The organism is Bacillus sp. HU-1818 (assembly GCF_022695965.1).
GTDB classification, from domain to species: domain Bacteria; phylum Bacillota; class Bacilli; order Bacillales; family Bacillaceae; genus Bacillus; species Bacillus atrophaeus.
The window spans coordinates 115,344-1,038,089 of sequence record NZ_JAAPBE010000001.1; the positions used below are offsets into that span (position 1 = coordinate 115,344).

The 922,746-nt window shown below is 43.7% G+C and carries 876 protein-coding genes, 2 tRNA genes, 24 pseudogenes, 12 riboswitches and 3 other annotated features (2 of these 917 running past the window's edge); of the genes and pseudogenes, 234 read left to right on the forward strand and 668 right to left on the reverse strand.

What is annotated here, in order from left to right; translation table 11 throughout:
* The 3 genes from GXP75_RS00645 to spoVK form a co-directional block, all read right to left on the reverse strand.
* Positions 1-308: the beginning of a methionine gamma-lyase family protein gene (locus tag GXP75_RS00645; RefSeq protein ID WP_242555946.1), read on the reverse strand. 958 nt of this gene lie to the left of the window's left edge; 308 of the gene's 1,266 nt are visible here — the first part of the coding sequence; the start codon lies at positions 306-308; its stop codon lies beyond the left edge, outside the window.
* 16 nt (positions 309-324) lie between these two features.
* Positions 325-1,587, reverse strand: coding sequence for a GTPase HflX (gene hflX, locus GXP75_RS00650; protein ID WP_214914439.1), 1,263 nt, complete (start codon positions 1,585-1,587; stop codon positions 325-327).
* A gap of 150 nt (positions 1,588-1,737) precedes the next feature.
* The gene (gene spoVK, locus GXP75_RS00655; protein ID WP_106045026.1) at positions 1,738-2,706 is read right to left on the reverse strand and encodes a stage V sporulation protein K; all 969 of its coding nucleotides are present in this window, start codon (positions 2,704-2,706) and stop codon (positions 1,738-1,740) included.
* 306 nt (positions 2,707-3,012) lie between these two features.
* Here spoVK and GXP75_RS00660 point away from each other — a divergent pair, with 306 nt between their 5' ends.
* Positions 3,013-3,777 (forward strand): N-acetylmuramoyl-L-alanine amidase, encoded by a 765-nt coding sequence (locus tag GXP75_RS00660; RefSeq protein WP_242555947.1) that lies wholly within the window; start codon positions 3,013-3,015, stop codon positions 3,775-3,777.
* Between the two features lie 44 nt (positions 3,778-3,821).
* Here the strand turns inward: GXP75_RS00660 and GXP75_RS00665 are convergent, their stop codons facing one another.
* From GXP75_RS00665 to GXP75_RS00705, 9 genes are all read right to left on the reverse strand, one after another.
* A complete protein-coding gene (locus GXP75_RS00665) occupies positions 3,822-4,442 on the reverse strand; it encodes a hypothetical protein (protein ID WP_010788688.1) in 621 nt (206 codons plus the stop codon).
* A gap of 47 nt (positions 4,443-4,489) precedes the next feature.
* Positions 4,490-5,476, reverse strand: a complete 987-nt coding sequence (nrdF, locus tag GXP75_RS00670; RefSeq protein WP_003328811.1) for a class 1b ribonucleoside-diphosphate reductase subunit beta — start codon at positions 5,474-5,476, stop codon at positions 4,490-4,492.
* A 17-nt stretch (positions 5,477-5,493) separates the two neighbouring features.
* Positions 5,494-7,596 carry a class 1b ribonucleoside-diphosphate reductase subunit alpha gene (nrdE, locus tag GXP75_RS00675; protein ID WP_106045023.1) on the reverse strand — a complete coding sequence of 701 codons (2,103 nt, stop codon included), beginning with the start codon at positions 7,594-7,596 and terminating at the stop codon, positions 5,494-5,496.
* Positions 7,556-7,948 carry a class Ib ribonucleoside-diphosphate reductase assembly flavoprotein NrdI gene (gene nrdI / locus GXP75_RS00680; RefSeq protein WP_242555948.1) on the reverse strand — a complete coding sequence of 131 codons (393 nt, stop codon included), beginning with the start codon at positions 7,946-7,948 and terminating at the stop codon, positions 7,556-7,558. Before nrdI ends, nrdE begins: the two co-directional genes overlap by 41 nt.
* Before the next feature lie 267 nt (positions 7,949-8,215).
* On the reverse strand, positions 8,216-8,428 hold the full coding sequence (locus GXP75_RS00685; protein WP_003328814.1) for a hypothetical protein: 213 nt from the start codon (positions 8,426-8,428) through the stop codon (positions 8,216-8,218).
* 81 nt (positions 8,429-8,509) lie between these two features.
* Positions 8,510-8,776: a YmzC family protein gene (locus GXP75_RS00690; RefSeq protein ID WP_061571841.1), complete on the reverse strand. Its 267-nt coding sequence runs from the start codon at positions 8,774-8,776 to the stop codon at positions 8,510-8,512.
* 120 nt (positions 8,777-8,896) lie between these two features.
* On the reverse strand, positions 8,897-9,118 hold the full coding sequence (gene hfq / locus GXP75_RS00695; protein WP_010788684.1) for an RNA chaperone Hfq: 222 nt from the start codon (positions 9,116-9,118) through the stop codon (positions 8,897-8,899).
* Between the two features lie 39 nt (positions 9,119-9,157).
* Positions 9,158-10,102, reverse strand: coding sequence for a tRNA (adenosine(37)-N6)-dimethylallyltransferase MiaA (gene miaA, locus GXP75_RS00700; RefSeq protein ID WP_242555949.1), 945 nt, complete (start codon positions 10,100-10,102; stop codon positions 9,158-9,160).
* Positions 10,103-10,200: 98 nt separating this feature from the next.
* A complete protein-coding gene (locus GXP75_RS00705) occupies positions 10,201-10,605 on the reverse strand; it encodes a YmaF family protein (protein WP_242555950.1) in 405 nt (134 codons plus the stop codon).
* A 116-nt stretch (positions 10,606-10,721) separates the two neighbouring features.
* Between GXP75_RS00705 and GXP75_RS00710 the strand changes: the two genes are divergently transcribed.
* The 4 genes and pseudogenes from GXP75_RS00710 (at position 10,722) to erbB (ending at position 12,330) form a co-directional block, all read left to right on the forward strand.
* Positions 10,722-10,979 carry a hypothetical protein gene (locus tag GXP75_RS00710; RefSeq protein ID WP_106045019.1) on the forward strand — a complete coding sequence of 86 codons (258 nt, stop codon included), beginning with the start codon at positions 10,722-10,724 and terminating at the stop codon, positions 10,977-10,979.
* Between the two features lie 131 nt (positions 10,980-11,110).
* Positions 11,111-11,653: a TetR/AcrR family transcriptional regulator gene (locus GXP75_RS00715; RefSeq protein ID WP_214914451.1), complete on the forward strand. Its 543-nt coding sequence runs from the start codon at positions 11,111-11,113 to the stop codon at positions 11,651-11,653.
* The gene (gene erbA, locus GXP75_RS00720; RefSeq protein ID WP_003328822.1) at positions 11,650-11,964 is read left to right on the forward strand and encodes an SMR family multidrug efflux transporter EbrA; all 315 of its coding nucleotides are present in this window, start codon (positions 11,650-11,652) and stop codon (positions 11,962-11,964) included. The genes GXP75_RS00715 and erbA overlap by 4 nt, the downstream gene beginning before the upstream one ends.
* 16 nt (positions 11,965-11,980) lie before the next feature.
* Positions 11,981-12,330 (forward strand): annotated as a pseudogene (erbB, locus tag GXP75_RS00725) (SMR family multidrug efflux transporter EbrB).
* Positions 12,331-12,343: 13 nt separating this feature from the next.
* On the opposite strand, the gene GXP75_RS00730 reads toward erbB, so the two are convergent.
* The 3 genes from GXP75_RS00730 to GXP75_RS00740 form a co-directional block, all read right to left on the reverse strand.
* Positions 12,344-12,796: an OsmC family protein gene (locus GXP75_RS00730; RefSeq protein ID WP_242555951.1), complete on the reverse strand. Its 453-nt coding sequence runs from the start codon at positions 12,794-12,796 to the stop codon at positions 12,344-12,346.
* A gap of 125 nt (positions 12,797-12,921) precedes the next feature.
* The gene (locus GXP75_RS00735) at positions 12,922-13,629 is read right to left on the reverse strand and encodes a poly-gamma-glutamate hydrolase family protein (RefSeq protein ID WP_061571628.1); all 708 of its coding nucleotides are present in this window, start codon (positions 13,627-13,629) and stop codon (positions 12,922-12,924) included.
* 302 nt (positions 13,630-13,931) lie between these two features.
* Positions 13,932-14,162 (reverse strand): WYL domain-containing protein, encoded by a 231-nt coding sequence (locus GXP75_RS00740; protein ID WP_061571627.1) that lies wholly within the window; start codon positions 14,160-14,162, stop codon positions 13,932-13,934.
* Positions 14,163-14,393: 231 nt separating this feature from the next.
* Here GXP75_RS00740 and aprX point away from each other — a divergent pair, with 231 nt between their 5' ends.
* From aprX to GXP75_RS00755, 3 genes are all read left to right on the forward strand, one after another.
* Entirely contained in the window at positions 14,394-15,722 is a 1,329-nt protein-coding gene (gene aprX, locus GXP75_RS00745) for a serine protease AprX (RefSeq protein WP_214915329.1), read from the forward strand.
* Between the two features lie 204 nt (positions 15,723-15,926).
* Positions 15,927-16,286: a protein YmzB gene (ymzB, locus tag GXP75_RS00750; RefSeq protein ID WP_061670824.1), complete on the forward strand. Its 360-nt coding sequence runs from the start codon at positions 15,927-15,929 to the stop codon at positions 16,284-16,286.
* A gap of 326 nt (positions 16,287-16,612) precedes the next feature.
* Complete coding sequence (locus tag GXP75_RS00755) at positions 16,613-17,854, forward strand: cytochrome P450 family protein (protein ID WP_242555952.1); 1,242 nt, start codon at positions 16,613-16,615, stop codon at positions 17,852-17,854.
* A gap of 90 nt (positions 17,855-17,944) precedes the next feature.
* Here the strand turns inward: GXP75_RS00755 and GXP75_RS00760 are convergent, their stop codons facing one another.
* The 15 genes from GXP75_RS00760 to GXP75_RS00830 form a co-directional block, all read right to left on the reverse strand.
* Complete coding sequence (locus tag GXP75_RS00760; RefSeq protein ID WP_242555953.1) at positions 17,945-25,669, reverse strand: beta-ketoacyl synthase N-terminal-like domain-containing protein; 7,725 nt, start codon at positions 25,667-25,669, stop codon at positions 17,945-17,947.
* A gap of 15 nt (positions 25,670-25,684) precedes the next feature.
* On the reverse strand, positions 25,685-42,157 hold the full coding sequence (locus tag GXP75_RS00765) for a non-ribosomal peptide synthetase (protein ID WP_242556271.1): 16,473 nt from the start codon (positions 42,155-42,157) through the stop codon (positions 25,685-25,687).
* A gap of 79 nt (positions 42,158-42,236) precedes the next feature.
* Positions 42,237-55,211 (reverse strand): SDR family NAD(P)-dependent oxidoreductase, encoded by a 12,975-nt coding sequence (locus tag GXP75_RS00770; RefSeq protein ID WP_242555954.1) that lies wholly within the window; start codon positions 55,209-55,211, stop codon positions 42,237-42,239.
* An 18-nt stretch (positions 55,212-55,229) separates the two neighbouring features.
* A complete protein-coding gene (locus tag GXP75_RS00775; RefSeq protein ID WP_313897111.1) occupies positions 55,230-69,047 on the reverse strand; it encodes a type I polyketide synthase in 13,818 nt (4,605 codons plus the stop codon).
* A gap of 1 nt (position 69,048) precedes the next feature.
* Complete coding sequence (locus GXP75_RS00780) at positions 69,049-84,240, reverse strand: non-ribosomal peptide synthetase (RefSeq protein ID WP_242555956.1); 15,192 nt, start codon at positions 84,238-84,240, stop codon at positions 69,049-69,051.
* A 62-nt stretch (positions 84,241-84,302) separates the two neighbouring features.
* Entirely contained in the window at positions 84,303-85,049 is a 747-nt protein-coding gene (locus GXP75_RS00785) for a polyketide synthase (protein ID WP_242555957.1), read from the reverse strand.
* A gap of 47 nt (positions 85,050-85,096) precedes the next feature.
* Positions 85,097-85,873, reverse strand: a complete 777-nt coding sequence (locus tag GXP75_RS00790; protein ID WP_214914481.1) for an enoyl-CoA hydratase/isomerase — start codon at positions 85,871-85,873, stop codon at positions 85,097-85,099.
* Positions 85,861-87,123, reverse strand: a complete 1,263-nt coding sequence (locus GXP75_RS00795; RefSeq protein ID WP_242555958.1) for a hydroxymethylglutaryl-CoA synthase family protein — start codon at positions 87,121-87,123, stop codon at positions 85,861-85,863. The genes GXP75_RS00790 and GXP75_RS00795 overlap by 13 nt, the downstream gene beginning before the upstream one ends.
* Entirely contained in the window at positions 87,123-88,370 is a 1,248-nt protein-coding gene (locus GXP75_RS00800; RefSeq protein WP_242555959.1) for a beta-ketoacyl synthase N-terminal-like domain-containing protein, read from the reverse strand. The genes GXP75_RS00795 and GXP75_RS00800 overlap by 1 nt, the downstream gene beginning before the upstream one ends.
* Positions 88,348-88,596 carry an acyl carrier protein gene (locus GXP75_RS00805; RefSeq protein ID WP_061571839.1) on the reverse strand — a complete coding sequence of 83 codons (249 nt, stop codon included), beginning with the start codon at positions 88,594-88,596 and terminating at the stop codon, positions 88,348-88,350. Before GXP75_RS00805 ends, GXP75_RS00800 begins: the two co-directional genes overlap by 23 nt.
* 138 nt (positions 88,597-88,734) lie before the next feature.
* Positions 88,735-91,098, reverse strand: coding sequence for an ACP S-malonyltransferase (gene fabD / locus GXP75_RS00810; RefSeq protein WP_242555960.1), 2,364 nt, complete (start codon positions 91,096-91,098; stop codon positions 88,735-88,737).
* A gap of 6 nt (positions 91,099-91,104) precedes the next feature.
* On the reverse strand, positions 91,105-92,070 hold the full coding sequence (locus GXP75_RS00815; RefSeq protein WP_242555961.1) for an acyltransferase domain-containing protein: 966 nt from the start codon (positions 92,068-92,070) through the stop codon (positions 91,105-91,107).
* 535 nt (positions 92,071-92,605) lie between these two features.
* Positions 92,606-93,472 (reverse strand): ACP S-malonyltransferase, encoded by an 867-nt coding sequence (gene fabD, locus GXP75_RS00820; protein ID WP_214914490.1) that lies wholly within the window; start codon positions 93,470-93,472, stop codon positions 92,606-92,608.
* A gap of 393 nt (positions 93,473-93,865) precedes the next feature.
* On the reverse strand, positions 93,866-94,543 hold the full coding sequence (locus GXP75_RS00825) for an MBL fold metallo-hydrolase (RefSeq protein WP_214914493.1): 678 nt from the start codon (positions 94,541-94,543) through the stop codon (positions 93,866-93,868).
* A gap of 308 nt (positions 94,544-94,851) precedes the next feature.
* Positions 94,852-95,442, reverse strand: a complete 591-nt coding sequence (locus GXP75_RS00830; protein ID WP_214914496.1) for a TetR/AcrR family transcriptional regulator — start codon at positions 95,440-95,442, stop codon at positions 94,852-94,854.
* Positions 95,443-95,563: 121 nt separating this feature from the next.
* Here GXP75_RS00830 and GXP75_RS00835 point away from each other — a divergent pair, with 121 nt between their 5' ends.
* Positions 95,564-96,103, forward strand: a complete 540-nt coding sequence (locus tag GXP75_RS00835) for a hypothetical protein (protein WP_242555962.1) — start codon at positions 95,564-95,566, stop codon at positions 96,101-96,103.
* A gap of 313 nt (positions 96,104-96,416) precedes the next feature.
* On the opposite strand, the gene GXP75_RS00840 is transcribed toward GXP75_RS00835, so the two are convergent.
* From GXP75_RS00840 to GXP75_RS01450, 124 genes and pseudogenes are all read right to left on the reverse strand, one after another.
* A complete protein-coding gene (locus GXP75_RS00840) occupies positions 96,417-97,865 on the reverse strand; it encodes a hypothetical protein (RefSeq protein WP_242555963.1) in 1,449 nt (482 codons plus the stop codon).
* A gap of 721 nt (positions 97,866-98,586) precedes the next feature.
* Positions 98,587-100,464: a DNA mismatch repair endonuclease MutL gene (gene mutL, locus GXP75_RS00845; protein ID WP_242555964.1), complete on the reverse strand. Its 1,878-nt coding sequence runs from the start codon at positions 100,462-100,464 to the stop codon at positions 98,587-98,589.
* Between the two features lie 16 nt (positions 100,465-100,480).
* A complete protein-coding gene (mutS, locus tag GXP75_RS00850) occupies positions 100,481-103,063 on the reverse strand; it encodes a DNA mismatch repair protein MutS (protein WP_242555965.1) in 2,583 nt (860 codons plus the stop codon).
* Positions 103,064-103,195: 132 nt separating this feature from the next.
* Positions 103,196-103,741: an outer spore coat protein CotE gene (gene cotE / locus GXP75_RS00855; RefSeq protein WP_003328856.1), complete on the reverse strand. Its 546-nt coding sequence runs from the start codon at positions 103,739-103,741 to the stop codon at positions 103,196-103,198.
* A gap of 257 nt (positions 103,742-103,998) precedes the next feature.
* Positions 103,999-104,430, reverse strand: a complete 432-nt coding sequence (gene ricA, locus GXP75_RS00860) for a regulatory iron-sulfur-containing complex subunit RicA (protein ID WP_003328857.1) — start codon at positions 104,428-104,430, stop codon at positions 103,999-104,001.
* A gap of 1 nt (position 104,431) precedes the next feature.
* On the reverse strand, positions 104,432-105,961 hold the full coding sequence (miaB, locus tag GXP75_RS00865; RefSeq protein WP_003328859.1) for a tRNA (N6-isopentenyl adenosine(37)-C2)-methylthiotransferase MiaB: 1,530 nt from the start codon (positions 105,959-105,961) through the stop codon (positions 104,432-104,434).
* A gap of 75 nt (positions 105,962-106,036) precedes the next feature.
* Positions 106,037-106,684, reverse strand: a complete 648-nt coding sequence (gene catA, locus GXP75_RS00870) for a type A chloramphenicol O-acetyltransferase (protein WP_242555966.1) — start codon at positions 106,682-106,684, stop codon at positions 106,037-106,039.
* Between the two features lie 174 nt (positions 106,685-106,858).
* Positions 106,859-108,034, reverse strand: a complete 1,176-nt coding sequence (locus tag GXP75_RS00875) for a glycine C-acetyltransferase (RefSeq protein WP_214914514.1) — start codon at positions 108,032-108,034, stop codon at positions 106,859-106,861.
* Positions 108,035-108,047: 13 nt separating this feature from the next.
* The gene (gene tdh, locus GXP75_RS00880) at positions 108,048-109,091 is read right to left on the reverse strand and encodes an L-threonine 3-dehydrogenase (protein WP_088117185.1); all 1,044 of its coding nucleotides are present in this window, start codon (positions 109,089-109,091) and stop codon (positions 108,048-108,050) included.
* Between the two features lie 310 nt (positions 109,092-109,401).
* On the reverse strand, positions 109,402-109,662 hold the full coding sequence (gene spoVS, locus GXP75_RS00885) for a stage V sporulation protein SpoVS (RefSeq protein WP_003328863.1): 261 nt from the start codon (positions 109,660-109,662) through the stop codon (positions 109,402-109,404).
* Positions 109,663-109,861: 199 nt separating this feature from the next.
* On the reverse strand, positions 109,862-110,656 hold the full coding sequence (gene ymdB, locus GXP75_RS00890; RefSeq protein ID WP_003328864.1) for a 2',3'-cyclic-nucleotide 2'-phosphodiesterase: 795 nt from the start codon (positions 110,654-110,656) through the stop codon (positions 109,862-109,864).
* A 69-nt stretch (positions 110,657-110,725) separates the two neighbouring features.
* Positions 110,726-112,288 (reverse strand): ribonuclease Y, encoded by a 1,563-nt coding sequence (gene rny / locus GXP75_RS00895; protein WP_003328865.1) that lies wholly within the window; start codon positions 112,286-112,288, stop codon positions 110,726-110,728.
* 258 nt (positions 112,289-112,546) lie between these two features.
* Positions 112,547-113,776, reverse strand: coding sequence for a serine hydrolase domain-containing protein (locus GXP75_RS00900; protein WP_214914520.1), 1,230 nt, complete (start codon positions 113,774-113,776; stop codon positions 112,547-112,549).
* A gap of 286 nt (positions 113,777-114,062) precedes the next feature.
* On the reverse strand, positions 114,063-115,106 hold the full coding sequence (gene recA, locus GXP75_RS00905; RefSeq protein WP_061571604.1) for a recombinase RecA: 1,044 nt from the start codon (positions 115,104-115,106) through the stop codon (positions 114,063-114,065).
* A 170-nt stretch (positions 115,107-115,276) separates the two neighbouring features.
* Positions 115,277-116,527 (reverse strand): competence/damage-inducible protein A, encoded by a 1,251-nt coding sequence (locus GXP75_RS00910; protein ID WP_242555967.1) that lies wholly within the window; start codon positions 116,525-116,527, stop codon positions 115,277-115,279.
* 18 nt (positions 116,528-116,545) lie between these two features.
* Entirely contained in the window at positions 116,546-117,127 is a 582-nt protein-coding gene (gene pgsA / locus GXP75_RS00915; protein WP_003328870.1) for a CDP-diacylglycerol--glycerol-3-phosphate 3-phosphatidyltransferase, read from the reverse strand.
* Positions 117,128-117,177: 50 nt separating this feature from the next.
* Positions 117,178-118,095 (reverse strand): cell shape determination protein RodZ, encoded by a 918-nt coding sequence (gene rodZ, locus GXP75_RS00920; protein WP_010788648.1) that lies wholly within the window; start codon positions 118,093-118,095, stop codon positions 117,178-117,180.
* An 18-nt stretch (positions 118,096-118,113) separates the two neighbouring features.
* Entirely contained in the window at positions 118,114-118,905 is a 792-nt protein-coding gene (locus GXP75_RS00925) for a DUF3388 domain-containing protein (protein WP_242555968.1), read from the reverse strand.
* Between the two features lie 129 nt (positions 118,906-119,034).
* Positions 119,035-119,292, reverse strand: a complete 258-nt coding sequence (locus GXP75_RS00930) for a DUF3243 domain-containing protein (protein WP_003328873.1) — start codon at positions 119,290-119,292, stop codon at positions 119,035-119,037.
* A gap of 80 nt (positions 119,293-119,372) precedes the next feature.
* Entirely contained in the window at positions 119,373-120,101 is a 729-nt protein-coding gene (gene ymfI, locus GXP75_RS00935) for an elongation factor P 5-aminopentanone reductase (RefSeq protein WP_106034098.1), read from the reverse strand.
* Positions 120,102-120,157: 56 nt separating this feature from the next.
* Complete coding sequence (gene yfmH / locus GXP75_RS00940; RefSeq protein WP_242555969.1) at positions 120,158-121,444, reverse strand: EF-P 5-aminopentanol modification-associated protein YfmH; 1,287 nt, start codon at positions 121,442-121,444, stop codon at positions 120,158-120,160.
* The gene (gene yfmF / locus GXP75_RS00945) at positions 121,441-122,721 is read right to left on the reverse strand and encodes an EF-P 5-aminopentanol modification-associated protein YfmF (protein ID WP_242555970.1); all 1,281 of its coding nucleotides are present in this window, start codon (positions 122,719-122,721) and stop codon (positions 121,441-121,443) included. Before yfmF ends, yfmH begins: the two co-directional genes overlap by 4 nt.
* Positions 122,722-122,871: 150 nt before the next feature.
* Positions 122,872-123,077: pseudogene (locus GXP75_RS21545) on the reverse strand (hypothetical protein); the annotation flags it as partial.
* A 102-nt stretch (positions 123,078-123,179) separates the two neighbouring features.
* Positions 123,180-124,391 carry a bacillibactin exporter BcbE gene (bcbE, locus tag GXP75_RS00950; RefSeq protein ID WP_242555971.1) on the reverse strand — a complete coding sequence of 404 codons (1,212 nt, stop codon included), beginning with the start codon at positions 124,389-124,391 and terminating at the stop codon, positions 123,180-123,182.
* A gap of 151 nt (positions 124,392-124,542) precedes the next feature.
* A complete protein-coding gene (locus GXP75_RS00955; RefSeq protein WP_094232037.1) occupies positions 124,543-125,268 on the reverse strand; it encodes a GntR family transcriptional regulator in 726 nt (241 codons plus the stop codon).
* A 128-nt stretch (positions 125,269-125,396) separates the two neighbouring features.
* Positions 125,397-127,751: an FtsK/SpoIIIE family DNA translocase gene (locus GXP75_RS00960; RefSeq protein WP_242555972.1), complete on the reverse strand. Its 2,355-nt coding sequence runs from the start codon at positions 127,749-127,751 to the stop codon at positions 125,397-125,399.
* Positions 127,752-127,862: 111 nt separating this feature from the next.
* Positions 127,863-128,096 carry a YlzJ-like family protein gene (locus GXP75_RS00965; RefSeq protein WP_003328881.1) on the reverse strand — a complete coding sequence of 78 codons (234 nt, stop codon included), beginning with the start codon at positions 128,094-128,096 and terminating at the stop codon, positions 127,863-127,865.
* Entirely contained in the window at positions 128,093-128,830 is a 738-nt protein-coding gene (locus GXP75_RS00970) for a ClpP family protease (RefSeq protein ID WP_010788642.1), read from the reverse strand. Before GXP75_RS00970 ends, GXP75_RS00965 begins: the two co-directional genes overlap by 4 nt.
* 143 nt (positions 128,831-128,973) lie before the next feature.
* Positions 128,974-130,641, reverse strand: coding sequence for a ribonuclease J2 (gene rnjB, locus GXP75_RS00975; protein ID WP_242555973.1), 1,668 nt, complete (start codon positions 130,639-130,641; stop codon positions 128,974-128,976).
* A gap of 177 nt (positions 130,642-130,818) precedes the next feature.
* Entirely contained in the window at positions 130,819-131,688 is an 870-nt protein-coding gene (dapA, locus tag GXP75_RS00980; RefSeq protein WP_242555974.1) for a 4-hydroxy-tetrahydrodipicolinate synthase, read from the reverse strand.
* 30 nt (positions 131,689-131,718) lie between these two features.
* Complete coding sequence (gene dapG / locus GXP75_RS00985; protein WP_106044990.1) at positions 131,719-132,933, reverse strand: aspartate kinase; 1,215 nt, start codon at positions 132,931-132,933, stop codon at positions 131,719-131,721.
* 95 nt (positions 132,934-133,028) lie between these two features.
* Entirely contained in the window at positions 133,029-134,069 is a 1,041-nt protein-coding gene (asd, locus tag GXP75_RS00990) for an aspartate-semialdehyde dehydrogenase (RefSeq protein WP_214914529.1), read from the reverse strand.
* Positions 134,070-134,194: 125 nt separating this feature from the next.
* On the reverse strand, positions 134,195-134,794 hold the full coding sequence (gene dpaB / locus GXP75_RS00995) for a dipicolinate synthase subunit B (protein ID WP_214914532.1): 600 nt from the start codon (positions 134,792-134,794) through the stop codon (positions 134,195-134,197).
* 2 nt (positions 134,795-134,796) lie between these two features.
* Positions 134,797-135,690, reverse strand: coding sequence for a dipicolinic acid synthetase subunit A (dpaA, locus tag GXP75_RS01000; RefSeq protein ID WP_242555975.1), 894 nt, complete (start codon positions 135,688-135,690; stop codon positions 134,797-134,799).
* 156 nt (positions 135,691-135,846) lie between these two features.
* Positions 135,847-136,104 carry a YlmC/YmxH family sporulation protein gene (locus tag GXP75_RS01005; protein WP_061571591.1) on the reverse strand — a complete coding sequence of 86 codons (258 nt, stop codon included), beginning with the start codon at positions 136,102-136,104 and terminating at the stop codon, positions 135,847-135,849.
* Between the two features lie 82 nt (positions 136,105-136,186).
* Positions 136,187-137,419: a M16 family metallopeptidase gene (locus GXP75_RS01010; protein WP_061571590.1), complete on the reverse strand. Its 1,233-nt coding sequence runs from the start codon at positions 137,417-137,419 to the stop codon at positions 136,187-136,189.
* Positions 137,420-137,462: 43 nt separating this feature from the next.
* Positions 137,463-138,422 carry a polysaccharide deacetylase family protein gene (locus tag GXP75_RS01015; RefSeq protein WP_214914537.1) on the reverse strand — a complete coding sequence of 320 codons (960 nt, stop codon included), beginning with the start codon at positions 138,420-138,422 and terminating at the stop codon, positions 137,463-137,465.
* A 117-nt stretch (positions 138,423-138,539) separates the two neighbouring features.
* Positions 138,540-140,657 carry a polyribonucleotide nucleotidyltransferase gene (gene pnp / locus GXP75_RS01020; RefSeq protein WP_003328892.1) on the reverse strand — a complete coding sequence of 706 codons (2,118 nt, stop codon included), beginning with the start codon at positions 140,655-140,657 and terminating at the stop codon, positions 138,540-138,542.
* A 172-nt stretch (positions 140,658-140,829) separates the two neighbouring features.
* Positions 140,830-141,099, reverse strand: coding sequence for a 30S ribosomal protein S15 (rpsO, locus tag GXP75_RS01025; protein WP_003154182.1), 270 nt, complete (start codon positions 141,097-141,099; stop codon positions 140,830-140,832).
* 149 nt (positions 141,100-141,248) lie between these two features.
* Positions 141,249-142,205 carry a bifunctional riboflavin kinase/FAD synthetase gene (gene ribF, locus GXP75_RS01030; RefSeq protein ID WP_242555976.1) on the reverse strand — a complete coding sequence of 319 codons (957 nt, stop codon included), beginning with the start codon at positions 142,203-142,205 and terminating at the stop codon, positions 141,249-141,251.
* A 19-nt stretch (positions 142,206-142,224) separates the two neighbouring features.
* Positions 142,225-143,154, reverse strand: coding sequence for a tRNA pseudouridine(55) synthase TruB (gene truB, locus GXP75_RS01035; protein WP_242555977.1), 930 nt, complete (start codon positions 143,152-143,154; stop codon positions 142,225-142,227).
* A 90-nt stretch (positions 143,155-143,244) separates the two neighbouring features.
* Positions 143,245-143,598: a 30S ribosome-binding factor RbfA gene (gene rbfA / locus GXP75_RS01040; RefSeq protein WP_003328895.1), complete on the reverse strand. Its 354-nt coding sequence runs from the start codon at positions 143,596-143,598 to the stop codon at positions 143,245-143,247.
* Between the two features lie 17 nt (positions 143,599-143,615).
* Complete coding sequence (locus GXP75_RS01045; RefSeq protein ID WP_003328897.1) at positions 143,616-143,894, reverse strand: DUF503 domain-containing protein; 279 nt, start codon at positions 143,892-143,894, stop codon at positions 143,616-143,618.
* Positions 143,891-146,056: a translation initiation factor IF-2 gene (gene infB, locus GXP75_RS01050; protein ID WP_242555978.1), complete on the reverse strand. Its 2,166-nt coding sequence runs from the start codon at positions 146,054-146,056 to the stop codon at positions 143,891-143,893. The genes GXP75_RS01045 and infB overlap by 4 nt, the downstream gene beginning before the upstream one ends.
* Before the next feature lie 19 nt (positions 146,057-146,075).
* Complete coding sequence (locus GXP75_RS01055; protein WP_003328899.1) at positions 146,076-146,378, reverse strand: YlxQ family RNA-binding protein; 303 nt, start codon at positions 146,376-146,378, stop codon at positions 146,076-146,078.
* Between the two features lies 1 nt (position 146,379).
* Complete coding sequence (rulR, locus tag GXP75_RS01060; protein ID WP_003328900.1) at positions 146,380-146,655, reverse strand: glucose-induced regulator RulR; 276 nt, start codon at positions 146,653-146,655, stop codon at positions 146,380-146,382.
* Between the two features lie 13 nt (positions 146,656-146,668).
* On the reverse strand, positions 146,669-147,787 hold the full coding sequence (gene nusA / locus GXP75_RS01065; protein WP_003328901.1) for a transcription termination factor NusA: 1,119 nt from the start codon (positions 147,785-147,787) through the stop codon (positions 146,669-146,671).
* Positions 147,788-147,818: 31 nt separating this feature from the next.
* Positions 147,819-148,292 (reverse strand): ribosome maturation factor RimP, encoded by a 474-nt coding sequence (rimP, locus tag GXP75_RS01070; RefSeq protein WP_003328902.1) that lies wholly within the window; start codon positions 148,290-148,292, stop codon positions 147,819-147,821.
* Between the two features lie 322 nt (positions 148,293-148,614).
* Positions 148,615-152,928 carry a PolC-type DNA polymerase III gene (locus GXP75_RS01075; RefSeq protein WP_061571584.1) on the reverse strand — a complete coding sequence of 1,438 codons (4,314 nt, stop codon included), beginning with the start codon at positions 152,926-152,928 and terminating at the stop codon, positions 148,615-148,617.
* Positions 152,929-153,035: 107 nt separating this feature from the next.
* The gene (gene proS / locus GXP75_RS01080; RefSeq protein WP_214914551.1) at positions 153,036-154,730 is read right to left on the reverse strand and encodes a proline--tRNA ligase; all 1,695 of its coding nucleotides are present in this window, start codon (positions 154,728-154,730) and stop codon (positions 153,036-153,038) included.
* Positions 154,731-154,763: 33 nt separating this feature from the next.
* Positions 154,764-156,032 (reverse strand): RIP metalloprotease RseP, encoded by a 1,269-nt coding sequence (gene rseP / locus GXP75_RS01085; RefSeq protein ID WP_242555979.1) that lies wholly within the window; start codon positions 156,030-156,032, stop codon positions 154,764-154,766.
* A 6-nt stretch (positions 156,033-156,038) separates the two neighbouring features.
* Positions 156,039-157,190, reverse strand: a complete 1,152-nt coding sequence (gene dxr / locus GXP75_RS01090) for a 1-deoxy-D-xylulose-5-phosphate reductoisomerase (protein WP_003328908.1) — start codon at positions 157,188-157,190, stop codon at positions 156,039-156,041.
* A 58-nt stretch (positions 157,191-157,248) separates the two neighbouring features.
* Positions 157,249-158,058 carry a phosphatidate cytidylyltransferase gene (gene cdsA, locus GXP75_RS01095; protein ID WP_242555980.1) on the reverse strand — a complete coding sequence of 270 codons (810 nt, stop codon included), beginning with the start codon at positions 158,056-158,058 and terminating at the stop codon, positions 157,249-157,251.
* A gap of 3 nt (positions 158,059-158,061) precedes the next feature.
* Complete coding sequence (locus tag GXP75_RS01100) at positions 158,062-158,844, reverse strand: undecaprenyl pyrophosphate synthase (protein WP_150223856.1); 783 nt, start codon at positions 158,842-158,844, stop codon at positions 158,062-158,064.
* 130 nt (positions 158,845-158,974) lie between these two features.
* Positions 158,975-159,532: a ribosome recycling factor gene (gene frr, locus GXP75_RS01105; protein WP_003328911.1), complete on the reverse strand. Its 558-nt coding sequence runs from the start codon at positions 159,530-159,532 to the stop codon at positions 158,975-158,977.
* A gap of 1 nt (position 159,533) precedes the next feature.
* Entirely contained in the window at positions 159,534-160,256 is a 723-nt protein-coding gene (gene pyrH, locus GXP75_RS01110; RefSeq protein WP_003328912.1) for a UMP kinase, read from the reverse strand.
* Positions 160,257-160,401: 145 nt separating this feature from the next.
* Positions 160,402-161,283, reverse strand: a complete 882-nt coding sequence (gene tsf, locus GXP75_RS01115) for a translation elongation factor Ts (RefSeq protein ID WP_061571578.1) — start codon at positions 161,281-161,283, stop codon at positions 160,402-160,404.
* Between the two features lie 100 nt (positions 161,284-161,383).
* The gene (gene rpsB, locus GXP75_RS01120) at positions 161,384-162,115 is read right to left on the reverse strand and encodes a 30S ribosomal protein S2 (protein WP_003328914.1); all 732 of its coding nucleotides are present in this window, start codon (positions 162,113-162,115) and stop codon (positions 161,384-161,386) included.
* A 141-nt stretch (positions 162,116-162,256) separates the two neighbouring features.
* A complete protein-coding gene (locus tag GXP75_RS01125) occupies positions 162,257-162,763 on the reverse strand; it encodes a DUF6115 domain-containing protein (protein ID WP_214914559.1) in 507 nt (168 codons plus the stop codon).
* 28 nt (positions 162,764-162,791) lie between these two features.
* On the reverse strand, positions 162,792-163,556 hold the full coding sequence (sigD, locus tag GXP75_RS01130; protein ID WP_106044978.1) for an RNA polymerase sigma-28 factor SigD: 765 nt from the start codon (positions 163,554-163,556) through the stop codon (positions 162,792-162,794).
* 21 nt (positions 163,557-163,577) lie between these two features.
* Positions 163,578-164,078 carry a chemoreceptor glutamine deamidase CheD gene (gene cheD, locus GXP75_RS01135; protein ID WP_003328919.1) on the reverse strand — a complete coding sequence of 167 codons (501 nt, stop codon included), beginning with the start codon at positions 164,076-164,078 and terminating at the stop codon, positions 163,578-163,580.
* Positions 164,075-164,704 (reverse strand): CheY-P phosphatase CheC, encoded by a 630-nt coding sequence (cheC, locus tag GXP75_RS01140; RefSeq protein ID WP_003328920.1) that lies wholly within the window; start codon positions 164,702-164,704, stop codon positions 164,075-164,077. Before cheC ends, cheD begins: the two co-directional genes overlap by 4 nt.
* A gap of 12 nt (positions 164,705-164,716) precedes the next feature.
* Complete coding sequence (cheW, locus tag GXP75_RS01145; protein WP_010788621.1) at positions 164,717-165,193, reverse strand: chemotaxis protein CheW; 477 nt, start codon at positions 165,191-165,193, stop codon at positions 164,717-164,719.
* Between the two features lie 21 nt (positions 165,194-165,214).
* Entirely contained in the window at positions 165,215-167,239 is a 2,025-nt protein-coding gene (gene cheA / locus GXP75_RS01150; RefSeq protein ID WP_242556272.1) for a chemotaxis protein CheA, read from the reverse strand.
* 5 nt (positions 167,240-167,244) lie between these two features.
* A complete protein-coding gene (locus GXP75_RS01155; protein WP_242555981.1) occupies positions 167,245-168,312 on the reverse strand; it encodes a protein-glutamate methylesterase/protein-glutamine glutaminase in 1,068 nt (355 codons plus the stop codon).
* A gap of 1 nt (position 168,313) precedes the next feature.
* On the reverse strand, positions 168,314-169,204 hold the full coding sequence (locus GXP75_RS01160; protein WP_242555982.1) for a MinD/ParA family protein: 891 nt from the start codon (positions 169,202-169,204) through the stop codon (positions 168,314-168,316).
* On the reverse strand, positions 169,201-170,307 hold the full coding sequence (gene flhF / locus GXP75_RS01165) for a flagellar biosynthesis GTPase FlhF (RefSeq protein WP_242555983.1): 1,107 nt from the start codon (positions 170,305-170,307) through the stop codon (positions 169,201-169,203). The genes GXP75_RS01160 and flhF overlap by 4 nt, the downstream gene beginning before the upstream one ends.
* Positions 170,307-172,340 (reverse strand): flagellar biosynthesis protein FlhA, encoded by a 2,034-nt coding sequence (flhA, locus tag GXP75_RS01170; protein ID WP_214914565.1) that lies wholly within the window; start codon positions 172,338-172,340, stop codon positions 170,307-170,309. The genes flhF and flhA overlap by 1 nt, the downstream gene beginning before the upstream one ends.
* Positions 172,341-172,372: 32 nt before the next feature.
* Complete coding sequence (gene flhB / locus GXP75_RS01175) at positions 172,373-173,455, reverse strand: flagellar biosynthesis protein FlhB (protein ID WP_242555984.1); 1,083 nt, start codon at positions 173,453-173,455, stop codon at positions 172,373-172,375.
* Positions 173,455-174,234: a flagellar biosynthetic protein FliR gene (gene fliR, locus GXP75_RS01180; protein ID WP_242555985.1), complete on the reverse strand. Its 780-nt coding sequence runs from the start codon at positions 174,232-174,234 to the stop codon at positions 173,455-173,457. The genes flhB and fliR overlap by 1 nt, the downstream gene beginning before the upstream one ends.
* Before the next feature lie 7 nt (positions 174,235-174,241).
* Positions 174,242-174,511, reverse strand: coding sequence for a flagellar biosynthesis protein FliQ (gene fliQ / locus GXP75_RS01185; RefSeq protein WP_003328930.1), 270 nt, complete (start codon positions 174,509-174,511; stop codon positions 174,242-174,244).
* A gap of 14 nt (positions 174,512-174,525) precedes the next feature.
* Positions 174,526-175,191, reverse strand: a complete 666-nt coding sequence (gene fliP, locus GXP75_RS01190) for a flagellar type III secretion system pore protein FliP (RefSeq protein ID WP_061670779.1) — start codon at positions 175,189-175,191, stop codon at positions 174,526-174,528.
* Complete coding sequence (gene fliZ, locus GXP75_RS01195) at positions 175,184-175,792, reverse strand: flagella biosynthesis regulatory protein FliZ (RefSeq protein ID WP_396022443.1); 609 nt, start codon at positions 175,790-175,792, stop codon at positions 175,184-175,186. Before fliZ ends, fliP begins: the two co-directional genes overlap by 8 nt.
* A 68-nt stretch (positions 175,793-175,860) precedes the next feature.
* On the reverse strand, positions 175,861-176,223 hold the full coding sequence (gene cheY, locus GXP75_RS01200) for a chemotaxis protein CheY (protein ID WP_003328933.1): 363 nt from the start codon (positions 176,221-176,223) through the stop codon (positions 175,861-175,863).
* 26 nt (positions 176,224-176,249) lie between these two features.
* Positions 176,250-177,389 carry a flagellar motor switch phosphatase FliY gene (fliY, locus tag GXP75_RS01205; RefSeq protein ID WP_242555987.1) on the reverse strand — a complete coding sequence of 380 codons (1,140 nt, stop codon included), beginning with the start codon at positions 177,387-177,389 and terminating at the stop codon, positions 176,250-176,252.
* A complete protein-coding gene (gene fliM / locus GXP75_RS01210) occupies positions 177,379-178,377 on the reverse strand; it encodes a flagellar motor switch protein FliM (protein ID WP_003328935.1) in 999 nt (332 codons plus the stop codon). Before fliM ends, fliY begins: the two co-directional genes overlap by 11 nt.
* 33 nt (positions 178,378-178,410) lie before the next feature.
* Positions 178,411-178,833, reverse strand: a complete 423-nt coding sequence (gene fliL, locus GXP75_RS01215) for a flagellar basal body-associated protein FliL (RefSeq protein ID WP_061571568.1) — start codon at positions 178,831-178,833, stop codon at positions 178,411-178,413.
* Positions 178,830-179,045: a swarming motility protein SwrD gene (swrD, locus tag GXP75_RS01220; RefSeq protein WP_061571567.1), complete on the reverse strand. Its 216-nt coding sequence runs from the start codon at positions 179,043-179,045 to the stop codon at positions 178,830-178,832. Before swrD ends, fliL begins: the two co-directional genes overlap by 4 nt.
* Before the next feature lie 41 nt (positions 179,046-179,086).
* The gene (gene flgG / locus GXP75_RS01225) at positions 179,087-179,881 is read right to left on the reverse strand and encodes a flagellar basal body rod protein FlgG (protein ID WP_150223850.1); all 795 of its coding nucleotides are present in this window, start codon (positions 179,879-179,881) and stop codon (positions 179,087-179,089) included.
* 27 nt (positions 179,882-179,908) lie between these two features.
* Positions 179,909-180,337, reverse strand: coding sequence for a flagellar hook assembly protein FlgD (flgD, locus tag GXP75_RS01230; RefSeq protein ID WP_061571565.1), 429 nt, complete (start codon positions 180,335-180,337; stop codon positions 179,909-179,911).
* Positions 180,334-181,758, reverse strand: coding sequence for a flagellar hook-length control protein FliK (locus tag GXP75_RS01235; protein ID WP_242555988.1), 1,425 nt, complete (start codon positions 181,756-181,758; stop codon positions 180,334-180,336). Before GXP75_RS01235 ends, flgD begins: the two co-directional genes overlap by 4 nt.
* A gap of 11 nt (positions 181,759-181,769) precedes the next feature.
* A complete protein-coding gene (locus tag GXP75_RS01240) occupies positions 181,770-182,369 on the reverse strand; it encodes a MotE family protein (protein WP_061571563.1) in 600 nt (199 codons plus the stop codon).
* A gap of 11 nt (positions 182,370-182,380) precedes the next feature.
* On the reverse strand, positions 182,381-182,824 hold the full coding sequence (gene fliJ / locus GXP75_RS01245) for a flagellar export protein FliJ (protein WP_003328942.1): 444 nt from the start codon (positions 182,822-182,824) through the stop codon (positions 182,381-182,383).
* 2 nt (positions 182,825-182,826) lie between these two features.
* Positions 182,827-184,143 carry a flagellar protein export ATPase FliI gene (gene fliI / locus GXP75_RS01250; RefSeq protein ID WP_003328943.1) on the reverse strand — a complete coding sequence of 439 codons (1,317 nt, stop codon included), beginning with the start codon at positions 184,141-184,143 and terminating at the stop codon, positions 182,827-182,829.
* A complete protein-coding gene (gene fliH / locus GXP75_RS01255) occupies positions 184,140-184,895 on the reverse strand; it encodes a flagellar assembly protein FliH (RefSeq protein ID WP_150223847.1) in 756 nt (251 codons plus the stop codon). The genes fliI and fliH overlap by 4 nt, the downstream gene beginning before the upstream one ends.
* Positions 184,888-185,904 carry a flagellar motor switch protein FliG gene (fliG, locus tag GXP75_RS01260; protein WP_003328945.1) on the reverse strand — a complete coding sequence of 339 codons (1,017 nt, stop codon included), beginning with the start codon at positions 185,902-185,904 and terminating at the stop codon, positions 184,888-184,890. Before fliG ends, fliH begins: the two co-directional genes overlap by 8 nt.
* Before the next feature lie 12 nt (positions 185,905-185,916).
* Entirely contained in the window at positions 185,917-187,524 is a 1,608-nt protein-coding gene (gene fliF, locus GXP75_RS01265) for a flagellar basal-body MS-ring/collar protein FliF (RefSeq protein WP_242555989.1), read from the reverse strand.
* 43 nt (positions 187,525-187,567) lie between these two features.
* Positions 187,568-187,888: a flagellar hook-basal body complex protein FliE gene (gene fliE, locus GXP75_RS01270; protein WP_003328948.1), complete on the reverse strand. Its 321-nt coding sequence runs from the start codon at positions 187,886-187,888 to the stop codon at positions 187,568-187,570.
* Positions 187,889-187,898: 10 nt separating this feature from the next.
* A complete protein-coding gene (gene flgC / locus GXP75_RS01275) occupies positions 187,899-188,348 on the reverse strand; it encodes a flagellar basal body rod protein FlgC (protein WP_061670771.1) in 450 nt (149 codons plus the stop codon).
* Positions 188,348-188,737: a flagellar basal body rod protein FlgB gene (gene flgB / locus GXP75_RS01280; RefSeq protein ID WP_214914588.1), complete on the reverse strand. Its 390-nt coding sequence runs from the start codon at positions 188,735-188,737 to the stop codon at positions 188,348-188,350. The genes flgC and flgB overlap by 1 nt, the downstream gene beginning before the upstream one ends.
* Before the next feature lie 418 nt (positions 188,738-189,155).
* Positions 189,156-189,935, reverse strand: a complete 780-nt coding sequence (gene codY, locus GXP75_RS01285; protein WP_003328951.1) for a GTP-sensing pleiotropic transcriptional regulator CodY — start codon at positions 189,933-189,935, stop codon at positions 189,156-189,158.
* Positions 189,936-189,972: 37 nt separating this feature from the next.
* Positions 189,973-191,385: an ATP-dependent protease ATPase subunit HslU gene (gene hslU, locus GXP75_RS01290; protein ID WP_268517949.1), complete on the reverse strand. Its 1,413-nt coding sequence runs from the start codon at positions 191,383-191,385 to the stop codon at positions 189,973-189,975.
* 7 nt (positions 191,386-191,392) lie between these two features.
* Entirely contained in the window at positions 191,393-191,938 is a 546-nt protein-coding gene (gene clpQ, locus GXP75_RS01295; RefSeq protein ID WP_003328953.1) for an ATP-dependent protease subunit ClpQ, read from the reverse strand.
* Between the two features lie 13 nt (positions 191,939-191,951).
* On the reverse strand, positions 191,952-192,866 hold the full coding sequence (gene xerC / locus GXP75_RS01300; RefSeq protein ID WP_010788602.1) for a tyrosine recombinase XerC: 915 nt from the start codon (positions 192,864-192,866) through the stop codon (positions 191,952-191,954).
* 66 nt (positions 192,867-192,932) lie between these two features.
* Positions 192,933-194,240, reverse strand: coding sequence for an FADH(2)-oxidizing methylenetetrahydrofolate--tRNA-(uracil(54)-C(5))-methyltransferase TrmFO (gene trmFO / locus GXP75_RS01305; RefSeq protein WP_061571556.1), 1,308 nt, complete (start codon positions 194,238-194,240; stop codon positions 192,933-192,935).
* Between the two features lie 75 nt (positions 194,241-194,315).
* Complete coding sequence (topA, locus tag GXP75_RS01310; protein ID WP_214914594.1) at positions 194,316-196,391, reverse strand: type I DNA topoisomerase; 2,076 nt, start codon at positions 196,389-196,391, stop codon at positions 194,316-194,318.
* Positions 196,392-196,579: 188 nt separating this feature from the next.
* A complete protein-coding gene (gene dprA, locus GXP75_RS01315) occupies positions 196,580-197,479 on the reverse strand; it encodes a DNA-processing protein DprA (RefSeq protein ID WP_214914597.1) in 900 nt (299 codons plus the stop codon).
* Between the two features lie 61 nt (positions 197,480-197,540).
* Positions 197,541-198,443 (reverse strand): succinate--CoA ligase subunit alpha, encoded by a 903-nt coding sequence (sucD, locus tag GXP75_RS01320; RefSeq protein WP_003328958.1) that lies wholly within the window; start codon positions 198,441-198,443, stop codon positions 197,541-197,543.
* 28 nt (positions 198,444-198,471) lie between these two features.
* Positions 198,472-199,629 (reverse strand): ADP-forming succinate--CoA ligase subunit beta, encoded by a 1,158-nt coding sequence (sucC, locus tag GXP75_RS01325; RefSeq protein WP_010788598.1) that lies wholly within the window; start codon positions 199,627-199,629, stop codon positions 198,472-198,474.
* Between the two features lie 173 nt (positions 199,630-199,802).
* Complete coding sequence (locus GXP75_RS01330) at positions 199,803-200,084, reverse strand: FlhB-like flagellar biosynthesis protein (protein WP_003328960.1); 282 nt, start codon at positions 200,082-200,084, stop codon at positions 199,803-199,805.
* Positions 200,081-201,829: a hypothetical protein gene (locus GXP75_RS01335; protein ID WP_242555990.1), complete on the reverse strand. Its 1,749-nt coding sequence runs from the start codon at positions 201,827-201,829 to the stop codon at positions 200,081-200,083. The genes GXP75_RS01330 and GXP75_RS01335 overlap by 4 nt, the downstream gene beginning before the upstream one ends.
* A gap of 20 nt (positions 201,830-201,849) precedes the next feature.
* Positions 201,850-202,617 (reverse strand): ribonuclease HII, encoded by a 768-nt coding sequence (locus tag GXP75_RS01340; RefSeq protein WP_214914603.1) that lies wholly within the window; start codon positions 202,615-202,617, stop codon positions 201,850-201,852.
* Between the two features lie 70 nt (positions 202,618-202,687).
* Entirely contained in the window at positions 202,688-203,533 is an 846-nt protein-coding gene (gene ylqF, locus GXP75_RS01345; protein ID WP_214914606.1) for a ribosome biogenesis GTPase YlqF, read from the reverse strand.
* A gap of 160 nt (positions 203,534-203,693) precedes the next feature.
* Positions 203,694-204,041: a 50S ribosomal protein L19 gene (rplS, locus tag GXP75_RS01350; protein WP_003328964.1), complete on the reverse strand. Its 348-nt coding sequence runs from the start codon at positions 204,039-204,041 to the stop codon at positions 203,694-203,696.
* Between the two features lie 138 nt (positions 204,042-204,179).
* The gene (gene trmD / locus GXP75_RS01355) at positions 204,180-204,911 is read right to left on the reverse strand and encodes a tRNA (guanosine(37)-N1)-methyltransferase TrmD (protein WP_214914608.1); all 732 of its coding nucleotides are present in this window, start codon (positions 204,909-204,911) and stop codon (positions 204,180-204,182) included.
* The gene (rimM, locus tag GXP75_RS01360) at positions 204,908-205,432 is read right to left on the reverse strand and encodes a ribosome maturation factor RimM (RefSeq protein WP_061571549.1); all 525 of its coding nucleotides are present in this window, start codon (positions 205,430-205,432) and stop codon (positions 204,908-204,910) included. Before rimM ends, trmD begins: the two co-directional genes overlap by 4 nt.
* Before the next feature lie 4 nt (positions 205,433-205,436).
* Entirely contained in the window at positions 205,437-205,823 is a 387-nt protein-coding gene (locus GXP75_RS01365) for a YlqD family protein (RefSeq protein ID WP_003328968.1), read from the reverse strand.
* 129 nt (positions 205,824-205,952) lie between these two features.
* The gene (locus GXP75_RS01370; protein WP_010788591.1) at positions 205,953-206,198 is read right to left on the reverse strand and encodes a KH domain-containing protein; all 246 of its coding nucleotides are present in this window, start codon (positions 206,196-206,198) and stop codon (positions 205,953-205,955) included.
* Positions 206,198-206,470: a 30S ribosomal protein S16 gene (rpsP, locus tag GXP75_RS01375; RefSeq protein ID WP_214914611.1), complete on the reverse strand. Its 273-nt coding sequence runs from the start codon at positions 206,468-206,470 to the stop codon at positions 206,198-206,200. The genes GXP75_RS01370 and rpsP overlap by 1 nt, the downstream gene beginning before the upstream one ends.
* Before the next feature lie 105 nt (positions 206,471-206,575).
* Entirely contained in the window at positions 206,576-207,916 is a 1,341-nt protein-coding gene (gene ffh, locus GXP75_RS01380) for a signal recognition particle protein (RefSeq protein WP_061571547.1), read from the reverse strand.
* A 13-nt stretch (positions 207,917-207,929) separates the two neighbouring features.
* On the reverse strand, positions 207,930-208,262 hold the full coding sequence (locus GXP75_RS01385) for a putative DNA-binding protein (RefSeq protein WP_003328972.1): 333 nt from the start codon (positions 208,260-208,262) through the stop codon (positions 207,930-207,932).
* 302 nt (positions 208,263-208,564) lie between these two features.
* On the reverse strand, positions 208,565-209,554 hold the full coding sequence (ftsY, locus tag GXP75_RS01390) for a signal recognition particle-docking protein FtsY (RefSeq protein ID WP_242555991.1): 990 nt from the start codon (positions 209,552-209,554) through the stop codon (positions 208,565-208,567).
* Between the two features lie 19 nt (positions 209,555-209,573).
* Positions 209,574-213,134, reverse strand: a complete 3,561-nt coding sequence (gene smc / locus GXP75_RS01395) for a chromosome segregation protein SMC (RefSeq protein WP_242555992.1) — start codon at positions 213,132-213,134, stop codon at positions 209,574-209,576.
* A 93-nt stretch (positions 213,135-213,227) separates the two neighbouring features.
* Positions 213,228-213,977, reverse strand: coding sequence for a ribonuclease III (gene rncS / locus GXP75_RS01400; protein WP_003328975.1), 750 nt, complete (start codon positions 213,975-213,977; stop codon positions 213,228-213,230).
* Between the two features lie 139 nt (positions 213,978-214,116).
* Positions 214,117-214,350 carry an acyl carrier protein gene (acpP, locus tag GXP75_RS01405; RefSeq protein ID WP_003328976.1) on the reverse strand — a complete coding sequence of 78 codons (234 nt, stop codon included), beginning with the start codon at positions 214,348-214,350 and terminating at the stop codon, positions 214,117-214,119.
* 84 nt (positions 214,351-214,434) lie between these two features.
* A complete protein-coding gene (gene fabG / locus GXP75_RS01410) occupies positions 214,435-215,175 on the reverse strand; it encodes a 3-oxoacyl-[acyl-carrier-protein] reductase (RefSeq protein WP_214914614.1) in 741 nt (246 codons plus the stop codon).
* Positions 215,165-216,121, reverse strand: a complete 957-nt coding sequence (gene fabD / locus GXP75_RS01415; RefSeq protein ID WP_242555993.1) for an ACP S-malonyltransferase — start codon at positions 216,119-216,121, stop codon at positions 215,165-215,167. Before fabD (GXP75_RS01415) ends, fabG begins: the two co-directional genes overlap by 11 nt.
* A gap of 18 nt (positions 216,122-216,139) precedes the next feature.
* Positions 216,140-217,138, reverse strand: a complete 999-nt coding sequence (plsX, locus tag GXP75_RS01420) for a phosphate acyltransferase PlsX (RefSeq protein ID WP_214914620.1) — start codon at positions 217,136-217,138, stop codon at positions 216,140-216,142.
* Between the two features lie 13 nt (positions 217,139-217,151).
* Positions 217,152-217,718, reverse strand: coding sequence for a transcription factor FapR (gene fapR, locus GXP75_RS01425; protein WP_003328981.1), 567 nt, complete (start codon positions 217,716-217,718; stop codon positions 217,152-217,154).
* A 106-nt stretch (positions 217,719-217,824) separates the two neighbouring features.
* Entirely contained in the window at positions 217,825-219,870 is a 2,046-nt protein-coding gene (gene recG / locus GXP75_RS01430; protein WP_242555994.1) for an ATP-dependent DNA helicase RecG, read from the reverse strand.
* The gene (gene sdaAA / locus GXP75_RS01435; RefSeq protein ID WP_214914625.1) at positions 219,851-220,750 is read right to left on the reverse strand and encodes an L-serine ammonia-lyase, iron-sulfur-dependent, subunit alpha; all 900 of its coding nucleotides are present in this window, start codon (positions 220,748-220,750) and stop codon (positions 219,851-219,853) included. The genes recG and sdaAA overlap by 20 nt, the downstream gene beginning before the upstream one ends.
* A 22-nt stretch (positions 220,751-220,772) precedes the next feature.
* Complete coding sequence (gene sdaAB / locus GXP75_RS01440) at positions 220,773-221,435, reverse strand: L-serine ammonia-lyase, iron-sulfur-dependent subunit beta (RefSeq protein WP_242555995.1); 663 nt, start codon at positions 221,433-221,435, stop codon at positions 220,773-220,775.
* A 147-nt stretch (positions 221,436-221,582) separates the two neighbouring features.
* Complete coding sequence (locus tag GXP75_RS01445; protein ID WP_214914628.1) at positions 221,583-223,256, reverse strand: DAK2 domain-containing protein; 1,674 nt, start codon at positions 223,254-223,256, stop codon at positions 221,583-221,585.
* 15 nt (positions 223,257-223,271) lie between these two features.
* Positions 223,272-223,634 (reverse strand): Asp23/Gls24 family envelope stress response protein, encoded by a 363-nt coding sequence (locus GXP75_RS01450; RefSeq protein WP_003328986.1) that lies wholly within the window; start codon positions 223,632-223,634, stop codon positions 223,272-223,274.
* Between the two features lie 268 nt (positions 223,635-223,902).
* Between GXP75_RS01450 and rpmB the strand changes: the two genes are divergently transcribed.
* Positions 223,903-224,091, forward strand: coding sequence for a 50S ribosomal protein L28 (gene rpmB, locus GXP75_RS01455; protein WP_061571538.1), 189 nt, complete (start codon positions 223,903-223,905; stop codon positions 224,089-224,091).
* A 71-nt stretch (positions 224,092-224,162) separates the two neighbouring features.
* Here rpmB and spoVM read toward each other — a convergent pair whose 3' ends face one another.
* The 17 genes from spoVM to GXP75_RS01540 form a co-directional block, all read right to left on the reverse strand.
* Positions 224,163-224,243, reverse strand: coding sequence for a stage V sporulation protein SpoVM (gene spoVM / locus GXP75_RS01460; protein WP_003328987.1), 81 nt, complete (start codon positions 224,241-224,243; stop codon positions 224,163-224,165).
* A gap of 85 nt (positions 224,244-224,328) precedes the next feature.
* Positions 224,329-224,973 (reverse strand): thiamine diphosphokinase, encoded by a 645-nt coding sequence (locus GXP75_RS01465; protein WP_061571537.1) that lies wholly within the window; start codon positions 224,971-224,973, stop codon positions 224,329-224,331.
* Positions 224,974-225,056: 83 nt separating this feature from the next.
* Positions 225,057-225,707 (reverse strand): ribulose-phosphate 3-epimerase, encoded by a 651-nt coding sequence (gene rpe, locus GXP75_RS01470; protein ID WP_061571536.1) that lies wholly within the window; start codon positions 225,705-225,707, stop codon positions 225,057-225,059.
* Position 225,708: 1 nt separating this feature from the next.
* On the reverse strand, positions 225,709-226,611 hold the full coding sequence (gene rsgA / locus GXP75_RS01475) for a ribosome small subunit-dependent GTPase A (protein ID WP_106044947.1): 903 nt from the start codon (positions 226,609-226,611) through the stop codon (positions 225,709-225,711).
* A gap of 14 nt (positions 226,612-226,625) precedes the next feature.
* Positions 226,626-228,566 carry a Stk1 family PASTA domain-containing Ser/Thr kinase gene (gene pknB / locus GXP75_RS01480; RefSeq protein ID WP_242555996.1) on the reverse strand — a complete coding sequence of 647 codons (1,941 nt, stop codon included), beginning with the start codon at positions 228,564-228,566 and terminating at the stop codon, positions 226,626-226,628.
* The gene (locus GXP75_RS01485) at positions 228,560-229,324 is read right to left on the reverse strand and encodes a Stp1/IreP family PP2C-type Ser/Thr phosphatase (protein WP_242555997.1); all 765 of its coding nucleotides are present in this window, start codon (positions 229,322-229,324) and stop codon (positions 228,560-228,562) included. The genes pknB and GXP75_RS01485 overlap by 7 nt, the downstream gene beginning before the upstream one ends.
* 5 nt (positions 229,325-229,329) lie before the next feature.
* Positions 229,330-230,421, reverse strand: a complete 1,092-nt coding sequence (gene rlmN / locus GXP75_RS01490; RefSeq protein ID WP_010788574.1) for a dual-specificity RNA methyltransferase RlmN — start codon at positions 230,419-230,421, stop codon at positions 229,330-229,332.
* A gap of 3 nt (positions 230,422-230,424) precedes the next feature.
* Complete coding sequence (gene rsmB, locus GXP75_RS01495; protein WP_242555998.1) at positions 230,425-231,768, reverse strand: 16S rRNA (cytosine(967)-C(5))-methyltransferase RsmB; 1,344 nt, start codon at positions 231,766-231,768, stop codon at positions 230,425-230,427.
* Positions 231,765-232,709 (reverse strand): methionyl-tRNA formyltransferase, encoded by a 945-nt coding sequence (fmt, locus tag GXP75_RS01500; protein WP_214914644.1) that lies wholly within the window; start codon positions 232,707-232,709, stop codon positions 231,765-231,767. Before fmt ends, rsmB begins: the two co-directional genes overlap by 4 nt.
* A gap of 4 nt (positions 232,710-232,713) precedes the next feature.
* Positions 232,714-233,196, reverse strand: a complete 483-nt coding sequence (gene def / locus GXP75_RS01505) for a peptide deformylase (protein ID WP_003328997.1) — start codon at positions 233,194-233,196, stop codon at positions 232,714-232,716.
* 25 nt (positions 233,197-233,221) lie between these two features.
* Positions 233,222-235,639 (reverse strand): primosomal protein N', encoded by a 2,418-nt coding sequence (priA, locus tag GXP75_RS01510; RefSeq protein WP_106044942.1) that lies wholly within the window; start codon positions 235,637-235,639, stop codon positions 233,222-233,224.
* On the reverse strand, positions 235,636-236,856 hold the full coding sequence (gene coaBC, locus GXP75_RS01515) for a bifunctional phosphopantothenoylcysteine decarboxylase/phosphopantothenate--cysteine ligase CoaBC (protein ID WP_242555999.1): 1,221 nt from the start codon (positions 236,854-236,856) through the stop codon (positions 235,636-235,638). Before coaBC ends, priA begins: the two co-directional genes overlap by 4 nt.
* 90 nt (positions 236,857-236,946) lie before the next feature.
* Positions 236,947-237,150 carry a DNA-directed RNA polymerase subunit omega gene (gene rpoZ / locus GXP75_RS01520; protein WP_003329001.1) on the reverse strand — a complete coding sequence of 68 codons (204 nt, stop codon included), beginning with the start codon at positions 237,148-237,150 and terminating at the stop codon, positions 236,947-236,949.
* A gap of 3 nt (positions 237,151-237,153) precedes the next feature.
* Positions 237,154-237,768, reverse strand: a complete 615-nt coding sequence (gene gmk, locus GXP75_RS01525; protein WP_003329002.1) for a guanylate kinase — start codon at positions 237,766-237,768, stop codon at positions 237,154-237,156.
* Positions 237,769-237,775: 7 nt separating this feature from the next.
* The gene (gene remA / locus GXP75_RS01530) at positions 237,776-238,045 is read right to left on the reverse strand and encodes an extracellular matrix/biofilm regulator RemA (RefSeq protein ID WP_003154355.1); all 270 of its coding nucleotides are present in this window, start codon (positions 238,043-238,045) and stop codon (positions 237,776-237,778) included.
* A 76-nt stretch (positions 238,046-238,121) separates the two neighbouring features.
* Positions 238,122-238,997, reverse strand: coding sequence for a YicC/YloC family endoribonuclease (locus GXP75_RS01535; RefSeq protein WP_003329003.1), 876 nt, complete (start codon positions 238,995-238,997; stop codon positions 238,122-238,124).
* Between the two features lie 81 nt (positions 238,998-239,078).
* Entirely contained in the window at positions 239,079-241,751 is a 2,673-nt protein-coding gene (locus GXP75_RS01540; protein ID WP_061571527.1) for a calcium-translocating P-type ATPase, SERCA-type, read from the reverse strand.
* A 124-nt stretch (positions 241,752-241,875) separates the two neighbouring features.
* Between GXP75_RS01540 and GXP75_RS01545 the strand changes: the two genes are divergently transcribed.
* Positions 241,876-243,588, forward strand: coding sequence for an Rqc2 family fibronectin-binding protein (locus GXP75_RS01545; protein WP_214914656.1), 1,713 nt, complete (start codon positions 241,876-241,878; stop codon positions 243,586-243,588).
* A gap of 98 nt (positions 243,589-243,686) precedes the next feature.
* Here the strand turns inward: GXP75_RS01545 and GXP75_RS01550 are convergent, their stop codons facing one another.
* The 53 genes from GXP75_RS01550 to GXP75_RS01810 form a co-directional block, all read right to left on the reverse strand.
* Positions 243,687-244,175 carry a precorrin-2 dehydrogenase/sirohydrochlorin ferrochelatase family protein gene (locus tag GXP75_RS01550; protein WP_242556273.1) on the reverse strand — a complete coding sequence of 163 codons (489 nt, stop codon included), beginning with the start codon at positions 244,173-244,175 and terminating at the stop codon, positions 243,687-243,689.
* Positions 244,156-244,941, reverse strand: a complete 786-nt coding sequence (locus tag GXP75_RS01555; RefSeq protein WP_242556000.1) for a sirohydrochlorin chelatase — start codon at positions 244,939-244,941, stop codon at positions 244,156-244,158. Before GXP75_RS01555 ends, GXP75_RS01550 begins: the two co-directional genes overlap by 20 nt.
* Position 244,942: 1 nt before the next feature.
* Positions 244,943-245,716, reverse strand: a complete 774-nt coding sequence (cobA, locus tag GXP75_RS01560) for a uroporphyrinogen-III C-methyltransferase (RefSeq protein WP_003329008.1) — start codon at positions 245,714-245,716, stop codon at positions 244,943-244,945.
* Between the two features lie 208 nt (positions 245,717-245,924).
* Positions 245,925-246,518 (reverse strand): adenylyl-sulfate kinase, encoded by a 594-nt coding sequence (gene cysC / locus GXP75_RS01565; RefSeq protein WP_061571523.1) that lies wholly within the window; start codon positions 246,516-246,518, stop codon positions 245,925-245,927.
* 12 nt (positions 246,519-246,530) lie between these two features.
* Positions 246,531-247,679, reverse strand: a complete 1,149-nt coding sequence (gene sat, locus GXP75_RS01570; RefSeq protein WP_242556001.1) for a sulfate adenylyltransferase — start codon at positions 247,677-247,679, stop codon at positions 246,531-246,533.
* Between the two features lie 48 nt (positions 247,680-247,727).
* Positions 247,728-248,792 (reverse strand): sulfate permease, encoded by a 1,065-nt coding sequence (locus GXP75_RS01575; protein WP_010788562.1) that lies wholly within the window; start codon positions 248,790-248,792, stop codon positions 247,728-247,730.
* Between the two features lie 11 nt (positions 248,793-248,803).
* Positions 248,804-249,505 carry a phosphoadenylyl-sulfate reductase gene (locus GXP75_RS01580; RefSeq protein WP_010788561.1) on the reverse strand — a complete coding sequence of 234 codons (702 nt, stop codon included), beginning with the start codon at positions 249,503-249,505 and terminating at the stop codon, positions 248,804-248,806.
* 230 nt (positions 249,506-249,735) lie between these two features.
* Positions 249,736-249,841, reverse strand: a riboswitch (SAM riboswitch).
* Between the two features lie 143 nt (positions 249,842-249,984).
* Complete coding sequence (gene pyrE / locus GXP75_RS01585; protein ID WP_313897112.1) at positions 249,985-250,617, reverse strand: orotate phosphoribosyltransferase; 633 nt, start codon at positions 250,615-250,617, stop codon at positions 249,985-249,987.
* Positions 250,614-251,333: an orotidine-5'-phosphate decarboxylase gene (gene pyrF, locus GXP75_RS01590; RefSeq protein WP_242556003.1), complete on the reverse strand. Its 720-nt coding sequence runs from the start codon at positions 251,331-251,333 to the stop codon at positions 250,614-250,616. The genes pyrE and pyrF overlap by 4 nt, the downstream gene beginning before the upstream one ends.
* A complete protein-coding gene (locus GXP75_RS01595; RefSeq protein ID WP_242556004.1) occupies positions 251,302-252,237 on the reverse strand; it encodes a dihydroorotate dehydrogenase in 936 nt (311 codons plus the stop codon). The genes pyrF and GXP75_RS01595 overlap by 32 nt, the downstream gene beginning before the upstream one ends.
* Positions 252,237-253,007 carry a dihydroorotate dehydrogenase electron transfer subunit gene (locus GXP75_RS01600; protein WP_214914680.1) on the reverse strand — a complete coding sequence of 257 codons (771 nt, stop codon included), beginning with the start codon at positions 253,005-253,007 and terminating at the stop codon, positions 252,237-252,239. The genes GXP75_RS01595 and GXP75_RS01600 overlap by 1 nt, the downstream gene beginning before the upstream one ends.
* Positions 253,004-256,219 carry a carbamoyl-phosphate synthase (glutamine-hydrolyzing) large subunit gene (gene carB, locus GXP75_RS01605; protein WP_214914682.1) on the reverse strand — a complete coding sequence of 1,072 codons (3,216 nt, stop codon included), beginning with the start codon at positions 256,217-256,219 and terminating at the stop codon, positions 253,004-253,006. Before carB ends, GXP75_RS01600 begins: the two co-directional genes overlap by 4 nt.
* The gene (locus GXP75_RS01610) at positions 256,204-257,298 is read right to left on the reverse strand and encodes a carbamoyl phosphate synthase small subunit (RefSeq protein WP_242556005.1); all 1,095 of its coding nucleotides are present in this window, start codon (positions 257,296-257,298) and stop codon (positions 256,204-256,206) included. The genes carB and GXP75_RS01610 overlap by 16 nt, the downstream gene beginning before the upstream one ends.
* Positions 257,295-258,581 (reverse strand): dihydroorotase, encoded by a 1,287-nt coding sequence (locus tag GXP75_RS01615; protein WP_242556006.1) that lies wholly within the window; start codon positions 258,579-258,581, stop codon positions 257,295-257,297. The genes GXP75_RS01610 and GXP75_RS01615 overlap by 4 nt, the downstream gene beginning before the upstream one ends.
* Entirely contained in the window at positions 258,565-259,479 is a 915-nt protein-coding gene (locus GXP75_RS01620; RefSeq protein ID WP_242556007.1) for an aspartate carbamoyltransferase catalytic subunit, read from the reverse strand. The genes GXP75_RS01615 and GXP75_RS01620 overlap by 17 nt, the downstream gene beginning before the upstream one ends.
* A 153-nt stretch (positions 259,480-259,632) precedes the next feature.
* Positions 259,633-260,937: a uracil permease PyrP gene (gene pyrP / locus GXP75_RS01625; RefSeq protein WP_242556008.1), complete on the reverse strand. Its 1,305-nt coding sequence runs from the start codon at positions 260,935-260,937 to the stop codon at positions 259,633-259,635.
* 170 nt (positions 260,938-261,107) lie between these two features.
* Positions 261,108-261,653, reverse strand: coding sequence for a bifunctional pyrimidine operon transcriptional regulator/uracil phosphoribosyltransferase (gene pyrR / locus GXP75_RS01630; protein WP_003329025.1), 546 nt, complete (start codon positions 261,651-261,653; stop codon positions 261,108-261,110).
* A 177-nt stretch (positions 261,654-261,830) separates the two neighbouring features.
* Entirely contained in the window at positions 261,831-262,742 is a 912-nt protein-coding gene (locus tag GXP75_RS01635; protein ID WP_242556009.1) for an RluA family pseudouridine synthase, read from the reverse strand.
* 1 nt (position 262,743) lies between these two features.
* On the reverse strand, positions 262,744-263,208 hold the full coding sequence (lspA, locus tag GXP75_RS01640) for a signal peptidase II (protein ID WP_003329027.1): 465 nt from the start codon (positions 263,206-263,208) through the stop codon (positions 262,744-262,746).
* 147 nt (positions 263,209-263,355) lie between these two features.
* Complete coding sequence (locus GXP75_RS01645; RefSeq protein ID WP_242556010.1) at positions 263,356-263,730, reverse strand: TraR/DksA family transcriptional regulator; 375 nt, start codon at positions 263,728-263,730, stop codon at positions 263,356-263,358.
* A 146-nt stretch (positions 263,731-263,876) separates the two neighbouring features.
* Entirely contained in the window at positions 263,877-266,639 is a 2,763-nt protein-coding gene (gene ileS, locus GXP75_RS01650) for an isoleucine--tRNA ligase (protein ID WP_242556011.1), read from the reverse strand.
* Between the two features lie 55 nt (positions 266,640-266,694).
* Positions 266,695-266,925: a binding site (T-box leader), on the reverse strand.
* A gap of 61 nt (positions 266,926-266,986) precedes the next feature.
* The gene (gene divIVA, locus GXP75_RS01655; RefSeq protein ID WP_003329030.1) at positions 266,987-267,481 is read right to left on the reverse strand and encodes a septum site-determining protein DivIVA; all 495 of its coding nucleotides are present in this window, start codon (positions 267,479-267,481) and stop codon (positions 266,987-266,989) included.
* A 94-nt stretch (positions 267,482-267,575) separates the two neighbouring features.
* Positions 267,576-268,352, reverse strand: a complete 777-nt coding sequence (locus GXP75_RS01660; protein WP_106044920.1) for a YlmH family RNA-binding protein — start codon at positions 268,350-268,352, stop codon at positions 267,576-267,578.
* A gap of 59 nt (positions 268,353-268,411) precedes the next feature.
* Positions 268,412-268,690 (reverse strand): YggT family protein, encoded by a 279-nt coding sequence (locus GXP75_RS01665; RefSeq protein ID WP_003329033.1) that lies wholly within the window; start codon positions 268,688-268,690, stop codon positions 268,412-268,414.
* A gap of 7 nt (positions 268,691-268,697) precedes the next feature.
* A complete protein-coding gene (gene sepF, locus GXP75_RS01670; protein ID WP_214914701.1) occupies positions 268,698-269,150 on the reverse strand; it encodes a cell division protein SepF in 453 nt (150 codons plus the stop codon).
* A complete protein-coding gene (locus tag GXP75_RS01675; RefSeq protein WP_214914703.1) occupies positions 269,147-269,839 on the reverse strand; it encodes a YggS family pyridoxal phosphate-dependent enzyme in 693 nt (230 codons plus the stop codon). The genes sepF and GXP75_RS01675 overlap by 4 nt, the downstream gene beginning before the upstream one ends.
* Before the next feature lie 6 nt (positions 269,840-269,845).
* On the reverse strand, positions 269,846-270,682 hold the full coding sequence (pgeF, locus tag GXP75_RS01680) for a peptidoglycan editing factor PgeF (RefSeq protein ID WP_242556012.1): 837 nt from the start codon (positions 270,680-270,682) through the stop codon (positions 269,846-269,848).
* 164 nt (positions 270,683-270,846) lie between these two features.
* Complete coding sequence (locus GXP75_RS01685; protein ID WP_010788542.1) at positions 270,847-271,092, reverse strand: YlmC/YmxH family sporulation protein; 246 nt, start codon at positions 271,090-271,092, stop codon at positions 270,847-270,849.
* Positions 271,093-271,168: 76 nt separating this feature from the next.
* Positions 271,169-272,446: an acetylornithine deacetylase gene (locus tag GXP75_RS01690; protein WP_214914705.1), complete on the reverse strand. Its 1,278-nt coding sequence runs from the start codon at positions 272,444-272,446 to the stop codon at positions 271,169-271,171.
* A 93-nt stretch (positions 272,447-272,539) separates the two neighbouring features.
* Positions 272,540-272,645: riboswitch (TPP riboswitch) on the reverse strand.
* 10 nt (positions 272,646-272,655) lie between these two features.
* Positions 272,656-273,450, reverse strand: a complete 795-nt coding sequence (locus GXP75_RS01695) for an ABC transporter ATP-binding protein (protein ID WP_242556013.1) — start codon at positions 273,448-273,450, stop codon at positions 272,656-272,658.
* Positions 273,451-273,610: 160 nt separating this feature from the next.
* A complete protein-coding gene (sigG, locus tag GXP75_RS01700) occupies positions 273,611-274,393 on the reverse strand; it encodes an RNA polymerase sporulation sigma factor SigG (protein ID WP_003329040.1) in 783 nt (260 codons plus the stop codon).
* A gap of 138 nt (positions 274,394-274,531) precedes the next feature.
* Positions 274,532-275,251 (reverse strand): RNA polymerase sporulation sigma factor SigE, encoded by a 720-nt coding sequence (sigE, locus tag GXP75_RS01705; RefSeq protein WP_003329041.1) that lies wholly within the window; start codon positions 275,249-275,251, stop codon positions 274,532-274,534.
* A gap of 62 nt (positions 275,252-275,313) precedes the next feature.
* Positions 275,314-276,243: a sigma-E processing peptidase SpoIIGA gene (gene spoIIGA / locus GXP75_RS01710; RefSeq protein ID WP_242556014.1), complete on the reverse strand. Its 930-nt coding sequence runs from the start codon at positions 276,241-276,243 to the stop codon at positions 275,314-275,316.
* 224 nt (positions 276,244-276,467) lie between these two features.
* Entirely contained in the window at positions 276,468-280,778 is a 4,311-nt protein-coding gene (locus tag GXP75_RS01715) for a S8 family peptidase (protein ID WP_242556015.1), read from the reverse strand.
* A gap of 325 nt (positions 280,779-281,103) precedes the next feature.
* Positions 281,104-282,249: a cell division protein FtsZ gene (gene ftsZ, locus GXP75_RS01720; RefSeq protein WP_061571504.1), complete on the reverse strand. Its 1,146-nt coding sequence runs from the start codon at positions 282,247-282,249 to the stop codon at positions 281,104-281,106.
* A gap of 35 nt (positions 282,250-282,284) precedes the next feature.
* The gene (gene ftsA, locus GXP75_RS01725; protein ID WP_061571503.1) at positions 282,285-283,598 is read right to left on the reverse strand and encodes a cell division protein FtsA; all 1,314 of its coding nucleotides are present in this window, start codon (positions 283,596-283,598) and stop codon (positions 282,285-282,287) included.
* A gap of 177 nt (positions 283,599-283,775) precedes the next feature.
* Positions 283,776-284,141, reverse strand: coding sequence for a small basic family protein (locus GXP75_RS01730; protein WP_003329046.1), 366 nt, complete (start codon positions 284,139-284,141; stop codon positions 283,776-283,778).
* Positions 284,142-284,159: 18 nt separating this feature from the next.
* Entirely contained in the window at positions 284,160-284,867 is a 708-nt protein-coding gene (locus GXP75_RS01735; RefSeq protein ID WP_242556016.1) for a DUF881 domain-containing protein, read from the reverse strand.
* A 22-nt stretch (positions 284,868-284,889) separates the two neighbouring features.
* Positions 284,890-285,585, reverse strand: a complete 696-nt coding sequence (locus tag GXP75_RS01740; protein ID WP_061571500.1) for a DUF881 domain-containing protein — start codon at positions 285,583-285,585, stop codon at positions 284,890-284,892.
* A 2-nt stretch (positions 285,586-285,587) separates the two neighbouring features.
* A complete protein-coding gene (locus GXP75_RS01745) occupies positions 285,588-286,373 on the reverse strand; it encodes a cell division protein FtsQ/DivIB (protein ID WP_061571499.1) in 786 nt (261 codons plus the stop codon).
* A gap of 127 nt (positions 286,374-286,500) precedes the next feature.
* On the reverse strand, positions 286,501-287,412 hold the full coding sequence (gene murB / locus GXP75_RS01750; RefSeq protein WP_061571498.1) for a UDP-N-acetylmuramate dehydrogenase: 912 nt from the start codon (positions 287,410-287,412) through the stop codon (positions 286,501-286,503).
* Between the two features lie 32 nt (positions 287,413-287,444).
* Positions 287,445-288,539, reverse strand: a complete 1,095-nt coding sequence (gene murG, locus GXP75_RS01755; RefSeq protein WP_242556017.1) for an undecaprenyldiphospho-muramoylpentapeptide beta-N-acetylglucosaminyltransferase — start codon at positions 288,537-288,539, stop codon at positions 287,445-287,447.
* Positions 288,540-288,667: 128 nt separating this feature from the next.
* Positions 288,668-289,768 (reverse strand): stage V sporulation protein E, encoded by a 1,101-nt coding sequence (gene spoVE, locus GXP75_RS01760; protein WP_003329052.1) that lies wholly within the window; start codon positions 289,766-289,768, stop codon positions 288,668-288,670.
* Positions 289,769-289,827: 59 nt separating this feature from the next.
* Positions 289,828-291,183: a UDP-N-acetylmuramoyl-L-alanine--D-glutamate ligase gene (murD, locus tag GXP75_RS01765; RefSeq protein WP_088117118.1), complete on the reverse strand. Its 1,356-nt coding sequence runs from the start codon at positions 291,181-291,183 to the stop codon at positions 289,828-289,830.
* Positions 291,184-292,158 (reverse strand): phospho-N-acetylmuramoyl-pentapeptide-transferase, encoded by a 975-nt coding sequence (mraY, locus tag GXP75_RS01770; protein ID WP_003329057.1) that lies wholly within the window; start codon positions 292,156-292,158, stop codon positions 291,184-291,186.
* Between the two features lie 123 nt (positions 292,159-292,281).
* Positions 292,282-293,754, reverse strand: coding sequence for a UDP-N-acetylmuramoyl-L-alanyl-D-glutamate--2,6-diaminopimelate ligase (locus tag GXP75_RS01775; protein ID WP_242556018.1), 1,473 nt, complete (start codon positions 293,752-293,754; stop codon positions 292,282-292,284).
* A 185-nt stretch (positions 293,755-293,939) separates the two neighbouring features.
* Positions 293,940-295,859, reverse strand: a complete 1,920-nt coding sequence (locus tag GXP75_RS01780; RefSeq protein WP_061571493.1) for a stage V sporulation protein D — start codon at positions 295,857-295,859, stop codon at positions 293,940-293,942.
* Positions 295,860-295,999: 140 nt separating this feature from the next.
* Complete coding sequence (gene pbpB, locus GXP75_RS01785; RefSeq protein ID WP_483861619.1) at positions 296,000-298,141, reverse strand: penicillin-binding protein 2B; 2,142 nt, start codon at positions 298,139-298,141, stop codon at positions 296,000-296,002.
* 11 nt (positions 298,142-298,152) lie between these two features.
* The gene (gene ftsL / locus GXP75_RS01790) at positions 298,153-298,500 is read right to left on the reverse strand and encodes a cell division protein FtsL (RefSeq protein ID WP_242556019.1); all 348 of its coding nucleotides are present in this window, start codon (positions 298,498-298,500) and stop codon (positions 298,153-298,155) included.
* A 39-nt stretch (positions 298,501-298,539) separates the two neighbouring features.
* Positions 298,540-299,475 carry a 16S rRNA (cytosine(1402)-N(4))-methyltransferase RsmH gene (gene rsmH, locus GXP75_RS01795; protein ID WP_242556020.1) on the reverse strand — a complete coding sequence of 312 codons (936 nt, stop codon included), beginning with the start codon at positions 299,473-299,475 and terminating at the stop codon, positions 298,540-298,542.
* Positions 299,476-299,543: 68 nt separating this feature from the next.
* Positions 299,544-299,975: a division/cell wall cluster transcriptional repressor MraZ gene (gene mraZ, locus GXP75_RS01800; RefSeq protein ID WP_242556274.1), complete on the reverse strand. Its 432-nt coding sequence runs from the start codon at positions 299,973-299,975 to the stop codon at positions 299,544-299,546.
* Between the two features lie 125 nt (positions 299,976-300,100).
* Positions 300,101-301,720 carry a bacillithiol biosynthesis cysteine-adding enzyme BshC gene (bshC, locus tag GXP75_RS01805; RefSeq protein ID WP_242556021.1) on the reverse strand — a complete coding sequence of 540 codons (1,620 nt, stop codon included), beginning with the start codon at positions 301,718-301,720 and terminating at the stop codon, positions 300,101-300,103.
* A gap of 70 nt (positions 301,721-301,790) precedes the next feature.
* Positions 301,791-302,687: a 2-dehydropantoate 2-reductase gene (locus GXP75_RS01810; RefSeq protein WP_242556022.1), complete on the reverse strand. Its 897-nt coding sequence runs from the start codon at positions 302,685-302,687 to the stop codon at positions 301,791-301,793.
* A gap of 165 nt (positions 302,688-302,852) precedes the next feature.
* Between GXP75_RS01810 and GXP75_RS01815 the strand changes: the two genes are divergently transcribed.
* A complete protein-coding gene (locus GXP75_RS01815; RefSeq protein ID WP_061571488.1) occupies positions 302,853-303,335 on the forward strand; it encodes an N-acetyltransferase in 483 nt (160 codons plus the stop codon).
* Positions 303,336-303,379: 44 nt separating this feature from the next.
* Here the strand turns inward: GXP75_RS01815 and gerR are convergent, their stop codons facing one another.
* The 3 genes from gerR to GXP75_RS01830 all read right to left on the reverse strand — a co-directional run bounded on the left by gerR (position 303,380) and on the right by GXP75_RS01830 (position 304,843).
* Positions 303,380-303,973: a sporulation-specific transcriptional regulator GerR gene (gerR, locus tag GXP75_RS01820; protein WP_010788523.1), complete on the reverse strand. Its 594-nt coding sequence runs from the start codon at positions 303,971-303,973 to the stop codon at positions 303,380-303,382.
* Between the two features lie 150 nt (positions 303,974-304,123).
* A complete protein-coding gene (rpmF, locus tag GXP75_RS01825; RefSeq protein WP_003154457.1) occupies positions 304,124-304,303 on the reverse strand; it encodes a 50S ribosomal protein L32 in 180 nt (59 codons plus the stop codon).
* A 21-nt stretch (positions 304,304-304,324) separates the two neighbouring features.
* On the reverse strand, positions 304,325-304,843 hold the full coding sequence (locus GXP75_RS01830) for a YceD family protein (protein ID WP_003329074.1): 519 nt from the start codon (positions 304,841-304,843) through the stop codon (positions 304,325-304,327).
* Between the two features lie 206 nt (positions 304,844-305,049).
* Between GXP75_RS01830 and GXP75_RS01840 the strand changes: the two genes are divergently transcribed.
* Positions 305,050-306,297 carry a nucleotidyltransferase gene (locus GXP75_RS01840; protein WP_214914732.1) on the forward strand — a complete coding sequence of 416 codons (1,248 nt, stop codon included), beginning with the start codon at positions 305,050-305,052 and terminating at the stop codon, positions 306,295-306,297.
* A gap of 14 nt (positions 306,298-306,311) precedes the next feature.
* Here GXP75_RS01840 and GXP75_RS01845 read toward each other — a convergent pair whose 3' ends face one another.
* Both GXP75_RS01845 and GXP75_RS01850 read right to left on the reverse strand, forming a co-directional pair.
* Positions 306,312-307,334 carry a SepM family pheromone-processing serine protease gene (locus GXP75_RS01845; protein ID WP_242556023.1) on the reverse strand — a complete coding sequence of 341 codons (1,023 nt, stop codon included), beginning with the start codon at positions 307,332-307,334 and terminating at the stop codon, positions 306,312-306,314.
* 13 nt (positions 307,335-307,347) lie between these two features.
* Positions 307,348-308,127, reverse strand: coding sequence for a patatin family protein (locus tag GXP75_RS01850; protein ID WP_242556024.1), 780 nt, complete (start codon positions 308,125-308,127; stop codon positions 307,348-307,350).
* A 176-nt stretch (positions 308,128-308,303) separates the two neighbouring features.
* Between GXP75_RS01850 and ylbJ the strand changes: the two genes are divergently transcribed.
* Positions 308,304-309,530 (forward strand): sporulation integral membrane protein YlbJ, encoded by a 1,227-nt coding sequence (gene ylbJ, locus GXP75_RS01855; protein WP_242556025.1) that lies wholly within the window; start codon positions 308,304-308,306, stop codon positions 309,528-309,530.
* A gap of 17 nt (positions 309,531-309,547) precedes the next feature.
* On the opposite strand, the gene coaD is transcribed toward ylbJ, so the two are convergent.
* From coaD to GXP75_RS01900, 9 genes are all read right to left on the reverse strand, one after another.
* Positions 309,548-310,033: a pantetheine-phosphate adenylyltransferase gene (gene coaD / locus GXP75_RS01860; RefSeq protein ID WP_214914738.1), complete on the reverse strand. Its 486-nt coding sequence runs from the start codon at positions 310,031-310,033 to the stop codon at positions 309,548-309,550.
* A 1-nt stretch (position 310,034) separates the two neighbouring features.
* Positions 310,035-310,592 carry a 16S rRNA (guanine(966)-N(2))-methyltransferase RsmD gene (rsmD, locus tag GXP75_RS01865; protein WP_106044904.1) on the reverse strand — a complete coding sequence of 186 codons (558 nt, stop codon included), beginning with the start codon at positions 310,590-310,592 and terminating at the stop codon, positions 310,035-310,037.
* 337 nt (positions 310,593-310,929) lie between these two features.
* The gene (locus GXP75_RS01870) at positions 310,930-311,202 is read right to left on the reverse strand and encodes a YlbG family protein (RefSeq protein WP_035175113.1); all 273 of its coding nucleotides are present in this window, start codon (positions 311,200-311,202) and stop codon (positions 310,930-310,932) included.
* Positions 311,203-311,262: 60 nt separating this feature from the next.
* Positions 311,263-311,712, reverse strand: coding sequence for a regulatory iron-sulfur-containing complex subunit RicF (gene ricF, locus GXP75_RS01875; RefSeq protein ID WP_061571483.1), 450 nt, complete (start codon positions 311,710-311,712; stop codon positions 311,263-311,265).
* A gap of 53 nt (positions 311,713-311,765) precedes the next feature.
* The gene (locus GXP75_RS01880) at positions 311,766-312,170 is read right to left on the reverse strand and encodes a hypothetical protein (protein ID WP_214914747.1); all 405 of its coding nucleotides are present in this window, start codon (positions 312,168-312,170) and stop codon (positions 311,766-311,768) included.
* Positions 312,171-312,254: 84 nt separating this feature from the next.
* Positions 312,255-312,494, reverse strand: coding sequence for a YlbE-like family protein (locus tag GXP75_RS01885; protein WP_061571481.1), 240 nt, complete (start codon positions 312,492-312,494; stop codon positions 312,255-312,257).
* A gap of 15 nt (positions 312,495-312,509) precedes the next feature.
* Complete coding sequence (gene ylbD, locus GXP75_RS01890; protein WP_214914750.1) at positions 312,510-312,911, reverse strand: YlbD family protein; 402 nt, start codon at positions 312,909-312,911, stop codon at positions 312,510-312,512.
* Between the two features lie 185 nt (positions 312,912-313,096).
* Positions 313,097-314,134 carry a CAP domain-containing protein gene (locus GXP75_RS01895; protein ID WP_061571479.1) on the reverse strand — a complete coding sequence of 346 codons (1,038 nt, stop codon included), beginning with the start codon at positions 314,132-314,134 and terminating at the stop codon, positions 313,097-313,099.
* Positions 314,135-314,231: 97 nt separating this feature from the next.
* Complete coding sequence (locus GXP75_RS01900) at positions 314,232-314,681, reverse strand: CBS domain-containing protein (protein ID WP_106044900.1); 450 nt, start codon at positions 314,679-314,681, stop codon at positions 314,232-314,234.
* 103 nt (positions 314,682-314,784) lie between these two features.
* On the opposite strand from GXP75_RS01900, the gene GXP75_RS01905 reads away from it, so the two are divergent.
* Positions 314,785-315,186 carry a YugN family protein gene (locus GXP75_RS01905; RefSeq protein ID WP_242556026.1) on the forward strand — a complete coding sequence of 134 codons (402 nt, stop codon included), beginning with the start codon at positions 314,785-314,787 and terminating at the stop codon, positions 315,184-315,186.
* Between the two features lie 38 nt (positions 315,187-315,224).
* On the opposite strand, the gene ctaG is transcribed toward GXP75_RS01905, so the two are convergent.
* The 6 genes from ctaG to cyoE (GXP75_RS01935) all read right to left on the reverse strand — a co-directional run bounded on the left by ctaG (position 315,225) and on the right by cyoE (GXP75_RS01935) (position 321,241).
* Positions 315,225-316,118 carry a cytochrome c oxidase assembly factor CtaG gene (ctaG, locus tag GXP75_RS01910; protein WP_242556275.1) on the reverse strand — a complete coding sequence of 298 codons (894 nt, stop codon included), beginning with the start codon at positions 316,116-316,118 and terminating at the stop codon, positions 315,225-315,227.
* A 27-nt stretch (positions 316,119-316,145) separates the two neighbouring features.
* The gene (gene ctaF / locus GXP75_RS01915) at positions 316,146-316,478 is read right to left on the reverse strand and encodes a cytochrome c oxidase subunit IVB (RefSeq protein WP_003329094.1); all 333 of its coding nucleotides are present in this window, start codon (positions 316,476-316,478) and stop codon (positions 316,146-316,148) included.
* Between the two features lie 2 nt (positions 316,479-316,480).
* Positions 316,481-317,104 carry a cytochrome c oxidase subunit III gene (ctaE, locus tag GXP75_RS01920; protein WP_106045097.1) on the reverse strand — a complete coding sequence of 208 codons (624 nt, stop codon included), beginning with the start codon at positions 317,102-317,104 and terminating at the stop codon, positions 316,481-316,483.
* Entirely contained in the window at positions 317,104-318,972 is a 1,869-nt protein-coding gene (gene ctaD, locus GXP75_RS01925) for a cytochrome c oxidase subunit I (RefSeq protein ID WP_150223792.1), read from the reverse strand. Before ctaD ends, ctaE begins: the two co-directional genes overlap by 1 nt.
* A gap of 33 nt (positions 318,973-319,005) precedes the next feature.
* The gene (gene coxB, locus GXP75_RS01930; protein WP_106044898.1) at positions 319,006-320,076 is read right to left on the reverse strand and encodes a cytochrome c oxidase subunit II; all 1,071 of its coding nucleotides are present in this window, start codon (positions 320,074-320,076) and stop codon (positions 319,006-319,008) included.
* Positions 320,077-320,323: 247 nt separating this feature from the next.
* Positions 320,324-321,241: a heme o synthase gene (cyoE, locus tag GXP75_RS01935; protein ID WP_003329098.1), complete on the reverse strand. Its 918-nt coding sequence runs from the start codon at positions 321,239-321,241 to the stop codon at positions 320,324-320,326.
* 359 nt (positions 321,242-321,600) lie between these two features.
* Here cyoE (GXP75_RS01935) and ctaA point away from each other — a divergent pair, with 359 nt between their 5' ends.
* Positions 321,601-322,527: a heme A synthase CtaA gene (gene ctaA, locus GXP75_RS01940; protein WP_013390501.1), complete on the forward strand. Its 927-nt coding sequence runs from the start codon at positions 321,601-321,603 to the stop codon at positions 322,525-322,527.
* A 281-nt stretch (positions 322,528-322,808) separates the two neighbouring features.
* On the opposite strand, the gene pyc is transcribed toward ctaA, so the two are convergent.
* From pyc to glsA, 4 genes are all read right to left on the reverse strand, one after another.
* Positions 322,809-326,258 (reverse strand): pyruvate carboxylase, encoded by a 3,450-nt coding sequence (pyc, locus tag GXP75_RS01945; RefSeq protein WP_242556027.1) that lies wholly within the window; start codon positions 326,256-326,258, stop codon positions 322,809-322,811.
* Between the two features lie 71 nt (positions 326,259-326,329).
* Entirely contained in the window at positions 326,330-327,541 is a 1,212-nt protein-coding gene (locus GXP75_RS01950) for an FtsW/RodA/SpoVE family cell cycle protein (protein WP_214914759.1), read from the reverse strand.
* Positions 327,542-327,739: 198 nt separating this feature from the next.
* Positions 327,740-328,021: an Fpa/YlaN family protein gene (locus tag GXP75_RS01955; RefSeq protein WP_003329103.1), complete on the reverse strand. Its 282-nt coding sequence runs from the start codon at positions 328,019-328,021 to the stop codon at positions 327,740-327,742.
* Positions 328,022-328,128: 107 nt separating this feature from the next.
* On the reverse strand, positions 328,129-329,058 hold the full coding sequence (glsA, locus tag GXP75_RS01960; protein ID WP_003329104.1) for a glutaminase A: 930 nt from the start codon (positions 329,056-329,058) through the stop codon (positions 328,129-328,131).
* A gap of 103 nt (positions 329,059-329,161) precedes the next feature.
* On the opposite strand from glsA, the gene GXP75_RS01965 reads away from it, so the two are divergent.
* Entirely contained in the window at positions 329,162-329,647 is a 486-nt protein-coding gene (locus GXP75_RS01965) for a hypothetical protein (protein WP_106044892.1), read from the forward strand.
* A gap of 8 nt (positions 329,648-329,655) precedes the next feature.
* Here the strand turns inward: GXP75_RS01965 and GXP75_RS01970 are convergent, their stop codons facing one another.
* Positions 329,656-330,984, reverse strand: coding sequence for a PhoH family protein (locus GXP75_RS01970; RefSeq protein WP_214914762.1), 1,329 nt, complete (start codon positions 330,982-330,984; stop codon positions 329,656-329,658).
* 155 nt (positions 330,985-331,139) lie between these two features.
* Here GXP75_RS01970 and GXP75_RS01975 point away from each other — a divergent pair, with 155 nt between their 5' ends.
* Positions 331,140-331,769, forward strand: coding sequence for a YhcN/YlaJ family sporulation lipoprotein (locus GXP75_RS01975; protein ID WP_214914765.1), 630 nt, complete (start codon positions 331,140-331,142; stop codon positions 331,767-331,769).
* 91 nt (positions 331,770-331,860) lie between these two features.
* On the forward strand, positions 331,861-332,067 hold the full coding sequence (locus GXP75_RS01980; RefSeq protein WP_003329108.1) for a YlaI family protein: 207 nt from the start codon (positions 331,861-331,863) through the stop codon (positions 332,065-332,067).
* Positions 332,068-332,232: 165 nt separating this feature from the next.
* Here GXP75_RS01980 and GXP75_RS01985 read toward each other — a convergent pair whose 3' ends face one another.
* Positions 332,233-332,550, reverse strand: coding sequence for a YlaH-like family protein (locus GXP75_RS01985; RefSeq protein ID WP_003329109.1), 318 nt, complete (start codon positions 332,548-332,550; stop codon positions 332,233-332,235).
* A gap of 55 nt (positions 332,551-332,605) precedes the next feature.
* Positions 332,606-334,444 carry a translational GTPase TypA gene (gene typA / locus GXP75_RS01990; RefSeq protein ID WP_061571472.1) on the reverse strand — a complete coding sequence of 613 codons (1,839 nt, stop codon included), beginning with the start codon at positions 334,442-334,444 and terminating at the stop codon, positions 332,606-332,608.
* A gap of 115 nt (positions 334,445-334,559) precedes the next feature.
* Between typA and GXP75_RS01995 the strand changes: the two genes are divergently transcribed.
* Complete coding sequence (locus GXP75_RS01995) at positions 334,560-334,748, forward strand: YlaF family protein (protein ID WP_003329112.1); 189 nt, start codon at positions 334,560-334,562, stop codon at positions 334,746-334,748.
* Between the two features lie 276 nt (positions 334,749-335,024).
* Positions 335,025-335,636, forward strand: a complete 612-nt coding sequence (locus GXP75_RS02000) for a hypothetical protein (protein ID WP_242556028.1) — start codon at positions 335,025-335,027, stop codon at positions 335,634-335,636.
* Positions 335,637-335,682: 46 nt separating this feature from the next.
* Here the strand turns inward: GXP75_RS02000 and GXP75_RS02005 are convergent, their stop codons facing one another.
* From GXP75_RS02005 to GXP75_RS02020, 4 genes are read right to left on the reverse strand one after another with little or no spacing between them, the layout of a single operon-like run.
* Positions 335,683-335,973 (reverse strand): anti-sigma factor family protein, encoded by a 291-nt coding sequence (locus GXP75_RS02005; protein ID WP_106044888.1) that lies wholly within the window; start codon positions 335,971-335,973, stop codon positions 335,683-335,685.
* A complete protein-coding gene (locus GXP75_RS02010) occupies positions 335,970-336,491 on the reverse strand; it encodes a sigma-70 family RNA polymerase sigma factor (protein ID WP_242556029.1) in 522 nt (173 codons plus the stop codon). Before GXP75_RS02010 ends, GXP75_RS02005 begins: the two co-directional genes overlap by 4 nt.
* Positions 336,491-336,766, reverse strand: a complete 276-nt coding sequence (locus GXP75_RS02015; protein ID WP_242556030.1) for a hypothetical protein — start codon at positions 336,764-336,766, stop codon at positions 336,491-336,493. The genes GXP75_RS02010 and GXP75_RS02015 overlap by 1 nt, the downstream gene beginning before the upstream one ends.
* Positions 336,756-338,708 carry a hypothetical protein gene (locus tag GXP75_RS02020; RefSeq protein ID WP_242556031.1) on the reverse strand — a complete coding sequence of 651 codons (1,953 nt, stop codon included), beginning with the start codon at positions 338,706-338,708 and terminating at the stop codon, positions 336,756-336,758. The genes GXP75_RS02015 and GXP75_RS02020 overlap by 11 nt, the downstream gene beginning before the upstream one ends.
* 374 nt (positions 338,709-339,082) lie before the next feature.
* On the opposite strand from GXP75_RS02020, the gene GXP75_RS02025 reads away from it, so the two are divergent.
* Both GXP75_RS02025 and GXP75_RS02030 read left to right on the forward strand, forming a co-directional pair.
* Complete coding sequence (locus GXP75_RS02025; RefSeq protein WP_214914779.1) at positions 339,083-340,648, forward strand: M4 family metallopeptidase; 1,566 nt, start codon at positions 339,083-339,085, stop codon at positions 340,646-340,648.
* Positions 340,649-341,103: 455 nt separating this feature from the next.
* Entirely contained in the window at positions 341,104-342,018 is a 915-nt protein-coding gene (locus tag GXP75_RS02030; protein ID WP_242556032.1) for a class I SAM-dependent methyltransferase, read from the forward strand.
* Positions 342,019-342,189: 171 nt separating this feature from the next.
* On the opposite strand, the gene GXP75_RS02035 is transcribed toward GXP75_RS02030, so the two are convergent.
* From GXP75_RS02035 to GXP75_RS02045, 3 genes are all read right to left on the reverse strand, one after another.
* Positions 342,190-342,660: a GNAT family N-acetyltransferase gene (locus tag GXP75_RS02035; RefSeq protein ID WP_061571465.1), complete on the reverse strand. Its 471-nt coding sequence runs from the start codon at positions 342,658-342,660 to the stop codon at positions 342,190-342,192.
* The gene (suhB, locus tag GXP75_RS02040; RefSeq protein WP_242556033.1) at positions 342,647-343,444 is read right to left on the reverse strand and encodes an inositol monophosphatase family protein; all 798 of its coding nucleotides are present in this window, start codon (positions 343,442-343,444) and stop codon (positions 342,647-342,649) included. The genes GXP75_RS02035 and suhB overlap by 14 nt, the downstream gene beginning before the upstream one ends.
* Before the next feature lie 142 nt (positions 343,445-343,586).
* Positions 343,587-343,775, reverse strand: coding sequence for a hypothetical protein (locus tag GXP75_RS02045; RefSeq protein ID WP_003329123.1), 189 nt, complete (start codon positions 343,773-343,775; stop codon positions 343,587-343,589).
* Positions 343,776-344,013: 238 nt separating this feature from the next.
* Here GXP75_RS02045 and GXP75_RS02050 point away from each other — a divergent pair, with 238 nt between their 5' ends.
* Positions 344,014-344,652 carry a YktB family protein gene (locus GXP75_RS02050; protein ID WP_242556034.1) on the forward strand — a complete coding sequence of 213 codons (639 nt, stop codon included), beginning with the start codon at positions 344,014-344,016 and terminating at the stop codon, positions 344,650-344,652.
* Between the two features lie 36 nt (positions 344,653-344,688).
* Here the strand turns inward: GXP75_RS02050 and GXP75_RS02055 are convergent, their stop codons facing one another.
* A complete protein-coding gene (locus GXP75_RS02055; RefSeq protein WP_061571463.1) occupies positions 344,689-344,955 on the reverse strand; it encodes a UPF0223 family protein in 267 nt (88 codons plus the stop codon).
* 180 nt (positions 344,956-345,135) lie between these two features.
* Here GXP75_RS02055 and GXP75_RS02060 point away from each other — a divergent pair, with 180 nt between their 5' ends.
* The gene (locus tag GXP75_RS02060) at positions 345,136-346,608 is read left to right on the forward strand and encodes an aminotransferase class I/II-fold pyridoxal phosphate-dependent enzyme (protein WP_061571462.1); all 1,473 of its coding nucleotides are present in this window, start codon (positions 345,136-345,138) and stop codon (positions 346,606-346,608) included.
* Positions 346,609-346,653: 45 nt separating this feature from the next.
* Here the strand turns inward: GXP75_RS02060 and GXP75_RS02065 are convergent, their stop codons facing one another.
* Both GXP75_RS02065 and GXP75_RS02070 read right to left on the reverse strand, forming a co-directional pair.
* On the reverse strand, positions 346,654-346,773 hold the full coding sequence (locus GXP75_RS02065; RefSeq protein ID WP_003329127.1) for a GapA-binding peptide SR1P: 120 nt from the start codon (positions 346,771-346,773) through the stop codon (positions 346,654-346,656).
* 139 nt (positions 346,774-346,912) lie between these two features.
* Positions 346,913-347,737 (reverse strand): polysaccharide deacetylase family protein, encoded by an 825-nt coding sequence (locus GXP75_RS02070; RefSeq protein WP_061571461.1) that lies wholly within the window; start codon positions 347,735-347,737, stop codon positions 346,913-346,915.
* Positions 347,738-347,996: 259 nt separating this feature from the next.
* Between GXP75_RS02070 and GXP75_RS02075 the strand changes: the two genes are divergently transcribed.
* Positions 347,997-348,371, forward strand: a complete 375-nt coding sequence (locus tag GXP75_RS02075; protein ID WP_003329130.1) for a hypothetical protein — start codon at positions 347,997-347,999, stop codon at positions 348,369-348,371.
* Positions 348,372-348,421: 50 nt separating this feature from the next.
* Here the strand turns inward: GXP75_RS02075 and lpdA are convergent, their stop codons facing one another.
* The 5 genes from lpdA to GXP75_RS02100 form a co-directional block, all read right to left on the reverse strand.
* Positions 348,422-349,834, reverse strand: a complete 1,413-nt coding sequence (gene lpdA / locus GXP75_RS02080; RefSeq protein WP_061571460.1) for a dihydrolipoyl dehydrogenase — start codon at positions 349,832-349,834, stop codon at positions 348,422-348,424.
* A gap of 4 nt (positions 349,835-349,838) precedes the next feature.
* The gene (pdhC, locus tag GXP75_RS02085) at positions 349,839-351,173 is read right to left on the reverse strand and encodes a pyruvate dehydrogenase complex dihydrolipoyllysine-residue acetyltransferase (protein WP_242556035.1); all 1,335 of its coding nucleotides are present in this window, start codon (positions 351,171-351,173) and stop codon (positions 349,839-349,841) included.
* 132 nt (positions 351,174-351,305) lie between these two features.
* Positions 351,306-352,283, reverse strand: a complete 978-nt coding sequence (pdhB, locus tag GXP75_RS02090) for a pyruvate dehydrogenase complex E1 component subunit beta (RefSeq protein ID WP_003329133.1) — start codon at positions 352,281-352,283, stop codon at positions 351,306-351,308.
* Between the two features lie 3 nt (positions 352,284-352,286).
* A complete protein-coding gene (pdhA, locus tag GXP75_RS02095) occupies positions 352,287-353,402 on the reverse strand; it encodes a pyruvate dehydrogenase (acetyl-transferring) E1 component subunit alpha (RefSeq protein WP_003329134.1) in 1,116 nt (371 codons plus the stop codon).
* A 417-nt stretch (positions 353,403-353,819) separates the two neighbouring features.
* On the reverse strand, positions 353,820-354,488 hold the full coding sequence (locus GXP75_RS02100) for a YkyA family protein (protein WP_242556036.1): 669 nt from the start codon (positions 354,486-354,488) through the stop codon (positions 353,820-353,822).
* A gap of 251 nt (positions 354,489-354,739) precedes the next feature.
* On the opposite strand from GXP75_RS02100, the gene GXP75_RS02105 reads away from it, so the two are divergent.
* Together GXP75_RS02105 and def (GXP75_RS02110) are read left to right on the forward strand one after the other, a co-directional pair.
* The gene (locus GXP75_RS02105) at positions 354,740-354,895 is read left to right on the forward strand and encodes a YjcZ family sporulation protein (protein ID WP_035175110.1); all 156 of its coding nucleotides are present in this window, start codon (positions 354,740-354,742) and stop codon (positions 354,893-354,895) included.
* 107 nt (positions 354,896-355,002) lie between these two features.
* Positions 355,003-355,557 (forward strand): peptide deformylase, encoded by a 555-nt coding sequence (def, locus tag GXP75_RS02110; RefSeq protein ID WP_010788488.1) that lies wholly within the window; start codon positions 355,003-355,005, stop codon positions 355,555-355,557.
* 39 nt (positions 355,558-355,596) lie between these two features.
* Here the strand turns inward: def (GXP75_RS02110) and GXP75_RS02115 are convergent, their stop codons facing one another.
* The gene (locus GXP75_RS02115; protein WP_214914797.1) at positions 355,597-356,370 is read right to left on the reverse strand and encodes a Cof-type HAD-IIB family hydrolase; all 774 of its coding nucleotides are present in this window, start codon (positions 356,368-356,370) and stop codon (positions 355,597-355,599) included.
* 390 nt (positions 356,371-356,760) lie between these two features.
* Between GXP75_RS02115 and GXP75_RS02120 the strand changes: the two genes are divergently transcribed.
* Positions 356,761-356,970: a DNA-dependent RNA polymerase subunit epsilon gene (locus GXP75_RS02120; RefSeq protein WP_003329140.1), complete on the forward strand. Its 210-nt coding sequence runs from the start codon at positions 356,761-356,763 to the stop codon at positions 356,968-356,970.
* Between the two features lie 5 nt (positions 356,971-356,975).
* The gene (rnjA, locus tag GXP75_RS02125) at positions 356,976-358,643 is read left to right on the forward strand and encodes a ribonuclease J1 (RefSeq protein WP_214914800.1); all 1,668 of its coding nucleotides are present in this window, start codon (positions 356,976-356,978) and stop codon (positions 358,641-358,643) included.
* A 33-nt stretch (positions 358,644-358,676) separates the two neighbouring features.
* Here rnjA and ade read toward each other — a convergent pair whose 3' ends face one another.
* The 5 genes from ade to abhA all read right to left on the reverse strand — a co-directional run bounded on the left by ade (position 358,677) and on the right by abhA (position 363,920).
* Complete coding sequence (ade, locus tag GXP75_RS02130; protein ID WP_242556037.1) at positions 358,677-360,404, reverse strand: adenine deaminase; 1,728 nt, start codon at positions 360,402-360,404, stop codon at positions 358,677-358,679.
* Positions 360,405-360,573: 169 nt separating this feature from the next.
* Positions 360,574-361,239 (reverse strand): Ktr system potassium transporter KtrC, encoded by a 666-nt coding sequence (gene ktrC, locus GXP75_RS02135; protein WP_061571456.1) that lies wholly within the window; start codon positions 361,237-361,239, stop codon positions 360,574-360,576.
* A gap of 49 nt (positions 361,240-361,288) precedes the next feature.
* The gene (locus GXP75_RS02140) at positions 361,289-362,128 is read right to left on the reverse strand and encodes a gamma-glutamylcyclotransferase family protein (protein WP_242556038.1); all 840 of its coding nucleotides are present in this window, start codon (positions 362,126-362,128) and stop codon (positions 361,289-361,291) included.
* A 14-nt stretch (positions 362,129-362,142) separates the two neighbouring features.
* A complete protein-coding gene (locus GXP75_RS02145; RefSeq protein ID WP_061571454.1) occupies positions 362,143-363,429 on the reverse strand; it encodes an ATP-binding protein in 1,287 nt (428 codons plus the stop codon).
* Positions 363,430-363,641: 212 nt separating this feature from the next.
* Complete coding sequence (gene abhA / locus GXP75_RS02150; protein ID WP_003329146.1) at positions 363,642-363,920, reverse strand: transcriptional regulator AbhA; 279 nt, start codon at positions 363,918-363,920, stop codon at positions 363,642-363,644.
* Positions 363,921-364,202: 282 nt separating this feature from the next.
* Here abhA and mreBH point away from each other — a divergent pair, with 282 nt between their 5' ends.
* From mreBH to GXP75_RS02165, 3 genes are all read left to right on the forward strand, one after another.
* Positions 364,203-365,210 carry a cell shape-determining protein MreBH gene (gene mreBH / locus GXP75_RS02155; RefSeq protein WP_035175453.1) on the forward strand — a complete coding sequence of 336 codons (1,008 nt, stop codon included), beginning with the start codon at positions 364,203-364,205 and terminating at the stop codon, positions 365,208-365,210.
* A 101-nt stretch (positions 365,211-365,311) separates the two neighbouring features.
* Positions 365,312-365,446, forward strand: coding sequence for a protein YkpC (locus tag GXP75_RS02160; RefSeq protein ID WP_010788482.1), 135 nt, complete (start codon positions 365,312-365,314; stop codon positions 365,444-365,446).
* 101 nt (positions 365,447-365,547) lie between these two features.
* Entirely contained in the window at positions 365,548-366,780 is a 1,233-nt protein-coding gene (locus tag GXP75_RS02165) for an aminopeptidase (protein ID WP_010788481.1), read from the forward strand.
* A 29-nt stretch (positions 366,781-366,809) separates the two neighbouring features.
* Here GXP75_RS02165 and GXP75_RS02170 read toward each other — a convergent pair whose 3' ends face one another.
* Both GXP75_RS02170 and GXP75_RS02175 read right to left on the reverse strand, forming a co-directional pair.
* Positions 366,810-367,724 (reverse strand): ketopantoate reductase family protein, encoded by a 915-nt coding sequence (locus tag GXP75_RS02170; RefSeq protein WP_242556039.1) that lies wholly within the window; start codon positions 367,722-367,724, stop codon positions 366,810-366,812.
* Between the two features lie 219 nt (positions 367,725-367,943).
* Positions 367,944-369,563: an ABC-F family ATP-binding cassette domain-containing protein gene (locus tag GXP75_RS02175; RefSeq protein WP_061571451.1), complete on the reverse strand. Its 1,620-nt coding sequence runs from the start codon at positions 369,561-369,563 to the stop codon at positions 367,944-367,946.
* 169 nt (positions 369,564-369,732) lie between these two features.
* On the opposite strand from GXP75_RS02175, the gene GXP75_RS02180 reads away from it, so the two are divergent.
* Positions 369,733-370,002, forward strand: coding sequence for a hypothetical protein (locus tag GXP75_RS02180; RefSeq protein WP_061571450.1), 270 nt, complete (start codon positions 369,733-369,735; stop codon positions 370,000-370,002).
* Between the two features lie 43 nt (positions 370,003-370,045).
* Here GXP75_RS02180 and sipT read toward each other — a convergent pair whose 3' ends face one another.
* The 16 genes and pseudogenes from sipT to GXP75_RS02260 form a co-directional block, all read right to left on the reverse strand.
* A complete protein-coding gene (gene sipT, locus GXP75_RS02185) occupies positions 370,046-370,627 on the reverse strand; it encodes a signal peptidase I sipT (protein ID WP_214914816.1) in 582 nt (193 codons plus the stop codon).
* A 144-nt stretch (positions 370,628-370,771) separates the two neighbouring features.
* Positions 370,772-372,673, reverse strand: a complete 1,902-nt coding sequence (locus tag GXP75_RS02190) for a PTS fructose transporter subunit IIABC (protein WP_214914818.1) — start codon at positions 372,671-372,673, stop codon at positions 370,772-370,774.
* Positions 372,674-372,686: 13 nt separating this feature from the next.
* Positions 372,687-373,598 (reverse strand): 1-phosphofructokinase, encoded by a 912-nt coding sequence (gene pfkB, locus GXP75_RS02195; RefSeq protein WP_106044873.1) that lies wholly within the window; start codon positions 373,596-373,598, stop codon positions 372,687-372,689.
* Positions 373,595-374,350, reverse strand: coding sequence for a DeoR/GlpR family DNA-binding transcription regulator (locus GXP75_RS02200; RefSeq protein ID WP_242556040.1), 756 nt, complete (start codon positions 374,348-374,350; stop codon positions 373,595-373,597). Before GXP75_RS02200 ends, pfkB begins: the two co-directional genes overlap by 4 nt.
* Positions 374,351-374,632: 282 nt before the next feature.
* Positions 374,633-375,826: an ABC transporter permease gene (locus tag GXP75_RS02205; RefSeq protein WP_106044871.1), complete on the reverse strand. Its 1,194-nt coding sequence runs from the start codon at positions 375,824-375,826 to the stop codon at positions 374,633-374,635.
* Positions 375,823-376,512, reverse strand: a complete 690-nt coding sequence (locus GXP75_RS02210; protein ID WP_061571445.1) for an ABC transporter ATP-binding protein — start codon at positions 376,510-376,512, stop codon at positions 375,823-375,825. Before GXP75_RS02210 ends, GXP75_RS02205 begins: the two co-directional genes overlap by 4 nt.
* Positions 376,512-377,645, reverse strand: a complete 1,134-nt coding sequence (locus tag GXP75_RS02215) for an efflux RND transporter periplasmic adaptor subunit (RefSeq protein ID WP_242556041.1) — start codon at positions 377,643-377,645, stop codon at positions 376,512-376,514. The genes GXP75_RS02210 and GXP75_RS02215 overlap by 1 nt, the downstream gene beginning before the upstream one ends.
* Before the next feature lie 3 nt (positions 377,646-377,648).
* On the reverse strand, positions 377,649-378,335 hold the full coding sequence (yknW, locus tag GXP75_RS02220; protein WP_214914828.1) for a YknW family membrane protein: 687 nt from the start codon (positions 378,333-378,335) through the stop codon (positions 377,649-377,651).
* Positions 378,336-378,516: 181 nt separating this feature from the next.
* Positions 378,517-380,325, reverse strand: a complete 1,809-nt coding sequence (locus GXP75_RS02225) for an ABC transporter ATP-binding protein (protein ID WP_242556042.1) — start codon at positions 380,323-380,325, stop codon at positions 378,517-378,519.
* A 9-nt stretch (positions 380,326-380,334) separates the two neighbouring features.
* Positions 380,335-382,089 carry an ABC transporter ATP-binding protein gene (locus tag GXP75_RS02230; RefSeq protein ID WP_242556043.1) on the reverse strand — a complete coding sequence of 585 codons (1,755 nt, stop codon included), beginning with the start codon at positions 382,087-382,089 and terminating at the stop codon, positions 380,335-380,337.
* A 236-nt stretch (positions 382,090-382,325) separates the two neighbouring features.
* Entirely contained in the window at positions 382,326-382,559 is a 234-nt protein-coding gene (gene moaD / locus GXP75_RS02235; protein ID WP_214914839.1) for a molybdopterin converting factor subunit 1, read from the reverse strand.
* Positions 382,552-383,025, reverse strand: a complete 474-nt coding sequence (locus tag GXP75_RS02240; protein WP_061670703.1) for a molybdenum cofactor biosynthesis protein MoaE — start codon at positions 383,023-383,025, stop codon at positions 382,552-382,554. The genes moaD and GXP75_RS02240 overlap by 8 nt, the downstream gene beginning before the upstream one ends.
* Positions 383,026-383,547: pseudogene (mobB, locus tag GXP75_RS02245) on the reverse strand (molybdopterin-guanine dinucleotide biosynthesis protein B); the annotation flags it as partial.
* Positions 383,508-384,800 (reverse strand): molybdopterin molybdotransferase MoeA, encoded by a 1,293-nt coding sequence (locus GXP75_RS02250; protein ID WP_214914849.1) that lies wholly within the window; start codon positions 384,798-384,800, stop codon positions 383,508-383,510. The pseudogene mobB and the gene GXP75_RS02250, both read right to left, overlap by 40 nt.
* An 18-nt stretch (positions 384,801-384,818) precedes the next feature.
* Complete coding sequence (locus GXP75_RS02255) at positions 384,819-385,838, reverse strand: MoeB/ThiF family adenylyltransferase (protein ID WP_214914852.1); 1,020 nt, start codon at positions 385,836-385,838, stop codon at positions 384,819-384,821.
* Positions 385,839-385,909: 71 nt separating this feature from the next.
* Complete coding sequence (locus GXP75_RS02260; protein ID WP_214914855.1) at positions 385,910-386,494, reverse strand: molybdenum cofactor guanylyltransferase; 585 nt, start codon at positions 386,492-386,494, stop codon at positions 385,910-385,912.
* Positions 386,495-386,637: 143 nt separating this feature from the next.
* Here GXP75_RS02260 and GXP75_RS02265 point away from each other — a divergent pair, with 143 nt between their 5' ends.
* Positions 386,638-387,597, forward strand: coding sequence for a coiled-coil domain-containing protein (locus GXP75_RS02265; protein WP_214914858.1), 960 nt, complete (start codon positions 386,638-386,640; stop codon positions 387,595-387,597).
* 45 nt (positions 387,598-387,642) lie between these two features.
* On the opposite strand, the gene rok is transcribed toward GXP75_RS02265, so the two are convergent.
* The 3 genes from rok to ahpA all read right to left on the reverse strand — a co-directional run bounded on the left by rok (position 387,643) and on the right by ahpA (position 389,794).
* A complete protein-coding gene (gene rok, locus GXP75_RS02270) occupies positions 387,643-388,218 on the reverse strand; it encodes a transcriptional regulator Rok (protein WP_003327252.1) in 576 nt (191 codons plus the stop codon).
* Positions 388,219-388,707: 489 nt separating this feature from the next.
* The gene (locus tag GXP75_RS02275; RefSeq protein WP_061571434.1) at positions 388,708-389,166 is read right to left on the reverse strand and encodes a TlpA family protein disulfide reductase; all 459 of its coding nucleotides are present in this window, start codon (positions 389,164-389,166) and stop codon (positions 388,708-388,710) included.
* 85 nt (positions 389,167-389,251) lie between these two features.
* Positions 389,252-389,794: a biofilm-specific peroxidase AhpA gene (gene ahpA, locus GXP75_RS02280; protein ID WP_003327254.1), complete on the reverse strand. Its 543-nt coding sequence runs from the start codon at positions 389,792-389,794 to the stop codon at positions 389,252-389,254.
* 249 nt (positions 389,795-390,043) lie between these two features.
* Here ahpA and GXP75_RS02285 point away from each other — a divergent pair, with 249 nt between their 5' ends.
* Positions 390,044-390,847 (forward strand): mechanosensitive ion channel family protein, encoded by an 804-nt coding sequence (locus GXP75_RS02285; RefSeq protein ID WP_214914861.1) that lies wholly within the window; start codon positions 390,044-390,046, stop codon positions 390,845-390,847.
* A 38-nt stretch (positions 390,848-390,885) separates the two neighbouring features.
* Here the strand turns inward: GXP75_RS02285 and GXP75_RS02290 are convergent, their stop codons facing one another.
* The 15 genes and pseudogenes from GXP75_RS02290 to fadH all read right to left on the reverse strand — a co-directional run bounded on the left by GXP75_RS02290 (position 390,886) and on the right by fadH (position 401,906).
* Positions 390,886-391,131 carry a YkuS family protein gene (locus tag GXP75_RS02290; protein WP_003327256.1) on the reverse strand — a complete coding sequence of 82 codons (246 nt, stop codon included), beginning with the start codon at positions 391,129-391,131 and terminating at the stop codon, positions 390,886-390,888.
* A 60-nt stretch (positions 391,132-391,191) separates the two neighbouring features.
* Positions 391,192-392,316 (reverse strand): N-acetyldiaminopimelate deacetylase, encoded by a 1,125-nt coding sequence (locus GXP75_RS02295; RefSeq protein WP_242556044.1) that lies wholly within the window; start codon positions 392,314-392,316, stop codon positions 391,192-391,194.
* 72 nt (positions 392,317-392,388) lie between these two features.
* Positions 392,389-393,099, reverse strand: a complete 711-nt coding sequence (gene dapD, locus GXP75_RS02300; RefSeq protein WP_003327258.1) for a 2,3,4,5-tetrahydropyridine-2,6-dicarboxylate N-acetyltransferase — start codon at positions 393,097-393,099, stop codon at positions 392,389-392,391.
* 105 nt (positions 393,100-393,204) lie between these two features.
* Complete coding sequence (locus GXP75_RS02305; protein ID WP_214914864.1) at positions 393,205-393,660, reverse strand: flavodoxin; 456 nt, start codon at positions 393,658-393,660, stop codon at positions 393,205-393,207.
* A 32-nt stretch (positions 393,661-393,692) separates the two neighbouring features.
* Positions 393,693-394,586, reverse strand: coding sequence for a WD40/YVTN/BNR-like repeat-containing protein (locus GXP75_RS02310; RefSeq protein WP_242556045.1), 894 nt, complete (start codon positions 394,584-394,586; stop codon positions 393,693-393,695).
* The gene (locus GXP75_RS02315; protein WP_003327261.1) at positions 394,576-395,052 is read right to left on the reverse strand and encodes a flavodoxin; all 477 of its coding nucleotides are present in this window, start codon (positions 395,050-395,052) and stop codon (positions 394,576-394,578) included. Before GXP75_RS02315 ends, GXP75_RS02310 begins: the two co-directional genes overlap by 11 nt.
* 112 nt (positions 395,053-395,164) lie before the next feature.
* The gene (gene ccpC / locus GXP75_RS02320) at positions 395,165-396,046 is read right to left on the reverse strand and encodes a transcriptional regulator CcpC (protein ID WP_061571429.1); all 882 of its coding nucleotides are present in this window, start codon (positions 396,044-396,046) and stop codon (positions 395,165-395,167) included.
* Positions 396,047-396,193: 147 nt separating this feature from the next.
* Positions 396,194-396,637, reverse strand: a complete 444-nt coding sequence (gene cbpB, locus GXP75_RS02325) for a cyclic-di-AMP-binding protein CbpB (RefSeq protein WP_061571428.1) — start codon at positions 396,635-396,637, stop codon at positions 396,194-396,196.
* Between the two features lie 140 nt (positions 396,638-396,777).
* Positions 396,778-396,969 (reverse strand): AbrB antirepressor AbbA, encoded by a 192-nt coding sequence (gene abbA, locus GXP75_RS02330; RefSeq protein WP_003327264.1) that lies wholly within the window; start codon positions 396,967-396,969, stop codon positions 396,778-396,780.
* 143 nt (positions 396,970-397,112) lie between these two features.
* Complete coding sequence (locus GXP75_RS02335; RefSeq protein ID WP_003327265.1) at positions 397,113-397,631, reverse strand: ribonuclease H-like YkuK family protein; 519 nt, start codon at positions 397,629-397,631, stop codon at positions 397,113-397,115.
* A 99-nt stretch (positions 397,632-397,730) separates the two neighbouring features.
* A complete protein-coding gene (locus GXP75_RS02340; RefSeq protein WP_003327266.1) occupies positions 397,731-397,970 on the reverse strand; it encodes a YkuJ family protein in 240 nt (79 codons plus the stop codon).
* Positions 397,971-398,162: 192 nt separating this feature from the next.
* Positions 398,163-399,071, reverse strand: coding sequence for a manganese catalase family protein (locus GXP75_RS02345; RefSeq protein WP_214914870.1), 909 nt, complete (start codon positions 399,069-399,071; stop codon positions 398,163-398,165).
* Positions 399,072-399,348: 277 nt separating this feature from the next.
* Positions 399,349-400,569, reverse strand: a complete 1,221-nt coding sequence (locus GXP75_RS02350) for an EAL domain-containing protein (RefSeq protein ID WP_094231936.1) — start codon at positions 400,567-400,569, stop codon at positions 399,349-399,351.
* Positions 400,570-400,932: 363 nt separating this feature from the next.
* Positions 400,933-401,067, reverse strand: a pseudogene (locus tag GXP75_RS02355) (hypothetical protein); the annotation flags it as partial.
* 74 nt (positions 401,068-401,141) lie between these two features.
* Positions 401,142-401,906, reverse strand: coding sequence for a 2,4-dienoyl-CoA reductase (gene fadH / locus GXP75_RS02360; RefSeq protein WP_214914876.1), 765 nt, complete (start codon positions 401,904-401,906; stop codon positions 401,142-401,144).
* A gap of 146 nt (positions 401,907-402,052) precedes the next feature.
* On the opposite strand from fadH, the gene GXP75_RS02365 reads away from it, so the two are divergent.
* The 4 genes from GXP75_RS02365 to GXP75_RS02380 all read left to right on the forward strand — a co-directional run bounded on the left by GXP75_RS02365 (position 402,053) and on the right by GXP75_RS02380 (position 405,504).
* Positions 402,053-402,913: a metallophosphoesterase gene (locus GXP75_RS02365; protein ID WP_242556046.1), complete on the forward strand. Its 861-nt coding sequence runs from the start codon at positions 402,053-402,055 to the stop codon at positions 402,911-402,913.
* 135 nt (positions 402,914-403,048) lie between these two features.
* Complete coding sequence (locus GXP75_RS02370) at positions 403,049-403,546, forward strand: L,D-transpeptidase family protein (protein WP_106045094.1); 498 nt, start codon at positions 403,049-403,051, stop codon at positions 403,544-403,546.
* Between the two features lie 75 nt (positions 403,547-403,621).
* Positions 403,622-404,917 (forward strand): MFS transporter, encoded by a 1,296-nt coding sequence (locus GXP75_RS02375; protein ID WP_061571422.1) that lies wholly within the window; start codon positions 403,622-403,624, stop codon positions 404,915-404,917.
* A 122-nt stretch (positions 404,918-405,039) separates the two neighbouring features.
* Positions 405,040-405,504, forward strand: coding sequence for a YkyB family protein (locus tag GXP75_RS02380; RefSeq protein WP_003327274.1), 465 nt, complete (start codon positions 405,040-405,042; stop codon positions 405,502-405,504).
* A gap of 52 nt (positions 405,505-405,556) precedes the next feature.
* Here GXP75_RS02380 and cheV read toward each other — a convergent pair whose 3' ends face one another.
* Positions 405,557-406,468 carry a chemotaxis protein CheV gene (gene cheV, locus GXP75_RS02385; RefSeq protein WP_003327275.1) on the reverse strand — a complete coding sequence of 304 codons (912 nt, stop codon included), beginning with the start codon at positions 406,466-406,468 and terminating at the stop codon, positions 405,557-405,559.
* A gap of 208 nt (positions 406,469-406,676) precedes the next feature.
* Between cheV and GXP75_RS02390 the strand changes: the two genes are divergently transcribed.
* Positions 406,677-406,838: a hypothetical protein gene (locus tag GXP75_RS02390; protein ID WP_003327276.1), complete on the forward strand. Its 162-nt coding sequence runs from the start codon at positions 406,677-406,679 to the stop codon at positions 406,836-406,838.
* Between the two features lie 205 nt (positions 406,839-407,043).
* Positions 407,044-408,213 (forward strand): aminotransferase A, encoded by a 1,170-nt coding sequence (locus tag GXP75_RS02395; RefSeq protein WP_061571420.1) that lies wholly within the window; start codon positions 407,044-407,046, stop codon positions 408,211-408,213.
* A gap of 22 nt (positions 408,214-408,235) precedes the next feature.
* Here GXP75_RS02395 and GXP75_RS02400 read toward each other — a convergent pair whose 3' ends face one another.
* Both GXP75_RS02400 and GXP75_RS02405 read right to left on the reverse strand, forming a co-directional pair.
* Positions 408,236-410,056, reverse strand: a complete 1,821-nt coding sequence (locus GXP75_RS02400; RefSeq protein ID WP_242556047.1) for a PAS domain-containing protein — start codon at positions 410,054-410,056, stop codon at positions 408,236-408,238.
* Positions 410,057-410,239: 183 nt separating this feature from the next.
* On the reverse strand, positions 410,240-412,360 hold the full coding sequence (locus GXP75_RS02405; RefSeq protein ID WP_242556048.1) for a peptidoglycan D,D-transpeptidase FtsI family protein: 2,121 nt from the start codon (positions 412,358-412,360) through the stop codon (positions 410,240-410,242).
* A 341-nt stretch (positions 412,361-412,701) separates the two neighbouring features.
* On the opposite strand from GXP75_RS02405, the gene GXP75_RS02410 reads away from it, so the two are divergent.
* Positions 412,702-413,505 carry a CAP domain-containing protein gene (locus GXP75_RS02410; protein WP_242556049.1) on the forward strand — a complete coding sequence of 268 codons (804 nt, stop codon included), beginning with the start codon at positions 412,702-412,704 and terminating at the stop codon, positions 413,503-413,505.
* A 44-nt stretch (positions 413,506-413,549) separates the two neighbouring features.
* On the opposite strand, the gene GXP75_RS02415 is transcribed toward GXP75_RS02410, so the two are convergent.
* On the reverse strand, positions 413,550-414,416 hold the full coding sequence (locus GXP75_RS02415; RefSeq protein WP_214914902.1) for an NAD(P)-dependent oxidoreductase: 867 nt from the start codon (positions 414,414-414,416) through the stop codon (positions 413,550-413,552).
* 279 nt (positions 414,417-414,695) lie between these two features.
* Positions 414,696-416,663, reverse strand: coding sequence for a methyl-accepting chemotaxis protein (locus GXP75_RS02420; RefSeq protein WP_242556050.1), 1,968 nt, complete (start codon positions 416,661-416,663; stop codon positions 414,696-414,698).
* Between the two features lie 156 nt (positions 416,664-416,819).
* On the opposite strand from GXP75_RS02420, the gene GXP75_RS02425 reads away from it, so the two are divergent.
* The gene (locus GXP75_RS02425; RefSeq protein WP_242556051.1) at positions 416,820-417,515 is read left to right on the forward strand and encodes a GNAT family N-acetyltransferase; all 696 of its coding nucleotides are present in this window, start codon (positions 416,820-416,822) and stop codon (positions 417,513-417,515) included.
* On the opposite strand, the gene splB is transcribed toward GXP75_RS02425, so the two are convergent.
* The 7 genes from splB to GXP75_RS02460 all read right to left on the reverse strand — a co-directional run bounded on the left by splB (position 417,512) and on the right by GXP75_RS02460 (position 425,253).
* The gene (gene splB, locus GXP75_RS02430) at positions 417,512-418,540 is read right to left on the reverse strand and encodes a spore photoproduct lyase (RefSeq protein WP_003327283.1); all 1,029 of its coding nucleotides are present in this window, start codon (positions 418,538-418,540) and stop codon (positions 417,512-417,514) included. The genes GXP75_RS02425 and splB overlap by 4 nt on opposite strands.
* 78 nt (positions 418,541-418,618) lie before the next feature.
* Positions 418,619-418,858 (reverse strand): splAB operon transcriptional regulator SplA, encoded by a 240-nt coding sequence (splA, locus tag GXP75_RS02435; RefSeq protein ID WP_106044856.1) that lies wholly within the window; start codon positions 418,856-418,858, stop codon positions 418,619-418,621.
* A gap of 88 nt (positions 418,859-418,946) precedes the next feature.
* On the reverse strand, positions 418,947-420,662 hold the full coding sequence (gene ptsP, locus GXP75_RS02440) for a phosphoenolpyruvate--protein phosphotransferase (RefSeq protein WP_214914907.1): 1,716 nt from the start codon (positions 420,660-420,662) through the stop codon (positions 418,947-418,949).
* Positions 420,662-420,928 (reverse strand): phosphocarrier protein HPr, encoded by a 267-nt coding sequence (locus tag GXP75_RS02445; RefSeq protein WP_003154654.1) that lies wholly within the window; start codon positions 420,926-420,928, stop codon positions 420,662-420,664. The genes ptsP and GXP75_RS02445 overlap by 1 nt, the downstream gene beginning before the upstream one ends.
* Positions 420,929-421,026: 98 nt before the next feature.
* The gene (gene ptsG, locus GXP75_RS02450; protein ID WP_061571411.1) at positions 421,027-423,126 is read right to left on the reverse strand and encodes a PTS glucose transporter subunit IIABC; all 2,100 of its coding nucleotides are present in this window, start codon (positions 423,124-423,126) and stop codon (positions 421,027-421,029) included.
* Between the two features lie 232 nt (positions 423,127-423,358).
* Positions 423,359-424,225, reverse strand: a complete 867-nt coding sequence (gene glcT, locus GXP75_RS02455) for a glucose PTS transporter transcription antiterminator GlcT (protein WP_034717991.1) — start codon at positions 424,223-424,225, stop codon at positions 423,359-423,361.
* A gap of 62 nt (positions 424,226-424,287) precedes the next feature.
* On the reverse strand, positions 424,288-425,253 hold the full coding sequence (locus GXP75_RS02460; RefSeq protein WP_242556052.1) for a LacI family DNA-binding transcriptional regulator: 966 nt from the start codon (positions 425,251-425,253) through the stop codon (positions 424,288-424,290).
* Positions 425,254-425,345: 92 nt separating this feature from the next.
* Here GXP75_RS02460 and GXP75_RS21360 point away from each other — a divergent pair, with 92 nt between their 5' ends.
* Entirely contained in the window at positions 425,346-425,471 is a 126-nt protein-coding gene (locus GXP75_RS21360; RefSeq protein WP_277990642.1) for a hypothetical protein, read from the forward strand.
* Between the two features lie 94 nt (positions 425,472-425,565).
* On the opposite strand, the gene GXP75_RS02465 is transcribed toward GXP75_RS21360, so the two are convergent.
* Entirely contained in the window at positions 425,566-426,660 is a 1,095-nt protein-coding gene (locus tag GXP75_RS02465) for a M24 family metallopeptidase (RefSeq protein ID WP_242556053.1), read from the reverse strand.
* 150 nt (positions 426,661-426,810) lie between these two features.
* Here GXP75_RS02465 and GXP75_RS02470 point away from each other — a divergent pair, with 150 nt between their 5' ends.
* Entirely contained in the window at positions 426,811-427,011 is a 201-nt protein-coding gene (locus GXP75_RS02470; protein ID WP_214914920.1) for a hypothetical protein, read from the forward strand.
* A 40-nt stretch (positions 427,012-427,051) separates the two neighbouring features.
* Here GXP75_RS02470 and GXP75_RS02475 read toward each other — a convergent pair whose 3' ends face one another.
* The 5 genes from GXP75_RS02475 to GXP75_RS02495 all read right to left on the reverse strand — a co-directional run bounded on the left by GXP75_RS02475 (position 427,052) and on the right by GXP75_RS02495 (position 432,331).
* Positions 427,052-428,968 (reverse strand): heavy metal translocating P-type ATPase, encoded by a 1,917-nt coding sequence (locus GXP75_RS02475; RefSeq protein WP_214914933.1) that lies wholly within the window; start codon positions 428,966-428,968, stop codon positions 427,052-427,054.
* 242 nt (positions 428,969-429,210) lie between these two features.
* The gene (gene stoA / locus GXP75_RS02480; RefSeq protein ID WP_396022438.1) at positions 429,211-429,699 is read right to left on the reverse strand and encodes an endospore biogenesis thiol-disulfide oxidoreductase StoA; all 489 of its coding nucleotides are present in this window, start codon (positions 429,697-429,699) and stop codon (positions 429,211-429,213) included.
* 60 nt (positions 429,700-429,759) lie between these two features.
* Positions 429,760-431,100 carry a sporulation protein YkvU gene (gene ykvU, locus GXP75_RS02485; protein ID WP_003327296.1) on the reverse strand — a complete coding sequence of 447 codons (1,341 nt, stop codon included), beginning with the start codon at positions 431,098-431,100 and terminating at the stop codon, positions 429,760-429,762.
* Positions 431,101-431,218: 118 nt separating this feature from the next.
* Positions 431,219-431,863 carry a cell wall hydrolase gene (locus GXP75_RS02490; protein ID WP_214914939.1) on the reverse strand — a complete coding sequence of 215 codons (645 nt, stop codon included), beginning with the start codon at positions 431,861-431,863 and terminating at the stop codon, positions 431,219-431,221.
* 273 nt (positions 431,864-432,136) lie between these two features.
* A complete protein-coding gene (locus tag GXP75_RS02495) occupies positions 432,137-432,331 on the reverse strand; it encodes a hypothetical protein (RefSeq protein ID WP_061571827.1) in 195 nt (64 codons plus the stop codon).
* A 165-nt stretch (positions 432,332-432,496) separates the two neighbouring features.
* Here GXP75_RS02495 and GXP75_RS02500 point away from each other — a divergent pair, with 165 nt between their 5' ends.
* Both GXP75_RS02500 and GXP75_RS02505 read left to right on the forward strand, forming a co-directional pair.
* On the forward strand, positions 432,497-432,682 hold the full coding sequence (locus GXP75_RS02500; RefSeq protein ID WP_010788441.1) for a YkvS family protein: 186 nt from the start codon (positions 432,497-432,499) through the stop codon (positions 432,680-432,682).
* A 135-nt stretch (positions 432,683-432,817) separates the two neighbouring features.
* Positions 432,818-433,243, forward strand: coding sequence for a GNAT family N-acetyltransferase (locus GXP75_RS02505; protein ID WP_242556056.1), 426 nt, complete (start codon positions 432,818-432,820; stop codon positions 433,241-433,243).
* A gap of 52 nt (positions 433,244-433,295) precedes the next feature.
* Here the strand turns inward: GXP75_RS02505 and GXP75_RS02510 are convergent, their stop codons facing one another.
* From GXP75_RS02510 to GXP75_RS02545, 8 genes are all read right to left on the reverse strand, one after another.
* Positions 433,296-433,622 (reverse strand): DUF3219 family protein, encoded by a 327-nt coding sequence (locus GXP75_RS02510; protein WP_242556276.1) that lies wholly within the window; start codon positions 433,620-433,622, stop codon positions 433,296-433,298.
* A gap of 93 nt (positions 433,623-433,715) precedes the next feature.
* The gene (locus GXP75_RS02515; RefSeq protein ID WP_061571403.1) at positions 433,716-434,564 is read right to left on the reverse strand and encodes an STAS domain-containing protein; all 849 of its coding nucleotides are present in this window, start codon (positions 434,562-434,564) and stop codon (positions 433,716-433,718) included.
* Between the two features lie 342 nt (positions 434,565-434,906).
* The gene (gene queF, locus GXP75_RS02520) at positions 434,907-435,404 is read right to left on the reverse strand and encodes a preQ(1) synthase (protein ID WP_003218613.1); all 498 of its coding nucleotides are present in this window, start codon (positions 435,402-435,404) and stop codon (positions 434,907-434,909) included.
* Positions 435,405-435,421: 17 nt separating this feature from the next.
* Positions 435,422-436,153 carry a 7-carboxy-7-deazaguanine synthase QueE gene (queE, locus tag GXP75_RS02525; protein ID WP_061571402.1) on the reverse strand — a complete coding sequence of 244 codons (732 nt, stop codon included), beginning with the start codon at positions 436,151-436,153 and terminating at the stop codon, positions 435,422-435,424.
* Positions 436,146-436,586, reverse strand: a complete 441-nt coding sequence (queD, locus tag GXP75_RS02530; RefSeq protein WP_061571401.1) for a 6-carboxytetrahydropterin synthase QueD — start codon at positions 436,584-436,586, stop codon at positions 436,146-436,148. The genes queE and queD overlap by 8 nt, the downstream gene beginning before the upstream one ends.
* Positions 436,587-437,246 (reverse strand): 7-cyano-7-deazaguanine synthase QueC, encoded by a 660-nt coding sequence (gene queC / locus GXP75_RS02535; RefSeq protein ID WP_061571400.1) that lies wholly within the window; start codon positions 437,244-437,246, stop codon positions 436,587-436,589. It lies immediately after the preceding gene.
* A gap of 123 nt (positions 437,247-437,369) precedes the next feature.
* Positions 437,370-437,414, reverse strand: a riboswitch (PreQ1 riboswitch).
* A gap of 100 nt (positions 437,415-437,514) precedes the next feature.
* Complete coding sequence (locus GXP75_RS02540; RefSeq protein WP_242556057.1) at positions 437,515-438,648, reverse strand: hypothetical protein; 1,134 nt, start codon at positions 438,646-438,648, stop codon at positions 437,515-437,517.
* A 112-nt stretch (positions 438,649-438,760) separates the two neighbouring features.
* The gene (locus tag GXP75_RS02545; protein WP_003327308.1) at positions 438,761-439,795 is read right to left on the reverse strand and encodes a YkvI family membrane protein; all 1,035 of its coding nucleotides are present in this window, start codon (positions 439,793-439,795) and stop codon (positions 438,761-438,763) included.
* A gap of 396 nt (positions 439,796-440,191) precedes the next feature.
* On the opposite strand from GXP75_RS02545, the gene clpE reads away from it, so the two are divergent.
* From clpE to motB, 3 genes are all read left to right on the forward strand, one after another.
* The gene (clpE, locus tag GXP75_RS02550; protein ID WP_242556058.1) at positions 440,192-442,294 is read left to right on the forward strand and encodes an ATP-dependent protease ATP-binding subunit ClpE; all 2,103 of its coding nucleotides are present in this window, start codon (positions 440,192-440,194) and stop codon (positions 442,292-442,294) included.
* A gap of 305 nt (positions 442,295-442,599) precedes the next feature.
* Positions 442,600-443,415 carry a flagellar motor stator protein MotA gene (gene motA, locus GXP75_RS02555; RefSeq protein ID WP_061571397.1) on the forward strand — a complete coding sequence of 272 codons (816 nt, stop codon included), beginning with the start codon at positions 442,600-442,602 and terminating at the stop codon, positions 443,413-443,415.
* Positions 443,387-444,175, forward strand: coding sequence for a flagellar motor protein MotB (gene motB, locus GXP75_RS02560; RefSeq protein WP_003327312.1), 789 nt, complete (start codon positions 443,387-443,389; stop codon positions 444,173-444,175). Before motA ends, motB begins: the two co-directional genes overlap by 29 nt.
* A gap of 37 nt (positions 444,176-444,212) precedes the next feature.
* Here the strand turns inward: motB and mhqR are convergent, their stop codons facing one another.
* A complete protein-coding gene (gene mhqR / locus GXP75_RS02565; protein ID WP_061571396.1) occupies positions 444,213-444,662 on the reverse strand; it encodes a MarR family transcriptional regulator MhqR in 450 nt (149 codons plus the stop codon).
* 207 nt (positions 444,663-444,869) lie between these two features.
* On the opposite strand from mhqR, the gene GXP75_RS02570 reads away from it, so the two are divergent.
* Positions 444,870-446,387, forward strand: a complete 1,518-nt coding sequence (locus GXP75_RS02570) for a sporulation kinase KinD (RefSeq protein ID WP_061571395.1) — start codon at positions 444,870-444,872, stop codon at positions 446,385-446,387.
* Between the two features lie 30 nt (positions 446,388-446,417).
* Here GXP75_RS02570 and GXP75_RS02575 read toward each other — a convergent pair whose 3' ends face one another.
* Together GXP75_RS02575 and spo0E are read right to left on the reverse strand one after the other, a co-directional pair.
* Positions 446,418-446,849, reverse strand: a complete 432-nt coding sequence (locus GXP75_RS02575) for a hypothetical protein (RefSeq protein ID WP_242556059.1) — start codon at positions 446,847-446,849, stop codon at positions 446,418-446,420.
* Between the two features lie 82 nt (positions 446,850-446,931).
* Positions 446,932-447,189 (reverse strand): aspartyl-phosphate phosphatase Spo0E, encoded by a 258-nt coding sequence (gene spo0E / locus GXP75_RS02580; RefSeq protein WP_061571393.1) that lies wholly within the window; start codon positions 447,187-447,189, stop codon positions 446,932-446,934.
* Positions 447,190-447,407: 218 nt separating this feature from the next.
* Here spo0E and GXP75_RS02585 point away from each other — a divergent pair, with 218 nt between their 5' ends.
* Positions 447,408-447,731, forward strand: a complete 324-nt coding sequence (locus GXP75_RS02585; RefSeq protein ID WP_242556060.1) for a YkvA family protein — start codon at positions 447,408-447,410, stop codon at positions 447,729-447,731.
* Between the two features lie 36 nt (positions 447,732-447,767).
* On the opposite strand, the gene GXP75_RS02590 is transcribed toward GXP75_RS02585, so the two are convergent.
* The 5 genes from GXP75_RS02590 to GXP75_RS02610 all read right to left on the reverse strand — a co-directional run bounded on the left by GXP75_RS02590 (position 447,768) and on the right by GXP75_RS02610 (position 452,241).
* On the reverse strand, positions 447,768-448,301 hold the full coding sequence (locus GXP75_RS02590) for a 1,2-dihydroxy-3-keto-5-methylthiopentene dioxygenase (RefSeq protein ID WP_242556061.1): 534 nt from the start codon (positions 448,299-448,301) through the stop codon (positions 447,768-447,770).
* Between the two features lie 18 nt (positions 448,302-448,319).
* Positions 448,320-448,949: a methylthioribulose 1-phosphate dehydratase gene (locus tag GXP75_RS02595; RefSeq protein ID WP_242556062.1), complete on the reverse strand. Its 630-nt coding sequence runs from the start codon at positions 448,947-448,949 to the stop codon at positions 448,320-448,322.
* On the reverse strand, positions 448,907-449,611 hold the full coding sequence (gene mtnX / locus GXP75_RS02600) for a 2-hydroxy-3-keto-5-methylthiopentenyl-1-phosphate phosphatase (RefSeq protein WP_214914973.1): 705 nt from the start codon (positions 449,609-449,611) through the stop codon (positions 448,907-448,909). The genes GXP75_RS02595 and mtnX overlap by 43 nt, the downstream gene beginning before the upstream one ends.
* Positions 449,608-450,825, reverse strand: coding sequence for a 2,3-diketo-5-methylthiopentyl-1-phosphate enolase (gene mtnW, locus GXP75_RS02605; RefSeq protein WP_242556063.1), 1,218 nt, complete (start codon positions 450,823-450,825; stop codon positions 449,608-449,610). Before mtnW ends, mtnX begins: the two co-directional genes overlap by 4 nt.
* A gap of 84 nt (positions 450,826-450,909) precedes the next feature.
* A riboswitch (SAM riboswitch) is annotated at positions 450,910-451,009 on the reverse strand.
* Between the two features lie 8 nt (positions 451,010-451,017).
* A complete protein-coding gene (locus GXP75_RS02610) occupies positions 451,018-452,241 on the reverse strand; it encodes a pyridoxal phosphate-dependent aminotransferase (RefSeq protein ID WP_242556064.1) in 1,224 nt (407 codons plus the stop codon).
* A gap of 97 nt (positions 452,242-452,338) precedes the next feature.
* Between GXP75_RS02610 and GXP75_RS02615 the strand changes: the two genes are divergently transcribed.
* The 3 genes from GXP75_RS02615 to mtnA all read left to right on the forward strand — a co-directional run bounded on the left by GXP75_RS02615 (position 452,339) and on the right by mtnA (position 455,737).
* A complete protein-coding gene (locus GXP75_RS02615; RefSeq protein WP_214914982.1) occupies positions 452,339-453,118 on the forward strand; it encodes a carbon-nitrogen family hydrolase in 780 nt (259 codons plus the stop codon).
* Between the two features lie 94 nt (positions 453,119-453,212).
* Positions 453,213-453,367: riboswitch (SAM riboswitch) on the forward strand.
* Between the two features lie 108 nt (positions 453,368-453,475).
* Positions 453,476-454,669, forward strand: a complete 1,194-nt coding sequence (mtnK, locus tag GXP75_RS02620; protein WP_242556065.1) for an S-methyl-5-thioribose kinase — start codon at positions 453,476-453,478, stop codon at positions 454,667-454,669.
* 6 nt (positions 454,670-454,675) lie between these two features.
* Positions 454,676-455,737 carry an S-methyl-5-thioribose-1-phosphate isomerase gene (mtnA, locus tag GXP75_RS02625; RefSeq protein ID WP_242556066.1) on the forward strand — a complete coding sequence of 354 codons (1,062 nt, stop codon included), beginning with the start codon at positions 454,676-454,678 and terminating at the stop codon, positions 455,735-455,737.
* 35 nt (positions 455,738-455,772) lie between these two features.
* On the opposite strand, the gene GXP75_RS02630 is transcribed toward mtnA, so the two are convergent.
* From GXP75_RS02630 to GXP75_RS02640, 3 genes are all read right to left on the reverse strand, one after another.
* Positions 455,773-455,892 (reverse strand): hypothetical protein, encoded by a 120-nt coding sequence (locus GXP75_RS02630; RefSeq protein WP_003327327.1) that lies wholly within the window; start codon positions 455,890-455,892, stop codon positions 455,773-455,775.
* A 91-nt stretch (positions 455,893-455,983) separates the two neighbouring features.
* On the reverse strand, positions 455,984-456,481 hold the full coding sequence (locus tag GXP75_RS02635) for a methylated-DNA--[protein]-cysteine S-methyltransferase (RefSeq protein WP_242556067.1): 498 nt from the start codon (positions 456,479-456,481) through the stop codon (positions 455,984-455,986).
* A complete protein-coding gene (locus GXP75_RS02640) occupies positions 456,478-458,697 on the reverse strand; it encodes a PAS domain-containing sensor histidine kinase (RefSeq protein ID WP_214914995.1) in 2,220 nt (739 codons plus the stop codon). The genes GXP75_RS02635 and GXP75_RS02640 overlap by 4 nt, the downstream gene beginning before the upstream one ends.
* Before the next feature lie 254 nt (positions 458,698-458,951).
* On the opposite strand from GXP75_RS02640, the gene GXP75_RS02645 reads away from it, so the two are divergent.
* Positions 458,952-459,974: an acyltransferase family protein gene (locus GXP75_RS02645; RefSeq protein WP_242556068.1), complete on the forward strand. Its 1,023-nt coding sequence runs from the start codon at positions 458,952-458,954 to the stop codon at positions 459,972-459,974.
* A 40-nt stretch (positions 459,975-460,014) separates the two neighbouring features.
* Here the strand turns inward: GXP75_RS02645 and GXP75_RS02650 are convergent, their stop codons facing one another.
* The 5 genes from GXP75_RS02650 to htpX all read right to left on the reverse strand — a co-directional run bounded on the left by GXP75_RS02650 (position 460,015) and on the right by htpX (position 463,394).
* Positions 460,015-460,182 carry a hypothetical protein gene (locus GXP75_RS02650; RefSeq protein WP_088117044.1) on the reverse strand — a complete coding sequence of 56 codons (168 nt, stop codon included), beginning with the start codon at positions 460,180-460,182 and terminating at the stop codon, positions 460,015-460,017.
* Between the two features lie 3 nt (positions 460,183-460,185).
* Positions 460,186-460,341 (reverse strand): hypothetical protein, encoded by a 156-nt coding sequence (locus GXP75_RS02655; RefSeq protein ID WP_013390491.1) that lies wholly within the window; start codon positions 460,339-460,341, stop codon positions 460,186-460,188.
* Entirely contained in the window at positions 460,331-460,864 is a 534-nt protein-coding gene (locus GXP75_RS02660; RefSeq protein ID WP_242556069.1) for a DUF421 domain-containing protein, read from the reverse strand. Before GXP75_RS02660 ends, GXP75_RS02655 begins: the two co-directional genes overlap by 11 nt.
* A 100-nt stretch (positions 460,865-460,964) precedes the next feature.
* Complete coding sequence (locus GXP75_RS02665; RefSeq protein WP_061571380.1) at positions 460,965-462,314, reverse strand: TrkH family potassium uptake protein; 1,350 nt, start codon at positions 462,312-462,314, stop codon at positions 460,965-460,967.
* 183 nt (positions 462,315-462,497) lie between these two features.
* Complete coding sequence (htpX, locus tag GXP75_RS02670) at positions 462,498-463,394, reverse strand: protease HtpX (RefSeq protein WP_106045119.1); 897 nt, start codon at positions 463,392-463,394, stop codon at positions 462,498-462,500.
* Between the two features lie 173 nt (positions 463,395-463,567).
* Here htpX and GXP75_RS02675 point away from each other — a divergent pair, with 173 nt between their 5' ends.
* Complete coding sequence (locus GXP75_RS02675) at positions 463,568-464,269, forward strand: DUF1836 domain-containing protein (RefSeq protein WP_150223503.1); 702 nt, start codon at positions 463,568-463,570, stop codon at positions 464,267-464,269.
* 132 nt (positions 464,270-464,401) lie between these two features.
* On the forward strand, positions 464,402-464,596 hold the full coding sequence (locus GXP75_RS02680; protein ID WP_003327336.1) for an alpha/beta-type small acid-soluble spore protein: 195 nt from the start codon (positions 464,402-464,404) through the stop codon (positions 464,594-464,596).
* 1 nt (position 464,597) lies between these two features.
* Here GXP75_RS02680 and GXP75_RS02685 read toward each other — a convergent pair whose 3' ends face one another.
* The 4 genes from GXP75_RS02685 to GXP75_RS02700 form a co-directional block, all read right to left on the reverse strand.
* Positions 464,598-465,734, reverse strand: a complete 1,137-nt coding sequence (locus GXP75_RS02685; RefSeq protein ID WP_214914998.1) for an anti-sigma factor domain-containing protein — start codon at positions 465,732-465,734, stop codon at positions 464,598-464,600.
* The gene (gene sigI, locus GXP75_RS02690) at positions 465,731-466,486 is read right to left on the reverse strand and encodes an RNA polymerase sigma factor SigI (RefSeq protein WP_003327338.1); all 756 of its coding nucleotides are present in this window, start codon (positions 466,484-466,486) and stop codon (positions 465,731-465,733) included. The genes GXP75_RS02685 and sigI overlap by 4 nt, the downstream gene beginning before the upstream one ends.
* Positions 466,487-466,754: 268 nt before the next feature.
* The gene (locus GXP75_RS02695) at positions 466,755-467,549 is read right to left on the reverse strand and encodes a TerC family protein (protein ID WP_063637596.1); all 795 of its coding nucleotides are present in this window, start codon (positions 467,547-467,549) and stop codon (positions 466,755-466,757) included.
* A gap of 260 nt (positions 467,550-467,809) precedes the next feature.
* Positions 467,810-468,448, reverse strand: a complete 639-nt coding sequence (locus GXP75_RS02700; protein ID WP_242556070.1) for a DedA family protein — start codon at positions 468,446-468,448, stop codon at positions 467,810-467,812.
* A 115-nt stretch (positions 468,449-468,563) separates the two neighbouring features.
* Here GXP75_RS02700 and GXP75_RS21550 point away from each other — a divergent pair, with 115 nt between their 5' ends.
* Together GXP75_RS21550 and GXP75_RS02705 are read left to right on the forward strand one after the other, a co-directional pair.
* Positions 468,564-468,764, forward strand: a complete 201-nt coding sequence (locus GXP75_RS21550) for an MHYT domain-containing protein (RefSeq protein WP_396022439.1) — start codon at positions 468,564-468,566, stop codon at positions 468,762-468,764.
* A 9-nt stretch (positions 468,765-468,773) separates the two neighbouring features.
* Positions 468,774-468,977 carry an MHYT domain-containing protein gene (locus tag GXP75_RS02705; protein WP_242556071.1) on the forward strand — a complete coding sequence of 68 codons (204 nt, stop codon included), beginning with the start codon at positions 468,774-468,776 and terminating at the stop codon, positions 468,975-468,977.
* Between the two features lie 68 nt (positions 468,978-469,045).
* On the opposite strand, the pseudogene GXP75_RS21555 reads toward GXP75_RS02705, so the two are convergent.
* Positions 469,046-469,612, reverse strand: a pseudogene (locus GXP75_RS21555) (diguanylate cyclase domain-containing protein); the annotation flags it as partial.
* A 129-nt stretch (positions 469,613-469,741) separates the two neighbouring features.
* Between GXP75_RS21555 and ku the strand changes: the two are divergent.
* A complete protein-coding gene (gene ku, locus GXP75_RS02720) occupies positions 469,742-470,626 on the forward strand; it encodes a non-homologous end joining protein Ku (protein ID WP_242556074.1) in 885 nt (294 codons plus the stop codon).
* A gap of 15 nt (positions 470,627-470,641) precedes the next feature.
* The gene (locus GXP75_RS02725) at positions 470,642-472,465 is read left to right on the forward strand and encodes a DNA ligase D (protein WP_242556277.1); all 1,824 of its coding nucleotides are present in this window, start codon (positions 470,642-470,644) and stop codon (positions 472,463-472,465) included.
* Positions 472,466-472,488: 23 nt separating this feature from the next.
* On the opposite strand, the gene GXP75_RS02730 is transcribed toward GXP75_RS02725, so the two are convergent.
* Together GXP75_RS02730 and GXP75_RS02735 are read right to left on the reverse strand one after the other, a co-directional pair.
* The gene (locus GXP75_RS02730; RefSeq protein ID WP_242556075.1) at positions 472,489-473,505 is read right to left on the reverse strand and encodes a glycosyltransferase family 2 protein; all 1,017 of its coding nucleotides are present in this window, start codon (positions 473,503-473,505) and stop codon (positions 472,489-472,491) included.
* Positions 473,506-473,517: 12 nt separating this feature from the next.
* Positions 473,518-475,212: a DUF6044 family protein gene (locus tag GXP75_RS02735; protein ID WP_242556076.1), complete on the reverse strand. Its 1,695-nt coding sequence runs from the start codon at positions 475,210-475,212 to the stop codon at positions 473,518-473,520.
* Between the two features lie 207 nt (positions 475,213-475,419).
* Between GXP75_RS02735 and GXP75_RS02740 the strand changes: the two genes are divergently transcribed.
* A complete protein-coding gene (locus GXP75_RS02740) occupies positions 475,420-476,991 on the forward strand; it encodes an alkaline phosphatase family protein (RefSeq protein ID WP_242556077.1) in 1,572 nt (523 codons plus the stop codon).
* 133 nt (positions 476,992-477,124) lie between these two features.
* Positions 477,125-477,940: a metallophosphoesterase gene (locus tag GXP75_RS02745; protein ID WP_106045127.1), complete on the forward strand. Its 816-nt coding sequence runs from the start codon at positions 477,125-477,127 to the stop codon at positions 477,938-477,940.
* Between the two features lie 28 nt (positions 477,941-477,968).
* Here GXP75_RS02745 and GXP75_RS02750 read toward each other — a convergent pair whose 3' ends face one another.
* Positions 477,969-478,520 carry a YkoP family protein gene (locus GXP75_RS02750; protein ID WP_242556078.1) on the reverse strand — a complete coding sequence of 184 codons (552 nt, stop codon included), beginning with the start codon at positions 478,518-478,520 and terminating at the stop codon, positions 477,969-477,971.
* Between the two features lie 102 nt (positions 478,521-478,622).
* Here GXP75_RS02750 and GXP75_RS02755 point away from each other — a divergent pair, with 102 nt between their 5' ends.
* Positions 478,623-479,726: an MGDG synthase family glycosyltransferase gene (locus tag GXP75_RS02755; RefSeq protein ID WP_242556079.1), complete on the forward strand. Its 1,104-nt coding sequence runs from the start codon at positions 478,623-478,625 to the stop codon at positions 479,724-479,726.
* An 82-nt stretch (positions 479,727-479,808) separates the two neighbouring features.
* Here the strand turns inward: GXP75_RS02755 and GXP75_RS02760 are convergent, their stop codons facing one another.
* The 3 genes from GXP75_RS02760 to GXP75_RS02770 form a co-directional block, all read right to left on the reverse strand.
* Complete coding sequence (locus tag GXP75_RS02760; protein ID WP_010788404.1) at positions 479,809-480,273, reverse strand: MarR family winged helix-turn-helix transcriptional regulator; 465 nt, start codon at positions 480,271-480,273, stop codon at positions 479,809-479,811.
* Positions 480,274-480,418: 145 nt separating this feature from the next.
* Positions 480,419-480,601, reverse strand: coding sequence for a Fur-regulated basic protein FbpA (locus GXP75_RS02765; RefSeq protein WP_106045130.1), 183 nt, complete (start codon positions 480,599-480,601; stop codon positions 480,419-480,421).
* A gap of 88 nt (positions 480,602-480,689) precedes the next feature.
* Positions 480,690-480,845, reverse strand: coding sequence for a hypothetical protein (locus GXP75_RS02770; RefSeq protein WP_003327357.1), 156 nt, complete (start codon positions 480,843-480,845; stop codon positions 480,690-480,692).
* Between the two features lie 192 nt (positions 480,846-481,037).
* On the opposite strand from GXP75_RS02770, the gene GXP75_RS02775 reads away from it, so the two are divergent.
* The gene (locus tag GXP75_RS02775) at positions 481,038-481,370 is read left to right on the forward strand and encodes a MerR family transcriptional regulator (protein ID WP_003327358.1); all 333 of its coding nucleotides are present in this window, start codon (positions 481,038-481,040) and stop codon (positions 481,368-481,370) included.
* A gap of 45 nt (positions 481,371-481,415) precedes the next feature.
* Here GXP75_RS02775 and mgtE read toward each other — a convergent pair whose 3' ends face one another.
* From mgtE to GXP75_RS02805, 6 genes are all read right to left on the reverse strand, one after another.
* The gene (gene mgtE, locus GXP75_RS02780; protein WP_003327359.1) at positions 481,416-482,771 is read right to left on the reverse strand and encodes a magnesium transporter; all 1,356 of its coding nucleotides are present in this window, start codon (positions 482,769-482,771) and stop codon (positions 481,416-481,418) included.
* Positions 482,772-483,004: 233 nt separating this feature from the next.
* Positions 483,005-483,173, reverse strand: a riboswitch (M-box (ykoK) riboswitch).
* Positions 483,174-483,283: 110 nt separating this feature from the next.
* Complete coding sequence (locus GXP75_RS02785; protein ID WP_073991393.1) at positions 483,284-483,421, reverse strand: transcriptional regulator SplA domain-containing protein; 138 nt, start codon at positions 483,419-483,421, stop codon at positions 483,284-483,286.
* Between the two features lie 79 nt (positions 483,422-483,500).
* Entirely contained in the window at positions 483,501-484,016 is a 516-nt protein-coding gene (locus GXP75_RS02790) for a PepSY domain-containing protein (protein WP_003327363.1), read from the reverse strand.
* Between the two features lie 92 nt (positions 484,017-484,108).
* The gene (locus GXP75_RS02795) at positions 484,109-484,789 is read right to left on the reverse strand and encodes a PepSY domain-containing protein (protein ID WP_242556080.1); all 681 of its coding nucleotides are present in this window, start codon (positions 484,787-484,789) and stop codon (positions 484,109-484,111) included.
* 14 nt (positions 484,790-484,803) lie between these two features.
* Complete coding sequence (locus GXP75_RS02800) at positions 484,804-486,165, reverse strand: HAMP domain-containing histidine kinase (RefSeq protein WP_242556081.1); 1,362 nt, start codon at positions 486,163-486,165, stop codon at positions 484,804-484,806.
* A gap of 3 nt (positions 486,166-486,168) precedes the next feature.
* Complete coding sequence (locus tag GXP75_RS02805) at positions 486,169-486,855, reverse strand: response regulator transcription factor (protein WP_061571360.1); 687 nt, start codon at positions 486,853-486,855, stop codon at positions 486,169-486,171.
* 102 nt (positions 486,856-486,957) lie between these two features.
* Positions 486,958-487,069, forward strand: a riboswitch (TPP riboswitch).
* Between the two features lie 96 nt (positions 487,070-487,165).
* Here GXP75_RS02805 and GXP75_RS02810 point away from each other — a divergent pair.
* Genes GXP75_RS02810 through GXP75_RS02825 form a run of 4 tightly spaced genes read left to right on the forward strand, consistent with a single transcriptional unit; the run spans position 487,166 to position 490,726 of the window.
* Positions 487,166-487,780: a YkoF family thiamine-binding protein gene (locus GXP75_RS02810; protein WP_214915029.1), complete on the forward strand. Its 615-nt coding sequence runs from the start codon at positions 487,166-487,168 to the stop codon at positions 487,778-487,780.
* Positions 487,761-488,360 (forward strand): ECF transporter S component, encoded by a 600-nt coding sequence (locus GXP75_RS02815; RefSeq protein ID WP_242556082.1) that lies wholly within the window; start codon positions 487,761-487,763, stop codon positions 488,358-488,360. The genes GXP75_RS02810 and GXP75_RS02815 overlap by 20 nt, the downstream gene beginning before the upstream one ends.
* Positions 488,347-489,990, forward strand: coding sequence for an ABC transporter ATP-binding protein (locus GXP75_RS02820; protein ID WP_242556083.1), 1,644 nt, complete (start codon positions 488,347-488,349; stop codon positions 489,988-489,990). Before GXP75_RS02815 ends, GXP75_RS02820 begins: the two co-directional genes overlap by 14 nt.
* Positions 489,965-490,726, forward strand: a complete 762-nt coding sequence (locus GXP75_RS02825) for an energy-coupling factor transporter transmembrane component T family protein (protein WP_242556084.1) — start codon at positions 489,965-489,967, stop codon at positions 490,724-490,726. The genes GXP75_RS02820 and GXP75_RS02825 overlap by 26 nt, the downstream gene beginning before the upstream one ends.
* A 51-nt stretch (positions 490,727-490,777) precedes the next feature.
* Here the strand turns inward: GXP75_RS02825 and GXP75_RS02830 are convergent, their stop codons facing one another.
* On the reverse strand, positions 490,778-491,611 hold the full coding sequence (locus GXP75_RS02830; protein WP_003327371.1) for an STAS domain-containing protein: 834 nt from the start codon (positions 491,609-491,611) through the stop codon (positions 490,778-490,780).
* A gap of 247 nt (positions 491,612-491,858) precedes the next feature.
* Here GXP75_RS02830 and GXP75_RS02835 point away from each other — a divergent pair, with 247 nt between their 5' ends.
* Positions 491,859-492,818 carry a S8 family peptidase gene (locus tag GXP75_RS02835; protein ID WP_106045139.1) on the forward strand — a complete coding sequence of 320 codons (960 nt, stop codon included), beginning with the start codon at positions 491,859-491,861 and terminating at the stop codon, positions 492,816-492,818.
* Positions 492,819-492,984: 166 nt separating this feature from the next.
* A riboswitch (SAM riboswitch) is annotated at positions 492,985-493,140 on the forward strand.
* A 130-nt stretch (positions 493,141-493,270) separates the two neighbouring features.
* Positions 493,271-495,559, forward strand: coding sequence for a 5-methyltetrahydropteroyltriglutamate--homocysteine S-methyltransferase (gene metE, locus GXP75_RS02840; RefSeq protein ID WP_242556085.1), 2,289 nt, complete (start codon positions 493,271-493,273; stop codon positions 495,557-495,559).
* Positions 495,560-495,770: 211 nt separating this feature from the next.
* Here the strand turns inward: metE and GXP75_RS02845 are convergent, their stop codons facing one another.
* Positions 495,771-496,397, reverse strand: a complete 627-nt coding sequence (locus tag GXP75_RS02845; RefSeq protein ID WP_242556086.1) for a histidine phosphatase family protein — start codon at positions 496,395-496,397, stop codon at positions 495,771-495,773.
* A 133-nt stretch (positions 496,398-496,530) separates the two neighbouring features.
* Here GXP75_RS02845 and guaD point away from each other — a divergent pair, with 133 nt between their 5' ends.
* Positions 496,531-497,001 carry a guanine deaminase gene (guaD, locus tag GXP75_RS02850; protein ID WP_242556087.1) on the forward strand — a complete coding sequence of 157 codons (471 nt, stop codon included), beginning with the start codon at positions 496,531-496,533 and terminating at the stop codon, positions 496,999-497,001.
* 195 nt (positions 497,002-497,196) lie between these two features.
* Entirely contained in the window at positions 497,197-498,474 is a 1,278-nt protein-coding gene (locus tag GXP75_RS02855; RefSeq protein WP_242556088.1) for a BclA C-terminal domain-containing protein, read from the forward strand.
* A gap of 18 nt (positions 498,475-498,492) precedes the next feature.
* Here the strand turns inward: GXP75_RS02855 and GXP75_RS02860 are convergent, their stop codons facing one another.
* The 4 genes from GXP75_RS02860 to ohrB form a co-directional block, all read right to left on the reverse strand.
* Positions 498,493-499,620, reverse strand: a complete 1,128-nt coding sequence (locus tag GXP75_RS02860) for a glycosyltransferase family 2 protein (protein ID WP_242556089.1) — start codon at positions 499,618-499,620, stop codon at positions 498,493-498,495.
* A gap of 5 nt (positions 499,621-499,625) precedes the next feature.
* Positions 499,626-500,111 carry a hypothetical protein gene (locus tag GXP75_RS02865; RefSeq protein ID WP_242556090.1) on the reverse strand — a complete coding sequence of 162 codons (486 nt, stop codon included), beginning with the start codon at positions 500,109-500,111 and terminating at the stop codon, positions 499,626-499,628.
* Between the two features lie 27 nt (positions 500,112-500,138).
* Positions 500,139-500,684: an alpha-helical endospore appendage domain-containing protein gene (locus tag GXP75_RS02870; RefSeq protein ID WP_242556091.1), complete on the reverse strand. Its 546-nt coding sequence runs from the start codon at positions 500,682-500,684 to the stop codon at positions 500,139-500,141.
* 146 nt (positions 500,685-500,830) lie between these two features.
* A complete protein-coding gene (gene ohrB / locus GXP75_RS02875; protein WP_061571347.1) occupies positions 500,831-501,244 on the reverse strand; it encodes an organic hydroperoxide resistance protein OhrB in 414 nt (137 codons plus the stop codon).
* 149 nt (positions 501,245-501,393) lie between these two features.
* Between ohrB and GXP75_RS02880 the strand changes: the two genes are divergently transcribed.
* Positions 501,394-501,840: a MarR family winged helix-turn-helix transcriptional regulator gene (locus GXP75_RS02880; protein WP_223251891.1), complete on the forward strand. Its 447-nt coding sequence runs from the start codon at positions 501,394-501,396 to the stop codon at positions 501,838-501,840.
* A gap of 33 nt (positions 501,841-501,873) precedes the next feature.
* Here GXP75_RS02880 and GXP75_RS02885 read toward each other — a convergent pair whose 3' ends face one another.
* The 13 genes from GXP75_RS02885 to GXP75_RS02945 form a co-directional block, all read right to left on the reverse strand.
* Positions 501,874-502,299 (reverse strand): organic hydroperoxide resistance protein, encoded by a 426-nt coding sequence (locus tag GXP75_RS02885; RefSeq protein WP_003327384.1) that lies wholly within the window; start codon positions 502,297-502,299, stop codon positions 501,874-501,876.
* Positions 502,300-502,420: 121 nt separating this feature from the next.
* Positions 502,421-503,668 carry a glutamate-5-semialdehyde dehydrogenase gene (proA, locus tag GXP75_RS02890; RefSeq protein WP_242556092.1) on the reverse strand — a complete coding sequence of 416 codons (1,248 nt, stop codon included), beginning with the start codon at positions 503,666-503,668 and terminating at the stop codon, positions 502,421-502,423.
* A gap of 11 nt (positions 503,669-503,679) precedes the next feature.
* Positions 503,680-504,777: a glutamate 5-kinase gene (gene proB, locus GXP75_RS02895; protein WP_242556093.1), complete on the reverse strand. Its 1,098-nt coding sequence runs from the start codon at positions 504,775-504,777 to the stop codon at positions 503,680-503,682.
* Positions 504,778-504,837: 60 nt separating this feature from the next.
* Positions 504,838-505,050 (reverse strand) — a binding site (T-box leader).
* 92 nt (positions 505,051-505,142) lie between these two features.
* On the reverse strand, positions 505,143-506,045 hold the full coding sequence (purU, locus tag GXP75_RS02900; protein ID WP_061571343.1) for a formyltetrahydrofolate deformylase: 903 nt from the start codon (positions 506,043-506,045) through the stop codon (positions 505,143-505,145).
* 71 nt (positions 506,046-506,116) lie between these two features.
* Positions 506,117-506,434, reverse strand: a complete 318-nt coding sequence (locus GXP75_RS02905) for a DMT family transporter (protein WP_003327389.1) — start codon at positions 506,432-506,434, stop codon at positions 506,117-506,119.
* A complete protein-coding gene (locus GXP75_RS02910; protein ID WP_003327390.1) occupies positions 506,434-506,772 on the reverse strand; it encodes a DMT family transporter in 339 nt (112 codons plus the stop codon). Before GXP75_RS02910 ends, GXP75_RS02905 begins: the two co-directional genes overlap by 1 nt.
* An 83-nt stretch (positions 506,773-506,855) precedes the next feature.
* Positions 506,856-506,971, reverse strand: a riboswitch (guanidine-I (ykkC/yxkD leader).
* A 32-nt stretch (positions 506,972-507,003) separates the two neighbouring features.
* Positions 507,004-507,519: a GNAT family N-acetyltransferase gene (locus GXP75_RS02915; protein ID WP_214915068.1), complete on the reverse strand. Its 516-nt coding sequence runs from the start codon at positions 507,517-507,519 to the stop codon at positions 507,004-507,006.
* The gene (locus GXP75_RS02920; protein WP_214915386.1) at positions 507,509-508,033 is read right to left on the reverse strand and encodes a DinB family protein; all 525 of its coding nucleotides are present in this window, start codon (positions 508,031-508,033) and stop codon (positions 507,509-507,511) included. The genes GXP75_RS02915 and GXP75_RS02920 overlap by 11 nt, the downstream gene beginning before the upstream one ends.
* Positions 508,034-508,112: 79 nt before the next feature.
* On the reverse strand, positions 508,113-508,484 hold the full coding sequence (locus GXP75_RS02925; protein ID WP_003327393.1) for a thiol-disulfide oxidoreductase DCC family protein: 372 nt from the start codon (positions 508,482-508,484) through the stop codon (positions 508,113-508,115).
* 57 nt (positions 508,485-508,541) lie between these two features.
* Positions 508,542-509,285, reverse strand: coding sequence for a DUF1129 family protein (locus tag GXP75_RS02930; protein ID WP_106045150.1), 744 nt, complete (start codon positions 509,283-509,285; stop codon positions 508,542-508,544).
* Positions 509,285-509,611 (reverse strand): PadR family transcriptional regulator, encoded by a 327-nt coding sequence (locus GXP75_RS02935; RefSeq protein ID WP_061571339.1) that lies wholly within the window; start codon positions 509,609-509,611, stop codon positions 509,285-509,287. The genes GXP75_RS02930 and GXP75_RS02935 overlap by 1 nt, the downstream gene beginning before the upstream one ends.
* Positions 509,612-509,714: 103 nt before the next feature.
* On the reverse strand, positions 509,715-510,449 hold the full coding sequence (locus GXP75_RS02940; RefSeq protein WP_150223534.1) for a DUF421 domain-containing protein: 735 nt from the start codon (positions 510,447-510,449) through the stop codon (positions 509,715-509,717).
* Between the two features lie 96 nt (positions 510,450-510,545).
* The gene (locus GXP75_RS02945; protein ID WP_061571337.1) at positions 510,546-511,064 is read right to left on the reverse strand and encodes an acyl-CoA thioesterase; all 519 of its coding nucleotides are present in this window, start codon (positions 511,062-511,064) and stop codon (positions 510,546-510,548) included.
* A 191-nt stretch (positions 511,065-511,255) separates the two neighbouring features.
* On the opposite strand from GXP75_RS02945, the gene GXP75_RS02950 reads away from it, so the two are divergent.
* Both GXP75_RS02950 and GXP75_RS02955 read left to right on the forward strand, forming a co-directional pair.
* A complete protein-coding gene (locus GXP75_RS02950) occupies positions 511,256-512,116 on the forward strand; it encodes a dimethylarginine dimethylaminohydrolase family protein (protein ID WP_214915071.1) in 861 nt (286 codons plus the stop codon).
* 90 nt (positions 512,117-512,206) lie between these two features.
* Positions 512,207-513,256, forward strand: a complete 1,050-nt coding sequence (locus tag GXP75_RS02955; protein WP_242556094.1) for a lactonase family protein — start codon at positions 512,207-512,209, stop codon at positions 513,254-513,256.
* A gap of 72 nt (positions 513,257-513,328) precedes the next feature.
* Here GXP75_RS02955 and GXP75_RS02960 read toward each other — a convergent pair whose 3' ends face one another.
* From GXP75_RS02960 to proG, 10 genes are all read right to left on the reverse strand, one after another.
* Positions 513,329-514,333, reverse strand: a complete 1,005-nt coding sequence (locus GXP75_RS02960; RefSeq protein WP_242556095.1) for an ABC transporter ATP-binding protein — start codon at positions 514,331-514,333, stop codon at positions 513,329-513,331.
* 13 nt (positions 514,334-514,346) lie between these two features.
* Positions 514,347-515,237, reverse strand: coding sequence for a C40 family peptidase (locus GXP75_RS02965; protein WP_242556096.1), 891 nt, complete (start codon positions 515,235-515,237; stop codon positions 514,347-514,349).
* A complete protein-coding gene (ykfB, locus tag GXP75_RS02970; protein ID WP_242556097.1) occupies positions 515,234-516,334 on the reverse strand; it encodes a dipeptide epimerase in 1,101 nt (366 codons plus the stop codon). The genes GXP75_RS02965 and ykfB overlap by 4 nt, the downstream gene beginning before the upstream one ends.
* Positions 516,331-517,272: a S66 peptidase family protein gene (locus GXP75_RS02975; protein ID WP_242556098.1), complete on the reverse strand. Its 942-nt coding sequence runs from the start codon at positions 517,270-517,272 to the stop codon at positions 516,331-516,333. The genes ykfB and GXP75_RS02975 overlap by 4 nt, the downstream gene beginning before the upstream one ends.
* Positions 517,273-517,381: 109 nt before the next feature.
* The gene (locus GXP75_RS02980; protein WP_242556099.1) at positions 517,382-519,007 is read right to left on the reverse strand and encodes a peptide ABC transporter substrate-binding protein; all 1,626 of its coding nucleotides are present in this window, start codon (positions 519,005-519,007) and stop codon (positions 517,382-517,384) included.
* A gap of 11 nt (positions 519,008-519,018) precedes the next feature.
* The gene (locus GXP75_RS02985; protein WP_242556100.1) at positions 519,019-520,032 is read right to left on the reverse strand and encodes an ABC transporter ATP-binding protein; all 1,014 of its coding nucleotides are present in this window, start codon (positions 520,030-520,032) and stop codon (positions 519,019-519,021) included.
* A 4-nt stretch (positions 520,033-520,036) separates the two neighbouring features.
* Positions 520,037-520,999, reverse strand: a complete 963-nt coding sequence (locus tag GXP75_RS02990; protein ID WP_061571328.1) for an ABC transporter permease — start codon at positions 520,997-520,999, stop codon at positions 520,037-520,039.
* Positions 521,000-521,004: 5 nt separating this feature from the next.
* Entirely contained in the window at positions 521,005-521,931 is a 927-nt protein-coding gene (locus GXP75_RS02995; protein WP_003327410.1) for an ABC transporter permease, read from the reverse strand.
* A 14-nt stretch (positions 521,932-521,945) separates the two neighbouring features.
* On the reverse strand, positions 521,946-522,770 hold the full coding sequence (locus GXP75_RS03000) for a M55 family metallopeptidase (RefSeq protein WP_214915132.1): 825 nt from the start codon (positions 522,768-522,770) through the stop codon (positions 521,946-521,948).
* A 149-nt stretch (positions 522,771-522,919) separates the two neighbouring features.
* Positions 522,920-523,738, reverse strand: a complete 819-nt coding sequence (gene proG, locus GXP75_RS03005) for a pyrroline-5-carboxylate reductase ProG (protein WP_242556101.1) — start codon at positions 523,736-523,738, stop codon at positions 522,920-522,922.
* Between the two features lie 193 nt (positions 523,739-523,931).
* Between proG and htrA the strand changes: the two genes are divergently transcribed.
* Entirely contained in the window at positions 523,932-525,293 is a 1,362-nt protein-coding gene (gene htrA, locus GXP75_RS03010) for a serine protease HtrA (RefSeq protein WP_242556102.1), read from the forward strand.
* Positions 525,294-525,985: 692 nt separating this feature from the next.
* Here the strand turns inward: htrA and GXP75_RS03015 are convergent.
* The 3 genes from GXP75_RS03015 to GXP75_RS03025 form a co-directional block, all read right to left on the reverse strand.
* Complete coding sequence (locus GXP75_RS03015) at positions 525,986-526,954, reverse strand: glycosyltransferase family 2 protein (protein ID WP_242556103.1); 969 nt, start codon at positions 526,952-526,954, stop codon at positions 525,986-525,988.
* A gap of 12 nt (positions 526,955-526,966) precedes the next feature.
* Complete coding sequence (locus tag GXP75_RS03020; protein WP_242556104.1) at positions 526,967-529,123, reverse strand: glycosyltransferase family 39 protein; 2,157 nt, start codon at positions 529,121-529,123, stop codon at positions 526,967-526,969.
* Positions 529,124-529,418: 295 nt separating this feature from the next.
* Complete coding sequence (locus GXP75_RS03025) at positions 529,419-530,369, reverse strand: ring-cleaving dioxygenase (protein ID WP_150223546.1); 951 nt, start codon at positions 530,367-530,369, stop codon at positions 529,419-529,421.
* Positions 530,370-530,788: 419 nt separating this feature from the next.
* Here GXP75_RS03025 and GXP75_RS03030 point away from each other — a divergent pair, with 419 nt between their 5' ends.
* From GXP75_RS03030 to GXP75_RS03055, 6 genes are all read left to right on the forward strand, one after another.
* Positions 530,789-532,105 (forward strand): APC family permease, encoded by a 1,317-nt coding sequence (locus GXP75_RS03030; RefSeq protein WP_242556105.1) that lies wholly within the window; start codon positions 530,789-530,791, stop codon positions 532,103-532,105.
* A gap of 285 nt (positions 532,106-532,390) precedes the next feature.
* Positions 532,391-533,008, forward strand: coding sequence for a DUF47 domain-containing protein (locus GXP75_RS03035; RefSeq protein WP_003327421.1), 618 nt, complete (start codon positions 532,391-532,393; stop codon positions 533,006-533,008).
* Between the two features lie 12 nt (positions 533,009-533,020).
* A complete protein-coding gene (locus GXP75_RS03040) occupies positions 533,021-534,019 on the forward strand; it encodes an inorganic phosphate transporter (RefSeq protein ID WP_214915158.1) in 999 nt (332 codons plus the stop codon).
* A gap of 108 nt (positions 534,020-534,127) precedes the next feature.
* Positions 534,128-534,874 carry a type II toxin-antitoxin system SpoIISA family toxin gene (locus GXP75_RS03045; protein ID WP_214915161.1) on the forward strand — a complete coding sequence of 249 codons (747 nt, stop codon included), beginning with the start codon at positions 534,128-534,130 and terminating at the stop codon, positions 534,872-534,874.
* Positions 534,874-535,044, forward strand: coding sequence for a three component toxin-antitoxin-antitoxin system antitoxin SpoIISB (spoIISB, locus tag GXP75_RS03050; protein WP_010788357.1), 171 nt, complete (start codon positions 534,874-534,876; stop codon positions 535,042-535,044). Before GXP75_RS03045 ends, spoIISB begins: the two co-directional genes overlap by 1 nt.
* 97 nt (positions 535,045-535,141) lie before the next feature.
* Positions 535,142-535,264 carry a hypothetical protein gene (locus GXP75_RS03055; protein ID WP_010788356.1) on the forward strand — a complete coding sequence of 41 codons (123 nt, stop codon included), beginning with the start codon at positions 535,142-535,144 and terminating at the stop codon, positions 535,262-535,264.
* A gap of 75 nt (positions 535,265-535,339) precedes the next feature.
* Here GXP75_RS03055 and GXP75_RS03060 read toward each other — a convergent pair whose 3' ends face one another.
* From GXP75_RS03060 to GXP75_RS03240, 37 genes are all read right to left on the reverse strand, one after another.
* Entirely contained in the window at positions 535,340-536,233 is an 894-nt protein-coding gene (locus GXP75_RS03060; RefSeq protein ID WP_061571319.1) for an N-acetylmuramoyl-L-alanine amidase, read from the reverse strand.
* A 12-nt stretch (positions 536,234-536,245) separates the two neighbouring features.
* Positions 536,246-536,509: a phage holin gene (locus GXP75_RS03065; protein WP_003327426.1), complete on the reverse strand. Its 264-nt coding sequence runs from the start codon at positions 536,507-536,509 to the stop codon at positions 536,246-536,248.
* Positions 536,510-536,521: 12 nt separating this feature from the next.
* Positions 536,522-536,800 (reverse strand): hemolysin XhlA family protein, encoded by a 279-nt coding sequence (locus GXP75_RS03070; protein WP_061571318.1) that lies wholly within the window; start codon positions 536,798-536,800, stop codon positions 536,522-536,524.
* A 73-nt stretch (positions 536,801-536,873) separates the two neighbouring features.
* Positions 536,874-537,722: a phage-like element PBSX protein XepA gene (xepA, locus tag GXP75_RS03075; RefSeq protein WP_214915165.1), complete on the reverse strand. Its 849-nt coding sequence runs from the start codon at positions 537,720-537,722 to the stop codon at positions 536,874-536,876.
* Between the two features lie 76 nt (positions 537,723-537,798).
* Positions 537,799-537,963: an XkdX family protein gene (locus tag GXP75_RS03080; protein WP_061571316.1), complete on the reverse strand. Its 165-nt coding sequence runs from the start codon at positions 537,961-537,963 to the stop codon at positions 537,799-537,801.
* A complete protein-coding gene (locus GXP75_RS03085; protein ID WP_242556106.1) occupies positions 537,960-538,289 on the reverse strand; it encodes an XkdW family protein in 330 nt (109 codons plus the stop codon). The genes GXP75_RS03080 and GXP75_RS03085 overlap by 4 nt, the downstream gene beginning before the upstream one ends.
* A 23-nt stretch (positions 538,290-538,312) precedes the next feature.
* Positions 538,313-540,268 (reverse strand): complement C1q domain-containing protein, encoded by a 1,956-nt coding sequence (locus GXP75_RS03090; protein WP_214915179.1) that lies wholly within the window; start codon positions 540,266-540,268, stop codon positions 538,313-538,315.
* Positions 540,269-540,270: 2 nt separating this feature from the next.
* Positions 540,271-540,543 (reverse strand): hypothetical protein, encoded by a 273-nt coding sequence (locus GXP75_RS03095; RefSeq protein ID WP_061571314.1) that lies wholly within the window; start codon positions 540,541-540,543, stop codon positions 540,271-540,273.
* Positions 540,540-541,118 carry a YmfQ family protein gene (locus tag GXP75_RS03100; protein ID WP_214915182.1) on the reverse strand — a complete coding sequence of 193 codons (579 nt, stop codon included), beginning with the start codon at positions 541,116-541,118 and terminating at the stop codon, positions 540,540-540,542. Before GXP75_RS03100 ends, GXP75_RS03095 begins: the two co-directional genes overlap by 4 nt.
* The gene (locus GXP75_RS03105; RefSeq protein ID WP_150223553.1) at positions 541,102-542,148 is read right to left on the reverse strand and encodes a baseplate J/gp47 family protein; all 1,047 of its coding nucleotides are present in this window, start codon (positions 542,146-542,148) and stop codon (positions 541,102-541,104) included. Before GXP75_RS03105 ends, GXP75_RS03100 begins: the two co-directional genes overlap by 17 nt.
* Positions 542,141-542,566 (reverse strand): DUF2634 domain-containing protein, encoded by a 426-nt coding sequence (locus GXP75_RS03110; RefSeq protein ID WP_242556107.1) that lies wholly within the window; start codon positions 542,564-542,566, stop codon positions 542,141-542,143. Before GXP75_RS03110 ends, GXP75_RS03105 begins: the two co-directional genes overlap by 8 nt.
* A gap of 79 nt (positions 542,567-542,645) precedes the next feature.
* Entirely contained in the window at positions 542,646-543,023 is a 378-nt protein-coding gene (locus GXP75_RS03115; protein WP_214915188.1) for a VOC family protein, read from the reverse strand.
* 65 nt (positions 543,024-543,088) lie between these two features.
* A complete protein-coding gene (locus GXP75_RS03120; RefSeq protein ID WP_106045174.1) occupies positions 543,089-543,355 on the reverse strand; it encodes a DUF2577 family protein in 267 nt (88 codons plus the stop codon).
* Entirely contained in the window at positions 543,355-544,332 is a 978-nt protein-coding gene (locus GXP75_RS03125) for an XkdQ/YqbQ family protein (RefSeq protein ID WP_242556108.1), read from the reverse strand. The genes GXP75_RS03120 and GXP75_RS03125 overlap by 1 nt, the downstream gene beginning before the upstream one ends.
* Before the next feature lie 15 nt (positions 544,333-544,347).
* Positions 544,348-545,007: a LysM peptidoglycan-binding domain-containing protein gene (locus tag GXP75_RS03130; protein ID WP_242556109.1), complete on the reverse strand. Its 660-nt coding sequence runs from the start codon at positions 545,005-545,007 to the stop codon at positions 544,348-544,350.
* Positions 545,000-549,943 carry a transglycosylase SLT domain-containing protein gene (locus tag GXP75_RS03135; RefSeq protein WP_242556110.1) on the reverse strand — a complete coding sequence of 1,648 codons (4,944 nt, stop codon included), beginning with the start codon at positions 549,941-549,943 and terminating at the stop codon, positions 545,000-545,002. The genes GXP75_RS03130 and GXP75_RS03135 overlap by 8 nt, the downstream gene beginning before the upstream one ends.
* Entirely contained in the window at positions 549,944-550,084 is a 141-nt protein-coding gene (locus tag GXP75_RS03140; RefSeq protein ID WP_094231847.1) for a hypothetical protein, read from the reverse strand.
* 41 nt (positions 550,085-550,125) lie between these two features.
* On the reverse strand, positions 550,126-550,572 hold the full coding sequence (locus GXP75_RS03145) for a phage tail assembly chaperone (RefSeq protein ID WP_094231846.1): 447 nt from the start codon (positions 550,570-550,572) through the stop codon (positions 550,126-550,128).
* A gap of 91 nt (positions 550,573-550,663) precedes the next feature.
* The gene (locus GXP75_RS03150) at positions 550,664-551,107 is read right to left on the reverse strand and encodes a phage tail tube protein (RefSeq protein ID WP_010788341.1); all 444 of its coding nucleotides are present in this window, start codon (positions 551,105-551,107) and stop codon (positions 550,664-550,666) included.
* A 1-nt stretch (position 551,108) separates the two neighbouring features.
* Positions 551,109-552,509, reverse strand: coding sequence for a phage tail sheath family protein (locus tag GXP75_RS03155; protein WP_003327446.1), 1,401 nt, complete (start codon positions 552,507-552,509; stop codon positions 551,109-551,111).
* A 1-nt stretch (position 552,510) separates the two neighbouring features.
* Positions 552,511-552,720 (reverse strand): YqzN/YkzM domain-containing protein, encoded by a 210-nt coding sequence (locus GXP75_RS03160; RefSeq protein ID WP_003327447.1) that lies wholly within the window; start codon positions 552,718-552,720, stop codon positions 552,511-552,513.
* Between the two features lie 2 nt (positions 552,721-552,722).
* Positions 552,723-553,163: a phage portal protein gene (locus GXP75_RS03165; protein WP_214915200.1), complete on the reverse strand. Its 441-nt coding sequence runs from the start codon at positions 553,161-553,163 to the stop codon at positions 552,723-552,725.
* Between the two features lie 11 nt (positions 553,164-553,174).
* Positions 553,175-553,663, reverse strand: coding sequence for an HK97 gp10 family phage protein (locus GXP75_RS03170; protein ID WP_214915203.1), 489 nt, complete (start codon positions 553,661-553,663; stop codon positions 553,175-553,177).
* Positions 553,660-554,016, reverse strand: coding sequence for a YqbH/XkdH family protein (locus GXP75_RS03175; protein WP_214915232.1), 357 nt, complete (start codon positions 554,014-554,016; stop codon positions 553,660-553,662). Before GXP75_RS03175 ends, GXP75_RS03170 begins: the two co-directional genes overlap by 4 nt.
* Complete coding sequence (gene yqbG, locus GXP75_RS03180) at positions 554,013-554,396, reverse strand: protein YqbG (RefSeq protein ID WP_214915233.1); 384 nt, start codon at positions 554,394-554,396, stop codon at positions 554,013-554,015. Before yqbG ends, GXP75_RS03175 begins: the two co-directional genes overlap by 4 nt.
* Positions 554,397-554,419: 23 nt before the next feature.
* Entirely contained in the window at positions 554,420-555,355 is a 936-nt protein-coding gene (locus GXP75_RS03185) for a phage major capsid family protein (protein WP_242556111.1), read from the reverse strand.
* 23 nt (positions 555,356-555,378) lie between these two features.
* Entirely contained in the window at positions 555,379-556,248 is an 870-nt protein-coding gene (locus GXP75_RS03190; protein WP_214915240.1) for an XkdF-like putative serine protease domain-containing protein, read from the reverse strand.
* Positions 556,249-556,267: 19 nt separating this feature from the next.
* On the reverse strand, positions 556,268-557,758 hold the full coding sequence (locus tag GXP75_RS03195; protein ID WP_242556112.1) for a phage portal protein: 1,491 nt from the start codon (positions 557,756-557,758) through the stop codon (positions 556,268-556,270).
* A 2-nt stretch (positions 557,759-557,760) separates the two neighbouring features.
* Positions 557,761-559,059 carry a PBSX family phage terminase large subunit gene (locus tag GXP75_RS03200; protein ID WP_242556113.1) on the reverse strand — a complete coding sequence of 433 codons (1,299 nt, stop codon included), beginning with the start codon at positions 559,057-559,059 and terminating at the stop codon, positions 557,761-557,763.
* Entirely contained in the window at positions 559,056-559,856 is an 801-nt protein-coding gene (locus tag GXP75_RS03205) for a terminase small subunit (RefSeq protein WP_242556114.1), read from the reverse strand. Before GXP75_RS03205 ends, GXP75_RS03200 begins: the two co-directional genes overlap by 4 nt.
* Positions 559,857-559,973: 117 nt before the next feature.
* Positions 559,974-560,483, reverse strand: a complete 510-nt coding sequence (locus GXP75_RS03210; protein ID WP_010788331.1) for a sigma-70 family RNA polymerase sigma factor — start codon at positions 560,481-560,483, stop codon at positions 559,974-559,976.
* Between the two features lie 116 nt (positions 560,484-560,599).
* Entirely contained in the window at positions 560,600-560,806 is a 207-nt protein-coding gene (locus tag GXP75_RS03215; protein ID WP_061571296.1) for an XtrA/YqaO family protein, read from the reverse strand.
* Positions 560,793-561,164: a phage portal protein gene (locus GXP75_RS03220; protein WP_214915406.1), complete on the reverse strand. Its 372-nt coding sequence runs from the start codon at positions 561,162-561,164 to the stop codon at positions 560,793-560,795. Before GXP75_RS03220 ends, GXP75_RS03215 begins: the two co-directional genes overlap by 14 nt.
* A gap of 74 nt (positions 561,165-561,238) precedes the next feature.
* Positions 561,239-561,406 carry a hypothetical protein gene (locus tag GXP75_RS03225; protein ID WP_003327463.1) on the reverse strand — a complete coding sequence of 56 codons (168 nt, stop codon included), beginning with the start codon at positions 561,404-561,406 and terminating at the stop codon, positions 561,239-561,241.
* Complete coding sequence (locus tag GXP75_RS03230) at positions 561,406-562,206, reverse strand: ATP-binding protein (protein ID WP_214915254.1); 801 nt, start codon at positions 562,204-562,206, stop codon at positions 561,406-561,408. Before GXP75_RS03230 ends, GXP75_RS03225 begins: the two co-directional genes overlap by 1 nt.
* Positions 562,106-562,942 carry a MarR family transcriptional regulator gene (locus GXP75_RS03235; protein ID WP_242556115.1) on the reverse strand — a complete coding sequence of 279 codons (837 nt, stop codon included), beginning with the start codon at positions 562,940-562,942 and terminating at the stop codon, positions 562,106-562,108. Before GXP75_RS03235 ends, GXP75_RS03230 begins: the two co-directional genes overlap by 101 nt.
* Entirely contained in the window at positions 562,929-563,108 is a 180-nt protein-coding gene (locus GXP75_RS03240; RefSeq protein ID WP_150223572.1) for a hypothetical protein, read from the reverse strand. Before GXP75_RS03240 ends, GXP75_RS03235 begins: the two co-directional genes overlap by 14 nt.
* Before the next feature lie 189 nt (positions 563,109-563,297).
* On the opposite strand from GXP75_RS03240, the gene xre reads away from it, so the two are divergent.
* Complete coding sequence (gene xre, locus GXP75_RS03245; RefSeq protein ID WP_061571292.1) at positions 563,298-563,639, forward strand: HTH-type transcriptional regulator Xre; 342 nt, start codon at positions 563,298-563,300, stop codon at positions 563,637-563,639.
* A 161-nt stretch (positions 563,640-563,800) separates the two neighbouring features.
* Complete coding sequence (locus GXP75_RS03250; RefSeq protein WP_242556116.1) at positions 563,801-564,397, forward strand: ImmA/IrrE family metallo-endopeptidase; 597 nt, start codon at positions 563,801-563,803, stop codon at positions 564,395-564,397.
* Positions 564,398-564,441: 44 nt separating this feature from the next.
* Here GXP75_RS03250 and GXP75_RS03255 read toward each other — a convergent pair whose 3' ends face one another.
* Both GXP75_RS03255 and GXP75_RS03260 read right to left on the reverse strand, forming a co-directional pair.
* Positions 564,442-565,278: a manganese catalase gene (locus GXP75_RS03255; protein ID WP_150223574.1), complete on the reverse strand. Its 837-nt coding sequence runs from the start codon at positions 565,276-565,278 to the stop codon at positions 564,442-564,444.
* A 74-nt stretch (positions 565,279-565,352) separates the two neighbouring features.
* Positions 565,353-565,955, reverse strand: a complete 603-nt coding sequence (locus tag GXP75_RS03260) for a poly-gamma-glutamate hydrolase family protein (RefSeq protein ID WP_242556117.1) — start codon at positions 565,953-565,955, stop codon at positions 565,353-565,355.
* Positions 565,956-566,060: 105 nt separating this feature from the next.
* Here GXP75_RS03260 and GXP75_RS03265 point away from each other — a divergent pair, with 105 nt between their 5' ends.
* The gene (locus GXP75_RS03265) at positions 566,061-566,438 is read left to right on the forward strand and encodes a PH domain-containing protein (protein ID WP_150223576.1); all 378 of its coding nucleotides are present in this window, start codon (positions 566,061-566,063) and stop codon (positions 566,436-566,438) included.
* 34 nt (positions 566,439-566,472) lie between these two features.
* Here the strand turns inward: GXP75_RS03265 and GXP75_RS03270 are convergent, their stop codons facing one another.
* The gene (locus tag GXP75_RS03270) at positions 566,473-567,426 is read right to left on the reverse strand and encodes an N-acetylmuramoyl-L-alanine amidase (protein WP_242556118.1); all 954 of its coding nucleotides are present in this window, start codon (positions 567,424-567,426) and stop codon (positions 566,473-566,475) included.
* A 119-nt stretch (positions 567,427-567,545) separates the two neighbouring features.
* Between GXP75_RS03270 and GXP75_RS21475 the strand changes: the two are divergent.
* Positions 567,546-567,795, forward strand: a pseudogene (locus tag GXP75_RS21475) (YciI family protein).
* A 41-nt stretch (positions 567,796-567,836) separates the two neighbouring features.
* Here GXP75_RS21475 and GXP75_RS03275 read toward each other — a convergent pair.
* Together GXP75_RS03275 and GXP75_RS03280 are read right to left on the reverse strand one after the other, a co-directional pair.
* Positions 567,837-567,971 carry a PhrA family phosphatase inhibitor gene (locus GXP75_RS03275; RefSeq protein WP_088116973.1) on the reverse strand — a complete coding sequence of 45 codons (135 nt, stop codon included), beginning with the start codon at positions 567,969-567,971 and terminating at the stop codon, positions 567,837-567,839.
* The gene (locus tag GXP75_RS03280) at positions 567,961-569,097 is read right to left on the reverse strand and encodes a Rap family tetratricopeptide repeat protein (RefSeq protein WP_214915264.1); all 1,137 of its coding nucleotides are present in this window, start codon (positions 569,095-569,097) and stop codon (positions 567,961-567,963) included. Before GXP75_RS03280 ends, GXP75_RS03275 begins: the two co-directional genes overlap by 11 nt.
* A gap of 262 nt (positions 569,098-569,359) precedes the next feature.
* Between GXP75_RS03280 and GXP75_RS03285 the strand changes: the two genes are divergently transcribed.
* On the forward strand, positions 569,360-569,821 hold the full coding sequence (locus GXP75_RS03285; RefSeq protein WP_088116971.1) for a DinB family protein: 462 nt from the start codon (positions 569,360-569,362) through the stop codon (positions 569,819-569,821).
* Between the two features lie 385 nt (positions 569,822-570,206).
* Positions 570,207-570,971, forward strand: a complete 765-nt coding sequence (locus GXP75_RS03290; protein ID WP_061571826.1) for a sulfite exporter TauE/SafE family protein — start codon at positions 570,207-570,209, stop codon at positions 570,969-570,971.
* 40 nt (positions 570,972-571,011) lie between these two features.
* Here GXP75_RS03290 and GXP75_RS03295 read toward each other — a convergent pair whose 3' ends face one another.
* The 5 genes from GXP75_RS03295 to uxaC form a co-directional block, all read right to left on the reverse strand.
* Entirely contained in the window at positions 571,012-572,505 is a 1,494-nt protein-coding gene (locus GXP75_RS03295) for a UxaA family hydrolase (RefSeq protein WP_214915271.1), read from the reverse strand.
* A 1-nt stretch (position 572,506) separates the two neighbouring features.
* Positions 572,507-573,958, reverse strand: a complete 1,452-nt coding sequence (locus GXP75_RS03300; RefSeq protein ID WP_242556119.1) for a tagaturonate reductase — start codon at positions 573,956-573,958, stop codon at positions 572,507-572,509.
* A 74-nt stretch (positions 573,959-574,032) separates the two neighbouring features.
* Positions 574,033-575,037, reverse strand: a complete 1,005-nt coding sequence (locus GXP75_RS03305) for a LacI family DNA-binding transcriptional regulator (RefSeq protein WP_106045196.1) — start codon at positions 575,035-575,037, stop codon at positions 574,033-574,035.
* A gap of 76 nt (positions 575,038-575,113) precedes the next feature.
* Positions 575,114-576,502: an MFS transporter gene (locus GXP75_RS03310; protein WP_242556120.1), complete on the reverse strand. Its 1,389-nt coding sequence runs from the start codon at positions 576,500-576,502 to the stop codon at positions 575,114-575,116.
* Positions 576,503-576,528: 26 nt separating this feature from the next.
* Entirely contained in the window at positions 576,529-577,929 is a 1,401-nt protein-coding gene (uxaC, locus tag GXP75_RS03315; protein ID WP_242556121.1) for a glucuronate isomerase, read from the reverse strand.
* Between the two features lie 241 nt (positions 577,930-578,170).
* On the opposite strand from uxaC, the pseudogene GXP75_RS03320 reads away from it, so the two are divergent.
* Both GXP75_RS03320 and GXP75_RS03325 read left to right on the forward strand, forming a co-directional pair.
* Positions 578,171-578,344: pseudogene (locus tag GXP75_RS03320) on the forward strand (IS1595 family transposase); the annotation flags it as partial.
* Positions 578,345-578,409: 65 nt separating this feature from the next.
* The gene (locus GXP75_RS03325; protein WP_242556122.1) at positions 578,410-578,886 is read left to right on the forward strand and encodes a DinB family protein; all 477 of its coding nucleotides are present in this window, start codon (positions 578,410-578,412) and stop codon (positions 578,884-578,886) included.
* Positions 578,887-579,053: 167 nt separating this feature from the next.
* Here GXP75_RS03325 and GXP75_RS03330 read toward each other — a convergent pair whose 3' ends face one another.
* The 3 genes from GXP75_RS03330 to GXP75_RS03340 form a co-directional block, all read right to left on the reverse strand.
* A complete protein-coding gene (locus GXP75_RS03330) occupies positions 579,054-580,232 on the reverse strand; it encodes an NAD(P)/FAD-dependent oxidoreductase (RefSeq protein WP_061571279.1) in 1,179 nt (392 codons plus the stop codon).
* A 40-nt stretch (positions 580,233-580,272) separates the two neighbouring features.
* On the reverse strand, positions 580,273-580,695 hold the full coding sequence (locus GXP75_RS03335) for a helical membrane plugin domain-containing protein (protein ID WP_003327487.1): 423 nt from the start codon (positions 580,693-580,695) through the stop codon (positions 580,273-580,275).
* A gap of 377 nt (positions 580,696-581,072) precedes the next feature.
* The gene (locus GXP75_RS03340) at positions 581,073-581,570 is read right to left on the reverse strand and encodes a cupin domain-containing protein (RefSeq protein ID WP_242556123.1); all 498 of its coding nucleotides are present in this window, start codon (positions 581,568-581,570) and stop codon (positions 581,073-581,075) included.
* 131 nt (positions 581,571-581,701) lie between these two features.
* On the opposite strand from GXP75_RS03340, the gene GXP75_RS03345 reads away from it, so the two are divergent.
* The 3 genes from GXP75_RS03345 (at position 581,702) to GXP75_RS03355 (ending at position 584,336) form a co-directional block, all read left to right on the forward strand.
* Positions 581,702-582,679, forward strand: a complete 978-nt coding sequence (locus GXP75_RS03345) for a DMT family transporter (RefSeq protein WP_242556124.1) — start codon at positions 581,702-581,704, stop codon at positions 582,677-582,679.
* A gap of 152 nt (positions 582,680-582,831) precedes the next feature.
* Complete coding sequence (locus tag GXP75_RS03350; protein ID WP_242556125.1) at positions 582,832-583,584, forward strand: ABC transporter ATP-binding protein; 753 nt, start codon at positions 582,832-582,834, stop codon at positions 583,582-583,584.
* The gene (locus tag GXP75_RS03355; protein ID WP_242556126.1) at positions 583,584-584,336 is read left to right on the forward strand and encodes an ABC transporter permease; all 753 of its coding nucleotides are present in this window, start codon (positions 583,584-583,586) and stop codon (positions 584,334-584,336) included. The genes GXP75_RS03350 and GXP75_RS03355 overlap by 1 nt, the downstream gene beginning before the upstream one ends.
* Before the next feature lie 56 nt (positions 584,337-584,392).
* Here the strand turns inward: GXP75_RS03355 and GXP75_RS03360 are convergent.
* Positions 584,393-584,594, reverse strand: a pseudogene (locus GXP75_RS03360) (nitrilase); the annotation flags it as partial.
* 49 nt (positions 584,595-584,643) lie between these two features.
* Positions 584,644-585,462, reverse strand: coding sequence for a uroporphyrinogen-III synthase (locus tag GXP75_RS03365; RefSeq protein ID WP_242556127.1), 819 nt, complete (start codon positions 585,460-585,462; stop codon positions 584,644-584,646).
* A 248-nt stretch (positions 585,463-585,710) separates the two neighbouring features.
* Here GXP75_RS03365 and GXP75_RS03370 point away from each other — a divergent pair, with 248 nt between their 5' ends.
* A complete protein-coding gene (locus GXP75_RS03370) occupies positions 585,711-585,896 on the forward strand; it encodes a DUF8096 family protein (protein WP_061571274.1) in 186 nt (61 codons plus the stop codon).
* Between the two features lie 17 nt (positions 585,897-585,913).
* Positions 585,914-586,285 (forward strand): hypothetical protein, encoded by a 372-nt coding sequence (locus GXP75_RS03375; RefSeq protein WP_214917859.1) that lies wholly within the window; start codon positions 585,914-585,916, stop codon positions 586,283-586,285.
* Positions 586,286-586,326: 41 nt separating this feature from the next.
* Here the strand turns inward: GXP75_RS03375 and GXP75_RS03380 are convergent, their stop codons facing one another.
* From GXP75_RS03380 to GXP75_RS03390, 3 genes are read right to left on the reverse strand one after another with little or no spacing between them, the layout of a single operon-like run.
* Positions 586,327-586,866: an AAA family ATPase gene (locus tag GXP75_RS03380; protein WP_214918256.1), complete on the reverse strand. Its 540-nt coding sequence runs from the start codon at positions 586,864-586,866 to the stop codon at positions 586,327-586,329.
* 59 nt (positions 586,867-586,925) lie between these two features.
* Positions 586,926-588,107, reverse strand: a complete 1,182-nt coding sequence (locus GXP75_RS03385) for a macrolide family glycosyltransferase (RefSeq protein WP_242556128.1) — start codon at positions 588,105-588,107, stop codon at positions 586,926-586,928.
* A gap of 46 nt (positions 588,108-588,153) precedes the next feature.
* Positions 588,154-589,344, reverse strand: coding sequence for a cytochrome P450 (locus GXP75_RS03390; RefSeq protein ID WP_242556129.1), 1,191 nt, complete (start codon positions 589,342-589,344; stop codon positions 588,154-588,156).
* A 391-nt stretch (positions 589,345-589,735) separates the two neighbouring features.
* On the opposite strand from GXP75_RS03390, the gene GXP75_RS03395 reads away from it, so the two are divergent.
* Positions 589,736-590,014: a hypothetical protein gene (locus tag GXP75_RS03395; protein ID WP_061571269.1), complete on the forward strand. Its 279-nt coding sequence runs from the start codon at positions 589,736-589,738 to the stop codon at positions 590,012-590,014.
* A 29-nt stretch (positions 590,015-590,043) separates the two neighbouring features.
* Here GXP75_RS03395 and GXP75_RS03400 read toward each other — a convergent pair whose 3' ends face one another.
* The 4 genes from GXP75_RS03400 to fdhF all read right to left on the reverse strand — a co-directional run bounded on the left by GXP75_RS03400 (position 590,044) and on the right by fdhF (position 595,098).
* On the reverse strand, positions 590,044-590,661 hold the full coding sequence (locus GXP75_RS03400) for an NUDIX hydrolase (protein ID WP_277990644.1): 618 nt from the start codon (positions 590,659-590,661) through the stop codon (positions 590,044-590,046).
* A 117-nt stretch (positions 590,662-590,778) separates the two neighbouring features.
* Positions 590,779-591,372, reverse strand: a complete 594-nt coding sequence (locus GXP75_RS03405; RefSeq protein ID WP_242556131.1) for a DUF4352 domain-containing protein — start codon at positions 591,370-591,372, stop codon at positions 590,779-590,781.
* A 218-nt stretch (positions 591,373-591,590) separates the two neighbouring features.
* Positions 591,591-592,151, reverse strand: coding sequence for a helical membrane plugin domain-containing protein (locus tag GXP75_RS03410; protein WP_214917869.1), 561 nt, complete (start codon positions 592,149-592,151; stop codon positions 591,591-591,593).
* A complete protein-coding gene (gene fdhF, locus GXP75_RS03415; protein ID WP_242556132.1) occupies positions 592,144-595,098 on the reverse strand; it encodes a formate dehydrogenase subunit alpha in 2,955 nt (984 codons plus the stop codon). Before fdhF ends, GXP75_RS03410 begins: the two co-directional genes overlap by 8 nt.
* A 145-nt stretch (positions 595,099-595,243) precedes the next feature.
* On the opposite strand from fdhF, the gene GXP75_RS03420 reads away from it, so the two are divergent.
* The 3 genes from GXP75_RS03420 (at position 595,244) to GXP75_RS03430 (ending at position 596,969) form a co-directional block, all read left to right on the forward strand.
* The gene (locus GXP75_RS03420) at positions 595,244-595,825 is read left to right on the forward strand and encodes a YjgB family protein (protein ID WP_106045221.1); all 582 of its coding nucleotides are present in this window, start codon (positions 595,244-595,246) and stop codon (positions 595,823-595,825) included.
* Between the two features lie 124 nt (positions 595,826-595,949).
* Positions 595,950-596,360: a ribosomal maturation YjgA family protein gene (locus GXP75_RS03425; RefSeq protein ID WP_242556133.1), complete on the forward strand. Its 411-nt coding sequence runs from the start codon at positions 595,950-595,952 to the stop codon at positions 596,358-596,360.
* Positions 596,361-596,495: 135 nt separating this feature from the next.
* A complete protein-coding gene (locus GXP75_RS03430; protein ID WP_214917878.1) occupies positions 596,496-596,969 on the forward strand; it encodes a YjfA family protein in 474 nt (157 codons plus the stop codon).
* Positions 596,970-597,020: 51 nt separating this feature from the next.
* Here GXP75_RS03430 and GXP75_RS03435 read toward each other — a convergent pair whose 3' ends face one another.
* Positions 597,021-598,421 carry a polysaccharide deacetylase family protein gene (locus tag GXP75_RS03435; RefSeq protein ID WP_242556134.1) on the reverse strand — a complete coding sequence of 467 codons (1,401 nt, stop codon included), beginning with the start codon at positions 598,419-598,421 and terminating at the stop codon, positions 597,021-597,023.
* A 313-nt stretch (positions 598,422-598,734) separates the two neighbouring features.
* Between GXP75_RS03435 and GXP75_RS03440 the strand changes: the two genes are divergently transcribed.
* The 3 genes from GXP75_RS03440 (at position 598,735) to GXP75_RS03450 (ending at position 599,675) form a co-directional block, all read left to right on the forward strand.
* Positions 598,735-598,950 carry a hypothetical protein gene (locus GXP75_RS03440; RefSeq protein WP_242556135.1) on the forward strand — a complete coding sequence of 72 codons (216 nt, stop codon included), beginning with the start codon at positions 598,735-598,737 and terminating at the stop codon, positions 598,948-598,950.
* A 59-nt stretch (positions 598,951-599,009) separates the two neighbouring features.
* Positions 599,010-599,222, forward strand: a complete 213-nt coding sequence (locus GXP75_RS03445; RefSeq protein WP_003327511.1) for an aspartyl-phosphate phosphatase Spo0E family protein — start codon at positions 599,010-599,012, stop codon at positions 599,220-599,222.
* A 213-nt stretch (positions 599,223-599,435) separates the two neighbouring features.
* Positions 599,436-599,675 carry a hypothetical protein gene (locus GXP75_RS03450; protein WP_106359748.1) on the forward strand — a complete coding sequence of 80 codons (240 nt, stop codon included), beginning with the start codon at positions 599,436-599,438 and terminating at the stop codon, positions 599,673-599,675.
* Between the two features lie 58 nt (positions 599,676-599,733).
* On the opposite strand, the gene GXP75_RS03455 is transcribed toward GXP75_RS03450, so the two are convergent.
* Positions 599,734-600,396: an MgtC/SapB family protein gene (locus tag GXP75_RS03455; protein WP_242556136.1), complete on the reverse strand. Its 663-nt coding sequence runs from the start codon at positions 600,394-600,396 to the stop codon at positions 599,734-599,736.
* Between the two features lie 137 nt (positions 600,397-600,533).
* Positions 600,534-600,959: a NucA/NucB deoxyribonuclease domain-containing protein gene (locus GXP75_RS03460; RefSeq protein ID WP_242556137.1), complete on the reverse strand. Its 426-nt coding sequence runs from the start codon at positions 600,957-600,959 to the stop codon at positions 600,534-600,536.
* Positions 600,960-601,148: 189 nt separating this feature from the next.
* Here GXP75_RS03460 and GXP75_RS03465 point away from each other — a divergent pair, with 189 nt between their 5' ends.
* Together GXP75_RS03465 and GXP75_RS03470 are read left to right on the forward strand one after the other, a co-directional pair.
* Positions 601,149-601,427 carry a hypothetical protein gene (locus GXP75_RS03465; RefSeq protein ID WP_214917888.1) on the forward strand — a complete coding sequence of 93 codons (279 nt, stop codon included), beginning with the start codon at positions 601,149-601,151 and terminating at the stop codon, positions 601,425-601,427.
* Between the two features lie 61 nt (positions 601,428-601,488).
* Positions 601,489-601,818, forward strand: coding sequence for a hypothetical protein (locus GXP75_RS03470; RefSeq protein WP_150223601.1), 330 nt, complete (start codon positions 601,489-601,491; stop codon positions 601,816-601,818).
* 124 nt (positions 601,819-601,942) lie between these two features.
* Here the strand turns inward: GXP75_RS03470 and GXP75_RS21365 are convergent, their stop codons facing one another.
* Positions 601,943-602,065, reverse strand: a complete 123-nt coding sequence (locus tag GXP75_RS21365; RefSeq protein ID WP_277990645.1) for a hypothetical protein — start codon at positions 602,063-602,065, stop codon at positions 601,943-601,945.
* A gap of 378 nt (positions 602,066-602,443) precedes the next feature.
* On the opposite strand from GXP75_RS21365, the gene GXP75_RS03475 reads away from it, so the two are divergent.
* On the forward strand, positions 602,444-602,725 hold the full coding sequence (locus GXP75_RS03475; RefSeq protein ID WP_061571258.1) for a hypothetical protein: 282 nt from the start codon (positions 602,444-602,446) through the stop codon (positions 602,723-602,725).
* A gap of 593 nt (positions 602,726-603,318) precedes the next feature.
* Here GXP75_RS03475 and GXP75_RS03480 read toward each other — a convergent pair.
* From GXP75_RS03480 to GXP75_RS03510, 7 genes and pseudogenes are all read right to left on the reverse strand, one after another.
* A pseudogene (locus GXP75_RS03480) lies at positions 603,319-603,586 on the reverse strand (hypothetical protein); the annotation flags it as partial.
* A 229-nt stretch (positions 603,587-603,815) separates the two neighbouring features.
* Positions 603,816-603,989 carry a hypothetical protein gene (locus GXP75_RS03485; RefSeq protein WP_242556138.1) on the reverse strand — a complete coding sequence of 58 codons (174 nt, stop codon included), beginning with the start codon at positions 603,987-603,989 and terminating at the stop codon, positions 603,816-603,818.
* A gap of 352 nt (positions 603,990-604,341) precedes the next feature.
* Positions 604,342-604,473, reverse strand: coding sequence for a hypothetical protein (locus GXP75_RS21370; protein ID WP_277990646.1), 132 nt, complete (start codon positions 604,471-604,473; stop codon positions 604,342-604,344).
* On the reverse strand, positions 604,473-605,417 hold the full coding sequence (locus GXP75_RS03495) for a tetratricopeptide repeat protein (protein WP_242556139.1): 945 nt from the start codon (positions 605,415-605,417) through the stop codon (positions 604,473-604,475). The genes GXP75_RS21370 and GXP75_RS03495 overlap by 1 nt, the downstream gene beginning before the upstream one ends.
* A 131-nt stretch (positions 605,418-605,548) precedes the next feature.
* Positions 605,549-606,283, reverse strand: a complete 735-nt coding sequence (locus GXP75_RS03500; RefSeq protein WP_214917891.1) for a DUF6060 domain-containing protein — start codon at positions 606,281-606,283, stop codon at positions 605,549-605,551.
* Between the two features lie 71 nt (positions 606,284-606,354).
* Entirely contained in the window at positions 606,355-606,855 is a 501-nt protein-coding gene (locus GXP75_RS03505) for a hypothetical protein (protein ID WP_214917894.1), read from the reverse strand.
* A 188-nt stretch (positions 606,856-607,043) separates the two neighbouring features.
* A pseudogene (locus tag GXP75_RS03510) lies at positions 607,044-607,622 on the reverse strand (LysM peptidoglycan-binding domain-containing protein); the annotation flags it as partial.
* A 1-nt stretch (position 607,623) separates the two neighbouring features.
* On the opposite strand from GXP75_RS03510, the pseudogene GXP75_RS21675 reads away from it, so the two are divergent.
* Together GXP75_RS21675 and GXP75_RS03520 are read left to right on the forward strand one after the other, a co-directional pair.
* A pseudogene (locus GXP75_RS21675) lies at positions 607,624-608,430 on the forward strand (site-specific integrase); the annotation flags it as partial.
* A gap of 418 nt (positions 608,431-608,848) precedes the next feature.
* On the forward strand, positions 608,849-608,986 hold the full coding sequence (locus GXP75_RS03520) for a hypothetical protein (protein ID WP_242556288.1): 138 nt from the start codon (positions 608,849-608,851) through the stop codon (positions 608,984-608,986).
* Positions 608,987-609,133: 147 nt separating this feature from the next.
* On the opposite strand, the gene GXP75_RS03525 is transcribed toward GXP75_RS03520, so the two are convergent.
* On the reverse strand, positions 609,134-609,871 hold the full coding sequence (locus GXP75_RS03525; RefSeq protein ID WP_242556140.1) for a hypothetical protein: 738 nt from the start codon (positions 609,869-609,871) through the stop codon (positions 609,134-609,136).
* A gap of 237 nt (positions 609,872-610,108) precedes the next feature.
* Positions 610,109-610,338, reverse strand: a pseudogene (locus GXP75_RS03530) (DNA-binding protein).
* A gap of 165 nt (positions 610,339-610,503) precedes the next feature.
* Between GXP75_RS03530 and GXP75_RS03535 the strand changes: the two are divergent.
* Positions 610,504-611,880 (forward strand): M6 family metalloprotease domain-containing protein, encoded by a 1,377-nt coding sequence (locus GXP75_RS03535; RefSeq protein ID WP_242556141.1) that lies wholly within the window; start codon positions 610,504-610,506, stop codon positions 611,878-611,880.
* A gap of 304 nt (positions 611,881-612,184) precedes the next feature.
* Here the strand turns inward: GXP75_RS03535 and GXP75_RS03540 are convergent, their stop codons facing one another.
* From GXP75_RS03540 to GXP75_RS03550, 3 genes and pseudogenes are all read right to left on the reverse strand, one after another.
* Complete coding sequence (locus tag GXP75_RS03540) at positions 612,185-612,424, reverse strand: sortase family protein (RefSeq protein ID WP_242556142.1); 240 nt, start codon at positions 612,422-612,424, stop codon at positions 612,185-612,187.
* Positions 612,425-612,444: 20 nt separating this feature from the next.
* Positions 612,445-612,702, reverse strand: coding sequence for a hypothetical protein (locus GXP75_RS03545; protein ID WP_242556143.1), 258 nt, complete (start codon positions 612,700-612,702; stop codon positions 612,445-612,447).
* Positions 612,703-612,987: 285 nt separating this feature from the next.
* Positions 612,988-613,077: pseudogene (locus GXP75_RS03550) on the reverse strand (peptidoglycan-binding domain-containing protein); the annotation flags it as partial.
* A 136-nt stretch (positions 613,078-613,213) separates the two neighbouring features.
* Between GXP75_RS03550 and GXP75_RS03555 the strand changes: the two are divergent.
* The 3 genes from GXP75_RS03555 (at position 613,214) to GXP75_RS03565 (ending at position 616,311) form a co-directional block, all read left to right on the forward strand.
* Positions 613,214-615,061, forward strand: coding sequence for a ribonuclease YeeF family protein (locus tag GXP75_RS03555; protein ID WP_242556144.1), 1,848 nt, complete (start codon positions 613,214-613,216; stop codon positions 615,059-615,061).
* Between the two features lie 6 nt (positions 615,062-615,067).
* Positions 615,068-615,367, forward strand: coding sequence for a contact-dependent growth inhibition system immunity protein (locus GXP75_RS03560; RefSeq protein WP_242556145.1), 300 nt, complete (start codon positions 615,068-615,070; stop codon positions 615,365-615,367).
* 248 nt (positions 615,368-615,615) lie between these two features.
* Positions 615,616-616,311, forward strand: coding sequence for a hypothetical protein (locus tag GXP75_RS03565; RefSeq protein WP_242556146.1), 696 nt, complete (start codon positions 615,616-615,618; stop codon positions 616,309-616,311).
* Between the two features lie 90 nt (positions 616,312-616,401).
* Here the strand turns inward: GXP75_RS03565 and GXP75_RS03570 are convergent, their stop codons facing one another.
* The 4 genes and pseudogenes from GXP75_RS03570 to GXP75_RS03585 all read right to left on the reverse strand — a co-directional run bounded on the left by GXP75_RS03570 (position 616,402) and on the right by GXP75_RS03585 (position 619,128).
* A complete protein-coding gene (locus GXP75_RS03570) occupies positions 616,402-616,578 on the reverse strand; it encodes a DUF5776 domain-containing protein (RefSeq protein WP_242556147.1) in 177 nt (58 codons plus the stop codon).
* A gap of 259 nt (positions 616,579-616,837) precedes the next feature.
* Positions 616,838-617,181 (reverse strand): annotated as a pseudogene (locus tag GXP75_RS03575) (HNH endonuclease).
* A gap of 312 nt (positions 617,182-617,493) precedes the next feature.
* Entirely contained in the window at positions 617,494-618,156 is a 663-nt protein-coding gene (locus tag GXP75_RS03580; RefSeq protein ID WP_242556148.1) for a hypothetical protein, read from the reverse strand.
* A gap of 18 nt (positions 618,157-618,174) precedes the next feature.
* Positions 618,175-619,128 (reverse strand): hypothetical protein, encoded by a 954-nt coding sequence (locus GXP75_RS03585; protein WP_242556149.1) that lies wholly within the window; start codon positions 619,126-619,128, stop codon positions 618,175-618,177.
* A gap of 308 nt (positions 619,129-619,436) precedes the next feature.
* Here GXP75_RS03585 and GXP75_RS03590 point away from each other — a divergent pair.
* Positions 619,437-620,249 (forward strand): annotated as a pseudogene (locus tag GXP75_RS03590) (site-specific integrase); the annotation flags it as partial.
* 130 nt (positions 620,250-620,379) lie between these two features.
* Here GXP75_RS03590 and GXP75_RS03595 read toward each other — a convergent pair.
* Positions 620,380-620,452 (reverse strand) — tRNA-Val (locus tag GXP75_RS03595).
* Positions 620,453-620,622: 170 nt separating this feature from the next.
* Between GXP75_RS03595 and GXP75_RS03600 the strand changes: the two genes are divergently transcribed.
* Positions 620,623-621,813, forward strand: coding sequence for a DUF819 family protein (locus GXP75_RS03600; protein ID WP_242556151.1), 1,191 nt, complete (start codon positions 620,623-620,625; stop codon positions 621,811-621,813).
* A 258-nt stretch (positions 621,814-622,071) separates the two neighbouring features.
* On the opposite strand, the gene metC is transcribed toward GXP75_RS03600, so the two are convergent.
* Positions 622,072-623,244 (reverse strand): cystathionine beta-lyase, encoded by a 1,173-nt coding sequence (gene metC / locus GXP75_RS03605; RefSeq protein ID WP_242556152.1) that lies wholly within the window; start codon positions 623,242-623,244, stop codon positions 622,072-622,074.
* A complete protein-coding gene (locus GXP75_RS03610; protein ID WP_214917902.1) occupies positions 623,237-624,358 on the reverse strand; it encodes a methionine biosynthesis PLP-dependent protein in 1,122 nt (373 codons plus the stop codon). The genes metC and GXP75_RS03610 overlap by 8 nt, the downstream gene beginning before the upstream one ends.
* 69 nt (positions 624,359-624,427) lie before the next feature.
* Positions 624,428-624,552: riboswitch (SAM riboswitch) on the reverse strand.
* Positions 624,553-624,745: 193 nt separating this feature from the next.
* Here GXP75_RS03610 and GXP75_RS03615 point away from each other — a divergent pair.
* The 3 genes from GXP75_RS03615 to GXP75_RS03625 are packed head-to-tail and all read left to right on the forward strand — an operon-like array spanning position 624,746 to position 626,468.
* Positions 624,746-625,468 carry an esterase family protein gene (locus GXP75_RS03615; RefSeq protein WP_061571821.1) on the forward strand — a complete coding sequence of 241 codons (723 nt, stop codon included), beginning with the start codon at positions 624,746-624,748 and terminating at the stop codon, positions 625,466-625,468.
* A gap of 56 nt (positions 625,469-625,524) precedes the next feature.
* The gene (locus GXP75_RS03620) at positions 625,525-626,040 is read left to right on the forward strand and encodes a YjcG family protein (protein ID WP_061571253.1); all 516 of its coding nucleotides are present in this window, start codon (positions 625,525-625,527) and stop codon (positions 626,038-626,040) included.
* Between the two features lie 5 nt (positions 626,041-626,045).
* On the forward strand, positions 626,046-626,468 hold the full coding sequence (locus GXP75_RS03625) for a GNAT family N-acetyltransferase (RefSeq protein ID WP_214917906.1): 423 nt from the start codon (positions 626,046-626,048) through the stop codon (positions 626,466-626,468).
* A gap of 54 nt (positions 626,469-626,522) precedes the next feature.
* Here GXP75_RS03625 and GXP75_RS03630 read toward each other — a convergent pair whose 3' ends face one another.
* The gene (locus GXP75_RS03630; RefSeq protein ID WP_214917909.1) at positions 626,523-626,777 is read right to left on the reverse strand and encodes a hypothetical protein; all 255 of its coding nucleotides are present in this window, start codon (positions 626,775-626,777) and stop codon (positions 626,523-626,525) included.
* Between the two features lie 118 nt (positions 626,778-626,895).
* On the opposite strand from GXP75_RS03630, the gene GXP75_RS03635 reads away from it, so the two are divergent.
* Positions 626,896-629,181 carry an ATP-dependent helicase gene (locus GXP75_RS03635; protein WP_242556153.1) on the forward strand — a complete coding sequence of 762 codons (2,286 nt, stop codon included), beginning with the start codon at positions 626,896-626,898 and terminating at the stop codon, positions 629,179-629,181.
* 85 nt (positions 629,182-629,266) lie between these two features.
* Here GXP75_RS03635 and spoVIF read toward each other — a convergent pair whose 3' ends face one another.
* From spoVIF to GXP75_RS03655, 4 genes are all read right to left on the reverse strand, one after another.
* Positions 629,267-629,521, reverse strand: coding sequence for a sporulation-specific transcription regulator SpoVIF (gene spoVIF, locus GXP75_RS03640; RefSeq protein ID WP_003327539.1), 255 nt, complete (start codon positions 629,519-629,521; stop codon positions 629,267-629,269).
* Positions 629,522-629,696: 175 nt separating this feature from the next.
* On the reverse strand, positions 629,697-629,846 hold the full coding sequence (locus GXP75_RS03645; protein WP_003327540.1) for a YjcZ family sporulation protein: 150 nt from the start codon (positions 629,844-629,846) through the stop codon (positions 629,697-629,699).
* A gap of 81 nt (positions 629,847-629,927) precedes the next feature.
* The gene (locus GXP75_RS03650; RefSeq protein WP_010788265.1) at positions 629,928-630,134 is read right to left on the reverse strand and encodes a hypothetical protein; all 207 of its coding nucleotides are present in this window, start codon (positions 630,132-630,134) and stop codon (positions 629,928-629,930) included.
* Positions 630,135-630,423: 289 nt separating this feature from the next.
* Entirely contained in the window at positions 630,424-630,780 is a 357-nt protein-coding gene (locus GXP75_RS03655; protein WP_242556278.1) for a DUF1360 domain-containing protein, read from the reverse strand.
* A 172-nt stretch (positions 630,781-630,952) separates the two neighbouring features.
* Here GXP75_RS03655 and GXP75_RS03660 point away from each other — a divergent pair, with 172 nt between their 5' ends.
* From GXP75_RS03660 to cotZ, 5 genes are all read left to right on the forward strand, one after another.
* Entirely contained in the window at positions 630,953-631,339 is a 387-nt protein-coding gene (locus tag GXP75_RS03660; RefSeq protein WP_003327544.1) for a spore coat protein, read from the forward strand.
* Between the two features lie 40 nt (positions 631,340-631,379).
* Positions 631,380-631,706 carry a spore coat protein gene (locus GXP75_RS03665; RefSeq protein ID WP_088116940.1) on the forward strand — a complete coding sequence of 109 codons (327 nt, stop codon included), beginning with the start codon at positions 631,380-631,382 and terminating at the stop codon, positions 631,704-631,706.
* 91 nt (positions 631,707-631,797) lie between these two features.
* Complete coding sequence (cotX, locus tag GXP75_RS03670; protein ID WP_088116939.1) at positions 631,798-632,304, forward strand: spore coat protein CotX; 507 nt, start codon at positions 631,798-631,800, stop codon at positions 632,302-632,304.
* A 147-nt stretch (positions 632,305-632,451) separates the two neighbouring features.
* The gene (gene cotY, locus GXP75_RS03675; RefSeq protein ID WP_061571244.1) at positions 632,452-632,940 is read left to right on the forward strand and encodes a spore coat protein CotY; all 489 of its coding nucleotides are present in this window, start codon (positions 632,452-632,454) and stop codon (positions 632,938-632,940) included.
* Positions 632,941-633,079: 139 nt separating this feature from the next.
* On the forward strand, positions 633,080-633,520 hold the full coding sequence (gene cotZ / locus GXP75_RS03680) for a spore coat protein CotZ (protein WP_242556154.1): 441 nt from the start codon (positions 633,080-633,082) through the stop codon (positions 633,518-633,520).
* Between the two features lie 106 nt (positions 633,521-633,626).
* Here the strand turns inward: cotZ and GXP75_RS03685 are convergent, their stop codons facing one another.
* The 10 genes from GXP75_RS03685 to GXP75_RS03730 all read right to left on the reverse strand — a co-directional run bounded on the left by GXP75_RS03685 (position 633,627) and on the right by GXP75_RS03730 (position 642,697).
* Positions 633,627-634,376, reverse strand: coding sequence for a CotO family spore coat protein (locus tag GXP75_RS03685; protein ID WP_277990651.1), 750 nt, complete (start codon positions 634,374-634,376; stop codon positions 633,627-633,629).
* 105 nt (positions 634,377-634,481) lie between these two features.
* The gene (gene fabI, locus GXP75_RS03690) at positions 634,482-635,258 is read right to left on the reverse strand and encodes an enoyl-ACP reductase FabI (RefSeq protein ID WP_010788262.1); all 777 of its coding nucleotides are present in this window, start codon (positions 635,256-635,258) and stop codon (positions 634,482-634,484) included.
* 136 nt (positions 635,259-635,394) lie between these two features.
* Positions 635,395-636,210, reverse strand: a complete 816-nt coding sequence (thiD, locus tag GXP75_RS03695) for a bifunctional hydroxymethylpyrimidine kinase/phosphomethylpyrimidine kinase (RefSeq protein ID WP_242556156.1) — start codon at positions 636,208-636,210, stop codon at positions 635,395-635,397.
* 18 nt (positions 636,211-636,228) lie between these two features.
* Positions 636,229-637,239, reverse strand: a complete 1,011-nt coding sequence (thiF, locus tag GXP75_RS03700; protein WP_242556157.1) for a thiazole biosynthesis adenylyltransferase ThiF — start codon at positions 637,237-637,239, stop codon at positions 636,229-636,231.
* Positions 637,236-638,000, reverse strand: a complete 765-nt coding sequence (gene thiG, locus GXP75_RS03705; protein ID WP_214917923.1) for a thiazole synthase — start codon at positions 637,998-638,000, stop codon at positions 637,236-637,238. Before thiG ends, thiF begins: the two co-directional genes overlap by 4 nt.
* Before the next feature lie 3 nt (positions 638,001-638,003).
* On the reverse strand, positions 638,004-638,204 hold the full coding sequence (gene thiS / locus GXP75_RS03710) for a sulfur carrier protein ThiS (RefSeq protein WP_088118460.1): 201 nt from the start codon (positions 638,202-638,204) through the stop codon (positions 638,004-638,006).
* A complete protein-coding gene (gene thiO / locus GXP75_RS03715) occupies positions 638,204-639,313 on the reverse strand; it encodes a glycine oxidase ThiO (RefSeq protein WP_242556158.1) in 1,110 nt (369 codons plus the stop codon). The genes thiS and thiO overlap by 1 nt, the downstream gene beginning before the upstream one ends.
* Positions 639,297-639,914: a thiazole tautomerase TenI gene (gene tenI, locus GXP75_RS03720; RefSeq protein ID WP_214917927.1), complete on the reverse strand. Its 618-nt coding sequence runs from the start codon at positions 639,912-639,914 to the stop codon at positions 639,297-639,299. The genes thiO and tenI overlap by 17 nt, the downstream gene beginning before the upstream one ends.
* Positions 639,892-640,599, reverse strand: coding sequence for a thiaminase II (tenA, locus tag GXP75_RS03725; protein ID WP_214917929.1), 708 nt, complete (start codon positions 640,597-640,599; stop codon positions 639,892-639,894). Before tenA ends, tenI begins: the two co-directional genes overlap by 23 nt.
* A gap of 83 nt (positions 640,600-640,682) precedes the next feature.
* Positions 640,683-640,791, reverse strand: a riboswitch (TPP riboswitch).
* 61 nt (positions 640,792-640,852) lie between these two features.
* Positions 640,853-642,697 (reverse strand): monovalent cation:proton antiporter family protein, encoded by a 1,845-nt coding sequence (locus GXP75_RS03730; protein ID WP_242556159.1) that lies wholly within the window; start codon positions 642,695-642,697, stop codon positions 640,853-640,855.
* 245 nt (positions 642,698-642,942) lie between these two features.
* Here GXP75_RS03730 and prpE point away from each other — a divergent pair, with 245 nt between their 5' ends.
* The gene (prpE, locus tag GXP75_RS03735; protein WP_242556160.1) at positions 642,943-643,677 is read left to right on the forward strand and encodes a bis(5'-nucleosyl)-tetraphosphatase PrpE; all 735 of its coding nucleotides are present in this window, start codon (positions 642,943-642,945) and stop codon (positions 643,675-643,677) included.
* 82 nt (positions 643,678-643,759) lie between these two features.
* Here prpE and GXP75_RS03740 read toward each other — a convergent pair whose 3' ends face one another.
* The 4 genes from GXP75_RS03740 to GXP75_RS03755 are packed head-to-tail and all read right to left on the reverse strand — an operon-like array spanning position 643,760 to position 646,526.
* On the reverse strand, positions 643,760-644,656 hold the full coding sequence (locus GXP75_RS03740) for an RluA family pseudouridine synthase (protein WP_242556161.1): 897 nt from the start codon (positions 644,654-644,656) through the stop codon (positions 643,760-643,762).
* Positions 644,657-644,670: 14 nt separating this feature from the next.
* Complete coding sequence (locus tag GXP75_RS03745) at positions 644,671-645,471, reverse strand: NAD kinase (protein ID WP_010788251.1); 801 nt, start codon at positions 645,469-645,471, stop codon at positions 644,671-644,673.
* 17 nt (positions 645,472-645,488) lie between these two features.
* The gene (yjbM, locus tag GXP75_RS03750) at positions 645,489-646,124 is read right to left on the reverse strand and encodes a GTP diphosphokinase (protein ID WP_010788250.1); all 636 of its coding nucleotides are present in this window, start codon (positions 646,122-646,124) and stop codon (positions 645,489-645,491) included.
* Positions 646,125-646,157: 33 nt separating this feature from the next.
* Positions 646,158-646,526 (reverse strand): UPF0738 family protein, encoded by a 369-nt coding sequence (locus GXP75_RS03755; RefSeq protein WP_106045261.1) that lies wholly within the window; start codon positions 646,524-646,526, stop codon positions 646,158-646,160.
* Between the two features lie 124 nt (positions 646,527-646,650).
* On the opposite strand from GXP75_RS03755, the gene GXP75_RS03760 reads away from it, so the two are divergent.
* The 5 genes from GXP75_RS03760 (at position 646,651) to GXP75_RS03780 (ending at position 649,993) form a co-directional block, all read left to right on the forward strand.
* Entirely contained in the window at positions 646,651-647,223 is a 573-nt protein-coding gene (locus GXP75_RS03760; RefSeq protein WP_242556162.1) for a CYTH domain-containing protein, read from the forward strand.
* Between the two features lie 14 nt (positions 647,224-647,237).
* A complete protein-coding gene (locus GXP75_RS03765) occupies positions 647,238-647,948 on the forward strand; it encodes a lytic transglycosylase domain-containing protein (RefSeq protein WP_313897113.1) in 711 nt (236 codons plus the stop codon).
* A 267-nt stretch (positions 647,949-648,215) separates the two neighbouring features.
* On the forward strand, positions 648,216-648,614 hold the full coding sequence (locus GXP75_RS03770) for a globin domain-containing protein (RefSeq protein WP_061571231.1): 399 nt from the start codon (positions 648,216-648,218) through the stop codon (positions 648,612-648,614).
* Positions 648,611-649,513, forward strand: a complete 903-nt coding sequence (gene spxH / locus GXP75_RS03775) for a protease adaptor protein SpxH (RefSeq protein WP_242556163.1) — start codon at positions 648,611-648,613, stop codon at positions 649,511-649,513. The genes GXP75_RS03770 and spxH overlap by 4 nt, the downstream gene beginning before the upstream one ends.
* A 312-nt stretch (positions 649,514-649,825) precedes the next feature.
* The gene (locus GXP75_RS03780) at positions 649,826-649,993 is read left to right on the forward strand and encodes a hypothetical protein (RefSeq protein WP_003327573.1); all 168 of its coding nucleotides are present in this window, start codon (positions 649,826-649,828) and stop codon (positions 649,991-649,993) included.
* Positions 649,994-650,028: 35 nt separating this feature from the next.
* Here the strand turns inward: GXP75_RS03780 and pepF are convergent, their stop codons facing one another.
* The 3 genes from pepF to mecA form a co-directional block, all read right to left on the reverse strand.
* On the reverse strand, positions 650,029-651,858 hold the full coding sequence (pepF, locus tag GXP75_RS03785; RefSeq protein ID WP_167375115.1) for an oligoendopeptidase F: 1,830 nt from the start codon (positions 651,856-651,858) through the stop codon (positions 650,029-650,031).
* 228 nt (positions 651,859-652,086) lie between these two features.
* The gene (locus GXP75_RS03790) at positions 652,087-653,250 is read right to left on the reverse strand and encodes a competence protein CoiA family protein (protein ID WP_277990653.1); all 1,164 of its coding nucleotides are present in this window, start codon (positions 653,248-653,250) and stop codon (positions 652,087-652,089) included.
* A 159-nt stretch (positions 653,251-653,409) separates the two neighbouring features.
* Positions 653,410-654,066 (reverse strand): adaptor protein MecA, encoded by a 657-nt coding sequence (gene mecA, locus GXP75_RS03795; RefSeq protein WP_010788243.1) that lies wholly within the window; start codon positions 654,064-654,066, stop codon positions 653,410-653,412.
* 279 nt (positions 654,067-654,345) lie between these two features.
* On the opposite strand from mecA, the gene GXP75_RS03805 reads away from it, so the two are divergent.
* The gene (locus GXP75_RS03805) at positions 654,346-655,008 is read left to right on the forward strand and encodes a TerC family protein (RefSeq protein WP_214918266.1); all 663 of its coding nucleotides are present in this window, start codon (positions 654,346-654,348) and stop codon (positions 655,006-655,008) included.
* A 35-nt stretch (positions 655,009-655,043) separates the two neighbouring features.
* Here GXP75_RS03805 and spx read toward each other — a convergent pair whose 3' ends face one another.
* The 8 genes from spx to GXP75_RS03845 form a co-directional block, all read right to left on the reverse strand.
* Entirely contained in the window at positions 655,044-655,439 is a 396-nt protein-coding gene (gene spx, locus GXP75_RS03810; protein ID WP_003327578.1) for a transcriptional regulator Spx, read from the reverse strand.
* Between the two features lie 180 nt (positions 655,440-655,619).
* Positions 655,620-656,198, reverse strand: coding sequence for a GNAT family N-acetyltransferase (locus tag GXP75_RS03815; protein WP_003327580.1), 579 nt, complete (start codon positions 656,196-656,198; stop codon positions 655,620-655,622).
* Positions 656,199-656,346: 148 nt separating this feature from the next.
* Positions 656,347-657,540 (reverse strand): putative glycoside hydrolase, encoded by a 1,194-nt coding sequence (locus GXP75_RS03820; RefSeq protein ID WP_242556280.1) that lies wholly within the window; start codon positions 657,538-657,540, stop codon positions 656,347-656,349.
* A gap of 381 nt (positions 657,541-657,921) precedes the next feature.
* Complete coding sequence (oppF, locus tag GXP75_RS03825; protein WP_242556164.1) at positions 657,922-658,839, reverse strand: oligopeptide ABC transporter ATP-binding protein OppF; 918 nt, start codon at positions 658,837-658,839, stop codon at positions 657,922-657,924.
* Between the two features lies 1 nt (position 658,840).
* Positions 658,841-659,917: an ABC transporter ATP-binding protein gene (locus GXP75_RS03830; protein ID WP_087941865.1), complete on the reverse strand. Its 1,077-nt coding sequence runs from the start codon at positions 659,915-659,917 to the stop codon at positions 658,841-658,843.
* Between the two features lie 4 nt (positions 659,918-659,921).
* Positions 659,922-660,839, reverse strand: coding sequence for an oligopeptide ABC transporter permease OppC (gene oppC / locus GXP75_RS03835; protein WP_061571224.1), 918 nt, complete (start codon positions 660,837-660,839; stop codon positions 659,922-659,924).
* A 3-nt stretch (positions 660,840-660,842) separates the two neighbouring features.
* A complete protein-coding gene (gene oppB / locus GXP75_RS03840; protein ID WP_061571223.1) occupies positions 660,843-661,778 on the reverse strand; it encodes an oligopeptide ABC transporter permease OppB in 936 nt (311 codons plus the stop codon).
* Between the two features lie 108 nt (positions 661,779-661,886).
* Positions 661,887-663,521: a peptide ABC transporter substrate-binding protein gene (locus tag GXP75_RS03845; RefSeq protein ID WP_242556165.1), complete on the reverse strand. Its 1,635-nt coding sequence runs from the start codon at positions 663,519-663,521 to the stop codon at positions 661,887-661,889.
* A gap of 469 nt (positions 663,522-663,990) precedes the next feature.
* Positions 663,991-664,202 (forward strand) — a binding site (T-box leader).
* 57 nt (positions 664,203-664,259) lie between these two features.
* Between GXP75_RS03845 and trpS the strand changes: the two genes are divergently transcribed.
* Positions 664,260-665,252, forward strand: a complete 993-nt coding sequence (trpS, locus tag GXP75_RS03850) for a tryptophan--tRNA ligase (RefSeq protein WP_061571221.1) — start codon at positions 664,260-664,262, stop codon at positions 665,250-665,252.
* Between the two features lie 44 nt (positions 665,253-665,296).
* Here the strand turns inward: trpS and GXP75_RS03855 are convergent, their stop codons facing one another.
* The 9 genes from GXP75_RS03855 to fabH form a co-directional block, all read right to left on the reverse strand.
* Entirely contained in the window at positions 665,297-666,049 is a 753-nt protein-coding gene (locus tag GXP75_RS03855) for a YjbA family protein (RefSeq protein WP_003327590.1), read from the reverse strand.
* A gap of 216 nt (positions 666,050-666,265) precedes the next feature.
* Positions 666,266-667,180, reverse strand: a complete 915-nt coding sequence (opp4C, locus tag GXP75_RS03860) for an oligopeptide ABC transporter permease (RefSeq protein WP_003327591.1) — start codon at positions 667,178-667,180, stop codon at positions 666,266-666,268.
* A gap of 18 nt (positions 667,181-667,198) precedes the next feature.
* On the reverse strand, positions 667,199-668,149 hold the full coding sequence (locus GXP75_RS03865; protein ID WP_214917950.1) for an ABC transporter permease: 951 nt from the start codon (positions 668,147-668,149) through the stop codon (positions 667,199-667,201).
* Between the two features lie 71 nt (positions 668,150-668,220).
* Positions 668,221-669,846: a peptide-binding protein gene (locus GXP75_RS03870; protein WP_242556166.1), complete on the reverse strand. Its 1,626-nt coding sequence runs from the start codon at positions 669,844-669,846 to the stop codon at positions 668,221-668,223.
* A 98-nt stretch (positions 669,847-669,944) separates the two neighbouring features.
* Positions 669,945-670,934 (reverse strand): oligopeptide ABC transporter ATP-binding protein AppF, encoded by a 990-nt coding sequence (appF, locus tag GXP75_RS03875; protein ID WP_003327594.1) that lies wholly within the window; start codon positions 670,932-670,934, stop codon positions 669,945-669,947.
* The gene (locus GXP75_RS03880) at positions 670,931-671,917 is read right to left on the reverse strand and encodes an ABC transporter ATP-binding protein (RefSeq protein WP_214917956.1); all 987 of its coding nucleotides are present in this window, start codon (positions 671,915-671,917) and stop codon (positions 670,931-670,933) included. The genes appF and GXP75_RS03880 overlap by 4 nt, the downstream gene beginning before the upstream one ends.
* 189 nt (positions 671,918-672,106) lie before the next feature.
* Complete coding sequence (locus GXP75_RS03885) at positions 672,107-672,892, reverse strand: DUF2268 domain-containing putative Zn-dependent protease (RefSeq protein ID WP_214917958.1); 786 nt, start codon at positions 672,890-672,892, stop codon at positions 672,107-672,109.
* Between the two features lie 77 nt (positions 672,893-672,969).
* The gene (fabF, locus tag GXP75_RS03890; RefSeq protein ID WP_061571216.1) at positions 672,970-674,208 is read right to left on the reverse strand and encodes a beta-ketoacyl-ACP synthase II; all 1,239 of its coding nucleotides are present in this window, start codon (positions 674,206-674,208) and stop codon (positions 672,970-672,972) included.
* 21 nt (positions 674,209-674,229) lie between these two features.
* Positions 674,230-675,168, reverse strand: coding sequence for a beta-ketoacyl-ACP synthase III (gene fabH / locus GXP75_RS03895; protein ID WP_003327597.1), 939 nt, complete (start codon positions 675,166-675,168; stop codon positions 674,230-674,232).
* Between the two features lie 171 nt (positions 675,169-675,339).
* On the opposite strand from fabH, the gene GXP75_RS03900 reads away from it, so the two are divergent.
* Positions 675,340-675,567, forward strand: coding sequence for a hypothetical protein (locus GXP75_RS03900; protein ID WP_003327598.1), 228 nt, complete (start codon positions 675,340-675,342; stop codon positions 675,565-675,567).
* Between the two features lie 29 nt (positions 675,568-675,596).
* Here GXP75_RS03900 and GXP75_RS03905 read toward each other — a convergent pair whose 3' ends face one another.
* The 4 genes from GXP75_RS03905 to GXP75_RS03920 all read right to left on the reverse strand — a co-directional run bounded on the left by GXP75_RS03905 (position 675,597) and on the right by GXP75_RS03920 (position 678,238).
* Positions 675,597-675,788 (reverse strand): ComZ family protein, encoded by a 192-nt coding sequence (locus GXP75_RS03905; protein WP_010788228.1) that lies wholly within the window; start codon positions 675,786-675,788, stop codon positions 675,597-675,599.
* Between the two features lie 14 nt (positions 675,789-675,802).
* Positions 675,803-676,756, reverse strand: coding sequence for a BMP family ABC transporter substrate-binding protein (locus GXP75_RS03910; RefSeq protein ID WP_061571215.1), 954 nt, complete (start codon positions 676,754-676,756; stop codon positions 675,803-675,805).
* A gap of 89 nt (positions 676,757-676,845) precedes the next feature.
* Positions 676,846-677,421 carry a hypothetical protein gene (locus GXP75_RS03915; RefSeq protein ID WP_242556281.1) on the reverse strand — a complete coding sequence of 192 codons (576 nt, stop codon included), beginning with the start codon at positions 677,419-677,421 and terminating at the stop codon, positions 676,846-676,848.
* 82 nt (positions 677,422-677,503) lie between these two features.
* A complete protein-coding gene (locus tag GXP75_RS03920) occupies positions 677,504-678,238 on the reverse strand; it encodes a hypothetical protein (RefSeq protein WP_061571213.1) in 735 nt (244 codons plus the stop codon).
* A 259-nt stretch (positions 678,239-678,497) separates the two neighbouring features.
* Between GXP75_RS03920 and GXP75_RS03925 the strand changes: the two genes are divergently transcribed.
* Positions 678,498-678,686 (forward strand): YjzD family protein, encoded by a 189-nt coding sequence (locus tag GXP75_RS03925; RefSeq protein ID WP_242556167.1) that lies wholly within the window; start codon positions 678,498-678,500, stop codon positions 678,684-678,686.
* Positions 678,687-678,712: 26 nt separating this feature from the next.
* On the opposite strand, the gene GXP75_RS03930 is transcribed toward GXP75_RS03925, so the two are convergent.
* The 13 genes from GXP75_RS03930 to GXP75_RS03990 form a co-directional block, all read right to left on the reverse strand.
* Positions 678,713-678,892 (reverse strand): YjzC family protein, encoded by a 180-nt coding sequence (locus tag GXP75_RS03930; RefSeq protein WP_003327605.1) that lies wholly within the window; start codon positions 678,890-678,892, stop codon positions 678,713-678,715.
* A 99-nt stretch (positions 678,893-678,991) separates the two neighbouring features.
* Positions 678,992-679,945 carry an ornithine carbamoyltransferase gene (gene argF, locus GXP75_RS03935; protein ID WP_242556168.1) on the reverse strand — a complete coding sequence of 318 codons (954 nt, stop codon included), beginning with the start codon at positions 679,943-679,945 and terminating at the stop codon, positions 678,992-678,994.
* Complete coding sequence (locus GXP75_RS03940; RefSeq protein WP_242556169.1) at positions 679,933-683,025, reverse strand: carbamoyl-phosphate synthase (glutamine-hydrolyzing) large subunit; 3,093 nt, start codon at positions 683,023-683,025, stop codon at positions 679,933-679,935. The genes argF and GXP75_RS03940 overlap by 13 nt, the downstream gene beginning before the upstream one ends.
* Entirely contained in the window at positions 683,018-684,079 is a 1,062-nt protein-coding gene (locus GXP75_RS03945; RefSeq protein WP_242556170.1) for a carbamoyl phosphate synthase small subunit, read from the reverse strand. The genes GXP75_RS03940 and GXP75_RS03945 overlap by 8 nt, the downstream gene beginning before the upstream one ends.
* A gap of 70 nt (positions 684,080-684,149) precedes the next feature.
* The gene (locus GXP75_RS03950) at positions 684,150-685,307 is read right to left on the reverse strand and encodes an acetylornithine transaminase (protein WP_061571209.1); all 1,158 of its coding nucleotides are present in this window, start codon (positions 685,305-685,307) and stop codon (positions 684,150-684,152) included.
* A complete protein-coding gene (argB, locus tag GXP75_RS03955; protein WP_199680451.1) occupies positions 685,304-686,080 on the reverse strand; it encodes an acetylglutamate kinase in 777 nt (258 codons plus the stop codon). The genes GXP75_RS03950 and argB overlap by 4 nt, the downstream gene beginning before the upstream one ends.
* Positions 686,081-686,093: 13 nt before the next feature.
* On the reverse strand, positions 686,094-687,314 hold the full coding sequence (gene argJ / locus GXP75_RS03960; RefSeq protein ID WP_214917967.1) for a bifunctional ornithine acetyltransferase/N-acetylglutamate synthase: 1,221 nt from the start codon (positions 687,312-687,314) through the stop codon (positions 686,094-686,096).
* A gap of 20 nt (positions 687,315-687,334) precedes the next feature.
* Positions 687,335-688,372, reverse strand: coding sequence for an N-acetyl-gamma-glutamyl-phosphate reductase (gene argC / locus GXP75_RS03965; RefSeq protein WP_242556171.1), 1,038 nt, complete (start codon positions 688,370-688,372; stop codon positions 687,335-687,337).
* A gap of 233 nt (positions 688,373-688,605) precedes the next feature.
* On the reverse strand, positions 688,606-689,148 hold the full coding sequence (locus GXP75_RS03970) for an MFS transporter (protein ID WP_003327615.1): 543 nt from the start codon (positions 689,146-689,148) through the stop codon (positions 688,606-688,608).
* Complete coding sequence (locus GXP75_RS03975) at positions 689,145-690,581, reverse strand: FAD-binding oxidoreductase (protein ID WP_242556172.1); 1,437 nt, start codon at positions 690,579-690,581, stop codon at positions 689,145-689,147. The genes GXP75_RS03970 and GXP75_RS03975 overlap by 4 nt, the downstream gene beginning before the upstream one ends.
* A gap of 62 nt (positions 690,582-690,643) precedes the next feature.
* Positions 690,644-690,811, reverse strand: coding sequence for a YqaE/Pmp3 family membrane protein (locus tag GXP75_RS03980; protein ID WP_003327617.1), 168 nt, complete (start codon positions 690,809-690,811; stop codon positions 690,644-690,646).
* Positions 690,812-690,876: 65 nt separating this feature from the next.
* Positions 690,877-691,185 carry a metal-sulfur cluster assembly factor gene (locus tag GXP75_RS03985; RefSeq protein WP_003327618.1) on the reverse strand — a complete coding sequence of 103 codons (309 nt, stop codon included), beginning with the start codon at positions 691,183-691,185 and terminating at the stop codon, positions 690,877-690,879.
* A 62-nt stretch (positions 691,186-691,247) separates the two neighbouring features.
* Positions 691,248-692,015, reverse strand: a complete 768-nt coding sequence (locus tag GXP75_RS03990; RefSeq protein WP_214917973.1) for a prolyl oligopeptidase family serine peptidase — start codon at positions 692,013-692,015, stop codon at positions 691,248-691,250.
* A 120-nt stretch (positions 692,016-692,135) separates the two neighbouring features.
* Between GXP75_RS03990 and GXP75_RS03995 the strand changes: the two genes are divergently transcribed.
* From GXP75_RS03995 to GXP75_RS04005, 3 genes are all read left to right on the forward strand, one after another.
* Positions 692,136-692,948 (forward strand): Cof-type HAD-IIB family hydrolase, encoded by an 813-nt coding sequence (locus GXP75_RS03995; protein WP_212064427.1) that lies wholly within the window; start codon positions 692,136-692,138, stop codon positions 692,946-692,948.
* Between the two features lie 87 nt (positions 692,949-693,035).
* Positions 693,036-693,185 carry a hypothetical protein gene (locus GXP75_RS04000; protein WP_003327622.1) on the forward strand — a complete coding sequence of 50 codons (150 nt, stop codon included), beginning with the start codon at positions 693,036-693,038 and terminating at the stop codon, positions 693,183-693,185.
* Positions 693,185-693,382 carry a DUF3813 domain-containing protein gene (locus GXP75_RS04005; protein ID WP_003327623.1) on the forward strand — a complete coding sequence of 66 codons (198 nt, stop codon included), beginning with the start codon at positions 693,185-693,187 and terminating at the stop codon, positions 693,380-693,382. The genes GXP75_RS04000 and GXP75_RS04005 overlap by 1 nt, the downstream gene beginning before the upstream one ends.
* 31 nt (positions 693,383-693,413) lie before the next feature.
* Here GXP75_RS04005 and GXP75_RS04010 read toward each other — a convergent pair whose 3' ends face one another.
* Both GXP75_RS04010 and GXP75_RS04015 read right to left on the reverse strand, forming a co-directional pair.
* Positions 693,414-693,869, reverse strand: a complete 456-nt coding sequence (locus tag GXP75_RS04010; RefSeq protein WP_313897114.1) for a BsuPI-related putative proteinase inhibitor — start codon at positions 693,867-693,869, stop codon at positions 693,414-693,416.
* 18 nt (positions 693,870-693,887) lie between these two features.
* Entirely contained in the window at positions 693,888-694,730 is an 843-nt protein-coding gene (locus tag GXP75_RS04015) for a YitT family protein (RefSeq protein ID WP_214917974.1), read from the reverse strand.
* A gap of 137 nt (positions 694,731-694,867) precedes the next feature.
* Here GXP75_RS04015 and GXP75_RS04020 point away from each other — a divergent pair, with 137 nt between their 5' ends.
* On the forward strand, positions 694,868-695,722 hold the full coding sequence (locus tag GXP75_RS04020) for a DegV family protein (RefSeq protein WP_242556173.1): 855 nt from the start codon (positions 694,868-694,870) through the stop codon (positions 695,720-695,722).
* A gap of 247 nt (positions 695,723-695,969) precedes the next feature.
* Here GXP75_RS04020 and GXP75_RS04025 read toward each other — a convergent pair whose 3' ends face one another.
* Positions 695,970-696,263, reverse strand: coding sequence for a DUF3784 domain-containing protein (locus GXP75_RS04025; protein WP_214917979.1), 294 nt, complete (start codon positions 696,261-696,263; stop codon positions 695,970-695,972).
* Between the two features lie 470 nt (positions 696,264-696,733).
* Positions 696,734-697,582 (reverse strand): CvfB family protein, encoded by an 849-nt coding sequence (locus GXP75_RS04030; RefSeq protein ID WP_094231787.1) that lies wholly within the window; start codon positions 697,580-697,582, stop codon positions 696,734-696,736.
* Between the two features lie 149 nt (positions 697,583-697,731).
* Between GXP75_RS04030 and GXP75_RS04035 the strand changes: the two genes are divergently transcribed.
* The 8 genes from GXP75_RS04035 to GXP75_RS04070 all read left to right on the forward strand — a co-directional run bounded on the left by GXP75_RS04035 (position 697,732) and on the right by GXP75_RS04070 (position 705,047).
* On the forward strand, positions 697,732-698,223 hold the full coding sequence (locus tag GXP75_RS04035; protein WP_214917985.1) for a YajQ family cyclic di-GMP-binding protein: 492 nt from the start codon (positions 697,732-697,734) through the stop codon (positions 698,221-698,223).
* A 118-nt stretch (positions 698,224-698,341) separates the two neighbouring features.
* Positions 698,342-698,464, forward strand: a riboswitch (SAM riboswitch).
* Between the two features lie 90 nt (positions 698,465-698,554).
* Positions 698,555-700,393 carry a bifunctional homocysteine S-methyltransferase/methylenetetrahydrofolate reductase gene (locus tag GXP75_RS04040; RefSeq protein WP_242556174.1) on the forward strand — a complete coding sequence of 613 codons (1,839 nt, stop codon included), beginning with the start codon at positions 698,555-698,557 and terminating at the stop codon, positions 700,391-700,393.
* A 114-nt stretch (positions 700,394-700,507) separates the two neighbouring features.
* Complete coding sequence (locus tag GXP75_RS04045; RefSeq protein ID WP_242556175.1) at positions 700,508-700,948, forward strand: GNAT family N-acetyltransferase; 441 nt, start codon at positions 700,508-700,510, stop codon at positions 700,946-700,948.
* Between the two features lie 13 nt (positions 700,949-700,961).
* A complete protein-coding gene (locus GXP75_RS04050; RefSeq protein WP_242556176.1) occupies positions 700,962-701,630 on the forward strand; it encodes a GNAT family N-acetyltransferase in 669 nt (222 codons plus the stop codon).
* Positions 701,533-701,817 (forward strand): GNAT family N-acetyltransferase, encoded by a 285-nt coding sequence (locus GXP75_RS04055; RefSeq protein ID WP_242556282.1) that lies wholly within the window; start codon positions 701,533-701,535, stop codon positions 701,815-701,817. The genes GXP75_RS04050 and GXP75_RS04055 overlap by 98 nt, the downstream gene beginning before the upstream one ends.
* 160 nt (positions 701,818-701,977) lie before the next feature.
* Positions 701,978-703,207: an MFS transporter gene (locus GXP75_RS04060; protein ID WP_251008442.1), complete on the forward strand. Its 1,230-nt coding sequence runs from the start codon at positions 701,978-701,980 to the stop codon at positions 703,205-703,207.
* Between the two features lie 10 nt (positions 703,208-703,217).
* Positions 703,218-704,333, forward strand: coding sequence for a mandelate racemase/muconate lactonizing enzyme family protein (locus GXP75_RS04065; RefSeq protein ID WP_214917997.1), 1,116 nt, complete (start codon positions 703,218-703,220; stop codon positions 704,331-704,333).
* 102 nt (positions 704,334-704,435) lie between these two features.
* Positions 704,436-705,047 (forward strand): YitT family protein, encoded by a 612-nt coding sequence (locus tag GXP75_RS04070; protein WP_150223645.1) that lies wholly within the window; start codon positions 704,436-704,438, stop codon positions 705,045-705,047.
* A 57-nt stretch (positions 705,048-705,104) separates the two neighbouring features.
* Here the strand turns inward: GXP75_RS04070 and GXP75_RS04075 are convergent, their stop codons facing one another.
* Positions 705,105-705,863 carry a phosphosulfolactate synthase gene (locus GXP75_RS04075; RefSeq protein WP_214918003.1) on the reverse strand — a complete coding sequence of 253 codons (759 nt, stop codon included), beginning with the start codon at positions 705,861-705,863 and terminating at the stop codon, positions 705,105-705,107.
* Positions 705,860-706,552: a 2-phosphosulfolactate phosphatase gene (locus GXP75_RS04080; protein WP_242556177.1), complete on the reverse strand. Its 693-nt coding sequence runs from the start codon at positions 706,550-706,552 to the stop codon at positions 705,860-705,862. Before GXP75_RS04080 ends, GXP75_RS04075 begins: the two co-directional genes overlap by 4 nt.
* 208 nt (positions 706,553-706,760) lie before the next feature.
* Between GXP75_RS04080 and GXP75_RS04085 the strand changes: the two genes are divergently transcribed.
* The 3 genes from GXP75_RS04085 to cysC (GXP75_RS04095) are packed head-to-tail and all read left to right on the forward strand — an operon-like array spanning position 706,761 to position 709,291.
* Positions 706,761-707,471, forward strand: a complete 711-nt coding sequence (locus GXP75_RS04085; RefSeq protein ID WP_242556178.1) for a phosphoadenylyl-sulfate reductase — start codon at positions 706,761-706,763, stop codon at positions 707,469-707,471.
* A 55-nt stretch (positions 707,472-707,526) separates the two neighbouring features.
* Entirely contained in the window at positions 707,527-708,702 is a 1,176-nt protein-coding gene (gene sat / locus GXP75_RS04090) for a sulfate adenylyltransferase (RefSeq protein ID WP_242556179.1), read from the forward strand.
* Positions 708,692-709,291: an adenylyl-sulfate kinase gene (gene cysC, locus GXP75_RS04095; protein ID WP_242556180.1), complete on the forward strand. Its 600-nt coding sequence runs from the start codon at positions 708,692-708,694 to the stop codon at positions 709,289-709,291. Before sat (GXP75_RS04090) ends, cysC (GXP75_RS04095) begins: the two co-directional genes overlap by 11 nt.
* Before the next feature lie 45 nt (positions 709,292-709,336).
* Here the strand turns inward: cysC (GXP75_RS04095) and GXP75_RS04100 are convergent, their stop codons facing one another.
* Positions 709,337-710,140: an alpha/beta fold hydrolase gene (locus tag GXP75_RS04100; protein WP_242556181.1), complete on the reverse strand. Its 804-nt coding sequence runs from the start codon at positions 710,138-710,140 to the stop codon at positions 709,337-709,339.
* Positions 710,141-710,206: 66 nt separating this feature from the next.
* Positions 710,207-710,365, reverse strand: a complete 159-nt coding sequence (locus GXP75_RS04105; RefSeq protein WP_214918020.1) for a hypothetical protein — start codon at positions 710,363-710,365, stop codon at positions 710,207-710,209.
* A 142-nt stretch (positions 710,366-710,507) separates the two neighbouring features.
* Here GXP75_RS04105 and GXP75_RS04110 point away from each other — a divergent pair, with 142 nt between their 5' ends.
* Positions 710,508-711,146 carry a pentapeptide repeat-containing protein gene (locus tag GXP75_RS04110; RefSeq protein ID WP_242556182.1) on the forward strand — a complete coding sequence of 213 codons (639 nt, stop codon included), beginning with the start codon at positions 710,508-710,510 and terminating at the stop codon, positions 711,144-711,146.
* Positions 711,147-711,193: 47 nt separating this feature from the next.
* Here GXP75_RS04110 and GXP75_RS04115 read toward each other — a convergent pair.
* Positions 711,194-711,815 (reverse strand): annotated as a pseudogene (locus GXP75_RS04115) (aminotransferase class I/II-fold pyridoxal phosphate-dependent enzyme); the annotation flags it as partial.
* Between GXP75_RS04115 and GXP75_RS21570 the strand changes: the two are divergent.
* A pseudogene (locus tag GXP75_RS21570) lies at positions 711,814-712,311 on the forward strand (LysE/ArgO family amino acid transporter); the annotation flags it as partial. The pseudogenes GXP75_RS04115 and GXP75_RS21570 overlap by 2 nt on opposite strands.
* A 52-nt stretch (positions 712,312-712,363) precedes the next feature.
* The gene (locus GXP75_RS04130; RefSeq protein WP_061571186.1) at positions 712,364-712,864 is read left to right on the forward strand and encodes a DinB family protein; all 501 of its coding nucleotides are present in this window, start codon (positions 712,364-712,366) and stop codon (positions 712,862-712,864) included.
* A 154-nt stretch (positions 712,865-713,018) separates the two neighbouring features.
* Here GXP75_RS04130 and GXP75_RS04135 read toward each other — a convergent pair whose 3' ends face one another.
* The 5 genes from GXP75_RS04135 to GXP75_RS04155 all read right to left on the reverse strand — a co-directional run bounded on the left by GXP75_RS04135 (position 713,019) and on the right by GXP75_RS04155 (position 717,738).
* Entirely contained in the window at positions 713,019-713,309 is a 291-nt protein-coding gene (locus tag GXP75_RS04135) for a hypothetical protein (protein ID WP_241779379.1), read from the reverse strand.
* 63 nt (positions 713,310-713,372) lie between these two features.
* Positions 713,373-714,401, reverse strand: a complete 1,029-nt coding sequence (iolX, locus tag GXP75_RS04140; protein ID WP_242556183.1) for a scyllo-inositol 2-dehydrogenase — start codon at positions 714,399-714,401, stop codon at positions 713,373-713,375.
* A gap of 263 nt (positions 714,402-714,664) precedes the next feature.
* Positions 714,665-715,699 (reverse strand): LacI family DNA-binding transcriptional regulator, encoded by a 1,035-nt coding sequence (locus GXP75_RS04145; protein WP_242556184.1) that lies wholly within the window; start codon positions 715,697-715,699, stop codon positions 714,665-714,667.
* Positions 715,700-715,804: 105 nt separating this feature from the next.
* Positions 715,805-716,749 (reverse strand): heme o synthase, encoded by a 945-nt coding sequence (gene cyoE, locus GXP75_RS04150; RefSeq protein ID WP_242556185.1) that lies wholly within the window; start codon positions 716,747-716,749, stop codon positions 715,805-715,807.
* 125 nt (positions 716,750-716,874) lie between these two features.
* Complete coding sequence (locus tag GXP75_RS04155) at positions 716,875-717,738, reverse strand: AraC family transcriptional regulator (protein WP_003327658.1); 864 nt, start codon at positions 717,736-717,738, stop codon at positions 716,875-716,877.
* A 123-nt stretch (positions 717,739-717,861) separates the two neighbouring features.
* On the opposite strand from GXP75_RS04155, the gene GXP75_RS04160 reads away from it, so the two are divergent.
* Positions 717,862-719,229: an MATE family efflux transporter gene (locus GXP75_RS04160; protein ID WP_242556186.1), complete on the forward strand. Its 1,368-nt coding sequence runs from the start codon at positions 717,862-717,864 to the stop codon at positions 719,227-719,229.
* A 10-nt stretch (positions 719,230-719,239) separates the two neighbouring features.
* On the opposite strand, the gene GXP75_RS04165 is transcribed toward GXP75_RS04160, so the two are convergent.
* Both GXP75_RS04165 and asnB read right to left on the reverse strand, forming a co-directional pair.
* The gene (locus tag GXP75_RS04165) at positions 719,240-720,082 is read right to left on the reverse strand and encodes a phytoene/squalene synthase family protein (protein WP_242556187.1); all 843 of its coding nucleotides are present in this window, start codon (positions 720,080-720,082) and stop codon (positions 719,240-719,242) included.
* 138 nt (positions 720,083-720,220) lie between these two features.
* Complete coding sequence (asnB, locus tag GXP75_RS04170) at positions 720,221-722,062, reverse strand: asparagine synthase (glutamine-hydrolyzing) (RefSeq protein ID WP_242556188.1); 1,842 nt, start codon at positions 722,060-722,062, stop codon at positions 720,221-720,223.
* Between the two features lie 175 nt (positions 722,063-722,237).
* Here asnB and GXP75_RS04175 point away from each other — a divergent pair, with 175 nt between their 5' ends.
* Positions 722,238-722,807 (forward strand): DUF2777 domain-containing protein, encoded by a 570-nt coding sequence (locus GXP75_RS04175; RefSeq protein ID WP_061571178.1) that lies wholly within the window; start codon positions 722,238-722,240, stop codon positions 722,805-722,807.
* A gap of 37 nt (positions 722,808-722,844) precedes the next feature.
* On the opposite strand, the gene GXP75_RS04180 is transcribed toward GXP75_RS04175, so the two are convergent.
* The 3 genes from GXP75_RS04180 to GXP75_RS04190 form a co-directional block, all read right to left on the reverse strand.
* Positions 722,845-725,547, reverse strand: a complete 2,703-nt coding sequence (locus GXP75_RS04180; protein ID WP_242556189.1) for a S8 family peptidase — start codon at positions 725,545-725,547, stop codon at positions 722,845-722,847.
* Between the two features lie 198 nt (positions 725,548-725,745).
* Positions 725,746-726,102: a YisL family protein gene (locus GXP75_RS04185; protein ID WP_003327665.1), complete on the reverse strand. Its 357-nt coding sequence runs from the start codon at positions 726,100-726,102 to the stop codon at positions 725,746-725,748.
* 97 nt (positions 726,103-726,199) lie between these two features.
* Positions 726,200-727,105, reverse strand: coding sequence for a fumarylacetoacetate hydrolase family protein (locus tag GXP75_RS04190; protein ID WP_242556190.1), 906 nt, complete (start codon positions 727,103-727,105; stop codon positions 726,200-726,202).
* Between the two features lie 177 nt (positions 727,106-727,282).
* Between GXP75_RS04190 and GXP75_RS04195 the strand changes: the two genes are divergently transcribed.
* Complete coding sequence (locus GXP75_RS04195; RefSeq protein ID WP_242556191.1) at positions 727,283-728,269, forward strand: CotH kinase family protein; 987 nt, start codon at positions 727,283-727,285, stop codon at positions 728,267-728,269.
* Positions 728,270-728,420: 151 nt separating this feature from the next.
* Positions 728,421-728,591 (forward strand): aspartyl-phosphate phosphatase Spo0E family protein, encoded by a 171-nt coding sequence (locus tag GXP75_RS04200; protein ID WP_061571173.1) that lies wholly within the window; start codon positions 728,421-728,423, stop codon positions 728,589-728,591.
* Here GXP75_RS04200 and GXP75_RS04205 read toward each other — a convergent pair.
* Positions 728,554-729,741 (reverse strand): DUF418 domain-containing protein, encoded by a 1,188-nt coding sequence (locus GXP75_RS04205; RefSeq protein ID WP_214918047.1) that lies wholly within the window; start codon positions 729,739-729,741, stop codon positions 728,554-728,556. The two genes, GXP75_RS04200 and GXP75_RS04205, sit on opposite strands and share 38 nt — an antisense overlap.
* A 135-nt stretch (positions 729,742-729,876) precedes the next feature.
* Between GXP75_RS04205 and GXP75_RS04210 the strand changes: the two genes are divergently transcribed.
* The 6 genes from GXP75_RS04210 to GXP75_RS04235 are packed head-to-tail and all read left to right on the forward strand — an operon-like array spanning position 729,877 to position 731,824.
* Positions 729,877-730,098, forward strand: a complete 222-nt coding sequence (locus tag GXP75_RS04210; protein WP_003327671.1) for a spore germination protein — start codon at positions 729,877-729,879, stop codon at positions 730,096-730,098.
* 15 nt (positions 730,099-730,113) lie between these two features.
* Positions 730,114-730,344, forward strand: a complete 231-nt coding sequence (locus GXP75_RS04215) for a spore germination protein GerPB (protein WP_003327672.1) — start codon at positions 730,114-730,116, stop codon at positions 730,342-730,344.
* A 33-nt stretch (positions 730,345-730,377) separates the two neighbouring features.
* Positions 730,378-730,995, forward strand: coding sequence for a spore germination protein GerPC (gene gerPC / locus GXP75_RS04220; protein ID WP_061571172.1), 618 nt, complete (start codon positions 730,378-730,380; stop codon positions 730,993-730,995).
* Positions 730,992-731,168, forward strand: a complete 177-nt coding sequence (locus GXP75_RS04225; protein ID WP_010788172.1) for a hypothetical protein — start codon at positions 730,992-730,994, stop codon at positions 731,166-731,168. Before gerPC ends, GXP75_RS04225 begins: the two co-directional genes overlap by 4 nt.
* 2 nt (positions 731,169-731,170) lie before the next feature.
* Positions 731,171-731,566: a spore germination protein GerPE gene (locus tag GXP75_RS04230; protein WP_003327675.1), complete on the forward strand. Its 396-nt coding sequence runs from the start codon at positions 731,171-731,173 to the stop codon at positions 731,564-731,566.
* 39 nt (positions 731,567-731,605) lie between these two features.
* Entirely contained in the window at positions 731,606-731,824 is a 219-nt protein-coding gene (locus GXP75_RS04235) for a spore germination protein (RefSeq protein ID WP_003327676.1), read from the forward strand.
* Positions 731,825-731,860: 36 nt separating this feature from the next.
* Here GXP75_RS04235 and GXP75_RS04240 read toward each other — a convergent pair whose 3' ends face one another.
* The 5 genes from GXP75_RS04240 to addB all read right to left on the reverse strand — a co-directional run bounded on the left by GXP75_RS04240 (position 731,861) and on the right by addB (position 744,009).
* Complete coding sequence (locus tag GXP75_RS04240; protein WP_106045311.1) at positions 731,861-732,163, reverse strand: HNH endonuclease family protein; 303 nt, start codon at positions 732,161-732,163, stop codon at positions 731,861-731,863.
* A gap of 16 nt (positions 732,164-732,179) precedes the next feature.
* Positions 732,180-735,572 carry an exonuclease subunit SbcC gene (gene sbcC, locus GXP75_RS04245; protein WP_242556192.1) on the reverse strand — a complete coding sequence of 1,131 codons (3,393 nt, stop codon included), beginning with the start codon at positions 735,570-735,572 and terminating at the stop codon, positions 732,180-732,182.
* Complete coding sequence (sbcD, locus tag GXP75_RS04250; protein ID WP_010788168.1) at positions 735,569-736,747, reverse strand: exonuclease subunit SbcD; 1,179 nt, start codon at positions 736,745-736,747, stop codon at positions 735,569-735,571. Before sbcD ends, sbcC begins: the two co-directional genes overlap by 4 nt.
* A 70-nt stretch (positions 736,748-736,817) precedes the next feature.
* The gene (gene addA / locus GXP75_RS04255) at positions 736,818-740,522 is read right to left on the reverse strand and encodes a helicase-exonuclease AddAB subunit AddA (protein WP_242556193.1); all 3,705 of its coding nucleotides are present in this window, start codon (positions 740,520-740,522) and stop codon (positions 736,818-736,820) included.
* Complete coding sequence (gene addB, locus GXP75_RS04260) at positions 740,509-744,009, reverse strand: helicase-exonuclease AddAB subunit AddB (protein ID WP_242556194.1); 3,501 nt, start codon at positions 744,007-744,009, stop codon at positions 740,509-740,511. The genes addA and addB overlap by 14 nt, the downstream gene beginning before the upstream one ends.
* Before the next feature lie 203 nt (positions 744,010-744,212).
* On the opposite strand from addB, the gene GXP75_RS04265 reads away from it, so the two are divergent.
* The 3 genes and pseudogenes from GXP75_RS04265 (at position 744,213) to GXP75_RS04275 (ending at position 746,416) form a co-directional block, all read left to right on the forward strand.
* Positions 744,213-744,650 (forward strand): ferritin family protein, encoded by a 438-nt coding sequence (locus GXP75_RS04265; RefSeq protein ID WP_242556283.1) that lies wholly within the window; start codon positions 744,213-744,215, stop codon positions 744,648-744,650.
* Between the two features lie 118 nt (positions 744,651-744,768).
* A pseudogene (locus GXP75_RS04270) lies at positions 744,769-745,062 on the forward strand (four-helix bundle copper-binding protein).
* 205 nt (positions 745,063-745,267) lie between these two features.
* Complete coding sequence (locus GXP75_RS04275; RefSeq protein ID WP_242556195.1) at positions 745,268-746,416, forward strand: AbrB family transcriptional regulator; 1,149 nt, start codon at positions 745,268-745,270, stop codon at positions 746,414-746,416.
* 49 nt (positions 746,417-746,465) lie between these two features.
* Here the strand turns inward: GXP75_RS04275 and GXP75_RS04280 are convergent, their stop codons facing one another.
* The 4 genes from GXP75_RS04280 to GXP75_RS04295 form a co-directional block, all read right to left on the reverse strand.
* A complete protein-coding gene (locus GXP75_RS04280; protein ID WP_214918063.1) occupies positions 746,466-746,996 on the reverse strand; it encodes a MarR family transcriptional regulator in 531 nt (176 codons plus the stop codon).
* Between the two features lie 77 nt (positions 746,997-747,073).
* On the reverse strand, positions 747,074-748,567 hold the full coding sequence (locus GXP75_RS04285; RefSeq protein ID WP_277990656.1) for a monooxygenase: 1,494 nt from the start codon (positions 748,565-748,567) through the stop codon (positions 747,074-747,076).
* A 203-nt stretch (positions 748,568-748,770) separates the two neighbouring features.
* Complete coding sequence (gene lepB, locus GXP75_RS04290) at positions 748,771-749,271, reverse strand: signal peptidase I (protein ID WP_061571159.1); 501 nt, start codon at positions 749,269-749,271, stop codon at positions 748,771-748,773.
* Between the two features lie 2 nt (positions 749,272-749,273).
* Entirely contained in the window at positions 749,274-749,897 is a 624-nt protein-coding gene (locus tag GXP75_RS04295; RefSeq protein ID WP_034718039.1) for a TVP38/TMEM64 family protein, read from the reverse strand.
* Between the two features lie 154 nt (positions 749,898-750,051).
* Between GXP75_RS04295 and GXP75_RS04300 the strand changes: the two genes are divergently transcribed.
* From GXP75_RS04300 to GXP75_RS04310, 3 genes are all read left to right on the forward strand, one after another.
* Positions 750,052-750,417: a YhjD family protein gene (locus tag GXP75_RS04300; RefSeq protein ID WP_242556197.1), complete on the forward strand. Its 366-nt coding sequence runs from the start codon at positions 750,052-750,054 to the stop codon at positions 750,415-750,417.
* Positions 750,418-750,541: 124 nt separating this feature from the next.
* Positions 750,542-750,742: a DUF3311 domain-containing protein gene (locus GXP75_RS04305; protein ID WP_003327692.1), complete on the forward strand. Its 201-nt coding sequence runs from the start codon at positions 750,542-750,544 to the stop codon at positions 750,740-750,742.
* Complete coding sequence (locus tag GXP75_RS04310) at positions 750,739-752,226, forward strand: sodium:solute symporter family protein (RefSeq protein WP_242556198.1); 1,488 nt, start codon at positions 750,739-750,741, stop codon at positions 752,224-752,226. Before GXP75_RS04305 ends, GXP75_RS04310 begins: the two co-directional genes overlap by 4 nt.
* Before the next feature lie 27 nt (positions 752,227-752,253).
* Here the strand turns inward: GXP75_RS04310 and GXP75_RS04315 are convergent, their stop codons facing one another.
* Positions 752,254-752,526, reverse strand: a complete 273-nt coding sequence (locus GXP75_RS04315) for an excalibur calcium-binding domain-containing protein (RefSeq protein ID WP_242556199.1) — start codon at positions 752,524-752,526, stop codon at positions 752,254-752,256.
* A gap of 208 nt (positions 752,527-752,734) precedes the next feature.
* Positions 752,735-753,310 carry a competence protein ComK gene (locus GXP75_RS04320; protein ID WP_061571154.1) on the reverse strand — a complete coding sequence of 192 codons (576 nt, stop codon included), beginning with the start codon at positions 753,308-753,310 and terminating at the stop codon, positions 752,735-752,737.
* 326 nt (positions 753,311-753,636) lie between these two features.
* On the opposite strand from GXP75_RS04320, the gene GXP75_RS04325 reads away from it, so the two are divergent.
* The gene (locus GXP75_RS04325; protein ID WP_010788159.1) at positions 753,637-753,870 is read left to right on the forward strand and encodes an IDEAL domain-containing protein; all 234 of its coding nucleotides are present in this window, start codon (positions 753,637-753,639) and stop codon (positions 753,868-753,870) included.
* 30 nt (positions 753,871-753,900) lie between these two features.
* Here the strand turns inward: GXP75_RS04325 and GXP75_RS04330 are convergent, their stop codons facing one another.
* On the reverse strand, positions 753,901-754,758 hold the full coding sequence (locus GXP75_RS04330) for an SDR family oxidoreductase (protein ID WP_003327697.1): 858 nt from the start codon (positions 754,756-754,758) through the stop codon (positions 753,901-753,903).
* 73 nt (positions 754,759-754,831) lie between these two features.
* On the opposite strand from GXP75_RS04330, the gene GXP75_RS04335 reads away from it, so the two are divergent.
* From GXP75_RS04335 to GXP75_RS21580, 3 genes and pseudogenes are all read left to right on the forward strand, one after another.
* A complete protein-coding gene (locus tag GXP75_RS04335; protein ID WP_277990657.1) occupies positions 754,832-756,424 on the forward strand; it encodes an FAD-dependent oxidoreductase in 1,593 nt (530 codons plus the stop codon).
* A gap of 275 nt (positions 756,425-756,699) precedes the next feature.
* A pseudogene (locus GXP75_RS21575) lies at positions 756,700-757,077 on the forward strand (protoglobin domain-containing protein); the annotation flags it as partial.
* Between the two features lie 6 nt (positions 757,078-757,083).
* On the forward strand, positions 757,084-757,881 hold the full coding sequence (locus GXP75_RS21580; protein ID WP_373693881.1) for a methyl-accepting chemotaxis protein: 798 nt from the start codon (positions 757,084-757,086) through the stop codon (positions 757,879-757,881).
* A gap of 389 nt (positions 757,882-758,270) precedes the next feature.
* On the opposite strand, the gene GXP75_RS04345 is transcribed toward GXP75_RS21580, so the two are convergent.
* The 5 genes from GXP75_RS04345 to GXP75_RS04365 all read right to left on the reverse strand — a co-directional run bounded on the left by GXP75_RS04345 (position 758,271) and on the right by GXP75_RS04365 (position 764,323).
* Complete coding sequence (locus GXP75_RS04345; protein WP_214918118.1) at positions 758,271-759,332, reverse strand: enoyl-CoA hydratase/isomerase family protein; 1,062 nt, start codon at positions 759,330-759,332, stop codon at positions 758,271-758,273.
* Between the two features lie 15 nt (positions 759,333-759,347).
* Positions 759,348-760,133, reverse strand: coding sequence for an enoyl-CoA hydratase-related protein (locus GXP75_RS04350; RefSeq protein ID WP_242556201.1), 786 nt, complete (start codon positions 760,131-760,133; stop codon positions 759,348-759,350).
* 98 nt (positions 760,134-760,231) lie between these two features.
* Complete coding sequence (locus GXP75_RS04355) at positions 760,232-761,686, reverse strand: CoA-acylating methylmalonate-semialdehyde dehydrogenase (RefSeq protein ID WP_061571149.1); 1,455 nt, start codon at positions 761,684-761,686, stop codon at positions 760,232-760,234.
* A gap of 21 nt (positions 761,687-761,707) precedes the next feature.
* On the reverse strand, positions 761,708-762,592 hold the full coding sequence (locus GXP75_RS04360; protein ID WP_061571148.1) for an NAD(P)-dependent oxidoreductase: 885 nt from the start codon (positions 762,590-762,592) through the stop codon (positions 761,708-761,710).
* 15 nt (positions 762,593-762,607) lie between these two features.
* Positions 762,608-764,323, reverse strand: a complete 1,716-nt coding sequence (locus GXP75_RS04365; RefSeq protein ID WP_242556202.1) for an acyl-CoA dehydrogenase family protein — start codon at positions 764,321-764,323, stop codon at positions 762,608-762,610.
* Between the two features lie 896 nt (positions 764,324-765,219).
* On the opposite strand from GXP75_RS04365, the pseudogene GXP75_RS04370 reads away from it, so the two are divergent.
* Positions 765,220-765,321: pseudogene (locus GXP75_RS04370) on the forward strand (hypothetical protein); the annotation flags it as partial.
* 70 nt (positions 765,322-765,391) lie between these two features.
* On the forward strand, positions 765,392-765,970 hold the full coding sequence (locus tag GXP75_RS04375) for a histidine phosphatase family protein (RefSeq protein ID WP_242556203.1): 579 nt from the start codon (positions 765,392-765,394) through the stop codon (positions 765,968-765,970).
* A 28-nt stretch (positions 765,971-765,998) separates the two neighbouring features.
* Here the strand turns inward: GXP75_RS04375 and GXP75_RS04380 are convergent, their stop codons facing one another.
* From GXP75_RS04380 to GXP75_RS04400, 5 genes are all read right to left on the reverse strand, one after another.
* Entirely contained in the window at positions 765,999-767,006 is a 1,008-nt protein-coding gene (locus GXP75_RS04380; protein WP_214918132.1) for a FecCD family ABC transporter permease, read from the reverse strand.
* Complete coding sequence (locus GXP75_RS04385; RefSeq protein ID WP_214918133.1) at positions 767,003-768,043, reverse strand: FecCD family ABC transporter permease; 1,041 nt, start codon at positions 768,041-768,043, stop codon at positions 767,003-767,005. Before GXP75_RS04385 ends, GXP75_RS04380 begins: the two co-directional genes overlap by 4 nt.
* A gap of 76 nt (positions 768,044-768,119) precedes the next feature.
* Positions 768,120-769,082 carry an ABC transporter substrate-binding protein gene (locus GXP75_RS04390; protein WP_242556204.1) on the reverse strand — a complete coding sequence of 321 codons (963 nt, stop codon included), beginning with the start codon at positions 769,080-769,082 and terminating at the stop codon, positions 768,120-768,122.
* Between the two features lie 176 nt (positions 769,083-769,258).
* On the reverse strand, positions 769,259-770,251 hold the full coding sequence (locus tag GXP75_RS04395) for an acrylyl-CoA reductase family protein (RefSeq protein WP_242556205.1): 993 nt from the start codon (positions 770,249-770,251) through the stop codon (positions 769,259-769,261).
* Positions 770,252-770,322: 71 nt separating this feature from the next.
* Positions 770,323-770,772, reverse strand: a complete 450-nt coding sequence (locus tag GXP75_RS04400) for a GNAT family N-acetyltransferase (protein ID WP_214918136.1) — start codon at positions 770,770-770,772, stop codon at positions 770,323-770,325.
* Between the two features lie 434 nt (positions 770,773-771,206).
* Here GXP75_RS04400 and GXP75_RS04405 point away from each other — a divergent pair, with 434 nt between their 5' ends.
* Positions 771,207-772,355: a S8 family peptidase gene (locus GXP75_RS04405; protein WP_214918138.1), complete on the forward strand. Its 1,149-nt coding sequence runs from the start codon at positions 771,207-771,209 to the stop codon at positions 772,353-772,355.
* Between the two features lie 39 nt (positions 772,356-772,394).
* On the opposite strand, the gene GXP75_RS04410 is transcribed toward GXP75_RS04405, so the two are convergent.
* A complete protein-coding gene (locus GXP75_RS04410) occupies positions 772,395-773,687 on the reverse strand; it encodes a M48 family metallopeptidase (RefSeq protein ID WP_242556206.1) in 1,293 nt (430 codons plus the stop codon).
* Positions 773,688-773,892: 205 nt separating this feature from the next.
* On the opposite strand from GXP75_RS04410, the gene GXP75_RS04415 reads away from it, so the two are divergent.
* Positions 773,893-774,288, forward strand: coding sequence for a YhfM domain-containing protein (locus GXP75_RS04415; protein WP_242556207.1), 396 nt, complete (start codon positions 773,893-773,895; stop codon positions 774,286-774,288).
* Positions 774,289-774,342: 54 nt separating this feature from the next.
* Here GXP75_RS04415 and GXP75_RS04420 read toward each other — a convergent pair whose 3' ends face one another.
* The 4 genes from GXP75_RS04420 to GXP75_RS04435 all read right to left on the reverse strand — a co-directional run bounded on the left by GXP75_RS04420 (position 774,343) and on the right by GXP75_RS04435 (position 778,492).
* Positions 774,343-775,884: a fatty acid--CoA ligase family protein gene (locus tag GXP75_RS04420; protein ID WP_242556208.1), complete on the reverse strand. Its 1,542-nt coding sequence runs from the start codon at positions 775,882-775,884 to the stop codon at positions 774,343-774,345.
* A gap of 133 nt (positions 775,885-776,017) precedes the next feature.
* Positions 776,018-776,662, reverse strand: a complete 645-nt coding sequence (locus tag GXP75_RS04425; RefSeq protein WP_214918149.1) for an SDR family oxidoreductase — start codon at positions 776,660-776,662, stop codon at positions 776,018-776,020.
* Positions 776,663-776,748: 86 nt separating this feature from the next.
* Positions 776,749-777,744 carry a lipoate--protein ligase gene (gene lplA, locus GXP75_RS04430; RefSeq protein ID WP_214918151.1) on the reverse strand — a complete coding sequence of 332 codons (996 nt, stop codon included), beginning with the start codon at positions 777,742-777,744 and terminating at the stop codon, positions 776,749-776,751.
* A 13-nt stretch (positions 777,745-777,757) separates the two neighbouring features.
* Entirely contained in the window at positions 777,758-778,492 is a 735-nt protein-coding gene (locus GXP75_RS04435; RefSeq protein WP_242556209.1) for an MBL fold metallo-hydrolase, read from the reverse strand.
* A 157-nt stretch (positions 778,493-778,649) separates the two neighbouring features.
* On the opposite strand from GXP75_RS04435, the gene yhfH reads away from it, so the two are divergent.
* Complete coding sequence (yhfH, locus tag GXP75_RS04440) at positions 778,650-778,784, forward strand: protein YhfH (protein ID WP_064505207.1); 135 nt, start codon at positions 778,650-778,652, stop codon at positions 778,782-778,784.
* 284 nt (positions 778,785-779,068) lie between these two features.
* Positions 779,069-780,358, forward strand: a complete 1,290-nt coding sequence (locus GXP75_RS04445) for a glutamate/proton symporter GltT (RefSeq protein ID WP_003327726.1) — start codon at positions 779,069-779,071, stop codon at positions 780,356-780,358.
* A 96-nt stretch (positions 780,359-780,454) separates the two neighbouring features.
* Here the strand turns inward: GXP75_RS04445 and GXP75_RS04450 are convergent, their stop codons facing one another.
* The gene (locus GXP75_RS04450) at positions 780,455-781,495 is read right to left on the reverse strand and encodes a M42 family metallopeptidase (RefSeq protein ID WP_242556210.1); all 1,041 of its coding nucleotides are present in this window, start codon (positions 781,493-781,495) and stop codon (positions 780,455-780,457) included.
* Positions 781,496-781,658: 163 nt separating this feature from the next.
* Between GXP75_RS04450 and GXP75_RS04455 the strand changes: the two genes are divergently transcribed.
* The gene (locus GXP75_RS04455) at positions 781,659-781,829 is read left to right on the forward strand and encodes a hypothetical protein (RefSeq protein WP_242556211.1); all 171 of its coding nucleotides are present in this window, start codon (positions 781,659-781,661) and stop codon (positions 781,827-781,829) included.
* Between the two features lie 259 nt (positions 781,830-782,088).
* On the forward strand, positions 782,089-783,066 hold the full coding sequence (gene fabHB / locus GXP75_RS04460; RefSeq protein ID WP_214918158.1) for a beta-ketoacyl-ACP synthase III FabHB: 978 nt from the start codon (positions 782,089-782,091) through the stop codon (positions 783,064-783,066).
* A gap of 53 nt (positions 783,067-783,119) precedes the next feature.
* On the opposite strand, the gene GXP75_RS04465 is transcribed toward fabHB, so the two are convergent.
* The 6 genes from GXP75_RS04465 to GXP75_RS04490 form a co-directional block, all read right to left on the reverse strand.
* Entirely contained in the window at positions 783,120-785,447 is a 2,328-nt protein-coding gene (locus tag GXP75_RS04465) for a YhgE/Pip domain-containing protein (RefSeq protein ID WP_242556212.1), read from the reverse strand.
* 72 nt (positions 785,448-785,519) lie between these two features.
* Positions 785,520-786,092, reverse strand: coding sequence for a TetR/AcrR family transcriptional regulator (locus tag GXP75_RS04470; protein WP_003327731.1), 573 nt, complete (start codon positions 786,090-786,092; stop codon positions 785,520-785,522).
* A gap of 172 nt (positions 786,093-786,264) precedes the next feature.
* Complete coding sequence (gene hemY, locus GXP75_RS04475; protein ID WP_214918162.1) at positions 786,265-787,677, reverse strand: protoporphyrinogen oxidase; 1,413 nt, start codon at positions 787,675-787,677, stop codon at positions 786,265-786,267.
* A 21-nt stretch (positions 787,678-787,698) separates the two neighbouring features.
* Entirely contained in the window at positions 787,699-788,631 is a 933-nt protein-coding gene (gene hemH / locus GXP75_RS04480; protein ID WP_214918164.1) for a ferrochelatase, read from the reverse strand.
* Between the two features lie 70 nt (positions 788,632-788,701).
* On the reverse strand, positions 788,702-789,757 hold the full coding sequence (hemE, locus tag GXP75_RS04485) for a uroporphyrinogen decarboxylase (protein WP_242556213.1): 1,056 nt from the start codon (positions 789,755-789,757) through the stop codon (positions 788,702-788,704).
* A 121-nt stretch (positions 789,758-789,878) separates the two neighbouring features.
* Entirely contained in the window at positions 789,879-792,020 is a 2,142-nt protein-coding gene (locus GXP75_RS04490) for a transglycosylase domain-containing protein (RefSeq protein WP_242556214.1), read from the reverse strand.
* 121 nt (positions 792,021-792,141) lie between these two features.
* Between GXP75_RS04490 and hmoB the strand changes: the two genes are divergently transcribed.
* The 3 genes from hmoB (at position 792,142) to GXP75_RS04505 (ending at position 795,450) form a co-directional block, all read left to right on the forward strand.
* Positions 792,142-792,642 (forward strand): heme-degrading oxygenase HmoB, encoded by a 501-nt coding sequence (gene hmoB / locus GXP75_RS04495; protein WP_150223701.1) that lies wholly within the window; start codon positions 792,142-792,144, stop codon positions 792,640-792,642.
* 144 nt (positions 792,643-792,786) lie between these two features.
* Complete coding sequence (locus GXP75_RS04500) at positions 792,787-794,184, forward strand: hypothetical protein (protein ID WP_242556215.1); 1,398 nt, start codon at positions 792,787-792,789, stop codon at positions 794,182-794,184.
* Between the two features lie 75 nt (positions 794,185-794,259).
* Complete coding sequence (locus GXP75_RS04505; RefSeq protein ID WP_242556216.1) at positions 794,260-795,450, forward strand: M20 family metallopeptidase; 1,191 nt, start codon at positions 794,260-794,262, stop codon at positions 795,448-795,450.
* 15 nt (positions 795,451-795,465) lie between these two features.
* Here the strand turns inward: GXP75_RS04505 and GXP75_RS04510 are convergent.
* The 3 genes and pseudogenes from GXP75_RS04510 to GXP75_RS04520 all read right to left on the reverse strand — a co-directional run bounded on the left by GXP75_RS04510 (position 795,466) and on the right by GXP75_RS04520 (position 798,201).
* Positions 795,466-796,177, reverse strand: a pseudogene (locus GXP75_RS04510) (EcsC family protein).
* Positions 796,178-796,238: 61 nt separating this feature from the next.
* On the reverse strand, positions 796,239-797,465 hold the full coding sequence (locus GXP75_RS04515; protein ID WP_242556217.1) for an ABC transporter permease: 1,227 nt from the start codon (positions 797,463-797,465) through the stop codon (positions 796,239-796,241).
* A complete protein-coding gene (locus GXP75_RS04520; protein WP_214918179.1) occupies positions 797,458-798,201 on the reverse strand; it encodes an ABC transporter ATP-binding protein in 744 nt (247 codons plus the stop codon). Before GXP75_RS04520 ends, GXP75_RS04515 begins: the two co-directional genes overlap by 8 nt.
* 496 nt (positions 798,202-798,697) lie before the next feature.
* Here GXP75_RS04520 and GXP75_RS04525 point away from each other — a divergent pair, with 496 nt between their 5' ends.
* The 3 genes from GXP75_RS04525 to GXP75_RS04535 all read left to right on the forward strand — a co-directional run bounded on the left by GXP75_RS04525 (position 798,698) and on the right by GXP75_RS04535 (position 801,002).
* Positions 798,698-799,135, forward strand: a complete 438-nt coding sequence (locus tag GXP75_RS04525) for an HIT family protein (RefSeq protein WP_061572510.1) — start codon at positions 798,698-798,700, stop codon at positions 799,133-799,135.
* A gap of 146 nt (positions 799,136-799,281) precedes the next feature.
* Entirely contained in the window at positions 799,282-800,361 is a 1,080-nt protein-coding gene (gene serC, locus GXP75_RS04530; protein ID WP_242556218.1) for a 3-phosphoserine/phosphohydroxythreonine transaminase, read from the forward strand.
* A 125-nt stretch (positions 800,362-800,486) separates the two neighbouring features.
* Positions 800,487-801,002: a tryptophan transporter gene (locus GXP75_RS04535; protein ID WP_214918183.1), complete on the forward strand. Its 516-nt coding sequence runs from the start codon at positions 800,487-800,489 to the stop codon at positions 801,000-801,002.
* An 81-nt stretch (positions 801,003-801,083) separates the two neighbouring features.
* Here GXP75_RS04535 and yhzF read toward each other — a convergent pair whose 3' ends face one another.
* Entirely contained in the window at positions 801,084-801,275 is a 192-nt protein-coding gene (yhzF, locus tag GXP75_RS04540; protein ID WP_003327746.1) for a membrane protein YhzF, read from the reverse strand.
* A 131-nt stretch (positions 801,276-801,406) separates the two neighbouring features.
* On the opposite strand from yhzF, the gene GXP75_RS04545 reads away from it, so the two are divergent.
* The gene (locus GXP75_RS04545) at positions 801,407-801,763 is read left to right on the forward strand and encodes a YtxH domain-containing protein (RefSeq protein ID WP_150223708.1); all 357 of its coding nucleotides are present in this window, start codon (positions 801,407-801,409) and stop codon (positions 801,761-801,763) included.
* A gap of 179 nt (positions 801,764-801,942) precedes the next feature.
* Positions 801,943-802,554 (forward strand): HTH-type transcriptional regulator Hpr, encoded by a 612-nt coding sequence (locus GXP75_RS04550; protein ID WP_214918185.1) that lies wholly within the window; start codon positions 801,943-801,945, stop codon positions 802,552-802,554.
* On the opposite strand, the gene GXP75_RS04555 is transcribed toward GXP75_RS04550, so the two are convergent.
* Entirely contained in the window at positions 802,551-802,892 is a 342-nt protein-coding gene (locus GXP75_RS04555; protein WP_242556219.1) for a YhaI family protein, read from the reverse strand. The two genes, GXP75_RS04550 and GXP75_RS04555, sit on opposite strands and share 4 nt — an antisense overlap.
* Before the next feature lie 210 nt (positions 802,893-803,102).
* Here GXP75_RS04555 and GXP75_RS04560 point away from each other — a divergent pair, with 210 nt between their 5' ends.
* Together GXP75_RS04560 and GXP75_RS04565 are read left to right on the forward strand one after the other, a co-directional pair.
* The gene (locus GXP75_RS04560; protein ID WP_003327750.1) at positions 803,103-803,621 is read left to right on the forward strand and encodes a DUF3267 domain-containing protein; all 519 of its coding nucleotides are present in this window, start codon (positions 803,103-803,105) and stop codon (positions 803,619-803,621) included.
* 73 nt (positions 803,622-803,694) lie between these two features.
* Positions 803,695-803,913, forward strand: a complete 219-nt coding sequence (locus tag GXP75_RS04565; RefSeq protein WP_003327751.1) for a hypothetical protein — start codon at positions 803,695-803,697, stop codon at positions 803,911-803,913.
* A gap of 61 nt (positions 803,914-803,974) precedes the next feature.
* Here GXP75_RS04565 and yhzE2 read toward each other — a convergent pair whose 3' ends face one another.
* Positions 803,975-804,061: a sporulation protein YhzE2 gene (gene yhzE2, locus GXP75_RS04570; RefSeq protein WP_003155248.1), complete on the reverse strand. Its 87-nt coding sequence runs from the start codon at positions 804,059-804,061 to the stop codon at positions 803,975-803,977.
* Positions 804,062-804,183: 122 nt separating this feature from the next.
* A complete protein-coding gene (gene yhzE1 / locus GXP75_RS04575) occupies positions 804,184-804,270 on the reverse strand; it encodes a sporulation protein YhzE1 (protein ID WP_003327753.1) in 87 nt (28 codons plus the stop codon).
* A gap of 159 nt (positions 804,271-804,429) precedes the next feature.
* On the opposite strand from yhzE1, the gene GXP75_RS04580 reads away from it, so the two are divergent.
* The gene (locus tag GXP75_RS04580; protein ID WP_214918187.1) at positions 804,430-805,284 is read left to right on the forward strand and encodes a peptidylprolyl isomerase; all 855 of its coding nucleotides are present in this window, start codon (positions 804,430-804,432) and stop codon (positions 805,282-805,284) included.
* Positions 805,285-805,321: 37 nt separating this feature from the next.
* On the opposite strand, the gene GXP75_RS04585 is transcribed toward GXP75_RS04580, so the two are convergent.
* The 6 genes from GXP75_RS04585 to GXP75_RS04610 all read right to left on the reverse strand — a co-directional run bounded on the left by GXP75_RS04585 (position 805,322) and on the right by GXP75_RS04610 (position 813,108).
* Positions 805,322-805,552 (reverse strand): sporulation YhaL family protein, encoded by a 231-nt coding sequence (locus GXP75_RS04585; RefSeq protein WP_106045352.1) that lies wholly within the window; start codon positions 805,550-805,552, stop codon positions 805,322-805,324.
* Positions 805,553-805,690: 138 nt separating this feature from the next.
* On the reverse strand, positions 805,691-806,635 hold the full coding sequence (gene yhaM, locus GXP75_RS04590; protein WP_003327756.1) for a 3'-5' exoribonuclease YhaM: 945 nt from the start codon (positions 806,633-806,635) through the stop codon (positions 805,691-805,693).
* Between the two features lie 71 nt (positions 806,636-806,706).
* Complete coding sequence (locus tag GXP75_RS04595) at positions 806,707-809,583, reverse strand: ATP-binding protein (RefSeq protein ID WP_277990658.1); 2,877 nt, start codon at positions 809,581-809,583, stop codon at positions 806,707-806,709.
* 13 nt (positions 809,584-809,596) lie between these two features.
* Positions 809,597-810,823 (reverse strand): metallophosphoesterase family protein, encoded by a 1,227-nt coding sequence (locus GXP75_RS04600; RefSeq protein WP_242556221.1) that lies wholly within the window; start codon positions 810,821-810,823, stop codon positions 809,597-809,599.
* A 133-nt stretch (positions 810,824-810,956) separates the two neighbouring features.
* Positions 810,957-812,219 (reverse strand): ABC transporter permease, encoded by a 1,263-nt coding sequence (locus tag GXP75_RS04605; RefSeq protein WP_061572499.1) that lies wholly within the window; start codon positions 812,217-812,219, stop codon positions 810,957-810,959.
* The gene (locus GXP75_RS04610; protein ID WP_003327760.1) at positions 812,212-813,108 is read right to left on the reverse strand and encodes an ABC transporter ATP-binding protein; all 897 of its coding nucleotides are present in this window, start codon (positions 813,106-813,108) and stop codon (positions 812,212-812,214) included. Before GXP75_RS04610 ends, GXP75_RS04605 begins: the two co-directional genes overlap by 8 nt.
* Positions 813,109-813,224: 116 nt before the next feature.
* Here GXP75_RS04610 and GXP75_RS04615 point away from each other — a divergent pair, with 116 nt between their 5' ends.
* Positions 813,225-813,410, forward strand: a complete 186-nt coding sequence (locus tag GXP75_RS04615) for a YhzD family protein (protein ID WP_010788110.1) — start codon at positions 813,225-813,227, stop codon at positions 813,408-813,410.
* Between the two features lie 42 nt (positions 813,411-813,452).
* On the opposite strand, the gene GXP75_RS04620 is transcribed toward GXP75_RS04615, so the two are convergent.
* Positions 813,453-814,220 carry an enoyl-CoA hydratase gene (locus GXP75_RS04620; RefSeq protein WP_242556222.1) on the reverse strand — a complete coding sequence of 256 codons (768 nt, stop codon included), beginning with the start codon at positions 814,218-814,220 and terminating at the stop codon, positions 813,453-813,455.
* Positions 814,221-814,414: 194 nt separating this feature from the next.
* Between GXP75_RS04620 and GXP75_RS04625 the strand changes: the two genes are divergently transcribed.
* The 3 genes from GXP75_RS04625 to GXP75_RS04635 all read left to right on the forward strand — a co-directional run bounded on the left by GXP75_RS04625 (position 814,415) and on the right by GXP75_RS04635 (position 816,532).
* A complete protein-coding gene (locus GXP75_RS04625) occupies positions 814,415-814,729 on the forward strand; it encodes a hypothetical protein (RefSeq protein ID WP_010788107.1) in 315 nt (104 codons plus the stop codon).
* A 77-nt stretch (positions 814,730-814,806) separates the two neighbouring features.
* Positions 814,807-815,304 carry a cation:proton antiporter regulatory subunit gene (locus tag GXP75_RS04630; RefSeq protein ID WP_003327765.1) on the forward strand — a complete coding sequence of 166 codons (498 nt, stop codon included), beginning with the start codon at positions 814,807-814,809 and terminating at the stop codon, positions 815,302-815,304.
* A 7-nt stretch (positions 815,305-815,311) separates the two neighbouring features.
* Complete coding sequence (locus tag GXP75_RS04635) at positions 815,312-816,532, forward strand: cation:proton antiporter (protein ID WP_106045358.1); 1,221 nt, start codon at positions 815,312-815,314, stop codon at positions 816,530-816,532.
* Between the two features lie 31 nt (positions 816,533-816,563).
* Here GXP75_RS04635 and GXP75_RS04640 read toward each other — a convergent pair whose 3' ends face one another.
* The 3 genes from GXP75_RS04640 to GXP75_RS04650 form a co-directional block, all read right to left on the reverse strand.
* Positions 816,564-817,853 carry a lysine N(6)-hydroxylase/L-ornithine N(5)-oxygenase family protein gene (locus GXP75_RS04640; RefSeq protein ID WP_242556284.1) on the reverse strand — a complete coding sequence of 430 codons (1,290 nt, stop codon included), beginning with the start codon at positions 817,851-817,853 and terminating at the stop codon, positions 816,564-816,566.
* Between the two features lie 107 nt (positions 817,854-817,960).
* On the reverse strand, positions 817,961-819,463 hold the full coding sequence (locus tag GXP75_RS04645) for a coproporphyrinogen III oxidase (RefSeq protein ID WP_242556223.1): 1,503 nt from the start codon (positions 819,461-819,463) through the stop codon (positions 817,961-817,963).
* Positions 819,464-819,590: 127 nt separating this feature from the next.
* Positions 819,591-820,457, reverse strand: coding sequence for a Cof-type HAD-IIB family hydrolase (locus tag GXP75_RS04650; protein ID WP_214918198.1), 867 nt, complete (start codon positions 820,455-820,457; stop codon positions 819,591-819,593).
* A 472-nt stretch (positions 820,458-820,929) separates the two neighbouring features.
* Between GXP75_RS04650 and GXP75_RS04655 the strand changes: the two genes are divergently transcribed.
* A complete protein-coding gene (locus tag GXP75_RS04655; protein ID WP_242556224.1) occupies positions 820,930-822,003 on the forward strand; it encodes a DNA alkylation repair protein in 1,074 nt (357 codons plus the stop codon).
* A gap of 68 nt (positions 822,004-822,071) precedes the next feature.
* Here the strand turns inward: GXP75_RS04655 and GXP75_RS04660 are convergent, their stop codons facing one another.
* Positions 822,072-822,425, reverse strand: coding sequence for a YlbF/YmcA family competence regulator (locus tag GXP75_RS04660; RefSeq protein ID WP_003327772.1), 354 nt, complete (start codon positions 822,423-822,425; stop codon positions 822,072-822,074).
* A gap of 90 nt (positions 822,426-822,515) precedes the next feature.
* Complete coding sequence (locus GXP75_RS04665) at positions 822,516-823,649, reverse strand: DUF445 domain-containing protein (protein WP_061572492.1); 1,134 nt, start codon at positions 823,647-823,649, stop codon at positions 822,516-822,518.
* A gap of 295 nt (positions 823,650-823,944) precedes the next feature.
* Between GXP75_RS04665 and GXP75_RS04670 the strand changes: the two genes are divergently transcribed.
* The 6 genes from GXP75_RS04670 to GXP75_RS04695 all read left to right on the forward strand — a co-directional run bounded on the left by GXP75_RS04670 (position 823,945) and on the right by GXP75_RS04695 (position 828,086).
* Positions 823,945-825,036, forward strand: a complete 1,092-nt coding sequence (locus tag GXP75_RS04670; RefSeq protein WP_061572491.1) for a YheC/YheD family endospore coat-associated protein — start codon at positions 823,945-823,947, stop codon at positions 825,034-825,036.
* Positions 825,026-826,384 (forward strand): YheC/YheD family endospore coat-associated protein, encoded by a 1,359-nt coding sequence (locus GXP75_RS04675; RefSeq protein WP_061572490.1) that lies wholly within the window; start codon positions 825,026-825,028, stop codon positions 826,382-826,384. The genes GXP75_RS04670 and GXP75_RS04675 overlap by 11 nt, the downstream gene beginning before the upstream one ends.
* Before the next feature lie 169 nt (positions 826,385-826,553).
* Positions 826,554-826,763: a YheE family protein gene (locus GXP75_RS04680; RefSeq protein ID WP_003327777.1), complete on the forward strand. Its 210-nt coding sequence runs from the start codon at positions 826,554-826,556 to the stop codon at positions 826,761-826,763.
* Between the two features lie 214 nt (positions 826,764-826,977).
* On the forward strand, positions 826,978-827,190 hold the full coding sequence (locus GXP75_RS04685; RefSeq protein WP_003327778.1) for an alpha/beta-type small acid-soluble spore protein: 213 nt from the start codon (positions 826,978-826,980) through the stop codon (positions 827,188-827,190).
* 117 nt (positions 827,191-827,307) lie between these two features.
* A complete protein-coding gene (locus GXP75_RS04690) occupies positions 827,308-827,427 on the forward strand; it encodes a hypothetical protein (protein ID WP_206699549.1) in 120 nt (39 codons plus the stop codon).
* Positions 827,428-827,465: 38 nt separating this feature from the next.
* Complete coding sequence (locus GXP75_RS04695) at positions 827,466-828,086, forward strand: NAD(P)-dependent oxidoreductase (RefSeq protein WP_242556225.1); 621 nt, start codon at positions 827,466-827,468, stop codon at positions 828,084-828,086.
* Positions 828,087-828,134: 48 nt separating this feature from the next.
* Here GXP75_RS04695 and bmrD read toward each other — a convergent pair whose 3' ends face one another.
* Both bmrD and bmrC read right to left on the reverse strand, forming a co-directional pair.
* Complete coding sequence (gene bmrD, locus GXP75_RS04700) at positions 828,135-830,156, reverse strand: multidrug resistance ABC transporter ATP-binding protein/permease BmrD (protein ID WP_242556226.1); 2,022 nt, start codon at positions 830,154-830,156, stop codon at positions 828,135-828,137.
* The gene (gene bmrC, locus GXP75_RS04705; protein ID WP_106045367.1) at positions 830,153-831,910 is read right to left on the reverse strand and encodes a multidrug ABC transporter ATP-binding protein BmrC; all 1,758 of its coding nucleotides are present in this window, start codon (positions 831,908-831,910) and stop codon (positions 830,153-830,155) included. The genes bmrD and bmrC overlap by 4 nt, the downstream gene beginning before the upstream one ends.
* A 460-nt stretch (positions 831,911-832,370) precedes the next feature.
* Between bmrC and GXP75_RS04710 the strand changes: the two genes are divergently transcribed.
* Both GXP75_RS04710 and nhaC read left to right on the forward strand, forming a co-directional pair.
* A complete protein-coding gene (locus GXP75_RS04710; protein WP_242556227.1) occupies positions 832,371-832,871 on the forward strand; it encodes a universal stress protein in 501 nt (166 codons plus the stop codon).
* A gap of 127 nt (positions 832,872-832,998) precedes the next feature.
* Positions 832,999-834,360: a Na+/H+ antiporter NhaC gene (nhaC, locus tag GXP75_RS04715; protein ID WP_061572486.1), complete on the forward strand. Its 1,362-nt coding sequence runs from the start codon at positions 832,999-833,001 to the stop codon at positions 834,358-834,360.
* Between the two features lie 39 nt (positions 834,361-834,399).
* Here the strand turns inward: nhaC and dat are convergent, their stop codons facing one another.
* The gene (gene dat / locus GXP75_RS04720; protein ID WP_061572485.1) at positions 834,400-835,254 is read right to left on the reverse strand and encodes a D-amino-acid transaminase; all 855 of its coding nucleotides are present in this window, start codon (positions 835,252-835,254) and stop codon (positions 834,400-834,402) included.
* A gap of 298 nt (positions 835,255-835,552) precedes the next feature.
* Here dat and GXP75_RS04725 point away from each other — a divergent pair, with 298 nt between their 5' ends.
* Positions 835,553-836,401, forward strand: coding sequence for a polysaccharide deacetylase family protein (locus tag GXP75_RS04725; protein WP_242556285.1), 849 nt, complete (start codon positions 835,553-835,555; stop codon positions 836,399-836,401).
* 27 nt (positions 836,402-836,428) lie between these two features.
* Here the strand turns inward: GXP75_RS04725 and GXP75_RS04730 are convergent, their stop codons facing one another.
* The 3 genes from GXP75_RS04730 to GXP75_RS04740 form a co-directional block, all read right to left on the reverse strand.
* Positions 836,429-837,172, reverse strand: coding sequence for an NAD-dependent protein deacylase (locus GXP75_RS04730; protein ID WP_214918221.1), 744 nt, complete (start codon positions 837,170-837,172; stop codon positions 836,429-836,431).
* 81 nt (positions 837,173-837,253) lie between these two features.
* Positions 837,254-838,369, reverse strand: coding sequence for a mechanosensitive ion channel family protein (locus GXP75_RS04735; protein ID WP_214918222.1), 1,116 nt, complete (start codon positions 838,367-838,369; stop codon positions 837,254-837,256).
* A gap of 158 nt (positions 838,370-838,527) precedes the next feature.
* The gene (locus GXP75_RS04740; protein WP_003327789.1) at positions 838,528-838,632 is read right to left on the reverse strand and encodes a YhdX family protein; all 105 of its coding nucleotides are present in this window, start codon (positions 838,630-838,632) and stop codon (positions 838,528-838,530) included.
* Between the two features lie 244 nt (positions 838,633-838,876).
* Here GXP75_RS04740 and GXP75_RS04745 point away from each other — a divergent pair, with 244 nt between their 5' ends.
* The 3 genes from GXP75_RS04745 to crcB are packed head-to-tail and all read left to right on the forward strand — an operon-like array spanning position 838,877 to position 840,343.
* On the forward strand, positions 838,877-839,608 hold the full coding sequence (locus GXP75_RS04745) for a glycerophosphodiester phosphodiesterase (RefSeq protein WP_242556228.1): 732 nt from the start codon (positions 838,877-838,879) through the stop codon (positions 839,606-839,608).
* Entirely contained in the window at positions 839,595-839,990 is a 396-nt protein-coding gene (locus GXP75_RS04750; protein ID WP_242556229.1) for a fluoride efflux transporter FluC, read from the forward strand. Before GXP75_RS04745 ends, GXP75_RS04750 begins: the two co-directional genes overlap by 14 nt.
* Positions 839,987-840,343: a fluoride efflux transporter CrcB gene (crcB, locus tag GXP75_RS04755; protein WP_242556230.1), complete on the forward strand. Its 357-nt coding sequence runs from the start codon at positions 839,987-839,989 to the stop codon at positions 840,341-840,343. The genes GXP75_RS04750 and crcB overlap by 4 nt, the downstream gene beginning before the upstream one ends.
* 256 nt (positions 840,344-840,599) lie before the next feature.
* On the opposite strand, the gene GXP75_RS04760 is transcribed toward crcB, so the two are convergent.
* A complete protein-coding gene (locus tag GXP75_RS04760) occupies positions 840,600-841,988 on the reverse strand; it encodes a hemolysin family protein (RefSeq protein ID WP_242556231.1) in 1,389 nt (462 codons plus the stop codon).
* Between the two features lie 486 nt (positions 841,989-842,474).
* Here GXP75_RS04760 and cueR point away from each other — a divergent pair, with 486 nt between their 5' ends.
* The 3 genes from cueR (at position 842,475) to GXP75_RS04775 (ending at position 845,705) form a co-directional block, all read left to right on the forward strand.
* On the forward strand, positions 842,475-842,903 hold the full coding sequence (cueR, locus tag GXP75_RS04765; RefSeq protein WP_214918230.1) for a Cu(I)-responsive transcriptional regulator: 429 nt from the start codon (positions 842,475-842,477) through the stop codon (positions 842,901-842,903).
* Positions 842,904-842,963: 60 nt separating this feature from the next.
* Positions 842,964-844,298, forward strand: coding sequence for a hemolysin family protein (locus tag GXP75_RS04770; protein ID WP_106045377.1), 1,335 nt, complete (start codon positions 842,964-842,966; stop codon positions 844,296-844,298).
* 501 nt (positions 844,299-844,799) lie between these two features.
* Positions 844,800-845,705 carry an NAD-dependent epimerase/dehydratase family protein gene (locus GXP75_RS04775; RefSeq protein WP_061572538.1) on the forward strand — a complete coding sequence of 302 codons (906 nt, stop codon included), beginning with the start codon at positions 844,800-844,802 and terminating at the stop codon, positions 845,703-845,705.
* Positions 845,706-845,849: 144 nt separating this feature from the next.
* Here the strand turns inward: GXP75_RS04775 and GXP75_RS04780 are convergent, their stop codons facing one another.
* The 3 genes from GXP75_RS04780 to GXP75_RS04790 form a co-directional block, all read right to left on the reverse strand.
* Positions 845,850-846,974 carry an NAD(P)/FAD-dependent oxidoreductase gene (locus GXP75_RS04780; RefSeq protein ID WP_214918232.1) on the reverse strand — a complete coding sequence of 375 codons (1,125 nt, stop codon included), beginning with the start codon at positions 846,972-846,974 and terminating at the stop codon, positions 845,850-845,852.
* A 247-nt stretch (positions 846,975-847,221) separates the two neighbouring features.
* Complete coding sequence (locus GXP75_RS04785) at positions 847,222-847,821, reverse strand: 1-acylglycerol-3-phosphate O-acyltransferase (protein WP_003327800.1); 600 nt, start codon at positions 847,819-847,821, stop codon at positions 847,222-847,224.
* Between the two features lie 141 nt (positions 847,822-847,962).
* Positions 847,963-848,958 (reverse strand): aldo/keto reductase, encoded by a 996-nt coding sequence (locus GXP75_RS04790; RefSeq protein WP_242556232.1) that lies wholly within the window; start codon positions 848,956-848,958, stop codon positions 847,963-847,965.
* Positions 848,959-849,159: 201 nt separating this feature from the next.
* On the opposite strand from GXP75_RS04790, the gene sigM reads away from it, so the two are divergent.
* From sigM to GXP75_RS04825, 7 genes are all read left to right on the forward strand, one after another.
* Positions 849,160-849,651, forward strand: a complete 492-nt coding sequence (gene sigM / locus GXP75_RS04795; RefSeq protein WP_003327802.1) for an RNA polymerase sigma factor SigM — start codon at positions 849,160-849,162, stop codon at positions 849,649-849,651.
* Positions 849,641-850,717 (forward strand): anti-sigma factor, encoded by a 1,077-nt coding sequence (locus GXP75_RS04800; RefSeq protein WP_214918236.1) that lies wholly within the window; start codon positions 849,641-849,643, stop codon positions 850,715-850,717. Before sigM ends, GXP75_RS04800 begins: the two co-directional genes overlap by 11 nt.
* Positions 850,705-850,995: a hypothetical protein gene (locus GXP75_RS04805; RefSeq protein ID WP_003327804.1), complete on the forward strand. Its 291-nt coding sequence runs from the start codon at positions 850,705-850,707 to the stop codon at positions 850,993-850,995. The genes GXP75_RS04800 and GXP75_RS04805 overlap by 13 nt, the downstream gene beginning before the upstream one ends.
* Before the next feature lie 205 nt (positions 850,996-851,200).
* Positions 851,201-852,481, forward strand: coding sequence for a Glu/Leu/Phe/Val family dehydrogenase (locus GXP75_RS04810; RefSeq protein WP_061572472.1), 1,281 nt, complete (start codon positions 851,201-851,203; stop codon positions 852,479-852,481).
* Positions 852,482-852,712: 231 nt separating this feature from the next.
* Complete coding sequence (gene pruA / locus GXP75_RS04815) at positions 852,713-854,260, forward strand: L-glutamate gamma-semialdehyde dehydrogenase (RefSeq protein ID WP_242556233.1); 1,548 nt, start codon at positions 852,713-852,715, stop codon at positions 854,258-854,260.
* A gap of 91 nt (positions 854,261-854,351) precedes the next feature.
* The gene (locus GXP75_RS04820; protein ID WP_242556234.1) at positions 854,352-856,097 is read left to right on the forward strand and encodes a M20/M25/M40 family metallo-hydrolase; all 1,746 of its coding nucleotides are present in this window, start codon (positions 854,352-854,354) and stop codon (positions 856,095-856,097) included.
* A gap of 12 nt (positions 856,098-856,109) precedes the next feature.
* Positions 856,110-857,537 (forward strand): amino acid permease, encoded by a 1,428-nt coding sequence (locus GXP75_RS04825; RefSeq protein WP_242556235.1) that lies wholly within the window; start codon positions 856,110-856,112, stop codon positions 857,535-857,537.
* A gap of 54 nt (positions 857,538-857,591) precedes the next feature.
* Here GXP75_RS04825 and GXP75_RS04830 read toward each other — a convergent pair whose 3' ends face one another.
* Positions 857,592-858,020 carry a GNAT family N-acetyltransferase gene (locus GXP75_RS04830; RefSeq protein ID WP_242556236.1) on the reverse strand — a complete coding sequence of 143 codons (429 nt, stop codon included), beginning with the start codon at positions 858,018-858,020 and terminating at the stop codon, positions 857,592-857,594.
* Between the two features lie 139 nt (positions 858,021-858,159).
* Here GXP75_RS04830 and GXP75_RS04835 point away from each other — a divergent pair.
* A pseudogene (locus GXP75_RS04835) lies at positions 858,160-858,724 on the forward strand (MocR-like pyridoxine biosynthesis transcription factor PdxR); the annotation flags it as partial.
* On the opposite strand, the gene GXP75_RS04840 reads toward GXP75_RS04835, so the two are convergent.
* From GXP75_RS04840 to citA, 4 genes are all read right to left on the reverse strand, one after another.
* Positions 858,713-860,062 carry a sodium-dependent transporter gene (locus tag GXP75_RS04840; RefSeq protein WP_242556237.1) on the reverse strand — a complete coding sequence of 450 codons (1,350 nt, stop codon included), beginning with the start codon at positions 860,060-860,062 and terminating at the stop codon, positions 858,713-858,715. The pseudogene GXP75_RS04835 and the gene GXP75_RS04840 sit on opposite strands and share 12 nt — an antisense overlap.
* 126 nt (positions 860,063-860,188) lie before the next feature.
* Positions 860,189-861,592: a branched-chain amino acid transporter BcaP gene (gene bcaP / locus GXP75_RS04845; RefSeq protein WP_061670418.1), complete on the reverse strand. Its 1,404-nt coding sequence runs from the start codon at positions 861,590-861,592 to the stop codon at positions 860,189-860,191.
* Between the two features lie 253 nt (positions 861,593-861,845).
* The gene (locus GXP75_RS04850; RefSeq protein WP_242556238.1) at positions 861,846-862,715 is read right to left on the reverse strand and encodes an SDR family oxidoreductase; all 870 of its coding nucleotides are present in this window, start codon (positions 862,713-862,715) and stop codon (positions 861,846-861,848) included.
* A gap of 82 nt (positions 862,716-862,797) precedes the next feature.
* The gene (gene citA / locus GXP75_RS04855; RefSeq protein ID WP_242556239.1) at positions 862,798-863,886 is read right to left on the reverse strand and encodes a citrate synthase/methylcitrate synthase; all 1,089 of its coding nucleotides are present in this window, start codon (positions 863,884-863,886) and stop codon (positions 862,798-862,800) included.
* A 109-nt stretch (positions 863,887-863,995) separates the two neighbouring features.
* On the opposite strand from citA, the gene GXP75_RS04860 reads away from it, so the two are divergent.
* Positions 863,996-864,868, forward strand: coding sequence for a transcriptional regulator CitR (locus GXP75_RS04860; RefSeq protein ID WP_061572463.1), 873 nt, complete (start codon positions 863,996-863,998; stop codon positions 864,866-864,868).
* A 75-nt stretch (positions 864,869-864,943) separates the two neighbouring features.
* Here the strand turns inward: GXP75_RS04860 and GXP75_RS04865 are convergent, their stop codons facing one another.
* Entirely contained in the window at positions 864,944-865,771 is an 828-nt protein-coding gene (locus GXP75_RS04865; protein WP_061572462.1) for a C40 family peptidase, read from the reverse strand.
* A gap of 595 nt (positions 865,772-866,366) precedes the next feature.
* Between GXP75_RS04865 and GXP75_RS04870 the strand changes: the two genes are divergently transcribed.
* Positions 866,367-867,743, forward strand: coding sequence for an alkaline phosphatase PhoA (locus GXP75_RS04870; RefSeq protein WP_277990659.1), 1,377 nt, complete (start codon positions 866,367-866,369; stop codon positions 867,741-867,743).
* 40 nt (positions 867,744-867,783) lie between these two features.
* Here GXP75_RS04870 and GXP75_RS04875 read toward each other — a convergent pair whose 3' ends face one another.
* Entirely contained in the window at positions 867,784-869,190 is a 1,407-nt protein-coding gene (locus tag GXP75_RS04875) for a SpoVR family protein (protein ID WP_061572460.1), read from the reverse strand.
* A gap of 242 nt (positions 869,191-869,432) precedes the next feature.
* On the opposite strand from GXP75_RS04875, the pseudogene GXP75_RS04880 reads away from it, so the two are divergent.
* The 3 genes and pseudogenes from GXP75_RS04880 to lytF all read left to right on the forward strand — a co-directional run.
* A pseudogene (locus tag GXP75_RS04880) lies at positions 869,433-869,919 on the forward strand (mechanosensitive ion channel family protein); the annotation flags it as partial.
* Between the two features lie 541 nt (positions 869,920-870,460).
* Positions 870,461-870,892, forward strand: coding sequence for a nitric oxide-sensing transcriptional repressor NsrR (nsrR, locus tag GXP75_RS04885; RefSeq protein ID WP_003327822.1), 432 nt, complete (start codon positions 870,461-870,463; stop codon positions 870,890-870,892).
* A gap of 216 nt (positions 870,893-871,108) precedes the next feature.
* A complete protein-coding gene (gene lytF / locus GXP75_RS04890) occupies positions 871,109-872,518 on the forward strand; it encodes a peptidoglycan endopeptidase LytF (protein WP_242556240.1) in 1,410 nt (469 codons plus the stop codon).
* A 47-nt stretch (positions 872,519-872,565) separates the two neighbouring features.
* Here lytF and GXP75_RS04895 read toward each other — a convergent pair whose 3' ends face one another.
* A complete protein-coding gene (locus GXP75_RS04895; protein WP_214918374.1) occupies positions 872,566-872,889 on the reverse strand; it encodes a YqzG/YhdC family protein in 324 nt (107 codons plus the stop codon).
* Positions 872,890-873,096: 207 nt separating this feature from the next.
* On the opposite strand from GXP75_RS04895, the gene GXP75_RS04900 reads away from it, so the two are divergent.
* Complete coding sequence (locus GXP75_RS04900; protein ID WP_003327825.1) at positions 873,097-873,339, forward strand: YhdB family protein; 243 nt, start codon at positions 873,097-873,099, stop codon at positions 873,337-873,339.
* A 15-nt stretch (positions 873,340-873,354) separates the two neighbouring features.
* Here GXP75_RS04900 and GXP75_RS04905 read toward each other — a convergent pair whose 3' ends face one another.
* The 14 genes from GXP75_RS04905 to GXP75_RS04970 form a co-directional block, all read right to left on the reverse strand.
* Positions 873,355-873,879: an NADPH-dependent FMN reductase gene (locus tag GXP75_RS04905; RefSeq protein WP_088116817.1), complete on the reverse strand. Its 525-nt coding sequence runs from the start codon at positions 873,877-873,879 to the stop codon at positions 873,355-873,357.
* On the reverse strand, positions 873,876-874,523 hold the full coding sequence (locus GXP75_RS04910) for a response regulator (protein WP_242556241.1): 648 nt from the start codon (positions 874,521-874,523) through the stop codon (positions 873,876-873,878). The genes GXP75_RS04905 and GXP75_RS04910 overlap by 4 nt, the downstream gene beginning before the upstream one ends.
* A complete protein-coding gene (locus GXP75_RS04915) occupies positions 874,523-875,665 on the reverse strand; it encodes a GAF domain-containing sensor histidine kinase (RefSeq protein ID WP_242556242.1) in 1,143 nt (380 codons plus the stop codon). The genes GXP75_RS04910 and GXP75_RS04915 overlap by 1 nt, the downstream gene beginning before the upstream one ends.
* Positions 875,666-875,806: 141 nt before the next feature.
* The gene (locus GXP75_RS04920) at positions 875,807-877,555 is read right to left on the reverse strand and encodes a phospho-sugar mutase (protein ID WP_242556243.1); all 1,749 of its coding nucleotides are present in this window, start codon (positions 877,553-877,555) and stop codon (positions 875,807-875,809) included.
* 166 nt (positions 877,556-877,721) lie between these two features.
* The gene (gene glpD, locus GXP75_RS04925; protein ID WP_214918382.1) at positions 877,722-879,386 is read right to left on the reverse strand and encodes a glycerol-3-phosphate dehydrogenase; all 1,665 of its coding nucleotides are present in this window, start codon (positions 879,384-879,386) and stop codon (positions 877,722-877,724) included.
* A 142-nt stretch (positions 879,387-879,528) separates the two neighbouring features.
* Positions 879,529-881,019 carry a glycerol kinase GlpK gene (glpK, locus tag GXP75_RS04930; RefSeq protein WP_061572450.1) on the reverse strand — a complete coding sequence of 497 codons (1,491 nt, stop codon included), beginning with the start codon at positions 881,017-881,019 and terminating at the stop codon, positions 879,529-879,531.
* A gap of 16 nt (positions 881,020-881,035) precedes the next feature.
* Positions 881,036-881,860 (reverse strand): MIP/aquaporin family protein, encoded by an 825-nt coding sequence (locus tag GXP75_RS04935; RefSeq protein ID WP_214918384.1) that lies wholly within the window; start codon positions 881,858-881,860, stop codon positions 881,036-881,038.
* 175 nt (positions 881,861-882,035) lie between these two features.
* Complete coding sequence (locus tag GXP75_RS04940; RefSeq protein WP_003327834.1) at positions 882,036-882,611, reverse strand: glycerol-3-phosphate responsive antiterminator; 576 nt, start codon at positions 882,609-882,611, stop codon at positions 882,036-882,038.
* 36 nt (positions 882,612-882,647) lie between these two features.
* Positions 882,648-883,979: an aspartate aminotransferase family protein gene (locus GXP75_RS04945; RefSeq protein WP_214918386.1), complete on the reverse strand. Its 1,332-nt coding sequence runs from the start codon at positions 883,977-883,979 to the stop codon at positions 882,648-882,650.
* 191 nt (positions 883,980-884,170) lie between these two features.
* Positions 884,171-885,082 carry an AEC family transporter gene (locus GXP75_RS04950; protein ID WP_242556244.1) on the reverse strand — a complete coding sequence of 304 codons (912 nt, stop codon included), beginning with the start codon at positions 885,080-885,082 and terminating at the stop codon, positions 884,171-884,173.
* Positions 885,083-885,207: 125 nt separating this feature from the next.
* A complete protein-coding gene (locus GXP75_RS04955; protein ID WP_003327838.1) occupies positions 885,208-886,746 on the reverse strand; it encodes a bifunctional GNAT family N-acetyltransferase/carbon-nitrogen hydrolase family protein in 1,539 nt (512 codons plus the stop codon).
* A gap of 18 nt (positions 886,747-886,764) precedes the next feature.
* Positions 886,765-887,427, reverse strand: coding sequence for an HAD family hydrolase (locus tag GXP75_RS04960; RefSeq protein ID WP_061670406.1), 663 nt, complete (start codon positions 887,425-887,427; stop codon positions 886,765-886,767).
* A 129-nt stretch (positions 887,428-887,556) separates the two neighbouring features.
* The gene (locus tag GXP75_RS04965; RefSeq protein ID WP_003327840.1) at positions 887,557-887,979 is read right to left on the reverse strand and encodes a CBS domain-containing protein; all 423 of its coding nucleotides are present in this window, start codon (positions 887,977-887,979) and stop codon (positions 887,557-887,559) included.
* Positions 887,980-888,124: 145 nt separating this feature from the next.
* Positions 888,125-888,520: a YhcU family protein gene (locus tag GXP75_RS04970; protein WP_061572444.1), complete on the reverse strand. Its 396-nt coding sequence runs from the start codon at positions 888,518-888,520 to the stop codon at positions 888,125-888,127.
* Between the two features lie 110 nt (positions 888,521-888,630).
* Here GXP75_RS04970 and GXP75_RS04975 point away from each other — a divergent pair, with 110 nt between their 5' ends.
* The gene (locus GXP75_RS04975; protein ID WP_242556245.1) at positions 888,631-889,542 is read left to right on the forward strand and encodes an RluA family pseudouridine synthase; all 912 of its coding nucleotides are present in this window, start codon (positions 888,631-888,633) and stop codon (positions 889,540-889,542) included.
* A 39-nt stretch (positions 889,543-889,581) separates the two neighbouring features.
* Here GXP75_RS04975 and GXP75_RS04980 read toward each other — a convergent pair whose 3' ends face one another.
* The 3 genes from GXP75_RS04980 to GXP75_RS04990 form a co-directional block, all read right to left on the reverse strand.
* Positions 889,582-890,175 carry a class D sortase gene (locus tag GXP75_RS04980; RefSeq protein ID WP_242556246.1) on the reverse strand — a complete coding sequence of 198 codons (594 nt, stop codon included), beginning with the start codon at positions 890,173-890,175 and terminating at the stop codon, positions 889,582-889,584.
* A complete protein-coding gene (locus GXP75_RS04985; RefSeq protein WP_242556247.1) occupies positions 890,172-893,744 on the reverse strand; it encodes a DUF6359 domain-containing protein in 3,573 nt (1,190 codons plus the stop codon). The genes GXP75_RS04980 and GXP75_RS04985 overlap by 4 nt, the downstream gene beginning before the upstream one ends.
* 114 nt (positions 893,745-893,858) lie before the next feature.
* Entirely contained in the window at positions 893,859-897,407 is a 3,549-nt protein-coding gene (locus GXP75_RS04990; RefSeq protein ID WP_242556248.1) for a CheR family methyltransferase, read from the reverse strand.
* A 179-nt stretch (positions 897,408-897,586) separates the two neighbouring features.
* Between GXP75_RS04990 and GXP75_RS04995 the strand changes: the two genes are divergently transcribed.
* Positions 897,587-898,243 (forward strand): spore coat protein, encoded by a 657-nt coding sequence (locus tag GXP75_RS04995; protein WP_034718055.1) that lies wholly within the window; start codon positions 897,587-897,589, stop codon positions 898,241-898,243.
* On the opposite strand, the pseudogene GXP75_RS05000 reads toward GXP75_RS04995, so the two are convergent.
* Both GXP75_RS05000 and GXP75_RS05005 read right to left on the reverse strand, forming a co-directional pair.
* Positions 898,190-899,146, reverse strand: a pseudogene (locus tag GXP75_RS05000) (gluzincin family metallopeptidase); the annotation flags it as partial. The gene GXP75_RS04995 and the pseudogene GXP75_RS05000 overlap by 54 nt on opposite strands.
* Before the next feature lie 118 nt (positions 899,147-899,264).
* Complete coding sequence (locus tag GXP75_RS05005; RefSeq protein ID WP_242556249.1) at positions 899,265-899,849, reverse strand: YhcN/YlaJ family sporulation lipoprotein; 585 nt, start codon at positions 899,847-899,849, stop codon at positions 899,265-899,267.
* Positions 899,850-900,022: 173 nt separating this feature from the next.
* Here GXP75_RS05005 and GXP75_RS05010 point away from each other — a divergent pair, with 173 nt between their 5' ends.
* A complete protein-coding gene (locus tag GXP75_RS05010) occupies positions 900,023-900,412 on the forward strand; it encodes a hypothetical protein (protein WP_242556250.1) in 390 nt (129 codons plus the stop codon).
* A 37-nt stretch (positions 900,413-900,449) separates the two neighbouring features.
* Here GXP75_RS05010 and GXP75_RS05015 read toward each other — a convergent pair whose 3' ends face one another.
* Complete coding sequence (locus GXP75_RS05015; RefSeq protein ID WP_242556251.1) at positions 900,450-901,844, reverse strand: L-cystine transporter; 1,395 nt, start codon at positions 901,842-901,844, stop codon at positions 900,450-900,452.
* Positions 901,845-902,017: 173 nt separating this feature from the next.
* Between GXP75_RS05015 and GXP75_RS05020 the strand changes: the two genes are divergently transcribed.
* A complete protein-coding gene (locus GXP75_RS05020; RefSeq protein ID WP_242556252.1) occupies positions 902,018-903,097 on the forward strand; it encodes a GGDEF domain-containing protein in 1,080 nt (359 codons plus the stop codon).
* 2 nt (positions 903,098-903,099) lie between these two features.
* Here GXP75_RS05020 and GXP75_RS05025 read toward each other — a convergent pair whose 3' ends face one another.
* Positions 903,100-903,939 carry a MetQ/NlpA family ABC transporter substrate-binding protein gene (locus GXP75_RS05025; RefSeq protein WP_214918406.1) on the reverse strand — a complete coding sequence of 280 codons (840 nt, stop codon included), beginning with the start codon at positions 903,937-903,939 and terminating at the stop codon, positions 903,100-903,102.
* A 906-nt stretch (positions 903,940-904,845) separates the two neighbouring features.
* Here GXP75_RS05025 and cspB point away from each other — a divergent pair.
* Positions 904,846-905,046: a cold shock-like protein CspB gene (cspB, locus tag GXP75_RS05030; protein WP_004430034.1), complete on the forward strand. Its 201-nt coding sequence runs from the start codon at positions 904,846-904,848 to the stop codon at positions 905,044-905,046.
* 92 nt (positions 905,047-905,138) lie between these two features.
* On the opposite strand, the gene GXP75_RS05035 is transcribed toward cspB, so the two are convergent.
* The 18 genes from GXP75_RS05035 to queG all read right to left on the reverse strand — a co-directional run bounded on the left by GXP75_RS05035 (position 905,139) and on the right by queG (position 921,413).
* Positions 905,139-906,089, reverse strand: coding sequence for an ABC transporter permease (locus GXP75_RS05035; protein ID WP_214918408.1), 951 nt, complete (start codon positions 906,087-906,089; stop codon positions 905,139-905,141).
* The gene (locus tag GXP75_RS05040; RefSeq protein WP_242556253.1) at positions 906,082-906,999 is read right to left on the reverse strand and encodes an ABC transporter ATP-binding protein; all 918 of its coding nucleotides are present in this window, start codon (positions 906,997-906,999) and stop codon (positions 906,082-906,084) included. Before GXP75_RS05040 ends, GXP75_RS05035 begins: the two co-directional genes overlap by 8 nt.
* A gap of 16 nt (positions 907,000-907,015) precedes the next feature.
* Positions 907,016-907,714: an ABC transporter ATP-binding protein gene (locus GXP75_RS05045; protein ID WP_061572433.1), complete on the reverse strand. Its 699-nt coding sequence runs from the start codon at positions 907,712-907,714 to the stop codon at positions 907,016-907,018.
* 2 nt (positions 907,715-907,716) lie between these two features.
* Positions 907,717-908,082: a GntR family transcriptional regulator gene (locus tag GXP75_RS05050; RefSeq protein ID WP_242556254.1), complete on the reverse strand. Its 366-nt coding sequence runs from the start codon at positions 908,080-908,082 to the stop codon at positions 907,717-907,719.
* 6 nt (positions 908,083-908,088) lie between these two features.
* Positions 908,089-908,868, reverse strand: coding sequence for a hypothetical protein (locus tag GXP75_RS05055; protein ID WP_150223762.1), 780 nt, complete (start codon positions 908,866-908,868; stop codon positions 908,089-908,091).
* A gap of 166 nt (positions 908,869-909,034) precedes the next feature.
* Positions 909,035-909,403: a hypothetical protein gene (locus GXP75_RS05060; RefSeq protein ID WP_004430041.1), complete on the reverse strand. Its 369-nt coding sequence runs from the start codon at positions 909,401-909,403 to the stop codon at positions 909,035-909,037.
* A 12-nt stretch (positions 909,404-909,415) separates the two neighbouring features.
* On the reverse strand, positions 909,416-909,946 hold the full coding sequence (locus GXP75_RS05065) for an NAD(P)H-dependent oxidoreductase (RefSeq protein ID WP_004430043.1): 531 nt from the start codon (positions 909,944-909,946) through the stop codon (positions 909,416-909,418).
* A gap of 22 nt (positions 909,947-909,968) precedes the next feature.
* A complete protein-coding gene (locus tag GXP75_RS05070; protein WP_214918418.1) occupies positions 909,969-911,579 on the reverse strand; it encodes a DHA2 family efflux MFS transporter permease subunit in 1,611 nt (536 codons plus the stop codon).
* Between the two features lie 40 nt (positions 911,580-911,619).
* Complete coding sequence (locus tag GXP75_RS05075) at positions 911,620-912,285, reverse strand: HlyD family secretion protein (RefSeq protein WP_010788040.1); 666 nt, start codon at positions 912,283-912,285, stop codon at positions 911,620-911,622.
* 41 nt (positions 912,286-912,326) lie between these two features.
* A complete protein-coding gene (locus GXP75_RS05080; protein ID WP_106045415.1) occupies positions 912,327-912,785 on the reverse strand; it encodes a MarR family transcriptional regulator in 459 nt (152 codons plus the stop codon).
* Between the two features lie 184 nt (positions 912,786-912,969).
* Positions 912,970-914,148: a sporulation protein YhbH gene (gene yhbH, locus GXP75_RS05085; protein ID WP_004430054.1), complete on the reverse strand. Its 1,179-nt coding sequence runs from the start codon at positions 914,146-914,148 to the stop codon at positions 912,970-912,972.
* A 196-nt stretch (positions 914,149-914,344) separates the two neighbouring features.
* Positions 914,345-916,240 (reverse strand): serine/threonine protein kinase PrkA, encoded by a 1,896-nt coding sequence (gene prkA, locus GXP75_RS05090; RefSeq protein WP_004430056.1) that lies wholly within the window; start codon positions 916,238-916,240, stop codon positions 914,345-914,347.
* Positions 916,241-916,621: 381 nt separating this feature from the next.
* Positions 916,622-917,278 carry a hypothetical protein gene (locus tag GXP75_RS05095; protein WP_242556255.1) on the reverse strand — a complete coding sequence of 219 codons (657 nt, stop codon included), beginning with the start codon at positions 917,276-917,278 and terminating at the stop codon, positions 916,622-916,624.
* An 11-nt stretch (positions 917,279-917,289) separates the two neighbouring features.
* Positions 917,290-918,000 carry a polymer-forming cytoskeletal protein gene (locus GXP75_RS05100; RefSeq protein ID WP_242556256.1) on the reverse strand — a complete coding sequence of 237 codons (711 nt, stop codon included), beginning with the start codon at positions 917,998-918,000 and terminating at the stop codon, positions 917,290-917,292.
* A gap of 12 nt (positions 918,001-918,012) precedes the next feature.
* Positions 918,013-918,645 (reverse strand): YhbD family protein, encoded by a 633-nt coding sequence (locus GXP75_RS05105; RefSeq protein ID WP_313897115.1) that lies wholly within the window; start codon positions 918,643-918,645, stop codon positions 918,013-918,015.
* Positions 918,646-918,736: 91 nt separating this feature from the next.
* Positions 918,737-919,219 carry a tRNA (uridine(34)/cytosine(34)/5-carboxymethylaminomethyluridine(34)-2'-O)-methyltransferase TrmL gene (gene trmL / locus GXP75_RS05110; protein ID WP_242556257.1) on the reverse strand — a complete coding sequence of 161 codons (483 nt, stop codon included), beginning with the start codon at positions 919,217-919,219 and terminating at the stop codon, positions 918,737-918,739.
* A gap of 37 nt (positions 919,220-919,256) precedes the next feature.
* Positions 919,257-920,219, reverse strand: a complete 963-nt coding sequence (locus tag GXP75_RS05115) for an amidase domain-containing protein (RefSeq protein WP_242556258.1) — start codon at positions 920,217-920,219, stop codon at positions 919,257-919,259.
* Positions 920,220-920,252: 33 nt separating this feature from the next.
* Positions 920,253-921,413, reverse strand: a complete 1,161-nt coding sequence (gene queG / locus GXP75_RS05120) for a tRNA epoxyqueuosine(34) reductase QueG (protein ID WP_242556259.1) — start codon at positions 921,411-921,413, stop codon at positions 920,253-920,255.
* 85 nt (positions 921,414-921,498) lie between these two features.
* Between queG and GXP75_RS05125 the strand changes: the two genes are divergently transcribed.
* The gene (locus tag GXP75_RS05125) at positions 921,499-922,122 is read left to right on the forward strand and encodes a hypothetical protein (RefSeq protein WP_242556260.1); all 624 of its coding nucleotides are present in this window, start codon (positions 921,499-921,501) and stop codon (positions 922,120-922,122) included.
* Positions 922,123-922,212: 90 nt separating this feature from the next.
* On the opposite strand, the gene GXP75_RS05130 is transcribed toward GXP75_RS05125, so the two are convergent.
* Positions 922,213-922,286: transfer RNA gene (locus GXP75_RS05130), tRNA-Gly, on the reverse strand.
* A 204-nt stretch (positions 922,287-922,490) separates the two neighbouring features.
* Between GXP75_RS05130 and GXP75_RS05135 the strand changes: the two genes are divergently transcribed.
* Both GXP75_RS05135 and GXP75_RS05140 read left to right on the forward strand, forming a co-directional pair.
* The gene (locus GXP75_RS05135) at positions 922,491-922,691 is read left to right on the forward strand and encodes a helix-turn-helix transcriptional regulator (RefSeq protein ID WP_239813743.1); all 201 of its coding nucleotides are present in this window, start codon (positions 922,491-922,493) and stop codon (positions 922,689-922,691) included.
* A 1-nt stretch (position 922,692) separates the two neighbouring features.
* A protein-coding gene (locus tag GXP75_RS05140) for a DUF3169 family protein (protein WP_214918433.1) crosses the window boundary here: on the forward strand, positions 922,693-922,746 show its start. It continues 423 nt past the right edge of the window; 54 of the gene's 477 nt are visible here — the first part of the coding sequence; it begins with the start codon at positions 922,693-922,695; its stop codon lies off the right edge, out of view.

Consider the following 922,746-nt stretch of genomic DNA (forward strand, 5'->3'; position numbering starts at 1 on the left):
ACTCCAAATAACGCAATGGAAATGGCATGGGTGCCTGAGATGATCTGCGGTCTTACCAACCCCGCTTCTCCGCCGAAAACATCTGCGTATATGTTTTCCAGCGTGTCTCTTCCAATGTCATCGTAGCCATAGCCGGTAGACGGCGTAAAGTGGGTATCACTCACTTTATGTTTTCTGTAGCTTTGAAGCACTCTCCATTCATTGCGCTCACTGATCTCCTCAATTCTTTTATGAACGTCAGAAATTTCTGCTTCTACTTCTTTAGCGGTCTTTTTTAATAATTCGCCGTGCGTTAGTGTTTCAAACATTTTCTGTATTCCTTTCTTACATGTACTTCTTCAGTTCACCTGATATATTTTGTTCGGCTTGTACATATCCTGAGATGTCATACCATTCATTTTCTTCATTAAAATGAATGCGTTCAACCATTGTTTCTGATTTAATTCTGGCAATCAGCTTTCCTTCATCCGCCGGAACTCTAGCCGTATACGACGTTAAAAGCTCTTCCCGCAAATACTTTTCTATGTTTTCTTTAAATCTCGCAGCATCATCTTCGATTCTGGCACTGAGCATAATATGATGTTTTCCGGTTGACGGGATGAAGTCGGGCAGTTTTTGGTCTCGTTTGTTGTAAGCTGTCAGAATCGGAATATCGTCTGCTTTGAGCTCCTCCAATAGCCGAATAACGGTTTTTTCATGGCCTGTGTAATCCTCGTTTGAGGAATCAATGACATGCAAAATAACATCGGCTTCCTTCACTTCCTCAAGCGTCGATCTGAATGCCGCAATTAATGTCGTCGGCAGGTCTTGTATAAACCCTACCGTATCCGACAGCAGCACACTGTAGCCGCTTGGCAGCACCATTTTTCTCGTCATCGGATCAAGCGTCGCAAACAAAAGATCCTCTTCATAGCTGTCAGCGCTGGTCAGACGATTGAACCAAGTAGATTTTCCGGCGTTGGTATATCCGACCAAAGCAAGCTGAAGGACTCCGTTTTTCTTTCTTCTATCCCGGTATCGGCTTCTGTGTCGGGTAACCGCAGTCAATTGGGTGTTTATTTCGTGAATGCGATTTCTAATATGACGGCGGTCTGTTTCCAGCTTTGTTTCACCCGGCCCTCTTGCCCCGATGCCTCCTCCTTGTCTGGAGAGATTAATACCTTGTCCGCTCAGTCTTGGAAGCGCGTATTGCAGCTGGGCTAATTCTATTTGAAGTTTTCCTTCTCTTGTTTTGGCCCTTTTTGCGAAAATATCCAATATTAATTGGGTGCGGTCAATGATTTTCACTTCAATGGCGGTAGCAAGCGATTTTAACTGGCTTGGCGATAGCTCGTCATTAAAAATCAAAAGATCTGCTGAGAGCTCTTCGCACAACGCTTTGAGTTCTTCCACTTTCCCCTTTCCTATATAAGTGGCTGCGTCAGCCCTGTTTCTTTTTTGCGTCACAGTGGTCAATACCGTCCCGTCTGCTGTTTTCGTAAGGGAGGCAAGCTCCGCAAGAGAATTGTCAAAATGCTCGTCTGAGATATGAGGCAGCTGGCATCCAACCAATATTGCCTTTTCTTGTATCAGTTCTTGTTCATTCAAATGGATGTTCCTTTCTTTACGTAATGGGCAGTAGTATTATCATACCAAACCGATCAGGCGTATACCACAAATCCCTTGATATTTCGGCTTTATATGACACATATGCGGCTAAAAAAGAGCAAACAAACAGACCTCCCTGTGGCGAGAGGTCTATCCTGTGCCCGGTACCTCTTCTTTTATTGTGAGATCCTGGCTTTTTATTGTCATCAAGTCGCTTTTTAAGTATTGATCTCCCATTAAGAGCCTCATCGCTTGGGTGCGTATTGATTTTTCAATGACATTTCTCACAAATCGCCCGTTGCTGAATTTGACGGGGCTTGTTGTGCTTTTGACCGTCATTAAGTAATCTTTTAATTTCCATTCCGCTTCCTGACTGAATTGATATTCCCTATCTGCGATCATTCGTTTCGCAATATCCATCAGCTGAGATACGGAGTAATCCGGAAAATCAATACTAATGGGAAATCGTGATTGAAGCCCGGGATTTAATGATAAAAAATGGTCCATTTCTCTTGAATATCCGGCAAGAATTAAAATAAATTCATGCTGTTTGTCTTCCATATGCTTTACGAGCGTGTCTATTGCTTCTTTCCCAAAGTCTTTTTCTCCGCCTCTTGCCAGAGAATAGGCTTCATCAATAAATAAAATTCCGCCCAGTGACTTTTTGATTAAATCTCTTGTTTTTTGTGCCGTGTGGCCGATGTATTCCCCGACAAGATCCGCTCGTTCAGCCTCAATGAGGTGACCTTTCGTAAGGACATTCATTTCAAAAAAAAGTCTTCCGATAAGCCTGGCGACAGTTGTTTTTCCTGTGCCGGGATTGCCTTTAAACATCATATGCAATGCTTGTTTTCCCGCTTTTAAACCTTGTTCCGCCCGTTTTTGGTTCACAAAGATCCAAGCGTAAATTTCTTTGATATTCCGTTTCATTTCCTCCATGCCGACCAATGTATTCATTTCTTTTTCTATTTCTTTCAGAATGCCGTGCTTGGCTTCATTTTTTTGGACAGCGGTCTGATATTCTGCCTCTGCTTCAGCATTTGTCAGCACCTGCTTTTGTCCGTTAAGAATAATGTTGATCTGTCCGTTATTTTTATAGGTTACAGCGCGCTCCAACATTTTCACCTCTCTGTTTTCTCTTTATGTTATTCATGAATGAAGCGTTTGTGACACGCGCCTATCATGAGGGGGGCTTGTTTTTGACGTCCGCCTGTCAAAACAACTGTTCTTTTCGGGAACGATGTTGAATCCTGCGCTTTCCCGAGAAATACTTTATTTCTTATTCTATTCATGACGGGAGCGGGGACAAACCATATATTTTTTTATTTTCCGGGAAATAGGAGGCGTTTTTCTTATTTTTTTCGGTAAAGACATCAGTACAAGCACCAACCGGTTTTGTTCATATGCTGTAATGAGGTGATGGGAATGGTTAAAATTTTTATTGATCCGGGCCACGGGGGAACTGATCCTGGTGCAACAGGCAATGGTTTGCAGGAAAAGGCGCTGACTTTGCAAATCGCTTTAGCGTTACGCACGATTTTAACCAACGAGTATGAGGATGTTTCTTTGCGAATGAGCAGGACAAGCGACCAATTTGTCAGCTTAGATGACCGGGCGAATGCAGCTAATAGCTGGGGCGCAGATTATTTCTTATCCATTCATATTAATGCCGGAGGCGGGACTGGCTTTGAGAGCTATATTTATCCAGGAGTCGGATCGCCAACGACAACTTACCAGTCACATATCCATGGAGAGGTTCTGAAAGCGGCGGACTTTGCTGATAGAGGGAAAAAATCAGCTAATTTCCATGTGTTAAGAGAAACCGCCATGCCTGCATTGCTTACAGAAAACGGTTTTATTGACACAGCGGCAGATGCCAACAAATTAAAAACAGCCAGTTTTATTCAAAGCCTGGCAAGGGGACATGCCAATGGGTTGGCACAAGCCTTTAATCTAAAAAAAAAGCCTAGCGAACATTTATACAAAGTCCAAATCGGAGCCTTCAAAGTAAAAGCAAATGCAGATTCGCTCGCTTCCAGCGCAAAGGCTAAAGGTTTCAATGCGATCGTGCTTTTAAAGGACAGCCTATACAAGGTGCAAATTGGCGCTTTTTCTTCAAAAGACAACGCTGATGCTCTTGTCACTAAAGCAAAAAATGCCGGCTTCGATGCGTTTATCGTACAAGAATAAGCAAAAAACCCGGTCCCTCTCTTTAAAGGAGGAACCGGGTTTTTCTATTCTAAAATATCCACGACAAACTGCGACCACGTTTCCAGCCGGCTGTAAACACTTTCTTGTTTTAACTCAGAAATGCTCATCCACTTGCCTGCAATTTGTTCCTTTTCTTTGACTTCCACATGTGCTCCTGATTTCAATTGAAGCGCTGAAAGGATGCCGATATGCACTTTACCGACACTGTTTTCGTCATCATTGATTAAACCGAGTGTGACGATCTTCAGTTTATCTTCTTCATTGATTTGAAGCTCCTCATCCAGCTCGCGGTCAGTGTTTAGTTTTAACACTTCCGAAAATGATGCTGCCCCTTCAATGTGATTCATATGGCCGCCAAAGCCAAGCGAAAGTTTATTGTGCAGACGCGCCTCTCCTCCGCCTACAAGCCGTTCATAAACAAACACTTCATCTTCGCGTGTAATGACTACGTAAGGAATCGGCTGCTTGAAGAGCGGATCTTCTTCAGCATCTCCCCTTCTCATTTCACGATAATGCGCCTCAATCTGCGCCATGATTTCAGTGATACGTTCGTCTTCACTGTTTACGCCTTGGAAGGTTAAGCTTTCTTTCTTAAATACTTCATCCCGCGGGGCAACTAAAATAACTTCATCCATTTTTCCCATTTTTCGTTTTCCTCCTGTTCACATCATCAAGCCGAAAAGAGCAGATATTATATCTGCTCTTTTTCATCAAAATAAAAGTCGTCATCTTTAATCGGCTCCACCGTAGCTTTCTTATAGCCATTCCCCTTCATCGAGAAGAAGTCATGTGATTTTGTTTTTGTGTTTAATCCGTTTAAGACGATCGGATTAATTTCTTCTTCTTCAAAGTAAGAATCAAAGCCGAGGTTCATAAGTGCTTTATTCGCGTTATAGCGGATAAACTTCTTCACATCGTGTGACAGCCCGACTTGGTCATACAGATCCTCTGTATATTCAAGTTCATTTTCATAAAGCTGTTCCAATAGTTCAATTGAGAACTCGCGCAGCTCAGCTTTTTTCTCTTCGGGCTGCTTATTGTATATTTCTTGTGCAAGGAGTCCGATGTATACGCCGTGAATGGCTTCATCGCGCAGAATCAGGTTGATGATTTCTCCGCTCTGCATCAGCTTTCCTTGTCCGTAGAAGTATAGCGGATAATAGAACCCGCTGTAGAACAAAAAGCTTTCCAGATAAACCGACGCTACCATGGCTTTGAATAATGAAATCTCATCATCTTTTTTAATGCTTTGATAAAGGCCGACAATGATTTGAGCTTTTTTCTGTAAAAATTTATTTTGTTTAACCCATTCGAACACTTCGTTGATGGTTTCAGTAGGCGCAAGTGTCATAAAAATATTGGAATACGATTTTGCGTGCACCGCATTCTCCATCATGGCCATAAAGTTCAGCACCGCTTTGCGCTGATGGCCCTCTACGTGGTCGGCCACGATCGGCATTCCCGTATTTCCCTGCTCGGTATCAAGAAGAGTAAGTCCGGCGAGCACCTTCATATAAGTATCTTGTTCGTTTTTCCCAAGGTACTTCCAAGTGAGGAGATCGCCGTTTAAAGCAATCTCTTCCGGAAGCCAGAACTGCTTCACATTTTGATTATAGAACATTTGGGTAAAATCATCTTCATGCTTTGACCAGTTTGCTGCGTCATAAATTTTCGTCACTATAAACTCTCCTTTAATCAAACAACACAAGAAAGGCAGCTGTCTTGCCCAGTATCTTTCGTTCTTGCATAGTAAATGGTTTTAATGCCTCTATGGTGGGCATACAGATCAATCCGGTTTAGATCACGGGTTGTCATCGTATCTTTCAAGAACAGTGTAAAGCTGATTCCCTGGTCAATATGCTGCTGGATCGTCGCAATCATATCCACCACTTTGAACATGTCCATGTCATACGCTTCTTTATAGAAGAACCAGTTGTTTGATGCAAGGCCCGGCATTGGATAATACGTTTTTGAGTTTCCGTATGTTCTTTCTTCTATCCGTTCCATGATCGGCATCACGGACGCTGTGCTTGATTGCACGTAAGAAATTGAACCGGTCGGCGCTATGCACAATCTGTAGCTGTGATACATGCCATGCTCAGCGACGAACGCTTTCAGCTGTTTCCAGTCTTCAATTGTCGGAATATGCATGCCTTCAAACAGGGCTGCGATTTTTTCATACGCCGGTGAGAAATCGTTTGAGACATATTTATCGAAGTATTCCCCCGTTGCATAGGATGAACCTTCATACTGCTCAAACGTTGCGCCTTTTTCTTTCGCAAGCTCCGCAGAACGCTGGATGGAATAGAAATTGACCATCATAAAGAACGTGTTCGCAAAATCTCTGGCCTCAGGGCTTTCATAAGCAATGCCGTTTTGGGCGAGATAGCCGTGAAGGTTCATGGCGCCGAGCCCGATTGATTTCATGGCTTTGTTTGCGCGTCTTACAGCAGGCGCGTTGCGGATGTCTGTCGTTTCAGACACATGGGTTAAAGAATCGGTTGCAAGCTTCACCGTGCGCTCAATTGATTTGTGTTCCATTACATTTAAAATATTAAGCGATCCCAGGTTGCAGGAAATATCCAAGCCAATTTCATCTTCTTCATCGTAATCTGTGTAAGATGAAACCTGTGACGCTTGAAGAACTTCAGAGCAAAGGTTGGAAAACTTCACCTTGGACACGTGGTTCAGCGCATGCTCCTTGTTGACGTTATCCTGGAACATAATGTACGGGTAGCCTGATTCTGAGCGCAGCACCGCAAGTTTTTCAAGCAATTTGCGCGCGTTGATTTTTTCTTTTTTCACACGCGGATTGTCGACAAACTTGTCGTACATTTCATTCATGTCCATTTCATCCATGTGCTGCCCGTATTCTTTGTAGATCGTATGCGGATAGAACACATAGGCCGCTTTATCTTCTCTCGCAAGCTCAACGAATTTATCCGGGATGACAACGCCGATAGAGAGTGTTTTTACACGCACATCTTCATCAGCCGAGATTTTTTTCGTATCAAGAAAGTCATTGATATCCCGGTGGAAAATGTTTAGGTATGCGGCTCCAGATCCTTGTCTTTGTCCCATTTGATCTGCATAACGGAACGCGTTATCAAGGAGCTTCATGACGCCGACAACACCTTTTGTCGCGTTCTCAACATCTTTAATCGCTTCGCCTTTGGCACGCAGCTTCGACAGATTGAGAGACACGCCTCCGCCCAGTTTAGAAAGCTGCATGGAAATGTCAATCGCTCTCGAGATATCGTTTAGTGAGTCATTGACTTCTAATAGGAAGCAGCTCACAAGTTCTCCGCGGCGCTTTCTTCCGGCATTTAAAAATGTCGGTGTGCTCGGCTGATATTCTTGGTTAATCATTAAACGCACATAATCTTTCGCTTTTTCTGTGTCACCGTTGGCAAAGAACAGCGCAACGATTGATATTCTGTCCTCATAGCGTTCAAGGATTTTTTTCTTGTCGTTCGTTTTCAACGCATAGTCATTATAGAATTTAAACGCACTCATGAAGGAAGGAAAACGGAACTTCTTCGCGTAAGCTGTCTTAAACACTTCTTTAATATCTGCAAATGAATAGAGGCTTAGGAACTCTTCTTCGTAGTATTGGTTTTCAACCAGATAATCTAGCTTCTCTTTTAAATCGTGAAAGAACACTGTATTTTGGTTGATATAATCCACAAAATAACTATGTACAGCCTCTTTATCCTTATCGAACTGAAATTTCCCGTCCTTTTGGATCATGATTTCATTATTTAACTGAATCCATTTTGGCACTTGGTTTTGTGACAACTCTTTCTACCTCCTGAGTAAACAATTCAACGTCTTTCGATGTGCCGCTGAGTTCAAATTTGTGCAAAATCGGCACCTGATATTGTTTTGAAATGGTGTCGGCACTTTTTGCAAAGTTATCGCCCCACACTTTATTGCCGCTTGCTGCGACTCCTAATAGAAGATGGGCATTTTTTTCGAGAAATGACTGTGTCGAAGCCGGCACTTGTCCAAAGTTTGTCGTGTAGGTTACTAAAACAAACGGAGTGTCCAGATAGTCAGCTTCATTCACTTTACGTATCAGCTGAAACCCTGTCTTATTCACAAAACGCTGAACATTCCCTGTTTTCGAATCGAATATGATTTGAACCATGCTTTATCACGACCTATTACAAATTATGAATCTCTTATCTCCCAACACTATATATAGTATACTATCACATCCGAAAAACACAATATATAGATTCGTTTTTATAAAAAGTTCATATTTTCTCTATTCAGGACCTTTGCCCGGCTCCTTATACGCCCAAAAAAGAGAGCAGAACGAGAATCGTCTCTCGTCCTACTCGAAAGGGTCATTTTTAAGCCGATGTATATCATAACACGAAAAAAAACTGCTTAGTAGTCTAGATTTTTTTTCTTATTTTTTGTAAGAATCACAACATTCGCTTTCAACGGTTTCTTCAATTTCTGCGTCAGCGCCGATTTCTTCTAAGACTGCTTTCAGGGCGCTCGCAATAGATGCTTCTCTGATCAGTTCCTTGCCGTTTACAATAATGCTTGTGCCATATTCATAACAGGAATCATCCTCACAGGTTTCTTCCCAATGATTGATAATAACCTTGTGTTTCATATTCTCACCCTCTGCATGATCTATGTCAGTACTTAGTTTAGCGGCATCGGTCCGCTTTGTAAATTTGAATGCTTGTGAAAATTATTCAAGCTCATCGGATAGCCATTCTTTTTTTAGTGTTACCTCGTTCTTTGATTCATCATACTTATATATTTTGACCGTTCCGTCCTCGACAACACCAAAATGATTATGATCCAGCGGAAATGAGCTTGTTTGCGGGATTTCATAATCACCATGATCGGTTTCGACCACAGTTTCTTGATTTCCGCAGCTTCCGAAAAATAAAAATACAGCAATAAACACAAGCGCAATCCTGATTCTTCTCAGTTCTGTTTCACTTTCCATCAACATTCTCCCATCCCCCGTCTTTACGATTTTCCCATTATGGCATACCTATACGTATGAATATAAAAAATGTTCCGCCGGGCATAAAAAAAAGGCCCTGAAAAATGGCCTTTTTTCATGATTCTATTCGAGTTCAAGCTGGACGTTTTTTTGCGGGGCGAAGGTAGAGATGGCATGTTTATATATAAGCTGCTGCTTTCCTTCGGTTTCAAGCAATACCGTAAAGTTATCAAAGCCTTTCACTTGGCCGCGCAACTGAAAGCCGTTTAGTAAAAAAACAGTAACAAACGTATTTTCTTTTCGGATTTGATTCAAAAACTGATCCTGAATATTAATCGGTTTCATGTTTTGTCCTCCTTGATTCTCTATATCATACTGTTTCGATCAAAGTTCAAGTTTTCCTGCTATATGTGTGAAAATTTCCTTTTCCTTCAGCGCGGCATCGACAGGCGGCGTCATATCAAACCAAGAGACGTGCATTTTGTTGCGAAACCATGTCAGTTGGCGTTTAGCATACCGTCTGGAGTTTTGTTTTAATTGCTCGACAGCTTCCGAAAGTGTCACAATTCCGTCAAAATATGCGTACAGTTCCTTATAGCCGATCGCCTGAATGGATTGGCAGTCTCTCAGATTTTGATTGTAAAGCCGTTTGACTTCATCAGCGAGACCCGCTGCCATCATAATATCCACCCGCTCATTAATTCTCTCGTAAAGCGCTTCTCTGTCCATTGTAAGGCCGATCATAACTGAATGATACAGCTGTTCGCGTTTCTGCTCTTTTAAATGCTGTGACATCGTTTTGCCTGACGTATGTAAAATTTCTAAGGCGCGGATCACTCTTCTGATATTGTTCGGATGAATCGAAGCTGCAGCTTCAGAATCGGCCGCGGCCAATCTGGCGTGAAGGGCTTCAGCGCCCTCCTGAACAGCCGCTTCCTCCATTTTTTTGCGGAAAGCGGGATCGTTCGCTTCTTCCGTAAATGTATAATCATACAGAACCGATTGAATATACAGACCCGTCCCTCCGACAATCATGGGAAGCTTTCCTCTTTCACTGATCTCTTTGATCTTAGATCTCACCAATCTTTGGTAATCAGCGGTTGAAAAAGGCTCAGATGGATAAAGGATATCAATCAAATGGTGAGGTACACCCTCCATCTCCCGCTCAGAAATCTTTGCCGTGCCGATATCCATGCCTTTATAAATCTGCATCGAGTCTCCGCTGATAATTTCGGCATTTAACGCTTTAGCAAGCTGTATACTTAAATTTGTTTTTCCCACTGCCGTCGGTCCGACCAGAATGACAACGGGCTGTTTTGTCTTTTTCACTGCACATCACTCTCTTTTACAAATCTCCCCCCATTATAACACTACTCATATATTCAACCACCTATTCATTTTGCCCTTTTTCTGACGCGGTAAACGTCTTACCAGCCGAGCGGTTCATTGCCTACTATTTCCCGCGTTCGCCCCTTCATTTCATGTCTATGCGTCTTTCTCCCGTTGTTTCTCGGATCATACACAACGCCGCCGTACTGTATTTTTATCGGTTCATTGTAGGCGAGATAAGTGGTTTCTTTTATTTCATGATAATGCGTCCCGTCCGATCTCGGGATAGCTGGCCCGGAAATGCCATAGTAGCGGTGAAAATGGCCGTTATCAAAAGACGTAATCCCCGTATAATAATGCGTATGCCTATCCGTATTGCTTCCGTTCTCTGGCTGTGAGAATCCTTCAATCAGGTGATAGTGCCCTTCCACCACATTCGTTTTTGCTTGATAAGCATGAACGTGCGGGGGAGCTTTTGACCAGTCAGATTGGTACAGCCCCAAAGCGGCTCACTCCTTTCTTTAATTTCCCTTTTGGTGAAAACGCCCAATCAAATCGGTATAGGCTGAATACTCTGGTATCAGCTAAAGTTTATTTTATTATCGGAGGTGCCTTAATTATGAATGAAATACAGCATTATTCACCACAAAGTGATATGAGACCATTTGGAAGACCTGGTTTTGGTTTCGGAAGACCTGGATTTGGGTTTGGCAGACCTGGTTTCGGTTATGGCTTCGGACGTCCCGGTTTTGGGTTTTATGGCGGTCCGTTTATCGGAGGGCTTGTTGGCGGCCTAGTGGGAAGCGCTTTGCTTAATCCGTATGGTTACGGAGGATATCCTTATTATCCGTATCCCCCGTATCCATATTACTATTAAAAAAAGCAGACTCCTTAAAAAGGGGTCTTTTTTAACGTCCAGATTTGAGGTAAGATGAATCTCTTGACTCATAAAATAACATCATATATCATGTGCTTTACTAACCGGTAAGTAAAGTAGGTGTTTTTTTTATGTCAAAAAAAGAAGAAATTTTTGAAGCAGCAGCTAAGACAATTACTGAAAAAGGATTAAAGCATTTAACCTTGAGCCGTGTAGCGAAAGAAGCAAACATGACAAAAGCCGGGCTCCTTTATCATTTTTCAAGTAAAGAAGAGCTTATTAACGAAATGAATGAATACGCAATATCAAACTTTCAGAACTTACTGGATCATCATCAAGAAAATTTGCAGTCTGATAAAGCAGTTTTCGTCAAATCGTTTGTTTTGGCGACGCTTGACGATCTTGAACTCCAAAATACAGTTCAACTGTGCACAAGTATGCTTGCGACCATGTCTTTCAACGAAGAGCTGCTGAGGCCATGGAGAACATTTTATACAGAATTTAAAAAAAAGGCAGATGAAGAAATTTCTGACCCTGCGACGTCACACCTGATCCGGCTTGTCTGTGACGGAATCTGGTTTTCAGAAATGTTTCAGCTGGAACCGTTGCAACAAAAAGAAAAAGCGCTTTTGCTCAAACGCTTAATGAATGTAATAGAGGAGGATTTTATATGATATTAGGTTACACCTTCCTCGCAATTGCTATATTATCAGAATCAATGGGTGCTGCCATGCTGAAAGTCTCTCATGGCTTCACCCGCTGGAAGCCGATCATGTTCGTCATCATCGGTTATTCACTTGCCTTTTATATGCTGTCGCTGACATTAAACCATATACCTCTCGGCTTATCATACGCCACTTGGAGCGGAGCGGGCACGGTGCTGACAGCGGTTATCGGAGCAAAGTGGTTTGAAGAGAAGCTGAATAAACAAGGAATTGCCGGGATTCTGTTATTAATATCGGGAGTTGTGTTATTAAATTGGTAAAAAAGGCGGTGTTTTTATGAAAGGAATGATTTTTTTAGCTGCGGCAATTATCACAGAGGTATTTGGCAGCACAATGCTGAAACTGTCTGAAGGCTTTACTCAAATCGGACCCAGCATCGGAGTAATAGAGCAGGATTTGCATCCGCCTTCACTTTTTTAAGCATGTCACTTAAAACGATTGACTTATCTTCGGCATACGCCACATGGTCAGGCATCGGTACAGCGCTGACCGCTATCATCGGTTATTTGCTTTTTGGCGAAACCATCAGCATGAAAGGGATACTTGGCCTTACCCTTGTAATAGCCGGGGTTGTTCTGCTTAACAAGTCAAAATCGGCAAAAAAAGAACAAACGGTCTTACACTGACCGTTTGAACCCATTATTTCCCCGAAGCTCTTACTGAAGCTTCAAGCTTCAATTCCACGTTCCCCTGAACTGCACGCGAAATCATACAAGAGGACTCCGCCTTTTCCGCAAGCTTATGCGCGAGCGCCAAATCAGCTTGCGAAGCATCAGGCTTCAGCAAAATAACAGGGCGGTGAATAATTGTTTTATACGTAAAAATTCCGTTTTTGACTTCAACAATACCCTCTGACTCCATATGCAGATCTTCTTTTTCAAGTCCGCTTCTTTCCATCATGGCTGCGAGCGTAATAATATAGCAGGTAGCGGCTGCGCCAAGAAGCATTTCATCAGGATTGGTTCCCTGCCCCGGTCCGTCCATTTCCTTTGGAATCGAAATAGATGTCATGAGATTTCCGCTTTCTATCGTGCCGACATCATTACGCTTCCCCGGCCATTGTGCTTTTAAATAAAAATGATGATCTGCCATGTGCTGTATCCTCCTTTTTGTTTCTTTTTTCAGTCTACTGATGATTTTGAAAATTGTCCTCTATTTTGCTTGATAAGGTACGCACCGAGGACAAATCTCAATTATTTTATCTAAAATGACGGCACTTAAGAATACTCCTCGTCAATCACTCTTCTGATTGCTCTGGCATAGCGATAAAACTCCGATGTTTTCGTATATTTTCTTTCCTGATAGTTAAAATCATCAAAAAATGCTTCTCTCTGTTCTCTGCTGATCTCCAGCTGGATGCTCAGCCCCGTTTTACCTTGATTGTTGATATTGTTTGCATCCAGTCCTGCCAGACCGGTCTTTGAGGAGGCCAACTCTGCAGAAAAACCGCTATTTTCAAGAGCTTTTACAATCATTTTCGCCCGCTTGCGGTCGCTTCCGCCTACAAGTGTATTCTTATCGTCTCCTTTATATCCGTGAAAGGCGATAATGTATTGGTGCTGTTTGATTTTCTCCTCGGCTGTCGGCTCATCAAAGTTAGTGCTGGTAATGTGCAGTGTCTGGTTATCATGTGACTTTAAACCTTCAAAAAGATATGTAGAGTATTCCATATCAAAAAAACGGACAAGCTCGCTTACACCGCCTTCAATTCTGCCTCCATGCGGTGACATAATTAACACACGGCTTCCTTTTTTCCCGTTATATTCGATGTTATAGTCCTCAGGGTTTTCATTCGCCTCTAAGCTTCTAAAATCCGCATATTTATCAGGCTGATTCGAGGGTTCCGGTTCTGATGCATAATGAACACATCTTATTAACAGGACCATTGCTACAATGATTATGACATTAAGTAAGATTCTTCTCATGTTCGTCTCCTTCCTAAAAGAATGGCACGGTTCATTATATGAGGTTTAGTCAATAGGTTTTATCTTACCATTGTATACCCGTTATCATCAGTGAAAAATTTCCCGGTTTCTAAAAATCAATTGATTGTCACAGTTGGGGGTGTCTATCAGCTTATAACAGTGAAAAAAGTTGGGATAAAAAATGAAGAAAAGGAATAAATACCCACACCTCCTAGGTTCTTGGTGAAAAGCAGGCTGATTTTAAAAGATATATGGGAACTATTTTTATAAATAGGCTGTCTATTTATAACCGACAGCCTATATTAATTGGCAAAACGAAGAAATTGCTTCTTTTTTTGAACAGGCGCGCAAGAGAGAATGGAATCTAAAAGAAACGTTCTCATCTGTTTTTTAGTGCAACAGAAGGCTTTTATATCATGGCTGTTTCGATGTTTCACAATGATTGTTCTTTTACAAATTGAACCGTCTTTTTTCATATATATTATATCAATCGGAACCTGCTCTTCTATAGAGCGTTTTATCAGAATGTTCATGCGTTTTTTAGCTCCTTCTTTTTTTCTCACATCATACAGGAACAAACGTTCTTATTCAACCCTCAAACTAAAACCATATTTTGCGGCCCGCCAGCGTACTATTTCCTTATAGTAAAAAAATCAGCCATTAAAAACCGCTCTTGTCCGATTCCAAGAAGGACAAACAAACTTACAAAAGAGCTCCTCCATTCATAGAGTATACAGAGAAACTCTATTAGGAGGAATCATATGATGTTTGGTTACTCTATGGTACAAATGGTGAGGGCAAACGCTCATAAGCTGGATTGGCCGTTGCGTGAGAACGTTTTGCAGCTATACAAACCTTTTAAATGGACGCCATGTTTTTTACATCAATTTTTTGAGACGAAATTGAGAAATCGAAAAAAGATGTCAGTGATCATAGAATTTGAGGAAGGCTGTCATGAAACGGGTTATCAAGCGACAGGAGACATTTTACAAAATGAAAAGCGTTGTACATTAAAGCATCGCTTTCACAAGATCAATTGCTGCAGTGCAGAGGTAACGCCTTCAGCTTTACATGCTCTTCTCTCTCAATGCAATGATATCCGCAAAGTTTATTTAAATCGTGAGGTTAAAGCGCTTCTTGACACAGCAACTGAAGCCAGCCATGCGAAAGAAGTCATCAGAAACAATCAAGCATTGACCGGAAAAGGCGTCACCGTTGCTATAGTGGATACCGGAATTTATGAGCATCCTGATTTAGAGGGCAGAATAAAAGGATTTGCCGATTTTGTCAATCAAAAGACCGAGCCATATGATGATAATGGCCACGGCACCCATTGCGCGGGTGATGTTGCAAGCAGCGGCGCATCTTCTTCAGGCAAGTACCGCGGTCCGGCTCCTGAGGCCAACCTTATTGGCGTTAAAGTGTTAAATAAGCAAGGATCAGGTACGTTAGCGGCAATCATTGAGGGTGTGGAATGGTGTATCCAATATAATGAAGACAACCCTGAGGAACCCATTCGTATCATCAGTATGTCCCTTGGCGGTGAAGCGCTCCGCTACGATAATGAGCTTGATGATCCTTTAGTCAAAGCAGTGGAAGAAGCATGGAACGCAGGCATTGTGGTCTGTGTCGCCGCCGGAAACTCAGGACCTGATCCACAGACCATTTCAAGTCCGGGTGTAAGCGAAAAAGTCATTACAGTCGGCGCATTGGACGATAATGATACGGTGAGCCGTGAAGATGATATTGTCGCTTCCTTCTCAAGCCGCGGACCGACGGTCTATGGAAAAGAAAAGCCCGATATTTTGGCGCCCGGTGTCAATATTGTCTCCCTCCGCTCCCCGCGGTCATATATCGATAAGCTGCAAAAGTCGAGCCGTGTGGGGACGCAGTATTTTACAATGTCAGGGACTTCAATGGCAACACCGATTTGCGCGGGAATTGCCGCTTTAATCCTCGAACACAATCCGGAACTTACCCCTGATGAAGTAAAAGAACTTCTCAAGAGCGGCGCAGATAAATGGTCGGACAATGATCCGAATATTTACGGTGCCGGCGCTGTAAACGCAGAGAATTCCGTTCCTGGCGAATAACCTTTCATTATAAGCTATTACACACTGCTGAATCTAAAGAGACAGATTTTGCAGTGTTTTTTATTTTTTCAAAGGAGCTGTACGTAAACATTACATATTTAGGTTCTATTAGAGCGGTTATTCTGAGCCTCATCAGGCATCTATTCGTGTAAAACGCAAAATAATTGGGAATAGTATCGTATAGATAAAAAGGAGGAATCGCTGATGACACTCACTAGCACTGAGCTTTCCGAATGGCTGAAAGCGCAGATCGGACAGACGCTTGATATTAGAAAAGGCGAACTGACCAATAACCAAGACGAGATTTCAGATTTGGATCAGATTGTTCTTCACCTTAATGAAGTGGCCATACGCAGCACTAAGCATCCTGATGACTACGTAGCAAATGATGAATTGGTTCTCGAAGGAAAAGGAACTACTTTTACTGAAGAAGGCAACGTGCCGCTCCCAGAAAATGCTTATGAGATCCCTTTATCGGGTAGTATTCACATTCATCAGGAAAACGGAGGACTGAAGGTTTTGACAGATCGCGCAGTCTATACCATTGATATTCAACAGAACTGACATCTGTACCCTGACTTATTGGCGCCTTTGATTACTTTCAAAGGCGCTTCTTTTTATGGTGTTATATGAAAATGGATGCGCAGTCATTTTTTTGAAACAAACTATTGAATGCCCTCTTAAATAGATATATAGTTTTAAACATAACGGGCTGTCCAAGGTTTTCAACAGCCTGAACGATATGTGACTTTAGTAAGGGGGTCATATGCCTATACCTGTCCGTGCCGATGCGGGACATGCGTAAGGCTCACATAGGATATTTGGTCTGATATCGAATGATATCATTTTGTTTTGGGTGTCTTTTAAAATGAAAGGCGAGGAGAATTAAGATGGAAAAATTGGTTTTTAATGCGCACTCTTCAGAGTTTCACGAAAATCCTTTTACAGTTTTGGGCCATTTTAGAGAGCACGATCCTATTCATCACTTTGAATTACACCGTTTCGGCGTTACATATCGGGCGTGGTTAATTACTCGTTACGATGATTGTATGGCATTTCTAAAGGACAATCGAATTACCAGAGACGTAAAGAATGTGATGAGCAAAGAACAGATTAAGAAGCTTAATGTAAGCGATGATATCGACTTTGTATCAGATCATATGCTGGCAAAGGATACGCCTGATCATACTCGTTTAAGGTCACTGGTTCACCAAGCTTTTACCCCCCGCATCATCGAAAATTTGCGTACCAGCATCGAACAAATAACCGAACGTTTATTAGATGACATGGAAAAAGAGAATGAAGCGGATATTATGAAATCCTTTGCGTCTCCATTACCTTTTATCGTGATTTCTGAAATGATGGGAATACCGGAAGAGGATCGTTCACAATTTCAGGTATGGACCAACGCTATGGTAGACACTTCAGAGGGCAACCAGGAGAAGACCAACCAATCACTCAGGGAATTTAAAGACTATATCGGCAAGCTGATACAAGAAAGAAGGATACACCCGAAAGACGATATGATCAGCAAACTGGTGCATGCTGAAGAGGATGGGCACAAGTTAAGCGAAAAAGAGCTTTATTCGATGCTGTTCTTGTTGGTTGTGGCCGGCCTTGAAACGACCGTCAACCTGCTTGGATCGGGCACCCTCGCCTTGCTCCAGCACAGAGAGGAATTGGAGAAGCTAAAGCAGCATCCCGACATGATAGGCACGGCCGTAGAAGAGCTGCTGCGATATACCGCTCCGGTAGTCATGATGGCGAATCGGTGGGCAATCGAGGACTTCACATACCAAGGACATTCTATAAAAAAAGGAGACATGATTTTTATAGGCATCGGCTCTGCCAATCGTGATCCTGAGCGTTTTGAAAATCCAGAAAAATTCGATATTTCAAGATCTCCGAATCGTCATATCTCTTTCGGCTTTGGCATTCATTTCTGTTTAGGGGCCCCGCTTGCCAGATTGGAAGGCCAAATTGCCTTTAATGCGCTTCTTAAACGGTTTCCGCATATCGAGCTTGCAGTTGCATCTGATGAAATGAAATGGAGAAAAAACGCCTTTTTAAGAGGGCTAGAAATCCTGCCGGTTTCACTTGCAAAGAAAAACTCGCTTTCCCACCACAGCTAATTATTGCAAGATGAACATGGCGGATTGCTGTGGATAATTCATTAAAAAAACCCCCTTTTAAAGGGGTTTTTTTATATAGTCATACCTTCCTCAACGCTTCACCAGTTCATCGGCTTTTTCGTCATTGGCGTTTTCGAGTTTTTTTCTGAAGGCCTTAAGATAATTCGCGTTTACTACACCTCTGTTTGAGTATAGCTTTTCACAAAACTCTAGAATAGCTTTAGACGGTTTGGGCTCAGATAACATCATTAAATGATTAGAGGAATTGACGTCTAATAGATGGAATTGAGCAATCTGCCGCTCCCACTCCTCCCAATACCCTGCATGGTCTAATGGTATTTCTTCATTAGAGAGGGTGAAATAAACGTCTAATTCACCAAGAAATGACCTGCTTTTGTTACGGAAATAATAACATTTTAACGCTTCAGGATCAGGCAGCGGCTGCACTGTGTATTCCTCGACTTCATAAGCGAGCTGAGTTTTAACAATTTGCTTAATCTGAGTGCGTATTTGCTTTTCCGATTTGTTCAATCCCCGTTGTCTTGCCAAGCCAATCAGTTCTTTTAAAAAGTCTTCATCTTCTGCGGTTACATTTACTTCTTCACGGCTGATGAGAATGTCAGTTAGCTTTTCCGGCTGAGCAACCGATGCCAGCATCGTATTCATTGTTTGAAGCATTGATGTTTTCAAAGCAGGTTTATCTTCTTTATATTCTGGGTTGTATGGAGAATCGACCATGACAATGCTTTTCACCGTTTGTCCTGCTTTTTGCAGCTGGCGTGTGATTTCATAAGCCAGCACTCCGCCTAAGGAATAACCGCCTACGTCATAAGGGCCCTCCGGCTGTACGGCTCGGATGATCTCTATATAATAGGAAGCCATGTCTTCGATTCCATGTAAAGGATCACGGTTTGTCAAAAACCCCCTGGCTTGAATTCCATAAAAAGGACGCTGGCTTTTTCCCGCAAATTGCTGATAAATCTCGACCCCGCCTACTCCTCCGTGAAACCAAAATACAGGACGCCCCTGCTGACTATCATTTAATTGGATCAATTCCGGAAACTGTCGGCGGATGGTCTTGCCCGGATGGTCCGACGATGATTTATCCTGTTTTTCTGCTATCAGATTCATCATATCCTGTACGGTTTCACATGCTTGCAGCCCAGCCAGAGTGACTGAAGGATCAATATCCGTTTGCAATTGCTGTAATAATTGGATGCAAAGGATAGAATCAAACCCGTATTCTTGTAAAGGCGTATGAGGACTTATTTCCCCCGGTGTCATTCCTAATAGATCGGATAGGATTTGAATGAAGCTGCCTTCTTGATGATCATGTACATCCTCATCTGAAAAAGCACGTGCACTTTCCTCTTTTTTATTAAATCCGTTCCAGCATTTTCGTTTTTCAAAAGGGTAAGCGGGTAAGGAAATTCTGTGTGCACCTTTTCCTTGCTGGAGTTTTTCCCATGGGATTTCCGCTCCTTTTGTCCAGCAGAAAGCGATTTTTTCAAGATTATTTTCTGCCAAAAGAGTCTGCATCACAACTTCTCCCAATGTCCCTTCAAGCAAGGTGCCGATATCTGAGAAGCCCTCTTTGGAATTCCCCGTAAAAACAGGGATAGCGCTTTGCGGTTTTCGTTCTTCTTTCATAGCTTTCAAGCAATCTTGTAATCCTGCAATCAATTCATCTCTGCTGCTGATCACCAATGCCAGCCGATCATTCATCGCCTCACGCCCGACTTGCAGTGTATAGGCGTAATTCTTTAATGAAAGCTCATTTTGCTGTTTTACGTAGCCAAGCATTTGTTGAACAACCGCTTGAAGCCGGTCTTGGTTCTTAGCAGAAAGGACCACAATTTGAGGTGCATTTACAATCTCGTCTACTGGTGATTCTTCATGAGAAGGGATATATTCTTCTAAGACCACATGCGCATTTATACCTCCGAACCCGTAGCTGTTAATACTCGCTCTGCGCGGGATTGTTCTGCCTGCATGATCCTTTCGTTCTTCCCATTTATGGTTCTCCTCTGTCAGCTGGAATCTGCTCCCATCAATTGATACCTGATCGTTTGGAGAGGTATATCCGGGAATTCCCGGTATGGTTGCATGCTGCATCGCCATGCTGACCTTCATGAGAGCAGCCATGCCTGAGACAAGTTCACCGTGTCCAATACAAGGCTTTAAGCTGCTGATATAACATGGTGTTTCCTCTTGAAATTCCTGTATCTGCTCTGTTTCCAGCTGTTTGTAGCCTGATTTCAGCGCATTGATTTCAATGGCGTCCGCCAAAGGCGAGGCAATCCCGTGCGCTTCTATATAAGTCACTGTTGTGGGATCTACTTTTGATCCTTGATAAGCCTTCAGCATAGCATCCTTCATTCCGTTCGGATTAGGCGCGTGCAGCGACATCCCTCTGCCGCCATGTGATACACCTGTCCCTTTAATGACCGTATAAATATGGTCGGAATCTTCAATGGCTTTTCGTAAAGGTTTGATCAAGAGCACCCCTGCTCCTTCACTTCTGACAAAACCCTTTGCTTCTGCTTGAAAAGACTTGGCTTGCCCGTCCTCACTCAAGTACCCCATTGAATCAAAGCCAATGAAGCCTTTTGGGGAAAGCAGCAAATTCACGGCACCCACAATGGCTTGCTCACATTCGTCATTCCGAATAGATTGAATGGCTCTGTGTAAGGCAACAAGTGCTGACGAACAGGCAGCTTCATAATATTCACTTGGACCTCTCAAATTCAGTACATAAGAAATACGGTTCGGTATTAACGAAGGAATCATGGCTGCATTTGTATTATCGCTATTGCCGGCTGCAATAAAAACGCCTGTCGGCCGGTCAGATAATGTTTGACTTGTAATGCCGGCGTCTTCCATCGCCTTCCATGTATGTGTCAGTAACAGAAACTCCTGTGGATCCATACTCGCTGCCTCTTTGGGTGAAATGCCAAAGAACAGCGGGTCAAATTCACCAATACCTTCTATAAATCCGCCCCATTGAAGACTTGTCTTTTCTTCTTTAGAATTTCCGCTGTATTCGCGCCAATCCCAGCGTTCTTCCGGTATTTCCGAAACACAATTTCTTCCGCGGGCCAAGTTATCCCAAAACTCCGTTACATTGTTTGCTTTCGGGAATTGCCCCGACATGCCGATAATGGCTATGCCTTCAGCCGCAGGTGCTGTTGTTTCTTTCGTCTGTCTGTCATTTGTTTGAGTATGTTTCACTTTAGTTTCGTTCATATCAAAGAATTTCTTCTGCTGTTTGGTATCGCCAAGCAATTGAATAAAGAACCTTTCATGTTCTTTCGCAAAAAAATCGGTAAGCTCTTGAACAGTCGGATACTCAAAAAACAGCGTAGGTTGTAATTCGATCTTTGTCTCGGATTCGATCTCTCTTGTCAACGCAATCAATTGGGAAGATGTTATTCCTAAATCCATCACATTTACCTTTGCAAGAGACAGTTTGGAAGGATCGTCTATGATCACAGCCAATTTATCCGTTACGTAGGTGCGGATGCGGTCCGTCAGATGATTCGGATTATCTGCCTGCTTTTCATATGGAACGGCATGTTCTTCTATCTTGCTTTCTTGATCAGTCAAACGGAATCGCTTTAAAGAGTAACCTGAGTAGTGCAGTACCGTCTCAGATGCTTCATTGATCACATCAACATCAAACATCAGCATTTCGCCGGAATTTTTAACTAAGGTAATCAGCAGCCAGCATTCTTCCATTCTAGTATTCTTGTTAAATTCAATTTCATTGATTCCAAATGGTAAAAAACTGCCTTCTATTTCTAATTGTTCTACTAAACTGAGCATTGCCAAGTAAGCGCTGTTGGTGATCAACGGGCTTACAGCATAACGATGTATTTTTTCTGCGTTTTGATCTAAACGCACTTTTGCAAGTATGGAGCCATTTCCTTTATACAGGCGGGTAATGGTCTTGAATATCTCTCCCCATTCCACGACTCCCTTGCCGCTTGAATACATCTGATCGATGTGCGGAAGTTCGGTAAACGAGTGTTTGATGCTCTTAATGTTAATTTTCTTTGTTTGAAAAAGGCCTTTTTGACATTGCCCAGATGCGGCATGCTTCCAGGAATCAGATATTTGATCACGATACAATATTTGTACATCTGTTGCGTTTTCTTTTTGGAACGCCTCCGCTTTGAGATCAATTGTTTGGCCTTCTTTCACTGCTACAGGAGTTACATAATTTAATTTACTGATGCGGCCGCTGTTTGCTTCAGGGAACATTTCAAAAAAAGCATCAATGGCAAGACTTCCATACGTTGCTCCTATAAGTACGTGTTCTTTATTAAATACATGCCCTTTCACGTAAGGCTCATCATATACGTACGAATCATGAACCGCGTGATATTTTTCCTTACATGCAACATCCGCATTCCGCCCGTATTGTATCGATTCATCAAAATAAAATGCTGCCTGATGGTCGAACGCATAACGCGGCAGGTCGATCCAGTCAGAACCGCTGCCTTGATCCATTTGATCAAATTGAATTGCCGCCCCTGCTGCCCATTCTTGTGCCAGCTTTCTTGTATCTTTTGTTTTAACATCTGGCAGAACAGCACCAGGTTGTAAATCGAAAGATGTATAAATCCCCTCATAGATTGAACTCTCTTTTGATGTTTGAAAGATCTTTAGTTTTTCGATAAGTTCTTGCACCGATGAAACCGCAAATGCAGTTCTATGTTCTAAATGATGATTGATCCTTTGTAAAGACCTTACAACCGGTCCAATATCAGCTGAAACATTTTTTTCTAAATATAAGCGCATTTTTTCTAGATAGCTGAGCAAACTCCATTTCGTTTTCGCTGAAAAAACAGCGAGATATTCCTGCTGATGAGAAGCTGCTTTCTTCTCGGGAGTAGCGCCGATAAATTCTTCCACAATGAGATTCGCATAGGCCCCGCCCGCGCCGAAGGAATTAATCATGCTTCTTCTAGGCAGTGTTTTTCCTGTTTCGGAATCCTTCAACCGATGCCACGGCTCCGCTTGTTTCTGTAGGTAAAATGCTGTCTTTTCCAAATGAATATTCGGATTTACTGGACTTGCGTTTATCGTCGGCACCAGCGTTTCTTTGTTCATCTGTAAAAGAACTTTCGTCAGCTGGGAAACGCCGGAAGCCGCTTCCAAATGCCCCAGGTTGGATTTAACGGAACCCATTGCGCAAAACTGTTTCTTATCCGTATATTGACTAAAAGCGTTGGTAAGCGCGATGACTTCAATCGGATCTCCCAACGCTGATCCGTTTGCCGCTGATTCAATATACCCGATTGTCTCCGGGTCAATTCCGGATTGCTGAATGGACTTCGCAATTAATTTGGCTTGCTGCCTCGGGTCGGGAGCCGTATACATCTGGCGGCCGCCGCTATGGTTGGCAAAGCTGCTTTTGATGACCCCGTAAATATGGTCCTGATCTTCAATCGCCTTGGAAAGAGGTTTTAACAGCACGGCGCCGACGCCTTCTCCTGGTATTAAGCCGGTTCCTGCGCCAAAGCTCTTACTTTGATTTCCGTTTTCTAAAAGGTTAGCACGCTCCAATGAATCGTACTTGGAGAGATCCAGCGTTAAATTAACCCCTCCTGCTATGGCCATTGAGCAGCTTTTCTGTTTCAGGCTTTCACAGGCAAGATGAATGGCGCTTAAGGAGCTCGAGCAAGCGGAACTGATGGCCATACTCGGCCCGGTCAGATTGAAAAAGTGAGACACTCGATTTGCGATATGCCAGTCTCCCCCATTGGAGCTCAGCACCGCTTGTTCTAACGACGGGATATTCCAAAAATACTGATTATACATGTTTCCAATAAAGACGCCTACTCCGGTTTCTGTGTCGTGCAGCTCATTTACCCTGGATTGAGAATAGCCTCCGCTTTCAAATGTTTCCCAGACGGTTTCCAAGAACAACCGAAGTTCCGGCGTCATTTCCATCACTTGATTTTCATTCACTTCAAATAGATGATGGTCGAATTTGTCGATGTCTTTTAAAAATCCGCCATAACGCTTTTTATCACTTTTTCGTAACGGGTCTTTCGATAAAGTCTTAATGAGTGATGTGCGCCACCTTGATTCAGGAGATTCTGTAATACAATTGTCTCCGGCTTTTAAATGCTCCCAAAGCTCTTCCAGATTATCGGACATAGGATAACGGCCGCTTATGCCGATAATCGCAATATCCTCTGAACTAGAATGCGCGGACGTCTCCTCTTTTGAGCCGCCGGCCTGTTCCTTACCCGCTGTTTCGAAAAGAGCAGTATTTGTCTTGGCTGTTTGAGGGGTGCGAATGATCTCCCGCTCATTTGCGAAACGGCGCGTTTTATGAGCAAACGGCGGTGCAGGATTTGAAGACTCCGTTTGAACCGGAGCCTCCTTCCTGGAAGGTTCTTTCTTTTCTGCCACCAGTGGCTTTTTCAGCTTGTCAGCATGCTGCGTTAAGAGATAATCGACAAGTTCTTGGATGTTCGTGTGCTCAAATAAAATCGTTTTAGGAAGATCACCTGTCAGTTTTTCTAACTCTCGAATAAAGTTCACTTGCAGAATTGAATCGATTCCATACTTCTCGAACGTTGTATCTGTCGTTATTCGTTCCGGAGACAGCTTAATCGATTTCGCTAACGTTTCTTTTACAAATTGTATCGTTTGCGCCGTGATCGACTCTTCTTCGCGGTCTTCCGTTTTTTCTTGCGGATGATCTGCTTTTTGTTGTTGCACCTTTTGTTTTTCATGTTCTATTGGCTGCTTTTGCCGGACCACTCCGTCACTTTCGGACGCTACGATCTGCTGGCCCAACTGGTGCGATTCTTCAGCCATAAATGAGACATGACGGAAGCCCTCACCCTCTAATACTTTTTGCCACATCTCTGGATATAAACCAGGGCAGCCCGGGATACGCAGTTCGGGATCTTCATACAGCCACCAGCCCTCCAAAAGACCAAACGTTAAGTGCGAGTATAAATTATGGCTGTTTATTTCATTCAGCAAAAGCAGACCGTTCTTTTTCAAAACCGCTTTAGCATTCCGCAAGGTTTGGCGGATATTTTTCGTCGCATGCAGGACATTCGCCGCTATGACCACGTCATATTTGCCTGTTTCTATGCCTTGTTCAGCAACAGGCTCTTCCACATTAAATACTTTATATGTCAAATAAGGATTCTCCGGCCCGTACTCTTTTTCCGCATGCATCAAAAATGCTTTAGAGAGATCCGTATAGCAATACTCTTTTACATGGCTCTGATACACTTTCAATTTTTCAAAAACAGAAGCGCTTGTACCGCCTGTTCCCGCCCCGATTTCTAACATTCGCACCTTTGCGCCGGGCTCTTGTTTCAGCCGCTCTTGCATAAAGGCTAAAACGGTGTCCGCAAGCACATCATTAAAATAGTCTGCGACTTGATTGTTTTTATACACTCCTTCGACCAGGTCCATGGAGGAATCGGGAAACAACACGTCGGTGGCAGATACTTTGCCGGTAAGAATATCCGGCAAAGCTCTGAGCGCAGTCTCCACTAACACCACCATGGCTTTCATATTGCTGTCTTGAAGCAAAGCGGCTTTATTTTCATCCCATTCCTTCCACAGTACATTCAAATTCTCTATTGATTGCGTTGGTACATATGCATCACCAGCTTGTTGAAGAAAATGGTTTCGCACCAAAATTGATAAGCTCTCCTCAAACCATCTGCCATAGAAATCCCGCAAGATCGGCTGGGATTTTGTTTCTGAGAAAAATCCTATGGACTGTAATTGCGCTAATAGCATTTTGCAAAGAATGTCTTCTGTATTCCGCATTGGCGAAGCCCCTCCTTATATCAGTTGTTGGATCTTTGTGCTGTCTCCCGGATGATAGCTTCGCAGGTTTTGAATGGTAGAGCTATGTTCTTCCGGATACACTTCAATGGTTTCTTTTAACTGTTCCGCTTCACTGGCAGCATCGTTTGCCATTTTCATCAGCACAAGCTGATGTAACGGTCCGCCAAGCAGTAATTCCAATGCTTCCATGGCTTCCGGGGCTTCAATGGAGCCTATGCCCGCCTGAGCCATTCTCTGCTGATAATCGGGTGAGGAAACAACGCCGACGCTGCCCCAATAACTCCAATTCATCACGGCCACTGCACAAGGCCATACTTGCGAAAGCCAATGAGCAAAAGCATCTTTGAAACTGCAGCCTGCTGCGTAATTACTTTGTCCCGAAGCCCTCGCAAATGATTGTACTGACGAGAAAAACAACGCAAAGTCCAAAGGCTCATTATGGAAGACTTGGGCCATTCTCACACTTACATCCACTTTTGCCGAAAGAACATTTCTGAAGCGTTCCTCGGTCATATTTGCAAGGCTCTGGTCCTGTAAAACGATCGCAGAATGAACGATTCCATTAATCTCTTGATGCATTAGTTTGATTTTTTCATATGCGTTTTCTAAATCTACTTGGTTTGCCGCATCAGCTTCGATATAAAACGGGGCCGGCCCCAAGTCCGCAAGCTTGTCCAGCTTGGCTTGGATGGCTTCATCCTTTTTCCTTCTGCCAATCCACACCACATGGGCTTGGTATGTTTTAATGACGTATTCGCTCCAGGCTTCACCTATACCGCCCGCGCCTCCTATCACAACATATACGCCTCCATGCTTATACTTGGACTGAAAAGATTGGGTCTTGTGCACGGGGACAAGGCGCTGTTTGTGCCAAATCTTATTCCGACAGGCCCATGTATTCCCATCCCGATCGCCCGGTAAGGACCATATCTCTGGCGACCAATCATCAGCAGCGCCTAAATCAATCAGTGTTGTCTGCCAATTGGTGTATTCTTTTGCCATGGAACCGATCAGACCGTGAATCCCAGCGTGTACAGGATTTACAATGTCATGCTGATCGACAAATTGGGTGTTCTCAGTCACCACCGTCCACTTTATATCCCTGTCTCCGCAGCCTAAAGCGAGCATAGCCTTTATGACTTTGTACATCTTGATAACTCCTTGGTTCTGAGCTTCAATCATTTCATTGTCCGCTTTCTTCCCGGCAGAACGGGCCGAAGCAATCCAGACAATATGGTCAAACGCACCGCATGCTTTCAGCTTGTATTCAATTTCATCAATACGATCATGCTGATCTATAGTCAGAGATTGCACGTGCGGGTACTGACTTTGAACAGCCTTGCTGCTCTTCTCATCTCCTCCGATAATGACCACACGCTCAGAAGCTGATGGAACGACTCTGCTCTTTTCCACATGAACTTGATCCCATAACGGCGCCATCAAAAGCGCTCCATTAAGTGATTCCGTCACTTCGGGCGTTTTCCGGTCACGGGGGCTTTGGCCGTTTTCTTCAAGCACCCGAGATGAGATGCCCTTGATTCTCACACATACCTGTCCTTGTTCATCACACAAGTCTATATCTAGCCTTTGGATTCTCTCCTCGTTTGTACGAGATGTGACAGACGCCCACATTCGGTCCGTACATTTACTAAAGACTTCAAGTTCTTGCAGTGCGAAAGGCAAGGAAAGCTGATCGTCACCTGAATTCAGCTTTAACCCGATCGACGCTTGTAAAGCAGAATCCGCCATGCTCGGATGAAGAACGAATTGATCTGTTGTGCCAGAGACCGACGAAGGCAAGGAAAGCTCCGCCAATGCTTGATTGCGGCCGATATATAAGTTTTTGATTCCTTGAAGGCCAGGGCCATAATCTATGCCGATCGCCTTAAATAACTCATAGCACTGTTCCGCTGAAATCGTGTTTTGATTGCATTGTGCCTGCAAAGTCTCGATATCGAGCTTCGGCATTTTTTGAGCGCCGCAGATAACTGCGCTGCCTTGGCTGTGTATATGTCGTTCGTTCTTTTCACCATCAGTATAGATTTCAAAAGCAATTTCACCATCCTGATGAGGGTCGAGACTGATATCCACTTGAACGGGCTGGCCGTCTGATACAATCGGCTGAACCCAAACGACATTTTTCATCAGAATGACAGACTGTTTATCTTTCAGCCCTCTGACCGCCTGCGTGACGGCAGCGTGCACCATTTCCAGATAAGCCACGCCCGGCATTACCGGACTGCCCTGCACGATATGATCCTTAAAGAAATATTCCTGACCGGTAAAGACTGAGCTGAAGCGCTGCTCTGACAAGTCGGATATGTTCTCCTGTAATAATGGGTGGATGACTGCTGCACCGGCGCTTTTTACTGATATTTGATGTGTTTGAGCTTTTTCTTTCATATCCGTTATCCAGTAACGTTCTTTCGCAAATGGATAGGTCGGGAGGCTGAGACGTTTCGGCTGATCCTCTCCATACAGGCTGTTCCAATCCATCTTCATTCCTTTCACCCATAATTCAAGCAGCTTTGCGTAAGTCCTGTGCTCCCATCCATTTTTCATGGCTTTTTGCGTTTCTTCGTCCGCCATCAGCGTCTGTAATGCTCTTTTGTCAACTCTGCCTCTGTACAAGCCCTCCGCATTTGTTTGGCCTGTTATAAATTTTTTCAGTTTTTCCTGCAAGTCTTGAACCGAGACGGCGATGATCCCCAACCTTTCCTCCATTTCATCACGTCCCGCTTGAAGCGTGTACGCAACATCAATGAGATCACTGTTTGTAAAGGATTGCTTGCTGATAGCTTCTGATAATTGCTGTGCTTGTTCTTTCAGACGTTCTTCTTCCTTTGCCGACAAGACAAAGATGCCTGGATTTTGAGATGACACAGCTGGCGCCTCAGCAGCCGGAGAGGTCTCTTTTGGAATATATTCCTCGATGACCACATGGGCATTTACGCCTCCGATGCCAAATGAACTTACTCCTGCTCGGCGAGGCAATTCCCGGCCTGCTGCATCTTTGAGCGCCTTCCATTCCCTTGATTCCTGCAAAATATAAAACGGACTGTCTTCAAGCTTAATATACGGATTGACCGACTCGCTGTAGAGACTCTTCACAAGCGTTTTGTGCTTTAGCTGCAACAAGATTTTGATGACGCCCGCTACACCGGCCGCAAGCGACAAATGCCCGATGTTTGTCTTTGCTGACCCCAGTCCGCAATGGCTCGTTTGAACAGAAGGGTCTCCCGTTTTCTCATACAGCGCTTTAAAGGCGGCCTTCAATCCGTTGATTTCCACCGGATCCCCGAGCTCTGTTCCTGTTCCGTGCGCTTCAATATACGTCACGGTTCTCGGGTCAATGCCAGCCTTCGTATATGCGGTTTTTACGACTTCTGCTTGTGCCTTCGGATTAGGAGTTGTCAGAGAATTGGCGCGGCCGCCGTGATTTACCGCACTTCCCTTAATGACTCCGTAAATATGGTCCCCCGCCTGCTCAGCCGCTTTCAGTTTTTTCAAAAATAGGATTCCTGCTCCTTCGCTGACTGCAAAACCATCTGCTTTATCTGAGAATGTTTTGCATCTTCCTTCTTTGCTAAGCGCTCCGGCTTTATCATAGGCGATATGGCCTTGAGGCGTTACAACTGTATTGACGCCCCCTGCGATCGCCATTTCGCAGTTCCCGGCTTCAATCGCACATACTGCGTGATGGATAGCGACTAAGGAACTTGAACATGCCGTATCAATGGGTTCGCTCGGCCCATGAATATTTAATAAATAACTGACCCGGTTCGGGCCTGCTGAAGGACTCATGTTAGCGGCAGATGAGCCTTCTATTTCTACATTGGACAGCAGTGAGCTGTATCCCGTATTTCCTGTACCGATGAAAATGCCCGTTTTTGACCCTGAAAGGCTTTGAGCTGAATATCCCGCTTCTTCGATGGCTTTCCATGCATAGGTCATTAATAAACGCTGCTGAGGCTCCATCTGCTCAGCCTCTAATGGAGAAATGCCAAAGAACAATGGATCAAAATCGGCGACTCCGTCAATAAATCCGCCCCATTTGACATTCGTTTTATTTGCTTCTTTTAAAGGATCTCCGTAATACTCCCGCCAATCCCAGCGGTCTTTCGGCACCTCGGTAATACAATCTACGCCTTCTTTCAGGTTGGCCCAGTATTCCTCAACGTCCTCTGCTTTCGGAAAAACCCCGCTCATCCCTACAATGGCGATAGGCTCAGGCGCCTGGTCAGCCACTGTTTGTACAGGAGGAACGGTTTGTTTTGCAAACCGCTGTTTGTGTGAGAATCTGTTGCCTACTATGTTTTTTTCAACAGACTGTACAGGTTTTTCAACCTTCACATCCGCTGCAAATTGTGCTGTAAACTTATCCAGATACTCTTCTGACAAATACGCTGCAAAGGTATTGACTGTTGCATATTCAAAGAAAATCGTAGGCGTCAGATCCAGCTTGTACTCATCATTAAGCTTGTTGGCAAATTCAGTCAGCGTGATGGAATCAAACCCATATTGATTAAACTCAACATCCGCATCAATCTCTTCAGGTTTGATTTTAAGCAATTGAGATATCTCTTGCTTTAAAACTTCCTCAATTTGATTCGACAAGGCTCCATCCTCGATTGCTGCTGGATTCACTGGTTCCTGCACTGTTTTCTTCGGCGCGGCCGCTGAAGGCGTCTTTTGAAACAACTTATCCTTCATGATGTCTCTGATGCCTTCCATGACAATGACGTTATTTGTGCCATAGGCCAAGCCTTTATATAGCGCCTGAATACCGGTTTCAGTCCGCATGGCAGTGACACCCGTGTTTTTCAATGTCATCTTTTCTGTTTCTTCATCTACATGCATGCCGCCCTCTTTCCATAACGGCCAATTGATCGACAAGGTTTTTCCGTGCCGGTACATGGACGTCACAAACGCGTTGCGATAAGCGGCGTAGCTGTCCATAAAAGCATTAGCCATCGCATAATCCGCCTGGCCCGCACTGCCGACGACACCTGATATAGAGGAAAAGAGGATAAAGAAATCTAACGCTAAATGCTCGCTTGCCTCATCCACGTTGACAAGCCCTTTTACCTTTGGTGCCAGTACTTGCTGCAGTTCTTCCTTGTTTTTCGTAATCAGATAATTATCTTTAATGAGACCCGCGCTATGAATAATGCCATTCAGGTCGCCATAATCCGCTGTTATGCTTGTGATTAAATCTGCCACAGCAAGCTTTTGCGTCACATCTATCTGTCTGTACTCTGCCCGGGCACCCAAGCGTTGAAGTGCTTTAAGCTGGGAGTGCTTATCCGCACTCAGCTCAGACCGCCCTGTGAGAATAAGCACGGGCTCGTTGACTTGGCTCACAATTTCTTTTGCAAAAATAAATCCAAGTCCTCCTGCGCCGCCCGTGATGAGATACACGCCATTGTTCTTCCACGGCATTGTTATTTCACGATCGGTTTCGTTAACTTCGCTTAAATCAGCAATATAACGCTTGCCCTTTTCATACTTGATATGCCGGTCTTCTGCGTTTCTTTTATTCTCTTTTACTTTCTCTGCAATGCTTTCAATCTCTTCATGTGGCTCTATTTCGATCATTTGGCCTTTCAGTTTTGAGTTTTCCAGACAGGCGGTTTTAAGCAGCCCCGTCAAGCCTGAGAACAATTGCTGTTTGCTTTGCGCAACGGCAAGCGTTTGAATCAATACATGTCCTTTCGGCTTACTTTTGAGAATGCTCTGTATGGTTTCAAATGCCTGTTCCGCATAGTCTTGGAAGCGCTCTGCCAATCCCTCGTGAACGGTCTTCAATACGATGCATTCCGCCCCTTTGATTCTCGTTTCGATGCTTTCTTTTGAGATACCGTTCATTTCACAAACCATCACGATATGCCGTTCATATTCAGGGTCGCCACCTTTACCTGCATCCTGATGTATCCATCCGGGCTCCAGCATTAATGTTTCCATCGTTTGCGTATTCCCCGCTGCATCGGCTTCTCCTTCTGCTGCTCTGAAAGACAATCCTTTCATCCGTACGCAAACATTGCCGTCGTCATCGCAAATATCGATATCCCGCTTCTGCACCTTATCAGTTGCTTTGCTGTCTTTGCTGTATCTGGCGTATGCCCACATAACAGAAGAACATGCCCCAAAGACTTCAAGTTCTTGGACTGCAAAAGGCAGCATCAGCCGATTATCGTCGGCTCCTGTCAGAATGCTTGATGCCTGCAATGCGGAGTCCATCAGACCCGGATGCATTGCGTATTGATTCACCGTATCCAAAACAGCCGGGTGTAACGATAGTCTTGCCAATACCAGATTTTCTCCTGTGTAAACCCTCTCTACCCCTCGAAAAGCCGGGCCATAGTCAAACCCTATCATTCTATAAGTGTCATATACTTCGTTGACAGTGAATTGACTTTGATTGCACTGCGCCTGCAGAGAACGCAAATCAATGACTGGCACATCTGCATCAGAGTTCAATACAGCACTGCCCTGGCTGTAAACGACTGGTTTTTCATCGGGGGCTTCTGGATTGCTGTAAATTTCATACGAGATCTCACCATGATCTACGGGACTAAGCCCAATGTGAACCTTGAGCGGCTGATCTTCTACAACGATCGGCCGCACCCAAACCGCATTTTTCAGCTTGATGCTGTTTTGGCCTTCTTGTAATTCTGCCGCCTGTTCGATGGCAGCCCGCGCCATTTCAAGATGCGCCACCCCCGGCAAAATCCGCTGCCCTTTTACAACATGATCCGCAAGGAAAAATTCTTCTCCCGTATAGATGGAACTAAACCGCTGTTCCATGAGATTCGACGTATTCTGATGCATTAATGGATGTAACACAGCAGAAGTGACTGAATGAGAAGCTCTTTTGTTTGAGCCAAGGGTTCCGTTCTTTTCACTATTGCCAGAAATCCAGTAGCGATCTTTTGCAAACGGATAGGTCGGCAAACTGATGCGTTTCGGCTGATCATCGGCATACAGCTTGGTCCAGTCGACATCCAGTCCCTTCACCCATAACTCAAGCAGCTTGGCAAACTTGCCTCGCTCCATCCATTTTTCGATGGCCTCTTGAATTTCTTCATCCGCTGTCAGCGTTTGTAATGTACCTTTATCAATCTTGCCTCTATACAAATCTTCTATATTGCTTTGACCTTCTGCAAACTCTTTTAATTTTTCTTCTAATTCTTGAACCGAGTCGGCAATAATCGCTAACCGTTCTTCCATTGCGTCGCGTCCGGCTTGCAGAGTGTAAGCGATATTGATGAGATCTTCGTCTTTGTATGATTTACCGATCGCATCTGCCAATTGCCTCGCATGTTCTTTCAGCCGCACTTCATTTTTCGCGGATAACACAAAGATTCCCGGATTTTGAGAAGTGATGTACGGCGTTTCAACAGATGATCTTGCGGTATTCGGAACATATTCTTCGATGACCACATGGGCATTGACCCCGCCGATGCCAAATGAGCTTACGCCTGCACGCCGCGGCTGCTCTTGACCTTGTTCGTTTTGTATCGTTTCCCACTCTCGCGTTTCCTGCACGATATAAAACGGGCTGTCCTTCAGCTGAATGTATGGATTGAGAGCCTCGCAGTGCAGACTTTTCACCAGTGTTTTGTGCTTAAGCTGCAACAAAATTTTGATAATGCCCGCTGCGCCGGCTGCAAGCGATAAGTGCCCGATGTTTGTCTTCGCCGAACCCAATCCGCAATAATTGCTATTGACAGCCGAATCTCCTTTGTTTATATCCAATGCTTTAAAAGCGGCCTTTAATCCGTTAATTTCAACCGGATCACCCAGTTCCGTTCCGGTTCCGTGCGCTTCAATGTAAGTTACCGTTTTCGGATCAATTCCCGCCTTTTTGTATGCTGCCTGAATGACTTCTGCCTGCGCCTTTGGATTAGGCGTTGTCAAAGAAGCAGCACGGCCGCCGTGATTCACTGCGCTTCCTTTGATGACTCCGTAAATATGATCTCCCGCTTTTTCAGCTGCTTTTAATTTTTTCAGAAACAGGATGCCGGCCCCTTCACCGTGTGCAAAACCATCAGCTTGATCTGAGAATGTTTTGCATCTGCCTTCTTTGCTCAATGCCCCCGCTTTATCAAAACTGATATAAACCTCCGGCAGGATAATGGTATTTACACCGCCGGCTAACGCCATGTCACAGGTGCCCTCTTCAATAGAAGAGATTGCATGGTGAACGGCGACTAATGAGCTCGAACACGCTGTGTCTATAGGTTCACTCGGGCCATGCAGATTAAGGAAATAGCTGACACGGTTCGGACCGACTGACGGACTCGTGTTTGCCGCTGCAGAACCGTCTATTGCCGAGTTTGCTTTTGAAAGAAGCGAACCATAGCCTGTATTGCCCGTCCCAATGAATACGCCTGTTTTTGTGCCTGACAGACTTTTCGCAGAATACCCCGCATCTTCAATCGCCTTCCATGCATACGTCAATAACAGACGCTGCTGAGGCTCCATTTGCTCGGCTTCGCGCGGTGAAATACCGAAGAATAAAGGATCAAATTCTCCGATTCCATCAATAAAACCGCCCCATTTGACGTTCGTTTTATTCGCCTCTTTGGCGGGATCTCCTTGGTACTCGCGCCAATCCCAGCGGTCTTTCGGTATTTCCGTCATGCAGTCCTTGCCTTCTTTCAGGTTCTGCCAGTATGCATCGACATCTTTCGCCATTGGGAAAATGCCGCTTATCCCTACTATGGCGATTGGCTCAGGAACAGATTCATCCTGCATTGTTTCCGGCAGGATCACTTGCCGTGTACGTCGCTTTTTGGCTGTAACTTGAATGTGTTCTTCTTTTTTAGCTGCAGCCGGAATACGAGACTGTGTTTTGGCGCGCACCGTAAATTTTTCCGCAAATATAGCTTCATATTCTTGTGCCAAATGTTTGCCAAACTCATGAATCGTCGGATGGTCAAAGAAGATGGTAGGTGTCAGTTCAAGTTTGAAATTCCGGTTTAAGTGATTGGTGAATTCCGTCATGGATATGGAATCGAAGCCATATTTCGTCATCTCGGCATAGTCATCAATATCTCCAATCTTCACCTTTAGTAATTTGGCTACCTCTTGTTTTAAAACAGCTTTCACTTTATCCAGCAAGCTGCCGGTATCAATTCTTCTTATTGGTTCAGTTACAGTTTCCGTTACCTTCTGTTCAGCAGAAGCCGGAGCCTGTTTTTGAAGAAGTTTTTGCTTGATTTTCTGCAAATCGCCTTGAATGACCATGACCCGGTTCATCTCGGAATTCAGCGCTTGGTATAACGCCCCTATGCCTTTTTCTGCTTCCAAAGGAACGACTCCGGCCATTTGCACAAGTCTTTCTTCTGTTTCTCTATCGACCTTCATGCCGCCCTCTTTCCATAATGGCCAGTTCACAGATATGGTCTTTCCGTGCCGCTGCCCAAGATCAGCCAGCGTCCTGCGATATCCGGCATACGCATCCATAAATACATTAGCCGCCGCGTAATCGGACTGCCCGATGCTGCCTATGCTTCCAGAAAGAGATGAAAAGAGAATGAAGACATCTAAAGCCATATCCTTACTTGCCTCATCTAAGTAAACAAGTCCTTTTACCTTAGGTGACAGCACTGCATGCAGTTCCTCTGCTGATTTCTTGATCATATAGTTGTCTTTAATGATTCCAGCACTATGAAGAATGCCATTAAGACGGCCGTACTCTCGCTGAATGTCGTTAATTAATTGATAGACTCCGATTTTATCGGTAACATCCGTTTGTTTATAGGAAATGTTTGCTCCCATATTGCGAATCTCTTCAAGCTTTCTCTTTTTGTTCTCTCCAAGCGGTGAACGGCCTGTAAGGATGAATGACGCATGTTGCGTCTTTTCAGCAATTTCTCTTGCGAAAATAAGGCCGAGGCCTCCCGCACCGCCTGTGATGAGATAGACACCATCGTCTTTCCACGGATGTCCGGCTTCATGATTTGCAGGTTCGAATTCATTCCACTCGGCGATATATCGCTTGCCGTTTTTGTATCTGATATGTGCGCCGCGGTTTGTTTGATTTTCTTTCAGTTTGCCAGAAATGCTTTCCCAGCCTTCTTTATCGCTGATTTCAATCATTTGGCCCGTCAGTTTGGCATGTTCCAGCTCGGCTGTTTTCAGCAGTCCTGTCATCCCGGAGAACAATTGCTGTTCGCCTTCTGAGGAGGTGACAATTTGAATCAAAATGTTGCCTTGCGGTTTACTGTGAAAAATAGCTTGTACCTTCTTAAAAACTTGTTCGGTATAAGAATGGAAGCGTTCCTCCAGTGAACCAGGTCTTCCATCTAAATTGAAAACACGTACATGCCCCATTTCCCCTTCAATGCGATCCCGGATTTCTTGGTCATATTCGCAGAAGAACACAAGATGCTCGGCATATTCATGAGACTGTGCGCCGGCGGCTGCGTTTTGCTCTTTCCAAACAGGTTCAAGCATCAAGGTTTCTGAACCGGCTTCAGATGGTGCATCCCCATCCATCACTCTTGTCGAAAATCCTTTAATACGTACGCAAACTGTTCCATGCTCATCACATAGATGAATATCCACTTTCTGTATCAAGTCCCCCGGTTTATTTTTCTCATTGAATTGAACATAAACCCACATATCAGGAACGCAATGATGAATGACTACAAGTTCCTCTAACGCAAAAGGCAATGCTGCTTTAAAGTCCTCCTCACTGCCAGAAAGCCCGGCTCTGGTGATATTTTGCAAATATTCAGCGGCCTGTAACGCTCCATCTATTACACTCGGATGAAGGACATATTGGTCTTGCGTATGAGAGACGGAGTCCGGAAGAGATAACTTGGCGAGTAATTGGCCATCTCCCATATAAACGGTCTCTACAGCTTTGTATCCCGGCCCGTAATCAGCTCCGATCATTCCCGCATAGAATAACGCGGTATCCATGCTGCCTTGATCACATTGATTTTTTATAGCGGCAAGATCCAACGCAGTCACATGATCTGTCTGGCATAATTCCGCAATGCCCTGGCTGTATAATACAGGATCTGTGTCAGCGTCTTCCGGTTCGCCGTACATTCTATAAAGAATCTGCCCGTCATCCTCATCATAGAGTCCAATATTGACTTTGACCGGCTGATGCCCCGCTACAACCGGACGAACCCATACCACATTTTTAAGACGGATGGTCCGCTGTTCTTTTACATCATCCAGCCCTTGTTCGACAGCGGCTCTGGCCATTTCAAGCGTGACGGCAGCCGGTACGATCGCCATTCCCTTAATGATATGCTCGGCAATAAAATACTCTTGCCCGGTAAAGATGGAACTGAACCGCTGCTCTGATAAAACAGAAGTATTATGGTGCACCAATGGATGCAAAAGAGAGGGTCCTGCCGACCGTTTATCATCTGCGGCACTGATTTCAGGCCAATAGCGTTCTTCAGCAAAAGGGTATGTCGGTAAACTCATGCGCTGCGGCTTCGCATGCAGGTAAAGCTTCTGCCATTCAACATGAAGGCCCTTTGCCCACATCTCGGCCAGCTTTTTCTGCTTGCCTTTGGAAAGCCATGATGAAATCAATTCTTGTGTTTCATCGTCTTCCAGCCATGGCGCAGCATCTTTGATTCGTGACTTCTCTCCTTGAAAACAGCCTTTTGTCAGCGGCTTTCCATCTATAAAGTTCTCCAGCTGCAGTTTCCATTCTTCAACATCACTCGCCATAAAGACGACTCTGCTGTCCATTGCCTCCCGGCCGATCTGGAATGTGTACGCCACATCTGCTAAACAAATGTGCACCTGATCTTTCCGATTGATAAATGCCAGCAGTTCTCTTGCGTATGCTTGCAGGCGCTCTTTGTTTTTGGCCGATACAGGAATGAGGTACGGCGGATTTCCTTTACTTTCCTCCCTGACATCTGAGAAAGAGGCATATTGTTCGAAAATGGCATGGGCGTTAGTTCCTCCAAGCCCGAACGAACTTAGAGCCGCACGATGTACCGTCTCCTTTTTTTCTAATGGCTTTCCTTCCTTGACCACATAAAAGGGAGAGTCGTCCAAATTGATGTTCGGATTCGGCTCGCGGTAGTTGATGGATGGCGCAAGCTCATTGTGGTATAGGCTCATGGCGACCTTGATGCAGCCGGCTAGACCTGCGGCTGTGTCCAAATGCCCAATATTGGTTTTCACCGAACCGATTCCGCAAAATTGTTTTTTGTCTGTGTACTGTTTATAAACCTGATTCAAAGCGGAAAATTCAATCGGGTCTCCTAATTTGGTTCCTGTCCCGTGTGCTTCAATATAGCTGACCGTTTCGGGATGAATATTTGCTGCATCCAATACGTTCTGAATGACTTCTGTTTGGCCCTTTACGCTCGGAGCATAAAAACCGACTTTATCTGCTCCGTCATTATTCAGACCGATTCCCCTCATGAGGGCATAAATATGGTCTCCGTCTTTCACCGCATCCGCGGCTTTTTTAAGCAGGACGACCGCCACTCCTTCGCCTCCGGCCATTCCGTCGGCAGACGCATCAAACGCCTTTACATGTCCGTCACTTGAAAAGTTCAATCCGGTTTGATGGACATAACCAATGCCTGACTGCGCGTGCAATGTCGCTCCTCCGACTAAAGCATATTTCGCTTCACCTGAAGTTATACTTTTGTACGCTTGGTACAGCCCTACTAACGATGAAGAGCAGTTGGCATGGACAAAGTAGCTGGGTCCCTTTAACCCGAGCTTATGTGAAATCATCGTTGGAATGGTTCCGCTTTGGGCCAGCACCCATGACACATAGCCGTCAGGAGATTCGTGCCCTTCTGTTGACTCCGCTGGCAATAACGATCTGTACGAGTTATTGCTTGCCGACATATACACACTTGTACCCGGAATCTCTTTAGACACATAGCCTGCATCCTCTATCGCTTTCCAAGAATGCTGCAATAAGAGCCGAAGCTGCGGGTCCATAAATTCAGCATCTTTAGGAGACATTTGAAAGAAACCAGGGTCGAACAAGTCTTTTCCTTCTATTGCGGATTGCGCAGGAACATAGTCAGGATGTTGAATCAGTTCTTCCGGCACGCCGCAAGTGCGCAGCTCCTCTTTTGAGAAGAACTGAATGCTTTCCTTGCCCTCTTTTAGGTTCGTCCAAAAATCATGATGGTTTTTCGCACCCGGAAATTGACATGAAATACCCACAATCGCCACGCTGTCTTCAGCATATGGCGGGAGCGTTTGCTGTTCCGGCTGTTTTTCATCCCTCTTCATCTCCTGCTGTTTCTCAATTGAAGAATGGACCGCATCCGTCTTTTTGGATTCAATAATGTATTGGCTGATCGCTCTGATGTTGGAGTACTCAAATAGTTCCGTTACACTAAACTCGCAATCCAATTCTTTTTTGATCCGTTCTGCCGCAGTCACGGCAAGAAGAGAATCGCCTCCCACATCGAAAAATCCGTCTTCTGCTCCGAACCCGCTGACCTTAAGAACGTCCTCCCAGATACGGTGCACTTTATCCTCTACTTCCGATAACGGCAGAAGATTTGTTTTCTTTCTCTCCAAAACTATCTTCCGATGCTCCAGATCTTTCCGGTTCACTTTCCCGCTCGCCGTTAACGGCATCTCATCCAGGCGGATAAAGTGCGAAGGAATCATATATTCAGGCAGGCTGGATTTCAAATGGCGGCGCAGGTCTTTCAGATCAACAGCCGACTTTTGCTCGGTATAATAGGCTGCGAGTCTTTTATGGCCTTCCAGTTGATTGACGACTACCGCTTGATCCAGAATTCCCGGATATTCACTGAGTTTCGTTTCAATTGCGCCTAACTCAATGCGGAAGCCGCGGATCTTCACTTGGCTGTCAATGCGGCCTAAAAATTCGATATTGCCGTCAGACAGCCACCTGGCTGAATCACCTGTTTTGTAAAGCTTTGTTCCCGGCTCAAACGGATTGTCTATGAATGTTTCCGCTGTCAGCTCAGGCTGGTTGTAGTATCCTCTTGCCAATCCGTCTCCTGCGATACAGAGCTCACCGGGCTTTCCGATCGGAACAGGTTGTAAGTGCTGATCCACGATATAAATCCGCGTATTGGAAACAGGCTTTCCGATAGGCGTATGATGACTGGAAATCTCCTCTTTCGTGCATCCAAAATACGCAGCGTAAATAGAGGCTTCCGTAGGTCCGTAAATGTTTTCAATACTGCTGTTTTTAAAAATAGCGACCGCCTTTTTCACCAATTCTTTAGGGAATGCCTCTCCCGCAACCATCATATATTTGATCGGGCCATTTTCCGTAAAATCCTTATGATCTGCCGCCATTTCTAAAAAAACATTCAGCATGGCGGGGGCGAAATTGATGTGGGTCACTTGGTATTTCTCAATATAGTCCATGCATAGCTGGGGTGATTTTTCCCCGCCAGGCGGAAGAATAATGAGACGGCCATTTCCTATAAACCACCCGAATAATTCCGATATTGATACATCAAAAACATAGTTTGTTTTCAATAAATACGCATCTTCAGCGGTGACAGGATAATGAGCTTCAAGAAAATTCAGGGTATTCATAATGCTTCTGTGTTCGACCATGACCCCTTTAGGTTTCCCCGTACTGCCGGAGGTGTAAAGGATATAAGCGAGATGATGCGGTTGTACCTCCCGTTTCAGGATTCTGTTTTGTTGAGTCAGGTCAATGTTCTCGCAGGCAGAGTCAATAGTTATGATGTTTACGTTTTTCACATGCAATTGCTCTATTTTGTCATATACTTTTGATTGCGTGAGGACAATTGATACTTCACTGTCTTTGAGCATGAACTCTAATCGCTCTTTCGGGAAATTCGGATCTACCGGCACATACGCACCGCCGGCTTTTAGAATACCCAAAATTCCGACGAGCATATCCAACGAACGTTCCATACAAATTCCGACCGCACTTTCCGGGCCTGCGCCTTGTTCTTGAAGGTACACTGCCACCGATGTGCTTTTTTCATCTAATTCCTGATATGTAAGAGTTTCTTCTTCAAAAATAACCGCAATCGCATCAGGGGTTTTTTTCGCTTTTTCTTCGAAAATTTCATGGATGCATTTGTCTTTTGGATCATCTGTCTCTGTCGCATTCCACTGGTTCAGCAAATTGGTTTGCTCTTGATGTAATAGGTTAGAGAACGTCTCAAGTGACGCAGACGGATCGTGTATGATCTCTTCCGCAAGCTTTATATAGTGTCCCATCATCCTCTCAATGGAGGATAATTCAAATAAATCAGGATTATACAGCAGATGAAGCGCTGTTTCATCGCCCTGTTCGTAAACTTCCAATGCCAGTTCAAACTCCCCCTCTTGGCGAAGCTCTTCAACAAATTCGATGCCGAGAGTTTGATATTGTTCCAGCATGTTGTTTAAACCTGCTGTTTGAAAGAAGTTCTGGTAGAGAAAGGCCGCTTGAAAAACAGGAGACTCCGCTGCCGCGCGGTCTACACGTAATTCTCTTACCAGCGCGGGAAACGGATATGCAGCATGGTCCAGGCCATCAGCTACTGTGAGCTGCAGGTCACGAATGAAGTCTGTGAATGTCTGTGTGCCTACTTCTTTACTCCGCACCGCAATCATATTGATAAAATAGCCGATGATAGATTCAAAACTGTCTTCAGGCCGCCCCATCGTCGGCATTCCGACAATGATGTCCTTTTGATTCGTATAGTGATGCAGCAACACTTTATAAAGCGCGAGAAACACAACAGATTCATTCACGTGATGGAAACGTGCGAATGATTTGATTTGTTTACCCAGTTCATGAGGGAGCAAGCTTTTATAAGCCTGCCCCTTCCCTTTCTGAGCTGAAGACCGGGGATGGTCGGCCGGAAGCTCAAGAACAGGCAGTGTCCCGGAAAGCTGTTCTTTCCAGTAAGCAAGATGCTCTGCCCCTTCTCTTGTATCCAGCATGTTTTTCTCCCAATTAACAAAATCATGATAGCTTGCTGATAAAACCTGTAAAGCCGGCTCGCTGCCTTGAATAAATTCTGAATACGCATCTAAAAGCGTTGAAATAAACGTCAACATCGAAACACCGTCAAAAATCACGTGGTGAATCGTAATAAGCGCCATGCATTCACCCTTTGATAGATGAAAAAGATGAGTGCGCATTAACGGGCCTTTATCCAGCTCAAAAGGTTCTTTTGCTTTTTCTCTGATGAAAGGCAGAATGTCAGATGAATTCATATCTGACATATCCGCTTCCTCAAAATGAAGAGTGGTTGATGGCTCAGCCGTTTGAAAAGGAATCCCATTCTCCTCTTTGATCACACTGGTTAAAACAGGATATTGTTTCTGCACAAACAGAAGGGCTTTCTTGAATTTCTCTATATCTAATTTCTTACTGATACGAAAGCATAAAGGAATATTATAAGCGCCCATATCAGGAGACATTTTTTGAAGCATCCATAACCCTTTTTGACCTTCTGAAAGCGGACCTTTAGACGATTGCCGCTTTATGCCTTGAAGCTGTTCTTCTACCTCAGTGATGGTTAATTCTCCCGATCTGTAGGCATCAAGAATGTCTTTATGATTCATGCTATTTACTCCCTTCTATGATGGTTTGCACACTCTTAAAATCCAATTTCCCTTGCGCCACCTCTTTCATCATGCCGATGATTTGCTCATCAGTGTATGAACTCGTTTTCTTTGCTGACGGGACTTTTATAGGCTGATTTTGTCCCTCAGCTTTTAACGCCAAATGAGCTGCTAATGACTGGACCGTCTGAAACTCGAGAATGTCGCGTCCTGTGATTCTGATATGAACATTTTTTTCTATATGACGCATCAGTTTTCGGCCAAGAATGGAATCCAGTCCGTAATCTAGAAGTTTTCTTTTGAAGCTGATTTGATGCCGCGTTAGGTTGAGTTCCCGCGATAAAAATTGCACAATGCATTCCTGCATTTTTTCCTGGATTGATTGGTCTTCTAAGACTTGAACCGTTTCATTTTCTTCTATAGACTGCTTTATGGCTTTTGGCCCGTTTTGTTCCTTTTTGCCTGCTGACACCCAATAGCGTTCACTTTCAAATGGATAGCCAGGTAAAGGGATAGTGCAAACTTCATTGCCTTTATGGAGTAATTCCCATGACATATCGTTTCCTTTGGTCCAATACTGTGCGATTTTTTGCAAATTGTTTTTTTTGACGAAAACTTGTAGAACTGTTTCGTCTTGGAGTTCTTGATTCTCTTCCGCATTCCCCGTAAATAGAGATGCAAAAGTTTCGACTGATTCACCATTCTTCACCACTTCGTCATATTCCTTCAATTTTCGCACCAGTTCTTCTTTATTGTTCACAACCATTGCCAAACGGGCTTCCATTGCTTCTCTTCCGACCTGCAGCGTATAGGCAAAGTCAGGTAAAGAAAATTCATTACGCTTGGCATACTCAAGCATTTTTCGGGCAACAGCTTGCAGCCGTTCCTCGTTTCGAGCAGAAAGTACGATGACTTGCGGGCACTCAGTTGAGTGTGAACGCGTTACGTCATATTCCTCCACTACTGCATGTGCATTGGTTCCGCTTATACCCGTCGTGCTGATCGTTCCCACCCTCGGCATGCCGTTTTTCTTTTTCCATGCCTGATTTTCTTTATGGAGCACAAAGGGACTTTCATTAAACTGAATATATGAATTGCTTGTTTCACAATGATATGTCGCTGGAATGGTTTGGTCTTTCATGGCCATCAGCATGCTGATTAAACTAACGACACCTGAAGCAGCAAATGTGTGTCCGATTAACGATTTAATAGAGCCGATTGCACAGAATTGCTTCTGTTTCGTATACTTACTGAATGCCCTCGTTAACGCTTGGACTTCGAGCGGATCTCCCACATTTGATCCGGTGCTGTGCGCCATCACATATTGGATATCCAACGGATTGATTTGAAATTTATCATAAATGCTTTCTATCAATTCCGTCTGGCTGAAAGGGTTAGGAGCTGTGATACCGTTTGTTTTCCCGTCATAATTGATCCCGCTTGCCTTTATACATCCATAAATGTGATCTTTGTCTTCAATCGCCTTTGATAATGGTTTCAACAGCACAGCTGCTGCCGCTTCGCCAGGCACGAGCCCATTTGCATCCTGATCAAACACTTTACATTGCCCGTTTGGAGAAAGCATTTCAGCCCTAGTCAGCGCCTCATATGACATCTGAGTCATATTCAGGCTGACACCGCCGGCTAAAGCCATTTCACAGTCTCCCTGGCGTAATGCCGAACATGCCTGATGAATGGCAACGAGCCCTGAGGAACACGCCGCTGTTAACGCCATATTAGGGCCTTTCAAATCCAAAGCGTATGCGATTCGGGCAGATAATGTGGCGTTTTGGGTGCCATTAATGTAATCCGTATCACCGGTTAAATGCGCATATTCCCCTTCTTCCACACCCACATAAACGCCGCAAGACTTTCCTTTAATCCGTTTTCCCATATATCCTGCGTCTTCAAATGTATGCCATGCTTCCTCTAAGAAAATGCGCTGGCGCGGGTCCATGCTTTCCGCTTCTTTAGGTGATATTTGAAAAAACAGCGGATCAAATCGGTCTATGTCATTCAAAAATGCACCCCATCTTGGCACTGCTTTTTCTGAATCTCCGTTACCAACGCGCCAATCCCATCGTTCTTTTGGAATTTCCGAAATGCAATTTTTTCCGTTCTTCAGATTGTCCCAAAATTCCTTAACCGTATCCGCCTGAGGAAATCTGCCGCTCATTCCGATAATGGCGATCGGCTCTGCATGATTTTGCTGAACCCTTTTTCTTTTTCGGGATTCCTCTCCTTTAGCTGCTGCCGCATCATCCGCTGCAGCTGGAGACTTTGGCAAGACAGGCTGTTTCCGAACGTCTTCCCGGTAAAATTCTTCAATCATCTCTTTATGATCCGTTAAAAAGTATCGGATCAGTTCTTTTAGAGTGGAATAGCCGAAAAATAAAGCCGGTGTTACTTCAATTTTGTAATGGTCGGACAATAGGTTTGAGAATTTGGCCAAATAGATCGAATCGAATCCGAAGTCGGCCCAATTTTTATTCATCTCTAACTTGTCCTTTGAGATTTTGAGCAAAGTATGGATATGCTCTTTCAAATCCATTTCAAGACGTTTTTCCACACTTAATGACTTGTTCTCATCTTGTCTTTCTACTGCGGGATGAGTTGAAAGGGCCGGTTCAGGCTGTATATGTTCATTGAGTCCCAAAAAGCGTCGGGCGCGGCTAGGCTGACCTGCTATAATGAGATGCTGCGTATCTTGTTGAGATAAGATTCGTTCAAATATGCCGATACCTTCATCTGCCTCTAATAGACGCTGGCCGCTTGATTTCAGATACATATCGGTTGTCCCGGCATCACCGATTGCCATACCTCCGTCTTTCCACACAGGCCAGTTGATGACAAATGTTTTGCCTTGGTTGTGCTGTTCATTTCTGTAATGTGCGTAAGCCATTTGGAATCGATTTCCTATCGCATAATCGCAAAAGCCAAAGTCTCCTAAAATAGCGGATGATGATGAAAAATAACAGATAAAATCAAGCGTTTCTTTTTTAAGCCATTCATCAAGCGCTATGGTTCCATTGATTTTCGGTTCAATAATGTGACGGAAGCTTTCCATCTCTTTTTCAAAAATAGCAGACTCGCTTTCTAAACCTGCAGCATGAATGACGCCATTGATGGCTCCGAACTGTTCGATGCCGCGTTTCACGCAGTCTCCCATCGCAATCGGATCACAAACATCCGCCTCTGCGTAGATGACGCTGCTTCCCAAATTCTTTAATTTTTGTATTTGGTTTTGTTTTTCCTCATTGACAGGCGAACGGCCGGTAAGAATGATGTTTGCCGCATATTTTGCAGCCAAATGCTTGGCGAATAAATAACCTAGCCCTCCTAATCCGCCTGTAATCAGGTAAGTCCCTCCATGCTTCAATAAACTGTTTCCTGCTTGTATGGCTGTCGGTTCAATGATAGATACATAACGTTGTTCTTCCTGATACAGAACGGTTTGTTCGCTTGCAGCCTGTAATTCCGTCCAGATCTTACGCGCCCAATCCTCCATTGATCTCCGATTCTTGCTGTCAGTTGTTTGAAAAACACCTGTGACTTTTGTATTCGGAAGGACCAGTCCGAGCGAACGTTCAAAACCGATCCATGATTCTACATAGCAGCGGTCCAGGCCATTTTCAAAACCTCCCGCCAATAACAGCCGGAAAGGCTGAATCTTTGCAGACGTCATGGCTTGTAACAGATATACAATGCATGAGTAATCTTGAATACAACTTTTATCCTCTAACGCCCATAAATAGAGAATCGCATCGAATTCACCGTGTTCTTCTTGAATGCGCCGGAAGGCTTCCTTATATGTGCCTGGCTCATGTCGTAAAATACGGTAGTGATATTGAGATTGTTTTTCAAATGCCGCACCTTGTGAAATAAAAATGATCTGCGTCTCTTTATCAAAGGTTTGCACAGCTGAAACAAATGCTTGTTGTTTTTCGTCAGAGAGAAAACAAACCAACGTTTTTATATTCTTACGGGCTGCTTCAGGTGCGCGCATCTCTTTCCAAACCTCTTTAAACGTCATCAGCTGAAAGTCTTCTGCCGTCTCCTGCTGCTGTTCCATATGGTCCTCTGTGGATGCCGCTCTCCTTACAGCTGGTTTCTCTTCATTCACTGAGGCCCAGTAACGTTCCTTTGCAAAAGGATATGTCGGCAGGCTGATCCGGATCGGCGCCTTTGTTCCATAAAGCTTGTGCCAATCAAAGGACAAGCCCTTCACCCAAAGATCCAGTAATTTTGTATATTTTCCTTTGCTTATCCAGGCATCTATGATCTTTTCCATATCTTCATCAGCTGAAAAGACAGCCAATGCTCTTTTGTTATGATCAGTACGGTCCCGGTACAGAGTATCTGTTTCTTCTTTACCTTCTATATAATGGTGCAGCTTGGTCTCAAGGTCTTCAATAGAATCTGCTATAAAGCCGAGCCTTTCCTCCATCGCTTCACGACCTGTTTGAAGGGTATAGGCCACCCTGACAAGATCTGTTTCGCTATATCTCTTTTCACTGACGGCCGCCAGCAGCTGTTCTGCTCTATCCCGAAGCCGTTCGCTATTTTTTGCTGACAGCACGATTAAAGCCGGCGGTTGAGCGTATAGCGTTTGCGTCTCCGTTTTCGGAATATATTCTTCTATGACAATATGAGCATTTGACCCTCCCGCACCAAAACTGCTTAATCCTGCGCGTCTCGGCAACTCCTGGCCGTCAATGATCGGTCGTTTCCATTCTCCGAGCTCTTGCTGGACGATAAAAGGAGTATGGCCGAATTCAATATTTGGATTTAACCGTTCAGAGTGCAATGAAGGCACGATTTGGCCGTATTTAAGCTGAAGCAGTATTTTTGTCAGCCCTGCGATGCCTGCCGCGCTTTCACAATGTCCGATATTGGATTTGGCAGAACCGATCGCACAGAACTGCCTGTCGGTTGTGTCTTCCTCAAAAGCTCTTGTTAATCCTGCGATTTCAATGGGATCACCTAATGCCGTGCCCGTGCCGTGAGCCTCCAGATAACTGATGGTCCGAGCCGAAATATTCGCATTTTGAAAGGCTTCCTTCATTAACTGGCATTGCGCGTTCGGGTTTGGCACAGTATAGCCGTTGGTTTTTCCTCCGCTATTCACCATGCTGCCCTTAACGACACCGTAAATATGGTCACCGTCTTCAATCGCTTTTTTTAGAGGCTTTAAGATGACGGCTCCTACACCTTCTCCATCAACAAATCCATCCGCATCGTCCCCGAATGATTTGCATTTATCACCTGTTGAGAGCATATTCATGACAGATAAGTTCTGATAATGGATTGGGTCGACAATCAAATTGACTCCTCCGGCGATGGCGCATTCACTTGACCCGCTGTATATGCTTTCAAGCGCTAAATGAATGGCTGTCAGGGAAGAAGAACAGGCCGTATCAACGGCTATGCTCGGCCCTTGGAAATTCAAAAGGTAAGACACCCTGTTTGCAATGGACCAGTAGCCGTAGCCAGTAGGGTAATTTTTGTTCATTACTCCCGCAAATACGCCGATCTTTCTGCTTGAACACAGCGTTTCCGGCGTGTATCCCGCATCTTCAATACTTGCATACGCGGTTTGTAAAAATAATCGCTCTTGAGGGTCCATTCTTTCTGCTTCTAATGGAGAAATTTGAAAGAACAAAGGATCAAACTTATCCATATCCTTTATGAAGCCGCCCCATTTCGTATAAATCGACCCTTCTTTTCCTTTTTCTTCATCGTAATATCTCTTCCAATCCCAGCGGTCTTTAGGTATTTCTTCAATGCAGTTTTTTCCTTCTTTTAGATTGTTCCAAAAATCAGCAACCGTTTCCGCCTGAGGGTAACGTCCGGAAATGCCGATAATGGCTACATCTCGGCTGGTCATGTCTTGGGATGGCTCTTCTTGCTCCTTTTGGCTTCCAAGCTTGCGATAGCGCCTGGATTTTCTGAAGGTCTGCGGCGATTCTTGCGATGGCCCATCCTGAAGCGGCTTTGCCACTCGCTTGTCATTCTGCATTTGATGATCTAACCCCGTCAGCTTTATGAGCGCTTCTTTTTTTGTTTTGATTAAGTGCGCTACTAATGCATCAATGGTTTGGTACTCAAAAAATAACGTGCTGCTGACATGATCTAATACCTTACGTAACGTATTGGTCAGCTGGACGACGACAATAGAATCGATACCGTACTTTTCCAGCGGTTCAGACGAGTCAATCTTGCCGGCTGGGATTTTCAGCGTTTCTCCGATTAATTTTTTCATATACTCCGTGCTTTTCTCTTGGAGTGCGGAATTTTTTGTTTGTCCGGCTTCCTCCGCCACGTTCATTTGTTCAGCCGCCTGGTCTTGTAATGGGCTTGAACGAAAATCTCTTTCTGCCGTAAGCGCGTTTTCCTTTGGCGCGGTTACATTGCGAATGACCCCGCTGCTTTGTGCCGCAATGATTTGGTGGCTTAAGTCATGAGCTTTTTCAGCCGGGAAGAACACCGCTTGATAGCCTTCGCTTTCTAAAGCCTTTTCCCACGCATTAGGATATAAACCGGGACAGCCAGGTATACGAAGCTCAGGGTCTTCATATAGCCACCAGCCTTCCAAAAGCCCGAATGTAATATGAGGGAACAGGCTGTTGCCGGCCATTTCATTTAATAAGAGTAATCCGTTATGTTTTAGAACCGCTTTCGCATGACGCAAGGTTTGGCGGATATTTTTCGTCGCGTGCAGGACATTAGCCGCAATCACAATGTCATAGCCGCCTGCATCAATTTCCTGATTTACAATTGGTGCTTCCACATTAAAGATTTTGTAGGTCAGATAAGGATTTTCTGGACCATACTCTTTTTCCGCATGCATCAAAAATGCTTTGGATAGATCTGTATAGCAATATTCTTCAATGTTTTGTTGATAGCTTTTCAGCTTTTGAAAAATGCCGGCACTTGTACCGCCGGTGCCCGCGCCTATTTCCAAGATCCGAATGGATGCTTGCGGGTCTTCTTTCAGCCGCTCTTCTAAGTAAGCAATTAATGTATCAGAAAGCACTTGGTTGAAGTAGTCTGCAACTTGATTGTGTTTATAGATTCCTTCCACCAATTCCATAGAGGAATGAGGGAACATAATATCCGTCGCTGGCACTTTTCCGCTCAGAATATCCGGCAATGCTTTAAGCATGGACTCTGCCAAAACAACCATTGCTTTCGTATTGCTGTCTTTCAGCCACTCTGCCTTTTTCTCATCCCATTCTTTCCAAAGCTCATCTATATTTCGATTTGCTCTGGCTTTGGACACAAATGAATCTCCATCTTGTTTAAGGTCGTGATGCTCCAGAAGGAATGCTATAGTTTGCTGAAGCCATTTTTCATAAAAATCACGGGTTTTATTGTTTCGTTTAAGTTGTTCCGCAGATAATCTGTCACCTTTAAACAATCCGGCCTTTTGCAATTGACCTAAAAGAAGCCTGTAAAGGAAATCATCCAGTTCCTTATGTTTTACTCCTTTTATATGCTCTGGCTCTACATTTGACCCTTTTTCTGACAAACGCCTTCTCAAGCTTTTGACGTCAACCTGATGCTGGTGCGGGTAAACGGTTATGGCTTCCTCCTGATTCATGCCTTCTACAGCAACCGGTTTGGTTGTATGAATGAAAGCCGCTTGGCTGACAGGCCCCGAAAGCAGTGCTTGTAATGCGTTCATTCCTGCCTCCGGTTCAATCAAGCCTAGGCCTATTTGATCCATGAGCTGGACAAAATTCTCATCACCAGCCGCTTCACTATTTCCCCAATATCCCCAATTCATTACTTTTACCGGACACGTCCAGTTTTGAGAAAGCCGGTAAGCAAAAGCATCGGCAAAAGCGCAGCCGGAAGCATAATGGCTTTGCTTCACATTTTTGATATAGGCCACAAGCGAAGAGAAAAATAGGACAAAGTCCAAATCTTCCCGCTCAAATACTTGAGCCATACACACACTCACATCTACCTTGGCCGCCAGCCCCGATCTGAATTCATCAAGTCTCATATTTTCCAGACTTTGCTCAGATAAGTTCATCGCTGAATGAATGACGCCGTGAATGCGGGCATAACGCTCTTTCACTTTTTCATAAGCTTGCTGCAAGGAGTTTACATCAGCTGCATCGGCAGCAATGTAGTGAGGCATAGGTCCGACGTTTGCAAGACGGTCTAATTTAGCCTGGATGGCGTCATTTAATTGACTGCGGCCAATCCAAATAATCTTCGCCTGATAGCTGCGGATCATATATTCACTCCACGCTTCACCAATGTATCCCGCACCGCCGATAACCACATACACTCCCCCTGTTTTATACAGAGTGTTGTTTGACGGAGAGTGTTGAAACGGGATCAATTCCTGCTGATGCCATTGCTGATTTCGATAAGCCCAAGCATGCCCCTGACGGTCAGCTGGAAGTGTAAACATCTGCTTGATTGGCCAAGCGCTGTCTTCCTCAAGATCAAGAAGCCGGATTTTCCAGTTCGGATATTCCTTGGCCATTGTGCCGGCAAGCCCGTGAATACTGGCATGAGAAGGATTTATTGATTCATGTTGAACAACCGGCTGTGCTTGGACAGTGACAAGGCTCCATGTTACAGCTTTGTCGCCGTATCCTGATTGAAGAAGTGCTTTGACAATCTTAAAAACGTGAAGAACGTTTTTTTCCTGATCTTCAATAAACAGATCCTCTGACATTATGTTCAGCAGGCGGGACGGTGCGATCCATATCACGTGATCAATGCTGCCGCAAGCTTGAAGCTTGTTCGATATCGCTGAGATGTCATCTGTTGAATGAATATCTAAAACTGTAATCTTCGAATCATGCTGTTTAATTAATCTCCGGTCATCCTCAGACCCTCCAATTAAAACTGCCCGCTCTTCAAAATCTGGAACATCATCCTCTGCATCTGCAGAAATAGGTTCCCAGGCGGGAATCATCATCGTATGCCCGACTGGCGGATGCGCCGCATTTTCTGCCACATTCGTTTTCGATGCAGATGAATGTTCTCCTTCCAATGCTCTGATGGAAGCCCCTTTCATCCGCACACAAATGTTGCCGTTCTCATCGCATAAATCAATATCATACTTCCTCACTTTGTCATCCGCTTTGCTGTCCTGACTGTACCGAATAAAGGACCATATGTCAGAAGGGCAAGGGCCAAGGATGTCAAGTTCGTGCATTGCAAACGGCAGCGACAGTTTGTGTGTTTGAGTATCTGCGTTGACTGAACTTACAATTAAACCGATCGAAGCATGAAAAGCGGAATCCATTACACTAGGGTGAAGCAAGAATTGCTGCTGGCCGCCTTTCAAGAAAGCGGGTAAGGAGATTTTTGCAAGCAATTGGTCTTGTCCCACAAACACCTTTTCAATTCCTTGATAGCCTTCGCCATAGTCAAGCCCTATCTTCCGGAACGCCTCATAGCATTGCTCTGACGCTACGGTCTCCAGGCTGCATTGCGCCTGCAATGTTTTAATGTCTAAGGCCGGGATGTCCGTTACGTCGCCTATCCTTGCACTGCCCTGACTGTGTATGATCGGATTTTCATCCATATCTTCCGATTCACTATAAATCTCATAGGTAATCTCTCCGCTATCTTCCGGATAAAGGCCAATATGTATCTCTTTCGGTTCGCTCTCAATCACGATAGGCCGTATCCACACGATATCTTTGAGTGACACCACTCTTTGTTCATCTTCCAGAACACCCGCTGCTTTTTCCGCTGCTTCACGAGCCATTTCCAAATACGCTACGCCCGGCAAAATTTTCTGACCATTAACTACATGATCTGAGAGAAAAAACTCTTCGCCTGTAAAGGTAGAACTAAAACGCTGCTCAGCGAAGTCTGATGTGTTTCGGTGCAGCAGCGGATGTAATTGGGCATCGGTGCTGCTGTTTTTCGTTTCAGGTGCCGGTATCCAATAACGTTCTTTTGCAAACGGATAGGTCGGAACACTGATTTTCAGCGGCTTCTTATTCCCGTACAATTCTTCCCAATTCACCGGCTTTCCTTGAACCCATGCTTCCGCCAATTTTTTCAAACCAGCTTCAGTAATCGGCTTCTGCACCAATTCCATTGTGGCTTGATTCACGCTGGACATAAAAAGCTCATTCACATCTTTGACCTGTCCGGTCCAGCAATCATTGATTCTCTCATTGCCTGCCGCAAATGCTTTTAATTTAACGATTAAATCCTTTATGTCTGTCACCAGAAAAGCTGCCCGCTCTTCCATTGCTACGCGTCCTGACTGTAATGTAAAAGCAAGCTCAGAAAGATTGATGTCCTCATGAAGATAATCGAGCAGTTTCTTCACATAGGCTTGCAGCCTGTCTTTGTTTCTGGCAGACAGCGGAATGATAGCCGGTGCGGCTTCCGCTGCAGGAGATACAGAAGCTGCCGGGATGTATTCTTCCAGAATTAGGTGCGCATTTGACCCCGAAGCTCCGAATGAACTTAATCCGGCACGGCGGGGATAGGTGGTGCTAGCCCCGTTTTCTGTCAATGTCGGCTGCTCCCATTCCTTTGTTTCATGCTGGACATAAAAAGGAGATTGATCCAGTTTAAGATACGGATTCAGCTCTTGTGAATGCAAAGACGGCACCAGCGTTTTATAGTGTAGCTGAAGCGCGACCTTGCACAAGCCGCTGATTCCGGCTGCAGACTCCGCATGCCCAATATTTGATTTCACGGAACCGATGGAACAGAACTGCTTATCCTGCGTATCCCGGCTGAAAGCTTTCACCAACCCTTGAATTTCAATCGGATCTCCTAAGGAGGTGCCTGTACCATGGGCTTCTACATAGCTGACGGTCCTAGGATTGATCCCTGTTTTCTCTAAACAGGCTTCGATGACGTCAGCTTGCGCCACAGGACTCGGAACCGTAATTCCGCTTACCTTTCCTACATGATTAATGGCACTTCCTTTAATGACGGCATAGATCCGGTCCCCATCCTGTTCTGCTTTTTTCAGAGGCTTCAGCAGAACCGTTCCTACGCCTTCTCCCGATACATAGCCGTCCCCATCCAGACCGAACGTATGGCAATATCCGTCGCTGGAATGCATTCCCACACTGCCATAGCTTATATATTTAGCCGGATGCAGCGACAAATTAACTCCGCCCGCAAGTGCCGCCTCGCATTCTCCATTTCGGATGCTCTCTATTGCCAAATGAACGGCGGTCAATGAAGAAGAGCATACAGTATCCACCGCCATACTCGGTCCGTGGAAGTTACAGTAGTAAGAAACCCGATTAGCGATTTGAGCATAATTCAGTGACAAAGGAAATGGGTTGTCTTCAGATAAAGCCTCCGCTCCAATCAGGGAGTAATCTTTATGCATAACGCCGGCAAATACGCCGACATGCTGTCTTTTATGTCTGCCTTGCGGTGCTGCAAGCGTGTTTGGTGTATATCCCGCATCTTCAATCGCTTCCCAGCAAGCCTCTAAAAACAAACGTTCTTGGGGATCCATGTTTTCTGCTTCTCTGGGAGATATTCTGAAGAATTGAGGATCAAAGCAATCTGCATCCTCGATAAATCCGCCCCATTTTGACACAGGCTTCCCGGCAGGCGATTTCAAATGGCTGAATTCCTGCCAGTCCCAGCGCGATGGCGGAATTTCAGTGATGCAATCCATGCCCGCCTTTAGATTCTTCCAAAATGCTTGTATATTTTCAGCCTTGGGATAACGGCCTGCCATCCCAATGATCGCAATATCCCCGCAGGCTTTCGATACAGTTTCATCAGTCTTTACTGATTCTGGCTCCGGATCTTTCGGCATAGGTAAAGGAGACTGGCGGACAACGTTGTCCGCCTCTCCAAATGAAAAGTTTTCAGCAAGATAAGCTGATAATTCTGCAATGGTTGTGTATTCAAACAGCAGGGTCGGAGAGAGATCCGCCCCAATCTTGGAACCAATCGCCTGAACGGTTTCAAGCAAGGAAGGCGAATCCAAACCAAGCTCATAGTACCCGGCATGTGTTTCAATCAGTTCTGCCGGTTTTCCAAGCTGTTCAGCCAGAAGCTGACGTAAAAACTCTTCAATTGCAGCATATTCCCGGCTGTTGTCTTCACTTGCCATCTGAACAGATTCATTCCGCTGCATCATTGCTTGAGACCTATTCGTTTCCTTTCTTTCCGGATGAATGGCCTCCGCTTCACGCACAGATTTACTTGCAAAGTTTTTAAGCTCGGCTACCTTTTTTCCGTGTTGATTGAAATATTCAATCGTCATATAAGTAAGTTCTTTCTCCTGACGCACTGAAGAAGATTGAATGCGAGCCGCACATTCTTTCTGTAATAATTCCGAAGCGGAAAAGGATTCATAAAACAAAGGCAGATAAAGAGTCTGTCTGTCTTGATTCGTATTCGAGAGCAGGACGCTTGACCCTAATCCGCTGCCGTCAATGAGAGTCGGGTGGAACATAAACGACTCGGAATGAACAAGAGCTTCTTGGCCGACAGAAATATCAATAAGGGCGCCTTCACCCGCTTCATATATCTGTCCTTTTGCCTTCATCATCCCTGTATGCACCAATTCATGGCGGCGGCACTGGTCATAGATATCATACAAATCTACAACTCTGTCAGCCGTCTTTTCCCAATGAGTCATATCAATGGTTTCGCTGAAAGCAACAGATTCTCTTTGATGCATTTCTGCAGTTACATATTGTTTTTTGTCTGTTAACAAGTCTCCTTGCTGTTTTTGTCCGTCAATTTGAATAACCCATTTTCCTTCGTTGCTTTCAGACACGTGAATAGAAAGAATGATGTCATATGTCTCTTCCGCGATCAGCGGGTAAAAAATGGTTACATGTTTAAGTTCAAGTTCTTGATAATCGTAACCGTGTTCTTGAAATACTTGATAAATGAGATCTATATAAGCAAGGCCGGGTAATAACGCTTGTCCATATACCTTGTGATTTCGCATAATAGGATGCTGTAACGATAGGCTTAATTGTTCAGTTATCATTTCTTCCCCACTCCTCTCTTATTTGAATGTTTTCCAAAACATTTCTTTAGGAGCACCCTTGGCCGGAAGCTCTTGCTTTTGCACGGTATGAGCTGATGCGGCGGCTTTCTGTTTTAAAATGGGCTGCCGATTTAATGTCGGAAGCGGCAGAGGTTTTCTTCGAATCGGGCGCTGAACCGATTCCTGCCAAGCTTCTACAATCAGATGGGCATTCGTTCCTCCATCCGCAAAACAATTAATCGCTGCAACCGGCACTTCTGCCGCCCATTCATCTTGTGTTTTACAAAAATATAAATCTGTTTCTTCTATATCAAAATGCGGCATTTTTTGGTCACCCGACATAAACGGGACCAATTGGCGATGCTGCAGCATCAATGCGACCTTTATGAGACTGGCGATTCCTTCTGCACATAAAGGGTGTCCGATATTAGGCTTAACCGATCCTAATCCTAAAGGAGCCCTGCTGCTGGAACGGTAAACGGACTGGACCGCCTTAAGCTCAAGTAAATCCGTCACCACCGAGCCAGAACCATTCGCTTCGATATAGCTGATGTCTTCAGGTTTTTTGCCGCTTTTTTCAAGCGCCGTCTGCATCACGTCCTTCTGTGCCTGCAGATTCGGAGTAGAGGGTCCCGCTGTCCTTCCGTCATTATTAACAGCAGCGGCCTTAATGACGGCGTAGATAGAATCTCCGTCTTTGAGCGCTTGCCTCACCGTTTTGACTAACACCATGCCTACGCCTTCTCCCAACACCACACCGTCTGCACGCTTGTCAAATACATGGAAAGACGGCTTTTCACATAAAAGGCCCCGCTCTTGGAACATGTGATGCGCAGCATCTGTTTCAAGCAAACTGACACCGCCGACTACTGCAGCGTCAATATCACCGCTCCGTAAAGCTTGAATGGCCATATTTAAACCGACCAAAGCAGAGGAACAAGCTGTGTCCATCACGATACTCGGACCGCGCAAATCGAAAAATTGAGAAATATTAGCCGCTAAATAGTTTTGCCCTCCGGCTACAATCGGATTTCGTGCTTTTGAAAGACTGGATGGATCAGGCTTGTGCTGACTGCGCCCTCCTATATAAACACCTGCCTGCATTCCTTTAATTTCCTTTTGTGTATACCCGGCGTGATACCACAATTTCAAGCTTTCTTCCAATACAGCTAATGCCTGAGGATCCATTGCCCTGACATCGTCTTCCGACATAAGGAAGAATTCAGAATCAAATCGCTCCAGGTCATCAATTACGCCGGCATAATATGGACTGGAATAACCCCAGCGTTCAGGCGGAACAGGTCTGATGGCTGATCGCCCTTCAGCTATTAAATCCCAATATGACTCAAGAGTGTCAGCTCCGGGAAACCGGCAAGTAAGACCGATAATCGCGATGTCTTCTGTATGATTCACCAGTTTCATCTCACGGCTCTTTTGCGGTTCCGCTTCGCCAAGAGATACCGCATTCAGTGAAGGCGGAGATATAGCAGACTCATGCTCTTTTGAGGTGGAGCAGCATACTGCATTTGATAGGGAAGATTCATAAGCAGACACCAGCCACTTTGCAAAAGACTCGATCGTTGAATATTCAAATAAAATGGACGGATCAATGTCCCCTTCTATCTTCTGATTGATCTGCTGTAATAACTGAGCCAAAATGATCGAATCCACGCCATACTCTTGAAATGGTTCATCGGTTTCAAAATCCTTGGGGTCTATCTTTAACTCATCAGAAAAAATCTTTACAAGCCAGGCTGTCGTTTCATGCAGCAGGTTTTGAACGGCTTGATCGCCGCTTGCCTCAGAACTTGGAAACGGCGTACTTATCACAGGATCTCGCTGAATCGACTGCTGCATCAGCTGATGCGGCTGCCATACATCTAGATCGGGCACTGCCGGCAGGATCACGGCATGTCGTTTTTCAGACAGAATCTGATCTAATAGGTGCAATCCTTCTTCATTTTTCAAGCTTAACAGCCCGGTCTGTTCCAAAGCTTTGCTTCGAACCTCACCTAAACCGGTTTCCTTCCAGTTGGGCCACTGGATGCTGACAATCGGACAATTATCAGAATGTGCCTCTGCAAAATAGTCCATGTAAGCATTCGCCATGGCATAATCCGCTTGGCCTGATGCAAGAACCGGAATAATCCCTGATACTGATGAAAACAGAACGAAAAATTGCAGCGGCTCTTCTTTAAGAATGTCAAATAATGTTTGAAGGCCTTCGACTTTAGGCTCCAACACCTGTTGAATGTCTTCTGTGGACTTTCTTATAAATGCCGGATTTTTCGTATTCACCATCCCGGCACAATGAATGACTCCGCCAATTCCCCCCATGGTGTGCTGGATTGCTTCAAGGCTCTCTTTCACAGCATGCGGATCGGACAGGGAAAGAGACAGCACTTGCACGTGTGCGCCCAAAGCTTCCAACTCTTGGACCGCTTGAATTTTTTGTGCAAGCGGCGTGTTTTGCCGACTGAATGATTCCCACTGTGCACGAGGTGGCAACGGCTCACGGCCAGTCAGCACTAATCGTTCAACCCCGTATGTTTGCACAAAATGCCGAGCGCATAGTAATCCGAGACCTCTTGTCCCGCCTGTAATCAGCAGCACCTTGTCTGTCGGAAACGATATTGCTTGATGCTCGCTATCCTCATGGGCAGATCTTTCTTCCAAAAATGCTCGATAGCGCTGTCCATCCCGATAACAAACTTCGGTCTCTGTACTGTCAGCACTAAACTCATCTTCGATCAGCCTCGCCAACTCTGTCTCTTTTGCCGCTTCATCTGCATCCATGTGTCTTGATTTGAGATAACTGTATTCGCTTTGAAGCATACGATATAAACCGCTTCGAGAGGCACCTGATAAATTGACATTTCTATTTTGAAAAGATTCCAGCCCTTTTGTCACACACATGACGGTTAAACCTTGTTTGTGTTTACGTCCATGCTCAATCAGCTTTTGCAGCGGGCTGATCCATTTCATGGATTGGTTATCGCTCATTTCACACCCGGCCAAATCCACTGCGCCATCGAAACTCTCCCAGTCCGCATCTGAGAAATCGGTGTGTCCTTCAATATCAAAAATATGATATTTTGAGAAATACTTAGAAAGCTCTTCAGCCAACGTCATTGTCTTCGGACTGGCCAATATGGCCACCGTCCGGTTACCTTTTTCCTTTGCAGCAATCGGGCAAAGCTCCCATTGTTTTTGTAAAAAGCAACGCTGTCCCCCAGTTTCAGGACTTGCAGAACTGCTGCTTGCTGCAGCTGTTTCTTTGGGCAGCCAATAATACTCTTTTGCAAATGGATAAGCGGGGAGACTGATTCGATAAGGTTTTTGATCTTCATAAAGCTCGTTCCAATCTACACGAAGCCCTTTCACCCATAAATCTGCTATTTCTTTAATCTTTCTCTTCTCTATCCATGTTTGCAGCAATGTTTTGGCATCACCATCTGTTTCAAAAGCTTTAATGTCACTTTTTTTCGTTTTCACATGAGCAGAATAAATCCCAGCATGCTGAACATCGGCGATATAATCCTCTAATGTTTTGACAAGCGATTCTCTTGAATCTGCCAAAAACGCCATCCGATAATCCATCGGCTCCCGGCCAACCTGAAGGGTGTATGCCATATCAGCCAGATTTATATCTTCATGGGATTCCGCAAAGTCTTTCATCATTCGGGCATAACCCTTTAATTCCTCTGTCTTTTTCGCAGATAACACAAATAACTTTTGGCTATCCTGGTCTGATGGTCTGTCATTGCGCCTTTTAGGCTGATATTCTTCAATCACAAGGTGGGCGTTCGTCCCGCTGTATCCAAAGGAACTCACACAGGCCCGCCGCGGCTGTCCTTTACTCGTTTCCCAATGCTTAAGCTCGGTATTTACATATAAAGGCGAATCCTCAAATTGAAAATGCTCATTAGGCGTTGTGAAATGTAAAGTAGGCACCAGTGTTTCGTGTTTCATGCACATTAACACTTTTTGGACGCTTGCTACCCCTGCCGCCGCCGATGTATGACCAATGTTGCTTTTCACTGAACCGATCGCACAATATTTCTTTCGGTCTGTTTTCTCTTTAAATACGGTCGATAGGGCTTCTAATTCAATCGGATCCCCTTGTTTTGTTCCCGTGCCGTGCATTTCTACATAACTGATGCTCTCAGGATGTATATCATATTTTTCATATATGTCACGTTCTAAGTCCATTTGGCTTTTTGCACTCGGCGCTGTAATTCCGTTCGTTTTTCCGTCCTGATTAATTCCGGAACCGATAATGACTCCATATATATGATCATTAGCTGCCTCTGCGTCTTTGAGTCGCTTTAGGACTAACGCTCCTGCACCTTCGCCGGGTACGAAACCATTTGCACTATTATCAAACGCTTTGCATTGTCCATCCGGCGATAACATCCCGGCTTCACACATGCTGATGTATGATTCCGGAGTGAGGTATAAGCTCACGCCGCCAACCAACGCCATATCAATTTCTTTATTTAATAGAGCTTGGCGGGCCAAATGGGTCCCGACTAATGAGGAAGAACAAGCCGTATCGATAGGAATGGCAGGGCCTTTTAAATTGAGATAATACGGAATACGCGCTGCCGCTATGGCAAAACTGTTCCCCGTGGCGCTTGCTCTTGCCTGATGCTTATTCAGCATCATCCCGTATTCATTGCTCATGATACCCAGATAGACTCCGCACTTTTTATCATTTAATGTTTGGGCGTTATATCCGGCATCCTCAAATGCTTTATAGCCTTCCTGTAAAAATATTCGATGCTGCGGATCCATCAGTTCAGCCTCGGACGGAGGTATATTAAAAAATAACGGGTCAAAATGCTCGATATCATCTAACATTCCTAGTGATTTACAGTATATTTTCCCTTTTTGATTCAGAGCCGGGTCATAATATTGGTTCACATCCCACCGAGACTTCGGAATGTCCTTGATTGAATTTCTGGCATGGACCAAGTTATCCCAATACGTGCTTACGTCACTTGCGCCGGGGTATCTTCCTGACATCCCGACAATGGCTATCGCATCGGCTGGGTAATCTTGTTCAAATCGGGCAGTTTTCTTTTCGGGTTCCTTTACCGGCGTTAATTGAACAGGCTGAATCGGTATGTCTGCCGGCTTCGCCTCAAGTGATGCTATAGGCTTAATAGACACTTCTGAAGGCGAATTGAGATTCTTTGTCTTGACTTCCTTTTTTCCTTTGCCTCGTTTGACCAGCTCAGTTTTTAGAAATCCCGCAAAATCACGAATCGTCGGATAATCATAAACTTTGGTTACGGTCAATGACGTATTGTACTGCTTATTAACCGCCTTTACCCATTCAAGCCCTGTAATAGAGTCCATTCCGATATCAATGAATGTGTCGTCGATATCCACCTCGTGCTGAGCCATGTAAAGAACATCGGCTATACTTTGCTTCAATTCTTCATGGAGCGTTTCAACTGATTCAAGATACTGGCTTGTCGCCGATATCTCCGCGGCTGCATACTGAATGTCTTCTATAGGTTCTTTATGATCGGCCTTCTGATTGCTTAAAGGCTGTAAAGAAATATTGCCCGGTTTAGCTGACACTGTTTCTGCATGTTTTATCGGCATATGTGTATCCGGCGCTTTCACCGCGAAAACTCCTGCCGTTTTTTCACCTTCAGCTTGTTTACTTAATTCACTTTTTAAAAATGCCGCAAAATCACGGATCGTCGGATAATCATACACCTTTGTAACAACGAGTGACGTACCATATTGCTTGTTAATCGCTTTAATCCATTCAAGTCCTGTAATAGAGTCCATTCCGATATCAATGAATGTTTCATCAGGATCGACTTCATGCTGGTCCATGTATAACACTTCTGCTAAGCTTGCTGTCAATTCATCACACAGCACTTCGGCAGAAGGGGTCTGCGGCGGCTCCGAAGCGACATTTTGCAAGTCTTCAGTTCCATTACTTGGTGTTATCTCCTGAGCTGCCAAGGGCTGCAAAGAGATATTGGCAGGCTTGCCGCTGACTTTGCGAGTAGTCAATGGCTCTTGACTGACAGTCTGTGCTGTAACGACAGGTTTGACCGGTTCAAATGGTTTGATTGGTTTGATTGGTTTGATCTGTTCAACCGGATTGACTGATTTTTTTTCGTCGGTCTTCCGCTCATTTTCTTCTATCCAATAGCGGTCTCTTGCAAAAGGATAAGCTGGCAAGCTGATGCGCTGCGGTTTAGCATCTTGATAAAGCATGTTCCAATCGATGTTCAAACCTTTTACCCAAAGGTCTAAAAACTTCGTATATTTTCCTTTGCGTATCCAAGCTTCGATTGTCTTTGCCATGTCTTCATCAGCCGCAAACACGGCCATGGTTTCTTTGTTGCGTTTGACTTGTCCGCGGTATAGATGTTCGGTATTTTCCTTCCCGGCAATAAATTCATTCAGCTTTTCTTCGAGTTCTTGCATATTTTCAGCCACAAGCGCCAAACGTTCATCCATTGCTTCACGTCCGACTTGAAGCGTGTATGCCATACGGATCAAATCCTTTTCAGAATACCTTTTGTCACGAATGGCACCCAGCAGACTTTCAGCACGCTTTTGAAGCCTCTCTTCATTCTTTGCTGACAGTACGATGATGGCCGGCTGTTGATTCTCAGAAGGAGCTGACATCGTCGGCTCAGGTTTCGGAATATACTCTTCTATCAGCACATGAGCATTTACTCCTCCAGCGCCAAACGAAGAGATGCCTGCGATTCTTGGATATTCAATTTGTTGTCCGTTCACTTGAATGACCGGCTGCTTCCACTCTTCAAGCTCTTGCTGCACTTTGAATGGAGAATTGAGAAAATCGATATTCGGATTCAGTACTTTTGAGTGCAGTGAAGGTGCCAGCTGCCTGTGCTTCATTTGCAGCAATACCTTTGTCAGCCCGGCGATACCTGCCGCACTCTCACAATGGCCGATATTGGATTTGGCTGATCCGATGGCGCAAAACTGTTTGTCTTCTGTTTGTTCTCTAAACACTTTTTCCAGTCCGGTTATTTCAATCGGATCTCCGAGGGATGTCCCGGTGCCGTGCGCTTCGATATAGCTGATTGCCCGCAGATCAACTTTCGCTTCCGTAAGCGCCTTTTTAATGACAGCTGCCTGAGCATTCGGATTAGGGACTGAGTACCCGTTTGTTTTTCCTCCGTGATTAATGGCTGTTCCCTTAATGATTCCATAGATGTGGTCACCATCTTTAATAGCTTTAGACAATGGCTTTAGAAGCGCGGCTCCGACACCTTCACCCGGCACATAGCCATCGCCTCCCTGTCCAAAGCTTTCACATCGGCCTTTGCTTGACATAAATTTGTTCTGTCCCAGCATCAAATATTTATTTGGATGGATTGAAACATTCACCCCGCCCGCAAATGCTGCCTCACATTCTCCGCGCTGTAAACTTTGGCAAGCCAGATGAATCGCAGTTAATGAAGAAGAGCACATTGTATCCAACGCGATGCTCGGTCCATGGAAATCGAAGAAATAGGATACCCGGTTCGCTATGGAGGATGGGTTTCCAGTCAGAGCCAGCGGTCTGCCCCGCACCTGTTCTTGCGCTCCGTATAATTGGTATTCTTCGTACATGGACCCAACATAAACTCCGACATTCCCGCCCAGTTCAGCATCTTTTTTACGGCCAAGATGCTCTCTTGTATATCCCGCATCTTCCATCGTTTCATAAACACACTGTAAAAATAAACGTTCCTGCGGGTCCATCATTTTTGCTTCACGAGGAGAGATGTGGAAAAATTGCGGATCAAACTTATCTACATCATTGATGAAGCCTCCCCATTTGCTGTAGGTTTTTCCCGCTTTGTCCTTATCTTTATCATAATAAAGGCTGTGATCCCAGCGGTCTTCCGGAACCTCAGTAATGCAGTCATGGCCCTCCTTCAAGTTTTTCCAAAGTTCGTGGATGTTGTCCGCTTGAGGATAGCGTCCGGAAATACCGATAATCGCAATATCTTCACTATCATTTTTACTTAGCTGCTCTTGCACTTTCATTCGTACAGACGCAAACCCGGTTTTTTTTCGGCTATAAGAGACCGGTTTTACATGCTTGGCCTCTGAATCTGAGATGTCAACCTTTTCAGAAGGAGGCGCTTCTTCTGTTTCAATTCCCAAAATGTCTAACATCGTTTTCTTGTGTGATTCAATAAAATATTCTGTTAAGGATGTAATGTTCTGATATTCAAAGAACAATGTTTTGGACAATGAACCGAATACCTTTTCTAACTGACCCGTCAAGTGCATGATCATAATAGAATCTATTCCGTAATCTTCCATAGGAGCCGCGGCATCTATACGGTTTACCGGGAGTTTGATAACAGCAGAAAGCACTTTTTTGAAATAATTCTCCCCTTTTTCTCTCAGCAACTCCTCTTGGACTTTCAGCACGGCATTTTCGTTCTTTGCATACGGTCGCCCGCCGCTGCCGCTTGTATTTTGAGCAGGATTGTTTGCCGTTTGCTGTAAAAACGAATGGATTTTCTTCACTACACCTTGTGCAACCATCAGCTGCGCTTTTCCTGAAGCCCATCCGCGATATAATGCCTGAATGCCGCTTTCTGTTTCCATGGCTACCATGCCGGTATCCCGTGTCAGCATCCGTTCAGTTTCAGCATCAACATGCATGCCCCCGTCTTTCCACAACGGCCAGCTTATGGAGAGTGTTTTTCCATGACGATTGTGTAACGCCGCTTGGCTATTCCGGTATTCGCTGAATGTATTCATAAATGCATTCGCCATTGCATAATCCGCCTGTCCTGCGCTTCCCACTGTTCCGGCTCCTGAAGAAAACAGAATGAAGAAGTCGAGCGGTATATCTTTCGTTGCCTCGTCAAGGTTGACCAGACCTGTTACCTTTGGAGCCAGCACTTCTTGGATTTCTTCTTTCTTTTTCTTAATGATGAAATTGTCTCTTATGATGCCTGCGCTATGAATGATCCCGTTGAGACTGCCATACTCCTTTTGAATCTCTTCGGTTAAGGCATGTACAGCTTCTTTTTCTGTGATATCGGCTTGCTTATAGACCACGCGCGCTCCCGAATGTTGTAATTCTTGAAGCTGGGACATCTTCTTGTCATCTAATGGAGATCGGCCTGTAAGAATCAATACAGCCTCTTTTGTTTGATGTGCAATTTCGTTGGCAAATATCAAACCAAGACCGCCAGCTCCGCCTGTGATAAGATAAACCCCTTGATCTCTCCACGGCACTTTTACGCCCAGTTGTTCTGCGTCTGTTTCTCTCCATTCGCCGACATAACGTTTTTCGTTCCAATAACGGATGTGTTTGTCACTCGGGCATAGCCTGTTTTCTTTTATTGTTCCGGCCATATCGTCTGCATTCATACCCGAATCGATTTCAATCAGCTGGCCTGTCAGTTTTGGATTCTCCAGCTGTGCCGTTTTAAGCAGTCCTGTCAGGCCGCTGAGAAGCTGCGGGTTGCTCTGTGCAGGGACAGCGATCTGGATTAACATCTTTCCGCCGGATTTTGCGTTTAGCGTCTGTTGTATTTCTTCAAATGCCTGTACGGCATACGTTTCAAACCGTTCATGTATCGCTTGACGATTAGAATGCAGTATCACACAGTCAAGTTGTGCTTGAATTCTTTCGCTTAGTTTTTCTTCTATATCACAAACAATCACTTTATGTTCTTTATATTCAATTGATCTATCCTTTTCTGAAATGGCTTTTTCTTCCCAGACATGCTCAAACAATAGCGTTCCGATTGCCGGCGCGGCGTCTGCCCCATCTGTTTCGTTTTCTAAAACTCTGGAAGAATAGCCTTTCATTCTCACGCATACCAGTCCCTCTTCATTACACAAATCAATGTCAAGCTTCTGGACACGGTCCTGCGCCGTACTTCCCTGGCTGTATCTAACGTGCACCCACATCGCGGACACGCAGCCTTTGAATATTTGAATATCCTGCAATGCGAAAGGCAGCATTGCTTTGCTTTCTGTCGGGCTTGAATCTCTGTTCCCGAGCTTCAAGCCTATAGATGCCTGGAATGCCGAATCCAGCATGCTTGGATGCAGAATATAACGGTCTTGTGTAAATGAAACGGCAGACGGCATGGACAGTTTAGCGAGAACTTCGTTTTCCCCTGCGTAGATCTTGTCAATCGCCCTGTGGCCGGCACCGTACTCAATCCCCATATTTTTATAAGCTTCGTAGCATTCATCGGGTGAAAGAATACGCTGGCTGCAATTGTTTTTCAACTGTTGAATGTCCAATACAGGAAGTTCTTCAGCCTGATAAAGCATTGCGCTTCCTTGTCCGTAAATGATAGGCTCCTTTTCTAAACTATCAGGCTCCTTATACAGTTCATACGCGATTTCTCCATTGTCTTCCGGATATAGGCGAATGTGTATGTCCGATTGCAGATCTGTTACAGCAAAAGGGCGTATCCAGACAATATTTTGAAGCCGGATGCTGGCTTGCGATTGCTCCCTGACCGCTTGTTCCACTGCCGCCCGAACCATTTCTAAAAAAGCGGCTCCGGGCAAAATACGCTGGCCTTTAATGACATGATCTTTAAGGAAAAATTCACTCCCCGTAAACTCCGACCGAAAACGCACGCCCGACATATCGGATACGTTTTGATGCAGCAGAGGGTGAATGACATGATCTTCTATCGAATTCGTTGCCGCCATATCAGTTCCGATTTCTGCTTCCGGCACCCAGTAGCGAACCTTTTCGAAAGGATATGTCGGTAAGCTGATGCGTTTTGGTTTGTTTTCTCCGTACAAGAGCTTCCAATCAACAGTAACTCCATCAGCCCACCGTTTGGCGATGATCTCGAAACTGCCTTCTTCCAACCATTTATGTACCATTGCGGGAGAGTCCGAATGATCGCCGTTCCCTCTGTTCATGCGGCCGTTCCAACAATTGCGGATCGATTCTTTCCCTTGAGAGAAGGCTTCCAATTGTCGAATTAACTCCGGAATGCCGCTTGCTACAAAAGCAACCCGTTCTTCCATCGGTTCGCGGCCCACCTGCAGTGTGTAGGCCAAATCTGAAATATGAATGCCATCATGAAGGAAGTCCAACAGCCGTTCCGCATACTCATGAAGCCGTTCCTTATTGCGGGCAGACAGCGGAATGATCACAGGCTTGACGTCAGGCAAAGAAATGTGTTGCTCCGCTATTTCAGGAATATATTCTTCCAAGATAATATGCGCATTTGAGCCTGTTGCTCCAAACGAGCTGATCCCCGCCCGGCGCGGGCAGCTGATTTCCTCGCCATTCTCCTTGATAACAGGCTGTTTCCATGTTTCTGTTTCATGCTGCACATAAAATGGCGATTTCCTGAAATCTACATACGGATTCAGTTCCTCTGAATGTAGAGAAGGCACAAGCGTCTGATGATGAAGCTGCAGGGCAACCTTGCTCAATCCGCTGATACCTGCGGCAGATTCCGCATGCCCGATATTCGATTTCACTGAACCGATTGAACAAAACTGCTGATCTTGTGTATATTGCCGGAAGGCTTTCACCAGACCCTGTACCTCGATGGGGTCTCCTAGGGACGTGCCGGTTCCGTGTGCTTCCACATAACTGACGGTCCGCGGGTCAATCCCTGTTTTGTCCAGGCATGTCTCAATGAGATCAGCCTGCGAAACAGGACTTGGCACAGAAATCCCGCTTACTGTTCCCACGTGGTTAACAGCACTTCCTTTAATCACAGCGTAAATTCGGTCTCCGTCTTCCACCGCCTGGCGTAAAGGTTTTAATAAGACCGCACCGATTCCTTCAGCCGGCACATATCCATCCCCGTCTTTACCGAAAGTGCGGCAATAGCCATCGCTGGAAAACATATCCCAAACCCCGTATGTCATATATTTATTCGGATGCAGTGATAAGTTAACTCCTCCTGCCAATGCGACTTCGCACTCGCCGTGGCGGATGCTTTCCAGCGCCAGATGGACGGCAGTCAGAGAGGAAGAACATACCGTATCGACCGCCATACTCGGGCCGTGAAAATTACAAAAATACGAAACCCTGTTGGCGATTTGCGCATAGTTCAAAGAGAGAGGAAACACATTTTCTTTTGATGCAGCCTCAGCTCCGACTAACGTATAATCCTTATGCATGACACCCGCAAAAACACCTACATGCTGTCTGTTATTCCGGCCTCGGGGTTTTGCCAGTGTCTTCGGCGTATAGCCCGCATCCTCAATTGTTTCCCAGCATGTTTCCAAAAACAGACGCTCCTGGGGATCCATTGTTTCTGCTTCCCTTGGCGTTATTCGGAAAAATTGGGGATCGAAACAATCCGGATCTTCTATAAAACCTCCCCATTTAGAGATTTTCTTTCCTGAAGGAGATGTTAAGCCTTCAAAGCGACGCCAATCCCAACGCGATTCAGGGATTTCACTGATACAATCTTTCCCCTCTTTCAAATTGTTCCAAAATTCATGAATATTGTTTGCCTTCGGATACCGGCCGGCCATGCCGATAATCGCAATGTCTCCTTCCACAGCCGGCATGCGTGCAGGAGCGTGAGAGGAGGCAGAACTGACATTTTCCTCCCCTTTCTCGGAAGCCCCTTGACCAGTTGCGCTAGCTTTCCGATCAATCTGATGAGAGGAATGGGAGGCAGCAAAATGTTCGGCGTGCTCCTTGGCAAGAAACGCAGATAGTTCCGCGATAGTCGTATATTCAAACAGCAGCGTCGGGGAAAGACTCTCGCCGATTTTGTCACTAATGGTTTCTACCACATCCAGCAAACCGGAGGAATTCAGACCCATTTGATAATAACCGACCTGCTTTTCGATCTGTTCTATCGGTATATTTATTTTGTCTGCTATTAACCGGCTGACAAATTGTTCCGCTTCGCCGTATGGTCCCGCATGATCGACTGACGCAGACACTTCTTCCATTCCCGCAGTAACAGATTCAGCAGGTATATCTGCCTTTGTTTCTTGATCGGGCTGTATAGTCTTGCGTTCCCCATTGATAAGCTCAGCTTCACGCACAAGTTTACTTGTAAAGTTTTTTAATTCAGCTACTTTTTCTCCGGAAGCGTTGAAAAATTCCATCGTTAAATAAATGAGTTCTTTTTCCCGACGGATCGAAGAGCGCTTAATTCTCGTCGTGCATTGCGTTTGCAAAAGTTCTGAAGCGGAAAAAGATTCATAGAACAGAGGCAAGTAAAGCCTCTGTTCCCCTTTCAGTAAAGACGACAGCATGTGGTTTGAGCCTACCCCGCTCCCGTCAATGAGAGTGGGGTGGAACATGAATCCGTCGGCATGAAGCATGGCTTGTGTGCCAAGAGACAAATCAATGAGAACGCCGTCTTCTCCTTCGTAAATTTGACCTTCTGCCTTCATATATCCGCTGTGCTCCAATTCCTGGCGTCTGCATTGTTCATAAACATCATGCAGCGGAACGATGGCTTTGGCAGATTCTTTGATGTCAATAAGATCAAGTGTCTCTTCAAAAGCCGGTATAGCACCGATGTGCATTTCTGCTTTGATATAGAGTTTTTCTTCAGAGTCCGTTTTGCCGTTACGCTTTTCATAACCTTTAACAGTTATCTGCCAAAAACCTTCCTTTTTCTCTTTACATTCGAGATTGAGCATAATCACTGTATCCTGTCCTGCAGCTAACGGCTGATAGATAGATAAATTACGCAATTGAAGGTCAGTAAAGGAATAATCACGTTCTCTGAATATTTGATAGATCATATCAATATAAGCCAATCCTGGAAGCACTTCTTGTCCGTAAACCACATGGTGACGAATAAACGGATTTTTCAGCGATAAGGTGATTTGCTTCGTTATGGTTTTCACGTTAGACCTCCACTTCATAGGTATCCCATATGTTTGTCTTATCCATTTTTAAGGTCTCCGTTTCCGGCTTAGAATCACGAAACGGAAACGGCCGTTTCTTTAATTCTGGCGGTGATAAAGGACGCCGCCTAATTTCACGGTTTTCGTCTTTGTCCCACGCCTCTATAATGACATGGGCATTTGTCCCCCCGTCGGCAAAGCAGTTAATTGCCGCAGCAGGAAGGGATTCCGTCCACTCTGCCAGCGTTCGGCTGAAAGTGATGTTCGCTTTTTTCCTATCAAAATGCGTCATTTCCTTTTCACCTGATAAAAATGGAACAAAACTGCGATGCTTTAGCATCATCACAACCTTGATAAAGCTTGCAATCCCTTCAGCACAAAGCGGATGTCCGATATTCGGTTTGATTGATCCAAGACCCAGCGGAATTGAATTGTCAGAACGATAGATGGATTGGATCGCTTTAAGCTCAAGCAGATCGGTTACCATTGAGCCTGAGCCGTTCGCTTCGAGATAGCTGATGTCTTCTGGTTTTTTGCCGCTTTTGGCAAGCGCCGCCTTCATGACTTCCTTCTGCGCTTCCAGATTCGGTGTTGCCGGCCCGGCCGTTCTTCCGTCGTTATTAACAGAAGCGGCCTTGACCACCGCGTAAATGGAATCTCCGTCTTTCAGAGCCTGTTTTACTGTCTTTAACAGGACCATTCCCACGCCTTCTCCTAAAACAACTCCATCAGCACGTTCATCAAACACATGGAAGGATGACTCTGCGCTTAAAATACCACGCTGCTCGAACAGCCGGTGGGTGGCATCTGAGTCAAACAAGCTGACCCCTCCCACAACCGCAGCTTTAATATCACCGCTGTGCAGAGCCTGAATCGCCATATTCATGCCGACCAAAGCCGAAGAACATGCCGTATCTAATACAACACTCGGGCCGCGCACATCAAAAAATTGTGAAATATTGGCCGCTAAATAATTCTGGCCGACTGCCACGATAGGATTCTTTGCATGAAGAAGGCTGTCTTGACTCGGATTATGACGGCTGCGTCCGCCGAGATAAATACCGATTGCCTCTCCCTTTATTTCTTCAGGTGTATAGCCGGCGTGATACCAGAGCTTAAGACTCTCTTCTAAAACAGCTAATGCTTGCGGGTCCATGGCACTTACATCTTCTTCTGGAAGCAGGAAGAACGCAGGATCGAAATGATTGACATGATCAATGACTCCGGCATAATAAGGTGCCGGATAGCCCCAGCGTTCTGGCGGAACCGGGCGAATTGACGACCGCCCCTCAGATAATAGTGTCCAATATTTATCCAGTGTCTCCGCTCCCGGAAAGCGGCAGGACAATCCGACAACCGCGATATCTTCTGTATGGGAGCCGGATGCAAGGGACTCTTCTTCTTGTACTTCCAGAGCAGCCGCCCGAGTCTCCGGCTTGATCGGCTTTTGATAAGCTGATGTTTTTCTGCCGTCTGAAGCAGCTGCCGATATTTTATCTATGAACATATCAGACAACGATTCAGAATAAGAACCTATGAGCCAAGCTGCAAAACGCTGGATTGTAGGGTATTCATAAAGAATAGAAGGGTCGAGTGCCGCTTTGATCTTTCGGTTAATGCGCTGTAACAGCTGAGCTAGAATGATAGAATCCACTCCATACTCCTGGAATAATTCATCAATTTCCAAGTCCTCTTGATCAATCCTCAGTTCTTCAGAGAACAAACCAACAAGCCATGCTTCTGTTTCATTTAAAAGAAGCTCATCTTTTGCCAGCCCGTCCATTTCTATTTTTCCAGCATGTGATGGCTGCGAAGTCACTTCAATCGAACCCGGCTCATGCCGGGCGCGTCTCTTCATCAATTCCTCCGGTTTCCATTCCGCTGGGTCCGTCACCGCAGGCAGCACAACTGCGCGGAATGTTTCGGATAACATTTGATCAAGAAATCTGAGGCCTTCTGAATTGGTGATGCTAAGCAAGCCGCTTTCTCTATAAGTGCTATTTGTCACTTCACCCATCCCGGTCTCTTTCCAATTTGGCCACTGAATACTGATGATCGGAGCTTTTTCCTTATTTGCCTCCGCAAAATAATCCATATAGCTATTAGCCATGGCGTAATCGCCTTGTCCCGCAGAAAGGGCCGGAATGATGGCTGAAACTGATGAAAACAATACAAAAAACTGCAACGGTTCATCACATACATGGCGATACAGCGTTGTAAGCCCATCCACCTTCGGCTCGAGAACTTGTTGAATATTGTCGGCCGTTTTCCGGATAAATGCCAAGGTATTCATATCGGTCATGCCAGCGCAATGAATGACTCCGCCGATCGGTCCCAAAGTCTGTTTCATATTCTGCAAGCTTTGCTGCACGAGAGACTCGTCAGATAAAGGGAGCGACAGCACTTGTACTTGTACGCCTTGTGCTCCTAGTTCCTGCACCGCTTGTATTTTCTGTGCGGCGGATGTGTTTAAGTTCTTAAAACGTGCCCACTCTTCTCGCGGAGGCAGTGACTCACGCCCTGTCAACACCAGCTTTTTCACTCCGTAGTGCTCTGCAAAATGCCGGGCGCATAATAGTCCGATTCCTCGTGTGCCGCCTGTAATTAAAAGCACATGATCTTTTGGGAAAGCCCTTCGTTTTTGATCGGCGTCTTTTCTATATTCCGGTTTCAGAAAAGCACGATAACGCAAACCGTCTCTATAGCAAACCTCAGCATCCTCACTATCGGAATAAAACTCATCTGCTATCTGCTTCGCAACAGTAAGATGGTCTGCGGATGCCTCCGCATCCATATGCCTTGATTTGAGATGGCTGTACTCGCTTTGAAGCATGCGGTACAGACCGGCGCGGGCGGCTCCTGCCAGCTGAACGGAATCATTTTGATAAGATTCCAGTCCTTTCGTAACGCAAAGCAGCATCAGCCCTTCTTTATGTCCATGCTCAATCAGCTTTTGAATCCATTCAATCCAACTCAACGTCTCCTTGTCGTACTCTCCGCATCCAATTAGATCCACAAAACCGTCATAGGTTTTCCAATCATCCTTTAATGATTGACTTTCAGCCCGGCTCACATCTAATAAGTAATGATTCGGAAAATACTTAGACACTTCAGCAGCCAAGTCCGCCGTCTCTGCACTGGTCAGAATCGCAACGGCTCGGGTCCCCGGCTCTTTTGGGATAACCGGGCTTAACATCCATTGCTTTGTCAACAAACAGGCCGTTCGCTTTTCACTATTGTCTAGATGTTGAATATGGCCCGTTTCAAGATGATTCACCTTCACTTGATCCGTTTTTTCGGGAAGCCAGTAGTGATCATTTGCAAATGGATATGAAGGAAGACTGATCAGGCGCGGTTTGGCATCTCCATACAATTTGTTCCAGTCGATATTCACGCCTTTCACCCATAAATCTGCCAGCTTGTCGTATTTTCTTTTCCTGATCCAAGCATCCATAGCCATTGCCATGTCTTCATCTGCCGCGAAAATTGCGAAAGGATCTTTGTTTCGATTTGACTGGCCGCGGGCGAGTCCCTCAGTACTTTCCTTGCCTTCTACAAACGCCTGCAGTTTTTCTTCAAGCTCGGTTATTGTACCTGCGGTGAATGCCAGACGTTCATCCATTCCCTCTCGCCCGACTTGAAGCGTATAGGCAATGCGGTGCAGGTCGTTATCGGTGTACTTATTCTCGCGAATGGCAGACAGCAATTGAATCGCCCGATCCTGAAGCCTTTTTTTATTTTTGGCAGACAGCAGGATGATGCTAGGTTGGCCGGAAGCTATTTGTTGTAGAGAATTGAAATCTTCTTTCGGTATATATTCTTCAAGCACCACATGAGCGTTTACCCCGCCAATTCCGAACGAACTGATACCGGCGCGGCGCGGCAGTTCGTTTCCGTTACGGTCTCGTACAGCCTTCCATTCATCTTCTTCTTGAACAATATAAAACGGACTGTCTTTCAGCTGAATGTAAGGATTAAGCGTATCGCAATGCAGGCTTTTGACTAAGGTTTTATGTTTCATTTGCAAAAGCACTTTAATGAGACCCGAAATACCTGCCGCAAGCTCTAAGTGACCGATATTGCTCTTGACTGAACCGATTCCGCATTGATGATCAAGCACTTCTGGCCCGCTGTGCTCTCCCAATTCAGACAGTTCCTTAAACGCAGCCTTCAATCCGTTCATTTCAATAGGATCTCCCAATTCAGTGCCGGTGCCGTGAGCTTCGATATAGGTTACCGTGCTCGGATCAACGCCTGCTTTCCGATATGCGCGCACCAACAAATCGGCTTGCGCTTTCGGATTAGGCGATGTCAAGGTATTGGCTCGTCCTCCATGGTTTTCTGCCGTTCCCCGAATGACGCCGTAGATGTGGTTCATATCCCGTTCGGCATCTGTCAGCTTTTTCAGCAAGACCATTCCGACACCTTCACCTCTGACATAACCATTCGCATCAGCAGAGAAGGTTTTACACCTTCCGTCTTTGCTGAGCATGCCGGCTTTGCTGTAGCTGATGTGTGCCTCTTCGGTCAATATCGTGTTTACGCCTCCTGCGATCGCCATATCGCAATTTCCATCCTGCATAGCGGAAACCGCGCGGTGAATGGCTACAAGAGAGCTTGAACATGCTGTTTCAATAGGTTCACTCGGCCCGTGGAGATTTAAAAAGTAGCTCAGTCTATTCGGACCGACGGAAGGAATCATATTTCCTGTTGCCGCATGCCCTTCAAGCGGTACATTTGCTTTATAAAATAAATCTTTATATCCTGTATTGCCTGTACCGATAAAAACACCCGTCATTGTTTCTGAAAGGTTCTGAGGCGAGCATCCGGCATCTTCTATCGCCTTCCATGCATGGGTCATTAACAGCCGCTGCTGAGGATCTAAATACTGGGCTTCTCTTGGCGAAATACCAAAAAATAACGGATCAAACTCAGCCACCCCATCAATAAATCCGCCCCATTTGATGTCGGTCTTATTTTCTTGTGTCTCAGGGTCTCCATAATGTTCCCGCCAATCCCAACGGTCTTCGGGGACTTCCGTTATACTGTCTTTTCCTTCTTTCAGATTTCTCCAGAATTCATCAATATCTTTTGCTCCGGGGAATTGGCCGCTGATCCCGACGATTGCGATTGGTTCAAAATCGGCTGCTTTGTTATTGCTTTTTTCCTCTTTTGTGATTGATACAGGCGTAAAGCGGTTTCTTTTCTTTTTCGTTATGTTTGCCACAACAGGAGCGGATCCTTTAGAAACGACAGACTTCTCCGGTACAGAAGATTCCTTAATAAATGCATCCGGGTATTCTTCAACTAGACATTCAGCCAGACTTTGAATGGTTCCATGTTCAAAGAAAATAGTCGGCGCCAATTCCAATTGATGCGCTTCATTGATACGATTTGTAAATACAGTGAATGAAACTGAATCAAAGCCGTACTCACTCAGCTCTGTATTGATATCAATCTCTTCCATGTCCACTTTCAAAATGCCGCTTACCATTTGACTCAACGATTCCTGCGCTTTGACAATCAAGCTATTCGTATCTTGAAAAGAGTTTGTTTTTTTGTCCTCAGGTTGTCTAGAAGCATCCGCTAATGGGAATTGAGTCAGCCATTTATCCTGATACTCTTCAACTAAATGCTCAGCCAGACTTTGTATGGTTCCATATTCAAAGAAAATAGTCGGCGCCAATTCCAATTGATGCGCTTCATTGATCTGGTTTGTGAAGACCGTAAATGAAACTGAATCAAAGCCGTACTCACTCAGCTCTGTATTGATATCAATTTCTTGAATGTCCACTTTCAAAATGGCGCTTACCATTTGGCTCAACGATTGCTCCACCTTGCTGAATAAGCCATCCGCTTCAGCCAGGTTCCTATTTACATCTGGCCGCTCAACTGCAGAACCGGCGGAAGGAAGCAGTTTTTGCTTCATTCTTGCAAGGTTCCCTTCGATCACAAATACTTGCGGCTTACCTGAGGCCGCTCCCTGATAAAAGGCTTCTATGCCGCTTTCACTTTGCAGCGGGGCCATTCCATAGGTTTTCATCATCATCTTTTCAATCTCGGCGTCGACATGCATTCCGCCCTCTTTCCACAACGGCCAGTTGAAGGAAATAGTTGTGCCGTGCCGTTTTTGGGATGCAACCAGCGAATTTCGGTATACAGCGTATGCATCCATGAACGTATTGGCAGTTGCATAGTCTGCTTGGCCGGCATTTCCTAAGCTTCCGGAAACGGAAGAAAATAGGATAAAAAAGTCCATTTTCCATTCCTTGGCGGCCTCATCTAACTGCACTAAGCCGTTTACCTTTGGATGTATCACTTCTTGAAACTCTTCACTCGTTTTTTGGACGATGAAATGATCTTTAATAACGCCTGCGCCGTGAATGATTCCATTGAGACGGCCGTACCTTTCTTTGATTTCCTTCATGAGCTGAGAAATCGCCTCTTGATCAGCCACATCTGTCTGTTTATAGCTAACCTCTGCCCCTAAGTTGCGAAGCGCCTCTAACTCTCGCTCCTTGCTCTCTTCCAAAACTGAACGTCCGGTTAGGATCAATGTGGCGCGGTCGGTTCGTTGTGCAATTTCCTTTGCAAACAGCAGGCCTAAGCTGCCTGCTCCTCCGGTGATGAGATAAACACCATCGTCTTTCCACGGCATACTAAGTTCATCAACAGGCGAAGGTGTCATTTCACGCCAACCTTTGACATATCGGGTCCCCGCCTCGTAGCGGATCTGTTTATCTTCAGGTCTCAGACTGTCGTTTTTCAGCTTTTCATGCAAATCATGTAATTCCTCAGTACTTGGAAGCTCAATCAGCTGGCCGATAAGTTTGCCATGCTCCAATTCAGCTGTTTTCAACAGCCCGGACAAACCGGCAAACAATTGCTGCTCGCCTTTCCCGCAAACGATGACTTGAATCATGACTTTGCCTTCAGGTTTCGTGCGGATCTTTCCTTGAATCAGTTCGAAAACCTGCTGTGCATAGATTTGAAAACGCTCAGCAATGGTTCCTTCAGCTTCATTTAATGTGATCACGCGAACATCATTCATACGGGAGACGATGCTGTCGCTGACATGACGGGCAGCTTCACAGAACACAACAAGATGTTCTGCATATGTCGGCATTTGCTTTCCTAAAACAGATTCCTGTATATTCCAAACCGGTTCAAGCATTAAGCGTTCAGAATGGACTGCTGGCTTCGACGATTGCACTTCTCCGTCCAACACTCTCGTGGAGAATCCTTTTATCCTGACGCAAACCTCTCCAGCCTCATCGCACAGGTCAATATCCGCTTTCAGCACAGTATCCCCGTCCCTATAGCTCTCACTTAAACGGGCATAGGCCCACATCACGGATGTACATTTACCGATGACCTCAAGCTCTTCAAGCGCAAAAGGCAGAATCAGTTTTTGCTCGGCAAATTCCTGCATGATGCAGATTGTAGCCGTCTGAACAGCCGAATCCATCATACTCGGATGAAGCACATAGCTTTCCTTCGTCTCAGATACAGAAACAGGAAGCTGCAATTTGGCCAAGACTTCTCTTTTGCCTATATAAGCTTTTTCAATCCCTTGGAATGCCGGACCATGGAACATCCCTCTGCTTCTGCCTTCCTCATAGAACTGGTCAGGCGTAAGATTCCTCTGATTACACCGTTCTTGTACTTCGGCAATATTCAGGACCGGCTTATCGATTGCAGAAATCAATTCCGCACTGCCTTGGCTGTGAATAAGTGAATCAGAGCCATCTTCACCAGTACTATAGATTTCATATGCGATTTTCCCATCTTCTTCTGGAAAGAGACCGACATGCACATGAACCGGATGATCATTCAAAACGATTGGCTGAACCCAGACTGTATGATGTAACCTGATTCTGATATCCTGATCTTTCCCGCTTTCGGTTGCCCGGCTTACAGCTGTTCGTGCCATTTCGAGATAGGCCACCCCAGGGAGCACCGGCTTCCCTCTAACGACATGATCTGCCAGGAAAAATTCCTCGCCCGTAAAGACTGAACTGAATCGCTGCTCAGACAGATCTGACGTATTTTGATGGAGCAGCGGGTGCAATGTAGCCGCCGCAGTCTGAATTGAAGGTGTTTGCCCAGAATCTTGCGGAACATCCTGTGATGCCCAATACCGTTCTTTTGCAAATGGATACGTAGGCAAACTCATTCGTCGAGGCTGCACATCCATATAAAGCTGCGACCAATCGACATACACTCCTTTGCTCCATATCTCCGCAAGCTTGTTCACTTTCCCTTTAGTTGCCCACTTACGTATCAGTTCAGCGCTATCTTCATCTTCAGTCAGCCATGAAGCTTCCTTGGCTTGATGCTTTTCTCCTTGAAAACAACCTTCGATTGGCGTTCTTCCATTGATAAAATCCTCCAGCTGCCGTTTCAGCTGATTCACTTCATCCGCAATAAAGACAACGCGATGCTCCATCGCTTCTCGCCCGACCTGCAATGTATAAGCGAAATCAGCTAAATCACCATTCTCAAGTCCTCTCGTTTCCAAATGGGACAGGAATTCCTGCGCATATTCGTCGAGCCGCTCTTTGTTTTTCGCCGATATCGGTATGATGCAGGTCCCGCTCTCCTTCCTCGTTTCAGAAGCGATCGCATATTGTTCAAAGATCGCATGGGTGTTTGTTCCGCCGAGACCGAATGAACTTAGCGCCGCCCTATGTGTGTTGATATCATGATCCAGTACTTTCTTTTGATCCACCACGTAAAAAGGAGAGTCAGTTAAATCCATATTCGGATTCGGTTCTTTATAGTTGATGGTTGGAGCAAGCTCGTTATGGTATAAGCTCATCGCAACCTTGATGCAGCCAGCCAGGCCGGCAGCTGTATCCAAATGTCCAATATTGCTTTTCACCGATCCGATGCCGCAAAACTGTTTTTTGTTTGTATATTGCTTGTACACTGTATTTAAAGCCGACAGTTCGATTGGGTCACCCAGCTTTGTCCCTGTTCCGTGCGCTTCAATATAACTGATCGATTCGGGATGAATACCCGTCTGGCCGATCACCTTTTGGACCACATCAGCCTGCCCTTTCACACTCGGGGCATAAAAACCGACCTTATCAGCCCCATCGTTATTTACACCGATGCCTCTCATCAGAGCATAAATATGATCTCCGTCTTTTACGGCATCCACCGCTTTTTTCAGTAAGACAACCGCAACACCTTCACCGCCTGCCATTCCGTCGGCTGAAGCGTCAAAAGCCTTGATATGCCCGTCACTTGAAAAATTCAGACCCGGCTGATGCACATATCCGATATTTGTCTCGGTGTGCAGCGTCGCTCCGCCGACCAGCGCATATGCAGATTCACCTGATTGCAGGCTTTTAAAGGCGGAATGTAACCCAACCAAAGAAGACGAACAATTGGCATGGACGAAATAGCTTGGCCCTTTCAGCCCCAGCTTATGAGAAATCATCGTCGGAATCGTCCCGCTCTGCGCAAGCACCCATGACACATAACCATCCGGCGTTTCTAAGCTTTCTATTGTTTTCTCGGGCAATAACGCACGGTAAGAATTGTTGCTAGCCGACATATACACACTGGTTTCAGGAATCTGTTTGGCGACATATCCCGCATCCTCAATCGCTTTCCAGGAATGAGTCAACAGCATCCGCATCTGGGGATCCATGAACTCGGCATCTTTTCGAGATATGTTAAAGAAACTTGGGTCGAAACGATCTTTCCCTTCAATCGCAGATTTAGCAGGCACATAGCCAGGATTCTCCGCGAATGTGTCCGGAACGCCTAAGCTGCGAAGCTCTTCTTTAGTGAAAAACTTGATGCTTTCCTTTCCGTCTCTGATGTTATTCCAAAATTCAACATGATTTTTCGCCCCTGGAAATTCGCACGATATCCCGATAATCGCTACACTGTCCTCATAATAATCAGGAATATCCTCCGGAACATGCTGTGTACGGTTCGGCTTGCAAGGTTTGTCTTTTACGTCTGCCGGCAAAGAGAAAAATGGATCTGCTGCTTGCTGTTCGGCAATGTATTTACTGATGTCTTTCACAGACGAGTATTCAAACAGTTCAGTAACACTAAACTCGCAGGCTAGATCATTTTTGATTCGTTCAGCAACAGTAACCGCAAGAAGCGAATCCCCGCCTACATCGAAAAATCCGTCTTCCAGGTAAATGTCAGCAGTTTGAAGCACATCCTGCCAAATGGATCGTATCGTTTCTTGAATTTTTGAAGGAGACATATTTCCATGTTGATGCTGCTCCGCTGTTACTTTTCGATTCTTTAGTATCTTTCGGTCTACTTTTCCGTTCGGTGTGAGCGGCATTTGATCAAGCTGAATAAAATAAGAAGGAACCATATAAGCCGGCAAGCTCTTTTTCAACTCATTCCGCAACTCTCTCGGCGTAACAGGTGAATGTGCGTCTTTTGCTATATAATAAGCTGCCAATTTTTCATTTCCGTTCTGTTCGTTCACAACGACGACGCTTTCCTGAACATCCGGATGTTCTCCAATGCGAATCTCTATATCCCCCAACTCGATACGGAATCCGCGGATTTTCACCTGATTATCGATACGCCCGATATATTCAATCTTGCCCTCTGGAAGCCACCGTGCCATGTCGCCTGTCTTGTAAAGCTTGGATGTCGGTTCAAACGGACAATCTATGAATCTTTCATCCGTCAGCTCAGGCTGGTTGTAATAACCCTTTGCCAATCCGTCCCCTGCAATACAAAGCTCGCCGGGAATGCCGACAGGGACAGGCAGAAGATGCGAATCAACAATATAAACGCGTGTATTCGCAATAGGCTGGCCGATCACGGACGCAGCGGTCTCTTCATTAATGCGCTGAATCGCTGACCAGACCGTTGTTTCTGTAGGTCCGAACATATTCCAAGCTTCACTGCCTGTACTTAAAAAGTGCTGCTTTAATTTCTCGGGTAATGCTTCTCCGCCGCATAGAATTTTAATTCTCTCTTCATTTTTCCAGCCTGAATAAAATAGCATTTTCCATGTAGCAGGCGTGGCTTGCATAATCGTCGGTTTGATATCTTGAATGTCTCGTTTCAGCTTTTCCACATCTTTTGTATGCTCAGTATTGCAAATATGGCATTGGGCGCCCTTCATTAAAGGCAGATACAGCTCTAAAGCTGCTATATCAAAGCAGTAGGTTGTCACTGCAAGCATGATATCCTCTGATGAAAGACCAGGCTTTTCTCCCATGGAAACAAGAAAGTTTGCCAGTGCTTTATGCGAAATCATGACACCCTTTGGCTTGCCTGTGCTGCCGGAGGTATAAATCACATAAGCCAAATTCTCCGTTTTCACGGTGCGCATCAGGCTTGTGCCTCCTGAAGGGTTTTGAGCGATTTCGTCCCAGTCTTGATCTAAAGCAATCACATTTACATGATTCCAGTTCAAGGTATCTATGAGTTCAGAGGTTGTCAGCGTAATGGAAACCTCACTGTCCTCAAGCATATATTCCAACCGTTCAGCAGGGTAGGACGGGTCTAGCGGCACGTATGCTCCTCCTGCTTTAAGGATTGCGAGCAAGCCTACAGCCATTTCCAGCGATCGCTCGACATAGATTCCTACCAATTGGTCCGGGCTCACACCGTTCTTCTGCAAATAAAGGGCCAGCAGTGTGCTGTTCTCATCAAGCTCCCGATACGTCAGGGTTTTCTTCTCATAGCTGACAGCTATTGCATCAGGCGTCTTTTTAGCCTGCTGTTCAAACAACTCATGAAAACATGCATCCGGATAATCCTTTTCAGTAGCATTCCACGTACGAAGAATGGTATGTTCCTCTTCTTTCGGGAATAAAGAATACTCTTTTAAAGGTTGAGAAGGGTTATGAACCATCTGTTCTGCTAAATAAATAAAATGATCAAACATAGCCGAAATAGACGTATCATCAAACAGCCCGGTATTGTATTTGATGTTCAATTCCATCTTTTCTTCTTCTTCCCATAGTTCAAATACTAATTCGTATTCACCTTCTTGATGAATCCCCTCAACTGTATCGACAGAAAAGGACTCTTCATATTGACGGAACATGTTCTGATAGCTTGCAGATTGGAAATTCTGATAGAAAAATGCCGCTTGGAAAACTGGTGAACCCGCTTGATGACGCGGAATATTCAAATCCCGAACCATTTTCGGAAAAGGATAAGATGCATGATCCAAACCATCAAGAAGCGTCAACTGCAATGTATGAACGAACTCCGAAAATGATTTTGTTCCCTTTACCTCACTCCGTATGGGAAGCATATTGAGAAAATGTCCGATTAATGAATCAAACCGTTCTTCCGGCCGCACCATCGCAGGCATGCCGACAATCATATCCTCTTGATCAGAGTAACGGCTTAACAGCACCATATAACAGCTCAGTAAAACCGTTGATACATTCGTAGAATGATCTTTTGCAAAAGATTTGATGCTGTTTAACAAGCCGTCCGAAATCCGCCGGGTATATGTGTCCTCCTCAAAGTCGGATCCAAACGGGCTGGTGCGTATGGACGGCAGCTGAAGATTCGGCAAGGTTCCCGATAACTGCTGCTGCCAGTACAAGCGGTGCTTCTCGCCCTCTTCACCGGCAAGAAAATGCTGTTCCCATGTGACAAAATCATTGTAAGCCGCCGGAGCAGCGGGCACGTTTGGATATTGCCCTTCTAAGAGATGCTTATAGTTATCTAAAAGACTGTGAATAAAAGTAACGGAAGAAACACCGTCAAAAATGATATGGTGAATCACGACAAGTAAAAAATGCTCCTCTTCAGACCTTGAAAATAAGTGGGCGCGCAATAAAGGGCTGGATTCTTTCACAAACGGTTCCTTTACTTTTTTTCTGAAATAAGGAGTTATGTCAGCCTCTTTTAAGCCTGAAATATCTTCGGCTTTTATCGTGATGGGAAGTGCAGATTCATGTTTGATATAAGGCACTCCATCTTTTTCTTGGATGACGTGCTTTAAAATCGGGTGCTGGTTTAATACAAGGTGAAAAGCTTGTTTTACTTTCTCTTTATCAAGCTTTGACGAGAATCGAAAACAGAGAGGAACATGATAAGCACTCTTCTCAGGCGACATTTTTTGCAATGTCCATAGTCCTTTTTGAACCTCAGAGAGAGAATGCAAGGATGCTTGTTTGTCTCCTGCATCTATACTGATGTTCCTATCAGCAGCAGAGCGGCTTTTGCTCATTTCTTCTTTTTCAGCTATATAAGCAGCCAGTAATTCAATGGCAGAATATTTATATAGCTCTCTCGATGTGAGTCTTACGCGGTATTCTTTCTCTACGGATCGCATAAGTTTCATCATCTTTATTGAATTAACACCGAGACTTTGGATATTTGTGTCAGGTTTAATCCAATCACGATCAATATTTAAATCCTCTGTAAAGAATTTGATCAAATGTTTCTTTATATCTTCTAATTGAGCGGAATCTGTTTTTTGCGTCTGATTGCTCTGAGTTTCACTGCTCATCAGATTCAGTTTGTTATGTATGTGATCAAATTCTCCATTTTCAAATGAGCTCTTCAGCTGGGCGCGCTGGATCTTCCCTATGGCTGTTTTCGGGATGTCTTCTTTACGGACCGGCAGCAAATATTCAGGCGTAACACCGATCGTCTGTGTCACATGATAGTGTATGTTTCTTAGAAGTTGGGCGGTTTGAGAATCATCAAGCTGGATAGAAGCAACAAAGAAGATAGCCAGTTGATCCGTTGTATTGTGATTCACACGGACAGCACAAGCAGCAGTATAGGAAGTTTCGATTTCCGGCAATTCTTCGACAGCGGATTCGATCGCATGGCTGTAATAATTGACGCCGTTAATAATAATGGCATCCTTCGTACGGCCGGTAATGGTAAGGCGTCCCTTGCGCAGAAAACCGAGATCTCCGGTTTCAAACCAGCCATCCTCCGTAAAGACACTTTGATTTAATTCCGGCCGCTGATAATAACCATCGGTAACAGAAAGCCCAGAAACCTGAAAACGGCCGATTTCGCCTTCCTCGACCAATTCATTATGATCATCAACAATTCTCATCGAAAATCCGGGAATCGGAGAACCGATCTCCACAAAACCATCCTCATCATTAGTCGACGCACGTGTAAAATCATGTGAGAAAATCACACCGGAGGAAGTTTCGGACATCCCCCAGGCAGGGCGAATCGCATCAGCGGGCAATCCATGAGGCTCTAAGAGCTCTAACATCCTGCGCCCGACCTTGGCCACCATCGCTTCACCGCCATTGAGCATGTAACGCATTGAAGACAGATCCCAATTTCGATTTTCAATTTCATCGCTAAAATCAGTGACCAGACCGAAGGCAAAATTCGGCGCCCATGTCACAGAAGCACGGTAATGATCAATCCAATCGAGCCATTTCAGAGGATCCATCAAGATTGTCTCACTTGCGACGTTGATTTCCTGACAGCCGAGATATACATCCCGTAAATGCAGCATTCCGATACCTCCGACATGATCAAACGGCATCCAGTTAAATGTGATATCATCACCTGTAAAGCCCTGCATCTGAATAATTCCTCTAACCATACTCAAAATGTTATCATGATTGAGCATCACTGCTTTTGGGGTGCCGGTGCTCCCTGAGGTCAAAAGTAAAAGCGCCAAATCTTCAGAACGGGCCCGGTGCCAATCAGTTTCCATCTCAGCGCTAAGAAGATCTTCGATTGCCAGAGCGCGAAATTCATCAAACCCTTGGTCTTTTGCCCAAGCGGTCAGTTCCGGCAGCATGTCTCGATTCGTAATAACCGGCGGCTTGTCAAGAAGCGTCCATGCGTCTTTCAGCTTTTGTGTGCCGCTATTCGCCTCTGAATATGTCGGAGCAACAGCAAGAGGAGCGGGGACAATCCCAGCAGAAACACATCCCCAGAAGGCAGGGATAAATTGCGAATTGTCGCCAAGCTGCAAGATTACTTGATCTTTCGCTTTCAGTCCTGATTGACGGAGCCCTCTTACGATACGAAGTGCATCCTTCCATAAACGGCCATATGATTGATGAACCTCTGAACCATCCGGCTGCAAATAAATGATTCCTTTCGTTTCTCCAAGTTCCGCAGCCGTTTTGTGTAAGACTTCGGGAATAACAGCCGGCTGATCTTCGGATATTTGTAACGGCTCCCCATAGCTGATAGATGGATTGACTAAGCCGCTGGTATTCACATCATTATTCATAGAGCTACCTCCATTTAACCTGCAATTTTTATATAAAACACGCATCCATCGTTTAATCTCAGTTAATATCCATACAACCCGGTGATTCTCGCTTTCACTTCTTCCTGATGGAATGTTTTCTCATGCATCACGAGCTCCTGTTCTATTACACGGGGAAGCTGTGCACGAAGCGGCGCAACCAAATGATCTTTTAATGTTATCAACGAGTTTCTCGGCTTTTCTGCCAGCTCACGCGCCAATTCCAATGCATAATGCAACACTTCTTGGCGAGGCAGAACTTTAAAGGGAACTCCTCTTTTTTCAAGGTCTGCGCCGCGGTAATTACCGGCGTTCATCAATAATTCCTGCGACAAACTGAACCCCAATTTTTGAGGAACGATGAAAGTCGCACCCATTCCCGGAGTAAAACCGTATTTCATAAAATTCGTTGTATAGACACTCTCCCTGCTTAGAACAATAAAGTCAGCAAACAGCCCCATGACAAAGCCGCCGCCAATACCATGGCCCTGCATCGCCGCGATGACAGGAACTTTACAATCAAGCGCGAGAGAATAAAGATTATCATCAGTAAACTTGGTGATTCCCTGTTGGATTCTCAACAGCCCTTCTTGCGTTCCGCCTGATGCAAAATAATTGTCATACCCGGTTAAAATGACTGCTTTGCAGGTCGATTGACCAATAATATCAAACGCCTTTATCAATCCGTCTGTCAGCTCTTGTGAAAACGCGTTTTTATGAACACGGTCCTGCATCTTCACCTGAATAATATTTGGCTCAATTTCAAGTAACTCTACTACAGAATGCAGCATTGTTTCCTCCTGACTGTTTCTGGTTTTCACATCGCGTATCAAGCAGACTATTGGCCCTCCCATGGAAATTGTCCCGTTTCTGCGTACCTTAAAATTCCCATTTGGTTTTGAGGATTTGAAAACATGTCTTGATTCTCCGCCAATGCCAGCGATTTTGAACGATAGACAAGGTCATTCAGTGAGTTCATAAAATGTTTATAACGGGTGATTCCCGCTTTATTCAACCGCCGCAGACGCAATAAATGCTTTCTCAGCAAAATTTCGCTTTGCGGCTCACAGGCATCTACCAATCCCCATTCACGGGCCTGGTGAACAAGAATCGGCTTTGTCATCAATGTCATATAATGTGCTTTTTGGCAGCCGACCCTGCGAATCAGAAACGGTAATACACAAGCGGGAAAGAGCCCAAATAACAGTTCTGACAAGCTGAATGTCGCTGTCTCATCCGCTATGACAATATCACTGGCAGCCACAAACCCAAGACCTCCGGCATTCACTTTTCCTCGAACATGAGAAACTGTGATAAAGGGACCCGTCTGCAGTTTCAGCCACAAATCGTAAAGAGGCTCTGGTGAATGTGCGTCTTTTCTGCCGCGTTTTATCTCTTGGTAAATCTCTTGAAAATCCGCCCCGAAACAGAATACCTCTGGAAGTCCTTCTAATACGACAACCGTAACCGTTGTTTCACATTGTTCAAGCACATGTAAACATTCTTCTATTAACCTGTCATTTATCGTATTATTTGCTTCCGGACGATGAAATGTTATGTAACAAATTGACTCATGAAACCGGACCTTTATCGTTTGATATGTCACGAAATCCACCTGTATTTGCGATGAAATTCAGAAATCTCCTCCAAATACAATCGCGGTGTCCCTTTATTAGAATCTAGCACTCCGGGAATCATTTCAAAATCCAGCTTTACATTACGCGTCCCGAATCGGACCAGTCCGCTTCCCTTAAATAACACCTCATATTCATCCATAGATAACTGATACCGACTGTTTAAATGCTTTTCGATTTCAAACAGCCGCTGGCGTTCTTGGCCTTGCGGCGTTATAATTCCGCTAAAAAATTCAGAACAGCAGCCGGATCCGTAGGAAAAACAGCCAATTCGTTTTGGCGAATCAAATTGCCCTTGATCAATGGTGCTCGCCAATGCCAGAAGCACGGCAGCCCCCATGATGTTCCCGACCCTTTGACAGTAGTCCAAGCCAGGCTTTACCCGTTGCAGAAAATCTGATTCAATCTCCGCGCTCTTCGCTTTTGCCATTTTACGCATCATGGTGCGATGCGCTCCTTTAACCATCCCGCCAAAAGGAGTGTGATAGACGAGATATTGGAAAGTGTTTTGATAATCGGCACCGGGCACACGGTTTTGATATTCTAAGAATGTTTGTTCACAGCAATCCAAATACGACATTAATGACAAATCGGCATCCCCCGCCTCACTGTCAGGAATGGGACGGCACGTATCCATTACTTCATAGCCATAATATCCGTTTGCCCCTGCATCTGCTTGAAATACGGCGGGGTTCTCACCCACTAAAACAGCCACCGCTCCCGCTCCTGCACTCGGCTCAGCGTACGACCAATCTTCACTTAACGCGTCTCCGCCTTCAGCGATTAAAAAACGGGAAATATCACTGGCAATGACCAGCGCTTTTGCTCCCGGGGAGGTCTGGGATAAAATAAAATTAACCGCCATCTGAAAACCGGCAGTCCCTGAATAACAGGCTTGTTTAATTTCAAACAAACGGCAATTTCGATTCAGCCCTAAATATTGATGCATATAGGTGCTTAACGATTTGCCAAAGTCGATGCCGGATTCTGAACAGGTGATCAGCAATTCAATCCGATCTTTCTCTGCTTCCGTCAATGAATCAATAATCGGTTTCGCCGCGTTCACCCCAAAAGTAACAGGGTCCTCATAAGGCAGCGCTACAGCTTTTTCCTTCATTAATAAGTTTTCAAATCTGGCAGTATCTAAATCTCGGTATTTGGCTAATTGCAACACATCTAAGTATGCCGTTCCGCCAAAGACATTCATTGCTTCTATTCCGGCTGAAACCATTATGATTCGCCTCCACATTTCTCATTGTTTTGGATACAAACAGCTGTGTTTATTCCCCCAAAGCCCATGCTTAAGCTCAAAGCATTTCTTATGTCATGTGAAATTGATTTATCTTTTACCCAATGTAAGGATTGGTCTATAGGATGATCTAAATTTCGGCTTGGGTGAAGACGGGATTCTTTCATTTGCAGCAAAACAGAAATGATTTCAACAATGCCTGCCGCACTGAGCCCATGCCCGATGATCGATTTGGTTGCATTTATGTAGGCATGAGTAAGATGACAATCATGGAGCGCCTTCAGTTCAATTTCATCTCCAATTAAAGACCCCGTGCCATGGGGATTAATATAATCAATTTCTTCCGGTGACAGCTTCGCCTGCTCCAATGCTTCCTGAATGACATGCACCTCTCCTTCTAATGAAGGATTCGGATTCCGGTTCCCGTCTATTTTGATGGACCAGCCTGACAATGCGGCATAGGGTTTTGCACCGCGGCGGGCAGCCGTATCCTTGCGTTCGATCACCAATGCGCCGCAGGATTCTCCATAAATAAATCCATCTCTGTTTTGGTCAAAAGGACGGCACGCCTTTTCCGGCTCATCAGCATAGCGGTCCGTTCCCATAGCGCCCAAAGCCCTGAATGCCTGACATTCCATATAAGAAATATCCATTAATGCCCCCAGCGCAATACAAACATCAACCTGACCAGACTGGACTTGTTGAATGGCTTGGATAACCGCCAACTGACCGCTCGCAGAAGCTCCCCCTGCCGTATATGCTAACCCTTCTATCCCGAACTGATCTGTACATAGTCCGCAGAGGTCACTATCCATGAAAGACAATCCATAGGTCGGCGGAATAAAACCGACACGGTCTTTATACTTCTCATAAACTTGCAAAGTCTCTCTCTGCTGAAAGTTTGATCCTCCTGCTATCAATCCGATACGAGTTGGATCGGCATCGTCCAATTTTGCCTCCTCCCAAGCTTCTGAGAGAGTAACCAAGGCCGCCTGGCTAGAAAAGGATGCTTTTCTGAGCAGTTTTTTCGAAAGGCGCTCCGGATAAGATAATGAAGGTATTTCAGCTCCTATAAATTGGCTGTCTTTTTGTCTGCCGGGGCGCTTCATAACACCAAAAGCATGCCTGGCGGACATTAACGAAGAGGAAAATGCCTCTTTTCCCTGGCCGATCGATGCGGTTATACCGACACCTGTCACAAACACCTCAGACGGATTGTACTTTTTCATAAAGCACCTCAGTTAATTCGCCGATGTTTTTCACACCCGACAGCTCTACACGAGGTATTTTTAATGATAGCTCTTCCAACACCATGGTTATGATTTCAGCCCGGTCAACTGAATCTGCTCCTAACTCAACTAAACGATCATCAGGCTCAAAACGATGCCCGTCTAATTCAGGAAGAACCTCGCAAATATTCGTTACCAGCACTTCAAAAATTCTCTGTTTATTCATCACGTATTTGTCCTTTCTCCTTGCATGTGATCCACATGCAAATTCTGCTATTTTGATGTCAGCACATACATAATCAGACAGTTTGTCAAGAGTATATTCATAAAATTCAAACTTTTATTTTTGGAAACATCAGACCATTTAAAGTGCCGATTGAAAAAGCGATTGAATTTTGGCATTAAGTAATCGTGCCGTCTCCGTCATCAACTTTTCACCAATTTCACCGACATGTCGGTTTCGCCAGTTTTCTAGTTCTGTTCCTTTTACCCATTGATTAAAGGCTCCTAATGCCGGGCCGCAGTGAATCTGATAATCGACCTTAGACTCTCCGCTTCCTCTGATAGCAAGGTCAGAGCTGTACCTAAAATACCATCTGAATACCAAAGCCATCTTATGTTTTGGGTTTCGTTCAGCCTTCTCAATCTCTTTAAACGGCTGGTATGATTTAATATCTTCATAGACTTGATCTATACTGCGTTTAAAATATTTTTCCTCAATTTGAGTTAAGGTCTTTTGGTCAATTTCGCTTAATGAGTCATATCGCTGATATAAGTCATGTAATTTGTTGGCTCGTGCCGGAAAAAACACACCTTTCTTCAACACTTGCACTTTGCTGCCCGATTCGAACATATCCCCTGCCGGTGCATATACTGTATCCTGCACATTGATTTGCTGCAATAAATCTTTCACCCTGTCACTTGTTGAAGCCTCGGCCGTACATTGATTAATCGAGCCGGTCAAAATAAAGTCAGCGCCCAGCATAAAAGCAGCCATCGCCGCTTCAGGCGTTCCGATCCCCCCTGCCGCACCAACTCGTATTTTCTTATGATAGTGGTACTTTTCCATCATTTCTTCCCTTAATAATGTCATCGCGGGCATTAAACTGTAAGCAACGCCGCCATCGGTATGGCCGCCTGAGTCTGCTTCCACACAAATGTCGTTTGCCGCAGGGATTTCTCTCAATAGGACAGCTTCCTCAGGCGTAATTTTGTTTTCTGCCAAAAGTTTTTGAAGAATACTCTCCGGTGCAGGACTTAGAAAGGATTCCGCAACCTCAGGCCTTGATAATTTTGCTATGATACGATTCACCGAGATCACTTTGCCGTTTGGACCGCGCCTCAGTCCTTTTGCACGAAACCTCACTAAAGCCGGAGTGACAATTAAAAATGCAGAAGCTTCCAAATTTCTGACGCCACGCTTTATTAACAGGTCAATTATTTTATCTTCTGTTTCAGGATGTTTCATATTGTGCACCACATTTATGCCGTAAGCTTGTTCTTGCGTTAATTCACTTTGAATAGACACAATGGCTTCCTCAATCTGACTCAGTTTCAAACCGCCTGTACCAAAGAAGCCCATCATTCCCGCTTTTGCCAAATTCACTACCATTTCTTTTGAAGCGATTCCGCGGTACATTCCGCCAGCCAGGTAAGCGTAAGTCAGGTTATAATCTTCTTTAAACTCTGCACTTCCGAGAGAAAATGCGGTAATCTTCTCTGTTAAGCTTGACGATTGTAAATCAGCCTCACTTTGATTGATCAATAACCCGCGCTGCCGGTCGGACGGCGAGCGGCCTGGCGCGTTCCCCTCCAATGTATCCGGATGACCTTTATGTTCTGCCGAGCGGACATCTTCGTTCCTATCTGTTATCGGTGCCTCTTCCTTTTGAATACGCTGAATTAATCCGGTTAATACCTTTCCGGGCCCGATCTCTTCGAATTCCGTTTCTCCCCGTCCCATTAAAAAACGAATACTTTCATTCCATTTAACCGTGCTGTTCATTTGTTGGGACAATGTCTCTTTTAGCTTTTCCTCTATATAGTGCTGTGCATAGACGTTGGAGATTACAGGGAAAGACAAAGGGGCGAAATGGAATGTATCAACAAATTGTTCAAATTCACGCTTGGCTTCATCCATATATCTTGAATGAAAAGCTCCGCTTACGTTTAAGGGGTGAAACAGCTTAACGTCTTTGATGGATTCAAAAACAGAACCCGCTTTTTCGATATCTTGTTTTTGACCTGAAATAACGATTTGATGAGAAGTATTTATGTTTGCCACATCAATCGTATGTAAATGGTGTTCACGCAAAACTTCTGCTACTTGTTCCTTATGCAGACCGATCACCGCTGCCATTCCGCCTCCGGTAATTCGGCCCATCAGATCTCCTCTTTTTTTAACCAGCTTTAATCCAGTGCCAAAATCAAATGCTCCCGCGGCGAATAACGCATTGTACTCCCCTAAGCTATGCCCGGCCGCAAAATCCGGTTTCTTGCCGGTTTCTTCGACTCTTTGAAGATAGCTGAACGCATTTACAACGTATAAAGCAGGTTGAGTAAATTGAGTCTGGTTTATATCTAAATAGCCTTTTTCAGTGCAAAGTTTTTTAATTGAATACCCCAATATGTGATCAGCTTGGTCCGTCAAATGCTGATAATGCTCAAAGAGCCCCTGACCCATGCCTTTTTGCTGGGAGCCCTGACCAGGAAAAACATATGTAGTCATCCAGTTTTACTTCCTTTCTAGTTTCAGTAAATTCTCAACCGTCTCCAGATTTTTCAGCTCCTGTTGAAATGGTGTGATGATAGAGCTGCAGCGGCTCCCTGAATCTTCAGAAATCAGCTGTTTTGCAAACGCCGCCAGCGTCCCGGAAGGTCCTAAATCTATGAACCGGCACGTATGCCGATTTTCCAAATAATGAATGGCTTGAGGAAATTGGATAGGTTTTCTTACCGTATCCCAGAAAAAATAGTGATCAATTTCAGTAACTCTGTCTCCTGATAAGCTAGATATGTAGGGTATTGAAGGGCTCTTAAAAGATTTCGATTTTAGAAATTCTTTATATGTTCTTTCTGCCGGATCTATAAGTGAAGAATGAAATCCATATGATACCGGCAGCAGCTGGTGGGTAATATGTTTCTCCTTTAGAAAATTGATGATCATCTTTATCTTTTCATTTTCTCCTGAAATGACAAAGTGTGAATGATAATTAACGGAAGTGAGTTCACTCTGATCAAAAATCTGCGGAAATTCATTATATAATTGCGGATGATCAAGTATAGCCAACATACTCCCTTCACGGCAATGTTCTTCCATTATTATCGCCTGTTCAAGTATGCATTCCATTACTTCTTCTGCATCTAAGACGCCGGAAACAGCAGCGGAAGTGAATTCTCCTAAGCTTGTCCCCAATACATAATCAGGCTGGATTCCTTTTTCGTATAAAACCTGATATAAGGCATACTCAACCATAAAGATAGCGGGATGTGTATAGAGGGTGCGATCAAAAGGATCTGACATACGTTTAGCCGGATTGTACATTTCACTCAAGACTGACTTGCCGATTCGCCGGGTAACGATTGCATCCATGTTAAGCAAGCAATTTCGAAATGCAGTGTTTTCACTGAACAATTTCTGCCCCATATGATAATACTGAGAACCTTGTCCAGAAAACATAAAAACAATTGGTTCACTCATTGGCCTAACCTTCTTTTTATGATGTACGCAGAAGTTCCTGCGTCATACTTGTTTATTTTATTGACCAAGCTGATTAAAAATTTGAATATAAAAGGAAAAAAGAACTTAAGAACCCCATAATTGTCTTCATCAGGATGTATCCTTATTATTCTTTGCAGAGCGTATTATGAAGTGATCATGAAGTGTAAAAATGAATGAAATCTCAAAATTGTTGTACATTGTCAATGGCATAAGCAAAGACATCGTTTCGATAGTGTAAGTAGGTCGGTCAAATGAATGGGAGTGTGTTTGGATGGTAACGATGGTTTGCTTTTGAGCAAATATAATAGCTTCATCGAATGTAGTGCAAATGTCCATTAAAGAACGGGCCGTTTTATCAGCCTCATTATGTGTAACATTATATAAGATTGTCCTTTTTTAATAGTGTCAATCGAACCATGAATTCATCATACTTTTGACTCCAAATATAAAGAAGGAACCTTTTTTTCCTGTTTACGAATAAAAAAATGACTATATCCCTCAGCTAAAATCCCTATTAACGTGACAAAGGTTCCCCGTCTTTCTTAATGCGGTGGATTAACCCGGTTAATACATGCCCCGGTCCTATTTCCTCAAACTCCATTTGGCCTTTTCCAATTAAATAATGTACACTTTCCGTCCATTTAACTGAATGGTCTATTTGGTCTGCCAATGTAAGTTTGATCTGTTCTTGTTTGTAAGGCCGGGCAAAAACATTTGAAATGACCGGAATGGACAATGGAGAAAAATGAAATGTATCAAGAAACTGTTCAAACTCTTGTTTTGCTTTACTCATGTACCTGGAATGAAACGCACCGCTGACGTTTAAAGGGAGAAACCTTGTCACATCTTTGGTTGCTTCAAAAACGGGTGCGGCTTTTTCTATATCTTCTTTTTTTCCTGAAATCACAATCTGATGAGGGGCGTTTACATTAGCAATGTCAATCGTATGTAAATGATTTTCTTTTAAAACTTGGGATACCTGTTCTTCATTCAGTCCCATAACAGCCGCCATGCCGCCGTTGCTCACCATGCTCATCAACTCGCCTCTTTTTCTGACAAGCTTTAATCCGGTCTCAAAATCAAACGCTTCCGCTGCAAACAGAGCATTGTATTCTCCTAAACTGTGGCCTGCAACAAAATCGGGTTTTTTATCTGAATGTTGAGTTTTTTTCAGGTAGCTTAATGCGTTCACAACATATAATGCAGGCTGTGTGAATTGGGTCTTGTTCAAGTTAGAATAAGGGTTTTCTACGCAAAGCCGTTTAATCGAATATCCTAACATCTCATCTGCCTGTGCCGTCAGTTCTTTAAATTCATCAAACAGCTCACTGCCCATTCCCTGCTGCTGTGAACCCTGTCCAGGAAAAACATATGTGATCATATTCTAAAGCCACCCTTTCCACTTACCGATGATTTAAATACTGGCTTACGATATTAAAATTTGTATATTACCCGAATAAAAAGAAGCATGTCCAAGTTGATGGTAACCCTGTAAATATTCTCAGTCAAGTTAATTTTTCCTACAGCTTACATAACTTAACCCCTACATTTTCCCAGGACGGTATAATGGCTCTTGAAACATAGTGAATGCAGGCGAAATGACCCATTTTGTTTTTATGGCAAAATATCATCACAAAGCGCTTTATCTTATCACGGTGAACGGACCCGCAAACCCTATACGGCTATGTAATCATTTTTTGAATCCAACTATCATTTGACCGAAAGAAGAAAAATAGGCTTTTTGATTCATTTATAATTAGTCATGAAGAGCCGCTTATTTGAAATCAAATATGCCTTTTTGATTTTTTCTGGTACGAAATTTCACAAAGTATTCTTTTTTGTCAATTTGAAAATAGATATTATGCTTAAAAAGTTCTTTTATGATGTGACCCGGTTCTTTACCAAATGAGTGACCCGGGTAAACGTGTACGTCAGGTAATACTTCAGATTTGATCCTTTGAATGCTTTCGAACATATCTGAGGCAGAACTGCCATGATCCTCACATATACCGCAGCCTTCTGTAAACACCGTATCCCCGGTAAATATACTTTCCGGAAACAGATAACACATCCCTCCCGCTGTATGGCCTGGTGTAAGCAAGCACCGCCCTTCTGTATTCCCTATGCTGATGGTTTGATTATCATTCAGCGCAATTAAATTTCTGCAATTGAATTGATAGAAGTCTATCTCTTTTTTTGACATATAAACATCGGGATTATACAGCTTTAATAACGGTTCCACCAAGTTTACGTGGTCATAATGGGAGTGAGTTAACAGGATGGCTGACAAATCAACTTCCAATTCATCCAATTTATTTGTTATTTTACTCAGTTCCCATGAAGGATCAACAATTATTGCAGATCCGCTGACATGATCTGCAATAATGTAGCAATAGTTGGTCCACATGTGATGAGATGTTTTGATTGGGTGTACTTCATAAGTAAGCTTCATTGTCATCATTCCTATCAATAGTTGTGTTTTATTTTCAACGTTTCGGGTGGCGATTCTCTCTTATGGACCAGATCAGATGTCGGTCTGGCGCTGGATGCTTTCCATTCCCACTTTACCAAATGAAATGTTGTTTTTCCATTTTTCAATCATTTATTCTCATATTGTATCAGAAGCATTCATAGACATAATTCCAATACAAAGATCAAAAACAAATAAAAAAAAGCTATCCTTTCAGCAGCATGTCCAGAAAGAATAGCTTATCTTTTCGCTTTTATCAACGGCGAACGGGATTTCAAAATCCGCCCGTTTCATTCATCAGCACAAATAGAATGCAGATGCTGAATTAATACGCGTTCGATTCGTTTTTTATTAACACGCTCAGGCTCAAGCATCGCATGTAATGCCAACCCATCAATTAAAGCGTACAGCTTTTCTGTTTCGATTTCTTTATCAAGATGGTTCTGCAGCAGATGAAACTGATCTAAATAGTCAATGAGCTTTCGCATGGCGATAAAAATTCCGTCATGCTGGGCGTCATACACCGTTTCCTTATGCCTGAAATAGACTGTAAAGGCAAACCAGACTTCCATTTCTGCCCTCGTTTCATCATCCGTCGGCACAATTTCAAGCAATATGTTTAATATTTTTTCTTTCGGAGGCAAGTCTTGCACAGCGATTTCATTTATTCTGGCTGCAGATTTTTCTTTAACGAGTTTCATCGCATAAACGAGCAGTTCATCTTGTGTTGAAAAATAATGGCGCAATGCACCTAATGAAAGTTCTGCCTCATCTGCAATGTTTCTTACTGTCGCTCCCTCCATTCCCCGTTCTAAAATGACTCGCCAAGCCGCCTCTGCAATTTGTTTTCTTCTTTTCTCGTGATCAATTCGTTTTGGCATGATTCCATTTTATCAAAAGAAAAATCACAACGCAATTTTATAATACAGTTGTATTATTTAAATGCGAATGCTAAAATATTTTTACATCATACAGAAGTATTGAAATGAGGGAGAAAACACGTTGAATATTGTAGTATGGATGATTATCGGCTGTGAAATTGCATTTTGGGTTGTCATTGCATTAGGGTTAGTGACACGATATGTGTTCAAGCGAAATAAGCTAGGGTTACTTCTTTTAGCTTTAACCCCGGTAATTGATCTCATTTTGTTAATAACGACAAGTGTCGATTTATATCGCGGGGCTGCAGCAACCCAAGCGCATGCCATAGCAGCGGTGTACATCGGCATATCGGTTGCGTTCGGAAAAAGTATGATCCAATGGGCTGATGATCGTTTTCAGTATTACGTGAACAAACAAGGCACAAAACCGGCTAAGCGGTTCGGAATGGATTTTGCAAAACATTATGCCAAAAGCCTCGTAAGACACGCACTCGCTTATCTGATTGGCGCCGGGCTGTTAGCAGGAATGATTTATTTTATAAATGACCCTTCTCGAACTGAAGCATTAAGCGGAATCTTGAAATTGTGGACAATTGTTTTAGGCATTGATGCCATTATTACAATCAGCTATTTTATTTGGCCGAAAAAAGCAAGAGCCTGAGACCTGTCGTCAGTCCGATTGTTTTTTTGACAAAAGCCTCGGCGATGTCTTTTATGTTTCTTAGTTCACAATCAAATAAGATATAAAACACACAAGTTATTTCTTATTTTTCTCAATAATTTTGTTTGAATGTAACAACTTTCTCCTTTCTGCCCTATCTTTATTATTTGAGCTAGGAATGACTTGCTACTAAGTTTTATTATATTGCCTTCAACAACGCATAAAAGATTTTACAAATGTTAATTTTGTATTGAAATATTTAAGTTAGTCTTGCACTTGTTCTGAATGTTTAGTGAATCCAGAATCAAAAAAATTAAAACCATGTAAAACGCACTTTCCCATTTGGAACTTCTTGCATATAAGCCGGCTCACCAAATAAAATACAGATGACTTTTTCCATCTTTTCAATATCATGATGCCCGTGTTTTGACATAGCAGGACCTGACCATGGGTGTTCTGAGTGCACCCACTTCCCCTTTTTAAACCAAGGCACTCCTTTCATACGTAATTGTTTGACTTCTCCAGGATGAGCCTTTTCGTGGGCTCGAAACCAATCTTCTATTCGATCATCAATCCAGCCATGTAATCTCCAAAATATCGGATTAACGTGCGAGGAATAAAAATCACCCAGAAAATCATAGTCAGGAGTATCCCATACCTTATCTATATCATTATCTTTACGCCCCTCAGGCAACGGTTCCCCTGTAGAAGGATCACGCGGAACTGATGCCCATCGCATATGCATATCATTATGAACAGACCATTCAATAAGGGCCCCTAGTTCACCGAGAGTAAGGGTACTTAGATATTGTGAATCTTTGAATTCTCTATCCCACCATCTCATGCGTGACCAATAGAATCCATCGGTCTTAATATATTTAATTCGCCTATTTGTTTCCTCATCTAAATTGTTTATCCATGCCTTTGGAACAGCAAATCCATCTGGGTTGCCAGAATGATGAAAAGTTGGATGAGATGAAGCAAACTCCTGCTCAATGATAAAAGAACCTGGGGCAGGAATAGCAGTCCATCCTTTAATGGGATGAGTCATCATCGAATGAACTTCTCTTATCATTTCACGATGCATAAATAGGAAATCCTCTCCCGAACTATTGTTTAATATAGGATCACCTTTTTTACTTAATGACGGCCGTTCAAATTCCATTCCTCCAGGCCGCCATTCAAGGGCGCGAATTTGTTGTCTTTGGCTTTCAGTTAGAGATAACCATCTGTTACGAACACTGTGCCAAACTGTGTGGTGGAGTCTATGATGGCGTGAAGCAAGCAGATCCCTAACGTTGTTCGGAAGCGGTATAACATTCCTGGGTTCAATAAAGTCTTTTTGAACTGCAATAAATGAACCTACAATACCATCCGGACAGCCATCTCGGGAAACTGAACGAATAACTGATCCAACTATAACTGACCTTTGTCTTTTCCCATCGGGCCATTTAGGTATAAAATAACCAACATACTGATAAATCCATCCTTCAGCTGATGTTTCCTTAACTCCAGTACCTTGAAACCTTAAACTATAAGGATTTCCATCATGTTTGGAACCTGACAAAACCAGTCGAGGATCATCTGCTTTAGGAGGAAAGGAACGAAAAACTAACTGTCCCCGTAATGTTCCAGGTTCACTGACATATTCGAAAATCAACTCCCCTTGTCCGAACTTAAGTTCATTAAAATCATCAACCTCTTGAGTAAGATTTAAAAAGCTTCGATAAATCCAAACACCAGCAGTCAAATCACTAGACAAATTTGTACCTCCTTTGTATCTATTTAAAAAGCATTATCATTCAATCTGAAAATTACCTATACTGATTTTTTACTGTCGGGAAAAACACAACTTCAATAATATTGATATGTCATAAAGCCTTTATAAATGCGTAAGGTACCGGGCAAATCTTTGGAGAGCATATAGTTCTGGGATTAGATTATGATCCTGAGAAGGCACGACATAAATGCTGATTTAAAATTTGGCAAATTATAGAAAATACAAGCAGGATAAAGCGAAGAAATATCATGCGATAGGTGGGATTGTTTATAAATGTGATCTTCAAAAGGGTTCTCATTCCAAACAGGCTTCAGCAAGAATTCACAGTAGTAAATAGTTAATATGCATATGCAAAAAACAGGAAATAACTTGCCTGAAATCACTGCAACTTTAAAAATTCAATATGAAAAAGGAATTAAAAACGGGCGACTAAATTCTCTTATCCACCGGACTTAACATGTAAAGAACCAAGAATGAATGCCTGCTTGATGCTAGGACAGATTTACCGAAAACCCGCCTTTAATACCAAACATACCAACTAAAGATCTGCTTGAATGAATAAAACTCCACAGAGAATGGTTGAAAGAGAATGAAGACACTCTTCAAAAATATGAATTTAAAAACAAAATGCCCACCGCAAATCTGGTGGGCATTTTTGAAAATTTAATGGCCAAATGGGCTTTCCGCTCCCCCTCAGCCCCCGCTACATCACCCGCTTAAACATCTTCTCCATCTCATATGTGCTATGGTGAATGATAATCGGGCGGCCGTGCGGGCATGTAAATGGGTCTGAGGTGCCGCGCAGCTCGTCCAGCAGAGCTTTGATTTCATCATTGCGCAGGTGGCGGTTTGCTTTGATAGAGCCTTTGCAGCTCATCATGATGGCCGCTTCTTCCCGCAGTTTTTTGATGTCGATGTTTTTGGAGTCAAGCACCTGCTGGATGATTTCTTCTATCAGCAAGGCTTCTTCTCCCTTGGGAAACCAGGCCGGGTGACAGCGCACGATATAGCTGTTTGAGCCAAATGGTTCTAAAAAGACGCCTACGTTTTCGAGCTCATATTGATGCTGTTCAATGATGAGTGCTTCGTTTGTTGAGTAGTGAAAGGTCAGCGGGACGATCATATCTTGGACTTCCGGCTCGACCTCGCCCACTTTTTCACGAAAATATTCATACTTAATGCGCTCTTGCGCCGCATGCTGATCAATAATGTACAAGCCGTTTTCGTTTTGCGCTAAAATATACGTTCCGTGCATTTGTCCGATTGGATACATGATCGGCACCCGCTCTGACTGCGAATGTTCCTGAACAAGTTCTTGTTCGGATTCGGCGGCTTCAGGCTGGTGCTCTGCAAAAGCAGTGTGATCGCCCTGGTCTGTTTCTATAAGGGGATCAGGCACCGGAATGTCTGTGCGTATTTCCTTTTCCGTTTCTGCAGATTCCTTTACAACTGAACTCAACTTCATAGGTGAGTATGACGACTCAGACGTTTTTTCCGGCTTCTGCTCGGCAGGTCTTGTGTCAAAATTCATGAATTGCTGCTCGTTTTTAATAACCGGTGCTGATTTTTTGGGCAACTGCGCGCTAGGAATCAGCTGCTGCTGTTTAAATACGTCTTTGATTCCGTCACGAATCAGTTCATGCAGCTCCGTCTCCTTGCTCAGCCGCACCTCAAGCTTGGATGGATGTACGTTCACATCCACCAAAATCGGATCCATCGTGATCTCGATAAACGTAATCGGATGGCGTCCGATCGGCAGGAGAGTGTGATAACCTTCATGCACCGCTTTAACGAGCGGAAAATTTTTAATGTAACGACCGTTTACGACAGAAGACATGTAGTTCCTTGATGCCCGGGTAATTTCCGGAAGAGCAATATACCCCTTCACGTCAAAATCCAGTGAACTGACATGGATCGGAACCATTTTTTTAGCTGTCGCCATACCGTAAATGGCGGCCAAAACATGACGGACATCACCGTTTCCGTTCGTTTGCAGCAGGTTTTTCCCTTGGTGCCGAAGCCGGATGGAGACCTCCGGATGCGCCAAAGCGATTCGGTTGACCACATCTGTTATATTGCCAAGCTCGGTATGGACGGTTTTCATATACTTCAGGCGGGCGGGTGTGTTAAAAAACAGATTCGTAACCGTGATTTCCGTTCCTTTTCGACCTGAGGACCGGGTTTCGGATATGATGTTTCCCCCTTGGAGCATAAGCTGGGTTCCCGCTCCTTCTCCGGTGCTCGTTTTTATCTCAAGGTGTGAGACTGACGCGATACTTGGCAAAGCTTCTCCGCGAAAGCCAAGCGTTCTCACGCGGAATAGGTCATTCTCATCTTTAATTTTACTAGTTGCGTGGCGGCGGAAGGCCCGCTTGCAATCTTCATTTTCCATTCCTTCCCCGTTATCGAGGACACGAATGGAAGCAAGGCCCGCTTCCTCTATATCTATTTCAATGACCGTGCTGTTAGCGTCGATCGCGTTTTCTACAAGCTCCTTCACGACTGAAGCTGGCCGTTCGACTACTTCACCGGCCGCTATTTTATTTGAGAGCTCATCTGAAAGCTGGATGACTTTTGCCAAGTTACATCACCTCTTTCTAGTGTAATTTCTTTTGTAGCTTGTACATTTCGTTCATCGCTTCAAGCGGTGTCATATCAAGTAAATTTATAGATTTAAATGTATCCAGTACCTGTTTTTCTTTTTTGGACAGCTTTGATTTTTCAGCCGGCTTTTCTCCTTCGTCAAAAAAGGACAGCTGTGCAGGTTTTTCCTTCACGGCAGACTTTGGCTCCTGTGCCGGCAGCTCTGGTTTGGTTCCCGTATTTTCGAGTTCCTTCAGTATATCTTGAGCACGCGCGATTAAATCATCAGGAAGTTCGGCTAGCTGCGCTACATGAATGCCGTAGCTTTTGTCAGCGGCTCCCTCTTTAATTTGATGGAGAAACACAACCGTTCCATTATATTCCTCTGCACGGACATGGACGTTTTTCAGCTGAGACAGCTTCTCTTCAAGGACGGTCAGCTCATGGTAATGTGTACTGAAGAGCGTTTTTGCGCCGATATGGTCATGAACATATTCAATAATCGCTTGAGCAAGGGCCATTCCGTCGTAAGTTGACGTGCCCCGGCCGATTTCATCAAACAGGATCAAGCTATTTTTAGTAGCATTAACAATGGCGTTTTTCGCTTCGAGCATTTCCACCATAAATGTGCTTTGTCCGGAGATTAAATCATCCGCTGCGCCAATACGGGTGAAAATCTGGTCAAAAATCGGAAGGACCGCTTTTTTCGCTGGTACAAAACAGCCGATTTGCGCCAAAATAGAGATAAGCGCTATTTGTCTCATGTAGGTGCTTTTCCCGGACATGTTCGGTCCTGTAATCAGAAGCATTTGGCTGCTTTCGCCCATCTCGCAGTTATTAGGAACGTATTCCTGGCTGTCCATCACTTTTTCAACGACCGGATGCCTTCCGTCAATGACTTCCACATGATCCTCAGAAAAAACCGGTTTTATGTAATGGCGGTTTTCACTGATTGTGGCAAAGCATTGCAGGGCATCAAGCTCACTCATCTGTTTGGCAAGCTTTTGTAAACGCGGAATGTACATCTTTATTTTTTCACGTAGTTCAGCAAACAGTTCGTACTCAAGCTCGCATATATTGTTTTCCGCTTCTAAAATGAGTGCTTCTTTTTCTTTTAACTCCGGCGTAATGTAGCGCTCGGCGTTTGTCAATGTCTGCTTCCGTTCGTAGCGCCCGTCCTCCAGCAAATGCAAATTCGCTTTTGTCACTTCTATATAATAGCCGAAGACTTTATTGAAGCCGACCTTCAGAGAACGAATCCCCGTGTATTCACGTTCTTGCCGTTCCAGCCGGGCGATCCAATCTTTCCCGTTTTTGCTGGCATCCCGGTATTCATCAAGCTTTTGGTTATAGCCGTCCTTCATCAGGTTGCCTTCTTTTAATGATATAGGCGGTTTTTCATGCAGCGCTTCTTCAAGCAGCTGTAAGACATCTTCGCACGGATCAATCCGCTCAGCCCGCTCTTTCGCCATTTTATGATTGAGTGAAGCAACAAGATCTCTGATGGCCGGTACTTGTTTTAATGATTCCTTCAGCTGAATTAGGTCCCGAGCGTTCACATTGCCAAATGCGACACGGCCAGCAAGGCGCTCCAAATCGTACACTTCCTTTAATCGTTCGCGCAGATCTTCCCGTTCGAATAAATGGGCAATAAGTGTTTCCACCATTTCTTGGCGCTCTTCGATCTGGCCGGCTCTGATCAGAGGACGGTCGATCCACTGCTTTAACAGCCTTCCGCCCATTGCTGTTTTTGTCTCATCTAACAGCCAAAGCAGCGAGCCTTTCTTGTTTTTCGAACGAATGGTTTCCGTCAGCTCCAGATTGCGTTTAGAATACAAATCAATTTTCATTGCTTCTTCAAGCTCATATACCTGGACAGACTGAAGATGATCAAGGCTCCGTTTTTGGGTTCTCTTAAGATACGTATACAAACGCATAAACGTTGTCATCAATTCTTGGCTTTTCAGCTGCTCTGCAATTTCAATGCGCTCATCTGTTTCTCCGTCTTCGATTGAAATCGTCGCGCCGCATCGTTCTTTCAGCTGGACAACCGTCTGCTCCTCCAAGCTGCTGCTGACGACTACTTCTCTTGCTCCGACTGAATAAATCTCCGAGATCACATCTTCAATCCGTTTGATGAATACGGTTAAATTTTCCCCTGTCGTTAAATCAGACAGCGCAAGGCCATAGCCGTTTGGAAATGCTGTAACTGAGGCGATAAAGTTATTTTCCGTTTCATGAATGCCTTTGCCGTCCATTACGGTTCCCGGCGTAATCAGCTGGACAACCTCTCGTTTCACGACTCCCTTTGCTGCTTTTGGATCTTCCGTTTGTTCACAAATCGCTACTTTGTATCCTTTTTTGATCAGCTGTTCGATGTAAGCAGCAGCTGAATGATAAGGTACGCCGCACATTGGTATCTTATCGGCTGCTCCTCCGTCCCTGCTTGTTAATGTAATTTCAAGCTCTTGTGAAGCTTTTTTTGCGTCATCAAAAAACATTTCATAAAAATCGCCAAGGCGAAAAAATAAAAAGGCATCCTTGTGCTCTGCCTTAATTTTTAAATATTGCTGTATCATAGGCGTGTAACTTGCCATCATTTATCCCTCACTATGTATCAACGTTTCTATTTTGTCCAAACTTCATTATAACATAAACAAAAAGCCAAAAAGAATGATATCCTCATATAAAAAAAGAGACTTGGGGTGTTGCCTCCCCTAGTCTCTTTTTTATTCTTCCGGATCTCCGACTAAAAACTCCGGATTAATATCCTCTAACTCTTCATCAAGCTCATCTTCCCAATCTTCCTCGTCATCCTCTTCCCAATCCGGGTTCACTTCAACAACTACTTTCGTCTCCCCGACGACCTCTGCCAAAAATTCTCTCTCGGCCTGAACCACGATTTTATTTCCGTTTGGCGAAATGGTCACCTCAAGACAATTAGGCTGCTGAAGGACTTTTGCGATTACTTCATGTTCATCATCTAAGTAGTTATTATCTCTGTATCTCAGCTTAATAACATCAACATATTTAACCCGCTCTGTCACAACCTCTGTTTTCGTATTGTCCGCGTAAGAGTACCAGACGTTTATATCATAATACCCTTCAATTTCTACTGTTTTTCCAATCTTTTCAGCATCATACTTGTGGTTAATGATCCAACCGCCCAATATGCTGGTCGGTTTTTGCGAAGGAGAGATGGTATTGGTGCATTGGGTGAATTTTCTGCCTTTCGCTACAACTGCCTTCGTAATAATTTCCCTGTATTCAGACATTCCGGCATGCCTCCTTGTTCTTCTTCGTGTTATGTTATGCTGGGCATTCGTCTAGTGTGCATTTTTATAAATAAAATATAAAAATACAAAGTTTCTGTTTCATTGTATGCAGGGCCGCCTAGAAACTTTACTTTTATGTTTTATAAAGTTTATACGGACAGGGAGAAAGAAAATATGGTGAATATTTAGTTCATAGTTTCATTAGTTCATTTTGAAGTTGGACAAAAAAACACGGAGCCTTTAAAAAGGCATCCGTGTCAGAGTGAACAGCTGTTATTTGAATGTTTCACCTTTGAGCCGGTTTCTCCTGTCAGCAGGTCGCCGCCGGTTGATGAAATGATTTCATTTGTCACTTGATTGGATATGGTGTGTGCAACGAGCTGCAAAAGATCGTTGACCTCAATCTGGGAGTCCCTGAACTCCTGAATGACAGGAATTGCCTCAAGCTCTTCCTGCAAGGCGTCAATTTTAGCTTCTGTCTGCTTTAACGCTTCATGCTTCTCATAATGCTTCAAGTTGACGGCTTGCTTTTGCAGGGCTTTGATCTGATTGATAATCCCAGATACTTTAGCATTTTCATTGATTTGCGCTTCTGCCCGTTTGAAAAGATCCACTTCTTCTGTCTCTGAGATCATTTTCGCAAGGTCACGGGCTTGCTGCACAATATCTTTTTTTGTGTAAAGCGTCATCTTATTTCACCTCGATTGCTTCTCCTACCATTTCTCCGTCAAGCGACCATGTTTTCGCTTGATGGATTTTCACGTGCACCAGCTTGCCGATGGCTTCTTTAGGGCCTTTGAAATTCACAAGCTTGCTTTTCCGTGTATATCCGGCAAGAATTTCAGGGTTGTTTTTGCTTTCTCCCTCGACTAATACTTCGACGACTTCACCCTCATATTCCTTCATTTTTTTTGCAGAAATTTCTTTCACGAGATCGTTCAGCCGCTGAAGACGTTCTTTTTTCACCCTCATCGGGACATTATCCTTCATTTTCGCTGCCGGTGTGCCCTCACGCGGAGAATAAATGAACGTATAGGCGCTGTCAAATTCAACTTCCCTGTATAATGAAAGGGTTTCTTCAAACTGTTCGTCCGTCTCGTTCGGGAAACCGACGATAATGTCTGTTGTTAGTGAAGCATTTGGCATCGCCGCTTTAATTTTGCCGACGAGCTCCATGTAGCGCGCTCTGTCGTATTTGCGCGCCATCAGCTTCAATACTTCCGAACTTCCTGATTGGACAGGCAAATGAATATGGTCAAGCAGGTTGCCGCCTTTACCGAGCACTTCAACAAGATGGTCGTCGAAATCACGAGGATGGCTTGTTGTAAAACGGATTCTTGGAATATCAATTTTGCGCAGTTCATCCATTAAATCTCCGAGGCCGTACGTGATGTCGTCGAAATCTTTTCCGTACGCATTTACGTTTTGCCCTAGAAGAGTAATTTCTTTATACCCTTCACTCGCAAGCCTTCTGACTTCCTGAATAATTTCCTCGGGGCGCCGGCTTCTTTCTTTGCCGCGTGTGTAAGGCACAATGCAGTACGTACAGAATTTATCGCAGCCGTACATAATATTGACCCATCCTTTAATTTTCCCGCGGCGCACTTTCGGAAGGTTTTCAATGACATCGCCTTCCTTCGACCAAACTTCGATTACCATTTCTTTTGACAGATAAGCTTCTGACAGCAGTTCAGGCAAACGGTGAATATTGTGCGTTCCGAAGATCATATCGACGAAGGGATGCTTTTTCAAAATACGATTGACCACTGATTCCTCTTGTGACATACAGCCGCAAACGCCTAAAATCAGGTCCGGATTTTCTTTTTTAAGCGTTTTTAAATGCCCAAGCTCGCCAAAAACCTTGTTTTCGGCATTTTCGCGGATCGCGCATGTATTCAACAGGATGACATTGGCATCGTCAACAGAGTTTGTCGCTTCATATCCTAAAGCCATAAAAATTCCGGCCATTACTTCCGTGTCATGTTCGTTCATTTGACAGCCGTATGTGCGAATATAAAATTTCCTGCCCTCACCCATACCTTTAAACTGTTCTGAGATTTTAAAATCATGATGATAGCTGACGCTTTCTTTCCCGCGTTTTTTCGCATCTTTTAAAGAAGGTGGAATATACACAGCTTCAAAGTACTTGCTGTAATCCTTCTCGGATTTTTTGTCCGGTGGATTGACTTGTCCGCTCTCTTGTTTTTGTTTTTCATTCATTAAATGATTTCTCCTTTCAACCCAAACTTCCACCCTACAGTATAGACTATATTCGTCCGAAAGAAAAACAAATACTCATAACCACTCTTCGAAAGAATTGGCTAGTTTCTGTAGCTCATTTATAAACATGCTTACATGATAACCGTCACATACAGCGTGGTGAACTTGCAATGAAATAGGTAAACATACCGTTTCCCCATCTGAAAAGTACTTCCCAAGCGTAATAATAGGAAGCAGATATTCTCCATTATAAAGATTGAGTTGAAAACCGGTAAAACTGACCCAAGGAAGAGCAGAAATTGAAAACGTATGGGCAGGTACGTTTTCTTTTACCCATAGTCCCTTTTTATCTCCATATCGGTCAATATCTTGTAGATAGTTCTTATAAAAAAGTGAAAAATCGCTCGAGTATTCTGTCCACATTGCAGAAAAGGTTTTATCCTCTTTATGAAAGATGGTATAGGTTGGCACCATCTGTTTCCAATACCCTAATTGCCCTTTATCGTTAAAAGCCGTTCGAAACTCAATATGTGAATTAACAACTCTAGAAATCATGTAAATAAAAGCAGGATAAAGTTTCATATTCTTTTTTCTCAACCCATTCAGCAATGCGGTCACATTCAGGTTAGCCGTAACGCTATAAGAACATTTACCTTCTTTTATATAATGTTCGAAATAAGGTTTTCTATTCCAGCGATCTATATCTATTTGATGAAAATTCATATTATATAACCTCCTAAAATATTTAACTTTTTATTTTAGGAGGTTAATTTCACTGATTTCACCACAATCCTCACCCCGTGTGCCCTTTTATTCATTTACTTCAGTGTAACGCTAACTATTTCCTTATTCAACTATGCTGAAGCGTCCATCAATGAAAAAGAGGGATTTCTCCCTCTATAGCAAATGAAACTCTTTTGCCGCAGATTGTATGACGGCGAGCGCTTGATCGAGTTCCTTCTTTGTATGCTCCGCAGTAATCATCGTACGAATTCTCGCCTTTCCTTTAGCAACCGTCGGGAAAACAATACTTTGGGCAAATATTCCCTCGGAAAGCAACCGTTCGGAGAATTGCTGGGCTAAGGCTTCTTCACCTACTATAATAGGAAGAATCGGAGTTTCACTTTTTGTAAGGGTAAGTCCCATCTTTACGAGCATAGACTTAAAGTAATTCGTATTATCCCAAAGCTGCTCCATATGTTCAGGTTCTTCCAAAAGCACGTTAATCGCTTCTATACAAGCTGCGGTTACGGCAGGCGGGTGCGAGGTGCTGAATAAAAACGGACGGCCCTTATGCCGCAAGTAATCAATTAAAACATGTGAACCGGCAACGTATCCGCCCAACACCCCAATTGCCTTGCTTAACGTGCCGACCTGAATATGCACTCTGCCGTCCAGTCCAAAGTGATTAACGGTTCCTCTTCCGTTTTCTCCAAGCACTCCGGATGCATGCGCGTCATCCACCATGACAAAAGCGTCATAAGCCTCAGCCAGCTTAACAATTTCCGGCAAAGGCGCAATATTGCCATCCATTGAAAATACCCCGTCGGTGACAATGAGGCGCATTCTGTAATTCATTGATTTTTTCAGCACTCTCTCTAAATCATCCATATCAACATGGCGATATACCTTTTTATCCGCTTTTGTCAGCCTGATTCCGTCAATAATGGAGGCATGGTTCAGTTCATCAGAAATGACAATATCCTCTTTTGTCAGAATGCTTGAAAGAACCCCTTGGTTTGTTGTGAAACCGGACTGAAATACTAGAGCGGCCTCTGTTTTTTTAAAGGCGGCTAATGTTTTCTCAAGCTCGTGATGCATCGTAAATGTACCGGCGATCGTCCGAACTGACCCAGTACCGGCTCCGAACTGTTCAGCGGCAGCCTGGGCGGCTTTGACCAATCTTGGATGTGACGTCAGTCCAAGGTAATTATTTGACGAAAGCTGAATCACTTGTTTGCCGTTTACAGTGACGTAAGCTCCTTGCTTAGATTCAACCTGTTTTATTTCCTGCCACGTATGGTTTTCTTTCATATCTTCAAGCTCTCTTTTCAAAAATTCAAACTCCTTCATGTTTATCCCCCTTTTATGGTATCAGAATAACCTTCCCGCACTGTCCTTCTCTCATCAGCTCAAAGCCTTTCTCAAACTCTTCCAATGGAAACTGATGTGTAATAACAGGTGAAATGTCTAAAAGCTTTGATTGCAGTAAATTGGACACCTGTCTCCACGTGCTGAACATTTTTCTTCCTGTAATTCCTTGGACAGTGAGGCCTTTAAACACCACTTCATTTGTTAGATCGATTGTCACCGGGTGTTCCGGCAGACTGAGGATGTGAAATCTTCCGCCATTGGCTGCCATCTTTAAGCCTTGTTCAATAGCAGAAGGATGGCCTGACATTTCACAGACAAGATCTATTCCCTCCCCCTTTGTTAAAGCGCTTACAATTTGTAGCGGATCTTCTTTTTCGATTGATATCGTAAGCGTGGCCCCCATTTGTTTAGCAAGGCTGAGTCTATACTCGTTTTTATCTATGGCAACGATGTGGGCTGCTCCGGCTGCTTTTGCCACCGCTACAGCCATAAGTCCGATCGGCCCGCAACCGATGACGGCAGCGGATGCGCCGGCGGGCTGACTATCCAGCACGGTATGCACCGCATTTCCCAGCGGCTCTTGGATTGAAGCTATTGCCGGCTCCATGTCGGCCGGGTTTTGCCAAATGTTTTGCGACGGCACCTTTACATATTCTGCAAAGCATCCTGCTGTATCAACGCCAATGATGGCAGTTTGGGTGCAGACATGTTGTTTGCCGGTGACACAAGGGATACATTTGCCGCACACAATATGTGTTTCTGCCGATACATAATCACCGACTTTCACATTGCTAACATGCTCACCCACCGCCTTTACAATGCCGCTAAATTCATGTCCAAACACATAAGGCGGCTTGATCCTTTGCCGGGCCCACTGGTCCCAATTATAGATGTGCACGTCTGTACCGCATATCGAGGCTGCCTTTACTTTCACGAGAACTTCATGTTTTTCTATGTGAGGAATGGGCACCTCAGCCAAAACCGCACCGAAAGCGCTGTCATTTTTAACGACAGCTTTCATTTTTCCACTCACCATGTACAATCCCCCTTTTGAAATCTTATTATATCTGGATTGTATCATGATGAATAATAGACGTAAACATCACTGTCCTCACACAGTGTACAAATGCGTCCCCCTTAAAAAATGGGCTCAATATTTTTTATTTTTCAATCAGGTACGCTGATTTTCATTCATACTAAAAGCGTGTATCTATTCAATTGTTATATATGACAACAATTACATGTTTTATTTATATTATTAATATAGTATTGGGAGAAAATATCACAACCTAAAAACAACCTGCTCGCAAATAAGCAAGCAGGTTGAGACATCATTTTTAGTTGTTTTAACGGGGCTCAACGATCAATTTGATCGCTGTTCTTTCTTCGCCATCAATCAAAATATCGGTAAATGCCGGAATACAAATCAAGTCGACTCCGCTCGGCGCCACAAATCCCCTGGCGATCGCTACAGCTTTGACGGCTTGGTTTAAAGCGCCCGCTCCTATCGCTTGAATCTCCGCTGCGCCGCGCTCTCTTAACACGCCTGCCAGCGCACCTGCTACTGAGTTCGGACTTGATTTTGCTGAAACTTTTAAGATTTCCATTTCTGCTCCCCCTTAGTTTTACAATGGATAAGTGAGTGTTCATTAGAACAATCATTATTAGATGTTGCTATCCAAAAAGCCATCCCCACAATGCTTTTCAAAAATAGCTGGCTACCTTCCATTTTTACTATATTCACTAAGAAGTTGCTATATTCCTGCTTTTCTTTTTAATATTTTTATAAAATAAACATATGCTCAGTTATTCAAAGAACATGTGATCATCATTTATCAAAATACGCTCAATTTTAACCGCTTTTTTCGTTTGGTCGTCAATATCAATAACGACTCCGCTTAATGTGGTTTTGCCTTCTGCGACAGAGAAACGGACAGGGAGGTTTGTTTTAAAGCGTTTAATGATGGTCTCTCGGTCCATGCCGAGAATGCCGTCATATGGGCCGGTCATTCCTACATCAGTAATATATGCCGTCCCCTTAGGCAAAATGCGGTTATCTGCTGTTTGCACATGTGTGTGCGTACCCACTACTGCAGACGCTCTGCCATCTGTGTACCAGCCGATCGCCAGCTTTTCACTTGTTGCCTCGGCATGAAAATCAATGAAGATATAGGGCGTTCGTTTAGCCGCCTCTGCGATTAATTCATCTGCCTTTTGAAACGGATCATCGAGCGGCGGCAAAAATGTGCGTCCCTGCAAATTAATGACGGCAAGCTCTTTACCGTTCGCTTTTACATATGTGATTCCTTTTCCCGGCGTACCCTCCGGAAAATTGGCCGGACGGACAAGGTGCGGTACGTCATCTATAAAGTCAAATATTTCTTTTTTGTCCCATGTGTGGTTACCCATAGTAATAGCGTCTGCGCCTGCCTGCATTAAGCTGTGATAAATTTTTTCTGTCAGGCCCTTGCCGTGAGCGGCATTTTCCCCGTTAATAATCGTGAAATGCGGCTTATACTTCGTTTTTAGTTTCGGGACATACTCTTTTACCATGTCGCGGCCCGGTGAGCCGACAACATCTCCAATAAATAAAATTCTCATTCTTCGAACCCTTTCTGTTTTTCATTTCCTTGCCGGTCAAAAAAATAAAGTGATGCTTAGCGCATCACTTTATTTTGCATACTCTACGGCTCGTGTTTCTCTTATCACTGTCACTTTAATGTGGCCAGGATAGTCAAGCTCGTCCTCAATTCGTTTACGGATATCCCGTGCCAGGCGATGGGCTTCAAGATCGTTAATCGAATCCGGCTTCACCATAATGCGCACTTCACGTCCAGCCTGAATTGCGAACGATTTTTCAACACCCTCGTAGGACTCAGAAATTTCTTCGAGCTTTTCAAGTCTGCGAATATAATTCTCAAGCGTTTCACTTCTCGCGCCAGGCCTTGCAGCTGACAGTGCATCCGCTGCGGCTACTAGAACTGCAATGATAGAAGTCGGCTCTTCGTCCCCGTGGTGTGACGCAATACTGTTAATGACGACTGGATGCTCTTTATATTTGGTCGCAAGCTCCACGCCGATTTCAACGTGGCTTCCTTCGACTTCATGATCAATTGCTTTCCCGATGTCATGAAGCAGTCCGGCCCGTTTGGCAAGCTTTGCGTCTTCTCCAAGCTCCGAAGCCATTAAACCGGCTAAGAATGCAACCTCCATGGAATGCTTCAGCACATTCTGACCGTAGCTTGTACGGAACTTTAAGCGGCCGAGAATCTTGATCAGATCTGGGTGAAGACCGTGAACGCCAACCTCAAATGTGGTTTGTTCACCCATTTCACGAATGTAGTCATCGACCTCGCGGCGAGATTTTTCAACCATTTCTTCAATCCGTGCCGGATGAATACGGCCATCCTGAACGAGTTTATCTAGAGCAATCCTCGCTGTCTCACGTCTGATCGGATCAAATCCGGAAAGAATGACAGCTTCTGGGGTATCATCAATGATCAGGTCAATTCCTGTCAGCGTTTCAAGGGTGCGGATGTTACGCCCTTCACGTCCGATAATACGCCCTTTCATCTCATCATTTGGAAGATTGACAACTGAAACCGTCGTTTCGGCAACGTGATCTGCTGCGCAGCGCTGTAAGGCGAGCGAAAGAATGTTTTTCGCTTTCTTATCAGCCTCTTCTTTTGCACGGTTTTCAGTTTCTTTTGTCATGATGGCGATGTCATGTGAAAGCTCGTTTTCAACCCGGTCAAGAATGATTTGCTTCGCTTCGTCACGAGTGAGGCTTGAAATCCGCTCCAACTCTGACTGCTGCATACGAATCATCTCATCCACTTTGCTTTCCATCTCTTCAATATGTTGTTGTCGTTCATTCAGAGAATGATCTTTCTTCTCCAACATCGCTTCCCGTTTATCAATCCCCTCATGTTTCCGATCAAGGTTTTCCTCCTTTTGGAGTAAACGGTTTTCTTGTTTTTGAAGCTCATTTCGTCTTTCACGAACTTCCTGTTCAGCATCTATTCGAAGTGTGTGGATTTCATCCTTTGCTTCAAGCAGAGCTTCTTTTTTCAGTGCTTCAGCATCGCGCTTTGCATCTTCAAGAATTTGCTCGGCAGCACCTCGTGCGCCCGCAATTTTCGCTTCGGCAATGGTTTTACGAACATAGTAGCCAACAACTAAACCGAGTAGAATCAGCAAAATGGAGATGAGAACCATCATAATTGGGGTCATACTTTCACCTCCTCTTGCTATGAACTTGGTTGTTGCTAAAATAAGTGTCGGCATGTACATTGTCTAGTTTTCTCAACATACAGAACCTTCACAGGGAATGAGTTTCTCACTGCCCTTGTCAAGTTTAAATGGTTTAACAATCATGTTAAAAAAACAAATGTTACAACTTCATTGTAATTGTGTCGGAAATACTTGTCAAGCTTGCCATCTTAACGATTGAACGGCATATCTATTCCGTATATATAAATGTGCGCCGCACTATCCATTTGTTTTTGCCGCTTGGGAATCAGGAGCCTCTTCTTGATTGAGAAATTGATACATTTTATTGTTAACTTGCCCCAATTTCGTATTATTTTGGATATTTGAAAATAAAATAACAAATTTGTTCCCTGAGTGGCTGAAGCTGTTTAAAATGTTGTAGCCGGGCATTACACCATGGTTGGAATAGCTTCCCGGATCAACATAAAATCCCATGCCGTAGGTCGAACTGCTTCCGGAGGTGAACATTTTTTCAAAGCTGGCTTTTGAGTAAAGAGTGCCATCCACAAGAGCCTGATCAAATTTATACATATCGTATGCACTCATATATATATCGCCCGCGCCGTACAGCTGGGATAAATCAAGTATGTGCGGCGTCACTAAATTTCCGCCTTTATCCAATTTGTAGCCGACGGCAGGATAAGGCTGTTTTTGAAATGTTTTGTAAAAGCCTGCGTATGTCATGCCCGCCGGTTTGAAAATATGGTTTGTTATGTAATGTTCATATGACTCCCCGCTTACCTTGGCAACGATATAGGCGAGCATTGAATAATTTGAGTCCTGATAATCCCATATGCCCGGCTGCCGTTTAATTCCTTGATTTTCAATATCTTTTATCAAGTCGTCCGGGGTAATCGCTCCTTCTCCTTCGATATGCCCCCTGATTCCGGAAGTATGTGTCAACAGATTTTTTAAAGTAATCTGCTTTCCATTCGGAAAACCCTCTATATAAGCTGCGACAGGATCGCTCGTGCGAAGCAAGCCTTTTTCCTCAAGCTGCAAAACGGCGGTCGCAATTAATGCTTTTTGCGACGATCCGACAAAATAAGAGGTTTCAGGGTTATTTGTTATTTTGTGTTCACGGTCTGCATAGCCGAAGCCTTTATTCGTCACTATTTTTCCATCTTTTACAATCATGGCTGTTCCGCTGAATCCAATGCTTTGCAAATAGTTGCTGATATTTTTATTATCATCGACTGTTGCAAGCTTATTTTGGTTTTTCTTATTCGTTTCTTTTTTCTTTTGAACCTGATTTTTTTTATTATTATCAGAATCGGCCTCGGCTGCTGGAGCTGATTTTGCCGGTTCCTCGTTTTGGTGATTTTTCCCTATCCAGATTATGATACAGCAGACAGCGATCAGCAATATAAAAAGAGCCAGTTTACCCCTTTTGTTCAGCTTTCTCCGTCTGCGCTTCGAATCTCTGGTGCGGCTTCTCGAGCTCGTCATTCGTTTTTCCCCCTAATATAAATTCAATTTGCAGGCACCATATTTTTAGACGAAGTAAGCTTCAAAAAGGTTGTAAAATCTAAAAATAAATCTGCTCTTTTATCATTTGATATTTTAGGCGACAGGATTGGTTTATAAATCCTTTGTTTAATCAAACGCCACACCAATAAATAGTTCATCTAGTTCGCATCATTTGAACAGCCTGACTTCCGTCTGTATGCTTACGTTTGACAAACAAAAAAAAGGGCAGGAGTTCGCCGCTCCGCCCTTTTTTTCATATTGGTTTTTATCCTTCAAATTCTAGCTCTTCTTGGGTTTCCTCAGGCTTTTGTGCAACTCCATTGTTATCCAAGCCGTAATGTTCGCGAATTTGCTCTTGAATCATCAGCATGATATCTTTGTTTTCTTTTAAGAATTGCTTTGCATTTTCACGGCCTTGTCCAAGGCGCTCTTCATCGTAAGAGTACCAAGAGCCGCTTTTTTGCACGATATCGAGCTCTGTTCCAAGATCAATGATCTCTCCTTCTTTTGAGATCCCTTCTCCGTACATAATATCAACCTCAGCCGTACGGAACGGCGGAGCCACCTTGTTCTTCACAACTTTGATTCGTGTTTTGTTCCCCATTACGTCGTTGCCTTGCTTCAGCTGTTCGGCACGGCGCACTTCTAACCGTACAGAGGAATAAAATTTCAGCGCACGGCCTCCGGGAGTTGTCTCCGGATTTCCGAACATGACGCCTACCTTTTCACGAATCTGGTTAATGAAAATAGCAATCGTTTTAGACTTATTGATTGCTCCGGAAAGCTTACGAAGCGCCTGAGACATCAAGCGGGCCTGAAGTCCTACGTGTGAGTCCCCCATGTCTCCCTCAATTTCGGCTTTCGGAACGAGAGCTGCCACCGAGTCAATGACAACAATGTCAACAGCGCCGCTTCTGACAAGCGCTTCCGCAATTTCAAGCGCCTGCTCGCCCGTATCAGGCTGAGAAAGTAAAAGCTCTTCAATATTAACGCCAAGCTTTTGCGCGTATACAGGGTCCAATGCATGCTCAGCATCAATAAACGCTGCTTGTCCGCCCTGCTGCTGAACTTCTGCAATGGCATGAAGCGCAACAGTTGTTTTACCGGAGCTTTCCGGTCCGTATACTTCAATAATCCGTCCGCGCGGATATCCGCCTATTCCAAGCGCTGTATCAAGCGCAAGAGAGCCGCTTGGTACGGTTGAAATTCTTGTATCTGTCTTTTCCCCCAATTTCATAATAGAACCTTTGCCAAACTGTTTTTCTATTTGTTTAAGAGCCATATCTAAGGCTGCCTGACGATCACTCATTCTATTTTTTCCTCCTTTAACTTGCCACTACATATACTATACCTTGTTTGCAGGCATTTGCCAAGAAAAAGCGAACGCATATTCGGATTTTTTCTTAACCTGTTATCTATAAAAATATCATAATGGCCGGAAGAAAACAGGTTTTTCATGGAGGATAATGTGCTAAAACATTATTTTTGTTCTAAGAGTTTCAGGATTAAATGACATCCGTATTTGGCAGCGCGCTTTCTGACGCCTGTTCTGGAGCCTGCAAAGTTAAATTCATGAACCTCTTCTTTTCCGTCCGCAGAAATGCCGATAAAGACATGTCCCGGCGCATGGCCCTCTTGCCCTTCAGGACCGGCCACGCCGGTAAAACTGATTCCAATGTCACTGCCCGTCACCCGTTTAATCCCCGAGGCAAGCTCTCCCGCGCATTCTTTGCTGACAGCTCCGAACCGCTGCAGGGTGTCAGGCTTTACCCCCAAGGTGTGCTGCTTCATCTCATTTGAATAGCAAACAACGCCGCCGGCAAACAATTGCGAAGCACCGCTTAAATCAGTCAGCCATTCAGCAAACAGACCGCCTGTAAAGCTCTCCGCTGAAGAAAGTGTCATTCCTTTTTCCTTGCACGCTTTTGAAAGCTCTTTAACAAGAGATGTATCATCATACCCGTAGAAAAACTCTCCGACACGGTCTAAAATCACAGCTTCAGTCTCTTTTAACAGCCGCTCTGTTTCCGATTCATCCGCATGCTTTGCAGTGAGGCGCAGCGTCACTTCTCCGTCAGCAGCCAAAGGAGCAATTGTCGGATTGGTCTGTGTATCAATAATATCTTCTAAATCAGCTTCAAGCTGGGACTCGCCGATTCCAAAAAAACGGAGAACGGTTGAAACGATTTTTTCATTTGATCCGAGTTTTTCAAGAAGAAGCGGCTTGGCCTCGTTTTCAAACATAGGGTGCAGTTCGCTCGGCGGTCCGGGAAGCAGCATATAAAGACGGGCTTCGTGCTCTGTCAGCATCCCCGGCGCCATGCCGAATTTATTGGCCAATACGTCTGAGCCTTCAATCACAAGCGCCTGTTTACGGTTATTCGGTGACATTGTACGCTTTGTTCTCTTGAAATAATCTTCAATTGATTGAAAAGCCTCATCATCAAGAACGAGCGGACGGCCCAGCACATTTGCGATTGTTTCTTTTGTTAAATCATCCTTCGTCGGTCCGAGCCCTCCTGAAAAAATGATAAAATCAGAACGTTCTTCAGCAATGCGGATGACTTGCTTCAGCCGCTCAGGGTTGTCTCCTACAGCTGTATGATAAAACACATTAATGCCGATCTCGGCAAGCCCTTTACTGATAAATTGAGCATTGGTATTGGCGATCTGACCGAGTAAAAGCTCTGAACCGACCGCAATAATTTCTGCTTTTTTTCCTAACTCCATCATGTTTGTCCTTCTTTCTTAGTTAGATGTTTTTAACGCTTCCCAGTTTTTCGCGAAATATTCCCATCCGGACACAACCGTAAAGAATACAGCTACCCATAACGCAAGGTCGCCAAACGGAAATGACACAAGCTCAAACGGCAGATTATGAAGAAGCAATGCAGAAACAGCAATGATCTGAGCCCATGTTTTGACCTTACCCAGCATGTTGGCGGCTACAACTTCCCCTGTTCCCGCCAAGACAAGCCGTAAACCCGTCACGGCAAACTCCCGGCTGATAATGACAATTACCATCCACGCAGGAGCAAGCTCAAGCTGTACGAGAATAATTAAAGCAGCCGATACGAGCAGCTTATCAGCCAGCGGATCAAGAAATTTCCCAAAGTTCGTTACAAGGTTTAATTTACGGGCGTAATATCCGTCCACCCAGTCTGTCGTAGATGCAATAATAAATAAAATTGCTCCGACCAGATGTGCGACCGGAATCGACTCATCTCCGAGGTCAAGATGCCCCCACTCAAACGGCGCCAGCATGATAATCATGAAAATGGGGATTAAAGCGATTCTTGAAAGTGTAATTTTATTCGGTAAGTTAAACATATTGCCCCTCCAATTTAAGTACTCGGACGCGAAGAAAAGTCATCTGCTGATTAAGATGACTTTTCTTCCTTTTTATTTACAATCGTAATCGTTTGCGCCATCACGTCTTTAGGATCAAGTTCATATGAAAGAACCTCTCCGTTGATTTTGATTTTCAGGTTAGGTGCATACCCGGTACGAATATCCACTTGTTTTTGATCAGTTATGTCTTTTTTATAGGTCTCGCCTTTTTTCAATGTTCCCTCTTTCAGAGAACTGCTGTTTTCATCACGCACACGGATCCATGCGCTGTCTGAAGCAGCCAGCTCAAGCTCGATCTTATCTGCGCCGGAGACTTCGTATGTTGTTGCTGAACCTTCAGTGCCGGTGGCTTTTATACTAAGCTTGCCGCTGTCACTCTTCTTTTCGTCGTCTTTTTTAGCGCTTGATGTTTTCGTATCTTTTTTACTGTCTGTTTCACTGCTGCTTTTTTTGTTATCTTTCAGCGTTGAATCCTTTGGAATTTCATATTTGCTTTCGCTTTGCGTGACCGCTTTTTTAGATGCAGCATCACTTTGGTCATTACTTTTGTTCATCGTAAGCTGGACAACCACATAAATAATCGCAATAACAACAAGGACTCCTGCGATCACAAGAATTGTCGGCAAGACTTCCAGCGCTTTAGATGCGGGCTTTGGCAGCTCTCTCTGCGATTTCATGCCGGAAAGCTTTTCAGAAACATCATCATGATACGTGTTCGGAATGTCTTTTTTAAACTCTTCAAACAATTGATCTGAATCGAGCCCGACGGCTTCGGCATATTGCTTGATAAAAGCTCTTACATAAAAACTTCCCGGAATAATGTCATAGTTTCCTTCCTCCAGAGCAGTTAAATATCTTTTCTGAATTTTAGTCGCCGCTTGGAGATCATCCAATGACATTGCTTTTTCCTCTCTGGCTTCTTTCAGCCGGATTCCTAGTTCAGTCACAACAAACACCTTCCAATATTAAAAATCAAAGTTTGAAAACCCGGATTGATCAAACATTTGGGGTTCTTCTGCATGTTCATATGTAATAACCTCGTCAGGTTCATTCCTGAGTTCAATGATGTAATCAAAGTCATCAAGTGTGTATTCAGTATTTTGGACGAATATATCCGGATGTTCCACTACCTTTGTCGCAGGCAGCCTCATGATTTCACTGACAAGCTGAAGATGGCGCTCCGATCCTCTTCTCGTTGACACGATGCCATCTATGATAAACACATTTTCAGTGCTGTACTCGTCGGCAATCAGCTGGCTTCTTATCGTCTGTTTCAGAAGTGTGGATGACACAAACAGCCACCTTTTGCTCGCACACACGCTGGACGCCACGATTGATTCGGTTTTTCCCACGCGCGGCATCCCCCGGATTCCTACTAGCTTATGACCTTCTTTTTTGAACAGTTCAGCCATAAAATCGACGAGAAGGCCCAGCTCGTCCCGTTCAAAACGGAATGTTTTTTTATCATCAGCATCTCTTTGGATGTATCGCCCGTGGCGAACAGCTAGACGGTCGCGAAGCCTCGGTTCTCTAAGCTTCGTCACCTTAATTGTTTCCATCGTTTTTAATATTGATTCTAAACGTTTAATTTGATCTATATGGCGGCACCTGAGCAGCATTCCCCTTCTGGAAAGATCGACACCGTTAATCGTGACAATATTAATTGAAAGCATCCCGAGCAGAGATGAAATATCCCCGAGCAGTCCGGGGCGGTTGACTTGAATTTCATATTCAAAATACCATTCGAGCTTTGCCAAATGATATACCCCCTTCATTGTGGCAAATTTTTACCTTCCTTTATCATAAAGCATTTTTACCTATTTAGAAAGAAGAATGTTGCTCTGAACAGGAAAACATAAAAAAGAGAGGAAAAATCCTCTCTCTCACTAGTGAGTGCTGTTATTTTCAACAAGCTTAACCATTACATTCGCAATGGCGTGCTGTTCATCTTTCGATGCAACGCTCCAAAGATCCGCAAGCACTTTTTCCTGATGGTTCTTAGAATCAACTTCGTTAGCCAAGTAGCCGCCGATCTCATAAGCAAGATCTGTGATGGTTTCTTCACTCATCCCTTTATCCTGCGCATAGTTCAGACGGTCACCTAAGAAATTCTTCCAGTTATCCCAGTTATCTAGTACTGACATTTAGGCTTCCTCCATTTCTTCTTGAAGTTACAAAATTATTGTGTCCTTCCCGCCGTAAACTATACATATTTTATTTTCGCTCAGCAGTGCCAGCCGCCATTGACGGACAAAATTTGACCGGTGATATAGGAAGCTTGGTCAGAGAGAAGAAAAGCAACCGCATCGGCAATTTCTTGTGCTCCTGCAAGCCGGCCCATCGGAATATCTTCAGCTATTGCTTCTTTTTCTTCCGGGCTGAATTGGTTCATCATGCCCGTATCCACTGCGCCCGGCGCTACTGCATTTACGCGGATCCCGCTAGGCGCCAGTTCCTTTGCAAGCCCTTTGACAAAAGAATTTTGCGCGCCCTTCGCCATGCTGTACAGCACTTCGCAAGAAGCACCTGTTTCCCCCCAGATAGAACTGACAGCCACAATGGCACCGGTTTTCTTTTTGATCATGCCGGGCAGAAGGTTTCTTGTCAGGATGAACGGGCTCGCTATATGCAGCTGCACCATGTCCTGAACTGTGCTGTTATCCACGTCTGTAATAAGTCCAAAATGGCTTTTTCCGCTGTTCAGCACGATCGCGTCAATTGGCTGTTGGATAGAATCAGTCAAAGCTGCCGCCCCGCTTGGTGCTGATAAATCACTTTGCAAAACCTCGGCATGAATCCCGTACGTTTCTGTAAGTCTATTGGCAAGGCGTCCGGCCGCTTGTTCATTGCGGTTATAATGCAGCAAGAGATCGTATCCCTTGGCCGCAAGCGTTTCGCTTATTTTTTCCCCGATGCCTCCGCTCGCACCTGTTATAAGCGCGGTTTGATTCATATGTCTTCCTTCTTTCCCGCAAAAAACACCCCTCACGCTCGGAGGGATGTTTGTTTTTATGATTTAGGTACAACCTTGCAAACCGTGATTCGGTCTGCGTCTATCTCCTCTTGAATCGCCTGTTTCACATCCTCAAGCGTAATTTGCTCAAGGACAGTCACGACATCAAATAAACTCATATCTAAAAATGCATAACGTGTAAATTGGTTGGCGATGTATTCAGGCGAATTCATCGCTTTTAAAAATGAACCGATTTTTTTCTTTCTCGCCAGCTCAATTTTTTCGGCGGTTACCGAATCAGCCGCATGCAGAAGGATGCCGGAGATTTCTTCCGCAAGTTTATCCGGCTCTTTCGTGTCTCCGCCAATTGAGGCAAACCCGAAACCATGTTCCGCCGTATAATCAAAGCTGAACGTTTCATCAATGTATCCCTTTTCGTATAAAGATCCATAATTGGCTGAGCTTTTGCCAAAGAGAGTTTCGAGCATCAGATTCATAACAAGCTCATGCTTTAGCAATTCTTTCCCTGATCTGTATGGATTTTTCTCCTTTAAGCCGACGAGACATTTCGGTCCTTGAACGTTCATTTTGATTTCTCGTTCTTTCTGGAAGACCGCTTCTTGCTCCTTCACTTCATTTCGTTTAATGTCAGGCTGGTCTGTATAAGGTTTTTTCTCCTGATTTTCTCTAACCTGGGTGATGATTGCCTCCGGATCAACGGGACCGACGACAAACAGAAGCATATTGCTCGGATGATAAAAGGTCTCATAGCATTCATACAGAAGATCTTTTGTAATATGAGAAATGCTTTCTATTGTGCCGGCAATGTCTATTCTGACCGGATGATCTTTGTACATATTTTCAATGAGGCCGAAAAACAAGCGCCAGTCAGGATTATCATCATACATATTGATTTCTTGCCCGATAATGCCTTTTTCCTTTTCTACAGTTTTCTCCGTAAAATAGGGATCTTGGACAAAATCAACGAGCGTTTCGAGATTTTTCTCGACATTCGATGTGCTTGAAAAAAGGTAAGCCGTCCTTGTAAATGATGTAAATGCGTTGGCGGAAGCCCCTTGTTTACTAAAGCCTTGGAACACATCTCCGTCTTCTTTTTCAAACAGCTTGTGCTCAAGAAAATGAGCGATACCATCGGGCACATGGACCATCTCTTCTTTTCCCAGAGGGACAAACTGGTTATCAATTGAGCCGTACTTAGTCGTAAATACAGCATATGTTTTGTTGAAGCCCTTCTTCGGCAGAACATATACTTCAAGGCCGTTTGACATTTTTTCATGGTACAGTGTTTCTTGAAGCTGTTCGAATTCAATTGGTTTTGTCAAGATGCTCCCTCCGTCCCTGTTAAGAAATAAGTGGTGTCCAGTTCGATTTTTTTGCCGGCGTTGATAATATCTTCTTTTGTCACCCGCTCAATATTAGAGAGGAATTCCTCAACCGGAATCTGAACTTGGACCGCAGCCTGCTGATAAAGAAATTCTGATAAACCGTATGCTGTATCAATTGTCTCAAGCACCTGATTTTTAATAACGGCTTTTGTCTGTTCAATATCTTCTTCACTGAATTCCCCGTTTTTCATTGCTTGGAATTGCTCTTCAATAATGGTCACGGCCTGTTTATAATTTTTCACTTCAATGCCCGACATGACCATTAAAAGCCCTTTAAAGCTTTCCACCCGCGAAGCGGCATAGTAGGCAAGGCTTGCTTTTTCTCGAACGTTGATAAACAGCTTGGAGTGGGAAAACCCTCCGAACAAGCCGTTGAAAACTTGTAAAGCCGGATAGTCCGGATCGGTATAAATGATATTCGTCCGAAATCCGATGTTCAGCTTGCCTTGTTTTACGTCCTCTTCATCAATGACTTCTTTCGGCTCCGGTTTTTGCCCGGCTGCTGCTTTTTCAATGGTTCTAAGGGGCCGGTCTTCAGTTTTAAAATATGTTTCTATGCTCTTTTGCACCTGTTTATGGTCAACATCGCCGATGACATACAGATCAAGCTGGTCCTGTTTTAGAGCTTTCTTGTATGCTTCATATAAGCTTTTCGCTGTAATCGCATCCACAGCATCAATCTCTCCATTGACATGAAGTGCGTATAGTTCGTTTTTGCACATTTCCTGGACGAGCCTTAAATTAGAATAGCGCATTTTATCATCATACACGGCTTGAATTCTTTGTTTCAGCGTGCGTTTTTCTTGATTGACATACTGCGATTGAAAAGCATCCCCTTCAAGAGCCGGCGAAAAAACAAGTTCAGCCAAGAGCTGAAGACCCTTTTCAAGCAGCGGCGTTTGATCCTTTAAATATTTTTCATTAGGAATCTCTAGTCTGAATGTGATGACGTGCTGTTCACCTTTTTTAGAAAGATCGCATGAAACAGACGTACCGTACAGTTCATCCAAATAAGCACGTAAATCCGCCGTTTTCGGATGTCTTTGGGTGCCCCGAAGAAGCACATGCGGAAACAGTGCCCTTTTTGTGACAAGTTCTTTTGATAAAGGCGCCAGCATTTTGAAAACAAGCGAGACGGTTTTGAATTTTTCAGTTTTAACGATGTGAGCCGTTAAACCGGCGTGCTTCGATGTTACTTCATTTACATATGTCATGTGAAACCTCCTTCGTTCCTTCTTAATTATTATGTATTATGACCAAATTTCAGCATTCTCAGAAACGCTGTTTGATTGTAATTATATCAACTGTAGGATTTATAAGGAAACAATAACCTCTGCCTGCGACGGCAGAAGCTGATTCTCATCTTATTTTGTGTGCAAACGGCACCTGTCCTCCCAGCCGAAAATCCGTATCATAAAACAGGAAAGGACAACGAGCGCGTAAAGAAGAAGGCTGTTAATACAAGTGTTGCGATCTGCAAGAACGATAGCACTCCTGAATAAAACATTGCAGCAAAAGTTCCCGCTAATGTAATGGCTGCCGACATTATCACTGAACCCATATTTTTCATAAAACATCCGAATAAAACCGGACTATTAAACAGCATAACTACCAATAAAGAAAGTGTAAATAATATTCAAAAATCCCAGCATGCAAAAAAAGCGGCGGTGTGTTACACCGTCCGCAGAGAATCTTCCTCTTCGCTTTCTTTCGAATCAATATTAAACAGCACGAGAAACAGGGAAACAAGGCTGAAGAAAGCAGATAGAATAAAGATGAGCCAGGCTGCGTTTGACATGAGAGCAGCGAATATAGGCGGTCCAAGCGCCACGCCGATAAAACGCATACTATTGTAAAATGAGCTGATTGTCCCGCACTCTTCGTTTTCTATGCCTTCTGTAATCATTGCATCAAGGGCAGGAAGCGACATTCCCGTTCCAATTCCCCCTACGCTCAGAAATATAAACAGTAAATAAAAACTGTGGTTCCACCACAAGCCGATAAACGAAAGGGTCATCAAGCTCATGCCTGCCACCACACAAAATTTCATTCTTTTTTGGTGTTTGCCTATTTTTTTACCAGCGACAAAGGAACTAAGAGAAAGAAATAAAAGTGGTATGGCCAATAATAAACCTTTCGCCACGCCGTCAATCGAATATTTGCTTTCGAGTGTTTCAGATAGGTAAAAAAGAACACCAAACAATAAAAACATAATGACACAGCCAATCACAAAAACAGTATAAAGCCAGCGTCCGTCTTCTTTAAAGATTTTTTTTACGTTTTTTACAAATTCAGTAATTGTAGGTGCATCTTCTTCATCGTCTTTTGGTTTATCAACCAGAAACAACACAAGAAAAAAGCTGATTAAACAAAAAAACGGAATGAACCAAAACGGCATAAACCAATACCAAGACGCCAGCAGAGCCCCAAGGATCGGACTCAGCACCTTGCCCGCCGTGTTTGATGTTTCAATGTCGCCGAGACCGGCACTGACCTTTTCATCATCGCCCTTAAATAAATCTCCGATAAACGGCATGACTACAGGAGCAGCGCCGGCCGACCCTATTCCTTGGAGCACACGGCCCGCTAATATCATGAGATAAGGGTCCTTAAAGCTTGTAGAGGCAAAGGCGGCTACCGCTCCTCCCGCTCCCGCTATGAGCAGACACGGCAGCAAAACTTTCTTCCTGCCAAACCGATCTGACAAATATCCTGCAAACGGGATACAAATAATGGCTACTATAGAATAAACAGTGATAATCAGTGACACTTGAAAAGACGTGATAGACAGCTTTTTTTCAATCATGGGAAGCACTGGAATCAGCATTGAGTTCCCAAGCGTCATGACCAGCGGCACGGACGATAAAGCAATGATGTTCTTCATTCCATTTTTTTCCTTCAACGTTTTTCACCCATTCACTAATCTTTCTTGTCATCCTTTATATGTTGTCTTAATGACGGTGAAAGTATGTACACAGAAAGCTGGATAAACGAAAATAAAAAAACAGACGCTTTTTTTAGTAAGGCGTCTGTTTTTAAAATCGTTTTCTTAACACATGAAAGCTGAACTTATCCGCTCTGAAGTAATTTAATGAATGCAGAACCGGTTTGTCATTTTGGTCATAGTGCGTTTGCTTTAATAAGAGGAGTGCCGTTTCCGGTTCACATTCCAGCACAGGTGATATGGTATCGTGATAGCCGATCGGCTCAATATCGGTCGCCGCGTAGCTGATAACGGAGCCGGTATGCTTTTCAAGTAAATCAAACAAAGATTCTTGCTGATGTGAAAAGGAATCCGGCAAAATGTCCATAGGTATTTTATCCAAGCAGTAGACGATAGGCTGACCGCTTGCTGTCCTGACTCTTTCGAGGTAAAAAAGTTCTTGGTCATGTTCCAGTCGAAACCGGTTTATATCTTCTTCAGAGGGCATAATCACCTGGGAAGAGAGAAAAATCGTGCCTGGAATCATATTAGCCTGTTTAATCATTTTGGTTACACTGTTCAGCTGTTCTATTCCCGTAAGAAAGAGCGGCTTGGTATGGACAAAAGTCCCTACCCCGTGTCTTCTGATAATCACATGTTCTTCTTCTAATATGCGTAAAGCTTCACGCAGAGTTGCCCGGCTGACACCCAGGATCTTTGAAAGCTCGAATTCAGAAGGGAGCTTTTCTTTTTCGGTGTAAATTCCATTTCTAATATCTTCTTTTATTCGCTCAATCACTTTTAAATATAAGTGCCGATTGTCAGCTTTTGTAGACATGTTTCCCCTCCGTTAAACCACTTTCGCTAAAATTATTGAACAATTGGGACAACTATATCATGTTTTGCCGAAAAAATAAACATTTGCAATTAGTCATAATAATATTACTAAAACCAGAGCCTCTCCCGTTAAGAAGAGAGCTCGTCATGTTTTTCTTTTGACAACAGGACTTCCCTCGGCTTACTGCCTTCATAAGGACCGACTACGCCGCGGTCTTCCATTGCGTCAATCAGCCTTGCCGCTCTCGTATAGCCGATTCTGAACCGTCTTTGCAGCATTGACACAGAAGCAGTCTGCATACCGACAATTAATTCAACGGCTTCATCATACAGATCATCTGATACTTCACTATGTGTTTCCGTTATTTCCTCAGGAATCATTTCTTCTTGATATTGGGCTTTTTGTTGAGTGATGACGTGATCGACAATATGTTCGACTTCATCATCTGATAAAAACGCTCCCTGCACCCGGACAGGTTTATTGGCGCCTACAGGCAAAAACAGCATGTCTCCGCGCCCGAGCAATTTTTCCGCTCCCCCCATGTCAAGAATTGTCCTTGAATCTGTTTGAGAGGACACGCTGAAAGCAATACGCGACGGAATATTCGCTTTAATAACACCTGTGATGACATCAACGGACGGGCGCTGGGTGGCGATAATCAAGTGAATTCCTGCAGCCCGCGCCATTTGTGACAGTCTCGTAATCGAATCCTCAACGTCAGAAGAAGCAACCATCATTAAGTCTGCAAGCTCGTCCACAATGACCACGATATAAGGCAATTCCGGCTGTTTAACCTCATCTTCTGCGTTGGATCGTTTAATATGATCGTTGTAACCTTCAATATTCCTTGTGCCTGTATGAGAAAAGAGCTCATACCGCCGTTCCATTTCGTTCACAACTTTTTTTAAAGCTTGGGACGCTTTTTTCGGATCAGTCACGACCGGCGCGAGCAAATGAGGAATGCCGTTATATACATTCAGTTCGACCATCTTCGGATCAATCATCATCATCTTCACTTCATGCGGCTTTGCCCTCATAAGGATGCTTGTAATAATTCCGTTTACGCAGACACTTTTACCGCTTCCGGTTGCTCCCGCTACAAGCAAATGGGGCATTTTGTTCAATTCCGCAAGCACAGCTTCACCTGAAATGTTGCGGCCTAATCCAATCAACAGTTTGGCATCCGGTCTGTCATTCAGTTTGGATTCAAGCACTTCTTTTAACGAAACCATGGCGACTTCCGCGTTAGGAACTTCAATTCCAATTGCCGATTTGCCAGGAATCGGCGCTTCGATCCGAATATCTTTAGCGGCGAGCGCCAGTGCTAAATCATCACTGAGATTGACAATTTTACTTACCTTAACGCCCACATCAGGGTACACTTCATATTTTGTCACGGCAGGTCCGAGATGCACCTGCGTTACTTTCGCTTTGACGCCGAAGCTTTGGAACGTGCGCTCCAGTTTTCTCGCATTTTCGTAAATGTTTTTCTTGTCCGTCTGCTGGCCGGTATGCATCGGATCAGCCAATAAGTCTAGTGACGGCATTTGGTAGTCTTTATTTTCAAGCTCTGTAAACGTCATCGGCGGAGCAGATACCGTTTCGCCGGCATCCGTTTGCTCTTCAGCCGGCTCCTGAACCGTTTCACTTTGTTTCTTCTGCATCACGGAAGGATTATCGTCTGCATCGCGATCAGAAAAACTTGAGATAATTGGCTCGGAGTGTATGAGCGGCGATATCATCTCATCGTCTTCCTCTTCTTCAATCTCAGGCTCTTCCCGGCGCTTCTTTTGGACCGGCTTTTGCTTTTTGCCCGATTTTGTTTTTGCCTTTGATGATTTCATATTCGTTTTCACTGATTTCATATCGTCAATAAACGCTGCCCACTGTTCTCTGATAAATCGCCCGATTGGGCCCATCCATTTTTTCAGTGTTTCTTGCAGCGAGCGTCCTGTAATCAAAATCATTCCCATCAAAATGATCACGATCGCCATAATCTGCGAGCCTGTTGAAGCAAACAAAAAGTGCGATGCCGCAAACAGCAGTGCGCCTATCATTCCCCCGCCTAAATCCGGGGAGGCTGAGCTTCCGTTCATGTCCATTAAAAATAGTTCCCATGTATTCCGAATGACGCTTGCTGATTGGATAGACCCCTTGTGAGAGAGGTTTTTAAACAGCTGCACGTGGGAAAGCAGCAAAATACTCGCAATAATGCAGTATAATCCGGCTTTTCTGCGTGTTAAAAGGCTCGGCGTTTTTTTCTTCCAAAATAATGAGACTCCTAACGTAAATAAGGCCAGCAAGCATAATATAAACCATTCGCCTGCAAAAAAGCGAAATAGATAGATAAATGTCTGACCGACGACGCCAAGCTGTAAAATGGCGATGATGGAAATCGCTATACATAGTAAGCCGTTGAGTTCGTATTTTAGATTGAGCTGCTTTGCTTGTTTTTTTCTCGATTTTCGTTTTTTCTTTGCCACACTCATCACCTTACTGCGTTAAAAAATGTAAGACCATACATAATGAAGAAAGCAGCCTTTTGCTGGCTGCGTCTTTTCTGTAGGATTCCCCTATTATAGCATATTTTGCCCTTAAGAAACGGGAGGATTCCCGTTTAAGTTCAACTTAAGCTTTTGGCCCGGGGCAATATCCTGATTTAAAAAATGCATCGGGTTTGTGCTTAAAATTTGTACGACTTCCGCTTCCTGGCCTTTCATCTCAACAAGGATCGGCACGCCTGCATATTCGACCTGTTCATGGGCCCCTGCTTGCTGGTTTTGGTCCGCATAGACAATTTCCTGCGGCATGACTGTGTAAAGAATCATTGAATAATCCTTCCTTCCTCGCCTTTCGCTTCTTCAATGAGCTGGTTTAGTTTCCTGATGGCTTGGCCGACTCCGCCGACATCATCAATCAATCCGTAATCAGCAGCGTCTTTTCCGACCACATTGGTTCCGATATCCCTTGTCAGATTTCCTTTTGAGAACATTAGCTCTTTAAACTTCTCTTCTGTCACATTGGAATGGCTCGTGACAAATTTGACAACTCTATCCTGCATCTTATCCAAGTATTCAAAGGTTTGCGGCACACCGATTACAAGCCCAGTCAACCGCACCGGATGGATCGTCATCGTCGCTGTTTCCGCAATATAACTGTAATCGCATGAAACTGCAATCGGCACACCGATGGAATGGCCGCCGCCAAGTACGATGGAAACAGTCGGTTTTGACAAGGATGCCAGCATTTCAGCTATCGCAAGCCCCGCTTCCACATCACCGCCGACTGTATTTAAGATAATCAGCAATCCTTCTATCTTTGGGTTTTGCTCAATTGCAACGATTTGCGGGATAACATGCTCGTATTTTGTTGTTTTGTTTTGCGGAGGCAGCTGAACGTGGCCTTCTATTTGTCCGATAATCGTCAGACAATGAATATTTGTATCTTGCGGCATCTGAGGGAGAGCGGTTTCCCCCAGCTGCTGAATTTTACTCATGATACTGTCTTTCCCGTCTGTTTTTTCGGGCTGCTGTTCTTCATTTTTTTCCATACGTTCGTCCATTTCGCTTTCACCCTTTCCGAGTTTCTCTTTGTATTATGAACAAAGAGTCTTATTTCAATCCCGGCTTTTCTTATGAAAAACTCCTTCACACAAAGAAAAGGCTGAAGCTCTTTTGGAGAGCTCCAGCCTTTTACCGTATGAACTTACACTTCCATAATAATAGGAATAATCATCGGTTTACGTTTTGTTTTTTCATAAAGGAATTGATTCAATGCGTCACGCATGGCTTGCTTAAGCGTCGACCATTCAACGACGGATGTTTCAGTCGCCTCTGTTACAATTGAGCGGACGAGTTCAGTCGCCTGTATAATCAGCCCTTCAGACTCTCTTACATAGACAAAACCTCTTGTGATGATTTCCGGACCGGATACAAGATGTTTCTTTTGTTTATCCAGCGTAATCACCACGATTAAGATTCCGTCTTGAGAAAGCAAGCGCCGGTCTCTTAAGACGATATTGCCGATATCACCGACGCCAAGTCCGTCGATTAAAATATTCCCGTAAGGAACCTTGTCCCCTATTTTAACATTTTGACCGCGGAACTCAACGACATCTCCTTTTTCTATCAAGAAAATATCACTTCGCTTCATACCGATTTCTTCCGCGATTTTAGAATGTGCCTTTTGCATTCTGAATTCACCGTTTACAGGAATTAAATACTTCGGCTTTAACAGGTTGATCATAAGCTTTAATTCTTCCTGTGACCCGTGTCCTGATACATGCACACGCTTTTGGGCAAAGATAACCTGTGCTCCTGATCTGGCAAGAAGGTCAACGGTTTTTGAATAAATTAATTCGTGCCCCGGAATCGGAGTAGAGGCTATAACAACTGTGTCTCCCTCTTCAATATTCAGCTGCTTGTGCGCCTGCTTTGCCATTCTTGTAAGGGCAGCTAGCGGTTCACCGTGGCTGCCTGCTGTTACAATCGCCACTTCGCGCTTTGAATATTTTTTTACATCCTGCACAGGGATAAATAGTTCATCATCTGCTTCAACATAACCGAGCTTTCTGGCCAGTTGAAGAACAGATTGAAGATTTTTTCCGGCTACGGCAATTTTTCTGCCATTTTGCGCTGCAGCTTGAATCACCTGCTGGATTCGGTTGATATTGGATGCGAATACGGCGACAATGACGCGGTTTTCCGAATTATACATTGCATCGGAAATCTCTCCGCTGACAGAAGCCTCGGATGGTGTATAACCGGGGCGTTCAGCATTTGCACTGTCTGAAAGCAAAGCTAGTACGCCGCTGTTGCCGATTTTGGCGATTTCGCCGATGTCACAAGATTGATTAAGTGCGGGTGTTTGGTCAAATTTAAAGTCGCCGGTGCATACAATAGATCCAAGTGATGTTTTTAAGCTGACTCCGACAGAATCAGGAATGCTGTGATTTGTTTTAAAGAACGAAACTTTAGTTGATTCAAATGTAATGACAGATTTTGAGTGAATTTCTCTTAAATCCGACTTGCGGTTGTGTCCGTACTGCTTTAATTTTTCACGCAGCAGTGCAAGTGTCAGTTTCGTTCCGTAAACAGGAACCGATAACTTGTTTAGTAAATAAAAGACGCCTCCGATGTTCTCATCATGGCCGTGAGTTAGAAAGATAGCCTTAACACGGTCTGCGCGCTCAATCAAATAAGAAATGTCAGGAATCACGACATCGATTCCGAGCATTTCATTTTCAGGATGCATAAGCCCCGCATCTACGACAAATATGTCTGAGTCTATTTCAATGACATACAGGTTCTTCCCAATTTCTCCAACGCCTCCAAGGGCGATAATTCTAACGTTTTCTGTATTTTTCTTTTTCAAAATCTATATCCTCCTAGTCTCATACCCGTCCATCATCACTTGTTCCTATTATACCTGAATTTAAATTTAGAAAACAAGATGAAGCAGAAGGTTTAGGGAAAACCAATATGTATAAGAAACGGTCAAACTCAAGTGATTATGAGAATGACCGCATAAGTTCACTGTATGAAATTTTTCTTACAGTTCGCTGATGGCGCTGCTTAAGCTGAGGCGCTCATCTTCATTCAGCGGGATAAGAGGAAGACGCACAGACCCGACATCAAGGCCCTTTAGCTGAAGAGCGGTTTTGACAGGAGCCGGATTAGGCGCTTTAAACAGCTCTTTCATAATCGGCAGCAATTTCTGGTGTATAAGCGCCGCGTTTGCTGTTTGCCCGTTTGTATAATTTTTGATCATCTGTTGCATATCAGAGCCGATAATATGGCTGGCTACAGAAACGATCCCTCTTCCGCCGACTGACAGAATCGGAAGAGTCAAGCCGTCGTCACCTGAATAAACGAAGAAATCTTCAGGTGTTTCCGCAACGATTTTCGTAATCGCGTCAAGATCTCCGCTCGCTTCTTTAATGGCGACAACATTCGGAATTTCCGCTAAACGAATTGTTGTTTCAGGAGAAATTGAAGCAACTGTCCGGCCCGGCACATTGTACAGCATGACCGGAAGAGATGTTTCTTCAGCAATGGCTTTAAAATGCTCATACATGCCTTCTTGGGAAGGTTTATTATAATAAGGAGCAACGAGCATTATGGCATCAACGCCCGTTTCCTCCGCTTTTTTTGTCAGTTTAATGGAGTCTTTCGTGTTGTTGCTTCCCGTCCCCGCAATAACAGGAACCCGGCCATTAACTTCTTTTACCGTATATTCAAAAAGCGCTATTTTTTCTTCTGTTGATAGTGTAGGCGACTCTCCTGTTGTACCCGCTACCACCAATGAATCTGTGCCATTTTTCAATAGATAATCAATTAGTGTAGACAGCTTTTGGAAGTCCACATTCCCTTTATTGTCAAAGGGTGTAATCATAGCTGTAGCAATGTTTCCGAAATTCATTTTTTTCACCTCATCATGATTCAATCACATTTACTTGGAAAGTTCAAACACTTCATGCAGTGCGTTTACAGCAGTCACCATATCCTTTTCGTGGACAAGCACCCATATCGTGGTGTGACTGTCAGCCGATTGCAGGATAGGAATTCCTTTGTCAGAAAGGGCTGAAACAATTTTTGATGTGACGCCCGGCACACCCATAATGCCCGCTCCGACGGCAGACACCTTTGCACAGTTCCGGGTAACCGTCGGTTCATAGCCCAATTCCTTCAGAATGCCGCGCGCCGTCTCAGTCTTGTTTCCAGACACCGTATACACGATCTCACTAGGCGTAATATTAAAGAAATCTACACTGATGCCCGCATTGGCCATGGCTTTAAAAACTTCGGTCTGGACATTATATTGGCCCGCCTTGGCCGGCACTTTAAACTGTGTCACATCTTTGACATGGGCGATGCCCGTAATCAAACGCTCAAACCTGTCACTTCCGATATTAGCTGAATGATGGGATGTGACCAGAGTCCCCTTATCTTTAGAATATGTGGAACGGACCCGCATCGGAACTTTGGCCTGCATCGCAATTTCGACAGCCCTCGGGTGAATAACTTTAGCGCCTTGGTATGCGAGATTGCAGATTTCGGTATACGTTATAACCGGAAGCGGCTTCGCATTCTCCACGATTCTCGGATCAGCCGTCATCACGCCTTCGACATCTGTAAAGATATCAATGTATTCCGCATCTGCCGCGGCACCGAGTGCGGCCGCCGACGTATCGCTGCCTCCTCTGCCGATCGTGGTGGTATCTCCTTTTTCCGTAGCTCCTTGGAAACCAGCGACAACCACTGCCTCATGATTTGCCAGTACGCTGAATAACCGTTCTGGTTTCATTTCAAGAATTTTCGCATCGGTGTGCTGGCCATTCGTTAAGAAACCAGCCTGAGCACCTGTTAACGCAGCAGCTTTTACACCGTTTTCAAGCAGCATGCTGGTAAAAACGACCGAAGAAATCGTTTCTCCGCAAGACAGCAATAAATCCTGCTCTCTTGGAGAAATCGCTGACTGGTCTCCGTAAAGAAGTCCGAGTAAAGAATCCGTAGCATACGGATCTCCTTTTCTGCCCATCGCGGACACGACAACGACGACTTTATATCCTTCACTGATTGCTTGTTTTATATGCCCTAAAGCTAATTTACGGCCTTTGTCATCCTTTACAGATGTTCCGCCGAACTTTTGAACAATGATTTTCACTATTTTCACTCCAAATTATTCGGACGTAACAGAAGAGAGCAGGCTGTTAGTGCCTTACTCTCTTCTATTCGTCTTTAGGAAATACTTTCTTATATTTATACAAGGTTTAGTTTTTTAAGGCTTTCCGCAATTTGAACAGAATTCCATGCGGCACCTTTTAATAGGTTATCAGAAACAACCCACAAATGAAAACCGTTTGCTCTGTCCAAATCTTTACGGATGCGCCCAACGAACACATCACGTTTGCCCACAGCCTCAGCAGGCATCGGATAAAGCTGTTCATTAGGATCATCTTGAAGGGTAACTCCCGGTGCTTCTTTTAGAAGATTTTTAATCTCTTCAACCGTTGCATCGTCACGATCCACTTCAATATAAACTGATTCGGAATGGCCGGTTTCTATCGGAAGCCTCACGCAGGTAGCCGCAACTTCAAGCTTTGGCATGTGCATGATTTTTTTTGTTTCATTTATCATTTTCATTTCCTCAAATGTATACCCGTTATCCTGGAATTTATCTATTTGAGGAATAGCATTAAAGGCGATTTGGTAATGTTTTTGATCGCCTTTGACAGGCATGATTGCAGGTTCAATCTCTTTTTTGTTCAAAATCGCCTGTGTTTGGCTGTATAATTCTTTCGCCGCTTCATTGCCTGCTCCTGAAACCGCCTGATAGGTTGACACGATGACTTTGTTCAGTCCGTATGCTTTGCGGATCGGTTCTAAGGCAGCCACCATTTGGATAGTCGAACAGTTAGGGTTGGCAATAATTCCATTGTGTTCATGCAAGTCCGCCTCGTTTACTTCCGGCACGACAAGCGGTGTATTTTCATCCATACGGAACGCACTCGTATTATCAATCACAATCGCGCCGCGTTTTACAGCTTCTGGCGCCAATGCCTGTGATACGCTGCCGCCGGCGCTGAACAAAGCGATATTGACTCCTTCAAAGCTCTCTGGAACCGCTTCCTGTACGGTATATTCTTCGCCTTTAAACGTTACTTTTGTACCCGCAGAGCGTTTTGAGGATAATAGTGTAAGTGTGTCCATTTCAAAGTTTCTGTCTTCTAATGTTTTCAGCATTTGTTGTCCTACGGCTCCGGTCGCTCCGACAACAGCTACGTGCAATCCTCTTCCCATCTGTAAAACTCCTTCCGCCAATCAGCATCAACAATTGATTTGACTTTGCATTTTACGTTTTATTTTACCATAGAATAGTCACGGGATGACCTAATTTTTTAGTTTCGGTAAGATTTTCTGTAAATTTAGTCATTTCTCTGATAATTCTCGACAAGAATTGGCTGAAGCTGCTGATGCGAAAGAGCCTTTTCAACGGTTTGCGGAAGCAGCTCCATTTTAGCGACCATTGAATTCGGTTTTTTGTAAGGATCATCTTGGCCAAAGGGGATAAAGAAGATATTTTTAGTGGACATCAGTCTCATTAAATTTGTGCCGTTCAGTCCCAGAGCATCATTTGTTGAGATGCCAAGAACCACCGGCCTGTTGTTTCTGATCGTTGCTTTGGCCGCCATTAAAACGGGACTGTCGGTCATTGCGTTTGCCAGTTTGCTCATTGAATTTCCCGTTAAAGGGGCAATGATCATGCAGTCAAGCGGCAGCTTCGGTCCGAGTGGTTCTGCTTTTACGATTGAATCAATTGCCTCATATCCTGTCAGCTCTTCAATCTTTTTGATCCACTCAGCGCCTTCGCCAAATCGGGTATCCGTCGATTTCACTGTAAAAGTAACGATCGGCCGAACTTCAGCGCCTTCCTTGACAAGCGCCTCAATTTGCGGAAATACCGCTTCATATGTGCAATGAGACCCAGTTAATCCAAAACCGATCCGTTTCCCTTTAAGAGACATGGCTATTTCTCCTCCCCCACTTGTAATTCTGATAGAAGCTTACTCAGGACATTTGCGAGGATCTGTCCGGCTGTTTTGGGCGCCACGATTCCGGGAAGCCCGGGAGCAAGCAATGCTTTAATCCCCTGTTTTTCGGCATATTTAAAATCTGTTCCGCCTGGACGCGACGCTAAATCAAGAATCAATGTTTTTGGTGTCATACGGGAGAGCACAGCCTGATTAAGAATCATACTCGGCACAGTATTAATACAGATGTCGATATCTTTCACATTCTCTGTTAGCTCATCTATTTGAAAAGGAGCCAGCCCCATTTCTGAGATGCGGGCCAGATGCGCCGAGCTTCTTGCTCCCACTTTCACTTTAGCTCCAAGCGCCGCAAACGTTCGGGCGATCGTCATCCCGGTGCGGCCAAGTCCTAGAACCGCAACCCTTGAACCGTGTATTGTGTAATCAGTGTGCTGAATGGCCATCATGATGGTGCCTTCAACGGTTGGAATAGAGTTGAATATCGCGATGTCATCCCGCTCAAACAGCTTGACAAGCTTACGGTTCGCTACTGTTGCAATTTTTTCTAAATAAGTGTTGGAGATACCTGAATAAATGACACAGTGTGCCGGTGTTTGCTCTAAATGTTCCTGCTTCAATACCACTTCTTCATTTGAAAATACCGTTGCCACTACCCCTTCCCCTGTTGTAGCAGAAACGGGTAGGATGATGCTGTCTATTTGCTGAAATGCAATTTCATCAATTTTACATTTTACGGCTCCCGTAAAACCATGATCTAACTGGTCAAATCCGACGAGATATATGTTGGCTTGCTGTTCTGTCAGCTTTCTTATAATTTCAAGCTGCCTTGCGTCACCGCCAATAATCGCAATCGTCAATCCGGTTAACATACTAAACGTTCACCTTCTTTATATATACTGGGTCTCTTGTTGTTAAGCTCCCCTCCATCTTATGATCAAAAGGAAATAGCGGTGAATTAAAAGATGAGCTTTTTTAATATAAAAACTGATTTTGCAAATAAAAAAACACCGGCTTGGAAGCCGATGCTACTCTTGGGTCGGAGACATTTCCTCAGGGACATCTAAAATGATCATATCTGCCCCGATTTTTTGGATGTGGTTCCAGGGGACACGAATATCATTTCCATGTTTTCTTAAGCCAAACCACTTGACTGTCGGAATAAGGAGCGCTGTAATTTGTCCGTCCTGTTCATTAATCTCTAAATCGGTCTGCCCTAGCACTCCGAGACGTTCAGCTCTTTTGATATCAACGATTTCCTTTCCGGAAAGTTCACTTAGCCGCATCACTGTCACCCCCTTGTACTATGTATGTGTAAAAGATATAAAAAAGACCTGCCTCCTATTAGAGGCAGGTCTTCAGCACGGATTATGATGTTGGCATGTCACCGGAAGGGCTGATGAGCGCTAACGCATAATCATCAGTAAACATTCGTCGGGCAAGGCCGTTGACGCTTTCTAAATTGACTTCGTTCAATTCATTAATGATTTCATCTAACGTTTTATGTTTGCCGAGCAGAAGTTCGTTTTTCCCGTTCCGGCTCATTTTGCTGTTTGTACTTTCCAAGCTGAGCATGAGATTTCCCTTCATTTGCTCTTTGCTGTTTTCCAGTTCTTTCGGTGTAATACCATCGCGTTTTAGCGTTCCAAGTGTTTCTTGGATGGTTTCTGAGAGCAGCTGCAGCTGTTTTGCGCCTGTTCCGCCATAGATTGTCAGCATTCCGCTGTCTTCATAAGAACTGTGATAGCTGAATACTGAATAAGCGAGGCCCTTATCCTCCCGCACATCCTGAAAGAGCCGGCTGCTCATGCTGCCTCCGAGCACATTGTTCAGCACGATCAGATTATAAATATCCGGGTGTCCGACTTCAAGCCCGTTAAAACCGAGACAGAGATGAGCCTGTTCTGTTTCTTTTTTTCTGGTAAGCTTTTCGTAATGGAACTCAGGCTGTTTCATGCCGGATGCAGCACCTTTAGCCTCATAAGTCCCGAACCACTTTTCCACGTCTTTAATGAAGCTGTCTGTCACGTTTCCGGCGATTGAAATCACCACGCGGTCAGGCGTATAAAAGTCATCCATGTATTGTCTGAGTGAGTCTCCGTTGAACGAGTCAAGCGTTTCTTCCGTACCAAGAATCGGGTACCCTAAAGAATGGTTTCCATAGGTTGCTTTGCTTAACAGGTCATGAACGATGTCGTCGGGCGCATCTTCATACATTTTAATTTCTTCATATACAACGTTTTTTTCTTTTTTTAGCTCATTTTCATCAAATGAGGAATGGAAGAACATATCAGCCAAGACGTCCAAAGCATAATTCGCATGCTCATCAAGGACTTTCGCGTAATAGCATGTATATTCCTTTGATGTAAATGCATTGACCTGACCGCCGATGCGATCAAAGGATTCAGCTATATCACGCGCAGACCTCGTGCTCGTTCCTTTAAAGAACATGTGCTCTAAAAAGTGGGAGATCCCGTTAATCTCCGGCGTTTCATGCCTTGATCCCGTTCCGATCCACACACCGATCGCAACCGAGCGCACTGTCGGGTTATTTTCAAGCACTACTCTTACACCATTTTGACACGTATAACGTTTAATCAAATTTTGTTCCTCCTATTCCAAGACAGACTTATCTGAGACGCTGTTACTTCACCAGCCTCGTTTCGTCCATTAGTTCAGTGACTGTGCCGAGTGCATAGCCTTTTTCTTTGATCTTTGTGATCAATGCTTCAAGGCTTTGCGACGTCGGGTCTGTCGGATGCATTAATATCATGGCTCCATTATGTATCTTGCTGATGACTCTTGTTTGTAAAACTGACGGCGCCGGTTTTTGCCAGTCGATGGTATCCACCGTCCACATCACTGTTCCCATTCCTTTTTCTGCTGCAATGTCTACAACTGCTTTTCTGAAGCTTCCGCTTGGCGGGGCAAACCATTTCGGCTTGATGTCGAGCGTTTTTTCAATCTGCTCATTCGTCTTGCCGAGCTGCTCAGATATTCTTCCTGTAGTCAGTTTGCTCATATCCGGATGATTGTATGAATGATTTCCGATTTCGTGTCCTTCATTCGCTATTTTTTTGGCAAGCTCAGGATTATTTTTTACCCAATTGCCTTCTAAAAAGAACGTAGCCTTCACATGATGCTGCTGAAGAACCGGAAGCATTTTCTCCAGATATTCATTTCCCCACGCTACATTTATCAGAAATGCCACCATCGGTTTATCTGGATGCCCTTTATAAATCGGCGCTGGCTGAAGAGAATCAAGATGAATTTTAGGCTTTACCTGCTCATACACAAGGTCTTTTTCCTGAAATTCTCCATTCTTCTTCATTTGTTCATATGATTTTTTTATATCAACCTTCAAGCCATTATACCCGGGAATACTTTTCCATATCTTATCGATTCTGGCGTTCTGGGCTTTCACTTCATATTGCGGCGCTTTTTGCAGCAATTCTTCATATAATGGGTCTCTAGAAGCTGTGACGGTTACTGCGTCCTTTTTCATGGCTCCTATATAATCAAGTGTGTACGGATTTTCCATCATTTGAAATGAAACAAAAAAAAGAAATAGAAAAACAGCAAACGGCACGAACTTTTTGTACATGTTTCTATCCCCCCTCACCTCACATTATGTGGGAGAAGGACAAGGTAGAACCCGCAGCTTTTTTTCAGCTTCAAAATAAAGAAGCCGGGTCTCCCAGGCTCCTTTTTATGTTTTCATTTAAGATTTCTGTTCTTCTTTTTCTTTTTCCTCGCGAAGCACTGCTTTGCGAGACAAATTTACTCGTCCTTGTTTATCGATTTCAGTGACTTTCACAAGGAGCTCATCGCCGATTTTCACGACATCTTCAACTTTGCCTACACGTTCAAGCGCAAGCTCTGAAATGTGCACCAAACCGTCTTTTCCGCTGAAAATTTCTACGAAAGCCCCGAATTTTTCAATTCGTTTCACTTTACCTAAGTAAAGTTGGCCGACTTCAACCTCTCTGACAAGGTCTTCGATGATTTTTTTAGCTTTTTGGTTGTTGCTTTCATCTGTTGAAGAAATAAAGATCGTGCCGTCTTGTTCAATATCAATTTTCACACCGGTATCTTCGATGATTTTATTGATTTGTTTTCCGCTCGGTCCAATGACGTCACGGATTTTATCAGGATTGATTGCCATTGTAAGAATCTTAGGCGCATATTGGGAAAGTTCTTTTCTTGCTTCACCCAATGTGTTCAGCATGCTGCTGAGAATTTCCATTCTTCCCTTTTTCGCCTGCTGAAGCGCTTCTTCGAGAATCTCTCTGGAAAGGCCGTCAATTTTAATATCCATTTGCAATGCGGTAACACCTTTTGCTGTTCCCGCCACCTTGAAGTCCATGTCTCCAAGCGCGTCTTCCATGCCTTGAATATCAGTCAGCACAGTGTAATACTCGCCTGATTTGACCAGACCCATAGCGATTCCTGCAACAGGCGCTTTGATCGGAACCCCGGCATCCATCATTGCAAGCGTGCTTGCGCAAATACTTGCCTGAGAAGTAGAACCGTTTGATTCAAGCACTTCTGATACAAGGCGGATCGTATACGGGAAATCCTTTTCAGACGGGATAACCGGCTCAAGCGCGCGCTCTCCAAGAGCTCCGTGCCCGATTTCGCGTCGGCCCGGACCGCGCATAGGCCCTGTTTCTCCTACGCTGAATTGCGGGAAGTTGTAGTGATGCATGAAGCGTTTTGATTCTTCAACGCCTAATCCGTCAAGAATTTGAACGTCTCCAAGTGCTCCTAACGTACAAATGCTGAGAGCCTGCGTCTGCCCTCTTGTAAACAAGCCGGAGCCATGCGTTCTGGAAAGAATGCCGACTTCTGAAGATAACGGGCGGATTTGATCCACTCCGCGGCCGTCCGGACGCACTTTTTCTTCTGTGATCAGGCGGCGCACTTCATTTTTCACAAGCTTAGACAATGTCTGCTTAACCTGCTTGATGATATCGTCATCGTGCTCTTCTTCTTCAAATTTTGCCACGACTGTATTTTTCACTTCGTTAATGGCATCTTCACGGGCATGTTTTTCGTGAACCTGGATTGCTTTTAAAAGATCTTCTTCCGCTAAAGCTTTGACCTTATCACTTAGCTCCGCATCAATTTCATAAAGCTTAATTTCTGATTTTTCTTTGCCGACAGCTGCAACAATCTCTTCTTGGAAAGCAATTAAGCGTTTGATTTCCTCATGACCGAACATGATCGCTTCAAGCATTGTTTCTTCAGGAACTTCATCCGCTCCCGCTTCCACCATGTTGATGGCGTCCTTTGTTCCGGCTACTACAAGATGAATGTCACTTTTTTCAAGCTGATCAACAGTTGGATTAATGATAAACTGATTATCGACGCGTCCTACTGTTACACCCGCAATCGGCCCTTCAAACGGGATATCCGATACACAAAGCGCAAGGGATGAACCAAACATAGCCGCCATTTCTGATGAACAGTCTTGATCAACGCTCATGACAATGCTGATGACCTGAACTTCGTTACGGAATCCATCAGCAAACAGAGGCCGGATCGGACGATCAATCAAGCGGCTTGCCAAAATCGCTTTTTCGCTTGGACGTCCTTCTCTTTTAATAAATCCGCCCGGAATTTTACCTACAGCATATAATCTTTCTTCGTAGTTCACTGTAAGCGGGAAAAAATCAAGCGGTTTCGGTTCTTTAGAAGCGGTTGCTGAGCTGAGAACTGCGGTATCGCCGTAGCGGATCATGACAGCTCCGTTTGCCTGTTTTGCAAGCTGGCCGGTTTCGACAGTCAGTTTTCTGCCGGCCCAATCTATGGTAAAGACGTGTTTCTCTTGTCCCATTCGATTACGAACTCCTCTCTTTGTGTGTGAAATAATCAATTACTCCTATTATGAACGAAATGAATTGAACATATCAATGTCAAAGTAGTATGTAAAAGGATTTCAATGATTTTTATAAAGAATTTTTCGCTTTTATACGATAAAAAAGCGGGAATCCTCCCGCTTTTTACGATTATCGACGTAAGCCTAGTTTGTTAATTAACTCACGGTAACGAGTTACGTCTTTATTACGTAGATACGTAAGAAGATTACGACGCTTACCTACCATTTTAAGAAGACCGCGACGTGAGTGGTGGTCTTTCTTGTGAGTACGCAAATGCTCGTTCAAGTTGTTAATTGAATCAGTTAGGATAGCGATCTGAACTTCTGGAGATCCAGTATCAGATTCGTGCGTTTTAAACTCGCTGATGAGTTGATTTTTACGTTCTTGAGTAATTGCCATCCTGTTTCACCTCCAAATCATTTTTAGCCCCAGTTACCTAGCAACCGTCGGTGACTTCGGATTGCCAAGCAATGGTTTTAAGACTACGAAATATATCATACTAAAAATTACGCTCAGATGCAAATTTTTTAGAATAAAATTTGCGCGTTTTACATTTTATTTCCGCATTTGCTGAAAAAACGGATTGCTTCTTGCTTATCTTTTTCAATTTGCTCCGTTAATTCTGCTATGCCGCTGAACTTGCGTTCGCTTCTGATTCGCTTATACCATTTGATTTTGATGGACGCGCCGTACACCTCTTGATCAAAATCAAATAAATGAACTTCGATGGAGGGCTGCTCCGGGCGCTTTTCATAAAATGTCGGTTTATACCCGATATTGCAGACGCCCTGATATACATCTCCGTTTATTTCAGCCTGGACGGCGTATACCCCTGTAGGCGGAACAATATAGGTGTTGTTCAACCCGACATTTGCTGTCGGAAAGCCGATCGTCCGGCCTCTTTTGTCACCGTGAATAATGATTCCTTTAATAAAATAAGGCTGTCCGAGCAGCACTCCCGCTAGTTCGACGTCTCCATTTTGAAGAGCCGTCCGGATGAAGCTTGAGCTTATTTTTTTATCCTGCTCCGTTAATTTTTCCACCGTCGTACAGTCAGCCTGACCGTTCAGATCAAGCGGCATGCTCGCCATCGTGCCTTTACCGTATTTTCCGTAGGTAAAGTCAAAACCTGCTACCGCATGCTGCACATTAAGACCTATAATGTATTGGTCCGCAAATTGTTCAGGAGTCAGAGACGCAAAGGCTTCGTTAAACTTGACGACATACAAAACATCTGTGCCTAATTGTTCAATCTGGCTGATTTTATCTTCCAAAGGCGTAATCAGATCCTTTGGCTCCCTCTCCCTGCCCAATACGTGGGAAGGGTGCGGGTGAAATGTCATGACTGCTAATGCAAGACCTTTTTCTTCGGCTATAGCCTTTGCTGTACCGATCACCTTTTGATGCCCGAGATGCACGCCGTCGAAATAGCCTAATGCCATTACAGACTTTGCCTGCTCTTCCTTTTTTAAATTGTGGGGATGAGTAATATGTATCGTCTTCACAGAACGGTCACCTTTTTTCTTATTGTTCGCTTTTTTGCACTAATACTTTTGCCGGCTTTAACAGCCCTTGTTTTGTAGGATGGGGAAAATAAATGGCCAAACAATTCCCGGATTCAGTAAAGACAGCTATTCGGTCCTCACAGGTCAATTGAGAGAATTGCTCTGGTATATCAAGTAAAGCCCCATTTTCTACTTTCTTAGCTAATGTATCACTTATGACCCATTTCGGCAAATGATTAAGCGCCCGTTCAATCGGAACCGTGTGCTCGGCTATGGTGCCGGCTTCCGCTTGTGCTTCAAGCTCTTCAAATGTAAAGCACTCATCAAGCGAAAAAGCTCCGGATGCCGTACGGATCAGGTGGGACATATGAGCCGGGAAACCAAGCTTTTCACCTATCGCCACCGCCAATGTGCGGACATACGTCCCCTTTGAGCATGTGACAGTGAACCTGAAGCTTGCTGTTTCTCCTTTATGCTTAACCGCTGATGTAAGCGCGATGTTTTCAATCGTGATGCTTCGCTTCGGCCTTTCCACTTCGATTCCGGCTCTTGCGTATTCGTATAATTTTTTGCCATTTATTTTTACTGCAGAATACATAGGAGGGACTTGCTCTTGCCGGCCCTTTAAGCTGTCTAACACCCGCGTAACTTCAGCTTCGGTTATGCTTTTGTCCACCGCTTTAGCCGCCACTGTTTCTCCTGTTTGATCCTCTGTTGTTGTGGAGACGCCGAGAGTAACTTCCGCATCGTATGTCTTTGATTTCTCCGTTAAATATTCGACAATTTTAGTGGCTCGTCCGACACAAATAGGAAGCACGCCAGATACTTCCGGATCAAGTGTTCCCGTATGTCCGACCTTTTTTGTTCTTAACAGCTTGCGGACTTTCATCACACAATCGTGAGACGTCATTCCGACAGGCTTATGTAAAAGCAGAACTCCGTTGACCATCTGCCTCCGCTCCTTCTTTTCATTTCTCGTCTGACTTCAGACGCAGAAAAGAGGACAGACGGGGCATCCGCCTATCCTCTTTTCTATTGTTTATTCAGAGTCTTTATCTGAATGCAATTGATGAATCAAAGTTTCGATGCGATTGCCGTAATCAATCGATTCATCGAACTCGAACTCAATCTCAGGCGTTTTTCGAAGTCTGATTCGGCTGCCGATTTCAGAACGGATAAAGCCTTTTGCTTTTTCCAGCCCTTTCAGCGCTTCTTCACGCTTTTTCTCGTCTCCCAAAACGGAGATATACACCTTTGCGATTTGCAAATCACCTGTGACACGCACGTCCGTTACCGTCAGAAAACCGATTCTCGGATCTTTCAGTTTCCGGCTGATAATGTCACCAAGCTCTTTTTTCATCTGCTCACCGACACGGTTTGCTCTCATACTCAATTCAATCACCTCTAAAGTTAAAACCACTCTGTTCTAGTGATCGTCCGTTCAATTTCAGGAAAGGAATCAATAAACGCGAGCACGCGCTGCAATTCCTTTTCTGCCTGAACGCGAGAGGAAGAAACAGCGGCGATCCCAAAGCTGGTTCTTTGCCAGGTATCCTGGTAGTCAATCTCTGAAACAGATACATTGAACTTATTCCGGACCCTAGTGATAATCCGCTTCAGGACAGCGCGCTTTTCTTTTAGTGATCCTGCATCATAAATGATGCATTCACATTCCGCAAATCCGATCACTTTCTTTCAATTTCCTGCATGACATAAGCTTCCATAATGTCACCTTCGCGAATGTCATTGTATTTCTTAATAGTAATACCACATTCGTATCCTTGTGAAACTTCTTTCACGTCGTCTTTAAAGCGTTTTAATACATCTACTTCACCTTCAAAGATAACAATGCCGTCACGGATTAAACGAAGGCCGCTGTCACGGGTAATCGTTCCTTCAGTCACGTAACCGCCTGCGATCGTACCAATCTTAGACACTTTAAAGGTTTGACGGACTTCAACCTGACCGATCACTTTTTCTTCGTATTCAGGATCTAACATGCCTTTCATCGCCGCTTCAATCTCGTCGATGACTTTGTAAATAATACGGTGAAGACGAATATCAACGTTTTCAGCTTCAGCCGTACTCTTAGCATTTCCGTCAGGTCTCACATTAAACCCAATAACTATTGCATTAGAAGCGGAAGCTAAAATAATATCTGATTCTGTAATTGCGCCGACTCCGGTATGAATGATTTTGACCTTAACGCCTTCTACTTCAATTTTTTGAAGAGCGGCTGTTAATGCTTCAGCAGAACCTTGAACGTCAGCTTTTACAATCAAGTTGATATCTTTCACATCACCTTGTTTGATTTGCTCAAACAGATCATCAAGACTTAGCTTAGCTTTGTCGCTGCGCTGTTCTTCAACCTGTTTAGACGCACGTGCTTCACCAACAGAACGGGCAGTTTTTTCGTCTTTAAAGACAAGGAATTGATCTCCGGCATGCGGCACTTCGTTTAGGCCTGTGATTTCTACAGGTGTTGACGGACCTGCCGTTTTCACACGTCTTCCCAGATCATTCACCATCGCACGCACGCGGCCAAATGTGTTGCCGACAACAATCGGATCGCCGACATGAAGAGTTCCTGTCTGAACGAGCAATGTGGCAACAGAACCTCTGCCTTTATCAAGCTCTGCTTCAATAACAGTTCCTTTCGCCTGGCGGTTCGGATTTGCTTTCAGTTCTTCTACTTCACTGACAAGCAAAATCATTTCAACTAATTCATCAATGCCTTTTCCCGAAAGTGCAGAAAGAGGTACGAAAATCGTTTCTCCGCCCCATGCTTCAGGAACAAGTCCGTATTCTGTAAGCTCCTGCATCACACGGTCAGGATTGGCACTTTCTTTATCAATTTTATTCACCGCGACAATAATCGGAACCTCAGCCGCTTTCGCATGATTAATCGCTTCAACCGTTTGAGGCATAACGCCGTCATCCGCTGCAACGACTAAAATCGTAATATCGGTTACTTCCGCTCCGCGGGCACGCATTGTCGTAAACGCGGCGTGACCTGGTGTATCCAAGAACGTAATTTTTTTGCCATTTTCTTCAATTTGATAAGCGCCGATATGCTGTGTGATACCGCCTGCTTCCCCTTCAACAACCTTTGTTTTACGGATGCTGTCAAGAAGCGTTGTTTTCCCGTGGTCAACGTGACCCATGATTGTTACAACAGGTGGTCGGATTTGAAGATCTTCTTCTTTATCAGCCTCTTCGTACTTTTCAAGTTCTGTTTCTTCAAGCACGATGACTTCTTCAGTTTCCACACCGTATTCTGAGGCAATCAGTTCAATGGTGTCTTTATCAAGCTCTTGGTTAATGGTAGCCATAACACCAAGCAGCATCAGCTTTTTGATGAGTTCAGACGGTTCTTTGCCAAGCTCTTCCGCCAAAGCGCCGACTGTTAAAGTGCCTGAGAATGTGATTTTTTCAGGAAGCTCTTTTTTCGGCTTCATCGGTTTTTGCTGGTTATAATTTTGATTTTTGTTGTTGTTATTGCGTTTATTTTTTTTGTTGTTGTTGTTGTTGTTGTTCTTCTTGTTTTTGTTAAATTGATTATTCTGCACGTCATTCTTCTTTCCGTCTCGAATTTTGTTTGGCTGATTCCCAGCAGATTGCTGCTGGTTTCCTCCTTGCGGCTGTTTCTCTTTGTTCGTTTCCGCAGGCTTTTGAGATTTAGCGGGAGCACCGCCTTTTTTAAATTTAGCATCAAGCTGTTTAATGGCACTTTCTTCAATCATCGCCATGTGATTATTGACTTCCATGTTCATGTTTTTAAGCGCGGTTAAAATTTCCTTACTTGAAACATTTATGGCTTTTGCATATTCATATACTCTCATTTTAGCCATTCGTTCACCCCCAAAAATATTAATCGAGCAAGCTGATCAGCTTATTCGCAAAACCTTGGTCAGTGACGGCGACAACGACACGGGATTCTTTACCGATAGAGCGTCCTAGAACCGCGCGATCCGCTACTTTTTTATAAGGGACTTTATAATAATTGCACTTGTCGGATACTTTTTTTGCTGTGTTAAAAGATGCATCCTCTGTCAGCAGGACAAGTTTTGCACGCGCATTCCTGATTTCTTTAATAACCAAGTCCTCGCCTGACACGACCTTACGAGCTCGATTGGCCAGACCCAGCAAGGGAAACCATTCCATTCCAGACATGTTATTTTTTCACCTTTTCCGCCAGTTCCAGCAATTCTTCGAAAATCTGGTCATCGATTTGTGATTGAAATTGGTTTTGCAGAGTGTTTTTCTTTTTTGCAGCTAAGATGCATTCTTTTTCCAAAGTTAAATAAGCACCCCGCCCGTTCTTTTTTCCAGTCGGATCTACTGCGATCTCCCCTTCTTTCGAACGTACGACTCGGATCAGTTCCTTTTTAGGCTTCATTTCACCAGTCACTACACATTTACGCAACGGGATCTTTTTGCGGTTATTCACCTAAAGTCACCTCTTATTCATCCGATTCTGCAGATTCAGGCTCCGTAAAGAGCGGTTCGTCTAAGTCTTCTTCAAGCTCTCTTGGATAAATCCCAAGCTCTCTTGCGTCTGTTTCGCTTTTAATATCAATCTTCCAGCTTGTCAGTTTAGCAGCTAAGCGGGCGTTCTGCCCTCTTTTGCCGATCGCCAGTGAAAGCTGATAATCAGGAACAATGACAGTAGTCGCTTTTTCCTCTTCATTAACGATTACATCCAGCACTTTTGAAGGGCTGAGCGCGTTCGCCACAAATTCTACAGGATCATTTGACCAGTTGACAATGTCAATTTTTTCGCCTTTCAGCTCGTTGACAATCGCCTGGACGCGCTGGCCTTTAGGCCCGACGCAAGAACCGACCGGATCGACATCAGGATCATCTGTGCGGACAGAAATTTTCGAACGGTCTCCGGCTTCTCTGGCAACAGATTTCAGTTCGACAGTTCCATCATAAATCTCAGGCACTTCAATTTCAAAAAGACGCTTCAAAAGCCCGGGATGTGTTCTTGACACATAAATTTGCGGCCCTTTCGTCGTTTTTTCTACTTTTGTGATGAATACCTTAATGCGGTCATGCGGTTTGTAGCTTTCATTCGGCATTTGCTCATTAACCGGCAGAAGTGCTTCAATTTTGCCTAAAGATACGTAAATAAACTTGTTGTCAAGGCGCTGTACGATCCCTGTCATAATGTCTTCTTCACGGTCGATAAACTCAGTATAAATCACGCCGCGCTCAGCTTCGCGAACACGCTGTGTCACGACTTGTTTCGCCGTTTGAGCAGCGATTCGCCCAAAGTCTTTAGGCGTTACTTCAATCTCAACGACATCGCCGACAACATAGTTCGGGTCAATCGCGTGCGCATCGTCAATCGAGATTTCCAATCGTGGATCGTACACTTCGTCGACGACGTCTTTTCTTGCAAATACACGGATGGTTCCAGTTTCACGGTTCAAGTCCACCCGTACGTTTTGCGCCTGGTTAAAATTCCGCTTATAAGCAGAAATTAACGCAGCTTCAATTGCTTCAATGATAATGTCTTTACTGATGCCTTTTTCTTTTTCAAGAATGGTGAGGGCATCTAATAATTCACTGCTCATGTTAACGGTCTCCCCCCTTAAAACACCTATATTATTGGAATGAAACAGCTAATCTTGCATTAGCTATTTTCTCGTACGGAATATTGATCCGTTTCTTTCTTGTTTTGATTGTCATTTCCACTGTCACGGTTTGTCCATCAAATTCGGCCAGTTCGCCTTCAAACACTTTTACGCCGTCAATCGGCTCATACGTTTTAATATAAACATTTTTTCCAAGTGATCTGTCGAAGTCAGCTTTTTTCTTTAACGGACGCTCGGCTCCAGGAGAAGATACTTCAAGAAAGTAATTTTGGCTGATTGGATCGGCCTCATCAAGCTTTTCGCTCAATAATTCGCTTACTTTGGCACATTCCTCAATATCAACCCCGTTATCGGAATCAATAAACACGCGAAGGAACCAGTTTTGACCCTCTTTGACAAATTCGATGTCAACGAGTTCAAGCTGAAGATTGTCTGCTATTGGCTGAGCCATTTCTCGAGCGGTATCAATCACTTTTTTGCTCATTCTTTTCCTCCTTGTGCTTGCGATATCACGTTCATCTCATCTTCTCTGCATAAAAACCCTGCTTCAAGAGAGCAGGGGCTAAGAAAAAAACGATGAACATGTCGAGACAAAATTGCCTGTTCAATACAAAAGAGCGGGTTTCCCCACTCTTTGCCTCGGTAATCGTTAGCATTTCCAATAAAACTATACCATAACCATATTTTTTATGCAAATGAATATGCACTTATACTCGGGCTTCTGTATCGGTAATGAAGGAAATCATTCCCGTTTTTCAGCTCTAGAAGCCCCTTCTTTTACAGGTGTAAAAAGCAGCGTCCGGTGATTAAAATAACGACAGCTGGTTTTGATCCGGCAAAGCTTCTAAACAGCCATGGCGATCCAAGTACTCTAATATCGTTTTCGAGACTTTCCCTCTTTTTTGCAAGTCTTCTTTAGAAAGGAATTCGCCTTCTCCGCGCGCCTTAACAATGTTAAGCGCGGCGTTTGTCCCTAATCCCGGAATGGAATTAAACGGCGGGATGAGACTGTTGCCGTCAATGATAAATTCAGAAGCGCTTGAGCGGTATAAATCGACTTTTTGGAACGAATAGCCTCTTTCACACATTTCACGCGCCAATTCCAGCACAGTCAGAAGGTTTTTTTCTTTCGGCGAAGCATCGAGCCCTTTCGAGTTAATGTCATCCATGACGGCTTTGATCGCTGTAGATCCTTTGATCATCGTGTCTATGTCAAAGTCATCTGCCCGAACTGTAAAATAGGCAGCGTAATAAAGCAATGCATGATGGACCTTAAAGTAAGCAATCCGGACTGCCATTAAGACATAAGCCGCGGCGTGGGCTTTCGGGAACATATATTTAATCTTTTTACAGGAATCAATATACCAATCAGGCACTTTATTATTTTTCATTTCCTCTTCCCATTCAGGAGTCAAGCCTTTACCCTTACGGACAAATTCCATAATTTTAAAAGCCAGTGACGGTTCAAGCCCCTGATAGATTAAATAGACCATAATGTCATCACGGCATCCGATAACTTCACTCAGCTCACAAATATTATTGTGAATCAGCTCTTGCGCATTGCCAAGCCAAACATCGGTCCCATGTGATAGGCCGGATATCTGAACAAGCTCAGAAAATGTTGTCGGTTTTGTATCTTCAAGCATTTGACGGACAAATCGGGTTCCGAACTCCGGAATACCGAGTGTTCCGGTTTTACAGCCAATCTGTTCTTCTGTAACTCCGAGAGATTCTGTACCCTGAAAAATTTTCATCACTTCAGGATCATCAGTCGGAATGGTTTTTGGATCAATCCCGCTCAAATCCTGCAGCATCCGTATCACCGTCGGGTCATCGTGCCCCAGTATATCAAGCTTCAGCAAGTTATCATGGATGGAGTGAAAGTCAAAATGAGTCGTTTTCCATTCAGAACCTGTCGCATCTGCCGGGAACTGGATCGGTGAAAAATCATAAATATCCATATAATCGGGAACAACGATAATTCCCCCCGGATGCTGCCCTGTTGTTCTTTTAACGCCAGTACAGCCTTGCACAAGGCGGTCTATTTCCGCACCCCTCATATGAAGGTTATGGTCTCCGGCATAGCCTTTTACATAACCATAGGCGGTTTTTTCAGCAACTGTACCGATTGTACCCGCACGATACACATTATCTTCTCCAAACAAAACCTTTGTATAGTTGTGGGCATGCGGCTGATATTCCCCAGAGAAGTTCAAATCGATATCAGGAACTTTATCTCCTTTGAATCCCAAAAATGTTTCAAACGGGATATCATGTCCATCTTTTTTCAAAGGCGTATTGCAATTCGGACACATTTTGTCTGGCAGGTCAAAACCTGAGCCGACAGAACCGTCATTAAAAAATTCGGAATGCCGGCACTCCGGACATACATAGTGCGGCGCAAGAGGATTCACCTCTGTGATTTCTGTCAGGGTTGCGACAAGCGATGAACCTACTGATCCCCTGGAACCGACAAGATAGCCGTCATCAAGCGATCGCTTAACCAGTTTATGAGAAATCAGATAAATAACCGCAAACCCATGGCCGATAATACTTTTTAGTTCTTTTTCTATACGCGCCTCTACGATTTCAGGAAGATCCTCACCGTAAATACTTCTTGCACGCTGGTAGCTCATATCCCGGATTTCCTGGTCGGCACCTTCAATTTTCGGCGTGTATAAATCATCCTTAATCGGCTTGATTTCCTCTATCATAGATGCCACCTTTTGCGTATTGGCCACAACGATTTCCTTCGCTTTTTCCGCGCCTAAAAATGAAAAAGCTTCGAGCATTTCATCTGTCGTTCTGAAATGAACCTTCGGCAGCTCATGTCTGTTAAGAGGGTTGGCTCCGCCTTGGGAGGAAATTAAGATTTTCCGGTAAATTTTGTCCTCGTCATTTAAATAGTGGACATTCCCTGTAGCAACGACAGGTTTATCCAGTTTTTCTCCGAGTTTCGTGATATTAGTAATGATTTCTTTTAACGCTTTTTCATCACGGACAAGCTCGAGCTGCAGAAGGTGCCGATATACCTCAGGAGGCTGGACTTCGAGATAATCGTAGAAAGATGCAATATCTTCAACTTCTTCAGGGGATTTTTGCATCATTCCTTCAAACACCTCGCCCCTGTCGCAGGCAGAACCGATTAAAAGACCTTCACGATACTTTTCCAGCTGGGATCTTGGAATCCGCGGAACTCTGTAAAAATAATGAATATGTGACAGCGACACAAGTTTAAAGAGATTTTTCAGGCCGGTATCATTTACGGCGAGCAGTGTCGCATGATAAGGTCTTGATCTCTGGTAAGCGTTCGACTGGCCCATATTTTCATTGAGCTGATCATGATACTGAATGTCTTTTTCGGCTGCGTCTTTTAGCATTTTCAAAAGCAGATATCCCGTTGCCTCGGCATCGTAAATCGCACGGTGATGCTGTGTCAGCTCAATATCAAACTTTTTACAAAGCGTATTAAGACGGTGATTTTTAAATTCAGGATAAAGAAAACGGCCAAGCTCCAGTGTATCAATTACCGGATTTTGCGCTTTCTCCACCTTTAATAAGCGTTTATAGGCCACATTCAGGAATCCCATGTCAAAGCTTGCGTTATGGGCAACAAGAATATCATCGTCAATCCATTCCCTAAAATCCCTGACCACATCAATAACATCAGGGGCATCCCTGACCATATCATCGGTAATTCCGGTCAGTTCAATCGTTGTTGCTGACAGCGGATGGTGCGGGTTTGCAAAGCGTTCAAATTTGTCGATAATTTCCCCGCCTCTTATTTTGACAGCCGCAAGCTCGATAATCGTATCGTATACCGCTGAAAGGCCCGTTGTCTCTACGTCAAACACAATGTATGTGTCTTCCTCAAGCAAACGATGAGCCGGGTTGTATGCAATCGGAACTCCATCATCGACAATATTCGCTTCCATACCGTAAATCATTTTGATCCCGTTCTTTTTAGCAGCCGCATAAGCGTCAGGGAACGACTGGACAACAGCGTGGTCTGTAAGGGCAATGGCTTCATGCCCCCATTTTTTCGCTTGTTCAACAAGCTTTCCTACTCCCGTAACCGCGTCCATCTGGCTCATTGGAGAATGCAAATGCAGTTCGACCCTTTTTTCTCCTTCTGGCGCCGTGTCTTCTCGTGTTTTTGCTTTAATTTCGTTGACATCATTTGCGATCATTACCAAATCTCTGACAAAGGTATCATTTTGAATGCTGCCTCTCGCTTTGACCCACATTCCTTTTTTCAATGATTTCATCACGGCGGCATCTTCTTTTTCTCTGGCAAACATTTTGATTAAAATGCTGTTTGTATAGTCAGTGATTTTGAAGATGCACAGAGTGCGCCCGCTCTTAAGTTCTCTGGTCTCCGCATCAAACACATAGCCTTGGACCGTAATTCTCCGTTCTTCGTCCATAATGCTGTCGAGTGTTCGTATTTCTTCGCTGTCTTTAATTTGATAGCCGATCACAAGCGGTCCTGACGGCACTTGATCGTCATCACTTTCTTTCTCTTTTTTCTCCATTTCAATCAGCGCCTGCATCGCCCGTTCTTGATCTTCCGCAAGTTTTTGTTCCCGGAATTTTTGAACTTCCTGATCAGATACAAATATCTCAGCATCTAACTGAAGATCTGGAAAGCCAAACTGGCGGTAGCTCGTCTGAATTAAAGAACTGTATTTGTTTTTAAGGGCGGAAGCTTCTGTGTCCGTTTTTGTCTTGACGATCAGTTTATTGCCCTTCAGCTTTGGTTTTTGCTGATTTAATAACGTTAATATAGGCGGTGAAATCCCTTGCAGTTCCTCTATGCAGCGCGTCCAGTAATCCTGAATCAGCCCTTCATCAATTGCTGTGTCGCTCGCTTCAATTGAACACGTAACTTTCGCAATATGGGAAAATGCCTGAGTTAATCTCATGATAAACGCGTCGTACACTTTATATGGCAGCAGGGCTTTAAATTTAAAATGAAAATGCCAGGATTTAGCTGCTTTATGGATTGTCAGCTTATCAATTTCGCCATCTTCAAAGTAGGCCATGAAGGTGTCGTCTGTCATATTAATTTGCTGCAGAAGAATATGAAACTGTCTTCTGTTTACTGGTAACTGTTCCATTAAGACAGTATCCCTCCCTAGAAAACTTCATAAGTGAAGGTACCTCTGTCAATGAGGTACCTTCTTTTCTATCTATTTTAACATGTTTTTTCTTAAAATCAGTACGTTTATTGCTTATTGATAAAGTCAGATAATTCCTCAATTGATACTTCTGAAGATTCACCTGTCTTGCGGATTTTCACTTCAACAATTCCTTCATCAGCCCGCTTGCCGACTGTAATTCTGATTGGAAGGCCGATCAAATCGGAATCAGCGAATTTAACGCCCGCACGCTCAGGTCGGTCATCAAACAAGACATCATAACCTTCCGTCTTGAATGTTTCATACAGCTTTTCAGCCAGTTCCTTTTGGGCATCATTTTTCATATTCAGCGCCAAAATGTGAAGATCATATGGTGCGACGCTTTTCGGCCAGACCAGCCCTTTTTCATCATGATGCTGCTCGGCAATCGCGGAAAGCGTTCTGGAAATGCCTATTCCGTAGCAGCCCATGAGCATCGGCTGTGAGCGCCCATTTTCATCAAGATATGTCGCATTCATTGCTTCAGAATAACGGGTTCCAAGCTTAAAGACTTGTCCGACTTCAATTCCTTCGGCAAAACGGATTGTTCCTTTGCCGTCCGGTGACGGGTCGCCTTCTTGAATAAAGCGAAGGTCAGCGTATTCCTTAATCGCAGCGTCCCGGCCAACATTAACATTCTTATAATGATAATCTTGTTCATTTGCTCCGGCAACAGCGTTTACCATTGCTTTTACAGCTAAATCAGCATAAACCTCAACTTCTTTGCTGACCTCAACAGGTCCGACGAAGCCAGGTTCAGTCCCGAGCTGCTGCACGACCTCTTCACGTGATGCAAGCTCGACAACATCTGCTTGAAGAAGGTTTTTAACTTTTATATCATTAACCTCATGATCTCCTCTTACCAATACAAGGACAAAGCGGTCATCCGCTTTACATAACACAGATTTAATGCAAGCCTCAGGGGAAATATTCAAAAACCCAGAAAGCTCCTCGATTGTTTTCACATCAGGTGTGTGAATCTTTTCTAAAGCTTTAGGCTCTTCTGAAGAGAAAGCGTCCCTGTTGATGACTTCAGCCATTTCAATATTCGCCGCATAAGTCGATTCATCTGAATATGCGATGGTATCCTCCCCTATTTCGGAAAGCGCCATGAATTCATGCGTGTCTTTTCCGCCCATTGCGCCTGAATCAGCGATAACAGGTCTGACATTCAATTCACAGCGTGCAAAAATATTTGTATATGCGCCGTACATGTTTTGGTATGTTTCATCCAAACTTTCCTCGGAAGCATGAAATGAATAAGCATCCTTCATAATAAATTCACGGCCTCTTAATAAGCCAAAACGAGGACGTTTTTCATCTCTGAATTTAGATTGAATTTGATAAAGAGTCAAAGGCAGGCGCTTATATGATTTAACCTCATCACGAACAAGTGACGTGACCACTTCTTCATGCGTAGCCCCCAAAGCAAATTCACGGCCATGGCGGTCTTTCAGTCTCATCAGTTCAGGCCCGTAAGTGTACCACCTGCCTGATTCCTGCCATGTCTCAGCCTGCTGAAGCGCAGGCATCAGCATTTCGACGGCATTGATTTTTTCCAATTCTTCACGCACTATGGTTTGAATATTTTTAATGACCTTATACGCAAGAGGCATATAACTGTATACCCCACTTGTATTCTGTCTGATAAATCCCGCTCTCAGAAGAAGCTGATGACTTTTTGCGTCGGCATCAGCTGGAACTTCGCGGAGGGTAGGAATAAGCGTCAAACTTTGTCTCATTTCTTCGCACCTCTGATTCATTTACTATTCAATTTATAAAAATAATCGCTGGATATCATTCCATGTCACAACAAGCATGAGAAGCATTAGAAAAGCAACCCCGATAAATACAACAAATGCCTCTTTGTCACGATTAATCGGTTTCCCGCGAACAGCTTCGACAAACAGGAATAACAGTCTTCCCCCGTCAAGCGCAGGAATCGGAAGCAAATTGACAATACCAAGGTTAATGCTTAAAAATGCGGCAAATTGAAATAAATTAATTAAACCGGTTTTTGCCACTTGATCTGTCATATCATAAATGCCAACCGGGCCAGCAAGCATATCAATTTTAAATTGGCCAGTCACTAATTTACCCAGATTGGTTAAAATCGCTTTTGTAACATCGACAGTTGATGTAGCACCGTACGCGATAGAGGCAAGCACCCCTTTTTCCGTCGGTGAATATGAGCCAAAACGGCCGATCGTTTTTTTGTTCTCATCTTTTACAGCTTCCGGTGTAACAGAAATATGGAGCGTTTTGTTATCCCGCTTTACAGCGACGTCCATTTCTTTGTCCGGATTTTCTTTAACGGCCGAGACGATATCAGTCCAAGAACGCATTTTCTCTCCGTTAATGCTTTGAATATAGTCTCCTTCTTTTAATCCGGAGACAGCAGCCCGTCCATCGTCAGTCAGTTTTCCGAGAACCGGCTCATTTGACGGCACTCCTTGAATCAGACCGAGCATAACAAGGATGACATAGGCCAATATAAAGTTCATAATTGGACCCGCGGCAATGGCCTTGATCCGCTGCCATACGGGTTTTGAACCGAACTGACGGTTAAATGGCGCAATCTGCACTTCTTCTCCGTCTACGATAAAGAAAGAGGTTTGGCTGACAGTGAAGCTTGACAGTTCTTCTTCTTTCCCCTGTTCGTAACCGGTGATTTTCATGTCATGTTCTAAGTCAGCGGTTTCCACTTCGATGACCAAAGCGTCAGGGTATTTTTCTTTCTGATTGATAATAACCTTCTCAACCTGGTCCTCTTTATTAAAAAGAAGGCCGACCGTGTACCCCGGCTTAACTTCAATCATCTCAGGATCTTCACCGGCCATGCGGACAAACCCGCCGACCGGAAGCAGCCTGATTGTATACACCGTTTCATTTTTCTTAAAAGAAAAAATTTTAGGACCAAAGCCGATCGCAAATTCACGGCAGAGGATTCCCGCTCTTTGGGCAAGCAATAAATGGCCCAGTTCATGGAAGAAAACGAGCGTTCCGAAAATAATAATAAACGCTATTACTGTATTCACGAACATACCACCTTATGTGAGTATTGAATTGACGTATCCCCGTGTATCTTTGTCCACTTCTTGAATGTCCGACAAGCTTGGCTGATGAATGACTTGATGTCGGTTTAATGCCCTTTCAATGAGGTCTTCAATAGACAGAAACGAAATCTCTCCGGCTAAAAAAGCGGCAACTGCCGTTTCGTTCGCTGCGTTTAGCACCGTAGGCATCGTTCCTCCTATTTTACCTGAATCAAAAGCAAATTGTAAGCAGCGGAACCTTTCGAAATCCGCTTTTTCAAAATGGAGGCTGCCGATTTCCCATAGCTCAAGCCTTTTTGCTTCCGGCAGCGGCAGCCGGTCCGGGTAGGTGAGCGCGTATTGAATCGGAACTCTCATATCCGGAGTGCCAAGCTGCGCGATCACGCTTCTGTCGTGAAATTCTACCATTGAATGGATGATGCTTTCCTTATGTAACACGACATCAATTTGTTCATACGGAATATCGAAAAGCCAATGTGCTTCGATCACCTCTAGCCCCTTATTCATCATTGTAGCCGAATCAATGGTGATTTTTGCACCCATTGACCAATTCGGGTGCTTTAATGCATCCTCTATCGTAACTGATTCCAGCTCTTTTCGGGTGCGGTCTCTGAAACTCCCCCCAGAAGCTGTGATAATAAGGCGTTCTATGTTTTTACTTTGTTCTCCCTGCAACGCTTGGAAAATTGCTGAATGCTCACTGTCAACAGGCAATAGAGGGACACCGTAGATTTTAGCGTGTTCTTTTACTATATGCCCGGCCGTGACAAGAGTTTCCTTATTTGCAAGCGCAATTGTTTTTTTCTGTTCAATCGCCTTTAAAGTGGGAATTAAGCCTACGCTGCCAAGCAGCGCATTTACGACAATATCGACTTCTTCCATTACCGCCGCTTCAATCAGGCCTTCTTCACCGATGCCGATATGAACATTATAAGAGAAAGAGACTTGTTTTAATTTGTTATATGTATCCTGATCACCGACTGCAACAAATTTCGGTTTAAAGGCTTCTATCATAGGGACAGCCTTTTCCGCATTGCGGCCGAATGTCATAGACACAAGCTGAAATTGGTCTGGGTGCGCCCGCAATACATCAATCGTCTGTTCCCCAATCGATCCTGTTGCTCCTAAAAGACAAATATTCTTCAAAACGCCACTCCTATTCTTTTTGCTATCAGATCATTCTGCATCTTCATATTAGCCTTTTTTATGAAAAAAGGGCAAGCAGGAAGTACAAGAACGGCATGACAAACAAAAAGCTGTCAAAACGGTCTAAAATACCGCCATGCCCAGGCAGAATCTTCCCCGAATCTTTCACATCGTAATGTCTTTTCAGTGCAGATTCTACTAAATCCCCCATCTGGCCGAATACAGACAAAAACAGCGTAATGAAAAGCAGTGAAAGATAAGGTATCGGAACTACAGCGAAAAATTGAAAGATCGTCGCGCCTATAAGGGAGATCACGATGCCGCCGACAAAACCTTCAACTGTTTTATTCGGACTGATTTCCGGCCACAGCTTCCGCTTCCCTAGCGATTTTCCGACAAAGTACGCGCCTGAATCCGTTGACCAAATGACAACGCAAGCATAAAAAATATACCTAAGTCCGCCTTGGTTGATATTTCTGATTTCTATAAAATAATAAAAGCACATTCCGATATAGATTGTCGCAAGTGTGATAAATCCTGCGTCATCAAAGGTAAAATTGTTTTTCACCAGCACTGTGTAGATCAGCAAAAGCAGCACCGCAAAAAGCGCCGTCTCCATTTTCGAGATGCCGATGTCTTCAAATAAATCATATCGGCTTGGCAATAATAACAGCCATAATAAGATCAGACTGATCAATCCGGGAAGTGAAAAAAGTTTGAGCTTTTTCATCCGTAAAAGCTCAAACAGCGCCACACTGCCCATCACATAAACTAATATGGCGAACGGCAGTTCTCCGTAAATAACAAAAGCCAAAAACAAAACGGCTGCCAGAACACCTGTCAAGATTCTTTGTTTCATTTCCACCATCCTCTAAATTCCGCCAAACCTCCGGCCTCGCTGCTGAAATTCTCCTAACGCTCTTAAGAAATCATTTTCTTTAAAATCAGGCCAAAGAACGTCCGTAAAGACAAATTCACTGTAAGCTACCTGCCAAAGCATAAAATTACTCAGTCTGATTTCTCCGCTTGTTCGAATCAAAAGTTCAGGATCCTGTAAAGATTCAGTCATTAAATAGTCCGAAAAAAGAGATTCATCAATGTCTTCAACATTCAAAGACCCGTCCTTCACTTTTTCTGCGAGTGATTTTGCTGCACACACTATTTCTGTACGGCCGCCGTAATTCAGCGCAAAATTAAGGATGAGCCCGTCATTCTGCTCAGTATCCCGCACAGCCTTCTCCATTGCCCGAAGCGTGTGGTCAGGGAGAGTAGACTGATCGCCCATAATTTGGACCCGCACATTTTCTTCTACAAGCTCTGGAAGATACGTATTCAAAAATTCTTCCGGGAGCTTCATTAAGAAATCAACTTCCGGCTTGGGACGTTTCCAGTTTTCCGTTGAAAAAGCATATAAAGACAGCACTTTAACACCCAGCTCATTTGCAAGCTTCGTCGTTCTTTTAACCACTTTCATCCCTTCGTGGTGGCCAGCAATCCGGGGAAGTGCGCGCTTTTTAGCCCAACGGCCGTTTCCGTCCATAATAATGGCAATATGCGCGGGGATTTCTCCCTTAAGTATGTCTTCTTTTGTATACCGTTCTAAGTTGGAAGCAGCTGTTTGCTGATTCTTCCAATTTTTGAGTATGTTGAGCATGAGATTCCTCCGTCACCCAAAAAGGTTGCATTCCTGCTGATGACCAATGATAATCAACAGTATTAACAAAAAAACCCCCTGTAAACATGAGAGGGTCTTTTCACTATTATCTATTGTACATAGTTTTTCATTAAACTTCCATGATTTCTTTTTCTTTGTCTTTTGTGACACTGTCAATTTTTGACACATATTCATCTGTCAATTTTTGAACATCTTCATTAGAAGTCCGCAATTCATCCTCAGTAATGTCACCGTTTTTCTCAAGCTTTTTCAGATCATCATTTGCATCTCGGCGAACGTTTCGGACAGCGACCTTAGCTTCTTCAGCATATTTTTTGACGAGCTTGACCAATTCTTTACGTCTTTCTTCTGTTAAGGCAGGGATAGCGATTCGGATAATATTCCCGTCGCTTGTCGGCGTTACGCCTAAATCCGCTTTAAGAATGGCTTTCTCGATATCACCGATCGCCGTCTTGTCGTATGGTGTGATAACAAGCATACGCGCTTCCGGTACATTAATAGAAGACAGCTGGTTTAAAGGTGTCTGTGCTCCATAATATTCAACTGTTACTTTGTCTAATAAAGATGGATTTGCGCGGCCCGCACGAACAGTCGCCAATTCACGCTGGTAAGCGGCAACTGCCTTTTCCATCCGCTCTTTTGTTTCTGTTAATACTTCGTTTGACACGTTATTTCCCCCTCACGATCGTTCCGATAGATTCGCCTGTGACGGCACGCTTTATATTTCCTTCTTCCATAATAGAAAAGACGATAAGCGGAATGTCATTATCCATACATAAAGAAGAAGCTGTTGAATCCATGACTTCCAGTCCGTCTTTTAAGACGTCAAGATAAGAGAGTGATTCATACTTCACAGCTGACTCATCTTTCCTAGGATCAGCATTATACACACCGTCTACGTTATTTTTAGCCATTAAAATAACGTCCGCTTCAATTTCAGCGGCCCGCAGTGCGGCTGTCGTATCTGTAGAGAAATACGGATTTCCAGTACCCGCAGCAAAAATAACGACACGTTTTTTCTCCAAATGGCGAATGGCTTTTCTTCTAATATACGGTTCTGCAACTTGCCGCATTTCAATAGATGTCTGCACTCTGGATTGGATTCCGAGAGTTTCTAAGCTGTCTTGAAGCGCAAGCGAGTTCATAACAGTTGCAAGCATTCCCATATAGTCCGCAGTTGCGCGGTCCATACCTAAATCACTGCCTGTTTTGCCGCGCCATAAGTTGCCTCCGCCTACGACAACTGCTACTTCGACTTCAAGCTCAGCGATCTCTTTCACTTGCTTCGCTATGGATTGAATGACAGTCGGATTAATTCCGTTTCCCTGTTCTCCCGCCAATGCTTCTCCGCTAAGCTTTAGTACGATACGATTGTATTTTGGTTTTTCCATGATAACCTCCAAGTGTAAACATTGCCGTTTACTATTATGCAAGAGAAAAAAAGGTTTGTAAATATTGTTTTAAAAATAGGGAACACAAGTTGTGTCCCCTATACTGCCTGAAAAGCCGCGAATGACTCGCAGAAGCTTTTCACCATTATTTTTTCACTTGGTTCATAACTTCTTCAGCAAAGTTTTCTTGGCGTTTTTCAATGCCTTCTCCAACTTCGTAGCGGACGTAAGTTTGAACAGTTGCGTTTTTAGCAGCAACAACCTGTTTTACTCTTTCGTCAGGGTTTTTAACAAACGGCTGATCTAAAAGGCAGATTTCTTCGAAGAATTTGTTCAAACGGCCTTCAACCATTTTTGCTACGATATTTTCTGGTTTGCCTTCTTGAAGAGCTTGCTGAGTCAAGATTTGACGCTCATGATTTGTTTCTTCTTCAGACACTTGGTCGCGAGAAATGTAACGAGGATTTACCGCAGCAACGTGCATTGCGATATCTCTTGCAATTTCTTCTTCAGTAGTGCCGGTAAGAACCGTTAACACACCGATGCGGCCGCCCATGTGCAGGTAAGCACCAAATGCAGCACTGTCGTCTTTTGTAAGCACTGTGAAACGGCGAAGCGTGATTTTTTCACCGATTTTAGCAACTGCAGTTGTAATGTACTCTTCTACAGTAGAGCCATTGTCCATTTTTTGTCCAAGTGCTTCTTCAACGCTTTCAGGAGCGTTTGCAAGAAGGTGGTCAGCCAATGTGTCAAGAAGCTCTTTGAAGCCTTCGTTTTTCGCAACGAAATCTGTTTCAGAGTTTACTTCTAAAATAACAGCTTTGTTGCCGTCAGTTTTAATAAGAGTTGAACCTTCAGCTGCGATACGGTCAGCTTTTTTCGCTGCTTTTGCAATTCCTTTTTCTCTAAGAAGGTCGATTGCTTTGTCCATATCACCATCAGTTTCAGTTAACGCTTTTTTACAATCCATCATGCCTGCGCCTGTTTTTTGACGCAATTCTTTTACTTGCTGTGCAGTAATAGCCATTTATATTTCCTCCTTATATGTTAACAAGATATGTATAGATACATTTTTCCTGAAAAAAAGGTGATAAAAGGCAGTCCCTCTTATCACCTTTTTAAATAGGTTACGCAGTTGTAGTTTCTGTTTCCGGTGCAGCTTCTTCCGCTTCTTCTTCACCTTGCTTAGCTTCTAAAATCGCATCTGCCATTTTTGAAGTAAGAAGTTTTACAGCGCGGATTGCGTCATCGTTTGCAGGGATTACAACATCAATCTCATCTGGATCACAGTTTGTATCAACGATTCCGATGATAGGGATGTTCAATTTGCGAGCTTCCGCAACAGCGATACGCTCTTTGCGAGGATCGATGATGAACAATGCATCAGGAAGACCCTTCATGTCTTTAATTCCGCCTAGGAATTTTTCAAGACGTTCTAATTCTTTTTTCAATTGAACAACTTCTTTTTTAGGAAGTACTTCAAACGTACCGTTTTCTTGCATTTTTTCGATGTCTTTAAGACGTTTAATACGTTTTTGGATTGTTTCGAAGTTTGTTAGTGTACCGCCCAACCAGCGTTGGTTGACATAGTACATGCCAGAACGGCCTGCTTCTTCTTTAACAGAATCTTGAGCTTGTTTTTTCGTGCCGACAAAAAGGATTTTTCCTCCGTCTGCTGCAAGATTTTTCGTGAAGTTATAAGCTTCCTCTACTTTTTTCACCGTTTTTTGAAGATCGATGATGTAGATTCCGTTACGCTCCGTAAAGATGTAACGCTTCATTTTTGGGTTCCAGCGGCGTGTTTGGTGACCGAAGTGAACACCAGCTTCAAGCAATTGCTTCATAGAAATGACTGACATGTTATTTCCTCCTAATATAATGGTTTTTTTCCTCCGCTTAGGTCATTTTTGTGCAGAACTGCCATGCAGCACCCTCTGCATAAATCGTTAAGCGTGTGTATTTAACACCACAAAATAATATAACACAGCTTTAGGCGACAATCAAGAATCCTTTACAGCTTTAGCGCGAAATTTTAAAAACAGCTCAATTTCTGTCTTTCCGCTCTTTAATTTCCTCGCAATTTCTCCGGCTGAAAAACCTTGATCATATAATTCAATCACTTGATCTTCAAATGATCGTCCTCCGCTGTTCACGCTGTCTTCCGCCTGTTCCACTTCACTGATGAGACCTTGAATATGTGCGGGAATCGGAGTTTCCTCCGGCTCAGGCGCCGCCTCCGCTTTTTCGCCGGATGACTGCGGAGTCTTTTTTTCCTGCCCCGCTTGGTCTTTGCCGGCGCTGAGATCTACAGGATGTTCTATCAATTTCTCATTTTCTTCTTTTAATTCAAGCAGAAATGCAGCCAGGGTGTTCTCGGTCTCTTCAAGAATTTTCTTTTGCTGCCTCTCCGTTTCTTTGAGAGCTGCCAGCTTCGTATACAGAATAATGACGGCATACAGGAGAACGCCGTGAAGCATAAAGCTTAAAAGCCATAATAGTGTTGACATGTTTTTCACTCGCTAACCATGAAATTCCTTATTGAATTACTTTATCAAGAAGATGTTTTAATTTAAAAAGAGCCTTTGAATGAATTTGTGAAATTCGTGATGTTGACAGATTCAGCACTTGTCCGATTTCCGTCAAGGTCAATTCTTCCTTATAGAATAAACTGACCACAAGCTGCTCCTTCTCAGAAAGTTCATGAATTTTGTCGGCGAGCTGGGCAATCAGTTCGTCTTTCATGATTTTTTCTTCCGGGGGCACATTTTTGTCATCTCTGATCATCACCTGGATATTTTCCCCATCGTCCTGATCATGGAGCTTTTCATCAATTGACAGCAGATTGGCAAAAAAGCCTTCGTTCATCGTGGATACAACATCCTGTTCTGTCATTCCGAGCTCCTCTGCAATTTCTGCAGGCGATACATTTCGAAGATAACGCTGTTCAAGCTTTTCAATCGCAGCTTCTACCTTCTTCGTTTTTTCCCGTGATGTTCTGGGCAGCCAGTCTTCTTTCCGAAGCCCGTCAATAATCGCACCGCGAATCCTAAACGAGGCGTAGGTATCAAATTTCAAGTCCCTGCTGGGATCAAATTTTTCAAGGGCATCATATAAACCAAGCATACCAAGGCTCATAAGATCGTCTTTATGCACCGATTTAGGCAGCCCGACAGAAATTCTGCCTACATGATATGTAACAAGCGGCATGTAGCGGCGCATTAAATCATCACCGGCTTTTGGATCTTTCCACTCTTTCCAGCGCGACCAAAGCACCTGATCTTCATAGTTTAAGGATTGCATCTTTATCCCCCTAATACCTTATTAAATCGTTTTTTCACCTTGTTTAACAGTTCGAATGTGCAGCTCACAGGACTTCGGTTCAAACTCTATCGTCCGGCCGCTGGAGCCGCCCGTATCTTCACTGATGACCGGTATTTTATATAAGGACAGCTGTTTTTTTATCGCTGACACATTTCTCGGTCCGATTTTCATCAAATCATTCGTCATTTTAAATTTAAACATTTCCGAGCCGCCGGCAAGCTTTGCTTTTAAGGCAAATTTTCGGCAGCCCGCTTCCACCAGCATATCAATCGTAGCCTTCACCGCTGTATCGGCATATTTTGCCCGGTTGAGCTCCGCTGTTTTTGATAAAGATGAATCCGGCAGCATGACATGAACCAGACCGGCCGTTTGTGCTTCTTTATCATAAAGAACCAGACCGACACACGATCCGAGGCCAGACGTTCGGATTTTATCCGGAAAACGAACAATCTGAACGTCGGCAATCCCCACCTTTACAATAACGGCTTCTCTAGTGCTCATCGCGATGCACCCAAGGAAACAAAGAGCTTTTCAAATGAATCATAATCCGGGAGCAAAAACATATGAGCTTTAAGCTCCTGCTGATGGCTTTGGTCAAAAATAGAAGTATCGACGACGATCGCCTGCTCTCCAATTTGGCTGAACTCCATCAGCCCTTCACTTATGACTGCGCCGAACATATCGAGCGAGACTTCAGGCACGCTGGGATAAAGTTCAAGCTTGGTCAAGTCAGCCAGCGCCGTTAAATATGATCCTGCTAAAATATTGCCCAGCTCATGTAAAGCGGATGAACTTAAATCATCCTCACTCAGGTTGTCAATATCAAATTCCGGATTCCCGATCAGCTCTCTGATAAACTGTTCAGCCTGGTGAAAAGGCATAATAAAGAACATTGAGCCAGTCAGGTCGCCTTCCATTCTTAAAAAGATACTGGCAACGGGCATATCGGCACCGCCAAAAAAATCAGCGAGCTCATCAAATGACAACAGTTTCGCAAATGGCACTTCCATATCAATCTTTCTGTTTAACAGCTGTGCCATTGCAGAAGCTGAGTGACCTGCACCGATATTCCCGACTTCCCGCAAAATGTCCATCTGCTCTTCTTTGATTCCGTTAAAAATACTCATGTCATAACCCCTTTAAGAATAAGGTTGATCGGGCACGGCAGACTGGGGCGTTTCTTTATCTAAAACCGCATTTGCATCAATGATATTCAACAGTCTGTTCTCTTGCTTCACGATCTGTTTGATCCATACATCAGCGTCCTTTTGAAGACTTTCAGGCGCAGATTCAATCTCATTTTCATGCACAGTAATGACGTCATTCGCTTCATCGACAATCCAGCCGACCTCAATGTCACGATAAGCAATGATAATAATGCGTGTTTCGTCAGTAATCGTATGCTCGGGCAAGTTCAGCCGCATCCTTAAATCCAGCACCGGTGTGACGACACCTCGCAAATTGATAACTCCGCAAATGTAAGGCTCAACGCCGGGTACTCTCGTCGGCTTTTGCCACTTTTCAATTGACTTCACTTGAGTGACGGAAATGGCGTATTCCTTGCCATTCACCATAAACACAATCATTTTTTCGCCTGTTTTAATTTCTGCAGTCACGTGAGACACCTCCTCGTATCGTTAAATAATCAGTGCATTACAATCAATAATCAGCGCTACCTGTCCATCTCCTAAAATGGTGGCCCCGGAAATCGCAAAGACGTTCGTTAAGTAGTCTCCGAGTGATTTTAGGACGACCTCCTGCTGGCCGATAAAGGAGTCCACGACAAACGCAGTAGGCTTGTCGCCTTTTTTGACAATAATGATATGGAGCTGTTGTGCATCTTGCTTGGTATCGTTGATCTTAAACTCATCTTTTAAATAGACGACAGGCACAATGTGTCCTCTGAAATCAATGACTTCGCGATCATGCGTCTGCAGAATATCGTTTTTATCAATAACAGCCGTTTCAATAATAGAAGAAATCGGTATGGCAAACGTTTCTTCTTCCAGTTTAATAAGAAGAACTGAGATAATCGACAATGTCAGCGGAAGCTGAATACTGAAGAGCGAACCTTCGCCTTCAACAGATCTTACACTGACTGATCCGCCGAGAGATTCCAATTTATTCTTGACTACATCCAGACCGACGCCGCGGCCTGAAATATCAGAGATTTGATCGGCGGTGGAGAAGCCTGGCGCAAATATTAATTCATAAATCTCGTTGTCTTCGAGACTCTCAGCTTCCCGATCTGTTATTACGTTGCGCTCGAGCGCCTTTTCAAGAATTTTTTTGCGGTTCAGACCGGCCCCGTCATCCTCCACTTCAATAAAGACGTGATTACCGCTGTGATACGCTTTAAGAACGACTTTACCGGATTCAGGTTTTCCTTTTTTTAAACGGACTTCTGGTGATTCAACACCATGGTCAATACTGTTTCTGATCAAGTGAACGAGCGGATCGCCGATTTCATCAATAACAGTTCGGTCTAATTCGGTTTCCGCTCCGATTATTGACAGCTCAATTTTTTTGTTCAGTTCTTTTTGAAGCTGACGAATCATTCTCGGGAAACGGTTAAATACAGTTTCTACCGGAACCATTCTCATGTTAAGAATAATAGATTGCAAGTCTCCGGATATTCTTGTCATTCGTTCTACCGTTTCGGTCAATTCGTTATGCTCAAGCTCCTTGGCAATCTGCTCAAGCCGGCCACGGTCGATCACAAGCTCTTCAAATAGATTCATCAAAGAGTCCAGCCTGTCAATATTGACCCGGATCGTTTTTGATCCTCCTGAATGATGTTTCGCCTGTTCTTCGTTTTTCACGGGCTGTTTTTGTTTTTCCTGCTGCTTCTTTTCAGGGAGGGCTGGGGCTGGTTGAATGTCAGCCTTTGGTTCAGGCTGTTTTTCAACCGTTTTTAACGGAGCCCCGTGTTTGATTTCCACATTCTCAACTTCTGAAATGCCGTTGATGATTTGTTCAACGTCTTCAGCTGACTGCTTGGTTAACAGGCAAACCTGAAACGAAGATCCGAAGTCCTCTGTTTCAAGCACTTCCGCACTCGGCATCGTTTTAGCGACTTCGCCTATTTCATTAAGTTTTTCAAAAACCATATACACTCTGACTGCTTTCAACATACAATTTTCGTTAAGAGAAATGGTTATTTCGTATCGCTCAAACCCCTGTTCCTCAGCTTCTTCTATAACCGTCCGCTCAAACTCATCGTATTCCCAGGCTTCTGTTGAACTCTCCGTCTCAGCTATTTCTGCAGCAGCCGCTGTTTCGGCGTGAGCGCCGTTTACATCAAGCTTTGCGCTCACTTCAGTAATATCCCGTTTCCCGTCTCCGCCGTCTATAATGGACTGAACCATCGCTTCAAGATGGTCCAGCGCTTCAAACATTACGTCAAGCCAGCTTGAAGTGATGGCCATATCTCCATTCCGAATGGCATCCAACACATTTTCAAGCTGATGGGTTAGATGGGCCAGATCCGTGTAACCCATCGTTGCGCTCATTCCTTTTAACGTATGGGCAGCTCTGAAAATATCATGAACAATCTGAAGGTCTGACGGGTCTTTTTCTAAAAGCAGAAGCTTTTCATTACATGTTTGTAAATGTTCTTTACTTTCATCAATAAAGACATCTAAATATTGATTCATATCCAATTGACTCACACCCTCTCTTTTTTCACACTGCTTGTGATGGCTGCTGCGATATCTTCTACATGCTTGATTTCATGTATGAGGCCTGTTTTAATTGCCGATTTCGGCATTCCAAATACAACACAGGATTCTTCAGATTCAGCTATTGTTTTCACATTTCCCGCCGCAAGAATTTCTTTGATGCCTTCTGTGCCGTCGCTTCCCATGCCGGTCATAATCACCGCAACCTTTGCATAGTCAGAAAGCCGGCTAACAGATCGGAACAAATAATCGACTGACGGTTTATGGCGGCTTGGCGTCACTTTGCTGTCAAGACTAATCTGAAGTCCGGCGCCCGTTTTTACAACCGACATGTTTTTACCGCCCGGCGCAATGTAAACACAGCCTTCTGACGCCATTTCGCCATCTTTTGCTTCTTTTACTTGTATATCTGACAAATGATTTAATCTGTCGGCTAAAGATGCCGTAAATCCTTCAGGCATATGCTGGACTATGAGAACCGGCGCTTTAAGATCCTTCGGCAATTTCGGAATTACCTTCTGCAATGCCCGGGGGCCGCCCGTTGACGTGCCGAGACATACAATGTGCTTTGCGGTGGCAGATATCGGTTTTACTAACTCAATTTTGGCGACGCGCCTTGGCGGAGGGGGAGTAATTGGTGCAGCTTCAGTCTTTTGTTCCGTTGAGAGCCCTGCTGCAATTACTCTTTCCACCAATTGTTCTTTTATTTTATATAAATCCAGAGAAATAGAGCCGGAGGGCTTTGTGATAAAATCAAACGCCCCCATCTCCAAACAGTCAATTGTAACTTCTTTTCCTTGCTGCGTTTGGCTAGATACCATAATGACCGGCAATTGATAGGTATCGAGAATTTTTTGCAGCGTATCTGTTCCATTCATTACAGGCATCTCAATATCAAGCGTCACAACGTCTGGCTGAAGCGCATTAATTTTTTGCAGCGCCTCTTCTCCGTTTCTCGCTGTTCCGATTACTTCTATCTGACTTTCGGCGGTTAGAAAATCGCTTATCAGTTTTCTCATAAATGCTGAATCATCAACTACAAGAACACGAATCACATTATGTCCTCCTCATTAAAAAAGAAGATAATTTCTCAATAAATGTCTGTTTCTCTTCTGCAGGTTGGTTTTCTTCTATTTGAAACAGGACATCCGCCAAGAGCCGGACAGACCTGCTTACTCTTGATTGAGGACTTTTTATCATAAAAGGCACCTGTTCAATAACAGCCTTACTCACTAACGGATCATCCGGAATGGTGCCGGCAAATTGAACAGCTTCATTCAAAAATGTTTTAACCGTATGAGAAAGGCGGGAAAACGTGTACAGCCCATCCTTTTGATCACGGGAACGATTAACCGCGACCTTCATTGACAGTTTGTTTCCTGTCTGCACCAAGTGTTTAACTGCGCTGTATGCATCCATAATGGCAGTAGGTTCAGGAGTGGTAACGATCAAAATATCATCTGCCGCCAAGATAAACGGCAGATGGTCTTTTGATAATCCCGCTCCCATATCGAACAGTACGTAATCAAACTCAGTTAAGGAACCGGCAAGCTCATTCATAAAAAATGACCATCTGTCCTGATCCAGTTCAAACATCGCATCAAGGCCGGTCCCTCCGGATATATACCGAAGACCCATTGGCCCCGCGGATAACGAATGGGTTAAAGGTTTTCGATCTGTTAATACGTTAATAATCGTTCGGGAAGATGAAGTACCGATTAACACATCAATGTTGCCCATCCCGATATCCAGATCAATCAGCAGCACCTTTTTGCCTTTTTCCTGTAGCGCGAGGGCCAGATTCAAAGTGATATTCGATTTTCCGACGCCGCCTTTGCCGCTCATCACAGCCAGCGTTTTCGCTTTTCCCGGATAAAGTACAGGCACATTTCTCAGCCGTGACTCCATTTTTTTTCTTAATGTTTCGGCTTGATCCGGTCTGGTCATTTAATAAGCATCCTTACAAAATCCTGAGGAGTAACTGATTGTATATCTTCCGGCACATTTTGGCCGTTTGTGATAAACCCTGCTCCGATTTTGGATTCTGCCAAAATATGAAATACAGAGCCTAATGAAGCTGTCTCATCAGCCTTCGTAAAAATGAATTGATTGACCGGCACGCTTGAAAATCGTTTGACGATGTCTTTCATGTCTTCATACTTAGAAGTTGCCGGCAATACAAGAAATGACTGTATGCTATTTTCAAATGGAATCGTTTCTTTTAACTCTTCAATGTATTGTTGTTCTTTAAAATTTCTGCCGGCCGTATCAATAAATACATGATCATATTCAGAGAATGTTTCTTTCGCCTGCAAAAACTCTTCTTTTGTATAACAGACTTCCATTGGCGCCTGCAGCAGCTCCGCATAAGTTTTCAGCTGCTCGACTGCCGCTATCCGGTATGTGTCTGTTGTGATAAATGCGATTTTTTTATGTTTGTCCAGCATAGAAGACGCTGCGAGCTTTGCCAGCGTTGTCGTCTTTCCGGCGCCTGTAGAGCCAAATAACACGATATATTGGGAAGAGATCGCTTCCTGCCACCTATCTTTCGGCGGAAGCGCCTCGCATAAAATATCCTGTAATTTACGAACCACGTTCTCTTCAGTCAGATCGCCTGCTGAAATTGAGGCACGAAGTAAGCGGCTCATCACACTGGTTTTAATGGAATCTTTGATTCCCGCATCCTGCAGAAGCTGTTCGGCCTTTTGAAGCGGTTCAGGCAGCATTGACTGATAATCAGACATTTCATTCCGAACGGCCTGAACTGTCTCATGTACCCGCTGTTCCTGCTCTTGAACACGCGGAGCACTGGAGGGCGCTTCAAGAGATTTTTTCGGCACAGTATCAATTTTCGGATCAGGTTTTCGCTGCTCCGAAAAATCCTGATCCATTACAGCTATAACCTCAACAGCTGATTTTTTTGAAAGTCCAAACCATTTCCGCTTTTGGACTTGCTTTGAATTTAATATCACTGCATCTTTGCCCAGCTCTTTTTTTATTTGAATCGCAGCTTCCTGCATTGATGCGGCAGTAAATTTTTTTATTTTCATTAAATATCCACCACTCCAATGCTTTGTACTTCAACATTTGCCTCAAGCTCGTTATATGAGAGTACAGGCAGTTCCGGGAAATATCGTTCAAGCAGCTGCTTCACATACATTCTGACAGGCGGTGAACAAAGCAGGATCGCGGACTCTTGCCTGATAGACAGTTGTTCTGCCTCTTTGGCGACAGAGCGCACAATACTTTCGGACACATCAGGCTCAAGCGACAAATAATTGCCGTGCTCTGTCTGCTGCACACCATCAGCTATCGCTTTTTCTACCCGGCCTGAACAAGTAATCACCTTTAACGTTTCATCTTCTTTAGCAAATTGCGCTGTAATTTGTTTAGCCAGCGCCTGTCTCGTATATTCTGTCAAAAGATCAGAGTCTGTGGTTAGTTTTCCATAATCCGCAAGCGTTTCAAATATCGTCACTAAATTCCTGATGGACACTTTTTCTTTTAAAAGCTTAGAGAGAACCTTTTGGATTTCACCGACAGACAAGGGATTAGGCGTCACTTCGTCCACAAGAACAGGATACGTTTCCTTCAAGTGGTCGATCAGCTGTTTCGTCTCCTGCCTTCCGATCAGTTCGTGTGCATATTGTTTTATCTTTTCCGTAATATGGGTGGAGACGACCGAAGCCGGATCAACAACCGTATAACCGAGCATATCCGCTTCGTCTTTTGCGGCTTCCCCGATCCATTTGGCTGGGAGCCCGAATGAAGGCTCTATCGTTTCTATGCCTTCAATCAGATCATCTTCAGATGACGGAGACATTGCTAAATAGTGATCAAGCAAAAGCTCACCTTTTGCCACTTCATTCCCTTTAATTTTTAAGCGGTACTCATTCGGCTGCAGTGCAATATTATCCCGAATGCGCACCACGGGAATCACAAGACCCAGTTCAATTGCGAGCTGCCGTCTGATCATTACGATGCGGTCCAAAAGATCGCCGCCCTGATTAGCATCCGCAAGCGGGATAAGACCATATCCAAACTCAAATTCAATCGGATCGATATGCAGTAGATGTACAACGCTTTCAGGGCTCTTCAGCTCATCCACTTCCGCTTCTTCCTCAAGAACTTCATCCACTTCTTCTTTTTGCTTTCCGGCCTTTGAAAGCGAATAGGCTCCAAAAGCCAGCAGGCCAGCAAGAGGGCCAGTAAGCAGAATCCCGATCGGTGTAAATAAACCAAGTAATAAAATCGTTGCCGCCGTGACATAGAGAAGTTTCGGGTACGCGAAAAGCTGACCTGTAATGTCATGTCCGAGATTTCCTTCCGAAGCCGCCCGCGTCACCACGATTCCCGTGGCCGTTGAGATTAAAAGCGCCGGAATTTGCGAAACGATCCCGTCGCCTACCGTCAGCATCGTAAAGTGGGAGGCCGACTCTTGAATGCTCATGCCTTGCTGAAGCATTCCGATAATAATGCCGAAAATAATATTAATCATCACGATGATAATTCCGGCAATTGCGTCCCCTTTTACGAATTTGCTTGCTCCGTCCATCGCTCCGTAAAAGTCAGCCTCTCTGGCTACCTTTTCACGACGGTGTTTCGCTTCCTGCTCCGTCACCATGCCCGCGTTCAGATCAGCGTCAATACTCATCTGCTTTCCGGGCATCGCATCAAGGGTAAATCTTGCAGCCACTTCGGAAACACGCTCTGCACCTTTTGTAATCACGATAAACTGAATGATAATCAAAATAATAAATACAACAAGTCCGACTAAAACATTGCCGCCGACAACGAAATTGCCGAATGTCTCAACGACTTTTCCCCCTTCGCCCTTTGACAGAATCGAACGGGTTGTCGATACATTCAGCCCGAGCCGAAATAGCGTCAATAACAGCAGCAATGACGGGAAAATTGAAAATTGCAGCGGTTCTTGCATATTCATTGTGGTGAGAAGCACGATCAAAGCAAGAGAGATATTAATAATGATCAAAATACTTAACAACCATGGAGGAAATGGGATGACCAGCATTGCCACAATGAGGACAACACTAATTAAAACGGATAAATCTCTTGTTGACATGCTGTTTTTTCTCTCCTTCTGAATCTGAAAATTCAATGTACTTTTTGTTTCGTTTTATAGACATAAGCTAAAATTTCTGCAATGACTTTAAAAAACTCTTCCGGCACTGCCTGATCAATCTCAACCTGATCATATAACGCACGGGCAAGCGGTCTGTTTTCCACCGTCATCACATCATGCTCTTTTGCAATCTGTTTGATTTTTAATGCAAGATGGTCAACGCCTTTTGCAATGATATATGGGGCATCCATCTTGTGCTCGTCATATTTTAATGCGATCGCATAGTGGGTCGGGTTTGTAATAATGACATCCGCTTTCGGCACTTCCTGCATCATGCGCCTCATTGCCATTTCACGCTGCCTTTGCTTAATCTTTGATTTAATAATCGGATCTCCCTCTGATTTCTTATACTCGTCTTTTATATCCTGTTTTGACATTCGGATGTTTTTCTCATAATCAAATTTTTGATATAAATAGTCGAGCCCGGCCAGAACCATTAAAGCCCCGGCGCCGCTCAGCCCCATCCACAGAGTTAGTTTAGAAACAAAGGAGAGAACCTCTTCCGGCGTCAAGAGCGGCAGACGGAGGATTTCTCCGTAGTGCGTCCAAAGCACAAGAAAGGCGGCAAAGCCTACAACCGCAATTTTTAAAATAGACTTCAGCAGTTCTACAATCGCTCTCATGCTGTATATTCGTTTAAACCCTTTTAAAGGGCTTAGTTTTTTCAGATCAGGCTTGATCACTTCTGCAGAAAATAAGATTCCAACCTGCATGTAATTGCTTATGACGCCTGCTATAAGCGCGACAAGCATGACAGGAGCGAGAATGATGCCTGTATCCTTTAATAAATCAATAAACAACGTGTGGACATTCGACATCGAAAGTTTCATCGTCAGCGATTCTGTATAAAACGTTTCAAGGAATGACAGCAGCCTGTCTCGCATGTACGGTCCGATAGCAATGAAAGAAAGAAACACCACCAGCAGTGAAACCGCGGTATTTACATCGGCACTTTTGGCAACCTGGCCTTTCTTTCTCGTGTCCTGTCTTTTTTTCGGTGTTGCTTTCTCCGTCTTTTCTCCGGCAAAAAATTGCAGGTCCAATCTTAGCTTCATTATGAAACACCGACCAATGCTAATAGATTCCGCATCGTTTCTATTGTCAGGCTGAAGATGTTTTGGATGACACTGAAGATAACGGACATACAAACAATCAGCATGATGAAACTGACAGCGATTTTTAAAGGCAGCCCCACAACAAACACATTTAGCTGCGGAACCGTCCGGGCCACAATACCTAAAGCAAGATCAACCAAAAAAAGACTGGCAACGACCGGCGCCGACATTTGAAAGGCGATAATAAACATAGCATTGAAGCTTTTTGCTATGAAATAAGCAAACTCTTCATTTCCAAAGGCAGGGAACGCCTGGTCTATGGAAATATATTGAAAGCTGTAATAAATGCCGTCTAGCAGCAGATGATGGGCATTGACACTCAGCATGAACAAAAGCGCCATTGTATATATAAATTGTCCGATTAACGGACTCTGTGCACCCGTTTGAGGATCGATAACGTTTGCAATCGCAAATCCCATCTGAAAATCAATAAATGAGCCGGCAATCTGAACAGCGGCGATCATAATAAAGGCAATCAAACCAAGACTAAGTCCGACTACAGTCTCTTTAACCGCAAGAAGCATGTAATGTTCGTCTATTTCGATTGAAGGTGCTTGATCGAGCGTGCTGAAGCAAATCACAGCGAGAAAAAAAGCAAACCCGATCCGATGCACAGCCGGCACATTCCGATGGCCGAAGAGCGGAATCGTCACAAAGAAAGCGGAAATCCGAATAAAAACCAATAAAAAAGCGGGAAATAAATCAATTATTGAATTCATGGATTCATTACCCTGCAAATCGGTTTAAATTAGAAAACAGCTCTGTTGTAAACGAAAGAATAGTCGACAGCATCCACGGACCGAAAAAAATCAGTCCTAAGAGAACCGCCACAATTTTCGGAATGAACGCAAGAGTCTGCTCCTGGATTTGTGTTGTTGCTTGAAAGATACTGACGACCAAACCGACCAATAAAGCGATCGCAAGCAGAGGTCCGCTGATCAGCAGCGTTACATACACGGCTTTTTCCGCCATGGAAATTACAAATTCTGAACTCACGTTTAACACCTACCCTAAAAGCTCTGCAGCAAAGATTTCACAATTAAATACCAGCCGTCTACTAAAACAAACAGTAAAATTTTAAAGGGCAGAGAAATCATAACCGGCGGAAGCATCATCATTCCCATAGACATTAAGACGCTCGCCACTACCATATCAATAATTAAAAAAGGAATAAAAATCATAAAACCGATTTGAAACGCTGTTTTCAGTTCCGATATGGCAAACGCCGGAACCATTGTCGTAAGGGGAATGTCTTTTAGCGATTCGGGTTTATCCATTTTGGCGTAATTCATAAACAATGCCAAATCCTTTTGACGTGTATGCTTACTCATAAATTCTTTAATCGGTTCCTCTGCTTTTGTATAAGCTTCATCAAGGCTGATTTTGTTATCCATCAATGGCGTCAGCGCTTCCTTATTAATCTCTGAGAACGTCGGAGCCATGATAAAAAAAGTCAAAAACAGCGCAAGCCCGATGAGAACCTGGTTGGGCGGCATAGACTGAGTGGCCAGCGAAGTTCTGACAAAGGACAGGACAATGACAATGCGTGTAAAGCATGTCATCAGAATTAATATTCCAGGCGCAACTGAAAATACAGTTAACAATAATAATAATTTCACAGTTGAACTGACGTTATCCGGATCGCTTGAATTGAAAATATTAATAAACTCATTCATGGTGATGTGGGCCTTTCTTCTTTCCTTCAGAACGGTTTTGTTTCAGCTCTTCAAGCTGTTCTTTTAATGCTTTTGAGAATGACGGAAGCATCTGCTGCGGCTTCTTCTCAGAACTCTTTAATGGATTCACCAGTTTCGGCCACTCCACTTTGCTGCTCATTGTCTCTTCGTGCTGAGCGAGAATCGCCTCTCGTTCTTCTTCATCGTCGATTTCTTTTAGCAGCTGGATCGTATCTCCCACACCGACAACCAAAACCCTTTTCCCTACTTTGATCAGCTGTACTGAACGGTTTTGCCCGACAGATGTGCCGCCGATGTTTTCAACATATTGAAATGGCTTTAACAGGCGGTTCCTTTTGTTCATAAGCTTAACCAATCCATAAATCAGCAGGATGACAAACAGCAAAGCGAAAATCAACTTTACAAAATCAAAAGCTGAGACAGAAGAAGCTGAAGCCTCTTCTACCCCATCATCAGCAGTTTGTTTCGTTTTTTTAGCCTTTTGCTCTGATTTGCCGGTTGTTTTCCCATCTTTATTTTGAAACCATTCGTTTACGGTTGAATCACCGGAATCTGCCGCAAATGCAGAAAGCGGATGCATACTGAACAAAATGAAAAAACTTATGAAAGCTATTACATAGTGCTTTTTATTCAACAGTCGTACACCCTTTAACTTAATGTTTTATTAATCGCTTCAAGTACACGGTCTGCTTGGAAAGGTTTTACGATAAAATCTTTTGCTCCTGCCTGAATGGCATCAATGACCATCGATTGCTGCCCCATTGCAGAACACATAATAATTTTCGCTTGAGGATCAATTTGCTTAATTTCTTTTAAAGCTGTAATCCCGTCCATTTCTGGCATCGTAATATCCATTGTAACTAGATCAGGCGAATGCTCTTTAAATTTTTCTACCGCCTGCGCTCCGTCCTGGGCTTCAGCTACTACATCAAAACCGTTTTTCACCAAAATATCTTTAATCATCATTCTCATAAATGCTGCATCGTCTACAATCAAAATTCTGTGTGCCATAAGTTTGTCTCTCTCCTTGTGGTTGGTTATTTTAAGTTGTTAATTCGTTCTGCCTGACTCAAAATGTCAGTGACTCTTACACCGAAGTTTTCCTCAATGACCACGACCTCGCCCTTCGCGACGATGCGCTGGTTGACTAAAATATCAACAGGTTCTCCGGCCAATTTATCAAGCTCAATAATGCTTCCGGCTGAAAGCTCAAGAATTTCCTTTACGCTTCTTTTTGTTCTTCCAAGTTCCACAGTAATGGAAAGCGGAATATCCATCAGCATATCAAGATTATTCAAATGGGCTTGAGGCGCCTCATTCGGGTCAAATGCCGAAAATTCCACCGGCGCTACTTGTACAGGTGCTGCTTTTTTCGGCTTCCCCTGTCTCTTAGGCGTTTGCTGCGGCTGTGATTCCACCCGCGGCCCCGGCATGACGGCCTCTTCTGGGGCCTTGTAGGTTTCTTCCGGCTCCTCTTGCTGAATATCCTCATTTGAACTTCCTGTATTCATCAGATCTGAAATTAGATCTTTTGCAAATGTAATGGGATAAAGCTGCATAATATTTGAGTCAATTAACTCCCCGACTTTTAAGCGGAAAGAAACTTTGACAAGCATTTCGTCAGCAGGGATACGATCTGTTCCCTTTTCTTCATTGACATCGAGCAATTCCACACGAGGCGGCGAAATGTCGATCTTTTTACTGAATACAGTGGACATTGAGGTTGCAGCCGAACCCATCATTTGGTTCATTGCTTCCTGAACGGCGCTCAAGTGAATTTCACCAAGCGAAGGATCTGCTCCCTTTCCGTCTCCTCCGATCATCAGATCAGCAATAATAGCCGCGTCACTTTGTTCTACGACAAGAAGATTGCTCCCGCTGAAGCCTTCAGTATAATTCACTTCAATAGCGACATACGGATGCGGAAATTCATCGCTGATTTTACTTTTTGATATAACGGTTACACTCGGCGTCGTAATGTCCACTTTTTGATTTAAAAGCGTGGAAAGAGCTGTTGCCGAACTGCCAAATGAAATATTCCCAATTTCCCCGATCGCATCTCGCTCCATCTCTGATAAATCCAGTTCAGGCTTCGCCGGTGCCGGCTCCTCCGAAGTGCTGCCGCTGCCATTAAGAAGCGCGTCGATTTCATCTTGGGATAATCTATTATTCTCCATCTTTTTCACCTCTTATGTCGTGATCTAAAATTTGCACTGCCTGTTTTCGATTCACCCGGCCGGCCTGTCCTAAAAATTTCGGTTTGTCTCCGACCAATACAGTAAGAGGGTCAGTTACTGATTTGTCCAAAGTGATACAGTCCCCGACTTCCAAACTTAAAAACTCTTCTATCGTCAGTTCAGATGTGCCGAGCTCTGCCACGACAGGAATCTGCGCTGTCATGATACGTTTTTCAAGCGACTTGGTTTCTTCCGGCTTCGGTTCATTTCTTTCGGATTGCATCCAATAATGGACGGAAAGCTTAGGTATAATCGGCTCGAGTACGACATGCGGAATACAAAGATTAATGACGCCGCTGATTTCGCCGATTTGCGTGTTTAGTGAAATAACCACGACCGTTTCATTAGGCGAGACCATTTGAACAAATTGAGGATTCACTTCAAATTCGGTCATTTCGGGTTCAATATCAGCAATAGATTGCCAAGCCTCTTTGTAATTGCCCAGTGCATTTTCAAATAAATTAGAAATAATTTTCGTTTCAATTTCAGTCAGACTGTCAACCTTGTTATGACTGATTCCAATGCCGCCCATCACCCTGTCCATCATCGCGTAGGCCACAGTCGGATTGACTTCCATCATAATTCTGCCTTCCATCGGATGAACATCAAACAAGTTTAATATGGTCATGTTCGGTATAGAGCGAATAAATTCTTCATATGGAACCTGGTCGACTGAACTGACAGAAATATGAATATAAGTTCTGAGCTGCGCAGAAAAGTGAGTGGTAAGAAGCCTTGCAAAATTATCATGAATTCTCGTTAAACTGCGGATTTGGTCTTTAGAAAACCGCAAAGCACGTTTGAAATCATAGACCTTCACTTTTTTCTCGCTGTCTTCCTTTTTCAGTTCTTCTGCGTCCATTTCACCTGTTGAAATTGCAGAAAGCAATGCATCTATTTCGTTTTGGGAAAGAACTTCTCCTGACATTTTCCTCACCTCCGTATTCTGTCAAAATCATTTTTATTGCAGATTAAAGGAGGTAATATATACTTTCTCTACTTTTCCTTCTTGGAGATAACTGTTCACTTTATTTTTTAATTCCCTTTTAAAGGCTTCTTTTCCCTTGTCTCCCTCAATCTTATCGGCGTTCGTATCTGCCAGCAGTGTAATAATGGCATCCTTCACCTGAAAGTCCCGTTTTTCCAGTTCTTCCTTGGCTTTTTTTGAATCGGTCTCAAGTTTTATTGCAATCCTGATGATGTGATCAGATTTTAAATTCGTTGTTATTTCTTCTATGTCTACTGAAGACTCGACAATTTCGTCTATGGTCGGTTCCTTATCACTTTTACCGAGCTTCCCGCTTACGATAAAATAAGCAGCCGTCCCTAAAGCGCTGATTGCAATAAGAATAATCAGCATAATGATGATTAATTTTTTGTTCATTCTGTTTCCTCTACTCCCTGATCCATTGAAAATACTTGTATTTTTTGATAGAAAGATAAGATCTTATTCAAAACGGCTTCTTCATTCTCTTTCACTACAAATTTCTTTCCGTTTGACAGTGTGATAGTGGTGTCCGGAAAGCATTCTATCTGTTCAATAAAAAGAGCGTTAAGCGTAAAGGGCTGGCCGTTCAGACGAGTTACTTTAATCATAAAACAGCGGAGAAGCGATAGCCTTCGCCTCTCCTCCCTCCCTACCGTTTAAGGTTAACCAGCTCTTGAAGGATTTCATCAGACGTTGTAATAATTTTCGAGTTCGATTGGAAACCGCGCTGCGCGACAATCATTTCGGTGAATTCATCTGTCAAATCAACATTGGACATTTCAAGGAAACCTGATTTAAGCTTTCCTGTTCCTCCATCGCCCGGTATATTAGCAGCGCTTGGAGTTCCTGAATTCGAGGATTCACGATACAAGCTGTTTCCGATTTTATCTAAACCATCACTGTTTGCGAATGTGACAATACCGATTTGACCGCCATCTATCTTTTCTCCTCCTGCCCCTACAATTGACACGCTTCCATCAGGCCCAATGGTAAAGTTTTGGGCATCCTTAGGAATTGTAATTTCGCCTCCGCCGAGTTTTTGCACGTAGTAGCCGTCACCAGTTACCAATTTACCTTCATTATCCAAATAGAAGTTGCCAGCTCTTGTATAAACTGTTCCCTCTCCGTTATCAATTTGAAAATAGCCATCACCATCTATCGCTAAGTCAAGTGTTCTTCCGGTACTTTGAGTTGCACTTGTAGAATGAATGGTGTCAATCGTGCCTGTTGATGATCCTAAACCGATCTGTTTCGAATTTGTACCGCCGAACTGAGCGCCGGCCGCTGAACCGCCTGCAATTGTCTGGCTGACCATATCTTTAAATGTAACCCGGCTTTTTTTAAATCCTACTGTATTTACGTTAGCGATGTTATTCCCGATAACATCAAGCTTTGTTTGAAAGTTTTTCATGCCGCTGATTCCAGAATATAGTGAACGTAACATGTCAATTCCCCCTGATTTTTTCTGTTTTTATTTGGATGTTTGTCCGACAGATGTAACATTCCACGGACTGATCTCTTTGCCGTCTTCAAGAACAAGAAAGTATTCACCTTTTGAGTGCTTGACAGAACTGATCGTACCTGTCTGTTCCTTGCCGTCTTGACCTTCACTCCATGACACATCTTTGCCGATCCAGTTCACATAGGTTGTAAACGGATCTTGGTAATCTACAAACTTTGTCATTGTCGTGTTAAGATTCATCATTTGTTCCAAGCTTGAGAAGGTGGCCATCTGGCTGATGAATTCTTTATCATCAACCGGATTGAGCGGATCCTGGTTTTGAACTTGTTTCATTAAGATTTTTAAAAATTCATCTTTCCCCAAGCTGGTGTTATTCGTACTGGATGAGCTCTTTTTATTGATGTTTGACAGTAAGTAATCTGAATCAATTGTCGTCATTCCTCTTCCTCCAATTCAACATGGGAAATCTCATCCAAAAGGTCGCCGAATTCATTTGTTTGCTGCTTTTGTTTCTGCTGCTTCTGTCCGTCATGCTGGTGTCTCTGCTCTTCAGAAAGCTGGCCGTAAACTGGCTGATCTCCTGATTGAATCGGAAGAGTGAAACGGTCAACCTGCACTGCCATATTCGGCAAAGATTGCTTGAGCTGCGGAAGGTGCTGTTCCAACAGTTCCTTGGCCGATTGGCTGGATGCGATAATTTTACTTTGAAACATTCCGTTTTCATTTGTCAGTTTAATCGTAACAAAGCCCAAATGTTCAGGATTCAGCCGAATCGTAAAACTGCCGCTTGATCTCCCGAAAGGCGTATATTTCATCTGTTTCCACGCGCTGATCACTTGATCAGTAAGAGGTTTGCTTTCCGTTGCCGGTGATTCTGCAGACAGCTGCGCCGCCATACTCTGAATCCCGCTGCTCCGATGTCCTGAAAACAGCATATGTATTCCTTGCTTGCTGTCAGCTGCCTGAATGCTTTTTGGTGAGCGGTTTTCTCTCTCAATCGCTGAGGACTGAGTTGATAGCGGTACACGTTTACCCTCTTGGGACGAGTCAGATGATTTTGACAACAGGAAGGCTTTCAATTCACTTTCAGCCATGTTCCAATCTTTAGTCCCTTTTTGCGGCAGTGCCGTTATTTGTTCCATTAAGCTTCGAAAACTCTTCAGCTCCGCATTGGACATCGTATAAAGCTTAGAGGCTGATTCCTGTTTGGTAAACACCTGCTGTTTGAGTTCCTCGATAAGCTGATCTGACGCCCCCTTTTCTTTTAGAGCTGCCAGAAAGCTATCGCCGTTTTTGTAAATGGCCTGAGCTTGCTGTTTATTTTCTGATAGGTCGCTTTCCTTCAATAACTGGTAAAGGGCTGTTTGGATGAAAATAAGCACGCTGTCAGTGGACTGCTCTGCCTCATTTTCCTTTTCATCAGATGATTCATCGGCAGTCATCTCATTGGGTTCTGATACAGCGGCATATTCAGCTGGTACAGAATTTTGAGAGTCATCTTGCATTCCCGTCTGCTCAGGCAGGATGGCTTTAATCATCTTCATCAGATTTTCCAGCATCGGCACAATTGCTTCATCGGCCTGTTTTCCTTTTAATGTATTCAACGTCTGTAAAAGCTCTGCTGTTTGTTTTTCCTGATCTTCAGGACTTGCTTTCAGCCAGTCACCTATCTTTTTCAAGGCATTTTCTAAGAGCTGTTGATCGTTTGTCGAAGTATCCTTGACTTGGTCTGTCTGTTTCACCGAACCGATCTCAGACAAAAGCCAGTTTTGGAAAAACCCCGCTTCACTTTTGTTGTTCTTCGCTGCAGCGCCTGTTGCGGTCTGCATACGTGTTCCGGCTAATTCAAGCAGCTTCACCTTTATTCCCCCTACTCTTTACCGGCGGCAATTTTTTCTGTATAATTTGCCGCTTGCTCAGGAGTCATTTTTGTCAAAATGTCTGCAAGCTGCTTTTTGCTTAAACCATTCAAGATTTTCAGCGCTTCCTGCTCTTTTAATTGTGCAATGATTTTCGCAGCCTTTCCGCTGTCCATGCTTTTGTAAATGCTGATGACCTTGTCACTCTCTGCAGAAGCAGCTGTGGATGTTTTTTTCTCATCCTTACTTTGGCTTTCCGCTGTTTTTTCGAGGGAGCGAATTTTCTGGTTAAGCCTGTCTATTTCAGCTTTACTTGTGTCTAAATCCTTGTTTAATATACTGATTTCGCTTTTTTGATCTTTGATGGTCTTTTCAAGTGCAGCTGTTTTACTTTCTTCTTGTTTGGCGGCTGTTTCTTTACTGTTTTCTGTTTCGGGAACCAATTCTTTAAGAATCGGTGTTTTGGCGGCTGCCTCCTGAATCGGCTTTATCATATCCACGCCAGCTGCCCACAGCACAACCGCCCCCGCTATAATCAAAAATATCAGCGGAAAGATGACAATAAACAGAATCGATCGAAACTTACCGGATTCTTTTTGTTTGTCCGACATGACATTCGCTCCTAATGGCCTTGAATCATAAACTGCTTAATCGAGATATCGTCCATTTCTTTCATCTCAGCAGCTTTGTCTTCAAGAGCAAACATTTTAAACTGTTTTTCACGCATTTTTTCGAATTTCTTTACTTCTATATTTTTTTCTGTCAGAACGTTTTGCTTCTCATTCATTTGGTTTCTTTTAATCATCACAAGTTTTTGATAATGATATATGGTGTTCTCTAGGTTAGTGACGAATTGCTGGTAATGTCTCATTTCTTGGACACTCATACCGCTTTTAAGCTTGGTTTCTTTATTTTTCTCCAGCTGCTCTTTTTTGCTCATATTCTCATATAGCTTCTCTGCAACTGTTTCAAATTCAGAAACCGATTTTTGATACTCCGACAATGATTGATCTTTTTCATTCTCTTTTAATTCCAGCAGCTTTTGGAACCTAAATTGATAAGCCACGGTTATTCCCCTTTTCCTGTCAGGCTGGTTAATGCAGCAACGCTTTCTTCTAAAGTTGAGGATTCTTCTGTTCCTTGTTTTAGAAATTGTATGAGCTGCGGGTAAAACTGTATGGCTTCATCAATTTCTCGGGAAGATCCTCTTTTATATGCTCCGATGTTTATCAGATCTTCTGAGTTTTGATAGGTTGACAGAAGCTCTCGGAATTTGTTGGCTGCGTCTAAATGGTGCGGTGCTGATATATTCGACATGACGCGGCTGATGCTTTTTAGTACGTTTACCGCCGGAAACTGCCCTTTATTCGCCAGAGCCCTGTCTAATACGATATGTCCGTCTAAAATCCCGCGGACTGTGTCAGCTATAGGTTCATTCATATCGTCTCCATCAACTAAAACGGTATAAAAAGCTGTGATCGTTCCTTGTTCATTTGCGCCGGTTCTTTCTAAAAGACGGGGTAAAATAGCGAACACGGAAGGTGTATATCCTTTTGTCGTCGGCGGCTCTCCTGCCGCCAGCCCAATCTCCCGCTGCGCCATTGCCACCCTCGTGACTGAATCCATCATGAACATGACATTTTGTCCTTTATCGCGGAAATATTCAGCTATCGCCGTTGCTGTATAAGCGGCCTTGAGCCTCATTAATGCAGGCTGATCTGAGGTAGCAACCACAACAATTGAACGTTTCAGTCCTTCTGGGCCAAGGTCCTTCTCAATAAATTCACGGACTTCTCTCCCGCGTTCACCGACAAGGGCGATGACGTTCAGGTCTGCTTCCGTTTGCTTTGCGATCATTCCCATCAGCGTGCTTTTTCCGACACCGCTGCCTGCAAAAATGCCGATCCTTTGGCCTTTGCCTACCGTCAATAAACTGTCAATCGACCTGACTCCGACAGCCATTTTCTCCCGAATCGGCGGCCGCTTCATCGGATTGGGCGGCGCCTGATCCGTCGATACCGGCGAAAGCCCTTTCGGCAGCAGCTTCCCGTCCAGCGGTTCGCCAAATGCGTCAATAACCTGTCCGATGAGACCTGCGCCTACTTTTATCCTGAGCGATTCTCCGGTAGCTTCGACGATGCTGCCAGGCGAAATGCTTGCTGCTTCCAGATAAGGCATTAAGAGAATATTCTCATCCTGAAAGCCGACGACCTCGGCTTTGATCACTTTATCTGACGACCCCTTCGGATGAATGAGGCACACGTCACCTATCGAACTCTCAGGCCCTTTTGATTCAATCATCAGTCCGATGACCCGTTTGACCTTTCCGTATCGCTTATATGAATCCGACATTTCGACACAATCTATCAGATGCTGTGTCTTCATTCATCTGCACCTGCTTCCAGCGCCGTCAAAAGTTTATGCTTTAATTGCATCAGCTGGGTATCAACGCTTGCGTCCACCCGGCCAAATGGCGTTTCTATATAACAGGAACCCTCAGCCGCTTTATCATCTGCATATAAGCCCAATCTGCACTCTTTATGAAGAAGCTGCTGAATTTCGTCTTTATGCTGATACACTGTCTCATAATAATGAGGGTCAACATATATCGAAATGTCATCGTAATCCTTCACTTCATTGATAACTTGTTTGACAAGCAGAACGAACGCCTCTTTGTCATCAGCTTTTTGTTGCCAGACTTTTTTAGCCAGAGCAACAGCGAGCTCTACAATCTCTTCAGATGCACTTTCCAGCTTATCCTCCAGATCTTTTCTAGACATTTTGGCAATATCATTCGCCTGATTAATCAGCCCCGCGTATTGCTGTAAAGCTTCTGCTTTTCCAAGCTCTACGCCTTGTTCGAAGCCGTCTTGTTTCGCTTCCTCAACCAGAAGCTGCCTTTCGTTTGCCCAATTGTTTTTTTCCTGTTCAATTTGGCGGCGGATATTTTCCACTTGGGTGGCTGCCTGTTCTGACATTCGGTCAGCTTCTGCTTTGGCCCGCGCTATAAGGGCTTCCGGCTTTACTTCTGCATGCGGTTCAAGATCGATTTTTTTCAGACGAACTTCTTGCAAAGAGAGTTTTCTTCTTTCCTTTTCTGGGGAAATAGATGATTCTTGTTTAATAACATTAGACAATAATATCGTCCCCTCCGCCTCTCGCTATTACAATTTCACCTGCTTCTTCAAGCTTTCTGACGATGCCTACAATTCTTGATTGAGCTTCTTCGACATCACGTAAACGTACAGGACCCATAAATTCCATTTCTTCTTTAAACGTTTCAACCATACGCTGTGACATATTGCTGAATACAATATCTTTGACTTCTTCGCTTGCAACTTTCAAGGAAAGCAGAAGATCGTCATTTTCCACATCGCGAATGACTCGCTGAATTGCACGGTTATCAAGCGTAACAATATCCTCGAACACAAACATCCGTTTTTTGATCTCGTCTGCCAGATCCGGATCCTGTATCTCTAATGAATCCAGGATCGTCTTCTCTGTCCCACGGTCCACTCCGTTAAGCACTTCGACTACGGCTTCAATTCCGCCGGTTTGTGTATAATCTTGCGTAAAGGCAGAGGATAATTTTTGTTCAAGCACCCGTTCTACCTCATTAATGATTTCAGGTGAAGTTCTGTCCATCACCGCAATCCTTCTCGCTACTTCGGCCTGCACCTCCGGATTAAGCTCGGATAAAATTTGTCCGGCCTGCACAGGGTCCAGATAGGATAAAATCAGCGCCATGGTTTGCGGATGCTCTTGCTGGATAAAATTTAAAATTTGCTCCGGCTCTGCTTTTCTGGCAAAATCAAACGGTTTAACTTGCAAAGAAGATGTCAGTCTGTTTAAGATATTTTCCGCTTTATCTTCTCCAAGCGCTTTTTCAAGAACTTGTCTTGCATAGCTTAAACCGCCCTGAGAAATGTAATCCTGAGCGATTGCGATATTATGAAATTCTTCAATAATCTCATCTTTTTTTGAATGATCCACACTTCTGACCCCTGAAATTTCCAAAGTCAGTCTCTCTATTTCTTCTTCAGATAAATGCTTGTACACCGAAGCTGACACATCTAATCCTAAGGAAATCATGAGAATGGCCGCTTTTTGTTTTCCTGTAAGCCTGTCTTGATCACGTCTCGCCATTTCTAATCCCTCCTAATCCTCTGTCAGCCAGCTGCGCAGCAGTTTCGCAAAATCTTCAGGCTTATCCTTCGCCATTTTTTCAAGCTGTTTCCGTCTGACTGTTTCTTCTGTTTCACTTTCCTCTTCATTGATATCAGGTAAATTGATTGGCTCCTGAGGCGTTTCATACGTCCATTCTTCATATTCATCCTCATTTGATCGTTTCTTCCTCACAAGCATAATGATAAGGACAATAATCGCCGCAAGCAGAACGCCTCCTGCGATGTATACCCAAATCGGCAGACCTGACGATTTTTCAGAAGCCGTATCCAAGCTCACTTTTCCATCAAACGGCTGAACGGACAGCACGATTTTATTATTGATTTCTTCATCGGTAAGCTCTTGATCTTGTGAATCCTTGTCAATAGAAGTTCTCACTACCGTTGCAAGTATCTTTTGAATATCATCCTGTCTTTCAGTTGAAAGGGATGCTGTATTTTTTGCATCAGGCGGTTCTACCATGACCTGAATCCCTAAATCTTTGACTTTGTACGGGCTTTCTGCAATCTCTTTGTGAATTCGATTGACTTCGTAATTGATTTTATTACTGCTTTTGTCATAATTTCCGTTTTCGGAATTTTCATCAGTTTGAGCATAACCGGTCGTATCTTCATCACCCGTTCCGGCTGTCCCTCCGTTAGCCGCGTTGTCACCCTGATAGGTTTCAGCTACTTTTTCCGCGCTGACCGCTATACCTTCCATGTTTTCCTTATCGACAGGCTCTACCAAATCCTCTGTGCGGTTTTCTTTTGTAAAGTCGATATCCGTTGTAACAGACACAACGACTTTATCCTGTCCCATCATTGTTCCTAACAGCATTTGAACATGCTTTTGGATATCTTTTTCAACTTGTGTTTTAATTCCCTGCTGGGAAGAATAGCTATCGGCATAGGACCCGGCATCGCCGTTGCTTTTGTCGTAGTATGTAGAATTCTGGTCCATGATGACGATGTTATCCTCTTTTAAGTTCGGCACACTCTTTGAAACCAAATGATACAAGCCGTTGACTTGGCTTTGGTCAAGCGTATAGCCAGGATTCATCTGCAAGACGATTGAAGCGGAAGCTGTTGATTGCTCCTCACCTACAAAGACAGCGTCTTTCGGCAGATTTATCATTACTTTTGAGTTTTTGATGCCTTTCATTTCGTTGATCAGGTTTGATAATTCCGTTTGTGTCGCTTCAACTTTTAACATATCAAACTCGTTGTCAGTTAATCCAAACCCGGCATTCTGTCCGAAAAAAGAATAATCTATTGAACCGGTTTTAGGAAGTCCCTCTGCAGCAAGCTGCACTTTCAGCGTGTCCACCTGCTTTTCGGGAACCTTAATCACTGTTCCGCCATCCGACAGCTCTGATGGAACTTTTTTCGCATCCAGTTCTTCTTTAATTTGGCCGGCTTCTTCTGCTGACAAATCCTTGTAAATAGGCACCATCTTCTCTGAAGAAGAAAATATGCTGATGACAGTTATAAGAATGATAATTGCGGCAAAACTGCTGATCATTAATACTTTCTGTGTTTTTGATCTATTGTTCCAAAACTCATTCGTTTTGTTTTTTAATTGCATTAGAGTACGATTCATGTTAACCCCCGGTCATTCCACTCATTCTATTCAATCAGACCCCCTACATTTGCATTCTCATGATCTCCTGGTAGGCTTCCACCGCTTTATTGCGGAATTCTGTCGCGGCAGTCAGGGAGATGCTTGCTTTTTGAGCAGCGATCATGACCTCGTCAAGATTAACATCCTTTCCCGCGGCCAGTGCGTTTGTGAAATTGTCAGATTGTACTTGGGACTCATTTAACGAACTAATAGAGTTTTTTAAAAGCTCCGAGAAGCTTGTTTGGTTTGAAGAGTCTGTTTTTTGGCTATTATTTATTTGACTAGTTACAGGTTGAGTGCTTTGTGTATTTTGAACTTGGAACGGAGAAATTGTATTAACCACATTCATCACCTTACTTTCCGATTTCTAAAGCTTTTAGCAGCATGCCCTTTGATGCATTCATTGCAGTAACGTTTGCTTCATACGATCTTGTGCTGCTTACGAGGTCAACCATTTCCTTTAAAGGGTCGACATTTGGCTTTTGCACGTAACCTTCCTCATTTGCATCTGGATTTGTCGGATCATATACCAGATTAAAGTCTGAGTCGTCTTCTGTAATCTTAGTTACCTTGACGCCGTTTCCCGCATCCCCGCTGCTCATTCTAGAATGTAGTATAGATGAAAACGACTCACCGTTTGACTGAAGAGAAACCAGCTTCCGCCTGTAAGGCACCCATTCACCATCAACCTGTTTGGCTCTTGTCGTATCCATATTTGCCAAGTTAGATGATACGACATCCATACGGACACGCTGAGCGGTTAAAGCAGAGCCAGAAACATTTAAACTTTGAAATGCAGTCATTATTTTCCTCCTGTTAACACCGTTTTCAGAGAATTGAACTTTCCGCTCATTCTTTCAACCAATGCTTGATAGTTAATTTGATTTTCTGCTAAATCTGTCATCTCTTTATCAATGTCTACATTGTTTCCGTTTTGCTGATAAGCAGTGTTCGAGTTTGCAACAATTGAACCATTCGTCCCCGCGTCCGAAAAGTCAACATGTCGATAGTCTGTTTTTACCGATTCGAGACGAGAAGATTCCTGATTCAACAAATTTTGGAAAGAGACTTTTTTGGCCTTATAGTTCGGTGTATCTATATTAGCAATATTGTTAGTTATGACTTTTTGCTTAACATTCGCTCTCCCCAAGGCATTTTCAAGATTTTGTATAGTTCCAGAAAATAAGTCCAAATCCACTTACCTCCAATTCAGTTGTTTTTTCACTAAATATCCTTGTCGAGATTTGTAAAACCATATGCTTATTGTAAGAAATAACAGGCTTAAAGTCTATGAAGTTAGGGTAAAAAAAAGTCCTCATATATATCTATTTTATAACTAGGTATTTAGTCCTAGAATATTTGAACTAGGTTTTTCCCTCTGATATAAGCCAGAAAATAGATGCTTTTCAGTGATCTCTCCTTATGTTTTCGGGCTTTTTACAAAATTCAAACTGAGATGGATTATCTCAGATAAAATAGGAAAAATCAACTTCAAACTGCAATTATTGGCAGAATGACTTTTCGCCCAGGACATTCAGCTTAAAGATTTACTGCCTGCAAAAAAAGAAGCAGAACCCTTTTTCATAGGATTCTGCCTCTTTTTTTAAAAATTAATGAGATTTTAGGTTTTCTAATTCAATCAAGAACTTGTTGTTAAGGACTTTAATATAAGTGCCCTTCATTCCGAGTGATCTCGATTCGATGACACCGGCACTTTCCAGCTTTCTGAGTGCATTGACAATCACGGAGCGGGTAATGCCGACGCGGTCTGCAATTTTACTCGCCACAAGCAGGCCTTCGTTTCCGTCAAGTTCTTCAAAGATGTGCTCAATCGCTTCAAGTTCACTGTAAGAAAGAGAACTGATCGCCATTTGAACTACAGCTTTGCTGCGTGCTTCTTCTTCAATTTCTTCTGCTTTTTCTCTGAGGATTTCCATTCCTACAACGGTCGCTCCGTATTCAGCAAGAATCAGATCATCATCCTCAAATTGATCCTGCAAGCGTGAAAGAATAAGCGTTCCAAGTCTTTCTCCGCCTCCGATAATTGGTACAATTGTTGTCAAACCAGCTTGGAACAGATCTCTGTTTTCGACTGGAAACGCTGTGTACTCACTGTTAATATCCAGATTAGAAGAAGTCTCCGGAATATTAAATAGGTTTTTTGTGTATTCTTCCGGGAACTGACGGTCTTCAAGCATTTTTTTCATACGGTCGTTCTCGATTTGCTGATTAATAGAATAACCTAACAGCTTTCCTCTGCGGCTTACGACGAAAATATTTGAATCAATAACATCCCGAAGTGTTTCCGCCATTTCTTTAAAGTTTACCGGTTTCCCTGCCGCTGCTTGAAGCATGGAATTAATAATTCTTGTTTTTTGTAATAAAGCCATAATAAATGATCCTCCTAAAATTCCTCTTATTAAATTTTCACAATATAAATTGACTTAAGTCTTTGTTATTTGCAATGGTGCCGAGCTTATCTTCAACATATTGCGGGGTAATTGTAATCTTTTCCATCGTTACATCAGGCGCTTCAAACGAGAGCTCTTCCAAAAGACGCTCAAGTATCGTGTGAAGCCTCCTTGCACCGATATTATCCGTGTCCTGGTTAACATGATAAGCTACCTCGGCAATCTTACGAATAGCTTCGTCAGAAAATTCAAGAGATATACCTTCTGTTTGCAATAAAGCTTGATATTGTTTCAGAAGGGCGTTATCAGGTTCAACCAAAATTTTCACGAAATCGTCTACAGTAAGCTTGCTCAATTCTACACGAATCGGAAAACGCCCCTGCAGCTCAGGGATCAAGTCAGACGGTTTCGCCATATGGAACGCTCCCGCTGCAATAAACAAGACATGATCGGTTTTCACTGAACCGTACTTTGTGACGACTGTAGATCCTTCGACAATTGGAAGGATATCCCGCTGAACGCCTTCTCTTGATACATCAGCAGAAGATGAAGCTCCTCCGTTTTTTGCAATTTTATCAATCTCATCAATAAAGATGATTCCGCCCTGTTCAGCTCTCAGCACTGCTTCCTGGCCGACCTCATCCATATCAATCAGTTTGCTTGCTTCTTCATTTGTCAGGACTTTTCTTGCTTCTCTGACTGTCATTTTGCGGCGTTTCTTTTTCTTCGGCATCATGCTGCTAAGGGCATCCTGCATATTCATGCCCATTTGCTCCATACCCGAGCCTTGCAGCATATCAAACATGGATGGCTGCTGTTCTTCGACTTCTACCGTGATGTAGTGGTCTTCAAGCTCTCCCAGTGCCAGCTGATGCGCCATACGTTTTCTCTTTTCTTCAATACTTGCTTCTTCCTGGCTGTCGCTCTCCTCGTCCCCATTTGGCTGATTGCCGCCAAAGAGCATCTCAAACGGATTTTTCACGCCGGATTGCTTTTTCTTTCCGGGAACCAGCAGACTGACGATGCGCTTATTGGCATTTTCTTCAGCCTGGTCTTTCACGTCGTTGATTTTTTCTTCTTTTATAAGCCGGACGGACGTTTCAACAAGGTCTCTGACCATTGACTCTACATCTCTGCCTACATATCCGACTTCAGTAAATTTTGTTGCTTCAATTTTTATAAATGGCGCACCGACGAGCTTTGCGATTCGTCTGGCGATCTCTGTTTTCCCCACTCCGGTAGGTCCCATCATCAAAATGTTCTTGGGTACGATCTCATCTTTCAGCTTTTCATCCAGAAGACTTCGTCTATAGCGGTTTCTTAATGCCACGGCGACAGCTTTTTTTGCATCATGCTGTCCGACAATGTACTGATCTAACCGATCTACAATTTGTCTTGGTGTTAACGGTTTTTTTTCCATGTGCTTCAAGTCCTTTCTATTCAAGTTCTTCCAGTATGATTTGATCGTTCGTATATACACAAATCTCGCCCGCAGTTTCTAGTGCTGCCTGAGCAATCTCTCTTGCAGACAGGCTTTCGCCCGCATGCTTTTTCAATGCTCTTCCCGCGGCAAGAGCGTAATTACCGCCGGAACCGATCGCCAAAATACCGTCATCCGGCTCAATCACTTCACCCGTTCCAGATACAAGAAGCAAGGTATCTTGATTCATTACAATCAGCATGGCCTCCAGTTTGCGAAGAACTTTATCACTGCGCCATTCTTTTGCAAGCTCCACGGAAGCGCGTTTCAGATTCCCATTGTATTCCTCAAGCTTTGCCTCAAACATCTCAAAGAGGGTGAAAGCGTCTGCAACAGATCCCGCAAAACCTGCAAGAACCTTGCCGTTGAACAGCTTCCTTACTTTTCTCGCCGTATGTTTCATGACAACGGCCTGACCAAATGTAACCTGTCCGTCACCGGACATTGCGCTTTTTCCATTGTGCTGTACGGCAAATATCGTAGTCGCATGAAAAGATGACATTAGAGGGCCTCCTTTATTTTTCCTTAAAAGCTCTTGGGTGGTGAGACATATATGTGTTTCTCAACATTTCCTTCGATACATGCGTATATATCTGTGTTGACGACAGGTTGGAGTGCCCGAGTAACTCTTGGACGCTTCTTAAATCTGCGCCTTCATTTAACAGATGAGTGGCAAATGTATGACGAAGCATATGCGGATGTATATGTAAAGTGCCGGACGCCTTTTTCACAAGCCCGCTTAAAATATATCTGACACCGCGGACTGTAAGCGGCCCGCCTCTTTGATTCACAAATAAAACATCATGAGATTCCTTCGCCTTTTCAAGCAGGCGCTGCCTTCCGCTGTTTACATATAGCTCCAGCGCTTCATGGGCATAAGACCCAAAGGGAATATAACGCTGCTTTTTCCCTTTTCCGTGAACGAGAACTGTGTCCATAAATAAATCAACCCCGTCCACAGTTAAGGAGCTGCATTCACTGACCCTCATACCAGTCGCATAGAGGAGCTCTAATAATGCCTGATCCCGCTGGCCGGTCGGCAGGCTTGTGTCTGAAACCGCAAATAGCTCTTCAAGCTCTTTTTGGTAAAGAAATTTCGGTATCCGTTTCTCTTGTTTCGGCAGATGGACAAGCTGAAACGGATTTTCCTCAACAAGCTTTTCTCTCATCAAAAATTTGTAAAAGCTTCTCAAAGCCGAGATTTTTTTGCTGATCGTTCTTCTTGATAATCCTTTTTCATAGGCTTCTGTCAAAAAAATTCTTGTATCATGATAAGCAGCTTCTTCAAATCCATTTATTCTTTGAACACGCAAGAATGTCTCAAATTCTTCGATTGAATCAACATAATTCACAATAGTATATTGTGAATAATTTTTTTCGATTTGTAAATATTCAACGAATAACTTTAAAAAATTCTTAACATTTTCCATGATAATACCTCCCCAGGAAGGGCTTTTAAATGGTATCACATAACGCGTTCAAGTTGCAACGAATACCTATATCGTTTTCGAAATAGTTTGAATAGTCTCAATTGCCCGTTTCGCATACTCTTCATTGCGTTCTTTCTTATTTTTAATTCTAACAGGCAATTCTTTTAAAAGCCCAAAATTTGCATTCATCGGCTGGAAGTTCTTTTGGTTGGTCGTTGTAATATAGTGTGCCATACTGCCGATCGCTGTTTCCTGCGGGAATGTCACAAGTTCCTGTTCCAAAACGAGTTTTGCAGCATTAATGCCGGCCACAAGACCTGATGCCGCTGATTCGACATAGCCTTCTACACCAGTCATCTGGCCCGCGAAGAATAAATCGCTGCGGTTCTTAAACTGATAGGTAGGCTCTAGGAGGCTCGGTGAGTTAATGAATGTATTTCTGTGCATTACGCCGTATCTGACAATTTCCACATTTTCAAGTCCCGGGATTAATTTCAGCACTTCCTTTTGGTCGCCCCATTTTAAATGTGTCTGAAATCCTACAATATTGTAAAGAGTGCCTGCTGCATCATCCTGTCTGAGCTGAACGACTGCGTAAGGCCGTTTTCCCGTTTCCGGGTGCTCCAGTCCGACCGGTTTCATCGGTCCGAACAGCATCGTTTTTTTGCCTCTTTTGGCCATTACTTCTATCGGCATGCATCCTTCAAAGAAAATCTCTTTTTCAAACTCTTTCAATGGAACGGTCTCTGCCGTCGTCAAAGCTTCATAGAAACGGTCAAACTCTTCTTCTGTCATCGGGCAGTTTAAATAGGCCGCTTCCCCTTTGTCATAACGGGATTTAAGATACACCTTATCCATATCAAGGCTGTCTTTTTCAAGAATAGGCGCAGCCGCATCGTAAAAGTATAAATACTCCTCGCCCGTAAGCTCTTTCAATTGTGCGGACAGCGCTTCAGAAGTTAACGGCCCTGTCGCAATAATAGTAGGTCCTGCAGGTATTTCAGTTACTTCTTCATTCATTACCGTCACGTTCGGATGGTTTTTCACCCGATTTGTTACGCTTGCCGCGAATTCATGACGGTCCACGGCTAGAGCGCCGCCGGCTGGTACTGAACACTCATCGGCCGCAGCGATAATCGCTGAATCGAGCGCCCGCATTTCTTCTTTTAACACACCGACAGCATTAGCCAGCGTATTGGAGCGTAAAGAGTTGCTGCACACCAGCTCTGCAAATTTATCTGTATGGTGTGCAGCCGTTTGTTTCACTGGACGCATTTCATATAGTTTCACCTGGATGCCGCGCTTAGCCAGCTGCCATGCCGCTTCACTTCCGGCAAGCCCCGCCCCTATGACGTTTACTGTATGTTGGTTCATCTTTTCACATCTCCTAGTTTATTATTCAAGTTCTTCTTTTAACACACAAAGAAGGTGAGCAAGACCTGCTCACCGCTACTTTTGTGGTTCTTCCTTATAATCGCATTCCACGCATTGAACTTGTATGCCTTTTTTGAGTTTTTTCTCAACAAGCATTTTTCCGCATTTCGGACATTTTCGTTCAATTGGTTTATCCCATGATACAAAGTCGCATTGTGGATAACGGTCACAGCCGTAAAAAACCCGTTTCTTTTTCGATTTTCGTTCAACAATATTTCCTTCTTCACACTTAGGACACTTCACTCCGATTTGTTTAACAATCGGTTTTGTGTTTCGGCAGTCAGGGAAGTTTGAGCAGGCTAAAAATTTACCGTAGCGACCCATTTTATATACCATAGGTGAAGAGCATAGTTCACAATCTTCGCCGGCATATTCGGGCTCAATCTCAACTTCTTTCATTTCAGCTTCTGCTTTTTTAACCCGTTTTTCAAAGTCGGTATAGAAGCTGTCAATGATTTGCACCCACTCGGTGTTGCCGTCTTCAACATTATCGAGGTCTTGTTCCATTCTCGCCGTAAACTCTACGTTTATGATTTCAGGGAAAAATTCCATGATGAGCTCAAGAACAATCTGCCCAAGTTCAGTCGGCACAAACCGTTTGTTATCCAATCCGACATAACCGCGTCGCTGGATTGTGTCAAGCGTCGGAGCGTAGGTAGACGGACGGCCGATGCCTAATTCTTCAAGCGTTTTGACTAAGCGGGCCTCAGTGTATCGCGGAGGCGGCTGAGTAAAATGCTGTTCGGGTTCGATATCTTTAGATAAGACCGTGTCCCCTTCCTGTAAATCAGGCAGCATGCGGTCTTTTTCTTCAAGCTGATCGTCTTTTCCTTCTACATAGACCTTCATAAACCCGGAAAACTTGACCTTACTCCCGGTTGCCCGAAATGTCAATCCGTTGTTTTCAAGATCAACGCTCATTGTATCCAATACGGCAGATGCCATTTGACTGGCGACAAAGCGTTCCCAGATTAATTTATACAGTCTGAGCTGATCTCTGCCAAGAACAGTTTTTAATTCATTCGGCTTCCGGAGAATAGAAGTGGGCCGGATTGCTTCGTGGGCATCCTGGGCATTTTCATTCTTTTTCGCCGGTTTGCGCTTTCCGCCTAAAAACTCTTTTCCGTACGTCTGGTCAATAAAGGCTGCCGCTTCTTCCACGGCTGTGTTAGAGATACGGGTTGAATCCGTTCTCATATACGTAATCAGCCCGACCGTTCCTTCTTTGCCAAGATCAATTCCTTCATATAATTGCTGTGCAATCATCATCGTTTTCTTGGCTCTGAAATTGAGTTTGCGCGCTGCTTCCTGCTGTAGGGTGGAAGTAGTAAACGGCAGGGCAGGATTGCGCTTCCGTTCCTTTTTGGTCACTTTCTCAACTGTATATTTGTTGCCTTTAAGCTGAGAAAGAATTTCTTTCACGTCTGCTTCGCTTTTCAGAGGATGCTTTTTGCCGCCTTTACCGAAGAAGCTTGCTTCAAATGTTTCTTGCCCCTTTAAGAAAGAGCCGTCAATCGTCCAATACTCTTCAGGCTTAAATTCATTGATTTCTTTTTCACGGTCAATGATTAAACGAAGTGCAACGGATTGCACCCGGCCCGCACTGAGTCCTTTTTTGACTTTTTTCCATAAAATCGGGCTGATTTTGTATCCGACCAGCCTGTCTAGAATTCTTCTCGCCTGCTGAGCATCAACAAGGTCCATATTAATCATCCGGGGATGCTTAAATGACTCCTTAATAGCGTCCTTGGTGATCTCGTTAAAAACTACCCGGCAATCGGAGTTGAGGTCCAGATCAAGACTGTGGGCTAGATGCCATGCAATCGCTTCCCCTTCTCTGTCGGGGTCAGCCGCGAGATAGACTTTCTTAGCTTTTTTGGCAGCCGTTTTTAATTCTTTTAAAACAGGCCCTTTTCCTCGTATCGTTATATATTTGGGTTCAAAGTTTTGTTCTATGTCAACGCCCATTTGGCTTTTAGGCAGATCCCGGACATGTCCCATTGAAGCTTTGACTTTGTATTTCTTACCTAAATAACGTTCAATCGTTTTCGCCTTAGCGGGCGATTCTACGATGACTAGATAATCAGACATTTTCATCCCCCTCAAGAGGTGTTCTCTCTCTTTTCAAGTATATTTCATTTCATTTTTGAAGCTGCCTTTATATGGCTTTCAATATTTCATTCTTTATCGTGAACGTCATTTTAAACATGAAAAACAATATGCAACTTTAAATCCTCACTATTATTAAATATTACAATACGGTTTGTCAAACGATATTTCTAAAAGGGTTCCGTATATTGAACGTTTCCTTCCGATAACTCACTGTAAATATCCTCAGCGGACTGTACAGATTTCGCCCCTTCTTGAATGAGTTTTATAGGTCCTCCGGAGTATGGATCAAATATAGAACCGGGCACGGCAAACACCTCCCTGCCCTGGTCAAGCGCTTGATAGGCAGTGATTAACGAACCGCTTTTTTCTTTGCCTTGCACTACCACTATGCCTTCGGACAATCCGCTTATTAAACGGTTTCTCATGGGAAAATGCCATTTTCGGGGTTTTGTTTCCGGTGGATGTTCTGACAGCAGCAAATGATACTTCGCCATGTATTCTGCTAACTGCTGATTTTCTCGGGGATATATATGATGAAAACCGCCTGCTATGACACCGATTGTATACCCTTTTGCCCTGATGCAGGCTCTATGGGACAAACCGTCTATTCCGGCCGCGAGTCCGCTGACAATGATCCACTGGTTGCCTGCAAGCTCTTTTGTAAGATGAAAAACTGCTTTTTTGCCATATTCGGTAGGATTTCGCGTACCTACCATTCCAATTTTCCGGCCTTTTATAAGCAGGTTCTCATTCCCTTTGGCAAACAAAACGGGAGGCGGATCATAGATCGTTTTCAGCCATGACGGGTATTGATGTGAAGTGATCGGAATGACTTTGATACCTCGCCGTTGATAGTCAGACAGCTGTTCTTGAAGCTTATCATATTCTTTCTCTATTTGAGTTTTAAGTGCGGCGGCTTTTATTTTACCGGAAGTGATGGCGTGTATTGGGTGCGGGTCAGTCTTAAAAGAAAGAGACGGATCAGCCTTCCACCATTTTAATAGAAGAGACGGGGATAATAAACGGTTGATGCTGCAAATGAGTAAACAGGCAGACGCCTGGTCCAAACCAACAACCTCCTTTTGGCATAAAAAGCAGGAACAGCCTTAACAGCTGTCCCCTTTGTTATTAGTGAGTTTTACAAGTTTCAAATAAACCTTTTTCTTTTAGAACCTTGATGAGCGTTTCTCCCATGACGGAAGGCGTTTCCGCAACTTCGATTCCGCAGGCATTCAGCGTTTTAATCTTTTCATCCGCTGTTCCTTTTCCGCCGGAAATGATCGCGCCGGCATGTCCCATGCGTTTTCCCGGAGGTGCGGTTTTTCCGCCGATAAATCCGACAACAGGTTTAGTCATATTAGCTTTTACCCATTCTGCCGCTTCCTCTTCAGCTGTTCCGCCGATTTCGCCGATCATAATCACAGCGTGGGTCTCAGGGTCTTCGTTAAATGCTTTTAAGACATCAATGAAATTCGTTCCATTAACCGGGTCGCCCCCGATTCCGACAGCTGTAGACTGTCCTACACCCGCTTCTGAAAGCTGATGAACCGCTTCATATGTTAATGTTCCAGAGCGAGAGACAACGCCTACATGGCCTTTTTTATGGATATATCCAGGCATGATGCCGATTTTACATTCTTCAGGTGTAATGACGCCCGGACAGTTTGGTCCTATTAATCTTGTTTTCTTTCCTTCCATAAAGCGTTTCACTTTCACCATATCTAATACCGGAATATGCTCGGTAATACAAATGACAAGATCAAGCTCAGCATCAACGGCTTCCATGATTGCATCAGCAGCGAACGCCGCAGGCACATAAATAACAGATGCGTTGGCACCAGTCGTGTGGACAGCATCAGCCACTGTATTGAACACAGGCACTCCTTCTGCTTCAGTTCCGCCTTTTCCAGGTGTTACACCGCCTACAATGTTTGTTCCGTATTCAAGCATTTGCTTCGTATGAAACAAAGCGGTAGAACCTGTAATCCCTTGTACAATAACTCTTGTATCTTTATTTACAAATACACTCATTATTTGGTCCCCTGCCTTTCATGCTTTCCTATACTAAAGATACGATTTTCTGCGCCCCGTCAGCCATAGACTCCGCAGATGTAATATTCAAACCTGATTCACTAAGGATTTTCTTCCCTAGATCTACGTTTGTGCCTTCAAGACGGACGACAAGCGGCAATGTTAAACCGACTTGTTTCGTCGCTTCAACAACCCCTTCCGCAATGACGTCACATTTCATAATGCCTCCGAAAATGTTGACAAAAATTCCTTTTACATTTTGGTCGGAAAGAATGATTTTGAATGCTTCCGTTACTTTTTCAGCAGTTGCGCCGCCTCCCACGTCAAGGAAGTTGGCAGGATCTCCGCCGTAATGTTTAATGATATCCATTGTGGACATCGCAAGGCCGGCGCCGTTTACCATGCAGCCGATATTTCCATCCAGAGAAATGTAGCTTAAATCGTATTTAGAAGCTTCAATTTCCTTTGGATCCTCTTCGTCCAAATCTCTATATTCCATAATATCTTTTTGTCTATATAGTGCATTGCTGTCAAAGTTTAATTTCGCATCAAGCGCCATTACTTTTCCGTCGCCTGTCACAACAAGCGGATTAATTTCAGCAATTGAACAGTCTTTCTCTACAAATGCTTTATATAACCCCAGCATAAATTTAGCAGCTTGTCCGACAAGCTCCTTTGGTATATTAATAGAAAATGCGATTTCTCTCGCTTGATAGCCTTGCAGTCCGACAGCCGGATCAATAACGACTTTCTTGATTTTTTCCGGTGTTTTCTCTGCTACTTCTTCAATCTCCGTTCCGCCTTCTTCAGACGCCATCAGTACGATTCTTGAAGTAGCGCGGTCAAGCACGAGACCGACATAGTATTCCTTCTTAATGTCGCATCCTTCTTCAATAAGTAAGCGTTTTATTACTTGGCCGTCCGGACCTGTTTGATGCGTAACGAGCGTCTTCCCTAACAGCTCCTCGGCATACGCTTTTACTTCTTCTTTTGATTTCGCAATCTTTACCCCGCCAGCTTTGCCTCGACCGCCAGCATGAATTTGCGCCTTTACGACATAAACCGAGCTTGATAAGCCCTCCGCTCTTTCAACTGCTTCTTCTGCTGTAAAAGCCACTTTACCTTCAGGAACAGACACTCCGTATTTTCTGAGGACTTCTTTTCCCTGGTATTCATGGATATTCATTTCCCATCCTCCTAACTTATGTAACAAAACTAAAAATAGACTGCGCTTTCATTCTATATAATACTGGAAGGATTGTCTAGAGTTCGATGCAAAATCGTAAAATCCTTCTAAACATTCAAACTTTTATTTTACTGAAAATATAAATTTAAATGGAGTATGGGGAATATTTCTGGTTACTTTTTATTTTTTACACTTTCATCCAGCTTGTAAACAAAAGAAAATATTTCGGCTACAGTTTCATAAAGCGCTTCCGGAATCTGATCATCCACTGTCAAATGTCGCATTAATTCGACAAGGGTCCGATCTTCCTGAATCGGTACCCCTGCTTTTTTCGCTTCTGCTATAATGTTTTCCGCAATGTGTCCTCTGCCTGTCGCTATGACCTTCGGCGCTTTATCCTTCTGCTCGTCATAATGCAGAGCTACGGCTTTTCTTAACGGCGTCTGTTCTTTCATATTCTCACATCCAGTTCTTGTTCGCTGCTGTTCGTTATATATCGTTCGATGTGAATGTCTGCTGCTGAGTGAACCCTTTTTTTCGCCACAACACCTGACAGGCTGTATCCCATTTCTTTCAGGGATTGTTTCAAATCTGGCACCATCGGATCAATCGCAGACTGCAGATCAAATTCGGTTTCTATCGAAATTGTCATAACATTTTGCTGAACAAAGCAATCAACAACAGTCTCTTTTAATGATTCAAGATTCAGTAAAAAAAGGAGCCGGCAATGAGAAGGATCTAGCTTTCCATCGGGTTCTTTTTGTCCTTTAAAAAGAACAGTCATATCCTGGACACTGTTTTTTGAAAACATAGGAAATGACATGACAATCTGGCTGTAGGACGAGTGATCCTGCTGAATGAAGAGCTGTCCGTTTAATTTATGAAAAAGCTGATCAGCCTCCCTCTTGACAGGCTCAGAAAGCTCATTAGACGTTCGTGCGGCATGGAGCGTCAGTTTTAAAGATTGGAGTTCATCACGCTGCATGTCTGCCCCTTGTTCAAATGCTTTAATAAAAGCCAATTCGTCACGGGCGCCCAGTCCCTGTCTGATTTTTGACAAGAAGGAAAGAACATCTGTTTTGCTGGACAAGCTTGGTTCCGCTTGTTTCACCGCCTCAACGAAAACGTCGGCTTCTTGATCTGTGACTTGCGCCGCTTGCATAACAGACGGCACGGTTCCTGTTTTCGTATTTTCCTGTGAAAGCACCGCCTTAATCCAAGCCGCCGCTTCTTTTAGCACATGGCTGCCGTTTTTTTCAGCTTGAACAGACATTTTTTCAAGGAGCAGCCGCGGGATTTCAGGTATATCCTCTTCCGCCTCGGCACTTTGCATGCCCTTTTGCTGCGGCATGCTTTCAGAAACGGTATTAGGCTTTATCGTGCCTTGTATTTGTTCCGGCGCTGACCGCCGGCCGCTGACATGCCCTTCAGTATCATTGACGGATTTCATCGCTTTCTCCCCGCCGAATCCCTCATTTTCCGCTTGTGAGCCGAGCATTCGGACCAGACGTTCTGCATGTATGTCGCTTTCCGCGTCAAAAAGCGCCGTGACAGCCTGTTTTAACTTCATCAGCGCTTCTGTCGGCTGAGAATCTTGATTGATTGCGTGAAGTAACCGTGACAGCTGCTGATTCATTGAAACTGGTGATTTGAATGCATGAAGGGCGTTTAGCACGCCCTCATGGACAGGGAGATCACGCTTGAGGGTAAATAAAATGGTTTCAATCGCTTTTTTTGTTTCTGCGGGCGGCAGCGTTTCCATCCATTGAACAGCTGCTTTGATATCGTTTTCTGTTATCGGCTGATTGCTTTTCAGCATAGCGCTGGTCATTAATAGAGATGTATTGGACGGTTTAATTGAAATGGCGCTTAAGAGCTTTCCTGCCGCTTCCTGAACTGTTGCCGGATTTTGATCAAAACGTTGGACGACTTGGAGCCTGCCCATTTGTTCTGCTGGTTTTTTATCATAAGAAAACCAATAATACGCTTGAGGGCGAAGCTTTGTCTCAAGCTTCCCCTGTATGGTTTGGTCCCCTACCTGGATCAGCGCATGCTCATCCCCCGTGAGACGGAGCACTTTCCCTAAAAGAAGCCTCTGAATGCCGCTTGACTCTTCAGTTGGATTTGAGTCCTGCAGTGAAGCGGCTGTGCCCGCAAACAGGCTTCTCAGCGCCGTATGTATATCGTTGCGCATGTTCATTTATAAAGCGCCCCCCTTGCTTAACAGTAAGTTTGAACAGGAGCGAAAGTTCTTCGGTGAATGTCCGTCGGCCCATATGCAGCGAGTGCTTCCAGATGCTCTTTTGTCCCGTAGCCTTTGTGCTTTTCAAACCCGTACATCGGATAGGTTTTGGCATACTCGCTCATCATTCTGTCTCTGGTTACTTTGGCTACACAAGCCCCGGCTGCGATAGAAACGCTTTTTGCATCCCCTTTTATAATGGAAGACTGAGGTATGTCAAGGGGCAGCGTCATCGCGTCCACAAGCAGATAATCAGGTGCGCCGGACAGTTCGCGGACTGCTTTGACCATTGCCAGCTTTGACGCTTCGTATATATTGATTTCATCAATGACAGAAGCTTCGATAATGCCTATTCCGACACCAAGCGCTTCGTTCATAATACGTTCATAATATTCTTCGCGTTTTTTTTCTGAAAGCTTTTTCGAATCTGTCAATCCAAGTATTTCACATTCCGCGGGCAGGATAACGGCGCTTGCCACAACCGGCCCCGCCAGCGGCCCTCTGCCTACTTCGTCAATTCCTGCAATTATACGGAAGCCTTTGTTTCTTGCCAGGCGTTCACAGTGAGTCATACTCTCCCATTGTTCTTTTAATGCTTTTTCCTTCGCATTCTTTTTCAGCCATTGTTCTACGAGCGTTTGTACACTTTTCCTCTGGTCTTTTTCACACTCGGCAAGAAATGGGTCCCGTTCGTCTTTCACCTCTTGCAGCCGGTCTTTAATGTCCTTTACTGTCAATGTATTCACTTTCTCTTCTCCCTTACTATATGTATCGGTGCGGCAATGAAAAAATAAAGACCCGCATCTCTGCGCGCCTTTATGATGGCTGTTCGAAAGACAGCCTGCCGAACTTCTCTGTACGAATGTCCCGGATGATGACTTCTGTGGTTTTATCATAGTTAATAAGCCCGCCGCTCATCAGGCAGCCGCGTTTTTCTCCGATTGCGTCAAACAGCTCCGCAATATCCTCGGGTATCGCTTCAAGCCCGTAACGCTCTTTCAGACGGTCCGGATAATGTTCTTCCAAGAAACGCAGTCCAAATACGGCGACGTCCTGCAGGTTGATGATAGAGTCCTTAATCGCCCCGGTTATAGCCAGTCTGAGACCTACAAGTTCGTCTTCGAATTTTGGCCACAAAATCCCCGGTGTATCTAACAGCTCCAGTTCTTTGCCGACCTTTACCCATTGCTGGGATGTCGTGATACCCGGCCTATCTCCTGTTTTTGCAATATTTTTCTTCGCCAGCCTGTTAATGAGCGTTGATTTCCCGACGTTTGGGATGCCGATAATTAAAGCCCGGATGGCTCTCGGCTTAACGCCTTTCGCTTTTCTCTTATCGATTTTTTCCTGCAATAATTCCTTCGAAGAAGGCACGATTTGGTTTAAGCCTTGTCCATTCACTGAATTAATTGACAGTGACGGAATGCCTTGCTTTTCAAAATGCTCTTTCCATTGCTTTGTGACGGCTGCATCGGCTTTATCGGCTTTATTTAACAGCATAATGCGCGGTTTATTTTTTAAGATTTCTTCAATCATCGGATTTCTTGATGACATCGGGATTCTGGCGTCCACCAGCTCATATACAATATCAATCAGTTTTAATTTTTCGGTTACTTCCCGTCTTGCTTTTGCCATATGGCCTGGAAACCACTGAATGGTCATGTGACACTAACACCTGCCTTATCTAGTAAGAAGACACTCTCTTCTTCTGGGTCATTTCTGGCTGTCTCTTATGTATTTTACGATGCCTGTCCGGCTTTTTCAAATGCAGTCATAAAAAAAGAGCTTGTTAGCAGTAACAAGCTCTTTTCGTTCGTTATCATTATCGTCTGATTTCTTTAATACGAGCCGCTTTTCCGCGAAGTTCACGTAGGTAATAAAGCTTAGCACGACGTACTTTACCGTAGCGTACAACTTCGATTTTAGCGATTTTTGGGGTGTGTACAGGGAATGTACGTTCAACGCCAACACCGTAAGAAATCTTACGAACTGTGAAAGTTTCGCTGATTCCACCACCACGACGCTTAATCACAACACCTTCGAAGATCTGGATACGCTCACGGTTACCCTCAACAACTTTTACGTGTACACGTAAAGTGTCACCAGGACGGAACGCAGGAAGATCTGTGCGCAATTGTTCTTTTGTGATATCTTGAATTAATTGTTGCATCGTTTTCAACTCCTTCCAACAGATGCTCTTGACCATAAAAACCGGCACAGCGGAACATCGTTTTCAAGCTTAGGCGGATAAGCCCGCTTAAGCCACAAGTAGTATCTTACCACAACTCAACTGTCTGTGCAATACTATCTATTCTTTTTCCCACTCAGAAATCCAATTTCTTTCTTGCTCTGTGAGCGGATACTGTTCAAGCAGATCAGGACGCCGCAAAAAGGTTCTTTTCACTGATTCTTTTTTTCGCCATTCTTTAATCTTCGCATGGTTTCCTGACAGAAGCGTCTCAGGGACCTTAAGGCCATTATAGTCTGCGGGCCTTGTGTAATGAGGGTGCTCTAAGAGTCCCGTGCTGAAGGAATCCTCAAGATGGGACTCTTCTTTCCCAAGCACTCCCGGCAGCAGTCTCACGACACTGTCTGCAATCATCATGGCCGGCAGCTCTCCGCCTGTCAGCACGAAATCGCCGATTGATATTTCGTCTGTCACAAGATGTTCTCTGATTCTCTCATCATAGCCTTCATAATGGCCGCAAATGAACATCAGATGTTCTTCTTCCGCCAGCTCCTCTGCTTTTTTCTGATTAAAGCGTTCGCCTTGAGGGCAGACGAGGATAATGCGGGGAGAAGCTTTTGATTTCGCCGTAAGCTCTTCTACTGCGTCAAACACGGGCTGAGGCTTCAGAACCATGCCCGCCCCTCCGCCGTAAGGATAGTCATCCACTGTTTTATGCTTGTTATCAGAAAAGGCGCGGAAATTGACGACATCAAATTCAACGGCGTTTTTCTCCTGTGCTTTTTGCAAAATAGAGGAACCCAGCACTCCTTCAAACATGTCGGGGAAAAGGGTTAAAAAATCAATTTTCATTCGTCTATTAATCCTTCCATCAAATGAATTTGAATTTTCTTTTCCGTCACGTCAATATCCTTTACAATCGATTCAATGTAAGGAATCAGTGCATCTTTTTGGCCTTCTCGCTCGACAACCCACACATCATTTGCTCCGGGAGTTAATATCTCCCTGATGACTCCGATTCTCTCGCCGTCTTCTGTGTACACTTCACAGCCGATAATTTCATGGAAGTAATATTCGCCTGCATCAAGCTCTCCTAAGTCTTCTTCCGGAACTTTGATGATTGCGTTCTTTAATTCTTCCACATCATTCAGGGACGGTCTTTCTTTAAACTGAAGAAGGTGAAATTGTTTATGAAGCCGGTGCGTTTGAACTGTGACTTGCACAGGCTCTTTGCTGCCGCTCATAAACAAATAGAGGGTCTTGCCGGGCTTGTACCGCTCTTCGGCAAAATCGGTTTTGGAAATGACCCGCACTTCGCCTTTAATTCCGTGAGTATTTACTATCTTGCCCACGTTAAACCATCGCTTTGCCATATCATCACCTCGGGCGAATTTCGATTACCACTCCGTCTTTAATGACGATGGTATTTGCTGCTGTTTTCTCGTGCCAGTTATCGCCGACATCAATGGATAACAGCGCGTCGATTTCCTTTTCTTTCACTTCGCTTCCAAGCGGCAATGTGTGCGCTTGGTTGATTTGGAAATCGATCATTTTGATTTTGTCCTGCCTTTTTTCTATCGCTTTTTTAAATTGTTCTGTGACATCAGGGTTAAGATGATCTTTTTCATGTTTTCTAAGCTGGAAATAGAGCTGGTTGCATTCTCGTTCAAGCGATTGTTTTTTTTCTTCAAAAGAGGCCACAAGCTTCTCTTTACTGTGCTCGGTTAAGACTTGCATGACGGTTACACGGTGAATAATCTGCATGGCACCAAGCTCCCTACTTTCAAAACATTTTTCCTGACGAAAGGCGGTTTGACCTATTTATCATGTCTCTCTTTTAACTGTTTACCCATTTTTTCGTGTAAAAAAAGGGGAGGTGCCGGCCCTCTCCCTTTAGTCAAATATCTCAAGTTGAACTTTCTTAGAAGACCGAGCGCCAGCTGCAAACACAACTGTTCGAATCGCTTTTGCAGTCCGGCCTTGCTTTCCGATAATTTTACCGGTATCTGATTTATTAACAGATAAGCGAAGCGCAATCTTTTGATCAGTTTCTTCTCTTATGACCCGAATGTCTTCCGGATGGTCAACAAGCGGAGCCACAATCGTCACAATCAAATCTTCCAAGTGTTGATCAGTCATTACTTGCCTTGTTTAGCGTTGTGGAATTTTTCCATGATTCCTTGGTTAGAGAACAAGTTACGAACTGTGTCAGAAGGTTTAGCTCCAGTTTGAAGCCATTTAAGAGCAAGCTCTTCATCAATTTTCACTTCTGCTGGTTTTAGAACCGGGTTGTAAGTTCCGACTGTTTCGATGAAACGGCCGTCACGTGGTGAACGAGAATCTGCTACAACAATACGATAGAAAGGAGATCTTTTTGATCCCATACGTTTTAAACGAATTTTTACTGCCATTTTACTAGCACCTCCGAAAATATTTCAACAAGATAGTATATTAACAATGATAAAAGTGTTTGTAAAGTGTTTTTTCTTAACAATGGTTTTATCATGTATAACCGATTACATAAAAGGTAATTTAAATCCCTTTTTCTTTCCTTTTGACATGTTGGTCATCTGCTTCATCATTTTTTTCATTTCTTCAAACTGCTTCAGCAGACGGTTGACTTCCTGTACGGATGTCCCGCTTCCTTTTGCAATCCGCTTACGCCGGCTTGAATTGATGAGATCCGGCTGTTCTTTTTCAAGAACAGTCATTGATTTAATGATGGCTTCAACGTGATTCAGCTGCTTTTCATCCACCTGAATGTTCTTTAAGCCCTTCATTTTCCCCGCGCCGGGCATCATTTGCAGAAGCTCATCAAGAGGCCCCATGTTGCGAACCTGTCCGAGCTGCTCCAGAAAATCATCGAGTGTGAAACTCATCGTCCTCATTTTTTGTTCCAGCTCTTTTGCTTTGTCTTCATCGACACTTGCCTGAGCTTTTTCAATTAATGTCAGAACGTCGCCCATTCCGAGAATTCGGGATGCCATTCGCTCAGGGTGGAAAGCTTCAAGCGCGTCAAGCTTTTCTCCTAAGCCGGCAAATTTAATCGGCGTATTCGTAACCGCCCGAATGGAAAGGGCTGCCCCTCCGCGCGTGTCACCGTCAAGCTTCGTTAAAACAACACCCGTTAAACCGAGCTGTTCGTTAAAGCTTTTGGCCACATTTACGGCGTCTTGACCAGTCATTGAGTCGACGACAAGGAAGATTTCCTCCGGGTTCGCGATTTCTTTTACATTTGCCAATTCATCCATGAGTTCATGGTCAATGTGCAAACGGCCAGCGGTATCCAAAATGACATAATCATAATGTTCTTCCTTGGCTTTTTCAATGGCCTGTTTGGCAATTTCAACCGGACTTACCTGGTCGCCAAGAGAAAAAACAGGCATATCAAGCTGTTTACCGAGTGTCTCCAGCTGCTTGATCGCAGCGGGACGGTAAATATCAGCGGCAACCAGAAGCGGTTTGCGGTTATGCTTTTTACGGAGCAGATTCGCAAGCTTCCCGGTGGTTGTCGTTTTACCCGCCCCTTGAAGACCCACCATCATAATGACGGTAGGCGGCCGCTTCGCTACGGCGATTTTGCTTTCTTCTCCGCCCATCAGCTCGGTTAATTCCTCTTTTACAACCTTAATAACCTGCTGGCCGGGCGTCAGGCTTTTCATGACGTCTTGGCCGACGGCTCTTTCACTCACTTTTTTCACAAAGTCCTTAACCACTTTAAAGTTAACGTCAGCCTCAAGAAGCGCAAGCCGAACTTCACGCATCATTTCTTTTACATCTTGTTCGGTGACTTTACCTTTTCCACGGATTTTGGAAATCGTCTGCTGCAGTCGGTCGGCTAATCCTTCAAATGCCATTGTTTGCCGCCTCCTAATCTAATTTCTCAAGCGCTTCGATAAGAGCTTCAACGTCTTCCTTTTCTTTAACGTCGGACGTGAGCTCCTTCAGCTTATGAAAGATCTCTTTACGCTCCTGAAACTTTTTCAGCAGGAGCAGCTTTTCTTCATATTGTTCAAGCATTGCTTCTGTACGTTTAATATTGTCATAAACGGCTTGTCTGGACACGTCATATTCTTCGGCTATTTCGCCAAGGGAGAAATCGTCCAAGTAATAAAGCGACATATAGCTCTTCTGTTTGGACGTTAACAACGACTGATAAAAATCAAACAGATAGTTCATTCTCGTTGTTTTTTCGAGCGACATCATGAGCTCTCCCCTTTGTTAAGTCAAATCCCTTTACGAAAACTTAGTTTACATGGTTTTATATCAACTGTCAAGTTTTTATCTTGTCAAAGGAAAATACCTATTTTCACAAATTGATTTGATCATATTCATAAAAAAGAACTTGATGCTGATATATGTAAGGAAAGGCAAAATTCTAGGGGTTTACATGAGTAAAAACGCACAATCAGACTGCCGGAAATCGTTTTCCTACTGCGATATGGTTCCCTTTAAAGTTTATAGTGAAAGATAAAAAAACCGGGGAAAACCCCCGGTTTTTTTGATTATTCTTCGGCATTTTCAACTAAGTCTGAAAAGAGTCCGTATACGTATGATTCCGGATCGAATTGCTGGAGATCATCAACTTTTTCTCCGAGGCCGACCAGTTTTACAGGGATATGAAGCTCGTTGCGGATCGCAAGAACAATTCCGCCTTTTGCCGTTCCGTCGAGTTTGGTTAAGGCAATTCCTGTTACATTGGTTGCTTTTGAGAATTCTTTCGCCTGAGCCATCGCATTTTGTCCGGTTGTTGCGTCAAGGGCAAGCAGCACCTCGTGAGGCGCTTCGGGAACCTCCCTTTCAATCACGCGTTTTACCTTTTCAAGCTCCTTCATCAAGTTCACTTTATTTTGAAGTCGGCCGGCTGTATCACAAATGAGCACATCGGCTTCCCGCGCTTTCGCAGCGTGGACAGCGTCATATATAACAGCCGCAGGGTCGCTCCCGGCAGCCTGCTTAATAACGGGCACTCCTGTCCGTTCTCCCCATACTTCCAGCTGTTCGATAGCGCCAGCTCTGAATGTATCTCCAGCTGCAAGTACGACAGATTTGCCTTCTTCTTTCAGCTTATGCGCAAGCTTGCCGATCGTTGTCGTTTTTCCCACTCCGTTTACACCGACTAAGAGAATGACATTCAAACGTCCTGCTTGAATATTCAAGTCAGAAACCTGCTCATCTCCGCTGTTATAAATCTCAACCAATTTCTCGGAAATAACAGATTGTACCTCCTGAGGATCTTGGATATTTCTCGTTTTGACTTCTTTTTTCAGCTCATCAATCAGTTCCATGACTGTCGTAAAGCCTACATCCGCACTGATCAGCACTTCTTCAAGCTCTTCAAAGAAATCTTCATCCACTTTGCGGTAGCGTGACACGAGATCATTTACTTTATCTTGAAAGGAATTCCTTGTTTTCTCCAATCCCTCTTTAAATTTTTCAGATACGGAGTCTGTCTGTTTTGTGATTTTCTCTTTTAATTTTTTAAAAAAGCTCATCTTTCAACCTCTTTCCTCGTTACTGAACTAATTCTTTTGTTTCCTCCAGCTTGACCGAAACCAGCTTCGAAACTCCGGATTCCTGCATTGTAACGCCGTAGAGCACGTCTGCTTCTTCCATTGTCCCTTTTCTATGGGTGATCACGATAAACTGTGTTTCGCCGCTGTATTTTTTCAAGTATTGCGCAAAACGGAAAACATTTGCCTCGTCAAGCGCCGCCTCTACCTCATCCAATACACAAAACGGCACAGGCCTTACCTTTAGAATCGAGAAGAGAAGGGCTATAGCCGTAAGGGCTCGTTCCCCGCCTGATAAAAGGCTCAGATTCTGCAATTTTTTCCCCGGGGGCTGCGCGATGATATCGACTCCGGAATGAAGCAGATCGTTCGGATCAGTAAGCTTTAGCTCCGCTCGGCCGCCTCCGAACAAGGAACGGAAGACGTGATCGAAGTGAGAACGGATCTGTACGAACGTATCATTGAAACGCTTCGTCATTTCCTCATCCATTTCCTCAATGACTTGGAACAGCGTATTCTTCGCTTCTGTCAGGTCATTTTTCTGCTCACTCAAAAATTCGTACCGTTCATTGACCCGCTCGAATTCATCTATGCTTCCGAGGTTGACGGTGCCAAGCTCCTCTATTGCCAGCTTAATCAATTTGACTCTTTTTCTGGCTTCTTCCGGGTCTGTTTCAAGCTGGTACTTTTCTTTCGCCCCTTCAAAGGACAGACTGTACTCTTCACGTAAATACTGCAATAAATTATCCAGCTCGACTTCCATACGGCCAAGTTTTACTTCCTCGTCCTTTAAGAGCGTTGTCTTTTGTTTATACAGCCGCTTCATTTCTTTCAGTTCGAGTTCGTATGTATCTAAGCCCTGCTGGAGTTTCATGCGCTGGTTCCGTCTTACAGAAATCAGTTCAGCCGTTCTTGTTTTATCATTTAATTTGGCTTTTGCAGCTTCTTCAAGCTTCACTTCACCGCTTGTGCTGGATGACATCTCTGTCGTTAAGAAGCTTAAATCCTCAGCGGTTTCTTTTAAGGCGAGCTGCGTTTCTTCCAGCTCTTTCTTCAGTCTGTTGAGATTTTCCTCTTCATTCGTACAGACTTGTTCCTTTTTCGCGGCGGCGATTTTGTGTTCTGTCAGCTCATTTGATAATGATTCTTTCGTTGAAGTTTGCATTTGCTTTTGCTGTGTGAGCCTTTCCATTTCCTCTTCAAGCTCTTTTATTTGATCAGACACTTCTTCAAGCTCTTTTTCAAGCTGACGCTTGCGTGCATTCTTTTCTTGGTCGTTTTCCAGAAGAGCCGATTTTTCCTGATCGTAGAGCTCTAAATGAGTATTGATATTCTTCTCGGCAATTTGCAGCTCGTACAGCTGGCCTTTGACGTCCTGCTGCTTCAGCCTTAAATTTTCTCCGGCTTCCCTCAGTTCAGCCAGCTTGTTCTCAGATTCCTGAATGGATTGCTTGACGGATTTGACTTCACTTTCCAAGAAAGCTGTTTTTTCTTCCATTTCCACAAGCCGTTTAGTAATGGTTTCAAGCTCCCGGCTTCTTCCGAGAAGCGAATTGTTTTTCTTCTTGACTGCTCCCCCGGTCATGGAGCCGCCCGGATTCACCACATCTCCTTCAAGCGTGACGATGCGGTATCTGTGTCCCAGCTGCTTGGCGAGTTCGTTTGCTCCCTTTAAGTGCTCGGTTATAAGAACTGTTCCAAGCAGGTTTTGAATGACGCGGCGGTATGCCGGCTCAAATGTGACGAGATCGCTTGCCACACCGATAAATGCAGGATGTTTTTCCGCTGTCTCTGCATCACGGCTTTGGAGCTGGCGATCTTTCACAACAGAAAGAGGCAGAAATGTCGCCCGGCCGAATGAATGCTGCTTTAGATATTGAATGGCCTGGCGGGCAGATTGTTCGTTTTCTGTTATGACGTGCTGGGCAGAGGCGCCAAGAGCGATTTCAATTGCCGTTTCATACGTTTGTTCCGTTGTGATGAGTTCAAGTACCGCCCCATGAATGCCGTCAAGCTTGTTTTTTGCTTTCAGCACTTCCTTTACGCCTTGATAAAATCCGGAGAAATCTCCCTGCATCGTTTCCAGCATGTCTTTTTTTGACTTTGCCTGCTGTACGAATTGATACGCCTGATAAAGCGCAGATTCACTTTTTTCATATTGGCGTTTTTTCTGTTCATATTTCGACTGGGCTTCACGGTACTGTGCCACTTGCTGGTGCATGTCATGTTCAATGCGCGCAAACTCGGTTTCACACGCGGCCTTCTTTTCAGAAATTTCTTTTCGTTCTTGAATATATTTTTCGTTATTGGCTGTCAGTCTTTGCTGCTGAACAGCAGACTGGGACATTTGGTCATCTAAAAGCTGCAGCTCGTTGCGGAAGGAAGCCTGGCTGTTTAATAACTCAAAGTAATCGCTTTTCAGCTGTTCGATTTTCTCTTCAACATTTTCACTGTGCAGCTTCAGTGCCTGCTGCTTTTCTTTGACTTGGGCCTGAAGCTGCTTCACTTCTGCCCTCAGCTTTTCAAATACCGCCGTCTGCTTTGTGATATTCTCTTTCAGCTCGGTTTCTTTTTGCTGATAAAGAATAATTGCTTCTTCAAGTTGTTCTCGGTTTTGAGTGGCGTTTTTCTTACGCTCTTTCAGTACTTCTTTGCGCCCTTCCAGTTTTTCAAGCTCTTCACTTGTGACTAAAAGGACCTGTTGAAGCTCATCAACCGATTCGTCAAGCGCTTGGATTTTATCGCGCGTGTCTTCGATTTTCGCTTCCTTTGCAGAAATAGCAGAAGATTCAGCGACCTCTTCCTCTTTTGCGATTTGAACTTTTTTCTGAAGGCTCGTCCACTTGCCGTGTAGCTCTTCAATATCATAAGCGGTCAGAGCGATCTCCACATGTTCCAGCTCTTTCTTTTTATCCAAATAATCTTTTGCTATGGATGCCTGGATTTTCAGCGGTTCTACCTGACCTTCAAGCTCATGTAATATATCTTCCACTCTGTTTAAATTATCTTGTGTTTCAAACAGTTTGTTTTCCGCTTTTTTCTTTCTAGTTTTATATTTGAGCACCCCGGCAGCTTCTTCAAAGATGCTTCGCCGCTCTTCCGCCTTGCTGCTCAGGATTTCTTCGACTTTCCCTTGGCTGATGATGGAAAATGCTTCTTTTCCAAGCCCGGAGTCCATAAATAAATCAATGATATCCTTTAAACGGCATGGCTGATTATTGATAAGAAATTCACTCTCGCCTGATCTGTAAACTCTTCTTGTCACGCTGACTTCGTGGAAATCAATCGGCAAAAAATGATCATCATTGTCGAGTGTCAATGTGACCTCAGCAAGATTTAATCTCTTTCGCGAATCACTTCCGGCGAAAATAATATCTTCCATTTTCCCCCCGCGAAGAGACCGCGCTGATTGTTCTCCAAGAACCCAGCGGATGGCGTCTGTTATATTGCTTTTTCCGCTGCCGTTCGGACCGACAACGGCGGTGACGCCTTTTACAAAATCAACGGAGATCCGTTCTGCAAATGATTTAAATCCTATAACGTCTAAACGTTTGAGGAACATAGCGATCCTCCTTATGTATGAATTAAGTATTTCAATTTTATCATAAACTTGTCCGGAACATACTGAAATCCCCCTTGGAGATGCAGGGGGATTTTATTGTTTCGTATGGTGTTTTTGCAATTTAGCAAGAGCTTCCTGCGCCGCGTGCTGTTCGGCTTCTTTCTTCGAACGGCCGTTTCCGATTCCGAGCGCTTCACCTTTAAGGGATACGATCGCTTCGAATTCCCGATTGTGCGCGGGCCCTTTTTCATTCTGTATTTTATACTCAAGCGTTCCTTTACCATCCCGCTGTACAAATTCTTGCAGCTGGCTTTTGAAATCCATCACATGAGAAAAAGCACCATCGTTTATTTTAGGGAACACATAGACTTTTAAGAAACTTTCGACCGGCTCTAATCCTTGGTCAAGGTATAAGGCTCCGATAAACGCTTCGAAGACATCAGCCAAAAGTGCAGGACGCTTCCTTCCGCCTGTCATTTCTTCACCTTTTCCTAGTAGGACAAGATCGCCGAATGACAATTCATGAGCCAGAGAAACGAGAGACGGCTCGCATACAATTGCGGCTCTCAGCTTCGTCAAATCTCCTTCACTCATAGCCGGATATTTGGCGAATAAGAATTGGGAGATCGTCAATTCCAAAACAGCGTCACCTAAAAATTCAAGCCTTTCATTATCTTCATATGGCTTTTTCCGATGCTCATTCACATACGATGAATGTGTAAATGCTTGATACAAAAGTTTTTCGTTTTGAAAATGAACTGAAATCCGTTCTTGGAACTCTTTAAATTGCTCAATTTTTTTATAGAACGTTTTTCTATCTTTATAATGTGAGTGTTTTGACATAGTAACCTCCATAGGCACATCAGGTTCACCGCGCTTCTCTGATTAAACCGGATACAGCGCACGTAAAAGCGGCATGCTGTAATAACTGCACGAATAAAGGGCTAAAGCCCCGCTTTCAGACGGGACTTTTAGCTTTAGCTTATTGCTGGTTTTGTATGTAGTTCACAGCGTCGCCGACTGTTGCAATCTTTTCAGCATCTTCGTCAGAAATCTCCATGTCAAACTCGTCTTCAAGTTCCATAACAAGTTCAACTACATCTAGGGAATCAGCACCTAAGTCTTCCTTGAAAGAAGCTTCAAGTTTGACGTCTGCTTCATCTACGCCAAGGCGGTCTACGATGATTTTTGTTACACGCTCTAATGCATCTGCCATAGCAATTCACCTCCCCTCAAGTATTATAGTTGATTCGTTTTTAAAAAACTAGAGTAACTATGATGAAATTTTCGAGAAAATATATTACATCACCATTCCGCCGTCAATATGAAGCGTCTGGCCTGTCATGTAACGTGCTCCTTCGGAAGCAAGGAACGTGACAACGCTGCTGACATCACGAGGATCGCCAAAACGCGCGAGCGGAATTTGTTTCAGCATTTCATCTTGTACTTCTTTTGTCAGTTTATCCGTCATATCCGTAGAAATAAATCCCGGTGCAATTGCATTGACGGTAATATTGCGGCTTGCAAGTTCTTTCGCTGACGATTTAGTTAAACCGATGACTCCGGCTTTTGCCGCGACATAGTTGGCTTGTCCCGGGTTTCCGCTGACACCTACAATAGATGACACGTTAATAATCCGGCCCGAACGCTGTTTCATCATTTGTCTTGTCACGGCTTTGGTGCAATTGAAGACACCTTTTAAGTTAATGTTGATAACATCATCCCACTCATTTTCTTTCATTCTCATCAGCAGGTTGTCTTTTGTAATGCCGGCGTTGTTCACCAGGATGTCAATAGATGAGAAAGTCGCGATTGTCTCTTTTATCATGTTTTGTACATCTTCGGCATTTGATACATCGCATTTTACAGCAATTGCTTTTCGGCCGAGTGATTTAATTTCATCAACCACTTCATTTGCTTTCGCTTCATTGCCCGAATAGTTAACGACAACGTCAGCTCCGTTTTTGGCCAAATCCAATGCAATCGCACGGCCGATTCCGCGTGACGCTCCAGTTACGATAGCCGTTTTATCAATCAGCATTTCCGTACTCCTCCTTTAACGTTTGAATTGCAAGCTCGATTGTTTCCGGATCAGAAACAGCAATGGTTTTCAAACGGCGGTTCACTTTTTTGACAAGTCCGGACAGCACTTTCCCGGGGCCGATTTCGATAAAGACGGTGACACCTTCGTCAATCAGCTTGTTAATTGTTTCCTCAAAACGGACCGGTGAGTAAAGCTGCTCAATCAGCTTGGCTTTGATGTCTTCTTTCTCTGTCATTACATCAGCAGAAACATTTGAAATGACAGGAACATTCGTATCTTTCAGTTCACAAGCATCCAGCACTTCTGCCAGCTTTTCTGCAGCCGGTTTCATCAATTCCGAATGGAAAGGACCGCTTACTTCCAGCGGAATGGCCCGTTTTGCACCGTTTTCTTTTGCTTGCTCTGAAGCAAGCTCAACACCTTTAGCAGTTCCCGAGATGACAATTTGCCCCGGGCAGTTCAAGTTTGCAAGCTGGACAAGATTTCCTTCTTCAGTGACTTTGTCGGTCACCTGCTGTAAAGCTTCAGCATCCATGCCTAAAATAGCCGCCATCGCGCCTTCTCCGGCAGGCACCGCTTCATTCATAAATTCGCCGCGTTTTCTGACAGCATAAACAGCATCTTTAAAAGAGATCGCTCCGGCTGCGACAAGCGCTGAGTATTCGCCGAGGCTGTGTCCGGCGGTAAAATCCGGGGTAATGCCTGCCTCTTGAAATTTTTCAAGAATCGCAATGCTTGTCGTCAGCAGTGCTGGCTGCGCATTATATGTAAGAGTTAATTCTTCGGCATCGCCTTCAAAAATGAGGGAGCTGAGCTTTGTTTCCAAGGCTTCATCCGCTTCATCAAATATTCGTTTTGAAACGGATTCCCGTTCATATAGTTCTTTTCCCATTCCAATAAATTGTGATCCCTGTCCAGGGAATAAAAATGCAACCTTGCTCATGATGATAAAACCTCCAGATTAAGCATCCGTTTTTTCTTCTTTTATTTCTTCTTCGATAAAAGCAGCGACATTTTGGCTGACCATGTCTCTGGCCTGACGAATGGCATGGTAGACCGCACGGGCGTCTGAAGAACCGTGCGCTTTAATCACCGGCGCCTTCAATCCAAAAAGGCTGGCCCCTCCATACTCGGAATAGTCCATTTTCAATTTCATTTCTTTCAATTTCGGCTTAAGCACTGCTGCTGCAAGCTTTGAAGTGAAATTGGATGTCATTGCTTCTTTCATCATTTTAAAAATAGACATCGCAGAGCCTTCCAGGGTTTTAAGCGTAACATTTCCCGTGAAACCGTCTGTTACGACTACATCGGCAACGCCCTCTAAAATATCTCTCGCTTCAACGTTTCCGATAAATTGGACGTTTGTTTCCTTTAACTGCTGAAATGCCTGCTTTGTCAGATCGTTTCCTTTTTTATCCTCGGTTCCGACATTTAAAAGGCCGATTCTCGGAGCAGATATGCCAAGCACTTGTTTGGCGTAAACCGAACCCATGATGGCGTATTGAACAAGATGTTCTGGTTTAGCATCCACATTGGCCCCGACATCGAGAAGGAGAAAGCCTTCACCTGAAACAGTCGGCAACGTCGGCGCAAGCGCAGGGCGTTCAATCCCTTTTATTCTTCCGACGATAAACAGCCCCGCTGTCATTAATGCGCCTGTATTTCCTGCTGAAATGCAGGCATCAGCACGTTGTTCTGCCACTTCCTGAGCCATCAGCACCATAGAAGAATTCTTTTTTCTGCGTACGGCGCGTACAGGTTCATCCGTCGCTTCAATCACTTCATCGGCGTGCAGCACCGTGATGCGTTCTGAAGTTGTTGGTAAGTGTGATTCTATTGTTGTTTTGTCACCGACAAGCGTAATTTGAAGATCATCAAACGCTTCAACCGCCTTCATAACTCCGTCAATAACAGCTTTGGGAGCGTGGTCTCCTCCCATAGCATCTACAGCTATTCTCATGCATGCTCCACCTTTATGAATGTTTTGAACGGTACATGTCAAAGTCTCCAGAAAAAACAATCTCTTCCCCAACATAGCTGTTGACCTCAACAACCGTTCTGCCTTTATCTTTTTCGACCGCAGTCACCTTTGCTTTAGCAACGACACGCTCACCCTGCTTCACCTGTCTTGTAAAGCGGATATTTGCACTCGCTGTTAATGCCAGCTCATCATCAATGACCGCAACGGCAAGTGAGTTCGCCTGCGCAAACAAATGATGCCCTCTCGCAATCTGATTACGGCTGAAGACATGCTCATTTTTAATTTCCAATATAGAAATCGCCTGTTCATCAAGCTCGAGATCAATAACCTCTCCAATGACCTCATCTAACGACAGCGATTTCACTTCATCTTCAAGTGTTTTCTCTGCAACGTTTTTTATTCTTTCTCGAAGCTCCGGTATAGAGAGCTCTAAGCGATCCAGACGGATGGTCTGAATGCTTACCCCGAATTTCCCCGCTAGTTCTTCATCGGTGATAAAAGGGGTCGCTATTATCGTCTGCTGTAGCAATTCCTGGCGTTCTTTCTTATTTCTCCTCATATATAAACACCATCCGGACAATTAAGACTAGGTACTAATAGTAGTATATAATCTCATAGATTGGAATGCAACGATTGTTTATAGAGAAAACCAAAAATTTCTGAACTCAGCTTAATTTTTCGCCGTCCATTACCCCGCTTTTCAACAGCTGCTCTCTCAGCGCCTGGTATTCCGGCTCGTTCCAGAAAGCCTCTGAAGATACCAGATCAGCCGCATCCTGCCTTGCCGTTTCCAGGGCTCTGTAATCATGGACCATGTCTGCCACCTTGAACTCAGGCATACCGCTTTGTTTTTTTCCGAAAAAGTCACCAGGACCGCGCAATTCCAAATCCTTCTCAGACAATTCAAAACCGTCATTGGTCTCAGACATAATTCTCATCCGCTCTTTTCCGGTTTCGGATTTCGGATCAGCCATCAAAATACAGAAGGATTGATATTTTCCGCGTCCGACCCGTCCCCGGAGCTGATGAAGCTGGGATAAGCCGAAACGATCAGCATCATATATAACCATAATCGTGGCATTCGGGACATTCACGCCTACTTCAACTACTGTTGTTGAAACTAATATCTGACACTCATTTGCGCTGAATTCCCTCATCACCTGATCTTTTTCATCAGAGTGCAGCTTTCCATGCATCAGTCCTACATTCCATTTGCCCCGATAAACTTCTGAAAGCATGTTGTATACATCAATGGCATTTTGCACATCCAGTTTGTCTGATTCTTCAATCAGCGGACAAATGATATACGCCTGCCTGCCCTGTCTTACTTCTTTTTCAATGAATGACAAAATGCGGTCAAGCATGTCGTGCTTCACCCAATAGGTTTCGATTTGTTTACGCCCTGCCGGCATTTCATCAATAACCGATACATCCATTTCTCCAAAAACGGTAATTGCGAGTGTCCGGGGAATCGGGGTAGCGGTCATAAATAATACATCAGGATCCTGCCCCTTGTTCCTGAGCTTTTTGCGCTGTTCCACTCCAAACCTATGCTGTTCATCTGTAATTACAAGGCCCAAAGCTTTAAACTCGACCTCGTCTTGTATCAGGGCGTGGGTTCCTACGAGTATATCAATATCTCCCGCTTTCAGTCTTTCAAGCAGTTCCCTGCGTCGTTTGCCTTTGACTGAGCTTGTGAGCAGAGCAATATTCACATTCCAATTCTCAAATAGTGCAACGAGAGAATCCGCGTGTTGCTCGGCAAGTATTTCTGTCGGCACCATAAGCGCACCTTGATAGCCTGATAGAATGGCTGCGTACAGCGCGATAGCTGCCACGGCCGTTTTCCCAGATCCAACGTCCCCTTGAAGCAGGCGGTTCATTCTGTACGGCGAAGACATATCCGCCGTAATGTCGCGTAGCACGCGGGACTGTGCATTCGTAAGCGGAAACGGAAGGCTTTCTACAAAGCTCATCAGTTCTTCGTTGGAAAAGTGATGCTTGATGCCTTGTGATTGTTCTCGCTCAGCTTTCCGGAACGCCTGCATTTTCAGCTGAAACAGCAGGAATTCTTCATAGACGAAACGGCGCCTAGCCTGCTTTAAAGATTCTCTCGTTTCTGGCTGATGCATCGTTTTTAATGCTTGATGATAGTCCGGCAGTTTATAATGGAGCCTGAGTTTTTCAGGCAACGGATCAGACATTGTGTCAAGATATTGGGAAAGTGCCTGCTGAATGAATCTTCTCATCATTTTCACGGTGACATTTTCTTTCACTGAGTATACCGGCTCTATACTTTTATCCTCTTGGTGCGGGCCGTTTTTCAGTTCCTGCACCATGATAGTTTGGCGGTGCTTGTCCCATTTTCCAGATATGGTGACCACTGAACCGAGCGAGAGCTTTTTTTTCAAATAAGGGCGGTTAAAACAAACGGCCGTAATTAAATAATGGCCGACCAAAAGCCGGAATGTCAGCCTGTTTCGTTTTTTGCCGTAATAAGTGAGTGAAGGCTCTGAGTGAACCTTCCCTTCGACTGTGACTCTTTCATCATGCTTGACGTCTTCTAAATCTCTCAGCTCGTAGTCATCATAACGGTAGGGAAAATAGTTCAGCAGATCAGACACATCATAGATACCAAGTTCATGAAGTGTTTTTTCTGTTTCTGATCCGATACCTTTGATATGAGAAATACTAGTTTGCAGACGTTTCACTTGAACTGAGCGCTCCTCCGAATATTTTTTTCTCTAATTCTCTTGCGGTTGGCGTTGCCGCTAATCCGCCCTGCCCTGTTTCTCTGAGCGAAGTCGGCATCGTTTGGCCGATTTTGTACATGGCGTCAATGACCTCGTCACACGGGATGCGGCTCGTGATACCGGCAAGCGCCATATCAGCAGCAATCATTGCATTTGAGGCGCCCATTGCATTCCGCTTCACACATGGCACTTCCACAAGACCCGCCACCGGATCACACACTAGCCCAAGCATGTTCTTCAGCGTAATGGCCATGGCTTCCGCACATTGTTCCGGTGTTCCTCCGGCCATTTCCACAATTGCCGCTGCGGCCATCCCTGAAGCTGATCCGACCTCAGCCTGACAGCCGCCGGCTGCGCCTGATATACTCGCATTATTGGCAACGACAAAGCCGAACGCTCCTGATGTAAACAAAAAGCGCACCATCTGTTCTTTTGTCGGATTCAGTTTTCCCTTTACCGCAAATAAAGTTCCCGGAACGACACCCGCTGATCCGGCGGTGGGCGTAGCGCAGATCGTGCCCATCGCGGCGTTGACTTCATTCGTCGCGACAGCTTTTGATACCGCATCTAAAATAAGAGAGCCCGACAGGCTTTTGCCTGATTCAATATAGGCTTGCAGCTTAACCGCGTCTCCCCCAGTCAAGCCTGTTTGGCTTGTTACGCCTTTAATGCCTCTTTCAACTGCCGCTTCCATCACGGTCAGGTTGCGCTCCATCTGTTCGAAAATTTCGGCTCTCGTCTTTTCTGATACTTCCATTTCCTGAGCGATCATCACCTCTGAAATGGGAATTTGTTTTTCTTTTGTAATCGCAATTAATTCCTTCACATTACGAAACATAGCTTATGTCCTCCTGACTTCACTAGTCAGCAATTTTAGTGACTTGAATAATATTTGGCAGCTTCTTAAGCTCATCGAGCACGTCATCATCAATATTTTGATCCACTTCTATCGTCATCAGCGCAAGCTGGCCGATGTCCTTTCGCGCCACCTCCATATGTCCTACATTAATGGAGAATTTCGCAAGGACATTCGCCACTCCCGCAATGGTGCCGAACTTATCATTATGGACCACTAAAATGGCAGGATGGTTCCCTGAAAGGCGGAGTTCGAACCCGTTTAATTCGGTTATTTCGATTTTACCTCCCCCTATTGAAATTCCGGTCAATTCGAGCTCACCTTGATCATCCGATATTCTGACCTTGGCTGTGTTCGGATGAACCGGGACAGCGTCTTCCACCCGGAACTCTATCCTGATTCCTTTATCTTCAGCAATTTTGATCGCCGTTTTTATCCGTTCGTCAAATGTATCAAAATCGAGCAGGCCGCCGATAATGGCGACATCGGTGCCATGGCCTTTATAAGTTTCCGCAAAAGAGCCGTAAAAAGAAACTATGACGCGCTCTGGCTCTCTGCCAAACAGACTTCGGGCCACTCTTCCGATTCGCGCCGCGCCAGCAGTATGTGAGCTGGACGGACCAATCATAACCGGTCCGATGATATCAAAAACGCTCCTGTATTTCATGTTTTTCCCCCTCTTATCTATCAATCAACAAACCTTTTTAGCACTTTTCTTCTAGACTAATTGATCAGATATGAAATGGCAAGCGGACGTATTACCGCGCTGCCGCACTTAAAAGAAGGCATAAGAATAGAAGGGCCGAAAGCCCTTCTACTCTACCGCAAATATATAAGAATACAGCGGCTGTTTTCCGTTATGGATTTCAACTTCCACATCTTCAAACTTATCGCCTAAAAACTCTTCAAGCTGTGCCGCTTCCTCCGAAGAAGCATTCTCTCCATACAGAACCGTCACAATTTCATCTTCTTCCCCAATCATTTCGGAAAGCAGCATTTTTGCGGCTGCAAGCTGATCTTCAGCGCTGCCGATAATCGTTCCGTTCAGAATTCCCATAAAGTCGCCTTTTTTAATGTCATGGCCGTCTATATGAGTATCTCTGACTGAATAGGTCACCTGTCCGCTTTTCACTTGCTGAATGGCGTCAAGCATATTCGCTTCATTGACCTCTGCTTCTTGCTGCGGATTAAACGCTAATAGAGCAGACATCCCTTGAGGCACGGTTTTTGCAGGAATGACAAAGACCTGCTGTTCTAAAACGCTTGCCGCTTGATTGGCAGCCATTATAATGTTAGAGTTGTTCGGCAAAATGAACACAACTTCAGCATTCACCGACTTGACGGCTTCTGCGATATCCTCAGTGCTTGGATTCATTGTTTGTCCGCCTTCAATAACGGAAGAAGCGCCGATGCTTTTAAACAGCTCTGAAATGCCTTCTCCCATCGCGACCGTGACAATACCGTACGGCTGCTTTTTAGTTGATGGCGCGACAGGTGCCCCGCTGTCAGCAGGCATCAGGTCCTGACTGATGATAGACGTGTGCTGCTCTCTCATATTTTCAATTTTGATTTTAATCAATTCACCGTAGTTTTGCGCGTAGTTTAATACGTTTCCGGGCTCTTCGGCATGGACATGGACCTTCGCCAGTGTATCATCCGCAATCACTAGAAGCGAATCACCGAATCGGCTCAGATCGTTTCTGAATGTTTCTTCATTAAACACTCTTTTGTCCTGATCCAGCCTTACCATAACCTCGGTGCAGAAACCATATTCTATATCTTCCGTGCTCATCATGCTTTGTGCGCTCTTATGATGCTCAGCGCTGACCATGTCGTCAAGTGAAGGAAGAGCTGTTTTTGCTGAAACGGTTTCTCCTTTTAATGAAGCCAGAAATCCTTCATATACGCAAAGCAGCCCTTTTCCGCCGCTGTCCACCACGCCGACTTCCTTCAGTACAGGAAGCAAATCGGGCGTTCTGTTCAGCGATGCCTCTGCTTCTTCAGTGACAGCCTCCATCAGCTTTATGATATCGGTTTCTTTTTGGGCCGCAGCGACTGCTTCTTTCGCCGCATCTTTTGCTACTGTTAAAATCGTCCCCTCAACAGGCTTCATCACTGCCTTATAAGCCATGTCTACACCGGCTTGAAGCGCTGCGGCAAACTCATTGGCGTTTATTTCTTTTTTTTGCTCAATGCTTTTGCTGAAACCCCGGAATAATTGCGACAATATGACACCCGAGTTTCCTCTCGCTCCCATGAGCAATCCCTTAGACAGCGCAATTCCCACCTTGCCGATATCAGATGTCTCAAGATGTTCCACTTCTCTCGCTCCGGAGGTCATCGACAGGTTCATATTTGTTCCTGTATCGCCGTCCGGGACCGGAAACACATTTAACGCATCAACAACTCCTGCGTTCTGAGACAGGTTTTGAGCCCCTGAAAGAATCATTTCCGCAAAGGCTCTCCCATCCAATTTTCGTTTAGACAATACTTTTCCTCCTAACTACGGGTTCGTCACTCGTACGCCTTGGACATAAATATTTACAGAATCCACTGCAAGTCCGACTGTTTGGTCTACTGTGTATTTTACTTTTGTTTGAACATTGTGTGCGACTTCGGATATTTTGGTGCCGTAGCTCACAATAATGTACATGTCAATATGTATCCGGTCTGCTTCCTGGCGGACAAGAACACCCCGGCTGAAATTCTCTTTGCGCAGGATCTCAGTCAGTCCGTCTTTAATTTGGCTTTTAGATGCCATGCCTACAATTCCGTAACAGTCAATAGCCGCGCCTCCGGCAACCATCGCGATGACTTCATTCGATATATCAATCTGTCCGTATTTTGTTCTTAATTCAATGGACACGCAAGTTCCTCCTTCGAATGCATAGAGTTACAGCTATTCTACTATATGTACTCCGTTATGAAAAGAAAAGTCAGCAACACTGACTGTCCAACCCTACTTATACTACAGCATTCAATTTTTTTCAAGTTGTCAAGTGATTTTTCTTGAAAGGAGGGTAAACAATAGTTGCAAACGGTTTTTAGCTGTGGTAAATTATTAAAGTATCGAAAGCATCTAAGAAAAATGCATGTTGAAAAGTAGATGTTTTGCGCAGTTAGGAGGGAAACAAATGGCACGTAAATGCGTTATCACAGGTAGAAAAACAACAGCTGGGAATAACCGTTCTCACGCAATGAACGCTTCTAAGCGCACTTGGGGCGCGAATCTTCAAAAGGTTCGTATCCTGGTGAACGGCAAACCTAAAAAAGTATATGTATCTGCTCGAGCTTTGAAATCCGGTAAAGTTGAGCGTGTATAACAAAATGAACGCCTGCCCCGATATGTGTGGCAGGCGTTTTTATGTGGTGTAAGAGGGCTTCGCTGTCAGGCTTAATCTTTTTTAAATGAGCCCAGCATTGCCCGGACAATTCCTCCTAAAAACTTCGGCAATTTAATGGTGTAAAATTTCATTTTTGTCCCCCTCCTATAAGTCCCGTAACCGCCTGTTCAACGTTCTAAAGGTTTATTGTTTCTGCATTTGAGTGAAAGCACGTAGCTAATCAGTGCTCCTTACCATTATTACTATGCCTTCAGCAAACGAAAAAGTACCTCGTGAATAAATGAGTTCGTTACTAATACATAGTGTTGAACCGAGTGTAATATGACAGTTATTTAGCGGATATTTAAAACCTGTGAGGGTAAGTTCTTCTACCTCTTCAGAAAACGGGATGAATGAAATGTATCGTTTGCCGAAGTCCTTCTTAATTGTATGTGTTCCCGGTGTAAACATTTGAATGATGTTCTGTTTGTCTATCAGCTGAATCGCTGTGTTTGATTCAATGCCTTTGTGCAAAAGCTGGATATTCCCTAAAAAATGATCAGCTCTCCCGCCCGTGATACCGAATATTTGGATCATATCCGGTTTTTGCTCTAAAGCCCAGATGAGTGCAAGCTCTAAGTCTGTTTGGTCTTTTTCCGCCTGGTACACATGCAAACCCGGCGCCGCCTTTTCAATTTTCCGGCGCTCTCGGTCTGTAATACTGTCAAAATCTCCGAACGCTTCATCCGGAATGATGCCGGCGTCTAACAATGTGACAGTACCTTTATCAACACCGACCCAAAGCATTTGATCAGCGGCATACTGGGAAAGTTCCGGTATTAAGTCAATCGGTCCGCCGGCGACTATATTTATCTGGCTCATATTGTTTCCTCTCTTTGTCTGCATACAGGAAAAAGAGCTCAAGCTGGTCAATCAGCGCTTGGCTCTTTCAAAGTGCTTATTTACTAGCTGCCTCTAATGTCAGAAATGGCTTTTTTACGGTCATTTTGGCCATAAATCGCAGACCCCGCGACAAGTAAGTTGGCACCTGCTTCAATGCATAGCGGGGCTGTCTCTTTATTGACGCCGCCGTCTACTTCAATCAGTATCCCATTTTTCCCTTTTACGTCTGCAAGCCGGCGGACTTCGCTTATTTTCGGCAGGACGGAATGAATAAACTTCTGCCCTCCAAAGCCCGGATTCACAGTCATTAAGAGAACGAGATCAAGCTCTTCTATCACATGTTTAATCATATCAACTGGGGTGTGGGGATTAAGCACAACTCCCGCCTTTACGCCATGTTCTTTTATTAATTGAATGGTTCGGTGAAGGTGCGGACATGCTTCGGCATGGACGGATATCACATCCGCTCCCGCCTTTGCGAATGCCGGTATGTAACGGTCCGGCTCTTCTATCATTAAATGAACATCAAGCGGGAGTTCTGTCACCGGACGAACGGCTTCCACAATAAGCGGGCCGATCGTAATATTTGGGACGAAATGGCCGTCCATCACATCAATGTGAATATAATCGGCTCCGCCCTGCTCCACGTCTTTTATTTCCTTTCCCAAAGAGGCAAAATCAGCGGAAAGGATAGATGGTGCAACCTTAATCATGTTAATACCTCGGCTTTCTGTCTTTAATCTCCATCATAAATTCCACATAATGGTCATAACGGTATTTTGTTATTTCTTCATTCTCCGCGGCTTGTTTTACGGCACATTTCGGCTCTTTCAGATGAAGGCAGCCTCTGAATTTGCATTCAGCGCTTTTTTCTCTGATTTCGGGAAATGTATATCCCAGCTCTTCCGCCTCAATGCCGGTAAATTCCAGTGAACTGAATCCTGGCGTGTCCGCAACTAATCCGCCTGATGTATGGATGAGCTCGACATGCCGGGTGGTATGTTTCCCGCGGCCTAAATGCTCCGAGATTTCATCCGTTCTCAGCTCAAGCTCAGGACTTATCGCATTTAAAAGTGAAGATTTCCCGACACCGGACTGGCCTGCAAAGACAGTCGTTTTATTCCGAAAATGAGGAATGATATCCGGTAACCCGTGCTGTTCCTTGGATGAGGTGAGATAAACCTCATAACCGATTTTACGGTAGTCTTCCGCATAAGCCTGAATGGTTTCTTTTGTTTTTTGGTCTTTAACAAGATCCATTTTGGTGATACAGATGATGGGAAGAATATCGTTTGCTTCAACAAGCACTAAAAAACGGTCTAATAAAGATGTGCTGAAAGTGGGCTGAACCGCAGAAAAAACGAGCACTGCCTGATCAACGTTTGAGATCGGCGGCCTGACTAGCTCATTGGTTCTATCTTTTATTTCTAAAAGGTAGCCTTCCTTTTCATGTTCAGCTTGATAAACAACATAGTCACCGACGAGAGGCGTTATTTTATTTTTTCTAAAAATGCCTCTTCCTCTGCATTGGATCACTTTTCCTTCTTTTGTATCGTCTGATTCGTCCAGTACGTAATAAAACCCGCTTAACGCTTTAATAATCTTGCCTTCAGGCATATTGTCCCTCCTTGTTATTCATCTTTGGGATACTCAATTGTTTTGTAGCTGACGACTTTATTATCTACTGTCACTTGATAATACCCTTTTTGGCCAGGTTCAATCTTCAGTTCAATTGTACGTTCAGTCGGCTCTTTAATTTTAAAGTTTTCATAAGAGTCAGAAATGCTGTGATCTGCGTCATCAATTGAAATTTGGACCTCTAGCTCGTCCCCTTCATTTTCCGGTTCATAAGGGATTTGAATTTTTTCTTTCACGGTCTTCACAGGTTTTTTTTCAGGTCCAAGTGAAAAGGTGACTTCGACTTCGTTTCCGGGCTTTAATGCCGTGCCTGCTTTCGGGTTTTGTTTGACTACCTGTCCTTCAGGAATATCGTCTGAGTGAGCTTCTTTTTCGACCAATGTCAGCCCGTTATCCTCAAGATAACCAGAGGCCGCCTGTTTGCTGTATGTCGTTAAGTCTCTGAGCGTAATGTCTTCAGGGCCTATGCTGACTGTCAGCTTTACTTGATCGTCACTTGGCACAAGATCGGTCCCTGCTGATGGCTCCTGGTCAATGACCGTGCCGGACTCTTCATCATCGTGAACCTCATTCACTGTTATGTTTTCAAAGCCCTTTTTCTTCAAAGCTTCTTTTGCCCGTTCAACGGTTTGACCCGTCACATCTTTCAGCTGTGTTTTTGCTTTCCCCGTGCTTTTATACAGTTTAACGGATGACCCTTCTTTTACGGTTGAATCCGCTTTAGGATCTGTCTTCACCATTAAGCCTTCTTCAATTTTTTCGTCTGAAATTTCCAAGACATCCGAGTCGACCTGTAAGCCGTCTTTTTCAAGCAGATCAACCGCTTCTTCGTATTCCATCCCCTGAACATCGGGGATCTTGACATCTTTCGGCATAAAAAGAGATGGAAATACGGTTACGGCGAGTACTCCGGCCGTAATTAAAATAAAGCATACGGCCAATAAAACCCATGGCCATTTTTTCTTCTTGCCCTTTTTCGTCTTCTTTCCATGAGAAGCTTCATCAGCATTCTCTTTGCCAGAGGGAGAGGCTTGATCGGCATCCTTTATAATGGGAATCGCTTTAGTCATTTCTTCATCTTCCAGTACGGAAAACTTCTTTTCGTTGAGCCGATGGGCATCAAAAGCTGTTTTGATGTCTTCTTCCATATCCTCAGCGGATTCATATCGGTGAAACGGATCTTTAGCTGTGGCCTTTAAAATAACGTTTTCAACGCTTTGGGGGACCGCGGGATTCCATCTTTTTGCCGAAGGAGTCTCCGTTTGAAGATGCTTTAAAGCAATGCTGACTGCTGATTCTCCTTCAAACGGGATACGTCCGGTTACAAGCTCAAACAGTACGATGCCGAGCGCATAGATATCTGATTTTTTCGTGGCCAAGCCGCCCCGCGCCTGCTCGGGAGACAGGTAATGAACCGAGCCGAGAACAGAATTTGTGTGTGTGATCGTTGTGGAACTAAGGGCAGTGGCAATGCCAAAATCAGTGACCTTTATATTCCCCATATGGTCGATCAAAATATTGTGAGGCTTAATATCCCTGTGAACAATGTGATTGTGATGGGCATGTGCTATGGCTGAGACAATTTGCTCCATGATGCGGAGCGCTTCTTTAGGGTGAAGAGGCCCGTTTGCGGTTATGTATTCCTTCAGCGTCATGCCTTCCACATATTCCATCACAATATAATAGATATCTTCTTCTTCGCCCACATCGTAAATGCTGACAATATTCGGGTGGTCAAGGCTCGATGCCGACTGAGCCTCTCTTCGGAAACGTCTGATAAACTCATTGTCATTCGCAAAGTCAAACCGCAGTACTTTGATTGCGACTTCACGTTCAAGAATGATGTCCTCAGCTAAATAAACGTTTGCCATGCCTCCTCCGCCAATAACCCGGAGAATTTGGTAGCGCCCGCTGATCCGCTTGCCGATTAGCACTTTTCTTCACCCTCTTCAACATGTAAAGCAAGCTCAAGCAATACCGCAGTTATATTGTCTTCCCCGCCATTTTCATTGGCTTTGTCTACGAGCAGATTTACTTTTTCCTGAGGAGCTGATGTATCTTGCAAAATTTCTTTTAATTCCCGGTCTTCCACCTTATTCGTCAGTCCGTCTGAGCATAGAAGCAGCTTATCGCCCGGCTCTAATTCAAATGATCGGGCGTCAATGCTGATCGACCTGTCTGTTCCAAGAGCTTTTGTGAGTACATTTTTTCGCGGGTGATGCTCGGCGTCTTCTTTAGAAATTTCTCCAGTCTTCACAAGCTCATTCACAAGAGAATGATCTTCGGTCAATTGAATGAAATCGTCTTCTTGAAGCAAATAGCACCTGCTGTCGCCTATGTGGGCTACCGTTACCGATTTCCCAGTAAAAAGGGCGCACACAATCGTTGTTCCCATGCCTTGGCATTCTTCATGGACTTGTGCGTGACCGTAAATCTGGCTGTTTACAGCGTGTATTTGTTCCTTTATCCACGTCTCGCATTCCGAAGGCGCAGAAGGAATGGTTTCCGCCTGATTCCACTTCTCTCCAATGGCTTTTACAGCCATCTTGCTCGCAACATCTCCGGCAAGATGGCCGCCCATGCCATCAGCGACAACCGCTAATATAAATTCGTCTTTCCCCTTAAATATGCCCGCATCATCTTCATTGTGCTGGCGTATTTTCCCTGTATCTGTTTTTAAGGCTGTTAACAACCTCATCACCTCGTCTCGTCTTGACGCTCCTTCGCGCGAAGCTGACCGCAGGCCGCGTCAATGTCATGGCCTTGCTCTCTTCTGATCGTGACATTTACTCCGTGGGATTTCAACGTTTTTTCAAAAGCAAAGATCTGGTCCTTTGGCGTGCGGACATAATCACGTTCAGGCACATAGTTGACAGGTATTAAGTTGACGTGGCATTTCACGCCTTTTAATAACTCTGCAAGCTCTTCAGCATGTTCGACCTGGTCATTCACACCGCCGAACAGGCCGTACTCAAAGCTGATACGTCTGCCGGTTTTTTCAATATAGTATTTGACTGCCTCCATTAAGTCAGGCAGCTTATACGCCTTGTTAATCGGCATCAGCCGGCTTCTGATCTCCGTATTTGGCGCGTGCAGAGAGATCGCGAAGTTAATTTGCATTTGCTGGTCTGCGAAATCGTAAATTTTCGGGATGATTCCGCTCGTTGACACCGTAATGTGGCGGGCTCCGATATTTAATCCTTTATCATGATTAATGATTTTTAAGAAAGCAAGCATTTCATTAAAATTATCAAATGGCTCGCCGATTCCCATAATAACCACAGAACTGACGCGCTCATCTGTTTCATCAAGCGCTTTTTGGACTTTTACTACTTGAGCAACGATTTCGCCTGCTTCAAGATTACGTTTCAGTCCGCCGAGTGTCGATGCGCAAAACGTACAGCCGATGCGGCAGCCGACTTGGGTCGTTACACATACAGAATTGCCATATTCGTGTCTCATTAAAACGGTTTCGATTGTGTAACCGTCATGAAGTTCGAATAAAAATTTCATTGTTCCATCCTGAGATGTTTGCTTCACCGCAGTTTTCAGCGTTGTGAGCACGAAATGGCTGCTTAATTTTTCACGCAGGCTTTTTGAAAGGTTTGTCATGTCTTCAAAAGAAGACACTCGTTTTTCATAAAGCCATTCAAAAATTTGTGCGGCGCGAAACGGTTTCTCTCCGTTTTCAGTGAGCCATGTTTGAAGTTCATCTAATTCAAAAGAATAAATGGACGGGTTTTCTGTCCGCAATTCTTTTCTGACTTTTGTTTGTTTTGATTGTGTCATTGCTTATCCCTTCTTTCTCATGCTGCAAATAAAGAAACCATCTGTTCCGAAATAGTGAGGAAGGATTTGAAGGCTTCCACCCCGAACAAAAGGTCTCGCCTTTTCAGGCAGCCGCTTTTCAAGAGACAAATCGGGTTCAAATTCAGGATGTTCTTGTATAAACGCATGGATTACTTCTTCATTTTCTGTCCGGTCCATTGTACACGTACTGTACACGAGTGTGCCACCTTTTTTTACTAATGGAGCGATTTCCCTTAAAATTGACAGCTGAATCTTGGCAAGGCGTGCACTGTCTTCAGGGTTTTTGCTGTATTTCATGTCGGGCTTTCTGCGGATAACCCCGAAGCCTGAGCACGGAGCATCGACGAGAATGCGGTCAAACTCATCATCTTGAAAGGCTTCCGATGCTTTGCGGGCATCCATTGCCTCAGGCTTGATGATTGTCAGTCCGAGTCTATTTGCAGATTCTTTAATCAGCTTCACTTTATGCTCGTGAAGGTCTAGTGACAAGACCGATCCTTCATTTCCCATTCGTTCAGCGATATGTGTTGATTTCCCTCCCGGAGCCGCGCAGGCATCCAAAATGGTTTCTCCTGCTTCAGGACCAAGCGCTCGTGCGACAAGCATCGAGCTTTCATCCTGAATGGACACGTCGCCATTTTTAAAGAAACGGCTTCCCGCTATGCTTCCTTTTAGAAGCTTTACTGCGTCAGGGGACAGGTCGCCTTTTTCAGCTTCTATCCCTTCGGCTGCCAGAGATTCAAGCAACTCATCTCTGTCTGTTTTCATTTGATTGACACGAAGGGTTTGCTTAGGCGGTACAAGGTGAATGCGGCAGATTTTTTCAGCTGCGTCAAACCCATATGCTTCCGCCCATTCTTTAACAAGCCATTCCGGATGGCTTGTCTCTGTCGCAAGCCGGGTGACAGGGTCATTAATGGCTTCAAATGACGGAACGCCTTCACGCTGTACAGAGCGGAGAACGCCGTTGACAAAAGAAGCAATTCCTTTATGGCCTCTTTTTTTGGCGATTTCTACCGCTTCATGAATGGCTGCCCTGTGCGGAATCTTTTCTAAATATTCCATTTGATAAAGGGAAAGCCGAAGGAGCTGAATGACCCATGGCTTCACCTTAGCCGGTTTGTTGATAAACGGCTTGAGCTTATAATCCAGCGCCGTTTTGTTTTGCAGTGTCCCGTATACCAGCTCAGTCAACAGGCCTCTGTCCTGATCGCTGAGCTCATTCGATTTAATGACAGACTTGAGCAGCAGATTGCTGTAGGCCTGATTTTGATCCAGTTTCATCAGCGCTTCAAGCGCAATGTCGCGAACATTATTTTTCTTCATTGCTTTACTCCTAATACTTCTCCAGTTTGCACATTTGCGCCTCTGACGAAATCCTCGCCTTTCATGCGCTTTTTACCTGCCGGCTGCAGTTCGGTTACTAACAAGGCTGTTTCATTGCCAGTTGCGACTACGATTCCATTCTCCTCAACGGCAATAACGGTTCCCGGTTCAGCTTTCTTTTGAGCGGGTGTTTTTTTCGCCGACCATATCTTCAGGTTTTGGCCGTTAAGCGTCGTATATGCGACAGGCCAAGGATTCAGTCCGCGCACTTGGTTATAAAGATCTTCGCCGCTTCTCGACCAGTCAATCAGTTCCTGCTCCCGTTTAATGTTCGGGGCGTAGGTCGCTTTCTCTTCGTCTTGCTGAATCGGTGTTACGTTCCCTTTAATGACGTCAGGAACGGTTTGAGATAAAAGTTGTGCGCCGGCTTTGCTTAATTTGTCGTGAAGCGTTCCGACGTTATCGTTCTCTTCTATGTCCACTTCAATTTTAGAAAGCATGTCGCCTGCATCCAGTTTCTCCACCATGTACATGATGGTAACCCCGGTTTTTTTCTTGCCTTGCAGAATGGAATAATGAATCGGAGCCCCGCCCCTTAATTCCGGCAAAAGTGATGCGTGCACGTTAATACAGCCATATTTCGGACTGTCGAGCAGCTTTTTAGGCAAGATTTGTCCGAATGCCGCTGTTACAATCAAATCGGGTTTCAATGCGAGCACTCTTTCAATTTCTTCATCCTGTCTCACTTTTTCAGGCTGAAGCACCGTTATTCCATGGCGCAGGGCCTCTTCCTTAACAGGCGGAGGTGTCATAACCTTTTTCCTTCCTTTCGGCCGGTCAGGCTGAGTGACGACCCCCACAACTTCATATCCTTCATCTATAAGCGTTCTTAAAACAGGAACAGAAAAATCAGGCGTTCCCATAAAAACGATTCTCGTCATCCAATCATCCTTCCATATCCGCTAGTTCGTCTTCTGTATAATACTTGCTTACTTTTGAAGTGAACAGCACACCGTCCAAGTGATCCATTTCATGCTGTACAGCTCTTGCTAAAAAGCCTGTCGCTTCAAAAACAAACGGTTTACCCTGACGATTATAGGCTTGTACTTTCACATAATCGGGACGGGTAACCTCCCCATATAAATCAGGGAAACTCAAGCAGCCTTCAATTCCCGTTTGTTTGCCGCCGCTTTCAAGAATTTCTGGATTAATCAAGTCGATTCTGCCGCTTTCTTCGCCGATATCCACAACAGCAGCTCTTTTCAAAATGCCAATTTGCGGCGCTGCCAATCCGACACCGTCCATTTCAAGCATCGTATCGTACATATCGTCAAGCAGCTTTTTTAATTTTTTATCAAAAACAGTCACAGCCTCCGCCGGTGTTTCAAGAACCTCCGCAGGATGTGTGACAATTGGTTTTACCGCCAAAATAAAGCCCTCCAACACGCAGATGTTACATCATCATATAAGGATTCATATCAATTGAAATCGTTACATGCTTTTGTTCAATATCGCGTTTATAATGTTCCAGTATCTTCTTTAACACTTCTGACAACTGGTTTTCCTGTTTGTATTTTATCACGCATTGATAGCGATATCTATCTTTGATCCTGGCAATCGGCGACGCGGCAGGTCCGAGGATTTTCGTGTCAGCGCCGCAGTTCGCTTTTAAATAATGGGCGATTTTATCGGCTATGATTGCCGTTTTCGCCACTTCCTCATGGGAAACAGTCACAAGGGCCAAATAATAATACGGCGGGTAGGACTGTTCTCTCCTGTGCCCCATTTCCTGCTGAAAGAAAGATTCATAGTCATGTGTTTTTGTCAGCTGAATGCTGTAATGGGACGGAGTATATGTCTGAATGATCACCCGGCCCAGTTTTTCATGCCGTCCGGCCCTCCCGCTTACTTGCGTTAATAGCTGAAAGGTTTTTTCGGCTGATCTGAAATCAGGAATATGAAGTGTTGTGTCAGCGCTGAGAACGCCGACAAGGGTCACATTGGGAAAATCAAGCCCCTTTGCAATCATCTGCGTACCGAGAAGAATGTCCGCTTTTCCTTCCCCGAAAGCTGATAATAGCTTTTCATGAGATCCTTTCCGCGATGTCGTGTCCACGTCCATCCGTATCACCCTCGCATTCGGCAGCACCTTTGTCAGCTCTTCTTCCACTCTCTGCGTTCCCGTTCCGAAAAAACGGATATGCTCGCTCCCGCATTCCGGACAAGTATTCGGAACCGGTTCTTCATGACCGCAATAATGGCATTTGAGTCTCTGGCCGTAACGATGATAGGTCATGGAAATATCACAGTGCGGACATTGCGGAACATAACCGCAGTCCCGGCACATGACAAATGAAGAATAGCCCCGTTTATTTAGAAACAGCACCGCCTGCTCACCCTTTGCGATCGTTTCCTCAAGCTGTTCCATCAGTTCTAAGGAAAACATAGATCGGTTGCCGCCTCTGAGCTCTTCCCTCATGTCAACAAGAGAAACTTCAGGCATCACCTGCTGATTGACACGGCTCTTTAATGACAAAAGTTCATAAACTCCTTTTTTCGCACGGGCAAATGATTCCAGTGTCGGTGTGGCGCTTCCCAAAACGACCGGACAGCTATGGTGCTCAGCCCGTTTGATGGCCACCTCTTTCGCATGATAACGCGGCATTTCCTCCTGCTTATAGGATGATTCATGTTCTTCATCGATAATGATCATGCCGAGATTTTCAAACGGAGCGAAAATCGCTGACCTGGCGCCTACTACAAGACGGACTTCATTTCGGTGGATTTTTCGCCATTCATCATATTTTTCCCCGGTGGACAGCCCGCTGTGCATAACCGCGACCTGGGAGCCGAAACGGCCTTTAAACCGGTTGACCATTTGCGGCGTCAGCGAAATTTCCGGGACGAGCACGATCGCCTCTTTTCCTTTCGCAAGCACTTTTTCAATTGATTGCAAATAAATCTCTGTTTTACCGCTTCCCGTAACGCCATGAAGCAGAAATACTTTATGCTCGTCTTGATCAAGCGTTTCCCGTATCGACTCGTATGCTGCACTTTGCTCATCAGTCAGCGCAAGTGGCTTCGTTTTTTTGAACATTCTGTCCTGATATGGATCTCTGTAAACCTCTTCCTGGCTTTCCTGAAGCACTCCCTTTTGGATGAGGGTTTTCAGTGTGGCCGCGCTTGTATTTGTCTTTTTGCAAAGGTCCGCCGCAGAAAGCTTTAATCCTTCCTGGCCGGAGATGAAAAAATGAAGAACCGCCTGCTGTTTGGAGGCGTTTTGACTCAGCCCCGCAGCCTGCTTGGCAAGCTCCTCTTTTGGCACTTTTGCCTGTATCATTCTGATCATCTTTTTATTCGTTTTTTGCTTTACTTGATATGTGACATCTATATTGCCCTTTTGAACACATTTTTGGATGAGCTTTAACGTCTCGCGGTCGGGAATATCCGAATATAACAGGCTCTTACGCTCGGAAAACAGCCGCTCAATTTGCGGCGGAAGGGGGTCATCACCCGATATTTTCAATTCCTTTTCATATTTTGCCTTTAGTGCCGCCGGCAGCATAGCCTGAAGCGCTGTTATTTTAAATGAGAGTGTTTTGTCTGACAGCCACGAGGACAGATCCATAAGCTCTTTTGTCAGAACGGGCGTCAGGTCTAATAAATCCTCTACTTCCTTGACAGACTTTCCTGCGAGATCAGAAGTTTCTTTGACGGCAGTCACAAAGCCTTGAATTTTACGGGGACCAAACGGGACAATAACACGCATGCCTGTTTTGATCATCCCTTTTAGATTTTCCGGAATTTTGTAATCAAAGGGCCTGTCGATGTTTTTTGTGCTGACATCCACGATGACTTCTGCAAAATTCATGACCGCTCCACGCTCTGTTCTGAGAACACAACAATTTCTCTGAAAATTTCTAGAGAGACGTCAAATTTAGACAGCATCGGCAGCTCGCGTCTGCGCCCGTCTTTGAAAAAGAACGTGACAAGGTTTGTATCAGCGCCAAAGCCGGCACCTGCTGTTTTCACATTATTGGCTACGATCATATCAAGATTTTTCGTGTCGAGTTTTTTTCGTGCATAATGCTCGACGTCTTGTGTTTCTGCTGCGAACCCGACTAATATCTGCCGCTGTTTTTTCCCGCCAAGCTCTTTTAAAATATCCCCGGTCCGTTTCAGTTCAATAACAAGCGAGCCGTCTTTCTTTTTCATTTTATGGTCTGATACTGATTTTGGCGTAAAATCGGCAACCGCAGCCGTTTTAATGACGATGTCGCTTGAGTCGAACACAGAGAGCACGGCCTCACGCATATCCGCGGCAGTCTGGACGCTGATCAATTTATGCAGCCCTTTTGGCGGATCGATGGATACCGGGCCTGAGATCAGGGTCACACTCGCTCCGAGGCTAATTGCGGCCTCTGCCGCGGCATAGCCCATTTTCCCGGTCGATTTGTTTGTAAAGAATCGAACCGGATCAACAGGTTCACGCGTCGGACCAGCTGTGATGACAACATGCTTTCCCTGGAGCGGAGCGTTTGTCTCTTCTGAAAAATGGCTTTCAGCGAGCTTCACGATATTCTCTGGTTCTTCCAATCTTCCTTTTCCGACGTACCCGCATGCTAAATAACCTTCACTTGGCTCAATAAAACGAAAGCCGTCTTGGTATAGGACTGAAATATTGCGCTTGACCGCCGGATGGTCATACATATGCACATTCATGGCCGGCGCAATCCAAACGGGTGCCTCCGACGCTAAAAGCGTTGTTGTCAGCATGTCATCTGCCAGCCCGTTGGCCAATTTGCCAATAACATTGGCTGTTGCGGGGGCGACGATGATGAGATCTGCCCAATCAGCCGCATCAATATGGGATATGACGCTTGGATTTTGTTCTTTAAATGTGTCTGTATATACTTCATGGCGGCTTAACGCCTGAAAAGTCAGCGGAGAGACGAATTGACATGCCGATTCCGTCATAATGACTTTTACGTTTGCTCCGGCCTGGACGAGCTTGCTCGTTAACGCACACGCTTTATAAACGGCAATTCCTCCGCTCACACAAAGTAATATATTTCGATTATTAAGCAATGATTTCTCCCCCTTTTTTACACCGTTCACACAAAACCTTCGGAAAAAAATAACAACCTATACTTGTCATAGGTTGCTACTTGTGTGCTGCTATTCGCGGTCTTCCTTTTCAATCAAAAGCAGGCCGGCATCAATTTCTTCCAATGCTTTGCCTACATATTTGTGTGAAATGGTATGCTCAATCTGCTGGTCTTTTTTGATTTGCATTTCACGCGCGCGTCTTGCAGAAACAGTCACCAGTGTGTATTTTGAATCTAATTTATTCATTAATGAATCGATTGACGGATCTAACATAAGTTATTCTACCTCCAGCATTTTCTTATATCTCGGAGCAATGCGTTCACGCTTTAAATGCTCCGCGAGGACAATCGCTTTAATTTTTTCGCAAGCTGTCTCAATGTTGTCATTTTCAACGACATAATCATAAGCGTCCATCATTTCGATCTCAGCCTTAGCAGCTTTCATCCGATTTTCAATCAGGGCGTCCGTCTCGGTTCCTCTTGTGACAATTCTGTTTTTCAGTTCAGAAAGGCTCGGAGGCGCCAGGAAAATAAACAGACCTTCCGGGAAAGCGTTTCTTACTTGAAGCGCGCCCTGTACTTCGATCTCCAAAAAGACGTCTTTTCCCTCTTGGAGCGTTTGTTCGACATAATCGACTGGCGTGCCGTAATAATTTCCGACATACTCAGCCCATTCAAGCAGCTTGTTGTTTGCAATCATCTGCTCGAACTCATCCCTTGTTTTGAAGAAATAATCGACTCCGTCTGTCTCTCCCGCTCTCGGGCTTCTCGTCGTCACTGAAATCGAATATTCAAATTTTGTATCCTCTTGTGAAAATATTGCTTGCCTTACCGTTCCTTTACCAACTCCTGAGGGACCTGAGAGAACGATTAATAACCCTCTTTCTTTCATGCGGCAATTATCCCTGCCCTTCATCCATAATTTCTTCTTTAACTGAAAGTCTGTGTGCAACTGTCTCAGGCTGGACGGCAGATAAGATAATGTGATCACTATCCATGACGACAACTGCACGGGTTCTTCGTCCGTATGTAGCGTCAATTAGCATTCCGCGGTCTCTTGCATCCTGAATCATCCGTTTTATTGGCGCAGACTCCGGGCTGACAATCGAAATCATCCGATTGGCGGAGATGATATTCCCAAATCCGATATTAATCAGTTTAATCGTCATCTTCTACGTTCCCCCTGTAAAATAGACGTCTCTAGTCTAGCCTAGAGAGACCGTCTGTAAACAATACGCACAGTCGCTATTCTATATTTTGCACTTGTTCTTTTATTTTTTCAATAGAACTTTTCATTTCGACGACAAGCTTTGTGATCTGATGATCATTTGCTTTTGAGCCGATGGTGTTTACTTCACGGTTAAGCTCCTGTACGAGGAAGTCGAGTTTCCGTCCGACAATTCCTCCTTCAGCCAATATATCACGGAATTGTGCGAAATGGCTCTTCAGCCTGGTAATCTCCTCCGTAATGTCAGAACGATCCGCAAAGATGGCGCATTCCGTTATCAGCCTGCTCTCGTCCAGCGCATCTTCCGTCCATTCCTTCATCCTGGTGTACAGCCGCTCCTGATATTGTTTCACAACCGCGGGAGCATGCGCTTTCACCTGGGCGGCAAGCGTTTCAAGCCGGTCGAGATGTTCGAGGCAGTCTTCCTTTAGAAGCAGCCCTTCTTTTGTCCGCATCTCACAAAGGCCTTTCACCGCTTCCTCAACGGCCTCCGTTAAAAATTCCTCAAGCTTGTCGTGCTGTGTTTGTTTTTCACGGATTTGCACCGCTTGCTCTAACTGTAACAATTCCATAACACCAGGTTCAGCGGTTAAGCTGTAGCGTTTTTTCATTTCACCGGCAGCGGTGACAAACTCATCCAGCAGCGCCCAATCAACCTTTACGCTTCTCTGTACAAGCGACTCGCTGTCAACGGATACAAAAAGCTCAATTCTGCCGCGCTGTATATTCTGTAAAATAATCTGTTTCAGTTTATCTTCTAAATATAGCAAAGGCCTGGGCAAACGAGCATTGACTTCTTTGAACCGGTAGTTCACAGATTTCAACTCAACGGTTACAGAGAGATCATCTTGTGTTTTGCTTGCTGTGCCGAAGCCTGTCATACTTCGTATCATATCAAACACCCAATTCTTCCCTGTTCTCAAAATAAAAAGGCAATAGACATGCTATTACCCCTAAGATTATATCATACGAATTTATTTTTTTCTTGTCAAAAGTGACCCGGCCAGCAAAAAAGTAGGAATGGCCGACATACCGATCACCAAAAGCCAGTCTCCAGGTTTTATCGGAACGGTGTGGAAAATCGGCTGGAGCGCAGGATAGTAGATGACGATAACCATGAGCAAAATGGATGACAGAACCGCTCCTATTAAATATAGATTTTCAAACGGATTTCTATCAAAAATGGACGTTTCGCTTCTGCAGTCAAAAACATGAATCAGCTGGGCAAGCACCAATGTCGCAAACGCAACCGTCTGGGCATATGCTAAATTTTCAGGATTGCGGTGATACACGATAATGAAAGCCAGCAGTGTTGCGATACCTATTAAGAACCCTCTTGATATAACCTTCCATCCAAGCTTCCTGGCAAAAACCCCTTCTTTCGGCTGCCGCGGCTTCCGTTTCATCACGTCGCCTTCCGGCTGGTCCATCCCGAGCGCCATGGCTGGCAGTCCGTCCGTCACCAGGTTCACCCACAAAATTTGAATCGGGACCAGCGGCAGCGGCAGTGCCAAGAGCATGGCAAAGAGCATGACTAAAATTTCTCCGACATTTGATGCCAGCAGGTACCGGACAAACTTTCTAATATTTTCATAGATATTCCGGCCTTCTTTAATCGCTGATTTGATGGTTGCGAAATTATCATCGACGAGAACGAGCGATGAGGCTTCTTTCGCTACATCTGTTCCTGTAATACCCATGGCCACGCCGATGTCAGCCTGTTTGATGGCAGGGGCGTCATTTACTCCGTCACCTGTCATGGCGACGATGTGGCCGTTTTCCTGATACGCTTTTACAATTTTCAACTTATGTTCAGGAGATACACGGGCAAATACATACACGTCATCGACAACACCTGCAAGCTCTTCGGCTGAAAGCTCATTGAGCATTTGGCCGTCCATGATTTTTCCGCGTTTCGGAAGCAGGCGCAAATCTTTCGCGATTGCTTTGGCGGTTTCAACATGATCACCCGTTATCATGACCGTTTTAATTCCCGCTTCCCGGCATTCTTTAATTGCCTGTCTGACTTCCGGCCGCGGCGGATCAATGATGCCGGAAAGCCCAAGCAAGGTCAGGTCTTTTTCAGCCTGCTCCATCGTCGGTTTTTCCCCGGCTTTCAGCGGTTTAAAGGCAACAGCGATCGTTCTGAGCGCTTGCGAAGCCAAATCTTTCAATACGGCATCCGCTTCTGACTTTCTCCCTTTAGTAAAAAGTTCAGCCGATCCCTCGTAAAAAATGTTGGCGGAACGCTGCATCAGTACATCTGGTGCGCCTTTGGTGATCACGAATTGTTTTTTGTCCCTGTCCTCCACGATGACAGTCATCATCTTGCGGTCGGAATCGAACGGAAACTCTTCTATCACCCGGTAATGAGATTGTACAAAGTCATTAGAAAATCCAGCTTTTCTTGCTGCCGTCAGTAGAGCCCCTTCTGTCGGATCGCCGTCAAGAATATATTCGCCGTCTTTTTTCTCAATAATCGATGTGTTACACAGCGCGCCATATAATAGCATCTGCTGAAGCGGTTTATGATGGTCTGCGCTTGTTTCTTTTCCGTTAAGTGTAAAAGCCCCTTTCGGCTCGTAACCGACTCCTGATACATTCCATGTCTTCCCGCCTGACCAAACGTGTGTGACTGTCATTTTATTCTGGGTCATGGTGCCCGTTTTGTCTGAACAGATAATAGACGCGCACCCGAGCGTTTCAACGGCAGGCAGTTTTCTGACAATCGATTTTTGTTTAATCATCCGCTGTACGCCGAGTGACAAAGCCACTGTGACGATTGCCGGCAGCCCCTCCGGAATGGCGGCTACTGCCAATGATACACCCGCTAAAAACATACTGTACAGGTCATGTCCTTGAATGACGCCGACAGCTACGACAAGAACGGTCAGCAGCAAAGCAACGACGATTAAGATTTTCCCCAGCTGCTCCAGCCTTCTTTGCAGCGGTGTAGAAAAAGTTCCCGCTGATTCAAGCATGTCAGCGATTTTTCCCATAGCCGTCTTCATTCCTGTGCCTACAACAATGCCGACACCGCTTCCTCGCGTGACGATCGTCCCCATAAAGGCCATATTTGTAATATCACCAAGCGAGACATCGGGCTTTTTTAACTTATCCGCATGTTTGACAACCGGCAGGGATTCTCCGGTTAATGCGGACTCTTCAATTTCAAGGCTCTTCGCCTCGACAATCCGGACATCTGCGCCAATTCGGTCGCCGCTTGCAAATTTTACAATATCACCGGGCACAAGCTCTTTTGAAGGGATTTTCGCCCAGCTCCCCTCCCTGAGCGCCATGACATGCGGTGTCGATAACTCTTTTAAAGCTTGCAGCGATTGTTCAGCGCGCCTTTCTTGAAAAAACCCAAGTATACCATTGACAAATACAATCGCAATAATAGCGATTGCGTCTACATATTCGCCCAGAAAACCGGAAATGAGAGTCGCCGCAAGCAGCACAAGCACCATAAAATCCTTAAACTGTGAGAAAAACAAAACAAGCGCTGATGTTTTTTTGCCTTCTTGCAGCTCGTTTGGCCCGTGCGTTTCGAGGCGCTTTTTCACCTCTTTCTCTGTTAAACCCTGTTTCATGGACGTGTTTGTTGCTTCTACCAAATCGGTTTGTTCCATTTCATGAAACTTCATTCGACTCGTCCACTCCCCTGCTTTCTTTAGAGATATCACTCTATAAGCAAGCTTATTCTGACTCGTCCCATTTCATGCTATAATTATCGAATGCAGGATTTAATAAGAAGAGGGTGTTTTGCATATGTCGTTTGATGGCATGTTTACATACGGAATGACACACGAATTAAATGAACGGATTACAGGGGGACGGATTACAAAAATCCATCAGCCTTTTAAACATGATGTAATTTTTCATATCCGGGCCAACGGAAAAAACCAAAAATTATTATTATCAGCCCACCCAAGCTATTCACGGGTGCACCTGACAAATCAGACGTATGAAAATCCGAGCGAGCCGCCTATGTTTTGTATGTTGCTGAGAAAGCACATCGAGGGAGGCTTTATTGAAAGCATTGAACAATCAGGCATGGACAGAATTATGATATTCCATATTAAAAGCCGGAATGAAATCGGGGACGAAACCTTCCGTAAGCTTTATGTTGAAATTATGGGCCGCCACAGCAATATTATTCTTACGGACGGGCTTGAAAATACTATTATAGACGGGCTTAAACATTTATCACCGTCTGTTAACAGCTACCGGACTGTGCTGCCGGGTTATGATTATAAAGTGCCGCCCGCGCAAAATAAGATGTCTCCTTTGGAGGCAACTGAGGATGATATTCTGCGGCATCTCAGCTTTCAAGAAGGCAAGCTTGACAAACAGATCGTTGATACGTTTTCCGGTGTCTCCCCGCTTTTTGCAAAAGAAGCTGTTTTCAGGGCCGGACTCGCTAACAAAGTCACATTGCCCAAAGCGCTTTTGGATCTCTTTGGCACAATGAAAGAATGTAAGTTCGCACCAGAACTTACAACGGCAAACGGGAAGGAATATTTCTATCTTCTTAAGCTGACCCACCTGAAAGGGGACGGACGCCGTTTCGATTCGCTCAGTGAACTGTTAGACCGTTTTTATTTTGGAAAAGCAGAGCGTGACCGGGTGAAACAGCAGGCTCAGGATCTTGAACGTTTTGTGGCGAACGAACGGAAAAAGAACGCAAATAAAATCAAGAAACTGGAAAGAACACTTCAGCATTCCGAGAACGCAAAAGAATATCAGCTCTATGGAGAACTGCTGACAGCCAATTTGTTCAGGCTGAAAAAAGGCGATAAAGAGGCCGAAGTCACAAATTATTATGAAGAGGAAAGCCCGCTCATCACCATTCCTCTGAATCCGAACAAAACGCCTTCCGAAAACGCGCAAGCCTACTTTACAAAGTATCAAAAGGCGAAGAACTCAGTTGCTGTCGTAAAAGAACAGATCAGCCTTGCAGAAAAAGAGATTGAATACTTTGATCAGCTCATTCAGCAGCTGTCCTCCGCCTCTCCAAGAGACATAAGTGAAATACGGGAAGAGCTTGTGGAAGGAAAATATTTGCGGCCTAAGCAGCAAAGAGGACAGAAAAAACAAAAGCAGCACACGCCTGTTCTAGAAACATATGAATCCTCAACAGGACTTACTATTTTGGTTGGGAAAAACAATAAACAAAATGAGTATTTAACAACAAAAGCCGCTGCAAGAGACGATATTTGGCTGCATACCAAAGATATCCCTGGTTCTCACGTAGTGATCCGAAACAGTGATCCGGATGAGCAGTCCATCCTTGAAGCAGCTACGATCGCAGCCTATTTTTCTAAAGCAAAAGAATCCGGCTCTGTTCCGGTGGATTATACAAAGATCAGACATGTGAAAAAGCCAAACGGCGCAAAGCCTGGTTTTGTCACTTATGACAGCCAGCATACCGTGTTTGTAACACCAGATGCTGATGTCGTGATCCAGCTGAAAAAAAGCTGATGTTTTGTAGATGTAAGGACTGACAGCATAGCATTCTTTCGCTCTGCTGCTTCGTAATTTGATCAAGGACAAAGAACTGCCGTGTATGCGGCAGTTCTTTATGTATTTCTTCTTTTTTTATATAGTCTCTCAACCTCAAGAATACATTCCTCGTCAACCAGCTGATCAATTTTTTCTGCAAGCAGCTTTGTGTGCTTCGGGCTGGCTCCATTTGTGGAAACTGAAACCTTAATATGCCCTTTTTGGACGATTTTCGGCATATACACGTTGCCAAGCTCTGCGGCACTCACACAATTGACAAGCTGAGAAGGAGAGGCGTTCTTTGCGATCTGCTCATTGACGCCTGCGTCATCTGTAGCGGCAATAATCAGAAATGCCTCGCGGAGGTCTTCTTGGTCAATTTTCCGCGGTATCCAACGGATCTGATGTTCCTCTGCCATCACCTTGATTTCAGGCAGCGCGCGCGGACTTATCAGGGTGATATTCGCCCCTTCGGTAAGCACCGTTTTCACCCTGCGCAGGGCAATCTTTCCGCCGCCCGCTATTACGACCTTCCTGTCACGCAGGCTAATGTGAAGCGGCAGCATATAAACCTCTGTCAAAATAAAACTGACCGTTTTGATTTTCTATGGTTTCATTCACACGATGTAAAAAGGCGGTTTTTACATGAGGATGAAAACCGAGATATGCGGCGAGATAGATATGCGGATTAACGTCTCGAAGCTTTTTCACTTCTTTCTCAATCTCACTCATCAGCATACCGGTGAACAGCAAGTACGGCACAACAAAGACCGGAGTGCCGTCACCTTGTTTCAGTTGTGAAAAAACGTCCCGATAATTCGGTTTGCACGCGGTTAAAAAACAGGGCATTACTTCTTTGACAGGCGCCATCCGTTGAAGGCGCTCGGCGATTTCTGTGACATCTTTTTTCACGGCGGGATCTGAACTCCCTCTGCCAATCAGCACGACTCGTGCGTTTTCATAAGGAGCGCCTGTTTCTTCTAAACGATTGCACACTGCTTTAACCACTTCATCGTCTACCCCGATCGGCTTTCCGTATGTGATGTTGACTGCAGGATAACGTGCGGCAGCGCGCGCAATTTCTTCGGGAATATCTTTTTTTGCATGAGCTGCCGTTAAAAGAAGCAGAGGCACCACCGCTATGTGAGTGGCGCCTTGCTTTATACATGTTTCAAAGCCCGTATTAATTGACGGCTCCTGCAATTCTAAAAAACTGATTTCCTGAATTGGCGCGGAGACATGCGCCTTGCATCCTTTTAAAAATGCTGCCGCTTCTTTTTGCGCCTGTTTCAGCCGGCTTCCATGACCAACGTATAATACTGCTTGTTTCATATTACAGCGCCTCGCTCAAATCTTGTTTTTTTACATCTGATTCAAACCATTCAAGCTTATAATGAAAATTCACAACATCACCAACGACAATTAAACTCGGATTCTTGATGTCTTTATTTATCACTGTTTCTGAAAGAGTATCCAATGTACAGATGACAGATTTTTGTTTATCCGTTGTGCCCCAATGGATAAAGGCTGCCGGTGTCGCACCGTCACGCCCGTTTTCTAGAAGAAGCCTTTCAATCTGCCTGACATTTTTGATTCCCATATAGATCACAAGGGTATCAATACCTGTCGCCAGCGCTTTCCATTTTTCCTCAAAGTTTTCTTCTTTTTGATAGTGCCCTGTCACAAATGCCACGTTTGAGCTTGCATCCCTGTGAGTGACGGGAATGCCGGCGTAAGCCGGTGCTGCGATGCCTGAGGTAATGCCCGGCACAATCTCAAAAGGAATCCCGTGTTCGGCAAGGCTTTCCGCTTCTTCTCCCCCTCTGCCGAACACAAAAGGGTCTCCGCCTTTCAGCCTTACGACGGTTTTTCCCTTTTTAGCATACTTCACCAGAAAACGATTGATGGTTTCCTGCTTCATGGTATGAAGATCCGGAAGCTTTCCGCAGTAGATCAGGTCGGCTTGTTCTTTAGCATATTGTAAAATATCTTTGTTTACTAATCTGTCGTATAAGATCACATCAGCTTTTTGAATAGCTTTCAGTGCTTTGATCGTCAGTAAATCAGGGTCTCCGGGACCTGCTCCAACGATATATACTTTCCCCATCAGCAACTCCCCCCGATCAGTTCGAAATCTTCCAGAACATATATCGTTCCGTTTGTTATTCTTTTCAGCCAGACAGATTTCAGTCAGATCGTCTTCATTCAATTTCATTCGCAGCAGCCCGAGCTCCATAAAGCTGGCAAAGATGAAATTGTCTTTCCTGTTTGTGAACTTGACATCTCACAAATAAAATTGATTCTGTCCTACCCTTTTAGTTCAGGTTCTTTTTCACAAATTCGATCAGCTGATTTTTGCACTCTTCGCGCTCATTTTGTCCTGAATCCAGAACGAGCTCCGGCGCTTTCGGCTCCTCGTACGGTGAATCAATGCCTGTAAAAAATGGAATCTCACCGTTTCGCGCTTTTTTATAGAGGCCTTTCGGATCTCTTTGTTCACAAATATCAAGGTCGCATTTAATGTAGATTTCATGAAATTCGCCCTCATCAACCAGCTGGCGAACCTGCTTGCGGTCTTCACGGAACGGCGAGATAAAAGCTGTAATCACAATGGTGCCCTGCTGAACGAAAAGCTTTGCAACTTCTCCGATTCTGCGGATATTTTCTTTTCGGTCTTCGTCAGAAAAGCCCAGGTCATTGTTTAAGCCATGGCGGATATTATCCCCGTCGAGCACAACCACTTGATAGCCCTGTTCAAACAGTTCTCGGGCTGCTGCATTAGCGATTGTTGATTTGCCAGAACCGCTCAGCCCTGTCAGCCAGAGAATAGAGCTTTGATGTTTATTTTTTTGCTGATATTCTTCTTTTGTAATTGAGGCTTCATGCCATACGATATCACGATTCGTCAATGTTGCTCCTCCTTAGGACACGCCTGCTTCTTCTTTTTTCTTTAATCCTTTGATCAATACTTCAACAACGTGAGACCGGCTGAATTCTGCAGGCGGCATGATACCGTCTCTCAGCATTTCCCTCACTTTTGTGCCGGATAAAATGACATGATGTTCCCTGCCGTGCGGGCATGTTTTTGCAGTCGCCATGTTTCCGCATTTTTCGCAGAAAAAGCTGTGTTCGAACTTCATTGGCGTAATGCCGAGTTCTTCCGGTGTGAACTGTTCGAAAAGCTCTTGAGCCTCGTAAGTTCCGTAGTAGTCGCCGACGCCGGCGTGGTCGCGGCCGACGATGAAATGGGTGCAGCCATAATTTTTTCTTACGAGTGCGTGGAAGATGGCTTCTCTTGGACCTGCATAACGCATCGCAGCTAAAAATACGCCAAGGAACACTCGATCTTTCGGATAATAGTTTTCGAGCAGCACCTGATAGCTTTCCATACGCACATCAGCCGGAATGTCGTCTGATTTTGTCTCTCCGACAAGCGGGTTCAAAAACAAACCGTCTACTGTTTCCAGCGCTGTCTTTTGAATATATTCATGCGCTCTGTGAACAGGGTTCCTTGTTTGGAATCCAACAATCGTTTTCCAGCCGTTTTCAGCGAACTGGCGTCTCGTCTCCTGCGGTTCAAACGTGAACTCAGGGAATTGCTTTGAAGCTTTCTTAATCAGCGTAATCGGCCCACCGACATACGTATCGCCGCGGCTGAAAAGTTTTTTCACACCCGGATGCTCAGGATCATTTGTTTTATAAACATTCACAGCTTCTTTTTGTTTATCAGGCACGTACAAGTCTTCAATCTGTACGATGCCGTATGTTTCTCCTTCATACGTTAACTTTACAGTTTCACCGATTTCAAGTTCTGCCGCTTTTTGCGAATCAACCGGCAGTGTAATTGGAAGAGTCCAGACAACACCAGATGACAAACGCATGTTTTCAACAACTGACACGTAGTCTTTTTCAGTAAAGAAGCCTTCAATCGGACTGTATCCGCCTATCCCAATCAGTTCCAAATCAGCAAATGAAATTAAATCAAGCTCTATTTCTTTCTGAATCTCTTTCACATTATACGTCTCATTTACGCGATTAACTAATGTTCCTCCGTGCGGTGCTAAACTCATAATTTATATTTCCTCCTAGTTAACAGATAAATAAACTCAGATTAATAATTAAATTCCTCCGCCCTGCTCATGAACCGAGCGGCTCTCTTTACGGATGGCTTTCATCAGACTGACTGCGCCGCCGGCTGCTAAAAGCACGCTGGCCATCATAAAGACTGAATAATAATCCCCTTTCAGAAACAGGGATACAAGCAGATATGATATGGATAATGATAAAAACGGCGAGACAACCCAGACTTTCAGCATGGTTCTTACCACTTGTTTATGAAATACATTGGGCCCGTTTTTCGCCATTCCAATTCCGATAATAGACGAAGACGTGACTTGTGCGAGCGGCACCGGCAGACCGAATACAGAGCTGATAATGACCAGTCCGGCTCCTGTTCCGGATAGCAGAATGCCTTCCCCTTTTGAAAATTTCGTTATTTTCTTACCGTTGGTTTCTAATACACGCCCGCCTAATAACAGTGCTCCAAGCGCTACAAATATTCCCCCGTACAAGGTACCTTTTGTTACATCTAAAACACCTGCGGCAACCAACGGGCCTACAGCGTTGGCGACGTTGTTCATTCCTGCCGAAAAGGCTTCGAAAAATCCGGCAAACAACAGGATAATTCCAAGTGTTTTTTGCTTTCTGGAAGATTTCACTTCAATCTTAAAGAATTGAAACAGCTTTGAAACGAAAAATGTGAAACAAAATGCGACAAACGGAACGAGAATCCAAAATACAACGATCATGAGTAAATTGTTCAGAAACAATACTTTATATGCCACTCCTACACCGACAACTGCTCCGACCGTTACTTCACTTGTTGATAAAGGAATCCCCAGTATATTAGCCGTAAAGAGCGATAATGCCGCAGCGCCGATAATAATACAAACGATTGTCAATGTAATCGATTGTTCCGGTATAATGCCAGAGCTGATTGTTTTCACTACCTCGCCGCCGCCGATGACGGCACCCGATAACACCCCGGCCGCACATATGAGCAAAGCGTACAGTTTCTTTCTGACAGCTCCTGATCCGTAAGCAACTCCCATTGAAGCCGCAGCGCCGCTTGCTCCGATATTGATTGCGAAAAACAAGCTAAATAAAATAGCGGCTAGTTCCATTGCGCAGCTCCTTACTCATGCAATCCGCATTCCGTTTTCGCCGAACCGTTCCATCTGCCGGCACGCAGGTCTTCCGCAGTAAACGCCGGTGAGGTGCAAGGCTCACAGCCTATGCTCGGATATCCTTGATCATGCAATGGGTTGTAGTCTAATTCATTCTTGGAGGTATATCTCCAAATGTCTTTCCATGTCCAATGGATAAGCGGGCATACTTTAATTGATTTGAATTTTTCATCTTTATTTAAGAAGTTTGTATTGGCGCGGCTTGGTCCTTGATCCCGGCGCAATCCAGACAGCCATGCCGGATGACCTGACAGCGCTTCTCTTAACGGAACAACTTTTCTGATATGGCAGCACTTGTTGGGCTCTCGTTCCCACAGCTTATCTCCGTGGGCCTCCGCTTGCTCTTCTACAGTCAGATCCGGTTTTTTCAAAATGATATTCAGGCCCGGATAACGTTCTTTGACACGCTCAATCGTTTCGTACGTTTCTTTGAAATGCAGGCCTGTATCAAGAAATACGATTTCCGCATCTTTTTTCACTTTATAAATTAAGTCAATAAGGACGATTCCTTCAATACCGAAGCTGCATGCGTAAACAAGCTGATCGCCGTAATGGCCGTACGCCCATTTTAATACTGACAGCGCACCTTTATAAGAATCATCTTCTTGAAATGTAATAGTCGGCTCTTCCCAAGTTTCATACGTAAACATTTTTCTTCCTCCTTTCGGAGACAAACAAACAGTCATTTTCTGCCGGTTGTCTTTACCAATAGTGATTTTAAACATCAGAATAAAGAGTAAGTATGGTTTGTTTTATAACACCTTTTCTAGAAAGATATTATTTCCGGCTGTTGCCAATCCCCACTTGGCAGCCCCTCCTTGCCTCTCTTAAAATAAAAAACTTTCAATCCAGCGGAAAGAAAGAAAGGAACTGCATGGCGCCCTTATCTTCCAAAATGGAATACATTTTGCTGGAAGTAGCACCTTACATCTTATGCAGGTTGCCGGGCTTCATAGGTCCAGTCCCTCAGCCGCTCTTGATAAGTTTTCTAGGATTTGTATTAAATTTTAGCACAATTCTAACAAATGTCAACCCGAGTTTTTTTATAGGATTAATAAAAATAAAAAACAGGCCAAAGGGCCTGTTTTACCTGCAATTTACTCATGTTTTTTTCAAATGATATGTTTTTTTATTGCTTAATCCAATCTGTTGACTCGGGATTCAATTTCCATGTTTGCAGCTTTTTTAAATCTGCTGAGTAAATTTTTTCATTTTGAAGGGCTACTTCTGTCAGCGTGTCATAGTCTGTCAGTGAATAGTACTGTATCTTTGCTTTTTCAAAGGCTTCACTTGCTTTAGGAAGACCATATGTAAAAATAGATACCACTCCAAGCACGTCACATCCCGCTGCCTGTAAAGCAGCTGCTGCTTCAAGCACGCTGCCTCCTGTAGAAATTAAGTCCTCAATAACTACCGTTTTTTGGCCTTTTTCTACGGCTCCTTCAATTTGGTTTCCTTTGCCGTGGGCTTTCGGCTTGCTTCTCACATAACACATTGGCAGCTTCAGGCGATCAGCGGCCAAGGCGGCATGGGGAATGCCGGCAGTTGCTGTCCCCGCGATCATCTCAGCCTCAGGAAACTGCTGCCGGACAAGCTGAGTAAGGCCTTGGGCCACATCATTTCTCACCTCAGGAAATGACAGAGTGAGACGGTTGTCACAATAAATAGGAGATAAAATGCCGCTTGCCCATGTAAAAGGCTCATTCGGGCGTAAAAATACAGCTTCAATATCTAACAGATGTTTGGCGATGACTTGTTTCATTGACTGATACCCTCCCATTCGAGTCTGATTGTTTCATAAGCTTTTACCGGGTTGTCCGCTTTTGTAATAGACCGCCCGACCACAATGGCGGACGATCCTTTTTCTCTTGCAACGGCGGGCGTCGCCACGCGGACTTGGTCATTTGCGGCATCTTCAGACAACCGAATGCCCGGTGTCACAGTGAGAAATGACGGCGCTACTTGTTCATAAATCGCTCCTGCTTCGTGAACCGAACATACCACGCCGTCCAATCCGCTCTCTTCGGCCTGCTTGCTGTAATGCACAACTGTTTCTAAAAGAGGATTTTTAATCAAAAGTTCTTCTTTCAGCATGTGTTCTGATGTACTTGTCAGCTGGGTAACCGCGATAAGTGACGGGCGTTTTTTGCCTGATGCCGTCCCTTCTTCCAATCCCTCAACTGCGGCTTCCATCATCTTTTTGCCGCCGGCCGCATGAACATTGACGAGGTCTACCCCAAGACCGGCCAGCCGTTTCATTGCTTTATTTACAGTAGTCGGAATGTCATGGAGCTTTAAATCTAAGAACAGCTCGCAATTGCGTTCTTTCAGAAGCTTAATAATACGCGGCCCTTCTTGATAAAAAAGTTCCATTCCAACCTTCACAAACAGCTGTTCATTGTGAAAGGGCTGTAAAAAGGCCAATGTTTCTTCTGCTGTGGCGAAATCAAGCGCGATGATAGGCAGGTTTTTGTTCATTCCTCCAGCTCCTTCCAATACATTCTTTCACTGATTGATATCCGTATTTCTGTAAAACATCAGGGAGCCGCCCGATGATTTCCGGACATGCAAAAGGATTTACAAAGTTGGCCGTTCCGACAGCAACAGCGCTGGCTCCTGCCAGAAGGAATTCAAACGCGTCTTCAGCTGTCTGAACGCCTCCCATTCCAATAATCGGAATATTGACGGCCTGACTGACCTCATATACCATCCGAATCGCTACGGGTTTTACCGCAGGACCTGAAAGCCCTCCCGTTTTATTGGCTAAAATCGGCTGGCCTGTTTTTAAATCGAGCCTCATACCGATTAAAGTGTTAATCATAGTAAGACCGTCAGCCCCAGCCTCTTCAATCGCAACCGCAATTTCTGCGATGTTGGCGACATTTGGGGAAAGCTTCACATAGACAGGCACTTGGGAAACTTTTTTTACCGCCTTTGTCAATTCCGCGGCCATTGCCGGGTTTGTTCCAAAGGCGATTCCGCCGGTTTTTACGTTCGGACAGGAAATATTCAGTTCAAGCGCATTTACATTAGGGGCTTTGCTGATTTGCTCCGCCACTTCAACATAATCTTCAACTTGAGAACCGGCCACATTTGCAATGATAGGTGTATCAAATTGTTCAAGCCAGGTCAGCTCGTTGTGTAAAACGCTTTCGAGACCCGGGTTTTGCAGACCAATCGCATTGAGCATGCCAGCGCCTGTTTCGGCAACCCTAGGAGTAGGATTTCCGAAACGCGGCTCCTTTGTCGTTGCTTTGATCATAATCGCTCCGAGACAAGATAAATCATAAAATCGGGCGTATTCTTTACCAAAACCGAAACAGCCTGAAGCCGGTATGATGGGATTTTTCAATTGAAGCCCCGGCAATTCCACCTTTAACATTACAGCGCCACCTCCTGAGCTTTAAATACCGGACCGTCAAGACAGACCTTCACATATGATGTCTCGCTCTCGTTTGTATGGCACACGCAGGCAAAGCACGCCCCGATTCCGCAGCCCATCCGTTCTTCCATTGAAAGATAAACCTCTTTATGGGCGTATTCTTGCTTTAATGCCTTCAGCATTGGTGTGGGACCGCAGCTGAGAAGAACGTCAAATTCGAGATTTTGCTCCCTGATTACATCGGTCACATAACCTTTTGTTCCATGAGTCCCGTCGGCTGTCGCTATATACGTGTCTCCGTATCGCCGGCATTCCTCTTCATAAAATACATCCTTAGCTGATTGGAAGCCCAAAACGTGAACCACCTTTACGCCTTTTTGTTTCAAGCGTTTTGACAGCTCTTGGAGAGGCGGGACTCCGACGCCTCCTCCTACTAATAAAGCTGTTTTTCCGGCTTCGATTTCGTTAACGGGAAATCCGTTGCCTAAAGGGCCAAGGACATCCACACGGTCTTCTTGCTGCTTTAAAGACAAAAGCCCCGTCCCTTCTCCGTCTTTTCGGTAAATAATCGTTACTTCATTTCTCTCTGTATCAACATCAGCAATACTGATAGGTCTTCTTAAAAGCGGAGTCACCGCTTCGCTCACTTTAAGGTGCAGGAATTGCCCGGGCGTTGTAAACGTCTGGACAAGATCCCCTTTCAGCACCATTTGATAGATTCGGTCTGCAACTTCTTCATTGGAACGAACGGTTAAATACGCTTTTTTCATATCGAGATTGCCGCCTCCTGGTTAGTGTTGACCGCCGGCATATGATCCGCCCGGAACGTCATGCTTTCTAATACTCGCAAGATGGCTTCTGCTGTGTCTAAAGATGTTAGGCAGGCAACGCCGTTTTCCACTGATTCACGTCTGATTCTGAATCCGTCTCTTGCCGGCTGCTTTCCTTTTGTGAGCGTATTGATGACAAATTGCGCTTCTCCGCTTCTTATGACATCAAGAAGATTCGGCCCGTCCTGACCAATTTTCCCTACAACCTTCGAAGGGATGGACGCATTTTTTAAATAACCTGCCGTTCCTTCCGTCGCCAAAATGTTGTAGCCGATCGCGTGGAAGCGCTTCGCGATGGCAAGCCCTTCTTCTTTGTCTTTATCCGCTACGGTTAAGAGAACGGAACCATAGTTAGGAATTTGAATGCCTGAGGCGATTAGACCTTTGTACAGCGCCTTTTCCACTGTAGAATCTTTGCCCATGACCTCACCTGTTGACTTCATTTCAGGGCCGAGTGTAATGTCGACTCTTCTCAGCTTCGCGAAGGAGAACACCGGCACTTTTACATATACGCCTTGTTGTTCCGGCTGAAGCCCCTGTTTGTAGCCAAACTCATCCAGTTTTTGTCCGAGAATAACTTTTGTTGCAAGATTCGCCATCGGAATTCCGGTGATTTTGCTCAAAAACGGAACAGTTCTGCTTGATCTCGGATTGACTTCGAGAACATATACTTCGCCTTTTGAAAGAACGAATTGAATATTGAGTAGCCCGACAATATTGAGTCCTTTAGCCAATGCGATGGTATATTGTTCGATTTTTTTCTTAATGTCTTCCGCCAGAGATTGCGGAGGATAAACAGCAATTGAATCGCCCGAATGGACCCCTGCGCGCTCGATGTGCTCCATGATTCCCGGAATCACAACCGTTTCGCCGTCAGATACCGCATCCACTTCAATTTCTTTGCCCGTCAAATATCTATCTATTAATACCGGGTGCTGCGGATTGATTTTTACTGCATTTTTCATGTAATGAAGAAGCTCTTCTTCGTGGTAGACAATTTCCATTGCCCGGCCGCCAAGCACGTAAGAAGGGCGGACGAGAACCGGATAACCGATATCGCTTGCGATTTTCACCGCTTGTTCAACTGAGGTCGCTGTTTTGCCTAGCGGCTGCGGCACTTGCAATGTTTCCAGCGCCTGTTCGAATTTATCCCGGTCTTCCGCACGATCCAAGTCTTCCAGTGATGTTCCGAGAATTTTCACCCCGCGGTTTGATAGCTCATCAGCAAGATTGATCGCTGTTTGCCCGCCGAATTGCACCACAACTCCCAGCGGCTGCTCGAGATCAATGATATGCATGACATCTTCTGCAGTCAGCGGCTCAAAATAAAGCTTATCCGAAATACTGAAATCCGTTGATACGGTTTCCGGATTATTATTCACGATAATCGCTTCATAGCCCGCCTGCTTGATTGCCCAGACAGAATGCACGGTCGCATAATCGAATTCCACGCCTTGTCCGATGCGAATCGGCCCAGACCCGAGAACAACAACACTTTTCTTCGGTGTCACGACTGATTCATTCTCTTCCTCGTATGTGCTGTAGAAGTAAGGCGTTTCAGATTCGAACTCAGCCGCACATGTGTCAACCATTTTGAAAACCGGTGTGATTGCGCCTTGTTTTCTTAAGCTGTAAAGCTCTGCTTCCGGCATATTCCATTCACGGCTGATATACTGGTCGGAGAAACCAAGCTCTTTTGCTGTTTTTAATACATCCAGGCTGCCGGCATTTGCTTTCAGCTCTTTTTCAAACTCGACAATACCGAAGAGTTTATGCAAATAAAACACGTCGATGGCAGAGAATTCATGAAGCTGTTCGACTGTGTAGCCTCTTCTGTATGCTTCGGCAAGATAGAATAAACGTTCATCTCCCGCCTTTTTAATCCGTTTTTCCAGCAGCTCGTTCGAAATATCTGCCGCATCCTTCAATTCAAGGTGGTGGACATCAGCTTCAAGTGATCGGACGGCTTTCAGTAACGATTCCTCAAGTGTGCGGCCGATCGCCATCACTTCTCCTGTCGCCTTCATTTGTGTGCCGAGTCTTCTGTTTGCCGATTCAAACTTGTCAAAAGGCCAGCGCGGAATCTTAGAGACGACATAATCAAGAGCAGGTTCGAATGCCGCATATGTTTTTCCTGTAACCGGGTTCATCATTTCATCCAAGGAAAGGCCGACTGCGATTTTAGCTGCAAGTTTTGCGATCGGATAGCCGGTTGCTTTTGATGCCAGCGCTGACGAACGGCTGACCCTCGGGTTCACTTCAATGATGTAGTATTGGAAGCTGTCCGGATCTAAAGCAAGCTGCACGTTACATCCGCCTTCAATACCGAGCGCGCGAATCAGTTTTAATGATACGTTTCGCAGAAGCTGATATTCGCGGTCGCTGAGTGTTTGGCTTGGCGCGACTACTATACTGTCTCCGGTATGGATCCCGACCGGATCAATGTTTTCCATATTACAAACGACTATGGCGTGATCCTGACTGTCTCTCATCACTTCATATTCAATTTCTTTATAGCCGGCAATGCTTTTTTCAAGCAAGCATTGGTGAACAGGACTTAACTTCAAGCCGTTTTCTACAATTTCTTTCAGCTCGATTTCATTGGAGCAGATACCTCCTCCTGTGCCGCCTAATGTATATGCCGGACGCACGATCACCGGGAAGCCGATGCGGCTCACAAAGTCCTCTGCTTCTTTAAACGAGTGGATAATGTCACTTTCCGGAACAGGTTCATTCAGATCATTCATTAACGTTCTGAACAAGTCGCGGTCCTCCGCCTGCTGGATCGCAGAAAGTTTCGTGCCGAGCACTTCTACGCCACACTCTTGCAAGACACCTTGTTCAGATAGTTCGACAGCCAGGTTTAATCCTGTTTGTCCTCCGAGAGTAGGAAGAATGGCATCAGGGCGTTCTTTTCTGATGATCCTCGTCAGAAATTCAGGTGTAAGCGGTTCAATGTAAACCCGGTCAGCCATTTCCGTGTCCGTCATGATGGTGGCAGGATTTGAATTGACAAGAATAACCTCATAGCCTTCTTCTTTTAAAGCAAGACAAGCCTGCGTACCCGCATAGTCAAATTCTGCTGCTTGGCCGATGATGATCGGACCTGATCCGATTACTAAAATTTTATTAATGTCTACGCGTTTTGGCATACCGCTTCCCCTTCTTTCTCTGTTGTTTCGATCATGTCGATAAATCTGTCAAATAAATGATTCGCATCCTCCGGTCCCGGTGAAGCTTCCGGATGGTATTGCACCGTAAATGCAGGTTTCGTCTTATGCTTTAACCCTTCAATCGTGTCGTCGTTGATGGCGATGTGTGTTACTTCAAGTTCTGTCTGAAGAATGGAGGATACCGTATAGCCGTGATTTTGCGCCGTCAAGGCTACTTTTCCGGTTGCAAGTTCTTTCACCGGATGGTTTGATCCTCTGTGGCCGAATTTCATTTTTTCTGTATCCGCTCCGCATGCCAATGCGAATAATTGGTGGCCAAGGCAGATACCGAACAGCGGAACTTTACCGAGAACGCCTTTAATCATTTCAATCGCTTCCGGGACGTCTTTCGGATCTCCCGGTCCGTTGGAAAGCATGATTCCGTCCGGCTTCAGCTGAAGCACTTCTTCTGCTGTTATGTTATAAGGCACGACGATAACATCGCATTTTCGTTTGTTTAATTCTCTTAATATGCCGTGTTTCATTCCGAAATCCACCAAAACAATCCGTTTGCCGCGCCCAGGACTTGGATATGCCGTTTTCGCGGATACTTGTGCTACTTGATTTCTCGGAAGCTCAGTTTCTTTCAGTCTTTTTTTCACCTCTTCAACCGACTCATCCACTGAAGCAAAGGTTCCTTTTAAAGCGCCTGCTGTGCGAATCATTCGCGTGAGCTTTCTCGTATCAATTCCTTGTAATCCCGGAATGTTTTTCATTTTTAAATATTCATCAAGTGTGTAAGCTGACCGCCAGTTTGAAGGCAGTTCACATAATTCTTTTACAATTAATCCTTTTACAAACGGCGTAATCGATTCAAAATCATCACGATTGATGCCGTAATTGCCGATGAGAGGATAGGTTAATGTGACGATTTGCCCGCAGTAAGAAGGGTCTGACAGGATTTCCTGATAGCCTGTCATTCCTGTGTTAAAAACGACTTCCCCCATGTTTTGTTCTAAGCTCCCAAATGCTTTACCTTCGAACACCGCTCCGTTTTCAAGTACTAATCTTCTGATCATTTGACAAGTCTCCCTTCTTCATAAGCAAGCTTTCCGGCTGCGATCGTTGCGACTGGCCAACCGTAGCAGCTGATACCGTTGAATGGTGTATTTTTTCCTTTTGACAGGAATGTCTCTTTATCAATGTTTGCTTCTCTTTCTAAATCAAATACTGTGATATCTGCAGTTTGGCCGACTTGAAGTGTTCCGTATGGCAGTTTAAATGCTTCGCAAGGCTTTATCGTCATATAATCAACAAGCTGTTTCAGCGACCATTGCCCGTTTTTGACAAAGTGTGTATAAAGAAGCGGGAACGCTGTTTCCAAGCCGACAATACCGAATGGAGCAAGCTTCATTTCCGTGTTTTTCTCTTCTTCTGTATGCGGCGCATGGTCGGTTGCTATAAAGTCGATCGTTCCGTCTAAAAGTCCTTCGATCAGTGCTTCTCTATCTGCCGCACCGCGCAGCGGCGGGTTCATTTTATAGTTTGTGTCCAGCCCGGGAATGTCTTCATCACAGAGCAGCAAGTGGTGAGGCGTAACCTCCGCCGTTACGCGAATGCCCGCTTTTTTCGCGTCACGAACGACTCGGACGGATTCTTTCGTACTGATATGGCATACATGATAGTGGCAATTCGCCGCTTCTGCTAAAAGAATGTCGCGGGCGATATGAACCGATTCACACACAGAAGGAATGCCGTTTAGCCCGTTTGCTTTCGAGAAGGAGCCTTCATGGACGCTGCCTCCGTAAATTAAGGAGTTATCCTCGCAATGCGCGACAATCGCTTTGTCAATGGCAGCTGCACGTTTCATCGCTTCATACATCATTCCTGCTGTCTGTATACCGACGCCGTCATCTGTAAAGGCAAATGCACCGGCTTGTTTCAACTCTTCAAAATTTGTCATTTCATCGCCGATTTGTCTGATCGTAATAGAAGCGTAAGGAAGAACTCTGACAGAAGACGTCTCTTGAATGCGGTTTTGCACCCATTCCATTTGCTCCTTCGTATCAGGGACCGGACGTGTATTCGGCATCGCCGCTACTGTTGTAAAGCCGCCGCGCGCTGCTGCTTTTGCTCCTGTTTTAATGGTTTCTTTTTTCTCTCCGCCCGGCTCTCTGAAGTGAACGTGAAGATCCACCAGTCCCGGTGATACGAATAAACCGTTTGCGTCAATGACTGTTTCGCCTTCTTTTACTTCCAGCTTTCCGATTTCTGAAATTTTTTCTCCCGTTACCCGAATATCCTGTTCTATTTTTTCACCATTTCCACCTATTACCCAGCCGTTTTTAATGAGATATGACATAATTTGCTTCTCCCCTTTTCACATTTGTTTCAAGCGCTCTTTTTAAAACTGCCATTCTGATAAACACGCCATTTTCCATTTGCCTGAAGATTCTTGATTTTTTTGATTCTACTAATTCAGGATCTATCTCCACTCCCCTGTTGACGGGTGCGGGATGCATGATGATCGCATGTTGCTGCATGTTTTCCGCCCTTTCCATCGTCAAACCGAACCTTTTCAAATAGTCTTCTTGACTGACAGCGGACTGATGTCTTTCATTTTGAATGCGGAGCAGCATGACAACATCTGAAGACTTTATCGCTTCGTCAGTTGAAACATACTTGCCGAATGGATTTTGTTCATCCTGCCACTCAGCCGGACCAGAGAAAAGAACGCGCGCACCGAGCCTTGTTAATACTTCCGCATTCGATCTTGCGACTCTGCTGTGCTTAATATCACCGTGGATGGAAACAGTCAAGTCTTTAAAACAATTGAACTCTTCATTGATGGTCATTAAATCAAGCAATGATTGGGTTGGATGCTGACCGCAGCCGTCCCCCGCATTTAAAATTGGTATATTCACCCGGCCGATGAGCTCCTTATAATACTCGTCTTCGCTATGCCTGATCACACATGCGTCTACTCCGATGGATTCAAGCGTTCTGATCGTGTCATAAAGTGTCTCGCCTTTTTGCACGCTTGTGCTCGTTCCGTCAAGGTTCAGCACGTTCATGCCCAGTTTCTTTTCCGCTACCTCAAAGCTGAATCGTGTTCTTGTACTTGGTTCAAAAAACAAATTAGCAATGAATTTCCCTGCAAGGTGGGTGTCTGTTTTTCCATTTTTGAGCGCTTTGGCTTCATAAATCAGGTTTTCAATCTCCGCAAGGCTTAATTCACTCATTGTCGTTAAATGATTCATTTTCTTTCCCCTTTCGTTTCAACTTTAAGGCCGTAAAAAAACCCCGGTCTGTTGACAGACTCGGGGTGCGGTTAAATAGAGGAGGAGCGTGCAGCTTTCTTCTCTTCATAACCCTTCCAAGCCTCTCTGGACTTTCATTAAAAGGTTTTCTTATCAATGATTTTGGTCGGCGGTGTCCGCCTGTTCTTCTTTTGCGTCCGGAAGGATAAGATTTAAGATGACTCCGACGATAGCCGCCAGCGCCATACCTGACACCTGGAATCCTCCCTCAGACACTTGAATGAATGCTCCGCCTACACCTATAACCAAAATGACGGATGTGATAATAAGATTTCGGTTGTTCTCATAATCAATTTTGTTGTCGATCAGCATTCTCAGACCGCTTGAAGCAATGATGCCGAACAGCAGGAAGGACACGCCTCCCATGACAGCTGAGGGAACCGAACTGATCAGCGCGGAAATTTTTCCGATAAAACCGAAGCAGAGCGCAATCACTGCCGCGCCGCCGATAACGAAGACGCTGAATACTCGGGTAATCGCCAAGACGCCGATGTTTTCGCCGTATGTCGTTGTTGGCGGGCCGCCGATCATAGAGGCGATAATTGTCGCCGCGCTGTCGCCCATGATAGAGCGGTGCAGTCCCGGCTTTTTAATAAAGTCTTGTCCGACAACCTTGCTCAGCACCATTTGATGCCCGATATGCTCAGACATGGTAACAAAGGCCACCGGCACCATAGCCGCGATGATTCCGAGCGTGACAGACGGCGTATAGTCCTTGAAAGGAATGATAAATTCCGGCACTGCGAACCATTTTGCATCAATGACCGGCTGAAAGTTGACAATACCTTGAGTCAGCGCGAACAAATATCCGCCGATAATTCCGATCAGCACAGGAATCAGGCTAAGGAATCCCCTTAGGTAGATGGCGCATATGATAGTGATCCCCAAGGTGACGCCAGCTACACTGAAATGCTTTAAGCTGTATTGAAGTTCACTTGCGTTCGGATCAGCATACATTGCCATGTTTACCGCCGTGCCGGCAAGGCCAAGCCCAATGACGATGATGACAGGTCCGACGACCACAGGAGGGAGAAGCTTCATAAGCCAGCCGGTTCCGAGCTGTCGGATCATCAAGGCAATCAGTCCGTACACAATTCCCGCCAAGAAGGCGCCGACCATTGCTGCGCCCGGCCCGCCCGTTGCTTTCACCAGTATAATCGGTGAAATAAAAGCGAAGGATGAACCGAGATAAGCCGGTATTTGTCCCTTCGTAATCAGCAGATATGCAAGCGTTCCAATTCCGCTCGTGACCAGCGCGACTGCCGGGCTCATTCCGACAAGCTTCGGCACAAGTATAGTGGAACCGAACATCGCAAACAAGTGCTGCAGGCTGAAAGTCAGCCATGAAAAAGGTTTTGGTACATCCCTAACGCTTAAGTTTACTTTTTTCTTACTCATGACAATTTCCTCCTGATAGAAGCCTTCGTTGTAGGATGACTCAAATTCTTTATATTAAAAAACCTCTTTGCTTTTTTTGCGCAAAGAGGTATACAAAGCCGGCCGCTTTCGTCGTTCGGCTTTGTTTACACCTCTTTGCAAACTCACTGGATTGCATTTAAAAAGGTATGCTATTCATTTTCATAAATGGCTACAAGGTCTGTTTCGTCGACTTCATGGAGCTGTACCATAACCTTTTCAGCCTTTGAGGTCGGAATATTTTTGCCGATATAATCAGCTCGGATCGGCAGCTCTCTATGCCCTCTGTCTACCAGCACGGCGAGCTGGACGGAAGACGGCCGGCCTACATCAACAAGCGCGTCCATCGCTGCTCTGACGGTTCTTCCTGTATACAGCACATCATCGACAACGATCACTTTTTGATCCGTAATATCAATCGGTATGTCGGCCCCTTTGACAAGCGGCTCTTCATTGCTCGTTTTTTTTGATAAGTCATCGCGATACAGCGTAATATCAATTTCCCCGACTGTCACAGCGTTTCCTTCTATCTGTTCGATTCGTTCGGCGAGGCGCTTCGCTAAGTAAATGCCTCTTGTCTTAATGCCGACAAGAATACAGTTATTCATTCCTTTATTGCGTTCAATCATTTCATGGGCGATTCTTGTCAAGGCTCGTCTTATCGCCTGTTCATCAAGAATAACAGCTTTCTGATTCATTTGCAGACACCTCACAATTCATTAAAAAACCCCTCTTGCCAGGGCAGAGAGGGGTTTAAGGGCAAACTGCGTGATGATACACGCATCCTGACCTATCCGTTATCCTTCTCAGCCTCTCTGGACTGTGTTAAAGAATCTATTCAACTTCGTTTATTATTTCAGAAAAGAATTCAACTGTCAATGACTTTTCCTTAAATTTTCGATAAGTTTCGTCATATCATCCGGAAGCGGCGCTTCAAATTCAATGTATTTGTCTGTTCTTGGGTGCTGGAAACCTAAAATACCCGCATGGAGAGCCTGACCGTTAAAGTCAATTGTTTTTCTCGGTCCGTATTTTGGGTCTCCCGCTAAAGGAAAACCGATATATTTCATATGAACGCGAATTTGATGGGTTCTGCCCGTTTCAAGCTGGCACTCCACCAAGGTAAAATCCTGAAAGCGTTCAAGGACATGAAAATGGGTAACGGCATTTTTGCCTTCCCGCACGACCGTCATGCTTTGGCGGTCCTTTTTGTCTCTTCCGATAGGTGCATCAATCGTCCCGTCATCATGCGATATAATTCCGTGAACAACAGCCATATACTTGCGGGTAACTGTTTTATGAACCAGCTGATTCACAAGTGATTCATGCGCCATATCGTTTTTTGCAACCATTAATAAACCTGAAGTGTCCTTATCAATGCGGTGAACAATTCCCGGACGCATCACACCGTTAATTCCCGAAAGGTCTTTACAGTGCGCCATCAGTCCATTTACAAGTGTTCCCGTTACGTGGCCCGGGGCCGGATGCACGACCATCCCCCTCGGTTTGTTTACAACCAGAACATCCTGATCCTCATAATAAATGTCCAGGTCCATCGGCTCAGCAAGCACATCAAGCGCTTCCGGCTCCGGCACCGTAACCTTCACCTGATCACCAGGCTGCATCTTATAATTGGCTTTCACCGGGCTGCCGTTGACTTTGATATGCCCATCCTTTACCCATTGCTGAACCTGGGTTCTCGACCAGTCTTTCTCAGCAGAAGCCAGAAATTTATCAATCCGCTCACTCTTTTGTTCCGGCAAAGCGGTTATCTCAAATTGATCCATGCTATTGCTCCTTCTTCTTTTTCCCGCTGTCTAACAGCATTTGTATAAATAAAAGCACAACGCCGACACACAAAGAGGAATCTGCGATATTAAAAATAGGATAATTGTAATTTACGATGATGACATGAATGAAATCCACGACTTCTTGTCTGACGGCCCGGTCAATAAAATTGCCGATTGCTCCCCCAAGCATTAATCCGAGAGAAATGCCGAGAAGCTTCTGCCCCTTGGTATAGCGCTGTATGTAATAAACAATCCCGATAATAACTGCAACCGTGATTAAATAAAAAAACCACATCTGACCGGCTAAAATGCCCCAAGCGGCCCCCGTATTGCGGTGGGATGTAATATAGAACACATGATCAATCACCGGGACGCTCTGCCCGAGTTCCATATTTTTCACGACAAGCCATTTTGTCAATTGATCGGCTAAGATAATAAGAAGTGCGATAACGTAATACAGCACAAACGTTCCTCCATTGTCCGGTTACTTTAATCCTTTATGCATTTTATCAATAAAAAGCCCAGGAGTAAAGGAATATCCGCTTGCCATCAGGCGCTGTGAGCGTGCTGAATTGATTGTTGTAAGATTTGTGCGATTTTTTAGGCGCTGTTATTCATACAGCGCCTGATCATATTCTATATCACTTGCTTTCCATAGCGGCAGCGTTTTTTTTTCAAATTGGACAGAATAAAGAAAGTCGTCTGCTGTTCGGGCTGTGGGAAGAACAGCCAGTTTAGAAAGCGGGATCGGTGCCCCTGTCGCTTCACAGCAGCCAAACGTTCCTGACTCGAATTTTGACAAGGCGAGAAGGACATCTTGCAGTTCTTCTTTAATGTGGTAGATCAGAGTTGCTTTTTGATTATCATTGATTGGGGATTCGGCGGCTGCAGAAACCTGAAAGCAAGAATACTCAAATAATCTTGTCTGTAATTCTTCTTTCATCAGAAGAAGTTCCGTATAAATTGCGGTCAGCTGATCATTCATCCATCACAACTCCTGCTCATAACGTAATACCTATATTGTTGCCCGGGAGCCTTCAAATGAAGCACATAAGATTTTTCCTTTCGTTCTAATCCATGTCAGCTTTGGTATACAAAAAACGCCCGGCATGCGCCGGACGTTTTGACTGATTATTTCTGATAGTACTTTTCAACAATTTCCGCATTGCGGAGCGATAATGTTGGGTATTTCGGATTGGCGCCCACATCTTTTGAGATGACGCGGGACCGTTCACACATTTCACCCTCTGCTTTTTCTACGACGATTTTGCCTGAGTCAAAGCTCTGAGCATCAGCCGGCGCTTCCTGTTCACTGATCGTCAGTTCAGAAACGATAAACAGCTGTTTCACATCCTCTTTGATCGCAGACAATAGTTCTTGTGAAGCTTTATTCGGATAAAGTGTCAAACTGGCTTCCATTGACTTGCCGATTATCTTTTCATTCCGGGCTGTTTCAAGCGCTTTTAAGACATCATTCCGCAGTTCCATAAAACGGTCAAATTTTTCTTCTACCGCTTCACCATTAGGAATTGCGACAGCTTCCGGCATATCAGTCAGCTGAACGCTCTGTTCCTCGACAAATGTGAGGTGCGCCCATAATTCGTCTGTCGTATGCGGCAAAATCGGCGCAGTCAGCTTCGCTAATGCAAGAAGGGTTTCATAGAAAACCGTCTGCATGCTCCGTCTGTCCGGATGATCTGCATGCTCAATGTAGACGACGTCTTTTGCAAAGTCTAGGTAGAATGAACTTAATTCTACGGTACAGAAATTATGGATACTGTGATAAACGACCGCAAATTCATATTCATCGTACGCTTTTTTCACTTTATCAATCAGTTTGTTCAGTTTCACCAAGATGTATTGGTCCACTTCACGAAGATCTTCTACAGCAACGGCATTGGCTTTCGGGTCGAAATCAAACAGGTTGCCATGCAGGAAACGGAACGTGTTGCGGATTTTTCTGTATACTTCGGCGACTTGCTTTAAGATCGCGTCAGATACACGAACGTCAGCCTGATAATCGACAGAAGATACCCATAATCTTAAAATATCGGCTCCAAGCTGCTTCATTACTTTTGCAGGAACTACGACGTTTCCGATTGATTTACTCATCTTGCGGCCTTCTCCGTCAAGAGCAAATCCATGGCTCAAAACACCTTTGTAAGGCGATTGGCCTGTTACGGCAACTGCGGTTGAAAGCGATGAGTTGAACCAGCCGCGATATTGGTCTGAGCCTTCAAGGTAAAGGTCAGCCGGACGGACAAGATCGTCGCGTTCTTCAAGCACCGCCTGATGGGAGGAACCTGAATCAAACCAAACATCCATAATATCCTGTTCTTTGGTAAACTTGCCGTTCGGGCTGCCAGGGTGTGTAAACCCTTCTGGAAGAAGATCTTTCGCTTCTTTTTCAAACCAAATGTTAGAACCGTGCTCTCTGAATAGTGCGGATACATGCTCGATTGTTTCATCTGTAATGATCGGCTCGCCATTTTCAGCATAGAATACCGGGATCGGAACGCCCCATGCGCGCTGTCTGGAAATACACCAGTCTCCGCGGTCACGAACCATATTGTGCAAGCGCTGTTCGCCCCATTCAGGAACCCATTTTGTTTCTTTAATCGCGTCAAGCAGGTCTGTTCTGAAATCTTTAATGGACGCAAACCATTGCGCGGTCGCTCTGAAGATTGTCGGTTTTTTCGTTCTCCAATCATGCGGATAAGAGTGCGTAATGAATTCAAGATTCATTAACGCGCCTTTTTCTTCAAGCTGCTGAGTGATTGCTTTGTTTGCATCATCATAGAACATACCTTCAAAACCAGGCGCTTCACTTGTCATAACACCTTTTTCATCAACCGGGCAAAGCACGTCTAAGCCGTATTTTTGGCCAACGATAAAGTCATCTTCCCCGTGACCCGGCGCTGTATGAACACAGCCTGTTCCAGCATCTGTCGTCACGTGGTCACCAAGCATAACGAGAGAATCTCTGCCATAAAGCGGGTGTTCCGCAACAATATTCTCGAGTTCTTTACCTTTCAACGTCTTTAAGACTTCATACTGTTCAAAGCCGCAAGCCGAAGCTACATTTTCAACCAACGCACTTGCTGCGACAAAACGGTCGCCACCGACTGAAATCACGCTGTATTCAAGATCAGGATGCACCGAAATCCCAAGGTTTGCCGGGATCGTCCAAGGCGTTGTTGTCCAAATGATGATGCGCTCTCCGTTTTCAAGCACGCCTTTTCCGTCTTTTACAGCAAAAGCAACGTAAATAGATGCAGAGCGTTTATCTTGATATTCGATCTCCGCTTCAGCCAAAGCCGATTCACTAGAAGGTGACCAGTTAACCGGTTTCAGTCCTTTATAAATGTAGCCGCGTTTCGCCATCTCGCCAAAAACACGGATCTGCTGTGCTTCGTATTCCGGTTTTAACGTTACATATGGGTTTTCCCAGTCGCCGCGGACTCCGAGACGTTTGAATTGCTCACGTTGGCCTTCAATTTGCTGCCAAGCGTATTCTTCACACAGCTTTCGGAATTCAGCAACTGACATTTCCTTACGCTTTACTTTTTTGTTTTTCGTTAACGCCGTTTCGATCGGCAGACCGTGTGTATCCCATCCGGGTACGTAAGGCGCATTGTAGCCGCTCATTGATTTATAACGGACGATAAAATCTTTCAAGATTTTATTGAGGGCGTGGCCCATATGAATATCGCCGTTTGCGTACGGAGGTCCGTCATGCAAAACAAATTTCGGACGATCCTTTGTCCGTTCTTGTACAAGACGGTAAATGTCCTGTTCTTCCCATTGTTTTTGCATCTCAGGTTCGCGGTTTGGCAAATTCCCTCTCATCGGGAAATCTGTCTTTGGCATCAAGAGCGTATCTTTGTAATCCATTTCCATTCCTCCATGAAACAAATTTTTCAGAAAATAAAAAAAGCCCTCTCATCCCATAAGGGACGAGAAAGCTTATCTCGCGGTACCACCCTTTTAGAAGAAACGGGAAACACACGCTTCTTCCTCTCGAGCATCGTAACGTGATGGAACGTCCTTTCTTACTGTCAGTTCAGAAAGGAAACTTAAGGGCTGATCTACATGTCTCCGGCTGTCTCAGGCTTACACCATCCCCGAGTCGCTTCAAAAGCCAAATTGAAACATGACTGTCCCTTTCAATCGTCTTTTCATCTGAATTTATGAACGTATTATATTCGACAAGCTGAGAAAATGTCAAGAAAATCAGAGAATTATTCCTTTTCCTCAAACACCGCGTCCACTTCGTATTCAAGAAGATGATCCCAATCATCGTTCTTCAGAAGGTCAAGCTGGGCTTCGATCAGCATTTGGAAACGTGTTCTGAACACTTTAGACTGCTTTTTCAGCTCTTCGATTTCCATAGCGATTTTTCTTGATTTTGACAAAGATTCGTTGATAATGCGATCTGCGTTTTTTTCTGCTTCCCGAACGATCAGCTTTGCTTCTTTCTGTGAATTGCGCTTTACATCTTCCGCTGCTTCTTGAGCAACCAGGATAGATTTATTAAGCGTTTCTTCAATATTCGCAAAGTGCCCGATTCGTTCATCAAGCTCGTTTACTTTTGCTTCAAGTTCCGTTTTTTTACGGAGAACAATTTCATAATCTTTTCTGACTTGCATGAGGAATTCATTTACTTCATCTTCGTCATATCCGCGAAAACTTTTTGTAAAAGTCTTGTTGTGGATATCATTTGGCGTTAATGGCATAATGCCACCTCCATTTTTACATTTCAGTACAGTTATCTAGTTCACATTATAAAGCAAATTTCGCACAGATGGAGAAAAAAACTGAAAAATCGACTCATTTTTGTTTTTCAAATGTGACTCTCCATTTGTCTTTTTTCGTTTTTCCTTCAATTTTGGTTAAACTGGATCGGCCGAATCCTCTGATGGAAAGCATATCTCCCTCCGCCAGCTGATAGGATGGGTCTTCGACTACCTTCCAATTCACCTTGACCAGGCCGTTTTTCACAAGTGTCAGCGCTTTTTGCCGTGACTGCCTGCTCATTGAAGCGCAAACGGCATCGAGCCTTAAAGAAGAAACTGTGTCATCCCTTATTTCGACATCACGAGCGGGGATTTGAAGGTCTGACAAACTAATTTTCTCAAGATTGACTTTGGCCTTGCCCGCCTGGGTGAGCTGACCTGCGACAAAATCCGCCGTTTCAGCCGTGACGATCAATTGCACAGCCGACTCTGCAAACACCAAATCCCCAAACTTTTGCCGCTTTAAGCCAATTCCCATTAAAGAGCCCAGCAAGGACCGATGATCAATGCTGACAAATTTCTCGGGATAGTGGACCTCAAACGCTTGCAGGCCAAAATCCGCTTCCTCCGGATTTGCATAATCAGGGTATAAAAGAGCCCTTTTCCGTTCAGCTCCGTCATAGCCGCCGAACAAGGCGAGCCCTACAGAATCTGCTTGTCCTATAACAGAGGCTACGATAACCTGCTCACGCGGATCCAAAAAATCGGTCAGTTTCATCCTGTACTGCTCCTGGACGATTCTTTTCCATTCAAGCGCCTGATCAATAAAAGGCTGCTCCTCTTTTCTGAAATGCTGATAAATATCGCTCATCGTCTTTCCCTTCTATGTAAAGAGGCTTGGCTGCTGCCAAGCCTCTATCAAACTGTCGCTTACGTATACATTGCAATCATTCTGTAAAGACCCCATAAGCCGCCGGTCGCAAATCGCAGCACAATAATCGCCACGATCGGAGAGATATCCAGCATAGCAATCGGGGGAATGATTTTTCTGAATGGTTCAAGATACGGCTCGCAAATATTCGCTAAAAATCGTCCGATTGAAGATTCCCTCGCATTCGGAACCCAGGACATGAAAATATAAATGATCAGAGCCCATGAATAAACAGATATTAATAAGCTTAAAACTGAAAAAATTTGATAAAGGATCATCTGCGCTTTACCACCTCTGATGTTCGTCTTCAGACATAAGCTCAGAAATCGTCCCTGATACATCTACATTGTCAGGCGTGCAAAGGAAAATATCCGATCCGATTCTTTGAATATCGCCGCCGATGGCATAAACCGTCCCGCTTAAAAAATCAACAATCCTTTTCGCCTGGTCATGCTGAATTCGCTGCAGGTTGACGACAACTGCGCGTCTGTTTTTTAAATGATCAGCTATTTCCTGCGCCTCCGCGTAGACACGGGGCTCACTCAACACTACTTTAGAGGATTTCTGGACACTTTGCAAGCTTACCACATTTTGTTTGCCGGCAGTCTTATTAGGATAAGCCTGCTTTTCTTTTTGGTCTTGTTCTTCATGTGTATCCTGCTCTGTATCAATATATTCATATTCGTATTCTTCATCATCCATCGAGAAAAAGCTTTTAAATTTATTTTTCATGCTCATTGCTGTACACCCCCTGTTTCATTTCCGACTAACGATGAGCCGATTCTAATATAAGTCGCGCCTTCTTCTATGGCAATTTCAAAATCATTTGACATGCCCATCGACAGTTCCGTACACGGAGCATTCGGCTGTTTAAGCTTTTGAACTTGGTCGCGGAGTTCGCGAAGCGACCGAAAACAGCTTCTAATCTTTTCTGTATCCTCAGTCAGCGGAGCCATTGTCATCAAACCGGCCACGATGATATGTTCAAAGCCGGCCAGCTCCTGAACCAGAGGGATGACTTCTTCTTGTTTCATTCCGTGCTTGGACGGTTCAAGCGACGTATTGACCTGCACAAAACAGCGTACAGGCCCTGTTGCGCGTTTTTCAATTTCATTAGCTAATGACAGTCTGTCTAAGGAATGAATATGTGACACGTTATTGACGACAGCTTTCACCTTCCTTGACTGAAGGCTGCCGATAAAATGCCAATCCGGATTACCTTTTACAATATCCTGCTTGCGAAGCAGTTCGGCATCACGGTTTTCGCCCAGGCTTGAAATGCCTGCATCCACCGCTTCCTGCGCTCTTTCAGCTGACACATATTTAGTGACTGCGATAATTGTAACTTCATCGGAGCAGCGGCCCGATCTGTTACATGCTTCGTTTATTCGTTCGTTTATATGTCGTAAATTGTCGATTACACGCAAGATCTTTTATGCCTCCTTCATTCCGATAAAGGACATCATCCGTCCCGTTTTTCCCTGATCCCGGCGGTGAGAAAAGAACAGCGGGTGTTCTTTTTCGGTGCATAACCCGCTCACTGAAAGATTTTCATTACTGATGCCGCTTTCTATAAGAATCAGTCTGTTTAATTCCTTCAAATCGAGCTGGTACTGCCCCGGTCCCGTCTCATTCACGGCGTGTTCCGCGGAAAAAGGGAGCGCGTTGACTTCAGTGATGACACGGTCATCAACCGTATAGCAGCCGGCGCTGATAGACGGGCCGATGACAGCCTGTATATCCGATAACCGGGAGCCTTCCTCATCTGTCCAGCGTTTGACCATTTCCCGGCCGATCTGTTTCACAGTCCCTTTCCACCCGGCATGGGCGATCCCGACAAGCGATCTGACCGGGTCATAAAAAAACAGAGGCACACAATCGGCAAAGCATAAAGCCATAAATACATTCTTTTCAGTTGTATAGAGCCCGTCCGTTGCTTTAAAAGCGGATGAGTACTCGCGAGCCCCTTTTCCGCCGTCTTTATGCGTTACTTTTCGGACATGATGTTCATGGGTCTGATCGGCAAATACCCATGATTGTAAATCAGTATCAAACAACCCGGCGATTTTTTTTCGGTTTTTAACAACATCTGCATCTTTGTCATGAACATGCAATCCTGTATTTAACGATTCAAAAGGCGGCTTGCTGACACCGCCGTTTTTCGTTGTAAATCCGGCAATGATCTTTGCGTTTTTTTGATTCGTTTGATTCCAGTCTTGTATCATGAGTGTCGAGGGGGTGGTGAGACTGAATGGGTGGTATGTATTCATGATGATCCAACCTTTCGACAAACATTATTGAAATGTGTAATTTCCCACTTATTTTACCACATCTTTATGCATTCGTTTAGCGGCGTTTTTCAAATTTAATGAATAAATGTGCCGGAAGGAAGCGGGTTTTCCGGCATTTAACAGAAAAAGCGCCGCAAAAGCGTTCAGTCTTTCGGTTCACTCAAACGAACCAGGATGACATCTTCCCCGATTTTAACTATATTTCGCCAAGGAATGATCATTTCCTCTTCTTTTCCGAAAAAACCAAGCACTTTTCCATTTCCGCCAAGAATGATGGCTTGAATTTTTCCAGTGGTGACGTTTATGTCGATGTCACCGATGCTTCCTAATTTTTTGCCGTTAGATACATTCACAACATCCTTTACCTGAAATTCAGAAATGCTGATCATTCCATCACGTCCTTTGTCCGTTCTTTTTCTTATTATATGAACGGGATGGCTGAACCTTGTCAAGCACGTGTAAATTTCATTGTTCTTTGCGGGTGCTGCACCATTTGATAATAAAGCTGAGCATAATCTTCGTATAATCAACGAGCTGATCAATTGAGACTTCTTCATTTACGGCATGGGCATTATGCAAATCTCCAGGACCGTAAATGACGCTCGGAATTCCTGCGTTGTAAAGCCAGCCGCCATCAGTTACTGACTGGGAAACATCTATAACCGGATTTGTTTGTTTAATATGCCGGTGTGAAGCTGTAAGTTCTGAAACAGCGGGATGGTGCGGGTCAACTTCAAGAGCGGGAAAAATTTCTCCTCTGTCTTCTATCATGGAAGAGCCTCCCCACGTAAAGACAGGTCGATTTTCTCTCAGCCACACATCACTATCACTCAATCGATTAATATGATCCTCTATCTCCGCCGCTACTTCCTCATGCGTTTCATTCGGATAAAAATGCACGGTGATCCATAAACGGCATTCATCCGCGATAAAAGCCGCGTGTCTTCCGCCTTCTATTACAGCCGGATTGATCGTGTTCGTGCCAGCCTTAAAGCCGGGATAGCTTTTCATAATCGCCCAGTGGCGCTCCAGCTCGCCAAGTCCGTGTATGATTTTAGCCATTTTTTCGATTGCGCTAGCCCCAAAAGTTCCTCCGCCCGCATGAATCATGTTCCGCCTTGTGCCGTCATGGAAGGTTTGGCGGCTTTTCAATTCAATCCACCCCGTGATGACGCCCCCTTGCCCTTGAATATGCAGATCACTTGTATCAGCAACAACGGCAAAATCGGCACGGTAACCTCGTTTGCAGCACTCCAGAGTGCCGGCCTCTCCTACTTCTTCACCGATGACAGATTGTAAAATCACATCTCCCGGCAGATCAATCCCCGCTTCACGAATCAATTTCAAAGCGAAAAGCACACTCGCCATCCCGCCCTTCATATCAGCTGCACCTCTGCCAATCAAACAGCCGTTTTTTTCAACAGGATGAAACGGGTCATGCTCCCAGCCTTCTTCATCCACCTCAGCCACATCCACATGCCCGTTAATAATTAAACTTTGATGGCTGCCTGAATCTGTCCCTTTTAAAACTCCCACTACATTGGGGTCTCCCGGATAAACCTCCCACTTATCAATAGAAAAGCCCATTTCATTCAAGAACCCGGCAATCCACGATTGAATTTTGTCTGTGTTTCTGGCCGGCGGCGCCGGTGTTTGAAAAGAAATTAATGTTTTCGCAAGCTCAATCAGTTCATTCTTTTGTTCCTCGGCCTTTTGCAATAAAGCATCTATTTGTTTATTCAATGTCATTCGCTCCTTTTTTGTCATATAAAAAACCGCTTCATTCTATATGAAACGGCTCATGAAAGCAGCGGAGCGCACACGTGCTGCGTACTCCGCTTTTTTTCACCGCTTCCCTCCGCTGGCATGATCCAGATCAGGTCAATCAGGGTTGAGACACGCGTCTCTCTCAGCTCAAAGATAAGCACCCCTAGGATGAATATATTTAATTATCAGGCATTTGTGGTTTGTTTGGCTCTTGTTAAAAACGGACGGCCATTATTCCATAATACGTTGATCGGCATATCGAAAAATGATGAAAGTAAATCGTCAGAAAGCATTTCCTTTATATCGCCTGCTGCAAATACCTCTCCTTCTTTTAATAGAAGGGCTTTATCGAATACAGGCAAAATTTCTTCCGCATGATGAGTCACATACAGAATCGACGGAGCATTTTCTTTTCCTGCGATGTATGTAATCGTGTCTAACAGGTTTTCCCGCGCCATAAAATCAAGGCCTGTCACCGGTTCGTCCAATATTAACAGTTCAGGGTCCGCCATAAGCGCTCTCGCGATCAGCGCCCTTTGTTTTTCTCCTTGAGAGAGCGTTTCATAACGGCGGTCCGCATAGCTGATGGCTCCCAAATCTTTTAAAAGATTGATAGCTTTTTCTCTGATTTCTTTACTCGGTGTTTCATATAAGCCAATTGAAGCATACGCCCCGCTAAGCGCAATTTCAAATGCTGAATCTGCCGGGTACAATTTTTGCTGAAGGCCGGCAGACACCAGTCCGATTTTCCGTCTGAGCTTATCACCAAGCTCAGTTTTTCCAAACTCATGCCCAAGCACCTGCATGTCTCCAGAAGTGGGAAAATAATAAGAGCAAAGCATATTTAAGAGTGCCGTTTTTCCCGCGCCGTTTAAGCCGTAAAGCACCCAATTTTCGTTTTGCTGCACTTTCCACTCTATATCTTTTAGAATCCATTTCCCGCTTCGTTTTAACGACACGCGGTCAAGCTGTAAAATCATTATGGTCCTCCTTTTCACAAAACCGCTGAACTGTTTCAATTTTCATGAAACTTTGTACGAACTAGGATACCTTACTTTTTCCGAAACGTAAACTGCCTAGGCTCCCCAATATAAAAAGCCTTTAAAGCAAGGGTTTGCTTTAAAGGCTTCATCATGCCCATTATTGATGAATGTTCTTATTCATTTGTTTGATTGCCGCCTTTTCAAGCCTCGAAACCTGCGCTTGGGAAATGCCAATTTCTTCTGCTACTTCCATTTGTGTTTTCCCTTGGAAGAAGCGTTTTCTTAAAATCATTTTTTCCCTGTCGTTCAGTCTTCTCATGCCTTCTTTTAAAGCGAGTTCTTCAATCCATTGTGTATCTTTATTGCGCTCGTCACTGATTTGGTCCATGACATAAATCGGATCCCCGCCGTCATTATAAATCGGTTCAAAGAGAGAAACCGGATCTTGGATGGCATCCAGCGCAAACACAATTTCTTCATGCGGTACTTCAAGAACTTTGGCGATATCCTCTGCTGTCGGCTCCTTGCTTGTCTCACTGATCAACCGTTCTCTTACCTGAAGCGCCTTGTATGCGATATCCCGCAGCGACCGCGAGACGCGTATCGGGTTGTTATCGCGTAAATACCTGCGGATTTCTCCGATAATCATCGGTACAGCATATGTTGAAAACTTAACATTATGGCTTAGATCAAAATTATCAATGGATTTCATTAGTCCGATGCAGCCGACCTGAAATAAGTCATCAACATATTCTCCTCTGTTGTTAAATCTTTGAATGACGCTTAAGACAAGGCGCAGGTTACCGTTAACAAGCTTTTCTCTCGCTGAATCGTCGCCTTCATCCTGTAATTGCCTGAACAGCTTTCTCATTTCTTCATTCTTGAGTACGGGTAATTTGGAGGTATCCACCCCGCAGATTTCGACTTTATTTCTCGACACTTTTTTCCCTCCCTACAGGAGCTGCTGTACAAAGTTAAGTATCTCCTTGGGTGGGAAAAATATGCACGATGATCAGGCAGAAAAATACAGTTGATTAGGAAAACCCTGTAAAATCAAGGGTTGCGTTTTAAAATTTTTTTACACCATTTTGTTAAACTCTTTCCTCAGCCTTTTGATGATTCTTTTTTCTAAGCGCGAAATGTAGGATTGGGATATTCCCATCATATCCGCTACATCCTTTTGCGTTTTTTCTTCCTCTCCGACAAGGCCAAAACGGAGTTCCATAATTTGTTTTTCTCTGTCGTTTAGCTGTTCAAGCGCTTTTTTCAGAAGCTTCTTATCAACATTCGCTTCAATATCCTTCGTGATGATATCATCATCCGTTCCGAGTACGTCTGAAAGCAAAAGCTCATTGCCATCCCAATCAATGTTAAGCGGTTCATCAAAAGACACTTCTGAACGGATTTTGTTATTTCTTCTTAAATACATTAAAATTTCATTTTCTATACATCTTGAGGCATATGTAGCCAGCTTGATCTTTTTTTCTGGATTAAAGGTGTTAACAGCTTTGATTAAACCTATGGTCCCGATGCTGATTAAATCTTCAATATTGATTCCGGTATTTTCAAATTTCCGGGCAATATAAACCACCAGACGCAAATTGCGTTCAATTAAAATTGCGCGAGCCGCCTGATCACCGCTCGGCAGCTTCAGCAGTAGAACCTGTTCTTCATCCTTAGACAATGGCGGCGGCAGTGCTTCACTTCCTCCGATATAGTACACTTCATCGCTTTTTAAACCAAGTTTCATCAGCAATTTATACCAAAGATACGTCAACCTTAATTTTAGTTTTTTCATCTTCCTCTCCCTTCTAAATGCCTCGCTTCTCGAGTATGATAAATAACGGACATTTAAGAACATCACGATACATGCTTAACAGCCTTGCCTGACAGCATTTTCGGATGAATGATCGCGTCGAATTCTCCGTCAGCCGACAGAACGGCGGTGCTGATGCCGATTAAGCATTTGTCCGCAGCGATCATTTCATCTTTCGTATAGATGGTGACATGATCAGGCTTCAGGCATAATAAAAATTGATTATCCTGCCCCACGCCCCGATAAGGAATGAGCCTGATTTTATCTAAATAGCGGAATGAATCATCAAACTGATCAATGACTTCAAGCGGGCTGAAGCTTCGGATCAAATGTGTCTCCTTCTCTCCAAATATAGGTTCCAGCTTATCAATATGAATAATCATGACAGGTGTTTTCGTCAGCGGATCGTACAGCTGGTTTCCTGAATCAACAAGCCCTTTAGCGTGAAGCGTTTGTCCTCCTATATCCGCTTGAAGTCTGACACGCTCCTCATATTGAATCGTCTTTGTCTCAATATCCTCGATTCTTTTCTTAGAAAAAAACCATATCGCGGGAAATCCGGCCACTATAAACATCCAGCTGACAGGATCGCCAAAACCGGTTTGATTTGTAATCATAACACCGTGCTGCATAACCGACCTTGTCTGTAATAAAGAGTGGGCGCCGATAATTCCTCCTCCCATTAGAAATGTCGCGAAATAAAAGGAAAACAAATTCTGAAAGAAAAATCGAAATCGTTTAAATCCAAAAGTAACAAGCACAATCACAACCGAAAAAGCCAATTTACCTGCAGGATGCTCTACAAACGGCGAAATTGGAGTAAACATGAAAAGCACGATACTGGAACCGATAAAGGCCCCGAATATCACTCTTCTTTTTTTTACGTGGCGTTTTAAGATAAACGCCGTCAGCAAAAGCAAAAGAGAATCAAAACAAAAGTTCAACAGCCAAATGACATCTAAATAGATTTTCACATCTGACCCCTTTCTTCTCTTATCTTTCACAACGCTGTTTTCTTCTCTTGTTTCATAAGTATAAAGCAAGCTCTGTGGGAAAGTCTGTCAATTAATGTTGAGAGAGAAATACAATTTTTAAGGGATATATGCTTAATTTGTCGAGAATGCGGAATTGGAATGTTTAATTGCGGAGGATGGCTATCTAAATAAAAAACGCTGCCTATGACGGCAGCATTTCATGATTATTTTTCTTCATTAATATAAAGTTTACCTTTGGCAACTTGTCTCGTTTCATTGCCATAATCGTCTCTTACAATCACTTCAACTTTGGCGCCATTTGCTTTAATAGAAGAAGTCGCCGTCCAGTATCCTTCATATTGCCCCGGAGAAATTTCTCTTAATGGCAGTTCTGTCGCGTTTTGGACACTTGCTCTTGCATTCGTCAGCGGCATTCTAATAACAAATGTCGCATCTAAATCCTTTGCACTCGAAAATGCAATTTTCACCGATTCACCGGCTTTTAACGTTTTATCCTGCCCAGGTACTAAGCCAGTAATGACCGGCTGATCATAGTTCACGTCAACAACAACTTTTTTGGTTGTTTTATTGCCTGCTGCATCAGAAGCGGTGACTTTCACTTCGTTGCTGCCATTTTCTAATAGAATGCGGGCTGAATACATTCCGTCTGAGATCGTTGCTTTTTTGCCGTTAACTTTTACCCATTCCAGATTGTCATCTTCAGCCTTTCCTTTTACGGTCAAAGCTTCTTTATTGATTTTGTCGCCGTTCTTTGGATTATCAATTGTTACTTCAGGCTTTTGCTGATCAAGGATGACTGTTACCACACTGGATGGTTCTGTCGTTCCGCTGTCCGTTGATCCCGTCGCGGTTAACGTATTTGCTCCCTCTCGGAGAGTAATGTCTGCTTGGAATGTCCCATCCGTGTCAGCTTTCGTTTCTCCTGCTTTTTGATCTCCATTATAGAGATGAACGGTTGTGCCGGGTGAAGCTTTCCCCTTTACAGTTACGTTCTTTTTATTTGTAAATGATTTATCAGCCGGAGATGTGATTTCAGGCACTTGAAGCTCGTAATCAACCAAGGCGCGGATCATAAAGTTCCCACCTTCTTTATCCGATTTTTTCCAAGTGCCGTCCGAATACTCCCAGTTCCGGTCTGAATACGGACCGTTCTCATCACTCGCCAGCCCCGGCACATAAGGATTCTGTTTTGCTTGGATATAGACAAGGTAGAATTCCTTATCTACCATAATCCCTTTCGAACTTAGGTCAACATTTGTCCATTCTCCGTTGCGAAGCGCTTCAGCGTTAAACGGTCCGGCAATTTTCTTTCCGGGCGCTCCATCTTTTCCGCTCGCATCAAATACCTCTACTTTAAATTCTGTTCCTCCTGGCTCAGGCCATTCCGTATCCCAAAATCTGAATAAACCGCCAGTGAGTATGCCTTTTTCTTTCCCATCGGCTAATGTCATTTTAACGGCCCAGCCATTACCTGCATTGAAAAAGGCATTCGCGTTTTCCGCCGTTCCGTCATCATAGCCGATTTCTCCAGGATAGCCGACAAACGGTTTGAGCTTTGTCTCCTTTGTGACATTCCCTTTCAAATCTACTGAAAATTCATTGCTGTAATAACCCTTAGCCGCAATCTTTATCGTATATGAGCCTTCGTAAGCATCTAATGAATATTCACCTTGTTCGTTGGTCACAGCCGGTTCAATGGCTGCATCCTCCACAACATAAACAGATGCCCCTTTTACCGGCTCTCCCGTTGCATGATTAACAACAGTGCCTTTTAAGGTTCCCGTTTTTAATTTTTCTAATGTAAAGTTTGCCTGCGCAGTTTGGTCTGCCTGGATGATAATGTTTTGCGTTTTTGATTGATAACCGTATGCTTCCGCCATAAGTGTATAGTCTCCAGCCTTATGTGAAAGCGTGTATTGCCCTGTTGTTTCATTAGAGTAAGTAGATTTTCCGGTTTCTAATACACTGACTTGCGCTCTGAGCGGCAGAAGGTTTGGCGACTTATCACTTTTTTTCCCGCTTTGCTTCACCGCTGTTTTAGCCGCCGGCTCAGCTTTCTTAGGATCTACCGCTTTTTTCTTTTGTTTTTCTGTCGGCTTTTGGACGCCCAGTTTGTTCTTTTTAGCTGTTTTGCCTGAAGACGCATCTGCCAGCTGAACATCATCAATGTACCAGCCGTCCTTTGCAATGCTTTCATCGCTTTGGAGGTTGAACATTACTTTGATGTTTTGTCCGCTGTAAGCCGATAAGTCAATTTGCTCATCGGTCCAGCCTGTTGTTTGTCCATTGTATATTCCGGCCTGAACCCATTCGTTTTCCCCTTCAGGAAGAACGAACACATAGCCGTAATCAAAATCTTCCTCAATGTTGTGCCAGCTTTTAAATTGAAGAAACAATTTTCCCGAGTCCGGCACTTGGATTGGCGGCATTGTTAAATTCATATTAGCTGAATTTGCATATTTCCCGGCCAAATTGGTACCGTAGACGTTTTCTCCGGAAGCTGCTGCATCAGGTCCTGATGCCGGCACTCCCCATTCCCAGTTGTTATTGGTTCCGTAGCTTGACCATCCGCCCGGCTTCGATTCAAAATCTTGCTTGTAACCAGCTGTTATGCTTGGCTTAACAGCCACTTCATAGGTATCTGATTCAACGGTGTTTCCGCCGAAATCTTGAATTGTCCATTTATAGTTTAAAGATGTCCCACTTATTTTTGGGATGTCAGCTTGGTAAGTTCCTTTCTTATGGTCTCCGCTAGTGCGTTTGGCAGCAAGCGTCGTCCATTCTCCTTTATCAAGCTTGTAGGAAAGCTTAACAGATGTCACGCTTACATTGTCTTCCGCTGTCACAGACAGAGGAAGATTGGCTCCTTCATAGGCTTCATCCGCTGCTTCATGCTGAAATGCGGGAGGCTCTTGATCGTCTCCCTCAACAGATACTTGGCCTTCTGCTTTCCCTAAGCCATCTGTCACGGCTGAGATGGCATCAAATGCATTCACAAGCCCGTGGCCGTAGCCGTTATTCGGTGAGTCAGGGAATGCGGAATCAGTCAGCGTTTCTGCCGTGCTTGTCAGTACTTCCTCTATTTCATCGACTGAAATCGAAGCATCCGCCTGCCTTAAAAGGGCGACTACAGCTGAAACGTGCGGTCCTGCCATTGATGTACCGTTCCATCCGCCTTCATATGTTTGGCCCGGCACAGAGGATCGGATGTTCACTCCCGGTGCTGAAATTTCCGGCTTGACTTCATCATAAGGAGAAGGACCTTGCAGCGAGAATTCAGCAAGCTTTTTATTAATATCGGTCGCGCCTGTCGCAAAGGCCTCCGGATAATTGGCAGGATTGGCGATTGACTCAGGACCGCCCGGGTTAAATAGATCTGTATTTCCCGCTGAAAATTCCGGGAAAATATCCGCAGCTATCCATGCATTCACCATGTCTCTGTACCATTCGTCAAGACCGGGACCTCCTCCCCAGGAGTTGTTGACGACATCAGGAGCCATTTCCGGATGCGGATTACCGTCTGCATCTTTAGGAGCCAGCATCCATTCACCCGCCTCCAATATGTCAGCGTCTGTTCCGCCATCTTCTGAAAATGCTTTCGCCGCTATCCATTTAGCGCCAGGCGCCACACCGATTTGATTTGAGCCATCCGGTTCGGAACCGACCATCGTGCCTGTCACATGGGTTCCGTGCTGAAGATCGTCAAAAGGAGCCGCTTCTTCCGATACAGCATCAAACCAGTTCATCTCATGATCAGGCTGATCAGGATTTTCCGGATGATAACCTCGGTATTTTTCTTTTAGGGCCGGATGATCCCATTCGACGCCAGTATCAATAGACCCAACGACTGTTCCTGTGCCGTCATAGCCAAGATCCCATGCTTTTGGCGCATCGATTTGTTCTATGTTCCATTCGACACCATCATTCGCTTTCACTGCTTTTTGTGTTTTTTTCATGTTGAAAGGGGCAGAAGAGGACTTATACAGCTGTCTTTTTTCGTTTGGCAGCACTTTCTCCACCTCAGGAAATTGCGCCACTTTTTCCATGACATCTTTTGAAGCATGTACAGCGATTCCATTTACAACATAGTAAGAATGGATATCATCTGCGTTTCCTTTGCTTTTTTGCTCTTCTAGGTATTTCTTTACATCCGCTTGGGATTCATCAGCTGTCATTCTTAGTGAAGATACAACGGCGGAGCGTTTTTGATACTCTGTTTTTGCATCGGACATCGCCTTTAATTTCGCATTTTTTTCAGCCGCCTTAGCGGCTTTTTTTATATCGGCTTTGTCCTTGAGTTTGATCAAAAAAGTTACTTTGTCATCTTTTTTAAAGCTGCTTTTTAGCGATTTAGAGATTTTATTTTGGATCGACTCAGCAGAATTGACCTTTTGCTTTAAAGTTGCTGCCTCTTTACTGCCTTGTGCTCCGGCTGCTCCCGGAAACAAAAGCGAAGTCACTACTACAGTGCTTAAGACAGTACTAACCAGCCTGTTTTTCGTTTTTTTCCTCAATATTTTATCCCCCTTCTTCTGCAATTCCTGTCTAAAAAATGTCGACCCTCCTTTAAATGTGAAATAGCTTGTCTAATCATTGCTGTATGTTAACTGTAGACAAATCCATATACATATATTGTCGTTTTCTGTCATGAGATTTCCATATAAGTGAAAATGAGTATATTGTCATTAATTACCTGTAGGTAAATTGATCTGTTTGATTTTATTGCAACTGAAGACGTAATAAAAAAGACCTTAAATATGGGGATCACATGAGGAGTTACAAATGAGTTAATAAAAAAGTACAAAAAAAGACAAAACCGAATGGTTTTGTCTTTTTGATTTATCCGCGTTTATTACGGTTTCTTAAGAATGTAGGAATATCAAGTGCATCATCTGCCGGCTGTGAAGTGTGGCGGCCTGTGTTTTGATGCTGCTGCTCTTCACGTTTCGGCTCGCGTTTTGGAACGCTTTGGTTCTGTGGTTTTATACTTTGGTTTAATGAAGGGCGCTGCTGTTTTGTAACGTCCTTCTCTTGCTCAATAAAACCAGTTGCGATTACTGTAACAACAATTTCATCTTTTAGGTTCTCATTAATAACAGAACCGAAAATCATATTTACATCTTGATCAGACGCAGAAGCGACAATGTCCGCTGCTTCCTGTACCTCATAAAGACTGAGATTCGTTCCGCCTGTAATGTTCATAAGCACACCTTGAGCACCGTCAATTGCTGCTTCAAGAAGAGGGCTGGAAATCGCTTTTTTCGCTGCCTCTGCGGCACGGCTTTCCCCTGTAGCAATACCGATTCCCATAAGGGCTGAACCTTTGTTGGACATAATCGTTTTCACATCAGCAAAGTCAAGGTTGATCAATCCCGGAGTGGCGATCAAATCAGATATACCTTGCACACCTTGACGGAGTACATTATCCGCTTCACGGAATGCTTCCAGCATTGGTGTGTTTTTGTCGACGATCTCTAAGATACGGTCATTAGGAATGACAATCAGCGTGTCAACTGATTCTTTCATTGATGTGATGCCACCTGCTGCCTGCAGCTGTCTTTTCCGTCCTTCGAATGTAAACGGTCTTGTGACAACACCAACCGTTAACGCGCCTAAATCCTTCGCGATTTGAGCGATAACCGGTGCGGCTCCTGTTCCGGTTCCGCCGCCCATTCCGGCCGTTACGAACACCATGTCAGCGCCTTTTAACGCTTCTTCAATCTGTTCCTTGCTTTCTTCTGCGGCTTTTTTTCCGACTTCAGGATTGGCGCCCGCGCCAAGTCCCCGAGTCAGCTTTGCGCCGATTTGCATTTTCACTTCTGCTTTTGACAGGTTAAGAGCTTGTGCGTCCGTATTTACCGCGATGTACTCTACTCCTTGCACTTCATTTTCAATCATTCGGTTGACCGCGTTGTTTCCGCCGCCTCCTACTCCGATTACTTTAATTGATGCTAAGCCGTCTATGTTTGTTTCGAACTCCAACATGCTAAATCCTCCTAATCTGCCGAATGACTATAAATCTATTCCCAAAACATGCTTAATATTTTTTTCATTTTGCTCTGTTTGTTGTTGTTTTCGGCTTGTGTTTTTTGTTTTCCTTTTGGCCGCTGCTGCACTTCTTTTCGATGATGCTGTTCCTCTGTTGAGACTGCGATTTCCTGTACAGCTTCTTCCGGCATTTTGAATCCGACTCTTCTGCCCTGAATTCTAGCATTCCGGCAAGCGAATTGGATCAAGCCCACTCCCGTCATATATTGGGGGTCTCTTACACCGATATAATTAGGGCTTGCCACTCTGACGTTGTTTTGCAGAACGTCCTGAGCCAGTGACAGAACCCCCGGCATTCCGCTTTGGCCTCCCGTGAGTACAAAGCCGCCGGGCAGATCGTTAATTCCCATGGCGCGAAGCTCGGAGCAAACGATCTGTAGGATCTCTTCGACTCTCGCCTCAATGATATCTGCCACTTCCATCTGAGTAAAAGTTTGTTTTTGATTTGTCCCGATGACAGAGACCTCGAACACTTCGTCTTCAGAGGCTTCATCATAGTAGGCATGCCCAAATTGTTTTTTTACTCTTTCGGCTTCTTCAGTAGATGTTCTCAAACCGATCGAGACATCCTTTGTGATGTTTTCGCCCCCAAGAGGTATCACATGGGTGGCAGTGAGATGCCCTTGCTCGAACACCGCAACTGTCGTTGATCCCCCTCCTATATCAATAAGAGCGACACCAAGGTTCTTCTCGTCTTTTGATAAGGCTGCCGAACCTGCTGCTAGCGGCTGAAGACAAATGTCTGTAATCTCAATACCGGCGCGTTCAACACAGCGGAGCAAATTATGTAATATGGTTTTTGATCCGGTAATCAACGTGCCTTCTACTTCTAAGCGGACACCAAGCATTTTTTTCGGATCGGTAATTTCATCTCTTCCGTCAACGATAAACTGTCTGGGAATAACATCAACAATCAGCTGTTCATGCGGTATCGACACAACCTGGGCCGCTTCCATTACGCGGCGAACGTCTTCTGTATGGATCTCTTTATTTTCGCTTGAAACTGCTACAACACCGTTCGTATCTTGAATATTGATATAATTTCCATTAACGCCGACAATAGCTTTTCTAAGCGGAAAACCTACCATTCTTTCAGCTTGGTCAAACGCTTTTCTTATAGAATGAACGGTCTCATCTATATCAACGATTGAGCCTTTTTTTATCCCTTCAGACGGTACATTTCCCACACCGATAATGTTAAGGGAATCATCTGTCATTTCTCCGACGATCACTTTTATATTGGACGTACCGATGTCAAGACTGACGTAAAGTTCATTGTTGTTCATTCTATGGCACCTCCTCACATTTCGATCATTTCTATTCTATTATTTGCAGAACAACAATACAATGAATGTGGCTTTACAAGTGTGTAACAAAAAATAACATCCGAATATTCTTTCTATCTGACTTTTCATCATTTATGTTTACTCAAAATATTCGTTATATCCTATGTATATCCTCTTTTATATCACATTTTTTTTATTTTTTTTAGAAACAGTCCATTTTGTTAGTAGATTTCTTCTGATAACGGCTATATTCTGAAATAATCTGACCCCAAATGCGAAAATACCTGCTAAATACAAGTCTACACCAAGATGGACTCCTAGAAAAGCTAAACTTATTGCCAGAATAATATTAAAGAAGAAACCGGAAACAAATACCAATTCATCGTAGACACCTTGTAAATGAGCTCTTATTCCGCCTACCAGTGTATCGAGTGCGGCAAGCACTGCGAGCGACAGATAATTTGAGTATTCACTTGGTATCGTAAAATTTGTCATCAGACCGATTGTAATTCCGAGCAACAGTCCAAGAACCGGCAGCCACATGACGACTCTCCTCCTTTTTTAATCTTTAAGCGGTTTCAGCTGCTGTACCTCAATCGCGCTGTCATAGGCCTTCACCTTTATGTTTTGCTCTGCTCGGCCTGTCTTCAATTCCAAATTTTCACCGGCAAATATGTCCTCAAGGGCAGACGCCTTCACCCTGCTGTACAGCTTGTCAGCATCGGCGCCGATCACCTTCACTGTCAGAGGGTAATGGTCAAGGCTGTATCCGTCAATTTTTGTTGTGCCGTTAATATCCCGAATCACGGTATTGTTGACGACTCTTCTGTCATTTATTGAAATATGTTCAGCACCAAAGGAATTCAGTTCATTGATCAGCTTTTTCAGCAAATCCGGCGGCGGATTTCCGGCCGGCTCACCTGTCAGGCTTTCAGAAAAAAGCGGATTGATGCTGATGGCAATTCCGCTACCTGTTATATCGGTTAATCCCGCTGTTTTTTTTAAGCTCTGAAGGGTATTATTCACCGCTGTTTTTTTTGACATTTCTTCCTGCTGGTCATACGTATTCAGCAGCTTATCATATTTGTTTATTTCCGCCAGAAGGCTTTCTTGTTTTTTCTGCTCCGCCGTAAGTTCTTCCCTGATTTCCCAAATGTCTCTTGTATCACGCACTTGGGGTTTTTTCAATGAATTAAACTGCACTGACAGCATTAAGCCGAATATCACCATCAGCACTGTAATACTTATGAAGGAGGGCTTTGTTTTCAAGCATATTCACCCGCTTTTTCGGTCACTCTTTGTTTTTCAGAAGTGCCTCCATTTGAATGTCCTTTTCTTTCTCGGCCGTTACAGAGATATGGTCCATGCCGAGCTGATCTATCAGCCCTCCGGCAATGTTTAATGCAGGAATCAGCACGTCAGGATCTCCAATCGCGGAAATGACAAATGGAGCCGGGTGCTGCACGCCGTCGACTGTCACGACCGGTCCGTTGCATTTGATATAAGAATCATGCGTCAGCCGCTGTCCATTGATCGAAACGGCTGACGCTCCTGAGATAAACAGTTCATTCATCACTTGGAAAATGTGGCTCTCATGAACGATGTAGCTGTTAACATTTTCCCCTTCAGGTATGTAAGAGGCATCTTCCAGCGTTACTTGGACGCCTTCCCCTTTCACGCCGACCTCACCAACGTACATTCTGTATTTTTCTACATCTTCCAGCACATTGTAGTATTCTGTTTTTTCTTTTTTAAGCTTATTCTCTGTCTGCCGGACCTTTGACTGCTTTTCATACAGCTCTTTTTTCAGTTCTTTATTTTGTTTCTCCTGTTTTAGCAGCTCGTCCCGCAAAGCGTATTCTTTTTTCCACTCTTCTGACTCAGCATTCGTACTCTTATTATCTTTTGTAAGCTGATATGAAAAAGAAATGAGAAAACCTACGATGAGCATGACGAGAGATATGATGACGGCTGATTTGCCTTTCAATTCTAATCTTCCTTTTTATCATCAGAGTTGTTTTTGCCAAATTCTTCAAAATAAGTAGCGACTTCTAAATGAATAATCCCTTTTTTATCGCCTTTCAGCTGAGAAATGATAGAAGGATAGGTTTTCATACGGTCTGCAAAGGTTTTAAGAGACGCTGTGACCACATATCCATCATTCATATACATCTTAATACGGTTATTATCCATTTTCGTAGGCGTATAGTAAATTTCAGAAATCGACTGTTTAAGAGATTCTGACAAAGCATCCAGCTGCTTAGCCATCTGAATTCTTTTTTTGGCATTCTTCCAGTTCACCAAAATAGGGCCGGCATCGTCCGGCGTCACTTCATTCGGCAGTACAGAGCCGTTTTCCAGCACTTCATAATATACATTGTCTTTTTGTAAATAAGCAATTGCTTTATATTCTTCGATAGAGATGTTGATTTTGTTGGGAAGAGATTTGCTAATTTGCGCTTTTTTAACTAATTTATTTTGCTGGATCTTTTTTTCTGTTTTTTTCTTGTCCAAACTCCAGAATTCAGTATCACCGTTTTTAATATCCGATAGCGAGAGAATCTCCTGTTTCGTTACATTTTCATTGCCGGAAATGGCGACTGATGAGATTTTGCTGATAGGCGTTTGCAAATACACAATAATAAGTGTCATGACAAAAAAAAGCAGAATAAACGAAATGAGGCGGCGATTTGCCTTCTGCTTTCGCTGCTCTTTTATTTTGGGAATCCGTTCTTCAATATTTACGATTTTTTCTCTTTCATGATCCGGTCTCATTGTCTGTTCACCTCATTCAAATGAAACAGCTGTTAAGTCTGTCTTATCCAAAACAAACGGCATACTATGATGCCGTTTGTCATTTGCTTAAAGTATATCACATGAACTGCTTGAGTCAGAGAATGAGTCAGCGATTTTCGCCGACGATTTCAACCTCTGTATGCATATCAATCTCGTATTGTTCACGTATGGTCTTCTTCACATAGTCAATAAGGTCAAGCACGTCTTTTGCAGATGCACCGCCGGCGTTGACAATGAAATTCCCGTGCATTTCCGATATTTTTGCTCCGCCGATTTGATACCCTTTTAGTCCCGCCTTTTCCACAAGGTTTCCGGCGTGGTTCGGAAGCGGATTTCTGAAGATGCTTCCGGCACAAGGACTTGAATACGGCTGCGTATTCTTTCTGTAGTCTTTATTGTTTTGCATTTGCTGCACGATGCCTTCACGATCCTTTTGCTCAAGCTGCAGAACTGCCTCGAGGCAAACGCCGGGACGTTTCTTTTGCAAAACAGAAGTCCTGTAGCTAAACTCCATCTCTTCTTTGGTCAGCCACTTAATTGTGCCATCCTCAAATAAAATATGGGCTTTCACAAGAATCTCGCTCATATCAGAACCGTGCGCTCCGGCATTCATATACACAGCTCCGCCGATTGACCCTGGAATGCCAGCCGCAAATTCCAGTCCTGACAAACCTTTTTTGCTCATTGATGTTGCAAGGCGGACAACTGAATAGCCCCCGCCGACAGTGACCTGATCCTCATCCAGTTCTAAATGGTCAAGACCTGCACCCAGTTTAATGACGACTCCTCTGATCCCTTCATCCAAAACGAGAAGGTTCGATCCTCTGCCGATGACCGTCCATTTGATGTCGTGCTTTTTAATAATGTCCATAATGTCTTTTACGGCTTCCACACGATTCGGGATGACCAAAATGTCGGCAGGTCCGCCTATTTTCATTGTTGTATGATTCGCGAGCGGTTCGTTTTCCAGAACTTTGCCGACTTCGCGGTCTTTTAATTCTTGTATCACTTTCTCCATCGTAAACCTCCGCATTTCCGTTTGCTCTTCTCTTATTTTTTTAGTTCTTCCAACACACTGTAAAGACGGGCAGCCGCATCCGGTACGCCGAGTGATTTCGTCCGCTCACTCATGTCCTTAAGGGTATCCTCATCCAATACAATCCGGTCAAGCGCATTGATCAGCTTATCACCGCTGAGTTCGGTTTCTTTCAGCACAATGGCTGCATCATGCTGACTGAGCGCTTGTGCGTTGACCTCTTGATGATTCGCCGTGACGTACGGGCTCGGGATGAGCACGCTCGGAATTCCGAGCGCCGTAATTTCGGCAATCGTCGTGGCTCCGGCTCTTGCCACAATCACATCAATCGACTTTAAGTATTCAGGCATTTGATGCAAAAATGGCTTTGTCACCATATTGCTTGCTGCGCCGCCCGCGCTTTGCAACTCGCCCATGACTTTCTCGAAATGGACTTCTCCCGTAATATACAGCACTTGGTATTCTCTCGTTTTCAGCGCTTCCTGCATCTCAACTACCGCGCGGTTAATCGCCGCGGCGCCTCTGCTTCCGCCGAAGATTAAAACGGTTTTTTTATCTTCTGTAAGCCCGAATTCAGCTAATGACCGGCCCGTCTTTATTGAGACGACTTCAGAAGCTCTCGGGTTTCCCGTAAATACAACTTTCTCACTTGGAAAATGCGATTTCGCTTCATCAAAACAAATCGCTACTTTATTAACATATTTAGAAAGAAACTTATTGGTGATGCCCGGCAGGCTGTTTTGCTCATGAATAATTGTCGGAATCCCCATTTTAGAAGCGGCATATACTACAGGTCCGCACACATAGCCGCCCGTCCCGATCACTGCATCGGGTTTAAAATCCGCTAAATACGATTTGCTTTTTTTAACACCTTTGAAGAAGCGCATAACGGTTTTCACATTTTCAAATGAAAGCTTCCGTTTAAAACCGGTAATTTCAATTGATTGAAACGGAATGTTTTCCCGCTCAACGATTTTTTTCTCAAGGCCGTTCTCCGTACCGATATATAAAAATTCCACATCAGGATGGCGTCGCTGCACCTCTTTAATAAAAGCAAGCGCAGGATAAATATGTCCTCCTGTGCCGCCTCCGCTAACTGCAATACGCATAAACCTCTTCCCCCTATTTCTCTATAACATAGCGATAACCCTGTTTTGTGGACAGGGTTATTGGCTTTTTGTTTTCTCACTCATAGCATGATTATATAATTATTTTTTGCGCTTGTTAAAGATTTGTATTAATATCTCGAATACCGGCTCACATTCAGCAGCACGCCTACAGCCATCAGCATCAAAGTCAAAGATGAGCCCCCATAGCTTAGAAATGGCAATGTGATGCCGGTTACCGGAATAAGACCGGTGACAACGCCAATATTGATCATGACTTGGATGGCGATCATGGAGATAATGCCGACAGCAACAAAGCTGCCGTACAAGTCGGGCGCCCCGAGTGCGATTCTGATTCCTCTCCACAAAAGCACGCTGAACAATAACAGAATGAGTGACCCACCGATAAAGCCCAGTTCTTCCGACAGTATCGCAAAGATAAAGTCTGTCTGCGGCTCCGGCAGGTAAAAGAATTTTTGCCTGCTTTGGCCGAGACCCATTCCAAACAATCCCCCAGGTCCGACAGCATATAGTGACTGAATGATTTGAAAGCCGCTGCCAAGCGGATCTTCCCACGGATTTAAATATGAGGTAATCCGCTTAATCCGGTACGGTGCCGACAGAACCAGCGCTGCAAATCCGCTGAGACCGATCAGCCCGAGAAAGACAAAGTGGGCGATGCGTGCTCCTGAGACAAAAATCATAACGATACAAGTCCCGACCATCACTGTCCCCGTTCCAAGGTCAGGCTGGCACATAATGATAAGAAATGCCGAAAAAACAATTCCAAGCGCCGGCACAAACCCGCGTCTGAACGATGTAATGTTTTTTTGTTTTTCTGACAGAAACTTCGCAAGAAACGCAATCATCGCAAGTTTCATAAACTCAGAAGGCTGAATACTGAACGCGCCGACGCCGATCCAGCTTCTGGATCCGTTCCGTTCCATGCCTATGCCTGGTATAAGCACAAGCAGCAGCAGAAAAAAACAGATAATCATTAACATTTTAGACCAAGTCCGCCATGTCCAATAATCAACATTCATAATAAAAAACATAGCGATAACTCCGATTCCGGCAAACAGCAGCTGCCGTTTCGCAAAGAAAAATGAATCGTCAAATTTATAATCCGCCCACACTGCACTCGCACTGTACACCATAATTAAACCTATTGTTAATAGCAATAACGTAATGATGACCAATAATAAATCAGGCGCTGTTTTTTTTGTTGTCAAAGCGATCGACACCCCAAGCATAAAGTCATTAGGGCTGCCGTATCCTGCCAGACAAGCCCTTACTTAAGCATATGCACGGCGTCTATAAACATGTCACCGCGTTCTTCAAATGTTTTGAACTGGTCCCAGCTTGCGCAAGCCGGTGACAACAGGATGACATCCCCTTCATTTGAGAGCGCAAACGCCGCCGATACTGCTTGTTCAACATTATCGACACGTTTGACATGTTGTATTCCCAGTTCAGCCCCGAGTTTTTCGAGTTTAGGAGCCGTCTGGCCGAAAGTAAGAATCGCTTTTACATTTTGCATATAAGGTTTTAGTTCGTCAAAACCGTTACCGCGGTCAAGCCCGCCGGCAAGGAGAAGAACCGGTTTTTCAAAGGCGGAAAGCGCCTTGCTGGTTGCTAATACGTTCGTTGCTTTGCTGTCGTTATAAAATTTACGGTCCTGAATCGTTGTCACGTATTGAAGGCGGTGCTTTACGCCTGTAAAGCTTGTAAGGACCTTTTTGATCGCTTCGTTAGACGCTCCCGCCGTTTTGACAACCGCAACGGCGGCCAAAATATTCTCAAGATTGTGCGCGCCGGGCAGTACGACATCTTCCAAAGAAAGAATGGCTTCGTTATCAAACAAGATCATTCCGTCTTTTACGCATGCGCCTCGCTCAAGCGGCTTTGTTGCTGAAAACGCAAGAGAGGCTGCTTTTCCTGCTTCCGCCAGACGTACAACAGTTTCATCATCTTGATTGACAACGGCCGTGTCTGATTCCAGCTGGTGCAAATATACGTTCTGCTTCGCTTTTTCATAGTTTTCTCTCGAATGGTGATAATCAAGATGGGCGTCAAATACGTTTAGAATAAGACTGATGTGCGGTCTGAACGCATGAGTCCCCATAAGCTGAAAAGAAGAAAGCTCCGTGACGATCCATTCATCTCCGTCAGCATGATAAGCGACCTCGCTTGCGACTGTCCCGATATTTCCAGCGATCAGCGCTTTTTGAGAATCAGCCTTCAGCATTTCATAAATAAGCGTTGTTGTAGTTGTTTTTCCGTTCGAACCTGTGATTCCGATAAATTTTGCATCCGTCACATAATAGGCAAGTTCTATTTCCGTCCAGACCGGAATACCTCTTTTTTCCGCTTCCTGCACCATGACATTTTCATATGGAATGCCCGGATTTTTAATCAGTACCGTAATGTGGTGCTGATCAAAAAGGGACGTCGGATGCTCGCCGCAAATCACGTCAATTCCTTTATTCGAAAGCTTCTGGGCGGGCTCGTTTTCTTCAAACGGCTTTTGATCGTTCACAACAACGTAAGCCCCTTTTTCATGAAGAATAGAAGCAGCCGCATATCCGCTTTTCGCCAGTCCGAGGACTAAAAAATGCTGATTCTGTAACACTTGTTCTTTTTCCACTTATAACCACACCTCGATGTAAATTCCTAAAACGGCAAGCAAAAGTCCCGCAGTCCAAAATGTGACAACAACTCTCCATTCAGACCACCCGACAAGCTCATAATGGTGGTGAAGCGGACTCATTTTAAAAATACGTTTTCCTGTCGTTTTGAAGCTGATGACCTGTAAAATAACCGATAATGTTTCAATGACGAATACGCCGCCGATAATAACGAGCAGAATTTCAAGCTTCGTTAAGATCGCAATAGTGACAATGGCCCCACCTAATGCAAGTGATCCTGTATCTCCCATAAACACTTTAGCAGGGTGCGCGTTAAATACGAGGAAGCCTAATACCGCTCCTACAACGGCAACCGAGAAAATCGCGACATCATATTGTGATTGGTTCCACGCTAAAATAGCGAAAGCTCCAAACGCAATGGCAGCTGTCCCTGACAACAGGCCGTCAAGACCGTCAGTCAGATTGACCGCATTTGATCCTCCCACAAGCATAAAGAGGACAAGGATAAAGTAAGCCCAGCCAAGGTCAAATGACAGATCAGTTCCCGGAAGGCGAATGTCTGTTGAGAAATTGCAGTAATGATAGACTGCATAAAACACAACGGCGATAATGATCTGCCCGATTAGCTTTTGTTTTGACGTTAAGCCAAGATTGCGTTTCATGACAACTTTAATATAGTCATCTAAGAATCCGAGCAGCCCGTAGCCGAGTGTAACAAACAGCAAAAGAAACATTTCAGGGCTGATCTCTGAGAATTTTTGTGTCATAACAATCGTTGTAACAATAATAGATAATATAATCATGACACCGCCCATCGTCGGCGTCCCTGATTTTTTTTGATGTGATTTCGGTCCTTCTTCCCTAATGCTCTGGCCGAATTTCAGTCTTCTTAAAAACGGGATAAGAATCGGAGAGAGCAGAACGCTGATTAAAAACCCCATGATAATTGTAAACAGAATAACTTGCTCAAGCATTGTTCTTGTCTCCTCCTGTTTCTTTCAAACGGCATACGTAGTTATCATATTCACGTTTTTTTTCCATATGTGAAAATCTTTTTAATTCCATCATTCATTAACATCTCTTTCCTATGAATTGATCTAATTTTTATTCAGTTCGACAATCGCTCTTGCTGCTACTTCGGCGTCATCAAAATCGAAGGTCTCTGCACCGATTTGCTGATAGGTTTCATGCCCTTTTCCCGCAATCAGTACGACATCGCCTTTTCTGGCATTGGCAATCGCAAAAAAGATCGCTTGCTCGCGGTTTGCGATGCTGTGATAGTATTCGTTCTCAACCCCCGCCTCCATATCTCTTAAAATCGCGAGCGGGTCTTCACTTCTCGGATTATCTGATGTAAAAATCGGTTCATCCGCAAGCTGAACAGCGATTTTTGCCATTTTCGGGCGTTTCGTTTTATCTCTGTCTCCTCCGCAGCCAACAACAACAAAGACCTTACCTTCTGTCATGTCTTTGCACGTCTTCAAAACGTTTTCAAGACTGTCAGGGGTATGGGCGTAATCAACAATGACAGGGAATTCCTGATTTTTATTGACTAATTCAAAACGTCCTCTTACGGCGTGCAATTCTTCGACAGCCTCAGCAACCGTTTCAAATGGGATACCGGCGGCAATACATGTCGCAACGGCAGCCAGCACATTGTACACGTTGAACTGTCCGACGAGTGAAATCGTGATGGGCTTTGTGCCTTTGTTTGTAACCAGTTCAAAGCTCGTGCCCTGTGCGGTTGTTTTGATGTGTTTTGCCATTACATCAGCGTCATTTTTAATTCCGTATGTAGAGATGTGTGCTGCAGTCACCTTTTCATAATACGCGCTTGCCTCATCGTCAGCATTCAGGATGGCCCGCTTCGGTTTTTCATGGTTAAACGCGCCGCCCAGCTGTGAAAACAGAAGGCTCTTTGCCTGCCTGTACTCATCCATCGTTTTATGATAGTCCAGATGATCCTGCGTTAAATTTGTGAATACCGCAATGTCGTAATCACAGCCGTGAACTCTTCCCATGGACAAAGCATGAGAGGATACTTCCATAATCGCAGTGTCCACATGCTTATCATTCATTTTTTTAAATGTCTTCTGCAGCGTGACACTTTCCGGTGTTGTGTTTTTCACAGGAAACGTTTCTTCGTCGATCTTGATATACATCGTTCCGATCAGACCTGTGCGTTTCCCCGCCTTTTTCAAAATTTCATCCACCATATGTGACGTAGATGTTTTTCCGTTTGTCCCGGTAATTCCAATCAGCTGAAGCTGTTTCGTCGGCTGGCCGTAAAACGCATCCGACAATACACTGAGCGCGCGCTGTGAGTTCCGGACAATGGTCACGGGAACGCTGACATCCAGTTCTCTTTCAGCCACAATGGCGGACGCTCCGTTTTCAACAGCCTTTTGCGCAAAATCATGCCCGTCCACCGTATAACCTTTTACACATACAAAAAGACTCCCTGTCTTTACTTCCCTGGAGTCCATCTCAATTGACGTTATGTCAGGGTCATGAAAGTCATTTACAGAAGGTTCGGTTGTTAAGTATGTAAGCAGCTTTGTTAGTTTCATCGTATCAAACCTCTCAAAATTCTATTCGTTCTTCTATCATGAAAGCCATGTTTATACTTTTAAACATACAGTTCATATTTTAGCGTAAAAAAAAGGATACATCCAGCTAATCTTGAAACTTATAAGCTTTTTTTCTTATCCAAACCAAAAGGCAGCCGGATTCAATCGGCTGCCTCGAATTTCACTCATTCTTCACTCAAATAAACACGAATCTTTGAGCCTTCTTTTACTTTCGTTCCGGCTGCCGGTGATTGTTTCACAATTTTGCTTCCTTTACCTGAGGAATCAATTTGCAAGTTGACAAGCAGCGATTCAAGATCCGAGACAGACATCCCTACAACATTCGGAACTTCTATTGATTTTGTGTCGGACCATTGATATTTTTTCTCAATTTGATTTTTTCTCGGCTTTACACCGATCTCAGGGAGACTGTCTCTCATGATATTCCCAACAATTGGGGCAGCGACGGTACCCCCGAACTGAATAGTGCCTTTCGGATTATCTACTGCAACATATACGACTAGACTCGGATCATCAGCAGGCGCAAAACCGATAAATGAAACGATGTGGTTGTTTTCAAGATACTTTCCGTCCTTTACCTTTTGCGCCGTTCCCGTCTTTCCTCCGACACGATAGCCTTCAACAAAAGCGTTGCGCCCGGTTCCTTCAGCTACTACGCTTTCTAACGCATATCTGATTTGTTTAGATGTCTCCTCAGAAATAACTTGTTTCTTTGCCACCGGCGATTGCTTTTTTACGGTTTTCTTTGTTACCGGATCTATCCATTCTTTCGCAATATAAGGGGTATAAAGCGTACCTCCGTTTACTGCGGCAGATACAGCCGCTACCTGCTGAATCGGCGTAACGGATACTCCCTGCCCGAAAGCTGTTGTAGCTTGTTCAACAGGACCTACTTTATCAAGAGGAAATAAAATCCCGGTTCCTTCTCCTTGCAAATCAATCCCGGTTTTTTGGCCGAAGCCGAAGCTCTTGATATATTTAAACAGCTTTTCCTTTCCAAGCCGCTCGCCTAGCTCAACAAAACCTGGGTTGCAGGAATTTTGGACAACCTCAAGAAAGGTCTGCAGGCCGTGACCGCCTTTTTTCCAGCACCTGAGACGGGCTCCGTCAACCTCTGTGTAGCCTTTATCATAATATTGATCTCTTTTTAAGTTGACCTTTTGCTCTTCAAGAGCGGCAGCGAGCGTTATGATTTTAAAGGTCGAACCCGGCTCATACGTGCTCCATACCGGCAAATTGCGGTTATACACTGACGAATCAACCGATTGATAGTCAGCCGGATCGAAATCAGGCCGGCTTGACATCGCAAGGATTTCACCGTTTTTCGGATTCATGGCAACAGCGATCATACCGTCGGGATTGTATTTCGCCTCCGCATTATCAAGCTCTCTTTCCATAATGGTCTGAACCTTTGAATCCACCGTCAGCTTCATGTCCAACCCGTCTTTTGGCGGGGTATAGTCGTCTGCTTCATCAGGCATTTTTTTCCCTTTAGCATCGGTATAAAACTTTACTGAGCCCTTTTCCCCTTTTAGATCATCATCATAATAAGCTTCAAGGCCGAGCAGCCCCTGGTTATCTATGCCCGCAAAGCCGAGCACATGAGATAAAAAGCTTCCGAACGGATAATGCCTGATGCTGTCTTCCGCCACGTAAACGCCTTTTAAATCAAGCGCTTTGATTTCTTTTGCCTTTTTATTCGAAATTTTCCGGCCTTCAGGGGTGATTTTTTCAATTGAGGCTTTCTTTGTCAAATGCTTGTATACTTTTTCTTCGGACATATTTAAGACTGCCGCCAGCTGTTTGCTTGTGCTGACCGGATTTTGAACTTGGCGCGGCACGACAAACACGGTCGGCGCGCTTTTATTCGTGGCCAGCTTTACGCCGTTTCGGTCTAAAATCTCTCCCCGCTCCGGCTCAAACGGAAGATTTCGGCTCCAGGAATCCTTTGCCAGCGAGGTCAGCTTGTCGCCCAGAACGAACTGAACATAGCCGAGCCTTGTATCAATGATCAGAAACACGATCACTCCAAAAAGCAAAACAAATAATAAACGTTTTCTAACCGTTACATTCGAGACGCGCAAGAGACCGTTCACTCCTTATTTAGGCTTGTTTCATTTTATGCCTTAGCTTGGACAGGTAGAACGGCGCTCTCACAAAGAAGGGATAAAAAAAAGAAAGCCTGCAACAGCGGATGATGCCGTTAGCAAGCTTTCTTTCTCAGTTATTCTGGATTTTCAAATTTCACCTTAATGACGGTATTTTCTTTTATTCCTTTGTTCTTTTTCACACTTTGGCTTACGGCGTATCCCTGCCCGTTCACCTCAATATGAACACCGGAAGCCTTGCCGAATTGAAGAACCTCTCTTCTCGACCAGCCCGACATATCAGGCATTTTCATCTTTCCGTCTGTTTTCAAAAAGACCTTCTGATTTGTCAGGACTTCCTCGCCCGCTTTCGGGTACTGCTCTTTCACCGCAACATCGCTGCCGATGACCACCGGTGTGAGATTCTCACTTTTTGCTTTCTGCTGAGCGGTCGTCACTCTTTGATCAGTCAAATCAGGCATGGTTTGAGCCTTTGTTTTTTCCTGTTCTGAATCAGATGTTTCAGTCGGTTCAATATTCAAGTAGTGCAGACTGTTCTTCATCGTCGGATTAAAAATTTCGGATACCGGATTGGAACCAGTTTCGTCATTTTCTAATTGCGGCTGCTGCACCGCAACATAGATAAGCAGTTCAGGGTCATCTTTTGGCGCCATCCCCATTACGGAGAAAATGTAATTATCACGCCCTGATAAATAACCGTTTTGACCGGCAATCTGCGCTGTGCCTGTTTTTACCGCTACATCAAAGCCTTCAATTTGATAAGGTTTTCCAGTCCCGATATCAGATGAAACGACCTCACCTAATATATTGCGGACCTTTTTAGCCGTATTCGCTGAAATTGGAGTTCCTGCTGATTCAGGCTTATTTTGATAAACGGTTTTCTTCGTGTCAGGATCAACGATATGGTCGATAACGTAAGGCTTCATCATTTTACCGTCATTGGCGATCGCTGTTGCAGCCTCCAGCTGCTGAATCGGCGTGACGGCAGAAGCTTGTCCATATGCAGTTGACGCTTTGTCAAATTCATATTTGAAGTTAATTTTACTCGATGCTTCTCCTGGCAAGTCAATGCCTGTTTTTTGATAGAAATTGAACTTATGGAGATATTCATTCAGCCGTGAATAACCTAACTTTTCATTGGCCAGTTTCGCAAAAGCAACATTAGATGACCTTAATACGCCATCATGGTATGTTGTTTTCCCCCAGCCTACACCATAGTTATGGTCTCTTACAGGTTCTCCCCCTACTTCATACGTTCCAGATTTATACTTTTCATTTGCATTAAACACATTTTCCTGCATAGCAGCTGCAAGCGTAAAAATCTTCATCGTAGAGCCGGGCTCAAACGAATATGAAATTAAGTCATTGTAATAATTCGTCACATCCCGGGTATTCGGGTCAAAGCTCGGCCGCTGTCCCATCGCAAGCACTTTGCCCGTTTTCGGGTCAACGGCTGCCGCCATGATTTTCTTCGGGTTATATTTTTTCGCCACTTTTGTCATACTGTCTTCTAAAAAGGTTTGAATTTTCTGATCAATGGTTAAATATACATTGTCACCATTTTTTGGCGCAGTGATATTCTCTTTGCTATTTGGGAGTTTCCAGCCGGATTTGTCACTTTCGTAAGTCACATATCCGTCTTGCTCCTTTAAGTACTTGTTCAGCACCTTTTCAAGCCCCATTGCACCTTGAATTTCGCTTGTTCTTTCATTGACCTCGGCATACCCGATTAAATTGGATGCAAATACGCCGTTTGGATAGTAGCGTTTCGTGTCACGCAAAAATGAAATTCCCGGAAGCTTGAGCTTTTCGATTTTTTCTTTTTGGGAAAATGATATATCCCGGCCCGCAGATCCGAATTCGACTTGTTTCACATCCTTATTTAAAATATCAAGAATGTCACCCTTGTCCATGTCAATGGCTTTCGAAAGTTCCTCCGCTGTTTTTTCTTTATTAGTGACGTGCTGCGGATGTTTAATGTCAGTTGTCATTTTCTTATCAAGGACAGCAACCAATTTATATGTGGCTGTATCTTCAGCGATGACTTTGCCGTTTCGGTCTAATATAGAGCCGCGGCTTGCTTCAATGGTCCGTTTCTTTTCATGCTGCTCGGTCGCTTTTGTCGCCAGTACTTCTCCGTTCGCTTTTCCTGTTATTTGTAAATATGCCATTCTCCCTAAAATAACAAAGAAAAAGAGAGCGAAACAAATACTGAGTATCGCTGCTCCTCTGTTCATAAATTTATTCTTTTTTGGCATTTCAATCATTCCTATATGTTTTTCACTTTTTTGTTTTTCAGCTTCAAGCCATTCTTTTCGGCAATGTCCATAATGCGTTCGGGAGTGCTTAAATCAGCAACATTTTTTTCGAGGTCACCAATCCGCTTGTTCTCAGAAGAAATTTTCTCTTCAAGTTTTTGCACCTCGATATTCGTCTGATATGCCGCGTACGCTTTCGATACAATAAAGAGTGAAACGCTGAGTACGGCGATAACGAATAGGACGAGCAAAACTTTTTCTCCGAGTGTAATGGAAGCCCTTTTTTTAACAATAACCTTTTTTTCCGGGCTTAACGTATGCCGCTGCTGTTTTTCTTGCTGGTAAGCTAAATTACTCATAGGCTGATGACCTCCTTTTAAGTTTGCGTTCGCAGTTCGTTATTTTCGTTTTTCGGCGATGCGAAGCTTGGCTGAGCGAGCTCGGTTGTTTTCTTCAAGCTCTTCTTCTGAAGCTGTAATCGGTTTTCGTGTTATAAGCTTTAGTTCAGGCTCAAATTCTTCCGGTATGACAGGCAGTCCCGGCGGGAGTTCCGGAAGCGACGACATTTCCTTAAACGTCGCTTTACATATTCTGTCTTCAAGAGAATGGAAGGTAATGACGGATACCCTTCCCCCGGGCTTAAGCACTTCAATTGCTTGAAGAAGAGCCTCTTCAAAAACCTTCAGCTCATCGTTTACTGCAATTCTGATGGCCTGGAACACCCGTTTCGCCGGATGCCCTCCGCTTCGTCTGGCCGGAGCGGGAATTGCGTCTTTTATTAGATCGACCAGTTGGCCCGTTGTTTGAATAGGCGACTTGCTTCTTGCCTCTTCAATTTTTCTCGCTATCTGTTTGCTGAATTTCTCTTCTCCGTATCTGAAGAAAATCCGCACAAGATCCTCATAGCGCCACTCATTTACGACTTCTTTTGCCGTAAGCGGGGCCGACTGGTCCATCCTCATGTCCAATGGAGCGTCATGATGGTAGCTGAAGCCGCGTTCCGGCGTATCCAGCTGCGGGGAAGATACCCCCAGATCAAATAAAACACCGTCAATCTCTGTAATCCCCTGTTCGTTCAAACAGTCTTTTAAATAACGGAAGTTGCTTTTAATAAGTATGAGCTGTCCCTTATATCCGGACAGTTTTTCTTTTGCATGCTGTAATGCTGTGTCATCTTGGTCAAAAGCGATTAAACGCCCTTTTTCGGATAACTGCTGTAATAAATATGTACTGTGCCCCGCTCCGCCAAGGGTGCAGTCTACATAGGTACCGTCCGGTTTGATTTCTAAACCGTCAACGGTTTCACGAAGAAGTACTGTCTTGTGTTGAAACATAGTGTGTTGGTCCCACCTTTTATCAGGATGAATTGAAATTGTGTTAGAGTGTTATGCACGAAGATTCATTATATATCAAACCCAATCATGTTTTCAGCAATTTCAGCGAATGAATCTTCTTGCTCTTCTGTGTATTGTTCCCAAATTACCTTACTCCACAATTCAATTCGATTCGAAACCCCGATGACAACACATTCTTTTTCCAGTTTGGCGTAATTCAATAGTGATGATGCAATATTTACCCGGCCTTGCTTGTCCAGTTCGCATTCAGTCGCGCCTGAAAAAAAGAAGCGGGTAAACGCGCGGGCGTCTTTCTTTGTAAGAGGAAGAGCTTTCAGCTTTTCTTCAATCAGCTTCCATTCGTGCATAGGGTAGCCGAAGAGGCATTGGTCAAGCCCTCTGGTAAGCACAAACATCTCACCTAAGCCTTCTCTGAATTTAGCAGGTACGATCATGCGGCCTTTTGCATCAATAGTATGCTGGTATTCACCCATAAACATGATCTCTAGCCCCACTTTCTCCCCTTAACTCACCACTATTCACCACTTCTCTCCACACATTTATTTTACACTGTTTATGTATAAAAAAAAACCCTGAACTAGTCAGGGTTTATTAAAACTTTATTTCAAAGTTTGACAACTTGATGTTGGTTTTGAAAAGAAAATGGCAGATGTTTGAATGTTGTGAAGAATTTTGGACCATACCTGTTTAAATAATACATAATATTCCATATTCTTTCTTGCGGAGCAAGAAGCGGTTTAATGCTGTTTTGTATTTTTTCATAGTCCCTCAGCACATAGCCTTCTTTTTCTTCAATCCGTTTGGTGACCGTACGTTCCAAAAATCGGAGCTGGTCTTGGATGAAAGCGGCGTTCTTTTGCAGTAAAGGCGCCATGCTCGAATCCACCTTTAGCGCTTCCTGTCTGATATTCTTATGGATGGTTTCTATTTCTGCTTTCGCGTTAGTGATAACCTCGGTAAACTGCTCTGGTATCTGACTCTCAAAGTAAGCGTCCTTTTGGCTCTTTGTGCCGCCTTCAATCGCTTCTTTCAAAGAAATGTTCCGTTCAGACAGCTTTTTCTCAATATGGCGCTCAACTATCGTAATATTCAGTCTCGGCACAACCGGCGGCATTTTAAAATCCATTAAACCGAATGCCTGTTTGAGCTCTCCCCAGTAATTCACTTCTCCGGGTCCCGCGATAAACGCTAAAGTGGGAATGAGATACTCCTGCATCAGCGGTCTCGTCACAACATTATTGCTGAATCTCTCCGGATTTTCTTCCATATGGATGTAAAGCTCATCTTCTGTCCATGTCAGTTCAAGCTCTCTGACGATAAACCCGGCTTTATCTTTTTCGATTAAAAAGCGTTCTGTTTCGTATTCATAAAATAGATTGGCCTGATCTTTTCCAGACTCAATAATCGGCTGATAACCCGTTTGATTCATAAGAAGCTGCTGTTCTGCTACCGAATTAGCCAGCTCGTCATTATGGCGCAAAATCTTTTGGAACATAGCGGTCTCGAGCTTTTTAATTCCCGGATCTCCCGAATTTAAGAGGACAAGCCCTTCTTCCTGGAACATAGCGGCGATCAGATGCTCGAAAAAGTCCGTAAAGGTCGTTGAATCCCTTAAACATCGTTTGACATGTTCAATGAGCGTGTTCGTGTGGTCTGTTTCTTCAAAAGAAGCAAACACTTCATCAATCCACATAGCACATTTCTCTTGATCAAGCGATGTATTTGCCGCTGAAGTTTTTTTCCAATAGGACTGGGGCAGCTTTTTCTTCACAGGGCTGTTTTGTTCTGACGTATGCACATAATTAATTTCTTCCAGGTCATGGTCTTCTCCGGCAACCCAAAACAGTGGGATGACAGGCACTTTCAATTCCTCTTCCTGCTGCTTTGCAAAAACAATGATTGAAATGATTTTATGTATCGTGTAAAGCGGCCCTGTAAGAAGCCCTGCCTGCTGCCCCCCCACCACAGCGACACTTGATGGGTCCTTTATTTTCTCGATAGACGCTTGCATGGCGGCGGAATCAAATTTGCTGTGATAAGAGGATAAATAGTCTGCTAATTCCTCTCTGGCAAAGGTACGTGCCGACACGTCATCAAGTCTTTCACGCCACATGCCTGAGTTGTGAATATTGTAATCAAAAAAAGAAGACATTTCTTCTTTTCCATCTATATAGTGCTGTACAAACACATTTTGACTCTTGATGGAAAGTTCAGTTAGCTGCATCTTCTGGAACTTCCTTTCTCCAATAAATAGTTAGTTTTCCGAAATGAGTATAGCATGTTCCCTCCAAAGCTCAAAAGACTTTGTCTGGTTTTTGCCGCAAAGCAGTAATGCTTCGGTACAGAAATTCAAAATGAATGGCATCATGATTGCCGATTTCTGCTTCCTTTAATAGATAGCCGATAATGGCATCAGCTTCTGTCAGCCTGCCGGCATATACATCAACAAGCATAGAAGAGTAATTGTCTTTTGTATTTTCGCAAACTGCGCACACCTGCTCCCAGGCTTTTTCCCGATCTTTCAGACCTAAAATTGTACAGGCTTCACGAAATATCATTTTCATATATAAGTAATAAGCCGGAGATGCCAGCAATTCCCCATTTTTCACACGCAAAAGAGCCGTTAACGGATTAATGCAGGCATTTATGATCAGTTTCCCCGTTAAAAGACGGTGCCAATCAGTTTCATAAACGATCGGAAAGCCCGGCGTTTCTTGTTGAAAAAAGGGATGCAGCGATTCTGGCGATGAATGACCGAACGCGCTCCATTTTACCGCACCTAAACCGGTGTGTTCAACAGCCGTATCTGATTTCCTTACAGCACCGTGCTCTACAATGCCGACATAAAGCGAATGGGCGGTCCTCCAATTCTGAATCTCATGGATATGGGCCATACCGTTTTGCAAAAATAAAATGTTCGTTTCTTTAATTTGATCCAGTTTCGGAAAAACAGCTCCGAGCTGATGTTGTTTGACAGTGACAAGAAGCAGGTCATAAGATGAATTGATTTCCGTGTCCGCTTCGCACTCTCCGCTATACTCTCTCCCTTCTTTATATAGACGGATGCCGTCAGAACGGATGGCTTCCGCTTGTTCGGCGCGTCTCGTCAGAACGGTCACCTGATGATGCAAGGATAGGTAGCAGGCACACAAGAGGCCGACCGCCCCCCCGCCGATAATTCCTATTTTCACAATGTCACACCCTATTTTACTTTTACGTATTATCATAGCAGATGTCTTGCCGAATTACTTGCCAGAGGTTCCGCTTCCCGCAGAATAATCAGAATCTTAATATTTGGATTTTTTGGATAATGCGTTTACAATATAAATAGAATGACAACAAAGGGGGAGATAAGCATGATGAAGGTAGAGCGCTTGCTCATCAACTACAAAACACTTGAAGAGTTCAAGAAATTCAAGGAATACGGGATGCAGGAGCTGTCTATGCTTGAAGAGCTTCAAGAAAACATCATTGAAAACGACAGCAGCTCGCCGTTTTACGGGATTTATTTCGGGGATACACTTGTCGCACGAATGAGCTTATATCAGGCAAATGGAAAATCAAATCCTTATTTTGAACATCATCAAGATTATTTAGAGCTTTGGAAGCTCGAGGTTTTGCCAGGTTATCAGAAAAACGGCTATGGAACGACGCTTGTTGAATTTGCAAAATCCTTCCGCATGCCAATCCGGACAAATCCAAGAATGAAGTCAACCGGCTTCTGGGATAAAATGAATTTTGAGCCGGTAAAATACGACATGGCGCGTGACAAAGGAGAAAATCCTTTAATCTGGCATCCGGAGATGGATGGGGAAATGACATCAGGGGAAACGGCATAACAAAAGAAAACCGGCCGGGCTGGACCCAAAAGGCCGGTTCATTTTCAGATGCGTTCGTATGAGCCTTGGTTTGATTTTTTGTTTCGCCCGTCTTCTTTGGACACCACCATTTTCCTCGCTCTGTCCATGATGTCGATCAAGGCCTTGTAATCCTCTTCTGTCATCTCCAGCTGATTCCGCAGCGTTTGATTTTCACTGCGTAAGTCCTCAAGTTCTTTTTGCAGCGCGTTTACTTGCTCTGTGAGCCTTTCTCTTTCATGATGAAATTCTTGTGCGGATGGCGCTTCTTTAAATTGTTCGAGAAATTGTATGACATCTTGTATCGATAGATCTCTATTTCTTTCTGGAGTTACGGGCGGAGCCTGCTTTACCGTATCAGGCATGTTAGCGGCGTGAACACCGATTTGCTTTCTCAATTCTTTTCGCTGTTTTTTAGCAAGTTCTATGCCTGATTGATATTGTTTCCTCACAAATGAATTCCATCTAAATCCGCAGGCGGCGGCCGTTCTGGTCAGCGCCCTTCCTACTTCCTCAAATGCGGAAAGCTGCGTTCCGCCCTCGCGAATATGGCGAAGCACCACCTCCGCCAGCAGCAAATCTTCATCCTGTGTCCAAGCATCTTGTCTCGTAATGGTCAATGCGATCTCCCTCCAAGTTAGCTCATTTACCTCATACATATGCGGATAATAGATTAGATAGACTATTTGCACTCACAAATTTTCCAGGAGCCGGCTTGAAGAGAAAAAGAAAAAAGCACAGGAGTTATTCTCCCATGCTTTTCTCATTCATTAATTGCTTTTTACATTTATGTCTTTGCCGTTGTATGATCCGCATGCTTTGCATACACGGTGAGACAATTTCATCTCTCCGCATGACGGACATTCTGTCATACCAGGTACATTAAGTTTGAAATGTGTACGGCGCAATCTTTTTTTCATTTTAGAAGTTCTTCTAAAAGGTACAGCCATTATTCCCACCTCCTTAAAGAGTTAAGATTCATCATCTTGTTTTAAGAGCTTTTCAAGACCTGCGAGCCTCGGATCGACCTGATTTTTCTTGTCTTCTTCCGAAATAACTTGCCAATCCTTTCCTTCTTGAGGAGCAGCTCCTTCTTTTTGAACAGATTCACAAAAGATTTGCATAGGGATTTCTAAAAGAATTTCTTCTTTTACGATCGGAGTTAAGTCGATAGTATCGTCTTCAACAATCTGCACGTCCTCATCTTCTATATCATCCGTCTTATGAAATATAAACAGTTCTTTTGTTGAAATTGTAAATGGATACGGAACATCAACAAGTGTTCTTGAGCATGGCAAAATCATTTCGCCTGAAATCGTAAAGTCAAACGAAACCTGTTTGGATTCAATATCCGCTCTTCCTTTCACCCGGACGGGAGAAATGCTGCGAATGTCAGAATTCAATGTTGTCATCTCATTTAACTCAACTGTTTCATCAAACTCAAAACTCTTTTTTGCCATTTGATGCAGCTGATAAATCGTCCATTTCATTTGTATCACCTCAGGAAAGCAACAAACATGATTATAGCTTTTATCAATGTTTTTGTCAATATTTTTTCTTTACAGCATAATGCTGTCATTAAAGCGCCGTTGACAGCTGAATATGCTATGCATACACTTAACAAAACAGCTGTGAAAAGTATTTCATTTGCAAATGTACCATACGTTTTCATTCATAGCAAGAAAGGCGGATAAATGTGAGAGCAGTCGGATTGGTTGTTGAATATAATCCCTTTCATAACGGGCATCTTTATCATGCCCAAAAAGCAAAAACGGAAACCGAAAGCACTGCGGCGGTCGCTGTCATGAGCGGACACTTCTTGCAGCGCGGGGAACCGGCGGTCGTATCAAAATGGGCCCGAACGAAAATGGCTCTTCAAAGCGGCGTCGACCTTGTTGTTGAGCTCCCTTATATGTATGCCGTTCAAAACGCGGAAACGTTCGCCGGGGGCAGCGTCAGGATATTGCATCATTTAGGCTGCGAGTCTCTCTTTTTCGGAAGTGAGACCGGACATATCGCTCCTTTTTTTGAAACAGCCAAAGTCTTTCAGGAACATGAAGACTTATTTCACCAATGTGTAAAAGAAGAATTGCAACGGGGAGCCAGTTATCCTTCGGCGGCGGCTGCTGCTTTCAGAACAATTCTAAAGGAGGAAAATACGCTGGACTTGTCGAAGCCGAATAACATTCTCGGCTATCACTATGTAAAATCGATTCAAGAGATCGGCTCTCTTATGCAGCCGTATACCACAGCCCGTATTTCTTCGGATTATCATGATGCCGACCTGCCTAAAGGAGAAACCCGTATCGCAAGCGCGACAAGCATTCGCAAAGCGCTTGAAGAAGAAGGTCTTGATACCTGCGGCGGCTTTCTTCCTTCCGCCTCTATACGGGAATTAGAAGATTATGTCCAAACATTCGGTCTGCGGCATTCTTCAGAGTCTTATTTTTCTTATTTAAAATACAGTCTCACTACTCTTTCAGCGCAGGAACTTCAGCAAATCTACGAAGTAGAAGAAGGACTTGAACACAGAATCCTTCGTTCAATCAGAAAAGCGCGTTCATATCAAGAGTACATGGAACTTCTGAAAACAAAACGCTATACGTGGACGAGACTGCAGCGCATGAATACGCATATATTAATGAGAACGAGAAAACAAGATATGCACCGTCTTCTTGAAGATTCCGAAATTCCTTATATCAGATTGCTCGGCATGACAAAAAAAGGACAAGCCTTTTTATCACAACAGAAAAAAAAGCTTTCCGTTCCGCTCATCAGCAAGCTGTCTTCATTTTCCCACCCCGCCCTCGATTTAGATATAAGGGCAAGCAGGATTTACAGCCTGCCTATGAACGAGCCGCAGAGAACCGTTTTTAATGACCAGGAATATGCGCATGCGCCCATCCGCTACGATGAGGATGAAAAGTGTTTTTTGAGTTCATAAAAGCACCTGAATCATCAGGTGCTTTTTGCTTTGAGCTTATTCAAATAGTCAATCGCGTCCTGCATCGTGTCAACGGAAACGATTTTCATATCCGAATCAATGTCTTTAGCTGTTTTTACTGCGTTTTTATAATCGGAATTGCTGGCTCCGTCTTGGTTTGGCGCAAAGAAAATGTCTTTGCCGGCTTTATCTGCCGCCACTACCTTTTGATCAATACCGCCGATCGGGCCTACCTTGCCGTCGACATCAATTGTTCCTGTTCCGGCAATATTATAGCCTTTTGTTTCATCCGTTTTGGTGAGCTGATTATAAATTTCTAGCGACATCATTAAACCTGCTGACGGCCCGCCGATATTTTCAATTTTAAAATCAATATCCGGCTTTACCTTTACATTCCGGTCAGTATATAAAGCCACACCTATTCCGGCTCGGCCCGGCTCCTCCGGGAATGCCTTCAGCGCGAGAGTGACTGTCTTTTCTTTTGTATCTCTTTCAATTTTAAAGGAAACCTTGTCCCCTGGTTTTTTACTGCTGATATAGTCGATCAATTTCTCTGCGGACTGATAGGTTTTTCCGTCGGCGCTGATAATTTTGTCTCCGACTTCAATTTTTCCCTTGGCCGGCATATTTGCTACGACAGAGCTTGCATAAATGCCGTTAAAAGAGTAGCTCACTTCTTTTCCCGCTTTTTGATAGGCTGCAATGACGGCATTTTCCTGTGAGCTTTTCATCATTTGCACCTGACGTTTCATATATTCTTCATCCGATTCTCCTTCTTGCTTAATGCTTTCGTCTGGGACAATTTCATAATACGGATGCATCTTTGCCCATAGATATGTATAGGGGTTGGCCGGGCCTACTTTCACAGTCATTAAGGATAAGCTCCCCTTTTCCGGATAGCCTCCTTTCACTTTAACGAGCGAGGCAAGTTCTGTCGCCTCTCCCGGTTTCGTCACGTAGTATGGAAGCTTGATGAATGTGACAGCGACAATCAGAATAAGGATGACGAACATCCACCGGAAATGTCTTTTCTTCATATGTATCAACTTTTTAGCCCTCCCAATTCTCTATTTCTTGTTTAATCTGCCTGATCAGTCCGTTTGTTGCCTTTTCACCGGCATGGATCACGTCTTCAATGTTTGCAAAAGAGCTTGAGCTGTATGTTTCAAGAGAAGGGCGAATGACGACATCTGCGGCTATCGTTTGATGGCGGACCAATTCATTTTGTAATATATCCATACTTTGCATGATTACGTCAAAAATATGTCCCGCTTTTTCTGTTTTTCTGACACGTGATACATCCGAAGCGATAATAATATCAGCTCCCATATCCTTCACGACAGAAACCGGAATCCGGTCAACTACCGCGCCGTCTACCAAAAGGCGTCCATCCATCCGCTGCGGAACAAAAATGCCCGGTATGCTTATGCTTGCCCGCACCGCTTCTGACACAGAACCTTTGTGAAACACTACCTTTTCACCTGTCTGTAAATCGCACGCGACAATACCCAGCGGAATTTGCAGCTCTTCAATAGGCTTGCCGAATGTATAAGCGTGTACGAGCTGCCTGACGCGGTCGCCTTTCAAAAAACCGAGCTTAGGCATCGTATAATCGGCATACAGCCGCCTTTTAAATGCCTTGGCGACTTTTTTCATTGTCTCTACATCATGTCCCGCGGCATGAAAGCTGCCCACTAAAGCTCCCATACTGCTTCCTGCAATCATATCAACCTGAATTTGATGCTTATGTAAACTTGAAAGCACACCGAGATGAGCCAGTCCCCTCGCTCCTCCCGAGCCGAGTGCTAACCCGATTTTAGGTTTGGCCAACGCATTTCCCCCCCTGACACCCTATATACGAATTCTATGGTCTAAACTGAACCCCTATGCTCGTATATTAGTACAAAGGGCCATTGGGACAGGATATGGTTTGGCCGCTCTAAGGTCTGTTACTTATTTTATCATGATATAAATTTGTGTGCATTTTTAGCGTCGGGGAGGTCAGAATGAACTTGTCGAAGATAAATACTTTTTTGATTGCTTCGTTTTTTATTTTTTTGACAGCGACTGTCATATCACACCCGCAGGCTTCATTTGATGCCTCTAAAACAGGACTTGCTATGTGGTGGGAAGTTGTCTTTCCGTCTTTGCTGCCGTTTTTTATTCTTTCTGAGCTATTAATCGGCTTTGGGATCGTCAGGTTTGTCGGCATGCTGCTTGAGCCTTTCATGCGGCCGATCTTTCGCGTGCCGGGTGTCGGCGGATTTGTGCTGGCCATGGGAATGGCATCTGGCAACCCGGCTGGAGCAAAGCTTACTGCGAGACTTCGGCAAGAAAAGCAGATTTCCAGAGTTGAAGCAGAACGCCTTGTTTCTTTCACAAACTCTTCAAATCCTTTGTTTATATTTGGCGCCGTGGCTGTTGGTTTTTTTCATAATGCATCTTTAGGGATTCTCTTAGCCTGCGCCCACTACCTCGGAAATTTAGCTGTAGGTTTGACGATGCGTTCCTATGGGCGAAAAGAAGAAGATAGCACGATGAGACATAGAGCCGTGCGTTTTCCTTCTCTAAAAGATGCATTTCATGCCCTTCACACCGCTCGCTTGGCAGAAAAAAGGCCCCTCGGAAAAATTTTGGGTGATGCGGTGACCTCTTCTGTCCAAACGCTTCTTATGGTAGGCGGCTTTATCATTTTATTCTCTGTATTCAACCGATTATTGTCAGTCGTTCAATTAACTGATATTCTGTCCATCTTCACAAAAGCGGTGCTTTCACTTTTTCAGCTTCCCGCCCAGCTGGACGTTCCCCTTTTGTCAGGCATGTTTGAAATCACTCTCGGCAGCAAGCTTGTCAGTGAATCCGATGCAGCGCTTTTACAAAAAGCAATCATCGTCAGCTTTATTCTCGGATTCAGCGGTTTTTCGGTACAGGCACAGGTGGCGGGCATTTTGTCAGACACGGATATCCGGTTTAAACCATTTTTCTTTGCGCGTATTTTACAGGGCATTTATGCGGCTGTATTTATTATCATTTTATGGAAGCCTCTCTATACCGCTCTAGAAGAGCCGTATCAGCATGTCTTTCAGCCACTCCAAAAGCCTGCCGCACAGGAAGCGTTCATAAACGGCTGGAATTTCCTCGTGGCTTCAGGCCCTGCGGTCACGTTAGGAGCGCTGTTATCATATGTACTGATTTATTCATTTCGATTAACGAACAATGAAAAAAAAGGATGAGAGCTTAAAAACAGCCCTCATCCTTTACTGAACTTATACTGAAGCGCAAGGTCGACTTCCGGCGGAACAAGCTCTGACACAGAGCCTTTATACTTTGCAACTTCTTTTACAATGCTTGAGCTTAAAAATGAGTATTGATTGTTTGTCATCATGAAAAAGGTCTCGATGGATTCATCCAACACACGATTCATTGATGTCCCCTGCATCTCATATTCAAAATCCGATACAGCTCTCAATCCTCTTAATATGACTTTTGCATTTTTCCTTTTCACATAATCAATGAGCAGTCCCTCTGAGGTCTCAACCGTTATGTTCGGTATATCTTTTGTGACTTCTCTCAGCAGCTCGCACCGCTCTTCTACAGTAAATAACGGTTTCTTCGAAGAATTGTTCAGCACACATACATAAACCTGTTCAAAAATGCCGGCTCCCCGTCTGATAATATCCAGATGCCCGTAGGTCACAGGATCAAAACTGCCGGGACAAACAGCTATACTCGCCACCTTACTCCCCCCTTTTTCTATAAATCGACACTCCTGTAAGCCCGTACATTTCCTGTCTCGCCAAAACAAGTCCGCCGATGGTTTCCGGAAGTTCAACGCCTTTGTCGTGCTCTGTCACGATGAATCCGTCATCTTCCAGCATCTGATGTTCGTCAATCGAGCTTAAAAGCGCTTTCAGCTTTTGCTCCTTATACGGAGGATCTAAAAAGATGCCATGAAATCCTGTCTCTCTTTTCGCAGCGGCATGCAAGGCGCGTTCCGCGTCATTACGGTAAACGTCCGCCGCTTTTATCAAATCTAATGTTTTTAAATTCGCCTTTACGGTTTGGATCGCTTTAAATTCACGGTCGACAAAAACGCAATGGTCAAATCCGCGCGAAAGGGCTTCAATCCCGAGGCCTCCGCTTCCTGCAAACAAATCGAGCGCTCTGCCCCCTTCAAAATAAGGGCCTATCATATTAAAAATAGATTCCTTTACTTTGTCAGTCGTCGGTCTTGTTGATGTGCCCGGCACAGCTTTTAGCGCGCGGCCTTTTTTTGATCCAGAAATTACTCTCATCTTCCACACCACTTTTTCTCAAGCTTATAGGTTTTCAGTCCGGCAAAAAGCCGTATGTAAATGATTTAAAAAAACCAACACTATCTTATCATAAAGCTATCACGCTCACAATGAGCGCCAATCCGGCGAGAATTTCTTTTCTTTTATGTATAGCGCGACTGCTATATGTCCATACTACATGCAACAGCATCTTTTGGGATGTTGTTGCCAACCGCGGAGAAGACTTACGTTTCCCCATAAGTTCTTCCTCCGGTTTCTCCTCTCCCTTTGCCTTCTCCCTTAACATGTTAAGGAATAGAAGGACCCCGCAGATGTCTGCGGGGATTTTTTTATTGGGCTAAATGCCGATTTTATAATCGTATTCTTTCGCCTTATCAAGTTTTGATTCGAATTCTAATTTCAAAAACGGTTTATAGGAAGGCTCTACTTTTTTCACAAAAGAGTAGGAGGATATCTTGTCCATCGTTCTTTCGAGCTGATTCATATCGCAATACAGCACAACGTATTTTAAACGTTTTGAGACATAATGGACATTCCCGAATTTTCTCAGCATTTTACTCTGCTTCAAGGAATGCAGATATACAATCATACCTTGGCGTTTATTCTCCAATTCAATCACCTGCCTGATTTTTCTTGTCTTGTTATGTAAAAGACGAGACTGTTCGTCTCGTCAGGATACTTTGCATCCGCAGCCGCCGCCTGAACCGCAGCCGCCTCCGCAAGAAGACAGACCGTCAAAGTAAGGGTTTCCCGTCGGAACTTTTATATGTTCGGAAACGGCGGTCCCAATCTCTATGCTGACTTCATCAAGAATTGACTGCAGCTCAGTCTCCGCTTTTTTAAAGTCCGCCACTTTGTCATTGAGGTCAAGCTCCCGTTTGATTTCCCTCATTTTTCGGGAAATTTCTCTATAGTCAGGATGATATTTGCCAAATCGCTGCACATCTTCATATTTGTCTTTTATATCCATAAAGGAACGAATAATCCGGCCTGCCTCTTCATCTTGCTGGAGACGCTTATAACAATTACGGTAATTTTCAGCCGTCTCTGACTGAAGAATCATGCCGGCAAGCTTCTGCGCCTCACTTTGAAGCCGCACGGATTCCATCGTTGCATACATAGCACGCACCTCCAGTTGTTAGTTTACCACGAAACCATCCAATTGGAAAATGTCTAGCGAATGAATACGTCCCACGTTTTTGAAATCTGTTTGTAATCAGGGTGGCGGGAGATTACCTCTACGGTCAGCCTGTGGTTCCCTTTGGACAAGTGTCTGACGATAAATGCCGCAGTATACTCGTTTCTTAGTTTCTTTCCGTCTGCGTAAACCGCTAAATAGCCTTGCTTGTCTCTGGCTGATGCCGGCCCCGTTTTAAAGTGGAAATCGTTCAGCATACATTCCACGTAAACGCGGGAATCCTTTATTTTATATGTAAGCCAATCGACTTGCAGCTCTTTTGGATGCGCTTGAGCTTCCAGTGCAGCTGCTTCCCCCAGCCCTCCTTTTGGAACCGGTTTATGAACCGAACAGCCGGCCGTCACCATACACACCACACATATACACCACAATATTTTCATAGAAGGTCTCCTTTTTATCATCTATGAGTAGCTTTTGCTGCCGGAGACCATTTTATGAATAAAAAAGACCCTGATCTGGGTCTTCTAATCTTGAGTACGCATAGCCTGAAACATCTGCACCATCATTTGCGCCATTTGAATGCCGTTTGTAAATTGATGGACCCGATGCGGAATGGTTTTTTCATAGTAATTCATCATTGCCAGCTGAAATGCGGCCAATTCATCCGGATTTCTGGCGAGTCTCCGATACCATATCGGCTGCTCTCTTATAAACCGTCTCCGTTCTTCATCAGCCATTATAAATTCCTGAACATCTTTACGCATGAATGTACCCCTCTATTAATCCTTTCTGAAAGAAAAAGGATGTTGTCCAGAGCCTGTTTGAGATTGTTTGGAGCCGCTGCCTGAGAACTGGCTGAGGAGATTTTGCAATGATGAGATCGACTGACTCATTTTATTAATTTGTTCATTCATTTGATTGACATCCATTTTTTTCACTGCTGTCACCATTTTGGAGACAAAATCATATTTATCGGCCTCTTCAGGCACCGCTTCTTGGCCCTCGGCCGGTTTATCTTTATATGGGTCCCATATTGGATCGTTTTCACCGAGCAGCACCCAATTTTCATACACGTCCTGCCAGCTTCTTTCTTCTTTTCGTACTTCTCTGATCAGCTTTGGATGCTTCTTGACAAATTGTTTAAAATCATTGATTGACTGATGAGCATGTTGATTCGCCACAATCCTCCCCCCCCTCGTAAATATATGCCTACTATAATGTATCGGGCCGGGATGGATTGTGTTCGCCTAAATTCATAGAAAAACGGAGAATGACTGCTGCTTTCTGTCATCTTCTCTTGGCGCATGAAGCGGCAGGCTATAATCTAACCGCGGGAGTTAACCTCCCGCGGTCCGAATCTGTCTGACTATTGCTTGATGAAATTTTGGGTATAATATTTGTGATCTACTCCGACGCCGAGGTGCGTATAATCCTCATTTAACAGCGCTTTTCTATGGCCCTCGCTGTTCAGCCATCCCTCAACAGCCGCCGGGCCGTCCACATAGTTATAAGCAATATTCTCCCCTGCCTGCTGAAACTCCACATCGCCTTTTTCCAAACGGTCTTTCAGTGTTCCGTATTTTTTGGAAACATGGGAGAAATAATCATTATCCTTCATATCCTCACTATGTCCAAAAGCCACTTGTGCGGTCGGTTCATCCCATGCCAGCTTTGCCAAACCATGTTTTACGCGAATGACATTGGTCAAATCGAGGATTTGCTGTTCGCTCGTTTCCTCTATTTCTTCCCATTCTTTGTCCGAAACCGTTTTCGGCTCAATCAATTCTCCCCGGTACACAACCTCATAAGGCCTTTGCTTCACAAAGGTTTCAGCATCAAACGCACGAATGCTTGACAGGCTGCCCTCAAATTTGTCCATATATAGCTGAACATATACTTTTCCCACTTTTACGGTAGGACGGGTATTGATATCTTCTTCTGAAAATTCAAATCTGTAGGAATTCCCTTTGTATTCCACATTCACAAACGGTGCAACTTGTGTGGTCTTAAATACTTCCCCTGTTGTTTCGCCAATTTGAAACGGCTTGGCATTTATACCGTTTCCTGAAGCAAACAAGGTGACAACTTTATCGTTCAGAACGCCGATTTGAACATATTGGTCTTTTCCCTTATTGTAGACCCACCATTCGTAATCATATGCGGACGGATCTTTACGTTCCGGTTCTCCCAATTTTTCCTTCAATTCATCTGCTGACTTGCCCATCAACGACAGTAAGCCTGATGTCGGCATTTTGATCCGCTTGCCGTTTTCCGTTTCCTCATTTGATACTTTCGGTTCGCTGTCATTTGTTTTCTTTTCAGGAACAGATCCATATTGAATAAACAGAACATAAGTTCCGGCAATAATCAAGAGAATAACGAGAGCTCTTGCTATGTTTTTCAACCTTTCACCTCCCCAGGATTGATTCACGTCTGCATCGAGTACAGTTTACATGATTCAATTACAATACAGCCTATTTTTTATGTCAATGAAATATGTGTTAATGAACAAAACCTTGCCGGCCGTTTTCATCATCTTCGGATATATCAGATAATGCACTGCCTGCACGTTCATTTGTTTGCTCAGACAAAGCCAGATCGCCAAGCGTCACAATACCGACCAGCTTCTTGTTCTTTGTCACAGGTATTCTTCTGAGCTGACGGGCCGCCATCAAATGAAGCACTTCATCCACCGATGTGTCTTCATCAACGCTGACGGGCTCTTTTGTCATAGCATCGGTTATTTTTTGAGAATTAGGTCTTTTCGAAGCGATTCCTCTTAATACCAGATCACGGTCTGTGACAATACCAACAAGTGTTTCTCCGTCTTCGTCAACTACAGGAACAGCTCCTACATCTGCGTCTTTCATCTTTACCGCAGCTTCATATACATTATCTAATACAGTGCAATATTGCAAGTCAGCCGTCATCAGTTCTTTTATTTTTGTCATCCTGAAAACCTCCTCCTTTATTCTACTGACATTGTCGTCAAGTTTTGTTTTTTACATACTTTCAACACAAGAAGATCCATTGAAAGTTTCATGTTTTCATACTATGATTGTCAGGAAAGGTAAATTTTATAAGGAGGGGTTGCGGTTGAAATTTACGGAAAGCGGACTTGAAGGGGTAAAGGCCGAGCTTAGCCGCTTGGATGATCTGATGGAAAGCAAAGGGCTGGTTCGAGCAGGTCAATGGGATTATGAAAGAGTGACCTATGATAAGAAGTTTTCTATGATTGAGGGAACATTTTATCTGCGCATTCAAGGTTATGCGGTAGAGGGGGATATCGGAAGAGGCCAAGCTGTCATTGAATTGATGACCCCTTTATTAGGCAAGCATTATTATCCGCACGGTGTGGAGTATGGAGACGCAGAAGAGTTTCCGATCCAAGTTGTTTCAAAGAGCAAATCGCTGATACAGGAAATATCCGATACCTTAAAAACCGTTCAACTGTAGGCTCTAAAAAAAGGTACAGCCTTTTATGCTGTACCTTTTTACGATAAATGATGCTGAATATACGGCGGTTCCTCTTGTCCGTCTTTTTCCCTCTCCTTTTTCACCCACTGAAAAAAGATAATAGCTAAGCAGGCGCCATACACAATTTCCTGTATGATCTTCATAATGACAGCACCAAGCTGCTGATCTTCAACCAGCGGCAGCGTATTAAACATTTCCGGACCTGTTAACGGGATTTGCCCCAGCATGTCAGCAGGAACACAAAGCTTCATCGCTTCCGCCCAGGCAGACGGTTCAGTATATGTTGCATACAAAGGGGTTCCGCTAAACATAATGAGAGCACAGGCAGGAGTGAGCAAGATGCCATCAGCCATAATATAACCGAGTTTCATCAGCCCGCTAAGCTGCGGCAGTTCCTTAATCTTGTGCACAAGTGGCCACCACATAAAAAAGGCTGTAATGAAGATCAGACAAGTCATCAGCGTATGATACAGCGAATCAGTTTTCACCAAATCAAAAATAAACGGAACATGATAGATTGAAAAAAGGCCATTAAACAAGAGTAAAGCGATTAAAGGCACAGAGAAGAATGAAAATACAGGCTTAACCGCCGGATGAAAAATGAGCTTTCTCCATGCCTGCGCAGGAATTCCCGCAATCAGCAGCGGAGGCACAACCAAATATAAAACCGCCATCTGCCCCATATGCGCGCTGAACATAATATGCCCAAGCAGATCAATCGGGCTTCCCTCAGCCAGATATAAAAAGGCCATTGCAAGGACAAACAATGCCTTCTCTTTCCGCGTCACCTGTTCATGACGTGAAGACAACCGTCTGCACAAAAGAAAATAAAGAACCGTGATCAGCACGAGAAAACAAAAAAGATAAGGGCTCCACATCGCGCGAAACCCAAATATCTCCAGATTATTGATGACCTTCACCTCCCGGCCGCGCCGGCTTTACCACCAAATAATGGTGACAAAAGCCAGCACCGTAATAAATGCGACAAATATCCCTGAATACAGAAATAAAGCCGGCGCTTCATGTCCTTTCTGATTCATATGCATGAAGTAAAAAAGCTGAAAAATCACTTGAATGACTGCCAGAAGAATAATAAACGGAATCGTAAACCAATTGCCGATATCATCCGAAGCCACAGTCAAAAATGCAACAAGCGTGAGACCGATCATCAAACCGAAGGATAAAACTTGGTATTTCATCTCCTCGGCGTTTTTCTTTTTTCGATAAGCAAGATCTGTACTTACGTTCCCTTTGCCTTTTCTATCGTCCATGTTTATCCCACCATCCCCATTAAATATACAACGGTAAAGATAAATACCCACACGACATCAATAAAATGCCAATACAGGCTTGCGACATAAAATTTAGGCGCATTATACAGGCTGAGCCCTCGTTTTGAATTACGGATCATAAGTGCGCTGATCCACAGAAGTCCAAACGCTACGTGAGCGCCGTGTGTGCCGACGAGTGTATAAAATGATGAGCCGAGAGCCGAGCTTGTAATCGTAAAGCCAAACTCATGCGTGTAATGTTTGAATTCATAAATTTCGACGCCTAAGAAACCGGCCCCTAATAAGAGTGTTAATAAGAGCCACAGCTGCATTTTCCCAAACGCGAAGTTTTTCATATGATACATCGCGTATACACTCGTTAAACTGCTCGTTAATAATAGCATCGTCGCAATAAAAACAAGTGACAAATCAAACATCTCTGATGTCGGCGGATCACTGGCATTCGAATTTCTGAGAGCAAGAAATGTCGCAAAGAGAGATGCGAACAGCACAGTCTCTCCGCCAAGGAAAAGCCAAAAGCCCAAAAATTTATTTTTCCCTTCCAGTGTTGCTTTTTCTGGAGAAGCGGGGAAGGTTTCCGCAGTCAGTTGTTCCTCTGTTTGCATCATGTCTTCACTCCTTTATCATCATTGGCTAAATCCTCTTTATGAATATGATAGCCGTGATCATCAATTACTGAGCGAAGCAGCATTGTAAAGAAGGTGATGCCAAGGCCCACAAAGATCACAGGCAGTCCCCAAGCGTGATCTGATCTGTATAACAGCCCGAACGCTGCGACAAAAAGACCGAAAGATATAATGAACGGAAGAATCGACCCGTTCGGCATGTGAATATCGTTTACCGGTTCAGCCGGTGTCATCGACTTGTTTCCGGCCTGCTTTTCGATCCAAAGCGGATCAAGTCCTCTGACAAACGGAAGCTGCTTAAAATTATATTCCGGCGGCGGTGAGGAGACAGCCCATTCAAGCGTTCGTCCGTCATGCCAAGGATCATTGCCGACATATTCGCCTTTAACTGATGTCCAAATCACGTTGACAAGCAAGATAACGACAGCAGCAGCCATGAAAAACGCACCGATCGTACTGATCAGGTTTCCGGCCTCAAGCCCCTGGCCGGGCAAAAAGGTGAAAACACGCCGCGGCATTCCCATTAACCCGAGGAAATGCTGGATAAAGAAAGTAAGGTGAAAACCGATAAAAAATAAAACAAATGAAATTTTCCCCATCGTTTCATGCAGCACTTTGCCGAACATTTTCGGCCACCAGAAATGCACACCGGCCAAGATGCCGAATACAACACCGCCGATAATAACATAATGGAAGTGAGCAACAACGAAATACGTATCATGGAACTGATAGTCTGCCGCCGCTGCCGCCAGCATGACACCCGTCACACCTCCGAGAACAAAGGACGGAATAAACGACACCGCGTACAGCATTGGAGTCGTGTATTTCACGTTTCCTCCCCAAATGGTCAGCAGCCAGTTGAAAATCTTTATTCCCGTCGGTATCGCAATGGCCATTGTGGCGACCGCAAAAATCGCGTTTGCTATCGGTCCAAGCCCTGTTGTAAACATATGGTGCACCCAGACCATAAAGCCCAGAAAACCGATTAACACGATGGCGAACACCATTGAGGAATATCCAAATAATCGCTTCCTGGCAAAAACCGGAATAATTTCCGAGAAAATGCCGAAAGCAGGCAAAATCAATATATATACTTCCGGGTGCCCGAATATCCAGAATAAATGCTCCCAAATAATCGTGTTTCCGCCAAGCTCCGGATTAAAGAAGTTGGTTCCAAACAAACGGTCAAGCATCATAAGGGCCAAACCGACTGTCAACGGCGGAAAAGCGAATAAAATCAGTGCTGACGCAACAAATGTCGTCCATGTAAACAGAGGCATTCTCATGTACGTCAAACCCGGGGCTCTCATGTTTATGATCGTTGCTAAAAAGTTGATCCCGGCTATCAAGGTTCCGAGCCCTGATATTTGCAGACCCAGAACGAAGAAATCAATTCCATGCCCTTTTGAATGAAGAGAAAGTGACGCATACGACGTCCATCCCGCATCAGGAGCCCCTCCCAAAAACCAGCTGAGATTAAGGAATACTCCTCCGAAAAAGAAAAGCCAAAAACCAAGCGCGTTCAAAAACGGAAACGAAACATCACGCGCTCCGATCTGCAGTGGTACTACCGCATTCATAAAACCAAACAAGAGCGGCATCGCTGCTAGGAAAATCATCGTGGTGCCGTGCATCGTCATGATTTCATTGTATAATCCCGCACTGACAAAATCATTACCCGGCTTAGCGAGCTGGATTCTGATAAACATTGCTTCAAGCCCGCCGATAAGAAAGAAAAACCCCCCGGCCGCTAAATAAAGAATCGCAATTTTTTTATGGTCGACTGTCGTTAAATAATCCCAAAGCAAAGATCCGCGCGTCCGCTTTTCTGTAAGCGCATTCAACATGTGTGACCTCCCCCAATATCTCCCTTTCTTCCCTTACTTGCTTCCTGCTTTTAATCCCTTTAAGTATTCATAAAGCGCGTCCATTTCAGCATCAGACAGCTCCGGATATGTTCCTGTCATTTTATTGCCCGGCTTGATGCTCTCGGGATCTTTCAGCCACGCCTTCACATTCTCTTTATTTGCATCTTTAACGCCTGCGACTTTTGATCTTTCCCCAAAGCTGGCCAAATTCGGCGCAGTTCTTGCCGCTTCCGCACGTTTGTCATTCGGTTCTACTGCATGGCAGCTCAGGCAATTCTTTTCCTCAAACAGCTCTTCTCCCTGAGTCGCCAGCTCGTTCTCAGATGTGTGTTTGTAGTTTTTCATTTCCTTCGTCCAATCCTGAAATTCATCGGCTGACAGCGGCTTCACTTTAAAATCCATCAGCGCGTGAGAAGGTCCGCAAAGCTCAGCGCACTTTCCGAAAAAGTATTCTCCCGCTTCTTTACTCCGTTTTGAATCGAAGGTCAAAAAGAATTTATTCTCGTTATCCGTATTTGTATCAATCTTCCCCCCTACCGAAGGAATCCAAAAAGAATGTTTTACATCTGAAGCTTTCAAGTTAAAATACACACGCTGGTCGGTCGGTACAATCAGTTCCTGACTCGTCACGATATCGTAATCAGGATATTCAAACTCCCACCAGTATAAATTGGCTCTGACATTCACAACGAGAGCATCCTCCGCTTTGCGGTTTTTCTTATCCATCGGTGATGTATCCGCAAGCTCCAGCGTATATAATACGACAGGGATGACTAGAACAATCAGCAGCACAATTGGAATCACGGTCCACGTGATTTCTAAAAAGCGATTTCCTTCCACTTGTTTCGGTATGGTGTTCTCTCCCACCCGAGCTCTTCTGAACCTCACAATGACATAAAAGAAAATGATGGACACCACTATGACGACAATGACCATAATGAGTGTACTAAGCACTGTCAGGTAATACTGTTTATCAGCCACCTCGCCGGCAGGCTTGAGTGTGGACAAAAACGGTTTTCCACAGCCGCTTAAGACAAGCGGCACTAAGGCTAATAATGAAATAAGACGCCAATGCTTTAACATTTCACCCAACCCCTTTTTTGATCAATACCAAGGCGGAAATCCAAGGCAGGATTCTTTCTTCAGCCAAATCAGACTCCCTCCGAATAAAGCACTTACATTTCCTCATTTCTTAAAATATGAGTTTTTTTACTCAAAATACCATCTATGTATAAAAGTAAAGCCGCCTGATCAAGCAAAAGGTCAAGGCGGCGTTTACGTAGTTGTCATTTCGTATTATGAAGCGGCAGTTAAGGCTCTGCCTATATTTTTAGAATAGGGTAAAGACGACCATTGCGACAAAATATATCGTTAAGTAATTAAGCGAGTAGACGAACATTAGCGTCGCCCATTTCATAATGTTCTTCATCCGGAAACCCATCAAGCCGAGAACAAGCCAGCCGATGTTTAACAAGGTCCCCAGGATCACGATCGGCAGACCGAGCCCCCCTAAGAAAAACGGGAGAGGAAGCAGACAGGCAACCCAGACAATAATTTGTCTTTTTGTGACTTCAAAACCGTGAACCACCGGAAGCATCGGTATATTCGCTGCCCTGTAATCTTCAGTTTTCTTAATTGCCAAAGCTAAGAAATGCGGAATTTGCCAAATAAACATAATTAAGAATAATACCCATGCCAGTACACTGATGTTTCCTTCAACTGCCGTCCACCCGATTAACGGCGGAACAGCGCCGGATACGCTTCCGACAACCGTATTAATCGTATAATGGCGTTTCGTCCACATCGTATACAGGACAACGTAAGTAAATACTCCGATAAACCCGATAACTGCAGCCATCACTGTTGTCATCAGCAGCATGATTAACCCTAAGGCAACCAGCAATATCCCTGACCACAAAGCCTGATTCGGCTGGATTTTCCCGGTAACCGTCGGCCTTACCTTCGTCCGTTCCATTAAATGGTCAATATCCCGGTCATAATAGTTATTGATGGCGCAAGAGCCCGCAATGATCAGAGAAGACCCTATTAATGTGAGAAGCACGGTATTTAAATTGCCTAAAAAGCTTAAACCGGAAAAATGAAAAGCAAGCCACATTCCGGTAAAGGTTGTAATTAAATTCGAATTCACAATCCCTATTTTGATAAGGGAAAGGAAATCTTTCCACGCTGTTGTTTCTTCAATTTGTCCGTCTATAGCTGTATCATTTAAAATTCTGGAATTAGCCATAACGTAAACCTCCCTTACTCAAACCTAAAAGCAGGTTATTCTTCATGAACCTGCAACTCTATCATACAAGATTATTCCTTGTAAAAAAACATCCTCTTAAATATTAAACGAGAAACAGGAATTTATTTGTGAACTTTTTATGAATTTTACCAAAGATGAAGGCGTTCACCATTTTAAATATGCCGTTACCTTAGTTCTATCAAACCCCGCATGAATAATCAAGGGTACAATTTCCAGAAGTCCGGATTCTATTATATTTTTGTGAACAAAAGGGTCTGGGAATTGCCACGGAACACATCTTCGCTTACACTTGGAACGTATATAAAATTGCAGCAGTTAGTTAAGAAGGTGGATACTTGATGAATAAGTTACTAAAAGCTCTCAGCGTATTAACAACATTTGTGATGCTCATCGTGCTGATTGGCGGCGCTCTCGTCACCAAAACAGGATCAGGCCAAGGGTGCGGAAGACAATGGCCGCTTTGTCACGGGCGATTCTTTCCTGAATTAAATCCCGCTTCTATTATAGAATGGAGCCACAGGCTTGCAAGCGGTGTATCAATTATATTAGTGCTTAGCTTGGCGTTTTGGTCATGGAGAAAAATTACGCCCATCTTCCGTGAGACAACATTTCTCGCTATCATGTCAATTATCTTTTTGTTTCTACAGGCACTGCTCGGCGCATTGGCAGTCGTCTTCGGATCAAACGCGCTCATTATGGCGCTTCACTTTGGAATTTCTCTGATTTCTTTCGCTTCAGTTTTGCTATTAACATTACTGATATTTGAAGCTGATAAATCGGCTAGAAAACTCGTAAAACCGCTTCAGATCGGTAAGAAAATGCAATTTCATATGATAGGCATTCTGATTTATTCCTATATTGTCGTCTATACAGGCGCTTACGTCCGGCATACGAAATCAAGCTTGGCATGTCCGGATGTCCCGTTGTGCAGCCGGCTGAACAACGGCATCCCGACTCAATTTCAAGAATGGGTGCAAATGGGGCACAGAGCGGCAGCCGTTTTGCTGTTTGTCTGGATCATCGTAGCCTCTGTTCATGCCATCACTTCTTATAGGGAGCAAAAACAAATCTTTTGGGGCTGGATCGCCTGCCTCACATTTGTCACATTACAGGCGCTTTCAGGAATTATGATTGTGTACTCCGAAATGGCGCTGGGCTTTGCACTCGCCCACTCATTCTTTATCGCCTGCTTGTTTGGCGTTTTGTGTTATTTCTTATTATTAATTGCACGCTTTCGCTACGAATCAAAACAATCGAACAATTAATTTATAGAAAAAGGCCAAAGCTGGTAAAAAGCTCTGGCCTTTTTTTATGGGATATGTCTCTGGGTCTTGTTTGCCATCATCATCCGGAAAACTTTCGCCATTCATGCACTGTCCTAATGAAATTCTATTCGGGAGATCATCCTGTCAAAACAGTATTAAATGTAAACCTGAAATCTCTGCGATGCTACAATTACTCTTTTTAAGTTTCTCTCCCTTGTTTACCCTTCTTTTACCGGAAATCAAAACAAGAGTGTATATCATCAGATATACACTCTTGCCACTCAAGCCTTTTCTATTTCAAGCAGAAGATCCCCTGTTTGAATCGGATCTCCGTTTTTCACATGTACATTTGTTATTGTTCCTGAGAAAGGCGCCTGTACAGTTGTTTCCATTTTCATTGCTTCGTTAATCATCAGATGATCACCTTTTTCCACCTTCGCTCCAACTTCCGTCAATAGCTTAATAACAGTGCCGGGCATAGATGCCGCAATGTGATTTGGGTTAGACCGGTCGGCCTTTAATTTCTCTTGAACGGAAGATTTAATGCTTTCATCCTTTATGACAACCTCACGCGGCTGGCCGTTCAGTTCGAAGTAAAGGACACGTGTGGCATCAGGCTGAGGCTCTCCAATCGAAACGAGCTTCACAATCAATGTTTTTCCGCGTTCAATTTCAACTTCAATCTCTTCACCGAGTGTCATGCCGTAGAAGAAAGTCGGCGTGTCTAATACGGAAATATCGCCATAGCTTTCAGCCGTTTTCACAAAGTCAGTAAATACTTTAGGGTAGAGCGCATAAGCCACTGCTTCCTGATCTGTGATTTCCGTCCCATGTTTTTCTTTAAATTCCTGTTTAATCGCTTCAAAGGATACTGGTTCAAGCAATTCACCAGGTCTGACCGTGATCGGCTCTTGGCCTTTTAAGATCAGTTTTTGAAGTTTTTCCGGAAATCCGCCGTGCGGCTGGCCGATATTTCCTTTAAACAGCTCCACAACAGAGTCAGGAAAATCCAGTGTTTCGCCTTTTTCGTAAACGTCATTTTCAGACAGATTGTTTTGCACCATATAAAGGGCCATGTCTCCGACTACCTTAGAGGATGGTGTTACCTTCACAATGTCGCCAAACATGTCATTTACACGTCTGTACATCGTTTTTACTTCATTCCAGCGGTCGCCGAGCCCTACACCCTTCGCCTGCTGCTGAAGGTTGCTGTATTGTCCGCCCGGCATCTCATGCTCATAAATTTCTGTATGCGGCGAGTTCATTCCGCTTTCAAATTCATTGTAGTATTTACGGACTGACTCCCAATACTGCGACAGCAACTCAACGCCCTGTACATTCATATTCGGGCGGCGGCCGTTTCCTTCCATCGCATGATAAAATCCGCTTGCGCTCGGCTGAGATGTTAAGCCCGCCATTGAGCTTACTGCCACGTCAACGATGTCCGCGCCTGCTTCTGCTGCTTTCGCATACATGTAAATTCCGTTGCCGCTTGTATCATGCGTGTGAAGATGAACCGGAATATCAACTGTTTCTTTTAACGCAGACACTAATTCATATGCCGCCTGAGGTTTTAACAGGCCGGCCATATCTTTAATGCCTAATATATGGGCTCCGGCTGCTTCAAGCTCCTTCGCCATAGATGTATAGTAAGCCAAATCATATTTAGAGCGGCTCTTATCAAGAATATCTCCGGTATAACAGATCGCCGCTTCTGCTACTTTCCCCGTTTTGCGCACCGCATCAATTGCCAGTGTCATTCCTTTTACCCAGTTAAGACTGTCGAAAATCCTGAACACATCAACGCCGGAATGGGCGGACTGTTTCACAAACTCCTGAATGACATTGTCGGGATAATTTGTATAGCCGACTGCATTTGAAGAACGAAGCAGCATTTGGAACAGCGTATTCGGCACTTCCTTGCGTAAATCCTCCAGGCGTTTCCAAGGATCTTCTTTCAAGAAACGGTACGCTACATCAAAGGTCGCGCCTCCCCAAACCTCCATACTGAAGAGTTCAGGCCATAACACAGACGTAGGATTAGCGATTTTCTTCAAATCGTTTGTTCTGATTCTGGTTGCTAATAGTGACTGATGGGCGTCTCTGAACGTTGTATCCGTTAAAAGAACAGATTTTTGCTCTTTTACCCAATTCGCCAGGCCTTCAGCACCTCTTTCATCGAGAATTTGCTTTGTACCCTTTTTAGGCTCTTCATCAATATTCACTTTAACCGTATGCGGCTTGTCAAAGGCAGGTTTTTCTGTTTTTCCAATCCCCGGGAACCCATTAACTGTCACGTTGCCGATATAAGTCAGCATTTTCGTGCCGCGGTCCTTTTGTTTAGGGAATACGAATAATTCAGGCGTTGTATCGATAAAGGACGTATCATACTGGCCTGTCAGGAATTTTTCATGCTTAGCCACATTTTCAAGAAACGGAATATTTGTTTTAATTCCTCTAATCCGGAATTCTTGAAGGTTCCGAACCATTTTTGCTGATGCCTGTTCAAATGTTAAAGCCCATGTGGACAGCTTCACGAGCAGAGAGTCGTAATACGGTGTAATAACTGCGCCCTGAAAACTGTTCCCGGTATCGAGGCGGACACCAAAGCCGCCGCCTGAGCGGTAAGCCATGATTTTCCCTGTATCAGGCATAAAATCGTTCAGCGGATCTTCCGTTGTGACACGAGACTGGATGGCGTAACCGATTGTGAAAATATCCTTTTGCTCAGGAATGTTTACTTCACGGCTGTGCAGTTCGTACCCTTGTGCAACTAGAATCTGCGTTTGAACAATATCGACTCCTGTAATCATTTCTGTAATCGTATGCTCGACCTGTACACGCGGGTTTACTTCAATGAAGAAAAACTCGTCGTTAGCAACCAGAAATTCTACTGTCCCTGCATTTATGTATTGAACATTTTTAGCGAGCGCCACTGCAGCTTCGCAAATCTGATCTCTCAATTCATTTGAGAGCGACACACTTGGTGCTACCTCGATGACTTTTTGATGGCGTCTTTGAACGGAGCAGTCTCTTTCATAGAGATGAACGACATTGCCGTTTTTATCCCCAATGACCTGGACTTCAATATGTTTTGGGTTTTCGATCAGTTTCTCTACATAAACTTCATCATTTCCAAAAGCTGCTTTCGCTTCAGATTTCGCACGTTCAAACGCTTCTTTAACTTCATTTTCACTTCTGACAATCCTCATACCGCGTCCGCCGCCGCCAAGTGAAGCTTTAATAATGAACGGGTAGCCATGGACTTGTCCGAATTGCTCAACAGCATCGAGTGTTTCTGCCGGTCCGTCGCTTCCCGGTATAACAGGGATTCCTGCTTTTTCTGCTTGCTCACGGGCTTTCACTTTGTCACCAAACATATTTAAATGCTCTGAAGTCGGTCCGATAAAGACGATCCCTTCCTCTTCACACCGTTTCGCAAATTGAATATTTTCAGATAAGAAACCATATCCCGGGTGAATGGCGTCCACCTGGTTTCTCTTTGCAATTTCAATGATTCCCTCGATATCCAGATAAGCGTCAATCGGCTTTTTACCTTCACCGACCAGATACGCTTCATCCGCTTTGTAGCGATGATAAGAACCTGAATCTTCTTTTGAATAAACTGCAACTGTACGGATATTCAGCTCTGTACAAGCCCGGAATATCCGAATAGCGATTTCCCCTCTGTTGGCAACTAAAACCTTTTGTATCAACTGTTGTTGTGACAAATTTCTCTCCCCCTTGTCCCATTTAATAATCTATAATAAAGGAATATCCTCCCCATGTATACACTTGTTTTTTACAGATAAACAGATTTTTTCACCTGTTTCTTTTTCAACCCCTTTGGTGATAAAGGCTCTTTCTTTTTCTTTTTTTCGAAATAGTCAACAAACATGCTGATATTGACCAAAATTCCCGTGCTGCCTAATAATAAAAGCAATGAAGAGCCTCCATAACTGACAAACGGCAGCGTCACACCCGTAATCGGAATTAAACCGCTGACACCGCCAAGGTTAATGAACGATTGAATGGCAATCATGCTGGATATCCCGATCGCAAGCAGGCTCCCAAACGGATCTTCACACTTGCGGGCAATATAAAAGCCTTTTAAAACGATAAAGCTCAACAGAAAAATAACAAATAAAACTCCAAAAACACCTAGTTCTTCAGCGATGACGGCCATGATAAAGTCGGTATGCGATTCAGGCAGGTAACCATACTTCTGAATGCTTTCTCCAAGACCGAGACCGAAAATCCCGCCCGACCCGATCGCATAATAAGAGTTGACAACCTGAAGTCCTGATGAATTCGCATAATTAAATGGGTTCTCAAAACTTTCAAAACGGGCTAATCTGCCTTCTGTCAAAATGCTGTCCAAATTAAAATAAACGAGAGGACTGACGAGCAGCAAAACAATTCCGCTCATGACCACAAGCTTTAATAGGGTTTTTCCGCTGAATCCCGAGCATAAAATCATGCACAGCGCAATCATCCCGATAATCATCGCTGTACCAAGATCGGGCTGAATGGCGATTAACGAGCAGATAATGACTGTGACAACCACCGGCGGCGCCACCCCGGTTAATAACTGGTCGATGTAGCTTTGTTTTTTGGCGTAAACAGCCGCAAGGTATAAAATGACTGTCAGCTTTACGAATTCACCGGGCTGAATGCTGATCCCAAAAATTTTAAACCAGCTTTGCGCATTACCGGCTACATGTCCGAATCCAAAGAGTGCAATCAACGCGATTAAAGATGTGAGCAGCATTATTTTTTGAAATTTCTGATTGGCGAGCGCCTTGTACGGGAATAACGCCATGATAATAAACAAAATACTTCCCGCTATGAAAAACAGCACCTGCCTATTAAAGAAAAAATCACTGTTCACTCCGTAGCGCGAAACAGCGGTAATCATACTGGCGCTGTATACCATCACTAAACCGAATCCGCATAGTAAAATAATTGCGAATATCAATGAGTAATCATAAGATTTTAACATTCTTTTTAACATAACATCCTCTTCCCTGCTTCCTGCTTCCAGTGAATATGTACCTTTTTTATTTTACTACAATTTATGAATCAGCACGAAGATTCTCTATAAGATTCGGATGAACTGTGCAAAAAAAGTCCGTCTTAACGAAGTGAATAAACCCTTATAATCGCGGTTACAAAAAAACCCAAACCGTTAATCGAGTTTGAGTTTTATCATTTATTTTCCTGTAAACGCGTCATGTAAAGCTGACAATTCGCGTTCCAATGTGGTTAAAAGCTCTTTTCCGTCTTTTTCATCAACTAATCCCAGACGGACAGCAAAATCGATCTCCCTCGACAGTCCGAACATTTGAGTATCCAAAACCTCTTCATAAAGAGGACATTGAGGCATCGTTAAGTTATCCATTTGTACTCGGATCAGCTTCAAAATCTTCTCAGCATCTAATTTCAGCAAATCTAGTGCCTTCTGCCGATGGTCAACTATCATCTCTGAAGCCAAAAGTATCCCTCCGTTCCCCAGGCGAGTACCTAATTCTTCTATTTATCATAAATGGTATCAGCTAAAATTGCAAGAGGATTTACGCAGATGTCATGATAATAGCGAAATTAAAAAATACTCAGCCTGTATGTCTCAGACATTAATTCCAAAAGCTTCACGCCCGCTATGCTGTTGCCTTTTTCATCTAAGGCCGGACCGAAAATGCCGATGCCGAAATCATATGGCGAGATGCCCATGATGCCCCCTGATACTCCGCTTTTCGCAGGAACTCCGATCTTGATGGCAAATTCTCCGCTTGCATTATACATGCCGCATGTCACCATGAAAGTTTTGCAAATTCTGGCAACATCTTTCGGGATGACTTGCTCCCCCGTTTCAGGATGTTTTCCGTTTAAAGCAAATACACATCCGATTTTGGCCAAATCAAGACTGTTCATCTCAATCGCGCATTGTTTGGTATATAAATCCATCACAGATTCCACATCACCATGAAGGATCTCATATTGTTTCATGTAATAACACATTGCCCTATTAATCATAGATGTTTTATATTCAGACTCCGCCACATTTTGGCAGTATGTTATCTTCTCATTGTTCGCAAGCCTTCTGATAAACGCAAGTAAATAATCGAGTCTGTCTTTTGCAGACTTTCCTTTGATTAAGCTCGTAACTACTAGTGCGCCAGCATTGATCATCGGATTTAACGGTTTGCTCGGATTCACCGTTTCCAGCTTTATAATAGAATTAAACGGGTCTCCGGTCGGTTCTTGCCCCACATAGCTGAATACCCTGTCTTTACCATAATCCATCAACACGAGCGCAAGCGACAATACTTTAGATATGCTTTGAAGAGTAAATGTTTTTTCTATATCACCGGCTGACAGACATGTATTCTCTGTATAATATATCGCCACAGAAAGGTCATTCTCATCAGCCTCTGCCAATGCAGGAATATAATCAGCCACTTTTCCCCGCCCTGTCATTTTTTTCGCTTCTCGCACTAGTGCTTCCAACTCATCATTATGCCGGCATACCATATGATCACCCTCGCTCTTCAGCAGTTCATTACACATAATTTGTTACGTAAAGTGACAATTCATGCGAAAACTTTTATACTTTTGAGAGAAGGAGGTCATAAGCATGAGTATCATACAAGTAAAAGGCAATGTTACATACCCGATTACGATTGATCCAAGCGTTTGGATTTTTGATGACCGCAAGTTCCCATTTGACAGTTGGAATAAAGAATCCGCAACCAGCTATCAAACGGGGGAAGAGCAAGAAACACTGGATACAGAGCGTCTGATCAGGGAAGGGCAAATTGCCCCGCCGACATTAAAAACAGAAAAGCGGTTCGAAAAAGAAAAACTGATGAATGGCAGCTTTGCGATGAAACTAGGCACTGTGCTGAAAAATGCCGAGCCACTGGAATCTGCTGCCCAATGTGTATTTATCACCAATACGGAAAGAATTTCTGTTCCGCTGGATAAGGCACTGGACAGTATTGTCCATTTTAGTGAAACCGGCAAACCGTTACAAGAGGACGGTCCCGTTCACATTTATTTTGCCGATCACTCAAATCGTGAGCAGCCGATCACCGGCCTAAAAGAATTAGAAATTATCTAAGGCATAAGCTACAGCAGATCCGCAGCTAGCTGGGCGAGTCCGGACCGCTCCCCTTTTAGAAGCTTGACACTGCCGGAAATATGCTGTTCTTTAAACCGTTCCACCACATATGCAAGACCATTATTTAAACTGTCTAAATATGGGTGATCTATTTGTTCTGGATCACCCATCAATACGATTTTACTGCCTTCCCCGACCCTAGTCAGTAAAGTTTTCACTTCATGCTTGGTCAGGTTTTGCGCCTCATCAATGATGATAAATTGATCCGGAATGCTCCTTCCCCTGATATATGTCAGCGCCTCCACTTGAATCGAACCGATCCCGGCCAAAATGGCCTCCAGCTCTCCCGGTTTCTTTGCGTTGAACAGAAACTCCAAGTTATCAAAAATAGGCTGCATCCATGGTTTAAGCTTTTCCTCTTTTTCTCCCGGCAAATAGCCGATATCTTTTCCGACCGGGACGATTGGCCTTGCGACAATGAGCTTTTTATAAATGCCTAAGTCTTCGGTCTGCAATAGCCCAGCCGCCAAAGCAAGAAGCGTTTTGCCTGTGCCCGCTTTTCCTGTCAAGGTGACGAGCGGAATATCTTCGCGCAGCAAAAGCTCTAGAGCCATAGTCTGCTGCACATTTTTCGGTCTGATTCCCCATACGTGCTCATCATCAAACACAAGCCTTTTAACGATTGTTCCGGTTTTGTCAGCTATGCCGACCGCAGAAGAAGATCCGCCCAGCTCATCCTTCATTAACGCAAACTGATTCGGATAAAACCGATGGTGCTTTAGATCCTTCGCCTCAATTTGGTTTTTCCCATAAAAAGAGGAAAAGAGTTCTTTATTGATATACAAATCTTTATAGCCGGCATACATGTCATCATTGTCCACAACCCGATCATTTAAAAAGTCCTCAGCCAAGAGACCGATCGCATCCGCTTTCACTCTCACCAGCACGTCCTTACTGACCAGTATGACAGGCCGTCCCTCTTCCTTTGTTTCTTCTTCGAGACTTAAATTTTTAGCAACCGCCAGTATACGATTGTCATTTGTTTTTTCAATAAATATTTCTTGAAGCTGATGGAAAGAGCGGTGGTTCAGCTCAATCCTGAGCGTTCCTCCGCAGTCGAGCGGCACTTGTTCATGCAGTCTTCCCTTCAGCCTTAATCCGTCAATCAGCTTAGATACGTGCCTCGCGTTCCTCCCAACTTCGTCCATATACCGCTTTTTTGAGTCAACCTCTTCTAAAACGACAGCAGGGATGACAACTTCATTTTCTTCAAAAGAAAAAATGGCGTTAGGATCCTGCAATAATACGTTCGTATCTAACACATAAATTTTACTCAAGTCTCAGCCTCCCGATATAAGGGTCAAAGTCCTTCCTGCTTCTCTTAGATGAAAAATGGTGAAGTGCCTGCTAAAATATATGTTTTTGTGAATAAAGATAGAAGGTTAATTCAACAATAAAATTATTGAATGCATTTCAAGGAGGGAACCTGCAAGTGCGAATTCTTTTCATTATCATCCAAGCTGTTCTTGTGCTGTCAGCATGTGCCAACCAACAGGGAGACTCTAAGCAGCATCTCCAAAATGATTCCGCGAGACAAGAGAATTCTAAACCGATTCATGTGAAAAACACTTCACAGGAAACCGCAGACAATACATCCCGGCCAGACATTGCAAAGCACCTTGTCAAGGTCACAGAGAGAGTGCCTGAAGTAAAAGATGCCACAGCCATCGTTCTTGGAAGATATGCGGTTGTCGGCATTGATGTGGACGACACCCTGGAGAGAAGCAAAGTTGAAACCATCAAGTACTCCGTCGCTCAAGCCTTAAAGAATGACCCATACGGCGCCAATGCCGCTGTCGTTGCTGACCCGGACACAGTCAGCCGTTTACAGGAAATGGGCAGGGAGATCACCGCCGGGCGTCCGGTCACAGGCATTTTGGATGAACTGGCTGCAATTGTCGGCCGAGTGCTCCCTGAAGTGCCAAACGACGTGACAGACAACGAAAAAGAGTCACAGACCGAACATAATAATGACCAACTTAATCAAAAGCAGAAAAAAGAACTGGATCAGGAACAAAACGACCAATCAGACAATCATATGAAAAAGAACAAAAATGATTAAGCTTTAAGCCAAACGGCTTAAGCTTTTTCTTTTTTTCGAAAAACGGAAATCCATGGTATAATGCTTTTCAGAGTGAAAGAGGTGATATTCAATGAGGGTTCAATGTTCTATTTGCGACAAGATTGAACAAATTGATGATGAAACACTGATGGCGAAACGGCTTCGAAACCGCCCGATTCATACATATATGTGCCAAGTATGTCATGAACGGATAAAAATCAGGACTGAAGAACGGTTGAACACCGGGCGCTTCTCTTTTCACCCTGGACAACCTAAAAAAGAAAAAGTGAAAAAATGAGGCATGGTCCGCGTATGAAACGCATATCAGCCCCAGGCCAGATTTTTTACTATTGATCTTAATTACCTTCACATAAAAAATGCCGCTCATTTCCGGCGCTTCCTATTACGATTATCATTCTTGTCAGAAAAAAATGACTTAGCCGCTTGGCTAAGTCATTTTTATTTACGATTCCGCCGACTGTTCTTTTTTCGACTGATGCAAACGGATTTTGTATATGATTAAAATCAGCGCTGCCACAACCAACCCCTCGGCGACTGGCAAAAACACACCCAAAAAGGTTAATACAGTACAGCCGAGCGCTAAAAACAAGTAGACAACGGCTGATTTTAAAATAGGAAGCCGCTTGGCAAAGCCGAGTTTAAATACGATAACAGCCAAAACAAAGATCGTTCCGTATAACAGCCACATGCCCGTTCCCGGCTGCTCATCCACTTTATAGAGAGCAGCAAAGAACGACAGGCGTTCGCTCACTTCATTCAAAAAGGTTCCCTCCCCTATAACGTGCAGGTACTACCTTTTCAAATTCTGCAAGGGATTAGGACAATCCTGCTGTTTTTTTCTTTTTAGCAGATTTTTCGCGTTCGTTTTTATTAAGGATTTTCTTTCTTAAACGGATGGATTCTGGCGTTACTTCGCAATATTCATCTTCATTTAAGTACTCTAAAGATTCCTCAAGAGACATGATACGCGCTTTTTTAATGGTTGTTGTCTGGTCTTTAGTAGCTGAACGCACGTTTGTCTGCTGTTTCATTTTACTTACGTTAACAACCAAGTCGTTGTCACGGTTATGTTCGCCGACAATCATTCCTTCGTATACTTCTGTACCAGGCTCAACAAAAATCACACCGCGGTCTTCAATTCCTTGAATTCCGTAAGCCGTAGATTTTCCGTTTTCCATTGAAACAAGCACACCTTGACGACGTCCGCCGACTTGGCCTTTTTGCATCGGCTGGTAGCTGTCAAATGTATGGTTAAGAATACCGAAGCCTCGCGTTAATGAAAGGAACTCAGTTGAGTATCCGATTAAGCCGCGGGAAGGCACAGTAAAGATCAGGCGGACTTGCCCGTTACCGTTATTGATCATATCAATCATTTCGCCTTTTCTTGCACCCATTGACTCCATAACAGAACCGGTATGCTCTTCAGGCACATCAATTTGAACCCGTTCTACAGGCTCACAGCGGACACCGTCGATATCTCTGACGATAACTTCAGGTTTTGATACTTGCAGCTCATAACCTTCACGGCGCATGTTTTCAATTAAAATAGACAAGTGAAGCTCACCGCGTCCGGATACCACCCAAGCGTCAGGTGATGCAGTCGGCTCTACGCGCAAGCTGACATCTGTCTGAAGCTGGGCTTGAAGGCGCTCTTCAATTTTACGTGAAGTAACGTATTTTCCTTCTCGGCCTGCGAAGGGACTGTTATTCACAACAAATGTCATTTGAAGAGTAGGCTCATCAATGCGAAGGATCGGCAGCGGCTCTTGATGCTCAACAGGACACACCGTTTCACCGACGTTAATATCCTCCATACCTGAAACAGCCACAAGATCTCCGGCTTTCGCTTCTTCAATTTCCACACGCTTCAAGCCTTGGAAACCTAAGATTTTCGTTACGCGGAAAGATTTTGCTGTTCCGTCAAGCTTCATTAAGGAAACTTGCTGTCCGACTTTCATCGTTCCGCGGAATACACGTCCGATTCCAATACGGCCGACATAATCGTTGTAATCAAGAAGTGCAACTTGGAATTGAAGCGGCTCTTCAGAATTATCAACAGGAGCAGGAACATGATTTACAATCGTTTCATATAAAGATTCCATGTTTTCATCTTGCTGTTTCGGGTCCAGGCTGGCTGTCCCGTTAATCGCAGAAGCATAAACAACAGGGAATTCAAGCTGTTCTTCAGAAGCGTCAAGCTCGATAAACAAGTCAAGAACTTCATCAATTACTTCTTCAGGACGTGCAAAATCACGGTCGATTTTGTTTACAACAACAACCGGGTTAAGGTTTTGTTCCAGTGCTTTCTTTAATACGAAACGAGTCTGCGGCATACAGCCTTCATAGGCATCAACAACAAGCAATACGCCGTCAACCATTTTCATGATACGTTCTACTTCTCCCCCGAAATCTGCGTGTCCCGGAGTATCCAAAATATTAATGCGTGTATCTTTATAATTAATCGCAGTATTTTTCGCTAATATTGTAATACCGCGTTCGCGTTCAAGATCATTTGAGTCCATAGCGCGCTCGGCGATATTTTCGTTGGCACGGAACGTACCAGCCTGATGCAAAAGCTGATCGACCAATGTCGTTTTCCCATGGTCAACGTGGGCAATAATCGCGATGTTGCGAAGATCTGTTCGAAGTTTCACATTTTCATCTCCTAAAATAAATAGATAACTTTCATATTATATCACACATCCTCTTTAAAAGCGTCACGTTTTTCTGTAAACTTATGATGAAGATGTAAAAAGGGGATGGCGGATTATGAAAAAGATCAAATGGGTTTTATTATTATTTGCATTCGCGGCAGTTTTCAGCATTATGCTGATCGGCGTCTCAATCGCCGAAAAAAGCGCATTAGGCATCATTGGAAGCATCTTGCTTGTCTGTGCTGTCATGGGAAGCGGATTCACTTTAAAAAGAAAAATGCGCGAACAAGGGCTGCTTGATTAAAAGCATTACCGTTCAGCGAAAAAATTAATCACAGAAAGAAAAAACACCGCTCTCTATAGCGGTGTTTTTTAAGTCTTATCTCACCCGAAAGCTAGTCAGGAAGCCGCAAAATAAATTCAGGATGTTAGTTCATTCAGCTGAGATTCCTATTTTTTAACAGAACAAATAGTCCGCCGGTAAAAGACATAAAATAACATAAAGCCCATTTTTCTTACACCATTCTCCCCCTATAATGGTTAATGTAACCAAAACATTCACAAAAAGGGAGAGAAAAAAATGAACAAACCATTCTTTAAAAAAGCCATATTAACAACTGCCGCTCTTACTTCAGCCACTTTGCTTGCGTTCGGACCTGACGCTTCCGCCAGTGAAAGAGCATTTAATTCCAGCACGTCGGTTGCGAATCATACTGTTGTAAACCAAGAGGATCTTGAAAAATTTATCGATATCTTAAATCAGTCTATATATGAAAAGGACGGCAAATACTTTTTTGACAGTGAAAAAGCAGTCGAATTGGGTCTGACAGAGGAAGAAGCTCAAGTTATCGCGAAAATTTGGGATACATCATCCGAATTCATTGAGATCGTATCACAGAGTATTTATATAGAAGATGGTGAGTACAAATTTGATGTTGAGAAAGCGCAGGAGCTTGGTTTCACGGAAAAAGAAGCTCTTATTGTCGATAAGATTTTCACTTCCTTCTCTCATAAAATTCAAATTCTTCAGGCATCCATTGTTAAAGCAGATGGTGAATATTCATTTGATAATGATGCAGCAATCGAAGCAGGTGCCACACCTGTACAAGTGAAAATTTATGAAAAGCTTTTCAGTTCTCTCTCTCAAGAGCAGTTGGCGGCTATATATAACGCGCTCCACCCTGAAGCTTAACCATCAAAAAAGCGCCCGGTCCTTATCGGCCGGGCGCTTTTTTATATTATATCAGCAGCTTTATGATGAGCATTGCAATAAAAACAGCACCGAACCAACAGGCTGCTTTTATCAGAAGCAGGCCATAATACCTTTGTTGAAATCGCTTTTCTTCCGTCTCTAATAGAACAACTTCCTCGTTCTCCGATTCCAGTTCAATAGGCTCCTTCATTAATTCATATAATTCTCCGCACTCTTCACAGTTACTTATATGCTCTTTTATAAACGTTTCCGTTTCTTTGCCGCAGTCACCTTCTATATATAAAGGGAGCAAATCTCTCACAAGATAGCAAGTCATATCTGTCCATCCTCCCCGCTCGCTGACATTCGTTTTTTCAGCTCCAGCCTCGCCCTGTGGAGAGTGGTTTTCACTTTGGAAAGACTCCAGCCCAAGATTTCCGCTATGTCTTCATAAGAAAGTTCTTGAAATTCCCTTAATATCAGCACCGATTGATGCTTATCTGTCAGTTGAGAAATTTGTTGCTTGAGCGTTTCGTTTTTGACAGTCCGAAAAAGATGCTGTTCAGGCAGCTCATATGTCGATTGCATAAGATTTTCATTTGCGCTGATATCAGAAAATTGGTATTTCACATCGCGCCGGTACCAATTGATAAACGTGTGATGGGCGATTGTATAAAGCCATGTCTTTATGGAAGAGTGCCCTTTAAACGAATCAAGCCCGTTAAATGCCCTAATAAAAGTATCTTGGGCTAAATCCTTAGCCGTTTCCAGATGGCGGGTCCGCCTGAATAAATAAAACGTAATTTCTTTATAATGCTCATGGTATAAGTGTTCAATTGAAATCTTTTGTTTCATTAAAAATAAAACCACACCGTCATCCAAATAGACAGCAATATAAAGAGAACATACAAAGAATAAACGTACATTTTCACATGTCTGATCTGGTCACGCTCATGGTCCCGCGGGGTTCTTGAAAACTCTTCTTTCAATTGCCGTTCTCTTCTTTCTGCCTTGTGCTGAAAGGCCAATTCGTGCTGCTTCATCCATTTCATCGTTTCTTCTTCAAGCTCCCCTTCTCGATAAAGCTCGTATAAATCTATAAAAACAGACTCTTTTTCTTTACTGTTCATAAAGATTCATCACCTCATTTGTTTCCGCATCGACCACATATGCATCGTGCCGGTTTGAGCCGAATGGCTGAATAATGACAAGCCAGGCATAAAAGCTCTCGCCGCCCTTTGTCGCTATGATGGGTTTTGTCCGTTTTTTGTAAATGATGTCCTTATAACCTGCGGCTGCTTTTTCATAAGCCTTCTTTCCGTCTCGATAGGTGTAGGGAAATGACCTTGGAGCCAGATAGCTGTCAGCCGTCATTCCATCTTGATCTTCAAATAGAGAAAATTCATATTTGGCTGCTGAATCACGGTATATAAATGTAAGATCATCTTTTGATTCTAGCTGTTCCTCCTGGTTGACATGTTCGGCGCCCAACAGAGTTAAAAGCTGTCGGCGCAAATTTTGATCATGAAGCGAATAGCCCAGACTGCGAGGCAGGGTCATTTCCTCCAATGCCCCGGACGCCGTGTTAAACTCAAGCTTTATCCCCTCTTTCGTCTCAACTTGCAATCGGCTTCCGATAAGGCTGTTAATATCCAGTTTTGTAATTTGATAAGCTGTGACAGGCTGCTTCAGTTCATGAAGCACTTTTTCTGTTTGAGCATAAATGTCCTTTTTTGTGATATGTACTTGCGGAAGCGATTCCATCTTATAGACCGAAGGGGTTTCGCTAAATCCCATCAGCGTTTCTTTTTCCCAATAAAAAGAAGCAGCTGAATTGATGTCAACCTCTTTTTTCTTCTGGGCAAATTGGTTTTTCAAGAAAAGCTGCACTACCGTTTGATTGTTTTCCTTCGATACTTTAACTTCTATGTTCTTATTCAGAATTCGGCCATTCTTCTCGAGAAAATGTATCGACTTTTCTATATACTCTTTATCTGTCAGCGTTTTTCCTTTTGGCTCTTTTCCATAACTGTAGTTTTGGATCATTTGTGATACTTCGTCAACTTCTGCTTCGTAACTTGCTGTTTTCAATTGATAAAAATAATGCAAATCCATATTTGTTTCTGATAAATACATTTTCTCCTCAGTCGGAAAAAATGATTTTAAGATTTGTACCGCCTTTTCTGAAGAAATATGTTCACCAACGTAGTCAGCTCGATCAACAACAGTCGGCTTTGAAAAAGCAAAAGCGGCATCCCCCATATTACATACCGGGTTTAAAAGTGCCGTAAAAAATAGCACTGTGCCAATCGTCAGCCACTTTTTCATCCGCGGAAACTTCTTTTTTGACCTCAGAAACAAATGATAACTCATCAAAAACAAGGATAAGGTAAGGTAGGTTGTATACGGAAATAATGCCCCGTAATCTTTTGCAAACTCCTCCGGATACGGCATGAGCAGCAGTACAAGCAATCCTATGACCAGCGTATAATAAATACCTAGCAAACGCTTATTTTGTTTCCAGTACAATTTAAAAAATAATAGATTTAATGTAGCCAAAAGTAAGAGAATCAAAGCAAATATTCCCAACGAAACCATGATCTCTTCCTTTTCCATATAGTCTGGATTCCGCTTCCAGTATGAGAAAAAACTGAAGACCACCTGTACAATCGGCATACTGACAACAGCAAGGTCAAAAGTATAAAACATCCCATGGCTATTGTTGTCACGCAGCATTAACATATAATGAAATGCCGCAAGCAGTACATATCCGTACATAAAAAAGTGAAGAAGAGGCAAAAGCTCTTGTCCCTCAGACGCCAAATAGGCACTGGTAAAATCGGTCGCCTTTACCTGATGAAAAAGTTCAATCGACACACCCGCTAATAAAATAACGCGCAGGACGACTCCTGAATAAAACAGCGCGGCCCGTTGATTTATTTTCGGGTGATACGTCAAAGCGTATAAAGCGGCAAGCCCGACGATTGACCATTGAATAATCAAAACGCTCTGCCTGCTTAAAATAAAATACCGCTCAAAATGCAATATATAATGACTGAATAACTCCAACATGTCCAACAATCCTTTACATCTTATTAAGGCCTCATTCGGTTAGACACACCACTTATTAAAAAGTTTCAATAAAAACAAAAAAGTCTCCCTCTCTAAACAACTCTTTTCTTTTATGCTCTGAATGTGCACAGGCTTACAAAAAGCGTCAAACGGCTTATTGAAAAAAAAGAGAAAACACAAATGTCTTCCAATCAAACACAAATAACGCATCTCGTATGACACTTGGCTTATTTCGATATTATTCAACAAAAGTAAACACAGGTCAAATATATCAATTTTGTCTAGTAATGTTAATTTTTGTTGTGAAACCTAGAATGCTCGTTTAATATAATGATATAAGATTTTTCAGTTTTTTCAAAAAAGGGGGATTTATTGTGGGTTTAGGTAAGAAATTGTCTGTTGCTGTCGCCGCTTCGTTTATGAGTTTGTCAATCAGCCTTCCGGGAGTTCAGGCTGCAGAAAGTCATCAGCTTAAGGAGAATCAAACGAACTTCCTGTCGAAAAACGCAATAGCGCAAACGGAGCTGGCTGCTAATAATGACGCAGCTGTAAAACAGTTTTTGAAAAAGAACAGCGCCATTTTTAAAGGTGACCCTTCCAAGAGGCTGAAGCTTGTTGAAAGCACGACAGATAACCTCGGGTACAAGCATTTTCGATATGCTCCCGTCATTAATGGAGTGCCTATTAAAGATTCACAAGTGATCATTCACGTCGACAAAGCCGATAATGTCTATGCGATTAATGGAGAATTACACAATGAATCTGCTTCCAAAACAGATAATAGTAAAAAAGTGTCCTCTGGGAAAGCTTTGTCACTGGCTTTCAAAGCAATAGGCAAAGCACAAGATGCTGTGTCAAACGGCAATGCCGGAAACAGCAACAAAGCAGATTTAAAAGCAGTTAAAACTGAGGATGGCAGCTACCGTCTTGCCTATGATGTGACGATTCGCTATATCGAACCGGAACCTGCAAACTGGGAAGTCATCGTTGATGCTGAAACAGGAAAAATATTAAAACAGCAAAATAAAATAGAGCATGTAGCTGCTACAGGAACAGGCACAACCTTAAAAGGAGCCACGGTTCCACTTAATATCTCTTCAGAAAATGGCAAATATGTATTAAGAGACCTTTCAAAACCAACAGGCACTCAAATTATCACGTACGATTTGCAAAATAGAGAAAGCCGCCTTCCAGGAACGCTTGTCTCAAGCACGACAAATAAATTCACAGCTTCATCACAGCGGGCAGCCGTTGATGCTCACTATAACTTGGGTAAAGTGTATGATTATTTTTATTCTAATTTTAAACGCAACAGCTATGATAACAGAGGCAGCAAAATCGTTTCTTCGGTTCATTTCGGCAGCCGTTATAATAATGCCGCCTGGACAGGAGATCAAATGATTTATGGTGACGGCGACGGGTCATTCTTCTCCCCGCTTTCCGGTTCATTGGATGTGACGGCGCATGAAATGACACACGGTGTCACACAAGAAACGGCAAACCTTATCTATGAAAATCAGCCAGGGGCATTAAACGAGTCTTTCTCCGACGTATTTGGTTATTTTAACGATACAGAAGACTGGGATATCGGTGAAGACATTACGGTCAGCCAGCCGGCTCTCCGCAGTCTGTCAAATCCAACTAAATATGACCAGCCTGACAATTATGCCGACTATCAAAACCTGCCGAATACGGATGAAGGTGATTATGGCGGTGTGCACACTAACAGCGGAATTCCAAACAAAGCTGCTTACAATACCATTACAAAACTCGGCGTTTCTAAATCACAGCAGATTTATTACCGTGCGTTAACAACGTACCTCACGCCTTCTTCCACTTTCAAAGAGGCGAAGGCTGCCTTGATTCAATCTGCACGCGACCTTTACGGCTCAACTGACGCCGCTAAGGTGGAAGCTGCCTGGAATGCTGTAGGTTTGTAATCCTTTGAAATACTTAACAAAGCCTGAGATGCAAATGTCTCAGGCTTTGTTGTTTTTAAAATTAATTGATTCCCCCTCTTTCATTCTGCGGGATCAAAACTTATTGGAAGAGCTTAAAAGCAAGCTCTGACTATGTGCACAGTGAGGTACCCGCTATTATAATTATGCATGGAGATCAGGATGATGTTGTTCCGTATGTGGAAAGCGCTGATTCCTAGACACTTACAACAGCAGTCCATGATACGGCTATGTATAAAGTAAAAAGGTGCCGAATTCGGTTTTACCCAAGCCCATACACTTGAAATTGTAAAAGTGATAATCTGACACTTTTATACATAAGTTTTTATTGACAAAATTATTTATTTGTGCTATAATTGAAAATTAAAATATTTATATGTATAATAAGATTCTCCTGGCCAGGGGAATCTTTTTTGTTTATGCGGGAGGGTCATTGTATGAAGGAAAATGAGTCCAGTTTAACTTCCTTAATATCTGCTTTTGGTCGAGCATATCACAGTAAATATGACACACCAAAAATTTTCGATGATTTTATTGCAAAAGATCTAATTTCTCAAAAAGAGTTTTCAGACATCAGTGAGAATATGATTCAAGGAATACAGTTCTTCAACAAAGATCTTGCTCAAAGGTTTCAAGATGATCCGGATGAAATTTTAAAATGGATTACCCAAGTCCAGCTTTCTCCAACGCCCTTAGCACGTGCTGCGTATTGTGAAAAAGTAATACTTCATGAGGTAATGTTAGGGTTAAAACAGTACGTCATACTTGGAGCAGGATTAGATACTTTTTGTTTCCGGCGTCCTGAATTGAAAAACAGCTTAGAAATATTTGAAATTGATTATCCGGCTACACAGGAATTTAAAAAGAAAAAGTTGGATAATGCCAATTTTAAAATCCCGGGTAATCTTCATTTTGTTCCGATGGACTTTACCAATAAGTTTTCTTATCAGCAACTGATAGATGAAGGATTTGAAAATAAAAAAACTTTCTTTAGCCTATTGGGCGTTTCTTATTATTTAACGAAAGAAGAAAATTCAAGGTTAATTAAAGATTTATTTGCCAAGGTCCCACCAGGAAGCTCTATCGTTTTTGATTTTGCAGACGAAACACTCTTTGAAGAAAAAGGCATGTCTAATAGAGTTAAAAATATGGTGAAAATGGCTTCGGCAAGTGGAGAACCAATGAAATCTTGTTTCACTTATTATGAAATCGAAAACATGTTAGAAAAATCAGGTTTGCTGATTTATGAACATTTATCACCAGCTGCGATCAATGACCTTTTCTTTACTAATCGGACGGATTATCTGTCTGCATTCGAAACGATTCATTATATCCATGCGATAAAAAAATAATATTTCAGTCAGTAACAAACTTGCCTCTCAATCTATCGCTAAAGATTGGGAGGCTGTTTATTATTTTTGCTAATTCACAGACCGGTACGTCTAACATGATAAACAAAGCCTAAAGAAAAGAAGCTGCCGTCACTCATACGGCAGCTTCATAAAGCCCTTGGAAAAAGCGATTTAAGTATCAGCTTCTGCCAAGGGCTTTACTAAGATGATAAATTGTTTGCCATTCTCATCTTTCTCTAGTTTCAACTGTTCAAAGCCGCATTGACTCAAAAACAGTATCCACTCATTCCGATTGATTGGAACCGCTGCAAACATCGCTTTATGTTTTTCATTAAGCGTTTGGCCGATCTGTTCAATAATCGTCCGGGCATATCCCTTTTTTTCTTCAGCAGGGTCAACTAACACTGTTCCAAGCCACGGCTTTCCATTGGAAGGGGCCCACTCAAGATGGTAGCTGACCGCAATAGGCAGACCGTCTTTTTCCCATACAAGCCATGACCCGTTATACATGGAATAGGAGAGCATATAGCTTGCTAAATCTTTCTTCTCTCCAAGCTCCTCCTCTTTCCAGGCAGGATGAGCTTCCGCAAGCTTTTCTAACAAGCTGAGGTCATCCTGTTCAAAATATCTATTTTCCAGCATGCAGGTACTCTTCGAATATCGTTCTATGTATGGAAGGATTTCCGGCCAATACACTGTGATTTTTTAAAAAGGTGAACGGTTCCCCGTCAATTGTCGTATATATGCCCCCCACTTCATTTAACAGGATACAGCCGGCTGCATAATCCCAGGGAGCGAGCCGCATTGTAATGTAAGCGTCAATTCTCCCCGCTGCGACATTAGCCAGTTCTAAAGCGGCAGATCCATAGGAACGCGTGCCTCTTACTCTTTTCACAAGCGGCGCTAAAACGCTTGGATCGATTCTTTTGTTCTCTGTCACCCATGTAGCGTTAATGGCAAGAATCGCTTCTTCAATGGAGGTTTCCTGTAAAGGAGCAAGCTTCGTTTCATTCATATAAGCTCCCTTTCCGCTGAATGCGTGATACAGCTCATCTTGCACCACATCATAAATTAAACCGATTTTGCCTTTTCCGTTTTCAAAAATTCCGATTGATATCGCAAAATGTCTCTGCTGGTGTACAAAATTCATCGTCCCATCAATCGGGTCGATAATCCAGACCACTCCGTCCAATGAATGGAGTTCGTCTCCTTGTCCTTCTTCTCCGAGTATGCGATGGCCGGGAAACGTTTCTTGAATGCGGTCAATAAAAAACTTTTCCGTTTCCTTGTCAATATTTGTGACTAAATCATTCGGATTTGATTTTGTTTCTATTGTCAAATTTTGATGCATGGATTGTTTTATTCTGCTGCCCGCTTCTCTTACCCACTTTTTCGCAATTTCATCAATTTCCGTCCAATTTGTCATGTCGCCGTACCTCTTTTCTATGTATACCTTTTTCTTTATTCTCTAGCATACTGATAATAACGGTAAAAAAGCAAGAAATATGAAAAAAATGCCTTCTCACGTAAAAACGAACCAGTCAAGCGGTTCGTTTTTACTATAGCTTTTAACCGTTCAGACGAATCCATTCTTTTCTGAGACGTTCAAGCTTGCGTTTGGTCAGATCAATTTGTTCATCATTGCCTTTTTGCAGAGCCTCATACAGGGTTGCCAATTCATAATCAACCTCTAGTCTCCAGACAGCTTCACGGTTGTTTTTCTCTTCCTTAAACCCTTCTTTCACAACTTGCCTCATTGTCTTTCGCCCCTTCCAGAGATCATTTGTGTGTTAAAAAGCATCCCATTTTCCCAAATCAATAATGATACTTCTTATATCGTATGAATCTTATAATCAGCTGTAACATGATTCTGAAAATTGTGTGTTTACCTACTCATTGATTACCACATTTCCCTTCAATTAAAACGTGCTCAATGTTTTTGCTGGTGATTCTATCTATGATAAAATATGAATACTTAGTTTAAGGAGGAAAATCATGACACACATGCGTTTTACGGAAGAAGACTTTAACACATTTACTATAGAAGGTTTGGATGCCCGTATGGAGGTGCTGAAAGAGCAAGTCCGGCCGAAGCTGACCGCTTTAGGAGAGCATTTCGCACTTTCTTTATCCGCTCTAACCGGTGACGAAATGTTTCCCCATGTCGCAAAGCACGCCAGAAGATCCGTCAACCCTCCTGCCGATAGCTGGGTTGCGTTTGCCAACAGTAAAAGAGGATACAAAAAACTGCCTCATTTTCAAATCGGGCTGTGGGAAACTCATGTATTTGTATGGTTTGCGATTATTTATGAGTCTCCGATTAAAGAGGAATACGGAAAATTGCTCGAAGCACAGCAAGACAGTATCACGAAAAAAATTCCCGGAAGCTTTGTCTGGTCAGCCGATCATACGAAACCTGGCGTGTACAAGCAGTCAGACATGGACAGAGAACAGCTCAAAACCTTGTTCGAACGATTACAAACAATCAAAAAAGCCGAGCTCTTATGCGGCATTCAGCTTCAAAAAGAAGAAGTGCTTCAGATGAATAACCAGGAGTTTCTTTCAAAAATTGAAGATGCATTTCAACAGCTTGCCTTTTTGTACCGACTGACCCAAAAAGTGACGCAAGCATAAGAAAAACGAGCCGTGACTTTCATCCGGCTCGTTTTCTTACATTTTAATGATCGCTTCTTCTGATCCCTTCGCTTGTTTTACCGTACGGTACGGAGAATATGTACTTTGCTCTTCGAACTCGCTGCATATTGTTTTTTCCTGTGCTTTCCCCGGCACTATTTCTTTAAAGCGTCGATAGGCACTCAGCAGTTCTTCACGGTTAGCCCCTTTTTCGTAGGCTAATTCAACCTGCTGAAAAAAAGCAATCACATCCACCGCTTCTTCTGTTGTCCAGTCCTCATCCATCGGATATTGGTAATTCATTTTCTTCACTCCTTATTCACTGCTTCCCTTTTAGGAAACATCCTTATTAGATCATAAATTGTTCTTTACTTTCTTTCAAGTTCGTAATATAATTCATTTGTTTTACGTCTAAAATCGGTTTGACAAACGAAATATAACACACACTAACGTTAAGGTATTATGAAGAAGGTGGGAAAACAATTGTCGCAACATGATACACCCCTATATACCGGGCTGAAAAAGCACGCAAGCAGACAGCCTGTCCAATTTCACATTCCCGGCCACAAAAAAGGGGCAGGAATGGACCCTGAATTCAGACAATTTATCGGCGAAAATGCGCTAAGTATAGATTTAATTAACATTGAACCATTGGATGACCTTCATGCGCCGAAGGGTATTATAAAAGATGCGCAGGATCTCGCTGCCAAAGCTTTTGGCGCTGATCATACGTTCTTTTCTGTACAAGGAACCAGCGGCGCCATAATGACAATGGTAATGGCGGTTTGCGGACCGGGAGACAAAATCATCATTCCGCGAAACGTTCACAAGTCAATTATGACAGCCATTGTATTTTCTGGAGCTGTTCCTATTTTTATTCATCCTGAAATTGACAATGAACTTGGAATATCTCATGGAATCACTCCGGAATCAGCCAAACGGGCACTCACTGAGCATCCTGATGCCAAGGGACTTTTGGTTATCAATCCGACGTATTTTGGAGTGGCCGCTGATTTGAAAAGCATTGTGGAGCTTGCTCATTCCTTTGATGTGCCTGTGCTCGTAGACGAAGCGCACGGCGTTCATATTCATTTCCATGATCAATTGCCGCTTTCAGCCATGCAGGCCGGAGCTGATATGGCAGCAACCAGTGTTCACAAATTGGGCGGATCACTGACCCAAAGCTCTATTTTAAATATCAAAGAAGGCCTTGTGTCAAAGGAAAGAGTCCAAACCATTCTCAGTATGATGACAACGACATCCACATCATATCTGCTTCTGGCTTCTTTAGACGTGGCAAGAAAACGTCTGGCGACAGAAGGGCATCAGCTCATTGAAGAAACCATTATGCTTGCCGGCCAAACGAGAGAACGGCTGAATCATATCGAAGGCATATATTGTGTAGGCTCCGAGATCATCGGTTCAAAAGCGGCGTACCATTATGACCCGACAAAATTAATCATTTCCGTTAAGGATTTGGGGCTTACAGGTCACGATGTAGAAAAATGGCTTCGTGAATCATATAACATCGAAGTAGAACTGTCGGATTTGTATAATATCTTGTGTATCTTCACCCCCGGAGACCGGACTGATGATGCAGAGCGTTTGGTGACGGCATTGGAAGAAATCGCCCGCCAAGCTTCAGCAAGTGATTGTAAACAAAATCAAACTGAGGTTCTTCTTCCTAATATTCCGTTACTCGCCATGACTCCGCGGGACGCTTTTTATGCCAATACAGAAATCATCCCTTTAAAAGAGTCTGCGGGACGAATTATCGCTGAGTTTGTTATGGTATACCCGCCCGGAATTCCTATCTTTATTCCCGGCGAGATCATTACAGAAGAAAACGTCAGCTATATATTTAAGAATCTTGAAGCAGGGCTTCCTGTCCAAGGACCTGAAGATTCAACGCTGCAAATGATTCGGGTTATAAAGGAACAAAAAGCCATACAATAAAATAAACAACAAAAAAGCATGCGGCTTTTACACCGCATGCTTTTATTATTCTTCTTCAAGATGACACTGACATTGTCCGCAGCACGTTCCATAAAACGTTGTAACCTTCTCATCCTCAAAGTAATGAATGGCTTCGTTACAGTCTTGGCAAACAATCGTTCCCATCTCTCATTCCCCATTTCTCTTTTTTTGAAAACGCTTAATTTCTTTTGTTGTTATTATATTAATATGTCACATTTAAAATGTCAACAACAAACTGTATGTCACATTTATTTTTTGAGGATGAAAAATGTTTATTAATCAGTTATTCAGCCGCTTGTTTTATTTCTCTTGGATCAATGATTTTGTATCCTTTATCTCTTAACTTTGTCACAATTTGCGGCATTGCATGATCTGTCCACTCCCGATCATGCATCAATAAATTAGCTCCGTCAGTTAAATAAGGGCTGTTCACCATGATATCAGTAAGGGCATCTTTTGATTGGTATTTTGTTTCCCAATCGTACCCGTACGTCCAATTCATTTTCACCATCCCCTCCTGCTTAATCAGCTTCTCACTATAATCTGTATTGCTTCCGAAAGGCGCTCTGAAAAATGCAGGCTTTTCTCCGGTTACATCCTCGACCATTTTATTCACACCGAGAATTTCCTCTTTTTGCTCTTTTTCCGACAAATCCTTTAAATTTTGATGTGTCATTGTATGATTGCCAATCATAAAACCTAAATCATAAATATGCTTTAATGCTTTTTTATTTTCTTCATTTTTTAAAAAATGTCCATTCACAAAAAAGATTGCTGATGCATTCAGTTTGTGCAATTGATCTGCAATGTCTGCTGAATGCTTATCAGGTGCGTCGTCAATTGTTAAGAGCACAACCGGCTTTTCTTCCTTATTTCCCTTCAGCTTCTGAACAGAAGCGGTGTCAGGATTGATTTCATACTTGGCTTCTTTTTTTTCGGCTTTATCGCCTTTCTCAGCTTTTTTCTTCTCGTTTTTTTGCTGCTGGCTCTCCTTATCGGACACATGAGAATGTGTTTTGTCTGTTTTTCCTTCCTCATTTGTACTGGTTTCAGAATTACAGGCTGCCAAAAGCAGCATCATCGTTATAAATACAAACGCTTTAAACATCAAAACCCTCCGTATTTCAAATTTATATTTTCCTCCAGTATAACGAAAAAATTTGATCAGAACGAAGAATAATGTGTCATCTGAAACGACTCACTCATACAGCCCATATGAAGGTTTTATCATCTGTCTTTAAAAACGGTTTCAATTATATAACATTTAGGTAACAAGCCAAGGATTAAACGGTTCTCATGATAGACTAGAACTAGTTTACCAATGGTGAAATACAAGTTTGATAATCTTATACAGAGGAGAAAGATAGATGCTATTTCGCGCGGCAATCCCCATTGTAATCACGATATTGGTTTTGTCAGGCTGCACTCTTTCGACTATCAGCCCAGTCAAAAAAAGCGGGGTCGACAGCATTCATCATACTCAAATCCTGTTTTTTTCTGATGAAGACCATATAGATAAAGAAGTTCCTTATTATGACGCCCTTCTTGATTTAGAGAAGGATTATCCTGATCATGTGGAAAATATGAAAGTTTATGATGATAAAAAAGGATGGGAAGATGAAATAGAAACCGTCCCGACACTTATGGTTGTAGATCAAAGTCATGTTGTAGTGAAGATAGAGGGATGCGTAAAAAGAAAAGAAGATATCATTAAGCCATTACAGCATGTTTTGGCAAAATAAAAACAGCCTCCGCACCTAAGCAGAGGCTGTTTTGTTGTATAATCTAACAATTATTTCACAATATGAATCGGGCTTCCGATTGCCACTTCAGCAGCTTCCATCGTGATCTCTCCCAATGTCGGGTGAGCGTGAATTGTCATAGCGATATCTTCAGCAGTCATGCCGCCTTCGATTGCCAAGCTTAATTCAGAAATCATATCAGAGGCGCTTGCTCCGGCAATTTGTGCACCGATAACAAGTCCGTCCTCTTTACGAGTGATCAGCTTCATGAAGCCGTCAGTTTCGTTAAGAGAAAGAGCGCGTCCATTCGCCGCAAATGGGAATTTAGCAGCAACGATTTCAAGGCCTTCTTCTTTCGCCTGCGCTTCAGTGTATCCCACAGACGCAAGTTCCGGTTCAGAGAAGACAACCGCAGGAATGCCGAGGTAATCAATTTCTGCAGGCTCTCCAGCGATTGCTTCTGCAGCGATTTTACCTTCGTAAGACGCTTTATGAGCAAGCGGCGGTCCGTCGATAATATCACCGATCGCGTAAATGTTAGGTACGTTCGTACGGCATTGTTTATCGGTTTTTACGACACCGCGGTCTGTCATTTCAACGCCGACTTGCTCTAAGCCAAGCTCGTCAGTGTTTGGACGGCGTCCGACTGTGATTAATACGTAATCAGCATCAACGGTTTTCTCTTCACCTTTTACTTCAAAAGTGACTGTTACGCCGTCAGCTTTTTCTTCAACGCTTTTCGCCATCGCTTTTGTATGAATTTCAACGTTGCCTTTTTTCTTAAGGTTGCGTTTCACAAGAGAACTCATTTGTTTTTCAAAGCCAGGAAGAATTTCGTCTCCGCCTTCTAAAATCACAAGTTCAGTTCCGAAGTTCGCATACGCTGTGCCAAGCTCTGTTCCGATGTAACCGCCGCCGATAACGACAAGTTTCTTAGGAATTTCTTTAAGAGCAAGAGCGCCTGTTGAATTCAGAACGCGATCGCTATATTTGAAGTTTGGCAATTCGATAGGACGAGACCCAGTTGCAAGGATCGCGTTTTTGAACGTGTATGTTTGAGCAGAGTTCTCATCCATTACACGGACAGAATTGCTGTCTACAAAATAAGCTTCGCCTTTTACGACATCAACTTTGTTGCCTTTCAAAAGACCTGCAACACCGCCGGTAAGCTTGTCAACTACAGAGGCTTTCCATTCTTGAACTTTTGTAAAGTCAACTGTTACGTTCTCAGCAGTAATACCCATATCATCAGAATGCTTAGCATTCTCATAACGGTGGCCTGCATTGATCAGCGCTTTTGAAGGGATACATCCCACGTTCAGACAAACGCCTCCAAGAGTTGCTTTTTCAACGACTGTTACTTTTTGTCCAAGCTGAGCAGCGCGGATGGCAGCTACATAGCCGCCAGGTCCCGCACCAATGACAAGAGTATCTGTTTCAATAGGGAAATCTCCTACTACCATAACATTACGCCTCCATTAAAATTAATTGTGGATCGTTTAGTAAACGCTTGATGTGATTTAACGCATTTTGTGCAGTTGCTCCGTCAATCATACGGTGGTCAAAGCTGAGAGAAAGAGCCAAGACTGGAGCAGCTACAATTTCACCGTCACGTACAATCGCTTTTTCAGCAATACGGCCGATTCCGAGAATCGCAACCTCTGGATGGTTGATAACCGGAGTGAACCATTGTCCGCCCGCAGAACCGATGTTAGTGATTGTGCAAGATGCGCCTTTCATTTCTGCAGGAGCAAGCTTACCTTCACGTGCTTTTGTTGCAAGGCCGTTGATTTCATCAGAAATTTCAAAGATCGCTTTACGATCAGCATTTTTCACAACAGGAACTAACAAGCCTTTTTCAGTATCAGCAGCGATACCGATGTTGTAGTAATGCTTCTGAACAACTTCATCTGTTTTATCGTCAATTGAAGTGTTTAGAACAGGGAATTTTTTAAGTGCAGATGTAAGAGCTTTAACAACATAAGGCAAGTATGTCAGCTTAACTCCTTGATCAGCAGCAACCTGTTTGAACTGTTTACGATGAGCAACAAGGTTTGTTACATCAATTTCGTCCATTAGAGTAACGTGAGGAGCAGTATGTTTAGAGTTAACCATCGCTTTAGCAATTGCTTTGCGGATACCGCTCATTTTTTCGCGTGTCTCAGGGAACTCGCCCTCAGGAGCTGGTGCAGCAGCAGCCGGCTTAGCAGCAGATTCTTTCGATGCTGTTTCTTGCGGCGCAGCTGTCTCTTGAGATGCTCCCCCATTCACGAAGCTGTCAATATCTTCTTTTACAACACGTCCGTTGTTTCCAGAACCTGTTACTTTTTTGATATCAACGCCTTTTTCGCGCGCATATTTGCGTACAGAAGGCATCGCGATAACGCGTTTATTCGGATCTGCTTCCGCTTGGTCCTGTTGTCCGGCACCAGTTGCTTTAGCAGGCTCTTCTGCGCGTTCTTCTTTAGCTACGTCTTGTCCGGCTTCACCAGTTGACTGAACTTGAGCTTCAGTTTTTGCGTCGCCTGACTCTTCGCTTCCTTTAAATTGAAGGTCTTCGTAACCAGGTGCATCAAACGTAATAATCGTTTGTCCAACAGTTGCAACTGTTCCCTCTTCAACTTTTAATTCTAATACTTTTCCTTTTACAGGTGAAGGAATTTCTACTACTGCTTTATCATTTTGTACTTCTGCAAGCACATTATCTTCGTCTACCTCGTCGTTTGGCTTGACAAACCATTTTACGATTTCGCCTTCGTGGATACCTTCCCCGATATCTGGAAGTTTAAATTCAAATGCCACAGTTCTCGACCTCCTAGTTTGATTAAGCAATTTTAAGTTTGAATCGTAAGCATTGAAAATTCAGAAACACACGCCTCTGATTATATAATGGAGGAAAAGATCAAGTCTTTTCCCCCTTTTTATGAAGTTTGATTAAAATTCAAGTACTTTTCTGGCTGTTTCAAGAACGTCTTTATGGTTTGGAAGCCATACGCTCTCAGCTTGAGAGAAAGCAAATACTGTGTCAGGCGCTGTTACGCGAAGCACAGGAGCTTCCAAGCTTAAGATCGCGCGGTCGTTAATTTCAGCTACTACGTTAGCAGCAACGCCGGCTTGTTTTTGAGCCTCTTGAACTACAATCGCGCGGCCTGTTTTTTCTACAGATGCGATGATCGTTTCAATATCAAGCGGGCTGACTGTGCGAAGGTCGACAACCTCAGCAGAAATGCCGTCTTTTTCAAGCTCTTCAGCAGCTTTTAATGATTCATGAACCATTGCACCGTAAGTGATGATGGAAAGATCAGTTCCTTCACGTTTCACATCAGCTTTGCCTAGTTCAATTGTGTACTCTTCTTCAGGAACTTCCTGACGGAAAGAACGGTACAGCTTCATATGCTCTAAGAATACAACCGGATCATTGTCGCGGATTGCAGAGATCAAAAGACCTTTAGCGTCATATGGAGTTGACGGGATAACAACTTTAAGACCAGGCTGCTGAGCTACAAGCCCTTCCAAGCTGTCAGCGTGAAGTTCAGGAGTATGAACACCACCGCCGAAAGGAGAACGGATCGTAACTGGAGAAGTCCAGCGTCCGCCTGAACGGTAGCGCATACGTGCCATTTGTCCTGAAACTGAATCCATTACTTCATATACAAATCCGAAGAATTGAATCTCCATAACCGGACGGAAATCATTTAAGCCTAAACCAAGGGCAAGACCGCCGATACCAGATTCAGCAAGTGGCGTGTCAAACACGCGATCTTCACCAAATTCTTTTTGCAAACCTTCAGTCGCACGGAATACGCCGCCGTTTACACCAACGTCTTCTCCGAAAACTAAGACGTTTTCGTCATTTTTCAGTTCTGTGCGTAACGCATCCGTGATTGCTTGAATCATTGTCATTTGCGCCATGGCTTACTTCGACTCCTTCTGTGTATAAGTTTCTAACTGCTCTTCAAGGTTGTAAGGCAGTTCTTCATACATAATATTGATTAAATCTGATACTTTTTGTTTTGGTTCTTCATCCGCTTTTTTGATGGCTTGCTTGATTTCTTCTTTAGCAGCCTCAATAACTTTCGTTTCTTCTTCTTCAGACCATAGGCCTTTGTTTTCTAAGAACGCGCGGAAACGAACAAGCGGATCTTTTTGTTCCCATTCGTTTTCAATTTCTTTCGTACGGTATTTCGTCGGATCGTCACCAGCCATTGTGTGCGGGCCGTAACGGAATGTAAGAGTTTCAATCAAAGTCGGGCCTTCGCCGTTTACAGCGCGTTCGCGTGCTTCTGCAGTTGCAGCGTACACAGCAAGTGCATCCATTCCGTCTACTTGAACACCGACAATACCAGCAGCTGCCGCTTTTTGAGCAATTGTGCTTGCTGCAGATTGTTTTTCAACCGGAGTTGAGATTGCGTAACGGTTGTTTTGAACAACGAAAATCGCAGGGGCTTTATAAGCGCCGGCAAAGTTGATTCCTTCGTAGAAGTCTCCTTGAGAAGCTCCCCCGTCACCAGTATAAGTAATTGCAACAGCTTTCTTGCCGCGTTTTTTAAGACCTAGTGCAACACCTGCAGTTTGAATGTACTGCGCACCGATAATGATTTGCGGAGAAAGGGCGTTCACATCATCAGGCATTTGGTTTCCTCTGAAATGTCCGCGAGAGAAAAGGAACGCTTGATACAATGGAAGGCCATGCCAGATTAACTGAGGCACATCACGGTATCCCGGAAGAACAAAATCTTCTTTTTCAAGCGCGAAATGTGTTGCAATTTGTGAAGCTTCCTGACCGGCAGTAGGAGCGTAGAAACCGAGACGCCCTTGGCGGTTCAATGAAATGGAGCGCTGATCAAGCACACGCGTAAATACCATGCGGCGCATAAGCTCTTTTAATTGATCATCAGATAAATCAGGCATCGCCGCTTCATTCACGACTTCTCCCTTTTCATTTAAAATTTGGAACGTTTCGAACTGCTTTTTAATGGCATCAAATTGCTTTTTACTGTCAACGATAGCTTTTTTCGTTTTTGCAGCCATACTAAAGTCACCTCTTCCTTTCTTTTAAACAGTCATTAGACGTGCATACCTTTTATACATACAAACTTAGGGTACCCTAAAGTATTAGCAGTAAGTCGTATATATTTTAGCCGATCCCCAGTTTGCCAAAACCTTTTATGTAGGATAGTCACATTCTATTCTGAACTGTATTATCTTGTAGTTTTAAAAAAACTAATACAACATCACTTAACATGGATTAGTTTACACTAAACAAAGAAGACCCGTCAATCGTTTTAATCATTGATTTTCAATAAATGTATTCGCTTTATATTTTCAATGGTCTTCCTGTGTTTCCCCACCTTTAAAACTGTACTAGTATACAGTAGATTTCTGTACTACAATAGAAAATTAAAAATTAAGCGAAACACATTTTTAAATAAAAAAAGAGCTGACCAGTCAGCTCTTTTTCACATCAAACCCTGCGGTGTTATATAACTCTTCTCTTGCTTGATTATATTTTTCCGTTTGCTTATTAAATTCTTCGCTTTGTTTGAGCACTTTATCATAGGAAGTGTTCACTTTGTCGATCTGCTGATCTAAATCATCCAATGTCAAGTCTTTTTTCTTCATAAGCTTATACAGTTCTTTGTCCAGTTTGATTGCCTTTTCATATTCCTTATACATGGAGCTGTAGGAAGAATATCTCTTCTCCATATAGGAAGCTGCATTTTCAGCTTTTTCTTTAATTTTCTCATCTTTAATATCTTCTGCCGATTCTTTTGCTGTTTTAAATTCCTTTTTGGAATCGTCAATACTGCTCTTTTCGGTTTTTAGATGATCCTCACGCTTGCTGGCATTATCAAGTGCCTGATTTGATAATGAAACGATCTTTTTATAATCATCCATATTCAATTGAATTACGCTGTCGTACAGCTTATTCTCATCCTTCTCCAACTTTTCTAATGTCTTCTGTTCTTTTTGAAACGGTTTTTCCAGCTGCACGACTTTTTCTAATGAGTCATGCAGCGATTCAACCGGATCCTGTTCCGCACAGCCGGTCAGCAGCACACTTGACGCGCCAAGCGCACAGATTCCTGCAAATATGTGTTTTTTATTAAATTTCACGCTGAAATCCCCCAATCTTGACATTTTCTACTATAGGATCTCTCGCGGATTTTGACAATAGCTGAGCTGTAATTGAATGTTTCGACAAACCAGTCCTCATTTATGCAGAGTCTCGGCGCTCAAAAAAATGAATTAAAAAAAATGAAAAATCAGGGCATATGACCATACAACTTCTGTGCTTTTACATAGGTTATAGTAGACGCTATGCCTACAAAAAAAGGCTGCGCGTAATTACAAGAGGAGGTTTTTTTATGTACGGTTATGGATATGGCGGAGGCTGTTGCAGTTACGGCGGTTATGGGTACGGTGGAGGCGGCTGCGGAGGCGGCTACGGACGCACATTCGCTTTAATCGTTGTATTGTTTATCTTGTTGATTATCGTTGGCGCTGCTTATTTAGGCTGCTAAACGCGGACGATTGACCAGCCTTAAAACGGCTGGTCTTATTTGATTCGTTGCGCCGCGCTAAAGAAATCCTTTATAATTTACATATTAAGCTTTAGGAGTGAAGTTTCTTGATTACTATGGAGAATATTGTGCGTGACGGACATCCCGCACTCAGAGAGGTTGCTGAAAACGTTCAGCTGCCTGCAAGTGATACAGAAAAAAAACAGCTTGCTGAGATGATTGAGTTTGTAAAAAACAGCCAAGATCCTGTGCTGGCTGAACAGCATCAGCTTCGGCCCGGAGTGGGGCTTGCTGCGCCTCAAATCAATATAAACAAACGAATGATAGCGATACACGCTGAAGACGCTTCAGGAACCTTGTACAGCTATGCGCTGTTTAATCCGAAAATCATCAGCCATTCGGTTGAAAAAAGCTATTTAACCAGCGGAGAAGGCTGCCTTTCCGTTGATGAGGCTATCCCCGGCTATGTTCCCAGGTACGCCCGAATCAGAGTGAAAGCAACGACGCTGGAAGGAGAAGAGATTGATATTCGGTTAAAAGGTTTCCTCGCTATTGTATTTCAACATGAAATTGATCACCTGAACGGCGTGATGTTTTATGACCATATTGATAAAGAGAATCCATTTCGGGAACCGGAAAACGCAGTCCCTATTGAACGGTAAATTAAAACGGCCGACACATCAGTAGTGTCAGCCGTTTTTTTATTTCAAAAGCCCTAATTCTTTTACAGCAAACGCGATCCCGTCTTCATCTACAGGTTTGGTCACAAAATCTGCGATTTCTTTCAATTCCGGCACTGCATTTCCCATGGCAACGCCCGTTCCGACAAACTCAATCATTTGCAGATCATTGAGCCCGTCACCGAACGCATATGTATCGCTGATGTCAAAAGGAAGCCGTTCGATCACTTTTTTAATTCCTTCCGCTTTTGATCCGCCGCGAGGAAGCACATCAGTGGAAACCTCATGCCAGCGCACGAAATCAAACTCGTTCATAGCCGTATACGCATTTTCTTCATGATCCCGGCAGAATAAAAGGAGCTGGAAGATTTCTTTTCCCTCATAAAATAATTCATCCAGTTCCGGATACTGAGCCTTTAAACTGCTGATCCCTTCGAATACGCGGGGATGCTTATCCATGTTGGTCTTCATGGTGTCTTCTGCCATAAACACAACAGGGTGCTTACCTTCGCCGGCTTGTTTTAACAGACGCTTGATCGCTTGTTCAGGCAGCGGATTTTTAAAAATGACTTCCCCTTCAAAGACAACGTACTGTCCATTGTAGGAGATAAACGAATGGATCCCCAGTTCATTCAAGATCGGTTTAACCATAAACGGCGCACGGCCGCTGGCGATAAACACATGGTGCCCCTGCTCCTGAAGCGCCGCAACTGTTTCCCTTGTACTCTCAGGTATATTTTTATCATGATCATATATCGTACCGTCGATATCCAGAAAGATTAATTTAGTATCCATGGCTGATTTCTCCTTTATCCCATTGTCACTTAGTACATGCTTTCCCACTCCCATCATACAGAAAGTTTTTATTCGGGCAAACCATTTCCTTTACTTTTTCATTTGAATCCCATAAATACCCATGAAAATTCACATCATAACTCCGCATACTATCCTTAAAGAGAATTGGCCTAGTTGATATGTTTTGTAAGGAGGTTTTCAGATGCTGCGCCGATTACGCAAAAAAATAAGACGACAATGGAACGGAATGCTCCGTAAAAAAGGCATTGCCTGACAAGGGATCCTTCGTTTTTCGAATGGTCCTTTTTTGCTCAAGACTTTTATTATATTCGGTTTTCGAATATAATAGAATAAGCGAGTCTAACATACGGCATTTAAGGAGAGATTTGGATGATTTATAAGGTATTTTATCAAGAGAAGGCTGACGAAGTACCTGTTCGTGAAAAAACAGCTTCACTTTATATTGAAGGCGTATCAGAAAGAGACGTCAGAACTAAGCTGAAAGACAAAAAATATAACATTGAATTTGTTCAATCTGTTGACGGTGCTTTTTTAGAATACGAAAAACAGAGCGAAAATTTTAAAGTATTGGAGTTATGAGCGGAATGAAATTTGTAAAAAATGATCAGGCTGCTGTTTTCGCCCTCGGAGGTTTGGGTGAAATCGGCAAAAATACGTACGGAGTGCAGTTTCAAGACGAGATTGTTCTGATTGATGCGGGAATTAAGTTTCCGGAAGATGAGCTTCTCGGCATTGACTATGTCATTCCCGATTACACGTATTTAGTTAAGAACGAAGATAAAATTAAAGGTTTGTTTATTACACACGGACATGAAGACCACATTGGCGGCATTCCGTATCTGCTCAGACAAGTTAATATTCCCGTTTACGGCGGTAAACTCGCGATCGGCTTACTTCGGAATAAACTTGAAGAGCATGGTTTATTAAGACAAACGAAACTCAATATTATCGGTGAAGACGATATTATTAAATTCAGAAAAACAGCTGTATCCTTCTTCAGAACGACTCACAGCATTCCGGATTCCTACGGGGTTGTTGTAAAAACACCGCCCGGAAACATCGTACATACTGGAGACTTCAAGTTCGACTTTACTCCAGTCGGTGAACCGGCGAACTTGACAAAGATGGCTGAGATCGGAAAAGAAGGCGTGTTATGCCTCTTATCAGACAGCACAAACAGTGAAGTACCCGATTTCACTATGTCTGAACGCCGTGTCGGTGAGAGCATTCACGATATTTTCCGAAAAGTGGACGGAAGAATTATCTTTGCAACCTTTGCTTCGAACATTCACCGTTTGCAGCAGGTAATAGAAGCTGCCGTGTTAAACGGCAGAAAAGTCGCCGTATTTGGACGCAGTATGGAATCGGCAATTGAAATAGGCCAAAATCTCGGGTATATTAATTGTCCTAAAAATACATTTATCGAGCACAATGAAATTAATCGGATCCCTGCAAACAAAGTAACGATTCTATGTACGGGAAGCCAGGGAGAGCCGATGGCCGCATTGTCAAGGATTGCAAACGGCACTCACCGTCAAATCTCAATTAATCCGGGAGATACGGTTGTCTTTTCTTCATCTCCTATACCGGGGAACACAATCAGCGTAAGCCGTACAATCAACCAATTGTACCGTGCCGGTGCCGAGGTTATTCACGGATCACTTAATGATATCCATACATCCGGACACGGCGGACAGGAAGAACAAAAGCTGATGCTCCGTTTGATGAAGCCTAAATTCTTTATGCCGATTCACGGGGAATACAGAATGCAAAAAATGCATATCAAGCTTGCGACAGATTGCGGCATACCAGAAGAAAACTGCTTTATCATGGATAATGGCGAAGTTTTAGCGCTTAAAGGCGATGAAGCTTCTGTAGCGGGCAAAATCCCATCCGGTTCAGTGTATATTGATGGAAGCGGAATTGGCGATATCGGCAACATTGTACTTCGCGACCGCAGAATTCTATCCGAAGAAGGACTTGTCATTGTAGTTGTCAGCATGGATATGAATGAATTTAAAATCTCAGCAGGTCCTGACTTGATTTCAAGAGGATTCGTTTATATGAGAGAATCCGGTGATCTGATCCATGACGCACAAGAGCTAATTTCAAACCATTTAGAAACGGTTATGGAAAGAAAAACAACTCAATGGTCTGAAATTAAAAACGAAATCACAGACACGCTTGCTCCTTTCCTATACGAAAAGACAAAACGTCGTCCGATGATCCTTCCGATTATTATGGAAGTATAAAAAAAGATGCACTCGACCTTGAGTGCATCTTTTTTATTGTAATGAAATATGTTGAAACGCCTTTACATCAAAAAGTCCTTTTGTCGTCATTTTTATATCAGGAATGACTGGTAACGCCAAAAATGAAAGAGTAAGGAAAGGATTGAAATCACCGGTGAACCCGATCAATGAAAGCTGTTCATGAAGAACATGCAGGCTGTCGTTTACCCATTCAGCAGATTGATCAGATAATAAACCTGCGATCGGAAGCGGAACGGAGTGAAGCTCTTTGCCGCCTTTTACGACCGTTAATCCGCCGCCGATTTCCTGGAGCTTATTGACCGCAGCTGCTATATCCGTATCGTTCGTGCCAACAGCTATAATATTATGTGAATCATGAGAAATCGTAGTCGCCAGCGCTCCGTCTTTTAAACCAAAGCCTTGAACAACCCCAAGCCCCGTTTCCCTCAATGCTTTATGCCGTTCAACAACAGCAATCTTTAATAAATCTTGATTGATATCTGGCTGAAACACACTATTGTCCGCATGGGCACTAATCAGCTTTGTTTCAAGCTGATTCGGGATAATACGAATGACACGAATATTTTTTTTCGGGTAAATGGGTATGACAAAATCTTGTTTGTTCAGAGGCGCAAGACGGACGGATTGAAGCAGAGACTGATCTGGTGTAATAGACTCCTGCTCGTTCTGATATACGTTTCTTCCTTTTTCCGCGATTGTTTGTCCTTTTACCATTGTCTTTGTGATACTGACATTTTCTAAGTTTGAAATGAACAGCAGGTCAGCATCATAGCCCGGTGCTATAGCGCCTTTTGTATCAAGGCCGTAGCATTCCGCTGCATTCAGGCTGCCCAATTGATAAGCTAAAAACGGATCAAGCCCTGCTTTGATGGCTATTTTGACCTGATGATTAATGCTTCCCTCTTCCAATAAATCATCCACATGCTTATCATCCGTACAGAAAAAGAATCGGCGGGCATTTTTTTCATTTACAGCCGGCAGAACATTGAGGACATTTTTGGCTACTGATCCTTCACGAAGCATGACATACATTCCTCTTCTGATGCGGTCAAGCGCTTCTTCTTTAGTTGTTACTTCATGATCATTCAGGACAAAAGCCGTTCTGTATATATTGACGAAATCTGTTGATAAGCCGGCTAGATGGCCGTCAATTCGCTTTCCGGCCAGCTTGGCATCAAGTAATTTATCCAGCATATCGTCTTCGCCTTGTCCGACTGATACATAATCCATAACCTCCGCAAGCCCCAATACCTCTTTCTCTTTATAGAAAGACTTAAGGTCTGCCGCTTTCAAGATGGCGCCAGATCTCTCGAAACTTGCGGCGGGAACACTGGAGGGCAGCATAAAATGTATATTCAGCGGCGTTTTTCGCGCCTGTTCAATCATAAATTTGATTCCTTTACCTCCGGCGACATTCGCGATTTCATGCGGATCAGTAATAATGGTTGTCACACCATGCGGCAAAACCGCTTTTGCAAACTCAATCGGTGTCACCATAGAGGATTCGATATGTACATGTCCGTCAATAAAACCCGGTACAATCATTTGGCCTTCTGCGTCTATTGTTTCTTCCCCTTCATACTGGCCCAGACCGATGATCACTCCGTCAGTAATGGCGATATCAGCTTGAATCCATTCTTGGTTAAAAACATCCATGATTTTTCCGTTCTTGATGACGGTATCAGCTTTTCTCCGGCGGGCTGAAGCATCAAGCCGCTTGACCAATGTTTCCTTATTCAATTGTGCCCCCTCCTCTTTTTATTTATATGGTACAATATGCTATCGGAACGATAATTCTTAGTCAATAAAAAACCGAAGAAATCGTACAAACATATTGAATGTTTTTATATTCAGATAATTAAGCGGCAAAAAAAACCGTTCATAGCGATCGAACGGCCTTACAGCTGATTTATTTTATGTGCAGCACTCTTTTTTCAAATCGGGAAATGTCGGTGATCGAACCAATCACAATTAAAATATCTTCTTTTTGTATCACTTCTGTTGCCAGCGGTGACACAATAACCTCTTTCCCGCGTTTAATGGCTACGATGTTTACCCCGTATTTGGCACGGATGTCTAAATCAAGCAAGGTATTTCCGGCCAGGCGGCTGTTTGCCACAATCTCAACGAGACTGTGCTCATCTGAAAGTTCTAAATAATCAAGAACATTATTTGAAACAATGTTATGGGCGATTCTTTTCGCCATGTCACGTTCAGGATGCACGATATGATCGGCGCCGATTTTAGAAAGTACTTTCTCATGATAATCGTTTTGCGCTTTCACCGTGATTGTGTTGACACCCAATTCTTTTAATATCAGAGTCGTCAAAATACTCGCTTGAATATTTTCACCAATGGCTACAATAACATGATCAAAATTGCGCATGCCTAAATTTTTCAAAACAGATTCGTCCGTCGAATCTCCGATTACGGCGTGAGAAGCGATTTTGGCATATTCATTCACCTTGTCCTCATCAATATCCATTGCCATAACCTCAAGGCCCTCTTCACTTAATGCTTTGCAAATGCTGCCTCCAAAGCGGCCAAGTCCAATGACTGCAAATTCTTTTTTCATAATGAAGCTCCTTTAGTTAACATATCATGATGAAAATTTTATCATATTTTTAACGAACATGCTGTATAGGCAGGGATTCTATGTGCCGCTTCAGCTTTTCAGCATAATCAGCTGACAAATACTGCTGCGCGCCCCGTTCAATTTCTCTGCTATAGTGCTCAGGCGGCGCGATTTCCGTTTTTTTATCCAGCACAAGAAATGTTAAACAGTCTGTGTACAAATGTCCGTCTGCCTCGACATCTACAAAAGCCGGACGATAAGTGCGCGAATCAACACCTTCTCTTTTATACAAATAAGAAACGGCTTCAAAAGGAAGGCGGTATAACACACCTTCTGCCGAGCCTCCGTCCTCTACAAGATCCGCCCTTGAACCATCTTCTCTTCTTAACGTAAATCGGGTTGAATATCCCGGAAGACTGGCTCCGCCTACCGGATGATTAAAATAATGATCGACCCGTGCCGTTTTAAAGCGTGCGTTGTCCATACATGAGCCGTAAGCAAAATAATACACTGGCTTTTGTTTGCGGCTGATCATCTGATATTCTTTCCAATCACCGCTTTTAATTTCGGTGTAAGAGGCGCATTCTTCTTCCTTAATGAAATAGGCATATGCTGTTTTCTTTCCGGTGTCAGTCTCAACGGTAACCCGCCGTTTATGATATCCTTCTTTCAGAAAGTCCAGTTTATGTATGACAGATTCATCCGCTTCATATACTTCTCCGCAAATATATGTATGTTCTGAAAACGCCGCAACCGGGCGCCCTTGTCCTGTATCGTACATCTTTCCCTTTATTCTTACCTGCTGATTAACGCATGTTGACTGTGATAAGACACCGTGACAGGTCTCATGCTTCCTTAATGTGCCGTATACAAACAGAAGTGAATTCATCCTGATCTCCCCTCTCACTTGTCTGACTCTAAAGGCAAAATAACATAAAACGTGCTTCCTTTTCCAGATTCGCTTTCAATTTTCAATTCACCTTTATGTTCTTTTAAAATTCTTAAACAAATCGGCAGGCCGAGCCCCGTACCCTTTTCCTTTGTAGAGAAAAAAGGCTCACCGATTTGTTTCATATTTTCTTTTGTCATGCCGCTTCCTTGATCTTTGATGCTGATGATTGTGTAAGACCCTTTTTTCTCAGAAGAAATGTTAATAACGCCGCCGGCAGGCATCGCTTCAATTCCGTTTTTGATAATATTAATAAACACTTGTTTCAGCTGATTTTCGTCTCCGTTAATTTTGCAGCTTTCCGTCAGATTAAAATTTTTCTCAATCACAATATTGGACAGTACCGCGTTTGTATCAAGCAATGTTGTCACTTGTTTCAAAATGCCGTTGATTTTATGAGGCTTAAAGGTAACCGTCTGCGGCTTTGCGAGAAGCAGCAGTTCACCGAGCACTAAATCAATCCTTTTAATCTCAGAAAATATAATGTCAAAATAATCTGTTCTGTCAGGATATTGCGTCTTCATGAGCTGAAGGAACCCGCTTACTGATGTTAAAGGGTTTCTCACCTCGTGGGCGATACCGGCTGCAAGTTCTCCTGCGATTGCCAGCTTTTGCGACTGCATCGCGAGCCGCTCATTTGTTTCGAACAATTTTTCTTCGGCGTTTTTCCGCTCTGTGATATCAGACAAAGTCCCCAAGCTTCCTGTGAACCGGTGATACTTGTCATAGTAAAGCTTATAATGTACTTCGCCCCAAAATTCCACGCCGGCTTTTGTGACATACTTTGCGTTAAACGTGCCCGAGGAAGCCTTTATTCTGATTTGGTTGCTGATATAGTCGACTACGTGTTTTTCTTTAATAAAGTAGTCATTATACATGGTTCCCATACATTCTTTGATCGAATAGCCTGTAATGATCACCCATGCTTGATTTAAATATGTAATTTCACCTTTTGCATTTGTTTGAAATACGATTTCTTGCAAATTATCCATGATGCGGTTCTTTTCATTAGAAAGATATTTGTACTTGCGTTCACTTTCTTGGACTTTTTCAATAAGCTGTTGTTTTTGATCGAAATAATACGCCATCATCCAGACACTGAAAATGACGACTGCTGAAAATAAAATATCAACAGGCCAGTTAATCGGATTTTTTTCGATATAATAGAATATATAATCCCAAAACAAAATAAAAATCATTGCCAGAGATGTGGAAATGATGCGTGCTTTGTATTTTTTCATACTCCCACCTGCCGCTTGTGTTTCTCTGTTTATTGTAACATTGTTTAGAAAACATTTGATTAAAATATGAAAAGTATCCCAATTATTTGGGGTTCCTTACCTGTTTTTCATCAAATAAAATCGCGCTTGCACGGCAAATAGACTAGCCATCAGACACCTGAACGCAAAAAAAGGCGGAGAATCGCCCCCCGCCTTTTTTACCACTTTTCACATTATGCTTTTAAAGCAGCTTGAATTTCGTCAAGCAGCTGCTGTGCTCCTTCTGGACTTAAAATGATTTTTCCATTGCCGTATTCTTTATTTTCTGTCGTAATTTCCCCTGTCATTAAACACACGCCGTGCGGCTTATATTTTTTCAAGACGATTTTATCTCCGTCTACAAAGAACTCAATACTGTCTTTAATCGCAATATCTAACGCTCTTCTTAATTCTATCGGCATAACAATACGGCCAAGTTCATCTACTTTTCTTACAACACCAATTGATTTCATAGAAATCCCCTACTTCCTTTAAATGTTTCTTTAGTCATCTAAGTTCAAGGCTAGACCTTAATACAACCTAGACGAATGAAACTTTAAAAAAGTTTCCTTTTTTCCACAGAAACAAGAGATATTTTTGACATTATAACGAAATGTTTATTACGTCAAATACATAATTCGTTGTTTTTTTACAAAAACATTTCATTCCCGACACCCACCCCCAAAAATCCCACAGTTTTTAAGAAACTTTAAATGTAAAATCATTTTAAATCAGGATAGAGATTGGGTGAAAAAATGTTTCAATCAACCGAAATTGGAATCGACTTAGGAACAGCTAATATACTTGTTTACAGTAAAAATAAAGGCATCATCTTAAATGAACCTTCTGTTGTCGCAGTAGACACGACTACAAAAGCAGTACTTGCGATCGGAACCGATGCAAAAAACATGATCGGGAAAACACCCGGAAAAATTGTCGCAGTCAGACCTATGAAAGACGGCGTCATCGCAGACTATGATATGACAACTGATTTGTTAAAACACATCATGAAGAAAGCCGGTAAAAGCATCGGCATGACGTTTAGAAAGCCAAACGTGGTCGTATGCACCCCATCAGGCTCAACGGCAGTAGAAAGACGCGCGATCAGTGACGCGGTTAAAAATTGCGGCGCCAAAAACGTCCATTTAATTGAAGAACCGGTTGCTGCTGCAATCGGTGCGGATCTGCCGGTCGATGAGCCTGTGGCCAATGTAGTGGTAGACATCGGCGGCGGAACAACTGAAGTCGCCATTATTTCATTTGGCGGTGTTGTATCTTGCCATTCCATCCGTATCGGCGGCGACCAGCTTGATGAAGATATCATCTCCTTCGTCAGAAAGAAATATAATTTGCTGATTGGCGAACGGACTGCTGAGCAAGTCAAAATGGAAATCGGCTACGCGCTTATTGAACATGCGCCTGAAACACTTGAAATTCGCGGCCGCGATCTTGTAACAGGGCTGCCTAAAACAATTATGCTTCAGTCAAATGAAATTCAAGGTGCAATGCGCGAATCTCTCCTTCATATTCTCGAAGCCATCAGAGCCACCCTTGAGGACTGTCCGCCTGAACTGAGCGGGGACATTGTAGACCGCGGCGTGATTTTAACAGGCGGAGGCGCGCTGTTAAACGGCATTAAAGAGTGGCTGTCCAGTGAAATTGTCGTTCCCGTGCATCTTGCGCCTAATCCGCTTGAATCTGTTGCAATCGGAACCGGACGTTCTTTAGAAGTGATTGATAAACTTCAAAAAGCCGTTAAATAAGCTTTTTACAAACTCAGAGGCAAATTTAATAAATCTTTTGCTTCTCTTTCCCTTGTTTCGTTCATATGGTGAGGAATGGAGAAACCATAAGGAGGAAACAAATGATCAGAGATTTGGGAAGACGAGTAGCTATAGCGATTATTTTGAGCGGAATTATTCTTGGGGGAATGAGTATCTCGTTGGCGAATATGCCTCCTTCACCCGCAGGAGAAACTGTAAAACTGAATCATCCGTAAGAGGCGCAGCGCTTGCTGTGCCTTTTTTCAATCACACTCCTTTCTTTTCTTTTCAAGAGAATATTTGATATGATGAGAAAAAGGATTAGGAGGAATGAACCATGGATTCTTTTTCAAAGAAATTAAGCACATACGCCCTGCTGGCGGTTGAAGTCGGCGTTAATGTCCAAAAGGGGCAGCATGTTGTCGTAAATGCATCTACAGAGGTGCGGGATTTTGTCCGGCTAATTGTAAAACACGCTTATGAAAAAGGCGCAAAACATGTGACAGTGAACTGGCAGGACGATGAAGTATCAAGATTAAAATATGAATTGGCGCCGCCTGAAGCCTTTGACGAGTATCCGGAGTGGGAAGCGAAAGGCAAAGAAGCGCTTGCTGAGAAAGGTGCTGCCTTTATTTCAGTCGTATCATCAAGCCCAGATTTATTAAAAGGGATCGAATCAAAACGAATTGCGGCTTTCCAAAAAGCAGCCGGTAAAGCATTACATACATACAGACAATATATTCAATCAGACAAGGTCAGCTGGACAGTCATCGGCGCAGCATCGGCTGGCTGGGCATCAAAGGTATTCCCCGGTCATTCAGAAGAAGAAGCGATTCAGCTACTGTGGGAAGAGATTTTTAATACAACACGGGTAAATGAAGAAAATCCGGTTCAAGCATGGAAAGAGCATGATCAGACTCTTCATGAGAAGGTCGATCATCTTAATGCGAAACACTACAGCGCTTTGCATTATCAGGCAGAAGGAACAGACCTGACGATTGAACTTCCGAAGAAACATGTGTGGGCGGGAGCAGGAAGCATTAATGAGAATGGAAATGAATTTATGGCAAACATGCCGACCGAAGAAGTGTTCACTCTGCCTCAAAAAGACGGTGTAAACGGAACCGTATCGAGCACCAAGCCTTTAAGTTATGGCGGAAATATTATCGATAACTTTACATTAACCTTTAAAAACGGCCGTATTGTAGATATTAAGGCGGAAAAAGGAGAAGACATTCTAAAAGAATTAGTTGAAACGGATGAAGGCTCCCATTATCTTGGCGAAGTGGCGCTTGTGCCTTATGATTCACCGATTTCAAAGTCGGATATTCTTTTTTATAACACCTTATTCGATGAAAACGCGTCAAACCATTTGGCGATCGGCAGTGCTTATGCCTTTAATATTGAAGGCGGAAAACAAATGTCTCGTGAGGAACTCGTAAAAGAAGGCCTGAATGAAAGCATTACACATGTGGATTTTATGATAGGGTCTAAAGATATGAGTATTGACGGCATTACGGCAGACGGAAAAAGAGAACCTGTTTTCAGAAATGGGAATTGGGCATTTTAAACAAAAAAGGAGGCTGACCGCCTCTTTTTTTATTTCGTTTCCGCCTCATAGATTTGTAAATTCGCATAGACGGTTTCCAAAACGGGCGCTTTCAAAGATAAATCCCTTGCTTTTTCCAGCAAAAATCCGTGCAGATGGTCTCCTTCTGTTGTTTGTCCCTTTTCCATGTCCCGCAGCATAGAGGATTTCATTTGATAAGACATTTTTGTCATCGTGCGGTAGCTCTCTTCCTCTAGATCAGGATCAGCCGGAACCCCCTCCGCACGCAAAATTGCACCAATTTCTCCGATAAGGGTTTTCGCAGTATTTCGGCCGCTGTCTGTTTCCAAAATGGGTCCGAGCGGCTTTTGAAATAAAGAAGTGATCCCCGCCTGAGCTGCAATAAACAAATACTTCTTCCATATGTCCTTCTCTATATTTCTGCTTATCATGACCTCAGCGTTAACGTTGGCAAAAACCTTCTCAAGCTCTTTCATTCTCTCAGTCTGTTCGCCATTCCATTCGCCGAACACAAAACGGTGGGAAGCGCTTGTATGAATTACTTCACCCTCCTCATTTAATGCACTTTCGATAAAGCAAAGACCTCCAAGCACCCGGCTTTTCGCAAATGCCGCAAACAGCTGCTCGTAGTGCTGATAGCCGTTTAAAAAAGGGATAATGACCGACTCAGCGTGGATAAAGGGTTTGACATCCTCTATCACACGCTGTAAAGAATAGGCCTTAGAGGCGATAATGACAACGTCGAAAGATCCGTTTTCCCCTGCCTGAATTAAGGAAGGCTGAAACGAAATATCACCTTTTTCGCTTTTAATAACAAGTCCTGTTTTCGTTAACTTCGCGGCTCTTTGCTGGCGGACGAGAAACGTAACGTCATTCCCCTGCTCCGCCAGCCTTCCGCCGATATATCCGCCTACTCCGCCTGCTCCTGCCACTAAAATTTTCATTGGTAACAATCCTTTCTCTATATGTATTTATTTCATTATAGTGAACTCTCTGAGTCTCGATAAGTCCTTTCTTGTCTTTCATATAAAAGTTTACAGTAAAAACAGACAATAATGAATTTTCCTTTAATAAAATGTCCCATTTTTCATTACAACGGCCTCAGCGCCCCTGAACACTTTAAGTGAAAAAGAAAAAAAGCAGAGTTTCCTCTGCTTTTTTGGTTAGGCGTATAATTCTGAGAGTTTTTGCTGTACGTCTTTGCTCTCTAAGAATTCGTCATAACTCATTTGTTTGTCAACAATGCCCTTAGGTGTTACTTCAATAATACGGTTGGCAATGGTTTGAACAAACTGATGGTCATGTGATGTGAACAGCATGGCTCCTTTAAAGCTGATTAAGCCGTTATTCAGAGCCGTGATGGATTCTAGATCTAAGTGGTTCGTCGGCTCATCGAGTATTAAAATATTAGCGCCTGAAAGCATTGCTTTCGAGAGCATACAGCGGACTTTTTCTCCACCTGATAATACATTTGATTTTTTAAGCACTTCTTCACCCGAGAATAGCATCCGGCCCAGGAAGCCGCGCAGGAAGCTTTCACTTTGATCATGAGGCGAATATTGGCGAAGCCAGTCAACAAGGTTCACATCGCTGCCGTCAAAATATTCGCTGTTGTCTTTAGGGAAGTATGCCTGAGACGTTGTGACACCCCATTTGTATGTGCCGCTGTCTGCTTCCATTTCCCCGGAAATGATTTTAAATAACGTAGTAACAGCTAATTCATTGCGTCCGGTAAACGCAATTTTATCCTCTTTATTCATAATAAAGCTGACATTGTCAAGTACCTTTACTCCGTCAATTGTTTTTGTCAGACCTTCCACCCGGAGAACATCATTTCCGATTTCTCGTTCCGGCGTGAAGTTGACATAAGGATAACGGCGTGAAGACGGTTTAATATCATCAAGAGAAATTTTATCAAGAAGTTTCTTTCTTGAAGTAGCCTGCTTTGATTTAGACGCATTTGCGCTGAATCTGGCCACAAACTCTTGCAGCTGTTTAATTTGCTCTTCTTTTTTCTTATTCGCTTCTTGTGAAAGCTTTAAAGCAAGCTGGCTTGATTCATACCAGAAATCATAGTTGCCGACATAGATTTGAATTTTGTTAAAATCGAGATCAGCAATATGGGTACATACTTTATTTAAGAAGTGACGGTCATGTGATACCACAATAACGGTATTCTCAAAATTAATCAGAAATTCTTCTAGCCATTGGATAGCTTGAAGGTCCAAGTGGTTTGTCGGCTCATCCAGCAGCAATACATCAGGTTTCCCGAATAATGCCTGAGCCAATAGAACTTTCACTTTCTCTGATCCGCCCAAGTCTTCCATTTTCTTAGAGTGCAAATCCTCTGAAATACCAAGCCCTTTCAGAAGAATTGCAGCTTCACTTTCAGCTTCCCAGCCGTTTAACTCCGCAAACTCGCCTTCAAGTTCAGCGGCGCGAATGCCGTCTTCATCAGAGAAATCAGGCTTCATGTAAATCGCATCTTTCTCCTGCATCACTTCGTACAGACGTTTGTGGCCCATAATAACGACTTTTAATACTTCATGCTCTTCATATTCAAAGTGGTTTTGCTTTAAGATGGCAAGGCGTTCGCCCGGACTCATATGGACATCGCCCGACTGAGGTTCAAGCTCTCCGGATAAAATCTTAAGAAACGTTGATTTACCCGCACCATTCGCACCGATTAATCCGTAGCAGTTGCCCGGCGTAAACTTAATATTTACATCTTCAAATAACTTACGATCCGCAAACCGTAAGCTCACATTATTTACAGCAATCATTTATAATCCTCCATCGTATCTATCATCAATAAAAGTATACCATGAATAAGAAGGAAGAGAAATGCCTCCTGCTAAATGGAGGCCGAAAACACTTACACAACAAGGGATGCAGCTATGTTACAATAGAAGAAAAGAAGTGGGTCAATGACCATAGTAACGGAGGATTACGTTGAGGCTCTTAACACTTACAGAATATTGTTTACTTATCTTTTTTACAGGCGTATATCTGGCCGTAACAGGGTTTACCGCCAAAGATATCGGCTTATACATCGGTATTGCTTTTATATACACATTTTCGCACATATTTGCGAAGCGCTTTTGGCAAAAACGCGGGAAAGAACAAAAACAAATTCACCTTTTCTTCAGTGTGTTAGCCATTATAGGCTCCGTGTTTGTAACCGTATTGTTTATCGCAATAGCTGCCTCTTTTTCAATGTAAAAAAACGCCTGCTGACTCCGAAGTGAGTACAGCATGGCGTTTTTTATTTTGTTTGGCGCATTTCGTTAAATGGGAAGAAGACAAACTTAGAAGTGCCGACAATCCGATCTTCGGCAATAAGCCCGAGTCCATTCCTGCTGTCCATCGAATTCAGGCGATTATCACCCATTACAAAGTACTTCCCTTTCGGAACCTTGACAGGTCCAAAATCCCCGGTAAGATTAACACCCAGCTTTTTCGCATCTTTTTTATTATTAGACAGATATGACTCCTCTATCTTTTTCCCGTTTATATAAAGCGTGTCATCCTTCATCTCTACGGTTTCTCCTGGCTTACCGATCAACCGTTTCACATAATGCACTTTTGATGAATCGCCGTTAATAATGACGATATCTCCCCGATTCAGCTCTCCGACATAGTTGACGGTTTTATTTACAAACAAACGTTCCCCGTCATGCAAGGTTGGATACATGGATGAACCTTCCACTAAATACGGTTCAAACAAAAAGTGGCGGATTAAGAGTGCCAAAACCACGGCAATGACAATCGCTTTTGCCCATTCCCAATACGTATTGGATTTTTTTTTCACCGGTTTTTCAGTTTTAGGATTTTTCTCTTCGGTCAAAATGGTTCCTCCTAGACGATCACTATTTCAGTTGATTCTCATTATCTTTACTTTATCACAATTCATCATAAAATACATAACCTAACCATGCTGCCAAATAGGCTGATGAAGAAAAAGCGTCCCCTAAAGGACGCTTTTTTCATCTTATTGTTCTGTAACAGGTTTTTTAAATATCCCGAGAAGAACGGCCGTTATGACAGCACCGATCACAATACTCAATAAGTAAAGCAACGGATGGTTAGTAATAAAGGCTACGAAAACTCCTCCGTGAGGTGCAGGCAATGTCACCCGGAAAAATTCTGTCAAACCGCCCGCTACGGCTGCGCCGATAACGGATGCAGGAATGACGCGAAGCGGATCAGCTGCAGCAAACGGGATCGCCCCTTCTGTTACAAAAGCCGCTCCCATGAAATAACATGTAACCCCTGCTTCACGGTCACGTTTTGAGAATTTGCTTTTGAAAAACGTTGTCGCAAGTGCGATGCCAAGCGGCGGAACCATACCGCCTGCCATAATTGCCGCATGAGGCGCATAGTTTCCTGCGTCAATCATCGCAATTCCGAATGTGAAGGCAGCTTTATTCAGCGGGCCTCCCATATCAATTGCCATCATACCGCCTAAAATAATTCCCATAAGCACAAGGTTGCCCGTGCCGAGGCTTTCAAGCCAGTTTGTCAAGAACGACATAAAAGCAGCTACCGGTGTGTTGATGACAAAGCGCATAATAATACCGGTTAAGAAAATACCAAACAGCGGGTAAAGCAATACTGGTTTTAATCCGTCAAGTGACTGAGGAATACCGGCAAACACTTTTTTAAGCAGAACGACAATGTAACCAGCCAAGAACCCTGCGATCAGCCCGCCTAAAAATCCAGCGTCTGCCTGATATGCCATGAAACCGCCGACCATACCTGGGGCTAAACCCGGACGGTCTGCGATGCTCATTGCGATAAATCCGGCAAGAACAGCCACGATTAATGCTAACGCATTGTCGCCACCAATAAACTTAAGAGCAGCCGCGAATGCATTGTAAGTCGGATCATCTGGTTTGGATGAATTAATCCCCCAGAAGAACGAAATCGCAACGAGTATACCGCCGCCTACAACGAACGGAAGCATGTTGCTGACACCGCTCATTAAGTGTTTATAAAACGTGTTTCCTATGCCTCCTGATTTGCCTTTGGACTCAGCTTCTTCACTGCCGGCAGAAGAACCGCCGCCGCTGCCCTTATAGATAGGAGCATCCTGATTTACGGCTTTTTCGATCAGTTCTTGCGGACGTCTGATCCCTGCAGTTACAGGCACTTCAAGCACGTGTTTTCCTTTAAAGCGTTCCATTTCAACCTGCTTGTCAGCAGCAACTATAATGGCCGGCGCGTCTTCGATTTCTTGAGCCGTCAACGCATGCTTAATTCCGCTAGAACCGTTCGTTTCCACTTTGATATCAACGCCGAGCTCTTTTGCTTTTTCTTTGAGCGCATCCGCTGCCATAAATGTATGGGCAATTCCAGTCGGACAAGCTGTGACCGCTAAAATTTTCCCTTTTGATGATGGAGCTTGCGGCTCATTTTCTTCTTCCTCTTCATCGTCATCTTTATCATGTGCATTGATGATATCAATGATCGCATCTTCTGTTTCAGCCTCGAGCAGCTGTTTGCGGATTTCTTCCCTCATTAAAAGAGTAGAGAGTCTTGATAACGCTTCAAGGTGGGTGTTATTTGCGCCTTCAGTAGCCGCAATCATAAAGATCAGATGCGCAGGCTGTGCATCAAGTGACTCATAATCAACACCCTCTTTAGAACGTCCGAATGCGATAGCTGGATTTATGACGCTTGCTGTTTTCGCATGCGGGATGGCAATCCCTTCGCCGATTCCTGTAGAGCTTTGGCTTTCACGGTTTAAAATTGCTTCTTTATAAGCTGCTCTGTCATTCAGTCTTCCGGCTTGGTCAAGTACTGTAACCATTTCATCAATGACATTTTCTTTTTCTTTGCTTTCAATGTTCAGCTTTATCGTATGTTTCGTTAACAGCTCAGTTATTTTCACTTTCTTTCCTCCTCTATAGACGTGTGACCTGAACTTCCGGGAGAAGCTGCTGTACAAATTCTTCTGTTCCGAGTTCTTCAGAAAATGCGGTTGCGCTTCCGGAAGTAACCCCTAAACGAAATGCCTCTTCAAGCGGCAGCTGTTTCGATAGACCCGCAAGGAAACCTGCTACGACAGAATCGCCTGCTCCCACTGAGTTCACTAATTTCCCCTTCGGTACATTGGCAAAGAAAACAGCGTCCTTTGTAAATAAAAGCGCACCGTCTCCGGCCATTGATACGATCACATGTTCAGCACCTTGCTCAACAAGCTTCTTCCCGTAAGGAACAGCCTGTTCAACAGTTTCGATTGTTGTATTGAACATTTCGCCAAGCTCATGATGATTCGGCTTCATTAATAACGGTTTCATGTCAGCTGCTTTCGTGAGCGCTTCGCCTGAAATATCTAAAACAACGCGGGCGCCCTGCTGCTGGCATGCTTTTGCAATTTTTTCATACGTATCTTGCGGCAATGATGTCGGGATACTTCCCGCAAGGACGACGATATCTTCTTCTTCAAGCGCTGAGAACTGCTCTAAAAAGGTATTGAAATCTTCATTTGTTATAGACGGCCCTTGTCCATTAATTTCCGTTTCATCACCGGTTTTCAGCTTTACATTGATACGTGTATCTTCTTTGACCTCGGAAAATGCTGTTTCAAGTTTTTCCTGTTTTAAAAATGATTTGATATATTCACCGGTAAATCCGCCGACAAATCCGAGTGCTTTTGACGGAACATGATGTCTGTTAAGCAATCTTGATACGTTGATTCCCTTACCGCCTGGATATTTCGTATCATATTTAGAGCGGTTCAGCCCTCCGACGATAAAATCTTCAACGTGCACAATATAATCGACAGATGGATTAAGCGTTACAGTGTAAATCATGGTTTCACTACCTTTACGACAGTTTTTTCTTGGTAATTATCGAATGTGCATTCCTTAGCGTCAGTGGTAATGATTGTTGCGTCGCCTAAGCTGGCAAAAGCTGAAAATGAAATTTCTCCAAATTTCGAAGGATCTGCTAACACATAAGCGTTTTTCGCCTGTTTGACCGCTTTATGCTTTAAAAGAGATTCATCAGGGTCCGGAGTCGTATAACCGGCTTCTACATGAATGCCGTTGACTCCCAGAAAACTTTTATCGAATCTGTACTGCTCCATCGCAGTCAGGGCAGTGCCGCCGATCATTGCACCCGTCCTTTGCTTGACATAACCGCCAAGCAAATAAAAAGTAATCTCTTTCCTTATTAAAGCGTCAATGTGCATGATCCCATTTGTGACAACGACTATATCTTTACTTTTATCCATAAATTCAATCATGTGTAAAGTTGTAGTGCCTGCATCAAGATAAATGCAATCACCCTCTTCCAAAAGAGAAGCCGCTGTTTCAGCGATTTTCAATTTATCGTGAAGGTTTTTGGATGATTTTTCAAGCATGTCGGGTTCAAGCCGAATGTCGGAAAGCTTTGAAGCTCCGCCATGAACACGCTTTAAAAAGCCGCGTTCTTCGAGCGTTGATAAATCCCTTCTTATCGTTGATTCAGAAGCATTTGTCAGGTTTATCAGCTCTTGGATTTTAACCACATCGTACTTTTCGATCTGATCAATAATCAGTTGATGCCTTTCAGGAGTTAACATGCTTCACCTCCAATGAAAACGTATTCATTTTGGATACAATCTAATTGTATTCGCTTTTTTTACGTTAGGCAACTAAAATCATTCAAATTCATTCAATAACTATCAAAATCTTTCACATTTGTTCATATTAACGTATACAAGTATGGTTTGTAAACTGTAAATTCGACAAAAAGAAGGACGATTGTATGACAATTTTCTTCTTATCATAAATAAAAAAATCTATTATATTCATTTGATAGTAAAAAACGCATACATAAAAAAAACCCCATGCTTTGCATGAGGTTATTCGTAACGTAAAGATTCAATCGGATCTAAGCGCGCGGCTTTATTTGCAGGGAGCATTCCGAAGATGACGCCGATGACCATACTGAATAATACACCGCCTAAGACGACCTCCCATGATACAAGGGACGGCCAGCCTGCAAACATAGAGACAAGCGAGGCTCCTCCATAGCCGATTCCGATTCCAATCAGTCCTCCGATCAGAGTTAAAACGACCGATTCTATTAAGAATTGAGTTAAAATTTGCCCCCTTGTCGCTCCCAGTGATTTTCTGATTCCGATTTCCCGTGTCCTTTCTGTAACTGACACAAGCATAATGTTCATCACACCGATTCCTCCGACCAAAAGAGAAATACCTGCGATTGAGCCGATAATCGTCGTCATGATTGTCGTCACTTTACCGATGCCCGCCGCAAGCTCTTCCATATTCATTACCTGGTAAGAATCTTCCGTCCCGTGATGATCATTCATTAGCTGAACCGCCTCTTTACCGACTTCTTTAATCATGTCGGCTGATTCGACTTGCAGAGACACATTGCTGTAATCGCTTGTGCCAAAAGAGGTTTTCATCATCGTAAAGGGCACGTACATTTCACTGAGCCCGTAAGCCAGCAAACCTGTTTGTTTTTTGAGCACCCCGATAATTTCAACTGGCTGCCCATTAATCCAGACGACTTGACCGAGCGGAGTTTTTTTATGAAATAATTCTTCCGACATTTTTTGAGAAATCACACCCGCTCTTTTTCCGGAAAGAAAGTCATTATCCGTAAAGCTTCTGCCCTCTTCAATGTCTAATGAATTTACATTCATATATCCGTCATTAATGCCGTTGATTGACGTATCAGTTTCTTCCTCCCGATAACGGGCAGTCATATTACCGGCATAGGAAGCGACGACTTGTTTTACGCCTTTGATATCTTTCAATCCTTTAATATCGTCTTCTGTAAAACTTGCTTCCTGCATGGCATTAGGGTTACTCGCAAGCTCTTCATCACTTGGCAAATAATATAATTCTACCGTGTTTCCGGGCCCGCTGATGGATTGCTTCAGCATTTGTTCTCCGCCCTGCCCGACAGCGACTACGACAATAACCGAACCAACGCCGATAATGATACCGAGCATTGTCAAGATGGAGCGCATTTTATGCGCCAGCACGGAACTGAGAGCCATGCGCAAATTTTCTAACAGGCTCATTCTCCCACTCTCCTTTGTTCTTGGAGAGGGACAATTTCACCGTCACGCACGGTAATCACCCGATTTGTGTAGTCAGCAATTTCCGATTCGTGGGTGACGAGCACAATTGTCGTACCTTCCGCATTTAACTCCGTAAATTGTTCCATAATAGCGGCACTTGTTTTTGTATCAAGCGCACCTGTCGGCTCATCCGCTAAAATTAATTTAGGATTATTTACAATGGCTCTCGCAATGGCTACCCTTTGCTTTTGCCCGCCGGACAGTTCATTTGGCATATGAAGCATTCTGTCCTTTAATCCGACTTTTTCCAGCGCCTTTTCAGCCCTTTCTTGCCGTTCTTTCTTATTAAAACCTGAATAGATCATTGGAAGCTCGACATTTTTTTTGGCGTTCAGACGGGGGAGCAGCTGAAACTGCTGAAATACAAAGCCGATGGATTTGTTGCGGACAGCGGCCAGCTCTTTATCTTTATAGGAAGAAACATCCTCTCCGTCCAGCCTGTAAATGCCTGATGTCGGCCGGTCCAGACAGCCGATAATATTCATGATCGTTGATTTGCCCGAACCGGACGGCCCCATAATAGAGACATACTCTCCTCTTTCAATCAAAAGATCAATCGAATGAAGAACATCAAAAGTCTCCTTGCCGATCTGATAGCTTTTTTTCACTTTAGAAAGCTGAATCATTAAGCCTTCACATCCGTTCCGTCGGCAACATCGTCAGAAGGATTTAAAATGACTTGATCATCTTTTGAAACGCCTTCTTTAATTTCCACCAAATCATCTGTTGTTTCACCGACTTTTACTTCCGTCCGCTGGGCTTTGCCGTCTTTTACTACGTATACATAGTACGTATCATCTTCCTTTTTCACAGCTTTTGAAGAAAGGGTATTCGCTTTACGCTTATTTGTTTCGATGTTCATAATAAATTTGAAGCCGGGCTTGCCTTCCGGAAGGCTGCCTTTTATTTTGACTTGAAGCGGATACTGAACCGCCTGCTCCGTACCTGATGCTGCGGCGTTTTCTTGCTGGTCAGGGACAAGGCCGACCGCGGATACCGTGCCTTTCCATGACTTATCCTGAATGACATCTGATGTCAAGGTCACTTTTTGGCCTTTTTTTACCTTTAGCGTATCGTATTCAGACAGCGTACCAGAAACGATGAGGTCTTTAGGATTTCCAATATGTATCACCGGTTCTTGAATGTCGGACTTTTTCGAGGCCGCCTCTTGGTTGACTGAAATGACGGTTCCCTCCATTTCACTTTTCACCTCAAGGTCTGCCACTTGGTTTGCCAGCGATTGCTTTTGCAGCTCAGATTGCTTTAATTCAATTTGGGCGCTCTTTTCTTGCATCTCAAGCTCAGTGCGTTCTGACTCTATTTGTTTTTTCGCTTCCTTTTCTCCCAGCTGCTTTGTCAACTCTTTTTCTTTACTATTTAATGCATTCTTCTTTTCATTTATTTGATTAATTTGCAGCTGATTGGACTCGGCGGTTAATGCGTTTTGCTCCTTTTCCAGGTTCAGTTGTTCATTCTCATAGCTGATCAAAGCCGTTCCCTTTTCGACCTTGTCCCCTTCTTTTACCTTAATGTCTGTAAGAGTCCCTTTGTCAGCTTCATAAAATACATATTGTTCATTAGAAAACTTCAAAGTGCCGGGGACCATAACAGTTGTACCTATTTCCTTCTCTTCCATTTTCCCGGTTTTTATACTCTCCGCAGTGCTGCCGCCCGTTTGAGCGGCAGATTTATATATGTTGATTCCGATAAACAGTGCGACAATGGCTGCGATTCCGATTCCGATCCAAAGTTTTTTCAATGATCATACACCTGCCTGTGAATTGAAAAAGCCTGTAATAAATGAATATAGCAGCATAAGAGCAAACAAGACAATGACAGAAATCCATGCCGATTTCTTAGAGATTCCGCCTGTTTTTTGCAGACCGATAGCCAATAAAACATATCCCCAAATGCTGAAAATTTCAAATGCGCTTAAAGCACTTGTTAACGGCTGATCAGAAGTAATTAAACTCGCCAAGGATGTGACGCTATAAAAGGAATTTGCATCAGTAAAGTACAGAACGATTCCATTAATAAGCAAGCCTAAGCTGGTAATAAAAGAAATAAAAAGTGTGAGAGATAACATTTTTTTATATGTTGTAGTTCCCCCGGATATTTTTACACAAAGCCAATAAATAAGCGGCGCAATAAACAGCGTGGCAACGCCTGCAAAAATACCGCCAATGATTCCTCCTATGGCAGCAAATGATTGAGCCATTTCTAATTCCTCGCCTGTCAAACCAGATTTTCTCATCAAATCCCCATAGTCCATGCCTAATCCCTGCAACACAGTTCCAACGATAATCATTGCAAGAACGATAATTAACGGCATTCCAATAACAGGCTTTACTCTCATTCTCTCAAACTGGACACCCGGGCTTGTAATCACTCCGAAAAGTGACGGTTTTTCGGTTTGAGCCTCGTGGCCTTTTTCTAGATTGGTCTCCATTTTATAAAACCTCCTATGTATTGTTCTGAATGTAAATACGAAAATTCAGAAAAAAAGTTTCATTTTTTCGTAAACATCCATATTTATACTAAAAGTGTATCACAAAACCAATTTTGCGAAATTTAATTTTTATTAAAATTGAGAAACCTTCAGACAATAGCTCTGAAGGTTATTTTAGATCTCAGGATACGCTGTATTGTGCTTTCACAAGCCCTGAGTATATACCCGCTTTGTTCATTAATTGTTTATGGCTGCCTTCTTCGATTTTTTTGCCATGGTCAAGGACGATAATCCGGTCGGCGTCGCGGATTGTAGAAAGTCTGTGGGCGATCATTACAGCCGTGCGCCCGTGCAGGAGGGTTTTCAGCGCTTGCTGGATCTTGACCTCCGTTTCTGTATCTATACTTGCCGTGGCTTCATCAAGGATCAGAATTGCCGGGTCGGCAAGAAGCGCCCGTGCAAAGGAAATGAGCTGGCGCTGTCCTGCTGATAATGCGCTCCCCCTTTCTTCTACCTCGGTTTTATATCCCATTGCTAATCTTGAGATAAAATCGTCTGCCCCGACGGCTTTTGCGGCTTTTATAACCTCTTGATCCGTAGCATTCGGTCTTCCGAATCGAATATTTTCCATAATGGTGCCGGAAAAAATAAATGTGTCTTGGAGCACTATGCTGATTTGCGAGCGCAGACTGGATAGAGATATATCAGTAATGGGAATTCCGTCTATTTTTATTGTGCCGCCAGTCGCATCATAAAAGCGGCTGATTAAATTGGCAATCGTCGTTTTCCCGCTGCCCGTATGACCAACCAGCGCCAATGTGGTTCCGGCAGGGATTGAAAAAGAGACAGTATGAAGAGCTTTCCGTTTGTGATCGTAAGAAAACTCAACATCCTCAAACTCAACGTTTCCTTTTAATTTCTTGATGTGGATTGCATTTTCTATTTCTTTGACGCTCGGTTGTTCGTCCAAAAACTCGAATATCCGTTCAGAAGATGCCATTCCCATTAAGAGCTGATTGTACACTTGACCAAGCCGTGATATCGGTTCCCAAAACATACCTAAATAAAATGCAAATGAGACAAAAATGCCAATCGTGACTGTGCCATTCATAATCAGCGTCGCTCCATACCAAATCAAAACGGCTGTTCCTGCCGCGTTTGTCAGTTCCACAAGCGGCCGGAACATCGCATTTTTTCTTGTAGCATCCCGCCAAGATTGATAATTTTCATGATTCACTCCATCAAAATAGGCCATATTTTCTTGTTCTTGTGTATATGCCTGTGTCACCCGGATACCTTGGATGCTTTCGTTTAGATGCGAGTTAAGCTTGGATTGTTTTAGTCGCACCGTTTGCCATGAGCGGCGAATTTTTCTGCGCAGGCTTGTTGAAATGAAAAACATGATCGGCAATGTAATCATGATCGCAATGGTCAGCTCGGGGCTCAGCGTGAATAAGATCACGACTATGCCGAGAAGAAGCAAAAGATCTGTCAGCAAATTGATCACGCCGCTTGTAAAAAGTTCCTGAAGGGAATTGATATCATTCATGATTCTGACGAGGATAGACCCTGCGGACCGCTGGTCAAAGAATCTATGAGACAAGCGCTGAACATGTGTGAATAAATGCTGGCGCAAATCATAAATGACATGTTGCCCAAGCTGGTTCATCCAGCGTATTCTTAATATGTTAGCCGCGTAATTAACCACGTACAGGCCGCTGATGATCAAGATAAGCTGTAAAAGGAGCTGGGGGTTTTGCCGGGAGATCGCGTGATCCAGCACATAAACACCAATTAAAATGGGAATGAGGAGTCTGACAGCCGTTCCGATGATCACCATAAGAAAAGAAAGCGGCAGGATATTTTTCCGATAAGGTTTAACATAACTTAGCAGCCGCCACATCTGCGCCCAGTTAAAAGGCTTTTCAATAATTTCATCCGCGGTGTAAAAAAACCGCTCCATGATCGCTTGTTTTTTTGTTCTTTCCATAAGCCCCTCCTATCCGACCTGATGCGGCTCATTCACTATTTTCAGATCTTGATATTGCAAGTCATAAATTCTCTTATAATAGCCATTTTGTACAAGAAGCTCTTCGTGTGTTCCTCTTTCACGGATTTCCCCTTTGTTCAGCACAAGAATTTCATCAGCATGCTTCAGGGAAGAAATTCGGTGGGCGATAATAAAAGTCGTGCGCCCTTTCATGACTTCTTTTAAAGCAAGCTGAATTTGATGTTCAGTTTCCATATCAACCGCGCTTGTCGCATCGTCCAATATTAAAATGCTTGGATTCAAACAGATCGCCCTTGCAATGGCGATCCGCTGTTTTTGTCCTCCGGAAAGGCCCATGCCTCTTTCGCCAAGCATCGTGTCATACCCGTCAGGCAGCTCTTTGATAAAATCATGTGCTTGCGCCCTTTTTGCAGCCTCCACAATCTCCTGCATCGAAGCGTCCGGCTTTCCGTATGAAATGTTAGATTTAATAGTAGAAGAGAATAAAAAAGATTCCTGAAGCACAACTCCAATGTTTGAACGAAGAGTTTTTAATGAGTAATCTGTCAGCGCTTTGCCGTCGATAGTGATGGTGCCGTCTTCCGGGCTGTAGAATCGGGTGAGCAGCTGCGTGATTGTGCTTTTTCCGGAGCCGGTTGGCCCGAACAGTCCGACTACCTTTCCCCGTTCTGCTGTGAAATTTATGCCTCGAACTGCATGGTCCTCTTTTACGTACCGAAGCGAGACCTGTTTGAACTCAACATCACCCGCCAGCTTTTGAACTGCCAAAGCATGAACCTGATCGCTGATGTCTTCTTCCTTTTCAAGAATATCCAGCAGTCGCTCTCCAGATGCTTTTGCCTGTGAAAACATATTAATGACAAAGCCAAGGTTCATAATCGGCCACATCATATAGTTGACAAGACTGAAAAAAGCCACAAGTTCACCGGGATTCAGCTGATTTTGCATGACTAGGTAGCCGCCGTAAGACAGGAGGGCAACTAGACTAATATTGCCGATAAACTCCATCAGCGGAAAGTATGTCGACCAAATCGAGGAAGTCTGTAAAAATGTAGCACGGTACTCTTGATTCGCTTTGTTAAAACCGCTGATCTGAAAATCTTCTCTTGAGAGTGATTTGACCGTATTGATGCCGCTGATATTTTCCTGAACCTTCGTATTAAGACTCGCAAATGATTTTCTGATTCCCCTGAAGGCGGGATGAACTTTTTTATCAAACCGGTAAACAGCTACTGCCAAAAACGGGAGAACTGCAATGGTTACAAGGGTCAAGGGGACAGAGTAGTAAAACATAACAGATAAGCTGATCGCCACAAGCAAGACAAAACGGATCAGCTCTGAAAGCCCGTATGACAAGAAAAAACGAAGCCCTTCTACATCAGCTGTCAGCCTTGACATAAGATCACCTGTTTTGGCGTTATCATAATAGGAAAACGGAAGTTTCTGCAGCTTTCCATACAGACCGTTTCTTAACCGATAAACAGATTTGATTCCAAACAGATCACCCAAATATTGATGAAAGAAGGTGGCTGTTCCTTTCACCGCCATTACAGCGATAAAACCAAGACTGACCCACGCCACGAGCTGATAGCGTCCGCCGATTACAATTTCATCAATTGTAATTTGCAGGATGATCGGATAAATAACTGTAATAGCCGTCATCAAAAGCATTGCGGCAAGTGACCATATAAATACTTTTTTATACGGCCAGTAAAAATGTCTCAACTTTTTAAACGTTTCCATTCTATAGCACCTTTCTCTTTAGGAGTTTGTGATCACTATATCGATTACCAAAATCAATTTCCACTATATTTTAAAAATTCAGACTTAATATGGAGGTTTTTTCCGCCTTTTAGACGGAGGGTTTATGTAAAAATCAATGCCTACAGAACATCATTATATGCAGGGGACAATGCCATTTATGCAAATAAAAAACCGGGCGGCCTGAGCTCATTGAAAGCTTTGCCGTCCGGTTTTCTTCATCCCCCGCTGACAGGAGGGATGAAGGCGATTGTGTCGCCCGATGTTAAAGGAGTATTTTCTTTTGCGTATATTTCATTTATGGCTACCATTGCTGTGTCAATGGACTGAAGATCGTATTGTTCCCTCAGCAGGCCTTTTATTTCATCTGTTGTTGCCCGATCCTTATTGTACTCAATCATTTGGGTACCGGCCTGTTCAGCCAACCCCGCAAATAAAAGGATTTTAATCATTTGCCCCGTCCCCTTCTATATCAGGCTTTCCGTTTGGATAGGGAGTTTTCTCCAGTTGATCGCCGATCCACTGTTCACCGTCTTCCCATATTTCTTTTTTCCAAATCGGAACAATTTGTTTTATTCTTTCAATGGCGTATTCATTTGCTTCATAAGCAGCTTTACGATGCGGAGATGACACGGCAATCACAACCGCCGCTTCCCCGATATCCAGCACGCCGACACGGTGGGTGATAGCAGCAGAAGCCCCCGGCCATTCAGCCTCAATTTCAGCTCCGATTTTCGCAAGCATTTTCACAGCCATCGGTTCGTACGCTTCGTATTCGAGACGAACGGTTTTTCTTCCATGTGTCCATTCTCTGACTGTCCCGATGAATGTAGTAATCGCCCCTGCTTCCCGTTTCTCGACTTTCTTTACAATGTCTTCCGCAATAATTGGATGCTTCGTAATCTGAAAACGTTCCATTGCAGATCCTCCCTTCAACTGTGAAAGCACAAAAGCGATGGCAGCCGGATCATCCGCATGGAAAACTGGTGCTCCGCTCTGTACTGTCACATGTTCTTTCTTTCTGCAGATAACGGCAATAATGTGATCCAGTTGTTGAAGTTCACGCCATTCAGACGTTTCTTTTAAGATGACGACTTTAGGATAGGAGGCTTTTTTAAAGCCTTCTACGAGAAGGCAGTCCACATCGAGAAAACGATATAGCTCGATTAACTGGTGAAGATCCCACTGACGCCGGGCAGTGAGCTGCAAAACGCCTGCCCCCTCCACAGCTGATGCTGCGGCTCCAGCCTCCGAATAGCGATCTGTATCTTTTCCTTCAGTAAACGCCTCTGGCTCGCCTCCATGCCCGTGATGCTTCAGACAGCCTGCATGTAGTCCCTGTCTTGCAGCTTCTCTCAGTACACGCTCAATAAAAGTTGTTTTTCCGCTGTTTTGATACCCTATGATTTGGAGGATTGGGAGAAGGCGGTCCAAGGCCATTCACTTCCGTTCTCTTCTCTGATCAAAAGCACCTTAACCGTCCGGCCTGATTCGTATCCCCTTGTGCCGCCCGGTAAAATAATAAAAGCATTGGCTTCTGCAAGCGATGTCACAGAACTAGACTTGTCCAAACCAACCGGAGATGCCGCAAGTTTACCGTCCTGATGATATACAAATGCGCGAACAAATCTTGTAAATGGATTCGGTTTTGGAAAGTCCTTTGTTAAGGTGGCTTCGGCGCATATCGAATGAGGCTTATCATTCATCAGCCATGTTTGAATCATCGGCTTTACAAACAATTCAAAACCCACATAGCATGCGGACGGATTTCCTGACAAGCCAAACAAAAGCATGTCATCTGCATGGGCAACCGTTGTCACGCTTCCGGGTCTCATCGCTACTTTATTAAAGAGAACGTTTGCTCCAAGCCTTTGATAGATTGCCGGCAAAAAGTCAAAGTCACCTACTGAGACACCCCCAGTCGTCAACAGGAAGTCGACTTTTTTCATCGCTTCTTTTACCGCTTCATAGCTTTCATCAAAGTCATCGGAAATTTTCCCCAGATACAGCGGAAAAGCTCCGGCTTCAATGACTTGCGCGCAGACCATTCCGGCATTGCTGTTGCGGATTTTTCCCGGTTCGAGCGGATCACTGACATTGAGAAGCTCAGTTCCGGTTGCTATAATGCCGACGACAGGTTTTCTTACAACAGGCACGGAGGCATAGCCAAATGTCGCTAAAAGAGCTGTTACTCCGGGTGTTATTTTTGTTCCCCGTTTCAGCAATGAGCTTCCCTTTTGCGCGTCTTCTCCTGTTTTTGAGATGTTATCTCCCGGCTTGAACGGACGCTTTAAAGACATGTAAGTCTTCCCGCCTTCTTCATCCGATTTCGTCAGCTCAAGCATGACCACTGCATCCGCTCCTTTTGGAATTTGAGCTCCTGTCATTATGCGGACTGCCTGAAACGGACCTAGTTTTTTTTCAGAAACCGCGCCAGCTCCAATATGGTCAATAACTTCGAAACGGACTGCCTTTTCACGGGTGGCAGAGGCCGTATCACATGCTCTGACAGCAAAGCCATCGTAAGGAGAACGGTCAAAAGCAGGCACATCGTGATCCGCTTTTACATCTTCAGCTAAAAAACGATGAAGGCTGTCTTCAAGCGGCACCCACTCTGTCTTTCCTTGTTTTTGATATTCACTGACGCGCCGCACTGCTTCATCTACCGGTATCGGCTTTCTTTTTTCTAACATTTAAAAAACCCCCTGTTGTTACATTCCAATTAGTCTCGCCAAAACAGAGTTTGCTTCTTTCACTTCTTTTGTTCCATGCACAAGAGCCCTTCCATCGTTAAAAATGACGATTCTGAACCGTTCATAGACAATATGAAGCAAGAACTCATTAGCTTCTACCTTGCCGATTTTCTCCAAACGCTGAACTAGCTGCTGCTTTGAAATTCTTTTCAGAGCCTCTGATCTTACTTGAACGGTATCTCTTCCGCATAGAACGGCTGCCTTTGGCATATTCCATTCTTGAAGATACGGATAAATCTGCTGAGACCCGCACGAAGGGCACTCATTCCGCTTGATTTGTTCTACATCGACTTTCATATGTAAATTGTTCCATACATCAAAGGTCACGAAGCCGCGCTGAACGGCCCCTGATTTTCCCGTTAACAGCTTAAGCGCCTCAGCCTGCTGATATGCCGAGACAATCTGAACGGCCGGCGAAATGATCCCCGCCGTATCGCATGTGGCCCCTCCAACCGGGATTTGGTCAAATAAACACGATAAACAAGGGGTAACACCGGGAATGATCGTCATGAACATGCCTTGGCTGCCTACACAAGCTCCATAAACCCAAGGTGTCTTCGTTTTCTGTGCCAAATCATTGATAATCATACGCGTTTCAAAATTATCGGTCGCATCAATCACGACATCTGCTTGCCGGATGAGCGGTTCAAGTGTTTCTGCTGTTCCCTCAGCGACAAGTGCCTCAATATGTATATCACTGTTTATAGATGTAAGATGCTGCTTAGCCGCCATTGCTTTCGGCAATCGATTGTTTGCGTCATCCTCTGTATAGAGCTGCTGCCTTTGCAGATTGCTCCACTCTACATAATCCCGGTCAATGATCGTGATGTTTCCAGCTCCCGCCCTCACGAGGCCTTCTGCGCCGGCCGTTCCAAGCGCACCGGCGCCGACGAAAAGCACATGGCTGCCAGCCAGCTTTTGCTGACCCTCTTCTCCTATTGGCTTATATCTGGTTTGCCGTGAATAACGCTCCTGCATCAAACTTGCTCCCTCTGCTTTTTTATCTCATCATATCATGTTTTCACGCTGTCAGTCCTTGGAGAGGCTTGTCAGTACTGTTCATCCATTTGCTGATAATCACAGCGTGAATTTATATTCATAAACTCTTCCGGTTTTGCGCCAATCTCTTCAGCATCCACATAGCACACTGAAAGCTGGTGCAGAAAGTCCGATATCTTTAAACGCTTTTGAGAAAGCTGTTCGTAAAGCAATGAACTGATCCGCTTATGGTACACCGCCATAAGCGGCTGCTCTCTGCCCTCAGAAACCGGAACCACGGCGTCTGTTCGTTCATTCAGAACACTTTTCAATGCAAGAAGAGTGCTTCTTTTTATAAGGGGCGTATCACAAGAAAGAACAGTATAAACATCACCGTCCGTTTTTTCAAATGCTGTATATATGCCGGCTAACGGTCCTAAGCCTTGAAACGGATCCACATCCCGAAACACGTTTTTTTCCCCGAATGCTTGAAATCTTTTGATCAGCTCCGGATGGCTGATGATGACCGGATTTTTATCTCCTAAAGCCGTTTTGCCCCATTCGTAAAACATCTTATTTCTCCAGTTAACAAATGCTTTCGGTTCTCCAAATCGGCGGGAAGCTCCTCCTGCCAGCAAAACGTTTACATGTCTCATAGCATCTCTCCTATATAATATAAAAAGAATAGCAAATGCTCATTGGCAAAGACAATCTTTAAATGCTTGTCTGTTTATAAAAGAGGCATAGCTATCCGGCTTTTGCATATTTTAGTGTTAACATCACGAGGGAGATGGTTCGATTGAAAATATCAGGTCCTTTTTTCCATGACATGTCCCAGGAGAACCTTTATTTAAAATCAGAGCTTGCCAGATGCCGTAAGTTAATCGCAGAGCTCGAGGCAAGCTATTTCCATCAGAAAAATAATAAGCTGATAAAAGAAAACTCAAACATGAAAGAGAAGCTTCAAGCACTGACAGCTGAATTAGAACAAATCACAACGAAAGAAAAGCATGCATTAGATACAAGCCAAGCATTAAATCATGTGAAAGCTGAACTTCTTGATAAAATCGTCACCTTGCAGGAACTTCTTCAAAACGAAACATATAAACGCAAAAAAGAGATTGATGAAAAACATCGCCTGCACATCACAAATGTAAGATTCGAGGAAGAAAATAAAAATTTACATATACAAATTGACGCCCTCAAGACCGCCATCCAAAACGAAAAGGCTGAACTATTTAAAGCCAATCAGCAAACAGCCGCCGTAAAAGATGAAAATATCAAGCTCAATGTACAAATCGCGGAAAAAGAATTTCAGTTAGAAAATATTAAAATAGAAATTGATCATATAAAAGATCGAATACTAGAAACAAAAGAAAGGCTGCTTCAAATAGAAAAAACGAAAGAAAAACTATTTCAAGAAACTATTTTATCCTACAAACGGCAGCTTGACGAAAGTGACGCCTGGATTGCTTCTCATTTTGCAGATATTGATAGCCACTCGCGGCAAACAGAAGAAGCTCTTGAAGAAAATCAAACTGTTTTTGAGCATTCTGAGCATGTAGAAAACATTTTAGAAGATGTGACAGAACAAGTATTTACGCTCCAAAAACAGCTGGATCATACCCAATCGCACGATCAGTCTCTGGACGAAAAGCTAGCGGGATGGAAGGATCGCGCGGCAGAGCAAAAGCCGTCTCAAAAGTGGGTCTACAAGCTTGAAAAAAAGAATATATCCTCTCATAAAAAGCCCAAATAGCACCAAAAAACTGCTTGATTCAAACCAAGCAGTTTTCTTTATAGATTATTCAGTCACATTTTCAGCAGAGTCTGAAGCGATTTCGCCTTCTAAAATGTACTGGCCGCGATATGGCTTTTTCACTTCCGGATACATTTTAATTAAACTTTGCATAAACGTTGTCATATTAGGGATTTCAAGCCCGCTTTCCTTCTCAATTTCCTTTTGAAGTTCAGAGCTTTTGATCGCTGCGTTATGGCGTTTTAATGTTTTGATTGCCGCTTCACGAAGCTTTGCTGCCTTTGAACCCGGTCTTGCCGTTCCTCTTCTTCTTCTTGTCGTTCCGTCCGGAATACCCGCCGGAATAGAAGAGATGGATTGCGGCTGCGGCTGTGATGCCTGCTGCGGCTGATAGCTTCTGATCTCTTGTGCTGCAAGTTCGGCTAGCACAGGAAGAGACTCACTTTTTCTTTCCGGGCGAAAATCTTTTTTTGTTTCCGCTGCTGAGCTTCCATTACGGTCAAGCTCTCTTAGTTTTGCATATATTTTGTCACGCTCTATTTGATATTCACGGATGACTTTAACCTCAGCCTCATTTAACTGTTCCAAACGCAAGCGTAAAGCTTCCCTCTCATTAAACATCCATTTAACCCCCTATCAAAATTATCATGCTTTATTTAAGATATTAGATTACAAAAGTAATTTTATCAACTATTATTTTATCATTTTACTATTATATTTACTCTATGAAAAATTCCCTATTTTCTGAAAATAAAACTTTTATCAAAAAATCCTTTATTCATGGGGTTTGTAGGTCCCTATTCTCTTTTGCCATAAAGTTGAAAATATATCTTAAAATTACTTCTTTAATGAAAAATAGTGCAATATCTACATTTTTCGGTTCATTCAGTGAAGAACCTACATTTACAAACAACAAAGCGCTAAATGCTGTCAATTCCTAATATTGGAGGGTTAAAGCGCTTTTTTGCGCCTTCAGTTCTCAACATCCAAATATGGAAAAATAAACTTATTACATTTTATTCATTTACTAATTTTGGAACCAGTCAATTGATATAGAAATAATACATACAAAAAAACCTGACGTTGATCAGGTTTTTTGGATAAACTTAATTATTCGGCTGCTTGCTCAGTTTCAGCGAGTACGCGATTCACGCGCTTCTCAAGCATTTTCATTCCGCTGCCGCCCGCTTGGAAGTGGCGAAGCTGGCCTGTTTTATCAAACACATAGTACGCAGGCACATACTCATTTTCAAATGCTTCAGTTAAAACATGATCACTGTCGACAAAAATAGGCTGGGAAATATCATGTTCCGCTGCAACCTCTTTAATTTTATCAAGGTCTAAGTCGTCTTCAGAACGCGGCATATGAACTGCCACCACGTTTAGCTTATCCTTATATTTGTCACGAAATTCGTTCACTTGCGGCATTGCTTCTTTACACAAATGGCAGCTGATTGACCAAAAATGAATCAGTGTCGGCTTTTCACCAATCAATTGCTCTTTGGTTACTTCACCGTTAAACCATGCTTTTTCACCTGTCAGTTCAGGCATTGGTTGACGTAATTTCATCTTTTTTCCCTCCAATAAAGTAAGAGTCAAAAAGGCCTAACGAATTTGTTAGACCTTCTTTCTCTTTTTCGCTGTTAAAAAAGAATTATAATGTTTTTTGGCCTGGTTTCCAGTTAGCCGGGCAAAGTCCGCCAGTTTGAAGCGCTTGAAGCACACGCAATGTTTCATCAACGTCGCGGCCGATGTTGTTATGGAAAACAGTTTGGTATTGAAGTTCGCCTTCAGGATTGATAATGAACAATCCGCGAAGCGCTACGCCTTCTTCTTCGATTAATACACCGTATTCGCGTGATACTTCATGATTCGTATCAGCAGCCAGCGGATATTTCAATTCGCCTAATCCGTTTTCTTTACGGTCAGTGTTGATCCAAGCCAAGTGAGTGTGGATAGTGTCAGTAGAAACACCGATTACTTCCGCATCAAGATCTTCGAATTCATCATAACGGTCAGACATAGCTGTGATTTCTGTCGGACAAACAAAAGTGAAGTCCATTGGATAGAAGAAAAGCACTGTCCATTTGTCATTTTTCATGTTTTCTTCAAGATTAACCTTACCAAATTCCTTGTTTGCAAGAACTGCTTCCATTTCGAAACGAGGAGCTTGTTTACCTACCATACGTTCTGCCATATGTAAATCCCTCCAGCAATATTTTTTGGCTTTAAAGCCATATTAAAATGAGAATAGAGTTAATAAATTCTCATTTAGTTAATAACTTCACAAAACAATTATAACGGAGTTAGTTTTTTTAGTCAAAATTAAAAAAGAATGAATTTAATTAACATCCCCTAAAGGAATACTACAAAAAGTTTAACACGTTCCTGAAAGGGGAAACAAACTTTTAGCTTTCAGCAATATACATAGGAAAGGAAGACACCAATGGACGTAATAAAAGACTACGACTGGCCCGGACTGTTAACGAATGCCGGCATTTTATTATTAAAACTGCTGGCGATCATTCTCATGTATTTAATCGTCCGTTCTTTAGGCAGTAAAATCATTAAACACTTATTTCAGAAATTCGAACAACAAAACAACCTGTCCTTAGGGCGGGCTCAGACGCTGCAAGGGCTGACGCTTAACGTGTTTGCTTACATACTGATTTTCATTTTCATCGTGATGTTGCTTGATTTATTTCATTATGACCCGACTGCCCTGATCGCCGGGGCTGGAGTTGTAGGGCTTGCTGTCGGCTTCGGCGCACAAGGGCTTGTCAGCGATATCGTCACAGGTTTCTTTATCCTTTTAGAAAAACAGATAGATGTCGGCGATTATATAACTGCTGCCAATTTTGACGGAATTGTAGAACAAGTCGGTTTAAGAACCACTCAAATCCGCAGCTTCGACGGAACACTTAACTATGTGCCGAACCGGGGAATTATAAATGTCAGCAATCATTCCCGGGGGACGATGCAGGCATTGGTTGATATCAGCGTGCCGCTAGAAAAAAATCTCGACGAGACCATTCATATACTTCAGTCCGCCTGTGATCAAGCTGCTGCCGGGCTGCCGCAAATAAAAGAAGGTCCTAATGTGATCGGCGTTCAGGAATTAGGTGCTTCGGAGGTTGTTATCAGAATCATTGCCAAAACAGAAAACATGGAGCAATGGCGGGTGGAACGGGTGCTTCGAAAAGAAATGAAAGACGCGCTCGACCGTTATCACGCCTCCTCAGCCCAGTAAATACAAAAAACCGAAGCCTTGCTGCTTCGGTTTTTAGATTAATGAAATTTCTTTTCGACCTCGCTGCAAATTTCATCAGCAGTCATACCTGAAGCTGTAATAACAGATGCCTGTGTCGATGTGTCTGCTATTCCTTGCACATTGCTGTCAAGACCGGTCACGACACAGCAGTCACATCCGGCTGCGTCTTCCGGTGTTTTCATCATGACAACGTCATAGCCTTTTTCTTTTAAAGCTGCTTCTACATCAGTCAGTGATTGTTCAATCCCGATTTTTTTCGTCATATAGAACACCTCCGGTTATTAGAGTGCTCATTTTATGACATATTATTCTTCAAATCGGACTTAATTGGCATAAGCTGAAAAATAACCGGTCATAACATTCACTGCCGTTTCTATTGCGTTTTCGTCAGGGTTAAGCTTAGCATGATGAAGACCATGGGACGAATCAGCACCAAGCCAAAACATGAAGCCCGGATATTTTTTCAGCATGTAGCCAAAATCCTCTCCGGTCATGGCCTCCTTAGCTTCAATTACATTTGCCAGCTGATGTTCGGCCACAAATGACATAAACTCTTCTGTCAGTCCGCTTGTGTTGTACACTTGATGATAAACAGAAGGATATGTGACTTTGCCAGTGCAGCGGAATCCGATTTCTATGCCTTTCACCAGGTCCTCAATTCGTTCCTTCACCTGCTTCATCGCTTTTTCAGAGAGTGTACGGATCGTTCCTTCTAAGTGAGCTGTTTGCGCGATGATATTTTGAGCCGATCCTCCTGTAATGGTGCCGATTGTAACAACGGCGCTGTCAAGCGGATCTGTATTTCTTGCAACAATGGTCTGAAGCTGAGTGACAAGCGAGCTGGCCGCTACCACCATATCCTCTGCTAAATGCGGATAAGCGGCATGTCCTCCCTTGCCTTCAAGATCAATGACTAGTTCAGACGTATTGGCAAAAAGCAACCCGCTTTTTGTGGCAATGGTTCCGACCGGAAGTTCCGGCGCAATGTGAAGCGCCGTGATAAAATCCGGCATCCATTTTTTAAGCACATCGCTCTCAAGCATTGGTTCCGCGCCTCCAGGGCCTTCCTCAGCCGGCTGGAATAAAAAGAGCAGATCATGTTTAACCGGCTGATGGACAAAATGATCAATAATGCCGAGCGCAATCGTCATATGTAAATCGTGCCCGCAAGCATGCATTTTGCCGTGATGCTCGGAAGCAAATGGAAGCCCGGTCTGTTCCTCGATAGAAAGCGCATCAATATCCGCTCTGTATGCGAGCATTTTTTCCGGTGCAGTCCCGTTAATTTTCACAAAAAGCCCGGTTCTCCATTTTTCGATTTCAATTCTGTCTTTCGGATATTCGTTTAATACATTTAACAAGTATTGCTGTGTTTTGTACTCCTGAAACCCAAGCTCAGGTATCCGATGCAAGTCTCTGCGGATTGCAATGAGCTGATCGATCTTCATTTTTATATACCTCCTGCCTATACGAATAAGGCGTGGATTTGACATCCACGCCTCTTACTATCAAACGGTTTCTTACAGTTGGCGTAATTCCTGTTTGATTTCAGTTTTGCCTTTTGTTTTTTCATCAATGTCTTTGATTTTCTTTGCAGGTGTACCCGCAACAACTGTATATGGTTCGACATCGTTTACGACGATCGCACCGGCTGCAACGACAGCGCCTTTACCGACTGTAACACCTTCAAGCACAACAGCGTTTGCGCCAATGACTACGTCATCTTCAATGACAACCGGCTTGGCAGATGGCGGCTCAATAACGCCGGCCAATACAGAACCCGCTCCAATGTGGCAGTTTTTGCCGACAGTCGCACGCCCGCCAAGCACAACATTCATATCAATCATTGTGCCTTCTCCGATGACAGAACCGATGTTAATAGAAGCTCCCATCATGATAACGGCATTATCGCCGATCTCCACTTGGTCACGAATGATAGCGCCTGGCTCAATTCGCGCTTTCACATCTTTTAAATCAAGCATAGGGATCGCTGAATTGCGGCGGTCATTTTCAAGAACGTAGTCCTCGATTTTACCTTTGTTTTCTTCGATAGCGGATTTGATTTCGTTCCATTCGCCAAATACCACACCAGTATTTCCGTTAAGGAATGCTTTTGCTGACGCGCCAAAATCAATTCCTTCAAGATCACCTTTGACGTAAACTTTTACAGGTGTAGATTTTGTACTATTTTGAATAAATGAAATAATTTCATTTGCATCCATCATTTTCATATGTATTGTCCTCCTTCTGATTTTCTACCTCATTACTGTAACAAAGGAAAGATACAAAGACAAGAAAAAAAGGAAACAGCCGGGCGGCTCGTTTCCTTCATGCCATTATCCTACAGCCAATCCGCTTTGAATGGCAAATTGTCTGCCAAACTCGAGCAATTGCTCTTCCTCTTCCCCTTCAGGATTCATCTCGATTTTAATTGAAGGGAGAATAACTTCTCCGCCCCGTTCTTTTATTTTTTCTTCAAGCGTATCAACTGCCCCGCAGAAAAACTCATAAGAGGTATCGCCGGAACCGAAAACAGCAAACTTTTTGCCGGCAAAATTAAGCTCTTCCATATCATCGGCTATATCTAAAAATTCATCGGGAAGGTCACCGTCTCCCCATGTATAAGCGCCCATAATAATATGATCATAGTCATTCAGAAGCCCCGCATCTATATCCATCGCTTCATAGCGGTCTACCTCCGCTTCAGCGTCCTTCAGTCCTTTTTCAATTAAATCGGCCATTGCTTCCGTATTGCCTGACATCGTTGCGTAAACAAGCAAAATATTCCCCATATAAACTCCTCCTCTATAAGATGTGTAAGCTCTTAGTGTGTGATTGCTGATTCCTCGTACGGCCTGACGAATTTGCATTCGTATAAACCAGCACAAAAGAAGTTTTCTTTTTGATTTGCCACTCTCAATCCGTGGCCCTTGATGGTGTCGAACCATTTTAATTCATACGCTTCCAGGTCAACCTGATAAATTCTTGAGTAGCCGTCCTCGTCCTGAGTTGTCGTCACATAAATAATTCCGTCGTCTTCAGACACATCGAGAAAAGACTCTTCACTCCCGATATTGCCGGAGTGAATCATATATTCTTCGTGCGTCTGCACATTCAAAACGGTGACAACCCCTCTCTTTCCTTTGACAGAACCCATTGCGGAAACAAGCCACTTCCCGTTAAATACAAGCATAGATGCTGTCATACGGCACTCTTCTTTCTTGATCATCCTGATGCCTTCGCGCTGAAAATCGTACGCCCAGATCCCTCCGTGCATGTTATGTATTTGCGTGCCGATAAAAAGGGTGCCCCCATGCAGGCATAACGACCGGATAACAGGCGGATGTAAAAATGAACTGAATGGTTTGGCAACCTGCCAGGAAACTCCGTAATCATCTGATAAATAAATGCAATGCTTGCCGTGAGCGCAAACAAATCCATCTTTTTGGCCGGTTATGGCCCATACTGTCGCGTTTGTCGGAAAACTGGACATCGTCCAGCTTCTCCCTTGATCAGATGAACGAATGACCGTCCCTTTTTCACCGACCCCGAATAAATAAGGGCCGATGTAAGTGATGGAATGTATTTTACTCTTCAAATGAAAAAGCTTTTTCCACCCTGTCTCCAGAGAATAATGAAAAATCCCTTCCTTTTTAACGGCCACAAAATATCCAGAAGACTTCGATGCGGTAACGGCGGTGGCGCCTTTATGAAACATGGCTTTTCCCCTTGTTATGGTGAGCAGCCCACGCAAGAAAACCGCGTGTGAATTCTCTGCAGCATTCTGTATCCTCATCTGTTTCCGGAGCGAGCTCTATTTTCAGCGTTTCTTGATAAACCGCCGCTCCCGTCTTTTCCAGCATGCTGCTGAACAGATTGACGGCTTCACAAAATTTCGGATAGGAATAATCTCCTGAGCCGAAGCAGGCTGTTTTTAAGCCATTAAGCTGAAGCCTTGAGACCTCTTCATAAAAATCCTCTGCTTCGTACGGAAGATCTCCGTCTCCCCACGTATATGTACCGATTAAAACATAATCATATGACGAAAGAGACTCCGCTTCCGTGTCGTCAATCTCTATAAAATCTATTTCCACATCATGCTCTTGAAGCGTTTCTTTAATAATTCCGGCAATGTCCTCTGTGTTTCCGGACATGCTTGCATATGTAATCAATGCTTTCGGCATTTGTACCACCTCGGTAATTGATAATGATTTTCATTAATTCATACCATTACTTTAAATGATAATGATTTTCATTGTCAATGATAAAATAAAAAAAGACAGCTCCTGGGCTGTCTTAAAATGGACGATCCTGTTTCAGCATATCCTTTATCACTGCGACAAAGGCCTGAACTTGTTTCAATTCAAATGCGGGTTCATACCCCAAAAGCCAAGTGTCCCTGCCGATTGGGTTTCCTTTTAAGTCTAAGAGAGGCATTTTATTGACTTTGTCTTCATCCTGAAGAGTGACAGAGGGGAGAATCGCGTAACCAATACCATGGAGAGCCATCTGCTTGCACGTTTCAATCTGATCAACCAAAATGGTCTGCTTCGGCGATGTTTTGAATTTTTGATACCACCAATGCTGTATTTCCTGAAAATAGGTGCTGTCGCTTTTGAATTGAATAAAGGGCCGTTCGGTATGCGCAATGTCATCAATGCAGGAAATTTCTGTATCGACCAAGTATAAATGATCTGTCATTAAATAATCCTTGCGCCCCTTCCACTCAGGGTTTCCCCGGATAATGCCGATATGTACCTGATCTTCGTAAAGGCTCTTCAGCATTTCACTGCTCCATCCGGTAATGAGTGAAACCTTTGCATTCGGGTACTGCTCGACATACGTTTTCAGCACCTTCGGAAGCCAGTGCTGGCCAATAATTGAAGCGACGGCTAGTTTCAATGTGCCGTGTATTTCTCCTTCAAGCTCATCAATATCTTCCCGTATTTTCTCTTGCTGGTCGGTCACATCATTTGCAAATTGAATAATTTTTTCACCGGCTGGGGTCACGGTCAGCCCTTTTTGGGAACGAAGAAATATTTTAGTTCCCCACGTTTTTTCAATGGTTTGTAGACGCTGCGAAAGTGCGGGCTGTGACACGAAAAGCCGTTCAGCAGCCTTCCTCATGTTTAATTCCTCAGCTAAAACTACGAGCATATGAAGCTCTTGAAGCTGCATGTCGGCCTCCTTTTTATAAAAACAATAAGATTTTCTTATCTCTTATTTTAATGACATCGGCAATTCATAATCAAGTTTTTTTACATAGTCATATGTATGCGTTTTCAAATAACCGGTCGGATATATAAAAAATAGGCCGATAGCAGCCTACTTATTCAGTGACCTTATATGTTTATGCAATTCCTTTAAAACCACTCTCCTCGTGAAAATGCCTTCAAATACCTGATCGTCATTTTCGACACAAACAAACCCATTGTTGATCACCATGCTGAATCCTTTTATGATTGGATCGTTTATATGAAGCCGCGGAATATCTTTAAGCATTACTTCCTCGACGGTAATCTGATCAAGCTTTTCAAATTCAATTCTCTCCAGCCCGAAAATGCTGTTCATGATCATATTCGTTCCGATCAATCCATGCAGCCGGTATGAGGCATCAAGAACGGGAATCGCTGTATAGCCCGTCTTTGTCAGAACAAGAAGGGCGTGCTCCAGATTATTGCCGACTTGAACGTGCGCCACTTTGTCCGCTTCAATCATAAATTGTTCGACCGTTGTTTCAAGAAGCTGATCTGATTGTAAGCTAATCATGTCACTTCGTCCCCTTTACGTTTTCATCAACATATTTTTTCCCTATACTACTATAATATAAACTTTATCAGTATTTGTCGAAAAGTTTCCCTCAACAAAAAAGATACTCATCAGCAGAGTATCAAATTATAGATCTGTCATTAATTTTCAAATCGAAATCGGTCATAAAGAGTCACGAGTTTTTTATAGGTTGTTCCATCAACGTTTTTTGTGCCTGTTTCTATATCATTGATTTCACTGCTCAAAAGCTCGATTGCATATTCGTGATTGATAAGGACATTCAGCAGAAGTTTCTGTTCTTCTTCCGTAAATCTTTCACCGATAAGACTCATTCGTAACCAGGCCCCCTGTTTTTTTACTGAATACCTCTGAAGGTAAGAATGATCTTACTTTCAGCCTCTACCGCTAGGATAAGTAAACAGAAAAAAATCGTCAACCGCATATTTCGACATTTCATTTGGTTTTTGAGAGACTATTATTTTGTGTAACGATTTGCATAGCTAAAAGCTGTATATGAATCAGGTTTGATTTTTGCTTCAATTCCCATTGAAGTGATGCGGCCCGTCATTTCCTGAATCAGTTCTTTCGTCAGCCCTTTTTTTCCGATATCCAAATGAACCTCAAAGGTAAGATCTGCTCCCTCGCCTGTAAACGGAAGGAGCAGATCCGTAATATCCATAAAGTATTCATCAAGGATATGGGCTGCTGCCTCTTGGCTGTACGCTGTTTCTAACGAGATCTTTTCCCGAAGGCTATGTATGGGCCTGTTCACTGCATGATTTTTCAAACAGCCCCATGCTCCCTTGCCTGTACGATGCAAATGTAACGCTGTAATAAACTTTGTGTGATCACGGTAAACCTGAGAATCCGTCCCGATTGATAAAACATAAGCAGAACGGGGATCTCTTTCAATAAAGGTTTTCATCCGTTGAAACACATCGTGAAAGGTCATCTGTGCTTCAGAAAGATTATAAAAAAGAAAAGAATCAGCCATCGCGACACTCCTTTTCAATTATCTTACATCCATGAAACAAGTATGTTCCTTTACGCTTTATTCTATTACCCGCTGCTGCAGAGACAAGGTATCCTTTAATTACTGAAGAAGTTCAAAGATTTCAATTGAAATCATGTCGATGTTATCAAACGGGAATGTGTTTGGTTTTTCACCTTTTTGAAAAACCGTAAGTTCGAACGTTTGATTTTTTTCGAAATATTTTACACTGCATATTTTTTCGCCATTTACTTCAAAATAACGCTGCATTGGCTCGCTGGCCGCTTCCGCCGTTTCTTGCAGGCTTTGCAGCCTAGTGATGATACCCATTAATTGTGACATTCTAAAAAAAGACTCCTTTCAAAAAACAACTTCAAATCAACAAGTATTTATTATAATACAAGTTCTATTGAGCATCATACCATAAAGTTAGACAGGATGGCATTTTCCCTGCGGAATTTAAAAAAAGAAAAAAGCGGAAAAAACTGTTTTCCGGCATAGTTTGAGACTTTTTTTTGAATGTCATGCATACAATTATGATTTTTTTGATATTCCGGCGGAGCTCATCAGCCTTTTTGCAATCTCATCAAAATCCTCTTTTGAGATGCCCGGGGCAAATTCCTCAGGCACCTCTCTGTGTTCCGGAACCGGAGCGCCTTGAGGAGTTCCTTCAATCACTTGAAGAGGCTCCCCGTCAATCGGATGCTCTCCCTTCCAAATTTTATTGATATCTTTATAATCCGTATCGCTGAATGTATAGAGTTTTGTATGAATGCCTTGTTCTTCAAACTTTCTGGCTGTGTCAAAATGCTTATTATCAAGATTCGGGATCGGCAGCATTTTCCCGAGATCAACCCCTGTGGCAACTTCGAGAGCTTTTGCATATGCGACAATATGCACTCCGCCTCTGACCAGTAAATATCCGATCATTTCTCTTGCAACGGGATGATCCGTCATTTCATAGACTCTCATTTTATGGGTCCTGGCCCCGCACTCAAGGAAAAAGTTGTGAAGCAGGTCTAGCACAAGGTTTCCGCTGTTGAACACATTTTCGCCGGTCCAAGCTTTTCCCATTGAATCAAAAGGATAGGAAGTTTGGGCCGTTTCAATGAAATTCTGTGCATTTCGTTTGTTTTTTGCGTCTCTCATCGGAGTTACGTCAGGATCCCCTTTAAAAGTTGTCCCTGTCAGCATTAAAGTAATGGTGTTGGACACCAGTTCCACATGTCCGAATTCCTCGGCGGTAATGCTTGATACAAGATCATAAAACGGTTTTAATTTTTTCTTACTGCGAAAGTTAAACGATTGGAACATGTAATTATTTAAAGTGGACATCTCGCCGAATTTGCCGCCCAGAAGTTCTTGGACAGCGGCCGCCGCATTGGCGTCGGGATGCTCAGGTGCAGGCAGATCAATTAATAGTTTATTGCTCCTTTTAATCATTTGATTTCCTCCCCAGCGTTCATCACTCACCACTAGTAAGGTTTATTTAATGCACGGTTTGTCTTATACCTGGACAAATAAAAAACTTGGCGGGGGTAGCGCCAAGTTTTTCGGATCTTGATCTGATAGAGGGGTTGGGGAACAGAGAGTAGCTTCTCTCTATAACTAAATGATAATGATTATCAGTCTCGATGTCAATTGTTTTTTGAATTTTTTTTAAAAAACTCTTCAGAATCGGCCAAAACGCCAAACATAAAAAAGCGGCTCTTCAGCCGCTTTAAATTAATCCGTCCTGCTCGTATAAGTAAGAATAGGGAAGGTCAATAAACAGATACATATTGTCATCCATTGGATAAGAAAACGTTCTGATCATCTCGCCTGTTTCAATATCACTGTACAGATCACTGAAAAATCCTTTTCGCGAATTTCTCATTCTCATGATATTTTCCAGGAAATAAGGACGCCAACTCCAGTTTTTCTCCACATATTCCGGCTGATAGATCCATTCACCGGATTGTTTAAAGACATTCCCTGTCAATTGGTAGCCTTCTTCGTCACACATATAAATTCTAAAGCTGCAATCGGTCAGTTCTTCCGCCAGCTTTTTAATAAAATCGTCATCGTCTTGACTGGATTTCTTCAATGTTGAAACGACTTGATGGACACGCTTATAAAACTGTTCAGAATGCTCATAAACGGTTTCCAGCTTCTTTTTTTCGTGAGTGATAAACTGATGAAACTCAGCCTTCAGCCGGTCCTTCAGCAAGTCCCTTTCCAAAAAGCGGTCAGAGGGAGACTGCAAGTAAAAACCTTGAAAATAACGGCCCCCGTTTCTCCAGGCGTATTGGAGCTGAAAGTTCGCCTCAATGTCTTCATAAAGCAAAACGGCGCCGATTTTTCTCGCTAACAGAGAAATGCTGTACAGCACATGTTCATATGACGGCGACGGCTGTGATATTTTCAGTGCCTGTAAGTCGATTTTAAGCAAATCTGGTGAGAGAAGTGCAATTCTATCCAAGTTGCTGCTTTCTTTTCCGATATTATCAACTGCAATTTTAATTCCATATGTACGATAGTAAGCAAGCATATGGTAAAGCTGCTCAATATCTCCTTCAAAATTATGCTCCGTAATTTCAAGCACAAAACGATGAAGTTCGATCCCTTTCGCTTCATATTCTTTCAGAAGCTCCAGAAAGCTTTCGCCGTGATCAAGCATCAAGAGATTCGCATCTTGATTCATAAAAATCAGCAAATCCGAATCTGCGTCTAAAAAACGGTCAAGGGCCTGGCGGATGATCCTATTATCAATCTCTAATTTATATTCTTCGGGGATCCCTGCGTCTAAAAAGAAGGGCCCGAGACTTTGAATTTCTGAATCTGCCAAAATACGTCCCAGTACTTCATATCCTATGATTTTCTGCTCCTCGGCACTGAAAATCGCCTGGTAATATGGGATGACATCATCAATGTTCGTTAAAATATCAAGTGGATCCAACATGTTATCACCTGCTTCTCTATCTTTGTCTGATTATACACACAATTATATCGACACCACAAATTTTTTAAATTTATATTGATAAGAGTTTAGGTAGTGCAGGAGTGTCTGAGGAGGAAGGAATGATTTTGAGTTTTATATCTTCATAGATTGCTTAATCCGGGATCTTATTTATTTTTTAAAAAATAATTGAGTATCAAATTAATGTGTTTCTACCAGCCTTGTTGGCAGAGATACATATCAAACTGCCGGCGTATCACCTTCGGGCCCAGCCTTTTTTTCCCTTAATTTTAAAAATTATATCATAAATTTGAACAGAAAATAAAACAAGCGAACTATCAGCTTATGTTCGCTTGTTTGCAGCTTTTATTCAGATATCATTTTCTTCTCAATAACACCTCTAAATGCTTGTGCTGTTATTTCCCCAATATCTTCACTATAATCCGGTACGTCAAAAATTTCTTTATAGGCTAATCTAATAGGAACAACAACTGCATCAAGGAAAAACTTATCCAATAGATTAAAATTGATTAAGAAGAAGGTTATTTTCTAAGGTTCATAAATGAAATGTGTAATTAAAACGGATAAGGATTCAGCCATTGGCCTCCATCCATCGTCACACATTCCCCATTCACGTAAGATGCTTCATCAGACAGCAAAAATGAGGCAAGCCCAGCAATTTCCTCAGGAGTGCCGAGACGTCTGAGCGGCACACTGTTCAGCGTCCGGTTCATCGCCTCTTCTGATTCCCACAGCTTCTCTGCCCCGCCGGTGCGTTCGATCGGGCCGGGAGCGATGGCATTTGTGCGGATGCCGTATTTGCCGCCCCACTCGACAGCAAGCGTTCTTGTCAGAGAAAGCACTCCCGCTTTGGCTGCGGCCGAATGGACGACGCCGGCCCCCGCTCCCCAAGCGTAAGTCGCAGCCATGTTTAGTATCGTTCCTTTTTGCTGCTGTTCAATCCAGTGATGGGCTGCAGCCTGGCTGCAAAAAAATGTACCATTTAAGACAATATCAATTACCGCCCTCCAGCCATTTGGCGTGAGCTTCTCAGCCGGACAGATAAAGTTTCCCGCCGCATTGTTAATCAGCGCGTCGAGCCGTCCGAAGGTTTCGACCGTTCCTGTAACCATTTCCTTAGCCGCCGATTCAGAACGGACATCCATTTGAAAAAAGGCGGCTTTGCCTCCAGAGTTTTCAATCTCTTTTTTCGTTTCTTCAAGTGCAGCGAGCGTTCTTCCCGTCAGCATGACGCTCCAGCCAAGCTCAGCCTGCTTCTTCGCAATCGCTTTTCCCATTCCGCTTGATCCGCCAGTGACAATGACCACCTTTTTTTCCATAACGTTCTCCCCCTAAATAATGAATGAATAGCCATTCAATTTGATTTTAACATAATGTCACGCATTCCGTCATCAGATGCTGAGAAGAGATTTTTCATAAGCTCTGATGATATAATGGAGAAACTCTACAAAAGGTTGGATTACCCATGCGTAAATTATCAAGAAGACAGTTTTTAAAAGGTGTGCTCGGCACTTTTGCAGCCGGCCTGCTGACTGCGGGAGGCGGCTACGGCTATGCCAGATACCTTGAACCCCAAATGATGGTTACGGTCAAACAGACCATTAAAAGTCCTCTTCTTGCCGGCGGTTTAGATCAATTTAAAATTGTGCAATTCAGCGATACGCATTTAAGCGAAGCGTTTTCTTTGAAGGATCTGAAAAAGACCGTACTTCATATTAATGATCTTCATCCGGATTTAATCGTCTTTACCGGTGACTTAATTGATAAACCTCATATTTACCAAGACCATTATCCAGCGCTTCAGACGTTAAAAAAGCTGAGCGCGCCCTTTGGCAAGCTTTGTGTTTTCGGCAATCACGACCATGGAGGCTATGGATCTGCAGCTTACGAAAATCTTATGAAGGCTGCCGGTTTTGAGGTGTTTCGCAATGGACTGAAGACGATAAAGCTTTTGGACGGAAGTCAATTGGACATCGCAGCTCTTGATGACCTGATGCTCGGAAAGCCCGATTATAAAGGAACGCTTTCAAAACTGAGAGATGATGTTTTTGCCATCTTGCTCGTCCATGAGCCTGATGCCGCATTGAAAGCGAAAGCATACCCTGTTAACCTTCAGCTTTCAGGCCACACACATGGCGGTCAAATACAGCTCCCGTTTTACGGACCGCTCATTACGCCGCCCTATGGAAAAATCTACACTGACGGAATGTATAAAGTTGACGGCATGCAAGTGTATGTCAACCGCGGGCTTGGCACGACTAGACTCCCTTTACGGTTTCTTGCCAAGCCGGAAATTACAATTTTCGAATTAAGAGGAACTGATTAGATTTTCATTATGTCTTTGTCCTCATGCATAAACACGATTCTCATCAATAGTTATATAAAATAATGAAGAAACAAAAAGAACCATTAAAGTTAAAGGAATGGTTCTTTTTGCTTTTAAAAAAGGGAGATGACTCAACTGCTCACTTATCGAGTGAAACAGGGTGAAACATTAGCCAGTATCGCAGCGGATTTCAGAATAGACCAAGCGGCTTTAGTGCGTGCAAATCCTTCTCTGCAAACAGGTATCCTCCTCGCAGGACAGATTATTGTTATACCCGGGATCCCAAATCCGGATTCCATTCCGTATCATATCGTTGTTTCTATCGGCGGCAAGACACTCCGGCTGTTTCAGAACAATCGGCTGATCAAGACTTATCCGATAGCTGTAGGAAAAATACTGACAACAACCCCAACGGGAGAATATTACATTGTCAATCGGCAGCCTAATCCGGGAGGTCCTTTCGGAGCCTATTGGATGAGCCTTTCAAAACTGCACTACGGCATTCACGGAACGAATAATCCCTCATCAATTGGCAAGGCTGTATCTAAAGGCTGTATCCGTATGTATAACAAAGACGTTGTTGAACTCGCTTCTATCGTTCCAAACGGAACAAGAGTAACCATTAATCGGTAATATTCACTTATTAGTTTGAAAAACAAGCGGTTTATAATATGATAAAGTGGGACCTTTAGGGTAAGGAGCGTTTTTATGGATATATTTAAAAATCGTAATTTTGTTCGACTTTTTTTCGCAGCACTTGCTTCTCAAATGGGAACGACAGTAGGCAACATGGCGTTTGCTTTCTTCCTGCTGGACCGGTTCAGCAGCCAGCCTGCGTATGCCACTTTGGCTGAGCTTATGTATTCTCTTCCGACGGTGTTTGTGTTTCTGGTTGTCGGAGTTGTAGCTGACCGGTTTGACAGGAAAAAAGTCGCCGAGAATTGTGATTGGATCAGAGCCGGACTGACTGTCGTTCTTTTCTTCACTTTATTTACCGGCAATATTCCGCTTGTGTTTTTCATTTTATTTGTCAGAAGCGCTGTCACAAAGTTTTTTTATCCGGCCGAGGCAAGTCTTGTACAAGCTATTTTACCGAAGGAGCAATATGCAAAAGCAGCGGGGCTTAATCAGATGCTCTTCAGTATATTTATGGTATTCGGTGTCGGAATCGGAGCGTTTATGTACAATACCATCGGCATCCACGGCGCCATCTTGCTTGATCTTGTAAGCTTTATCGTATCGGGTTTTCTCATTCGTGCCTGCCAAATACCTTTAGAGGCCAGACAGCCTAATGGAGCGTTTAATTGGAGAAAGGCTTCCGTTAAAGATTCTTTAAACGATTTTAAGGAAGGCATTGTTTACATTTTAAAAAACAAATTGCTCGCCTCCCTGATATTTGGCTTTTTTGTATTCGGCTTTGTTAACGGGGCGTTTGCCGTGCTCCCGATGTTCACTATGAAATATGGACTGGCCCCTGACCGTTATGAATGGCATACTTCCGTGTTTACGGTCGCCATCGGGTTTGGGCTCTTAGCCGGCAGTGTGATCGGGACTTTGGTCTCCAAAAAAATCAAGCCGCATTTTTTAATGTCGGTTCCCATTTTGATAGCAGGATTTCTTATTTTTCTGCTTGGATATACAAATGTGCTATGGGTTTATTATGCTACTGCTTTTGTACTGGGAATGTGCATCGGCCCTGTCAATATTGCCATTGGAGGCTGGATGCCAAAGATTGTTCATCCGAAATTAATGGGCCGTGTAAGCGGGTGGCAAGACCCGTTCATGATGTTTGCCCAATCCATGACACTTGGCTTAGTCGCTCTTTTATTTCCAAAGATCGTTCCAAATATAGATTACCTTTATTATGGGATGGGAGCGGTTATTCTTCTTGTTTTTATTTTCTATTTCATTGCACTGCCAAAATTCAGTGCTCAGGCTGCTGAGATCGATGTTCAGGAAAAACTGGGAACTCAGCGAAAAAAAAGAATAAAATCCGTATATTAAAGGGTAAAAATGCGCTGTTTTCCAATGAAAAAGCGCATTTTTATATTCAATATTTGCATTTCAACTTTAAAAAAGTATAATCTAATCATAAGAACTTTGATGAATTGTAAAGGAGAGTAATAATGGACGACCATGCATATACGAAAGATCTGCGGCCAACCATCGAAAATCTTTCAAAAGCTGTCTACACTGTGAACCGCCATGCAAAAACCGCCCCCAACCCTAAATACCTTTATACTTTGAAAAAACGGGCTTTACAAAAGCTGGTGAAAGAAGGTAAAGGAAAGAAAGTAGGGCTTCATTTTTCAAAAAATCCAAGGTTTAGCCAACAGCAATCGGACGTGCTCATCTCAATCGGAGACTACTATTTTCACATGCCTCCAACAAAAGAAGACTTCGAACACCTTCCGCATTTAGGTACGCTAAATCAATCGTACCGGAATCCTAAAGCTCAAATGTCTTTAACAAAAGCGAAAAACCTTTTGCAAGATTATGTCGGCATGAAAGAAAAACCGTTTGTCACAAATCGGCAGCAGCCAACTTACCATAAACCTGTTTTCAAAAAGCTTGGAGAAAGTTACTTTTAAGCCGAAAAAACAGCCGATGCATTTTTACGCATCGGCTGTTTCTTTACGGATACTAATCAATCACATACGTATCGACCTTTTTAATTAAATCGCTGATTTCCGGCTTGCTTATTTGCTCGTCGGCACCTACGACTTCACCGCGATGCCGCAAATCGTCTGTTATTAAGGACGAGAAGATCATCACCGGAACATCAGAACTTCGCGGATTATCCTTAAGCAGCTTTGTCAGCCTGTGTCCGTCCATCTTCGGCATCTCAATATCACTGATGATCATATCAACCTGTTCGGAGAGGTCGCCTCCTTCTTCCGTTAAGCCCATGATATGTTCGTACGCTTCTTTCCCGTTTTCAAATGACGTAATGTCGTTATAGCCGGCTTCCTTTAATTCGTCAGTCAAAAGGCGTAAAAGAAGCGGTGAATCCTCTACAATAATGAGCTTTTTGCCTGTTCTTCTTTCATCAAAGCCCTCTTGGTGCACATTGTACGTTTCAACACCTGAATCCGATTCAATATCATAAATGATTTTTTCGTAATCAGGCAGAAAGATCATCGTTTCTTCCAATTTAATGATTCCGGTTAAATGCCGTTCCATTCCCTGATTTAAGGAAGTCGGTTTTTCTATTGACTCCCAAGATACCCTGTGGATTTGAGAAACAGAGCCGACATGAAAGACGATTTTCCGTTTGTTAAACTCTGTCACGATATATTTCTCATCTTTAGACCCGCTGCCCTCAACGCCAAAAAACGAAAACAGGCTGATGACCGGAAGAATCTCCCCTCTTAATTTGATCATTCCTTCTACATGCTGGTGGGAGTGCGGCACAGAAGTGACCCCGACGGGCTGGATAATTTCTCTGACTTTCATGACGTTAATGCCGAACGTATTCTCTCCGACGCCAAATTTCACAATCTCCAATTCATTAGTTCCAGAATCTAATAAAATGTCGTGTTGATGTAAAGACAATTCAATCCCTCACAATTCGCTTTCAGTATTGTACTGTATATATCGGACAAAATAATAAAAAGTGAATGGCGCACTGCTTCAAATTGCGATTCCTGTTCATTTCAGCCGGATTTTTTCAGAAAAAAGATACTTTTTGCCTGCTATCCATTGACTTTCAATCTGTCCATGGTACAATAGTCAAGGATTTTTTGAAAGAAGGGTGTAAATAATGGGTACTTTAGTAATATTCAAACAAAATGAAATGACTGTTTTAGAGGAAGTCAGCGAAAAGGCTTATCTCGAAATGAAGAAAAAAGCCGCTGAACAGCATGAAGAGCATCCCGCGTATTTGATTTGGCACGAAGACCTTCATTCAGAATATGGTTATTGATCAAATTTACACATATAAACAATAATAGATCATGATACAATAAAGACAATCATACTTGCTGGTTGTCTTATTTTTTTCTCTGATAAGAGGTATGTTTTAAATACTCCGGCATACAATCAAATATATATCAGCTAAAAAGATGACAAATGATCAGCTAATGGTAAAATAGGATAAAAACTCATTATATATTTTAAGGTGATGAATTATGGAACATTTGCTGAACCCGAAAGTTAAAGAGATTGAAATTTCAGGAATACGCAAATTCTCAAATCTTGTAGCTAGGTACGATAATGTCATCTCGCTCACGATCGGTCAGCCTGATTTTTTTACGCCGCATCATGTAAAAGCTGCCGCCAAACAGGCGATCGATGATAATGTCACTTCATATACACCAAATGCCGGCTACCTTGAATTGAGACAAGCTGTCCAGCTTTATATGAAGAAAAAATACGATTTCAATTATGAAGCTGAAAGTGAAATCATCATAACCACGGGAGCAAGCCAGGCGATTGATGCTTCTTTCCGGACGATTTTGTCCCCGGGTGATGAAGTCATTTTGCCGGGCCCTATTTACCCTGGTTATGAGCCTATCATCAGAATGTGCGGCGCTACACCTGTATTCGCGGATACTACCTCTCACGGCTTTAAGCTGACGGCGCGGCTGATTGAAGAAGCGCTGACGCCTAATACAAAATGTGTCGTGCTTCCTTATCCGTCAAATCCGACCGGCGTTACACTGTCTGAAGAAGAGCTGAAAAACATCGCTTCTCTTTTAAAAGGAAGAAATATCTTTGTCCTGTCTGATGAGATCTACAGCGAATTGACATATGACAGGCCCCATCACTCAATTGCGACATTTTTAAGAGATCAGACGATTGTCATTAATGGTTTATCAAAATCACACAGCATGACTGGCTGGAGAATCGGCTTTTTATTCGCCCCGAAGGAAATCGCTAAGCACATTTTAAAAGTGCATCAGTATAACGTGTCCTGCGCTTCCTCCATTTCTCAAAAAGCGGCGGTGGAGGCAGTCACCAACGGAGTTGATGACGCCCTTATTATGAGGGAGCAATATAAAAAGCGGCTCGACTATGTATATGACCGCCTTGTCTCAATGGGACTGGATGTCGTGAAGCCATCAGGAGCATTTTATATTTTTCCTTCGATTAAATCCTTTGGAATGTCGTCATTCGATTTTAGCATGGCTCTTTTGGAGGATTCTGGCGTCGCTCTTGTGCCGGGCAGCTCATTCTCAGAGTTTGGCGAAGGATACGTGAGGCTGTCTTTTGCATACTCGTTAGATACGTTAAGAGAAGGCTTAGACCGTTTGGAATTGTTTGTATTAAAGAAAAGAGAATCAATGCAGACTGTATAAACAACGGCTTTAAGCCGTTGTTTTATTTTTTTGGAAATGAAATCTTAAATGACGTGCCTTTTTCCGGCTTGCTGTCTACCTGGATGGTTCCTTGATGATTTTCAATAATATTAAATGTAACCATAAGTCCGAGTCCCGTTCCCTTTTCTTTTGTTGTTAAAAATGGTTCTCCTATACGCTTCAGTACCTTTTCAGGGATGCCCTCTCCCTCGTCTTTAATAGTAACGTGGACGGAATGCTCATCCTCTGTCGTGTCAATTTCAACTGTTCCCCCGTCAGGCATTGATTCCACAGCGTTTTTAATTAAATTGATGAACACTTGTTTGAGCTGATTCTGATCACCGTTAATAAAAATACTTTCTCTTTGAAAGGCGGTTTTAATGAATATTCCATTTAAGTTCGCCTGGGTTTCCAACAGGGCTGTCACTTCGCTGATCAATTTTTTAAGGTTTAAATGCTCTTTATAGGCATGCTGCTGCGGTTTGGCAAGCATAAGCAGTTCGCTGAGAATCAATTCAATTCGGCTCAGCTCAGAAAATACAATGTCAAAGTAATGATCATTGCCCTCCATCGTCGGCTTCATAAGCTGTAAAAATCCTTTAATCGCTGTGAGCGGATTGCGTATTTCATGGGCAATTCCAGCAGCAAGCTGCCCTGCGATCGAGAGCTTTTCAGATTTAAGCATTAACTCCTCGGTTTGCTTGCGCTCAGAAATATCCCGCAAAATCACTTGAACGGCGGTTTCGCCAAAAAAGGTTGTCGGAATGCAGACCATTTCCGTATAGATCAATCGATTTTGAAAAGTGAACCATGATTGCTTCATGACTTCTGAATCAGTTTTATGCTCCGCAATGTTCTGAATTCGCTTTTTTACATCTTCATGGTCGCACGGATGAAGGTGGTCGTATATATTTTTTCCGATTAAATCCTCATACGTCGCCGCTTCAAAAAGAGAAATGCCTGATTCGTTCATAAATACCCATTTTCCATTGTGTATGACCGCAATGGTGTCGATAGAGTTTTGAATAAGCAGCTGATACCGCTCCCTGCTTTTTTGCAAGATGGTTTGGAATTTTTTTCGCGAGGATATATCAATCAGCAGCAGCAGTTCAGCCCGCTGGTTTTTGTAAATGGCCGGAGCGGCTTTTACTTCTAGATGAACAGGTGTGCCGTCAAGCCTTTTCCACGTCTGTTCAATCATTCCTACCTCCATCCCTTTTTGCATTCGCAAAATCCTATTTTTTACGATGTCATGGTATTCCTCTTCGATAAATTCATAAGACCATCTGCCGATAATGTGATCCTTGGTTTCCGCTCCGAGCATGGAGAGCATTGCATTGTTGACGTAGACGATTTTACCGCTGACGCTGATACATAATGGGCTTGGAAGAGTTTCAACTAACCGTTCAAATTCACTATTCAGATAAGAGGATGATGTTTGATGTTCAGGCTGGATTTTATTTTTATTGCAGTTGAGGGATTGATGACCGGATTCCTCCTCAAGCACCTTCATTTTCAGTATAATCTCCCTGCCGTTTCCTTCAACCTGGGTGGTGACAATTTCTACACCGGCTTCTAACCACACAATGGTATGGTCTTTTTTTATAAGACGAAAGGTACAAGGCATCAGATGATGTTCATTATAAAAGTAGCTTTCCACTAAAAACTGGTCTTCCTCGTGCAGAAACTCCTTCATGAATGATCCAATCATCTCTTCTTGGGCATAACTTAAATACGGCTTGCAATTTGCGGAAATATAAATGATGCGTCCATTGGAAGTTAAGACGGCGTGAATATCCGTTTTGATTTGAAATTGTCGTGCGTGCTGCGTATCCTGTTCCACAGAATCCCTCCTTTGCATTGTAATCACCATCAGCTATTCATCTTTTTTTCACAAAAAGAAATTTCACTAGACTGATTCGCTAAAAAATGAGAATTCTCCTTCTATTCTTATTGTGATCGTCAATTTTTGAATAAAAGAAAGAGGGCCAAACTATTAACCAGCGGCCCTTCTTGTCTTAGACGTTTAGTAACTTTTTTGCAATTTTACATAGGCATCAATCGCGCGGCCTTCAATTTTTTTGGTTATTTCATCATGATCGTCCCTCACAGAAGGAACAACGACACTGAAGGCCACTTGCGGATTTGTTGACGGATAATAACCGGCAAACGTCAGATTATATGTTTCAAGTCCCCACCAATTTTTATTGGTTCCATAATAAAACGTCTGTGCCGTCCCCGTTTTTCCAGATACATCATTTGTTCCAAAAACACCTGCAGCGGTCCCGCCTGTTGATGTTACTTTTTTCAGCCCTGCTTTGACCTGTTCTATATCGCTTGCCGAGTTGTTTATTTTATTTAAAATTTTCGGCTGCCGCTCCTCGATCATCGTGCCGAGTTTATCATCCCTTCCCGGTTTATGCACACTTGTCACGATTCGCGGCTGAATGCGATAGCCTCCGTTTGCGATTGAAGACATATATTGGACTAGCTGGAGCGGTGTGTATGTATCATATTGGCCGATCGCTAAGTCTAAAATGAGGCCCCCGACTGCATCAGGAGTTGTCTGCATCCCCGCTGATTCTTGCGGAAGATCAATTCCCGTCTTAACGCCTAATCCAAATTGGCTGTAGTAATTTCTCATTTTGCGCAAGTCCTCCTGATCAGCAGGAAGAGCCCCGTTCGGCTTATATGTCACACCCGCGATGTGCATGGCGACATTAAACATATATACGTTTGAGCTTCTTTGCAGGGCCGTCAGCTCAGTAATGCTTCCCATATTCGTATAAGAGCTCTTTTTCAATCCGCCCTTAAAAACAAGAGTCCTATCCACAAACGTTTGGTAATGCGGAAGCCCGGCTTGATAGCCGGAAAGCACAGTCGCTCCCTTGACGGACGATCCCATTTCATATTGGGTCGTAAAGGCTCCGATAGCATAATCCTGTAATTTATTCGTTTCCAGATCAATACGTTTGCCCGCCATTGTTAGAATATCTCCGTTATTCGGGTCCATCATGACAACAAAAGCTCTGTCCACCATATAGTTGCCACGGGCTCTGCTGTTTCTCAGCTCTTCTTCAATAATTTTTTCAACCTTTGCCTGTAATTCCATATCAAATGAAAGCTGAAGATCGTAACCCCTGCTTCCTTTATCAATGGTTTTTTGGCTGGTTACTTCGCCTTTGCTGTTTTCCACGTACTCCACTTTTGCTTTTTGCGAGTTTAAATAATCTTCATACTGATATTCAAGATAGCTTTTGCCGACTCTGTCATTTCTCGAATAGCCTCTTGTTAAATAATAATCTTTACGGTCGCTCAAAAGTCCTTGTTCAGGTGTTGTGACACCGCCAAATACAGAATAGAGTGTTTTGTCAAACGGATATTTCCGCGTCCAATCATCGACAACATCTATTCCCGGCAGCTCCTCTAAATGTTCGGAAACAAGAGAGACTTCCTCATACGTTAAGTCGCTTTTCGGTTTTAGAGACGTGTTTTTACTTTCATCCAGCAAGGATCCTTCGCTGCCGTTACCGCTGATTTTATTTGGGTCCATTGATTTTACAACCTGTGGCTCATATGAATTCCCGCTTGAAAAACGTGTGAAGATTGCTGCGATTTCCAGCTCTTTTTTATTTTTTTTAAGGGCTTTCAGTTCTTCTTCCGGAACTCGTTTTACCTGCCGTTTATAAGCTTCTGCCCCATTTAGGTCATCTTCAGATGTTTTCAGCAGCTTAAGCGCCTTTTTAGGATGGGAAGCAAGCCAAAAATCACGCAGGTCCCTGTCCTTCAAAAACTCGGTATCAATACTGATATAAGAAGAAAGATTTTTCGCTGTTTTTAATTTATCTTCTGTTTTCGTCTTTGAAGTTGAGACATATACGATTTCAGGAACTGCCTGGTTATCGACAGCCACCCTTTTTTGCTTGTCATACATCTTGCCCCTCGGAGCAGGATAATACGCCGTCTTGGCATTTGCCTTTTGGGCGTCTTCTACATGCTTTTCTCCTTCTACAATCTGAACCACGCCGAGTTTAAAGATGAGTGCAGCGAATAGAACAAAAACGACAAGGAAATAAAGGTTCATTCTCCACGCTCTATTTCGTTTGTTTTTTGGCTTTGTTTTCGATTCGCGTCCTATTTCAGTCACTTCTGGTTTTCCCCTCTCAAAACATTCAATATATTTACATAAACTGATATTAATTGTAACACCTTTGTAAAAGTTGTTACAGCGAAAAGAGGTAAAAAAAACTTGTCAAGATTCAAATTTATTAAAATTTATGTAGCGTTTTAAAATAATGGAAGCTATATAACTATCCAATGAAGAAGCGTAACAGACTTATTTCCCAGTCAGATAGCATTTCAGTCTCCTATATTACAAAAATAACAATCTGCACTTGTCAAAGGAAAAGGATGGATACATTATGACAGAAAGTCCATGTTATGATTTTTGGTGTAGAAAAACAAACATTTCTAGGAGGTACGGAACTTATGAAGAAAGCTTTTATTTTATCTGCTGCGGCAGCGGTATCAATTTTCACATTCGGAGGCGTTCAGCAAGCATCGGCCAAAGAACTCTCCTGCCAGCCAGTTGTGACTGTTAAAACAGGAAATACGGTGCAGACTCTTAAACTTCAAGATGTGGTTGCCAAACTACATATTAAAACGGATATAAAGAAACTAAATGCTGCGGATGCAGAGAAATTACAGCATATGCTTCAAAATTATGCGAAAAAATCAAATTCAAATATGACGATTAAAGATGTACAAAAAAAGGATGAAAGCAAAGCAGCACCAAATGCGTCCAAGAAAGTTGAGCCTGCCAATGTCAGCACTCAAAAGGAAGCACCTGCAGCTGACGCTTCAAAACAGCCAGAAAAAACAAGCAAAAATACAACTAAGTCTGACGCTTCATCTGTAAGCGCGTATGAAAAGAAAGTCGTTGAACTTACAAATGCTGAAAGACAAAAACAAGGCTTAAAACCGCTTCAAATTGATGAAAAGTTAAGCAAATCAGCACATGCAAAATCTCAAGATATGAAAGATAAAAACTACTTTGACCACCAAAGCCCGACTTACGGATCACCGTTTGATATGATGAAATCATTCGGAATCAGCTACAAAACAGCAGGTGAAAACATCGCGCAAGGCCAAAAAACACCTGAAGAAGTCGTAAAAGCGTGGATGAACAGCCAAGGGCACAGAGAAAATATTATGAACCCGAGCTTTACGCATATCGGTGTCGGCTATGTTGAGTCAGGAAACTACTGGACACAGCAATTCATCGGAAAATAATAGTGAAAGAGATTGCCTGTTTTATAGGCAATCTCTTTTTTTGCTTATTTTACCCACAGCTTATATAAGCTTTGAGTTCCGCTGTTTTCTTCTCCTTGTTCCGCAAGCTGATCGTATAATGATTTCGCAAGCGACAGACCAGGCATCTCTTCCCCCATCAATTCCGCTTCCTCAAGAGCGATTCCCATGTCTTTAATAAAGTGTTTGACATAGAATCCCGGTTCAAAGTCACCCTTCAGCATACGGGGAGCAAGATTTGACAATGACCAGCTTCCTGCGGCTCCTGTTGTGATACTTTTGAGAACCTTTTCTGGCTGCAGGCCTGATTTTTGAGCGTAAGCCATTGCTTCTGATACACCTATCATACCCGCCGCGATGGCGATTTGATTGCACATTTTTGTGTGCTGCCCGCTGCCCGCGGGGCCTTGATATTGAATATTTTCACCCATTAATGCAAAGATCGGCAGACAAGCTTCAAATGCTTCTTCCTCTCCCCCGACCATAATAGCGAGCTTCCCGTTTTGAGCACCGATATCCCCGCCGGAAACTGGCGCATCTAAAGCAAATATGGATTTTTGTTTAGCCTCTTCGGCAATCTGTTTAGCAAGCGACGGCTTTGAAGTGGTCATATCAATGACATATGCGCCTTCTCTAGCATTGGCAATAATTCCATTACTGCCGAGATAAATGTCCTCCACATCGCTTGGATAGCCTACCATTGTTATAATAACATCCGCTTCCTTAGAAAGATCTGCGACCGTATCCTTCCAAGCCGCTCCTTTTTCCAATATCTTGTCCGCTTTTTGTTTTGTGCGGGTATACACTAAAACAGGATGGCCTTCTGACAGAATATGTGACGCCATGCTATTTCCCATAACTCCCAGTCCGATAAATCCGATTGTTTTTTTCAATGCGACTTCCTCCCCGATGATGAGATATGTAGTGTTGTTTCATAATAATCTGACATTCATTAGCTTACCATATCTATAGAAATAGAGCAGCCGTTTAAAAAAACCTTTAGGGTTACAGCGGGTCGATAATTCCAAACTATTGTCAGGCCTGTTTAGGATGTCAGGTCAATGACTGTGATTACCTGCTCCGCTGCCCATTATCCATGCCTTCCAGAGTTTTCAGTCACACTGAAAGAAAGACAAAAGCCAGATCATCAAAATGACCTGGCTATCGCCCAATTACAATGTGAATTTGGCAATCGCATTCATGAGATCTTGACTTGCATTTTTCAAGGTATCTGTTGAATGTTTCACCTTATCAAGCGTGATCAGCTGCTCATCAGTAGAGGCGTTAACCTCCTCCGCAGCTGCAGCGGATTCCTGTGAAATAGCGGAAATGCTTTGAATGGCTTCAGAGATCACAAGCTGCTCTTCACTCATTCTTTGGATTTCTTCATAGATATAATCAATCCCTTTCACAAGAGACTGCATTTCTGAGGTAATGGTGTTTAATACTTCACCAGTCTCATGAATGGCGCCGTTTTGCTCATCATTCATCCTGCTCGCCTCTGTCATCGCATGGGACGCTTCTTCCGTTTCCTTCTGAATCAGCTTCACCGTATCGCTGATATGCTTTGTTGACAGGGCTGATTGCTCAGCCAGCTTTCGAACCTCGTCAGCCACAACCGCAAAGCCTCGTCCGCTTTCTCCGGCCCTGGCCGCTTCAATGCTGGCATTTAACGCGAGCAGGTTTGTTTGATCAGATACAGCCGAGATGGCCGTAACTACTTCCTCAATGTTTTTCGTTTGCTTTTCAAGATCAGACAGCATGGATTCCACTTTCTTCGTTTCCGAATTAGCTTCATTTGATTTCATCAGCAGATGCCCGAGAGAATCCAGCCCTTTGTAGCTTGCATCCTCAGATGATTTTGACAGCGATTTGATGCTCCCCGCATGAGTTGCAATTTGTTTGATTTTATTTGAAAGGTTCTCTGATTTTTCATTTATCGTTTCGACTTCTGACGCTTGTTCTGTCGCTCCGGCCGCCACTTCTTCAATAGCTTTGGCAATCTGCCCGCTCGTTTCATTTGTCTCTGCGGATACTGTGCTTAATTGATCAGTTGTCTGAGACACTTTTCCTGATGAATTCCTGACCTGTTCCACCATATCTTTCATGTTTTCAACCATGGCATTAAAATGTTTCGTCAGTGTGCCGACTTCATCCTTTGATTTCGATTGGGCGCTGACTGTCAAATCACCGGCTGAAACCGCTTTTGTATTTGCAATCAGCTGCTGAATCGGACCGGTAATCGTTTTGGCCAGGAAATAGCTGAGTACAATCGTGATCAAAAGCGCGATGACGGCAATCAGAATGCCTGAACGGTTCATTTTCTCAGAGATCCACATTAACTCATCTGTGTTAAACTGAGTGCCGACTTTCCACCCTGTTTCTTCAATGGTTTGGTAAACAACCATTTTTCCGTTTTCATCTTGTATTCCTTTAGTGTCTGAAGCTAGTCCCTTAAGCGACTGATCCTCAGATATATTTTTGCCCTGCTTAGAAGGGTGTGCCAAAAGGCTGCCGCTTCCGTCTGCCAAAAAGGCAAAGCCTTGATAAGGCACCTTTTGTTTATTCACCATGCTCTGAATAGAGGACAGTTTCAGATCTAAGCTCGCGACGGCTGTTACCTTGTTATTGGTCTTAATGGCTTTTGCGGCTGTCACAATCATTTCTCCTGAAACAACATCTTTATAAGGCTCCGTCCAGACGACCTTATCAGGAGTTTCAGCTGCAAGCTTGTACCAAGGTCGTGCCGTCGGATCATAATCTTTGGCAAATTCAGACTTTGGATATGCAAACATTTCTTTTTTGCCGGTCCCTATGTAAGCAAGTGCGACATATTTATCATTTTCTTGGATTTGCTTAATTTCATCGTGAAACAGCGCGGTCACTTCTTTAGCGGGTTTTTTTATAAAAGATTGGGAGAGATCCCCGTTCGCCAATCTTAATAATGAGATTTCATAGTTCTTTAATTGTATTTGTATGTTTTGCTCAAGCGAATTCGTTACATTTTCTGTTGCGTTTTTACCTTCTTCAGTAATCATTGGTTTTAAAATGAGAAAAGAAGAAAGCTGCAAAAGAATAACCGTTAAAATTAACATAATCGAAACAAAAACAGCAATTTTCATATGCAGTTTTTTAAACAAAGCAATCCCCTCCTAATGAGTATATCGGCTTTCTCTTTAGGAAAATGAATATACTGAAAAAAGAAAATAATACGAAATGGGAACTATAAATTCAGAAAATTACATTTTTATTTCCCTGCCTTAAGGTATACGTTATAATGATTTGGAAAAAGGAGGGTGATTACGATTCAAAAGAATATCCGCTTTTATGATGGCCGCAAATACGAGAAGCTCGTGATCAGGCAATACACTCACAGAGATGTTGCAGGTTTGCTTTCTCTGCAAAAAGAATGTTTTCCTCCCCCTTTTCCTCAGGAACTTCTGTGGTCCAAGGAGCAGTTACACAGCCATATAGAAACCTTTCGGGAAGGGGCTTTATGCGCGTTGGTAAATGATGTGATCATCGGTTCCATGACCGCGCTGATTATCCAATTTGACCCTGGACATCCTGATCATACTTGGGCAGAAATTACTGATCATGGATATATCAGAAATCATAATAAAGAAGGCAATACGTTATATGTCGTTGATATTTCGGTGTCCCCTTCTTACCGAAAGCTGGGGATCGGAAAATGGCTGATGCAAACGATGTATGAACTGACGGTTTCAAAGCAGCTTGAACGTTTGCTGGGTGGCGCTCGAATTCCTCGTTATCATAAATATTCGCATGAACTTACCGCTGAGCAATATGTCGAAGCCGTGCTGGAGGGAGAGAAGAATGATCCGGTTCTGTCATTTCTGCTTCATTGCGGGCGAGAGCCTGTCGGTGTGGTGAGAAACTATTTGGAAGATGAGGAATCATTACATTACGGCGTCCTGATGGAGTGGAAAAACCCATTTTATCAAAAAACGGGCTGCTTGAGCCCGTTTTAAGTGAAATATTCGAGTTTTGCATTAGGGAAATAACGGTCGATATAGGATTCCAGCGTTTCCCGAAGTTCGTGCTCTTCATCCTTCTGGTAGATGTATTTGCCGATGCCGTAGCGTCCCCATTTATAGCGGCGCTTTTCTTCATCAAGTTCTAGTTTTGATTTTGGATAGTTCTTTTCAATCACTCGTTTCGCCGGCTTAGTGAATCGGTGCTGAATCAATTCAAACGTAATATCATGTCTTACGTCTTTCGGCAAAGCGGCGTCCAATTTTTCAAACAGGACCCTGTAACCTTCCTCCCAGCCTTCATGAATATAGATCGGCGCGACGATAAAGCCTAAAGGATAGCCTGCTTTTGCTACCTTTACAGCGGCTTCTATCCGTTTATCGAGAGGAGAAGTGCCTGGTTCAAAATTTTTGATGACATAGTCGGCGTTAATGCTGAATCTGAACCTTGTCTTCCCGTTGTGTTTCGCATCCAGCAAATGATCCACATGATGAAATTTGGTTACAAATCTGAGTTTCCCTAATTCACTTTGCCCGAAGTGTTCAATAGCACGCTTCAGCGTGTGTGTCAGATGGTCGATACCGACGATATCTGATGTACAAGAAGCTTCAAACCTTGTAAAATCAGGGGCCCGTTCTTGCATGTATTCATCCGCTTGATCTAATATTTCTTCCACATTCACATACGTTCTGATATAAGGTTTAGACCCCATCGTGGTTTGCAAATAACAATAATGGCAATGCCCCATGCAGCCGGTTGCAAACGGGATCGCATATTCAGCCGACGGTTTTGAAGAATCAAATTTCAGTGTTTTCCGTACGCCGATGACCAGTGTCGACTTTGCATTTCTGTATTGCTGAAGGTGGTTTTTTCCGGGTATATTCCGCACCTGATTATGTGATGTTGTTTCTCTGATTTCAATTCCCATATGTTCAAATTTATCTCTTAGCTCTTTGCCTAACGGATATTCCAGCGCTCTCGGTTCAATATAAACGAGCTGCGGAACGAACGGGTTCTGCATGAAGCCACATCCTTTTCACTTTTCTTCTGTTACTTTTCTCATACGTAAGTAAGGATATGTGATGCAATATTTTCCTTGTCATCTGTATTGATCGTAATCAAATAGCTGATTATATAAATGTTCCGCTTCTTCATAGCTCGCGAATACGGCATCATCCTCAGCAAGAGGATGATAGGTTTCATATAAAAATAAGGAAAGCTCCCCTTTGTGATATGGATGATGCACTACTTCCGCTTCCTTTATATGCGCAACATTTGCTGCGTGGGGATTCCGATAAATCACATACACCGTATCACCCGCGTTAAATTCGTTTGACATTCTATCCCTCCTAGTGGGATTATTTTGCCCCGCCTTTCCTCTGAATATGAAAAAAACCAGCAGGGCAAAAGCCCGGCTGGTTTTAGTATTATGAATTAAATGTCTCTTTTACAAACGCGACAACTTCTTCTGTCGTGCTCATTGACAAGATTTTTTCTTTGAATGATTCAGCTTCTTTTTTAGAAAGCTTGCTGATCTGTGTTCTTGCCGGAAGGATAGATGTTGCACTCATTGAGAACTCATCTAAGCCAAGTCCTAGAAGAATCGGAATCGCAATTTCGTCTCCGGCCATTTCACCGCACATGCCGACCCATTTTCCTTCTTTATGAGCAGCTTCGATCACAAGTGTGATCAGGCGGAGAATCGCTGGATTGTATGGCTGATACAGGTATGCAACCCGTTCATTCATACGGTCAGCAGCCATTGTGTATTGGATCAAGTCATTTGTTCCGATACTGAAGAAATCAACTTCTTTGGCAAACTGGTCAGCGATAACTGCCGTTGACGGAATTTCAACCATCATACCGACTTCAATGTCTTCAGAGACAACTTGTCCCGCTTGAACAAGCTTTTCTTTTTCTTCAAGAAGGATTGCTTTCGCTTCTCTAAATTCGTTTACTGTTGCAATCATCGGGAACATGATTTTCAGGTTTCCGTATGTACTTGCACGAAGCAGCGCGCGAAGCTGTGTTCTGAAGATTTCTTGCTCATCAAGGCAAAGGCGAATCGCTCTGTAGCCCAAGAACGGGTTCATTTCTTTTGGAAGCTCCAGATAAGGAAGCTCTTTGTCTCCGCCGATATCAAGCGTCCGTACGACAACTGATTTTCCTTCCATTCGCTCAAGAACAGCTTTGTAAGCATCAAACTGCTCATCTTCTGTAGGGAGCTGATCTCTTCCCATGTAAAGGAATTCCGTACGGTAAAGACCTACTGCTTCTCCCCCGTTTTCTAAAACGCCCTTTACATCATCAGGTGTACCGATATTAGCCGCAAGCTCAACATGATGTCCGTCTTTTGATACTGTCGGTTCATTGACAAGCTTCGCCCACTCAGCTTTTTGAGCCATATAAGCGCTGTGCTTTTCTTCATACTTCTTAACTATGTCAGCAGACGGATCGATGATGACATCGCCGTTAATGCCGTCGACAATGACCGTTACCCCATTTTGGATTGTGCCAGTAGCCGATTTCGTACCAACGACTGCCGGAATCTCCAATGAGCGGGCCATAATTGCAGAGTGTGAAGTGCGTCCGCCGATATCCGTTGTAAACCCTTTTACAAATTCGCGGTTTAATTGCGCCGTATCAGACGGTGTTAAGTCTTCAGCCACAATGATAACCTCTTCGGATATCAGACTCGGGTTTGGTATTTCAACGCCAAGAAGATGTCCTGTCACACGTTTTGTAACGTCGCGAATATCTGCAGCACGCTCTTTCATATATTCGTTGTCCATTGATTCGAACATGGAAACAAACATTGATGCTGTTTCTTTCAAAGCGAATTCAGCGTTAACTGACTCTGAACTGATTTTTTCTTTAATCGGGTTCAAAAGCTCAGGATCGCTGAGAACTAAGAGATGAGCGGAAAAAATGTCCGCTTTATCCTGGCCAAGTTCTTTTAAAGCATGCTCTTTGATTTTTTCAAGCTCGTCTTTGGAACGAGAGATAGCATCTTCAAAACGGCTTACTTCCGCTTCAGAATCAGAGATGTTTTTCTTTTCAACCGTTAAATCTGGCTCTTCAAGCCGGTACGCTTTCGCAATCGCGATTCCGGCTGAAGCGCCAATCCCTTTTAACTCTTGCATTACTCGCCGAGTCCTTCGCTTTTCATTGTTTCTTCTAAAGCGTTAAGAGCGTCGTTTTCATCAGCGCCTGAAGCAGAAATTGTAATTTCAGCGCCTTTAGCGATTCCTAGAGACATTACACCCATAATTGATTTAAGGTTTACTGTTTTGCCGTTATATTCTAAATTAACATCAGCATCATATTTGCTTGCAGTTTGTACAAGAACTGTAGCAGGACGAGCATGAATTCCAGAATCTGCAGTTACTTTGAATGTTTTTTGTGCCATTTTTATCATTCTCCTTTTAACTTAAAGCTATATATTACTTCACAATATTATATCATACAGCCGCACTTGTCATCTGACAAGCACAGCATCTTGAATGCTTACTTTTCAATCTTCACAATATCTTCTTGTTCTCTTTTAACTGAACCATTTGCCTTGATGCCGACACTTTCTCCCTCAGCAAGGTTCGTAAATACAATTGGTGTCATGAGGGAAGGTACATTCGGCTTCACTGCATCTAAATCTACTTCAAGAAGTTTTTGGCCCGGTTCCACACGGTCTCCTTCTGAGACAAATGATGTAAACCCTTCGCCTTTAAGGCTGACTGTATCGATTCCGAAGTGAATCAAGATTTCTTTTCCGCCGTCAGACTGTAAACCGATCGCATGCTTTGTAGGGAATACGTTCAGTATTTTACCTCTCACAGGAGAAACCACGATTCCTTCTGTCGGAAGAATAGCGAATCCGTCACCCATCATTTTTCCTGAGAAGACTTGGTCAGGAACATCAGTAATCGGGTGAATCTCACCAGTGATCGGAGAAACAAATACTTCCTCGCCAATTTCATTTTGCAGCGGGTCTGCGATGACTTCCTCGACCTGCTGGCTTACTTCTTCTTCAGCAGACGTTCTCGGCTCTGGTCTTGGCGTGCGTCCTGCGATAATATCCTGCATTTGTGTTTTTAAACCGTCAGAACGCGGCCCGAAAATGGCTTGAATGTTATTGCCGACTTCAAGAACACCTGAAGCGCCGAGTTTTTTCAGACGGTCTTTGTCCACTTTTTTCTGGTCATTCACGGTAACACGAAGCCTTGTGATACATGCGTCGAGGTGCTTGATGTTTTCCTGGTCGCCCATCGCCTGCAAGATTTCGTAAGGCAGATCTCCCGCTTCGCCTTGCTTGCCGGAATTATCAGATTCAGCAGAATCATCCTCGCGTCCCGGCGTTTTCAAATTGAACTTGCGGATGGCGAAACGGAATCCGAAGTAGTAGATCACGGCCAAGCCTAAACCTACAGGAATTACAAGCCACCATGCAGTCCGGTTCGGCAAAATTCCGAATAGGAAATAGTCGATTAAACCGCCTGAGAATGTCATACCGATCTTTACATGTAAAAGCTGCATAACCATAAATGACAGCCCTGCAAACACACAGTGTATTGCAAACAGGATCGGAGCCACAAACAGGAATGAGAATTCTAGCGGCTCTGTAATCCCTGTTAGGAAAGAAGTCAGAGCTGCTGAGCCCATAATACCCGCAACGAGCTTTTTGTTTTTCGGCTTTGCCTCATGATAAATCGCAAGAGCCGCAGCCGGAAGTCCGAACATCATGAACGGATATTTTCCTGTCATAAATGTACCGGCAGTTAATTGTACACCGTCTTTGATCTGCGCCATGAAAATGCGCTGATCTCCGCGGATAATTTCCCCGGCTGCACTTTTGTAGCTAAAGAACTCATACCAGAACGGCGAGTAGAAAATGTGATGCAAGCCGAAAGGAATAAGTGAACGTTCAATCACTCCAAAGATAAATGCAGCAAGCGTTGGATTCGCTTCCACCAAACCTGTTGAGAAGGAATTCAGCCCATGCTGGATCGGAGGCCAGATCACTAACATAATAAGACCGAGAATTAAAGCAGAAATTGATGTCACAATTGGTACAAAGCGCTTACCCGCAAAGAATCCGAGATATTGCGGAAGCTCAATTTTATAAAATTTGTTGAACAACAGCGCTGCCAGCACACCGACTATAATACCGCCGAATACTCCTGTAGCCAATGTCGGTATGCCTAACATGTTGACATATGCCGGATGGTTTTCTGTAAAGAATTTGGCTCTTTCTACAGAATCAGAAGGAATGGTTCCGTTTGCAAGGAGAACCGCACTCATCGATACGTTCATTACAAGATATCCGATGATTGCAGCGATCCCGGCAACGCCGTCGCCATTCGCGAGTCCTATGGCAACTCCGACTGCAAAGAGAAGCGGCAGGTTGTCAAAAACGATTTGCCCCGCACTTTCCATTACTCCCGCTACCAGCTGGATATTGTCATTACTTAGGAATTGCAAAACCTCAATCATGTCCTTGTTCTGCATGGCATTCCCAATCGCAAGTAAAATACCCGCCGCAGGAAGAATGGCAACTGGAAGCATAAGAGCGCGCCCGATTTTCTGGAGAACGCCGAATAATGCTTTAAACATAGAATTGACCTCCTCTATTTACTAGTTTGACCTTACAGCGAAAAATCATGACAACGAATTCACGGGCGCAGGCCATCAGTTTAACCGTTTACATTTGCCCTTTTACACAACAAAAAAGGCATGAGTAAAAGTTGGGTGCGCAAAAGAACGAGAACAAATTCCCGCTTTTTTCCCCTCAATCACTCATGCCTGATCGAATCAGTAACACGTTTTTAAAGGCTAAACTGAAGTGTTATGAAATTTTATTGGTTAATCGGTACAGATGAAGCGTAAGATAGACCGCTTCCGCCTCATGAACTGGTTTTTTCAATGTTTGCTGTAAGATTTTTATCAATTTCCAAGCTGTATTGTAGCATAGCGGATACTCATTTTTCAATAATAACATTAATTTTTCTGGTTCTTTAGTCGGTTCATCCCTTTTGATCCTATCGATGGTAAATCTGATATGACGAATGAGGCGCAGATAATGTACGCTTTCCTTGTTGACCTTCATTTGAAAAGCATCCTCGATAACTTGTACCAGCCGGGCCATCAGCTGGGAATGCTGGTTTACCTCGGAAAGCGGACGATTGGTCAGGGCTGAATGAATATGCAAAGCGATAAATCCGATTTCACCGTCTGGCAGGCTGATACCCGCTTTTTCATTAATGATCGCCACAACTTCCTCGGCAATTTGGTATTCATCCGGATAGAGTGATTGTGTCTCCATCAGAAATGGGTTTTTCATATCAAACCCTTGCTTCAGCCGTTTAATCGCAAATGCAATATGATCGGTCAAAGCGATATGGATATGTTCATTTAATGAATGGTTCACCCGCTCTGCAATATGAACAATCACATCATTGGAGATATCAACCAAGTTTTCATCTACATAGTCAAGGAGCTTTTTAAACTGCTTTTGTTCTTTCTCATCCTTTAAGATAAACATTTTTTCATACCCTTTATCTTCAATCATATCGGCTTGTTTTTTTCCGAAGCCGATTCCTTTTCCAATTAGGACAACTTCACTGTATTTATGATGAGAAGCGATTAATACGTTATTATTTAATACCTTTTCAACTGTAAAGGATCCATTCACGATCCTCAGCTCCTTTGTCATTCAATACACCATATCGTACAAAACGAATGGAAAGCGCGTCAAACCTTTTTTCAACATTTAAGCTAAACAGTCGATCTTTCAATCAGGCGGTATTCGAGTACTTTTCTTTCAATCGGCTGGCCTTTAATCCTTTTTTCCAGAAGCATAAAGGCTTGTTTGCCCATTTCTTTTGTCTGTATATCAATGGTGGTTATGCCTAGTGATTGACTGATTTCATGATTATCAAAGCTTAAAATGGCGAGTTCGTCAGGAACGGCTGTGCCTTGGACTTTAGCCTCCAGCAAAAGCCCCGCTGATACTTGATCATTGGCTACCAATATCGCCGTCGGCTTCTCCTTCCACTTATTCCATTTATGATACAACTCTTTCCCGTCATTAATCGTAAGCGCTTTCTCCACTATCCAATTCTCATCAAAGGTTTCTCCTATTTCCGCTAGGGCTTCTTTATATGCTTTGATGCGAAAATGGCTGTTCATGCCTTTTTTTCTGGCGAGGCATATCGCAATCTTTTTATGGCCTTTTTCCATTAAATAGTTCAATCCGTGCCTGAATGCATCTTGGTGAGGAATACTGATCGTTGAAAAAAGACCTTCATTTGAATTCTGGCAAAGCAATAGCGGTCCCTTCCACTCAAGCAGTTCTTCATCAGATATCGCCTTTGAACAGAAGATCAGTCCGTCTACCTGCCGCTGTTTTAATTGTGACAGAGCGAAAATCTCTTTTTCAATTTCATAGTTTGTCTGATACACGGTAAGGTGGACGCCTGATGCAAAAGCCGCGTCGGCAATCCCGGCCAGCAGTTCCGAGAAATACGGCAGGCTGATAGACGGCAGGACAACACCAATCATATTTGAAAAGCCTTTCGATAAGTGAACGGCATGGACATTTCTCGTATATTCCAAGGCTTTCATCGCCTCCAGCACTCTCACTCGCTTCTCTTCGCTCACATAGGGATGATCATTTAACACTCTTGAAACCGTCGTAATGGAAACACCGGCTTTATTCGCAATTTCTTTAATATTAGCCATAACTTCCCTTCTTTCTTTTTTCCCTTGATCTGGAATGCGTTTCATACAATACGATAAGAGCGTACTCTGCTTACGGAAAGGGGAAGAAACAAATGGGATTCTTTATTTTAATCGGTTTATGTATCACAGTGCTTGTCGGAAGCTGTCTCGCTCTTCAGCCGCTTAAACAAAGACACGAAATAAAGCCATTTAAGACATTTGATGATTTTTTCATTTGAGACATCTGTTCTTATCATTAAGTTTATTCGATTTTTTGCAGATAAAAAAGGACTTTTTCGTGAACAAAGTCCTTTTTTATTTTGTGGTCATCATTTATGGCAAAATCGTTAACTCTTTCGGGTAGCGGGTCAGTGCTGTCGCTCCCTCCTCTGTGACAAGCACGTCATCTTCAATACGCACTCCGCCGATGTCCGGCACATAAATGCCCGGTTCAATCGTATATACCATGCCCTCTTGAATGATTGAATCATTCGCTTGGCTCATAGACGGGTACTCGTGGACGGAAATTCCGAGACCGTGCCCGAGGCGGTGTGGGAAATAGTCTCCGTAGCCGGCTTTCTCTATAATGCCGCGTGCCTTTAAATCCAGGTCGCCGATTCTGACACCCGGTTTGCTCAATTCGATGGCGGCTTTTTCGGCTTTGAGCACCGTATGGTAGATTTCCTCTTGTTTCGGACTGATTGTTTGATAAGCAAAGGTTCTCGTAATATCTGAACAATAACCATTAAGAATGACACCTAAATCAAATAGTACAAAATCGCCTTTTTTCAATTTTGCCGTTCCCGGATTGCCGTGCGGCTGCCCTGATTTTTCTCCAAACAATACCATCGTGGAAAAAGACATCCCTTGAATCCCTTTTTTCTTCAATTCAAATTCAATCTGGGCGAGAACTTCCATTTCGGTAATTCCTTCACGTAAAGCTGATACACCGATCTCAACGCCGTAATCAGCAAGTTTTGCCGCTTCTTGCAGCTTTTTGATCTCCTCTTGATCTTTCACAAGCCTGAATTGATTCAGCGTTTCTTCCGCTGACACAAATGACGCTCCGCCCGCAGCCTGCTTCAGCTGCTCTGCGCGGGAAAGCGATATTGAATCCTTTTCCACTGCAAGTGTATCGATCATGATCTTTCGTTTTTTCAAAGCTGTCTGAATGAGCATCCAAGGGTCCTCGTGATCGGCATAGCCGATGATTTCATGTTCCCACCCGGCACTGCGCGCTTGCCCGGCTTCCATCCCCGGACAGATGAAAAAAGGCTCCTCATCCTGAAAAATAAACAAGCCCATCAACCGTTCGTGCGGCTCTGTATAAAAACCGGTTAAGTAAAATACATTTTCTTTTGTATGTATGAATGCTGAAGTATGCCCTTCCTGCTTTAGCCATGAAGAGACACGCTGAATTCTATTCAATTTTATTCCTCCCCGCTTCAGGTAATGTTCTTATCTATTGTATCAGTTTTAAAAGTTCCTTGCCTTTTTGAAGAATTACAATTGCATTTTATTTCCTTTTCTTGATCTTGTATACTGTTAACAGACGAATGATGCAGGGAGATGTTCGATTTGCTTATCAATTTTTTGAAAAGGAAAGCGGTCGTATTATTGACCATTTTAGGAATTTCTGCTCCGCTGATCAGCGTAAAATGTATCGATTATTATTACTATAGCTTCATTATAGGCTGTGCTGCCGGATTTGTTTGCTGCAGCCTGGCATTTATTCTTATCTTAAAGCGCCCGGATGCTGAAAAAAACCGGAAAATATAGAGCTGGATACAAAAAACAGCAGCCCATATGGGGCCGCTGTTTATGACTTTAACAGCCTTAAACCATTTAATATAACAAGAATTGTGCTTCCCTCATGACCGATGACACCAAGCGGCAATTCCATCACCTGCAAAAAGTTAGCGCAAATGAGTAAGCAGATAACCGTCAGCGAAAACACAATGTTTTGCTTAATGATACGGTTCATTTTTCTGGATAATCGGCACATTTTCGCAAGTTTTTTTAAATCATTTTGCATTAATACCATATCTGACGTCTCAAGAGCGACATCCGTTCCGCCGCCCATCGCGATGCCGATGTCAGCCGTCTTCAAAGCAGGCGCGTCGTTGATACCGTCTCCGACCATTGCAATAATGCCGTACTCTTTTTTTAACCGTTTGATTTCCTCTACCTTTTGATCCGGCAGGCATTCTGCCGCGACAGTTGTGATGCCTGCTTCTTTCGCTATGGCTTCAGCCGTTTCTTTTTGGTCTCCCGTCAGCATTGCGGTTTTGATTCCCAAGCTGCCCAGTTCATACAAGACCTCTTTTGCTTCAGACCTGATTTGATCCTTGAGGGCAATGCATCCGGCAATACTGTTGTCTTTTTTGATAAATACGATTGTATTCCCTTTATCTTTTAAGTCTGATGCAGATTGTTCGATAAATGCATCCGCTATGTCATCTCCGATAAAACCGGCTTTTCCGATCTTCCATTTGGCGCCGAACACAGAGGCCATAACACCAAAGCCAGATTCCTCGTCAATGGATATGTAGCCCGACTGATTGACGCCCCTGTTTTCCGCGTATTCTGTAATAGCCTTAGCCAGCGGATGGCTTGATTGTTTTTCTATGGCATAAACGGCCTCCAGCACTTCAGCCTCGTCATGGCCTTCTGCGATTCTGACAGCTTCCACAGCCGGACGGCCGCGTGTCACGGTACCGGTCTTATCAAAGGCGATCATTTGAACTGTACCCAATTGTTCAAGGAACACGCTTCCCTTTACAAGTAAACCGTTTCGCGCTCCGTTCGAGATAAGCGAAAGCGCCGCGGGCATAATGGAAGCAACAAGCGCGCACGGTGACGCGACAACCATAAATACCATTGCGCGGTAAAAGGTTTCACTCCAGCTCCAGCCTAAAGCAAAATGGGGAACAAATAAAAGCAGGCCGACCACAATAAGCACGCCTTTTACATAGGCATTTTCAAACCGCTCGATAAATGCCTGTGTCGGTGATACACTGCTTTGCGCGGATTCCACCAGTTTAATAATCTTTCTGAAAAGAGAATCCTCATTCGATTTTGTCACACGGACAGTCAGTGACCCATTTCTGTTCACTGTTCCCGTAAATACTTCATCACCGGTAGTCTTTTCAACAGGCATGGCTTCTCCGGTTAACGCAGATTCGTCCAAGCTGGTTGAACCGGTCTCAATGATCCCGTCCGCTGCCACGCGCTCCCCGGGTTTAACAACGATGATGTCACCCGTCATTACATCTGTGACAGGTACCCTTTTGACCTCGCCGTTTACGATAAGGCTTGCTTCCTCAGGTTCAAGCTTCATTAATGAGGTTAAATCTTTGCTGCTTTTATTCATCGTGTATGTTTCCAACGCTCCGCTTAAGGAAAAAATAAAAATTAAAATGGCACCCTCTGCCCAATAGCCGATGATCGCAGAACCGATTGCCGCAAATATCATCAGCAGCTCTACATTTAACGTTTTTGATTCAATCGTATCCTGAATTCCTTCTTTCGCTTTAGCAAATCCTCCGATCGCAAATGCCAGCAAATAGAGAATAACAGATAAAACAGAGTGTTGATGGAGAATCCATCCTGCTAAAATAAGAGCGCCGGAGACAAGGGCTGCAATCAGTTCCGCATGCTGCGTCCAATTGCTTGCCCGCTGCTCGGTTTTTAATTCCTGCTGCGAGTCGTTTTGTATAATAACTTGTTCATTCATGTTGAATCCCCCTCTCTAATTGAGAACGTAAATCATCTTCATTTCCCTTATAAAAACAAAATTGCCGCCCAAAAGGCAGCTTATGGTGAGTGATTTCATATGTCTTTTACTATTATAGCACGACAGAGGATAATTTCAATTATAATTATTTTAATTTCTTTTTGATAATAATTATCATTAGAAATTTCATCCTGTTGGTATGATATATGAAAAAAAAGCTGAAAGGGCTACCCTCTCAGCTTTTATTCTTGCGCCCATTCTTTTAGCTGCTCCGCCGTCATCGGCCCGACAGCTGTTTTTTCAATTCCCCCCTTTTCATTGAGTAAAAAAGAGGTCGGAATGGTCACGATATGGTATGTCTTCATTAAATCGCCTTGTGAATCAAGCACAACCGGAAACGTCAGCTTGTTCGCTTCGATAAAGTCGACTACAGCCTGTTTATTTTGTTCGGCATTCACCAAATTAACTGTCACAAGCTGAACGCCGCCAGCTTGTTGTTTTTCATAAAAGGACTGGAACTGAGGCAGTTCCTTTTTACAGGGCGGACACCAGGATGTCCAAAAATGAAGGATTGTTTTCTGCCCTTTATGCGGGATTGAAATATCGTCTCCTTCAATGGTTTTCATTAAAAACACCGCAGGGACCGACCGTTTTTCAGCTGTCGCCTCAGGAAGCCACGAGAATATGGCAACCATGACAAGGGATGCAATTAAGGTAAAACGCTTCGTCAACATGTGATCTTCCTTTCATGCTTTTGAATAGCTTACCCTGCTTTTGCGAATGTATGATGGTCAGCGGCTTTCAATTCGCGGGGATCTGTTTCCTCCCGTAAGAAAAATAGATACACCGAGCCCTTTGCAAATCGTCGTATAGTGAAGGCTTGTCACCAAGATCATTCCTGTATTCATCCCGAGAATGATTCCGAGCATTTGCAGATTCTCCATGGAGCCGAGCACATACATCATGCTAAGCCCGACAATGTGGCTCCATACGTTATGGTAAAAGGCCTCCTTTACAAATCCCATGCCGATTAAGCAGGCTTGCAGCGGCATGACAAACAAATGAAAGAGGAAATACGGCCACAGCAGCTGTAAATAGTATTGCGCCTCTGGTGAATGAAAAAAAAGATGGGTGAGCGGCCCGGCAAACTGAAACATCACCCAGACAGCCGGAATACCGTAGCCGAGCGTAATGAAAATCGACTGCTTCAGCCGTTTTAAGACAATGTCATATTGAGACAGCGCATAGGCTTCTGAAATACTCGGGATCATCACAACCATTAAGGAATGGCCGATAAAAGCCGGAAACGAGCCAATTGTCACGGCAACTCCGGCAAGCATGCCATATTGGTCTATCGCCGTTGTACCCGCAACGCCTGCGGCTAAAAGCGCTCCTTTTACCAAAAAGGGTTCAATGGCATTTGTCACAGCGTGAAAAATCCTTAATCCTGTCGTCGGAATCGAGACGGCAAGCAGTCTTTTTCTGACATCCTTTCCCCGAAGATGGATATGCTGCTGTCCGGAAAGCGCCCGCCGCGCAAGAATAAATTGTGTATATAAGTACACAAACACGACGACATCACTCGCAACAAGGACAAACAAAGAAATGAGCACCGCCGTATCGATTTCAAAGGAATACCATTGAAAAAAGATAAACAAACACAGCAGCTGAATAATTTTTTTCATTACATTTGCAGCAGCGATTTTGCCCATTTTTTGCACACCCATAAAATACCCTCTGGCGATCGAGGTAAAGGCGACAACAGGGATCAGGCCAATGACAATTCCCTTAATAAACGGATGATACGTGTTAAACACCGGAATAAACGGAAGCGCAATGCTTGCAGCGGTGGTGGAAAAGGCGGTAAATACCGCTGTCATTCTAAACGCGTGCCTCAGCATACTTTCATGAAGCTTCGGATTCGATTCTGCAATGAATTTAGAAATGGAGATCGGCAGCTCCAGACTCGCGATGACAATGACTAAAAAAATCGTAGGCAATATACTCATATAAAGCCCCATTCCATGCTCGCCCAGTTCCCGCGCCAAAATCATATTCACGACGAATTCAAGGCATTCAGCGAAAAAAGCGGCAATAGATAAAAGAATGATCCCTTTTACAAATCGATTCATGGTGTCTCTCCTTGTCTCTCGTTCTAACAACATCATATGAGACAAGTCCTAAAATTATTTTCATTTTTATGTAACCATATAAAAAAAGCATAGCTGAGACAAAAAGCCTCCTCTATGCTTACATGGCAAAAACGTGCTTGCCGATTCTTTCAATTACTTTTCTTGAACGAATCCAATTGTCTGATGCCGTCTTTGGATTATAAAAGAAGATGGCTTCTGTTTCTCTGTTCTTATCTGACAATACCTCTTCCGCTGCTTCAATTGAATCTTTGTCAGGCTTTTGATTGATGCTTCCGTTTGCCACCGGTTCAAAAGCGTTTTTTTGATAAATGACGCCTCTTATCGTGTCAGGGAAGCCGCGCTCCTCCGTCCGGTTCAGCACTACGCTGGCCACAGCGACCTTGCCTTTGTAGGATTCACCTTTCGCCTCAGCATGAACAAGGCGGGAAAGCAGTTCTTTTTCTGACTGGGAGTATTTTCTTTCTGCTTTCTCTTTAGGATGAGATGATGTCTCGATTGAATTTGGTTTATCTTTCTTCTCAGTGCGTGCTGATAGCTTGATCGGCTTTACTTTTTTCTTATCCTTATCAGCAGACAGTGACGGGAAAGATTCTTCTTCATCGTTATTTATATGTGTAAGCAATTGCTTGGCTTCAGGCTTCGTCTTCTTTGTCAGCATAAGTGAAGCTTGTGCATGCTCAATTTTAGTTGCAGGCATAAAACATAGAAGAAAAACAGCCAAGGCAGCAAATTTTGTTGTCATACAGTTTCCTCCTTAAAGTGCTCAAAAAACACTCCACTACCTTAACAAGAGTTGAAATCAAATTCACGGATAAAGATTTTCCAACTCTCCCAAACAGCAATCAGGATGGAATATACTATATGACAAACTGCTTTTTACCAAGAAAACTGCTTATATTCACATAAATAAACCCAATAAATTCTTTTATCATCCATTTTTAGAAATTTACATTTTAGTTACAATTATTACAATGCCGTAAAATCTAAAAAGGCTTCTCAAAAATTGAGAAACCCTTTAACTTCTCGGCTCTTGTAAATATTGAAATACCACATCTCCGCCTTGTTGGGCGATCCCCCGAAAATGTTTAAAATCTTCCTGTTGAGATAAAATCGCCCTGAATGCTAAAAAATGCTCCTTCTGCACTCTGAGCTCCTGAATATCGCCGGTGCGCAGCAGGTTAATCTGGTCTGTCATATCTTCGGGCATCAACCGAAATTCCCCCTTTTCGATCTGTTTAACGAAAATCAATATACCATCTTTGCGCTGAGAGAACAATTGTCACGGGAGATAAAACCCCATATTGCTTTACTTCTTAAAGAAAATATTGCAAAATACTTTCAATAGGAATTATTATGTTAAAGGGAGAGGAAGCTAGTGAAAATCGCAAAGGTTGGAAATGTCATTGAATTTAAAAATGGATTAACCGGTGTCGTCGAAAAGGTAAATGAAAATTCTGTTATCGTAGATGTTACCATTATGGATAACTATCGGGATTTGGAATTAGATTCACTCACAGTCGTCAATCACAAAAACTATAAGATTCTCAGAGACTCCTATTAACTTCTCCTTTTTCTTTACTGCAAATCAACTGAAACTGCACGACGAACCAAATAACACCTTACATATATCATAGCTTTCCCAAAAAAGCTGCCTGGCCGGCAGCTTTTTAAACTTTCCCTTTGGAGGCTGACAGCTTTGGTTATTCGACCTGTTCTTCCCTCAGATGCAGAGTCACTGCTTGCGCTGTTTAAGCAGCTTGATCAAGAAACGGATTTTATGCTGTACGAACCAAATGAGCGGACAACAACTTCTCTTCAGCAAAAAGCATTTATTGAATCTATCAGAAAAAAAGAAACTTCCGCTCTATTTATTTCCGTATACGGCGAGAAGCTAACCGGGTTTGTTCTTATAATCGGTTCTGCGGCCAACAGGCAAAAACACGTCGCCCGCATTGTCATCGGCGTTTTAAAAAATGACAGCGGACAAGGCACAGGTTCAAAACTTCTTCAGCAAGCAATTGCCTTTGCAGGACAAAAACAATTGAAAAAGCTGGAGCTGACGGTTATGACACATAACAAACGAGCGGTAAACCTTTACAAAAAGCACGGGTTTATAATATAAGGCACGAGAAAAAAATCACTGATGATTTCCGGCGAATATGCGGATGAATATTTTATGGGGAAAGACTTAACAGAGCGGCGTTTTCCATTTCTGCTTCTGCCAGTTCCGTGATCTCGACAAAAAAATCACTGACCTTGTCTGCATGATAAAGGTTAGTCATGGACGTCGAGTAATTTGTGATCGTTCCCCAAAAGAGCACCTCTTGCTTCGGGACCTCTACCTTAAACGTCTGTTCATATAATAGAACAGCGATATCATGATACGCTTCGCTCGTGACCTTTAAGACAAATGAAATGTTACGTCTCTTTCGCCCGGATGCTTTTACTTCCTGATATTGAAAGACCTCAAGCGGCACACTGTTTAACAGCAATGTGGTCACCATCGTCATCCCTCCCGTCTTGTAAAGGGCATCTTAACACACACACTTCCCGTTAACAATTGATCAGCATGATGCAAACAGACAGACGGCGGTTCACCCTTTCTGCATCTTATCTTGTGTGAAACCTAATTCTTTCAGCGCCTGCTGCAGCGTTGCGCGAGTTTTGATATCTCCAAAATCTAAGCCAAGACTTACAATCGTCTGGGCGATTTCCGGGTGGATTCCTGTAATCATTGCTTTTATTCCCGTTAATCTTAAAGCATTCACAATATGAAAAATTTGATCGGCTACCATCGTATCAATAAGCGGCACGCCGGATACGTCTAAAATAATATGTTTCAGCTTCAGGCGTGCCCCCTCATTCAATGAAATGTCCATGATTAATTTTGCGCGGTGTGTATCAATTGCCCCGACTAAAGGAATGACCGCTATTGTTTCGGCAACCGGCACCACTGTTACAGATAATTCTTCAAGCGCAGTGTAAGCAATTTTCATTAATCTATTGTTATGCTGCTCATATACTTCCCCGATAATGCTACTGACCTTATCAAATAACGGGTCCAGCATTTTAGATACGTCAAGCATCGTGATGGCAGCAAACTTCCTTTGTTCTAATTCTTCCGTGAATACATTCCAAATAACGGTTCGGTAAAAAGAGATTGCTCTTAATGATTCACTCAATGATACATTAAGCCGTATGAACATTTCCCCAGCCTGTTTACTCCATTCCAAAATTCTTTCTGTGACTTCCTGCATATCCTGATACAATGCCTGGCCTAAATAAGTGATTAATTGTTCTCTATATGTAATCCCAGGGGACGCTTGTCTGTCCTCTTCTAACCTGCGCCCTAAACTGTTTATCTCGATATCAGCAACATTCTGAGCCAAGGCTTTTTCATATTGCACGATTTTTTCACCTATATATTTCAATTCGTCCTTCATTCGATTCAAATCCTCTCTTATTTGCCTATGTTAAATATAATATATCTGCCGGCAATTACAACTACAATACATAAAGATTTTCCAAACACTTTACAAACATACGTTCGATACTTTATAATGAAACAGACGAGCTGCCATCCAGCACCCGTCTCGACGAGCTGAATTCCCCAAATTCACTCGTCTTTTTTTTACTCAGGTTCGATGGTTTCAGTTGAAATTCAATACACATAAAAACCCCGCCTAAAAAGACGAGGTTGCGGTCTCACTATTCATTATTTTGGCCGCAAGAGGGCTGTCAAAATAAGATCCCTACATTTATACTCCGAATCACATATGCTTCAATCAACGATTATCAATCGTCTCCGGATATAAGTCATGATTCATCATCCGGTACTCGGCCATCTTCTCATACTTCGTTCCCGGCTTCCCATAGTTGGTATACGGATCAATGGAAATTCCGCCTCTTGGAGTGAATTTCCCCCAAACTTCAATGTAGCGCGGGTCCATTAATTCAATCAAATCATTCATAATGATGTTCATGCAGTCTTCGTGGAAGTCTCCATGGTTTCTGAAGCTGAACAGGTACAGTTTTAATGATTTGCTTTCAACCATTTTTTCATCAGGAATGTAGCTGATATAAATCGTTGCAAAATCTGGCTGGCCTGTTTTCGGGCATAGTGATGTAAATTCAGGACAGTTGAATTTGACAAAATAATCACGATTGACGTGCTTATTCGGGAAGGACTCCAGCACATCTGGCGCGTATTCGAATAAATAGTTTGTTCCTTGGTTTCCAAGCAGTGTGACACCTTCTAATTCTGATTCTTTTCTTGTCGTCATATTCCTCTTCCTTTCTATTAAACTCCGCGTTTGTTTCCCCATAACAGGGTGTGCAGCTGCGGAAGGACTCTGACAAGGTTCAACTCCGCATCCGCGGCTACCTTATCAACGAGTTTTTCGTATTTTCCAAGCAAATGAGCGATCAATGATTGATCGTCTGTTGTGTGCACATTATCATTTCCTACTTGTAAATAAAGCGGAATGTCAGGATAGCGCTTATGAACGGTTTTTGCGTATTCAAGATCTCCGTCATTAAATATGACAACCTTCAGACTGACCGCATGGAGCCTATTTTCGGCTGTTAACGATGTCAGGATATGATCAAGCTTCTTAAAATCAGTCGTCATTCCTGAACTCGGCGGTTTTGGAGAAATCGTCAGGTCATCAATCAGAGTGAACCACTCCTGATAGACCGTTCCTTGCGTTTCCAGAGCCGTGCGTATGTTTTGTTCCTTTAAAAGCGTGATAAACGTGTCAAGCTGCTTTAACAAGGCAGGGTTTCCGCCGGAAATGGTAACGTGGGAAAAGGCGTCTCCCCCAATTTCCTTTAGTTCAGAATAAATATCGTCCGCTGCCATCCAGCGTATATCTTTTTTCGCTGATCCGTCCCACGTGAAGGCCGAGTCACACCAGCTGCATGAATAGTCACAGCCGGCGGTGCGGACAAACATGGTTTTCTGTCCGATGACCATGCCTTCCCCTTGTATCGTCGGGCCGAAAATTTCTAAAACAGGAATTCCTTTAGCCATTCAAACCACCCTTTTTCGGACGGTAGACACAGTAGCTTGTCGGTGTTTCTCTGACAAACACCTGGACGCAGGCCGGTTTATTTTCAAGTGTTTCTAAATAGGATTGAACCTTATCATAAATCGTTTTAGCCACTACTTCTGTAGTCGGCAGAGAATACGGATCATCGTTTGAAAATTCATCATGATCATTTAATAACGTATGATCATATGAGCCGTGAACCAATTTTTTCAGCACACTGAAATTAACGAGAAAACCTGAATCGTCCAGTTCATCCCCGGCTACGGTAATATTAACGGTATACGTATGCCCATGAACTCTGCTGCATGCGCCCGCACTTTCTCTTGGGATAAAATGCGCCGCAGAAATATGCATGTCTTTATTCAGTTCAAATGAATAAGGGTGCTGGGCCTGTGGATAAATTTGAGAAATCAATTACTTCCGCTCCCCTTTCATTTCCATATATTCTTCATAACCTTTATTGCGAAGCAAACATGCCGGACATTCGCCGCAGCCGTCCGCAATAATGCCGTTGTAGCAAGTCAGCGTATTGTTTTTTACAAAATCAAGCGCGCCAAGCTCATCGGCAAGCTTCCAAGTTTCCGCTTTATTCAGCCACATCAGCGGTGTATGAATGACAAACGGTTTCTCCATCGCCAAGTTGACTGTGACATTGCATGATTTTACGAATTCATCGCGGCAATCAGGATATCCGCTGAAGTCTGTTTCACAAACGCCTGTAATAATATGGCGCGCTCCGATTTGGTACGCGAGTATGGAGGCGAAAGATAAAAATACAAGGTTGCGCCCCGGAACAAACGTCGATGGAAGCTCGCCGTCCTTGGCTTCAATCTCGATGTCATCTCTTGTCAAGGCGTTCGGTGCAAGCTGATTTAACAAAGACATATCAAGCAGATGATTTTTTACACCAAGCTCTTCTGCAATAGCTTTCGCCACGTCAATTTCCTGCTGATGCCGCTGATTATAATGAAACGTCACGGTTTCTACTTCTTCAAATTCCTTTAAAGCCCACAGTAAGCATGTGGTGCTGTCTTGTCCTCCGCTAAACACAACGATTGCTTTTTCTTTTTTCATAATTCCTCTCCTTCTCCGCAAATAAATCTGAGCGAGAGACAACACGGTTTCCAATAAAAAAGCACCTTTTCTATGGAAAGGCGCCCTAAAAAACATAAAAAAGACCGTATCCAAGGATACAGTTCGTCCTTAGTTTTTTATAGAGGGTGTAGCTAGAACCTCTCCCGCATGATGTACGGATTTTCTTCAATTTTTTCACACTTATGCTATCTTACCATAATGATGTTTTTATTGACAATAAAAAAAGACAGCTTAAGAGAAGCCTGTCTTATTTTTTCACTTCTTTTCTATTCTTAAAAGGGAAAAACATAATCATGAGACCAAAAAGCACAAAAAGCGCCGGCCAATACGCGGACATTGATAAAGCCCATTGATATGTAACAATAAAGCAAAGAGCAGTTAGAACAAGGATGGTGATCGGGATGAAAAGTTCATTCCTCCTGCCGCCAAACAGCCATAGCTCAAACAGGCCTAATGCAACGGCTAATAAATAGACGGGCCAGGTTACACCTGCATAAGCCCAATCAGTCGATGTTTCAAAGAAAAACAAGCAGCCCGATACGAGCAGAATGCCGCCGGGCACAAGCATGCCCGCTTTTTCCTTGATGTGTTTTGAGCTGAAGACCGCCGCATGAAATACAATAGAGATGACAATCAGCACAGCCGGCCACATCTCTTCATACGCTTTTTCATTATAATAGCTTAGTACACTGGAAATACCAATAAGCAAAATGATGCCGATTGAAATCAACAAGCCTTTTTTCCTTCCGCCAAACAGCCATAATTCAAACAATCCAAAAGCTGCGGCAAAAATGTAAGCCGGCCATGTGATTTCTGAATAGGCCCAGTTCACAGACGTTTCAAATACAAACAAACAGCTCAATACGAGCAAAATGCCGCCGGGTAACAAAAGCCCTACTCTTCGTTTTCCATGCCGAAATGCACTGGCATGAAGCGCAATTGATATGATGAACAGACCGGCAGGCCAAACACTTGTAAAAAACACGCCGCCGAAGCTGACAGCTCCAATGAAGGTGAGTATGCCGGCCGGTATCAAAAGCTGCGCTTGTTTTCCGCCGAACAGCCACAGTTCAAATAACCCCAATGCCGGTGCGAGTAGGTATACAGGCCAAGTCATGCCGGAATACGCCCAACCTGTTGACGTTTCGAAAAAAAATAAACAGCCGAGCACAAAGGTAATGCCGCCAGGGACAAGCAAACCTGCTTTATCCGGTCGTTTTCCGGTAAACACAAAACCAGCGTGAAAACCGACGGCAAGAATAATAAAAATTACAGGCCATATCGAGGAAGCGGATAAATGGATGAAACCCGTCATTTGCATGAAGAAAATAATTCCGATAAAGATCAAAAACAGCCCAAAAAGAAAACGGCGCTCTTTCATATTAAAAACTCCTTTCATAACTTTCCAGCTCATTATACGTGATATTTTACTCACATTGAGGAAAAGAAAGGAAAATTTATAAAAAAGTAAGATTTAATATCGAGCAACAGGCTTATTTTTGAGGAATTTTTTTATACACAAGGGCTCCGATAAATGCAAGGCTCACATAACCGAATAGCGGGTAAATCGTTGATATCAGTTTTCCGTAACCAATTTGACTGGTCAAGTAAGCCGTAAGCATAATACCGGCAAATATATATTTGCTTTTTATATGAAGAAAGCTCTTCATTTGCTTTTCCAGTCCATACAAATTTCCAATAACCGAAGTGAAAACTTCGCCAAAAATAATAAACAAATAGATGATGTGTACTGAACGGGCAACTAAGAAAACCACTTGAGCCATTGGGATATCGTATAATAAAACATCCGGCAGAACTGAGAGAGACAAAAAGCTTGCCGCAAGCACCATTGTCAGCATGACCCCGCCAAGCAAAGCCCCTTTTTTGATCACCCGCTCGGAGGGAATCTCATTAGCCAGCGGGACAAGAACAGCCTGTGCCAGCGACAGGTTTAAGGCGCCGTAAGACACTGCGGACAAAAGCCAGTCCCATTTGTGCGGCCATACCCATTCAACAGCGCTCCTCGTCTCACTAAAAATAAAAGAGTCGGCCACGACAATCATGGAAAATAAAATCAGCAGCGGGACAACAAACACATTAACACCGAATATTCCTTTAACTCCCGTTGTCATGACAAACAGGCTTAATCCGATTGTGATCAGCATGCCTACCTGGGTGGACATGCCAAGCTGTTCCTCAAAAATCGCCCCGGCCCCAGACAGCATGACAGAAGTGACGCCAAGCAGCACAAATAGCATAAACACATTGATAACTCGTCCGGCCTGGGCGCCGAACAAATAAATGTTCATTTCTTGATAAGACTTCGCATTGATCCGTTTAGAAATAATCATCATCTTGGCACCTAAAAACGTAAACATTCCCCCGCTTACTAAGATTCCGAACAGACCGGGCCAGCCAAATTTCAAAAAGAACTCAACAATTTCCCTTCCGGTGGCAAAACCCGCGCCCACTACCGTCCCTACATATACAAATGCAAGTTGACATGCAGATCCTTTTGATTGTCCCATCGCTTCCCTCCGCACCAACCACAAATTTATTCCGCATCATTCTTTATACCCTATGAGACAAGTTCCTTGAAAAGAAGAAAAAATGATGTTTTACTGTATAAACCAGCTGAAATCACTAGTAAGCAAAAAGCTTGAAAGACGAAAAACGTCCGAGTATACTAATAATCAAAGATGGTCAAACAATAGACCTTTTTTCTTCATCTCTTTGGTCAAAAATAGTCAAACTCTACTTCTTGTTTATCTTGGCTAAAACGGCTGACATTTGGATTGAAGCAAAAAGCTTGAAAGTCAAAAAAGGTCAGAGTATACTATTAGTCAAAGTTGGTCAAATAACAGACCTTTTTTTCTCATTCGTTTGGTCAAAGATAATCAAACTTTCTAAGGAGGTTTTGGCAAATGCGTTGTCAACACTGTCAGAAAAACGAGGCGACGATTCGCCTTAACATGCAGATCAATTCCGTTCAAAAACAACTGGTTTTATGTGAAACTTGTTATACAGAATTAACCCGTAAACCATCTATGAGCATGGGGCCGCAATCTTTCGGCTTCCCATTTGAACAAGGTTTCTTTCAACAAAAAGATCAAGCCGCACAACAATCAGGCCAGAAAAAAGGATTGCTTGATGAACTGGCCCAAAATGTCACAAACGGTGCGAAAGCGGGACTCATTGACCCTGTAATCGGCCGCGATGATGAAGTGGCGCGGGTGATTGAAATATTAAACCGCCGAAATAAAAATAATCCGGTTCTCATCGGGGAACCCGGTGTAGGTAAAACGGCGATTGCAGAAGGGCTCGCTCTCAAAATCGCAGAAGGCGATGTTCCGAATAAATTGAAAAACAAAGAGCTATATTTGCTTGATGTTGCCTCGCTTGTCGCCAATACCGGTATCAGAGGGCAATTTGAAGAAAGAATGAAACAGCTGATCACCGAACTGAAAGAGCGTAAAAATGTTATTCTTTTCATCGATGAAATCCATCTTCTCGTCGGTGCAGGCTCTGCCGAAGGATCAATGGATGCCGGCAATATATTGAAACCGGCTCTTGCCAGAGGCGAGCTGCAAGTCATCGGAGCAACAACATTAAAAGAGTACCGTCAAATAGAAAAAGATGCGGCGCTGGAAAGACGTTTTCAGCCTGTTATGGTGCAGGAGCCTTCCATTGATCAGGCGATCAGCATCCTAAAAGGAATTAAAGATAAATATGAAGCATATCACGGCGTCACATTCAGTGATGAAGCGATCAAAGCTTGTGTCGCTTTATCGTCCCGCTATATTCAGGACCGCCATCTGCCGGATAAAGCCATTGACTTGTTAGACGAAGCCGGATCAAAGGCAAATCTTCTAATTGATGAGGTGAATCACGAAGATGCAGCTGCACGGCTGACTGCTATCGAGGCAGAGAAAGCAAAAGCGCTTGAAGAAGAAAACTACGAACAGGCTGCAAAGCTTCGCGACGAAGAAGAGGCACTTGAGGAAAAACTCAAAACATCGTCTGCCCGTTCCGCTATTTCAGTGAACGCTGAGCATATTCAAGACATCGTAGAACAAAAAACAGGCATTCCAGTCGGAAAACTGCAATCTGATGAACAAACAAAAATGAAAGAACTTGAAGCAAAACTTCACGAACGTGTCATCGGACAGGAAGCGGCCGTTCAAAAAGTGGCAAAAGCGGTAAGAAGAAGCCGCGCCGGACTGAAGTCAAAAAACAGACCTGTCGGAACGTTCCTCTTTGTAGGCCCGACAGGCGTAGGAAAAACCGAGCTTTCTAAAACACTTGCAGATGAGTTATTCGGTACGAAAGACTCCATTATCCGTCTCGATATGAGTGAGTATATGGAAAAACACGCTGTATCTAAAATCATCGGTTCACCGCCAGGATACGTCGGACATGATGAAGCTGGTCAATTAACTGAAAAAGTGCGCCGCAATCCATACAGCATCGTTTTGCTGGACGAGATTGAAAAGGCTCATCCGGACGTACAGCATATGTTCCTGCAAATCATGGAGGACGGGCGCTTAACCGACAGCCAAGGCAGAACAGTGAGCTTTAAAGACACCGTCATTATTATGACAAGCAATGCTGGAACTGGCGAAAAACAGGTAAAAGTCGGTTTTCAATCAGAAGAATCGGCCATTAAAGAACAGACACTGATTGATTCACTCAGCATGTTTTTCAAACCTGAATTTTTAAACCGCTTCGACAGCATTATCGAATTCCATGCTCTCCAAAAAGAGCATCTGGTCAAAATCGTCACTCTGCTTCTAAGCGAGCTTGAAGAAACATTGGCAGAACGCGAAATCGACTTACACGTCACAAATGAAGCAAAAGAAAAAATTGCAGAGCTTGGCTACCATCCTGCATTCGGAGCGCGTCCACTCAGAAGAACCATTCAAGAATCGATTGAGGATGAAATGACAGATCTTCTGCTGGAAGATTCCCACATTAAAGGTTTTAACGTAATCGTGGAAGATAACAGCATTAAAGTACAAGCGAAATAAAAAAGAACGGTTTCCATTAACGGAAACCGTTCTTTTTTTGCAAACTCAACTCCCTCGCCCTGACAGAATTTATAGCCCCCTGCCTCCCTCCTTTACACTTTCAGGTTTATATATGATGAACAATGTTTATTTACTATTATATGAAGAAAGACTGAGGGCTTTTCGTTATGGAAAAACCCGCTTTTTTCGTGATGAAGCCGCGTTCATGAATAAATCATGAACAATTTCTCAATCTCCCTAAAGTTCCAAGCACCCGTACCGATATTAACCATAGACAAGCTAGTATAAAGGATTTGGTGAATATTATGGATAAAACATCGATTATCGGAATCATTCTCGCTTTTGTCGCATTGAGTGTGGGCATGGTCATGAAAGGTGTCAGTTTAAGCGCCTTAGCCAACCCCGCGGCTATTTTAATTATTATTTTCGGAACCATCTCTGCGGTTGTCATCGCGTTCCCTTCCAGAGAAATCAAAAAGGTTCCAACGCTATTCCGTGTACTTTTTAAGGAAAACAAACAGCTTACCGTTGAGCAGCTGATCCCCATGTTTTCTGAATGGGCGCAGATTGCAAGACGTGAGGGCCTTCTTGCTTTAGAAGCCAGTATTGAAGGAGTTGATGACGCTTTTTTAAAGAACGGTCTGAGCATGGCAGTAGATGGGCAAAGCGCTGAATTTATCAGAGATATTATGACAGAGGAAGTCGAAGCCATGGAAGAAAGGCATCAAACCGGCGCAAGCATTTTTACCCAAGCCGGTACATATGCACCGACACTCGGCGTTCTCGGTGCAGTTGTCGGGCTCATCGCAGCTCTTTCCCATATGGACAACACAGATGAACTAGGGCATGCCATAAGCGCCGCATTCGTCGCGACCCTGCTCGGAATATTTACAGGCTATGTGTTATGGCATCCCTTCGCCAATAAATTAAAACGGAAATCAAAACAAGAAGTGAAACTCCGTGAAATCATGATTGAAGGCGTACTCTCGGTATTAGAGGGGCAGGCACCGAAAGTTATTGAGCAAAAGCTTTTAATGTATCTTCCTGCAAAAGATCGTGCGAAATTCACGGCACAAGAAGGAGAGGCAGAAAATGGCGAGAAAAAAGAAGAAGAAGCATGAGGACGAGCATGTTGATGAGTCCTGGCTGGTGCCGTATGCCGACATCCTCACACTTCTCTTAGCATTATTTATTGTGCTGTTTGCAAGCAGCTCAGTCGATGCGGCCAAATTCAAAATGCTTTCTAAATCTTTCAATGAAGTTTTTACCGGCGGTACAGGCGTGATGGATTATTCAAGCGTCACACCGCCTGAAAGTGAACAGCAAGGAATTGACCAGCTGGAAGATGAGAAGAAAAAGAAGAAAGAAAAACAAGAAGCAGCAGATAAGACGGCTGACCAAGAAGAGCTCGAAAATGTTGAAAAACAGGTGAAGCAATTTATAAAAGATAAAAAGCTGGAAAATCAGCTTGAGACAAAGCTGACAGATGAAGGCCTTTTAATTACGATTAAAGACAGCATCTTTTTTGATTCGGGAAAAGCTACAATCCGGGAGCAAGACATCCCCCTCGCAGAGGAAATCTCGGATCTTCTGGTGCTGAATCCTCCAAGGAATATCATCATCAGCGGACATACGGATAATATGCCGATTAAAAATTCACAGTTTCAATCCAACTGGCACTTAAGCGTCATGAGAGCGGTCAACTTTATGGGCCTTCTCATTGAAAATCCAAAGCTCGATGCAAAAGTCTTCAGCGCAAAAGGCTTTGGTGAATATAAGCCGGTCGCAACCAACGATACAGCGGAAGGCAGAAGCAAAAACAGACGTGTAGAAGTTTTAATTCTGCCAAGAGGAGCCACTGTCTCAAATAACGAAGAATAGGAAAAAGGAAGCCTTGTCACATCCAGGCTTCCTTTTTTTACTTGTTATGAAAATGTTTTGCGTTTAAGCCTACCCTTTTTAGCATTTCAGTGCACATTTCCTTCTCCTCTTCACTCAGCACGCTGATCATCTCATGGATTTCAGCAGCGTGGCTGGGAAAAATATCATTCAAAAGATGGATACCTTTTTCCGTAATCTGTGCAAATGTGACCCTTCTGTCAGTAGGTGATGCTTTTCGTGTAAGAAGTTCTTTTTGTTCCAGCTTGTCTACGACATATGTGATGCTTCCGCTGGCTAATAAAATTTTGTCGCCGATTTGCTGGAGCGGCTGATCGCCTTTGTGGTATAAGAGCTCCAGTACGGCAAATTCAGTCGGATTCAAGCCGTGCTTATGAATATGTTTATTCATATGGTCATTAATAGAACGATAAGCACGTGATAATACAATAAATAGTTTAAGTGATTTTTCTGAAGCTTTTTGTGTCATATCTAATCATCCTTTTACAAAAGAAACCGTTACAGAGAAACATTAATAAACAAACACAAAAAAGTCAACAAAAAACCTTCCAAAATTTCACTTCTTTTGTAGTTTGCTTATACCACGGGCTGTAACTATATATTTTTCTAATTATTTTGGTTATTTTTTCTTATTAAAGCAGTATAAACAATGATATAATACCCCTATTCAGGTGTTATGTTGGAGCGATGCAAATTGAAAATAATGAAAGGTCCCTGCGCAAAGATCAAACTTTATTTGGTTTTAGTGATGATTCCTGCATTAATTATAAGCTTTTTCGTTTATGAAAAGGAAAAAGAAACAATAGCCGCAAAACACAAACAGGCGGCCAGTATGATGCTGAACCTTCACCGCAATAAATTAAATTATCTGATCGGGGAAACCAAAGCAAGAATGACTTCCCTGTCTATCGCAATTGATAAACCGATTGATCCTAAAAAAATGCAAGATATATTGGACAAGACCTTCGATTCTGAGCCCAGGTTTTCAGGATTATATATACTGAACGCAAAAGGTGATGTGACTGTCAGCACCACTGAGCTGAAAACGAAGGTGAACCTGGCGGACAGATATTTTTTCGAAAAAGCCAAAGAATCTAAAAAGACGGTTATTACAGATGATTATGCTAGCAGAATTACCGGCCAGCGTATCTTTACGATCTGTGTTCCCGTATTAGATGCAGACAATAAGGTCACCGATTATATAGTGGCAGCCATACAGATTGATTACATCAAAAACATAATAAACATGTTAAGCCCTGATGTGTATATCGAAATACAGAACCAAAATGACAAACTTATTTTCACAAGCGGACCGGGCCAGCATTCTCAGCACGAGAAAGCGGTCAGCGGGTATTTAGATGACATCAGCTGGAATATTAAAGTATATCCAAAGCCTGTCGAGCTTGAGGAACTGACGAAAAGCCTCTTGCTCCCTCTTTCGAGTATTATCGTACTGCTCAATATTTTATTTATTCTCGTTCAGTACATTTTGCTGAAGCGGCGGACACAGCTTGAACGTGCCGAGAATGAGGCTCAAAAACTGGAGCTTATCGGAACTCTCGCTGCAAGCACAGCCCATGAAATCCGCAACCCGCTTACAGGCATCAGCGGATTCATCCAGCTTTTGCAAAAAAAGTATAAAAGCGAAGAAGACCAGCTGTATTTCTCCATTATTGAGCAGGAGATCAAAAGGATCAATCAAATCGTGAGCGAGTTTCTTGTTCTTGGCAAACCGACCGCTGAAAAATGGGAGCTCAACTCCCTGCAGGATATTTTCAATGAAATTATGCCGATCATTTATTCTGAAGGGAATTTATACAATGTGGAAGTAGAGCTTACGTTTTTAACCGATAAGCCGTTATATGTGAAATGTACAAAAGACCATATGAAACAAGTCATCTTAAATGTGGCGAAAAACTCGCTTGAATCCATGCAGGAGGGCGGCAAATTATCAATATCTTTAGGGGCCGCTGATCAGAAGGCCATTATAAAAGTCATTGATAATGGCGAAGGTATATCGAAAGAAATGCTGGAACACATTTTCCTTCCGTTTGTGACCTCTAAGGAGAAAGGAACCGGTCTGGGCCTTGTTGTATGTAAACGTATCGTATTGATGTACGGAGGCACGATTACCATTGACAGTGAGCTTCGAAAAGGAACTGAGGTAACCATTACTCTTCCGGTCACCAACTAAAAACCCTCTGATTGTCAGAGGGTTTTTCATTTATCTGCGGAACCGCGAATGCCTGTCTGTGTTTTTGGGTGCTTCTCCTTTAAACACTTTTTTGACTGATTCGAGCAATCCTTTTAAGATCATCAAAATGATAAAGAAGATCAGAAAGCCCTTCAGTCCCTCAGCCGCATCTTGAAACTCCATATTTCCCCGCCCCGTCACTTTCTGCTGCAATTCAATGGCAAACACGATCACAAATAAGACGGTTAACGTGTAGATAAAGGACAAAGCTGTAACGCTCCATTTAGAGAGCCATTTAAACACGGCTTGAGTCAGTCCGAAAAAAAGAATGCCAAATAATCCGATGACCCAAAAATGCATCTGTTTATCTGTTAAATTCAAGCCGAGCATCTCACATAAGGAAATAAATACATCGTGGAAACGGTTGATTAATTCGGTAATGAAGATCGTTAACTCTTTCATCAGTTCCCTCTTTCAAATGGAATTCACCAGAAAAAAAGAGCGCCGCAGCAGCTCTCTTTATTATATGAATAGGATCGTGCGTCTATTTATTTGCTTCATACGCAGGCATAACATCGGCGCGGGACCATAAGCCTAGTTTCTTTACAAAGCCCTGTATTCCTTGAGAAGACTCTTTTTCCTGCATCAGCTGATGGTACTCGTTCATCAGACAGTCCAGTTCCTGACTGTGTCTGATTGTGTCATACCCTGTAAATCCATGCTTCTTAGCGGCATCTATCATTAATTTTCTTTTTTCATCAATAGACACCAGCAATTTTTCTTTTTCAGAATATCTACCCATTCACTTCACCCCTCGCCGCTAAAAGAATAGGAAACAAGTTTGTTTGGGTTCTTGAGCATTATTACAGATTATACTTTATTTGTAAACATATTTTCATTAAATATCTTTATATTTTCATTTATAGTAGATATATTGATAGGATTAAGAGAATAATACCCATACGGCAGATACGCTAAACACACTTGATTAAAATGGGTAACCAGCAGGAGGGAATTGTTATGCGGAAAAATAGAGCGCTTATGCTTGGGGTAACAGGCGGCAAAATGATGATAAAAAAGAAAGACCGCAAAAAAGCGATAAATACCGTTACGCTTTTTTTCCAAATGATAAGAGATTGGAAACATGGACGATATCATCGTTCACCGTTTAACGCTTTTGTACTTGTAGGCATCGCTTTCCTTTATATTGTGTCTCCCATCGACTTCATTCCCGACGTTATTTTGGGGCTCGGCCTAATAGACGATGCAGCGGTCATTGGAATCATTTGGACGCTATTAAAAAAGGAAATCTCCAAATATGAGCAATGGCAGTTCATGAACTAAAAAAACCCCGTTTGTAAAAAACGGGGGTTTTTTCTATTACTTTATACTTTCCCTTTCATAAATCGGAACCCAGCCCTCTGACGTGACAAAGATTCGGACGGCAACAACTTTACGGTCTTCTTGAAGAGTGAAATAGTGACGAATGTTTTCAGGAACTGAGATTAAATCTCCAGGGTTTAAACGGACATCGAAAAAGGTGCCGTCTTTGCCTTGAATGACAAATACGCCGTGGCCGCTTACGATAAAACGAACTTCATCATCTGTATGATGGTGTTCTTTTAAAAAATTTTGCAGCAGCTCATCAAGTTTCGGATTTGCATCGGATAGAGAGATTACATCCTGCGCTTTATATCCGCGCCGGGCGGAAATATCTTGAATCTCGGCATCAAAAGTGTCAAGAATCTGCTGTTTCTCTTCATCGGACAAATCGTATTTTTCTGTCAGCTGCTCTGGAAGCTTCGTGATATCCCATTGTTCATAGATGACCTCTTGACTGTCTAAAAAGCTTGCCACTTCCTCTTGATTCTCAATGATTGTATTTGCCTCATCCTGTATTCTGATTGTTGCCACTGTTTTTTCCTCCTTTTTTTATCTTACCAGCTGATCCCGGAGTGTTTTTAATTTTAAATGGCAGCTGAACAAAAATTCATATGCTTCCAGCACCCTTTTTGCTTCAAAAGCGGTTTTTCCCCAAGCTGTGATGCCATGGTTTCTTATAAGAACCGCTCCGGAATCTCCGGAAACGCGGGCTGCGAAATCCATTGCCAATGTCGGAATGTGCGCGGCGTTTTCAATGATCGGCACCGTCACCTCCGCATTCTCTTCCCACAAGCCAAGCGCTTTTATTATTTCTTGGCCTTTGAACGTAATTTGTTTGTCATCGCCGTATAGCTCAGAAATTACGTTATTATCAAGTGTATGGACATGCAGGCAGCAGCCTGCATCTGTTTTTTGGTATAAATACGTGTGGAGAAGGGTTTCCGCCGACGGTTTTAAGGAATGTCCGCTTTCGGCAGGTTCTCCGTTCTGGTCTACCAGTAAAAAATCTTCTTCCGTTTCTTTCCGTTTATCCTTGCCGCTCGCTGTGACGAGAAATGTCAGGGGGTCATCAGAAACCTTAATGGACAGATTTCCGCTTGTTGCCGGAAACCAGTCTCTTTCAGCAAGTTCACGCTTTACTTCGGCAAGTTCACGCCAGCGCTGTTGTTTTGTATCCATGCTTTTACCTCCCTGATGTTTTCGATGCCGCTTTTCACTTCGTAAAAGTCTTGGTAAGGAAGGTGCTGTAACCCTAATTGGACGCATTCATTCAATAAGTAGTCTCTCGCAAAGCAAATATCAGACAATTTGGCAGCCTCCACATCGGTGACTGAATCACCAATCATAATGACATACTCAGCTTTTTCAGAAAGCTGGCGGATAACCGAAGGCTTACAGCATCCGCATCCATTTGTGCAAAGGCTGTCGCAGGAATGAGGCCATTTGATATGAATATATTCGTCTTCAAAAGATGCATGATTGCAATAAATACGGTCTCTGTCTACGATTCCGTCAAGAAGAGGATAAACAAAGAAGTCCATTCCCCCGCTTACGACATAAAACGGAAGCTCGTGCTGGTTGACAAATGATACAAATTCACGAAAGCCATCCCGAATCTTTGCATCTTGTAACACATATCTTGTAATCTCTTCTTTCATACTGCTCGGAAGAAGACCGAACATCTGCCCGACTCCTTCTTCAATTGATACTTCTTTTGACAAGACACCGTCTTTTAAGGCGATCCATTCCGGCGGGGCGAATTCTTTCATGATGCTGACAATGTTGTCGTTCATTGTGATCGTTCCGTCAAAATCACAAATGATGAGCGGTTTTTTGGTCATTCAGCATCAACCTTTCCCCATTTTTCTAGAGCAAGTTTCAAATCATTGCACTGCTCCGCTTTTTCATCCGGCGACTGCGCTTCAAGCACGGCTTCAATGATGGCTCTGAATGCTTTACCTCCGCCTTGGGCGCCGTTTGGATGGCCGTGAATGCCTCCTCCCGCATTAATCACATGATCAATGCCGAAATCCTTCATCAGGAGCGGAACCATACCAGGGTGAATGCCCGCTGAAGGAACGGCAAATGTTTGCTGAAAAGAATCCTCTCTTACGCACTCATCATGAATAGCGAGGGCATCCTCTTTCGGAAGCGCAACTGACCCGTAAGGAGACGGGAATAAACTGAAATCCGCGCCGCAATAGCGGTTTAGTTTCCCAAGCAGGAGAGCGTGTGCAAATCCGTAATAGGGTGATGATGTAAACGCTCCGCTGACTGCCGGATGGGCCATAATCGGAACAGAAACTTCAGGATCTTCGGCAAGGCTCTGCATGACATCCAAGCCGTAAGCGTAGACGTTAAATAACAGTGCGTCCGCTCCAAGCTCAGCTGCACGCCTTGCTTTATCCTTAAGGTCTGCCGTTCTTCCCGTCAGGTTCACCGCATAAAGCGTTTTATGCCCTGTTTGTTCATAGGTTTCACGCAGCACTTGCCTGCCCTCTGTGATTCGTGTTTCAAAGGGCGCCAGATCTGTTTCAAAGAAAATTTCATCATCCTTGATTAAGTCCACTCCGCCGAGTGCCTGCTGTCTCAGCTGATCTTTAATATCTTCAAGATCTCTTCCTATGACCCCTTTAAAAATGCTCATTAACAGCGGTCTTTCAAACACGCCCAGCGCCTTGCGGATACCGTATGCGCCAAACTTCGGCCCTGGCAGCCTTTGTTTAAAACCTTCTGAAAATTCCAGATCGGTTAATTTGATTTTGCCGTCAAGTGACAGCTTGCCAAAAACAGTCGTCAGCACCGCCGGAATGTCGTATGTAAAATTAATTTCCGGATAAGCAATTGTAATGACCGCTTGTTTTTCCGATTCAAGAGCTCCTTCTTTCTCCTCAACTCTTACAACCCGCCCCTTATGCTTTTGCAGCTGTTCCTGCTTCAGCAGGGGTAAATCCGTCCATGAGCCTACAGTCAGCCCTGTCGCAATCTGTTCTGCTCTTTTTTCACAATCAGACTCCGGATTTGTCAGGAGATATGTTGCCAATAATTCACTCATGCTTGAACTCCTTTCATGAAAGAACACATATAAAAAGCCTCTTCAAACCGTATTGCGTCTGAAGAGGCTTCGTTTTATGTCCGAATCTTATCTCTCAGCGCCAGCTGCAAGAATTAGCACCGTGCTTTACAAGTCGGTTGCCGGGCTTCATCGGGCTTGTCCCTCTGCCTGCTCTTGATAAGAATATAGATTTTATAAATTATTTTGAATTATCCCATTATTGAAGTCTGTTGTCAATGCTTTTTTATCGAAGAGATTCAGTTTGCCGATACGGGAGGCCGCTTCTTTTAGACGTTCCTCGCTCGTTAATAAACCGACTCGGATATAGCCCTCTCCATATTCTCCAAACCCATTTCCCGAGGCAACGGCAACATTGGCTTTCTCAAGCAGCAAATCCGAGAATTCCTGGGAGGTATAGCCGTCTGGCACCGGAAGCCAGGCGAAAAATGATCCCGCCGGAGCCGTGACATCCCATCCGATCTCCCGGCAGGCTGTAATCCACGCCTGCCGTCTGCTCTCATACATGGCGTTTTGTTCAGCCACACACGTTTGGTCTGATAAGAGAGCCGCCGCTGCCGCTTGCTGTGTCGCCTTGAACAGACTGACAAACATATGGTCCTGATAAAGGTTGATGGCTTCAATCACAGATGCATTACCGACGGCAAATCCGACGCGCCAGCCCGCCATATTATACGTTTTAGACAATGTATAGATTTCTATGCCAATGTCCTTTGCTCCTTCAGTTTGTAAAAAGCTTAATGGCTTGTGCCCGTCAAAGCCGACTGCGCCGTATGCGAAATCATGAACGACACAGATGCCGTTTTCTTTAGCAAAGCTGACCGTTTCTTCAAAAAAATCTGAAGTAGCAACGGCTCCTGTCGGGTTATTCGGATAATTCAAATACATCAGCTTAGCTTTTTCCTTTACGTCAGATGAAAGGCGGCTGTAATCAGGCAGGAACCCCCTCTCCTCTATAAGCGGCATCATTTCCATTTCGGCTTTAGCAAGCGCAACCCCCGACCAATAATCAGGATAGCCCGGATCAGGAACTAAAATGGTGTCCTCTGGGTTTAATAAACATTGCGGAAGCTCGACAAGCCCCGCTTTTCCGCCGAATAAAATGGCAATTTCACTTTCCGGATCTGCTTTCACTCCGTATTCTCTTTGATAAAATGCCGCTGCTGCTTTTTTAAAATGATAGGAGCCGCGGAATGATGAGTATTTGTGGTTCTCTGGGTCTGCGATCGCGTTTTTCATTTCTTCGACAATATGATCCGGTGTCGGCTGATCAGGATTTCCCTGGCCTAAATTGATGACATCGTGCCCTTCTTGCAGTTTTTGGTTCACCTTTTTGACTAAAGAAGCAAAAAACTGTTCGGGAAGCTGTGTTAACACGTGAGAATGTTCAAATTTCATCTGTTTTCACCTTCTAAAAAAATTTCTTGAAATGATAGTCCATCATCATATATGGTTATATATAAAAAGTAAAGGGAAACTTGGAGGTGTTGCAGAGGTGAAATGGACTATATCCTGTCTTCAATTTGATATTGCATACGGTAATCCTTCAGAAAATATAAAAAAAGCTGAATCTTTAATCGAAAAAGAAAGTAAACACGCCGATGTTCTCGTTCTTCCTGAATTGTGGACGACCGGCTATGATCTGACTAACCTTGACCTATTAGCGGATGATGACGGACTCGCTGCTCAAAGCTGGCTGAAAAAGACCGCAAAAACACATGGTGTCCACCTAGTCGCCGGCTCTGTCGCCGTCAGAAAAGGCGACCATATCTATAATACGATGTACATTGCGGATAAAGAAGGAAAGATCGTTAAAGAGTACAGCAAAGCCCATCTGTTCCAGCTGATGGATGAACACCTTTATTTATCGGCCGGCTCGGCTGACGGTTATTTTGAACTTGACGGCGTCAAAAGCTCGGGACTGATTTGCTACGATATCCGTTTTCCAGAATGGATCAGAAAGCATACAACAAAAGGCGCGAACCTGTTGTTTATTTCAGCGGAATGGCCTCTGCCCCGCCTCGACCATTGGAAAAGCCTTCTTGTTGCCAGAGCGATTGAAAACCAATGTTTTATTGCGGCCTGCAACTGCACCGGGTCAAACCCCGACAATGAGTTTGCCGGCCACAGCCTGATTATTGATCCGTGGGGCCGTATTTTAGCAGAGGGCTCTACGGAAGAAGGCGCTGTACGGGCAGAGGTTGATTTAGAAGAAAGTGAAGCCGTACGTAAACAAATTCCCGTTTTTGCAGACCTTCGAAAAGATTTATATTAATATTACGCAACAAAAGTTGTTGACAAATAAACGAAGCACCTGTTAACATTTTCATCAACTGATTAATTCGAATTGCAAGACAAGTGAATATTTTCTCTTATCGAGAGTTGGGCGAGGGATTGGCCTTTTGACCCCAACAGCAACCGACCGTAATGCCATTGTGAAATGGGGCGCACAGATTTTGCGCCGAGACGTTAGTCTCATTAAGGCACGGTGCTAATTCCATCAGATTTATCTGAGAGATAAGAGAGGCGAAACGTGTCTGTTAGCCTCCTTCTCTCCAGAGAAGGGGGCTTTTTTTATCGGCCATCCCCCCGCATTACATAAACAGCTATTCATATTGGAGGGTAAATAATCATGGCAGCAATCACAACACCATTGTATGAAACGTTAAATGAAAGCTCCGCTGTTGCATTGGCGGTTAAGCTCGGCTTATTTCCAAGTAAAAGCACGTTGACTTGCCAAGAAATCGGCGACGGAAATTTAAATTATGTTTTTCACGTGTATGATCAAGAAAAGGAAAGAGGACTGATTATTAAGCAAGCCGTCCCTTATGCAAAAGTAGTCGGCGAAAGCTGGCCGTTAACGATCGACCGGGCGAGAATTGAAAGCAGCGCGCTGATCCGCCAAGGAGAACATGTGCCTCATCTTGTGCCCAGAGTCTATTATTCTGACACAGCCATGGCGGTTACCGTCATGGAAGACCTGTCTCATCTGCAGATCGCCAGAAAAGGATTACTAGAAGGGAAGAATTTTCCGAGTCTGTCGGCACACATTGGAGAATTTTTAGGGAAAACTCTTTTCTACTCCTCTAATTACGCGCTTAAACCGCAAGTGATGAAACAGCTGGTAAAACAATTTACGAACCCCGAACTTTGCGACATAACTGAAAGACTCGTATTTACTGATCCATTCTCTGACAACGATACAAATGATTTTGAAGAAGAACTTCGGCCCTATGCAGAGGAACTGTGGCAAAACAACAGTTTAAAAATAGAAGCGGCAAAGCTGAAACAATTATTTTTAACGTCGGCGGAAAGCTTGATTCACGGTGATCTTCATACAGGAAGTATTTTTGCAAGCCAAGAAGAAACAAAGGTGATTGATCCTGAGTTTGCGTTTTATGGGCCGATCGGCTTTGATGTCGGACAATTCATCGCAAATCTCTTATTAAACGCACTCGGCCGCGAAGAAGAAGCAAGAAAGCCTCTGTATGAACATGTAAATATCGTATGGAACACATTCAAGCAAACATTCAGTGAGGCGTGGAAAGAAGACTGCCTTGAATCATACTCGAAAATAGACGGATATCTTGAAGACACCCTGGCACAAATCTTTTCAGATGCTGTCGGCTTTGCCGGCTGTGAGCTGATCCGCCGCACAATCGGGCTGGCGCACGTTGCGGATCTTGACACCATCGTGCCATTTGATAAACGAATTGAAAGAAAACGGCTTGCACTAGAAATCGGCGCGGTGTTTGTTGAAAAACGTGAGCAGCTGAAAACAATTACCGATGTTCTTAAACAATTTAAGCAACATCTAAAGGAATGATGAATGATGAGCACTCAATTTACAGGTCCCCGTTCAGTAGAATGGAAAGAGACATATATTCATATTTTAAACCAGCAAAAGCTTCCCGATGTCACTGAATATCTTGAACTGACAACGAAAGAGGATGTTTTTGACGCTATTGTCACATTGAAGGTGAGAGGCGCTCCGGCAATCGGAATTACCGCTGCGTTCGGACTCGCACTCGCTGCTAAAGATATAGAAGTGGCGGATGTTTCTGAATTCCGCCAGAAGCTTGCTCCGATCAAGGATTATTTAAACAGCTCAAGACCGACAGCCGTTAACCTCTTTTGGGCGCTTGAAAGGCTCAGCCGTTCTATTCAGTATGCAACATCGGTAAACGAAGCAAAAACAAACCTTGTCCATGAAGCCATACAAATTCAGGTTGAAGATGAAGAAACGTGCCGGATGATCGGCCAAAACGCGCTGCAGCTTTTTAAAAAAGGCGATCAGATTATGACAATCTGCAATGCCGGTTCGATTGCGACGAGCCGGTATGGAACGGCACTTGCCCCTTTTTATCTGGCTAAACAAAAGGATCTCGGGCTTCATATTTACGCCTGTGAAACGAGGCCGGTCCTTCAAGGGTCCCGGCTCACTGCATGGGAGCTGATGCAGGGCGGCATTGATGTCACGCTGATCACGGACAGCATGGCGGCTCACACCATGAAAGAAAAACATATTTCCGCCGTCATCGTCGGGGCAGACCGAATCGCAAAAAATGGAGACACAGCGAACAAAATTGGCACATATGGCCTTGCGATTTTAGCTCAAGCCTTTCAAATTCCGTTTTTCGTGGCGGCTCCTTTGTCAACGTTTGACTTGCAAGTCGAAAGCGGCGACGATATTCCGATTGAAGAAAGAGATCCTGAAGAAGTGAGACAGATCTCCGGCGTTCGGACCGCTCCGGCTGATGTTCATGTGTTCAATCCGGCTTTTGATATTACACCCCACAGCCTCATCTCAGGCATTATTACCGAAAAGGGAATCCTGACGGGGTCTTATACGGAAGAAATCGAACAATTATTTGCAGAATCCCATGTAAACTAAAAAACCGCAACGGCTTTGCTCACATTCGCGCAGAGTCAGCGGTTTTTTTGCTTTGTCAACTTTATGATTTCGTTCTTTTGGGAGCTTGATAATACATGCAATTTTACAAACAGCTCTGCAAACCCGGCGATTTTATCTGGGCGGCTCAGCTTCATTACTCATTGTCCTCCTTTTTCACCAGACCAACTTTTTTAACTTTGTAAAATTATATGTCTCAAGTGAAAAAATTGGAACGTGCCATATGTTTTATTTTTCTTTATAGGGGATTTGCTCTATGCGAAGCAATACTGCCTTTACATTTATTCTGCTGCCCGCATAGCCGGTTAACGCCCTATTTTTTCCAATGACTCTATGGCACGGCACAAATATCGGCAATGCGTTTCTTTTGTTGGCTTGTCCGACTGCGCGAACAGCTTTAGGACTGCCGACTGCGGCCGCGATATCGGCATAGCTTCTGGACTCGCCGTACGGAATCATGTCGAGCGCCTGCCATACTTTTTGCTGAAAAGACGTACCCTTTTGGGCCAGCGGCAGTAAGAATGTTTTTCTATCACCGGCAAAATACTCCCGCAACTGCTGCTTTGCCTCTTTTAAAATAGGTGTCTCCTGTTTTTCCGCCATGGGAGCCGCATCTTTCCATTTCAGAAAATCCTCTTCGCTGAGCAGTAAACGTGTAATTTTGCTTTCTTCCTCCACAATGGCAACTTCCCCCAAAGGGGTTTCTGTTATCTCATAGCAGCTCATTCGTCGTTCCCTCTTTCCTCATTATGCTGGCGGAGCGGCAGCGTTAAATGAAATACGGTTCCTCTGCCCTCTTCACTTTCTACCGTTATTTTCCCTTGATGTTCTTCAATAATTTTATAGCTTACCATAAGTCCGAGTCCAGTTCCCCGTTCTTTTGTTGTATAAAAAGGCTCTCCAAGCCGTTTTAATTTATCCTCTGTTATTCCGATGCCTTCATCTTGCAGGGAGATGAGGATATGATCTGTGCCGGACGGCTGAATTTTCACATATACATTGCCTCCCTTAGGCATAACTTCAATGGCGTTTTTTAAAATATTGATAAATACTTGTTTCAGCTGATTGGGCTCACAATAAATTGGAGGAATGGTTTCGATCAGATCCAGATGCATTTGAACATTGCTGAGATTGGCTTGGGCGTGGAGAAGGTCCATTGTATCCTGCATGATGTCGGTCACATTTTTTTCTTCATACATGATCGCCTGCGGCTTCGCTAATATTAGAAATTCTGTGATGATGGATTCAATCCGCTTTAATTCCGAAGTGATGACATTAAAGTAAAGGGCATAATCACCTTCAACACTCCCCTGCAGAAGCTGGATAAAGCCTTTGAGTGCGGTCATCGGATTTCTGATTTCATGGGCGATACCGGCGGCAAGCTCTCCCACTACATGCAAAGTGTCAGATTTTCGGAGCCGTTCTTCAAGCTCCTTACGCTCGGTGACATCTTTAAAAATAGCAAGATTCATATTTTGAATAATATGGCGTTTAAAAGAGAATTCTAATTTCCGATTTTCCTTGCCGCTTAACAAAAAGGGAATTTCATTATCCATTTCTTCAAGGTTAATCTGCCTGGCTGAAGAAGTCAGATTTTCAATATCATAGGCAGAAATGATATCCAGCAGACTGTGCTTTTTGATCTCTTCATGGGACAGGCCTAAAATATCGCTCGCTAACGGATTGGCATCAATAATGCGATATTTGTTATCAAATAACACGTTTCCGTCCATCGAGCCATTAAAGACTTTTCTGAATTTCAATTCGCTTTCTCTAAGTTCTTTCTCCATCCTTTTCCGATCGCTTACATTTCTAAAAATCGTTAAATGCTGGCCTTCCAATATCGTTCGTTTTGAAGTGAACTCCAGCTCTTTAAACTGCCCGTTCCCCATTTGAAAGAGCAGTTCATCTCTAATCTCCCCGAATTTTTCATATTTCTTTTTCGTGCAGCGGTATTTTTGATTCGAAACAACGAGAAAGTCACACAGGTTTCTTTGAACAAGCTGATTCATCGGCAGTTCAAAAATTTTGCACGCCGATTGGTTCGCCTTCACAATTCTTCCGTCGTCCGACCAAATGAGAATAGCGTCCATCGCATTTTCGAAAATTTCTCTGAACCGCTCTTCGCTTTTAAACAGCTGTATTTCCATGGAGCGTTTCTCGGTAATGTCTCTCATAATTGACATGTAAAAGCCGTTGATGATATTAGAGGTAATTGTGAATTCAAACAGCTTTTGGCCGCCTGAACGGAGTCTGACTGGAAGCTCTCCTTTCGCTTTGCCTTTCCTGTGGATCGTTTCCCAAATGCTCTGAAAGTCTTTTTCGTTTGTTTTATCTATAAATTCCCCGAAAGATAAATGAGACAGCTCGTTTTGGCCAATTTCGAAACTCTTGCAAAATGACAGGTTCGCGTCTATGAAACAGCCTTCTCTGTCAAAGAGCACAATCCCGTCAACAGCTCTGTCGAACAAATCCTTAAATAACTGTTCATTCATAGAGAATTCCCGCTCTAAAATCTTTTTAGATGAGATGTCCCGCATAACTACAAAAAAGGAATCTTCTCCACTCTCCTTTTTCGCAAGAAATTCGATATACTTTGTCGCTCCGCTGTCCAGCCTGATCGGGACCTCTTTCCACAAAAATCCTTTATTAAAAAATTTCTTAATCGCAATGACAAGCTCTTCTTCTGGAATGGCGAACAAAAAGTCTAGCACCGAGCGTGCTTTTAACTCTTCCGGTTTGACTTGCAGCATCCTGGCCGCCGCTTCATTTGCCTGAACAATTTTCATTTCTTTATTACATATAAAAATAGCATCCAGCGTGTTATTTACAATCACTTGATGCTGATTCAATTCCTTTTTCAGACGGTCATTTTCTTCCTGAAGTTGCTTCAGCTGATTTTGAAGCTGTAAACTTGTTTCCAAATCAAGAGTTTCAGCCATTCATTGTACACTCCTTCTTCAAAACCTATCCTCCAATATTTCTACAAGATGTCCCATCTTCCTTCATTTGCCCTATAAATTTCAGAAAATTTCAGCGGGATTACATTCCGAAGACATTTTAAACGATCCTTACCTCCGTTTTACATCGTTCTAACAATCACCCGATTTTCGAGATCATTTTTGAGGTTTTATTTTAAAATGAATACCAACAGGGAATAATCTTTTAGTGAATGATTTGAAGAGAAGGTGATGCTATGAACAAATCGCGTGACAGTTATTTTGATAATGCAAAATTCTTGCTGATATTCCTTGTTGTTTTTGGCCATATTCTCCGTTCTTTTATTAATGATAACGAGTTTATGCTGTACCTCTACAAATTCATTTACACCTTTCACATGCCCGCCTTTATTCTTGTATCAGGCTTTTTCGCCAAAGGCTTTAAACGGTCAGGTTATGTGAAAAAGCTGGCTGTTAAGCTGATTATTCCGTATTTGATTTTCCAAAGCATCTATTCTGTTTTTTATTATGTCGTCCAAGATGAAAGCATGACGAACGTCAATCCGATTGACCCGCAATGGTCACTTTGGTTTTTGGTCAGTTTATTCTTTTGGAACCTGCTGCTGTATCCTTTTTCAAAGCTTCCAAAGCATTGGGCGCTTTTTGTCAGTTGCGGAGCGGCGGTCCTTATTGGTTATATCGATTTCATCAGCAGCACGCTGAGCCTGTCCAGAACGTTTGTATTTTTACCGATGTTTCTCGTCGGATTTTATTTAAATAAAGAGCATTTTGATTTGCTGCGGTCTGCCAGAGGGAAACAAATTGCATTCGGTGTGCTCGCCTCGGTTTTCGTTATTTGCTGGGGCATTGATTTTGATTATTCGTGGCTGTTTGGCTCCAAGCCATATTCATCTTTCGGTGATGTGACCTTAATAAGCGGTTTGACCCGTATAGGATGGTATGTTCTCTCTTTCGCAGCGACTTTCAGCTTTCTGGCTCTCGTCCCTCAAAAACGCTACTTTTTCACAAAATGGGGCACCAGAACATTTTATGTATATCTGCTTCACGGGTTTATCATTAAAACGCTGAGGCAAATCGGGTTGGAGGATGGATTAACCAATTACCAGAACCTGGTGATGCTGCTTATTTTAACGGCTGCTCTCACGTCCATATTATCCAGCAACTTTGTCAAAACAGTTACTCAGCCATTTATAGAGCTGAGGATGACCAACTTGCTTCAGTTAGCGAAAGGGAACAGAAAAAATGCATACTTGAAATAATAAGGATACCTCTCAGGCGTTTTGCCTAAGAGGTATTTTTTCATTTGCAGTTTTTCTCTTTTTTCTTCGGTTTTGTTTGTTCAAGTGTTTCAATGAGCTTGCCAGCGTTATAATCTCCAAGCTCACTTGAAAATTCTTCTTCAAGGACTTTCTTATTCATCGGCTTTTTATGATTTTGCATGTCCTTGCTGTGCTGATTTTTCCCCATTGATTACTCGCCCCCTTGCTTTCCATGTTTTGAATTGCGGTTTGCCCCTCTTAATCCGGGATCACCATCATATTGAGTCAAATACGCATTCTTATCCATACTTTCTGTCGGTGTATTGTTGTTTTTTCCTGCTTCATTGATGGCAGATTTACGTTTCATCAATATCCCTCCTGTTTGCTTGTATGAGCTCTGCTTTTAATTCATTGAGTAATAACCGAACCTGCTGTACTGTGACAGGTTTTGCTTCATCGTAAAGCTCGTAGCCGATTTGGCCGTTCGGTTCTAAGGAAACTTCTTTGAAATCCTTGATTTGCCCAAAACCTTCCTGTCTCAGTCTCATTTTCAGCTGAGCTTCCGTTAAGCGCATTTTTTTCAAGTTTTTTTGATTGATGTTTCCGTTTTCCACAACCGTGATGGTTTTTCCTGATAACACCTTTTCAAAAAAATCAGTTTTAATTTGCAATATTTCCATAACAAGCAGAGCGAAAATAAAAACAGAGGCGGCTAAAATCGTTTCCCATAAGTTATGTGCGATAAAAGGCTGAATAATAATAGAGCCAATCGAAATCATGATGACCGTTTGAGTAACGGACAGCTGGCTGATTGATTTGCGTCCGGCAACCCGCAATAGTATAATGCCTACCACAATCATGACAGCTGATTTCCACAATACTGCAAACAATTGATTTCACCTCTTTACTCGTTAGAATCTCCAACGGGTAAATCGCCACACATCTTTTTTTTGGCAATTAAAAAACACCGCGCAAGGGGCGGTGTTTTTCTTATCCGATAATCACTCTTTCCTTCGGATAATGGTAATTGGCTTCTATCTCCTTCCGGCCGATTAAATACAGGAAAGTAAGGATGCCGATACGTCCGATGAACATGACAACCATGATCACACATTTTCCGATGTCGCTTAAATCAGCCGTAATTCCCAGTGACAAGCCGGTTGTACCGAACGCAGAGCATACTTCAAACAACAGCTCGAGCAGAGAGTGTTTTTCAGTAATGGTTAAGATGAGTGTCGATCCAAAAACGAGCAGGATGGCCATCATTGTCACGACGAGAGATTTCATTAAATCTGCAGGATGAAGCTCTCGCTTAAAGACCTTGACCGCTTTATTCCCGCGGGCAAAATGAAACAACGCAAGCAGATTCAGCGCAAAGGTCGTCGTCCGGATTCCTCCGCCGACAGAGCTTGGCGAAGCACCGATAAACATGAGCGCGCATATTAAAAATAATGTCGGCTCTGACAGCTGGCTGATATCAATCGTTGCCATTCCTCCGCTTCGAGTGGCGGTTGACTGGAACAATGATAAAAATAAAATGTCGTGCCACGATTTCCCTGCAAATGAGTGCTTGGCTTCGAGTACAAATACACCCACCGCTCCGAAAAACACGAGGAATCCAAACGTAATCGTCGTCAGTTTGGTAAATAGAGTGAATGGGTATCTGCGCTGCTTTGAAAAAAGAAAATCCTTCACTTCCACAAGGACCGGAAATCCGATGGCGCCTAAAATAATCAGCAGTATTGTAATAAATTGCACGAAATAATCATGCCTAAATGGAACCATCGAATTCCCTGTAATATCAAAACCGCCATTTGTTGTGGCGCTCACGCTGGCGAAAAAGCCGTGTAAATATGCTTCCGAAAAAGAATCGTAATAAGTAAGGAAGTACGTTCCGAGTATAAGCCCTCCAAAAAATTCGATCCATAATATGAGAAAAAGCACCTGTTTCATAAGATTGACGATGCCGGAGAATTGCGTCTGGTTTTGATCCACCATAATCAGTTTGCGCTCTTTAAGTCCGATCCGTTTCCCCATGATCAGCCAGATAAATGTTCCTAACGTCATAATGCCGATTCCGCCGAATTGCAGTACAAACGCAAGTATAACAATACCTGTCGTACTGAATGTGTCGGCTGTACTCACAACGGTCAGACCTGTGACACTGACTGAGCTGACCGCAGTAAAAAGAGCATCTATAAACGACCAGTCCGCTCCCTGCTTATGGGCGGCAGGCAGGCTCAGTAATATAAACGCAACCGTGACTGCCAAAAAGTAATATAAAGCAATCAGTTGGGCCGGCGATAATACTTGTATGAGTTTTCCAAGCTTTAATTTCATGTATATTCCTTCTGCCTCTCATTTGTAGTACGTAATTATTCTAAAGATATTAGTCCGTTTTTTAAAGGCTTTTTTCTTAATTTGTGTATTTTATCATCGTTCTAGCCAAAAGAACACATACTTGTGTTCTTTTTAATAAAAAAACCCTCTGAACAAGGTTCAAAGGGTGATAGAAGTTTTCATTTATTTAGCTTCCAAACGGCGGATTCTTTCGTCTAAGTCCGGGTGGGTGGAGAAAAGGGAAGAATGCTTTTTCCCATTGATTTTCAAAGTCTGCACTGCTGTCTGTTCCTCTTCTACCACGCGTGAAGAGTAATGTTTCAGCGTTTGCAGGGCATGAATCATTTTATCCTTTCCGGCAAGGTCCGCTCCTCCGCGGTCAGCATGAAACTCCCGATGACGCGAGTATGCGAAAACCACGAGGCTCCCGAGAATCGAAAACACAATTTGAAACACAATCACCGCGATGAAATGAACAATCGGGGCAAGGTCTTCTTTTACAAAACGGCTTGCGATCCAAGCTGCGATACGCGATAAGAACACAACAAACGTATTCACGATACCTTGGAGAAGCGTCATCGTCACCATGTCACCGTTGGCGATATGAGCCACCTCGTGAGCAAGCACGCCTTCAACCGCAGCGTCATCCATTTGCTGCAAAAGGCCCGAAGATACAGCGACAAGGGAACGGCGTTTTGACGGCCCCGTAGCAAACGCATTAACCTCGGATGAGTTATAAATCCCAACCTCAGGCATTTTCGTTAAACCTGCGGTACGCGACAATCTGTGTACCCGGTCGACCAATTGCTGTTCATCATGGCTTAGCGCTTGCTTCTCTGGGTTCAGCACTCTGACGCCCATCATCATTTTCGCCATCCACCTGGACATCAGGAGGGACATAAAGGAACCGACAAAGCCTACGACAAGACTGAAGACCAGTAGCGCAACTACATTTATCCGGCCATCACCTGTGAAATACGTTCCGACGCCTGTGGCCGCGCCAATGATGGAAAGCACAATCCCAATAGTTGTGATGACCAAAATATTTGTTAAAATAAACAGAAATATTCTTTTCGCCATAATTACCTCCGACATTTTAAGTTCTAATGAACCTGTATATTATTAAATTATAAATCATCCATTTGAAAATGCAAGGATTTAGACGTATGATGTTTATGTTGAAAATTGGCGCATAAGCAAATGAAATCCTATTTCTTAATTTTACTGCGTCAAAATGAATCATGAGGTGAATGATGAACACTTTTAAACTCACTCGAACGGAAATGGTCAAACTGCTTTACGCCTTAAAAGGACAAGGTGAAACAAGCCCTCTTCAAGTTTTGATCAAATCAGCGAATATGACGTTAGAAGAAGCGGAAAATCATCTTTATATCCCTGAATTTCTTACCAGATACGAACGAAAAAAACAGAAAAAAGAATATGGATTGTCCACTAATGAAATCGTTGAGCTTGGAAATTTGTGCGAGCTCACGTCATTAAAATCGACGGCAATTCAAAATTGGGTCAAACGAGATATCAAAGACCTGATGGGCCATCCTGAGCTAGGCAAAAAGTATTCGATTGAACAAGTTGTCATTCTTTTAATTGTACGGGATTTAAAATCAATTTATGACTTCGAAAGCATTCGCGCCATATTAAAAGTTGTCTTTAACACCATTACGGACAGAACCGATGATATTATCAGCCCGATCTCCTATTATGAAAGCTGCGCCCTCGTGCTTGATTTCATGCACCATCAAGTAAGCACATCATTGAAAGAATCCAGATTGCAGCCGCTTGTTGAAAAGCAAACAGACCTGCTTCGTGACCGCTTTAAAGAGCTCAATGATACGCAATGGAAAAAAATAAGGCAGATTATCGCGGTGACCGTACTCTCTGTTTTATCGTTTCATATCCAGGCGACAGCGCTCCAAATGACTTCTGACATTCTATAGTAAGCCCCTCGTTCCCGGCCGTTATGCCGGGTTTTTTACTTTCACCACAACAATTGCCAGCATAAAAAGAAGGATCTCACTTCAAACTAATCATGCGTAAAGAATCTTTCCAGAGAAAAGGAGATGAAAAAGATGGCGAGCAGAAATAAACTCGTTGTTCCAGGGGCTGAGCAGGCACTAGACCAATTTAAATACGAAGTAGCTCAAGAATTCGGCGTTAATCTTGGCTCTGATACAGTAGCGCGTTCTAACGGCTCTGTAGGCGGAGAAATGACAAAGCGTCTTGTACAGCAAGCACAATCACAATTAAACGGACAAAACAAATAAATCAATTGGCATATTCGCCGGGAATTCTCGGCGAATTTTCATTTTGATTTGATTCGCTGCCGTTTCTATAGCCATTAGGATTCCGGTGGTATGAAGAATCATGTTCCCCTCTTTCCCGCTTCCCATTTTTATATTCCCGGCTGTCATGCTTGCCCTTATACTCTTCATCTTTTCCTTTATCTTGAGGATCTTGTGTTGGGGTTTGCTCTGTTTCCCCATCCTTTTCTGCATTTGTTTTCTCTTCTGATTCATTTACATTCGTATCTTTATCGTTTTTTTGATCATCTTGATCTGTCGACTCTTCTTTCTGTTCGCCTGAATCCGACTCGTTTAATTGCTCACTGTCTTCTTTTTGGCTGTTTTCCTGGTCTGTTTGCGGATTATCCCCCTCGTTTACAGACTCTTTTTCGTTCTCTGTATCATTTTGATCATCGTTATTTGAATCCTCATCCGTCTTTTCTTTATTGTTTTTCTTTTCGTTTTGTCTGATATAAGTGCCTGTAGACATTCCTTCCTTTTTTGCTTTTTCTCTTGTATCCAAATCGGATTCAAGGGATTCCATATGGTATGTTTTCTTATATTTGTTTGTCACGTCACTCAGTTGTTTTTTCACGCCTGATTTATATGTATCATCTTTTGTGTTCTCGTATACTGTGGAAATCAAAATTTCTTTGGATTCCTTTACATATCCTTGTTCGCTGCAATCGGTAATAATAGCATCAATAACCTGCTTGAAGTCAGACTTCTCCCAATCATTAATATCACTGACAATCCGTTTTCCTTCATCATTCAGAGGCGTCAGCTCAATTACTTCGTATTCGCTGTTCAAAGCCATCTCAAAGCTCGGGTTAATATCAATTGTCATGTACGCATAGGCTTTGTTGTTTGAAAAAACAGGGAGCACCATAAAAATAAAAAGCATAATAGCAGTCATCGTAAAAATCCCCATTTTGAAAGGGCGCAGTCTGAGAATATCAAAAAAGCTGGCCCTTCTGCCCATACGCGTCTCACTCGGAAACATAATTTCTTCTCCGATTTCCCCGTTATGGCGATCATTTTTTGTTTTTAAAAATTGTCCGTCAGGGGTCAGCAACGTGACAGATTTTTTATTTTTTTCTACTATGATCCCTCTTCTCATGAGTGCAGCACCCCTTTAAGATAATCTTTCAAATACACATAATCACCTGTAATAATAATGCACATGGCAATAATATATTTTCTGTTTCGTTCAATTGTTTTTCTGCTCACTGTGACGAGCTGCTCCAGCTGTTTTACCGGCAGCTGCTTCTTTTGGTAAAGGATAGCGGCTAATTCTTCATGCTCCACAAGCGTAACCGCAACCTTTATGGCATTTTGCCTTGCGTCTGAATGCTTTGGCGAATGGTCGAGCAGTTCTTGAAAAGTAAGACCGTACTCTTTGAGCTGCTTTTGGAAATAGAGAATTTCCTCACGACGCTGCTCCTGCTCTATCAGGCGGTGGTACTCATCAATAGAAAGCTCCGCTTCAATCAGGCTTTGTGAAGATTCCTGATCGTCCCCCTCCTGTAAATCCATATTAATATTTTGCGCGTTTCTTGCTTCTTTTCTGATATAGTCAATTACTTTTCTTTTTATAATAAGCTCTGCGAATGCGAGCAGCGAGTTGCCTTTTTCAGCTGAATATTTTTCGATTGCTTCGTTAAATGCGATCAGCCCGATGCTGAACTCATCGTCTTTTTCATCTATATATCGTTTGCAAACGGATGAAACCGTCTTGGCGATAAAAGGCTTATACTGCTGTATTAATTCATTTTGAAGTTCTTTATTGCCTTTTTGGATGCTTTCAACAGATTTCTCAAGCGTTTGTTTCTTTCTTCCCAATTTAAACAAAAGGCTAAGCACTGGTTTCACCTCAGTTCCTCCCTATAACTACTCATTAATGATAGCTAATTTGATAGGGATTCGCAAAGGAAGAAAAAGAGAAATTGATTTCCATTGTCTCAAATATGACAAAACCATTAAGATGTCCTATACATGATTTCGTGCTTCTATAAAGAATTAAGGGGGTTTCAGGAAGTGTTTTTGTAACAAAGCTGTTAATAAAATGTCATCATATGTCGGGCATGGAAGCGTTTTAAACACAAAAAATCTCTGCTTCGTTAAAAGCAGAGACGATAGCTTACGCCCTTTCTCTTTTGCCGTTTTCTTGTTCTTCCAATGATTCTTCAGATTGTTTTTTTCCGCCTGACATAAACCAGCCGCAAACAGCAATGGCCGCCAATACCAGCCAGAAAATCAGCTTCCATGTGCCTGAATGAATAAAATGCTCAGATACAACCCCGATGTCCTCGTGAGCAAGTGTATATAATGCAAGCTTGACCCCTACCCATCCTACGATGGCAAATGCTGCGGTTTCCAGGCTTGGACGTTCTTTCAATAGCTTAACGAACATTGATGCCGCAAAACGCATGATGATAAGTCCGATGATTCCTCCGGCCAAAATAATGATGAATTGTCCTCCGTCAAGACCTCCGATTTGCGGAAGTGATGTTGCAGGAAGTGTGACTGCAAGCGCGACGGCGGCCAAAATCGAATCAACCGCAAAGGCGATATCGGCAAGCTCCACTTTTAAGACTGTCGGCCAAAAGCCGCTTTGTTTCGGAATTTTCTTGCTGTCTTCTTTTTTAAATACGAATCGTTTCAGCAGGTGGCTGATGGCGATATACAGTAAATAAACGGCGCCGATCGCCTGAACCTGCCATACATTCACTAAAAACGAAATGGCGAACAAAGATCCGAACCTCAGAACAAACGCACCCGCAAGGCCGTAAAATAATGCTTTTTTTCTTTGTTTCTCCGGCAGGTGTTTTACCATTACGGCCATAACCAACGCGTTATCTGCGGCCAAAATACCTTCCAGCCCGATCAAAACGAGAAGAACCCAACCATACTCTAATAATAATGCTGCATCCATATAAAATACCCTCCCAATAAGTTGTTTTCTTTCTCTCATCCGATCTTATGCCGGCAGGTATTTTCATACAAAAAAGACCTTTGCCGACATAAGGCAAAGGTCTTGCTAGACATGATTAACAACAGGCATGCCAACAAAGCCGATGGATGTGATCCATGAATTGACGACTTTGTTTCCGGTATTTCCGGACGCTACTCCCCTTTGGGATTTCAAGAAATATTTAAATTATAAGATAATAATAATCGCTGCCATTTCTTTTGTCAATGCTTATCTTTATTTAAAAATACAGAAAGATTTTCAGATTTGCTCTTCTTTTTCTTTTTTTTCATAAATAAGTAGATGGCAAACACCAAAACAATACATATTCCGGCCGGCAGCATATATTGATCAAGAATTGAGCCTACTTCTTTCCAGTTTTGTCCGAGTTTCACACCTAAATAGACATAAACAAACGTGATCGGAAGCATAGCTAAAAATGTATAAACCGAAAACGCCCAGACATTCATTTTAGCTATTCCGCACGGTATGGAGATCAGCGTACGGACCCCCGGCAGAAATCGCCCGCTGAATGCCACAAAACCGCCGTGCTTTCGAAAGAATTGATCCGACTTATCAAGCGCCTCAGGCTTTATAAATATGTATTTCCCAAACCGCTCAAGAAACGGCCTTCCGCCATATCTCCCGATCCAATACAATGTGAGCGGTCCCGCGACTCCTCCGAGAGATCCTGCTATTATGACTCCGATAAGCGTCATATCACCTTTCGATACCCAATAGCCCGCAAGCGGAAGCACGATTTCAGCCGGTATAAATTCAATACAGAGCGCCAGAAAGATTCCAAAATAAGATAAACTTTTAAATGCCTCTATCAGTTGCATAACTAATGCTTCGATAATCATCACTTCCCCTTACTTTATCTATTCTATAATACATCACACATTCGTTTTTTGGTCAGAAGGCAAAACATCAGAATGATTTTAACATATTTTTATATAGTTAAAGTAATAAAAACCAATGGCACTTGTGCTTTTCTATTTTTTAAATCAGACTGCTGTATACACAGCATTTAATTTAGAAACGAAAATACATTATAATAGCGTATTTATACTTTTATCTATTATTATCGCTTGTGCTGCCTCATATACATCGCTTGAAATATCAAAGAAAGTCACATTTAAAACAGGTTTAAAAAGTAAACTTTGGCTGTTCGCGTGATCTGTCATTATGGGCTTTGGCATTTGGGCCATGCAATTTGTCGGTATGATGGCTTTTTACCGATTTTTCACCGGTGCGCTTATAATGCGGGTTTCTATCGCTTCCATGCATTTTATAGGCATAGATTCCATTTCCCGGGTAATTATTGTGTATGATCCTTTTCTAATCACGGCTTCTGTCTTGGCGGCGATGCAGTTGCTTTCTTCTCCTTAAAAATTTTATTTTGGTGACGTTTTAAAAAATATCTGAGCGCCTTGTGATATATAGTCATGAGCTTAAGGCCCATCTATTCCGTCTCTGGGGGATACGGCGATGCCTATGCTGACTGAAGTGTTCAATTGGTGCCGCTGAATCATAAATGGCATTTCAAACTGCTCAATCAAATTTTTGGCCACGTATCTATCTCATCTGTGTCTGTATTGGTGTTTGTCAAAATAATAATAAATTCATCTCCGCCTAAGCGGGCGATAAATCCATTGTCGGGGATGGCGGAAGAAAGACGCTTTGACGTTAGCTGAAGCAGCTGGTCACCGATATTATGCCCTAAAGTGTCATTGATGATTTTGAACCTGTTTAAATCTAAAAAACACGGCTGTTTCTTGTTGTAGAGCATTGGTGCGATTCAACGTTCCATTAAGATGAAACATTCATATTTCTTTTGTCAGATCAACATCTCTCTTGATCGCTTGTTTGTCTTTTTTTACTTGCAGAATAAAACCGCTGAGAACCGAACGAATACGCCTTTTGATGTCAACAATATCCTTGCCTGCACGATTGAAACAGATCATTTCCCCTGTTAGAGATAAAATGAAAATAGCGTCAACATTGTGCATGATTAAAGACTGAAAGATCAGCTTGGACACTTTTTTCTGAAACAGCCGGCGCTTTATGAGTTCCGGTGTCTTTTGCATCCATAAGTTTCTATACATGAATATAGCCCATGCCTTGCACAATAATGAAAAAAGGGGTTTATTTTTATGCATACGATGTGGAAGGGCTCTATCAGCTTCGGCCTTGTCAATATTCCGATCAAGCTCTACGCAGCCACGGAAGATAAGGATATTAAATTGCGCAGCCTCCATAAAGAGTGCCACGCACCGATCAAGTATGAAAAAAAATGCACGAGCTGCGAAAAGACTCTCGCTCCCGATGAAATCGTTAAGGGATATGAATATGTGAAGGGCAAATATGTCGTTCTTACAGATGAAGAGCTGAAAGAATTAAAACAGGAACACGAAGAAAAAGCAGTCGAGATAGTCGACTTTGTTCAGCTGAAGGAAATTGATCCGATCTATTTTAACCGCTCCTATTATGTTGGTCCCGGCGATAATGGCTCAAAAGCCTACACTCTCCTTCGGGAAGCACTGAGGACGACCGAAAAAATCGGGATCGCAACCATTACAATCCGGTCTAAACAGCAGCTTGCCGTTCTCCGTGTGTATGAAAATTGTATCCTGATGGAATCCATTCATTACCCGGATGAAGTCAGAAGCGCTGCCCATGTGCCCGGTGTTCCTGATCAATCGAATGTAAATGATAAAGAATTGCAAACGGCCATCACATTAATTGATGAGCTGACAACTGATTTTCAGCCTGAACAATATGAAGATACCTACCGGAAAGCCATCATGCAAAAAATAAACGACAAGCTGGAAAATAAAGAAACAGCCGTCACACCTGGTACAACCGCTCCTCGAGAAGACGTGATCGATTTGGTCAGCGCTCTTCAGGCAAGCATCGACCGGACTAAACGGCCGAATCAAGACAAAGCTGCTTCTCCGCCAGCAAAGCCTGCCGCACCGAAAGGAGCCGGAGAAAAAAAGCGGAAAACGACTAGAAAAAAAGCCTCCGGCACATCATAATTGGCGGCGCTCACCATGCAGCCTGTTCTCACCTCGTTACCGCCTGAAGGAGACGAATGGCGCTATGAAGTAAAATATGACGGATTTCGGTGTATTCTTCATGTGACAGAGTCAGGTGTTACATTAACGAGCAGAAATGGGCAGCTTTTCAACAGCACGTTTCCGGAAATTACACAATACGCAGAAAATGTGTTTCAAAAAATGAATAAAAGCCTTCCGTTAACAATTGACGGAGAAATTGTATTTTTGATAAACCCCTTCCGCTCTGATTTTGAACACGTTCAAGTACGCGGACGGATGAAAAATCCGGAGGCAATCAAAAAATTGGCGGACAGCAGCCCTTGCAGCTTTCTCGCCTTCGATCTTTTGGAAAGGGACGGAACCGACATATCGTCTCTTCCATATACCGAGCGAAAAAGAGAGCTTTCCGAGCTGATGAGATCCGCTGCACTTCCCGTCACTGTAGATCATCTGGCAAAGGAAACCATTCAATATATTCCTGATCACGCCCATTTTAAACCGCTTTGGGAGCAAGTGCAAAAGTATGACGGAGAAGGAATTGTCGCGAAGAAAAAAGGAAGCAAATGGATAGAGAAAAAAAGGACTCCTGATTGGCTTAAGTTTAAACATTTTAAAAAGGCGCATGTTTGTTTAACAGGATTTAATCCGAACAACGGATATGTGACGGTATCTGTTTTTAAAAACGGGAAAATAACTCCCGTCGCCTCTGTATCACACGGAATGAGTGATGAAGAAAAAAACGCAATTCGATCTATTATGGAAGCGCACGGCACAAAAACGCAGGCAGGCGAATATACGCTTGAACCTTCGATTTGTTTGACTGTTCAATATTTAACGATATTAAAAGGCACCCTGCGGGAAGTGTCATTTGTTTCCTTTCAATTCGATATGGAGCCTCGGGCATGCACTTACGGACAAATGGTGCGCCAGTCAAAAACATTGCACCCTAAGCTGGAATTCACAAGTCTCGATAAAGTCATTTTTGAAAAAAAGAAGCGGACGAAAGAGGATTTTATTACGTATATCATTGAAATCAGTGACTTTCTGTTCCCTTTTCTCAAAGACCGGGCTGTGACTGTTATTCGGTTTCCGCACGGGTCAAAGAGTGAATCTTTCTTTCAAAAAAATAAGCCGGATTACACGCCGGATTTTGTTCATTCCTTTTTTGACGGCAGCCATGAACATATTGTTTGTGAAGATATTTCCACATTGTTATGGCTCGCTAATCAGCTCGCCCTGGAATTCCACGTTCCTTTTCAAACCGTATCCAGCCGCCGCCCGTCAGAAATTGTGATTGATTTAGACCCGCCGTCAAAGGATGATTTTCTCATGTCCGTTCACGCGGCTCATGAGCTGAAACGATTATTTGACTCGTTCGGCATCGCATCGTTTCCGAAGCTTTCCGGCAACAAAGGCATCCAGCTCTATATCCCTTTGTCGCCCGAAGCCTTTTCTTATGAAGAAACGCGCAGCTTCACCATGCTGATTGCTGATTACTGCACGAACGCGTTTCCTGAGTTGTTCACAACCGAACGCTTCATCAAAAACAGACATGGAAAACTGTATCTTGATTATTTGCAGCATGCGGAAGGGAAAACAATCATTTGTCCTTATTCCACCCGGGGAAACGAGCTGGGCACAGTGGCAGCGCCTCTTTATTGGAGTGAAGTGCAACCATCCTTAACCCCCGCCTCTTTTACGATTGATACCGTCGTCAAGCGAGTCAAGGAACAGGGATGCCCCTTTTATGATTTTTACCGGAATCCGCAAGATGAACCGCTGACAGCGATTTTGCAGCAGCTGAAGAAAAAGAGCTGATTCACCTGATCAGCTCTTTTCCTTTAACTGTATTTTTTCTCTAATAATCGTTCAGTTTCCTGCCGCTGTAACGGGCTCAGAGGTTCGGAGTACAAATCAATGTCAACCGCATACTTAGGGCGCCTTTTGACTTCAGTAAATATGGTTCCTATATACTCGCCGATAATGCCGATCCCCATCAATTGCAATCCCCCCAGAAACCAGATTGAAATAATGAGCGATGCCCACCCTGCATTCGTATAGCCAAGCATTTTTTGAATGATAACGCCAATTCCCGCCATTGCGCTCAACAAAAACAACAAAAATCCTATCAAAGTGAAAAATCGGATCGGCGCAACACTAAAGGACGTGATTCCGTTAAAAGCAAAGGATAGCATCTTTTTAAGAGGATATTTTGTTTCTCCTGCAACGCGTTCTTTCCGGTCATACATCACTTTTGCCGATTTGAATCCAATCATAGGAACGATACCGCGTAAAAACAGGTTGGCCTCCGGGTAGCGTCCGAGTTCATCAAGAGACCTTTTGTTCATCAAACGAAAGTCGGCATGATTATAGATTAACTGAATACCGAGCTTATTCATTAACCGATAAAAACCTAAAGCTGTTGTGCGTTTGAAAAAGGTATCAGTTTTCCGGCTGCGCCTGACGCCATATACAATCTCACAGCCTTCGTGAAATTTCAAGATAAATTCACGGATCACCGAGATATCGTCCTGCAGGTCGGCATCAATCGAAATCACACAGTCAGAGCGGTGCTTTGCCTTATGCAAGCCGGCTAAAAGCGCTTTTTGATGCCCGACATTACATGCTAATTTCAAACCGGTGACTTTGCTGTTTTTAACGCTTTCCATGGCAATCAAAGACCAGGTTCGATCACGGCTTCCATCATCAACAAATAATATTTTACTTTCTTCTGAAATTAATTTTTCAGCTGTTAAACTGTTTAAAACGGAAGTCAGCTGTCTGCTTGTCTCTTCAAAGACTTCTTCTTCGTTATAACAAGGAACGACAATCGTTAATAATGGCGGTGGCTGTATCACTATGTATCCTCCTTATTTGGCTTCATATAAATAAATGCTCCAGGCAGAGTCTTCATGGTCAAACTTTTTCACGAATTCAAGCTGGTTCCTTTCCGCGTTCAGAATGGGAACTGAAGAAAAAATGTAGCGTCCTCCCATCTCTTTAAACACTGCGGTATTTAATTCGAGATGTTTGATTTTCTTGTTTGAATTTTTTTTAAAGTTATAACGCTTTCCGAGTTCATCGACAAATACATAACAACGGCTGCCCCATTCATCGAAATATCGTTTCAACCGCCCGTTTTTTTCCAGCTCTTTGGCGATTATTTTCCGAAATTGATATTTGTATGAAAGCGGATAGAGATTATTGTACGTGTCCAGTGTGTAAAAGCCATTATACTGGGAGATCGCCGGGTGAAGGCCGATGCTCGCGACACGGTAAGTGTCTTGCGGAAGTCCGATATACTCCTTGATCTCATTAAATTGTTCAGTTGCGTAAAATTCACGAAATGTCGGGGCGTGATAGTGAACGCCGTACGTATATTCTTCATTAAAAGGGACCAATACCATCAGCTGGGCGGCTAGAGCTGCAGATACGAATATCTTCCACTTCTTCCCCATCTGCCATAAAAGATAGCAGGCAATGGCAAAGCTCAGATAAATGACTAATGGGCGCAAAAAATGAAACCGCGCAAAGTTAAAAGCCGCTAAAAAATCAAATTTCTCCTTCGGCACAGTCCAAATTTTATTGAACCAAAACGCATACCATAACGACAGCGCATAATTGAAGATGAACAAAAAAAGAAATACTTTCTCTAGCTGTGTTTTGTTTCGTCTCCATAAAACAATAGCGAACACAAGCAAAAGAATCGGAAGAATAATAAAGGTATGGACTGTCATCACGTGATTATGTCCTAAAATAAAATTTTTCAAGGACAGCCGTATGGAATGCCAAAATTCATGCCTTGATGATACAAATTCAACCCGATGCATCGTTTCCTGTGAATTTATCATTGAATAGACAAGCCGATATTCGACCATCAGAAAAATGCCTGTCATAAAAGCAATGCTTCCTAAAAACGGCAGATTCCAATCTCGTTTGACAATCACATCGTACAGCCAGAGACATGCAACGGCTGCAAGGAAAAAGAAGAATCCCAGTACAAAACTAGAATAAAGAGGCAGCAGGGCAAGGGTGATCCACTCTTTCCATGAGAAATCCCGCTTCCGAATATTTAAAAAGGCCCATAGCGCCAGCGGGTATCCAAGTGTACTCAGCATTCCGGAAGGCCAAAAAGGCGTTAAGGCAAACGCGAGTGATACGCCAATACGAATCAGATAGGCTTTTTCATCACAGATAAAATGCTTCCTTAGGAGCAGATACATGCCGAAAAAAGCGACCACTCTAGTAATGGTTTGACTTAAAGCGTAGGCTGTCATCGAAGGGAACAGCGCATGCAGCCAAACGATTCCGCTCCACTCTGTTCCATAAGCATCACGAGGCAGCCCATTGATAATCTGGGGAACCGTTGCGTCGACCTCTCCGTTTATTTCTCCGCTTTCAGCCAGCACTTTATACCAGGCAATATTAGAATCCAGATTATCATGTACGCGTATGTGGGCATCTTCCTTTAAAATGTAAAGGGGCGATACATATAGCAACAGCAGAAATAAGGCAATAAACAGATAGATTATTTCTTTCTTTTTCAGTCGTTCTAAAATAAACATTGCTTACACACCCATACTGTTTTCTTTAGCAACTCTCGATCTTTCATCATGTAACACACATTATTATCTCTATTACGTTCTATAAAATTCATCAGATGACAATAAATTCTAAAAAACAAAGTGCCTCAGTATAATTCGCACACGATTTACGAAATATACGAAAGAAGAACTGACAGAAAGACGACTGGATTAAAGGAATGAAACCATTTGAATAAAATCAAGATTATCACGCTGGCCGTTATCATTGCATTGATTGTCGGAGCGTATATTATGCTGAAACCGTATCCGGGATTAACGAAAAAACAAAAAGATGCCATTCGTCCTTCTTCAAGACCCGTGGTTGTCATTCTCATTGATTCCTTGATGGACAAACCCTTACAAAAAGCGATTAAAGAAAATCGGGCACCGGCACTTTCATTCTTAATGGAAAATGGGCATTATTTCCCTCGAATGGTCAGTGCCTATCCTACGATGTCTGTTACAATAGACAGCACACTGATGACCGGATCTTATTCAAATATTCACCACCTTCCAGGTCTGGTGTGGTATAACGAAGATGAAAATCGACTGGTTAACTACGGCAGTGATAAAAAAGAATTGATGGCGCTTGGCCTTAAACAGTCACTGAAAGACGGCATGTACAATTTAAATAATAAACATTTGAACCAATCGGCCGAAACGATTCATGAAGCTTTGGATAAACAAGGAAAACAGTCTGCCTCCATCAACGGGCTCATTTACCGTGGGAATACCGAGCATGAGTTGAACGCGCCAAGATTGTTAGACATGTTTGAGTTATTGCCTGAAAAATTAAAAACAAAGGGACCTTTTTTATTATCGTTCGGCAGATTTACCCAATTAAATCCGCACAATCGGTCTAACCATTTATGGCAAGGCTACGGTTTAAACGATACGTTCACTGCTCAAGAAATGAACTATCTCATCAAACAAAAGAAACTGCCCTCTCTTACCTTGGCCTACATGCCAGACTTAGACCATTCCATTCACAAGAATGGACCGATGGATATCAAAGCGGTTGAAAAAATGGATAAACAGATTCAAGATATGTTTAATACATATGGTTCATGGGATGAGGCTTTAAAAAATACAATATGGATTGTGATGGGAGACAGCGGACAAGCCGCAGTAGGGAACGACAAACACAAAGCGTTAATCCGTTTAAAAACGCTGTTAAAGGACTACCGCATTCCTAAATTAAGCAAAACGCCGTCTAAAAATGACCAGCTCGTTTTGGGAGTAAACGAACGAATGGCTTTTGTTTACTTGTTAGATCAAAAAATCGCTTTTTCCGATATTGCTTCTAAACTGAATAAGGATCCGAGAATGAACTTTACGGCATGGAAAGAAAATCACTGGATTTATGTAACTTCAGGAGAATCAAATAAGTCACTTCGTTTTCAGCCGAACGGGTCCTATAAGGACAAATATAATCAAACATGGAATGTGGAAGGCGATCTGTCGGTGCTGGATCTTTCCGCAGCGAATAAAGTTATCCGGTACGGCGACTATCCCGATGCGCTGGCCCGCCTTTATGGAGCGCTTCATTCTCATAAGGGCCGTTATCTTATTGCCGATGCGAAACCGGGATTTGAATTTGTCGGTGAAAAATCCCCTGCCCACCTCGGCGGAGCCGGTCACGGGTCTTTGCACAAAACGGACACATATTCTCCGATGATAATTGTTGGCTCTGATAAAACTCCTAAGCACCTTCGGCATACAGATTTAAAAGACTTTTTTATAAAGCTGACGAAGGAATAAAATTCTTGTGACACCACTCACGATTCTTTTGAAAAGAATCGTGTTTTTCTCTTTTCTCTCTTCTCAAGCCCAATATTTCCCGCTATCATTACAGTTTCATCACGTTATACTGGTAGAAGGGAGGAGATATTGAATGTTTATATTCTTACTTTCTTTGGCTATTATACTCAGCATACCTTTTATATATAGAGCGATTCACAATACGAAAGATGTTAAGGTGAACACAATTACAGTCAACCAGAACAAAGCCGGTGCATCTAAGAAGCAATTAACGATACTTCACTTATCAGACCTTCATTTAGAAAACATTTCCGTTTCACCGGAACAGCTTTTGGATTTAACGAAGAAAAACTCAATAGACATCATCGCGTTAACGGGGGATTTTCTTGATCGAAAACGAAACATTCCAAAGCTGGCGAACTACTTGGACGCGCTGCAAGAATTGAAACCTAAATATGGAATGTACGCGGTTTTTGGAAATCATGATTATGTGTTAAAAGAAAATGATTTTCAAAGACTGAAACAAGTGTTAGAAGAACACGGGTGCAGAACGCTTCAAAATGAACACGTGCAGATTCAGACTGAAGAAGGATTTTTAAATATAATCGGAATTGATGATTACAGCACGAAACGAAGCAATATCATCGATTCGTATAAGGGACTTAAAGACGGGTATCATCTTGTTTTAACACATGATCCAAACATTGTGCTGGATATGGAAAAGTTCCGTTTTGATTACCTTCTCTCAGGGCATTTTCACGGAGGCCAAATTCATTGGCCTAAGCCCTACCATATGGTGAAAATGGGAAAACTTGTTCGAATGAATATGATAAAAGGGCTGCATTATCATCACGATAAACCTTTTTATATTAGTGAGGGGCTGGGCCAGACCGGCGTTAATATCCGTGTCGGAAGCCGTCCTGAGGTAACCTTCCATCAAATATCATAAAAAAAGAGGCTGGCCTTTAGAAAAGGCATCAGCCTCTTTTTTGATATTTTTGCTGGAGCTTTTCCTTTGAAATTAACAAGTAATATGAATTCGGAATGCTTTGAGCGTTAAATTGCTTTGATGTTAAATAGAAAATCGGCAAATGTGTCACCTTTTTAAAAAACCTGTAAAAGTGATTAGAGGGTTTAACGACTTCAAAACCGAGTCTTTCCACTCCTTTATGGAGCATGGTGATTCCAATAATTCCTTTGATGTCATCCCTTTTTTTATGCTTGCTGATATAGTCAACTAAAAGCGGCATAGAAATATAAACCTTTTGATAAATGATCATTCCTTTTCTGACTGCGCTCTCAATGGTCCGCAGTTCTCTCATCAGTTTGATGTTATGAAGATGGATTTTGACTAACACATCATTTTTTTTAATCTTCGTTCCGTCGTTTAATATAATTTGAGCGCCTTTATACCTCGTTAACCTGACGCGAAAAACACTTTGTTTTTCTTTATCAATCACCGTTAACCTCGAAAAAAAGTAATAAATCGGATCAATTATGCCCCAAATTGAGAGGAAACAGCTCCTCATATGTTTCACCTTCCTTATCTGTTAAAAAACACACTTATATTTTGTGATGATTCGTAAAAAAATATAGATGGAAATCGTTTTTTATTCTGAAGGAGGACAAGCATGACAAACATATTGATTTTTCCTTTTCTCAGCATCTCAACCGGTCATCATCATGCGGCCGATTCGCTTCAGATTGAACTCAGTCTCAGGTCGCTTCAATCAGAAAAGATTGATATTTTTTCCCATCGTTATAAACGATTAGAAAAGCTTTCCTCTATCACATACTTAAAGTGGATACAACATTTCCCAAAAACATACAGCTGGATTTATCATCTAATGGCCTGCGGACAACATGAAACAAAGAAACGTTATGTGATGTATGAATGGCTGTTTTTGAAAAGCATGAAACAACTGATCCAGGAAAAGCAGCCTGATCTCGTGTTTTGCACCCACGCCCTGCCTTCCTACTTGCTCAATCAACTAAAACGAGAATTCCCGGCTATGAAAGTCGTGAACGTTTACACTGATTTTTTTGTCAATCAGGTATGGGGCAGACAGAATATCGATTATCACTTTGTACCGATCAAAGATATAAAAGAACAGCTCATAGCTGAAGGGGTTGATGAAGGGAAAATATTCCTTACCGGGATACCGATTGATCGATCTTCCACAGCGGAGCCAAAGCTTACACAAGCCGAGAAAAACCTTCCCCGTTACACCGTTATGATTACAGGCGGAAGTATGGGAGTCGGAGGAATTTTTAAGCTGATCAAAGAGCTATCGCCCGGCGGAAATATCTCCTACCAAATCTTATGCGGGAAAAACGAAAAGCTCTACCGCTATGTGAAAAGTTTACACAATCCTTTGCTCGAAGCTCTTCCTTACATTCACAGCAAAGCTGAAATGAATCATTTATATCAGCACGCTTCAGGTATCATCACGAAACCCGGCGGCGTTACTGTTAGCGAATGCATCGAAAAAAAGCTGCCGACCTTTATTTATCACGCATTGCCGGGTCAGGAAGAAATGAATTTGAATCTGTTAAAAAAACGCCGGCTTGTGATCAGCTTAGAAAATTGGAAAAAACAGCCGATAGAAGATCAGCTGTTGTCATTTTTTCAATCGAGTGAACATGTCAGACATTATCAGGAACATGTCAGTCAGCACCTTCTTGAAATGTCTGATTGGGATATTCGTGAAATGATCGGAAAAATAATTCTATAGAGGATAGGCCGAAAGAGGAATACGATTCTGGTGCCAAGCAATAAAAAACACTCCCTAAATAGAGAGTGTGAAAAGCCAAGTTTTAACGGAACAGCAAATGCTGGCTGTGAATACCTGCTTTTTTCAGCAAGCCAATCAGCTGTTCCTGTTCTTCAGGCGAAAGTCCTGAAAACGCTCTCGCAATTCGGAGCGAATGGACCGGGTAAATTTTATCTAGGTAAGCGCTGCCTTTATCCGTCAAATGCGCGTACACGGAGCGCTTGTCCTTCGGGTCCTGCTCCCTGATCAAAAATCCGTTTCTTTCGAGCTTGTCAATTACATAGGTGACGTTTCCGCTGACAAGCAGCAGCCTTGACCCGATTTGCTGCAATTTTTGCGGGCCTCTCGTGTAAAGCAGTTCGAGCACCGCAAATTCAGTCGGATTAAATCCATGCTCTTTACTGTCGCGGATACTGTGTTCAGAAACACTTTTGAAAGCCCTTGCAAAAACCTTGTACAAAGCCATCGCACGCTCAACTTCTTCTTCGTTAAACGATAATCTCATCATATCTACCTCGTATATAGAATTTTTATAAAAAAATAATGAAAACCCTTACATATGATAAGAGTCTTATCTCTCCTAATTATTCAATTCGCTGTTTTTTGTAAAATTCCTGCTCTCTTTACGCAAAAAAATCCCTTATACAAACGGTTTATTTTGTATAAGGGCTTTGCTTTACGTATGGAATTTTCCGATAAAAGTATGCATATTCTCTTCTCAGCTCGGAAATCGTCATCTCTTTCATTACTTCTTTATTATATACGCCGATTTGGTGCAGCTTTTCTGAATAATGGCTTCGTTCTTTTTCTAATGCCGTTTTTAGAAAATTACTCATGGCGCCCTCCTTATTTTTTCGGTATTCTATAAGAAGCATACCAGTTTTAAGTGAATGCAGTATGAATCAAATGTAAAGAAACGATTGATTATGAAGATTTACGGTACAGTCCGTTTTGGACGGATCTCAGCAGTTGAAAAGCGTGGTCCCCGGCAAGCTGCATGAATGCCTCAAGCATTTCATCCCGTTTGATATCTAATTCAATAATTTCCTTTGCCAGCGAGACCGCTTTTTCGTTCTCCATGATTATCCTTCCTCCTCATTACTATTTACATAAAGAATAAAACGCTGTTTTTCTCAGCGCATCATTCTTGTTAATTTTTCTTCCGTAGTTTTTCAAAAAATTTCTATTCCATGTCAGGAAATCTAACAAACGTTAGGTTTTTTCTCTCGTTTTTTTATATACTATGATTAAAAGACATCCAGGGGTGGAAAAATGACCACAGAAGATCGTTCTTACAAAGACAAAAAAGTGATATCTATCGGAATTGTGAGCGAATTGACAGGATTGTCCGTAAGGCAAATCAGATATTATGAGGAACGGAAGCTGATCTATCCCCAGCGTTCTTCAAGGGGGACGAGAAAATATTCTTTCGGAGATGTGGAACGGCTGATGGATATTGCGAATAAGCGTGAGGATGGCGTTCAGACGGCAGAGATTCTGAAGGATATGCGCAAGAAAGAACAGGCATTAAAAAATGACCCTCAAGTGCGGAAAAAAATGTTGGAAGGTCAGCTTAATGCGCACTTTAAGTATAGAAACCGCTAAAATATAAAAGTCCGTCTTTACTGGATAAGACGGACTTTTTATTGTTTATAATGAGTGAATGAATGCAGTAGCGATACCAAAATAGATTAATAACGACAAAATATCATTTAACGTTGTAATCAGCGGCCCTGAGGCAATTGCCGGGTCTACGTTGAGTTTATGCAGGATGATCGGGACAACCGTTCCCGCCATGGTGCCGATGATCAGCGTAATAAGAAGAGACGAACCGACTACAAAACCGAGCAGCATATTGCCTTGCCAAACCACAGCAATTACTGTAATCAAAACAGAACACACAGCTCCAATATAGAAGCTTGTTCTCAGCTCCCGGAAAATCAGGCGTAAAATCGTTTTCTTATTCATTTCTTCTTTAGATAATCCTCTGATAACGACAGCAAGTGACTGCGTTCCCGTATTCCCTGTCATCCCGGCAATCATCGGCATGAAAAACGCCAGTGCGACGACCTGCTTCAGCGTCTCCTCAAAAAAGTTCATGATGCTGCCTGAAATGAGCCCGATAAACAGAAGCAAAATCAGCCAGGGCAGACGGCGGTAAGCAGCCACGTATGCTTTTGTATCAAATGTAATGGCTTTCCCTGATGCGGCGAATTTTTCGTAATCTTCGTCTGCTTCCCGGATCACGACGTCGATGATGTCATCAACCGTTACGATCCCGACAAGCACGTTGTTTTCTTCCACAATGGGAATCGCCAGAAAATCATACCGTTCTATCAGGCGGGCGACTTCTTCCTGATCTTGAAGAGCGTCCGCTGAAATGACCCGGGTAAACATGAGATCCTGAACCTTTTCTTCCGGTTCCCCGAGAATTAAATCGCGGTATGACAGAACGCCGACAAGCTGCTTGCTGTCATTAATGACATACAAGTAGTTGATGGATTCAGCTATTTCGGCAAAGGTTTTCAGTTTCACAACCGCATCTTTTACCGTGTAATGCTGCGGGATCCATACAAAGCGGTTTGTCATCATTCGGCCTGCTGTTTCAGGCGGATAATTCATCAAAAGCTGGACGGCCTTTGACTCCTCCGCCTCCATGCTGGAAAGAAGCTGCTCTTTCAGTTCTTCATCCATTTCCTCCAGCAATTGAGCGAGGTCATCGTTATCCATTTTGTTCATTGCAAGGGTTGCTTTTGTTTTTCCGACTTTATTTAAAACGGCGAGCTGGTCTTCCCGCTCAAGCTCTCCGATCATATCAGTGATATCGTCAACTGTCAGATAAGATAAATAGCGGGCTCGGTGTTTTTCCGGCATTTCTTTAAACAAAAAAGCCACGTCATAAGGCTGAAGTTCATCAATTATGCTGCGGAAGTCCCTTACCTTTCCATCTCTCAATAAAATGATAATGCGTAAAATGAGTTCATCGTAGGTCATGTTTTGAACCATCGGGACTCGTACCTCCTTTACGGAGACGTGCCGGCTTCGCCAGAAGGTGCGGCAGGCCGTCTCCTCATCATGTAATGATTCGCGGTCTTGTTGTATATGGGAACTTCTTCAGATTGACTCGAATGGGGAGAATCCATACTCCGCACCTCCTTTTACTATATGATCATTTCGTTTTCAGGGCATAAAAAAACCCTTCCGGATTGAAGGGAAAAAAGCACGGCAAATAAGCGTGCGGTCGCCTTCAATCGTAGAGCTTTAGCACTGTATGGCATAGGACGCAAAACATCCAGCTGCATTAAAAATCACCTTATGTCGATGATTTCTGTTGACCCATTGGCGTCTTTGGACATTTTTGGGCAGCAGCGTATCTCCATACAGGAGCCTCACCTAACGAAGTTCGTAATGTAATTGACACACCTGAGGTTACAGAAAAAAAGAAGCTGTGTCAACTTAAAAAAGTAATTTATCCGTTGGGCGGCTGTATGCAGCAAACAGAATAAGGGCTTTTGCCCTCATTCTGTTTGCTCTGTTTCGTCCTCTTCTGACAACAGATGGTACGATTCATGCAGAAATAACGCGTACTCCCCCTCTTTTGTGGGATGGGGAACGTATTCAGCCTGATTAATGTACTGTTCTTCTTTTTTGTCCATGCGGCATGCCTCCTTTTACGTTTAGATTGTCCAAAAGATGGCGCGTTATCAAGAAAAAAAACCTCACATAGTGTGAGGTTTAGTCGTCCAGCTCCTGCTTGATGATCCGGCCGTCTTTTGCTGAGATGTCAAATTCGGCTTCTGTGCCCTGGTCAGTTTTGATCTCAATTTCATAGATGTACACACCGTCGTCTTCATCAAGTTTGCTTTCTGTCACTGTTCCGTTTGTTTGCTTTAAGGCGATCTTTTCAGCTTCTTCTTTTGTCAGGCTGACCTGCTCTTCTTTTTCTTTTAACGGATCATTAAGGGGTTTTTTTGTATTGATATCCACATAAACGTCATAATCTTCTCCGGCTTTTTCGATTTCGACTTCATATGCTTCTTTTCCGTCATACATTTCTTTGTCGATATCATCCACCGTTCCGTCAACTACGGTCTTTGCAATTTCGGCAGCTTCTTTTTCAGATAATGCACCCGATGATACACCGTTTTGTGTGACTTGGCTGTTATTTTCTTTGGCAAAGGCGTTATAACTGAATCCGCCTGCCGCTAAAGCACCCGCCAATACACCGATCATCCATTTTTTCTTCAACATCTTACATTCCTCCTTCATTCGTTATGAGTCTAGCTTACACACTGAAGATGAAAGGAAAGAAAGAACAAGATGAGAATTTGATGAGAAAAAAATTAATCCTCATACACGATGCCGACAATGCGGCCGGTGTAGGCATTAATTTTAACCGTAGCCTCCCTGTCATTCGGAAGATCGATGTCCACTTCAAATACGAGAGTGCCTTCGCTTTCCTCGAGATCCGCATCATCCGCTTTTCCGCCAACCTCTTTCACAGCGATGGCCTTTGCTTCTTTTTGGCTGATTTTTGTCGCTTGTTTATCGCCTTTTTTGCTTACTTTTTCAGAAGAAACAACTGTTTTCGCACGCTTATCCACCTTGACCTTATAGGTCTCCCCTTCATTTTGAATAGTAAATGCGGCAATGTCTTTTTTTTGGGTGCGTTCAGTGATAGTTCCCGGCGTTTTGGCTAAGGCAAGCTGTTCTGCTTCTTTTTCTGTTATCAAAGGCGTGTTGATGCGTTTGATTCTGTCCATATCAAGAATGGCGCCTGTTTTCGCATCTGCTTTCAGCTCATAAATTCCTTTCTCATTTTCAAGCGTCAGCAGATATGCTTTCTGATCGGAGGATGTATCCAGCTCCGTAATGTCACCTTCATAGGAGGCACTGATTTTTTTCTGGATGGCCGCTTTTGACAGCACATCTTTCTGAGCTTGGTTCATCATGAGGATGACACAGATGATTATCGCTATAATCGCAATACCTGCTGTGAAAATAGCTTTGGTCCGTTTTTTCATTGCACCCCTCCTCGTCATGGCAAATCAGCGCCCCTTTTAAATTGCACGGTTACGCTCGTACCTTCATTTACTTTGCTGTCGATGGTAAGCTCGATGCCGTGTTCGTCAGCAATCTGCTTAGCAATCGACAGGCCGAGTCCTGTTCCGCCGGTTTTGCGGTTTCGTGCTTCATCGGCTCTGTAGAAGCGTTCAAAGAGATGTTCGATATGCTGCTTTTGTATGCCTATGCCGTGATCCCGAACAATAAGAAAAGGAAGGCCTTGGTTTTTCCCGGCCAAAACTTTAATAGGCTCTGAACTGTATTTGATGGCATTATCTAGTAAAATGGTCAGCAGCTGTTTCATGCGTTGTTCGTCCGCTGTCACATATAAGCTTTCCCAATCGGTTTCCAGCATCATATCCCGTCCATAGGCGCTTTGTAAGGTTTGAATAACAGAACGGGCCAAATCGATGATATCTATCGTTTTCACATCCAGCTTCATGTCTTTCTGGTATTTCGCAAGGGTGAGAAGCTGATCCGTCAGTTTTTTCATTTTTATGGCTTCAGAGTGAATCGCCTCGACCGATTCTTCCAGCACCTCCGGTTTTTGTGCTCCCCATCTTTTGATTAGGCTGCTGTAGCTTTCAATAACGGTGATAGGGGTTTTCAGTTCATGCGAAGCATCCTGAACGAACTGCTGCTGTTTTTCATAATGCTCTTTCAGCATCTCCGCCATTTGGTTAAATGTAAGCCCCATTTGGTATAATTCATCGTGTGACTGCCCCTTTAGCGAAATCGTTTTGAAGGTTTTTTCTCTTTGGATATCTTTCATCGTCTTCATCAGTCTTCTGATTGGATTGACAATGCGTCGCGCCAGCAGACTGCCTGCAAAGTAAGAAGCGATGCATACCGCCGCGCTTGCCGTGATTAAAATAATCCGCAAAAGCAGCAGGCTCTCTTCCGTGTGCTCCTCTCTTTCAATGAGCTGAAGCGAGACAACTTCGCCATCTGTCCAAATGACCGGTACAGCCGCGACGGCGTACAGCATGCCATTCTGCTTTGTCACTTCTTCGGTCTGCCCGCTATGAAACACTTTCGGAAAATTCTTGTATGCTTTGTCTTTTGTCACTGTGATAACGGCCTTTTTGTCTTTATCAACAACTCTGACCATCCCGTTAGGCGGAAGGTATGCTTGGAGCATATCCTCAAGGGCCACCCCTTCTGATTCAGCGGTATGGAGAGCTTCTGCAATATTGGCCGTTTCTTCGGCTAACATTGAGGCATCTTTTGATGTCAGGGCAGATGAAAAAATAAGATACACTGCCGTATGAATCAATATCAGCAATATGAAAAGCGATAAAGATGTATACAGGTGGATTTTGGTCTTTAGATTCATCGTCTACTCCTTGATTGCATATCCGACCCCGCGGACTGTGTGGATCAGCTGTTTTTCGTATGGGTAGTCCATCTTTTTTCTAATATAGCGTATGTACACATCTACTACATTTGTATCTCCCAAATAATCAAACCCCCACACAGAAGCAAGAATTTGTTCACGCGTGAGCACCTGCTGCGGATGCTTCAGCAAAAATACGAGCAGATCGAATTCGCGCGGCGTTAATTCAACCTCTTGATCCGCCCGTTTGACCTCACGCGTCTTTTCATTCACTTGTAGATCACCAAGTGATAAAAATGTGCCGGGATCTTCAGAGGCTGATCCGTTTTGCCGGAGCGCCGCCCTGATTCTTGCCAAAAGCTCTTCAATTTCAAACGGCTTGGTTACGTAATCATTTGCTCCGATGTCCAAACCCGTTACCTTATCAGGTATACTGTCTCTCGCGGTTAATAAAATAACAGGCGTATGCATGTCTGTTTTCCGCAATCGGCGGAGCACTTCAAGACCGCTGAGACCGGGCAGCATGACATCGAGCAGAACCAAGGCGAACTTTTCTTCTAATGCAGCGCGCAGACCCTCAGTGCCGGTTTCTTTAATCGTGGCCTTATATCCTTCATATTCTAATTCCAGCTGAAGCACTCTGGCGATTTTTTCCTCGTCTTCCACAATTAAAATGTGCCCTTTTTCCAAATCCTATCACCCTTTCCTTGCTCTATATGAAAAAAATGATTATCCCTGTTTACAAATCCTATCTTATCATCTATGATGATTTCAAAATAAAAAATTGTATATCGAAAGCACTAGGGGTGCTATTTTGGCTGAGATAAAACGCGGCAACACGCGTTTTGATCCCTTATAACCCGATCTGGATAATACCAGCGTGGGGAAGTGCAGGATGACCGATACGACGCCTTTTTTTGCGTCTTCCGTTCTATGACTGCATATTCCCTATGGATATGCAGTTTTTTATTTTCCTAAAAACAACCAGGAGGTCGGAGAAATGAACAACGTATGCGGCACAAGCAGAATCGCCGGTTTTCGATTTTCTTTATACCCGATGACAGATGATTTTATCAATGTGATCATGTTGGCGCTGAAGGAAACCGATACATCAAAGGTTTGGCAGAAAACAGATCATATCAGCACATGCTTTCGCGGGAAAATGGATCATGTATTTGACGCCGCCAAAGCTGTATACCTTCACGCAGCCAAAAGCGGAAAACACATCGTCATGAACGGAACCTTTTCTATCGGCTGCCCGGGTGATACACAGGGTGATTCGTTTCTTTTTGAAGATGACAAAAGATTGAATGACGAAAATACCCGTGAGATCCAAGCGGAGGCCCCATGTCAGTTTGCGCTCTATCCAATGAATGAACCGGATTATATGGGCATTATTTCAGAAGCGGTCGATATCGCTAAAGCGCAAGGCACTTTTGTGCAGGGTGTGCATTATGCAAGCGAGCTTGATGGAGACGCTCACGATGTGTTCCGCACATTGGAGGCCGCATTCCGGCTCGCAGAAGAAAAAACAAACCATGTGACGATGACTGTGAACTTCTCGGCAAACAGTCCGTCAAGAAAGCAGGGATCAAATGAAAAGCTGGAAGGTTAGAGAAATCGTTGTTATGTCTGTCATCAGTGTTGTATTTGCCGTTATTTATTTATTATTTACGCATTTCGGAAATGTGCTTGCAGGTTTCTTCGGTCCGATGGGCTATGAACCGATTTACGGCATCTGGTTTATCGTTTCTATTATTGCCGCTTATATCATCAGAAAACCCGGCGCGGCGCTCATTTCAGAAACCATTGCCGCGTTTGTTGAATGCCTGCTCGGCAATCCGTCCGGTCCGATGGTGATTGTGGTGGGACTTGTTCAAGGTCTTGGCGCTGAAGCGGTCTTTCTTGCCGCGCGCTGGAGAGTGTATTCTCTCCCTATTCTCCTTCTTGCAGGGATGGGCTCGTCAGTGACAAGCTTTATTTATGACCTATTCGTGGCCGGATATGCTGCACTGTCGCCAGGCTATTTACTGCTCATGCTCATCATTCGTCTGTTTTCCGGAGCGCTGCTTGCAGGCCTTCTCGGAAAAGTTATCAGTGACTCACTCGCCTACACCGGCGTATTAAACGGCATGGCGTTCGGAAAAGAACTGAAGAAGAAACGGAAACAGGTGTCCCAGCATGCAGGATTCTAATGAACTCCTCAGCATCGACCGGCTGACTTTTTCCTACGAGGAAGATGAAAAGCCAATTTTTAAAGACTTGTCGTTTCAGATTCAAAAGGGAGAACGGGCACTATTGCTCGGGCCTAGCGGATGCGGCAAAAGCTCGCTGGCCCTCTGTATAAACGGCCTTTACCCAGAAGCTTGTGATGCAACGCAGACTGGGCGCATCTCACTTTTCCAAAAAAACATTGAAGATTTTCAAGCAGCAGAAAAGCCCTCTTTACATATCGGGGTGGTCTTTCAAGATCCAGACCAGCAGTTTTGCATGCTCACGGTTGAAGATGAAATCGCTTTTGGGTTGGAAAACCTGCAAATGCCCAAGGAAGAAATGAAAGAGAGAATCGACGATGTATTAGTAAAACTCGATTTAACCGGCTTGAAGGGTCAAACTATCTCAGCCCTGTCCGGGGGAACAAAGCAGAAAGTCGCGCTGGCTTGTATTTTGGCGATGGAACCTGATCTTATTATTCTGGACGAACCGACTTCTCTGCTTGATCCTCATTCAGCACGCAGCTTTGTTCACATAATAAAGGAGCTGCAGGAGGAAAAGGGCTTCGGGCTTCTCGTCATTGAGCACCAGCTTGACGAGTGGGCGCCTTGGGCGGAACGGACAATTGTGCTTGACGCATCGGGGCAGAAAGTGATGGATGGTGAAACACCGGATATCTTTCAATTCCGTTCAGAAGAACTGAAAAAGATCGGCGTTGCCATTCCTCATGTCGCAGCCATGCAGGAAAGCTTGAGCGTACCATTTACTTTGTCGAAAGAGATGTTGTTTACACAGCCGTTTCCCGCTTTCAAAGAAGGCAAGAACCTCCCTCTGACTGAGGATGTGTTAGAGGTAAACGGGCTTTCGTTTTCAAGAGGGCAGCGGGCGATCTTCTCAGACATCAGCTTTTCACTTCGCGCGGGATCATTGACGGCTGTCGTCGGACCGAACGGAACGGGAAAATCAACGCTTTTATCAGTTCTCGCACGGCTCTATAAACCGAAAAGCGGCGAAATTCGCCTGTTCGGCAAACCGCTTCATTCTTTTTCTGAAAACGAGTTGCGAAGGCAGATGGGATTTGTTTTTCAAAACCCCGAGCATCAGTTTGTCGCTGATACGGTATTTGGCGAGCTGGTCTTCGGACATAAACACCAAAAGGATGCAGCCGAAAAAGCGCATGATCTTTTGCGGCGTTTCGGCCTTGACCATGTTCTCACCCATCATCCCTTCGCTTTAAGCCAGGGGCAAAAACGGCGGCTGAGCGTCGCCACTATGATGATGCACGACCTGAAGATTTTACTTTTGGATGAGCCGACCTTCGGGCAAGATGCGAAAACCGCTGCGGAATGTATGGAGCTGATTGAAAGCATCCAGGCGGCCGGAACAGCTGTTTTGATGATTACACATGACATGGAGCTTGTCTCAGCTTTTGCCGACAACGTTCTTGTGCTTCACGACACAAAATTGGTTTATCAAGGGGCTCCGGCGCCGTTATTTTCAGAGCAGAATGAAATTGTTCAACAAGCAAAACTGGCATGGCCGCTTCAATATGAATGGCTGCACCATAAACAGCAGGAGGAACATTATGAACCAGCAATTACAAACCATTAATCCGACAATAAAAGCTGCTGCTGTGTTTTGCTGTGTGGTGATGCTGTCGTTCATTTATAACCCCTACACTCCAGCATGTTTTTATGTGATTATCGTAGTCGGGGTTCTGTCGGCGGCACGAATTTCTCTGAAAAAATGGCTCCTGTTTACGATCCCCTTTCTGATTTTGGCAGCCGGATGTATGTGGACAGCGGCAGTCTTCGGTAAAGTGCCGACGACCGCTGACAATTTATTATTTGAAGCCGGCCCTTTTGAAATAAACCGCGAAAATGCTTTGGTAGGCATTTCACTCGGTTTTCGTATTTTATGCTTTTCGGCCCTTTCCATGATGTTTATTTTCACGACTGATCCGATATTATTTATGCTCAGCCTTGTTCAGCAGTGCAGGCTTTCGCCGAAGCTTGCGTACGGCATTATCGCAGGCTTTCGTTTTCTTCCGCTGTTAAAAGACGAAGTTCAGATCATTCAGCAGGCGCACAAAATCAGAGGCGGCGCGTCCGAAAACGGATTGCGGGAAAAGCTCGCAGCTATGAAGCGATATACGATTCCTTTACTGGCGAGCGCCATCAGAAAAGCTGAACGGACGGCAATTGCGATGGAATCTAAAGGCTTTACCGGCATCCGGAATCGGACGTACTACAGAACCCTTACGGTCGCACCCCGTGATTGGCTGTTTTTCTTTCTGGTGCTTTTACTGTTCAGCGTTAGCTTTTTTATCTCTTTATGCTTTTCTTGACGTGAAAAAGCCACTATTTTAAAATAGTGGCTTTTTCATATTGTGATTACCTTATTTATCATAGTTGAGAGCTTGAGCAAGGTTGGCTTTGATTTTGATATTCGTAAAATCAACCCCCAGCTGGACAGCCGTCTGGGCGATTTCCGGCCTTATTCCTGACAAAGTAGAGCTGACACCGATCAAAGTAAGCGCCTCGATTAATTTGAAAATTTGGTGGGCCACCATCGTATCCACAACCACCACACCTGAAAGGTCGATTAATAAATGCTCAACACGTCTTTTCGCACAGGCGTCAAGCGTATTTTCAAGTATGAATTTTGCCCGTTCGGTATCAATATCCCCTACAAGCGGAAGGAGAGCAGTTCTTTGGCTGAGAGTAATGACAGGGGAACTTAAATCTAAAATCATTTCTCTCTGCGCATTTAATTGTTTTTTAGCATTTTTCTCAGCATGATCCACAAATGTATAGATCGTAAAATCAAACACCTTTACAATCAAATCAGCCCACTTCTTACTTTCCCCTTCTGCAAACTCAGATGAGTTCGATGCAACAAACGTGTCAAAATACTTCTTATATAATGTCCGGTTTCTCATAAATTCACGGATTACGTATTGGACAGGCGTATCTAGATGTTTCTGATCGTTTGTGAGTTCGATAACCCATTCTTGAAATACTTGCAGAAATTCTTTTTCAGGCTTAATATACATTTGGTTGAGATTTCTGTAAAACTCTTTATCCTGCTCAGTCAGTTCCTCAACCACAACTGGATCTTTTAAGGCATAGATAGAATCCGGATCGGTTTCTTCCATTGTGTCGATCCATTCTTTAGCCATTTGTTCAACATGGTCAGAAAAAAACGTAAATAATTTCTCATTCAGTTTCATTGCTTTGCTCCTTTCCCAAAATCTATTATAACTCGACAAAGAGCTGAATCCCAGCCATATCTATAGTCCTTCCTTAATTTGCTGTTTTTCTCTTAAAATACATTATTTTCAAAATATTTAGTTCATTTTCTTCTTTTCTCTATTTTCAAAATAATTCAAATGACTCTATCCGTTTCTATTCTATTTTCATATAATGGAAGCAACACCCTTGTATCCACTTGCAAGCATAAAAAAGGAGGGCTTTTTTATGAATGGTGAAATCCGCTTGATCCCGTATGTCACAAATGAGAAGATTATGGATGTGAACGAGCTTCCAGAGGGTATTAAAGTGATTAAGGCGCCAGAATTGTGGGAGAAAGGGTTTAAAGGGAAGAATGTGACGGTCGCTGTGCTGGATACCGGCTGCGATACGGAGCATCCTGATTTAAAAAATCAGATCATCGGCGGCAAGAACTTTACTGACGATGACGGCGGCAAGGAAGACGCCATTTCTGATTACAACGGCCATGGAACACACGTCGCAGGAACGATCGCCGCTAATGATTCAAACGGCGGCATCGCAGGTGTCGCACCGGAAGCAAGCCTTTTAATCGTTAAAGTTCTGGGAGGCGAAAGCGGAAGCGGACAGTACGAGTGGATTATCAACGGCATTAACTATGCTGTGGAGCAAAAGGTTGATATTATCTCTATGTCGCTCGGCGGACCGAGTGATGTGCCTGAGCTGCAGGAAGCCGTCTCAAACGCCGTGAAAAACGGAGTGCTTGTCGTTTGCGCCGCCGGGAACGAAGGTGACGGAGATGAGCGTACTGAAGAGCTTTCTTATCCAGCCGCTTATAACGAAGTCATCGCCGTCGGATCTGTATCGGTCGCGCGTGAATCGTCAGAATTTTCAAACGCCAATAAAGAAATCGACCTTGTTGCTCCCGGGGAAAATATTTTGTCCACTCTTCCGAATAAGAAGTATGGAAAACTGACAGGCACTTCAATGGCCGCCCCCCACGTCAGCGGAGCGCTTGCTTTGATTAAAGGATTTGAAGAAGACGCGTTCCAAAGAACGCTGTCAGAGTCTGAAATTTATGCGCAGCTTGTGCGCCGCACTCTGCCGCTTCAATATTCCAAAACACTGGCCGGCAATGGATTTCTCTATTTGACCGCGCCTGATGTTTTATCGGAAAAAGCAGAGCAGGCACACTTATTGTCTCTATAGATTTATTTTTTCACGATAATATACTTCGTTGGTAATCCTTCTATCCTGTTTCAAACGTTGCCAAAAAGTTCGAAATGAATTTTCGAATTTTTATTGACAATGAATTTGAAAAGCTGTTAAGATTACCAACAAATGATTTAACTTTTCTAAAAATTAATAAGATTTTCTCTTATCGAGAGTTGGGCGAGGGATTGGCCTTTTGACCCCAACAGCAACCGACCGTAATACCATTGTGAAATGGGGCGCACTGATTTTCGCGCCGAGACATTTGTCTCTTTAAGGCACGGTGCTAATTCCATCAGATTTATCTGAGAGATAAGAGAGGCTGACGTTTGAATAAAAGCCTCTTTCTCTCTTGGGAAAGAGGCTTTTTTGTTTCGATTGTTAGAAAACCTCTTGACCCCTTTTTATCGGGGAAAAGAGTGTTTTATATAAAAGGAGGAAAAATAATAATGACAACGATCAAAACATCGAATCTGGGTTTTCCGAGAATTGGTTTAAACAGAGAATGGAAAAAATCGCTTGAAGCTTTCTGGAAAGGAAATAGCGACAAGGACACGTTCCTCAAACAAATGGATGAATTGTTTTTAACTGCTGTTAAAACGCAGATTGACCAAAAGATTGATATTGTGCCAGTTTCTGATTTCACCCACTATGACCATGTATTGGACACAGCGATCAGCTTCAACTGGATTCCAGAACGATTCAGACATGTAACAGACGCTACAGATACATATTTTGCCCTTGCACGCGGTATTAAAGACGCTGTATCAAGTGAAATGACAAAGTGGTTTAATACAAACTACCATTACATCGTTCCTGAATATAACAAGGATATTGAATTTCGACTCACCAGAAATAAACAGCTTGAAGACTACCGCCGGGTTAAACAGGCGTTTGGCGTAGAAACAAAACCGGTGATCGTCGGTCCTTACACCTTTGTCACGCTTGCTAAGGGCTACGAGCAATCAGAAGCAAAAGAGATTCAAAAGCGCCTTGTTCCGCTTTATGTCCAGCTTTTAAAAGAACTTGAACAAGAAGGCGTACAATGGGTTCAAATTGATGAGCCAGCGCTTGTGACAGCTTCTTCTGAAGATGTTTCAGCAGCGAAAGAGCTATATCAAGCCATTACAACCGAGCTTTCCGGACTTAACGTGCTTCTGCAAACTTATTTTGATTCGGTTGATGCTTATGAAGAATTGATTTCATACCCAGTCCAAGGAATCGGGCTTGATTTTGTACATGATAAAGGCCGAAATCTTGAACAGCTGAAAGCGCACGGCTTCCCGAAAGATAAAGTGCTTGCAGCAGGCGTGATTGACGGACGTAACATCTGGAAAACTGACCTTGACGAACGGCTGGACGCGATCCTCGCCCTTCTCAGCAGCACGGATATTGATGAACTGTGGATTCAGCCTTCTAACAGCCTGCTTCATGTTCCCGTTGCGAAACACCCTGACGAACACTTGGAAAAAGATTTGCTGAACGGTCTGTCTTACGCGAAAGAAAAGTTAGCTGAGCTTTCTGCATTGAAGGAAGGGCTGCTGTCAGGAAAAGCAGCCATCAGCGCAGACATTCAACAGGCTAAAGCTGATCTGCAGGCATTGAAACAGTTTGCGACAGGCGCAAATTCTGAGCAAAAGCAAGAGCTTAATCAATTAACTGAAAAAGACTTCAAGCGTCCGATCCCGTTTGAGGAACGCTTGAAAATACAAAATGAATCATTGGGTCTGCCGCTTCTCCCGACAACAACGATCGGAAGCTTCCCTCAGTCTGCTGAGGTCCGGAGCGCACGCCAAAAATGGCGTAAAAGCGAATGGTCTAATGAACAATATCAGGAATTCATCAACGCTGAGACAAAAAGATGGATTGACATTCAGGAAGAACTGGATCTCGATGTCCTTGTTCACGGGGAGTTTGAGCGGACTGATATGGTCGAATACTTCGGTGAAAAGCTTGCGGGCTTCGCCTTTACAAAATACGCCTGGGTACAATCATATGGATCACGCTGCGTACGTCCGCCAGTTATTTACGGGGATGTTGAATTTATCGAACCGATGACGGTGAAAGACACAGTTTACGCCCAATCGTTAACATCCAAGCAACTCAAAGGAATGCTGACAGGTCCTGTTACGATTTTAAACTGGTCATTCCCTCGGAACGATATTTCAAGAAAAGAAATCGCCTTCCAAATCGGGCTGGCGCTTCGTAAAGAGGTAAAAGCTTTGGAGGATGCGGGCATTCAAATTATCCAAGTGGATGAGCCTGCTCTGCGCGAAGGCCTTCCATTAAAAGAAAACGATTGGGAAGAATACTTGACGTGGGCTGCCGAGGCATTCAGGCTAACAACGTCTGCCGTGAAAAATGATACACAGATTCATACGCATATGTGTTACAGCAACTTTGAAGATATTGTGGACACGATTAATGACCTTGATGCGGATGTCATCACAATTGAGCACAGCCGAAGCCATGGCGGATTCTTAGACTACTTGAAAGACCACCCTTACCTGAAAGGACTCGGGCTGGGCGTATATGACATTCACAGTCCGCGTGTACCGCCGACTGAAGAAATTTACAAAATCATCGACGAAGCGCTCACTGTCTGTCCGACAGACCGTTTCTGGGTTAACCCTGACTGCGGATTGAAAACAAGACATCAGGAAGAAACCATCGCAGCACTAAAAAATATGGTCGAAGCGGCCAAACAAGCGAGAGCGAAGCAAAGTCAGCTCGTATAAAGATATTTGCCAGAAATCATCCGCCAAGCGGATGGTTTCTGCTATGACAAAAGCCAGGTCATGATACATGATCTGGCTTTTGTCCGTCTTTCCGCGTGTTTAATCGAGCGGACTTTCACAGGAGGTGATAACGGCGTTCGGGCAGAGCCCCGTGCTTTAGCCGTTGCCTCCTTTTTATTTGAAATGCGGGGGTTTGTCGACATGCTGTTTTCTATAGAGAGACAGTACTTTCCCGGTGCTCCCCATCCCCCTCTTTTTTAATTGTTATCGTTCCGGCTGCATCAATTGTTAAAAGTGTCAGTGACGTATCATGTATGTAAGAGGAATTCCACACCTCTGAGATTCCCCGCTTCTTCACAATATTCAGCAGCATTAAAATAAAGACAGAGTGGGTCACCAGCAGGACATTGCCTGACTGATGACGGTCTGTCAGCATGTGAAGAGCACATTTAACCCTTTGTTGAAGGTCCGCAAAGGTTTCCCCGTCTGCAGGCTGATATGCTGTAGGCTGATGAAAATAAGCATGCAAGCGTTCAGGTTCTTCTTTTTCAATGTCTTCTTGCTTCTTTCCTTCCCATGTTCCGAGCGACATTTCTCTAAATAGATCTTCCTTTTCGAGCTGCACCTGGCGATTGCCTAATATGGCTTTCGCTGTATCTTCTGTTCGTTTGCTTGTACTTATGTAAACCTTTTGAAAGTCTGTATGTTTCAGCCGTTCTCCAAGTGCGCGGGCACGCCTTAATCCTTCTGCTGTTAAATCAGAGTCCTGCCAGCCCTGCATTCTGTGCTCCGTATTCCATTCCGTCTGGCCGTGTCTGACGATATACAAAGTTAACATCTTCTCCCTCCTCCTATTTCTTATTGTAATAAATGTTCTAAAATGTTTGTGTCTTTTATCCTTTTTCGAGAATGTTCTTTCAATTTCATTTCGGCTATACTTATATTATTCGATCAACTGGAGGGGTTTTTGGATGAATCATAACGAGTTCTTGCAACGTGCTGTCGAGCTGGCTGCTGAAGGGGTGAATGCCGGGGTCGGCGGTCCTTTCGGAGCAGTTATAGTAAAGGACGGAAAGATTATTGCGGAGGGGCAAAATAATGTGACAACAAGCAATGATCCGACAGCCCATGCGGAAGTAACGGCGATCAGAAACGCATGTAAAGCGCTTGGGTCTTATCAGCTCGATGATTGTATTCTCTATACAAGCTGTGAGCCTTGTCCAATGTGTTTGGGCGCTATTTATTGGGCTAGGCCAAAGGCGGTTTATTATGCTTCTGAGCATACTGATGCAGCAAACGCCGGATTTGATGATTCATTTATATATGATGAAATTGAAAAGCCGCTGCCAGAAAGGATTATACCATTCCGTCAAGTTTATCTTTCGGAACACTTATCTCCTTTTAAGGCTTGGCAAGCTTTTTCCAATAAAAAAGAATACTGATACCATCCATTAAACGCCTGCTGTTACAAGCAGGCGTTTTATAAATGAAGAAGCAGACCTGAAATATGGACATATTCGATGAATATACATGTATAGCAGTGCGTTCACGCAAATAACAGGGACAAAATTCTCATTGAACCGCGGCTTAAAAAGACTTCACCCCACATTGACTATTTTTTGATAAGGAGGGACATGATGTCACAACCTAATTTTCCTAATATTACTCCGGTCGTTACACTTTCGAGAGATGATACCATCAACCTTTTGCTATCTTCAATTGCAATGGAAGAACTGGGGATGGCCCATATTCTCAACGCCGAAGGGGAAAAAATCCAATACACGCTCGGGACCCTTCCCGGCCTGACAGGTCCGCCTTCTACACTTGACGATGTTCTTAACATGAGTGCCAGCGTCCGAGACACGCTGGATAGCTTAATGAAACAAGAGTTGCTGCTTGGATCAAAGTTGGACAGTATTGCAAATATCCCTACGCTTGCAGGGCCGACGGGGGTAACCGGAGCCGGTTTACAAGGAATCGTTGTATTTGATCCGCTTGTTGCCCCTACTTACACGGTCGGGCAAGTTGTGCTGTACAACAGAAGTTCATACGTGGTGAATACTGCTTCCCCCGCAGGCTTCCCAGACGCTTCTGCTGATTATACCCTCTTGGCTTCAGCCGGACCGACGGGTATCACAGGCGTAACCGGGGTTACTGGATCGACCGGTATTACTGGCGCCACAGGGGTCACTGGTGCCACCGGACCGACGGGCGTGACGGGTACGATTGGTGCTACAGGGGTCAGCGGACCGACGGGAATTACCGGCATAACTGGGGTGACTGGACCAACGGGCGTGACGGGTACGACTGGTGCTACAGGGGTCAGCGGACCGACGGGGATTACTGGGCCTACTGGCCTTACTGGCGCTACGGGGGTAACCGGGGTAACAGGAGCGACAGGCGTAACCGGACCAACCGGTTTTACTGGTGCCACAGGCATCACTGGGCCGACCGGCTTTACCGGCGCTACAGGGGTGACCGGACCGACTGGCATTACCGGCACAGGCTTGACCGCAACTTCCGGCTTCGCAAGTAATACTACTGGCGGCTTAATAGCCGTTGTTGCAGGCGGCACCACCATTCCCCTGCCTAGCGATCAAAACCTCTCTGCTGACATTACGGTGAATGGCGCTAACACTGTCTTTACTGTGGGACCTGCAGGGCGTTATTATATTTCATATCAAATCAATTTGACAGCAGGTCTGCTTGTAAGCTCCCGAATATTAATTAACGGCTCAGCCTTTACAAGTTCTATTATTTCTCCGGCCGTTCCTTTATCTAATTTCAACAACTCCTTTATCACCACTCTTGCCGCGGGAAGCACAATCCAGCTTCAGCTTTTCGGTTTGTTAGGAGCCGCCGCCCTTCTCGGCGGAAGTGCAGGAGCTGCGCTGTCCATTATCCGTTTATCCTAAATGAAAAAGAAAAAAAGATCAGGCTCTTGTGCGCTGATCCTTTTTTAATTGGGAGAGGAGCGTTTGGGCATCTTTAAACCGGGGATTGATTTTGACAGCCTTTTTTAAATAGGCGATTGCCGTCATGTCATGATTTAATTCAGCATGGCAAGCCCCCATGTAATAAAATGCCCTAAAATCGGATGCTCCTTTTAATATGATGTGCTCAATATGTTTGCTTTCTGTTTGTGTGCTTATCTCAAACGCTTTAATCGCCGCCCTGTATTTGTTTAAATGATATAAAATAACCCCTTTACAGAAATGCAGGTTGACATAGTCAGGATAGAGCTGAAGGGCTTTGTCAATGCCTTGCTCCGCTTCTTCGTACCGTTTCAGTTCCAGCAAAATGGTATATTTTAAAAAGTAAAGAAGGGATGGCGGCATCCGCTGCTCGCTTAAAAATTGAAAAATTGATCCATTCACCAGATGCAGCGCTTTTTCGTATTCTTTCACTCTGTAGCATTCACTTGCCAAATGATAGATAAGCCATGGGTCAGATGTTTTTTGTGAAAACTCTTCATTTAAGATGCTTATATTTCGCTTATGCTTTTGTTTCCATTTCTCTTCTTGGTCTAAATAGCCGTAATGATGAATGTTGCATGGAAGAGAAAAATAAGCAGTATGATCTTCCCCTTCTTCTAAATCTAATGTTTCATGAATTTTCCCTTTAAAAGAAATGCCCTGATGATTGCGAAACAGCCTCGTCTGCATACTTTCGAACGCTTCATTTTCATCCCATTGCTTTCCTGTATAGCTGATGATTTTTAAAAGTCCGAGAGAAGGAAGGTCATCATGTAATAACGACGGCAATATGCTTCCTGTCTCTTGATCAAGTTCTTCATCTGCGTCTAAAAACAAAATCCAGTCTCCTTTAGCGTGCTGCAGCCCGGCATTTCTCGCCTTTGCAAAATCGTTTTCCCATGCATAGCTGTACACCTCTGCATTAAAGCTTTTGCAAATTTGAACGGTATGATCTTCTGAACCCGTATCGACAACCACAATCTCGTCGGCAATATCTTGTACACTTGATAAACAACGGGATATATGCCGCTCTTCATTCTTCACAATCATGCACAATGTCAGCTTGGGTTCCGTTTTTTCATTCATCAGTCTCACCTTTTTCTGTATAGAAGTTGTTGATTAAACCAAGGGGGAGCGGGCTTTCCTTTACTGAAAGTATAGTTGCGCCCGCACTGCTTTATAGCGGCTTCTGCCGTCTGTTTATTTTCTCCCTCCAGCCATTCTTCGATATGCCAAATGGCGAGATTTGTGGCGGGATGCTGTTTAAAGGATGGCGGGCATTCTGTGATGAAATGCTTGGTATGTTTCATGAGGCACCGCATTTTTTTCACATGCTGCCTATATAAACATACATCTTCTCTTTCATTACTGATCATCAAAAGCAGCCGTCCGCCCGTCTCTTTTTGCCACTGACATAACACAGAAAACAGCCGGACCTCTTCTTTAAAACTTGTGTTTACCCTCGTGTTTACCCTTGTATTGATGGTTGTACTTAACAGCCTTAATAGGGCAACGGTGAGGCAATGAAGTGCTTTGACGGTTTGATGGCGGGCTTTTTTCATGTCTGGATGCGGCACTCCGGTCACCTCCCGCCCTCTATTGAATCACTTTTGTTCATCGCATTCCTCACATTCTTCACACTCACAGCAATCAATGCGGCCGTAAAATAAATCGTCACATGGATCATGTCTGTGAGGGGGCTCTGAATCATCCAGATCGTTTGGATCATCAGAGTCTTCAGGGTCTTCATGATCTTCATGATCTCCATGGTCTTCATGATCGCCAGGATCTTCAGGATCTCCATGATCTTCAGGATCTTCTGGGTCTTCAGGTTCGCCGGGATCTTCAGGATCTATGCAGCTTTCAGATTCTTGCAGATAAATGATGTCCTCCAGCTTTGTTTGCAATAGCAGCTGGGATTTCATAACGGTGCGCAAAAGCCGTTCTACGCTTCTATTCATCTCTAATAATTCATGAAAAGGAGGATGATTTTCAGCCGACAGGCAGGTTTGAATTTTTTCTGCTTCTGCCTGTAAAATAGCGGAGAGTCCTATTTCTTCCATGGCAACGGATGAAAGAAGGAGGTTCAGGGTTTCGCATCTGGTGAGTGAAATGCCCGGGGTGATATTGGGTATGTTTGGAAGAGACATAATTTCTCCCTCATTTCTCATGGTGTTCCATACTGGAAGAGTCTATACCGTATAATATTCTTTAGAAGCAGAGATCATTACTTTTGGTTTTGTTCTGCATAAGAAAACATCCTGAGAAAGTGGCTCAGGATGTTAGGATCAAGCTGTTATTTTAATTTTAATTGGACATCAACATTTCCTCTTGTCGCTTTCGAATACGGACAAAAATCATGGGCTGCTTCCACAAGTTCTTTAGCTTTTCCCTCGTCAAGCCCTTTTGTGCTGACAACAAGTGTCACTCCGATTTTAAAGCCGCCGTCACTTTCATCTTTCATGAGGCTGACTTGGCCTTCCACTTCTGAATCGATGTCAATCTTTTGTTCCTTGGCAACATGCTCAAGGGCTCCGCCAAAGCATGCTGCATATCCCGCTGCAAACAGCTGCTCAGGATTTGTTCCTGTTTCTCCGTCTTTTTTTGCGTTCGGCATTACGATATTAAAATCCAGTACGCCGTCATCTGATTTAATATGGCCTGCTCTTCCGCCTTTAGCGGTTGCTTTTGCTGTAAATAGTGATCCCATGTGATTATACCTCCTCATTGTTCTTAATTGTTATATTTCCCTTTTGACCGTTTTTAAACCTGGACAACGAATATCCGGTGCAAAAATAGGAAAAAAGCGCAATTTCAGCTACAATAGAAAATAACGTTATAAAGAGTTGGTGAAGAATGATGGCAAAAAAAGAATTTGAACATATGAAACTTGAAAATCAGCTTTGTTTTTTGCTTTACGCAAGTTCACGGGAAATGACAAAACAGTACAAGCCTCTTCTGGATAAGCTGAATGTGACATACCCGCAATATTTAGCGCTGCTTTTATTATGGGAGCATGAAGAGCTGAATGTGAAAAAAATGGGCGAACTGCTGTATTTGGATTCCGGTACTTTGACTCCTATGCTGAAGCGGATGGAACAGAATGGACTGATTGTAAGAGAGCGATCTCTTGAAGATGAACGGTCGGTGACCATCAAAATGACAGAGGCCGGAAAGTCGCTGAAAGGTGAAGCGGCTGATATTCCCGCCGCCATGCTTGGGCATACAGGTCAATCTGAAGACGAATTAAGACAGTTAAAAACGTCTCTCTACAATTTATTGGAAACATTGCATAATGAAAAATGAGGATGCCTTCTTTTGGAGGGCATCCTCATTTATTTATTCAGCCACAACAAGAGTGACATCAATGTTGCCGGAGGTTGCTTTTGAATACGGGCAGACTCCGTGCGCTTTTTGAACAAGTGTTTCTAGATCTGATTTGGCGATTCCCATGCCTTTCACCTGTAATGTCACGCCTAGCTTGAACCCTTGATCTTCTTCGTCTTTTAAAAGGCTGACATTCGCTGTGACCTCTGTTTCAATTTTAAGGCGTTCTTTTCTGGCCACAAGCTGAAGGGCGCTGTCAAAGCATGCCGCATATCCCGCAGCAAACAGCTGTTCAGGGTTTGTCGCTTTTTCTACTTTTTTTGCTCTTGGCGTACCCGGCATTGCCACGTCCAGCTCAAGAACCCGATCAGATGAAACGATTCTTCCTTCTCTTCCTCCGACAGCAGAAACCGATGCCGTAAATAATGTATTTGTCATTGTTTTATCCTCCTCTTATATCGTCCACAATTTAATTGTACACAATGTAAATGCATGTGTCAATTTTTTCTCATACAAAAAAACTTATCCCTCGCAGGGATAAGTTTTTGCCACACTTGATTTACACACGTATTTGTCCGTTTCCTTTGATAAAATATTTTGTTGAAGTCAAAGCAGGAAGCCCCATCGGCCCTCTCGCATGAAGCTTTTGCGTGCTGATGCCGATTTCCGCGCCGTACCCGAATTCAAAACCGTCTGTAAAACGGGTTGACGCATTATGGTAAACAGCGGCTGCATCCACTGCAGTTTGAAAATAAGAGGCGTTCCTATCGTTTTCAGTCAAAATCGCTTCAGAATGGTTTGTGCCGTACGTTTGAATATGGCGGACGGCTCCCTGTACATCCTCAACTGTCTTGACACTGAGTACCTTCGCCAGATATTCTGTTTCCCAATCCGTTTCATCAGCCTTAACGCTTGAAGGATGGAGCTTACAGATGAATTCATCGCCGCGAATTTCCACACCTGCTTTTTCCAGGTGATCCAGCAGTTCCTTGCCATGCTGCTCCGCCCACTTTTGATGGATAAGTAAGGATTCAATCGCATTACATACGGAAGGGCGCTGGGTTTTGGCGTTTACGACAATTTCTTCCGCCATTTTGCGGTCTGCTGATTCATCTATGAAAATATGACAGTTGCCGGCGCCGGTTTCTAAAACGGGCACTGTTGACTCTCTTACCACCAAATCAATCAGGTTTTTGCCTCCGCGCGGAATTAACACATCCAGCCCATCATTTAATGTAAACAGCTGTTTGGCTGTCTCTTTGCTTGTGTCTTCTATCAGCTGAACCGCATGAACCGGCAGCGCCGATTGTTCAAGAGCGCTGTGAATCACACGGACAAGTGCTTTATTGCTGTGAATCGCGGAAGAGCTTCCACGGAGAACGACAGCGTTTCCTGTTTTCAGGCACAGAGTCGCTGCATCAACGGTCACATTCGGTCTGGCTTCATAAATCATACCGACAACTCCGAGCGGAACACGGACTTTTTCAATCAACAGGCCGTTGTCTTTTTCGATTGTTTCCAGTTTTTCACCGGTTGGGTCTTCTAAGCCGACGAGCAGTTCAACTGCGTCAGCTATGTCAAGTATGCGTTTTTCATCTAAGGTCAGCCGATCAAGCACGTCCGGTGTTAAGCCTTTTTCTTTTCCGGCTTCGATGTCTTTTGTGTTTTCTGTTAATAAAAATTGAATCTCATTCCGAAGGCCTCCTGCAATAATACGCAGCGCTTCATTTTTCTCCTGCGTTGTTTTTAAGATCATGTCGGCTGCTGCTTCCTTCGCCAGATTCGCTTTTATAACTACTTCACTCATGTTTACGCCCCCTACTCTTTTAGATTGACCCAGTCATCCCTGTGTATGACCTCATACGTTTTTGTGTAATCAAGCTGATCACTGCGTTTTCCCTTCACCGCCATAATTTCCTCGGATGAGTAATATGTTTGGCCTTTGCCGATTATTCCGCCTGGTCCCATCACTTCCACAACGGCTCCTTTTGAAAAACTGCCTCTCACATCAACCACGCCTGCCGGCAGAAGGCTGCCACCTTTATAGGCCATTGCCTGCTCGGCCCCTCCGTCGATGATGATTTTTCCTGAAATAGGAGAATGAAACTGAATCCACTGCCTTCTGTTGTTCACAGATGATAAGTCTTGATCGCCGACATATGTGCCGTCTCCGTTCCCGTTTAAAATATCAGACAGTTTATGAGCACCTTTGCCTGTTCCGATAAAGACCTTCACGCCGAGGGACAGAGCCGTTTTTGCGGCCAAAAGCTTAGATTTCATGCCTCCCGTGCCGACTTTAGAGCCTGTCGAGCCCGCATAGCCCAATAATTCGGGAGTGATGTCAGCCAAATAGTCAAATCGCTTCGCCTCGGGGTTGTCATTCGGATTGGCGTCGTAAAGCCCGTTAATATCGGTGAGGATCATCAGCTGATCGGCGTGAATTAAACCGCTGACCAAACTTGAAAGCATGTCATTATCACCAAAGGTCAGCTCTTCAACAGACGTTGAATCATTTTCATTAATGATCGGCACAATGCCTCGTTCAATTAATTCCATTATGGTCGCATACGCGTTTCGATACCGTTCTCTTTTCGAAAAATCATTTCTCGTCAAAAGGATTTGTCCCGGAGTAAGAGAATACTGTTTAAATTGATTCATATATTGCTGCATTAGGAGGGTCTGACCGACTGCGGCTGCCGCTTGCTTGCCTTTAATCGTGACGGGCCGCGCCGGGTAGCCGAGGCTTGAAAAACCGGCCGCCACCGCTCCAGATGTGATTAAAATCATTTCATGCCCAGCCTTTTTCAAAAAAGAAATAGCCTGGACATGCTCAGCGATTTTCGCCTCGTCAATGCTCCCTTTGCTATTGGTGAGGGAACTGCTTCCGATTTTCACAACGATTCTTTGTTTTTTCATTTTCTTACCTCCGTGGCTTCTAACGCCATCATTGCAATAAAAAAGCCCATTTCATCCTCATATAAGGACGAAATGGGCTTTCCGTGGTACCACCTTGTTTGAACATGCTTCACACATATTCCGCTTCCCTGTAACGCCAGGTTATGCGCCTAGGTTTTCCCCCTAAGACTCCGAGGCAGGTTCAGCAGGTTTCATGCGGCAAAATGTTTCAGCCAGTCATTTTGCTCTCTGTCACAGAAAGATCTGCATACTAGTCCTCTTCAACGCTCAATGATTTTTTTATATTATGCAAAGAAAAAAGACTCTTGTCAAGAATTATTTGTCAATAAGATAAAACAGCCCGCCTCTCGGACGGACTGTTCATCTTAATTGAAAACAATCGTTTTATTTTCATGAACGATAACGCGGTCTTCCAAATGCCATTTCACAGCTCGGGCCAAAACGCTGCGTTCAATCGTTCTGCCAATGTTTTTCAAAGCGTCTGTGTTGTCGCGGTGATCGACGCGCTCAATATCCTGTTCAATGATCGGGCCTTCATCAAGATCATTTGTCACATAATGGGACGTGGCACCGATTAATTTAACGCCCCGTTCATAGGCGCGCTTATACGGATTGGCTCCGATAAAGGCGGGCAGGAAGGAATGATGGATGTTAATGATCCGGTTCGGATGAGCAGAAACAAAGTCCGGCGTCAAAATTTGCATATAACGGGCAAGAACTATGACATCAATGCCATATTGATCAAGCAATTCAAGTTGCTGCTTTTCAACTTCGGCCCTGATATCTTTGTTCGCTTTCATATAGTGGAATGGGATGTTCAGCGGTTCGACCAGCTCTCTTGCATCTTCATGGTTACTGATGACAACCGCGATTTCGGCCAATAAATTCCCGCTTTGCCATTCCCAAATCAGTTCATGCAGACAGTGAAGCTCTTTTGAAACGAAAATAGCGACGCGTTTTAATTCACTTGCCATCGTTAAACTCCACGTCATATTAAACGGCTCAGCGATAGATGCAAATGCCTGTTTTAATTGTTCTTTTTTCTCGCGAATGCCGTCGCAGTCGAATTCGATTCTGAGAAAAAAGCGTCCGCCTTCAGGATCAGTCGTATATTGATTCGACTCTATAATGTTCGCTCTGTGTTCAAACAGAAAAGCCGAAACAGCAGCGACAATTCCAGGCTGATCGGGACAGCTGACAAGCAGGCGCCCTTTATTTTCATTTCCTTCTCGGTATTCCTTTAACCGGTGGGTCATATATGATTTCATGTGTAACCCCTCTTATCTTTGTAATTCGTAAACTAATTATCCATTATACTGAAGATCTGATAAAAATCAATTTACGACAGAATTTTTAATCCGACGGCCGAGGATAAAATGAGCGCAATAAAGAAAATCCGTTTCGCGTCTTTCGGCTCTCCGTAGAACAGGATGCCGACTAATGCGCCGCCCGCCGCGCCAATGCCTGTCCAGACGGCGTAGGCAGTGCCCATCGGAATGGTTTCCATCGCGTAAGACAGCAATGAAAAAGATGCGGCAAAGCCGACAATGATGCACAGCAGCCATTTCAGGCTTTTATCTTTTTGAAATTGATTCATTAGTGTAACGCCGAGCATTTCCAAAAGGCCCGCGAATAATAAACTGATCCATGCCGCCATTAGGCTTTGCTCCCTTCTTTATCAGGCTGATCCTGTGTCACCAGTTTCAAACCGATCACTCCGATAAGCAAGACCCCTATTAAGGCCAGCTTTGCAAATTTAACCTCTCCGTGAAACAAAATGATTTCACAAAGCACTGTCCCAGCTGTCCCAAGGCCCGTAAACACGGCATATACCGTACCTACCGGCAGGCTGTTTGTCGCCTTCATTAATAAGTAAAAGCTCACTATAATACCGATAGCCGTCCCGGTCCAAGTCAAAGCAGAATCCGCGTGCTTTAAGCCAACCACCCAAATGACCTCAAAGAATGCGGCCAAAATGACTAAACCCCATTTCATTTATCATCAATCCTTTCTTTATGTCCTATATGGTTCCCTGAGAAAACAGAAAAAACCCGGGCGGTAATCTCTTATGAGATTGACTCTCCCGGGCTTTTCTCCCTCCGTGTGCATATGCGTCCGCAAATCTGACACATATGTGTTTTCTCTCGGACCAGACTATGTCAGATTGACATACGGAACCCTAGAAAACTTCGTCTGTTAGTATCATACTATACCTTAACGCCTTCTTCAATCGGAAGATTTTCTTTCATAAACACAAAGGGATTTTCCCCGCTTCTCAATAGTGCGGTTATATGCCATCCCAATTCTTTCTGCTACACGGATCGAAGAGGTGTTTTCAGGATCGATAAGCGCGATCATTTTACCGTATTGACATGCATTGAAGCCATAGTCAAGACAGCCTCGTGCTGCTTCTGTCGCATAGCCTTTCCCCCAGTGCCGCCGGGCAAACATGTATCCGATTTCCATATATACTTCATGGCCTATCCTCTGAGGAACAATGCCGCATTGGCCTAAAAATTCACCCGTCCGTTTGTCTTCCGCTATCCACAGACTGACACGATAACCTTTTTCATTCCGTTTGTTCCAGTCAATCCACTCCTGAGTTTCTCGTTCGTTTTTGACGCCCGGGTAATACTTCATCACCTCTTTATCGGTAAATAACCTCAGCAAATGTTCTTTGTCACGGTCTTCCATGCTGCGTAAACGGATTCGGTCCGTCGTCAGTCTCATTTCAGAGGGCATTTTCCGTCATGTCCATTCTCCATTCTGCTTTTAAGGCTTCAATATGGGCTTGATGATAGCGATTGTGATCCGCCATATGCCAAATGCCCCAGCGGATGGTTGCTGTGTCTTTATCGTAAGAAAGCTCCCGGTTTACATCAGCCTCCTTTAAAGTGACGCACACGTTCCTGAGCTCGGTTAATACGTGCTGGAGGCGGTTCAAATAATAATGAAGGGGCTGGCCTTTAACTTCAGGCAAACGTCCATTTTCATTGATCATTGGCCCGTACAGTTTTATAATGTGCTCCGGAATCCGATTTTCCTTTATACGCCACACCCATCTGATGTCGACATTTGCGATATGGTGCAGAAGCTGGGCAGTGCTGTTTTTTGTTTTGCTTCGTCCTTTGTAATCAAGCTGTTCCAGGGTCATATGGTTAACAATGGAGAATAGACGGGTCATATTTTCTTCCGCTGCAGAATACAACAGGCTTACTGTCGGTGCCATATCGTCACGGATGGCCAAGTCTTTCATAGCTTTCACTCCTTTTTCTCCATTACATTTATACAAAACGCCGGAAAATCCTTTTTGTTTCTAAAAAATACACCCCGTTCTATGCAGAAGGGGTGTAAGGCAGTCGGCCAAACCACTGATATCTGTGTCTGGAGATAAATTGATATAGCGGTTTTCCGAGTTTATCAGCGAAAGGCAAATAGAGAAGCCAGCCGAGCGGCGCTGTCAGCGGCAAAACAGACAAAATTTTTCTCACGGTGTAAAACCCTTTCAGCATGACGTTGTTCGCTGTCAGCATATGTATTTCATCATACACATCTTTGTATTTCAGCGCTTTTTCATAAGTTGACTGGTCGATCTCCTGAACGGGAAACCATCGTAAACGCTGCGCCCAGTCCAGCTTTTTCAAAACGGCTTTCAAACTGCGGCAGAGCGGACATTGTGCATCATAAAAGACAAGATTCTGTTCCATCGCAATATTCCTCCTTTTCCCCTTCTTATTCCACGAAAAGAGAGACGATGAAACGTATTAACTTCTTGAGGCAGCATTTGCCCGTTTATTCTCTATCAGTAATAGTATGATAAGCAGCACGAATGGCAGGAAACTTTGTATAATCTGAGCTTCGTTAGAAGTCCATTTTAAGCCGTCAAACAGAACATGCGTAATAATGACAAATATCGGTAGAACCGCCGGCAGTTTTGCCCCGGCCCGAAAGCAAAGCCCAATGATGACGAGAGCAGCGGCAGCCGTGACGATCCAGCGGCCGGTTTGTCCAACTGACACTGCTGGTGTGCCGTAAACCTTATCGAGTAACATCATGAGAGCGGGCAATGCGACCGAAGTCATTCCGAAAGCATACAGCCAAAGAAAAGAGCTTTTCTTTTTACCGACAGTCAGCCGTAAAACCAAGATTAATAAAATCATATCGACCAAGACGCACAGCGGATAGCCCGCCAGCTTATATAGAGAATAATCTAATTGATCGGAAAGAGCGTCGTTTAATACAAAATAAGAAAGAATACCTACAAACATTGAAAAAGCCAAGCTCAGACTCTCTTTAAGGTGATTTGGAAGTTCTTTAGAAAGCGTTTGAGCGTATTGTTTCGGAGAATGCCCGAACAGTTCGGCCGCGGTTTTGCCTTCCTTTTCCCCTTCTATTGCATGAACTGTCATTTCATCCAAGATTTCTTGTACTTCTTTTTCGCTTTTTCCTGTCGTCATCAAGTACACTCGTACATCGTTCAAGTATTGTGTCGTTTCTTTGGACAGCATCACTTCTCATCCTTTCTTATCAGGGCGTGCACGCTGGCGGACAGCTGATTCCAGCGTTCTGTGAACTCTATTAATTCAGCTTGCCCCTTCTCAGTCAGTGTGTAGTATTTGCGTTTCGGTCCGTTTGCAGATGCTTTCAATTCCGTTTGGACCCATTTCTCCTTTTGCATCCGGAGCAATATAGGGTAAATGCTTCCCTCGCTAATGTTGTCAAAACCATAATGTGCAAGCACTTTGGTCATTTCGTATCCGTAAATCTCTCCTTCCGCTATGACAGCCAGCAGGCAGCCTTCTAGTATTCCTTTCAGCATTTGTGTTGAACTCATGGCCATGCTCCTTTTCTGGTATCTTGTATTACAAGATACATTAATCTTACCACCTGCTACTTTGTAATACAAGATAGTAAATCAAAAAAAAGCCTTAGACGGCTTAATTTTTATTTCCCGGTTTGTACAAATAGGGATCGTGGGTGTTCGCATCCTGAGACATATTCAAATCCAGTGAGAGATCGCCTTTTGAATTCATTGCCCCGAGAGTGACCAAAGACAGCTCTTTGGCTGAGTATCCCTTTTCTTCAAGCTTTTCAAATAACCAGCTGCGGTTTTTCTTAAGATATTTTAAATTATGATCGAGAATTTCCCCGTCCAGTATGAGAGGAATCGGGATAAAATTCCGTTCCGCGTCTATTTTTAAGTCACGCACCTGAACCGGCCTTGCTTCCTCTTTCGGGATGACACTGACTACGCCTGTTTCTTCAATAATGGCAAGGTCAATATCTGCGGGATCGGCGAAGCCTTTTTCCCTCAGCTTTCCGAGCAATTCATTAATCGTCAGCTTTTCTTTTCGCAATCCTCTTTCGTCAATATCCCCGTTTCTGATCAAAACGGTCGGACTTACCACAAGCATCCATCTCCATTTATTGTTGAGAGAGAGTTTGTTCATCAGGATATACAAAATTAAAAAGCAGATCGCGTAATAAACCGACATCGGGAGCTTGGATGTCAGTATCGGTTCACTGATAATCGTTCCGACCGCAAACGTTAACAAGAGATCAAAATTGGTCATTTGAGAAACGGCTTTTTTCCCTGCAATCCGAAAAAGAGTGTAAGCAATTGAGAATACAATGACGGGCTTCAGCAAAAAGACCCATACGTACCCTAACACTGATGCACACCCCCATCCGTTATTTATAGTTGCTGTATTATTTCCCGGATAGGTTAACAATATGCAAAAAAGCCGCTTATCACAAGCGGCTTTGGATTACCAAGGCTTATCCGTACCGAGGGCATTCGCCAAAGCCTGGCTGTGTTTTAAACGGCTTTTCCGTTCGGCCGCCCGTTGAACGGCTGTATTGTGAAGCATAATCTCCTCTTCTGTTTCCGGCACAATTCTCGGGACGGGCACCGGCTTCCCGTTTGGATCAAGGGCGACAAATGTTAAAAATGAAGTTGCGGCCAAAGCCCGCTCTCCTGTCATTAAATGCTCCTTAATCACTTTGACAAACACCTCCATCGAAGACGTGCCTACCCATGTGACATATGATTCCAGACAGACCGAGTCCTGCTGTCCGATCGGCTTTAAAAAATCTACCGAGTCCATTGAAGCCGTTACCGTTTCACATCTGCAATGGCGCGCGGCCGAAATGGATGCAATGTCATCAATATAACTCATCAGCTTTCCGCCGAACAGTGTGTTGTGATTATTCGTATCAAGCGGGAACACCCTGCTTGTTTTGACCACTTTTGTCTCTTTACAATATTTAGATTCAGGCGTCTTCATACCCCATACTCTCCTTTGATGTCTGATCACTAAGATTGAATACCAGTCATATTCTCCTATTAAACAACATTCTCTGTATTTTGTCTAAAATTTAAGATGTTTTGTGTGAGGTATTCTCTCTGAAACGTTTATTCTTCCGTAAGGTGAGGGAATAATATACGTATTCATAAACGGTCAGGAGGAGATTACACATGGAGCAATCCATCCCAAAACTCGAACCGAAAGCGGCGTGCAGAACCGAATACGATGTCTTACAAAAGGTGGTCCTCTGCAGTCCGGAACACATGACAATCAAAGATATTATTAATGAGACACAAAAACATTTCGAAAATGACAATATCAAAGTAAGTATTGCCAAAAAGCAGCACAACCATTTGATTGCAGCGTTAGAATCTCAAAACATAGAGGTCATTCTTTTGCCCGTTTCATCTCAGTTTCCCGAGCAAGTGTTTACACGCGATATCGGCTTTACGATAGGCGAGACGGTATTTATCTCCCAGATGGCAGCCCCTGTTCGCCAGGGTGAGGAAAACGTATTGACAGAGCTGTTACATAAACACAATGTTCCCTTTACTCCTATCAAGAATGCAAATATTGAAGGCGGAGACGTCATTGCGGCAGGAGACACCGTTTACGTCGGCATTAGTGAACGGACGGAAGAAGCCGCTGTCGATCAATTACAGCAGGCGCTTCCCGAGCTTACAATTGTCTCCGTGCCGATGAGAGAAGAATTTTTGCATTTAGATTGTGTTTTTAATATTATTTCTGAAAAAGAAGCGCTTGTTTATCCACCTGCCTTAAGGCAAAAAGAACTTGATCTGCTGTCAGCGCGTTTTGACTTGATTGAAGTACCTGATGACGAGCAATTCACTCTCGGCACGAATGTGCTTTCTTTAGGAAATAACACCATCCTCAGTCTGCCGCAAAATCATCATGTCAATCAAGAGCTTGCTGCACGAGGATTCCATGTCATCAAAGTGGAGCTGTCTGAAATTATTAAATCTGGGGGATCATTCAGATGCTGCACAATGCCGCTTCTGAGGACAGAATAAAGAATATTCCCCCATTTTCATCGTTTGGACAGAAAATTTACCCAAGATGCGTTACTATAGAGGAGACATGACTTGAAGGGGGAAAAACGGATGACAAAGTACATAGGTTATATAGGAACATATACGAAGGGCGGCAGTGAAGGAATTTATTCGTTCGAGCTTGATACTGAAAAGAAAACACTCAGCCAGCCTAAGACTGCCGCAAAGCTTGGCAACCCGACTTATGTCACGCCGAATAAAGATAACAGCGTTTTGTATTCCATCGTAAAAGCCGATGGACAGGGCGGTGTGGCGGCCTATCAAATTGATCCTGCAACAGGAGATTTAACCTTGCTGAACCAACAGTTGATAGACGGCCCATCCCCATGCCATGTAAGTGTGGATGATAAAAACCAATTTGTTTTAACAGCTAATTATCACAGCGGAAAGGTACACGCTTTCCCGGTTCTCGCTGACGGAAGCCTCGAACAAGCCGTAACAGAAGCCGCCCATAGCGGGACAGGCCCTCACGAAAGACAGGAGAAGCCGCATACACATTACGCCGGCTTTACACCTGAACATAATTATGTGGTGGCGGTTGATTTAGGAACTGATAAGCTTTACACATACCAGCTGAAAGACGGTGAGCTGAAAGAAGTCAGCACCCATTCCTTTGCACCGGGCGCAGGGCCTCGGCACATTGCCTTTCATCCGAAAGAAAAATACGCTTATATCATGACAGAACTCAGTAATGAAGTCATTGCACTTGAATATGATCCGACACCTGGAGAGTTCAGAGAAATCCAAGTGGTATCTGCTCTGCCTGACGATTTCACAGATAACAGCCAAGGAAGCGCGATTCACGTATCGAAAGACGGCCGTTTTGTTTATGCGGCCAATCGCGGTCACGACAGCATTGCCGTTTTTAAAGTAAATCAATATTCCGGCGAGCTGGCTTTTGTGGAAAGAACGTCAACGGAAGGCAGCTGGCCGCGTGATTTTTCTTTTGACCCTTCTGAAAAATTCTTAGTGGCGTCAAATGAAGAAACCGGCAACCTCGTGTTGTTTGAAAGAGATGAAGAAACCGGCAGACTCACACTGATCCAATCTGATGTTTCTGTTCCGTATCCGGTGTGCGTGAAATTTTTACATCAAGCTTAATAGGCGGGCAGACTCCTTTTCTTAGGAGCCTGCCTTTTTTGATGTACAAGGAGCTTCGCCATCATCGACAGCTCAAACATCAATCTTACTTTTCTCTTTGAATGGCCCGCGCTCTTTCCGGTATAAATGGCAGGCGACAAATCGGCCCGTTTCTACTTCTTCAAGCACCGGCCGGCTTTCCTTGCATTCCGGCATTGCCTCCGGACATCTTGTCCTGAACACACAGCCAGACGGCGGATTGACCGGGCTTGGCAATTCTCCTTTCAGAATAATGCGCTCACGCTTGTCCTCCAATTCAGGGTCCGGAATCGGAATAGAGGACAACAGCGCCTTTGTATAAGGATGCAGGGGCTCCCGATAGAGTTCGCCGCTTTCAGTAATTTCCATCATATGGCCTAAATACATAACCCCGATCCGGTCGCTGATATGCTTAACCATTGATAAATCATGGGCAATGAACAAAAACGTCAGCCCTTTTTCCTTTTGAATCCGTTTCAGAAGATTAACGACCTGTGCTTGTACCGACACATCGAGCGCTGAAATCGGCTCGTCCGCAACGATAAATTCCGGATGTAAGGAGAGCGCTCTGGCGATTCCGATTCTCTGCCTTTGCCCGCCGCTGAATTCATGCGGATAGCGGCTTCCGAAAGCTGGATGAAGCCCCACCGATTCGAGAAGCTCGTCCGCAATCTGAAGACGCGCTTTATGGGTATTGTAAAGCTGATGAATTTCCATCGGCTCTATAATAATTTCCCTGACAGTCAGACGCGGGTTGAGAGAAGCGTAGGGGTCTTGAAAGATCATTTGCAGTTTGCGGTTCAAAGTAAAATGGTCCTTCTCGCTTACATCATGCAGGTCTGTGCCCCTGTACGTGATTTTTCCGGCTGTAGGATGATAAAGGCGCATTAACACTCTTCCCAAAGTGGATTTCCCGCAGCCGGATTCACCTACAAGCCCGAAGGTTTCCCCTTCGTATATGTGAAAAGTAACCCCGTCTACAGCTTTTACCGTTTTCTTTCTACCTGCATCAAAATGCATTTTGAGCTGATTGACGTGCAGAAGCGGTCCTGTTGCCATTTGCCTTCCCCCCTCATTTAATGTAATAGCGGCGTGCTGTGCATAATTCTTTTTCATATACCGTGCCTTTCAGCGTAATGATTTCAATGCTTTTCCCTGTCTTTGGGGAATGGAGCATTCGGCCGCCGCCTATTGCCAAACCGACGTGGTGAATTGCTCCTTTTCCTTCCTCATAAGCGAAAAAAAGCAGGTCGCCCGGCTCCATTTCATCAATCTCTATGCGGCTGCCCGCTTTAGCCTGATCGCCAGCATCACGGGGAATGATATAGCCGTTCGCTTTGAAGATACTGTACATAAACCCGGAGCAGTCGAATCCAAATCCGCTCATTCCGCCCCACAAATAAGGAAGACCGATAAAAGCCTTACCCGTCTGGATGATATCAGCAGCCGTTCCCTGCCTTTCCCGCACCGGCTGAGCATCTGTTTTCTTCAGCAGCCGATCGCCAAATGGCGTTTCTACCTTGTAAAAACCGTCCGATTCGCTGTGCAGCGGCAGACTTGTTAAAAAGCTCACTTCCATCTCCTTTTCTCTGTCATTCTTGTATAAAAAAGCAGCAGGCTTGGATACATACACAGCGCCCTGCTTGTCGGTCTCATCCATTTTGCTCAGCTGGCACTTTCTCATCCACCCTGGATAACCGCGCTCGTTTTTGCCTGACGGCTGCCCCGGAACAACAACGGATACCCATTCTTCTTCCTCTGAAACTACCGTCACTACTCCGCCGAAGAGAACCTGTGATTGGATGATGTTCTCTGTACACAGGCAAAGGCGCTGATCATAGTTCATTCCTTCCAGCCATTCTCTGACACGCACAGTTTTCCCAAGCATCGGCTGATCCGCTTTCCGAGGTGATGCAGGTGCCGTCCATATGTTGGCTACTGCCGTTCGGACCGTATAGTTCATCGTTCTGCCCCTTCCTTTTGCAGCATCACTCCTGAAATGCCAAGCCCCGGTTCATCCGGAATCGTAATCGCGCTGCCGCTGTAGACGATGCCGCCCTGTATCATATCTTGCTTCAGCATAAGCGGCGCATCAAAATCAAAGCGTGTCACGTTTTTTTTGCCGGCGGCGAAATGAGCCGCCGCTGTGATGCCGAGCTTTGTTTCAATCATGCTGCCGACCATGCACTCTACGCCGCACGCTTCCGCCAGCGCGTTTATTTTCACGGCTCCGGTGATGCCTCCTGCCTTCATCAGCTTGATGTTGATTAAATCCGCGCTGCGTGTTTTCAGTACCGCCAGCGCCTGGCGTGGGGTAAAGACACTTTCGTCTGCCATAATCGGGGTTTCCGTCGCGTCAGTGACCTGCTTCAGTCCGGCGAGATCATCTTTATGGACAGGCTGCTCAACAAGCTCAATATCAAGCCCCGCGTCCTCCATTTTTCGAATGGCGGAAACCGCCTCTTTCGGCGTCCAGCCTTGGTTAGCATCAAGACGAAGCTTGACGTTTGAACCGACGCGTTTTCTGATTTCATGGATACGGGCGATATCGGTCTGCACTTTGTCTTTTCCAACCTTTACTTTTAACGTCTGAAAGCCTTGTTTGAGGCAGCTTACGGCATCCTCGCCCATTTCCCGGGGTGAGTTGACGCTGACAGTATAATCCGTTTCCAGCGTCCGGCGAAAACCGCCAAGCATCTGGTAAAGCGGGAGCCCGCACATTTGGGCCCAGCCGTCGTAAACGGCCATCTCAACCGCCGCTTTTGCGCTATAATTACGTTCAAGCAGTCGGTCGATGTCGTGAAAAATCGCTTCACAGCTGTGCAGGCTTCTTCCGAGTAAAGCAGGCTTCAAGACGTGATGAATGGCGCTTTCAATACTTTCTATACTGTCTCCGGTAATCACAATTGTGGGCGGCGCTTCTCCCCATCCGCTCAAGCCGTTATCATACACAATTTTTACAATGACAGATTCAGCCGTATACACCGTTCTCAGCGCTGTTTTGAAAGGCTTTTTTAACGGTACGGCGATTCGTTCTGTTTCAATTCCCGCAATCTTCATATCAATCTCGCCCCTTTAGAAATTCCCGCTTCAATCGTAAGGGTTTTTGCTGTTGTGTCCATCACTGCACAGGCTCCGACCGGTACGGCGATGCTCGGGGAACAGTGGCCGATTTTAAATCCCATTAAGGCAGGCTTTCCGGCTTTTGTGATGTAGTCCTCTATCACCTGTTCAAGTGTTAACGATTTCTCCCGTTTGACGGGCACACAATTGTGAAAATCACAAACGAGTATCCCGGCGGCATCTTCAAACTTGCCGGCCATTTTTAAATGGTTAAGCATCCTGTCGATTTGATAAGGCTCTTCGTCCACGTCTTCTATAAACAGCAGTTTGCCTTTCGTATCAATTTCAAACGGTGTACCGAGTGTGGCAGTGAGTAACGATAAATTTCCGCCGGCCAGCCGGCCCTTGGCTTTACCCGGCGTCAGCACCTTGAGTGGGGAGATGTCTTCTGTATAGGTACATTCAGTTTCTTCAAATAATTGATGGTAGGAAGCTTTGGTCAATGGATCAACATCTTCGCGTCCGATGTCAGAACTTAGCATCGGGCCGTGAAACGTGACTAACCCCGTGTTTTGATTTATGGCGGTATGAAGATACGTAATATCACTATATCCCCAAAAAATCTTCGGGTTGCTGCGGATGATGTCGTAATCAATATCCTGAGCAATCCGTCCTGTTCCGAAACCGCCGCAGGCGCATAACACCGCCTTTACATTTTGGTCCTTAAACATCTCATGCAGGTCAGACAAACGCTCCTCATCCCGTCCCGCCAAATAGCCGTGCTGGTTTTTCAAAGCTTCTCCAATCTTGACCTGAAGCCCCAGCTCTTCTAAAAATAAGAGCGCGGTTTTCAGCTTTTCCGGGTCCGGCGGACTAGCGGGGGCTATCACCCCGACTGTGTCGCCCTTCTTTAATGCCGGTGGCTTGTGGTTCACTTCGTCCCGCTCCCTTCATTTTGCTTTCCACCCTACGTATACGTTTTGGAAAGTGAAAAAATACCGCTCCTTCTTATAAAAGAGAGCAGCATTTTCCGCTTGATCATAATCAGTTTTTTTCCGCCCATTTTAAGTCGATATAGCCGACGGGGTGGCGGACGATTCCTTTTACATTTTTTTGATAAAGATGAACCTGATTGTAGAAATAAATCGGTATAATCGGCGCCTCGCCTAATAACAGTTTTTCCGCCTGGTGCATGAGTGCAAATCGTTTTTCTTCATTCGCTTCCATTTTCGCCTCTTTGATCAGCTGATCGTATTGCTCATTGCCCCAGCCTGTGCGGTTCATTGAATTATCCGTCTGGAAAGCTTCCAGAAAATTGATAGGATCGGCGTAATCCGCTAAAAATGAACTTTGCGAGAATTGAAATTTAAGAGCTTTTTGGTCCTCTAAAAACACATTCCATTCCATGTTGGCAAGCTTGATATCAATTCCCAGCTCACTTTTCAGTTTTTGCTGGATGGCTTCAGCGATTTTTTTATGCTCAGGTTTTGTGCTGTAGGTCAAGGTAATGGCTGGCAGTTTATCATAGTTTTCTTCTTTCATGCCTTTTTCTAAAAGCTGCTTTGCCTGACTTTTATTGAAGGAGATGAGGTCTCCTCCTGCTTCACGAAAATCTTTGCCGTCAGGCTGGGCCAATCCCGGAGAAACAAAGGCGTGCGCCGGCTTTTCTTTATTTTTCGTGACATAATCAACGATTTCCTTTTGGTCAACCGCCATAACAAAAGCTTTTCTAATGTTTTTATTTTGGAACGGCTCCATGTTTACATTAAAACGATAAAAGTATAAACCGGCTTGGTCTGTAATATGAACGTTCTCTTGATCAAGCAGCTGTTCGCTTAATTCAGCAGGCACATAAGCGCTGTCTAACTCATCAGACTGAAACATTTGATAGTCTGTGTTGCGGTCATCAACCATCGCCCATTTGACTTTATCGAGCTTAACTGAATCCTTATCCCAGTACGTGTCGCTTTTTTCCATCGTCATGTTGTCATCATGCTTCCAACCCGTCAGCTTAAATGGGCCGTTGCCGACAAATGTGCTTGCTTCGGCAAACCATTTTGGATCTTCGTTTGCCACTTTTTCATTAATCGGAAAGTATGCGGGGTTTGAAATAACGCTCAGAAAATATTTCTGCGGCGCGGCGAGTGTGACTTCAAGCGTCTTATCATCTTTAGCCGTCACTTTCACCTTGTCTTTTGCGCCTTTCCCGCTGTTAAACGCTTCGCCGCCTTCAATTAAGTAGCCGAGGAAAGCGGAGGACGCACCTGTTTTCGGATCAAGCATCCGTTTCCACGCATATTCGAAATCTCCGGCTGTCACCGGATCTCCGTTTGTCCATTTGGCGTCTTTGCGAATGGTAAAGGTATATGTTTTTTGATCCTTAGATACCGTCCACTTTTCCGCCATCGCCGGTTCAGGCTCATGGTCTTTGCCGAGGCGGGTTAAGCCTTCCATGAGGTTATTTAACGGCTCCCACGACACTCGGTCAAAACCTTTAGGCGGATCAAAGGATGTCGGCTCTTTCTCATTATTTAAATAAAGCACTTTTTCACCGCCGGATTTGTTTGCTTTGTCGTCCCCTGTTTCTTTTCCGGCTTGTTCATTTGCCGTGCATCCTATCAACGCAAACGAAAGCGTCAGCGCAAGTCCCATACTCCATAGCCTTTTCATCTTTTTCCCCCTTATTGTTTGTCTTTCGTACCGACAGAGACAGCCGCTTGTTCAGCCCGTTTATCCTGCAGCCAGCAATGAACCGAATGGCTTGTTGACCTGACCGTTTGACCAGGATACACTCTGTCGCACACCGTCATCCTGTGCGGACACCGGGCGGCAAACGGGCACCCTGCCGGCGGCGCGAATAAATCCGGCGGCGTGCCGTCAATCGGAATCAGTTCCGCACCTTCCAGATCAAGCCGCGGGACGGAATTCAGCAGCCCTTTCGTATAAGGGTGCTGAGGCTGATAAAATATATCTTTTCTCGTTCCGATTTCCGCGATTTTACCTGCATACATCACAGCAACCCTGTCAGCGACTTGAGCCACGACACCCAAATCATGTGTAATGAGAATAATAGACACTTTGGTTTTTCTTTGAATCTCTTTAAATAATTCAAGAATCTGTGCCTGAATCGTTACGTCAAGCGCCGTCGTCGGTTCATCGGCAATTAATATATCAGGCTCGCAGATCAGCGCCATCGCAATAACAATCCGCTGTCTCATGCCTCCGCTGAACTGATGGGGATATTGCTTCAGCCGCTCCTTGGGATCAGGAATGCCAACCAAGGTCAGCATGGAAAGCACCGCCTCCTTAGCGGCTTTCTTCGACATCGTCTGGTGCTGCAAAAGCGCTTCGGTCAGCTGATCTCCGACGGTTAACGTGGGATTTAAAGCCGTCATCGGGTCCTGGAAAATCATGGAGATATCCGCCCCCCTGATGCTTCTCATTTCCCGTTCCGGAATTTTGCAAAGGTCTTTATGTTTAAACTGTATGTGACCGGAAGTAATTTTTGCCGAATATTTAGGCAGCAGTCCCATAATGCTTTGAGAGGTGACGCTTTTTCCGCAGCCTGATTCGCCGACAATGGCAAATGTCTCCCCTTCGAACAAATCAAAACTGACCCCCCTGACAGCTTGAACGGAGCCGCCGTATGTAGCAAAAGAGACGTGCAGATCGTGAACTGAAAGGACTTTTTGCATAACACTACCTCCTGAGCTTAGGGTCTAACGCATCCTGCAATCCGTCGCCAAGCACATTAAACGCATACATCGTTAATGAGATAAAAAAGGCCGGAAAAAATAAGCGCCACCAATGCCCTGACAAAATGGTCGGCAAGCCGTCATTCGCCATCACACCCCAGCTTGCAAACGGCGCTTGTATACCGAGCCCGAGGAAACTTAAGAAGGCTTCCGCAAAGATGGCAGTCGGCACCGTTAATGTCATCTGCACGATAATCGCACCCATTGTATTGGGCAGCAAATTTTTGCGTATAATCCGAAAGGTGCCCGCCCCAAAGGTTTTTGAAGCCAGTACATATTCATAGTGCTTCAATTGAAGCACCTGGCCTCTGACAATGCGCGCCATGCCGACCCATCCCGTGACGGTCAGCGCCACAATAATGGTTCCGAGACCAGGGCCCATCAGCACCATTAACAAAATAACGACAAGCAAATATGGCAGACCGTACAGCACTTCGATGATTCTCATCATCACACTGTCTGTCTTACCGCCTTTGTAACCGGCAATTCCCCCGTAGATAACGCCGATCACAAAATCAATGAGCGCGGCCATCACGCCGACAAATAAGGAAATTCTCGCGCCGTACCATGTTCTTGTAAAAACATCCCTGCCAAGCTCATCCGTCCCAAACCAATGGGTGGCTGACGGAGGAAGATTTTGTTCAGAGAGGGCTTGGCGCGTTACGCTATGGGGCGATATAAGCGGCCCGATGGCAGCCATCAGTAATAGAAAGATCAGAATGCCGAGCCCCGCCATCGCTAATTTATTTTTCTTCAGTCTTCGCCACGCGTCCTGCGCGTATGACAGACTGGGCCGTTTTACTGATTCTGCTTCTTGATTATTTTCTGTGTTCGGGGTAAACCACTCGTCCGGCACATGAGTGTGCTTTTTTGATGACCGATCATCCGTTTGTACAGGGAGATTCATATGTTTCACCCTTTCTTATGCAGTTTAATGCGCGGATCTAAAAGACCGTAAGCCAAATCAACCAAAAACAGCATGACGATGAGAATTAAGCTGTAAAAAACAGTCGTTCCCATAATCACCGGGTAGTCCCGCTGGTTAATGCTTTCCACAAAATATTTTCCCATTCCCGGAATGGCAAAGATTTTTTCAATGACAAAACTTCCTGTCAAAATGCTTGCAACAAGTGTGCCCAATACGGTAATCACTGGCATGAGTGCGTTTCTGAGTGCGTGTTTTACAATAATTTTGAGCGGAGACAAGCCCTTTGCTTTTGCCGTGCGGATGTAATCCTGAGTGAGGACCTCCACCATGCTTGATCTTGTCAGCCTGGCGATGATCGCCATAGGCCCGACAGCAAGTGCAACGGTTGGAAGAACCATATGCATCGGGCTCGTCCATGTAGCGGCGGGAAATAGTTTCAGGTTGACTGCGAGCTGCTGGATCAGTACGGTCGCCATGATAAAATTCGGGATGGAAATGCCGAGTACCGCGATACTCATCGCGGCATAATCCAAAAAGCCGTTATGGCGGAGCGCAGCCGTCACACCGAGCACAAGCCCGGAAATCACGGCAATCACAATTGCTGTCATGCCAAGCTCAAAAGAGACGGGAAAACCGCGTTCCAGCATATCATTTACGCTTTCTGACGGTTTTTTAATAGAAGGGCCGAAATCAAATGTAATAATGGATTTCACATAGATGGCGTATTGGATGAGAAGAGGATCGTTTAAATGGTAATAGGTTTCAAGATTTTTTTGGACCGCTTCATTTGTGCCGCGTTCTTCGTTAAAAGGAGAACCCGGAATGACCTTCATCATGACAAAAGTCAGAGTGGTAATGACCAAAATCGTTGCAGCCATTGCCAAAAAACGCTTTATGATATATTGTGCCAAAGCCGTACACCCCTTTAACAGAATGATGTTTGAGCAGCAAGTTCTGTCATGACCAGCATGGCCTGATAGGCTTCAAGCATATCTTTCGCTTGGAATTGAACGATGGTGGTTCCTGGTTTAATCTCGGTGCCGGGCATCAGATTCGCCCATTCCGCCTGGCCGTAGTTAGCAAATTCGATGCTGAGTACAGGCCTGTCAGGCGGTATCAGCGGCTTGACCTTGTCCTTATTCCTCAGCGCGTAAGCCGTTTTTTCCGTCAAAAGCCGGCCGGCCTTAGCAGGTGACAGACATTTGACCGCGGATCTTGAAATCGTTTCTTTAACAGCTGCCGTTGTAACATTCGGAATCAGCGCTTCCGCCTCTTTTGCCGCCTGATCGTCTCCGGCCACCATAATAACCGGGACATCAAAGAAGCCGGCAGTATACGCGTTTAATCCCAGCTCGCCAACAGGCTGATCGTTTATGTAAAAATGACGCACGGCGAAAATCATACTATGCGACATGACGCCCGGGACGGACGCTCTTGCATGATATCCTACAAAGACAGCGCCTGAAAACGTCTCATCAAGCCCTTGAACCATAGAAAACGGCTTGACATCGCCTGAAATCAGATCAGCCTCCGGATGCAGTTTCTCAATCAGCAGATTGTTCATTTTCGAATGGCTGTCATTCACGAGCACTTCAGAACAGCCGCTGTTGAACGCTTCCGCTATTACATAGTTTGCTTCCTCGGTCATGATCGCCCTCCCCCGCTCATAGTTATGCTTGCGGGAATTGACGAAGGTATCGTCCGGAAGACCTGAAATTCCTTCCATATCCACAGACATATATAACTTCATACGACCCCTCCTTTTTCTCTCAAATTTTTTACTAAATTATGAATTTTCTAACAAATTATATTAAAAAAAGACTTAAATTGCAATACGGCTGATAGATTTCAACCTTCTATTACTAGTAAAAAAAGAATCCCCCCTATAAGGATTCTTTTTCATATTTGGTCTTTAACCGCTTCTGTCAGCTGTTTATATTTTTTCAGCGTTTTCTCAAATACCTCGTCGAACACCTCTGGCATGGCTGACTGGATGACTTCGGCACCTTCTCCCGTAATGCCGCCTTTTGTGGCGACGCGGCCGAGGGTTTCCTGAAAAGACATGTTCTTTTCGGTCAACAGCTTCCCTGTTCCATAAAGCGAATGAATCAAAAAATCAAAAGCTTCCTCTTTTGTCAGCCCGCTGTTTCTTACCGCGGACTCTGCGAACTCCTCAAATATCGCCGCAATCAGCCCCGGCGCAGAGCTTGTTAAATTGCTTGCCGCGTTCAGGTCAGTTTCCTTGATTTCCCTCACTGTGCTGAAAGCTGATAATAACTCATTCAGATCTCTTTTCTTTTGGGAAGATACCGTTTCGCCATGAACAACAAGCGACACACCTGTCTCTGCTTCCGAGGTTAAGGTCGGAATATATCGGCTGACCGCGTTTTTCGTTTCCGCTTGCAGCTCGGCTACCGGCACACCTGCCGCAATAGAAACAATGTGGGCGTCATGATTGATATGAGGCGTCAGACGGCGCAATGTTTCCTTTACATAAACAGGCGGCACACATATCAAAACCATCCCGCACTCCGCAGCCCAAGACTCAAGAGGGCCAATTGTAACGTCCGGGTGGTCTGCTGCCAATTTTTGAAGTCGCTCTCCTCTTGACCTTGTATCAATATAAAGTTCGTTTGCGCGGATAAATTGATGCTTCAATAACTGAACAGCGATCATATCCGCCATACTGCCGTATCCGATTAAACCGATGTTTGTCATTCAGATCAACCCCTTTCCCATTTGTTATATCCTTAAGCAGTGTACCCTTTTCGGAGAATTTTTGCACTTTTTCACAATTTCACATATTCTTTTCATTTTTATCCCACAGTTTTTGTTTATGATAAACTCAAGAAATAAAACTGACTTGCTAACTATTAAAAATGAGATGAACTATAGAAACGGAGTGAGCATGATGGATAACTATCGTGACGAAAGCAAAACAGAAGAAAAAGATCATGAGGTCATTTTAGTGAAGGAGAATCATCAGCAAGAGCCGCATTCGGCCCGGCATGTGATGAGTGATGAAACGAAGAAAAAACGCGGACTCGGCTGGTTCCGCCCGCTGCTCGGCGGAGTCATCGGCGGAAGCCTTGCACTTGGAATCTATACATTTACGCCGCTTGGAGACCATGATGCCTCAGACACAACAAAGCAGACAGCAACCCAGCAGCAAACAGAATCTTTATCTGCACAAAACACTGCCGCAAAATCTAGCAAAAGCTCAAACAGTTCTTCGGCAAGCACGACAGCGGACTCTGATAAAATTTCAAATATGGTGGAAGATATCTCACCGGCAATTGTCGGCATTACGAATCTCCAAGCTCAGTCAAGCAGCTCGAACTCCTTTTTCGGTTCTGATTCTTCTGGCTCAAGCAGCGGCGGGGATACTGAAAGCGGCTCTGGTTCTGGTGTCATTTTCAAAAAAGACAATGGCAAAGCCTATATTATTACAAATAACCATGTGGTAGAAGGCGCTTCTTCTCTAAAAGTCTCATTATACGACGGTACGGAAGTGACAGCCAAACTTGTCGGAAGTGATTCTCTAACCGACTTGGCGGTCCTTGAAATCAATGATAAGCACGTCACAAAAATGGCAAACTTCGGCGACTCATCTGATCTCAGAACAGGCGAATCCGTCATTGCCATCGGCGATCCGCTCGGAAAAGACCTCTCCCGCACAGTAACGCAGGGAATTGTGAGCGGTGTGGACAGAACCGTTTCCATGTCAACATCAGCCGGAGAAACAAACATTAACGTCATTCAGACAGACGCGGCAATCAACCCAGGCAACAGCGGCGGTCCGTTATTAAATACAGATGGCAAAATCGTCGGAATCAACAGCATGAAAATCAGTGAGGATGATGTAGAAGGTATCGGCTTTGCTATCCCAAGTAATGATGTCAAACCGATCGCGGAAGAATTGCTGTCGAAGGGAGAAATTGAACGCCCGTACATCGGTGTCATCATGCTTGATTTGGCACAAGTTCCGCAAACCTATCAAGAAGGCACCCTCGGCCTGTTCGGCAAACAGCTGAACAAAGGCGTTTACATCCGTGAAGTCGCTTCCGGTTCTCCGGCGGCTGACGCAGGACTCAAAGCGGAAGATATTATCATTAGTGTAAAAGGCAAAGAAACCGACACCGGCAGCGAACTCCGCAATATTTTGTACAAAGATGCAAATGTAGGTGACACTGTCGAAGTGAAAATTCTCAGAAACGGAAAAGAAATGACGAAAAAAGTCAAGCTTGACCAAAAAGAAGAAACAACATCTTAATAAATGATTCCTCCCCAAGGCCGCTTATGCGGCCTTGTTTTTTTTACGCAGACATATGTCCTGCCATTGTGAGTTTTCTCTACACTCAATCGTTTGGACAGGTTGATGGCTTGGATTGATGGTATCTATTAATCTGCGAAAAAACGTTTTTCCTTCACTAAATGAATAGAGGTTATAAGCCCCCTTTCATGCTGCAACGCTATATTTGGGGAATCTTCAATATACCTATAGCCATAGATTAAATTCACAGACAGCATTCAAGTAAACGGGTGCAGTCTTGCAGAAGCTAACATGAGACATGACAACCCTGCTGAGGACATTATAATTTAGCCCTTATTAAACAAGGCACTTTCAACTGAATGGCAATGAAGATGACAGAAAAAACGCCCGCTCCCCTTTCCAAAAACTCAGCCGTCTGTAAAAGAACGCATGTCTGGATGAACAGAAACCGGAAATCATTCCGGACTGAAACACCGGATGGCTTAACCTTCCCTATGTGCTTGTCCATCGGCATTTATATTGCTTTCAACGGAATCCACTCATGATCACCTTATGGGGCAAGTTCCTTCTATGAATGCTTGCTGGTGTTTTAAGATACGGGAATTCTCAAGCACTTTTCGCATACTCACATACACGGCCGCAGACATCAAAAACCCCTGTCCGTTTAAAACGGACAGGGGTTTTTTCACTTATTACATTCTGTGATCCCGATAGAGTTTTCGGTTTTCTAAGCCGTAACTTTTCTGCACGATATAGAGAGGGCGGTCTTTCGCTTCATCATAAATTCGCCCAATGTATTCACCGATCATTCCAAGCATCAATAAGACGATGCCGCTGAATAGGAGCTGAATGACGATGAGTGATGACCATCCTGTAATCGTGCTGTCTGTGAACAATTTCATATAAAGCACGATCAGCATATAGAGAAAACCTGCGCCTGACATGAGGATTCCGATGAAACTGGCCAGCTTCAACGGCTTATGAGAAAACGTGGTGATACCGTCCATTGAGAGCTTAAGCATTTTTTTAAGCGGATATTTTGTTTCGCCTGCAAGCCTTTCATCACGCTCGTATTCAACCGCCGTCTGCTTGAATCCTACCCAGCTGACAAGCCCTCTGACGAAAGGATTTTTTTCCTTCAATTTTTTCATTTCATCGCAAACCTTTCTGTCTAGGAGACGGAAATCTCCTGTGTCGATCGGTATATCAATATCTGTCATGCTCCGTAGCAGACGGTAAAACATGACTGCTGTTTGTTTTTTGAAGAAAGTTTCGCCTTTTCGTTTTGTACGGACCGCGTACACGACTTCATAGCCTTCCTTCCATTTTTCGATCATGTCCAATATCAGTTCCGGCGGGTCCTGCAAATCGGCATCAATGACGACGATTGCGTTTCCCTGCGCATAATCCATTCCGGCTGTAATCGCGATTTGATGGCCAAAATTTCTGGAAAAGTCGATAATTTTCACTCTCGGATCAATAAAGCTGTGTTCTCTTAAAATCTCAACGCTTCGATCGCGGCTCCCGTCATTGACAAAGAGAAGCTCATAGTTTTCTTTCGTTCTATCCATCACTTCTTTTAAGCGCTGATAGGTTTCTTGAATGACGAGTTCTTCGTTATACACAGGAACAACAATCGAATATTGAATATGTCTGCTCATTCTTTTCTCCTCCTATTCATCCGCACTTAGTTCATATAAAGTAGATGATTGATTCATTCCGCCAGGTCCGCCGCCCATTTTGCCCTTCTGGCCGGAGCTGCTGCTTTCGCTTGATGTGTCTGACGACCTGTTACTTGATGATTTTTGTTCAGACTGATCTGCCGTGGCGTTTTTATCCGTGCTTGATTGCCATTTATCAGCAGAAACTTCTTTACAGTTTTTCTGAACCCACTCAACAATTTCATTGTCTCCGCCCATACCCATTCCGGAAGACAAGAAGTACTTCACCTTACCTTCTTTCACCAGTTTTTTAAATTGAGTAAGCGTGATCGCGGGGTCTGAACCGCTGAATCCGCCAATTGCCATCACCGCTTTTTTCGTCTTAATGATATACGGCGCCGCTGCATTCGCGTTGGTTGTCGCGAATAGGTAGGCAGAGCCGGAATTGTTTTCTTCTAAATACTTGATCAGTTTTTCGTCTACGCTTGCGTCTGCCGTTCCCTTACCGCTGCTTGAAGCGAGCTGAGGGCCGGTTTCAGGCAGTGCGCTGTTGCCTCCGTACAGAAGCGGCGTGCTTGCCCAGTGAATCGGCACAACAAGTAAAACGAGAAGACCAACAAGTGATACGTAGTACGTGATTGTTTTTTGGCGTTGTTTCATGACCAGAAGCGCGATTGCTGATACCGCTCCGATTACGCCTACGCCAATGCTCCATCCTAAACCGATTTGATCATTGTAGTTCCGAAGAATAAACAATTCAAATCCTGTTGTGGCAATAATCGCTGCCGGCAGAAGCCATGATTTCCAGCCTTTATGATTGCGATACAGATGGACAAGAGCGACCCATCCCGCTCCGGCAAGCGCTGCAATCGGCGGTGCCAGCATAATGAGATAATAATGATGGAAAAACTCTGCTACGCTGAAGAATCCGGCAATCGGCACAAGCCATGCAACCCAGAAAACCGTTTCCTTTTGCTGAACAGATAATCTTCTTCTTTCTTTTGCGCCTGCGATAAACAAACCTGCAATTCCAAAGAGTGCAAACGGCAATAACCAGCTGATTTGGTCAGATAATTCAGTTTGGAAGAGTCGAAGCGGACCAGGAGTTCCTGTTCCAAACATTCCGGTGCCTGATTGCATTTTTGAACCGCTGCCAGAACCGCTCTTTCCTCCTCCGCCTGGTCCACCGCCGTCTCCCCCGCCGCTTGGAGGACCGCCTTGACCGCCGCTTGGCATTTCGCCGCCGCTTGGCATCTCTCCATTAGCCGGCTGACCGGATGTGCTGCTGCTCGATTTGTCATCACTTGATGAACTGTTATCAGAAGAAGACGTTTCTTTCGAAGCGTTATCGTTTGGTCCTCCCTGTCCGCCTGAACCAGAATTTTGGCCTGTCAGCCGTTGAATTCCGTTGTATCCAAAGGCAAGCTCTAATACAGAGTTGGTTTGGCTGCTTCCGATATAAGGACGATCGCTCGAAGACACATTGCCAACAACAAGCGCCCACGAAACAGAAACAGCTAATAAAACTACCAGTGAACTTGCTAATGAAATGATTTTTTTCTTGATTGTGGCATTCGCGGCAATCATATAGAACAATAAGAAAGCCGGTAAAATCATATATGCCTGAAGCATTTTCGTGTTAAAGCCTACACCGACAACAAAGAACGCTGCTAATAACCAAATCAGCTTGCCTTTTCTGACGGCTTTAAAGAGAAGCCAGGTTGCGAGTAATAAGAAAAAGACAAGTAATGCATCAACATTGTTTGTCCGGGCTACGGCCACCGCAATCGGTGTACATGCCATAACGAATGCAGCGATTCGCGCTGCCACCTTTCCGAACGCCGGCTTAATCAGCAGATATATTAAGAGTACAGAGCCGACACCCGCCAATGCTTGAGGCAAAATAATGCTCCAGCCGTGCATTCCAAATATAAGTGCGCTGATCGTTTGCAGCTGGAACGTAATCGGGGGTTTATCCACCGTTATAAAACCTGCTGCATCGAATGAAGCATAAAAGAAATTATGAAAGCTTTGCATCATACTTGTTACTGCTGCGGTGTAATAAGGATTCACCGTATCGTCATTCCAAATGTTATACATATTTAAGAATGCAGATGCGAGCAGAATGAGAATTAAGAAAATATCTATTTCGCGTTTTTTCATCTTCACGTGTTTCTTCACTCCTTTTCGTCTAACTGTGAACAAGTGTAACAAGCAAATGTGAAAAAATTATTAATAAAAAAAGACAATTATTTTGCCATCCGCAATTAGTGAAAAAGATTCATAAGAACCTTATGCAGTAAGCAAAATATCCTCTTTTCCGGTGAATGTTTATACCTATGAAAACTTGTTCTTCGAAATGAATTCGTTTACATCAACTGCCCGGATTTCTGCGCACAAAAAACGCCTTCCGATTCACAGAAAGGCGTTTCCTTCTTCTTTCATCCTCAAATGGGTCTTCGCTCTACTTAATAGGCTTCAGCCGTGCTTCAATGTCACTGCGGCGATGCTCAAGATAAGGCGGAAGCGCAATGGTCTGGCCCAGCTCGTCAATATCTTCATCAACCATAAAGCCCGGGCCATCTGTTGATAATTCAAAAAGAATTCCGTTTGGCTCCCTGAAATACAGCGCCTTGAAATAATAGCGCTCGACAATTCCCGAGTTGCTAAAGCCTTCACGGCTGATGATGCGGTGCCAGACGGCAAGCTCCTCTTCATCTTTCACGCGAAATGCAACATGATGGACGCTTCCTTTTCCTGACCGTTCACGCGGAAGATCACTTCTTTCAATAAGATGCACCTCGGTCGCTGCGCCGCCTTCCCCGGATTCCAAAATAACAGCCGATCCTTGGCCGTCACGTGTTTCTTGTCCGATTTCAGTAAAACCGAGAATCTGTGTCAGCACATGTAAGGTTGGTTCCGCATATGGCACTGTCAGCTCAATCGGCCCAAGACCGCGGAAGGAATACTCAGCCGGAACGCCGCTTTGCTCGACCGGCATGCCATAGTCCTTGCCCTTTTCGTCAGCAGTCAGCACAAGCCGCTGTCCTTCATGGTCTTGGAAAGCAAGCGTGTCCCGCCCTGCTATTTTTGTGATATCGCTATGCGCGACCTGATGCTCTTCAAAGCGTTTCTTCCAATAATGCAAGGCTTCTGTTCCTGGGACACGCAAACCTATAGAAGAAATGCTGTTTGTGCCTGCGTGGAAGGGCGCGATTCGCGGGATTTCAAAAAACGTCAGCTCTGTTCCCGGATTAGCGACCTGATCTCCGTAAAATAAGTGGTACATCGTCGGCTCATCTTGATTGACAGATTTTTTGACCAGCTTCAGCCCCATGACCTTACTATAGAAATCTAAATTTTTCTGAGCGTCGGCCGTTAAGGCGGACACGTGATGGATACCGTTGACTTTCATATATTTTCCTCCAATTTCAGATAATTATCTCGAATTCGAGATATAACTGTATAAATTATTTAGTAGTTTTCTACTTACAACGTATTTGATTCGAAAGTAAATGTCAACCAATCAGCTTAAAGCGTGTCCCCTGATATTCTCTTTAAAAAAGCAAATGTACACTTTAAACAAATAACCTGCCATATCAAATGCCAGTCCGCCGTATATGAGCAAATAAAAGGCGTACTATAATCACTAAAATTAAATATAATGTTCGTTTTTAAAACTTAAAAGTTATGTGTTTTTATGAATTTAATATAAAATCATAACCAAATATCGATAGTCAGAAAATTTATTTAACTCCAGTTTTCTGAAATAGGGTTTACAATATGAAAAATAGATTCTTCATCTGAAGTCTGAACATCTTAGGAGGAAATAAAATGAATACTGAAGAAAACGGATTAAAAAAAGATATAGGTCTTTTATTTGCTCTTTCTCTTGTTATCGGCACTATTATCGGTTCTGGCGTGTTCATGAAACCCGGCGCTGTGATGGCCTATTCCGGCAGTTCCCAGACCGCGCTGCTGGCTTGGCTCTTAGGAGGCATTCTGACACTGGCCGGCGGGCTGACTGTAGCGGAAATCGGCACACAAATTCCGAAAACAGGCGGGCTGTATACATATCTTGAGGAAGTATACGGAGAATTTTGGGGCTTTTTATGCGGCTGGGTGCAAATCATCATTTACGGGCCTGCGATTATCGGCGCTTTGGGACTTTATTTCGGTTCATTACTGACAAACCTCTTCGGATGGGACGGCGGCTGGTCAAAGCTCGCGGGAATGGCTGCGGTTGTCTTCCTATGTGTCGTTAATATTTTGGGAACCAAATACGGCGGCTTTGTCCAAGCACTTACTACGATCGGAAAGCTGATCCCGATTATTTTCATTATCGTATTTGGGCTTTGGAAAGGCGATCAGCATATTTTCACCACAGTCAATGAAAGCATTGCCGATATGAATTTCGGTGCTGCCATTTTGGCGACATTATTTGCGTATGACGGCTGGATCTTGCTTGCCGCTCTCGGCGGTGAAATGAAAAACCCTGAGAAACTGCTGCCCCGGGCGATGACAGGCGGGCTTTTGATTGTGACGGCGATTTACCTTTTCATTAACTTCGCCCTGCTTCATATGCTCTCCGCCAACGATATCGTCAGACTCGGTGAAAACGCAACAAGCACCGCGGCAACCATGCTGTTTGGCCCGATTGGCGGAAAGCTGATCAGCATTGGAATTATCGTAAGTATTTTTGGCTGCTTAAACGGAAAGATTCTATCCTTCCCGCGGATCTCATTTGCCATGGCGGAACGGAAACAGCTTCCTTTTTCAGAGCAGCTTTCACGTGTTCACCCGACATTCCGCACGCCATGGATAGCGGTTTCCTTTCAGATTGCCTTGACGGTTATCCTGATGTTCCTTAGTAATCCTGATAAGCTTTCTGAAATCTCGATTTTCATGATTTATATTTTTTATGTCATGGCATTTTTCGCCGTGTTTTTACTTCGAAAACGAAATAAAGGCAAAGAGCGCGCCTACAGCGTGCCGCTTTATCCGATTGTACCGATTCTTGCCATAATAGGTTCGCTCTTCGTTTTGGGGAGCACCGTTATGACGGACACACTAAGCTGCGGCTTATCCATACTCGTCGGACTGGCCGGGCTGCCTATTTATTTCTGGAGAAAAAAACGCAAATCAAGCTGACTAAGAAACGGCTCCTTCATACGGAGCCGTTTTTTTGCTGTAATCAGAAACAAATCTTGACATGAAAAACATTTCTTTTGTTATACTTTTTACGTTAAAGATAAAAGATTTTGAAATATGCCGTTTTTTTGCTGAATCAGGTCAAAATAAGCAGAACGGGGTATGACATGTTTTTTTAAAAAAATCAAGTCCCGTTTTTTTCGACTTTTCCTGTTTTTTTTCGACAAAAGGCTATATAATAATTTGATGTGTGCATTGTCTCATTCAAACAATGGAGGGTTTTACATGATAAGAAGAAAAAAAGATAAGTTTTCACTCCTTTTGACAGAAATCGCAAAAAATATAGACGAAACTGCAGAATATTTTGTTAATTTCAAAGTCACAAACCAAACGACGCTGAAAGAGTTTGCGGACACGTTAAAGGAATATGAAACAAAGGGAGATAATCATGTTCACATCATGATTAAAGAGCTGAATAAGGCTTTTATTACCCCTATTGAACGTGAAGACATCCTTCAGCTGACAAACAGCCTAGATGATGTATTGGACGGAATCGAGCATTTCTCCGCGATGATGGAAATTTTCTCAATCACCTCTTCTGATGAGCATATTGATAAATTCAGCGGATATATCAGAGAATGTGCAAAAGAAATTTTAATTACGATTGAACTGCTGGCAGACAACCGGTTAAAAGATATCCAGCCGCACGCCATTAAAATTAAAGAATACGAACACAGCTGTGACAATCTGCACCGGAAATCATTAAAAAATCTTTTCGGTACGGAAAAGGATCCGATTAAAGTAATCCAATACCGTGAAATTTATGAAACGCTTGAAGAAATTGCAGACTCCTGCCAAAGCGTTGCCAATAATCTTGAAACCATCATTATGAAAAACGCGTAACGAGGGGTAATAATGGATATTTTATTTATTTTAACGATATTAATTGTCATTTTCGCTTTGGCGTTTGATTTCATTAATGGGTTTCACGATACAGCGAACGCAATTGCAACCTCCGTTTCCACTAAAGCGCTAAAACCGCGTCACGCCATCATTATGGCCGCGATTATGAACTTTGTGGGCGCGATGACTTTCACAGGCGTTGCGAAAACGATTACGAAAGACATCGTGGACCCGTTCACACTTGAAAACGGTTCGGTTGTCATTTTGGCTGCCTTGAGTGCGGCGATTACTTGGAATCTTCTCACTTGGTATTACGGCATTCCGAGCAGCTCATCTCACGCGATTATCGGCGCGATTGCCGGAGCGGCGATTGCTTCTTCAGGGTTCAGTTCGCTTAACTATAAAGGGTTTGTCAAAATTATCGAAGCTTTGATCCTTTCCCCGATCATCGCCTTTGTTTTAGGTTTTATTATCTACAGCATTGTGAAGCTGATCTTTAAAGACAGCAATTTGGCGAAAACGAACAAACGCTTTCGCAGAGTGCAGATTTTAACGGCCGCTGTCCAGTCATACACACATGGAACGAATGACGCCCAAAAAGCGATGGGTATCATTACGATGGCCCTTATCGCCGGAAATTTACATACTACAGATGACATCCCGCATTGGGTGCAATTTGCGTGTGCTACTGCAATGGGTCTCGGTACTTCCATCGGCGGCTGGAAAATCATTAAAACCGTCGGCGGCAAAATTATGAAGATTCGTCCGGTCAACGGCGTTTCTGCTGATTTAACAGGGGCAGCCATTATTTTCGGAGCAACATTTATTCACTTGCCTGTCAGCACGACACACGTTATTTCTTCTTCCATACTTGGTGTCGGCGCGTCTCACCGTGTGAAAGGCGTGAACTGGGGCACTGCAAAACGCATGCTGATTACTTGGGTCATTACGCTGCCGATTTCCGGCACACTCGGCGCAATCGCCTACTTTATTTTAAATATGATATTCTAATGCAAAACCGTTTCCTCTCTGAGGGGCGGTTTTTTTCATGTGACAGGAAATCCAGACATATCCATAGAATGAATATAGGCAGAACTTATTCGGATGTGAGGGATACACATGCTTTTATTCTTTCAGATTATGGTTTGGTGTATAATGGCCGCATTAGGCTTATACGTATATACGGTGTGGCGGTTTGAAGCAAAGGTGAAAGAAAAAATGTTTGCGATCCGGAAAACGTGGTATTTGATCTTTGTCATCGGCGCCATGGTATACTGGACGTATGACCCCTCTTCCCTTTTCAGGGAATGGACGAATTATTTGATTGTCGCTGTCAGCTTTGCTTTGATTGACGCCTTTATCTTTTTGAGCGCTTACGTAAAGAAACTTGCCGGCAATGAATTAGAAACCGACACAAGGGAAATCCTTGAAGAAAACAATGAAATGCTCCACGTTTATCTTGATAAATTAAAAACGTACCAATACCTATTGAAAAATGAACCGATCCATGTTTATTATGGAAGTATAGAAGCATACGCTGAGGGCATCGACAAGCTGCTCAAAACCTATGCCGACAAAATGAACTTAACGGCTTCGCTGTGTGAATATTCGACACAGCTTGAAAAAGACCGCTTAACCGAGCATATGGATGATGCATTTGAGGTGCAGAGCCGGCTGGATCGAAAAGATGTATACTATGATCAGCACGGGAAGCTGGCACTCATCCCTTTTACTGTCCAGACGCGCAGCTACGTCATCAAGCTGGCGTCAGACAGCATTGTAACAGAATTTGATTATCTGCTGTTCACGTCATTAACTAGCATTTACGATTTGGTGCTGCCAATTGAGGAGGAAGGTGACGGATAATGGAACGTGCTTTTCAAAACGATCATTCGCCCCGCGCGGCTAAACCGTTTAAGATATTAAAAAAGAGATCGACCACCAGCGTCGCAAGCTATCAGGTCAGTCCCCACACGGCAAGAATTTTCAAAGAAAATGAGCGGCTGATTGACGAGTATAAAAGAAAAAAAGCATGATCACACTAAAGGACAAGGGAAACGGCTCTTGTCCTTATTCCTTTTCTCCGTCTGTGACATATAATAGGAGCAATCAGAGGATAGTCAAGGTGATGATGTGAAAAAAATTGTACGGCGTGTGAAATTCATAGATTATGGAAAGTTCGGACTGTCGGGATATTCGCTTAAAATGAAGGAGCGGAGTATCGGAATCCTAAAGAGATTGAAGAAGAAAAAATAAAATCCCGGGGTGATCCGGGATTTCTATTTTGCTGAAGAAGTCCGAAAGCAAATGCGTTTCGGACTCTTTTTATGGTTAGGATAACTGGGCAGCGATTTTCGCTTTTGTGGCCGGTCCGTAAATGCCGTCAACCGTCAACCCGTTAACAGATTGAAAACGGGAGACCGCGTTTGCCGTTTTTGGTCCGTAAATGCCATCTATCCCATTGTTTACTGCCCCTTTATCAGGGTAAAAATAAAGTGCTGCCAGCGCATTTTGAACCTGGTACACTTTTTCCCCCGATGTATAAGGAGTTGTCAGCTGCAAAATGCCATCAGGAAGCGGATATGCTTCCGGCTCTACAGCTTGTGCAGGGGCGCTGACGATTAGCACTTGTCCGACTCGAATCAGGTTTGGGTCCTGAATATTGTTCCACTTCTGTAAATCTGCCACACTTACACCAAATTTTCTTGCGATCGCTGAGAGTGTGTCGCCTTTTTGGACAGTATACGTTTGAACGCCTCCGCCGCCGATTCCCGCTTTAAATTGTTCCCATGTATCCAACAGCTTTCTCGGGCATTCTTTGCCGGACCAATGCTTGTGCGGCACGACATTTGCAAGCGTAATGCTGTGCGATGCCATTAATGTTTTGATCAGCCATTGGGCGTTTGCGGTCGCCAGTTGAAAATTCCCATCGGCATTTTCGCAAATTTCAATTCCAATAGATTGGCGGTTTCCGCTTCCGTTGCCGTCTCCAGCATGCCAGCCGTTTTCATTCAGCGGCAAATGCTGATAAATTTCCTTATCATCAACCGTAAAATGCCAGCTTGTCGGTGTATCCGGATTTTTCACATAACGGGCGTGCATTTCGGCATTGGCTCCGACGGAGGTGTTTGCCGTATTGTGAACTGTAATATAAATCGGTGTCATTGCATAACCCGGACGATTATTGGCACCTACGGGAATAAAATCTTGGATAATGTTAACCATTTGTATCTCTCCTTATTTTGTTAAATTGTTTTGTTTTAATAAAGATTGCTGCCGCTTTCCTTTTTCTGTTACATAATTGTTTTTAAACCAAGCGGCAAGTGTTGTGACAACCGTAAACAAGACAGACCCCGCGGCATAAAATGTGTCTGCCAGCTGATTCACTTGTTCCTCGCTGATATCTAAAGGCGATTTGCCAAACATCAGCAGCGTTTGGTTTACTAAGGCAAGCAAAAGAAGCACCGTCCTGATGACCGTGCCTTTATCATATGTTTTCAATGTGGCTCCTCCTTATTTTTGCAGCAAATTATACATAATGCCGATAGCGCCTCCGATGATGCCGGTGCAGATCGCGGTAACGATTGCCCCTGTGATGGTGCGCTTAATCCAAGTGGTATTTTCTTCAATTTTATTCAATTTTTCATTCAGGGTCATAATCTGCTGATCTTGGCGGTCAGATGATCGTTCCAATACGGATACTCTCTGCTCCAGCGCCCTATGATCGCTCTTTATGTCCGTACATTCTTTTTGAAACGCGTTTATATCAAAAGGCGCGTCTTCATTTAACATTTTTTAAGCCTCCTTTACACTCGATTGCACCTCCTCTCTGAGGGCCGGCCGTAACCTAAGGGTAGTTGTAATGTCAGGAAACGGCCGTTCCTTTGACAGACAGGCTGCCGCCGTTTATTTCCGCTATTTCCATAACGATTTCTTTATAACCTGTCATATCGAAAATCCATGCTTCTGCTTTTCCTGATGTGCTGCCGGACATTTCACCATTATCTGTTTTCTTGCCTTGGATTGGAAGATTGGCTCCTGAAAAGGATCTTCCCCAAAAGTTCACTTCGCTTTTCTCCGCTGTACCGTATATTTCCACCAGCAGCTTTTTATACGTTCCTACAGTCAGGACCGCTCCTACTCCGGCATTCTCAGCGTTTTCATGAAAAACAAAATCTTTGGTGCTGGCTTGAGCTCCCTCTACCTTCAGCCGCCCCTCTTCAGTTGTATTAGCGGCTTCAAACGTAATCGGCAAAGGGGCTGCTTCAGTAATATGAACATCCACTTCTCCCGCTCCGACGGATTGATATAAAACAAACTCAGACTGCTGTAAGTTTCCGTTTACATAACGGAAACGGTAATATCTTTTGGTTAGGTATACCCATTCAGTTGTTGTGAGTACGCCGGGCCCGATGTCAGCCGAAGCTGTAGTGGACCAGGAATGGTTATTATCACTTTCTTCCACATACAGTGTGCCGCCGCGATCGGAATACGCCCATCCTTTTATTTTTGAAATCAAGACCGCGCCCAGACGATCTTGGCCATACTGGCTATACGCTTCAGTTGCTTTTAACGCGGCATTGGTCAAAAGCTCCGCCACACCTGACAGATTTGATACAGGTGTTACAAAATCTGTTTTTTCTCCCCTGTACGGTTTTACCGCTCCTGCTTTTCCTGTTCGATCAGCGGGGAATTCGTAACGATATTGCGTCATGTTCAGCCTCCTTTTTTATTCGTTTCGTTCGGTTTTCGATCATTCACCTCCTTTCAAAGGCAAAATAAAAAAGCCTTTAAATGGCTTTACCGGTGATTTCTTTATATTGGTCAGGCGTGATTAATTTTTTGTTGACTCCTTCTGCTAAGTCCTCAATGGAACAATCATTGTATCGCATCGCTTGCTTGACCATATCAGCCGTGGCCCATTTATAATAAAAGGCAAGCACCCAATAATTCATTCAGAAACATCTCCTTTCAACGAGAGAAGCTCAAGCTTTATTCCTGACAATTCGCTTCCCAATGTTTCATTCAGCTCCTCAAGCTGCTTACGGGCCAATTTTTCTTGAGACAATTGCTGTGAGAGCAATTCAAGCTGGTCCGGAGGCTCATATGGCGGATTTTGCTGCAATTCTTCCCACCAGGCTTGCAAGTCTTCTTTTGTTGGGATGGGGGCGCGGATGTTCCATTCAGCTATATAAGAATCGCCGCCTTCGTTTCGCAATTTAAAATCCCTCATTACCTCTGCACCTGGGTATTTATACATTATGGCGTCATATAACATCATTCATGTTCACCTCTATTATTCTATTAATAGACTTTGCCGCCTATTTCAGCAATATCGAAATAATTGTATTGTCCATTCTTATCACCGATATACCTTGTTACATCACCCGAATAACCGCAATATATATATAATTCCACATAATCTCCTTTTTTTAGCGGAACTGTTACTCCCCCGCAAGAAATCGTAAGATCCCTGGAGTCGGTATTTTGCCCATCACTATTTCGGAATTGCCGCACACTTTTGTAAAAACCCCCATTTCTAAAGACTTGTAATTCTAAATTAGTGTAGGTCGCAATTGTCTCTACATATGCGCCGCCGCCTATCAAGTACATTCCATCATTTGGAGCGATAAATCTATTGTTGGAAATATCAAATGCATCATGACTGTCTATAATCACTCTGTTATATAGAATTTTATTTTGCTCGGCCTTTTTTAATGTTTGGCGACCTGTTGTTCCTATATTTGCATGGACAAAACCAGAAATTTTTTCCCATGGTGTCCATCCTGATTCAAGCCACCAATGGCGAATCCAAGTGCCTGTTAAATAATTTTTTCCGTTTCGCGAATCTGCGTTCCCATAAAAATATTGAGTGAATCGGGCGTTATTCCATTTTTCATTTTTAATTAGACCATAACCTAATGGATAACCAGTTTGGTTATTATCATATATTTTCATTAAGGTAATGCCAAATGGATATTCAGTACCTGCTGTTCTCGCATCTTCAATTCCCGAGGCAATCGGGAGAACCATTAACTTTTCGTTTGAAAAATTAGAGTCGGTATAGTCTTTAGCATCAGAGACAGCTTTTTCTATCCTCATTTGAGCGGTATTTGCAGACTCAATCGGGAACCAATTGATCTCAGTTTGATTCGCATTATAATAGAACCACCATGCATTACCGCTTACATCAACTGCATAACCAATACCTATTCCGGGCTGTCCGACTAATTGCATACCGCGCAAACTTGTTGCCGACGGATTATCAGTAACGGCATTTGTACCATAAAAAGAAACAGAGCCAACGTCTTTTAGAGATTCATAAAAAGAGCCGAAATTAAGGTTTATTCTTTGTGTGCCATTATCAGCAGTTATTTTAAAAAGCTGACTGCCGTTCCATTTACTTCGTTCATCCGCGGTGATGTGAACCGTTTTATTGTTCACATGAGATTTTAAATCATTATTCGCTGAATCTAATAAATCAGTTGTGGCAACCTGTTTCCATCCTCTAAACTCCCCGTTCGTATGAACCATCCCAATCCACATTGTGACTCCCCAGCTTTGATAAGCCACTATTGATTTTCTGCCTTCCTCACCTTCGATAACATCATAGTTATACCAAGCTGAATCTCCTTCAATCGGATTGTTTAATAGTGCTTTTCCAAGTGCGTAATAAAACCCCGTAGGCAATGAAAGTATATCGGTTCCATCAGGTATTTTTATTCTTTTTCCTCCATCACTTGTCAACTTAGTTAGTTGAGCCCCGTTCCATTTGGTACGTTCCGAGTCAGAAATATGTCTGATTTGATCATTATTATGGGCGTCAAATTCTGATTTAGTTGCTTGTTTATCATTGGTCACTTTACCAAGGCCGATTTGATCTTTTGTTACAGAGTGCGGATTATTCGTATCATTTCTATGTTGATCTGTGTATGCTTTTGCATTTTTCTCAGCTGCATCAGCCTTTTTTTGTGCTCCTGCGGTCGTTTCCTTGGCGTTCCAGTTAGTGCGCTCTGTGGATGTAATATGACGGGTAGAATCGTTATCATGATTATTAAATTCAATTTTCGATGCCTGCTGCACATCATCCACGTTGCCAAGCCCGATTTGCGCTTTCGTTGTGTTGTGCGGATTATTCATATCATTTTTATGGGCAGCCAGGTCTGTATGCGCGTCCTTGATTCCTTTCTCCCAGCGATTCACGTCATCTTCATTGATCGGATCATCCGGGAGCCAGTCTGTTTTTTCTTCGTAAGCCATGTTTACACCACCTCAAAAGTAAATCGGAAGTCTAGCGTTCTATTGTCGCTGACGTCTAAATCTGTGCTTCGTTCTGTGATCACGTTATCCGCTTCATCAAAAATTTGGACTTGGTTAATATGTTTGATATCTTCTTCCCGCTGTGTGAGAACCGTCACCGTTGCCCCTTTTATAGAGAGTTCGACTATTTTTGTTTCCTGCCCATTGAGCAAAACTTTTTGAATTCTGTTCTTTAAATCGGCAGCGGTTCGTTCTCTGTATGTTTTTGTAATCATGTTAAGACCACCTCGTTATTATTAAGGGTTACGGAATAACCGACCCTCAGTTCACTGGCCGTCCGGTACCTGCGATGATTGAAGATGACCGTATCTTTTATCTGCAGCGGTTCGTTAAAACCAGCCCGGAGAGTGTAGTCCAAATGGGCGGGTTTCATATTCTCGAGCGTTTCAATCAATTCGCCTATATGCTGAAGGTCATCAATATTAATGTCAACATTAAAATGGTACTGGTTTGGCAGGAGCCTGACACGGGCGGACGGATGTTTCAAAAATCGGTTTAGCGCCTGTTCAATGGCTCTATACGTAACAGGCGGGATGTTCGACATTTTGGAAATCAGCCGTAACCGTCTGATTTCATAAGTGTCGCCTGATTCCCGCGGTACATCCAAAATTCTTTCCCAGCGTTCCAGCCCCCAGGTCGCCGTGGATACAAACAGCTGGTCTGTGACCTCGAATATACTATTATTTTGTTTTTCAAACTCAGGCGCCTCCGTCTGCAGCAATTCCTTCATTTCCTTTAACCTAGTTAAAAATGAAGGAAGGTACGCACTCATTTCATCGAGTTTGCTCAATGATATTCACCTGCCCGAGTTTTGGTATTTCAACATCGTTCAGCACTAAATTTTCAGCCAGCCCATTGATTTTAATGTCTGAATAATCACTGACCGATGAAGCGTTATAAACGATATTATTGATTTGTGAAAGACGGATCACATTGTCTTCAAATGCCATTTTCTTAAAGAGCTGTAAAACGCCCGCTTCGATGTCAGCTTTTACGTCTTCGATCGAACGATTCAGCTCCGGCAGGACTTCCGCAGAAATTTCAACTTCTTTCCACACGGCGCTTTCCACTGTGACAAATGCACCGATGGGCGCTTCTCCTTCCCCCTGACCCTCTTTGGGATCAATCGCATCTTTTACTTTTTTGACTAAAATTTCGGAAGCAGGTTCAAGAGTGGCATTGGTTATGACAATCTTCACCGTGCCTTCCCCGTTCCAAAGAGGGAATATTTTCGCTTTTCCCACGCCGTCCACTTCTTCCGCCCATTGCTTATAGTGCTGCTTATTGGCACTGACAGCCTCACGGCGAACGCGTGTAAAATATCGGTCTCGTAAACTGTCATCTCGCTCTTCTTCTCGGCCGGGGATTAAAATATCCTTCACAATCGCTTTCTCAAGACCCGGGATCGTATCAAGAGACAAAAGATTCTGCCCGGAAATATTAGCGTTGCCGGCTTCCCCTGCCGTTTCACATTCAAGTGTCCCATCTGCTGTATATTGAAAATAGAGATTATCCGTGAAAAACCGGGAGCCCGTAGGAATTGTAATACCCGGTGTGAATTCTCCCGCCCTGACAGCCTTTGTCGCTGCTAATCTTTCAATGCCCGCTTCCGTTGCCCGCCGGTCCAGAAATTCTCCTTGTGCTGTATCTGAAAATACTAATTCTAATACGGTATCAAGCCAAATATATGATTTTGCGAGTTCAGCCGCCGCAGGTGCTAATGCGTTGTAAATAACGCTGCCTTCCCTCGTATCAATATCAGCGGAAATGCGCGAAAGCATCCGCTCCATAATCTCTTCAAATGTCTGATCTTCAAACATCTTCGCCAATCACCTCCTCGATTTCAAGCTTTCCTTCATCGGTTTCGACGATAAACGAGACAAAAAACGCATCATCTTTTTTCTCAATATCAAAATCTGTGACGGCAGAAATACGGTCATCATAAATCAACGCTTCTTCAATAAGTCTCGGGATCTCCATTTTCTTGTAAGCCTCGGTCGTTTCGCTGTCCGAAAGAACCTCTTGAAGCTCGTTTCCGAGATCATGGCTGAAGACAGAATATGAGTAACGCTCCGTGTGCAGCGCGATATAGACAAATTGCCTGATCGCTTCGAGTCCCGTTATCAGTTCGTTTGTAATATGGCCGTTATCAAAATCAATGTAATAGGTTCGCGAGGTTTCAATGGCCTCGACGCCGTCTTCAATGTCTTCAAAATCAACTTCCGGTGTAAGGGCCATGATGCCCACTCCTTTATGAATTGGTTCAATTAAAAAAAGACCCTTCAAATGTCGAAGGGGCCTTTTGATTACAGGCTGATCAATAGTTGGAAATCTCTATTAAATTCCCATCCGGATCTCTTATATAGATAGAGGTGATTTCCCCCAAAACGCCTGTTCTTTTGACAGGCCCTTCTTCTAATGGAATATGGCAGCTGGTTACATGCTGAATGACTTCATGCACTGCCGTCTCGGTGATAAAGCAGAGGTCCGCTGAACCCGGGGTCGGCGCCTTAGCTTTTGGGTCGAATTCATTTTCGGCTTCATGCAGGTTGATCTTTTGCTCCCCGAACTGCAGCGCTTTTCTGCCTTCTCCAAATGTGATCACCTTCATGCCCAGCACTTGGTTATAAAAATCACATGTTCTTTGAATGTTTTTTACGGTTAACACCAAATGGTCCAAACGATTGATGTCCAAAAAGACTCCCCCTTTTCATCAAATGATACGACGGAGCTTTTCAAAACACAATCGAAAGCCGGAATCTAAATTTTATCCATGATAAAAAACGATTGCCCGCCGCTCAAGGCCGCTATCATCACATATTCACCGGCAGTAAGCGCATCGTCTCCTCCATCCTGCATCCGTTTGGGAATGATCAGTAAATCTGCCGGAATGATCAGCTTGCTGTTTTCTTTCAGTTTGATTTCGACAGGGGCAGCGGAAACCACTTCAGCCGGCATCAGTTCAACCGGTGACTCAGCATGAACGGCGCCTACAGCTAACTGTTTAATGGCGTCACTTAATTTCATCACGAAGCCCCTTCCGGAAGCGTATTTTTTTCAACCACATCAATGGTCATCGTATGTTTTGTTCCTTTAAACTCATGCCTGTCAGAATCAACCCAATACGTTTTCTTAACCCCTGCCTCCGGGATTGAAATATACACCGGCAAGCCGCTCTGCAGATCTGGAATGCCAATCGCCTGAATATTTTTCAGCTCTTTTTTGACACCTTTCTTTTCAGCCTGACGCACTTTAGCCCGCTGCTGAAGCTGGGCTTGGTTGATGTCGTCAGAAACCGTCTCCACATATTGAAGAACGCCGTATTTGCTCATACCTGCGCTGTCTTTGGCAGTGGCTTTATACGTTTTATTATCCTTTTGGCGGCGCATCACCACTCGTGTCGCCGTATCATTAATCGATGTGCTGTATTGGTATCCCGTAATATTAACGCCAGTTTCCAGCACCCAGATTTCAGCCGGGTCAGGCCATTCCCGCAGCCCAAGCTTTCCTTTTTCCGAATAAAGCTGATAATTGCGGCCGGTCTGGCTCTTGGTCTGCTTTAAAGCCTTCAGCATGATGTCATAAAGACTCGTATCATTTTTAAATACGAGAGACTTGATGGTATAGCCCGTGTTAGCGATCGTTGTGACGGGGATTTGAAAATCATTGGCGATTCTCTTAATCATTTGGTCGGCCCGCTGGTTCGAAAACACATAAACATCCTGGTTTTTCACCAAGTATTGCAGCATATCATAAGCGCTGAACGCCAGTGTATGCTCATCCGGTGTTCTTGCGAAGACGATTCCCCTGAAAAGTTCTTTGCCTTTCCATTTAAATAAAACGGTATCGCCCTCTGATACACTGTAATACGTTTGGCTGCCTTGTTTTGTAACAATGGTCGCCTCAATGGAGCGCGGCGCCTGATATCTGTGTCCTTCAAGAGAGACGCTTTCCGCCACCAGCTCAAGCCATTCCGTTTCTTTAATGACGAATAGTTCTATCATCTGTCATCACCTGTTTCATTGCGGAATCTTCAATTTCTGTCCCGGGAAAATCCAATGTCCCGGCTGGCGTATGTTTCGTTTGCTGCGTTTAATCATAGCCGTTTTATTGGCATTCCAAATCTTGCGCCATTTCGTGCTGCTGCCGTAAAACTTTCCGGCGAGGTCCCAAAGCGTGTCTCCTTTTTTCACTGTATAGGTTTTAGGAGATGCTTTAGACGGGCGTTTTGTTTTTGTTTTTTTCTTTTGTTTGATCTTTCTTGGTGATGCGGTTTTGTATTCTTTCAACACAATGTCAAAATCCCGATCACCTATTTCATTGTCACCTTCACTATATTTGAAGCTTTCAATACTGCATGTCATATTGATTTTTGTTCCCGTAATTAAAAATTGGACAGGCTTTTTAGCCTTCATCCATTTTTCAATTTGTGCAATCGCATTTTCTGGTGATGGAATATTTTTATATTCGGAAATCGGGCTGTACGTTTTAGGAAAAAAAGAAGAGAACGAAATTTCTTTCGCTCCCAGTTCCTCTATAAATGTAATTTCACCCAGGCCGGTTATTGTCACTGAGTCATTTTGCACGCTGTTTGATACATCAAGCGCCTCAGGTAAAACAGGAAATCGCAGCTTTTCCTTCCCCTGTGATATCCAAAATTCATAGACAGACTTAGTCAAAAGCCACGACCCCTTTCGCTCCGGTGTTAATGTCTTTTTGCAATTCATCTAGTAATGCTTGCTTAATTTTAGCCGCTAAGCTGTCGGCGTCCTGTCCGTTATGGAAATGCTGGTCGCCGTTGAATTCAATCTTAATTTCTTTCGTTCCGGCTGTTTGTACCGTTTGGCGGGCTCCGGATGTGACGGCTGCTGATACTTGTCCTGATGAAAGCTCAGACTGCTGAGTTTGTGATGGATCTGTTACTTCCATTCCTAAAGCTTGGGCTGCTCTCTGAAGGAGGTAGCGGCCGCGAATGCCCCGCTCCTCTGGAATAATCCATTCCCGCTTGTTCCCTTCACCGACACGGGCGATTTGTTCTTTTGTGATCAGTCCGCCGTTGGCATATCCAACATACGGTCCGCCACGTCTCAAGCTTTTAATACCAGGCACATTGTCAATTGAGCCGTATCTGCTCTTAATATATCCGATCGCGGCAGCAGCATTGTGAATCGGATTTCTGATGTTACCCATGCCCGGTGCTTTATGTGCATTAAAAGTGGTCGGTATTGTCTGCATGAGCCCTTGGGATGGATTTCCCGCCTTCGCGTTGCTATCCCACAGGTTAATAGAGTTCGGGTTGCCCCCTGATTCATACTGTGCAATCGTCATTAATCCCGAGAGCCAGCTCAATGGTGTCTTTGTGGCCATCATTGCAGCCATAAGCCACTGTTTCACATTTCCTCCCACTGCTCCCATTCCGGAATAAGCAGTAGCCAGTGAACCGGCTTGCTTTTCAGCGTATTTTTTCACATCGACAGAATCCAGGCCTTTTACAACACCGACAGAGGCAAAGCGGCCAAGACTCATCATAACTCGAGAAGGCGAATGAATATCCAGCTCTTCCCGGAATGCCTTCTCAACTTTTTTGGCCAGTTCCTTGGCAGCCTCATGGACTTCACTTGCTTTTGAAGTCATACCTGAAACAAAATTCCCGATCATACCGGTTCCCCAGCCGTTTGATGATTCTTTAGATCGCAAAAACGGCTTATTCACATGTGTATTTACATATTGATCAGTACCGGTTTGCGAACTATTTTGTCCTGAAGCAAACCCTTTGATTGTACTGCTTCCCCATGATGAAGATTTGTTTACAGTAGCTTGGAACGGTGTTTTGACTTTCGTCTGAAGGAAGCCATCTGTTCCGGTTGCTGTGCCGTTTTGCCCCTTAGCATAGTTGCTTACCATCTGTTTTCCGTAATTTGGTGAAGAAGAAATCATTTGTGTAAATGGCGAATTAATGTTTTTCTTTTTCCAGTCTTCCATTTTGACCGGCTGATTGCTGATGCCTTTACCAAAGCCTTCTGAAAATTGCTGTCCGAGTGTGGACGCTTGGCCTGTAAGATTTGCAGTGTCCATTGATGGAGAGGCCGATCCTGATAACGGACTGGCAGCTGCTCCTCTTGAAACAGATACCGGGCTTCCAGCAGAAGACGAAGCGGTTCCCATATTGTCTACGACTTGCATACCAAGTTTAGACGCCGCTTGTGAAAGAAGCATTTTACCTCTGCCTCGATTGTTATCAACTGGGATAACGAATTCCTTGCCGGCTTCACCGATCCATGAGATGGTTGGTTTGGTGATGTAGCCGCCTGTGGCATGTTTCTGTGTCTTTTTCTGTTCAGTCCCAAATAAATAATTTGCTCCGCTTTTTACAAAGTTCCATGTTTTATTGGCAGCTTGTTTCGCACCTGACGCTACTTTACCACCAACTTCTTTTACTCCACCTAAAATGTTAGATCCTAATTCTTTAACGCTGGACCACTTATCACTCCACCATTTTTTGTTAAAAAGAGTGTCAGAAATAGAACTTTTAAAATTTGTCCATATTGACTTTGCTTTATCCCATTTATCTTTTGACCAGCCTTTTACACTTTCCCACTTTCCAGACCACCATTTTTCATTAAATAAGGTAGATTTCATTTTCCCTTTTACTGATTCCCAAACTGTTGATGCACTATCCCATTTATCCTTCGCCCAGCCTTTTACACCTTCCCATTTCCCAGACCACCATTTCTCATCAAATAAGGTAGATTTCATCTTTCCTTTTACTGATTCCCAAACTGTTGATGCACTGTCCCATTTGTCTTTCGCCCAGCTTTTTGTACCTTCCCATTTTTCAGACCACCACTCATTATTGAACAGAGTGGATTTGACTGAGTCTTTTACATTAGACCACGTATCTCCCATTCCACTAACAGTATCCTTAGCATTCGTCTTAATACCTGACCATTTTTCGGACCACCATTTTTCATCAAATAACGTATCATTTAGTTTTTCCTTCACTTCTGAACCGTCAAATGCCTTCCCTAAACTTTCACCGCCGAAAGTGCCGGCAATTCCTCCTACAACACCGCCAATAGCGGTCCCAACTCCCGGCACAACGCTTCCAACAGTCGCTCCGGCAGCTGCTCCGGCTAAACCTCCGCCGGCTGAACCTACTTTTTCACCGGCATTATCCTTATTGATTCCGGCTAAGTCAGTAAGAGACAAAATTTCGCCTAATCCTGGTATTCCTTTTGCGGCTCCTTTTAAGCCCTTCAGTCCGCCCTTCAAACCTTTTGATTCTCCCAATGTTTTCAGAAGGCCTGATAAACCTTTGCCTGATCCGCCTTTAGCTGCTTTTACCGATTTAGGCGTATTCACAGGATTTGATTTATTGCCTTTGTTTGATGAACCGTTTCTATTTTTGACTTTTTTACTTTTGCCTGTGCTGAATCCGGCACAGCAGCATCCGCAAGCCCCGCCCCATTTGCCGCCTGACTTCTTCGATTTAGAACCTGACGCTTTTGGGTTCATAGAAGGTTTTTTAGTGCGGTTTGAGTTGTTTGAAGTAGAGTTATTTGTATTGGCTTTTGAGGCTTTTTGTTTGCCTTTGCTTCCGCTGGATTTGCCGCCAAGCAGTCCTCCCAAATCCAGATTCCCCAGTTTTTCAGCAATGCCTTTTATAATCTTTTCAAAAAACTCTCCCACTTTTTCAATAATTTTATCAGGGCTGAATTTCTCAAATTTTTTCGCGATTTTTGAGACCATATTATCAAAAAACTTTTCTGCTTTATTCGCGATTTTATCTGGGTTGAGGAAATTGAATTTTTCAGAGATTTTGTCAACAATATTTGTTACAAAGTCTTCTGCTTTAGTGAGAATCGCGTCCGGACTGAATTTGCTCACGATATCATCCACTTTTTTCATAAAGGAGTCTGTAAACTTGTCCAGTTCGTTAAAAATGGTTTCAGGGCTGAATTTACTTACAACATCGTCCACTTTTTTCATAAAGGAATCTGTAAACTTATCCAGTTCATTAAAAATAGTTTCAGGGCTGAATTTGCTTACGGTATCATCTACTTTTTTCATGAAGGACTCTGTAAATTTGTCCAGCTGCTTAAAAATAGCTTCAGGGCTGAATTTACTTGCGATTTCGTCTACTTTTTTCATAAATGAGCCTGTAAATTTGTCCAGCTGCTTAAAAATGGCTTCAGGACTGAATTTGCTTACGGTATCATCTACTTTTTTCATGAAGGACTCTGTAAATTTGTCCAGCTGCTTAAAAATAGCTTCAGGGCTGAATTTACTTGCGATTTCGTCTACTTTTTTCATAAATGAACCTGTAAATTTGTCCAGCTGTTTTAGAAGCGTTTCCGGGCTGAACTTCGTTGCGATTGCATCCACTTTTCCCATGAATGATGTTGTGAACTTATCCAACTGGGACAAAATTGTCTCTGGACTGAACTTTGTCGCAATTGCATCCACTTTTCCCATGAATGATGTTGTAAACTTATCCAGCTGTACCAGAAGCGTTTCCGGACTGAACTTTGTCGCAATTACATCCACTTTTCCCATGAATGATGTTGTAAACTTATCCAGCTGTACCAGAAGCGTTTCCGGACTGAACTTTGTTGCAATCGCATCCACTTTACTCATGAATGATGTCGTGAACTTATCCAGCTGTGTCAGAATTGTTTCTGGACTGAATTTTGTCGCAATCGCATCCACCTTACTCATAAATGATGTTGTGAACTTGTCCAGCTCTGTCAAGATTGTTTCCGGGCTGAATTTTGTGGCGATTTCATCCACCTTATTCATGAACGATGTTGTAAATTTATCCAATTCTGTTAAGATTGTTTCCGGGCTGAATTTTGTGGCGATTTCATCCACTTTTTTCATGAATGATGCAGCAAATTTGTCCAGTGCTGTCAAAATCGTTTCTGGATCAAACATGCTTGCAATATCACCTGCATTTCCTCCAGCTGAAGGGGCTGCTTTATCGGGTGAACCTGAGCTTCCCATGCTGTCAATTCTTTTCTGCAATGAATCCAGCTTATCTGACACCTTGTCATTAATAGCTAGCTCCAATTTGTTGTCTTTTCCTGTTAAGGCACCAATACCGGCTGAAATACGGCCGACTGTTTTCATGACGTGATCAATCACGCGTATTGTAACAGAGTAACCATTTTCAAGTGCGGTTTCCATATAACGCTTTATTTTTTGCACAGCCGGCGAAACTTGATCTTTCGCACTCAGAATAATCGTAGAGCCTTTAAAACCCGCAACGAGCTCTCTTAATCGTTCGAATTTTTCTGTTACTTGATCACTAGCGCCTATTTTAATAGATACGGATGCCGGCAATCCCTGCAATTGAATTTGAACCTGCTGAATGACAGTGCTGGCGTTATCCTCAGCTGAAATGGAAATCATTTGAGCGCCAAGCTTCTTCTTTATTGATTTTTGTATTCGGTCAATTGTCCTTAATGCAGTTTTGCTTTCTTTTCTTATATCGATAGCGCTTTTTCGCTGCACCATTTTTCTATACTTTTCAAGCGCTCTAAACCCATTTTGTATCTTTCTTAACTTTTTGCTTACACGGTCTTCCATTTCAAATCTTGCTGTCAGCTTTGCCAATTACGATGCTCCTCCTTTCTTTGCTTGTTTTTCAAGGACATCCAGCTTATAGCTGATCAATCCGTATAAAAGTGCCTTGAAATGTCTCGGTGCTTCATACAATTCTAATAAGTCTGATGGAGAATAATGAAGCTCGTGCATCGCATAATAGAGATACACGGCTTCTTTATGCCCATCCTTGACTAGTTTTTTACTTCTTCTTCCAGATCCTCTAATTCATCTTCAAATCCATTAATCTCAATTGCTTTGTTTAACCAATTCGCATATTCACCGCCGACGGAAAGGATACGCTTCGCTACTTCTACCGGATCAGCTGTTTTGTACGCTTCTCTAAGCTCTTTGGAACGGAAATCTGGGTAAATCGTAGATTCTACCGCGATGCGCGCATAGAATCGCTGGCTGTCTAAATCTTTTACACGCCCTTTACCTTTAACGTTTTTATAGGTTGTGCTCTCCTTCTCCAATTCGTCAATGCGCTCTGTTGTGATCGCTTTAAAAGTGAAAGGCACCATATTCCCTTTTTTATCTACAAAACGCTTTGAAATCGGCACTTTTATTTCCTCTGCCTCAATTGTTTTTCCAGGCATAAAGAAAGAGAGATCATATACTTGTTCGTTTTTTTCGCTCATATTAAAAACTCCTCTGATCGTTAGTTTTATATGTTTTTAAAAAAACAGACCCTCTTAGCAGAAGATCTGTTTTCATCTGAAAGCCATTCAATTAAAAAGTATCTGCAAGCTTCTCCGGTACGTCAAAATCTTCAAATGTAAACGGGACTTCTTCCTCTAATGCTTCTGAATCTACATCGAGGCTGGCGATTTTTGCGGAGTCGAAGTTTACGTCGTAAAGCGTGACTCGTTCCGTGCCTCTTCCGGAAGATTTATCATCTAACACAGCTTGCAGGGTAAAATAAGGATCACTGCCTTTTTTCACGTAATCCATCATGAGAATCACAAATTTTGATGTGACTTTGTAAAACGTCGCTGTGCCTGTTCCGTTTGCACCTGTTGTTTTATGGCCTGTCATACGGCGTCCCATAATGTTGACTTCAGATTTGTTTTTCTCTACGTTTGCTTCAAAGGTTTTAATGTGCGCCATTTCTTCTCCATCGAGAAATAAGCGGCCTTCTTTACCTGAAATTGTATTTTGTGCTTTTAATGCCATTTTAGTTTACCTCCACGTTAAAGTAGAATTTTTCTGCTGCGTCCATAGGTTTCACGGCGAGATCAATGAGGAAGCCGTCACGGTCTTCATTCAGAGCAATTGAAATATCTTCATCTGAATCAAAATCCGTAATGCCGTCCGCATCTTGAAGAGTGGTCATGTATTGAGTAATCATTGTTTTCACGTACTGAAGCCCGTCCTCTGATGCCGGAATATCGCTTCCGCTGCCTTTCCTTGATTTAATTAAGGCTTTCAGCTCACGTGTTAAATCGTTATTAACCGCATCAAGCACACGGACAATTTTATTTTTCGCAAACTTTTTATTTTTCTCAGCTGTGAAAGTCGTTAATGAGTTAATGTCTTTTTCTACGCTGACGGACTTATCGCGCGCGTCATACGTAAAGAGAAATTCACCCTTGCCAAGGCGCTCGACAATGCTGTCGTGATCAAGGCGGTTTAACACATCAACGGCTCCCTCGTATTCCACAAATGTCAGGGATTGATTGAAAGTGGCACCGGCGCTTGCGCCCGCAACCCAAGCAGTTGCTTTCTCGGCTGTTACTTCTGTGCCGTCCTCTAGTAGCACTCCTTCTGTCACATTAATAATACCTTCATAATCCCCATGGTAATGGGCTGTTACGCCTTGCACCTTTTGCCCCTGGCCATCGCGCAGACGTTGAATGAAAGCGGCAAACGTCGCTTTCAGCTGGTCGTTATCAGCAACCGGCAGCGCGATCACATCGAAGTTTTCTGTTTCAGCGGCGGCTAAGAAATCAGTATAATCTGAGTTCACAGGTGTTTTATCAGTCCCGCCCGACAAGCGGATGCCGGCTGCCGCGCTTAATGTGCCCCCTGTTGATTCTTCCTCCGAGCCTGTCAAAGGAATTGAGGCGGACAGATCGCCTGCTCCTGTGAAGGAAACATAGCCGTTTGCCGTTAACTCTTCTGCTTTCTTGACTGTTTGCTTATCGACTTCGGATTCGTCCATATAGGTGGTGACATCAAATGCTTGGGAATCAAGCACATTTTCATTGACACGGATGATGATGTCATTTCCTTTGGAGCCTCCGTATAAAGCGGTCGCTTTTACGCCTTCTGCGATATCCGCTGACGCACGGACACCTTCTGTCAGGCGATACATCAGTACCGTTTGCGCATTTTTCTTCGCTTCACGCAAAAGCAGCAAAGACGGATCTTCGATACTGAGACCTACCTTTTTATTCAGATCTTCCACACTTGAAATGGACACAAAGGTTTTGGCCTCTCCCCAGTTTGATGCGACAGGAAGCGCTACAGTCCCCCGTTCACCGAGTGATACCCGTTCCTGTGCCGTTGTTTTAAAGTTAAAATAAATGCCTGCACGATCTTTTTCTTTGCCTGTTGTAAATGTTCCGCCATTCATATTACATGACCTCCTTGGTTAAAAATGTTTGGATGTACTTACGCACTTCTGATTTTGTCATATGTGTTTTTTGCACGCCGAATAAAGCCCCCCGGAGAATTTCCGGTTTTACGCCGAAAAGCTCCTTTGCGTGCTTGGTTAAATCGGCTGTGTCAAAAAGAGCTTCTGTTCCCTCAGTTTTTCCAGCCTTTATGGTATTGTTTTTTTTCACTTTTACTTCACCCCGCTGTTCATATCAATATCCTGCAAAACAGGCTGTTCCGTCTTTTGATAGTAGTACCGGCTGCTCCAGCGGACGGTCATCACCGCCTCGCCCCTGTCTCCAACCCTCGTTTCCATTCGTGTAATCCGAATAAAATCACCTGTTTCAGCGCCTGACTCATCAAGCAGCGGAACGATATTTCTGCACTCCCTGACTGTGTCGGCGAGCCGGTCTGCTTCTTTTAGCGCCAAGGCGGAATCCGTGTGGAACAGCTTCATATTGAGGCTGTAGGTTTTCTTGAAGGTTGATACCGTATCGGTTTCTTCAAAAACAGAAGGAACGGGGACATATAATGACGGAATCTGAAAATGATCAGGCAGTTCACTGTCATAAATCGGGACAGGCCATTGCTTGTAGAAAAAAGCCATCATTGATCCTGTTTCACTGTTCATCCCATTCCTCCTTACAATGTCTTGAGCCATTGACGCAATTTTTGCTCCAATGACTTCGCAAATACCTGTTCAAATAAAATAAGCGCATTGTCCCAATAGCCTGTGCCGCTGACCCATCTTTTTTTAAGCGCCATTCCGGTTGAAGAGGCAGGATCATAGACGAACCGCGCGCCTTGAAAATAACCCGGCACCCATTTCACGCCGTCGCCTTCAGTTGTCCAGCGGCCGTCGTTCACAAACGACGCATATTCAAGGTTCGAACCGACTTCAAGGGATAAGCCGCCGCTTTCTGCGATCCAAATATGATCGGCGTCCCCTTTTTGAAATGAAGAAAACAGCCTCTCTGTATCAATGGATTGGGAACTGATCAGTTCGTCTTGCACCATATCCAGAAAGTCTTGTCCGGATTGCTCCAGCCATTTGGCAGCCTGACGGGAAAATCCTCCGGATGCGGCTTCTTTCAGTGAGGCGTTTAATTTTGAAAGCCCTTTGATTTTCATAGGCTTTCATCCCTGACAGCAGTGACTTCCCAATGGTGGTTTCTCAGCTTTTTCGGCAATTCCAAAATATAACCGACACCATCCCATACCACCTTGTCGTTGACACGAACATCCGCTGATAACGGAAAGTGAACGAGAAAGCTGCGATAAACCGTATGGTTCGGAAGCTGCTGGATCAGCTGCTGCTGTTTTTCTGTGAAATAACAGGGCACATTCTGTTCATCAGGCATGTCGGGATAAGTAAAAACAGGCTGAAGCTTGTTCGCCGGAATTCCGAACTTCCCGCTTGGGCCCGGTGCGGCTGTTTCATGATAAATATCACAACGATGAACAAGCATCCGTGTATAGCTCATAGCGTCCGCACCTTGAGTTTGGAGGACGCAGGAGAATATCCGGCAGCAATGTACTCCTGCAGCAGGTTATATACATCAGGCTTTTGAATACCGCCATTTGTTGAAATGGTGTAGGAATAGTCTCCCATTTTTTCAGACTGATAGTTTGAAACACTCGTTTCATCGCTGTTTGCCAGCGCAAAATATTGGGCGAGCTTAAGCAAAGCAAGTCTGGCTTTGTCGGGAAGCGGAACATAAATGGCATCTGTAAAATGGTGGCCTGTGATTCTTGCCGCCTCCGCCTCAGCTTCGATAATATCCTGCGTAAGCAAATGCTCCGGTCTGTTTTGCACCTGTTCAAAGACTGAATAAGAGGCAACGTCAGTCGGTTCAATAAGCATAAGCTGACAACCCCATTTCCGGTTTATTCTTTCACGTTAATCAATTTTGCGACAGCGTCTTCTTCTTCGAATTTACTGTCAAGCTTAGCCGTCAACACAATAATAAATTTACGGGAGCGAATATCCTTGTCCACTTCGATTCTAATATTGCGGGAGAAACCCAGAATAATATTTTTCGGATGAGTCAAAATGATATCAGACGCATCATATTGCGCGTCTCCTTCGCCAACCGTATAAGGCTGAATATTGGACACTCCCTTGACAGGCACGCCGAATGCCGTAGACAATCCGCCTTGAACGGCGAGGTCCCCTAAATTCGTCTGACGATCCGCCACCCGGTCTTTCCACTCAATTTCCATTCCGTGAGACGTATAGAATCTGAATTCCTGCGGGATGCGCAAATATTTCGGCGGGACGGCCTTCAGCCCTTTTTTAAATGTACCTCTGGAAAGCTCTTCACCAGCCGCGTCAACAATGTGAGATACCGCCTGTTTACGGATTCCGTCAAGCTGTGCGAGGTATGGATCATTGGAAGCAGTATCACCGTTTACAATCAGCTCTTCGATATCAACAGCCGCCCGTTCCGCCAGGATTTGCATAATGGTTTGTTGGAGCCCGTCTTTTTCTATGTTGTTTTCCAGCGTGTCATACGTAATATTAATTTCCGCAATGACTTCTTTTGTGTTCAGCTGTACCGTACTCGTTGAAGGAACAGTCAGCTCGTCATTGGATAAAGCCTTGCCCTCTTCAGCAGCACGCAAAATGCGCTGGCCGAAGCCGATTTTCTCAAATTTCTGTGAATCGTTTTCCATTTGAATCACACGGGATTCGCTGAAAATCGTAGGTGTGTTCTGCACCATACGAATAAATGCCGATGCTTGCGCAGGATTCATAAGCCCTCCGCTTTTTAATGCTGAAAGCGACATTTCCGCTTTTTGAATGATGTCTTGATTTCTCAAATTATTTCCTCCTCCTGACTGGTTTACAGCAGTCCGCTCCAAATTGATTTTTTGATTTGTTCTGCATTCCCGCTGCCGTCATCGGCGGTCTGTTTAGATGCGCCTCTTGTTTTTTCCAGCGCTTCAATGCGTTCGACAAGCGGGGCGAGCATGTCTTCCACAAGCTTTTTCAGACGCTCTTCCTCTTCTGTCTGCTCCGGTTTTTCTTCCGCTGCTTCTGTATTTTTTTCAATTGCATCAAGCCGCTTTAACAGCGGGTACAATGCATGTTCAATGGATTCTTTCATGTCTTCCTTTTTCATATCCTTGGTGTCCTCCCCCATTTTCTGAAATCTGGTTTTCAGTCCTCTTTGACTGTCGCGATCAGACAGCAGCTGCTTGAATACACCCATCAATCCGGATGCTTTTTCATCAGGCTCTTCTTCATGCGTATCCGCAGTGCCCGCCATACTGTATCCTGTGATGACACCTGCTTTGATTTGCTCCCATACCTCATCGGCCGCTCTTGTCACGAGCACCCAAGAGCCCTTTTTAATCAGCCTTGTGCCGATCTGGAAATCATCCGGCGCCACATACGATTCGACCACTTCGCCGGTTCCGCTTTGAAAATTGTGGTTGATGTCGATATTGCGGGCCTCCGCGAGAAAACCGTGGGCGGCCTTTTCAATTTCTTCAGCCGTCATATAATCGCCGTGCGCATCCGGGACATCCGGTTCGTAAACGATCCCATACACGAGTTTTTGTTCCTCACTCCCGCTTTTGGTAAATAGCCGGACTTCTTTCTCAAACGCCGGAGGCCCGGCAGACTTCGTAAAGAAAAACTTCGTCTGATTAGCGGCTTTGTCCACATAGCTCACAAAGCTGATTTTGGCATTTTTCAATTCTCTCGGCACCTGTTGCTTTCACCCCCTTTCAGGACTTTTTTAAACTTTCAATGCTTTCCTTTACGTCCTGTAAAAGAGCGGATTGGTCCTGCGGCTCGGCGTCTTGTGCAGCCGGTCTGTTGTAGATGTCTTCCGGCCATTCCTCAAGGGTTTTGCCGAGCACCCGTCCGGCAAGATCTCTTAAATCGTTAGGAGAGACTGCACCAGCCGTAATAAAAGGACCCAGTACTTTTGCGATCTCAAGCGGATCACGAAAGTCGGGTCCTTTTAATGTTAGCCTTGCGTCATGAATATCCAATTCCGGCAAAAGAAGCGTGTTCAGTTTGTTGACGAGAATTTTCCTCTCCGGCTGAAACACCTGCTCTTCTGTTATTTTTCTGGCCGTATCGGCTGTCGCCCGGTTATATTCCTGCGCCTCGCCGGTATAGAGCGGAGGCAGACGGAAGGCGGAGCGGAGTTTATTTCTGCTTTTGTCATCGTATTCCAAAAACAGCGCGTCATTTTGCAAAATTTCCGCAAGCGACTTGATTTCGACGGAAACAGGGGTAATGTCCTCTCCTCCGTGCAGGTCTTTTTCCTTGGCAATGCCTTCAGCTTCAATGAGGAGAAATTTATGGGCGTTTTCGACTCCTTCAAGATCATTCATATAGTCTTGCAGCTCTTTATACGAAGCTTCGGACAGCATTCCGTTTTCGACTGTAATCGCAGCAGGCACATGGCGTCCCTGCTTAAAATACATGAAGTTGAGTTCTTCCGCTTTTCTTGCGCCATATAAATTGACGATGTTTCCCACCCATCGGGGAACACCGTATGAGCCGCTGCCAATTTTGAGGTGAATTGCTTCATTTGCCTGAAAATCCTCAGACAGTGTTTTCACATATTCTCCCGTTCGCATGTCCATGTTGCGCGGGTCTCCGTATTCCTTAAAAAATACTTTTTGCCCGTTTATCATTTGTACATATTTGCGAAAACGTTTTTGCCTTTTGATCGTCTTCGGTATGCCGTTTTCCTGGTATGTAAACATCACCTCAACAGGCTCCGACACACCGCATACCCGCATGTTTTTTACATCTAAATATTCGATGCCGGCCGGCTTTCCAGTTCCGTCCCGGAGCACTTCCATAAACCCGTTCCCCGTTTTCTCCCTGTCTTCAATGGCATAGCCTAAAATTACTTCAGCTGATTCATCAAAATGAAGGCAGCGGTAAAACGATTCAAGCCGTGACCAATCTTTTTCCGCTCTTTTCTTTTTTGCCCGGTTGACATCTGAGCCGTTAATGTCGAAAGTATACTCAACATCGAAGCCGAAGCCGGTAATATTGACCCGATACGCATCTATGCACTGCTGAAGAATCGTAGAATATTCGGCGATCGTTTTCAGCTCGGTGATGTTATAGGGCGGGGCAATAATATCTTCTCCATACATATCAGAGAACTGGTCTTCATAAAGCTGCTTCGTCTTTGGAGTTGAAGCATTTGCTTTTAATACGGTGGCCCTGACTGTTTGGTTCTGCGGCACTATTATTTCCTCCTTTCTCGATTCGGACGGGTCCTTTCACTGGACGATTCTTTTAAATCAGCCACATCATAGTCATCAAGCGCGTACCAGATCGCAGATAATGTGTGCGGATCAATGGTAAACTCATCCTCAATCAGCGCTCCGTCCTTATCTTTTGCGTAGGTTAACGTTTGCAGCTCATAGATCGCATTTTGACAGCGGTCAGAGCAGATAATCTTCTTGAAACGCTTCACCTTTTTTGTATATTGCAAACGTGATCCCTGAAATTTCCTGGCTGCTACCATGCGAAAGCCCTGCTGGCGGAAATATTGGATGCTTTTAGGCTCTGCGGAATCAGCTTTAATAACTTCCTGTTTCTCGGCAAGCTCGCGAAGCTCCTCAGCCGTTCGGTCATCAGTCATTTTGTTTTTGTAGTACTCCCAGTAAATGTACAGATACTTTTTCTCAGGATCAACGGCGAGCCGAATGACGGCATTGTAGGATTCTTCAAAGCCAAAATCCATTCCCGTCCGAAAAATCGGCCGGCTGATGTTTGCGATGCATTGCTCTGCCTGTTCTTGCGGCAGGACTTCAAATTGCGGCAGGACGCGAACGCCGTTAACGCCGAATCGGCCTTGGCGGGCAATCCTGTATAAGTCAGGATCGTACCGTTTCAATCCGTCCAGCTGTTTCACATAGCTCTCCGGAAGAAACAAGTTATCAAGCGCGGTGGAATGATGGTAATACGTGTCCCCAGAAACAATTGTGCGTTTCTTGTACAGCTCTTGATCGTCTAATATATAACGCTTATTCCGCTCATCTCGAAAAAAATGCCGGTACGTCCAATTGGATGTGCCGACTGGATTTGTAGTGCAGATCATATGAAGGTCAAGCTTCGGATGGCGCAAACGGCCGATCAGCTCCTTAAAACCTTCGTACTTCACTTCAGAGCACTCTTCAATCCATATTAAAGAAATATTATGAACGGATTTTAATTTCGCAGGGTTGTCCATTCCTTTAAACATGATGCGGCTGCCGTTTGCAAATCGCAGCTGAAGCGGTGAAGAAAGCGGAGTCACCGCCCGATTCAGACTGAGCTCCTCTATAATTTCTTCGAAAAGCGCGAAGGTGGAATCACGATGGGTGTCAAACACCTCGCGGATCACAAGCGCTGTCCGTTTTTCCTTTAACAGCTTCAGAAGGATTTTCAGCGCGGTATGATAGCTCTTTGACGATCCATAGCCCCCGACGAGAAATTGATATGTTTCATTCCAATTGAACAAGTACTCTTCGAAATGAGGATTGACTTCTTTTACAATCATGCTTTCTCCTCTTTGCGCGTTATCATGATTTCAACCGGATTTTCGCCCTCATCTGACTGATCCAGCTTCTGTTTTGCAAGCTTCAGCTTTTCCTTTTCAATCTTTTGCTTAAATTGATCGGGAAATAAATCAAAGTATAATGACAGCTTTTCCAGCGCTTTCATCTTGTCAGCCAGCTTAATCGCAATGCCTTCTTTTCCAAGCTTTGCTTCTGTCACGATTGTTCCGTCTACAAGACCTGAGTCCTTTACATCCACAAAGCTGATTTCCTTCATGATCGGATTGTCATCCTCGTCAAACAACGGGCCTGACTTTCCGAAAGCCTGTACTTCTTTTTTTCCAAAGGTCACGTAGTCTGTAATATCAGCGAATGCGATTTTGACATACACTTGCAGCACATCCATCGCTTCAATGAAAACTTCATTGACCATCTCTTTTTTGATCCTCTTGATTTCAGCGGCGACTTTTTCATATTTAAGCAGTCTGCATCCTGTGACATGGGCGCTGTCAGCGGAATATCCCGCTCTGATTGCTGATTGTGTCGCGTTAAAGCTTTTCACATAATAGAGGCAAAACAAGCGCTGGCGTTCATTTAATTCATCATTGTCAATTTGCAGACGGTGTTTGCCTTTGCTTGCTGCTTTCGAGAACAAGGATTCCTTCCACTTGTCCTGTTTCTTCCATATTCCTATTGTTTTAGCGGAAACGCCTATTTTTTCGGCAATGGCCCGATTTGTGATATCGCCCTTATATTTTTGATATATGTTAAATGCTTTCTCTCGCTGTTCTGTTTTCATGCTACGCCATCACCGCCACCTCCGAAATAGATTTCTATTAAAAAGAGCGGCTGAACGATCAGCCGCTTATTGTTTCATGCTCTAATCACTTATAGGTGGCAAACGTATGACAGCTTTTTAAGCTAAAGACAGTTTTCTTTCCTCTTTTTGTTTATGAATCTTTAATAAGGCCCGTTTGATGGTGGTTTGTACGGTTGATTTTTTCACACCTAAAAGCGCGGCGATCCGTTCATATGAAAAGCATTCCACCTTATGCAAAAGAAACATTTCTTTTTCCCGTTCCGTTAACAATGATAATGCTTCTTTTATCCTTCGGCGGTCTTCGTCAGACACCTGTCCGTCCGGCTCGAAATCAATAGCCGAGGAAAAAGATTCGATGATTCTCGGATCTTTAATGAGCAGCCTTTGATATGCGTCGCGGCGGTCAATGGCTCTTCTGATTCCTGGCTGCCTTCCTTTTTCCAGCCATTCTGTCACATATTCTAAATCCGTAATGATGCTTCTGATAATTTTTTTATCTTTCAGCTTTTCAGCGGACAGCTCTGATTCATCTGCTTCTCCAAGCTGTTTATACAGCTTTCTCGTCTGTTTCAATGTGCGTTTGTATTCAAATAATAAGTCTTCCATTCTGTTATCCTCCTCATTTTCGGAACAAAAAAAGGACACCAATCAACGCACAGATTTTGTGCAATTGATCAGTGTCCTCAGGCTTTCCGTCTTGGACATATTCTTTTATGAAAGCTTTAATTCAATTTGTAGCCAATTTCAAAATCGACGCGGGCCAGGTCTCCTTTTCTTGTTTCGACAAGGGTTTTTCCGTGCTCCGGCGCTTCTGTAATCCAGGCTTCCCCCTTTAATCCGTCGACAATAATTACGCGGACCTTCCCATCCTCAAGCTGGCTTGCGAGTGTGATAGAATCTATGTTTATAAGTTTTTTAGGATTCATTATTTATTTTCCCCCGTTTTTGTGTGTCCTCTGCTTTTTCCTTCACCCGTTCAAGCTTATCTATGACAACGTGTTTGCAGTCCGGCGACTCGCCTTTCAGAAAATCGAGCGCGTCCTTTACCGCTTCCAATAGCTCAGGCGCTGAAGCCATGAGCCGTGCATTTCCGTCTTGCGAGTACGAGCTGAGGTCAAACACAGCTGCGATCAGCCTGCCGTTTGAATAAGGGAATCTCCCCTTATCTTCTTCACTGTAAGCAGAATAAATATAGATCGGTTTTGATTCGCCGCCCGAGACTGCCCGCCACGGAGCGGGACTGCTTTTCCATTGTTTATTTTGCACTTGATCCTCACTTTCCGTCATCTTCATACCATTCTTCAATTTCTTTTTCCTTTCGTTTCGCCTGAAAAAACAGATATAACAAGGCCTTGATAAGCTTAATCAAGAGCATTCAGCCTCGCTTTCCCGGCTTCAATCACCTGTTCCAAATACGCAATAACAGGTGTCAAATCAGAGCCGGCCCTGCAATTCGGGCATGGCCTAAAAACGGCTCCAATGCTTGTCGATTCAACGATCACTTTTTTGTTTTCGCACAGCCTGCACATTACCGTATGCCCTCCAATCTATGGTTCAGATCAAATACGTTTCCTTTTATAATCACTAAGTAGTCGCTGCACATTTCATAGATTCTTGTCCCGAGCGCTTCATCCACCCTCACAAGTTCTTCGACGGTGAGTTCGCTTGAAAGGAGAATCGGTTTATGATTTAAGTAGCGATAATTGATGACTGAATACATTTGTTCAATCTGCCAGTCAGTGGCTCTCGGCTTTCCGTTGACAGGCTTAAATAAATCATCAATGAACAGAACGCCGGACTGTTTGATACGGCTGAGCTTTGCTTCCAGCAAATCGAAATCATTTTTCAAATCAGTAAAACCCTCCACAAACGGAAAATATACGACAGGAACGTGCTGCTTTTTCATTAGCCGGTTGGCCGCAGCTGTGAGCAAATGCGTTTTACCCGAGCCGGGCTGCCCTAAAAGAGCTATACTGTTTTTGCGTGCGGACTGTATGTCTTGAAAGTGCTCAACAAATTCGGCCGCACACTCGTACGCATCAATCACTGCCTGAGGCTTCCCTGCCGTATGGAATCCCTCAAAGCTCAGCTTGCTGAATTCAGCGGTAATTTCACTTGCGCCGAGCAGCCGCCTTACTTTTCGTTCACCGACACAGCCGCATACCGCCCATATGTCCTGTCCGTTTTGCTTTTTGAGAAAGCCCCCTTGGTCCTTGCAAGCCGGACAATCATAACGGTTTTCGTCTGATTCGTCCGATTTGTTCACCAGTAATGGACGTTTTCCGCTTCTCAGTTCGGCAAGGATTTGTTCGAGCGTTCGTTTGGTCATTTGGCATATTCCTTTCTTTTAAAGGCATAAAGCCTTTTTTTACTTGCTGAGCGGAAAATCGGTCATCAATGAATTTCGCGCAATAACTGAAGGCCTTTATCGTTTCCGCAGCACTTGTCCGCCGTTTTTCAAAAGCGTCAAAACATTGGTCAAGCCATTTGATTGTCTGCAGCACGGGAACACCCCGGCCGACAATTCGGGCGATGGCTTGATAATCACGAGAGGAAGGGTATACAGTGCGCCCCTCTTGCGCAGATCTCAGCTCTGTAAAATGGTTTGCAATGGCATCAACCGCTTTATCAGCAGCAGTATGAATCATTGTGTTATCTTTATCAGACAGGACGTTATTGTCCGCCCTTTGCGGCATCTTTGTCCGCTCCATAGCGCCAGAGTGGTCTTGCTTGTCCGTTCTGGGAATAAACTTTTTCGAATGCCGGACTGAAATCATTACTCCGTAAGGCGCACGCCTCACCAAGATGTAACCGTTCTTTTCCAACTGGTCGAGCCATCTTCTGACGGTTTTTTCACTGACTCCGAATACGTCCGCCATCTCCTTTGCTTTTAACGGCTTATGTCCCAGCACAATGCCCCAGTTCACGCCATCTTTTCTTCTCTCTTTAGTCGTTGAGCTGATAAACCACAGAAACAGCCACACAGCCGAACCCATCTTGTCATAATGTTCTGAATTTAAAAGTCCTGAATATGTGAAAAACGGATAGCTCTTATTCCTCTCCACCTTGCTCCCCCGCCTTCTTCAATCGCAAATACTGTTCGTATTGCGCGCGATTTTCAAATTGAAACACAGGATGGCCGTTCGACGTGAATGTGATTGATCCGCCTGTCTTTCCAAGGTGCTGCTGATCTATGGGATTTTGACTGAAAACAATTTTAATCGGATTCATTTACCCGCCTCCTGATACAAATTTTTTCTCTTTTTGATACGTTTTGTATCTCTATGTTTTTGATTATAAACGATACGTTTCGTATCATCAAGTTATTTTTGATACTTTTTTTATCAATCATTTATTTCGATACCGTTTGTATCTATAATAAGAGTAACTTAGGGAGTTTCCAAAAAGAGAGGTCATATGATGATAGGCGGCAGATTGAAGAGTCTCAGAGGAAAAAAAACACAAGAAGAAATCGCAAATCATATCGGTGTATCACGCGCCAGATATTCTCACTATGAAAACGGCCGCAGCGAACCTGATTATGAAACCCTGCAAAAATTGGCTGATTACTTTCAAGTGACCACCGATTACTTACTGACAGGAAAAGAAAAAAAGTCTGACGATGACATCTTTTCAGATCCGGATTTACAGATCGCTTATCGGGATATGCGGGACTTTTCTCCGGAAAGCAAACAGCAAGCGATCGAATTCATTAACTATTTAAAAGAAAAAGAGAAAAACCGAAGACCAAAAAATAAATAAATGTCCTTTGTTCTCTAAATAATATGATAAATAGGCCGATATAAAGAATGATGTTTATTTTTATAAGAAAAGGGAAAGATTTCTGCAAACTTTTTCAGTCCTGTAACAGGGCTTTTCTTTCTCACACAAAACGGAACATATGTTCGAAATGGGGTATTCAATTGGGCGATTACTTATCACATCTGGAGGAATACGTAAAAAATGTATATTGCCGTCTGGGAATGACTTCTCCTCAGCACATTGACATGCTGAAAATTGCAAGAGAACTTGATATTTGGGTTCATTTTGAAGACACGGGAAGTATGATGGTGAAGCATGACGGAATGTACAGCATTGTTTTAAATCAAAGGCAATCCGCAGAGGAGCAATGGGAGGACTTTGCGCATGAGCTATGCCACGTGTTAAAGCATGCAGGCAATCATTTTCAAATGAACACGCTCTTCAGGGAATTACAGGAATTTCAAGCGAATCAATTTATGTATCACTTCTGTGTGCCAACCTTTATGCTGTTGCAGATCGAACTGCCGCAATGGAGAAGCCAGGCGCTTGCCACAATTGCGGCGGTATTCCGGGTAACAAAGGAATTTGCGGAAAAAAGGCTTGAAATGTTTGAACGGCGTAAAGCAGGTATTCAATTTCAGAAGCGGCTCGCTTACTTATTATCGAACAAGCGGCCAAATGCGTACGTGGAAGACGATCAGCAGCACTTGCAGGTCGCTGAAGAAAAGGCATTATATCATATCGGCAAATACAGCTGACCCAAAACGGGCTGGGGATATAAATCCTCAGCCCGGCAGAAAAACTAGCATTTTGACATTGGAGGTATCGTATCATGCACCCACATAGGCGCCGGTTTAAGATGTGGCACAGGCCCGAACGCAATCGGGGCCGGAATATATCTGAACTTCCCACGTCCGTCAAAGGCTTCGCCATGCGCCCATCTTCCTTGTGAGCTTTCATCCCCTCTGGAAAAGTTAAACAGGTCATAAGCCACTTCCCGCTTTTCAAGCTCGCGCGGGAACGTTGTTGGCACCACAATATCCCGTTCTCTTTCTTCGAGCTCTTTAATGGCCGCATACCACATATTTTGGTGATAAGTATCCCTTGCAATTAAAAATGACAGCATATCTCTTACCCCAGGATCATCAGTCATCGCATAGAGCCGGGTCACCTGAAGGCGCCCTTGAGATTCCGCATTTAAGTTTGCGCGAAAATCTGCGAGCAAATTCCCGCTTGCAATAATGTATTTGGCATTCCACGGATAGCCCTCACTATCTGCTGGCATTGCACCCAAACCGGACACAATCGCATGCTGAGGATTCATTCCTGACATCACCGCTGCAATGGCGGGATTGCTTTTATAAGCATCCTCCTGTACATCAGCTGGCGCATGATCCAGAAGTCTGGAAATCATCGTCGCAAGCATTTCCACATGGGCAATCTCTTCCGTTCCGATATCACAAAGCAAGTCTTTATATTTGGCATCCGCCCTGCAATTAAAACCTTGGAACAAATATTGCATCATGACACTGATCTCACCGAATTGGCCGCCCAGCACCTCTTGAAGCTTTTTCGCATAAACAGGATCCGGACGGGAAGGCTTTGCCTGATATTGAAGCTCTTTAATATGATAAAACATATTCATTCCTCCCTACACTTTCGCACAACCCCAGCGTATGAAGGAATGGGCCAATCGTGCAGGTCCCGTTTCATTTATTCATAAAAGCCAAGCTTAACGGCTTCCACATATCGATAAAACAGATCGTTTTGTGTGTAACATTCATCATGGCAGCCGAAATTGCGGAATAACACCTTTCGCTGTGCCGTACTTACTTCCAATTGCAGTCCCATTTCCCTCTTCGTCCGATTGACAATATTGTTCGGATGCACACCTGCCAGCCGGTCTTTCTCACTCGTAAGCTCGGCACTGAAGCCCGCTTCATTCAGACGCTTACAAATGAGTTTGGCTTTTTGACAATCCGCGCCACCGACCAATGTATGCGGAGTTTTCAGATCATGATACCCATGAAATGCTAATGCGCAATGGTGGGCGTTCACTTTTTCTAAAGCCAGCGGCTCGTCAAACCGAGTGCTTGTCAGGTGTAAGGAACGGTTGTTGCGCTTTTTTACACCTTCAAACAAATAAATGGAACATTGATCGGAAAACGCCCGCACCAGTTCACTGACGCCAGGCTCGATTCTGCCGCCGTGGGGACTGAGGACAATAAGCCCACTTCCGTTTTTCTCTTCGTAAACAATCCGGTACTCCGATTCAGAAGCAGAAAGGGCTGCAAAGCTGTCATACATATCTTTCATTTTGAACGCTCTCCTTTACCAGTCAGCACCAGTTTACTCTACTCATCTATGAATGAAAACCTTTTTATAGTATGATTTGTTAGACTACTTATCAGGAGGGATATCATGGGATTTATTGATGGATTACTTGGCAATGCGTCAACACTGTCTACGACTGAGGCAAAAGAAGAGCTGGCTCACATTTTACTGGAAGGTGAGAATGTTGATGCCGCGTTTAAGTTGGTTCGAGATGTAATTGTTTTTACTGACAAGCGGCTTATTCTTGTGGATAAGCAGGGAATTACAGGTAAGAAAACGGAATTTCAATCGATCCCGTACAAAAGCATTTCCAGATTCAGCGTGGAGACTGCCGGCCGCTTTGACCTTGATTCAGAGCTGAAAATTTGGATTTCCGGCGCAGAACTTCCCGCTGTCTCAAAACAGTTTAAAAAAGATGATAGCATTTATGATATTCAAAAGGTTCTTGCAGCCGTATGTATGTAATAAAACGGAAGCCTCAGCAGCTTCCGTTAATTCATTACAGCTTTTCCTTCATTTTTGCTTTTGTTTTCGGACCGTAAATCCCGTCTGCCGTTAATCCGCTGACAGACTGAAAACGTTTCACGGCATTTGCAGTTTTCGGGCCATAAACGCTGTCAACGCCGTGATTTTTCGCTCTTTTATCAGGATAAAAATAAAGGGCAGCTAAAGCTGTCTGCACCTGTTTTACGTTTGTTCCTTTCGTCAGCGGGCTTGTCACTTTGATCACTCCGGATGGGAGCGGATATGAAGACGAGGCATGGCTTTTAGAAGAAGGTGCCGATTGAGACAATTTTATCACCTGTCCGACTTTGATGTGATTCGGGTCGGTGATATGATTTATGCTTTGCAGCGTTTTCACACTGACTCCGTGAGATCCGGCAATACAGGACAGCGTATCGCCTTTTTTCACATGATATTCAGACGCCGAAGAAGAGGCTGAAGCCTTTTTCGCTGCCACGACTCCGTTTAATTCCTTTTCAATTGCCGCCTTCACCTGATCCCAGCGTCCCTCCGATAAAATGCGGTGCGGGCAGTACTTTCCGCTCCAGTCCTGATGCTTTCTCACCCGATCGATTCCCCAGCCGAGTTCTTTCAAAAGCTGAGCCACGAAAGAAATCGCCAAGGCTTCGGCCGCCTCATATTTTGGACCTCCCGATTTGCTGTAGCAAATCTCAACGCCGATTGATTTGCGGTTTCCTGTACCGTTTGTACCGTCACCCGTGTGCCAGGCGTTTCGATTAAGCGGCAGACCTTGAATCACCTCTTTATCATCGACAGCAAAATGGAAGCTTGTAGAGCTATTGTTCCCGATCATGTAGCTGATTTCATTAGCGGCAGACGCGTCATTCGCCGTATTGTGAATGGTAATGTATTCAGCATTCATAGCGTTGGGGCATTTCAGCGTATACTTATCCGAAGAAACCAGATTCTTCTTGACTTCAATCGTCACCTATCATCTCTCCTTTTTTCTTTTTATCATGAATAGGTGGCATTCGTAGGACGGGCAGAGTATGACATCAGCCCTTCATTACTGGTTAAAAGTGTTAAAGACGAGATGAATAGGAGATGATGAAGACTTATTTGAGGCTGACTGCAAAAACAGATCGTTTTGATGCGGGCCACGTGCCCGGCCACTATGCAGTTTGAACCGTTTACACGCGGAAGAACCGCATAAACATGTTCGGTCTATTCAGCGATGCCACGGGCGGCGCATACGTAATCGAGGTGAATTCGTTAGTGGAAGCGTCTGACCTGTCATTCGGATCCGCTTGTTAAGAGCGGGTCCTCTCAGCTTATTAAAGAAAAATCCGGCGGATAAAAAAGACCCTTCAGCAAAACGAAGGGTCTTTTTGGCTATTGTCACGTTTGGTTGCGCGCTGCAATATCAAACGTATTCCCTGTTTTGTCTGCTGTTTCACCTGCATGAGGCATCACCTGAGTAAAGCTGAATCCGACCGCAACGAGCAACAAACCTGTCATCAATTTAGATTTCATATAAACAATCTCCTCTCTGGATTTGTTTTTGTGCGTGCACCATCTTTTCGTAAAATGCGAGTGCTTTTTCGGGCTGTCCATTTTCAATATAAAATTGGGCAGCATCATGCGCCAGCTCTTCGATATAGGGATATAGCATATTTTCCTCAAGAAATTGGAATGTGCGAGCCACTGATTCTTTATCAACGCTCTTTCCGTATAAGGCATGCAGAAACTGAAACAGCTTTACAAATAATTCATCACAATATTGATAGGCAATTTCCAAGCCTTGCTGATATTGCTCCTGCGCTGCGGTGTAATTTTTTTGTTTATAAAGAACTTGAGTTAATGAGTAGATAGAATGCGGAAGATTGTCGAACTTTTCTGACTTGCAAATGGATACGGATTTCTCAAAGTATTCAGCTGCCTTGTAGAGGTCGCCCATTTTTTCGTAACAGTTTCCGAGATTGTATAAGGCCGAACTAATGAGACGGGGGCTGCCTTCTTTTTTTGCAAGATCTAAAGCCAGTTCTAGGTGGGGCAATGCTCTTTCTGGATACTGCATATCATCATAATTCCCTGCAATAACGAATTCACATTGGATTCTGCGGACGGTGTAAGTTTCATACGATTGGTATGTCTCTAGCGCCTGGATGGCATAACTCATCGAAACATAGGTCTGTTTTAAATTGTAAAAAATCTCAGCCATTTTAAAAGCAAACTCAGCTTTTTCAATATCATCCGAGACAAAAGCAAGATTTTTTTCTGCCCGTTTGTAAAACATCATCGCGTTCAGAAACATTTTCTGTTTAAATTCATACATCCCGCGAAAAAAATTGAAATAATAGTCGAGCAGTCCGGTCAGCTTGTACTGATTCCCTTCAATGTCTTCTAATAATTCTGAAAATTCTAGTTGGGATGCGTCCCCTTCCAAAGGCTTGATGTAATCCAGCATGACGCGATGTCTAAATTCCATTAAAGAATAATACAGCAGCAAATCTTGATCTTCTTCCATATCCTCAATTTCTCTCTCTACTTCCAGCTTGACGCGTTCTGCATCTGCCACGTGGAACTGTCGGATATGTGTGTACCATTCATTAATTTTTAGCCCGACAAAAGAGGACGGAATAGTCTGCTTCATCCTCAATTTATCCCCCCTTTATGAATGACCGAGATATGTCATATTTTATCATATTTACAAGAAAAAGAAGAACGCAAAAAGACCGCAATTGTCGAATTTCGGCTAACCGCAAGCTTATTTAAGAGAGAAAAAGCCGAATTCTCCGCTATGTCCTCAGTCGATTCTTCTGCAAATTTTAAAATGCTTAAGGCTTTTCACTTGTGTCTTGATGATTAATGATATAGCATTTCAATGCAGTTTCATTTTCCTAACTATGGAGGGATGTCCTATGAATAAAACGAGTCAAATTGTCAGCCATTTTTTATCACATCGGAACGTAACCGTTGAACTGATCGAAAAAATCAGCCAAGAACATTATAGCTACAAACCTGCGGAAACATCCATGTCAGCGGAAGAGCTGGCTAAGCACATGCTTGTCTCCTTCTATCTATTTGCAAATGTCATCAAAGAAGGAAGCCCGTCTCCTTTCCAAAACCCGCCGAAAGAAACAGAGACTGACCTTAACGTGTTAGCGAAATCATATACTGAAAAAACAGCAGCCATTCTGGAAGATTTGACAGAGGAGCAGCTGAATAAAGAAATTGATCTGACAGCCGCCTTTGGCAGAAAAGTAACCGGTGCGGCGCTGCTGCAGCTTGCGATGGAGCATGAAATCCACCATAAAGGCAATCTCTTTGTTTATGTCAGAGAGATGGGACATACGGAGTTACCCTTTTATCAACAAAAATAAGCTAAACGAAAAAGATACCTGCCGTCCAGGTGTCTTTTTCTTTGTTATCCCATAATCGGCAGCATCCATGTGTTTAAATGGCTGCCTCTTTCGCATATAAAAAAAGATGCATATCAATATTTATCACCGCTTCGAGCAAGGAGATCAAAGGCTTGTCGTTGAACTTGTGACGGACCATGTGGATAAAGACGTGAAGTGAAAAATAGGCCCGCCGGTCTTGATCTGGGAAACCAGAATCAGGACCGGCGTTTTTTGTATGGTTGGGTATCACTCTTTTCGAATGTTTTCATTAATATATATAAAATTCTAAATTTTCGATTGCTAAAACGGGATTAATTATATATAATCTTATAAAAATAATCGGAATTAAGCAGGAGGCATTATGATCAGCATCAGCATTATAATTATGGGTTTGTTTGTAGGCACTCTGGTTGGTTTAACAGGGGTTGGAGGCGCGGCGCTTTTGACCCCGCTTTTGATTTTATTGGGAATTAATCCGTCCATTGCGGTCGGAACTGATCTTGTCTATAATTCGATCACAAAGCTGTTTGGCGTTGCTTCACATTGGAAACAAAAAACCATCAACCTCAAGCTCGTCAAATACTTAGCCATCGGCAGCATTCCGAGCGCTTCGGCTGCGATTGGAATTCTTCACATGTTCCCTGCCTTTCACCAGCACCAAGAGGAGATTATCAAACACGCGCTCGGTTATGTGATGACATTGGTTGCGCTCTCCATTATCATTCGTGTTTTTTTAGATAAAAAACTGCGTCCGAACCGCTGGCAGCTAAAATCCCTGGAGGATAAACGCACACTTACAATTCTGATCGGAGTGGTGTTCGGTTTTATCGTGGGGTTAACCTCAATTGGGTCCGGCTCGTTATTTGCGATTGCTATGCTGTATTTATTCAAAATGAAAACCTCAGAAATCGTCGGCACCGATATCGCCCATGCCTTTCTGCTCGTCACGGTGGCGGGTCTGCTGAATGCGAGTTTCGGAAGCGTCGATTATCTGTTAGCTGCCAATTTGCTGATCGGGTCAATTCCCGGCGTGCTGCTCGGCAGCCATTTCTCGCCTAAATTTTCGCCCCGCCCCTTACAATTCATCATGGCCGCGATCATTTTAATAAGCGGATTAAAACTGATTTAACTGCATAAAGGCCATCCGCTGCCGGATAGCCTTTTTTTCTTTACAGCGTAACACCCGATTTAAAAATGGCCAATTCTCTGAAATCATTCTTTTCATTATTCACAAATTCCCCGCTTGCAGCCTCAATGATATAATCAATAAACTCATTTAAGACCGTTTCCTCAGATATACTGTCTTCTAACATACGGCCCGCATCAAAATCAATCCAGTGGGGTTTCGTTTGATAGAGCTGAGAATTCGTTGATATCTTCACCGTCGGGACAAAAGTGCCGAACGGCGTGCCTCTTCCCGTCGTAAACAGCACAATCTGGCACCCGGCCGCCGCTAAAGCGGAGGAAGCGATTAAATCATTTCCCGGCGCACTCAGCAGGGTTAAGCCTTTTGTCTTGAGAACTTCCCCGTACTTTAACACATCCGCCACCTTAGATATGCCGGCTTTTTGCGTACAGCCGAGTGATTTATCCTCAAGCGTGGAAATGCCCCCCTCCTTGTTTCCGGGTGATGGATTTTCATAGATCGGCTGTTCGTGCTTGACAAAATAGTGTTTAAAATCGTTAATCAAATCGACAATCTTATGAAACACCTCTTCATCAGCCGCCCTTTGCATCAATATCGTTTCAGCACCGAACATTTCCGGCACTTCAGTCAGAACGGTGCTGCCCCCTTGAGCGATAATATAATCGGAAAACCTGCCCAGTAAGGGGTTGGCGGTGATTCCTGAAAAGCCGTCTGAACCTCCGCACTTCAAGCCGATTCTCAGTTCTGATAATGGGATATCCTCCCGTTTATCTGTTTTTGCCGCTTCATGTATCTCCTTCAGCAGTGTCACGCCTACTGATAATTCATCTTTCACAGACTGAGACTCAAGAAATTTCACCCGGTCTGTCTCTGCATCATGAAGCGCTTTTTTAAGGACTGACAATTCATTATTCTCGCAGCCGAGTCCTAAAACCAATACACCGCCCGCATTAGGATGACGGATGGCGTTGAGCAGCATTTGTTTCGTATTTTCGTGATCATCGCCAAGCTGCGAGCAGCCGTATTGGTGCTTTAATACGAGTACATTGTCAAACGGAGCAATATCTCCTATTTCTTTCTCAAACCGCTGAATCATTTTCTCTGCGATGCCGTTTACACAGCCTACGGTCGGCACAATCCATAGTTCGTTCCGCACGCCGGCACTTCCGTTTTCTCTTCGATATCCTTTAAATGTCCTGCTTTCATAAGGAAATGGATTTTCTTCGAAGACCGGTGTATAGCTATATGTTTGGATATCACTCAGGTTTGTTTTGGAATTATGGACGTGAATATGCTCGCCGGCAGAGATGTCTTTTGTCGCCCGCCCGATGGGAAAACCATACTTGATAATACTGCTGTTCTCTTTTATATCAGTTAATGCTATTTTGTGGCCTTTTTTGATATGATCCTTTAGCTCAACCGTTTGGCCGTCCGTTTGTAACTGCTCTCCTTTTTTCATATCCCGCAAAGCCAGGAGCACGTTATCATTTTTATGAATTTGCACATATGCCTTCAATTCACTTCACCTCTTTTATACAGCATTCTTCAAGCGCTTGTTTCATTCCCCGTTCATGAATCATACCTAGGAAAAAAGCGGTTCTTTTGGTCAGCCCGGGAATCTCATTCAAATTCGTGCCCCACAGCTGCTGTTCGCCTAATGCAGTTGAAGCTATGGTGTACATATCTTTGTCCGGCCCGCTCCATACCTTTTTGAAAAAGCTGAGAATGTTCGGACTGTCCTGAAGCTCAATGGTTTCCCCATCTCTGATACCCCGGTAATAATAAAGCAGAGCGCTTAACGCAAACACCAAACGTTCCGGCAGATGCCCCTTCTGTCTGACATAAACGGCTAGGGTTGGAAGATTCCGCGTGGTGAATTTAGAGACAGAGTTTAGCGCGATGCTGTGCAAATAATGTTTCATAAACGGATTTTTAAACCGATCAAGCACCTCTTCCGCATATTCAGTAAGCCCTTCCATGTCTAAAGTCGGAATGATTTCTTCAAAAATAAGCTCTCGGACGAAGCGCCCCGTCACCTCATGCTCAATCGTTTCGCCAACCGTATCCAAGCCGTACAAATATGATACTGGTGTCATTGCCGTATGAGCGCCATTTAACATTCTGACTTTCTTCGTCCGGTAAGGAGCAAGATCATCAACAATCAACGTATTTAAGCGGGCCTTGGCGAAAGGAAGTTCATCCTTAAGATCTTCGGGGCCTTCTATCACCCATAAATGATATTGCTCCCCCACTACGACTAAATCGTCTTGATAACCAAGCTCAGCGGTGATCTCATCAATCGTGTCAACAGGAAAACCGGGAACAATCCGGTCTACTAAGCTATTACAAAATGTATTAGCATCATGAATCCAGTTTGTAAAACCTTCTCCCAATTGCCAAAGCGCCGCATATTTGAGAACGATTTCCTTCAGCTTGCGGCCGTTTTCTTCAATTAATTCACAAGGAATGATCATACAGCCCTTTGTCGAATTTCCCGTAAATGCCTGATACCGAAAGTATAGAAATGCTGTTAATTTCCCAGGGAATGTTTGCTGCGGCTTATCATCCAAACGGTCTTCCTCATTAAACATAATGCCGGCCTCGGTTGTATTAGAGACGATAAAACGCAGCTCCTCTTCGGCGGCAAGCTTTTTAAAAGATTGATAGTCAGAAAAAAGATCAATGCCGCGGCTGATGGAGCTGATAATCATATGCTCGCTTTTTGGGTGTCCATTTTTCATCCCCTGCAATAAAAGAGTATATAATCCATCCTGCTCATTTAATGTCTTGATTTTTTCCGAACCTCTCGGCTGCACCGCGACCACACTTCCTTGAAATCCAGCCTCCTGATTCAGCTTCTCAACCTGCCAGTCTACAAACGCCCGCAGAAAATTTCCTTCTCCGAATTGAAGAATTTTTTCAGGATATTGCTTGTATCCTTCATAGATGCTTTTATTAAGCTTTTGCAAAGAGTACCGCCTCCTTCTCGATTTTATGCACACGTTAACATTTTTACGTATAAGGAATCCCGCTTGTAAACGGGTCATTGCTGTGTAAGTTTTCTGACCGAATCTCTTACCATAAACTCGGTGTTTTCGAATATTTTTTCGCTCTTGAGACTCGGGTCGTGAATCAGCGCTAAAATTTTTTCCGCACCGAGTACACTTATATTTTCAACCGGCCGTTTGACCGTTGAGAGCCTCGGCGTAATATATTGAGAAAAACCAATGTCATCAAATCCGATGACAGATATATCATCAGGCACACGCAGCCCTTTCGCGAAAATGGCGTTCATCGCCCCAATGGCCATGTCATCATTTGAACAAAAGACTGCCGTGGGAGGATGCGGAAGCGCCAGCAGCTTATCCATCGCCTGAAATCCGCTTTCCATATCATATTGTCCCTTTACACTGTATTCATGATTGATCGGAATATGATGGCGAATCAACGCTGACAAATAGCCTTCTTTACGCTGCTGGGACGACTTAAAGCCCTCAATTCCCTCAATAATTGCGATCTCTCTATGGCCGTTTTTAATAAAGTATTCAACTGCTTGCTGAGAGCCTTCTTTATCATTCGATAAAATGTTCGTAATGCTTCTGTCATCAATATCTCGGTTCAAAACGACAAGCGGAATGTTTTTTTCTCGGATATGATAAATAAACGAGTTGTCAATATCACTCTGGCTCATCAAAATAATGCCGTCATATCTGATGTGGTTAATGGTGTCGTAACTTTTCAGATCATCAATGCCCCGCACAAACAGATTATACTCTTCACTGATGACACGGTTTACGCCTTTAATGGTATCGGCGAAGAAACTGTGTGAGGTGCCGTTTGTGATGCTTGTAAAGAAAAGCCCGATGGTGTTGGATTTCTGCATGGCAAGACTTTTGGCATTGACATTTGGCGTGTAATTCAGCTGTGTTGCGAGGTCAAGGATTTTTTTCTTTGTATGCTCTTTAATGTACGGGCTGTCATTCAGCGCTCTGGAAACGGTCGTGTGGGATACGTTTGCGAGTTTTGCGATATCTTTTATGGTTACCATTTGTTTCCCTTCCTTATTTAGCCTGCTGCGATTTTAATCATATTGTATCATCAACGTCCAGCCTCTAACACTTTGTTTAATGTGTTTTGGCGCTGTTTAACTCTTTAATGATCTCCGCATGCTGTCTGTCGGTTAATTTGTACATCCATCCGATAATCAGCATCGCGCATGTTAAAGCAATCGCCGGATATAAAAGAAGCAGGCCTTTAATCCCCGTCAGCGTACCGGCAGTTTGTGCGGCATTGGGCACATACCCAATGAGACTCAGACCCACGCCCGAAAGGAACCCCGACAGAGATTGTGCAAGCTTTCGCGAAAAATTAAACAGCGAATAGGTGGTGGCTTCTTTCCGCACCCCTGATTTCCATTCGCCGTAATCAATAATATCAGAGACAAGCGCCCACGTTATGCCGTTGGGAATACTGATCCCGATAAATGCAATGCTTGCCAGAATGGTAAACAGATAGACATTTGCAGGCAGGAAGAAATTAGTGAGATCAGCTGCAATACTGATGGAAAAGCCGATCATGGCCGTTTGTTTTTTTCCAAACCGCTTCACAAGCTTTGGCAGAAAAACAACACCTATGAAGGACGAGCCTATAATGATAAAACTCATATATGACATTAATTGAACGTTATGAAGATTATATTGGGCAAAATACACAAGCATCGCTGATTTAATGTTATAAGCGGAGATAGAAAAAATCGTCATTAGTACTAGAGTCAGCAATGGCTTATTGATGATAAACGTTTTCGCAACGGATGTGAAAGAAAACTTCTCCTTCGGGGCTTCATGTACGATAATTCTCTCTTTACAATTTCGATAACAGATATAAAAGCCGGCAACGCCAATGACAGACATTATTCCCATCACAACCGGATAGCCGATATGCACATTGTTGAACTGTACGAGAATCGGAATAACAATCACGCTCGTAATGAGCAAGGCGCCCAATGAACCAATTTGGCGGAACGTTGAAAGAGCGGTCCTGTCTTCTGCATCCTGTGTAATCGCCGCGCCGAGCGAACCGTACGGGATGTTGACAAACGAATAAGCCACCCCCCACAGCATGTACGACGCGTACGCGTATACAAGCTTCCATGTGATGGAGACATCCGGCGAAACGAAAATCAAGACGGTCAAAACCGCAAGCACGATGCTTCCGAATAACAGATACGGCCGGAATTTACCTCTTGGCCCGATATTTTTTCTGTAATCAATAGCTGAGCCGACAATCGGATCTGTAATGGCCGCAAACAGCTTGCTGACTAAAAAAATACTTCCTGCATATACGGCCGGAATGCCGGCGACATCCGTGAAAAATTTCAATAAATAAATTTGCCCCAGATCAAACATAAATCCGTTCCCAAAATCACCGAAACCGTAGGATACCTTCTCTTTCAAACTCAGCTTTTTTTCTTTGACATGAATAGATGCATCCGTATTTATAACCGGCTGGCTCATAAGTCACCTCGAATGGATGAGTATTTTCAAAAGCGGAAGTACTCTTTTGCATTGTTATAGCAAATTCCCTGGACAATCCCTCCCAATAGCTCCGCATCAAGCGGCGCCTCTCCATTCTCCGCCCACTCTCCGATCAGATTGCAGACAATTCTTCGGAAATATTCATGGCGCGTGTATGAAAGAAAACTTCTTGAATCTGTCAGCATCCCAATAAAGCGGCTGAAAAGGCCTACATTTGATAACGCTTTCATTTGTTCGGTCATACCGTCTTTTGAATCATTGAACCACCATGCTGTGCCGAACTGAATTTTCCCCGGTGTCACGCCGTCTTGAAAGCTGTTGATCATGCTGGCGATGACATAGTTATCATTGGGATTCAGGGAATACAAAACCGTTTTTGGCAGCTGGTTTTTCTCCTCAACGGAGTTTAGGAGCCGGTACAGAGGCTTGGCGATCTTTTCATCATTCATAGAATCATAACCAGAATCCGGTCCTAATTTTTTCATCATTTTCGTATTGGTATTTCGCAGCGCATTGATATGAAATTGCATCGCCCAGTCTAATTCAGTATATAACCCGCAGAGAAATTGAAGCGTATACGTTTTAAACTTCTTCTCATCCTCATAAGAGACTCCGCTTCCTTGTAATCTCGCAGAAAAGATAGTGCCCGCTTCATCCTTTGTTGTCTCTGCATAAACCATCGAGTCAATCGCATGATCGGAAACCCGCCCGCCAGCTGAATGAAAAAAACGAACCCGTTTCTCTAAAGCTTGTAAAAAGCCATCATAGTCTGTAATGGGAGAGGCTGCTGCGTGTTCTAACGCCTGCACCCACTCAAGAAAGCCTTCACGGTTGATTTCAAGTCCCTTATCCGGCCGGAATCCGGGTGCAACTTTGACAGGAAATTCGCCGCTTTCCTTTAATGAAAGATGATATTCCAATGAATCTATGGGATCATCCGTCGTACATATCACCCTTACATTTGATTTTGTGATAAAATCTCTGGCTGTAAAACCTTCGCCTTGAAGAAGCTCGTTTGTGCGCTGCCAAATGGCGGGAGCCGTTTTTTCATTAAGTATGTCATAAATTCCGAAAAAACGGCGCAGTTCCAAATGAGTCCAATTATACAGCGGATTTCCAATAGCCATCGGCACCGTCCTCGCCCACGCCATAAATTTCTCTTCGTCTGATGCATCACCTGTAATAAATCTTTCTTCAATGCCATTTGCTCTCATGATCCGCCATTTGTAATGATCTCCGTACAGCCATGCCTCCGTTATATTGTTAAATCTTTTACTCTCATAGATTTCTTTCGGGCTTAAATGGCAATGATAATCAATAATCGGCATCTCTTTTGCATAGTTTTGATACAAATTGACAGCGGTTTCATTTTTAAGCAGAAATTGTTCGTCCATAAACGATTTCATCTTCTCACCGTCTTTCTTTTATATTTTGCACCAAAATGTTAACGTTAACATTTTGGTTGGTTTCATTTTACCTGTTTATTCCTGTAACTTCAATCTCTATTTACAAATAAATTGTTAACGCTCTCATTTTTAGAACGTAAAAACGCTATTGGCATAATTATTTTTCACCATACAATGTTGACATCTAAATTCTTGGTATAATCATTATAAGAACGAACTTTCGGGGTGTAAGGTAAGCCACATAGACAAACTATCACATACCCAAAAAGAACAAGTCTGCCAATGGGTAAAACGCTATGTTGAACCTTCATCGTCTTTTGGCGGTCGTCTAATCAACGAAATGAGAGAAACTCGTTTCAAAGAAGGTTTTGAGTGTCCTCATTGTGCATCCGAACACGTTGTCCGATTTGGAAAATGTATTGTGTAGTTTTAGAGATAATAGTCTAATTGGATAAATAATTTAATATTGGAGTGCTTATAATGATAAATTTTTTTGAGTATAACTGGCAGGTTAGAGACGAATGGTTTCACTGGTGCAATCAACTAACAACAGAAGAGTTGTTAAAAGACCGCATAGGTGGAGTAGGCAGTATTTTATACACTCTTTTTCACATTATCGACGTTGAATATAGTTGGCTTCGTGGTATTCAGGGTAAAGAAGATGTGGTATTTAATTTTGATGATGATAAGACTCTTGCGAGGGTTATAACTCTCTCAAATACATTGCGATATGAAATAGTTGAATTTTTAAAGACTAATACACATGAAATACACGATGGATTTGTAACGGTTCCCTGGGATGAAAATGAATACACTAAAGATGAAATATTACATCATATAATTGCCCACGAAATTCACCATATCGGTCAACTTTCTGTTTGGGCAAGAGAATTAGAACTAATGCCTGTACCTGCTAATTTTATCGGCAGAAAGTTAAAGTCTGTATTTTCTTATTAAAGTAAGGTTAATTGAACAGGATTGGGAACCATTAGTTGGGTTTCCTTTATTTCTATCTAATAATCAACATTAACATTTAACACAGCCAAAACATAAAAAAAGACATTACCTCCAAGCGTCCCAGAAAGGGGCGCTTTTCGGCAATGTCTACAGACAGCTTGTAAGGCTTAGTAAGCCAAGCTGAAAAGACCTTTAATATGTGTTAAATAACGTACATTACTTGCTTCTTTCATCAAGGAAGCAGGCATGCCTTTAAGAGGCGTAGCGTTTGCTCCGATGATCGCAACCGCGTCTTTGCGGCCAAGGCTTGCAAGTGTACCGGAGTTTACCGGCTTGAACGTTTCTAACGTTTTGTTTTCTAAGTAAGCATACAGGTTGTAACCGATAAGCTCCCCCATTTGCCAAGCGATTTGCGCTGTCGGCGGGTATGGACGGCCGTCCGGCGCAAAGTAAACCGCGCTGTCTCCGGCAACAAATACATCTTCGTGCGAAGTAGATTGAAGGAAATCGTTAACAGTTGCGCGTCCGCGATTCACTTCAAGGCCAGATTCGCCCACTAATGGATTTCCTTGTACGCCGCCAGTCCAAACAAATGTGTTTGTCACGATTTTTTGGCCGTCTTTCAGGTCAACAACGTTTCCTTCCACATTTGTAACAGGAAGACCTGTTAAGAACTCAACGCCGCGTTTTTCAAGACTTGCAGTCGCGCGTTCGATTAAGTCTTCAGGAAGCACAGGAAGAATTTTCGGACCTGCTTCAACCAATTTCAGCTTAATTTCTTTCGGGTCTACGCCGTAGCTTTTCGCAAGATTCGGCATGATGTCAGCAAGTTCACCGACAAGTTCAACACCAGTTAACCCGCCGCCGCCGATAAGGATCGTTGCGTCAGCTTCATTTTTTGTTTTCGCATACTCGCGCACACGGTCTTCAACATGCTTGTAAATCTTGTTCGCATCTTCAGCTGATTTAAGCACCATGCTGTTTTCTTGAAGTCCCGGGATGCCGAAGTAAGCTGTTACGCTTCCAAGACCTACAACAAGCGCATCATACGTTAATGAAGAACCGTCTGAAAGAGACACTTCTTTTTTATCAACAGAGAAAGAGTTTACAGCTGCGATTTTAAGATCGATATCTTTTCCTTTTAAAAGCTTCTCTAATGGCATAGCAATCGCTTTTTCAGAAACGTTGCCTGCTGCCAGACGGTGTAATTCCGTAATGATTTGATGAGTCGGGTATTTGTTAACCACTGTTACTCTCGCTTCATCTTTACTGTAATGTTTGCGAACTGTTAAAGCAGATAGGACACCGCCGTAGCCAGCGCCTAAAATGACAATATGTTTTGACATCGTATATCCTCCGTCCTTTATTCAAATTAATCTACGTATATTATTTTTGGTTTTCTCGTTCAGACATGATCTGCAAGTAGCTTTGAGCGAAGCGGAACAGCTTCTGAGCCTGAGGGTCTTTCAGCATTCTGAGCAAACCGAAAAGTCCGATGACTTCATTGCTTTCATCCGCGCGGTCTTTTGCTTCAATTGCTGTTGCAGCTACTTCTTTAGCCGTTTCTTTTACAGGCTCAAGAATTTCTGTAAGCGCACCCACTGTGTCGCTCTTCAATACTTCATCAGTCGCAACTGACTGTGCGAAATCATATGACTTCGTCAAAATGTTCACCAACTCAGTCAGTTTTGGAAGCTGGTCTACTAATGCAGTCAATGATTCTTGAACTTCTGGTTTTAACAGCTGATCAATTAAATCTTGTTGACCTTGGCTAACAGATACATTTGTTTGATCGATTGTTTCTGGCATATCCGATTCTCCTTTACTATAAGCGATGTGCTGATTTTTTTTGGAAAGGGCAGTACACTCTCAATCCCACGCCTTTCAGGGCATGAGAAGAAGGATTGTGAATTTATGCACAATCATCTGCAAAAATAAATGTTTCCTACCCAGTTTTTCACTTTGCCATATTCAGTATTATTTTTATCTCCTAAAAACAATTGAATAAGTCAAAATCCCTTTTCCCCTCTGAAAATAGCAAACTTAAAAAACCCAATTTATATTTACTTCTATATGATAACACTTTTTGAACAAAATTTGAACGTGAATTGTTTCGTTTATGAAATTAATTTATATGGAGCTTGAGTTATAACGTTTCTAAAATACTATATATTAACAAAAAAAATTTAAGCCTTCTGCCAAATATCAAGGAGCGGCTCTCTTTCTCCCGTTATTGGATCCCGGTCTGGAAGCGGCACTCGTTTGATTCTTTCTATCGCTTCTGTGCGCTCTCCCGGTTTTCCTGTCTTCAGATCGTACTGCCGGCCGTCCGGGTAAGCCCCGATAACAGTAAAATCTGAGCTTGAGTCTATATTTTTATGCCCCGTTCCTGCGGGAATCACCGCCGCATCCCCCTCCTGCACGCTGATGCTGACTCCTTCTTCCCCGCCGAATTGAATGGTGGCGCTTCCTTTTATGACCACAAGCACTTCGTGGGTATTGCTGTGATAATGGTGCTGTTGAAATACGTCCCCTGCCCAGCTATTTGTCCATTGGTTTTGGTTTACGATTTGCTCCGCCTGCTCCAGCCGGCCTTTTAAAGCTTCTTTGTAAATAACGAGCGGAAGGACCGGATGATTCGGAATACTGCCGCCGTCTTGCAGAAAAAATGTCTCTGTTTTCATTTAATCGCCTCCTGTTTTTTTCATTCCACTTCTAAAACCTCTCAAAACACGATAACTTTCTGACTATTTATTGCGATAAGACTCTGCGGATAGTATAGTATAAAAAATATCATGCCAAAATGAGGGATCTTATGAAAGCGATATTAGTAGGAATATTGGCTTCACTTTTCTTTGCTGTTACTTTTGTTTTGAACAGAGCGATGGAGCTTTCCGGGGGCAGCTGGTATTGGAGCGCTTCTTTACGCTTTATTTTTATGGTTCCGTTTTTATTATTCATCGTCATGATGAAGGGTAAATTAACGCCTCTTTTAAAAGAAATGCGCAAACACCCGTTGTTCTGGCTCAAGTGGAGTTTTGTAGGCTTTGTGCTTTTTTACGCTCCGATAACTTTTGCCGCTGCATTCGGACCGGGTTGGCTGGTAGCCGGGACATGGCAGATTACCATTGTGGCCGGTGTCCTTTTATCCCCTTTCTTTTATCAAACCAAGGACCTTCCAGGCGGTCCGCAGCTTGTGCGGCAAAAGATTCCGCTCGCTGCCCTGATGACGTCTTTTATTATTCTTCTCGGAGCGGGGATCATCCAGCTTCAGCATGCGGAATCTCTATCTGCCAAGATGCTGCTTTTCAGTGTATTGCCTGTTGTCATCGCAGCTTTTGCTTATCCGCTTGGAAATCGAAAAATGCTCGTCAAATACGGGGGGAAGCTGGATACATTTCAAAGGGTGCTTGGCATGACATTGGCAAGCCTACCCTTCTGGCTTCTGTTAGCTGCTTACGGTTGGTGGTCTGACGGTCTGCCAAGCATGGGACAGACGGTTCAATCTTTTATCGTCGCCGTCAGTTCGGGCATTGTTGCGACAGTATTATTTTTTTGGGCGACTGACATAGTAAGGGATCATCCGCAAAAGCTCGCCGCGGTTGAGGCGACTCAATCTGGCGAAGTGATTTTTGCCTTGCTTGGCGAAATGATTTTATTATCAGGTGTATTCCCATCTCTCCTTTCATTTTCAGGCTTGTTATTCATCATTACGGGAATGATTTTACACACCTTCGCCTCGAGGCAAAGAATTCCCAAAGCTGCTGCCAAAGAGAAAGCACAATCTATCTGATAGGATGATATTCAATCCGGAGAACATATCACAGTGTTCTCCGGATTTCTGCTTTCCCTCCCCTTTACAAGTGCTGAATTCACGTTATATTTATGTATAGTCTCGCTTTTCTTTTTTTATAGAAAGGCACGAAAAAGGTGATGAATGAATCAATGAAAGAAACATCTATGAACAGCGGCACATCTGCCATTTCCTTTACTACAGTTACAAAAAGCTATGAACAAAACGGGGCATCCTATGAAGTCTTACAGGGCATAACGGGAGAAGTGAAGCAAGGCGATTTTGTCATGGTCTTAGGCCCGTCCGGTTCAGGAAAAAGCACGCTGCTGTCGATATGCAATTTAATGAAAACGCCTGATGAAGGCGAAGTGTACATACATGGAAAGGAGGTCAGAGACTGGAACATCAGTGAACTTAGAAGAACAGTCGGCCTTGCTTTCCAGTCCGCGCCCGTTCTTGACGGAACCGTAAGGGACAACCTGTCTCTGGCCGCAAAACTGCATCAAAAACAGCTCTTTACCCCAGAAGAGCTTGCGCGCCTCACAGGGCTTTCTGACGAATTGTTAGATCGCAGCGCGCGGGATTTATCAGGCGGTCAGCGGCAAAAGCTATCTTTGGCAAGAACGCTTTCGAATCCCTCATCTATTTTATTATTAGATGAGATCACATCCGCCTTAGACCCGGTTTCGGCCATAGAGATTGAAGAGCTGATCATCAGATTGCACCAAGAAAAAAAACTGACGGTCATGTGGGTGACCCATAACATTGAACAGGCAAAAAGGGTTGCTGATACAATCTGGTTTATGGCCGATGGCCGGGTGCTGGAAACTGCTGAAAGCGGGGTCTTTTTTACTGATCCAAAGCATGAGGCGGCCAGAGAATTTTTGAAGGGAGGCACCCGGTGATGGATTACCTTTCTCTCTCATTGACAATGATCTTTGTTCTGATCGCTTTATTTTTATCCAAATCATTCAAAGCCGGTGTGGAAAAAGATATGATCATCGCGACGATAAGAGCCGCGGTTCAGCTTCTTTTGATCGGTTATATTTTGTCGCTGATTTTCCACTCGGACCACCCGGCATTTATCATTCTAATGGTACTGTTAATGCTCGCCGTGGCAGCTCAAAATGTTGCAAAACGCAAAAAAATAACGATCGGATCATTTTGGAGAGTGTTTCTTACTCTGGCCATTGTAGAAATCGTCACCCAAGGGATTCTTTTGGCGCTCCAAGTGATTCCGCTCACCGCCAGATATGTTATTCCCATAAGCGGAATGGTGATCGGAAATTCTATGGTGCTGGCAAGCCTGTTTTTAAATCGGCTCGGCTCTGAAATTACGGTGCGCAAAGAGGAAATTCAACTCATTTTGTCACTCGGCGGAACACCTAAGCAATCCATTCAGCATATCCTCACTTCCTGTATGAAAACGAGTATGATACCGACGCTCGAAAGCCAAAAAACATTAGGGCTCGTACAGCTTCCAGGTATGATGACAGGCCAAATTTTGGCCGGAGCGGACCCGATACAGGCGGTGCGCTTTCAATTATTGATTGTGTTTACAACCATGGCCTCAGCCGCGCTGACGTGCGTCATTTTAAGCATGCTTACATATCCGTCTCTATTTACAGTACACCAGCAGTTAAAGCAGCAATCATAAGACAAAAAGCCGCTGTTCCCATTGGGAAAGCGGCTTTTTAAAAGGGGCCATTCAGGTTAACTTTTTCTCCACTTCACATTCTCTTGCTTCTCCTCATTTACATGCAATTGAAAGATATCAGGCCTTTAATCATGTTCAACTGAGTCAAAATCGAATTGACTGCTCGCGATGGTCAAATTCTGCTCTGAGCATGTCTACCTTGCCATAGACGGGCTCTTTAACATAGTCGCCCAAAGGACCTGCAATGGCGCTTCCGCCGGGCACATATCATGATTTGAAGAAACCATTCTTCAAATCATGCCAGCCATTAATTTTCCGTCAGCGCCTCATAGAAGCGGGATAGCTCTATAATCATAGCGCCCATCCGCTCAATATCGGGCGCTAGCAATCGGCTGATTCCTTCTTCCCGTAACGCCTCAGCGGTCACTTTGCCGACAGCTGACGCTAAGACGTCTTCCTTAAATGCATCCTTGATTTGATTAATGCACCCTTTTTCTCTGGCAAAATCAAAAAGCGAACGAACCTGAACCGCCGTGGTAAAACAGACCGCGTCAAGCTTACGATCCATCAGTTCACGGCATATTAAGTCCACAGTTTCCGGTTCAGGCGGAATATGCCGATAAGGCAGAATCGGCAATACAGATGCTCTTTTTTCTTTAAGAAAAGCCATTAACGACGGCGCTTTTTCTCCATGAAGCTGCACCATGACCCTTTTTCCCGAAAAATCATACGCTTCTAAAGAGCGTATCAGCCCTTCGGTTGTTCCATCCTCGTCAACTGCTGTCGGAATCACGTCCATTTTTTTCAGTGCGGCAAATGTTTTGTATCCTCTGCAAGCAATTTTCGCTTCTCGAAGCGTTTTTAAAAATGGCTCCTTCACTCCGGTTTTTTCTGCCAAGTCGACCAAAGTCTCAGTACCGATACCGGTCGTAAAAATCACCCAATCCGCTTGTTCTTCAACAAATCTTTGTAAATCGGGTTCCACTTGCTTGTCAGCTAAGAAAACCGTCCCTTGAAGAGAACGAACAACAGGCACTCCCCCTTGTTTTTTGATCAGCGTGCTGATTTCTTCCGTTTTCCGCGACCCGCCGATGGCAATGCGCTTCCCAAGCAATCCTTTTCCCATAGCTGTTCCCTCTTCCCGTATGTAGTGTCAGCGACAGCCTATTTGAATGGACCTTTTCATTACTTTTTATCAAAAGAGACCATCCAACACACCGTTCATTCGCTCATCCAATTTCCTATCAATATAAGATATTGTTGCGTAAACTATTTCGAAAAGCAAGAAAAATAAAGCCTTTGCATGCCGTTGAATACACGGGGCGATTGCTGTAATATTAACCACTGAGACGATTGATTACCGGAGGTTTGATGATGGAAACTGCAAAAGAGTATGAAACAAAAGGATATGACACAACCGTTATTTACGAATTTAATGAATTTCCCGATGTACATAGCGGACGCTGTGACAATTGTGACTATACGCTGTTTAAAAGCTCAGTGAAGAGCGGAAAATTCCTAAGAGAATGCCGCAGGTGCGGACTGAAAAAGAATATTTAAATAGGGGGTTTGATTTTATGGGCAGAAAAGTCCACTTTGGCGAGCAAGAAGTCACTTTATTCTTAACCGGCTTACATCCTTTTCTGGCTCTCAAACATAAAATCAGCATGCCTTACAGTAACATTGAAAGTGTAAATGTCGATTATTTTGATGCCCCCAAATGGATGCTCAGAATGCCCGGCACCTCAATTTCACCCCTTCATATATATGAAGGCAGCTATAAATATGCGGATGAATGGTATTTTCTTTCCTATGAACGAAGAGAGCCTCTTGTCATCATTGAATTAGACGGCCATAAAAAATATCGTTATGTTATATTTGCGATTGACGATCCGACGGCAACGGCTGCCGAGATGAGGAGGCGGATGCGGGAATATCATGAAAGATGAGCCGTGTTACGTTTTCGTTTTAAAAATAGAAAACTCACGATCTATGTTATTTTCGCTTCTTTATCTAAACCGCTGATGATCTCTTCCACTGTCTCTTCCGGCGTTAGATGTGAGGAGTCGATCCACAAACCAATCCGCGGCGTTTCCGTTTGCAACACTTTCTCAAGAGAGAGAATCTCTATTTTGCCGTACCCTTTCTTTGGACGGGAAAACTCCCTGGCCGCTATTATGTCCGGGCGAGGCGCCAAGACGATGACATACAAGGGACGACTTTTTATAAACTCCACCATGTCGCCTAACATCGTACCAATGATGACATCTTGCACAACGACATTGAATCCCGCTTCAAAATACATATCCGCTGCTTTAGCTGCCAGCCGATGACGAAGGAGCAATTGTCCCAACGCTTCCTTTGAAGGAGTGTCTGACATTTGCACCTCGCCATTTACTATCATTTTTCTAAATATATCTCCCCGTACATGGACACTTTTCTCCAAACGCTCTGATAGAAGCTGCGCAATGGTAGATTTACCTGCTGCCATGACCCCGGTAATTAAATAAATCGCATTTTCTTTTTCCATAACATCACACCCTTTTCCGTATAAAAACCGGAATCTAAGCAGATTCCGGTTCAAATTGTTTATTGCGGAACGACAGACTTTTTCATAAACGCTTCGATCTCCGCCGCGCCCTGTTCTGCTCCGCCTGCTTCCTTTACATCTTTCTGCATATCTTTCACGCGGCTGTGAATCTCTTTGTCAGAGAATATATTACCGATCGCCTGTTGCAAACGAGGTACACTGACCTCTTCTTTCGGCAGGTAAATTCCGAGTCCTAATTCTTCGACACGCTGAGCCGTGAGTTCCTGTTCATGCATTTGCGGAATCACTACAAGCGGCACTCCCTCGTTCATCGCTTCCATCGTGCTGTTCATTCCTCCGTGAGAAATAAATGCATCAGCTTCCGCCAATACGTCCAGCTGCGGAACGCTCTGGCGGACCGTGAAGTTGTCAGGAATATCACCAAGACTGTCAGGCTCAATTGATTTTCCTACTGACATAATGACATGCCATTTTGCCCCTCCAAAAGCCTCCATACACATTTGATAGAATTCCGGCCAGGCGTTGAAGGCCGTTCCCAGTGAAATCAGCATAAGCGGGCGATCGCCTTTCTCTTTTAACAACAGGCGCTCTTGTTCGCTTCGTTTTCCAAGAGACGGACCGATAAAACAGAAGCGGTCGTCGAAGGTTTCGTTCTTAATCTGAAAAGAGCGCGGCATAAAGACAATATTAAACGCTTCTGGTATAGCCAGTTGTTCAAATGAGACAGCCGGCAAGTTTTCTTGCTCCAGAAAGGCCTGAAATTCAGCCTCTGCTTCTTTGACTTGTTTGAGCATCTCCTCAGTTCCCATCTGAAAGGATTCATTTTGAGCGTATGACGAACAGAGTCTGACAGCCGGCACTTGAAGCTTATCAGCTAACAGTTTTCCCGCCAATGCGATAAAATCATAGACGATAAGGTCAGGCTGGTCTTCTTTATACAATTCTTCAAGCTGCGGCAAGATCCCAAGCGATTCTTTCAAAAACATAAGCGGCGTTTCGTTTTTTTCCATCAATTCTTTAATTTGCTGAGGATCTACCGAAATGGTTGTTTCATATAAAAGCGGGCGGGCTCCCGCTTGTTGAACCGCCGGAGCAAATTCCTCTGTCGTAGCGTATGTTACCCGATGCCCTTTTTCACAAAGCTTCTCCACTAATGCAAGTGTGGGGTTTACATGGCCATACGCAGGGATATTAATGATTGTGATATGATGCTGTTTCATTTTTCAGCCTCCAGTTATATTTTGAATCTTTTATTTCTGGAAAATTCTAAACTTTTACACGAAAACTCTTTAACCCATAAATCACACTGTTTGCAATTGGCGATATACTGATACGTTCCATGCCAGAAAACGCATTTGTCAGAGCTCTCAAAGCAATTTGTGCTTCAAGACGCGCAAGCGGAGCGCCTAAACAAAAGTGAATGCCGTGACCAAACGCAATATGCGGATTAGGATGACGATGAATATCAAATATGTGTGCCTGTTCAAACTTCGCTTCATCACGATTCGCAGACGCCACAAAAGCCAAAACCATATCTCCTTCTCTGATGAGATGCCCTCTTAGTTCCACATCCTGTTTGGCGATTCGCCGCAAAACCGGTGCGGGAGCCCTGAAACGCAAGGCTTCTTCCACTGCCTGAGGAATAAGCGCCGGGTCGTCCCTGAGCTCATCATAAGCCCCAGGCATCTCTAATATGCTGTACATCGCGTTTGATATTAAGTTGGTCGTCGTTTCATTCCCTGCCACAAGGAGTAAATTACAAAACGGGATCAATTCTTCCCCGGAAAGCTTCTCACCTTCTTCTTCCGCTTTGACTAAAATCGAGATGAGATCTTGTGCCGGTTTTTTCCGTTTCTCTTCTATGGTGGCGGCAAAAAACGCCGCTAACTCTTGTTCGCATTTGTTTCTTTCTTCCTGAAAAGCTTTTTCTGCTTCCTCACTGCCATCCTTTGGCATGCTTACGAGAATGTCCGACCACTTTTTAAATTGATCCATATACTCTGAAGGCACTCCCAGCAGTTCAGATATCACAACGACAGGAAGAGGATAAGAGAAATCCTGCACTAGATCAAACTCCCGGCTTCCAAGTAAACGATCAATTAATTCATCTGTAATGGCCTGAATCCTCGATTCCCACTGCTTCAAGACCAGCGGAGTAAACGCTTTGTTGACAACTGAACGAATCTGCGTATGTCTCGGCGGATCCATATTAATGATCGAATTCCCCAGTGAATTCGATTGCTGCTTCATATAACTGGAAAAACCATTTTTATCCCCGATTATTTTTTTCACATCTTCATAAAGAAAAACACTCCACACTTGGTTTTCTTCATCATAATGAACAGGGGATTCCCTTCTCATTGATTCGTACCACGGAAATGGATGGTAAGCGTCCTGTTCGTTTTTCCCTTTCAATATAGCTCGCTGTAAAGCCTGCCGCTGATTTACTACATTCATTTTCTCACTCCCCATCAAACAATGTGTTGTTCATTTGATGCATGTCACCACCTCCTGCTATCGCCAAAGAGAGGGATGTAAAGTCAAATTCTTGAATCAGGAAGTCTGTTTTGAAACAACGAGGTGCAAAGAGGCATCATATATTCCCTCTCGAATTTCGTTCATCTTACCATAATCTTTCAATTCTTTTCTATTCATCTCCATTGATACGGCTCACAACGTGACTATAGACATAATCATCGGATACCGGCTCAGATTCACCAGATTATCAACAGCCAAAAACAACTTTGTTCAAACCATATGAACTATTTTAAAAAATGACTTTTCCATTATTTCAATAAAATACGATATATGATTAAATAGAGGGTAAAATTGTGAAGGAGAGAACAATATGACAGCCCAGACTAATCGTCAAAAACTGTACGCAGGAATGATACTTTCACTCGTATTTGTGATGTTTGTGTTCTCTTTCTCTGAGAAACATTCAAAACCGCTTGCTGAAGGAAAAAAACAGGAAAACTGGCACACCGTGGTCGATAAAGCGTCAGTTGATGTATATGGAAATCAATTAATTGAAGTAAATCAATTGAAAAAGAAACTTGGCAGCAAAAAAGCCGATTCTATTATCACGCTTCTTAAACTGGCCAGTGAGAAACATATCGCGTTATAAATAAAAGAGCCTTTCGGGCTCTTTTATTGTTAATCAAACACCGTTTCCTTTTCCGGGTCCTGTACAAAGTCAAAAAGCATACTGAGCTGTGAGGCTGTATTTCTTTTCGGGGATAGACGAGGCAGACTGTTTGCTGGAAAAAAAGCTGTATGATTCGTCTCTAAACCGCTTTTTGCTTGCCCGCCGACAATCCTGCATTGAATAAAGATCTTATAGTAATGATAAGGCTGAGGCGGATGGGGATGCTTATGGCTGTCCAAAACGGCCAGTAATTTTTCGGGAACGGTATCATATCCTGATTCTTCTTTGATTTCTTTTACAACATTTTCAGCCGGCGATAATCCAATCTCACAGAACCCGCCCGGCAGCGACCACAGATCATCATGGATCTCCCGGACAAGCAAAATACGATTCTCATGAAATACCACGCCGCGAACATCCGCTTTCGGAGTTGGATAGCCCGGCTCGCCCACAAATAAGTCTGCAATCATTTCTATATCCGAATCAGAATAATCTGCCATCATCTCTTTACCGACCTTACTTAGCTCCTCATATCTTTCTCTGTCATAGGCGTCTTTCGAAAAAGCGAGACCCGCCTGCGCTATTGCTTGAATACGCTTCGCCCGCTCAAGCCACTTTCTATTCATGTATATCACCTCAACTGAACAAATCTGAAAGCCCTTACCATTATACCATATTTTGGTTATCGACTTATAAAAAATAAGCACGCTTCCTAGGTGCGGAAAACGTGCCATGAGCTGTACCTATCTAAGTGTGATGAGATAATGAATATTTTCCTCTTTTGTCAAATCAAAAAAAGATGGTTTATAGACGAGCGTAAGGTCCTTTTCCCCTTTAGGTACCACGAAACTGATAGTTCCGGTTACTTTTTTGCCTGAAGCTAAGTTTCCTGCTTGAATGTACGTGTCTATATCTGGGGTCGATACTATATTAGGTAAAATGGTTTTATCTTCCCCGTCCTTTAATTCAAACCCTAATATACTGTAGTCTATTGATTTTTCGCCTTTATTTTCAATTGTTACCTCTGCAATTAAAAATTCCTCGTTCTTTTGCAGAGATCTTTCTTTTTCTTCACTTAATTTCACCTTATACTCGCCTTTTTGAGCAGTATAAATCTTATTGACTGAGAAATTAGTATTCATAGCTTTAAAAGTCTCGCCAATCTTATGTACCTCTTCATCTGTTTTGTTTTCAGTTTTGTCTTTTGTTGTTTCTTCTTTCTTTTCGCTTGCTTTCTTTTCTTCCTTTTGTTCAGCTGAAGCATCTTTTGATTGGCTGCATGCCGTAAGCGCTAAACCAATTGTCAGCATAAATAATAACAATAAGACTTTTTTCATTCCTGTTCCCCCATCTAAAGTAATCGTTTTCTATTATAAATAGGTTACCTCTCTCATTAACAGGGAATAAAGTAATGTTTTTACCAAACTTCATAAACTTTCCCTTTCATTTGTAAGGTAAAAAGGAAGAGTCATATGATCTATTAGGATTTACATCCGGTTTGAAGCGGTGTTTCACAAAAAACCCGAGCTGCCGTTTTCAGCTCGGGTGTCAGGAATCAATCTCGTTTATTCATGTCACTGTTGTCGTGCGGCTCTTGATGATGCTGCTGATGTTCGGGAGGCTGGGTATTTCTCTCCTTCTCCTTTGTATCCTCCCCCATGCCTTTCAGAAAAGTAAACAGCATTGTGACCGCCTTATTGATTTCCGGGTCTCTTAAGGAACGGAGAATATCGAAATAGCCTGTTTTTTCATTGCTGTCTTTTTGTTCCGCTGCTTTTGCCACACCGGCGTTGATCTTCAGGATGAAAGGCTCCAGCTGTTTTACATTGAGCATTCCGAGCGTGCCCCCAAGCAAAAGAAGATTCTTCAGCATATTTGCAGCTTCAGGCTTGTCCGCTGTTTTCACCAATATATCCATCACCTTGTCGCCTTGGCCAAACAGTCCGTTCAATGCAGACAGAATACCGCGGTCATTCATATGGCCCAGGATATGCATCGTTTCGAGAATGGCCTCTTTATGATCAATTAAAGCCGTTTCAATTTCCTCTAAATCCCGTTTGCGCTGATCCTCTTCTGTCACAGTTTGTTTTTGAATCTTTGTGATCGCTTTAGCCATTATGTTTCAGCCCTTTCTTTACAGCATCTCCAGGGAACATATAATCCTTCCGCGCCCATTTCCTTTGAACCTGCACACCGATTTGCGGCTGAGGATTTCCGTTTCGATGGTTGATTTTCGGAAGCGGATTAATTCCGTCATGTTTTAAAATTTCCATTTTCGCAGAGGTTTCTTTATAAGCAGGTGTATCTGTATCCTTGTCTGAATAGCTGCTTGTTAACAGGTTGATCGCCGCCTCTTTGGAATCGTTCATCGGCAAGTAGACTTCCTTTCCTTTGACGCGATCAGTGATGAGGCATTTCACCTTCACATTTCCATATGGTGAAGTCAGCCTCACCAGCGTGCCGTCTTTGATCCCTCTTTCTTCGGCGAGCTCATGGGAAATCTCCAAAAATGCATTCGGTGTTTTTTCAGAAATGCCTTTTGATTTATACGTCAGATTGCCTTCATGGAAATGCTCTAAAAGACGCCCGTTATTTACGTGAATATCGTATTCCTCGCCAAACTCTGACGGCTTGGTCCACTGGACTGGATAGAGAACGGCTTTGCCGTCCGGAAACGGAAATTCTTCTTCAAATAATAATGGCGAATCCGTTCCATCTGCGCTCACTGGCCATTGCAGGGAGCTGTATCCTTCAAGCCGTTCGTATGTTACACCGGCATATAATGGCGAGAGCACCGCAGCCTCCTGCATGATGTCAGCCGGATGATCGTAACTCCAATCCGCACCTAGTTGATTGGCGATTTCCATAATAATCTGCCAGTCCGGTTTTGATTCCCCAAGCGGCTCAAAGACTTGATAAAGACGCTGAATCCGGCGCTCCGTATTTGTAAAGGTTCCGTCTTTTTCAAGACTCGGGCTTGCCGGAAGCACAACATCCGCATATTCCGCTGTACGGGACAGAAAAATGTCCTGAACGACAAAGAAGTCAAGCTTCTCGTAAGCAGCGTGAACGTGATTAATATTGGAATCCACAAGCCCCATTTCTTCTCCTTTGACATACATAGCTTTCAGCTGCCCAGAGTGGATTTCTTCAATCATTTCATGGTTTGTCATACCGGGTTCGGCCGGTATTTCCGTCCCCCAGCCTTGTTTATATTTTTCCCGCACTTTTTCGTCTGTCACTTTTTCATAGCCCGGCAGGCTGTCCGGCATACTTCCGAAATCGCTGGCTCCCTGTACATTATTGTGGCCGCGCAACGGATAAGAACCGGCGCCCGACTTACCATAATTTCCCGTTACCAGCAGCAGGTTGGAAATCGCTGTACTCGTATCGCTGCCTCCGATATGCTGCGTGACCCCCATCGCCCATAATGCACACATACTGTCCGCTTCATGAATCATGTTTGCGATCTTGATAAGTGTTTGCTTATCAATGCCGGTTTGTTTCTCTGCGTATTCCATTGTGTACGGCTCAAGACTCTTCACAAATTGATCCAGACCATTGACCCTATCTTTAAGAAATGCCTCATCGGCCATACCATTATCAATCAAATACTTTGAAACCGCATTAAGCCAGACAATATCGGAACCCGCGTCAGGCTGGATAAATAAGTCGGAACGCTCTGCCATTTCATGCTTTCTGAGGTCAGCTACAATCACTTTTTGGCCTCTCAATTTGTGGGCTCTTTTGATTCTTGTCGATAATACAGGGTGTGATTCAGACGTGTTGGAGCCGATAATCAATATAAGCTCTGCCTTTTCTATATCCTGAATTGAACCTGAATCTCCTCCGTATCCGACTGTCCGGAATAACCCGGCTGTAGCGGGGGATTGGCAATAGCGGGAGCAGTTATCCACATTATTTGTGCCGATCACTCCCCTTGCGAGCTTTTGCATGAGATAGGATTCTTCATTCGTACATTTCGAAGACGTAATAAAAGCAAGCGCGTCAGGACCATATTCCTCTTTAATACTTGAAAACTTATCGGCAATCAGCGCTAACGCTTCCTCCCATTCCGCTTCACGGAAATGGTCGCCCTCCCTGATCAGCGGCTTTGTCAGCCTTTCCTCGCTGTTTACAAAATCCCAGCCGAATTTTCCTTTGACACATGTGGAAATACCGTTGGCAGGGGCTTCTTGCTGCGGTTCGACCTTCAAAATGTCTCTGCCTTTCGTCCAAATGTCAAAGCTGCACCCGACTCCGCAATATGTGCATACAGTTTTCGTTTTCTTTATTCTTTCATCCCGCATCGCCGATTCCATGTCAGAAATGGCAAGAATGGAACCATAGCCGGTCTCAACGCTTTTTGTCATTTCAATCATCGGGCGAAGGGTTTCTTCAGTTATACCCGTTAAATAACCAGCTTCTCCTTCCATCCCTTTTTCCATCATCGCGTTGCACGGACAAACGGTAGAGCAATGGCCGCATGAGACGCACGAGGATTCGTTGATGGGTACGTCGTTATCCCAAATCACGCGCGGACGTTTACGTTCCCAATCTATTGTCAGCGTCTCAGTTACCTGTACGTCCTGACATGCCTCTACGCAGCGTCCGCACAAAATACATTGGTCCGGATCATAACGGTAAAACGGGTGAGACTCGTCTTTATGGTACGGTTTTTGGTCGAATGGAATGCTTTGGTGATTGATTTTCATTTCCTTCACCGTATTATGTATTTCGCATCCCCCGTTGTTGTAATCACAAACCGTACAGTATAATTCGTGATTATATAAAATGTTATCCATCCCAATCACTTGCGCCTTTTTCACCTCAGAGGAGAGAGTATCAATCACATCTCCATCTTTTAATTCGGCGGAGCATGATCTCACCAGTTCCCCATTTACACTGACAATACAAGTATCGCAAGTCTCAATTGGGCCGAGGCTTGGATGATAGCATACATGCGGCACTTCAATAGAGCTGTCAGAAAGCAGGTTCAGCACGGTTTGTTCCCCGGCTGTCTCCATTTCGACGCCATTTACAATCACTTTACAATTTGTCATCTGACATGTCCCCTTTCTCCCCCTTGTATATCACTAACTAAACATTTCAGTTCCCTCACAGCCGAACATCAAAACATGAAGAAGCCATGTTTTGGCTAGAAAGCTCAAGGGAAACGATACTATATCTTGACGGAGGAGGTATAAAATGCTCACAAAAAAAACGATGGCTACCGCGGTCACAGCGACTGTATTGACAGGTTCTGTATTAGGAGTGGGAATGGTGTCCTTTTCTGCGCCGGCACAAGCTGCGTCTCAATCGGCAGCTGCATCTGAAACGACACACCCACGAGCAGCTGAGATTCTGAACGAGCTCTACAACACCGCCTTTAAAGGAGAAATGCCTCAAGATATCGAAGGTCTGAAACTCAATAAAAGCACACAAAGCGATGTCTATAACAAAATCGGAGAACCGGAGAAAAAAGCGGATGCCGGCGACCCATTCGATTTATACAGTTCAAATATGGGGAATCCCGGCTATGGATTTTCCTATAATAAAGACAATACCATTTCACAAATCCGCTACTTCGGAACCGGGGTGGAAAGACAGCAAAACCTCGGCGGAATCACACCGGCTGTGTTAAGTAAACAAATCGGCAGCGCGGATCAAATTCTAACTGTTCCGCACACACATGAAATAGATTATGTTTACTTCACAGGCGACTATGAGCTTCATTTTGTCATCGGCAGCGACCAGACAGCCGACCATGTAAACTTAAAAGCGAGATAGATGTTTAGAGAAGAGCAGCGGCTGTCCAGCCGCTGCTTTTTTTATTGTGGACACACTCACCCATATTCCTTACAATACATCTGGAGAATTCGTGCGGGAAGATATGTGAAATGAGGTTTTTCAGATGATTGATAAACGGAATAGATTTGCTTATGCCGGAATGGCTGCTGTTGTCATGAGGCTGGGATTATTGTCCAGAAAAATCCCTGATGTTCTGCCGGATGTATTGAATATCTATGCAGGCGATGCACTGTGGGCGCTCATGATTTTCCTTGGGACCGGATTTGTTTTCCATACGATGAAAACATCTTGGGCAGGATTAATAAGCCTTGCGTTTTGCTACCTTATAGAATGCAGCCAACTGTATCATACCGACTGGATTGATCGGATCAGAGACACAACACTTGGCGGATTAGTGTTAGGGTATGGGTTTTTATGGAGCGATTTGGGAGCTTATACGATAGGAATTGGGATAGGCGTTGTGATAGACATTACCTGCAGGGATTTCATGAGACACAAATTAAAACACAGATGAATCAGCTGATCTGATTACACTGCAAGTGACTCCTTAGAAAAAGACCTTTAAATAAATAAAAACGACAGACATGCATTTTCGCATGGGAGAGTAATATGATTTATTGTTTCTCATTTGAAGGAGGTAAAATGATTGATGAAAAGCTTGTTCATGAAAGTGTCCTTGATGTTTCTAGTCACTGCATTGTTTTTGGCCGGCAAAGGCATTCCCGTTAACGCCGAAACCCATTCTTACGATGGAAAAAGCCCATATTACAATGACTGTGATTCCAGCGGTTCCACAAAAAAATCCGCTAACTTAGTGAATGCAAACAATCAAGTCATTGGCGTGGTGGAACTGAAATTCAGCAGTACTTGTAAAACAGCTTGGGCTAAAATTTCGATGAACAACACGCTGACATCCGGTTATGAAGCGAATGCGGAGATTACCCGCAACACGGATGGAAAGCGGTATAACTGTGATTCTTCAGGAGGCAATGGCAAGGCGGTGGCAGGCCAAAAATCTTGTTATACGCCGATGGTTTATGATTTAGATCCCAGGAGTTCATACGCTTTTGGCAAGTATTCCGGACCCAGCCTGAATGTGTGGGCAACAACTGGCTCTTATTGATTTCAGAATAAAATAAAGGCTGCCAAGATCCCCCCTTGGCAGCCTTTCAAACTATTTTTCTTCTCTTTGTTTTTTTATTTCCTCCATTTGCGTAACAGTTACCAATTGATATCCTTCATCTGTTAATTTGCGAATAATTTCATCGGCTGCATCCGCAGATGTGGAATAGATATCATGGATCAGTATTGTTTTTCCGTCCCCCGCTTGGCTTAAAACGTGATTGACGACAGTTTTTTTATCACGATATTTCCAATCTTCCGGATCAACATCCCATAAAGCGACTTTCATGTTAAAAGCGTTGCGCAGAGAATCATTTAAACCGCCATATGGAGGTCTTACGTGTGTCGGCCGGTAGCCGCTTATCTTTTCAATGATATTCTGTGTGTCATTGATCTGTTTCATCGCTTCTTGAACGGAAAGCCTTGTAAGAAGCGGATGGCTCCATGAATGGTTCCCGACCTCATGTCCTTCTTTCAGCGTTCTCTTTAAGGTTTCAGGATAATATTGAACCCTGTTTCCAAGCACAAAAAACGTAGCGTGCCCCTTATATTTCTTTAACGAATCCAAAATTTGATTGGTTGTCGCAGGGTTCGGTCCATCGTCAAAGGTTAAAGCAATAGCTTTTTGAGCGGGATCAATCGTTTCCTCTTTCGGCAGGGAAATGACTTCGTGTTTAGGTTTATTTTCCTTGATTTTATTCTTGTTTTTCTTTTTATTCAAATACTTTTCTTTCATCATATCTTTCAAAAGATCTTTTTTAATCGCGATGGATTGCTCACCGAGATATCCGGCAGCTACTTGATATTTATCAAAATAAATTTCTAGATAATCTTCCTTTATGGCAAAATGGCTGAAATTTTTCTGAGTCGGAGCCGTTCCTTCTTTTAACAGCTCATCATTGGCGGCAATTTCTTTTTCTTTCTTTAATTCTTGATAAGATATGTATGAAAGCTGATTCAGATAATCTGTGTCTTTTTTAAAAACATCATTAAGCTTGATAAATTTTTGCTTATCAAAGTCAAAATTAAATGTCGTTTGAGTTGTTTCTCCATTCGCGCCGCCTAAATATTTATATTCATCGAACACGACCGCTACTGATTGCTTTGCGTAATGAACGATATTGTAATTTATATTTAATTCGTACCGCGTTTTCGTGCTTTCCTGATTTGCTTTTTTGTATTCCTGCTGGAACTTATGAAGTTCTTTTTCTGCATAACTCTTAAACTTCTCATCAATAACTTTATTTTTAAATACAGGATAGTTGACGGCATAGTTATACGTTTTTCCATCGTTAACGAGAGTCGCAATCTCTACATCGCCGTATGTTGAATCCATTTTTATCTTTTTCTTTTCATTGTCGTTTGAGATTTTATTTTGACAGTAACCAATGATGCCAGCCATTAATACAATCAGCAATAGCACATTGATCCACTTTATTCTGCTTGCAAACAAACCTTTCTCCTTCTTTCGTAATCATTTCGTTTTAAAATCAACAGATGATAAACTTTAGCCCTATATTCCTTTCTTTACATCAAGCGATCATCCTAACTTTCAAATTGACATCTAATTGTAACAATAAAGTAATATTCGTTTCCCATTTGTAATATTAAGAGTTTTAGCAGTTCTTGTCAAACGTTTTTCATATGATATGAAAAGAAAAACCCTTGAGAATCAGCCTAGGATCCCGAAAAAAAGATGTACTTACACTATCTGGGAAAAAGGGAATATAGTAAACAGAATAAAAAAAGTCAGGGAGGTTTTCCCCTTGAATTATCCTTATTATGAAGATTTTGAACAAATCGATTTTGCCGATGAAAGACAGCCTTATTATTATCCGCGCCCGAGACCGAGACCGCCATTTTATCCGCCTTACTACTATCCGAGACCAAGACCCTATTATCCATTTTTTCCCCCTTATTACTACTATCCGAGACCTTACTATCCGTGGCACTACGGATATGGATATGGCGGAAGGCCCTAAATTGGTTTAAGGCATAACGAAACACTTGTGACGAGGGGGCGCTTCATATTAAAATAAGGATGAACTCCATCCTTTTCCGCCCCGAATTATGGAGTGATTTTGTTATTTCAGAGGCAGAACAAAAAGAATTGCTTAAAAACATCGAAATCACGAGAGAAAAAATGATACTGTCAGCAGTCAAAAAAGGCCGGATTCATCCTGACACGATCAGGCTGAGCGAGGCATTAGATGTATTGCTGAATCAGTATCATGCAGATAGAAAGGGGGATTAGCCCCCTTTTTATGTTGTCTCAAACTTCTTCGGACTTCCTCTTTCCATATAGTTCATCATCAGCGATAAGCATCCTGATTTCTTATTTTAGTTTCACTTTCTTTAGCTCACGCAAGGAAGCCAGACCTGATATCTCTTGGCCATAAATAGGCGAACACTCATATCCCGAAAACATAATATGTACTACACAAGTCTAGATATTGGAGGCTCTTATATGTATTCACACTTGAATTCGCATTGGCCTTATTCGTCTAAAAAAACCTCTTCCTCAGCATGGGGTTATCATCCGCAGGAATTTGCAGAAAGGCTCAGAAACCTGGAATATAAAATGGAACAATTACTTAAAATGAGTGAACAAAACAATCAATTGCTGCGTTCCATTGAAGAACAGCAAAACCGCGTATGCACAAACGGGGGCAACGGCAGCGGCGGATCAGTCATTGTCCGAATGTAAGAGAAACACATCTGAATAAACCAAAAAAAGGCGGCTCACCGCCCTTTTTTATTGCGATTTATTCCACTTTCACAGACAAAATATGAGGGATTGACTGAATCGTTTTAATGAGCTCTACTTTACCGCTTTTATTCTTGGCTTTCCCTTTTACCTCAACGGCATATATGATTTGATTCGCTGCTGTTTTGTTCTTTATTTCATAAGAAGATATTAAAATGCCCTTTGCTTCTATGTGCTCAAGAATTTTGTATATAGAATCTTTTTGGTCCGCATCAAAGCCGATGAATAAAGAATGCGTGGATATCGATTTGAACAAGACATTCAAAAGTTCAAGACCGATCAATGCCAGTATCGTCCCGCTGATTCCGATTACATACATTCCGGCGCCGATTGTCAGTCCTATTCCCGAAGTAGCCCAAATGCCGGCCGCCGTCGTAAGACCGCGAACAATATGCCTTTGTAAAATGATGGTTCCCGCACCTAAAAATCCGACCCCGCTTACGACTTGTGCGGCGACCCGGCTTGGATCCAAGGACGTATGTTCATTATGAATGATATCGGAAAACCCATATTTAGATACAAGCATCATTAATGCACTGCCTACTGCAACTAAGAAATGCGTCCGCAAGCCGGCTTCTTTCGCTCTGAATTCTCTTTCTAAACCGATGAGTGCGCCTAAAAAGCCCGCAACCGCTAAGCGAATTACAAAATCAATGTCCATCCTGTCACTCCTTTCCATATCTAAATACCACAAAATTGCGGTTTATATACTACCGGGCAGAAATTAGAGTGTAAAACTGGACAGACTAAGGATAGTTAGAAAAAACTTGTACGGACTCGTTCAAAAGAAAGCTCGCTCTACTGTACGATAAATAATACTCTCGTACCATCAGGATAACCGCTCATTTGATTCCCGACCCATGAACCGGCGCCTCGATTATCAGATGGGGTGACATACCGGATATCCGCCCCGGCCCCGCCTTCTTCACATACTGCCATCGGCCACTCATCCCGGTCATACCCCGGTTTCGTAGGAATCCCCTTTAAAGACTCCTCCCTGCGCTCATCCGCCCCGGCCCTGTCAATCGTACATACATCTGAATGCCCGGCCGCTACCGCATCTTTAATGTGATCGCCGGTTTCAGGATAACGTGAAAACGGAAAGTAAAGAACCTGGTCATACCGTGATGCGCCTTTGACATCCTGCGGAGCATACACTTCCGCACCCATCAATCCAAACAGTATCGCTGCGGTCAGAAATAAGCTTGTGATCCATTTTTTCATCGTATACATTCAACCCCCATTTTGTACTTACAGTTAAATGTATGGCGTGTGTTTACAGATTATTTAAATGATCTGTATGAATATTAAATGAGAAATGCGAAATTGAACGTTTACCCTACGGAGTTCGTCCAATCGATTTAACTCAAAATGAATAACCTATCATAATTAAACAGAGAAAGGAGCATGAATATGAGTCATTTCTATGAAGATGATGAGGACCACTATTCAAAAGCAAAATCAGATAGCCATGCAAAAGCGAAGGCTTATGCTCAAAATGACAACGAATTAAAAAACGAAGATCGAAATACTAATATTGCAAAAGTCGAAAATAGCGGAAATTCAAAAGTGGATATTAAAGTTGACGTGGATACGAAAGCAACAAAAGTGCGTACTGAAGACGACCCTTATGAAGAAGCAGCACAATCTCAAAACCAAAATAATTCAAATTCTAATTCAAACCCATCGTAAAGACTCGGGAACGATTGAATTTTAAAAAAACCCTCAGCCTTTAAAGAAAATGGTGAAATCCATGGAAGACAAAGTTCATAACATAATGGAGTTTAATAAAAAAAGGCCGGAGATCGAAAAAGCCAACCCGGAAAATCCTCATATGAAAGGTTCCATCATAGAACACAGCGGAAATTCAGAAGCCAACGTTCACGTAAATATTCAAATTGATACAATGCCAATCGCATTCGCCATTTTGTGCTCCTCATTGGCCTCCAATCAAATATCAAAAGAAGAATTCGATTCCGCCTACCATCAACTATTAAATATGAATGCTGATTATATGAACCAAAAAAATGCAGGCGATCCATCTCAAGTGAAACTCATTGATCAGCAGGTTTGGGAGAAGTAGTATCTTCTCTCTTTTACATAGAGACTTCATGCAAACCGGCCTTTTGTAACTTTGTAATTTAGTTTGCTATTCAGATAGAAGAGACCCGTCTATTTAGACGAGTCTAATAATTTCTGTGTATAAGTTAGAATGGATGCACCCTTTTTTCTTTCCCAGCTATTGATTTAATGGTGTTCCCTGACACCCCGTGCCTTTCGGCAAGCTCCTTGTATGTTGACGTAATCTTTCTGCTGTCATTTACATTCACCGCCGTCTCCTTTTGAATTGTGTTTGTTTTGGAAAGAAACCACCCCGCACTCTAGCCGTTAACCACCAATTTCCCATCCTGTTATTTACCATAATTTGTATAACTTCTTTTCTATATACTTATCAATATCTCTAAAATACGCCGCCGCAGACAATGATTGCCCCGATTAAAGCAAGATTCGCTTTCATATCCGGCCTGTAATCGTCAGGAAGTATGTCGAGAATCCGTATCCCATCAGCAGAAGCAATATTCTTAGTGCCAACAAATCACCTAGCTTAATTAGTCGTTCACAAAGATTTAACATAAATTTACATGGACAAATTTTACAAATTGTGTGATGATACAGTTGTATCAAAAAAACAAAGGGAGTGTTTAAGAATGAAAATGAAAAAAGTTTTAACTGGTTCCGCATTGTCCCTTGCTATGCTTGTTTCTGCAGCCCCTGCTTTAGCCGCAAGCCCAATTACAGCGGGAGTTGAGAAACAAACTGAAGTATCTACACAAGCTGTCAAAAAAACTATTGAAATTCCTGGTTATTCTTCTCGCTGGTCTATTCCTAATACAACAGTGTTTATGGGATCAACATTCTATTTAAAGGATGCTCGGCAAGAAAGTAACGGAACTTGGACAGGAATATTTGAAGGTTGGTATAACGGTTAATAAGATGTGAAGGGTGAATAGCCCTTCACTTTTTTATATTCTTGGATGCCAGCCGATTTAGCAGCAAGCTCAATGCCCCCTATTCCACTTCTATGAGTCTTTCTTTTAACAGATACCGCAGATATAGCAGCAGAAATAACTACCAGCTCCGCTTCTTAAACACTCTCTGTAACATGAAGAATTAGGGCGCCCATACACATAGTGGGAGCTTCCTGGATAAATCCATGGATAAGTCCATGGATAAGAATTATATTGTTGCCGCTGATACAAATGGAAAGGCGGGTAATAATACAACATTTTCAACTCCTTTTTGGTTTCCAATATTATACTTACCCACACCCTTTTTAGGTGATTGTCTCTTGCATAATTGGGTGGTTGCCTAATAAATGGGTAAAAAAAGTGGAATTTTATTCCGCAAAGTCGAGGCCTTAGAACCATCACAAAATCTTTCGTAAGACGTTTTATAAGATAATCTCTCCTTGTGGGCCACTGAGCACCTCGTATTTTCTCAAAGGTTCATAGAGGTGGACGGCTCGTCCATCCTCCATGGGAAACAGCAAATACCAACGCTGCTGCTTTTTCCTTATCCTCATTTATGCCGCTCCGTCTTCGTCCTCGTTTTCTTCCTCTTTTTCATCCTTGGTTGACGGATCGGATTTATCACCTCATCAAGAGGAACACGCGGTACTTCTCTTTCCATAGGCTCAGCTTCTGCGTCTTGGTCTTGTTTCCAATCCCACAGGCTTCAGCGAGTGGAGCAACTTCTTTTCTGCATTCGTTAATGAGGTCCACAATGGCTCCTGATGACATATCAAGCTCATTAGCAAGCTTTCTGTATGATTCCCCTTCAATGCGGCGTTTCGGTGAAAACCGGGTATTTCAGCGTAAAATACGGAACAGCCGCAGACACTAACCAGTGCTACCTATGGTCTTAAAAAACGAGTGAAATTGTTCCACGATAGCAAGCGAAAAAAAACTGAAACTTGACGAGACATCTAGCCCATGGAAAGTTTACATGTGTGGTTCTGGTTGATCAAAACAAAAAAGAACACTCTTTACTTGGGAAGTCCCGAGTCAGAGTGTTCTTTTTTTAATCATGTTTATTATAGAGCGTTTTAAGCAAAATGAATTGGTATGCTCCGAAAATTAAAGTTAGAATGATCACTGCTGTAATTACTTGTTCAGCCGGTAAAATAAAATAAACAAGAATGAAAGAGAGCAAAAGTACAACGTAGCCAATATTAAAGGCCTTTTTAAATGTCATTTAACTCCCTCCTTTTTACAACCATATCATGATCATTGACCACATAACGTTTGTTCCATTTCGAGTTAAAAAAGGAATGTTCGTTCTCGTTTTATTTACTCGGAGGAGGAGGCAATCGGGATGAATGACTTTGAGCGGAAAGTATACCGGATCATTTTTAACATGACCCACTTCGGAAAAAATCCCTTTTGGACGAATTAAAGTGAAAAACCAGGAAAGATGAACGCGCTATACGAGAAGCGGTTAAGAATCTCATGAAGCAGAGTTTGTTAAAATGGGACAAGGGAAAGAATAAATGGATTGTTTAAAAACCCCACCATAAAAAGATGGGATTTAACAGGGTAATATTCACTTAGATATTAATAGCTTTTTCGGCTACATAGAAAGTTCCAGAATCATTCATAGCAGCATACGCCTTTTCCACATTTAATAAACCTGCAAAAAGAATACCGATTAAAGCTGAGCTGATTAAAAATTTCTTCATTATATAGCCTCCGTAACCTTAAGTATTTGTGTTTGGGCATGTATAGTTCTTTTTAAGAAGCTTCTTCCCTCTGCATAATTTCTTTGTTCATAATGAAAGTCACCCAATTTTTCTGTTAATTCTGCAAAATCAGACCACAGGCGTTTCTTTTCCAAATAGTCTAAGCTTCGATATACTTCTGTTTCATTATATTCTTCATATAATGAATTAATGATCTTTAATTTCGCCATGTATTCTTCTTCATTAGAATCTTCAGCCCGATTTAAAGCTGTTTCATAAAAGAAACGTGCTTCCGTCGGTTTGTTGCTTTGGTAAAGTACATTTGCCATCATATATAGTGACCTAACACCATACACTGTATCAAGATGTTCTTTCATGTCTATTGCTTTTTTAAAATGCTCTTCAGCTACACTTAGGTTTTGGGCCCTTAAATAAACTAAGCCTAAATTATGAAAGATCACTCCAATGATCCTTTTTGCTTTTTTTTCATTTATTCCCTCAGCGACGCTTAAAGCTTCCCGGTAATATGATTCCGCCTCTGTCAGCCGGTACATATCGTACATATTAGCTCCAAACATCATATTGCATCCGATCACTTTCACCTTATATAATTGATTCTTTTCAAACAAATGCTTAGCTTTTTTCAAATGATTCAGGGAAACAAAATGCTGATCAATTTGATAGTAGGCATCCGCTATTTTGTAATGAAATTCAGCTTGTTCCATTTCATCTGAAACAGCAGTCAATTCTCTCTCAGCTTTACGATAATAACTTATCACTTCAACGTATTCTTTATGATCAAATTCATACATCCCTCGGAAAAATAATGAGTAATATTTTAAAAGGCCTGTAAGTCTTTTTTGCGGTTTTTCTATTTTTTCAAGTAGTTCATCCACTGTGGGACGATCCCGATATCTGTCTTCTGGCTCTAATGAGTCTAACATGATGAAGGAACTCTTTCATGGGATAAAGAAAAGAAAATATGGATTATTTAAAAAGCCCAACTCATATGAGAAGGGCTTTTTTGGGCGAGGGTATTACTTTTACCCTTCCTCTATTAAACTGATCTATCATACTATTTTTTAGTAAAAACAAAAGAATAGTATCCATCAGACTCTCCAGTTTTCAACTTAATTGCTGATCTTCCGTAGGCTGATTTGCTACTGATTTTACCATGCATTGTAGAATACTGCGTTAAGGTGCCTGTAGACTTTCTTTTGTATGGTTTAAAAGCTATATAACCTGATTGACCTTTTTTTATTGTAAAGGAATATGTACTAGAACTAGATTTTGCTGATGTAAAATTAAAACTAGCACCATAGTTTATAGCTTTAATTTCTGATGAAGCATTAACACTGTAAGACTTAGATATAGTAGCTTGCCATTGTTTATCTACTCTACACGATGATGAAGTACACTTAATTGATGCTGAAACTTTAATAGGATTTCCATAATATTTAGTGGCTGATTTTTCTTTATAACTCCAAGTTCTAATATCAACGTCAGCATAGGCATTAAATTCTGGCTCGTCATTATTTTCCTCAGAAACAACAAACTCATTCTCTAAATCTTCGTTTTCTGTTGTTTTAGTCGCTTTTTCATATTCCTCTTTCGAAACAGGAACAAGACCATTTTCTGTCGCTTTGAATGGTGCAATTACTGCATTTTGTTCCTCATCATAAAATTTTTCAACATTTGAATCAGATAGATTGATAGTATTTTGCTCGGCTGCAAATCCTTTCGTAGGATTTCCAAAAATCATCAAACATACCACGCAAACAGTAATCAAAAACGCAACTTTCTTTTTCATATACACCCTCCTTATTTTTACGACACATTAAAATATTACCAAAGAAGGATAGTTTTGTAAATAAGATGTGATTAATTTATACTAGGAATTAACAAATAATATATTCCTGATTTCTTATCCACATGAGGAGTTACATTATTATCTGTCTGAGTTTCAATTTTTAGATTTTTTGTTTTGTTAAATCCAGCATATAATTTATACTTTTTACCTGAATACGACTTTACATCACCTGAAATATCAGTCTTATTATTCTTACTATCAAGTACTATATCATTCCCGTTCTTTACCCATGTTACTTTTTTATCTTTCCATGCCAATGTTCCTGTTCCTATACCCATTTGTTTATTTTTTTCAAATGTATATATCACAACTTTTTCATTGTCAATTTCCTTTGTTTCATCTATAAAGTCAGTAATATAAGGTGATTCTTGTTTAGCATACTGTAAAGCTTCCTGTTCAGTATTAAATTTTTTCGCTGAATCAGGAGTTTCATTATTCTTAATAAAATAAAAGCCAACTATGAAGATAATAGAGATGACCAATAAACAAATGATGATCTTTTTCCCTTTCATAACAATAGTCCTCCAATTTAGAAAATATGTTAGTTATTAGTATAACAATTTTAGAGTAATAAAATAAAGATCTTATTAATTTGATTTCAAAATAGTCAGTCATTAACTCTCGTTAATTAAGTGTATTCTTAAAGCATTAGTTAAAAGGTCCTCTTATAGAGAGGGTCTCTTTTCACTTCAATAAAGATTCAAGTTTTGCTTTCGTTTATTTTACTGTTGCCTATGTGCTTCGCAACATAGATGTTTACCTTTCCGAACTGGTCCGTCTTGATCGTGTAGACGTCCGTTTGTGGATTACCGAGAACCCCGTACTTCAGGCCGCCGAATTTCTTAGGACGCAATAAGCCGCATTCGTTCCCTTTGACCGGCGCCTTGTTTGTCGTATAAATGCGCCATGAATCGGCCGAAGCCGGAAGGTAAACGTATTTCTTACCGCTGGATGACGGCTTAGAAGAGCCGGATGATCCCGTCAGCTTTAGCACTTGGCCGACTTTGATTTTATTCAGATTCTTAATATTATTCCATTTCTGAAGGTTTGCCACACTTACCCCATACTCTTTTGGAATTGCGGAAAGAGTATCGCCTTTTTTGACTGTGTAAGTGCTCCCTGCTGCTTTAGGTGCAGATGATGACGTTTTAGAAGTTGTCTTTCCTCCTAACGCCTTTAACTCTACTTCAATGGCAGCCTTAACCTCGTCCCATCTTCCCTCTGACAAAATTCGATGCGGACAATATTTGCCGTTCCAATCTTGATGCTTACGCACACGAGATCAAATTAAAACAATGCATATTGTTGACTTTATGGATTCACTTGAAAAAGACGGAATTCGAAAAGACGGCAAACCAGGAGGTTTATTTATCGAGTTCAACCAGGTACGACGTATTCAAAGTTCTGAAAGCAATGTTCAAAATTGCTGTTAAGCAATGGAAACTAATCAAAGTAGATCCAACTGAAGTTTTAGATCCCCCTTCTGTTGAAACCAAAGAAATGCAATTTAATGATTCATAAGCAGCTAAGGAATGCATTGAAGCTCTTTATCAGATGATATAATGTGGAGATTGTATTTTTTGGGCGCAATGATTGGCGGTCTAAGAAGAGCAGAAGGATTAGCCTTTGAATGGCATCGAGATGTTGATTGGAATGCAGGAGGTTTTTATGTAAATCGTTCAATCCCAAAAACAATAGATGGAAAACCACTTATCAAGGATCCTAAATCAAAAAAATCCAAGCGCTTTGTAAAGATGCCTGATTGGTATATGGATGAGCTTGAGAAGTACTATAGAATGTGGAAAAAAGAGAAACTGAAATTAGGTGGATGCTTGGGAAGGTGGAGAACATCAATACATTTTCCGTAGTGGGAAAGGTAAGCCCTATTATTACACAATCCCCACTACAAAATGGTCCAAGTTCACTAAAAAGTATGATCTGAAAAAACACGACTTCATGAGTTGCGTCACACCATGGTTACTTTATTAATTGAAGCTGGTGAAAATTATAGAGCGATTCAAGAACGAGTCGGTCACGCCAGTTATCGAACTACATTCGATAGATATGGTCATGTAACAAAAAAATAAGCTGATGAGACAGCTGAACTTTTCAACAATTTTGACCCTAAAAAGAGATACGGTCAATGAATTTCGAAGCCAAAAAATCAAATTCGCAGTTTGCCAACAACCTGCGAATTTGATAAACCGGCTTTATTAAAGCAAAGTAAAAAACCCTTGCGACGCAAGGGTTTAATCTATGATTCCGACTGGGCTCGAACCAGCGACCTCTACCCTGTCAAGGTAGCGATTATGTTCTGACACGAACGGATGTTTTATTTCAAAACCTTATTTTATAGGGTTTTCTGACAAATGTTTCTGATAAAAAATCTTCTGTTTTGACTAAAAATGAACAAGTTGGTCCCCAATTCGTCCCCATCTGTCCCCAAATCCAACTTATTGACAAAGGAACTTTTGTTCGAATATTATCCTTGCAGGAGATGATCAAATGACTGATTTTGAACGGAAAGTATATCAGATCATAGTGAACATGCATCTGTATGGAAAGAATCCAACTCTGAACGATTTGAAAAGAAAAACAGGAAAGAGCGAAGAGGATATTCGTGCAGCAGTGAAAGCCTTTTGATGAAAGGTGAATTGAAGTTTAAAAAAGAGGGAAAATGAATCTTATTCAAGCTAGAAAAAAAGAAGCCCTATATAAGCTTCTTTTTTTATGAAATCTTCAGTGTATCTATGTCATGTGCTTCTCTTTCAATTGTATTACACAATATTTTTAACAAGTTTCTCTTATTAGTTTTTCATATTTGTCTAGTTTTTCCGCAAGAATGGAATATTGTCCTAATGCTAATATAAATAACTCTTCGTTTTCTTCAATGTTATCAATACCTTTTTGACTCAAAAGTTCCAGATCAAATCCATGTTGTTCACTTATAACATTAAATAATTCAACTAGATATTCATCAATAGTTTTAAGCATCAGTAAAAAAGAATAACGTGTGAATGTTTCATCATAGTTTCCTCCTATTACAAGATCTTCTTGTAATATATGAGAAATGGATTCCGTTTTAGGATGTGCCCTACTACTTAAATATGAATATAGTCCCTTCATCTTTTCATCTTCATCAATTGCTTTTCGAACTTCGCGTGGTGCAATATAATTTTTTTTAGATGAAAGCCAATCTTCTTGTTTTTCAGGATATTTTATAAAATATTGAGCCAACCATTTAACTTCGCAACTTTGACGGAATAAAATAAAAAATTCATCTACCATAGAATTTAAAAGTGCATCATAAGCTGTTGCAGTATGATTAATAAACTTTGTAGATAAAATTAGTAAAGACACCCCTGGTTTTTCATCCATATATATTTGATCAGCACTAAGATGTACTAAGCTTAAGTAGTCCCAAAAAAGATCGTCATTTTTTTTTAAAAGATTTACGGCATTTTCTTTTCTAGTTTTCGAACTAAATGCCCTTTTTAAATCACTTACAACTTCGTAATAATTTCTCATTTTCACGTATCTCCTCATCAAATATATACATCAAATTATAACCTATAAAATTAAAAAGACTACCTATAGAATAGTAGTGAACTCGCAATCTTTAATTAGATAGGAAATTCCGGTTCATCTTTTTTGCAAACGGTTAAACTTTTTTCAAAACGGTGCGACTTTTTTTAAAAGCCACAGAGAACCTTTATTATATTAAATGGCAAACGTACGAAAGCTCCTCTCAAAGTAAGAGGAGCTTCATTCATCATACGGCCGGTATTTCTTCCGGCCGGCTTCTAATTCTTTTTTAGGGCCTGTACATGACCAAGCAAAAACAATGCAACTGTCCCAACCTTTTTAACCGGCTTGAGCTTCCCTAAAGTCACAAGGGTACTTAAACGCTGTCGGGTGATTCCAAGCTGCTCCCCCACTTCCGCTGCAGTCAAAACGTCTTCCTGGATAAACTTTATTTTTCGCTTTCGTTTCATGTCGGCTTTCTCTCCACATCATAATGAATCCTTTTAACAAGGTAATAACAACCGCTACCTCCTATCTATACCTTAATTAATAGATATCGCATTAATTCACGTGTATTTTTTCCATTTAATTGGAAATGATTAAAATATTGTTCGAATTATGTTAGGAGGAATAATATGAAAAATATCCGTACTGTCCCACCAGCTCCGGAAGTAATCACATATTTAACAAATGAGTACAATAAAAAGTGGGAGGAACTAGGTTTTACATACCGACAATTTCTTGCTGCACGTGGTTACTCCAATCCAGCACACAATATTCATGGCATGGATGATCATACTTTAGGTTCTATTCATAAACACGATTTTCAAAGAATATCTATTCCACGGGTACCGATAACTGGAGATTTGAACGTTATTGTCTTATTAGTTGATTTTCCAGACTTAGAAGGCAAATTACCAAAGGAGCATTATGAAGATCTCCTTTTCTCAAAAGGTTCCTATCCAACTGGAAGTATGGCCGACTATTACAATGAAGTTAGCAAAGAAAAGGTAACTGTTGAAGGTGAAGTTCACGGATGGTTTAGAATGCCTGAAAAGTATTCGTATTATACCAATGGTAAATCTGGACTAAACGAAAATTACCCTCGAGATGCAAGAAAATTAGCTGAAGATGCTGTAAAAACTGCTCTTGATCATGGGACTAGCTTCGATTCAAAACTTGACAATTTTAAGGATGGTACAATAACTGCGTTATTTATTGTTCATGCAGGCCAAGGTGCAGAAAAATTAAATCCTAACATTAGTGGTAACCATATTTGGTCACACAAATGGCAAATGAAAAACCCACAGTTAGCGGCACCGGGACTTACTGCAGTCACATATTTAATGGTACCTCAGGACGCCTTATTAGGTGTATGCGCACACGAGTTAGGCCACTTAGCTTTTCAATGGGATGATTTTTATGATCCTAATTATGATTCGGATGGAGATCATTGGGACGGTAATGGTATGTGGGACTTAATGGCGAGTGGTTCTTATGCAGGGAGAGAATTATGTCCTGTTCATCCAGCTGGACTTCATAAATTACAGCATGGATGGGTTAAAGTAAAAGAAATTAATAAAAGTGAAGAAGGATTAACTCTAGAACCAATTACTCGATCAGGTGGTGAGGTAGTGAAAATTAAAGGTCCTGGCTATACCAAGGATCAATACTTACTACTTGAAAATAGAATTAAGGAGAATTTCGACAGTTATATACCAGAGGAAGGCTTATTGGTGTGGAGAATTGATGAAGCATTCGGGAATGAAAAAAGCGCTTCCCCAGGAATGCTTTTAATTCAAGCAGATGGGAATAACGATTTAAGCAACCCTCGAGATGGAAATAACGGTGATGCTGGTGATCCATTTCCTGGATCAAGTAACATAACATCAATGTCAGATACTGGAAATATATCAACTTCTTTTTCCGGGATACCATCTGGAGTATCATTAAAGAACATTTTGTTTAATCGGGAGACTAAACAGATAAAGCTTGATGTAATCATTAAATAATATAAGATCCCCTCACTTACTAAATGAGGGGATCTTGTACTTTTTGAATCTCAAATTAACATCTAGTCTACTGACTAAACTTACTTGAAAAACTAAGATGAATGAAGAATATATTGGTTTTATTCACAATAATAAATTTTATGAAATAGTGATTAATAAAAATCCCACAAAATTTCTTGAAAATTTAGCCGCAAGGGTGGCACCGCTTCCTCTTGAATTAGCTTATACAGAAAATGAAGATCAATATATCGTGTGATTAAAACATAACCTGTCTCATTTTGAGACAGGCCTTATAATTCAATTTTTAAAACTCGAAATGTGTCACAACTTTAAATCCTTTTCCTTCTCCCTCTGGTTTTAAAACAACCATTCCTAGATAAGGAAGGCTAGAAATTGCATTGCCAAACGTAAAATGATGACCGACAACAACACTATTTGTACCATCTTCAGGGACGGATTCAAAGATGTTTGCCAAAGTCTTCTTTAGATTCTTTTGATTATCTCCAACTGGTTGATCTACAAAAAGAGCATCTATCCAATACAATGCATCATTAACTTTTCTTTCTATACCTTCAAAAGCAATTTCTGCAGTTTCTTGAGTCCGTCTAGCTGGACTTGTCCAAATTGGTGTATTAAGAATAATTTTTTTTCTTGAAACAATAGCTTGAGTGATTCAGCTTTTTTCTTTCCTTCAATACTAAGCCCAGGATCCCCCGATGTTTCAGCGGGATCCGCGTGACGAAAATAAAGTACATGCCCACCCTTTTGTAAAATTTCTAATAATTTGTCTTTATCTACATTGTTACCGAAAAAATCTGTCATGACAAACCCTCTTTCTTAATATAATTAAGGACCAATAAACAAATTGTTTGAAGTATTCAGGGGTTATAATATCCTAAAATAGAAAATTATACGCTGTGAATATTCATTTATAAACTAAGAAATATGTGGTAGAAGATGACTCAATTCGAGGACTGCTGGGTTGCTATCATTTGGTTTAATACACAATTATGCTGTACAGATAAAAGAGGATTCCCTATTACTAATTTTTAACAAAAATGAGTTCCCTTCTCAAAAAGAGAAGGTTTTTTTCACTTCAATAACGCTTCAAGTTTTAGCTTTCGTTTTCGGTCCATAGATACCATTTGCAGAAAGCCCGTTCATAAGTTAGAACCGTCTGACGGCGTCATCAGTTTCCAAACAGATAATCCAGACAGGTAAATTGACACAGACCAAATTGATCATTTCGCACTTTTGAATCACATTGCTGTCTATTTCTTCATTTCCACATGGTAAAATCTTGTTAAAGCTTTTTGAATGAAAGGATATGAACATGAAAGTATTTGAAGCCAAATCACTGCTTTCTAAAGCAGATAAACGTGCAAAAGAATACAAAGAATTAAGAAGTCAGATGGTCAATCTAAAAAAAGCCTTCAAAGCTGTAGCTGATTTAGATGACAGTGAGTTTTCCGGAAAAGGCGCCGACAACATTAAAGCATTTTATCAAGACCACGCAGGTGTGGCTGACAATTGGATTGATCTAATTGATATGAAAATTGCTTTTTTGACAAGCATTTCAGGCGCTTTAGAGGACGCCAGCTTAGCTGATGCATACATAGAAGAATCCTTTTTAGAACATGAGCTGGCTAACGCCTACACAAAATCAAAATCTATTATGTCAGAACAAAAGAAAGCCATGAAGGATATCTTACATGATATTGACGATATCCTTCCGCTTGATTTGTTCTCGACAGAAAACTTCAAAGACGAACTCGCCGATGCGGAGGACAAACGCAAAAAAACAGTCGAGAAATTAGGCAGCGTGGACGAAGCACTTGTTACTGAATATGCCCAGTCAGAGCCAAACGAGCAATTCATCAAGAAGGACTTCCAAAAGCTTGAGGAATCCACAGGCAAAGGCAAAAACGCTACGCCCATTCACTACAACGCCAAGGCGTACCGTGAAAGTGACATACATAAGAAAAAAGGCGATATTGAGAAACAGACTGAAGCTTATTTGAAGATCAAGAAAGATGAAGCAAAAGAACGAGAAATCAAAGAGCTAAAGAAGAAGCTAGCTGACGGAGTCACGGATCCAGATGAATACTTAGAAATTGCCAAAAAGGTCGGCTATGAGAACCTTACCCCTGAACAGCTTGAATTTGTTTCATTTCTTGAACAGCGTAAAGCTTTCATGGATAACGGAAAAGAAGTGTTGCAAATCATAGGTGATGGCGCCAAAGGTGCAATTGTTGGTGTATACGATCTTGCCAAGGATACCGGTGAAGGAGCCATTCAATTTGGATGGAATATCGGTTGGACAATTGACAACTTAAACAAGGATCCTCAAAAAGTGCTGGATACAGTTCTGGAATACGACTATCAAGCTGCCTTTCAAAGTATGGTTGACACATTGAAGGATGATTGGGATAAAAAAATGATTCACGGGGATGCATATACACGGATGCACTATGTTACTTACTTGGGCGGAAGTCTTCTGTTATTGAAAGGTGGAAAATCCTCTGTCACAACAGGCTCGAAAGACCTTGCTAAAGTTGGGAAAGCAGTTGGTGGCACAATTAAGAAAGGTGGCCCATCCGTAAAACAGTTTGTCAAATCTCCTGTCAATCGGTATACTCCTGCATTAGAAGGGATCCTTCAAGATGCTGAGAATACCATTAACGTGAAAAACACTCCGCTGCTAAAAAGTATTGCGGAAGATAAAAAAGAGAGTGTTCTCACTAAATCTGAAACTTCTAACAACATGGATATAGGTAATGTCAAACAAGGTGAAAGTACCCCTCTCGCACCTGGCGGTGGATTAGCTGCTCATGAAGCAAAAGGCGGGCATCTAATTGATAGACATATCGGTAAGACTGATGAAGAGTTATTACAGAGGCTACAGATAAACAAGAAGATACGTGCCTCTTCTAGTTTCACTGATAGGCCAACTGCAGAAAGAGTCGCTAATGAAACATTAACTAAACATAAAAAGGAAATTGAAGAGTGGTTAAATAGTGATATTGACGATCGATTACCGTTACCTTATAGAGGAACCGAAGTTATAGGTAGAGGAGTTCGTAAAGGTTCAAATGAAGTTAAGGATATGACTAATGCTAGAATAGTATTAAAGAAAAATGAAGATGGTAGCTTTATACTAACAGGTTACCCAACGAGGTGATATATAATGATTGAAATTAAAGTTTCTGATCCTGTATTTAGATTTCTCGGTGGACATTTCCACCAAGATATAGAGTCTCCGGAAAATGCCCTTGATGAATATTTAAATGAAGCATCACAAAAACTAAAAGATAGAGATTTAATAGCACTAACTGAGTTTCTAAATAGTGATTATTCAGAAGAAGACAAAAATGAATTTATAGAGGAAGCAGCGGATGGTATATACTTTCCTGAAGATGATATAACTCCATTAGAATGGCTTAAGCATGTCACTGAACAAATTAAAAAACACCTTAAAACAACATAGTTAGAAAAAGAGCCCTCTTTTAAGAAGGGCTTCTTTTATTAATTCAATCTCACTTCAAGCTTTGTTTTCGTTTTTCGGCCCGTAAATGCCGTCCACTCTCAGCTCGTGCGTGGATTGGAAGCATTGTTCCCAGTCTCGTTAACCTTGATAAGTAATCATAGATCGTTTCCTCGCTTCGAAATTAACTATAGATAATGAGTATAAGCTCATTTAAAATGGAATCATCGTCTTAATTCAGGAGGAATATTATGGACTTATTTCTAAGTTTTATAGGGTTTTTTTTGTTTATAGGGTTTATAGTTGGCTTGATTTTTCTTTTCATCAAAAGAACACGAAAATTTGGTAAGATAACTGTTCCACTTTGTTTTCTGGCTTCTATATTCTTTTTCTATTTAGGTGGACAATTTTCGGATACCACTCCGAAAAATAGAGCCATAGAATCGGGAGTGGGTGATAATACAAACATCCAATCTTATGAAGAGGAAAAAAATAAGGTTTCTTCTGAAAACAATAGAGTAAATGAATTGTCAGATGATGATTCTACTGTTGTTCATGAAGTAAACTGGTCAGAAAAAGAGAATGATACAACGTTTAAAATTGATCGTGTTGGAATAGTTAAAGACGAAATGGAGTCTGGAGCTGAGGGGGCTATAGCTGTTCACTTTACTATTAATAATGAAAGTGATAAAGATATTACGACATTTCCAGATCAAGGGACACTTCTCACCAACACTAAGGAACAAATAGATGCCAGTTTATCACTCAGTGAAGATATTGGCGGAGAAATTATGTCTGGTGCAAAAAAAGAAGGTTATGTCCTTTATCCGGTTAAAAAATTAAGCGGTCCCAATGAAATCAAATCAGTGAGGATTAAGTGGGATTATTGGCCAGACAAAAATGTTACTTCAAATGTAAAAGAATTTGATATTAATTTAAACTGGTGATAACGAACTAATACACCTATTCGTATACGCTTACCTTGAAGATCGTAAAAATCAAAAAAAGGCCTCTCGTTATGAGAAGGCCCTTTTTGTTTACTTGGTTTTAACCTGAACATACTTATCAGCAGCCGTAATATACAGACCGGATTTCAACTTGTACATTTTTGATCCCCTGACTGTTACGGTTGAAGCGATTGTAAAAGCTTCCCCCGGCTTTACTTTTTGTGCCTTGTCATTCCAGTTTGCACTTTTATACCCAAAGCCATCCATCGGCGTTTGGCTTCACTACGGCTAATTTAACGCCGTTTGAAGATTCTTTCTTTTTAGAGGTTGATTCAGTTTTTTTTCAAGCCAACAGCCGACGCGATTCCTTCCGCGTGGCCTTCACCAGTCGTACCAAGCCCTCTCGGTGAATTTGCCGGGAGGGTATTTTGTTTTTCCGGAACTTTGAAAAGCGGTGTTTGTTTGCAGAAGAGGGGGCTCCGTTCTCAAAACGTTTTCTTTCCAGCGATTTGGATAGGGGGGAGGGTCACTTGTCTTTACTACCATAAACCTTGTTGTGACAGGCATTACACAGGCTTTCAAGGTTGTCTAAGTCTAATCTCTTCGACCAATCTTCCTTTACTTCCACAATATGATGCACCATGTCAGCTGGTGTGAAGCAACGATCTTTCAAACAATGCTGACAAAGATAATTGTCTCGTATCAAAGCAAGTTGTCTTGTTCGTTTCCAATCTGTTGATTTATAAAAACTTGTTATTGTTTTAATTTTTGTTGTAATGTTTTGTTTCCTCCTGCCGGACGTTCCTGTGGTCAGGGCAGTTACCCCTTCCTGGTAATGGCCTTACATTCCCTTAATGGTTTAGGCGGCATTTGAATCACCTTCTCTTTCTATTTTCATTAACGTAAAGAGCACAAAGGCGTTTGAGTCCCTCACCGTTTGACACGCATAAAAGTCCCTAAACTCAGGCTGATAGGATGTTCGGTAAATGCTAGGTATTCGCTGACATGTATCAGTCCGTATATAGCACGCTGATCTCTGACACCAAATGATCCAAGCATCCCCCGTCCCCTGACATTCTCCCCATCACTTTCTCAACTTTATACTTTATCCTATTGACCCATTTCATTTTTCTCAACTCCTTTCAAAATAAAAAGACATCCGTTATGGATGTCTTAAAGTGATTATTTATCTTTTTCTTCTTTCTCCATTTCACTTTTTAAATAGTTTATAGCATTCGATGTGGCATTAGTAATGAAAACTTGAAACAAGTTATAAATAACACATTTCAGCTCAATTAAAAAATTTAATATAAAAATGATGTAAAGGCTAATCAACGATGCGGATATTAATTCATTCGTTTCTATACTCAAGTAGGTCAAATACCAACCACTGGGTAAGTATTTAAAAATAGCCACTAACAAAAAATTAACGATTATTATAATTAAATAAAATACTCCCACACCCAAAAAATAAAAGTTGTATATTTTAAATTTACTACTTTGCTCTTCATGTTTTACTTTAATTAAGGTGATCATGGTTTGGTCGCTAGCTAGTGCTTGAAAGATAGCATACCCTGTTACAATAACTGTGAAAACAGGAATTATGATTGCATTAACATTTACTGTTATATCCGATATGATATCAATTGCACTAGTTACATTAAATAGAATAAATTTTAGAAATATAAATGTAGCCATAAACATCAAAATTAAAAAGCACAATCTTATGTTTGATAATTTAAAAAGATCAATACTTTCTAAAAATATTTGATTAGAGTTCTTTTTTTTAGATTCAAATAAATCTCTAATATGCTCACTTATCTGCTCTTTTTGTCCCTCATCCATTTAATCACCTTTTAAAAGCTATTTTTTAAATAAAGTATTGTATGCATTCTCAAGTCTGGTATACACTCTATCATATATTGACCTATTTTCTTCACTTGTTTCATTAAATTCCGGTTTATTTATAACTTTACCAGTAATCTCATCAATATTCTGATTGAATGTTTCTTCTTCATTTAATGGTATACTCATTACCTCTGTAAATGAATCATCCTTCAAAGTTCCTGAAGTTCCATTATTAAATTTTACTCTTATTGTAGGCTTCATTAAACCCTTTGTGTCTTTAATAATCGATACCACATTATCTTTATTAGTTGGTGTATTATATGTTATATTCCCTGTCTTCGAACCAAGTTTTTCCAATGTTTCTGTTAAATAATCGACTGTTTCATTGTCAATAATATCGCCATTTAAAGGATAAAATCTTAAAGTTACATTCTTGATTTGTTTTACTTTCTTTAACTCTTCCTCGATTGCTCCTTTAAAAGGAATAGCTACGACATTTAAATTGACATTAGGTAATTTTTCTTCCCTTACTTCATTCTCTTCCCTGGTATAGTTTCTAATTTTTTCTCTCGCTGTTACTGAGAAATTCTTTAAAGTCGGACTCCCTTTTTGATTTTTAACTAATACCATGCGATGGTTTTTCAAATTTATTAAGAAATAAGAGTAAGGATCTGAAGGATATATTTCATTTGTCCTTACTAATTCACCTTTAATAATTCTCGACTTCACTTCTAAAGTAGTACTTTTAACAATTAAACCAGCAAGGACAAATTCACCTTTTACATTAGTCAGTTTAACATTACGAAAAAAGAAATCAGTTTCCTTTTTTTCACTTCCTTTTTTTTGATCCTCTTCTTCTTTTGAAAAAGCCGGTAGTATAATTTCAAAAAAATAATCCAACATAGGTTGATTTTCTTTTCCAAAAGTACAATTGAAATTTGCAATATAAGAATGTTTGTCTTCTAACAAAGAATATTTCCCCCTTTTTATCATTTCTAACTCTTAGAATTCGACAAAAAAAGGAATACTCCTGCTACTTTATACTCATTATTCATGATACACGAACAAGTGTTCTTAATCAAGACTTTTCGTTAATAAAACTTAAATAGGCAATTTACGAAATTTGTCGAATAAATTCATCTACATTGTACAAATCGGGTAAACGCCTGAATATATTCTTTCTTAACTGCCACCGTACTCAAGCCGTTAACCGCCAATAGTCTATCCTGAGATTTACCGGAAGCAGTTTACAGAGAACATAAAAAGCATCACCATGGGCTAGAAAAGATGGAAAGCCTGGCGGATTAGGAGATCAAACAATCAAAGATATATTTAAAATTCTGCAAGCACTGTTTAAAACCGCAACAGAGGAATGGAAATTGATAAAAGATGATCCTATGGAGGGATTGAGTTCACCTGAAGCTGAGAATAATGAAATGAACTTTCTTGAATCGGAAGAAGCAGCTGAATGTATTAAAGTGTTGTATGAAATAGATATTAAATGGCGCTTATATTATCTTGCAGCTCTGATCGGGGGGCTTCGTAGAGGAGAAGCTCTTGCTTGTGAATGGCACTTGGATGTAGATTGGGACAAAGGTGGAATATACGTAAATAGATCAATTTCTAAAACAATTAACGGAGAGCCTCTCGTCAAAAGCCCGAAGTTAAAAAGTTCTCAACGATTCGTTAAAATGCCTGATTTTTATATGGATGAGTTGGCTAAATATTATCGCATATGGAAAAAAGAAAAATTGTTGCTTGGCGATGCCTGGGAAGGCGGAGAACATCAATATGTATTTCACAGTGGTAAAGGAAAACCTTACTACTATACAACCCCTACCGCTAAATGGACTAAAATAAAAAAGAAGTACGGCCTCAAAGATGTTCGTCTCCATGACTTGCGGCATACTATGGTGGCTCTCCTTATGGAAGCTGGCGAAAGTCTCAGTGCTATTCAAAGAAGAGCTGGACATGCCAGTGCTCGAACAACTAGTGATATTTATGGTCATGTTACCGAGAAACTCGAAAATAGCACAGTAAAACACTTTAACCAGTTCGATCCTAGAAACCTAGCACAAAAACAGAGTTGATTTTGAATTCCCCTTCAAAATCAGCTCAAAAAAACAATTTCGTCCCCAATTCGTCCCCAACTCGCTGAATGATGACAAAATCACTAAATAAGAAAAGTAAAAAACCCTTGCTACGCAAGGGTTTAAGCTATGATTCCGACTGGGCTCGAACCAGCGACCTCTACCCTGTCAAGGTAGCGCTCTCCCAGCTGAGCTACGGAATCATGATATGTATGTGTTGCTGGGTATGTTGGTTGTCTTACTGACAAGTTCTATTATATGTGCTAATGTGCTTTCCGTCAATATCTTTTTTATAAAAACTTTATCTTCTCTTGCTCTGCTGTCTTGTCACCCTTATAATTATTTTAATTTTCAAATAAATAGGGGTGGTTGAGTGGATTCTTTTATTTCTTCTGACGATGTTTGGGTGCTGTGGGGGTTTATCGCGGTGTGGGCCGCTGTTAGTATCTATTTCGAGCAGCGCTTTAAATGGGCATCTGCTATTTCCGGGGCAATATTGGCGCTTGTCGGGGCGATGGTATTTACGAATATCGGGGTGCTCCCTGTTGAATCTCCTGTGTATGATTCAGTGTGGGCATATGTTGTGCCGCTTGCGATTCCTCTTTTGCTGTTTCAGATCAATGTGCGTCAGATTTTTAGCGAAAGCAGGCGTTTGCTGTTTATCTTTTTGGTAAGCGCTGGGGGAACGGTGCTTGGCAGCATTGCGGCTTTTTTTCTTTTGAAAAATCATATTCCTTTTCTTGATAAAATCGGCGGTATGATCAGCGCTTCTTATATCGGCGGTGGAATTAATTTTGCGGCGATGGCTGCGAAGTTTGAGACGCCGGGTGAATATGTTTCAGCGACTGTGGTGGCTGACAATTTTATGATGGCGATGCTGTTTTTTATATTAATCAGTATTCCCGCTCTGAAGTGGTTTCAAAGACATTTTGATATGCCGTATGAAGACAAAGTAAAGGCGGAAGGAAACGGCGAAAATAATGCAGAAAGCTATTGGAAACGGAAAAGTATTTCCTTAAAGGATATTGCGTTTAATATGGGCGCTGCTTTTGCGCTTGTCGCAGTGAGCGTTAAGATTGCTGTTTTTTTTAACAGTGTTTTTTCTCATCCCCTTTTGACCGGGACTTTGGGCGATCAGTATCTTGTGCTTACGACTTTGACCGTCCTTGTGATTTTTCTTTTCCCTCGCTTTTTTGAAAAGCTCAATGGGTCTCAGGAGCTGGGAACCTATTTCATTTATTTGTTTTTTGTGGTGATAGGTATTCCTGCCGACCTCCGTTTAATTGTGACTAATGCGCCGCTTATTCTATTATTTGTGTTCCTCATTGCGATCAGCAATTTAATCGTTTCTCTCCTTGTCGGAAAACTGTTCCGCGTCCGCCTTGAGGAAATTCTGCTTGCCGTGAACGCCACAGTTGGCGGGCCGACGACAGCTGCGGCAATGGCGATAGCAAAGGGATGGCGGGAGCTTGTCGCGCCGATTATGCTGGTCGGAACGCTTGGCTACTTAATCGGCAACTATGTCGGCACTTTTATGGGAAATTGGTTTTCTTCCTTTTTATAAATAAGGATTTCTGAGATTTTCTTAGATTGTTAAAAAAGTAATGCTATAGAGAGAACGGAGAGATCATGGCGGTGATAAAAGAAAATACCATTTATATAAGGCCCTTACAGATAGATGATGCTGAAGGAAACCTGAAGTTACAAAGCGAGATATGTAAAAATCAACGGAGATTGGCAGGATCATCAAGTGCTGGCGATTCTCAATCCTGCTGATTAAATTTTTTTCATAAAAAGAAGCCGAGTGTCCCCGGCTTCTTTTTTACCGCGCAGCTACAGGCGCTATTTCTTTCAGCGCTTGTTCGAAATCGCGTTCTAAATCATCTGCATTTTCGACTCCCACACTGAGCCGCAATAATCCGTCAGTGATGCCGCGTTTTTCACGTTCTTCCTTAGGCATCGCCGCATGGGACATCGTCGCCGGATATGACAAAATGGATTCCACTGCGCCGAGACTGACAGCAAAGACCGGGAGTGATACGTTTTCCACCAATTTTTTGACGGCCTCTTTGCTTTCAAGCTCAAATGAAAGTACGGCGCCAGCTCCGCTTGATTGGCTTTTATGGATAGCGGAGCCCGGATGATCAGACAGCCCTGGGTAATACACACGTTTTACGGCCGGATGCTGCTGGAAATATTCCGCAAGCCGGAGTGCCGTATGGCTTGCTTTTTCTAACCGGACCTGCAATGTTTTTAAACCTCGCAGTACGAGCCAGCAGTCTTGCACGCCAAGGACAGCGCCGAATGCGTTTTGCAGTTTATACAGTTCGCGCCCCAGTGCGTCATCTTTAACAGCCGCAAGCCCGGATAAAACATCGCTGTGTCCGCTCAAGAACTTTGTGGCGCTGTGAAGTACGATGTCTACCCCGAGATCAAGCGGCCGCTGTAATGCCGGCGTCATAAACGTGTTGTCCAAGTATGTCAGACAGCCATTCTCCTTTGCCAGCTTGACGACTGCTTTAATGTCAGTAATACCAAGCGTAGGGTTTGACGGGGTTTCCATGTAAATGACTTTAGTATTTGGCTGAATATGTCGGGCGATTTCATTTACATTGGTCATATCGACAAAGGTATGCTCAATCCCAAAGCGGGTCAAAACCTCTGTCACCATACGGAATGTTCCGCCATACACATCTTCTGTCACTAATACATGGTCATCCTGTGAAAGCAGCAAGAAAGCCGTTGAAATGGCGGCCATCCCCGAACTGAAGGCAAACCCTCTCGTTCCGCCTTCTAAAGCCGCAATCGTTTCCTCCAGAGCCGTTCTGGTCGGCGTGCCTGAGCGGCTGTAATCAAATGCGCCAAACTCTTCAAACGATGATTGGTGAAAAGTTGAGGCATGCTGGATCGGCACACTGACTGCCCCTGTTGCTCCGTCTGTTTTAAATGGATTGTGGACTAGCTGGGTTTCCAGCGTCCAATTATGATTACTCAAATGAAACAGCTCCCTCTTTGACCTGACGTAACGCCTGTTTTAAGTCTTGTTTTAAATCTTCGGCGTGCTCAATACCGACTGAAAAGCGAAGCAAACGATTGCAGACGCCGTTTGCGATTCGGATGTCTTCCGGAATATCCATATGGGTTTGGGTCGCGGGATATGTAATAAAGCTTTCTACCCCGCCAAGGCTTTCCGCAAAACAAATCGTCTGCAAGGCTTTTAAAAACGGATTCACCCATTCTTCTTTCTGCAAACGGAATGACAGCATACCGCCTTTGCCCGGATACAGCACATCGGCGATTTCATCTTGTTCTTCCAAAAATGCCGCAAGCTCCTGCGCATTTTCTTGGTGCTGGCGCATTCTGAGGCCCAGCGTCTTCATTCCCCTCATTAAAAGCCAGGAATCAAATGGCGGAAGCACGGCGCCAATCGCATTTTGGTGCTGAAACATTTCCTCACCAAGCTCCTTATCTTTCACGACGACAAGGCCAGCAAGCAAATCATTATGCCCGCCCAAATACTTCGTCGCGCTGTGAATGATAATATCTGCCCCAAGTTCCAAGGGACGCTGCAAAATCGGCGTGTAAAATGTATTGTCCACAATGAGAAGCAAGCCTAACTCATTGGTAATCCGGGCAATGTTTTCGATATCAGCTTCCTGCATCAGCGGATTTGTCGGCGTTTCCACGAACACCGCTTTTGTGTTATTTGTTATTTTTGAGCGTAAACAGTCTTCGTCTGTGAAATCATCATAAAGGAAGCTCAATCCGTATTTTCTCCATTCATTTTCAAACAGACGGTATGTGCCGCCGTACAAGTCTGAGGAGACAATCAGTTCATCACCGCTTTTGAATAAGGCCATAATCGTTTGGATGGCGGCCATGCCTGAACTGAAAGCAAACCCTCTTGCGCCGTTCTCTAGGCTTGCGATCGCATCTTCGACAAGCTGGCGTGTCGGATTTTTCGTCCGGACATAATCAAATCCGGTCGATTCGCCGATGCCTTTGTGACGGTAGGCCGTTGATAAATAAATCGGCGGGTTTACAGTTCCCGTCGTTTCTTCGCTGCGGTTTCCGATTTGGGCTAATTTCGTTTCAATATGCTCTGACATAGAACAAACACCATCCCTTTTCAAAATAAAAAACCCCTTGCTTCATAAGAAGAAGGGGTTTTACACTTCCTCTTATCTTCCAAGCACAAAAATCGCTTGCTGGATTTAGCACCTTGGCACTTCGCCTTTCTTGGCAAAGCAAACCGGTTGCTGAGGTTTCAAAGGGCCAGTCCCTCCACCTCTCACGATAAGAATGTCTCTAAATTTTCTGATTGTTTTATATTAGCGTAATTCATTTTATATTTCAACAGTTTTTTAGATCTACTGGTGAATCGGCTGCAAACACTCACAGAAGATGTTCCAAAGAGAGAAATTTCTAACAATTCGTGGTACAATAAAGGATACATAACATATGTGAAGACTTTAGATGGCCTGGAGGAATTTATTGTGGCACCAAAAACTGGAGTAATTCATGAAAAGAAGCTTTTTTCAGAAGAGCTTGGCGGGGAAATGACGATACTGGTCTATTTGCCGTCAGTCTACTCCCCTCTTTATAAGTATCACCTTATTATCGCCCAGGACGGTCATGATTATTTCAGGCTGGGCAGAATCGGCCGTCAAGTGGAAGATCTTCTCTCCAAAAGAGAGATTGACCGCAGCATCATCATCGGCGTTCCTTATCAGAACGTCAAAGAACGCAGGGAAACGTATCATCCGGAAGGCTCTAAATTTGCAAGCTATAAGCGGTTTATCGCAAATGAACTGATCCCTTATGCTGACAGAGAATATCCTACGTACGAAGTTGGGTACGGCCGAACGCTGATCGGTGATTCTCTCGGAGCCACTGTTTCCTTAATGACAGCTCTTGATTACCCGAATATGTTCGGCAACGTGATTATGCAATCTCCATACGTTGACCATCATGTACTGGAGGCTGTGAGCCGGTCAAATGATATGAAGAATATCTCTATTTATCATCAAATCGGCGAAAAGGAAACAGACGTCCATACAACAGACGGACAAATTTTAGATTTTACAGCACCGAATTTGGAGCTCAAACAGCTAATTGAACAAAAACAGTCGGAATATTATTATGAAACGTTTGACGGAGATCATAAATGGACCTACTGGCAGCCGTTAATTACTCCGGCGCTGAAAAAAATGCTGTAAGTCATCCAATCGCTTGCTATACTCATTATGATCAAACAATTCAGGGAGGGAATATCATGAAATACGGAATTGTTTTATTTCCATCAAAAAAACTGCAGGATCTTGCAAACTCTTACAGAAAGCGCTATGACCCAAGCTATGCACTTATCCCGCCTCACCTAACACTCAGACCCCCGTTTGAATCTACTGAGCAAGAAGCAGCTCAGGTGGTGTCGCAATTAAGACAAATTGCAAAGGAATCACACCCGATTGTATTAAAATTAACAAAATACAGCTCTTTTTCTCCGGTGAATAACGTCATTTATATTAAAGCTGAGCCGACAGACGAATTAAAAGAGCTGAATGAACAATTATACAGCGGTGTTTTAGCCGCAGAACCGGAATACAGCTTTGTCCCGCATGTGACAGTCGCCCAAGATCTTTCAGACGATGAGCATTCCGACGTGCTGGGGCAGTTAAAAATGCAGGAAGTATCCCATGAAGAAGTAATCGACCGCTTTCACTTAATGTACCAGTTAGAAAACGGGTCATGGACTGTATATGAAACATTTTTGTTAGGCGGAGGAGAATAAGAGACTTGGAAGCAGTTATCGCAAAAAATGAAGCACAAATCAAAGACGCTTTTTTCGTCAGACAAGAAGTCTTTATAAAAGAACAAAATGTACCGGCTGAAGAAGAAATCGACCATCTTGAGAGTGAAGCAGAGCATATTGTGGTTTATGACGAAGGACAGCCAGTCGGTGCCGGAAGATGGCGCCTTAAAGAGGGGCTCGGTAAATTAGAGCGGATTTGCGTATTAAAAAGCCACCGCTCTTCCGGCGTAGGAGCCATCATTATGCAGGCGCTGGAAAAAGCGGCAGAAGCCCGCGGCGTGTCCGGTTTTATTTTAAACGCACAAACTCAGGCAGTGCCGTTTTATGAAAAACAGGGATACAAGGTCTCATCGAAAGAGGAATTTCTCGATGCCGGCATTCCCCATGTGGAAATGATCAAGAAATAACGAAAGAAAATCCGGATCTCAAAAAGATCCGGATTTTCTTATGGATATCAATTGTTATGCATAATGATTAATATACCTGCCGACGCCCTCTTCCTTTAGCCTTTTATAAAGAGAGCGCTTACGTTTTGTTTCGTTTACCTTTTTTTCTGCCTCCGTCTGAATCTCCTGGCGTTTTTCGACTTCTTTGTAGACACGGTCATTTGGAACATGGCTCACCTTTGTGATTCCGGCATAATCTGGTTTATGTACTGCGGTGCGATTTGCATACTGAGCATATTGGTGATTTTGGATTGGACCAGCATATATCATATGATACCCTCCCCTTTGCTCTCTTTTTCCCTTAAACTTACTTTTTGAAACGCTATTCTTTTGTTATGATATTCTTTGTCTGCAAATACATGAACACCTTTAGTGGGAGGACCCCTTTTTGAAATGTGCCCGACTGAATGATCGAACAATACATTTACATACATATTCGAGAGAACATTACCAATTCCTCTATGAAGAAGCGGTAAAAGGACATTTATTTTGCGCCCATTGCGGAAGGCCTGTCATCATGCGGCTCGATATTCTTCAGGAACCTGAATTTCTCCACCGTGAAATAGGAGATTTCTCAGCTTGCGAAGAGGCTTGCCATTCAACATCCCGCAAACAGGAAGCAAAAAAAGAAGATTACGAGGAATCCGGCGTTTTCCGTTTACCTAAAGGCAAAGCCATTTTAGCCGATAAATCCCCCGTCCTGACAGAATGGCAGCCGCCAAGAAAGATAAACCCCGGAACGCCTTTTCTAAAAAAACCGGAAGAACAGCACTTGTCTCTTTTTCCAACGATCGGTTTAAACACTGATCAGCTTCAGGCTGTAACGGAAACGGAAGGTCCGCTGCTTGTGCTTGCCGGTGCAGGGAGCGGAAAAACACGCGTGCTGACCGCCCGCGCCGCCCATATGATTGAACACCTCGGCGTATCGCCGGAGAACATGCTGCTTGTGACCTTTACGACAAAAGCAGTCGCTGAAATGAAAGAACGGATGGCTAATGAATACGGACTGGCTCCCCAACATGTAGGAAGGCTTGTCACCGGAACGTTCCACAGCTTATTTTATAAAATTCTCTATCATTATGATTCTTCCAAATGGAACGGAGACCATTTGCTGAAAATGGAATGGCAAAAGGAGCAATATATAAAAAAAGCGCTCTATGAAGAAGGGGCAGACGAAAAAGAGTTTCCTGTCGATCAAGCAATCCAGCAGATCGGCTATTGGAAAAACTCTTATTTGCCTGGAGAACGCATTCCTTTAAAGGATGAATGGGAAAAACAAGTCTACCGGCTGTACGAGCATTACGAACGGCAGAAAAAAGAACACGGCCAATTTGATTTTGATGATATGGCGTCCGCGTGCTATGAACTGTTTCAATCGCGGCCTGATATTCTCGAACATTACCAGACTCGCTTCACTTATATTTTAATAGATGAGTTCCAAGACATAAATCCGGTGCAATATAAAATCATGCAAATGCTCGCCAGCCCAGAACAAAATCTGTGCTGTGTCGGAGATGATGATCAGTCAATTTACGCGTTTCGCGGAAGCAGTCCTTCTTTTATCCTCGACTTTCAGAAGGATTATCCCGGGGCAAAGACCGTTTACTTAACGGCCAATTACAGATCGACTCATCCGATTGTCTCAAGCGCTGATCTTGTGGTGAAGAAAAATAAAAAGCGGTATGTCAAAACGTTAGAAGCTACCCGTGACGATGTGCAGCACCCGGTATTGTTTTATCCGTATGACGAAGAGGAAGAAGCGACTATGGTCGTGTCCGATATAAAGGAAAAAATTCAAAACGGCGCGCGTCCGGAAGACTTCGCGGTTCTTTACCGGACAAACAGCGGCGGGCGGGCCATTTACGAACGGCTTCATCAATCATCAGTTCCATATACAGCGGATCGCGGCGTTCAATCCTTTTACAGCAGAAGAATCGTCCGCCAAATTCTGGCTTACTTATATGTCAGCCAGAACGAAGATGATACAGAAGCCATCAAGCATCTGCTTCCCGCACTGTTTTTAAAACAGTCAGCCTTAAATACGCTAAAGGCTCTCTCGATTACGGAAGATTGCTCGATGGTCAAAGCTCTGACAAAGCTTCCGGACCTCAAGTCCTTCCAGCTGAATAAAATCAAAAAAATCGTCCCGTTTTTCGCCAGCCTTCGCACCATGAAACCGGTAGAAGCCATCACATTTGCTGAAGGTAAGATGGGCTTTTCCGAGTATTTAAAAAAACGCGGAAACGAAGGAAACAAGCTGGAAAAAGGGTCGGATGACCTCCGGGATGTAAAAGTTGTCGCCAAGAAATTTAAGACCATACCTGACTTTCTCGCTCATGTCGATCATATGCGCGCTGCTGAAAAGAACAAAACAGCAGAAAACGGCGTACAGCTTATGACCGTTCACCGTTCCAAAGGATTAGAATTCAAAACGGTCTATGTACTAGGAGCGGTAGACGGCTCGATTCCGCACGATTTCTCGCTTGAAACGGCGAGAAAAGGAGACGAAACCGCTCTTGAAGAAGAAAGAAGACTGCTTTACGTTGCGATGACCCGGGCAGAACAGCATTTGTATATTTCCTGTCCGGCAAATCGGCGGGGAAAAACCGCTCACCGCTCTAGATTTTTGCAGCCGCTTATGCTGCTGAACAAACGATCGTCCTTACACAAATAAAATGGAAATCAGCCTGACAGGCCATCTGTCAGGCTGTTTCAAATAAAGAAGGCCCGCCATTTGAAACAGCAGGACCCAGTGATGCTTATTTATTGTTAAGCATCTTTGAAATCGTGCCAAAATCAAGCTTTTCTTTTCCGCTCGTAATGGACTCAACGATCTTATCTTCTAACTCTTTCGGCACGCGTTTGTTCGCAAGCTGCGATACACGCTTAATTACGCTTCTGACTGTATTCTCGTCTTTAAAATTGGCGTTTTGCAAAGAGCCGGCAAGATTCATGACATCGTTCATATTCACGCCTGTTTTCTTTTCAATATTCTTAAAAAATTGATTATCCATCATGTGCCTCCTTTTGTTGGAGTAATACATTATTGTATGAGCGCCGCACGATAGTGTGCTTTTTCCATCGTGAGAAAATTACGGTCTGCCCACAAGTTTTTTGATTCACATGAATGATTTACACAAGGTAAGGAAGCACGGGGCAAGTTCCCGTACTTCCTCTAGTTAGATCATATTAACCAAAAAAAGATGCGCCTACGATAATAAGAAGAATGAACAATACGACCACAAGAACGAATGTGGAACCGTATCCGCCTCCAGAATATCCTCCAGCGTAACCTCCGCCGCTATAGCAGCCTCCGCCGTATCCGTATCCGAAACCCATAATTAAGCACCTCCTTTACTCTCTATACACTATGTGACTCAAATCATTTGGCTTGGATAAATGCATAGGGCGCTTGCGGATTTATGGATGTTTTGGAAATTCTGCATGTTTCTTCAGACGGGCTTCCGTCTCTTCCGCAAATGTTTCGATCTCTTGTTCAAAGGTCATACCGGCTTGATCAAACCGGGCTAATTCCTTCTCAATATTTCGGATCTTTTTGTCGTGCTCCCTTTGCTTTTCATCATGCGGCCGGTATTTCCCATTTATATACGCTTCAAATTCGCTCACTGTATCCCCCCTGTTCATGGTGTATGCAAAGGGGAGCGAACTTGTTTCTAAAAAAACAAAAAACCGGACATCTCCGGTTTCTCCGCCAGGCTACTGAGGCTTTTTCTTGCCGCCGCATCCGCAGCCTTTCTTTTTTATTTTTTTGGAATAAGGTTGTTGATTGGTCGAACCTTGATATGGAGATTTTTGGGAAGGTTTGCTTAGTTGGCTCATAGTGAATCCTTCCTTTCATTATGTCATATATGCTAATTTATGCTTTTTTTGTTTGAAAGTTTCTGGTGGGTTCGCCTTATTCTTGCAGCCACTTCGAAACAAGAGTTTCAATAACTCCGGCAAGACCGGCGATGGCCAACAGTAAAATCAGCCACTGAGCGATAGCTGTAATAAGCGCCTGGCACACGATTAAAAAGCCGGCGCACCACACACCCGTACACCAATAACAGCTGAGCAATTCTCCTATAAACGCTCTTACGCCTGTTCCTTTGATGACAATATACGTCTCGACATTCCCGTCTGCATCTGTTTCCTCCTTCTCTTCATGAAAAAGGCGTCTGAGAGGCGCCATGATGGTGTCGAATACGAAAAGCCGCGCCAGGCGAAACACTGCAAACGAAAGAAGAATAAAAGAAAGCCAGTTGATAACCACTGATTCACTCCTTTTTTTAAACATGACCTCTTTTACGTATATGCCAAAACCCTGATCCTCATGAATCGCATCTTGTCCGGTAAAAAAATGGGTGCGGATTGGTTGTTTTTCTTATTCCGCTCTGCACTTAATCTGCATTATATAAAGTATGGATAAGAAAGGAGTGAAGGTTATGTCGTTTGAAGAAAAAGCTGAATCACTGCATCCTCAAATATTTGAACAATTATCCAACGAATTCGAGCAGCAAATCGAAGTGATTGATTGTGAAAATATCACCATTGATACAACACATATAACGGCCGCTCTTTCCATACAAGCTTCGGTTACTACAATGATTATCCTAGCGACACAACTGATGATCGCCGATCAGGACGCAGCTGACGGAGTGGTAAGTGAAATCCTCATCCTGGATGATTGTCAGATCAAAAAAAGAACGGTCATTCAAGTCATTAACAGCCGAAATATCAGGATCACTCTGGCAGCAGACGATATCATGGCCTTTGTACAAATTCTACTTCAATTATTAAATATACTTTTCACTGAACTAGGCATCCTTTAACCCTTTCTTTTCACATACTTTAAAGTTGAGGTGAAAACAATTGGCAGATAACGAAAAGTTCAAAGAAGAGCTCGCTAAGCTTCCAGAAGTAGACCCGATGCTGAAAATGCTTGTCAGCAACGTCTTTAAAAAACACGGCGTTACGAAGGATAAATTAAAAGAAGTATCAGATGAAGAAAAAGAAATGCTTCTGGCATTAGTGAAAGACATGCAGGCAAAGTCCGATGCTTTCCTTGAAAGCCAGAGAAAGAAAAAGGAACAGGAAAAAGAAAAAGAACAAGAACAGCCAAAAAACCAAAAGCCGCAAAGCCGCAGAGAACAATTAATCGAACAGCTCCGTCAGAGACGCCAAAATCCTGATAAATAATCAAAAATAGTGTTTTTCACTAGGGTATATGCCTGAGTCAAAGTAAGAGGCTGGCTCATTTAATAATAGTAAAAGAAAAGGAGGAATAGATATGGAAAGCAGACCATATTCTTGGGTTGCACTTGATCCTGACTGCGACCATCCGCTAGACGACAAAGAAGAAAAGAAAGATAGAAAATGTAATTGCGATATTTGCTGCAATGGCAATGGGTTTGGCGACAACAATGCCTTCATCGACCAAGATCTAGCTCAGGCAAATCTCAACAAACAAGTCTCCGATGAGACAATTATTATTAGAGATTCTTGTGACATCAACGTTTCATCTACAGACGTTCAAGCGGTAACATCAGTTGTCACAGCGCTTAATGCTGCTGTTGTTACGGCTACTCTCACATCCATTGCAGACGGAGTAATTGCAGAATTAGTCGCACAAGATTTATTGCAGCTTACAGCTAACAAACAAGTAAACCGCCAAAAACTTCTTATCGAATGCTCCCGCGGTGTAAATGTCACAACAGTAGATGCTGACATCGCAGCATTGGTCTCCACAGCTACCAACACACTTGTGGCCATCTTAGTCATCACTCTCGTTCTCTAAACCTAAAAGCAGAGCTAAAAATGCTCTGCTTTTTCTTATTTTCCTGCATATATTAATTTATAGACGGATACCCACACCAAGTGGGGCTCGCGTACATATGTTGTTAAAGACTAAAGTCAAATACCCTAAAAGAAGGAGCTGAAATCCATGAGCTGCGGAAAACACCATGGCCGACATGAAAACTGTGTATGCGAAGCGGTTGAAAAGATTTTAGCAGAGCAGGAGGCAGTTGAAGAACAGTGTCCCACTGGCTGCTATACCAATCTTTTAAGCCCGACTATTTCTGGAAAAGACTCAATTCCGTTTCTCTTGTACGATAAAAAAGGCGGATTGTTCTCCACATTTGGAAACGTCGGAGGATTTGTGGATGATATGCAATGCTTCGAATCCATTTTCTTCCGAGTTGAAAAATTATGCGACTGCTGTGCGACACTCTCTATTTTACGGCCCGTCGATGTAAACTGTGACACACTCAGCGTGTGCCACCCTTGTGATCCGGATTTCTTCGGTCTTGAGAAAACAGACTTTTGTATCGAAGTTGATCTAAGCTGCTTCTGCGCGATTCAATGTCTGTCCCCGGAATTAGTTGACCGGACATCGCCAAGCAAGGACAAAAAGCATCATCATCATGGATAAACACTGATTTTGCATGAAAAGAAATCCCCTTCCAAGCTTTGATTACGGATGCAAAATCATTCAGCTGCTCTCTTTATGAGCAGCTGACTCTCCATTATTTTTGCCAGTCATTTTAAAACTTTAAGGCAGGAGGGATAATATGAGCCAGAAATCATCAAGCTGTGTGCGTGAAGCGGTTGAGAATATCGAGGATCTCCAAAGCGCAGTAAAAGAAGAATGCCCGACAGGCTGCTATTCAAAGCTTTTGTCTCCATCCTATACATTAGGCGATACTATACCATTCGCAATATTCACTTCAAAATCAAAACCTTTCGTTGCGTTCGGGAATGTCGGCGAACTGGATAACGGACCTTGTTTCAATACCGCATTCTTCAGAGTAGAAAAAGTCCATGACGGCTGTGCCACACTAAGCCTATTAATCGCATTTGACGAACATAAACACATTTTAGATTTCACAGATAAAGATACGGTTTGCGATGTGTTCCGTCTGGAAAAAACAAACTTTTGCGTAGAAGTTGATCTAGATTGCTTCTGTGCAATCAATTGTTTGAACCCAAGACTTCTTAACCGCACTCACTAAAGACAGACATCCTTTCCCAGATAAAAAAGCCTGCAGAAACCTGCAGGCTTTTTCTTTCATCTAAATAAGCTGCCGGAGGTAATCCAGACAGCCATAACCCAACTTATCAAAATCCAAGCGGATGCAAAGAGGTGATGTCATCAATTACCAGCTCTGTCGGCGCGCCGTTTCCGGTCGTGCGAAGAAGGACGGAATTATTTCTTCTTCCGACGATCACACCTCTGTATGTTTTCCCATTCGCTTCAATCAGGCAAAGAGCTCTTGGCATATTGTGCGGAAGCTTTGTTAAAAAGTCAATTTTTTCAATAATGGACATTTTGCTCATCGGTTTTTTCACTCTTCTTGGAGGTGTTTGTTTTTCCTCCGCTTCCGCATTATGGACGGCTTCCGGTTCTTTTTCGGGCTTCTTCACTTCGGCAGCCGGCTCTTGCTCGTTTTTTTGACGATCTTCAGTTTCTGCTTGCTGCTGTGCCGGGTCCTGTTGCTGCGCCTCTTGGTGCTGCGCGGTTTCCTCCTGCTCCTGTGCTTCCTGCTGCTGCAACGTCCCTTCATGCTTCCGTGCTTCCTGCTGCTGCAACGTCTCTTCATGCTTCCGTGCTTCCTGCTGCTGCAACGCCCTCTCATGCTGCTGTGCTTCTTGTTGCTGCACCGCACCTTTTTCTTGCTGGATATCTTTTTTCAGAGATTCTTCATGCTGCTTTTCGGCCGTTTCCGGCTTTTTCCGCTCTTCCGGCGGAGCCGTTTTGATCTTTCGTTTGATCACAATATCCTGCATAGAAGATCTTGTTTCTGAGTAATTGGGCTGAACAATATACATGAGCGGTTTTTTATCCGCGTCTCTGTTTTTATTTGACATCTTCATCCCTCCGATTCTGTCATATCCTATCTATATGACAGAATGTTAAAAATCAGAAGAAAGAAAAAAGCAATCCCAATTGGGACTGCCTTTGAAACATTTTATTTAGCGTGCGGTAATATGGAAACCTGAATCAACGTGAAGGTTTTCACCGGTGATGCCTCTGGACATATCGCTGAATAAAAATGCAGCTGTATCTCCCACCTCTTCAGGCGTTGTCGTGCGACGGAGCGGCGCACGCTCTTCGATGTCTTTTAAGATTGAGTTGAAGTCACTGATGCCTTTAGCAGACAATGTTCTGATCGGGCCAGCTGAAATACTGTTTACACGAATATTTTCTTTACCTAAATCAGCAGCTAAATATTTTACGCTTGCGTCTAGAGAAGCTTTCGCCACTCCCATGACGTTGTAATTCGGCATAACAAGTTCTCCGCCAAGGTAAGTCAATGTCACAATGCTTCCGCCTTCTGCCATGATCGGACGAGCGGCTTTGACGACAGCTGTCAATGAATATGAGCTGATATTATGCGCCAAAAGGAAGCCGTCACGATTCGTATTTAAATATTCGCCGACAAGCTCTTCTTTGTTCGCAAAAGCGATACAATGCGCGATACCGTGGATAACGCCGACCTGCTCTTTAATGCTTGCAAAACATGTGTCGATTTCCTCATCGTTTGTTACGTCACAAGGAAGTATAATTGAATCGTTTCGTTCTAATGTCCCTGCCAATTCATTCACTGACTTCTCCAAGCGTTCACCCGCATAAGTGAAAATCAGACGTGCGCCGGCTTCGTGTAAAGAACGCGCGATTCCCCATGCGATACTGCGTTTATTGGCAACTCCCATTACGACGATGTTGCGGCCTTCCAGTGAAAAATTCATATGTATAAAGCCTCCTATATTCATGTCAATACATAGTATTAGTACCTGATCTTAATATTCATCATATCATAACCAAGGGCAGAATAAAAGAACTGAAAAAAGGCACATAAAGAGATCACCTTTCAAAAGGTGATCCCTAATCAGCTGTATTCAAGCTGTTTCTTTTAAATGCAAAATGATTTGTCGGACCATGGCCTGCTCCGATTCCAAGCGTATGTTCCACCGCTTCACGAACAAAGTTTGCCGCGACTTCAAAAGCCGCATGAATCCCGTGTCCTTTGGCGGTTTGAGCCGTTAAAGCAGCGGCAAAGGTACAGCCTGTTCCATGGGTATGCTTCGTTTTAACATATGGATGGCTGATTTGTGTAAACGTTTTTCCATCATAAAGAAGGTCAATGATCTTTTCATCTTCCGGCTGGTGTCCGCCTTTAATAATGACATACTGCGCCCCAAGCACAATACATTTTTCAGCGGCCCTTTTCCGGTCATCCATCGTGTGGATTTGAATTCCTGTCAGCGCCTCTGCTTCAGGTACATTTGGCGTGATCGCATAACTTCTGGGGATCAGAAGCTCCTTCAGCGTGGCAACCGATTCATCGCGTAATAATGAGGCACCGCCTTTTGCAATCATTACCGGGTCAACAATCAGCCGATCCAATTGATACTGATCGACTTTCCTCGCAACTTCTTCAATCATTTCCGCGCTCCACAGCATTCCCGTCTTGATTGCATCTGGTCTTAAATCTTCCGCGACTGCGTCAATTTGCCGGCCAAGCGCTTCCACAGACAGCGGATATACTCCATGAACACCTAATGTATTCTGGGCCGTCACCGCAGTAATAGCTGACATGCCGTATACATCCAGCTCCTGGAAGGTTTTTAAATCCGCCTGAATACCTGCGCCGCCTCCCGAGTCAGAGCCGGCAATGGTCAATGCTTTACTGATACTCATAAAAAAACTCCTTTCACATTACCCGATCCACTTATGATAAAGGGATTTAGCTTTGGTAATATCATTTGTCCCGTGTATAAACGCTCTTCCGTCCTGAAACAACACCATCTTCATGTCATGTGAGCGGCATGAAATTAAATATGGGTTCGCCGTCACTTCAAGCCCTGCTTGTCTCAGCTGCACAGCAAGCGATTCAAGATCAGGCTGTTTGGCAAGTCCTGACCTGATTTGCACGGTGTCCCTGCCGCACAACACAGCCGCTTTTGTTTGATTTTCATAGGATAAAAACGGAAAATCTTTTGTGCCGCAACTCGGGCAGGAAGCATTAACGAGACTTGCTGCGTTTATCTCAGACCGCTCATTCTTCCACAAATCAAAAGACCGAAGCACCGGTTCAGGCCGTTCACCCGACAAAAGCTTAAGCGCGTCTGTCACCTGATAGACAGCGACCTGCAGGACGGCGGGACTGATGATGCCGGCTGTATCACACGTTAATCCTCCTAAAGGAAGTTTGTCGAGCAAACAATGAAGACAAGGCGTAACACCAGGCAAAACAGTAAAGGTTAGTCCGTAGCTGCCGACGCATGCGCCGTAAAGAAAAGGAATCCCCATTTTCACAGCGGCATCATTAACGATCAAGCGGGTTTCAAAATTGTCGGCGGCATCCACAATCACGGACGCTCCTTCGATCAGCTCAGAAACATTTTCAGCATTGACATCCATGACAATCCCTTTGACATGTACGTCGCTATTAATGGAACGAAGCCGCTTTTCAGCAGCAGCGGCTTTCGGCATTTCCTTTTTCACATCGTCCTCTGTATATAGCTGCTGGCGCTGTAAATTGCTCCATTCCACATAATCTCTGTCAGCGATCGTCACAGACCCGAATCCCGCCCTGACAAGCATTTCAGCACTGGCTGTGCCAAGCGCGCCGCCGCCGATAACCACCGCGCGCGCTTCCCTCAGCTTTTCTTGGCCTGAGCGGCCGATCGGAGCGAACAGCTCCTGTCTGGAGTACCTGCCCGTCATACAGGAAGACCTTCTCCCGGGCTGCTCGCCGTTCCGTAATGTTTCACCGGAATTCGGCCCGCTTCAAAGGAAAGACGGCCCGCTTCCACTGCGAGCTTCATGGCGCGCGCCATCTTAACGGGATCATTTGCCCCGGATACAGCGGTATTTAACAAAACACCGTCCGCCCCCAATTCCATAGCATGCGCAGCATCTTTAGGAGAGCCGATTCCCGCATCAACAATAACCGGCACCTTAGCCTGTTCAATGATAAATGACAGATTCAAAGGATTAACGATTCCCTGGCCTGACCCTATCGGCGAAGCACCCGGCATAATTGCGTGAACGCCAAGCTCTTCAAGCTTTCTGGCCAAGACGACATCATCAGACGTATAAGGCAGAACGATGAATCCCTCTTCCAGAAGCTGTTCAGACGCTTTTAATGTCTCTACCGGATCCGGAAGCAAGGAACGGCTGCACCCGATTACTTCCACTTTAATCATGTCACAAAGACCTGATGCTTTCGCAAGTCTGGCGATTCTGACCGCTTCTTCCGCGGTACTTGCGCCCGCTGTGTTTGGAAGCAGTGTATATTTGGATAAATCAAGCTGTTCCAGAAAATTCGGCTGGGACGCTTCAAAAATATTCATTCTCCTGACAGCAAAAGTTAAAATATCAGATTCAGAAACGTGTACCGCTTCCTTTTGGATTTCAAATGTTGGATATTTCCCTGTTCCCAATAGTAATCTTGAAGAAAATTGCTTTCCGCCAATTGTTAGCATTTCTCATCCGCCTCCTACAAAATGGACAATTTCTATAACATCCCGATCACAAAGATTAATATGCCGATAGTTCTCTTTATCAATGATTTCTTTATTTCTCTCCACAATGACAATTTTATTTTCAAGCTGGTAGGACGCGAGTAAATCTTGGATAGTGCCGGTGTCCTTGTCCCATTCCACTTGTTTTCCATTCAGCTGAAGCATCATGCCTGAACCGCCTCCTTGCGATCAATTCTAAACGCGTCTATCCATTTTTGATTGACCTCTCTGTCCATGACTAAATCGCAAATTACTTCACCAGTAGCCGGAGCCAGCAAAATTCCGTTTCTGAAGTGGCCTGCGGCAAATAGAATCCTGCTATCCTCCGGGTGCCTGCCGATATAAGGTTTTCCGTCTCCAGTTCCCGGCCGCAGCCCAGCCCAAAATCGGTCTACCTTCATATATTGGATGGCCGGCAGCATTGTTTTTGCTTTCCGCATAACGGATTCAAGTCCGCCAAGTTCCGGCTTATCACTCCAATCCCCCGGTTTCATTGTCGCCCCGACAACCAATCTGCCGCTTTTTCTCGGAACGATATAGCAATGGTCATGATAAAGTGTTTTCGTAAGCGGAAAGTCGTCATTCCAGACAGAAAGGCACTCTCCCTTAACAGGGAAAAACGCTTGGTTCAGACCGAGCTGCTTAAAAAACTGCCCGCTCCATACCCCGCTCGCCACGACAACATGATCCGCATAGACTTCACCGGCCGTCGTTGTGATGCAGACGGCATCTCCGTCCCGCTTTATTTCCGTAACCGATGTGTGTTCATACAACTCAGCGCCTGAAAGCTTTGCCGCTTTGGCGTAAGCCTTGCATACGTAAAAAGGCTCAACATGGACATCAGCTTTAATTAGACTGGCTCCGGCAATTTCTTTTGACGTATACGGCTCATTCTCCAGCACTTCATCTTTTGTATGCCAGCTGACGGAGTCTAAATCATCCATCTGCCGTAAACGAGCGACGTCTTCTTCTGAAAACGCCAGCTTATACATACCGCCGTTGTGCCGTCTGATATCAATGCCTGACCGTTCGTTCAGCTCGGCTCCAAGCGCCTGATATAAACGCTGGCTGTACATGGCAAAATCAAAAAACGCATCCCGCTCCTCACACTCGGCGTGAGCCCCAAGCATTCCCGCAGCAGCGCTCGTTGTTTTTCCGCCGATTGTTCCGCTCTCAAACAAAGCCGTTTTTTGCTTTTCTTTTGACAAATGATAAGCGATGGCTGAACCAATGATCCCGCCGCCGATGATGACTGTATCATAGTGCCTTTTCATACTTGTTCTCCTTTAGCTTGCGGGAGTAACTTCTGGAGGCTTCCAAAGGATCCGGCGCTGAAAATATTCCGGACATGACGGCAACCCCAGCAGGATCGGCTTGTCTCACTTCGGGTATCCTGGAGGGCGTTATACCTCCTAATGCAATCACCGGTATCGCAAGCGTTTGTTTTATTTCTGTCAAGAGCTGTACACCCCTGCCTTCTAAACCTTGTTTGCATTCCGTTTCAAACACATGCCCGAAAAGCACGTAATCCGCATCTTCACGTTCTGCTTGAACGGCTTCTTCTAGCGAATGAACAGACCGTCCGATATGAAGGTGGGGAAACCTCGCTCTCACCCTTTTTGCCGAAAAACTATGGCCCGGCAGCTGAACACGATGAATATTGGCAAAAAGCGCAATATCCACCCGGTCATTCACAATCAGTTTTTGCTTCTCAACACCGCCTTGATAAATAAGCTCAAGCAGCTTCAGGATATCATCGGCCGATTTTGACCGTTCTCTGATATGAATGAAATCAACCTCATCTTTAATGGCAATGATCGAAGACGAGAGATGTTCAACACGCTGGCAATTATCAGTTATCGCGTGCAGCTCCAAGTTTCTCCACCTCTTTTGCGGCGCTGTTCGACCAGCCTTCTTTTCGGTAGGCCATTCCCCAAAATTGATACTCGTAATAACTGGAAATGACAAAATTCTCTTTCATTTTGGCGCGGACTTCCTCCGTGCTGCTTTCCGCTAACTCATCTAATCTGTTAATCTGTTCCTCCACCTGCTGTTTAAACCAGTCACCGCCATAAGTATTTATCCATTTTTCATAAATCGGATGACCCGGATCACATTCAAGCAGCCTCTCGCCCACTTCATAATAAAGCCAATAGCATGGCAAAAGAGAAGCCAAAATTTCCGCAAAGTTCCCGCTCATCACCGAACGGTACATATGAGATGTATAAGAATACGCAGTTGGAGACGGCTTAAACTCCTCACGCTCTTTTTCACTGATTTCCAAAAGCTCTGTAAATTCTCGGTGCAGCGCCATTTCCGCTTCATATGTGCCTTGCGCGTGGCTTGCCATTCGCCCCGTCGTAAAAAGATCCTTGGCATATGCAGCACCGAACGACTGGATCTTTGCAAAATGCGTTAAGTAATAAGAGTCTTGAAGAACATAATATTTAAACCGGTCAATCGGGAGGCTCCCGTCACCAATTCCCTGCACAAACGGATGGACAAAACTTCCATCCCACCATTCTGCTGCTGCCTGACGACACTCTTGCGAAAACTTCATCATTTCATTCCCCCAGTCTGAAAAATAAAAAAACCACTTTCCCGGAAGGAAAAGTGGTTTGGAATTTGCATAGATAAAATAACCCAAATACCGCTCCACTTCCCTACGCAGGTTTTAACCTGTTCAAGTTATGAGGGTCTAAAAGTCTCACTTTTATCTCAGCCCTTTTGAAGGGCACCCCTAGTGGTCATACAATTATAATTTAATTTTTACTGCACCTCTATATTAACATGAATCCATTTTTGGTCAAGGTTTATCCTTCCAGTGTTCTTTTCATTTCCGTCACATATTTACGTGATCCGGTCACGATCAGACGGTCACCTGATTGAAGCCTTGTATCTCCATGGGGAACAATGCTGTCCACCCCTCTGAAAATCCTGACAAAAATGACATCTCCCGTTAAAGGGAATTCACGCAAAATCACACCATCGTATTTACTGTTTTCCATATTAATTTGGTACAGCGAAGATTCCTGGTTTGTGAGCAACTTCATAACACCAGGAGCCTCGATAAGCGCACGCAGCAGTGTCTTAGTGGAAAGCAAAATGGAAAAAGTATTGATGCCCTCCTCCTTTAATTTAGCTTCATGTTCAACTGAGCCGACGCTTGCGATTACCCGTTCCGTTCCTTTTTCTTTGGCGTAAAGAGCAATATCAGCATTTACATCTTCATTACCTGTCGCAACCACGAGGACATCAGTCTCAAATATCCCTTGTGACTCAAGGGTTTGACGCTCATAATCAGAAATGGTTTCCACGCTGAAAACAGAGTCTGACAGCTTTTCTTCCGCATTTTCCTGATATACGTGGACCACCCTGACTTTATACTCTTCCTCAGGTAATTCCAATGTTACCGGCAGCGTCATCTGATTGGCGCCAATAAACGTAATGGTCTTTTTCTCCTCCGGCTCCTCTTCTCTTTTAAACAATTTCTTAAAGCCGACGGGCGTTATAATGCTTGCAATGACAGCAACCAAAGTCAGCGCCCCTGACATATTCGCGCTGATGATATGCAGGCGTTCTCCAATCGTCGCAGCCGCAATGACAAGAGAAAGCGTAGACGTCAATAAAAAGCCCGATGCCCATACCGTCCTGTTGTCATACCATTTTTTCAAGTAAAGGACAGGAAGGATTTTACTCAATAGCAGCGCGATTAAGAGAAGCGGAATCATGATTAAAATCAACGGGTCCTGAAAAAGCGACCAAATGTCTAATTTAACACCGACCATCACGAAGAAAATCGGAATCAAAAAGCCGTAGCCGAAGGAATCCAGCTGCTGCACCAGCTCTTTGTTCGGCGAAAGCAGAGAAACAAGCACACCGGCTAAAAACGCGCCGAGAATATTTTCAGCTCCAAGTGATTCAGACAATGCGACAAGGACGATAATCAACGTGAAAATCGCACGTGTGCCGATTTGGATTGTTCCTTTTGACATCGACTCCACGAAAGAACGATGCTTAAAGAGCCGCCCGAAGAAATAAAGCACAACTCCGGCTGCAAACAAAATCATTAAGAGCCACATGTTTCCATTATCGTTCCCGTACAAGGAAGCAAAAACAGCGAGAAGAATCATAGTAACCAAGTCAGCAATGACAGCCACAAGCAAAATGATCTGCCCTATATTTGAATTCATTATCCGCTCTTCTTTTAAAGTCGGCACAACAACGCCTAAAGAAATGGTTGATATGATCAGCGTCATTAAAAAGGCGTTATCAATAAACCCGGCCAGCACAAATGCGTAGGATAGCGCCAAAGATAAAACAAAGATGCCGAGAAAGATGACAGACGCCGTTTTAAATGTATTCGGCGCCTCCTTGCCGTTCGGGAGAAATTGTTTTTTCTTGCCTTTCTCAAAAGTCGAAAAATCAATTTCCAGCCCGCTTAAAAACATTAAAAAGATAAATCCGAGCACAGAGAGCGTCTCAAGCCACGTATCACCCTCTACTACTAAATTAAAGCCGCTTTTTCCAATAATAAGCCCCATGATAATCTCAGCTACTACCACGGGGATACTGAGCTTAAAACGATGCAAAAGAATCGGAGTTAAAAATGCGACTACAAGTACAACAACTAAAGAAGCGACAGATGTATGCTCCATATATAAAAAACCTCCTTTAAGAAACCATTCAAAACCAGGATAAAGTGAGTTTTCACAAGCACGAACGGAACCTTTTTTAAAAAAACATAACGTGATTTTAACAAGGTCAGACATGAAAAAAAAGTGATAAGGCTTATTTCTTTTATCAAATACAATTTCTTTCTATAATTTGCACATAAAGCGGTGTGATGAGTCACGAGAATTTGCTTCATAATAAATAAAATAACATGAGGAGGATCTAAAAAATGGCCTACGATGTAATCGGTGATATTCATGGATGTTATGATGAAATGATCGCATTGATCAAAAAACTCGGCTACACCATCCAAAATGGGATGCCTGTCCATTCTGACGGAAGAATGCTCGTATTCGCAGGGGATCTGACAGACAGAGGGCCAAAGTCAATCGAGGTTGTTCGATTTGTGGCAGGAGCGTATGAGAAAGGCGCAGTCCGTTATGTCCCGGGAAATCATTGCAATAAACTATACCGTTTTTTAAAAGGAAATCCCGTTAAAGTCATGCACGGACTTGAAACAACCGAGGCCGAGCTCAAGCAGCTTTCCGATGAGGACAGGACAGCGGTGAAGGAGCAATTTATCAGATTATATGAAAAGGCGCCGCTTTACGACATCTTACATAACGGAGATCTGGTTGTCGCCCATGCTGGCATAAAGGCTGACGATATCGGTAAACAATCAAAAAAAGTAAAGGGTTTTGTCCTGTATGGAGATGTAACGGGTGAAACGCTGCCGGACGGAAGACCCGTAAGAAGAGATTGGGCCGCAACATATAATGGCAAAGCGTGGGTGGTGTACGGCCATACTCCGGTAAAAAAACCGAGAATCGTCAATCGGACTATTAATATTGACACTGGCTGTGTATTCGGAAATCAGCTGACAGCTTTCCGTTTTCCTGAACATGAGACTGTCTCCGTTCAAAGCTCAATGCCGTATGATGAATCACGTTTTCGCGAACAGTAAAAAAAAGAGAAGCCAGAGCATTGAGAATGCTCTGGCTTCTTTGTCCTTGAAGGATGGCGCTGTACATTGAGAGATGCGTTTGTTAACGGCTCTCCTCTATTAATTGCTGCATATCTTGCGGAACTGGGGTATAAAAGACCATCGTTTCATCCGTCAGCGGGTGGATAAAGGACAGCCTCTCACTGTGGAGGGCCTGTCTGCTGATCTTCTGCCTTGTTCCCCCATACAGCGTGTCACCGCATAAAGGGTGGCCTAGATGGCTCATATGGACACGGATTTGATGGGTTCTTCCCGTTTCAAGCTGCAATGTCACCAATGTTAAGCCGTTTGTCTTTTCATTGACTTGAAAATGAGTAACAGCCCGCTGTCCGCCGGGTATGACCATTCGTTCTATAATGCTGTCCGGCTTTCTGCCGATCGGCGCGTCAACCGTACCTTCCGCTTGCTCCATGCTGCCGTGCACAACTGCGAGATATCGCCTTTTGACCAGGCCGTTTTTTTGCGCCGTTGACAAAATGGAATGTGCAAACCGATGCTTCGCAATCAGCATCACACCCGATGTGTCTCTGTCAAGCCGAGTGACAAGATGAACCGTAGCACGCACGCCGTTTTTCTTATAATGGCTGAGGATGCCGTTTGCGATGCTTCCGGAAGGGTGCTCTCTGGAAGGTATAGATGAAACATACGGCTGTTTGTTGATCACAAGCACATGGTCATCTTCAAACAACACATGCAGCGGAACCGGCTCTGGAAAAAGAGACTCGCTCACCTGTTCCTCGGGAAACTCGAACTCCAGTGTGTCTCCAAGCTTCAGTACATATTTTACTGTGACGTGCCCGCCGTTAATGAGAATATCTCCGCCTCCGAATTTAATATCCGTCAGCATGCGTTTTGAAATCCCCATCTTTCCGGCGTATTCTTTTACCGTCATGCCCTCATCAGCAGAACTGATCTCTTTCCGAATAAAAAAATTCTTCAATATATTTCCTCGCTTTACTCGCCTTTACCGATAAAGGAATCCTGCACCCTTTTCCAAAATGGAAACGGACGAAATCTTGCAAATCTTACTTTTTCAGAAGCTACTCGGCATTGGATGGATTTCACATCCTTATGAAGGAGCGTCAGATGGTCGATGGTGACTTGAAAATCAACTTCATTTCTCGGTTTGATCACACAAGTATGGTGATCGGGAAGAAGGAGCGGCGAGCCTACCGTACGGAAAACACGGTTATTAATAGATGCCATCTCCGCAAGCTGGATGGCTCTGATAGACGGATGGATGATCGCTCCGCCCAGCGCTTTATTATAAGCGGTACTTCCCGATGGCGTTGACAGGCAGAGGCCGTCTCCCCGGAAGGTTTCGAACAGCTGCCCTTTTATTTCCACGTCAGCCACAAGGCTGCCTTCAATACTCTTAATGGTGCATTCATTCAGCGCAAGATACTTCTCTTCCCGCTCGCCCTCATGATATCTGACAGTTACTTCGAGTATCGGGTATTCCACAATATGATAAGGTGTTTTCGCTATCGCAAGAACAAGCTTTTCAATCTCATGGGGAACCCAATCCGCATAAAATCCAAGATGCCCGGTATGGACACCGACAAAAGCCGTTTTGTCCAAACGTTCGCTGTATCTGTGGAAGGCATAAAGCAGTGTTCCGTCTCCGCCGACAGAAATCACGATTTCAGGCTCGTCTTCATCCAATTCCATATCAAAATCCAATAAATACGCCTGTATTTTGCTTTTCAGCGTGTCAGACACGCTGTCTCCTTTTGACGATACGGAAAATTTCACGTCTTCTTCCCCCTTTTCTATTGATGCTCACTGCCTTTTTTCTTTCTTGAGAAGGCTGCTTGAGCTTCTTGAATCTCACCTCTAATTTCAGACATCTCTTCATCAAGCCGGGATGCCGCTTCGGAAGCCCGCTGAAGCCTCAACTTTACTTTTTCAGGTATGTTCCCGCTGTATTTGTAATTTAATGAATGCTCAATTGTCGCCCAAAAGTTCATCGCAAGCGTCCGGACCTGAATTTCAACCAGAACATGTTTTTCACCGGCGGGCGTCTGCAAAGGGTATAAAACAACAAGGTGATAGGAGCGGTACCCGCTTTCTTTATGCTCTGCGATATAATCACGCTTATCCACGACAGTGAAATCTTTCCTTGCAAACAGCATGTCTTTCACCATTTGAATATCATCCACAAATTGGCACATAATTCTAAGGCCCGCAATATCCTGCATAGTCTCAATTTCATGTAATGGGATGCTTTTCCGTCTGGCTTTCTCCAGAATGCTTGCCACCGGCTTCACCCGGCCTGTCACAAACTCGATCGGCGAATGGTCATCCTCATATTCATAAAGTGTTCTGATTCCCTTCAGCTTCACTTTCAATTCCTCTACTGCCTGGCGGTACGGCACTAAAAACTGCTCCCATTGTTTGTCATCCATCTTACATCCCCCAATTCCGGACCCTAGTTTTTTCTAGAGGAATACACTTCTCACTTTTTCTTCCATTTCCTCACCGTAATTTGCATTATCTTTAATATTTTCTAAAAGGTATTCAAGTTCCTCATGCAGGCCTGACAGCTCAATCATTTGACTCCCCGCTTCAAAAAATACCGGTTTCCTGTCACTGTGGGCCTGTTTCAGTTCCGGCCAGACATTTTCCTTTATAATGACATATTCAAATGAATCAGCCAATTCAAGTATGTATACAAAAGCAAAGTGGTCAGAATCAACAAGCATTTGACCCGACGCTTTGCGCTCCGCTTCGTCTCCCTCTGCCTGACATGTAAAGCGAAGCTGATCATCCGTTAATGTTGCATTCATGATTTCAATTCTCTTTTGCATAATGCTCTCCTTTTTTCAACAAAGTACAGATTTATTTTATCATATCAAGATCAATATTGATAAACGTAACATCTAAAGAGATAATAGTAAAAATACGATTTACAGTGCGGAAAGGAAGAAAAGTATGGCCCAAGAAATTGAAATTGAATTTAAAAATCTGCTCACAAAAAACGAGTTTGAAAAATTGACACAAGCTTACCAGCTAGACAATGAGGATTTTGTCTTACAGGAGAACCACTATTTTGATACAAAAAGCTTTGCGCTAAAACATAAGGGTGCAGCCCTGAGAATCCGTAAAAAGAACGGCCGGTATGTGCTGACGTTAAAAGAACCGGCAGCCGTCGGACTTTTGGAAACCCATCAAGCGTTAACAGAAGTTCCGGAATTTGAGAAATTCATTGTTCCGGCCGGCCCTGTTCAGGACCAGCTCGTCCAGCTTGAGGTTGACTGCGGGGCGATCCGCTATTTTGGGTCTCTTACCACAAATCGGGCAGAAAAAGAATCCGAAAATGGCTTAATAGTTTTAGACCACAGCCGATATTTAAATAAAGAGGATTTTGAATTGGAATTCGAAGCAGCAGACTGGGATGAAGGCAAACTGGCTTTCGAAAAGCTTCTTCAGCAGTTCAGCATTCCTCAGCGTGAAACAAAAAATAAAATCTTCCGTTTTTATGAACAAAAACGAAAGTCATTATAAGGTGGAATGACAAAGTGAACGTAACGAATTGGGCGGCTCTGCTTCAGCTTCAGGCATTACAATCAATCGCCAGCACAAATACAGGGAGCACTCAAGCCTCAGGCAGCACGCTTTCAAACTTCAGCTCTTTGCTCAGCCAGTATACACAGAACATAAGCCCGCAGTCCGCGTCCTTGGCACCAAATCTGCGAACACAGGGAAACAGTTCTTATATGCTGTCGCCGGCAGTTCTTTCATCTAACGGGCTGGGGTCTTTATCAGGCAGCACGCCGAATATAGAAGAAAGCGCACCGGAAGCCGTAAGCAGCTCAGCGGCAAATACAGCCTCAATTTCCTCAACAAAAGGCGACTTTTCAATCGACAGCGCCATTAAAAAAGCGGCGGACAAACACGGTGTTGATGAAAACCTGATTCGAGCGGTGATACAGCAGGAATCAGGCTTCAACTCGAAAGCCGTAAGCGGCTCAGGCGCCATGGGACTCATGCAGCTGATGCCGTCAACCGCAAGCTCTCTCGGCGTGTCAAACGCGCTTGACCCTGCGCAAAATATAGAGGGCGGAACAAAATATTTGAAGCAAATGCTGTCCAAATATGACGGAAATGTTTCCATGGCTTTGGCAGCCTATAACGCCGGACCGGGAAATGTAGATAAATACGGCGGCATTCCTCCCTTTAAGGAAACTCAAAACTACGTAAAAAAAGTCACTGCAAACTATTACGCCTGAACCAGAGCGGCTATGAGCCCTCTGGTTTTTTTGCGGAGTGAAATCTTACACATTCATGAATTTTATGTGATATGATATGAAATACAAGCGCGGTACTGTGCGATTTTCCGGCACATCAGGCAAACCCTGAGCGCATAAAAGGCAGTTTGTTTGTAGAAATTAGGCCTTGTTGCTAAAATAAATGGTAGATGAAAATAATAAACACTACATGTACTTTCGCAATAGGAATTATGATTCCTATTAGCCATATTTAAAGGAGTAGTCAACATGGGACAATCGTTTAACGCACCTTATGAAGCGATTGGAGAAGAACTTCTATCGCAACTTGTTGATACTTTTTATGAGCGTGTCGCGTCTCATCCTTTGCTGAAGCCGATATTTCCGAGCGATTTGACGGAAACGGCCAGAAAACAAAAGCAATTTCTGACTCAGTATTTAGGCGGACCGCCTCTTTATACTGAAGAACACGGCCATCCGATGCTCAGAGCACGTCATCTTCCTTTTGCCATCACGCATGAGAGGGCGGATGCATGGCTCAGCTGTATGAGTGACGCAATGGACCATGTCGGTTTAGAAGGGGACATTCGTGAATTCCTGTTCGGGCGGCTGGAATTGACAGCAAGGCATATGGTGAATCAGACAGAAGCGGAGGAACGATCATTTTGACAAACTATCAACATGACCAATACTTCGCCCATTGCCACGGTCACCCAAAAAAACCGCTGGAAATTTACATGTTTGTTGATCCTTTATGTCCTGAATGCTGGTCCTTAGAGCCTGTCATAAAAAAGCTGAAAATCCGCTACGGCCGTTTTTTTACCCTGCGGATTATTGCCGCCGCAAGTATCACATCTTTAAACAAGCAAAAACGAAAAAAGCATCTTCTGGCGGAGGCTTGGGAAAAAATCGCAAACCGCTCCGGCATGTCGTGTGACGGGACTTTGTGGCTCGAACAAGAACAGCCGCTCTCTTCACCGTATCTTGCAGCTCTCGCTTTAAAAGCGGCAGAGCTTCAAGGACGAAAAGCCGGAATACAATTTCTCCGCAATATGCAGGAAAGCCTGTTTGTTGCAAAGCAAAATATTACGGAGGAAAAAACGCTGCTGAAGATCGCTGAGAAAACAAAGCTTGATCTTGAGGAGTTCAAAAAGGATCTTCACTCTCAAAGTGCGGTTAAAGCGCTCCAATGCGACATGAAGATTGCAGCTGAAATGGATGTTACCGTAAACCCGACTCTTACATTTTTTAATACTCAGCATGATGACGAAGGGCTTAAGGTGCCTGGAAATTATTCATATGAGGTGTATGAAGAGATTTTATTCGAAATGCTGGGCGACGAGCCAAAACCTTCAGAAACACCGCCGCTCGAATGCTTTATTGAATACTTTCGCTTTGTGGCCTCGAAGGAAATTGCACTTGTATATGATTTAACTCTTGAAGAGGTTGAAAGAGAAATGAAAAAACTGGCGTTTGCCAAGAAGGTTGCCAAGGTCGAAGCAAAGCACGGAATGTTTTGGCAGTCTCTTGCCGAAAGCTCCGATCAATTGCATTCATGTGAAAAATAGCCGCAGGCGTTTATAGCTTGGGGCTGTTTTTTCGGCCTGAATACGAACGTAAGTTCTGTTTAAAATTATAAAGAAACCGCGCCGGGATAAGCGCGGTTTCATATGTCTTAACGACAACAAAGGGGATGGGAGAAATTTTTCACGGTCAAACAAAGGGGTAATGTTTGTTTGTGATCAATTTCACATCCTTATCATATCAAAAGTTGTCGACTCTTGACAAGCCATACGATTAATGTTCATATTTTTGTCACAAAACATAACTTACCGAATATGTTCATATGCTTGTAATGAACAAGGACGAGGAGGAAAGTCATGCTTTACACAGTTATTTCTATTGTATTGATTGTCTTCTTTTTCTTTTTAAATTTATTAGCCATGATGCACATGCTGCCGATCTACATTACATCTCCCCTATTGTTTCTGTCCATCTTATTTGCCCTGTACCGTTTGAATCACCGCAAAACGTTTAAAGGATTTTAAAGAGCCTGTGCATTTGCTTGCACAGGCTCTCGCTTTTAAGAATGCTTCACTTTTAACAGCAATTCTTCCATTTCATCAAGTTTTTCCTCAAACATTTTGCATGCGGCCTCGATTGGTTCAGGCGATGTCATATCAACGCCCGCTTTTTTCAAAATATCAATCGGATACTCAGAGCTGCCCGCTTTCAGGAAGTCAACGTACCGGTCAACAGCAGGCTTTCCTTCCTTCAAAATCTGGCTGCTCAGCGCTTGGGCTGCACTATAGCCCGTTGCATATTGATACACATAGTAATTGTAATAAAAATGCGGGATTCTTGACCACTCCAGCCCGATTTCTTTATCAATCACCATATTATCGCCAAAATACTTTTTATTAAGATCATAATACATACTGCTCAGAAGTTCAGGAGTTAACGGTTCTCCTTCTTGCGCTTTCATATGGATTTGATGTTCAAATTCGGCGAACATCGTTTGTCTGAAGACCGTCCCTCTAAAGCCCTCAAGCATATGGTTAAGAAGATATAAGCGCTGCTTTTCATCCTTTAAATTGTTCAGCATATATTCTCCGAGAAGCGCTTCGTTGGTCGTTGACGCCACTTCAGCGACAAAGATGCTGTAATTGCCGTATTGGTATGGCTGATGCTTTCTCGTATAATAGCTGTGCACTGAATGGCCGAATTCATGAACGAGCGTAAACAGGTTGTTGACATTATCGTGCCAGTTCATCAAGATATACGGATTCGTGCCGTATGTGCCTGAAGAATAGGCGCCGCTGCGTTTTCCTTTATTTTCGTACACGTCCACCCATCGGTTTTCAAGTCCCTCTTTTAAAATAGACGCATACTCGTCACCTAAAGGAGCAAGCCCTTTGAGCATATACTCTTTCGCTTCGTCATATGTGACCTTCATACCCGCATCCTTCACAAGCGGCGTGTACAAATCATAGATATGAACTTCATCAAGCTCAAGCACTTTCTTTCTCAGCTCAATATAACGGTGTAACAGCGGCAGATGCTTATTAATGGTTTTAATAAGATTATCGTACACTTCCTCAGGAATGCTGTTGTTTGAAAGCGCGGCTTCCCGGGCGGATTTATACTTTTTCACCCTCGCATAGAAATTGTCCTTTTTCACTGTGCCGCTGAGGGTCGTCGCCATTGTGTTTTTATATTGGCCGTATGTTTTGTAAACAGCTTCAAAAGCGTTTTTGCGCACTTCACGGTTTTCGCTTTCCAGAAAGTTAATGAAATTGCCGTGAGTAATCTGCTTTTCTTGCCCATTTTCATCCTTGATGGATGGGAACGTAATATCTGCATTATTCAGTACACTGAAAGTATTTGAAGAAGAAGACAGCGCTTCAGAAGCTTCAGCCAACAATGCTTCCTCTTTTTCGCTTAATACGTGCGGGCGTTCTTTTGTAATTTCCTCAATCGCATGTGAGTAAAGCTTCAGCTCTTCTTTTTCAAGAAGGAATTGCTGCAGTTTTTCTTCTTGTATGGATAAGATTTCAGGAACCATGTACGCGGTTGCGCTTGCAGCTTGTGTATACAGATTGGCAGCCTTGTCATTCAGGCCTTGATAAAAGGAGTTCCCTGTATCCTGGTCAGAACGCATATGCGCATATGTGTACAGCTTGCCCAATCGTTCCATTACTTTGTCCTGATAAGTAAGGGCTTCGTATAAATTATCCGCAGAATGATCGAGCGTCCCTTTAAATTCAGAAAGGTTAGGAATTAACTCTTTCACAGCTTGAAATTCTTTATTCCAGGCCTCATCACTAGGAAAAATATCCTCTAGTTTCCACGTATCTTCCGCCTTTACTTCGCTTCTGTCAGGCAGTTGGTTTGCTTTTTTTTCCTCAGTCATGGTGATCCCCCTCGTTTTCTTTAATTCAAGCCAATTGAAAAAACGGCTGTTTCTCAACAAACTTGTATTGTGATTATCTTCCGGTTTTTCACTGCCATTTGTCAAATCATATGCGGTGAAGAAGACAACGCATGCCAAAAACACAGTAAAAAAGCGAAAAACACTCCGTCTCTTGCCTTTCACATCCAGCCACCACCTTTTCTTTAGGGTGAGCCAAATGAAACGATCTCATTCCCCAAAACAGGTTTGGTCGCGCTCCATAACACTCTCAAGCGTGCGGCAGTCATGAACTGGATATTTCACCATATATACTTCTTTCTCACCCTCTATTAAAAATTCCTTCCGGCACAGAAAATTGATGTACTGTTTCATCGCCTCACGTAAAAGCTGTTCGCTATATTCGTACCTTAAATGAATCCTTTTTTTTCGAATCTGCATCTTACAAAATAGAAAAACAGCAGAAAACCTGATGGGCATACGCTTTTCTGCGAGGTCGGTCATATACAGATAAAGATGGCCCTGCCATACGAAAACGGGACTTAAAAAAACGGCTCCAAGAGGAATGGGGGCAAATACTTCAGGCGGTAAAAATGGGAACGGCGTCTGGCGTTTTTCATAAAAAAGGAGCCGAAGATGATTCGCTTCTTTGGATAAAAAACGGGGAGGTTTATGCCGAAAACGGGTAATGGCGTTTTGCCAGGCAGCAGGCTGAAAGGAAGGTGCGGATGCTGAGAACCACATATCCTTCACATTTGCTTTTGTGAGCGGGATTGCTTCGAGTGAAGCGCAGGCATAGTTCGCATAGAACGGGATAATATGATGGAGCTTATAGAAAGAGCGTGCTTCCGGACAGTAAAACAACAGGAACTGCCGTGGATTCTCCTTCATGAATTGCCAATGAAAAGCAGATAGCTGGAAAAAGTGCCTTGACGTGCGTTTTAAACGATTTCCGCCGATGATCCAGAGCGGTTCAGCCCCTGCTTGCTTTAAGCCTTGCGTGCGTTTATATAAGAGGTCTGAAGCGAGGTTCGCGCATTGAAATTCAAAAGCCAGCAAGTCTCCATGTACTTTTGCCATAATATCAGGCCTTTGCTGTATGCTTTTTACATATGGCTCCAGTACAGGTGAGCATCCTTTCGCTTTCAGCCAAAAATAAAGCTGCTTTTTCCCTTTTAAATGGTAGGCGCTCTCCGATTCAAACTCTATGGTGCAAGCTTTATTCTGCTTATGGGCAAAATGTGGGGCCTTTAAAGAGCCGAGCTTGACATCGAGCTGTTCTCTGCAAACCGGACAAAAGAATTTCGTTTTTCTCAATTCCGACGCTTCTGTTGCAGCATATCTTTCTTTCATCAGGTAAACAGTCTTACCTTCTGATGTCACAGCACTAAACAATATCCATCTCTCCCTTCCAGATTCTTTATGAATTCTGTAAGAAGATGATGAATTCCTGTTGTCTTTTCTTTCTATAAAAACGTCATACTCCCATTTTCCACCCTCAAAATTGTGTTTTCATATAAGAAAAAAACCGATTTCCGTAATGAAATCGGTCTGCTATGATGCAAAGTGTTTTTTTATTGTATCCAGAACATCCTCTGAAATAATCAGCTTGCCGTATTCTTCGATGCGGTGTATGCTGATTGAGGATTCATATGTGTACTCTAACAGGATGCTTAGCTGATTTTCAACCTCTTCATCAGACATTTCTTGAAAATCTACATATAAATAATACCGGTTTTCAAACGAATAAAGCGTCGTTTTGCTTCCGTTTACGTTCAAATTTGAAAGAGAAATCAAGTCCTCAAAATCATCAAACCGCAAGACGAATTGAAGCTTTTGCTCCTTCTCTTCCTGATTGTCGGCTTGCTCTTCTTTTTGAAAATCATCCAGCAAGGCATCGAGATTCTCATCTGCTTGTTCTTGCTTTTTATCTTCAGGTATCGGCAGTTCGAGCTTTTGTCCGTCTTTAGAAAGCTGGGCTTTTGTAACGATAATCTCCAAGCCTTTATCGAGTGCCTGAACTTGAATCCAAAGAGGACCTTCTACAGCGAATTCTTCTTCCTCATGAACTTCATCCATGACTTCCCAGAACAGTTCTTCACTGCGCTCACGGTTATACCAAATCTCTTCTCTGTCGAAACCGCGGTCTTCAATATCTCCATATGACATATAAAACTTTACAGTATGTTCGTTTATTCTTTCTATTTCCATTTTGCCAACCTTCCCTTCTATATAAGATGTTGAAGGGACATCTAAGCTCCCGATTAATTGTACTTTACTACACTTTACCCATTCCGTCCACATCTTAACCTTGTCCCCAAGACAGTGTGAAATTCTTTATATTTCTATTTTATGATAAAACAGTCACAAAAGAAATAAAAATGCATTATCGGCTGAAAAACGGCTTGTCTTCTGCCCGCTATCATAAAAAATAACCCGCTTCATATATTAGTTGTACAAGCGATGAAACAAAAAGCGAGGTGCCTGTACATGGAGCATGATTATCTGTTTTCGCTGCTGCTCATCATCGGGATAGATCTGATCCTCGGCGGAGATAACGCTGTTGTGATTGCGATGGCTTGCAGGAACTTACCGGAAAAACAAAGACAAAAAGCGATTATTTTCGGAACCTTTATTGCAGTGGCCATGCGAGTCGGGCTTACGAGTGCAGCGGTGTATCTGCTGAAAGTTCCTTTTCTGCAATGTGCCGGCGGAGTGTTTCTTTTATATCTCGGTTACCAGCTGCTTATTGAAAAGAAAGACACCCAGCACGTAAAAAGCAGCACCTCCTTATGGAAGGCCATTCGGACGATTGTCCTCGCCGATCTCTTTATGTCGCTTGACAATGTTATAGCAGTGGCCGGGGCATCACACGGCGACATTTTTCTCGTGATGGTCGGTTTATTTGTATCAGTTCCGATTATTATTTGGGGCAGCAAGCTGATTCACATTGCGCTGAATAGAGTGCCGCTTTTGATTTATGCAGGAAGCGGGCTGCTGGCATATACAGGAGGAGAAATGATTGTCAGAGATCAAAAGCTGTCTTATTTTATGGCGCAGCATAGTCTTGTTGAAACGCTGCTTCCTGTTCTGACAGTTGTGTTTGTTATCCTTGCCAGCATTTATTATGAACAGATAGCTGACAAAAAATAAAGAAGGCTGATAAAACATCAGCCTTCTTTTATATATTAATTAGCTAAACGCTGTGCTTCTCTTAACTGGAATGAGCGGACTTTTCTTGGTAAGAAACGTCTGATCTCATCTTCATTGTAGCCGACCTGCAAACGTTTTTCATCGATGATAATCGGGCGTCGAAGCAGTCCCGGATGTTCATTAATCAATGTGTATAAATCTTGAAGCGGCATTGATTCAACATTTACGTTAAGCTTTTGGAATACTTTTGAACGGGTGGAAATGATTTCGTCCGTCCCGTCTTCCGTCATGCGTAAAATTTGTTTTATTTCATCAATTGATAAAGGTTCAGAGAAAATGTTTCTTTCTTCAAATGGAATCTCGTGCTCTTCCAGCCACGCTCTTGCTTTTCTGCATGAAGTACAGCTTGGTGATGTGTATAATGTAACCATTTAATCTTCACTCCTCTAATTAGTAGGATGAACATGTTTTTTATTCTTAAATTGAAATAACTCTAAAAAAGGAATCTTTATAGGTATTATACTATAAAAAAGTAAGTGTGAATAGTCTCCTAAGAAAAAAATGTGTCAATCCGGCAAATTTTCACGATCAAACGATCTTTATATTCTCAATTAGCTTAGCTGATCGAAAATGTTTTTTTGTTTTTTATCATCAATGACCTTTAGGACCTCATCCGTTTTTTCGTATGAATCTCCGTACCATTGTTCATCTTTATAGATATGAATTTTTTCATATGTCTGCTTCATCGCTTCTAGCATTTCTTCTTCAGATTCTGTTTTTGGTGACCAGTACAAAATCTCCATTTTGTTCACTTCATTCGTAGCCAATGAACGGCGCTGGTACCCAATTGACTGAGCATGTTTAAAATGCTCTCTTTGGTAAAATTTCAGGCGCTTCTCTGTATCTGCATCATCTTCATCCACAGGCTCAACCTCAAGCAATATCGGTTTGTTCTTCTTTTTCAGTTCACCGATCAATTTGCCTCCGAGTCCCTGCCCTCTTGCGTCCTTCGATATATACAGATAATCAATAAAGATAAAAGAATCAAACTCCGCATACATTAATACATGATGTTTGCCTTCTTCTTTATGGTAAATATCGCTTCGTTCTTTTAACAAAGCTTCCATATGCGCTTTGGATTTCATTTCTTCAATTGGAAAGTATTCATTTAACTTTTGGTACCAGTTCATTGATCTGCTCCTTATGAGTTCGTTATCTTCACACTCTTAGATATACCCCATTTCTTTTTGTTTAAACAGCCTTACATTTATTAAGACGTACGAGCCTGAAACTTGGTTTCATTTTTTTCAGACAAAAAAACGGAGCCTCTGCTCCGTTTTAATCAAGCGGCGTGTAATCCACACCTTTTGTATAATGGTTTGCCGCGTCCCAAAGCAAAAACTCATCAATTCCCGCTTCGTTCAACGCCTTAATTTGATCTTCAATCTGCTGTTTTCCGTAGTGCTGATAATTGCCGCTTCCAAGATAAGAGGCTGTGAAATCTTGAAGCCACGGCCTCGATGAAGGCGGATTTTTCAGTTTTCCGAGTTTGCTATTTTCTACTTTAGCGTATTCCTTTATGACTTTGTATGGTTCAAGGTCTGGCTTATCAATTCCGAAATAGCTTGTCCAGTGACTCGGATAAATCATGGAAGAAATAACATCAACATTTTCGGAAATTTTGCTGAAATTCTGTCCGATGCCGGGCGCTTCAGGCAGCGTGGCGGAATATCCAAAAATATCGGCGGATACATCAACGCCGTACGGCTTCAGTTTATCTTTCGCATAACTGACAAAATCGGTGACCGCGTGTACACGTTTTTGGACATTATCATCAGCGCTTTTTCCATACTCTCCATGATCGTAAGTCAGTTCATCATCCCGTTTTTCAAAACCTTCAGGAAAGCGTACGTAGTCAAACTGAACTTCTTTAAATCCCATTTTGGCTGCTTCTTTTGCTAAGTTCACGTTGTAATTCCAAACTTCTTTCATAAATGGATTGACAAACGATTCCCCGCGCCCGTTTTTCCAGACACTTCCGTCCTTTTCTTTGAAGGACCATTCAGGCTTTTTATTTGCAAGAACCGTGTCTTTAAATACGACAATTCTAGCTATCGGATAGATATGTTTCTCTTCCATTTTTTTAAGCATCGCTTTTGGGTCTTTGATGTATTTCTTACTGATATCGTAATATGGAGAATTTTTATCAGGCTGGTAAGTGAGATTTCCGTTATCATCTTTTACGTCAATGACCATAGTGTTCAATTCTGTTTTCTCAACAAAATCAGTCAGAGAATCAAATCTGCTGCCTCCCGCTGAATGTCCCGTCACGTAAATTCCTCTCACCGCATCAGGATATGTAAAATGAAAGCCCGAATCATACGCGAATCTGGACATCCCTTTAGGCAGTTCTTTCTTTTCGAGAGCCACTTTTAATAAAGGCTGCGGTTCTTTCTGCGGTTCTTTCTGCGCCGCTTCCGCCGGATAGGCCGCAAAACTGAGAAGCAAGCCTGCTATGATTGAATACTTCATAAAACACACAATTATCCCCTCCTGGCTTCCATTATAGGAAAATGAGGGGTCACTTGGTAAGTTTCAATGTGCGCGGTTTGATGCTGATAATGAGAAAGCCTCGGCTTTAGCTATTGCAATGACGAAAGTAATCAAATACAAAACAGCCGCCGCCCTGAAAGCAAAACGTGCATTTGTTCCTTCTGCCATCTGTAATCGGATACGCCACAGCACTCTAAGGAGTAAACAGCGCGTTTTTCACCGACCTGATGGCCGACCGGCTTTTTAGATACCGGCTGCCTCCCGTCCATTTTCTTCTATTATAATAAACACCATTAATACCACGAACATTTCATAAAAAAACCTTCAAGATGCCTGACTCTTGAAGGTTTTGGTACGTGCTTATTTGTATGATTGAAATTCCGCTTCCGTACACATAACAAAATGCCCTGGTGAAGCTTCACGGAACTCCATCTTTTCCCCGTCCTTTAATTGATGGACGGACGGATCATACTTGTGGCGGATACGGTTTCTTTCGTAATCCGGATCGGGAAGCGGAATTGCAGAAAGCAATGATTTTGTATATGGATGAAGCGGGTTTTCATAGAGTTCGTCAGCCGGAGCCAATTCCACCAGCTTTCCGAAATACATGACACCGATTCGATCACTGATATATTTGACCATGGATAAATCATGGGCAATAAACAGATAAGTGAGTCCTTTCTTCTTTTGCAATTCCTTCATTAAGTTGACAACCTGTGCCTGAATGGAAACATCCAGTGCAGAAATCGGTTCGTCCGCAATAATAAAATCAGGATCAACGGCCAACGCTCTGGCAATCCCGATACGCTGGCGCTGCCCTCCTGAAAATTCATGGGGGTAACGATTGGCGTGTTCCTTGTTCAGGCCGACAGTTTCAAGCAGCTCTTGGACACGCTGCATGCGTTGTTTTTTCGTCTTTGTCAGCTTATGAATGTCAAGGCCCTCCGCAATGATATCGGCAACAGTCATTCTCGGATTCAGAGAGGCGTATGGATCTTGGAAAATCATTTGCATTTTCCGGTTGAATTCGAGCAGCTTTTTACGGGATTTTTTCCCGTGGACATTTTCACCGTTGAACAGAACCTCTCCGTCCGTTGCATCGTACAGTCGAATGATGCTTCTGCCTGTTGTGGATTTTCCGCACCCGGATTCGCCGACAAGCCCAAGCGTCTCTCCTTTGTAGATATCAAATGAAAGATCATCTACAGCTTTTACCGTTCCTTTAGATGTGAAAAAATGCTGTTTTAAATGTTTAATTTCAAGTAATTTCTCAGTCACTTCATTCACCTTCTTCCATTAGGACAGGGATTTCATACGTATGTTGCAGCTGGCGCATTTTTGCTTTGACCGCTTCCGGAGGCTCAACCTTCGGCGCATCGGGATGGAGCAGCCACGATTTCACATAATGCGTATCGGAAATTTTGTACATCGGCGGCTCCTGTTCAAAGTCAATTTTCATCGCATACGAGCTGCGAAGCGCAAACGCATCTCCTTTTGGAGGATTTGTCAGATCAGGCGGTGTTCCCGGAATAGCCGTCAACTGTTCATCACCCGTGCTTTCAAGGCTTGGCATGGACGCCAGCAGTCCCCATGTATACGGGTGTCTCGGATTGTAAAAGATTTCGTCAACGGTGCCTGTTTCAACAATCTGGCCGGCGTACATCACGGCCACACGGTCCGCCACATTGGCTACAACACCAAGGTCATGCGTGATAAAGATAATGGATGTGTCAATTTTCTTCTGCAGATCTTTCATCAATTCCAAAATCTGAGCTTGTATCGTCACATCGAGTGCGGTTGTCGGTTCATCGGCTATTAACAGCTTCGGGTTTGCCGCAAGCGCCATGGCAATGACCACACGCTGCCTCATCCCGCCTGAGAATTCATGAGGAAACTGATTGACCCGTTTTTCCGGCATCGGAATCCCGACAAGATCAAGTAATTCAACAGCACGTTTAGCTGCGGCGTCTTTAGAGATTTTCTCATGTTTAAAGAGTACTTCTGTAATTTGTTTGCCGACTTTCATCGTCGGGTTTAAAGACGTCATCGGATCTTGAAATATCATGCCGATTTCTTTGCCTCGGATTGACTGCATGTCTTTTTCTGACATAGGCACCAGATCCCTGCCGTCAAATAAAATCTGGCCGCGCTTGAAGTAACCCGGCGGCATCGGAATCAACTTCATAATCGCTTGGGAAGTCACACTCTTTCCGGAGCCTGACTCTCCCACGATCGCCAATGTTTCTCCTTTATTCAGATGAAAATTCACCCCGCGGATCGCCTGAACCTCTCCGCCGTATGTTTTAAATGAAATTGCTAAGTCTTTTACTTCTAATAGGCGTGTCACCCGTATCACTCCCTTATTTACGTAACTTAGGATCCAGCGCGTCTCTTAATCCGTCGCCGACCACGTTAAAGCCAAACATCGTGATGCAAATAAAACCGGCAGGGAAAAACAAACGCCAAGGATAGTAGGTCAATGCAGGCAATCCGTCAGAAGCCATCGTTCCCCAGCTTGCAAGCGGGGCAGGAACTCCCAGTCCCAAATAACTTAGAAATGCTTCTGTAAAGATCGCAGACGGAACAGTTAATGTCATTGTGACCAAAATCGGTCCCATCGCGTTAGGCACGATATGTTTAAACAGCAAACGTGACGTTTTTGCTCCTAAAGTTTGTGAAGCCAGCACATATTCCTGGTTCTTCAGCTGAAGGACTTGTCCGCGGACAATTCTTGCCATATTGATCCACCCGGTAATCGTCATCGCGATAATAATCGTCATTAAGCCCTTTGGCAGCACGACCATTAACAAAATAACCATTAGTAATGAAGGAACAGCCCATAAAATATCTGCAATACGCATCATAATCTCGTCAGTGCGTCCTCCGCGGAAACCTGAAATGCTTCCCCAAATGACGCCGATCAATAAGTCAAGAACGGCTGCGGCTACACCGATGAAGATAGAAATCCGCGCGCCGATCCATGTCCTGACAAATATATCCCTTCCCAGGTCATCTGTTCCGAACCAATGATCTTTTGACGGCGGCTTGTCAGCATTTAATAGATTGGTAGTGGAATAATCATATTTTGAGAACAAAGGCGCAAAAATAGCCATAAGAACGATAAGAATGATAATTACAAGTCCGACCATCGCAAGCTTGTTGCTGCGAAAGCGCAGCATCGCATCTTTCCAAAGGGAAAGGCTCTTTTTAGATATTTTCTCAGCATCTCTGGCATCCGCTGCTGCTGGTTTAAACATGTCTTTTGGAATATTCTGCATGGCCTAGGCTCCTTTCTTTGCTTTGGAAAGCTTGATTCTTGGATCAATGATTCCGTATAGCACGTCTACAATAAGTACACATAAAAGCAGAATGACACTGAAGAAAACCGTTACGCCCATGATTACAGTGTAATCCCGATTGGAAATACTGTTTACAAAGTGGGCGCCCAATCCGGGTATACCGAAAATCGTTTCAATGATAAAGCTTCCTGTTAAAACTTGCGCAGCCATCGGGCCCACATATGTAACGACCGGCAAAAGTGCGTTTCTCAGCGCGTGCCTTACCGTTACAATCAGTCTTGATAAGCCTTTCGCTTTCGCTGTCCGTATATAATCACTGTTTAACACTTCTATCATACTTGAACGGGAAAGTCTTGCGATAAATGCCATCGGCATCGAAGCGAGCGCGATTGAAGGCAAAAAGGTGTATGCCCAGGAATCCCATCCTGCGACAGGAAAAATCCCCAGTTTCATAGAGAATATGTATTGTAAGACAGTCGCCATGATAAAACTCGGAACTGAAATACCGAAAATCGTTAAAATCGCAACTGTATAATCCTGCCACTTATTGTGATAAAGGGCCGCAATAACCCCAAACAATACACCAAACGCTAAAGCGAGGAGAATGGCTTCTGCTCCAAGAGTAAATGAAACGGGGAAACCTGAACTAATCAAATCATTAACGCTTTGGCCTTTATATTTAAAAGATGGTCCGAAATCCCATACCGCTACTGATTTTAAGTAGCTGACATATTGGACAAAAAGCGGCTTGTCCAAGCCGTAATGCGAATTTAAGTTAGCTTCAATTTCAGGCGGAAGTTTTCTTTCACCCGCAAATGGCCCGCCCGGTGCTGCCTGCATTAAGAAGAATGTTACGGTTACAATCACAAATAACGTGATAATCATATAAACTAAACGTCTTCCGATATACTTTAGCAAAGGGATACACCTCCATGTTTTTTGCATTTTTATACTCCATCAGTAAGAAAGGTATACGGGGAACCCTTCCCCATATACCTTAAAATCTTTTGTTTTCAGATGAAGAACCTATTTAAAATAAGCATTTCTAAAATAAATCTCACCAGTACCAGTCAGGATTGCGCCTTTTAGGTTTTCGTCCTGCACCCATGGAACGGTATAGAAATAGATCGGGGCAACAGGCATTTCATCCATAAAAATGCCCTCTGCTTTTTTAAGCAGTTTCGCACGCTTCGTTTCGTCTGTTTCCGTTTGAGAATCATTCAGAAGCTTTTTGTATTCAGCATTTTCCCAGCCTGTATCATTGTTGCCGCCTTCTTTATCTTTGAACAACTCAAGGAAGGTGATCGGGTCATTATAATCGGCAAGCCAGCCCAGACGGCCGATTTGATAGTCTTGGCTGTGAAGCTTGTCGATGTAAACATTCCATTCGGAATTATCAAGCTCTACATTGACGCCAAGGTTCTTTTTCCACATTTCCTGGACGGCTTGAGCAATTTTCGCGTGGGCGTCATCCGTGTTGTAGGATACTTTAATCGTCGGCAGTTCAGATGCTTTGCTCAGGCCCATTTCTTTGAGCCCTTTTTCCAAATATTCTTTTGCCGTTTTAACGTCGTTATCTTTGAAGTAGCCTTTGTTATCTTCAAATCCCTTCATTGTCGGCGGAACGGCAGACGTAGCCGGGATTTGCTCTCCTTGCGTCACATTTTCAACAATAGATTGACGGTTAATTGAATAACTTAACGCTTTACGGATGTTCACATTATTTAATGGCTTAGCTTCAGTGTTAAATTTGTACCAGTACACTCCCGCAATCGGCTCTACATGAAGAGAACCGTCTTTTTTCAAGCTTGGAAGTGATTCTGTCGGAAGCTGCCCAAGCGGCATACCCGCCCAATCCAGCTCTCCCGCTTGGAATTTCTTCAGCTCAGTGTTGGTGTTATTAATCATGGTCATGTTGATATTTTTCAGCTTGACTTTGTCTTTATCCCAATACTGGTCGTTCTTTTCAAGTTTGATAGTTCCGCTGTGTTTCCATGACGCTAATTTGAATGGCCCGTTTGAGACATAATCGTCACCGGCATTCGTGTTCCATTTTTTATTTTTCTCTGCAATTTTTTTATTAATCGGCATATAAGTATAGAACGCGGTTAACTGAGTGAAATAAGGTGTCGGGTTATTCAATTCAACCTTTAATGTTTTGTCGTTTTCCGCTTTTACACCAACATCGTCAAGGCTGCCTTTGCCTGTGTTTGCAGCTTCAGCGCCTTTGATGTAATAAAGTTCGTAAGCATATTGTGACTCGTTCGCCGGGTCAAGCGCCCATTTCCAGGCATACTCGAAATCTTCGGCAGTTACCGGATCTCCGTTTGACCATTTCGCGCCGTCACGAATCGTAAAGGTATATGTTTTTCCATCGTCACTTTTTTCAATCTTTGAAGCTGCTCCTTCTTCAGGTTCCCCGTCTGAATTGATACGAGTCAATCCTTCAAAAGTCTGGCGAATGACTCCGCCGGACACTGAATCATTAGCCAATCCAGGATGCAGTGAAAAAGGCTCAGTTTTAATATTTATATTCAGTGTTGTTTTCCCTTTACTGTCTTTACCATCACCACTGCTGTTAGATCCGCCGCCAAAGCCGCATGCGCTTAAGACGAGAGTGAAAATAAGCAGCAAACTTACAATCGACCAACGCTTCTTCAATGAAGTAGCCCCCCTAAAATAATTTTTCAGCTCCTTACGGCTAAATCCTCAGAAATATCAGACAAATGAACCTATGTTTTCGTAACATTTACTCAGTTCCGTCTATTCTGATTATTCTTTGTAAAAAAGCTGTAACAAAGAAGTGAACAAGTTCATTATAATGAAACAAATAATTTATTGCAATATTATTTTTTCAATTTAAAATATTTAAACTTCGTCAGTTTTTCTCTCAAAAACGAGATATACTTCGATGTTTTAAAGCGGAAATTGACTAAATTTTTTTGAGATTTTCCAGTTCGTAATGCTTTTTACATATAATAATAAGCGGAAAATCATTGATATTCTTTATCATTTAGAGGCCTGAAGACATGTGTTATTCGATGGGCAGCTACAAATGAATTGGTAAAAATGGTGTTTTTACTTGATGACATTTGGTTATAATTGATTTATAATGAAGCAATCAAATGTAAACTTTGCTATGAAAAAGAGTAGTACACATTCACCCCGTTTACAGAGAGTCTGCGGTGCTGGGAGCAGATAACGGGCAATGTGGAATGGACTTTGGAGCAGCTGACCGAACTTGAAGTAGGCTCAGACGGAGCAGTCTCCGTTACCAACGTCTGGAGTGATTCCATTTTAATGGAATAATCAGGGTGGCACCACGGTTCATTCGTCCCTTTTTTATAGGGGGAGAATGGGCCTTTTTTATTATGCAGTAGAAATGAGGATGATGTTCAAATGAAAAAAACGATTTTTTCCGGCATTCAGCCGAGCGGCTCAGTAACACTCGGCAACTATATTGGAGCGATGAAGCAATTTGTCGACTTGCAGCACGACTATAACGGTTACTTCTGTATCGTTGACCAGCATGCGATTACGGTTCCCCAGGACCGTCTTGAATTGCGGAAGAATATACGTAATCTTGCGGCGCTGTATTTGGCAGTTGGGCTTGATCCTGAAAAAGCAACACTGTTTATACAATCAGAGGTACCGGCCCATGCTCAGGCCGGATGGATGCTGCAATGTGTCGCTTATATCGGTGAGCTTGAACGCATGACGCAATTTAAGGACAAGTCTAAAGGCAAGGAAGCCGTTGTTTCCGGACTGTTAACATACCCGCCGTTAATGGCCGGTGATATTTTGCTGTACGGCACAGATCTTGTTCCTGTCGGCGAGGATCAAAAGCAGCACCTTGAACTGACGCGAAATCTTGCCGAACGCTTCAACAAAAAATATAACGATATTTTCACGATTCCTGAGGTTAAGATTCCGAAGGTCGGGGCGCGCATTATGTCTCTGGCTGATCCCCTCAAAAAAATGAGCAAATCAGATCCAAACCAAAAAGCGTTTATCACACTGCTTGATGACCCAAAGCAGCTTGAAAAGAAAATCAAAAGCGCTGTGACGGACTCTGAAGGTATTGTGAAATTTGATAAAGAAAACAAGCCCGGTGTTTCAAACCTTCTTACGATTTATTCAATCCTTGGCAACACTACAGTTGAAGAGCTTGAAGCGAAATATGAAGGCAAAGGCTACGGCGAGTTTAAAAGCGATGTAGCCGAGGTTGTAGTCGGTGCGCTAAAACCGATCCAAGACCGCTATTACGAATTAATCGAAACAGATGAATTAGACCGAATTCTTGATGAAGGCGCTGAACGTGCTAACAAAACAGCCGGCAAAATGCTGAAAAAAATGGAGAACGCAATGGGTCTCGGACGGAAAAGACGCTAATCGAAAAAACCGCTCTTTGCTTCAAAGCAAAAAGCGGTTTTTATTTAATTCACTTTCGATTCATTTTCCATTTCCCATAACTTTTCGAAAAACGGCTGTCCTTTTATCAGGTTTTCGCAGAACGAGAGATGCTTGTCCGACCAGCCTTCGATTGTCTCGTTGTAAAGCATGTTCCATATCTCTTCAAAGCTCATCCTCTTGATCTGCCCGTACATATGCGGATTCCATTCAGTGTACCAATAAGCGATCTCGGCTCTGTTATTGAGCCCTTTGAGCTGATCAAGCGCCATAAACATGAGCTGTTTAATTTGGCGTTCTTTCCTCGTCAGCCCTCTGACATGCTCCGGCGCCAAGGACAAAATGTGGTATTCCTTAGAAGATTCCAGTTTGTTCGGTTCAAATGCATAGGTTTCAGGTTCTACATCCTTAATCATTTCATATACAAGCTGTTCCTGTCTCGGAATCAGGCGGCTTTTTCTGACCGGGATGGTATAGCCGATTGTATCAACAGCCAAAATGCCGATTCCGTCTGTCACCACAAAGCAATACTCAAGCTTCGTCCGCTCATGGTTTTTTCTGATATACGATTTTTGATGGACACCATCGAGCAATTCTTTCGGAAGCTCTGATAGATCATTTTCTATGTAATGATACAACACCGACGGGACTCTCAAAAGAGGCACCTGATCCAAAAGCTCTACCGTATCCTCCTTGCGCCATTCGTGAAAGTGGCATACATTGTAGCCATTCTCTTCCCCTTCAAACCAATTCACCCACACATCATGAAGAAATAACATCTCTGACCCCTCACTTTATAAAAACTGTTGTCCACAGTATAGGCAAGGGAGAGAGAAATTATTCCAATGAAAATGATGAAATATATAAGCAGCGGGCGACTTATTATTTTTTCAGGCATAATAAAAAGCAGATTCTCTATGAAGATAATCTCACAATAGAAACCTGCTTTTCATTTTGTTTTTGTCACTAATTCTGACATTTGTTTCGTTTTTCTTTTATTTAATATTTTTCGGATCAAGCGCATCACGCAGCCCGTCTCCGACGAAGTTAAAGCACAGAACGGTAATTAAAATAAATAGCCCGGGAAATAACGGGTACCACCACGCTTGAATCATGAGCGTGAAGTTTTGCGCATCCTGCAGCATATTCCCCCAGCTTGCGATCGGGGGCTGTATGCCGAAGCCCAGGTAGCTTAATGTTGACTCCGCTAAAATGACGCCGCCTACTTTAAGAGTAGCAGACACAATAATCGGTCCGAGGCTATTAGGCAAAATATGCGAAAAGATAATTTTGTAATTTCTTGTCCCGATCGTTTTTGCAGCTAATACAAATTCCCTTGAGCGGAGTGATAAGAACTCTCCCCTTACAAGACGCGCCGTTGTTGTCCACCCTGTTAATGAAAAAATCAAAATCAGTTTATCCATCCCCGGCTGGAATATCGTTACTAATGTGATCAGAAGAAAAATATCAGGAATGGATAGTACTACATCAACCGTTCTCATCAAGATGGCGTCCACAATTCCTTTAAAATATCCGGCAATCGCCCCAACGACCGTACCGATTGTAATCGCACCTATTACAGAAGCAAATCCTACAAGCAGCGATACACGTGCCCCATATAAGATTCGTGTAAAGATATCGCGGCCGAATTTATCTGTCCCCATCAGATTTTGAGCGCTCGGCGGCTTTAATTTATTGATAAGGCTCTGGCTTTCTGGTGAATAAGGCGCAACGAATGGCGCAAACACCGCCAGCAGAATGATAATCGTTAATATAAATCCTCCTGCTACAGCCAGTTTGTTTTTAAAAAACTTTTCAAAAAAGATTTTTGTCATTGTTTCTGGTTTTTCACGAATGTTTTCCTTCAGCTTAACCTCATTAGAGGGTGTCGCAGTATTTGGTTGTGACATGTTATCTCTCCCTCTCTGTTAATACTCAATACGCGGATCGACCAATGCGTATAAAATATCGGCAATTAAATTTCCGACGACTACCAAAACAGCAGAAATGACTGTCATTGCCATAATGACCGGATAATCTCTGGAAAACGCTGAATCTATAAATAGTTTGCCAAGTCCCGGCCAAGTGAAAATTTGCTCAACCACAACCGCTCCTCCAATAAACGAAGGAATCATCAAACCGAAGATCGTAATAACAGGAAGAAGTCCATTTCGCAAACCATGTTTAAAAATGACTTTATTTTCTCTAAATCCCTTCGCGCGAGCAGTCCGTATATAGTCCTGTTTCATTACATCAAGCATACTGGATCTGGTATATCTCGTAATGCCCGCCATATCAGCCGTTGCTAAAACAAATGACGGCAGAATCAAGTGATGAAGCCTGTCAAATATATTGAAATCCGCATTTAATGTGCCGACCCCGCCAGTGGGGAACCACCCAAGATTTACAGAAAGAAACATAATGAGGATTAATCCAAACCAGAAATTCGGTATTGCCAGCCCTAAAAATGAAGTAAACGTAATACCATAATCAAGTTTAGAATAAGGACGTTTCGCAGAAAGAACACCAAATGGTATCGAAATCAGAAGGGCGATAAAAGTTGAGAATATCATTAACACCAGCGTATTGGGCAGGCGCGAAAGAATTAATTCGGAAACAGGGGTGCCTTTTTTAACAATAGACGTACCAAAGTCGCCTTGAACCATATTTCCGAGCCATTTTAAATACTGAACAGGCTCAGGATCATTCAATCCGTATTTTTCAATAAACTTTGCTCTGTCCGCTTGGCTGATGGTCGGGTCCATCATCAGGGACATCGGATCACCTGGCGCCGCTTTCATAATAGCAAAAGACAATATGGTAATGCCTAAAAGAATCGGCAGAGACATTAATGTCCTTCTAATAACGTATGTAACCATACACTTGTCCCCTTTTAAAATAAAATGAGAAAGAGAAGGAAGAAATCCCCTTCCCTTTCTGGAAAATGCTATTATTTATCGAGCCACCATTTTTCAATGTGATACAAATCATTTTTAGGGTGGAATACATACCCTTGCATATTGGATGGAATCGCTCGGTGATAATTGTAATAGAATAAGAAACTGTACGGCTGATCTTCGGCTATCAGCTTATAAATTTCTTCATATTTCTTCTGATATTCTTTTCGGTCTGTAATGGTTTTAGCTTCTTCAAGAAGTTTATCGACCTCTTTGTTTTTATACCAAATATTATTTAAACCATTTTCTGATTGGCTTGAATGGAAGATGGAGTACTGATCCGGGAATGTTGCAAGACTCCAGCCCAGAAGCAACGCATCGTAGTCCCAGTTCGGAGCACTTGTTTGCTCAATCAGCGCACTGAATTCAACAATTTGCGGCTTCGCTTCAACGCCCACCTCTTTTAACTGCTGCTGGACTACTACCGCTAAATCTTCTCGAATTTTATTCCCCTGATTTGTTTTAATGGTGAAAGAGAATTTTTTTCCGTCTTTATCCAGGATGCCGTCTCCATCCGTATCTTTCCATCCAGCTTCTTTCAATAGCTTTTTAGCTTTTTTCTGATTAAAGTTAAAGGTTGGAATTTTGCCTTTAGGGTAATTCCAAGAAAGCGGGCTTTCCGGTACGTCTGCCACTTCACCGTCTCCGTTAAGCACTTGGTCCACCATTGCTTTGCGGTCAAGCGCATATGTCAGGGCTTGACGTACTTTTTTGTCTTTAAACAAGTCATTTTTTTGATTCCAGCCAATGTAGCTATAGTTAAGTCCTAGATCTGATTTAACCTTTACATGATCAAACGTTTGAACGGTCTCAAAATCCGTGCCCGGCACTACAAAGAAATCTACGTCTCCCGCTTTCAACTGGGCAACGGCAGCATTTGCATCCGGGATCGTTTTGACTGTTACGGTGTCTAGGTATGGTCTACCGCCATAATATTCGTCATTTGCTTCAAGTTTTACATAATCACCTTTTTTCCATTCTGAGAACTTAAATGGCCCTGAACCAATTGGATTTTTGCGGTTAAATTCGTTCTCGCCAAGTTCCGCAACAGGAACATCTCCTAAAATATGTTTAGGGAGTATTCCATAACTATCTAAAACGACGTTATAAAAATAAGCATCCTTTTTCTTTAGTTTAAACTCAATTTCGTAATCACCTTTTTTGGTTACAGATTTAAGGGACTCAAATCCCGACCCGCGTTCTCCATTGTAGTCCTTATCCAGAGGAATACTGTATGTGAACACAACATCATCTGCTGTCAGCTCTTTCCCATCGTGAAATTTAACACCTTCCTTAATTTTCACGTCATAGGTCAGACCGTCATCTGATTCAGTGACTTTTTCAGCAAGTGCGGGTTTTACATTTAATTTCTCATCCGTTTCTAAAAGTGTGCTGAAAATCATGCCTTCAATATCTGAACTTGAAACATCCGTTGAATAGAGAGGGTTAAACAAGGTAGGCTCACCAGTTGAGGCAACAACCAAGTCCCCGCCCTTCTGCGGTTTTCCGGCTGGTTTGTCTTCGCTGCTTGTTGATTTTGATCCTGAGCAGGCTGATAAGAAAATGGCCAGAACCATCAGTACACTTAGCATCGTCAGTGTTGTTTTTCTTACTTTCATCTTCATTTCCCCCTTTGAAATGTAAGTTGTCAGTTAGATCGTGTTGGTTATGTAGTACGCATACCCCCTCTCAAGTCTCGCTGCGCCGTGACTCTTCGTTAACCGTAAAGGTGACAGGCGACAAAATGGTTGGGAGCGGCTTCTTTAAATTCGGGTATTTGTTCTTTGCATATGGCTTTTGCGGCGGGGCATCTTGTGTGGAAAACACAGCCTTTCGGCGGATTCGCCGGACTTGGCAGTTCTCCTTTTAAGACGATACGCTCGCGTTTGACGGCTCCTTTTTTTCTTGTGACGGGTACAGAGGATAGGAGCGCCTGGGTATACGGGTGAAGCGGGTTATCGTAGAGCTCATGCTTATCTGTCAGCTCCATCATTTTACCTAAATACATGACGCCGACTCTGTCGCTGATATGCCGCACGACGCTTAAATCGTGAGAGATAAATAGATACGTCAGGTTAAACTCTTCCTGCAATTCTTCCATTAAGTTGATCACTTGGGCTTGGATTGATACGTCAAGCGCAGAAACCGGTTCGTCCGCTATGATCAGTTCCGGATTTAAAGTCAGGGCTCTCGCAATGCCGATCCGCTGCCGCTGTCCGCCTGAAAATTCATGGGGATAGCGATTGGCGAAGGATGGATGGAGGCCGACTCTTGCCAAAAGCTCTTCTACTTTCTCGTTTCGTTCCTTCATGCTGTACATATGATGGGTATTGAATGGTTCCTTAATAATGGATCGCAGGGTTTTTCTCGGATTTAATGAAGCGAACGGATCTTGGAATACCATTTGAATGTTTTTGCGGACACTTTTTCGCAAACTTTCCTCTGACAGGCTGGAAATATCTTGGCCTTTGAATAGAATCTGGCCTTCCGTCGGCTTGTAGAGTCTGATCATCGTACGTCCCGCTGTCGATTTCCCGCAGCCAGATTCTCCAACAATCCCGAGTGTTTCTCCTTTTTTCAAAGAAAATGAAACACCGTCAACAGCCTTTACATCACCGACTTTCCTTTGAAAAAAACCAGATCGGATTGGAAAATATTTTTTGACGTTTTTCAGTTCTAAGATTGTTTCTTCCTTGGCTGTTGTCATGTTTGGTCGGCACCCTCTTCCTCATATAAAAAACATCTCACAGAACGCCCGCTTGGATGGGCCAAAAGCGCAGGCTGATCCGTCCAGCATTTGTCCATTGCTTTTGAACATCTCGGGGCAAACCGGCAGCCCGCCGGCAAATTGTCCGGTGTCGGCACACTGCCTTTGATTGCATTTAATGTACCAATCTCTCCATCTATCACCGGAATCGAGGTAAGCAGACCTTCTGTGTACGGATGAAGCGGTTCTAAAAACAACTCATCTACTGTCGCATTTTCTACGACTTGTCCGCAGTACATGACGATCACTCTGTCGGCCGCCTCTGACACGACACCTAAATCGTGTGTAATGAGAAGGATAGAGGTGTTGAATTTTTGACAGAGCTCTTTCATCAGTTCAAGCACTTGGGCTTGTATGGTGACATCTAGTGCTGTCGTCGGCTCGTCGGCAATCAGAAGCTTCGGGTTGCAGCTCAGCGCAATCGCAATCATGACTCTTTGCCTCATTCCGCCTGACAGACGGTGGGGGTAATCCTTCATAATTTGCTCAGCCCTGGAGAATCCGACCATCTGCAAAAGTTCAATTGCTCTTTTGCGTGCTTCTTTTTTATTCATATTTTTATGGTAGATAAGCACTTCGGTAATTTGTTCACCGATGGTTAACACCGGGTTAAGGGAGGTCATTGGTTCTTGAAAGATCATGGATACGTCGTTGCCGCGGATTTTGCAATAGTCATTTTCGGTGTATGTCACAAGGTCCTTGCCTTCTAGGGTAATGGAGCCATCCATTATTTGTCCGCCGGAGCTTTGGACCAGGCCCATAATGGAAAGGGAAGTAATGCTTTTGCCGGATCCAGATTCTCCGACAAGCGCGACGGTTTCTCCTTTATTGATATGAAAATCAACTCCGTCTACTGCCGGGATCGGCTGCTTTTTTCTGAAAAAATATGTTTTTAAATTCTGCACTTCTAACAATGTGCTCATAATACTCTCCTTTCACCATCATGGTGTAAAATGTTTTAGAGAGAGAATAAACTTTCTATTCTGAAATCACAAAAGATATTGAATTGCCATAAAATTTTATAGTTGTATATTATTACAACACTTTTACAAAAGCAAGAATTTTTTAGGATAAATGTAATATTATTAATTAAATTCCAGACTTTTAACCTTTTAAAGCGTTGCTTCCAGAAAGGTTTCCGGCTCGATACTTATTCCATACTTGGTATTTACCTTTTTCTCAGTTAAATATTTTTTTACAATATTGAATCCGACTGCATATCCCAGCATGCTCGGATAATATCCTTTCCCAAACAGAAGCTGCGGGTATAATGCGCTTTCCCGCTTTAGATGAAGATGCGGCGCGATCTTTTTTTTGTAAAGCTGCTGAAGCTGGTCCTGTGTATAGTAAGAAGTCCATTCTGCGGTTTGGCTGCTGCCGAACCTCTCATAAACAGCATATTCTGCCAATCCTTCCATGATGATTGTATCAAGAAGTGTGACGTCTTTTTCTTGTTTTGTCATATGTTCTAACCGGCAAACGTGATGATATTCATGTGTCATTAAGGCCGAGACAGAGGAATTCGGAGGATCTGACGGGAGAAAAAGGAACATTTTGTCCCGAAAAGCAAGGCCTGATTTCGATCTGAACTCCAAGCGGATTTTCCGGTTGTGCTCGTCAACCGGCAGCACGATAATGGGTACATCCGGCCCCTCCCATTTCTTCATCAAACATTGCTCTTCCTTTTGGATATGGCGAAATACCCCTTTTTCTTCCAACAAATTTATTGTATTTTCGCCGTCTTTTAGACTGCGGAACATTCCGTGGTTTTGGAGGTGGCCGAGTATTGCTTTCCAGTCTTCTTTTGCGGCTCCAGAAAAGAAGGGAACAATGTGGCGGGACAAGTCATCTATAGAAGTTGAGGACTCGAACCAGCTATACGTTTTTTTTACACTCAAGTGAATCGCCTCCTTTTCGTATTCTATGCACGGCAAAAAAACCGGCTACCTTAATAGGCAGCCGGCACGTCGTGATGTTATTGATATTTTTTGAAGATCAAGGTCGCATTATGTCCGCCGAATCCGAGCGAGTTGCTGAGGACAACATTTAAGTCCTGTTTCCGCGCTGTATCCGGTACATAATCAAGGTCGCATTCTTCGTCTGGTGTTTCGATATTAATCGTCGGCGGAATGATTCCGTCTTTAATGGCCAGTACAGAAAAAATCGCTTCAACTCCGCCAGCCGCACCCAGAAGGTGGCCTGTCATTGATTTTGTGGAGCTGATCGCAAGTTTATTCGCGTGCTCGCCGAAAACGGTTTTAATCGCCATTGTTTCGTATTTATCGTTATAGTACGTGCTTGTACCGTGAGCGTTGATGTAATCAATCTCTTCTGGCGCAAGCCCTGCGTCTTTAATCGCTTCCTGCATGGCTCTTGCTCCGCCCTCACCGTCTTGAGCAGGCGCGGTAATGTGGTAAGCGTCTCCGGTTGAACCGTAGCCGACTATTTCCCCATAAATCTTCGCGCCGCGGGCAAGTGCGTGTTCAAGTTCTTCAAGTACCACGATACCTGCTCCTTCACCCATAACAAATCCGTCACGGTTTTTATCAAACGGGCGGCTCGCTGTTTTCGGATCCGGATTAGTTGAGAGCGCTTTGTTTGCGCTGAATCCCGCAAACGACATTCTTGTCAGCGGCGCTTCTGTTCCGCCTGTGATCATCGCGTCTGCATCACCGCGCTGAATGACTTTGAACGCGTCACCGATCGAGTTTGTTCCTGTTGCGCACGCTGTCACGGTACAAGAGTTGACCCCTTTGGCACCTAAAGCGATTGAAATTTGGCCTGTCGCCATGTCTGGAATCATCATCGGAACGAAGAACGGGCTTACCCGTCTCGGCCCTTTTGTTAAGAAGATTTCAAATTGTGATTCAAGCGTTTCCAGGCCTCCGATGCCGGAACCGACCCATACGCCGACTCTCTGCGCGATATCATCCGTAATCTCAAGGCCGGCGTCTTGAACGGCCATTTTAGCGGCTACCACAGCGTACTGTGTGAAACGATCCATTTTTCTTGCTTCTTTTCTATCCATATAATCTTCAACATTGAAGTCTTTCAGTTCAGCGGCTACTTTAGCCGGATATTCTTCTGAGTCAACACGTGTAATCGGACCGATTCCAGATACACCGTTGATTGCGTTCTTCCAGCTTGTCTCGACATCATTGCCCAAAGGGGATAATGTCCCAAGTCCTGTAACGACTACTCTTTTTTTATTCATTTTGTGCACCTCACCCTTTTTCTATCGGCCCCAGCGCAATGCAATGGCGCCCCATGTTAATCCTCCGCCGAAACCAACCATGACGACTACATCGCCGTCTTTTATTTTTCCGGCTTCCAACTCTTCTACGAATGAAATCGGTATAGACGCGGCAGATGTGTTTCCATATTTATGAACGGTTTTAGACATCTTTTCGACAGGAAGCTCCAAACGCTCGCGCGCCGCTTCCATTATGCGGATGTTCGCCTGGTGCGGAATGAGAAAATCGACATCTTCTTTTGAGAGGCCGGCTTTTTCAATGACATTCACGCTTGACTGACCCATTTGGCGAACGGCAAATTTGAATACTTCTCTTCCATGCATGATTGTATGTCCTTTTTCATCCAAGTACAAGTGCTGACCGCCTGTGCCGTCCGCTCCAAGCTCAAATGAAAGGATACCTCTGTCATCACTGACAGGCCCGACCACCGCAGCGCCCGCTCCGTCTCCAAACAGAACGGCAGTGTTGCGGTCTTCCCAGTCTGTAATGCTGGAGAGTTTCTCAACGCCTATGACGAGAACATGTTTATATGTTCCTGCTTCTATAAATTGTTTACCTGTGACAAGCCCGTACATGAACCCTGCGCATGCCGCGCTGATATCCATCGCACACGCTTTTTTCGCGCCCAGCTGTTCTTGAATCATGCATGAGACAGTCGGAAATGATTGATCCGGTGTGACGGTGGCAACGAGAATCATATCAAGATCCTCAGGCGCGACCTCAGCTTGTTCAAGCGCTTTTTTGGCAGCGGCAACAGCCATATGTGATGAATACGTATCCTCTGAGGCTATTCTTCTTTCTTCTATCCCTGTTCTTGTACGAATCCACTCGTCAGAAGTTTCAACCATCTTTTCTAAATCATGATTCGTCAAAACCTTTTCAGGGATAAAACGGCCCATTCCAAGTATTCCAGCTTTCATCGGGAAGACTCCTTTATATCTAAAATTTAGAAGATCAAACGTTATGATCAATTATTAGTATCTGGTACTAATCCTACCCTATTTTTTTTCTGTTGGCAATATATTCGTCTAATCTATCAGCGCTCTTCTCTCATAGATTATGTTATAAGGACGAAAAGGAGGCGTATATTGTTGGATGTATTTTCAAAAATGATGTTTGGCGATTCCGCAGAAAAAAAAGAGAAACAGGACGAAAAAGAAGCGGTTTCCCGTTCGGGCGAAGAAGAGACTGCTGAAGCTGTCGACTACATGCATGTCATGAACCAAATCGGCTCTATTATGAACTCGCTTGACCAATTAAAACCTGTTTTAAAAGATCTCGGCCCGATGGTTACCGCTTTAAAGAAAAAAATCATGTGAAAAGCCACTTCAATAAAAGTGGCTTTTTATTATTCATTTTCTGATTTTGCGTCGGACTTGCCAAGCTCGTAAGCTTCCGCCATCACCGTTGAAAACAGATTCATAAATGGCTGTATGGACTCGGCGGACAGCTCGATCCCCGATTTTTCCAGCTCCGCTTTTGCTTCCGGCAAATATTTCATAGCGATTTGCAAAAATTCAAGTGATTTTTCATGCTGCATTCGTATTCACTCCGTTACTCTTTTTTCGGCAGTTCATCTGTTTGATTATACGTTTTGATAAGAGCGGCAATTTTATCTTGGAAGGCTTTGTCGACAAGAGGACTGAATGTCCCCATTTCAACGACATGATCTTTAAAATCGAAATAGTGATCTCCGCTTTCCAAAGTGCCCTTGCTGTATTGCTCGGCTATGATGCCATAGGCCTTGTCCACATTTTGAACAGTGCTTGTCAAAACGGTATTCTCGCCCAGATCAGACTGGTCTGTGACATAGCCGATCGCATAGAGACCGTCTTTTTTAATTTGTTGAATGACAGGAACATTATACCCATCTCCGGCGGGATATACAACATCCGCGCCTTCCTCTTTTATCTTCTCGTAAAGCTTCACGGCCGTGGTATCGTCATCCCAGTGGTCTGTATATTTCGTATTGATGGTGATGTCCGGATTTTCATATTTGGCCCCTTTGATGAAGCCGTCTACTTCAGGCTGCCATTTAAAAGAAGCAATCACGCCGATTTGATTGGTTTTGGACATATGCGCGGCTGTCATCCCGCCGAAAAAACCCATCGCTTCTCCGTTAAGATGAACGCTTGTGACGTTGTCGGCTTTTGATTCCGCGTTAGAAACGACAAATTCCATGTCCGGGTAATCCTCACTGACCAGATTAAACATTTCTTCGTATTCACTGCCATGGCCAAAAAGAAGGTTTACCCCTCTCTTATGGTAATCTTCAATGGCGTTTAATATATCCTCATCAGTCTTAACGCCTTCTTTATAATAGACGTCGACATTATATGCAGATTGTATACTTAGTAAACCTTTATACCCTTTTGTTCCCCACACTAGATCATTGATGGTATCGGGAAAGAGCATACCGACCTTCTCAATTTTTCCTTTAAACGGAGTTTGTCCACATCCGCTCAGTAACAGGAGGACAGAAAAGATCATGACAAGCCTAGTGATCATGTCATGTTCAACCCCTTTTGCAAGCTATAACATGTATATTCCATATACGTTTATTGTATCTGGAAAGCTCGAAACATGGAAGGTATTTCTTAATATTTGTCGAATAATGATGAAAATTGTCTTTTCCACTCGATGATTTTTGTTTTTGCTTCCTCTTCCGGCGTTTGTTCTTCGACTTGCAAATGAATAACCTTACTCCTGTCCTTCTCGGTGTCTGACACAAAATAGTTCCTCAGGTGATCAGCCACGTCTTCAACGAAAAAGCTGTTTTCCTTTTTTTCTTCTTGATCTTCTTTCCATGGGCCATACATCCTCGGAAGAATAATGCAACTTGCCGCATCATTTTTCACTTCTTCTTCCCACTTCTGCCTGTCATGCTCATAGACAAGTATATAAACAGTTTCGTTTTTGAAGCTGTCTGCAGAAAAATCGCCGCTCTCATATTGGACACAGACTTTATCATATTGTTTGTCCCCGATATTCTTTAATTGGCGAAAGTGTTCGTTTCTTCCGAGCCACATCAGCCGTTCTTCCAAATAGATTCGTCTATTTTCATTATCCGGATTTGCCAAGATGACATCAACGTCATAACCTTCATCCATCATTCTTTCGCATAATGAAAGGCCGAAAAATTCATCTGCACCAATAATCAGCATTGAGTCCATTGATCTGCCGCCCTTCTTGTTTTTAATATTCAGCAAAGCAAAACAGCCCTCGGTAAAGAGAAGGCTGCTGTTATTGTATTCACTATAATTCTTTTTCATGCCTGTGAAAGAAGTTACAGATAGATGTGTAGATTCTGGTCGGGTGCTCAAATAAATGGAATGTGATATCCACCGGGCAGCCTGCCTTTTTTTGCGTGTCCTTGTAAACTCCCGCATGCATGCTGTATGGGTAAGGCGCTCCGGTCATCCGCTGCCAGATGTGCACAGGCAGCCGGCTTGGATAGCCTTTTATCGTTTTATAGCTCCGTGCGGCCGCTTCTTTTTCTGTTATTCCGTAGCTTTCAGCTGCTTCTTTTAAGAATTGTTTGTAGAAAAATTTGTTTTCTTTTTCCGATTCATAATGTGCCTGAAGATCGAGACAAGGATTCAGCATCGCTGCTGAACGGATGTGGTCCGGGGAAAAACGAAGCAGTTCATCAGCAACGAGGGCGCCCATTCCGTCTGCTAATATATGAATCTTCTGATTGAGGATCTCCTGCTTTAACACAAAGTGGATCAGCTGTTTGGCATACGTGACCGCTTTTTCTGCGCCCCAGTGCCTTCCGTACAAATTGCTGTTAAAAATCGTATATCCTTCTTCCCTCAGCATATTCAACAGCTGATTTCTCCCATAATGCTGAAGCCAAAAGCTGGTCTCATCACTGACGAAGTGAGTCCGGTCTCCCAATATAAAGATGCCGAATCCGTTCGGCCGATACGGCAGATGAATGACGTTTTGCTCCGATCCCATTTGAAAATATCTTTCCGTTAATCCCATCGCCTGCCCGCCTCCTTTCGCAGCTTCATCTCACGCTATACTATGCTATGTAGAAAGAAACAAAACGAATAAGGTAAAGTCCTAGTGATGCCTTGAATTGGCTATTATACCAATAGACGATATTTATTTTTATTTTACCATTAAAATGAAGATCAAGCAGAATGATGAAATGAAGAAGGGCATTAAAATTAACTTCCTACTCTACTTTATATATGGTATGATAACCTTTAGAATAGAATGAGAAGGACGAGGTGGAAACGTGCGATTTATTGTTGCTTTTATTTGGACGTTCCTTTTATCACATATGGCTTGCTACTTGATCGCCTCTATGAACAGAGCCGAGTATAACGTGACAACATCTTCTGTTATCGCTGTTATTATCACAGTGCTGGTTATTGTTCTCGGCGAGATGCTTCCTATGAAGAATGAAACAAGCCAACAGCCGTAAAAAAACCTGCTTATGCGCAGGTTTTTTTACGGCTTTCTTTGGTATGTCCATAGCCTGTTATGATTCGATGTCTCAGGAAACATGTCTCCTGCCGTCAAATGAATTTTTTTCGGGTTTTTCACCATGCTTCCTGTTTCGCCGATTTCTACATACGCACCGTTATTAGGCGCTTTTTGCCCAGGTCGGAATTGATGCTGCTGTCCCATTGTATCCCTCCTATAGCTTTTTGTTGTAGTATGCGTCTAAATATCAATAATATGTCTCATAAAAAAACTGCTAAGGAATACTCAGCAGTTTTTTTGTCTTCATCCTTTGTAAAGGATCGCCTTCAGCAAGGCTTTTTGGACATGCAGACGATTTTCAGCTTGTTGGAATACCGCGGAATTGGGACCGTCAATAATCTCTGCTGTTACCTCTTCTTCGCGATGGGCAGGCAGGCAATGCAAGAATGTATAGTCAGGTTTTGCATGTTTGACAAGTGATGCATTCACCTGGTAAGGCGCAAAAACCGTCAGACGTTCATTCGTTTCCGCTTCCTGCCCCATGCTTGTAAAAACGTCGGAATAAATCACATCGGCCCCTTTTACGGCTTCGACCGGATCAGCAGTCAGCGTTATAGAGGAACCGGATACGCCGGCATACTCTTTTGCAGCATTGGCCGCTTCTTCAAGAACCTCATAGCCCTTCGGCGAAGCGATTGAGACATCACATCCCATTTTGGCGCAGCCAACCATAAGAGAATGGGCTACATTGTTCCCGTCACCGATATAGGCGACTTTTACACCCTTGAGTTTCCCTTTGATCTCTTTGATCGTCAAAAGGTCTGCCAGCGCCTGACATGGGTGATATTTATCTGTCAGCCCGTTGATTACAGGGATATCCGCATGCTCGGCAAGCTCCTCGACCGTTTCATGCTCAAATGTCCGGATCATTATCGCATCCACGTAGCCGGACAGCACTTTCGCTGTATCTGCCACAGTCTCGCCGCGCCCAAGCTGGAGATCTTTCTGGCTTAAGAAGAGCGCGTTTCCGCCAAGCTGCGCCATTCCCGCTTCAAATGAAACACGCGTCCGCGTTGAAGACTTTTCAAAAATCATCGCAAGTGTTTTTCCTTGAAAAATCGGCTGGATTTTGTTTTGTTTCAAATCGGCGGCTTCGGTGAGCAGAGCGCTTATGTCCGACTCGCTGAGGTCTTTCAATGTTAATAGGTCTTTACCGAACAAGCTGGTTTGTGTGTCTCCAATATTCACTGTGTGCATGGTGCCACTTCCTTTTTATAAAGATCTCTGAGAGAAACAGGCCGATGATGCCCGGAGCCGCTGTTTAAAAACGCCCGGACGGTTTCCGCTTCTGTGAAAATCGTTACGCCGTGTGTCATTGCTTCTACCCGCTGCGTACGCGCTTCTTCAGAGTGATTCAGATTAATGTGGACTGCTTTATCTTTCTGTTCGATCCATGCGGAAAATGGACCTTCGTATACTGAGAAGCCCGCGTTTTCCGCAAGGCTCTTCAAGTTGTCATTCCCGCCTTCTAAGAAGATGCTTCCTTTTTTCTCCCAGAGGCCGGCATAGATTTTTTTCATTGCGCTAACCGCATCAAACGCGACACACATGCCTTCGCCTGTCGACTTCATTTCCGGCCCGAGCTTTACATCCACATCCTGTATGGCATGTGAAGAGAATACCGGGAATTTCACTGCCACACCATGCTGATTTTGAACTGATGGGTTTACATCCTTTAAGGACGCTCCTGCTAAAAGCTGTGTGGCGAGCGGGATCATCTGAACGCCCATCACCTTGCTGACGACCGGAACTGTGCGGCTTGCTCTCGGATTCACTTCAAGAACAAGAATGTTCCCATTGTCTATAACAAATTGAATGTTCATAATCCCTTTAAACGAAAGTTTTCGGGCGATTTTTCGGGCTGCTTTTTTCATGCCTTGTTCTTGTTCAGCGGTAAGGGACGGCCCCGGCAGAACGGCAAAGCTGTCGCCGGAATGGACGCCCGCCCGTTCAATATGTTCCACGTATGTCGGAATAAAGACTTCTTCACCGTCAGAAATTAAGTCAAGCTCCACTTCTTTACCCGAGATATATTGATCAATTAAAATCGGGTACGGCATAGCGTTTTCGTCAACAAGCAATTGTGAAAGCGCCTCTTCTGACTCAACGATCATCATTCCCATTCCGCCGATGACGTAGGATGGCCGGATTAGTACAGGGTAGCCGATTCCCTTCGCTTTTTGCACCGCTTCTTCTTTGGAATAAGCTGTTTCACCTTTTGCATGTGCAAGCCCAAGCTCATCGAGCAGCTTATAAAATTGGTCCCGGTCTTCTAAGGCGTCAAGCGTCTCAAACGATGTGCCGAGAAGAGTGATGCCGGCTTTCTCAAGTTCTTCTGCTGCATTGATTGCCGTTTGCCCTCCGAATTGCACGATGGCAAAATCAATGTCTTCGTGCTCCACTACATTTAAAATATGCTCTATCGTAATCGGTTCAAAATAAAGGCGGTCCGCAATTTCATAATCAGTGCTCACCGTTTCAGGATTATTGTTGATCATAATCGTTTCAAACCCGAGCTTTTGCAAGGTAAGGACTCCGTGGACGGCGCTGTAATCAAATTCTACTCCCTGGCCGATACGAATCGGGCCTGAGCCGATAATAAGGGCGCGTTTCTTTTCTTTGCGGCTGACATCCCCGTCGCTTTCGCCAAAATAGGTCGAATAAAAATAATTGGTTTTCGCATCAAACTCAGCGGCGCACGTGTCGACGATTTTATAAGACGCGGTAATTCCCGCCTTCTTCCGCAGCTTGCGGACTTGTTCTTCTGTTTTCCCGGTAAGGGATGCAATCGTGATATCTGAAAAGCCTTTTTCCTTCGCTTTTTTCAGCAGATCAAAAGAGATGTCACCGCCTTCTTCCATCATGCGGTTTTCCAGCTCAATGATTTTGTGAAAGGCATGCAGGAAAAACGGGTCAATCTTGGTTTTTTCATGTATTTCTTCTATTGAAATACGACGGCTTAAAAGCTCCATGACAACAAAAAATCTGCGGTCATCTGGGGTAATAGCTAACTCCCACAGGGCATCTGCAGACAATCCGCCAAGTTCCGGAAGGTGTGTGCCGATGTTTTTCAACTCAAGGGAGGCCGCCGCTTTTTGAATCGCCGCTTCTAAATTTCGTTCAATCGCCATGACTTCGCCGGTCGCTTTCATTTTGGTGCCGAGTGTGCGGTCGGCATTTTTAAATTTATCAAACGGCCAGCGCGGGAATTTCACAATGACGTAGTCAAGCGCCGGTTCAAAGCTCGCATAAGTCGAACCTGTGAGCGGATTTTTCAATTCATCAAGTGTATAGCCGACTGCAAGCTTTGCCGCCATTTTTGCAATCGGATATCCGGTCGCTTTTGACGCGAGTGCGGATGAACGGCTGACGCGCGGATTCACTTCAATGACATAATATTGTTTGCTCAAAGGATCAAGCGCAAATTGAATGTTGCAGCCTCCGACTACGTCAAGAGCTGAAATGATGGTCAGGCTCGCCGTACGCAGCATTTGATAATCTTCATCTGTCAGTGTTTGTGATGGTGCGACAACAATTGAATCGCCTGTATGGACACCGACCGGATCAATATTTTCCATGTTGCAGACGGTAATGCATGTATTTTTACTGTCACGCATGACTTCATATTCAATTTCTTTAAAGCCGGCGATGCTTTTTTCGATCAGGCATTGATGGATTGGGCTCGCTAACAGCGCCTGCTTAATCAGAGGAAGAAACACCTCTTTTGAAGGGGCGATCCCTCCACCTTTTCCGCCGAGTGTATAAGCAGGTCTGACAATGACCGGAAAGCCGATCGTTTCTGCAAAGCGCAGGGCATCTTCTTCGTTATCGACAATTTCACTGTCAGGCACAGGCTGATTGAGCTCCTTCATAAGCGAGCGGAATTTTTCCCGATCTTCTCCTTTTTCAATCGTGTCGACCGATGTGCCCAAAAGCTTCACTCCATTCGCTTTCAGCACTTCTGCTTTTTCGAGCTCAACTGCGAGATTTAAGGCCGTCTGTCCGCCTAAATTCGCTAGCAGTCCGTCCGGCTTTTCTTTTTTGATGATCTCCTTCAGGCTGTCTGTCGTCAGCGGCTCAAAATAGATTTCATCTGCGAATGCCTCGTCGGTCATGATGGTCGCCGGGTTATTGTTAACGAGAATGACCCGGTAGCCTTCTTCTTTCAGCGCCATGCACCCTTGAGTGCCTGAATAGTCAAATTCTGCGGCCTGGCCGATGATGATCGGGCCGGAGCCGATTACTAATATGCTTGAAATATTGGTGTCTTTAGGCATGAGCGATTTCTCTCCTTGCTGGTGTTACATTCTTTAAATAATCATCAAAAATCCATTCGCTTTCAGCCGGGCCGGGGTGGGCTTCCGGATGAAATTGGACACTCATGACAGGAAGCTTCTTATGAGAAAGCCCTTCGACAGATGTGTCATTTACATGGTGAAATCTGATGGACAGTTCTTGATCATTAATTGAATTTTCATCAACCACATAGCTGTGGTTTTGGCTTGTCATAAAGACCTGGTTCGTTTTGCGGTCAATGACCGGATGGTTTGCGCCCCTGTGCCCGAACGGCAGCTTATACGTATTTCCTCCAAAGGCAAGCGCGATCAGCTGGTGGCCGAGACAAATGCCAAGTGTCGGAAAGCGGCTGACGATGTTTTTGATTTGATCCATATACGGCTTTATGGCTTTCGGATCGCCCGGTCCGTTTGATAATACGATGCCGTCCGGTTTGATTTGATAAACGGTTTCCATTTGTTGATAAGGAATGACGGTGACCTTGCAGCCTCTCTTCACCAAAGCCGAGGCGATTGATTTTTTATAACCGAAGTCAATCAAGGCAATATGCCTGTTTCCGTCTCCCTCCGTGGTAATCTGTTGGGCGGAAGCCTGATCCGCCACGTTTCCCGGCTGTAAAGAAAGCACCGCCTCCGTTTTGGATGTCGTTACCGCTGCGCTCATAGTGCCTTTCGTGCGGATTTTTTTGACAACCGCGCGTGTATCAACATGGGACAACAGCGGGATGTTCCATTTGTTCAAGTACTCCTTGAGGCTGTATACCGCTTCATGATGAGAAAAATGCTCACACGCTTCATATACGACCGCGGCTTTTATATGGGGCTTTTTGCTTTCAAAATCGTTCTCGTTAATCCCGTAATTTCCGATCAGCGGGTACGTGAACACGATAATTTGCCCTGTGTATGATGGATCTGTCAGCACTTCCTGATAACCTGTCATGCCGGTGAAAAAAACAGTCTCACCCGTGCAATTTTCGTTTCCGTCCAGCTCCCCGCTGAATGACGTTCCGTCTTCTAACACTAAATAACCTTCCATCTCAAAGCCCACCTCTTGATGAATAATTAATAATAATTTTGTATTTTTATGCTTTCGTAGGTAAAAAAATTTATCGGTTTACAGCAGTATGCTGAGCAATCGCTTGTTTGAGTTTGCCAACGGCCGACGATAATTCATCTTTTGATACAGTGAGCGGCGGAAGCAAACGAATCACATTCGGTCCGGCCGGCAATACGAGTAAGCCTAATGTCTGCAATTCTGAAATGATATGAGAAACCGGTCCGTCACACTCAATCCCAACCATTAACCCTTTTCCGCGAATCTGTTTTACAAACGGGCCGTTCAGCTCTGTTTGTAATAGCGAGAGCAAGTATTCCCCTTTTTCCTCCGCCTCTTGGAGAAATTCAGGCTGGAATACAATTTGTAATGTCGCATTGACGGCCGCCATCGCCAGCATATTTCCTCCGAAGGTCGTTCCGTGAGAACCGGGAGTAAAGGCGTCTGCTAATGTTTTCTTGCCGATCACCGCTCCGACCGGAAAACCGTTTCCTAAGCCTTTCGCCACTGTAATAATATCCGGTGAGAGGCCGAAATGTTCGTAAGCAAAGCCTTTTCCTGTCCGCCCGATTCCAGTTTGGATTTCGTCAATGATCAAAAGCGCTTGTTTGTCGCTGCAAAATGTCTGTACGGCTTCTAAAAAGTCAGCGTTTGCCGGATTCACTCCGCCTTCTCCCTGAATTGTTTCAAGCATGACTGCGGCGATCCCTTCCTCGTCTTTAAGCGTTTCAAAAGCGGATGGATCATTGTAAGGCAGGTAATGAAAACCTTCCAGCATCGGTCCGAAGCCTGTTTTGATTTTGTCCTGTCCGGTAGCAGCCATCCCCGCATATGTCCGTCCATGGAAGGATTGGAGAAATGTGACGATTTTTGTTTTGCCGGTCGCTTTTCTCGCCAGCTTAATCGCTCCTTCATTCGCTTCCGCCCCGCTGTTGCAGAAAAACACAAGATCTCCGGCACTATGAGCGGCAAGCTGATCAGCCGCTTCCTCTTGCAAGGCGTTTTGAAAAAGGTTGGAAACATGCCATACGCTGTCGAGCTGTTGTTTGACCGCTTCCGTCACAGCCTCATGGCAGTGGCCCAGATTGGAAACGGCGATGCCTTGGATAAAGTCCAGATATGTTTTTCCATTTTCATCCTCCGCCATCGTTCCTTTTGCTTTCTTGATATCAATATCCCAACGGCTGTAGGTTTGAAATAAGCTGCTCACGAAACCGCCTCCTTTTCCTTCACGATTTTGGTTCCTTGAAATGTTTTGCCTGAGAAAAATGAACCCTTCCCGTTTACAATCATGACTTCTTTTAATTGGCCTGATAAAGCGGATAAGGCTGATTTGACCTTCGGAATCATTCCGCCTGAGATAACCCCCTGCTCAATTAATTCGTCAATCTCCTGCGGTGAAAGGATATCAAGCCGTTTTTGTTTCTTCATGATTCCTTCAACATCTGTAACGTACATAAGCTTATCGGCTTTGAGCGCTTCCGCTACCGCGGATGCCGCGAGATCTGCATTAACGTTCAGCGTCTTATAATCACTTGTCATCGACAGCGGCGCGATCACCGGGATGATGCCTTCTTCCATCAACGCGTTGACTATCGTTGTATCGACCTGTTTAATAGCTCCGACTTCGCCGTATGTGTACCGGTCAAGATAGTCCGCCTGAAGAAGTCCGCCATCCTTGCCTGATACGCCGGCAGCCTTCAGCCCGTTTTTAGCCAGCTCCGCCACGAAAAATTTATTCACGACACCTGACAGCACCATTTCGGCAACTTCTAAAACCGGCTTTGTTGTTTTCCGCTGTCCGCCCACAAATTCTGTCTGGATGTTTAATTTTTTCAGCATATCTGTAATTTCCGGGCCGCCGCCGTGGACGATGGCGATATTCCAGCCTGATTGCATCAATTCTTTTACATTATGAAAAAATTCGGCGGAAAGCTCCCGGATGACGCTCCCCCCGCATTTGAAAACAATTGTTTTATCCATTGCGCTCCCCTTGTTATGTGCGATAGCTCGCATTGATTTTGATATAATCATAGGTTAAATCACAGCCCCATGCTCTTCCGTTCCCTTCGCCTTCACACAAGCGGATGACAATTGTAATCTCATCTCCGCTTAAGTATTCCTTCGCCTTCGTTTCTGAGAATGGCTGGGGCTCGTTGTTTTTAAACAAGCACTGTCCGCCTAGAAAAACCTCCACTTGCTCTGCCGTCACACTTGCCGTACTGTGGCCAATCGCTCCGATAATGCGCCCCCAGTTGGCATCCGTCCCGTAAACGGCGGTTTTTACAAGGCTTGAACCGACTATCTTTTTGGCGATTACGTTTGCTTCAAGATCGTTCTTCGCGCCTTTTACTTGGGCCTCGATCAGCTTCGTCGCACCTTCACCGTCTCTGGCAATGTCTTTGGCAAGATCTTCGCAGACCAGTAAAAGCCCTTTTTTAAATAATGGCCACTCATCGTGCGCTTCGGTGAGGCATTCATTTTCCGCACAGCCATTTGCCATGACAAGCACCATATCGTTCGTTGAAGTTTCTCCGTCAACCGTAATTTGATTAAAGGAGACATCTGTAATCTCACGAAGTGCGTTGTGCAGCGCTTTTTCTTCCACAGCCGCGTCAGTTGTGACAAAGCCGAGCATTGTCGCCATATTCGGATGGATCATGCCTGATCCTTTCGCCGCTCCCCCGATCGTGACCTTTTTATCATCGATTGTGAGTTCGTAACAGGTCTGCTTCATTACTGTATCTGTCGTCAAAATCGCTTCTTCAAAATCTCCGAAACCCGCTGGCGTGTCTTTCAAAAGCTTGATCCCCGCCTGGATTTTTCCCATATCCAAATGCTCTCCGATCACCCCTGTTGAGGAAACGGCGACTAGTTCAGGGTCTACATTCAGCAGTTCGGCACAGTCTGCGCGCATATTGTAAGCATCCTCCAAGCCTCGCTCTCCGGTGCAGGCGTTGGCAATGGCGCTGTTCACAATGACCGCTTTTAAGTCTGAGCCTTGTTTTAAACTGTCCTGAGTGACTTTGATCGGCGCGGCCTGAAAGTGGCTTTGTGTGTACACAGCCGCGCTTGTTGCAGGCGTTTCACTGACGATGACGCCGAGATCCTTCTTTGAATAGCGCAGACCGCAGTGCACGCCCTTTGCTTCAAACCCTTTCGGCGAAGAAACGCCGCCTGTTACTTTTGTGATATATTCTTGACTCAACTGAATCATGGTTCGATTTCTCCCCTGTTCTATGGATAAATTGGCGTCATGGTAAGCCCTGTTTCTTCCTTCCAGCCGTTCATAATATTTAAATTTTGGACTGCCTGCCCGCTGGCGCCTTTCATTAAGTTATCAATCACTGATACGACCGTCACCCTGTTTGTTCTTTCGTCAATGGTTATGCCGATATCACAAAAATTGCTGCCCCACACTTCCTTTGTTGCCGGAAAATGTCCTTGGGGCCTGACTCTCACAAAATATGAATCTTGGTAAAATTCCGAATACAGATTTTGCAGATCATCTCCTGACATATTTGTCGTTACCTGTGTATACATTGTCGCCATGATTCCTCTCGTCATTGGAACCAAATGGGCGGAAAATGTGATATTCTCCATTGCCGGATGCCATTCTTTTAACAGCTGTTCAATCTCCGGCGTATGCTGATGCTCGTTAACCTTATAAATTTTAAAATTGTCGTTCAGCTCGGAAAAATGAGTTCCCATAGAGGCTTTTCGTCCGGCTCCCGAAACACCCGTCTTTGCATCAACGATTAAAAAGGATTCATCGAGCAGCTTGTTTTGTACAAGAGGAGCGAGACCGAGCAAAACGGCTGTCGGAAAGCAGCCCGGGTTTGCAATCAGCTTTGCTTTTTTAATGTGTTTTCTGTTGATTTCAGATAAGCCGTATACCGTCTCTTTAATTGTCTGTTCCGGCGCGGCCGTCCGTTTATACCATTTTTCATATACCGCAGACTCTTGTATCCTCAGGTCACCGGAAAGATCAATAACCGGAATTCCCGCGTCCGCAAGCTGCGGAGTCAGTTCACTTGATACACCGGGAGGCGTCGCAAGAAACATCACATCTGCTTCATGTTTAATGGTATTCATATTAATTGGCTGCAAGGTTTGATGCACCAGACCGCTCAGATGCGGATATGTCTCACTATATGCATTTCCCTGCCCGCTCGATGAATAAAGTATGCATTCTTCTGCATGTGGATGATTTTCAAGAATCCTGACAAGTTCAGCGCCCCCATAGCCTGTAGCGCCTACAATACCTATTTTCAAACAAGTTCACCTTCTTGGTTTTTGTGAAATTATTTAACATTATAACATGAATAAAAATTAATTCAATCGTATATTTAATATTTTTATTCATTTGAAAATTTTCTGTTCATTAAAAAAACCCGCTGTAAAAAACGGGCTTCCGACTATCATAAAATCACTAATTCTTTCTTATCGCAACGGCTATCTGATGGAACAAAAATGACCCGTCCTTCATGAGGGCCGGGTCATTCATTTCACTCTCGGTTTTGATACAACATCAGCCCGCTCACAAAGAAGACAATTGAACTGGCGTAAAAGATAATATGCACTGTAAAGAAATCTGCAAGAAAGCCGCCCAGTATAATCGCAGCCGCGGAAAAAACGGCGGTCCAAAAGTGATAGCTGCCAATCTTTCTTCCGCGTTCTCCGCTATCTGTATAGTCGGCAATAAGAATTTTTTCGCCATGCTTTTGCATAGCGCCAAGCAGACCTAAGAGAACTTGCACAATGTACACTTGAGAAACGTCGGAGATATGCGGGAAATATAAAAGAAGCACCGCCATTCCCCAAGAGTTGGCCATAAGAAAATAACGGTTATCCACTCTGGCCGACAGCCTGCCGAGCAGCGGATGAATAAGCGCCCCGCTCAGACCGAATAGGCCATAAGACAAGCCGAACTGTGTATAACTGGAACCGATGTTTTTAATAAACAAAATATAAAACGGAAAGATTAAACTGCTGGCGAAAAATACGCTGCTTTGGGAAAGAATCAGCCATTTCAATTTGTTGTGTTTCATGGTTTGTACCTCTGATAAAAGTAATTCATAAACCGCTCATCCGGGTCATACGTTTGTTTTTTGCGAAAAAATGCTTCGCTTTTTGGATATGCCTCTCTCATTTGCGCCTTTGTCTGATACGTCATGTATGGAAGGTAATAACTTCCGTGATGCTTTAAGGCAACGTCTGTCATGCTTCTGATGATACGTGCGGTATCAGCCTGCTCTTCTTTAGAAAAGCCCTCATTGATTAACAGAACGAGCGAAAACATATCATCTTTCGCATAAGACAGATCGGCTTTTTCATTTTTTTGCACATACCGGATCGTAATGTTCAGGAGATTGAAGTCTTCATGCGACAATGTTTGCCTCAGATCATCAATGTAGGACGAGTACTCTTTAACCGGGACAAAATATTCTTGCAGGACGTCTGTATTTTCATTGTTTTCGTATTCGAGAAATTCCGATTCAGACCGCATCACGTTATTTCTTGTGATGATCGTTCCGGTTTGTTTCAGGAAATAGGATTGCTGCGTGCTCCACAGCCAATTCTTGCCCCAACCATACCGCCGTGACAGGCCGAGCGCGAATTTTGTCAGCTCTGTATGCTCATCTTCTTTTAATTCGTTGTTCGATTTGATTTCATCCTGATCATCAGCCAATAAGTAATTCGTCACGTACATATCTTGCAGGAACCCTTTTTCGCCTGTCGCGATGCGGGCTAAATGCATGCGCACATCGGGATTCCCCTTCACCTGTTCTCTAAAATAATCGGCGTATGTCTTATAATTCATTTTCTCGGTTTGCATCTGATACAGCTCGTCATCCGTCAACTCAAGCTCAACATCAAGAATCACGCCAAATAGCCCGTATCCTCCGATGACCGCGGAAAACAAGTCATCCTTCGGAGTAACGGTGACGATGCTGCCGTCCGCTTTTAAGAGCCTGAATGATTTGACCGTATCTATGAGCGAGCCGTAGCGAATATCACGTCCGTGGGCGTTGGCGCTGAGCGACCCTCCGATGGTGAAAATGTTTTGTGACTGCATGACTTTTACGGCGAGGCCGTATGAATTGACGTATTTCTGTATGTCATTCCAAGTCGCTCCGCTCTGGACCCTGATGGTTTTTTTCTCTTTGTTGAATGCTAAGATTTTATTATAGTTTGTCATGTCGAGAACGATGCCGTCCTCATAATATGTATGGCCGCCCATGGAGTGCTGGGTACCTGCAATTGAAATTTTTATGTTTTTTCGATTGGCCTCTTTCACCGTTTCGATCAATGTTTCCTCTTCTTTCCCTTTGACCGTTTGCTTAATTTTCATCGGGAACAGGCGGCTGACATCGGTCATGCCTCCTGCCTCTGTTTTCTGGCCGGAATGGACAAAGTACGCAAACAGGGCCGCATATACGCCGAGGCAAAGGACAAAGGCAAGCGTTTTTTTCTTCTTCATGGCACTCTCCCTGCTTTGTTTGCGTTAAGTATACCATGATTGCGCACTCATTTTTCCAATTTTTATCCGGCCCGTTTTTCAGCACGCCGGTCCGCTACGATAAAGCAAGCGTGAATGGCGCCCGGCAGCCAGAAGATCGCCGTTAAAATCAGATTTAACACAGCTTGAAACGGTTTTCCCGAAAACAAGACGGCAAGCGGGGGACATAATACGGCAAGCAAGTACATCATATGTTTTTCACTCCTCTCTATGCAGAAAAGGACAGCCTCTATTTGTTCAGCTGTCCTTTTCTCTCTTATTGTATGCCAAGTGCGATTTTCGCATATCTTGACATTTTATCTCTTGTCCACGGCGGGTTCCAGACGATATGAACTTCTGTTTCTTTCACGTCGGGAATATCCGCTAAAGCTTTTTTCACTTCATCCACGATCACCGGTGCCAAAGGACAGCCCATTGACGTCAGTGTCATCGTCACATGCGTTAAGCCGTCTTCGTCCATATCGACATCGTATACAAGGCCGAGGTTTACGATATCCACGCCAAGCTCAGGATCAACGACCTGCTCTAGAGCGCCCATAATGTTTTCTTTTAATGCTTCTTCCACGTTCTATCACTCCTTTTTCTCCAGTATAACGCAAATTCGGTTTGTGTTAACACCATTGTGCTCTATAAATGCGTCTCAAACCAGGCGACGGTTTTTAACAACGCTTCTCGCGACACTTTATGGTCAGCCTTTTCGTCTGCGATGAATTGCAGAAGCTCAGGCTGCTCACTGTACAGCGGTTTAATGGTGTCGTAAAATTTGCGGGTCGGCGCGTAAGGAACAATCTTATCTTTCACACCGTGCCAAAACAGAAGAGGACGATGACGCAAGGAGTCAGGCTGAAGGCTGAGATCCCTTGTTTTCAGCCGTTCGATGAGATCATCTACTCTCTCTTGCGGGATATCAATATTGATTCCCTGCGATTTGATGTGCTCAATTTGCTGCTGAAACAGTTCTACATAATTCGGGCTTCCCATCAGGCTGACACCAGCTTTCACCCAATCATACGCCGTTATTGCGCCGAGAGTGGTTATTCCGCCCATGGACGTGCCGGCCAGTCCGATGCGTCCGCCGTCTATAAGATCACGCTCTTCAAAGTATGTTTTGAGCACATTCAGTTCTTCAATTTCATTGAGCACAATGTCCCAGAAATGGCCCGCAAGCTCTTCTCCGGTCATGTTCTCCCCCCGCTCCCCATGAAAAAGAGCCTCCGGCAAAACAGCTCTGAAGCCTTTTTGGGCAAGTAAATAAGCAAAGTGAAGGTTGTGTTCCTTCGCGCTTGTAAATCCGTGTATAAAGAAAACAAGAGGAACGGCGCGGCGGCTGTTCTCTTCCTTTACAATATGTAAAAACGGAATGCCGGAAACGGTTTGGTTTTCAATTTGAATCACGAAGCTCCCTCCTTAGGATAACCATAATCATAAGTGTAACATGTAGACAATAAAGATGGTAAAAAGCTACACTGTAGATAAGGAAGAAAACGCAAAATCTAAGATTATAAAGGAGCTTTTATGGAGACAAAACCTTATTTAATCGCTTTAGATTTAGATGGAACATTATTAAAGGATGATAAAACAATATCAGAAGATACCCTTCGCACCATCCGGCAGGTCAAAGAAGCCGGACATTACGTCTGTATTTCGACAGGCAGGCCGTACCGCTCCAGCTCAATGTATTATCAGCAGATGGGGCTTACGACGCCGATCGTCAATTTTAACGGGGCGTTTGTTCACCATCCGCAAGATGAGAGCTGGGGACGGTATCATACCTCCTTGCCGCTTGAAGTCGTAAAACAGCTCGTTGATATCAGCGAAACGTATAGTGTGCACAATGTACTTGCGGAAGTCATCGACGATGTGTATTTTCATTATCATGATGAACGGCTTATTGACGCATTTAATATGAATACAACAAATGTAACGGTCGGTGATTTACGTGACAATCTGGGTGAGGATGTCACCTCTGTGTTAATTCACGCCAAAGAGGAAGATGTGCCGGACATCCGCGCTTACTTGTCCGATGTTCACGCGGAAGTGATTGATCACAGAAGATGGGCGGCCCCGTGGCATGTAATTGAAATTATTAAAAGCGGCATGAACAAAGCGGTTGGATTAAAAAAAATCAGCGATTACTACCAGATCCCAGCTGAGCGCATCATCGCTTTCGGCGATGAAGATAATGACCTGGAAATGCTTGCGTTTGCCGGATGCGGCGTTGCGATGGAGAATGGCATTGATTCCGTCAAGCAAATTGCGGATACAACCACTTTTTCAAATGAAGAGGATGGCGTTTCCCGTTTTTTAAAACAACATTTTTCGCTTTAATTTTTCCCACTCATAAACCGCCGGCAGCCCTTCCATACTAAGCAGGACGACTCATCTCGTCACAATATGGAAGGGGGCATTCTCGAAATGGGTAAACGAAGCAAATCAAAAAGGTTTATTCAGCAGGGTAAGGACTCCGTCAGTCTTCATGACGCAAGATTTCCATATCGGTCTACACTTGAAGAGTCCCAGCATACCGCAGCAAAAAATGCGGCTGAAGGACAGGTTGAATTTTAATGAGAAACGAATTGTTCACTCAGGCGAAATCATTTGTTAATCAGGCTGTTATGATTGCAGGCGGCTTTGAAGAAGGCGATCAGCAAAAAGCCATTCTAAGAGCAAAAAATGCTGTGTCTTCCGCGTATGCCAATTCGACAGATGCAGAACGTCACCAGCTTCATCAATTCCAGGATCAGCTGGATAACTTGCAATAAAAAAACTATGGCGGGCACCCGCCATAGTTTTTTATTTCACTTCAAATTGCTTAACGGCCTGAATTTGCTTCAAGTGTTCCGCCTTTCCCTTAAAGGTCACTTTTACTTCATAAGTCCCCGGCTCCGGCACTTCCTTCCACTCATCGGAAAAGTCGTATGTTTCGCCAGGTTCAAGCGTCAAGTTCTGAAAGGCCTGGGTAAACATTTTATCTTTGGAATAGCGGTATCTTTCTTTGTGTTCAGAATCGTATACAACAAGCTCAAATTTCTGCCCGGTGCTGAAATGAAAGTCCACGGCATTTTCACCTTGGTTCTCTAATGACATGTTAAACTTGATTTGTTCAGGCTCTTGAATCGGTTCAACGGTTAATACAACCTCTTGATTTTCCATTCCGCCTGATACCTCCTTATCGGGTTCTGATTGCTCTTTTTGCCCGCAGCCTATTAATAGCAGCGCAGGCAGTAGCATCACAAGCAGCCGCTTCATGACATCCACCTGCTTTCATCAGTCTTTTCTGAAAAAACCAAAAATCCCGGTCGTTTGGACAATATTCGTAAATGCCTTCGGATCAACCTCTTTGACGATTTTTTCTAAATCGTAAAGTTCATACCTTGTGATGACGATGACCATCATTTCTTTTGGTTCATTCGTAAATGCGCCTTTTGCCGGAACAGTCGTGATGCCCCGAACCATTTTTCCATAAATCGCTTCTTTGATTTCATCCGCTTTTTTCGTCACGATCATCGCCGTAAGCTTCATGTGGCGGGTGTGGATCGCGTCAATCACCCTCGTTGTCACATAAAGTGTAACAAGGGTATATAAAGCTTTCTCCCAACCTTGCAATAATCCTGCCGTCAGAATGATAATCCCGTTCAGAATAAAGAAATACGTGCCGACGGGTTTATCCTTCCACTTCGCGAGCACCATGGCGATGATATCTAGTCCGCCTGTCGATCCGCCGTATTTTAATGTCATACCGATTCCGACCGCGGAAATGACACCGCCAAATACCGCATTCAACAGGATATCATGTGACAACCTGGTTTCCGGAAGCACACCCATAAAAACGGTTGTCAAAGCGACGCTCAAAATGCTGTAAACCGTAAACGATTTTCCGACTTTCAGCCAACCTAAAATGCCGACCGGAATATTTAAGAGGAACAGCAAAATCCCTGTCGAAATATAAAAAGGGGCGTATTGGTCGACGACGCTTGATAACAGCTGGGCGACACCGGTAAAACCGCTGGCATACACATCAGCGGGAATCAAAAATAAATTCAGCCCTGCCGCATTAAGTAAAGCGCCGATCACAACAATGATTATTTTTTTTGTCAGTTCTAGTACCATGGCTTTGTTCCTCCGCTTATTCATATTAGTATCTTTTCCCTTAAATCAAATATTTGAACACGAATTTGGCAAATTAATATGATATAGTTGGCTTACCTCTTACTTTTTAGAGCATATTGGAAAGAAGGGATATGTATATGAAAGTTCATCTCATCGCCGACAGCGCGGCTGATTTGCCCCGTTCTTTTTTCGAGGCGAACGACATTGGCTTTATACCTCTCAGAGTTTCTCTTGATGACAAAGAATATGAAGATGCGGTAACGATTCAGGCGAATGAAGTATTGGAGGCAATGAAAAACGGGAAAGCTCCCAAGACCTCCCAAGCGTCACCGCAGACGATTAAAAACACGTTTCTGCAATTCGCCGAAACAGGAGAACCTGCGCTCTATGTCACTTTCTCCTCAGGGCTCTCCGGCACTTATCAGACCGCTGTGATGATGGCAAATGAAGTAAAGGAAGAATATCCTGATTTTGATTTGCGGATCATTGATTCCAAATGCGCTTCATTAGGATACGGCCTTGCAGTGCAATACGCGCAAGAGCTCTGTGTCGACGGAAATACAATACAAGAAATTGAAACGTCTGTAAAGGACTTTTGCGCTCATCTTGAGCATATTTTTACTGTGGATGATTTAACTTATCTTGCAAGAGGCGGCAGAATTTCCAAAGCCTCCGCTTTTGTAGGCGGGCTTTTAAATATTAAACCGCTTCTGCACATGGAGGACGGGAAACTGATTCCGTTAGAAAAAATCAGAGGCAAAAAAAAGCTGTTAAAGCGGATCATTGAAGTAATGGCCGAACGCGGAGACAATTGGAGCGGGCAGACAGTCGGCATCAGCTACGCCGATAACGAAGACACCGCGCTTGAAATGAAACAGATGATTGAAGACGCCTTTCATCCGAAAGAGATTATCATGCATACGATCGGATCGGCCGTAGGCTCCCATTCCGGTCCGGGAACGCTGGCGATTTTTTTCTCAAGTAAATCATAAACAACAAAACCGGTAAGCTTTGTGATAAGGACTGCCGGTTTTTTACTTTTCTCTTATTCAATACCGATCGTTTTATATGTCTGCTGGACCGAAGCAGATTGCTTTGAGCTGGAAGCTGTTACCTAGTAAGTTAACGCCCGATAATAAATTTGCTCTTAGGCTGCCGCGCTATGCCTTTTGGTTAAGGCAGACGACGATTTTATTAATGTACAAGAAGGACAAAGGCTTATGCCCTGTCCTTCTTTTCCTATTCTACTAATTTCTTATTCACGTAAATAATGACGCCGGCCCCATATGCCAAAATGAGCGGCGGGATCAGCTGCTCCTGTCCGGGAAATGCGATAAAGCTGTTCAGCAGAATAAACAAACCGGAATTCAAGAAAAAGTAGCCTGCAATTCTTGCCAGTCTATCCTTGTCACGGATACGCGCCTCATTAAAACCGGCCAGTATCCAAGTTTGTTTTTTTATTCCTACATAATAGGCTACCAAAAAGAAAAAAAGCGAAATGATCATTAACAGATAATTGATGCTAAAATCCATGTTACGGCCTCCCCGTGTTACTTAAAATTCAAAAAAGAAAAAACGGCACAGCTACAACACCAACTAGACCGCTGCCAGATTTGCTATAACGATGATCTCCTTTTGATATTTCATTTTGTGACAGAAATATGCACTTCCCCTGTTGTTCCTCACGCCCAATACCGCTTCAGCAAACTCCTTCGGCTGCGAAAATTTCTCAGAAAATATGTCAGTCTTCACAAATACACAACCTTTATTTCCGCGATACCATTCTCTCTTTCTACATCAGACATATTCTTCAGCTCTGTATATAGTTCCTCTGCATAACGCTCTATGTTCTGCTGTTTTTTTATGAGAATAGTTAAGCATGGAGAGTTTTGCGTAGTATTTCCCACATCCTGTCCGGACTCCTCGGCACCTGGAGGCCGTATTCAATTGGATATTCACCGCAAAAAAAAGCAGGCTTGCTCTCTGGCAGCCTGCTCTCTTCTTTATTGCTTTTCATATGTCCAGCCGTTTTCCTGATAGACCTTGTTATTCTTCATCAAGTGTCCGAGCGCCCGTTTAAAGGCGGCCTTGCTCATCTGAAAGCGTTGGCGGATATCTTCTGGGTCGCTCTTGTCTCCGTATGGCATGGCGCCGTTTCTCGTTCTCATATAAGTAAGGATTTGCTCGGCGTCTACTGACAACGCATCCTGTTTCCGCGGGAGAAGCGACATGTTCACCGACCCGTCATCCTTCACTTCAATCACCCGTCCCGTGATTCTTGATCCGAGTCTCGGCTCTTCTTTTCTTTCAGAAGGGTGAATAAAGGCGCGAATGCCGTCGTCTGTGATCAGGAAAGAACCGGAAGCGATAAGCCTGTACACCGTTCCTGTCAGCTCTTTATTCATCATATCTTCTGACGCTTCAGTAAACAGCTCGCTGATGATGTCCTCCGGCGCGGGTTTTGCAAACATGCGTCCGCGGTTTGTCACTTTCAGCATACAATACAGCTTGTCCCCTCTTTGCGGCCACACGGATTCGTACGGCGGAAGATGCTCTGTTGCGACAAGCGCGTCCTTAGATAAGCCGACATCGACGAACACGCCCATATCGTCTACTGCGTCCACAACATCTACCCATCCATACTGCTCGGCGCTGATAACCGGTATTTTCATCGTTGCCGCAAGCCTTTCCTGCTGGTCAACGTAGATGAATACCTCTACTTCGTCTCTTTCTTCTATATCCTCTGTCACTTCACTGTTATGTAAGAGAACCGTGTCTTCTCCGTCGGTTAAAAAGTAACCGAAATCTGTTTGGTGATCTATACTCAAGGTTAATTGCTGCCCTGGTCTCATGCTATCGTCCTTCCTATTCCGCTGTTGTTTTTGGCGGATATTGTTCCTTATTTTTTCCAATCATCCCAAATTGATTCTTTGTTCTGTTGGAAGTTTCTCTTTATTCTACTATAATCAACACATAAGATAAATGTTATGGAGGTTTTCATATGGCAAAAGAAAGTTCTTTCGATATTGTGTCCAAAGTTGAATACCCGGAAGTCCAAAACGCAATTCAGATTACATTGAAGGAAATCGGCACCCGCTATGACTTCAAAGGCAGTAAAAGCGACATTACGTTAGAAAAAGAGGATCTCGTTCTGGTTTCCGATGATGAATTCAAAATGAGCCAGCTTAAGGATGTGCTCACAGGCAAACTCATTAAAAGAAATGTCCCGACCAAAAACATCGAATATTCAAAAATTGAGAATGCCTCCGGCGGCACTGTGAGACAGCGCGCGAAGCTAGTTCAAGGGATCGATAAAGAGAACGCAAAAAAAATCAACACGATCATTAAAAACTCAGGTCTGAAAGTGAAATCCCAAGTCCAGGATGATCAGGTACGGGTGACCGGAAAAAGCAAGGACGACCTTCAGCAGATTATGACTGCCGTCCGCGGCGCTGACCTGCCGATTGATGTTCAATTTATAAATTTCCGATAAATTTTACATTTGCTATTGATTATTGTCTATATTTTCGGTAAATTTGGAGAAAGGAAAATTCCTCATACCTTTTGGGGAATTCCGGATTTCATTAACTCAATTAAAAACTGAATCATTGTTCTTATCAAGAGAAGCTGAGGGACTGGCCCGAAGAAGCTTCAGCAACCGGTGTAATGATTGCATCCGCAGTCATGACCAAGGTGCTAAATCCAGCAAGCTCGAACAGCTTGGAAGATAAGAAGGTAGACAAATCTTTTATAAAGTCTTCTTCTTAAGAGGACTTTTTTTAATTCTCTTTTTTCCTTGCTGAATGTTATGAAGGAGGCAGACAATGGGACTTTTAGAAGATTTGAAACATCAGGTATTAATCGGAGACGGCGCTATGGGAACGCTTCTTTATTCATATGGCATTGACAGATGCTTTGAAGAATTAAATGTGTCAAAGCCGGAGGAGATCAAACGAATTCATGAAGCGTATGTTCAGGCGGGCGCACATATTATTCAAACCAATACATACGGGGCCAACTATATCAAATTATCCCGGCACGGACTTGAAGATGAAACGAAAAAAATTAATAAAGAAGCAGTCAAAATCGCGCGTGCCTCGTCTGGCGGAGCGTATGTGCTCGGGACGATGGGCGGCATCCGCACCTTTAACAAAAATGCTTACAGCCTTGAGGATATTAAAAGAAGCTTTCGGGAACAGCTTTATCTTTTGCTGCACGAAGAGCCGGACGGACTCCTTTTGGAAACCTATTATGATCTTGAAGAAGCACAGGAAGTCTTAAAAATTGCAAGAAAGGAAACGGATTTGCCGATCGTCCTGAATGTGTCGATGCATGAACAAGGCGTGCTTCAAGACGGAACGCCTCTATCGGAAGCTCTTCGATCGCTTGTCGGTCTTGGTGCTGATGTGACGGGCATTAACTGCCGGCTCGGCCCTTATCATATGATTGAAGCGCTCACCGAGGTGCCGATTTTTGATGATGCGTTTTTATCCGTTTATCCTAACAGCTCCCTGCCATCCCTAGAAGAAGGACGACTTGTGTATGAAACAGATGATACGTATTTCCAAAACAGCGCCATTGAATTCCGAAAACAGGGCGCACGGATTATCGGAGGCTGCTGCGGCACAACCCCGAGCCACATTCGGGCCATGGCAGATGCAGTCGGCGGCCTTGAGCCTATTACGGAAAAAGAAGTGAAAGTCAGAGCGCAGGAAACCATCTCCATTCAGCACGAGCGGACCGAGCCGGGATTAGATGAAATCGCCTCTCAAAAAAGGTCCATAATCGTAGAGCTTGATCCGCCGAAAAAGTTGAACTTTGAGAAATTCCTTTCCGCTGCAAGCGAATTAAAAGATGCCGGAATAGAGGCGCTGACGCTTGCGGATAACTCACTTGCGACGCCGAGAATCAGCAATGTCGCCTGCGGAGCGCTTTTGAAGCAGCAGCTGGATATCAGATCTCTCGTTCATATAACATGCAGAGACCGAAATATTATCGGCTTGCAGTCACATTTAATGGGGCTCGACACTTTAGGCTTAAACGATATTTTGGCGGTTACAGGCGATCCTTCTAAAATCGGTGATTTTCCGGGGGCCACATCTGTTTATGATCTAACATCCTTTGATTTAATCAGGCTGATCAAGCAATTCAATGAAGGACTTTCCTTATCGGGGAAACCGCTCGGCAGAAAGACCAATTTTTCTGTCGCCGGGGCGTTTAATCCCAACGTCCGCCATCTTGACAAAGCGGTGAAACGGCTTGAGAAAAAAATCGATTGCGGCGCCGATTATTTTATCTCACAGCCAGTCTACTCAGAGCAGCAGCTTGTCGACATCCATAACGAAACCAAGCATCTCAAGACGCCTGTTTACATTGGCATTATGCCGTTAACCAGCAGCCGCAACGCCGAATTTATTCATCATGAAATTCCCGGCATCAAACTGTCGGATTCCATTCGCGAGAAAATGGCGCTTGCCGGTGAAGATAAGCAAAAACAAAAAGCGGAAGGCCTCGCCATCGCCCGCTCTCTTCTCGATACGGCATGTGAGCTGTTTAACGGAATTTATCTGATCACGCCTTTCCTCCGGTCTGACTTAACGGCGGAGCTTACCTCCTATATTCAGAAAAAAGACGAAAAGCGCGAGAATGTGTTTTTGCACTAAACGTGAAAAGGGCAGCCTGAATAAATCAGGCTGCCCTCCTCTTTATGGATGACAGGTGATAATATAAAGAGGTGTCTCCCCTTCTCTTCAAACCATTAGTAAAAGGAGGATATCATGATTCTTGTCAAAGACATTTCAGCAGAAGATACTTATGAAATCAGGCATATGATCTTGCGTCCGCACCAAACGATTGAACAATGTAAATATGAACAAGACAAAGCGGAAGGCAGCTTTCACCTCGGCGCTTTTTTTGACGGAACGCTGATCAGTATAGCTTCTTTTTACCGCCAAGATCATCCCTTGATTGAAGCTTCCCCATCCTATCAGATGCGTGGAATGGCGACGCTTGCCGGATACCGCAAGCAGAGAGCCGGAAGCACGCTTGTCACTCAGGCTGAACAGAAGCTTGCCGATATGGGGGCAAAAACGGTATGGTGCAACGCCAGATGCCACGTGCAAGGGTACTACGAAAAGCTTGGCTGGAAGGATACTGGTGATCCATTTGATCTCCCTGGTATCGGACCTCATATTGTCATGTATAAAAAACTCAAGTAAGACGGTGATAATGATGCCAATGAGTGATGCTGCGCTTTCCGTTTTAACAGAAAAAGATGTGCCTGGCCTGTCCGCATTGTGCCGGCACGCAGGCTGGCCGGGTTATGATGAGCGGGAGCTGGGGCTTTTGCTGCAAAATGGACGCCTTTTTGGTTATAAGGACAGCGAGGGAACTCTTCTTTCTTGCTCCGGCATTTTTCCATACGGGTCTTTTGCTTCGCTTGGCCTTGTGATCGTACAAAAAGAATTCAGAGGGGCCGGTCTCGGCAAGAAAATGGTGGAGGCATGCATCGGCGAACTAAACGATACCATTCCGATTATGCTTGTCGCCACCGAGCAAGGCCTGCCGCTTTATCAAAAAGCCGGATTTCAGCAAATCAGTTCCATTTATAAGTATGTGTGTGACGGCTTTTTGCCTCACACAGCGGATTCTGATATAGACATTGCACCTTTTCAGACAAAGGATTTTCAAGCATTAACAAAAACAGACCGGGCGGCATTCGGCACAGGCAGAGAACACCTGCTTCAGCAGCTCGTTTTCCGGCTGTTTAGAATGTACCGTCGCCAAAAACAAGGATGGCAGAATTGTCGGCTATGGACTTTCCCGCCAGACGCCGGACAGCTTGAGAATAGGGCCGTTAATCGCGCCTTCCAGAGAATGTGCGGCTCTGTTAATCAGTAAGCTTGCGGATGGGAAGCAAGGACGGATTCGGATTGATATTTCCGGAGAATACCGCTGTATCGATCCTGATCTGGCGGCCATGGGGTTTGTACGAGATACTGAATCGCCGCTGATGGTTCTTCGAAAGAGCTCTTTTCCGAAACGAAACGGACACTTAGTCGCCGTTACGTCACAAGGACTCGGCTGATTCAAACATACATGATAAATGCCCGAATACGGTCCAATCCGTATTCGGTTTTTTACATATGAGAGAGCGCTAAGTTTTTCTGAATAAACCGATACATCAAGGACATTCTAAGCAAGAAAAGGAGTGAGCCTTGGTGGCACAAACAAAACAACCTAATGTGATGACTATTGTGGCAATCGGTTCTATACCGCTCATTTTAACACTGGGTAATTCCATGTTAATCCCGATATTACCGCAAATGAAATCCGAACTTCATTTATCTCAATTTCAAGTCAGTCTTGTCATAACGGTTTTTTCAATAACCGCAGCCATTTTTATACCGGTTGTCGGCTACCTCGCAGATCGTTTTTCCCGCAAGAAAATTATTATTCCTTGCTTATTTCTGTACGGGATAGGCGGATTAATCGCCGGTTTTTTCCATCAATCGTTTCCTTTAATCATGGCGGGACGCGCCCTCCAGGGACTCGGCGCCGCAGGGACAGGCCCGATCGCTATGGCCCTGTCGGCGGATCTGTTTAAAGGGGCGCAGGAAAGCAAAGTGCTCGGAATCGTCGAAGCGTCAAACGGAATGGGAAAAGTCCTTTCACCCATTATCGGCTCTCTCATAGCCTTACTAGTCTGGTATGGAGCTTTTTTTGCATTCCCTGCATTTTGCGCTCTTTCTATTCTGCTGACGTGGATTTTTATTAAAGAGAAGAAAAAAGAGGAGGAGCCGCCAACGATAGGAAAATACGCAAAAGGATTATTAAGCGTATTTAAACAAGAGGGCAGATGGCTTTTCACCGCATATTTGGCGGGAGCAACCTGTTTATTTACCCTATTCGGGATCTTATTTTACTTTTCGGATGTACTGGAGAAAACCTATGATACGGACGGCGTAAAAAAAGGGCTGATTCTGGCCATTCCGCTATTGGTCATGTGCGTGACTTCATATATTACCGGAAGTAAAATCGGACAAAAGCAATCCTTAATGAAAAAGCTGATTGTTCTTGGTTTGGCGCTCATGACTATTTCTTATGCCACGCTATCTTTTTTTGAACAATTGGTTCTTTTTATCAGCATCCTTGTCATCAGCAGTGTCGGCACCGGGCTTGTGCTGCCTTGTATCAACAGCTTCATCACCGGAGCTGTCGGGAAAGACCGAAGAGGATTTGTGACGTCATTATACGGATCGGTTCGGTTTTTAGGTGTCGCGATCGGACCTCCTATTTTCGGACGCTTAATGGAATGGTCAAGACCCGGCATGTTTTTAAGCATCGCCGGCTTAACACTGGCTGTCGGCATTCTCGTGCTGCTTCTCGTTCATGTAAATCAAAATGAAGAAGAAACCAAAGAGAAAGAAAAGCCGCATATGTCAAGTGAACGTCTGCAGCCCGCTGAAGAAAGGTAGCGACAGAGCTTTGAAAATCGAACGCATTGAAACATTCCCGCTTTTCCACCGCTTGGAAGAGCCCTATGGAGATGCAAATGGATATAAGCAATATCGGACGTGTTATCTCATCAGAATCATTACTGACTCCGGGATAGATGGCTGGGGCGAATGCGTAGATTGGCTGCCCGCTTTACATGTCGGATTTACCAACCGTATTATCCCTTACCTTCTTGGAAAACAGGCCGTCTGCCGGCTGCCTTTGGTTCGCACCGTAAAAAAGTGGCATCAGCGAGCGGCATCAGCTGTGAGTATGGCGTTAACCGAGATAGCGGCAAAGGCAGCCAATTGTTCCGTATGTGAATTATGGGGAGGTAGCTACAGGCGGCAAATACCTGTATACGCATCTTTCCAGTCATATTCCGATCATCAGCAGTGGATCAGCAGTTCTCTTCTTCATACTGAAGCAATGCTGAAAAAAGGGTTTAAACAAATAAAAGTAAAAATAGGCGGCAAATCGTTTGAAGAGGATGCCGCCCATATCAAAGCGCTTCAGCATGCATGCGGCGATTCAGTCTCTATTATATTGGATGCCAACCAAAGCTATGATGCGGCAACCGCTTTACTGTGGGAGCGCTATTTTTCACAATGGACGAATATTCTTTGGCTTGAGGAGCCTGTGCCTCTTGATCACATACAAGATAATGCTCTGCTCAGAAGCCGCCTCTCTGTCCCTCTTGCAGGAGGCGAAAATATAAAAGGCGCGAAGCAATTTGTTCCTCTTCTTTCCCAGCGCGGCTTTGATATCATTCAGCCAGATGTCATGCACGTGAATGGAATTGACGAGTTTCGCGATTGTCTGCAGCTCGCCCGTCACTTCGGCGCCAGGGTTTCCCCTCACGCCTATGACGGTGCACTTTCGAGGCTATATGCATTATTTTCACAAGCCTGCCTGCCGCCTTGGTCAAAAATGGAGCACAATCAGATTGAACCGCTTGAATGGGATGTGATGGACAATCCTTTTACAGATCTTGTGCCCCTTCAGCCTGCAAACGGAACGATTGATATCCCTGCCGGAACGGGCATCGGCACAGAAATCAATATGGACTTGATCAATCATTATACATGGGACGGTTCAGCCTATTAGGCTGAACCTCCTATTAGGCTGAACCTCTTTTATTTTGACATAATAAAAGGACAGCCTCATAAAATATAAACAACGGACGAGTCTTTTTCAAAGGAGCGGCTCATGAAAGTAAAAATGATATGTATGATTCTTGCAGGAGGCGTTTTACAAGGGCTTGGCATGTCCTTGTTTTTATTCCCTCATGACATCCCTTCAGGAGGAGCGGCTGGCGTTGCCGTTTTATTCAACTATTTGTTTCATATTCCGCACGGTATTTCGGTTTGGGCTGTGAATGTGTCCATGCTTTTCACCGCCCTGAAATGGCTGGAGATGAGAACGTTTGTCGGAACCCTTGCCTCTATTACAGTCACCTCTGTCTCGGTATTGATTTTCGATTCCGCCTTTCCCGATGTAGCCGCAAATCTTTGGCTTGATTTGGCAGGCGGGTCTCTTTTATTAGGGCTTGGCATCGGCCTTTTATACAAATACAAAATTTCCAACGGGGGTTTTGGCGCCCTCGCGCTCATGATTTCCATCTACCGCGGAGGGAATCCCGGCAATATTCTATTAGCCATAAATTGTGTGATCTTTTTGATTACCGCTTCTATTATTGCCTGGGCCATCGTGCTCCAAGCGCTTATTTGCCAATTAATTTCCACAAGAGTGATTGATGTAATCTATCAAATCCGTTTTGCCTCCCTTCCTCTCTTGACGCCTATGTACCGTAAAAAATGATAATGCAAGGCTCTAAAGGCTCTCCCTTCTGAAACGAGAGCCCTTAAGCCGCTTCTTTTACAGATAGAAAGTATCGGATCGCAATCCCAGCCGCAAGGTTTCTAAAGAAATCACATCTTGAAATGAAATATTGGCCATGTTTACATTAGGACCGGCTTTTTGGATAAAGCCTGTTTGAAGCGTTTTATTTGGGGCTTCAAAAATCAGGTTGTTGATATCAATTCCGGAAGATAAGATATCATCAGTTATCTGAAACCGGATATCCCCATTACTGGAGCACAGGCCTCCTGTTCCGCTCTCTCTTGCTTCCGTTATGACTTTTTCAGAACCGGCTTCTATATCTTCGAAAATAGATTCGATCCACTCTTCCGACCCTTGCTGATTAGATATCACGTTATCCTTGCTTCCCACTTCACTGAATACATTAAATTCACACGAGAAATCTGTAATGTATGCCGCTTTTTCTTTATTGGTTATCGGGATTGTTCCGTTTGATATTTCAATATACTCACAGCCGTATGATGTACAGTACCGATAAAATTCATCGACCTTTTTCTGGCTCGCATATTTTTCAAATAGTGTGCCTCCGAAGAAGTATTTCACGTCATTCTCTTTCAGGCAGCTAATCTTCTCCTCCAAATCTTTCGTAATCAAAGATGTCCCCCAGCCGAATTTGACAAAATCAATATAATCGGCCGCTCCTTCGATTGAATCTTTAAAAAAATGCAGTGGATAGCCATTATCAATTAAAATGGTCAGGCCGGTTTTTCTCGGTTTAATTGTTCTCAATGGCAAATCAAGCGTGAAATGATTCATATTATAACCCTCTCAATCATTGGTACTTCTTTTTTCGGATTGATTTTCATCACAAAATGGCCCGGTATTTCTTTTATACAATAAGTGATATCGTCCGGATCAAACAAAGGATTCTCACGATCGAAAAACTTCTCGGCAACATGAGAGTTTTTGATTCTCATAACGGCTTCAGCGGGTGCGATCGTCTGGTTGCCTTCAATGATGCCTTTGATATATTCGGCGCAGGCCATATCATCATCACCTGTCGGGTGGGAAGCTATGATGTTGATCACGGGCTCTTTTTGCCGGCGGCTAAGTGCAGCGGTATATTCCGCCGTTGTTTTAGCATTCGAAAAACCGGTGACCAGAATGTGTTCCGCCTGTAATGCATGCAATGCCGCGTTTACGCCGTTAGTTGTTTTTTGAATGAGCGTCTTCCCCGCCATATCATGTCCCGCCGCGCGTTTAGGAGAGTTATCTAAATCAAATCCTTTGATCCCGACGCCTTTCACCTCCCCCGTTAATAGATAATCCGGGTATGTTTTTTTTAGATGAAATGCTTCTTTCGTTGTTCTGACTAATAGAATCTTCTTCGCCCCTCCGATAAAAGCATAATGGGCGACGGTGAATGCTCTGATCACATCAATTACGATATTGATGTCTGCCGGAGCGGGCGAATAATCATTTCCCTGATAAATCGTAACCGGCATCCTACCCCTCCTTCAGGCAATAAACATTGCGGTCAAGTCAAAAAAGTATATTCATTAAACCGCCTATTGGTTCCGCTCCTCCCTGCCAATCTATGAAAGATATGTAGTAAAAACCAAGAACATTTAAGGAGAAGGTGAATAGTCTGCCTATAACTTAATCTATAGTTCAGAGAACAAACGAAGCGTTTCAGGAGCGGAGGGAATAAAGTTGCGTGAACACATCACCTATGAAACATGGAGTGACACGGCTGCAAATGATATAACGGCAAAGCTCATCGACGAACTTGATGTTCTGAAATGGGCTTTCCGGACTTATGGGAATCAGATCGTATATGCCTGCAGTTTCGGCGCTGAGGGAATGGTGCTTCTTGATTTGATCTCTAAGATCAATAAAAATGCGCACATTATTTTTTTGGATACAGGACTGCATTTTAAAGAAACGTACGAACTCATTGAAACAGCCAAAAACAAATATCCCGGGTTTATCATTCAGCTTCTCGAGCCCGATCTGAGTGTAGAGGACCAGGAAAAGACATATGGCAGCGAGCTGTGGAAACACAATCCGAATTTGTGCTGCCAAATGCGAAAAATCGAGCCTTTGCAAAAACATCTATCGGGAATGGATGCATGGATTTCAGGGCTGCGACGGGAACAATCATCCGCAAGAAAACATGTCAAATTCATCAACAGAGACCAAAAATTTAAATTAATTAAAATCTGCCCTCTTATTCACTGGACATGGAATGACGTGTGGAATTACATTCAGCTCAACGATCTGCCGTACAACAAGCTGCACGATCAAAATTACCCGAGCATAGGCTGTGAAATGTGTACATTGCCTTCTTCCAATCCGCATGATGAAAGAGCGGGAAGATGGGCCGGGCGCGAAAAAACGGAGTGCGGATTGCATCTGGAGTAATCTAACTCATACAGAAATACTCAAAATGAACCTTAAAAGATGGAGGTTTTACCAAGTGAATGTAAATGAGCCTCATGGAGGCATTTTAATAAACCGGTTGGATCGTAAATGCTCTTTTGAGGATTGTGTATGCGAAGCTGAGCTTGATCAGCTGGCATTAAGCGACCTTGAGCTGATCGCCATTGGAGGGTATAGTCCGTTATCAGGATTTCTAGGGGAGAAAGACTACCAATCTGTTGTGAAAGAAATGCGTTTGGCAGACGGTCTGCCATGGAGTTTGCCGGTCACGCTGCCTGTCAATGAAGAAACCGCAAAGCAGGTGTCCATTGGCGATAAGATTACATTGGTGAAAGATACAGTTATTTATGGAACCCTGACCGTTACCGATATCTATCAGCCGGATAAGATTCAGGAAGCTCTGTCTGTTTTCCAAACGGATGACCCCGCTCACCCAGGCGTTAAAAAATTGCTGGAGCGGCCCGGCACTTATATCGGCGGTCCTATCACCGCAAGCCGCCTGCCTGAAAAAGCGTTTGAACAGTTCTATTGCACCCCGGCCGATACAAGGGCCGCGTTTGATAAACTAGGCTGGAAAACCATCGTCGGCTTCCAAACCCGCAACCCCGTTCACAGAGCGCACGAATATATCCAAAAATCGGCGTTAGAAATAACAGATGGCTTGCTGCTTCATCCGCTTGTCGGAGAAACAAAAGCAGATGATATACCAAGTGATATCAGGATGGAGAGCTATCAAGTATTGCTTGACCATTATTATCCAAAAGACCGCGTGATGTTATCGGTATTCCCGGCGGCTATGCGTTATGCTGGGCCGCGCGAAGCCATTTTCCATGCCCTCGTCCGAAAAAATTACGGGTGTACACATTTTATCGTCGGCCGCGATCACGCGGGTGTCGGCAGCTACTACGGCACGTATGACGCGCAACAGATATTCCAATCATTTACTGAAGAGGAGCTGGGCATAAAGCCGATGTTCTTCGAGCATAGCTTTTATTGCCGAAAATGCGGAAACATGGGCACCTCTAAAACTTGCCCCCACAGCGCGAGAGACCACATTCACTTATCCGGAACAAAAGTAAGAGAACTGCTGCGCCAAGGCAAAAAGCTCCCTAAAGAATTCAGCAGGCCGGAAGTTGCCAATGTCCTGATGAAAGGTCTGCACCAAAAGCCGATTGCCATCCAGCATATAACGGAGGTCCATCATGAGCAATAACCAGCATATCGTCTGGCACCCCACGGCTGTGATGAAGGCTGACAGGCAAAAGTTAAATCGGCACAAAAGCTGTGTTCTTTGGTTTACCGGCTTATCAGGCTCAGGCAAATCCGTGATGGCCAATGCGGTTGATGAAAAGCTGTATGAACGAGGCATTCAAAGCTACGTGCTCGACGGTGACAACATCCGGCACGGTTTGAACCAAGACCTTGGCTTCCGTGCCGAAGACAGAGTAGAAAACATCCGGCGGATCGGAGAGGTCGCAAAGCTCTTTGTAGATAGCGGCCAGATTATCCTAACGGCTTTTATCTCTCCATTCAGAGAAGACCGAAAGATGGTTAAAGAGAAATTTCCTCGAGAAGAATTTTTTGAAATTTATATCAAATGCCCCCTGAATATTTGCGAAGAACGCGATCCTAAAGGGCTTTACAAAAAAGCGAGGAGCGGAGAAATCAAACATTTCACGGGAATCGACTCTCCTTATGAAGCTCCGCTTTCGCCTGATCTGACGATTGAATCAGATAAAATATCCATTGCGGATGCAGCAGACTTGATCATTAATGAACTGCATACTAAAGGAATCATATAAACGTGTGAAAAGAACCCGAATCCTTACATCGGGTTTTTTCGCGCTTTACCTTGAAAACCGCATGATTTCATTATTTAATTTTTCTTTCTCGTCAAAAAAGACCCCATGGCCGCTTTCTTCAAACGGAATTAATTTGGCTTGTTTGATGCCGCGCTTCATTTCTCTGGCGAAATCAAACGGACATACCTTATCCTTGACGCCGTGCATAATGAGAGTCGGCACCTTAATGTCTCCGAGCTCTTTTCTTAAATCCTCGTCTCTTAAAGCTATAGCGGAATGAATCGTGCCATAGGGGGAAGCATTCAAATTCAGCTCCTGAAACCATTGCCTGAATTCCGGCGAGATATGCTTTTCAAAAAATAATTGCCCGAAATCTGCAAGTGCTTTCGGTCGGTCATTTCTGAATTGGACAATCAAGTCGTCGACGTCTTTTTTCAAGAAGCCATACGGGTAATACGGCCGTTTTGTAAACGCAGGCGCTGCGGCTCCCATCAGAATCAGCTTCTTAATATCTGCTTCATCGTGCCTCGACATGTAACGGATGGCGATGGCTCCCCCCATTGAAAATCCGGCGAGCACGGCATCTTCAAGCTGCAAGGTGTATATGACAGCCTTTACATCATCTGCCATCGTGTCATAATCATAGCCGGTCCACGGGCGGTCAGATTTTCCGTAGCCTCTAAAGTCGATGCCGATAAAACGGAAGCCTTTTTTCGGCAGCTCATTCATTTGATACTCATACATCTGATGATTCAACGGCCAGCCATGCAAAAAGACAATCGGCCGGCCCGAACCGATATCTTCCACAAATAATGTCACATGCTCTTCCGTTTGAATGTAATGCCCCATTTTAAAACCTCCTGTCATGTTCCCCAGTGATCATCCGCCGCCCCTTGACGTAAAAGGACCTTCCCATTATGCTTTTAGAAATAAGCGGGACGAACCGCCATTAAACACAGTAAACATACTGATATTCTCGGCCGGTTGAACAGTCAAAGCTTTATCGTTATAAAACTTCGCTCTGTATTCAGCCTGCTTGGAGTTCCCTGTTTTAATGGCCGCTTCCAGCTGCATGGCTGCTGCGGTTAAACTTCACCAGCCTTAAAAGGCGCTCATTTAACTATATGTATCGCATAGCTTTGCAATTTATTATCAAACTCTAAAAAAATGTCTCAGCGGAGTATCTTGCCGCAAGATCAGTAAAGGATGTCATCAGATGAATACAAGCGCCATTCAAAAACCCCGAATTCCGGAAACCCTTACAGCAGCCAGCTTCGACGAGGGGCTGACGCAAGATGATCAACTCGAGATGTGCCTGATTGAAGATTGTTCGATCATTGGGGAAGACATTGAAAGAATATGCGCAGATCAGGTGGTTTTCAGAAACGTGGCATTTATTGATGTCTCATTCCGGAACATTGAATTAACCGATGTGCTGTTTGAAAAGTGCGATCTGTCTAATGCCGATTTTAGCGGCGCTATTATCCATAGAACCGAATGGAGACAGTCAAAGCTGCTAGGAATCAATTTGGCGGAAGCAACCATGCGGAATGTTTTGTTCAGCCAGTGCCCCGCCAATTTCAGTTCGTTCCTTTTTTCTAATATGAAGCAGGTTCGTTTTGATCAATGCTCACTTTTACAATGTGAATGCAATGACGCTGTCTTGCAGCACACACATTTTGATTCGTGTGACTTGGAGGGCGCAAACTTTATCGGGACGTCTCTTCAAAAAATGGACATCAGCAGCTGCAGGTTTGAACAGATTCATGTTTCACTTGAAAAGCTGAAAGGCTGCAAAATAACTCCGCAACAGGCAATCGTATTCGCCAGAGCACTCGGCGCGGTCATTACATAAGAGAAATGAACACAGGGAGCCCCCTTTTTAGTTCGTGTGCTCGGACATCAATTGCCGCGCCGTTTAATGCCCTTCTCGATATTAGGAAGGGCGGCGTATGAATAAGACAGCCACAAGCTTTGCCGGTCATCTGGATCATATACTGAACCGGGATTCAGGAGAACGTTTTTTGCCAGCACCTGGTTAAATAACCGTCTGTAGGGAGCGGCCGATGAAACGTCACCCAAATATAGAAACTGCCTGCGGAAACGTTCCACCGGGCGATATCTCCCGCATATCGCTGCAGAAAACGGAGCGTTGCATCTCTGCTGGCTTTCAGCTCTTTCCTCAGCCACGCAAGATGCTCTTCATAACGAGCTTCTTACAGCCACTTTGCCGAAGCCCACTGGGACAAATCGCTTGAACCTTAATCTGCCTGCATTTTGATATCAGCCAGCCTCTCAATCACCGATTCAGATCCGGTCACCCAGCCGATGCGAAGTCCCGTACTCACCGTCTTGGTAACGTGCCCAGATACAGGACATTTCCTTCCCTATCCGTCGGCTATATTGGAGGCGGCGTCTTTTCTTCAAACCACAAATCTCCGTACACATCGTCCTCAATGATTGGCAGCCGCTCGTTTGTTGTCAGCCGAATCATTTCTTGTCTCCGCTGTTTTGAAAGCACAGTATGGAGCGCTTTTCCCGCCGCCTTAACCGCTTCGATTTGCGACACCCTTTTGATTTGTTCCAGCTGTCGCGGGAGTTTCGGTTGTTGTGCAGCAGATTCCCGTCTTTGAAACGATCATGCTTACGTGCGGATTTTTGTTTCTTGCTTATATGGGCTGGGTGACATGGCACAGCCGGCCGTATCCGGATGAGACGCAAAAGAACGTCAGCGCTAAAAACAAGCCGCATTTGCGGCAGCGATTTCCTTAAATCCGCACGCCATTTTGGACACTGCCGGTGTGATCGGCACCCAATCGCATCAACACACTGGGCTTGATAAATGGTTATATACGCTGTCTTGCATTGCCGTTTCTTGGGTTTGGTTTATCGTCTGGTTTTGGCCGGGCGAATGTTTTAAACACTGGATACGCCGGAGGACTGATGATCGTATTAAATCAATGTTCAGCTTTGGTGATGTAGGGGCTGCAATTTATTTCGGGGCCGTACTGCTGTTTTAAAAAAAGGAAATGCCGAATAAAAAAGAGAATAATAATTGTAAGGGGGAGTCAGATGAATAATATAGAACAGCTTTATCAGTATCACACATGGGCGAACAAACGGATTTTTGAACACATAAAAAGCCTGCCGGCCGACATTGCCAATCAAGAAACAAAGAGTGTTTTTTCTTCCATAAATGAAGTGCTGTTTCACATGTGCCAAACAGATCACCTATGGCTCAGAACGCTTTTAGGAGATTCTTTTCAAGACGCTATTAACGGTCTAAGCCAATTTCAAGGTATTCAGGGGCAACTCGGAGCGATTGAAAATCAGTTTTTGGCTTTAAACGGGCAGTATAACGATTTTTTCACCCGCCAGAAAAACTTGGACCAGCCCTTTTCCATTTATCATGAGCACTACGGCACGCTTGACACCACATACGCAGAAATCATGCAGCATATTGTCAACCACGGTACGTATCATCGCGGGAATATTACGGCGATGCTGCGGCAACTGGGGCATACAGGAATCGCAACTGATTATATCCAATATTTGTATAAATCGAAACAGTAAGACACGCGGCTGGCAATCGTAAGCTAGATTTTCGACTGTCAGCCCGCTATCTGTTTCGTTCACGAACAAGCAAACCGGCCATATATGTTTTTGCCCGTTTGTCATAATCATAAGGACCATAGATTGCCGGGTCCTGTTCCGCTTCAACGATGACCTAGCCGGGCTGTACTGCCTTTGCCGCCAACCCTTTCACAATGGGCAAAAAAATCAAAATCTCCGTTCCCGAGCAGGGCATCGTAAAAACCCCTTTACGGACAGCCTGCCGGAAATCCAGATTTTTTTCTTGAACCTCATAAAAAATGTCCTTTCTTACGTCCTTTACATGCACATATCTGATTCTATTAAAATAGGTTTTCAATACTTCCAGCGGGTCGCGTCTCGTTCCGGAAGATCGTCGCCCAGCTGATCGGAGCAATCCCAAGCGTGACGCCTCCGTTTGAATCATTTTCCACTTTCTCTTCCATCTTTCAAAGCCGGCATTGTCCTGCTGCAAGGGCGCTTTGGTGTGTTACACATACGCTTGAATTTTATCCATATGGATCTTTACAGGTTTGCCGGTTTTGTATGAGTCGGTTGCTGCTATTCCGATTTCTAAATTGATCGTTGCGTCGACCTCGGTGACAAGCGGACGTTTTCCTGTTTGAACGCATTCAGCAAAATGCTGGAGTTCTAAACAATATGCCTCGTGAAAACGAGTTTGAAAATCTGGTATGATCTCATAGTTGCTGCCTGCTGACGTTAGGATCGTCACATTCTGATTTCGCAATGTTCCAACAAATATACTGCCTTCTGTCCCGATAATTTCCGCTCGGATATCATGTCCGTAAGGGGAGGTCCTGCTTGCTTCAACATCACCGGCCGCACCTGAATCAAACTCAAGATAGGTTAACGCTTGATCAACGTCACCGTACTCTTCCATAAACGGATTGTTCAAAATCCGGCCATGTCCGGAAACAGAGGTGATTTCGGCTCCCATCACATAACGAGCAATGTCGTAGTCGTGTATCGAGCAGTCAATAAAAATGCCGCCGCTGTGTTTAATAAACTCCGGAGGGGGTGAACCGCTGTCCCTCGTAAAGCCTTTAAAGTAAATGGGCTTGCCGATTTCTCCGGCGTCTATGCGCCTTTTTGCATCTGCATATGCGGGATCGAATCGCCTCATAAAGCCGACCTGGCAGATGACGCCTGTTGCTTTTACCTTTTCTATCACTTCTTTTGATTCTTCAAGGTTCAGCGTCAACGGCTTCTCAACGAAGATTTGCTTGCCGTGTTCCGCGGCTTTTTTGATCACCTCTGCATGGGTGCTTGTCGGGGTGACAATGATAACGGCGTCAATATTAGGATCTTCCAAAATCACATCCGGATTATCCGTCCATTTTTCCAAGCCGAACTCTTCGGCGACCTGCTCGGCCCTTCCCTTCATAGGGTCACATACGCTGACGAGCTTTGCTCCGCGTACTTCGTTGATGATGTTTCTTGCATGATAGTAACCAAGCCTCCCTAGCCCCAACACCGCGCATCTTACTTGATTTGTCATTGCCAATCAACTCCTTATGTTGTCTGACCCGGCCGCCGAAGCTTTTACATGTGATGATTCCGTCCGGGATTAACCTTGAAGAAAGCGCTTTATAATCTAGATAAAATAAAGTACTGTTTCAGCATCATATGACCGAGTTAACGGTTTTCTTATATTTGCGCAAGCGCTTTCTCAATGAGATGATTTCATTCTATAATGCCTTTTTCCAATTCGCAATATGTTTTTTGTTTTCTCACACATTCATTTTCACAAAAAAAAGACCGCTATGAAAGCCGGACTGGCGGAATTTCTTTTAATCTAGCGGTAGAATGTCTGATGACAAGCTCGGGTGATAACATGATTTTTTGTTTTGCCGTTTTCTTTCCTTTCATTTCATCAACAAGCAGTTCGACGACTAGGCGGCCCATTTCAGGAATCGGCTGAGACATCGTGGTAAGCGGCGGATCGACCACTTCTGCAAGAACGGTATTATCGAATCCGATGATGGACAGATCCTCCGGCACCTTGATTCCCCTTTCTCTCGCTGCCTGAATCGCCGCGCACGCCAAAACGTCGTTAAATGCAAAAATGGCGGTCGGCATGCTTCTATCAAACAATTTGCCCGCTTCTTCTTTCCCGCTTTTCAATGAAAATACTGTTGGGACAAAGAGCGAATCATCAATCGGCACATCCGCCTCCTGCATAGCCTGCCGAAATCCTTTCATCCTGTCTTTTTCACCTGTTGTGGAGCCGTCCCCCATGATGCAGGCGATTTTTTTATGGCCCAAGGACAGCAAATGGTTCGTTGCCACATAGCCGCCGAGAAAATCGTCGATAATGACAATGTCCATCGGAACGAGCGGTTTATCTTGAGAAATCATGGCAAGCGGGATATCATCATTGACGATGTCTTTCAATGCGGACATGCTGTCATGATTTTCAATTCCGGTTGCAAAAATGATACCGTCCACGCTTTTTTGCTTGAGAATTGAGAAGTATTTCGATTCTTTTTTCGAATCATGATCCGTGCTGCAAATAATGATATTGAAACCAAGCTCGTCTGCCCTGTCTTCAATGCTTTTTGCCAGCTCGCCAAAAAAGGGATTCGATATGTCCGGAGTCAGCAGGCCGATAATATTCGAGCGTTTTCCTGTCAGCGCGGAGGCATGCACATTAGGCAGATAATCCATTTCTTTCATGACGGCCATCACCTTCTGCCGGGTTTTCACGCTGATTCTGCCGGTATTGTTAATGACACGCGATACTGTTGTAATGGAGACGCCTGCCGCTTTTGCCACGTCATAAATTGTTTTTTTCATTTTAAATCCCTCATCCGTTCCTTCACCATTTTCGTGTTTCATTATTTTATCAGAAAAGAACAGGGCTGCGGAAGGTGGACGGATCAGGGTATGAGGCATCGTTTATCATTGTACAAAAAAAGCCATGACGAAAGAGTCGATCATCATAATGAAAAACAATATACAAAAATAAAAAAGAGAATAGATAAACATACCCTTTGACCATTGAACATCATCATCCGTTTTAAATCCCTGATAGCTTTTATATATCCATATGAATCCGAGGATTAAGGCAGAAATAAAATAGAGCGGGCTCAAATGATGAAGGCCGACATAAAAGGAAAGCAAAAGTGTAACGGGAACAAGCACTGTAATATAACGGTGTATGCTTATTTTTGTCACATGATTGCCTTTTACAACCGGCAACAGCGGGACGCCTGCCGCTCGATACTCTTCTTTTCGCCTGATGCCGATTGCCCAAAAATGAGGAGGCTGCCATAAGAACATAATGGCGTACAGTACAACTGCTGTCATGTCTATTTGTCCCGCCACAGCGCAATATCCCATCAATGGCGGCGCGGCTCCCGGAAAACTCCCTACAACCGTGCTCCAGACGGACGTTCTTTTAAACCAGATCGTATAAATCACGGCATAGAAAATAAAAGCTAAAAAGCCTAAAACAGCGGTTAACACATTCAGGGCCGCCAGCATCCCCAGTCCGGCTATTCCTAAGAATGTACCAAAAGTGATAATCGAGGCCGCAGACATTTTCCCAGTGACAGATGCCCGATGACGTGTACGGGCCATTTTGGCATCAATCTTTCTGTCAAAATAATTGTTATATACTGTGCCTGAAGCCATAACAAACGCCGTTCCGATCATAGCCGCCAGCATGGTCAAAAAAAACGCGGAACCTGTTAAAGCTTTTTCTGAACTCACATACGCGATCCAAAACCCGCCGAATGCGGCAATTGAGTTTGATATAATAATTCCCGGTTTTACAAGCTTGATATAATCTTTAATTGTGACACGACTTTGCTCAAAACTGAAAACCGTTTCAGATTTATCCACAAATCAGCACCTCCTCTTATCTTTCAGACGAATAGAAACCGCCCTATTCTATCCTACCAAGAGAAGGTGCACATACGAAATGTTTCTATAAAACATTCACTTTATTGTCAAATATTGAAAAGTAACTACTCGATTTTCCGGCTTACAATTTTACGGTATTCAATCGGAGACACGCCTTCAGTCTGTTTGAAGAGCTTTGAAAAATAAGTCGGGTCCTCCATTCCGATGGTTTCCGCGATAACCCCCATTTTGTCATTTGTTGAAGACAGCAGGCGCTTCGCCTCTGTCATTCTCACCTTGTTTGTATATTGGCCCGGAGTTACTCCGAGCACTTGCTGCATACAGCGGGTCACGTAATCCTGATGATAGTGGAGCGCGTAAGAGAGGTCCTTTATCGTCACCCGCTCTTTATAATGCTCTTGCAAGTATCTGGCGGCGTCCCATGCGACCCGCTCTTTAGCTGACGGAATCTGAAATGACTCTTTTTGGAGATGCAGCAAAAGCTCTTCGAACAGGATTTGCTTGCGAAGCGGCAAATCCGAGTTTTCAGCAGTGTAATCCATTAAGCTGTCAAATTGTTTTTCCATAAATAGCGGACGCTGCACCTTTCCTTTGCGAGGCAAGGCCAGGCGGTAGCGGGCCGGCTCTTCAAAGCTGCCTTTTTCCTGCAGCAGCTCCGCCCAATTGTTCCCGCCTTTTTGCGTGAATTCATACCCTTTTTCGTCGAAATGAAGCCAATAATAGGAAGTATTTTCTTCACAGCCCCTTGAACCGAAATGCTCCAAGCCGGGCGACAGCAAAATATATTCGCCTCCTCCCACCGAGAAGGTCTGGTCATTTTCTGTTATATATAAGGTTCCTTGTTTTACATAGATAAGATCAAATACGGAAAAAATTCGTCTCGCATGCATTTCGCCTTTTTTAAAAACACCTTCACCGGCTGCGATAAAGACCGGAAAAGGCGGCACTGTAAACATGATGCGCGGCACTTTTTTCATCCTCCTTTTTAAGTCGGATTATTGCAAGAAGTTTCGGCTCTCTCCCTTTTTATTATAAGGAAATGGCGGTACACTTTAAAACGTTGATTTTTTTAAAAAGAAAGGGGTAGCGCTATGAAACAGGCTGTCTTACGTCAAACTGCATTGAAACAACCTGCTGATCAAAAACTCTCATTATTTTCGCTGACTTGGCCGATATTTATTGAGGTTTCATTATATATGTTTATGGGGAATGCCGACACTCTGATGCTCAGTCAATATTCCGATAACAGCGTGGCTGCGGTCGGTGTGAGCAACCAGATTTTGAATTTAATTATCGTGATGTTCAGCTTTATCGCTACAGGAACGACTATCATTATTTCTCAATTTTTGGGCTCAAAGCGAAAGAAAGAAGCGATAGAGGTCGCTTACGTATCCATCGGGGCTAACTTTGTTATCAGTCTCGTCATCAGCGCCGCTGTGTTTATGGCAGCCGTTCCGATGCTGCATATGATGGGGCTGACCAATGACCTGATGCCCGATGCGAAAATCTTTTTACAAGTTGTCGGAGGCCTTTCGTTTATTCAGGCGTTAATCATGACGTTCAGTGCGATTTTAAAGAGCTACGGCTATACAAAAGATACAATGTTTGTCACCATCGGCATGAACGTTTTAAATATTGCCGGTAACTTTCTCGTCATTTTCGGGCCGTTCGGATTGCCTGTTCTCGGCGTGGCCGGCGTGGCCATGTCAACATCCATCGCCCGCGTCATCGGATTAATTGCTATGATCGTAATTGTTAATAAACGCATCAATCTAACGTTGACATTGAAAAAAGTGTTTCACGTGCATAAAGAGCATTTGCGCAAGCTGCTGAAAATCGGAATTCCTTCTGCCGGGGAGCAGCTTTCCTACAACATTTCACAAATGGTGATTACCTATTTTATCGCCATTATGGGCGCACAGGCCCTCACTACAAAAGTATACACACAAAACATCACAATGTTTATCCTGCTGTTTGGGACCGCCATCAGTCAAGGAACACAGATTTTAATCGGCCGTTATATCGGAGCCAAACAATTTGACGATGCCTATGACCGCTGTATGAAAAGCCTGTATTGGGCGCTCGGAATCGCTGCGGGAACTTCAGTTATCATGTCTCTGTTTTCCAAACAGCTCATCGGCATCTTCAGCCAGAACCCTGATATTATCGCAACAGCAAGCATGCTGATTGTCATGACGATTATTCTTGAACCCGGCCGTTCATTTAATGTCATCATCATCAACTCCTTGCGTGCTGCTGGTGATGCAAAGTTTCCGGTCTACATGGCGATGATTTCAATGTGGGGCATCGGACTTCCGCTCGCGTATCTTTTCGGCATCCATTTAGGATTCGGCCTAGCCGGCGTTTGGATTTCCTTTATCGCAGATGAATGGATCAGAGGAATTTTAATGTACAGAAGATGGCGCTCCCGAATTTGGATTCAAAAAGGAATAGCATAAATCCCGGTCTCTAAAGAGAGCCGGGATTTTTTTCAAGCTGCTGCAGGATGACATCTGCTTCCTTTTCCGTCAGCGCCATATTCTTGGTAAAAACCTCGTAATGTTCCGCTCTGATTTTGTCTAAAACGGCTTTATATAAAGAAGCTGCGGCTTTTACTGATGATTGGGAATATCGAGGAAAGAGGGACATTGCGTCAAAGCATTCCTCGGCATACGCTTCCGCTTCAAAGGCGACATACTCCCATGTTGAAACAAAGGCCTTATTAACCGTCTCATTGCAAAAATCATCTTCTGTATAGCCGAATTCCCGCATCGCCTGCTGAGGAAAACAAATACGCCTTTTCCGGCGGAAATCCTTACCGGCATCCCGCAGCATTCGGGTCAGCTGGATAGCCAAGCCGAGGGATACGGCAGCCTGGCGAAGTTTTTCTTTATTTCTTTTGGTGAGAATCGGCAAAAGCATCAATCCGGCTGTGCTCCCCGTTTGATATGCAAACATGAGCAATTCATCGAGCGTTTCAAATCTCGTTTTTTCGTTATTTTCATGAATACCGGCGATGAACTCCCGAAAAGGTTCCGCTTCTAACGCAAACTGCCGGAAAGCATCGGCAAGCGCTGCCCACAAAAAATGATTCTCTTCATATGTACCGGCGAGACATTGTTCCGCATCTCTTTCTAATGCAGACAGCTCGTCTTTATCGTCTATCGTGATAGCTGTATGGCAAAAAGCATAAACCGCACAGGCCGCCTGCCTTCTTTTCAGCGGAAGGAACGTAAATGCTTGATAACATGTCGGGGCATGCGTTTTTGTGATTTCTTCACATTGCTGATAGGCTCTTTTGATATCAGCCATTCGTATTCACTCCTTTCCAAAATTCTTCTCCAAGTCTATTATGTTTTTGCGGCTTTGTCACATATCATCGTATCCCGAAGCTCGTCCTTTATCTATAAAACATATGCCGATTCCTTATCAGGAACCGGCATATAAATTTTATTCGTCTATATCAATGCGGTATGCTTCAAACCATGTATGGATTTGAGCAAGATGCGCAATCAGCTGCGGCCCCTTCATTAACTGCCCAAACCAAGGCACCTGAAAGGATGAACCTTCTGTTTCTAATAGCTGATCCATTTTATTTTTGTTCAGAAGCGTGTGAAGCACCGAATCTTTCTGGCTCAGAAGTTGTTTCAGCCACTCACTGACTGCTCTTGTGTATTCCGGGTGATGGGTTTTTGGATAAGGGCTTTTTTTGCGGTACAAAATCTCGTCTGGTAAAATCCCCTCAAGCGCTTTGCGTAAAATCCCCTTTTCCCGCTGATCATGCATTTTGTACTCCCACGGTATGTTCCATACATATTCCACAAGGCGGTGGTCGGCAAACGGAACCCGCACTTCAAGGCTTGCTCCCATGCTCATCCGATCCTTGCGATCCAATAGATTTGTCATAAACCACAGCATATTCAAATAGAAAAGCTGTCTTCTCACTTTATCTTCCCCGGTTTCTCCGTCTAATAACGGCGTTTCCGCCAAGGTTTCTTCATATTTGGCATTCACGTATTCTCTCAGATTCAGCTTATTTTGCCACGAATCTTGTAACAGGGTAATCCGCTCTTCTGTAGATCTCATCCACGGAAATCCCGCCTCCGCATCAGCAGTATGGAACCACGGATACCCGCCGAATATTTCATCCGCACACTCCCCGGAGAGGCCGACGACAAAGTCTTTTTTCATCTCCCTGCAAAACCACAGTAAAGAAGAATCAACATCCGCCATTCCCGGTAAATCTCTCACATACACAGCCTCTTCCAAATATTCAACAAGCTTTGCCTGGCTGATAACACATTTGTGATGCTGTGTGCCGAATGCTTCTGTCATTTTTTCAATCCACGGGCCATCGTCGTTCGGCTGAAACGCGCTTGCCTTAAAAAATTTGTCGTTCTCCTCGTAATCAATCGAATAAGTATGAAGTGGGCCTTTTCCTTCTTTTTCAAAATGGCCTGCTGCAATGGCAGTGATGGCGCTTGAATCAAGCCCGCCGGATAAGAACGTACAGACCGGCACATCCGACACGAGCTGCCGTGTCACCGCGTCTTTAAATAAGTACCTTACGTTTGCGACAGTCTCGCCAAAGCTGTCTGTATGTTTCTTGCTTTCCACATTCCAATAGCGCCACATATTCAGCCCGTCTTTTGTAAAGGTCAGTGCGTGTGCGGGACGAACTTCTTTTATCCCTTTAAATACACCCATGCCGGGGGTTCTAGACGGGCCGAGCCCAAATATCTCGGCAAGCCCGTTTCTGTCCACGCGGGCCGGCACACCAGGATGGGCGAGTATGGCTTTGATTTCGGAGCCAAATAGAAACGAAGAACCTTTCTCCGTATAAAAAAACGGCTTCACGCCGAGCCGATCCCTCGCCGCAAATAACTGATTCCGTTTTTCATCCCAAACGGCAAAGGCAAAAATGCCATTCAGGCGATGAACACATTCTTCCTGCCATTCAATATAGCTGTGCAGCAAGACCTCCGTGTCAGAAGTCCGTTCGAACCGATGGCCGCGAGCCTGCAGTTCTTTTCGCAAATCTTCTGTATTATACAGTTCACCATTGTAAATGATGGTATACGTATTTCCTTGAAAGGTACAAGCCATCGGCTGGCGCCCGCCTTCAATGTCCACAACAGCAAGCCTTTTATGTCCGAATAAAACATGATGCTTTCCCCAAACGTTTGTATCATCAGGTCCTCGTTTGGAAAGAGTGTCTGTCATTTTGTTCATCGTTTGTTTTTCTTGGACGAGCTGCTTTTTAAAATCGACCCAACCCGTAATACCGCACATGTAATATCAGCTCCAATCCCGTTTCTTTCGGTATCAAATTCGTATCCTTCAGCACCTTTCTTAGCTTATGCATCTATAGGCTTATAGTTGATTTGTCCCATAAAGACTTGTATGAGACAAGCCTGAATTGGAAAGAACGGTGAGGATGAAATAAAAAAGGAGATTACCCCATTCTATGAAGCGAAAACAGTATTTATTTACAGAAGAAAGAAAATGGGAATATGGAACAATCATCGTAGAAGACGGGATATGCGTCATTGAAAATGAGGAAGGCGATATGCTGCTTGCCGAAAGCCTTCCGAATGCCCCCGTTTATATTCAGCTTAACGGAGTATGGGAGAAATCCGGCATTTCAAGCAGCTTTGCCGTGATCCGTGACGGACGGCGTATTCCGCTTTCCGGCGGGGAAAGCATCCGCTATGAAAAGTCGATTAAGCGTCCGTTAATGGCTCTTTTGGATTCGCTTGATGATGAGACCTTTCTTGCGTTTTTACAGCATTTGCGTGTCTTCGGCTTATCTGTATTTGACTGTGTATTTTCTTATAATAAAGGTTTATTTTCAGGCGGCAGTCCGGAAGAAGAAGAGGGCGTATCCTTTTATCATTTTTCAAATGATGAAGCCCAGTGCGCCTTGCAGCATCATTACAGCAGAGGGTCCTCCTCAAACGACCGGTTTGAATGGACCGCGTCGGATGGGAAACGATCCATTATGTACTCCGCTGTTCAGCGGGACGGAACTGAATAAAAAAAACAGGCGGCCGCCGAAGCTCCGCCTGTTTTTTCTATTTTTCCACAACCACTTTTACCGCTTTGCTTTCTTTTTTATCTGTATCGGCCGCCGTGACATAAAGGACGGTTCCTGCTTTTTGTTTTTTGATTTTTACAGAAAACGCTCCTTTTTTATCCGCTTTTGCAGAGGCTATGACCTTTTTCGATTTATTTTTGACCTTGATTTCTGCCTTACTGTTTGCTTTTCCTTTTACTGCCGTGTCTTTCGCTTTCACTCCATTTACTTTTGGAGCGCCTGATGGTTTGCCTTTTACCACAACTGTTTTGACAGACGTTTTTGCATCACCCAATGAGGCATTGATATGCAATACTTGATCTTTTTTCTGGGTTGGAATATTAACTTTGAATTTGCCGTCTTTTCCGGCTTTTGCGGTGCCCAGCTTTTTCTTGCCATTTTTAACTTCAACTGCCGTGCCTGCTTTTGCTGTTCCCCGGACGGCTGTCTGCGTATCTTCAAGCTTGTTGATCTTCATTTGTAAATCTACCGCGCTGACCGCCTTCATCACATTCAAACGGCCGTGGCCGGAATGCCAGTCAACGCCGGGAATATGAGGAATTTCAATCGGATCACCGTTTTCGTCATACAGTTCTTCTTCTCCGCCGTCCACACTGTCAAAGGAAATATCGTCAGCTGTACGCTTCAGAATATCCTCAACTTCATTCGGTTTCAGCTTCGGATTTTGAGAAAGCAATAGTCCGGCGGCCGCAGCGGCATATGGCGTCGCCATTGAAGTTCCGCTCATATACGTCACGTTTCCGTTCGGCACCAAGCTTGGAATATCAGAACCCGGCGCTGTGATATCCAGCCCTTTTCCATAGTTTGAGAAATCAGCCGTCATATCCATGCGGTTGCTTGCTCCGACTGACATTACATATTTAGAAGAAGCAGGATACGACAGCTCGTTTTCTCCATCATTTCCGCTTGCTGCCGCGATCGTGACATTTTTGGATGCAGCATACTTCAACGCAAATTCAAGCACCCGGCTGTATCCCCCGCCCAGGCTCAAATTGATGACTTTTGCTCCTTTGTCAGCCGCGTATTTGATGCCGAGCGCGATTTGCTCAGTATCTCCGGCCCCTGTGGAATCGAGCACTTTAACAGGTATAATGTTTGCTCTGGCATGTAAACCCGCCATTGAATACCCATTGCCGCTTTCTGCCGCGATAATACCGGCGACATGTGTTCCATGTCCTTGATCATCCATCGCATTATTGTTTCGTCCGACGAAATTGCGCCCTAAATCCGTCCTTACCTTCCCATCCAAATCTGAAAGAGTGCTGTCAACGCCCGTATCCACAACAGCGATCAACGTGTCATTCAGCTTGCGTTTTGCAAGCAGGGCATTTGCCGATTCAGATTTCACATCCGCCCCCTTCACGCCGCCGTCTTCTCCGTTATTTTTGAGCGGCCATTGATAGGAGTATTGAATATCCTTAGACAGACTTTTGTATTCCTGTACAGGTTCAGCAAACTCTACATTGGACATTTTTGATAAAGAAGAAGCCGCGCTCTTCACTCTTTTTGCACTTGCTGTATACGACCCGTTTTGTTTTTGATCCTTCGGCAGTTCGAACGAATAGAGATTATCGAACAGTTTTTTTGCATTTTTCACGTTTTCTATATCTTTTTTCGATTGCGCGCTGGCCGTAAAGCCTTTCATTTCATTATTTACGGACTGAAGGCTCTTATTATCCTTCACTTTAAAGATGACTTTTCCGGTCTGAACGTTGCTTTCAGGCGCCAGCTTGTTTTCTGTCAAAAATGCTCCCGCCGTCTTTCCCTTTACTTGATTTATTTTCAATTGCTCCGCTTGTTTTTTCATGTCTTCTTTCAGGAAAGAAGGAACGGATTTTATTGCCGTTTCATACAGGCGAGTTATCGCTTTTTGATCGTTTTCCGTTATAGTATACGAAGAATCCGCGCCATTTTCAGATACATCTTTGAACATTGGCTGCAGCGTCACAAGATCCTGATATACCGCATTTCTCGTCTCTTTATTCAGAGCAAGTTTAGCGACGATGAACGGAGCTGCCTTATAATAGAGGCCGGACATCTGTTTACCTAGAGCCGTTTGATTCAGCTGGTCATCACGAATGGCTCTCAGCTGCTTTAAGATGTCTTTACCTGACTTTTTCTGGTCAACACTCATTTCCACCGGACAAGACTCTTCTTCAAGATCAGCCGGCTGAAGCTTTGTTCCTTTGTAGCTGATGGTGTACGCCGCTTCCGCAGTTTTGTCGGGTTCGCCATTTTCAGCAACAACCGCGTCCCCGTCTTCAGTTTCTTCCCCGACATACTCCACCTTTATGTAGTAAGGCCCCTTCCAGGCATGAGGAATGTTGATTTCACTTTTTCCTTCTTGCGCAGTATAAGAGCGGTACATATCAAAGGTTTCATCTTTTTGCGCTTTTTCCTTGCTGGCATAAACGCTTACATTTAAAAAGGACTCACTTTTAACCGACAATGCCATATGAGAATCGTTGAAGATTTCATCTTTTCCCGGAGAGATTTGGTACCATTGAGACTGCTCCGGCTCCTTTAGCATTCCGGTTTGTTCTTTTCCATTTTCCAAAATTGAGGCATCTTCAATCGTACTGCCTGAAGCAGACACTTCTCTGAACGGCGTAAAGAGACTGATGACAAGCGTAAAGATCAAAACCGACGCCCAGAAAAAACTCACTTTTGTTCGTTTCATTTCATAACCTCCTGAAAAATTCTGATTCTTTTTGAAGAGTATCATAATTTAACAGATTCGGAGTTATTCAAGGGGACATTTAAGGTAATTTTAAATATTTTTGGAATTTATATGAACTTGCTAAAATATTGTGCACATCGTTTCCTGAGAGCATAAAAAAACCCGGTTAAGGATTTTGTCCCTTAACCGGATCATCTTTTAAAACAAATGAAAGCCTATCGGCAAATGCAAACCGAGTAAAACAGTAAGAACGAGAACAATGATAAAACCGATCCACAAGCCTCCAGTTGATTTCTCTTTTTTCTTGCGGATGAGGATCATTTCCATTAAGCCGATCGTGATAATGCCGAGCAGCATTTTTCCTGCGTATTCTCCGTTAAAGTTGGCGAACCGGATAAATAGCTCAGCGCCTGTCAAAATGATGAGAATATAAAATAATCTCAGGATCATGTGAGTGATTTTGGCGCCTTTCGCACTCCCAGAAGAATAAAGCCCGTAGCTGACGAAAAGCAAAATCAACGCCACGATCCATGATGCAATATGCATGTGTGTCATACACGTTTCCCCCTATCAGATAAATATACCCCACTTATAGTACCATGAACTTGTCCCCGGCAACAAAATGAATTTCTCATAAAGACAGGCCGGACAATCAGCCCATACGATTTGATAAAGTCCCGATTGGTTCAATGGTAATGTCAATGCTGTCTCCCGCCTGTAAAAACTTCGGCGGGGTAAATCCTTTGCCGACACCGGACGGCGTTCCTGTCGCGATAATATCCCCTGCTTCAAGCGTCATGCCCTTCGACAGCGTTTCAATTAACTCCGCAATCGAAAAAATCATATCGCTTGTCGAGCCGGACTGGCGCAAATCGCCGTTGACTCTCGTTTCAACTTGTAAGCACTGAGGGTCCGGAATCAATGATTTATGTACAAGCACCGGTCCCATCGGACAGGTAGAATCAAGGCTTTTGCCAATGAAAAATTGCTTATGCTTTTTTTGAAGGTCACGGGCTGTGACATCGTTAATTATCGTATATCCGAAAATGTGGTCATACGCCTCTTCCTTAGAGATTTGTGTCCCGCTTTTGCCGATGACGACCGCAAGCTCCCCCTCGTAATCAAGCTGTGCAGTGACTTGTGAATGGCAGTTGATCACATCGCCGTGCCCTGTGACGGTTGTCGGCGACTTTGTAAATACCATCGGATACTCGGGTATGTCTGCCTCACTCCCCATTTCAATCGCATGATCCTTATAGTTTTTCCCGATACACATCACGTTTTTAGATGGCTTAGGGATAGGCGCGTGCAGTTTTACGTCTGACAGTGAATAAATAAATGAACCTAGCTCATCATTTGGTTTTTTGGCCCATTCCGCAAGCTGGCGGGCATGCGCCACAAATTTGTCTCCTTCTGCAATGCATTCCGCAAGCGTATTCGGAATTGTTTCAAGTTCAAACAGTTTTTTTTCAGCCTTTTGCAAATCCATAATTTTGTGATCATCAATAATCAGGCCGACAAATATTCGGTTGTATAGTTCCCCTGTCGCAAATTTCATCTTATTCCCCCATCGTCTTTATATCAAAAACGCGCTATTTATTTTATTCTCTATTAAAAATGAGAAACCCTTTTTTCTCCGTCATGAGTTTAGGCAAAGAATAACGAGATGCACAGTTTCGGGACATGCTCCTTGTACATATCATACATATGGCGTAAAGGAGGAAAGGAAAAGAATATGGAAACGATAAGTCTATATTTTCATCCGCAGCAGATACAAAGCAAAGGCTCAACAGCCGGCCTGCTCGTCTCAGAATCTGCAGCCTCACGTATTCTTATCACAAACCGGGGCGGCCTGAATAAGAAATCTTATGTAATAGAATATGAGAACGCGCTGCACGGAAAAAGGACGATATATTTGAACGCGGAGGAGCATGATCCCTCACTTATCAGACGAAGGCTGGCCTATCACTTTTTCAGCCAAATCGGCGTTCTCTCTCCTCTTGCTTCCCCTGTGTTTCTTCATATAAATGGCCGGGAAGAAGGCATTTATGTCAAAATCGAAGCGGTTGACGACCATTTCTTAAAGGAGCGCCATATGCCGCGGGGGGCGATTTACGAAGCCCGCTATACCGACCCGAGAATTCCGCTCTTTGGCACAGTGAATGGACTTTTTAATGCTTTGAGCAATATGAACACACCCATGCATGACGCATACTTACAAGAATTTCTTTCCTTTATTCATTCAGCGGCTGATGACGAATTTGCCGTGCGCATCAAAACATACCTTGATGTGAAGCTTTTTTACTTATGGCTGATCGGAAGCGCCTGCACCCGGCACTCATCCCATTTCGCCCTTTATTTAAACGGCGACGCCGGCCGCTTTCAAATCGTGCCGCAAGAGTCGCGAGAGCTTGTCTTGAACACATTGGCAGACGATGAGATGCTGCTTGCAAACGGTCAAACGCTGGCTGCCAGACTGCTCGCTATTCCCGCCTTTAAAGCACAGTATCACGCTCTATTAAAAAATGTGTTAACAAGGGAATTTACGATAGACCGTCTGTCTCAGAAAATCAGAGAGTGGCACCTTGACATTTGCCCGCGGATTAGCGGCGACCCATATATCAGCGGCACCTGCGCCTCATTAGAACGGGAACAGACAAAAATCTTACATGATATCGAACAGCGGCAGGCCTTTTTGCACCTACAGCTGGCCACACTCTAGCTGTCTCTTATCCGGGCCCGCTTTCTTTTAACATAAAATTTTGTCGCATTTTTTGTCATATTGACGAAAGAAAACCTTTTATACAAAAATAGGTTATACTAACCATATCCTCCGTTTTCCAAAATAAATTCGAGAGTTGGAGACCGTCATGATGAACAGAAAAATTGAAGAAAAGAGAATGACTTTAATCGAGACAGCCCAAAAATTCGGCATGAATTCCAAAGAGGCGATTCAATGCAGCCAAGAGCTGGACAACCTCTTAAATGATGGCATTAAGCAGGACATTATTCCCTCCGAAAAGCGGGAAGACGCCAGTAGGTAAGCTTCCGCCATACATATTCGAACGGACCATAGCGGAACCTTTTAACCCATAATCTGCTGAATACCAGCTGACACGCATAAAAAATCAGCGCGATACCAAGCATTTCCGCTGAAGAAAACATCCCGTAGAACCCTAATCCGTAGCCGTAAAAAAACAGGCTTAAAAAAATCGTCTGAAACAAATATTGAGTCAGCGACAGCCTGCCGACATAGGAAAACATGCGAAGAACAGAGCCAGCCTGCCGCTTTTTATTCCATAACAGCAGGAATCCAGAAGCATAGCCAAGGGCAAGAATCGGCCCTCCCGCCATCTGCTGTATGTAAATCCATGTCATATTCCAGCCAAACCACACGGGAATAAGCTTAAGCATCAGACCGGCGGCTAACGAACACCACATCAGCACGAGCAATTCACTTTTTACACCCGCGGATATTTCTTTTTCAAACCATCCTCTTTTATAAGCATAAATACCGATAAGAAAACAAGGCACGATGATACAAGCAGAGAGCGGCAGCACCGCCGCATTTTCCGTCAGCCATTCGCTGAATCGAAAAGCGGTAATGTCGCCAAAGCTTCCATGCTGCAAAATCGCCGCCGTCTGATCAGGCGCATCAAGCAGATCCTGCATCTCTTCCGCCGGAACCAGCAGCATGAGAAGCATCAAAAGAGATAGAATCCCGTAAGGAATACAATATAAGCACACCGCCCAAATCAATAGCACAGACTTCTTCCGTTTCAGAAAGAAAAACAGCAGAAAACCGAGGATGCCATATGTAAACAATATATCGCCAGACCATACAAAAACCGCGTGAAGGATGCCGATCGCTGTTAAAACGAGCAGTCTTCTTGTGTAAAATGCCCCAAATGAAAGCCCTTTGGCGCGGATTCTCTCATAAAACAGGATCGCACCCGTCCCAAAAAGGAAAGAAAACAGCGGATAAAAACTTCCTTCAATAAAAATGGCAATCAGCGCTTCACACCAATAGGAAATCGTTCCAGGCATACTCTGGACGATTGTCATCGTTTGGGCCATCGGCGCTTTGAAATCAAAAATATTCACAAGAAGAATCCCTAATATACTGATTCCCCTCAGCAAATCAAGCGATACAATCCGCTCATCGGACTGCGTTGGCGCAGGACTTTGATTCATTTTTACGTTCTCCTTTATTTTTTCGCTCACAAAAATGTGCATTTGTCATAAGCTATAGTGAATAGCCCAAATGGATGTATATCCTTACTCACTTTACTTGTTTTGCCTCATTTTTACAATAAAGGATGTGCCCGTATGCCAGCGATTGTCGGAGCGTTTAAAATTAATGCAGTCGGTACGAGCGGAGTCGTTCATATCGGCGATTGCATCACCATTTCCCCCCAAAGCCAGGTCAAGACATTTGCAGGTGCGGGCAGCTTTATTACAGGAGACAATCTCACGCTTACAAATTACAAAAATACGACCAATGTGTACGATAAAGATATGGTCGATCAGCCGATCGCGGGCAATGCTTAAAGGAGTGCATGCTTCATGAACTTTTATATTAATCAGACCATCCAAATCAATTATCTGCGGGTGGAATCCGTCAGCAACTCCTCGGTGCTGCAGATCGGCAGCGCGGGCTCGATTAAATCACTTTCTAACTTATACAACACAGGTAGCTATGTTGAAGCGGCTCCCTCCCTTTCCCCTGGCGGAGCCGTAACGTCAGAGGATTCCGACTCTACTCCATTCGTGCCGCTGCAGGCGCCAAGCCGTTAATGTCTACAAATGAATGCGGGGTGTGAATAAAACATGTATGATCAATCGGTTTCATCATACTTACAAAATTTAAATTCCTTTGTTCAGCAGCAAGCTGTGCATATCCAGCAGCTTGAAAGGGAACTTAAAGAAATCCAATCCTCCATGGAGAATATGAAACAGCGGCCTGCCACCAATATAGAGCGTGTTGAATATAAATTCGACCAGCTGAAAATCGAACGGCTGGAGGGCACGTTGAATATCGGCTTAAACCCGACAGATCCGGACGGTGTCCAGAATTTCGAGGTGAGCCAAACGCCTCCGGGCATCGGAATCATGCAGCAAGAGCAATCTGCACAGCTTATGCAGCAAATCCGGCAAAACGTCGATATGTACCTGTCAGAGGACATTCCATCGGTATTAGAACAGCTTGAGAATCAGTATGAAAGCAGACTGGACGACACAAACAGGCATCATATTATTGAAGATATCAGAAAACAAATGGACAGCCGGATTCGATACTATGTATCTCATATAAAAAAAGAAGAGAATATGCCGCCTGCACAATACGCAGAGCAGATTGCAGAGCATGTGAAGCGCGATATCATCCGGGCTATTGAACACTTTATTGAACATATTCCCCCGGAAATGAAAGGTGATGATCAATCATGATGTTTACAGTCGTCAATCGAAAGCTTGAAATCGGAGATATTCGCACCGACGGGGTGTCCAGTTCTTCTTTATTTATTATCGGGGATACGGACTCTATTTATTTGTCTTCTATTTTCGATACACCGCCGGAATCACTTATTATCGGACAATTAGTTCCGCTGGCGCCTGAATAATAATGCTTAAACGGTTATCACACCTCAGGTTTGCAAAAATAAACTCGATCGGGATCTCAAGTGTTTTTCAAGCCGGCGATACAAATGAAATTGATATGAATGTAAAAGTTTTCGCCGTACAACGGTATATCCCTTTGTATGAGGCAAAGGAAGGCTCCTTTAACAGAGACGAATATCAAATATTTCAGCAGCCTGCAGTGAAGCCTCTTCCGGAAACCGGTATACAGAGCGCCTTTTGTCATGAAGTCCCCTCAATTCGTGTCCGCAGCGTGAACATACAAGGGGTGTCTTCTTCCTCTGTTTTTCATATTGGGTCTGCTTCGGCGGTGTGCGGCGATGCGAGAGTCAAACATATCCGAGAGATTCCGTTCTCAAACTCACAATCGTCCCAGAGCTGACATATAATGCTCTTGAGACTTCTATAGAGGGTGTCGTTTATGCCAGCAATTGTCGGGCCTATAGCTATCAATTCCATATCGGGCGGAGTCGTAAACTTTGGTGATTCCTTTTACCTTTCTCCTAAGAGTTCCTCAAAATCTGCGCTCGGTTCGGGAGCAGGAAATACAGGAGATTTCCTTATTTTAAACAACGCAGTAAACGCAACAAACTATATAGACCCCGATGTCAGCGATCAGGATATGGTTGGAAATGGATAAAAAGCAGCCACTCTGCCAAGAGGAGGCTGCTTTTTGCTATCGTTTCTTTTTTCGTTCATTTGCTTTTCTTGTTTTAACCAGCTTGGCTGCCGGCTGTTTTCTGATCCACTTCACAAATTTTGCAAGCTGCGGATCACGCCGAAGCTCTTCAATGCCGGACAGCCTGGCCGCAAGCTCCTGATTCGTGTATAAGGCATGGATCTGCTTATGGCAAGGAATACATAGCATCGCGGTCGGCAGGAAGGTGCCGCCTTCTTCCTTTGGTGTCAGGTGGTGTTCTGTCAGCAGGACATCCTGCCGGCCGCACAGTTCACAATGTCCGACAGTCTGTTTAGCCACAGCGCAAAGCCCCCTTTTACATCAATTCAAGCGTCACCTGTGTTCCCCTTCCGCTCGGTTCAGCAGGATGAACGATGAGTTTTTTCGGAAGCCGCGAACGTAGTTCCTGCACATGGCTGATCACGCCGACTGACAGGTTGTCCGACTGAAGCTTCTCCAAAGCGGTAACGACCGTATCCAGCAAGTCTTGGTCCAGTGTGCCAAATCCTTCATCAAGGAAGAAAAATTGCAGCGGATACTCTCCTCGAAGCTGGATTTGTGCAGACAGCGCAAGTGCGAGTGAAAGCGAGGTAAGAAAGGTTTCCCCTCCCGACAAGCTCGAAACGGGGCGCTTGACCCCTCCGTTTGCATCGTCACGCATCACAAAACCGCCTTCTGAATCAACTTCTATTGCATACCGCTGCCGCGTCAGGACGCCAAGCCGCGCGGATGCGTCTCTTGCGACGCTTTCGAGCTGTTCCTCCGCTAAAAATTCGACAAACGTATTTCCCTTAAATACAGATTGCAGCTTATCCAGCCTGTCAATGTATGTCTGCCATTTTTTCAATTCGGCTTCAATTTCTTTAAAGCGTTTGTGATGATCACGCATCACAGCAAGAGCTTTGCCGGCCGCGCCCCTTTCTTCCATGGCGGCGCCAAACATATCCTCGGCTTCTTTAAGCGCTGTGACAGTGTCATTCCATTCGTTTTCGGTGACACGTCTTCCGTCCAGTTTATCGGTGACACGCTTTAAGTTTGCTGCGTTTTGTTTCGTTTTATCCATATATTGGTCAATTTCATATTTCATGTTCTCAAGCTCGTCTGACGGAATCAAGCTTCGTTCTATTTGTTCCGGCTGATCGAAAGAGGTATCTTTGGCGTATGTCAGCCATACGGTCTCCGCTTTGGACAGCCTTTCTTTCGCTTCTTGGTGTGAGAGCTCGCTTCCGTTTGCCCGCCCTTTAGCCTGATTGAGCGTCATCTGAGCATTTTTCAAGCTTTCATAAAGAATATGTTCTTTCTCTTTTAAAAGCTGTAATTCCTGTTCGACGGCTCGGAGATTCGTTTGCACCGATTGTTCTTTCACATGCTCGCCCAGCTCTTTTTGGTACTCTAGAATGGCGCCGCTGATGCGTTCGGTCTCATAGTGAAGCTCCAGCCGCTCCCGTTCGAGTCGATGGATAAGATCCTGAAGTCTCTCTTTTTCCGATTCATGCTCCTTTAAAAACGCGATGCTTCGCTCAATTCTGTTCTCACATTCCTCGGCAGCGCGATCTTTTTCCTCGATGGCCTGCTGCCAAGTTTCCACTTGATCCGGATGCAGGTCTTTGCATGTTTCCGAGAACATTTTTTGCTGGTTGTGCAAAGAGGTTTGGAGTTCATCTAACGCCTGGCTGATGCGGGCGGCCTCTTTTTCCTCGTAGCTGATTCGCTCATTGAGCTGTTCCGCCTGTCTTGACGCCTCTTGATATGCGCCGATCATTCGGGTGATCTGCGTCTTGACAGACAATATATCCTGTTTTATTTGTTTCCATTCTATGTTAACGGCATGGAATGCTTCTGTAAGCGGGCTGTCTTCATGAGAAGCAGCAGGCTCAAGGGTTTGGTTTTGAACCGTCTGTAAAAACGGGCATTCCTCGATGAAACGCGCCGATTGCTCCTCAAGTGTAATTTTCGCAGAAAGAATATCCTGCGCAAGGACCGATGCGTCTGTTATTAGAGCTTCTGTCTGAACGATGCTTTCCTCAATATTTGCAGCAGGCATATAGGTTTCATGTGCCGATGCGGCCGGGTCATGCTGAGTTGAACCGCAAACAGGGCAAGGCTTTCCGTTGATAAGCTTTTCCGATAATTCTTTCGTTAACGCTGCCGTCCGCGCTTCCTCACGCTGGGTGTGAAGCATTTTTTGCGTCTGTCTCGCGCGTTCGGCCGTTCGAGCCAGTGACCGTTCTGTCTCGCACACCATATCATATACAGCCTGTACCATCTGATAGGCTTGAATGATATTTTCTTCCTCTGTTTTGGCTTTTTGCGCGAGCTTCTCTTTTTCTGAATTCATGTCATGCAAGGTACGAGTTAGCGCGTGATTTCGCGCGTTTTCTTTTTCGATCAGGCCCTCTGTCTGCTTCATGTGTAAGACAAGTTCGGCCGCTTTCTGGCAGTTCTTTCGTTCTTGGGCAGTCACCTGCACGGCTTTCAGCTGTTCTTTTAGTTCAGCCTGTCTGTTTTGTCCGCGTGCGAGCCGGTCTTTTACCGTTTCTGCTTCCTTGACGGCGGCTTGGCAGGATTCTTCCTTTTTCTTAAGCTCCGCTTTTGTTCGTTCTGCCTCCTGCTTCGCCTCTGTCAGTTTGATTTCGATTTTTTGAAGCCGTGTGAGCTGCTCCTGCCGCTTGACAAGTTCGGGTTCTTTTTCGCTTTTGTGTCGGCGCCAGTCTTCGTACTCTTTATTCTTTTGGTCAAATGAGCTGCTGCTCTTCGTGAATTCCTCATTCGCGAGCTCTTTTTCACGGGCGGTGTCTTTTTCGTGCCGGATGGCTTCTATATATCCTTCCGCATAAGGCTTTAAGGCGGCGGCGGTTTCCCCTTCTGAAAGCCGGGTGCGCATAGCGTCCACACGCGGCTGTTCCTCTTGAAGACGCTTTTGTTCCTCCTCATAAACTCCTTTTTCCTTTTGGAGATTCCAGATATCCTGATGCTCTGTATACCGCTCTTTTTCTTGCTCTCTTTTCTTCCTCATACTTTCAAGGCGCTCTTCGGCCTCAGAAAGCGCCTGTTCAGCTTGCTCAAGCGCTTCAGCCCCGGCTTCTCCAAGCCCAGACTGCTCGGCAAGCATTTCATTTTTTTTTGAATTCACTTCCTGCACCTGGCGTCTCAGTTTTTTTACGAGCCTGTCACCGTACTGCTCAAGGTTGAATAAGCGCTGAAGCATATGCCGGCGTTCTGCGCCTTTTAGAGAAAGGAATTCCGCAAACTTTCCTTGCGGCAGAACGACCGCCCGGGTGAAATCGTCAATTGTCAATCCAAGAAGTTCCTCGACCTTTTTATTTACTTCATTCGCTTTGTCGGCGAGTACGGTTTGTTCATCCTTTATCTCGATAAAACGGCAGAGAGCTGTTTTCACCTTTGTCTCATCTGTTCTTTTGAAGACACGCTCTACTTTGTACGAGGTTTGATGGTTTGATTGGAGCGCGAAGGTAAAGGAGACGGAAAGCTGGTCTTCCGCGTGGTTTAAAATGCCGTGCGTATTATTCGCCGCCCGCTCGACCTTCCCGTAAAGAGCAAGTGTCATCGCATCGAGAATCGAGGATTTTCCGCTTCCCGTCGGTCCGAAAATGCCGAAAACCCCGGCGCCTGAAAGACCGTCAAAATCAATGGTCTGCTCCTCTCTAAAGCTGTGGAGCCCTTTTATCGTTAATGCGATCGGCTTCATCTTGCTTCCTCCTCATCATCCGCTCCTGATGCAAGCTCTAAAAACAGCTTCACCATTTCCTCATCCGGCACAGCGCCGCCTGTCTGTTTTTCATAAAATTTCTTAAACCGGTCTTCAATAGATGCATGTTCAATTTCAATTGGCTCGGCTGCCGTGTCTTTCTCTTCGAAAATCGGACGGATATGAATAAATCCGGGATGTGATTTTCGCAAACGGTGGATTTCCTCCAGTGATAGCTGATCAGTCACTCGTATTTCAAGATCAATCCAAGCGTTAGTATCACGCCCTTCTTCCAGCCAGCTATAGACCTCGCTCAGCCCGTTTGCCGCTTTCCACTTCACAAGTGGTTTGCCGCTTGATAAGAAAATCTCTTTCCAAGAAGCTTTCCCGGCCGGACCTGCCTCCACGACAGTCACCGATTTGGCGTAGCCCGCTTCAGAAAAGCTGTATGCAAGGGGTGATCCTGAATAACGCGCCAGCGTCTTTGCCCGCTTAATCGTCTGCGGACGGTGAAGATGCCCGAGCGCCACATAAGCCGCGTCTGCCGGAAGGCTTTCAGCCGCAACCGTATAAGCTCCGCCCACTTCAATCGGCCGTTCAGAATCCGTCTGATTTCCGCCGGCAACGTACAGATGGCTTGCCGCTATTTTGACAGCGCCTTTTTGGCATTGCCTGCTCATATGTTCAAACGCCTGTCTGATTTTGATGTCATAATGGTCACGGAGAAGTTTTTCCTCAAAGGTATCAGACAGAACTTCGTTTAATCTCGCTTCAGACGGATAAGCAAGTGCCGCAACAGCTAAAAGCTCATCCGCTGACGGCACTTCGATATGAACCGGCTCTGTCTTCGGATAGCCGATCAAATGGATGCCGTGCTCTGTCGTCAGCGGTGAAGCGGCTGACAAACGGTCTGGATTATCATGGTTTCCGGCAATCACAACAACCGGGCGTTTTCCGCGGTCTGAAAGAGCGGAAAGACTTTCATAAAACAGCTGCTCGGCAAGGGCCGGCGGATTTACCGTGTCAAACGCGTCACCCGCCATGACCACCGCGTCAATTTTTTCTTCTTTTACGATCCTGTTCAGCTCTTCTAAAAATTCCGCCTGCTCATTCAGGCGGCTTCTTCCTTCAAGTGTTTTTCCCAAATGCCAATCAGCCGTATGTAAAATCCGCAAAATGCCTCACCTCTCTTTTTATAGAAAAAGAGATCCGCTCCCATTCGAAACAGGGAGCCAATGGATCTCGTTATACGTTCAAAACGTGTCCTCCGTCGAAGAAGTAGAGTGCACGTCCCTTCACATTGGTTTTCGTTATTTGTTCTACAGCTTTTGTGTATAGCTCGATTTGAGTTTCGTATCGTTTTTTAAGAATAGGAGCCGCCCCCTCAAATCCGTGCTGGAATTTCCCTTCGATTCGGTCCGTTTTGTAATCCAGCAAGAAAAGCCCTTCATCGGTCTCATACAGACAGTCAATAATTCCTTGCACCAATATAGGTTCATCTTTAGATTCAGTGTCCAGAAACGCATCTTGTGCTGAAAGCGCCATGCTAAACGGCACTTCGCGGTTAATCCATTTTGCGCCGATCAGCTTTTCGCCGATTTCAGTATGGAAAAATTGCACGATTTCCTCTAGGTCAATAACGGCTTGCTGGTCTTCGGTGAGCAGCTCTTTTTCATAAAGACGTTTGACAATACGTTCCGCTTCCTCTTTTGACGGCGCATGTGTCAGCGGGATATGCTGCATAACGGTATGCATCGCCGTTCCTTTTTCAGCCGCAGTCAGCCCTTTTTTCATCATAAACGCAGGGCGCCTGTACAACATATTTCCGTCAGCCGGTCTGATGAGAGAACGGCCGCTGTATTCGTCCTCGTATTCTTTTTTTCTCTTGATCTCGGAAACAGACTGCTTCGTGCGAATTTTTGTCACGTCGTGAAAAGGGTATCGCCATGACAGGCGTTGCCGCGCTTGTTCTTCGAATTCAAACGAACCGGACACAGGCTCACCGCGGCGGATGGCGTCAAGACGGCCGCTCTTTTCCTCTTGTCTTTCTTCCAGATCATCATCCAATAAATCTTGGGCGCTGACCATTTGGATGTTAAACCGGGCGGGGTGTTCTGATATGTCAGCTTGACTCGCAAGCCCTTGTAAAGCATCTGCCCCCATGTCTCTGTGACGAATCAATGCGGGACCGATGAAATCCAAATACGTTTTCGCCTGATACCGCTCAAAATCCGGGAGAAGCCAGTCTGGCTGAGACGCTGAAGCCTGCCATTTCGCCAGCTGCTTCTCACGATTCTTGCATGAACCGACAAGAAACAGCTTTTCCTTCGCTCTTGTTAAAGCCACATATAGCACACGCAGCTCTTCTGACAGCAGCTCCCGGCGCATTTTTTTCTTCATGGCGATGAGCGGAAGTGTCGGATAGCTGATGCGCCATTCGGGGTGAATAAACTTTGTGCCGAAACCAAGCTCTTTGTCCAGCAGATATGATTTATTCAAATCCATCATATTAAAATTCCGTCCAAGTCCCGCAGCGAATACGACAGGGAATTCAAGCCCCTTGCTGCTGTGAATCGTCATCAGGCGGACCACGTCCTCCTGCTCGCTGAGCGCTCTCGCTGTCCCGAGGTCATCGCCCCGTTCCTGCATACGTTCTATAAACCGCAAGAAACGAAATAAACCGCGAAATGCCGTCGATTCATACTGGCGAGCCCGGTCATAGAGAACGCGCAAATTGGCCTGCCGCTGTTTTCCGCCCGGCATACCGCCGACATAGTCCATATATTTGCTGTCACGATAAACTTCCCATATCAGCTCGGAAACTGAATGGTTTTTCGAAAAAGAGCGCCATTTTTGCAAAAGCTCAAAAAACGTGTTCAGCTTTTGATACAGCTCGTCATTTCGGTCTCCGCCTGAAAGATAGTCCTTCATCGCTTCATAGAAAGGCGCTTTTTTATTATGCATCCGAATCAGTGAAAGCTCATTTTCATCCGCGCCGACAATCGGCGAGCGCAGCACGGAAGCGAGAGGAATATCTTGGTACGGATTATCAATCACTTTTAAAGCGGAAATCGCAACAGACACCTCGACCGCTTCAAAATAGCCTGATGTCAAATTGGCATAGACGGGTATGCCTTGAGCTTTCAGTTCTTCCATGATTTGCGGCGCCCACGGCATGGAACGCAGTAAAATCACGATATCGCGGTAGCGGATATTGCTGTGTGTTTTCGATTTTCCATCATAGACTTTGTAAGGAGAGGATACGAGCTTTCGAATCTGCTTTGCAATCGCTTTTGCTTCAAGCTGAACGGTTTCGAGCTCTTCTGTTTCTTCACTCGCCTCTTTTTCCTCCGCTCTGTCAATCAGCAACAGCTCCGTTTCAGTCTGGTCATTCGGAGGGTAAGAGGCTCCTAGCTTCAATTCCGCCTGCTCATCATAATCAACCTCGCCGACCTTGCCGCCCATGAGCTGCTTAAACAGAAAGTTCGTGCTGTCTAAAATATCCGCCCGGCTTCGAAAGTTTTTGTTCAAATCAATTTTCCGGCCTGTCCCCTCTCCCGTTTCGGTAAAGCGTTTATATTTAGAAAGGAAAAGAAGCGGTTCGGCAAGCCTGAATCGGTAGATGGATTGTTTGACGTCCCCTACCATAAACAAGTTTCCTGAAGCTTCAGGCCCGCTTGTGACAAGCTGCAGTATGGCTTCCTGCACAAGATTCGTATCTTGATATTCGTCAACCAGCACCTCTTGGAACTGCTCTTGATAGTAAGCCGCCGCCTCACTCGGCTTGCGCTCCCCCGACTCATTCACGGCTGTCAGGATAGACAAGCAGTAATGCTCCAAGTCAGAGAAATCAATAATTGATTTCTCTTGTTTGGCGGCTTCAAACCGTTTTCCGTAGCTGATGACAAGCTGGACGAGTGTTTCAATCACAGGCTTCATATCCGACAGGCTCTTCAGATGCTGCTCGGGGCTTCTTGTGAAATAGTCCGTTTTTAGTTTTTCCAGCAGTTTTTTCGCGCCGTTCCGTAAGTCCGTCGCTTCTTCTGTGAGCGCCTGGTCAAATTCATCTCCTTTGACCGCTTTGGCACGCTTAAAGGAGACTGCGGGAACCCGCTTGTATAATTCAGTGAAATCCGCCGAATGTGCGATCAGATCCTCTGTCTGTGCAAGATCATCCAGAAAATTATCAGCGCGCGGCGCAGGGCCGCCCGGCACTTTTGTCAGCTCAAGCGCCCGCTGAAGCTTTTCTTTCACAGCGCTCAGCACCATCGCAATGTCTTCTTTCATATATGGATAAAACGGCAGTTCTTCAATCGTGCTTTTTTCTGTGGCATCGTAAAGATGAACGAAACCTTCCAGCCACGTTTTTGGATCGGGATGGGAACGGGAAAACTCATACACCCGTTTCACGAGGTGCTGAAGGTCTAAGTCGTGCCGGTCTGTCGTATACCGGTCCACCAGTTCGAAAAACGCTTTTTCACCCTTCGCGTATTCGTTTTCAAACAGTTCATCAAGGACCTCGTCCCCGAGCAGCTCGCCTTCAGTCTGATCGGCAATTCGAAAGCCCGGATCAAGATCAATGAGATAATAATATTTTCTGAGCACCTGCAAGCAGAACGAATGAAGGGTTGAAATGCTGGCCCGGTTCAACAGAGACAGCTGCCGCCTGATATGGAGAGAGCCGGGACGTTTCACGAGCTCTTTTTCCAAAGCCTCCGCGATCCGGTGCTTCATTTCAGCCGCAGATGCGTTCGTAAATGTCACGACCAAAAGACGGTCCACATCTATCGGATTTTCCTCCGCGGTAATTTTGCGGATCATTCTCTCAACAAGCACAGCGGTTTTTCCCGATCCAGCGGCCGCTGCAACAAGAATATCCTGTCCGGATGAGACAATGGCGTTCCACTGGTCATCTGTCCAGGTGCTGTCTGCCGGTTTAGGAATTTGCATCGCCATCTCCCTCCTTTTTCAGCCAATCTAATATGGTATGATCCTTTTCCGCTTTCAGCGTGCGATATTCGTTTTCTTCCAATGATTCATCGAACTGGCATACTGATTTGAATGAGCAGTATGTGCAGGGTGTTTTATCTTTCAGCTTATACGGCTCAATCGACACACACCCGTCGGTGATTTGTTCGCCGGCCTCCTGAAAGGTCCGCCGCACGTGCTGTGTCAGCAGATGAAATTCCTCTTCTCCGACCGCCGCTGAATCAGACCTTAATGAACCGTCTTTTTTAAGCCCGGCATTAATGATATTTGACCTTCCCTCTTGGAGCGTCGTATCCATCAATCGAATCGCTTCCTGATCGCCGAGCAGCAGGCCTTTCATCTTAAATTTCTTAAAAATTTCCTGCTCTATTTCATCAAGCCCGAGCGGAACGCTGGCTTGAATCATCGGGTCGTGAATATGAAAATAAAGAACGCCGGCCGGTGTAGCCTTCATGCCGAGCCAATCTGCCGAATACGTAATGGATAAATCAAGGTACGTGAGCATTTGCAGGGCAAGGCCGTAATATACCTCTGACAAATCAAGACCCTTGTCGCTGGATTTATAATCCACTATTCTCAGCAGCAGCCCTTTTGAACTTTCCGCTTTATCCACGCGGTCAATGCGTCCGACAAGCTCCATCGTGCAGCCGTTTTTTAATGTGAATGTAAGAGGCGGCAGCGGGCCTTTTCCGCCAAAACCAAGCTCAAGCCCAACCGGAGCAAACCCGCTCGCCTTCGCATGCTCGCTTAAAATGCCGGACACGCGCGCCACAATTCTTTGCAGCTTTTCCTTGACATAATAATGCCTGTTTGAGCTAAGCAGAATTTCTTTTTGGAGCTTCGGCGCGAGCCGCTCCACCGCCTCGTAAGAGAACTTATTACATTGGTCTTTTGTTAAATCGCGCCAATCCAGCTTTTGTTCACGAAGCCGGTCTGAAATCAGCTTCAGACTGGAATGGAACAGCTGTCCGATATCCGGCGCTTCCAGCTTGAAAAATTGCCGTTCTTTCAGATGTAAGCCGTGGGACGCAAAATGGGAGAACGGACAAGCGTTAAACGTCTCCATTCTGGACACACTTCCCTGAATATGCTCGCCGTACAACTGTCTCGATACAGCGCGTTCAAGCGGTTTGACTTCATTTCTGAAAAACAGGCTGGAGAAAAGTTTTTTCGAGTTCAGCCTGTCCGGTTCATTCATCAATACATTATACGCGCTCCACCATACATCACTGATGTCATACTCCCTTAACCACAACCTGAATTGGCTTGCCGTATATGATTGCGCCACGCTTTTATTGACGAGATACAAGAGCTGTTCGCAGTCGCTGACCTGTTCCGGTTCATTGGTCAAAAGCCTTTCCTGATGCTCCGGAAACAGTTCTGTAAGCCGTTTGACCACAGTTGACGGCAAAAGCGTTTTACCTTCGGCGTCTGCGATCGGGTAGGATACATACAGGCGGTCAGACGGACTGGAAAGCGCCATATATATGAGAAAGTGCTCATCAAGCAGACGTTCGCGCCCGCCGGATGACAGCTCGACTCCAATGGTTTTCAACCATTCCCGGTCGTCATCAGACAGCACCCCGTCATCCTCAGGCCGCGCCGGAAGTACGCCGTCGTTCGCACCGATAACAAAGGTGCAGCGTGTTCCGTACATTCTCGATAAATCCATATTGCCGACAAAGACTTGATCGAGTGCAGGCGGAATCAGAGCGAACTTTAACGATTCCGCACCCGTCTCCATCATTTGCTGAAAAAGAGACAGAGAAATTTCGTCTTCACCCATCATTTCCACAAATTCCTCGAGAAGCTGTATGACAGCGTCCCAAGCCTGATTATGCTGCTGCGCTTCAATAATTCTCCCGTCCTCTTCCGCGCGCTGTCTTTCTTGGTCCAGCTTTAACGGAATATCCGTTTCTTCTAAATAAAGATAAAGAGCCTCCGCCATGTCTCGGACCGTCTTTGCTTGTTTCATCCGTTTTTGAAGACGGAAAAGCGGCGGAACAATCCAGTCTCTTGTGTCATTCAGCATGTTTTCCATTTCAATCTCTTGATCTGTCTGGGCAAAATCATCATCCAGTGAAACAAACCGCCTGTAAACAAAACGGTCGCCTCTCGTCCATCGGTCGCCTTTAATTCCATAAGCGATACAATAGTTTTCCAGTTGATCGACCTGCTCCCTTATGATGTTCTTCGGACGGTCAAGCGGGAATAACAGTTCGGTTTTCACACAGCGAAATATCGCTTCATATCTCCAATTTCCCTTTATGACGTCAAGGCTTGAACGGATAAACTCAACAAGCGGATGGTTCAGCATGGATGCCTTTCCATCTATAAAGTAAGGAATTTCATAATCTGCAAATACTTCTTTGACCATATCCTTATAATCTTCCGGCTGGCGGGCGAGAATTGCCATATCCTTGTAGCGTAATCCCTTATCTCTTACAAGAGCATGAATTTCACGGGCAATTCCTTCCAGCTCTGTCCGCCTGTTCGCAGCCTGCATCACGGTGAAGGCTTCTTGCTTTTCCAAAAACGGAACAGCCGGGCGCGCGTCATACATTGCTTCTAGATGGGCAAGCTCCGGTGTTTGCTGATATCGTTTCGTCTCGGTCAGTTCTCTGTTTGTGATATCCAAATGAAGCTCCGAAGCTGCTTGATGGAGCTGATAATATGTTTTGCCTGTCATTCTGAACAGATCCAGCTCATCAGGCGCCTGCACATGGGACGGCTTGTCCGCCGTCAGTGAAAACGTCACATGCTCAGCCTGTGCCATAAGCTGCGTAAGCACTCTGAATTCCTGCGGAGTAAACTGATAAAAGCCGTCTACATAGACATGCGCCCCTTTCAAATCTTCCGCATACGGGATCTGTTCCGCCAGCAGCGTTAAATAATCCTCTGAATGAAGATACTGGTTTTCAAGGCTCTTTTCCATCTGCTGATATAAAATATACAAATCATGCAGCTTATCGGTTAACACCCGCTCGCCGCGATAGTCTGTGGCAGTTCCGCTTTCAATCATGCGGCGGATATCTTCAGGCTCAAGGCAGTACCGTTTAAATTCCGTCAGCATCCGTTCTACCTGTTCGGTAAACCCGCTTTTGTCACTCGCTTTTTGATAGACTTTAAACTCCTGTTTATGCTCTTCAATGAGCTTTCTCAAAAGCATTTGGATTCCCGTGCTGGTGACAAACGGCCGGTTCATTCCGCCCGTATGCTGCAGGACGCGCCAGGCCAAACGTGAAAAGCTGAACACTTGAGCGCGTATCATTCCGCCTATACCAGGCGTTTTAGCAAGCTCATATTCCATTAAAAACGTCATTTGATCCGGGACTAGAAAAATGATCGGTTTCCCGAATGGATTCCGGCGCAGCTCATCTTGAATGCTGTCTATGATCAGCTTCGTTTTTCCACTCCCGGATCTGCCTACTAAAAACTCTGCTCCCAAATTAGAAGTCCCCTCTCTTGTAATCTTTCTATATTTTATCGAATGTTGACGAAAATGACCAATCTGATCTATTGGTAAAAACGGCCTTTTCATGTCCAATTCCGGGAAAACCGCACCCGCTTCACATAAAACAATCAGCACATATCACTAAAGCGGTCATATACTTTAATGACAGCCCAACTCTAAGAGCAGAGGTGAATCCCTTGCATTACGGCTATTATCCATATCCGCAGCAGCTTAGTGAAGATCCCGTTTTAATTAAGAATTTGGAAAAGGCCATTAACGGAGAATACAGTGCGGTTCAATGTTATCGCAAACTCTCCCAAGTAGCGCACCGGGAAGAAGTAAGAAAACAAATTGAGGAAATCAGACAAGATGAACTTCGCCATCTCCGTTCCTTCTCCTCATTGTATTCATCCATTACCGGAAAACAAATCATGCCTAAACAAACGGAAGATTGTCCCGATTCATTCGCGAGAGGGCTTGACGCAGCCTTTAAGGATGAACAGAAAACCGTTGATTTTTATTTACGCACCGCGGAGGAAACCACAAACCTAAAGGCAAAAGTCATTTTTACCCGCGCTGCACGGGATGAACAAAACCATGCCGTCTGGTTTTTGTATTACATGGTAACCCTTTAGTCTATATACCCATAATGGGTATATATACATAAGTTTGTTCTCATTTTTATGTTCCGGGAAATACAATGTTTTTGGAGGTATGAATGATGACACCAAATGCAGAACCTTGCCTTGAGGCGTGCGTGGCTGTATCAAAGCCTGCAACACCTGTTTCAGCCGCTGCCTAAAAGAGCACGCCCATCAAGACTTAAGCGGCTGTATCCGGCTGGACAGAGAATGAGGCCGACATGTGCGCGTTGGCTGTAAAGGCGATGCAAACGGACAAGCGTTTATGAAGCAAAGTTGCGCCCTCTGCGCCGACGTGTGTGAAGCTTGCGGCACAGAATGCCAAAAGCATGATCATGACCATTGCCAAGCGTGTGCGAAAGCCTGCATTGCCTGTGCTGCCGAATGCCGCAAAATGGCGGCTTAACCATCCTCTGCATTTTCTCGAAGAATCCCCTGCGTTACTCCGTTATGCTCAGCAATCTATTCTCTGGGCTTGTCCGTTCATAAGAAAAATGAATGGCTCTCAGAAATAAATTCATATTTTATTTATCTTAAAAAATATACTATAGTAATATTAAATTCACTAACTTAATAAAACAGATGTAAGTCATTAGGAAGAAGGGTTTTCATTGAAGAAAGACAAAAATCTCCTTACAGATATTTGGTTTATCGCCATCAGTGCAGCAGGGGGGTTTATTCTTTCGTTAACCGGGATGTCAATCGGATGGATGATCGGCACGCTGCTTGTCAGCTGCTGCCTCGCCATGCTCCGCCCGTCATGGCTGATGATGGCACCCGACCAAAAAGGCATTAACAAACGCTGGCTCGCTCTCGGACAAATGATCCTCGGGATAGAGTTAGGACAAAAACTAAACTTGTCTGTCCTCTCAGTTTTAAAAGACCACTGGCTTTCAGTAGGAATTATGCTGATATTGTCCATACTTCTCGCCATGCTGTCCGGTTATGTGCTTTGGCGTTTCAGTAAAACGGATATGATGACAAGTTTTGTAGGCACGGCGCCCGGCGGACTTTCCGCTATGCCCAGCATCGCTCAGGAAGTCGGCGCAAACACCGCCATCGTAAGTCTTGTGCAAATGATGCGGGTGCTTCTCGTCGTCTTGTCCATTCCTTTTCTTGTGATCTTTTTATATGCAAAACAAGGCAGCGCAGCGGTTGATGCCCAGCACACGATTTCAAGCGCAACAGCGGAATTAGGCCTAGGGCCGATGTTATGGACCGGATGTTTGGCACTCATCGCGTGGAGCGCGTGTAAAGCGGCTAAATGGCTGAAAATCCCCGCTCCGTGGCTGCTCGGCAGCATGCTCGGCGTTGCGGCCCTCCAAATCGGCGGGGCCTCTGTGACAGGACATGACATGCTCGCGTGGTGGCCTTCGCAGGCAAACCATGTGTCACAAATCTTTCTCGGCGCAACAATCGGCTCTAAAATGTACAGAAGTATGTTTGCAGGTGTGACGCGTATCCTTTTCGTCGCCTTGGTTTCGTCAATCGGTTTAATCGCAGCCATGCTGTTAAGCGCCGCTATTGTTTCCAAGCTGACTGGAATCTCTTTGATCACGTCCGTTCTTGCTTTTGCGCCAGGCGGAATAGCTGAGATGGCAACAACTTCCGTCACCCTGCACGCAGATTCCACCTTTGTTGTGGCGGTTCAGGTGATTCGGGTGATCCTCGTCATCGCCATGCTTCCGCCGTTCTATCGGCTGCTGCACCACCTTCATGATGGAAAAAAGGAAACGGAAAGCTCCTATAACGTGAGCTGATCATAACGGCAAAAAAAACACGCACAGTGGCTGCGTGTTTTTTTCTGATTTAAAGATCTTGGATTACATGATCAATCGTATCCGACGCAGGATACCAATTTGTCACCAGATCCCGAAAAAGCCTTTCCGCAAACAAAATCTCTTCATCTGTATATCGGTCAAAAAATGAGATGAAACGCTGTTCAATTTTTTGATGATAGTATTGATGCAGGCCGTGCAGCTTCTTTCCGACCGGTGTCAGCCGGAAATATACTTCCTTCTTATTATCACTGAGCTGTGTCCTGCGAAGAAAATCCGCTTTGAGCAGTTTTGAGCTGATGCGGGATACCGTGGCTTTTGTGGTATTCATTTTATCTGCAATAGAGGTGACATTGATCGGCTCATGCTCCCCGATACAAGACAGAACGTGGATTTCCGTCATTGTCAATTGGGGTTTATGGCTGCTTCCATGATCCAGCTTCTTCATCTCGTCAGATAAGAATGTTTTGATAATGCCTTCCCATTTCTCCTGCTGATGAATCAACTCAGTATATAACTCAAAAATGGCGCGTTTGGCTTGCTCTTGATTTAATTGATCCATACGTCTCTTCCATCCTTTTCATTCGTTTGTTTCTTTTACTATAACGTTTTGTTACAGATGAAACAATCGAATTCACGTTACACTCGGCAGCCAGCCGTACACCAGCGGTTGATACCTGCTTGAATGACAGCGGAATAATCGGGGCCGGATGCATCGACCGCCCAAGCGACGTGGCCATCCGGCCGTATCAATGCGGTATGGACGCCGCACCATTGTTCACGTGGTTCAGCGAAGGAAGCGAAAACGGTCTGAAACACGTCGGACCGGGATTCATGACCAGCTTCCTGCCGCAGCGACAGCAGAACATATTTCCCTGATCGCAGGAAATAGTAAAGCTGTTCGGATTTACCGTCAGGAAGGACCAGTTCTACATTCGGCAGCCTCGTTCCATTGAGGACATGAGCCGGCATCTTTTGATCAGCCTTATAATGTACATCAAGGGCAGATATTTGTCCCGCAACGTATCGATTGACCTCAGGAAATGCCAGCATATTTGACATCATGCTTCGCAAATGGAGGCCGGCCGGGGTGAAATCTAAGAGGCGTGTCTGCACTTCCGTGTTCGACAGAAGATCTTCAGCAACAGGATGCCGTTCAGCATGATAACTGTCCAGCAGCCATGACGGCGCAGAGCCGTTGATGTCCGCCGCCAGCTTCCACCCCAGATTCATGGCATCCTGAAGGCCGACATTCAAACCTTGCCCTCCCGCAGGAAAATGGATGTGAGCCGCATCCCCCGCAAGAAATACCCTTCCGTTCCGATACTGTTTTGCCTGGCGGGCGGCATTCCCGAATCGAGACATCCACACAGAATCGGTCAGGCCAAAATCAGTTCCGCAAATACGCATGAAGTCTGCTTTCAATTCCTCTTCTGTAACAGGTACATCCTTCGGCGTCTGAGCACGATAAGGGCTGACAACCACTACCCGATAATGCTTCGGAGAAAGAGGAACAATCATGGCTCCTCCCTGTTTTGTACAAAGGGAAAGAACGCCCGATGCCGGTGGAGAAAGCAGCTTGACATCTCCAAGCGCTGCCGTCACCGTGCTGTCCGTTCCGATAAATTCAATTCCCGCCTGCTTTCGGACAATGCTTCCCGCTCCGTCAGCACCGGCGACAAACAAACTTCGCAGAGTACGCACATTGCCATCATGCTCCCTCACGATCGTTTGAGCCATTTCCCCATTTTGAGTAACGGCCAGCGCTGCCGCTCCGCGAAAAATATCCACGCCCAAACCGCGCGCATATTCCTCCAGCAGCTGTCCAGTCATCGCCTGAGGGAGCAGCAGGGTATAATTAGCGCTCGTATCCAAACCGGAAAAATCAAGCCGGTTATCGAGCATAGAAAAATGCCCTGAAGATATTTTTTTCCCTTGTGATGCAAAACGATTCAGCAAGCCCCTCATCTCAAGAAGCTCAAGTGTGCGGGGATGAAGCGTCAGCGCCTTGGAATGCGGGACAGGCTGCTCAAGACGCTCAATCACACATGTTTTCACGCCTGCCAAAGCAAGTTCCGAAGCCAGCATAAATCCGACCGGCCCGCCTCCGATAATGACTGTCTGGTAATCCATATTCACCACTCCTTTTTTATTACGAGAGAAACAAAAATAAAAGAATATTACCCATGAAACTTAATTCAAACTTTCGCATTTTTGTTACACACGTAACAATATCCATTATAATGATTCCCATCTTGTGTATCAATAACTTTTTTTCCAAATTTATCACAAAAAAAGACGCCGGTATATTGGCGTCTTTTGGTTTTTATAGAACTTCAATCAGAAATGACTCCGACGATATCTTTATCCTTAACCGGTCCAAAATGGCGGCTGTCAAAGCTGTAAATACGATTATCTCCAATTACAAAATATTGTCCATTTGGCACCGCATCTTTACCTATTGCTTCCTTTAGCGTAAAATCTCCGGTCACATGGCTCCCCGCAGATACGGATTTTAGAGATTTCAAAAAAGGTTCTTTAACCTGTTTTCCATTGACATACAGCTTATCATCCCGATATTGGATAGACTCCCCTGGCAAGCCGATTACCCGTTTGATCAGCACCTTTTTTTCCGGGCCTTTAAACAGCACGATATCAAAACGGCGGATGGTTTTAAAGCGATGCGAAAATTTATTGACCATCAGCTCATTCCCTTCCTGAAAGGTCGGTTTCATACTGATGCCTTCAACTTTATAATCAATAAAAACAGCATTTTTAGCCTGAATGACCAGAACCACACACACCACACCGGCCATGAACCAAAACCGTTTTTTCAAAATTATTGTCTCCCTCCGTCGTTTTCCTGCTGACTGGCTCTCACATGTAAACGCCGTTCCACTCTCTTGCCGACATACCATAATACAACAATGACCAATACGGCAATGATTGTCCGAATGGGCTGAGTAATCAGCGCGTGGAGATCATAACCGATGAAGCTGATCATAAAAATCATAACAAGCTTTCCCGAAGCCGCCGCCAAAATAAACGGCCGCATGCCAATCCTTGATAAGCCGGCGACGACATTCACTGCTGCTGACGGCGTAAATGGGAAGCAAAGCAGAATAAACAGCGGTCCGAAGCCGCGCCTTTCCACCCACTGCATCAGCTTTCTGACTGACTGATGTCTGCGGATAAATCCGAGAATTCTCCTCTGCCCGTATCTGCGGACGATGAAAAAAACAAGCACCGCTCCGGCAGTTGATCCCAGCCAGGACAAGATAAACCCTTCCCACAATCCGAAGGAATTCGTATTCGCCACCACAAAGACGATCAAAGGCAAGAAAGGAAGAAATGCTTCAATTAAAGGAAGCAAAACAGCAATCAACGGACCAAAAGCCCTGTAGCTTTGAAATAATTCAGTTAAACGATCCTCAGTCAAATAAGAAAAAAAATGCTCCAACATTTATACTCCTCATCAGGTTTGTCTATCCTTATTTTACACATTATCGGCAAAAAACTAAAAAATTTCGGTCTTTTTTCTCAGACCTTGAAACATTTCTTATGCCGATATAGAATACAAATAAGAACAAACGTTCCCAGAGAAAGAAGGGGCTTACATGCCAAACACAAAGGCAGAAGTATATGACATCATTGAAAGGGCGCTCTTTTTGCCGATGGCCATCACGATTTTAAACCGCGACCTGGACAGCATCGGAAAAAGCACACTCAAACTGAAACAGCCCTATATACAACTTATCAAACAATCATTAAAAATAGCACAAAAGGATTTGATCGGCATACGACAAGAACTGCGGAAAAGGAAAATTAAAATTCATCAGGCAGACCGGGATGATGCGTTTACGTTTTATGTGTTCACCATCAACGGGTACGAGGAAAATCACCGTTACTTCAATCCGCGGATTCGGGAGCAGGTAAGCGGATTACTGGAGCATTATTTATTTGCGGCTAGAAAAAGCAACTGACGCAAATTATAATTTACAGACAATTCACACTATACAAATTGAAACATTTTATTTATAATTCGAAACACGTATTATCAACCCCGTCAGCCGAACCCTTGATTTTCGACAGATAAGGAGGAGCATTATGAAACTGATTCATGTACTTGCGGCTTTACCCTTTATCGGAATTTTATTCGGGATTCAATTTGCTAACAAAGTCACTCCTTACCTTTTCGGTATGCCCTTTATTCTTGCTTATATTGTCATGTGGGCGCTCTTGACCTCTGTACTGATGACCATTGTATATGTCTTGGACAAGGAAAATAAGGAAGGTGGGACAAAATGAATGCAGCGCTGATCATTATTTTTAGTGTACTCTTATTTTGCATGTACCTTGGCATACGGGCCAAAAAAGGAAAAGATATGAACCTTGAGCAGTGGACGGTCGGAGGACGCGGGTTCGGCACTATTTTTGTCTTTTTGCTTATGGCAGGAGAAATTTATACCACCTTTACATTTTTAGGCGGAAGCGGCTGGGCATACGGCAAAGGCGGGCCGGCCTTTTATATCATCGCTTACGGTTGTTTGGCCTATATCATATCTTATTGGCTTCTTCCAGCCGTCTGGAAATATTCTAAAGAGCACAAGCTTATGTCACAATCCGACTTTTTCATAAAAAAATATGATAGTCCCCTGCTGGGCATCATTGTCTCCTTAGTCGGAATTGCGGCACTGATTCCTTATCTTGTTTTACAGTTGAAAGGGCTCGGTTTAATTGTATCAGAAACGTCCTACGGTCAAATCACCCCGGCTGCGGCCATTTGGATCGGAGCCGTTTCCACCACGGTTTATGTTATGGTTTCCGGCATTCACGGGTCGGCTTGGATATCGGTTGTCAAAGATATTTTAATATTGGTCGTGGCTTTGTTTCTCGGGCTTTACCTGCCCTTTCATTACTATGGCGGTTTTCAGGACATGTTCCAACAGCTCGACGCGGCAAAACCCGGCTTTCTCACCCTGCCGGAAAGCGGACAGAGCGTCTCTTGGTTCAGCTCAACCGTATTATTAACAGCACTCGGATTTTACATGTGGCCCCATACCTTCGCAGCTTCCTATTCAGCGGAAAACCCAAAAGTATTTCGGAAAAATGCCATGATTATGCCTTTATATCAGCTTGTCCTGTTATTTGTCCTTTTTGTCGGTTTTGCTGCGATTTTGCAGGTTCCGGGCTTGAAAGGGGCGGATGCGGATTTGTCTCTCTTGAGGCTGTCTCTTCAGACATTTGACCCTTGGATTGTCGGAGTCATCGGAGCAGCGGGATTACTCACGGCTCTTGTGCCGGGCTCCATGATTTTAATGGCCGCCTCCACATTGTTTGCCAAAAACGTGTATCAGGCACTTGCTCCAAACACCGCTGAACAGCATGTGACAACATTGGCGAAATACACCGTGCCCGTCATCGCTCTGATTTCAGTGTACTTTACATTCAAAGGCGGAAACACCATTGTCACTCTGCTCCTGATGGGATACAGCCTTGTCACTCAACTGTTCCCGGCACTGCTTTTCAGCCTTCCGAAAAATCGTTTCGTGACAAAACAAGGCGCTTTTGCCGGCATTATAACAGGAGTCGGCGCGGTTGCATATATTACGCTGACCGAAACGACAATCGGAACATTGCTGCCGTCTTTGCCTCAAATGATGAAAGATTTGAATGTAGGCATCATCGCCTTGCTGCTCAATGTTACAGTTATGATGGCTGTCAGCATGTGGACAAGGAAAACAAAGGCCGGCTCAGCCGGTCACGCATCGTATAATAAAAAAGCAATCTGACATGTTCAGATTGCTTTTTTGCCGGTATTACCGTTCGCACGCGATGTAATCCTTATCACGGTCGCTCTTTTTATTAGCGTCATACAACGCCTTTGAAACGTAAGGCTTGTACTTCGTTTTTCCGCCTTTATTCTTCACCTTAGCTGAACGGGCAACCCCGCCCTTATAATCTTTGTTCAGCGCTTTACAATTTTTATACGTTTTCACCTTTGTCTTTGCTTCTGCTGTATGATTTGCCCCGTAAGAAAAACCGAGAATCAGGCCTAAGCACAACAGAACGGCAGCTGCCTTTTTAAACATCTCATCCATCCCCCTATTTGCAGTTGTTTCATAGCTAAATTTATCATAATTGAAATAATCGCCATTTACAATATAAATAGGATGAAAGATTGAGATATCGAGTGCCTCTTTACGGGCGGCTCAAGTATGATCTTTGATCAAACTTCAGCGTTCACACATCTTCAGCCGCACATTCACATTGTTTTGTGGTCCTGTCCCCATTATTCCATCAATACCGCTCGCCCAGCTCGCGCAAAATAAAATCATAAATCATCCGCGTGCGTTCTTCCTTCGGGTACAGCATGAATTCCTGCCGTTTTGGCGCGTGTTCGACCCGGTCTTGGAATTTTGTTCTGAGCCATGCCGTGCGGTAGACCTGGTTTTCGAACGAATTGCAGGAGACCGGGAGCTCCATTGTTTTTCCATTGGAAAAGGTCACAGCTGTATCGTCGAATTCAGTGGCTTTAAATTCTTTTACATGCACGTGTGATATCCAGCCGCATTGGGGTCTTGTCGAAGAAAGTGTAGGGAATAAAAAGATATGGTTGGAAAGGTCCACCATGATCGGCGGCTTGTGAGAAATGTTAATCACTTCATAGGTTCCCGCTTTTCTTCCCGCATAACTTGAGCCAAAGTAACGGCAGCTTCGGTCGACAATTTGCAGCGGCTTCATGCTGACATAAAATGTGCAGTCCTTTTCAATGATCTTTGAGTACATTTTCCCGTTCATCTGTTCGGGCAATACGGCGATTGTTGAGCTGTTTACTTCGTAGGTGTCAAGGGGTGCGTCAGTTTTCTGACTCATGATACTTCCTCCATTTCTTTTTTTTGCAAAATTTATACTTAATAATCTATCATCAACGTAAATAAAACGACAGGATTTTTTTCAAAACAGTTCAAAATAATCTTTTAAAGGTAGTTATTAGTTCTATATTACTATTTAAAATAATATTTCTTCTTATCGCCCATACTATTTTCTATCTTTCTACCCTTTAATCATTTGTTCATCTCCGCTTTTTGCAGGATATGTCGATATTTTTCCAAGTATTAGTTGTCTAAAAATTATAAAAATTTATTGATTTTTCTGACCGTAATCCATATACTTAAAAAAAGGCATTGGGGGGATTCTTTATGAAAGAGAAAAAATCGTACACTGAGCTCATGAAGTCCCGCAACACGCAAAAAACAAAAGAATTTGATGTAACGATGATGGATATTTACATTCAAATGGTGCTCGATGAATCCTTGTTTAAGCGTCGGTTGACCATGCTGACTGATAAAATCAATAAAGCGTTAGATAAAAAAGATAAAGAAGCGTTCCTTACGCTCTCTAAAGAATATGCCGCTCTCAAGCAGAGTGAATAAGCCAATCCAACACGGATTGGCTTTTTTATATTATCCGTTTACAATTGTTCCCCCGTTGACATGAATCGTCTGCCCCGTTACGTAAGTCGAGTCATCACTGGCTAAGTATAAGTAGCTTGGAGCCACTTCAACAGGCTGTCCCGGCCGTTCCATCGGCACATCTGAACCGAAGACTTCTACATCTTTAGCCGCAAAGCTTGCCGGAATGAGCGGCGTCCAAATCGGACCGGGCGCCACAGCATTTACCCTGATCCCCTGTTTGACAAGAGATTGAGAAAGGGACCGTGTGAACGTAACAATGGCTCCTTTCGTTGCTGAATAATCAATCAGCCTTTCATTTCCTTGATAGGCCGTGATGGAGGCTGTGTTAATAATCGAGCATCCTTTTTTCAGATGCGGCAATACAGCCTTTGTTAAGTAGAACATGGAGAAGATATTGGTCTGAAATGTTCTGACCAGCTGGTGACTTGTGATTTTTTCAATACCTGTCTGCACATGCTGCTCTGCCGCGTTGTTCACCAGAATATCAATGGACGGAAACGCTTGGCTCGCCTGCCTTACGATATCATTACAAAAAGCTTCGTCTCCGACATCGCCTGCAATCAGCAGACACTTCACGCCTTCGTTCTCCACATATTGCTTCGTCTCTTCCGCATCCTTATGTTCATTTAAATACACAATGACAACATTTGCGCCTTCCTTAGCAAATAACACAGAAACGGCGCGTCCGATTCCGCTGTCGCCTCCGGTGATAATAGCCGTTTTCCCCTCCAGCTTCTTCTCTTTTTTCGGCTTATCAAACACCGGCCGCGGGTCCATGACATATTCAAAACCCGGCTGCTGGTTCTGATGCTGGGGCGGCAATGTTTTCTTTTTCTGATTCGTCAATCGTCTCACTCCTTTCTCAATAAACCTTTTTATTTTATGAAAAAAGAAAGCTTTCTATCACATGATTTATTAGATGTATGAATATGAGCATAATGGAAAAATTAAGAATAACTTGCAAGGGAGGTATTATTTCGTGACTACTCAACCGTTTTCAAACGACAACGCTCCGGAGTCATATTGGAGAGCATCAGCGGATGTCCCCTCTTTTCCCGAACTTCAGGAAGATACAGAAACTGATGTGACGATTATCGGCGGCGGAATAACCGGAATCACTACAGCCTATGAACTGACAAAAAGAGGCTTCCGTGTGACGCTGATTGAAGCCAATCAAGTTCTGAACGGAACAACAGCCCATACCACGGCAAAAATCACGGCCCAGCATGACTTGATATATGACGAGTTAATCAATCATATCGGTATGCCAAACGCGAGGCTCTATTATGAAGCCAACCAAAAAGCGCTTTTTTACATTAAAGATATTGTGAAGGAGAAACAGATCTCTTGCGATTTTACAGAACAGGACGCGTATATTTACGCAACGAGCGAGTCATCTGTCCAAAAAGTCAGAAACGAGCACGAGGCCTATACAAAGCTCGGGATAGAGCGGGAACTTGTGAAGGAACTGCCTGTCCCCGTTGATATCAAATTGGGGCTTGTCATGAAGCATCAGGCTCAGTTTCATCCGCTGCTTTACCTTACAGCCCTGCTTGATGACATCGTAAAAAACGGCGGGCGGATTTTTGAGCAGACAGCGGCGCTTGATATTAAAAAAGGCGTGCTGCCTGAGGTCGTAACCAAAAACAGACACGCCATTAAAAGCAAATATATTGTATGCTGTTCACACTTTCCTTTTTATGACGGCGGCGGGTTATATTCTGCCAGAATGTACTCTGACAGATCTTATATTCTTGCAGTTAAACCGAAAATCGAATACCCGGAAGGCATGTATCTGAGTATTGATCAGCCGTCAAGATCGCTCCGATATACCGAGATGAACGGAGACAAGCTTGTTCTGGTGAGCGGTGAAAGCCACAAAACCGGTCAGGGAAAAGAAATGTCAGAGCATTACGAAGCGCTGAAACAGTTCGCCGAAAACACAATCGGAATTGAAAGCATTCCGTATCACTGGTCAACCCAAGATCTTGTCAGCATTGACAAAATCCCATTTATTGGGCCGATCTCAAAAAATGAAGACAATATCCTTGTCGCCACCGGGTTTAAAAAATGGGGGATGACAAGTTCAGCCGCTGCGGCAAACATCTTGTCTGACCATATTGAAAACAAACAGAATTCATACGCAAACATCTTCACTCCGTCCCGTTTCCATCCCGATCCCGGCTTAAAAAAGATCATTTCCTACAATGCCGATGTCGCCAAGCATTTCATTAAAGGAAAGCTTGAAAAACCGGATGTGAAACCGGAGGATGTGGAAACGGGAGAAGGAAAAATCGTCACCGTAAACGGCAAAAGAGCCGGTGCATATAGAGATGAAAAAGGCTGCTTGCATCTCGTTGATACGACCTGCACGCATTTAGGCTGCGAAGTTGAATGGAACGACGGCGAGCACACATGGGACTGCCCTTGCCACGGGTCCCGCTTCAAGCCAAACGGCGAGGTGGCGGAAGGCCCTGCCATTAAGCCGCTGAAACAAATAAAGAATGACTAAAACCGTTCATGCTTGCAGAACGGTTTTTCTAATTCCGCTAAAAAATCAAATAATAGGAAAATATTTTGTTCTATTACCTTCATTCATGCTCCCCGTATACCGATAAAAAAGAAAAAAGGCAAAATTGCCAAAGAGAATATGATCTGGGGGACCACACATTGTTATTTAAAAAAGACAGAAAAAAAGATACGGCTTATTTTTCAGATTCACCTGTTCAAGAAAAAAACCGAATTCAGCTGACAGATCGGTTTTCTGATGTAAGAAAACAACTCAGAATGGTCAGATTAGAGGATGCAGAACTCCATGTCTTACAGGAACTGCAGCCTCTGATTAAAGAGAATATAGTAAGTATCGTAGATGCTTTTTATGAAAATTTGGGCCATGAAAGCTCTTTGATGGACATCATTAATGACCACAGCTCGGTCGATCGCTTGAAACAAACGTTAAAACGGCATATTCAGGAAATGTTTGGTGGCGTGATCAATGATGAATTCATTGAAAAAAGAAACAAAATCGCCTCGATTCATTTAAGAATCGGGCTGCTTCCGAAATGGTACATGGGCGCTTTTCAGGATTTGCTGCTCTCCATGATCAGCATTTATGAACAATCCATTTCAGACCATCAAGAGCTTCTTAAAGCCATCAAAGCAACGACAAAAATATTAAATCTGGAGCAGCAGCTTGTACTTGAAGCATTTCAAGATGAATACAGACAAAGCCGGGATGATCAAGAGGAAAAGAAAGCCGTTCTTCACCAGAAAATCCAGGAAACATCCGGCTCATTGGCAAATCTTTTTTCAGAAACAACACGTTCCGTACAGGAACTTGTCGACAAATCCGAAGGCATCTCTGAAGCGTCCAAAGCGGGCACTGTTACTTCTATTCATGTAGAAGAAAAATCAATCGGCGGAAAAAAAGAATTGGAAATCCAGCAAAAACAGATGAACAAAATTGACAGCAGCCTTGTCCAAATTGAGAAAGAAATGGAGAAGCTGAATGACATCGCCCAACAAATTGAGAAGATTTTCGGCATCGTCACCGGCATAGCCGAGCAAACGAATCTTCTGTCTTTAAACGCCTCGATTGAGTCGGCACGGGCCGGTGAGCATGGCAAAGGCTTTGCCGTTGTCGCCAACGAAGTTCGAAAACTTTCTGAAGATACGAAAAAGACAGTTTCGACAGTATCCGAACTCGTTAACAATACGAACACGCAAATCAACATCGTGTCAAAGCATATTAAAGATGTGAACCATCTTGTAACGGAAAGCAAAGAAAAAATGACTCAAATCAACCGTCTGTTTGATGACATTGTCAACAGCATGAAAGTCAGCAAAGACCAAACCGGCAGAATTGATGTCGATCTTCAAGCCTTTCTCGGAGGCCTTCAAGAAGTGAGCCGTGCAGTTTCCCATGTGGCTTCTTCTGTAGATTCTCTTGTGATTTTGACAGAAGAATAGAATAACAAATAAAACCAGCCTTACATCGGCTGGTTTTTTGTTATTTCATTTGTTAACCAAATCAAAATAAACGTTTGCATATAAAACAGCGGCGTTTAAAGTATAACCATATTTTACGAGATGAAAAAACTGATAGATACTTGCGGGTGTCAAGTTCAATGCTTTTTCATAAAATCATATATTTTCATACAAAACGCAAAAAAATGTTGGCGCTTTCAAAAAATTATGACAAACGTTCGATCGCTCTCTTTTTGAATTTACTTTTATAACCTTAGGTGTATTATCAGATTGTTTTTCTTACCATTTTTGTCTTCCGATCATCTATTTGAACCATAATGAGAGAATGCCGTGTAAAGGGCCCGTGTATGACGATCATCCACATCTCGCTGTTAAAATTGGGCAGATTCAGAAGGTTGAAAGAACTGATTCACCGCTTCATCGCTTACATCTGAAAGGTGTAGATATTTATAGTTCGGTGATTGATCACGGTCGATAAGGACGGATCGTACACCTTCAAAGAAATCGTTATGCTTCAAAAAGTTCTTTGCCAGTACCAGATCCGTGGCAAAGCATTCTTCCAGCGTTTTATGCTTGCCGTCGATCAGTTGTTTTAGCGTGATCTTCAATGAAAATGGAGACTTGGAAAGAAGCAGTTTTTTCGCATTCACGCTAAAATCGCTTCCCTCGCTTTCGAGCGACTGAAGGATCTCTTCCAACGTATCAAATCTAAAATGATGATCGATCGCTTTTTGATAAGGAGCGAGCTTGCTCTCTTGAGGCGGCTCCGCTTTACATTCCCCGATCATCTGATCAAGCCTTTCCTCAACGTTTACAAGGTTCCAGTCCGTATGTTCCACTTTTTGGATCAATCGCTCTAAAGCGCCGCTCTCCATGTAGATGTCTGCACCGTTCATATACAGCACATCAGCGGCATGGATGACAGACGCCGTTAATCCGAGATATCGCCCCAAGTGTCCCGGAGCTTTGTTTAAAAAACAGGCTGCGCCGACGTCGGGAAAGAAACCGATATTCATTTCGGGCATCGCCCATTTCGTCCTCTCCGTCACAATCCGATGACTGGCCCCATACGTCAGGCCTACCCCTCCACCCATCACGATGCCGTCCAAGCAGGCGATGACCGGCTTCGTAAATTGATAGACTGCCATGTCGACCTCATATTCTTTTTCGAAAAATCGCTCTGCATCTTGCAAAGCCGATGTTGACGAACGAGCTTCATAGAGTGCCTTAATATCGCCGCCGGCACAAAGCCCTTTTGGACCTGCGCCTTTGATGACCACGACAGAAACACTATGATCTGTCTTCCATTCTCTTAATTTTTCACCAATCAGCCGAACCATTTCATAAGATAGTGAGTTGAGAGCTTTCGGGCGGTTCAGAACAATGGTTGCGGCTCCGTTTTGATTGACGGAAAACAAAACTTCATCGGACATCTTGATCCTCTCCTTTTATGAATGATGAAAGTCTGGTTTGCGTTTCTCAACAAATGCGTGGATTCCTTCTTTGGCATCGGACGTCAGAAACAGCTCGGCAAACCTTTTTCGTTCCCTTTCCAGCCCTTGTTCCATGCTCTCGTTGCTCCCTTGTATGATACATTCCACTGCCCGCGTGACACTGGTCATGCTTTTTCCTTCCAGAAATGACGCCGCGACAGCTCTTGCCGTCTTCAACAGTTCCTCTTTCTTCACGGCCAGCTGCGCGATCTTAAGCTCTACTGCCTCATGAGCTGAAAGTGTTCGACCCGTCAGGATGAGGTCAAGTGCTGTGGCAGTATCCGTTATATTGCGAAGCCGCTGTGTACCTCCAAACGCTGGAATCAGACCGAGCTTTAATTCTGGAAGACCTACTGTAGCCTGATCTGATACGATTCTGAAGTGGCAGCTCATCGCCAGTTCAAGACCTCCGCCAAGAGCTGGTCCGTTTATCGCAGCAATGACGGGTTTTTTTAGCGCTTCGATTTCATCACAGAGCGCCTGGCCTCCTTCGGCGAGCGCCAACCCTTGTTCCTGGTCCCCTAATTTTGAAACGAATTCTTTTATGTCCGCTCCTGCCGCAAAAAAGCGGCCCGCTCCTGTAATGATAATTGCTTTTGTATCATCATCTTGGGCCAGTTCCTGAAAAAGGGATCGCATTTCAGCGATACAGAAAGAGGATAGTGTATTTGCCGGCTGATTGTTCAATGTGACGGTCGTGATATCATTTTCCTTTTCAAGCGTTGCGTATTTGTAGCTCAACATTTATCCCTCCCGATTGAAGCTAGCTGTTCAATAGAAAGACCCCTCTAATGTTTTTGTCCTGAAATTAGAGGGATCCTATCTTAGAGATTCTCAGGTTAAAACCAGCGTTCGGTGACGACTTTTTTGCGTGTGTAAAATTGGACGCCGTCTTTTCCGTTTGTCCCAAGATCTCCATAGAAAGAGGCTTTATTCCCTGCGAAGGAGAAGTACGCCATTGGAGCCGGTACATTAACATTCACGCCGATCATGCCGGCATCAATTTTGTCGCGGAACTGCTGCACGCTTTTGCCGCTCGACGTGTAGATCACAGCACCGTTGGCAAATTTGGACTTATTGGCAAGTTCGATTCCCTCATCAATGTCTTTTACTCGTACGACACTCAATACCGGCGCGAAGATTTCGTCCTGCCATATTTTCATGTCCGGGTTCACATGATCGAAAATGGTGGCCCCTACATAGTATCCTTCCTGAATATCCGGATCGCGTCCGTCTACGGCCAATGCGGCGCCTTCTTTAATACCGCTGTCTATATAATCAAGGACGCGGTTTTTGTGGACTTCACGTATCAGCGGGCCGACAAAGTGATTCTCGGATCTGCCGTCTCCTGTTTCCAGCTTTCGTGTTTCAGAAACGAGCAATTCCATAAATTCATCGGCGATCTCATCAACAACCGCCGCCACAGAGCATGCCATACAGCGTTCCCCGCTGCTGCCGAACGCCGCTCCAATGATGCCCTGTACTGTTTTTTCAAGATGGCAATCCGCCAGGACAATCGCATGGTTTTTAGCGCCGGCAAGCGCCTGAACGCGTTTTCCGTTAGCTGTACCCGTTTGATACACATGCCTTGCCACCGGCTCTGAACCAACGAAGGAAACGGCTTTGATATCTTCATTCTCCAATATTCCGTTCACGACATCCTTTGCTCCATGTACGAGGTTGAGGACACCTTTAGGAAAACCTGATTCATAGAACAGCTCTACCAGTTTCTCTGCGAGTATAGGTGTACGTTCTGAAGCTTTTAGGACGAACGTGTTTCCGCACGCGATGGCGAGTGGAAACATCCACAGGGGAACCATCATTGGAAAGTTAAATGGCGTAATTCCGGCAACGACTCCTAAAGGATAGCGCCAGATCGATCCATCGATGCCGTTTGCTATCCCGGGCAGGGATTCTCCCATCATTAAAGTGGGTGTTGCGGTCGCAAGCTCAACGACTTCGATTCCCCGCTGCACTTCTCCGCGGGCATCCTTTAACGTTTTGCCGTTTTCCATCGTAATGATTTCTGCCAACTGTTCTTTTTGCTCTTGAAGAAGCTGCAGGTATTTGTATAAAAGTCTTGACCGGTTGGGCACAGGCACCAATGACCAAGTCTGATAAGCATGTTGGGCGGCCTGTACGGCGCGGTCTACATCCGCTCTCGTAGATAGAGGTACATAGGCGATTATTTTTCCGTTTGCAGGATTGATCACTTCTTCGACTTCGGCGCCTGTAGAATCAACCCATTCTCCATTGATGTTGTTCTTCATTTTTTTCATATTGGTTGTCAACATCTGCTTTATCACCTTTCCTTATCAAATAGTCGTCGTCTGTTCACTTATTTTTTTGTATAAGACAGACATATCCTTTTCGCCATATCCGTTCTTTTCGGCTTCTTCGTAAAGGTCAAAGAGAATTTTGCTCACCGGCAGGTCCACCTTGTTCTTTTTAGCTAAATCCAGTGCAAAGCCAAGGTCTTTGAGCAGCAACTTCAAAGAAAAGCCGGGTTCATAGTGATCATCCGCTATAAAACTTTTATAGTTGCGCTCATAAATACGGCTCTGCCCATAACTAACATTCAGCATCTCAAACAATTGATCAAGATCTAGATTGTTTATTTTTGCAAGATGCAGAGCTTCGCTAACACCGGCTGTATAAAATCCTATCAAGAGGTTGTTGATCAACTTCGTGTTCGTACCGCTGTCGATGTTCTCGTTTACGTGAAAAATATTCTCGCCCATTGCCTTAAAAACAGGCATTGCCTCATCGAAAGCGGACTTCGCACCGCCTACCATAAAGGTTAGCGTCCGATTGACCGCCCCTATTACACCGCCGCTGACAGGCGCCGCAAGAAAAGCAACACCTTTATTCCTGGCTGCCTCTTCAATTCGTTGATTCAGTTCAGGAGCGACCGTACTCGTATCGATCAGCAGGATGCCGGGTTCAGCCAGGCTTACGAGCCCCTTTTCCCCTAGAAAAACCTTCTCTGCTGCGTTTGATGAAGGAAGGCTTGTGAGGATCACATCACAGAGTTCAACCATCTTTTCAACCGATATGCCGATCGTTCCTCCTGCTTGATGAAAGGAGATCTCAGCTTCTTTGTTCAGATCCATTCCATACACAGTAAAGTCTGACAGAAGCAAGTTTTGCGACATAGGAAGACCCATGTTTCCCAATCCGATAAACCCGATTTTTTTCACAAGACGTCACTCCGTTCACACAATATATTTTTCATGATCGGCTATTCTTTCTGCGATTTCGCGTTTTTGAGTAAACAGGTTGCTGAAGAGGGGCAAAGGAAGGCTGCGAATCTCATCCAATACGAGTTTTCTTTCGGTCTCATCTGATACGATCCCCGATAAAACGGACACCGCCATCTCTTCAATTCTGCGGAAGCTTTCTTCACAAATGACGTTCGTCATCATCTCTTTCAACCGTTCTTTTTCTTTCCCGTTCTTTTGTATCGCTTTTTTCGTCCGAATGACAACGGATTCCAACACATAGATTTCTTTCTTCATGTCGGCGAGCAGCCGCGAGTATTCTTGCTCCTGCTGAATGTTAACGCCAGAGTTTGTCAGCGCTTTCAAAGTTTTGTTGAGAAGCCACTTAGACAGCTGAATGAATTGCTTGTTTCGGTTTTCTTGCTTGCTTAATTGAGTTTCAAGCCCTATGCCACCGTTTTGATCCGCTTTTTTCATCAAAAGTTTGGCGATCGTCAGACGGTTTATTTCGTTTGTACCTTCGAAAATCCGGTTGATCCGTACATCTCGGTACAATCGTTCCACTTCATACTCCTGCATGTATCCGTAGCCGCCGTGGATCTGTACCGCTTCATCTACGATCCGGTCAAGTACTTCGGAGCAGTTTACTTTATTGATCGCACATTCGGATGCATAGGTTGCTAGTTCTCTCAATCTATCGTCTAATGGATCAGCGCAATCAAAAACATTGTCCAAGCTGCCTGCCGTCCTGTAGGCGGCGCTTTCCGCTCCATAAATCGAAATCGCCATATCCGCTATCTTCTCTTGAATCATGGAAAAACTGATGATCGGCCTATTAAACTGTTTACGCTGTTTGGCGTAGTTCACGGCAAGCTTCAATGCTTGTTTCGATGTCCCAATGTTCGAAAACGCCAGCTTTAATCGCGCCATGTTTAAAATGTTCAAGGCCACGCGATGTCCTTTTCCGACTTTTCCAAGAACATTCTCTATTGGAATGCTGACCTCTTCCAAGATTAAGGTTGCTGTCGAAGATCCTTTTATCCCCATCTTCTTCTCTTCAGGCCCAACCGAAACGCCTTCGAACGACCGCTCGACGATAAATGCGGTCATGCCTTCAGTCGTTTTCGCAAAGACAACATAGACATCAGCCACTTGCGCGTTCGTAATCCACTGTTTTTCACCATTTAAAATCCAGGCTGTTCCTTCCTCGTTCAAGACGGCCGTCGTTTTTGCGTTTAAAGCGTCTGATCCTGCGCTAGGCTCTGTTAGGGCATACGCTCCGATCCATTCTCCCGCCGCGAGCTTCGGTAGGTATTTATGTTTTTGTTCTTCTGTTCCATAATAAACGTATGGCAATGTCCCTACACCCGCATGAATATTAAAGGAGACGCTGAACGATCCGCCAGCTCCCATCTTTTCGGCTACAAGCCCTGAAAGCTTCTTGTTTAGAGACAGTCCGCCATATTCTTCTGGAACTTCGATACCGAGTAAGCCGAGCGCTCCCGCTTCTTGAAACAATTTCTTTACGTTCTCGTGATCCTGCTGATCAATCGATTCAATAAGGGGCGTTACTTCATTTTTGACAAATAATTCTGTGGTTTTTAAAATAAGTTGATCTTCCTCATTAAAATCTTCCGGTGTAAATACTTCAGCAGCCGATTCATGATGAGAAATGCAGGGTTCATTCCACCTAAGTTCTTCTTTACCCATCGCTTTCCTCCTCGCTTTCACTTATGAATATGAATTGTGATAAAAAAGCGATGAATCCGATCACATCTCTTTCTTGATACGAATCATCGCCTACTTTTCTCATGGTGTGTTTTTTTGCCTTATGTTCTTCGTTAAGAATTGTTTTTTGGCATTTCTTTATCCGGATTTTTATCGTGTCATATAGCTTACTTCTCGTTTGCATCCTTTATTGCTTTTTTTGTGTTGAACCATTCGTGCTGCCCGGGAAGGATGTCATCGGATAGATGACTCACTGAAAGCCAAAGTCCTGAAATTCTTCAGCGGATTTCGAGCGCCTCAGGGAAGATCGCGACTCTCTGGCGCGTTTATGAAATACCTGCAGAGCTTTTGAAAACATTCATATTCGATAAACACCAGCTAACCACCGGGAAAATTTTCTCTTTATTCTTCAATCATTTCTTCCTTCCATTTCCCGAAAGCCCTTCAATTATTTTTTGTAAGCCCTTTCAATAATGTTCGAAAAAACTTCTTTTTTTCACTCATCTTGCAACTGCTGCTCATAATAGGAGGCAGCGTAAGTTAATTTTCACCACCAAAGTTGTTCATGATGCACGTAATCGGTATCATACTCAACTGTTCCAAACAAAGAAGTCTCTCGAACCTTCCCATCTTCGTGCTGGTAAAGACAGCTGCTGTTTCGAACCGCTCCCAAATACAGTTGCTGGACATCGGCGGGATCTAATAGAACTTCCCTTTTGAGCAGATGATTTCTGCACGTATTTAGTTTTCAAATCTATCATAACAAATATATGGAAAATCCCCAAATGTTTTTGTGGTTGATTTCATTTTACTTTTAAAGGCTTGGTTATATTCTTCACCAAATATTGCAGCCTTATGATGGCTGCAGCGGTCCCTCATTTTATGAAGTACAAAGGCGCGCGGACTGCAAATATATTGTCGCAGCAATCGGAAGCGGCGGTGGAATTGGGCTGGCTCTTTTATTTGAGGCCTTAGTTTAAATCTTTTTTCGGTTTTTTAGTATAATAAACATACCGAATCAACAACCGACACATCGAAAGGGGGATTTTTATGACAGCCGTTTGTTTAGTCAGGCATGGAGAAACAGATTGGAACGCCAAAAAAAAATTGCAAGGCAGCACTGACATTCCTTTAAACGCAGCGGGAGAGCGTCAGGCCAAAGAAACAGGAGAGTATTTAAAGGACTTTAATTGGGATATCATTGTGACAAGCCCGATGAAACGGGCGAAAAAAACAGCAGAAATCATAAATGAATATTTGCACCTTCCCATTGCACTGATGGAGGATTTCAAAGAGCGGGACTATGGCGATGCGGAAGGCATGTCACTTGAAGAGCGGAGAAAACGCTATCCAGATAAAAACTATCCGAATATGGAGACTTTAGAAGACTTAACAGCCAGGCTGATGGAGGGTTTAGTAAAGGTGAATCACGCGTACCCAAACCAAAAGGTATTGGTTGTCGCTCACGGCGTGGCGATTCACGCCCTTTTGTCTGAAATATCCGCCGGAGAAATCAACCTTGAAAACACAAGGCTTGTTAATGCATGCTTAAGCAACATTCAATATATTGAAGACAAATGGCATGTGAAGGATTACAACCTGAGCAGCCATTTATCTTCTTATATATAAAATAAAGACAGGCTTATAACGCCTGTCTTTACCTTTTTTTCCTCCGATTTGACGCTCTCCATAATTGATATAGAAAAAATGGCCCGCCCACAACAGCGACAATTAAACCGGCGGGAATTTCAATTGGCGGAATCAGCCCTCTGCCAATGGCATCGGCCGTTAATAAAATAATGGCTCCTATTAGAGCGGAGATAGGGATTAATTGTTTAGAATAAAAGCCGCCCAGCTTCCTGGCGATATGGGGCGTCATCAAGCCGATAAATCCGATGGTTCCCACTGCCGATACTGCCGCCGCGGTTAAAAAAACGGTGATGGCGAGCAAAAGAAGCCGGGTTTTTTCAAGACTGACACCCAAGCCTTTCGCGATATCATCTCCCGATTTTATCAAGTCCATCGGTCCAGCCAGAAACAAAGCGAGAGGGATCAGAATGACGACCCATATTAACAGAGAAAGGACATCGCCCCATTCCCTTCCCCATAAACTGCCGCTCAGCCAAACCAACGCACTGTTTACATTAGGGCTTATTCTGGAAATCAAAAGCTGGATGCCTGAATGGCAAAACGCGCTTACGGCACAGCCGACCAGCGCTAATCGTACAGGAGATATTCCATCGCGATACGCAAGCAAATAGACAAATACAGCCGCAGCCACACTGCCGCTAAAAGCCGCTCCTGCTAAAATAAATGAGTGTGCCCCCGGAAGCAAAATCGTGACAATTGCCGCCCCGAGTCCGGCACCGCCTGTTAGCCCCAGAGTGTCCGGCGCGGCCAAAGGATTACGCATTACCGATTGGGCAATGACGCCGCTGACCGCAAGCGCAGCGCCTGCAAGCACCGCCAAGGCGATTCTGGGCAGCCTAAATTCGAATAACGTAAACTGTATACCCGGATCTCCCACTCCGACAAAAGCCTTTATGATGTCCGCAAACGCAATCGGCGTATCGCCAATTCCCAAATTAAAAAGGATAAGCAGGACAAGCAGGATGGTAAGCAGCGTAATGATTCCCAAGGTTTTTTTAGCTGTGTTTTTTTTCATCTGTCAGTTTCCTCTTTTCTCTTCCTCGCTAAATAAATAAAGAAAGGCGATCCGATAAGAGCGGTTACCACACCGACAGGCGTTTCATAAGGAAAATACACAAATCTGGAGGAAATATCCGCAAGCAGCAAAAGAGAAGCGCCGAGCAAAGCGGACAAGGGAATAACGACCCGATAATCAGCTCCGGCCATATAACGAACCATATGCGGAACCATTAAACCGATAAACCCGATAGGTCCCGCTACTGAAACAGAAACCCCTGCCAAAGCGATGACAGTTAATCCGATCAACACTCGGCTGAACCATACCTTCTGCCCAAGAGCTTTAGAGACGTCTTCGCCAAGGCTTAATACAGATGCCGTTTTCCCCAGCAGCACCGCAACAAGCAACGCAGTCACGCTCACTGGAATCAAGAAGGCTGTTTTTTCCCAATTGCTCCCTGAAAGAGAACCCGCAAGCCAAAATAAAACGGTTTCTGTATTTTCTTCGTTAAAGATCAATAACATCTGGGTAATAGAGGCTAAAATCGCCTGAATGACGATGCCCGTCAACGCAAAGCCAATCTCTTTTTGACCTTCATTAAAAAAAGAAGAAACAGCATAAACCGCCAAAACTGACGCGCCTCCGCCCATGAAAGCTCCAATCATCGTAAAATGAAGCGGGACGGCTGCCGGAAAGACCACAAGAAGCAAGACAACCGCGACTGACGCGCCCGCATTTATGCCAAAAATCCCCGGGGACGCCAGCGCATTTCTGGTCATCGCCTGCATCAGCGCGCCCGCGGCGCCCAGATTTGCACCGATGAAAGCAGCCTCAATGGCACGCGGAATCCGAATCGACAGGATAATAGAATGAAGCTTTGACCCATTGTCATGAAATACTGCATCAATGATGTCTGGCATAGGAATATAGGAAGAACCTGCGGAAATGGATAGCGTAAAGCTGAAAAGCAGCAAAGCAATCAGAAACGCCGTAAGCAGCACATACCTTCTCCCGCTTCTGCCCGTCCCTTCTTTCTGCTGAGAAACAGAGCGCATGTTGTGTTCAGTCCTCTCTCAAAAATGAAATAAACAACATCAAATGCCCCGGCGAACCAAAGCATTTGATATTGTTTTAGGATGGAAGCATATTTTTTTCGATCTCATCTAAAATAGCATCAGCCCCGTCAACACTGCGGCGAAGTGACCACACCGCCCGATCAACGTGATAGACGTGTCCGTTTTTCACCGCAGACAGCTTCTTCCACAGAGGGTCTTTTTCGATCGGCCGTTTGCCGTCTTGATCTACATTGTCTGTTTTCCCTGTCATTAAAACAATAACATCTGGATCTGTATCCAAAAGCTGCTCAAGCGTCATCTTCATATTAACGGATTCTCCGTTGCTTGTTTTGCTGTTGTCAGATTTATTGGTCGCGTATCTGTAACCGACTTGGGCCAGCAGACGCGAAGTGAAAAAGTTTTCATCTCTTGCGGTAATTGCGTCATTGGTATTCCCGATTAAGAGAACAGACTCTCCTTGAGCTCCAAGCTTTCTTTTTACATTGCTCAGCTTTTCTTCATGCGCTGTCAGTTGTTTCTCCATCTCGCTCTCTTTTCCCACTGCTTTTGCAATTGTCAGAGAAGCATCAAGTGTATCCTGGTAATCTGCGTTTAAATTTTCCAAAGCAATCGTTGGCGCGATTTTTTTGAGCTGCTCGTACACTCCGCTGTGCCGGCTAGAATCAGCAATGATTAAATCTGGTTTTAATGAAGCGATTTTTTCCATGCTGGGCTGCGACCGGGTGCCGACTGACGTGTAGCCGTTAATTTTTTGCAGCACATCCTTGTTAATCAGCTGCTTTGCTTTATTATCATCCGCCACACCGACGGGTTTAATGCCGAGGTCTAATAATGTATCGATAAAGCCTAATTCAAGAACAACAACCCGTTTTGGGTTTTTGGCGACTTTTGTTTTTCCTAAATCATGCTTGATTGTAATCTGCTCTTCCGCACTTTTTTTATTGCCTGCTGAAGAGGAGCATGCCGCTGCGGTCACAGCGAGTATGACAACTGTAAGAATTGTCAGTATTTTCTTCATAGCTTTCAACTCTCTCCTGTTTGTTCTATTGTTTTCTTCTATAGGGCAATACCCATGAAATATTATAGCATGGACGAAACAAATAACAATGATAATCATTATCAACAATTGCTTTTATTACTTATTTAAATAGATTCAACAATAAAAAAAGGCCCCGCGCGCGAGACCTTTCTTTATTACAGTTCCACAATGACTCTTCCTTGAATTTTATTTTCCAAAATATCGTTCAGTGCGTCAGGCACTTCCTGTAACGATATCTCTTTGTCGACTATATTCAGCAGATGATCAGGCTTTAAGTCTCCAGCCATTCGCTGCCAAACTGCTTTTCTCGTTTCCATCGGACAGTAAACTGAATCGATTCCCAGCAGATTCACTCCGCGGAGAATAAACGGAAATACCGTCGCAGGAACCTCTCCTCCGCCCGTCAACCCGCTGACAGCGACAGAGCCGCCATATTGAATTTTGCTTAAAAGTGAAGCAAGCTGTTTTCCGCCGACAGGATCGACGGCTCCCTGCCATTGCTGCTTAGATAACGCCTTCAGCTTGCCGTCATAGACGTCTTCCCGGCTGATCACTTCATTTGCCCCGAGCTGTTTAAGGTAATCAGCAGCGGCTTGATTTCCGGTGCTCGCAACGACATGATATCCCCGCTGACTCAGGATGGAAATGGCAATGCCCCCTACGCCTCCGGTTGCCCCTGTGACAAGTACACTGCCCTTTTCCGGAGACAGTCCGTTTTCTTCAAGGCGGTGGACGGACAATGCGGCGGTAAAGCCCGCTGTTCCGTAAACCATCGCTTCTTTTTGGGAGAGTTGCTTAGGCAAAGAGACAAGCCAATCTCCGGGAACAGATACATACTCGCTCAATCCGCCATGACGGGAGACACCGAGTTCATAGCTTGTCGCAATGACTTCATCTCCCTCTTGAAACCGGGAATCATTTGAAGATACGACAGTACCCGCCGCATCAATCCCCAGAATGAGCGGATATTCTCTGACAACATTTCCGCCCGCTTTTCCGGCCAGCCCGTCCTTATAGTTTATTCCTGAAAAGGCGGTTTTGATCAGAACGCCGTCTGGCGGCAAATCTTCAGCCGTCATAGTTGTCACTTTTACCGACACATCGTCACCGTGTTTTTCTGCAAGCACGGCTTGAAAAGATTTGGTCATACGGCACACTCCTTTTTAGCTTCTATCGTACCGAAATGCCTTCAAAAAACCAAATCATTCAGCTTCGTTTTTTATGTCGTCTGCACCTTGCAGATGTAATGGATAAAATCGGTATCCTCTTCATAGCCGTTCTGCTCATATAAACTTCTCGCAGCATGATTGTCCGGAGCGGTTTGAAGCGACAGCGACTTCGCTCCATTTTGTGCTGCAAACTCCTTCGCAGCCGCCAAAAGCTTTTGGCCGGCTCCTTTTTTTCGGGCATGTTCGGCAACAAATAGATCATTCAATATGTAAGTTCTTTTCATCTGCACGGATGAAAAAACTGGATAGAGCTGGGCAAATCCAAGATATTCACCATTTTCCGATGCCGTAAAGATAACAGATTCTCCATTTTTTAAACGTGTTTTCAAAAACGTCTCTGCCCCGTCCAGATCCGGCGCCTGGCGATAAAACTCCCGGTACTTATTAAAAAGCGGTGTGATTCCTTTGATATCCTTCAGTTCTGCTTGATAAATGTTCATCATTTATTCTCCCTTTCTATAACATTCAGATGAACCTATTTTACATTAATCAGAATTTTTTGTACAAATTACTTTGTTATGCATACAGTGAAAGAATATCAAAATAGTATTCGTTTCTTCTTGTCATTTGACAGGCAGGTCATTTGCACTGATTTTCTTGTTCGGAAAAATAAGAGATTCAGGAGATTCTGCCTGATTTCATCAGAAATTTCTACACCATGATCATTTACTCATGCCAATTTTCATTTTTTCTTCAATATTTTTAGATCTTTCGAGTCTCTACCGAAATAACGAGAGATGATATACCTAAATAGAATTAAAACGTTCGTAAAAAAATGGGTCTACTAAAAAACGCTTCCATCTATTACAATAAATTTACAGAATAATCCCAAAGATAGGATTATTCTAAATTCGATATAAGGAGAGGGTAAAGAGTGAGAAGCAGGAAATTATGGATCGGCTTGTTGTTTGCATTCACTTTAGTCTTTACGATGGCGTTCAGCAGTATGTCCCCGGCTCAGGCTGCAGGAAAAAGCAGTGAAGAAAAGAAGTATATTGTCGGGTTTAAACAGACAATGGGGGCAATGAGCGCCGCAGCGAAAAAAGATGTCATTGCTGAAAACGGCGGAAAATTACAGAAACAGTTCAAGTATGTAGATGCGGCGACAGCGACTTTAGACAAAGAGGCTGTAAAAGAGCTGAAAAATGATCCAAGCATCGCATACGTGGAAGAAGATCACACAGCTCACGCATTGGCTCAGTCAGTACCTTATGGCATCTCCCAAATCAAAGCGCCTGCTGTACATTCCCAGGGCTACACCGGCTCTAACGTTAAAGTCGCTGTAATCGACAGCGGCATCGACTCTTCTCATCCTGATTTAAAAGTCAGCGGCGGAGCAAGCTTTGTCCCGTCTGAGCCAAACCCTTTCCAAGATGGAAATTCACACGGAACTCACGTTGCCGGAACTGTTGCAGCGCTTAATAACTCAGTTGGTGTACTTGGTGTCGCGCCAAGCGCATCCCTATATGCTGTAAAAGTTCTTTCTTCTTCAGGAAGCGGTGATTACAGCTGGATTATTAACGGAATCGAATGGGCAATTTCCAACAACATGGACGTCATTAATATGAGCCTTGGCGGACCACAAGGTTCAACAGCTTTAAAAGCAGTTGTAGATAAAGCTGTTTCTCAAGGAATCGTTGTAGTGGCGGCAGCCGGAAACAGCGGTTCATCAGGAAGCACAAGCACAGTCGGCTACCCTGCGAAATATCCTTCTGTCATTGCGGTTGGCGCAGTGGACAGCAATAACCAAAGAGCATCTTTCTCCAGCGCAGGCTCTGAGCTAGATGTCATGGCACCGGGCGTTTCAATTCAAAGCACACTTCCGGGCAGCAGATACGGTTCTTACAACGGAACATCAATGGCTTCTCCGCATGTTGCCGGAGCCGCTGCATTGGTTCTTTCTAAGCACCCTAACTGGACAAACACTCAAGTCCGCAACAGTTTAGAAAGCACTGCCACTAACCTTGGAAACTCTTTCTACTACGGAAAAGGCCTAATCAACGTTCAGGCAGCAGCGCAATAAGCAAAAAAAGAGAAGCAGGTTCATGCCTGCTTCTCTTTTTTATTGATCAGAATCCGGCTTAGATGTAGGATCCTCTTCGGTTTTCTCGTTTGTTTCCGCATGCTCAATTCGCTCCATAATAGAAGGATGGCTATTTCTGAACAGCTTGACTAAAAGCGGCGGATTGACTTGGGTGAGACCCGTTACAGCTAAATCCTGAAACGTATCGACAGCAGCTTCCCGGTCTCTAGTCAGCTCCATCCCATATTGATCAGCCGCATTTTCCTGATAGCGGGAAACCGCATTTGAAAAAGGCGTTGACGCAAATGCCAGCACGGAAATCAGCAGAAGCAGCAAAGGAAGAGCCGCTATATCCCCTTTTCCGTTGATATGAAGCCATGCACCGAAAGTACGGACAACCCGCCTGTAAAGTTTATCAATCACATACAATCCCGCAAGCGACAGCAGCAAATAGCTAGCCAGTCCGATATAAACATGCTTCATGACGTAGTGGCCCATTTCATGCCCCATAATAAACAAAATTTCAGAATCGTCCAGTTTGTTGAGCGTCGTATCCCACAGAACGATCCGTTTATTAGCCCCGATCCCTGTCACATAAGCGTTCAGCGCATTTGTTTTTTCCGACATATTGACTTCGTATACATGATCTGCCGGAATATCAGCTTCATTCGCCAAGGCTAAAATTTTGCTTTCCAACTCTTTGTTCTGCAACGGGTAAAAATCGTTATATAGAGGATCAATAACAACCGGCTGTAAAAAAAACAAAAACAGGGTAAACGGCACGGTTAAACACCATGCATAAAGCCACCATCTTTTTTCATGCTTTGAGATAAGCCAGAAAAACACACACACACAGACTGTAAACAGCGGAAAACCGATCCAAAAATCAATGATTTGGTCTTTTGCCCAGCTGGCCGCTGTTTGTGTCGAAATGTTATAGTCAAGAGCCACTTGATATCCGATCCAGTCTAATGGCAAAGTGACTGCTGCGACGATAAGAGACAGAACAAACACAAAACCGGCCACCTGCAAAAACTGAAATCGCACAGCCGTTGCCATCCACTGTTTAATTTTCTTCGAAATGCCGGTAATTAATAGAATAAAAAATAAAAACCAATCAAGCGGAATGCCGATAAAAAATAAAAAGTTCTTTATGTTTGAATATTGTTCCGCGACCGCCAGTTGAGACGGCTTCATAAACGAGGCAGGATCAGCTTCCGTTCCTCTTACAGCTTCAGGCACAGCGGCATCGCCCGTCATAAAGAGGTACCAATAAATAAAAAGGCCGTATAACACATAAACAAGGCCCGCTCCCGCAATCCATTTGCGCATCGTTGCCTCACCCCTTACATCACTAACTTTACTTCTATTGTAATCATTTTTTTAGATTCTTAGAACCAAGCCCTTTGTTTCTCCCGTGACTGCCAAATGTATGATCAACCTCACACAGCTTCAATCATTTGTCAATTTTTTCTCAATATATGGGGATGGAAAGCTTTACTGCTGGGGAAACTATGAAATGTTTGGAGTGATGTGCATGAAAAAAATAGTGGCGGTCATCGTCGTTCTCGGTCTTATGCTTGTTGCTTTTTTCTATCTGTACAGCCGATCAGGAGACGTTTTTCAATCGGTCAACGCAGATTTGATTACGTTGTCTTCGGACGAAAATAAAGATATCGAAATTGAAAGAAGACAGCATGTAAAAGATATGCTGGACATCATGAACCAGGGAAAACAAATAAAGACAGACAAACAGTCAAATCCTGACTATGAAGGAACGGTGAAGTTCCATGAAGACCGTTTTGATTCATTCAGCTTATGGTTCGATGATAATAAACAGGCTGTCTATTTACATGAAGAAACGTATTACAAATTAACCCGAAACGATACGAAGGCTTTGCAAACCATTATCAAAAAAGAGGCAAAAGATTGACCGTTACCGCAGCATGAAAAAGCGAAGCCCTTTTGGCTTCGCATTTTTTGTATGTCATTTAGGCAGGGTATCCCTCAGCGCCCTTCTCAAAATCTTCCCTGTCGCGTTTTTAGGAATTTCCTCAAGAAAGATAACCGCGGCGGGGCGTTTATATTTGGCAAGATGCTTTTCACAATGCTGCATAATCTCTTCTTCCGTTAAAGAAAGCCGTTTCGGCACAATATAGCAATTGACCGCCTCCCCGCTTTTCGCATCAGGCACGCCGATCACAACAGCTTCTTTGACATCTTCATGGCTGTACAGCACCTCTTCTACCTCTCGCGGATACACATTGTACCCGCCGACAAGAATCATGTCCTTTTTACGATCCACAATGTAAAAGTAGCCATCCTCATCACGTCTGGCCAAATCCCCAGTATACAGCCATCCGTCTTTTAACGCATGCTTCGTCTCGATCGGCATCTTGTAATAGCCCTTCATTACATTGGGGCCTTTTACGATCAGCTCCCCAACCTGATGATCCGGCAGCTCACGGCCGAGAGGATCGACGACTTTATTTTCTACGTGTAAGATGTTTGTCCCAATAGAGCCCGGCTTCCTCCCTCTGTCAAACGGATTAAAGCAGGTGACCGGAGAAGCTTCGGACAGCCCGTACCCTTCTAAAATGGCAACGGAGAATTTTTCTTCAAAAGCAGTTAATAGAGCGACCGGCATTGAAGCGCCGCCTGAGATGCATAATCTGATAGAAGCAAAATCATCGGGAGAACCTTTTTCATACTGATATAAGTAGTTATACATCGTCGGAACGCCGGCAAATATGGTCGCCTCCCGGTCTTTAACCAGCTTAAAAATAGCCGCCGGACTGAATTGAGGCTCAATCAGCACACAAGCTCCGCTCATAAGCGGGGCGTTCATACAGACGGTTAAGCAAAACACATGAAACATCGGCAACGCGGCGACAATTTTGTCTCTCTCATCCATTCCCAAATAACCGGCGACATCATTTGCGTTAGAGTATAAATTTTGATGGGTCAGCATGGCGCCTTTCGGTTTTCCCGTTGTTCCAGAGGTGTATAAAATAACAGCGGTGTCATCATGAGAGAGCTTCGGGTAGCTTCGGCTTCGATTGATAGGATTCATCATCTTTGTAAACGTTGTCATTTTTGTTTTTACCTGTGGGTCTTCCGCCTCCGGCTCTGCTGTGCTTGTTTGGCTTAAAATCACGTGTTCCACCTTAGGCAAGGCTTCATGCATGCGCTCATACACCGGCAGAAGCTGATCAATACCGACGATCGCTTTCACATCGCTGTTCGTCAGCATATAGCCGATTTCTGTCGGTGTGTATGTCGGGTTAATCGGCACTACCACAATTCCGGCTTTCAGCGCTCCAAAAAACGAGATGACAAAATCAGGTGTATTGCCGAGCAGCAGCGCAAGATGGTCCCCTTTTTCCATCCCTAAATCTTGCAACCCATTGGCAAATCTGAAAATGCTCTCTCTCAGTTCTTCATACGTAATAGACTCACCGCCAAATATACAAGCGGTTTTGTCAGGCTTCACAGCTGCTGTTTCCTCTAATTTGGAAACCAGATTCATTCTCCCACCCCTTTTGTAAAAATGAATGAATAGCCATTCATTAAACGAAATAAGCTTTCCCCCTTATTATAGAGAAACAGGAAAAAACACTCAAGAGCAAAAAGCCCCGAGTGTCAGCAAACGCTTATCAATTTTACAAATTTTTCAACGCCTCGGCGATCGGTGTTTCTCCCGCTGTCAGATCGAAGGCTTGATTTTCTGTATTGGATTCATCTAATGATGCTATGACAGCCGCCGCCACATCGTCACGGGAGATCGAGCCTCTTTCTACATCGGCGGCTGCGGAAACAAGACCGGTTCCCGCTTCGTTCAGAAGGCCTCCCGGGCGGATAATCGTATATGTTAATCCGCTTGATTCAAGGATTTTATCTGCGTAATGCTTGGCTGCATAATAAGGTTTTAAAGACTCATTCCAATTTTCACGATTGTGGGCTTGCAGAGCGCTGATCATGATAAACCGCTTGATTCCCGCAATCTCGGCCGCTTCAATTGCCTTTGCCGCTCCGTCGAGATCGATCAATAGTGTTTTATCATGTCCTGTGCTCCCGCCTGAACCCGCTGTAAACACAATCGCATCACAGCCCTTTGCAGCAGCCGCGATTTCTTCCGGGCTTCCTTCTAAGTTAGCAATGACAGCCTCTGTGCCAGATGCTTGAAGCGCCTCTTTTTGCTCTGGTTTTCTGACCATCGCTCTGACCGTATGGGCGCCGTTCTGCTGAAATTGTCCGACAAGCCTTTGCCCGATCTGTCCGTTAGCTCCAATTAAAAACACCTTCATTATGCATATCCCTCCTATCATTTCTTCTTATATTATTTCAAAACTGCTTTTACATATCAAACAATGCGTTTTTGCAATGTTCTTTATTAATAAATCAATTCTAGAAAATCGTCTGTCCCGATCTTTCCGAAGTAGTGTTTCATATCAAAGCCTTCTAAAGCGTCGGCAATCGCCTTGCGCTCGTATTGTTTTCCGATCAGCGCGTTTTCAATATCAGTTATATCTCCGACACCAAAGAAATCTCCGAATATGCTGCAGTCCTCTATGATTCCTTTTTTGACTTCCAAACGCAAATCGATTGATCCAATCGGAAAGCGCTTTGAGTGCTGCAGGTTGAACTTCGGAGATTTCCCGAAATTCCAGTCCCAATTTTGATAGCGTTCTTCGGAAATCTTGTTAATGATTTTCCAGTCTTCTTCCGTCAATTTATATTCAGGCACCTTGGTGATGTCATTTGTATTGAAAATATGGCGAAGCAAATGGCTGCGAAATTCGTTTGTCGACATTTTATCATCAAGAAACTCACTGATGTTTGCCACACGGCTTCTGATAGATTTAATGCCTTTTGATTCGATTTTATCCTTCTTCACCTTTAACGCCGACACCACATTGTCAATTGCTGAATCCAACAGAAGCGTCCCGTGGCTGAAAATCCGGCCTTTCGTCGCAAACTGGGCATTCCCCGAAATTTTCCGGCCGTTTGCGACAATATCGTTCCGTCCGCTCAATTCAGCATCCACGCCAAGCTGTTTCAAAGCCTGGATCACCGGCTCTGTGAACTTCTTGAAGTTGTGAAAGCTGTTCCCGTCATCTTTTGTGATGAAGCTGAAATTCAGATTTCCCAAATCATGATAGACAGCACCGCCGCCTGACAGACGCCGAACCACAATAATTCCGTTGTCCTCAACATACTTCGTATTGATTTCTTCAATCGTATTTTGATTTTTCCCGATAATAATCGACGGCTGATTCACATAAAAAAGCAAATAAGGCTGCTCGGGATCTAAATATTTCAAACAATACTCCTCAATCGCAAGGTTTATCCTCGGATCATTTATATTTTGATTATCTATAAATAACATGCTGCTCCTCCTTTTATTTTCCCCACACAAGACCTGACTTCGCTATACCCACGCTGCCATGAAAAACGGTTTTCGCTTCATCGCGCAGACGCTCATGCACACCAAAGTGCGGCAAATGTGTGAGAAGCAATTCTTTTGCGCCCGCCCGCTCAGCGATACGTCCCGCTTCAAGGCTGTTCATATGGCCTGCGCTTTTTCCGTCTTGATCCGCGTAAAAATTGCACTCTGATATCAATAAATCAGCATCCTTTGCAAATGGAATAAATGAATCCTGATAGCTTGAATCGGCTGTATACACAACGGTATGGATTCCATCAGTAATCCGCATGGCATAACAAACGACGGGATGAACGGTTTTTAAGAAAGTGATCGTAAAAGGACCCGCGGTCAGCGGCTGATCCGGCTGATAAGCCCTTCCTTTTGTATGTGATTTATATGTAAGCCGCTGAAACTGTTCTATATCAGCATCATGGCCGTAGATCGGAAGCGCTTCCTTTCCTTTACCAAGAAAAGAACCGACTTGTTTGGCAAATTGCAGCGGCCCTATGTCTGCGATATGGTCATGGTGATAATGGGACAGTATGACGGCGTCCAGCTCTTCAGCAGGCACATATGCAAATAGCTTTGACAAAACAGCGCTTCCGCAATCGACAAGCAAAGAGTAATCACCCGATTGAAACAGATATCCCGATGTCGCTTCATGTGCAGCAGGAAATCCGCCATAGCACCCGATAACAGTAACTTTCATATTGTCCTCCCATCTATTCTTTAAAAATAACCCCATTCCAATATACCTATTTTTCTTAAAAATTGCATGTTTTAAACATTGTATCAAAACAGTTATTGATTTTTACAATCTGTTATATTACAATGATGGCATAACAAAGGGAAAAGAGGGATTGGTTATGTTAGGGAAAATTACAGATTTTTTTAGAAACCTGCCTTCTAAAAAGTGCGGGGAATGCGGAAAAGAGATATCTGAACAGCATGAGTGTTATGGAAATGTTTGCGATCGTTGTATGAAAATTAGCGATATGTAAATAAAAGTAAATTCCTTATCTCACTCTTTTGCAGTGGGATTTTTTTATGAGCATTGCTTTTCTGACTGATAATTCTAAAATAATGATTCATTTTAAACAGGACAAACCTCACCTTAATTGGATGATTATAGAAGGTTTACTTAATTTATCAGATTATTCTATATTTTCTAACTCTATTTAACTATAGACGAAATGTTTTCTTATCCAGTATAATTTGATCTATTAGTGAGAATTAATATATGTCTTTTATGATATATTAGTATTTTTTCTTCGGGAGGGTATCTATGAAAAAATTACGCTTTGGATTAGCAACTCAAATATTTGTTGGTCTTATACTCGGGGTAGTCGTAGGGGTCATTTGGTATGGCAACCCTGCGGTAGTTACGTACTTACAGCCTGTTGGCGATTTGTTTTTACGTTTAATTAAAATGATTGTCATCCCGATTGTTGTCTCAAGCTTAATTATCGGTGTAGCCGGAGCGGGAAGCGGCAAGCAAGTCGGTAAACTTGGATTCCGTACTATTCTCTATTTTGAGATAATTACAACATTTGCGATTATTCTCGGCCTTGCCCTTGCAAATCTATTCCAGCCGGGAACGGGTGTTAACATCGAAAGTGCGCAAAAATCAGACATCAGCCAATATGTTGAAACAGAGAAAGAGCAAAGCACGAAATCAGTTGCAGAGACATTTCTCCATATTGTGCCGACAAACTTCTTCCAATCATTGGCTGAAGGCGATCTGCTTGCGATCATTTGCTTTACCGTCTTATTTGCATTAGGCATTTCAGCAATCGGCGAAAGAGGAAAGCCTGTTTTGGCCTTTTTTGACGGTGTATCCCACGCCATGTTCCATGTGGTGAATCTTGTCATGAAAGTGGCGCCGTTTGGAGTTTTCGCACTTATCGGTGTTACCGTTTCCAAATTCGGGCTCGGTTCATTACTTTCTCTAGGAAAGCTCGTCGGATTGGTTTACGTCGCGCTTGCTTTCTTCTTAATCGTAATCTTTGGGATCGTCGGTAAACTTGCTGGTGTGAACATATTTAAATTCCTTGCCTACATGAAGGACGAAATTTTACTGGCGTTCAGTACGTCCAGTTCAGAAACCGTTCTTCCTCGCATCATGGAAAAAATGGAGAAAATCGGCTGTCCAAAAGGTATCGTTTCTTTTGTCGTGCCGATCGGATATACGTTTAACTTGGACGGCTCTGTGCTCTATCAATCCATTGCCGCCCTGTTCCTAGCGCAGGTGTACGGAATTGACTTGACGATTTGGCATCAGATTACACTTGTACTCGTCTTGATGGTCACTTCTAAAGGTATGGCTGCCGTGCCTGGCACTTCTTTTGTCGTCTTGCTTGCGACATTGGGAACCATCGGCGTTCCGGCAGAAGGACTTGCCTTCATTGCAGGTGTTGATAGGATCATGGATATGGCCCGTACTGTAGTAAACTTGACAGGTAACGCACTGGCTTCAGTTGTTATGTCAAAATGGGAAGGTCAATACGATCCTGTTAAAGGAGCGGAAATCATGAGCCGTTCTAAAACAGAACAAGACGCTACGATTTCCGGTTAATCAAAAAGCCTGTCGGACTATAGTCCGGCAGGCTTTTGTTATGTTTGTCAGCCTAATCACTTCGGCTGATTCTAGTGAACCATAATCTTTTCCCTTTTATACCATCGGAGATTGCACATAATAGTATAAAAGCTTGGCAGTATGGCGCAGAGACGATTCATGGGTGCGCTCAAACGCGTGTGACGCATCAATGCCCGGACCGATCAGCCCATGGACGATATCATATCCAGATTTGATTGCTGCTGATGCATCTGAACCATAATAAGGATAGATATCAAGCTTATACTCAATCCCATGTTTCTCCGCCAGCTCCGTCAGATGCTTTCTCAATTGATAATGGTACGGTCCGCTGGCATCCTTTACGCAAATAGAGACTGTATATTCATCTGTTGCTTGCCCGTCTCCGATAGCCCCCATGTCAACAGCCAAGTATTCTACCGTTTCCGCCGGAATATTGGAATTCCCGCCATACCCGATTTCTTCATTATTAGAAATGAGAAAATGAGTGGTGTACGGCAGCTCGATCTCTTCTGTTTTGATTTGGCGGATCAATTGCAGCAGCAAAGCGACACTGGCTTTATCATCAAGATGGCGTGATTTGATAAACCCGCTCGGCGTAACCTCTACACGCGGGTCAAATGAAACAAAATCACCGACTCCAATGCCCAGTTCCTCTGTATCACGTCTACTGCGCACAGGTTCGTCAAGCCGTATCTCCATGTTCTCCTGATTGCGTTCAGCCTTTCCCGCGTCTTTGTAAACGTGCACAGAGGTTTGATGCATCAAAATGGTGCCCGTATACGTTTTTCCTGAAGAGGTTTCAATTTGGCAGTACTCGCCCTCAATCGAGTTATAGCGGAATCCCCCGATTAAATCAATCTTCAGTCTGCCGTCAGCTTTAATTTCCTTCACCATGGCACCGAGTGTGTCAACGTGCGCCGTCAGCATCCGTTGGCGATCTTCATTTCGTCCCGGCAACGTTGCGATCAAACCTCCCTTATGATTTCGAATGGTTTCTACCTTCCACTCTTTTAAGAGGTTTTCAATATATGCAATCACCTCAAATGTATTTCCCGTCGGACTTGGTATTTGGACAAGCTCTTTGATAAGCTTCATTGTTTTTCGAACTGACATCAAAACCATTCCTCCTTTTTATCATTCTATTTCTTCTTAAAATATACTCTTTACCCGATGGACACGTCCAATCTTTTTCTATTCATTCATCATATGTTGTAGGGAGGCATGGGAATAGGAGGGGTATCTATGTGCTGTCGTCATTCACATAAACGGAAATTCCACGATGATTGGTTCGATGATTTCTGGTTCTTTGATGACTGGTTCGATAAAGATTGCCATGACCACGACCCTTGTAAAAAGAAAAGAGAGTGTCATGACCCTTGCAAAAAGAAAAAAAAGAAACACCATTGTGGCTGTAATTGTAATAAACACAGAAGCTGGTAAACCCAAATAAGAAATATTCTTTATGACCCATGCTGAAAAGAATATTTCTTTCAAGAATTCTTCCAAGCAGTTTGAATGATTTTCTGCTTGGGGGAGTTTTTTTGTTTCGCCACTCAGCCGGATGATGCAGAGGACGGTGTTAAAGATCAAATACGTTCCCTCTCATCCGTTATCTTCTCTCTTTTTCACAAAATACCTTTTATTTTGCTATTTTTAGTACCAGATACTAATATCTAATGTTATAATCTGATCATAAAGGAGTGGTGACATTGTCTAAGGCAAAGATTTCAGCCATTGGCACCTATGTGCCGAGCAAGCGTTTAACAAATAAAGATCTTGAAAAAATCGTTGATACCTCGGATGAATGGATTGTTCAGCGAACAGGGATGAAAGAGCGCCGCATTGCCGGTGATCACGAATTCACCTCTGATTTGTGTATTGAAGCTGTAAAGGATTTACAGAGACGATATGAAGGCACTCTGGAAGATGTGGATATGATTCTTGTAGCCACGACCACATCGGACTATGCATTTCCGAGCACGGCCTGCCGCGTTCAAGAGTACTTCGGCTGGGAACAGACCGGCGCTCTTGATATCAATGCAACGTGCGCGGGGCTGACATATGGGCTTCATATGGCAAATGGATTGGTTACATCCGGCCTGCACAAAAAAGTGATCGTTATCGCCGGGGAGACATTATCAAAAGTAACGGACTACACTGACAGAACGACCTGCGTCCTGTTTGGCGATGCCGCCGGCGCATTATTGGTTGAATATGATGAACAATCCCCTGGCTTTTTGGCCTCCGTTCAGGGTACAAACGGCAATGGAGCCGATGTTCTGTACCGCACAGGGCTGCGAAGCGATCTAAACGGCCAAAAGCTCGAAGAAACGGGGAAAATGGTGCAAAACGGCCGTGAAGTATACAAATGGGCCGCCAGAACGGTGCCTGCGGAATTTCACCAGCTCATACATAAAGCTGACTTGCGTCCAGAGGACCTCGATTGGTTTGTTCCGCACAGCGCTAATATGCGCATGATTGAGTCTATTTGTGAAAAAGCACTGTTCCCCGCAGAAAAAACACTCACAAGTGTTGAATACTTCGGAAATACGTCTTCTGTTTCAATTATTTTGGCGCTTGATTTAGCTGTGAAGGCAGGCAAGCTGAAAAAAGACCATACACTAGTGTTATTTGGATTTGGCGGTGGGCTGACTTATACAGGCTTACTGATAAGATGGGGATTTTAATAAAAAAAGAACTTGTTTCCGTGTTCGGAAACAAGTTCTTTTTTAAAGCTTCATTATGCCGGCTGATCCTCTGTTGGTGTTTCTTCTTTCCGGCTCAAGATTGTAAAGTAAGTAATACTTAACAGGATCATCACGAAAGCAATACCGAGTAATATACCCGCCTGATGCCACATGTAAGCGAAATCTCCGTTTGAGATAACCGCCCTGAATCCATTAATGCTGTACGTCATCGGCAATGCCCAGTGGATGACCTGATAGAAATTCGGGAGCAGTTCTAACGGGAATGTTCCTCCGCTTGCTCCGAGCTGCAGCACCAGAATGATGACCGCAATAAATCGGCCCGGATTGCCCATCGTCGTCGCCAATAATTGTATTATTGACAGGAAGGCGAGACTTGTAATGATGGTAAAGATATAAAATCTCCAGGTGCTTTCTACATCAAGTCCCAAGCCTTTCAATAGCACTGTGGCCACGATAAGGGCCTGAATCACCCCGACAAGCACAATAACGCTAAACTTGCTAAAGAACCATTCAAAGCCGTTTCTCGGCCGTCCTGAGGCTTCTTTTAGCGGGAACACGACTGTCAGCATCAAACCTCCGACATACAAGCCCATAGATAAAATATACGGGGTTAATCCGGTACCGTAGTTAGGAACGGAATGAATCGCATTATCGTCTGTCTCAACCGGTTCGGCAATCATGCTGTATGTCTTGTCATCAGCTTTGACATCTCCAGTTTCATCAGCCGCATCCTTCAGTTTATTTGACAGTTCGCCTGTTCCGTCCAACAGTTTGCCAAGACCGCTGTCTAGCGACCCTGATCCTTCGGCAAGCTGAGAAGAACCGTTTTGCAGCTGATTAGTGCCGTCTAAAAGCTTCAACAGGCCGCCTGACACTTGGGAGCTCCCTGAGACTAATTCACTTGATCCGGCTTTTGCTTCAGCAAACTTTTTATTGTATTCGCCAATACCTGCCGTCAGTTTATTTTGATTTTCATTTATCGCTTGCGCTCCGGTGTAAAGTTTAGTTGTTCCTTCCTCCAATTGGTTAATGGCATTTTGAATGTCGACTGCTCCGTTATATAGCTTAGACGTGGCCTGAGGGAGCGCCTTCAATTCCTGCACTTTTGCTTTCACTTCTTCCAGCGAACTTTTTATACCTGAGATATCAGGAAGATTCCCTGCTGAAGGAAGCTGATTCAAAATCTTATCCACATCGGGAAGATCAATCTTCGGAAGCTGGTTATCGACTGAATTGATTAATTGACTTTTTTGTTCATCTGTTAAAAATTTGCTTGAATTGATAATATTTTTTAATGCTTTATCACGATTTTTAATATTTTGTTCGAGCTCTTTCAGTTGTTTGCTGAACTTCTGCACTTCTGTTTCTGTGTCTTGAAGATTTTTAATTGCTTGTTCGAGCCCGCTTGTATCTATCGAATTAATGAACTTTTCGGCCTCTGTCACTTTTTGAGAAGTCTCTAAAGCCTTCTGATTCATCTCATTGAGTCCATTTGTCAAATTCGGAATGTTTTTTTGCAATTGGCGTTGGCCGTCTAAACCTTGTTTCAGGCCATCGCTCAGCTCACCGGTTTTTTCTGCAAGCAGACCAGAATTTTCATAGATGGTATTACCCTTTTCTTGGAATTTGCCTAACGAGCTGTCAAGCGTTTTAATGCCGCTCGTCACTTTGGCCGCGCCGTCTGACAGCTGTTTCGTTTTATCACTGAGGGTTGCGGTGCTCTCAGTCAGTTTCTCCAAATTCTCTTTCAGCTGCGAACTTCCGTTTTTCGCGTCTTTTGTACCGTCATCAATTTTCTTTGCTCCGCTGCTCGCGTCGCCTAAACCTTTGGCAATATCCTTAAAGTTATCAAAAATAACTTCAGCGTATTGCTTTGTCACTTCTTTTGACACGGAGGCTTTCAGCTTATCTATTGCCTTTTCGCTGATTGTCGCTCCGACATAGTTCGAACCGGCATTCGTATGGTACTTTAAATCCAGTTTTTTCGGATTTTTCTCAAGCACGGTGCTGGCGTTTTTTGAGAAATCTTCCGGAATCTCGACAACTAAATAGTATTTTTGATTTAATAAGTCCTTTAAAGATTGATCGAGATCGTCTGAAAAGTGCCAGTCAAAATTTTCATTGTCTTTTAATTCTTTTACCAGGTCATCGCCGATCTGAAGATTTTTCCCTTCATATTTTTCCCCTTTGTCTTGGTTCACCACGACAACCGGAAGCTGATCGACTGTGCCGTAAGGGTCCCAATATGCCTTTAAGAAAACCCCGCTGTAAATCAGCGGAACAAACAAAATTGCGATAATGGGGATTAATAGCTTTTTACTTGTCAGGATGTCTTTCCATTGACTCCGTATTGTGCTCATCCTTGATGCCTCCTAATTAAAACTGACTCATTCGCGGGAACGGTCATCCACATCTAAAAAAGGAAGGATTATCTAAGTAGACAATCCTTTCACTACATACAACTCCAGCAGCTCTGCAATCGTTTCTTTTGTAAGCGGCTGGTGATTTTTTTCCCAATCAAAAATAAGGGCAATATAAAGCTTCAGCATAATAAAGGCGGTCAGCTCGGGATCACACGGTTTGATTTCACCGCTCTGAACGGCCGCTTCTATCTTTCTTGTAATGTAAAGAAGAATCATGCGTTCCATCTTTTGAATGACCTCTTGAACTGCCATTGTACCAATCTCAGCATTTTCTTGGAAGATCTTAATCGTCAGCTGATGTGTTTTTCTAAACTCAAGAATCGCAAACAGCGCCCGGTGAACATTTTCATGAAATGGCAGGTCCGGGTCCATCGCTTCGTCCGCCGTTTGCTTCATTTCTTTTAATAACGTAGAAAAAATGTCGTCAAACAGCTCTTCCTTGTTTTTAAAAAAAGTGTAGATGGTTCCCTTTCCTACATTCGCAAGCTTCGCTACCAAATCCATTGTGGTCGCTTTATAGCCGAATTGTGTAAAAGATTTTGTTGCCGCATCCAATATAAGCTTTTTTCGATCTATGGACATGTTTTACACCTCAATGAATTGACCGTTTGAACAATTTAGTCATTAAGTACATAAGATAATTTAACATAACGCCTTAAAAGATTCAATTATTTTTTACGTAGTGTTGGTTTGCCCATATGCTGAGAGAACATGTAAATCAGCATAAAAAAATCCTCCGCAGAGGAGGATTTCATCATTCGAATAAATAAGCAAGTACGTCTGAAACGGCGCTTTTCCCTTGGTCGATACAGTCCGGAATTCCAACGCCTTCGAATGAAGCGCCCGTCATGTAAACGCCCGGATAGGAAGCAGCCAGTGCTTCGCGCACTTTTTTTATACGCTGTTTGTGGCCGACATGATATTGGGGCATACTTTCATTCCAGCGTGTGACGCACGTCATTTCAGGTTCGCCTTTGATTTTCATGACTTTCTTTAGGTCTTCTAATACAATTTTGATAATCTCATTATCAGACAGTTCGACGATTGATTCATCACCCGCTTTTCCGACATAAGCCCTGAGGAGCGTTTTGCCTTCCGGAGCAGAGTGCGGCCATTTTTTATTCGTCCAAGTACAGGCCGTTATTGAAAAATCACTGTTTCTTGAGATGACAAAACCCGTTCCTTCATGCTCCATTTGGACAGCCTCTTGTGGAAAGCCAAGCGCGACATTCGCCACAGAGGTAGAGTGCATGTCTTTTAACTGGCTGACAGCTGGCAGATCCGGAAACATTCCGGCAGCCGATTTGTGCGGTGAGGTCACAATCGCGGCATCGGCATCCAGCGTCATCCCGTTATCAAGAGCGATGGAGCAGCCCTTTTCCCCACGGCTGATATTGGTTACTTTTGTGCCCTTGTATACCTTCGTCAGCTTCAGCTGGTTTTCCAGCTCTTCGACGAGTGTCTGCAAGCCGGTCTTTAAGGTTTGGAATTGCCCTTGTTTTTTAGCCGTTAACTGCTGTCCGGAGCCCTGGGGCCTTGTTTTTTTCATGCCGAGGATCAAGCTTCTGTGCTTTTGTTCGGTCTGATAAAACTGAGGGAATGTCGACATCAAGCTGAGCCTGTCAATGTCACCCGCATAGATGCCGGATAATAACGGCTCTATTAAATTTTCAACAACTTCATCACCGACACGCCTGCGGAAGAACTCACCCAGGGACTGATCTTCCTTCGGCTTGCTTGCGGGCAAAACGAAATCCATAGCCGCGCGCGCTTTGCCGGAAAATGAAAATAAACCGGTAGACATAAATGGCGCTATTTTAGTAGGTACGCCCATAACAGCTCCCTTTGGCATCGGGTGAAGCGTTTCGTTAACCAGCACATAAGACTGCCCCGTCGCATTGTTGACAAGCAAATGCTCAAGGCCTAAATCTTTAACAAGCTCCGGTGCGCTTTTTTTTCTTTCTAAAAATGAGTCCGGCCCTCTTTCAATAATATACCCGTCCTTGCGGGCCGTTTGGATTTTTCCGCCAACTCTCGGGCTTGCTTCGACTAATGTCACAGAAAGCGGCAAATTTTTCTCTCTGATTTCTTTTTCCATATAGAAGGCGGAGGCCAATCCCGTGATGCCGCCGCCGATAATGACAAGATGCTTTTTGCCGTCACTCATTTCAATCGCCTTCTTTAATTTTTATTCCCCAATTTTTTTCAATACTACAGTTGCTAAAGCATCAATGAATTCCGGCTTTGCGTTTGGCATTTCCGGCCGGTAGTAGCTGGCGCCGATATCATCTGTTACGACTTTGCACTCATAATCATTGTCATACAGCACTTCTAAATGATCAGCGACAAATCCCACAGGCACATACACGAATGCTTTGTAGCCTTTTTGTTCATACAAGTCGCGTGTTAAATCCTGTACATCCGGACCGAGCCACGGATCAGGCGTGTTCCCTTCACTTTGCCAGCCTACGGCATATTCGGAAACGCCGGCTCCTTCAGCAATCATTTTTGCTGATTCATGAAGCTGGTCGGGATAAGGGTCGCCAAACTCCTTGATTTTTTCAGGAAGGCTGTGCGCGGAAACAATCAGTACGGCTTTGTCTCTTTCCTCTTTCGGCATCGCTTCGTACGTATCTTTTACTTGATTTGTCCAATATGACACGAATTTTGGTTCGTCATACCAGCTTTCAACAGAGGTGATCGTTAATCCGCCAAGCTTTTCGGCTTCTTCCTTCGCACGTTTATTATAAGACTGAACACTGAATGTGGAAAAATGCGGAGCAAGCACAAGGCTGACCGCTTCTGTAATACCGTCTTTATGCATTGCGGCTACCGCGTCTTCAATAAACGGTTCGATATGTTTCAGTCCGATGTAAACCTGGAATGTGACATCATTCTGCATGCTGTTCAAATGCTGCTCAAGCTTTTCGGCTTGTTCCTGCGTAATTTTTGCAAGCGGCGAAATGCCCCCGATGGCTTCATATCTGTCTTTTAGATCTTGAAGCATGTCGGGTTCCGGCTTTCTGCCTCTTCTGATATGTGTATAATAACGTTCTATATCTTCTTCTTTATAAGGCGTGCCGTACGCCATAACGAGAAGCCCCATTTTCTTCTTACTCACTGTTTAACACCCTCTTTAGATGATCTAACATAATTTTGACAGGCTTTTGGCGAGATACCAAAAGATATGCTCAGGAATATTGCCCCATTTTCCGCTCATGAGAATACTCATGCACAAACGATGTCAGCTTCTTCAAAACGTCAGGGCTGACATCGGGGAAAACCCCGTGTCCAAGGTTGAAAATAAAGCTGTCAGATTTCATGCCTTGGTCAAGTATATCTTTTGTTTTCTTCTCAATAACGTCCCATGGGGCCAGCAGGATCGAAGGGTCCAGATTGCCTTGAACTGTTTTGGTAATCCCTTGAGCCCTGGCTTCATCAATGCCCAATCTCCAGTCCAGGCCGACGACATCAAGCGGTAGGTCATGCCAATCTGACGCTAAGTGGCTTGCGCCGACACCGTGCATGATAAGCGGTACATTTTGATCAGCAAGCTCGGTGAATATTCTATTCATGACAGGTTTGATATACATGCGGTAATCCGCCTGATTCAGCGCGCCGACCCATGAATCAAAAATTTGAAAGGCTTTTGCGCCTGCCTTAATCTGCGCTTTGGCATACACAATAATCATGTCAGCCAGCTTATTCATCAGCTGATTCCACGCGTCTGGCATACTGTACATGAATGCTTTTGTTTTATTATAGTTTTTTGACGGGCCGCCTTCGATCATATAACTGGCCAGTGTAAAAGGTGCACCTGAGAAACCGATGAGCGGAACGTTCAGCTGCTCATTTACGAGTAGCCGAATCGTTTCAAGCACGTAAGGAACATCCTGTTCAGGCTCCAGCACGCCAAGCTTCTCGATATCCTGTAACGTCCGGACCGGATTATCAATGACTGGCCCGATACCGTTTTTTATTTCCACATCAACCCCGATATACGGAAGAGGGGTCATAATGTCTTTATAAAGGATTGCGGCATCGACGCCGTACTGCTCGACGGGAAGCCTTGTCACATATGCGCACAGCTCAGGCTGATGCGTAATTTCGACCAAACCGTATTTTTCCTTAAGCGCCCGATATTCAGGCTGTGAACGCCCTGCCTGTCTCATATACCAAACGGGCACATGATCTGCTTTCCCGCCGTGTGCTGCTTTTAATAATGTCTCATTAAACGCTTTACTCATCTCTCATTTCCACCTTTCATCCTGCAACCATACGTTCGTATTCATCGCTCATTACACTATACCTTGTTTTATGCGAATGGTATATAAATGAAGCGCAAAGTTCAAAAAATCGCCGAATTCATTAAGAGGAAAATAATTTCGGCCTAACGTAATCGGTGCCTTCCCCTTCTTTTTTGGTCTGTGTATTATAAGGCACAATTTTATATGAAGCGCCTGAGAACAAGTTGGCATAAGGAATGTCATAGCTGCCTTTCCCTTCGGTTGAATCAAGGAGCGTTTCTTCGCCGTCTTTTTTCACATATATCCTGTAAACCACTCTCTTATCCTCTTGAGCGTCCCACTTTAATACAACTGTAAACAACCCCGCCGCTTTAAACGTATAATCAGCGGTTACTGTTTTTACCGGTTCCAGCACAATCGGGCTTTCCAACTCTTTCACTTTGTCCGGTTTGCTGAATGCAGATCCATTCTCGCCGGCCTGTGTCAAAATATCCTTAAACAGTCTTGTCGGATAAGAGCTTCCTCCTTTTAAATAATGGTTCTTATCTGTTTTATCATAGCCCATCCAAACGGTTCCTGCAGTATCAGGTGTATAGCCGGCAAACCAAGCATCTTTTGTGGCGCCCGGGATTTCAGTAAAAGATGTGGTCCCTGTTTTCCCCGCCAGATCGCCATGATAGACCCCTGACGTCGCGGTGCCTTTTTTCACGACCTGCTGAAGCATTCTTGTCATATTCCAAGCGGTTTGTTTGCTGAATACCCGTTTCGCGGACGCTTTATGGCCGGCTACAGTTTCACCATCTTCATCTGTTATTTTTGTGATGAAAAATGGTTCTGTATAGGTTCCTCCGGCTGCAAAGGTATGAAAAGCGCCGGCAAGTTGAAGCGGCGAAACGCCCTTTTCCAAACCGCCCAGCGCAAGCGCCAGACCGTTGTCAGGTATATCAATGCCATTTGCTTTTAAATAAGATTTGGCGGTTTCAATTCCGACTTCATTTAATGTCCAGACGGCGGGAGCGTTTTTGCTGTAGGTAATGGCATCTGACATAGTCACTTCTCCCCCGTACTGTCCGTCATAGTTTTTTGGCGTGTAATCTCCATACGTTTTCATTTCATCCTGAAGAAGTGAATAGGGCTTAAACTTCTTTTCTTGCATGGCTGGCCCGTATACCGCCAGCGGTTTAAAAGTAGAACCGGGCTGCCGCACCGCTGTTACGCGGTTATAACCCCGGGATGTATATTTTCTCCCGCCGATCGCCGCTTTTACACCGCCTGTTTTGTTATTGATGAACACTGCGCTTCCCTCGGCGTTTTTATCCGATCCCGGATAATAACTGGATTCCTTCATGAGCGTATAGGCTGTTTTTTGAAGTTTGGAATCAAGCGGCACTTTAATCGTGTAGCCGCCTTGAAGAAGCTGCTCTCCGGAGATGGAATACTTCGTCTCCGCTTCTTTCATTACAAGGTCAATGTAACTGTCAAACCACGGCGTTTCAGATTTTTTCTTGATGTGCAGCCCCAGGGTTTGACCTTGAGCTCTGACCGCTTCCTTTGCGCTGATAATGCCTTGTTCATTCATCATGCTGAGAATGGTATCACGGCGCTCTTTGTTTTTTTCAGGGTGCAAGATTGGCGAATAAGTAGAAGGCGCCTTAGGAATGGCCGCCAGTACAGCGCCTTCTGACACCGTTAAATCCTTAACCTCTTTATTGAAATAATAGTGTGATGCCGCTTGAATGCCGTATACGCCGTGCCCAAAATAAAGCTGGTTTAAATACATTTCAAGCAGCTTGTCCTTGCTGTAATCCCGTTCAAGATTTATGGCAATAATCACTTCTTTTGTTTTTCTTAAAAACGTCTTGTCATTAGTCAAAAAGATATTTTTGGCAAGCTGCTGCGTGATGGTGCTTCCGCCTTCCACCTTGCCTCCCGCTAAGATATCACGGTAAACCGCCCTTCCGACAGACTGCAAATCAATTCCATGATGCTCGTAGAATCGTTTATCCTCAACGGCCACAAATGCTTTGCTGACACGCTTCGGTATATCGTCAAAAGTGACGGGCTCGCGGTTTTCAGTGTAAAGGCTCGCAACTTCATCGCCGTTTTGATCAACTATTTTAGATGAAGCATGAAGAATAAGCTTCTTTTCATCAATAACATAATGGCCGAGAAAAATAATTGAAATGTATCCTATTAAAGCGAGAAAAGCGGTTACAGCTAAAATGAATAAAGGAATGATGATTCTCTTTTTCTTCTTGAACATAAACTCACCTCGCCTTTCTACGTGTAGTATGGGAAAATTTGTTTCGAATTATGTTTGAATGAGTCGCCAATAGAAACTTATACCATTCTTTTGTTATACTAGCAAGCAGGAGGTGGCAAATATGAATGTTTATATTACATATGGGACAGCCGATTTTTTAAAGACCATTGCTGAAAAGAATTCTTCGGAGAATATGCTGCTGATGCAAGGTCAGGAAAATGCGATTCTTGTGCATGAAACAGAAGGACCGACTGTATTTCAGGCGCCCCATCAATATGAAAGCATTGACCAAGCTGGAGAAATCCGCAATCCGGGTTTTGCGGTATTAAACAATATTGCCGTAACGCCGGAAGGAAGACCCTTGTTTGAAAACCGCTTTAAAAACAGAGCCGGAAAAGTAGAAAACGAACCTGGTTTTGAAGCAATCAGAGTGCTGAGACCGATTGAGAACGACACCTATGTCATTCTCACCCTTTGGGAAACGGAAAAAGCCTTCAATGACTGGCAGCAGTCCGCGTCCTACAGTGAGGCTCACAAAAAACAGAACACTTCTGCAGGAATCGACACAACGTCCATGTTCTCCCGCCCTTCGTATGTGACCACTTATTTCGCAGTTGAATAACTGCCGGATTTTTCCGGCAGTTTTTTTCGTGTTCCCGCCCATTATTTCCTTGGAAATGACATTCTTCCCTATGATCCAGCTTTGCACCATATGCCCGCCTATGAATATTCTGTAGCAAAGCGGAATATAAACGGAGTGATCTGAATGGAAGTCACGGGCATGTCGATTCATGTTTTATATGTGCTTTTTATAGGGGCTATTATCCTTTTTATGCTGTTAAGAAAAGATACGACCTTCATTTCGTTGGCGGGTATTTTTACGATTTCGTTATTGGCCACACAATCGCTTCATGCGTCTGTCAGCAGTTTATTTCATAGTTTCATTTACGCGGCGTCAGAATTGCTTCCTACTATTTTTATCATTTGCTTTATTGTTTCTATGAGTGAGATCTTAACGAAAACCGGGATAAATGATGCGATGATTTCTCCTTTTGCACGGCTGATCAAAGGCCCTGTTATCGCCTATTGGCTCATTGGCGGACTTATGTTTGCCATTTCGCTGTTTTTCTGGCCTTCTCCGGGAGTGGCGTTAATCGGAGCGATATTGCTTCCCGCCGCCATCCGCGCCGGCCTTTCTCCCATTGCGGCCGCCATGGCGATGAATTTGTTTGGCCACGGTTTTGCCCTCTCTGGTGATTATGTCATTCAGGCAGCCCCGAAGCTTACTGCTGATGCAGCCGGAATTCCTGTACATGATGTGATGTCGGCAAGCATTCCGCTCGTCCTTATCATGGGCCTTACTACAACAGTCACAGCCTTTATCATCATCCTGCGTGATCAAAGAAAACAAAACAAGACAAAACTGAAAACAGCTTCCACCCTGCCTTCCCCTCCAAAAGAAAATACCGGGATGTATTTGCCGAGACGCCTGAGGACGGCGCTTGCTCTCTTTATTCCCATTGTTTTTCTGGCTGATATCGGCTGCATGCTGATCCTTGACCTCCAAGGCAACGATGCCACGGCATTGATTGGCGGTACGGCGATTATGATATTAATGACTGTCCATTTCATCGTCTACAAACAAAAAAGCCTTGAAAAAATCACCGGATATTTTATTGAAGGCTTCCAATTCGGTTTTAAGGTGTTTGGCCCTGTCATACCGATTGCCGCTTTCTTTTATCTTGGCGACTCAGGCTTTAAGCATATACTCGGCACCCCTCTTCCCGAAGGATCTGACGGGATTGTCAATGACCTCGGTTTTGCCTTATCTCACGCTATTCCCATGTCTAAGGAATTTGCCGCCATCACTCTTACTTCCGTTGGTGCAGTGACTGGCCTTGACGGCTCAGGCTTTTCAGGCATTTCTCTCAACGGTTCCATCGCCAAGCTTTTTTCGGCCGCCTTACATGCCGATCCCGCAGTCTTAACGGCACTCGGGCAAATTTCCGCCATCTGGGTCGGAGGCGGAACGCTGATACCGTGGGCACTCATCCCCGCCGCGGCGATTTGCAAAGTAGACCCGTTTGAACTGGCGAGAAAAAACTTCTTTCCCGTTGTCATCGGTTTATTGGCAACCACGGTGGCAGCCATTTTTATTCTTTGATGATCAAGAGATTGAAATTTTCTGACTCTTTCTATACAATCATGGGAAAAGATGATCAAAAAGGGGATGCTGCTTTTGTCACTTTCGACACTTCAAAAAAGTATAAATGAACAGCTTGATAGCTGTTTTGATGAAATGGTAGAGCACAGACGGTTCTTTCATATGAACCCTGAACTTTCCTTTCAGGAGGAAAAGACGGCGGCGTTTATCGCTTCCTTTTATGAAAAACTCGGTGTTCCGATCCGGACACAAGTCGGGGGACGCGGGGTTTTGGCTTATATTGAAGGCAGTGAACCCGGTCCGGCTGTTGCGTTGAGAGCTGATTTTGACGCCCTCCCCATTCAAGACGCCAAAGATGTTCCCTACGCTTCTACAGTACCTGGCGTCATGCACGCATGCGGGCATGACGGCCATACGGCGACCTTACTCTCGGTTGCAAAGGTGCTTTTTCAAAACAGACATAAACTGAAGGGAAAATTCATCATAATTCATCAGCATGCGGAAGAATATGCCCCGGGCGGAGCGGAGCCGATGATTGCCGACGGCTGCCTCGAGGAAGCGGATGTTATATTCGGCACCCATCTGTGGGCGACAGAACCCCTTGGAACCATCCTTTACCGAACAGGTGCGGTGATGGCAGCGGCTGACAGGTTTACAATCAACATTCGCGGAAAAGGAGGGCACGGGGCTCATCCTCATGATACAAAAGATGCCGTTCTCATCGGATCGCAGATTGTAACCGCCCTTCAGCACATTGTCAGCCGAAAGGTCAATCCGATTCAGTCTGCCGTTATTTCAACCGGCTCATTCGTCGCCAGTAATCCGTTTAATGTGATTGCGGATCAAGCCACACTAATCGGCACGGCACGTTCTTTTGACGAAAATGTACGCAGCCTTTTGGAAAAGGAAATTGAATCTGTCGTTAAAGGAGTTTGCGATATGCATGCGGCCTCCTATGATTACAGCTATGAACGCGGTTATCCGGCAGTTGTCAATCACCCGGAAGAAACAAACCACCTAGCCAGCATCGCAAAGACAACAGAAGGCGTGGAGCATGTAATCGAAGCTGATCCGCAAATGGGCGGTGAGGATTTCGCTTATTACTTGCAGCATGTGAAAGGAACCTTTTTCTTCACGGGAGCTGCCCCTGAAGATCCTGAATGTGTTCACCCCCACCACCACCCTAAATTTGATATCAATGAAAAAGCAATGCTGACAGCCGCCAAAGTGCTTGCAGGGGCTGCAATCTCATATCATCATTCATAAAAAAACAGCCGGCATTTATTCTCCGGCTGTTTCTTTTAGTAATCTCAGATGAAACACATGTCTTGCCGTCTCTCCCAGCTGTGCAAGCAGTTTGTAGTTGGCGATTCCGCCCACCGCCGCGCCAATGCCCGGCAGTAGCTGAAATAGCTTGACAACATCAATATAATCCCGGTATTCCTGCTGAAAGACTCTCCAGTCAATGTCTTCTTTGACCCTTTCCCAATTCTCCAGTGCAGAAAAAACTTTTTTCCGATGTTCATCGCTTGAGAATGCAAGCTGAAAAATAAGCAGAAGGTATAACCTCTCGTCACGGTTCTTTACATCGAAACCGTAAATGGACGACAATGTAAATAAACATTTCATCTTTATGCTGAGCAGCAGCGGAAAATCAGCTACCCCCAGCATAAAACCGCCCGCTCCGGTGCCAATCCCTTCAGCAGCGGCCATCTTTTGATAGGAAGCAATCGTTTTTTTTAGCAAGCTTATCTTTTTCTCTGACGGAAAAGCTGCTTGTGTCCTTTTTAAAGGCTGTTATATTGGAACCAAGCATGGTAGCTTCCACCATCTTTTTTATGCTCTCGGTTACCGCTGCATGAATTTTCTCAGGAATGCGCTCATTCACCTTCATTTGCACACCCTTCGAAAACCGTTCAAACATCGAGGACTTTCTTAAAAAACGCATTTTCCATTGAAACGCTTCGTTTAACAGCAGCTCGCTGTCTGTCATCAGCTTCCACTCCTTCGTCTCGCTTTTTTATTACACGATATGAATGGAGAAAAGGTTTCAATCAAATCTTTCCGTATTTTTTCAATCTGGCGCTCATGTATGACGGCAACAGGGCAAAGATAAGCACTGCGGAACCGATTAAAGCGTACAATCCGCCTGTCAAACCCGCCGCATAGACAGAAGCGGCAATCAAGATTAATGCCTGCACGCCTAAAGCTGTTTTTAACAAAGCAAAATAACTTTTCTTTTTCTCTTCCTTCTTCACTGGATACAGCTCCTGCAAGGAAAGGTGATCAAAATGACCGAAAAGCGGGAGCATCTGGATGCCCGTGATAAATAAAGTGAACACGGTTAAAACCGCTGCGATCCACTCACTTGAAGAGGCATACATAATAATCAGTGCGAAAATAACCGTCAGCCTCACTTGTATTCCCAAATAATCACTCGACCGCAAGAAGGCGCGCGCATACATATAAGAGAACGTTTTTCGCTGTTCAAACGGGATAAGCCGCAGCAAAAAGTCAAGATACGCCCTGCGCTTGGCTCTCTTTTTCAAATGCGGCACATCTGTAAACAGATTGGCGATTCTGTAAAACCGCTGTTTCCGTCTCAATTCGTAATCAATATGCGCTTCCCATTTAAATGATTTATGCTTTGCAGCCGCTGTAAAGTACATCAGAAGCGCTGCCATGATGACATACACAACAATTGCGTATACATACAAAGATTGCAATACAAAGTAAAGGACAAGGGCATTGGCTACAAATCTGACCATAGCGTCTGTCAGCTTTTTGTTTCGGTCACTCAGAAAGGTGATCCTCCACTCCATCGCCTGATTCCACGCTTTCAGGATCAGCAGCTGTATGAAAATAACTGTATAAGAAACAAGCGTTGCCGCCGGATTAACGGCAAAATAAAGCGGCATACAGACTAAAGTCAGAGCGATCAGCGGAAAAAGCTGAGAAAGATAGCTGTACGTAAACGCCTGCTTTAAATAAGGCTCCATTTTCGGTTCAAGGGGCAATAGAAAGACCAGATCGGCTTCCTTCAGCAACGTCCGTACATATGAACCGGTAAGGATAAGGGAAAACAGCACCGCCATCACCCAAAAGGACGGAAAATGGGCGGGTATATCCTTCACCCATTTGCTGTACCAGCTCGCCGCCCCGGCAATAAAAAAAATCAGGACGATGACGAGATGGTCATTGAGCATATATTTCATATACATTCTGGTTTCTTTTATATGCTCTTGAAGCCGTGACTGCCAAATATCAAGCATATTATTCATGGCCGTCTTCTTCCTTTGTCAGTTCAATATATAAATCGTCCAGCGCCGCATCCCTCATTCCGAACTGTTCTCTGAGATCGGCCAGCGTTCCGCTCGCCCGCACCTCGCCGTTATGTAAAATGATAAATGAGTCACAATAGCGTTCTGCCGTTGCCAGAATATGCGTGGACATGAGGACGCTCGCCCCGCCCCTTTTGACTTCATTCATCCGTTCAAGCAGCGCGTTGATAGCGAGCGGGTCCAATCCCAGAAACGGCTCATCAATAATATACAGCTCAGGCTCTGCAAGGAACGCGCACATAATCATAACCTTCTGCTTCATTCCTTTGGAGAAATGGGCCGGAAACCATTTCAGCCGTTTTTCCATCCGGAATTCTTTTAAGAGCGGAGGGAGCCTCTTTTCTAATGTGTCTTTTGAAAGCCCGTACGCCATAGCCGTCAATTCAAGGTGCTCCATAAGCGTCAGCTCTTCATACAAGACGGGTGTTTCCGGTATATAGGTGAATTGCGACCGATAGCCGGTCGGATCGTCAGCGAATGTTTTACCGTTTAATTCAATCGCGCCTTTATGCGGGTCCATTAAACCGATGATATGTCTGATTGTTGTACTTTTGCCTGCTCCATTCAGCCCGATTAAACCGACGATCTGATTCGGTTCAAGAGCGAAGGAAATATTTTTTAAGACCGGGTTTCTTGTGTACCCGCCGGTCACATTTTTTACCGATAGCAGAGACATAGTTTCTCCCCTTCAATTTGTTTTCTTAATAGTACCAAAAATAAAGGCTGATTTGAAACGATTCCCTTTTCCTGAATTCTTAAAAATAGCTGTAATAAACAAACCGATTCCGGGACATCATAATGGTTGTAGAGGAAAAAGCTTTAATCAACTGAAAAACGAGGTGTTTGTCAAAGACGTCTTAAAAACAGTTGGATAGAAATTCACATGTCCAATGCTTAGACCATTTCTCATTCACTAAATTGATGAATTTCTTCATTAAACATGAAGCTGACTGTCAAATGAGGTGTTTGTCGCAGGAATCTATAGGCGTTAAAAAAGTCTTCATTTTATAAACAAATGAGGTGCTTACAAAAGGCATATCCGAATTTTCTTAACTTAAGCTATTCCTCTGCATTCAGGGTGAACGCTCCGCCGTTCATCCTGTTTTCTATTTTTCGCTTTTCTGTGGTACGATGAGCTTATACATAAACAATTTCATAAGGAGGAACCGCTTATGCATAGCCAAGAGAATTGTATTTTTTGTAAAATCATTGCCGGTGAAATTCCGTCAGCAAAGGTATATGAAGATGAACATGTGTTGGCATTTCTTGATATCAGCCAAGTGACGAAAGGACATACACTGGTTGTCCCGAAAACACATATTGAAAATGTTTACGAATTTACAGAGGAATTATCAAAGCAATATTTTCAAGCCGTACCAAAAATCGCCCGTGCGATCAGAGATGAATTTGAACCGATCGGCTTAAATACGTTAAACAACAACGGCGAAAAAGCAGGACAATCTGTTTTCCATTACCATATGCATATTATCCCGCGCTACGGAAAAGGAGACGGATTCGGAGCAGTGTGGAAAACACATGCAGATGATTACAAACCGGAAGATCTGCAAGACATTTCTTCATCCATTGCCAAACGCCTGGCCTCATCATAAGATGGGGTTTTTTGTTATGGGAACAAATCGTTAAAATTCGTCACTTTCTTTAGACAATTCAAATTTTTTATAAAAAAAACTGAATTTTTGTGATAGGATAATTGTATTATTTCATACATTAACGTGGAAAACAGGGAGAGATTATGATGGAACGTACAACGAATTTTAACGCAGGTCCTGCAGCGCTGCCATTGGAAGTTCTGCAAAAAGCACAGAAAGAGTTTATTGATTTTAATGAATCCGGCATGTCCGTTATGGAGCTTTCCCACCGCAGCAAAGAATATGAAGCGGTGCATCAAAAAGCGAAAAGCCTGCTGATTGAACTGATGGGCATCCCGGAAGACTATGACATTCTGTTTCTTCAAGGCGGGGCAAGCCTTCAATTCTCAATGCTTCCGATGAACTTTTTAACACCTGAAAAAACCGCTCATTTTGTGATGACAGGCGCTTGGTCTGAAAAAGCGCTCGCTGAAGCCAAATTGTTCGGAAACACTTCTGTGACGGCGACAAGCGAATCAGACAATTACAGCTACATTCCCGAGGTTGAGCTTACGGATGTAAAAGACGGCGCATATTTACATATTACATCTAACAATACGATTTTCGGCACACAGTGGCAGGAATTCCCGAATTCTCCAATTCCGCTCGTTGCTGACATGTCCAGCGATATTTTAAGCAGAAAAATCGATGTATCCAAATTTGACATCATTTACGGAGGCGCGCAAAAAAACCTCGGGCCTTCAGGCGTTACCGTTGTGGTGATGAAGAAATCGTGGCTAGAAAATGAAAACGCGAACGTTCCTAAAATCCTAAAATATTCAACGCATACAAAAGCGGACTCACTGTACAATACACCTCCGACATTTGCGATATACATGCTGAGCCTTGTCCTAGAATGGCTGAAAGAAAACGGCGGCATTGATGCGGCTGAACAGCGCAATGAGCAAAAGGCAAACGTGCTGTACAGCTGCATTGATGAAAGCGGCGGTTTCTACAAAGGCCACGCCGAAAAAGACAGCCGTTCACGCATGAATGTCACCTTCACCCTTCGTGATGATGAGCTGACAAAGACATTTGTCCAGCAGGCAAAAGAAGCGAAAATGGTCGGGCTTGGCGGACATCGCTCTGTCGGAGGCTGCCGTGCTTCCATCTATAACGCTGTCACACTGAAAGACTGCGAAAAACTGGCAGCCTTTATGAAGAAATTCCAGCAAGAAAATGAGTAAATAATCTTCTATGCAAACCGTTCCTTTGATATACTGTTTGCATATTATATTCTTTTAAGCCCTCGCAATAAATGACGAGCATATTATTGGAAGGCAAAAAGAGCTTAGCAGAGGAGAGCATAGTTATGAAAACAAAAGAGTTAGTCATTATGGCACTGTTTGCCGCAATCGGCGCAGCGCTCCATTCCATTATTCCGCCTTTTTTAGGCGGCATGAAGCCCGATATGATGCTGATCATGATGTTTATGGCCATCCTGCTGTTTCCGCGGGTGCAAAATGTGCTTCTGATCGGATTTGTGACCGGATTGCTTTCGGCTCTGACAACCGCTTTTCCGGGCGGACAGCTTCCAAACATCGTTGACAAACCGGTTTCGGCGTTTCTGTTTTTCACCCTGTTCCTTGTGTTCAGAAAGAGCCAAAAAACAGCGTCATGTGCTATTCTGACGGCTATCGGAACCATCTTGTCGGGAACGGTATTTTTATTATCAGCATTACTTATTGTCGGTTTGCCGGGCGGTTTTGCCGCACTATTTGTCGCAATTGTCCTGCCTGCAGCCGCTGTGAATACTATCGCGATGATTATTATGTATCCGATTGTGCAAACCATCATGAAACGGTCGAGTTTATCCGAACCGGCGTAATCATTGATCTAAAACGCCTCTTCCGAATCACACTGGAAGAGGTTTTTTTATATAAGAGAGCTGACGGCGCTTCAACAGGTTTCAAACGAGCAGTTTTGTGAAAAAGATAAGACATAGAGTGAGGGCGGTTCCGGTTGAACAAACAAGCGCCTTTTGCCGGAGAACCCTTTTCGGCGGGTAAGACGCAGCCTGGCCGAGAAGTCTGATATAGTAAACGGCGCCTGAAGCGAAAGCAAGAGTCATACATGATAACACAATCATAAAGACAGACAACCTTCTCCCTCCTTTTCACTTAAAAAATATGCTAAAATAAAGCAAGCTATGTATAGAAGTTTCTTATTCCAGCTAGAATGAGAAAAAGCTTACACATGTATGATATCCAAAGAAAAAACGGGGTGATACAAATGGCTAACGGACGTTCTCTTTTAACAGGACTATTCGTAGGCGGGATTATCGGAGGCGCGGCGGTTTTGCTTTCAGCACCTTCATCAGGTAAAGAGCTGCGCGGGAAAATTAAATCTAATTGTGAATCTTTTGAAGAAACGATCAAACGCTTAAAAACAGACGGCGTGGCATTAAAAGATCAGCTAGTCAAAGCTGCGAAAGAAAGCGCTGATGTCATTAAAGACGTAAGCGGCGAGCTGCAAACCTCAATTAAAAAATGGCAGGAAGAAATTAAACCGCACCAGCAGGATCTGCAAAAGGAAATTGCGGATATTGAAGAGAAGATTAAACAGCTGGAGAAAACCTTACAAAACTAATATCCTATTCTAATTAAAAAAAGTGCGGGAAAATGGCTTCCCTGCACTTTTTTTAGGCTGAAAATCCTTATTTGGCAACGGGTTCTGAATTTATTATAAAATTCTTAAATTTTCATCTTTATTAATCTTTATTTTATTGGCATAATAGAGACAAAGATAAAGAGAAGCAGGTGAACGTAATGAATCGAGTGGAACCGCCTTATGATTTAAAAGAAGCACTTGTTTTTACTCAAAAAATGGCACAGCTGAGCAAGGCCCTTTGGAAATCTTTAGAGAAGGATTGGCAGCAATGGCTCAAGCCATACGACTTGAATATTAACGAACATCATATCTTATGGATAGCCTATCAGCTGGACGGGGCTTCAATTTCTGAAATTGCGAAGTTCGGCGTGATGCATGTATCAACGGCCTTTAATTTCTCTAAGAAGCTTGAGGAGCGGGGGTATCTTAAATTTTCGAAGCGGTTAAATGATAAACGAAACACGTACATTCAGCTGACCGAAGAAGGGGAAAATATCTTTTCGAGCTTGCTTGAAGAATTTGATCCGACGCGTAATGCGGTATTCAAAGGATCACAGCCTTTATATCAATTATTCGGAAAATTCCCTGAAAACGCAGAAATGACTTGTATTATCCGTAATATATACGGAGATGACTTTATGGAGTACTTTGAAAAATCGCTTATGAATATCGAAAACGATTTTAATATTGAAGACGGAAAATTGAAGAAAAAAACAGACGGCGACCTTCTTGATGAAACAGCTGAACACCTCGAACCGGTCAACAGTTAGTCAAAGTTCCTGATGATTTCAATAAATTCTTCCATCAGCTCGGTATACATCCCCTGCTTGTATAAGGCAAAAATCGTTTCGTGGACATCTAATTTTTCATTTAATTGTCCGGCAAAAAGCGCAAGGAGCTTTTCGAAAGTCACAAAACCTTGCGCTTTTTGTGACGCCAGCTCTTCTTCCAAATCGCGGCAAATCCGTTCAACCTCTTCCCCTTCCCGCTTGGTCAGCCCTTTTTCAATCAGCATCGCATAGAAGGGATATTGGTCCATATCTACTGTTTTCACTAATAATTGTATGTAATATTCCAATCGCTCAATGCGATGATCCATCGAATCCATCCGTTTCACTTCTTTCTATCTTTAATCTTATTTTAGCTGATAATGCAGTGAGAAGAAAGTTCTAACCGTACATTTCCCAGATTGTTTGGCGCTTTCAAAAAAATTCCTGCCAAAACCATTTTTTTTCGTGAAAAAGGATTGATTTTTTCTCTTGGGAGGAGTAAATTATTTTGAGATTGTATTCACGCTTTGTACGGAAGGATGACTTTGATGAATTGCTGGAAAACCATTAATCTTGTGAAAGATTATGGGGCCGTTCGCATCGTATTGATTGCTGTCTGTTTAATGATTATGTTTTTTATATCGAATTTTTTAGCGTTCGAACTGCTGCGGCCGAAAATGAGCTTAAGCGATGAATATGTACCTGTCTTCGGCGTTTTGCTCGTTGTTACTTTACTTGTACATAAAGCCATCCATGTCCTGCCGATCATCAGCAAAAAAAGAAAAATAGAAAAAAAGATTTACTTGTTAAGACTGCGTCAGTGGAAACGGATTCCTAAAATGACTATGCTCATTTCATTGCTAAGCCCGTTTTTGCTGATTACGCCGGTATTATTTTACGCAGGGCTGGCATTTCCAAGCCACGCTCATTATTTCTGTATTATTTCAAGCATTCATTTCGGTTATTGTCTGCCCGATTTCTTGTTTGCATTAAAATTGCTGAAAGCGCCGAAAGCGTGCTTCATAGATCAGGAAGCTGACGGCTTTGATATATTGGTGGAAAAGTAGCTGTGCCGCGCTTTCCATACCTGATATTTCAGTTTAATTTCTATCTTTTTGTATAAATATTTGGTAATGTAATATGGGAGCAGTTCAGAGAGAGGGGGAATCTCCCATCATTTTATTCTATTTTATCGTGGCAGCCTTGTTTATTTTGTACTTTATAAACAAGCTCACAAATACATTATGCCTTGTCAGAGAGATTCCTGAAGAGCGGCAGGATAAGGTATTCAGATTCATTAATGTATCCATTTTAATTTTGCTGATCTCTTCGTTTGTAGAGATCTCCTTTACTGTTTAAACAACAACAGTAAAAAGCATAGCTGTCGGACGTCCGGCAGCTATGCTTTTTTGTTTTCTGATTAATACAGCCAAGAAGCACCGATGATGATCAATAAAATAAACAATACAACCAATAGCGCAAAACCGCCTGCGAAAACTTCGCCCATCTGAAAAGCACCTCCTCAAAAAAGGTTTATTTTCCAATTACATCTTATGCAGTTAGGTGTTAAAACGATTAGGCTGATCTGAAAGTAAAGGACCGCTCAAACTGCAAGCGATCCTAAACTGCTTAGTAAATGTACGCTGCACCTACGATGATAAGCAAAATGAACAGTACAACGAGCAACGCGAAACCATTTGAGTATCCTCCGCTCATGCTACATACCTCCTTTTCTTGATCAATATATTTGTATGTAACTGGGGAGAGTTTGACTAGACGAATGCCCGTTATTTAAAATCTTTTTACAGAATGCCACAATATGTTATGATACGCATAGGCAATTTAATTTGGAATGATTAGGAGTGTTTGAGAAAAATGAAAAAAATGGCAATTGCAGCTATTACTGCTACAAGCATTTTGGCTCTTAGCGCTTGCAGCAGCGGCGACAAAGAAGTCATCGCTAAAACAGACGCCGGCGATGTAACGAAGGGCGAACTTTACACAAACATGAAAAAAACAGCCGGAGCCAGTGTGCTGACTCAGCTTGTACAAGAAAAAGTGTTAGCTAAAAAGTATAAAGTAACGGACAAAGAAATTGACAAAAAACTAAAAGAGTATAAAACACAGCTCGGCGATCAATATTCTGCCCTCAAAGAGCAATATGGCGAGGATTACCTGAAAGAACAGGTAAAATATGAATTGCTCACACAAAAAGCCGCTGAAGATAACATCAAAGTAACTGATGACGATGTAAAAGAATATTGGGAAGGTCTGAAAGGAAAAATCCGTACAAGTCACATCCTTGTCGCTGACAAAGATACAGCTGAAGAAGTGGAGAAAAAGCTGAAAAAAGGCGAGAAATTTGAAGACCTTGCGAAAGAATACTCTACAGACAGCTCAGCAAACAACGGCGGAGATCTTGGCTGGATTTCAAAAGATGATACCCAATTGGATGCGACTTTCAGCAAAGCGGCATTTAAGCTGAAAAAAGGCGAAGTCAGCGACCCTGTTAAAACGCAATTCGGCTACCATATCATCAAAAATACCGAGGAACGCGGAAAATATGATGACATGAAGAAAGATCTTAAGAAAGACGTGAAAGAACAAAAACTCAGCGATACATCAGCTGTTCAGGCTGCTGTTGAAAAAGTGATCAAAAAAGCTGATATTGATGTGAAAGACAAAGATTTAAAAGATACATTTAACACATCTTCAAGCACTTCCAAATAAAAAAAAGCGCAGGCTCTTTTAAAGAGCTGCGCTTTTTTTATGCGATCGAATGGTTTTGATCTTCTTCGCCCTGCTCCGTTTCAGCAGAAGCAATCGGAGCCAGACGGCGTTGTTTTTCTTGTTCCATTCGCTCTATATAAATTTGTCCTTCTTTTTCAATAAAAGACTGGTCAAGCTTTTCTTCCTCTTTCGCAGTTGTCACCAGCTTATAAGCACTGAAAATGATGCCGATGATGCAAAGGTATACCCACCACGGAAAAAATAGCACGGCCTCTTCCCCCTTTTTGCATAGTTTCTTTATTTCTAACTTTATGCATCAGACAGACAAGTTATGAGTGAAGAAGCTGATAAAAAAAGGACTGACCCTTCAAACATATCATGTGTTTGGAGGACCAGCCCTTTCGTATTATTCGTGGAACGACGGTTTATAGAATGAACGGTTTTCCAGTGCAAATACCCGCTCGGTATACTCGCCCGGCTTCACCCGTTCGAGTGCTCTGTCCATCATGTTCATTTTCGCGTCAAGGTTGTCAATGTAATGCAGAATTTCCGCTTCTTTTACCATCGGCGGTTTTGGACTTCCCCATTCCGCTTTGCCGTGATGGCTCAAGATCAAATGCTGAAGGATCAGCACCTCTTCTGAATCAATTTGAAGCTCCTCTGCCGCTTTTGAAAGCTCAGTCACCATGATGGAGATGTGGCCGAGCAGATTGCCTTCTACTGTATACGTGGTTGATACAGGGCCGGACAGCTCTTTTACTTTTCCGAGATCATGCAAAATCACGCCGGCATACAAAAGGTCACGGTCAAGCGACGGATATAAATCCGCTATCGCTTTTGCCAGATTCAGCATGGACACAACATGATACGCCAGACCGGAGACAAATTCATGATGGTTTTTGGTAGCTGCAGGATAATCTATAAACTCTGCACCGTATTTTTTGACCAGATGTCTTGTGATCCGCTGGATATTCGGGTTTTTCATTTCAAATATATATTGGGTGACAGTGTCCATCATCTCATTTTTCGGGATGGGCGCCGTTTCTAAAAAGTCATCAATGTTTACATTTTCATGCTCACCCGCCGGTCTGATGTTTCTCAGCTTCAGCTGATTTCGACCGCGGTAGTGATGGACATCCCCGACGACCTTAACGATCGTTTGCGGTGCATAGGTAGTTTCATCGCTTTGCTTCGCATCCCATAGCTTCGCCTCAATATCACCTGATTGGTCTTGAAGCATTAATGTCAAGAATGGTTTTCCATTGCTTGCAATCCCCTTTGTTGAGGATTTAATCAATAAATATTGGTCAACCTGTTCGCCAACCTCGTGAAGCATAATTCCTTTAGCCATTCTATTAAAGCTCCCTCCATATCTTACATATTACCAGTATATCACACACAGCTTTTAAGCTAAAAACTCATTTATGACAATAAATGGATCACTTGATCGTTTGGAAACGACGCTTTGACATGTTCATGACATGTGAAATAAAGGATTTGCCTATTGCCCTCAGAGAACCTGGCAAGCACCTCAAGCACTCGTTTAAGACGCTCCTGATCGAAGTGAACAAAACTGTCATCAAGCTGAAACGGAAGCATAACGCCATCCTGACGGGTAAGTGCAAGCGCAAAACGTATCGATGCATATAGCTGCTCACATGTCGCCTGTGAAAGCTCTTCCGCATGAAATGTCATTCCGTCGCTTCGCATCACCCTAATAGAGTCATCCGTTTCGGAAAAATAGATATTGTCATAGCTTCCGCCCGTGAGAGGATGGAAAAATGCTTTTGCCGTTTCTAACAAGCGCGGCAATCCGACTTTTTTATGGCGCTCCATTTTGTCTTTGATCACTTGTCTAACCATTTGAATGGCGGCCCATTCTTTTGCAAGCAATTTGACCCGTTCTTTTTGCATTTCAGTTTGCAGCTTCAGCTCGGATACTGTTCCCGATGCCTCCAGCTGTTCTTGTCTGACCGCAAGCAATGCAAGCTGTTCCCTGGAATGATGTACATCCTCATGGAGCTGGTCTCTTCTTTCCTTTACTTCAGAAAGCCTTCGTTTCATTTCTGAAAGCGTCCCGGATCCTGCCAGTTCAGTTGCATCGGAATGAGTCCCCTGCAGCTGCGCCTTTACGTTTTGAAGCTGCTCTTCAGTCTCTTTCCGTTTCTTGACGATTTCAGCGATGGCCCGGAAATCTTCCCTGTCATTTGCACCTGCGGCGTGAAATAGCTGGTCAATCTGAGCTTGAAAGTACTGAATCTCTTGGTCAAGATCCCGCATCTGCTCCTCGGCATACTGAATTTCCGTCTCTATTTCCCTTTTTTGCTTTTCTATTTTCTCTTCACGTTCGACACTTTTTTTCAGGAAATGAATGAGGTCTGCAACAGTATGCTCATCCCCGTTCTCTGATGGCATTAACTGATTAAGCCGCGCCTCAAAAGTCCGCCGGTGTTTTTGAAGTCTTCCGGCTTCAATGGTCAGTTCGTGTTTTTTCTTGATCTCGTTTTTCAAATCTTTCATTAAGCTATAGGCATCCAGCAAAAAAGACGCGTCTTCGCTGAAACCGAGGTCCTTCTTATAACTTTCGATCCTGCTTTGAGCGGGGGCCATTTCCGTTTCCCACTCTTCAAATTGCCGAATGACTCTTTCATAACCGGCTTCTTTTTGCTGTAAAACCGCTTTGAGTGTAATCAACTGCTGTCTGTTTTGATCATCCCGCCACAGCGCTTCCTTCAGCTCATCCATTTCTTCTGAAGACATATTTGTTTTCTGATGGCTTCCCTGCGCAGTCATACGGATGGCAGGGGCCTTTTTAAAGGTCACGAATAGATAGATTAAAACAGCAGCGGCAAAAGCAATCGCGGGCAGCCATTCATTTACGATGAGAAAGAAGGCGGTGCAGAGGACGCCGGCACCAAAGATGATCTTCTTTTGTTTTGCCTGCTGCTTCTCTAAGAGCATAAGCTGTGATGCCAGTTCCTCTTGCCCTTGGTAAAACCCCTGTTTTTTGAGTGCGGCTTCCTTTTCTTTTCGCTGATGATCGTTTAGCACTGCGGCAGCGGACTCTTCATACGCCCGTTCCGCTTCTTCAAGATCTCGCCGCGCCTGTTCAAATGTCTCATCAAGCTGCTTTTTTCTGTCTCTGGCTTGGCCGTAGCTTTGCATTGCCTGCTGCAGCTGCCATTCGTAATCATAGGCGGTATTCATGTGCAGCAGCTCTTTTTCATCCATTTTGCCGAGCTGCTGCAAGCCGGAAGATACGCGGGAAGAGACCTGGCGAAGCTGCGCTTGTACGGCCGCAAGCTGTTCGCCATATGATTGATACATATGGTACTCTGCAAGCAGATTTTGAATGAGCGCTTCATTCTTCAACATTTCTTCATTTGGAATAAGCTGTTGTGACTGGCTGGATAATTCCGCCGCTTTTACCCGGAGCGCCTCAAGTTGGGCTGATTTCGGATGGATATGCGACTCGTATTTCTCAAGCTGATACAGTCCGTCCGCTGGAAATCGGGCGGATTGTGCCGGGTACGCCTCCATTTTTTGTTGCAGTGCCGTTTTTTGGTCTATCAGCGGCTTGATGTGGATCGCCGCATCTAAATGACGAATATGTTCCGTTAATCCGGCAAGCTCCGTTTCAGCGGCGGCAAGGCTTGAGGCGAGCGCTTTTCTTTCCTCGAGAAGACTGTGGTAGCCGGCTTCAAAAGATTCTGCCTGTTTCAGTTTTGCCGTAAGCTGCTTAAGCGTTTCGAGTTCCTGATTTAAACGAGGGTTTCTGCCATTCGGTTTATAAAGACGGTCTTGTTCCTTCGCCAACCGAGAGTCAAGCTTTGAAACCGCTTCGGCACCGAACAAGCTCGAAAACAGCAAAAACTCTCCGATTTTATCTCTATTAAAGGTATGAATCTCCTGCAAACCGAATACATCAAAAGAATAAATTGATTTATAGAGCGCCCGATCCGTGTTCCTGAGAAGCTTCTTTAAAAAATCCTCAGTTTTCACTTCACCTGCAGCCGTGTATACCCGAACCCTTCCTGAGGCTCCTTTTGTCCGTTCAACCTTAATCCTGCCGTACTCATGGTGTTCCGCCTCTAAGATACCTCCGTACACGCCGCCTGTTTTCGGCTCATACTTTTTTGTTTTCGGAAACCCAAACAGCATGCTTTCAATAAATGACATCATGGTCGTTTTTCCGGCTTCATTCAAACCGTAGATTAATTGAACCCCGGATGTTGAAAAGTGAAACGTTTGGTTTGAAAATTTTCCATATTGATAGATATGTAAAGATAGGATTCGCATCGCTTTCACCGCCTTATGTCTCAAGCACCCTGAGCTGTTTTTTTAACAAAGTTTGCGCCTGCTCTTTGATTTCCGCTATGTCTTCATCACTGAACCGGCTGGCGTGCCTTCTGTACACCGGATGCCGCTCAAGGCCTTCAAACACTCCGTTCATCTCTTCCGATTGTTCTATTTCTGAAAACAACCCGCCAAAGAAAGGACCGAGATCTGTGTCCGCGTCTCCGCTCTCAGTTTCATCTTCCACAGAAAGCAGCCATATAAAATGATCCTCCTCTGCTTCCTGCTCCTGAAACGTTTCAAGAAGTTCGTCCAGTACACCGCTTGACGCCGTTTTCAGGAATTCGGGCGCTTCTCCCTGCAGAACCAGCCTTGCACAAACCGGTTTCTCCATCAGCCGCAAGTCTGAAAAAACAGCCTCTGCCGTTTGAAATAAAGCGGTCATATTCTCTATGCCCGTCACATCAATGCGGATCTGTTCCCACAATACATCATGGGCCTGCTTAAATTCATAGGATATGTCACCGCTTGTAACACTGACGAGATAAAAGCCCTTATCACCCGTTTCTTTCATATGCCGCCCTTGAATATTTCCGGGGTAAATAACGGCCGGATGCCGAGAGGATAGCACCTGCCGTTTATGAATGTGGCCAAGCGCCCAGTAATCCATCCCGCTTTTTTCAAGATCATCATATGTAAAAGGAGCATACGGATCGTGCCCCTCCGCCCCTGATAAGGTGCCGTGAAGCATGCCGATATGAAAGGGAGCATCCGTTGACACCCGGTAACGGGAGGCCTGGTTGCTCGTAACGGCTCGGGCAGGATAGCTGAAGCCATAGATGCTGGCCGCGAGCTTGTCTTCTTTGTAAAAGGATTTTTCTTCTGGGGAAAAAGAGGTAAAGATATGCACATTATCCGGCCATTCAATCGGCGTCCATTCCCCGCCCAAATGATCATGATTTCCGAAGATGACATATACCTGAATCCCGCACTCTCTCAGCCTTGTAAACTGCTTTCTTAAAAAAAGCTGAGCTTTTAGGCTGCGGTTAGCTTCGTCAAATAAGTCACCTGCCAGCAAAACGAAATCTACCCCTTCCCGGACAGCGGCATCCATTACATGTCTCACACTGTGAAAAGTGCTTTCTTTTATCCGTTTAAAAATCGGGTCTGGCAGATGCGATATGCCGTAAAACGGGCTGTCGAGATGCAGATCCGCAGCATGTATAAAGGTTAAATCAGTCAACGTTCCGCTCCTTTCGATGAGGTGAATTATCCCTATTTTAGCATCGTTTCCGTACGAATGCACGTTCTGCTAAAAGATTAAAAAACGCCGAAATCGCAAAAAAACAGCCTGAGTGTCCCCAGACTGTTTCCCATTAGTTTTTCGATAAACGAAGCGCCTGTTTGATTGCTTTGAATGCATTTGAATTGCCGTAAAAAAGGACGCCGCCTTTGTAGATTCTTGCTCCGATCACTGCCAAAATGATGATGGTGAGCAAGGTAATTCCAATGCCGAGCGCTGCCTGCCAAAACGGGATATCCAGCATGCCGACACGCAAAAACATAATCATCGGCGTAAAGAACGGAATAAACGATGTGGCAGTAATAAATCCCGCGTCAGGAGTGCGTATTCCAAACATTGCAATCATAAAGCCGGCCACGACCAAAAGCGTCATCGGTGTGATCGTCTGCTGCACATCCTCTATGCGGCTGACGACGCTTCCGAGAAAGGCAGCCATTGTCGCATAAAGGAAATACCCGAGCAAAAAGAAAATAACTGCGTAGATAATCGTCGAAACCGGAACATCGGTTACATTGATAAACTGACTGACCGATGATGTTGTCTCGCCGGTTTCACCGAGCTTGAGAGACGCAAAGCCAATTGACAGGATGATAGCGAGCTGCGTCACTCCGACGAGCGCAATGCCAAACAGCTTTGCAAACATCTGCTGGATCGGCGGCATGCTTGAGATCAGAATTTCCATGACGCGGGATGATTTCTCCGTCGCCACTTCCATCGCAATCATACTCGCATACATAATGACAGCGAAATAAATCATAAACAGAAGGATATAGACAAGCCCCATAACCTGCCCAAGCTCTTCCTCTGACTTCGCTCCCGTTTGCAATGCTACATTATCGACAGAGACAGGGGCATAGAGGCTGCTGATTTTTTCTTGTGAGACACCCAGATCAGCCGTGCCCACAGCGGTTTTCGTTTGTGTCAGCGCCTGCTTCAGGTAATTGTACGCCGTCTCGTCAGAAATCGTTAACGCTTTGTAAGTCCCCGATATTTCTCCGTTTTTATCTCTTTTGATGATGAACATTCCGTCCAGTTTTTCATCTTTAACTTGCTGAGACACTTCTTTTTCGGGTTTTTTCGTTTGTTTCATATCCAATTCGCTGTCGGCATCAACAGCTTTCAGCTGCTTTGAAAAGATCGGGTACAATTCATTTGTTTCATCAATGACCGCTATTTCCTGCTTTGCATCGTCATCAGACTGGAACATAGAGATAATCGACTCTAAATTTGTCACAAACAAAACAAGCAGTACGCTGATAACGGTTGAAATAATAAACGACTTTGCCGTGATCTTATTTTTATATGTATGGAATAGCATAATAAAAAATTTATTCATAGACAGCCCCCACCTTTTCAATGAAAATATCATGCAGTGACGGCTCTTCCAGTTCAAACTTTCTGATAAATCCTTTGCCTTGAAGCATGGAAAACAGTTCTTGGGAAATGGCTTCATTGGCAATTTGAAGCTTCACTCCGTCAGACGTTTCTTTCCATTTCGTAATACCCTCATGCGACTTTAGAAATTCAAGATTGTCGTCAGAATGAATAGACACATTCTTTTTTCCAAACGAGCGCTTAATTTCCTTCAGCTTCCCTTGGACGACTGGCTTTCCCTTTTGCAGAATACAGAGGTTTTCACAAAGTTCTTCTACATGCTCCATGCGGTGGCTTGAGAATACGATGGACACACCGCTGTTTTTAAGAGATACAACCGCATCCTTTAAAAGTTCGACATTCACAGGGTCAAGACCGCTGAATGGCTCATCAAGAATCAGCAGCTCAGGCTTATGCAAGACAGCCGATATAAATTGAATTTTTTGCTGATTTCCTTTTGACAGCTCTTCTACCTTCTTATTCTCGTACTCTGTGATATTGAACCGTTCAAGCCATGTGCCGAGTTCTTTTACAGCATCTTGTTTTGCCATCCCTTTAAGACGGGCAAGATATACAAGCTGGTCTTTCACCTTTAATTTCGGGTAAAGCCCCCGTTCTTCCGGCAAATATCCGATTTTACTGGTTATACTGTAATTGACTGGCCGGCCTTTCCAGCTGATGGAGCCCTCCGTTATGCTTAATAAGCCTAATATCATTCGAAATGTGGTCGTTTTTCCTGCGCCGTTTGCGCCTAACAAGCCGAACATCTGCTGCTCCGGGATTTCAAGATGCAACCCGTCAACTGCTTTTTGTTTGCCAAATTGTTTCGTTACATGATCTATTGTCAGCACCTGACTCCCTCCTTCCTCCACCCATTATATACTATAATTGGATGAAAAATAATGAAGGATTTTTATATCTTACTAAGAATATAATTTATTAAAGGGGAAAAAGGGGGACAAATTTCATGGATTATTATTTTCTCACAGCATTCCACCCGTCGGGAGAAACGCTGATCAATGAAAGAATAGAAGCAGAAAGTGAAGAAAAGGCGAAAAAAACCGGGGAATCAATATTAAAGGAAAAGAACCTTTACAGCCATACCCACCGTTTGGTAAATGCTTCTGGAAAATTGATATTATTTCACAGATAATCTGCAAAAAGCCGGCTGCAATAGGCCGGCTGAATTTGTGTGTTACGTATTAAACATCGGTTTTCGTTTCTCCAAAAATGCGCGTATCCCCTCTTGATGATCCTTCGTTTTCCTCATTCTTTCCTGAGCGCTTCGTTCGAGCGATAACACCTGTTTCAATTTGTCCTCATGCAGACTTTGATAAATGGCTTTTGTTTCAATCATCGCTTGAAGAGGAGACGCCAAAAGCTGATTTACATACGGTTCAGCGCCCGCTGCTGGCTCCCCGCTGAATGTTCCGTCTGCAAGCCCCAGTGTGACCGCTTCCTCAGCCGACAGTTTTTTCCCGCTCCAGATCAGCTTTTTCGCTTCTGTTTCGCCCACACGTTTCATAAGAAGATAATGGCCTCCCCCGTCAGGAATAAGCCCGATGCCATTAAAGTTCATCGCAAGGCCTGCGTTCTTTTCAGCCAGAACCATATCAGCGCAAAGCGCCACACTTAACCCGAGGCCCGCAGCGGCGCCGTGAATAGCGGCCACGGTTATTTTTTTCATTTGAAATAGTGTTATCGTGATGGTTTCAATTGTGTCCATGAGCTGCTTAAATTGCCCGGAATCATGGGGTGATGTCATCATATGAATGTCTCCGCCAGCCGAGAAACCTCTGCCGCTCCCTCTTAAAAGAACGATAAGCGCCTCGCTTTCAGCCGCTTTTATACACGCCTCTTTTAATTCATTAAGCATTTGTTCATTGAAAGCATTGTAAGCATCAGGGCGTTGAAATACAATTTCTGCGAAAAGCCCCTTTGCTTCATATTGAATATAGTCCAACTAAAGCACCTCCTGTATACGCTTACAAAATAAAATTTCCTGCACCTTGTATACATTCCCTTCGCTCACAGTGAAATCCTCTTTATTTTTCGAGGTCAATTGATACTGAAAAATGCATATCATTTGAAAGTGGTCATAAATTTTTATATAGTGAAATTGACAGAATATATTCGAGAGAAAGGGGGAGGATAACGTTGGATAAATTGATGCTTGGTATGTTGTTAAGTTTATTCATGGTGTTTTTCCCCCCTTCTGATGTTGTTCTGCCTTCACAGCTTGATGCAGCCGCTGACAGCCAGCTGCAGATTTCCTCTTATCCTCAGGAAACACAATCGGCAAAAACGGCTTCGCCTGCCAGCTTGTTTTCCCCTATGGGCAAGGAATATGATCCTTTGGCACGGGTTATTTTCCTGTTATCCGTCAAGCCCCTTGATCAGTCAAAGGTGAGCATTCTGGATAAGATATGTGCCGTCCCTATAAAATACCAATCAAATTACCTCCGATCATAAATACATTCCAACCATCCATCAATCGTATCAAACTTTTTTATCAGTCATCCAATACTATTTTTTTCGGAGGGAAATGTATGAATATAAAAGAGAACGACTTGCCCGGCATCGGCAAAAAATTTGAAATTGAAACGAGAAATCATGAAAAAATGACGATTATCATTCATGATGACGGAAGAAGAGAAATTTACAGGTTTGATGACCAAGATCCTGATGAGCTTCTGACCAACATTTCACTCGATGATTCCGAAGCGAGACAAATTGCCGCTATTTTAGGCGGTATGGTCTATAAGCCGCAGGCGCTGGAGTCGATTGAAATGGCATTCAGCGATCTCATCATCGAGTGGTTCAGAGTGGAAAAAGGAGCGAAATCAGTCGGCTGCACACTCGGCGAACTGGATGTTCGCCAAAACCATGATGTAACTGTGATCGCCATCATTAAGCATAATCAGGAGAAGTTCTTAAACCCCGGAGCGGATTCCATCATTGAAGAAAATGACACACTCGTTCTCTCAGGTGAAAGAAAGCATCTGAAGAAACTGACTCATGAATTTCTTTCTAGAGGGGGAGTGTGATCAGCCTATGGATCATTTGGTCTTTGAAGTCGGAACTGCGCTCGTCCTCGTGGCGATTGCCAGTTTAATTGCAAACAAAATCAACTTCTCCATTATTCCTTTTCTCATCATATTAGGAATGCTGCTTGGGCCTCACGCGCCCAAGCTGGGGATTATTGATCTGACGTTTATTGAAAGCAGCGAGATTATTGAGTTTTTCGGGCGGATGGGTGTTCTCTTTCTCCTCTTTTATCTCGGACTCGAATTCTCTGTCGGCAAATTGATTAAATCCGGAAGGTCCATTGCGATCGGCGGGTCGATATATATCTTAATCAACTTCAGCCTCGGCCTGATATATGGATTTATTACCGGATTTTCATTTCTGGAAGTACTCGTGCTGGCCGGCGTTATCACCATTTCCTCAAGTGCGATTGTCGCGAAGGTTCTAGTTGATTTGAAAAGAACGGCAAATCCGGAAACAGAGCTGATACTCGGAATTATTATGTTTGAGGATATATTCCTTGCTGTGTATCTGTCCGTTGTGTCCGGTCTTGTGCTGGGTGACGCGACTTCTGTCGGGAGCGCGCTCTTATCAATCCTGATCGCCTTCGGATATATGCTGCTGTTCTTCATTGTGGCAAGAAAGCTTCCCGCCCTTTTGAATAAGCTGTTTGATATTCGTTCAAATGAAGTGTTTATTATCGTCATTTTCGCCGCGCTCTTTTTTATCGCCGGTTTTTCAGAAACGATTCACGTTGCCGAGGCCATCGGCGCTTTGCTTCTCGGCCTTGTATTTTCTGAAACAGAGCATTCCGATCGGATCGAGCATCTTGTAGTTCCTTTCCGTGATTTCTTCGGCGCCATGTTCTTTTTCAGCTTTGGCCTCAGTATTGATCCCTTTACGCTCGGCGATGCGGTTTGGCTTGCCTTAGGCGCCGTTATTCTGACCATTGCCGGGAATTTTATCGCCGGAATGATTGCCGGAAGACGCGCCGGACTTTCACATAAAGCGTCGTCAAATATCGGGCTCACCATCGTCTCCCGCGGGGAATTTTCCATTATCGTCGCAAATCTCGGTATTGCCGGCGGACTGTCCAGCACGCTAAAGCCGTTCGCCGCGCTTTACGTATTGATATTAGCAATTCTCGGTCCGCTGCTGACAAAGGAATCGAAACGGATATACCGGCAGCTGAACAAGATATTCAAGTGGAAACCTGAGGTTCCTATAAAGAAAAAACAGCAAGGATAAACAAAAAAAGAACTGGCCCTTCCTTGGAGGGTCAGTTCTTTTTTGCGGGGAGAAATTGCTGAAATGCCGCTTTTTTCTTCAGTGAGTAGTATTCTCTCCCAAGAATGGTATTAATGATTTTTTGATTTCTGTAGGCGGAAAGCTTTAAGTTCGTAGCTCCCGTTCCATGAGAGTGATCGAGATTGGTCAGCGTAAAAAAGTGATGCTCCCGTTCCTTATGAAAGACAAGGCGGAAGTCATCCGTTACTTTGAAACGCTTCTCATCCTCCCACTCAATGTCTTCCTTGAAATAATCAAACCATTCAGGAATGTGCGGCTTAAAGCCTGTCGCCAAAATGACCTTTTGCGACTCAACTTGGAACGTTTCATCTAATTGCCGCTGCTTGAATGTGAGCTGACAATGTTCTTTCTTTTTCTCTATGTGAGTCAGCTCCGACATCGGCTGTATATACACATCAGGCGATCCGCCGGAAATGGATCTGTGATACAGGTTGTTATAAATGGCTGCAAGTGTAGCTGAATCAATTCCGTTACGCAATCCGTTAAGCTCGGGAAGTGTATTCAGCCGTTCTTGAAACGGAAGCTGATTAAAATACTCAATATATTCCGGAGTAAACATTTCCTGGCCGAGCTTTGCGGTCTCCAATTCCCGAAATCCCGTTGAGCGGGTAATCCATTGCAGGCGACAGCCGCGATGTGCTGCCCCATTAAGCAAATCAGAAAAAATTTCAGCCGCGCTTTGGCCGGAACCGATTACTGTAATCGACTCTGCCTCCTTAAGTTCATCTCTCCGATACAAATATTCCGGGCTGTAAATGGTGTCTTTTCGAAGTTCATCATCTAGCTCTACCGGAACGAACGGTTCACTGCCTGTACCCATGACGACATGCTTTGCTTCATACACAGTCTCGCTTCCGCTTTCTGTATCTTTCACGGTCACCTGGTAGTGCTTCCCGCTGTCTGTCACACGAATGACTTCTGAGCCGAAGTTGCATGATCCGATATCAGACGCAGCCCATGCTAAATACTCGTTAAACTCCCGTCTTGGAATATCAAATTCGTTAAATGTATAGAATCGGTAGAGCCGGTCTGACTTATGTAAGTAATGAAGGAAGGTATAACGGCTTTGCGGATTGGCCATCGTCACCAAATCTGCTAAAAAAGCTACCTGAAGATCTGTCCCTTCTATTAAAAGCCCTGGATGCCAGGCGAATTCCTTCTTTTTATCAAAAAAAAGCCCGTTCAATTCGGGAATATCCTCCAATAGAGCGGCAAGCCCCAAATTAAACGGTCCTATTCCTATTCCTATGACATCATACATGCACTCACGTCCTTTTAGGTTCAGTCTATACAATTTTTTCCCGAATGTATCGTGTCTTAAACGCGATATCATAAAAAAGCAGCACTGCTCGCCAGTGCTGCTTTCCTTTAAAGAGACGTCTTTTCAAAAATCTGCTCTAAATATTTGATTTTTTCTTCCGTATAATGTTCAAATCTGTCGTTGTATGATTTTGGATCTTTCGGATTGGCGAAGTGTGTGATTTTTCCCGTTTTGGGATCAATGAATTTGCTTGCCGCGCCGCAACCGATTCCGATGATCGTCTGCACCTCTTCCATAATCATAATATTATAGATGCTTTCCTGTCCCGGAACTGAGTACCCGACGTTTTCCAGATTACCTAGAATGTTTTTCTGGCGGTACAGATAGTAAGGCTCATAGCCGTTCTCTTTTGTCCAAACAACGGCATCATCCATCATTTGCGACACCTCGTCTCTGTCCGCTACTTTATACTTGTGTTTATTTCTCGTCATCTCTGACGCCCGCTTGAATGAGAGAGTATGGACGGTGAGGGATTCAGGCATTAACTTTTCTGTTTCACGAAGGCTGTTTCTGAATTCCTCCACCCCTTCTCCCGGAAGGCCGATGATTAAATCCATATTAATATTAGACATGCCGTGCTCGCGTGACAAGTGATACTTCTCAATAGTTTCTTCAACCGTATGGTGTCTGCCGATTGCCTTTAATGTTTCATTTTCATACGATTGCGGATTGATGCTGATGCGGTCAATATGATATTTGTTCAGCACATCAAGCTTTTCTTCCGTAATGGTATCAGGACGCCCCGCCTCTACAGTGATTTCCCGAATCTGTTTCACATCCGGGAACGAGCGGACCATTTCCTCATATAGCAAATCCATTTCTTCAGCGGAAATGCTGGTCGGTGTGCCTCCGCCGAAATAAATGGTTGTTACCTTTATTTCATGCCGCTTCAGCCATTCGCCGATTTTCTGCATTTCAAAGTGAAGCCCCCACAAAAACGAACCGACTCTGCCTGCCTGTCCCTGAATCGCATAAGCCGGGAAGGTGCAATAGGCGCACTTTGTCGGGCAGAAAGGAATGCCGATATATATGCTGACCTCGTCCTTGACTTGATAAAGATCCGGAACTGCGGCAAGCTGGCGGTCTACGATTTGCTGCATTAAGCTGATTTTTTCATCGTGAATCAAATAGTCCTTTTTTAATTCAGCGTGCGCTTGATGTTGCGTCATCCCGCTTTGGAGTTTTTTATGGAGCAGCTTGGTCGGCCGGATGCCTGTCAGAATTCCCCATTTTTGCGTGATGCCCGTATGTGCTTGAAGCAGATTTAAATACACGTAAGAAATTGTGTTTTTCACTTGCTTAAATACTTCTTTTTCGTTCATGCCAGAGGAAATCGGCTTTGTATGCCGTTCTTTAATGGAGGTGCCTTTCACTTCCCCTGAAACCGTGACATTCTCTAGGCTTTCAGAATAATCCAAGCTGATCACAAGATCTGATGATTCCTCTGAACCTCCGTATGTAAGCACACATTCTTCATAAAACAAATTCGCGATATTTTGAAGCGGACGGTGCAGCCTGTCATCCGTAATGCCTTCTATTTTTATTTGCAACGTTATCACCTTATTTTCAGATTCAAAACTTTCTTTAGTGTACAAAAATAAATGGGTAAAATCAATCCGCTCCCTTTATATGCGAAAAGCCGCAGGCGCGATATCATGTGCGCATGCGGCTCTAGTTTTATATTCGTTTCATATGGTATTTATCAAGAAACCCTTTTCGCTGCTGCATACGGAAGTATTCCTTCATCATATATGCAACACCCTGTTCATCATTTGACCTCGTAACCCAGTCAGCTTTTCTTTTAATCTCTGCAGAAGCGTTCCCCATGGCGACTCCAAGGCCTGCGAGTTCAATCATCGGCAGGTCGTCATGCTGATGCCCGATGGCGACTACATCTTCCATTGTTAAGCCTGCGTCAGCGACAACAAGCGCCAGACCGGCTTCTTTTGACACGCCTTTTGGAACGATGTTCAGTTTTTCTTCATTCACACGGATGAGATCGACCGCCGGAAAGGCTGCAGAAATAGTCTCCATGATATCGCTCTGAATGCCGCCGCCCGCGTATACTTCAATCACAGGGGCGCTCACCGGTTCATCCATGAGCAAATCACTTAATGACTCAACAAACTGAACGGGATAAAAGATCGGGTCTGACGGATGAATCAGCGCTTTCCCCAATAAATTGGAATTCACCTTTTTTCGATTTCCGATCGAATACTTTTCATGGAGAAGTCGGATATTGCACTGATAGCTCTCTAATACTTGCACAATATTAAACGTATGGTCCTCAGAAATTTTTCTCTCAAAAAATGGTTCATCTATTTTTTGAGAGATATAGGCGCCGCTGTGAGTAACCAGCTTCGCATCCAGTTTTAGCGATTTCGCTATTTTCTGTGCGGAGCGAAAATGGCGATTGGTCACTAGAGTAACGTAAATTCCTTTTTTCTTCACATACTCTATTGCGTCTTTTGTTGCCTGATGCAGCTTCCCGTTGGAGCGAAGAAGCGCGCCATCTATATTTAATGCAAGCATTTGTTTAGACACAGAGATGTCCCCCTCCTTGATGACTGTACTTGTCATTAGAATATGACCCTGTCTCTGTGTTTAGAACAAGTTTTCTTCACAGCAAAAAAGCCCGCGTAGGCAGACTTTGAATGAAATCTTCTTTTTAGGATACGATCGATGCAGCCATTCTCCCAATACCATTATTTCCATTTCCGAAATATCATTTATCAGGAACCCCTTTTTTGACCGAGCGCACTCGTTCACTTACTCTCTGTTGCTTATCCCCTAAAAAATCGGCAGTATATGCGACCGTATCCTCAGTAAAAATGTAAGTGTAGGCGCTTTCAACATTATTATCTCAATTTATCCGCCGGATATCAAGTATTTTTTAAATTTAAAAAAGCAGTTCAGTCAGCAAAAACTAAATTTTCAGCAATACTGGAGAATTACATTGATACAGAACATACATTCGTATATAATTCACATTAACAAGGAGAAAAGCGGTGACCGTATGAGTAATCTAAAAGATATCTACAACCACGAGTTTGTTCAGAAACTGACTCACATTATAAAAAAAGAATATCCTTCTTTTGACGCGCCTAAATGCCAAACATTGATTTTTCGGGAAGACTGGGAGGATCTTGCATTAAAACAGCGAATGCGCCGAATAACAGTGTCTTTATATGAAACGCTCCCGAGCAAATATAATGAAGCGCTTAACATTTTATATAAAGCCGCCCCTCATTTTACGGGTCTTAGCGGAATCATATTTCCTGATTATGTCGAGCAATACGGATTAGAGCATTGGGAAGAGTCGATGGGGGCTTTAGAAACATTTACACAATACTCTACCTCAGAGTTTGCTGTCAGGCCTTTTTTATTGCTGAATCAGGAAAGAATGATCGAACAGTTTCTGGAATGGTCTTGCCATCCGAATGACCATGTAAGGAGACTGGCTAGTGAGGGAAGCAGGCCCCGCCTTCCATGGGGAATTTCTATTCCTTCATTTAAATCCGATCCCTCCCCTATCCTTCCGATCCTGCACAACCTCATACAGGATGAATCATTGTACGTAAGGAAAAGTGTGGCAAATAACCTGAATGACATATCAAAAACACATCCAGCACTCTTGGCAGACATCGCCGCAAAATGGTACGGAAAACATCATGACACAGATTGGATCATAAAACACGCTTACCGTACGTTATTAAAAAAAGGTGATAAACAAGCGCTGTCCGTTTTTGGATATGAAGATGGTGAATCCATCCGATTACAGCGCTTCACTTGCAGCCCTGACCGAATCTCTATTGGAGAGAGTTTATCTTTTTCCTTTCAGATTCATTCTGCAAAAAATACCAAAGTAAGAGCCGAATATGCAATTGATTACGTAAAAGCCAGAGGACAGCGGAATAAAAAAGTGTTTAAAATCACTGAGATTGATATACATGAAGGTGAAACACGCGCTTATTCAAAAACTCATTCCTTTAGAGATTTATCTACGAGAAAACACTATAAAGGAGTTCATACGATCACTATCATTATTAATGGAACTCCAAAAGAGTCGCTTGATTTTATTGTGAACTGACACATTAGGAGACCCCGGCAAAAATAAAGAACCCTTCTTTCCTAAGAAAGAAGGGTTCTGTTTCATCATCAGCCTTCAACACTGCCGTAAAGCTCTTCCAAAGGCTTCATAATCACTTTGTTCAACTCGCCGATCAGCATGCTCATGCGCTGCTCTGCTTCCATCAGCTGAGAAATTTTTTCATGCTGCTGGACAAGGGCGACTGTTTTTTGCGCCTGTTCTACTTCTTCTTGCGTGATTTCTTCACCTGACATTTGCTTTTGCTGAAGTTTCAGCTGCACGTCACGGAAGTTTTCAAACATCCGCTTTGCTGATTCATCAGCATTTACTTCATCGTAAAGCCCTTTTAAACGGGTATATTCTTCGCTTTCCCGAATTGCTTTTTCAAGATCATAGGCTGCATCATAAAAATTAACTGCCATGTTTTATTGCTCCTTTCTTCAATACCGCTAGACATACCATTCCACTATAACAGACTATGGAGCATCTTTCATTATTATACGGGCTTTCATTTAAAAAAGGATGACGAACAGGGCTTGAATAGCTCCGATCAATCCGCCTAGAAGGCCGCCTAAATACGTGATCATTTTAAATTCTTTTTTCGTAATGGACAGCACCATTTCCTCTAATCGCTGAACAGGGAACTGATCCACCTGTTCCTTAACAATTTCCTCAAGGCGCATCCTTTTCAGCACATCATCAAGATTTGCAGCGATCCCATCAAGCGCCTTGTCTAAAAGCGCCGGCAAATACGTTTGGCTCAGTTCTTTATCATATCGGGATGCCAATGCGCCGATTGTCCCTTCAAAAAACGGTGCGGCGGAGAATGATTGCAGCACTCTTTTTTTCAGGCTGACGATTAAGCCTTTGGCATTCCATTTTTCATCAGCCTCATAAAATGAGTATTGCTTCAGCTTATCCCATTCATTATTGAGAAGATCGGAAAGCAGCCGTTTCGTTTCTTCATTACGCAAAAACTTTAACAGCTCCGGCCGCACGCGGTCCGCGAGGCTTGAATTGCCGAGAAACATTTGCACCATGCTTCCGAGCATCCCGCGTTCTTTTAAAAAGTCATCAATCATATTGCCGAGTCTTGTTTTTCCCTCTTCACCTTCAAAGTAGTCACTGCTTCGTTTCAAAATATATTCGGAAACCATCGGAATTTTCTCTTCCAGCTTTTCCTGCACTTCGGGCGGCAGCCACTCTTTTAACGGCCGGTGTTCGTATTGTAGAAAGAGCTGTGAAAGCTTTTCATCCGTCCATTGGTCAATCCATTTATCCGCAGCCTCACCCGGACGCTTGATGCCAACTTTGTCCAACGCTTCATTTAATGTCATCTCAGAATCCGTCATGCGGCGGATAAACTGTTCTCCGGCTTGCAGCGCATGTTTTTTAGCCGTATCAGAAACAAGCCGTTTTTTAATGCCTTCTGGTGTCAAAAGATGATTAACCACCGTCAGTCCCATTTGTTTAGCAAGCTCATCTCTTCTTTTTGGAATCAGCCCGGGCGTGAAAGGGACCCGTTTGCCAAATACGTAATAAGCCTTGTATGGCCGAAATAACATTTGAATTGCTAAATGATTGGTGATCGCCCCGATTACAGCGCCGATCACAATCATAAAAATAAAAGTTCCTGCTATACCCATTCCTTTTCATCTGCCTCCATCTTAACCGAATCTTTTTATGATACTGATCTATATCTATTCGTATTATAGAGGTTCGTGAGACGACTTAGCAAATAAAGGAGACGGAACCTTGCCTCTAAAAATCATCTTGTTTGTCAGGAATAAGGCAAGGTGAAGTATCGTAATCATTAAGGTAGAACACCTGCAGCAAAATCCGTCTCCGGTTTCTTGGTTAAACAGCTTGAAACTGCTGCTGGAAGGGAATGCGATCCTTCCGTACGTGATCAGCAGTTTTTCAATAAGGGGGAGTAACAACATGATAACACTTGGTTTTATGTCTTTATCCCGCCAGCATGAAGAAGATTATGCCGCCGAATTGGCGAAGAGAGCACCTGACTTCGGCATTCGTTTCGTCCGCTTTACGCCATTTGATATATCTCCTGACACCCTGCGTGTCAAGGCGCTTGCCCATCATCCGTCCAGCGGAAAATGGAACGAAACAGAAATAAATATTCCCGACTTTATTTATGATCGCTGTTTTTATGGGAAAGACTCTCATTCCCATAAAGCAAAACCGATCGTCGAATGGCTCAAAAAATATCCAAAAACAGAATTTCTCGGTTTCGGTCTTCCTGATAAGTGGGCTGTGTTAAACGATTTGCAGCAAAATCCTTTGATTAACCCATATATCCCAGAAACGATTCAAATCACAAAATATGAGCAAATTTATTCGTTTTTATCAAAAGAAAAAACCTGTATTTTAAAGCCGGCATTCGGGTCCGGCGGCAGAGGCGTCATTCTTCTCGAGTTGGGCAAAAAATCAATTACGGCCACCTATCATATCGGAAAGAATAAACAAACCAAATCTTTTTCCAATCAGGTGTCTTTTAAAACATGGTGTAAAAAAGTGCTGCAGCACCGCTACATTTTACAGCCTTATTTAAATATTCAAGATAAGGAACGGTATCCGCGTGATATTCGTATATTAATGCAGAAAAATGAGTCCGGCAGCTGGGAAACTGTCGGTAAGGCCGTGAGACGTGGCTATCAAAACGGGCTTCTGGCAAATTTATCTGGGGGATCTGATGCTCTCAAATTTGATACATGGTTTCAAGAGATTCCGAAAAAACAGCAGGTTATTTTATTGGACGATGTCTTCTCGATCACCCAGTCCGTTCCTTATTTTCTCGACGAGCAGTACGGACCTTTATTTGAACTTGGGCTCGATATATGCCTGGCCAAGGACGGAAGAATCTGGCTACTTGATATCAATTCAAAGCCAGGCAGAAAATCCATTTTAAAAGTCTCTCCCGAACAAAAGGAGCAGCTCTGCACAAGTCCTTTTAAGCGCTGCTTAGGGATTCACTCGTCACGGGAGCAGAAAGGAGCCCTGCCGCATGAATCGTAAAAGCTTCATGGTCGGCATACACAAAAAAAGCGAAAACACGATGTTTCTCCCCTCCTCTATGAAGCAAAACGGTCTTTTGTATGCCGCGTTCGGGACACAGGTCGCCAGATGCCATATTTCCTTCAAGAAAAATCTTGAGCGCACAGTGCTGCTTTCTGAAAATCTGTTTCACGAGCTGATGATTCCGCACCGAAACCAGGCGAATATCATCATTCACGAGAATACGGTCTTTATCGGCCCATTAATCGGGATTTTCACGGCCGGATTTACTAAGTCTCTTTCTCAGCCATTCAAAGAACGCTCTCTCTTTTTTTCAAAGCTGCTCACCTTGAATCTTCAGTCTGGCGGGTATTGCTTTGTCTTCGGCGCCCATCAAATCCAGTGGGAACACGGCACGATTGAAGCGTATCTTTACAGAGAAAACGGCTGGGAAAAGAAAACCGTCCCGCTCCCGAATGTTGTGTACGACCGCTTGCCGAACCGTAAAATAGAAGATTCTGCACTCTTACAGGAAACAAAACAGCGGCTGATAAATGAATATCAAATTCCATGGTTTAATCCCGGGTTTTTTAACAAATGGGAGGTTCATCAGCTTTTGGAAAAAGACAGCCGGACGGCCCCCTTCTTACCGCAATCCATCCTTCATCCGTCCGCTGAAAGCATTGACGCACTGTGTAAATCATTTGAGACCGTCTATATCAAGCCGGCTAACGGCGCGCTCGGCACTGGAATTTACCAGCTGACCCAATCGGAGACAGGACTGACCGTCAAACATACGAATGAAGAAAAATCCTTTACTTCTATTGAGTATCCGGATTCATCAGCCTTTTTGGCTGCGTTTGAAAAAGAACACGATGCCGCTTCTTTTCTTGTTCAGCAAGGTATTGATCTTATCGAATTTCAGGGACGTCCTGCCGATTTTCGCGTGCATACAAATAAAAACGCAAGCGGAAAATGGAACGTAACCGCAATTGCTGTAAAGATTTCTGGCAAAAACAGCATAACGACCCACCTTTCAAATGGAGGAACGGTGAAAACATTGGCGGAACTCTATGACGATCCGAAGGAAAGGGCCGATATGATCAGAAAGCTTTCAGTCGCCGCTCTGACTGTCAGCCGTGTACTCAATGAACATATTGAAGGCTTTATCGGCGAAATCGGCTTTGATCTCGGAATCGACCAGTCCGGAAAAGTATGGATGTTTGAGGCTAATTCACGGCCGGGCCGCAGTATTTTTTCGCATCCGAACTTAACCTCTGTTGATTCTCTGACAAAGCGGAGAAACTTTGAATATGCGTCTTATCTCTCGGAGCAGGCCATCGTAGCGCCTGAAAAGCTTTGGCCGTAATCCGGCGCCGCCCGGCATACATCCGGGCCCTATTTTTCTGAAAACTTTGGACAAGGCCAAAAGGCGGAAATGAATACCTATTCTATGAACTTTCATCAGAATAAGATACAATGTAACTAATTCGGTCCGATCCATGTCAATTGAAATCAATTAAGGAGCGTGACACTTCATGATTTCTCATTTTAGCTGGAAACCTTTGTTCCAAAAAGAAAAGCTGCCCGGATGGAGAATTTCGTTTTTTCATAAAGGAACACATTATGAAGGGATTTACCATAAGACAGGAGATATTGAGTGGGGAAGGCAATTTCCCGCCCATGACGATGAGCCTTCTATTAAAAGCGAGATTCATGAGCTGATGCTCTTTCACATTTATGATTAACATAGCTGCTTAGCCTGAAAATGGCTAAGCTTTTTTTATTCCGCTCACAACATTTACCATTCAAATGGCTGCATCAAACGTTGAAAATTTAACATAATACATAGTACAGTCAGCAGCCATTGGGCACAGCCGAGAAGGCAGTGACTCTCAGGATTCACGGCTGGTGCAACTCCAGCAAGCCCAACCATACTATTTATAAAAGGAGATATAAATTATGCCAAACCAATCTGGAAGTAACTCTTCAAACCAATTACTTGTACCTGGCGCAGCTCAGGCAATCGATCAAATGAAATTCGAAATCGCTTCAGAATTCGGTGTGAACCTTGGTGCTGAAACAACTTCTCGCGCTAACGGATCTGTCGGAGGAGAAATCACTAAACGTTTAGTTTCTTTCGCTCAACAACAAATGGGCGGCGGCGTACAATAACTTAATTCAATATAATGGCTGACAGAAGGCGCGGGCTCCCGCGCCTTCTTTTGATGCTGTCACTCTTTTTTCCTATTCCACATATCCTAGGAGAAAAGGGAGGGGAAAATAGTGTCTATGATGGCGTTTGTCAATTGGGAGCTTGTACAGTTTGTAAGTATATCGATGGTTCATGAATATGTTTCCCACCGTTCTATCAATTTGTACAGGTATTCTTTTCCGCGCTGTTCAAAATGAGTGCCTTCATTTTATAATAAGACGAGGGGGGTTTTTGGATGAAAATAGCTTTATTTGGCGCGACTGGCCGAGTCGGACAGGCATTTCTTAAAGAAGCAGGCGCAAACAAGCGATATCATATTTACGCGCTGGCCAGAGAACAAAAGAACGTGCCTCACTTGCCTCCGGAACGGATCATCCCAGGAAATGCCCGGAATCGAGATGACGTACAACATGTGATCACTGGCTCAGACATGGTGATCAGCTGTTTGGGTACAGATGGAGATGACACGCTCTCTGTGTCGATGAAACATGTCATTGACATAATGGAGGAAGAAAACATGAAGCGGCTGATTACTATCGGCACAGCCGGAATTCTCAAATCCCGGCAACATCCGCAAAAATTTAGGTTTGAGACCAATGAGTCAAAGCGAAAATTGACCCGGGCGGCTGAGGAGCATGCCAAAGTCTTCACAATGCTCGAGGCTTCTGGGTTAGACTGGACCGCCATTTGTCCCACTTATCTTCCGGACGGTGAAGCAACCGGTGTTTACCGCTTTGAAAAAGATTTTTTGCCAGAGGGCGGATCAAAAATCACAGTCGGCGATACGGCGCATTTTCTCTATCAACAGCTTGAAGCGCGTGACTTCATCCAAGAACGTGTCGGGCTTAGTTATTAATGTGTACATAATAATAAGCGGCATACAGAAACCCGTATGCCGCTCATGCTATGCAATTGAATTTTGTTTTCCTTTTTGCAGCACATACATTTGATAATATTGGCCTTTTTGCTCCATCAGCTCTTCATGGCTGCCTTTTTCGATGATGCTGCCTTTTTCCATCACAAGAATGGTGTCAGCGTTCCTAATCGTGGAAAGACGATGGGCAATGACAAATGTGGTCCGCCCTTGTTTGACAACATCTAAGGCGTTTTGGATGACCGCTTCTGTTTCGGTGTCAATATTGGCGGTGGCTTCATCTAAAATCAGGATAGCCGGATCAAAAGCAAGCGCTCTGGCAAACGAAATGAGCTGCCGCTCTCCTGAAGATAACGTGCTTCCTTTTTCAATAACAGGTTCCTCCATGCCTTTTGGCAGCTTCTTTAGCAGGTTTTCGGCCCCGACTTGGCGGAGTGCTTCAGTGATCGTTTCTGCCGAAATTCTCTCATCCTCCAGACTTACATTTGAACCGATCGTTCCCGAAAAAAGGTACGGATCTTGCAGAACAATGCCCATATGGGATCTGAGCTCATGCCTCGACATTTCATATATGCTTTTCCCGTCGAGCAGCACATCCCCTTTTTGGGCGTCGTAAAAACGGAACAGGATGTTCAAAATCGAGCTCTTGCCTGATCCTGTGTGGCCGACGAGGGCGATGGTTTCTCCTTTTTTCGCTTTAAACGAGATATTTTTCAGCACGTCTTCCCCTTCATTGTAAGCAAAAGATACATTCCGAAATTCGACCTGACCTGATGCGCGCTCTTTTGCCGGAATCCCCTGTGCTTCCGTTTCATTTTCTGCCAATAGCTCAAACACTCTTCCCGCCGATACCCTCGCCAGTTCAAGCTTTGAAAACTGGTTGACGATACCGGTAATCGGCTGAAACAGCCGGTTTAAATAATCCACAAAGGCATACAGCACACCGATTGAGATAATCCCAGCCGCATTCAGGCTGGCACTGCCGAAATGCCAGATCAAGCCGACAAACGCCAAGTTGCGGATGACATTCACCAAGTTATGGGATAAGAGAGAGTTTAGATTCAGCATTTTGTTTTGATAATGAAAGTGTGATTCATTAAGCTGCTCAAATTCTCTCATCGTTTCCTTCTGGTGGCGGAAAGCCTGAATAATGGGCATTCCTTGAATGGATTCATTCATTTTTGCATTGATGTCGCTGTTAATGGAGCGGATCTGATGATTATAGTCCGACGCATATTTGCGATAAATAAGAGACCAGATCAATATGACCGGCACAATCGTGAGGCACAGAAACGCAAGCTTTATATCAAGCAAAAACAGCGCCGTAAAAATGCCGATCATGTAAATCGCGCTTGTAACAAAAGTAGAAAGAACCGTGACATATAAATCCCTGATCGCTTCGGTATCATTGGTCACCCGCGCGACCACTTTACCGGCTGGCAGGTTGTCAAAGTATCGGACCGGAAGCGTTTGAAGGTGAGAAAACACATCCTGCCTCATTTTTTGAATAATGCGGTTGGCGCTCATTTGGAGCAAATAGTGCTGACCGTATTGAAAAAACACAGAAAAGACTAGCAGCCCCAAATAGAGAAAAATCAAGAACAGTAGCCCATGAATCTCCGGCTGGTAAAACTTAAAAATCTCCTGTTTTGTAAGCTTTTCAGCAGGATACGCCTGGCTTTCTCCCCCTTTTGAGATGGTCAGTTTTCCGTCAGATACCTTTCTGTCACCGTCAAAACTGACCGCTTGACCCACAAAATAATAAGACGTTCCGACCTGATAGATATGCGCCTCGTTATCCGGGGCGCCGGGAGAATCATACCGATCCTCCCTCACGTATGATTTGCCTTGAAATGATACCGCATTTTTTTCTCCTGCTGACACTTCATACCAAGTTTTTTCGATGCCAAGTATATGGTCGTCTATCATCTTTTTTCCAATAAAGGGTCCTGTCAGCTCGGCGCCCACAGCGACCATAAGCAAAAGAACCGCGCATATCAGCAGCTTCTTATAAATAAGCGCATATTTCCATAATGTTTTTCCTGTCTTCACGCAACAGTCCCTCCTTCTTCATTAGAGGACAGCTGCTGTCGCTCATATTGTTCACGATACCACCCATTGTTCTCGAGCAGTTCCTGATGGGTCCCTCTTTCAGATATACGGCCGCCGTCCATGACAAGAATCAGGTCTGCGTGCTCAACTGCGGATAAGCGGTGAGAGGTAATAAATGTGGTCTTCCCTTGGCGGTTTTTTCTGATATTGCGAATAATCGCCGCCTCAGTTTTCGCATCGACGGCTGAAAGCGAATCATCCAAAATCAAAATATCCGGATTTCCCATTAATGCCCTCGCAATGGAAATCCGCTGCTTTTGCCCTCCTGACAGAGCGACACCCTTTTCGCCAACCATTGTGTTTAGCCCGGCCGGCAGCATTTCCAGATCTTTTTCAAAATGCGCCTCCCGAATTACCCGCTTTACCGCTTCATCCGAGGCATCAGGATTTCCGTACAATAAATTTTCCTTAACCGTTCGGGAAAATAACAAGTGATCCTGCGGGACATAACCGATCCAACTGCGCAGACGGTCCAGCGGAATGTCCTGAATCGGGACGCCTGATAATGTGATGTCTCCATCTCCGGCGGGATATTGGCGTAAGAGCTGCTTGATGATGGTTGTTTTTCCGCTTCCCGTTTTTCCGACGATCCCAACTGTCTGCCCTTTGCCCACGGTGAAAGAGACATCGCACAGGTTGCGGTGGGATGAACTGGGATACGTAAAGCTGACGCGGCTGAAAACCATTTCGCCCGGCTCTTCAACTGCGGCAGGAAACGTCGGTTCCACAACTTCAGGCTCATAGGATAAAGTTTCATTGACGCGATCTAATGACGCATTTCCGCGCTGCATCACATTGATTAATTCACCAATGGCAAACATCGGCCAAATCATCATGCCAAGATATACGTTAAAGGAAACAAGCTCGCCAAGTGTCAGCTGATTTTGAAAGACGAGATAGGCGCCGTAACCAAGTCCGATAAGGTAACTCATACCGACGAGAAGTTTGACAGTCGGCTCGAACAGGGAATCAATAAAGGCCACCCTCATATTTTTTTCGTACACGTCAGCCGTCATGTCGTTAAAGCGGCGGACATCATTTGTTTCCTGCACATAAGCCCTGATCACCCGGACGCCGGAAACAGATTCAAGCACCCTGTCATTCAGAGCGCCGAATGAATCTTGAGCCTCAGTAAACCGCGCATGAATTTTGCTTCCGTACAAGCTGATTGCCAGCGCCATAAAAGGAAGCGGAATAATTGCAGCAAATGTCAGCTTCCAGCTGATCAATATACCCATCGTCAAAAAGATCGTCAGCATATACATCGTAGAATCAGCCAACGTCAAAATTCCGAAACCTGTCGTTAAACTGACCGCTTTCAGATCATTTGTTCCGCGTGCCATTAAATCTCCTGTCCTGTATTTCTCATAAAACGGCGGCGACATGTTCAGCAAATGCCCCATCAGCTTAGAACGGAGAATTTTTTCCATTACGTTCGCCCCGCCGAACAGCTGATACATCCAATAATAGGACATAACATACACAACAGCCGTCAAGCCGAGAAAAAGTCCGATGTAAAACACCATGCCGCTGACGGTAAACAAACCGGATTTCATATCATCTATCGCGTTTCCGAGAAGCTTGGGCGGAAACATCTCCAGTACATTGACGGTCAATAAAAGCACAATTGCAATCGTATAACGCAGCCAGTAGGCTTTAAAAAACCATCCCAGCTTTTTTAACACAGAAAACATACATCTCCATCTCCTTCACTTCGTCAGCCGCCTTCAAGTTTATCCCGGCCATTTTTCTTATTCTTCATCATGAATTCTTCTTTTGTATTCACATCCACCACACCCGTCTTTCTTTAGATTTAGAATCATTTTGCATATAAAAAAGAGGCATAAAGCGTAAGCTCCATGCCTCTTTTTGCCGATTATCAACAGGCGCAGTCCGCTTAGGTGCGTGACTGAACCATTTAAACAGACGTCAGGTTACAGAATAAGGGAGGTTCGGGCTCGTCACGCGGATATGAAATTGAACGATGTTAACGTTATTTATCCTTAGCATGACAATACCTCCGTTCCGATTTTAGATTCTTTTTCATCTTATAAACAAAACCTTTTTTTGTCAATCACTACTTTGAGAAAAATGGTTAGCGGTTTCATATTTTGGGTATTGTGTTGTAATCCATCTTTTGAAAGGGTGAGGATCATGTTTCATGCCGATCGAATCATTGTTGCATTTGACGGAAGTGACAATAGCAAGGAAGCGCTTCAAAAAGCCATTGACCTTTCAAAAACTCTGCACGCACGGATAACTGTCGCACATTCTCATGACAGAAAAGAAAATCAGACGATCATCGACCCGCCTAGACCGGCAGCAGGCGCAAGCTATATCGGCGGAGGAATGACGAGTGTTCCCGACCCGCTAATGTCAGAAAATGTCCAGCCGCAGCCGATGATCTATGAAGATCAAACGGAAGAAGTCGTTGCTGAAGCCCGAATGCTTTTGAATGATAACCAAATTGACGGAGACATTGATATATTAGAAGGCGATCCCGCGAGTTCAATTATCGAGCACGCAGCAGATATATCAGCCGATCTGATCGTCATGGGAAGCCGTGACCAAAACAGGCTGAAAAAACTGTTATGCGGAAGTGTCAGCGAAAAGCTGTCAGCGAAATCTGATATTCCTGTTCTGATTGTAAAGTGAGCACGCAGCAGTGCTCACTTTTTTATATTCACAATTGTAAAAAAACAGTGTTTATCCGCTTTTTCTGCTATAATACTTTCGTGCCTAAAAGCAAAAAAGCGTTAAAGATCAATAATGGGGTGTTTTTTTGAATTCACAAAAACGGCTGACGTTTCCGTTGGCTGCCGGACTATTTTTATTTATATTGGCGATTATCATTTCCTGCCTGTTTATATACCATACAGAACCGCATATGCCCCTGTTTCTATGCATCCTTATTCTTTCGATTGCCGGCTTAACCATCGGCTTTTCGTGGAAGGACATTGAGGAAGGCATTGTGAACGGCATAAAAAACGGAGTACAGCCACTTATTGTCCTGTCATTGATCGGCATTTTGATCGGTGCGTGGATGTACAGCGGCGCTATACCGACGGTTACCGTTTATGCTTTGTCCTTTATTGAACCAAGTCAGCTACTGTTGACCGCATTATTTTCATGCATGATTATCAGCACGCTGGTCGGATCAAGCCTGACAACAGTGAGCACGATCGGCGTAGCCTTGCTAGGAGTAGCCAGCGCTGCCGGCGTTCCGCTTGAATGGACCGCTGGGGCAGTGATTTGCGGCGCCTGCTTCGGTGATAAAATGTCACCTATGTCAGATACGACCAACTTCGCTGCCGGAATGGGAGAAATTTCGATTTTCAAACACATTCGCCATATGACGGGCACGACAATTCCCGCTTTGCTTATTACGATCGTGCTGTTTTATGTAATGGGGTTATCTGTTTCGGCAAATGCCGCTTCAACAGCTAATATTGAGAAAATGATCTCAGGGATAAAAGAGGCGGCAAACGTGACTCCTTGGGCGCTTTTATCCCCGTTGCTGGTCATTCTGTTAGCAGGTAAGCGGGTATCCGTGATCCCCGTTCTGGCTGCCGGGATTGTTTCCTCCGGCATACTGACTGCCCTTTTCATTCCTGACAGCGGTGTTCAAGCATTTATCTCCGCGCTGCAAAACGGAACTGTTTATGAGACGGACAATCAGGCTGTTTCAAACATCATCAACCGGGGCGGGCTTCAGTCGATGATGGGCTCAGTCTCTCTCATTATGATCGCTTTTGCACTAGGAGGAATAATGGAGAAAATCGGTCTGATTTCAGCCTTATTGGAGGGTGTCATGAAAGGCATTCACACAAAAGGACGCCTGATTTTGGCAACCGTTTGCTCAAGCATCGGAGTGAACTTAGCAACAGGTGAACAGTACTTGTCGATTTTAATACCCGGCCAGTCATTTAAACACTTATATGACAAACAAAATATTGAACGAAAGTATCTGTCACGCTCGCTTGAAGACGGCGGCACCTTAATTAATCCGTTAATTCCGTGGGGCGTAAGCGGGGCATTTATGGCCAGCGCACTCGGCGTTCCTGTCATCGATTATTTGCCGTATGTGTTCTTCCTCTATATTTCACCGATCATATCGGTCATTCTTGGATTTGCAAAAAAATAAACAAAACAGCACCGCTCTTTTGCAGCGGTGCTGTTTTGTTTATGATGACGAGATGCCGATAGCCTGCTGAATGCTTTCTTGAAATGCCGCTTGCAGCTGCTTCGTCAGCGGTCCCGGAGCTCCGCTGCCAACCGCTTCCCCGTCAAGCGTCACAACCGGGATTACCTCTGACGTTGTAGAAGAAATAAAAATTTCCTCTGCTTGTCTGAGTTCTTCCTCGGTGACAGGCTTTTCTTCCAGCTTCCATCCGTTTTTTCGTATGAGTTCCAATATGTTCATACGGGTGATGCCATTTAAAATCAACTGGTTGGCCGGGTGTGTCCGGACTACTCCGTCTTTCACCGCATACACATTGGAGGATGTTCCTTCCGTTACAATTCCGTCTCTGATCAGTACAGCTTCATAAGCACCCGTTTCATAGGCCTTTTGCTTAATCATCACATTATACAGTAAATTCAGACTTTTGATATCACATCTCAGCCAGCGGAGGTCTTTATCAGTAATCGCTGACACGCCGTGCGCCTGCTCATTTTCCGGTTTTTTCACTGGAAATGTGTACGCTGTTGTTTGCGGAGCCAATCCGGCTTCATATTGATGCTTTCTCGGCGCCACGCCTCTCGTTGTCTGAATGTATACCCCGCCGCTCTCGACACCGTTTTCTTGGACAAGCTTTTCCAGCTTCCATTCAAGGTCCTCAATGCTAAACGGCAGATCGATTCCGATTTCAGCGGCGCTTCTAAAAAATCGTTCAGCATGCTCGCGTAATCCATATAAAACACCCTCGTAAACTCTGATGACTTCATAAATACCATCGCCAAATTGATAACCGCGGTCTTCAATATCAACAGCAGCATCATCCCGTTTCAATAACTGTCCATTCACTAACACCTTCATACAAACCCTCCCAAGTTTCGTGATATCCTGTTTTTCTCAAGCTGTTATTGTCAACTATTCTACCATACCGAACAAGCTGAAAAACAGAAAGAATTAGAGATATAGAAAGCGCAGGCAGAAGAGATTAATTTTTCCTTAAAAACTGATATTTCGACAATTTTTCTATGTTCTTTCCAGTTTTATTCCTGTATACTTTATGTCGGAGTACATAGGTTGTAATCAAATGGCAGAGTATCCTGCAATAAAACTGCCACCAATACAGCGGTATGTAGAAATTTATGCCACTGGAGAGATTAATATGCGCCAGACGAAAGGAGACACTTCTCCTTCTGTTTTTTCACTTGTTTTTAAATTTACAAGCTTAGCAGTTTTGTGTGTGCTGCTGTTGTTAATCGTCTTTTTGGGTTACTCAGGGTCACATGCAAAAGGTAAGCAAATTACAGTCACAACCAACAGCCAGCTTCGTGACGAAAATCCGAGCCTCAAGCTCAAAAGAAACTCCCCGGATCTGCTGATTAAACATTTACAGACCGAGCAGAGCCCCGATGAAAAAACGGTCTATCTGACGTTTGATGACGGCCCGTCAGCCTCTACAAACCGCTTGCTGGATGTATTAAAAAGCGCTGATGTGAAAGCTACCTTTTTCATGCTCGGACCGCAAATGAATACATTTAAGCAGGCTGTGGAAAGATCAAAGAATGAAGGACACTCACTCGGCCTGCACGGCGTCACGCATGACAACAAACGATTCTATCAGACGCCGGTATCGCCTCTGAAAGAAATGCAGCAGGCACGTGATACGCTGAAAGACATCACGGGGGTCAAAACAGACCTTGTCAGAACCCCTTACGGCAGCAAGCCGTCACTTACCGACACCCAGATCAAACATCTGGAAAAAGGCGGTTTTGTGTACTGGGACTGGACGATTGACAGCATGGACTGGAAATACCGCGGACCGAAATTTGTCCCGGAGGTTATCAATCAGCTTGAATATATGGAAAACAGACATTCAAGCCGCCCTTATGTCATTCTCATGCACGACCTTCCGTCCACCGTTCAATCACTGCCGGTTTTAATCAAACAACTGAAAGATAAGGGATATTCCTTTGATGTGCTGAAGGATACAATGATTCCTGTCCACGAATAAAAAATGAGGCGCCCTCGAAAGGCTGCCTCATTTTTTTTCGGATAATTCTTTGGCAAACTCGCCTATTTTTCTATGAATCACGAGATCAAACAAGTCATCACAGTAAGTCGGTTCCAGGTTAATGAGAATCTGTTTCATTCCTGGAATCCGGCTTGCTTCTTCAGGCACAAACCTGGCAGGCGCCACTTCAAGTGAAGTTCCGATCACCAAAAACAGGTCAGCTTGACTTAATTTTTCATAAAGGGTATCAAAATGCTGCACGATGTCGCCGAAAAGGACGACATCTGTTTTTAAGACCGTGCTGCAAATTTCGCTGTCCGTTTTTTCCGCCGTACATTGGGGCACGTCATGCTTTAGCAGATGAGAAAGATCGTAACTCGCGCCGCACGCTGGGCAGGCCGCTGTCTGGATCGATCCGTGCAATTCGTATACGTGTCTGCTTCCCGCTTTCTTATGAAGGCCGTCGATATTCTGCGTGAAAATATCGACTTGCTTCCCCTCCTTTTCCAGCTCTGCTAAATAGACATGACCCTCATTCGGCTCAAAGCGGCCGCTCATTTTCATTTGAAACAGCTCTTTGAATTTAGGCCAGAACAGGCGGGGATGACGTTCAAAGTAATCGCGGCTCATCGCTTCCATCCTGGATGAGTCTTCAGTCCAAATACCGCCCGCTGAGCGGAAATCCGGAATACCCGATTCCGTGCTCATGCCCGCTCCCGTCAGCACGACAATACGTTTGGCTTTGTCCACTATATCTTGATAATCTTTCAAAGCTTCACCGCCCTTTTCGATTATTTTATCATAAAAAAAACTCCGTCCGAAAGCGGCAGCTAAAGGACGGAGTACAACGGGCTATGCCCGCTCCTTCTCCCTATCGGTCCGATTCGCCTGAAACGGATCATTATGGTTTTTCTGTTTCACCAGTACGGTTTGGCCCGGGTACGCGAACTCTACACCCTCCGCTGCCAAAATGTCTATAATACGGTAATTGATATCTTCTCTGACATCAAGATTCTCAGCCCATGATGTGGTTTTTGTATAAAAATTAAAGAATAAGTTGTAATAGCTGTCAGCAAACATGTCAAAGTTGACCATAATGGTGTCGTCATGCACGTCTTCATGCTCGATCAGCATTTTTCTGAGCGTTTTAATGCAGCGATCCATTTTCTCAACAGGCGTGGCGTATGACACATGAAGCGAGAATGTAATCTGGCGTTTGTTCATTTTTGTCCAGTTCGTGATGGCTTCCATCGACAGTGTGGAGTTCGGGACAGTAACAACAGCTTCTTGTGCCGTTCTGAATCTCGTGCTTCGGAATGTGATATCCTCCACCGTTCCCGTCACGCTCGGTGTTTGAACCCAGTCGCCAATGGTAAACGGCTTTTCCGTGATAATAATGATTCCGCCGAAGAAGTTGCTGATGGTATCCTTGGCCGCAAGCGCAAATGCCAATCCGCCAAGCCCCAGCCCCGCTACAAAGCCGTTTACATCGTAATTAAATTCTTGTGCAATAACACTCACGCTGAGTGCAATAATGACAAATCGAAGCAGCTTCGATAAAAATGGGGCCAAAATATCGTCCATTTCAAGATCGAATCGCTGATTGACCTTATGGAATAAAAATGATGAGGCTGCTGTCAAATTACAAAGACCCCAAGACAACAGCGCCACAATAAACGAACGGTACACTTTGCTGATAAGCGGCATCTGCCCGTCAAAGAACGGGGAATACCGAATGGCCAAAAAAAGACCGAGGGCGACAAAAAACCACCTGGCAGGTTTATCGAAGGCAACGATCACCTGTTTAAATATTTCTGTTTTCGGCTTGTTGGTTAAATTAAAAATCAGGTTGAATAAATACTTCGTAAATATCTTTCTGAGTATGAGAAAAATCAGCAAAATGCCTACGCTGATTCCTATTTGTATCGTTTTATCAAGTGTAAAGTATTGTTGAAGATTTTCCAGCATGACGGTCGCTCCTTTATCCCAATCGAAAAATTAATTATACTAAATCATTCGGCAAAAATCTCTTTTAATGTCTCAATAGACGCATAAAAACCCCGGCTCAGTGCCGGGGCATAGTATCTTTCATCATATTCAGCCAGATTCAATAGGGACAACACGTACTACTTCCTTTTCGTTTGTGTCTGATCCAGGAGAGTTGCTTTTTGCATTTCAGCATCCGTTTCGGCCTTAATTCTTTCCTCCACTCTGATTCTCCCTTTACCCATGATCTCGCCTCCTTTTTTGCTATTATAAAATAACAGAATTTTTTGTAAACAAGTCGAAAGCACTATTTTTTTGGCGAACGCTGTCATCCCGGTATACTGTGCTGTTTATTTTTCTTTTTTAAGATATACGCCCGAATCAGCCCGGCCTATTCTTTTTTCTCAAAAAAATTCACCACTTGGTATCGCGGCGCATATATGAATTTTGATACAATAACAGAAATGTCCATATGAGGAGCTGACACGCTTGTACACCATCGCCCATCGCGGAGCATCCGGTTACGCGCCGGAAAATACATTTGCAGCCTTCGACTTAGCTGCGGAACTGAAATCGGATATGATTGAGCTTGATGTGCAGCTCACCAAAGACCGGCACATTGTGGTGATACATGATGACAGGGTTGACCGGACGACGAACGGCACTGGCTATGTAAAGGATTATACGCTGAAAGAACTGCAAACACTTGATGCAGGGAGCTGGTTCGGCCCTGCCTTTCAAGGAGAAAAAATTCCGACACTTGAAGCCGTGCTCAAGCGCTATCATCAGAAAATCGGTCTGCTGATTGAATTGAAAGGCCCTCCTTCTCAGGTCGGACTTGAAAAAGAAGTGGGAAAGCTGTTAAGCACGTTTTCTTTCTCCATTTATAATATCGTTCAATCCTTTAACATCAGATCCATTCAGACGTTCCGCGATCTCTATCCTTCTATCCCGACAGCCGTCATTGCAAGGCCGAGTTTCGGACGATTGACGAGAAATCAATTGAAGGTCTATCAATCATGCGCGGATTATGCCAATATAAAATATACTCGGTTGAACCGTCTGCTTATATCTTCCGTCCATAAACGCGGCTTAAAAGTGTTTGCCTGGACGATAAGAGATCAAAAAACAGCCGAAAAAATGCAAAGCATGGCTGTTGACGGCATCGTGACGGATTATCCTGATTTCACTTTAAAGGATGACAAACATGAAACAATATAGTGCTGTTTTTATCGGAGGCGCTTTAGGGTCCTGCCTCCGATATGGATTATCTGCATGGTTACATACAAATACGTTTCCCCTTGCAACTTGGCTTGAAAATATATCCGGTAGCTTTCTGCTCGGGCTGCTCACCGGTTTTTTTACAGTCCGGGCTAAACGGCCTCTTCTGTCCGCTTTTTTAGGCACCGGCTTTTGCGGCGGATTTACCACAATGTCGACGTTTTCTAAAGAATCGGTTATGATGCTGCAAACAGCCCCGGCAGCAGCCGCTGCATTTATGGCTGCCTCACTTTTAGCAGGGATCGGCCTCGCGCTTGCCGGTGTTTTGTGCGGACGGCGAATCGCGGGCGGACAGCAAAGGAAGGAGATTGATCCGTCATGACAATTGCCGGAATATGTATTGCTGGGGGGATCGGATCTGTGCTCCGCTTTTGGCTCGGACAGGCGATTTCAGCCAAAAGGAACAGCTTCATCATTCCTATCGGTATTTTGACGATCAATATACTCGGAGCTTTCGGTCTCGGGCTGTTTACCGCACTTAACATCATCAATCCGTCTGTAAGCACCATCATTGGCACAGGATTTTTCGGCGCGTTTACCACTTTTTCCACTTTCAGTGTGGAAGCCGTTCAGCTGCTGCTCGAAAAACGCGTAAAGGAAAGCCTATTATACACCGCAATAACGCTATGCGGCTGCTTGGTTGCATTTTGGTGCGGAATAGCGTTGTTATCTTAAAAAACTATGTTACATCATATTGTTGAATTTACTATTAAAAATGAGGGAACTCCATTGGTTGGAAGTTCCCTTTCTTATTCCGTTAAAGCTCCTTTATCTTGAAAAAGATGGCTGGCAGAAATCTGCTTAGGAACCTTCTGCCTTTTTTATGTTTGCTTTCTAATGAATGCGATCATAGACCGGCACTATCAGCCATTACCGATTGAGCATTCTATTTAAATATTATTTCACACAGCCTAACAAAAAAACCTTGAGCTTATTTTTCGCTCAAGGTTGCATTATTCAGCATAACCGGTTCGGGAATCGGCAGCTTGTGATGTGCCGCGCGTTCAGGGGTTTGGCTGACGTGTTCTTTTATGTCAATTTGCTTAATGTGCCGTCCGTCCATCTCTAGAACCTGTATCGTATACTGTCCGATTTGAATGGATTCTCCCGCTCCGATGTCAATGTTTTCTTTCAGAATCAGTCCGCCGATTGTGTCCACTTCTTCTTCTTGAATATCTGCGCTCAAAAGCTCATTCACCTGATCTATGCGAACCTTTCCGTCCATCACATAATGGCGGTCGGACAGCTTCTGAATCAGCGGCTGCTCATCTTCGTCAAATTCGTCTCTGATTTCACCGACAATTTCTTCAAGAATATCCTCTGTCGTCACGATTCCCGAGGTTCCTCCGTATTCATCCGACAGAATCGCCAAATGAATGCGTTCCCGCTGCATTTTAATCAGCAGATCATGTATCGGAATCGTTTCAATGACTTCAATTACCGGGCGCACATACGAGCGTATCGAGAGCTTCTCCCTTTCCTCATCGCTCATAAACAGCAAGTCGGAAAACAAGTGCTTCGTGTTGACCATACCGATGACGCTGTCTTTGTCACCGTCAGTTACGGGCCAGCGGGTGTATTTCTCTTTCAGCATGATTTGAAGCGTCTCATTCATCGTCATATCGGTTGAAACAGCGGCCATTTCTTTCCGCGGAATCATGATTTCTTTCGCTATTCGGTTATCGAATTCAAAAATCTTATTTACATATTTATATTCAGACGGATTAATTTCTCCGTTTTTCAAGCTTTCGGACAGCAGTATTCTGAGCTCTTCCTCAGAGTGAGAACTGTCGTGTTCCGACGCGGGCTTCAAACCAAACATTCCGGTCAAAAGCCTCGCAGATCCGTTGAGGACCCAAATAAAAGGATACATAAGCAAATAGAAAAAACGTAATGGACCTGCGATCAATAATGTCAGCTGTTCTGCTTTTTGAATAGCAACCGTTTTAGGGGCAAGCTCGCCTACAACGACATGCAGGAATGTAATCAAGCCGTATGCAGCCGCAAATGATAAAGCATGGGTAAGCGACGCCGGCAGACTGAATGCCTCAAACACCGGATGTAAAAGGCGTTCAAAAGCAGGTTCCCCCAGCACACCGAGTCCGATTGATGTCAAGGTGATGCCAAGCTGGGATGCAGATAAGTATTCATCCAGATCCGTAATAATACGTTTAGCGAGTATTGCCCGTTTGTTTCCTTCTGTTATAAGCTGATCAATTCTGGATCTCCTTACTTTAACAATCGCAAACTCACTTGCGACAAAAAACGCGGTTAAAGCAATGAGTACGCCAATTAAAATCAGACTGTCAATATCGTCCATTTAACCCCGTCCTTACGTTAGGACAGGGAGTCACCTCCTGATAAAATTAAATTTTCTTAAGGTTGATGCGCTTGATGTATTGATGACTATGCAGAGGGCCCCATCATACCACCTCCAAGTCAATATGTTTAATAAATTGTATATTTTATTGTACCATAAATCATTCCTAAAGAGAGTTTTAAATATTTTGATTTTTTACTTCCCGAGTATAATGGGCTTCTCTTTTAGCATGCGGCTGAAGCGTAATAGTTGCTCTATTTCTAAGCACAGTTGTTCTTTCTCCTCTTCTATAGGAAGTTTATTTTCGAGACGCTCCTGTAAAAAGTATCGTACATATATATGTTGTTCCAGCAGCGGCCCGTACAGGCCCCTTGCCTTTATAGAATCCGGGGGAGCTTGACCTCGCTCGCTCAATTTCTAAGAACAATAAACTTGTGCAAATCCCCTTACATATATTAAACTATTCTCATAACTATAACGTGATGGTTGGGGAGGGATTTAGATGGGGCTGAGACTTATCGCATCAGTGAACTAGCGGCGCTTGCCGGAGTAACGAAACGAACAGTTGATTATTATACGAATCTCGGTCTGCTTACGCCGGCCAGATCCTGTTCGAATTACCGTTATTATGACGAAAACGCACTCAAACGTCTTATGTTTATTGTAGATTGCAAGCAGCAGCGATTGGCCCTGTCCGATATTAAAGATCGCCTGGAGAATCAGTTTCCCTCTTCAACTTTGAAAGATGATGAAATTGGTATTCTGACCTCAGAAATTGATCATATGAATCAAAACATCTCCGGAATCTTGCATCGGTTTGAAAGGTTGCAGCCTGAGGAACGCGATAAGCTGAAAAGCGAGCTCGCTCCCGAAAAGCTGACCGTGCTTCAATCATTTTTGCTGCTGTTAAGTTAAAACATTATTTTACTTACAGGAGGTGTTACCTTCATTCTCGTTTAAGAGTGAAGGTTCTAATTGGATATTGTTAATTTGATTTTAGTCGCCGTTTTAATCGCGCTGACGGCATTTTTCGTAGCATCTGAGTTTGCCATTATCAGGATCAGAGGCTCACGGATTGATCAGTTGATCGCGGAAGGAAATAAATCAGCCATTGCCGCAAAAAAAGTGACCACGCACCTTGATGAATATTTATCAGCGTGCCAGCTGGGAATTACATTGACTTCGATTGGATTAGGGGTTTTAGGCGAATCGACGATTGAAAGGCTTCTTCACCCGCTTTTCGTACAGATGAACATGCCAGGTTCACTGTCTCACATCATCTCATTTATCCTTGCCTACGCCATCATTACTTTCCTGCACGTCGTTGTGGGAGAATTGGCGCCTAAGACGGTCGCAATTCAGAAAGCTGAAGCAGTGTCCATGCTGTTTGCCAAACCGCTGATTTGGTTCTACCGCATTATGTTCCCATTTATTTGGGTGCTGAACAACTCAGCACGATTATTGACGAAAGCTTTCGGCTTGGAGACCGTTTCTGAAAATGAACTGGCTCACTCCGAAGAAGAATTGCGGATTATCTTATCCGAAAGCTATAAAAGCGGAGAAATCAACCAATCAGAATTTAAATACGTGAATAAGATATTTGAATTTGATGACAGGCTTGCGAAAGAAATTATGATTCCAAGAACCGAAATTGTCAGCCTGCCGCACGATATTACGATCGCTGACATGATGGAAATCATTCAAATTGAAAAGTATACCCGGTACCCTGTTGAAGAAGGCGATAAAGATAATATTATCGGTGTCGTCAATATTAAAGAGGTGCTGACAGCCTGCATCAGCGGTGAGTATTCAGTTGAGTCAACAATCACCGACTTTGTGAATCCGATCATTCACGTCATTGAGTCTGCACCAATCCAAGATTTACTCGTCAAAATGCAAAAAGACAGAGTGCATATGGCTATTCTGTCAGACGAATACGGCGGAACAGCTGGACTTGTGACAGTTGAAGATATCATTGAAGAAATCGTCGGAGAAATCCGCGACGAATTTGATATTGATGAAATTAACGAAATCCGCAAGCTTGGAGACGGACATTATATGCTTGACGGGAAAGTGCTGATCGACCAAGTAAACGACCTTCTCGGCATTCATTTAGAAAACGAAGAAGTCGATACAATCGGAGGCTGGTTCCTGACCCAGAAATATGATGTTGAAAAGGACGATTCCATCATAGAAGAGGGCTGCGAATTTATTATTAATGAAATCGACGGCCACCATGTTGCTTATATTGAAGTGAAAAAGCTTCAGCACCAAGAGCTGTTAGAAGCGGCAGAACAGAAAGAAGCATAAAACAAAAAGACACCTTTTAAAAAGGTGTCTTTTTTAATTCAGTTTATCTACAACCATTCCTGCCAAAGACTCGTTATAACAAGTGGAAACCTGAACCTGTTTTTTGTAAAATGCGATATTTCGTTACTTGATTTACGGTTAAGATCATCATTTGACAAACCGATTTCCGCTTACATTTAACCATAAAATGACTAGCTCCTCGAATACAAAGTTCATGGTCATTTTTGGCTGTAAAGGCCCCAATCCGCTGACAGGCATAAACCACAATCATTTCCAATTTACAGCTATTACTAATAAAACAGGCATAAAAGGGGATTCTAACAGATATTAGGTGAGATTTCACTGAAAAACATTGGCTTTTCGGTAAGCATATTCTGCTCATTTCCTACTCAATGTATTAGAAGAATGAGTGAACTAATGCTCTGTTAAGAAATGAACCAAATATTTAGTGAAATAACTCTTAGCCCTAATATTTCAGATATGAGTAAAGGAGCGAAAATGGTGAAAGTAGTAGTAACAGGAGCAGCAGGCAAAATCGGCCGATGGACCGTAAGAACACTTTTAGAAGCCGGTCATGATGTAATCGCTTCAGACAGAAAACTGAGGGAGGAATCTGCATCGAAAAAATTTATTCAAGCTGAATTACGTGATTATGGTCAGGTATGTCAGCTATTAAATGGTTGTGATGCAGTGGTCCATCTTGGAAATATTCCTACCGATGTGAGGAATACATCTCAAGCTATATTTGAAAATAATATGCTCGTTAATTTTAATATCCTGGAAGCTTGTAAAGATTTCAAAATCCCTAAGCTTGTATGGGCATCAAGTGAAACTGTTTTGGGCTATCCATTTGTTCCGGAGGAGATTAGCTATCTCCCTGTAGACGAAGAGCATCCAACTATCGTCAAATCGTCATATGCGATGGCAAAGCGGCTGACTGAAATCCTCTCAGACATGTATTCCAAGCTTATCAATACCCAGATAGTCACTCTTCGGTTTGCTAATATATATGAGCCTGATGAATATGAAAAAATTCCCACCATGCACTGGAATGATCAACAAAAGGATGTTCAAAAGAAAAATGCATGGGCTTATTGCGATGTCAGAGACGCCGCAAGCGCTTGCCGTCTTGCAATTGAAAAGAGTAATCTAGGGAATGATGTATTCCATATTACGGCCCCTGATACAATTATGACCGATCTCAGCGAGGATTTAGCTAAAAGATTTTTTCCAGATGTCACTTTAAAGAAGGATATTCAAGGCCACGAGACTCTGATGGCAATAGATAAAGCACGGAAGATCCTTGGTTATGAGCCACGTTATACATGGCGTACTGTTCTAAATAATGATGGCACAACCAAGGCACTGCCCGAGGATCAACTTGCTTTAATAAATAAATCCATATAAAGATATCTACGGTTATAAACGATACAAACAAATCTGAATATGGGAATTCGATGAGGCTACTCTCATATTCCACACCGCCATGTATATCGATTCCTGCCGATAGAGAAAGTAACATTCTTTTTAGAGGAAAAAAGCAATGGGGGATCAACAATCCCCCATTGCTTTTTGAATATCATAATCATTTATATTTATATCCAAATCCATTTTGAATACCATCTTCGCCAGCTGTTCCCCAACATAGGGTCCCATTGTCAAACCAGACGACCCAAGCCCATTAGCGACTATAATACCGTCCCACCCCGGAAGAGATCCTATCACCGGAACTTCCCCTGGTGTGAAGGGACGAAGACCGGCTCTTGCTTCTAGAAAAGTACTGTTCGATAAACCGGGAGCCATTTCTAAGCCCTTATTCAGAAGTTCCTGTATCCCGCCTGCTGTTATTCGTACATCATAGCCGTCTATATCATCTTCTCGAGTCGCCCCTATTACGATCTTCTGGTTATAAGCTAAAAGATATTCATTAGAAGGCGGCATGACAACAGGCCAAGTATCTGTGTCGCTTACGTCAGGAACTTGAACATAAACTATTTGTGCTTTTTGACACCTTACTTTGAAATGAATGCCTAAAGGCTCCAATAATTGATCTGCCCAAACACCTGCACAAATAATGACCTCGTCAGATGAATAGCATATTTCACCGACAGTGACTCCTGTTACCCGATTTGAATGAAATCTAAGAGCAGCATCACCAGTTAAAAAGGTTGCACCTTTTCTTTGTGCAGATCGCAATAACGCATCTCGCAGCACTTGGCCATCCACACGGGCACCCCCGCTTAAGTGAACAGAATGATACCGGTCAGCCAACAGAGGAAACAAATCACCAGTCTCTTTTTCAGCAAGATATGTAATCTCACCGATTTCCGGAGCATCTATTTTGCGTTCTCGCACACGTTGTTCCAATTTTACGATTTTCTCTATGTCGTAATGATTACTGAGAACCCCCACTTGAGCATAACCAGTTTCTTTCTCGCCTTCGTTTTTAAGTTCTTCTATCAAACCAGGATAAAAACGTGCTCCAGCCTTTGCTAGCTGGTACCAAGCCTGATTGCTCCGCGGTGATATCCACGGGCAAATAATACCCTTAGCTGCATGGGTAGCCTGCCCTTTATCTTTGCGGTCTATAACAAGAACATCGGCACCCATTTTTGCTAACTGATATGCTGCCGATGCACCAAGAATCCCTGCGCCGACTATTATGACTTTTTTCATACCCAGTACCCTTTCCTAAATTGCATTTATAAACTTCTCATATATTATAACTAAGTGCAGAAAAGTATAAACAATACGCAATTTGTTCAGGGTTTTCTATTACTTTAGGACGTGGAGGAGTGACATAATGTTCAGCTTACAATTGTGCAGGCATACACAATCAAAGTCCACATCATCCCGGATCAATTACAGCATATGCACCTTTCAATTGCTCCCCCATACTTTTGGAACGAGTTCAAAGCTTTTTTTAAAGCTGCTCCAGCTTCTTTTCAAGCTCTTTAATGCTGTTGTTCAAAGCATCCGTCATTGCGGCAAGCTTTTCTTTAGAAGAATAATGGGCAAAATCCTCCTGGCGAAGCGGCTTACCGATGATCAGCTTCATTTTTCCTTTTTTGAAAAGTGCCTTTCCGCTTGATGGTCCTTTGTAGGCCGCGGGAACTAGCGGCGCTTTTCCCAATTGCGCGATGGTGACGGCTCCTCTTTTCAGCGGAACATCCTCAGACGTTCTCGTTCCGCTTGGGAAGATTCCGACGATTTCGCCTTCCTTCAGCAGCTTAATCGGTGTTTTGATGCTGCTCGGCCCTGGATTTTCCCGGTCGACCGGAAACGCGTTAATGCTTTTCAAAAAAGAACCGATCCATTTATTTTGAAAAAGCTCTTTTTTCGCCATGTAATGTATTTGGTAAGGAAGAACTCCGACTCCAAGTGTGATGACGTCTACCCAGCCGGAGTGTGTACACGCAATGACGAATCCTGAATCGGCCGGAAGGTTTTCTTTGTTATAGACTTTCACCCCTCCGCGCAGAGAAAGAATGACTTTTAGAGCATTTGCACAAAACTTATACATATCGCACTTCCTTTGTTGTTGTTATCAAATGATTCTATCTGTTATCTATTATAACAACATTTTTTATTACCTGGTACTAATAATTATCATTTCCTCTTTTCATGGCGCTAAAAAGCTGAGGCCGCGGCCTCAGCTTTTTTCTTACACTTCTTCTTTTGTCGGCGGTGCCATAAATTCAGGGCCGACCGGTTCTGATATCGTTTCCTGCAAAATATGATTGATATCTTTTTTGTCCTCAGAGGTCAATTCCCAGCCTGTAATATCTGAGACGGCTTCCACTTGTTCAGGTTTTCTGGCGCCCCACAAGGCAATACCTGTCCCAGGCTGGTCTAAAATCCATCTTACAGCAAGATGAATAACCGATTTTCTGTAACGTGAGAATGCCAATTCATCGAGTTTTTTAACAGCGGCGATGTATTCTTTAAAACGCGGCTGCAAGAATTTAGGGTCCTGTTTTCGAAGGTCATCACCTTCAAATGTGTAATCCTCCGTCATTTTTCCGGTTAAAAGCCCGCGGCATAAGCTTCCGTACAAAAGCGCAGTCAGTCCCTTTTCCCTCGCATATGGGAGAACATCCTCTTCAGCCTCCCTTTCAAACAGGTTATACGGAGGCTGAATGGCATGAATCGGCGCCACGGCCCGAAAGGTTTCCATTTGCTCCACTGAGAAGTTACTGACGCCAATCGCTCTGATCTTCCCTGCATCATACAGCTCCTTCATGGCTTCGGCAGTCTCTTCAATCGGGACGAGAGGGTCCGGCCAGTGAACTTGATAGAGATCTATATAATCTGTTTTTAATCTTTTTAAAGAATTCTCGATTTCCTCAATGATTCTGGCGCGGGTTGCATGGCGATACAGCTGGTTATACTTCCAATCAAGCGCCGTTTTGGTCGCAAGCACTACTTGATTTCTTGCGCCATATTGCTCAATCGCCTTTCCGACAATTTCTTCTGATTGCCCGAACCCGTATGCGGGAGCCGTATCTATGAATGTAATCCCCTTTTCAAAGGCGGCGTGGATTGTTTTGATTGCGTTTTCTTCATCGGTTCCGCCCCACATGGTGCCTCCGATGGCCCACGTGCCCAATCCGATTCTTGAGGCTTCAATTTCAGTGTTAGAGATATTGATATGTTCCATTATTCCACTCCTTACCCTTTTTCTGACCTTTTCCCATTGACAAAAATGTAAAACATGTGTCAGCCCTATCTTTCAGAGCAATTTTTAGGTACTATATAGTAATGGTGTTTGATTAGGTGAAAATGGAAATAAGCCGTTTGCATGTAAAGTGCAACTTTAAACCTTTCTTATGCGTGTATAACATAGAGGGGAGAAAAGGCAGTGACGATCGATGAAATATACCAAATGTACATGAATGATGTTTACAGGTTCCTGCTCTCCATGACGAAAGACAAGCATCTCGCGGAGGATCTTTTGCAGGAAACTTTTATGCGGGCATACATACACATCCACTCCTACGACCACAGCAAAGTAAAGCCATGGCTTTTTCAAGTGGCCCGAAATGCGTTTATTGATTATGTCAGAAAACATAAAAAGGAAGTGACCATTTCTGATGACTTAATCGGGAGCCTTTTTCAAACGGCTGTTCAAAGCCCGGCTCATCAGGTTGAAATCAAGGAAGTGCTGACTGGATATATGTCCGAGCTTCCCGACAATTATCGGGAGGCCTTAACGCTATATTATTTAAAGGAATTAAATTACAAAGAAGCATCCCATATTATGAATATTTCAGAGGCTAATTTTAAAAGTGTTTTATTTCGTGCCAGACAGCGGCTGAAGACACTTTATAATAGAGGTGTTAATGATGAATGAAGAATTTAAAAAGCGTTTTGAACAATATAAAAATGGAGAGATGAGCGACCAGGAAATGATCGCATTTGAAGAAGAGCTTGAGAAACTTGAAGTGTATCAAGAACTCATTGAGAGTGAAATGCAAGACGAGCCCCAATGGGACGCCACGATCAGCCCGGAAAAACAAAAAGCGATTCTGTCATATGGAAAAAGAAAATCCTATTTGCGCATTTCTGTCCTGGCTGTCATTTCAACATTAATTATCTTGCCGCTTTGCACGCTGGGAAGCTACCTCTATTATGGGCTGGGAGGAAAACAAAGCACCGGAAATGAATTCATGGAAACGGCGGCTGTTACCGTAGCGCTTACGATGCCTAACGTCCTCGTTGATACGTCCGGCTTAAAAAGCCAGGTCAAACTGTTCGGAATGAATACAGAATTTCCGCTGCAAAAGCAGATCGGAACGAAAACAGTAGCGGTGGGAAATGAAAGAATTGAGATGTTTTATGATAAAGTCAAAGCACCATCCGTCAATTACTATGATTTAGAAGCCAATCAATCAAGCCATTATTTTACCCACCCTTCCGGCTTAAAGGAAAAAACGACTTCTAAAGCACAGGAAACACTGAAAAGATTGCCTGAAGGAACGGTTTCTGAAGTATATCTCTCGTATGACCGCGCGTATCCTTCAAATGAAATCTATGACAAATTCAGCGGTTATGATGTAAGGTTCCTCTGGAATGCGATTGAGACGGAAAAAAATCTGAAAGACACTCCTTATGCAGAGCCGCTAGGATTTCCCGGGAAAGATTCCAAAGTGCTTCCTACATTTGAATCACAGGGGGAATCTGATCGCGAACAATTTATCAATGCGCTTGAATATATGTCCAAGCATAAAAACTGGGTGCACGTCATTTCGAAACGTAAAGATATGAATCTGGATAACAGAGTTGATTATGTCGAACAACATGGCGTAAATGTTTACGGTTCTGTCGTGACAGGGCCGACAAAGGAAATTGAACGTCTGCTTAAAAACAAATCAGTGAAAGCAGCTAAAATCGGCGAGGTGGAACTATGGAACTGGTAAGAATATTTAAAGAACATAATGTGTTTGGCTGGATTTCTGTCGGGACAGCTGTTCTGTCTCTGCTTATGCTGAACTTGGCCATTATCAGCAACGTCACTTTTTATTCCTATCAAATGCTGCCGTTCGCCATGGCCGCTGTCCCTTTCGGCATTGCCGAGCTGATCATTAAAAAAGGCCGCACAGGCCCCGGCCTGCTCGGTGTTGTCCTGAATCTTTTTGTTATTATCTGTGTATATACAATTGTAGCTGTCGATACGAATTTACAGTTTGGTTTTTAAAAGACGCCCCGAGAGGCGTCTTTTTTTATCCTTAATAATTCAACAGCAAAATACATGGCACGAAACTTGCATGTTAAATACGTGAAATGATTTAAAGGCTTAGGAGGCAATCAGATGCTTGATTCCACACAAAAATAAAAACGCTTACATTCACTTGTTTCTGATCGATTTGTTTATTATTTAAAACATTATGAGGTGAAATATCGTGTCAACCCAAAACAAAGTAAACGCCGGAACAGAAGAAAAAGAAAACTTAAATTTATTCCTTTCAACACAAACCGTGATAAGAGAAGCGTTAAGAAAATTAGGCTACTCCAATGATGTATATGAATTAATGAAGGAACCCATTCGAATGCTGACCGTACGGATACCTGTCAAAATGGACAATGGCAGCGTTAACGTATTTACCGGTTATCGTTCTCAACATAATGATGCAGTAGGCCCGACGAAAGGCGGCGTACGCTTCCATCCTGAAGTGACGGAAGAAGAGGTCAAGGCATTATCCATTTGGATGAGCTTGAAATGCGGAATTACAAATCTTCCTTATGGCGGCGGAAAAGGCGGAATTATTTGTGATCCGAGGAATATGTCTTTTGGAGAATTAGAGCGGTTAAGCCGCGGATATGTACGGGCAATCAGCCAAATTGTGGGACCTACAAAGGATATTCCCGCTCCTGATGTGTATACGAATTCTCAAATCATGGCGTGGATGATGGATGAATACAGCCGCCTGCGCGAATTTGATTCTCCGGGTTTTATAACGGGAAAACCCCTTGTTTTAGGAGGCTCCCAAGGACGCGAGACGGCAACTGCGCAGGGCGTTACGATATGCATTGAAGAAGCTGTGAAGAAAAAAGGCATTGACTTACAAAACGCACGCATCATCATTCAAGGCTTTGGAAATGCGGGAAGCTTTCTCGCCAAATTCATGCATGATGCCGGAGCAAAAGTAATCGGCATTTCGGACGCACATGGCGCGCTGTATGACCCGAATGGACTCGATATTGATTACCTGCTTGATAGACGGGACAGCTTTGGCACAGTAACCAATTTATTCACAGATGTCATTTCGAATCAAGAATTATTGGAAAAAGATTGTGATATTCTTGTGCCTGCCGCCATTTCCAATCAAATTACCGCCAAAAATGCACATGACATTAAAGCGGCGATTGTCGTAGAAGCAGCAAATGGCCCTACTACATTGGATGCGACGAAAATCTTGAATGAAAAAGGAGTGCTGCTTGTCCCAGATATCCTTGCAAGTGCAGGAGGGGTTACCGTTTCTTACTTTGAATGGGTTCAAAACAATCAAGGCTATTACTGGTCAGCGGAAGAAATTGCCGAAAAGCTGCGCAAAGTCATGGTCGACTCCTTTGAAAACATATACCAAACTTCCATTACACATAAAGTCGATATGAGGTTAGCCGCATATATGACGGGGATCAGAAAGTCTGCTGAGGCCGCCCGTTTCCGCGGCTGGGTATAACTGCAAAAATGATTGGCACTTAAAACGCAAAATTATTTTTAAAATGCCATATTTTTTTGCGCTTTTTATATGGATACAGATTTCGATGGTAAAAAAACGATTATTTTATTTTCTATTTCATAAAGTTTCAAAAAATATTCTCATAATAGTGACGACATTTTAACAATATTGGTACGTAACTTGCATGATAACAAGAGTGAAAAATTCTCAACAACATTAGGGGGTCTCGTTATGGCAGTTTCATATTCGCACGAACCGTTTACAAATTTCAAAGAAGAAAAGCAGCAAACATCATTTCAACAATCATTGGATTATGTAAATAGTCAGTTAGGCCGACATTATCCGCTGGTGATTAACGGGGAACGAGTTGAAACGGATGAAAAAATCGTCTCCATTAATCCTGCTAATAAAGAAGAAGTGATCGGCAGCGTGTCAATGGCCGACAAAGATCTTGCTGAAAAAGCGATGCAATCTGCATTACAGGCATTTGAAACGTGGAAAAAGCAGAAACCGGAGCACCGGGCAAATGTTTTATTCAAAGCGGCGGCGATCATCCGCAGAAGAAAGCATGAGTTTTCCGGCTATCTGGTAAAAGAAGCCGGGAAACCTTGGAATGAAGCAGATGCCGACACGGCAGAAGCGATAGATTTCTTAGAGTATTACGCCCGCCAGATGCTGAAGTTAAAAGACGGAGCCGACGTAAAAAGCCGCGCAGGCGAATACAATCAATATCACTACATACCGCTTGGCGTGGGTATTATCATTTCACCATTTAACTTCCCTCTTGCGATTATGGCCGGTACGGCAGCCGCTGCCATTGTAACGGGGAATACGATTCTATTAAAACCGGCAGATGCGACGCCTGTCGTTGCAGCAAAATTTGTCGAAGTAATGGAAGAAGCAGGCTTGCCAAACGGCGTTCTTAATTTCATTCCGGGGAATGGCTCAGAAATCGGCGATTATTTAGTTGAACATCCGAAAACCCGATTTGTTTCGTTTACTGGTTCACGGGCTGTGGGCTGCCGTATTTATGAGCGGGCATCTAAAGTACAGCCGACGCAAAAATGGCTAAAACGCGTTATCGCTGAAATGGGCGGAAAAGATACCGTTCTTGTAGATAAGGACGCTGATCTTGATGCTGCGGCGTCTGCGATTGTATATTCGGCATTCGGCTTTTCCGGACAAAAATGTTCAGCCGGTTCACGCGCGGTTATTCATCAAGATGTCTATGACGCTGTTGTTGAAAAAGCAGCGGCATTGGCAAGAACACTGACAGTGGGAAATCCCGAAGATCCCAATACGTATATGGGGCCGGTGATACACCAAGCGTCTTACGATAAAGTCATGAGTTATATTGATATCGGCAAGACAGAAGGCCGTCTTTTGACCGGAGGAGAAGGCGATGATTCAAAAGGCTACTTTATTCAGCCTACTATCTTTGCGGATGTGGATGAAAATGCCCGCCTGATGCAGGAAGAAATTTTTGGACCTGTTGTGGCGCTTTGTAAGGCGCGCGATTTTGATCATATGCTGGAAGTCGCCAACAACACGGAATATGGACTGACAGGAGCCCTTTTATCGAATAACCGCGAGCATATTGAACGCGCCCGTGAAGACTTTCATGTTGGAAATTTATATTTCAACCGCGGCTGTACAGGAGCGATTGTCGGCTATCAGCCGTTTGGCGGCTTTAATATGTCAGGTACGGATTCCAAAGCAGGAGGTCCGGATTATTTAGTTCTGCATATGCAGGCAAAGACAACATCTGAAGCATATTAGACATGTAAAAATAATCCAGCAAAATAGTACGATGGGATTCTATCGTACTATTTTGTTATAACGTATACTATTTAAAGATGGAGGTACTTCTATGTATGAGAAAATCCGCCAAATGAAAATGCCGGAAAGAATCGAGGCATTGACTAAATCTCTCATCAATATTAAAAGCATAAACGGAACGGTCGGAGAAGCTGCTGCAGCCGATTTTATAAAAGAGGTGCTAACAGGTTTTCCATATTTTAAGCAGCATCCTGATCAAGTGTGGGAACAGCCTATTCCAAGTGATCCATACGGCCGTAAAAATGTTTTTGCATTACTGAAAGGCACAAGAGAAAGCCAGAAAACGGTCATTTATCATGCTCATATTGATACTGTGGGAATTGAAGATTTTGGCCCGCTAAAAGACGATGCATTAGATCCGGATAAATTAGCTGAATATTTTGCTTCTTATTCGTTTCATCAGGAGGTTCAAAAAGATGCCCAATCAGGTGAGTGGATGTTCGGAAGAGGATCTGTCGATATGCAAAGCGGTATTGCCGTGCATCTGGCAAACGTTTTATATTTCTCAGAACATCTGGACGAGCTTCCGGGAAATATTTTATTTATGGCAAACCCGGACGAGGAAAGCCAGCATGCCGGCATTCTGTCTGCTATTCCTGAGCTGAATCGATTACAAAGGGAACATCAATTAACCTATTTGTCAGCCATTAATACAGACTTTATCACACCGTTATATGACGGCGATTCAACAAGATACATCTATACAGGAGCCGCGGGCAAATTACTTCCCTGTTTTTATATTTACGGCCGTGAAGTGCACGTGGGAGATACATTAGCAGGCATTGATCCCAACCTCATTGCTTCTGAACTGACAAGAAGAATCCACAATAACATCAATTTAGCGGAGAACATTGACGGCGAACTCATTTTACCTCCCTCTTGTTTATACCAGCGTGACAATAAAGAGTCTTATAATGTCCAAACAGCTGTGAGCAGTTATTTATATTTCAACTATTTTCTCTATGAAAAAACTGCGAAAGAAGTGATGGATCAGTTACTTCACATTTCTCTCGAAGCCTGCGAACATGTAGAAGATAAATTATCAGATTATTATGAAGAATTTTTGAAACGCACCAATCTGCCTAAAAAAGATTTGTCCTGGCACATCCAAGTCGTCAGTCTGGAAGAGTACATGGAGGAATTACGCGGGAAAGGAATAGACCCTGACTTAAGCATCAAAGAAACCTTCAAGAAATATGAACATCTGGAGCTGCGCATGAGATGCTTTAAGGTTGTAGAGGAATTGCAAAAGCTGGACCCTAAACAGAGTGCCAAAGTCATTGTATTCTATGCTCCTCCCTATTTGCCTCATAACTTTTTGAAAGAGGAAAACAACAATGACCGGCAATTACTTAGTGTCATAAAAGAAGCCGTGGAAAAAGTCGCTGTTTCCACCGGAGAAATATTTGCCTTTAAAAAATTCTTCCCTTACTTAGCAGACGGAAGCTTCCTCTCTCTGCATGAAACAGATTCAGAAATTGCATCCTTTACTAAGAATTTCCCCGGATGGGATATCATCGGTTCCATTCCGTTCGAAGACATACGCCAGCTAAATATTCCCTCTATTAATATGGGAGTGTACGGCAAGGACGGCCATAAATGGACGGAAAGAGTATACAAGCCTTATACATTTCATGTCCTTCCGGCTCTCATTCAGCAAACGACTGTTCACCTGCTGGAAAGCGATCAATTGACCACAGATAGAAAAAAGCAAAATGGTTCAGAACATAAAACCTACACGTACTCATGCGATCACGATAACGGTTGTGTGTATTAAGGAGGAATCTGTATGGCTGAAAATCATAATAAAAATGAATTACAGCGCAGCATGAAAGGCCGGCATCTTTTTATGATTGCGTTAGGCGGTGTTATTGGCACCGGGTTATTTTTAGGGTCGGGATTTACCATCAGCCAGGCTGGACCCGCCGGCGCGATTCTTGCTTATATCTTGGGCGGTTTTTTAATGTATCTGGTGATGCTGTGTCTTGGAGAACTGGCAGTTGCGATGCCCATAGCAGGTTCCTTTCAGGCCTATGCCACAAAATTCTTGGGCCCGGCAACCGGGTTTATGATCGGCTGGCTTTATTGGTTCAGCTGGTCTAATACAGTGGGATTGGAGTTTACATCTGCCGGGATTTTAATGCAAAGATGGTTTCCGTCTGTTCCGGTTTGGGTGTGGTGCCTGGTTTTCGGGGTGATTATCTTTTCGATTAATGCCTTATCCGTCCGAAGTTTTGCTGAAATGGAGTTCTGGTTTTCAAGCATTAAAGTAACCGCCATTGTTTTATTTATTATTATTGGAGGAGCTGCGGTATTTGGCTTTATTGATTTCCAAGGAGATCAGCAAGCGCCATTTTTATCTCATTTTTCAACAGATAATGGCCTGTTTCCCAATGGCGTACTGGCGGTTATGTTTACATTAGTGATGGTTAACTTTTCTTTTCAGGGAACAGAGCTTGTCGGGATTGCGGCGGGTGAAAGCGAAAGCCCGGAGAAAACACTCCCCCGCTCCATTCGGAATGTCATCTGGAGAACATTGTTTTTCTTTGTACTGGCTATGTTTGTATTAGTTGCCATTCTTCCTTATGAAACAGCCGGTGTTATCGAAAGCCCGTTTGTGGCGGTATTAGACCGAATTGGTATCCCTTATGCGGGAGATATCATGAACTTTGTCATTTTAACAGCAATCTTATCAGTAGCAAATTCCGGTTTATACGCGGCGTCGAGAATGATGTGGTCGCTGTCCAAAAGCAAAATGGGGCCTGCCTTCTTAACAAAGCTGTCCAAAAAAGGAGTGCCGCTATACGCTTTGATGGTGACGATTGCGATTTCAGGCTGCTCATTAATTACAAGTATCGTTGCGGCTGAAACAGTCTATTTATGGTTCATTTCTATTTCAGGAATGATTACAGTTGTGGCGTGGATGTCTATTTGTGCCTCGCAATTTTTCTTTCGCAGACGTTTTCTTGCTGAAGGCGGAGATGTCAGAGACCTAAAATTTAAAACACCATTCTATCCGGTTGTTCCGATTCTCGGCTTTGGGTTATACGGGCTTATTTTAGTCAGTCTCATTTTTATCCCTGATCAGCGAATCGGTTTATATTGCGGCGTGCCATTTATTATTTTCTGCTATGTGTACTATCATTTCCGTATCAAAAAACGGCTTGAACATCAAGATCAGGTTGCGGTAGACAAGCAAGCAGATCAGGCGCGATAGAGTAAAAGAAATACACAAAAGCCAGATCATTTTTCATGCTCTGGCTTTTATGTGTTACAGTGATTTCCTGAACAAGTAACTTTCTATAGTAAACCCTGCTTTTTCTTGATAAAATCGGTGCGCGTCAACCCGCTGAATGCCTGAAGATAGGCTGATCGTGTCAAAGCCCGCCTCCTTCGCCCACTTGCACACATGTTCAAGAAGCTGTTTGCCATACCCTTTTGATCGGTTGTGTTCACTTGTGACAAGATCCGCCACCCACACATATTCTCCTTTATGAAGAGATACCCGCGGCAGCGCTCCGCATAGCGCAGTGATTGCGCCATGATCATATAAGGCAAACAGTGTGTATGATTCTTGTTTGATACAACGTTCAATCCTTTCTAAAAAGGTCGGCTCATCAATATGGGTCCTCAGCTCATGCATCACCGGAAAAGCCACTTTCCACTCTTCTTTTTTTGTCAGCCTTTTTATTTCTATCATTTTTTCATCCCCTCTCTTTCGTTACAATGATCATAATCAGATCCTGGCTTTCTTTAAATAACCACTTCACAAAAAAATGACCAGTCCAGTTGAGGAGGAGCTTTCAAAATGGATATGACACATTTTTCAAAACGGCGGAAGGCTTTATCCGCAGCTCATGTACCCGACACCCTCCCATTCAGTTTCCGCTCGGCGCTATTATGACGATCACCAGAAGGCCGGAGCTGTTAACATAGGTTAAAGAGGCTCAATCTTATATTGTTGAGGTGATTATGACGGGGAGTTCCGTTATAGAGGACACCCAATCCCCTCTTTACAAGGTGGACGGGTGATTTATTTGGGCACTTTTTCAAAATCACTTCTTGCCTCCCTGCGGATCAGATACCTATCTCTTATGGAGGTAGCAAAAAAAGCGCGGCATTATGTAAGCAAACAGTTCCAGCACACAGCCAATGGACTCTTGCGGATTTTTTAGAAAGCGGCGAATGGCAAAAACATATGAAACAGAATGAGAGCCTTGTACCGCAAAAAACACGCTGTCTTGATTGAAGCGGACCGCACAGAATTAGGAGACAGCGCAGAGATTCTCGATAAAAATTCGGTTCTGCACATTTTTACTGCGCACCCTTTTCAAAGCAAGTGAAGAAGAGTTGAATAAAAAAAACAGGCCCGCTGCCCGGCCTGTGTTTCCACTAAAAAATTCCGATTAAATTTAAAAAGACGATTATAATGGCAAGCGGCACGACGAAACGAATCAGATAATACCAAACATAAAAGAAGCCTTTGCCGACATTTGAACCGTTTCTCATTTCAGCAAACAGCTCTTCTTTTGGGATTTTCAGCGGGATAAAAATAGACAGCAGCAGAGCGCCTAATGGCATCAGGATATTGCTGACGGTGAAATCAACCACGTCAAAAAACGTTTTATCAAATATTTGCACACCGCCCAGAACACCAAATGATAAGCACGACGGGATTCCGAATAAGAAAATCAGTAATCCGCTCGTCCAGGACAATTTTTTTCTCTTTGATTCATCACCCTTGCCGATTGTCGCCACTATAATCTCAACCATCGAAAAAGCGGAAGTCAAAGCAGCGAATAAAAACGCCACAAGAAAACCAATGAAAAACAGCGTTCCAAAAGGCAGCTGGTCAAACACCGCCGGAAGCACCGTAAACAACAAAGTCGGTCCTTCGTCCGGCTGCATGCCGAATGAAAAAACAGCCGGAAAAATAGCTAAGCCCGCAAGCAATGTCACCACTATATTCATCAGAACAATTGAACCTGCAGAGCGGGGCAGATTTTGTGTTTTCGGCAAATAAGAGCTGTAGGTCACCATGACGGAGACCCCCAGTGTTAACGTAAAAAAGGCCTGTCCAAGCGCGAATAAAACAGACTCAGAAGTAAGGTCGCTAAAATGAGGCACAAGTAAAAACGAAATGCCCTCTATTGAGTTTTCAAGCGTCACAGAACGCAGAACGAGCAAAATAAACAGGATAAATAAAATCGGCATCATAATCGCGCTTACCCGTTCGATCCCCTTTTGCACACCTCTCGCCACGACCATCACGGTAAGCGCCATAAAGATAAGCTGTGCTAAAAGCGTCTGCACGGGATTATGGATAACGGATGCAAACAAAGAACCATACTGTGCCTGTGACAAACCTGATAACGAACCTAAAGCTGTCTTCAAGAGGTACAGTAAAATCCATCCGCCGATCACACTGTAAAACGATAAGACTAGGAAACAAGCCGCTACACCAACCCAGCCAGTGAGAAACCAAGCTGTGCGGGGCGCAGCTTTTTTGTATGCATCAATGGCATTCATCTGGCTCCGCCGCCCGAATATAAACTCGCCGATTAAAAGCGGGCAGCCCAGGAGAACCGTAAACATTACAAAGATAAGAAAAAAAGCGCCTCCCCCATTTGTTCCCGCTACGTAAGGGAATTTCCAAATCGCGCCCAATCCGATCGCCGAACCCGCGGCGGCCATGACGAAACCTAATTTTGAAGCCCATTGAACTGGTTTTTGCTCAGACAAAAAATCACCCTTCCTTTTCACCCCATATTATCTCTTATTTTTTTGCACTTTTTAAGTCTATTTTTATATTTTCTATTGTTCAGAAAACATAAAAAGAAGCGGCTGCATAGGCCGCTTCCCGGTTTATCAAAGTTTCTGATTCAATTTGGAATGCTTTCTCGAATAAAGGAAGTAGATCACCAGACCGATTAAGAGCCAGATAAAGAAACGGACGATGGTCACCCAACCTAGGTTAATAATTAAAAACAGGCAGAAAAGAATCGCCAAAATCGGAATAAACGGAACGCCTGGGCATCTAAATGCCCTCGGAAGATCTGGCTGTTTTTTTCTTAGGACGATGACAGCTACCGAAATCAGGACAAACGCTGACAGGGTACCGATATTCACCAGCTTCGCAAGCTCGTCTAACGGAACCAGCGCGCCGAGCAAAGCAGACAGTATGCCGAAAAACCAAGTCGCCACATAAGGTGTTTTATGCTTTGGATGGACCTTTGAAAGAGAACCTGGCACCAAGCCGTCGCGTGACATGGCAAACATCACCCTTGTCTGGCCGTAAAGCATAACAAGCATAACAGTCGTCATCCCCAATACCGCTCCGATATCAATAATGCCCGCCACCCAGTTTTGGCCGGACATCTGAAGAACGAGGGATACGGGATGGTCAACACCTTTAAATTGAGCGAATGGCACAACTCCCGTCATGATGGCAGAAACGACCACGTACAAGATCGTACAGGCTAATAAAGAAAAAATAATTCCCTTTGGCAGATCCTTCGCGGGATTCTTTGTTTCCTCCGCTGCGGAAGAGACAGCGTCAAATCCAATGAAAGAAAAGAAAACGAGCGCCGCAGCACTGAATACTCCGCCAAATCCCTCCGGCAAATACGGCTGCCAGTTATCTGGTTTAACGTAGACTGCCGCTACTGCAATGAATAAAAGCACGACAAGAATTTTTAAAATAACCATAATGTTATTGACTCTTTTTGACTCCCGGATTCCTAAGTACAACAAGAACGTAATAGCCAGCACAATCACAAAGGCAGGAAGATTAAATATCGTGACGGTGCCTTTTACAGCACCCGGAGCAGCCGTTAAAACAGTTGGAAGATCAATGCCGAGACCTGATAAAAACGATTGAAAATAACCGGACCATCCGACAGAAACCGCACTCACGGCCAGCATATATTCTAAAATTAAATCCCAGCCGATAATAAAGGCCATCAGTTCACCTAACGTCGCATAGGTAAATGTATATACAGAACCTGATACAGGAACAGATGAAGCAAATTCGGCATATGACAGGGCCGCGAATAAGCAGGCCAGCGCCGCGACAACAAATGAGATCGTAAGACCGGGACCCGCGGTGACGGCGCCTGTTCCTGTTAATACAAAGATTCCCGTGCCGATAATCGCTCCAATGCCAAGCAATGTTAAATCAAATGCCCCAAGTTCTCTTTTTAAAGACTTTTCACCGCCTGTGGCAGCTATCAAATCTTGAATGCTTTTCTTTCTAAATACGCTTCCCTTCATCCCCATCAACTCCTATAAAATTATTCTTTATAATTTGAATCTTCTGACAATAGAGGCGATATTGAGCTATCTCCTTATTTTCTACTATATTTGTTCGTTTGAACAGTAATTCCTTTCTCCTACTCAATACTATATATAAAAATTCTAAAAAAGAAAACAGAATTTTTTAAATATTATTCAAAATATTTATTTTAAAATTCCCCAACAAAAACCAGCTTTCTAAGAAAGCTGGTTTCACTGGTTTTCTACCTATTTAAGTTGAGATAAAGCGGCCTCCATTAATATGAATCGTCTGCCCTGTCATATAAGAGGATTCATCCGAAGCCAACAGTACATAAGTACCTGCATGCTCTGCCGGCTGGCCTGGTCTTTCCATCAGCGTATCCAAGCCATGGTTTTTCACCTTTTCTTCTGAAAATGTTGCCGGAATAAGCGGTGTCCAGATCGGCCCCGGAGCCACCGCATTCACCCTGATTCCTTTTTCAGCAAGAGACAGTGCCATGGAGCGGGTGAAAGAAACAATCGCTCCTTTTGTACAAGAATAATCAATCAGTGATGTATCACCCTGATAAGCGGTGATAGAGGTTGTATTGATGATTGCGCTTCCCTTCCCCATGTGAGGCAGAGCCGCTTTGGTCATATGAAACATGGAAAAAATGTTCGTGCGAAACGTTTGTTCAAGCTGTTCAGTCGAAATATCGAGAATATCGTTCTGCGGGTGCTGTTCAGCGGCATTATTCACCAAGATATCCAAACCCCCGAAGTGCTCCACTGTCTGCTCCACCGCTTTTTTACAATGCTCTTCATCTCCCACATCGCCCGGGATTAAAAGGCAATCTGCACCCGTCTGCTCAATCCGCTGCTTCGTTTCTTCAGCGTCAGCATGCTCTTCCAGATACAAAATGGCAATGTTGGCGCCTTCCTTTGCATACGCGATCGCTGCAGCTTTGCCGATTCCGCTGTCTCCCCCGGTAATAATAGCGATCTTTCCTTTGAGTTTTCCGCTCCCTTTATAATCCGGATCTTCCGTTAAAGGCAAAGGCTCCATTTTTGACTCAATGCCAGGCTGCCTGTCCTGGTGCTGCGGCTTTTGGCCTTCTGTTTGTCTGTCCATAGGGTTCATATTAAAATCACTCCTGCACATAATGATAGTAAACGTTACCACCTTATGGCCGGGATTAAACGGTATGAATGTGCTGCTTTTACTATACGGTGAGCGCTCCTGTATACTTTGCTGACGGACGGAAAATCATATTATTTTCCGACTGCTCAAGCACATGGGCGCACCAGCCTACCATACGGCTTGCCGAAAATGTCGGTGTAAACAATTCATCTTCGAAATGGATCGCTTTCATAACCGCCGCCGCATAAAACTCTACATTTGTATACAGCTTGCGGCCTGGCTTATATATTTCTAATAAGCGGATTGCTTCAGCCTCCACATGCAGCGCAAGGTCAAGATCACGGTCGTTGCCCGCGACTTCCTCTGCCTTTTGCCGCAGAGCCTCCGCCCGCGGATCTTTCGTTTTATACACTCTGTGGCCGAACCCCATCAGCCGCTCTCCCTTTTCAAGCTTCTCAGCCAAATAATTTTCCGCTTGTGATTTTTCCGCAATATCTTCCAGCATCTTTGTCACGGCAGAAGGCGCACCCCCGTGAAGCGGGCCTTTCATCGTCCCCAATGCCGATGTCACCGCAGATACTAAATCGGACTCTGTGGAAACAGTGACTCTTGCTGAAAAAGTAGACGCGTTCATGCCGTGTTCCATAGCGAGAATCATATAGGCTTCAAGCGCTTTCTTTTGAGATTCGGCGGGACGTTCGCCAGTCAGCATATAGTAGTAGTTTTCGACATGTCCATACTGAGAAGAAGGCGCTATCGCTTTTTCTCCCTGAACCCATCTTTTCCTGTACGCAATGATGGAAGGTGTAATGGCTATAAGGCGAATCGCTTCCTCTGTTTTCGGAGGATATGTATATGATGCTTCCCCCAATGCTGAAATGACTGTTCTCAGTACCGACATGTCGTCCATATTTTCAGGCAGTCTTTGAATGAGATATTGAATATGTTCGGGCAGCGCGCGTTCCGCGATCAGCTTTTCATTGAAATCAAGCAATTCGGCCGGCTGAGGAAGCGATCCAAAAAGGATGAGATAGGCTGCTTCTTCAAAGCTCGCATGAAGTGCGATTTCCTTTGCATCATGGCCTCTGTATATTAAGCGGCCTTTTTCTCCGTCTATATGGCTGATTGATGTTTCAACACATGTAATCCCTTTTAATCCGTGATATACCATTTCTATTCCCCCTCTTCTTCTTTCTGTTATTATAGTAAATATAATATTTAAAAAATAATGAATATTTTTAAGGAAATTAATTAAAATTATTAATCAGAGGAGATCATATATGGATTTTAAATGGCTACACACTTTTGTAACAGCTGCAAAATATGAAAACTTCAGAAAAACTGCCGAAACGCTTTTTTTATCCCAGCCTACCGTAACCGTACATATTAAACTCTTGGAAGAGGAAATAAGCTGCAAGCTGTTCCAAAGAAAAGGGAGGAAAATCCAGCTGACTGAGGAAGGCAAAGCCTACTTGCCTTATGCCTTGAGACTGCTCGATGATTATGAAAAAAGCATGTCAGAGCTTCACAGGGTCAGGCAGGGCTACTCACAAACATTAAATCTCGCAGTTTCACCGCTGATCGCCGATACGGTCCTGCCGGCTGTCATGAAGCGGTATACAATGATGAATACAGAAACGGAAATAACGGTGACAATCGCCGAATCAGCCGAAATTTCGCCATTGATTAAAGCAGGCGAAGCTGATATCGGGTTAAGCTGCTTAAAGGTGCAGTCTGCCTCCTTAACATGCCGCCCATTATATAAGGACCCGGTTGTGCTTGTGGCACCTCCTGATGCAGTTCAAGCTGCTTATACTTTCCAAGTGAAAGAACTGCTTAACCAATACTTATTGCTGACCCATAATCATCCCGATTATTGGGACGATTTGCTGCGCCAGATCAGAATCACATTTCCTTTCGTCAGAACCATGAAGGTGACACAAACACACATTACGAAACGTTTTATTAAAGAAGGGCTTGGAGTCTCGTTTCTTCCGTTATCAACGGTCAAGCGGGGATTAACTGCGGGGCGTATGATCGAGGTTCCGTGCGAATTCACAAAACTGCCTCATGCAGGGGCGTATGCGATTGCTCTTCATGAAAGCGAAAAAGAAAAAAAGTTTTTGGATTTCTTATCACATTTTCATTTTTAGCTGTAACCAATCATCATGTCACCCGTCTAATGTAATAATAAAAAACCCGTTCAATGAACGGGTTTCAAAAGGCAATTAGAAACGTTTTGCGCCAAGATAACGAGGTTTCCAATAGCTGTTGTTCAGATCGCTTGTCTGCACGCCATCAGATCCTGCATGGATGAACTTGTTGTTTCCGATATACACACCCATGTGAGAAGGGCCTGCTTGATATGTTGTAAAGAAAACAAAGTCGCCGACAGACGGGTTTGATACGCTCTTCATAGAACTCCAGTATCCCGCAGTGCTTGTTCTGCCCACATTTGTTTGTTTATTCAGCAAGTACCAGATAAATCCGCTGCAGTCAAAACCAGAAGTAGTTGTTCCGCCCCATTTATACGGAGTGCCAGTGAGCGCTTTTGCATCAGATACAAGCTTGCTTACATTAAGTGACGTTGATGACACGTTGCTGCCTGATGATGTAGACGGTTTTGATGCAGAAACATTTGACGAGCTTTGGTTTGAACTTGAGCCCTTTACTTTAAGAACCTGGCCGATGCGGATTAAATCTGTTTTTAGGCCGTTTAATTTTTTCAATTCGTTAATTGTCATGCTGTATTTTTTCGAAATTTTCCAAAGACTGTCACCGCTCACTACTTTATAAGTAGATGATGATGAAGAACTGCTGCTTGAGCTTGTTGAGGACGATTTTCCGTTAACGGATAACGTTTGTCCTATGTAAATGATATCTGATTTTAGTTTGTTTTCTGATTTAATGCTGTTGATAGATGTGCCGTATTTTTTGGACAATCCCCATAAAGTATCGCCTTTTTTCACTTTGACGCTTTGTGCAGACGCCGCTCCTGCAAACAAAGTTGACCCCAAAACTACTGCTGTTGTAGCTGTTATAATTTGCTTTTTCATGATTTCCTCCCTATATATACCTATCTCATTCATTGTCTTTTTTGATCATTTATCTGTTTTCTATTATAAGGATAGATTCCCAATAGAAATAGACTTGACTTCCTGTGACAAATTTCTTACTAATTCGTTTTTAAAAAAAGTTTTTAAGGGTACAAAATATTTCAATTTCATTTCAAAAGTGACAAAAACCGCAGCCGTTTGTCATGTTATTTTTCTTTCAATCTCTATATTTAGAAATATATCAAAAAGAAGGAAGAGATAAGGAGATCCGAAAACATCACATAACCTTTAAGTCAGTATGAGCAGTCCAAAAATTGTATCTTTTATGAAGAGAACTTCTCATTTGCCAGCATGTCAAATCTTCTGTATGGCATATTCTCAAGATCACTGTTTTCTCCAATAATTTTTCTCCTGTACTCACATCTTAATGAAAAAAACGAATGCTTTTTCCTGATATACGGAAAGATAAAAAAGTATCTCACCTTTACATTTCTAACAATGATTTACCTGCTTTTTATACAAACAACAGCCGTATTTAACAAAGTTTCGCTACCATAATACGTGCAGAACAATAATCAAAGGAGGTATTCGGACAATGAAATTTTTTCAAAATGTGAAGGCCAAGCTCCTGCCGCTTGCTGCTGTTTCAGTGCTGACAGCCGGAATTTTCGCCGGTATTGAGTTTCAGCAGGCAGAAAAAGCGGACGCCAAAAAACAAGACAAGAACGAAATCAGAAATGTCATTGTGATGATTGGAGACGGCATGGGAACGCCATACATAAACGCATACCGCTCTCTGAAGAATAACGGCAAGACCCCGAACGATATGAAGCTCACCGAATTTGATCCTAACCTCACCGGCATGATGATGACTTACCCTGATGATCCCGATTACAATATTACAGATTCGGCGGCGGCAGGCACTGCTCTCTCAACCGGCGTCAAAACGTATAACAACGCGATTGGCGTAAACAAAAACAAAAAAAGAGTTAAATCCGTGCTTGAGGAAGCAAAAGAGCAAGGAAAATCGACCGGACTTGTCTCAACCTCTGAAATCAATCACGCCACCCCAGCAGCATACGGCGCACATAATGAATCAAGAAAAAATATGAATCAAATCGCAAATAGCTATTTCGATGATAAAATTAACGGAAAACAAAAAATTGACGTCTTGCTTGGCGGCGGAAAAACATATTTCAACCGTAAAGACAGAAATTTAACGGAAGAATTTAAGAAAACAGGCTATAGTTATGTAACGACAAAGCGTGAATTAAAAAAAGATAAAAACAAACAGATCCTTGGATTATTCGCCGATGGAGGGCTTGCGAAAGCCTTAGACCGTGACAGCCAGACTCCGTCGCTTGAAGACATGACAAGTTCGGCTATTGACCGTCTTAATCAAAACAAAAAAGGATTTTTCTTAATGGTGGAAGGCAGCCAAATCGACTGGGCCGCACATGATAATGATGTTGTCGGAGCAATGAGTGAAGTGAAGGATTTTGAAAAAGCTTATAAAGCTGCGATTCAGTTCGCAAAAAAAGATAAGCACACCCTTGTCATCGCAACTGCTGACCATACGACCGGAGGTTTTACAATCGGCGCAAACGGCGAAAAGAATTGGCACGCCAAACCGATTTTAGCGGCGAAGCGGACTCCTGAATTTATGGCGAAGAAGATAGCCGAGGGAAAACCTGCTAAGGATGTGCTTGCCCGCTATACTGATCTTACATTTACCGCCGAGGAAATAAAAACTGTCGAAGCAGCCGCTCAAGCTGATCAGAACAAAGGCGCCTACAAAGCGATCATCAAGCTTTTCAACACCCGTTCTAACAGCGGCTGGACAAGTACTGACCACACCGGTGAAGAGGTTCCCGTCTATGCGTACGGACCAGGGAAAGAAAAATTCGCCGGGCTGATCAACAACACGGACCAGGCGAAAAAGATTTTTAAGATCTTAAAAACGGGAAAATAACATAAAAAAAGGATGCAGGCTGCCTGCATCCTTTTTTACTTTATAAATACCGCCGATGCACCCCTTTTCCGTCATAAGAGAACATCACCGGCTTATCCTCAAGAATCGATTCAATGTGAACGCTTCTGCCCCACAGCTGATACAAGTAGGGAAGGACCTTCTCCAAGTATTTCAAATCCAATTCGATTCCTTCGTACCAATGCTTAATATAAAGCTCATTGTTTTTCAAGTAATCTCCGTCATTGACGGTTAAATATGGAAACCCTCCGTTAACCCGCATGCTGACAAGCTGATCACGGACAGACTGCCATTCCTTATCAACAATTTTGTAATCTCTTCCCTGCTTTTGGAATAAGTACAGGTCCTCTCTCATGACTAAGTCCTTCGTTAAGTAATTGCGGATAAACGATATATCCGATTCAATTTCTCTGACTTCAAACATTTTTTCCCGGCCCGAATTCGGCTTCACTCCAATTTTTTTCATCTCTTCGGTTGGGTTATTATACTTTTCTTCTATATTTTCAAAGATTTTCAGCCCTAAATAATATGGGTTAATACCCGTTTTGGACGGCTGCACAACGCCGGCGTTCAGCTTTGCGAATTCAATGGACTCATCAGAGGTTAAATCAAGCTCGCGGATAATTCTTTGGTGCCAATAGGAAGCCCAGCCTTCATTCATAATTTTTGTTTCAAGCTGCGGCCAAAAGTAGAGCATTTCCTCCCTCATCATTGTCAAAATATCACGCTGCCACGGTTCAAGCTCACGTGAATGTTCTTCAATAAAGAGCAGGATGTCCTTTTCAGGCTGGGGAGGAAAATGCTTTTTCACTCTTCTTTTCTCTTGTGTTTTCTTTTTTTCATCCAATCCCCATAGATCATCGTACGGGGTGGCTGCCGCGCCCTCCTCTTCTTCCTCATCATCCATACTCCACAACAACTTCGGGCGCACAAGTGACGGATCTATATGCTCCTGAATCGCGAGAATAGCATCTAGAAAGGATTCTACTTCCTTTGTTCCGTGTACCCGTTCATAATATTTGATACGCTCAGCCGTTGCCGCCATGCTCTCAACCATGTCCCGCTTCGTATTTTGAAAACGGCAATTGTTTTTGAAAAAATCACAATGGGCTAACACATGAGCGACAATCAATTTATTTTGGATCAGCGCATTACTGTCCAGTAAAAAGGCGTAACATGGATCTGAATTGACGACCAGTTCATAAATTTTGCTTAATCCAAGGTCATAATGCAGCTTCATTTTGTGAAACTGCTTGCCGAAGCTCCAGTGGCTGAATCTTGTAGGCATGCCGTACGCTCCAAATGTATAAATAATTTCCGCTGGACAAATTTCATATCTCATCGGGTAGAAATCAAGGCCGAATCCCTTTGCAATTTCGGTAATTTCCTCAATTGCCCGCTGCAAATCCTTCTTTTCCTCCACGTTCAACCGAATCCCCCCTACTTGGACTTATCTATAATGTATGAGCCACCCTGTCAAAAGATGAAATGTGAAAAAGAACTTTCTTTAGGGACTATCAAGAACTGGAAGGATAAATAAAGAAACACACTCAAGTGGTTTGCTAAATATCCGAGTGGTTAAACACGCATATAATTTTTTCAAAAAGGAGCGATACCCATTGAATGTTGCAGACATGCTTAGTTCTTCTCTCAGTAAATTACCAAACTCAGAAACCGGCGAAATTATCGCTCGCGCAAATCGTCGGCATGATTGCTCAAATTGTTGTCATTCTGCTGTTTACAGCCGAGGCGCTGCAAATTGTTCAGCTTCACTTCCTCGTGGTGATCGCAACAGGAATCATTGCCTATTTGCCGAATGTATTTGTCGCTGTCTTTATTCTCGCACTCGGCCTTTATGCCGGACAGCTTGTCAGCAAACTGCTGGCCAGTGTGATCAAAGGGCAGGAATTCAAATCATTGGCAGCGATCACGAAGTATACCATTATCGCCTTGTCATTCTTTATGGCTCTTGACCAGCTCGGAGTAGCAGATACAATTGTCAATTCAGCATTTATTATTGTGCTGGGCGGGTTTGCCCTCGCATTCGGCTTATCGTTCTGGACTTGGCGGTAAAGACTTCGCTGCTAACTATTTAGCAAAGATCGACCGCAAAATTCAAAACACCGAAATCAGTAAACAAAAGCGGCCGAAGCAGTAACTGAAGACCCCCCTAACCGCCCTAGTATGTTTTCAAAATAACAAATGATACAGCCCAAGAAAATGCACCAAATGCTATGAGGAACATAAGTATTATTTCAAAAATGGTTAGCTTTCTTTCTCTGTTAGTTTTCTTTAGCTTCCTGTAAAAAATAAAAGCACAAAATAAAAGCACCAAATGGCTTAACTCTGACAGATTCTCTAAGAATGCTATGATAAAAATCAACTCCAATAGACCTTGTATGGTCTGTTTTTAAATATAATTTTTGCTTCTTCAGCCCGCACCCCGAAGGTAATTTTACCCTTCTTTACATTTTATCACCTAACAGTTCTTTTATTTATTACGTTCGATAACCTCCAACAAGCGTATTATGACGGTAATGGCCATCTTCGCGGACACCACCGGCCGCAGCCTCGCATCTCGGGGTGAGCTTATCGGCTCACTCTTTTTTTATGCCTGTTTTTTTGGCTTAATTCCTTTTTTTTCATTTTATAATAGATTATGATAAGATAGAAGAAATCTCTTATTTCGAGGTCATATTATGAAATTAACAAATTATACAGATTACTCTTTACGGGTCTTGATTTTCTTGGCCACCCAACATACAGAAGATCTTTGCAATATAAAACAAATCGCAGAAACGTATTCAATTTCAAAAAACCACCTGATGAAGGTCATTTATCAGCTCGGCCAGCTTGGTTATGTGGAAACCATCCGCGGCCGGGGCGGCGGCATACGTTTAGGTATGGCACCTGAAGACATCAACATCGGAGAGGTAGTCCGTAAAACGGAAGATGATTTTAATATTGTCGAATGCTTTGATTCGGGTAAGAATCTTTGTATTATTTCTCCGGTTTGCGGATTGAAGCATGTATTTAACGAAGCGCTTCTGGCATATCTCTCAGTGCTGGACAAGTACACACTGGGCGATTTAGTCAAAAACAAGCAGGACATCATGCGATTGTTAAAATGAGTGAAGGAACGCGTTTCCTTCTTTTTTTATGTATTTTTTTCAAACAAAACATAGGAAAATATAACCGATCTGTCAAAAAAGACGAAATGAAATGCTTATCCAGCCGATAATAAAAATAATGATTGTTTTTTTCCTTAAAATTATCTTAAAAATAAATAAGGCACATTGTTTTAAGAAAAAAGCAAAATACTTTTCATGGGGGAAAAGGAGATTCATATGAAAAAGAAATTAGCGGCAGGGTTAACAGCATCCGCGATCGTAGGCACAACCATTGCTGTAACACCGGCAGAGGCACAAACCATTAAGGTAAAAAGCGGTGATTCTTTATGGAAACTTGCTCAAAACTATAATACAACCATTGACAAAATTAAGTCTGCAAATCATCTGAAGAGCACGGTGCTGTCGATCGGACAAACACTCGACATTCCAAACGGAAAATCAAGCTCATCTACCTCTTCATCATCAGCCAAGAGCGGAAATTCTGTGTACACAGTCAAAAACGGCGATTCACTGTGGCTGATTGCAAGCGATTTTAAAATGTCTGTTCAGGAACTTAAAAAACTAAACGGGCTCAGCAGCGATCTCATTCGTGCAGGACAAAAATTAAAGGTTTCAGGAACCGTTTCCAATTCCAAATCAAGCTCAAACAAATCGTCCCAGAGCAACAAAAAAACGTTAGCTTCAGGCACTTATACGGTTCAGCTCGGAGATTCACTTTGGAAAATCGCAAACAAAGTCAATATGTCCATCGGCGAATTAAAGGTTTTGAACAATTTAAAATCAGATACCATTTATGTGAAGCAAGTATTAAAAATAAAAGGAACGGCTTCTGATAAAACAAGTTCCAACTCAAACAATTCATCAAAGACGAAGCCGTCATCATCAACTAAATACATAGTCAAAAGCGGCGACTCTCTCTGGAAAATCGCCAATCAGCACAATGTCTCTGTTCAGCAAATCAGAAACAGCAACAAATTAAAGTCAGATGTGCTGCAAGTCGGACAAGTATTGCAGCTATCAGGCACATCATCGAATTCTTCAACTTCACCGTCGAAGAATACCGGATCAGGGAAGACAACGGTTTATACTGTGAAAAGCGGCGACTCTCTATGGGTGATCGCGCAAAAGTACAATGTGACTGCCCAGCAGATCCGCGATAAAAACAATCTAAAAACAGATGTGCTGCAAGTCGGCCAGAAATTAACGATTTCAGGCACGGCTTCCACTCCTTCTACATCTTCGCCTTCAACAAGCACAGGCTCAAGAAGCACGAAGATTAACCAAATGATTGCGGCTGCCAAACAACAATTAGGAGTGCCTTACCGCTGGGGCGGCACAACGCCTTCAGGTTTTGATTGCAGCGGTTTTATCTATTATGCACTAAATAAAGTCACTTCTGTCTCCAGGTTAACAGCGGCCGGTTATTGGAATGTCATGAAACCGGTCAGCCAGCCGTCAGTCGGCGACTTTGTCTTTTTCACAACGTATGCCGCGGGCCCTTCCCATGTCGGCATTTATCTCGGAAATGGCGAATTTATTAATGCCAACGATTCAGGCGTCGTCATCTCAAAGATGAGCAATTCCTATTGGAAACAGCGCTACCTCGGAGCAAAACGTTATTTATAAACGGTTCAAACTGTATGGCCTTAGGGCTGTACAGTTTTTTCATTGCCTTACAGCCGAAAGACGTTGATGCTGATCATATGCTTTGTCACCGGATGAAAATAGACCTCTGCATGAGCAGAAAATGTTTCTTTATTCCGGCTGACCGTCACACGAAAGACGTCTTTTGTCTGTTCGTCATTAACCTCAGTTCGCCCCATATAAGCATAATCAGATAAAGAAGCGCCCTTATATTCATCCTGAATCTTGCTCCAGGCGAGCTGCTCCCACTTCTGCACTGACTCATTCGGATTTGTTGAGTGCCCTTTCGCAGCAATGGAAACGATCAAAAGGCCGCAAAAAAGAAGGGCAATGGTATACGGAAGTGATTTCATTTTCAAATTCTCCTGTGCCTAGATTTATGTCATGTCATAGGGTTTCCCAATTTCAATCCGGCATTCATGTAAAACGCATTGATTTTTATGTCTCCCTCATATTGCTACTCCGCTACTGACGCAAACGCCAACTTTTCCCCGGTCAATAAAATCATCCGCTGCATAAACTAAACACGAACTTCTCACAAGAAAGGAGAAGCGATTCAGTTGAATTATGCGGATTATGATAAAGCGTTATATTACACTCATCGTTCACAGTGGGATAACTTATTGATTTTAATGGTGCGCACAGAAGACGATTTATTGTCAAAACGTATTGAGCATTTTCTGCACGCGTACCACTTTGAACATGATTACGGTGTTCTTGAAAAGGAACTGTACTCTCTTCTCCGTTATATTGACCATGCCACAGAACTGACCTATCAAGATCAATTGGCACTTTTGACATAAAAAAATCCCGGCATATCAGATGCCGGGATTTCCTGCTTTTGCGAACATTTTCAGTTCTTCCATTAATTCTTTTATACTGACTTCCATCTCTTCTGTTACAGCGGCATTGTCATAATCAATGTGGACGGGATCAAGCACAAGCTGCTTCGGTATGACGTTGGCGTATACTCCGCGCATGACTGTTCGCATATTCGTCAAAGCATTAATACCGCCTTTTCCGCCTCCTGCCACTGCCAATAATGCCACAGGCTTATATTTAAATTGTTCATTGCTCAGGAAGTCTATCGCATTTTTTAATGCTCCGCTCATGCCGCTATGATATTCAGGCGATAATAAAACAACCGCGTCGGCCTCTTTTACACGCTGTTTAAGCTGCTGAACACGCTCCATTTCAAACTGCTCTGCTTCCCCATTAAAAATCGGCAATATGTATTCGCTTAAGTCAATCAACCCGGTGTTGTATAAAGCTGAGATATATGAAGCGGCAATTCTTGTTCTGCCCTGTTTTCTTGCGGTTCCGTTAATCACTAATATATTCAATTCGTCATCTCCCCATTCAAATGATGCTTGACTGCAAAAAGTGCCGCTTGTGTGCGGTCTGCAACATCAAGCTTAGCTAAAAGATTTGACACATGCGTTTTGACTGTTTTTTCTGAAATAAACAAGGAAGCGGCTATCTCTTTATTGCTTTTTCCGCTGGCAATCTCCATCAAAACATCTTTTTCCCGTCTTGTCAGCTGATAGTACTTTTCCTTCTCAGGTTCATGTTGTGTCCTCATATGTGTCAGCACATGGGGCATAATAGCACTTGAGAGCTTATATTCTCCCGAATGTACCTGCCGCAGTGTTTTCACCAATTCCTCAGGCTCTGTATCTTTCAGCTGATAAGCTTTTGCACCCGCCTGAAGGGCCGGAATCGCATGCTGCTGATCAGAATAACTCGTTAAGATAATAATACTGATGCCCGGAAAAAGCGCTGCCGCTTTCTTTGTCGCCTCGATTCCATCCATATCAGGCATGGATAAATCCATCAGCACAAGATCCGGTTTGGTTTGCGCTATCACGCGGAGAGCCTCAGTTCCGGTTGAGGCCTCACCGACAACATCAATATCCTTCTGGGTTGCAAAGAAAAATCGAAGCCCTTTTCGTACGACATGGTGATCATCCGCAATCACAATTCTCATTACATTGTCCTCCCCTTCTGTTCACTATGCGGGAGGCTGACAGAAATGACTGTGCCCGCTCCGAGCTCTGAGTGTATCGTAAACCGGCCGCCGCTGGTTTCAGCACGCTCCTTCATTCCTTTAATCCCCAAGGAAGGCAGCCCGTCATGCGCCTCCGCACAAAATCCGCTGCCATGGTCAATGACTTCAAGTTCAATCTGTTTACCGCGTGAAGCAATATTCACATATGCCGTATCCGTCCCGGCATGTTTTTTGCAATTGTTAAGCCCCTCCTGCACGATCCGCCACAGCATAAGCTCATGTTCGTCGGAGAGAGAGGACAGGCTCCCTGTCTGCTTGACATTAACGGTCAGCCCGATAAGCGTTCCGTAGCTTTTTATGGCTGAAGGCAATCCCTTTTCAAGTCCTTCGGGGCGGAGCTGCCAGATGAGTGACTTCATTTCTGCAAGGGCGTCTTGTGATAAGGTTTGGATAAAATCGATCATATCCTGAAGTGTCTTGTCTTTTGTTAATGATTTTGCCGCTTTTGCCGTTAAACTGACGGAAAACAGCATTTGGTTGACTGAATCGTGAAGATCCTGAGCAAGGCGGTTACGCTCCATTAAGAGAGCGTTTTTTTGTTCATATTCGGCCAGTTTCATTCGCTGTATCGCCGTTCCGATCTGAAAAGCAACAGCCTCAAGCAGGTGAAGCTCATCCTCGTCGAATAAGGTCTTTCCCGCCGCCGCAACGTTCAGCAGTCCGAAGCTTCGCCCGCCGCCTTCAAGCGGAACCGTCGCATGATGGGTGATGCCCTCTGTGTCAAAACAGTTTAATTGTTCCGCCAATTCAATCCGCTTGCAGTTCATTATATTGGCAGCCCTTGTAAGGCTCCCGTTCCTGAATTTATTCAGACAATAGCAATCACCTTCACACATCAGCACATTTTGTTTATGGCTTAAAGCCGGAGGCAAATATGCATCGGCTGCTAATGTATAGGAGCCGTCTGCGTCTATCAGGAATATCCATCCTGACTGAAGCCCCGTCAAGCTAAGCAATTCATTTAACACCTCATCAAGTGTGACCTTGACATCATGCCCTTGGTTCAAGGTTTCCGCAATGGTTTTTAACGTTCTTAATTTCTCCACCCTTGGTTTGCTCACTTCTCTCACTCCGGCTTTACTTCTAGTACTTGTTATTATACCAGTTATTAGCACATTTTTTCTTCTCTTATAGGATGAATTTTTTTCAGACTTTTGGCTGATTAAAAAAATCACCAGCCGGAAGCTGGTGATTTCTTTGGTTTATTTCGCTGATGTTTCTTGTACAATTCGGTCTACTGTCTTCATCACATCTTCTGAAAGTGCGGCAAGACGCTGGTCACTGTCTCCCATAGAAGTGCCTTTTACGGCAAAATAGAATTTAACCTTCGGCTCTGTTCCTGACGGGCGAAGGCAGAACCAAGATCCGTCTTCAAGGAAGTATTTCAATACATTTGATTTCGGAAGGTCGATGGCCTCTTCTTTATTTTCCCAAAGGATCATTCGTTTGCTGACCGCGTAATCTTCCGCTGTCACCACTCGTTTTCCGGCGATTTGCTGCGGCGGGTTGCTTCTGAACGAAGCCAGTATCGATTCGATCTGTTCAGCGCCCTGCTTCCCTTTCAGTGTTAATGATTGTAAGCCTTCACGGTAAAAACCGTATTCTTTAAAAATGTTGATCAAAGCCTCATATAGCGATGTTCCTTGTTTCTTATAGAATGCGCACACTTCAACCGCTAAAAGCGCGGCCTGAATCGCGTCTTTGTCTCTTGCAAAGTCTCCGATCAAATAGCCGTAGCTTTCTTCATATCCGAATTGGAATGTATATTGGCCGGATGTTTCGTATTCTTTGATTTTTTCACCGATAAATTTGAAGCCTGTCAAAGTATCGATAGTATCCAGACCGAATGAAGAAGCAACATCACGGCCGATCTCACTGGTGACAATCGTTTTGAGAACGACTCCGTTGTCAGGCAGGCTGCCCTGTTTTTTCTTTTCGGAAAGCAAATAATGAAGCAGCAGCGCACCTGTCTGGTTTCCTGTCAGCACTGTGTATTTGCCTTCATCGTTTTTAACGGCAATGCCAAGGCGGTCGGCGTCCGGATCTGTGGCGATTAAGATATCAGCGTTTTGCTCTTCCCCAAGCTTAATGGCGTATTCAAACGCCGCATGCTCTTCCGGGTTCGGGGATTTGACGGTTGAAAAGTTCGAATCAGGAAGCTCCTGTTCTGCGACAACCGTTACATTTTTGTATCCCAGTGCTTCAAGCCCGCGTCTGACCGGTTTATTCGCTGTTCCGTGCAGCGGCGTGAAAATGACGTTCACATCGACTTCGCGTGACAATTCAGGATGCACGGAAATAGAAGTGAGCTTTTCCGTGTAGACTTTATCAATGTCTTCACCGATGATTTTAATCAAGCCTTTTTCTTTTAATACTTTTTCGTCTTCTACTTTGATTGTCAGTTCGTTTTCAATGGCATTTACCTGCTCAATGACGATATCAGCCTCACGCGGCGGAAGCTGGCCTCCGTCGTCACCATATACTTTATAGCCATTGTATTCCGGCGGGTTGTGGCTGGCTGTGACAACAATCCCTGCATAAGCTTTCAGTTCTCTGACAGCGAAGGATAATTCAGGCGTCGGGCGAAGCTCATCAAACACGTATGTCTGAATTCCTTGAGTAGCAAGCGTTTTTGCTGCCTCCATGGCAAACTCCGGTGACTTGTGGCGTGAATCATATGCTATGGCTACGCCTCTTTTTTTCGCTTCCTCTCCCTGCTGCAATATGTAAGCGGCAAGTCCCGCTGATGCTTTGCGGACAGTGTATACATTCATTCGGTTCGTACCGGCTCCGATTTCTCCGCGCATGCCTCCGGTTCCGAATTCGAGGTTTTTATAGAAACAGTCTTCAAGCGCCTGCTCATTTCCCTCTAAATCAGCTAACAAAGTTTTTATTTCGGGATCTAATTCTTCTGTTTGTTTCCAACGCTCATAGCTCTTATTCCAGCTCATGTTCGTCCTCCTAATGATTATCTTATGTAGTTATTTTAATATGAAGCGGCTGTCTGTGTCACTTGATAACTGCGGAGGCTGATATATGTGGGATATATATCCATTTATTTCATCTTCTAAAAGGTAAAACAGGCTGTGCCACTAAGGCACAGCCCATCAAATTTTCTTACTGATCAAGCGGCACAACGGCATCGTGCAGCAGCTCATTCAGATGTTGTGTGTGTTTGTTTTTCGTCTGCTCATCCCAGTTGAAACGGTCGCTCATATACTCAATAACAGCTTGTTTATACGTTTCCACCCAATGAATGTCAAAGTACAATCTGCCCGTTCTGCGGACAAAAAAGTCTGCAGGCGTGGCTGCCATTTCTTCTTCAATGCTGTAGGCAGCTTCAGCCAAGATATGAACCGGCATCTGGCGTTTGGCAGCTTCTTCTTTCATCGGTTCGACTCTTTTGAAGACGTTCTCTACGTTAGAACCGTATCTGATGGCAAGCTGCTTAGCGTCCTTTTCAGACAAACCGATGGCGACGCCTTCTTTTGTTTTTGCATCAACGAAGGAAGCAAGATTTTTAGAGCCGCCGACATGTCCGCCTGAGATCGGCATTGTTTTCGTCTTACAAGAACCGAAGTCCTTTCCGCCTTCTTCTTTTAAGCGGTCGCTTACAAGATTGACAATGTGCTCAGCCATTTTTCTGTAGCCGGTCAGCTTTCCGCCGGCGATAGTGATTAAACCTGATTCTGATGTCCAAATCTCGTCCTTACGAGAAATTTCCGAAGGGTCTTTTCCTTCTTCGTGAATCAGCGGACGAAGCCCCGCCCAGCTTGATTCCACATCATTCTCTGTGATATTTAAATCCGGGAACATATATTGGATCGCTTTTATCACATAATCACGGTCCTCAGTCGTCATACGCGGATGCTCTAATGCTTCTTTATAAACAGTATCCGTCGTTCCTACATATGTTTTGCCTTCCCTTGGTATCGCAAACACCATACGGCCGTCCGGCGTATCGAAGTAAACCGCTTGTTTTAGCGGGAATACGGATTGGTCAAATACTAGGTGAATTCCCTTTGTATGCTGAAGATGCTTTCCTTTTTTGGAATGGTCCTTTTCTCTTAATTGGTCCACCCAAGGGCCCGTCGCATTGACGACTTTTTTTGCATACACTTTATATTCTTTATTGGTCAGTAAATCTTCAATTAATACGCCGACTACTTTTCCTTTTTCGTAGAGAAGCTCTTTAACTTTGGAATAGTTCATAGGCTCGGCGCCGAATTTAACGGCTTCTTTCATTACTTCAATGGTCAATCTCGCGTCATCTGTGCGGTATTCAACGTAATATCCGCCGCCTTTTAGACCGTCCTTTTTCACCAAAGGTTCTTTTTGCAGAGTTTCTTTAGAGGACAGCATGCTTCTTCGTTCCGCCTTTTTCACGCCTGCTAAAAAGTCGTACACTCTCAAGCCGATAGAAGTTGAGAATGATCCGAATGTGCCGCCTTTATGAAACGGAAGCAGCATCCATTCAGGTGTGGTGACATGCGGGCCGTTTTCATATACGATGGCCCGTTCTTTTCCTACTTCAGCGACCATTTTAACTTCGAATTGTTTTAGGTAACGCAGTCCTCCATGGACAAGCTTAGTCGATCTGCTTGATGTTCCCGCCGCGAAGTCCTGCATTTCGCTGAGCGCGACTTTCATTCCCCTTGAAGCGGCATCCAATGCGGTGCCCGCTCCTGTAATTCCTCCGCCTATAATAAACAAATCATATGTCTTTTTTGTCATTTCCGAAAGCATATTATCCCGTTCAAGACTTGAAAATTGTTGATTCATTTTTAAGTTCCTCCCAGTTGTCACGGTATATAGTAAAAGAGACCACAACAGCCAAAGTGTATGTCTGCACTTTGGTGTTGTGGTCTCTCCTCATCTCAGGACCGTTATTATTAACTTGATTTTATTATATCATACTCAATATTTATTTAAAAGCCATAGCTGCTTTTACAGCTTTTTGCCAGCCGCTGTAAAGCTCTTTACGCTGATCGGCTTTCATTTCCGGTTCAAACCGTTTATCCAGGCTCCATTGATCGGCGATTTCTGAACGGTCGTTCCAGAAGCCGACAGCAATCCCTGCCAAATAGGCAGCGCCAAGCGCAGTGGTTTCATTAATCTCCGGACGTTCGACAGGTACATTTAAAATATCTCCCTGGAACTGCATAAGGAAATTATTTTTAACAGCGCCGCCGTCTACCCGCAGCGTTTTTAATGAAATATTTGAATCGGCTTCCATTGCGTCAAGCACATCTTTCGCCTGATACGCCAGCGCTTCAAGTGTAGCGCGGATAAAATGTTCTTTTGTTGTTCCCCGCGTCAATCCGAATACGGAGCCGCGCACATCGCTGTCCCAATACGGCGTTCCCAAACCGACAAATGCCGGAACCACATAGACGCCGTCTGTTGAATCAACCCGCTCTGCATATGTTTCGCTGGACGCTGAATCCTGAAACATTCTTAATCCGTCTCTGAGCCATTGAATCGCAGAACCGGCAACAAAGATGCTGCCTTCCAGCGCGTATTCAACTTTTCCGTCGATGCCCCATGCAATTGTCGTTAACAAACCGTGCTCTGATTTAATTGCTTTTTCGCCGGTGTTCATAAGCATAAAGCAGCCGGTTCCGTACGTGTTTTTTCCCATGCCCTCTTCAAAGCAAGCCTGCCCGAATAATGCGGATTGCTGGTCGCCCGCAGCGCCGGCAATCGGAATTTTTTTCCCGAAGAAATGATAATCAATCGTCTCCGCATATACGTGAGAGGACGGCTTTACTTCAGGAAGCATTGATTTCGGCACGCCCAGAATCTCAAGCAGTTCATCATCCCATTTCAATTCGTATATGTTAAACATCAGCGTGCGGGAGGCATTAGAGAAATCGGTCACATGCGCTTTTCCGCCTGACATTTTCCAAATCAGCCACGAATCAATCGTTCCGAACAACAGCTCTCCGTTTTCAGCTTTTTCTCTTGCTCCGTCTACATTGTCTAAGATCCATTTTACCTTCGTACCGGAAAAATACGGATCAATCAGAAGTCCTGTTTTATCTCGGAATGTGTCGCTATAGCCTTTTTCACGAAGCTCCTCACAGATGCCGGATGTCTGTCTTGACTGCCAAACAATCGCATTGTAGATCGGCTTCCCGGTATCTTTATCCCATACAACGGTTGTTTCCCGCTGGTTTGTGATTCCGATGCCGGCGATTTGATCAGGGGTGATTCCAGATTCTGATAAAGCGGATGCAATAACGGATAAGACTGAACCCCAAATTTCATTTGCGTTATGCTCGACCCATCCCGGCTGCGGGAAATATTGTGTAAATTCCTTTTGGGCGGAATGCACGATCTCCCCTTTCTTATTAAAAAGAATGGCTCTTGAGCTCGTTGTGCCTTGATCTAGTGATAAAATATATGTCTCCATAAATAAGCTCCCCTTTTTAAATATATTTTGAATTTGAGAGTGTTTTAGCTGAGTGTTTTTTCGTATAAACATAGAGTCCTAACAATACCACAATTAAAATAACGCTTACACACCAGAAGCTGATTGTAATATGCCCTTTAAACGCTGCATTGTAGAACACGCCCCCGAAGGAACCGCCTAAAATCGGTCCGACAACCGGAACCCATGCATATTTCCAATTCGATGAACCTTTCCCCGGAATCGGCAGAAAAGCGTGAGCGATTCTGGGACCTAAATCACGCGCCGGATTAATCGCGTAGCCTGTTGTTCCTCCAAGAGAAATTCCGATGGCCACAATTAGAAAGCCGACAATCAGCGGATTCAGTCCTTGAGTAAATTCATTTGCACCGATCGCTAATATGCCGAGTACAAGGACAAATGTCCCAACAACTTCACTTAACACGTTAGCGAATATATGCGGGATACTCGGGCCTGTGGAAAAAACGCCAAGCTTTGCAGCCGGATCATCAGTTGCCTTCCAGTGAGGAAGGTAATGCAGAAATACAATAACCGCCCCGATAATGGCTCCGATCATTTGTGCGGCAATATACGCCGGAACCTGTTCCCAAGGAAAATCTCCTACAAACGCAAGACCTATAGTTAACGCCGGATTGAGATGAGCGCCGCTGATGCCTCCAACAGCATAAGCCGCCATTGCCACACCCAAGCCCCAGCCAAACACAATGACAATCCAGCCAGATTGATATGAAAGCGATTTTTTCAAATTGACTCCTGCACAAACACCTGCACCAAAAATGACAAGCAGCATCGTACCAATGACTTCTCCCCAAAATGCTGTCATAGAAATTCCTCCTAAAGTTACTATTCAACAGGTGTGACAGAGTCATAGAGATGAAAAAAACCACAACAAACGGCTTTACGGCCTGATTTCTGCCGTAAAGAGCTGTCGTGGGTCTCCGGATTCTCCATCACAATAAATTAACCTAGTACAATTGTAACAACCGGTGTAAGCGGTGTCAATCATTTTCTGTCAAGAAATTTTCATATTTTTTCCATAATTTGGTGTCTGATGTCGTCACTGCGGTGGCCCCTGCTTTCAACGCCTGTTCAACATCCTGTTCAGTACGAATAAAGCCGCCGGCAAAAATGGGAATTCCCGTCTTCTCTTTTATTTCCTTAATGAGTGACGGAACAATGCCCGGCAGCACTTCAATAAAATCCGGTTTGTGTTTGCCGACAAACTCCATACTTTTCTCCATGGCGCTTGTATCCAGCAAAAACAGCCGCTGTATTGCATAAATTTTCTTTTGCTTCGCTTTCACGATGACGTTTGATCTAGTTGAAATAATACCGGCCGGCTTCATTTCCTGGCAAATAAATTCAGCGCCGTATTCATCATGCTTAATGCCATGGATTAAATCAACATGGACCATCATTTTCTTCCCATGCTTTTGCGCTTCTTTTATAACGCCCTTTAATTGTCCGAGATGAATATCCAAAATCACCCCGTATGTAAATGAGCTGTTTAAAAATTCATCGAATTGCTTCATGTTTCGAATAGCCGGTAAAATAGGTTGATTGTGAAAACTCATATTTTGCTCCTTTTTTAAAAATAACTTCTGCCGAAACTACATGGTCAGTATGCTTTCCTTCAGCACCTTTACGATAAAAGAAAGCTCTTCCTCTGTGAGACAAAACGGCGGTGCAAGCTGGATCACATTGTTGTATCCGGCAGCCGTATCGCCATTTTTTCCGATAATCAGCCCTTTTGCTTTACATGCAGCTATGATCTGGTTGATGATATCTGCGTCGGCCGGTTCTTTTGTTGTTTTGTCTTTCACAAGTTCGATTCCGATGAGAAGGCCTTTTCCTCTGACATCACCGACAGCCGGGTGTTCTCTCAGGCTTTGAAGCTCGCCTAAAAGCAGCGCTCCCAAATCGCGTGAACGTTGAATCAGGTTCTCATCCTCCATTATTTGCAGATTCTTTAACGCCAATGCACAAGCGGCCGGATTTCCTCCGAATGTGTTGACATGCCGAAAACGGTCATATGGGGCTTCTCCATTGTAAGCTTCAAAAATCTCGCGTTTGACTGCTGTCGCTGACAAAGGCAGATAAGCGCTTGTAATGCCCTTTGCCATGGTTATGATATCAGGCTGCACCCCATAATTCATAAACCCGAACGGCTCGCCGGTACGCCCGAATCCGCAGATGACTTCATCGCAAATCAAAAGGGCGCCATGTTTATGGCAAATGTCCTGCACCTTGGCCATATACCCGTCGGGCGGCAATAAAATGCCTCCGCCTGTAATAATTGGCTCCATGATGACGCCGGCAATCGTCTCGCTCAATTCCCATGTCATCGTTCGATCAATTTCTAATGCGCTTTCTAAGGTTTCCCCATCAGCAGGGTTGCGGTAAAGATCAGGCGGGGAGACGTGCAAAAAACCTTGGCCTAAAGGTTCATATTTGTATTTCCGCTGCGCCTGCCCTGTCGCTGCGAGAGCACCCATCGTATTTCCATGATAAGCCCTGTATCTTGAAATGAATTTGTACCGGCTGGGATCACCGTTTTCCTGATGATATTGCCGGGCGATCTTGAATGCGGTCTCATTCGCTTCCGAGCCGCTGTTGGAGAAAAATATCACATAATCGCCGCCGAGCCATTCATTCAGCTTTTCCGCCAATTGAATCGCCGGCGTATGGCTTTGTGTCAGCGGATAATAAGGCATTTCCTTCAATTGGCCGTACGCCGCCTCTGCCAGCTCCTGTCTGCCATAACCGATGTTCACGCACCATAAACCCGACATCGCATCTAAATAACGCCGTCCGTCAATATCGGTTACACTGGCTCCGTCGGCCTTCTGAATGATGAGACTGTCAGCCGGCTGCGACCCTTTCATAGCGTGCCACACAAATCGCTCATCTTTTTCCTTTAGTGCGTGATTTTGCTTTTCCACCTGATCATCCCCATTTCATTATCGTTATACAACATACGATTCTAAAATTGAAAATAGGCTGTCACGAAGGTAATGGCCTTATCATTTCCTTACTTCGTCATGGTGAAGGTTTCCTCTTCCTTCAATATAAAGCCAGACGGCAGCGGAGTCAACAAACCGCGGGACAGGCCCGCATATAAAAAATCCCCTTTCTATGAAAGAGGATGCAGAAGCCAAAGCAATACCGGCAGCGTCACAATACTAAGCATTGTGCTGATGAAGGTGGCGCTTGAAACCACTTCCGGCTTAGTATTAAATTGTACGGCCATTAATGTTGTGTTTGCAGCTGTCGGCATTGCGGCTACAAGGATCATAATTTGCTTTGTCATATCGTCCACCGGCAAAATGAATGTAAAGCCCAAAGCAATAACCGGGGAAATCATAAGCTTCAGCAGCAATGAATAAGAAATTTTTCGATATTCAATATTTTTAAATGATATTAACGCAAGCTGCATACCCAAAATGATCATAATCGTGGGAATCGCGGCGTTCCCGACAAGTTCGATTGATGTCATTAATTCTTTAGGTATAGAAATATGAACTAGCTGAAGTATTGCGCCAAGAAGCGCGCCGTAAGCGACAGGCATACGAGTCACCCGGTTCATCACAGTTTTAAAGCCGCCGGCGTCCGGACTGCCCTTCGCTGCATAATAGATACCGATTGTGCTCATGATCAATTGCTGGAGCACCATTAAGACCACAGCCACATCAAGCCCCGCCGTTCCGTATACAAGTAAAACGACCGGCGTTCCGTAATTGCCGTTATTCATAAATGCCGATGAGAGGATCATGGCGCAGCGGTCCTGATTCTGATACTTATGAAAATAAGATAAAAAATAAACAAGCAAAACGAGAACTAAACAGAGGCCGAGCACAAAAAAGAAGAGGTAAAGGTAATCCATCGTCAGCTTATTAGAGTAGAACGTATCAAAAGCCAAAAAAGGAGACATTAAATATAAGGACATTTTGGACAGCGTCTGAATATCGAACCCAAGGGTTTTCTGTCCGATATAACCGATCGCAAAAATTCCGAAAACAGGCAATAATACAAGCAAAAACTCCATAAGGCACCTTCTTTTTCTATATACATGCATTAATCTATTTATATTTTAATGAAAGAACGGCACAGTTTCAATTCCGCATTTATAAAGAACGGCCCGCCAAATTCCCGGCGGGCCGTTCTCTGCTTTTACTTCTGGTACTTAATTCGGTAAATATCGTGCCTTCTGTCTTTCAATTGGCGCACAGTCCCGTCCTGCCGCTGCCTTCTGAGGATTTCTAAATCGACGTCGCCGATGACAACCATTTCAATATTCGGGTTGCATTCTCCGACGATGCCGTCTCTTGCAAACTCAAAGTCTGAAGGAGCGAAAATAGCGGACTGGGCGTATTGGATATCCATGTTCTCCGTTTGCGGCAGGTTTCCTACCGTCCCTGAGATAACAGTATAAATTTGATTTTCCACTGCTCTTGCCTGCGAACAATATCTTACCCGCAAATAGCCTTGGCGGTCTTCTGTACAAAATGGCGTGAAGATGATTTTTGCGCCTTTATCCGCTGCAATCCGGGCAAGCTCCGGAAACTCAATGTCGTAGCAGATTTGGATGGCGATTTTACCGCAGTCGGTATCAAATACGCGAACCTGGTCACCTGCGCTGATCCCCCACCACTTCCTCTCATTCGGCGTAATATGGAGCTTATATTGTTTCTCAATCGTACCGTCGCGTCTGAATAAGTAGGCGATGTTATAAATTTTTCCCTCTTCTTCAACAAAATGAGAACCGCCGATAATATTGACGTTATACTTCACCGCAAGCTCCGTAAAGACGCTGATATAATCCTCGGTGTACTCGGTAATTCTCTGTACTGCCAAGCTTGGTGACCGTTCTTCAAGGAAAGACATCAGCTGTGTCGTGAAAATTTCCGGGAAGACCGCGAAATCGGCGCCCGCATCTGAAGCGACATCGACATAGTACTCTACTTGATTCGCAAATTCATCAAAGGAATAGATCTTTTTCATTTCATATTGAATCACACAGATTCTCACCGGAAACGCCGATTTATAATAACGCTTTGTCTGCGGAAGATAATCGACATTGTTCCATTCCATCAGCGTCGCGTATTTGCTTGACGCCATATCATCCGGCAGATAATCTGGATTAATCCGCATCAGTGTAAACCCGTTCATCAGCTGAAAAGAAAGCACGGGATCATAAATTTGGTGGCGGCTCACCTGCTCGACATAAGCGCGTGCGGTCATTTCCTCCACATACTTATGAAAGTTCGGAATCCTGCCGCCGATAATGATGCTTTTCAAGTTCAATCGTCTGGCTAAGTCTTTTCTCGCTTCATATAGCCGATGCCCGATCTTCATTCTTCTGTACGTCGGATGAACCATTACTTCAATCCCGTACATATTTAAACCGTCCGGATTATGATTGGTGATATATCCGTCATCGGTAATATCCTGCCACGTATGGCGGTCATCATATTCATCAAAATTAATCAAAAGGCTGGAACAAGAACCGATAATCTCGCCTTCAAATTCCGCACAAAACTGCCCTTCCGGAAAATGTTCTAAATGGCTGATTAAATGCTCTGGCTCCCAAGGCTCCATCCCCGGAAAACAATCCTTTTGCAAGGCGATTATTTTACTGATATCTTTTTCTTCTATATTGCGGATGACCATCTTTTTCTCAAATCTGGTCAAATCAAGTTTCTCAGACAAAACATTTCCTCCTTCTTTCTAGTCCCGGGCGTTCAAATGATCCAAAAGCAGCGCCAGCTCCATCTCAGCCATTGATTCAAGTCTGTGGTCATAGTCCTCGAATAACAAGCTGCCCGTGACTTTGTTCGGCACGATGACGCATTTCATGCCCGCGCGCTTAGCGGCGATTGAACCGTTGACAGAATCCTCAAACGCGATACATTCCGCAGGTGACACACCAAGATTTTCCGCCGCTTTTAAGTATAATTCAGGGTTTGGCTTGACCTCTTCCACATCATCAGCCGTTTGAATGACTTCAAAATCATCAAACAGCCCGATTTGTTTCAAATGCCCAGCGACCCATTTATAATCAGAGCTTGACGCCAGACCGACTTTTAAACCTAAGTCCTTCGCGGCGTTTAAATAGGCTTCAACACCGGGTCTCGCTTTTTCAGTCTCCATTCTTTTCGAAAATCGTTCTCTTCTGATTTTCGTAAGCTCGCCATGATCCAGTTTTCTGCCCAGCTGTTCTTCTAAGTAGACAAAGGGGCGAAACCCGGCAGCTGTCCCGATTACTTCTCCCCAAACGGATAACGGCAAGGTTGAACCGTGCTCTTCAAATATTTCCTGCAACACTTCGTATTCATGGGTTTCTGTATCCAGAATAAGCCCGTCAAAATCAAATATTAACGCTTTTATCACTGCCCACAACTCCTTTTGGCACTCTGCGAATGAGATGTATGTTTACACTATACCCCGAATTGTCTCTGCTTTCAAAATTGAAACTTTTATGAGAAGAAAGAGCCTGCATAGTGCAAGCTCTTTCGGTTATTACTGCATGTTTTGATGTGAAATGTTTGTCAGCGCTTCTCCCGCAGAGTCGTTTGACAGCTGATTCACCGCTAAATCCCCAAGCGCAACGATCCCGACTAGATTGTTGTTATCTACAATAGGAAGGCGGCGGATTTGGTGCTGGGCCATCAGTTCAGACGCCTCTTCCAAACTCATATTCGGATTCCCGGAAATGACGTTGGATGACATCACTTCAGAAACGGGTGTTTGGCCATCCCGGCCTTGAGCAGTGGTTCTCAATGCAATATCACGGTCTGTGAGCATCCCTTGTAAAACCCCTTGGTCTACAACCGGAATCGCTCCGACATTATGCTGATGCATCAGCGCAGCCGCTTCCTGAATCGTTTGATTTGAAGAAACGGTTGCTACCTGTTTTGTCATTGAATTGCTGATTGAATTCATTGCAAGCACCCCTTTCATCAGTTAGTATGTGCAGGCGGGAGCCGATTAAAAAGGGAGTTGCAGGAAAGAATTTATGATATGATCACATAAGGCATAAAAAAAAGAGCCTTTCCCCATTTAAGGATAAGCTCTTTCTCCGCATGTATTACATTGATTTTCTTTTATCGGAATAGTCTTGATTTGCATCCGTCTGAAAATCGGAAAATGCAAATGGAAAAAACATTCCGCACTCATTCAGCAAACTGCTGTTTTTATCAAATAATACTTGGTCTTTCATGTCATATTGACGGTAAGGCTTTGTCAAAATGGTATGTATCATTTGAAGACAAGCCATAATTTGAAAAGCTTCCTTTAATGTTCCTTGGTAATATTGGTTTGTTAGGGACAGAACGCCTTTCTTTTTATAGCGTTGAATGTCCAGTTCGGAGAAATAAAGAGGAAAAACGTCATCGAGCAGTTCCATTGTCAATTCATTGATGAAACTCTCCTGTTCTTCAGTCGCAGCGTTCACAATTCTCACATCAATCACCTTTCTTGCCATCGAATATCCTAAGTCTTTATCAAGAATAGCACAGAAAAAATCGCGAGTGCCAAGGTAAGTGTTTCCTGTTGCATCACCTGCCTTCCTCGCTTCAAAAGGAGATATATACCATGAAACAAAAAGGCAGAGGGCTGGAACTCGTGATCACTGAAAAACTGGACGGCCAATGGCTGTTTTCCGTTCTTAAAACGGAAGTAAAAGCGTCTAAACCCGTGATTCAAGAATGGATGACCACTAAAAGCATAAAAGTGAATCATGAACCCGCCGTCCATAATTTCATAGTAAAAAAAGGCGACCGTTTGTTTATTGACCTGCAAGAAAAAGCAGAATCAAACGTGATCCCTGAATATGGAGAAATTGAGATTTTATTCGAAGACAGCCATATGCTGATCGTAAACAAACCTGCCGGAATGCCGACTCATCCAAATGAGGAAGGCCAAACCGGCACACTCGCCAACCTGATCGCTTATCATTTTCAGGCAAATGGCGAGCAAACAAAAGTGCGCCATGTTCATCGTCTTGATTTGGATACATCAGGCGCTGTCGTATTTGCAAAGCATCGGCTCGCTCATGCGATCTTGGATCAGCAATTAGAAAAAAAAGAGCTCAAACGCACGTATATCGCGCTAGCGGAAGGAAAGCTGAAACCGAAAAAAGGCACAATTGATTCGCCGATCGGGCGAGACAGGTCACACCCGACGCGGAGGCGGGTTTCTCCGGGAGGCCAGGCAGCCGTCACTCATTTCCGGGTAAAAGGCTATCACCCAAAAGCCCGTCTTTCCCTGGCTGAATTGGAACTGGAAACGGGAAGAACGCACCAAATCCGCGTCCACATGGCAAGTATCGGCCACCCATTAACAGGAGATGAACTGTACGGAGGAAGCACTTTTATTCTCGACAGACAGGCCCTGCACGCGAAAAAGGTCCAAGCCTTCCATCCGATAACGGGGGAATTCATCATTGCCGAAGCACCGCTTCCCGCTGATCTGGCGGAATTATGTGAAGACTATTTTCCCCAATAAAGAAACCATAGCCGCCGGGAACTAGTCCCGTGCGGCTGTTTATGATGTTCGCTGTCCGTAGATGATATAGCGCTTCGGTGCGTTGCCGACATAGGAAAAGGGATAGCATGTTGTCAAAATCAGCTCTTCCCTGTCATGCTGAAGCGTGATGATAGAGGTATCGTCTTTATCAACAATTTTAGTACCGGTGATTTCATAGGTGAATGCCCCGTATGACACAAGGATCTCCAATTTGTCTCCTTTTTCAAGCTCACCCGTCCGGCGAAAAACGGTATCTCTGTGGCCCGATAACACAATTTGGCCGTTGTCCTCCGGATAATAGCTGTCTTTGTAATGCCCGACTCCTTTTTCTAAATCATCGGCATCCGTGCCTTCCACTATTGGAAGCTCGGCTTTTATTTTAGGGATCTTCAATATGCCGCTTGCCTCTCCGATATTGGGCTTGAAGTCTGCTTTTTTTTCTTGGAAAACTTCGGCGCCGCCTGCTGAACCATCGCTGCTGGTCACTTCCCTCGCTTCTTCAAGTGATCGCTCGGTTTTCATTTTTGTATCGGCCACTTTCCATCCCCCATAGCCAGTAAGAACGAGACCCGCTGCGATAATCAGAATCGGGGTGTGCTTCATTTTTTTCATTTAGAACTGGCGCTCCTTTTTCTTCTGACATAAACATAAATACCGGATAGGGTCATCGCTGTACCGATGACGATGAAGTTATAATGGCCTGCCGAGGTGTCAGGAAGCTTTTGCGCGGCAGGCTGCTTCACTGTTTTATTTTGTATTGGGAGAGCGCTTATTCCATCTGTCATGCCGACCGGCGCCGTCTGACTTTCTGTAATTCCTGTAACGCCGTCAGTGTCGGCAGGAATACTTTGATGATGATTTTCTTTGTCAGCCGGTGTGTTTTCAGGTTGGTTCAAAGGAGGCTGGTTCATTCCCGGTTTGGTATCCTCAGGCGCTCCGTCATCCGGATCTTGACCCTCTCCTTCTTTCGCTTCCGCCTTTTTGATTCTTCCGTCTGCTTTATAGGAAATCGGGTCCTTAAAGCTTTTTACGAATGCAACAGTTGCCTCTATATCCTCCGGCCCTGTCACCGGATTTTTGCCGAGTGAGCTGATCGGCTTGTATTTTGTTCCGGCTGCCGTCGCCATAAAATTATTAACTGTCAGTGTATAGCCAGTCTCAGGCTGAATAGTTGTGCCGTCTGCCATTTTGATGTCAATCACTTTAGACGTCTCCGGATCCCATGTATAAGTAAAACCGCTTATGCTGTAATCTGGACCATAATCGGGCGAAATTTGCGCATTGATGATGTCGGTAAGATCCTTTCCTTTGATTTCGAGTTTTGTTAACACATTTCCGAATGGCTGAATGTTAAACAGGTCACCCCATGTAATGGGCCCTTTTTTCAGATTTTGGCGGATGCCGCCGCCGTTCATCAGCGCAAAATCCGAATTCATCGCCGTCTTCATTCCATCAGCGATCAAGTTTCCGAGCGGAGTGTCACCTTCATTTGAATACCCGCCATTCATATCGACAGCTGCTTCTCCGACGACCTCGCTGATAATCGGATCAACAACGGTTTGATATTTGCTTAAAATGCCTGCTGCTGCCAGGTCAGGTTTTATTTTACTTTGATCGACATATTCGATGTCCGCCGACTTCTTCACAATATCCTTTGTCTTGCGGTCGATTTCTAGATCAACGACACCAATGGCTTTGCCGTATTCAAAGGCTTGGACAATGAGCTTTCCGTTCACCTCGCCGTTTACAACTTTATGGTTATGTCCGGCAAAGATGATGTCGATCTCTGAATCTGTCTTCTTTGCCAATTCAGCCGATTCACCGGTGATGGAGTTTCCGTTCTGTTCAGCCGTCATATGGGCGAGAACAGCGATTGACCTGACACCCTTTTTCTTCAGCTCGGCTGCAGCCGCATTCACCGCTTGTACTTCATCAGTAAACTCAATCTGTTTAATTCCTTCAGGCATCACCATTCCCGCTGCCGATTGAGTGACAACACCGATAAAAGCGACAGGCACACCGTCAACATTGATGATCTCATAAGGCGGCAAGAAAGGTTTTCCGCTCGATTTCATTTTACAATTCGCACAAACGAGCGGGAAGTTTTGCCCGTCATATCCGCTTGTTCCCTTTTTTTCAGGATGCTCTCCGCCTTTTAGCATTCTCATCAGTTCATCGGTTCCTTCGTCAAACTCATGGTTTCCGACCGTTCCGACATCAAATCCAACCTCTTCCATCAATTCCACAGTCGGTTCATCCTGCAGCAAGGAGGATACCGGCGAGCTCCCGCCAATCATATCTCCGGCATGTACAAGAAGCGTATTTTCTTTTTCGGCTTTTCTCTCTTTCAAATAGGCTGCGGCAAAATCCATGCGCCCAAAGGTGCCGTCTGTTTTACCGTCTTGATTGAGATCGAGCTCATATTGCTGATCTATTTTTCCGTGCAGGTCATTCATGCTTAAAATCCTCAGCGGCATATTGGCTTTGTTTCCGCTCTCCCGTTTCTTATATCCGGCGGACTCTGCTTCCTCCGGGGAAGAAAAGAAAATTCGATGCTCGACAGCGATCTGCTTCCATTCTTCAGGCGGCACATAGGTTTTGTCTGAAGAATCGCCTACATATCTTGTCAGGCCTTTTCCTTGTTCTCTTGCCCGAAATTCAAACGGCATTTCCTTCAGCGGGTCAGCTTGATTCCAGATCCCTTTTTGCTCTTTTTGAGCTTCGGCCGCCGCTTTTTGAAACTTGAGATAATCGCCTTCATGATCGACCGGCCAAATAAAGTATGTCGGAGCATAGCCGTTTTTCACTAAGTCTAAGTTTGCGTTCAGTCCATCTTCAGTGAAAACTTGTCCAAGCAGCCTGCCATAGCTGTCCTTTGCCTCTTGGCCGACTTTGACAGTAATTTTATCACCGGGAGATAGAATGGTTTTTAAGTAGTTTGATGCTTTTTGGCCGAATGTTAATTGGTTCTCATCCAGTTCACTTTTTGGCGTGTGATATGTTTCGGGAGTATCTACATGGACAAATCGAATTTTTGTCGAGCCAAGTATAGGTGTTTTTATGTTTATTGTGTCACCGTCAACGACGCGGTCCACCACTCCTTCATATTCACCTTCTTGAGAAGGGGGAGCAGGCTGATCATTCAGCAGTTTGATATCATCAGGCTTCCTCGGCAGCAACTGAAGGGATTGGTATCGGCTTAATATCCCCGTGCATTCATACCATTTGCCAGCAGACAGTTCATTGATGACGCCCGTTTCCTCCATCACCCGGAGCGTGAGGGAATGGTGATCATCATCAATCATTGTCACGTTATAGCCCCCTCCGGCTTGTGAACTCGGTTTAGAAGCGATATAAGCTTTTACAGTGACAAGCCGTCCTTCATAAGCGGCTCCTCGGTCACTGTTTACTAATTCGTTTATGGTGAATGATTCTGGTTCTGGAAGCGGTTGTTTTGCTGCTGTTATCTCGATCCCGGATGAGCCGGGAATGATTTCAGTCAAGCCTTGGTACTTGGCTATTTTTCCGGTTACGGTCACTTCCATGCCTTCTTTCAGCTCTGGAAACTCTTCAGGTGTACCTGAGTAAATATTGATTCCTGCCGTGCCGTCTTGGATAAATGTTGAGAGCTTTCCGCCGCCGACCGCAGCTTGGTCCGCCGTCACTACCCCTTTGATCTTCACTTGTTCATTCAATTTGCTGCGGGCATCGTGAATGGATATAAGACTGTCTGCCGGGGGTTCCTCAACGCCGCCGTTCAGACTCATTGATTGCACTTTTTTCAGGCCTGTTGTCTGAAAATATGCTTCAAGCTCTCCCTGAACCGTTATCTTTTCGCCCAAAAGCTGCGGATTCGTTTTAAGGCCGAATTGATTTCTGAATGAGGAAGGTATTTGGATGGGGAGCAGTTTCTCGGGTGATGTTTCGTCTTTGCTGTCAGCAATGGCTGCATTGTAATCGTTAGAAAACGGACTGCTCAGCTTGTAGTTCTGATTTGAAATGGCTTGTCCCACAATAAACCCTTCTGTAACAGCTTTTCCTTCTTTTTGCTGCAATGCCTCTTCAACTGACATTGCCTCGGCTGCCTTAGCGGCCGGCAGTGCGTACAACGGCATGTTTGTTATCACTAGTAATGTAATAAGCACACAGTAAATCGCCCGTGCGGTACCTTTTCTCCCCATAAATTCTCCCCCTTTTTTAAAGCAATCCTTTGATTTACACATAATCGGTTCTCCAGCCAGATTCACGGATTTTTCTATTATGATAAAGTGAACGCCGCACCCTGGCGTTCACTTTTATTTTTTAGATACGGGCAGTCTAATCGTCACTTTTGTGCCTTGATTTTCAGTACTTTCGAATTCGATCGTGCCTTTATGGCTTTCAATAATTTTAAAGCTTACCATGAGGCCGAGACCCGTTCCTTTTTCTTTTGTTGTATAAAAAGGCTCTCCCAGTCTTTCGATCATTTCCTTGGAAATACCTTTCCCTTGATCCTGAAACGTCAGCTGGATATATCCGTTTTGATACACAGTATGGATGTGAATGTCACCTTCGGTTTGTTCCATCGATTCAATCGCGTTTTTCAGCACATTCAGAAAAACTTGCTTGAGCTCATTTGGAACTCCCTTTATATCAGGCAGCTTATCATTCAGGTTTTTGATAACCCGAACGCCTTTCAGCATGGCCTGAGACTCAAGGATTAATGAAACATCCTCCACGATATCGTTAATCTGAATCGTTTCAAATTGGACTGATTTTGATCTCGACAATACTAAAAATTCATTAATGATAGATTCTAATCTGACAAACTCAGACATCATGACTTCCGCATAATCTTTTTGATATTTTTTACTTTGAATCATCAGCTGCAAAAATCCTTTCAAAGAGGTGAGCGGATTTCTGATCTCATGGGCGATCCCTGCTGCAAGCTGGCCGATCGCAGAGAGCATCTCAGATTTCATCAGCATTTTTTCAGACTGCTTTTGATTTGTAATATCCTTGGCAATTCTCATAATCCGACCGACTTGTCCGGAATCGTCTTTAACCGGAAGAAGGGTGACATACTCCCATCGGTCAAGGCCGTCTTTATCCTGATAATACAGCTCGCCGGACCACCTTTTGTTTTCCGAAATGGAATGCCAGTGGGAGCTGAGCTCGCTCAGCTGAAAATATTGATCATAAAGCTCAAACACGTTTTCGCCGATAATCTCATACTGCTCTTTGCCGATCATTTCGCAGAAACGCTTGTTTACATATTTAATTTGCCCGTCCACCGCAGCGATTAATATGTTTGCGGGGCTTTGTTCAACTGCTTCAGAGCTGATTTGAAGCGCTTTGTTTGTTGATTTTAAATCCGTAATATTGACGAAGGTAATGACTACCCCTTCTACTTTATTTTCGTTTGTATAATACGGCATCATTTTGACATTGTACCAATCGCCATTTTGCGCCTCGACTTCTTTTTGAATAAATCTCTTGTCTCTTAGTGTGAGCTGAATGTCTTCAAAATAATTTTCATAATTCAGCCTGCTGGAAATATGATAAATCGGTCTTCCGACATCCCTTTCGATCAGATGAAACACATTTTCCGCCTCAGGCGTGAACAGCTTAATATGGCATTGTTCATCGAGAAAAATCGTAGCGATATTTGTATTGATCAGCAGATTATCCATGTCTGTCGTCATGGCTGTCAGCTCTTCAATCTTCTTCTCAAACTGCTGATTGACAGTCATCAGCTCTTCATTGACAGACTGCATTTCTTCATTTGTCGATTGCAGCTCTTCATTGGCCGCGATCAGTTCTTCATTTGTGCTCTGCAATTCTTCGTTAGACGTCTCCAATTCCTCAATGGCTGTTTGCAAATGCTGTTTGGTTTCATACAGCTCTTTTTCAAGATCAAGTATCCGCTGATGATAAGCGGAATCTTCATCAAACATCAAAAGCTCGTGTTTTGCGCTCTTTTCTCGCTTATATTTCTTATTCTCGATAAACAAAATATATAATTGATAATGGTTTCTTTTTAAGCTTTTTATGGTCAGCTCTACATGAGCAGGTTTGCCCCCGACAGACACTTTCATGTTTTGAAACTTCACTTCAGTGTTTGTCGCTCTGACTTTTTTGAGCGCTGTGCTGATGGGAACCGATAAACTTGCAGGGAAAATATTGTATATGCTGTAATTGCGATTGCCGTTTGGAAATTTTAAATATTGATTTGCGCTTTTAGAGGATGCGATGATTTCTTCTCTGTCATTTAAAATCATGCACGGATGCAGATATTGATCAATCAGGGATAAATACATTTCATCCATTTGGTGAAATTCCATCAGCTCATAAATTTTATTGCATTTTCCTGCCTGCCCATGCTTCCTTTCAGCATGGGATGCCTCTGACAAATGATACTTGATTTGTTCTGCCGACGCTGAATTGCTGAAGACCTTCCATTTTCTGTCCGCAGGCGTATAGAGATTGGTCAGTTTACCGATTGTTTCACTCGGGCCAAGCATCAGGTAGCCTTCTTCACGCAAAGCAAAATGAAAGAGAGACAGCACCTTCTCTTGGAGTTCCTGCTGAAAATAAATCATGACATTACGGCAGCTGATAAAATCAAGATTCACAAAGGGAGAATCCTTGGTTACATTATGGGGGGCAAAGACCACATGCTCTCTCAGCCTCTTTTTAACCACATAATCAGGCCCTTTTTTTTCAAAATATTTAACCAGCCATTCAGGAGGAACGGAGGATACGGCCTGCTCCGTATATATCCCTTTACTTGCTTTTTGTATGGAGCTTTTATTAATATCTGTGGCGAAAATCCGCAAGTCGATCGCCGCTTTACGTTTTTCAATTTCTTCACAAAACACCATGGCGACAGAATAGGCTTCTTCACCAGTGGAACAGCCTGCGACCCAGACACGGCAGGATTTTCTCCCTTTTTTGATATTGTTCTCCACAATCGCAGGAACAAAATGCTTTCTTAACGTGTCAAATGATTCTTTATCTCTAAAAAAATGGGTGACCCCGATGAGAAGATCGTTAAACAGCAGATGAAGCTCTTCGGGATGCTTCATGACATACATATTGTACTCATCAAGGCTCAGCATCTGTTCATCAAGCAAATTCATTCTCCGCTCAATCCGGCGGCTTACGCTGTTTTTTTTATACACTGAAAAATCAATGCCTGTCTGCTTTTGGACCAGGTAAACGGTTTGTTCTATCGCTTTATCAGATAATTTGCATTTCACTTGGTTTAAAAGCTGATTCATATAGGCGGCGATTTTTTTCGGACGTTCTACAAAATCGGCGATCCCCGATTTGATCACATGATTCGGCATGTCCGGACATTTGGCCGACTCGTCCTGCGCTATGCATATTCCGCCGTGTTCATGGATTGATTTCATGCCTTCCGCGCCATCCCATCCTTTTCCGGATAATATGATGGCAACCGCTTTTTCTCTTTGGGACAGAGCCAACGATTTGAGAAAGTAATCTATCGGATAATTGGTCTTTTTATTTTCATCATATGTATGTACTTGTATCGTATGATTTTCGATTTTAATATAATGATTAGGCGGACATAAGTAGACGGTTTTCCCCTTTATCGTTTCTCCGTTTCTCGCTAGACGCACATCCATTGACGTATATTTTCCGAGAATTTCCGGCATAAAGCTTTTGTACTTCGCAGAAAGATGCTGAACCACAACAAAGCAGACATTGAGGCTGCTTTTAAATGCTTTGAAAAACTCCTCAGCCGCATTCAAACCGCCCGCAGATGCTCCGATGCCTACAATGGCCGGTTTCTGTTTGGCAATGTCTATCGGTGATACTTCCAATAGTTCTTCTTGCATCCGTTACCCCCACCAGTAATTGTTTAGTCTGTCTGAAAAATATTCGACAGAGAGACACCAAATCCTTTCATTCCTGCATATTGTTTCATTTTTCGGAACGCTTCTCGGCTTCTTGATGTATAAAAAACTACGTTCACTCACATGATAAATGTGATTTGAAATAAAGGAGGATATCCGATTTGGAACAGCAAAATCAGCAACAGTCACAAGTAAACCAAGGAATACCGAGCAAACCGCAAGCTAACCACGGCGGGCACGAAATGTTTGATATGCATGAGGTGCTGGTAGGAACCATCAATGTTCTTGACCAATTTATCATGTTAAGACAGTTTGTCCAAGATCAAGAACTGCTCGGCATATTGGACCGTCAATATCAGTTCATTTTGTCACAGTACAACTTGACTGCAGAATGCTTTAAAACAGGCAGTGAGCCATCCCAAAAAACGGCTACGTACTTGATGAAGGAAGACAACCAAACGGTTTACGGCATGAAGCCTTCACAGCCTCATAAACCGCTTCAATCTATGACAGATATTAATGACGGCCTCATCAGCAGACAGATGCTTGTATCTATAAAAGCGCAGGCATCCATGATGACTATGGCTTCTCTTGAAATGACGAATCCAGCCGTCAGACGTGTGCTTTCAGCTCAAATTCAGCAATTCGTTGAAATGGCTTTTGAAATTTTTCTCTATCAGAATAAACACGGATACTATCAAGTTCCGCAGCTGAATACTCAGGATATGCAAAATATGCTGAACGCATTCGCTCCGGCTCAAGGTCAGCCTCAGATGCCTCCGAATAACGGAAGCATGGGGCAGCAAGGTCTTCATTAAAACAGAAGCGGCACTGGACCCGGTCTCCAATGCCGCTTTCTTTTTCTCATATTTATGGGTAAAGTCCTTTTCAAATTGAGTCAGGCTCTCATTTGTCGCTGCTTTAAACCCTTTTTCGAAATTCTGCACCTCCGACGTCTTCTTCATGATCTTCATAATAATGTCTTCTCCAAACGTTCCCGTCAGTTCATTTATCATATAGAAGCTTTGTAAATACACATCGGTTTGATAGGCTGATCTGGCTTTTTGCCAATTCTCATCTGTATCAAGCTGGTCAAACGGAACGACAGCAAACGAAACCGGATCGATCACCAGTTCATAATTAGCCGTCCACTCGCTGGTCCCCTCGTGAAACCATAAAGGAAAATCATCCGGATCGGCTTCAAGCTCTCTCAATTTCTGATGAAACGCATAGTGGGTGAATTCATGTATGAATAACCGCTGATACAAATAGACAGCCATATCATTTTCTTTCAAAAGCTCTTTTTTTTCCTCCGGCATGATGCCGATCAGCTTCTCCTGCTCAGAATAAAAACCTGCAACCTCCGCCAGGCCGGAGTAGGCTTCTAACTGCTTTTGATTCGAAAAAAATATAATATCCAGATGCTCTGAGCCTGCATATCCTAAAATGATTCTATTCATGTTTGCTGCATAATCCAACGTCTCTTTTGTCAGCGGAAGCAACGGCTTTTCTTCAGATGTATAGTAAACAGTCACCTGGTGAAATGACACTTTTTCCATATGTTCAGTCACTTGCTCTTTCGTTAAACCGGAGGCATGACTGTCTGGTTCTGACAACATATACATCGCACTTGATACGATAGCCGAACTTATAGCAAAAACCACAAGTATTCCGCACAGGATCAAAGCCAACGCCGCGCGTTTTCCCATGCCGTCATTCAAACACCTTTCCCTCCCCCGAGCGGTCCTTTTTATTCTCTAACCTATGCAGATGGGGAAAGGGAAGTGACAATTGAGCATAGAAAAAAGCCGCAATCCATGATGCGGCTTTTTTTCATTGTTATTCAGCGTTAGGGAACACACGCTGTACCATCTGTCCAAATTCATCAAAGAATCCTGCTACCGGATCGCCATTTTGAATCCGATCGCCATAGCCCTGCATACGCTCTACAAAATCTGGGTTTGCAGAAACAAAGACGTTGTCAATGGTTTTATCAGCAGATCTGACCTTATCTGAAATTTTCTTTTTCAGTTTGTTTTCAACTTCGCCTTTTTGTCCATTTGTCAGAACAACGGCCACATATGCTTGATCTCCTGCTACTATGACATTTGCATGTTTAACCTCTTTTAGATCACTTATCTTATCAGCCGCCTTGTCCGCTACTTCCAATTTGCGGTTCTGATTGTCATTCATGTTGTTGTCGTTGTTGGCGTTGTTACCGACGTTATCGTTGACGTTGCCATTACGATCATTACCAACATTGTTCATATTTCTTGTCCCGTCATTCTCCGGGTTGCGGTAGTTTACATTTTCGGGCCTGTTATTATCACGATTGCCTTCTCCCTGATTAGCCATACCGCATCCAGCAGTTATTAGCAAAGGTATGAGAAACACAGACATGACAGCTTGTTTTTTTCCAAACATTTAAATTCCTCCTTTATCACTTTACTTATAGGTTTTTCTAATCAGTTTTATTTATGCACAAATAAAAAATACAAATTCCTCCACAAAAATGCTTTTCCAAGAGGAAAGAAAATGGATAAAACGCTTTGTGCAGGAGAAAATAGCAATAACGTATAACTTAAGGAGGGTTCATATTGTTTAAACAAAGAAAAGGGATCAATCCGGCCGCATTGCTGATCGGTTCATCTGTACTTCTTGCAGCCTTATCCCCAGAAGTACGGAACAGGGTACGAGGTTTTATGGCAGGCCGAATGAATAAAGAAGATTCGCAGCAAATGAAAAAAGATTCTCAACAGCAGACGGCCGGCACTTCCGATGTAGGAAATATGATTAAGCAGGCGTTTGGCGGGGAAACCCAAACCCAGCAGCAGCAACCCCATCAACATCAGCAGCAGGCGTCACCCGCGGAAAGAAAGCAGCCGCACTACGCTGAACCGATTCATTTTGACGAAAGTGCCATAAACGTAATGAATGACAACACGATCATGAATATGATTGAAGATTTAGAACCCGGAAGCCATTAAAAAAACGTGTAATCCTCTGACGGATTACACGTTTTTCTTATGCTCCCTCTTCCGCTTCAATTACGGTCGATTGGTCACTAAATACTGCTGTATCAATATCTTTTGTGGCTTTGCTGGTGATCAAGCCTGCCGTCATGCTTCCGCTGACATTTAATGCTGTCCGTCCCATATCAATTAATGGTTCAACGGAGATCAGCAAACCAGCGAGCGCAACCGGCATATTCAGTGCAGATAATACAAGCAGAGCGGCGAATGTGGCGCCTCCTCCGACACCTGCTACACCGAAGGAACTGATTGCGACAACCGCGATAACCGAAACAATAAACGCAGGATCTAATGGATTTTGCCCGACTGTCGGAGCAATCATGATCGCAAGCATCGCGGGATAAATACCGGCACAGCCGTTTTGACCGATTGACAGCCCGAAAGAACCGGCGAAATTGGCAATACCTTCAGGCACACCCATGCTTCTTTGTGTTTTGATATTAAGCGGCAATGAGCCCGCGCTTGAACGTGATGTAAAAGCAAAGATCATGACAGGCAGCGCTTTTTTCACATACATAAAAGGATTTAAACCGCTGAATGTCACGAGCAGTAAATGAATGATAAACATAACGATCAGCGCTACGTATGAAGCAATGACAAACATACCGAGCTTTAAGATGCTGTCAATATCGCTTGTCGCAATCGTTTTTGTCATAATGGCCAAAACACCATAAGGCGTCAGCCTCAAAATTAAGGTCACAACGCGCATGATGATGGAATATACGGCATCAACCATCTTTTTAAATGTTTCCGCCTGTTCCGGCTGCTTTCGTTTAACCCCGAGAAATGCGACACCAAGAAAAGCGGCAAAAATGACAACCGCAATCGTAGATGTCGGTCTGGCTCCGGTAAAATCAAGAAACGGATTACCCGGCAGCAGTTCGATTATTTGCTGCGGCAGCGTTTTCGCCGTCATATCCTCCGATTTTTGCTCAAGCTCTTGCCCGCGTGATAATTCAGTATCCCCTTGGTCGATTTGAATTGTTTGAAGATCAAAAGAAAGGGCAGACACAATACCCACCGCGGCAGCAATTGCTGTTGTCGCAATCAAAATGCCAAGAATCAATCCGCTGATTTTACCAAGATTTTTTGTGAGTTTTAATTTGGTAAAGGCTCCAAGAATCGAAATAAACACAAGCGGCATGACAATCATTTGGAGCAGTTTGACGTATCCGCCCCCGGCAATATTAAACCAGTCTGCCGTCTGCGTAACAATATCCGAGGCAGGCCCGTAAATCAACTGCAGCGCAAACCCAAACACAATCCCGAGTCCAAGAGCGGTGAACACACGTTTAGAAAAGGAAACGTGTTTTTTTTGCATAACAAACAGCCCTGCTATAAGTAAAATAATAATGAAAAGATTTAAAATGACTAATAAAGTCGCCAATTCAAGTTAACACTCCCTTACAGATTTTCCTTTTAAAAATATATTACACAAATTCCTATGGGTCAAGTAAGAATTAATGATTCATTTCGTTCTGGTAAAAAAACCTTTCTCCATCCCGTTTTTATCCTTTTCATTCCCCAGCATCTTTAGTAACGTATATACGGGTGATTGATATGTTAAAAGAACTTTTTGTAAATTTGACCATTTTAATTACATTTAATTATCTTTTCACCTTCCTATTTAAAGAAACGTTAATACATAAAGAAGACCGCCTGCCCTTTCAGATATTAAAAGGTGCATGCTGCGGGCTCCTTGGGGTTTTTCTGATTATCTTTGGTTTTACCTACCATCATTCCATCATTGATTTAAGAAATATACCCATTATGATTGCCGCTCTTTATGGAGGTTGGGTGTCTACCGCGACGGCTTTTGCCATTATTATGGCCGGCCGTATACTGATCAGCACAAATGCCTCTGCACTCTATTCGCTGGTCACAATCAGCATCGTTTCCGTGATTACGCTGCTTGCTTCAAAACGAAAAAAGCCGGATGTACTAAGAACTTTTTACGTGTTGCTGCTTGTGAATGTTGTTTCTTCCGTTATGACCTACTTTGTATTGCATATTCATTCTGCCGCGCTTCACGTGTATTATTGGCTGCTGTCCTCTTTGGGAGGCATGCTGAGCTTCTATTTAATCGAACACGAGGCAAAGGCGCACCTCTTGTTCAAACAATATAAATTTCAAGCGAACTACGACTTCTTAACTGGAATTTTTAATAAGCGAAAATTCGAGGAAGTCATGCACCAATTCTATAAACAGGCGGGCCGTTCGCCTTCCTTTCAATTCGCGCTCATTTATTTAGACATTGACCGATTCAAACAGATTAATGATCAATACGGCCATCATGAAGGCGACCAAGTACTGAAGGAACTCGGAGCGCGCCTTAAGCTCAATACTCGCACCTTAGATCCCGCGGCCCGCATCGGCGGTGAGGAATTTGCCGTTCTTCTGCCGAATTGCACTCATGCAAAAGCGGTGCAAGTTTCCGAACGAATCAGACAAGCTGTCTCCGGTGAACCGATTATACTGTCGAGCGGCGATAAGCTTTCCGTCACTGTCTCCCTCGGAACAGCCCATTACCCCCTGAACGCAGATCAGCCGGAAACATTGCCGCTGATAGCCGATCAAAAGCTTTACCAAGCCAAACAAACCGGTCGAAATAAAGTATGTTATTCCACAAAAAAAGAATGAATTCATTGTGTGAATTCATTCTTCCAATCTGAAAGGCTTTTTAATGGGAGAAAAGCAGGGATCAAGTTTCCGTGATATTCCTTTTCAATAAACGCAGCTGTATCGTCCGAATGGTATAGTTCAAGGATGTTTTGCAGATTTTCACGATCCCTGTCCTCCGCTCTGACAGCAATCATGTTCATATAGACCTCCGCAGTCTGTTCAGCTCTTTGTAAAGCATCCTTTTCCGGGTGAAGGCCGGCTTTTTCAGCGTCTTCTATAGTGAGAACAGTTACGTCAACATCATCCAGCCTTCTGTATGCATTCTCTTTTGACACTGTTTTAATTTTTAGATGCCTTGAATTATCCTTTATCATATCCATTGACCCATTTCCGTTAAATCCCTTTTTCAGCTTAAGCAGCCCTGCTTCTTGCAATAACATAAGCGCTCTTCCTAAATCAATTCCTTCATCCGGTACAGCAACAACAGCTCCATTCGGAATATCTTTTATCCGTTTATATGTCTTTGAATAAATCCCCATTCTCGCTATGTACGTCGTTCCGAGAGGTGCGAGTTTGTCCTTGTATTTTTTTGTGAACGCTTGAAAATAAGAAATCGTTTGAAACGCGTTGGCATCAATTTCACCGTTGGCAAGGGCCATATTGGATTCTCCGTAATCCGAAAATTCTATCATTTCAATATGTTGGCCTTCCTTCTCGGCTTTCCCAGCAATAAAATCCCAAATTGCTCGATCTGAACCATTAATGCCGATTTTAATCGTTTCGTTTTCTGCTGATGTTGAACATGCACTAAGTGAAATGGCTAAAATGAGGAACAAACAATATGCAAGCCATTTTTTCATGGCGACCATACTCCCTATCTATTTATTAGAGCATTTATTGAGGTTGCAATGGCGGACATGCCGGCATAAAAAAAAGCTCCCGCTTATGAAATAAGAAGAAGCCTATAAACGCTCACAGCCGGAGCGCCCCCTCCTATACTTTCCAAGCCTTATGGCGGCTTACCGGAATTGGAACAAATCCAACTCACTTCGCCTTTATGCAGAAGAAGTTTATGTATGAGTATCATCTTGTATTTGTAACATTACCTTACCTATTTATTGAAGGCTTGTCAATTGCTTGCGTCCCGCCGTGGCAGCAGGCAGTGATACTGATACAAGCCGCCCGCAGAGATATTCGGATAAGAAGAAAACCCTTTCAGAAAGTGGGGAATAATTATAAGGAGAACTATATTAATGGTAAATGGATAAGATAAGATCAAAGCATTGAAGTGACAAACCCCGCCCCAGGAGATATTGTCGCAGAGGTAGCATACGCCGGCAAGAAGGAAGCAAAAAAAGCGTGTTGTGGCCGGCGTGCAAAAGTGCTGACAGAAGTATGGCAAGCTGACGAACTTTGAGAAAAATATCACTCACCGGCCGTGAAGGTGGATATTACGGCATTGAAGAATTTATTGAAATCAAATACACCTCTGTCGCTTTGCGATAAGGCAGGCCGTTAGGCACATATATCGAGATTTTAGATCGATTTCCCCGAATGAATATCAAAAGTAAAGATAATGTGCTCTTTTCTGAAAAAAATTTCGTTTATCTGTTGTTTTTTCTTTAAATTACTGGTAGAGTAAAGATAATTATTTTTGTTCGAACTATCTTTAAGAAGAAAGTTTTGTAAGAGTTTTCGTCTTGAAAGTTTGTTTAAGAGCAAGAATAGTGAATTTAAGCGTTATGATCGCTTTAGGAGGAAATTGCATGTTAGAAGGTAAAGTAAAATGGTTCAACTCTGAAAAAGGATTCGGATTCATCGAAGTAGAAGGTCAAGACGATGTATTCGTTCACTTCTCTGCTATTCAAGGCGAAGGCTTCAAAACTTTAGAAGAAGGCCAAACCGTTTCTTTCGAAATCGTTGAAGGAAACCGCGGACCACAAGCTGCTAATGTAACAAAAGCATAAATGTTTTGAAAACTGCAGGCTCATGCCTGCAGTTTTTTTGTTTTGTCATAAAAAAGCTGTATTCGCACTGAAGCGAAAACAGCTTTTTTATGTTATGTCGCGATATCCCTTTTTAAGAAGACAGCGAATGCGAGCAATTGAAAAATGACAAAGTAAATGACGAGCATCACGATGGAGAAGGTCATCGTCATTCCCTCCACTAAAGGTGTACCGTCAAGATACTGCGTTAAATCTGTATTGGCAAATAAAATATACTTTGCCCAGTCGAATTTCATTGCTAAAAATCCAGTTGCCGTACTGCCCATGACCAATAGGAAAATGGAAAAACCAACTGCAAGAGAACTGTTTCTGAACACAGCCGACAGCATGAAGGCCATTGTTGCAAGCATAAAGGCCGATATCGATTCATAAAGATACGTTTTCGCCAAGTAACCGATGATGCTTTGTTCGGCCACATGACCATCCTTGTACACTAAGTGAACATTAGCCGCAGCATCTCCGCCTGTTCCGAAAAAGATCAATCCGAGAAGGGTTGAGCCGACAAATAAAACCAACAGCAAACCCAGACCAAATAATAGCACGGTAATGTATTTGGATAACAGAATTTGAAAACGGCTGAGCGGCCGGATGACCAACAGCTTAATAGTGCCCCAGTTAAACTCGTTCGCAACAATTCCAGCCGCGATAATGATGGTAAACAGTCCGGTAAGCATGGTTAACATGGAGGAATCTGTTACGTATGACCAAGCCGTATATCCTGTATCAGCCGGAAGATTGTGTTCAATGCGGTATTCGTTTACTGCAATCTCTTTTTTTAAATTTTTCACAAATATATCATTGCCAGGATTATCTTTGATTTGCTTCTTCATATCGGCATTTTCAGCCTGAAGCTCCTGCTTCCATTTCGGATTGGTCTCATCAGATGAAAAATGGTTGGACAAGAGAGCAAAGCCGACCATGGAAACACCAAGAATCCCAATCATCACCCATGTTCCAACTCGGCTGAAAATTTTTATCCACTCGTTATAGATCAGGTTAAGCATGTTGAACCTCCTCTTTTGTTCCGCCGGTGATTTCTAAGAAACGGTCTTCTAATGATTTTGTGACCAGTTTTACTTCATATAAACGAATCTGCTCCTGTACCAGCAGTTCAATTACGGCCGGCACTTCCTGCTTGGATAGCTTGATTTCCACGCCGTTCTTCTTGTTCACGCAATCATACTCCTTCAGAACAGAAGCGGCTTCTTTCAGCTGCTCGATATGGAAGAAATATGTATCTTTCTCTTCAGTTTCTTCATCTCTGACATTCTGAATATCTATAAGCTTTCCTTTTTGCAGGATAGCGATCCTGTCACACATCAGTTCCATTTCCGACAACAGATGGCTTGAAACAATAACCGCCATTCCTCTTTCCCGCGTCAGTTTTTTTAAGTGATCTCTGATTTCTCTGATTCCTGCCGGGTCTAGGCCGTTTGTCGGTTCATCTAAAATCAGCACTTTAGGATCGTGGAGAAGACATTGCGCCAAACCAAGACGCTGTCTCATCCCAAGTGAGTACGTCTTCACTTTGTCATGAATTCTTTCTTTCAACCCGACCAGTTCAACGACTTCATCGATCTTTTCTTTCGTGATGCCTTTTATCATTCTTGCGTATTGTTGAAGGTTTTTGTAGCCGCTCAAGAATTTATACAGCTCAGGATTTTCCACGATTGCTCCGACATGTTTGACGGCCTGGGCGTAGTTTTTTGTGATTGATTGGTTGCAAATCACAACATCGCCTTGTGATAACTTCATTAAACCGACCATCATTCTGATTGTCGTTGTTTTCCCCGCTCCGTTCGGTCCCAAAAAACCAAACACTTCGCCTTTCTGAACCGTAAAGCTCAGATTATCGATAATCGTTTTTCCATTTATTTTTTTTGTGACATTCTTTAGTTCCATTACATTTTGCATCAAATTCCCCCTCTTTCTAGTAAACTTGTATGTTCGATTTAAACCACTCCAGCACAGACATGCCTTCTTGTTCGCGAATCTCTTCCACGTTTCGCTGTGCGGCCTTTTCTCCGTTCACAAGCACAATCACTTCATCAAGCAATGTTTCGATTTCTTCAATTTCATGCGTGGCAATCACTACGATCTGATGCTCAAAATCAATATAAGATACCAGACTGTTCACGATGGATTCTCTGACCATCGGATCAAGCCCGGAAAAAGGCTCATCCAGCAGGATAACGGACGCCCGTCTTGATAAAGCGAGTACGATCTTAAGCCTGCCCCGGTTTCCCTTGGAAAGCTGCTTAATCTTCTTGTCAGGCTGCAGCTTCATTTCCTCCAGCAGCTTATACGCTTTTTCGATTTGAAAATCAGAAAACTGTGATTGATAGAAAGCAAGCATATCCTTTACTGTGAACCGGGGATAAAACATATCCAGTTCCGTGAGATAAGCCGTATGCTGAACCATATCTCTGGTTACCGGCTTCCCATCCGCTCTGACAGATCCTGAAGTCGGAAACATCAGTCCGCCCAGCATTTTTAAGGTTGTTGATTTCCCGCTCCCATTCGGACCTATAAGTCCATAGATTTTTCCCGGAGACAGGGAAATGGATACATCCTTCACAGCGGCATGACGGCCGTATTGTTTAGACACATTGTGAAGTGTAATATTCATTTTCAACCTCCTTCTGCATGCTTATCTATCCCTTCCAGCATTTCCTCTTTTGTTAATCCAAGCTCTTTCATTTGCATTACGAAGCTTTCAAACACTTCTCGTGTAAGCCGCTCTTTCAGCTCATCGACAATTCCGGCCTTTTCTGTGATAAATGTTCCTTGCCCTCTTCTTGTCTCCACAATTCCCAGCCTTTCCATCTCACTGTAGGTTCTTTGAATCGTATTGGGATTTACTTTTGTTTGAATGGCCATTTCTCTGACAGACGGGAGCTTGTCACCAGGAAACAGCTCCTTTCTGACCAGCCGGAAAAAGATTTGGTCAGCAATTTGCAAATAAATGGGCTTGGAAGAATGAAAGTCTTGTTTCATATCCTCTTACACCTCAACTTTTCGCTGAAGAAGCTTTGAAGCAAGAAAAAGAAACACGGCTGCCAGCACCAGCATAACAGGGAGCGTAAGATAGGATAAATGAATTGTTTTCATTTCTAAACTCCACCCTATTGACTTTTTATAATGAAATTGAAAGTCACCATAAACTGTGAAATACCACAGCCTATCCAGCGGCTTCAACAAAGTCGCCAACCCATATCCTTCGATCATATACCACCCTGCTCCAAGCAGGAAACAAATGATCCACCGAAATCTTCTGAGTGCAGAAGAACAGGCTTTAAGGGAATGAAAAACGGTCCACAGCAACATGAGTGCAGCTGATGTATAAGCAGTTAAAAACAATCCATAAAGATTGAAGATCAATATCGTGCCAGTCAGCGGGACATCATTTAATACAATTGCTTTTGAGTCAAGAAAATGGTAAAGAAAAACACCATAGCCTGTAAGCAAAACCTGTGAAATGAGCTGATACAAAAGACTGGCAGTCAGTTTAGACAGCAAAAGCCTGACCGCACCGTTCGGATTATAAAGCCATAGTTGGTTTTTGCCCTCTAAACGAAGGTGACAGTAAATAAGCACAGGTGCTAAAAATACTTGAAAAAAAATGATCATAACCAAGAAACCAAAAACAGTTAACGGTTCATCAATCAGATTTTGAAGTCCAAAGCTTACTGCCACTAGAAATACAAGGCCCCCAAGCCATGTAAAAAACCACATTGTTGATAAAGTAAGATCCTTTTTCACCAAGCCCCAAAACGAATTCATCTCTTTTCCTCCCCAAATCACACAATGTGTATGACTCACATAGTACACTAGATCACAAAAAAATACAACATAACCCATGGGTAAAATTGATAAAAATGATGATAAATACATGTTAAACAATAAAAAAAGGCAAACCCGTCATGACCTGACAGATTTGCCTTCGTGGTTACTTCTTTTTATTTTTCATGGAGAGCAGCGCATCACGGTAGCTGCTATCCTCCATTTTGTCGCTCTCTGGTTTGACCTCTTCCTGGTCAGCAGAATGTTTGAATTTTTGAAGCGCCTGCCTGTATATATCATCACCCATTGAATCAGCTTTCTTCTTTTGAGAATCGGCTCTTTCAGCGGACGGGGCATGCTCAGCAGCCCGCTGCTCCGCCGGGTAATTCACTTCTGGTGTTTGCTCGGCAGGTTCATTCACTTTTTCATTTGTTTCTTCTTTGATGTCTTTTCCAGCAGAAGTGTTACGGACGTTAAACGTGATAAGACCCGCAATCACAATGACAGCAGCAATAATTGCTAGAATAATGGCCATTTAACCCTCTCCTTACTGTCCGGCTGTTACATTACCTGTGACTTGGGTGACGCGTCTTCCTAGAGCGCGTCCCAATTGAAGCCCTTCATCAGACATTAATACATCACTGTCAACAGGGCAGGTGACACCCGCTCCGTAGTAAGAACCGTACAGAGCGTTTTCAGGGACATTGCCCGGAAGGCCGACAACGATCATGCCTTGGTGGAACATCGGTGTAATCAAATTGTGCATTGTCATTTCTAGACCGCCGTGTGTTGTGGCAGTTGTACAGAAGACCGCGCCGACTTTATCAATCAGCTCGCCTTCCGCCCACAAATAACCCAATTTATCAATCCATGTTTTCAAGCCGGAACTGATGGTCCCGAAATGCCCCGGGCATCCCCAGATGATCGCATCCATATCCTTCAGCTTGCGGATATCCGCATGATCCACATGGTCGATAAATACTTCAGCGGCACTGTTTTCTCTTGCTCCTTCTGCGATTGATTCCGCAAGAAGCTTTGTATGTTCGCCTTCACTGTCGTATACTACATAAATTTTCATTCAGGAAACCCTCCTGTACAGTTTAAGATTCCTTCACTTCTTTTGGAGCCGGAAGCAATGAAAGCTCCTCTTTTTTCTTTTTCTCCGCGCGTTTTTTGTCTTTTCTCACGTCACGCAAGAAGAGGCTTAAGATAACGCCGGCAACGGAGAATAATGTCGCCCACATAAACGCGTCATTGATACCCATGACGTTGGAATCGAGCATCGCGTGTTTATAAATATGTGAGTACACATATGTTTTCGCTGTATCAAGAGATACATTCATGTTAACCATTATGGACGAAACCGCATTTTGGAACGAATGCATAAATGTCGGGTCCGCTGTATTCGTTTTATCAGCAATTTGTGAATAATGGAATGTCGTGCGGTTCGTATAAATAGTTGTGATTAAGCTTGTTCCGATTGAACCAGAGATTTGGCGAAGCGTGTTGCTCATCGCTGTCCCGTGACTGTTTAAACGGGCCGGGAGCTGGTTCATACCTGCTGTCATAACAGGCATCATTAACAATGACATACCGAATGCGCGAATCGCATAAACGAGCATAATGTGCGTATAAGAAGTATCAATTGTTAATTCAGTGTATTGGAATGTTGTCACAACCGTAATCAGAAGCCCGATAATCGCAAGCGGTCTCGGACCGAATTTATCAAATAAAATGCCTGAAATCGGCGACATTATCAGCATGACGATCGCGCCCGGAAGCAGCAGCAGTCCTGATTGTAATGCCGTAAAGCCGACTAGGTTCTGCAAGTAGATCGGCAGCAGGAACATCCCTGTGTACAACGCTACTGTAATAATAATATTAATGATACTTGAAAGTGAGAAAATGTCATATTTAAACACTCTGAAATCAAGCATCGGTTCTTCAGCTCGTAATTGCTGAACGACAAACGCGGCGATCGCGATCACACCGATGATGACGGTAGAAAGCACGATCGGGTCACTCCAGCCGTCAGAACCGGCTTCACTGACCCCGTAAAGCAGGGAAGCAAACCCGACAATTGAAAGGAACGCTCCAAGAGTGTCCAATTTAATTTTTTGCGGTTCTACCATATTTTTAAATAGGAAAAGCGCTAATATAATAACGATCGCGCCAATCGGCACAAGACCGTAGAACATAATACGCCATGTATAATGTTCAATAATCCATCCGGAAAGAGTCGGGCCAACCGCCGGTGCGAACATCATCGCAAGACCGAAGATCCCCATCCCTTTCCCCCTGCTTTCAGGAGGGAAGATAAACAGAATGGTTGTCATAACTAGCGGCTGTAAAATTCCTCCGCCGACGGCCTGGATTAAACGACCGATTAACATTGTCGAGAAGTTAGGCGCCATTCCGCAGACTAACGTACCAAGAGTAAAGCAGATCATGGCAACGAGAAAAAGAGAGCGCTGGCCAAAGCGTGTAATCAGGAAAGCCGATAACGGGATCAAAACACCGTTAACCAGCATATAACCGGTTGTCAGCCACTGAATCGTCGTTGCGCTCACGCCAAACTCAGTCATTAAATGGGGCATTGCCACGTTAAGCAGCGTCTGGTTCAAGATTGCCAGGAATAAACCGGCCATCAGCACAATAAGCAGTGACATAGGGCTTTTTACTTTATTTGCATTGACTGTTTGTGTAGCCATCTAAGACAACCTCCTTTCATGGTTTGATGACTGATCTGTTTTATTCAGAAATTTTAACAGATGCGTTCATCCCAGGAAGCACCTTGTCAGACGGGTTGCTGATTGAAATTTTAACAGGAATTTTTTGAGTTACTTTTGTGTAGTTTCCGCTTGAGTTTGTTGACGGAAGCATGTCAAAAGTAGAGTTTGTCGCATAACCGATTTCCTCAACTGTTCCATCGAATGTTGTATCTGCGTCGCCGTCGACCACGATATCAACTTTGTTTCCTTCTTCAATATCTTTAATGTCTGTTTCTTTAATGTTAGCTGTGATATATAGGTGATCCATATCAATTGTTTGTGCAATTGTTGTACCAGCTTGAACGGTTTGTCCGTTTTTCACTTCGTTTTTCACGATTGTTCCATCCATGATGGATTTGATATCAACTGACTTTTCGCCTTTGATTTTTGCAACAACATCGTCTTTCTTCACTTCTTTGCCTTCTGTAAGGTTCCAATCTGTCACTTTACCCGCAACAGGAGCTGTAATGGCTGACATATCGCCGGCTACCTTAGCTTCATCAGTTTTTACATAGTTTGTGCTTTGATAATAGTAATAAGCACCTCCGCCAATAATTGCAAGAACAACAATCAAACCGATAATGTTGGTCAGTATTAAACGTCCTCTGTTCATTTTGTTTTCTCCTTTCGTTTCTTCCTCTATCATTTTGTGGAATGATGGTTAAAATATGTGGGAAAGTTTTTATTTCAGCTTTTTTTTGCACAGCCTTCAGCCAGTTTCGACAAATTTCCAGCCAGGTTGCCCAAATATTGAAGTTGATCTGCGTCAAGCTGCCGATAAAGGCTCGCTGCTTTTCTCGCATACTGAATAGCTGCTTGTTGTAAAAGATCTTCCCCTTCATCGGTTAACTGAATCATTACGATACGCCGATCATCCGGACTGTCATACCGAACCATCAAATGACGCTTGCAGAGAAGTTCTGTCATTCTCGTTACCGATGCCGGCTTGAGATCGAGCGTCAAAGCCAATCGGCTGAGCGCGGTGCTTCCGCTGTTATGAATTTTAAACATCAGTAAATATTGAAGAACTGTAATTTGAAATGGTTCAAGCACAATTTCCAAGATCATCTTCTGTTTTTTATAGATGGCCCGCGACGTATCGAAAAGCTGTTCAAATGTGAGCAAAGCACGATCTGATTCAGTCACCTGTTTTTCACCTCATTCCCCAATAATAGTTCACAAGATAAAATATTAATAAATGAAAGAAGATTTGTCAAAGGGAAAGTTTCATTTTTTTTCGGTTTTTTTAGTAACCGTTTTCAGTTTCTGACGCAAAAAAACCCATTAAAGGACCGGGCACGCACCGGCTCTGTAATGGGCTCTCATTGCATTATGAAAATTGATGGCTTACGCCTGCCTCTTCTTTTTTAAAAAAGTTTTTCAGCGCCTGAAACACGTCTGATTTCTGCTTCAAAATATAATGTTTAAATTTTTCATCTTTAACATTTTTATAGGCGGACATTAATGTCGAATGTCTATTGTACTGATTAACCTCGCCGTAGCAGAACAAATTCGCTTTTTTCATAATATCATTGACCAATTTGACGCACCGCGCGTTGTCAGAGGTCAAATTATCTCCGTCTGAGAAATGGAACGGGTAAATATTATAGCGGGCGGGGCTGTATTTCTCATCAATTAATTCCAGCGATTTGCGGTACACCGAAGAACATATCGTCCCCCCGCTTTCCCCTTTTGAAAAGAAATCTTCTTCTGATACCACCTTAGCCTCGGTATGATGGGCAATGAATTCTATTTCAACCGTTTCATACTTTGTCCGTAAAAAACGTGTCATCCAGAAAAAGAAGCTTCTTGCCATATATTTCTCCCAGACACCCATAGAGCCGCTTGTATCCATCATCGCTAAGACGACGGCTTTTGACTCAGGTTTTGTCACGTCATTCCATGTTTTATACTTTACGTCCTCAGGAAATATCGGATAGAATGACGGCTTGCCTGACATCGCGTTTCGCTTGTAAGCCGACATCATCGTCCTTTTCTTATCAATATTACCCGTTAACCCCGTTTTGCGGATATCATTAAACTCAATATCAGTGGTGACGATATCGTCCCTTTCCTTCTGCTGCAAGTTCGGCAGCTCCAGTTCACTGAACAACGCTTCCTCTAAATCCATTAACGAAACTTCAGCTTCGTAATAGTCTTCACCCGCCTGATCGCCGGCTCCCTGCCCTTTGCCAGGACCCTGTTTCTTATCAGAGCCGTCTCTTGCTACAACATCTCCTACCTGGCTTTCCCCGTCTCCTTGGCCTACATGTTTGTTTTTATCATAGTTATAGCGAATTTTATATTCATCAAGTGAACGGATCGGGATTTTCACGACATCTTTTCCGTTAGACATAATAATGCTCTCTTCTGTGACGAGATCCGGCAGATTGTTTTTAATGGCCTCCTGCACTTTTTTCTGGTGGCGCTGCTGGTCATCAAAGCCTTTGCGATGGAGGGACCAGTCTTCCTGTGAAATCAAAAAATGGCCGCTGTCATTTTGGGACATGAATTCCCCTCCTTAACCAATTGTGGTCGTGATACATACGTATTCCGGCTTGTGCTGAATTATGAAACAAGTCTTTCGAAAAGATTTATATTTATCATATGCAGATGGGTACAAACAATTGCCAAACAATTTCGAAAATGGGACAACATGTATGCGGGTGTAAAAGAACCCGCCCTTGACGGACGGGTTTCTCACTTTATCGGTTCAGCAGGCTGCCGACATACTTCAGCAGCTCGTTTGCACTTGTGGAATTATAGCCATGTTCATCAATTAATCGAGCCACAACTTCATTTACCTTTTTAAGCTGCTGCTCATCCGGCGTTTTGGTTGATGTCGTAATTTTAACCACATCCTTGAGATCGGCGAACAATTTTTTCTGAATCGCCTCACGAAGCCTTTCGTGGGAATTATAATCGAACCGCTTGCCCTTTCTTGCATACGCGGAAATGCGAATTAAGATTTCTTCGCGGAATGCTTTTTTCGCATTTTCTGAAATGCCGATTTGTTCTTCGATGGATCTCATCAGCTTTTCATCCGGGTTCATTTCTTCTCCGGTCAGCGGATCGCGAAGCTTATTTTTATTGCAATAGGCTTCGACGTTGTCTAAGTAATTGTCCATCAGCGTTTTTGCAGATTCTTCATATGAATAGACAAATGCTTTTTGGACTTCCTTTTTGGCGATGTCGTCATACTCTTTGCGTGCGGCCGAGATAAAATTCAGATAACGCTCCCGGTCTTCACTTGAAATAGAAGGGTGCTGATCAAGCCCTTCCTTTAAAGAGCGCAAAACATCAAGCGAATTGATCGACTCCATATTTTTTCTGATGATGGTAGAGGAAATGCGGTTAATGACATAACGCGGGTCAATACCGCTCATCCCCTCATCATTGTATTCCTTTTTCATATCCTCCACGTCAACGGAATTAAAACCTTCAACGCTCTCTCCGTCGTACAATCTCATCTTCTTCACCAAGTCTATGTCAGACCGCTTTGGCTCCTTCAATCTGGAGAGAATCGAAAACATGGCGGCGACTTTAAGTGTATGAGGCGCAATGTGAACATCCGCCACATCGCTCTCAGAAATCATTTTGTCATAAATACGCTCTTCCTCTGACACCTTCAGGTTATAAGGAACAGGCATCACAATGATTCTTGAATGAAGAGCTTCATTTTTCTTATTGGAGATGAACGAGCGGTACTCCGTTTCGTTCGTGTGGGCTACGATAAGCTCGTCAGCTGAAATTAAAGCAAACCGCCCGGCTTTGAAGTTTCCTTCCTGCGTCAGTGACAGCAAATGCCAGAGGAACTTTTCATCACATTTCAGCATTTCCTGAAACTCCATCATTCCCCTGTTTGCTTTATTCAGCTCACCGTCAAAACGGTATGCGCGGGGATCTGATTCGGAACCGTATTCAGCAATCGTTGAGAAATCAATGCTTCCGGTTAAATCTGCAATATCCTGTGATTTCGGATCAGACGGGCTGAAGGTTCCGATTCCTGTTCTTTTATCTTCGGAAAAAAAGATTCTTTCCACTTTTACATCTTCAATTCTTCCGCCATACTCTTCTTCAAGCCTCATTAAATTAAGCGGAGAAAGATTGCCCTGAATGCGGATGCCGTATTCTCTGTAAAAATCTTCACGTAAATTTTGGGGAATTAAATGGAGCGGGTCCTCGTGCATCGGGCAGCCTTTGATCGCGTAGACAGCGCCGTTATCAGTCAGGGAGTATGCTTCAAGCCCTTTTTTCAGCATCGTGACAAGGGTGGATTTTCCGCCGCTGACAGGACCCATTAACAGAAGAATCCGTTTTCTGACATCGAGCCTTTTGGCTGCCGGGTGAAAATATTCCTCTACAAGGCGCTCCAGAGATTCCTCAAGCCCAAACAGCTCCCGATCAAAAAAGCTGTATTTCTTCTTTCCGCCGCTCTCCTCGATTCCGCTGTCTTTTATCATATTAAAAACGCGAGAATGAGCAGATTGCGCGACCATTGGATTTTCTTTAATAATCTCCAAATAATCAGCGAATGTTCCTTCCCATTTGAGACGCTGCTCTTCCTCTCTGTACTTTTCAATTTTCTTTAATATATCCATAAGGACCTCCTCTATCATGTTTGATGCGCTGTGCAAATAAGGTACTTTGATACAATCTATGCGGTGATCTGATGATACATGCTTTCGTTTCTTAAAAATGAAGAGAGTTTGTCCGTCATTGACAAGAATGACGCGAACCCTTCATAATGAAGAACATACAGAATCATCCAGACCGGGCAGCAAAGGGAAAAATGAAGAGGGGGAGAGATGGTGAAAACAATCATCATGATGGGAGTCATTCTCACTTTTTTGGTCTCAATTTTTACAGCCGGATACGACAGCAAGCCAGGAAAGAAATAATGGAATAAAAAGAAAGGGTGCCTGATTTGTTCAGGCACCCTTTTCATCATGAAACACAACAATGTTTCGTTATCATTTTTCTTAATTGTTCTTGCCGCTTTTGATATACTCGAGTTTCCCAATTTTGCAGCCGGGGCCGATCTTCATATGTGTACCTCTGACAACAGCAGCTTGTGTGTTTTCAATATAAATAGTGTCGCCTTCGATAAGATCGGCTGTGAGCGTGCCTCCGCGTTTGAGAAAACCGGGGTTATTTTTTATCGTAATGGATGTGCCTCCGATTTCTTTTACGGAGCTGCGCCCAAAGCGCAATCCAATGGTTACCTCACCGGCATTCAGCAATCCACCAACCTCCAGGCTTCCCGCCAAGCGAAAGATCTCTGTTTCACAATCTCCCTTCACCCTCAGTGTTCCTTTGACATCACACGAATGTCCGGCCGCACTCCCGGCTGCGTCTGCCGTTCCTTTTATTTTCATTTCTTCAAAATGCAGGTCATCTCCGACTTTCATTGTTCCGAAAATGCCGATATGCTGAGCGGTCAAACTTCCGTCGACCTTGCTTTCTCCAAAAACGGCAAACCTGTTTACTTCCGCGCCTCCCAAGAAACGCCCTGTGCCGAAAATCCGGCAGCCGTTGCTGACCAAGCCTTCACCGATGATCCCTTCTCCTCTGATGGTAACCTTATGATAGGCTCCTCCGGCTGCGCTTCCCGATCCGTTCAACTTCAAATTCTCCATGAGAGCTCTCCTTATATCCTCTGGCTTTTCACTACCGTCGCCGACTGATCACATTCAAATTGTCCGCTGTATTCCACAAGCTCAATGTGGCAGCCGGGACCAATCTTCACTGAATTTCCCCGGACAATCTTTGCCTTTGTATCTGCTAGGTCAATCTCATCTCCCTCGATTGTATGAGCCGTTAAAACCGGAGAAGGCAAAAGCTTGAACAGAGACAGCACCCCGCGCCGGCTTTTGACCACAATGCGCCGGCAGCCGATTTCTTGCGCCTTGCTTTCCCCGGCGGAAAGTCTGATATTCACGTCGTCGGCGTTAAGAAGACCGCCCACTGAGAATTTCCCTTCAGATTGAAACGTTTCAATCTCGCAATCTTCCGCGATGGAGGCTTTACCTGAAATTGTGAGATCCTCCCCTTTGACAAACCCGCCGAACGAGGAAAAACCAGCGACTTTCACTTTATTCGCTTGAAGATTTCCATGAATAGATGCCGATCCGTTAATATGAATAGAATCTGCCTCAACGGCTCCAGTAATTTTTGCAGATCCGCTGATGATCACATCTTCCGCTTTGACTTTGCCATCGGCTTTTCCGCTGCCGTTAAATCTGAGAGATTCACATTCGATATCTCCGGTCACAATGCCGCTCCCATTAATTTCAACCGTTTGAAACTTTCCTCCTTTTGAACTTCCTGATCCATTGATAATAAGCTTTTCGTTATTCATTCGCCGCTCCTCCTACAATAATTTTGCTTTTAATTCTTCCGAAGCCTCTGCCAAATCTATTTTCTCTGCAATTTTTACTGCTTTCTCAAAAATGATCGGCTCTGAAGAAGCAGCGACAAAACATGTCGTGATGCCGAGTTTGCGTAATATAATCAATTCGGTATGTTTTTTTATCTCAGAAAGGCCAGACTGGTTCAGCACTTCCACTGCCATTTTCCCTTCATCAAGACTGATGTTTCCAGATTGGAGAAGCCCTTCAAGCACATAGGCTGACAGGATGTCCTGATAAGAAAAATACACGTTGTCCGTATCGCGCAGCTTTAGAAAAACAGACAGAACTTCCGACGAGATCAATCCTCTTTCAACCAGCTCGCCTCCGGTTATTTTCATGTCCTTGACTCTCGGCGACAGCATATCCCGCATTTCATCCAAGGATAGATTTTCCTTCATTTCTTGAATTTTCGATACTCGTTTCAATATTTCTGCACGCGGAAAAAAGGTTTCTTGCCCGGTAAAAGTTGATTTACGAATAAACCATTCCTCAGGAATTAAGTTTTTTCGTTTCCATCGGTATAGCTGGCCGTATGATATCGAAGTCTCTTCCAGCAAATCCTTTTTAGAGATTAATTGTTCGTGTTCCTCCATCTTTCCAACTCCTTTATGTCGTATTGTAACATAACACTGTTACGTTGTTAAATAAAAAAGAAATCCGCCCATTCATATGAGCGGATTTCGGCTATTTCAAGTCTCCGTAATTCTGCTGGCGCAGTGCCTCATAGACGAGAATCGCCGCGGTATTTGACAGATTCAGTGATCTCACGTGCTCTGTCATAGGGAGACGCAGACAGCGATCCATATTTTTTTCAATCAGATCCTTTGGCAATCCGCTAGTTTCTCTGCCGAAAACAAAGAAATAGTCTTCGTCAATGTCAGTGTAATCAAATGACGTGTGCGGCTTTTGGCCAAATTTCGTAATGAGGAAAAACTGCCCCTTTTGGTATGCCTCAAATAATTCCTCCAATGAGTCATGATAAACGACATTTACGAACTCCCAGTAATCGAGTCCTGCGCGCTTGAGCATTTTGTCATCAGTTGAAAATCCGAGCGGGCGGATCAAATGAAGCGTTGTATTTGTTGCTGCACAGGTACGTGCAATATTCCCTGTGTTTGCGGGAATTTCCGGTTGATATAAAACGACATGTAATGCCAATCTGTTCACCTCTGTTTTTCTTGTCCGCCCACCATTATATCATTAATTATCCCTTTGTCGTATCATCTATAATATGAAAAAATACATATCTGATAGAAGGTGTGTACGCTGTTGAATCTTCATATGACCAATATCTCATCCGGCTGTCATAGGATTGGGCGTTCACCAGCGGCATATTGCTTTTATCCTTCGCCACGACGATCGTTGTGTGATTAAAACGTCCGTCCCCTTCAAAGTCATAGCAAATGACATCACCCGGCACCAGCTCCTCGGCAGACGAAACCTGTACCGCGCGCAGTCCGGCCTTCGATTTGGCTAAGTACATTTTCATTGAATGGGCAACAGTCCAGCTGTAGCTCCATGAGCTGTCCTTCATCCACCAGCCTGAGCCTCTATTCGGATAACCCCGCATCGGTGCGCTGCCTGCATGGAGACACTGTGAAATGTAATTGGTGCAATTATCACTAAAATTTTTATACGCAGCATTTCGTTTATTCCAGTATTTTTCTGCATACTGAACCGCTGCCAGACGGTCGTATTGAAACGCTCTGCCGAATCCTTCTCTTTCCTCATTCGTATACTCAATGATACTCTGCCCTTCAGAAAATCCGGCAGGCTTTTTCACAACTTCTTGGTCCTTAATCAGCATCTGGTTATAAATAAACGCAGTCCGATCCTCTAATTGTTCTTCTATATAAAGGGTTCCGTCCTGCTCCTTGCAAAGATACTCTGTGTGTATGGTATACGTCATACAGGTTGTTCCGTCATCTTCTACATGTGTGTTCCTGATCACGGCCTTCGCCTTCGCTTTTACAATCTCAACTTTTCGCTTTGCCAAGAGTTTCTTTTTCCGGTCAATCACATCTGCATCACCGACTTGGCGCTCTTGCCTCATTTCAAGCCCATTTACCAAGTAACCAAGCCGCTCCTCCGCTAAACTTTCTAAAATGTGCTTCAAGCGCTCCACCCACCATGCTTTTTTATAGAGAAAAAACACTTGATTCTGCATACAAGTGTTTTTTCAATCCTCTATCAGCATATGTCAGGACAATCCCTGTTTAGTCTTATTGGCCGCCTTTAATAAATCAATCCCTTTTTCAATTTCACGTTTGACTTCTTCATCTTTTTCTTTCGCAAGCGCACGATCCAGCTCTTCGGCATATTCTTGATCGCCGATTTTCCCGATTGCCCACGCGGCAGTTCCTCTGATGACAGGGCGCGGGTCCTGATGCATAAGGGCTGCCAATTCAGGTAAAGCCGATTGGTCTTTAAAGTGGGCGAGCGCCAAGATTGCGTTACGCTGAATCGGCTTCTTGCCGCGCCATGAGCCTGACACGTGGCCGAATTTCTCCTTAAACTCACGGTTGCTTATTGTCAAAAGCGGCTTTAACAGCGGCTTTGCAATCTCCGGGTCCGGTTCCATTTGCGGATGAAGGTGAAAATCTTTTCCTTTATTAATCGGACATACGGTCTGGCAAGTATCACAGCCATACAGCCGGTTTCCGATTTTCGTGCGGAATTCATCTGGCAAAAACCCTTTTGTCTGCGTAAGAAAAGAAATGCACCGCTGAGCATTAAGCTGTCCGGGGTTCACAAGAGCGCCGGTCGGACAGGCATCAAGACATTTTGTACATGAACCGCACATATCTTCAATCGGCACGTCCGGCTCAAAGGGCACATTTGTGATCATTTCCGCCAAATAGACATAAGACCCGTATTCAGGTGTCGTGATCATACAGTTTTTCGCGCTGAAGCCTATGCCGGCCCGCTCTGCCACCGCACGGTCAGACAGTTCTCCTGTATCAACCATGGACTTTGTCCGTATTTCTTCATGCTTGCTTTGCAAAAAAGCCTCCAGAAGATCAAGCTTTTCACGAAGCACATCATGGTAATCTTTTCCCCAGGAAGCTCTGCAAAAAATACCGCGGCGCGCGTCTTTTGTACTTCTCGGCGCATCTTTCATTTTGGAAGGATACGCAAGCGCGATAGCCACGATGGATTTTGCTTTTGGCAAAAGAAGCGTCGGTGTCACTCTTTTCTCCACATCAGGCTCTTCAAAACCTGATAGGTAGCCAAGTGATTCCTGCAGAATCAAACGGTCTTTTAAGCTTTCGAAAGTGTCAGCGGTGGTAAAGCCGATCTTGTCCACCCCGATGCTTTTCGCATATTCAATTAATTCTTCTTGCAGCTGACGAATATTCATTTTTTGCACAGCCTCCTTTCTTTGTGATTCACCTCTAAGCCGCGTATAATAGATGAGTACTATTCCGGATTGGAGTGACATTTAGTTGGACATTCATCTTGACCCTATAATAACTGAACGGGCACACGGTTTACACGCTGCTGCCGTCCTATATGAGCATATTGAAGTCGGGCCGTCTCCGCAAATGCTGAAAGGCAGACTTCGCTTATTTCAAGAATCTCTTTATTTTGATTATGCCGATGGCGGAATATCCGATCAGCCCTTCGTGAAAGAATGGCAGCAGGTCTTTAAACAGCTGCACCCTTCTTTTGAAGGACAAATCACACCCGTTGAACAGGTGCTCTTGTTCATTTCACGCGAACAGTTCATAGAGAGCAAGGATTCAGCCCATGATACCACAAATTTTTTCTCATTGAAATATTCGCTTCCCATCATGGTATATGATGCCGGACGGCTTCATGCGCCTGTCCGTCTTTCAGTCGGCGAAAAGGCAAACATCTTGGCCTTTTCCGATCAAAACGGCGTATTTGGCGATTTTACAGGATTGACGAATCACGCACCTGTCACACCTGACACAAAACAACTCTTACAGCTTGTCTTTTTTCCGCCTTCTTTTGAAAAAGACAAAGCGAACAAGCTGCTGGAATCATTAACAAAAATGTTTGAGCAAATTCACGGCGGCTCTCATACCGTTCATTGGACTACATAAAGACACGCCTGAAACGTGTCTTTTTTCACATAAAAAAACGCAATACTTCGTTTATCTGAGAAACGAAACACTGCGTTAATAACGTATGTATGGAGCGGGTGATGAGAATCGAACTCACGACATCAGCTTGGAAGGCTGAGGTTTTACCACTAAACTACACCCGCGTCAGAATATCGCGGCAACAGCACCGCATCGACTTTTCTTATATTACATGTTTATTAATTTTTCGTCAAGGGAATATTAAATTTTTTGTCGAAAAATATTTTTTTTATAAGCAAGACCACAAAAATGTTAAGTAACGTTTACACAATGTTAATCATACTTTACAATATAAGAAAGTGAGAGAATTAAAGGCGGCGGATGTCATGATGAATAATAAGGTGAAAGAACTTAGAGCGCGATTCGGTTATTCTCAGGAAAAACTCGGGGAAGCAGTCGGCGTGACAAGACAAACGGTAGCAGCAATTGAAAAAGGAGACTACGTTCCCTCGCTGTTAGTGGCTTTAAAAATCTGCAAAGCATTCTCCATGGCTATGGAGGACGTTTTTTGGCTGGAGGAGGAATTGTAAAATGAACATGAAAATAAAAGCGGCGTTTCAGCTTGTGCTTTTTGCCCTTGCCTGC

What these genes read in the sequence shown, in the direction of transcription:
- spoVK (WP_106045026.1), bottom strand. Translation starts at nt 2,706, where the DNA reads ATGTTGGAGCGCGCTGTAACCTATAAAAATAACGGACAGATCAACATT.
- GXP75_RS00660 (WP_242555947.1), top strand. Translation starts at nt 3,013, where the DNA reads ATGGTTAAAATTTTTATTGATCCGGGCCACGGGGGAACTGATCCTGGT.
- GXP75_RS00665 (WP_010788688.1), bottom strand. Translation starts at nt 4,442, where the DNA reads ATGGGAAAAATGGATGAAGTTATTTTAGTTGCCCCGCGGGATGAAGTA.
- nrdI (WP_242555948.1), bottom strand. Translation starts at nt 7,948, where the DNA reads ATGGTTCAAATCATATTCGATTCGAAAACAGGGAATGTTCAGCGTTTT.
- GXP75_RS00685 (WP_003328814.1), bottom strand. Translation starts at nt 8,428, where the DNA reads ATGAAACACAAGGTTATTATCAATCATTGGGAAGAAACCTGTGAGGAT.
- hfq (WP_010788684.1), bottom strand. Translation starts at nt 9,118, where the DNA reads ATGAAACCGATTAATATTCAGGATCAGTTTTTGAATCAAATCCGAAAA.
- GXP75_RS00710 (WP_106045019.1), top strand. Translation starts at nt 10,722, where the DNA reads ATGAATGAAATACAGCATTATTCACCACAAAGTGATATGAGACCATTT.
- GXP75_RS00715 (WP_214914451.1), top strand. Translation starts at nt 11,111, where the DNA reads ATGTCAAAAAAAGAAGAAATTTTTGAAGCAGCAGCTAAGACAATTACT.
- erbA (WP_003328822.1), top strand. Translation starts at nt 11,650, where the DNA reads ATGATATTAGGTTACACCTTCCTCGCAATTGCTATATTATCAGAATCA.
- GXP75_RS00730 (WP_242555951.1), bottom strand. Translation starts at nt 12,796, where the DNA reads ATGGCAGATCATCATTTTTATTTAAAAGCACAATGGCCGGGGAAGCGT.
- GXP75_RS00735 (WP_061571628.1), bottom strand. Translation starts at nt 13,629, where the DNA reads ATGAGAAGAATCTTACTTAATGTCATAATCATTGTAGCAATGGTCCTG.
- GXP75_RS00740 (WP_061571627.1), bottom strand. Translation starts at nt 14,162, where the DNA reads ATGAACATTCTGATAAAACGCTCTATAGAAGAGCAGGTTCCGATTGAT.
- aprX (WP_214915329.1), top strand. Translation starts at nt 14,394, where the DNA reads ATGTTTGGTTACTCTATGGTACAAATGGTGAGGGCAAACGCTCATAAG.
- ymzB (WP_061670824.1), top strand. Translation starts at nt 15,927, where the DNA reads ATGACACTCACTAGCACTGAGCTTTCCGAATGGCTGAAAGCGCAGATC.
- GXP75_RS00755 (WP_242555952.1), top strand. Translation starts at nt 16,613, where the DNA reads ATGGAAAAATTGGTTTTTAATGCGCACTCTTCAGAGTTTCACGAAAAT.
- GXP75_RS00760 (WP_242555953.1), bottom strand. Translation starts at nt 25,669, where the DNA reads ATGCGGAATACAGAAGACATTCTTTGCAAAATGCTATTAGCGCAATTA.
- GXP75_RS00770 (WP_242555954.1), bottom strand. Translation starts at nt 55,211, where the DNA reads ATGATAACTGAACAATTAAGCCTATCGTTACAGCATCCTATTATGCGA.
- GXP75_RS00780 (WP_242555956.1), bottom strand. Translation starts at nt 84,240, where the DNA reads ATGAATAATGATGTGAATACCAGCGGCTTAGTCAATCCATCTATCAGC.
- GXP75_RS00785 (WP_242555957.1), bottom strand. Translation starts at nt 85,049, where the DNA reads ATGCTGCATTCTGTAGTAGAGTTACTTGAAATTGAGCCAAATATTATT.
- GXP75_RS00795 (WP_242555958.1), bottom strand. Translation starts at nt 87,123, where the DNA reads ATGGTTTCAGCCGGAATAGAAGCAATGAATGTCTTTGGCGGAACGGCA.
- GXP75_RS00800 (WP_242555959.1), bottom strand. Translation starts at nt 88,370, where the DNA reads ATGAAAAAGTACAATCCGTCTGAGGTGTTTGTGACAGGTGTCGGTATA.
- GXP75_RS00805 (WP_061571839.1), bottom strand. Translation starts at nt 88,596, where the DNA reads ATGAATAAACAGAGAATTTTTGAAGTGCTGGTAACGAATATTTGCGAG.
- fabD (WP_242555960.1), bottom strand. Translation starts at nt 91,098, where the DNA reads ATGACTACATATGTTTTTCCTGGTCAGGGCTCCCAGCAAAAAGGCATG.
- GXP75_RS00815 (WP_242555961.1), bottom strand. Translation starts at nt 92,070, where the DNA reads ATGAGTGAACCAATTGTTTTTATGTTTTCTGGACAAGGTTCTCAGTAT.
- fabD (WP_214914490.1), bottom strand. Translation starts at nt 93,472, where the DNA reads ATGATCACATATGTTTTTCCTGGACAGGGTTCACAGCAGCAGGGAATG.
- GXP75_RS00825 (WP_214914493.1), bottom strand. Translation starts at nt 94,543, where the DNA reads ATGAAGCTTACTTATGAAGTACACCCAATCAAAACATCTCATCACATG.
- GXP75_RS00830 (WP_214914496.1), bottom strand. Translation starts at nt 95,442, where the DNA reads ATGCCAAAACGAATTGATCACGAGAAAAGAAGAAAACAAATTGCAGAG.
- mutS (WP_242555965.1), bottom strand. Translation starts at nt 103,063, where the DNA reads ATGGCAAGTTACACGCCTATGATACAGCAATATTTAAAAATTAAGGCA.
- cotE (WP_003328856.1), bottom strand. Translation starts at nt 103,741, where the DNA reads ATGTCTGAATACAGGGAAATTATTACGAAGGCAGTTGTAGCGAAAGGC.
- ricA (WP_003328857.1), bottom strand. Translation starts at nt 104,430, where the DNA reads ATGACGCTTTACACAAAAAAAGATATTGTGCAGCAAGCCCGTGACCTT.
- miaB (WP_003328859.1), bottom strand. Translation starts at nt 105,961, where the DNA reads ATGAATGAAAAACAAAAACAAGAGAGCGGACAAGTCAATCCACCGGAC.
- catA (WP_242555966.1), bottom strand. Translation starts at nt 106,684, where the DNA reads ATGAATTTTCATCAAATAGATATAGATCGCTGGAATAGAAAACCTTAT.
- GXP75_RS00875 (WP_214914514.1), bottom strand. Translation starts at nt 108,034, where the DNA reads ATGAAGGAGTTTGAATTTTTGAAAAGAGAGCTTGAAGATATGAAAGAA.
- tdh (WP_088117185.1), bottom strand. Translation starts at nt 109,091, where the DNA reads ATGGTGAGTGGAAAAATGAAAGCTGTCGTTAAAAATGACAGCGCTTTC.
- spoVS (WP_003328863.1), bottom strand. Translation starts at nt 109,662, where the DNA reads ATGGAAATCTTAAAAGTTTCAGCAAAATCAAGTCCGAACTCAGTAGCA.
- ymdB (WP_003328864.1), bottom strand. Translation starts at nt 110,656, where the DNA reads ATGAGAATTTTATTTATTGGAGATGTTGTCGGCTCACCGGGCCGCGAC.
- rny (WP_003328865.1), bottom strand. Translation starts at nt 112,288, where the DNA reads ATGACCCCAATTATGATGGTTCTCATCTCCATTTTGCTGATTCTACTC.
- GXP75_RS00900 (WP_214914520.1), bottom strand. Translation starts at nt 113,776, where the DNA reads ATGACGAGCTCGAGAAGCCGCACCAGAGATTCGAAGCGCAGACGGAGA.
- recA (WP_061571604.1), bottom strand. Translation starts at nt 115,106, where the DNA reads ATGAGTGATCGTCAGGCAGCCTTAGATATGGCTCTTAAACAAATAGAA.
- GXP75_RS00910 (WP_242555967.1), bottom strand. Translation starts at nt 116,527, where the DNA reads ATGGAGTTAGGAAAAAAAGCAGAAATTATTGCGGTCGGTTCAGAGCTT.
- pgsA (WP_003328870.1), bottom strand. Translation starts at nt 117,127, where the DNA reads ATGTTTAACTTACCGAATAAAATTACACTTTCAAGAATCGCTTTAATC.
- GXP75_RS00930 (WP_003328873.1), bottom strand. Translation starts at nt 119,292, where the DNA reads ATGTCAGTACTAGATAACTGGGATAACTGGAAGAATTTCTTAGGTGAC.
- ymfI (WP_106034098.1), bottom strand. Translation starts at nt 120,101, where the DNA reads ATGAATCAAACCGCGCTTATAACAGGTGCGAGCGGAGGCATCGGGGAA.
- yfmF (WP_242555970.1), bottom strand. Translation starts at nt 122,721, where the DNA reads ATGACATATGTAAATGAAGTAACATCGAAGCACGCCGGTTTAACGGCT.
- bcbE (WP_242555971.1), bottom strand. Translation starts at nt 124,391, where the DNA reads ATGAAGAACATCATTGCTTTATCGTCCGTGCCGCTGGTCATGACGCTT.
- GXP75_RS00955 (WP_094232037.1), bottom strand. Translation starts at nt 125,268, where the DNA reads ATGTCTACAAAAGCTGACAATCGGCACTTATATTTAAAAGTGATTGAG.
- GXP75_RS00965 (WP_003328881.1), bottom strand. Translation starts at nt 128,096, where the DNA reads ATGATTCTTTACACAGTCATGCCGCAGGAAATTGTCTATGCGGACCAA.
- GXP75_RS00970 (WP_010788642.1), bottom strand. Translation starts at nt 128,830, where the DNA reads ATGGACGAACGTATGGAAAAAAATGAAGAACAGCAGCCCGAAAAAACA.
- dapA (WP_242555974.1), bottom strand. Translation starts at nt 131,688, where the DNA reads ATGAATTTCGGAAACATTGCTACAGCTATGATTACACCCTTTGACAAT.
- asd (WP_214914529.1), bottom strand. Translation starts at nt 134,069, where the DNA reads ATGGGAAGAGGATTGCACGTAGCTGTTGTCGGAGCGACCGGAGCCGTA.
- dpaB (WP_214914532.1), bottom strand. Translation starts at nt 134,794, where the DNA reads ATGTCTCTTAAAGGGAAACGGATCGGTTTTGGATTAACTGGGTCTCAT.
- dpaA (WP_242555975.1), bottom strand. Translation starts at nt 135,690, where the DNA reads ATGTTAACCGGATTGACGATTGCGATTATTGGCGGTGACGCAAGGCAG.
- GXP75_RS01005 (WP_061571591.1), bottom strand. Translation starts at nt 136,104, where the DNA reads ATGCGGCTAAGTGAACTTTCCGGAAAGGAAATCGTTGATATCAAAAGA.
- GXP75_RS01015 (WP_214914537.1), bottom strand. Translation starts at nt 138,422, where the DNA reads ATGTACAAAAAGTTCGTGCCGTTTGCTGTTTTTCTATTTCTTTTTTTT.
- pnp (WP_003328892.1), bottom strand. Translation starts at nt 140,657, where the DNA reads ATGGGACAAGAGAAACACGTCTTTACCATAGATTGGGCCGGCAGAAAA.
- rpsO (WP_003154182.1), bottom strand. Translation starts at nt 141,099, where the DNA reads ATGGCAATTACTCAAGAACGTAAAAATCAACTCATCAGCGAGTTTAAA.
- truB (WP_242555977.1), bottom strand. Translation starts at nt 143,154, where the DNA reads ATGGTCAACGGAGTTCTGCTTTTACATAAGCCTGTCGGAATGACGTCT.
- infB (WP_242555978.1), bottom strand. Translation starts at nt 146,056, where the DNA reads ATGGCTAAAATGAGAGTATATGAATATGCAAAAGCCATAAATGTTTCA.
- GXP75_RS01055 (WP_003328899.1), bottom strand. Translation starts at nt 146,378, where the DNA reads ATGTCTGGAATGGAATGGTTTCCCTTGCTGGGTCTGGCCAATCGAGCT.
- nusA (WP_003328901.1), bottom strand. Translation starts at nt 147,787, where the DNA reads ATGAGCAGTGAATTATTAGATGCCCTCACCATTCTTGAAAAAGAAAAA.
- rimP (WP_003328902.1), bottom strand. Translation starts at nt 148,292, where the DNA reads ATGAGCAAAAAAGTGATTGATACCGCTCGAGAAATGGCTCAGCCAATA.
- GXP75_RS01075 (WP_061571584.1), bottom strand. Translation starts at nt 152,928, where the DNA reads ATGGAACAGTTACCAGTAAACAGAAGACAGTTTCATATTCTTCTGCAG.
- proS (WP_214914551.1), bottom strand. Translation starts at nt 154,730, where the DNA reads ATGAGACAAAGTTTGACGCTTATTCCTACCCTCCGCGAAGTTCCAGCT.
- rseP (WP_242555979.1), bottom strand. Translation starts at nt 156,032, where the DNA reads ATGTTCGTGAATACAGTAATAGCGTTTATTATTATTTTCGGAACGCTC.
- cdsA (WP_242555980.1), bottom strand. Translation starts at nt 158,058, where the DNA reads ATGGTGGAAATGAAACAAAGAATCTTGACAGGTGTTCTGGCAGCCGTT.
- GXP75_RS01100 (WP_150223856.1), bottom strand. Translation starts at nt 158,844, where the DNA reads ATGCTCAACATACTCAAAAATTGGAAGAATCAGCAAACAGCTGCTTCC.
- pyrH (WP_003328912.1), bottom strand. Translation starts at nt 160,256, where the DNA reads ATGGAAAAACCAAAATACAATCGTATCGTACTAAAGCTTAGCGGAGAA.
- tsf (WP_061571578.1), bottom strand. Translation starts at nt 161,283, where the DNA reads ATGGCTATTACTGCACAGCAAGTAAAAGAATTGCGTCAAAAAACAGGC.
- rpsB (WP_003328914.1), bottom strand. Translation starts at nt 162,115, where the DNA reads ATGTCAGTCATTTCTATGAAGCAATTGCTTGAAGCTGGTGTTCACTTC.
- GXP75_RS01125 (WP_214914559.1), bottom strand. Translation starts at nt 162,763, where the DNA reads ATGTCAACACTATTATGGCTTTTAAGCTTTATGCTTCACGGCGTTCTC.
- sigD (WP_106044978.1), bottom strand. Translation starts at nt 163,556, where the DNA reads ATGCAATCCTTAAACTATGAAGATCAGGTGCTTTGGTCGCGCTGGAAA.
- cheD (WP_003328919.1), bottom strand. Translation starts at nt 164,078, where the DNA reads ATGAGCACTAGAGAAGCCGTTATTGTAAAGGTGGGGATTGCCGACGTT.
- cheC (WP_003328920.1), bottom strand. Translation starts at nt 164,704, where the DNA reads ATGAGTATTTTTAACGGAATCAAAGAAGAGCAGATGGACATTTTGCGG.
- GXP75_RS01160 (WP_242555982.1), bottom strand. Translation starts at nt 169,204, where the DNA reads ATGACCAGACCGGATCAAGCCGAAACATTAAGAAAAAAAATGGAGTCA.
- flhF (WP_242555983.1), bottom strand. Translation starts at nt 170,307, where the DNA reads ATGAAAATAAAAAAATTTACTGCCGCATCAATGCAGGAAGCTGCGATT.
- flhA (WP_214914565.1), bottom strand. Translation starts at nt 172,340, where the DNA reads ATGTCAACAAGAGATTTATCCGTTTTAATTAGTGTTGTCCTCATTGTG.
- flhB (WP_242555984.1), bottom strand. Translation starts at nt 173,455, where the DNA reads ATGAAGCTAAGATTGGACCTGCAATTTTTTGCCGGAGAAAAGACGGAG.
- fliR (WP_242555985.1), bottom strand. Translation starts at nt 174,234, where the DNA reads ATGAATTCAATAATTGATTTATTTCCCGCTTTTTTATTGGTTTTTATT.
- fliP (WP_061670779.1), bottom strand. Translation starts at nt 175,191, where the DNA reads ATGAATGAGTTTATTAATATTTTCAATTCAAGCGATCCGGATAACGTC.
- fliZ (WP_396022443.1), bottom strand. Translation starts at nt 175,792, where the DNA reads ATGCATCCGCTTTCTGCATTTGCGGCAGATTCCGGTGATTCAACCGTA.
- cheY (WP_003328933.1), bottom strand. Translation starts at nt 176,223, where the DNA reads ATGGCACACAGAATTTTGATTGTAGACGATGCAGCATTTATGAGAATG.
- fliY (WP_242555987.1), bottom strand. Translation starts at nt 177,389, where the DNA reads ATGGAGAATAATAGATTATCCCAAGATGAAATCGACGCGCTTCTTAAT.
- fliM (WP_003328935.1), bottom strand. Translation starts at nt 178,377, where the DNA reads ATGTCAGGAGAAGTTCTTTCCCAAAACGAAATAGATGCATTGCTTTCT.
- fliL (WP_061571568.1), bottom strand. Translation starts at nt 178,833, where the DNA reads ATGAACAAAAAATTAATCATCATTATGCTGATTATTCTTATTGCAATC.
- swrD (WP_061571567.1), bottom strand. Translation starts at nt 179,045, where the DNA reads ATGATTAAAGTAACTCGTCTGAACGGCCAGCCCTTTACGCTTAACGCT.
- flgG (WP_150223850.1), bottom strand. Translation starts at nt 179,881, where the DNA reads ATGTTACGTTCACTATATTCTGGAATCAGCGGCATGAAAAACTTTCAA.
- flgD (WP_061571565.1), bottom strand. Translation starts at nt 180,337, where the DNA reads ATGACGACAATTGATTCAGATTACTTACTGTCAAACATCAATAAAAAG.
- GXP75_RS01240 (WP_061571563.1), bottom strand. Translation starts at nt 182,369, where the DNA reads ATGTCGGACAAACAAAAAGAATCCGGTAAGTTTCGATCGATTCTGTTT.
- fliI (WP_003328943.1), bottom strand. Translation starts at nt 184,143, where the DNA reads ATGAAGACACAGCATCTGATAGATTGTGTCGAAATGTCGGATTCATAT.
- fliG (WP_003328945.1), bottom strand. Translation starts at nt 185,904, where the DNA reads ATGGCGAGACGTGATCAAGACAGGCTTACAGGAAAACAAAAAGCGGCC.
- fliF (WP_242555989.1), bottom strand. Translation starts at nt 187,524, where the DNA reads ATGAATCGTACTCTAATGCAATTAAAAAACAAAACGAATGAGTTTTGG.
- flgC (WP_061670771.1), bottom strand. Translation starts at nt 188,348, where the DNA reads ATGACTGCATTTCAAAGTTTAAATGTTTCTGGCTCTGCTTTAACCGCT.
- codY (WP_003328951.1), bottom strand. Translation starts at nt 189,935, where the DNA reads ATGGCTTTATTACAAAAAACAAGAATTATTAATTCCATGCTTCAAGCA.
- clpQ (WP_003328953.1), bottom strand. Translation starts at nt 191,938, where the DNA reads ATGTCATCTTTTCATGCGACTACGATATTTGCCGTACAGCACAATGGA.
- xerC (WP_010788602.1), bottom strand. Translation starts at nt 192,866, where the DNA reads ATGGAAAATGTTAAGAATTTTTTAAAGTTATTCGTTGAATATTTACAA.
- trmFO (WP_061571556.1), bottom strand. Translation starts at nt 194,240, where the DNA reads ATGAACCAACATACAGTAAACGTCATAGGGGCGGGGCTTGCCGGAAGT.
- topA (WP_214914594.1), bottom strand. Translation starts at nt 196,391, where the DNA reads ATGTCTGATTATCTAGTCATCGTAGAATCGCCCGCTAAGGCGAAAACG.
- sucD (WP_003328958.1), bottom strand. Translation starts at nt 198,443, where the DNA reads ATGAGTGTATTTGTAAATAAAGATACAAGAGTTATTGTACAAGGGATT.
- sucC (WP_010788598.1), bottom strand. Translation starts at nt 199,629, where the DNA reads ATGAATATCCATGAATACCAGGGAAAAGAAGTCCTCAGAAAATACGGA.
- GXP75_RS01330 (WP_003328960.1), bottom strand. Translation starts at nt 200,084, where the DNA reads ATGAAAGAACAGACGCCGTTAAGAAAAGCCGTAGCTCTGCATTATGAC.
- GXP75_RS01335 (WP_242555990.1), bottom strand. Translation starts at nt 201,829, where the DNA reads ATGAACATGCGCAACGATATACATACGGCGCTGAGAAGCCTGTTTGCG.
- ylqF (WP_214914606.1), bottom strand. Translation starts at nt 203,533, where the DNA reads ATGACCATTCAGTGGTTTCCAGGCCATATGGCAAAAGCAAGACGGGAA.
- rplS (WP_003328964.1), bottom strand. Translation starts at nt 204,041, where the DNA reads ATGCAACAATTAATTCAAGATATCACAAAAGAACAATTGCGCACAGAT.
- trmD (WP_214914608.1), bottom strand. Translation starts at nt 204,911, where the DNA reads ATGAAAATTGATTTTTTAACCCTTTTCCCCGACATGTTTGAAGGAGTG.
- rimM (WP_061571549.1), bottom strand. Translation starts at nt 205,432, where the DNA reads ATGGCAAAGCGATGGTTTAACGTGGGCAAGATAGTAAATACTCACGGA.
- GXP75_RS01365 (WP_003328968.1), bottom strand. Translation starts at nt 205,823, where the DNA reads ATGCAGATTATTCACCGTGTAACCGTCATGCAAGTCTTAACCGAGCAC.
- GXP75_RS01370 (WP_010788591.1), bottom strand. Translation starts at nt 206,198, where the DNA reads ATGACTGATCAACACTTGGAAGATTTGATTGTGACGATTGTGGCTCCG.
- rpsP (WP_214914611.1), bottom strand. Translation starts at nt 206,470, where the DNA reads ATGGCAGTAAAAATTCGTTTAAAACGTATGGGATCAAAAAGATCTCCT.
- ffh (WP_061571547.1), bottom strand. Translation starts at nt 207,916, where the DNA reads ATGGCATTTGAAGGATTAGCCGACCGACTGCAGCAGACGATTTCCAAA.
- GXP75_RS01385 (WP_003328972.1), bottom strand. Translation starts at nt 208,262, where the DNA reads ATGTCGCTCGAAAAAACAACGAGAATGAACTATCTGTTTGATTTTTAT.
- ftsY (WP_242555991.1), bottom strand. Translation starts at nt 209,554, where the DNA reads ATGAGCTTTTTTAAAAAATTAAAAGAGAAAATCACAAAACAGACAGAC.
- smc (WP_242555992.1), bottom strand. Translation starts at nt 213,134, where the DNA reads ATGTTCCTCAAACGTTTAGACGTTATAGGATTTAAATCATTTGCAGAA.
- rncS (WP_003328975.1), bottom strand. Translation starts at nt 213,977, where the DNA reads ATGTCAAAACACTCACATTATAAAGATAGAAAAACGTTCTATAAAAAA.
- acpP (WP_003328976.1), bottom strand. Translation starts at nt 214,350, where the DNA reads ATGGCAGATGCATTAGAGCGTGTAACAAAAATCATCGTAGACCGCCTT.
- fabG (WP_214914614.1), bottom strand. Translation starts at nt 215,175, where the DNA reads ATGCTGATTGATAAAACGGCTATCGTAACTGGAGCGTCACGCGGAATC.
- fabD (WP_242555993.1), bottom strand. Translation starts at nt 216,121, where the DNA reads ATGAGCAAGGTTGCATTTTTATTCCCTGGACAGGGATCACAATTTATT.
- plsX (WP_214914620.1), bottom strand. Translation starts at nt 217,138, where the DNA reads ATGAGAATAGCTGTAGATGCTATGGGAGGAGACCACGCTCCCAAAGCT.
- fapR (WP_003328981.1), bottom strand. Translation starts at nt 217,718, where the DNA reads ATGAGGAGAAATAAGAAAGAACGCCAGGAATTGCTACAGCAGACGATA.
- sdaAA (WP_214914625.1), bottom strand. Translation starts at nt 220,750, where the DNA reads ATGTTTCGTAATGTGAAGGAATTAATTGCGATTACAAAAGAAAAACAA.
- sdaAB (WP_242555995.1), bottom strand. Translation starts at nt 221,435, where the DNA reads ATGAAATACAGGAGCGTTTTTGATATCATCGGACCGGTTATGATTGGT.
- rpmB (WP_061571538.1), top strand. Translation starts at nt 223,903, where the DNA reads ATGGCACGTAAATGCGTTATCACAGGTAGAAAAACAACAGCTGGGAAT.
- spoVM (WP_003328987.1), bottom strand. Translation starts at nt 224,243, where the DNA reads ATGAAATTTTACACCATTAAATTGCCGAAGTTTTTAGGAGGAATTGTC.
- GXP75_RS01465 (WP_061571537.1), bottom strand. Translation starts at nt 224,973, where the DNA reads ATGAGCCAGATAAATATAGTCGCCGGCGGACCGATTGACTTAATACCG.
- rpe (WP_061571536.1), bottom strand. Translation starts at nt 225,707, where the DNA reads ATGATTAAGGTTGCACCATCTATCCTTTCCGCTGATTTTGCCTCTTTG.
- rsgA (WP_106044947.1), bottom strand. Translation starts at nt 226,611, where the DNA reads ATGCCTGAAGGCAAGATTATTAAAGCGTTAAGCGGGTTTTATTACGTA.
- rlmN (WP_010788574.1), bottom strand. Translation starts at nt 230,421, where the DNA reads ATGACACAATCAAAACAAACAAAAGTCAGAAAAGAATTGCGGACAGAA.
- rsmB (WP_242555998.1), bottom strand. Translation starts at nt 231,768, where the DNA reads ATGAAGAAAAATAATGTTCGCGACATTGCGCTTGAAGCGCTGATGAAA.
- fmt (WP_214914644.1), bottom strand. Translation starts at nt 232,709, where the DNA reads ATGACGAGAATCGTTTTTATGGGAACGCCTGATTTTTCTGTTCCTGTT.
- priA (WP_106044942.1), bottom strand. Translation starts at nt 235,639, where the DNA reads ATGAATTTTGCAGAAGTCATCGTGGATGTCAGCACAAAAAACATCGAC.
- rpoZ (WP_003329001.1), bottom strand. Translation starts at nt 237,150, where the DNA reads ATGTTAGATCCGTCAATCGATTCATTAATGAATAAATTAGATTCAAAA.
- gmk (WP_003329002.1), bottom strand. Translation starts at nt 237,768, where the DNA reads ATGAAAGAAAGAGGGTTATTAATCGTTCTCTCAGGTCCCTCAGGAGTT.
- remA (WP_003154355.1), bottom strand. Translation starts at nt 238,045, where the DNA reads ATGACGATTAAACTGATTAATATCGGATTTGGGAATATCATCTCCGCC.
- GXP75_RS01535 (WP_003329003.1), bottom strand. Translation starts at nt 238,997, where the DNA reads ATGATACGAAGTATGACAGGCTTCGGCACAGCAAGCAAAACACAAGAT.
- GXP75_RS01540 (WP_061571527.1), bottom strand. Translation starts at nt 241,751, where the DNA reads ATGAAGTTTCATGAAATGGAACAAACCGATTTGGTAGAAGCAACAAAC.
- GXP75_RS01545 (WP_214914656.1), top strand. Translation starts at nt 241,876, where the DNA reads ATGTCGTTTGATGGCATGTTTACATACGGAATGACACACGAATTAAAT.
- GXP75_RS01550 (WP_242556273.1), bottom strand. Translation starts at nt 244,175, where the DNA reads ATGCTGCCGCTTCACATTAGCCTGCGTGACAGGAAGGTCGTAATAGCG.
- GXP75_RS01555 (WP_242556000.1), bottom strand. Translation starts at nt 244,941, where the DNA reads ATGAAACAAGCAGTATTATACGTTGGTCATGGAAGCCGGCTGAAACAG.
- cobA (WP_003329008.1), bottom strand. Translation starts at nt 245,716, where the DNA reads ATGGGGAAAGTATATATCGTTGGAGCAGGTCCCGGAGACCCTGATTTA.
- sat (WP_242556001.1), bottom strand. Translation starts at nt 247,679, where the DNA reads ATGAGTTTAGCACCGCACGGAGGAACATTAGTTAATCGCGTAAATGAG.
- GXP75_RS01575 (WP_010788562.1), bottom strand. Translation starts at nt 248,792, where the DNA reads ATGGAACTAGCCGCTATTTTATTTAGCTTGTTTTTCGCAATCAATATC.
- GXP75_RS01580 (WP_010788561.1), bottom strand. Translation starts at nt 249,505, where the DNA reads ATGTTTACGTATGAAACTTGGGAAGAGCCGACTATTACATTTCAAGAA.
- pyrE (WP_313897112.1), bottom strand. Translation starts at nt 250,617, where the DNA reads ATGAAACAAGTCATCGCCAAACATCTGTTAGATATTGAAGCTGTATTT.
- pyrF (WP_242556003.1), bottom strand. Translation starts at nt 251,333, where the DNA reads ATGAACAAAAACCTGCCTATCATCGCGCTTGATTTCGCCACAGCAGAA.
- GXP75_RS01595 (WP_242556004.1), bottom strand. Translation starts at nt 252,237, where the DNA reads ATGTTAAAGGTGGAATTGCCGGGGCTTCAATTGAAAAATCCCATCATA.
- GXP75_RS01600 (WP_214914680.1), bottom strand. Translation starts at nt 253,007, where the DNA reads ATGAAAAAAGCGTATTTAACCGTTCGTTCCAATGAAGAAGTTGCAGAC.
- carB (WP_214914682.1), bottom strand. Translation starts at nt 256,219, where the DNA reads ATGCCAAAACGCGTAGACATTAATAAAATTTTAGTAATCGGATCAGGT.
- GXP75_RS01610 (WP_242556005.1), bottom strand. Translation starts at nt 257,298, where the DNA reads ATGATCAGAAGATTAGTACTTGAAAACGGAGCGGTGTTCGAAGGTAAA.
- GXP75_RS01615 (WP_242556006.1), bottom strand. Translation starts at nt 258,581, where the DNA reads ATGTCATATCTCATTAAAAACGGCTGGGTAATAGGTGGAAATGGTGAA.
- GXP75_RS01620 (WP_242556007.1), bottom strand. Translation starts at nt 259,479, where the DNA reads ATGAATCATTTAACGACAATGAGTGAATTAAGCCTTGCGGAGATTGAA.
- pyrP (WP_242556008.1), bottom strand. Translation starts at nt 260,937, where the DNA reads ATGAGTAAGAAAAAAGTAAACTTAAGCGTTAGGGATGTACCAAAACCT.
- pyrR (WP_003329025.1), bottom strand. Translation starts at nt 261,653, where the DNA reads ATGAATCAGAAAGCTGTTATTCTTGATGAACAGGCGATAAGACGAGCC.
- GXP75_RS01635 (WP_242556009.1), bottom strand. Translation starts at nt 262,742, where the DNA reads ATGGATCAATTTGAGATAACCGCTTTGCCGGAACAAAAGAGTGAGCGG.
- GXP75_RS01645 (WP_242556010.1), bottom strand. Translation starts at nt 263,730, where the DNA reads ATGAATGATCAGCTGACCGCAATTTATACGGAACTTCTTCTGATGAAA.
- ileS (WP_242556011.1), bottom strand. Translation starts at nt 266,639, where the DNA reads ATGGATTACAAAGATACGCTCTTGATGCCAAAGACAGATTTCCCGATG.
- divIVA (WP_003329030.1), bottom strand. Translation starts at nt 267,481, where the DNA reads ATGCCATTAACGCCAAATGATATCCACAACAAGACTTTTACAAAAAGT.
- GXP75_RS01660 (WP_106044920.1), bottom strand. Translation starts at nt 268,352, where the DNA reads ATGAGCGATATTTATCAGCATTTCAGAAAAGAGGAGCAGCCTTTTATT.
- GXP75_RS01665 (WP_003329033.1), bottom strand. Translation starts at nt 268,690, where the DNA reads ATGATCCTTTATCAAATTTTTTCAGTTTTAAGCTTATTAATATCTGTT.
- sepF (WP_214914701.1), bottom strand. Translation starts at nt 269,150, where the DNA reads ATGAGCATGAAAAATAAATTTAAAAGCTTTTTCTCGATGGATGATGAA.
- pgeF (WP_242556012.1), bottom strand. Translation starts at nt 270,682, where the DNA reads ATGAATACATACCACCCATTCAGTCTCACCACCCCCTCGACACTCATG.
- GXP75_RS01685 (WP_010788542.1), bottom strand. Translation starts at nt 271,092, where the DNA reads ATGATCAGCATTTCTGAATTTCAGGTAAAGGATGTTGTGAATGTATCT.
- GXP75_RS01695 (WP_242556013.1), bottom strand. Translation starts at nt 273,450, where the DNA reads ATGATTTTACAGCTTGACCGCGTGTCGTTAAAACGAAGCGGGAAATGG.
- sigE (WP_003329041.1), bottom strand. Translation starts at nt 275,251, where the DNA reads ATGAAAAAACTAAAATTAAGGTTGACGTATCTTTGGTATAAATTGCTG.
- ftsZ (WP_061571504.1), bottom strand. Translation starts at nt 282,249, where the DNA reads ATGTTGGAGTTCGAAACAAACATAGACGGCTTAGCATCAATTAAAGTA.
- ftsA (WP_061571503.1), bottom strand. Translation starts at nt 283,598, where the DNA reads ATGAACAACAATGAACTTTACGTCAGTCTTGACATCGGTACGTCCAAT.
- GXP75_RS01730 (WP_003329046.1), bottom strand. Translation starts at nt 284,141, where the DNA reads ATGTGGCTGCCGGTTCTTGGACTGTTGCTCGGAATTACAATCGGTCTG.
- GXP75_RS01745 (WP_061571499.1), bottom strand. Translation starts at nt 286,373, where the DNA reads ATGAGACCGGATCATGAAAGAGAAAAAATCGTAAATATTGAAGAACGG.
- murB (WP_061571498.1), bottom strand. Translation starts at nt 287,412, where the DNA reads ATGGAGAAAGTGATACAAGAATTAAAAGACCGCGAAGTCGGCAAAGTT.
- murG (WP_242556017.1), bottom strand. Translation starts at nt 288,539, where the DNA reads ATGCGTATTGCAGTTAGCGGAGGCGGCACAGGAGGACATATTTATCCT.
- mraY (WP_003329057.1), bottom strand. Translation starts at nt 292,158, where the DNA reads ATGCTTGAGCAAGTTATTCTGTTTACAATTATCATGGGGTTTTTAATC.
- GXP75_RS01775 (WP_242556018.1), bottom strand. Translation starts at nt 293,754, where the DNA reads ATGAAACTAACAAAGCTGCTTACATACTTAACAACCGAACCTTCTGTA.
- pbpB (WP_483861619.1), bottom strand. Translation starts at nt 298,141, where the DNA reads ATGCCAAAAAAGAATAAATTTATGAACAGAGGAGCAGCGATACTCAGT.
- ftsL (WP_242556019.1), bottom strand. Translation starts at nt 298,500, where the DNA reads ATGAGTAATTTAGCTTACCAGCAAGAAAAACAGCAGCGGCATACGTTA.
- rsmH (WP_242556020.1), bottom strand. Translation starts at nt 299,475, where the DNA reads ATGTTTCAACACAAGACAGTACTTCTTCGTGAAACCGTTGACGGTTTA.
- mraZ (WP_242556274.1), bottom strand. Translation starts at nt 299,975, where the DNA reads ATGTTTATGGGTGAATACCAGCATACTATTGATGCAAAAGGCCGCATG.
- bshC (WP_242556021.1), bottom strand. Translation starts at nt 301,720, where the DNA reads ATGCAGCTAACTGAACTTTCCATCAAGAGTCAAAATGTGTTTGTACAG.
- GXP75_RS01815 (WP_061571488.1), top strand. Translation starts at nt 302,853, where the DNA reads ATGATGAAGGTAGAGCGCTTGCTCATCAACTACAAAACACTTGAAGAG.
- rpmF (WP_003154457.1), bottom strand. Translation starts at nt 304,303, where the DNA reads ATGGCTGTACCTTTTAGAAGAACTTCTAAAATGAAAAAAAGATTGCGC.
- GXP75_RS01830 (WP_003329074.1), bottom strand. Translation starts at nt 304,843, where the DNA reads ATGAAATGGACGATTTATCAGCTGCATCAAATGGCAAAAAAGAGTTTT.
- GXP75_RS01845 (WP_242556023.1), bottom strand. Translation starts at nt 307,334, where the DNA reads ATGAAGAAAAGACATTTCCGGTGGATGTTCGTCATCCTTATTCTGATT.
- ylbJ (WP_242556025.1), top strand. Translation starts at nt 308,304, where the DNA reads ATGAACTTGTCGAAGATAAATACTTTTTTGATTGCTTCGTTTTTTATT.
- rsmD (WP_106044904.1), bottom strand. Translation starts at nt 310,592, where the DNA reads ATGAGAGTAATTTCTGGATCAAAAAAAGGCCGCGCGCTAAAAGCTGTG.
- ricF (WP_061571483.1), bottom strand. Translation starts at nt 311,712, where the DNA reads ATGTATGCAACGATGGAATCCGTGCGGCTTCAAAGTGAGGCGCAGAAG.
- GXP75_RS01880 (WP_214914747.1), bottom strand. Translation starts at nt 312,170, where the DNA reads ATGAAAATATTGTGGTGTATATGTGTGGTGTGTATGGTGACGGCCGGC.
- GXP75_RS01885 (WP_061571481.1), bottom strand. Translation starts at nt 312,494, where the DNA reads ATGCGTAAAGATGTTCAGGAATTTATAATGGCTGATGAAGAACGGAGA.
- GXP75_RS01900 (WP_106044900.1), bottom strand. Translation starts at nt 314,681, where the DNA reads ATGACAAAAATAAAAGAACTGATGACGGCTGACTTGCAATATTGCACT.
- GXP75_RS01905 (WP_242556026.1), top strand. Translation starts at nt 314,785, where the DNA reads ATGATTGTCAGGAAAGGTAAATTTTATAAGGAGGGGTTGCGGTTGAAA.
- ctaF (WP_003329094.1), bottom strand. Translation starts at nt 316,478, where the DNA reads ATGGACGATAGAAAAGGCAAAGGGAACGTAAGTACAGATCTTGCTTAT.
- ctaE (WP_106045097.1), bottom strand. Translation starts at nt 317,104, where the DNA reads ATGCAAACAGAGGAACAACTGACTGCGGAAACCTTCCCCGCTTCTCCA.
- ctaD (WP_150223792.1), bottom strand. Translation starts at nt 318,972, where the DNA reads ATGTTGAATGCGCTTACAGAAAAGCGGACGCGCGGATCTTTGCTTTGG.
- coxB (WP_106044898.1), bottom strand. Translation starts at nt 320,076, where the DNA reads ATGTTAAAGCATTGGCGTCTTATTTCATTATTAGCCTTAGTGCCGCTT.
- cyoE (WP_003329098.1), bottom strand. Translation starts at nt 321,241, where the DNA reads ATGGCTAATTCCAGAATTTTAAATGATACAGCTATAGACGGACAAATT.
- ctaA (WP_013390501.1), top strand. Translation starts at nt 321,601, where the DNA reads ATGAATAAGTTACTAAAAGCTCTCAGCGTATTAACAACATTTGTGATG.
- GXP75_RS01950 (WP_214914759.1), bottom strand. Translation starts at nt 327,541, where the DNA reads ATGTTAAAAAGAATGTTAAAATCTTATGATTACTCATTGATATTCGCA.
- glsA (WP_003329104.1), bottom strand. Translation starts at nt 329,058, where the DNA reads ATGGTATGCCGGCATAATGATGAGTTGGAAGCACTAGTGCGAGAAGCG.
- GXP75_RS01965 (WP_106044892.1), top strand. Translation starts at nt 329,162, where the DNA reads ATGAGTATCATACAAGTAAAAGGCAATGTTACATACCCGATTACGATT.
- GXP75_RS01980 (WP_003329108.1), top strand. Translation starts at nt 331,861, where the DNA reads ATGAGGGTTCAATGTTCTATTTGCGACAAGATTGAACAAATTGATGAT.
- GXP75_RS01995 (WP_003329112.1), top strand. Translation starts at nt 334,560, where the DNA reads ATGAAAAAGATCAAATGGGTTTTATTATTATTTGCATTCGCGGCAGTT.
- GXP75_RS02000 (WP_242556028.1), top strand. Translation starts at nt 335,025, where the DNA reads ATGAACAAACCATTCTTTAAAAAAGCCATATTAACAACTGCCGCTCTT.
- GXP75_RS02005 (WP_106044888.1), bottom strand. Translation starts at nt 335,973, where the DNA reads ATGACTTGCTATCTTGTGAGAGATTTGCTCCCTTTATATATAGAAGGT.
- GXP75_RS02010 (WP_242556029.1), bottom strand. Translation starts at nt 336,491, where the DNA reads ATGAAACAAAAGATTTCAATTGAACACTTATACCATGAGCATTATAAA.
- GXP75_RS02015 (WP_242556030.1), bottom strand. Translation starts at nt 336,766, where the DNA reads ATGAACAGTAAAGAAAAAGAGTCTGTTTTTATAGATTTATACGAGCTT.
- GXP75_RS02020 (WP_242556031.1), bottom strand. Translation starts at nt 338,708, where the DNA reads ATGTTGGAGTTATTCAGTCATTATATATTGCATTTTGAGCGGTATTTT.
- GXP75_RS02030 (WP_242556032.1), top strand. Translation starts at nt 341,104, where the DNA reads ATGAAGGAAAATGAGTCCAGTTTAACTTCCTTAATATCTGCTTTTGGT.
- GXP75_RS02035 (WP_061571465.1), bottom strand. Translation starts at nt 342,660, where the DNA reads ATGCTGGAAAATAGATATTTTGAACAGGATGACCTCAGCTTGTTAGAA.
- suhB (WP_242556033.1), bottom strand. Translation starts at nt 343,444, where the DNA reads ATGACAAATTGGACGGAAATTGATGAAATTGCGAAAAAGTGGGTAAGA.
- GXP75_RS02045 (WP_003329123.1), bottom strand. Translation starts at nt 343,775, where the DNA reads ATGAGGCAAGTTGTGAAAGAAGGGTTTAAGGAAGAGAAAAACAACCGT.
- GXP75_RS02050 (WP_242556034.1), top strand. Translation starts at nt 344,014, where the DNA reads ATGACACACATGCGTTTTACGGAAGAAGACTTTAACACATTTACTATA.
- GXP75_RS02055 (WP_061571463.1), bottom strand. Translation starts at nt 344,955, where the DNA reads ATGAATTACCAATATCCGATGGATGAGGACTGGACAACAGAAGAAGCG.
- GXP75_RS02065 (WP_003329127.1), bottom strand. Translation starts at nt 346,773, where the DNA reads ATGGGAACGATTGTTTGCCAAGACTGTAACGAAGCCATTCATTACTTT.
- GXP75_RS02070 (WP_061571461.1), bottom strand. Translation starts at nt 347,737, where the DNA reads ATGTTTAAAGCGTTTGTATTTATAACGATGATGCTGCTTTTGGCAGCC.
- GXP75_RS02075 (WP_003329130.1), top strand. Translation starts at nt 347,997, where the DNA reads ATGCTATTTCGCGCGGCAATCCCCATTGTAATCACGATATTGGTTTTG.
- lpdA (WP_061571460.1), bottom strand. Translation starts at nt 349,834, where the DNA reads ATGGTAGTAGGAGATTTCCCTATTGAAACAGATACTCTTGTCATTGGT.
- pdhB (WP_003329133.1), bottom strand. Translation starts at nt 352,283, where the DNA reads ATGGCGCAAATGACAATGATTCAAGCAATCACGGATGCGTTACGCACA.
- pdhA (WP_003329134.1), bottom strand. Translation starts at nt 353,402, where the DNA reads ATGGCTGCAAAAACGAAAAAAGCTATCGTTGACAGTAAAAAGCAATTT.
- GXP75_RS02105 (WP_035175110.1), top strand. Translation starts at nt 354,740, where the DNA reads ATGTACGGTTATGGATATGGCGGAGGCTGTTGCAGTTACGGCGGTTAT.
- GXP75_RS02115 (WP_214914797.1), bottom strand. Translation starts at nt 356,370, where the DNA reads ATGGATACTAAATTAATCTTTCTGGATATCGACGGTACGATATATGAT.
- GXP75_RS02120 (WP_003329140.1), top strand. Translation starts at nt 356,761, where the DNA reads ATGATTTATAAGGTATTTTATCAAGAGAAGGCTGACGAAGTACCTGTT.
- rnjA (WP_214914800.1), top strand. Translation starts at nt 356,976, where the DNA reads ATGAAATTTGTAAAAAATGATCAGGCTGCTGTTTTCGCCCTCGGAGGT.
- ktrC (WP_061571456.1), bottom strand. Translation starts at nt 361,239, where the DNA reads ATGAAAAAAGAATTTGCAGTCATTGGACTTGGCCGCTTTGGAGGCAGC.
- GXP75_RS02140 (WP_242556038.1), bottom strand. Translation starts at nt 362,128, where the DNA reads ATGAATTCACTTCTGTTTGTATACGGCACATTAAGGAAGCATGAGACC.
- GXP75_RS02145 (WP_061571454.1), bottom strand. Translation starts at nt 363,429, where the DNA reads ATGAAAAAATACAAAGCACGCATCATTTCCACATCTCTGGCAATGATT.
- abhA (WP_003329146.1), bottom strand. Translation starts at nt 363,920, where the DNA reads ATGAAATCAATTGGTGTTGTAAGAAAAGTAGATGAACTTGGCCGTATT.
- mreBH (WP_035175453.1), top strand. Translation starts at nt 364,203, where the DNA reads ATGTTTCAATCAACCGAAATTGGAATCGACTTAGGAACAGCTAATATA.
- GXP75_RS02160 (WP_010788482.1), top strand. Translation starts at nt 365,312, where the DNA reads ATGATCAGAGATTTGGGAAGACGAGTAGCTATAGCGATTATTTTGAGC.
- GXP75_RS02165 (WP_010788481.1), top strand. Translation starts at nt 365,548, where the DNA reads ATGGATTCTTTTTCAAAGAAATTAAGCACATACGCCCTGCTGGCGGTT.
- GXP75_RS02170 (WP_242556039.1), bottom strand. Translation starts at nt 367,724, where the DNA reads ATGAAAATTTTAGTGGCAGGAGCAGGCGGAGTAGGCGGATATATCGGC.
- GXP75_RS02175 (WP_061571451.1), bottom strand. Translation starts at nt 369,563, where the DNA reads ATGATTGCTGTAAATAATGTGAGCTTACGGTTTGCGGATCGTAAGTTA.
- pfkB (WP_106044873.1), bottom strand. Translation starts at nt 373,598, where the DNA reads ATGATTTACACTGTAACGCTTAATCCATCTGTCGATTATATTGTGCAC.
- GXP75_RS02200 (WP_242556040.1), bottom strand. Translation starts at nt 374,350, where the DNA reads ATGTTAACTCCTGAAAGGCATCAACTGATTATTGATCAGATCGAAAAG.
- GXP75_RS02205 (WP_106044871.1), bottom strand. Translation starts at nt 375,826, where the DNA reads ATGAGCCTGTTAGAAAATTTGCGCATGGCTCTCAGTTCCGTGCTGGCG.
- GXP75_RS02210 (WP_061571445.1), bottom strand. Translation starts at nt 376,512, where the DNA reads ATGATTCAGCTTTCTAAAGTGAAAAAAAGCTATCAGATCGGCAAGGAG.
- yknW (WP_214914828.1), bottom strand. Translation starts at nt 378,335, where the DNA reads ATGGAGACCAATCTAGAAAAAGGCCACGAGGCTCAAACCGAAAAACCG.
- GXP75_RS02225 (WP_242556042.1), bottom strand. Translation starts at nt 380,325, where the DNA reads ATGGAAAGAACAAAAAAACAAGCGATCATGGAGCGGTTTTTTTACACC.
- GXP75_RS02230 (WP_242556043.1), bottom strand. Translation starts at nt 382,089, where the DNA reads ATGGAAACGTTTAAAAAGTTGAGACATTTTTACTGGCCGTATAAAAAA.
- moaD (WP_214914839.1), bottom strand. Translation starts at nt 382,559, where the DNA reads ATGATTAAAATCCTTTTATTTGCGGGGTTGGCTGAACAGGCCGGTACC.
- GXP75_RS02240 (WP_061670703.1), bottom strand. Translation starts at nt 383,025, where the DNA reads ATGGAACGTTTTCAGATTACGAAGCATCCAATTATTGCGGAAGACATT.
- GXP75_RS02250 (WP_214914849.1), bottom strand. Translation starts at nt 384,800, where the DNA reads ATGTTAGAAAAAAGAAAGCCGATACCGGTAGATGAAGCAGTGCGGCGC.
- GXP75_RS02255 (WP_214914852.1), bottom strand. Translation starts at nt 385,838, where the DNA reads ATGCAGGAGCGTTATTCACGGCAAACCAGATATAAGCCAATAGGAGAA.
- GXP75_RS02260 (WP_214914855.1), bottom strand. Translation starts at nt 386,494, where the DNA reads ATGAGACATGTAAACGTTTTGCTGGCAGGAGGAGCTTCCCGCCGATTT.
- rok (WP_003327252.1), bottom strand. Translation starts at nt 388,218, where the DNA reads ATGTTTAATGAGAGGGAAGCTTTACGCTTGCGTTTGGAACAGTTAAAT.
- GXP75_RS02275 (WP_061571434.1), bottom strand. Translation starts at nt 389,166, where the DNA reads ATGAAATTACGTCAACCAATGCCTGAACTGACAGGTGAAAAAGCATGG.
- ahpA (WP_003327254.1), bottom strand. Translation starts at nt 389,794, where the DNA reads ATGGCAGAACGTATGGTAGGTAAACAAGCTCCTCGTTTCGAAATGGAA.
- GXP75_RS02285 (WP_214914861.1), top strand. Translation starts at nt 390,044, where the DNA reads ATGGACGTAATAAAAGACTACGACTGGCCCGGACTGTTAACGAATGCC.
- GXP75_RS02290 (WP_003327256.1), bottom strand. Translation starts at nt 391,131, where the DNA reads ATGACGAAAAAAATCGGGATTGAACAATCACTGACTGATGTAGAAGCA.
- GXP75_RS02295 (WP_242556044.1), bottom strand. Translation starts at nt 392,316, where the DNA reads ATGAAGATCGATCAGCTCATTGCAATCCGCAGAGACTTGCATCGGATA.
- dapD (WP_003327258.1), bottom strand. Translation starts at nt 393,099, where the DNA reads ATGAAAATGATGGATGCAAATGAAATTATTTCATTTATTCAAAATAGT.
- GXP75_RS02305 (WP_214914864.1), bottom strand. Translation starts at nt 393,660, where the DNA reads ATGGGGAATATTTTGCTTGTTTACGCAACGATGTCAGGCAATACGGAA.
- GXP75_RS02310 (WP_242556045.1), bottom strand. Translation starts at nt 394,586, where the DNA reads ATGTTTCATAAAGGCGCCACCGCCGTTACCGCATCGAAGTCTTCTGGA.
- GXP75_RS02315 (WP_003327261.1), bottom strand. Translation starts at nt 395,052, where the DNA reads ATGCCGAAAGCATTGATTACATATGCAAGCATGTCCGGAAACACAGAG.
- ccpC (WP_061571429.1), bottom strand. Translation starts at nt 396,046, where the DNA reads ATGCAGCTTCAAGAGCTTCATATGCTCGTAGTTTTAGCTGAGGAATTA.
- cbpB (WP_061571428.1), bottom strand. Translation starts at nt 396,637, where the DNA reads ATGATTAGCTTACAATCAGATCAGCTTCTTGAAACAACGGTCGAACAA.
- abbA (WP_003327264.1), bottom strand. Translation starts at nt 396,969, where the DNA reads ATGAGTCTTATCGGTGAAAGATTTACGGAAGAAGAACAGAAACTTCTG.
- GXP75_RS02335 (WP_003327265.1), bottom strand. Translation starts at nt 397,631, where the DNA reads ATGGCTGATTCTTTTCTTTTTTATAATCTTTCTGAAGCACAGATGACC.
- GXP75_RS02340 (WP_003327266.1), bottom strand. Translation starts at nt 397,970, where the DNA reads ATGTCACAATTAATGGGTATCATCACTAGGCTGCAAAGCCTGCAAGAA.
- GXP75_RS02345 (WP_214914870.1), bottom strand. Translation starts at nt 399,071, where the DNA reads ATGATTAAAAGGAGCAATAAACTATTAATTGATCTGCCTGCACCTGAG.
- GXP75_RS02350 (WP_094231936.1), bottom strand. Translation starts at nt 400,569, where the DNA reads ATGTTGGATCCACTTGATATTTTAACGAACATTGATGATGTCATCCCA.
- fadH (WP_214914876.1), bottom strand. Translation starts at nt 401,906, where the DNA reads ATGGAAAAAAAGGTGGTCATTGTCACTGGCGGATCAAGCGGAATGGGA.
- GXP75_RS02365 (WP_242556046.1), top strand. Translation starts at nt 402,053, where the DNA reads ATGCGTAAATTATCAAGAAGACAGTTTTTAAAAGGTGTGCTCGGCACT.
- GXP75_RS02375 (WP_061571422.1), top strand. Translation starts at nt 403,622, where the DNA reads ATGGATATATTTAAAAATCGTAATTTTGTTCGACTTTTTTTCGCAGCA.
- GXP75_RS02380 (WP_003327274.1), top strand. Translation starts at nt 405,040, where the DNA reads ATGGACGACCATGCATATACGAAAGATCTGCGGCCAACCATCGAAAAT.
- GXP75_RS02390 (WP_003327276.1), top strand. Translation starts at nt 406,677, where the DNA reads ATGGGTACTTTAGTAATATTCAAACAAAATGAAATGACTGTTTTAGAG.
- GXP75_RS02395 (WP_061571420.1), top strand. Translation starts at nt 407,044, where the DNA reads ATGGAACATTTGCTGAACCCGAAAGTTAAAGAGATTGAAATTTCAGGA.
- GXP75_RS02410 (WP_242556049.1), top strand. Translation starts at nt 412,702, where the DNA reads ATGAAGAAAGCTTTTATTTTATCTGCTGCGGCAGCGGTATCAATTTTC.
- splB (WP_003327283.1), bottom strand. Translation starts at nt 418,540, where the DNA reads ATGCAGAACCCGTTCGTTCCGCAGCTCGTTTATATTGAACCGAGAGCG.
- splA (WP_106044856.1), bottom strand. Translation starts at nt 418,858, where the DNA reads ATGTCAAACGAATTTAACGCGGGTGATACGGTGTATGTGATTTATCGG.
- ptsP (WP_214914907.1), bottom strand. Translation starts at nt 420,662, where the DNA reads ATGCAAGAGTTAAAAGGGATTGGCGCTTCAGCCGGAATCGCGATTGCG.
- GXP75_RS02445 (WP_003154654.1), bottom strand. Translation starts at nt 420,928, where the DNA reads ATGGCACAAAAAACATTCAAAGTAACTGCAGATTCTGGAATTCATGCT.
- ptsG (WP_061571411.1), bottom strand. Translation starts at nt 423,126, where the DNA reads ATGTTTAAAGCATTATTCGGCGTTCTCCAGAAAATCGGGCGCGCTCTT.
- glcT (WP_034717991.1), bottom strand. Translation starts at nt 424,225, where the DNA reads ATGACAAAGGAGCTGAGGATCGTGAATGGATCCTTTACAGTTGAAAAG.
- GXP75_RS02460 (WP_242556052.1), bottom strand. Translation starts at nt 425,253, where the DNA reads ATGGCTAATATTAAAGAAATTGCGAATAAAGCCGGTGTTTCCATTACG.
- GXP75_RS21360 (WP_277990642.1), top strand. Translation starts at nt 425,346, where the DNA reads ATGGGATTCTTTATTTTAATCGGTTTATGTATCACAGTGCTTGTCGGA.
- GXP75_RS02475 (WP_214914933.1), bottom strand. Translation starts at nt 428,968, where the DNA reads ATGAATGAACAAGTTATTATACAAAACGACTCGCAGCAGGAATTAAAA.
- ykvU (WP_003327296.1), bottom strand. Translation starts at nt 431,100, where the DNA reads ATGAATCGATTTGTAAAAGGGATCATTCTTTTATCTATTGCCGCTTTT.
- GXP75_RS02490 (WP_214914939.1), bottom strand. Translation starts at nt 431,863, where the DNA reads ATGACAACAAAATTTGCTGCCTTGGCTGTTTTTCTTCTATGTTTTATG.
- GXP75_RS02515 (WP_061571403.1), bottom strand. Translation starts at nt 434,564, where the DNA reads ATGAAGGACGAATTGAAATATATAGGTGAAAAAATCGTGCAATATGAA.
- queF (WP_003218613.1), bottom strand. Translation starts at nt 435,404, where the DNA reads ATGACGACAAGAAAAGAATCAGAATTAGAAGGTGTCACACTGCTTGGA.
- queE (WP_061571402.1), bottom strand. Translation starts at nt 436,153, where the DNA reads ATGGCTAAAGGAATTCCTGTTTTAGAAATTTTCGGCCCGACGATACAA.
- queC (WP_061571400.1), bottom strand. Translation starts at nt 437,246, where the DNA reads ATGAAAAAAGAAAAAGCAATCGTTGTGTTTAGCGGAGGACAAGACAGC.
- GXP75_RS02540 (WP_242556057.1), bottom strand. Translation starts at nt 438,648, where the DNA reads ATGAAAGAGCGCCGTTTTCTTTTTGGGCTGTTTTTGATCTTTATCGGA.
- GXP75_RS02545 (WP_003327308.1), bottom strand. Translation starts at nt 439,795, where the DNA reads ATGGGACAATCAAAAGGATCTGCATGTCAACTTGCATTTGTATATGTA.
- clpE (WP_242556058.1), top strand. Translation starts at nt 440,192, where the DNA reads ATGCGTTGTCAACACTGTCAGAAAAACGAGGCGACGATTCGCCTTAAC.
- motA (WP_061571397.1), top strand. Translation starts at nt 442,600, where the DNA reads ATGGATAAAACATCGATTATCGGAATCATTCTCGCTTTTGTCGCATTG.
- motB (WP_003327312.1), top strand. Translation starts at nt 443,387, where the DNA reads ATGGCGAGAAAAAAGAAGAAGAAGCATGAGGACGAGCATGTTGATGAG.
- mhqR (WP_061571396.1), bottom strand. Translation starts at nt 444,662, where the DNA reads ATGACACAAAAAGCTTCAGAAAAATCACTTAAACTATTTATTGTATTA.
- GXP75_RS02570 (WP_061571395.1), top strand. Translation starts at nt 444,870, where the DNA reads ATGTTGGAGCGATGCAAATTGAAAATAATGAAAGGTCCCTGCGCAAAG.
- GXP75_RS02575 (WP_242556059.1), bottom strand. Translation starts at nt 446,849, where the DNA reads ATGAAAGAGTTAACGATCTTCATTACCGAATTAATCAACCGTTTCCAC.
- spo0E (WP_061571393.1), bottom strand. Translation starts at nt 447,189, where the DNA reads ATGGGTAGATATTCTGAAAAAGAAAAATTGCTGGTGTCTATTGATGAA.
- GXP75_RS02585 (WP_242556060.1), top strand. Translation starts at nt 447,408, where the DNA reads ATGCGGAAAAATAGAGCGCTTATGCTTGGGGTAACAGGCGGCAAAATG.
- GXP75_RS02595 (WP_242556062.1), bottom strand. Translation starts at nt 448,949, where the DNA reads ATGGATACAAAACAACAGCGCTGGCGTGAACTTGCCGAAGTAAAGCGT.
- mtnX (WP_214914973.1), bottom strand. Translation starts at nt 449,611, where the DNA reads ATGACCAAAAAACCGCTCATCATTTGTGATTTTGACGGAACGATCACA.
- mtnW (WP_242556063.1), bottom strand. Translation starts at nt 450,825, where the DNA reads ATGAGTGAATTATTGGCAACATATCTCCTGACAAATCCGGAGTCTGAT.
- GXP75_RS02610 (WP_242556064.1), bottom strand. Translation starts at nt 452,241, where the DNA reads ATGAAATTTGAACATTCTCACGTGTTAACACAGCTTCCCGAACAGTTT.
- mtnK (WP_242556065.1), top strand. Translation starts at nt 453,476, where the DNA reads ATGGCAGCAATCACAACACCATTGTATGAAACGTTAAATGAAAGCTCC.
- mtnA (WP_242556066.1), top strand. Translation starts at nt 454,676, where the DNA reads ATGAGCACTCAATTTACAGGTCCCCGTTCAGTAGAATGGAAAGAGACA.
- GXP75_RS02630 (WP_003327327.1), bottom strand. Translation starts at nt 455,892, where the DNA reads ATGAAGCTGAGCCGCCCAGATAAAATCGCCGGGTTTGCAGAGCTGTTT.
- GXP75_RS02635 (WP_242556067.1), bottom strand. Translation starts at nt 456,481, where the DNA reads ATGAGCTGCTATGAGATAACAGAAACCCCTTTGGGGGAAGTTGCCATT.
- GXP75_RS02640 (WP_214914995.1), bottom strand. Translation starts at nt 458,697, where the DNA reads ATGGCTGAAACTCTTGATTTGGAAACAAGTTTACAGCTTCAAAATCAG.
- GXP75_RS02645 (WP_242556068.1), top strand. Translation starts at nt 458,952, where the DNA reads ATGAACAAATCGCGTGACAGTTATTTTGATAATGCAAAATTCTTGCTG.
- GXP75_RS02650 (WP_088117044.1), bottom strand. Translation starts at nt 460,182, where the DNA reads ATGGGGAAAAATCAGCACAGCAAGGACATGCAAAATCATAAAAAGCCG.
- GXP75_RS02655 (WP_013390491.1), bottom strand. Translation starts at nt 460,341, where the DNA reads ATGAAACGTAAATCTGCCATCAATGAAGCAGGAAAAAACAACAATACA.
- GXP75_RS02665 (WP_061571380.1), bottom strand. Translation starts at nt 462,314, where the DNA reads ATGAAATTAAAGCTTGGAAAACTCATACAAGTATTATCGCCGGCCCAA.
- htpX (WP_106045119.1), bottom strand. Translation starts at nt 463,394, where the DNA reads ATGGCGAAAAGAATATTTCTGTTTATTTTAACAAATATTTTGGTCATC.
- GXP75_RS02675 (WP_150223503.1), top strand. Translation starts at nt 463,568, where the DNA reads ATGAACACTTTTAAACTCACTCGAACGGAAATGGTCAAACTGCTTTAC.
- GXP75_RS02680 (WP_003327336.1), top strand. Translation starts at nt 464,402, where the DNA reads ATGGCGAGCAGAAATAAACTCGTTGTTCCAGGGGCTGAGCAGGCACTA.
- GXP75_RS02685 (WP_214914998.1), bottom strand. Translation starts at nt 465,734, where the DNA reads ATGAGAAGAGGGATCATAGTAGAAAAAAATAAAAAATCTGTCACGTTG.
- GXP75_RS02695 (WP_063637596.1), bottom strand. Translation starts at nt 467,549, where the DNA reads ATGGATGCAGCATTATTATTAGAGTATGGTTGGGTTCTTCTCGTTTTG.
- GXP75_RS02700 (WP_242556070.1), bottom strand. Translation starts at nt 468,448, where the DNA reads ATGATTATCGAAGCATTAGTTATGCAACTGATAGAGGCATTTAAAAGT.
- GXP75_RS21550 (WP_396022439.1), top strand. Translation starts at nt 468,564, where the DNA reads ATGGCACTTGTGCTTTTCTATTTTTTAAATCAGACTGCTGTATACACA.
- GXP75_RS02705 (WP_242556071.1), top strand. Translation starts at nt 468,774, where the DNA reads ATGGGCTTTGGCATTTGGGCCATGCAATTTGTCGGTATGATGGCTTTT.
- ku (WP_242556074.1), top strand. Translation starts at nt 469,742, where the DNA reads ATGCATACGATGTGGAAGGGCTCTATCAGCTTCGGCCTTGTCAATATT.
- GXP75_RS02725 (WP_242556277.1), top strand. Translation starts at nt 470,642, where the DNA reads ATGCAGCCTGTTCTCACCTCGTTACCGCCTGAAGGAGACGAATGGCGC.
- GXP75_RS02735 (WP_242556076.1), bottom strand. Translation starts at nt 475,212, where the DNA reads ATGTTTATTTTAGAACGACTGAAAAAGAAAGAAATAATCTATCTGTTT.
- GXP75_RS02745 (WP_106045127.1), top strand. Translation starts at nt 477,125, where the DNA reads ATGTTTATATTCTTACTTTCTTTGGCTATTATACTCAGCATACCTTTT.
- GXP75_RS02750 (WP_242556078.1), bottom strand. Translation starts at nt 478,520, where the DNA reads ATGAGGAGCTGTTTCCTCTCAATTTGGGGCATAATTGATCCGATTTAT.
- GXP75_RS02755 (WP_242556079.1), top strand. Translation starts at nt 478,623, where the DNA reads ATGACAAACATATTGATTTTTCCTTTTCTCAGCATCTCAACCGGTCAT.
- GXP75_RS02760 (WP_010788404.1), bottom strand. Translation starts at nt 480,273, where the DNA reads ATGATGAGATTATCGTTTAACGAAGAAGAAGTTGAGCGTGCGATGGCT.
- GXP75_RS02765 (WP_106045130.1), bottom strand. Translation starts at nt 480,601, where the DNA reads ATGAGTAATTTTCTAAAAACGGCATTAGAAAAAGAACGAAGCCATTAT.
- GXP75_RS02770 (WP_003327357.1), bottom strand. Translation starts at nt 480,845, where the DNA reads ATGGAGAACGAAAAAGCGGTCTCGCTGGCAAAGGAAATTATTGAATTA.
- GXP75_RS02775 (WP_003327358.1), top strand. Translation starts at nt 481,038, where the DNA reads ATGACCACAGAAGATCGTTCTTACAAAGACAAAAAAGTGATATCTATC.
- mgtE (WP_003327359.1), bottom strand. Translation starts at nt 482,771, where the DNA reads ATGGTTCAAAACATGACCTACGATGAACTCATTTTACGCATTATCATT.
- GXP75_RS02785 (WP_073991393.1), bottom strand. Translation starts at nt 483,421, where the DNA reads ATGGACAAAAAAGAAGAACAGTACATTAATCAGGCTGAATACGTTCCC.
- GXP75_RS02790 (WP_003327363.1), bottom strand. Translation starts at nt 484,016, where the DNA reads ATGTTGAAGAAAAAATGGATGATCGGTGTATTGGCGGGTGCTTTAGCG.
- GXP75_RS02795 (WP_242556080.1), bottom strand. Translation starts at nt 484,789, where the DNA reads ATGAAAAAACGGACCAAAGCTATTTTCACAGCAGGTATTGCGATTATA.
- GXP75_RS02800 (WP_242556081.1), bottom strand. Translation starts at nt 486,165, where the DNA reads ATGAATCTAAAGACCAAAATCCACCTGTATACATCTTTATCGCTTTTC.
- GXP75_RS02810 (WP_214915029.1), top strand. Translation starts at nt 487,166, where the DNA reads ATGAACAACGTATGCGGCACAAGCAGAATCGCCGGTTTTCGATTTTCT.
- GXP75_RS02815 (WP_242556082.1), top strand. Translation starts at nt 487,761, where the DNA reads ATGAAAAGCTGGAAGGTTAGAGAAATCGTTGTTATGTCTGTCATCAGT.
- GXP75_RS02820 (WP_242556083.1), top strand. Translation starts at nt 488,347, where the DNA reads ATGCAGGATTCTAATGAACTCCTCAGCATCGACCGGCTGACTTTTTCC.
- GXP75_RS02825 (WP_242556084.1), top strand. Translation starts at nt 489,965, where the DNA reads ATGAACCAGCAATTACAAACCATTAATCCGACAATAAAAGCTGCTGCT.
- GXP75_RS02830 (WP_003327371.1), bottom strand. Translation starts at nt 491,611, where the DNA reads ATGAAACTGAATGAGAAATTATTTACGTTTTTTTCTGACCATGTTGAA.
- GXP75_RS02835 (WP_106045139.1), top strand. Translation starts at nt 491,859, where the DNA reads ATGAATGGTGAAATCCGCTTGATCCCGTATGTCACAAATGAGAAGATT.
- metE (WP_242556085.1), top strand. Translation starts at nt 493,271, where the DNA reads ATGACAACGATCAAAACATCGAATCTGGGTTTTCCGAGAATTGGTTTA.
- GXP75_RS02845 (WP_242556086.1), bottom strand. Translation starts at nt 496,397, where the DNA reads ATGTTAACTTTGTATATCGTCAGACACGGCCAGACGGAATGGAATACG.
- guaD (WP_242556087.1), top strand. Translation starts at nt 496,531, where the DNA reads ATGAATCATAACGAGTTCTTGCAACGTGCTGTCGAGCTGGCTGCTGAA.
- GXP75_RS02855 (WP_242556088.1), top strand. Translation starts at nt 497,197, where the DNA reads ATGTCACAACCTAATTTTCCTAATATTACTCCGGTCGTTACACTTTCG.
- GXP75_RS02860 (WP_242556089.1), bottom strand. Translation starts at nt 499,620, where the DNA reads ATGAATGAAAAAACGGAACCCAAGCTGACATTGTGCATGATTGTGAAG.
- GXP75_RS02870 (WP_242556091.1), bottom strand. Translation starts at nt 500,684, where the DNA reads ATGTCTCTTCCAAACATACCCAATATCACCCCGGGCATTTCACTCACC.
- ohrB (WP_061571347.1), bottom strand. Translation starts at nt 501,244, where the DNA reads ATGGGATCACTATTTACAGCAAAAGCAACCGCTAAAGGCGGAAGAGCA.
- GXP75_RS02880 (WP_223251891.1), top strand. Translation starts at nt 501,394, where the DNA reads ATGGCAAAAAAAGAATTTGAACATATGAAACTTGAAAATCAGCTTTGT.
- GXP75_RS02885 (WP_003327384.1), bottom strand. Translation starts at nt 502,299, where the DNA reads ATGACAAATACATTATTTACGGCATCGGTTTCTGCTGTCGGAGGAAGA.
- proA (WP_242556092.1), bottom strand. Translation starts at nt 503,668, where the DNA reads ATGAGTGAAGTAGTTATAAAAGCGAATCTGGCGAAGGAAGCAGCAGCC.
- proB (WP_242556093.1), bottom strand. Translation starts at nt 504,777, where the DNA reads ATGAAAAAACAAAGAATCGTTGTGAAAATCGGAAGCAGTTCCCTCACC.
- purU (WP_061571343.1), bottom strand. Translation starts at nt 506,045, where the DNA reads ATGAAATCATATATGACCCACCGGTTAAAGGAATACCGAGAAGGAAAT.
- GXP75_RS02905 (WP_003327389.1), bottom strand. Translation starts at nt 506,434, where the DNA reads ATGGCGGCATGGATCAGTTTATTATTCGCGGGCCTTTTGGAAATGCTC.
- GXP75_RS02910 (WP_003327390.1), bottom strand. Translation starts at nt 506,772, where the DNA reads ATGAAATGGGGTTTAGTCATTTTGGCCGCATTCTTTGAGGTCATTTGG.
- GXP75_RS02915 (WP_214915068.1), bottom strand. Translation starts at nt 507,519, where the DNA reads ATGCCCTCTGAAATGAGACTGACGACGGACCGAATCCGTTTACGCAGC.
- GXP75_RS02920 (WP_214915386.1), bottom strand. Translation starts at nt 508,033, where the DNA reads ATGAAAGACTTGGCCATCCGTGACGATATGGCACCGACAGTAAGCCTG.
- GXP75_RS02925 (WP_003327393.1), bottom strand. Translation starts at nt 508,484, where the DNA reads ATGGAACAGAATCTTGTCTTTTATGATGCACAATGTCCGCTCTGCCGC.
- GXP75_RS02930 (WP_106045150.1), bottom strand. Translation starts at nt 509,285, where the DNA reads ATGCTGTCCAAAGAAACGACACAATACTTGAACGATGTACGAGTGTAC.
- GXP75_RS02935 (WP_061571339.1), bottom strand. Translation starts at nt 509,611, where the DNA reads ATGAGTTCAACACAAATGCTGAAAGGAATACTAGAAGGCTGCCTGCTG.
- GXP75_RS02945 (WP_061571337.1), bottom strand. Translation starts at nt 511,064, where the DNA reads ATGAAGACGCCTGAATCTAAATATTGTAAAGAGACAAAAGTGGTCAAA.
- GXP75_RS02950 (WP_214915071.1), top strand. Translation starts at nt 511,256, where the DNA reads ATGGAGCAATCCATCCCAAAACTCGAACCGAAAGCGGCGTGCAGAACC.
- GXP75_RS02955 (WP_242556094.1), top strand. Translation starts at nt 512,207, where the DNA reads ATGACAAAGTACATAGGTTATATAGGAACATATACGAAGGGCGGCAGT.
- GXP75_RS02960 (WP_242556095.1), bottom strand. Translation starts at nt 514,333, where the DNA reads ATGGCAACAGGACCGCTTCTGCACGTCAATCAGCTCAAAATGCATTTT.
- GXP75_RS02965 (WP_242556096.1), bottom strand. Translation starts at nt 515,237, where the DNA reads ATGAACTATACGGTCCGAACGGCAGTAGCCAACATATGGACGGCACCT.
- ykfB (WP_242556097.1), bottom strand. Translation starts at nt 516,334, where the DNA reads ATGAAGATTGCGGGAATTGAAACAGAACGAATCGCCGTACCGTTAAAA.
- GXP75_RS02980 (WP_242556099.1), bottom strand. Translation starts at nt 519,007, where the DNA reads ATGAAAAGGCTATGGAGTATGGGACTTGCGCTGACGCTTTCGTTTGCG.
- GXP75_RS02985 (WP_242556100.1), bottom strand. Translation starts at nt 520,032, where the DNA reads ATGCAAAAAGTCCTTTCAGTTCACGATCTGCACGTCTCTTTTGCTACA.
- GXP75_RS02990 (WP_061571328.1), bottom strand. Translation starts at nt 520,999, where the DNA reads ATGAATCTCCCTGTACAAACGGATGATCGGTCATCAAAAAAGCACACT.
- GXP75_RS03000 (WP_214915132.1), bottom strand. Translation starts at nt 522,770, where the DNA reads ATGAAGTTATATATGTCTGTGGATATGGAAGGAATTTCAGGTCTTCCG.
- proG (WP_242556101.1), bottom strand. Translation starts at nt 523,738, where the DNA reads ATGACAAACATCGGTTTAATCGGATACGGCAGTATGGCGGATATGATC.
- htrA (WP_242556102.1), top strand. Translation starts at nt 523,932, where the DNA reads ATGGATAACTATCGTGACGAAAGCAAAACAGAAGAAAAAGATCATGAG.
- GXP75_RS03015 (WP_242556103.1), bottom strand. Translation starts at nt 526,954, where the DNA reads ATGAGCAGACATATTCAATATTCGATTGTTGTTCCTGTGTATAACGAA.
- GXP75_RS03025 (WP_150223546.1), bottom strand. Translation starts at nt 530,369, where the DNA reads ATGAAAGTCAACGGTATCCATCACGTGTCCGCCTTAACGGCCGACGCT.
- GXP75_RS03030 (WP_242556105.1), top strand. Translation starts at nt 530,789, where the DNA reads ATGAATACTGAAGAAAACGGATTAAAAAAAGATATAGGTCTTTTATTT.
- GXP75_RS03035 (WP_003327421.1), top strand. Translation starts at nt 532,391, where the DNA reads ATGATAAGAAGAAAAAAAGATAAGTTTTCACTCCTTTTGACAGAAATC.
- GXP75_RS03040 (WP_214915158.1), top strand. Translation starts at nt 533,021, where the DNA reads ATGGATATTTTATTTATTTTAACGATATTAATTGTCATTTTCGCTTTG.
- GXP75_RS03045 (WP_214915161.1), top strand. Translation starts at nt 534,128, where the DNA reads ATGCTTTTATTCTTTCAGATTATGGTTTGGTGTATAATGGCCGCATTA.
- spoIISB (WP_010788357.1), top strand. Translation starts at nt 534,874, where the DNA reads ATGGAACGTGCTTTTCAAAACGATCATTCGCCCCGCGCGGCTAAACCG.
- GXP75_RS03060 (WP_061571319.1), bottom strand. Translation starts at nt 536,233, where the DNA reads ATGGTTAACATTATCCAAGATTTTATTCCCGTAGGTGCCAATAATCGT.
- GXP75_RS03070 (WP_061571318.1), bottom strand. Translation starts at nt 536,800, where the DNA reads ATGTTAAATGAAGACGCGCCTTTTGATATAAACGCGTTTCAAAAAGAA.
- xepA (WP_214915165.1), bottom strand. Translation starts at nt 537,722, where the DNA reads ATGACGCAATATCGTTACGAATTCCCCGCTGATCGAACAGGAAAAGCA.
- GXP75_RS03080 (WP_061571316.1), bottom strand. Translation starts at nt 537,963, where the DNA reads ATGAATTATTGGGTGCTTGCCTTTTATTATAAATGGGCCACGGCTGAT.
- GXP75_RS03085 (WP_242556106.1), bottom strand. Translation starts at nt 538,289, where the DNA reads ATGATGTTATATGACGCCATAATGTATAAATACCCAGGTGCAGAGGTA.
- GXP75_RS03090 (WP_214915179.1), bottom strand. Translation starts at nt 540,268, where the DNA reads ATGGCTTACGAAGAAAAAACAGACTGGCTCCCGGATGATCCGATCAAT.
- GXP75_RS03095 (WP_061571314.1), bottom strand. Translation starts at nt 540,543, where the DNA reads ATGATTACAAAAACATACAGAGAACGAACCGCTGCCGATTTAAAGAAC.
- GXP75_RS03105 (WP_150223553.1), bottom strand. Translation starts at nt 542,148, where the DNA reads ATGTTTGAAGATCAGACATTTGAAGAGATTATGGAGCGGATGCTTTCG.
- GXP75_RS03110 (WP_242556107.1), bottom strand. Translation starts at nt 542,566, where the DNA reads ATGGCCCTTACACCGGAAGTTGATTTTGAAGACATTGAAGACGGCGTC.
- GXP75_RS03120 (WP_106045174.1), bottom strand. Translation starts at nt 543,355, where the DNA reads ATGAAATTAAGTGACGCCATTAAACAGTTAGCTGTAGGCGCCGTTCAT.
- GXP75_RS03125 (WP_242556108.1), bottom strand. Translation starts at nt 544,332, where the DNA reads ATGATAGAACTATTCGTCATTAAAGAAACGGAATGGCTTGAGCTGGTG.
- GXP75_RS03140 (WP_094231847.1), bottom strand. Translation starts at nt 550,084, where the DNA reads ATGCACGAGCTTCATTATTCTCCATCAGACTTATTAGAATTGTATGAA.
- GXP75_RS03145 (WP_094231846.1), bottom strand. Translation starts at nt 550,572, where the DNA reads ATGAGCGAAAAAAACGAACAAGTATATGATCTCTCTTTCTTTATGCCT.
- GXP75_RS03150 (WP_010788341.1), bottom strand. Translation starts at nt 551,107, where the DNA reads ATGGCATTAAAAGCACAAAATACAATTTCAGGTAAAGAAGGCCGCTTA.
- GXP75_RS03155 (WP_003327446.1), bottom strand. Translation starts at nt 552,509, where the DNA reads ATGAATGGCGGAACATTTACAACAGGCAAAGAAAAAGATCGTGCAGGC.
- GXP75_RS03165 (WP_214915200.1), bottom strand. Translation starts at nt 553,163, where the DNA reads ATGAACAGTGAAACAGGATCAATGATGGCTTTTTTCTACAAGCAATGG.
- GXP75_RS03170 (WP_214915203.1), bottom strand. Translation starts at nt 553,663, where the DNA reads ATGAAAATCAAAGGGCTTTCAAAATTAAACGCCTCACTGAAAGAAGCC.
- GXP75_RS03175 (WP_214915232.1), bottom strand. Translation starts at nt 554,016, where the DNA reads ATGAGCTATACACGGATGCTTGTTCATCGTTGTGATATTTATCATGAA.
- yqbG (WP_214915233.1), bottom strand. Translation starts at nt 554,396, where the DNA reads ATGCTTATTGAACCGACTGACGTTGCCTCTTATTCAGTCTTTGAACAG.
- GXP75_RS03200 (WP_242556113.1), bottom strand. Translation starts at nt 559,059, where the DNA reads ATGATTGTAAAAGAAGTCAATCCTCATTTCGAAGAGTACTTGTTCAAT.
- GXP75_RS03205 (WP_242556114.1), bottom strand. Translation starts at nt 559,856, where the DNA reads ATGAAAACAGAACAGCGAGAGAAAGCATTTAACATATATCAAAAATAT.
- GXP75_RS03210 (WP_010788331.1), bottom strand. Translation starts at nt 560,483, where the DNA reads ATGGAAGACTTATTATTTGAATACAAACGCACATTGAAACAGACGAGA.
- GXP75_RS03220 (WP_214915406.1), bottom strand. Translation starts at nt 561,164, where the DNA reads ATGACGGAAAGTGAGGATCAAGTGCAAAATAAACAATGGAAAAGCAGT.
- GXP75_RS03225 (WP_003327463.1), bottom strand. Translation starts at nt 561,406, where the DNA reads ATGTGCAGGCTGTGCGAAAACAAAAAAGTGATCGTTGAATCGACAAGC.
- GXP75_RS03230 (WP_214915254.1), bottom strand. Translation starts at nt 562,206, where the DNA reads ATGACCAAACGAACGCTCGAACAAATCCTTGCCGAACTGAGAAGCGGA.
- GXP75_RS03240 (WP_150223572.1), bottom strand. Translation starts at nt 563,108, where the DNA reads ATGAATCCGATTAAAATTGTTTTCAGTCAAAATCCCATAGATCAGCAG.
- xre (WP_061571292.1), top strand. Translation starts at nt 563,298, where the DNA reads ATGATAGGCGGCAGATTGAAGAGTCTCAGAGGAAAAAAAACACAAGAA.
- GXP75_RS03255 (WP_150223574.1), bottom strand. Translation starts at nt 565,278, where the DNA reads ATGTTTTATCATATTAAAGAGCTTCAATATCAGGCAAAGCCTTCCCGT.
- GXP75_RS03260 (WP_242556117.1), bottom strand. Translation starts at nt 565,955, where the DNA reads ATGAAAGATATGTATGACAGCTTTGCAGCCCTTTCTGCTTCTGAATCG.
- GXP75_RS03265 (WP_150223576.1), top strand. Translation starts at nt 566,061, where the DNA reads ATGGGATTTATTGATGGATTACTTGGCAATGCGTCAACACTGTCTACG.
- GXP75_RS03275 (WP_088116973.1), bottom strand. Translation starts at nt 567,971, where the DNA reads ATGAAATCTAAATTGATGACAGGTTTGTTGCTCGTTGCGGTCGGATTC.
- GXP75_RS03285 (WP_088116971.1), top strand. Translation starts at nt 569,360, where the DNA reads ATGAATAAAACGAGTCAAATTGTCAGCCATTTTTTATCACATCGGAAC.
- GXP75_RS03305 (WP_106045196.1), bottom strand. Translation starts at nt 575,037, where the DNA reads ATGGTAACCATAAAAGATATCGCAAAACTCGCAAACGTATCCCACACG.
- GXP75_RS03310 (WP_242556120.1), bottom strand. Translation starts at nt 576,502, where the DNA reads ATGAGCCAGCCGGTTATAAATACGGATGCATCTATTCATGTCAAAGAA.
- uxaC (WP_242556121.1), bottom strand. Translation starts at nt 577,929, where the DNA reads ATGAAATCGTTTATGGACGAACAATTTCTGCTTAAAAATGAAACCGCT.
- GXP75_RS03325 (WP_242556122.1), top strand. Translation starts at nt 578,410, where the DNA reads ATGATAAATTTTTTTGAGTATAACTGGCAGGTTAGAGACGAATGGTTT.
- GXP75_RS03330 (WP_061571279.1), bottom strand. Translation starts at nt 580,232, where the DNA reads ATGTCAAAACATATTGTCATTTTAGGCGCTGGCTACGGCGGTGTCCTA.
- GXP75_RS03335 (WP_003327487.1), bottom strand. Translation starts at nt 580,695, where the DNA reads ATGCCAGAAACAATCGATCAAACAAATGTATCTGTTAGCCAAGGTCAA.
- GXP75_RS03340 (WP_242556123.1), bottom strand. Translation starts at nt 581,570, where the DNA reads ATGAAAACAGAGACATTTTTTCTGCAAGACGGCGGCAGTATTCCGAAT.
- GXP75_RS03345 (WP_242556124.1), top strand. Translation starts at nt 581,702, where the DNA reads ATGAAAGCGATATTAGTAGGAATATTGGCTTCACTTTTCTTTGCTGTT.
- GXP75_RS03350 (WP_242556125.1), top strand. Translation starts at nt 582,832, where the DNA reads ATGAAAGAAACATCTATGAACAGCGGCACATCTGCCATTTCCTTTACT.
- GXP75_RS03355 (WP_242556126.1), top strand. Translation starts at nt 583,584, where the DNA reads ATGGATTACCTTTCTCTCTCATTGACAATGATCTTTGTTCTGATCGCT.
- GXP75_RS03365 (WP_242556127.1), bottom strand. Translation starts at nt 585,462, where the DNA reads ATGGGAAAAGGATTGCTTGGGAAGCGCATTGCCATCGGCGGGTCGCGG.
- GXP75_RS03370 (WP_061571274.1), top strand. Translation starts at nt 585,711, where the DNA reads ATGGAAACTGCAAAAGAGTATGAAACAAAAGGATATGACACAACCGTT.
- GXP75_RS03375 (WP_214917859.1), top strand. Translation starts at nt 585,914, where the DNA reads ATGGGCAGAAAAGTCCACTTTGGCGAGCAAGAAGTCACTTTATTCTTA.
- GXP75_RS03380 (WP_214918256.1), bottom strand. Translation starts at nt 586,866, where the DNA reads ATGGAAAAAGAAAATGCGATTTATTTAATTACCGGGGTCATGGCAGCA.
- GXP75_RS03385 (WP_242556128.1), bottom strand. Translation starts at nt 588,107, where the DNA reads ATGAAACAGCATCATATCACAATCATTAATATCCCTGCGTATGGCCAT.
- GXP75_RS03390 (WP_242556129.1), bottom strand. Translation starts at nt 589,344, where the DNA reads ATGAATGTAGTAAATCAGCGGCAGGCTTTACAGCGAGCTATATTGAAA.
- GXP75_RS03395 (WP_061571269.1), top strand. Translation starts at nt 589,736, where the DNA reads ATGACAGCCCAGACTAATCGTCAAAAACTGTACGCAGGAATGATACTT.
- GXP75_RS03400 (WP_277990644.1), bottom strand. Translation starts at nt 590,661, where the DNA reads ATGAATAGAAAGTGGCTTGAGCGGGCGAAGCGTATTCAAGCAATAGCG.
- GXP75_RS03405 (WP_242556131.1), bottom strand. Translation starts at nt 591,372, where the DNA reads ATGAAAAAAGTCTTATTGTTATTATTTATGCTGACAATTGGTTTAGCG.
- GXP75_RS03410 (WP_214917869.1), bottom strand. Translation starts at nt 592,151, where the DNA reads ATGGCTAAAGCGATCACAAAGATTCAAAAACAAACTGTGACAGAAGAG.
- fdhF (WP_242556132.1), bottom strand. Translation starts at nt 595,098, where the DNA reads ATGACAAATTGTAAAGTGATTGTAAATGGCGTCGAAATGGAGACAGCC.
- GXP75_RS03420 (WP_106045221.1), top strand. Translation starts at nt 595,244, where the DNA reads ATGCTCACAAAAAAAACGATGGCTACCGCGGTCACAGCGACTGTATTG.
- GXP75_RS03425 (WP_242556133.1), top strand. Translation starts at nt 595,950, where the DNA reads ATGATTGATAAACGGAATAGATTTGCTTATGCCGGAATGGCTGCTGTT.
- GXP75_RS03430 (WP_214917878.1), top strand. Translation starts at nt 596,496, where the DNA reads ATGAAAAGCTTGTTCATGAAAGTGTCCTTGATGTTTCTAGTCACTGCA.
- GXP75_RS03445 (WP_003327511.1), top strand. Translation starts at nt 599,010, where the DNA reads ATGAACTCCATCCTTTTCCGCCCCGAATTATGGAGTGATTTTGTTATT.
- GXP75_RS03450 (WP_106359748.1), top strand. Translation starts at nt 599,436, where the DNA reads ATGTATTCACACTTGAATTCGCATTGGCCTTATTCGTCTAAAAAAACC.
- GXP75_RS03455 (WP_242556136.1), bottom strand. Translation starts at nt 600,396, where the DNA reads ATGGACATTGATTTTGTAATTCGCTTAGCGGTTGCGGGCTTTTTAGGC.
- GXP75_RS03460 (WP_242556137.1), bottom strand. Translation starts at nt 600,959, where the DNA reads ATGAAAAAATGGATCACAAGCTTATTTCTGACCGCAGCGATACTGTTT.
- GXP75_RS03465 (WP_214917888.1), top strand. Translation starts at nt 601,149, where the DNA reads ATGAGTCATTTCTATGAAGATGATGAGGACCACTATTCAAAAGCAAAA.
- GXP75_RS03470 (WP_150223601.1), top strand. Translation starts at nt 601,489, where the DNA reads ATGGAAGACAAAGTTCATAACATAATGGAGTTTAATAAAAAAAGGCCG.
- GXP75_RS03475 (WP_061571258.1), top strand. Translation starts at nt 602,444, where the DNA reads ATGAAAATGAAAAAAGTTTTAACTGGTTCCGCATTGTCCCTTGCTATG.
- GXP75_RS03485 (WP_242556138.1), bottom strand. Translation starts at nt 603,989, where the DNA reads ATGACATTTAAAAAGGCCTTTAATATTGGCTACGTTGTACTTTTGCTC.
- GXP75_RS21370 (WP_277990646.1), bottom strand. Translation starts at nt 604,473, where the DNA reads ATGAAGAAATTTTTAATCAGCTCAGCTTTAATCGGTATTCTTTTTGCA.
- GXP75_RS03495 (WP_242556139.1), bottom strand. Translation starts at nt 605,417, where the DNA reads ATGTTAGACTCATTAGAGCCAGAAGACAGATATCGGGATCGTCCCACA.
- GXP75_RS03500 (WP_214917891.1), bottom strand. Translation starts at nt 606,283, where the DNA reads ATGAAAAAGAAAGTTGCGTTTTTGATTACTGTTTGCGTGGTATGTTTG.
- GXP75_RS03505 (WP_214917894.1), bottom strand. Translation starts at nt 606,855, where the DNA reads ATGAAAGGGAAAAAGATCATCATTTGTTTATTGGTCATCTCTATTATC.
- GXP75_RS03520 (WP_242556288.1), top strand. Translation starts at nt 608,849, where the DNA reads ATGACTGATTTTGAACGGAAAGTATATCAGATCATAGTGAACATGCAT.
- GXP75_RS03525 (WP_242556140.1), bottom strand. Translation starts at nt 609,871, where the DNA reads ATGAGAAATTATTACGAAGTTGTAAGTGATTTAAAAAGGGCATTTAGT.
- GXP75_RS03535 (WP_242556141.1), top strand. Translation starts at nt 610,504, where the DNA reads ATGAAAAATATCCGTACTGTCCCACCAGCTCCGGAAGTAATCACATAT.
- GXP75_RS03545 (WP_242556143.1), bottom strand. Translation starts at nt 612,702, where the DNA reads ATGACAGATTTTTTCGGTAACAATGTAGATAAAGACAAATTATTAGAA.
- GXP75_RS03555 (WP_242556144.1), top strand. Translation starts at nt 613,214, where the DNA reads ATGAAAGTATTTGAAGCCAAATCACTGCTTTCTAAAGCAGATAAACGT.
- GXP75_RS03560 (WP_242556145.1), top strand. Translation starts at nt 615,068, where the DNA reads ATGATTGAAATTAAAGTTTCTGATCCTGTATTTAGATTTCTCGGTGGA.
- GXP75_RS03565 (WP_242556146.1), top strand. Translation starts at nt 615,616, where the DNA reads ATGGACTTATTTCTAAGTTTTATAGGGTTTTTTTTGTTTATAGGGTTT.
- GXP75_RS03570 (WP_242556147.1), bottom strand. Translation starts at nt 616,578, where the DNA reads ATGGATGGCTTTGGGTATAAAAGTGCAAACTGGAATGACAAGGCACAA.
- GXP75_RS03580 (WP_242556148.1), bottom strand. Translation starts at nt 618,156, where the DNA reads ATGGATGAGGGACAAAAAGAGCAGATAAGTGAGCATATTAGAGATTTA.
- GXP75_RS03610 (WP_214917902.1), bottom strand. Translation starts at nt 624,358, where the DNA reads ATGTCAGAGCATATTGAAACGAAATTAGCCCAAATCGGAAACCGCAGC.
- GXP75_RS03620 (WP_061571253.1), top strand. Translation starts at nt 625,525, where the DNA reads ATGAAATACGGAATTGTTTTATTTCCATCAAAAAAACTGCAGGATCTT.
- GXP75_RS03630 (WP_214917909.1), bottom strand. Translation starts at nt 626,777, where the DNA reads ATGATATATGCTGGTCCAATCCAAAATCACCAATATGCTCAGTATGCA.
- spoVIF (WP_003327539.1), bottom strand. Translation starts at nt 629,521, where the DNA reads ATGGATAATCAATTTTTTAAGAATATTGAAAAGAAAACAGGCGTGAAT.
- GXP75_RS03645 (WP_003327540.1), bottom strand. Translation starts at nt 629,846, where the DNA reads ATGGGTTTCGGATACGGATACGGCGGAGGCTGCTATAGCGGCGGAGGT.
- GXP75_RS03660 (WP_003327544.1), top strand. Translation starts at nt 630,953, where the DNA reads ATGTCGTTTGAAGAAAAAGCTGAATCACTGCATCCTCAAATATTTGAA.
- cotX (WP_088116939.1), top strand. Translation starts at nt 631,798, where the DNA reads ATGGAAAGCAGACCATATTCTTGGGTTGCACTTGATCCTGACTGCGAC.
- cotY (WP_061571244.1), top strand. Translation starts at nt 632,452, where the DNA reads ATGAGCTGCGGAAAACACCATGGCCGACATGAAAACTGTGTATGCGAA.
- cotZ (WP_242556154.1), top strand. Translation starts at nt 633,080, where the DNA reads ATGAGCCAGAAATCATCAAGCTGTGTGCGTGAAGCGGTTGAGAATATC.
- GXP75_RS03685 (WP_277990651.1), bottom strand. Translation starts at nt 634,376, where the DNA reads ATGTCAAATAAAAACAGAGACGCGGATAAAAAACCGCTCATGTATATT.
- fabI (WP_010788262.1), bottom strand. Translation starts at nt 635,258, where the DNA reads ATGAATTTTTCACTGGAAGGCCGCAACATCGTCGTAATGGGAGTTGCC.
- thiD (WP_242556156.1), bottom strand. Translation starts at nt 636,210, where the DNA reads ATGAGTATCAGTAAAGCATTGACCATTGCCGGCTCTGACTCGGGAGGC.
- thiF (WP_242556157.1), bottom strand. Translation starts at nt 637,239, where the DNA reads ATGACGGGCAGGTACTCCAGACAGGAGCTGTTCGCTCCGATCGGCCGC.
- thiG (WP_214917923.1), bottom strand. Translation starts at nt 638,000, where the DNA reads ATGCTAACAATTGGCGGAAAGCAATTTTCTTCAAGATTACTATTGGGA.
- thiS (WP_088118460.1), bottom strand. Translation starts at nt 638,204, where the DNA reads ATGCTTCAGCTGAATGGAAAACAAGTGGAATGGGACAAGGACACCGGC.
- thiO (WP_242556158.1), bottom strand. Translation starts at nt 639,313, where the DNA reads ATGAAAAGGCACTATGATACAGTCATCATCGGCGGCGGGATCATTGGT.
- tenA (WP_214917929.1), bottom strand. Translation starts at nt 640,599, where the DNA reads ATGAAGTTTTCGCAAGAGTGTCGTCAGGCAGCAGCAGAATGGTGGGAT.
- GXP75_RS03730 (WP_242556159.1), bottom strand. Translation starts at nt 642,697, where the DNA reads ATGGAGCATACATCTGTCGCTTCTTTAGTTGTTGTACTTGTAGTCGCA.
- prpE (WP_242556160.1), top strand. Translation starts at nt 642,943, where the DNA reads ATGGCCTACGATGTAATCGGTGATATTCATGGATGTTATGATGAAATG.
- yjbM (WP_010788250.1), bottom strand. Translation starts at nt 646,124, where the DNA reads ATGGATGACAAACAATGGGAGCAGTTTTTAGTGCCGTACCGCCAGGCA.
- GXP75_RS03755 (WP_106045261.1), bottom strand. Translation starts at nt 646,526, where the DNA reads ATGCAAAAGAGAATTGAAATCATGAATGCAACATTAACGGATGATCAG.
- GXP75_RS03760 (WP_242556162.1), top strand. Translation starts at nt 646,651, where the DNA reads ATGGCCCAAGAAATTGAAATTGAATTTAAAAATCTGCTCACAAAAAAC.
- GXP75_RS03770 (WP_061571231.1), top strand. Translation starts at nt 648,216, where the DNA reads ATGGGACAATCGTTTAACGCACCTTATGAAGCGATTGGAGAAGAACTT.
- GXP75_RS03780 (WP_003327573.1), top strand. Translation starts at nt 649,826, where the DNA reads ATGCTTTACACAGTTATTTCTATTGTATTGATTGTCTTCTTTTTCTTT.
- pepF (WP_167375115.1), bottom strand. Translation starts at nt 651,858, where the DNA reads ATGACTGAGGAAAAAAAAGCAAACCAACTGCCTGACAGAAGCGAAGTA.
- mecA (WP_010788243.1), bottom strand. Translation starts at nt 654,066, where the DNA reads ATGGAAATAGAAAGAATAAACGAACATACTGTAAAGTTTTATATGTCA.
- GXP75_RS03805 (WP_214918266.1), top strand. Translation starts at nt 654,346, where the DNA reads ATGGAGCATGATTATCTGTTTTCGCTGCTGCTCATCATCGGGATAGAT.
- spx (WP_003327578.1), bottom strand. Translation starts at nt 655,439, where the DNA reads ATGGTTACATTATACACATCACCAAGCTGTACTTCATGCAGAAAAGCA.
- GXP75_RS03815 (WP_003327580.1), bottom strand. Translation starts at nt 656,198, where the DNA reads ATGAACTGGTACCAAAAGTTAAATGAATACTTTCCAATTGAAGAAATG.
- GXP75_RS03820 (WP_242556280.1), bottom strand. Translation starts at nt 657,540, where the DNA reads ATGAAGTATTCAATCATAGCAGGCTTGCTTCTCAGTTTTGCGGCCTAT.
- oppC (WP_061571224.1), bottom strand. Translation starts at nt 660,839, where the DNA reads ATGCAGAATATTCCAAAAGACATGTTTAAACCAGCAGCAGCGGATGCC.
- trpS (WP_061571221.1), top strand. Translation starts at nt 664,260, where the DNA reads ATGAAAAAAACGATTTTTTCCGGCATTCAGCCGAGCGGCTCAGTAACA.
- GXP75_RS03855 (WP_003327590.1), bottom strand. Translation starts at nt 666,049, where the DNA reads ATGTTATTTCTTCATGATGTGTGGGTGAATTGGTTTGAAGGGGAAGAG.
- opp4C (WP_003327591.1), bottom strand. Translation starts at nt 667,180, where the DNA reads ATGTCACAACCAAATACTGCGACACCCTCTAATGAGGTTAAGCTGAAG.
- GXP75_RS03865 (WP_214917950.1), bottom strand. Translation starts at nt 668,149, where the DNA reads ATGGTTACATACGTTATTAGAAGGACATTAATGTCTCTGCCGATTCTT.
- GXP75_RS03870 (WP_242556166.1), bottom strand. Translation starts at nt 669,846, where the DNA reads ATGAAAGTAAGAAAAACAACACTGACGATGCTAAGTGTACTGATGGTT.
- appF (WP_003327594.1), bottom strand. Translation starts at nt 670,934, where the DNA reads ATGACAACAGCCAAGGAAGAAACAATCTTAGAACTGAAAAACGTCAAA.
- GXP75_RS03880 (WP_214917956.1), bottom strand. Translation starts at nt 671,917, where the DNA reads ATGAGCACATTGTTAGAAGTGCAGAATTTAAAAACATATTTTTTCAGA.
- fabF (WP_061571216.1), bottom strand. Translation starts at nt 674,208, where the DNA reads ATGAATAAAAAAAGAGTAGTCGTTACAGGACTTGGGACATTATCCCCT.
- fabH (WP_003327597.1), bottom strand. Translation starts at nt 675,168, where the DNA reads ATGAAAGCTGGAATACTTGGAATGGGCCGTTTTATCCCTGAAAAGGTT.
- GXP75_RS03905 (WP_010788228.1), bottom strand. Translation starts at nt 675,788, where the DNA reads ATGCAGCATGAAAAATCACTTGAATTTTTGCAAATCGCTATGAAATAT.
- GXP75_RS03910 (WP_061571215.1), bottom strand. Translation starts at nt 676,756, where the DNA reads ATGATCACTAGGCTTGTCATGATCTTTTCTGTCCTCCTGTTACTGAGC.
- GXP75_RS03915 (WP_242556281.1), bottom strand. Translation starts at nt 677,421, where the DNA reads ATGGACTCAATGCTGATTATTGGTGCAGATGAATTTTTCGGCCTTTCA.
- GXP75_RS03920 (WP_061571213.1), bottom strand. Translation starts at nt 678,238, where the DNA reads ATGGGATTAACGGAAAGATATTTTCAAATGGGATCGGAGCAAAACGTC.
- GXP75_RS03930 (WP_003327605.1), bottom strand. Translation starts at nt 678,892, where the DNA reads ATGGGACAGCAGCATCAATTCCGACCTGGGCAAAAAGCGCCTAATAAC.
- argF (WP_242556168.1), bottom strand. Translation starts at nt 679,945, where the DNA reads ATGCACACAGTGAATATTGGAGACACACAAACCAGCTTGTTCGGTAAA.
- GXP75_RS03940 (WP_242556169.1), bottom strand. Translation starts at nt 683,025, where the DNA reads ATGCCTAAAGACACCAATATTTCAAGCATATTAGTAATCGGCTCCGGC.
- GXP75_RS03945 (WP_242556170.1), bottom strand. Translation starts at nt 684,079, where the DNA reads ATGGAAGGTTATTTAGTGTTAGAAGACGGAACGTCATTCAGCGGGGAG.
- argB (WP_199680451.1), bottom strand. Translation starts at nt 686,080, where the DNA reads ATGGATAAAACAATTGTTTTCAAATGCGGGGGGAGCGTCATCCGGGAG.
- argJ (WP_214917967.1), bottom strand. Translation starts at nt 687,314, where the DNA reads ATGATTCAGTTGAGTCAAGAATATATCACAAAAGTAACAGGCGGCGTT.
- GXP75_RS03970 (WP_003327615.1), bottom strand. Translation starts at nt 689,148, where the DNA reads ATGAAACACAACAAATTGAAATGGCTGATTCTTTCCCAAAGCAGCGTA.
- GXP75_RS03975 (WP_242556172.1), bottom strand. Translation starts at nt 690,581, where the DNA reads ATGAAGAAGAAAAAAACGCTTGCCTTTGTCCTTTGCCTCGGCGTATAT.
- GXP75_RS03980 (WP_003327617.1), bottom strand. Translation starts at nt 690,811, where the DNA reads ATGATGTACTTGCTTGCCGTATTATGTCCCCCGCTTGCCGTCTTGTTT.
- GXP75_RS03995 (WP_212064427.1), top strand. Translation starts at nt 692,136, where the DNA reads ATGGAGACAAAACCTTATTTAATCGCTTTAGATTTAGATGGAACATTA.
- GXP75_RS04000 (WP_003327622.1), top strand. Translation starts at nt 693,036, where the DNA reads ATGGGTAAACGAAGCAAATCAAAAAGGTTTATTCAGCAGGGTAAGGAC.
- GXP75_RS04005 (WP_003327623.1), top strand. Translation starts at nt 693,185, where the DNA reads ATGAGAAACGAATTGTTCACTCAGGCGAAATCATTTGTTAATCAGGCT.
- GXP75_RS04010 (WP_313897114.1), bottom strand. Translation starts at nt 693,869, where the DNA reads ATGAAGCGGCTGCTTGTGATGCTACTGCCTGCGCTGCTATTAATAGGC.
- GXP75_RS04015 (WP_214917974.1), bottom strand. Translation starts at nt 694,730, where the DNA reads ATGGTACTAGAACTGACAAAAAAAATAATCATTGTTGTGATCGGCGCT.
- GXP75_RS04020 (WP_242556173.1), top strand. Translation starts at nt 694,868, where the DNA reads ATGAAAGTTCATCTCATCGCCGACAGCGCGGCTGATTTGCCCCGTTCT.
- GXP75_RS04025 (WP_214917979.1), bottom strand. Translation starts at nt 696,263, where the DNA reads ATGGATTTTAGCATCAATTATCTGTTAATGATCATTTCGCTTTTTTTC.
- GXP75_RS04030 (WP_094231787.1), bottom strand. Translation starts at nt 697,582, where the DNA reads ATGAGACCAGGGCAGCAATTAACCTTGAGTATAGATCACCAAACAGAT.
- GXP75_RS04035 (WP_214917985.1), top strand. Translation starts at nt 697,732, where the DNA reads ATGGCAAAAGAAAGTTCTTTCGATATTGTGTCCAAAGTTGAATACCCG.
- GXP75_RS04040 (WP_242556174.1), top strand. Translation starts at nt 698,555, where the DNA reads ATGGGACTTTTAGAAGATTTGAAACATCAGGTATTAATCGGAGACGGC.
- GXP75_RS04045 (WP_242556175.1), top strand. Translation starts at nt 700,508, where the DNA reads ATGATTCTTGTCAAAGACATTTCAGCAGAAGATACTTATGAAATCAGG.
- GXP75_RS04050 (WP_242556176.1), top strand. Translation starts at nt 700,962, where the DNA reads ATGCCAATGAGTGATGCTGCGCTTTCCGTTTTAACAGAAAAAGATGTG.
- GXP75_RS04060 (WP_251008442.1), top strand. Translation starts at nt 701,978, where the DNA reads ATGACTATTGTGGCAATCGGTTCTATACCGCTCATTTTAACACTGGGT.
- GXP75_RS04070 (WP_150223645.1), top strand. Translation starts at nt 704,436, where the DNA reads ATGAAAGTAAAAATGATATGTATGATTCTTGCAGGAGGCGTTTTACAA.
- GXP75_RS04075 (WP_214918003.1), bottom strand. Translation starts at nt 705,863, where the DNA reads ATGAATCATTTCACGCTTGATTTGCCATTGAGAACAATTAAACCGAGA.
- GXP75_RS04080 (WP_242556177.1), bottom strand. Translation starts at nt 706,552, where the DNA reads ATGCCGGTTACGATTTATCAGGGAAATGATTATTCGCCCGCTCCGGCA.
- cysC (WP_242556180.1), top strand. Translation starts at nt 708,692, where the DNA reads ATGAGCAATAACCAGCATATCGTCTGGCACCCCACGGCTGTGATGAAG.
- GXP75_RS04100 (WP_242556181.1), bottom strand. Translation starts at nt 710,140, where the DNA reads ATGGGGCATTACATTCAAACGGAAGAGCATGTGACATTATTTGTGGAA.
- GXP75_RS04105 (WP_214918020.1), bottom strand. Translation starts at nt 710,365, where the DNA reads ATGCAGCTGGAAGCGGCCATTAAAACAGGGAACTCCAAGCAGGCTGAA.
- GXP75_RS04110 (WP_242556182.1), top strand. Translation starts at nt 710,508, where the DNA reads ATGAATACAAGCGCCATTCAAAAACCCCGAATTCCGGAAACCCTTACA.
- GXP75_RS04130 (WP_061571186.1), top strand. Translation starts at nt 712,364, where the DNA reads ATGAATAATATAGAACAGCTTTATCAGTATCACACATGGGCGAACAAA.
- GXP75_RS04135 (WP_241779379.1), bottom strand. Translation starts at nt 713,309, where the DNA reads ATGATTCAAACGGAGGCGTCACGCTTGGGATTGCTCCGATCAGCTGGG.
- iolX (WP_242556183.1), bottom strand. Translation starts at nt 714,401, where the DNA reads ATGACAAATCAAGTAAGATGCGCGGTGTTGGGGCTAGGGAGGCTTGGT.
- GXP75_RS04145 (WP_242556184.1), bottom strand. Translation starts at nt 715,699, where the DNA reads ATGAAAAAAACAATTTATGACGTGGCAAAAGCGGCAGGCGTCTCCATT.
- GXP75_RS04160 (WP_242556186.1), top strand. Translation starts at nt 717,862, where the DNA reads ATGAAACAGGCTGTCTTACGTCAAACTGCATTGAAACAACCTGCTGAT.
- GXP75_RS04165 (WP_242556187.1), bottom strand. Translation starts at nt 720,082, where the DNA reads ATGGCTGATATCAAAAGAGCCTATCAGCAATGTGAAGAAATCACAAAA.
- asnB (WP_242556188.1), bottom strand. Translation starts at nt 722,062, where the DNA reads ATGTGCGGTATTACGGGTTGGGTCGATTTTAAAAAGCAGCTCGTCCAA.
- GXP75_RS04175 (WP_061571178.1), top strand. Translation starts at nt 722,238, where the DNA reads ATGAAGCGAAAACAGTATTTATTTACAGAAGAAAGAAAATGGGAATAT.
- GXP75_RS04180 (WP_242556189.1), bottom strand. Translation starts at nt 725,547, where the DNA reads ATGAAACGAACAAAAGTGAGTTTTTTCTGGGCGTCGGTTTTGATCTTT.
- GXP75_RS04185 (WP_003327665.1), bottom strand. Translation starts at nt 726,102, where the DNA reads ATGACACACATGCATATTGCATCATGGATCGTGGCGTTGATTTTGCTT.
- GXP75_RS04190 (WP_242556190.1), bottom strand. Translation starts at nt 727,105, where the DNA reads ATGAAATTTGCGACAGGGGAACTATACAACCGAATATTTGTCGGCCTG.
- GXP75_RS04195 (WP_242556191.1), top strand. Translation starts at nt 727,283, where the DNA reads ATGGAAACGATAAGTCTATATTTTCATCCGCAGCAGATACAAAGCAAA.
- GXP75_RS04200 (WP_061571173.1), top strand. Translation starts at nt 728,421, where the DNA reads ATGAACAGAAAAATTGAAGAAAAGAGAATGACTTTAATCGAGACAGCC.
- GXP75_RS04205 (WP_214918047.1), bottom strand. Translation starts at nt 729,741, where the DNA reads ATGAATCAAAGTCCTGCGCCAACGCAGTCCGATGAGCGGATTGTATCG.
- GXP75_RS04210 (WP_003327671.1), top strand. Translation starts at nt 729,877, where the DNA reads ATGCCAGCGATTGTCGGAGCGTTTAAAATTAATGCAGTCGGTACGAGC.
- GXP75_RS04215 (WP_003327672.1), top strand. Translation starts at nt 730,114, where the DNA reads ATGAACTTTTATATTAATCAGACCATCCAAATCAATTATCTGCGGGTG.
- gerPC (WP_061571172.1), top strand. Translation starts at nt 730,378, where the DNA reads ATGTATGATCAATCGGTTTCATCATACTTACAAAATTTAAATTCCTTT.
- GXP75_RS04225 (WP_010788172.1), top strand. Translation starts at nt 730,992, where the DNA reads ATGATGTTTACAGTCGTCAATCGAAAGCTTGAAATCGGAGATATTCGC.
- GXP75_RS04230 (WP_003327675.1), top strand. Translation starts at nt 731,171, where the DNA reads ATGCTTAAACGGTTATCACACCTCAGGTTTGCAAAAATAAACTCGATC.
- GXP75_RS04235 (WP_003327676.1), top strand. Translation starts at nt 731,606, where the DNA reads ATGCCAGCAATTGTCGGGCCTATAGCTATCAATTCCATATCGGGCGGA.
- sbcC (WP_242556192.1), bottom strand. Translation starts at nt 735,572, where the DNA reads ATGAAGCCGATCGCATTAACGATAAAAGGGCTCCACAGCTTTAGAGAG.
- addA (WP_242556193.1), bottom strand. Translation starts at nt 740,522, where the DNA reads ATGCAAATTCCTAAACCGGCAGACAGCACCTGGACAGATGACCAGTGG.
- GXP75_RS04280 (WP_214918063.1), bottom strand. Translation starts at nt 746,996, where the DNA reads ATGGATCAATTAAATCAAGAGCAAGCCAAACGCGCCATTTTTGAGTTA.
- GXP75_RS04285 (WP_277990656.1), bottom strand. Translation starts at nt 748,567, where the DNA reads ATGGATTACCAGACAGTCATTATCGGAGGCGGGCCGGTCGGATTTATG.
- GXP75_RS04295 (WP_034718039.1), bottom strand. Translation starts at nt 749,897, where the DNA reads ATGTTGGAGCATTTTTTTTCTTATTTGACTGAGGATCGTTTAACTGAA.
- GXP75_RS04300 (WP_242556197.1), top strand. Translation starts at nt 750,052, where the DNA reads ATGCCAAACACAAAGGCAGAAGTATATGACATCATTGAAAGGGCGCTC.
- GXP75_RS04305 (WP_003327692.1), top strand. Translation starts at nt 750,542, where the DNA reads ATGAAACTGATTCATGTACTTGCGGCTTTACCCTTTATCGGAATTTTA.
- GXP75_RS04310 (WP_242556198.1), top strand. Translation starts at nt 750,739, where the DNA reads ATGAATGCAGCGCTGATCATTATTTTTAGTGTACTCTTATTTTGCATG.
- GXP75_RS04315 (WP_242556199.1), bottom strand. Translation starts at nt 752,526, where the DNA reads ATGTTTAAAAAGGCAGCTGCCGTTCTGTTGTGCTTAGGCCTGATTCTC.
- GXP75_RS04320 (WP_061571154.1), bottom strand. Translation starts at nt 753,310, where the DNA reads ATGAGTCAGAAAACTGACGCACCCCTTGACACCTACGAAGTAAACAGC.
- GXP75_RS04325 (WP_010788159.1), top strand. Translation starts at nt 753,637, where the DNA reads ATGAAAGAGAAAAAATCGTACACTGAGCTCATGAAGTCCCGCAACACG.
- GXP75_RS04335 (WP_277990657.1), top strand. Translation starts at nt 754,832, where the DNA reads ATGTATGAATATGAGCATAATGGAAAAATTAAGAATAACTTGCAAGGG.
- GXP75_RS04345 (WP_214918118.1), bottom strand. Translation starts at nt 759,332, where the DNA reads ATGTCCGATGAAGTTTTGTTTTCCGTCAATCAAAACGGAGCCGCAACC.
- GXP75_RS04355 (WP_061571149.1), bottom strand. Translation starts at nt 761,686, where the DNA reads ATGTTGACAACCAATATGAAAAAAATGAAGAACAACATCAATGGAGAA.
- GXP75_RS04365 (WP_242556202.1), bottom strand. Translation starts at nt 764,323, where the DNA reads ATGGGTAAAGAAGAACTTAGGTGGAATGAACCCTGCATTTCTCATCAT.
- GXP75_RS04375 (WP_242556203.1), top strand. Translation starts at nt 765,392, where the DNA reads ATGACAGCCGTTTGTTTAGTCAGGCATGGAGAAACAGATTGGAACGCC.
- GXP75_RS04380 (WP_214918132.1), bottom strand. Translation starts at nt 767,006, where the DNA reads ATGAAAAAAAACACAGCTAAAAAAACCTTGGGAATCATTACGCTGCTT.
- GXP75_RS04385 (WP_214918133.1), bottom strand. Translation starts at nt 768,043, where the DNA reads ATGCGCTCTGTTTCTCAGCAGAAAGAAGGGACGGGCAGAAGCGGGAGA.
- GXP75_RS04390 (WP_242556204.1), bottom strand. Translation starts at nt 769,082, where the DNA reads ATGAAGAAAATACTGACAATTCTTACAGTTGTCATACTCGCTGTGACC.
- GXP75_RS04395 (WP_242556205.1), bottom strand. Translation starts at nt 770,251, where the DNA reads ATGACCAAATCTTTTCAAGCCGTGCTTGCAGAAAAACACGGTGACGAT.
- GXP75_RS04400 (WP_214918136.1), bottom strand. Translation starts at nt 770,772, where the DNA reads ATGAACATTTATCAAGCAGAACTGAAGGATATCAAAGGAATCACACCG.
- GXP75_RS04410 (WP_242556206.1), bottom strand. Translation starts at nt 773,687, where the DNA reads ATGCGCAAATGGATTGCGGGAGCGGGCCTTGTTTATGTGTTATACGGC.
- GXP75_RS04415 (WP_242556207.1), top strand. Translation starts at nt 773,893, where the DNA reads ATGAAAAAAATAGTGGCGGTCATCGTCGTTCTCGGTCTTATGCTTGTT.
- GXP75_RS04420 (WP_242556208.1), bottom strand. Translation starts at nt 775,884, where the DNA reads ATGAATCTGGTTTCCAAATTAGAGGAAACAGCAGCTGTGAAGCCTGAC.
- GXP75_RS04425 (WP_214918149.1), bottom strand. Translation starts at nt 776,662, where the DNA reads ATGAAGGTGTTTTTAATTGGAGCTAACGGACAGATCGGGCAAAGGCTT.
- lplA (WP_214918151.1), bottom strand. Translation starts at nt 777,744, where the DNA reads ATGTTATTTATAGATAATCAAAATATAAATGATCCGAGGATAAACCTT.
- GXP75_RS04435 (WP_242556209.1), bottom strand. Translation starts at nt 778,492, where the DNA reads ATGAAAGTTACTGTTATCGGGTGCTATGGCGGATTTCCTGCTGCACAT.
- yhfH (WP_064505207.1), top strand. Translation starts at nt 778,650, where the DNA reads ATGTTAGGGAAAATTACAGATTTTTTTAGAAACCTGCCTTCTAAAAAG.
- GXP75_RS04445 (WP_003327726.1), top strand. Translation starts at nt 779,069, where the DNA reads ATGAAAAAATTACGCTTTGGATTAGCAACTCAAATATTTGTTGGTCTT.
- GXP75_RS04455 (WP_242556211.1), top strand. Translation starts at nt 781,659, where the DNA reads ATGATTGGTTCGATGATTTCTGGTTCTTTGATGACTGGTTCGATAAAG.
- GXP75_RS04465 (WP_242556212.1), bottom strand. Translation starts at nt 785,447, where the DNA reads ATGAGCACAATACGGAGTCAATGGAAAGACATCCTGACAAGTAAAAAG.
- GXP75_RS04470 (WP_003327731.1), bottom strand. Translation starts at nt 786,092, where the DNA reads ATGTCCATAGATCGAAAAAAGCTTATATTGGATGCGGCAACAAAATCT.
- hemY (WP_214918162.1), bottom strand. Translation starts at nt 787,677, where the DNA reads ATGAGTGACGGCAAAAAGCATCTTGTCATTATCGGCGGCGGCATCACG.
- hemE (WP_242556213.1), bottom strand. Translation starts at nt 789,757, where the DNA reads ATGAGTAAAGCGTTTAATGAGACATTATTAAAAGCAGCACACGGCGGG.
- GXP75_RS04490 (WP_242556214.1), bottom strand. Translation starts at nt 792,020, where the DNA reads ATGTTCAAGAAGAAAAAGAGAATCATCATTCCTTTATTCATTTTAGCT.
- hmoB (WP_150223701.1), top strand. Translation starts at nt 792,142, where the DNA reads ATGAATGTTTATATTACATATGGGACAGCCGATTTTTTAAAGACCATT.
- GXP75_RS04500 (WP_242556215.1), top strand. Translation starts at nt 792,787, where the DNA reads ATGGAAGTCACGGGCATGTCGATTCATGTTTTATATGTGCTTTTTATA.
- GXP75_RS04515 (WP_242556217.1), bottom strand. Translation starts at nt 797,465, where the DNA reads ATGAATAATATGCTTGATATTTGGCAGTCACGGCTTCAAGAGCATATA.
- GXP75_RS04520 (WP_214918179.1), bottom strand. Translation starts at nt 798,201, where the DNA reads ATGTCTCTGCTATCGGTAAAAAATGTGACCGGCGGGTACACAAGAAAC.
- GXP75_RS04525 (WP_061572510.1), top strand. Translation starts at nt 798,698, where the DNA reads ATGCATAGCCAAGAGAATTGTATTTTTTGTAAAATCATTGCCGGTGAA.
- serC (WP_242556218.1), top strand. Translation starts at nt 799,282, where the DNA reads ATGGAACGTACAACGAATTTTAACGCAGGTCCTGCAGCGCTGCCATTG.
- GXP75_RS04535 (WP_214918183.1), top strand. Translation starts at nt 800,487, where the DNA reads ATGAAAACAAAAGAGTTAGTCATTATGGCACTGTTTGCCGCAATCGGC.
- GXP75_RS04545 (WP_150223708.1), top strand. Translation starts at nt 801,407, where the DNA reads ATGGCTAACGGACGTTCTCTTTTAACAGGACTATTCGTAGGCGGGATT.
- GXP75_RS04550 (WP_214918185.1), top strand. Translation starts at nt 801,943, where the DNA reads ATGAATCGAGTGGAACCGCCTTATGATTTAAAAGAAGCACTTGTTTTT.
- GXP75_RS04555 (WP_242556219.1), bottom strand. Translation starts at nt 802,892, where the DNA reads ATGGATTCGATGGATCATCGCATTGAGCGATTGGAATATTACATACAA.
- GXP75_RS04560 (WP_003327750.1), top strand. Translation starts at nt 803,103, where the DNA reads ATGAATTGCTGGAAAACCATTAATCTTGTGAAAGATTATGGGGCCGTT.
- GXP75_RS04565 (WP_003327751.1), top strand. Translation starts at nt 803,695, where the DNA reads ATGGGAGCAGTTCAGAGAGAGGGGGAATCTCCCATCATTTTATTCTAT.
- yhzE2 (WP_003155248.1), bottom strand. Translation starts at nt 804,061, where the DNA reads ATGGGCGAAGTTTTCGCAGGCGGTTTTGCGCTATTGGTTGTATTGTTT.
- yhzE1 (WP_003327753.1), bottom strand. Translation starts at nt 804,270, where the DNA reads ATGAGCGGAGGATACTCAAATGGTTTCGCGTTGCTCGTTGTACTGTTC.
- GXP75_RS04580 (WP_214918187.1), top strand. Translation starts at nt 804,430, where the DNA reads ATGAAAAAAATGGCAATTGCAGCTATTACTGCTACAAGCATTTTGGCT.
- yhaM (WP_003327756.1), bottom strand. Translation starts at nt 806,635, where the DNA reads ATGGCTAAAGGAATTATGCTTCACGAGGTTGGCGAACAGGTTGACCAA.
- GXP75_RS04595 (WP_277990658.1), bottom strand. Translation starts at nt 809,583, where the DNA reads ATGCGAATCCTATCTTTACATATCTATCAATATGGAAAATTTTCAAAC.
- GXP75_RS04605 (WP_061572499.1), bottom strand. Translation starts at nt 812,219, where the DNA reads ATGAATAAATTTTTTATTATGCTATTCCATACATATAAAAATAAGATC.
- GXP75_RS04615 (WP_010788110.1), top strand. Translation starts at nt 813,225, where the DNA reads ATGGATTATTATTTTCTCACAGCATTCCACCCGTCGGGAGAAACGCTG.
- GXP75_RS04630 (WP_003327765.1), top strand. Translation starts at nt 814,807, where the DNA reads ATGAATATAAAAGAGAACGACTTGCCCGGCATCGGCAAAAAATTTGAA.
- GXP75_RS04635 (WP_106045358.1), top strand. Translation starts at nt 815,312, where the DNA reads ATGGATCATTTGGTCTTTGAAGTCGGAACTGCGCTCGTCCTCGTGGCG.
- GXP75_RS04640 (WP_242556284.1), bottom strand. Translation starts at nt 817,853, where the DNA reads ATGTATGATGTCATAGGAATAGGAATAGGACCGTTTAATTTGGGGCTT.
- GXP75_RS04655 (WP_242556224.1), top strand. Translation starts at nt 820,930, where the DNA reads ATGAGTAATCTAAAAGATATCTACAACCACGAGTTTGTTCAGAAACTG.
- GXP75_RS04660 (WP_003327772.1), bottom strand. Translation starts at nt 822,425, where the DNA reads ATGGCAGTTAATTTTTATGATGCAGCCTATGATCTTGAAAAAGCAATT.
- GXP75_RS04665 (WP_061572492.1), bottom strand. Translation starts at nt 823,649, where the DNA reads ATGGGTATAGCAGGAACTTTTATTTTTATGATTGTGATCGGCGCTGTA.
- GXP75_RS04670 (WP_061572491.1), top strand. Translation starts at nt 823,945, where the DNA reads ATGATAACACTTGGTTTTATGTCTTTATCCCGCCAGCATGAAGAAGAT.
- GXP75_RS04675 (WP_061572490.1), top strand. Translation starts at nt 825,026, where the DNA reads ATGAATCGTAAAAGCTTCATGGTCGGCATACACAAAAAAAGCGAAAAC.
- GXP75_RS04680 (WP_003327777.1), top strand. Translation starts at nt 826,554, where the DNA reads ATGATTTCTCATTTTAGCTGGAAACCTTTGTTCCAAAAAGAAAAGCTG.
- GXP75_RS04685 (WP_003327778.1), top strand. Translation starts at nt 826,978, where the DNA reads ATGCCAAACCAATCTGGAAGTAACTCTTCAAACCAATTACTTGTACCT.
- GXP75_RS04690 (WP_206699549.1), top strand. Translation starts at nt 827,308, where the DNA reads ATGATGGCGTTTGTCAATTGGGAGCTTGTACAGTTTGTAAGTATATCG.
- GXP75_RS04695 (WP_242556225.1), top strand. Translation starts at nt 827,466, where the DNA reads ATGAAAATAGCTTTATTTGGCGCGACTGGCCGAGTCGGACAGGCATTT.
- bmrC (WP_106045367.1), bottom strand. Translation starts at nt 831,910, where the DNA reads ATGTTTTCTGTGTTAAAAAAGCTGGGATGGTTTTTTAAAGCCTACTGG.
- GXP75_RS04710 (WP_242556227.1), top strand. Translation starts at nt 832,371, where the DNA reads ATGTTTCATGCCGATCGAATCATTGTTGCATTTGACGGAAGTGACAAT.
- dat (WP_061572485.1), bottom strand. Translation starts at nt 835,254, where the DNA reads ATGAAGGTGTTAGTGAATGGACAGTTATTGAAACGGGATGATGCTGCT.
- GXP75_RS04725 (WP_242556285.1), top strand. Translation starts at nt 835,553, where the DNA reads ATGCGCCAGACGAAAGGAGACACTTCTCCTTCTGTTTTTTCACTTGTT.
- GXP75_RS04735 (WP_214918222.1), bottom strand. Translation starts at nt 838,369, where the DNA reads ATGCTGGAAAATCTTCAACAATACTTTACACTTGATAAAACGATACAA.
- GXP75_RS04740 (WP_003327789.1), bottom strand. Translation starts at nt 838,632, where the DNA reads ATGGGTAAAGGGAGAATCAGAGTGGAGGAAAGAATTAAGGCCGAAACG.
- GXP75_RS04750 (WP_242556229.1), top strand. Translation starts at nt 839,595, where the DNA reads ATGAAACAATATAGTGCTGTTTTTATCGGAGGCGCTTTAGGGTCCTGC.
- crcB (WP_242556230.1), top strand. Translation starts at nt 839,987, where the DNA reads ATGACAATTGCCGGAATATGTATTGCTGGGGGGATCGGATCTGTGCTC.
- GXP75_RS04760 (WP_242556231.1), bottom strand. Translation starts at nt 841,988, where the DNA reads ATGGACGATATTGACAGTCTGATTTTAATTGGCGTACTCATTGCTTTA.
- GXP75_RS04780 (WP_214918232.1), bottom strand. Translation starts at nt 846,974, where the DNA reads ATGAAAAAAGTCATAATAGTCGGCGCAGGGATTCTTGGTGCATCGGCA.
- GXP75_RS04785 (WP_003327800.1), bottom strand. Translation starts at nt 847,821, where the DNA reads ATGTATAAGTTTTGTGCAAATGCTCTAAAAGTCATTCTTTCTCTGCGC.
- GXP75_RS04790 (WP_242556232.1), bottom strand. Translation starts at nt 848,958, where the DNA reads ATGGAACATATCAATATCTCTAACACTGAAATTGAAGCCTCAAGAATC.
- GXP75_RS04800 (WP_214918236.1), top strand. Translation starts at nt 849,641, where the DNA reads ATGATGAATGAAGAATTTAAAAAGCGTTTTGAACAATATAAAAATGGA.
- GXP75_RS04805 (WP_003327804.1), top strand. Translation starts at nt 850,705, where the DNA reads ATGGAACTGGTAAGAATATTTAAAGAACATAATGTGTTTGGCTGGATT.
- pruA (WP_242556233.1), top strand. Translation starts at nt 852,713, where the DNA reads ATGGCAGTTTCATATTCGCACGAACCGTTTACAAATTTCAAAGAAGAA.
- GXP75_RS04820 (WP_242556234.1), top strand. Translation starts at nt 854,352, where the DNA reads ATGTATGAGAAAATCCGCCAAATGAAAATGCCGGAAAGAATCGAGGCA.
- GXP75_RS04825 (WP_242556235.1), top strand. Translation starts at nt 856,110, where the DNA reads ATGGCTGAAAATCATAATAAAAATGAATTACAGCGCAGCATGAAAGGC.
- GXP75_RS04830 (WP_242556236.1), bottom strand. Translation starts at nt 858,020, where the DNA reads ATGATAGAAATAAAAAGGCTGACAAAAAAAGAAGAGTGGAAAGTGGCT.
- bcaP (WP_061670418.1), bottom strand. Translation starts at nt 861,592, where the DNA reads ATGAAGGGAAGCGTATTTAGAAAGAAAAGCATTCAAGATTTGATAGCT.
- GXP75_RS04850 (WP_242556238.1), bottom strand. Translation starts at nt 862,715, where the DNA reads ATGAACCCTATGGACAGACAAACAGAAGGCCAAAAGCCGCAGCACCAG.
- citA (WP_242556239.1), bottom strand. Translation starts at nt 863,886, where the DNA reads ATGGTATATCACGGATTAAAAGGGATTACATGTGTTGAAACATCAATC.
- GXP75_RS04860 (WP_061572463.1), top strand. Translation starts at nt 863,996, where the DNA reads ATGGATTTTAAATGGCTACACACTTTTGTAACAGCTGCAAAATATGAA.
- GXP75_RS04865 (WP_061572462.1), bottom strand. Translation starts at nt 865,771, where the DNA reads ATGAAAAAGCAAATTATAACAGCTACAACAGCAGTAGTTTTGGGGTCA.
- GXP75_RS04870 (WP_277990659.1), top strand. Translation starts at nt 866,367, where the DNA reads ATGAAATTTTTTCAAAATGTGAAGGCCAAGCTCCTGCCGCTTGCTGCT.
- nsrR (WP_003327822.1), top strand. Translation starts at nt 870,461, where the DNA reads ATGAAATTAACAAATTATACAGATTACTCTTTACGGGTCTTGATTTTC.
- lytF (WP_242556240.1), top strand. Translation starts at nt 871,109, where the DNA reads ATGAAAAAGAAATTAGCGGCAGGGTTAACAGCATCCGCGATCGTAGGC.
- GXP75_RS04895 (WP_214918374.1), bottom strand. Translation starts at nt 872,889, where the DNA reads ATGAAATCACTTCCGTATACCATTGCCCTTCTTTTTTGCGGCCTTTTG.
- GXP75_RS04910 (WP_242556241.1), bottom strand. Translation starts at nt 874,523, where the DNA reads ATGAGAATTGTGATTGCGGATGATCACCATGTCGTACGAAAAGGGCTT.
- GXP75_RS04920 (WP_242556243.1), bottom strand. Translation starts at nt 877,555, where the DNA reads ATGAGCTGGAATAAGAGCTATGAGCGTTGGAAACAAACAGAAGAATTA.
- glpD (WP_214918382.1), bottom strand. Translation starts at nt 879,386, where the DNA reads ATGAATCAACAATTTTCAAGTCTTGAACGGGATAATATGCTTTCGGAA.
- glpK (WP_061572450.1), bottom strand. Translation starts at nt 881,019, where the DNA reads ATGGAGACATATATTTTATCACTAGATCAAGGCACAACGAGCTCAAGA.
- GXP75_RS04935 (WP_214918384.1), bottom strand. Translation starts at nt 881,860, where the DNA reads ATGACAGCATTTTGGGGAGAAGTCATTGGTACGATGCTGCTTGTCATT.
- GXP75_RS04940 (WP_003327834.1), bottom strand. Translation starts at nt 882,611, where the DNA reads ATGAGTTTTCACAATCAACCTATTTTACCGGCTATTCGAAACATGAAG.
- GXP75_RS04950 (WP_242556244.1), bottom strand. Translation starts at nt 885,082, where the DNA reads ATGGAGTTTTTGCTTGTATTATTGCCTGTTTTCGGAATTTTTGCGATC.
- GXP75_RS04965 (WP_003327840.1), bottom strand. Translation starts at nt 887,979, where the DNA reads ATGAATTCAATCAGCAATTCAATGACAAAACAGGTAGCAACCGTTTCT.
- GXP75_RS04970 (WP_061572444.1), bottom strand. Translation starts at nt 888,520, where the DNA reads ATGGCAAGAAAGGTGATTGATGTGAGAATTGTGAACGCTGCGACTGAA.
- GXP75_RS04975 (WP_242556245.1), top strand. Translation starts at nt 888,631, where the DNA reads ATGAAACAAAAAGGCAGAGGGCTGGAACTCGTGATCACTGAAAAACTG.
- GXP75_RS04980 (WP_242556246.1), bottom strand. Translation starts at nt 890,175, where the DNA reads ATGAAAAAAATGAAGCACACCCCGATTCTGATTATCGCAGCGGGTCTC.
- GXP75_RS04985 (WP_242556247.1), bottom strand. Translation starts at nt 893,744, where the DNA reads ATGGGGAGAAAAGGTACCGCACGGGCGATTTACTGTGTGCTTATTACA.
- GXP75_RS04990 (WP_242556248.1), bottom strand. Translation starts at nt 897,407, where the DNA reads ATGCAAGAAGAACTATTGGAAGTATCACCGATAGACATTGCCAAACAG.
- GXP75_RS05005 (WP_242556249.1), bottom strand. Translation starts at nt 899,849, where the DNA reads ATGTTTGGAAAAAAACAAGCTGTCATGTCTGTGTTTCTCATACCTTTG.
- GXP75_RS05020 (WP_242556252.1), top strand. Translation starts at nt 902,018, where the DNA reads ATGTTAAAAGAACTTTTTGTAAATTTGACCATTTTAATTACATTTAAT.
- GXP75_RS05025 (WP_214918406.1), bottom strand. Translation starts at nt 903,939, where the DNA reads ATGAAAAAATGGCTTGCATATTGTTTGTTCCTCATTTTAGCCATTTCA.
- cspB (WP_004430034.1), top strand. Translation starts at nt 904,846, where the DNA reads ATGTTAGAAGGTAAAGTAAAATGGTTCAACTCTGAAAAAGGATTCGGA.
- GXP75_RS05035 (WP_214918408.1), bottom strand. Translation starts at nt 906,089, where the DNA reads ATGCTTAACCTGATCTATAACGAGTGGATAAAAATTTTCAGCCGAGTT.
- GXP75_RS05040 (WP_242556253.1), bottom strand. Translation starts at nt 906,999, where the DNA reads ATGCAAAATGTAATGGAACTAAAGAATGTCACAAAAAAAATAAATGGA.
- GXP75_RS05045 (WP_061572433.1), bottom strand. Translation starts at nt 907,714, where the DNA reads ATGAATATTACACTTCACAATGTGTCTAAACAATACGGCCGTCATGCC.
- GXP75_RS05050 (WP_242556254.1), bottom strand. Translation starts at nt 908,082, where the DNA reads ATGAAACAAGACTTTCATTCTTCCAAGCCCATTTATTTGCAAATTGCT.
- GXP75_RS05055 (WP_150223762.1), bottom strand. Translation starts at nt 908,868, where the DNA reads ATGAATTCGTTTTGGGGCTTGGTGAAAAAGGATCTTACTTTATCAACA.
- GXP75_RS05060 (WP_004430041.1), bottom strand. Translation starts at nt 909,403, where the DNA reads ATGGCCATTATTCTAGCAATTATTGCTGCTGTCATTGTGATTGCGGGT.
- GXP75_RS05065 (WP_004430043.1), bottom strand. Translation starts at nt 909,946, where the DNA reads ATGAAAATTTATGTAGTATACGACAGTGAAGGCGAACATACAAAGCTT.
- GXP75_RS05070 (WP_214918418.1), bottom strand. Translation starts at nt 911,579, where the DNA reads ATGGCTACACAAACAGTCAATGCAAATAAAGTAAAAAGCCCTATGTCA.
- GXP75_RS05075 (WP_010788040.1), bottom strand. Translation starts at nt 912,285, where the DNA reads ATGATAGAGGAAGAAACGAAAGGAGAAAACAAAATGAACAGAGGACGT.
- yhbH (WP_004430054.1), bottom strand. Translation starts at nt 914,148, where the DNA reads ATGTCCCAAAATGACAGCGGCCATTTTTTGATTTCACAGGAAGACTGG.
- prkA (WP_004430056.1), bottom strand. Translation starts at nt 916,240, where the DNA reads ATGGATATATTAAAGAAAATTGAAAAGTACAGAGAGGAAGAGCAGCGT.
- GXP75_RS05095 (WP_242556255.1), bottom strand. Translation starts at nt 917,278, where the DNA reads ATGGAGAATTTGAAGTTGAACGGATCGGGAAGCGCAGCCGGAGGAGCC.
- GXP75_RS05100 (WP_242556256.1), bottom strand. Translation starts at nt 918,000, where the DNA reads ATGAATAACGAAAAGCTTATTATCAATGGATCAGGAAGTTCAAAAGGA.
- GXP75_RS05105 (WP_313897115.1), bottom strand. Translation starts at nt 918,645, where the DNA reads ATGGAGGAACACGAACAATTAATCTCTAAAAAGGATTTGCTGGAAGAG.
- GXP75_RS05115 (WP_242556258.1), bottom strand. Translation starts at nt 920,219, where the DNA reads ATGCAGAATCAAGTGTTTTTTCTCTATAAAAAAGCATGGTGGGTGGAG.
- queG (WP_242556259.1), bottom strand. Translation starts at nt 921,413, where the DNA reads ATGAATATTCGTCAGCTGCAAGAAGAATTAATTGAATATGCGAAAAGC.
- GXP75_RS05135 (WP_239813743.1), top strand. Translation starts at nt 922,491, where the DNA reads ATGAATAATAAGGTGAAAGAACTTAGAGCGCGATTCGGTTATTCTCAG.